The organism is Nocardia sp. BMG51109 (assembly GCF_000526215.1).
Classification (GTDB): Bacteria; Actinomycetota; Actinomycetes; order Mycobacteriales; family Mycobacteriaceae; genus Nocardia.
Genome location: NZ_JAFQ01000004.1, coordinates 513,147 through 1,435,892, shown reverse-complemented (window position 1 = coordinate 1,435,892; position 922,746 = coordinate 513,147). Strand labels below are relative to the sequence as shown.

The 922,746-nt window shown below is 68.7% G+C and carries 764 protein-coding genes, 4 tRNA genes, 14 pseudogenes and 1 other annotated feature (2 of these 783 running past the window's edge); of the genes and pseudogenes, 436 read left to right on the top strand and 346 right to left on the bottom strand.

Annotated features, from left to right (window positions below; all coding sequences use genetic code 11):
* A protein-coding gene (locus tag D892_RS0107700) for an AMP-binding protein (RefSeq protein ID WP_024800687.1) crosses the window boundary here: on the bottom strand, nt 1-1,621 show its 5' portion. Its footprint begins 467 nt before the window's first position; 1,621 of the gene's 2,088 nt are visible here — the first part of the coding sequence; the start codon lies at nt 1,619-1,621; its stop codon lies off the left edge, out of view.
* A gap of 393 nt (nt 1,622-2,014) precedes the next feature.
* Here D892_RS0107700 and D892_RS0107695 point away from each other — a divergent pair, with 393 nt between their 5' ends.
* Genes D892_RS0107695 through D892_RS0107680 form a run of 4 tightly spaced genes read left to right on the top strand, consistent with a single transcriptional unit; the run spans nt 2,015 to nt 7,376 of the window.
* Complete coding sequence (locus tag D892_RS0107695; protein ID WP_024800686.1) at nt 2,015-6,001, top strand: HAMP domain-containing sensor histidine kinase; 3,987 nt, start codon at nt 2,015-2,017, stop codon at nt 5,999-6,001.
* Complete coding sequence (locus D892_RS0107690; RefSeq protein ID WP_024800685.1) at nt 5,998-6,411, top strand: roadblock/LC7 domain-containing protein; 414 nt, start codon at nt 5,998-6,000, stop codon at nt 6,409-6,411. The genes D892_RS0107695 and D892_RS0107690 overlap by 4 nt, the downstream gene beginning before the upstream one ends.
* Before the next feature lie 7 nt (nt 6,412-6,418).
* The gene (locus D892_RS0107685; RefSeq protein WP_024800684.1) at nt 6,419-6,793 is read left to right on the top strand and encodes a DUF742 domain-containing protein; all 375 of its coding nucleotides are present in this window, start codon (nt 6,419-6,421) and stop codon (nt 6,791-6,793) included.
* Nucleotides 6,774-7,376 (top strand): ATP/GTP-binding protein, encoded by a 603-nt coding sequence (locus D892_RS0107680; protein WP_024800683.1) that lies wholly within the window; start codon nt 6,774-6,776, stop codon nt 7,374-7,376. The genes D892_RS0107685 and D892_RS0107680 overlap by 20 nt, the downstream gene beginning before the upstream one ends.
* Before the next feature lie 216 nt (nt 7,377-7,592).
* On the opposite strand, the gene D892_RS0107675 is transcribed toward D892_RS0107680, so the two are convergent.
* The 4 genes from D892_RS0107675 to D892_RS0107660 all read right to left on the bottom strand — a co-directional run bounded on the left by D892_RS0107675 (nt 7,593) and on the right by D892_RS0107660 (nt 12,348).
* On the bottom strand, nt 7,593-9,899 hold the full coding sequence (locus D892_RS0107675; protein WP_024800682.1) for an ATP-dependent DNA ligase: 2,307 nt from the start codon (nt 9,897-9,899) through the stop codon (nt 7,593-7,595).
* 233 nt (nt 9,900-10,132) lie between these two features.
* Nucleotides 10,133-10,423 (bottom strand): antitoxin, encoded by a 291-nt coding sequence (locus tag D892_RS44425; RefSeq protein WP_024800681.1) that lies wholly within the window; start codon nt 10,421-10,423, stop codon nt 10,133-10,135.
* Nucleotides 10,424-10,459: 36 nt separating this feature from the next.
* Nucleotides 10,460-11,581, bottom strand: a complete 1,122-nt coding sequence (locus D892_RS0107665; protein WP_051499512.1) for an MBL fold metallo-hydrolase — start codon at nt 11,579-11,581, stop codon at nt 10,460-10,462.
* Between the two features lie 41 nt (nt 11,582-11,622).
* Nucleotides 11,623-12,348: an enoyl-CoA hydratase gene (locus tag D892_RS0107660; RefSeq protein ID WP_024800679.1), complete on the bottom strand. Its 726-nt coding sequence runs from the start codon at nt 12,346-12,348 to the stop codon at nt 11,623-11,625.
* 95 nt (nt 12,349-12,443) lie between these two features.
* Between D892_RS0107660 and D892_RS0107655 the strand changes: the two genes are divergently transcribed.
* Nucleotides 12,444-13,577 (top strand): NAD(P)-binding domain-containing protein, encoded by a 1,134-nt coding sequence (locus D892_RS0107655; RefSeq protein WP_024800678.1) that lies wholly within the window; start codon nt 12,444-12,446, stop codon nt 13,575-13,577.
* A 264-nt stretch (nt 13,578-13,841) separates the two neighbouring features.
* On the opposite strand, the gene D892_RS0107650 is transcribed toward D892_RS0107655, so the two are convergent.
* Nucleotides 13,842-14,702, bottom strand: coding sequence for an aldo/keto reductase (locus D892_RS0107650; RefSeq protein ID WP_024800677.1), 861 nt, complete (start codon nt 14,700-14,702; stop codon nt 13,842-13,844).
* 109 nt (nt 14,703-14,811) lie between these two features.
* On the opposite strand from D892_RS0107650, the gene D892_RS0107645 reads away from it, so the two are divergent.
* Together D892_RS0107645 and D892_RS0107640 are read left to right on the top strand one after the other, a co-directional pair.
* Nucleotides 14,812-15,078 (top strand): helix-turn-helix transcriptional regulator, encoded by a 267-nt coding sequence (locus D892_RS0107645; RefSeq protein WP_036566815.1) that lies wholly within the window; start codon nt 14,812-14,814, stop codon nt 15,076-15,078.
* On the top strand, nt 15,078-15,614 hold the full coding sequence (locus tag D892_RS0107640) for a hypothetical protein (RefSeq protein WP_024800675.1): 537 nt from the start codon (nt 15,078-15,080) through the stop codon (nt 15,612-15,614). Before D892_RS0107645 ends, D892_RS0107640 begins: the two co-directional genes overlap by 1 nt.
* An 11-nt stretch (nt 15,615-15,625) precedes the next feature.
* On the opposite strand, the gene D892_RS0107635 is transcribed toward D892_RS0107640, so the two are convergent.
* Nucleotides 15,626-17,353 (bottom strand): carboxyl transferase domain-containing protein, encoded by a 1,728-nt coding sequence (locus D892_RS0107635; RefSeq protein WP_024800674.1) that lies wholly within the window; start codon nt 17,351-17,353, stop codon nt 15,626-15,628.
* A 621-nt stretch (nt 17,354-17,974) separates the two neighbouring features.
* Here D892_RS0107635 and D892_RS0107630 point away from each other — a divergent pair.
* The gene (locus D892_RS0107630; RefSeq protein WP_024800673.1) at nt 17,975-19,243 is read left to right on the top strand and encodes a lipase family protein; all 1,269 of its coding nucleotides are present in this window, start codon (nt 17,975-17,977) and stop codon (nt 19,241-19,243) included.
* A gap of 471 nt (nt 19,244-19,714) precedes the next feature.
* On the opposite strand, the gene D892_RS0107625 is transcribed toward D892_RS0107630, so the two are convergent.
* The 3 genes from D892_RS0107625 to D892_RS0107615 form a co-directional block, all read right to left on the bottom strand.
* Nucleotides 19,715-20,392, bottom strand: a complete 678-nt coding sequence (locus tag D892_RS0107625) for a hypothetical protein (RefSeq protein ID WP_024800672.1) — start codon at nt 20,390-20,392, stop codon at nt 19,715-19,717.
* 206 nt (nt 20,393-20,598) lie between these two features.
* Complete coding sequence (locus D892_RS0107620) at nt 20,599-21,336, bottom strand: energy-coupling factor transporter transmembrane protein EcfT (protein WP_024800671.1); 738 nt, start codon at nt 21,334-21,336, stop codon at nt 20,599-20,601.
* A 175-nt stretch (nt 21,337-21,511) separates the two neighbouring features.
* The gene (locus tag D892_RS0107615) at nt 21,512-23,659 is read right to left on the bottom strand and encodes an ABC transporter ATP-binding protein (RefSeq protein WP_024800670.1); all 2,148 of its coding nucleotides are present in this window, start codon (nt 23,657-23,659) and stop codon (nt 21,512-21,514) included.
* 339 nt (nt 23,660-23,998) lie between these two features.
* On the opposite strand from D892_RS0107615, the gene D892_RS0107610 reads away from it, so the two are divergent.
* On the top strand, nt 23,999-25,084 hold the full coding sequence (locus tag D892_RS0107610; RefSeq protein ID WP_024800669.1) for an AraC family transcriptional regulator: 1,086 nt from the start codon (nt 23,999-24,001) through the stop codon (nt 25,082-25,084).
* A gap of 15 nt (nt 25,085-25,099) precedes the next feature.
* Here D892_RS0107610 and D892_RS0107605 read toward each other — a convergent pair whose 3' ends face one another.
* The 7 genes from D892_RS0107605 to D892_RS0107575 form a co-directional block, all read right to left on the bottom strand.
* Entirely contained in the window at nt 25,100-25,879 is a 780-nt protein-coding gene (locus D892_RS0107605) for a metallophosphoesterase (RefSeq protein WP_024800668.1), read from the bottom strand.
* A 150-nt stretch (nt 25,880-26,029) separates the two neighbouring features.
* Entirely contained in the window at nt 26,030-26,773 is a 744-nt protein-coding gene (locus tag D892_RS0107600) for an RluA family pseudouridine synthase (RefSeq protein ID WP_036568377.1), read from the bottom strand.
* Nucleotides 26,774-26,894: 121 nt separating this feature from the next.
* Complete coding sequence (locus tag D892_RS0107595) at nt 26,895-28,238, bottom strand: wax ester/triacylglycerol synthase family O-acyltransferase (RefSeq protein WP_024800666.1); 1,344 nt, start codon at nt 28,236-28,238, stop codon at nt 26,895-26,897.
* A gap of 141 nt (nt 28,239-28,379) precedes the next feature.
* Nucleotides 28,380-30,179, bottom strand: a complete 1,800-nt coding sequence (locus D892_RS0107590; protein WP_024800665.1) for an acyl-CoA dehydrogenase — start codon at nt 30,177-30,179, stop codon at nt 28,380-28,382.
* 58 nt (nt 30,180-30,237) lie between these two features.
* On the bottom strand, nt 30,238-30,774 hold the full coding sequence (locus tag D892_RS40670) for a TetR/AcrR family transcriptional regulator (RefSeq protein WP_036568374.1): 537 nt from the start codon (nt 30,772-30,774) through the stop codon (nt 30,238-30,240).
* 398 nt (nt 30,775-31,172) lie between these two features.
* Nucleotides 31,173-32,390, bottom strand: coding sequence for a cytochrome P450 (locus D892_RS0107580; protein WP_024800663.1), 1,218 nt, complete (start codon nt 32,388-32,390; stop codon nt 31,173-31,175).
* Nucleotides 32,391-32,434: 44 nt separating this feature from the next.
* The gene (locus D892_RS0107575) at nt 32,435-33,112 is read right to left on the bottom strand and encodes a phosphoribosyltransferase (RefSeq protein ID WP_024800662.1); all 678 of its coding nucleotides are present in this window, start codon (nt 33,110-33,112) and stop codon (nt 32,435-32,437) included.
* A 340-nt stretch (nt 33,113-33,452) separates the two neighbouring features.
* Between D892_RS0107575 and D892_RS0107565 the strand changes: the two genes are divergently transcribed.
* Nucleotides 33,453-34,391 (top strand): PP2C family serine/threonine-protein phosphatase, encoded by a 939-nt coding sequence (locus tag D892_RS0107565; protein WP_024800661.1) that lies wholly within the window; start codon nt 33,453-33,455, stop codon nt 34,389-34,391.
* A 171-nt stretch (nt 34,392-34,562) separates the two neighbouring features.
* Complete coding sequence (locus D892_RS0107560; protein WP_024800660.1) at nt 34,563-36,002, top strand: amino acid permease; 1,440 nt, start codon at nt 34,563-34,565, stop codon at nt 36,000-36,002.
* Between the two features lie 48 nt (nt 36,003-36,050).
* Here the strand turns inward: D892_RS0107560 and D892_RS0107555 are convergent, their stop codons facing one another.
* Complete coding sequence (locus D892_RS0107555) at nt 36,051-36,944, bottom strand: DMT family transporter (protein WP_024800659.1); 894 nt, start codon at nt 36,942-36,944, stop codon at nt 36,051-36,053.
* 373 nt (nt 36,945-37,317) lie between these two features.
* Here D892_RS0107555 and D892_RS0107550 point away from each other — a divergent pair, with 373 nt between their 5' ends.
* The 3 genes from D892_RS0107550 (at nt 37,318) to D892_RS49555 (ending at nt 39,963) form a co-directional block, all read left to right on the top strand.
* Nucleotides 37,318-38,043 (top strand): ParA family protein, encoded by a 726-nt coding sequence (locus tag D892_RS0107550; RefSeq protein ID WP_024800658.1) that lies wholly within the window; start codon nt 37,318-37,320, stop codon nt 38,041-38,043.
* Nucleotides 38,043-38,891 (top strand): hypothetical protein, encoded by an 849-nt coding sequence (locus D892_RS43530; protein ID WP_156959427.1) that lies wholly within the window; start codon nt 38,043-38,045, stop codon nt 38,889-38,891. Before D892_RS0107550 ends, D892_RS43530 begins: the two co-directional genes overlap by 1 nt.
* 259 nt (nt 38,892-39,150) lie before the next feature.
* Nucleotides 39,151-39,963, top strand: coding sequence for an NlpC/P60 family protein (locus D892_RS49555; protein ID WP_024800656.1), 813 nt, complete (start codon nt 39,151-39,153; stop codon nt 39,961-39,963).
* A 98-nt stretch (nt 39,964-40,061) separates the two neighbouring features.
* Here D892_RS49555 and D892_RS0107535 read toward each other — a convergent pair whose 3' ends face one another.
* From D892_RS0107535 to D892_RS0107525, 3 genes are all read right to left on the bottom strand, one after another.
* The gene (locus tag D892_RS0107535) at nt 40,062-40,322 is read right to left on the bottom strand and encodes a hypothetical protein (protein WP_198036858.1); all 261 of its coding nucleotides are present in this window, start codon (nt 40,320-40,322) and stop codon (nt 40,062-40,064) included.
* Nucleotides 40,323-40,454: 132 nt separating this feature from the next.
* Complete coding sequence (locus D892_RS40655) at nt 40,455-41,372, bottom strand: MHYT domain-containing protein (RefSeq protein WP_024800654.1); 918 nt, start codon at nt 41,370-41,372, stop codon at nt 40,455-40,457.
* A gap of 109 nt (nt 41,373-41,481) precedes the next feature.
* The gene (locus tag D892_RS0107525; RefSeq protein ID WP_024800653.1) at nt 41,482-43,176 is read right to left on the bottom strand and encodes a hydrogenase maturation protein; all 1,695 of its coding nucleotides are present in this window, start codon (nt 43,174-43,176) and stop codon (nt 41,482-41,484) included.
* Between the two features lie 380 nt (nt 43,177-43,556).
* Between D892_RS0107525 and D892_RS0107520 the strand changes: the two genes are divergently transcribed.
* On the top strand, nt 43,557-44,579 hold the full coding sequence (locus D892_RS0107520) for an adenosine deaminase (protein ID WP_024800652.1): 1,023 nt from the start codon (nt 43,557-43,559) through the stop codon (nt 44,577-44,579).
* A gap of 232 nt (nt 44,580-44,811) precedes the next feature.
* On the opposite strand, the gene D892_RS0107515 is transcribed toward D892_RS0107520, so the two are convergent.
* Complete coding sequence (locus D892_RS0107515; RefSeq protein WP_024800651.1) at nt 44,812-46,074, bottom strand: multidrug effflux MFS transporter; 1,263 nt, start codon at nt 46,072-46,074, stop codon at nt 44,812-44,814.
* A 63-nt stretch (nt 46,075-46,137) separates the two neighbouring features.
* Here D892_RS0107515 and D892_RS0107510 point away from each other — a divergent pair, with 63 nt between their 5' ends.
* The 7 genes from D892_RS0107510 (at nt 46,138) to D892_RS0107480 (ending at nt 52,497) form a co-directional block, all read left to right on the top strand.
* Nucleotides 46,138-46,632 (top strand): MarR family winged helix-turn-helix transcriptional regulator, encoded by a 495-nt coding sequence (locus D892_RS0107510; protein ID WP_024800650.1) that lies wholly within the window; start codon nt 46,138-46,140, stop codon nt 46,630-46,632.
* Nucleotides 46,633-46,762: 130 nt separating this feature from the next.
* Nucleotides 46,763-47,404, top strand: coding sequence for a GntR family transcriptional regulator (locus D892_RS0107505; RefSeq protein WP_024800649.1), 642 nt, complete (start codon nt 46,763-46,765; stop codon nt 47,402-47,404).
* 120 nt (nt 47,405-47,524) lie between these two features.
* Nucleotides 47,525-48,841, top strand: coding sequence for a nucleobase:cation symporter-2 family protein (locus D892_RS0107500; protein ID WP_024800648.1), 1,317 nt, complete (start codon nt 47,525-47,527; stop codon nt 48,839-48,841).
* Complete coding sequence (locus tag D892_RS0107495; protein WP_024800647.1) at nt 48,838-49,884, top strand: ring-opening amidohydrolase; 1,047 nt, start codon at nt 48,838-48,840, stop codon at nt 49,882-49,884. Before D892_RS0107500 ends, D892_RS0107495 begins: the two co-directional genes overlap by 4 nt.
* Nucleotides 49,881-51,191 (top strand): cytosine permease, encoded by a 1,311-nt coding sequence (locus tag D892_RS0107490; protein WP_024800646.1) that lies wholly within the window; start codon nt 49,881-49,883, stop codon nt 51,189-51,191. The genes D892_RS0107495 and D892_RS0107490 overlap by 4 nt, the downstream gene beginning before the upstream one ends.
* Complete coding sequence (locus D892_RS0107485) at nt 51,188-51,874, top strand: cysteine hydrolase family protein (protein ID WP_024800645.1); 687 nt, start codon at nt 51,188-51,190, stop codon at nt 51,872-51,874. Before D892_RS0107490 ends, D892_RS0107485 begins: the two co-directional genes overlap by 4 nt.
* Entirely contained in the window at nt 51,871-52,497 is a 627-nt protein-coding gene (locus D892_RS0107480) for an alpha/beta fold hydrolase (RefSeq protein ID WP_024800644.1), read from the top strand. Before D892_RS0107485 ends, D892_RS0107480 begins: the two co-directional genes overlap by 4 nt.
* Nucleotides 52,498-52,555: 58 nt before the next feature.
* Here the strand turns inward: D892_RS0107480 and D892_RS0107475 are convergent, their stop codons facing one another.
* From D892_RS0107475 to D892_RS0107425, 12 genes and pseudogenes are all read right to left on the bottom strand, one after another.
* The gene (locus D892_RS0107475; RefSeq protein WP_024800643.1) at nt 52,556-52,960 is read right to left on the bottom strand and encodes a type II toxin-antitoxin system VapC family toxin; all 405 of its coding nucleotides are present in this window, start codon (nt 52,958-52,960) and stop codon (nt 52,556-52,558) included.
* Nucleotides 52,957-53,193: a hypothetical protein gene (locus D892_RS0107470; RefSeq protein WP_024800642.1), complete on the bottom strand. Its 237-nt coding sequence runs from the start codon at nt 53,191-53,193 to the stop codon at nt 52,957-52,959. The genes D892_RS0107475 and D892_RS0107470 overlap by 4 nt, the downstream gene beginning before the upstream one ends.
* 94 nt (nt 53,194-53,287) lie before the next feature.
* A pseudogene (locus D892_RS49550) lies at nt 53,288-53,482 on the bottom strand (aldehyde dehydrogenase family protein); the annotation flags it as partial.
* Nucleotides 53,452-53,688, bottom strand: a pseudogene (locus D892_RS49545) (hypothetical protein); the annotation flags it as partial. The pseudogenes D892_RS49545 and D892_RS49550, both read right to left, overlap by 31 nt.
* Nucleotides 53,689-54,386: 698 nt before the next feature.
* On the bottom strand, nt 54,387-54,950 hold the full coding sequence (locus D892_RS0107455) for a GNAT family N-acetyltransferase (protein WP_024800641.1): 564 nt from the start codon (nt 54,948-54,950) through the stop codon (nt 54,387-54,389).
* Nucleotides 54,947-55,282: a hypothetical protein gene (locus tag D892_RS46470; protein WP_156959425.1), complete on the bottom strand. Its 336-nt coding sequence runs from the start codon at nt 55,280-55,282 to the stop codon at nt 54,947-54,949. Before D892_RS46470 ends, D892_RS0107455 begins: the two co-directional genes overlap by 4 nt.
* A gap of 293 nt (nt 55,283-55,575) precedes the next feature.
* The gene (locus D892_RS0107445) at nt 55,576-56,517 is read right to left on the bottom strand and encodes a hypothetical protein (RefSeq protein WP_156959424.1); all 942 of its coding nucleotides are present in this window, start codon (nt 56,515-56,517) and stop codon (nt 55,576-55,578) included.
* 16 nt (nt 56,518-56,533) lie between these two features.
* Nucleotides 56,534-57,187 carry a hypothetical protein gene (locus D892_RS0107440; RefSeq protein ID WP_024800639.1) on the bottom strand — a complete coding sequence of 218 codons (654 nt, stop codon included), beginning with the start codon at nt 57,185-57,187 and terminating at the stop codon, nt 56,534-56,536.
* A gap of 255 nt (nt 57,188-57,442) precedes the next feature.
* Nucleotides 57,443-58,441, bottom strand: a complete 999-nt coding sequence (locus D892_RS0107435; RefSeq protein ID WP_156959423.1) for a hypothetical protein — start codon at nt 58,439-58,441, stop codon at nt 57,443-57,445.
* A 12-nt stretch (nt 58,442-58,453) separates the two neighbouring features.
* Nucleotides 58,454-58,987 (bottom strand): hypothetical protein, encoded by a 534-nt coding sequence (locus D892_RS0107430; protein ID WP_024800637.1) that lies wholly within the window; start codon nt 58,985-58,987, stop codon nt 58,454-58,456.
* 76 nt (nt 58,988-59,063) lie between these two features.
* Nucleotides 59,064-59,942, bottom strand: a complete 879-nt coding sequence (locus D892_RS44930; protein ID WP_198036857.1) for a 2'-5' RNA ligase family protein — start codon at nt 59,940-59,942, stop codon at nt 59,064-59,066.
* 73 nt (nt 59,943-60,015) lie between these two features.
* Nucleotides 60,016-61,227 carry a helix-turn-helix transcriptional regulator gene (locus tag D892_RS0107425; protein WP_024800636.1) on the bottom strand — a complete coding sequence of 404 codons (1,212 nt, stop codon included), beginning with the start codon at nt 61,225-61,227 and terminating at the stop codon, nt 60,016-60,018.
* A gap of 374 nt (nt 61,228-61,601) precedes the next feature.
* Between D892_RS0107425 and D892_RS0107415 the strand changes: the two genes are divergently transcribed.
* The 8 genes from D892_RS0107415 to D892_RS0107380 all read left to right on the top strand — a co-directional run bounded on the left by D892_RS0107415 (nt 61,602) and on the right by D892_RS0107380 (nt 64,968).
* Nucleotides 61,602-61,976, top strand: a complete 375-nt coding sequence (locus tag D892_RS0107415) for a hypothetical protein (RefSeq protein WP_156959422.1) — start codon at nt 61,602-61,604, stop codon at nt 61,974-61,976.
* Nucleotides 61,973-62,287 carry a hypothetical protein gene (locus D892_RS0107410; protein ID WP_024800634.1) on the top strand — a complete coding sequence of 105 codons (315 nt, stop codon included), beginning with the start codon at nt 61,973-61,975 and terminating at the stop codon, nt 62,285-62,287. The genes D892_RS0107415 and D892_RS0107410 overlap by 4 nt, the downstream gene beginning before the upstream one ends.
* A 62-nt stretch (nt 62,288-62,349) precedes the next feature.
* Nucleotides 62,350-62,787 carry a hypothetical protein gene (locus tag D892_RS0107405; RefSeq protein WP_024800633.1) on the top strand — a complete coding sequence of 146 codons (438 nt, stop codon included), beginning with the start codon at nt 62,350-62,352 and terminating at the stop codon, nt 62,785-62,787.
* Nucleotides 62,787-63,194, top strand: a complete 408-nt coding sequence (locus D892_RS0107400; RefSeq protein WP_024800632.1) for a glycosyltransferase — start codon at nt 62,787-62,789, stop codon at nt 63,192-63,194. The genes D892_RS0107405 and D892_RS0107400 overlap by 1 nt, the downstream gene beginning before the upstream one ends.
* Nucleotides 63,194-63,547, top strand: a complete 354-nt coding sequence (locus tag D892_RS0107395) for a hypothetical protein (protein ID WP_024800631.1) — start codon at nt 63,194-63,196, stop codon at nt 63,545-63,547. The genes D892_RS0107400 and D892_RS0107395 overlap by 1 nt, the downstream gene beginning before the upstream one ends.
* 124 nt (nt 63,548-63,671) lie before the next feature.
* Nucleotides 63,672-63,824, top strand: a complete 153-nt coding sequence (locus tag D892_RS47640; protein WP_198036856.1) for a hypothetical protein — start codon at nt 63,672-63,674, stop codon at nt 63,822-63,824.
* Entirely contained in the window at nt 63,821-64,735 is a 915-nt protein-coding gene (locus D892_RS0107385) for a nucleoside hydrolase (protein WP_024800630.1), read from the top strand. The genes D892_RS47640 and D892_RS0107385 overlap by 4 nt, the downstream gene beginning before the upstream one ends.
* Nucleotides 64,732-64,968, top strand: a complete 237-nt coding sequence (locus D892_RS0107380; RefSeq protein WP_024800629.1) for a hypothetical protein — start codon at nt 64,732-64,734, stop codon at nt 64,966-64,968. Before D892_RS0107385 ends, D892_RS0107380 begins: the two co-directional genes overlap by 4 nt.
* 141 nt (nt 64,969-65,109) lie before the next feature.
* Here the strand turns inward: D892_RS0107380 and D892_RS0107370 are convergent, their stop codons facing one another.
* A complete protein-coding gene (locus D892_RS0107370; RefSeq protein ID WP_024800628.1) occupies nt 65,110-66,612 on the bottom strand; it encodes an aldehyde dehydrogenase family protein in 1,503 nt (500 codons plus the stop codon).
* Between the two features lie 265 nt (nt 66,613-66,877).
* Between D892_RS0107370 and D892_RS0107365 the strand changes: the two genes are divergently transcribed.
* The 9 genes from D892_RS0107365 (at nt 66,878) to D892_RS0107325 (ending at nt 75,846) form a co-directional block, all read left to right on the top strand.
* On the top strand, nt 66,878-67,813 hold the full coding sequence (locus D892_RS0107365; RefSeq protein ID WP_024800627.1) for a TauD/TfdA family dioxygenase: 936 nt from the start codon (nt 66,878-66,880) through the stop codon (nt 67,811-67,813).
* Complete coding sequence (locus D892_RS0107360) at nt 67,810-68,085, top strand: hypothetical protein (protein WP_024800626.1); 276 nt, start codon at nt 67,810-67,812, stop codon at nt 68,083-68,085. Before D892_RS0107365 ends, D892_RS0107360 begins: the two co-directional genes overlap by 4 nt.
* 299 nt (nt 68,086-68,384) lie before the next feature.
* Nucleotides 68,385-69,032, top strand: coding sequence for an ABC transporter permease (locus tag D892_RS0107355; protein WP_024800625.1), 648 nt, complete (start codon nt 68,385-68,387; stop codon nt 69,030-69,032).
* Nucleotides 69,029-70,483: an ABC transporter ATP-binding protein gene (locus D892_RS0107350; RefSeq protein ID WP_024800624.1), complete on the top strand. Its 1,455-nt coding sequence runs from the start codon at nt 69,029-69,031 to the stop codon at nt 70,481-70,483. Before D892_RS0107355 ends, D892_RS0107350 begins: the two co-directional genes overlap by 4 nt.
* Complete coding sequence (locus D892_RS0107345; RefSeq protein ID WP_024800623.1) at nt 70,480-71,217, top strand: ABC transporter permease; 738 nt, start codon at nt 70,480-70,482, stop codon at nt 71,215-71,217. The genes D892_RS0107350 and D892_RS0107345 overlap by 4 nt, the downstream gene beginning before the upstream one ends.
* Nucleotides 71,214-72,200 carry a glycine betaine ABC transporter substrate-binding protein gene (locus D892_RS0107340; protein WP_024800622.1) on the top strand — a complete coding sequence of 329 codons (987 nt, stop codon included), beginning with the start codon at nt 71,214-71,216 and terminating at the stop codon, nt 72,198-72,200. Before D892_RS0107345 ends, D892_RS0107340 begins: the two co-directional genes overlap by 4 nt.
* Nucleotides 72,201-72,279: 79 nt before the next feature.
* A complete protein-coding gene (locus D892_RS0107335) occupies nt 72,280-73,065 on the top strand; it encodes an SAM-dependent methyltransferase (RefSeq protein WP_024800621.1) in 786 nt (261 codons plus the stop codon).
* Nucleotides 73,066-73,232: 167 nt separating this feature from the next.
* Nucleotides 73,233-74,300: an FO synthase gene (locus tag D892_RS0107330; RefSeq protein ID WP_198036855.1), complete on the top strand. Its 1,068-nt coding sequence runs from the start codon at nt 73,233-73,235 to the stop codon at nt 74,298-74,300.
* The gene (locus D892_RS0107325; protein WP_024800619.1) at nt 74,293-75,846 is read left to right on the top strand and encodes an NAD(P)/FAD-dependent oxidoreductase; all 1,554 of its coding nucleotides are present in this window, start codon (nt 74,293-74,295) and stop codon (nt 75,844-75,846) included. Before D892_RS0107330 ends, D892_RS0107325 begins: the two co-directional genes overlap by 8 nt.
* 4 nt (nt 75,847-75,850) lie before the next feature.
* On the opposite strand, the gene D892_RS0107320 is transcribed toward D892_RS0107325, so the two are convergent.
* Nucleotides 75,851-76,579 carry a hypothetical protein gene (locus tag D892_RS0107320; protein ID WP_024800618.1) on the bottom strand — a complete coding sequence of 243 codons (729 nt, stop codon included), beginning with the start codon at nt 76,577-76,579 and terminating at the stop codon, nt 75,851-75,853.
* A 309-nt stretch (nt 76,580-76,888) separates the two neighbouring features.
* Between D892_RS0107320 and D892_RS0107315 the strand changes: the two genes are divergently transcribed.
* The 8 genes from D892_RS0107315 to D892_RS0107280 all read left to right on the top strand — a co-directional run bounded on the left by D892_RS0107315 (nt 76,889) and on the right by D892_RS0107280 (nt 90,430).
* Nucleotides 76,889-77,899, top strand: coding sequence for an iron ABC transporter permease (locus D892_RS0107315; protein WP_024800617.1), 1,011 nt, complete (start codon nt 76,889-76,891; stop codon nt 77,897-77,899).
* Nucleotides 77,896-78,945 (top strand): iron chelate uptake ABC transporter family permease subunit, encoded by a 1,050-nt coding sequence (locus tag D892_RS0107310; protein WP_024800616.1) that lies wholly within the window; start codon nt 77,896-77,898, stop codon nt 78,943-78,945. The genes D892_RS0107315 and D892_RS0107310 overlap by 4 nt, the downstream gene beginning before the upstream one ends.
* Before the next feature lie 11 nt (nt 78,946-78,956).
* On the top strand, nt 78,957-79,805 hold the full coding sequence (locus D892_RS0107305; RefSeq protein WP_024800615.1) for an ABC transporter ATP-binding protein: 849 nt from the start codon (nt 78,957-78,959) through the stop codon (nt 79,803-79,805).
* A 244-nt stretch (nt 79,806-80,049) separates the two neighbouring features.
* Complete coding sequence (locus tag D892_RS0107300; RefSeq protein WP_198036854.1) at nt 80,050-87,090, top strand: non-ribosomal peptide synthetase; 7,041 nt, start codon at nt 80,050-80,052, stop codon at nt 87,088-87,090.
* A gap of 37 nt (nt 87,091-87,127) precedes the next feature.
* The gene (locus D892_RS0107295; RefSeq protein ID WP_024800613.1) at nt 87,128-88,120 is read left to right on the top strand and encodes an ABC transporter substrate-binding protein; all 993 of its coding nucleotides are present in this window, start codon (nt 87,128-87,130) and stop codon (nt 88,118-88,120) included.
* The gene (entS, locus tag D892_RS0107290) at nt 88,117-89,349 is read left to right on the top strand and encodes an enterobactin transporter EntS (protein ID WP_024800612.1); all 1,233 of its coding nucleotides are present in this window, start codon (nt 88,117-88,119) and stop codon (nt 89,347-89,349) included. Before D892_RS0107295 ends, entS begins: the two co-directional genes overlap by 4 nt.
* Nucleotides 89,349-90,185 carry a siderophore-interacting protein gene (locus tag D892_RS0107285; protein WP_024800611.1) on the top strand — a complete coding sequence of 279 codons (837 nt, stop codon included), beginning with the start codon at nt 89,349-89,351 and terminating at the stop codon, nt 90,183-90,185. Before entS ends, D892_RS0107285 begins: the two co-directional genes overlap by 1 nt.
* Entirely contained in the window at nt 90,182-90,430 is a 249-nt protein-coding gene (locus tag D892_RS0107280; protein WP_369801736.1) for a phosphopantetheine-binding protein, read from the top strand. The genes D892_RS0107285 and D892_RS0107280 overlap by 4 nt, the downstream gene beginning before the upstream one ends.
* A 35-nt stretch (nt 90,431-90,465) precedes the next feature.
* On the opposite strand, the gene D892_RS0107275 is transcribed toward D892_RS0107280, so the two are convergent.
* Nucleotides 90,466-92,109, bottom strand: coding sequence for a (2,3-dihydroxybenzoyl)adenylate synthase (locus D892_RS0107275; protein ID WP_024800609.1), 1,644 nt, complete (start codon nt 92,107-92,109; stop codon nt 90,466-90,468).
* A gap of 85 nt (nt 92,110-92,194) precedes the next feature.
* Between D892_RS0107275 and D892_RS0107270 the strand changes: the two genes are divergently transcribed.
* Genes D892_RS0107270 through D892_RS0107260 form a run of 3 tightly spaced genes read left to right on the top strand, consistent with a single transcriptional unit; the run spans nt 92,195 to nt 94,871 of the window.
* Nucleotides 92,195-92,995, top strand: a complete 801-nt coding sequence (locus D892_RS0107270; RefSeq protein WP_036566810.1) for a 2,3-dihydro-2,3-dihydroxybenzoate dehydrogenase — start codon at nt 92,195-92,197, stop codon at nt 92,993-92,995.
* Nucleotides 92,992-94,152, top strand: coding sequence for an isochorismate synthase MenF (locus D892_RS0107265; protein ID WP_232236021.1), 1,161 nt, complete (start codon nt 92,992-92,994; stop codon nt 94,150-94,152). The genes D892_RS0107270 and D892_RS0107265 overlap by 4 nt, the downstream gene beginning before the upstream one ends.
* 47 nt (nt 94,153-94,199) lie before the next feature.
* Nucleotides 94,200-94,871, top strand: coding sequence for an isochorismatase family protein (locus D892_RS0107260; protein WP_024800606.1), 672 nt, complete (start codon nt 94,200-94,202; stop codon nt 94,869-94,871).
* Nucleotides 94,872-94,932: 61 nt separating this feature from the next.
* On the opposite strand, the gene D892_RS0107255 is transcribed toward D892_RS0107260, so the two are convergent.
* The 5 genes from D892_RS0107255 to D892_RS0107235 all read right to left on the bottom strand — a co-directional run bounded on the left by D892_RS0107255 (nt 94,933) and on the right by D892_RS0107235 (nt 100,944).
* Nucleotides 94,933-95,421: a DUF1269 domain-containing protein gene (locus D892_RS0107255; protein WP_024800605.1), complete on the bottom strand. Its 489-nt coding sequence runs from the start codon at nt 95,419-95,421 to the stop codon at nt 94,933-94,935.
* Nucleotides 95,422-95,467: 46 nt separating this feature from the next.
* Nucleotides 95,468-97,288 carry an alkyl/aryl-sulfatase gene (locus tag D892_RS0107250; protein ID WP_084161472.1) on the bottom strand — a complete coding sequence of 607 codons (1,821 nt, stop codon included), beginning with the start codon at nt 97,286-97,288 and terminating at the stop codon, nt 95,468-95,470.
* 219 nt (nt 97,289-97,507) lie between these two features.
* Nucleotides 97,508-97,825 (bottom strand): SHOCT domain-containing protein, encoded by a 318-nt coding sequence (locus D892_RS0107245; RefSeq protein ID WP_024800603.1) that lies wholly within the window; start codon nt 97,823-97,825, stop codon nt 97,508-97,510.
* A 15-nt stretch (nt 97,826-97,840) separates the two neighbouring features.
* Nucleotides 97,841-98,308 carry a DUF6325 family protein gene (locus tag D892_RS0107240; RefSeq protein WP_232236020.1) on the bottom strand — a complete coding sequence of 156 codons (468 nt, stop codon included), beginning with the start codon at nt 98,306-98,308 and terminating at the stop codon, nt 97,841-97,843.
* A gap of 65 nt (nt 98,309-98,373) precedes the next feature.
* A complete protein-coding gene (locus D892_RS0107235; protein WP_156959421.1) occupies nt 98,374-100,944 on the bottom strand; it encodes a LuxR C-terminal-related transcriptional regulator in 2,571 nt (856 codons plus the stop codon).
* A 272-nt stretch (nt 100,945-101,216) separates the two neighbouring features.
* Between D892_RS0107235 and D892_RS0107230 the strand changes: the two genes are divergently transcribed.
* A complete protein-coding gene (locus D892_RS0107230; protein WP_024800600.1) occupies nt 101,217-102,377 on the top strand; it encodes an AI-2E family transporter in 1,161 nt (386 codons plus the stop codon).
* Between the two features lie 72 nt (nt 102,378-102,449).
* Here D892_RS0107230 and D892_RS0107225 read toward each other — a convergent pair whose 3' ends face one another.
* On the bottom strand, nt 102,450-103,565 hold the full coding sequence (locus D892_RS0107225; RefSeq protein ID WP_024800599.1) for an FAD-dependent monooxygenase: 1,116 nt from the start codon (nt 103,563-103,565) through the stop codon (nt 102,450-102,452).
* Between the two features lie 221 nt (nt 103,566-103,786).
* On the opposite strand from D892_RS0107225, the gene D892_RS0107220 reads away from it, so the two are divergent.
* The gene (locus D892_RS0107220) at nt 103,787-104,512 is read left to right on the top strand and encodes a TetR/AcrR family transcriptional regulator (RefSeq protein WP_036566809.1); all 726 of its coding nucleotides are present in this window, start codon (nt 103,787-103,789) and stop codon (nt 104,510-104,512) included.
* A gap of 37 nt (nt 104,513-104,549) precedes the next feature.
* Here the strand turns inward: D892_RS0107220 and D892_RS0107215 are convergent, their stop codons facing one another.
* Complete coding sequence (locus tag D892_RS0107215; protein ID WP_024800597.1) at nt 104,550-104,765, bottom strand: hypothetical protein; 216 nt, start codon at nt 104,763-104,765, stop codon at nt 104,550-104,552.
* A 230-nt stretch (nt 104,766-104,995) separates the two neighbouring features.
* On the opposite strand from D892_RS0107215, the gene D892_RS0107210 reads away from it, so the two are divergent.
* The 4 genes from D892_RS0107210 (at nt 104,996) to D892_RS0107195 (ending at nt 108,319) form a co-directional block, all read left to right on the top strand.
* A complete protein-coding gene (locus tag D892_RS0107210) occupies nt 104,996-105,418 on the top strand; it encodes a hypothetical protein (protein ID WP_024800596.1) in 423 nt (140 codons plus the stop codon).
* Between the two features lie 175 nt (nt 105,419-105,593).
* Nucleotides 105,594-105,944 carry a hypothetical protein gene (locus tag D892_RS0107205; protein WP_156959420.1) on the top strand — a complete coding sequence of 117 codons (351 nt, stop codon included), beginning with the start codon at nt 105,594-105,596 and terminating at the stop codon, nt 105,942-105,944.
* Nucleotides 105,925-106,584 (top strand): GAP family protein, encoded by a 660-nt coding sequence (locus D892_RS0107200; RefSeq protein ID WP_024800594.1) that lies wholly within the window; start codon nt 105,925-105,927, stop codon nt 106,582-106,584. Before D892_RS0107205 ends, D892_RS0107200 begins: the two co-directional genes overlap by 20 nt.
* Nucleotides 106,585-106,609: 25 nt before the next feature.
* A complete protein-coding gene (locus D892_RS0107195) occupies nt 106,610-108,319 on the top strand; it encodes a SulP family inorganic anion transporter (RefSeq protein WP_036566808.1) in 1,710 nt (569 codons plus the stop codon).
* Nucleotides 108,320-108,359: 40 nt separating this feature from the next.
* Here the strand turns inward: D892_RS0107195 and D892_RS0107190 are convergent, their stop codons facing one another.
* From D892_RS0107190 to D892_RS0107180, 3 genes are all read right to left on the bottom strand, one after another.
* Nucleotides 108,360-108,584 (bottom strand): hypothetical protein, encoded by a 225-nt coding sequence (locus D892_RS0107190; RefSeq protein WP_024800592.1) that lies wholly within the window; start codon nt 108,582-108,584, stop codon nt 108,360-108,362.
* Nucleotides 108,585-108,699: 115 nt separating this feature from the next.
* Nucleotides 108,700-109,668, bottom strand: coding sequence for a DUF389 domain-containing protein (locus D892_RS0107185; RefSeq protein WP_024800591.1), 969 nt, complete (start codon nt 109,666-109,668; stop codon nt 108,700-108,702).
* A gap of 239 nt (nt 109,669-109,907) precedes the next feature.
* Nucleotides 109,908-110,090, bottom strand: a complete 183-nt coding sequence (locus D892_RS0107180; protein WP_024800590.1) for a hypothetical protein — start codon at nt 110,088-110,090, stop codon at nt 109,908-109,910.
* Nucleotides 110,091-110,480: 390 nt separating this feature from the next.
* Between D892_RS0107180 and D892_RS49125 the strand changes: the two genes are divergently transcribed.
* The 6 genes from D892_RS49125 (at nt 110,481) to D892_RS0107150 (ending at nt 117,462) form a co-directional block, all read left to right on the top strand.
* Entirely contained in the window at nt 110,481-110,615 is a 135-nt protein-coding gene (locus D892_RS49125; RefSeq protein WP_255360210.1) for a hypothetical protein, read from the top strand.
* Nucleotides 110,616-110,727: 112 nt separating this feature from the next.
* Nucleotides 110,728-112,746, top strand: coding sequence for a CocE/NonD family hydrolase (locus D892_RS0107170; RefSeq protein ID WP_024800589.1), 2,019 nt, complete (start codon nt 110,728-110,730; stop codon nt 112,744-112,746).
* A complete protein-coding gene (locus tag D892_RS0107165; protein WP_232236308.1) occupies nt 112,739-113,692 on the top strand; it encodes an alpha/beta hydrolase fold domain-containing protein in 954 nt (317 codons plus the stop codon). The genes D892_RS0107170 and D892_RS0107165 overlap by 8 nt, the downstream gene beginning before the upstream one ends.
* Nucleotides 113,693-113,700: 8 nt before the next feature.
* Nucleotides 113,701-114,981, top strand: coding sequence for an acetyl-CoA carboxylase biotin carboxylase subunit family protein (locus tag D892_RS0107160; RefSeq protein WP_024800587.1), 1,281 nt, complete (start codon nt 113,701-113,703; stop codon nt 114,979-114,981).
* A 73-nt stretch (nt 114,982-115,054) separates the two neighbouring features.
* Nucleotides 115,055-116,566 carry a D-glycero-beta-D-manno-heptose 1-phosphate adenylyltransferase gene (gene rfaE2 / locus D892_RS0107155; RefSeq protein ID WP_051499021.1) on the top strand — a complete coding sequence of 504 codons (1,512 nt, stop codon included), beginning with the start codon at nt 115,055-115,057 and terminating at the stop codon, nt 116,564-116,566.
* Nucleotides 116,563-117,462, top strand: a complete 900-nt coding sequence (locus tag D892_RS0107150) for a glycosyltransferase family 2 protein (protein WP_024800585.1) — start codon at nt 116,563-116,565, stop codon at nt 117,460-117,462. The genes rfaE2 and D892_RS0107150 overlap by 4 nt, the downstream gene beginning before the upstream one ends.
* A 27-nt stretch (nt 117,463-117,489) precedes the next feature.
* Here the strand turns inward: D892_RS0107150 and D892_RS40645 are convergent, their stop codons facing one another.
* Nucleotides 117,490-118,632: a glycosyltransferase family 9 protein gene (locus D892_RS40645; RefSeq protein ID WP_084160974.1), complete on the bottom strand. Its 1,143-nt coding sequence runs from the start codon at nt 118,630-118,632 to the stop codon at nt 117,490-117,492.
* A gap of 96 nt (nt 118,633-118,728) precedes the next feature.
* Nucleotides 118,729-118,884 carry a hypothetical protein gene (locus tag D892_RS48400; RefSeq protein ID WP_232236435.1) on the bottom strand — a complete coding sequence of 52 codons (156 nt, stop codon included), beginning with the start codon at nt 118,882-118,884 and terminating at the stop codon, nt 118,729-118,731.
* Between D892_RS48400 and D892_RS0107140 the strand changes: the two genes are divergently transcribed.
* The 10 genes from D892_RS0107140 to D892_RS0107095 all read left to right on the top strand — a co-directional run bounded on the left by D892_RS0107140 (nt 118,816) and on the right by D892_RS0107095 (nt 127,129).
* Entirely contained in the window at nt 118,816-120,000 is a 1,185-nt protein-coding gene (locus tag D892_RS0107140; protein ID WP_232236307.1) for a glycosyltransferase, read from the top strand. The genes D892_RS48400 and D892_RS0107140 overlap by 69 nt on opposite strands.
* On the top strand, nt 119,997-120,575 hold the full coding sequence (locus D892_RS0107135) for an HAD family hydrolase (protein ID WP_024800583.1): 579 nt from the start codon (nt 119,997-119,999) through the stop codon (nt 120,573-120,575). Before D892_RS0107140 ends, D892_RS0107135 begins: the two co-directional genes overlap by 4 nt.
* Nucleotides 120,572-121,153, top strand: coding sequence for an SIS domain-containing protein (locus D892_RS0107130; protein WP_024800582.1), 582 nt, complete (start codon nt 120,572-120,574; stop codon nt 121,151-121,153). Before D892_RS0107135 ends, D892_RS0107130 begins: the two co-directional genes overlap by 4 nt.
* A 44-nt stretch (nt 121,154-121,197) precedes the next feature.
* Nucleotides 121,198-122,148, top strand: coding sequence for a PfkB family carbohydrate kinase (locus D892_RS40640; RefSeq protein ID WP_051499020.1), 951 nt, complete (start codon nt 121,198-121,200; stop codon nt 122,146-122,148).
* A gap of 17 nt (nt 122,149-122,165) precedes the next feature.
* Nucleotides 122,166-122,882, top strand: a complete 717-nt coding sequence (locus tag D892_RS0107120) for an SDR family oxidoreductase (RefSeq protein ID WP_051499508.1) — start codon at nt 122,166-122,168, stop codon at nt 122,880-122,882.
* Nucleotides 122,873-123,859 (top strand): glycosyltransferase family 9 protein, encoded by a 987-nt coding sequence (locus D892_RS0107115; protein ID WP_024800581.1) that lies wholly within the window; start codon nt 122,873-122,875, stop codon nt 123,857-123,859. Before D892_RS0107120 ends, D892_RS0107115 begins: the two co-directional genes overlap by 10 nt.
* Nucleotides 123,856-124,884, top strand: coding sequence for a glycosyltransferase (locus D892_RS0107110; RefSeq protein WP_198036852.1), 1,029 nt, complete (start codon nt 123,856-123,858; stop codon nt 124,882-124,884). Before D892_RS0107115 ends, D892_RS0107110 begins: the two co-directional genes overlap by 4 nt.
* On the top strand, nt 124,881-126,161 hold the full coding sequence (locus D892_RS40635) for a glycosyltransferase family 9 protein (RefSeq protein WP_024800579.1): 1,281 nt from the start codon (nt 124,881-124,883) through the stop codon (nt 126,159-126,161). Before D892_RS0107110 ends, D892_RS40635 begins: the two co-directional genes overlap by 4 nt.
* Nucleotides 126,158-126,868, top strand: coding sequence for a methyltransferase domain-containing protein (locus D892_RS0107100; RefSeq protein ID WP_232236019.1), 711 nt, complete (start codon nt 126,158-126,160; stop codon nt 126,866-126,868). The genes D892_RS40635 and D892_RS0107100 overlap by 4 nt, the downstream gene beginning before the upstream one ends.
* A gap of 75 nt (nt 126,869-126,943) precedes the next feature.
* A complete protein-coding gene (locus D892_RS0107095) occupies nt 126,944-127,129 on the top strand; it encodes a DUF2795 domain-containing protein (RefSeq protein ID WP_024800577.1) in 186 nt (61 codons plus the stop codon).
* 82 nt (nt 127,130-127,211) lie between these two features.
* On the opposite strand, the gene D892_RS0107090 is transcribed toward D892_RS0107095, so the two are convergent.
* From D892_RS0107090 to D892_RS0107070, 5 genes are all read right to left on the bottom strand, one after another.
* On the bottom strand, nt 127,212-128,417 hold the full coding sequence (locus tag D892_RS0107090; protein WP_024800576.1) for a Zn-dependent alcohol dehydrogenase: 1,206 nt from the start codon (nt 128,415-128,417) through the stop codon (nt 127,212-127,214).
* Nucleotides 128,418-128,678: 261 nt separating this feature from the next.
* A complete protein-coding gene (locus tag D892_RS0107085) occupies nt 128,679-129,065 on the bottom strand; it encodes a hypothetical protein (protein WP_156959419.1) in 387 nt (128 codons plus the stop codon).
* A gap of 121 nt (nt 129,066-129,186) precedes the next feature.
* On the bottom strand, nt 129,187-129,669 hold the full coding sequence (locus D892_RS0107080) for a hypothetical protein (protein WP_156959418.1): 483 nt from the start codon (nt 129,667-129,669) through the stop codon (nt 129,187-129,189).
* Entirely contained in the window at nt 129,654-129,890 is a 237-nt protein-coding gene (locus D892_RS0107075) for a hypothetical protein (protein ID WP_024800573.1), read from the bottom strand. Before D892_RS0107075 ends, D892_RS0107080 begins: the two co-directional genes overlap by 16 nt.
* A gap of 225 nt (nt 129,891-130,115) precedes the next feature.
* The gene (locus D892_RS0107070; protein ID WP_156959417.1) at nt 130,116-130,541 is read right to left on the bottom strand and encodes a hypothetical protein; all 426 of its coding nucleotides are present in this window, start codon (nt 130,539-130,541) and stop codon (nt 130,116-130,118) included.
* Between the two features lie 321 nt (nt 130,542-130,862).
* On the opposite strand from D892_RS0107070, the gene D892_RS0107065 reads away from it, so the two are divergent.
* The 3 genes from D892_RS0107065 to lysS all read left to right on the top strand — a co-directional run bounded on the left by D892_RS0107065 (nt 130,863) and on the right by lysS (nt 133,785).
* Complete coding sequence (locus tag D892_RS0107065; protein ID WP_024800571.1) at nt 130,863-131,741, top strand: helix-turn-helix transcriptional regulator; 879 nt, start codon at nt 130,863-130,865, stop codon at nt 131,739-131,741.
* Nucleotides 131,738-131,962: a DUF397 domain-containing protein gene (locus D892_RS0107060; RefSeq protein WP_024800570.1), complete on the top strand. Its 225-nt coding sequence runs from the start codon at nt 131,738-131,740 to the stop codon at nt 131,960-131,962. The genes D892_RS0107065 and D892_RS0107060 overlap by 4 nt, the downstream gene beginning before the upstream one ends.
* 128 nt (nt 131,963-132,090) lie before the next feature.
* The gene (lysS, locus tag D892_RS0107055; protein WP_198036851.1) at nt 132,091-133,785 is read left to right on the top strand and encodes a lysine--tRNA ligase; all 1,695 of its coding nucleotides are present in this window, start codon (nt 132,091-132,093) and stop codon (nt 133,783-133,785) included.
* Nucleotides 133,786-133,794: 9 nt separating this feature from the next.
* Here lysS and D892_RS0107050 read toward each other — a convergent pair whose 3' ends face one another.
* Genes D892_RS0107050 through D892_RS46465 form a run of 4 tightly spaced genes read right to left on the bottom strand, consistent with a single transcriptional unit; the run spans nt 133,795 to nt 137,059 of the window.
* Entirely contained in the window at nt 133,795-134,070 is a 276-nt protein-coding gene (locus D892_RS0107050) for a PqqD family protein (protein ID WP_084160972.1), read from the bottom strand.
* Nucleotides 134,067-135,806: an asparagine synthase-related protein gene (locus D892_RS0107045; protein WP_156959416.1), complete on the bottom strand. Its 1,740-nt coding sequence runs from the start codon at nt 135,804-135,806 to the stop codon at nt 134,067-134,069. Before D892_RS0107045 ends, D892_RS0107050 begins: the two co-directional genes overlap by 4 nt.
* A 50-nt stretch (nt 135,807-135,856) precedes the next feature.
* Nucleotides 135,857-136,876 (bottom strand): radical SAM protein, encoded by a 1,020-nt coding sequence (locus D892_RS43525; protein ID WP_024800566.1) that lies wholly within the window; start codon nt 136,874-136,876, stop codon nt 135,857-135,859.
* Between the two features lie 27 nt (nt 136,877-136,903).
* Nucleotides 136,904-137,059 carry a hypothetical protein gene (locus D892_RS46465; RefSeq protein WP_156959415.1) on the bottom strand — a complete coding sequence of 52 codons (156 nt, stop codon included), beginning with the start codon at nt 137,057-137,059 and terminating at the stop codon, nt 136,904-136,906.
* A gap of 292 nt (nt 137,060-137,351) precedes the next feature.
* On the opposite strand from D892_RS46465, the gene D892_RS43520 reads away from it, so the two are divergent.
* Both D892_RS43520 and D892_RS0107025 read left to right on the top strand, forming a co-directional pair.
* Nucleotides 137,352-138,452: a hypothetical protein gene (locus D892_RS43520; protein WP_156959414.1), complete on the top strand. Its 1,101-nt coding sequence runs from the start codon at nt 137,352-137,354 to the stop codon at nt 138,450-138,452.
* The gene (locus D892_RS0107025) at nt 138,439-139,620 is read left to right on the top strand and encodes a hypothetical protein (RefSeq protein WP_024800564.1); all 1,182 of its coding nucleotides are present in this window, start codon (nt 138,439-138,441) and stop codon (nt 139,618-139,620) included. The genes D892_RS43520 and D892_RS0107025 overlap by 14 nt, the downstream gene beginning before the upstream one ends.
* A 269-nt stretch (nt 139,621-139,889) precedes the next feature.
* On the opposite strand, the gene D892_RS0107020 is transcribed toward D892_RS0107025, so the two are convergent.
* The gene (locus D892_RS0107020; protein ID WP_024800563.1) at nt 139,890-140,756 is read right to left on the bottom strand and encodes an alpha/beta fold hydrolase; all 867 of its coding nucleotides are present in this window, start codon (nt 140,754-140,756) and stop codon (nt 139,890-139,892) included.
* A gap of 20 nt (nt 140,757-140,776) precedes the next feature.
* Complete coding sequence (locus tag D892_RS0107015; RefSeq protein ID WP_024800562.1) at nt 140,777-141,208, bottom strand: NUDIX domain-containing protein; 432 nt, start codon at nt 141,206-141,208, stop codon at nt 140,777-140,779.
* 43 nt (nt 141,209-141,251) lie between these two features.
* Between D892_RS0107015 and D892_RS0107010 the strand changes: the two genes are divergently transcribed.
* A complete protein-coding gene (locus tag D892_RS0107010) occupies nt 141,252-142,235 on the top strand; it encodes a phosphotransferase family protein (RefSeq protein WP_036566806.1) in 984 nt (327 codons plus the stop codon).
* Here the strand turns inward: D892_RS0107010 and D892_RS44925 are convergent.
* From D892_RS44925 to D892_RS44920, 4 genes are read right to left on the bottom strand one after another with little or no spacing between them, the layout of a single operon-like run.
* The gene (locus D892_RS44925; RefSeq protein WP_156959413.1) at nt 142,150-142,848 is read right to left on the bottom strand and encodes a hypothetical protein; all 699 of its coding nucleotides are present in this window, start codon (nt 142,846-142,848) and stop codon (nt 142,150-142,152) included. The two genes, D892_RS0107010 and D892_RS44925, sit on opposite strands and share 86 nt — an antisense overlap.
* 23 nt (nt 142,849-142,871) lie before the next feature.
* A complete protein-coding gene (locus D892_RS0107005) occupies nt 142,872-143,900 on the bottom strand; it encodes a hypothetical protein (protein ID WP_024800560.1) in 1,029 nt (342 codons plus the stop codon).
* Between the two features lie 6 nt (nt 143,901-143,906).
* Entirely contained in the window at nt 143,907-145,181 is a 1,275-nt protein-coding gene (locus D892_RS0107000) for a glycosyltransferase family 4 protein (protein WP_024800559.1), read from the bottom strand.
* Nucleotides 145,178-146,188 (bottom strand): NAD(P)-dependent oxidoreductase, encoded by a 1,011-nt coding sequence (locus D892_RS44920; RefSeq protein WP_198036850.1) that lies wholly within the window; start codon nt 146,186-146,188, stop codon nt 145,178-145,180. Before D892_RS44920 ends, D892_RS0107000 begins: the two co-directional genes overlap by 4 nt.
* A 170-nt stretch (nt 146,189-146,358) precedes the next feature.
* On the opposite strand from D892_RS44920, the gene D892_RS0106985 reads away from it, so the two are divergent.
* Nucleotides 146,359-147,642 carry a helix-turn-helix transcriptional regulator gene (locus tag D892_RS0106985; protein WP_156959412.1) on the top strand — a complete coding sequence of 428 codons (1,284 nt, stop codon included), beginning with the start codon at nt 146,359-146,361 and terminating at the stop codon, nt 147,640-147,642.
* On the opposite strand, the gene D892_RS44915 is transcribed toward D892_RS0106985, so the two are convergent.
* The 3 genes and pseudogenes from D892_RS44915 to D892_RS49535 form a co-directional block, all read right to left on the bottom strand.
* Complete coding sequence (locus D892_RS44915) at nt 147,632-148,348, bottom strand: peptidase E (protein ID WP_084161469.1); 717 nt, start codon at nt 148,346-148,348, stop codon at nt 147,632-147,634. The genes D892_RS0106985 and D892_RS44915 overlap by 11 nt on opposite strands.
* A gap of 418 nt (nt 148,349-148,766) precedes the next feature.
* Nucleotides 148,767-149,741, bottom strand: a complete 975-nt coding sequence (locus D892_RS49540; protein WP_369801812.1) for an HNH endonuclease — start codon at nt 149,739-149,741, stop codon at nt 148,767-148,769.
* A gap of 423 nt (nt 149,742-150,164) precedes the next feature.
* Nucleotides 150,165-150,500 (bottom strand): annotated as a pseudogene (locus D892_RS49535) (HNH endonuclease); the annotation flags it as partial.
* Between the two features lie 184 nt (nt 150,501-150,684).
* On the opposite strand from D892_RS49535, the gene D892_RS0106970 reads away from it, so the two are divergent.
* Nucleotides 150,685-150,954: a hypothetical protein gene (locus tag D892_RS0106970; protein ID WP_024800555.1), complete on the top strand. Its 270-nt coding sequence runs from the start codon at nt 150,685-150,687 to the stop codon at nt 150,952-150,954.
* Nucleotides 150,955-151,144: 190 nt separating this feature from the next.
* Entirely contained in the window at nt 151,145-151,948 is an 804-nt protein-coding gene (locus D892_RS0106965) for a class I SAM-dependent methyltransferase (protein WP_024800554.1), read from the top strand.
* 25 nt (nt 151,949-151,973) lie between these two features.
* Here D892_RS0106965 and D892_RS0106960 read toward each other — a convergent pair whose 3' ends face one another.
* The gene (locus D892_RS0106960) at nt 151,974-152,555 is read right to left on the bottom strand and encodes a GNAT family N-acetyltransferase (protein ID WP_198036849.1); all 582 of its coding nucleotides are present in this window, start codon (nt 152,553-152,555) and stop codon (nt 151,974-151,976) included.
* A 245-nt stretch (nt 152,556-152,800) separates the two neighbouring features.
* Here D892_RS0106960 and D892_RS0106955 point away from each other — a divergent pair, with 245 nt between their 5' ends.
* Both D892_RS0106955 and D892_RS46460 read left to right on the top strand, forming a co-directional pair.
* Nucleotides 152,801-153,181: a nuclear transport factor 2 family protein gene (locus D892_RS0106955; RefSeq protein ID WP_024800552.1), complete on the top strand. Its 381-nt coding sequence runs from the start codon at nt 152,801-152,803 to the stop codon at nt 153,179-153,181.
* A gap of 338 nt (nt 153,182-153,519) precedes the next feature.
* Nucleotides 153,520-153,663 carry a hypothetical protein gene (locus D892_RS46460; RefSeq protein WP_156959411.1) on the top strand — a complete coding sequence of 48 codons (144 nt, stop codon included), beginning with the start codon at nt 153,520-153,522 and terminating at the stop codon, nt 153,661-153,663.
* A 165-nt stretch (nt 153,664-153,828) separates the two neighbouring features.
* Here D892_RS46460 and D892_RS0106945 read toward each other — a convergent pair whose 3' ends face one another.
* From D892_RS0106945 to D892_RS0106935, 3 genes are all read right to left on the bottom strand, one after another.
* Nucleotides 153,829-155,055, bottom strand: a complete 1,227-nt coding sequence (locus tag D892_RS0106945; protein ID WP_024800551.1) for a cytochrome P450 — start codon at nt 155,053-155,055, stop codon at nt 153,829-153,831.
* A gap of 8 nt (nt 155,056-155,063) precedes the next feature.
* Nucleotides 155,064-155,264, bottom strand: coding sequence for a ferredoxin (locus tag D892_RS0106940; RefSeq protein ID WP_024800550.1), 201 nt, complete (start codon nt 155,262-155,264; stop codon nt 155,064-155,066).
* A 268-nt stretch (nt 155,265-155,532) separates the two neighbouring features.
* Nucleotides 155,533-156,177, bottom strand: a complete 645-nt coding sequence (locus tag D892_RS0106935) for a DUF4097 family beta strand repeat-containing protein (protein WP_024800549.1) — start codon at nt 156,175-156,177, stop codon at nt 155,533-155,535.
* A gap of 157 nt (nt 156,178-156,334) precedes the next feature.
* On the opposite strand from D892_RS0106935, the gene D892_RS48390 reads away from it, so the two are divergent.
* Nucleotides 156,335-159,838 carry a BTAD domain-containing putative transcriptional regulator gene (locus D892_RS48390; RefSeq protein ID WP_232236016.1) on the top strand — a complete coding sequence of 1,168 codons (3,504 nt, stop codon included), beginning with the start codon at nt 156,335-156,337 and terminating at the stop codon, nt 159,836-159,838.
* Here the strand turns inward: D892_RS48390 and D892_RS0106925 are convergent.
* The 3 genes from D892_RS0106925 to D892_RS0106915 all read right to left on the bottom strand — a co-directional run bounded on the left by D892_RS0106925 (nt 159,822) and on the right by D892_RS0106915 (nt 162,588).
* A complete protein-coding gene (locus D892_RS0106925) occupies nt 159,822-160,583 on the bottom strand; it encodes an ABC transporter permease (protein ID WP_024800547.1) in 762 nt (253 codons plus the stop codon). The genes D892_RS48390 and D892_RS0106925 overlap by 17 nt on opposite strands.
* Nucleotides 160,580-161,524: a daunorubicin resistance protein DrrA family ABC transporter ATP-binding protein gene (locus D892_RS0106920; protein ID WP_024800546.1), complete on the bottom strand. Its 945-nt coding sequence runs from the start codon at nt 161,522-161,524 to the stop codon at nt 160,580-160,582. The genes D892_RS0106925 and D892_RS0106920 overlap by 4 nt, the downstream gene beginning before the upstream one ends.
* 110 nt (nt 161,525-161,634) lie before the next feature.
* Nucleotides 161,635-162,588 (bottom strand): YafY family protein, encoded by a 954-nt coding sequence (locus D892_RS0106915; protein WP_024800545.1) that lies wholly within the window; start codon nt 162,586-162,588, stop codon nt 161,635-161,637.
* 166 nt (nt 162,589-162,754) lie between these two features.
* Between D892_RS0106915 and D892_RS0106910 the strand changes: the two genes are divergently transcribed.
* Nucleotides 162,755-163,306 carry a DinB family protein gene (locus tag D892_RS0106910; RefSeq protein ID WP_024800544.1) on the top strand — a complete coding sequence of 184 codons (552 nt, stop codon included), beginning with the start codon at nt 162,755-162,757 and terminating at the stop codon, nt 163,304-163,306.
* A gap of 144 nt (nt 163,307-163,450) precedes the next feature.
* On the opposite strand, the gene D892_RS0106905 is transcribed toward D892_RS0106910, so the two are convergent.
* The 3 genes from D892_RS0106905 to D892_RS0106895 form a co-directional block, all read right to left on the bottom strand.
* Nucleotides 163,451-163,885 carry a type II toxin-antitoxin system VapC family toxin gene (locus D892_RS0106905; protein ID WP_024800543.1) on the bottom strand — a complete coding sequence of 145 codons (435 nt, stop codon included), beginning with the start codon at nt 163,883-163,885 and terminating at the stop codon, nt 163,451-163,453.
* A complete protein-coding gene (locus tag D892_RS0106900; protein WP_051499019.1) occupies nt 163,882-164,124 on the bottom strand; it encodes a CopG family transcriptional regulator in 243 nt (80 codons plus the stop codon). The genes D892_RS0106905 and D892_RS0106900 overlap by 4 nt, the downstream gene beginning before the upstream one ends.
* Nucleotides 164,125-164,199: 75 nt before the next feature.
* Nucleotides 164,200-164,811 carry a TetR/AcrR family transcriptional regulator gene (locus D892_RS0106895; RefSeq protein ID WP_036568317.1) on the bottom strand — a complete coding sequence of 204 codons (612 nt, stop codon included), beginning with the start codon at nt 164,809-164,811 and terminating at the stop codon, nt 164,200-164,202.
* A gap of 103 nt (nt 164,812-164,914) precedes the next feature.
* Here D892_RS0106895 and D892_RS0106890 point away from each other — a divergent pair, with 103 nt between their 5' ends.
* Both D892_RS0106890 and D892_RS0106885 read left to right on the top strand, forming a co-directional pair.
* The gene (locus D892_RS0106890; protein WP_024800540.1) at nt 164,915-165,568 is read left to right on the top strand and encodes a peroxiredoxin-like family protein; all 654 of its coding nucleotides are present in this window, start codon (nt 164,915-164,917) and stop codon (nt 165,566-165,568) included.
* Between the two features lie 97 nt (nt 165,569-165,665).
* The gene (locus tag D892_RS0106885) at nt 165,666-166,658 is read left to right on the top strand and encodes a small ribosomal subunit Rsm22 family protein (RefSeq protein ID WP_024800539.1); all 993 of its coding nucleotides are present in this window, start codon (nt 165,666-165,668) and stop codon (nt 166,656-166,658) included.
* A 144-nt stretch (nt 166,659-166,802) separates the two neighbouring features.
* Here the strand turns inward: D892_RS0106885 and D892_RS0106880 are convergent, their stop codons facing one another.
* A complete protein-coding gene (locus tag D892_RS0106880; RefSeq protein WP_024800538.1) occupies nt 166,803-168,167 on the bottom strand; it encodes a DUF2252 domain-containing protein in 1,365 nt (454 codons plus the stop codon).
* A 63-nt stretch (nt 168,168-168,230) separates the two neighbouring features.
* A complete protein-coding gene (locus D892_RS0106875; protein ID WP_024800537.1) occupies nt 168,231-169,019 on the bottom strand; it encodes a helix-turn-helix domain-containing protein in 789 nt (262 codons plus the stop codon).
* 67 nt (nt 169,020-169,086) lie between these two features.
* On the opposite strand from D892_RS0106875, the gene D892_RS0106870 reads away from it, so the two are divergent.
* Complete coding sequence (locus D892_RS0106870) at nt 169,087-170,031, top strand: LLM class flavin-dependent oxidoreductase (protein ID WP_024800536.1); 945 nt, start codon at nt 169,087-169,089, stop codon at nt 170,029-170,031.
* A gap of 179 nt (nt 170,032-170,210) precedes the next feature.
* Here the strand turns inward: D892_RS0106870 and D892_RS0106865 are convergent, their stop codons facing one another.
* Nucleotides 170,211-170,717, bottom strand: coding sequence for a nuclear transport factor 2 family protein (locus tag D892_RS0106865; protein ID WP_084160968.1), 507 nt, complete (start codon nt 170,715-170,717; stop codon nt 170,211-170,213).
* A gap of 274 nt (nt 170,718-170,991) precedes the next feature.
* Here D892_RS0106865 and D892_RS40610 point away from each other — a divergent pair.
* The 3 genes and pseudogenes from D892_RS40610 to D892_RS0106845 all read left to right on the top strand — a co-directional run.
* Nucleotides 170,992-171,231 (top strand): annotated as a pseudogene (locus tag D892_RS40610) (single-stranded DNA-binding protein); the annotation flags it as partial.
* A 499-nt stretch (nt 171,232-171,730) separates the two neighbouring features.
* Entirely contained in the window at nt 171,731-172,042 is a 312-nt protein-coding gene (locus tag D892_RS0106850) for a hypothetical protein (protein ID WP_198036848.1), read from the top strand.
* A gap of 194 nt (nt 172,043-172,236) precedes the next feature.
* The gene (locus D892_RS0106845; RefSeq protein WP_024800532.1) at nt 172,237-173,190 is read left to right on the top strand and encodes an AraC family transcriptional regulator; all 954 of its coding nucleotides are present in this window, start codon (nt 172,237-172,239) and stop codon (nt 173,188-173,190) included.
* Between the two features lie 255 nt (nt 173,191-173,445).
* Here D892_RS0106845 and D892_RS46450 read toward each other — a convergent pair whose 3' ends face one another.
* Nucleotides 173,446-173,865 carry a hypothetical protein gene (locus D892_RS46450; RefSeq protein ID WP_156959410.1) on the bottom strand — a complete coding sequence of 140 codons (420 nt, stop codon included), beginning with the start codon at nt 173,863-173,865 and terminating at the stop codon, nt 173,446-173,448.
* A gap of 418 nt (nt 173,866-174,283) precedes the next feature.
* Between D892_RS46450 and D892_RS0106835 the strand changes: the two genes are divergently transcribed.
* Complete coding sequence (locus D892_RS0106835) at nt 174,284-174,943, top strand: type IV toxin-antitoxin system AbiEi family antitoxin (protein WP_369801735.1); 660 nt, start codon at nt 174,284-174,286, stop codon at nt 174,941-174,943.
* On the top strand, nt 174,930-175,679 hold the full coding sequence (locus tag D892_RS0106830) for a nucleotidyl transferase AbiEii/AbiGii toxin family protein (RefSeq protein ID WP_024800529.1): 750 nt from the start codon (nt 174,930-174,932) through the stop codon (nt 175,677-175,679). Before D892_RS0106835 ends, D892_RS0106830 begins: the two co-directional genes overlap by 14 nt.
* Nucleotides 175,680-177,008: 1,329 nt before the next feature.
* On the opposite strand, the gene D892_RS48385 is transcribed toward D892_RS0106830, so the two are convergent.
* Both D892_RS48385 and D892_RS0106815 read right to left on the bottom strand, forming a co-directional pair.
* Complete coding sequence (locus D892_RS48385) at nt 177,009-177,842, bottom strand: hypothetical protein (RefSeq protein ID WP_024800528.1); 834 nt, start codon at nt 177,840-177,842, stop codon at nt 177,009-177,011.
* Between the two features lie 90 nt (nt 177,843-177,932).
* Nucleotides 177,933-178,292 (bottom strand): hypothetical protein, encoded by a 360-nt coding sequence (locus D892_RS0106815; protein ID WP_024800527.1) that lies wholly within the window; start codon nt 178,290-178,292, stop codon nt 177,933-177,935.
* A gap of 150 nt (nt 178,293-178,442) precedes the next feature.
* Between D892_RS0106815 and D892_RS40595 the strand changes: the two genes are divergently transcribed.
* Nucleotides 178,443-179,825, top strand: coding sequence for an IS1380 family transposase (locus tag D892_RS40595; RefSeq protein ID WP_036566803.1), 1,383 nt, complete (start codon nt 178,443-178,445; stop codon nt 179,823-179,825).
* A 1,049-nt stretch (nt 179,826-180,874) separates the two neighbouring features.
* On the opposite strand, the gene D892_RS46445 is transcribed toward D892_RS40595, so the two are convergent.
* A complete protein-coding gene (locus tag D892_RS46445; RefSeq protein WP_156959409.1) occupies nt 180,875-182,281 on the bottom strand; it encodes a hypothetical protein in 1,407 nt (468 codons plus the stop codon).
* Nucleotides 182,282-182,734: 453 nt separating this feature from the next.
* On the opposite strand from D892_RS46445, the gene D892_RS46440 reads away from it, so the two are divergent.
* Nucleotides 182,735-182,986, top strand: a complete 252-nt coding sequence (locus D892_RS46440) for a hypothetical protein (protein WP_156959408.1) — start codon at nt 182,735-182,737, stop codon at nt 182,984-182,986.
* 528 nt (nt 182,987-183,514) lie between these two features.
* Here the strand turns inward: D892_RS46440 and D892_RS0106800 are convergent.
* The 4 genes from D892_RS0106800 to D892_RS0106785 all read right to left on the bottom strand — a co-directional run bounded on the left by D892_RS0106800 (nt 183,515) and on the right by D892_RS0106785 (nt 190,804).
* Nucleotides 183,515-184,006, bottom strand: a complete 492-nt coding sequence (locus D892_RS0106800; RefSeq protein WP_024800525.1) for an SRPBCC family protein — start codon at nt 184,004-184,006, stop codon at nt 183,515-183,517.
* Between the two features lie 155 nt (nt 184,007-184,161).
* Nucleotides 184,162-184,848, bottom strand: coding sequence for an SRPBCC domain-containing protein (locus D892_RS0106795; protein WP_232236015.1), 687 nt, complete (start codon nt 184,846-184,848; stop codon nt 184,162-184,164).
* 122 nt (nt 184,849-184,970) lie between these two features.
* Nucleotides 184,971-189,338, bottom strand: a complete 4,368-nt coding sequence (locus D892_RS0106790) for a WD40 repeat domain-containing protein (protein ID WP_024800523.1) — start codon at nt 189,336-189,338, stop codon at nt 184,971-184,973.
* Nucleotides 189,335-190,804 carry a triacylglycerol lipase gene (locus D892_RS0106785; protein WP_024800522.1) on the bottom strand — a complete coding sequence of 490 codons (1,470 nt, stop codon included), beginning with the start codon at nt 190,802-190,804 and terminating at the stop codon, nt 189,335-189,337. Before D892_RS0106785 ends, D892_RS0106790 begins: the two co-directional genes overlap by 4 nt.
* Nucleotides 190,805-191,947: 1,143 nt before the next feature.
* Between D892_RS0106785 and D892_RS0106780 the strand changes: the two genes are divergently transcribed.
* From D892_RS0106780 to D892_RS0106730, 10 genes and pseudogenes are all read left to right on the top strand, one after another.
* Nucleotides 191,948-193,174: a hypothetical protein gene (locus tag D892_RS0106780; RefSeq protein WP_024800521.1), complete on the top strand. Its 1,227-nt coding sequence runs from the start codon at nt 191,948-191,950 to the stop codon at nt 193,172-193,174.
* Nucleotides 193,171-193,722 carry a hypothetical protein gene (locus tag D892_RS0106775; protein WP_024800520.1) on the top strand — a complete coding sequence of 184 codons (552 nt, stop codon included), beginning with the start codon at nt 193,171-193,173 and terminating at the stop codon, nt 193,720-193,722. The genes D892_RS0106780 and D892_RS0106775 overlap by 4 nt, the downstream gene beginning before the upstream one ends.
* Complete coding sequence (locus D892_RS44905; protein ID WP_084160965.1) at nt 193,719-194,390, top strand: hypothetical protein; 672 nt, start codon at nt 193,719-193,721, stop codon at nt 194,388-194,390. Before D892_RS0106775 ends, D892_RS44905 begins: the two co-directional genes overlap by 4 nt.
* Complete coding sequence (locus tag D892_RS0106765; protein WP_024800519.1) at nt 194,387-197,551, top strand: hypothetical protein; 3,165 nt, start codon at nt 194,387-194,389, stop codon at nt 197,549-197,551. Before D892_RS44905 ends, D892_RS0106765 begins: the two co-directional genes overlap by 4 nt.
* A 32-nt stretch (nt 197,552-197,583) precedes the next feature.
* Complete coding sequence (locus D892_RS44900) at nt 197,584-198,930, top strand: protein kinase (RefSeq protein WP_084160964.1); 1,347 nt, start codon at nt 197,584-197,586, stop codon at nt 198,928-198,930.
* 39 nt (nt 198,931-198,969) lie between these two features.
* The gene (locus D892_RS43505; protein WP_024800517.1) at nt 198,970-199,998 is read left to right on the top strand and encodes a hypothetical protein; all 1,029 of its coding nucleotides are present in this window, start codon (nt 198,970-198,972) and stop codon (nt 199,996-199,998) included.
* Between the two features lie 715 nt (nt 199,999-200,713).
* Nucleotides 200,714-201,040 carry a transposase gene (locus D892_RS0106745; RefSeq protein WP_024800516.1) on the top strand — a complete coding sequence of 109 codons (327 nt, stop codon included), beginning with the start codon at nt 200,714-200,716 and terminating at the stop codon, nt 201,038-201,040.
* Nucleotides 201,001-201,129 (top strand) — a sequence feature (AL1L pseudoknot). It overlaps the preceding gene by 40 nt.
* Entirely contained in the window at nt 201,037-201,672 is a 636-nt protein-coding gene (locus D892_RS40585; protein ID WP_036568299.1) for an IS3 family transposase, read from the top strand. (Overlaps the previous feature by 93 nt.) Before D892_RS0106745 ends, D892_RS40585 begins: the two co-directional genes overlap by 4 nt.
* Nucleotides 201,673-201,704: 32 nt before the next feature.
* Nucleotides 201,705-203,107 (top strand): annotated as a pseudogene (locus tag D892_RS40580) (IS30 family transposase).
* A complete protein-coding gene (locus D892_RS0106730) occupies nt 203,091-203,417 on the top strand; it encodes an integrase core domain-containing protein (RefSeq protein ID WP_036568297.1) in 327 nt (108 codons plus the stop codon). Before D892_RS40580 ends, D892_RS0106730 begins: the two are co-directional and overlap by 17 nt.
* Here D892_RS0106730 and D892_RS0106725 read toward each other — a convergent pair.
* The gene (locus tag D892_RS0106725; RefSeq protein WP_024800514.1) at nt 203,384-203,827 is read right to left on the bottom strand and encodes an LLM class flavin-dependent oxidoreductase; all 444 of its coding nucleotides are present in this window, start codon (nt 203,825-203,827) and stop codon (nt 203,384-203,386) included. The two genes, D892_RS0106730 and D892_RS0106725, sit on opposite strands and share 34 nt — an antisense overlap.
* Before the next feature lie 247 nt (nt 203,828-204,074).
* Here D892_RS0106725 and D892_RS0106715 point away from each other — a divergent pair, with 247 nt between their 5' ends.
* Nucleotides 204,075-204,686: a TetR/AcrR family transcriptional regulator gene (locus tag D892_RS0106715; protein ID WP_024800513.1), complete on the top strand. Its 612-nt coding sequence runs from the start codon at nt 204,075-204,077 to the stop codon at nt 204,684-204,686.
* 57 nt (nt 204,687-204,743) lie between these two features.
* The gene (locus D892_RS0106710) at nt 204,744-205,451 is read left to right on the top strand and encodes an NAD(P)-binding domain-containing protein (protein WP_024800512.1); all 708 of its coding nucleotides are present in this window, start codon (nt 204,744-204,746) and stop codon (nt 205,449-205,451) included.
* A gap of 238 nt (nt 205,452-205,689) precedes the next feature.
* On the opposite strand, the gene D892_RS40575 is transcribed toward D892_RS0106710, so the two are convergent.
* From D892_RS40575 to D892_RS0106695, 3 genes are all read right to left on the bottom strand, one after another.
* Entirely contained in the window at nt 205,690-206,814 is a 1,125-nt protein-coding gene (locus D892_RS40575) for an esterase family protein (RefSeq protein ID WP_198036846.1), read from the bottom strand.
* Between the two features lie 455 nt (nt 206,815-207,269).
* Nucleotides 207,270-207,345, bottom strand: a tRNA-Arg gene (locus D892_RS0106700).
* 47 nt (nt 207,346-207,392) lie between these two features.
* A complete protein-coding gene (locus D892_RS0106695) occupies nt 207,393-208,913 on the bottom strand; it encodes an NAD(P)/FAD-dependent oxidoreductase (RefSeq protein WP_024800510.1) in 1,521 nt (506 codons plus the stop codon).
* A gap of 400 nt (nt 208,914-209,313) precedes the next feature.
* On the opposite strand from D892_RS0106695, the gene D892_RS0106690 reads away from it, so the two are divergent.
* From D892_RS0106690 to D892_RS0106675, 4 genes are all read left to right on the top strand, one after another.
* Entirely contained in the window at nt 209,314-210,948 is a 1,635-nt protein-coding gene (locus D892_RS0106690) for a long-chain fatty acid--CoA ligase (RefSeq protein ID WP_024800509.1), read from the top strand.
* 106 nt (nt 210,949-211,054) lie between these two features.
* Entirely contained in the window at nt 211,055-211,525 is a 471-nt protein-coding gene (locus D892_RS0106685; protein ID WP_024800508.1) for a YiiD C-terminal domain-containing protein, read from the top strand.
* A gap of 147 nt (nt 211,526-211,672) precedes the next feature.
* A complete protein-coding gene (locus tag D892_RS0106680) occupies nt 211,673-213,289 on the top strand; it encodes an AMP-binding protein (protein ID WP_198036845.1) in 1,617 nt (538 codons plus the stop codon).
* Nucleotides 213,290-213,376: 87 nt separating this feature from the next.
* Nucleotides 213,377-213,754 (top strand): DUF2255 family protein, encoded by a 378-nt coding sequence (locus tag D892_RS0106675; RefSeq protein WP_024800506.1) that lies wholly within the window; start codon nt 213,377-213,379, stop codon nt 213,752-213,754.
* 75 nt (nt 213,755-213,829) lie between these two features.
* On the opposite strand, the gene D892_RS0106670 is transcribed toward D892_RS0106675, so the two are convergent.
* A complete protein-coding gene (locus tag D892_RS0106670) occupies nt 213,830-214,222 on the bottom strand; it encodes an SCO5389 family protein (protein WP_024800505.1) in 393 nt (130 codons plus the stop codon).
* Nucleotides 214,223-214,279: 57 nt separating this feature from the next.
* Nucleotides 214,280-215,332 (bottom strand): nitronate monooxygenase family protein, encoded by a 1,053-nt coding sequence (locus tag D892_RS0106665; RefSeq protein WP_024800504.1) that lies wholly within the window; start codon nt 215,330-215,332, stop codon nt 214,280-214,282.
* A gap of 224 nt (nt 215,333-215,556) precedes the next feature.
* Between D892_RS0106665 and D892_RS47625 the strand changes: the two genes are divergently transcribed.
* The 7 genes and pseudogenes from D892_RS47625 (at nt 215,557) to D892_RS0106630 (ending at nt 257,877) form a co-directional block, all read left to right on the top strand.
* Nucleotides 215,557-216,387, top strand: coding sequence for a M23 family metallopeptidase (locus D892_RS47625; RefSeq protein WP_232236011.1), 831 nt, complete (start codon nt 215,557-215,559; stop codon nt 216,385-216,387).
* Nucleotides 216,388-216,446: 59 nt separating this feature from the next.
* The gene (locus D892_RS0106655; protein ID WP_024800502.1) at nt 216,447-217,424 is read left to right on the top strand and encodes a LuxR C-terminal-related transcriptional regulator; all 978 of its coding nucleotides are present in this window, start codon (nt 216,447-216,449) and stop codon (nt 217,422-217,424) included.
* A 262-nt stretch (nt 217,425-217,686) separates the two neighbouring features.
* Nucleotides 217,687-225,081: a non-ribosomal peptide synthetase gene (locus D892_RS0106650; protein ID WP_024800501.1), complete on the top strand. Its 7,395-nt coding sequence runs from the start codon at nt 217,687-217,689 to the stop codon at nt 225,079-225,081.
* 245 nt (nt 225,082-225,326) lie between these two features.
* Nucleotides 225,327-237,698, top strand: a pseudogene (locus D892_RS0106645) (amino acid adenylation domain-containing protein); the annotation flags it as partial.
* A 241-nt stretch (nt 237,699-237,939) separates the two neighbouring features.
* Nucleotides 237,940-255,336 carry a non-ribosomal peptide synthetase gene (locus tag D892_RS0106640; RefSeq protein WP_024800499.1) on the top strand — a complete coding sequence of 5,799 codons (17,397 nt, stop codon included), beginning with the start codon at nt 237,940-237,942 and terminating at the stop codon, nt 255,334-255,336.
* A gap of 182 nt (nt 255,337-255,518) precedes the next feature.
* Nucleotides 255,519-256,565 (top strand): alpha/beta hydrolase family protein, encoded by a 1,047-nt coding sequence (locus D892_RS0106635; RefSeq protein ID WP_036568288.1) that lies wholly within the window; start codon nt 255,519-255,521, stop codon nt 256,563-256,565.
* A 67-nt stretch (nt 256,566-256,632) separates the two neighbouring features.
* Complete coding sequence (locus D892_RS0106630) at nt 256,633-257,877, top strand: Nramp family divalent metal transporter (protein WP_024800497.1); 1,245 nt, start codon at nt 256,633-256,635, stop codon at nt 257,875-257,877.
* Between the two features lie 498 nt (nt 257,878-258,375).
* Here the strand turns inward: D892_RS0106630 and D892_RS0106625 are convergent, their stop codons facing one another.
* The 7 genes from D892_RS0106625 to D892_RS0106595 all read right to left on the bottom strand — a co-directional run bounded on the left by D892_RS0106625 (nt 258,376) and on the right by D892_RS0106595 (nt 262,851).
* Nucleotides 258,376-258,708, bottom strand: coding sequence for a hypothetical protein (locus D892_RS0106625; protein WP_024800496.1), 333 nt, complete (start codon nt 258,706-258,708; stop codon nt 258,376-258,378).
* Nucleotides 258,705-259,955 carry a polymorphic toxin type 37 domain-containing protein gene (locus tag D892_RS0106620; RefSeq protein ID WP_024800495.1) on the bottom strand — a complete coding sequence of 417 codons (1,251 nt, stop codon included), beginning with the start codon at nt 259,953-259,955 and terminating at the stop codon, nt 258,705-258,707. The genes D892_RS0106625 and D892_RS0106620 overlap by 4 nt, the downstream gene beginning before the upstream one ends.
* Before the next feature lies 1 nt (nt 259,956).
* Nucleotides 259,957-260,256 (bottom strand): WXG100 family type VII secretion target, encoded by a 300-nt coding sequence (locus D892_RS0106615; protein WP_024800494.1) that lies wholly within the window; start codon nt 260,254-260,256, stop codon nt 259,957-259,959.
* Between the two features lie 4 nt (nt 260,257-260,260).
* The gene (locus tag D892_RS0106610; RefSeq protein ID WP_024800493.1) at nt 260,261-260,575 is read right to left on the bottom strand and encodes a WXG100 family type VII secretion target; all 315 of its coding nucleotides are present in this window, start codon (nt 260,573-260,575) and stop codon (nt 260,261-260,263) included.
* Between the two features lie 294 nt (nt 260,576-260,869).
* Nucleotides 260,870-261,181, bottom strand: a complete 312-nt coding sequence (locus D892_RS0106605; protein WP_024800492.1) for a hypothetical protein — start codon at nt 261,179-261,181, stop codon at nt 260,870-260,872.
* Nucleotides 261,178-261,510, bottom strand: coding sequence for a hypothetical protein (locus tag D892_RS0106600; protein WP_156959407.1), 333 nt, complete (start codon nt 261,508-261,510; stop codon nt 261,178-261,180). The genes D892_RS0106605 and D892_RS0106600 overlap by 4 nt, the downstream gene beginning before the upstream one ends.
* A gap of 186 nt (nt 261,511-261,696) precedes the next feature.
* Nucleotides 261,697-262,851 (bottom strand): helix-turn-helix domain-containing protein, encoded by a 1,155-nt coding sequence (locus D892_RS0106595; protein ID WP_024800490.1) that lies wholly within the window; start codon nt 262,849-262,851, stop codon nt 261,697-261,699.
* 174 nt (nt 262,852-263,025) lie between these two features.
* Here D892_RS0106595 and D892_RS0106590 point away from each other — a divergent pair, with 174 nt between their 5' ends.
* Complete coding sequence (locus D892_RS0106590; RefSeq protein ID WP_024800489.1) at nt 263,026-263,580, top strand: flavoprotein; 555 nt, start codon at nt 263,026-263,028, stop codon at nt 263,578-263,580.
* Between the two features lie 20 nt (nt 263,581-263,600).
* On the opposite strand, the gene D892_RS0106585 is transcribed toward D892_RS0106590, so the two are convergent.
* The gene (locus tag D892_RS0106585) at nt 263,601-265,121 is read right to left on the bottom strand and encodes an aldehyde dehydrogenase family protein (RefSeq protein ID WP_024800488.1); all 1,521 of its coding nucleotides are present in this window, start codon (nt 265,119-265,121) and stop codon (nt 263,601-263,603) included.
* 568 nt (nt 265,122-265,689) lie between these two features.
* Here D892_RS0106585 and D892_RS0106580 point away from each other — a divergent pair.
* From D892_RS0106580 to D892_RS0106570, 3 genes are read left to right on the top strand one after another with little or no spacing between them, the layout of a single operon-like run.
* The gene (locus D892_RS0106580; protein ID WP_024800487.1) at nt 265,690-266,796 is read left to right on the top strand and encodes a daunorubicin/doxorubicin resistance ABC transporter ATP-binding protein DrrA; all 1,107 of its coding nucleotides are present in this window, start codon (nt 265,690-265,692) and stop codon (nt 266,794-266,796) included.
* A complete protein-coding gene (locus D892_RS0106575; RefSeq protein WP_024800486.1) occupies nt 266,789-267,601 on the top strand; it encodes an ABC transporter permease in 813 nt (270 codons plus the stop codon). Before D892_RS0106580 ends, D892_RS0106575 begins: the two co-directional genes overlap by 8 nt.
* Nucleotides 267,598-268,467, top strand: coding sequence for an ABC transporter permease (locus D892_RS0106570; protein ID WP_024800485.1), 870 nt, complete (start codon nt 267,598-267,600; stop codon nt 268,465-268,467). The genes D892_RS0106575 and D892_RS0106570 overlap by 4 nt, the downstream gene beginning before the upstream one ends.
* A gap of 45 nt (nt 268,468-268,512) precedes the next feature.
* Here the strand turns inward: D892_RS0106570 and D892_RS0106565 are convergent, their stop codons facing one another.
* A complete protein-coding gene (locus D892_RS0106565) occupies nt 268,513-269,778 on the bottom strand; it encodes a TetR/AcrR family transcriptional regulator (RefSeq protein ID WP_024800484.1) in 1,266 nt (421 codons plus the stop codon).
* Between the two features lie 131 nt (nt 269,779-269,909).
* On the opposite strand from D892_RS0106565, the gene D892_RS0106560 reads away from it, so the two are divergent.
* On the top strand, nt 269,910-270,701 hold the full coding sequence (locus tag D892_RS0106560; RefSeq protein ID WP_024800483.1) for an enoyl-CoA hydratase-related protein: 792 nt from the start codon (nt 269,910-269,912) through the stop codon (nt 270,699-270,701).
* A 331-nt stretch (nt 270,702-271,032) separates the two neighbouring features.
* Nucleotides 271,033-272,076 carry an SDR family oxidoreductase gene (locus D892_RS0106555; RefSeq protein ID WP_024800482.1) on the top strand — a complete coding sequence of 348 codons (1,044 nt, stop codon included), beginning with the start codon at nt 271,033-271,035 and terminating at the stop codon, nt 272,074-272,076.
* A gap of 318 nt (nt 272,077-272,394) precedes the next feature.
* Here D892_RS0106555 and D892_RS0106550 read toward each other — a convergent pair whose 3' ends face one another.
* Together D892_RS0106550 and D892_RS0106545 are read right to left on the bottom strand one after the other, a co-directional pair.
* Complete coding sequence (locus tag D892_RS0106550; protein WP_051499015.1) at nt 272,395-273,630, bottom strand: lycopene cyclase family protein; 1,236 nt, start codon at nt 273,628-273,630, stop codon at nt 272,395-272,397.
* A gap of 265 nt (nt 273,631-273,895) precedes the next feature.
* Nucleotides 273,896-274,372, bottom strand: coding sequence for a hotdog fold domain-containing protein (locus tag D892_RS0106545; protein ID WP_024800480.1), 477 nt, complete (start codon nt 274,370-274,372; stop codon nt 273,896-273,898).
* 472 nt (nt 274,373-274,844) lie between these two features.
* On the opposite strand from D892_RS0106545, the gene rpsJ reads away from it, so the two are divergent.
* From rpsJ to D892_RS0106485, 12 genes are all read left to right on the top strand, one after another.
* Entirely contained in the window at nt 274,845-275,150 is a 306-nt protein-coding gene (gene rpsJ, locus D892_RS0106540) for a 30S ribosomal protein S10 (protein WP_003938093.1), read from the top strand.
* Between the two features lie 14 nt (nt 275,151-275,164).
* Nucleotides 275,165-275,860 carry a 50S ribosomal protein L3 gene (gene rplC, locus D892_RS0106535; protein ID WP_051499014.1) on the top strand — a complete coding sequence of 232 codons (696 nt, stop codon included), beginning with the start codon at nt 275,165-275,167 and terminating at the stop codon, nt 275,858-275,860.
* Nucleotides 275,857-276,543, top strand: coding sequence for a 50S ribosomal protein L4 (rplD, locus tag D892_RS0106530; protein ID WP_024800478.1), 687 nt, complete (start codon nt 275,857-275,859; stop codon nt 276,541-276,543). Before rplC ends, rplD begins: the two co-directional genes overlap by 4 nt.
* Nucleotides 276,540-276,845, top strand: a complete 306-nt coding sequence (gene rplW / locus D892_RS0106525; protein WP_024800477.1) for a 50S ribosomal protein L23 — start codon at nt 276,540-276,542, stop codon at nt 276,843-276,845. The genes rplD and rplW overlap by 4 nt, the downstream gene beginning before the upstream one ends.
* 33 nt (nt 276,846-276,878) lie before the next feature.
* Complete coding sequence (rplB, locus tag D892_RS0106520; protein WP_024800476.1) at nt 276,879-277,709, top strand: 50S ribosomal protein L2; 831 nt, start codon at nt 276,879-276,881, stop codon at nt 277,707-277,709.
* Between the two features lie 15 nt (nt 277,710-277,724).
* The gene (rpsS, locus tag D892_RS0106515; RefSeq protein WP_024800475.1) at nt 277,725-278,006 is read left to right on the top strand and encodes a 30S ribosomal protein S19; all 282 of its coding nucleotides are present in this window, start codon (nt 277,725-277,727) and stop codon (nt 278,004-278,006) included.
* Nucleotides 278,003-278,413, top strand: coding sequence for a 50S ribosomal protein L22 (rplV, locus tag D892_RS0106510; RefSeq protein ID WP_024800474.1), 411 nt, complete (start codon nt 278,003-278,005; stop codon nt 278,411-278,413). The genes rpsS and rplV overlap by 4 nt, the downstream gene beginning before the upstream one ends.
* A complete protein-coding gene (gene rpsC / locus D892_RS0106505; RefSeq protein ID WP_024800473.1) occupies nt 278,414-279,211 on the top strand; it encodes a 30S ribosomal protein S3 in 798 nt (265 codons plus the stop codon).
* Between the two features lie 5 nt (nt 279,212-279,216).
* On the top strand, nt 279,217-279,633 hold the full coding sequence (rplP, locus tag D892_RS0106500; RefSeq protein ID WP_024800472.1) for a 50S ribosomal protein L16: 417 nt from the start codon (nt 279,217-279,219) through the stop codon (nt 279,631-279,633).
* Nucleotides 279,633-279,872 (top strand): 50S ribosomal protein L29, encoded by a 240-nt coding sequence (rpmC, locus tag D892_RS0106495; RefSeq protein WP_024800471.1) that lies wholly within the window; start codon nt 279,633-279,635, stop codon nt 279,870-279,872. Before rplP ends, rpmC begins: the two co-directional genes overlap by 1 nt.
* Nucleotides 279,869-280,165: a 30S ribosomal protein S17 gene (rpsQ, locus tag D892_RS0106490; RefSeq protein WP_024800470.1), complete on the top strand. Its 297-nt coding sequence runs from the start codon at nt 279,869-279,871 to the stop codon at nt 280,163-280,165. The genes rpmC and rpsQ overlap by 4 nt, the downstream gene beginning before the upstream one ends.
* Before the next feature lie 570 nt (nt 280,166-280,735).
* Nucleotides 280,736-281,725: a DUF6585 family protein gene (locus D892_RS0106485; protein WP_024800469.1), complete on the top strand. Its 990-nt coding sequence runs from the start codon at nt 280,736-280,738 to the stop codon at nt 281,723-281,725.
* On the opposite strand, the gene D892_RS0106480 is transcribed toward D892_RS0106485, so the two are convergent.
* Nucleotides 281,715-282,326 carry a maleylpyruvate isomerase N-terminal domain-containing protein gene (locus tag D892_RS0106480; protein WP_024800468.1) on the bottom strand — a complete coding sequence of 204 codons (612 nt, stop codon included), beginning with the start codon at nt 282,324-282,326 and terminating at the stop codon, nt 281,715-281,717. The genes D892_RS0106485 and D892_RS0106480 overlap by 11 nt on opposite strands.
* Nucleotides 282,327-282,798: 472 nt before the next feature.
* Between D892_RS0106480 and D892_RS0106475 the strand changes: the two genes are divergently transcribed.
* The 3 genes from D892_RS0106475 to D892_RS40565 are packed head-to-tail and all read left to right on the top strand — an operon-like array spanning nt 282,799 to nt 286,628.
* Nucleotides 282,799-283,014, top strand: coding sequence for a hypothetical protein (locus tag D892_RS0106475; protein WP_024800467.1), 216 nt, complete (start codon nt 282,799-282,801; stop codon nt 283,012-283,014).
* A 5-nt stretch (nt 283,015-283,019) separates the two neighbouring features.
* A complete protein-coding gene (locus D892_RS40570; protein WP_156959406.1) occupies nt 283,020-284,456 on the top strand; it encodes a radical SAM protein in 1,437 nt (478 codons plus the stop codon).
* The gene (locus tag D892_RS40565; RefSeq protein ID WP_036566795.1) at nt 284,457-286,628 is read left to right on the top strand and encodes a TOMM precursor leader peptide-binding protein; all 2,172 of its coding nucleotides are present in this window, start codon (nt 284,457-284,459) and stop codon (nt 286,626-286,628) included.
* Nucleotides 286,629-286,733: 105 nt separating this feature from the next.
* Here D892_RS40565 and D892_RS43500 read toward each other — a convergent pair whose 3' ends face one another.
* Nucleotides 286,734-289,841, bottom strand: coding sequence for a hypothetical protein (locus tag D892_RS43500; RefSeq protein ID WP_024800466.1), 3,108 nt, complete (start codon nt 289,839-289,841; stop codon nt 286,734-286,736).
* Nucleotides 289,842-290,033: 192 nt separating this feature from the next.
* Complete coding sequence (locus D892_RS0106460) at nt 290,034-290,792, bottom strand: CPBP family intramembrane glutamic endopeptidase (RefSeq protein ID WP_024800465.1); 759 nt, start codon at nt 290,790-290,792, stop codon at nt 290,034-290,036.
* A 214-nt stretch (nt 290,793-291,006) separates the two neighbouring features.
* Between D892_RS0106460 and D892_RS0106455 the strand changes: the two genes are divergently transcribed.
* Nucleotides 291,007-291,459, top strand: coding sequence for an EXLDI protein (locus D892_RS0106455; protein WP_024800464.1), 453 nt, complete (start codon nt 291,007-291,009; stop codon nt 291,457-291,459).
* A gap of 4 nt (nt 291,460-291,463) precedes the next feature.
* Here the strand turns inward: D892_RS0106455 and D892_RS43495 are convergent, their stop codons facing one another.
* From D892_RS43495 to D892_RS0106440, 3 genes are all read right to left on the bottom strand, one after another.
* The gene (locus D892_RS43495) at nt 291,464-292,126 is read right to left on the bottom strand and encodes a hypothetical protein (RefSeq protein ID WP_024800463.1); all 663 of its coding nucleotides are present in this window, start codon (nt 292,124-292,126) and stop codon (nt 291,464-291,466) included.
* 86 nt (nt 292,127-292,212) lie between these two features.
* Nucleotides 292,213-293,142, bottom strand: coding sequence for an RluA family pseudouridine synthase (locus D892_RS0106445; RefSeq protein WP_024800462.1), 930 nt, complete (start codon nt 293,140-293,142; stop codon nt 292,213-292,215).
* A 50-nt stretch (nt 293,143-293,192) separates the two neighbouring features.
* On the bottom strand, nt 293,193-293,657 hold the full coding sequence (locus D892_RS0106440) for a hypothetical protein (protein ID WP_024800461.1): 465 nt from the start codon (nt 293,655-293,657) through the stop codon (nt 293,193-293,195).
* 144 nt (nt 293,658-293,801) lie between these two features.
* On the opposite strand from D892_RS0106440, the gene D892_RS0106435 reads away from it, so the two are divergent.
* The 8 genes from D892_RS0106435 to D892_RS0106400 all read left to right on the top strand — a co-directional run bounded on the left by D892_RS0106435 (nt 293,802) and on the right by D892_RS0106400 (nt 306,655).
* Entirely contained in the window at nt 293,802-295,115 is a 1,314-nt protein-coding gene (locus tag D892_RS0106435) for a SidA/IucD/PvdA family monooxygenase (protein WP_024800460.1), read from the top strand.
* Nucleotides 295,116-295,150: 35 nt separating this feature from the next.
* Complete coding sequence (locus tag D892_RS0106430; protein WP_024800459.1) at nt 295,151-296,092, top strand: methionyl-tRNA formyltransferase; 942 nt, start codon at nt 295,151-295,153, stop codon at nt 296,090-296,092.
* Nucleotides 296,089-299,196 (top strand): non-ribosomal peptide synthetase, encoded by a 3,108-nt coding sequence (locus tag D892_RS0106425; protein ID WP_051499013.1) that lies wholly within the window; start codon nt 296,089-296,091, stop codon nt 299,194-299,196. Before D892_RS0106430 ends, D892_RS0106425 begins: the two co-directional genes overlap by 4 nt.
* Complete coding sequence (locus D892_RS0106420; RefSeq protein WP_024800457.1) at nt 299,193-300,326, top strand: AMP-binding protein; 1,134 nt, start codon at nt 299,193-299,195, stop codon at nt 300,324-300,326. Before D892_RS0106425 ends, D892_RS0106420 begins: the two co-directional genes overlap by 4 nt.
* 68 nt (nt 300,327-300,394) lie before the next feature.
* Nucleotides 300,395-301,333: an ABC transporter substrate-binding protein gene (locus tag D892_RS0106415; protein ID WP_024800456.1), complete on the top strand. Its 939-nt coding sequence runs from the start codon at nt 300,395-300,397 to the stop codon at nt 301,331-301,333.
* An 11-nt stretch (nt 301,334-301,344) separates the two neighbouring features.
* Nucleotides 301,345-303,006: a condensation domain-containing protein gene (locus D892_RS0106410; protein WP_024800455.1), complete on the top strand. Its 1,662-nt coding sequence runs from the start codon at nt 301,345-301,347 to the stop codon at nt 303,004-303,006.
* A 50-nt stretch (nt 303,007-303,056) separates the two neighbouring features.
* A complete protein-coding gene (locus tag D892_RS0106405) occupies nt 303,057-304,928 on the top strand; it encodes an ABC transporter ATP-binding protein (protein ID WP_024800454.1) in 1,872 nt (623 codons plus the stop codon).
* Nucleotides 304,925-306,655, top strand: a complete 1,731-nt coding sequence (locus tag D892_RS0106400) for an ABC transporter ATP-binding protein (RefSeq protein WP_024800453.1) — start codon at nt 304,925-304,927, stop codon at nt 306,653-306,655. The genes D892_RS0106405 and D892_RS0106400 overlap by 4 nt, the downstream gene beginning before the upstream one ends.
* A 3-nt stretch (nt 306,656-306,658) precedes the next feature.
* On the opposite strand, the gene D892_RS0106395 is transcribed toward D892_RS0106400, so the two are convergent.
* Nucleotides 306,659-307,228 carry a TetR/AcrR family transcriptional regulator gene (locus tag D892_RS0106395; protein ID WP_024800452.1) on the bottom strand — a complete coding sequence of 190 codons (570 nt, stop codon included), beginning with the start codon at nt 307,226-307,228 and terminating at the stop codon, nt 306,659-306,661.
* Between the two features lie 91 nt (nt 307,229-307,319).
* Here D892_RS0106395 and D892_RS0106390 point away from each other — a divergent pair, with 91 nt between their 5' ends.
* The 4 genes from D892_RS0106390 (at nt 307,320) to D892_RS40550 (ending at nt 311,012) form a co-directional block, all read left to right on the top strand.
* Complete coding sequence (locus D892_RS0106390; protein ID WP_024800451.1) at nt 307,320-308,231, top strand: aldo/keto reductase; 912 nt, start codon at nt 307,320-307,322, stop codon at nt 308,229-308,231.
* A 250-nt stretch (nt 308,232-308,481) separates the two neighbouring features.
* On the top strand, nt 308,482-309,066 hold the full coding sequence (locus D892_RS0106385; RefSeq protein ID WP_232236303.1) for a DUF3159 domain-containing protein: 585 nt from the start codon (nt 308,482-308,484) through the stop codon (nt 309,064-309,066).
* A gap of 291 nt (nt 309,067-309,357) precedes the next feature.
* Nucleotides 309,358-310,275: a transglutaminase-like domain-containing protein gene (locus tag D892_RS0106380; protein ID WP_024800449.1), complete on the top strand. Its 918-nt coding sequence runs from the start codon at nt 309,358-309,360 to the stop codon at nt 310,273-310,275.
* A gap of 173 nt (nt 310,276-310,448) precedes the next feature.
* Nucleotides 310,449-311,012, top strand: a complete 564-nt coding sequence (locus tag D892_RS40550; protein WP_024800448.1) for a GNAT family N-acetyltransferase — start codon at nt 310,449-310,451, stop codon at nt 311,010-311,012.
* Here D892_RS40550 and D892_RS0106370 read toward each other — a convergent pair.
* Nucleotides 310,985-311,410: a hypothetical protein gene (locus tag D892_RS0106370; RefSeq protein ID WP_024800447.1), complete on the bottom strand. Its 426-nt coding sequence runs from the start codon at nt 311,408-311,410 to the stop codon at nt 310,985-310,987. The genes D892_RS40550 and D892_RS0106370 overlap by 28 nt on opposite strands.
* On the opposite strand from D892_RS0106370, the gene D892_RS0106365 reads away from it, so the two are divergent.
* On the top strand, nt 311,411-311,659 hold the full coding sequence (locus D892_RS0106365) for a hypothetical protein (RefSeq protein WP_024800446.1): 249 nt from the start codon (nt 311,411-311,413) through the stop codon (nt 311,657-311,659).
* A 108-nt stretch (nt 311,660-311,767) separates the two neighbouring features.
* Nucleotides 311,768-314,092 (top strand): accessory Sec system translocase SecA2, encoded by a 2,325-nt coding sequence (gene secA2 / locus D892_RS0106360; protein WP_036566793.1) that lies wholly within the window; start codon nt 311,768-311,770, stop codon nt 314,090-314,092.
* Here secA2 and D892_RS0106355 read toward each other — a convergent pair whose 3' ends face one another.
* Nucleotides 314,093-314,791 carry a siderophore-interacting protein gene (locus tag D892_RS0106355; protein ID WP_024800444.1) on the bottom strand — a complete coding sequence of 233 codons (699 nt, stop codon included), beginning with the start codon at nt 314,789-314,791 and terminating at the stop codon, nt 314,093-314,095.
* Nucleotides 314,792-314,917: 126 nt separating this feature from the next.
* On the opposite strand from D892_RS0106355, the gene D892_RS0106350 reads away from it, so the two are divergent.
* From D892_RS0106350 to D892_RS0106280, 15 genes and pseudogenes are all read left to right on the top strand, one after another.
* Nucleotides 314,918-318,439, top strand: coding sequence for a non-ribosomal peptide synthetase (locus D892_RS0106350; protein WP_024800443.1), 3,522 nt, complete (start codon nt 314,918-314,920; stop codon nt 318,437-318,439).
* 35 nt (nt 318,440-318,474) lie between these two features.
* Nucleotides 318,475-324,531, top strand: coding sequence for a non-ribosomal peptide synthetase (locus tag D892_RS0106345; RefSeq protein ID WP_024800442.1), 6,057 nt, complete (start codon nt 318,475-318,477; stop codon nt 324,529-324,531).
* Nucleotides 324,532-324,555: 24 nt separating this feature from the next.
* Nucleotides 324,556-329,133, top strand: a complete 4,578-nt coding sequence (locus D892_RS0106340) for a non-ribosomal peptide synthetase (RefSeq protein WP_024800441.1) — start codon at nt 324,556-324,558, stop codon at nt 329,131-329,133.
* Between the two features lie 49 nt (nt 329,134-329,182).
* Nucleotides 329,183-329,929, top strand: a complete 747-nt coding sequence (locus tag D892_RS0106335; RefSeq protein ID WP_024800440.1) for a thioesterase II family protein — start codon at nt 329,183-329,185, stop codon at nt 329,927-329,929.
* Nucleotides 329,930-329,963: 34 nt separating this feature from the next.
* Nucleotides 329,964-331,286 (top strand): polyketide synthase, encoded by a 1,323-nt coding sequence (locus D892_RS0106330; RefSeq protein WP_024800439.1) that lies wholly within the window; start codon nt 329,964-329,966, stop codon nt 331,284-331,286.
* 55 nt (nt 331,287-331,341) lie between these two features.
* Nucleotides 331,342-334,320: pseudogene (nbtC, locus tag D892_RS40545) on the top strand (nocobactin polyketide synthase NbtC); the annotation flags it as partial.
* A 153-nt stretch (nt 334,321-334,473) separates the two neighbouring features.
* Entirely contained in the window at nt 334,474-335,472 is a 999-nt protein-coding gene (locus tag D892_RS48380) for a class I SAM-dependent methyltransferase (RefSeq protein WP_369801811.1), read from the top strand.
* Between the two features lie 107 nt (nt 335,473-335,579).
* Nucleotides 335,580-336,332: a thioesterase II family protein gene (locus tag D892_RS0106320; RefSeq protein WP_024800437.1), complete on the top strand. Its 753-nt coding sequence runs from the start codon at nt 335,580-335,582 to the stop codon at nt 336,330-336,332.
* Nucleotides 336,329-337,624 (top strand): polyketide synthase, encoded by a 1,296-nt coding sequence (locus D892_RS0106315; RefSeq protein ID WP_024800436.1) that lies wholly within the window; start codon nt 336,329-336,331, stop codon nt 337,622-337,624. The genes D892_RS0106320 and D892_RS0106315 overlap by 4 nt, the downstream gene beginning before the upstream one ends.
* Nucleotides 337,617-340,694, top strand: a complete 3,078-nt coding sequence (gene nbtC, locus D892_RS0106310; protein ID WP_036566791.1) for a nocobactin polyketide synthase NbtC — start codon at nt 337,617-337,619, stop codon at nt 340,692-340,694. Before D892_RS0106315 ends, nbtC (D892_RS0106310) begins: the two co-directional genes overlap by 8 nt.
* A 118-nt stretch (nt 340,695-340,812) precedes the next feature.
* Complete coding sequence (locus tag D892_RS0106305; protein ID WP_232236010.1) at nt 340,813-341,799, top strand: ATP-binding cassette domain-containing protein; 987 nt, start codon at nt 340,813-340,815, stop codon at nt 341,797-341,799.
* A complete protein-coding gene (locus D892_RS0106300) occupies nt 341,796-342,599 on the top strand; it encodes an ABC transporter permease (protein ID WP_024800433.1) in 804 nt (267 codons plus the stop codon). Before D892_RS0106305 ends, D892_RS0106300 begins: the two co-directional genes overlap by 4 nt.
* Nucleotides 342,600-342,909: 310 nt before the next feature.
* Nucleotides 342,910-343,725 (top strand): ABC transporter permease, encoded by an 816-nt coding sequence (locus D892_RS0106295; RefSeq protein WP_232236009.1) that lies wholly within the window; start codon nt 342,910-342,912, stop codon nt 343,723-343,725.
* A 562-nt stretch (nt 343,726-344,287) separates the two neighbouring features.
* Nucleotides 344,288-345,397, top strand: a complete 1,110-nt coding sequence (locus D892_RS0106285) for a glycosyltransferase family 4 protein (RefSeq protein WP_024800430.1) — start codon at nt 344,288-344,290, stop codon at nt 345,395-345,397.
* On the top strand, nt 345,394-347,505 hold the full coding sequence (locus D892_RS0106280; RefSeq protein WP_024800429.1) for a glycogen debranching N-terminal domain-containing protein: 2,112 nt from the start codon (nt 345,394-345,396) through the stop codon (nt 347,503-347,505). The genes D892_RS0106285 and D892_RS0106280 overlap by 4 nt, the downstream gene beginning before the upstream one ends.
* A gap of 12 nt (nt 347,506-347,517) precedes the next feature.
* Here D892_RS0106280 and D892_RS0106275 read toward each other — a convergent pair whose 3' ends face one another.
* From D892_RS0106275 to D892_RS0106265, 3 genes are all read right to left on the bottom strand, one after another.
* Complete coding sequence (locus tag D892_RS0106275; protein WP_024800428.1) at nt 347,518-348,186, bottom strand: AIM24 family protein; 669 nt, start codon at nt 348,184-348,186, stop codon at nt 347,518-347,520.
* Between the two features lie 79 nt (nt 348,187-348,265).
* A complete protein-coding gene (locus D892_RS0106270; protein WP_051499011.1) occupies nt 348,266-350,299 on the bottom strand; it encodes a M13 family metallopeptidase in 2,034 nt (677 codons plus the stop codon).
* 163 nt (nt 350,300-350,462) lie between these two features.
* Entirely contained in the window at nt 350,463-352,514 is a 2,052-nt protein-coding gene (locus D892_RS0106265; RefSeq protein WP_024800426.1) for a M13 family metallopeptidase, read from the bottom strand.
* 402 nt (nt 352,515-352,916) lie between these two features.
* Between D892_RS0106265 and rplN the strand changes: the two genes are divergently transcribed.
* The 7 genes from rplN (at nt 352,917) to D892_RS0106230 (ending at nt 356,107) form a co-directional block, all read left to right on the top strand.
* Nucleotides 352,917-353,285, top strand: a complete 369-nt coding sequence (gene rplN, locus D892_RS0106260; RefSeq protein ID WP_024800425.1) for a 50S ribosomal protein L14 — start codon at nt 352,917-352,919, stop codon at nt 353,283-353,285.
* 1 nt (nt 353,286) lies between these two features.
* A complete protein-coding gene (rplX, locus tag D892_RS0106255) occupies nt 353,287-353,601 on the top strand; it encodes a 50S ribosomal protein L24 (RefSeq protein ID WP_024800424.1) in 315 nt (104 codons plus the stop codon).
* Nucleotides 353,601-354,164, top strand: a complete 564-nt coding sequence (gene rplE / locus D892_RS0106250) for a 50S ribosomal protein L5 (protein ID WP_024800423.1) — start codon at nt 353,601-353,603, stop codon at nt 354,162-354,164. The genes rplX and rplE overlap by 1 nt, the downstream gene beginning before the upstream one ends.
* Before the next feature lie 4 nt (nt 354,165-354,168).
* Nucleotides 354,169-354,354 carry a type Z 30S ribosomal protein S14 gene (locus D892_RS0106245; protein WP_024800422.1) on the top strand — a complete coding sequence of 62 codons (186 nt, stop codon included), beginning with the start codon at nt 354,169-354,171 and terminating at the stop codon, nt 354,352-354,354.
* A 218-nt stretch (nt 354,355-354,572) separates the two neighbouring features.
* On the top strand, nt 354,573-355,187 hold the full coding sequence (locus tag D892_RS0106240; RefSeq protein ID WP_024800421.1) for a Uma2 family endonuclease: 615 nt from the start codon (nt 354,573-354,575) through the stop codon (nt 355,185-355,187).
* Between the two features lie 270 nt (nt 355,188-355,457).
* Nucleotides 355,458-355,646: a hypothetical protein gene (locus tag D892_RS0106235; protein ID WP_024800420.1), complete on the top strand. Its 189-nt coding sequence runs from the start codon at nt 355,458-355,460 to the stop codon at nt 355,644-355,646.
* Nucleotides 355,646-356,107: a hypothetical protein gene (locus tag D892_RS0106230; RefSeq protein WP_156959405.1), complete on the top strand. Its 462-nt coding sequence runs from the start codon at nt 355,646-355,648 to the stop codon at nt 356,105-356,107. Before D892_RS0106235 ends, D892_RS0106230 begins: the two co-directional genes overlap by 1 nt.
* Before the next feature lie 609 nt (nt 356,108-356,716).
* On the opposite strand, the gene D892_RS0106220 is transcribed toward D892_RS0106230, so the two are convergent.
* Entirely contained in the window at nt 356,717-357,523 is an 807-nt protein-coding gene (locus D892_RS0106220; protein WP_024800418.1) for a helix-turn-helix domain-containing protein, read from the bottom strand.
* A 107-nt stretch (nt 357,524-357,630) separates the two neighbouring features.
* Here D892_RS0106220 and D892_RS0106215 point away from each other — a divergent pair, with 107 nt between their 5' ends.
* Nucleotides 357,631-358,875 (top strand): cytochrome P450, encoded by a 1,245-nt coding sequence (locus D892_RS0106215; protein WP_024800417.1) that lies wholly within the window; start codon nt 357,631-357,633, stop codon nt 358,873-358,875.
* A gap of 70 nt (nt 358,876-358,945) precedes the next feature.
* Here the strand turns inward: D892_RS0106215 and D892_RS0106210 are convergent, their stop codons facing one another.
* Nucleotides 358,946-359,257 (bottom strand): helix-turn-helix domain-containing protein, encoded by a 312-nt coding sequence (locus D892_RS0106210; RefSeq protein WP_024800416.1) that lies wholly within the window; start codon nt 359,255-359,257, stop codon nt 358,946-358,948.
* 1 nt (nt 359,258) lies between these two features.
* Nucleotides 359,259-359,582, bottom strand: coding sequence for a type II toxin-antitoxin system RelE/ParE family toxin (locus D892_RS0106205; protein ID WP_232236008.1), 324 nt, complete (start codon nt 359,580-359,582; stop codon nt 359,259-359,261).
* A gap of 457 nt (nt 359,583-360,039) precedes the next feature.
* Between D892_RS0106205 and rpsH the strand changes: the two genes are divergently transcribed.
* The 11 genes from rpsH to D892_RS0106150 all read left to right on the top strand — a co-directional run bounded on the left by rpsH (nt 360,040) and on the right by D892_RS0106150 (nt 368,243).
* Nucleotides 360,040-360,438 carry a 30S ribosomal protein S8 gene (gene rpsH, locus D892_RS0106200; protein WP_024800414.1) on the top strand — a complete coding sequence of 133 codons (399 nt, stop codon included), beginning with the start codon at nt 360,040-360,042 and terminating at the stop codon, nt 360,436-360,438.
* Nucleotides 360,439-360,453: 15 nt separating this feature from the next.
* Nucleotides 360,454-360,993 carry a 50S ribosomal protein L6 gene (gene rplF, locus D892_RS0106195; protein ID WP_024800413.1) on the top strand — a complete coding sequence of 180 codons (540 nt, stop codon included), beginning with the start codon at nt 360,454-360,456 and terminating at the stop codon, nt 360,991-360,993.
* A gap of 3 nt (nt 360,994-360,996) precedes the next feature.
* On the top strand, nt 360,997-361,428 hold the full coding sequence (gene rplR / locus D892_RS0106190) for a 50S ribosomal protein L18 (protein ID WP_051499010.1): 432 nt from the start codon (nt 360,997-360,999) through the stop codon (nt 361,426-361,428).
* Between the two features lie 43 nt (nt 361,429-361,471).
* Nucleotides 361,472-362,107, top strand: coding sequence for a 30S ribosomal protein S5 (rpsE, locus tag D892_RS0106185; RefSeq protein ID WP_024800411.1), 636 nt, complete (start codon nt 361,472-361,474; stop codon nt 362,105-362,107).
* A 1-nt stretch (nt 362,108) separates the two neighbouring features.
* Complete coding sequence (gene rpmD, locus D892_RS0106180) at nt 362,109-362,321, top strand: 50S ribosomal protein L30 (RefSeq protein ID WP_024800410.1); 213 nt, start codon at nt 362,109-362,111, stop codon at nt 362,319-362,321.
* Nucleotides 362,318-362,764 (top strand): 50S ribosomal protein L15, encoded by a 447-nt coding sequence (gene rplO / locus D892_RS0106175; protein ID WP_024800409.1) that lies wholly within the window; start codon nt 362,318-362,320, stop codon nt 362,762-362,764. The genes rpmD and rplO overlap by 4 nt, the downstream gene beginning before the upstream one ends.
* Before the next feature lie 208 nt (nt 362,765-362,972).
* Entirely contained in the window at nt 362,973-364,292 is a 1,320-nt protein-coding gene (gene secY, locus D892_RS0106170) for a preprotein translocase subunit SecY (RefSeq protein WP_024800408.1), read from the top strand.
* A complete protein-coding gene (locus D892_RS0106165; protein ID WP_024800407.1) occupies nt 364,289-364,834 on the top strand; it encodes an adenylate kinase in 546 nt (181 codons plus the stop codon). The genes secY and D892_RS0106165 overlap by 4 nt, the downstream gene beginning before the upstream one ends.
* Nucleotides 364,835-364,839: 5 nt before the next feature.
* Nucleotides 364,840-365,640, top strand: coding sequence for a type I methionyl aminopeptidase (gene map, locus D892_RS0106160; RefSeq protein ID WP_024800406.1), 801 nt, complete (start codon nt 364,840-364,842; stop codon nt 365,638-365,640).
* 317 nt (nt 365,641-365,957) lie between these two features.
* Nucleotides 365,958-366,254, top strand: coding sequence for a WXG100 family type VII secretion target (locus D892_RS0106155; RefSeq protein ID WP_024800405.1), 297 nt, complete (start codon nt 365,958-365,960; stop codon nt 366,252-366,254).
* Between the two features lie 27 nt (nt 366,255-366,281).
* Nucleotides 366,282-368,243 (top strand): hypothetical protein, encoded by a 1,962-nt coding sequence (locus D892_RS0106150; protein WP_024800404.1) that lies wholly within the window; start codon nt 366,282-366,284, stop codon nt 368,241-368,243.
* A 45-nt stretch (nt 368,244-368,288) separates the two neighbouring features.
* On the opposite strand, the gene D892_RS0106145 is transcribed toward D892_RS0106150, so the two are convergent.
* Nucleotides 368,289-368,507 (bottom strand): hypothetical protein, encoded by a 219-nt coding sequence (locus D892_RS0106145; RefSeq protein ID WP_024800403.1) that lies wholly within the window; start codon nt 368,505-368,507, stop codon nt 368,289-368,291.
* A 443-nt stretch (nt 368,508-368,950) separates the two neighbouring features.
* Between D892_RS0106145 and D892_RS0106140 the strand changes: the two genes are divergently transcribed.
* Both D892_RS0106140 and D892_RS0106135 read left to right on the top strand, forming a co-directional pair.
* Nucleotides 368,951-371,593: a hypothetical protein gene (locus D892_RS0106140; protein ID WP_024800402.1), complete on the top strand. Its 2,643-nt coding sequence runs from the start codon at nt 368,951-368,953 to the stop codon at nt 371,591-371,593.
* Between the two features lie 19 nt (nt 371,594-371,612).
* Nucleotides 371,613-371,924 (top strand): hypothetical protein, encoded by a 312-nt coding sequence (locus tag D892_RS0106135; protein WP_024800401.1) that lies wholly within the window; start codon nt 371,613-371,615, stop codon nt 371,922-371,924.
* A 17-nt stretch (nt 371,925-371,941) separates the two neighbouring features.
* Here the strand turns inward: D892_RS0106135 and dtd are convergent, their stop codons facing one another.
* Nucleotides 371,942-372,385: a D-aminoacyl-tRNA deacylase gene (gene dtd / locus D892_RS0106130; protein ID WP_024800400.1), complete on the bottom strand. Its 444-nt coding sequence runs from the start codon at nt 372,383-372,385 to the stop codon at nt 371,942-371,944.
* 85 nt (nt 372,386-372,470) lie between these two features.
* Here dtd and D892_RS40540 point away from each other — a divergent pair, with 85 nt between their 5' ends.
* On the top strand, nt 372,471-372,935 hold the full coding sequence (locus D892_RS40540; protein WP_024800399.1) for a YbaB/EbfC family nucleoid-associated protein: 465 nt from the start codon (nt 372,471-372,473) through the stop codon (nt 372,933-372,935).
* A 28-nt stretch (nt 372,936-372,963) separates the two neighbouring features.
* Here D892_RS40540 and D892_RS0106120 read toward each other — a convergent pair whose 3' ends face one another.
* Nucleotides 372,964-373,746 (bottom strand): MerR family transcriptional regulator, encoded by a 783-nt coding sequence (locus D892_RS0106120; protein WP_024800398.1) that lies wholly within the window; start codon nt 373,744-373,746, stop codon nt 372,964-372,966.
* Between the two features lie 305 nt (nt 373,747-374,051).
* Between D892_RS0106120 and D892_RS0106115 the strand changes: the two genes are divergently transcribed.
* The 15 genes from D892_RS0106115 to D892_RS0106040 all read left to right on the top strand — a co-directional run bounded on the left by D892_RS0106115 (nt 374,052) and on the right by D892_RS0106040 (nt 414,069).
* The gene (locus D892_RS0106115) at nt 374,052-375,620 is read left to right on the top strand and encodes an amino acid permease (protein ID WP_024800397.1); all 1,569 of its coding nucleotides are present in this window, start codon (nt 374,052-374,054) and stop codon (nt 375,618-375,620) included.
* 129 nt (nt 375,621-375,749) lie between these two features.
* Nucleotides 375,750-378,062, top strand: coding sequence for a serine/threonine-protein kinase (locus D892_RS0106110; protein WP_024800396.1), 2,313 nt, complete (start codon nt 375,750-375,752; stop codon nt 378,060-378,062).
* A gap of 148 nt (nt 378,063-378,210) precedes the next feature.
* On the top strand, nt 378,211-378,516 hold the full coding sequence (locus D892_RS0106105; RefSeq protein WP_156959404.1) for a hypothetical protein: 306 nt from the start codon (nt 378,211-378,213) through the stop codon (nt 378,514-378,516).
* A gap of 14 nt (nt 378,517-378,530) precedes the next feature.
* Complete coding sequence (locus D892_RS0106100; protein WP_024800394.1) at nt 378,531-379,037, top strand: hypothetical protein; 507 nt, start codon at nt 378,531-378,533, stop codon at nt 379,035-379,037.
* A gap of 17 nt (nt 379,038-379,054) precedes the next feature.
* Nucleotides 379,055-398,026: a hypothetical protein gene (locus D892_RS0106095; protein ID WP_024800393.1), complete on the top strand. Its 18,972-nt coding sequence runs from the start codon at nt 379,055-379,057 to the stop codon at nt 398,024-398,026.
* Nucleotides 398,027-398,177: 151 nt separating this feature from the next.
* On the top strand, nt 398,178-398,450 hold the full coding sequence (locus D892_RS0106085; RefSeq protein ID WP_024800392.1) for a hypothetical protein: 273 nt from the start codon (nt 398,178-398,180) through the stop codon (nt 398,448-398,450).
* A gap of 102 nt (nt 398,451-398,552) precedes the next feature.
* The gene (locus tag D892_RS0106080; RefSeq protein ID WP_024800391.1) at nt 398,553-398,849 is read left to right on the top strand and encodes a hypothetical protein; all 297 of its coding nucleotides are present in this window, start codon (nt 398,553-398,555) and stop codon (nt 398,847-398,849) included.
* 172 nt (nt 398,850-399,021) lie between these two features.
* Nucleotides 399,022-399,159 (top strand): hypothetical protein, encoded by a 138-nt coding sequence (locus tag D892_RS47620; protein WP_198036844.1) that lies wholly within the window; start codon nt 399,022-399,024, stop codon nt 399,157-399,159.
* Nucleotides 399,152-400,066 (top strand): ESX secretion-associated protein EspG, encoded by a 915-nt coding sequence (locus D892_RS0106070; protein WP_024800390.1) that lies wholly within the window; start codon nt 399,152-399,154, stop codon nt 400,064-400,066. Before D892_RS47620 ends, D892_RS0106070 begins: the two co-directional genes overlap by 8 nt.
* A gap of 111 nt (nt 400,067-400,177) precedes the next feature.
* Nucleotides 400,178-401,899 carry a hypothetical protein gene (locus tag D892_RS0106065; RefSeq protein WP_024800389.1) on the top strand — a complete coding sequence of 574 codons (1,722 nt, stop codon included), beginning with the start codon at nt 400,178-400,180 and terminating at the stop codon, nt 401,897-401,899.
* The gene (locus D892_RS0106060) at nt 401,892-402,767 is read left to right on the top strand and encodes an ESX secretion-associated protein EspG (protein WP_084160952.1); all 876 of its coding nucleotides are present in this window, start codon (nt 401,892-401,894) and stop codon (nt 402,765-402,767) included. Before D892_RS0106065 ends, D892_RS0106060 begins: the two co-directional genes overlap by 8 nt.
* Before the next feature lie 36 nt (nt 402,768-402,803).
* The gene (locus D892_RS0106055) at nt 402,804-404,399 is read left to right on the top strand and encodes a hypothetical protein (protein WP_024800387.1); all 1,596 of its coding nucleotides are present in this window, start codon (nt 402,804-402,806) and stop codon (nt 404,397-404,399) included.
* A complete protein-coding gene (locus D892_RS43485; RefSeq protein ID WP_024800386.1) occupies nt 404,399-405,601 on the top strand; it encodes a YbaB/EbfC family nucleoid-associated protein in 1,203 nt (400 codons plus the stop codon). Before D892_RS0106055 ends, D892_RS43485 begins: the two co-directional genes overlap by 1 nt.
* A gap of 15 nt (nt 405,602-405,616) precedes the next feature.
* A complete protein-coding gene (locus tag D892_RS0106045; protein ID WP_024800385.1) occupies nt 405,617-413,593 on the top strand; it encodes a ribonuclease domain-containing protein in 7,977 nt (2,658 codons plus the stop codon).
* On the top strand, nt 413,593-414,069 hold the full coding sequence (locus D892_RS0106040; RefSeq protein WP_036566782.1) for a barstar family protein: 477 nt from the start codon (nt 413,593-413,595) through the stop codon (nt 414,067-414,069). The genes D892_RS0106045 and D892_RS0106040 overlap by 1 nt, the downstream gene beginning before the upstream one ends.
* Nucleotides 414,070-414,126: 57 nt before the next feature.
* Here D892_RS0106040 and D892_RS0106035 read toward each other — a convergent pair whose 3' ends face one another.
* The 3 genes from D892_RS0106035 to D892_RS0106025 are packed head-to-tail and all read right to left on the bottom strand — an operon-like array spanning nt 414,127 to nt 417,105.
* Nucleotides 414,127-415,023 carry a TAXI family TRAP transporter solute-binding subunit gene (locus D892_RS0106035; protein ID WP_024800383.1) on the bottom strand — a complete coding sequence of 299 codons (897 nt, stop codon included), beginning with the start codon at nt 415,021-415,023 and terminating at the stop codon, nt 414,127-414,129.
* Entirely contained in the window at nt 415,020-416,432 is a 1,413-nt protein-coding gene (locus D892_RS0106030) for a HAMP domain-containing sensor histidine kinase (protein WP_024800382.1), read from the bottom strand. The genes D892_RS0106035 and D892_RS0106030 overlap by 4 nt, the downstream gene beginning before the upstream one ends.
* A 7-nt stretch (nt 416,433-416,439) precedes the next feature.
* Nucleotides 416,440-417,105 (bottom strand): response regulator transcription factor, encoded by a 666-nt coding sequence (locus D892_RS0106025; RefSeq protein WP_024800381.1) that lies wholly within the window; start codon nt 417,103-417,105, stop codon nt 416,440-416,442.
* Between the two features lie 172 nt (nt 417,106-417,277).
* Here D892_RS0106025 and D892_RS0106020 point away from each other — a divergent pair, with 172 nt between their 5' ends.
* From D892_RS0106020 to D892_RS0105955, 14 genes are all read left to right on the top strand, one after another.
* Nucleotides 417,278-417,598, top strand: coding sequence for a hypothetical protein (locus D892_RS0106020; RefSeq protein ID WP_156959403.1), 321 nt, complete (start codon nt 417,278-417,280; stop codon nt 417,596-417,598).
* 13 nt (nt 417,599-417,611) lie between these two features.
* Entirely contained in the window at nt 417,612-418,112 is a 501-nt protein-coding gene (locus D892_RS0106015; protein WP_024800379.1) for a YbaB/EbfC family nucleoid-associated protein, read from the top strand.
* An 18-nt stretch (nt 418,113-418,130) separates the two neighbouring features.
* Nucleotides 418,131-446,030 (top strand): hypothetical protein, encoded by a 27,900-nt coding sequence (locus tag D892_RS0106010; RefSeq protein WP_024800378.1) that lies wholly within the window; start codon nt 418,131-418,133, stop codon nt 446,028-446,030.
* Between the two features lie 118 nt (nt 446,031-446,148).
* Complete coding sequence (locus tag D892_RS0106005) at nt 446,149-446,424, top strand: hypothetical protein (RefSeq protein WP_024800377.1); 276 nt, start codon at nt 446,149-446,151, stop codon at nt 446,422-446,424.
* 146 nt (nt 446,425-446,570) lie between these two features.
* Nucleotides 446,571-448,322: a hypothetical protein gene (locus D892_RS40530; RefSeq protein ID WP_232236007.1), complete on the top strand. Its 1,752-nt coding sequence runs from the start codon at nt 446,571-446,573 to the stop codon at nt 448,320-448,322.
* Nucleotides 448,323-448,408: 86 nt separating this feature from the next.
* Nucleotides 448,409-448,771: a hypothetical protein gene (locus D892_RS0105995; RefSeq protein WP_024800375.1), complete on the top strand. Its 363-nt coding sequence runs from the start codon at nt 448,409-448,411 to the stop codon at nt 448,769-448,771.
* 17 nt (nt 448,772-448,788) lie between these two features.
* Nucleotides 448,789-449,088: a YbaB/EbfC family nucleoid-associated protein gene (locus D892_RS0105990; RefSeq protein WP_024800374.1), complete on the top strand. Its 300-nt coding sequence runs from the start codon at nt 448,789-448,791 to the stop codon at nt 449,086-449,088.
* Nucleotides 449,089-449,184: 96 nt separating this feature from the next.
* Entirely contained in the window at nt 449,185-449,496 is a 312-nt protein-coding gene (locus D892_RS0105985; protein WP_024800373.1) for a type VII secretion target, read from the top strand.
* 21 nt (nt 449,497-449,517) lie between these two features.
* Complete coding sequence (locus tag D892_RS49365; protein WP_304413523.1) at nt 449,518-450,993, top strand: hypothetical protein; 1,476 nt, start codon at nt 449,518-449,520, stop codon at nt 450,991-450,993.
* 27 nt (nt 450,994-451,020) lie between these two features.
* A complete protein-coding gene (locus D892_RS0105975; RefSeq protein WP_232236006.1) occupies nt 451,021-451,359 on the top strand; it encodes a PE domain-containing protein in 339 nt (112 codons plus the stop codon).
* Nucleotides 451,356-452,381 carry a PPE domain-containing protein gene (locus tag D892_RS0105970; RefSeq protein ID WP_232236005.1) on the top strand — a complete coding sequence of 342 codons (1,026 nt, stop codon included), beginning with the start codon at nt 451,356-451,358 and terminating at the stop codon, nt 452,379-452,381. The genes D892_RS0105975 and D892_RS0105970 overlap by 4 nt, the downstream gene beginning before the upstream one ends.
* The gene (locus tag D892_RS0105965) at nt 452,378-453,169 is read left to right on the top strand and encodes an ESX secretion-associated protein EspG (protein ID WP_024800369.1); all 792 of its coding nucleotides are present in this window, start codon (nt 452,378-452,380) and stop codon (nt 453,167-453,169) included. The genes D892_RS0105970 and D892_RS0105965 overlap by 4 nt, the downstream gene beginning before the upstream one ends.
* Nucleotides 453,170-453,263: 94 nt before the next feature.
* Nucleotides 453,264-453,581: a WXG100 family type VII secretion target gene (locus D892_RS0105960; RefSeq protein WP_024800368.1), complete on the top strand. Its 318-nt coding sequence runs from the start codon at nt 453,264-453,266 to the stop codon at nt 453,579-453,581.
* A gap of 45 nt (nt 453,582-453,626) precedes the next feature.
* Nucleotides 453,627-453,920: a WXG100 family type VII secretion target gene (locus D892_RS0105955; protein WP_024800367.1), complete on the top strand. Its 294-nt coding sequence runs from the start codon at nt 453,627-453,629 to the stop codon at nt 453,918-453,920.
* 135 nt (nt 453,921-454,055) lie between these two features.
* On the opposite strand, the gene eccE (D892_RS0105950) is transcribed toward D892_RS0105955, so the two are convergent.
* Nucleotides 454,056-455,765: a type VII secretion protein EccE gene (gene eccE, locus D892_RS0105950; RefSeq protein WP_232236000.1), complete on the bottom strand. Its 1,710-nt coding sequence runs from the start codon at nt 455,763-455,765 to the stop codon at nt 454,056-454,058.
* A 177-nt stretch (nt 455,766-455,942) separates the two neighbouring features.
* Between eccE (D892_RS0105950) and eccB (D892_RS0105945) the strand changes: the two genes are divergently transcribed.
* Nucleotides 455,943-457,502, top strand: coding sequence for a type VII secretion protein EccB (eccB, locus tag D892_RS0105945; protein ID WP_024800365.1), 1,560 nt, complete (start codon nt 455,943-455,945; stop codon nt 457,500-457,502).
* A gap of 94 nt (nt 457,503-457,596) precedes the next feature.
* Here eccB (D892_RS0105945) and eccA read toward each other — a convergent pair whose 3' ends face one another.
* Complete coding sequence (gene eccA / locus D892_RS0105940; protein WP_024800364.1) at nt 457,597-459,438, bottom strand: type VII secretion AAA-ATPase EccA; 1,842 nt, start codon at nt 459,436-459,438, stop codon at nt 457,597-457,599.
* A gap of 368 nt (nt 459,439-459,806) precedes the next feature.
* Between eccA and eccD (D892_RS0105930) the strand changes: the two genes are divergently transcribed.
* From eccD (D892_RS0105930) to D892_RS0105920, 3 genes are read left to right on the top strand one after another with little or no spacing between them, the layout of a single operon-like run.
* A complete protein-coding gene (gene eccD / locus D892_RS0105930; RefSeq protein ID WP_024800363.1) occupies nt 459,807-461,285 on the top strand; it encodes a type VII secretion integral membrane protein EccD in 1,479 nt (492 codons plus the stop codon).
* Nucleotides 461,282-462,682 (top strand): type VII secretion-associated serine protease mycosin, encoded by a 1,401-nt coding sequence (gene mycP / locus D892_RS0105925; protein ID WP_024800362.1) that lies wholly within the window; start codon nt 461,282-461,284, stop codon nt 462,680-462,682. The genes eccD (D892_RS0105930) and mycP overlap by 4 nt, the downstream gene beginning before the upstream one ends.
* A 42-nt stretch (nt 462,683-462,724) precedes the next feature.
* A complete protein-coding gene (locus D892_RS0105920) occupies nt 462,725-466,792 on the top strand; it encodes a type VII secretion protein EccC (RefSeq protein WP_024800361.1) in 4,068 nt (1,355 codons plus the stop codon).
* A gap of 68 nt (nt 466,793-466,860) precedes the next feature.
* On the opposite strand, the gene D892_RS0105915 is transcribed toward D892_RS0105920, so the two are convergent.
* On the bottom strand, nt 466,861-467,430 hold the full coding sequence (locus tag D892_RS0105915; RefSeq protein ID WP_024800360.1) for a GNAT family N-acetyltransferase: 570 nt from the start codon (nt 467,428-467,430) through the stop codon (nt 466,861-466,863).
* On the bottom strand, nt 467,427-468,266 hold the full coding sequence (locus D892_RS0105910) for a GntR family transcriptional regulator (protein ID WP_024800359.1): 840 nt from the start codon (nt 468,264-468,266) through the stop codon (nt 467,427-467,429). Before D892_RS0105910 ends, D892_RS0105915 begins: the two co-directional genes overlap by 4 nt.
* A 174-nt stretch (nt 468,267-468,440) precedes the next feature.
* Here D892_RS0105910 and D892_RS0105905 point away from each other — a divergent pair, with 174 nt between their 5' ends.
* Nucleotides 468,441-468,944: a DUF4254 domain-containing protein gene (locus D892_RS0105905; RefSeq protein WP_232235998.1), complete on the top strand. Its 504-nt coding sequence runs from the start codon at nt 468,441-468,443 to the stop codon at nt 468,942-468,944.
* Between the two features lie 67 nt (nt 468,945-469,011).
* Here the strand turns inward: D892_RS0105905 and D892_RS49530 are convergent, their stop codons facing one another.
* The 3 genes from D892_RS49530 to D892_RS0105885 form a co-directional block, all read right to left on the bottom strand.
* The gene (locus tag D892_RS49530; protein WP_369801733.1) at nt 469,012-472,122 is read right to left on the bottom strand and encodes an AAA family ATPase; all 3,111 of its coding nucleotides are present in this window, start codon (nt 472,120-472,122) and stop codon (nt 469,012-469,014) included.
* A gap of 435 nt (nt 472,123-472,557) precedes the next feature.
* The gene (locus tag D892_RS0105890; RefSeq protein WP_051499007.1) at nt 472,558-473,127 is read right to left on the bottom strand and encodes an LppA family lipoprotein; all 570 of its coding nucleotides are present in this window, start codon (nt 473,125-473,127) and stop codon (nt 472,558-472,560) included.
* 1 nt (nt 473,128) lies between these two features.
* Nucleotides 473,129-474,832, bottom strand: a complete 1,704-nt coding sequence (locus D892_RS0105885) for an alpha/beta hydrolase (protein ID WP_024800354.1) — start codon at nt 474,830-474,832, stop codon at nt 473,129-473,131.
* 89 nt (nt 474,833-474,921) lie between these two features.
* On the opposite strand from D892_RS0105885, the gene D892_RS0105880 reads away from it, so the two are divergent.
* The 11 genes from D892_RS0105880 (at nt 474,922) to D892_RS0105825 (ending at nt 482,854) form a co-directional block, all read left to right on the top strand.
* Complete coding sequence (locus D892_RS0105880) at nt 474,922-475,245, top strand: WXG100 family type VII secretion target (RefSeq protein ID WP_024800353.1); 324 nt, start codon at nt 474,922-474,924, stop codon at nt 475,243-475,245.
* A gap of 312 nt (nt 475,246-475,557) precedes the next feature.
* Nucleotides 475,558-475,779, top strand: coding sequence for a translation initiation factor IF-1 (infA, locus tag D892_RS0105875; RefSeq protein ID WP_003886926.1), 222 nt, complete (start codon nt 475,558-475,560; stop codon nt 475,777-475,779).
* 94 nt (nt 475,780-475,873) lie between these two features.
* Entirely contained in the window at nt 475,874-475,987 is a 114-nt protein-coding gene (rpmJ, locus tag D892_RS0105870) for a 50S ribosomal protein L36 (protein WP_024800352.1), read from the top strand.
* Between the two features lie 201 nt (nt 475,988-476,188).
* Nucleotides 476,189-476,560, top strand: coding sequence for a 30S ribosomal protein S13 (rpsM, locus tag D892_RS0105865; protein ID WP_024800351.1), 372 nt, complete (start codon nt 476,189-476,191; stop codon nt 476,558-476,560).
* Nucleotides 476,561-476,570: 10 nt separating this feature from the next.
* Entirely contained in the window at nt 476,571-476,984 is a 414-nt protein-coding gene (gene rpsK, locus D892_RS0105860; RefSeq protein ID WP_024800350.1) for a 30S ribosomal protein S11, read from the top strand.
* Between the two features lie 21 nt (nt 476,985-477,005).
* Nucleotides 477,006-477,611, top strand: a complete 606-nt coding sequence (gene rpsD / locus D892_RS0105855; protein ID WP_024800349.1) for a 30S ribosomal protein S4 — start codon at nt 477,006-477,008, stop codon at nt 477,609-477,611.
* Between the two features lie 99 nt (nt 477,612-477,710).
* Nucleotides 477,711-478,769 (top strand): DNA-directed RNA polymerase subunit alpha, encoded by a 1,059-nt coding sequence (locus D892_RS0105850; protein ID WP_024800348.1) that lies wholly within the window; start codon nt 477,711-477,713, stop codon nt 478,767-478,769.
* 51 nt (nt 478,770-478,820) lie between these two features.
* Entirely contained in the window at nt 478,821-479,366 is a 546-nt protein-coding gene (gene rplQ / locus D892_RS0105845) for a 50S ribosomal protein L17 (protein ID WP_024800347.1), read from the top strand.
* 131 nt (nt 479,367-479,497) lie between these two features.
* On the top strand, nt 479,498-480,352 hold the full coding sequence (gene truA, locus D892_RS0105840) for a tRNA pseudouridine(38-40) synthase TruA (RefSeq protein WP_024800346.1): 855 nt from the start codon (nt 479,498-479,500) through the stop codon (nt 480,350-480,352).
* 164 nt (nt 480,353-480,516) lie between these two features.
* Entirely contained in the window at nt 480,517-481,419 is a 903-nt protein-coding gene (locus D892_RS0105835; RefSeq protein ID WP_024800345.1) for a hypothetical protein, read from the top strand.
* 601 nt (nt 481,420-482,020) lie between these two features.
* Nucleotides 482,021-482,854, top strand: coding sequence for an LLM class F420-dependent oxidoreductase (locus D892_RS0105825; protein WP_024800344.1), 834 nt, complete (start codon nt 482,021-482,023; stop codon nt 482,852-482,854).
* A gap of 257 nt (nt 482,855-483,111) precedes the next feature.
* On the opposite strand, the gene D892_RS0105820 is transcribed toward D892_RS0105825, so the two are convergent.
* Nucleotides 483,112-483,453, bottom strand: coding sequence for a metal-sensitive transcriptional regulator (locus D892_RS0105820; protein ID WP_051499005.1), 342 nt, complete (start codon nt 483,451-483,453; stop codon nt 483,112-483,114).
* 156 nt (nt 483,454-483,609) lie between these two features.
* Here D892_RS0105820 and D892_RS0105815 point away from each other — a divergent pair, with 156 nt between their 5' ends.
* Genes D892_RS0105815 through D892_RS0105805 form a run of 3 tightly spaced genes read left to right on the top strand, consistent with a single transcriptional unit; the run spans nt 483,610 to nt 486,514 of the window.
* Complete coding sequence (locus D892_RS0105815) at nt 483,610-484,419, top strand: S-methyl-5'-thioadenosine phosphorylase (protein ID WP_024800342.1); 810 nt, start codon at nt 483,610-483,612, stop codon at nt 484,417-484,419.
* Nucleotides 484,420-484,456: 37 nt separating this feature from the next.
* Nucleotides 484,457-485,923: an NAD-dependent epimerase/dehydratase family protein gene (locus D892_RS49525; RefSeq protein ID WP_024800341.1), complete on the top strand. Its 1,467-nt coding sequence runs from the start codon at nt 484,457-484,459 to the stop codon at nt 485,921-485,923.
* 30 nt (nt 485,924-485,953) lie between these two features.
* Nucleotides 485,954-486,514, top strand: a complete 561-nt coding sequence (locus D892_RS0105805) for an NADPH-dependent FMN reductase (protein ID WP_024800340.1) — start codon at nt 485,954-485,956, stop codon at nt 486,512-486,514.
* 15 nt (nt 486,515-486,529) lie between these two features.
* On the opposite strand, the gene eccE (D892_RS0105800) is transcribed toward D892_RS0105805, so the two are convergent.
* The gene (gene eccE / locus D892_RS0105800) at nt 486,530-488,176 is read right to left on the bottom strand and encodes a type VII secretion protein EccE (RefSeq protein ID WP_024800339.1); all 1,647 of its coding nucleotides are present in this window, start codon (nt 488,174-488,176) and stop codon (nt 486,530-486,532) included.
* A 111-nt stretch (nt 488,177-488,287) separates the two neighbouring features.
* Here eccE (D892_RS0105800) and eccB (D892_RS0105795) point away from each other — a divergent pair, with 111 nt between their 5' ends.
* A complete protein-coding gene (gene eccB, locus D892_RS0105795; protein WP_051499004.1) occupies nt 488,288-489,790 on the top strand; it encodes a type VII secretion protein EccB in 1,503 nt (500 codons plus the stop codon).
* Nucleotides 489,791-489,867: 77 nt separating this feature from the next.
* Here the strand turns inward: eccB (D892_RS0105795) and D892_RS40515 are convergent, their stop codons facing one another.
* Nucleotides 489,868-490,722 carry a potassium channel family protein gene (locus D892_RS40515; protein WP_232235997.1) on the bottom strand — a complete coding sequence of 285 codons (855 nt, stop codon included), beginning with the start codon at nt 490,720-490,722 and terminating at the stop codon, nt 489,868-489,870.
* A 262-nt stretch (nt 490,723-490,984) separates the two neighbouring features.
* On the opposite strand from D892_RS40515, the gene D892_RS0105785 reads away from it, so the two are divergent.
* Nucleotides 490,985-491,518: a pyridoxamine 5'-phosphate oxidase family protein gene (locus tag D892_RS0105785; RefSeq protein ID WP_024800336.1), complete on the top strand. Its 534-nt coding sequence runs from the start codon at nt 490,985-490,987 to the stop codon at nt 491,516-491,518.
* 34 nt (nt 491,519-491,552) lie between these two features.
* Here D892_RS0105785 and eccD (D892_RS0105780) read toward each other — a convergent pair whose 3' ends face one another.
* Entirely contained in the window at nt 491,553-493,019 is a 1,467-nt protein-coding gene (gene eccD / locus D892_RS0105780; protein WP_024800335.1) for a type VII secretion integral membrane protein EccD, read from the bottom strand.
* A 158-nt stretch (nt 493,020-493,177) separates the two neighbouring features.
* Between eccD (D892_RS0105780) and D892_RS0105775 the strand changes: the two genes are divergently transcribed.
* From D892_RS0105775 to D892_RS47610, 3 genes are all read left to right on the top strand, one after another.
* A complete protein-coding gene (locus tag D892_RS0105775; RefSeq protein WP_024800334.1) occupies nt 493,178-497,212 on the top strand; it encodes a type VII secretion protein EccC in 4,035 nt (1,344 codons plus the stop codon).
* A 488-nt stretch (nt 497,213-497,700) separates the two neighbouring features.
* On the top strand, nt 497,701-498,021 hold the full coding sequence (locus tag D892_RS0105770; RefSeq protein WP_024800333.1) for a WXG100 family type VII secretion target: 321 nt from the start codon (nt 497,701-497,703) through the stop codon (nt 498,019-498,021).
* 40 nt (nt 498,022-498,061) lie between these two features.
* Nucleotides 498,062-498,355, top strand: coding sequence for a WXG100 family type VII secretion target (locus tag D892_RS47610; RefSeq protein ID WP_024800332.1), 294 nt, complete (start codon nt 498,062-498,064; stop codon nt 498,353-498,355).
* A gap of 116 nt (nt 498,356-498,471) precedes the next feature.
* Here D892_RS47610 and D892_RS0105760 read toward each other — a convergent pair whose 3' ends face one another.
* From D892_RS0105760 to D892_RS0105730, 7 genes are all read right to left on the bottom strand, one after another.
* Nucleotides 498,472-500,049 (bottom strand): serine/threonine-protein kinase, encoded by a 1,578-nt coding sequence (locus D892_RS0105760; RefSeq protein WP_024800331.1) that lies wholly within the window; start codon nt 500,047-500,049, stop codon nt 498,472-498,474.
* 115 nt (nt 500,050-500,164) lie between these two features.
* Nucleotides 500,165-501,394, bottom strand: coding sequence for a hypothetical protein (locus D892_RS0105755; RefSeq protein WP_198036843.1), 1,230 nt, complete (start codon nt 501,392-501,394; stop codon nt 500,165-500,167).
* Between the two features lie 28 nt (nt 501,395-501,422).
* Nucleotides 501,423-502,664, bottom strand: coding sequence for a hypothetical protein (locus D892_RS0105750; protein ID WP_024800329.1), 1,242 nt, complete (start codon nt 502,662-502,664; stop codon nt 501,423-501,425).
* 244 nt (nt 502,665-502,908) lie between these two features.
* Complete coding sequence (locus tag D892_RS0105745) at nt 502,909-504,132, bottom strand: hypothetical protein (protein WP_036566777.1); 1,224 nt, start codon at nt 504,130-504,132, stop codon at nt 502,909-502,911.
* 22 nt (nt 504,133-504,154) lie between these two features.
* Complete coding sequence (locus D892_RS0105740; protein ID WP_024800327.1) at nt 504,155-505,369, bottom strand: hypothetical protein; 1,215 nt, start codon at nt 505,367-505,369, stop codon at nt 504,155-504,157.
* Nucleotides 505,370-505,481: 112 nt separating this feature from the next.
* Nucleotides 505,482-506,756: a hypothetical protein gene (locus D892_RS0105735; protein ID WP_156959401.1), complete on the bottom strand. Its 1,275-nt coding sequence runs from the start codon at nt 506,754-506,756 to the stop codon at nt 505,482-505,484.
* Nucleotides 506,753-507,967 (bottom strand): hypothetical protein, encoded by a 1,215-nt coding sequence (locus D892_RS0105730; protein WP_024800325.1) that lies wholly within the window; start codon nt 507,965-507,967, stop codon nt 506,753-506,755. The genes D892_RS0105735 and D892_RS0105730 overlap by 4 nt, the downstream gene beginning before the upstream one ends.
* Nucleotides 507,968-508,188: 221 nt before the next feature.
* On the opposite strand from D892_RS0105730, the gene D892_RS0105725 reads away from it, so the two are divergent.
* Nucleotides 508,189-509,316, top strand: coding sequence for a metallophosphoesterase (locus D892_RS0105725; protein WP_156959400.1), 1,128 nt, complete (start codon nt 508,189-508,191; stop codon nt 509,314-509,316).
* 367 nt (nt 509,317-509,683) lie between these two features.
* Here the strand turns inward: D892_RS0105725 and D892_RS0105720 are convergent, their stop codons facing one another.
* Both D892_RS0105720 and D892_RS0105715 read right to left on the bottom strand, forming a co-directional pair.
* Nucleotides 509,684-511,105, bottom strand: a complete 1,422-nt coding sequence (locus tag D892_RS0105720; protein ID WP_156959399.1) for a type VII secretion-associated protein — start codon at nt 511,103-511,105, stop codon at nt 509,684-509,686.
* A 145-nt stretch (nt 511,106-511,250) separates the two neighbouring features.
* A complete protein-coding gene (locus tag D892_RS0105715; protein WP_024800322.1) occupies nt 511,251-512,441 on the bottom strand; it encodes a hypothetical protein in 1,191 nt (396 codons plus the stop codon).
* A gap of 135 nt (nt 512,442-512,576) precedes the next feature.
* Here D892_RS0105715 and D892_RS0105710 point away from each other — a divergent pair, with 135 nt between their 5' ends.
* Nucleotides 512,577-513,971, top strand: a complete 1,395-nt coding sequence (locus tag D892_RS0105710; RefSeq protein WP_024800321.1) for an FHA domain-containing protein — start codon at nt 512,577-512,579, stop codon at nt 513,969-513,971.
* A gap of 88 nt (nt 513,972-514,059) precedes the next feature.
* On the opposite strand, the gene D892_RS0105705 is transcribed toward D892_RS0105710, so the two are convergent.
* From D892_RS0105705 to D892_RS0105675, 7 genes are all read right to left on the bottom strand, one after another.
* The gene (locus D892_RS0105705; RefSeq protein WP_024800320.1) at nt 514,060-514,860 is read right to left on the bottom strand and encodes a crotonase/enoyl-CoA hydratase family protein; all 801 of its coding nucleotides are present in this window, start codon (nt 514,858-514,860) and stop codon (nt 514,060-514,062) included.
* Nucleotides 514,853-515,167, bottom strand: coding sequence for a hypothetical protein (locus D892_RS0105700; protein WP_024800319.1), 315 nt, complete (start codon nt 515,165-515,167; stop codon nt 514,853-514,855). The genes D892_RS0105705 and D892_RS0105700 overlap by 8 nt, the downstream gene beginning before the upstream one ends.
* 125 nt (nt 515,168-515,292) lie before the next feature.
* Nucleotides 515,293-516,372, bottom strand: coding sequence for an ABC transporter ATP-binding protein (locus D892_RS0105695; RefSeq protein ID WP_024800318.1), 1,080 nt, complete (start codon nt 516,370-516,372; stop codon nt 515,293-515,295).
* Nucleotides 516,373-516,401: 29 nt separating this feature from the next.
* Nucleotides 516,402-517,286, bottom strand: a complete 885-nt coding sequence (locus D892_RS0105690; protein ID WP_024800317.1) for a carbohydrate ABC transporter permease — start codon at nt 517,284-517,286, stop codon at nt 516,402-516,404.
* Nucleotides 517,286-518,245 (bottom strand): carbohydrate ABC transporter permease, encoded by a 960-nt coding sequence (locus tag D892_RS0105685; RefSeq protein ID WP_024800316.1) that lies wholly within the window; start codon nt 518,243-518,245, stop codon nt 517,286-517,288. Before D892_RS0105685 ends, D892_RS0105690 begins: the two co-directional genes overlap by 1 nt.
* A complete protein-coding gene (locus D892_RS0105680) occupies nt 518,242-519,591 on the bottom strand; it encodes a sugar ABC transporter substrate-binding protein (protein WP_024800315.1) in 1,350 nt (449 codons plus the stop codon). The genes D892_RS0105685 and D892_RS0105680 overlap by 4 nt, the downstream gene beginning before the upstream one ends.
* 13 nt (nt 519,592-519,604) lie before the next feature.
* Nucleotides 519,605-520,618 carry a sugar-binding transcriptional regulator gene (locus D892_RS0105675; RefSeq protein ID WP_024800314.1) on the bottom strand — a complete coding sequence of 338 codons (1,014 nt, stop codon included), beginning with the start codon at nt 520,616-520,618 and terminating at the stop codon, nt 519,605-519,607.
* 137 nt (nt 520,619-520,755) lie between these two features.
* Here D892_RS0105675 and D892_RS0105670 point away from each other — a divergent pair, with 137 nt between their 5' ends.
* Genes D892_RS0105670 through D892_RS0105660 form a run of 3 tightly spaced genes read left to right on the top strand, consistent with a single transcriptional unit; the run spans nt 520,756 to nt 524,191 of the window.
* Nucleotides 520,756-521,766, top strand: coding sequence for an NAD(P)-dependent alcohol dehydrogenase (locus D892_RS0105670; RefSeq protein WP_024800313.1), 1,011 nt, complete (start codon nt 520,756-520,758; stop codon nt 521,764-521,766).
* On the top strand, nt 521,757-523,220 hold the full coding sequence (locus D892_RS0105665) for a mannitol dehydrogenase family protein (RefSeq protein WP_024800312.1): 1,464 nt from the start codon (nt 521,757-521,759) through the stop codon (nt 523,218-523,220). The genes D892_RS0105670 and D892_RS0105665 overlap by 10 nt, the downstream gene beginning before the upstream one ends.
* Nucleotides 523,217-524,191, top strand: a complete 975-nt coding sequence (locus tag D892_RS0105660) for a carbohydrate kinase (RefSeq protein ID WP_024800311.1) — start codon at nt 523,217-523,219, stop codon at nt 524,189-524,191. The genes D892_RS0105665 and D892_RS0105660 overlap by 4 nt, the downstream gene beginning before the upstream one ends.
* On the opposite strand, the gene D892_RS0105655 is transcribed toward D892_RS0105660, so the two are convergent.
* Nucleotides 524,149-525,135 carry a PHB depolymerase family esterase gene (locus D892_RS0105655; RefSeq protein WP_024800310.1) on the bottom strand — a complete coding sequence of 329 codons (987 nt, stop codon included), beginning with the start codon at nt 525,133-525,135 and terminating at the stop codon, nt 524,149-524,151. The genes D892_RS0105660 and D892_RS0105655 overlap by 43 nt on opposite strands.
* Nucleotides 525,136-525,323: 188 nt before the next feature.
* Nucleotides 525,324-526,394 (bottom strand): DUF3533 domain-containing protein, encoded by a 1,071-nt coding sequence (locus tag D892_RS0105650; RefSeq protein WP_024800309.1) that lies wholly within the window; start codon nt 526,392-526,394, stop codon nt 525,324-525,326.
* 292 nt (nt 526,395-526,686) lie between these two features.
* Here D892_RS0105650 and D892_RS44420 point away from each other — a divergent pair, with 292 nt between their 5' ends.
* Nucleotides 526,687-529,056: an MFS transporter gene (locus tag D892_RS44420; RefSeq protein ID WP_024800308.1), complete on the top strand. Its 2,370-nt coding sequence runs from the start codon at nt 526,687-526,689 to the stop codon at nt 529,054-529,056.
* Nucleotides 529,057-529,116: 60 nt separating this feature from the next.
* Here D892_RS44420 and D892_RS0105640 read toward each other — a convergent pair whose 3' ends face one another.
* Together D892_RS0105640 and D892_RS0105635 are read right to left on the bottom strand one after the other, a co-directional pair.
* A complete protein-coding gene (locus tag D892_RS0105640) occupies nt 529,117-530,139 on the bottom strand; it encodes an alpha/beta hydrolase (RefSeq protein ID WP_024800307.1) in 1,023 nt (340 codons plus the stop codon).
* 161 nt (nt 530,140-530,300) lie between these two features.
* The gene (locus D892_RS0105635) at nt 530,301-530,921 is read right to left on the bottom strand and encodes a TetR/AcrR family transcriptional regulator (RefSeq protein ID WP_024800306.1); all 621 of its coding nucleotides are present in this window, start codon (nt 530,919-530,921) and stop codon (nt 530,301-530,303) included.
* Nucleotides 530,922-531,002: 81 nt separating this feature from the next.
* On the opposite strand from D892_RS0105635, the gene D892_RS0105630 reads away from it, so the two are divergent.
* Together D892_RS0105630 and D892_RS40505 are read left to right on the top strand one after the other, a co-directional pair.
* The gene (locus tag D892_RS0105630) at nt 531,003-531,893 is read left to right on the top strand and encodes an NAD(P)H-binding protein (protein WP_024800305.1); all 891 of its coding nucleotides are present in this window, start codon (nt 531,003-531,005) and stop codon (nt 531,891-531,893) included.
* A gap of 429 nt (nt 531,894-532,322) precedes the next feature.
* The gene (locus D892_RS40505) at nt 532,323-532,817 is read left to right on the top strand and encodes a hypothetical protein (protein ID WP_024800304.1); all 495 of its coding nucleotides are present in this window, start codon (nt 532,323-532,325) and stop codon (nt 532,815-532,817) included.
* Between the two features lie 96 nt (nt 532,818-532,913).
* Here D892_RS40505 and D892_RS0105620 read toward each other — a convergent pair whose 3' ends face one another.
* The 3 genes from D892_RS0105620 to D892_RS0105610 all read right to left on the bottom strand — a co-directional run bounded on the left by D892_RS0105620 (nt 532,914) and on the right by D892_RS0105610 (nt 535,787).
* Nucleotides 532,914-533,552: a carbonic anhydrase gene (locus D892_RS0105620; RefSeq protein WP_024800303.1), complete on the bottom strand. Its 639-nt coding sequence runs from the start codon at nt 533,550-533,552 to the stop codon at nt 532,914-532,916.
* Between the two features lie 91 nt (nt 533,553-533,643).
* Nucleotides 533,644-534,795 carry a hypothetical protein gene (locus tag D892_RS43480; protein ID WP_156959398.1) on the bottom strand — a complete coding sequence of 384 codons (1,152 nt, stop codon included), beginning with the start codon at nt 534,793-534,795 and terminating at the stop codon, nt 533,644-533,646.
* Nucleotides 534,796-534,896: 101 nt separating this feature from the next.
* The gene (locus tag D892_RS0105610; RefSeq protein ID WP_024800301.1) at nt 534,897-535,787 is read right to left on the bottom strand and encodes a helix-turn-helix domain-containing protein; all 891 of its coding nucleotides are present in this window, start codon (nt 535,785-535,787) and stop codon (nt 534,897-534,899) included.
* Between the two features lie 132 nt (nt 535,788-535,919).
* Between D892_RS0105610 and D892_RS0105605 the strand changes: the two genes are divergently transcribed.
* From D892_RS0105605 to D892_RS0105595, 3 genes are read left to right on the top strand one after another with little or no spacing between them, the layout of a single operon-like run.
* A complete protein-coding gene (locus D892_RS0105605) occupies nt 535,920-537,128 on the top strand; it encodes an acyl-CoA dehydrogenase family protein (RefSeq protein ID WP_024800300.1) in 1,209 nt (402 codons plus the stop codon).
* Nucleotides 537,125-538,147, top strand: coding sequence for a phosphotransferase family protein (locus tag D892_RS0105600; RefSeq protein ID WP_024800299.1), 1,023 nt, complete (start codon nt 537,125-537,127; stop codon nt 538,145-538,147). Before D892_RS0105605 ends, D892_RS0105600 begins: the two co-directional genes overlap by 4 nt.
* Nucleotides 538,144-538,890, top strand: coding sequence for an SDR family oxidoreductase (locus D892_RS0105595; RefSeq protein WP_024800298.1), 747 nt, complete (start codon nt 538,144-538,146; stop codon nt 538,888-538,890). The genes D892_RS0105600 and D892_RS0105595 overlap by 4 nt, the downstream gene beginning before the upstream one ends.
* A gap of 108 nt (nt 538,891-538,998) precedes the next feature.
* On the opposite strand, the gene D892_RS0105590 is transcribed toward D892_RS0105595, so the two are convergent.
* Both D892_RS0105590 and D892_RS0105585 read right to left on the bottom strand, forming a co-directional pair.
* Complete coding sequence (locus tag D892_RS0105590; protein ID WP_198036842.1) at nt 538,999-539,343, bottom strand: hypothetical protein; 345 nt, start codon at nt 539,341-539,343, stop codon at nt 538,999-539,001.
* Nucleotides 539,344-539,375: 32 nt separating this feature from the next.
* Nucleotides 539,376-540,044 (bottom strand): SRPBCC family protein, encoded by a 669-nt coding sequence (locus D892_RS0105585; RefSeq protein WP_024800296.1) that lies wholly within the window; start codon nt 540,042-540,044, stop codon nt 539,376-539,378.
* Nucleotides 540,045-540,204: 160 nt separating this feature from the next.
* On the opposite strand from D892_RS0105585, the gene D892_RS0105580 reads away from it, so the two are divergent.
* A complete protein-coding gene (locus D892_RS0105580) occupies nt 540,205-540,840 on the top strand; it encodes a TetR/AcrR family transcriptional regulator (protein ID WP_024800295.1) in 636 nt (211 codons plus the stop codon).
* 98 nt (nt 540,841-540,938) lie between these two features.
* Here D892_RS0105580 and D892_RS0105575 read toward each other — a convergent pair whose 3' ends face one another.
* Together D892_RS0105575 and D892_RS0105570 are read right to left on the bottom strand one after the other, a co-directional pair.
* A complete protein-coding gene (locus tag D892_RS0105575) occupies nt 540,939-542,228 on the bottom strand; it encodes an MFS transporter (protein ID WP_024800294.1) in 1,290 nt (429 codons plus the stop codon).
* 8 nt (nt 542,229-542,236) lie between these two features.
* A complete protein-coding gene (locus D892_RS0105570; protein WP_024800293.1) occupies nt 542,237-543,433 on the bottom strand; it encodes a M20 family metallopeptidase in 1,197 nt (398 codons plus the stop codon).
* 106 nt (nt 543,434-543,539) lie between these two features.
* On the opposite strand from D892_RS0105570, the gene D892_RS0105565 reads away from it, so the two are divergent.
* Nucleotides 543,540-544,580: an Lrp/AsnC family transcriptional regulator gene (locus D892_RS0105565; protein ID WP_024800292.1), complete on the top strand. Its 1,041-nt coding sequence runs from the start codon at nt 543,540-543,542 to the stop codon at nt 544,578-544,580.
* A gap of 21 nt (nt 544,581-544,601) precedes the next feature.
* Here the strand turns inward: D892_RS0105565 and D892_RS0105560 are convergent, their stop codons facing one another.
* A complete protein-coding gene (locus D892_RS0105560; RefSeq protein WP_198036841.1) occupies nt 544,602-545,450 on the bottom strand; it encodes a helix-turn-helix transcriptional regulator in 849 nt (282 codons plus the stop codon).
* A 136-nt stretch (nt 545,451-545,586) separates the two neighbouring features.
* Here D892_RS0105560 and D892_RS0105555 point away from each other — a divergent pair, with 136 nt between their 5' ends.
* Nucleotides 545,587-546,531, top strand: coding sequence for an SDR family oxidoreductase (locus D892_RS0105555; protein ID WP_024800290.1), 945 nt, complete (start codon nt 545,587-545,589; stop codon nt 546,529-546,531).
* A 215-nt stretch (nt 546,532-546,746) separates the two neighbouring features.
* Here D892_RS0105555 and D892_RS0105550 read toward each other — a convergent pair whose 3' ends face one another.
* The 5 genes from D892_RS0105550 to D892_RS0105530 all read right to left on the bottom strand — a co-directional run bounded on the left by D892_RS0105550 (nt 546,747) and on the right by D892_RS0105530 (nt 550,354).
* Entirely contained in the window at nt 546,747-547,277 is a 531-nt protein-coding gene (locus D892_RS0105550; protein ID WP_156959397.1) for a hypothetical protein, read from the bottom strand.
* 16 nt (nt 547,278-547,293) lie between these two features.
* The gene (locus D892_RS43475; protein ID WP_156959396.1) at nt 547,294-548,475 is read right to left on the bottom strand and encodes a hypothetical protein; all 1,182 of its coding nucleotides are present in this window, start codon (nt 548,473-548,475) and stop codon (nt 547,294-547,296) included.
* Nucleotides 548,476-548,501: 26 nt separating this feature from the next.
* Nucleotides 548,502-548,804, bottom strand: coding sequence for a hypothetical protein (locus D892_RS0105540; RefSeq protein ID WP_156959395.1), 303 nt, complete (start codon nt 548,802-548,804; stop codon nt 548,502-548,504).
* On the bottom strand, nt 548,804-549,148 hold the full coding sequence (locus tag D892_RS0105535; RefSeq protein ID WP_024800286.1) for a YbaB/EbfC family nucleoid-associated protein: 345 nt from the start codon (nt 549,146-549,148) through the stop codon (nt 548,804-548,806). The genes D892_RS0105540 and D892_RS0105535 overlap by 1 nt, the downstream gene beginning before the upstream one ends.
* A 606-nt stretch (nt 549,149-549,754) precedes the next feature.
* Entirely contained in the window at nt 549,755-550,354 is a 600-nt protein-coding gene (locus D892_RS0105530; protein ID WP_024800285.1) for a TetR/AcrR family transcriptional regulator, read from the bottom strand.
* 73 nt (nt 550,355-550,427) lie between these two features.
* Here D892_RS0105530 and D892_RS0105525 point away from each other — a divergent pair, with 73 nt between their 5' ends.
* On the top strand, nt 550,428-551,285 hold the full coding sequence (locus D892_RS0105525) for an alpha/beta fold hydrolase (protein WP_024800284.1): 858 nt from the start codon (nt 550,428-550,430) through the stop codon (nt 551,283-551,285).
* Between the two features lie 108 nt (nt 551,286-551,393).
* Nucleotides 551,394-551,717: pseudogene (locus tag D892_RS40490) on the top strand (CoA transferase subunit A); the annotation flags it as partial.
* Nucleotides 551,718-552,007: 290 nt separating this feature from the next.
* Here D892_RS40490 and D892_RS47605 read toward each other — a convergent pair.
* Nucleotides 552,008-552,943, bottom strand: a complete 936-nt coding sequence (locus D892_RS47605; protein ID WP_024800282.1) for an FkbM family methyltransferase — start codon at nt 552,941-552,943, stop codon at nt 552,008-552,010.
* 95 nt (nt 552,944-553,038) lie between these two features.
* Between D892_RS47605 and D892_RS0105505 the strand changes: the two genes are divergently transcribed.
* From D892_RS0105505 to D892_RS0105485, 5 genes are all read left to right on the top strand, one after another.
* On the top strand, nt 553,039-553,716 hold the full coding sequence (locus D892_RS0105505) for a TylF/MycF/NovP-related O-methyltransferase (RefSeq protein ID WP_198036840.1): 678 nt from the start codon (nt 553,039-553,041) through the stop codon (nt 553,714-553,716).
* Nucleotides 553,713-554,474, top strand: a complete 762-nt coding sequence (locus D892_RS0105500; protein ID WP_024800280.1) for an SDR family NAD(P)-dependent oxidoreductase — start codon at nt 553,713-553,715, stop codon at nt 554,472-554,474. Before D892_RS0105505 ends, D892_RS0105500 begins: the two co-directional genes overlap by 4 nt.
* Entirely contained in the window at nt 554,471-555,097 is a 627-nt protein-coding gene (locus tag D892_RS0105495; protein ID WP_024800279.1) for an HAD family phosphatase, read from the top strand. The genes D892_RS0105500 and D892_RS0105495 overlap by 4 nt, the downstream gene beginning before the upstream one ends.
* A gap of 951 nt (nt 555,098-556,048) precedes the next feature.
* Nucleotides 556,049-556,630 carry a helix-turn-helix transcriptional regulator gene (locus D892_RS47600; RefSeq protein ID WP_198036839.1) on the top strand — a complete coding sequence of 194 codons (582 nt, stop codon included), beginning with the start codon at nt 556,049-556,051 and terminating at the stop codon, nt 556,628-556,630.
* A 794-nt stretch (nt 556,631-557,424) separates the two neighbouring features.
* The gene (locus D892_RS0105485) at nt 557,425-558,348 is read left to right on the top strand and encodes an AraC family transcriptional regulator (protein ID WP_156959393.1); all 924 of its coding nucleotides are present in this window, start codon (nt 557,425-557,427) and stop codon (nt 558,346-558,348) included.
* Nucleotides 558,349-558,820: 472 nt separating this feature from the next.
* On the opposite strand, the gene D892_RS43470 is transcribed toward D892_RS0105485, so the two are convergent.
* The 3 genes from D892_RS43470 to D892_RS0105470 all read right to left on the bottom strand — a co-directional run bounded on the left by D892_RS43470 (nt 558,821) and on the right by D892_RS0105470 (nt 562,213).
* Nucleotides 558,821-559,492, bottom strand: coding sequence for a hypothetical protein (locus D892_RS43470; RefSeq protein WP_156959392.1), 672 nt, complete (start codon nt 559,490-559,492; stop codon nt 558,821-558,823).
* Between the two features lie 228 nt (nt 559,493-559,720).
* A complete protein-coding gene (locus D892_RS0105475) occupies nt 559,721-560,935 on the bottom strand; it encodes a cytochrome P450 (RefSeq protein WP_024800275.1) in 1,215 nt (404 codons plus the stop codon).
* Nucleotides 560,936-560,959: 24 nt separating this feature from the next.
* Entirely contained in the window at nt 560,960-562,213 is a 1,254-nt protein-coding gene (locus D892_RS0105470; RefSeq protein WP_024800274.1) for a cytochrome P450, read from the bottom strand.
* A 482-nt stretch (nt 562,214-562,695) separates the two neighbouring features.
* On the opposite strand from D892_RS0105470, the gene D892_RS48370 reads away from it, so the two are divergent.
* The 3 genes from D892_RS48370 to D892_RS40470 are packed head-to-tail and all read left to right on the top strand — an operon-like array spanning nt 562,696 to nt 564,112.
* Complete coding sequence (locus D892_RS48370; RefSeq protein ID WP_036566771.1) at nt 562,696-563,424, top strand: hypothetical protein; 729 nt, start codon at nt 562,696-562,698, stop codon at nt 563,422-563,424.
* Nucleotides 563,385-563,588: a hypothetical protein gene (locus D892_RS43465; protein WP_232235995.1), complete on the top strand. Its 204-nt coding sequence runs from the start codon at nt 563,385-563,387 to the stop codon at nt 563,586-563,588. Before D892_RS48370 ends, D892_RS43465 begins: the two co-directional genes overlap by 40 nt.
* Nucleotides 563,589-563,590: 2 nt before the next feature.
* The gene (locus tag D892_RS40470) at nt 563,591-564,112 is read left to right on the top strand and encodes a DUF6262 family protein (RefSeq protein WP_024800272.1); all 522 of its coding nucleotides are present in this window, start codon (nt 563,591-563,593) and stop codon (nt 564,110-564,112) included.
* 143 nt (nt 564,113-564,255) lie between these two features.
* Here D892_RS40470 and D892_RS0105450 read toward each other — a convergent pair whose 3' ends face one another.
* Nucleotides 564,256-564,882: a TetR/AcrR family transcriptional regulator gene (locus D892_RS0105450; RefSeq protein ID WP_024800271.1), complete on the bottom strand. Its 627-nt coding sequence runs from the start codon at nt 564,880-564,882 to the stop codon at nt 564,256-564,258.
* 132 nt (nt 564,883-565,014) lie between these two features.
* On the opposite strand from D892_RS0105450, the gene D892_RS0105445 reads away from it, so the two are divergent.
* Both D892_RS0105445 and D892_RS0105440 read left to right on the top strand, forming a co-directional pair.
* Entirely contained in the window at nt 565,015-565,896 is an 882-nt protein-coding gene (locus D892_RS0105445) for an alpha/beta fold hydrolase (RefSeq protein WP_024800270.1), read from the top strand.
* Nucleotides 565,897-566,276: 380 nt separating this feature from the next.
* Nucleotides 566,277-567,011, top strand: a complete 735-nt coding sequence (locus D892_RS0105440) for a recombinase zinc beta ribbon domain-containing protein (RefSeq protein WP_198036838.1) — start codon at nt 566,277-566,279, stop codon at nt 567,009-567,011.
* 2 nt (nt 567,012-567,013) lie between these two features.
* Here the strand turns inward: D892_RS0105440 and D892_RS46425 are convergent, their stop codons facing one another.
* Nucleotides 567,014-567,355: a hypothetical protein gene (locus tag D892_RS46425; protein WP_024800268.1), complete on the bottom strand. Its 342-nt coding sequence runs from the start codon at nt 567,353-567,355 to the stop codon at nt 567,014-567,016.
* Nucleotides 567,356-567,732: 377 nt separating this feature from the next.
* Between D892_RS46425 and D892_RS43460 the strand changes: the two genes are divergently transcribed.
* Nucleotides 567,733-568,548, top strand: coding sequence for a class I SAM-dependent methyltransferase (locus tag D892_RS43460; RefSeq protein ID WP_024800267.1), 816 nt, complete (start codon nt 567,733-567,735; stop codon nt 568,546-568,548).
* 44 nt (nt 568,549-568,592) lie between these two features.
* Here the strand turns inward: D892_RS43460 and D892_RS0105425 are convergent, their stop codons facing one another.
* Entirely contained in the window at nt 568,593-568,781 is a 189-nt protein-coding gene (locus D892_RS0105425) for a hypothetical protein (RefSeq protein WP_156959391.1), read from the bottom strand.
* A gap of 657 nt (nt 568,782-569,438) precedes the next feature.
* On the opposite strand from D892_RS0105425, the gene D892_RS0105420 reads away from it, so the two are divergent.
* Nucleotides 569,439-571,040 carry an ISL3 family transposase gene (locus D892_RS0105420; RefSeq protein ID WP_024800265.1) on the top strand — a complete coding sequence of 534 codons (1,602 nt, stop codon included), beginning with the start codon at nt 569,439-569,441 and terminating at the stop codon, nt 571,038-571,040.
* Between the two features lie 1,372 nt (nt 571,041-572,412).
* A complete protein-coding gene (locus D892_RS0105415) occupies nt 572,413-572,901 on the top strand; it encodes a GNAT family N-acetyltransferase (protein WP_036566768.1) in 489 nt (162 codons plus the stop codon).
* Between the two features lie 144 nt (nt 572,902-573,045).
* Here the strand turns inward: D892_RS0105415 and D892_RS0105410 are convergent, their stop codons facing one another.
* Nucleotides 573,046-574,026 (bottom strand): class I SAM-dependent methyltransferase, encoded by a 981-nt coding sequence (locus D892_RS0105410; protein WP_232235993.1) that lies wholly within the window; start codon nt 574,024-574,026, stop codon nt 573,046-573,048.
* A gap of 94 nt (nt 574,027-574,120) precedes the next feature.
* Between D892_RS0105410 and D892_RS0105400 the strand changes: the two genes are divergently transcribed.
* Nucleotides 574,121-574,726, top strand: coding sequence for a dihydrofolate reductase family protein (locus D892_RS0105400; RefSeq protein ID WP_024800262.1), 606 nt, complete (start codon nt 574,121-574,123; stop codon nt 574,724-574,726).
* Nucleotides 574,727-575,206: 480 nt separating this feature from the next.
* Nucleotides 575,207-575,638 (top strand): hypothetical protein, encoded by a 432-nt coding sequence (locus D892_RS0105395; RefSeq protein ID WP_198036837.1) that lies wholly within the window; start codon nt 575,207-575,209, stop codon nt 575,636-575,638.
* A gap of 231 nt (nt 575,639-575,869) precedes the next feature.
* On the opposite strand, the gene D892_RS0105390 is transcribed toward D892_RS0105395, so the two are convergent.
* A tRNA-Ala gene (locus D892_RS0105390) sits at nt 575,870-575,945 on the bottom strand.
* Nucleotides 575,946-576,102: 157 nt separating this feature from the next.
* Between D892_RS0105390 and D892_RS0105385 the strand changes: the two genes are divergently transcribed.
* From D892_RS0105385 to D892_RS48355, 3 genes and pseudogenes are all read left to right on the top strand, one after another.
* A complete protein-coding gene (locus tag D892_RS0105385) occupies nt 576,103-577,830 on the top strand; it encodes an amidohydrolase family protein (protein WP_024800260.1) in 1,728 nt (575 codons plus the stop codon).
* A gap of 460 nt (nt 577,831-578,290) precedes the next feature.
* Nucleotides 578,291-579,706: pseudogene (locus D892_RS48360) on the top strand (MFS transporter); the annotation flags it as partial.
* Between the two features lie 168 nt (nt 579,707-579,874).
* Nucleotides 579,875-580,681: a collagen binding domain-containing protein gene (locus tag D892_RS48355; RefSeq protein ID WP_232236300.1), complete on the top strand. Its 807-nt coding sequence runs from the start codon at nt 579,875-579,877 to the stop codon at nt 580,679-580,681.
* Here D892_RS48355 and D892_RS0105375 read toward each other — a convergent pair.
* Complete coding sequence (locus D892_RS0105375) at nt 580,664-581,350, bottom strand: uracil-DNA glycosylase (RefSeq protein ID WP_051499489.1); 687 nt, start codon at nt 581,348-581,350, stop codon at nt 580,664-580,666. The genes D892_RS48355 and D892_RS0105375 overlap by 18 nt on opposite strands.
* A 232-nt stretch (nt 581,351-581,582) precedes the next feature.
* Between D892_RS0105375 and D892_RS0105370 the strand changes: the two genes are divergently transcribed.
* The 5 genes from D892_RS0105370 to D892_RS0105350 all read left to right on the top strand — a co-directional run bounded on the left by D892_RS0105370 (nt 581,583) and on the right by D892_RS0105350 (nt 587,249).
* Nucleotides 581,583-582,026 (top strand): GyrI-like domain-containing protein, encoded by a 444-nt coding sequence (locus D892_RS0105370; RefSeq protein ID WP_024800257.1) that lies wholly within the window; start codon nt 581,583-581,585, stop codon nt 582,024-582,026.
* Complete coding sequence (locus tag D892_RS0105365; RefSeq protein ID WP_024800256.1) at nt 582,023-582,457, top strand: effector binding domain-containing protein; 435 nt, start codon at nt 582,023-582,025, stop codon at nt 582,455-582,457. Before D892_RS0105370 ends, D892_RS0105365 begins: the two co-directional genes overlap by 4 nt.
* 765 nt (nt 582,458-583,222) lie before the next feature.
* Entirely contained in the window at nt 583,223-585,040 is a 1,818-nt protein-coding gene (locus D892_RS0105360; protein ID WP_051499487.1) for a bifunctional diguanylate cyclase/phosphodiesterase, read from the top strand.
* A 107-nt stretch (nt 585,041-585,147) separates the two neighbouring features.
* Nucleotides 585,148-586,272 carry a glycosyltransferase gene (locus D892_RS0105355; protein WP_024800254.1) on the top strand — a complete coding sequence of 375 codons (1,125 nt, stop codon included), beginning with the start codon at nt 585,148-585,150 and terminating at the stop codon, nt 586,270-586,272.
* A gap of 128 nt (nt 586,273-586,400) precedes the next feature.
* Nucleotides 586,401-587,249 carry an SDR family oxidoreductase gene (locus D892_RS0105350; RefSeq protein ID WP_024800253.1) on the top strand — a complete coding sequence of 283 codons (849 nt, stop codon included), beginning with the start codon at nt 586,401-586,403 and terminating at the stop codon, nt 587,247-587,249.
* Here the strand turns inward: D892_RS0105350 and soxR are convergent.
* Complete coding sequence (gene soxR, locus D892_RS0105345) at nt 587,230-587,751, bottom strand: redox-sensitive transcriptional activator SoxR (RefSeq protein ID WP_024800252.1); 522 nt, start codon at nt 587,749-587,751, stop codon at nt 587,230-587,232. The genes D892_RS0105350 and soxR overlap by 20 nt on opposite strands.
* Before the next feature lie 161 nt (nt 587,752-587,912).
* Here soxR and D892_RS0105340 point away from each other — a divergent pair, with 161 nt between their 5' ends.
* Entirely contained in the window at nt 587,913-589,142 is a 1,230-nt protein-coding gene (locus tag D892_RS0105340) for an arginine deiminase (protein WP_024800251.1), read from the top strand.
* 6 nt (nt 589,143-589,148) lie between these two features.
* Nucleotides 589,149-589,508 carry a GntR family transcriptional regulator gene (locus D892_RS0105335; protein WP_024800250.1) on the top strand — a complete coding sequence of 120 codons (360 nt, stop codon included), beginning with the start codon at nt 589,149-589,151 and terminating at the stop codon, nt 589,506-589,508.
* A gap of 9 nt (nt 589,509-589,517) precedes the next feature.
* Here the strand turns inward: D892_RS0105335 and D892_RS0105330 are convergent, their stop codons facing one another.
* A complete protein-coding gene (locus D892_RS0105330) occupies nt 589,518-591,104 on the bottom strand; it encodes a dolichyl-phosphate-mannose--protein mannosyltransferase (RefSeq protein ID WP_024800249.1) in 1,587 nt (528 codons plus the stop codon).
* Between the two features lie 306 nt (nt 591,105-591,410).
* Here D892_RS0105330 and rsmI point away from each other — a divergent pair, with 306 nt between their 5' ends.
* On the top strand, nt 591,411-592,262 hold the full coding sequence (rsmI, locus tag D892_RS0105325; RefSeq protein ID WP_024800248.1) for a 16S rRNA (cytidine(1402)-2'-O)-methyltransferase: 852 nt from the start codon (nt 591,411-591,413) through the stop codon (nt 592,260-592,262).
* Nucleotides 592,263-592,329: 67 nt separating this feature from the next.
* Here rsmI and D892_RS0105320 read toward each other — a convergent pair whose 3' ends face one another.
* Nucleotides 592,330-592,848, bottom strand: coding sequence for a hypothetical protein (locus D892_RS0105320; protein ID WP_156959390.1), 519 nt, complete (start codon nt 592,846-592,848; stop codon nt 592,330-592,332).
* 271 nt (nt 592,849-593,119) lie between these two features.
* Nucleotides 593,120-594,664: a methionine--tRNA ligase gene (gene metG, locus D892_RS0105315; RefSeq protein ID WP_051498999.1), complete on the bottom strand. Its 1,545-nt coding sequence runs from the start codon at nt 594,662-594,664 to the stop codon at nt 593,120-593,122.
* Between the two features lie 58 nt (nt 594,665-594,722).
* On the opposite strand from metG, the gene D892_RS0105310 reads away from it, so the two are divergent.
* Entirely contained in the window at nt 594,723-595,556 is an 834-nt protein-coding gene (locus D892_RS0105310; protein WP_024800245.1) for a TatD family hydrolase, read from the top strand.
* A gap of 219 nt (nt 595,557-595,775) precedes the next feature.
* Nucleotides 595,776-596,903 carry a resuscitation-promoting factor gene (locus tag D892_RS0105305; protein ID WP_024800244.1) on the top strand — a complete coding sequence of 376 codons (1,128 nt, stop codon included), beginning with the start codon at nt 595,776-595,778 and terminating at the stop codon, nt 596,901-596,903.
* Nucleotides 596,904-596,955: 52 nt separating this feature from the next.
* Here D892_RS0105305 and D892_RS0105300 read toward each other — a convergent pair whose 3' ends face one another.
* Nucleotides 596,956-597,720, bottom strand: coding sequence for an SDR family NAD(P)-dependent oxidoreductase (locus D892_RS0105300; RefSeq protein ID WP_024800243.1), 765 nt, complete (start codon nt 597,718-597,720; stop codon nt 596,956-596,958).
* Between the two features lie 368 nt (nt 597,721-598,088).
* Between D892_RS0105300 and rsmA the strand changes: the two genes are divergently transcribed.
* Nucleotides 598,089-598,970, top strand: coding sequence for a 16S rRNA (adenine(1518)-N(6)/adenine(1519)-N(6))-dimethyltransferase RsmA (gene rsmA, locus D892_RS0105295; protein ID WP_024800242.1), 882 nt, complete (start codon nt 598,089-598,091; stop codon nt 598,968-598,970).
* Nucleotides 598,971-599,030: 60 nt separating this feature from the next.
* On the opposite strand, the gene D892_RS40460 is transcribed toward rsmA, so the two are convergent.
* From D892_RS40460 to D892_RS0105275, 4 genes are read right to left on the bottom strand one after another with little or no spacing between them, the layout of a single operon-like run.
* Nucleotides 599,031-599,612 carry an LpqN/LpqT family lipoprotein gene (locus D892_RS40460; RefSeq protein WP_198036836.1) on the bottom strand — a complete coding sequence of 194 codons (582 nt, stop codon included), beginning with the start codon at nt 599,610-599,612 and terminating at the stop codon, nt 599,031-599,033.
* Between the two features lie 44 nt (nt 599,613-599,656).
* Entirely contained in the window at nt 599,657-601,888 is a 2,232-nt protein-coding gene (locus tag D892_RS0105285; protein ID WP_024800240.1) for a cation-translocating P-type ATPase, read from the bottom strand.
* Nucleotides 601,885-602,799, bottom strand: a complete 915-nt coding sequence (locus tag D892_RS0105280) for a hypothetical protein (protein ID WP_024800239.1) — start codon at nt 602,797-602,799, stop codon at nt 601,885-601,887. The genes D892_RS0105285 and D892_RS0105280 overlap by 4 nt, the downstream gene beginning before the upstream one ends.
* On the bottom strand, nt 602,799-603,005 hold the full coding sequence (locus D892_RS0105275; protein WP_024800238.1) for a heavy-metal-associated domain-containing protein: 207 nt from the start codon (nt 603,003-603,005) through the stop codon (nt 602,799-602,801). The genes D892_RS0105280 and D892_RS0105275 overlap by 1 nt, the downstream gene beginning before the upstream one ends.
* Nucleotides 603,006-603,165: 160 nt before the next feature.
* Between D892_RS0105275 and D892_RS0105270 the strand changes: the two genes are divergently transcribed.
* Together D892_RS0105270 and D892_RS0105265 are read left to right on the top strand one after the other, a co-directional pair.
* Nucleotides 603,166-604,098, top strand: coding sequence for a 4-(cytidine 5'-diphospho)-2-C-methyl-D-erythritol kinase (locus tag D892_RS0105270; protein WP_024800237.1), 933 nt, complete (start codon nt 603,166-603,168; stop codon nt 604,096-604,098).
* A 392-nt stretch (nt 604,099-604,490) separates the two neighbouring features.
* Entirely contained in the window at nt 604,491-606,293 is a 1,803-nt protein-coding gene (locus D892_RS0105265; protein WP_024800236.1) for an ABC-F family ATP-binding cassette domain-containing protein, read from the top strand.
* Nucleotides 606,294-606,577: 284 nt separating this feature from the next.
* Here the strand turns inward: D892_RS0105265 and D892_RS0105260 are convergent, their stop codons facing one another.
* Both D892_RS0105260 and D892_RS0105255 read right to left on the bottom strand, forming a co-directional pair.
* Entirely contained in the window at nt 606,578-607,411 is an 834-nt protein-coding gene (locus D892_RS0105260; protein ID WP_024800235.1) for an Abi-alpha family protein, read from the bottom strand.
* On the bottom strand, nt 607,402-608,724 hold the full coding sequence (locus tag D892_RS0105255; RefSeq protein ID WP_084160943.1) for a hypothetical protein: 1,323 nt from the start codon (nt 608,722-608,724) through the stop codon (nt 607,402-607,404). Before D892_RS0105255 ends, D892_RS0105260 begins: the two co-directional genes overlap by 10 nt.
* Nucleotides 608,725-608,898: 174 nt before the next feature.
* Between D892_RS0105255 and D892_RS48350 the strand changes: the two genes are divergently transcribed.
* Both D892_RS48350 and D892_RS0105245 read left to right on the top strand, forming a co-directional pair.
* The gene (locus tag D892_RS48350; RefSeq protein ID WP_084160942.1) at nt 608,899-609,783 is read left to right on the top strand and encodes an Abi-alpha family protein; all 885 of its coding nucleotides are present in this window, start codon (nt 608,899-608,901) and stop codon (nt 609,781-609,783) included.
* 73 nt (nt 609,784-609,856) lie between these two features.
* Nucleotides 609,857-610,387 (top strand): nuclear transport factor 2 family protein, encoded by a 531-nt coding sequence (locus D892_RS0105245; protein ID WP_024800232.1) that lies wholly within the window; start codon nt 609,857-609,859, stop codon nt 610,385-610,387.
* 14 nt (nt 610,388-610,401) lie between these two features.
* Here D892_RS0105245 and D892_RS0105240 read toward each other — a convergent pair whose 3' ends face one another.
* Nucleotides 610,402-612,018: a peptide chain release factor 3 gene (locus D892_RS0105240; RefSeq protein WP_024800231.1), complete on the bottom strand. Its 1,617-nt coding sequence runs from the start codon at nt 612,016-612,018 to the stop codon at nt 610,402-610,404.
* 422 nt (nt 612,019-612,440) lie between these two features.
* Between D892_RS0105240 and D892_RS0105235 the strand changes: the two genes are divergently transcribed.
* Entirely contained in the window at nt 612,441-613,040 is a 600-nt protein-coding gene (locus tag D892_RS0105235; RefSeq protein ID WP_024800230.1) for a 50S ribosomal protein L25/general stress protein Ctc, read from the top strand.
* Nucleotides 613,041-613,061: 21 nt separating this feature from the next.
* Nucleotides 613,062-613,658, top strand: a complete 597-nt coding sequence (gene pth, locus D892_RS0105230; protein WP_024800229.1) for an aminoacyl-tRNA hydrolase — start codon at nt 613,062-613,064, stop codon at nt 613,656-613,658.
* Between the two features lie 14 nt (nt 613,659-613,672).
* On the opposite strand, the gene D892_RS0105225 is transcribed toward pth, so the two are convergent.
* Nucleotides 613,673-614,869 (bottom strand): aminotransferase class V-fold PLP-dependent enzyme, encoded by a 1,197-nt coding sequence (locus D892_RS0105225; RefSeq protein ID WP_024800228.1) that lies wholly within the window; start codon nt 614,867-614,869, stop codon nt 613,673-613,675.
* 276 nt (nt 614,870-615,145) lie between these two features.
* On the opposite strand from D892_RS0105225, the gene egtA reads away from it, so the two are divergent.
* From egtA to egtD, 5 genes and pseudogenes are all read left to right on the top strand, one after another.
* A complete protein-coding gene (egtA, locus tag D892_RS0105220; protein WP_024800227.1) occupies nt 615,146-616,429 on the top strand; it encodes an ergothioneine biosynthesis glutamate--cysteine ligase EgtA in 1,284 nt (427 codons plus the stop codon).
* A 100-nt stretch (nt 616,430-616,529) separates the two neighbouring features.
* Nucleotides 616,530-617,798, top strand: coding sequence for an ergothioneine biosynthesis protein EgtB (gene egtB, locus D892_RS0105215; protein WP_036568179.1), 1,269 nt, complete (start codon nt 616,530-616,532; stop codon nt 617,796-617,798).
* Nucleotides 617,798-617,955, top strand: a pseudogene (locus D892_RS48345) (ergothioneine biosynthesis protein EgtC); the annotation flags it as partial. The gene egtB and the pseudogene D892_RS48345, both read left to right, overlap by 1 nt.
* Before the next feature lie 225 nt (nt 617,956-618,180).
* Entirely contained in the window at nt 618,181-618,855 is a 675-nt protein-coding gene (locus D892_RS40455; RefSeq protein WP_232236299.1) for a class II glutamine amidotransferase, read from the top strand.
* On the top strand, nt 618,852-619,823 hold the full coding sequence (gene egtD, locus D892_RS0105205; protein ID WP_024800225.1) for an L-histidine N(alpha)-methyltransferase: 972 nt from the start codon (nt 618,852-618,854) through the stop codon (nt 619,821-619,823). The genes D892_RS40455 and egtD overlap by 4 nt, the downstream gene beginning before the upstream one ends.
* A gap of 158 nt (nt 619,824-619,981) precedes the next feature.
* Here egtD and D892_RS0105200 read toward each other — a convergent pair whose 3' ends face one another.
* From D892_RS0105200 to D892_RS0105180, 5 genes are all read right to left on the bottom strand, one after another.
* The gene (locus D892_RS0105200) at nt 619,982-620,623 is read right to left on the bottom strand and encodes a DUF2461 domain-containing protein (RefSeq protein WP_024800224.1); all 642 of its coding nucleotides are present in this window, start codon (nt 620,621-620,623) and stop codon (nt 619,982-619,984) included.
* Nucleotides 620,624-620,656: 33 nt separating this feature from the next.
* Nucleotides 620,657-620,974 (bottom strand): hypothetical protein, encoded by a 318-nt coding sequence (locus tag D892_RS0105195; RefSeq protein ID WP_051499484.1) that lies wholly within the window; start codon nt 620,972-620,974, stop codon nt 620,657-620,659.
* 152 nt (nt 620,975-621,126) lie between these two features.
* Nucleotides 621,127-622,107 (bottom strand): ribose-phosphate diphosphokinase, encoded by a 981-nt coding sequence (locus D892_RS0105190; protein WP_024800222.1) that lies wholly within the window; start codon nt 622,105-622,107, stop codon nt 621,127-621,129.
* Nucleotides 622,104-623,594, bottom strand: coding sequence for a bifunctional UDP-N-acetylglucosamine diphosphorylase/glucosamine-1-phosphate N-acetyltransferase GlmU (gene glmU / locus D892_RS0105185; protein WP_024800221.1), 1,491 nt, complete (start codon nt 623,592-623,594; stop codon nt 622,104-622,106). Before glmU ends, D892_RS0105190 begins: the two co-directional genes overlap by 4 nt.
* A gap of 126 nt (nt 623,595-623,720) precedes the next feature.
* A tRNA-Gln gene (locus tag D892_RS0105180) sits at nt 623,721-623,791 on the bottom strand.
* 330 nt (nt 623,792-624,121) lie between these two features.
* On the opposite strand from D892_RS0105180, the gene D892_RS0105175 reads away from it, so the two are divergent.
* The 4 genes from D892_RS0105175 (at nt 624,122) to D892_RS0105160 (ending at nt 630,036) form a co-directional block, all read left to right on the top strand.
* A complete protein-coding gene (locus D892_RS0105175) occupies nt 624,122-624,736 on the top strand; it encodes a TetR/AcrR family transcriptional regulator (protein WP_024800220.1) in 615 nt (204 codons plus the stop codon).
* A 216-nt stretch (nt 624,737-624,952) separates the two neighbouring features.
* Entirely contained in the window at nt 624,953-625,600 is a 648-nt protein-coding gene (locus D892_RS0105170) for a TetR/AcrR family transcriptional regulator (protein ID WP_024800219.1), read from the top strand.
* 117 nt (nt 625,601-625,717) lie between these two features.
* The gene (gene mfd, locus D892_RS0105165) at nt 625,718-629,335 is read left to right on the top strand and encodes a transcription-repair coupling factor (protein ID WP_024800218.1); all 3,618 of its coding nucleotides are present in this window, start codon (nt 625,718-625,720) and stop codon (nt 629,333-629,335) included.
* A complete protein-coding gene (locus D892_RS0105160; protein WP_024800217.1) occupies nt 629,332-630,036 on the top strand; it encodes a MazG family protein in 705 nt (234 codons plus the stop codon). Before mfd ends, D892_RS0105160 begins: the two co-directional genes overlap by 4 nt.
* A gap of 103 nt (nt 630,037-630,139) precedes the next feature.
* Here the strand turns inward: D892_RS0105160 and D892_RS0105155 are convergent, their stop codons facing one another.
* Nucleotides 630,140-631,405 carry an MFS transporter gene (locus D892_RS0105155; protein WP_024800216.1) on the bottom strand — a complete coding sequence of 422 codons (1,266 nt, stop codon included), beginning with the start codon at nt 631,403-631,405 and terminating at the stop codon, nt 630,140-630,142.
* Complete coding sequence (locus D892_RS0105150) at nt 631,398-632,159, bottom strand: DeoR/GlpR family DNA-binding transcription regulator (RefSeq protein WP_036568168.1); 762 nt, start codon at nt 632,157-632,159, stop codon at nt 631,398-631,400. Before D892_RS0105150 ends, D892_RS0105155 begins: the two co-directional genes overlap by 8 nt.
* A gap of 165 nt (nt 632,160-632,324) precedes the next feature.
* Between D892_RS0105150 and D892_RS40450 the strand changes: the two genes are divergently transcribed.
* Nucleotides 632,325-633,245, top strand: coding sequence for an SDR family oxidoreductase (locus tag D892_RS40450; protein ID WP_156959389.1), 921 nt, complete (start codon nt 632,325-632,327; stop codon nt 633,243-633,245).
* 58 nt (nt 633,246-633,303) lie between these two features.
* Nucleotides 633,304-633,909, top strand: coding sequence for a phosphoribosylglycinamide formyltransferase (gene purN / locus D892_RS0105140; protein ID WP_036566763.1), 606 nt, complete (start codon nt 633,304-633,306; stop codon nt 633,907-633,909).
* A gap of 62 nt (nt 633,910-633,971) precedes the next feature.
* On the opposite strand, the gene D892_RS0105135 is transcribed toward purN, so the two are convergent.
* Nucleotides 633,972-634,667 carry a DUF2993 domain-containing protein gene (locus D892_RS0105135; protein ID WP_024800213.1) on the bottom strand — a complete coding sequence of 232 codons (696 nt, stop codon included), beginning with the start codon at nt 634,665-634,667 and terminating at the stop codon, nt 633,972-633,974.
* 684 nt (nt 634,668-635,351) lie between these two features.
* Between D892_RS0105135 and D892_RS43455 the strand changes: the two genes are divergently transcribed.
* Nucleotides 635,352-638,807 carry an NB-ARC domain-containing protein gene (locus tag D892_RS43455; RefSeq protein ID WP_198036834.1) on the top strand — a complete coding sequence of 1,152 codons (3,456 nt, stop codon included), beginning with the start codon at nt 635,352-635,354 and terminating at the stop codon, nt 638,805-638,807.
* A 50-nt stretch (nt 638,808-638,857) separates the two neighbouring features.
* The gene (locus D892_RS0105125; RefSeq protein WP_232235991.1) at nt 638,858-639,382 is read left to right on the top strand and encodes a GNAT family N-acetyltransferase; all 525 of its coding nucleotides are present in this window, start codon (nt 638,858-638,860) and stop codon (nt 639,380-639,382) included.
* Here the strand turns inward: D892_RS0105125 and D892_RS0105120 are convergent.
* From D892_RS0105120 to D892_RS0105090, 8 genes are all read right to left on the bottom strand, one after another.
* The gene (locus tag D892_RS0105120; protein ID WP_024800210.1) at nt 639,362-640,594 is read right to left on the bottom strand and encodes a M20 family metallopeptidase; all 1,233 of its coding nucleotides are present in this window, start codon (nt 640,592-640,594) and stop codon (nt 639,362-639,364) included. The two genes, D892_RS0105125 and D892_RS0105120, sit on opposite strands and share 21 nt — an antisense overlap.
* Nucleotides 640,591-641,184 carry a 2OG-Fe dioxygenase family protein gene (locus D892_RS0105115; protein ID WP_024800209.1) on the bottom strand — a complete coding sequence of 198 codons (594 nt, stop codon included), beginning with the start codon at nt 641,182-641,184 and terminating at the stop codon, nt 640,591-640,593. Before D892_RS0105115 ends, D892_RS0105120 begins: the two co-directional genes overlap by 4 nt.
* Nucleotides 641,185-641,424: 240 nt before the next feature.
* Nucleotides 641,425-643,629: an RNA polymerase recycling motor ATPase HelR gene (gene helR, locus D892_RS0105110; RefSeq protein WP_051498994.1), complete on the bottom strand. Its 2,205-nt coding sequence runs from the start codon at nt 643,627-643,629 to the stop codon at nt 641,425-641,427.
* A gap of 244 nt (nt 643,630-643,873) precedes the next feature.
* Nucleotides 643,874-647,299 carry a DNA-directed RNA polymerase subunit beta gene (locus tag D892_RS0105105; protein WP_024800207.1) on the bottom strand — a complete coding sequence of 1,142 codons (3,426 nt, stop codon included), beginning with the start codon at nt 647,297-647,299 and terminating at the stop codon, nt 643,874-643,876.
* A 201-nt stretch (nt 647,300-647,500) separates the two neighbouring features.
* Nucleotides 647,501-647,671: a hypothetical protein gene (locus D892_RS46420; protein WP_156959386.1), complete on the bottom strand. Its 171-nt coding sequence runs from the start codon at nt 647,669-647,671 to the stop codon at nt 647,501-647,503.
* A 4-nt stretch (nt 647,672-647,675) separates the two neighbouring features.
* Nucleotides 647,676-647,972 carry an MTH1187 family thiamine-binding protein gene (locus tag D892_RS0105100; protein ID WP_024800206.1) on the bottom strand — a complete coding sequence of 99 codons (297 nt, stop codon included), beginning with the start codon at nt 647,970-647,972 and terminating at the stop codon, nt 647,676-647,678.
* Between the two features lie 4 nt (nt 647,973-647,976).
* A complete protein-coding gene (locus tag D892_RS0105095) occupies nt 647,977-648,474 on the bottom strand; it encodes a hypothetical protein (protein WP_024800205.1) in 498 nt (165 codons plus the stop codon).
* A gap of 158 nt (nt 648,475-648,632) precedes the next feature.
* Nucleotides 648,633-649,088 (bottom strand): flavodoxin family protein, encoded by a 456-nt coding sequence (locus D892_RS0105090; protein WP_024800204.1) that lies wholly within the window; start codon nt 649,086-649,088, stop codon nt 648,633-648,635.
* A gap of 599 nt (nt 649,089-649,687) precedes the next feature.
* On the opposite strand from D892_RS0105090, the gene D892_RS0105085 reads away from it, so the two are divergent.
* Nucleotides 649,688-651,130 (top strand): stealth family protein, encoded by a 1,443-nt coding sequence (locus D892_RS0105085; protein ID WP_024800203.1) that lies wholly within the window; start codon nt 649,688-649,690, stop codon nt 651,128-651,130.
* Here the strand turns inward: D892_RS0105085 and D892_RS0105080 are convergent.
* The 6 genes from D892_RS0105080 to D892_RS40440 all read right to left on the bottom strand — a co-directional run bounded on the left by D892_RS0105080 (nt 651,084) and on the right by D892_RS40440 (nt 658,639).
* The gene (locus tag D892_RS0105080; protein ID WP_024800202.1) at nt 651,084-652,055 is read right to left on the bottom strand and encodes a phosphodiesterase; all 972 of its coding nucleotides are present in this window, start codon (nt 652,053-652,055) and stop codon (nt 651,084-651,086) included. The two genes, D892_RS0105085 and D892_RS0105080, sit on opposite strands and share 47 nt — an antisense overlap.
* Before the next feature lie 222 nt (nt 652,056-652,277).
* Nucleotides 652,278-653,681, bottom strand: coding sequence for an MATE family efflux transporter (locus D892_RS0105075; protein WP_024800201.1), 1,404 nt, complete (start codon nt 653,679-653,681; stop codon nt 652,278-652,280).
* Between the two features lie 133 nt (nt 653,682-653,814).
* The gene (locus D892_RS0105070) at nt 653,815-654,918 is read right to left on the bottom strand and encodes a PLP-dependent cysteine synthase family protein (RefSeq protein ID WP_024800200.1); all 1,104 of its coding nucleotides are present in this window, start codon (nt 654,916-654,918) and stop codon (nt 653,815-653,817) included.
* Between the two features lie 54 nt (nt 654,919-654,972).
* Nucleotides 654,973-656,529 (bottom strand): diaminopimelate epimerase, encoded by a 1,557-nt coding sequence (locus tag D892_RS0105065; protein WP_024800199.1) that lies wholly within the window; start codon nt 656,527-656,529, stop codon nt 654,973-654,975.
* On the bottom strand, nt 656,520-657,509 hold the full coding sequence (locus D892_RS0105060; RefSeq protein ID WP_232235988.1) for an ornithine cyclodeaminase family protein: 990 nt from the start codon (nt 657,507-657,509) through the stop codon (nt 656,520-656,522). The genes D892_RS0105065 and D892_RS0105060 overlap by 10 nt, the downstream gene beginning before the upstream one ends.
* Before the next feature lie 14 nt (nt 657,510-657,523).
* Nucleotides 657,524-658,639, bottom strand: a complete 1,116-nt coding sequence (locus D892_RS40440) for a TauD/TfdA family dioxygenase (RefSeq protein ID WP_232235987.1) — start codon at nt 658,637-658,639, stop codon at nt 657,524-657,526.
* 319 nt (nt 658,640-658,958) lie between these two features.
* Here D892_RS40440 and D892_RS0105050 point away from each other — a divergent pair, with 319 nt between their 5' ends.
* The 11 genes from D892_RS0105050 to D892_RS0105000 all read left to right on the top strand — a co-directional run bounded on the left by D892_RS0105050 (nt 658,959) and on the right by D892_RS0105000 (nt 670,418).
* Nucleotides 658,959-660,458 carry an ABC transporter substrate-binding protein gene (locus tag D892_RS0105050; protein ID WP_036566762.1) on the top strand — a complete coding sequence of 500 codons (1,500 nt, stop codon included), beginning with the start codon at nt 658,959-658,961 and terminating at the stop codon, nt 660,456-660,458.
* A complete protein-coding gene (locus tag D892_RS0105045) occupies nt 660,455-661,444 on the top strand; it encodes an ABC transporter permease (RefSeq protein WP_024800195.1) in 990 nt (329 codons plus the stop codon). Before D892_RS0105050 ends, D892_RS0105045 begins: the two co-directional genes overlap by 4 nt.
* Before the next feature lie 43 nt (nt 661,445-661,487).
* The gene (locus D892_RS0105040; RefSeq protein WP_232235986.1) at nt 661,488-662,324 is read left to right on the top strand and encodes an ABC transporter permease subunit; all 837 of its coding nucleotides are present in this window, start codon (nt 661,488-661,490) and stop codon (nt 662,322-662,324) included.
* Nucleotides 662,321-663,856 (top strand): ABC transporter ATP-binding protein, encoded by a 1,536-nt coding sequence (locus D892_RS0105035; protein WP_024800193.1) that lies wholly within the window; start codon nt 662,321-662,323, stop codon nt 663,854-663,856. The genes D892_RS0105040 and D892_RS0105035 overlap by 4 nt, the downstream gene beginning before the upstream one ends.
* Before the next feature lie 127 nt (nt 663,857-663,983).
* The gene (locus D892_RS0105030; protein ID WP_051498993.1) at nt 663,984-664,739 is read left to right on the top strand and encodes a lytic transglycosylase domain-containing protein; all 756 of its coding nucleotides are present in this window, start codon (nt 663,984-663,986) and stop codon (nt 664,737-664,739) included.
* 236 nt (nt 664,740-664,975) lie between these two features.
* Complete coding sequence (gene eno, locus D892_RS0105025) at nt 664,976-666,265, top strand: phosphopyruvate hydratase (RefSeq protein ID WP_024800191.1); 1,290 nt, start codon at nt 664,976-664,978, stop codon at nt 666,263-666,265.
* A 45-nt stretch (nt 666,266-666,310) separates the two neighbouring features.
* A complete protein-coding gene (locus D892_RS0105020) occupies nt 666,311-666,916 on the top strand; it encodes a septum formation initiator family protein (RefSeq protein ID WP_024800190.1) in 606 nt (201 codons plus the stop codon).
* Entirely contained in the window at nt 666,913-667,452 is a 540-nt protein-coding gene (locus tag D892_RS0105015) for a DUF501 domain-containing protein (protein WP_024800189.1), read from the top strand. Before D892_RS0105020 ends, D892_RS0105015 begins: the two co-directional genes overlap by 4 nt.
* The gene (locus D892_RS0105010; protein WP_024800188.1) at nt 667,445-668,392 is read left to right on the top strand and encodes a Ppx/GppA phosphatase family protein; all 948 of its coding nucleotides are present in this window, start codon (nt 667,445-667,447) and stop codon (nt 668,390-668,392) included. Before D892_RS0105015 ends, D892_RS0105010 begins: the two co-directional genes overlap by 8 nt.
* A gap of 428 nt (nt 668,393-668,820) precedes the next feature.
* A complete protein-coding gene (locus tag D892_RS0105005; RefSeq protein WP_024800187.1) occupies nt 668,821-670,287 on the top strand; it encodes a peptide MFS transporter in 1,467 nt (488 codons plus the stop codon).
* A 57-nt stretch (nt 670,288-670,344) separates the two neighbouring features.
* Nucleotides 670,345-670,418 (top strand) — tRNA-Leu (locus D892_RS0105000).
* A gap of 632 nt (nt 670,419-671,050) precedes the next feature.
* Here the strand turns inward: D892_RS0105000 and D892_RS49520 are convergent.
* Nucleotides 671,051-672,034: pseudogene (locus tag D892_RS49520) on the bottom strand (recombinase family protein); the annotation flags it as partial.
* Between the two features lie 1,988 nt (nt 672,035-674,022).
* On the opposite strand from D892_RS49520, the gene D892_RS0104990 reads away from it, so the two are divergent.
* The 3 genes from D892_RS0104990 (at nt 674,023) to D892_RS0104985 (ending at nt 683,405) form a co-directional block, all read left to right on the top strand.
* A complete protein-coding gene (locus tag D892_RS0104990; RefSeq protein ID WP_198036833.1) occupies nt 674,023-676,146 on the top strand; it encodes a P-loop NTPase fold protein in 2,124 nt (707 codons plus the stop codon).
* A gap of 530 nt (nt 676,147-676,676) precedes the next feature.
* Nucleotides 676,677-678,077, top strand: coding sequence for a HEPN domain-containing protein (locus D892_RS46415; RefSeq protein ID WP_156959384.1), 1,401 nt, complete (start codon nt 676,677-676,679; stop codon nt 678,075-678,077).
* A gap of 1,614 nt (nt 678,078-679,691) precedes the next feature.
* A complete protein-coding gene (locus D892_RS0104985) occupies nt 679,692-683,405 on the top strand; it encodes a hypothetical protein (RefSeq protein WP_156959383.1) in 3,714 nt (1,237 codons plus the stop codon).
* A 194-nt stretch (nt 683,406-683,599) separates the two neighbouring features.
* Here the strand turns inward: D892_RS0104985 and D892_RS0104980 are convergent, their stop codons facing one another.
* Together D892_RS0104980 and D892_RS40435 are read right to left on the bottom strand one after the other, a co-directional pair.
* Nucleotides 683,600-684,130 (bottom strand): class IV adenylate cyclase, encoded by a 531-nt coding sequence (locus D892_RS0104980; RefSeq protein WP_024800184.1) that lies wholly within the window; start codon nt 684,128-684,130, stop codon nt 683,600-683,602.
* Between the two features lie 432 nt (nt 684,131-684,562).
* Entirely contained in the window at nt 684,563-685,795 is a 1,233-nt protein-coding gene (locus D892_RS40435) for an XRE family transcriptional regulator (RefSeq protein WP_156959382.1), read from the bottom strand.
* A gap of 290 nt (nt 685,796-686,085) precedes the next feature.
* Here D892_RS40435 and D892_RS0104965 point away from each other — a divergent pair, with 290 nt between their 5' ends.
* From D892_RS0104965 to D892_RS44840, 4 genes are all read left to right on the top strand, one after another.
* On the top strand, nt 686,086-686,295 hold the full coding sequence (locus D892_RS0104965) for a hypothetical protein (protein ID WP_024800181.1): 210 nt from the start codon (nt 686,086-686,088) through the stop codon (nt 686,293-686,295).
* Between the two features lie 5 nt (nt 686,296-686,300).
* Entirely contained in the window at nt 686,301-686,945 is a 645-nt protein-coding gene (locus D892_RS0104960) for a hypothetical protein (protein WP_024800180.1), read from the top strand.
* 72 nt (nt 686,946-687,017) lie between these two features.
* Nucleotides 687,018-687,170, top strand: coding sequence for a hypothetical protein (locus tag D892_RS0104955; protein ID WP_156959381.1), 153 nt, complete (start codon nt 687,018-687,020; stop codon nt 687,168-687,170).
* 44 nt (nt 687,171-687,214) lie between these two features.
* Nucleotides 687,215-687,397 carry a hypothetical protein gene (locus D892_RS44840; RefSeq protein WP_084160936.1) on the top strand — a complete coding sequence of 61 codons (183 nt, stop codon included), beginning with the start codon at nt 687,215-687,217 and terminating at the stop codon, nt 687,395-687,397.
* Nucleotides 687,398-687,919: 522 nt separating this feature from the next.
* On the opposite strand, the gene D892_RS0104950 is transcribed toward D892_RS44840, so the two are convergent.
* From D892_RS0104950 to D892_RS0104940, 3 genes are read right to left on the bottom strand one after another with little or no spacing between them, the layout of a single operon-like run.
* The gene (locus tag D892_RS0104950) at nt 687,920-688,360 is read right to left on the bottom strand and encodes an NUDIX hydrolase (RefSeq protein ID WP_024800178.1); all 441 of its coding nucleotides are present in this window, start codon (nt 688,358-688,360) and stop codon (nt 687,920-687,922) included.
* A 6-nt stretch (nt 688,361-688,366) separates the two neighbouring features.
* Nucleotides 688,367-689,620: a DegT/DnrJ/EryC1/StrS aminotransferase family protein gene (locus D892_RS0104945; protein ID WP_024800177.1), complete on the bottom strand. Its 1,254-nt coding sequence runs from the start codon at nt 689,618-689,620 to the stop codon at nt 688,367-688,369.
* Nucleotides 689,617-690,846 (bottom strand): Gfo/Idh/MocA family protein, encoded by a 1,230-nt coding sequence (locus tag D892_RS0104940; protein ID WP_232235984.1) that lies wholly within the window; start codon nt 690,844-690,846, stop codon nt 689,617-689,619. The genes D892_RS0104945 and D892_RS0104940 overlap by 4 nt, the downstream gene beginning before the upstream one ends.
* An 80-nt stretch (nt 690,847-690,926) precedes the next feature.
* Here D892_RS0104940 and D892_RS40430 point away from each other — a divergent pair, with 80 nt between their 5' ends.
* Together D892_RS40430 and D892_RS0104930 are read left to right on the top strand one after the other, a co-directional pair.
* Nucleotides 690,927-691,706: a DUF5919 domain-containing protein gene (locus D892_RS40430; RefSeq protein WP_198036832.1), complete on the top strand. Its 780-nt coding sequence runs from the start codon at nt 690,927-690,929 to the stop codon at nt 691,704-691,706.
* A 16-nt stretch (nt 691,707-691,722) separates the two neighbouring features.
* Nucleotides 691,723-692,190: an NUDIX hydrolase gene (locus D892_RS0104930; protein ID WP_024800175.1), complete on the top strand. Its 468-nt coding sequence runs from the start codon at nt 691,723-691,725 to the stop codon at nt 692,188-692,190.
* On the opposite strand, the gene D892_RS0104925 is transcribed toward D892_RS0104930, so the two are convergent.
* Nucleotides 692,178-692,741 carry an HD domain-containing protein gene (locus D892_RS0104925; protein ID WP_024800174.1) on the bottom strand — a complete coding sequence of 188 codons (564 nt, stop codon included), beginning with the start codon at nt 692,739-692,741 and terminating at the stop codon, nt 692,178-692,180. The two genes, D892_RS0104930 and D892_RS0104925, sit on opposite strands and share 13 nt — an antisense overlap.
* A 997-nt stretch (nt 692,742-693,738) precedes the next feature.
* Between D892_RS0104925 and D892_RS0104920 the strand changes: the two genes are divergently transcribed.
* Nucleotides 693,739-694,998, top strand: coding sequence for a hypothetical protein (locus tag D892_RS0104920; RefSeq protein WP_156959380.1), 1,260 nt, complete (start codon nt 693,739-693,741; stop codon nt 694,996-694,998).
* Between the two features lie 184 nt (nt 694,999-695,182).
* On the opposite strand, the gene D892_RS40425 is transcribed toward D892_RS0104920, so the two are convergent.
* The 3 genes from D892_RS40425 to D892_RS0104900 form a co-directional block, all read right to left on the bottom strand.
* Nucleotides 695,183-696,247, bottom strand: a complete 1,065-nt coding sequence (locus D892_RS40425) for a replication-relaxation family protein (RefSeq protein WP_024800172.1) — start codon at nt 696,245-696,247, stop codon at nt 695,183-695,185.
* Between the two features lie 161 nt (nt 696,248-696,408).
* The gene (locus D892_RS40420; protein WP_024800171.1) at nt 696,409-697,182 is read right to left on the bottom strand and encodes a DUF2637 domain-containing protein; all 774 of its coding nucleotides are present in this window, start codon (nt 697,180-697,182) and stop codon (nt 696,409-696,411) included.
* 440 nt (nt 697,183-697,622) lie between these two features.
* Nucleotides 697,623-698,456 carry a hypothetical protein gene (locus tag D892_RS0104900; RefSeq protein ID WP_024800169.1) on the bottom strand — a complete coding sequence of 278 codons (834 nt, stop codon included), beginning with the start codon at nt 698,454-698,456 and terminating at the stop codon, nt 697,623-697,625.
* Between the two features lie 187 nt (nt 698,457-698,643).
* Here D892_RS0104900 and D892_RS46410 point away from each other — a divergent pair, with 187 nt between their 5' ends.
* Entirely contained in the window at nt 698,644-698,856 is a 213-nt protein-coding gene (locus D892_RS46410) for a hypothetical protein (RefSeq protein ID WP_156959379.1), read from the top strand.
* 10 nt (nt 698,857-698,866) lie between these two features.
* A complete protein-coding gene (locus D892_RS0104895) occupies nt 698,867-699,469 on the top strand; it encodes a chloramphenicol phosphotransferase (protein ID WP_024800168.1) in 603 nt (200 codons plus the stop codon).
* 120 nt (nt 699,470-699,589) lie between these two features.
* On the opposite strand, the gene D892_RS43450 is transcribed toward D892_RS0104895, so the two are convergent.
* A complete protein-coding gene (locus tag D892_RS43450; protein ID WP_024800167.1) occupies nt 699,590-700,093 on the bottom strand; it encodes a GNAT family N-acetyltransferase in 504 nt (167 codons plus the stop codon).
* Nucleotides 700,093-700,320, bottom strand: a complete 228-nt coding sequence (locus D892_RS47580) for a hypothetical protein (RefSeq protein WP_024800166.1) — start codon at nt 700,318-700,320, stop codon at nt 700,093-700,095. Before D892_RS47580 ends, D892_RS43450 begins: the two co-directional genes overlap by 1 nt.
* On the opposite strand from D892_RS47580, the gene D892_RS40410 reads away from it, so the two are divergent.
* Nucleotides 700,319-700,654 carry a transposase gene (locus D892_RS40410; RefSeq protein WP_084160935.1) on the top strand — a complete coding sequence of 112 codons (336 nt, stop codon included), beginning with the start codon at nt 700,319-700,321 and terminating at the stop codon, nt 700,652-700,654. The two genes, D892_RS47580 and D892_RS40410, sit on opposite strands and share 2 nt — an antisense overlap.
* A gap of 82 nt (nt 700,655-700,736) precedes the next feature.
* On the opposite strand, the gene D892_RS0104875 is transcribed toward D892_RS40410, so the two are convergent.
* The 4 genes from D892_RS0104875 to D892_RS0104860 are packed head-to-tail and all read right to left on the bottom strand — an operon-like array spanning nt 700,737 to nt 704,698.
* A complete protein-coding gene (locus tag D892_RS0104875; protein ID WP_232235983.1) occupies nt 700,737-701,690 on the bottom strand; it encodes an ABC transporter substrate-binding protein in 954 nt (317 codons plus the stop codon).
* An 8-nt stretch (nt 701,691-701,698) separates the two neighbouring features.
* Entirely contained in the window at nt 701,699-702,460 is a 762-nt protein-coding gene (locus tag D892_RS0104870) for an ABC transporter ATP-binding protein (protein WP_024800163.1), read from the bottom strand.
* A gap of 2 nt (nt 702,461-702,462) precedes the next feature.
* The gene (locus D892_RS0104865; RefSeq protein ID WP_024800162.1) at nt 702,463-703,317 is read right to left on the bottom strand and encodes an ABC transporter permease; all 855 of its coding nucleotides are present in this window, start codon (nt 703,315-703,317) and stop codon (nt 702,463-702,465) included.
* A gap of 58 nt (nt 703,318-703,375) precedes the next feature.
* On the bottom strand, nt 703,376-704,698 hold the full coding sequence (locus D892_RS0104860) for an aryl-sulfate sulfotransferase (protein WP_024800161.1): 1,323 nt from the start codon (nt 704,696-704,698) through the stop codon (nt 703,376-703,378).
* A gap of 157 nt (nt 704,699-704,855) precedes the next feature.
* Here D892_RS0104860 and D892_RS0104855 point away from each other — a divergent pair, with 157 nt between their 5' ends.
* Nucleotides 704,856-705,902 carry a LacI family DNA-binding transcriptional regulator gene (locus D892_RS0104855; protein WP_024800160.1) on the top strand — a complete coding sequence of 349 codons (1,047 nt, stop codon included), beginning with the start codon at nt 704,856-704,858 and terminating at the stop codon, nt 705,900-705,902.
* A gap of 27 nt (nt 705,903-705,929) precedes the next feature.
* Here D892_RS0104855 and D892_RS0104850 read toward each other — a convergent pair whose 3' ends face one another.
* Nucleotides 705,930-706,613: a DsbA family oxidoreductase gene (locus D892_RS0104850; RefSeq protein WP_024800159.1), complete on the bottom strand. Its 684-nt coding sequence runs from the start codon at nt 706,611-706,613 to the stop codon at nt 705,930-705,932.
* Between the two features lie 251 nt (nt 706,614-706,864).
* Here D892_RS0104850 and D892_RS0104845 point away from each other — a divergent pair, with 251 nt between their 5' ends.
* Complete coding sequence (locus D892_RS0104845; protein ID WP_024800158.1) at nt 706,865-707,989, top strand: SLC13 family permease; 1,125 nt, start codon at nt 706,865-706,867, stop codon at nt 707,987-707,989.
* Between the two features lie 3 nt (nt 707,990-707,992).
* Here the strand turns inward: D892_RS0104845 and D892_RS0104840 are convergent, their stop codons facing one another.
* Nucleotides 707,993-708,910, bottom strand: a complete 918-nt coding sequence (locus D892_RS0104840) for a LysR family transcriptional regulator (RefSeq protein WP_024800157.1) — start codon at nt 708,908-708,910, stop codon at nt 707,993-707,995.
* Between the two features lie 172 nt (nt 708,911-709,082).
* Between D892_RS0104840 and D892_RS0104835 the strand changes: the two genes are divergently transcribed.
* On the top strand, nt 709,083-710,165 hold the full coding sequence (locus D892_RS0104835; protein WP_024800156.1) for a saccharopine dehydrogenase NADP-binding domain-containing protein: 1,083 nt from the start codon (nt 709,083-709,085) through the stop codon (nt 710,163-710,165).
* Between the two features lie 154 nt (nt 710,166-710,319).
* Here D892_RS0104835 and D892_RS0104830 read toward each other — a convergent pair whose 3' ends face one another.
* Nucleotides 710,320-711,078 carry a cyclopropane-fatty-acyl-phospholipid synthase family protein gene (locus D892_RS0104830; RefSeq protein ID WP_036568123.1) on the bottom strand — a complete coding sequence of 253 codons (759 nt, stop codon included), beginning with the start codon at nt 711,076-711,078 and terminating at the stop codon, nt 710,320-710,322.
* Between the two features lie 120 nt (nt 711,079-711,198).
* On the opposite strand from D892_RS0104830, the gene D892_RS0104825 reads away from it, so the two are divergent.
* From D892_RS0104825 to D892_RS0104815, 3 genes are read left to right on the top strand one after another with little or no spacing between them, the layout of a single operon-like run.
* Nucleotides 711,199-711,972, top strand: a complete 774-nt coding sequence (locus D892_RS0104825; RefSeq protein ID WP_024800154.1) for a DUF2306 domain-containing protein — start codon at nt 711,199-711,201, stop codon at nt 711,970-711,972.
* Nucleotides 711,969-712,892 carry an alpha/beta fold hydrolase gene (locus tag D892_RS0104820; RefSeq protein WP_024800153.1) on the top strand — a complete coding sequence of 308 codons (924 nt, stop codon included), beginning with the start codon at nt 711,969-711,971 and terminating at the stop codon, nt 712,890-712,892. Before D892_RS0104825 ends, D892_RS0104820 begins: the two co-directional genes overlap by 4 nt.
* 43 nt (nt 712,893-712,935) lie before the next feature.
* Nucleotides 712,936-713,694 (top strand): TetR/AcrR family transcriptional regulator, encoded by a 759-nt coding sequence (locus tag D892_RS0104815; protein WP_024800152.1) that lies wholly within the window; start codon nt 712,936-712,938, stop codon nt 713,692-713,694.
* Between the two features lie 294 nt (nt 713,695-713,988).
* On the opposite strand, the gene D892_RS0104810 is transcribed toward D892_RS0104815, so the two are convergent.
* Entirely contained in the window at nt 713,989-714,924 is a 936-nt protein-coding gene (locus D892_RS0104810) for a TIGR03564 family F420-dependent LLM class oxidoreductase (RefSeq protein ID WP_232235982.1), read from the bottom strand.
* Nucleotides 714,925-715,111: 187 nt separating this feature from the next.
* Between D892_RS0104810 and D892_RS0104805 the strand changes: the two genes are divergently transcribed.
* Together D892_RS0104805 and D892_RS0104800 are read left to right on the top strand one after the other, a co-directional pair.
* On the top strand, nt 715,112-716,347 hold the full coding sequence (locus D892_RS0104805) for an acyl-CoA dehydrogenase family protein (RefSeq protein ID WP_024800150.1): 1,236 nt from the start codon (nt 715,112-715,114) through the stop codon (nt 716,345-716,347).
* A gap of 142 nt (nt 716,348-716,489) precedes the next feature.
* Complete coding sequence (locus D892_RS0104800) at nt 716,490-717,431, top strand: TauD/TfdA family dioxygenase (protein WP_024800149.1); 942 nt, start codon at nt 716,490-716,492, stop codon at nt 717,429-717,431.
* A 51-nt stretch (nt 717,432-717,482) separates the two neighbouring features.
* On the opposite strand, the gene D892_RS0104795 is transcribed toward D892_RS0104800, so the two are convergent.
* Both D892_RS0104795 and D892_RS0104790 read right to left on the bottom strand, forming a co-directional pair.
* Nucleotides 717,483-717,923, bottom strand: a complete 441-nt coding sequence (locus D892_RS0104795) for a DUF1707 and DUF4190 domain-containing protein (RefSeq protein ID WP_084160932.1) — start codon at nt 717,921-717,923, stop codon at nt 717,483-717,485.
* Nucleotides 717,924-718,161: 238 nt separating this feature from the next.
* Nucleotides 718,162-719,295, bottom strand: coding sequence for a spirocyclase AveC family protein (locus D892_RS0104790; RefSeq protein WP_024800147.1), 1,134 nt, complete (start codon nt 719,293-719,295; stop codon nt 718,162-718,164).
* A 100-nt stretch (nt 719,296-719,395) separates the two neighbouring features.
* On the opposite strand from D892_RS0104790, the gene D892_RS43445 reads away from it, so the two are divergent.
* Complete coding sequence (locus D892_RS43445) at nt 719,396-719,899, top strand: MarR family winged helix-turn-helix transcriptional regulator (protein WP_024800146.1); 504 nt, start codon at nt 719,396-719,398, stop codon at nt 719,897-719,899.
* A 20-nt stretch (nt 719,900-719,919) separates the two neighbouring features.
* Here D892_RS43445 and D892_RS0104780 read toward each other — a convergent pair whose 3' ends face one another.
* On the bottom strand, nt 719,920-721,608 hold the full coding sequence (locus D892_RS0104780; protein ID WP_024800145.1) for a nitric oxide reductase activation protein NorD: 1,689 nt from the start codon (nt 721,606-721,608) through the stop codon (nt 719,920-719,922).
* Nucleotides 721,608-723,254, bottom strand: coding sequence for a GMC family oxidoreductase (locus D892_RS0104775; protein ID WP_232235981.1), 1,647 nt, complete (start codon nt 723,252-723,254; stop codon nt 721,608-721,610). The genes D892_RS0104780 and D892_RS0104775 overlap by 1 nt, the downstream gene beginning before the upstream one ends.
* Before the next feature lie 179 nt (nt 723,255-723,433).
* Here D892_RS0104775 and D892_RS0104770 point away from each other — a divergent pair, with 179 nt between their 5' ends.
* The 9 genes from D892_RS0104770 (at nt 723,434) to D892_RS0104730 (ending at nt 732,272) form a co-directional block, all read left to right on the top strand.
* A complete protein-coding gene (locus D892_RS0104770; RefSeq protein ID WP_369801732.1) occupies nt 723,434-724,492 on the top strand; it encodes an MlaE family ABC transporter permease in 1,059 nt (352 codons plus the stop codon).
* Nucleotides 724,492-725,355, top strand: a complete 864-nt coding sequence (locus D892_RS0104765; protein ID WP_024800142.1) for an ABC transporter permease — start codon at nt 724,492-724,494, stop codon at nt 725,353-725,355. Before D892_RS0104770 ends, D892_RS0104765 begins: the two co-directional genes overlap by 1 nt.
* 4 nt (nt 725,356-725,359) lie before the next feature.
* Nucleotides 725,360-726,418, top strand: coding sequence for an MlaD family protein (locus tag D892_RS0104760; protein ID WP_024800141.1), 1,059 nt, complete (start codon nt 725,360-725,362; stop codon nt 726,416-726,418).
* Nucleotides 726,418-727,422: an MlaD family protein gene (locus tag D892_RS0104755; protein ID WP_024800140.1), complete on the top strand. Its 1,005-nt coding sequence runs from the start codon at nt 726,418-726,420 to the stop codon at nt 727,420-727,422. Before D892_RS0104760 ends, D892_RS0104755 begins: the two co-directional genes overlap by 1 nt.
* The gene (locus D892_RS0104750) at nt 727,410-728,450 is read left to right on the top strand and encodes an MlaD family protein (protein ID WP_036566754.1); all 1,041 of its coding nucleotides are present in this window, start codon (nt 727,410-727,412) and stop codon (nt 728,448-728,450) included. The genes D892_RS0104755 and D892_RS0104750 overlap by 13 nt, the downstream gene beginning before the upstream one ends.
* The gene (locus D892_RS0104745) at nt 728,450-729,553 is read left to right on the top strand and encodes an MlaD family protein (RefSeq protein ID WP_063630008.1); all 1,104 of its coding nucleotides are present in this window, start codon (nt 728,450-728,452) and stop codon (nt 729,551-729,553) included. The genes D892_RS0104750 and D892_RS0104745 overlap by 1 nt, the downstream gene beginning before the upstream one ends.
* Entirely contained in the window at nt 729,550-730,650 is a 1,101-nt protein-coding gene (locus D892_RS0104740) for an MlaD family protein (RefSeq protein WP_024800137.1), read from the top strand. The genes D892_RS0104745 and D892_RS0104740 overlap by 4 nt, the downstream gene beginning before the upstream one ends.
* Before the next feature lie 83 nt (nt 730,651-730,733).
* Nucleotides 730,734-731,603: an MlaD family protein gene (locus D892_RS0104735; protein WP_232235974.1), complete on the top strand. Its 870-nt coding sequence runs from the start codon at nt 730,734-730,736 to the stop codon at nt 731,601-731,603.
* Between the two features lie 45 nt (nt 731,604-731,648).
* On the top strand, nt 731,649-732,272 hold the full coding sequence (locus D892_RS0104730) for a hypothetical protein (RefSeq protein ID WP_024800135.1): 624 nt from the start codon (nt 731,649-731,651) through the stop codon (nt 732,270-732,272).
* A 51-nt stretch (nt 732,273-732,323) separates the two neighbouring features.
* On the opposite strand, the gene D892_RS49120 is transcribed toward D892_RS0104730, so the two are convergent.
* Nucleotides 732,324-732,452, bottom strand: a complete 129-nt coding sequence (locus tag D892_RS49120) for a hypothetical protein (RefSeq protein WP_255360208.1) — start codon at nt 732,450-732,452, stop codon at nt 732,324-732,326.
* 184 nt (nt 732,453-732,636) lie between these two features.
* On the opposite strand from D892_RS49120, the gene D892_RS0104720 reads away from it, so the two are divergent.
* Genes D892_RS0104720 through D892_RS0104705 form a run of 4 tightly spaced genes read left to right on the top strand, consistent with a single transcriptional unit; the run spans nt 732,637 to nt 735,539 of the window.
* Entirely contained in the window at nt 732,637-732,936 is a 300-nt protein-coding gene (locus D892_RS0104720; protein ID WP_024800134.1) for a hypothetical protein, read from the top strand.
* Nucleotides 732,933-734,558, top strand: a complete 1,626-nt coding sequence (locus D892_RS40400) for an alpha/beta hydrolase (RefSeq protein ID WP_024800133.1) — start codon at nt 732,933-732,935, stop codon at nt 734,556-734,558. The genes D892_RS0104720 and D892_RS40400 overlap by 4 nt, the downstream gene beginning before the upstream one ends.
* Nucleotides 734,555-735,145, top strand: coding sequence for a hypothetical protein (locus tag D892_RS0104710; protein ID WP_024800132.1), 591 nt, complete (start codon nt 734,555-734,557; stop codon nt 735,143-735,145). The genes D892_RS40400 and D892_RS0104710 overlap by 4 nt, the downstream gene beginning before the upstream one ends.
* Nucleotides 735,146-735,155: 10 nt before the next feature.
* Entirely contained in the window at nt 735,156-735,539 is a 384-nt protein-coding gene (locus D892_RS0104705) for a YbaB/EbfC family nucleoid-associated protein (protein ID WP_024800131.1), read from the top strand.
* Between the two features lie 57 nt (nt 735,540-735,596).
* Here the strand turns inward: D892_RS0104705 and D892_RS0104700 are convergent, their stop codons facing one another.
* The 6 genes and pseudogenes from D892_RS0104700 to D892_RS47570 all read right to left on the bottom strand — a co-directional run bounded on the left by D892_RS0104700 (nt 735,597) and on the right by D892_RS47570 (nt 740,571).
* Nucleotides 735,597-735,887 (bottom strand): hypothetical protein, encoded by a 291-nt coding sequence (locus D892_RS0104700; protein ID WP_156959378.1) that lies wholly within the window; start codon nt 735,885-735,887, stop codon nt 735,597-735,599.
* Nucleotides 735,888-736,616: 729 nt separating this feature from the next.
* Nucleotides 736,617-737,417, bottom strand: coding sequence for a class I SAM-dependent methyltransferase (locus tag D892_RS0104695; RefSeq protein ID WP_024800129.1), 801 nt, complete (start codon nt 737,415-737,417; stop codon nt 736,617-736,619).
* 16 nt (nt 737,418-737,433) lie between these two features.
* Nucleotides 737,434-738,406, bottom strand: a pseudogene (gene galE, locus D892_RS40395) (UDP-glucose 4-epimerase GalE).
* 103 nt (nt 738,407-738,509) lie between these two features.
* Nucleotides 738,510-738,698 (bottom strand): hypothetical protein, encoded by a 189-nt coding sequence (locus tag D892_RS46395; protein ID WP_156959377.1) that lies wholly within the window; start codon nt 738,696-738,698, stop codon nt 738,510-738,512.
* A gap of 524 nt (nt 738,699-739,222) precedes the next feature.
* Complete coding sequence (locus D892_RS49515) at nt 739,223-739,501, bottom strand: hypothetical protein (protein WP_369801810.1); 279 nt, start codon at nt 739,499-739,501, stop codon at nt 739,223-739,225.
* A gap of 353 nt (nt 739,502-739,854) precedes the next feature.
* Nucleotides 739,855-740,571, bottom strand: a complete 717-nt coding sequence (locus tag D892_RS47570; protein WP_198036829.1) for a hypothetical protein — start codon at nt 740,569-740,571, stop codon at nt 739,855-739,857.
* A 170-nt stretch (nt 740,572-740,741) separates the two neighbouring features.
* On the opposite strand from D892_RS47570, the gene D892_RS44835 reads away from it, so the two are divergent.
* The 5 genes from D892_RS44835 (at nt 740,742) to D892_RS46385 (ending at nt 744,803) form a co-directional block, all read left to right on the top strand.
* On the top strand, nt 740,742-742,019 hold the full coding sequence (locus D892_RS44835) for a helix-turn-helix domain-containing protein (protein WP_198036828.1): 1,278 nt from the start codon (nt 740,742-740,744) through the stop codon (nt 742,017-742,019).
* Between the two features lie 12 nt (nt 742,020-742,031).
* A complete protein-coding gene (locus tag D892_RS0104660) occupies nt 742,032-742,502 on the top strand; it encodes an SAM-dependent methyltransferase (protein WP_036566752.1) in 471 nt (156 codons plus the stop codon).
* A 63-nt stretch (nt 742,503-742,565) separates the two neighbouring features.
* Nucleotides 742,566-743,582, top strand: a complete 1,017-nt coding sequence (locus D892_RS0104655) for a hypothetical protein (RefSeq protein WP_024800123.1) — start codon at nt 742,566-742,568, stop codon at nt 743,580-743,582.
* A 129-nt stretch (nt 743,583-743,711) separates the two neighbouring features.
* The gene (locus D892_RS0104650) at nt 743,712-744,305 is read left to right on the top strand and encodes a GNAT family N-acetyltransferase (RefSeq protein ID WP_024800122.1); all 594 of its coding nucleotides are present in this window, start codon (nt 743,712-743,714) and stop codon (nt 744,303-744,305) included.
* Nucleotides 744,306-744,644: 339 nt separating this feature from the next.
* A complete protein-coding gene (locus D892_RS46385; RefSeq protein WP_156959375.1) occupies nt 744,645-744,803 on the top strand; it encodes a hypothetical protein in 159 nt (52 codons plus the stop codon).
* A gap of 61 nt (nt 744,804-744,864) precedes the next feature.
* Here the strand turns inward: D892_RS46385 and D892_RS0104635 are convergent, their stop codons facing one another.
* The 3 genes from D892_RS0104635 to D892_RS0104625 all read right to left on the bottom strand — a co-directional run bounded on the left by D892_RS0104635 (nt 744,865) and on the right by D892_RS0104625 (nt 746,522).
* Nucleotides 744,865-745,161, bottom strand: coding sequence for a hypothetical protein (locus D892_RS0104635; RefSeq protein WP_024800121.1), 297 nt, complete (start codon nt 745,159-745,161; stop codon nt 744,865-744,867).
* Nucleotides 745,162-745,171: 10 nt separating this feature from the next.
* Nucleotides 745,172-745,510, bottom strand: coding sequence for a hypothetical protein (locus tag D892_RS46380; RefSeq protein ID WP_156959374.1), 339 nt, complete (start codon nt 745,508-745,510; stop codon nt 745,172-745,174).
* Between the two features lie 346 nt (nt 745,511-745,856).
* Nucleotides 745,857-746,522: a TetR/AcrR family transcriptional regulator gene (locus tag D892_RS0104625; protein ID WP_024800119.1), complete on the bottom strand. Its 666-nt coding sequence runs from the start codon at nt 746,520-746,522 to the stop codon at nt 745,857-745,859.
* Between the two features lie 100 nt (nt 746,523-746,622).
* Between D892_RS0104625 and D892_RS0104620 the strand changes: the two genes are divergently transcribed.
* The gene (locus D892_RS0104620; RefSeq protein WP_024800118.1) at nt 746,623-747,525 is read left to right on the top strand and encodes an SDR family NAD(P)-dependent oxidoreductase; all 903 of its coding nucleotides are present in this window, start codon (nt 746,623-746,625) and stop codon (nt 747,523-747,525) included.
* A 195-nt stretch (nt 747,526-747,720) separates the two neighbouring features.
* On the opposite strand, the gene D892_RS0104615 is transcribed toward D892_RS0104620, so the two are convergent.
* From D892_RS0104615 to D892_RS0104575, 8 genes are all read right to left on the bottom strand, one after another.
* Nucleotides 747,721-749,022: an LLM class flavin-dependent oxidoreductase gene (locus D892_RS0104615; RefSeq protein WP_024800117.1), complete on the bottom strand. Its 1,302-nt coding sequence runs from the start codon at nt 749,020-749,022 to the stop codon at nt 747,721-747,723.
* Nucleotides 749,023-749,033: 11 nt separating this feature from the next.
* Entirely contained in the window at nt 749,034-749,984 is a 951-nt protein-coding gene (locus D892_RS0104610; RefSeq protein WP_024800116.1) for an LLM class flavin-dependent oxidoreductase, read from the bottom strand.
* Between the two features lie 107 nt (nt 749,985-750,091).
* Complete coding sequence (locus D892_RS0104600) at nt 750,092-751,714, bottom strand: ABC transporter substrate-binding protein (RefSeq protein ID WP_024800115.1); 1,623 nt, start codon at nt 751,712-751,714, stop codon at nt 750,092-750,094.
* A complete protein-coding gene (locus D892_RS0104595; protein WP_024800114.1) occupies nt 751,711-753,321 on the bottom strand; it encodes an ABC transporter ATP-binding protein in 1,611 nt (536 codons plus the stop codon). The genes D892_RS0104600 and D892_RS0104595 overlap by 4 nt, the downstream gene beginning before the upstream one ends.
* A gap of 2 nt (nt 753,322-753,323) precedes the next feature.
* Nucleotides 753,324-754,160 (bottom strand): ABC transporter permease, encoded by an 837-nt coding sequence (locus tag D892_RS0104590; protein ID WP_024800113.1) that lies wholly within the window; start codon nt 754,158-754,160, stop codon nt 753,324-753,326.
* Nucleotides 754,157-755,116, bottom strand: a complete 960-nt coding sequence (locus tag D892_RS0104585; protein ID WP_024800112.1) for an ABC transporter permease — start codon at nt 755,114-755,116, stop codon at nt 754,157-754,159. Before D892_RS0104585 ends, D892_RS0104590 begins: the two co-directional genes overlap by 4 nt.
* A 254-nt stretch (nt 755,117-755,370) precedes the next feature.
* A complete protein-coding gene (locus D892_RS0104580) occupies nt 755,371-755,586 on the bottom strand; it encodes a hypothetical protein (RefSeq protein ID WP_156959373.1) in 216 nt (71 codons plus the stop codon).
* Between the two features lie 123 nt (nt 755,587-755,709).
* Nucleotides 755,710-756,207 carry a carbonic anhydrase gene (locus tag D892_RS0104575; protein WP_024800110.1) on the bottom strand — a complete coding sequence of 166 codons (498 nt, stop codon included), beginning with the start codon at nt 756,205-756,207 and terminating at the stop codon, nt 755,710-755,712.
* Nucleotides 756,208-756,434: 227 nt separating this feature from the next.
* Between D892_RS0104575 and D892_RS0104570 the strand changes: the two genes are divergently transcribed.
* Nucleotides 756,435-757,340, top strand: a complete 906-nt coding sequence (locus tag D892_RS0104570; protein WP_024800109.1) for a LysR family transcriptional regulator — start codon at nt 756,435-756,437, stop codon at nt 757,338-757,340.
* 69 nt (nt 757,341-757,409) lie between these two features.
* Here the strand turns inward: D892_RS0104570 and D892_RS0104565 are convergent, their stop codons facing one another.
* The gene (locus tag D892_RS0104565) at nt 757,410-757,703 is read right to left on the bottom strand and encodes a hypothetical protein (protein ID WP_156959372.1); all 294 of its coding nucleotides are present in this window, start codon (nt 757,701-757,703) and stop codon (nt 757,410-757,412) included.
* A 266-nt stretch (nt 757,704-757,969) separates the two neighbouring features.
* On the opposite strand from D892_RS0104565, the gene D892_RS0104560 reads away from it, so the two are divergent.
* Nucleotides 757,970-758,335, top strand: a complete 366-nt coding sequence (locus D892_RS0104560) for a hypothetical protein (RefSeq protein ID WP_024800107.1) — start codon at nt 757,970-757,972, stop codon at nt 758,333-758,335.
* 48 nt (nt 758,336-758,383) lie between these two features.
* On the opposite strand, the gene D892_RS0104555 is transcribed toward D892_RS0104560, so the two are convergent.
* Together D892_RS0104555 and D892_RS0104550 are read right to left on the bottom strand one after the other, a co-directional pair.
* Entirely contained in the window at nt 758,384-759,835 is a 1,452-nt protein-coding gene (locus D892_RS0104555; protein ID WP_024800106.1) for an MDR family MFS transporter, read from the bottom strand.
* Nucleotides 759,836-760,081: 246 nt separating this feature from the next.
* Complete coding sequence (locus tag D892_RS0104550; RefSeq protein WP_024800105.1) at nt 760,082-760,435, bottom strand: VOC family protein; 354 nt, start codon at nt 760,433-760,435, stop codon at nt 760,082-760,084.
* A gap of 58 nt (nt 760,436-760,493) precedes the next feature.
* Here D892_RS0104550 and D892_RS0104545 point away from each other — a divergent pair, with 58 nt between their 5' ends.
* Entirely contained in the window at nt 760,494-761,072 is a 579-nt protein-coding gene (locus tag D892_RS0104545; protein ID WP_036566735.1) for a TetR/AcrR family transcriptional regulator, read from the top strand.
* Between the two features lie 96 nt (nt 761,073-761,168).
* On the opposite strand, the gene D892_RS0104540 is transcribed toward D892_RS0104545, so the two are convergent.
* Nucleotides 761,169-761,966 carry an SAM-dependent methyltransferase gene (locus D892_RS0104540; RefSeq protein ID WP_024800103.1) on the bottom strand — a complete coding sequence of 266 codons (798 nt, stop codon included), beginning with the start codon at nt 761,964-761,966 and terminating at the stop codon, nt 761,169-761,171.
* A 306-nt stretch (nt 761,967-762,272) separates the two neighbouring features.
* On the opposite strand from D892_RS0104540, the gene D892_RS0104535 reads away from it, so the two are divergent.
* Nucleotides 762,273-763,169, top strand: coding sequence for a helix-turn-helix transcriptional regulator (locus D892_RS0104535; protein WP_024800102.1), 897 nt, complete (start codon nt 762,273-762,275; stop codon nt 763,167-763,169).
* Between the two features lie 297 nt (nt 763,170-763,466).
* Here the strand turns inward: D892_RS0104535 and D892_RS0104525 are convergent, their stop codons facing one another.
* The gene (locus D892_RS0104525) at nt 763,467-763,817 is read right to left on the bottom strand and encodes a hypothetical protein (RefSeq protein WP_036566733.1); all 351 of its coding nucleotides are present in this window, start codon (nt 763,815-763,817) and stop codon (nt 763,467-763,469) included.
* Nucleotides 763,818-763,841: 24 nt separating this feature from the next.
* Nucleotides 763,842-765,128 carry a glycosyltransferase 87 family protein gene (locus D892_RS0104520; protein WP_084160930.1) on the bottom strand — a complete coding sequence of 429 codons (1,287 nt, stop codon included), beginning with the start codon at nt 765,126-765,128 and terminating at the stop codon, nt 763,842-763,844.
* A 206-nt stretch (nt 765,129-765,334) separates the two neighbouring features.
* On the opposite strand from D892_RS0104520, the gene D892_RS0104515 reads away from it, so the two are divergent.
* Nucleotides 765,335-766,867, top strand: a complete 1,533-nt coding sequence (locus tag D892_RS0104515) for an amino acid permease (RefSeq protein WP_024800099.1) — start codon at nt 765,335-765,337, stop codon at nt 766,865-766,867.
* 78 nt (nt 766,868-766,945) lie between these two features.
* Here the strand turns inward: D892_RS0104515 and D892_RS0104510 are convergent, their stop codons facing one another.
* On the bottom strand, nt 766,946-768,253 hold the full coding sequence (locus D892_RS0104510; RefSeq protein WP_063629940.1) for a lipopolysaccharide assembly protein LapB: 1,308 nt from the start codon (nt 768,251-768,253) through the stop codon (nt 766,946-766,948).
* 131 nt (nt 768,254-768,384) lie between these two features.
* Complete coding sequence (locus D892_RS0104505; RefSeq protein WP_024800097.1) at nt 768,385-769,977, bottom strand: DUF4331 domain-containing protein; 1,593 nt, start codon at nt 769,975-769,977, stop codon at nt 768,385-768,387.
* A 281-nt stretch (nt 769,978-770,258) separates the two neighbouring features.
* On the opposite strand from D892_RS0104505, the gene D892_RS49360 reads away from it, so the two are divergent.
* Complete coding sequence (locus D892_RS49360) at nt 770,259-771,803, top strand: HD domain-containing phosphohydrolase (protein ID WP_024800096.1); 1,545 nt, start codon at nt 770,259-770,261, stop codon at nt 771,801-771,803.
* A 224-nt stretch (nt 771,804-772,027) separates the two neighbouring features.
* The gene (locus tag D892_RS0104495; RefSeq protein WP_024800095.1) at nt 772,028-772,681 is read left to right on the top strand and encodes a TetR/AcrR family transcriptional regulator; all 654 of its coding nucleotides are present in this window, start codon (nt 772,028-772,030) and stop codon (nt 772,679-772,681) included.
* 53 nt (nt 772,682-772,734) lie between these two features.
* Here D892_RS0104495 and D892_RS0104490 read toward each other — a convergent pair whose 3' ends face one another.
* The gene (locus D892_RS0104490; protein ID WP_024800094.1) at nt 772,735-773,937 is read right to left on the bottom strand and encodes a CdaR family transcriptional regulator; all 1,203 of its coding nucleotides are present in this window, start codon (nt 773,935-773,937) and stop codon (nt 772,735-772,737) included.
* Between the two features lie 1,070 nt (nt 773,938-775,007).
* On the opposite strand from D892_RS0104490, the gene D892_RS0104470 reads away from it, so the two are divergent.
* Nucleotides 775,008-775,295 (top strand): hypothetical protein, encoded by a 288-nt coding sequence (locus D892_RS0104470; RefSeq protein WP_036566729.1) that lies wholly within the window; start codon nt 775,008-775,010, stop codon nt 775,293-775,295.
* 71 nt (nt 775,296-775,366) lie between these two features.
* Here the strand turns inward: D892_RS0104470 and D892_RS0104465 are convergent, their stop codons facing one another.
* Both D892_RS0104465 and D892_RS44830 read right to left on the bottom strand, forming a co-directional pair.
* A complete protein-coding gene (locus tag D892_RS0104465) occupies nt 775,367-776,050 on the bottom strand; it encodes a DUF305 domain-containing protein (RefSeq protein ID WP_024800091.1) in 684 nt (227 codons plus the stop codon).
* An 86-nt stretch (nt 776,051-776,136) separates the two neighbouring features.
* Nucleotides 776,137-777,153 (bottom strand): hypothetical protein, encoded by a 1,017-nt coding sequence (locus D892_RS44830; protein ID WP_024800090.1) that lies wholly within the window; start codon nt 777,151-777,153, stop codon nt 776,137-776,139.
* Between the two features lie 472 nt (nt 777,154-777,625).
* Here D892_RS44830 and D892_RS46375 point away from each other — a divergent pair, with 472 nt between their 5' ends.
* Together D892_RS46375 and D892_RS0104450 are read left to right on the top strand one after the other, a co-directional pair.
* Nucleotides 777,626-777,790 carry a hypothetical protein gene (locus D892_RS46375; protein ID WP_156959371.1) on the top strand — a complete coding sequence of 55 codons (165 nt, stop codon included), beginning with the start codon at nt 777,626-777,628 and terminating at the stop codon, nt 777,788-777,790.
* A gap of 87 nt (nt 777,791-777,877) precedes the next feature.
* Entirely contained in the window at nt 777,878-778,195 is a 318-nt protein-coding gene (locus D892_RS0104450; RefSeq protein ID WP_024800089.1) for a hypothetical protein, read from the top strand.
* 400 nt (nt 778,196-778,595) lie between these two features.
* Here the strand turns inward: D892_RS0104450 and D892_RS0104445 are convergent, their stop codons facing one another.
* Nucleotides 778,596-779,165 carry a hypothetical protein gene (locus D892_RS0104445; protein WP_024800088.1) on the bottom strand — a complete coding sequence of 190 codons (570 nt, stop codon included), beginning with the start codon at nt 779,163-779,165 and terminating at the stop codon, nt 778,596-778,598.
* 72 nt (nt 779,166-779,237) lie between these two features.
* Here D892_RS0104445 and D892_RS0104440 point away from each other — a divergent pair, with 72 nt between their 5' ends.
* The 3 genes from D892_RS0104440 (at nt 779,238) to D892_RS0104430 (ending at nt 782,301) form a co-directional block, all read left to right on the top strand.
* A complete protein-coding gene (locus D892_RS0104440; RefSeq protein WP_024800087.1) occupies nt 779,238-780,386 on the top strand; it encodes a methyltransferase in 1,149 nt (382 codons plus the stop codon).
* A gap of 131 nt (nt 780,387-780,517) precedes the next feature.
* The gene (locus D892_RS0104435) at nt 780,518-781,372 is read left to right on the top strand and encodes a Bax inhibitor-1/YccA family protein (protein ID WP_024800086.1); all 855 of its coding nucleotides are present in this window, start codon (nt 780,518-780,520) and stop codon (nt 781,370-781,372) included.
* A 149-nt stretch (nt 781,373-781,521) separates the two neighbouring features.
* Nucleotides 781,522-782,301 carry an alpha/beta fold hydrolase gene (locus tag D892_RS0104430; RefSeq protein WP_024800085.1) on the top strand — a complete coding sequence of 260 codons (780 nt, stop codon included), beginning with the start codon at nt 781,522-781,524 and terminating at the stop codon, nt 782,299-782,301.
* A gap of 102 nt (nt 782,302-782,403) precedes the next feature.
* Here D892_RS0104430 and D892_RS0104425 read toward each other — a convergent pair whose 3' ends face one another.
* The 4 genes from D892_RS0104425 to D892_RS0104410 all read right to left on the bottom strand — a co-directional run bounded on the left by D892_RS0104425 (nt 782,404) and on the right by D892_RS0104410 (nt 786,350).
* Nucleotides 782,404-782,742 carry a DUF1330 domain-containing protein gene (locus D892_RS0104425; RefSeq protein WP_024800084.1) on the bottom strand — a complete coding sequence of 113 codons (339 nt, stop codon included), beginning with the start codon at nt 782,740-782,742 and terminating at the stop codon, nt 782,404-782,406.
* A 550-nt stretch (nt 782,743-783,292) separates the two neighbouring features.
* The gene (locus D892_RS0104420; RefSeq protein ID WP_024800083.1) at nt 783,293-784,513 is read right to left on the bottom strand and encodes an acetyl-CoA C-acetyltransferase; all 1,221 of its coding nucleotides are present in this window, start codon (nt 784,511-784,513) and stop codon (nt 783,293-783,295) included.
* A 69-nt stretch (nt 784,514-784,582) separates the two neighbouring features.
* On the bottom strand, nt 784,583-785,452 hold the full coding sequence (locus D892_RS40375; protein WP_051498990.1) for an SGNH/GDSL hydrolase family protein: 870 nt from the start codon (nt 785,450-785,452) through the stop codon (nt 784,583-784,585).
* 394 nt (nt 785,453-785,846) lie between these two features.
* Nucleotides 785,847-786,350 (bottom strand): hypothetical protein, encoded by a 504-nt coding sequence (locus D892_RS0104410; RefSeq protein WP_232236296.1) that lies wholly within the window; start codon nt 786,348-786,350, stop codon nt 785,847-785,849.
* Nucleotides 786,351-786,539: 189 nt separating this feature from the next.
* On the opposite strand from D892_RS0104410, the gene D892_RS0104405 reads away from it, so the two are divergent.
* On the top strand, nt 786,540-787,934 hold the full coding sequence (locus tag D892_RS0104405) for a cystathionine beta-synthase (RefSeq protein ID WP_024800081.1): 1,395 nt from the start codon (nt 786,540-786,542) through the stop codon (nt 787,932-787,934).
* 106 nt (nt 787,935-788,040) lie between these two features.
* On the opposite strand, the gene D892_RS0104400 is transcribed toward D892_RS0104405, so the two are convergent.
* The gene (locus tag D892_RS0104400) at nt 788,041-788,502 is read right to left on the bottom strand and encodes a DUF4254 domain-containing protein (RefSeq protein ID WP_051498989.1); all 462 of its coding nucleotides are present in this window, start codon (nt 788,500-788,502) and stop codon (nt 788,041-788,043) included.
* Nucleotides 788,489-788,947 carry a hypothetical protein gene (locus tag D892_RS0104395; protein WP_024800079.1) on the bottom strand — a complete coding sequence of 153 codons (459 nt, stop codon included), beginning with the start codon at nt 788,945-788,947 and terminating at the stop codon, nt 788,489-788,491. The genes D892_RS0104400 and D892_RS0104395 overlap by 14 nt, the downstream gene beginning before the upstream one ends.
* Before the next feature lie 836 nt (nt 788,948-789,783).
* Between D892_RS0104395 and D892_RS0104385 the strand changes: the two genes are divergently transcribed.
* Together D892_RS0104385 and D892_RS40370 are read left to right on the top strand one after the other, a co-directional pair.
* Entirely contained in the window at nt 789,784-790,398 is a 615-nt protein-coding gene (locus D892_RS0104385; protein WP_024800078.1) for a transglycosylase SLT domain-containing protein, read from the top strand.
* 170 nt (nt 790,399-790,568) lie between these two features.
* Nucleotides 790,569-791,477, top strand: coding sequence for a hypothetical protein (locus D892_RS40370; protein ID WP_232235973.1), 909 nt, complete (start codon nt 790,569-790,571; stop codon nt 791,475-791,477).
* A 56-nt stretch (nt 791,478-791,533) separates the two neighbouring features.
* Here the strand turns inward: D892_RS40370 and D892_RS0104375 are convergent, their stop codons facing one another.
* Both D892_RS0104375 and D892_RS0104370 read right to left on the bottom strand, forming a co-directional pair.
* Nucleotides 791,534-791,881 carry a DUF6401 family natural product biosynthesis protein gene (locus D892_RS0104375; RefSeq protein WP_024800076.1) on the bottom strand — a complete coding sequence of 116 codons (348 nt, stop codon included), beginning with the start codon at nt 791,879-791,881 and terminating at the stop codon, nt 791,534-791,536.
* Between the two features lie 105 nt (nt 791,882-791,986).
* The gene (locus tag D892_RS0104370) at nt 791,987-793,150 is read right to left on the bottom strand and encodes an acyl-CoA dehydrogenase family protein (protein ID WP_024800075.1); all 1,164 of its coding nucleotides are present in this window, start codon (nt 793,148-793,150) and stop codon (nt 791,987-791,989) included.
* A gap of 45 nt (nt 793,151-793,195) precedes the next feature.
* Here D892_RS0104370 and D892_RS0104365 point away from each other — a divergent pair, with 45 nt between their 5' ends.
* Nucleotides 793,196-794,344 (top strand): cystathionine gamma-synthase, encoded by a 1,149-nt coding sequence (locus D892_RS0104365; protein WP_024800074.1) that lies wholly within the window; start codon nt 793,196-793,198, stop codon nt 794,342-794,344.
* A gap of 168 nt (nt 794,345-794,512) precedes the next feature.
* Here D892_RS0104365 and greA read toward each other — a convergent pair whose 3' ends face one another.
* On the bottom strand, nt 794,513-795,007 hold the full coding sequence (gene greA, locus D892_RS0104360) for a transcription elongation factor GreA (protein ID WP_024800073.1): 495 nt from the start codon (nt 795,005-795,007) through the stop codon (nt 794,513-794,515).
* A 322-nt stretch (nt 795,008-795,329) separates the two neighbouring features.
* On the bottom strand, nt 795,330-796,001 hold the full coding sequence (locus D892_RS49510; protein ID WP_156959370.1) for a DUF4307 domain-containing protein: 672 nt from the start codon (nt 795,999-796,001) through the stop codon (nt 795,330-795,332).
* Between the two features lie 298 nt (nt 796,002-796,299).
* Here D892_RS49510 and mca point away from each other — a divergent pair, with 298 nt between their 5' ends.
* Nucleotides 796,300-797,205 (top strand): mycothiol conjugate amidase Mca, encoded by a 906-nt coding sequence (mca, locus tag D892_RS0104345; protein WP_024800071.1) that lies wholly within the window; start codon nt 796,300-796,302, stop codon nt 797,203-797,205.
* Nucleotides 797,205-797,507, top strand: a complete 303-nt coding sequence (locus D892_RS0104340; RefSeq protein ID WP_024800070.1) for a hypothetical protein — start codon at nt 797,205-797,207, stop codon at nt 797,505-797,507. The genes mca and D892_RS0104340 overlap by 1 nt, the downstream gene beginning before the upstream one ends.
* A gap of 164 nt (nt 797,508-797,671) precedes the next feature.
* On the opposite strand, the gene D892_RS46365 is transcribed toward D892_RS0104340, so the two are convergent.
* Nucleotides 797,672-797,833, bottom strand: coding sequence for a hypothetical protein (locus D892_RS46365; RefSeq protein ID WP_156959368.1), 162 nt, complete (start codon nt 797,831-797,833; stop codon nt 797,672-797,674).
* 152 nt (nt 797,834-797,985) lie between these two features.
* Here D892_RS46365 and D892_RS0104330 point away from each other — a divergent pair, with 152 nt between their 5' ends.
* Both D892_RS0104330 and D892_RS0104325 read left to right on the top strand, forming a co-directional pair.
* Nucleotides 797,986-800,037: a thioredoxin domain-containing protein gene (locus D892_RS0104330; protein WP_024800069.1), complete on the top strand. Its 2,052-nt coding sequence runs from the start codon at nt 797,986-797,988 to the stop codon at nt 800,035-800,037.
* A 224-nt stretch (nt 800,038-800,261) separates the two neighbouring features.
* Complete coding sequence (locus tag D892_RS0104325) at nt 800,262-800,858, top strand: LGFP repeat-containing protein (protein ID WP_232235972.1); 597 nt, start codon at nt 800,262-800,264, stop codon at nt 800,856-800,858.
* Nucleotides 800,859-800,947: 89 nt separating this feature from the next.
* On the opposite strand, the gene D892_RS0104320 is transcribed toward D892_RS0104325, so the two are convergent.
* Nucleotides 800,948-802,537 carry an adenylate/guanylate cyclase domain-containing protein gene (locus D892_RS0104320; protein WP_024800067.1) on the bottom strand — a complete coding sequence of 530 codons (1,590 nt, stop codon included), beginning with the start codon at nt 802,535-802,537 and terminating at the stop codon, nt 800,948-800,950.
* Nucleotides 802,538-802,659: 122 nt separating this feature from the next.
* A complete protein-coding gene (locus D892_RS0104315) occupies nt 802,660-803,283 on the bottom strand; it encodes a hemolysin III family protein (RefSeq protein WP_051499463.1) in 624 nt (207 codons plus the stop codon).
* Nucleotides 803,284-803,501: 218 nt separating this feature from the next.
* Between D892_RS0104315 and D892_RS0104310 the strand changes: the two genes are divergently transcribed.
* A complete protein-coding gene (locus tag D892_RS0104310) occupies nt 803,502-804,281 on the top strand; it encodes an isoprenyl transferase (RefSeq protein WP_036566724.1) in 780 nt (259 codons plus the stop codon).
* A 74-nt stretch (nt 804,282-804,355) separates the two neighbouring features.
* On the opposite strand, the gene coaA is transcribed toward D892_RS0104310, so the two are convergent.
* Nucleotides 804,356-805,288, bottom strand: a complete 933-nt coding sequence (gene coaA / locus D892_RS0104305; RefSeq protein WP_024800064.1) for a type I pantothenate kinase — start codon at nt 805,286-805,288, stop codon at nt 804,356-804,358.
* Between the two features lie 337 nt (nt 805,289-805,625).
* On the opposite strand from coaA, the gene D892_RS0104300 reads away from it, so the two are divergent.
* Together D892_RS0104300 and glyA are read left to right on the top strand one after the other, a co-directional pair.
* Nucleotides 805,626-806,825, top strand: coding sequence for a hypothetical protein (locus D892_RS0104300; RefSeq protein ID WP_024800063.1), 1,200 nt, complete (start codon nt 805,626-805,628; stop codon nt 806,823-806,825).
* A gap of 328 nt (nt 806,826-807,153) precedes the next feature.
* Entirely contained in the window at nt 807,154-808,452 is a 1,299-nt protein-coding gene (glyA, locus tag D892_RS0104290) for a serine hydroxymethyltransferase (RefSeq protein WP_024800062.1), read from the top strand.
* 4 nt (nt 808,453-808,456) lie between these two features.
* Here glyA and D892_RS0104285 read toward each other — a convergent pair whose 3' ends face one another.
* From D892_RS0104285 to D892_RS0104275, 3 genes are all read right to left on the bottom strand, one after another.
* Entirely contained in the window at nt 808,457-808,756 is a 300-nt protein-coding gene (locus D892_RS0104285) for a glutaredoxin domain-containing protein (RefSeq protein WP_024800061.1), read from the bottom strand.
* 33 nt (nt 808,757-808,789) lie between these two features.
* A complete protein-coding gene (locus D892_RS0104280; RefSeq protein WP_024800060.1) occupies nt 808,790-809,782 on the bottom strand; it encodes an LLM class F420-dependent oxidoreductase in 993 nt (330 codons plus the stop codon).
* A 327-nt stretch (nt 809,783-810,109) separates the two neighbouring features.
* Entirely contained in the window at nt 810,110-810,382 is a 273-nt protein-coding gene (locus D892_RS0104275) for a hypothetical protein (RefSeq protein ID WP_024800059.1), read from the bottom strand.
* A 69-nt stretch (nt 810,383-810,451) separates the two neighbouring features.
* Here D892_RS0104275 and D892_RS0104270 point away from each other — a divergent pair, with 69 nt between their 5' ends.
* The 4 genes from D892_RS0104270 to D892_RS0104255 all read left to right on the top strand — a co-directional run bounded on the left by D892_RS0104270 (nt 810,452) and on the right by D892_RS0104255 (nt 814,546).
* Nucleotides 810,452-810,823 carry a DUF488 domain-containing protein gene (locus tag D892_RS0104270; RefSeq protein ID WP_024800058.1) on the top strand — a complete coding sequence of 124 codons (372 nt, stop codon included), beginning with the start codon at nt 810,452-810,454 and terminating at the stop codon, nt 810,821-810,823.
* A 614-nt stretch (nt 810,824-811,437) separates the two neighbouring features.
* A complete protein-coding gene (locus D892_RS0104265; protein WP_024800057.1) occupies nt 811,438-812,838 on the top strand; it encodes a PhoH family protein in 1,401 nt (466 codons plus the stop codon).
* Between the two features lie 181 nt (nt 812,839-813,019).
* A complete protein-coding gene (locus tag D892_RS0104260; RefSeq protein WP_024800056.1) occupies nt 813,020-813,571 on the top strand; it encodes an LGFP repeat-containing protein in 552 nt (183 codons plus the stop codon).
* Nucleotides 813,572-813,700: 129 nt separating this feature from the next.
* Nucleotides 813,701-814,546, top strand: coding sequence for an acyl-ACP desaturase (locus D892_RS0104255; RefSeq protein ID WP_084160926.1), 846 nt, complete (start codon nt 813,701-813,703; stop codon nt 814,544-814,546).
* 24 nt (nt 814,547-814,570) lie between these two features.
* Here D892_RS0104255 and D892_RS0104250 read toward each other — a convergent pair whose 3' ends face one another.
* The gene (locus tag D892_RS0104250; RefSeq protein ID WP_024800054.1) at nt 814,571-815,011 is read right to left on the bottom strand and encodes a limonene-1,2-epoxide hydrolase family protein; all 441 of its coding nucleotides are present in this window, start codon (nt 815,009-815,011) and stop codon (nt 814,571-814,573) included.
* Between the two features lie 97 nt (nt 815,012-815,108).
* Complete coding sequence (locus D892_RS0104245) at nt 815,109-815,927, bottom strand: TetR/AcrR family transcriptional regulator (RefSeq protein WP_369801731.1); 819 nt, start codon at nt 815,925-815,927, stop codon at nt 815,109-815,111.
* Nucleotides 815,928-815,988: 61 nt separating this feature from the next.
* Here D892_RS0104245 and D892_RS0104240 point away from each other — a divergent pair, with 61 nt between their 5' ends.
* The gene (locus tag D892_RS0104240; protein WP_024800052.1) at nt 815,989-817,176 is read left to right on the top strand and encodes an FAD-dependent monooxygenase; all 1,188 of its coding nucleotides are present in this window, start codon (nt 815,989-815,991) and stop codon (nt 817,174-817,176) included.
* Between the two features lie 310 nt (nt 817,177-817,486).
* Here the strand turns inward: D892_RS0104240 and D892_RS0104230 are convergent, their stop codons facing one another.
* Together D892_RS0104230 and glpX are read right to left on the bottom strand one after the other, a co-directional pair.
* Nucleotides 817,487-818,893 carry a class II fumarate hydratase gene (locus tag D892_RS0104230; protein WP_024800051.1) on the bottom strand — a complete coding sequence of 469 codons (1,407 nt, stop codon included), beginning with the start codon at nt 818,891-818,893 and terminating at the stop codon, nt 817,487-817,489.
* A 110-nt stretch (nt 818,894-819,003) separates the two neighbouring features.
* Entirely contained in the window at nt 819,004-820,047 is a 1,044-nt protein-coding gene (gene glpX, locus D892_RS0104225) for a class II fructose-bisphosphatase (RefSeq protein ID WP_024800050.1), read from the bottom strand.
* 231 nt (nt 820,048-820,278) lie between these two features.
* On the opposite strand from glpX, the gene D892_RS0104220 reads away from it, so the two are divergent.
* Together D892_RS0104220 and D892_RS0104215 are read left to right on the top strand one after the other, a co-directional pair.
* A complete protein-coding gene (locus tag D892_RS0104220) occupies nt 820,279-820,845 on the top strand; it encodes a DUF4245 domain-containing protein (RefSeq protein WP_024800049.1) in 567 nt (188 codons plus the stop codon).
* Nucleotides 820,846-820,923: 78 nt separating this feature from the next.
* Nucleotides 820,924-821,811, top strand: a complete 888-nt coding sequence (locus D892_RS0104215) for a phosphotransferase family protein (RefSeq protein ID WP_024800048.1) — start codon at nt 820,924-820,926, stop codon at nt 821,809-821,811.
* Nucleotides 821,812-821,882: 71 nt separating this feature from the next.
* On the opposite strand, the gene D892_RS0104210 is transcribed toward D892_RS0104215, so the two are convergent.
* From D892_RS0104210 to D892_RS0104195, 4 genes are read right to left on the bottom strand one after another with little or no spacing between them, the layout of a single operon-like run.
* Nucleotides 821,883-822,227, bottom strand: a complete 345-nt coding sequence (locus D892_RS0104210) for a VOC family protein (protein ID WP_024800047.1) — start codon at nt 822,225-822,227, stop codon at nt 821,883-821,885.
* Entirely contained in the window at nt 822,224-822,451 is a 228-nt protein-coding gene (locus D892_RS0104205; RefSeq protein WP_024800046.1) for an exodeoxyribonuclease VII small subunit, read from the bottom strand. The genes D892_RS0104210 and D892_RS0104205 overlap by 4 nt, the downstream gene beginning before the upstream one ends.
* Nucleotides 822,438-823,754: an exodeoxyribonuclease VII large subunit gene (xseA, locus tag D892_RS0104200; RefSeq protein WP_024800045.1), complete on the bottom strand. Its 1,317-nt coding sequence runs from the start codon at nt 823,752-823,754 to the stop codon at nt 822,438-822,440. The genes D892_RS0104205 and xseA overlap by 14 nt, the downstream gene beginning before the upstream one ends.
* A complete protein-coding gene (locus D892_RS0104195) occupies nt 823,751-824,488 on the bottom strand; it encodes a lipid droplet-associated protein (RefSeq protein ID WP_024800044.1) in 738 nt (245 codons plus the stop codon). Before D892_RS0104195 ends, xseA begins: the two co-directional genes overlap by 4 nt.
* Before the next feature lie 237 nt (nt 824,489-824,725).
* On the opposite strand from D892_RS0104195, the gene D892_RS0104190 reads away from it, so the two are divergent.
* Nucleotides 824,726-825,730 (top strand): 4-hydroxy-3-methylbut-2-enyl diphosphate reductase, encoded by a 1,005-nt coding sequence (locus D892_RS0104190; protein ID WP_024800043.1) that lies wholly within the window; start codon nt 824,726-824,728, stop codon nt 825,728-825,730.
* A 264-nt stretch (nt 825,731-825,994) separates the two neighbouring features.
* Here D892_RS0104190 and D892_RS0104185 read toward each other — a convergent pair whose 3' ends face one another.
* Both D892_RS0104185 and D892_RS0104180 read right to left on the bottom strand, forming a co-directional pair.
* Nucleotides 825,995-826,840, bottom strand: a complete 846-nt coding sequence (locus tag D892_RS0104185; RefSeq protein ID WP_024800042.1) for a DUF6542 domain-containing protein — start codon at nt 826,838-826,840, stop codon at nt 825,995-825,997.
* Between the two features lie 58 nt (nt 826,841-826,898).
* Nucleotides 826,899-828,035, bottom strand: coding sequence for a DNA recombination protein RmuC (locus D892_RS0104180; protein ID WP_024800041.1), 1,137 nt, complete (start codon nt 828,033-828,035; stop codon nt 826,899-826,901).
* Nucleotides 828,036-828,386: 351 nt separating this feature from the next.
* Here D892_RS0104180 and D892_RS0104175 point away from each other — a divergent pair, with 351 nt between their 5' ends.
* From D892_RS0104175 to D892_RS0104165, 3 genes are all read left to right on the top strand, one after another.
* On the top strand, nt 828,387-829,553 hold the full coding sequence (locus D892_RS0104175; protein ID WP_024800040.1) for an exonuclease SbcCD subunit D: 1,167 nt from the start codon (nt 828,387-828,389) through the stop codon (nt 829,551-829,553).
* A gap of 286 nt (nt 829,554-829,839) precedes the next feature.
* Nucleotides 829,840-833,316, top strand: coding sequence for an AAA family ATPase (locus D892_RS49355; protein WP_024800039.1), 3,477 nt, complete (start codon nt 829,840-829,842; stop codon nt 833,314-833,316).
* Between the two features lie 31 nt (nt 833,317-833,347).
* Entirely contained in the window at nt 833,348-833,752 is a 405-nt protein-coding gene (locus tag D892_RS0104165; protein WP_232235971.1) for an ester cyclase, read from the top strand.
* Between the two features lie 190 nt (nt 833,753-833,942).
* Here D892_RS0104165 and D892_RS0104160 read toward each other — a convergent pair whose 3' ends face one another.
* The 4 genes from D892_RS0104160 to D892_RS0104145 form a co-directional block, all read right to left on the bottom strand.
* A complete protein-coding gene (locus D892_RS0104160; RefSeq protein ID WP_024800037.1) occupies nt 833,943-834,452 on the bottom strand; it encodes a methylated-DNA--[protein]-cysteine S-methyltransferase in 510 nt (169 codons plus the stop codon).
* On the bottom strand, nt 834,449-835,948 hold the full coding sequence (locus D892_RS0104155) for an AlkA N-terminal domain-containing protein (protein WP_063629939.1): 1,500 nt from the start codon (nt 835,946-835,948) through the stop codon (nt 834,449-834,451). Before D892_RS0104155 ends, D892_RS0104160 begins: the two co-directional genes overlap by 4 nt.
* 134 nt (nt 835,949-836,082) lie before the next feature.
* Nucleotides 836,083-836,322 (bottom strand): YbdD/YjiX family protein, encoded by a 240-nt coding sequence (locus D892_RS44825; protein WP_051498985.1) that lies wholly within the window; start codon nt 836,320-836,322, stop codon nt 836,083-836,085.
* The gene (locus D892_RS0104145) at nt 836,319-838,607 is read right to left on the bottom strand and encodes a carbon starvation CstA family protein (protein WP_024800034.1); all 2,289 of its coding nucleotides are present in this window, start codon (nt 838,605-838,607) and stop codon (nt 836,319-836,321) included. The genes D892_RS44825 and D892_RS0104145 overlap by 4 nt, the downstream gene beginning before the upstream one ends.
* 501 nt (nt 838,608-839,108) lie before the next feature.
* Here D892_RS0104145 and D892_RS0104140 point away from each other — a divergent pair.
* The 3 genes from D892_RS0104140 to D892_RS0104130 all read left to right on the top strand — a co-directional run bounded on the left by D892_RS0104140 (nt 839,109) and on the right by D892_RS0104130 (nt 842,441).
* Nucleotides 839,109-840,404 (top strand): sugar ABC transporter substrate-binding protein, encoded by a 1,296-nt coding sequence (locus tag D892_RS0104140; protein WP_024800033.1) that lies wholly within the window; start codon nt 839,109-839,111, stop codon nt 840,402-840,404.
* 316 nt (nt 840,405-840,720) lie between these two features.
* Nucleotides 840,721-841,596: a carbohydrate ABC transporter permease gene (locus D892_RS0104135; protein ID WP_369801809.1), complete on the top strand. Its 876-nt coding sequence runs from the start codon at nt 840,721-840,723 to the stop codon at nt 841,594-841,596.
* Between the two features lie 44 nt (nt 841,597-841,640).
* A complete protein-coding gene (locus D892_RS0104130; protein ID WP_051499461.1) occupies nt 841,641-842,441 on the top strand; it encodes a carbohydrate ABC transporter permease in 801 nt (266 codons plus the stop codon).
* Nucleotides 842,442-842,445: 4 nt separating this feature from the next.
* On the opposite strand, the gene D892_RS43440 is transcribed toward D892_RS0104130, so the two are convergent.
* The 5 genes from D892_RS43440 to D892_RS0104105 form a co-directional block, all read right to left on the bottom strand.
* The gene (locus tag D892_RS43440; RefSeq protein ID WP_051498984.1) at nt 842,446-844,764 is read right to left on the bottom strand and encodes a tetratricopeptide repeat protein; all 2,319 of its coding nucleotides are present in this window, start codon (nt 844,762-844,764) and stop codon (nt 842,446-842,448) included.
* 190 nt (nt 844,765-844,954) lie between these two features.
* Nucleotides 844,955-845,326, bottom strand: a complete 372-nt coding sequence (locus D892_RS0104120) for a hypothetical protein (protein WP_024800030.1) — start codon at nt 845,324-845,326, stop codon at nt 844,955-844,957.
* Between the two features lie 33 nt (nt 845,327-845,359).
* The gene (locus D892_RS0104115) at nt 845,360-845,770 is read right to left on the bottom strand and encodes a roadblock/LC7 domain-containing protein (RefSeq protein WP_232235970.1); all 411 of its coding nucleotides are present in this window, start codon (nt 845,768-845,770) and stop codon (nt 845,360-845,362) included.
* Between the two features lie 51 nt (nt 845,771-845,821).
* On the bottom strand, nt 845,822-846,643 hold the full coding sequence (locus tag D892_RS0104110) for a hypothetical protein (RefSeq protein WP_024800028.1): 822 nt from the start codon (nt 846,641-846,643) through the stop codon (nt 845,822-845,824).
* Nucleotides 846,643-847,059, bottom strand: coding sequence for a hypothetical protein (locus D892_RS0104105; RefSeq protein ID WP_232235969.1), 417 nt, complete (start codon nt 847,057-847,059; stop codon nt 846,643-846,645). Before D892_RS0104105 ends, D892_RS0104110 begins: the two co-directional genes overlap by 1 nt.
* Nucleotides 847,060-847,767: 708 nt before the next feature.
* Here D892_RS0104105 and D892_RS0104100 point away from each other — a divergent pair.
* Both D892_RS0104100 and D892_RS0104095 read left to right on the top strand, forming a co-directional pair.
* Entirely contained in the window at nt 847,768-848,550 is a 783-nt protein-coding gene (locus D892_RS0104100) for a hypothetical protein (RefSeq protein ID WP_156959367.1), read from the top strand.
* Nucleotides 848,551-848,594: 44 nt separating this feature from the next.
* A complete protein-coding gene (locus D892_RS0104095) occupies nt 848,595-849,032 on the top strand; it encodes a hypothetical protein (RefSeq protein ID WP_024800025.1) in 438 nt (145 codons plus the stop codon).
* Nucleotides 849,033-849,177: 145 nt separating this feature from the next.
* On the opposite strand, the gene D892_RS44820 is transcribed toward D892_RS0104095, so the two are convergent.
* A complete protein-coding gene (locus D892_RS44820) occupies nt 849,178-849,630 on the bottom strand; it encodes a PaaI family thioesterase (protein ID WP_198036827.1) in 453 nt (150 codons plus the stop codon).
* 231 nt (nt 849,631-849,861) lie between these two features.
* Between D892_RS44820 and ychF the strand changes: the two genes are divergently transcribed.
* The 3 genes from ychF (at nt 849,862) to D892_RS40355 (ending at nt 852,997) form a co-directional block, all read left to right on the top strand.
* Nucleotides 849,862-850,941, top strand: a complete 1,080-nt coding sequence (ychF, locus tag D892_RS0104085; RefSeq protein WP_024800023.1) for a redox-regulated ATPase YchF — start codon at nt 849,862-849,864, stop codon at nt 850,939-850,941.
* 134 nt (nt 850,942-851,075) lie between these two features.
* Nucleotides 851,076-852,197 (top strand): hypothetical protein, encoded by a 1,122-nt coding sequence (locus D892_RS40360; protein ID WP_024800022.1) that lies wholly within the window; start codon nt 851,076-851,078, stop codon nt 852,195-852,197.
* A gap of 350 nt (nt 852,198-852,547) precedes the next feature.
* Complete coding sequence (locus tag D892_RS40355) at nt 852,548-852,997, top strand: phosphotransferase (protein ID WP_232235968.1); 450 nt, start codon at nt 852,548-852,550, stop codon at nt 852,995-852,997.
* A 587-nt stretch (nt 852,998-853,584) separates the two neighbouring features.
* Here D892_RS40355 and D892_RS46360 read toward each other — a convergent pair.
* Nucleotides 853,585-853,755, bottom strand: a complete 171-nt coding sequence (locus tag D892_RS46360; RefSeq protein WP_156959366.1) for a hypothetical protein — start codon at nt 853,753-853,755, stop codon at nt 853,585-853,587.
* 202 nt (nt 853,756-853,957) lie between these two features.
* Between D892_RS46360 and D892_RS0104065 the strand changes: the two genes are divergently transcribed.
* Both D892_RS0104065 and D892_RS40350 read left to right on the top strand, forming a co-directional pair.
* Nucleotides 853,958-854,176 carry a hypothetical protein gene (locus D892_RS0104065; protein WP_369801730.1) on the top strand — a complete coding sequence of 73 codons (219 nt, stop codon included), beginning with the start codon at nt 853,958-853,960 and terminating at the stop codon, nt 854,174-854,176.
* A 382-nt stretch (nt 854,177-854,558) separates the two neighbouring features.
* The gene (locus D892_RS40350; protein ID WP_369801729.1) at nt 854,559-854,711 is read left to right on the top strand and encodes a Txe/YoeB family addiction module toxin; all 153 of its coding nucleotides are present in this window, start codon (nt 854,559-854,561) and stop codon (nt 854,709-854,711) included.
* Between the two features lie 132 nt (nt 854,712-854,843).
* On the opposite strand, the gene hemC is transcribed toward D892_RS40350, so the two are convergent.
* Nucleotides 854,844-855,776, bottom strand: coding sequence for a hydroxymethylbilane synthase (gene hemC / locus D892_RS0104050; protein WP_024800020.1), 933 nt, complete (start codon nt 855,774-855,776; stop codon nt 854,844-854,846).
* Nucleotides 855,777-855,833: 57 nt separating this feature from the next.
* Nucleotides 855,834-855,968, bottom strand: coding sequence for a hypothetical protein (locus D892_RS49115; RefSeq protein ID WP_255360207.1), 135 nt, complete (start codon nt 855,966-855,968; stop codon nt 855,834-855,836).
* A gap of 26 nt (nt 855,969-855,994) precedes the next feature.
* Between D892_RS49115 and D892_RS0104040 the strand changes: the two genes are divergently transcribed.
* The gene (locus D892_RS0104040; protein ID WP_024800019.1) at nt 855,995-856,648 is read left to right on the top strand and encodes a class I SAM-dependent methyltransferase; all 654 of its coding nucleotides are present in this window, start codon (nt 855,995-855,997) and stop codon (nt 856,646-856,648) included.
* Nucleotides 856,649-856,676: 28 nt separating this feature from the next.
* Here the strand turns inward: D892_RS0104040 and D892_RS0104035 are convergent, their stop codons facing one another.
* The 7 genes from D892_RS0104035 to D892_RS0104005 all read right to left on the bottom strand — a co-directional run bounded on the left by D892_RS0104035 (nt 856,677) and on the right by D892_RS0104005 (nt 862,787).
* Nucleotides 856,677-857,585 carry an SDR family NAD(P)-dependent oxidoreductase gene (locus tag D892_RS0104035; protein ID WP_024800018.1) on the bottom strand — a complete coding sequence of 303 codons (909 nt, stop codon included), beginning with the start codon at nt 857,583-857,585 and terminating at the stop codon, nt 856,677-856,679.
* A 117-nt stretch (nt 857,586-857,702) separates the two neighbouring features.
* Entirely contained in the window at nt 857,703-858,386 is a 684-nt protein-coding gene (locus D892_RS0104030) for a respiratory nitrate reductase subunit gamma (protein ID WP_198036826.1), read from the bottom strand.
* 86 nt (nt 858,387-858,472) lie between these two features.
* Nucleotides 858,473-859,036, bottom strand: a complete 564-nt coding sequence (locus D892_RS40345; RefSeq protein ID WP_156959365.1) for an HAD domain-containing protein — start codon at nt 859,034-859,036, stop codon at nt 858,473-858,475.
* 134 nt (nt 859,037-859,170) lie between these two features.
* Entirely contained in the window at nt 859,171-860,151 is a 981-nt protein-coding gene (locus D892_RS0104020) for a glycine betaine ABC transporter substrate-binding protein (RefSeq protein ID WP_024800015.1), read from the bottom strand.
* Complete coding sequence (locus tag D892_RS0104015; protein ID WP_024800014.1) at nt 860,148-860,906, bottom strand: ABC transporter permease; 759 nt, start codon at nt 860,904-860,906, stop codon at nt 860,148-860,150. The genes D892_RS0104020 and D892_RS0104015 overlap by 4 nt, the downstream gene beginning before the upstream one ends.
* Entirely contained in the window at nt 860,903-862,144 is a 1,242-nt protein-coding gene (locus tag D892_RS0104010) for an ABC transporter ATP-binding protein (protein ID WP_024800013.1), read from the bottom strand. Before D892_RS0104010 ends, D892_RS0104015 begins: the two co-directional genes overlap by 4 nt.
* A complete protein-coding gene (locus D892_RS0104005) occupies nt 862,137-862,787 on the bottom strand; it encodes an ABC transporter permease (RefSeq protein ID WP_024800012.1) in 651 nt (216 codons plus the stop codon). Before D892_RS0104005 ends, D892_RS0104010 begins: the two co-directional genes overlap by 8 nt.
* A 185-nt stretch (nt 862,788-862,972) precedes the next feature.
* Here D892_RS0104005 and D892_RS0104000 point away from each other — a divergent pair, with 185 nt between their 5' ends.
* The 3 genes from D892_RS0104000 to D892_RS0103990 all read left to right on the top strand — a co-directional run bounded on the left by D892_RS0104000 (nt 862,973) and on the right by D892_RS0103990 (nt 865,904).
* On the top strand, nt 862,973-863,584 hold the full coding sequence (locus D892_RS0104000) for a CHAP domain-containing protein (RefSeq protein ID WP_024800011.1): 612 nt from the start codon (nt 862,973-862,975) through the stop codon (nt 863,582-863,584).
* Nucleotides 863,585-863,836: 252 nt separating this feature from the next.
* Nucleotides 863,837-864,964: a hypothetical protein gene (locus tag D892_RS0103995; RefSeq protein WP_024800010.1), complete on the top strand. Its 1,128-nt coding sequence runs from the start codon at nt 863,837-863,839 to the stop codon at nt 864,962-864,964.
* A gap of 220 nt (nt 864,965-865,184) precedes the next feature.
* Entirely contained in the window at nt 865,185-865,904 is a 720-nt protein-coding gene (locus D892_RS0103990) for a DUF1906 domain-containing protein (protein WP_024800009.1), read from the top strand.
* A 46-nt stretch (nt 865,905-865,950) separates the two neighbouring features.
* Here D892_RS0103990 and D892_RS0103985 read toward each other — a convergent pair whose 3' ends face one another.
* Both D892_RS0103985 and D892_RS0103980 read right to left on the bottom strand, forming a co-directional pair.
* Nucleotides 865,951-866,265, bottom strand: a complete 315-nt coding sequence (locus tag D892_RS0103985; RefSeq protein ID WP_024800008.1) for a hypothetical protein — start codon at nt 866,263-866,265, stop codon at nt 865,951-865,953.
* A 211-nt stretch (nt 866,266-866,476) separates the two neighbouring features.
* Nucleotides 866,477-867,358, bottom strand: a complete 882-nt coding sequence (locus D892_RS0103980) for a hypothetical protein (protein WP_024800007.1) — start codon at nt 867,356-867,358, stop codon at nt 866,477-866,479.
* A 278-nt stretch (nt 867,359-867,636) separates the two neighbouring features.
* On the opposite strand from D892_RS0103980, the gene D892_RS0103975 reads away from it, so the two are divergent.
* Complete coding sequence (locus tag D892_RS0103975) at nt 867,637-868,959, top strand: mannosyltransferase (RefSeq protein ID WP_255360206.1); 1,323 nt, start codon at nt 867,637-867,639, stop codon at nt 868,957-868,959.
* A gap of 43 nt (nt 868,960-869,002) precedes the next feature.
* Here the strand turns inward: D892_RS0103975 and D892_RS0103970 are convergent, their stop codons facing one another.
* On the bottom strand, nt 869,003-869,296 hold the full coding sequence (locus D892_RS0103970; protein ID WP_024800005.1) for a 4a-hydroxytetrahydrobiopterin dehydratase: 294 nt from the start codon (nt 869,294-869,296) through the stop codon (nt 869,003-869,005).
* 92 nt (nt 869,297-869,388) lie between these two features.
* Nucleotides 869,389-869,565, bottom strand: coding sequence for a hypothetical protein (locus tag D892_RS47565; protein WP_198036825.1), 177 nt, complete (start codon nt 869,563-869,565; stop codon nt 869,389-869,391).
* A gap of 214 nt (nt 869,566-869,779) precedes the next feature.
* Between D892_RS47565 and typA the strand changes: the two genes are divergently transcribed.
* The 5 genes from typA (at nt 869,780) to D892_RS0103940 (ending at nt 875,460) form a co-directional block, all read left to right on the top strand.
* A complete protein-coding gene (gene typA / locus D892_RS0103960; RefSeq protein ID WP_024800004.1) occupies nt 869,780-871,705 on the top strand; it encodes a translational GTPase TypA in 1,926 nt (641 codons plus the stop codon).
* Between the two features lie 180 nt (nt 871,706-871,885).
* Nucleotides 871,886-873,670 (top strand): ABC transporter family substrate-binding protein, encoded by a 1,785-nt coding sequence (locus tag D892_RS0103955; protein WP_036566717.1) that lies wholly within the window; start codon nt 871,886-871,888, stop codon nt 873,668-873,670.
* 246 nt (nt 873,671-873,916) lie between these two features.
* Entirely contained in the window at nt 873,917-874,837 is a 921-nt protein-coding gene (mshB, locus tag D892_RS0103950; RefSeq protein ID WP_024800002.1) for an N-acetyl-1-D-myo-inositol-2-amino-2-deoxy-alpha-D-glucopyranoside deacetylase, read from the top strand.
* 36 nt (nt 874,838-874,873) lie between these two features.
* Nucleotides 874,874-875,032, top strand: coding sequence for a hypothetical protein (locus tag D892_RS47560; protein WP_198036824.1), 159 nt, complete (start codon nt 874,874-874,876; stop codon nt 875,030-875,032).
* Entirely contained in the window at nt 875,029-875,460 is a 432-nt protein-coding gene (locus D892_RS0103940) for a hypothetical protein (RefSeq protein WP_024800001.1), read from the top strand. Before D892_RS47560 ends, D892_RS0103940 begins: the two co-directional genes overlap by 4 nt.
* Before the next feature lie 228 nt (nt 875,461-875,688).
* On the opposite strand, the gene D892_RS49505 is transcribed toward D892_RS0103940, so the two are convergent.
* Both D892_RS49505 and D892_RS40330 read right to left on the bottom strand, forming a co-directional pair.
* Nucleotides 875,689-877,800, bottom strand: coding sequence for a PH domain-containing protein (locus D892_RS49505; RefSeq protein ID WP_369801808.1), 2,112 nt, complete (start codon nt 877,798-877,800; stop codon nt 875,689-875,691).
* Nucleotides 877,801-877,911: 111 nt separating this feature from the next.
* Nucleotides 877,912-878,442 carry a PH domain-containing protein gene (locus D892_RS40330; RefSeq protein WP_051499459.1) on the bottom strand — a complete coding sequence of 177 codons (531 nt, stop codon included), beginning with the start codon at nt 878,440-878,442 and terminating at the stop codon, nt 877,912-877,914.
* 453 nt (nt 878,443-878,895) lie between these two features.
* Here D892_RS40330 and cofH point away from each other — a divergent pair.
* Nucleotides 878,896-881,592 (top strand): annotated as a pseudogene (gene cofH / locus D892_RS40325) (5-amino-6-(D-ribitylamino)uracil--L-tyrosine 4-hydroxyphenyl transferase CofH); the annotation flags it as partial.
* 56 nt (nt 881,593-881,648) lie between these two features.
* Here cofH and D892_RS40320 read toward each other — a convergent pair.
* Nucleotides 881,649-882,803, bottom strand: a complete 1,155-nt coding sequence (locus D892_RS40320; protein WP_036568062.1) for an MFS transporter — start codon at nt 882,801-882,803, stop codon at nt 881,649-881,651.
* A gap of 79 nt (nt 882,804-882,882) precedes the next feature.
* On the opposite strand from D892_RS40320, the gene D892_RS40315 reads away from it, so the two are divergent.
* The 3 genes from D892_RS40315 (at nt 882,883) to dapC (ending at nt 884,938) form a co-directional block, all read left to right on the top strand.
* Complete coding sequence (locus D892_RS40315; protein WP_024799998.1) at nt 882,883-883,356, top strand: MarR family winged helix-turn-helix transcriptional regulator; 474 nt, start codon at nt 882,883-882,885, stop codon at nt 883,354-883,356.
* Between the two features lie 148 nt (nt 883,357-883,504).
* Nucleotides 883,505-883,828: a ferredoxin gene (fdxA, locus tag D892_RS0103910; RefSeq protein ID WP_024799997.1), complete on the top strand. Its 324-nt coding sequence runs from the start codon at nt 883,505-883,507 to the stop codon at nt 883,826-883,828.
* 6 nt (nt 883,829-883,834) lie between these two features.
* Nucleotides 883,835-884,938 (top strand): succinyldiaminopimelate transaminase, encoded by a 1,104-nt coding sequence (gene dapC, locus D892_RS0103905; protein ID WP_024799996.1) that lies wholly within the window; start codon nt 883,835-883,837, stop codon nt 884,936-884,938.
* A 4-nt stretch (nt 884,939-884,942) separates the two neighbouring features.
* Here the strand turns inward: dapC and D892_RS0103900 are convergent, their stop codons facing one another.
* Together D892_RS0103900 and D892_RS0103895 are read right to left on the bottom strand one after the other, a co-directional pair.
* Complete coding sequence (locus D892_RS0103900) at nt 884,943-885,404, bottom strand: acetyltransferase (RefSeq protein ID WP_024799995.1); 462 nt, start codon at nt 885,402-885,404, stop codon at nt 884,943-884,945.
* A gap of 48 nt (nt 885,405-885,452) precedes the next feature.
* Entirely contained in the window at nt 885,453-886,322 is an 870-nt protein-coding gene (locus D892_RS0103895) for an oxygenase MpaB family protein (RefSeq protein ID WP_024799994.1), read from the bottom strand.
* 172 nt (nt 886,323-886,494) lie between these two features.
* Between D892_RS0103895 and D892_RS0103890 the strand changes: the two genes are divergently transcribed.
* The 3 genes from D892_RS0103890 to D892_RS0103880 all read left to right on the top strand — a co-directional run bounded on the left by D892_RS0103890 (nt 886,495) and on the right by D892_RS0103880 (nt 889,076).
* Nucleotides 886,495-887,127, top strand: coding sequence for a TetR/AcrR family transcriptional regulator (locus D892_RS0103890; RefSeq protein ID WP_024799993.1), 633 nt, complete (start codon nt 886,495-886,497; stop codon nt 887,125-887,127).
* Nucleotides 887,128-887,182: 55 nt separating this feature from the next.
* Nucleotides 887,183-888,607, top strand: a complete 1,425-nt coding sequence (locus D892_RS0103885; protein WP_051498981.1) for an acyl-CoA synthetase — start codon at nt 887,183-887,185, stop codon at nt 888,605-888,607.
* A gap of 97 nt (nt 888,608-888,704) precedes the next feature.
* Complete coding sequence (locus tag D892_RS0103880; RefSeq protein WP_024799991.1) at nt 888,705-889,076, top strand: PPOX class F420-dependent oxidoreductase; 372 nt, start codon at nt 888,705-888,707, stop codon at nt 889,074-889,076.
* A gap of 326 nt (nt 889,077-889,402) precedes the next feature.
* Here the strand turns inward: D892_RS0103880 and dapD are convergent, their stop codons facing one another.
* The gene (gene dapD / locus D892_RS0103875) at nt 889,403-890,353 is read right to left on the bottom strand and encodes a 2,3,4,5-tetrahydropyridine-2,6-dicarboxylate N-succinyltransferase (RefSeq protein WP_024799990.1); all 951 of its coding nucleotides are present in this window, start codon (nt 890,351-890,353) and stop codon (nt 889,403-889,405) included.
* Nucleotides 890,354-890,446: 93 nt separating this feature from the next.
* On the opposite strand from dapD, the gene dapE reads away from it, so the two are divergent.
* From dapE to D892_RS0103855, 4 genes are all read left to right on the top strand, one after another.
* Nucleotides 890,447-891,547 carry a succinyl-diaminopimelate desuccinylase gene (gene dapE / locus D892_RS0103870; RefSeq protein ID WP_024799989.1) on the top strand — a complete coding sequence of 367 codons (1,101 nt, stop codon included), beginning with the start codon at nt 890,447-890,449 and terminating at the stop codon, nt 891,545-891,547.
* A gap of 67 nt (nt 891,548-891,614) precedes the next feature.
* Nucleotides 891,615-892,409, top strand: coding sequence for a TIGR00730 family Rossman fold protein (locus D892_RS0103865; protein ID WP_024799988.1), 795 nt, complete (start codon nt 891,615-891,617; stop codon nt 892,407-892,409).
* Nucleotides 892,403-892,960 carry a TIGR00730 family Rossman fold protein gene (locus D892_RS0103860; protein ID WP_024799987.1) on the top strand — a complete coding sequence of 186 codons (558 nt, stop codon included), beginning with the start codon at nt 892,403-892,405 and terminating at the stop codon, nt 892,958-892,960. Before D892_RS0103865 ends, D892_RS0103860 begins: the two co-directional genes overlap by 7 nt.
* A 421-nt stretch (nt 892,961-893,381) precedes the next feature.
* Nucleotides 893,382-895,148 (top strand): long-chain-acyl-CoA synthetase, encoded by a 1,767-nt coding sequence (locus D892_RS0103855; RefSeq protein WP_024799986.1) that lies wholly within the window; start codon nt 893,382-893,384, stop codon nt 895,146-895,148.
* A gap of 28 nt (nt 895,149-895,176) precedes the next feature.
* Here the strand turns inward: D892_RS0103855 and D892_RS0103850 are convergent, their stop codons facing one another.
* The 7 genes from D892_RS0103850 to sigE all read right to left on the bottom strand — a co-directional run bounded on the left by D892_RS0103850 (nt 895,177) and on the right by sigE (nt 901,267).
* Entirely contained in the window at nt 895,177-896,106 is a 930-nt protein-coding gene (locus D892_RS0103850) for a glucosyl-3-phosphoglycerate synthase (protein ID WP_024799985.1), read from the bottom strand.
* Nucleotides 896,103-896,981 carry a dihydropteroate synthase gene (folP, locus tag D892_RS0103845; RefSeq protein ID WP_024799984.1) on the bottom strand — a complete coding sequence of 293 codons (879 nt, stop codon included), beginning with the start codon at nt 896,979-896,981 and terminating at the stop codon, nt 896,103-896,105. The genes D892_RS0103850 and folP overlap by 4 nt, the downstream gene beginning before the upstream one ends.
* Before the next feature lie 39 nt (nt 896,982-897,020).
* Nucleotides 897,021-897,857 carry a hypothetical protein gene (locus D892_RS0103840; RefSeq protein ID WP_024799983.1) on the bottom strand — a complete coding sequence of 279 codons (837 nt, stop codon included), beginning with the start codon at nt 897,855-897,857 and terminating at the stop codon, nt 897,021-897,023.
* Between the two features lie 152 nt (nt 897,858-898,009).
* Nucleotides 898,010-898,417 carry a Sec-independent protein translocase protein TatB gene (gene tatB / locus D892_RS0103835; protein ID WP_369801807.1) on the bottom strand — a complete coding sequence of 136 codons (408 nt, stop codon included), beginning with the start codon at nt 898,415-898,417 and terminating at the stop codon, nt 898,010-898,012.
* An 87-nt stretch (nt 898,418-898,504) separates the two neighbouring features.
* The gene (locus D892_RS0103830) at nt 898,505-900,073 is read right to left on the bottom strand and encodes a trypsin-like peptidase domain-containing protein (protein WP_024799981.1); all 1,569 of its coding nucleotides are present in this window, start codon (nt 900,071-900,073) and stop codon (nt 898,505-898,507) included.
* Between the two features lie 10 nt (nt 900,074-900,083).
* The gene (locus tag D892_RS0103825) at nt 900,084-900,548 is read right to left on the bottom strand and encodes a zf-HC2 domain-containing protein (RefSeq protein ID WP_024799980.1); all 465 of its coding nucleotides are present in this window, start codon (nt 900,546-900,548) and stop codon (nt 900,084-900,086) included.
* A 62-nt stretch (nt 900,549-900,610) separates the two neighbouring features.
* Entirely contained in the window at nt 900,611-901,267 is a 657-nt protein-coding gene (gene sigE, locus D892_RS0103820; RefSeq protein WP_024799979.1) for an RNA polymerase sigma factor SigE, read from the bottom strand.
* A gap of 472 nt (nt 901,268-901,739) precedes the next feature.
* On the opposite strand from sigE, the gene D892_RS0103815 reads away from it, so the two are divergent.
* The 5 genes from D892_RS0103815 to D892_RS0103795 all read left to right on the top strand — a co-directional run bounded on the left by D892_RS0103815 (nt 901,740) and on the right by D892_RS0103795 (nt 906,574).
* Nucleotides 901,740-902,387, top strand: coding sequence for an O-methyltransferase (locus D892_RS0103815; RefSeq protein WP_024799978.1), 648 nt, complete (start codon nt 901,740-901,742; stop codon nt 902,385-902,387).
* A 177-nt stretch (nt 902,388-902,564) separates the two neighbouring features.
* The gene (locus D892_RS0103810; protein WP_024799977.1) at nt 902,565-903,218 is read left to right on the top strand and encodes a TetR/AcrR family transcriptional regulator; all 654 of its coding nucleotides are present in this window, start codon (nt 902,565-902,567) and stop codon (nt 903,216-903,218) included.
* Nucleotides 903,219-903,242: 24 nt separating this feature from the next.
* Nucleotides 903,243-904,184 (top strand): ABC transporter ATP-binding protein, encoded by a 942-nt coding sequence (locus tag D892_RS0103805; RefSeq protein WP_024799976.1) that lies wholly within the window; start codon nt 903,243-903,245, stop codon nt 904,182-904,184.
* Nucleotides 904,181-905,839 carry an ABC transporter permease gene (locus D892_RS0103800; RefSeq protein WP_024799975.1) on the top strand — a complete coding sequence of 553 codons (1,659 nt, stop codon included), beginning with the start codon at nt 904,181-904,183 and terminating at the stop codon, nt 905,837-905,839. Before D892_RS0103805 ends, D892_RS0103800 begins: the two co-directional genes overlap by 4 nt.
* Before the next feature lie 513 nt (nt 905,840-906,352).
* Nucleotides 906,353-906,574, top strand: coding sequence for a hypothetical protein (locus D892_RS0103795; RefSeq protein WP_024799974.1), 222 nt, complete (start codon nt 906,353-906,355; stop codon nt 906,572-906,574).
* An 18-nt stretch (nt 906,575-906,592) separates the two neighbouring features.
* Here the strand turns inward: D892_RS0103795 and glgC are convergent, their stop codons facing one another.
* Nucleotides 906,593-907,807, bottom strand: coding sequence for a glucose-1-phosphate adenylyltransferase (gene glgC, locus D892_RS0103790; protein WP_024799973.1), 1,215 nt, complete (start codon nt 907,805-907,807; stop codon nt 906,593-906,595).
* A 491-nt stretch (nt 907,808-908,298) separates the two neighbouring features.
* On the opposite strand from glgC, the gene glgA reads away from it, so the two are divergent.
* A complete protein-coding gene (gene glgA, locus D892_RS0103785; protein ID WP_024799972.1) occupies nt 908,299-909,468 on the top strand; it encodes a glycogen synthase in 1,170 nt (389 codons plus the stop codon).
* 30 nt (nt 909,469-909,498) lie between these two features.
* Here the strand turns inward: glgA and D892_RS0103780 are convergent, their stop codons facing one another.
* From D892_RS0103780 to D892_RS46350, 6 genes and pseudogenes are all read right to left on the bottom strand, one after another.
* Nucleotides 909,499-909,729 (bottom strand): ribbon-helix-helix domain-containing protein, encoded by a 231-nt coding sequence (locus D892_RS0103780; RefSeq protein ID WP_198036823.1) that lies wholly within the window; start codon nt 909,727-909,729, stop codon nt 909,499-909,501.
* A gap of 35 nt (nt 909,730-909,764) precedes the next feature.
* Nucleotides 909,765-910,631, bottom strand: a complete 867-nt coding sequence (locus D892_RS0103775) for a putative RNA methyltransferase (protein ID WP_051498980.1) — start codon at nt 910,629-910,631, stop codon at nt 909,765-909,767.
* 15 nt (nt 910,632-910,646) lie between these two features.
* Nucleotides 910,647-910,814 (bottom strand): DUF3117 domain-containing protein, encoded by a 168-nt coding sequence (locus tag D892_RS44810; RefSeq protein ID WP_019929283.1) that lies wholly within the window; start codon nt 910,812-910,814, stop codon nt 910,647-910,649.
* 180 nt (nt 910,815-910,994) lie between these two features.
* Complete coding sequence (locus D892_RS40310; RefSeq protein WP_369801728.1) at nt 910,995-911,573, bottom strand: DNA-3-methyladenine glycosylase I; 579 nt, start codon at nt 911,571-911,573, stop codon at nt 910,995-910,997.
* 883 nt (nt 911,574-912,456) lie between these two features.
* Nucleotides 912,457-912,742 (bottom strand): annotated as a pseudogene (locus D892_RS40305) (DivIVA domain-containing protein); the annotation flags it as partial.
* 120 nt (nt 912,743-912,862) lie between these two features.
* Nucleotides 912,863-913,051 (bottom strand): hypothetical protein, encoded by a 189-nt coding sequence (locus D892_RS46350; protein WP_156959364.1) that lies wholly within the window; start codon nt 913,049-913,051, stop codon nt 912,863-912,865.
* 389 nt (nt 913,052-913,440) lie between these two features.
* On the opposite strand from D892_RS46350, the gene D892_RS40300 reads away from it, so the two are divergent.
* Together D892_RS40300 and D892_RS0103745 are read left to right on the top strand one after the other, a co-directional pair.
* Nucleotides 913,441-914,733, top strand: a complete 1,293-nt coding sequence (locus D892_RS40300) for a hypothetical protein (protein ID WP_024799967.1) — start codon at nt 913,441-913,443, stop codon at nt 914,731-914,733.
* On the top strand, nt 914,730-915,653 hold the full coding sequence (locus D892_RS0103745) for a phosphotransferase family protein (protein ID WP_024799966.1): 924 nt from the start codon (nt 914,730-914,732) through the stop codon (nt 915,651-915,653). Before D892_RS40300 ends, D892_RS0103745 begins: the two co-directional genes overlap by 4 nt.
* Before the next feature lie 98 nt (nt 915,654-915,751).
* Here D892_RS0103745 and D892_RS0103740 read toward each other — a convergent pair whose 3' ends face one another.
* Complete coding sequence (locus D892_RS0103740; protein WP_024799965.1) at nt 915,752-915,964, bottom strand: hypothetical protein; 213 nt, start codon at nt 915,962-915,964, stop codon at nt 915,752-915,754.
* A 736-nt stretch (nt 915,965-916,700) separates the two neighbouring features.
* On the opposite strand from D892_RS0103740, the gene D892_RS43430 reads away from it, so the two are divergent.
* The gene (locus tag D892_RS43430; protein ID WP_024799964.1) at nt 916,701-917,198 is read left to right on the top strand and encodes a hypothetical protein; all 498 of its coding nucleotides are present in this window, start codon (nt 916,701-916,703) and stop codon (nt 917,196-917,198) included.
* A gap of 140 nt (nt 917,199-917,338) precedes the next feature.
* Here the strand turns inward: D892_RS43430 and D892_RS0103725 are convergent, their stop codons facing one another.
* From D892_RS0103725 to D892_RS0103705, 5 genes are all read right to left on the bottom strand, one after another.
* On the bottom strand, nt 917,339-918,475 hold the full coding sequence (locus tag D892_RS0103725) for an Mrp/NBP35 family ATP-binding protein (protein WP_024799963.1): 1,137 nt from the start codon (nt 918,473-918,475) through the stop codon (nt 917,339-917,341).
* 59 nt (nt 918,476-918,534) lie between these two features.
* A complete protein-coding gene (locus D892_RS0103720) occupies nt 918,535-919,377 on the bottom strand; it encodes a lytic transglycosylase domain-containing protein (protein ID WP_024799962.1) in 843 nt (280 codons plus the stop codon).
* A 123-nt stretch (nt 919,378-919,500) separates the two neighbouring features.
* On the bottom strand, nt 919,501-920,877 hold the full coding sequence (locus D892_RS0103715) for a lytic transglycosylase domain-containing protein (RefSeq protein WP_232235967.1): 1,377 nt from the start codon (nt 920,875-920,877) through the stop codon (nt 919,501-919,503).
* Between the two features lie 174 nt (nt 920,878-921,051).
* A complete protein-coding gene (locus D892_RS0103710) occupies nt 921,052-921,636 on the bottom strand; it encodes a DUF1003 domain-containing protein (protein ID WP_024799960.1) in 585 nt (194 codons plus the stop codon).
* A protein-coding gene (locus D892_RS0103705; RefSeq protein WP_024799959.1) for a magnesium transporter MgtE N-terminal domain-containing protein crosses the window boundary here: on the bottom strand, nt 921,633-922,746 show its 3' portion. The gene runs 206 nt beyond the window's last position; the window shows 1,114 of its 1,320 coding nt (coding positions 207-1,320); its start codon lies beyond the right edge, outside the window; its stop codon occupies nt 921,633-921,635. The genes D892_RS0103710 and D892_RS0103705 overlap by 4 nt, the downstream gene beginning before the upstream one ends.

Below are 922,746 nucleotides of genomic sequence, written 5' to 3'. Positions count from 1 at the left end.
TCACGTCGTCGCTGCGACCGAGCACGAACAGGTAGCCGTCCTCGTCGAAGTAGCCGGCGTCGCCGGTCAGGAAGTGGCCCGGGAAGGCCGATAAATACGAGCGGGTGAATCTCTCGTCGTCGCCCCAGAGGGTGGTCAGCGTGCCCGGCGGCAGCGGCAGGCCGATCACGATATTGCCCTCGGTGCCGGCCGCGACCGCATCGCCCTCGTAGTCCAGGACGCGGATCCGGTAGCCCGGCACCGGCACCGACGCCGAACCCGGCTTGACCGGAAGTTCCTGCAGCCCCAGCGGATCCGCGCAGATGGGCCAGCCGGTCTCGGTCTGCCACCAGTGGTCGACCACCGGGCAGTCCGGCCGGTCGGCCAGCAGCACGTCGCGGGTCCAGGCGAAGGTGGCCGGGTCCAGCCGCTCGCCGGCGCAGAACAGCGCCCGCAGCGTGGACAGGTCGTACCGGCCGGCGGCCGCGGCCTCGGGATCGGCGCGGCGGATGGCCCGCAGGGCGGTCGGTGCGGTGAACATGACGCGTACGTCGTACCGGTCGACCAGGCGCCAGTAGGTGCCCGGGTCCGGCGTGCCGACCGGCTTGCCCTCGTACAGCACGGTGGTGGCGCCGACCAGCAGCGGCGCGTAGACGATATAGGAATGCCCGACCACCCAGCCGACGTCGGAGGTCGTGAGCATCACCTGGCCCGGGCCGACGTCGTAGATGTTGCGCATGGACCAGGTCAGCGCGACCGCGTGACCGCCGTTGTCGCGCACCACGCCCTTGGGCTTACCCGTGGTGCCGGAGGTGTAGAGGATGTAGAGCGGGTCGGTGGCGGCCACCGGGACCGGATCGGCCGGTTCGGCGTCGCGGATCATGTCCTCCCAGTCCAGCCACTGTGCCGCAACGGATTCGGCGGAGCCGGGTAACCGGTCGGTGGCGGGCTGGGGCGCGGCGAAGCGGTTGGCCGGGAATCCGGTGCGCTGCTTGACCACGACGTGCCGGGGCGCGGTGGTCTCGACCTGTTCCAGCGCCTGCAGCACGATCGGCGGGTATTCGATGCGTCTGCCGGGTTCCAGGCCGCCGGATGCGGTGATGATCAACACAGGTTCCGCGTCATCGATGCGGGCCGCCAGTTCATGCGCGGCGAATCCGCCGAAAACCACCGAGTGCACGGCGCCGATCCGGGCGCAGGCCAGCATCGCGATCACGGCCTCGGGGATCATCGGCAGGTAGATGACGACCCGGTCACCGGCGCCGACTCCGAGCCGGAGCATCGCACCGGCAAACCGGGCGACCTCGTCCAGCAGCTCCGCGTAGGTGTAGACGAGTGTGGCGCCCGTCATAGCGGAGTCGTATATTAGGGCCGGTTGATTGGCGCGTCCGCCCGTCGGTGGGAGTCCGGTATCCGCCGGGCCCTCGCCTGTTGTGAGATCGCGCACATGCCTATCCAGTGCGTTGTAGGAGGTGTTGAGGCGACCATCCGCAAACCAGCGGGCCGTCGGGCGGGCGGCGCTGTCGAGGATCTGAGTGGGTGCAACATCCCAGTTGACGGCCTGCGCGGCGGTGCCCCAGAAGTCGGCCGGATCGACCAGGCTGGTCTGGTAGGTGGGCCGGTACTCCTGCTTCGCGTTCAACCGTGTGACTCCCTGCCTTGCCTCGATGCCCGCCTCGATAGATCTGCCTGATTGTGGCAGACTTCACGCGACGTCCGGGCGGGCGCCGCGACCTTTGATTTTGTCTGGAACCGCCAGGTCAACGGCTGGACGTTGCCAACAGGTCACACAAGAAGTTATTGATCCGTTAGAATCGCATGCCACATATGTCGGCCGTCATGGACGCAATTTCTCGGCCAGCCGCAGTTCTCGGTCAGGTCTGCCTGTCGAGCCACGCGCGCGAACGTGGGTGGCTCGCTGATGGTGCATGGCTGGGGCCAGTTTGGAAAGTGAGTGGAGATGCGTGACGCCGCTAGGTCCGGCAATAAGCGTTGGGCGCTTGGCAACTGGGACCTGCGTTGGAAGGTTACGGCGGTGCTGGCCGTCCCCCTCCTCGTCGCGGTGGTGCTCGGGGCTTCCAGGATCGCGGCACAGTTCGGCGACTCCAGCGAACTGGATACCGCCGTCCAGCACGTTCAGACGATTCCGGCCGTCACCGGCCTGAGCGCCGCGGCGGCCGTCGTCTCCGGTGAGCAGATGGTGCAGCTGGGCCCCGGCCAGTCGCTGGTGCAGGACGCCGATCTGACGCAGCTCGACAACGCGATCACCTCGGCCGAGAAGGCGGCGCCCCGGCTGGACGGCGTACCCGGCGGGCGGGCCGCGATCGATGGAATGATCAACGGTGCCAAGGCGGTTCGACAGGGCGGCAAGGCGCCCACCGCCACCGTCGAGGACGCCATCAATCAGGAAGAGGCGATCCGCCAGGACAGCGTCGGCACCGTGGAGGCGATCATGGCGACGATCGCCGATCCCGGTGTCGAGTCGCCGAAGATGCGGCTGATCGACTCCCTGAACACCCGCGCGGTGATGGTGAAGGAGGCGGCCGGGCTGGCCACGGCGTTGCGCGGTGATCCCCGGGGCGGGCTGGTCGATATGCAGATCGCCGCGAACACCGAGCGCGAGATGCTGAACGTGCTCACCAACCGCTTCCCGGAGGGCGATCCGGTGATCGCCAACCTGAATCAGTTGGTCGACAGTCGAATTCAGCTGATCACCGGGCCGCAGGCGGCCTCGGGTCAGATCCCGGTGCAGGATCTGCGCCAGTCCGTGCTGGACAGCCTGACCGATTACACCAAGATCGTGGGTCAGTCCACAGCGGAAATCGACTCCCAGGTGAAGGGCCTGGCCGACAACGCCCGGACCGCCGCCATCCGTTACGCGGTCATCGTGATCGCCACCATTCTGGCGGCCCTGGTGCTCGCGGTGCTCATCGCGCGCTCGATGATCGTGCCGCTGCGTAAGCTGCGCCTGGCCGCGCTGCGCGTCGCCGAGCACGACCTCGGCCACGAGGTGTCCCGGCTGCGCGACGGCGCCAGCCCCGAGGACGTGCCGCTGGAACCGATGCCGGTGCATACCGAGGAGGAGGTCGGCCAGCTCGCCCGCGCGGTCGACGACATCCACGGGCAGGCGCTGCGCCTGGCCGCCGATCAGGCCGCCATGCGTACTCAGGTCAACGACATGTTCGAGACCCTGGCCCGGCGGTCCAAGTCGCTGGTCGACCATCAGCTCTCGCTCATCGAGGCGATGGAGTACGACGAGAAGGATCCGCGCCTGCTGGAGAATCTGTTCCGGCTGGACCATCTCGCCGCCCGCATGCGCCGCAACGGCGACAACCTGCTGATTCTGGCGGGTACGCCGAAGCAGCGCCGGGGCAAGACGGCCCCCGTCGAGATCGCCGACGTGCTGCGCGCGGCCATCTCGGAGGTCGAGGACTACGAGCGGGTGAAGCTGGGCGCCACCCCGCGCGGCGCCATCACCGAACCGGCCGCCTCCGATATGGCGCACCTGTTCGCCGAGCTGCTCGACAACGCCCTGCGCGCCTCGCCGCCCGAGACCGACGTCAAGTTCACCTTCGCTCAGGCACACGATCAGGGCCTGCTGATCGAGGTCGCCGACCGCGGCATCGGTATGCCGCCGGCCGAAATGGCCGAGATCAACCGCCGCCTGGAGAACGTGGCCGAGGTCGGTCCCGACACCGCGCGGCACATGGGCCTGTTCGTGGTCGGCCGCCTGGGCGAGCGACACGGCCTGACGGTGCGGTTGCGGCCCACCTTCGACACCGCCCGCGATCCCGGCGTGACGGTCACCGTGCACGTGCCCAAGCCGCTCATCGTGGCGCCCGGTGGCACGGTCCAGATCCCGACCCAGCAGCCGAATCAGACGTCGGGGCCGAACCAGCAGGTCTCGGGTCCGCATCAGCAGGCGCCCGGCACGCAGCGGTCCGGCCCGCAGCCCATGCAGACGCGCGGGGTCACCCGCACGCCCAGCGGCAACATGATGGTCACCGTCGACCCCGGGGCCAGTGGCCCGATCGATCGGTCCGGAGACCGGCCGGCGGCGGGCGAGCGTCCCGCGGCGGCCAACGGCGCCGCGCCGAACGGCTCGCTCCCGCAGCGCCAGCCCGGCAGCGCGGTGCCCGGCGGCCTGCCGCGGCGCCAGCCCGGTGCGAACGGCCCGACGGTGCGCCACGGCTTGGCCGGCGGCGAGACCCGTCCCGGCGACGGTGCGAATCCGGGTCTCCCGCAACGGGAACCGGGTGCGAACGGGCCGCAGGCGCCGGCGGCGCAGCCCGATGCGAATCTGCCGCAGCGCGGCAGCGGCGGTCCGGCCCAGCCGCACGCCGGCCTGGCCGCCAACATGCTCAAGCGGGCGCCCGGCGCCGGTGGTCAGCCGCCGTCGCGGCCGTCCGGGCTGACGGGCCTGCCGCAGCGCCAGTCCGGCGGCGGGGGGCTCCCGCCGCGCGAGGGCGGTGCGCCACAGCGCGAGCCGGGGAGCGGCCTGCCGCAGCGCGAGTCCGGTGCCGGCGGTGTACCGCCGCGCGAGCCCGGTTCCGGTCTGCCGCAACGGGGTTCGGGGGCGACCGGTCTCCCGCAGCGTTCGCCCGCGCCGAAGACACCGCCGCCGGATGCCGAGGGCGCGCCGGAGCGGCCCGCCGCACAGCGCGAGCCCGGGAGCACGGGCCTGCCGCAGCGCGATTCGGCCGCGCCTGGTCTGCCGCAGCGTGAGAGTGGGAACGGTCTGCCGCAGCGGCGGCCCGGTGCCGGTGGTCTGCCGCAGCGCGGTGGCGGAAGTGGTCTGCCGCAGCGTGATTCGGCCGGGACCGATCTGCCGCAGCGTGAGCCGGGTGCGCCTGGTCTGCCACAGCGTGAGTCGGGTGCGACCGGTTTGCCGCAGCGTGAGTCCGGTGCGCCTGGTCTGCCGCAGCGTGAGTCCGGGGCGACCGGTTTGCCGCAGCGTGAGTCGGGTGCGCCTGGTCTCCCGCAGCGTGAGTCCGGTGCAACCGGATTGCCGCAGCGCGCGCCCGGCGGAACAGACCTGCCGCAGCGTGATTCGGCCGGAACCGGTTTGCCGCAGCGTGAGCCCGGCGGGACCGGCCTGCCGCAGCGCGCGCCCGGCAGCGGTCTGCCGCAGCGCGGTGGCGGAAGTGGTTTGCCGCAGCGTGATTCGGCCGGGACCGATCTGCCGCAGCGTGAGTCGGGTGGTTTGCCGCAGCGTGAGTCGGGCACGACCGGCCTGCCGCAGCGGGCGCCCGGCGGAACGGGTCTGTCGAAGCGTGAACCCGGCGGTCTCCCGCAGCGTGAGTCGGGTGCGCCTGGTCTCCCGCAGCGTGAGCCGGGGAGCGGCCTGCCGCAGCGTGAGTCGACCGGCGCGCACGCGCTGTCGACGCCGCCCGCCGACCCGCTGGCCGACCGCAAGGACACCGGCGGCCTGCCGCAGCGGACATCGGGTTCCACCGGTCTGCCGCAGCGCCGGCCGGGCGCCGACCTGCCGCCCCGCCCCGCCCCCACACCGGGGCTGGGCCTGCCGAAGCGGGACCCGCTGTCGGACGAGGGCGACCAGTCGGCCGCGGCCGCGGACCGCGAGCAGGGTCGGCACAGCTTCAAGTCGAATCCGCAGAAGACGGCCTCGTTCTTCCAGACCCGACTGCAGCCCGCCGAGGAAACCAGCTCCGTGATGGGCGGCGGCACGCCCATCTTCGCCGAGATGATGTCGGCGTGGCTGTCGGATCCGAACTCCGATCGGTCCCAGGTGGCCGCCTCCTTCGAATCACCGGGTGACGAAGGCTGGCAGGCCGCCCGACGGGCCGTCGAGACCGAGCCGGAGAAGCGGACGGCGGCCGGATTGCCACAGCGCGATCCGGGCAACCGGCTCGTTCCCGGCGGTGTGGTCGGAAAGGCCGACCACACACCGCCACGCGATGCAGAATCCATCAGGTCAAGTCTGAGTCGTCACCAGCAGGGCGTCCGGGATGGCCGCGCAATGAGAGCAATGAACCTAACCGGAGATAAAGGAGACCGATGAACCCCGATCTAGGTGGTACGAACCGTCAGCTGGATTGGCTGGTTTCGAACTTCGCCAACGAGGTTCCGGGCGTCGCTCATGCCGTGCTGGTTTCGGCGGACGGTCTGTTGATGGCCGCGAGCGCTCAGTTGCCCGTCGACCGTGCCGAACAGTTGTCGGCTGTGACCGCGGGGCTGGCCAGCCTCTCGGTCGGTGTCTCGAACCTGTTCGAAGGCGGCACTGTGCTGCAGTCGGTGGTCGAGATGGAACACGGCTATCTGCTACTGATGGCGGTCGGCGACGGCTCCTATCTGGCGGTGCTGACCAATACATCCTGCGATATCGGACAAGTTGGATACGAGATGGCTTTGCTGGTCGAGCGGGTTGGCCAGACTATCCAGGCCACGCCTCGCGTCACGATGGGTTCCTGATGGTGGGATGGACATAGACAACCAGCGCATGGGGAGCGCCGAGCCAAGCCTCGTTCGCCCATACTCGTTGACCGCCGGTCGTACGCGGCCGACGGTCGAGTTGGCGTTGGAGGCTCTCGTCGCATCGCATCCGGTCGCCCTAGAGCGGCAGTTCGAGCTCACCAACATCGAGACGTCAATCGTGGAGTTGTGCAGAGAATCGCCGTCTGTCGCAGAACTGGCCGCCCGGCTGGGTATTCCGATCGGGGTGGCTCGGGTACTCGTCGCCGACCTTATCGAGGCCGGACATGTGCGGGTTTCGGCGACATTGAAAGACGATTCGAGCGACGATGAACGTCGCGAGCTGATCGAAAGGGTTCTCAGTGGACTCCGGCGTATTTGATTCGACGGCCCAGGTCGATACCCGTACCAGTAAGCCCACCTCGGCGAAGATCGTGGTTGCGGGCGGTTTCGGTGTAGGTAAGACGACCCTGGTCGGTGCGGTATCGGAGATTGTGCCGTTGCGCACCGAGGCATTGGTGACCAATGCCAGCGTCGGTGTCGACAGCCTGTCGGCCGTGCCGACGAAGGCCACCACCACGGTGGCCATGGACTTCGGCAGGATCAGCCTCGCCGACGACCTGGTGTTGTATCTGTTCGGCACCCCCGGCCAGTACCGCTTCTGGTTCATGTGGGACGACCTGATCCGCGGTGCCATCGGTGCCGTGGTGCTGGTCGATACCCGCAGGCTGGAGGACAGCTTCGCGGCCGTCGACTACTTCGAGGCGCGCAGCCTGCCGTTCCTGGTGGCCATCAACGAGTTCGACGATGCGCCGAAGTACCCGCTAGAGGACATCCGTCAGGCCCTGGCGGTGCCCGCGGACGTGCCGATCATGTCGATCGACGCCCGCAGGCGCGAGCCGGTGAAGCAGGCGCTCGTCTCGGTCACCGAGTACGCACTACGCAAGGTCGTGCAGGGCTACTAGTCCGGTTGCGCCGCAGCGGGTTTCCGGAGCTGCGGTGCGCCGGCGCACCGCTCGATCGGCGGCCCGGCCTCCAGGTCGCGTGGGTGCGGTCGCAATGTTGTGCTGTCCGAACGGCGTGAGCATGGGTCCGTGTCAGGTCGGGGCCGATGCGCGACGGGAACATGCTCATGCTTTTCGGATACGGGTATCGGGGTGCGGCGGACGGGACAGGGACGCTCAGTCGGTGGCCGGGATCCAGGCCGGATGCCACATCCGGCCGGACTCGGTCCAGTTCATGTAGCGCACGGTGCCGGTGAGGGTCGGCGTCGCCCAGACCGCGTCCTTGCGCTCCTCGGACGTCAGTTCGTTGTCGAACGGGCTCGTCTTGCGCTCCAGTCGGCGCAGCCGGGCCGCCAGCTCCGTCATCTCCTGCTCGCTGAATCCGGTGCCGACCCGGCCCACGTAGAACAGCCGGCCCTCGTGGCGGACGCCGACCAGCAGCGAGGCGAACTGGCGGGCATCGCTGCGCCGCCAGCCGCCGACCACGACCCGCTGGGTGCGCCAGTTGCGGGTCTTGACCCAGGACTGCCCGCGCCGGCCCGGCAGATACACCGAATCCCTGCGCTTGGCGACGACGCCCTCCATGCCGTGCTCCTGGCTGTGGCGCAGCGCCTGCGCGCCCGGCCCGTCCAACTGCGGCGGCACCACCAGCGACGGTGCCCGCCCGGCCAGTGCCTCCAGGACCCGTCGCCGATCCGAATACCGCTTGCGCACCAGCGATGTGCCGTCCAGGTAGAGCACGTCGAACGCCACGAACACCGCGCGGGCCGCATCCGCCTGCAGCAGGCCGAGATTCGCGGCGCCGTGATCGTCGAAGACCACCGCCTCGCCGTCCAGGACCACGCCGTGCCCGGCGAGCTCGCGGCCCAGTGCCGCCAGCCGCGGGTAGCGCCCGGTGACCGTGTTGCCGGCGCGGCTGCGCAGCGTGACCGTGCCGTCCTCGATCTCGGCGATCAGCCGGAAGCCGTCCCATTTCGTCTCGAAGGCCCACTCGTCGGTGTCGAGGGTGGAGACATCGCCCGCGGTGGCGAGCATCGGGGTGAGTCCGTGCGGGAACTGGGCGGGCTGTCTCGGCTTGTTTTCCGAAATCGTCGGGGCCGCAGTGGATTCCGGCTTCATCAGGTGTATCAGCCACTGTTTGCCGTTGGTCCGGATGAGCGCGTAGCGGCCGCTCAGCCGGGAACCGCGCAGGCGCACGATCACCTCGTCGTCGCGCCACTTCTCGGTCTCGTAGGTACCCGAATCCCAGATCGTCATCTCGCCGCCGCCGTACTCGCCCTTCGGGATGGTGCCGTGGAACTCCAGGTACTCCAGCGGATGATCCTCGGTGTGCACCGCCAGGCGGTTCTCGTTCGGGGAGGTCGGCGGACCCTTCGGCACCGCCCAGGACACCAGCACGCCGCCGCGCTCCAGGCGCAGGTCCCAGTGCAGCCGCCGGGCGTGATGCTCCTGGATCACGAAGCGGTCGCCCGGACCCGCGGCCGGGGGCTCGGGTGGGACGGGTTCGGGGGTGCGGGCCGGGTCGCGCATCGAGCGGTAGGTGGTCAGCGGGTCGGGTGCGTGTTCCGGCAGCGGCGGATCCAGGCCGGACAGCACGTCGCCGTGGTCGCGCCAGCGGGCCAGCACCTCGTCGAAGGTCAGGTGCCGCAGGCGTTTCCAATCCTCGAGCTCGGCCCAGGTGCGGGGCGCGGCCACCGTCGGATGGGTGCGCCCGCGCAGCGAATAGGGCGCGATGGTGGTCTTGGACGGGTTGTTCTGGCTCCAGTCGAGGAAGATCTTGCCGGGGCGGGCCGCCTTGGCCATGGTGGCCGTGACCAGATCCGGATGCAGCTTCTCCAGGCCGGTCGCCAGCTGCTTGGCCACCGTCGAGGCGCCGCCCGGGCTCAGCTCCCGGTCCAGCGGGACGTAGACGTGGATGCCCTTGCTGCCGCTCGTCACCGGGTAGGCGTCCAGCCCGGCATCGCGCACCGTATCGCGGATCCACAGCGCGACCTGCGCGCATTCCCCGAGCCCGATGCCCTGGCCCGGATCGAGATCGAACACCAGCCTGGTGACCGGCCCGCGAGCCGTATCGACGGCGGCGTCCGCGGGCTCGCCTCCGGGCCCGACGCTCCCGCCGCGCGCGAACCGCCATTGCGGCACATGGATTTCCAGCGACGCCTGCTGCCCGAGCCAGGCCAGCCCCGCCACCGAATCGATCACCGGGTAGGTCACGTGGCGATCGGAGTGCTCGACCGTCTGCCGCCGGATCCACCGGGGCGCGTGCGCGGCCAGGTTCTTCTCGAAGAACGACGGCTCATCGACGCCGTTGGGCCAGCGCTTGCGGGTTACCGGACGGCCGGCGATGTGCGGGAGCAGTGCCGGGGCGATCGCGGTGAAGTACTCGATGACCTCGCCCTTGGTGGTGCCGGTGGCGGGATACAGCACCTTGTCGAGGTTGCTCAGCTCAACCTCGACATCCCCGAACCTACGGCGGGACACCATATTCGAAGTCTAGAGGCCGGTACCGACAACAAGCCGCGTCCGGCACGGCGGGATCTCGCCCGAGAGCATACCGGGACGACGTGGTCGCGGAAGCTGGCAAGAAGGAACGGGTTGATGTGGGCCGGCGTCCGGCACGGAACGACGTGTCGCCGACCGATACGGGACGGGGAATACCGTAACGGGCCGCCGACGCCCCGGATTCGGGACGACGGGCGGCCCGTCAGGGTGGAAGATCAGGGCTTGGGCTGATCGGGATCGGTCGGGGATTCCGGCGTGGAGTCCGGAGCGGGGGTCGACGGCGGCGGGGTCGCCGGACCCTGGCCGGGGGCCGACTGCCCCTGCTCGGGGACGGCCTTCTTGATCGCGTCGGTGCCCTTCCCGATCTTGTCGGAGTATTTGCCTCCGGTCTTCTCGTCGATGAAACCTCCGGCCTTGTCCACGGCACCGTGGATCTTCTCGGCGTTCTCGGAGGCCGCGTCCTTGCCCTTTCCGACCAATCCCTTGAGTGTGTCCATCAGACTCATCGGTCCTACTCCTTACTCATCGGTCCTTCGGCTGGATCACTTGCGCACATCTTCCCACCACGGGACCTGCGGTGATGCCGCATTCGCATCGATCCGCTGGCCGGGCAGCGGTACCGCGACGGCGGTGCCGGCGGCCCGTGCCGCCGCCACCACCCGTTGTACCGGTTCCGACCAGTCGTGGAAGGCCAGATTGAACGTCGCCCAGTGAATCGGGATCAGCAGCCCGCGCCCCGGATCGCCGACACAGACGTCCGCGTGGGCGCGCACCGCCTCCTCCGGGTTCATGTGGACATCCGGCCAGTGCACGTCGTACGCGCCGATCGGCAGCAGGGTCAGGTCGAACGGGCCCATTGTCGCGCCGATCTCCGCGAACGCCTTGGTATAGCCGGTGTCGCCGCCGAAGTAAACCCGCCGCGCCGGGCCCGCGATCACCCAGGAGGCCCACAGCGTGGTGTTGCGGGTCAGCCCGCGGCCGGAGAAGTGCCGGGCCTCGGTGCAGGTGATGGTGAGCTCACCGTTCCGGGCCCGGCCCAGCTCGGACAGGGAAACCGAAGTGCCCCAATCCAATTCGACGATCCGCTGCTCGGGTACCCGCCACTTGCGCAGGTGCGCGCCGATCCCGATCGGCACGATGAACGGCGCGTCCTGGCTGGTGGTCAGGGCGCGCACGGTATCCCGGTCCAGGTGGTCGTAGTGGTCGTGCGAGATGACGATCGCGTCCACCGGTGGCAGCTGGTCCAGCGGTACCGGGGCCGGATGCAGGCGCGCGGGACCGATCGTCGGCGACGGCGAAACCCGTTCGCTCCATACCGGATCGGTGAGAATCCGGTAGCCGTCGACCTCCACCAGCGCCGAGGCGTGCCCGTACCAGGTGACCGCCAGCTCACCCGGCTCCGGCGGGACATCCGGTGTGGCGAGTGGGATCTCGCCCGGCGGTCGGCCCACACCGTTGCGGGTCAGCGCCGAGAACAGCAGCGACAGGCCCGATCCCGGAGCGAACTGGGTGCTCGGCTCGGTGTTGTGGAACTGCCGGTCGCGGTAGCTCGCCGACCCGGCCGCGCGCGGCGCGATCGACGTCGCCGAGGCGCCCATCGACGCCGGGAGCCCCCAGGCGGCGCGCACCGCCCAGGTGAGTCCGACCGCACCGGCCAGGCCCATGGCGGCCCGACCCAGGATGCCGAAGATCTTCCGCGCCCGCATCAGTGCCCCGCGAACTTCGCCGTGCGCTTCTGCTCCCGGGCCAGCCGCGCCTCGGCGGCGTCGCTGCTGCGCCAGGCGGCCTCGAGGGCGGCGCGCTGCTCGGGAGTGCCGTCGCCGCCGGTGTCGTCGTCGTTCAGCACCAGCTTGAGATGGCGTAGCGACAGCGGGGCCAGTTCCGCGATCGACTTCGCCCAGGCCTGCGCGTCGGCCGGCGTGCCGATCCGGTTGGCGAAGCCGAAAGCGTAGGCGTCCGAGGCGGTTACGGGCTCGGCGCCCATCAGTATCGTGCGCGCCGGGCCGCCCCCGATCAGCGAGACCAGCCGGCGAATCGTCCAGCGGTCCACCGAGATGCCGAGTTTCGCGGCCGGGATCGCGATATACGACTCGGGGCTCATCACCCGCAGGTCCGAGGCCAGCGACAGCTGCACCCCGGCACCCAGCGCGGCGCCGTTGATCGCGGCGATCACCGGCACCGGGGCCGCCTCGATGGTGTGCAGCATCTCCAGCAGCGCGTCGAGGAAGGACTGCGAGTAGACGCCGGACAGGTCGGCTCCCGCGCTGAAGATCGGGTCCTGGCCGGTGAGCACGATGACGCGGGCCTCGGCCGCGGCGGCCGTCACGGCGTCCCGCAGCAGACCCACCAACTCGTCGTTGAGAGCGTTGCGGCGCTCCGGGCGCTGCAGTTCGATGGTGACCACATCGCCATCGCGACTGACTCCGAGCATCTGACCTCCCCGTGCATCCGGTATCGACTACCTTCACTCTATTCGGCGCAAGGTTGCCCGCTCGTACCCGACGCACCCCGCGTAGCGTTGCGGCGGTGACCGCACCCGATTTCGAGATCCTGGTGATCGGCGCCGGCCAGGCCGGGCTGTCGGCCGGTTATCACCTGAAGCGGCTGGGTCTGCGGCCCGAGCGGGACTTTCTCATTATCGATCATGCGCCCGGCCCGGGCGGGGCGTGGCAGTTCCGGTGGCCGTCGCTGACCTTGACCACGGTCAACGGGGTGCACGACCTGCCCGGTATGTCGTTCGCCGAGACGCTGCCGGAGCATTCCGAGACCGCCGAGGCCGTCACCGCGGTTCCGCACTACTTCGAGCTGTACGAGAAGCGATTCGAGCTGCGCGTGCGGCGCCCGGCCTCGGTGCGGGTGGTCTGCGATCGGGCCACCTCCGCCAGCTGCCCGGACCAACAGGTCGACGGGCTACTACATGCCGAAACCGACGGCGGCGCAACGGAATCCGTGCCCAGCGAGGTGCGGGTGCGCGGGCTGATCAACGCGACCGGGACGTGGGACAAGCCGTTCGTCCCCTACTGCCCGGGTGCGGAGACGTTCGCCGGTCGGCAGCTGCATGCGCACGATTTCCGTACCGCCTACGAATTCGCCGGTAAGCACGTGGTGGTGGTCGGTGCCGGGGTGTCCGCGGTGCAGCTGTTGGACGAGATCTCCCAGGTGACGACCACGACCTGGGTGTCCCGGACCGAGCCTCGGTGGCGGGAGGGGCCGTTCACGCCCGACGAGGGCCGGCGCGCGGTGGCGATGGTCGAGGATCGGGTGCGGCGCGGCCTGCCGCCGCGGTCGGTGGTCTCGGTGACCGGACTGCCCGTCGACGACCGCGTTCGGGCCGCTCGCGATCGCGGTGCGCTGGAGTGGCATCCGATGTTCCAGCGCATCGAGCCGGAGGGGGTGCGTTATGCCGACGGCACCTTTCTGCCCGCGCAGGTCATCCTGTGGGCCACCGGCTTTCGCAGTGCCCTCGATCATCTGGCGCCGCTGCGCCTGCGCGGGCCCGGCGGCGGCATCACCATGACCGGCCGCCTGGCCACCCGGGTCGCCGCCGATCCGCGCATCCACCTGCTCGGCTACGGTCCGTCGGCCAGCACCATCGGGGCCAACCGGGCCGGGCGGGCCGCGGCCGTCGAACTCACCACCCACCTCGGCCTGCGCGGCTGATCGGCAGCGGCCTCGCCGTCGTTTTTGCGCGCCTTCCTCCCCGTCTTTCCGGCGTACCTTCCTCCCCGTCGTTCCGGCGCGCTTTCGGCCGGAATCCGCCGGCGCCGGTGAGGGATCCCGGCCGAAAGCATGCCGGGATGACGGGGCGGGGCGTGCCGGGATGACCGAGTGGGAGCGTGCCGGGATGACCGAGTGGGAGCGTGCCGGGATGACCGAATGGGGGCGTGCCGGGATGACGGAGACGGTGACGAGTGCGGTGGGGTGTCAGGCGTTCTCGAGGCCGACGGTGAACACGTCCGGATCGGGGCCGACGCGGGTGGCAGTGTCCAGCGCGCTGATGATCTGCATCTGCTCGAGGGTCAGCTCGAAGGAGAACACGTCGAAGTTCTCCTGGATCCGGGCCGGCTTCACGGACTTCGGGATGACCACGTTGCCCAGTTGCAGGTGCCAGCGGATGATCACCTGGGCCGGGGTGCGGTCGATCTCCCGGGCGATCTGGGTGATGGTCGGATCCTTCAGCTCCGAGCCCTGGCCGAGCGGGCCCCACGCCTCGGTCGCGATGCCGTGCTCGGCGTGGAAGGCGCGCAGTTCGGGCTGGGCCAGGCTGGGATGTAGCTCGACCTGATTGACCGCCGGGGTCTCGCCGGTCTCGCCGATCACACGCTCCAGATGGGAACGCTGGAAGTTGGACACCCCGATGGAGCCGATCCGGCCCTGCGACCGCAGCGCCTGGAACGCCCGGAAGGTATCGACGTACCGGTCCGCCTGTTCGACCGGCCAGTGGATCAGGTACAGATCCAGGTAGTCCAGGCCGAGTCGCTCCATGCTGGCGTCGAAGGCCCGCAGGGTCGAGTCGTAACCCTGGTCGGAATTCCACAGCTTGGTGGTGACGAAGACCTCGTCGCGCGGCAGCCCGGACTCCCGGATGGCCTGCCCGACCTCGGTCTCGTTGCCGTACAGCGTGGCGGTGTCGATGCTGCGGTAACCGGCCTGAAGTGCCGCTGTCACCGCATCGTGCGTTTCGGCTTCCGGCACCAGGTACACACCGAAACCGAGCTTCGGAATCACCTTGCCGTCGTTGAGGATGATCGACGGTACTTGGCTGGTCTCGCTGCGAAAGGTCACATTTCGACGGTAGAAGCGGTTGGCGGACCCGTCAACGAAACTGTCCGAGCGTGTTCGCCGGCTCTTGACAGGGTGTTGTGTTTTTACAACACTTTGTTGTGTGAGCCCAGTGAGAAGGGGGGAAACCCTCCCTATTTACAACCGGATCGCGGTGCTGCGGGCGGAGCACCGGATGAGCCGGGCAGCCCTGGCCGAGACGGTGAACGTGAATGTTCAGACGATCGGCGCGCTCGAGCGCGGCGACCACTATCCGAGCCTGGATCTGGCCCTGCGCATCTGCGAGGTATTCGGGCTTCCCGTCGAGGCGGTGTTCTCGCGCACCGAGTTCACGCCGCTGTCGGCGGAGTTCTATCAGCGCACGAAGGAACGATCATGATGCCTACCGCGAATCTGCTCGACCGTTACCAGGACTATCGGGTCCGGCGCTGGCTGGCGTACGACGAGCGCACCGCCGGAATGCTGCCGGGTTGGCGCAGCCGGGTGCGGCGCCGGGCGCTGGTGATCGCGGTGGCCGCGAGCCTTGTCGTGTTGTTCGCGGTCGGGGTGCTGTGCTCGTTCGATCAGCGCTGGGCGCCGGTGCTGTGCCTGCCGGTCCTGGCGGTGTTCCTCCCAGCGTGGACCGTGCTGCGGATCGTCTCGCAGCGGCAGGACAGCGCGCCGCTGCCGGCGCTCGACGAACTCGAAGTCGCGCAACGGAATACGGCCCGTTCGGTCGGGCTCACTCTGACGCAGTCGCTCGCGATGGTGCCGCTGCTCTATCTGTGCTTCGCGGCCGCGATCTGGCCGGACACGAGCGCGTTTCGCACGGCTTATGCCGGCGGTGTCATGTTGTTGGCGGCACTGCTGGCGGGTGGGTGCGCGCCCGCGATGATCCTCGGGTGGACCCGGCCGGACCCGGACCCGGAACCGTGAGTGTGCGGATCTCAGGTCGGGAGACCCAGGCGGCGGTAGCGGAGTCGGCGCAGTGCCGCGAGTTCGTGTGGGGGCCGAGTCCGCAGCAGATCCAGTTCCTCGGCGACGGTGGCGACCACGCGGCGGGCGAAATCGACGGGTTCGTCTGCGGCGTCGGGGTTTTCGGGGATGATCCGGTCGACGATGCCGTCGGTGCGGAGATCCGGGGAGCGGATGCGCTGGGCGGCGGCGAGTTCCGGGGCGTGGGCGGTGTCGCGGTGGACGATCGCGCTGGCGCCCTCCGGGGGCAGCGGTGCGAGCCAGGAGTGGCGGGCGGCCAGCACCCGGTCGGCGGGGAGCAGCGCGAGGGCGCCGCCGCCGCTGCCCTGTCCGAGCAGCACCGAGATGGTCGGGGTGCCGAGCGTGACGAGATCGGCCAGGCAGCGGGCGATCTCGGGGGCCAGCCCGCGCTCCTCGGCCTCGCGCGACAGCGCCGCGCCGGCCGTGTCGATCACCAGGACCAGCGGCAGCCGCAGTTCCGCCGCCAGTTGCATGCTGCGCCGGGCCTCCCGCAGCGCCGCCGGGCCCATGGTGTTCTCGCCGGTCTGGCCGGCCCGGTCGTGGCCGAACACGATGCACGGCCGGCCCCGCAGCCGGGCCAGTGCGTGCACCACCGTTCGATCCGATTCGCCCTGGCCGGTACCGCTGAGCGGCACCCGGTCGGTAGCGTGCCGCAGCAGCTCCCGGATGCCGGGGCGGTCGGGGCGGCGTGAGATCGTCACGGTTCGCCAAGTCGTCTCCGGGTCCGGAACTGTCTGGGGTACAACGTGTTCCGTGCCAGTCGTGGGTATAGGCGGGCGCACGGTCGGTGGCGTGCCGGAACCCCTGTCCGGTGCTGTGGGCGAATTCGCCGTCGGTGGCGTGGGCAGGTTTGTGGTCGTGCTTGCGCTCGATGGCGTGGGGGCGTTCATGTCCGGTGGTGTCGGTGTGTTCGTGCTCGGTGGCGTAGGCGCGTTCGTAGCAGGAGGCGCGCTCGCGGTCCGTGCTGTGGGGGAATTCGTGGTCAGTGGTGCGGACGTGCTCGTATCCGGTTGTCCGGTCGTCACGTTGAGTACGCGGTGGGCGATGCGGCGGAACACCCGCACCGGAACGACGCCGTCGATCACGCCGCTGCGGTACAGGTTCTCGGCGGTCTGCACGCCCTCGGGGAACGGACGGCCGTACAGCGCCTCGTAGACCCGCGGACCGAGGAAACCGATCAGGGCACCCGGCTCGGCGAAGGTCATGTGCCCCAGCGAACCCCACGACGCGAACACCCCACCCATGGTCGGATCGCGCAGGTAGACAAGGTACGGATGCCCGGCCGCCTTGTGCGCCGCGACCGCGCCCGCGACCTTGACCATCTGCACGAAGGCCACGGTGCCCTCCTGCATCCGGGTGCCGCCGGAGGTGGGTGAGGCCACCATTGGCAGCCCGAGTTCGCTGGCCCGCTCCACGGCCGTCACGATCCGCTCCGCCGCCGCGACCCCGATCGACCCCGCGAGAAAGCCGAATTCGCAGGCGATCACGGCCACCCGCCGCCCCCGCAACAGCCCCTCGCCGGTCAGCACCGATTCGTCGGTTCCGGCCCGCTGCCCGGCCGACCGCAGTTCCGCGCGGTACCTCGCGTCGGCGTCCACCTCGACCGGCGGCCGATCCCAGCCGATGAACGAGCCCACGTCGAGAAGTTCATCGAGCCACTGCCGCGCCGAGGTTCGCACGGGCCGAGCCTAACCACGGGCCGGAGCGGGTTCGGCTACACACGCCCGGTGCGCGGAGGCGGAGGCAGGGCGGGTCGGCCGGAGAGGGCGGGCAATAGGCTGCCGACCTGCGTATTCGAGGCGTTCTGTTCGGCGGCACCGTGCTGGACGTCCGACGTACGACGGCCGCGTCGGCTTGCCGAGTTCGATTCGCCGAGTTCGATCTGTCCGGAGCGTGGCGGCGGGCCCGGAACTCCGGAAGCAGCGAACCGGCTCTGTCGAGCGCACCGACAGCGGAGGCGAGCCGATACGGAGTGGCGTGGTATCTCCCGCGGCGAATCGGCGAGTGTCCGGCTGTTACGGCCGAGATGTCTTGTGTAGGCGTGGTTTCGATACTTCTACCCGCCTTGTCCGCCGAGGAGGTGGGAGGCGGTGTGGTGGTTGTGCCCGGAGTGTTGCCGTGTGGATCCTCCGGTCGGCGCGGCGGGCGGCGTGTCCGTCCGGCAGTGCGGGAACATCGCAGTGCAAGGCGTTGATCTGCGAGTTTGTCGGGGCTAGGGTTGTGGGTCCGATGGTGCGGAGCGGTCGGCGCGGACCCGTAGCCGTGGCCTTCGCGTCGGGTGATGGGACGCGGGAGGTGCGATGGGAGCCGGGGTGCGTTTCGGGGCCTGGTGGTCGGTGCGGGATCGTGGTCCGAGCGTGCGTGGCGGTGCTCGGGACTGGTCGAGTGCGCTCGTTCTGGCGCTCGCGCTGCTCGCGGTGCCGGGGATGCCCGCGGCGCGGGCGGATGTTCCGGTGCCGGACGATGATCCGTTCTATTCCGTGCCCGGCGATCTCGCGGAGCGGCCGAACGGCGCCGTGCTCGGGTCCCGGCCGATCCCGCTGTTCGATCTGCCGATTCCGGTGTCGGCATGGCAGCTGCGTTATCGCACAACGGATTCCGAGGATCGTCCGCTGGTGGATGTCGCGACGGTGATCGTGCCGCCGGTGCCGTCGCCGGGCACGCGCCCGCTGCTGTCGTATCAGGTGCCCGAGGACAGTCTCGCCACGCGGTGCGCGCCCTCGTACGCGCTGCGCGGCGGCCGTGATCCGGGCGTGGTGAACACGATGCTGGACATTCCGTACCTCACGGAGGCGCTGCGGCGGGGGTGGGCCGTCGTGGTCAGCGATTACGAAGGGCCGCAGTCGCGGTTCTTCGACGGCCCGGGTTCGGGTCGCGCTGTGCTGGACGGGATCCGGGCAGCGCGGGCGTTCCCGCCCGCGGGCGTGGCGGACGGTCCGGTCGGGGCCTGGGGATACTCCGGGGGAGCGTTCGCCACGTTGTGGGCGGCCCAGCTGCGCGCCGGCTACGCGCCCGACGTGCGGTTCTCCGGTATCAGCGCGGGCGGTGTCCCGGCCGATATCCCGGCCGTCGCGCAGCGGGTCGACGGCGGCGTGCAGGCCGGGCTGGCGCTGCTGATCGTGATCGCCCTGGCCCGCAACCACCCGGACTCCGGGCTGGCCGAACTGCTGAACGACCGCGGCCGGGAACTGCTCGCCGAGAGCGCAACGGCCTGTGGCCCGGACCTGGTGACCAGGTTCCCCGGCGCGCACGTCGACGACTTCTCGACGGTCCCGAACCTGTTGGCGCATCCGGTCTTTCGCGCCACGGCCGACCGGAACGCACTCGGCGAACCGGCCCCCGACACCCCGCTGTACCTGTACCACGGCAACACCGACGATGTGATCCCGGTGGCGGGTTTCACCGAACTCGTCGGGACCTACTGCGCGCAGGGCGCCACCCTGACGGCAATCCACTCTCCCTTCCCGTCGCACAACGGCGCGGCCATCGGCGAGGCGGCGGGCGGCATGAACTTCCTCTCGGACCGATTCGCGGGATCGTCCCCGGTTCCGGGCTGCCTGGTGCGCTGACCGGAAGATGCTGCGCGGTGTGCTGATCGGAAGGTGCTGTGTGGTGCGCTGATCGGAAGGTGCTGCGCGGTGCGCTGATCGGAAAGTGCTGTGTGGTGCGCTGATCGGAAAGTGCTGCGCGGTGCGTTGACCGGACGATGCCATGTGGTGCGCTTGCTGGGCGATGCTGTGGTGCGTTGGCCGGGCGGTGTTGTGTGGTGCGCCGGTCGGAAGATGCTGCGCGGTAGGGCATCATCCGGGCCGGTCGCTGTTTCCGTCGGGACCGGCCGCTGTTTCGGTCCGGGTGCACCTGCTGGGCGGCCGGGGCCTCGTTGAGCGGATTATGGTGCGCGGCAAGCACTTCGGTATCGCTTGCGGACGATGGCCGCGGCTCGCGGACGCCGAGAGAACCCGCCTGCCGATTCCGGGGGACCGGCCCCGGACGAGGCAGCCGCCCCGTGGCCGATCCACGGGGCGGCTGCGGGGCCGCGGTCAGCGGCCGGTGGTGTCCATCCACTTCGTGGTGCCCGGCGGGGCGGCCAGCGTGCTCATCAGGTCGATACCCGCGACGGCCAGCGTGGGACCGCCGGCGACCAGGGTGCCGACGACACCACCGATGCCCGCCCCGATGATGATCGCGGCCGGATCCAGCACACCGGTGGGAAGTCCGACCACGAATCCGATCGCCGCTCCGATCGCGGTGCCGATGAATCCGCCGATCGCGGTGGCGATGCCGAACTGGGCGGAGAACGCCTCCATGGCGCGCTGATTCTCCTCCGGCGAGGCCACCGGCGTCGCCGGGACGGGGCGGGCCGAGGCCACGTCCTCGACCGCCGTCAGATCCAGTACCCGCCCCTCGGCACGGACCTGGTGCGGCATCGGATATTCCAGCCCGTCCTGCCGGAACGCCAGCGGCAGCGTCACCAGCGTGGCTCCGTCGTCGGAGCGGACCGCGACGGTGCGCTCGTCACCGGATATCTCGAAGAACCCGCCGTGCAGCGTGGTCCGGACCGTATCGCCGACCAGCGTCGCCTCGTATCGCACCGCCTCGTCTCGCACCGCCTCGTCTAGCACCGCGGTAGCCCCGGGCGCGGCATGAACGGTGCCCGCCCCCAAGGCAACGCTCGCGACAACCGGTAGGGCCGCAGCGGTGAACTTGCGCAGATTCATTTGTGGTTGTTCCCATCTCGATCAGGATTTTGCCCGCCGAAAGCCCCCCGGACGCGCGCGATTTTCGTAGACCCCGCTGTTTCACCCCTGCAGCGCACGAGCCGCCGACCGGCTACTCGACATCAGTAACTGTACCTTCACCGAGGTCGGTCGTAGTCCGAAATCGTGCCAGAGAGAAGATATTTCGTCGTACCGCCAGGTTTGCCCTAGGTAAGGAGATCGAGGGCGACCGCGCCGACACAAACCACGACCACCACGGTCAGGGCGATCGCGTCGCGCCGGCCCGGCGCGCTGGGATGGGCGGTGAGCTGCCCGGTGCCGCCGCGCGCGGTGATGGCCTCGCCGAGTTCACCGGCCCGGCGGGTGGCGACCGCCATCGCGGCGGTCAGGATGTCCAGCAGCGGATTGACGGTGGCCCGGCGCAGTGCGGAATCCTTGGGGCGCAACCGGCGGGCGGCCCGCAGGATGCGCATCTCGTCCAGCAGCAGCGGCAGGCCGCGCAGCGTCAACGCCACCACCACGGCCCATTCGTCCACCGGCACCCGCAGCTTGCGCAGCGGCGCGCCCAAGGTCGCCAGGGCCGGGGCGATCTCGCTCATCGGCGTGGTCCAGGCGATCAGGAACGAGGCGGCCACCAGGATCAGCCCGAGGATCACCACCTGCACGTACCGCAGCACGGCCGCGCCGCCGACCGGAACGTTGATCAGCGCACCGGCCGCCAGCAGCCCCCAGAACCACCACGGCAGCCGCGGCAGCGTCCCCAGCGGCAGCCGCGCCAGCACGCCGACCACCACGAGGAACAGCACCGTGATGCCCAGCACCGGCCACGAGGGCAGCACCATCAGCAGCAGGCTGATCAGGAACACCCCGATCATCTTCGTCCCGGCCCACAACCGATGCACCGGGCTGGGCACCGGAACCTCGCGCAGCAGCACGGTGCTCATCGCACACCTCCCGACAGCGCGGTGCTTGTCGCGTGTCCGTGGGATAGCGCGGTGCTTGTCGCGTGTCCGTGGGATAGCGCGGTGCTTGTCGCGTGTCCGTGGGATAGCGCGGTGCTCGTCGTGTAGCCGTTGGATAGCGCGGTGCGCATCGCACAGCCCCTGCTCGCACGGGTGCTCATCGCGCGCCTCCCGATCCGCTCGCTCCGGGGCGTCGCAGGCGCAGGTGCGCCCAGGCCGGTGCGGCGGACTCGGGCGCCTGCGCCGCGCGGTGTTCGTCGGGTGCGATGGTGGCCTCCGGCGCGGCCGCGAGGATATGCCCGGACCGCAGGTGCACTGTGCGGTCGCACACCGCGGTCATGTCCTCGACGTCGTGCGAGATGATGATCAGCGTCAGGCCCGAATCGCGCAGTCGCGCCAGCAGTTCCACCACCTCGGCGCGGCCCTGCGGATCGAGCCCGGCCAGCGGCTCGTCGAAGACCACCACCTGCGGCCGGGCGGCCACGATGGCGGCCAGCACCACGCGCTTGGCCTGGCCGCCGGACAGCGATTCGATCGATCGCGTCGCCACCATGCGGTCCAGTCCGACCGCGTCCAGCGCCCGCCCGACCGCGCCGGAACCGGTGCCGCTGCCGCCCCAGTCCTCGATCTCCGCCCCGACGGTCTGCCGCTGCAATTGCAGCCGGGAATGCTGAAAGGCCAGCTCCACCGCGCCGATTCGGCGGTGCACCGGCGTCGCGCCGCTCGGCTCGAGCAGTTCGCAGGCCCCGGCGGAGGGGACGACCAGGCCGGCCATGATCCAGGCCAGCGTCGACTTGCCCGATCCGTTGCCGCCGACCACGAGCAGCGCCTCGCCGCGCCGCACCGTCAGGTCGACGCCGTGCAGTGCGGTGGCCGACCACGGCGTGCCGCGGTTGTAGGTGTGCCGCACGTCGCGCAGGCGCAGCAGCGGGTCGCCCATCGGGCGCCGGCGCGGATCGTGGACCGGGCGCGGCCAGCTGGGCAGCCGGTCCACCTGCTGCCCGCCGGCCAGATGCACCACCCGGTCGGCGGCCGCCGCATCGGCCTCGTGGTGGGTGACCAGCACGACCGCCATCCCGTGCCGAGCGGGCAGTTCCGTCAGCAGCGCGACGAGTTCGCGGCGGCCGTCCGGATCGATCATCGAGGTGGCCTCGTCGGCGATCAGCAGCGCCGGCTTGCGTGCCAGGGCGGCGGCCACGGCGAGGCGCTGCTGCTGCCCGCCGGACAGGGTGGCCGTCTCCGTGCCGCCCAGGCCGCCGAGGCCGACCTCGCACAGCAGCCCCTCGATGTCGACCTGCTCGGCCAGTTCCTGCGGCAGGCCCCACACCACGTCGTCGGCGACCAGCACGCCCAGCGTCTGGCTCTCCGGCCGCTGTAGCACCAGCGCGGTGCCGCCGAGCAGGCCGAGCCCCGCCGAACCGGGCCGCTCCACCGTGCCGCCGGTGGGCGGGCGGCCGGCGAGTACCCGGGTGAGCGTCGACTTGCCCGAGCCGTTGTGGCCGACCACGGCCACGAATTCGCCGAGCCGCACGGTGAGATCGATCCCGGACAGCGCGTCGGTGCGTGCGCCCGGATACCGGAACGACACCCCCTGCAGCGTCACCGGCAGCGGTGCGACCGGCCGATCGTCCGGCGGCGCGTCCAGCCGGTCGCGGCCGGGCAGCCAGGACAGCCGATCCAGCACCGAGCCCAGCGCGAACCAGGAGAACAGCGCCGTCACGATCACGCCGACCGCCATCCCGGCCCCCACGTACAGCCACCACCAGCGCAGCACCAGATCGGCTAATTCGGCGACGCCCTGACCGAGCGCGTCCAGCCGGGCCCGTTCGGCGATGTCCTGCACACCGCGGGACGCATTGCGGATGTTGTCGAAGAACAGGTTGCGGGTGGTGCCGAACGCCAGCAGCCACACTACCGTCAGCACGGCCCAGGCCAGGCCCGCGAAGATCGAGAGCCCGAGCACCGTGGGCAGCCCGCGGCCGCGCCGCTTGACGGTGCCGATGATGCCGCCGATCGTGGCCGCGCCGAGCACGGCCGCGGCCGACATCAGCCCGGCCGCGACGAAGGTCACCAGCGTCGTTGCCACCGCCGTGGCCACGCTGGCCCGCAGCCGGTAGCGGTGCGCCAGCAGCCCCATCGGCACCGCCGCGACCAGATTCAGCGCGGCCGCGAAGGGAATCACCGAGCCGACGGTCACCAGGCCGACCGTGACGCCGCCCAGGACCGCTCCGGTGGCCAGTTCGATGGGGCGCAGCGAACCGTGCACGGGGGTCGGCCCGGCGAGGGGCGGGGGTGGAGCGGTCACGGATCAAGTCTGCCAGGTCGGGCGGGATGCGGGATCCGTCGTGCGATCCGGGCCGATATCCGCTGCATCACACCGCGGGCATCCGCATCACGCTGGGACCTCTGTGTCGTACCGGCGGGCGGCGGCGTGACGCTGCGGATCTCTGTGTCACCCCCGCGAGCGGCGGCGTCACACTGCGGGTGGCGGCATTGCGACCATCGTTGCGGTGCCCGGCGACCGCACTCAGCGGCCGCAATCGAGGCGTCGCCCCGACATTGTGGCGCTCCTCACATCATGCGTACAGTTCCCTACTGTAGGAGGAGTGCCGGACCGATCTACATATCCGGCCATAATCGGCTCATGGCAACGGTGCAGCACCCCGGCGTTCGCAACTGGGACTTTCCGCGGGGAGCGGCGAGCGTGGCGTTGATGGTCGGTTACGCGCGCGAACACGGCGTATCGACGGCGCAGATGTTGCGCGGTACCGGCCTGTCCGAGGCGGTGCTCGCCGACCCCGACGCGCAGATCGACGCCCATACCGAACTGGCGGTGATCCGCAATCTGGTGCGGGCGCTGGGCGACGATCGCCCGGCTCTCGGCGTCGAGGTGGGCCGCCGCTACCGGATCACCACCTTCGGCATCTTCGGGTTCGCCTGCGTATCCAGTCCCACGCTCGGCGAGGCGATCTCGTTCGCGCTGCGCTTCCTGGAGCTGAGCTTCACCTTCTGCATTCCGGTAATCCATTGGGAGCCGGGGGAATTCGTCGCGGATATCCACGACGAGCTGGTGCCGGCCGATGTGCGGCGCTTCCTGGTGGAACGGGACGTGCTCGCCATGCACCAGGTGATGACGGATCTGATGGGCCGCCCGATGCGGCTGATCCGCGCCGAATTCGACTATCCGGAACCGGAATACGCCGATCAGCTCGCCGACATCATCGGCGTGCGGCCGCGGTTCGGGCGCACGCGGAATCTGTTCTCGCTCGCCCCCGAAATGCTGGAAAAGCCGTTGCCGCAGGCCAACGAGCACACCTGGGCGATGTGCCTGGCACAGTGTCGCGACCTGGTACATCGCCGCCGCGCCCGCACCGGCATCGCCGCCGAGGTGCGGGAACGGCTGATGCCGCACGGCGGGGCGGACGGATTCGCCGCACCACCCGGAATCGACGCCGTGGCCCGCGATCTCAATATGAGCACCCGCACGCTGCGGCGCCACCTGGACGCCGCCGGCACCAGCTACCGCGCCCTGCTGGACGAGGTGCGCCGCGCCCTGGCGGAGGAGATGCTCACCGCCACACCGCTGTCGGTGAGCGACGTGGCCATCCGGCTCGGCTACGCCGAGGCGTCGACATTCATCTACGCCTTCAAGCGCTGGACCGGAACCACGCCGTCGGCGTATCGCCGGGAACGCGCCGAGGTCAACGGCCGGACGGTGCGCAACCGGTAGCGCCGGCCACGCCGATTACGTCGGCTGGATCGCAATCCAGCCGCCCATCGGCACCGTGCGCACGATCGACGTCAGCCGGCGACCGTCGATCGCGTGCAGCACCAGCGACGGGTCGGGTCCGTAGTCGACCGGCACCTGTCCCGGCGAGCCGACCTCCCATTCGGCGCCGATCGAGGACGCCACGCTCGGCGCGACCACCAGCTGCCGCCCGCCGAACAGCGTGGTCGCCATCGCGTGCATATGCCCGGTGAGCACGCCGACGATCCGGTCGTCGCCGGCCACGATGCGTTCCAGGCGCTCCGGATCGGCCAGCCGGATCGGGTCGACCACGGTGCTGTACATGGGCAGTGGCGGATGATGCAGGGCGATCAGCACGGCGCCGTCGGACGGCGACTCGCGCAGCAGATCGGTCAGCCAGGCGTAGGTGTCGTCGGTCAGCTCGCCGCCGCCGGCGCCGGGGACGGTGGAGTCCAGCAGCGCCACCGTCAGCCCGTCCAGCCGCAGGACCCGGTTGATCGGCTCGTAGGAACCCGGCCGGCCCAACAGGATTTCGCGCAGGTTGGCGCGGTCGTCGTGATTGCCCGGCAGGACCCGCACCGGGACATCGGCCAGCAGCGCGGCGCGCGCCTGCTCGTACTCCTCGGCCTTGCCCGATTCGGTGATGTCGCCGGTGACCAGGATCGCGTCGGGCCGGTGCGGCAGATCGGCCAGGTAGGCCATCACCCGTTCGACTCGTTCGGCATTGCGTGCGTGCAGGTCGAAGTGGGTGTCGCTGAGCTGTGCCACCACAATCATCGGCGTTCGCTTTCTCGTGGGGATCGCGCCGTTGCGCCCGAGCGTGCCTGACAAGGCACCCTGTCCAGGTTAAATCGCGGCCTGCTATCGCGTCTGCATGAAACCCGCCACGAAATATAGCCGCGATGCATGGCCGGGGCGGATGTGCGCCTAGATGTCACCGAGTAGTTCGGCCGCCGCGGTGAGGGCGGTCGCACCGACGTTCCAGAAGTCGGCGCCGGGCGGCGCCTCCAGCGCCAGCCGGGCCGGTGCGCGCCAGGAGGCGTCCAGTCGTAGTCGCCAGGAGTGCAGGTGCGTGCGGGGATGGGTGCCGGACCGGTCGAACAGCGGATCGCCGACGAGGGGATGCCCGATCCAGGCCAGATGCACGCGGATCTGATGCCGCCGACCGGTGATCGGCCGGACCGCGAGCACGGTGTACTCCTCGGCGCGCAGCACGGCGGTGAACTCGGTCCGGGACGGATAGTTCTTACCCGCCAACAGCTCTCGCTCGTCGACGCGCCAGGTGTCGCCGTCCCGGGTGATGCTCTCGCGGGGCGCCGCGATCCGCACCCGGTTCTTCCGTCCCACGCTCAGCGGCAGGTCGACGACGCCCCGGTCGGGCAGCCCGGTGGAGGCGGTGATCGCCAGATAGACCTTGTCGGCCGTGCGCTTGGTGAACTGCCGGGTGAGTTCTCCGTGCGCGCCGAGATCCTTGGCCAGCAGCACCAGCCCCGAGGTCACCTTGTCGATGCGATGCACCGGATACAGCGTCTCCCCGTCCCCGGCCGCCAACTCCACGATGTCGGTGTCGTGCCGCTCCCCGGTCACCGCGATCCCGGCGGGCTTGTTCAGCGCGAGAACCGCCGAATCCTCCTCGATCACATACCGTTCCCGCAGCTCGGGCCATCGCATCTCCACGGTCTCACCCTAGGGCGGGTGCGGGCGCCGGTTTCGGACCACCGACCGTCAGGAACGTCGGGCGGCGTCGTCGCAGGAAGCGGTCGCCGATACTTCCTGCGCGGTGCTGCCGGGGTTATCGGGCGGCGGCTTCGAGGTCTTCGAGGGCGGAGTTCAGGTGGCCGATCATGCGGGGGAGCCGGGGGACCGAGCGGCGGCAGGCCACGAGGCCGAAGTCGAGGGTGTCGGCGGTGTTGGTGATCGTGATGTTCATGGCCTGGCCGTCGTACGGGATGGACAGGGGATAGTTGCGGTCCAGGCGGGCGCCACGCAGGTACACCGGCTTGCGGGGGCCGGGCACGTTGGAGACGACCAGGTTGTACGGGACCCGGGGCAGCGCTTGGAAACCCGGTATCAGCGTCGTGACGAGCGGAGACAGCAGCAGGGCCGAGAGCGCTATCGCCTCCGGCCGGGGCAACTGCTGGAACACCTCCTTCGCCCGCCGCACCGAGTCGCCGATCGTGTGCAGCCGCTGCCCGGCGTCGGCGATATCGGTGCCGAGGGTGCACAGCAGTGCCGCGACCATGTTGCCGTCCGAGCCGGAGTCGGTGGGGCTGCGCAGGCTCACCGGGACCATCGCGGTCAACGCCTTGTCCGGCAACGCGTTTCGCTCCATGAGATAGGAACGCAGCGCACCGGCCGACATCGCCAGGATCACGTCGTTGACGGTGCTGCCGGTCGCGCGGCGCACGGCGCGGATCCGTTCCAGCGGCCAGGAGGCCACCGCGACGCTGCGCGCACCGCCGATCGGCACGTTGAGCATCGTGTGCGGCGCCGACAGCGGCAGTTCCAGCTGCCCCCGCGCCAGCGCGCGTGCGGTGATGCCGGCACCGGTGGCCATGTGCGGCACCGTCTTTCGGATCTGTTCCCAGATTCCCGCGGTGGCGTCCGGGTCCCGCTCCGGTCGTTCGATCGTCCACGGCATGCGCAGCCGGGTGTCGTACGGGTCGTCGGTCAGCGCGCGCTGCAGCAGCCGCAGCGCCGACACCCCGTCCATCATGGCGTGATGGACCTTGACGTAGAGGGCGAACCGGCCGTCGGCCAGGCCCTCGATGATCCGGCCCTCCCACAGCGGACGGTGCCGATCGAGCAGAGTCGAATGCAACCGGCCGATGAGATCGAGCAGCTCGGTGCGGCCGCCGGGCGCGGGCAGGGCGCATCGGTGCAGGTGGTAGCCCAGATCGACATTCTCGGCGTGCGACCACGCGACGCTCGAGAACCCGCCGAGGATGCGGCCCGGCCGACGGCGGAAGCGCGCCGGCACGTCGGTCGCCGCCATCGCCTCGTCGTACATCGCGCGGACGAAATCGACGTCGGCATCGTCGGGAGGTTCGAACAGTTGCAGGCCGCCCACGTGCATCGGATGCTCGCGGGATTCGATCGTCAGGAACAGCGCATCGATAGGGTTGAGGAGATCCATCGGGTTCCGCCTATACCGGGTGGGCCACCGGCCCGGTGTGGATACGGTACAGCGTCGTCGCCACCGCGAGAAGGGATATGTATTACCTTAACACCGTGGGCATTTGGCGTCTGTCAGTCCGGCTGAATACCGGTGCCCCGGCTACAGGCAGGCGTCGTCCAGGTCGAGGGTGGTGCGGTCGAGCGAGTCGAGAAGATCGAATTGCGGTGTCGTGCGCGGCAGTTCCCAGCGGTAGAAGTACCGGGTAGCCGCCCGCTTGCCGTCGTAGAACGCGCCGGTGCGGCCGTGCGCGGCGACGGCCTGTTCCAGCCAGATCCAGGCCAGCACGACGTGCCCGACGGCCTCCAGGTACGGCGCCGAATTCGCCAGCGCCACTTCGGGTTCCATATCCCGCCAGAGCAGGGCGGTGGTGGCGGCGACCCGTCCGGCCGCCTGCTGTAGCGCGTCGGCGTAGTCGCCGAGCTCGCCGTCGGCCGTGGCCCGGGCGGCCGCGACCGTCGTGCCCACCGTCTCCAGTAGCAGCGTCAGCGCCGCGCCGCTGTCGGCCGTCACGGCGCGGCCCAGCAGGTCCAGGCTCTGGATGCCGTGCGTGCCTTCGTGAATCGGGTTGAGCCGGTTGTCCCGATAGTGCTGTTCGACGTCGTAGTCGCGGGTGTAGCCGGCGCCGCCGTGCACCTGGATGGCCAGGTCGTTGGCCGCCAGGCACCACTGGCTGGGCCAGCTCTTCGCGATCGGGGTCAGGATCCGGAGCAGTGTGGACGCCCGCTGCCGGTCGGGTTCCGTTGCGGCGCTTCGCTGTTCGTCGATCAGCGTGCCGCAGTAGAGTTGCAGGGCCAGCGCGCCCTCGGCGTACGACTTCTGCGCGAGCAGCATGCGCCGCACGTCGGGGTGCCGCACGATCGGGATCTGCGGCGTGGCCTGCCCCTCGGTCGTGACAGCGCGGCCCTGCGGCCGGTCGCGCGCATAGTCCAGCGACTTCAGGTAGCCGGTGTAGCCGAGCGCGGTGGCGATCAGGCCGACGTTCAACCGGGCCTCGTTCATCATGTGGAACATGTAGGACAGGCCGCGGTTCCGCTCGCCGACCAGGTAGCCGACCGCGCCGGGCCGCCCGCCCGGGGCGAAGGCGCCGTCGCCGAAAACCGGTGCGGTGTTGACGGTTCCGCGCCAGCCCATCTTGTGGTTGATACCGGCCAGCACGATGTCGTTGCGCTCGCCGGCCGAACCGTCGTCGGCGGTCAGGTATTTCGGCACGATGAACAGCGAGATGCCGCGGGTGCCCGCCGGTGCGTCGGGGATGCGCGCCAGCACCAGGTGGACGATGTTCTCCGCCAGTTCGTGTTCGGCGCCGGAGATCCACATCTTTCGGCCGAACAGTCGGTACGTGCCGTCGTCCTGCGGCACCGCCTTGGTGGTGATGTCGGCCAGGCTCGAACCCGCCTGCGGCTCCGACAGCGCCATGGTGCCGAAGTAGCGGCCGGCGAGCATCGGCCGCACGAACCGGTCGATCTGCTCGGCGGAGGCGTGTGCGGCCAGGAGGTTCGCATTGCCCGCCGTCAGCATCGGGTAGCTGGCGGTGGCCGCGTTGGCGGCGTAGAACCACGCCATGCAGGCCGCGAACACGGTGTGCGGCAACTGCATTCCGCCTACTCGCTCGTCCATGGCCGCCCCGGTCAGCCCGGACTCGCCGAACGCGTCGAGGGCCTGTTTCACCGCCGGCAAAATGTGCACCTTCTCGCCGTCGAAGGTGGGCTCGTGCAGATCACCCTCGCGGTTGTGCGGGGCGAAGTACTTCGTCGCCAGCTCGCGGCTGAGCTGCAGGGCCTGATCGAAGGTCTCGCGCGAGTGCTCCCGATAGCGCTCGCGGGCCGTCAGCCCGGCCACATCCAGCCACTCGTAGAGCAGGAACTCGATATCGCGGGCCGACATGATCAGCGAATCCATGTCTTCCAGCCTTGCCGTCGGCGCGGCCGGGCGCAACCCGTTCCGGCGCGCCGCGGGGTCAGCGTTCGATGCCGGTCATCGGCGGTGCGACGAACCGCTCCAGCATCTGCCGCTCCTCGTCCTCGTCGCGGCCCGGGACGGTGAGCAGCGAGACGATGATCCGGGTGAGCCAACGCGCCGACAGCGCGGAATCGGCCCGCTGCCCGGAATCGCCGGTGAACAACGAACCGCCGATGGCCTCGATGACCTGCGACGTCTCGGCGATCTCGCTGGTGAGTCCGGCATCGCCCGGCCGGAACCAGGCGATCAGCAGCGGATCCGAGCGCACCTCGCGCAGCGCCGCCCGCACACCCTCCACCAGTTGCTCGCCCGGATCGGCGATATCCCGGATCCGCCGCGCCACCGCCGCCCCGATCCGCCGCGCCTCCCGGTGCACGAACGCCAGCCGCACCGCCTGCCGACTGTCGAAGTACCGGTACAGCGTGGCCCGAGAACACCCGGCCGCCTTGGCGATATCGGCCATCCCGGTCGCCGCCACCCCCCGCTCGGCGAACAGCTCCGCCGCCGCGTCGAGTATCCGCTCGGCCGCCCGCATCGACCGCGTCTCGCCCAGCCAGTCGGACGGCTGCCCGGCGCCGCCGCGCTCCCGCTGTGCCCGCTGTTCGCGCTCCCGAGACTTGCCGTGGCCCCCCGAGTCTGCGCCCCCGGGCTCGTGGCCCGCATCGCCGCTCGTGCCGTGTGCGCTCGCGAGAGGAATGGTCGGCCGTGTGGCGGCGTCGTGCCGATTTCGGCCCCGGCCGCCTGCGTTGTGGTCGGCGGAATCCCCGGGGCCCGGTGCGGTTTCGCCGCGCCGGCTCTTTCGGCCGCGGTCGACGCTCGTGCTTTGTCGGTCGGTGCGACGCGTCCGGCCCTGACCATTCATGCTCTGCTGGTCGGTGGCATGGGTGGGGGCCTGCGTGGTGGTGCTGCGTTGCCGCCTCCGGCCCTGACCACTCATGCCGTGGCCCGGAAGGGGACGCTGACCGGCCAGCGGACGTAGCTGCCCTCGGTGTAGCGGACCTCGTCGATGTCGACGGTGAAATCGGGGCAGCGCGTGAGCAATTCGCGCAGGGTGATGGTGGCCTGCATGCGGGCGGCCGCGGCGCCGAGGCAGTGGTGGTTGCCGTTGCCGAAGGTGAGGATGTTCTTCGGGCGGCGCCGCACGTCGAGTTCTTCGGCGTCCGAACCGTATTCGCGCTCGTCGTGATTGGCCGAGGCGTACAGCAGCAGCACCCGGCGGCCGGCCGGGATGGTGACGCCCTCGATCTCGACGTCGCGGGTGGTGGTGCGCGCCAGCCCCTGCACGGGCGAGGTGAGCCGGAGGAACTCGTCGACCGCGCCGGGAATCAGGCCGGGGTCGTCGAGCAGCAGCCGGCGCTGCTCCGGACAGCGCATCAGCAATTGCACGGCGCCGCCGAGGTTTCCGGTGGTGGTGTCGTTGCCGCCGGTGATCATCGTGAAGGCGAACCCGAGGATCCGCAGGAGGCCGACGTCGTCGCCGTCGTCCGGTCCGGACGCCACCAGATGCGAGACGGTGTCGTCACCCGGTGCGGCGCGGCGGCGCTCGATCAGCGTCGAGAAGTACTGCGTGAGCTCCCCGACCGCGGCCTGCGCCTGGAGCACCCCGCCGGTCGCGGAGGCGGCCACGATGGCCTCGCTCCATTCGTCGAACTTCGAGCGATCCTCCGCCGGAACACCGAGATAGTGCGCCACGACCATGGTCGGCAGCGGCTTGAACAGTTCGGCGGAGATGTCGCCGCCGCCCGCGGCGCGCAACCGTTCGAGACGCTCGATCACGAATTCCCGGACGGCCGGGCTGATCTCCTGCACCTGGCGGGGCGTGAACCCGCGGGCCACCCGGCGGCGGAAGGCGGTGTGGTCGGGCGGGTCGGTGAAGACGAACGGCCGGTCCTCGCCGAGCCCGATCTCGGACAGATTGTTGTAGTCGACCGTCAAACCCTGTGCGGAGGAGAAGGTTTCGGGATCGCGGACCGCCTCGTACACGTCGGCGTAGCGCGAGAGCACGTAGTAGTCCTCGTGGGCACGCCCCTCGGGAACCACATGGTGGACCGGATCGTGCTCGCGCAGCGCGGCGTACATCGGCCAGGGGTCGCGCCAGGTCTCGCCGGAGCGGAGCCGGAAGCGAGGTTCATGAGACACAACATCCTGCATGTCTCAAAAGTAAGACACATTCGCTGTTGTGTCTAGAACGTGTTTCAGCGACTGGGGATGGGCTGGGTCGGCGGCCGGTCGCCCAGCTCGTCGTCGGCCTGGGCCAGCAGCCGCCGCACCGTCTCCTCGGCGACCGGGTCGAAGTGGCGGTACCACTGGCCGATGGAGTGGAACAGGGTCGGTGTCTCCAGGCAGATCACGTTGTCGGCGCGGCCGGTCAGCGCACGGATGGGCCGGCAGGAGCCCACCGGCACGGCGAAGACGACCCGGGCCGCGCCGCGGGCCCGGACCAGCGCACACGCCGCCCGCGCGGTGCTGCCGGTGGTGACGCCGTCGTCGACGAGGATCACCGTGCGGCCCGCGAGCGAGGTCTGTGGCCGCCCCTGGCGCAGCCGGGCGCTGTTGCGCAGCACGGTCTCTCGCGCCCGGCGCTCCACCCGGGCCCGTTCGGGCGGCGCGATGAACGCGCGGACCACGAGATCGTCGTCGACCACGCGCACGCCGGATTCGGCGACGGCGCCGAACACCAGCCGCGGCCGGTCCGGCACCTCGAGCTTGCACACCACCGCCACATCCAGCGGCGCCCGCAGCGCGCCGGCGACCTCGAAGGCGACCGGCACACCGCCGCACGGCAATCCGAGCACGACGGTGTCGGGCCCGCGGAAGGCACGCAGGCGCTCGACGAGCCGTCGGCCCGCTTCGCGACGATCCAGAAAGGGCATCCGTCTCACCCTGGCAGCCATGAAATGAGTCGGGCCGTTGCGCGACTCAGAAGACAGCTGAGTACTCTACGCCCGACCGGGCGTAATGAGGAGTGAATCGGCGGCGGTTGGGTAGGGGCGGTCACGATCCTGCGGCGAATCGCGTTCGGCTCCCGTACGATCGCGTGCGTGACTCCGGCACGACCTAGGGGGAGGGGAGCGTGGCACTTCGCTCACCGGCGACGATGCGCACCGGCCTACCGGCGACTATCCGCATCGGCGCGGAACGATCACGGCGCGCCGCCGCGACGACCGGCCGCCCGTCCTGGATCGACTGCACGATCGATCCGAGGCCGGCGCGGTGAGTGAGCGAGCCGTCGGACAGCTGTGCCCCGGCTGCGGCGCGACGATCGCGCCGTCCGAGCGCTGCTGCGAGGAGTGTGGCCGCGAGCCGATCCACCGGGCGGCCCTGCCCGATGTGACCGCCGACCCGGCGCCCGACCGCGCGGAGGCCGATCTGGGTGCGGTGCGGCTGATCACCGACCGCGGAATGACGCACGCGCACAACGAGGATGCCGTCGCCGCCGCCGTCGTCGCCGATGCGGCCGGCCCCGCGGTCGTCGTCGTGGTCTCCGACGGCGTGTCGACCTCACACGATCCGCAGGCCGCCTCGGGGGCGGCCGCCCGCACCGGCGTCGACGCCTGCCTGGCCGCGCTGGCCGGCGGCAGCTCCGTACAGGAGGCGGTGCCCGCCGGGCTGGAGGCCGCGTTCGAGGCCGTCCGGGGCGTCTCCGTCGCCGCCGGGCACGCGCCGTCGTGCACATACGTCTCGGCGGTGCTGCGGCCCTGCGGCAACGACGAATTCGAGATCACCCTCGCGAATGTCGGTGACAGCCGGGCCTATTGGCTGTCGGCGGAGCGTGGCCACGGCTCGCCGTCGCAGCGGCTGACCGTCGACGACTCCTTCGCCCAGTTGCTCATCGCCGGCGGGGTGGACGAGCAGACGGCGATGCGCGATCCGCGGGCGCATGCGCTGATGCGGTGGCTCGGTGCGGATTCCGGCCACGTGCCCGGCGACACCGCGGTGTCCTCGCTGCGGGTCCGCGGTCCGGGTGCGCTGCTGTTGTGCAGTGACGGGCTGTGGAACTACCTGCCGGATCCGGACGGCCTCGCCGCGATCGCCACCGCGGACGAACCCGGCCGCGCCGCACGCGATCTGGTCGACTTCGCGCTGCACAGCGGCGGCAGCGACAACATCACCGTCGCCCTCGTACCGGCGATCGCGTCCTCCGCTTCCTGAGGCGGGACGGCGCACCGACGCGTGCGGCCGGCCGCCGTGGATGCATATCGGCGCGGCGTTCGAGTTGTCCGGCCGGATGAAATCCGCGAATGTCCTTCATGGAGCTGGACAACGGTCGTGTGATCGCTCACATTTACACTGCCCCGATCAGGCAGTACAAGGAGCAACCACATGCCAGCCAGTCCAGTCATGCGTGACCTCTTCCGACGCAAACCCATCGAGCTGATCGACGACGAACCCGCCGGCGGGCTGCAACGGGCCCTCGGCCTGTGGCAGCTGACCGCGATCGGGGTCGGCGGCATCATCGGGGCGGGGATCTTCGCCCTCGCCGGTTCGGTCGCCCACGACACCGCGGGGCCCGCGGTGCTGATCTCGTTCCTCATCGCGGGGGTGGCCAGCGCCGCGGCCGCGCTGTCCTACGCCGAGTTCGCGGGCCTGATCCCGAAGGCCGGCTCGGCCTACACCTATGGCTATGCCGTGCTCGGCGAGCCGGTCGGCTGGCTCATCGGCTGGGATCTGCTGCTGGAATACACCGCGATCGTCGCGGTGGTGGCGATCGGCATCTCCGGATACGTCTCGTTCCTGTTGGAGCAGTTGCACATCACGCTGCCGGACTGGATGCTCGGGGCGCCCGGCACCGGCGACGGGCACTATGTCGACCTGTTCGCGGCGCTGCTGTGCCTGCTGATCGCGTTCATGCTGACCCGGGGCATCAAGGCCGCGGCGCGGTTCGAGACCGTGGTGGTCGGCATCAAGATCGTCGTCGTGCTGGTGGTGATCGTGGCCGGCGCCTTCTACATCGACTCCGGCAACTACACCCCGTACTTCCCGTTCGGCTTCGGCGGCGCGGTGACGGGCGCGTCGACGGTGTTCTTCGCGGTGTTCGGCTACGACGCGATGTCGACGGCGGCCGAGGAGTCGGTGGACGCCAAACGCCATCTGCCCAAGGCGATCCTGTACTCGCTGGCGATCTCGATGGTGCTCTACGTGCTGGTCTGCCTGGTACTGACCGGTATGCAGCACTACACCGAGATCGATCCCGAGAGCGGATTGTCCTCGGCGTTCGAAGCCGTCGGCCTGCCCGGCCTGGGCAGCCTGATCGCCGCCGGCGCCATCGTCGGGATCATGACCGTGCTGTTCACGTTCATGCTCGGCGCCACCCGGATCTGGTTCTCGATGAGCCGGGACGGCCTGCTGCCCCAGTGGTTCGCCAAGACCCATCCGACCCGGCACGTGCCGACCCGGATCACCTGGATCGCGGGCATCATCTCGGCCGTGATCGCCGGGTTCCTGCCGATCGGGGAGGCGGCCGAGCTGACCAACATCGGCATCCTGCTGGCCTTCGTGGTGGTGTGCGCGGCGGTGATCGTGCTGCGCTACCGGCAGCCCGATCTGCCGCGCGGGTTCCGTACCCCGCTGATGCCGATCATCCCGCTGATCGGCATCGGCTTCTCGATCTGGCTGATCAAGTATCTGAAGCCGGAGACCTGGCTGCGGTTCGCGGTGTGGTTCGTGCTCGGGATCGTCATCTACGTGGCCTACAGCCGTCGCCATTCGCTGCTGGCCACCGGCGGGAAGCCCGCGGCCGGGACGTCACCGACCGGCGACTGAGAGCCGTTGCGGCCCGGCACATCGCGAGGCGTGTGCCGGGCCGCGCCGTCAGCGGCGGTTGCTGATCACCAGCGCGGTGATCAGCAGGGCGGCGCCACACCACCCCGGACCACCGAGGCGGTCGCCGAGCAGCAGCGCCGCCAGCAGGGCCGCGGTCAGCGGTTCCAGCAGCGCGGCGAGGGCCGCGAAAACCGGTGCGGCCGTGCGCAATCCCCGGAAGTACGCGGTGTAGGCGATCGCGGTCGGCACGCTGCTCAGGTAGGCGGCGGTGAGCAGAACATCCGCGCGCAGCGGCAGGCCCATGCCGAACGCCAGTGCCGCGGGGGTGAGCAGCAGGCCGCCGGTGAGCATCCCGAATGCGGTGGTGCGCAAGGGATCCAGGCCCGGCACCGGTGTGGCGGTGATCAGGGTTATGGCGGAGAACGCGGCGCCGGCGAGCAGCGCCGAGCCGACGCCGACGACCAGATCGTCGCGCGCCGCGTCGGTGGGTGACCAGGTGAGCAGGATCAGTCCGGTGACCGCGACACAGATCGAGACCAGCGTGCCGCCGGCGGGCCGTTGCCGGGTGCGCAGCATGTCGCCGAGGGCGACGAACACGGGCGCGGAGCCGATCGTGACCATGGTCGCGATGCTGACCGAAATATGTTGTACGGCAATGAAATATCCGGCCTGATAGCTACCGATCAGGGCCCCGCCGACCAGTATCCGGCGCACCGCCGGGCGGGTGCGGGGCAGTGCGCGCAGACCGCCCGACAGGGCGAGCAGGGCGACCGCCAGCCCACCCCCCAGAAGTAGGCGGTAGGCCCCCACCGACAGGGGATGCAGTCCCGCCCGATCGGCGAGCAGGGATCCGGCGAGTCCGCCGGTACCCCAGAGAATTCCGGCGGCGACCAGCGCCACCGCGGACCGGTCGCGCGCGGGCGCGACGACGTCGACAGACATGGGTGTAGTGCTCCTGCGTCGAAGAAGAGGGTTGACGACGACGCGGGGCAGTCGCTCTCAGCGCTTCGTACCGGACCGGTACCGCGGATCGGCCGGACGGCCGTAACCGCCCGGCTGCCGAACCACCCCGCTCAGGCGGCGGGGGGCGGCGTGAACTTGAAGACTCGATGCACGGAGATCACTGTAGCGGTGCGTGGTCGCGTCGCAAAAATAGTCAAGTTACTTGACTTGACGAGGTCTACTGCCCGGCGCCGGCCGTGCCTGTGTCCATTTGGACACACCGGCGCGATATCCGCGAAATATCCGGATTCGACTTACATACGTGTAAGACTGTTCGGCGCACAGTGTTGCTCTCCTATAAGGAGGACCGTCCGTGACGAATTCTGCCGCATCACTGGATCTGCCGAAACCCTTGGTGGTCACACTGGGGAATCTGAAGGGCGGCGTCGGTAAAACTACCTCCGCCTTTTTTCTGGCCGGTTACTTCGCACTCGAGCACGGGTTGCGGGTGCTGGTGATCGATGCCGATCCGCTGAGTCAGACCGGATATTCCTGGTATCGGCGGCTACAGAAGGGAGAAATAGCTGTCCCCTTCACGCTGATCGCATTTCCGTCCCGGCACGTCGACGATTGCATCGCCGACAATTCCGCCGGCTACGACGTGATCATCGTGGATGCCGGAGGCGAATCGGCGGATATCTTCAAGGCCGCGATTCCCTCGACCGACGAGCTCGTGCTGATGACGAGTGTGAGTCCCTCGGAGGTGAAGCGAGTGCCCAGTACCTATCGGGCCGCCGAGGAGGCGGCCGCCGACGCGACCCGCGAGATCCGGGTCCGGGTTCTGATGACGAAGGTGCCGGTGACGATGAAGAAGGGCGTCAACGTCTCCACCGAGTACCGCACGCAGCGGGCGCAGCTGGAGGACGCCGGTTACCAGGTGTTCGACACGTATCTGAGCGCGTGGAAGTGGTATCGGGAAGCCGCCGATGGGGAAGTCGGCGAGGGTGCCGAGAATCCACTGCACGACCTCGGTGAATACCGGCAGGTGGGCGACGAGCTGGTCGCCCCGTACCGCGCCGCGCTGGGGGTGCCCGCCTGATGCCTCCGCAACGGAAGAAATCCATGATCGGCGGCAAGTCCGCCGCGGCGGTCGATCCGTCGGCCGTCAATCCGCTGGCCGATACCGCCGAGCACACCCCGCCCGTCTCGCCGCTGCGCGATGCCGAATGGCGGCGCACGGCGCCGAACCTGACCGTCGTGCCGGCCGCACCGGCCCCGGCCGCCGATGTGCTGACCATGCCGCTGCCGGCCCCCGGCGACGGTCCGCTCAGCGACGACGAGCAGGTCCGGTTGAGCGCGTGTGAATCCTCGATCGGGACGCTGCGCATCGCGTTCTGGGCGGCCGGCCGCGCCCTGCAGATCGTGCGCGACGGCCGGCTCTATCGCAGCGAGTACTCGACGTTCGACGACTATGTCGAGCAGCGGTGGGATATGCAGCGCTCGTACGCCCACAAGCTGATTCGCGCCTGGCCGTTGGCCGCCAAGCTGCATCCGATGGCGCCGGGGATCAACGAGGGGCAGATCCGCGAGCTGCTGCCGGTGGCGGCGGAGCACGGCGAGGAGGCGGCGGTCACGATCTACGCCACGCTCGCCGCGGGCGACGTGAAGATCACCGCCGGCAAGTTGCGCGAGGCGGTGGCGGTGCTGCCGGAGCGCTTCGACAAGGACGGCGCCGTGCAGCGGTTGCAGGACTGGTTGCGCGGCGATCTGCGCGCCGCGGCGGCCGAACGTCCGGCGGCGGACCCGTTCGGTGCGGTGGAATCGCGGCTGACGGCGCTGACCCGCCGGGTGGTGAAGCGGTCGTCCGACGACCCGGCCGCGGCCCGGGAATTCGCGGCGAAACTGCGCACCATCGCGGATCGGATCGAGCAGCAGATCACCGCCTGAGTCGCCGAAAGAAATACCCCGCATCGGAAAACAATGCCGATGCGGGGTATTTTTGTATATCGTTCGGTATTCGATTGTTTATCGTCTCGTTATCGCATTATACGAGTTATTTCCTTGCATTATTGTTTCCGGCCACGAATCATTGCCCCTCGGATCCGTTGGACTGACAAGAACACCGTTTCGAATCTGATCGGGAAACCCGATGGGCGCACCACGGCGCCGCATTCGGGCCCCGACGAGAGGATCGGAGGACCGTGTCATGACAGGAACCGACGAAGTCCGATATATCCGCGCCCTGCGGCGGATGTTCTGGTGGCTGCTTGCGGCCGGAGCCCTCGTCCTCGGCGCCATCGGCGCCCTACTGGTGACGACGGGCCAGGCCTCGGCGCAGCCGATATCCGTGCCGGGCATCGGAACGATCGAGGTACCGAACGAGGTGCCGATTCCCGCGGAAATTCCGGGCACGATGACGGCCGTCCCCGGCGCGGCGGATCCCGCCGGAATTCCGGACACGATCGACGCCGCCATTCCCTTCGGGACCACCCCGGACGGTGGGATCTCCGTCGAACCGGCGACGCCGAGCATGGCGCCCGGTCCGGAGCCGGCCGTGACCGGAATCGTGGACGGCCTGCAGGCCGCGGTTCCCGGCATCGATATCCGATCGCTGCTCGCCGTGCCGGGTGTGCCGAACGAGCCCGCGCCGCCGGCCCCGGCCGCGGAACCGGAGAAGTCGCGCGGCGAGGTCGCCGTCGAGGCGGCCGAGTCCAAGATCGGCGCCGCCTACGGATACGGCTCGGCCGGCCCCGACGCCTTCGACTGCTCGGGCCTGGTGCAGTGGTCCTACGGTCAGGCGGGCGTCGACGTCCCGCGCACCAGCTACGAGCAGCTCTCGGCCGGAACCCCGGTGGGCCTGGACGAACTGGAGCCCGGCGACTTGGTGTCGTTCTACGGTGGCGGCCACTCGGCGATCTACGCCGGCGACGGCCAGGTGATCCACGCCGGCACCAACAGCACGGGCGTGGTGCGGACGGATCTGTCGGAGATGCCCGCCAGCGGCGCCCGGCGATTCTGATCGCGGCGATACCCGACGGGGCGGAGTCGGCGATACCGGACGGGACCGGAGTCGGCGATACCGGACGGGATGGAGTCGGCGATACCGACGGGACGGAGTCAGCTGGTATGCAGGAACAGCACGTCGTAGGCGCGCCCGGCGTCCTCGGGAAACACCAGGATGCGCAGCCGGCCCCGGGCCCGGCCGACCGGGGCCCGGGTGGACCGGATGCCGTGATCGCGCAGCAGCCGCCCCACGTCGTCGGCCGTCGCCTCGTCGAAGACCGTCGCCACGGTCACCAGCAGGCCGTAGTCGTCGTCCGGTTGCCTGCGCCGCCACACCTTGCCCATCCGATGACTTCCGTTGTCGCTATCCCTCACGCGGTCTCACCGATTCCAGCACAGGCCGCGCCGCCCGCCGACACCGGGCGGCGATCCGCGGAATCCCTTGCCGCTCGCGGATTGTCCGGCTCGCGGGCCGCTACTGAGCCACCGGGGCGAACGACCGAAACGCTACTGGGGCGACCGCCCGAAACCCGGCTGCTGCTCGGCGGACCGGCTGGCGGCGCGCAGGCTGACCGAGGTCGGCACCTGGTGCTGCCGGGTGACCGGGCCCGGCTGCTCGTCGGCGAAGGGATCCAGGCGGGGCCAGCTGCGACCGCTGCCGGCCAGTTCGAGGTCCTCCTGGGCGGCGTCGGCCTCGCGCCGGGACGGCGCGTCCACCTCAGCGAGGCCGACCAGCACGATCAGCATCATGGTGATCAGCGTGACGGTCATGATCAGGGGTGTGAGCAGCTGGACGGGCTCGACGCCGCCGCTGACCGCGTTGTGGTCGCCGTGGTGGGCGCTCATCGCCGCCATGCCGGTGTAGTGCATGCCGCACACGGCCAGGCCCATGATCACCGCCGCGCCGAGGGTGGCGCCGAGGCCGTGCACGTGCAGCATGAACCACAGCGCCGCGGTCGCCGCGACCACCGCGATCACGATCGACAGCGTCACCAGCGTGACGTCGTATTCGACGTGCGCCCCCGCGTGCATCGCCGACATGCCCAGGTAGTGCATGGCCGCCACGCCGATACCGGTGACCGCCCCACCGATCGGCAGCGCCAGGATCTCCCGCTGCCACCGGACCACGATGGACAGCCCGATCCACACCACCACGATCGCCATGGCCGCGCTGAGCAGCGTCATCGGCACGTTGTAGCGGATGGTCACGCCCTGGATGGAGAAGCCGAGCATGGCCGTGAAGTGCATGACCCAGATGCCGCAGCCGCCGAGCGCGATCGCCGCGGCGATCAGCCACCCGCCGGGCCAGCGCGACGAGCGGGCGTGCACCGCGCAGCGCAGGCCCAGCACGGATCCGATGAAGGACATGACATAGGCCAGTACGGGCGTCAGCAACCCGTGGTTGAAATGGTCGAGCTCCAGCACGGCGTACTCCAAGGGCAATAGCGGTAATCAATTCGTTACCGGACGATAGTTCAACTCGGACCGCTTGGGGATTGCATTGTGCAAGCCTCGCGATGCCGAACCCGACCGGTCAGGCCAGCAGATGCGTAGGTGTGACCTGCGGACGTACCTTGTGCACGAAGTTTCGCCGCAGCTGGTGGTATGGCTCGTTCTCGCCGTAGAAGTTCTGGCGCATTTGCGCCAGTTCGTAATCCCGGTAGGCAGACAGTGGCTTGGCCGCCTCGTCCGCGGCGCGGCGCTGTTTCTTGGTCACCAGCCGGTCGGTCAGTTCCGGCGCGGCGGCCAGCGATTCGGCCTCCTGCCGGACCCAGGCCCGGAACTCCGCCGCATCGCCGCCCGTGACGCGGTCCACCAGGCCCAGTTCGGCGGCCCGGCGGGCGCCCACGGGCAGGGTCTCCCGGGTCAGGCGGTCGGCCTGATCGATCCCGACCCGGCGCGGCAGGGTGTAGGTCCAGTACTCCGAGCCGTGCAGGCCCATCAGCCGATAGTGCGGGTTCAGCACCGCCGACTCGCGGACCCAGACCTCGTCGGCGGCCAGCGCCAGCATGACGCCGCCGGCCGCGGCGTTCCCGGCCAGTGCCGCGATCACCACCTTGTCCGTGGTGGTCAGGATCGCCTCGACCAGATCGTCCATCGCGTTGATATTGCGCCAGGACTCCTCGGCCGGGTCGTCCGCCGCCTCGATGACATTGAGGTGGATGCCGTTGGAGAAGAAGTCCCGGGCCGGGCCGAGCACCAGCACGTCCACCGGGCGCCGGCAGGCCTGCTGGTAGGCGGCCAGCAGGCGGCGGCACTGGTCGGTGCTCATCGCGCCGCCGGCGAAGGCGAACTCGAGATAGCCGACCTCGCCCTCCTCGTAATAGCGCAGCTCGGACCAGGTGTCGCGGGTGACCGCCTCGAACGGCGTCACCGGGATGTCCGGCACGCCCGCGAGCAGATCGGGTCCGAGGGCGTCGGTGGCGGGCTGCTTGAACGTCGCCGGACCGCCGGGGGTCCGGCGCGGGCGTAGCTGCGGTAGCCATACCGCGCCGTCGACGGTCGCCCGGCAGATCGCGCGGTCCCGGGTGGCGATCACGGTGCCCGGGTGGCCGCGCAGCCGATCCTCGTAGTGCCCGCCGTGCAGGAAGAATTGCTGTCCGAACAGTTCGTCCAGCACGCCGGGCTGGGAGTCGGCGGAGCGGAGCTTGCGCAGGACGGTGGCGGTGTCGTCGGCCGACCAGTCGATCCGGCGGTACTCCTGCGCGTGGTACGGGCGCAGCCGGCCGTACACGTCGGGGCGGCGGTAGTCGAGCGGTTCGGGAACGAACTCGGGGTCGGCGAACCGTGCGACCGCGAGCAGCACCGCGCGCACGGCCGCGTCGGCGACCTCGTTGCGGTACAGCTCGCTCTTGCCGCACGATGCGACCGGGAACGGCTCGCTCGCCCAGATCGGCCCGGCGTCCATCTCGTCGACCGCCTGCAGGACGGTGACGCCCCATTCGGCGGCGTCCTCGTGGATCGCCCAATCCAGCGAGGACGGCCCGCGGTCGCCCTTCGGTCCGGGGTGCACGATCAGCACGGTGTAGGTGGACCAGATGTCGTCCGGGATCGCCGTGGTCAGCATCGGGGCGAGGATGAGGTCCGGCCCGAACTGCGCCACCCGCGCGCGCAGCAGGTCGTCGCCCAGCGCCAGTTCGACGCCGACCCGGTGCCCCAGTCCCCGCAGCTCGGTATGGACTCGCTGGGTAAGGCTGTTGAACGCGCTGGCGACCAGCAGGATGCGCACGTCTTTTCCTCCATCAGGCAGTACCGATCAGTGAACCGGTGAGACGGTTCGGGTGAAACGTCCTCAAAGAAACTAGCGGTGTGATAATTCGGGTGCATCTCGGGCACACGCGGAGCTTCCGAGATCGGCCGCGGAACCGGTTGCCGAGGTGTTCCGGGGTCCCGCTCATCGGTGCCCCGGGCCGCGTGTATGCCGCCGCGATCAGCAGAAAGCCATGCCGGACAACGGTTCTCGGCTCATTTGCCGGTGAGTCCAATCTTGTTCTGCACCAAGTGTTCTCGGGCATTGACGCGCGTGACCGGGCGAACTGCTCGCCGGCTTCGAAGTCGACCGTCGTCCCGGTCGCGGGCGGTGCGGAGGGGGTGGGCGATGATGGGCGTATGACTGATCTCGCCGAGTTCGTGCGCGGGCTGCCCAAGGCGGAGCTGCACCTGCATCTGGAGGGCACCCTGGAACCGGAGCTGAAGTTCCGGCTGGCCCGGCGCAACGGCGTCGAGTTGCCGGAACGCACGGTGGAGGAGGTCGTGCGGACCTACGACTTCCACGATCTGACGTCGTTCCTGCAGGTCTACTACCCGGCCATGCGGGTCCTGCGGCAGCCGCAGGACTTCCACGAACTGGCCTACGAGTACCTGCTGCGCGCGCATGCCCAGGGCGTGCGGCACGTCGAGATGTTCTTCGATCCGCAGGCGCACACCGGCCGCGGCGTTCCCTTCGACACCGTGATCGGCGGCTATCGGTCCGCGATCGTGCGGGCCCGCCGCGAGGTGGGCATCTCGGCCGAACTCATCCTGTGTTTCCTGCGCGACTACTCCGCCGAGTTCGCGATGGCGACGCTGATGGAGGCGCTGCCGTACCGGGACTGGATCATCGGCGTCGGGCTGGACTCCGACGAACGGGGCCATCCGCCGAGCAAGTTCGCCGACGTGTTCGCCCGCGCCCGCCAGGAGGGTTTCCAGCTGACCATGCACTGCGATATCGATCAGCAGGACTCCATCGAGCACATCCGCCAGGCGCTCGAGGACATCGGCGTCGACCGCCTCGACCACGGCACCAATATCGTCGAGGACGAGCGCCTGGTCGAACTCGCCGCGTCGAAGGGCATCGCCCTGACCTGCTGCCCGGTCTCCAATTCCTTCGTGACCACGCAGATGAAGTCGGCCGAGATCACCGGCCTGCTCCAGCGCGGCCTCACCGTCACCGTGAACAGCGACGACCCCGCCTACTTCGGCGGATACGTCGCCGACAACTACCTGGCCCTGGCCGAGCACGCCGGCCTGGAGATCGACCGGCTCGCCGAACTGGCCCGGAACTCGTTCCGCGCCTCGTGGATCACCTCCGCGCGGCTGGCGGGATACCTGGCCGAGGTGGACGAGTACGTGGCGCGCTACACCGCTGCCTGACGCGGCCGAGCAACCGGTTCGAGGCCGACCCGGCGGATCCGATCGTGCCGGTACCCGAATGGCGGACCCGGGTCGGCGTCGACGCGGGACCTGGTGCGGCAGTTGCCGTTACGCATCGACTCGAGGGCGCCGCGCGGTGGCGGACCTTCGGCCGGACGGCAGCGGGAAGACGGAAGCGCGCGGCGCCCGGGTGACGCGATCGGCGTGGCGCGGCCGGGTGCGGCGATCCGTGTCAGGCGTGGTTCGCGCCGGTGTCGAGGTGGCGCGGGCGCACGAGGAAGATCAGGCTGAGCCCGGCGCAGATCAGGGCCACCAGCATGATGACCGCCATCGGCATGGCGCTGCCGGTGCCGAAGGCGCCGACCAGCGGTGCGGCCACCGCGCCGAACAGGAACTGGCCGCCGCCCAGGAGCGCCGACGCCGCACCGGTGGCGGGGCGGCCGAGCATCTGGCCGAGGCTCATGCTGCCCGGCATGATCCCGCCGATGCCGAAAGCGGTGCAGAACAGGCAGATCCACGTGGCGGCCAGGCTGCCGCCGACGGTGGCGAGCAGCAACACGTGGACGACGACGGCCGCGGCCGCGATGGCGATCGACGCGCTCAGCAGGGTTCCCACCGAGCAGCGCCGCGACAGCGCGCCGAAAACGGCTCCGGCGAGCATGATTCCGACGGCGTTCGAGGCGAACACCAGGCTGTAGAGGGTCGCGGAGGTGCCGTACACCTCCTGGAACACGAAGCTGGAGCCCGAGATGTAGGTGAACAGCGCGGCCGCGCCGCCGCCCAGTGTCAGCACGCAACCGAGAAAAGCCCGGTGGCGCACCAGTTTTCCCATGGTGCGGAAGGTGCCGCCGACGCCGCCGGAATGGCGCTGCTCCGGCGGCAGCGTCTCGGTCACACCGGGCAGCACCGCGACGAACAGCAGCGCGCCGAAGACGGCCAGCGCCACGAAGACGATGCGCCAGCTGCCGACCGACAGGATCGCGCCGCCGATCACGGGCGCCGCGACCGGCGCGACCCCGAGCACCATGGTCAGCATCGAGAAGTAGCGCGGCAGGTCCGGGCCGTGGAACCGGTCGGTGAGCACGGCCCGCGCCAGCACCATTCCGGCGGCGCCCGCGACGCCCTCCAGGAACCGGGTGACGTTGAGTACCGCGATATTCGGTGCTACGGCGCACGCCAGCGAGAACACGGCGAACAGCGCGGTCCCGACGATGATCGGGCGGCGGCGGCCCACGCTGTCGCTGAGCGGGCCGATCAGGAGCTGGCCGATGACCAGCCCGGCCAGGAACGCGGTCATCGAGAGCTGGATCGCCGAATCGCTCGCGCCGAGGGTGCGGCCCATCTCGGGGAATCCGGGCACGTACATGTCGATCGCGAGCGGCGCCACGGCGGTCAGCGCGCCGAGCAGCGCGATGAGCGCGGTCTTGTGCCGGGGCGCGCCGAGCGCGGGCGGTGCCGAACCGGTCGTTCCGGAGTTCTGCGATCTGGTTACCATCGGAAGAACGGTAACAATTAGTTCACTGGCTAACAATATGCGTTGCTAACAATTCGAGGTGATATGGCTCCCCACTCGTCCTTCGACCTCCGCGCGCAATGGATGGCGGCCCGGCCGGACCTGGACACGTCCCCGATGGCGGTGGTGGGGCCGCTCAAGCACATCGAGGCGCTGCTGGCCACGGCGCTCGAACCGCTGTACGACGCTGCCCCCGTCACCGCCCCGGAACTCGATGTGCTGCTGAAACTCCGGTACGCGGAGGGTCCGGTGATCGCCCGCCGGATCGCCGAGAGCGCCAACTGCTCCCGGGCCGCGGTCAGCAAGACGCTGGCCAAACTGGAGAGCCGCGGCTACATCGAGCGCCGCCCGAGTCCGGCGGACCGCCGGGCCGCCCTGGTGACGGCGACCGACGCAGGTCGGGAGGTGGTCGACGCCATGTTTCCCCGCCAGCTGGCGGTCGAGGCCGACGTCCTGAAGGGCCTGGGCGCCGACCGGGAGCGGGTGGTGTCGGCGCTGAACCTGCTCGCGCGAGTACTCGAGCAACGCGTGCGCGGCTGACCGCCGCTGCCCTGGCAGAGTGACGCCCCGGTGCGGGGAACGGCGCCCGGCCGGACGCGTGCCGGGCGACGAGGAACGTGCCGCACCCGCTGCACCGAGCGGGCCACGCGGCGGCGGTTACGCTCTCGACGTGACCGCCGCCGAGGAGAACACCGAATCCGCACCGCGGGAAGCGATCGCGCACGCCGTGCGCGAGGACATCCTCGCCGGGCGGCTGGTGCCCGGCGATCGCCTGCGCGAGGCGGATCTGGCGCGGCGATTCGAGGTTTCGCGGGTGCCGATCCGGGAAGCGTTGTCGCAGTTGCACAGTGAGGGGTTCGTCACTCTCGTGCGCTATCGGGGCGCGACGGTCTCGGACACCGCAGGAGCGGCGGCGCTGGAGCTGGTGCAGATCCGGCGGGGCCTGGAGGTGCTGGCGGCGCAGCTGGCCGCCGAACGCGGCGGGGGAGACGTCGCCGACGAACTCCGGGAGGTCGTCGAGCTGGGCCGCAGCACGCGGGAGCCCGACGAGCTGTCGTCGCTGATCGTCCGCTTCCACACCCTGGTCGCCCGCGCGTCCGGCAATCACCAGCTGCAGGTCATGCTCGGGCAGATCCTGCACCGGGTGTCCTGGGTGTTCGACCAGCAGATCGAGATCCGCACCGACGCCTCCTGGAGCGAGCACGCCGCGATCGCGCAGGCGATCCTGGGCGGGTCGCCGATCCAGGCGGGCTATCTGATGGGCGAGCACATCGCGAAGGATGAGGCGCTGGTGGCCACGATTCGGGCCTAGTTCGTATACAAGATTTGCCACTACCGCAAGAAGTAACGTGCTTTGAACGCGCGGAAACGAGCCTGAAACTAATTTCGTATACAAACTTCAGTGAGTTAGTACTTCCCGCTGGAGGCCCGCATGTCCGCCGACACCCTCGGCACCGAAACGCCGCCGCAGCGCCTGTCGGCGTGGCGCACCGCCCTGTTCGGCCTGCAACACGTGCTGGTGATGTACGCCGGATGCGTCACCGTGCCGCTGGTCTTCGGTGAGGCCCTCGGCCTCTCCACCTCGACCGTCGCCGTGCTGGTGAACGCCGACCTCCTGCTCGCCGGTGCGATCACGATCCTGCAGGCCGCGGGGCTCGGGCGGCTGCTCGGCGCGCGGATGCCCGTGGTGGTCGGGGCGTCGTTCACCTCGGTCACCCCGATGATCCTGATCGGCCAGGAGTACGGGCTGTCGGCCGTGTACGGCACGATGATCGCGGCCGGGATCTTCGGCGTGCTCGTCGCGGTGCCGTTCTCCCGGCTGGTCCGGTTCTTCCCGCCGGTCGTGCGCGGTGCGGTCGTGACGATGATCGGCCTGTCGCTGATCGGCAAGTCGGTCACGATGATCTTCGGCGACCAACCGGCGGGCGGGTCGCGGCTGGCCCTGGCCGCGGGCGTGATCCTGCTGATCCTGGTGCTGATGCGGTTCGGGCGGGGGTTCCTCGGGCAGTCGGCGGTCCTGATCGCGCTGCTGCTGGGCACCGGCGTGGCGGCGCTGCTGTCGATGACCGATTTCGCCGGCGTCGGCGGGGCCGACTGGTTCGGGCTGCCCCGGCTGTTCCTGTTCGGCGCGCCGAGCTTCCCGATCGCCGGAATCATCTCGATGTGCCTGGTCATGCTGGTGATCTACACCGAGTCCACGGCCTACATGCTGGCGGTTTCGGAGACCACCGGGCAGCGGGTCGGTCCGCGGCGGCTGGCCCGCGGGCTGGCCGCCGACGGTGTGTCCGCCCTGCTGGCCGGATTCCTGACCTCGTTCCCGGACACGATCTTCGCGCAGAACGTCAGCCTGGTGCGGATGACCGGCATCACCAGCCGCCGCGTCGTCGGGGTGGCCGGCGGGATCCTGGTCGTGCTCGGGCTGGTGCCGAAGATGGGCGAGGTGGTGGCGAGCCTGCCCACGGTGGTGATCGGGGCGGTCAGCCTCGTCATGTTCGCCAGCGTCGCCGGCGTCGGCATCGCCACTCTCTCGCAGGTGGATTTCTCCGTCGGCAACAACCTGCTGATCGTGTCGCCCGCGGTGGGGATCGGCATGATCCCGATCGTCGCGCCCGACGTCTACGCCGAGCTGCCGTCGGCCGCCAAGATCATCTTCGGCAGCGCCGCCACCAGCACGGTCATCGTCGCCTTCCTGCTCAACCTCATCTTCAACCATGTCGGCTCGACGTCCCGGAGGAGCGCATCCGCATGACCCCGATAACCCTGCTCACCGTGCCGACGACCGATCCCGCCGACCTGCGCGGGCTGGCCGTTCTCGACGACGCCGGACTGCGCGCCGGCGATGTGGTCGGCGTCATCGGCAAGACCGAGGGCAACGGCTGCGTCAACGACTTCAGTCGCACCCTGGCCGCCGCGGCCTGGGAGCCCCGGCTGCCCGAGTCCGCGGTCACCGTCTTCTCCGGGGGCACCGAGGGTGTGCTCAGCCCGCACGTCAATCTGCTGGTGCGCGACGAGACCCGTCATCCGGGATTCGACCGGGGGCTGGTCGCGGCGGCGGGCCGCACCCGGGTGCTGGACCCGGCGGAGATCGGGCGGCTCGCGCAGATCACGGCCGTGACCGATACGGTCGGCAAGCTCGTCGCCGAACTCGGCGTGGTCGCCGGCGATGTCCACCTCGTCCTCGTGAAATGCCCGCTGCTGACCTCCGACAAGATCGCCGCCGTGCGCGCGGCCGGTCGGGAGCCGGTCACCGAGGACACGTACGAATCCATGAGCCGGTCCCGGGCCGCCAGTGCGCTCGGAATCGCTGTGGCGCTGGGCGAATGCGCCGCCGACACCGCGACGGCGGCGCTGTCCGGTGCGGCCGAGGTGTCCTCGGCGCGGGCCTCGGCGAGTGCCGGGGCCGAACTCGACGACTGCCACGTCCTCGTCGTCGCCGAGAGCACCGCCGCCGCCAATCCGCTGCGGGCGCTGCACGGCGAGATGGCCGACGCGATCGATATCGCCGCTGTCACAACGCTTCTCGACGAGGTCGAGCGCCGGGGCGGCACCGTGCGGCAGATCTTCGCGAAGGCCGAGGCCGATCCGTCGGGCGCGGTGCGCGGTCACCGGCACACCATGCTCACCGATTCCGATGTCAACGCCACCCGGCACGCCCGTGCCGCCGTCGGCGGCCTGCTCGCCGCCCTCAAGGGCGACGGCGCCGTCTACGTCTCCGGCGGCGCCGAACATCAGGGCCGGCCCGGCGGCGGCAGCGTCACCGTCATCTACGAACTACCGGAGGTGCGGCGATGACCGCGACCGAGGCCCGCGCCACGGGCATCGAGGAATTCGAGGACGTCCCGGTCCCGCCCGAGCACCGGCGCGGGCTGCTGTCGGTGTCGGCCGTGTGGTTCGGCTTCCCGATGGTGTTGACCTGCGCCATTTTCGGCGGCCTGATCGTGCATTCGCTCGGCTTCGGCCTCGGCATGCTGGCGATCGCGACCGGCAGCCTGATCCTGATGGGCTACGTCGGCGCGCTGAGCTATCTGGCCGGGCGCACCGGCAAGAATTTCGCGCTCACCGCCGCCGAGACGTTCGGCCGCCGCGCCGCCCGGATACCGTCCGGATTCCTCGCGACCATCGTGATCGGCTGGTTCGCCTTCCAGACCGGGATGGCCGGGTCCATCCTGCACGACAGCATGGGCTGGAACGAGCGGCTCACCACGCTGCTCACCGGGATCGCCTTCGTCGCGGTCACGCTGCTCGGGATTCGCGCGCTGTCGGTGATCGGCATGATCGCGGCGCCGTTCTACGTGGTGCTCGGGCTGGTCGCGGTCGGCCTGGCCGCCGCCGACGCGCCCGCGTCGCCCACCTCCTATCAGGGCAGTGGCGCACTGAGTTTCGGCGCCGCGGTCACGCTGGTCATCGCGTCGTTCGTCGACTCCGGGACGATGACGGCGGATTTCACCCGGTGGTCGCGCACCGGGCGGGCGGGTTTCCTCGCGGCGTTCTCGGCGTTTCCGGTCGGCCAGATGATCGCGCTGGTGATCGGCGGATTCGTCGTCGCGCTCGGCGGGGCGAAGGATCCGGGCGCCGACGGCGGGGACTTCCTCGGCCTGCTCATCGATCACGGCGGACTGCTGGTCCCGTTGGCCGTGCTGTTCGTGTTCGTCAATCTCGGCTCGGTGTGCACGCACTGCCTCTACAACGGGGCGGTCGGCTGGAGCCAGCTGACCAGCGGGCGGATGCGGCGGCTGACCGTCGTGCTGGGCACGGTCGGGGTGATCCTCGCCGTGGCCGGGATCTGGTCCTGGTTCGAGCAGTGGCTCAACCTGCTCGGGGTGATCGTGCCGCCGATCGGCGCGGTGGTCATCCTCGACCAATTGGTGCTGCCCCGGTTCGGTCTCGGATCGAACGGCCGGGCCGGTGCGGTGCGGTGGCAGCCGTTCGCGGGCTGGCTGGGCGGGTCCGCCGCGGCGCTGCTCACCCACGCGTTCGCGCCGCAGTTGTCCGACGCCGTGGTCGGCCTCGTCGCCGCCTCGATCATCTTCACCGCCGCCTGCGCTCTCACCTCTCGGGAGCGCGCAATCATCGCCAGCGACAAGGAGATTCCGGTATGACCCTCCCGACCGTGGACGCGCGGCCCTATGCCTGGCCGTTCGACGGCGCCGTCGATCCCGCCCGCACCGCGCTGCTGCTCATCGACTGGCAGACCGACTTCTGCGGGCCCGGCGGGTACGTCGACCAGATGGGCTACGACCTCTCGCTGACCCGCGCCGGTCTGGGGCCGACGGCGCGCGTGCTCGCCGCCGCGCGGGCCCGCGGGCTCACCGTGATCCACACCCGGGAGGGGCACCGGCCCGACCTCGCCGACCTGCCCGCCAACAAGCGCTGGCGTTCGGCCCGGGTCGGCGCCGAGATCGGCAGCGCCGGCCCGTGCGGGCGCATCCTGGTGCGTGGCGAACCGGGCTGGGAGATCGTGCCGGAGGTGGCGCCGCTGCCGGACGAACCGGTGATCGATAAGCCGGGCAAGGGCGCGTTCTACGCGACCGACCTGGACCTGCTGCTGCGCACCCGGGGCATCACGCACCTGATCCTCACCGGCATCACCACCGACGTCTGCGTCCACACCACGATGCGCGAGGCCAACGACCGCGGCTACGAATGCCTGGTGCTGTCCGACTGCACCGGTGCGACCGAACTCCGGCACCACGAGGCCGCTCTGAGCATGGTGACCATGCAGGGCGGCATCTTCGGCGCGGTGGCGACCTCCGACGAGCTGCTCGCCGTCCTCGGCGCATGACCCGTGTCGTCCTGATCCACGGCGCCGCAACGGATTCGAGGGTGTGGGACGCCACGGTGGCCGCACTGCCGGACACGCTGGAGGTCCTCGCGCCGGACCGCCCGCAGTCCGGCGATATGGACACCGAGATCGCCTTCCTCGCACCGCTGTGCGTCGATGCGTTCGTGATCGGGGTCAGCGGCGGCGCGACCCTCGGACTGGAACTCGCCGCCCGGGGCGTGCCGCTCACCGGCGCTCTGCTGCACGAACCTGCCGCCGGTTCACTGGCTCCCGGCCTGCTCGACCATGTCGCCGCCGGGCTTGCCTCCGGCGGTGTCGAGGGATTCGGCCGAGCGCTGTACGGACCGGCATGGAACCCGTTGTGCACCAATGCCTCTCTGGAAAAGATCGCGGGCGAGTTCGCCATGTTCGGCGCCTTCGAGCCCACACCTCTCGCCGTCCCGACCGACCGCATCGTCCTCACCGTCGGCGAACACTCACCTGCCCAGCGGCACAGCGCAGTCGCGGCATTGGCTGCCCATCTGGGATCCCGCCGCCGAGTACTGCTGGGGGTGGGGCACGCCGCGCACTTGGAGGGTGGCTTGGCTGATCCGCCTGTGTTGGAGGCGGTCGGTGTCACGTGAACCGACACGAATTGCGCAGCTCCGCAACGAGATCTGTCGGCTGCGGCTGACCTCCGGGTCAGAGCAGGGCGATACGGACGTTGGGCACCGCCTGTTCGGCTGCTTTGGCAAGACGGGCGTCGAAGGTGACGAGCGGGGCGTCGTGGATGGCCGCAACGGCCACATAAGCGGCGTCGTAGACCGAGACGTTGTGACGCATAGCCCAAACCGCTTGCAGCAGAGCAATATCTGTGCCGGTGTATTCGATCTGCATGGCGGTGAGAGCTCCGAACGCTGCGTCGCCATCCTTGGCGGTGAGACGGTTGCCGAGGACCGCCTTGCGCAGAGTACGCAGGACCTCGAGGGGCATGTGGGCCGGAGCGCACCAGTCGTCGTCGGCGAGCATTGCCGCACGCGCAGAATCGCCTTGTGCCGATGGACTGGACAGCGCCAAGACCATGACGTTCGCGTCGACAACGATCACTCGTCGTCCTCGCGTCCGCCGCGGATTTCCTCGACGATATCGTCGGCGCTCATGGCCAGGCTCCGGCGCCCGACCAGGCTTTCCAGGAGATGTTTGTTGCGTTCGGCGCGGAACTCTCGTTCTAATAGTTCGCGGAGATAGACCTGGGTCGACTGGCCCCGGGCGGCGGCTCGCGCGGCAATCGCGTCCCGCACCTCCTCGGGTACGTCTTTGATCTGAATGGCGACAGTCATGATCTCAGTCTACATGCGCATGTCATGCGCATGTTCATCGTGCTGAGGCGTAGGCGAGGTGAAAGCGATAGGTTCCTGCTGGTAGAACCGGTATTCAGGTGTCGGTGAGCCAGCCGCCTGCCTTCGGGACGGTGTTGTGCCAGATGTGTTTGGTCTCTTGGTATTCGGCCAAACCGCCCGGGCCCAGTTCGCGGCCGTTGCCGGAGCGGCCGTAGCCGCCCCATTCGGCGGCGGGGGGTGTTTTCGATGTCGACGTGGTTACCCAGATGGCGCCAGCACGACGATGTCGCTGGAAACCGCCGCTACAACGTCGGTATTCGGACCGATGGACAACGCATGTGCCCCTGCGGGGCAGCAGGGGCAGGTGATTGCTGTACCGGTTGTAAGGTCCCACACCCGCACCGTGCGGTCCCGGCTGGCGGTGACCGCCACCGGGCGGCCGTCGACGACCGTGCACGCCACTGCGGACACGGTTTCCGGGTGGCCGGTGAGGGTGGTGTGGAGTGTGCCGGTGGTGCAAGGCTTCCCGCGCTAATTGGCAATGCTGCTGTCGAGTGGTACTGGACGTCCGAGACGGGGTTGGCAGTAAACTCGCCGTCAGTTCGGAAGTGCGGGGTTCGTCCTTCGCTACAACACATTCCGTGACTCGTTCGGTCTTCCCCGTGGAGGGGGAAAGCCGAGGACTGCTTGTCGTGATTGCGGCGGTTGGAGCAGCTCCCGTTGCGGTGGGGCTGTTGCGGCCGCCGCAACCGCGGCGGGCACCAGCGAGTTGCGAAAGAAGGTGGCCCATAGTGGGCGACGCTGAACCTCCGAATGAGTCCCGGTCCTCCAGCCGGGATGCCGTCAGCCCGTGGAAGGAGCGTTTGGCCTGGCTGCGGACTTCGGTGACCCTTGTTGACTTGGCGACGCGGTTGCGCTCTTCGTATTGCGGAGATGCCGAGACCGCCAGCTCGGTTCTCAACAAGGTCCTCGAGCTGGCGGTCCGGGTGCTGCATGCGATCGGGGACGTTCTCAGGTAGAACACGACCGCTGCAGTTTGACCGGTCAGGGGCTCGGTTCGCTGCGTCATCAGCGGCCGAGCCCTTTCCCGTCGGTCTAGGATGCCTCCCGATGCTTCAGATGTCATCAACATCCAGATGTTGTTATCATCCGAAAACGGAACTAGACGGGGTGGTCGGGAGTAGCTGAGTGGTTCACTCGAGATTGTGGACGAGGACGTCGAGCGTCGGTGCCCCGGGCCAGGACGGGCGAAGGCTCCCCACGCGCCGAAACCCCCACTTCCGGTAGGCGGTGTAGGCACGGGTGTTATCGGGCTCGACGAGCAGGGTTACGCGCTGTTCGGTCCGGCCGCGCAACAGTTCGTCGTACAGCGCGTGAGCTAGGCCCTGTCCCGTGTGTTCCTCGGACACCATGATCTCGCTGAGTGCGAATGTGCGGGTACCGTTCTCGGTGGTGAATTCGGCGCGGTCGCCTTCGCCCTCGTCGAGTCGCAGGTTGGTCCACCATCCGGCCGTCGGCGACAGTGGCCACCCCCATGCCTGGCCTTCGGGCTTGCCGTCGATGCGGGCGACGACCAGTTCGAAGCCGGCCGAGCGGGGATGGGTGTATGCGTCGAACCGCTTCATGAACTCGGCGGGCGATTCGAACAGGTCACCGGACGCGATCGCGTCGACGTACGCACGCCGAAAGACATCCTCGACGACGCCGCGAAGGGCCCTGGCTTGGGCTGCGTTGTAGTGAGTGAACTCGGGGGTCATACGGTGAGAGCTTTCTGTTCCAGGGCATCGAACTCTTCGCACAAGTCTCGATCGGCGGGCCATTGTTCGGCGGCATCACGGATCGGCCGCAGCTCCTTCAGAGTGCGAGCCGAGTGCACCTCGTGCAGCGATTGCAGAATCGGCCGGGCTTCTTCGACGGCACCACGGAGGTTGACGTCGCCGAGGTCTAATCCGATCTGATCTGCACTCCCCATGCCTCCAGCCTCTCTGCTCGAATTCAGCTGCGCCGCAATATGCTTCGATATCCACGGAAGCCACCCCTCTCCCGACTCAATCTCGCCGTCGTCCAGCGGCACTGGCGCGGCCGTCATGCGATGGCCCCGACTCCGACCCGATCTACACTCCCCATGCCCTCAGCCTGTCGTTCGAATTCAACTGCGTCGCAACATCACTCACGCAAATCGTGGATCAGCACATCGAATTGGGGCGCGTCGGGCCAATCGGGGCGTAGCCAACCGACCTTGCGCCAATCCCATCGTAGATATGTCGAATAGGCGCGTGTGTTGGTTGGCGCCACGAGCAATGTCGCCCGGCGCTCGGGGCGTCCGCCGAGCAATTCGTCATGTAGTCGACGGGCGATACCCTGGCCGGTGTACTCCGAATTTCATCGGACTTCGCGCTCTCCCCGTTCGTCGCGCTCGAGTTCGCGCACGCGCTCGTAGGCTGTCCGCGACAGCCGCGGGGCCCGGTCCTGCCGGCGCACGTCCTCGCCGGGTAACGGCTTGCTGACCGCCAGCAGATCGGCGGCGTCCCGCTGGGTCATCCTGACCACCTGGCCGGCCGCGGCCGCCTCCCGTGCCTGCCGTCCCAGCTCGGCTGTCCGCTCCACTGCACGCCGCCGCGCCGCCCCGGCGGCGTCGTCCGCCTCCCGCGCGGCTGGCTCCCGTTCCTGCCACTGACCGGTCGGCTCGAGTTCTTTCCCCCGGTCGGCTCGTTGTTGTGCTTCGCGGTCGCGTCCTGCCCGTTCGATAGCGCGCTGTGCCATCTCCTGCGTGCGGGCCTTGGCTCGGATCCGCTGGGCGCGTTCCCGCTGCCGCTGCCGCCTCACCAGCTCCGGGACATCGTGTAGATCTCTCTGGACGCCGCGGCTGCGTTCCTCCAGGACCCTGCCGAGTTCCCGCGCCCGCTTGGCTTCCTCACGACCGACCTCCAGCACTCGGAACCGATCGCCGAAGTCGCGCACCATCCCCGCCAGCTCTTCGCGTACTTCCCGGTCGACCTGGGCGCCTTGCACTACTACCCACGTCCCGCGGGCGTTCGGGTCACGTTCGAGGATGTTGCGGTCCTTGGCCGCCTGGCGCATCGCCTTCGGGCCTACGCGCCCGGACTTGTATTCGCTGAACTCCCGGCCGCGCTCGTCGGCACGGGCGGTGTCGTGGATACGGTCGCCAAAGTCGGTCTTGATGACCTGTTCGTATCGCCAGCCCTTCTCGAGGGTTTCGCCAAGCAGATGGGCCATACCCAAATGAAAATGCCGACCACGCTCGTTGTGCCGACGGCCGCTATCACGCGCCTTGCGGCGGCGCTCCTCCTCGTCGTCGGGCATCCCCCCTCAGCCCCCGTCACCCCTCGGTGCTACGCGCGATGTTCCTCAGCTCGCGCCCCTCATGCGGCAGGTCATAGGCTTCCGCGTAATCAATTGCGCGGGAATAGATCTCGTCCGTGACACGGGAGAAGTCGGGGACGTCCTCGTCTTCGACCGACAGGAACAGCCGATCGCTGATGTCGTCGGCGGGGGCGTCGTAGTGGTATCCCACCTTCGGCGCGAACGTTCCTCCGAAGAGCCCCGATATCGGGCTGTCATAGCCGCCGTTGAACCAGACTCCACCGGCGCGGCGCACGAACGTCTCACCGATCCAGCACGCGAACCGGTCGACCAACTCGGCGTTGCCGGGGTCGTACATGCTGGTCTCGTCCGGGAAAAACCAGTCGAACACGCCCTCGATCCAGTGCAACATGGCGTCGCTGTAGCGGTCGGCGCCGGGCATCGGCGGGATGATATCGGCGTAGGCATCGGCATCGCCGTTGATCGGCGCCCGGCTGTACCCCTGCGCCACCCACCACCCGACCTCTCCGACCGGGACGGTGGCGAACGTCTCGGTGAACAGTAGGTCGATCTGGGCCGCGATACGGTCCGGGTTTCGCCAGCGCAGCCACGCGGGGTCATCCTGAGCCTTCGCATCGAACCAGCCCGGATCCAGCTCTGCACTCCCCATGCCCTCAGCCTCTCGTTCGAATTCAACTGTGTCGCAACATTACTCACGCAAATCGTGGATCAGCACATCGAATTGGGGCGCGTCGGGCCAATCGGGGCGTAGCCAACCGACCTTGCGCCAACCCCATCGTAGATATGTCGAACAGGCGCGTGTGTTGGTTGGCGCCACGAGCAATGTCGCCCGGCGCTCGGGGCGTCCGCCGAGCAATTCGTCATGTAGTCGACGGGCGATACCCCGGCCGGTGTACTCCGAATTTCATCGGACTTCGCGCTCTCCCCGTTCGCCGCGCTCGAGTTCGCGCACGCGCTCGTAGGCTGTCCGCGACAGCCGCGGGGCCCGGTCCGGCCGGCGCACGTCCTCGCCGGGTAACGGCTTGCTGACCGCCAACAGATCGGCGGCGTCCCGCTGGGTCATTCTGACCACCTGGCCGGCCGCGGCCGCCGCCCGTGCCTGCCGGCCCAGCTCGGCGGTCTTCTCCACTGCCTCGCGTCGCCGCGCCGCCGCGGCGTCGGCCGCCTCGCGTGCGGCCCGTTCCCGGTCGGCCTTCTGCTTGACTTCCTGTTCAGCGCGGGCCCGCTCGGCTCGCGCGGTGTCTTCGCGGGCACGCTGGTTCGCTCGCTGCGCGACCTCGGCCCTGCCACGCACCATTCCGTCGCGTGCGCGCATCATGGTCCGGAAGCGTTCGGCCTTCTCTCTGGCCAGTTGTAGCGCCCGCAACCGTTCGGGGGACAGCAGTTCGAGCTGACCGCCACGGGCCAGCCGTTCGCCGAGTTCGATCGCTCGTTGCTGTTGCCGCCTGGACACCTCGAGGTGCTGGAAACGGCCCGGGAAGTCGCGGACCATCTTCGCAAGCCCGTCGCGTACTTCTCGTGACATCGACTCGCCGCGTACGGTTACCCATACCCCGGAGTGGTAGCGCCCGGTCTCCAGTAGGTGCCGGTCGCCGCGTAGCTGGTTTAGCGGTTCGCGGCCTTCGACTCTGCCGCTCTTGTATTCGCGGAATGCCCGTTCGCGGTCGTTGTGCACCCGGGCCTGATCCAAGACCCGCCGTTTGCCATCTTGCACACGTTCGGAATGTTCACGCACCCAACCGCTTTCGCGCGTTTCGCCTCGTATATGCGCCATGCCGAGATGGAAATACTCGCCTTTTGTGTTGGCGTCTCGGCCACGCTGTTGATCCTTGTCTTGCTGCCGCCGAATCTCTTCGCGTTCACGCTGCTGTTGTCGGCGTCGTCTCTCCTCGTTCTCGGACACGTGCGGTCACGATCATGCGTCGGTTTCGCTCCATTCTTCGTATTGACGGTGGTCGTCGTAGAGGAGCGCGCCGACAGCTGCCCAGCCTTCGCCGATAGCTAGATCCGCGAGCGTCCAGAGTGTGACGGTTCTCGGGGTGAACGGGTACCGAAGGGCCGGGTTGATGGCGGGGTAGAAGCTGCGTGCCGGGTCGGTGGGCCGATCGTCGTAGAGCGTGGCTCCGGTGCTCACCTCGAACGCTTCGGCCAGGAAGCACACGAATTCGTCTGCCAGAGAGCGGTTTTCCGGCCGCATCGCGGTCGCCATGTCGGGGAACAGTCCGGCGATGACGTCGCCGATCTCCGCTTCCCTCGGCGATGCTTGCAGGTAAGGAAGGCCCCCCATGAAGTATTCGATGAGTAGTTCGTCCGAGGTGATTCGCCGCAGGAACTTCCCGGTTTGTGCGGCTCGCCGGACCGGCTTGAACCACGCTTTCCAGGCGGCCTCTGGGTCCTCCAGTTGGACACCGAGGTCTATCGTCAGCTGTTGGTGGTCTCCGCTGTCCACGCCGTTTCCCCTTTCAGTATTCGAGTTTGACCGCTTCGGCCAGCTCGCGCATGTCCGGCGATCGAATCGGACCCCGTCAGCGACCCAATTCCATCGTGCCGACGTTTTTCCATTCGTACCGGTGATTATCGCGATTGAGTTCGATGAGTGATATCTCGGTGACAGGTTCCGTTATCTCTGCATCTCCCAAGCCAGATCGCACGAGCACACGCTGAAGATCTGCAATTATTGCCTCCCCGGTGGAATACGCTAACGTCAGATGCGGCGTAAATCTATCGGTGCGTTCGGGTATACAATCGTCCCCCCAGACTGCGCCGATAGCCGATTGCAAGTTGCTGCGCACGCGCGTGAGTGGACCAGGGTTCACTACCGGCAATCCTATCGTCTCTCTATCAGCGACCGGCCGACCAAGCACGATTTCGAACCGTTGCGAATGTTGGAGGATTTCGGATGCGGTATCAGCAATTCGCTCAAGGTCGTTGGATGATACTGCATCAGCGAACCCAATGCCCTGAATGGTGATGTGCAACCCGTTGGGCGCGACGGGTTGCATGGTCGGGATGTCAGCCAGAGTTGGCGCGAATTGTTCGACCAAACCGGCAGCCGCGGAGTTGTCGGCGAACGTCAGGTGCCACGTGTAGAATGATCGGCCCGGGCGCCAGCCTGGGCGCCACCACCAATGATCGCGCGTCCGTTCATCCATCTTCATCAGTCCCATTAGTGCTTGCGGCGAGTGCGGGCAGACTACCGAGGTTTGCCAGTTCCCGAAATGCCGCTGCGGCTTCGGCGATCTCAGCAACACCTCGAGCGCTGCCTGCCGTAGCCCGAGCAAGTTGAACAATGCCGTCGACCTGCTGCACCAGCGGGCCGACACGGTGTTCGGCTGGGCTTCTTCGACGGCACCGCGGAGGTCGCTGGCGTCGAGGTCTAATCCGATGTGATTTGCACTCCTCAAGCCCCCCAGCCTCACGGCTCGAATTAAGCTGCGCCGCAACATGCTTCGATACCCACGGAAGCCGCCCTCCGACTCAATCGTTGAGTCCCAGAATGGATGCGAGTCGTTCGGCATCCGGCCGGACGGTCGCGCCGCCGTTCTCGACAAGATCGGGGACGGCTGATTGAGCGAACAGGGAGAACCCGAAGGTATCGGGAGATTCCTTGTGCGCCTTGGATAAGAGCGAAATGGTAGCCAGCGATTCATCACGCATGAAGTGTGCGCGAGCAGTCTCGGCGGTGTGGAAACTGCGGCGCGTTGCCGAGGGCATCTTGCCGAGATCCACTTTTGCTGCCTGCCTGATCGCGTACCCGCTGTGCATGAGATCGGCCTGGATCGTGATCATGTAGGCATCCACCATCGAACGGCCGAACATCAGCCAGGGATGTACATAGTCGTCGCCGAGTGCCTTGGCGGCTTTGTCGGCTTCGTCCCAGTAGCGAAGTGCGTCGCCTTCGCGTCCAATCTTCGCGTAGGACAGGGCGATTGCCAGTCGCAGCAGACCCCATAGTGCCAGATCGTCGCCTTGTTTCTCGGGTTTCAGCAATTCGGATATTTCGAGCGCCAGTTCTACGCGGGCATCGTGCTGCTCGCCGGCGTCGCGATAGACGTGGTTGACGTACCACGCTGCGGCGGCCATTGCGTGTGGATCGTCGGCGTCCTGTGCAGCGGTCATTGCCCGATCACCGGAGAGCAGCACCAGCGACGCAGGCGGTTGGAATGACAAGTACAGCTGGGTCAGGTGGTAGACCTGGGCGAGCGTCGCGAGTGCCTCTCGACGCTCATTGCCGTCGAGCTGCCGGACGGCGATCCGCGCGTCGCGCAACAGTCCGGGTAGCAGGGTGGCGATTGCCGATCGCTGGTATGCCGCCCCGTGCCACAGCGCCCATGCTTGACGGGTGCGGGCGGCGATTGCCTCCGATGACAGGTCCGGATCGTCGCTGCTCGCCGACGCCGGGTAGGACGCCAGAGCCTCGCTGATCTTCGGTAGCGCGGGGTGTGACGTTTTCCCGTAGAGGGAACGCACCAGCGGCTGGTCACCGGTGAGTTGCGTCAGATCTTCCAAGTCGAGGATCTCGGCGAGGCGGATCAACATCGGTAGGCGCGGTTGCTGCAAACGGCCTGTCTCGAGCGCCTTGACCCAGCTCGCGGAACGCCCGGCTAGATCGCCCAGCACTGGGCGAGTCATACCAGCCTGTTGCCGCAGACGTTGAAGTCGTTGACCAAATTCACTATCGCGAACCATGACGCACTCCAGGATATGGGGAGGTCAATAGGGGCACAGTTTGTGTCTCTTATTCATTGTGGCACGGGCCACGGTAGATGAGCACCCAGGTAGCCGGTAGCCCCGTTCCCCTCCTCGCGGGGCGTCTTTATCCCGACTGCGGCCTTTGCCGGGACCGGGTATCCGGGTGCAACCTGAAACCGAACACACCATACACTCGAGGTCCGACACGAAATGTCTTGCGGGACAACACAAACCGCCGAGTGCGGTATGGAGTCGAAGATCCGCAGCCACGACCATGCGGTCGCGTTGCTGCGGACGCACACCGATCACGGCGTATGCCAGACGTATCTCGCTGCGGTCGCGTATTGCACTGAGGCCCAGGGGGATTACGAGTGATGTTCTCCCCTGCCCTGCCTGCCGACATGCCGATCCCGACGCCCCGGGAGGCGGGCCCGCTCCGGGTCGTGTCGTTCCTGCGTACCGACGTGTCGGGCGCAGCCACCGAACTTCACTACCAGGTGATTCACCATGCCTGTGTTGAGCGAAGGTTCGAGATCGTCGGAGAGATGATCGGCGACGCCCACACATGGCGGGCACCATTCGCCGCACTGGTCACGGTGTGCACGACACGGGGCGCTGACGCAGTGCTCACCCCGTCACCGGATCATCTCGGGCCGGGACTATTCACCGTGTCGGCGGTGTCGGCGGTCCTCACGCTCGAGCCACCCGAAATATGGGTGCGGGGTAAGCGGGTGGTCTGGCCGTGATCAGGACGACCGAGTATCCCGGCCTGTTCGCGGTTGTCGCGCTCGGTGCGGTGTTCGTGGTGGCGCTGGTGTGTTTCTGCCGGGTGCTGCGCGAGGACGATGCGCCGCACGAGTCGACGACGTTGGGCGTGTACGACCTGCTGTTCCGGCTCGATCACACCGATCCCGCGCCGATTCGCAGCAGTGATGAGGCCCACGACGTCACGCAGCGGCACATCAATTGCGACAGCGCCGACTGTCCCCGCAAGCGGGCCGCGCTCACCTACCTCGAGGCGCGCGGGAAGTTCAAGCGCGACAGCAGCCGCTACTGAGAGCCCAGGGGAGTTATCGAAATGATGTGCGCCTATGCGGCAGTCAGCCGGAAGGGGAAGCGGTGACCGACCGGATACCGCGTATCGAAGAGATCATGAATGCGATGAAAGGCGTTGTGCCCGAATCTCATCGGCACATCGATACCCTGCGCGCGGCGTGGCTGCTCGCCACTTTGGACGAATGGTTGACACTCGACACCATCACCACGTCGGCCGGAGAGACTATGCCGGATATGTTGCGCGCCTTGGATTTCGGTGACTACCGGGACATGGTGCACCGGCAGCTCGTTGAACGGATCAGGGAGACGGGGCCGCGGCGGCGCGGTTACGCCGACGCTGTTGGCCGGCTTGCGGCGGCGTGGCGGGCGTGGAAACGCGAGGTTGCCAACGACGACGACAACAGCCGGTCCCTGATGGACGCGGCGCGGGAACTGGAACAGGCGCGGTGGCACTACATCGGCGACACCACCGTCCGCAACGCACGGAAAGGCTCGGCGTGATGGCGATGTATCCGCCCCTCGATGACGTGCTGGCGGCCTTCGACGGCCGGGTACCCACACAGCACCCGCACGTGACGATTCTGCGCGCCGCGTGGCTGCTGGCGACGTTACCGGGATGGATGAACCCGCACTCGATGACGACTCTCGAGGCCGAATCCGGCGGCGAGGCACTGATCGCGGTGGGCCTGCCCCATCTGACGACGACCGTGCGCGAAGCCCTGACCGACCGGATCGCGGTCGCCGCGAACGACAGCGACGACCTCGCCGAGGCGATCGACCGCCTCGCGGCAATCCGCAACCACATTCGCCGCCTGTCCCCGCACAGCCCACCCGAGCAGATCACCGCCGCCGTACAGGCGTTCAACGACGCCCGGAAAACCTACACCGACCTCACAGCGGTGTCGTGATGCGGTACCGGCCTACCGCATTGTGCTGGATCGACCCCGACGTCTCCCGCCGCCCGGAATGGGATGCCGCGCAGGTGCGGCGGCTGGCACGGCAGCTCGGGTACGTCCTGCTGCAACCGGCCGACGACACCCTGATGCCGCTGGTCGACCAGATCCGCGCCGCCGACGTCGATGCCGTGATCGCACCCGCCCCGGACCACTTCGACGTGGTCGGGTTGTACGCGGTGATGTGCATCGTCGATGTCGAAACAGCTTGCCCGCGAATGAGTTTCGCGCGATGGGCGACAACCGTCACCGGGGACACATCGGGTGAATGCCCGCGCATGAACGAAAAAGATTACCGCACAACATGAGTCGAAGAGGAGATCAGTCATTGTCACCGCATGTCGGATACGGCGTCAACCAGCAGAAGATCTTGCGTCGCCTCGGTACCGAGGCGCGCGCCTGACGTGTCAGCAGATATCGGCGAGGACCGGGATGGACATACGGACGGTGACCCGCACTGTGCGGGTGTTGGAACGGTGGGATCTCTTGTGCGACAGCGGAGTACGCGGCGAGAGCAGGGACTGGATGTGGCAGACCACCGCCGCCGGCCGCAAGGCCATCCGGCCGGCGGGAGTGACGGCGTGACCCTGTCGCGGTCGATGATCATCGACACCGATGCGTTCTGGGATCCCGACGACCTCCTCGCGATCACTCTCGCCGCCATGCTGGTGCGTCGGCTCACGGTGATCACCAGCAACGAGACCGGCGGCCGCCGTGCGCGTGGCCTTCGCCGATTCCTGAATTCCCTGGGCCGCATCGATGTTCCGGTCGTCGCCGGGTGCGATCTCGGCGACACCCACCGGTTCAACTGCGACGACTATATCGAGGATGTGCCCGAACAACCGGCCGATGTGCTCGGCGCCGTCGCCCGGGCGTGCGCGGCCGAGCGGGCGATCTGGGTCGGTCAGGGGCCGCTGTCGAACCTGGCGAATGTGCTGTCCGCCGAGCCGCATCGCAGCGACCAGCTGGACGTCTTGGCTCAGGGCGGGTGGCTCGACGAGTATCGCGACCCGAGCGCGGCGACGTTCAATTTCCGGCTCGACCCGGCCGCGGCCGGCCTGGCGGTCCGCGCCGCGAACGGGCCGCGGCTGGTGCTGTCGGATTGGACGAACGCCGAGGAAATGGCCGTCACGCGAGAATCCGACCTGTTCCGGATCGTGTCGCAACCCGGTGCGCCCGAATGGGCCCGATGGATCGCGATCTGCCTCGAGCGATGGTTCGACCGCAAACCCAGCAGCAAGATGCACGACCCGCTCACACTGTCGGTGGCGCTGGGACTCCCGTTCGTCGACTTCACCGATGTCCGGGTGCGGATCGAGGCCGACGCCCGCCTGTACCGGGACCGGCGCGGTCGCCTCGTGCGGGTGGCCAACGGTGTCGACTACGCCGGATTCATGGGCTGGTTGTGCGCCATCATCGAGACCGGCATCACCGAGTTCGACCCCGGCGCGGCGTGCCTTGAAGCCGTCGCCCGGACCGCGGAGGTGACGGCGTGACCGCGGCGGCGTCGTCGCCGGATCCGATGGGTGATCCGACATGCACGCGACCGGGCTGCGCCTTGCCGCACCATGCCGACGGACTGTGTTACCGCCACAACTGGATTGCTTGGCTGGCCGATCCGGCGCACCGGGCCCGGCCGCGAGACGAATTCGATGCCGAGCTGGATGCCGAACTGCTGGACGAAGATCGACAGAACCCGGTGACCTCGCGTGACCCGGCCCGGTCGTGACCGGGGGAGATCAATGATCTGGGGGGCTCGTGGTCGAATTTCTCGTGCAGATACCCGTCATCTATTTCGGATTCGGGGCGCTCGGCGGGCTGAAGTACCGGCGACGCGAGAGCGACCGTGTCCGGTCGGCGGAATCGGCGGTCAGGTGTCGGTGAACCAGCCGCCTGCCTTCGGGGCCGTGTTGTGCCAGATGTGTTTGGTCTCTTGGTATTCGGCCAAACCGCCCGGGCCCAGTTCGCGGCCGTTGCCGGAGCGGCCGTAGCCGCCCCATTCGGCGGCGGGGGTGTAGTAGCCGAAGTCGTTGAGCCAGACCGTGCCGTGGCGGAGGGCGCGGACCACGCGTTCGCCGCGGGACGGGTCGGTGGTGCGGACGCCGGCGGCGAGGCCGTAGTCGGTGTCGTTGCCCAGGGTGATGGCCTCTGCCTCGGTGGTGAATCGTTCCACGGTGAGGAGGGGGCCGAAGGTTTCCTCCTGGACTATGCGCATGTCGCTGCGGCAGTGGTCGAAAATGGTCGGGAGATAGAAGCTTCCGGATTCGAGCGCCGGATCGTCGGGGCGTTTGCCGCCGGTGATCAATGTGGCTCCCTCCGAAATGCCCAGTGCTACATAAGCTTCCACCTTGGCGCGATGCTCCTCGGACACCAGGGGGCCGGTCCGGGTCGCGGGATCCATGCCGGGGCCGACCCGGATCCGGGCCGCCCGGTGGGCGAGTTCGGCGACGAAATCGTCGGCGATGGATTCCTCCACGATCAGCCGGGTCCCGGCCGAGCACACCTGGCCGGAGTGCAGGAAGGCACCGGTCAGGACGGCATCGACGGCGGTGTCGTGGTCGGCGTCGGCGAAGACGAGGTGCGGGTTCTTGCCGCCGAGTTCCAGGGCGACGCGGGTGATGTGTTCGGCGGCCGTCCGGGCGATGGTGGCTCCGGTGGCCGCGCCGCCGGTGAAGGAGATCAGGTCGACATCGGGGTTGTCGGTGAGTGCGGCACCCACGACGCCGCCGCTGCCCTGCACCAGATTCACGACCCCGGGTGGCGCCCCGGCCCGGTCGATCAGCTCGACCAGAGCGATCGTGCTCAGCGGCGTGACCTCGCTCGGCTTGGCCACCATGGTGCACCCCGCCACCAGCGCCGGCGCGATCTTCCACGACATCTGTAGCAGCGGATAGTTCCACGGCGCGATGAGCGCGCACACGCCCACCGGCTCGTGCACGACGCGGCTGATCACCTCCGGGTTGCCGGTGTCGACGAGCCGGTCCGCGGCCGTCGGGGCCAGGCGGGCGTAGTAGCGGAACACCGCGATGACGTCGTCGATGTCGGTGTGGCTCTCGCTCAACGTCTTTCCGGTGTCGAGCGTTTCGATGCGGGCTATCTCGTCGCGGTGGGTGTCCAGCAGTTCGGCGATGCGGACGAGGAGTTCGGCCCGCTCCGTCACCGGGGTCGCGGGCCAGTGGCCGGCGGCGAACGCGGTGCGCGCGGCGGCGATCGCGGTCGCCACGTCCGTCCGGTCCGCCTCGGCCACGACCGCGATCGCCGTGCCGTCCGCCGGGTTCAGGATCTCCCGAGTACCGCCCTCGACCGGAGACACCCACTTTCCCTCGACATACAGGGCGCGCGAGTGCAGTAACGGCTCGCTGTCGAGGATCATGCGGTCTTCCTCTCGTTCCGGGGCGGACCGGCCGGTGCGGACGGTTGCTCGCTGTGGGCGACTGGGCGGCGCTACCTCCCACACAGGTGCCCTCTTCCACACAGTGCCGGAATCCCTCGCCGCCCGACGCGGCGGCCCGGTGGTTCAACCCCGGCCGGATCACCACGGATCGCGTTGGAATCCGGGTGACTGTAATGGTGGCTTCGACGGAACCCGGGTGGTTTCCTCTGACCCGATCATCATGTTCGAGCGAAAGGGTCCTGGTATGTCCGTCGACCACGCGGCCGCCACCGGAACAACCGTGCGGGTGGCCAAGTTGGGTGCTCACATCGGCGCGCAGATCACCGGGGTCCGGCTGGGCGGTGACCTGGACCCGGCGACCGTCGCGACCATCCGCGCGGCGCTCAACGAGCACAAGGTGATCTTCTTCCGCGATCAGCACCACCTGACCGAGGACGGACAGTACGAATTCGCCGAACTGCTCGGCACTCCCACGTCGCCGCATCCGACCGTCACCTCGGCGGGCGCGAAGAGCCTGGCCATCGACTCCCGCCACGGTCGTTCCAACAGCTGGCACACCGACGTCACCTTCGTCGACCGCGTCCCGAGGGCCTCGATCCTGCGCGCGGTCACGCTGCCCAGCTACGGCGGCTCGACCACCTGGGCCTCCACCGTCGCCGCCTACAACTCGCTGCCGGAGCCGCTGAAGCGGCTGGCCGAGAGCCTGCGGGCGCGGCACAACAACCAGTACGACTACGCCGCCACCGCCGAGGACCGCCCGGACGAGGGTTCCACGGAATACCGTCGCGAATTCGAATCCACCTACTTCGAGGCCGAGCACCCGGTGGTCGAGGTGCACCCGGAGACCGGCGAACGCGCCCTGCTGCTGGGCGGTTTCGTGCAGCGGATCGTCGGCCTGCCCGGCACCGAGTCGCACGCCCTGTTCCGGCTGTTCCAGGACCGGGTCACCCGCCTCGAGCACACCACCCGCTGGGATTGGTCCCTCGGTGACGTCGCCATGTGGGACAACCGCGCCACCCAGCACTACGCCGTCGACGACTACGACGGCCGCGAACACCGCAAGCTGACCCGCATCACTCTGGCCGGTGACATTCCCGTCGGCGTGGACGGCACGCCGAGCACCGTGATCGCCGGCAACGCCGAGTCCTACGCGACCGGCACCCTGCGACGAGCGGCATGATCACCACAGCCGCGGGGGGCATGATCCCTGCGGCCGCGGGCGGCATCGTTGGGACTGTCGCGGGCGGAGACTTCGGTACCGCCGCCGATGCGCACAGCCGGTACGGCCGTCGGTGGCATGTCGGCGCCGCCGCGAGCGGCATGATCGACCGGGCTGCGGGTGGTGTGGGCGGCCCGGCTGTGGTCGGCGCGATCCGCACTGCTGCGGGCGGCCCGGTGCCGACCGTCGGCGGAGATCCCGAAGTGTTTGTGCCGCAGGTGATTCGACGGTGACTCGTGGTGCTCCTAGCGAATGTGCCGGGCGGGTCGTCGGCGGTGAACCATCGGCTCCCGATGCGCTGGGCGCGACGGAACAGAACGCCGGTGAGTTGCGGGCGTGATCAACATCGCGTTTGACAACCGCACCTCACCGAGCGGTGAACGAAATCCGCCGCAAGCCATGCGGTCGGGCGAATCGCCCGCTAGCGTGTTCCGGAACCGGAGGCGCGGCATCGCATACGCTGGGCGGATTCGCGAGTTCGGCGACCGCGCGCAGCCAGAAACCGTCCGGTTGCGCTGACGAGGGGAATCCCGTGAATCTATGGAGCTACGTCCAGGGACGGGGCGGCACCCTGGCGTTTCTCATGTATCAGCATGCCTCCCTGGCGTTTCAGACGGTCCTGGTCGGGACCGTCGTCGCGGTTCTCCTCGCGATGGCGGTCTATCGGATTCCGGCGTTGTCGGCGTTCTCGCTGACCACGAGCCGGATCGCGCTCACGATCCCCACGCTGGCGCTGCTGGCGCTGCTGCTCGTTCCGTTCGGGCTGGGCGTGGTCCCGTCGTTCGTCATGCTGGCGTTCTTCGCGGCGCTCCCGGTGATCGGCAATGCGATCGTGGGCCTGCGGTCGGTGCCGGCCACGGTCGTCGAATCCGCACGGGGCATCGGCTTCTCGCGCTGGCGCATCCTGCTGACCGTCGAGCTGCCGATCGCCTGGCCGGTGATCCTGACCGGAATCCGGGTGTCCACCCAGATGATCGTCGGCGTCGCCGCCATCGTCGCCTACGTGCTCGGCCCGGGGCTCGGCTCGCTGATCTTCAACGGGCTGTCCCGGCTCGGCGGCGCGAACGCCCTGGAGATGGCCCTGACCGGCACGATCCTCATCGTCATCGTCGCGTTGGTGTTCGACGCGCTCCTTGTCCTGCTCGGACGCCTCACGATCGCAAAGGGACTTTCGTCATGACTGATGTGACACCGCAGCGTGCTGCTGATGCGACACCGCAGCGTGCTGCTGATGCGACACCGCAACCCGCACCGGAGCGCGAGGTGACCGGTGCGTCCATCACGCTGGACGCGGTCGTCAAACGCTATCGGGGACAGGAGAAGCCGGCGGTCGAACGCCTCGACCTGGAGATCGAGGCGGGCGAGATCGTCGCGTTCGTCGGCCCGTCCGGCTGCGGGAAGACGACCACGCTCAAGATGATCAACCGGCTGATCGAGCCGACCGAGGGCCGCATCTTCATCGGCGGGCGCGACGTCACCAAGGAGGACCCCGACAAGCTGCGGCAGTCGATCGGGTACGTCATCCAGTCCGGCGGCCTGTTCCCGCACTGGACGGTCGCCAAGAACGTCGGCGCGATCCCGCGGGTGCTGGGCTGGGACAAGCAGCGCATCGCCGAGCGCACCGAGTACCTGCTCGACCTGGTCGGCCTCGACTCCGGCACGTTCGCCGACCGGCTGCCCAAGGACATGTCCGGCGGACAGCAGCAGCGCGTCGGCGTGGCGCGGGCGCTGGCGGCGGACCCGCCGGTCCTGCTGATGGACGAGCCGTTCGGCGCCGTCGACCCGATCACCCGGGTTCGCTTGCAGGACAGTCTCATTGCGATCCAGCAGGAACTCGGCAAGACCATCGTGATCGTCACGCACGACTTCGAGGAGGCCACCAAGCTCGGCGACAAGGTGCTCATCCTGTCCGAGGGCGGCCACGTCGAGCAGTACGCGCGCCCGGAGGAGATTCTCACCGATCCGGCGACGCCGTTCGTGGAGGAGTTCGTCGGATCCGGCGCGAAGCTGGCGTATCTGACCGTGTCGCGGGTGAAGGATGTCGAGCACGACAAGGTGGTCACGGCCCGGGTCGGCGAGCCGGCGCAGGGGGTGATCGACCGCGCGCAGGCCGCCGGGCACACCTGGGTGGTCGTCGTCGACCAGGCCGGGCGGCCGCGGTCCTGGCCCACGATCGAGGAACTGGGGACCAAACCGGAGGTCTCCGACTATCTCGATCGGCGGCTGCCCGTCGTGGCACGCTCCTCGACTCTCAACGACGCGCTCGACGCCATGTTGGCGGCCAGTCAGGGGGCGACGCTGGTCACCGACGGCCGCGGCGCGGTGATCGGCTCGCTCAGCATCGGCGCGGTGACGGATCTGATTCAGACCAAGCTCGCCGACGCGCGGCCCGAGGAGGCGGATCTGTCGTACGAGACGTACGTGGACGGATCCGATCCGGCACCGACCCCCGTGGTCGCCGCCGATGACGAGCCCCCGGTGGTCGCCGCCGGTGACGAGCCCTCGGTGGTCGCTGCCGGTGACGAGTCCCCGGTGGTCGCTGCCGGTGACGAGTCCCCGGTGGTCGCCGCCGGTGACGAGTCCCCGGCGGTCGCCGGCGGCGAGGAACGCGGATCGGCCGGGCAGTCATGAATCGGCTGCGCCGCCTGCCGCTGGACGTCTGGTTCGAACCGCTGGTCATCCTCGTCCTCGGCATCGGATACGTGATCTGGTACCGCTCGACGACCCTGACCACGACGGAGAAGGCGTCCCTGGGCTGGGACAACTTGCAGACCACGATCCTCGAGCACATCAAGCTGACCGTGCTGGCCACGCTGATCGTGGTGATCGTCGCGATTCCGCTGGGCATCGCGCTGACCCGGCCGGGGCTGAAGCGGTTCGAGCCGATCGCGGTCAATATCGCCAATATCGGTCAGGCCGCGCCCGCCGTCGGCCTGCTGGTCCTGTTCACCTTCTGGCTGGGCACCGGATTCCGCACGGCGATCGTCGGTCTGGTCGTCTACGCCGTGCTGCCGATCCTGCAGAACACGATCGTCGGGCTGCGGCAGGTGGATCAGCGCACGATCGAGGCGTCGCGCGGCATCGGCTTCTCGGGCACCCGGACGCTGGTGCAGGTGGAGCTGCCGCTGGCCGTGCCGGTGATCCTCAACGGTGTGCGCACCGCGCTGGTCATCCTGGTCGGCACCGCGACGCTGAGCACCTTCATCGGCGCGACCAGCCTCGGCACCCTGATCACCACCGGCGTCACCCTGTTCCTGCCCAAGCTGCTGATCTCCGGCGCCATCCTCGTCGGACTGCTGGCGCTGATCATCGACTGGCTCGGCAGGCTCGTCGAACTGGCCGCGACCCCGCGAGGTATCTCATGAGCCGGTCCCGAACCCGATTGGTCACCGCGCTGTCCGCGCTCGCGGTGACGATGTCGATGCTCACCGGATGCGGTCTGGTGAGTTCGTCGGGGACGTTTCAGGAGGCGAACCTGCCGGGCGGCGCGAAGCCGCTGGACGGCGCGAAACTGGTTGTCACCTCGAAGAGCTTCACCGAGGGCGTGCTGCTGGGCAAGATCACCGCGACCTACCTGGCCGCGGCGGGCGCCGACGTCCGGGACATGACCGGAGCGCCGGGTTCCGCGTCGTCGCGCCAGGCCCAGTTGAACGGCGATGCCGACATCCTCTGGGAGTACACCGGCACCGGGTGGGTCAACTACCACGAGCAGACCGAGACCATCGCCGATCCGCACGAACTCTGGCAGCGCGTGCACGACGTGGAGAAGCGCGACCACAACCTGGAGTGGTTGCCGCCGGCCAACTTCAACGACACCTACGCGTTCGGCGCCTCCACACCGACCGCCGAACGGCTGAAGGTGAAGTCGCTGTCGGATGTGGCCGCGCTTCCGGTCGCCGATCGGACGTTCTGCGTCGACGACGAATTCTTCAGTCGCTCCGACGGTTTCATTCCGATGCTGGAGAAGTACGGGATCCCCTACAACGCTCCGAACGGCGTGCCGGCCGGGAATGTCACGCGAATGGACGCGGGCGTGGTCTACACGGCGACGGCCAAGGGTTCCCCGTGCAATTTCGGGATGATCTACACCACCGACGGCCGGGTCAAGAATCTGAAGCTGGTCGTCCTCGACGACGACAGGAAATTCTTCCTGCCCTACAGCGGCACCGCGGTCGTGCGCGCCGAGATCATCGATCGGTACCCGCGGCTGCGGGAGCTGATCGGCACGATCTCCGAACACCTGACCGACGACCTGATGCAGGATCTCAACGGCCGCGTCGACATCGACGGCGAGGATCCCTCCGACGTGGCCTACGACTGGTTGAAGAGCGAGAAGCTGATCGAATAGTCCCGGCGTATTCGCCGCGATAGCGTTGTACGGACGTCCTGGTACGGAAAACTGTTGTAGATCTTGTAAATTGATCGTTATGGATCGGACGACCGACCTGAATCCGCACGAGCCGCACATCGCGCGCATGTACGACTACTACCTCGGCGGCAAGGATCACTACCAGGCCGATGCCGAGGCCGCCGAGAAGGTGTTGCAGGCGCTGCCCGAGGTGCGGCTCGCGGCGCAGGAGAACCGCGGTTTCATCCACCGCGCGACGCGCCACCTCGCCGGCGAGATCGGCGTGCGCCAGTTCCTCGACATCGGCACCGGCATCCCGACCGAGCCGAACCTGCATCAGGTCGCCCAGGAGCAGGCCCCGGATGCGCGAATCGTGTACGTGGACAACGACCCGATGGTGCTCGCGCATGCCCGGGCCCTCATGGTCGGTACTCCCGAGGGCCGCACCGACTACATCCACGCCGACGCGACCGAGCCGCAGGAGATCCTCGACGCCGCCCGCGAGACCCTGGATTTCACCGAGCCGATCGCCCTGTCGCTGATCGGCCTGTTGCACTTCGTCCCCGGCGCCTACGAGGTCACCGCGACCCTGGTGAACGCGCTGCCCTCGGGTTCGTATGTGGCCATGAGCCATCTGACCGCCGACTTCGACCCGGAGGGGATCGCGGCGACGGTCAAGGTGTACGAGGAACGCGGACTCTACTGCCATCCCCGCAACCGGGACGAGATCGCCCGCTTCTTCGACGGCATGGAACTGCTCGAGCCCGGAGTCGTGCCGATCCACCGCTGGCGGGCCCCGATCGACCCGCCGAAGTCCATGGACGCGAAGGTCCCGGGTTACGCGGCGGTAGGCCGCAAGCCGTAACCGGACGCGCCGGTCGGCCGCACCTGGGTCACGCCGGGTGCGGCTACCACGCCGAACTGCCGTCGACGCCCGGCGAGGCCGAGCTCGCCGATCCGTCCTGAGCCCCGCTCCCGGGCGCCCGGAACTGGGGCGGTTCGGCTCGCGCACCGGTCGGTATGGTGGGTCCGGTGGATGGTGCGCTCGCCGAAGTCGATCTGCCCGACGCCGGTCGGGTGCGGGAGTGGCTCGCCGAGGCGGGGCCGGCCCCGGCCTCGCTGCCGGACGAGGGATACATAACGTTGCTGGGGGCCGACGGCCCCGAACTCGAGGAGCTCTGCCGGCTGGCCGATGCGCTGCGGCGGCAGGCGGCCGGCGATGCCGTGACCTACGTCGTGAACCGGAACCTGGATCCCGACGCGGTCTGCGGCGCCGGTGCGGCGCGGGAGCGGCTCGCCGCCCTGGTGGCCGAGGCATACGAGCTGGGTGCGACCGAGATCTGCATGCAGGGCCCGCTACCCCCCGACAGCGACGACGACTATCTGGCCCTGATCGCCGCCGTCACCGCGGCGGCACCGGTTCACCTGCATGCCTTCCGGCCCGAGGAACTGCTCGACGGCGCCGCCCGGCACGGCATGCCGCTGGACCTCTTCCTGGGCGCGGCCGTGGACGCCGGGCTGGGATCGGTCCCCGGCACGGGCGCGCGCATCCTCGACGACGAGGTGCGTGCCCGGCTGCGGGGCGGCCCTGACCTGCCGGTGAGTCGCTGGGTGCAGGTGATCGAGACCGCGCACGGCATCGGCCTGTTCTCGACCTCGACGATCGTCTACGGCCACTTGGAGACGCCCGCGCAGCAGGTCGCCCATCTGCGGCTGCTCGCCGAAATCCAGGACCGCACCGGCGGTTTCAGCGAGTTCATCGCGATGCCGTACGTCCCGGGCGCACCGCCGATCCGCGCCGACGCGGGGCCCGGCCCGTCCTGGCGGCAGACCCGCGCACTGCACGCCGTCGCGCGGCTGCTGCTGCACGGGCGCATCGAGAACATCCAGGCCGCGTGGCCGAAGTTCGGTCCGGAGGCGGCGGCCGGGCTACTGGCCGGTGGCGCCAACGATCTCGGCGGACTGCTGCTCGACGGCCGCCTCGCGCCCGATGCCGGTGTCGAGGCCGGGCGCACGCTCACCGCCGACGACGTGGAGCGGATCGCGCAGCGGCTGAACCGGCCGGCGCGCCAACGGACGACCCGGTACGGCCATGTCTGAAGCCGTTCTCCCGCAGGGGGATACGGTGCGCGTGGATGTCCTGATCGTCGGCGCCGGCTTCGCCGGGCTGGGCATGGGCATTCAGCTCGCGCGCCGCGGGCACGAATCCTTCCTGATCATCGAGCAGGCCGACGACGTGGGCGGCACCTGGCGCGACAACCGCTATCCCGGTGTGGCGTGTGATATTCCGGCGCATCTGTATTCGTTCTCGTTCCGGCCGAATCCGCAGTGGCCCCGGGTCTTCGCCGAGGGCGCCGAGATCCACGAATACCTGCGCTCCTGCGTCCGGGAGGAGGGGCTGGCGTCCCGCCTGCTGCTGAACTGCGCGCTGGAGCAGGCGCGCTGGAGCGAGGCCGACGCACGGTGGCACGTCCGGACGACGCGCGGCGAGATCTCGGCCGCCACTCTGATCGTGGCCACCGGCCGGCTGACCGAACCGAAGATTCCGCCCGTCGCCAATCTGGCGGAATTCGCCGGTAGGCAATGGCATTCGGCCCGCTGGAATCCGAAGGTCTCGCTCGTCGGCAAGCGCGTGGGCCTGGTCGGCACCGGCGCCTCGGCCATCCAGATCCTGCCGCGGCTGGCGGGGGAGGCCGCCGAACTCGCCGTCTTCCAGCGTTCGGCGCCCTACGTGCTGCCCCGCGGCGACCGCCTCTACACCCGCGACGAGCTGTTGCGCTTCTCCGACGATCCGCAGGCCATCACCGAGCTGCGGGACGAACTGTTCGCGGAGGCCGAGCGCAGCATCGCCGCCCGGAAGCGGCAGCACCCCGAGATCGATCTGCTGCGCCAGCGGGCGCTGGACTACCTGGCGGCGCAGGTGGGTGACGTGCGGCTGCGCGAGCAACTGACCCCCGACTACGAAATCGGTTGCAAGCGAATCCTTTTCTCCGACGACTACTATTCCGCGTTGCAGCGCGAGCACGTCCGGCTGGAGCCGACCGCGCTGGCCCGCGTGCAGGACGGCACGGCGATCGCCGCGAGCGGCAACGCCTACGACGTCGAGGTGCTCATCTTCGCCACCGGCTTCAACGCGACCCGGCCCTCGATCGCCAAGCGCATCGAGGGCCGCGGCGCGCTGCCGCTCGCCGAGCGCTGGAGCGACGGCATGGTCGCGCACGCCACCACGACCGTGGACGGCTTCCCGAACATGTACGTGCTGGACGGCCCGAATGCGGCACTGGGCCACAATTCGGCGATCTATGTCATCGAGACGCAGATCGACTACGTGCTCGGCGCGCTCGATCACCTCGCGCGCAGCACCGACGACGTCCTGGAGGTCACGCCCGAGGCGGTGCAGTCCTCCATGCGCGACATCGATGAGCTGGCCCGCGACACGGTATGGACGCAGGGCGGCTGCCTCAGCTGGTATCGCGACGAGCGGACCGGCCGGGTGACGCTGCTGTGGCCGGACAGCGCCACCTCGTTCCGGCAGCGCAACGCGACCTTCGACATCAGCGCGTACCGGGCCTCCCAGCCGCGCGCGCCGAAGGCCCCGGCTCCCCGAACGGGGAGCCGGAAGCCGCCGGAAGACTTTGTGCCGTAACGGATTACTTCTCTTCCTTGGGCGCAGGCGCCGGGAACGGCTCGTTGATCGTGGTGAAGTACTGCGCGGCGGCGAGGATCGCGACCGGGGCGGTCACCAGGATCTGACCGGCCAGCGTGCCCAGCGCTCCGATGGCGACGATGCCGCCGAGGCAGCCGACCGCGGCGGCCGGGATGAACGGGCCGAACAGTCCGACGAGGGTGGCGGATGCGACGGTGGCGCCGGCGATGCCGCCGAGCACACAGCCGATGGCGCCGCCGCCGATGCCGCCGACCAGGGTGCCGATGCTGGCGCCCAGGGCGATGGTGGCCGTCATCCGGCTCCAGGCATCCTTCTCGCGTTCGTACGGCGAATCCCAGTCGGCGCCGTCCTCGAACGGCAGCGCGACCGGCTTGTACTGGGCGTGCGCCATATCGAACTGCGGTGTGAGCGTGGCGGTGTGGCCGGAGATGTCCGCGGCGATCGGGAAGACGAAATCGTCCACCCGGAAGTTCAATTCGGTGCCCGCCACGGTGTTCCCGCCGGCGGACTTGATCTTGAAGACCCCGTCCTCGACCACCATCGAGCCCGAATCGGTGCCGATGACGGTGTTCTCGGCCGTCGGCGTGGCGGTGTAATTGATCACGTTTTCATCGGATGAATTCGGGGAAGGTGCAGCGCTGCTCACTCCGGCAGTGAGGCCGAGCGCGGTGCTCACGGCCACGACCGGCAGGGCGATTTTGGTGAGTTTCACGGGGTGGACCTTTCTTCGTTCCCTCATCTGGACGTGCGCCGATAACCCGACGTCGCGTTCGGGTCGAGTGCGTTGTGGGGTAAGGGAATACGGCGCGTCCTCGGTAGCCGGGAATTTCCCGGCGCCGCCACGGCGTCTGCTGAGTGTCACCTGAGCGTTGACTGTGCATCGGCTGCGAATCTGGCAAACCGGACTGTAGAGTAGGCAAGCCTAAGGCCGCAAGAGATAGGTGAGGCTTAGCTAATTTGATCATGATGGAACCGGGTTGATCCTCGTTCCGCGCAGTGTCGAGTCGGGGAGAACGAGCCGATGTACAGCCCTCAGGAGCGGAATAGGCGCTGGTCGGGATGGGTATTATCGATCGTCGTCCTGGTGGTGGCGGGCCTGCTCAGCCTCCTCGTGGGTGCCAAGTCCATTCCGGTCACCGAAGTCTGGACGACCCTGTGGGGCAGTGACAGCGCTCCCGACCATCTGATCGTCACCGGCTATCGAGTGCCGCGAACCCTGCTCGGTCTGCTCGCCGGAATCGCCCTCGGTGTCGCCGGATGCCTGATGCAGGGGCTCACCCGCAACCCTCTGGCAGACCCCGGGCTGCTCGGGATCAACGCCGGCGCGGCCTTCGCCATCACGCTGGCCGTCGCGTTCTTCGGCCTCACCGACATCACGTCGTACGTGTGGTTCGGACTGGCCGGCGCCGCGGTGGTCTCGCTGGCGGTCTACCGATTGGGCACCGCCGGCCGGCAGGGCGCCGACCCGGTCCGGCTCACGCTGGCCGGTGTCGCCGTCACGGCGGTGCTGTCCGGCGTCACCAAGGGCCTGATCCTGTTGAACGCCACCGCCTTCGACGAGATGCGGCAGTGGGACTCGGGATCGCTGACCGGACGCGGCTACGACATCGTGCTCGGCGCGGCGCCGCTCATCGTGGTCGGCGTGATCGCCGCCGTGATCGTGTCCCGCTCGCTCAACACCATGGCGCTCGGTGACGATCTGGCCCACGCGCTCGGTGTGCACGTCGGCCGCACCCGGCTGCTCACGGCGGTGGCGCTGACCCTGCTGTGCGGCACCGCGACCGCCGCGGTCGGGCCGATCACCTTCGTCGGCCTGGCGGTGCCGCATATCGCCCGCCGGCTCGTCGGACCCGACCAGCGCTGGATCGTCGCGTACTCGATGCTGCTGGCGCCGATTCTGGTGCTCGGGTCGGATGTGCTGGGGCGCATCCTGATCCGGCCCGACGAGATTCCGGCGGGCCTGGTGACGGCCTTCCTCGGCGCCCCCGCGCTGATTCTGCTTGCGCGCCGGGCACGGGTGGGTGCGTCGTGACGCCCGGGGTCGATTTCGGCCGCCCGGTGCTGGTGCTGCGGTTCCGCGGCCGCACCGCCCGGGTGGGTCTGCGCGCGGCGGTGGTGAGCGCGGTGCTGCTGGTGGCGGCGCTGGCCGTGGCCGTCCTGGCGCTCGGCACCGGCGACTACCCGATCGCGCCGGACCGCGTGCTGCGCGCGCTGTTCGTCGGGGATCAGCGGTTCGATCGTCTTGTGGTGTGGGAGTGGCGATTTCCGCGCGTGGTGCTGGCCCTGGCGCTGGGCGCCGCGCTCGGCGCCAGCGGCGCGATCCTGCAGTCGGTGACCCGGAATCCGCTGGGCAGCCCCGATATCGTCGGCTTCAACACCGGCGCCTACACCGGGGCGCTGATCGTCATCCTGATCCTGGGCGGCGGCCACGTGCAGACCGCCGCCGGCGCGCTGATCGGCGGCCTCGGCACCGCACTCGTCATCCAGCTCTTGGCCTTTCGGCAGAACGTGACGGGGTACCGGCTGATCATCGTCGGCATCGGGATCAGCGCCATGCTGGCCTCGGTCAACACCTGGCTGGTCATGCGCGCCGATCTGGACGCGGCGATGTCGGCCGCCGCCTGGGGCGCGGGCTCGCTGGACGGGTTGTCGTGGTCGCAGGTCGCGCCCGCGCTGATCCTGCTGGCCGTGCTCGCGATCGCCCTGTTCCCGGCGTCGTCCCGGCTGCGGATCCTGGATCTGGGCGACGACACCGCGAGTGCGCTGGGCCTGCGGGTCGGCCGGGCCCGGCTGCTGCTGGTCGTGCTGAGCGTCGCGCTCACCGCGGTGGCCACCGCCGTCGCCGGGCCGATCGCGTTCGTCGCCCTGGCCGCACCGCAATTGGGGCGCCGGCTGGCCCGCACCCCCTCGACCGCCCTGCTTCCCGCCGCCGCCATGGGCGCGCTGCTGCTGGTCACCTGCGACTGGATCGCCCAGCGCGCCTTCGCGCCCACCGTGCTGCCCGTCGGCATCGTCACCGTGTCGATCGGCGGGCTCTATCTGGCGTATCTGCTGGTGGCCGAGGCCAGACGGAACTGAAGGAAGCGACGATGCACGAAAAACCCGGTACCCGTGCCGAATCGGCACCCGACACCGCGAATCGGCCTCGGCTGCACGCGGATCGGGTCCGGCTCGGCTACCGCGGCCGGACGATCAGCGATCAGCTGTCGGTGGAGATTCCCGACGGGGAGTTCACCATCGTCATCGGTCCGAACGCGTGCGGCAAATCCACTCTGCTGCGCGCTCTTTCGCGCCTGCTGATGCCGGAATCCGGTGCGGTGGTGCTGGACGGCAAGGCGATCACGGAGTACCGGGCCAAGGAGGTGGCGCGCCGGATCGGGCTGCTGCCGCAGACCTCCCTCGCGCCGGACGGGATCCGGGTCGGCGATCTGGTGGCGCGCGGCCGCTATCCGCATCAGTCGATGCTGCGGCAGTGGTCCCGCGACGATGAGCGGGCCGTGGCCGACGCGCTGGCCGCCACGGGTGTGACGGAACTGTCGGCGCGGCCGGTGGACGAGTTGTCCGGCGGACAGCGCCAACGCGTCTGGATCGCCATGGTTCTCGCGCAGGGAACCCCGATCGTGCTGCTCGACGAGCCCACCACCTACCTGGACATCGCTCACCAGATCCAGCTGCTGGACCTGTGCCGCACCCTGAACCGGGATTCCGGCCGCACCGTGGTCGCCGTCCTGCACGACCTGAACCACGCCTTCCGCTATGCCGACCACCTCGTCGCGATGAAGGACGGCCGGGTGGTCGCGGCCGGGGCGCCGCGGCGGATCGTCACGGCCGAACTGGTGCGCGAGGTCTTCTCGCTCGACTGCCGCATCATCGACGATCCCGAAACCGGTGCGCCGCTGGTCATTCCGGTGGCCGCGAAGGCGCCCACCGACAAGTAATGGGATTAATCGAACAATTAGTACCATTTGGACTTAAGTTAGGCTAACCTAGTTTTCGGCCCGCCCGGGGACGTCGAACTGGAACCTCGGAGTTTCGGGCGGGCCTCGAGCGACGGCGATGTTCGGCCCCCGCGGGCCCCGCAGACCCCGCCGGTCGGGGCGTCTCGGTGGTCCCCTGCCCGTCTCCGGTCGGAGCGGGCCGGGACCGCCGGGCCGAATGTCGTTGATGGTGAAGGGAGTTGCCGTGTTGCCAGTCGGGCAGGAGGTGGACTCGGCGGACACCGATTCCGGTTTGCCGCTGACCGGACCGCAGCTGGGTATCTGGAACGCCCAGCGTTTCGATCCCGAATCCGGCCGGTATCTGGTGGGCGAGGTGCTGGAGATCTCCGGCGACTCGGCGATCGATATCGATCTGCTGGCGGAGGCGATCCGGCGCACCGTGGCCGAGGCCGAGAACATGCGCCTGCGGTTCCGGGAAACGCCGGAGGGGCCACGGCAATTCGTCACTGACGGCGCGGCGGTGCTGCGTCCGACGATCGATCTGCGCGCGGCCGCCGACCCGACGGCCCTGGCACACGAGGCGGTGGCGCTGGAACGTCACCGCGCCGCCGAACACTGCCGCGGCATGGTCGACCGGCAGCTGTACAACTACACGCTGATCCGGCTCTCGGACAGCGAGGTGTGGTGCGTGCAGCTGTACCACCACCTGATCGTCGACGGATACAGCGCGGCGCTGCTGTCGCGCCGGGTCGCCGCCCACTACACCGCCATGCGCCGCGAAAAGGCCGTGGCCAAGCGGACTTTCGGCACCATCGCCGGGCTGGTGCGGGAGGAGCAGGAATATCGCGCGGGCGAACAGTTCGAACGGGACCGGGAGTTCTGGCGGGAGCAGCTCACGCCGTGGCCGGATCTGGACGGTCGCGGCGGGCACGTCGGCGGGGCGGTGGAGCGCACCCTCCGCACCGAGGCGGTGTTGAGCGCGACCGGCTTCGCCCGGCTGCGCGAATGCGCCGACCGATACGGCCTGAACTGGACCGACGTATTCGTCGCCTGCTACGCCGCGTTCCTGAGCCGTCGGCTCGGCACCTCCGATGTCGTGATGTCCATGCTGCTGATGGGCCGCGTCGGCCGGGCCGCGCTGACCACCCCGGCCATGGTGGTGAACGTGCTGCCGCTGCGGCTGGCCGTGCGGGCCGACGACCGGCTGGGCGAACTCGGGCCCCGGGTGGCCGAGGCCATGCGGGAGATCCGGGCGCATCAGCGCTACAGCGGTGACGATCTGGCCCGGGACTTCCACGGCGCGGGCGTCGGCGAACTGCTGCACGGCGTCGGCATCAACCTCAAGGTCTTCGACTTCGCACTGGACTTCGACGGGGCGCGCGGCGTGCTGCGCAATGTGGCCGGCGGGCCGCCGGAGGATCTCGGCCTGACGGTGACGCCGCTGCCGGACGACTCGGTGCTGCTCGGCTTCGAACCGGACGCGCGGATCAACGATCCCGAGAACGTGCGGCGCGACCTGGACGGGCTGGTGCGGGTGCTGGAGGCATTCACCGGCAGCGAGAAGCCGTCCGTCGGCTCGCTCGAACTGCTGGACGGCGACACCCGCACCCGGCTGCTGTCGGAGCGGTCGGTCCCGTCGAGAAATGCGGCGGCCGAACCGGTTACGGACGCGCTGGCCCGGCTGACGGCCGAACAGCCCGGCGCGATCGTCCTGAGCGTCGGCGACGCACAGTGCACGGCGGCCGAATTCGTCCGCCGGGTGCACCGCCTCGCGCGCTATCTGCGCGCCCACGCGGTGGGGCCGGAGGCGATCGTCGGTGTGGCGCTGCCGCGTTCGGTGGATTTCGTGGTCGCGCTGTTCGCGGTCTGGCGGGCCGGTGGCGTGTATCTGCCCTTGGATCCGGAACATCCGGTGCCGCGGCTGCGCGCGACGATCGATGACGCCGCGCCGGCGCTCGTGCTCAGCGCCGGTGCGCTCGCCGCCGAACTCGGTGCCGAGGCGGTCGACACCGCCGCTCCGGAGTTCCGGGCAGAGCTGGACGAGTATCCGGAAAATCCTGGCAGCGCAGACGAATTCGGTGAAATTCTCCCGGAGCACGGCGCGTATCTGATCTACACCTCGGGCTCGACGGGCCGCCCCAAGGGCGTGCTGATCGACCACGCGGCGCTGGCACATCTGCTCACCACCCACCGGTCCGGGATGTACGCGGAGACCGCGGCCGGTGATCGGCGGCTGCGGATCGCCCACACGACCTCGTTCGCCTTCGACGCCTCGCTCGATCCGCTGCTGTGGCTGCTCGACGGGCATCGGGTGCACGTGTACGACACCGATATCCGGCGCGATCCGGCGGCCTTGGTGGCGGCGTTCGCGCGGGACCGCATCGATGTGGTGGACGGCACGCCCGCGCTGGTCGCGGCGCTGCTCGAGCACGGGCTGGCCGATACCGCGCCGCGGTTGCTCGCGCTCGGCGGCGATGCCTGCGCACCCGGCCTGTGGCAGGAGATCCAGCGGGCCGGGATCGCGGCCGTCAACCTGTACGGCCCGACCGAGCTCACCGTCGACGCGATCCGCGCGCCGGTGCGGGGCGACGCTCCGGCCATCGGCCTGCCGCTGCCCGGAACTCGGGTCTACCTGTTGGACAACGGATTACAACCGGTCGCCGACGACCGGATCGGCGAGCTGTACCTGGCGGGGCCGCAGGTCGCGCGCGGCTATCGGGGTCGCGGCGGTGCGACGGCCGAACGGTTCGTTCCCGATCCGTTCGGGCCTGCGGGCGCGCGCATGTACCGCACCGGCGACCGGGCGCGCTGGATGCCCGGGCGCGGCTACGAATACCTGGGCCGGGCCGACAATCAGGTGAAGATCCGCGGCCACCGCGTGGAGCTGAGCGAGGTGGAGGCGGCCCTCGGCGGGCTGCCGCAGGTGCGCGCCGCGGCGGCCGACATCCGCGAGATCGCCGGGCGGCCCACCCTCGTCGGATATGTCGTGCCGGTCCGCGACACCGCCCCCGGCGCGGTCGAATTGCGTTCGCGGCTGGTGGATCTCGTGCCCGACCACATGGTGCCGTCGCGCCTCGTCGTCGTCGGCGAGCTGCCGCACACGGTGAACGGGAAACTGGATCGCGCGGCACTGCCCGAGCCGTCGTCGGAGACCGGCGGCCGGGAGCCGTCCACCCCGGCCGAACGCACGGTCTGCGAGGTGGTGGCGGCTGCCGTCGGGCATCCGGCGGTCGGCGTCGACGACGACTTCTTCGGCGTCGGCGGCGACAGCATCACGGCGGTCACCGTCAGCAGCAGGCTGCGCGAGCGCGGCCTGATCCTGTCGCCGCAGGAGCTGCTGACCCGGCGCGGACTGGGCGAACTCGCCGCTCACGCAACGCCTGTCGCCGAGCGTGCCGCCGGGCCCGAACCCGCCCGCCGCCGGCCGTCGTCGGCCCTTCCGCAGGCGGCCGTCGACCGGCTGACCGCGCGATACGGCCCGATCGCCGACGTGCTCCCGCTGTCGCCGCTACAGGAGGGGCTGCTGTTCCACGCGCTGCGCGACGGGGACCACGACATCTACACCATGACCGCGCGTTTCGCCTTGCGCGGCAGCGCGGATCCGGACCGGCTGGCGGCGGCGTTCGAGCGGATGCTGTCCCGGCACCCGAATCTGAACGCCGCGTTCTGCTATGACCTGTTCGACGAGCCGGTGCAGGTGCTCCCGCGCGCGCCCCGATTATTCTGGCGGGTGGCGGACCTGCGGGCGCTGCCACCCGGCGAGGTCGAGCGCGCCGTGGCCGCGGCCGAGGCGAGCGCGGCCGCCGAACCGTTCGATATCGCCGAACCACCGCTGTTGCGCGCCTTGCTGATTCGGGTGTCCGATGATTCCCAGCGGCTCGTCCTGATCGCGCACCATCTCCTCGCCGACGGCTGGTCCGTGCCGATCATGGTGCGGGAGACGCTCGCGCTGTACCGGGACGAGGAACTGCCCGGCCCGGCCTATTACGGGGACTATCTGGCCTGGCTGGCCGACGGAGACGCCGAGGCGACGGCGGCCCGCTGGCGCGACTATCTCGGGGGACTGGCCGCCCCGACGCTGGTCGGCCACGCCGGGCAGCGGTCGCGGTCGGTGCGGCTGGATGTGCCGTTGCCGGACACCGTGATTCCGGCGCTGGAGGAACTCGGCCGCGCGCACGGCCTGACGATGAGCACCCTGATCCAGGGCGCGTGGTCGCTGGTGCTGGCCGACCATCTGGGCCACCCCGACGTGGTTTTCGGCACGGTCGTCTCCGGCCGCCCGGCGGACCTGCCCGATGTGGAGCGGGCCGTCGGCTTGTTCAGCAATACGATTCCGGTTCGCCTGCACCTGGATCCGCACCGCACGCTGCCCGACCAGCTCGCCGAGTTCCAGCGGCGGTCGTTCGAGATGCAGAACCACGGCCATCTGGACCTGGCGACCGTCGAGCGGGGTTCGGCGCTCGGCCGGCTCTTCGACACCCTGGTCGTCTACGAGAACTTCCCGAAATCGGCCCTGCGGCAACCGGATACGCACGCCCTGCGGGTGGCCGACGTGGCGGTCGACAGCCTGACCCACTTCCCGATCACCGTGACCGCCCGGCCCGGAGAGCCGTTCGTCCTGATGCTGCACCACGACCCGGCGGCGGTCCCGGACGCCACGGCCGTGCGGCTGACCGAACACCTGGGCGCCGTACTCACCGCCCTGGCGGCCGATCCCGGCGCCACCGCCGCGGCCGTGACGCACGCGACCACGCCCTGCGAAACCCGCGGCGACACCCTCGCGACGTGGGGCACGGCGATCGATCCCGACGCGCCGGCCGTCACGCTCGGTGACATCACCGTCGGTTACCGGGAGTTCGAGTCCCGCGCCAATCGTCTTGCCCGCTGGTTGATCTCGCGGGGAGTCGGCCCCGAGACGGTGGTGACCGTCGCCATGCATCGCGGCATCGACTCCGTCGTCGCGGCCCACGCGATCGCCCGGTCCGGCGGCGTCTACCTGCCGGTGGATATCGAACAACCCGCCCAGCGCATCGACCTGATCCTCGAAACCGCCGCCCCCGCACTGGTTCTCACCACAGCCGAGGACGGGTTCGGTACCGAGCGCGCACCGGTCTTCGCCGTGGACGAGCTGGATACCCGCGGACTTGCCGATACCGCGATCACGGACGCCGAACGAATCGCGCCGCTGCGCCCGGACAACGCCGCCTACCTGCTGTTCACCTCCGGCTCCACGGGTGTGCCGAAGGGCGTGAGCGTCAGCCACGCCTCGATCGTCAACACCTTCGACTGGTTGCAACGCCGCGAGGAGTTCGGTCCCGGCGACACGGTGCTGTACCGCACCCCGCCGACCTTCGACGCCTCGCTGCTGGAGTTGTACCTGCCGCTGCACGTCGGCGCCCGGATCGTGCTGACCCGCCGGGACGGGCACCGCGACCCCTATTACCAGGCGCGGCTCCTGCGCGACGAGCGGGTGACGGCGATCCAGATGACGACGTCGATGCTCACGGTCCTCGCCGAGGAGGCCGATCTGACCGGATGCACCGCTCTGCGGTGCGTCTTCACCGGCGGCGAACCGCTGCCCCCGGCCACCGCGCGCCGGATGCGGGCGCTGACGGGAACTCGGGTGAACAACCTGTACGGGCCCACCGAGGCCGCGGTGTGCATCACCTACCACGCGGCCACGGACGCCGACACCGTGACCGTGTCGATCGGCATCCCCGCGCACAGCTCCGGGGTCCGCGTCCTCGACGAACGGCTGCGCCCGGTACCCGCCGGGACCGTGGGCGATCTGTACCTCACGGGCGTGCAGCTGGCCCGCGGCTATCTGGCGCGGCCCGGCCTGACGTCGGGCGCGTTCGTCGCCGATCCGCAGGGCGGCGGCGAACGCATGTACCGCACCGGCGATCTCGTGAAGTGGACGGCGGACGGCGAACTGGAGTACGTCGGCCGCAGCGACAGCCAGGTGAAGCTGCGCGGCCAGCGCATCGAACTGGGTGAGATCGAGGCGGCGCTGCTGACCTGCGACGGCGTGGCGCAAGCGGTCGTCCTCCTGCGCGAGGACACCGTCGGCGATCAGCGCCTGGTCGCCTACCTCATCGCCCGGTCCGGAACCGGACTCGACACCGAGGCGGTCCGGTCGCAACTGCGGGCGGCCCTGCCCGCGTACATGATTCCCGCCGCCTTCGTCGTGCTCGACGAGATTCCCCGGACGGTCAGCGAGAAGATCGACCGCAAGGCGCTGCCCGCGCCGGCAGCCGAACCGGAAGCCGCTGAGCCGCAACCGGTTCGGATCCCGATGGATACCGGGGACGAGAGGCTGCTCGGCGCGGTCCGCGAGGCGATGGCCGCCGTGCTGTCGGCACCCGACCTCGGACCGGACGACGACTTCTTCGCCGCCGGCGGCCATTCGCTCACCGCGGTCCGGTTGATCGGCCGGCTGCGGCGCGCGGGCATGTCGGCGGTGCTCGACGACGTGTTCGCCGCACCGTCGGCACGGGCGCTCGCCTCGCGGGTCACCGCCTCCGGGGAGGAATCCGAATCGGCCGGCGACGGCCTCGCGATGCTGGGCAGCCGCCTCGATCACGTGCTGGAACTGCGCCCCGGCGGCTCGGCGGCACCGTTGTTCTGCGTCCACCCGGTGGGCGGCACGGCCTGGCAGTTCGGGCCGCTGGCCCAGCTGCTGCGGGCGGACCGGCCGATCGTCGGATTGCAGCTGCCCAGCCTGAGCGACAACGGTTTTCACGCGGAGACGCTCGACGATCTGGCACGGCACTACCTGGCTACGATCCGCCGGATCCAGCCGCGCGGTCCCTACCACCTCCTCGGCTACTCCCTGGGCGGCAACATCGTGCATGCGGTGGCCGCGCAGCTGGCGGCGGCGGGGGAGTCGATCGCATACATCGGGCTCGTCGACTCCCACTCCGTCACCGATCTCCTCGAACAGGCGGCCGGAACCCTGGCGAATCCGGACAGCCTCGACGAACTGCTCCCGGAACTGCCGAGCGACGCTCCCGAGCTGGCGGCCGTCATCCGCACGGCCGCAACGGAATTGCTCGGGATGGTCACTCGCTCCGCCGCGCCGGTCTACGACGGTCCGATGGCGCTGTACGCCGGCGATCCCGGTACCCATCCCGAGCGCACCGACGCGCAGCTGGCCGGGTGGCGGTCCGAAGGAGCGCGGCTCACGGTCCGCCGGCTTCCCTACTCGCACTTCGACATCGTCTCCCCGACCGGGTGGGCGGAGGTCGCGGCATTGCTCGATGCCGATCCGGCGATCCGCCGGTGACCCTCTCCCGCAACGCGAACAGAAAGACCACGCATCGATGACGCTGTACCGAACGCCGGCCCGGCTGCGCGCCGCCGTCGCCCTGTTGATTCTCACGCTCGTCGCCGTAGCGGGGTGCGGCTCCGCGGACACCGCGTCGCCGTCGGGGCAGACCCGGCCGGTGTCGACCGAACGCGGAACCGTCGAGGTCCCCGACGATCCCCAGCGGATCGTCGTGCTCAACGGCGCACTGGCCGGATACCTCTACGACCTCGGCGTCCCGGTGACGGCCGCCGACCCCCGGGTGCTCGGCGTCACCAACCGCACCGGGAGCTTCCCGCCCGCCTGGTCCGCGGACGCGGAAAAGCAAGGTACTCAGGCGCTTCCGATCGGCGAGAGCATCAACCTGGAACTCGTCGCCTCGCAGCGGCCGGACCTGATCATCGGCGGCGGACAGGGTTTCACCGCGCAGCAGTCCATCGACGCCTACGACCAGCTGAGCGCGATCGCCCCGACCGTGCTGGTGCCCGCGAAGACGGTGGACTGGCAGGCGCAGCTCCGGCTGATCGCCGACGTGGTGGGGCGCCCGGACCGCGTCGACGGCCTGATCGGCGCCTATCGGGACAAGGTCGCGAAGGTGAAGTCGTCGATCAAGGCGCCGCCGGGCGCCGCCGCGTTCTACCAGTCGCGCCGGGATCAGAAGCCCACGCTCATCCTGCCCGACGCCGCGCTGCCCACGCTGCTGGCCGAGGTCGGCATCACCGCCGACGACCGGGTACTGGCCAAGGCCGGTAATCCGGCGCACGACGAGGCCGCCGACTGGATCCAGTTCAGCCCGGAGCTGCTCACCGGCATCGTCGACGCCCCGCTGGTGTTCGTGCTGCCGCTCGACGGCGGCCGGGGTCTGGCCCAGCTGGCCCAGGATCCGGCCTACGCCCAGCTCCCGGCGTTCAAGTCGGGCAACGTCTTCGAACTTCCCGCCACCAGCTACCGCCCCGACTATCGGGGCGTCATGGACACCCTCGACCTGATCATGGAGCGGTTCACATGACGGCGGTCGGCGGCCTGCTCGTCGACATCTCGCCGCTGCGCGCCAGCCGGGAGTTCCGTTGCGCGTTCGCCGCCCGGCTGGTGTCGGTGCTGGGTATCGGGCTGCTCATGGTGGCCCTGCCCGCCCAGGTCTACGAGCTCAGCGGATCCACGCTGCACGTCGCCGGGGTCACCACGGTGACCGCGGTCGCCCTGTTCGCCGGGAGTCTGGGCGGCGGGGTGATCGCGGACCGGTACGACCGGCGCGATGTCATCCAATGGTCCCGCACCGCAGCGGGTCTCGGGTTTCTCACGCTCGGCGTGAACGCGGTGCTGCCGGATCCGCAGCTGCCGGTGATCTATGTGGCCGGTGTCATCGACGGACTGGCCGGCGGTATCAGCGGCTCCGCGCTCATGGCGCTGGTCCCGCTGCTGGTCGGCCGGGAGAAGGTGGCCGCCGCCGGCGCGCTGACCACGCTCACCTCCGATCTGGGCACCATGATCACCCCCGCCATCGCCGGCCTGCTGATCGCGAAAACCGGTGTGTCCGCGGCCTTCTTCCTCGCGGCCGGCGCCACGGTCGCGACCGTCGGGTTCGTCCGGGCGATCGGGCCGCAGCCGCCGCCGGCACGGGATGTCGGTCATCCCTTGCACGAGTTGGCCGAAGGCGTGCGATTCGCGGTGCGGCACAAGGCCATTCGTGTAGCGCTGCTCACCGGCCTGATCGCCATGCTGGGCAGCGGGCCGCTGGTGCTGCTGCCGGCCTTCGCCGACGTCAGCCTGGGTGCCGGCAGCACCACCCTGGGCCTCCTGTACGCCGCACCCGGCGCCGGCGCCGTGCTCGGGTCGCTGACCAGCGGCTGGATCGGCCGCAGCCGCCGGCCCGGCCGCGCCCTGCTGCTCGCGTCGGCGCTCATTCCGCTCGGCGTGATCGTGGCCGGGCTGTCGCCGTACGCCGCGGTCGCCTTCCTCGGACTGGCCGGATTCGGCGTGGCCCGGGCGGTGAGCATGGTGCTGCGCTACACCGTGCTACAGCAGTTGGCCCCGGAGGAGTTCCGCGGCCGGCTGTCCGGACTCCTCATGGTGCAGGCGGTCACCGGCACGGCCGTCGGGTCGATGGTGGCCGGTCTGGTCGGTCAACTATTCACGCCCGCAACCGCTCTCATCGTCTACGGGACCGCCGTGCTGGTGCTCGGCGGGGTGGCGGCGATCGTCGCCGGACCGCTGCTGGGAAAGGAGGAGAAGCCCTGATGGATCGTGCCGCATACGCCGAACGCATCGCGGAGGTGCTGGCCGGAGCGCACGGCGCCAAGGTCGGCTATCCGATCGGGCTGTGCGAGGTGGAGGTGATCCGCAGCGTGCCGGTCGGTTCCGGGCTGCTGCGCCTCACCTTCGGCGGGCCGGACCTGTCCGGATTCCACAGCTACGTGCCGGACGAACATGTGCGCCTGGTCTTTCCGGACGAGGAGGGCGTCCTGCGCCTGCCGGAGCGCGACGGGTTGTCGCTGGAGTGGGGGAACCCGCGGCCGGTGTCGCGGGAGTACACGGTGCGCGACTTCCGTCCCCAGGCCCGGGAATTGGATATCGACTTCGCGATCCACCCCGGCGGCCTGGCCTCCGAGTGGGCGCTGGCCGCCACGCCGGGCACCCGGATGTACATCGCGGGACCGCCCGGGGGAGTCGTGGTCCCCGAAACGTACGACCGCTACCTGTTCGCCGGCGACATCACCGCGCTGCCCGCGATCGCCCGCTGGCTGGAGTGGTTGCCGCGCACCGCATCTGGCTGGGCGTTCATCGAGGTGCGGGATGCGGGCGAGGAGATCCCGCTGGATCCGCCCGCGGGCGTCCGGGTGCGCTGGGTGCATCGCGGCGAGGCGAAACCGGGAACCGGGGACGCGCTCGAGAAGGCCGTCCGAACCGTGGAAGTGCCTGCCGGGCAACGGGTCTACGTGTGGATGGCCGGTGAGGCCGGTTGGCTGCGGCCGCTGCGCCGCTGGGTGCGCAACGAACTGGGCGTGGGCCCGAAGGACTACCTGATCGCCGGCTACTGGAAGCACGGCGTGGCGGATTTCGATCGTGAGGAATGACAGTGAGCAATGCGGAGCAGAGCGCGATGCCGGGTGAGCAGCGCGTGATCGATGACCTGGCAGCGGTTCTCGGGCTACCGCCGGACGAGCTGTCCGCCGACACCAATCTGCTGGACGCCGGCCTGGACTCCGTCCGCATCATGTCGCTGGTGCAGAAGTGGCGTTCGGAGGGCTACGCCGATATCGACTTCCCGATGCTCGCCGCGGATCCGGTGCTGGGCGCCTGGCTGGAGGTGCTCTCGTGACCGGTGGCGCGGCCGCGGCCGCGCCACCGGCCGGGTCAGCTTCCGGCGGCCTGCTCGGCCAGGTGCTGCCGCAGGTCGCGGCGGCTGGTCTTGCCGACCCCGGTCTCCGGGAAGTGGTCGACGACCACCACGGCGTCCGGCATCTTCCAGGCCGCCACGCCGCGCTCCCGGACGAAGGCCCGGACCGTGGTCAGTGTGAGCTTGTGCTCCGGGTCGGCCGGTTGCACGAACGCGCAGATGCGCTGTCCCAGAACGGGGTCGGGCGTACCGACGATCACCGCGTCGCGCACCGCCGGATGTTCGAGCAGGTGGGCCTCCAGCTCCTCGGCCGACACCTTCTCCCCGCCCCGGTTCACCCAGTCGCCGGCCCGGCCCCGCACCACCAGGTTGCCGTCCGGCCGCAGGCGCACGATATCGCCGGTGCGGTACCACCCGTCGTCGGTGAAGCTGCGGGCGTTGGCGTCCGGATTGTTGTAGTACCCGCGAATCGTGTACGGGCCGTGCGTGATCAGGTTGCCGTCGGTTCCCGGCGGCACCTCGGCGCCGTCGTCGTCGACGACCTTGATCCGGTCGAGCTCGGACATCGGGCGGCCCTGGGTGCCGACCACCGCGTCGAGCGGATCGTCCAGGCGGGTGTAGCAGACCAGGCCCTCGGCCATGCCGAACACCTGTTGCAGGGTCACCCCGAGCGCCGGGCCGACGCGCCGCGCCAGCTCGTCGGGGCAGCGCGCGCCGCCCACCAGCACCACCCGCAGGCTGGACAGGTCCGGCCCGGTGCCGGCCTCGGCCTGCTCCACCCACAGGCGTGCCAGCGGCGGCACCAGGCCCGTGATGGTGACGCCGAACCGTTCGATCGCCCGGAACGCCACGCCCGGCGTGGGATCCGGGGTGAGCGCGATCGTGCCGCCGGCCCACAGCGCTCCGAGAATGCCGGGGGAACTCATCGGAAAGTTGTGTGCCACGGGCAGCACCGCCAGATAGACGCTGTCGCTGTCGAGTTCGCAGATCTCCGCGCTGCGCCGCACGCTGTAGAGGTAGTCGTCGTGCGTGCGGGGGATGAGCTTCGGTATGCCGGTGCTGCCCCCGGACAGTTGCAGGAAGGCGACGTCGCCCGCGTCCGGGGCGGGCAGATCGCCGGGCTCGTCCCGGAATTCGCCGATGTGCCGGATGCCCTCGGGCAGTGCGTCATCGTCGTCGACGACGAGAATGTGCCGGAGGGTGTCGACCTCGGCGCGAATCGAATTCGCCAGCGCCGCATAGTCGAAGAACTGATGCGTGCCGCAGGTGATCATCGCGACCGCGCCGCTCGCGGCGGCGATCGGCACCAGTTCCGCGCGCCGATGCGCGGGCAGGCAGAACACCGGCAGCGCGCCGAGCCGGAACAGCGCGAAGATCACCTCGACGAATTCGGCGCGATTGGGCAGCTGCACGAGAACCCGGTCCCGGGAACGGATTCCGAGCCGGGACAGGCCGGTGGCGAGCGAGCGGGTGCGACGGTCGAACTCGGCGTAGGTCCAGCGATGCGCGTCGTCGACGACGGCGAGTGCGCCGGGGGTGGCGGCCGCCCGCGCGGCCAGCACGTCGCCGAAGGTCTCCCCGGTCCAGCAGCCCTCCTCTCGGTACTGCCGCGCCAGGTCCGGTGGCCACGGGGTGAAGCCGGGAAGGACGGTGGAAGGCATTGTGGGCCACCTCGTTTCGGGAAGACGGTCGGTTTCGCGAGAACCGAGCATACACATTTATTTAAGTTAGGCTAACCTTACTTTTATGATCGAATCGGGCAAATCGGTGGTCGTCGTCACGGGCGCGGCCGGCGGTATCGGAGCGGCGATCGCGGCCGGACTCGCGGAGGATGCGAAGGTCCTGTCGCTGTGGGACCGCGATCCGCGGATTCACGGCGTGGCCCGCGACATCGGCGAGAGCGCACCGGGAACCGAGTGCGCCGCCGAGGTGGTCGACGTCACCGACCCGGCGCGGATCGGCGCCGCATTCGACCGGATCGCCGCCGATCACGGCCCGGTGGACGTGCTCGTGCACGCCGCGGGCGTGATGGAACCCGGCAGCGCGCTGGATATTTCGCCGGATGCCTGGGAGAGGTGCCTGGCCGTCAACACGACCGGGGCCATGCACGTGACCCAGCGCGCGGCCCGCGATATGGCCGCGGTCGGCCGCGGTTCGATCGTGGTCGTCTCCTCCAATGCCGCGAACACCCCGCGCATCGCCATGGCCGCCTACGGCGCGGCGAAGGCCGCGACGACGGCCTTCACCCGGTCGCTCGCGCTCGAGGTCGCCCCGCGCGGCGTGCGGGTGAACCTGGTGTCGCCCGGGTCCACGGATACGGCGATGCTGCGCGGCCTGTACGCCGACGGCGACGAGCCCCTGGACGCGCCCGCGCGCACCAGCCTGCTGGACGGCGACCCTGGCGCCTACCGGCTCGGAATCCCCTTGCGGCGCATAGCGTCTCCGGCCGACATCGCCGCCGCAGTCCGCTTTCTGGTATCCGACGGCGCTCGCCATATCACCATGCACGATCTGCGGGTGGACGGCGGCGCCACGCTCGATATGTGACCGAGAGGATGATCACCATTTCCGGCATACCCACCGATATCTCGGAACCCGCCTTTGTCCTGTCCCGACCGCACCGGACGGTGACGGCCGGCCGCGCCGGACAGGTCTTCCGGTCCGCACACGATGCGGTCGCCGCACTGCGCAGCGGGAAGGTCACCCATATCGTGGGCGCGCTGCCGTTCGCGGTCGGCGCGCCCGCCGCGCTGTGGGCGCCCACGTCGTTCACGGCGACCGACGGCAGCCATCGGCCGTCCGAGGACGGCACACCACCCGCGCTGGAGTTCGACGCGGCCCTGCCCGCGCCGGAGGTCCACCGGCAGCGCGTCGCCGCGGCGGTGCGACTGCTGGGCGATCCGGCCCATCCGGTACGGAAGGTGGTGCTGGCCAGGGTGATTCGGGCCCGAACGGCCTGCCCGGTGCGGGCCGGTGAACTGCTGGACCGGCTGGTGTCGACCGACCCGATGGGCAACGGATATCTCGTCGACCTGTCCGCCGCCGGCGCGCCCTATCAGGGCCGGCATCTGGTGGGTTCCAGTCCGGAAGTGCTGATCCGGCGCGAGGACACGGGCGTGTTCAGTTATCCCCTGGCGGGTTCGGCGCGGCGCGTGCCGGACGACGACCGGGCGGATCGGCAGGCCGCCGACGCCCTGCGCGTCTCGGCCAAGGACCAGCACGAGCACCGGTACGTCGTCGACCACGTCAGTGATGTGCTGCGGGACCGGTGCGCCGAGGTGCGCACCCCGGCAACCCCGGAACTCACCGGCACTCCCGAGATGTGGCATCTCGGGACACCGCTCACCGCCACCGTGCCGGCCGACGGACCGTCGGCGCTGGAGCTGGCCGTGGCCCTGCACCCCACCCCCGCGGTCTGCGGCACGCCCACCGCGGAGGCCGCGCGGCTCATCGCCGAGATCGAGGGCCACCGCGGCTTCTACGCCGGCGCGATCGGCTGGTGTGACGCCGACGGCAACGGCGAGTGGATGGTCGGAATCCGTTGTGCCGAACTGTCGTCCGACGGCATGAGCCTGCTCGCGCACGCCGGCGGCGGCATCGTGGCGGATTCCGATCCGGCCGCCGAACTCGCCGAGACCACCGGAAAGTTCCAGCGCATCCTCCGGCCGCTCGGTATCTCGGAAAGTTCCGTCACCGTCGCTTGATCCGTACTCGGCCTGATCCGCCGCAACCAACGACCCGGAGATTAGCCATGCCCATCCCCCCGATCGCGCCGTATCCGCTGCCCACCGCGGCGGAGGTGACGGCCAACCAGGTGCCCTGGCGGCTCGAACCCGGCCGCGCCGCGCTGCTGATCCACGACATGCAGCGGTATTTCCTGGCGGCCTACGACCCGGACAGCGACCCGGTCCGCACCTTCGTCGCGAATATCGCCCGATTGCGAAACCGCTGCCACGAGTTGGGAATTCCGGTGATCTACACCATGCAGCCGGGCAATCAGCATCCCTCCCGCCGCGGCATCCTGGCCGATTTCTGGGGCACCGGAATGGCCCAGGGCCCCGACACCGACGTGATCGACGCCCTGCGCCCGGACCCGCGCGACATCCAGGTCACCAAGTGGCGCTACTCCGCGTTCCAGCGCACCGACCTGCGCGAGCTGCTCGGCTTCCGCAACCGGGACCAGCTCGTGGTCACCGGCGTCTACGCGCATATGGGCGTCATGCTCAGCGCCGCAGAGGCTTTCATGAGCGATATCCACCCGTTCTTCGCCCTGGACGCCACCGCCGACTTCACCCGCGACGAACACCTGATGGCCGCGAACTACACCGCCCGCCGCTGCGGGGCGGTCCTGACCACCGAAGATCTCCTGCACCAGCTCGAACCCGCCCCCGCCGAGCCCGCCACCCCCGAACCCGCCGGCTGATCGGCGCCACCGCGCGCCATGAGGCAAAGCTCATGGCGCGCAGGTCTTCTCGGTGGATCGGTTACTCGGCGAACACCGATCGAAGCTGGTCCTCCTGTTCGCGGGACAGGTTGGTCGAGATCAGTTCCGCCTGCTGGCCCTGGAATCGCTCGTGCACGCGATCCACGGTCGCGTCCGAGGTCAGCACGAACAGGGCCGATGTCCCGGGGGTCACCTTCTCCTTGATCTGGGCGATGAACTTGTCATCGATCCCGACGTCGGTCATCGATCCGGTCAGCGCGCCGAGACCGGCGCCGAGCGCGGCGCCGAGCAGCGGAACGAAGAACAGGATCCCGAACAGGAGACCCCAGAACGCGCCGCTGAGCGCGCCCGCGCCGGTGAGGCTGCGCAGCTGTTCGGTCTTGGGTTTCTTCGCCCCCTCCGGCCACCGGACCACGGCCGCATCGTGCACCGTGATCAGGTTTTCCGACTGTAGTTCCTTCAGCGTGTGGGCCGCGGTGTCGGCACCGGTGTCGGTGGGGAATTTCCACACGGTCAGCGTTCCAGCCATCGTGTCGGTCCTTTCTTGTCGTTCGGGGTCTCGCCGGTCGTGCGGATCAGGGGACGACGATCGGGAAGCGCGGATCGGGAGCGTCCAGCAGTCCGGTGAGCGTTTTCAGTACGCCGGGGTCTCCTTCCGTGCTGACGCCGTCGAGGGATGCTCCCGAAAAGATGTGCAGTAGTTGAGTTTTGGTGACGTGCAGGGTGAGATCGGCGGCGCCGACGAGCGGGGCGGCCGTGGTGTGGGTGCGGTGGGTGAGGGCGCCGTTGGACAGGGTGAGCCGGACGATGCGGGCCTGGTCGGTGAGATCCCAGTCCATGGTGAGACGGCCGGCCTCGGCGGCGCGGAGACCATCGATGTGGACGGCGAGGGAGTCGATGAGCATGTCGATCGTGAGGGCGCTCAGCATCTCCGGATTGCTGGTGTCGAGTTCGGTCGCGGTGACGCCGTGCCGCAGTTCCTGCGCGCCGACGAGATAGAAGTTGCGCCACGGCCCGTTCTCGGCGCCGTACCCGAGTTTCTCGTAGACCTCGGCGAGGGCGTCCTTGGCGCCGCCGTGGCCGGGTTCGGCGAAGACGGCGTGGTTGAGCAGGGTGGCGGCGAATCGCAGGTCGCCGTCGTCGAGGTAGGCGCGTCCCTTCGCCACGACGGCGTCGACGCCGCCGTAGTCGGCGACGTATCGTTTCGCCTGCTCGACCGGCGGATGTTCCCACAGGTGCGCCGGGTTGCCGTCGAACCAGCCCATGTAGCGCTGGTAGACGGCCTTGACGTTGTGGCTGGTCGACCCGTAGTAGCCGCGGTTGGCCCACAGCCGGTCCAGGTCGGGCGGGAACCGGAATTCCTCGGCGATCTCGGATCCGGTGTGGCCCCGGTTGGTCAGTCGCAGGGTCTGGTCGTGCATGTAGGCGTACATGTCGCGCTGCCCGGCGAGCCATCCGGTCCAGTTGTCGGTGCCCCAGGTGGGCCAGTGGTGCGAGGCGAAGGCGACATCGGCCTTGTCGGCGAACAGCGCGATGGCCTCGTCCAGGTAGTGGGCCCAGATGCGGGTGTCGCGGACGAGTGCGCCGCGCAGGGTGAGCACGTTGTGCATGTTGTGGGTGGCGTTCTCCGCCATGCACAGGGCGCGGTGGTCGGGGAACAGGAAGTTCATCTCGGCGGGCGCCTCGGTGCCGGGCGTGAGCTGGAAGACCATGGTGACGCCGTCGATCTTCTCCTCCTGCCCGGTCTCGGTGATGTCGACGGTGGGCGGCACGAGGCCGACGCTGCCGGTGGAGGTGGTCATGCCCAGGCCGGCGCCGATCTGTCCGTCCGGGCCCTTGCCGAGCCCGGCGCCGTACATGAAGATCGCGCGGCGGGTCATCGCGTTGCCGGCGTAGACGTTCTCGCTGACGGCGTGTTCGAGGAACCCGACGGGGGCGAGGATGGGGATCGAGTCGTGGCCGTCCGGGAGAACGCCGCGTGCGCCGCCGAAATGGTCCGCGTGCGAGTGCGTATAGACGAGGCCGGTGACGGGTCGGTCGCCGCGGTGCTCGCGGTACAGCGCCAGGGCGGCGGCCGCGCATTCGGCCGAGATCAGCGGGTCGATGACGATGACGCCCCGGTCGCCCTCGACGAGGGTCATATTCGACAGGTCGAGGTTACGAACCTGGTAGATGCCCTCGGTGACCTCGAACAGGCCCTGCTTGTTGCACAGTTGGGCCTGCCGCCAGAGGCTGGGGTCTGCGGTGGGCGGGCAGTCACCGTCGAGGAAACGGTAGGCCTCGCCGTCCCAGACCGTGCGGCCGTCGGCGGTGGTGATGAGGGCGGGTTGGAGTGCCGCGATGAATCCCCGTGCTGCGTCGTCGAAGTCGGTGGTGTTGTCGAAGTCCAGCGGCATGGTCATGATGTCCTCGTTTCCGGATCTGTCGATGTGCGTCACGGGGCAGCCGGCTGGGGAGAACGGTAGGGCTCGGGAAGCAGGCCGGGATCACCCCTCGAGGGTGAATTCGGCACGGCGGGAGCAAACTGTCCGGCCGCCGGACGGCCATCGCCCGGACGGCGACCGCCCGGACGGCGACGACTGCGGGCGACGCCGGACCGTGTGCGCCGGTATCGGTCACCGCAGCAGTTGCGCCTTCGCGGCCGCGAACTCCTGGTCGGACAGCGCGCCCGACGCGTGCAGCTCGCCGAGCCGCTGCAACTTGTCGACCAGGTCGTCACCGGGCTGATCGGGTGCCGCGGGCGGCGGCGCGTATTGGGCCGGCTGCTGGGCGTACGCCTGCTGCTGGGTGTATGCCTGCTGTTCGGCGTTGCGCTGCTGGCTGTGGCGATCGACGGCATTGGCAGTGGCCCGGGCGGTTCCGGCCACGACCGCGGTGCGCGCGACCGCCCCGAGCAGGCCCGGGCGGCCGATGCGTCCTGCGCGAAATACCATGGGGCAGTTCCCTTCTCACGAGACCGCGAGCGCCGCGTCGACGGCGTCGCGGGGGATCCGGACGTGCAGGGCGAGCTCGCCGCCCGCCTCGGCGATGGTGGTGGCGAGCCGGCGCGCCCAGGTCTGCTCGTACACGACGACGACGGCCGAGGTGCCCGGGTCCATCGAGGCCCGGACGATGTCGAGGTCGGCGTCGCTGACCAGACCGCGCGGTTCCACGGGCAGGCCGTCGAGCCCGAGGTCCTGCAGCGGCTCGTCCACCTCGACCTGCTCGACGCGACCGGCCTCGTCCTTCGCGAGATAGATCAGGTCGATGATCGTCGCGTCGCCGTGGTCCACCACCTCCCGCAGCGCATCGACCACCGGCGGTGCGGCTCGCCTGCCGGGGAAGGTGAGTACTGCCAGTTCCACTGGGCCCAAACCGTTATCGGTGATGACCCGATTGCCGCTGTCAGTCATGACCCGATCGCTGTTGTCAGCCATGATCCGATCGTGCGGAAAACGGTTGCTCCACACATCATCCGATTCGGGTGAAACCGGGTCGGCGGTCAGATCAGGCCGAGGGTGCGGGCGTGCGCGATGGCGTCGGCGCGGGTGCGCACGCCCAGCTTGTGATAGATCCCGCGGAGATGGGTCTTGACGGTGTTGATCGAGACGCCCATATCCGTGGCCAGGCTGCTGGTGGTCATGCCGGAGGGAAGCTGTCGCAGCACCGTCAGCTCGGTGTCGGTCAGCGAGGGAACGCGCGTATCCGTGTGAGCGCGGGCGCGGTGCCTGATGGTGTCGGCGAACTCGTCGAGATGGCCGAATCTGCCGATGTACTGGTCGAGCAGTTCCATCGCGCCGGGCACATCGAGGAACGGGCGGACCAGCCGGTCGGCGCCGGCCAGCGCCAGCGCGCGGTGCAGCGCCTCGTAGGCGGCCGCCGGTCGATCGAGCCGGTGGCAGGCCGACGCGTGCAGCAGCCGGGCATGGACCGCCGACACCGGATGCAACCGTTCGTCGTCCGCCAGCAGCGGCGCGATCAGCTCCACGGCGGCGGCGTAGCGGTGACCGTCCTGTGCGAGGGCCGCCTCGACGAGGACCGTCTCCGGTAGCCGTCCGAGCGCGGCCACCGCCCGGTCGAGCATCCTGCGCGCGGGCTCGGTCCGGCGGATCCGCAGCATCGCCCAGGCGACCTGGATCAGCAGGCCGCCGGTCGTCGCCGGGATCGGGGTCTCGTCGAGCAGGCGGTCCATCCGGGCGCGCAGCGTGTCGGCGACGGTGTGCCGGTCCGGGGCGGTGTCGAAGGCGAACAGGTGGGTGAGGACGTCGGCGTGCCACCCGGGGGCGGGGGCGGTGGAGCCGTCCAATTGTCTTGCGCTGGGCACGATGTCGACGGTGCGCAGGCAGTCGTTGTCGCCCTGGAGGTAGGCCATCAGCGCGATCATGAGCCGGGCCTGGACGAGGGCGATGGTGTGGTTCAGGTCGTGGTCGTCGGCGAAGACGACGGCGCGAACGGCGCGTTCGCGCATCAGGGTGAGCGAGCCGGTCAGTCCGGCGGAGAGGGCGAGCCGGGTGAGGGCGTCCAGGGTCAGCCGGGGCAGCCCGGCCTGTTCCGCCAGCGCCAGCGCGTGCCGCAACTGGGATTCGCCGTGCCGCGTGCCCGGCTCGAGCGTGTGCGTGCCGGCGGCCGCCAGCGCGATGTAGCAGTCGATGTCCCGGTGTCCGGTCGGGGTGGGCGGAGGCGGTGCGGTGATGCCGCGGCCGGTCGCGAGGTCGACCTCGTATCCGACGGCATCGGCGAAGGGCCGCACCAGATTCGATGCCGCGAATACCGAGTGCGAGGACGGCATCTCGTCGACGAGGTCCCGCAGGCCGGCCGCCTGTACGAGGTCGGCGCGTTCGAGGGCGTCCGCGATGCGGAGCGCGAGGACGAACGGATCGTTCGCCGCGGCGTCGAGCGCGTCGAGGTGGCGCAGCAGGGGTGCGCCGTTGCCGGAGAAGACCATGCGCGGGCCGTGGTCGCGGACGAACGTGGTCAGGGTCGGGTGATCGGGTTCGGCGAGTACGTGATCCAGGGCGTCCGGCAGCATCGCCGCGGCGGTGAACCAGTGCGCGCAGGCGCGATGGATGGCGACGGTGCGGCCGGGCCGGGTGCGCGCCGTCTCGGCGAGCAGGTAGGTGCGCAGCATCGGGTGGTAGGTGTACCAGAGCGCGCCGTCGTGTGCCGTGGCCTCGAGGGGAAAATTGTTGCGCAGCAACAGGTCCAGGGTCCGCGCCGCGGTCGTCCCGGTGAGCTCCTCGGCCAGCTCGACGCTGAACGAGGTCGGCACCGCGGTGGTGAGCAGGAACTCGCGTGCCTCGGGTGACAGCGTGGTCAGCAGTTCGCCGACGAGGAAGTCGGCCACCGCGCGCGGGCTCTGCGCGAGCGCCGCGATGGAGGTCGCGCGATCGTCGGTGTGCGCGGCCAAGTGGATGGCGGCGATCCGGACCAAGGCGGCCCAGCCGCGGGTGAGCCGATGGACGGTGGCCAGGTCGGCATCGGTGAGTCGGCAGTCGTGCTGGGCCAGCAGCTCGGCGATGTGCGTCTCGGTCAGCGCCAGGTCGTGGCCGGTGATGCGGGTCAGGCGGGCGGTCATCTCCAGGGCGTGCCAGCGCAGCGGCGGATCGAAGCGGCCGACGACGACGACGGTGAGTGACGGTGGCGCGTGTTCGACGAAGTATTCGAGACCCGCCAGCATGAGCGGGTCGGTGCTCAGATGGGCGTCGTCGAGTACTAGCACGGCGGAGCCGGTGCGGGCCGAGAGGGCGGAGATCACCGCTGCCGCCTCGTCGACCGGTGTGTCCGGAATCGCGCTCGCCCGGGGGCCGGCCGACAGGCCCAGTGCGGCGCTGACCGCGGGCCACAGCCGGGTCGTATCGGTGGCGAGGGCACCGATGTTCACCCAGCCGACAGTGGTGTCGGAGGCATCGGAAAGCCGGCGACGGTGCAGCCAATCGGCCACCAGGACGGTCTTACCGCAGCCGGCCGGGGCGCACACCAGGACGGTATGCCCGTTCGCCGCGCGAGTGGCGCGCTCCAGCGCGGCTTGCGCGCAGGTCATCCGCAGCGGGACGAAGGCGAGGACAGGAGGCACATAGGCGGAATCGTGCAGTGCTATATCAGCGGAACTGCCGGCAGAAACTTTCGATGCGACCACGACGCCTCCGTAGACATCCCCATTGTCGGTTCAGCTACCAACGAGCACCTGATCTGTCCGTTTTTCGTAATTTATACCAACGAGGCCCCGATTACGAGGGACCTTCGGCCCGGTCTCGAGCGAATCGACTTCATCCTGAGGGGGTGAGGTGAACCGGCGCCCGCCCTTCGTACCGTCGTCGTCATCGCAGTCCGACGGAAGGTGACGTCATGGCCGAGACGCCTGCGCCGATCGTCCGGACCGGTGCGTGGGCTATTCCGCGGGGGTTGATCGTCCTGCTGGCCGTGGCCGCCGCGGTGGTGGCCATCGGCGGTGTCAAGGCGTTCTCCGACATCCTCGGGCCGATGTTGCTCGCCCTCATGCTGACCGTGGCGGTGCAACCGCTGCAACGCCGGGTGCAGAACCGGGGCCTGCCGCCGTGGCTGGGAATGATCGTGGCGCTGCTGGCCGTCTGGTCGATCCTGATCGTGTTGGTCGGGGTGCTGGTGGTGTCGGCCGCGCAGCTGGCGACGGAACTACCCCATTACACCGACCGGGTCGATGATCTACTGACCGGAGTCCGCGGCGCATTGTCCGACGCCGGGGTTAATACCGAGCAAATACACGCGATGCTCAGTGGACTCGATGTGAACAAGTTCGTCGGCGTGCTGGAAACGGTGCTGCGCAACCTGATCGGCGTGTTCTCGAACCTGTTCTTCGTGGTGGCCCTGCTGTTGTTCATGGCGATCGACGGCATGACGATGAGCCGGAGGATGGCGGCCGTCGAGCAGGCCCGCCCCGAAATCGCGTACGCGCTGAACGCCTTCGCGATCGGCACCCGGAAGTATCTCGTGGTCTCGACGGTGTTCGGGCTGATCGTCGCGGTCTTCGACGGGCTCGCGCTGTGGTGGATGGGCGTGCCGCTGCCGCTGCTGTGGGCGGTGCTGTCGTTCATCACCAACTACATCCCGAACATCGGCTTCCTGATCGGTCTCGTGCCTCCGGCGCTGCTCGCACTGCTGGACAGCGGGCCGGTCCTGATGATCTGGGTGATCGTGGTCTACTGCGTGATCAACTTCCTCATCCAGTCGGTGATCCAGCCGAAGTACGTGGGCGATTCGGTGGGCCTCAGCGTCACCGTCACATTCCTGTCGCTGGTGTTCTGGTCATGGGTGCTCGGCCCGCTCGGCGCGTTACTCGCCGTCCCGCTGACCCTGCTCATGAAAGCCCTACTGCTGGACATCGATCCGACCACGCGCTGGGCGGACGCCCTCATCTCCGACACCGGAGCGAAGCCTGCACAGCGACCGGAAGGCATGGGTGCGGAGCGATCGAAAGGCGTGGGTGTGGAGTCTGCGGAGCGACCGGGAGACACCGCACCGCGCGGTTAGTACTTCGGCCGCACGGAATACCGATTCTTCGAATCCTGCGGTGACAGAGCGTGTTTGGAAGTAGCGGGTAGTTCAGAGCGTCCAGGTGTAGGCGGGCGTTATGGAACGGCCGAAGAGTGCGTTGGGCAGGAGGGGTAGTGCTGTGTCGCGTAGCGCCGTTGCCAGGGGTGAGCCCCAATGGGCGGGCGCGGCGACCCGGCGCGAGAGCTGGGCGATCATCTGGGTGCGGGGCCTGCGGAGGCGGTCGTATTCTCGCAGTCCCGCGTCGATGCCGAGGGTGTCCACGGCGGCGGCGAGCGTGACGGCGTCCTCGAGTGCCTGGCAGGCGCCCTGCCCGAGGTTGGGGGCCATGGCGTGCGCGGCGTCGCCGAGAATCGCGGCTCTCCCGCGGATGTAGGTGCGCAGATTCGGTAGCTCGTAGGTGTCGTGCTGCAGGACGGCCTCCGGGCGCGCGGCATCGAGTAGGGCGGGGATCGGGTCGTGCCAGCGCGCGTACCGCTCGCGAAGTCGATCCAGTCCCGTACGGGATCCGGCCGGGGCGTTACCCATCAGATAGCAGTAGACACGGCCGTCGGGCATCGGGATGTAGCCGAATCGTTCGCCCCTGCCCCATATTTCGACGCTGCCCTCGACGCTTCCCTCGCCGGTGTGGGGCGTGGTGAGCAGGCGCCAGGTGGTGTATCCCACGTAGCGTGGGCCGGCGGCGTGCGGCCAGATCGAGCGCCGGGTCACGCTGTGTACGCCGTCGGCGCCGATCACGAGATCCGCTGTGGCGGTGCCGCCGTCGTGGTGGACGGTGCCGTCGGGGAGCACTTCTCGCACAACGGTTCCGGGTCGCAGGGCATGCGCGGGGAGGGTTGCACGCAGGATGTCCACCAGTGCGGCCCGGTGCACGATCGCCCACGGCCCGAAGCGCCGTTCGAGTTCTTCGACGTCGTTGCGAATCAACCAGGCGCCGTTCACGTTTCGGATGCCCCGCAGCGGGGCGGCCGGCCCGCCGGTGCGCAGGAGGTCGCCGAGGCCGAGCGCGTCCAGGGCGCGCAGCCCGTTGGGTTGGATCGACAGCCCCGCACCGATTTCGGTGATCTCCGGCGCGCGTTCGAGCACCTCGACCTGCCAGCCACGCTGGTGGAACGCCACCGCGGCCGCCAGCCCGCCGATACCGCCGCCCACCACGAGCGCCTTCATGACCGGCCTGCGTGTTCGCCCGCCGACCCTGCGATGTCGTGCATCCGAGCGGATCTGGACTGCCGCCACCACACCGCCGTCACGACCAGCACAACCGCCAGAGGTACCCGCCATCGACGTTCCATGCCAACTCCTAGAGGTTCTAAATTATTTAGAACCATTAAGACACCATAGATGCTCTAGGCTGTCAACGAGTGCGGTGAACCGGCAGAAAGGTGACGATGTCGACGCAGACCGGCGGAAGGCGCGAGCGGCTACGCAAGGCCACCTTGAAAGAGATCCACGAAGCAGTACGCACACTGCTGGTCGAACAGGGGTCGACCGCGGTGACCATCAACGCGGTAGCCCGGCAGGTAGGGATGAGCGGGCCGGCCCTCTATCACTACTATTCCGGCCTCGACGCACTGGTCGGCGCGGTGACTGCGGACTTCTTCGACGAACTGGCCACCACGATGGAACAGGTCCGCGATGTGTCCGCCCACGCGCCGGTCGGCGAACGCATACTGGCGGTCTGCCGCGCCATGCGCACCTGGGCGATCACCCACCCGGCCGAGTTCGGCTGGATCTTCGCCGCCCCGATCACACCGCTGAACCGGCAACCGGATTCCGAACGCCACCGCGCCGGGCAGCGGTTCGAACGAGTGCTGCTGGACCTGACCATCGAGCTCTGGCAGACGCGCCCGTTCCCGGTACCCGCCCCGGCCGAACTGCCCTCGTCGCTACGCGAGCAGCTGAAAACCTACTCGGACTCGATCGACAACCGGTTGCCGCCGGAGGCCGCGCATGTCTTCCTGTCCTCCTGGATCCGGCTGTACGGCCTGTTGTGCATGGAGGTCCTGCACCAGCTCGACTTCGCCTACTCCGACCTCGAACCGGTCTACGAAGAATGCCTGCGCGACCTCACCGGCATCCTCGGCCTGACACCCACCGACCACGCGACCACATGAGCATCACTACCTGCCCTCGATCCCGCGCCCTGTCGGATCAGTCCGGTAGCCGCGACATTTCGAGCAGGGTGAGTCCCAGGGCGTCGATGCGGGCCAGGACCCCGCGCACCGCCGTGCTGTCGGGCACCACCCCGTACAGGGTGGTGGTGCCGGCCGTGGAATGGTCGCTGCGGGCCAGCTCGGGAAACGCGGCCTGCGCACGTTCGGACAGCTCGCCCTCGACGACGAACTGGTATCGAACGGCTGTCGGCATCGATGCTCACCTCCTCACGGATCGATGCCTGTCGGCACGGTGACCCGGGCGATGTGCCCTGTGCCCTCACCTTGCCGCCGCCGTCCGGCGCGCACCTCATCCACTCGGGATGACTTCGACCGCCGGGCCGCCGGCCGCTCCGAGGCGCGTGCTCACCCTCGCCGGGTGAGGCGTGATCAGCGCGACTGCGCGACAGTCTCCACACAGTCTGTGCTCGGAAGGAGTCGGAAATGACAACCTCGGCGGAAAACCACCCGGTGCGGGAGAGTCACCCGGTGCGCCAGGGCCTGGCCGCGGGCACCTCGATCGGCGCCGCGGCCCTGCTGATCACCGTCGGTCTGCTGTCGCTGTTCCAGGGCATCTCGGCGGTCGTCAAGGACGATCTGTTCGTGGTCGGCGTCGACTACGTCTACAAGTTCGACATCACCACCTGGGGATGGATCCACATCGTGCTCGGCGTGGTCCTGGTGATCTGCGCGCTCGGCCTGCTGACCGGCACGACGTGGGGCCGCGTCGCGGCCATCGGCATCGCGGCGCTGTCGATCCTCGCGAATTTCCTCTGGCTGCCGTACTACCCGTGGTGGTCGGTGCTGGTCATCGCCCTCGACATCGTGGTCATCTGGGCCGTCGCGACCTGGCGCCCGGAAAGCTGACGCGGGCCGGGAATGTCACCCGAGCGCCCTCGCTCGGATTCCGGCCGGACCATAGAACGCCCGCTCCGCGGAGAGCACTCCGTGCTCCCCGCGGAGGTCCGATGTCGTCGCGGGACTGCCCGGTGCGATCGGCAGCGTTCCGGACGGTACGGCCGCCGGCGCGCACGGTCCGGTGGTGATCCTGCGGTTGCGCGGGCGCACCACCCTGAACGCCACCTTCTTCGCCGTCGTCGCCGACTACGCCCGCCGCCTCGAGGACGCGGGCGGGCAGCTGTATCTCAGCGGGACGGACCGCGACATCTATCGGACCTGGACCGACACGCTGCTGGCCGGCCGGGGAGTGCGGCTGGAGTTCTTCCCGGCGACCGCGACGATCGGTGAGTCGACGCCGGCCGCCTACGCTCGAGCAGGGTCCGGCTGGGCCACCGGGGTGAGGCTTCGTGATCGTCGATTTCACCCTGATCGTGTGACGAGCGCCGGCGGCACCGGCCATAGCGTGTCGGGGCATGGGCACAGTTATCGGTGATCTGCTCCCGCTGGCGGTGGGTGTGGCGATCTCGCCGATCCCCATCGTGGCCATCATCCTCGTGATCCTCTCGGACCGCGCCGCCTCGTCCGGTACCGGATTCGCCGTGGGATGGGTGGCCGGGATCGCCCTGGGCACAACGATTGTCGTCCTGCTGGCCGGTGGGTTCACCGGAACCGGGGATCAGGAACCGTCCCCCGCCGTCGCCTGGACCAAGATCGTGCTGGGGGTGCTGCTGGTGGTGCTGGCCGCCTCCCAGTGGCGCGGCCGGTCGGACGACACGACACCGCGCTGGATGCAGGCCATCGACGAACTCACCCCGGTCAAGGCGCTGGGTCTGGGTGCGGTGCTGGCGGTGGTGAACCCGAAGAACCTGCTGTTGTGCGTGTCGGCCGGGGTGGCGATCGGAACCAGCGGGCTCGGGGCCGGCGGGAAGACCGGCGCGGTCGTGATCTTCACCGTGCTCGCCGCGGCGACCGTGCTGGCCGTCGTGCTCGGCTATCTGCTGGCGGCGGACCGGCTGCGCGGCACCCTCGGCCGCGCGCGGAACTGGTTGCAGGCCAACAACCATGCGGTGCTCGCGATCGTGCTGCTGGTGATGGGAACCGTCGTGCTCGGCAAGGGCATCGGCGGGCTGTGACGCGGGCCGGCGGGGCGGTGGTGCGATGACGACCAAATGGCCGGTGTTCGAGTCGTTGCACGGGTACCGGCGGCCATGGCTGCGCGCCGATGTGCTTGCCGGACTTACCGTCTGGGCGGTGCTGGTGCCGGAGGCGCTGGCCTATGCGTCGATCGCCGGGGTGCCGCCGGTCGTCGGGCTGTATGCGGCCGTTCCCGCGCTGGTTCTCTACGCCCTGGCGGGCAGCTCGCGGCATCTGGTGGTGGGGCCGATGTCGGCGACGGCGGCGTTGTCGGCCGCCATCGTGACGCCGCTCGCCGGTGCCGACGGCGGCCACTACATCGCGCTGTCGACCGCCCTGGCGGTGGCGACCGGTCTGATGGGGCTGGTGGCCGGGGCTGTTCGGCTCGGGTTCGTGGCGTCGTTCATCTCCGAGCCGGTGCTGAAGGGATTCATCGTCGGGCTGGCCCTCACCATCATCGTCGGCCAGGTGCCGAAGCTGCTCGGCATCGACAAGCACGACGGCAACTTCTTCGAACAGGCGTGGGGAGTGCTCACCGATCTCGGTGAAACCCACTGGCGCACACTGCTTGTCGGCCTGCTGAGCCTGATCGTGGTGATGGGCTTCAAACGCTGGCTGCCGCTGGTGCCGGGCTCGCTGCTGGCGGTCGTGCTGGGCATCGGCGCGGTCGCGGTGTTCGACCTGGACGACAAGGGCGTCGACATCGTCGGCCACATCGACTCCGGCCTGCCGTCGCTGGGGCTGCCCGGCGGCGTCGACTTCCACGACTATCTCGACCTGCTCGGCCCCGCCGTCGGGGTGCTGCTGATCGGATTCGCCGAGGGGCTGGGAGCGGCGAAAACCTATGCGGCCAAGGCGGGTTACGAGGTGGACCCCAACCGCGAACTGCTCGGGGTCGGCGCGGCCAACCTGGGGTCCGGGCTGGCGGCGGGGATGGTGGTGAACGGCAGCCTGTCCAAGACCGCCGTGAACGGTTCGGCCGGCGCGAAGAGCCAGCTGAGCGGTCTCGTGGTGGCCGCGTTGACCGTGCTCACGCTGCTGTTTCTGACCGGACTGTTCGAAGATCTGCCCGACGCCACCCTCGCCGGTGTGGTCATCGCCGCCGTGATCGAACTGGTCGATATCGCGGCGCTGCGGCGGCTGTACCGGGTGTGGACCGTGCGGCTGGCCGGAATCTACGGCAAGGCGGCCCGCGCGGACTTCACCGCCGCGGTGGCAGCCATGGTGGGCGTGCTGCTGTTCGACACCCTGCCCGGCCTGCTGATCGGCACCGGAGTCTCGATCCTGCTGCTGGTCTATCGCAGTTCCCGGCCGCACGTCGCCCCGGTCGTGAAACAGGGCACGCTGTGGCTGGACGCGGACCGCCACCCGCACCTGCGGCAGCGCCCGGACCTGCTGGTGGTGCGCGTCGAGTCCGGGCTGTACTTCGCCAACGCCGACCACGTCCGTCATCGCATCGAGCAGTTGTGCACCGACCGCACCGAACTCGTCGTCCTCGACGCCGAGACCTCGCCGACCATCGACGTCACCGCGGCCGCCATGCTCGGCGACCTGCGCGACGGTCTCGCCCGGCGCGGCATCGACTTCCGCGTCGCGCGGTTCGTCGGCCAGTTCGGCGACGCCCTGGACATCGCGAAAACCGGCGCACCGATCGGTGTGTACCCGACGGTCGGGGCCGCCGTCGCCGACCTGACCGAGGTGCCGCCGGGGGAGGACACCGATCACCGTCGGTAACTCCGAGGCGCGGAGTGGATCAACGCCCGCGAGGAGTGGATCAGCGCCGCACGCGCCGGGCCAGCATGCCCGCGAGCCAGCCGACGACGAACATCACCAGCAGGATCAGCCACATCGGTGAGCGGATCGTGATCAGCAGGAACTCGATGTCGACCCGGTTGCGGTTCTCGACGATGAACACCACGGCCAGCACCGTCAACACGATCGCCAGCCATTGGTTCATCGAGATGCGCGACACGACCGAGGGTTTCGCCGTCTTGTCCATCGCTGTCCTCCGGATCCGGGCGTAGGGACGGATAATGTCGGAGTCTTCGCCGCGGCACGGGCCCGGACATCACCCGCAGCGGATGAGGTCGGTGGGGTCGGAGGTCGGCGGGGGTTCACCGGTCGGAAACGCGGTTGCCCACGGTGTGCACGACGACCACCCCGGGGTTCCAGGGCACCAGGTCGTCGACCGCGCGGTGCAGATCCTCGACCGGCGGCAGCTCCTCCGGGCCCAGCACTGAGATCGTGGCGGTGTCGCTGTGCAGTGTCACGTCGGTGACCTCGGCTCCCGGCGAGTCGCGCAGCCAATCCTCGGCCGCGTCCGCGATCTGCCCCGCCCACAACGTCGTCAGCGAGTTCACCACCATCGGGATCGCCACCAGCACCAGAGCCGCGACCAGCACGGCGTACGCCCGCCCGCGCCGCGCGGTGGCCGCCCCCGCCTCGTGGCCGTATCCGGCGATCACCAGCACCGCGGTGGTGGTGATGATCATGGCGAGCACATTTGACGCGAACAACACGAGCGCGCCCAGCGCCAGCGCCGGCGCACCCGACCCCAGGCACACGCCCACCACCCCCAGCGGCGGCACCAGCGAGATCGCGATGGCGACCCCGGGCAGCACGTCGCCGACATCGCGGCGGGTGATCGCGATGGCGGCGACCAACCCGGTGGCGAGCGCCGCGGTGAGATCCATGAGCTTCGGCGACGTCCGCCCCAGCACCTGCGAATTCGACAGCACGTTCACGGGATTCGGCAGCAGCTGCGCGAACAGGAACCCCAGCGCGACAACCACGGCGACACCGGCCAGCACCAGCAGCACGCTGCGCCCGACCAGCCGCCCCTGCGCGGTCGCGATCCCGAGCGCGACACCGAGAATCGGAACCGACAGCGGCGCAACGATCATCGCCCCGATCACCGTCGCGGTGGAGTCACCGATCACTCCGGAGATCGCGATCACCGCCGACAACACGAGCATGATCCAGAACGCCGACCGCTTCGCCGAAGCATCACCCGCCGACAGATCGAGCCGGTCGGTCAGCTCGGCCAGCGACCGGCGCTGACTACCGGGAATCAGCTGCTGCACGGCCCTGCTCCCCTCCTCGCGAAGGAGCGGCCGATGCGAGAGCAACGGCGCAACACCCGAGCATCCGCCCGCCTGGCATAACGGCCAGTGTCGCCGGACCCCATCCACGGCGGCTCACCCGTTCTGGATGAAACCGCTGCCCAGCGTTCTCGCTCGCGTGTCTGTTCGCGGCCCCGCTCCTCCGGTCCCGTGTCACCCGCGAGGCAGGGGCATCCGCCGTTCCCGCTTCGATCGAAGCTTCATCGGCCGGACTCGTTCCACCGATCCGGCGCGTCGTCGGACCGGTCGTCCTCCTCGATGCGCCGGCGGCTCTCGTGGACGCTGTGGCCCTTCGGGATGCGGCGCGGCCACCACCGCACCGCGAGTGACAGCGCCCCCGCCGATCCGAGAGCGGACAGGACGAATATCCATACCTCGGTCACCGCACTTCGGGACGTTGGTGCCGCCCGCTGCCCGGCCGGTAGCCCGCAGGGCAGTCGATGCCAGGACGGGGAAGCGCGGGAACCGAAGGGGCGCAATGTTTGTCTAGGGACCTGTTTGGTGGGGCGACGTCCGGGTAAGACGCGAATGGCAGGCGATCGGCAGGATCGGCCAATGCGACCAGGGAGGCCACCATGGGAGCGGTACCGGCCACTACGACAGCGGAAGCCATCCGGCGTGCCCGTACTCGTCGCGAGATCGATGACGGTGCGGCATGTCGGCCCCCACGTCCCTCCGACGTGACGGCCGACAGTTGTGACCACTGCGGGCGGCCGTGCTCGCGCGAGTGTCGGTGCGTCACCTTCGGTGGCCTCGTCTATCACGTGTGTTCCATGGATTGCTACACCCTCGTTCGCGACGGTGGTGAGGAGATCGGTAGCCGCAAGACCACCAGCCACGATCATCCCGCCGGTCCGGCACTGGGCTCGCTGCGCGCCTGGCACGAGCGCCGGTACCGATCGGCGTAGGGCCCAGCGCTTTTCGCGAAAAGCCACGCACTTCTCCCGGAGCCGCCGAGCGGAAAGGATCTGCGATGACCACCGAAGGCGTGAGTGATGTCTACTCCGCCCAGGAGGACCGATGCGGACGGTGACGGCGCTGCCGCAGGACATCACCGTGGACGAACACGTCTGGATTCCGACATCCGATGGGACCAGATTGGCGGCGAAGATCTGGCGGCCGGTCGCCGGCCAGGCGGTTCCCGGTGTTCTGGAATACATCCCGTACCGCAAGCGGGATCTGACCGCGGTGCGCGATTCTGTTCATCATCCGTATCTGGCCGGGCACGGATATGCCTGTGTCCGAGTCGATTTGCGGGGCACCGGGGAATCCGAGGGCGTTCTCGCGGACGAGTACCTCGAACAGGAGCATCTCGACGCCGAGGACGTCCTGGAATGGATGTCCGAACAACCGTGGTGTGACGGCCGCATCGGCATGATGGGCATTTCCTGGGGTGGATTCAACTCCCTCCAGATCGCCGCGCGCCGCCCGCCCGCACTGCGCGCCATCGTCATTTCCTCGTTCACCGACGACCGGTATTCCGACGATATGCACTACATGGGCGGGGCATTACTGTCGGACAATATCGCCGAGTCGGCGACCATGTTCGCCTACAGCACGCTGCCCCCCGACCCCGCGCTGGTGGGCGACCGCTGGCGCGGCATGTGGCTGGAACGCCTGGAGAACTGCAGCCTCTGGGCGGCGAATTGGCTTGCGCACCAACGCCGGGACGATTATTGGCGATGGGCGTCGGTGTGCGAGAACTATGCCGATGTGCGGATTCCGGTGCTGGCCTCCAGCGGATGGGCCGACGGCTATTCGAATGCGGTCGCCCGGCTGCTTGCCCACCTGGACGTGCCGCGCAAGGGACTGATCGGGCCCTGGTGCCACAAGTACCCGCACCTCGGCGAGCCCGGGCCGGCCATCGGCTATCTCCAGGAGGTGGTGCGCTGGTGGGACCACTGGCTCAAGGACATCGATAACGGTGTGATGGACGGACCGATGCTGTGCACCTGGATGCAGGAGAGCGTGCCGCCGTCCACGGCCTACGAGGAGCGGCCGGGCCGCTGGGTCGGCGAACCGGTCTGGCCGTCGCCGCACATCCGGACCGTCGAGTGCCCGCTGTCCCGGTATCGGATCGCGCGGCCGGGCGAGGACGTGCCGGCGGCCGATCTGTTGGTCGAATCTCCTTTGTCGGTAGGGCAATTCGCCGGGAAGTGGGCGTCCTACAGCGCCCCGCCGGACCTGCCCTACGACCAGCGTGAGGAGGACGGCGGCTCGCTGGTGTTCGACACCGACGATCTGCCCGAACGGTGCGAGATCCTGGGCGCGCCGGTGCTGACGCTGGAGGTGTCCGCCGACAAGCCGGTGGCCATGGTCGCGGCCAGGTTGTCCGATGTGGCCCCGGACGGCCGGGCGACGCGGGTGACCTACGGACTGCTCAACCTGACCCATCGGGACGGCCACGACGAACCGAAGCCGCTGGCGGCCGGCGAGCGGTACCGCGTCACCGTGGACCTGAACGCGGTGGCGCAGGCATTTCCCGCCGGTCACCGCATCCGGCTGTCGGTGTCGACGTCGTATTGGCCGCTGGCCTGGCCGCCGCCGGAACCCGCGCGGCTCACCGTCCACACCGAGGGCAGCAGCCTGCGGCTGCCGATCCGGCCGACCGCGGAATCCGACGAGATCGCGCCGCAACCGTTCGGTGAGCCGGAGGGCTCGCCGCCGATGCCGAGCACCCAGATCACCCCGGGCGAACAGGAATGGACCGTCTCCCGCGATATGGTCGACTACCGTTCGGCGCTGAACGTCGTCAAGGACGCCGGTTCGGTTCGTTTCGACGAACAGGATCTCCGGGTCGACCGCAGGGTCCGCGAGCGGTACAGCTGGCAGGCGGACGACTTCTGTTCCGCCACGGCCGAAACCACCTGGTCGATGAGTTTCGCTCGCGGCGACTGGCTGGCGAGAACCGAGACTCGAACCCAAGTGACCTGCACCCCCACCGATTTCGTTGTGCATGCGCAGCTCGACGGGTTCGAGGGAAAGAAGCGAACGTATTCCCGCAACTGGTACAAGACGATTCCCCGTGACCATGTCTGACCGTCGGCCCGCCAGCACATCGATCCCCGGGACGTCGAGGATCTCCGGGACGCCGAGCCTGCGGGCGCGGATGTTCATCGCCGCGCTGCGGCTGACCCGTGCCAAGCGGACCTTCGCCGACGCGGACGCGCTGTGCGAGAGTCTGCCGAAAAGCCAACGGCCGTCCCGGGATCGGCCACCCGCGTCGCTGCACCGGCGACACCGGGTGACGCGCCGGGAGATTCACGGGCGGCCGGTGTACACGATTCGCCCCCGGCACGGCAGCAGCACCCGGCACGTGTTCTATCTGCACGGCGGCGCGTACGTCCATCAGATCCAGCGCGATCACTGGAAGTTCCTCTCGCGCTTGGTGGATCGGGCGGGATGCACGGTCACCGTGCCGCTCTATCCGCTCGCCCCGAAGTATCACGCCGATGACACCGTTGCGATGGTGGCCGCCGCGCACGATGCGGCCTTCGCCGACACCGCGCCGGAAGACAAGGTGTTCATGGGTGATTCGGCCGGTGGCGCGCTGGCGCTGGTGCTGGCCCGCAAGATCGGTGCCGCGGGCGAGGCCGCGCCGAAGGAGGTCGTGCTGATCTCGCCGTGGCTCGACGTCACCATGACCGATCCGGCCACCCGGGACCTCGACCCGGACGATCCCTATCTCGGCGTCGAGGGTCTGGCCGAGGCCGGACGCCTGTATGCGGGCCGGTGCGACCGGTCGGATCCGTCGATCAGCCCGCTGAACGCACCCGCCGCGACGCCCGGTGCGCTGAGCCTGTTCATCGGCACCCGGGACGTCCTGCTGGCGGACGCCCGCCGGTTTCGCGCGCGCTGCGTCGACGAAGGCGTCGAACTCGGCTACTTCGAATACGAGGGAATGTTCCACGCATGGCTGCTGGCGGACATTCCGGAGGCACGACACGCGATGCGCGAGCTGGTCCGGCTCGTGCAGCGGAGGTGAGGTATCCGATGGACCCGATCGACGTCTTCGTGATCGCCCTGGACGAGGGCAACCTGCGAACATTGGAGCAGATCCCGGGCGCGGAGCGATACCGATTCCACTCGCTGCTCAGCGTGGCCGAGACCCAGGAAGGTCAGATCCCGATCGAGGATCTGCTGCACAAGGCGCAGCAGGAGCTCGACGATTTCGACGGAGCGATCGGGGCGATCGTCGGGTTCTGGGACTTCCCGACCACCGCGCTGGTCCCCATGCTGTGCGCTCCCCGGGGGCTGCCCAGCGCCGATCTCGGGGCGATCGTCAAATGCGAGCACAAATACTGGAGCAGGGTGGAACAGAGCAAGGTACTCGATGACCTGCCGAAGTTCGGAATCGTGGATCTCGAGGGCGAACCCCGCCTACCCGAAGGCATGGAATATCCGGTGTGGCTCAAGCCGGTCAAGTCGTTCTCCTCGGAGCTGGCCTTCCACGTCGACGACGATCAGGAGTTCGCCGGCGCGGTCGGGCAGATCCGGGAGGGCGTGAGCCGGGTGGGCAAGCCGTTCGAATTCGTTCTCGACCAGGTCGACCTGCCTGCGGAAATCGCCGATATCGGCGGCCAGGCGTGCTTGGCGGAAGAGACCCTCACCGGCGTTCAGGCTGCTACCGAAGGCTATGTGTATCAAGGGGAAGTGGTAGTCAACGGCGCGCTGGACTCGATCGACTACCCCGGCAGCCCCTGCTTCCTCCGTCACCAGTATCCGTCCCAGCTGCCGCCCGCCATCGTGGCGCGCATGGCCGACATCTCCGAGCGCGTCATCGCTCGAATGGGATTGACGAATTCCATGTTCAGCATCGAATTCTTCTGTGACCTGGAAACCGGCCGGGTGTCCGTCCTGGAGATCAACCCGCGACATTCGCAGTCGCACGCCGACCTGTTCCTGGCGGTGGACGGCATTCCCAACCACCACTGCATGGTCCGGCTCGGATTGGGTCTGAACCCGGATCTGCCGCGCGGCCGAGGGCCGTACGAGATCGCGGCCAAATGGTATTACCGCCGGTTCGCCGACGCGGTCGTGCAACGGATTCCCACGACCGCGGAGATCGAGGCGCTGCAGCGCGAGATACCGGGAGTCACGATCGAGGTGGTCCCCGCCGAGGGCGACCGGCTGTCCGACGCCCCGGCCCAGGACAGCTACAGCTACGAGCTGGCGGACATCTTCATCGGCGCCGACAGCGAAGCGGAGATGACACGAAAGTACCAGCGCTGCATCGAATCACTGCACTTCGAATTCGACGAGGCCGCCGAATAGCGCCACCGGATCGGTTTATCGGGCAGCAGGAGTGGAATCGCCGCAATATCCACCGCTCGACGGAAGGCGCCCCATGTACCCACCGATCAGCGATACGCCGCAGCGCGCGATATCGGGCGAGCACGAGCTCACGCCGGCGCTGGCCGATCGGCTGGCCCGGGCCGGCGCGAACGTCGTGGTCCTCGGCGATGTCGTGCTCGACGTGTGGATGTGGGGTCGCTCCGAACGGGTGTGCCGGGAGGCCCCGGTGCCCGTGGTCGACATCGAGCGCAGTTCGGCGGCGCCCGGCGGCGCCGCGAATACCGCAGCCAACCTGGCGGCCCTCGGTGCGCGGGTGCGGCTGGTCACGACTGTCGGGACGGACCGTTCCGGGGAACGGTTGCGCGCCGCCCTGCGCGGGCGCAACGTCCCGGACGGGCACGTGGTCAGCGTGCCGGACCGCTCGACGGCCATCAAACGCCGGATCGTGGCGGGTGATCAGCTGATGGTCCGGTTCGACGAGACCGACCGGCGCGGCATCGACGATACGGTCGGCACCGCGGTGCAGGACCGGCTGACCGCGGCGCTGGACGGTGCCGATGCCCTGGTGATCTGTGACTACGACGGCGGCTGCGCCGACCGGGCCCGGCGGTGGCTGACGGCGCGGCGGCCCGAACTGCCGCTGCTCGTGGTCGATTCGCATCATCCGGCCCGCTGGCGATCGCTGCGCCCGGATGTGGCCACGCCCAATGCGGCGGAGGCCGCGGCGTCGGTGTCGCTGACGCTGCCCGCCGACGGTGCCGAACGAGCCGAGCTGCTCGATCACCATCGCACCGGGCTCCTCGACGCCACCGGGGCCGCCACCGTGGCCGTGACCCTGGACCGCGACGGGGTCCTGGTGCTGTCCGGCGACCGGCCGGTGCACCGTACCTGGGCACGGCCGGTGCCGGACCGGCAATCGGCCGGTGGCGGCGACACTTTCACCGCCGCCTACACCCTCGCCCTGCTCGCGGGCCTCCCCGGCGCGACCGCCGCCGAGGTCGCGCAGGCGGCCGCGGATGTGGTGGTGCACAGCCCGGGGACCTCGGTATGCGACACCGCCGCGCTGCGGCAGCGGCTGGCCGGGGCGGGCGGCGTGCTGGACGCGGCGGAACTGGCGGCCGCGGTGGCCGCACATCGCCGGGCCGGTCGGCGCATCGTGTTCACCAACGGGTGTTTCGACGTGCTGCACACCGGGCACATCGCCTACCTCGACGAGGCCAAGCGGCTCGGCGACATTCTGGTGGTGGCGGTCAACTCCGATCGCGGCGTGCGCGCGCTGAAAGGTCCGGACCGGCCGGTGAATTCGGAGCACGACCGTGCCACCGTGCTGGCGGCGCTGAGCTGCGTCGACCACGTGACGATCTTCGACGAGCCGACGCCGGCCGCGCTGTTGCGCCGGCTGCGGCCCGAGCTGTATGTGAAGGGTGGCGACTACCGGCCCGAGATGCTGGCCGAGACGTCTGTGGTGCACGGATACGGTGGGGAAGTACGCGCACTCGGCTACGTCGCCGATCATTCGACCTCGGCGATCATCGACCGAATCCGAGTGGGTGCCGGCCGGTGACGACGGCACCCGAGGTCGAGGTGCTGATCCCGACCCGCAACCGGCCGACGGAGCTGGCGACCACCCTGGCCGGCCTTGCCGCCCAGGACTTTCCGGACTTCGCCGTCACCGTCAGTGATCAATCGGACGCTGTCGCCGTCGGTGATCAATCGGGCGCTGTCGCCGTCGGTGATCAATCGGACGCGACGCCCGGATACGCGACCCCGGCCTCCACCGGCATGATTCGCGTGCTGCGGCACCATGGCCACGAGGTCCGCGCCGGTACCCACCTGCCGCCGCGCGGTATCGCCGAACACCGCGACCACCTGCTGAGAACCGCGCGCGGACGATTCGTGCTGTTCCTCGACGACGATGTCTGGCTCGAGCCGGACACGATCGCCCGGATGTACCGCGCGATCACCGAGTGGCGGTGCGGATTCGTCGGCTGCGCCGTGCAGGGCCTGTCCTATCTCGACGACCATCGCCCGGCCGAACTGGCACCGTTCGAAACCTGGCCCGGCGCACCGGAACCCGAGTACGTCCGCCCCGGCACCCCCGAGTGGCGGCGCTGGACCCTGCACAACGCCGCCAATCCGACCCACCTCGCCGAACAGCTGGGGCCGCGGGACGGGGACCTGGTCGGCTACAAGGTCGCCTGGGTGGGCGGCTGCGTGCTGTACGACCGCGAAAAACTCATGGCTACCGGAGGTTTCGGCTTTTGGCGGCAGCTACCACGCGCCCACAGCGGCGAGGACGTCCTGGCTCAGGTGCGGCTGATGGCCCGCTACGGCGGCGCGGGCATCCTGCCCAGTGGAGCGATCCACCTGGAGTCACCCACCACCCTGCGCGATCGTGACGTAGAGGCATACGACGTTGTGCCACCGGACTTCTGGAACCGCGCACCCGCCGGACACTGAGCGGGTGGGGGAGGCCCACCGGAGGGCTCAGCCCAGTAATTCGTCGACCTCGGCGAGGACCTGTTCGACCGATACTCCGTCGACGAACGACACATCGTGCGCACAGCGCGGCACCGACTCGTCGGTGCAGTCACGCCCGCAGACCGGGCAGCGGGTCGTCCAGGACATCAGCACCCGATCCCGGGCGCGGCCGAGCGGTGCGGCATTGATGACATTCCCCAGCCAGTAGACGGCGACCGTGGGGGTGCCCAGGGCCGCGGCGAGATGCCGGGGGCCGCTGTCGTTGCCCACCAGCAGGCAACTGCGTGCCAGCACGCCGCACAGGGTCGTCATATCGGCACCGGCCAGAATCATCAGGGCCCCTTCCCGATACGGCTGCGGCGCCAGTTCTTCGACATGAGACACCAACTGTGCCAACAGCTCCCGCTCATCGTTCGTACCGACCGCGACGACGCCGAGCCCCTGCCGCAGACAGTGCGCGGCCACCCGGGCGAACCGATCGATCGGCCACCACCGTCGCGGATCGGTCGCGCCCGGATGTAGCGCCACAACCGGTTTCGGCAGTCGGGTCAGGGCCGCGTCGGCCAAGGCCAGATCGGTGTCGGTCACCTCCAGCGCCGGCTCCAGGCGCATCGGCCGCGCACCGGCCAGGCCCACCACCTCCAGCGCCCGCAGCGTCTCGTGCTGGTAGTGGCGGAAGGGCAGCATCCGGGTCAGCGGCGGCGCGTCGGGTGTGCGGCTGCCGACGGTCCAGCGTGGCCGCAGCTGCCGGAGGAAACCGTTGGACCAGCGCCCGCCGCCGTGCACCTGCACGCCGAGATCGATCGGCGTCCGGCCCACCCGGCGGAAGAACTCCGCGTCCCCCGACCGGTCGTCACCGGCCGGGGGCAGTGCGATCACCTCGTGCACCGGACCGGGCCGCCCGCTGAGCAATTCGGCGTGCGATGCGGTACCGAGCAGGTCTATCTCGGCGTCCGGATAGGCGGCGGCGAGCGCGTCGACAGCGGGCAGCGCGAACAACAGATCACCGAGCCCGCCACCGCGCAGCACCGCGATCCGCCGCACACCCGACCAAGGCGCCGAGAGCGGGCCGCCGCGCCCGGCGTCTCGCCGAGAGGTCGGCGCCGGCTCGAAAGGCGCCGTGCCGGTGTCGTATTCCGAATCGGACATATCGGGGTGGCCTCCACTCCTGGTTCGGGCCTCTCCTCGGCGGCCTACCCGCCCGGGACCCGGTGAAACGGCTGTTCACGTTCGAATCCACGGTGGTCACACGGTATCCGGCGGCGCGCACTGCTCGTACTTCTCGCGTTTCGAACGGAGAAGCACGGGCATGCCGAGCACATGCGAGTCGCCATGATCTCGGAGCACGCCAGTCCGCTGGCGGCGCTCGGCGGTGTTGATGCCGGCGGTCAGAACGTCCACGTGGCAGCGCTTTCCGCGGCACTCGCACGCGTCGGCCACGAGGTCACGGTGTACACCCGCCGCGACCGCGCCGACCTGCCGGACCAGCTCGAGACGGCGGACGGCTACCGCGTGGTGCACGTCCCGGCCGGACCGGGCCGGCCGGTGCCCAAGGATCGGCTGCTGCCGTATATGGGCGACTTCGGCGCCTGCCTGCACGCCCGGTGGCGCGCCGATCCGCCGGACGTGGCGCATGCGCACTTCTGGATGTCCGGGCTGGCAACCGGACTCGCCGCCCGCGAGCTGGGCGTGCCGGTCGTGCAGACCTTTCACGCGCTGGGCACCGTGAAGCGGCGACATCAGGGCGCCGCGGACCCCAGCCCGCCCGACCGCATCCGGCTCGAGCGACTCATCGCCGCGCGCGCCGCACAGGTCGTGGCGACCTGCACCGACGAGGTGTTCGAGCTGACCCGGATGGGCGTGCCGCGCACGCGGATATCGGTCGTGCCGTGCGGCGTCGACCTGCGGTTGTTCACCCCGGACGGTCCGGTCGCACCGCGCGGCCCGCACCGCCGCCGACTGCTCGCCGTCGGGCGCCTGGTGCGTCGCAAGGGATTCGACATCGCCGTTCGAGCGCTGGCCGGACTCCCGGACACCGAACTGGTCATCGTGGGCGGGACGGCGCAGGAGGCCGCCGAGGCCGACCGCCTCCGCCGAGTCGCCGCCGACCTCGGTGTCGACGACCGCGTCCGGCTGCTCGGTCAGGTGCCGCGCCCGCGGATGCCGTCGCTGCTGCGCTCCGCCGACGCGGTGCTGTGCACGCCGTGGTACGAGCCGTTCGGCATCGTTCCCCTGGAGGCCATGGCCTGTCGCCGCCCGGTCGTCGCCACCGCGGTCGGCGGCATGGTGGACACCATCGTCGACGGCGTGACCGGACGCCTGGTGTCCGCGCTCGACCCCCAGGCCGTCGCCGATGCGGTCGAGCCGCTGCTGACCGACGGAACGCTGCGGAATGCCTGGGGCGCAGCGGGTTCGGCCCGCGTGCAGACCCGGTATTCGTGGGACCGTATCGCCGATTCCACCGTCGCCGCCTATCGCCGAGCGGTTCCGGCCGACCGACTGCCGGTGGCGCGATGACCGGACGGCCGACGGGTGATATCGCGCTGTTGTTCGACCGGGACGACACGTTGATTCACGACGTGCCGTATCTCTCCGATCCGGCACTGGTGCAGCCGATTCCGGGCGCGGTCACGGTGCTGGCCGCGGTCCGCGCGGCCGGTGTGCCGACCGCGGTGGTGAGCAACCAGTCCGGGGTGGCATCCGGCGCGATCACCCCGGAACGGCTGGCGGCGGTCGTCGCCCGGGTCGACGCGCTGCTCGGCCCGTTCGATACGTGGCAGATCTGTCCGCACGGTCCCGCGGACGGATGCGAGTGCCGCAAGCCGCGCCCGGGGCTGATCCGGGCCGCCGCGGCGGCACTCGGCCTGCCGCCCGCGCGGTGTGTCGTGATCGGCGACATCGGCAGCGACGTGCACGCCGCCCGAGCCGCCGGTGCCCGCGCGATTCTCGTCCCCACCGCCCGCACCCGTCCCGCCGAGATCTCGCATGCCCGCGCGGTCGCGCAGGTCGCTCCAGACCTGGTCACCGCCGTCACCCTCGCCCGCGTCACGCCGGCCGCCGAGTTCCTCGGCGCCGGGAAGGAGTCGTCATGAGCCCGCCGATATCGGATGTTCTCGCCGAGCATTTCACCGCCCTCGAGACCTCGCTGCGCGAGAACCGGACCGCCATCGACCACCTGTGGGACTGGGGAGTCCGGCTCGCCGGAACCTACGCCCGCGGCGGGCGCCTCTACGCCTGTGGCAACGGCGGCAGCGCGGCCGAGGCCCAACATCTCACCGCCGAGCTCATCGGACGCTTCCACCGTGAGCGCGAACCGCTCTCGGCGATACCGCTGCACGCCGACACCTCGTCGTTGACCGCCGTGACCAACGACTACGGAGCCGACGAGATGTTCGCCCGGCAGATCCGCGCCCACGCCCGTCCGGGTGACGTCCTGATCGCGCTGTCCACCAGTGGATGCAGCCCGAATGTCGTCGGTGCGGCCAAGGCCGCCCGGGAGCTGGGCGCCACCACCTGGGCGCTCACCGGGCCGGCGCCCAATCCGCTGGCCGGGCTGTGCGACGACTCGATCACCGTCGAAGCCGACACCGTGGCCACCATCCAGGAGATGCACCTGGTCCTCGTGCACGCATTGTGCGCCGCGCTGGAATCGGCATTACCGGCCCGATAGCCGTATCCGACCGCACCGCAACACCGTTCGTCCCGGAGGTCCCCATGAACCGTCCCGCTCCGCTCGTCGTGGTGGGCGACGTCCTGCTCGACATCGACGTCGAGGGCCGCGCCGACCGATTCAGCCCCGACGCGCCCGTTCCGGTGGTGGCGGTCACCCGCCGCCGCGGCCGGCCGGGCGGGGCCGGGCTCGCCGCGCTGCTGGCCGCCGACGAATCTCCCCGAGTGACCCTGATCGGCGGATTCGGCACCGATGCCGGTGGCGAGCGGCTGCGCTCGCTGTTGTCCGGCCGGGTCGACGTCGCCGAGTTGCCGTTGCGCGGCAGCACGGTTCGCAAGCAGCGCATCCGCGCCTTCGGGCAGCGCAACGGCGCCGCGGCACCCGGACCGGCGGCGGTGGCGCGGGTCGACGACGGTGACGGCCGTACCGGCACCGATCCGCTACCCGACTCCGCCCGCGCGGCACTGCGCGGTGCGTCCGCGATCCTGGTGTCGGACTACGGGCGCGGGACGGCCGCGCATCCCGAGATCCGCGCGATACTGGCCGAGCGCGCCGGCGAGGTCCCGATCGTCTGGGATCCGCATCCGCGCGGCAGCGTACCGGTACCGGGTGTCGCGGTGGCCACGCCCAATCGCGCCGAGGCGGCCGAATTCGTCCCGGGCTGGCCCGGTTTCGTCAATCGGGCCCGGGAGCTGGCGCGGCGCTGGCAGGCGAGTTCGGTCGCCGTGACGCTCGGAGCCGAGGGCGCGCTCTATCACCGCCGGGGATCCACCGAGGTGCGATCGATGCCGATTCCGAAGCCGCTGTGGGCCGCGACCGATGCCGATACCTGCGGCGCCGGCGACCGGTTCGCCGCCGCGGCGGCCGTCGCCCTGCTCGGCGGCCACGGCAACGCGTACGCCGTCCGGTATGCGGTCGAGGCGGCCGCCGAATATGTCTGTGCCGGAGCGGTATCCGGCTCGATCGGATCCCGTCGTCAGAAGGAGCTCGCATGACCGACACCGCCGTTCCGATGACCGATGTCAGCGTCGCACCGAGTGGTCCGGCGAACCCGGGCACCGTCGTGATCACCGGCGGCGCTTCCGGACTGGGTGCCGCGGTCGCCGCCGCCGTCCGCGACGCGGGCGGGCGGCCGTTGGTGATCGATCGGGCGGATCCGGGCGAGATCGAATGGGAAAATGCCGATCTGGCCGATTCGGAGTCCGCGGCCCGAGCGGCCCGCGCGCTGGTCGATCGGGCCGGTGGCGAGGTGCACGGCGTATTCACCGCGGCCGGTACCGACTCGTGCGGGCGGTTCGAGGACCTTCCGGCGGCGGAGTGGGAACGGGTTGTGCGAGTGAACCTGTTCGGTACCGCCGCCGTCGTCCGCGCGGCGCTGCCGGCGCTCCGGCGCACCGGAGGCCGGCTGGTTACCTGCGCATCGACCCTGGGCCTCAAGGCATTACCGGATGCCACCGCCTACTGCGCCTCGAAGTTCGGCGTCGTGGGATTCACCCGGGCGCTGGCCGCCGAACTCGCCGGGGAGGTCGGGATCACGCTGCTGGTTCCCGGAGGTATGCACACGGCGTTCTTCGACGGCCGGCCGGACCGGTACAAGCCGGCGCCCGACGCGCGGTTGAACAAACCCGGAGACGTCGCGGCCACAGTCGTTTTCGCGCTGAGCCAGCCCGCCGGATGCGAGATCCGTGAAATGGTGGTCTGCCCGTCCACGGAGACGTCATGGCCGTGACGCTGGCGCTGCGCGCACTGGGTCTCGGCGACTTCCTCACCGCCGTGCCCGCCCTGCGCGCGCTGCGCCACGCCTGTCCGGACCACCGGTTGCTGCTCGCCGCCCCGGACTGGTTGCGCCCGATCGTCGAGCTGTCCGATACCGTCGACCGGCTGCACCCCACACCCGGAGTCGGTGCGCTGCACTGGGATTCGGATCCGCCCGAGCTGGCGGTGAACCTGCACGGCAGCGGCCCGCGCAGCACAGCGGACCTGCTGGACACGCGTCCCCGGCACCTCGTCACCCACCGCAACCCCGGCCTACCCGATGTGCCGGGGCCGGAATGGCCGTTCGACGCCCACGAAATCGACCGCTGGTGCCGCCTGCTGGGCTCGGCCGGGATCCGCGCCGATCCGTTCGATTTCGCGCTCGATCCGCCGGACGACACCGAATGCGGCGACCACATCATCGTCCATCCCGGCGCCGCTACGCCCGCATGCCGCTGGCCCGCCGAGAGATTCGCCGCCGTCGCCGCGCACCTGCACCGATCCGGCCGTCGGGTGCTGATCACCGGAACCCACGCCGAATACGACCTGGCCCGTGCGGTCGCCGACCGCGCGGGGCTCCCCGAACGGTCCGTGGTCGCCGGGCGGCTCACGCTCCGCGCATTGGCGGGCGCGGTCGCCGGTGCCGCGCTGGTGGTCTGCGGGGATACCGGAGTAGGTCACCTGGCAACGGCATTCGGCACGCCGTCCGTCCTGGCCTTCGGGCCGAACCCGCCGTCCTGGTGGGGACCGCCACCGAGCCGTCCGCGGCATCGGGCACTGTGGGCGGGCCGGCTCGGTGACCCGCACGCCGACACGGTCGATCCCGGACTGCTGCTCATCACCTCCGAGGCGGTGATCGAGGCGGTCGACCGGCGACTGGATCCGGCCGCGGCGACCGCGCACGCGGTCGCCGGTTTGGCCGACGTATCGGCGGGCATCCGGCCGATATGAGCGATCCGCCGATCGACTCGCGACACGATCGATTGAACGTGCTGGTATGGCACGTGCACGGTTCCTGGACAACATCGTTCGTGCAAGGCGAGCACACCTACCTCGTGCCCACCGATCCCGCGCTCGGCTCCTGGGCGCTCGGCCGGTGCGGGCGCTCCTGGCCCGACCGTGCGATCGAGATCGCGCCCGCGGATCTCGTCGACACCCGCGTCGACGCGGTGGTGCTGCAACGGCCCCGCGAACTGGACCTGGTGCGCGAGTGGCTCGGCAGGGAGCCCGGCAGCGAGATCCCGGCCGTCTACGTCGAGCACAACACGCCCCGCGAACACGCGGCGCGCACCCGCCACCCGCTCGCCGACCGCACCGACATCCCGCTGGTGCACGTCACCGACTTCAACAATCTGATGTGGGACAACGGATGTTGCCCGACGGTCGTCATCCCGCACGGTGTGCTCGATCCCGGTTACCGGTACAGCGGTGAGCTTCCCCGCGCGGCGACGAGCATCAACGAGCCCCTCCGTCGCTGGCGTGTCACGGGGACCGATCTGCTGTCTCCGCTGTCGGACGCCGCACCGATCGACGTCTACGGCATCGCGACCGAGAACCTGCACCATCCCCTGCACAGCACCCCCGACCGAATACAGGGATGCGGCGACCTGAATCAGGCTGCGCTGCACCGAGAATTGGCCCGGCACCGGATGTTCGTGCACACCCCGCGGTGGACCTCGCTCGGTCTGTCGCTGATCGAGGCGATGTATCTGGGGATGCCGGTCGTTGCGGTCGGCACGGCGGAGGCGGCACTGTCGGTTCCCGCCGAGGCCGGAATCGTCTCGACCGATCTCGGCATCCTCGCCGAGGCGATGCGGCAGCTGCTCGCCGAACCGGCCTTCGCCGAACTCACCGGCAAGTACGCCCGGCAGTGGGCGCGGGCCACCTTCGGCATCGACGCGTTCGTGCGCCGGTGGGACGAACTGCTCACCGCGCAGGTCTTCGATACCCGGCCGACGGCGATACCGACGGGATGAGCCGCCACGTGCTGGTCGCCCGGCTCGACAGCGCCGGCGATGTGCTGCTCACCGGGCCGGCGGTGCGTGCCGTCGCCGCCCGCGCCGACACCGTCACGTTCCTGGCGGGCCCGCGCGGGCGGGCCGCGGCCGCACTGCTGCCGGGCGTGGACCGCGTTGTCGACTTCCACGCCGCCTGGGTGGATGTGCCACCGCCATCGCTCACCTCCGCCGCCGTCGACAGGCTGCTCGCCGCGCTGCGCGACGACCTCCCGGACGCGGCGGTGATCTTCACCTCGTTCCACCAATCGCCGCTGCCGCTCGCGCTGCTGCTGCGGTTGGCCGGGGTGCGGCACATTGCGGCGATCAGCACGGATTATCCGGGTTCGCTGCTCGACGTGCGCCACCGCGTGGACGACGACCTGCCCGAATCCGAACGGGCGTGCTCGCTCGCCGAGGCCGCCGGATATCCGCGGGTCGGCGACCGGTTGCGGATCCGCGGCGATCTGCTGCCCGACGTCACCGAATGCACCGGTGGCCCGGGCTATCTCGTCGTCCACCCCGGCGCCGCCGTGCCGGCCCGCCGAATGTCGGTGGCGCGCAGTCGCTCCCTGGTCGCCGCGCTCGTTCGGGCCGACTACCGCGTGCTCGTCACCGGCGGCCCGGAGGAGACGAAACTGACCGCCGCCGTGGCGGATTCGCATGCCACCGACCTGGGTGGGCAGACCGACCTGGCGCGGCTCGCGGCGATCCTGCGCGGCGCCGAGGCCGTCGTGGCGCCGAATACCGGACCCGCTCACATGGCCGCGGCCGTGGGCACGCCGGTGGTATCGCTGTTCGCGCCGGTGGTGCCGGCGCGCCGCTGGGCACCCCACGGTGTCCCCGTCATCGTCCTCGGCGACCAGCACGCCCCGTGCGCCGGCACCCGGGCTCGCGACTGCCCCGTGCCGGGGCATCCGTGCCTGAACGCGATCACCGATCACGCTGTCCTGCACGCACTCCGGCGGCTCGAGCGGCCCCGGCCGCCGAGCGGCCGGCCCTCGCGGTCGGTGCGAACGGCCGGGAACCCGGTGGTGTCGATCGAGCCGCCGCGGGTATCCGCATCGCGAGACGCGGACGAGGAGGAACCGGGCATGACCGACCACGATGATCTGCGTGCGCCGCGCCGTGAGGGACACCGGGCGGGAATCCCCGGCGCCTCGAAGACGACCGAACAGCAACTGCGCGAGACCCTCGACGAGGTCGTGCCCGGTGCCGACCCGACGCAGGCGAAACACGAGGCCAAGGGCGGGACGTGACCGCGGCGGCCTCGGCGCGTCGGCACGAGCATCTCGACTGCCATCTGCGTACGGCAGCACAGGGAATGCTGTGTCACGACACCCGCCTGCGCGGTTCGGCGGTCGAGATCGAGGCGCGGGGCGGTGTCCTGCATCTCACCGGGGAACTGCGCACCCGAGCCGAATTCGAGGTCGTGCGCGGGCTGTTCGGTCAGTTGCACGGCGTCCTGGCGGTCTGGGACCGGATCCGCATCGGGGGCCACACACCGGACATCCTGGATATCGGCTGCGGCGACACCAAACAGTATCCGGACGCCCTCGGCCTCGATTGCCGCCCCGGACCGGCGGTCGACGTCGTCGCCGAACTGGGCGACGGGATTCCGCTGCGGGACGAGTCCGCCGACCGGATCTTCGCCGTGCACGTGCTCGAGCACATGATCGACTTCCTGCCCGTCGTCGACGAATGCCACCGGGTGCTGCGCCCGGGCGGTATTCTGCACATCCTCTCGCCGTGGTGGCGGCACGTGAACGCCGTGGCCGATCCGACCCACGTGCGCCTGCTGGACGTGCAGACGATCAAGGGCATCTGCCGGCGGCCGGGGCTGCGGCGGCGGTGGTACCCGCTGCACGCCGCCTGCGACGGCGCCACCGTCTTCGCCGACCTCCGCAAGCTGGGGCCCGGCGAGCCGGATGCCGACGAACGGCACATGGCCCGATTCTTCGACTGACATCAGGACACCCACGGCCGGTGCCGATTCCGGCCGTGGGGGGCAGTAGGACAGCAGACACGGAGAGGAGTACACATGAGCGTCAATCCCATTCAGGTCCAGAAGTATCTGCAGGGCGTAAACTATCCGGCCGGCCGCGACGACCTGGTGCGCGCCGCGCGCGCCAACGGCGCCGACGACGCGGTTCTCGACGAACTGAAGAAGATTCCCGACCGCACCTACAACGGACCGAACGCGGTCAGCCACGAGCTATCGCAGTAAATCGCTTGTCGCGTAACGATTTCAGTAATCGATTCGGCACTCGTGCCGGGCCGGATGAGACAACCGGTCCGGCACGAGTCGACTATCCGGTCGCACCGACCGTCGCCGCCGGATCGAGCACGATCTTCACCGCGCCGTCGGACTTGTGCTGGAACATCCGGTAGGCATCCGGCGCCGCTGACAGCGGAAGCCTGTGGGTGGCAAAGGTTTCCACGCCGAGTGGGTCGTCGTCGCCGAGCAGCGGCAGGATATCGGGTACCCAGCGGGTGACGTTCGCCTGTCCCATCCGCAGCTGGATCTGCTTGTCGAACAGGATCCGCATCGGCATCGGGTCGGCCATCCCGCCGTAGACGCCCACCAGCGAGAGGGTCCCGCCGCGGCGCACGATGTCGATCGCGGCGTACAGCGCGGCCATCCGGTCGATGCCGACGGTATCGGTGACCCGGCGCGCGATCTTGTCGGGCAGCAGCGCCGTGGAGCGCTGGGCGAACGCCGCCACCGGGGAGCCGTGGGCCTCCATGCCGACCGCGTCGATCACCGCGTCGGTGCCGCGGCCGTCGGTGAGTGCGCGGATCCGTTCGCCGATCGGCGTTTCGGCGGCGCCGGAGTGGAGGATTTCGATACCGCGGGCAGCCACCCGATTCAGCCGTTCGGGCACCCGGTCCACGCCGATCACGTGCAGGCCGCGATGTGCGGCGATCCGGCAGGCCATATCGCCGATCGGGCCCAGGCCCAGCACGGTCACCGATCCGCCCGGCGGTACCCCGGCGTACTCCACCGCCTGCCATGCGGTGGGCAGCACGTCGGACAGGTACAGGAAGCGGGTGTCGTCGGGGCCGTGCGGCACGGAGATGTGCGTGGCGTCGGCGTGCGGCACCCGCAGATATTCGGCCTGCCCGCCGGGTACCTGGCCGTACAGCTTCGAGTAGCCGAACAGCGCTGCGCCGCTGCCGTATTCACGCACCTGGGTGGTATCGCACTGGGTGGGCAGGCCGTCCTCGCACGAGGTGCAGCCACCGCAACTGATCTGGAACGGCACGACGACGCGGTCACCCGGGGTCAGCGTCCGCACCGCCGAGCCGACCTCCTCCACGATGCCGATCGGCTCGTGCCCGAGCACGTCACCGGCGTCCAGGTAACCGCCGAGGACCTCGTAGAGATGCAGATCCGACCCGCAGATCGCCGAGGACGTCACCCGGACGACGGCGTCGGTCGGGTCCTCGATGCGCGGATCCGGAACCTCCTCCACCGCGACCTTGCGCGGTGCCTGCCAGGTGACGGCTCGCATGCGGCCTCCTCGCTCGACGGGTCACTTCCTCCACGCGGTACCCACGCGGGAGAACACGAAACCGGCTGGAACGCCGACGGCAACCACCCGCATACCGCACCGCTTTTCCGTATCGAGCCGACCGTGGTGCACGGAAACCGGTCGGCTGCCAACGATTACAGGATCGGCCGCCCACCGGTCACGGCGAGCCGCGCTCCGGAGGCGTAACTTCCGTCGTCGCCGGCATACGGCCGGTGTTACCGCGACACCCGCGACCGCGGCTCACCCGTCCGGGGTGAAACCCCTGCTGGGCGGATACATCGACCCCGTGAGGATGCGGGCAGTCACCTGGTCGTACGTGCCCATTGCCCTACGCAAGGTTCCTTGCGGTCGAATTCTTTCCTTGCCTTCGATGACGCGGCGGTCCGACACCCAGGCGGCGTCGATGATATTCACGACAAGCTCACCCAGGGTGCTCGGCATCTCCTCGGCGCCTGGTCGGCGCGGCGCGAATCGCAAGCCGGATACGTGTTCGTCTATCACTCTTCCCTGCGTGAATATCGCTTTCCGGACAACCGCCAGATCTGCCGATGCCTTGTCGATTTCCTCGTCGGACGGCAAAGGGCTCCAGCGCCCGATCAGGACCTCCATCGTCAGGACTTGGACCATGTGCATCCTGTGCATTTCCCTGACCGCTGTCAATATCGGAGTGTCGGCAGGTATTCGGCCGCAATGAGCTGCCAGCAATGTGTCGGAGGTGGGCAGTCGTGCGGAGCGGGGTCGGGTATTTTCAGTCAAACCACGCCGTCCTGTTCTTATCGAGAAGAGTTTGTGCGTTCTGGGCGAAGTTCAAGATCTTCGTGAGCGGCGACCGGTCACGATCGACGGGTTCCTCTATCCAGTACCTGCGGTTGTTGCCCGGTGTCGGCAGCGTGAAGTACTGGCCCGGTTGCGTGATGCTCACTCGGCCGCACATCGGAGGGCGGGACAGTCGCGCCTGGAGGTCTCGATGCTCGTCGATGCGGATGTCCGGCCTGACGACGAACATCCATCGCACCATCCCTCTGGTGGCCAGGATCGGCGTCCGCATTGTGCGCCTGCGCATGTCATCGCGTACCTGCACGCCAACCTCCCGGTCGACAATGACGAGGTGTATCGCGCGCGCAAGCGTGTAGAGAGTGCCGCCGGACATCCGGGCTTCGAAACCGTGTATCCGGTTGTACCGCGCATGCAGGGTGCGCACGGTGTGGCCCGATGTCATGGTGTGAGCCATAGTTCCTCGTAGGGCAGTCGTTGCAGGGTGGTCGCGTGGTCCCGGACCTCGGTCGCCGTGGCTCCGGGATGGTGGCTTCGCTGCCACCGGCACAAGAAGTTCCTCGCCGCCGTCTTGCAGGCGATGTAGTCGAATGCGGTGTCCGCGTAGGTGACTCGCACGTGCACGTCGGGTTCGTCCGGTCGCGGTGACCGGACTGTCGCCGTCGGCCGCGCGAGCATCGCTACATCCCTCGTTCGATGTATTCGCGAATAGTGTTGTAGCGCGACACCTTTGAGCGCCTTCGTCCTGGGGCGAACGCGTGCCTCGCCCTCGCCTTCGGCTTGCCGAGGTGCGTCAGGTATCGAGAGTGCTGCCGGATGGCCCGGCGGAATACCCACCACTCCGCACCGATTCCGGCGGCGATGATGGCGGTAACAAGAAGAGCAGTGTCCACTCGAGTCCCCTTAGATCAACCGACGCTCGTAGCGCATGCGGTTCGGATTGGTTTGGAAGGCAAGGATTTCGAGCACGGTGTCCGTGCGGGGCCGGAATGCATCCACCGGCGGTTCGGCCCACCGCAGGTTGCCGGTGGTCTCGGTGATCGGCGACGGCAGAGAGATCTGGTGACCGTCCTCGACCAGCCGGCCGCCCTGCCCCGCCAGGAGAGCCTTGCCGCTCGGATCGCTTCCGAACCCGCCGTGGGTCAGGAAGGTGAGCATCTTGTCGGCGTGGGACATCACCGGGCAACTGGCGAGGAGCTGACGCAACCGAATGTGCAGCGGGTGACCCACGTCTATCGGCAACATGACAGCGCCCACCTCGCCGACGCGGGCAGTGATCATGCGTCCATCGGTTCGAGCGGGCAGCGCACAAACGTTGCGGTAGTGCACAACTCGCGCGATCACCTCGTCTGCCGTTCGGTGCGGCTGTACGGTCGTCATCGGTACCTCCGGTCGGGCGATGCAAGCTCGAGGGTGCGTCCGGCCTGAGCGGGGGTGATGACGTGTCGTTCCGGAATCGGTTGCTGCTGCCTGTGTTCCGTCGGACCGCCGTGCCGGGCGCAGCGATAGAACACCACGAGCACCAGACTTCCACCCGCAATTCTGGGTTTCCCAATCAGATCTCTTCATTCTGCCTGTGCGCTGGTCAGGGCCGTGAGACAGTTCTCGCCTGTACCAGCACATTCGGAACCCAAGGACGGGAAGGTCGACATGTCAGGAAGCACGCTCCCTCGGCGTCAACTCGGGCGGTATCTGCGGGAGCTTCGTATGCAGACCGGTATGACGATTCCGGAGGTGGCGCGCCTAGCCGAACTCAGTTCCAGCACCATCCAGCGGTTCGAGAAGGGGCAGTTTCCGCAGAAGATCCGAACCGCCGACATTCGTGAGCTGTGTGCCGTTCTCGGCGCCGACGAGAAGATGACGGCAGCGCTCCTGGGACTGGCTCAGCAGGCCAACAGTAAGAGTTGGTACCACGAGTACGGTGAGCTGATCCCGGCGGATTTCGATGTCTACATGGGTCTGGAGGCTGCGGTCTCGGTGCTCACGACCTACTCGCCGGACGCTGTCATCGGCCTGCTCCAGACCGCCGACTATGCCCGAGTCCTGACGCAGTCCGGCTATCCCGACAGCGAGTCCGATGAGATCGACCAGCGTGTCCATCTCCGAATGCGCCGACAGGCTCTCATCACTCGGAAGCGCCGCCCAGCTACGCTCAATGTCGTTCTCGGTGAGGCCACCTTGCGCCGGATTGTCGGCAACCGGCGTGTCATGGCAGCCCAGCTGAAACACCTGGCCGACATGAGCACCATGCCCAACGTATCCATCCGCATCCTGCCGTTCGAGGCAGGCATTCCGCTGGGCGATCCAGTAGGCAGGTTCATCGTGCTCGAGTTCGGGAAGGGCGCCAGGGGTGAGCCGCATGAGCCACCTGTGGTCTATGTGGAGAGCTTCACTGGCGATATGTACCTCGAGAAGCAGATCGACGTTCGCCGTTACCATGAGGCGTACCAGGCCATCCAGCATGCCGCGCTGGACGAGAATTCGAGCAGGGACCTGCTTCGGCAGTTAGCAAGGGAGTACAGAGCGTGACCGACAAGTACAACGTCGACCTTTCCGGTGCACGCTGGTTCACCAGCAGCCGCACTTCGGCAGGAAAAGAGTGTGTGGAGGTGGCGTTTCTCGATGAGGGCATGGTCGGGGTCCGTGATTCGAAGAATCCGTCCGGACCAGCGCTGGTCTTCACGCCCGGCGAGTGGGAAGCCTTCACCGGCGGCGTGAAGGACGGCGAGTTCAACCGGCCGCAGGCTTAATCGGCCACCCAGTCTCTAGTCGGGGGCCATGGACGGCACAAGGTGACCCGGGGCTGCACAGGCTGTGCTGATCGCAGCGGCGAAGGCCGGAACCGCTTGTAAAGCATTAGCGCTGGTAGCGTGTGCGGGTGCTTTCGACGTCCCGGGTGGAAGATCCGCGCAACGCTGATGCGGAGGCGAGCTGGATTCGGCGTGCCGCCGATGCTGCGATCGAACATGCGCGAAAGTCCTCGGCCACCGCGATCGTGTGCGCGTCGGGGATCAGCCCGAGCGGTCCGATCCATCTAGGCAATCTCCGCGAGGTGATGACCGCACACCTGGTTGCGGAGGAGATCAAGGCCCGCGGCATCGACGCCGTGCATATCCACAGCTGGGATGACTACGACCGGTTCCGGAAGGTGCCGGCCGGCTTGCCAGAGGACTGGAGCGAGTACATCGGTAAACCGCTGGCGGCGGTACCGGACCCATACGGGCAGCGCGATTCGTATGCGTCGCATTTCATTGCGCAGTTCACCGCGGCGCTGCGGCGGCTGGGTGTTGAGATGCGGGAGATCCGCCAGTCGCAGCAGTACCCGGCCGGTGTCTACAACGCCTCGATCCGGCGGGCGATGGATTCCCGCGGCGAGATCTTCGATATTTTGGAGCGCTTCCAGACCGAGGGGCGGCACGAACGTCCGGTCGACGAGCGGCGCACGGTGTACTTCCCGTTCAAACCGTACTGCGAAGTGTGCGGAAAGGACTTCACCGAGGTCACCGGCTGGGATGGTCTCACGCTGACGTATCGCTGCCGATGCGGGCATGCAGGCGTGATGGGCTTGGCCGACGGGGAGCGAGTGTCGGGCAAACTGGTGTGGAAAGTCGACTGGCCGATGCGATGGGCGTTCGAATCGGTCGCCTTCGAACCTGCGGGCGAGGATCACCATGCGCCATCCAGCAGTTTTGCCTCAGGGAAAGTAGTGGCACCGGAGATCTTCGGTGCCGACGCGCCGAGCACGGTCGTGTACTCGTTCGTCGGTTTGGCCGGCGGGCGGTCGAAGATGTCGGGTTCTGCCGGCGGTGCCGCCACACCAGATACGGCGCTGAATATCCTCGAACCGGTGATGATCCGTTGGCTGTATGCGCGCCGGCTGCCATCGCAGTCTTTCACCATCGACATGTCCCCACCTGCGGTGCTGCGCTTGTATGACGAATGGGACCGATTCGCGGCGCGCACCGAGGACGGCACGGCGTCGGCGGTGGAGCAGCACCTGTACCAGGTGTGCGTGCGGACCTCGGCAGGGTTGGTGGAACGCAGTGCGCGACCGGTGTCGTTCCGACTGCTGTCGTCGGCGGCCGACATCACCGACGCCAACCCGGAGCAGGTAGAGCGTCTGATGCGTCAGCACCTCGAATCCGATAGCGGCACTGCACTTCCCGACGATGCGGCCTTGCTGGACGAGTTGCAGCCTCGGCTGGCGGACGCGGTCAACTTCGCCCGCGCACTTCCGCCGGATGACCGCACGATCGTCCGGACCGATTTCAACACCGAGGCATGGTCTCAACTGGATGACAAGACCCGCGAGGGCGTCCGGTTGTTGACGGCACGAATGACCGACGACTGGACTCTCGACGGGTTGACCAGGACCGTGTACGCGGTGCCGAAGTTGCTGGAGGGATTGCCGGAGGATGCTCAGCCGACCCCGGAGCTGAAGAAGGCACAGCGTGCCTTCTTCAAGGCTCTCTACCAGTTGCTGTGCTCGCGCGACACCGGTCCTCGTCTGCCGACGCTGTTGCTGTCCATCGGACCCGACCGCACTCGGGCCCTGCTGTCCTCGCCGCAGTAGGCGACATCGTCACCTGGCCACCAGGCCCGCCGCCGCGAGCCTGTGCACGAATCTGGTCACATCCTCTATGACGTCATCGGCTGAGACACCGGTCATTTCGGCGAGTTCGTGGGCGATGTCGCTGGCGCTGTGTCTGCCATCGCAGTGCTGGAAAATCTGATGACCGGTGTGGTTGACCACCAGAACCTCCCCGTCGGCGGTGGACGGAACCAGGGTCCACATATCGCCGGTACGGGTAACTGAGGCTGCCGCGGCTGTCGGCATGGTGGGAGACGGGGTGTTCATGAGCGTGTTCCTCCCGTGTGGTGATTCATCCAGGTGTTGACGGCGACGGTGGCCCACAGGCCGGGGCCGTGGCGGTCGTCGCCGGCCACGTAGTCGTCGATGGTGGACAAGAGCGAATCGGGGTCGATAATGGCGTGGTCGGCCAGCGGCCCGGCGTGTGCGACTGCGCGGAGCTGGTCGGCCGATTGGCGGAGACCGGCGTGCATCATGGCCCGCGCATCGGCTTTGTCCGGGCGCACGGCGATACTGGTGGGCAGCTCGTCGGCGAGGGCTTCGCGGAGGATCACCTTTTCGATCCCGTTGTCGCGCAACAGGTGTGGCGGGAGTGCCCAGGTCAGCGCGGCGAGGTCCGGATCGAGGAACGGGTAGGAGATGGCCAGTCCGTGACGGCGGCCGGTGTCTTCCCACCAGCCGCCGCATTGCACCCGCCCGGCCGCGCCGGCTTCGGCGATCATTGCCCGCGAGTAGTCGATGGTGAGGCGTCCGGGTTGCGGCAGCTCGGGATAGCCGTCCGCGAGACGGTCCGCCAGCCCGGTGTCTGCGAGGTACCGATCGGACAGCCACGGTGGGATGTCGGCGAGTGCGCGCATAATGCAGGCTCCGTGCCGGTTGTAGCTGCCGGTGAGCAGGCCGTCGACGATCCGTGCCGCGGCGTCCGGGTCCGGGAATGTGGCCAGCTCACGCTGTGCGCCCGATGTGTCACCGCGGGCGTACCGGTCGGCGACGGTGAAGACCTGGCCCAGAAGGAGTTCGTCACCGCCTTCGCCCGCAATCACGGTCGATAGCGGCATTTCGTTCCCGCTGATGCGTTGCAGCATCGCCTCGTTGCGCGCGGCATAAGGCCATGCCTCCGGCTCGTCTGCTTGCGGATAGTCCGCGATCAGCGGAAGCAGGTGATCGGCCGGCACCCGGGTCACCGGGAGCCCGGTGGCGTGTTCGACGTCGTCGACGAACCGGCGCTCGTCACATGCGGCCAGCTGAGGACTGCTGTAGGTGAGAGAGAACGCCCGCATCGACAGACCCGCCGCGTTGGCCGCGCAGGTCAATGCCGCGGAGTCGATTCCGCCGCTGAGCAGAATCGCGTCGGGCGGGCCGCTGCTGCGTTCGACGGCGGTCACCAGCCGACTGCGGAACTCTGCCACCAGATCCGACCGGGCGGCCTCATCGAGATCAGGCGCTTCGAGCGCCGGCATCGAGCGCACCATGACCCGCCCGTACCGGACGATCAACGCGTGCCCGGGTGGCAGCCGCCGAACCCCTGTCCACGCCGTGCCCTGCGGGTCGCACATCGTCGGAACCAGAAACGGCGCGAGGCCGGCGGTGTCTATCGCTGTGGCCGGTTGCGCGGCACGGATGCCCCGGATCTGTGAGGCGACCAGCAGTGTTCCGTCATCGCGGACTGTATAGAACAGCGGGCGCGCCGACATCGGTGATCGGAACACCACCGCGCACCGCGATCCCACCAGCGCGGCGCAGTGCGCGTCACCACTGATCCCGGCCAGGATCGCCGCGATCTCCTCCAGCGGCGTGTCCGGGCCGTCGAGTATCCGGGCCAATGGGTCCAGCTCGCGGCGGAGCCATTCGGGACCGGCCACTGCCAATCGAATTCCGTTGCCCAGCAGGCGGGTACCCGATTCTGCAACGGAATCGGTTTCTCCTCCGACCGCAGCCGAGGCCGCTGCTGATGCGCCGAGTACGGCCCACGCCGGGGACCGGTCGGCCATGGCGTCTGCCATGCGCAGAACGTCACGGTGCGCATTGCTCGCCGCACCGGCGACAGAGATCGTCAACGACGACACGTCGACTGCTCTCCCTTCCGCTTGTTCTGGGCCACACCCAATACCGCCGACAGTGCGATCAGGCGAACCTCGTTTCCGGACAACGCTGTTCGCACCTCGTCGGTGGCTTCGGCATCGTCGGTGATGGCCCGGCACAGCGAGCACATGGACCCGTCGAGCAGGTTTTCCGACACCCGCCGACGTGTCACGTCGCTGAGCATGCCGAGCATCGCTTTCGGTCCGTGAGTGTGGATGGTGTTGATGATCGGATCGACTTCGGCTCGCGCCAGGGCGCCGCCCACGTCTGCGGCAGAATCGATCGGCAGCCGTAGCGGGGACTCGGCATGAGCACCGCGGGCTGGCCCGCAGCAGGTGTAGAAGTCCCCCTCCGGGGTCAGAATCGGACGTCCGACGACCCCGCACGGCCCATCCGGAACCTCATTGATGTCAACTTCGCGGCGCAGCAAGAGATTTCGGCCGCGACCGAACGGCAGTACCGCCGCGGTTTCCAGTCGTGCCGCATGCCGTGCCGCTGCCTGCGCGGCGATCCGGTAGGCGTCGTCTTCTCCCCTGCCGCAGTACTGGACAACCAGCTCCAGATCCGGCGCTGCTGCCGCGGCAGCGAGCAGCGTATCGAGCAGCTCGGCCCGGACACCCCGGTGTTTGGGGGTGAAGTGGTAGCGGTCGAAACTCACGGCCAGCTTGTCCAACCCGGCGTCGACCAGCTCAGCGACCATGGCGTCTGCTTCTGCGCGGGAGCGAGCCCAGAATCCGTTGGTCACCAGCGACGCTCGCAAGCCGAGTGAGCGTGTGAGACGGATTGTCCGCAGCGCCAACTCGCGTCGCAGCAGTGCTTCGCCGCCGGTGATGCACACGCCGTCGACGTGGGCAGCGGCGCTGCGGACAGCCGCCTCGATCTGCGGCCACGTCAAATCACCCCGCGCGTGCGGTGAGGAATCGGTGATGCAGTGGCCGCAGGAGAGGTTGCAGGCATTGGTCAGATGGATGCCCAGGGTGTTGTATCGCATCACGTCACCTCCGCTCGCGCTCTGCGGTCAGCTGCTCTGCGACGTGTGGATGTGCGGGGTGATGATCTCGGGCAGCTGGTTCGCCAGCTCGGACCGAGCGAACGATGCCACAACGACCGGCGGATAGTACCGGCGAGATGATGCGGAACCAACCACGCTGTGCTGCTTGCTCATTCGATTCATTTTCTTCTCCTTCCTTGCACTCACATTCGCCGTGAGTGCACGACCTTGTGCGCGGTCACGGTCGCGCAGAGCCGCCCGGCACCGAGCGCGATACGGAAACACATGTCCCGACAGCCGCGCTGAATTCCGGGTGCCGATGCGCGCCAAAGGGTCTGACACAACCTTGACAAGGAGCGGTGTCACGTCTCGACCCCGCGCAACTACCGTCTCGAACTTCCGGGTTCCATCCTGTCCCTTCTCGTGTCCGTCTGTGTTACGTTCGGCGTGCTGGAGGGACGCGAGGGGTCGGATAGTGGCAGCTGCGCTCATTCGCCTGAAAGTCGAACTGCGCGAAAGGCATTTGCAGACACACAGCGCCTTCTGCCGCGAGTACGACAAGATCGCAGGGACGATCGATCCCGCACTGGTCGGTACATTCCCAGGGCGCACGCAGTTCCACCGTTGGCTGTCCGGTTCGCTGAAAGGTCTTCCCTACCCGCACCATTGCCGAGTTCTGGAGGGGATGTTCCCGGGCTACACCGCAGAGCAACTGTTCGAGCGGTACACCGACGAACTACCCCTCTCGCATGCGTCGGCAATCACAGTAGCCGACAGCGTTACCGGACTACTCGATGTCATCGAGAACCGCATCAACCAGCCGACTTTCGGCTCAGTCGACTGGGAACCAGAACGGCCCGGCGACGCTCCACGCTCCCACACCGGCTTGACTGCGCATGACAAGTGGGACGTCGCTACGCCAACCCGGCAGCTCGCCCAACGACTGCTTCAGATGGAGCAGACGGAGTACCTCGACAGCCGTGAAGTCAGCCAGTTCGCGTACCTGGCCGGGCATATCATCGATCTCGACACCCGCATCGACATTCAGATCAGCGCAGACGGATCGGCTCACTTGACCTACCGATACGAAACCTTGAACATGACCGGTCGGCCGTTGACCCGCATGTCGCGCGAGCTGTGGTTCAAATACACCGACGGCGGGCTGGACATCGGACCGCTACGCGAGAGCACTCGCCGTCTCGCCATCCAACGAATCCACGACACGCCGAGCCTGTCGAAGTTCGCGTGCCAACTCTCGCCGGCAATCCAGCCTGGCGAATCGGCGGTGGTCGGATACACATGCGACGGCGGGAAGTTCGACGACGAGCTGTACTGGCGGCAAACGATTGCCCGGTACACACGCCACTTCAGTGTCCATCTGCGGCACGAGAACGCCGGGGACTTGATCAGTTGCTCCGCGACAGAGGAGCATCCAGACGGCGCGGAGAACTCCGCGACCGAAGACCTGATCTGGGACTGCGACGGCGATGACGCCATCGTCACACTCCACCGGGAGTATTTGCGCCCGAACCAGTCGGTCACACTTTTCTGGGAGGTAACTCGTGAGCACTCGTGATTCCGTCGAGCACGCGCTCAGGGCATGGAATCAGCATGAGGTCGACCGTGGCGCACCTGCCGTGATCGACTTCGATTTCCTCCCTTCGACCGACGAGGCGCCAATAGCTGTCGACCGCCTGAGCACCTTCCGGCGGCTCAGCGAGTTGGCGGACGAAGCCCACGAGCCTTCGGTCGCACGGCGGATCACTGCCGATATCGCCTACCTCCGCGCTCTCATGGGCGAACGCCCCGGTCTCGACGACTATGTCCGAGATACTCAGGGATGCCCCGCAGCCGGATGGCCGGCCGAGTACATCGCCGCCGCGGGTGAGACCGCGCGCCTGTGCCTGGAGGGGCTCGGTGTTGGATGGGGTGAATCCACCGCCGTCGACCTGGCCGCCACCGAAGGTCCGTTGGATGCCGCTGCCGCGCCCGACGCGATCCGCCAAGCCGCGCGTGATTTCGAACCAGCCGTCCGCCGAGCAACAGGTAGCCAGGCCCCATACGACCTCACGATCGAGGAAACCGATATCGATGCCTACTGGGCGTACTGGCTCGACGGTGCCGGGCAGCGAGTCCGGCTGCGTCTGAACATGCGCAATGCGAACTACACCAAGGTCCAGGCCCGGCGATTCGCGTTGCACGAAGTCCTCGGCCATGGGTTGCAAAGCGCCAGCATCGCTGCCCGCTGTGCTGTCGAGGACGTCCCTTGGGTTCGTCTGTTGTCCGTTCACGGCCCCCAGCAAGTCCTCCTGGAAGGCTGGGCACAGGCGATGCCGCTGTTCATCGCACCTGACGATGACGCCTTGGTTGCGCGTGTCCGGATCGACCACTACACCCAATTGGTTCGGTCGGAACTGCAACTGGCCGTGAACGCCGGAACGCCCACGGAAGAATGCGCCCGCCATGCGCGCGACCGTGTCCCCTGGTGGAATGACGGCCACATCGCCGACATTCTGGCCGACCGCAGCACCAATCCACTGCTGAGAACCTATATGTGGTCATATGTGGCCGGCCTCGACTGGTTCGTCAACCTCGCCAACGCGAAGACCACTGTGATCCAGGAGGTACTCCGCGCCGCATACCAGGCCCCGCTCACCCCAGCGGAACTCGAGCAACTCTGGCCTGAAGGTCCCACCGTCGGCGGGCCCGGAGACTCGATACGGCTACTGGACCCGGCGTCCTGATCGCGGCGGTGCCGAGCCCGCGGGACTGATCCTGTACCGCAGTCGAGCAGGTCGGTAGTGCGTGGAAGTCGCCTGGCGACACCGGTGACGGCCGAACGGACAGTACTGCGAGGGATGCTCATGCGTACCTTCCTCACGGACGGTTGCCCGGTATTCGCGATATCTGCGTGTGACGTTGCCAGCGAACGGGATTCACAGTAAACGCGACCTGAGCGTCGGTGGGGAGATTCAGTGAGCGCGGGCACCGCTTCAGCATCTTGGCAATCGAGTCAGGATGCTGGGCATGATCCGCCCGCGTACCGCAGTCGGGCGGACGGAATGGTGACGGGCCGGTGGTCGCGGGCGGCAGCGCTGACCGCGCTTATGCAGGCAGCGACCAATTCGGGCTGGTCCACGGCGACGTGGTGGCCGGCCCAGTCGGCAACGACCAGCAGGGCATCCAGCCTTCTCGCGAGCAGCCGTTGCGCGTCCTGCCATTGTTGATCGAGTTGCTCGAGCGTGAGCGGTGCGAACTCGGCTGCCTCAGCGGGCGTCAGACGTGTCCATCGCCCGGGCGCGCTCGCCAATACCGCGGCGGGAAGGGGTGTCCATTCCGCGGCCTCCAGCTCGGCGATCGATCCTGGGATGTCCAGCATCGACGATCCGGGACTGCCGTCACCCCCTTCGCGTGTCGGCCAGTGACTATCCGCCAGATGCTGGAAGGTGGTGCAATCCACCAGTACCAGCCCAGCCGTGTGTGCCTCGTGACGTGCGGCGTACATCATGGCGATCAGGGCACCGATCGAATGCCCGACGACCACGTGCGGCGATTCGATGGCGAGCTTGTCGAGCATGGAGCGAAGCTCGTCGGCCAACGCCCCGAATGTGCGTGGCTGGTCCGCCAGGTGTGGGGGCAGGGGATCGCTGTGACCGATGCCCGGACGGTCGTAGGTGACGGTGGTGTGCAGATATAGCTTGGGTATGACCTGATCCCACTGGTCTTGCGGTGTGCCAAGGGCGTTTACGTGCACCACAGGCATCGGGATGTCTCCCGATGCGATGCATGCGGTCAGCTCACAGCCGACATCAACCTTCTCGAATTGCCGCACCCACAACAGATACCACCGTCCGGCGGCCCGCACGGCGCGATCGTCCATGAACCGCGGAATCGGTGGGTCTATCCGTTCCAGGCGTGCCAGAACGGTGCGGTGTCGTCGCCTGCGGCCAGTAGCGCGTCTTTGACTGCACCGGGCCGGACATCGGTGTCAGCGAGTTGTGTCACTGGGAGCCAGTGAAATTCGAGGTGGTCTTCGCGGCTTGTCGGCTCGGGGTCTGTGATGGTGACGTCGAAGACGAGGTTGAGTTCGTGGTGTGTGGTGCCGTCTTCGATGTAGCCGTGTTCGACCACACCGACGAATCCATCGATTTTCGCCTCCGTGCCGAGTTCTTCGGCGATCTCACGAATCAGCGCCGTCTCCACGCGTTCGCCTGGTTCGACGTGCCCGCCGGGCAGGAACGACCACTTTTTTGTTCGATGCTTGGCAAGGAGCATGTTGCCGTCTCGCCGGATAACTGCTCTAGCAATGATTTCCGTAGTTGCCGCGTCCATGGGCATGCCTTTCGTGTCGGTGGGTGGATCTAGTATTTACCTTGTGAGCGTTGGTGAAATCAGGGCCGATCAGGTGGCCGCCGCCGTTGAGCGACTGTTGCCGGACGCTGCTCCGGTCCGCCCGCGTGAGCCGTTGCGGAAAGGCCGTAGCCATGTGTCCCGGGTTCTCGACTCCGGTCGCGGCCCGCTGGTCGGCAAGGTCGGGATGGCCGGTCACAGTGATGTTGTCGTGCGCAGGCTGGCCGAGCATCGCCGGGTATGGGAGCACGGCGTGCCGGTGCCCCGACTGTTGGAGTTCTCGGCGTCCGATGACCTGGTGGACGGTCGACTGTTGATCGTGTTCGAGTACCTGCCCGGTCGCGATGCCTACGATGCGGCGGGCTCGCTGTCCCCGGTCGCGATGGAGCGGGTGATGGCCGGGACCGGCGCGGCACTGGCGCGGCTCCATGCCGTCCCGGTGATGACGTTCGGTGACGCGGCTACCGGGCTCGGCGCGGGCTCGGATTCGTGGAGTACCACTGTGGCGGTCCGTGTCGAGTTGCTGTCGCGGGCGTACCGCGAGCATGAGACCGACAGCAGCACAAGTGATCTGGTAGCCGCTGGGCTGGTGTTGCTTGGTGCGCTGGCTGATTCGGTGTCGCCGGTAGTGCGTCCGGCGGTCGCTCACTTGGATGTGTGTTTGCCGAACATCTTGGTCGATGACGCCGGAGGGTTCCGGGTGCTGCTGGACCTGGAACACGTGCGGTGGGTTGATCCGGTAATGGATTTCGTAAAGCCCGCCATGTGGATGTTCGAGAAACACCCCCAGTGGGCGGAGCAGTTCGCCAACGGCTACCAGACCGTGAGCGAACTGCCGCAACAGTGGCCCGAGCGGCTTGCCGTCGCGAGCGGGTTGGAGTTGCTGACCGGCGTGGACTACTGGACACGGGTTAGTGATCTTTCTATGCGCGATGACTACCTCCAGCGGCTGCGGGCGTGGGTGCGGTCGGGCGGTGCCGTCCATGGGTGGCCTTCGTTGATTGTGTAATCAGGTTCGCGATTTGGGCGGCGGGATCGTCCCAGCCCTGCCCGCCAACGTCGATGACCTGCGATGGGATGGGTGAGGTCCGCGCCCAGTACAGCAGGCGATCTTGTGCGCGCTGCACGTACTGTGCTCTCGTCCGGTCATCGGGGCCGAACCCGTCGACGTAGGCGGCCCATCGTGGGCTGCGGTGTGCGCGGGTGGACTCGATGCACTGTTGGCGTATCCGGTCGGTGGGAACCCTGAGAACAACCAAGTGCAGCCCGAGCGCCGCGAGCCGGTGTTCGATGCCCAACAGTGAACGCCGGTCGAGCGGCAATCCGTAGACGGGTACGTCGAACCCGAGCCCTTCCAACAAACACGTCGGCGCCCACGCGGGCGCGAACCTGTGGCTAGGCAACGTGCTTGCCTGAAACCGCCGGTCCGTATCTTCGAGAAACGCAGTCAGGTTCTCCAGCCACGACCGGACGCCCGCCATGTGGTCGGCGCTGCTGCCGGTCGTGTAGGTGTGCGTGGTCAACGTCGCCGCCTGCGGTAGCGCGATCAGCGACTCACAGCCGCTTGCGATCAACTCGGCGGCGCATCGCTGGTAGACAGCTGTTTTTCCGGCACCCCACACCCCCGCCAGTACACACCCCCTCATCACTGACCCCTCGCGACCGCATCCGCGACCCGCGCCAACTCGGCAGGATCGTCCCACGTGACCACATGCACGGGCAGGCTAGCGAGCTTGGCCCACCACGAGTCCGGGTCCGCTTGGGACACAGTGGTTTTCGGTAGGTGCGGCCGGATACCCAACCAGTCGTCAGCGAAGAAGTCGGCCGCGGCGAAGTCCATGTGACGACGGAGAAACCGCGCGCTTGGTGTCTCCGGTCGTACATCCGGTGATCGCATGAGCACCACCACGTGAGTGATCGGGATTGTCGGCGTGGCTGGGCTGTCGAGTATCTGGCTGACTTCCAACGGCGTGAGTTCGACTTTGCCGTCGATCATCCCGCTACCGCGCCGCGGAGTTCTGTGCGCCAGAGTCTCGGTGAGTCGTGGCGAACCGCCGATGCCTTCCGGGGTGAAACGCCACGCCAACGGGACACCGACCGCGCACCATGTACCCGTGTCAGCGGGTACGACCATGGTCCGGTCGTTGGACAGCGCCGCCGCGCCGTGGTCCTCAACCAACCGTGTTAGAACGCTGGTCTTTCCCGCGCCGGCCTGCCCACCAATCAGCACGCCATGACCGCCGACCACGACCGCGCCCGCGTGAACGGATCGCCCGCCGCGTGCCTCACCCCCGCGCATGATGAGCTGGCGAACGACCCGAACACCGATCGTCGCGGCTACCTTTTCCCGTTCAGTCGAAACCGTGATGTGGTCTCCTCGGACCGTGATGACATGGTCAGACTCTCGCTCGGGTATCAGTACGTCATGGTCTTCGGTGGCCCATACCTGGTACCGCTGGTCAGGGTGGCTGTGACGAACCTCGATCGGCGGCGTCGCGGACACGGCCCGCCGCGGCCTAGCTATACGGTCGTAGTTCAACGTCAGCGCGATATCGGCTTCGGCCGGCTCGGGCGCGTGAAAGGCGCTCAGATAGTGGGCCATCATCGTGTGAACGGGCTCGTCCGCCGTGATCGAACAGGTACTCGTCACCAGGTCATAGGTTTGGCTGTTCATCGGCCCTCATGCCCCCGGCATTGGCGTGTGTACGTCGGAGCGGCGAAGCCATATCGGCCGTCCCTGGCGGGCGAATTCTGGGCTGCCGAGAGCGTTGTGGACGCTGTGTTCCGCGAGCCATCGCGGCACGCTGAGCACATCCGTGGCGCCCTGTGCGTTCGGCTGCTTCGGGGCAGGATGGTCAAGCCATATGCCCACGTTGCTCAGCAGGTCGGAGCCAATGTTCGGCCACGACAGTTCCCGCTCCACCGATAGGCGGCCGTCGGTGCCGAGGTCTTTCAGCGCGACGCGATCCCGAAGCAGCGCCGCGAGCACGGACGGCCACGCGCTCAGGTCGTCCTCCACCACGACGCCGGGATGATCGGTGGACAGGCCTGTCACGGCCTCGCTGGTGCCCAGCACCGGCAGACCAGCGGCCAGGTAATCAAGAACTTTCATCTTCGCCCCCGAGCCCGCCGTTAGTGGTGCCAGCGCCAAGGTTGCGCCGCGAAGTGCTTCGTTGATCGAGTCCACCCGGCCGGTGAATTCCAATCGGTCCGTGGGTATGGTCAGGTCCGCCGGTCCTCGACCGATCACCCGTACCCGAATGTCGAGCCCTTCGACGCGCAGCGGTGGCAACAGCGTCGTACGGATCGCCTCGACCGCGCGGGCGTTCGGTTCGTAGTACAGGTTGCCCACGAACACCAACGTGGCAGCGTCCACCGCCGATCCCCACCACGTGTGCTGTTGCGGGTCGGCCCCGTTGGACAACATGGCCACACGCGCGGCGTCGATCCCCGCCTCACGCACCAACCCGGCTTCGTGGCGGGTGGACACGAAAACGTAGTCAGTCGCCTCCAGCGCGGCCCGTTGGACCGCCCCGTAATGCCGCACCGTGGCCGGTAGCTCACCCAAGCTGGACGCCACAGCCGCTTCGTCGTCATGAACGTCATAGACCAACCGCGCGCCTATACGATGCGACAGTTCACGCCCTACCGCTAACAGCGCTTCGGCCTCGCAAATCGACACGAAATCGGCCGCCACCGCCACCGATTCCAACACTCGCGCCAGTCGCCGATCCGAATAGAAATCGTTCGGATGCACCAACAGCACGTCACAGGGCCAATCCTCGGCCGCGCCGTAATCGGCCCCGCGATCACACAAAACAAGCGTCACCGCCGCCCCGGCGCGGTAACTGTGCTCGGCCAAACCCAGCACCCGCGCGGGTGTACCCGCGAGCGCACGGCCGCGCCACACGTTCGGCGTATCCAACAGGAAAACCACCGCCGGAAAAGAACTCATGACACACTCCCGGCGTATTTTCCGCTGCTAGCGGCCCCGTCGAATTCGGCTTCGACCGTGTACCGGATACCATCACCAAACGGAACTCGCGGCCACCACGGCACTACTTCCCGCAATCGGTCCGGCACGGCACACAGATTCGGCCGGACCCGGCGACGCAAACGCCCATGATCCCGTTCTATTTCGACCTCACGGCCGATCACCGCCGCCACCGTTTGCACCAGTTCCCGCCCACTCACAGCGATTCCAGTCCCGACGTTGAAAACGCCCGAATCCCCGACGTGCAACAGTGCTATCAGAGCTGCGGCAGCGTCTTCGGCATAGACGAAATCGCGGGCGGACTCCAGATCACCCAGCCGGAGAACAGAACCATTGCGAAGCTGCCGCAACACTTCCGGGAGCAGGTGCGGATGCGGATCACCCGGCCCATACACGTTGAACAGGCGCGCAATCGCGATCGTGCAGCCTTCCAGCCGGTCCGCCTGGTCGCGCAACAACCGCTCACCCAACAACTTGGACACCCCATAAACACCGACCGGGTCAACAGCGTCATACTCGCTATGCGGTTGTGCGGCAACGGGATACACGTCGGCGGTGGACGCGAAAACGAACTGTTGCGGCGGATGTTCCGCGCACGCGTCAAGGAGATGCTGTGTCCCCATTACGTTGACCTCTAGCGTCTCACTCGGGAACTGTTCGCAGTCTGGGATGAAATGCCGCGCGGCCAAATGCACCACGCCCCACGGGAGTTCCGCAGCGACCACACCGGCCACCATGGACCGATGGCGAATATCCAATACTTGGACCGCCACGCGTGGGTTGCCGTTGAACTCGGCCAACCGCTCCAATGTTCCGGCGCTGCCATCATCGACCGCTACAACCCGGAACCCGTCACGGAGCAGACAGCGCACGACTGGCACCCCGACCAGACCGGCCGCCCCCGTGACAAGCACCGTTCGACCGGACCGCCGATCAGCCCCCAAAAGTCCCGAATCAAAACTGCCCACGGTTCCCTCCTGAGTGTCGAGCTGGTGAAGCCCATCGAGCGTTCTTCGCATCGCGGGCACGTCCGTAACCGCTTCCGGCGCTAGGTGTCTCACCTGTAGTTTTGTGTGTTTGACTGGTTGGAGTCGATCAATCCGGCGCGTTTGTGAAGAACTGTCAAGAGGTGACGGCCATGCCCAACAACGCCGAGCTTGGGGCGGTGCTGCGTGATCTGCGGAAGTCCCGACGCTTGACGTTGGCGGTGGTCGCGCGCCAAGCGGGGTGCGCGGAGTCTCTGGTGTCCTATGTAGAGTCCGGCCGTCGTCAGCTGCACCCGTGGCTGGCCGCCGAGCTGGACGACATCTACCGCACCGGGGGTGTCATCGCCGCTCTGATGCGCGGCACCGACCATGGCGTCAACGGTCGCGCTGGCGGGGTATCGCAGAGTGACACGCTCATTGTGGAGCTGCCCGAAGGAGGTGTTTCGATGCCACTGTCACGGCGGGAGCTGCTGGCCTCATTGGGCGTCGGGATTGCCGCAGGGCAACTGCTGGCCAAGTTCGAAAAGGCGCTCGAAACTATTCCGCTCGGTGATGACACCCTGGAGTCCTTTGAGGATGCCTACGCCGGATTCCAAGTCGCCGCCCGCAGCTTGCCACCATCCAGCCTTATCGACGGTTTGACGGGCAACGTAGCGATTCTGGATGGACTACGCCGCCGCACCACCGGCCACACGCGGCAGGCATTTACCCGGATGCAAGCCCGATACGCCGAATCGTTGAGTTGGCTCAGTGAGGAAGCCGGAGACGTTACAGCCGCGATGTATTGGATTGACCGCGCTAGTCAGTGGGGCCAAGCCGCCGACTGGCATGATATTTCCGCCTATGGTTTCGTGCGCCGTTCAATGGTCGCCATTAGCTTCGCCAGCGACGGTTACCGGGCGGTGGACAACGCTAGCGTTGTCTTGAGTATGAGTGGCGCATCGCCCCGTATTCAGGGATTGGCTGTGAAACAGATGGCCTTCGGGTACGCGTTGGCTGGCGACGAAAACGCCAGTAACCGAGCGCTTGACCGCGCCATGAAATTGCTTGAAAAGCCCGTACGCGAAGGCGACGCGCTACTTGGTCAACGCAGCGTGGTCGATGATGACCTGTTCACCATATTTCGCACCACGTGCGATATCTATCTTGGTCGAGGCCAACGTGTTGTGCCGATTCTTCAACCGCGTCTAGCGTCGCTGTCGGCCTCATCGGTTCGCACCGCGACTATTACGCGCGCCAAGCTCGTCCGCGCCTTTGCCAATGCCGGCCAACCTTATGAGGCCGCGCAGCTGTCTCTCACTGCCTTGGACGATATCGACCGTATAGGGTCGCTGTCAGCACGCAGCGAACTACGCCGAGCGTTGCCTGTCCTTCGGCAATGGCACGGCCGTGAGGATGTCAAAGCCGTTATTCGGCGTCTCATGTCTACCGCTTGAGGCGAATAACGTCCAGGGCCTCCTCTGTAACGGTGCCGTCCGCCTGGCGTGTAATTCTGTAGGCTCCGGCGCTCTTTCGGTCGCTGATCGCAGCCACATATTCGGTACCGGAAAAGTGCAATCCCGCACCCGCGTCGGTGGCATAGCCGTCCGGCAATGCTCCAGACATAACACATTCCCGGAAGTGCTCCCGACGGTCGCCGTAATGCACGGCGCTGGCGAAAGGTAGAAACCCAAGCCCGTCGGTGAACGGCCGTATGTCACCGAATGAATCCGTAGTACCACTGTTGAACCAACACACCGACCCCGCCGACTCGCCGCCCAGAACGACACCTTTTTGCCAGCAATCCTGAAGGACCTTATCCAGGCCATGAGCACGCCAGACCGCCAACAGATTTACTACACTGCCCCGATCGACCCAGATCACATCTTGCCCGTGTAGGTGCGCGGCTATGTCCGGCACGTTCGGTTTATCGAATAGAGAAAGGTGACTTGTGTCCACGCTGCTATTAGCAAATGCGTCGTAGAAGGCGTCAATATTGGCCTGTTTATCTCCAGTACCTGTCGATATAAAACACAACTTCGGCCGCGATGGATCACCGGCCAACTCACAGGCGAAGCGGAAAACCGGCGACGGTTCCCACGGGTTGCGCGCACGGTTGAACCCCATGGAAGTCGCCAAGATGGTCGGATGCTCAGCAGCCATGAGCAAGACCGTACCCAATCGGCGGCCTAACGAACACGGCTTGCCGATCTGGCGTGACTGTCTACGAGGCGTCTTCGTGGTTCCAGCGGCGTACGCCATTGGCTCGTAGGAGGCGTTTGAAGCTGCGAAGGTTGACGTTGTATTTCTCGGCTATCTTGCGTACCGGTGTGCCCGTTCGATGAAGAGCAACCTCGCCCCGGCCGCGCGGGTCTCCACCCGCGCGAACCGGGCACCCACGCGCCGGTCAGCCCTTCGAACTCCCGCTGCCACCGATCAGGGTCTACGATGGCAGCCGCTGCCACCGCCAATTCAGTTGTGTCACACACAAACACGACATGATCATCATGATCATGCGGTGGCCGCTCCACGTCCAGCCCGCTGACCAGCAGCATCAATGATCAAATGTCCGGCTGGAGTACTAGCGGGCCGTGCGGGCTTGGGTGCAAGTCAGACAGCGTGTTTGTTTGCCGCTATTTGGGTCGACAACGAAATCGTGGTCAAATAACTTGCGGTGCCCTCTATTGCGTTCACATGCTCGACAGTTCCGCCACCCATTCTTGAGTCTCGTATTCTCGGGTGTGAACTCATGACCATACGGACAGAACTTCGCCTCTGCATGTTTCGCTTGGAAACACACGCGACACCGGCGAACCGTCGTCGGATTGCTCGCGTCGATCACATACCCGTGCCCATGCTTCGGAACGTGGTCGGCGTTGAGGCGGCACAGCACGCAATTGCGCCACCCTTTTGCGGTGTACTCCGTTGTCGCCTTGGTAAATTTGTGACCGTTGACGCAATGCGTTGGAGGCGGGTTCAACTTGCGACAGGTGAGGCAACGCCGTTTCTTGACCGGGCCGTCCAGGTCTGGCACAAATGAGTGCCCAAATTGCGGGAGGTGTGTCCGGTCCCAAATGCATTGCTGGCAATATCGTTTGCCATCCGTGCCGATTCGCTTGTTCTCGGGCGTGTATTCATGTCCCTGTGGGCAGAATTGGGGCGTCGATTCCTCGCGTTGCCGACAGATTAGGCACCGTCGACGCAGGTCGCTGGCATTCTCGGGGTCAGCGACAAATTCGTGCCCATGGTTTTCGACGTGATATCGGTCCGTGTTACATTGACGGCAACGCCGATGCTCGTCGGGACTGTAGTCCGTGTTCTCATCATTGTAGGGATGCCCTTGTGGGCAAGCAAGTATCACGACGGCAGCTCGCCGCAGGTTCTCGCCGATCGTCACCGCTTCGAGATGACGCGGATTGCAGCACAATGGGACGCCGCACAAGTGGTCAATCGTCAGATTGAGGACTGAACCCTCGCCATTGGCAAGCTCATAGGCGAGACGGTGAACTTGGACGACACGTCCCCTACGCTTCTGGCCCGGCACCTTCACATACATGCGGCCGTACCCGATCTTGTTCTTTGAACCGGTCCATACTTGGCAATCGCCCGTCAATCCGTGAAAATTCTTGCCTCGCTGGGAGACCGGCTGGGGAACCAGTCCGTTCCTTAGCTTCACCGCCGGAGAAACCGCAACGCCGCTCATGACACCGTGGCCATCGAGATCAACGACAGCGACGGCGACGCTCGCCGCGACGGTTATCAGTTCACCGCACCCACAACCGCATTTGACTTTGTTTGAGTCACCGTATTTCTTCAAGCGCCGGAGGTGCGCCTGGCACAGCCTGTGCCCTGCGACTGGACGCGGGCACCCGTCGAGCTTGCACTCCCGACCGCCCTCCCAAACCTGCCGCGCAGGTCTGTCAGCGGGCGGCCCCGCGCTGCTCTCGGGTTCTCGCTCCATGTTGAATTTGCGAGCATTACATGTCCAATGAGCCGCACGACAATTTTCCATCGTGTGAGGGCCGCCTTTGGATAGCGGAATCACATGATCGGCTACCGGGGACAGTGGATCATGCTTGCCGCCGAGAACTCGGGTTGTACGCAAAGGCTCCGGGATTAGCCCGCCGCACAGGTGGCATATCCAGCCGTCCCGCTCGAATACCTCTCGCGCGATGACAAGTTCCGTCGCAACCCCCCACTCTTTGGCGCGATTGAGGGCGTCGCGAGCCCGGATCAACTCCGCCTTACGGAGCTTGACGTGTTCCTCGCACCGCTGACGGCTCGGCCCGCGCCCTGATGGCCGAGGGTCGAACATCGCGTCGCAATCAGCGCACTTAATGAGCATGAGGCCTCCTCATCCCATTGGACCATCGCCTGGTGACAACATTCGGTGTTGCAGCGTATGTCGGACGCCTTTAGCTGCCGATATAGGATGCCGTCTCCATCGACGTCGCCCGAGCTGTCACCCCGCCGGTCGACAAGCCGGCCTGGACGCCATCGTGTTCGAAAACCGAACCTGGCACGCCGGGGGAATCAACACCTCCGGACACCCACGCATCGCGATCATGATCCAGTACGGCTACCGATGGCTCGCCCCCGTCGACGATCCCGCTCCTGAACTGCTCGACCGCACCGATTTGAGCGATATCCAACGCCAACTCCTGGGCGCCACCGATCGAAACTCGGACGGATCCGTGGCCAAGGGGCGCGGAGCCGAACCGCTGCGGCAGTGGTGGACTCGACACGAAGCCGAAACATGGCAACCATGACCACCGCGGTACCAACGAATAACCGACGCCGACCAAAAGCTGACGAAACCCGCGGGGTACTGCGAGGCAACGCTTCGCTCAGGCTCGAGAGTCGTTGCGGCAGCTCCGCGCCCCTTGAAGTATCACGATCACCCGGCTCCTGCTCGCCACGTTCCACTGCCCATCGTCGAACACATAACGAGGTCACCTAGTGCGCTACAACCCGGACGAACTGTTCCGCTCGACCGCTCCCTACTACGCGCGATACCGCTCGGGATACCCGCCGGAGTTCTTCGATCGTCTCGTCGCGCGCTTCGCGCTCGACGGCACCCAACAGATACTCGACTTGGGTTGTGGCACAGGCCAAATCGCCTTGCCCCTAGCGCCCCATGTCGGCCGCGTCCTGGCCATTGACCCCGAGCCGAGCATGCTCACCGAAGGCGGACGCTTGGCCGAAGAACGCGAGATCGACAATATCGAGTGGCTCGTGGGCGACTCCTACCGATTGTCCGAGCTTGATCTTCCGGATCTGACGCTGGCCACAATGGGCGCCGCGTTCCACTGGATGGATCGCGACGCCGTCCTCCGGGTTCTGGACCGGCTCATCCTGCCCGCCGGGGCCGTCGTGATCGCCAGCGGTGGTAAACCCGAGACCCAGACCCCGCCGTCCTGGAACGACACCATCACTGCCATCCGCACGAAGTACCTGGGCCCGGACCGACGTGCCGGCTCCAGCACCTACAGCCACCCCGAAGAGGGCCACGCAGACGTACTACACCGTTCCCCCTTCTCCAACGTCGAGACCGTCGGATGGACCTGGAAGCTCGAACGAGATCTCGACTCGCTCGTAGGGCTCCAGTTCTCCTATTCCTTCTCTGCGCCCGCCCAGTTCGACAGTGAAGAACAACGCGCCGCGTTCGAACGAGAACTTCGCGACGCCCTGACCGAACAATTCCCCTCCGGGGTCTTCCCGGGAAACATCCGAACCGAAGCCCTTATCGCGACACGCTCATGAACCGCAAACCGCGTCCGCGCCGGCGTTATCGAGGTTCAACCACCCAAGGCCACGGCTGGCATGGGGTGCGTGGATCGTCACGATGCAGTGTGGCAATCCATCCGTCGAACACGCCGCCGTCCGGTTGCACGCACAGCCCACGAACCCAGCCTTCCAGGCGAAATCCGTGTCGCCATGCCGTTTTCGCCGAAGCCCAGTTGCCGACCACGGCCTGCCACTGGAACAGTTCCTGACAGTCGTGCTCGAACGCCCAGGTTATGACCAGTCCCAGAGCAGTCGACATGAGACCGCGCCCTCGATGAGCAGGGTGGAGTCCGTAGCCCACAATGGCCGTGCCGTGGCCGGTCGGACGGTAGTCGATGGTCCCGGCGAAGTGTTCGACTCCGGCGACTTCGGTCGTGATAGCCCAGATCCGCGTCGACGTGGGTGCCTGCTGCTCCCACGCGGTCCGGGCGTATCGCAGAAACTCACGGCCGTCCTGTATTCCGTACGGGCGCGGCACTGTCGTGAAGCGGACCATGTCCGGGTCGGAACACTGCTCCACAATCGCGGTCAGATCGCCGAGTCGATGGCCACGTAGCACCACCCCGCGGCCGTCGGTCAGCACCGGCACATTGTTCGTTCCCCGACACATACCACCAGCGAACCGGTGCACACATAGAACGAGCAACCGAATTTCTCCGGACCGACGAATTCCGCTGGCACCCAATGGCGCGGCGCGACGGCGCACGTTCGCGGGTGGCGCGGATCGGGCGAGACTGATTTGGAGGATCCTGCGCTGGTCTACAGTTGCCTCGGCATGCACTCGTATGCCGATGGTCCCCTCGATGTCGATGATGTGGTGGAGGCGCGATGACTCTGACCAGGCAGCATGTGGAATCGGTGGTCGCGGACTACATCCGGGCGTGGGAGACCCAGGATCCGGACCTCATTGTCACGATCTTCACCGCGGACGCGACCTATCACGAGCGTGCCTTCGAGGCACCGATCGCGAACCATGAAGGTATCCGTGAGTACTGGGGATCCAAAGTTGTTGCAGAACAAGCGAATATCAGTTGCAAGTTGCTGAGCCTATATATGGACGGGGACACCGCTGTCGCCGAATGGGAAGCCACGTTCGACGATGTGCCGCAACAGGTCCGGAAAGTCATGCGTGAGGTTGCGATCTTGGAGTTCGACAACGGCCTGATCCGGAACCTCCGCGAGTACTGGGCGTCCCAAACAGTCGCTTGAGCCGCCCGTAGCTGCGGCTGCGGGCGAAGCGCGGAAACTGAAGGGGGCGCAACGTTTGTCGGTCGTCCGGCTCGGTGGGGCGACGTCCGGGTAAGACGCGAATGGCAGGCGATCGGCAGGATCGGCCAATGCGACCAGGGAGGTTCGCCATGGGAGCGGCACCGGCCACTACGACAGCGGAAGCCATCCGGCGTGCCCGTACTCGTCGCGAGATCGATGACGGTGCGGCATGTCGGCCCCCACGCCCCTCCGACGTGACGGCCGACAGTTGTGACCACTGCGGGCGGCCGTGCTCGCGCGAGTGCCGGTGCGTCACTTTCGGTGGCCTCGTCTATCACGTGTGTTCCCTGGATTGCTACACCCTCGTTCGCGACGGTGGTGAGGAGATCGGTAGCCGCAAGACCACCAGCCACGATCATCCCGCCGGTCCGGCACTGGGCTCGCTGCGCGCCTGGCACGAGCGCCGGTACCGATCGGCGTAGGAGTCGGCTGGTCGGGTCGTGCTCCCGTCGGTCGAAGGCTGTTTCCGGACCGTTGAGTTCCGGGCTGTACTGAGGGAAAGCGCCTGTCGCGCAACAGGTTCGGCACTCGAGCCGGGCCGATCGAGATAATCGGCCCGGCGCGAGTCGGCGTGCTCGGCAGAGGGACTACCCGGCCGTTTCCGTCCAGGTGACCGGCAGTTCGTGCACGCCGTAGATATTCATGTCGGTCCGCAGCCGCACCTCGCCGGCGGGGACGGCGAGCCGGAGCGTCGGGAAGCGGCGCAGCAGGCCGCCGAAACCGGCGCGCATCTCGATGCGGGCCAGCTGCTGCCCCAGGCACGTGTGGACACCGTGGCCGAAGGACAGGTGGCCGCGGGCCGTGCGGTGAATGTCCAGGGTGTCGGGGTTGTCGAAGCGCCGCGGGTCGTGGTTGGCGGCCAGCAGCGAGACGACCACCGTCGAACCCTTGCCGATCGTTTCGCCGCCGAGTTCGATGTCGTCGGTGGCGTAGCGATAGAAGATGTCGGCGACGGACAGATAGCGCAAGAGTTCCTCGACGGCGTCGGGCAGCAGTTCCGGGTCGGCGCGCAGGGCGGCCGCCTGTTCGGGATGTTCCAGGAGCGCGAAGGTGCCGAGCGCCAACATGTTCGCGGTGGTCTCGTGGCCGGCGAGCAGCAGCAGGAACGCGATGCCGGTCAGCTCGTCGATGCCGAGATCCTCGTCGCGAGCCAGGTCGGACAGGATGTCGTCGCCCGGTTCGGCGCGCTTGCGGGTGACCAGTTCGGCCAGGTACGTGGTCATCGCGCCGTACGCGGCCATCTTCTCCTCGATCGGCTGATCCTTGATCAGGAACTTCGCGGAGTTGACCTGAAAGGTTTCCCGGTCGGCGTAGGGGACGCCGAGCATTTCGCAGATCACCAGCGAGGGCACCGGCAGCGCGAACGCCCTCACCAGGTCGACCGGCGGGCTCAGGCGCGCCATCTCGTCGAGTTGCCGCTCGGTGATATCGACGATGTGCTCCTCGAGCTGCCGCATGCGCCGGACGGTGAAGGCGCCGGTGAGCTTGCGCCGCAGCCGGGTGTGATCCGGCGGGTCCATGGCGATGAACAGGCCCGGCACCTGCGGGGACGGCTCGGTGACCGCGGGCATGTCGGGGATGTTCTCCAGCGCGTGCACCACGCCGATGTCCTGGCGGGAGCTGAACCGGGTGTCGGCCATCAGCTTGCGGACCGCCTCGTACCCGGTGACCAGCCAGCCCTCGTGACCGTCGGGGAAGATCAGGGGACTGACCGGGCGAGCCTCGCGCAGCGCGGTGATTTCACGGGGCGGGTCGAAGGGGCCGGCAGTGCGCTCGGTGGGGAGGCCGTGCGGGACGGGAACTGTCTGGCTCATCGGATTTCCTAATCGGTAGTGGGGAGGGTGATCGCGCCGGACGGGCACATCCGGACGGCCTCGCGGACGGCCGGCTCCCGCTCCGGTGCGGGTGTGGTGTCCAGCGGCAGCACCCGGCCGTCCGCGTCGTCCTGGTCGAATACGTCGGGTGCGGTCAGTACGCACATGCCGGCACCGATACAGCGGTCCCGGTTCATCCTGAGTTCCATCGGTGATCTCCCCGTGCACGGTCGGGAGGGGATGCAGTAAAGGTCTTGTCCCCGTGGGTTTTCTGCGGTTCGGAGGCCGCGATTGCTGTGCCGGTCAGGGGAAGACTGTCGCCGCACCGGCTGACACCGGCCTGACAGTCCACTGACACGGCGCCGGGCGGTCCACGGCGGTACGTGGGTTCCGTGCGTGCGCCGGAAGGCACTTCGCCGGCACGAGGCGCGCACCGGTGCGGGTGGCAGGCTCGGGCCGACAGTGCCGCCGTTCGCATCAGGCGGCGGTGGCGTGCCGGACGATGACGTTGCCGTACGCGTTGCGCGCGTACACCTGCACGACGTCCGCGCCGTCCTGCGACCGGTCGACCGGTTGCAGCAGGTTCTGCACGGCACCGTGCTGCACGGTGGTCTCCAGCCGCACCGCGCTGCCCGGGTGGATGCCCACCTCCAGATCGCCCATGGTCGTCTCCAGGCGCAGTTCGCCGCGTGACGCCTCGCCGATCCGGATGTCGCCCTGGGAGGTCTTCGCGGTGACCGAGCCGAGCGGGCGCTCGACCTCGATGTCACCGGCGGATATCTCCAGGTCGCACCGGCCGAGTTCGCCCGCGCCCAGCAGTCGGCCGACGGCGGCGGTGCCCTTCAGCCGGGAGCCGGCGGGCACCCGGATGGTCACCTCGATCGACGGGTTGCCGCCGAACGGGGTGTAGGTCCGCCAGTCCTTCGGCGTCCGCACGGTCAGGGCGCCGTCGGCGAAATCGACCCGGGTCTGCTCGGCGGCGCGCACGTCGCTCTTCTTGGTCTCGTCGGCCGGCCGGATCTCGACGACGGTGTCGGTGCGGTCCGAGGCGACGACCTCGACGGTGCCGGACAGCACGTCGACGGTGACGCTAATCGGGTCGGGGGTCGGGAATGTGGTCATGGCGTACTCCTCGGCTGTGCGAATCGGTCGGTGCGTGAGATGCGCGGCGGGGTGGTGGATTGTCGATCCGTGGTCCCGATCGCCGTGCTGCTCACGAGGAATACGGTCGCCTGACCGGCTGATACCGGCCTGACATCGATCTGACAGACCGGCTGACATGGTGTTCGTCCTGGTCACAGCGGACGGCGGGAGTGCGGCCGGGCTGCGGGCCGCCGATCGTGCACGGCAGAATGGTCCGGTGCAGATCGCGTTGCTCGGCCCGCTCGACATCCGAGCAGATGACGGTGGAGTGATCGAGATACCGGGTGCCCGGTTACGGGCGCTGCTGATCGCCCTCGCTCTCGACCCCGGCCGCGTGGTCGCGAAATCGACGCTGGTCGACTGGATCTGGGGCGAACGACCACCCGCCGATGCGGCGAACGCCTTGCAGGCCCTGGTCTCTCGGCTGCGCAGGGTATTACCGGACGGGTCGCTCGACGCCCAGGCGGGCGGGTACCGGCTGGCCGTGCAGCCCCGCGCGGTCGACGCCGTGCACTTCGAACAGCTCCTCGACGAGGCCCGCGGCGGCGCCGGGATGCGACGGCTCGAGCTGCTGCGCGAGGCCCTCGAGCTGTGGCGCGGTGCGCCGATGCGGGATATCGAGGTGAAGGACAGCGCGGCCGTCGACGCGGTGATCATCCGGTTCGAGGGGATGTACCTGGCCGCCCTCGAGGATCGATACGAGGCGGAGATCCGCCTGGGCCGCGGGCCGGAGCTGGTCACCGAGCTGACCGAGCTGGTGGCCCGGAATCCGGTGCGGGAGCGGCTCATCGCCGCGCTGATGCGTGCGCTCGGCGCCGCGGGCCGTGGCCCCGAGGCCCTGGTCGTGTACCAGCGGGCGCGGGAAGCGCTGGCCGACACGCTGGGCGTGGATCCGTCACCGGAGCTGTCCGCACTGCATGTCGCGCTGTTGCGCGGCGAGGTGGGAGCGCAGGAGACCGGCCGCAGGACGAATCTGCGGGCCGAATTGACCAGCTTCGTCGGCAAATACGCCGACGTCGCCGCCGTGCGCGAACTGCTCGCGGAGCATCGGCTCACCACCTTGACCGGGCCGGGCGGCTCGGGGAAGACCAGGCTGGCGCTGGAAACCGCCCGCACCCTGCTCGACGACCTACCGGACGGAGCGTGGCTGGTGGAGCTGGCCTCCGTCGGCGCGACCGGTGCGGGGCGTGGGCCCGGAGGTCAAGGGGGCGGGGAGGATTCGCGAGGCGGGCGCGGGGGAGACGCGGCGGCGGATACCGACGGCCAGGGTGCCGGCGGCCTGGCGCAATCGGCGCTCGCCGCGCTCGGCCTCCGGGACAACATGCTCGGCGGCGCACCGGATGCGGAACCGATCGACCGGCTCATCGCGGCGATCCGCGACCGCGAAACGCTGCTGATCCTGGACAACTGCGAGCACGTGATCGAGTCGGCGGCGGCATTCGCCCATCGGGTCCTCGGCGAGTGCCGCGGGTTACGGATTCTCGCCACGAGCAGGGAACCGCTCGGCATCACCGGCGAGGCGCTGTGGCAGGTCGTGCCGCTGGCGCTGCCCGCCGAGGACGCGGATCCGGGCGAGATCGAATCCTCCCCGGCCGTGCGGCTCCTGCGCGACCGGGCCGGTGCGGTGCGCAAGGATCTCGCGGCCGATCCCCGCGCCCTGGCCACCATGGCGCGGGTCTGCCGGGCGCTGGACGGGATTCCGCTGGCGATCGAACTGGCCGCGGCCAGGCTGCGCACGATGTCCCTCGATCAGCTCGCCGACCGCCTCGACGATCGGTTCCGCCTGCTGACCGGCGGCAGCCGCACCGCCATCCCGCAGCACCGGACGTTGCGCGCGGTGGTCGACTGGAGCTGGGAGCTGCTCAGCGACGCCGAACGGATCGTTCTGCGCAGGCTTGCGGTGTTCTCCGGCGGCGCGAGTGTGGAAGCGGCCGAGCAGGTTTGCGCGGGCAACGGGGTGGGGCCCGAAGCGCGGGGAGACGGGAAGAACAGCGGCGACGAATCCGAAGCGCGGGAAGATGGGAAGAACAGCGCCGACGGATCCGAGGCGCGGGGGGAAGGACGGAACGCCGGCGGTCGATCCGAAGCGCAGGGGGAGAAGGCAGGAGCGGCGCCCGGGCGGCAGGTGGGCGAGGAGAATGCGGCGGTCGAGCGGTGGGAGGTGTTCGACCTGCTGACCGCGCTGACCGAGAAATCGCTGCTGCTCCCCGCGAGCGAGAGCGCTCCGCGCTACCGGATGCTGGACACGATCAAGCAGTACGCCCGGGAGCGGCTCGTGGCCGCGGGAGAAGCGGACCTCGCACGCCGGGAACATCTTTCGTACTTCACCGACCTGGCCGCGACCGCCGAACCGCATCTGCGCCGGGTCGAGCAGCTGGAATGGCTCGCCGTCCTCGAGGCCGAGCACGACAACATCGCCGCCGCGATGCGCGGCGCACTCGCGGCCGGCGACGCGACCGGGGCGATGCGGCTCGCGGCGGGCGCGGGCTGGTACTGGTGGCTCAGCGGGCACAAGGCCGAGGGCCTCGAACTGGTCACCGCGGCCGCCGACCTCCCCGGTGACGTGGACGACGAGACCCGGGCCATGTTGTACGGGCTGGTCACGCATTTCCTGAGTTCCGGGCCGAGCGACGAGCGCCGGATGGCGGAGTGGATCCACAAGTCGTACCGGTTCAGCCGGCACAGCCGGTCCCGCTATCCGCTGCTGGCATTCGCCGCCGCGCTGGAACACATGTTGCAGGGCCCGGACGAATACCTGCACGCATTCGAACCGCTACTCACCGACGACGACCCCTGGGTGCGCGCCCAGGCCCGGCTGCTGCTGGGCAGGCTGCGGGTCGTACTCGGCCACGCGGGGTGGGAGGCGGACGAGTATCTGGAGGCGGCGCTCGCCGAGTTCCGCGCGATCGGGGAGCGCTGGGGGATCTCGCTCGCGCTGACAGAACTGGCGGAGCGCATCGCCGTGCGGGGTGAATTCGCCTCCGCCTGTGACTATTTCGATCAGGCGGTCGCGGTGGTCACCGAGGTCGGCGCGATCGAGGACGCGGTCCGGATGCGGGCGCGGCAGGCCCAGTTGTACTGGCTGCTGGGTGATTCGGAGGCGAGCGAGTTCGCGATGGCCGAGGCGCAGCGGTGCGCGGACCGAGCGGCCTGGCCGAATGCCCTGGCCCTCGCGGCCCTCGCGAAGGCGGAACTGTATCGGTGGAACGGTGACAGCGAGGAGGCATACCGCCAGATCGACACCGCGACAACGGTTCTGGGCAGCGACGCGGAGCAGGCGCACATCAGCGCGACGGTACAAAACTTGCTCGGCAACCTCGCCGAGGATCTCGACGAGGCCCGCGCGCGCCACACCGCGGCCTTCCGGGCGGCCGCCGAGGCGGGCTACGCACCCCTCGCCGCCCAGGTGATCGTCGGGATCGCGGACCTGGCGCTGCGTGCCGGCGACGTCGAACAGGCCGCGCGCCTGCTCGCGGCGGCCGCCGGAGTGCGCGGGCTGCCCGATCGTTCGCATCCGGACGAGATCCGGATCGAGCGGACCGCGCGGCGCCGCCTCGGCGAAGAACTCTTCACCGAGGCGACGCGGGCTGGGGCACAAGCGAACTGGCGCGACCTGGTAGCGGCTACGCTCGCTTGTTGAACGTGGCGCGTGACCACACGTATCCGATGACGGCGAACCCGGCGCACCAGGCGAGCGCGGCGGCGGTGTAGCCGCCGGACGGGGTGCCGGTGAGAAATCCGCGCAGCGACTCGATGATCGGCGTGAAGGGCTGATACTGCGCGAACTGCCGGACGCCCGGCCCCATCTTGTCGGCCGGCACGATCGCGCTGCTCACGAAGGGCAGCATGATCAGCGGCACCACGGTCATACCCGCGGACTCCGGGGTCTTCGCGGCCATCCCCAGCGCGACCGTGAGCCAGGAGGCCGCGAACGAGGTCGCCGCCATGATGCCGATCGCGCCGAGCCATTCGAGTGACGTTGCGGGCGAACGGAATCCCAGCGCGAAGGCCACACCGACAACGGCCGCGATGGCGACCACGTTGGTCAGGATGGTGGCCGCGACATGTCCGGTCAGCACGGCGCCGCGGGAGACGTCCATGACCTTGAACCGGTTGATGATGCCCTTCGCCATATCGGAGCTCACCGCGACCGCGGTGCCCGACAACCCGTAGCTGATGGCCAGCAGGATCAAACCCGGTGTCGCGTAGTCGATGTAGTCCCCGCCGACATCGAAGGCGTTGCCGAACACGTACACGAAGATCAGCATCATCACGACCGGCATCAGCGCCGCGTTGAATATCGTGACCGGGGATCGGGCGATATGTCTGGCGTTGCGGCGCAGCATGATCGACGAATCGGCCAGCGGTGCGGTCAGGGTGCTCATGATGCGGTGACCTCCGTGGTCGCATGTCCGGTGAGGGAGAGGAAAACGTCGTCGAGGTCGGGGGTGTGGACGGTGACCTCCTCGGCCTCGACCGCGGATTCGGCGAGCCGGTCCAGCAGGTGGCGCAGGAATGCCGACCCGCCGCTGCCGGGCACCCGCAATGTCAGGGCCTCGTCGTCCCGGGTGGCGTCGGGCAGAATCAGTTCCGCCGCATCAAGTTCCGTGCGGCCGGCGAACCGGAGCTGGATATGGCTGCCGGGTACTCGGCGCTTGAGGTCGTCGGGCGTGCCTTCGGCGACGATGCGGCCCTGATCGAGCACCGCGATCCGGTCGGCCAGCTGGTCGGCCTCCTCGAGGTACTGGGTGGTGAGGAAGATCGTCACACCGCCGGAGGTCAACTCGCGCACGATCTCCCACATGGTGCGGCGGCTGCGCGGATCCAGTCCGGTCGTCGGCTCGTCCAGGAAAACGATCTGCGGCTTGGTGACCAGCGTCATCGCCAGGTCCAGCTTGCGGCGCATGCCGCCGGAATAGGTGGCCGCCCGCTCGCGCGCCGCCTCCACCAGATCGAACCGTTCCAGCAGCTCGGCGACGACCCGCTTGCCCGCGGCGCCCCGCAGGCGGTGCAGGTCCGCCATCATGTGCAGGTTCTCTTCCCCCGTCAGCAGATCGTCGACCGCCGCGAACTGACCGGTGACCCCGATCGCCGCGCGTACCGCCTTGGTCTCGGACGCGATGTCGTGCCCGGCGACGCGCGCCGTGCCGCCGTCGGCCCTCGACAACGTGGTCAGGACGTTCACCGCCGTCGTCTTGCCCGCACCGTTCGGGCCGAGCAGAGAAAAGATGGTCCCGGCATCGATACTCAGATCGATGCCGTCGAGGACGGTCTTGTCCCCGTAGGCTTTTCGCAGCCCGGAGGCCGCAATTGCTGTGCTGTTCATGGGGACCACGGTCGCCGCTCGGGCTGATACCGGCCTGACGTCGAGCTGACATCCCCTGACATCCTCACTGACGCGGTCCGGCCTCGGCCGCACCGGTCGCATGTCGGAGCCTATGCCCGCCCGAAACGTTCGGCCCAATTCTTGACCTGGGCAATGAGTTCCGGGGGTTGCAGGATCTGGAAGTCGGCGTCGACGACGCCGAGGGCCATGGTCGGCCAGTCCAGCGAGTCGGCGGTCATCGAGACTCGGCACCGGCCCGGATCGACTTCCTCGATGGTGCTCCAGCGGCCGATGCGTTCGCGAACCGTTTCGGCGGGGGCATCGATCAGCACCTCGACCCGGTACAGCCCGGGCAGGTTGTCCAGTCCGGCGCGGACGAATGCGGCGGCATCGTCCGCCGGGAGATCACGGGGCAGGAAGCGCGAACCGTCGCCCTCCAGTTCGGCGACCCGATCCACGCGAAAGCTGCGCCAGTCGTGGCGGTTCAGGTCGTAGGCCACGAAATACCAGCGGCGTCCCAGCGAGACCAGCCGATGCGGTTCGACGTGCCGGTCGGTGCGGCGGCCGTCGGCGGCGGTGTACAGGAAGCGCAGGCGTTCGGTGTCCCGGCAGGCCAGGGCGATCGAGGTGAGCACACCGGTATCGACGGCGGGCCCGGGCTGACCGCCCCAGCTGCCCGGGACGGTCATCGCCCGGATGGCCTCCACCCGGCGCCGCAGCCGCGGCGGCATCACCTGCACGAGCTTGGCGAGCGCCCGGACCGACGATTCCGCGACGCCGGGCGCGGTCATCACGGTGGCGGTCTGGAGGCCGACCACCAGCGCGACGGCCTCGTCGTCGTCGACCATCAGCGGGGGGAGCGCGGCGCCCGCGGCGAGCTGGTAGCCGCCGTCGGCCCCGCGGCGCGCGTCGACGGGGTATCCCAGGTCCCGCAGTCGGTCGACGTCGCGGCGGAGGGTGCGCGCCGATACCCCGAGCCGGTCGGCGAGTTCGCCGCCTGGCCAGTACTTATGGGTCTGCAGCAGGGACAACAGGCGCAGCGTCCGCGTGCTCGTATTCGCCATGCCTCGATTGTCGGTCCTATTCCGGACGGATTGTGACCGCTGAGCCTTCGTCGGCCGACCGCGGTGCGGTGTCCGGCGCATTCAGGTCAGAAAGTGGCCGCTAGGGGTCATACCGTGGATCTCGAAGCAACGGAGCACCATTCACCACCTTCGAAAGGCGAAAATCATGGCCGAGTCCGCCACCCTCAGCAACCCGAAGTCCAACACTGCGCTGTCCGGCGAGCGTGCCGATCTGCTCACCCAGCTCGCGGCGGCCCGGCGTTTCCTGCGTTTCACCACGCGCGATCTGTCCGACGAGCAGGCCGCGTCCCGCCCGACCCACAGCGAGCTGTGCCTGGGCGGTCTGATCAAGCACGTCACCGCGGTGGAGCGGGGCTGGGCCGATTTCATCCTGGGCGGCAAGTCGCTGATGAAGGATTTCGACGATATGACCGAGGAGGATTTCGCGCAGCGCGCCGACGAGTTCCGCATGCTGCCGGGCGAGACCCTGTCCGGAATCCTCGCCGCCTACGAGGAGGTGGCCGCCCGCACCGACGACATGGTCGCCACCCTCCCCGACCTGAACTCCACCCGGCCGCTGCCGGCGGCGCCGTGGTTCCAGGACACCCACTGGTCGGTGCGCCGCGCCCTGCTGCACATCGTCGCCGAGACCGCCCAGCACGCCGGCCACGCCGACATCATTCGCGAGGCCATCGACGGCGCCAAGTCGATGGGCTGACCGGCAAGCCCCACCGGTTTCGATGGCCCGCGCCAGACCGCGGGCCTGCCGGGCGGGGCGTGTCGCCGGAAATCGGCGGCTCCCTCGCCGAGGTGGTCTCGGTGACGCGCGCTTCACGGCAGTGTGGCCGCGCTGCCCGAGTAGCTATGTGTCCGCAGGCAGGATCCGGAATGAGTGGAAGCCCGGTGTCAGCGGTTCGATGGCGCGGAAGTCGCGTTGGTCCAGGGTGAAGACGCAGTCGGTCTTATATCGGTCGGCGAGCGCGACGCCGACCGCATCGGCGAGGTCGAGTTGCAGCCCTTCGTATTTGGCTCGGACCGATTGTGCCGTGGACAGATCGACGTGTTTCAGTTCCGCGAGACGGTAGCGCCCGTCGATGGTTCGGGTCAGCAGCGCGTCGGTGATCGTCATCGCCGCGGTGAAGCCGAGATCGCGACGAGTCAGATGATCCAGCTCGGTGAGTACCAGCGGTGAGATGATCAGGGTCTCTTGTTCCATGACGGACAGCGCGGGCCCGTGTTCGTCTTGGTCGGCGTCGAATGCGGCGAAGAGCGCGGAGGTGTCTGCGACGACGATCATCGACGGGCCGACCGCTGTTTGATCTCCCGATAGATGTCCTCGCGCATCTCGTCGGCGCTACGCGAGTGCCCGCTATGGAAGACGGGCAGCGGTGCGTCGTCGCGCGGCCGGTCGGACGCATCCAGCAGCATCGCGACGCCGCGGCGGATGAGTTCCGCCTTACTCACTCCGGTAGCCGCGGCCTCCGCGTCGAGCCGGACCTCCAGCTCGTCAGGGAGGTACACGGTCGTTTTCACCATGCCATATATGGTACCACCCGTTGGTGTGGTGAGGTGTCGCGGGCCGGAACTTCGGCTGCGGACAGGGCGGGTCGGTTAGTCCGTCGATCTGTAGTTCGCGATGAGGGTGAGGGCGCCGTCCAGGGCGCGGCGGAGGGCTTGCGGGTCTCGGCGGGCCTGGGCGAGGAGCAGGCCGCCTTGGACGCTGGCCAGGGTCGAGGTGGCGAGGGCGGCGATATCGGTGTCGGGCCGCAGTTCTCCCGAGCGGGTCATGGTCGTCAGTCCGGTGCGGATGGCGGCTTCCCAGCGGTCGAATCCCGAGGCGAGCACGGCGCGGATGTCGGCGTCGCGCTCGCCGAGCTGGCCGACGAGGTTCGCGATGGGGCATCCGCCCCGCCCGCCGCGCCGGTGCTGGAGTTCGACCAGCGCATCGGTCCATCGGACCAGTCCCGCCCAGGTGCCGAGGCCGGCGAAGAGGTCCTCCTGGGCGTCGAGCACCCCGTCGTTGGTGGCCTCGGCCACGGCGCGCAGCAGGTCGGTCTTGTCGTCGAAGTAGTGGTAGAGCTGGCTGCGCGAAGCACCGGAGCGCGCACCCACCTCGTCCAGGCTCGCGCCGAGCGCGCCGTTCTCGGCCACCACTTCGCGCGCGGCGGTCACGATGCGCTGCCGGGTTCGGCGTCCTCGTTCGGTGGTCGGCACGGCTCCCATCGACACAGTATCGCCACACTGGACTTGACAGTCCAATAGCGTCGGCCCCACACTCTTACTGGACTACGCAGTCCAGTCTGCGGTGGCATAATCAGGAGGTCCGATGGCCACGCTCCGTCAGCAGTCCGACCAACTGAAAGCAGCAGCGGCAGAACACCTTCCGGCCGAGGTGGTCGATGTGTTCGATCGCAGCGCCGAAGGTTTTCTCGCTCAGGGCGTCCCCGCGGAGGCGATCGGGGCGGGAGACAAGCTGGAATCCTTCACCCTGGACGACGCCACGGGCACGCCGGTCGCGCTCGAGCAGATCCTCGCGGACGGTCCGGCCGTGATCGTGTTCTACCGGGGCGGCTGGTGCCCGTACTGCAACATGGCACTGCGGGCCTACCAGCACGAACTCCTGCCTCGGCTGGGCGAGTTCGGTGCTCGCCTGGTGGCGATCAGTCCCCAGACCCCGGACGAATCGCTGACCACCGCGGAGAAGGCCGGCCTCGAGTTCACGGTGCTGTCCGATCCCGGCAGCCGGGTGGCCCACCGGATCGGCATCGCGTTCCGGCCGGCCGATGACGTCCTGGCCGCCCAGCGCACGCTCGGCATGGATCTGGCGCAGTTCAACGCCGAAGGGTCGCTCCGGCTTCCCTATCCGGCCGTCCTCGTCGTCGACCGGGACCGCATCGTCCGCTTCGCCGACATCCACCCCGAATTCACGACCCGCACCGAGGTCGCCGACATCCTCGCGGCGCTCGGCAACCTCGGGTGACGGCCACCCGGCACGACCGGGCGGGTCGTCGGCCGAACAGCATTGCGCCACATGGCAGAATGGCGGCCCGGCCAGCACACACGAAGGAGCACCCGGGTTGCCTCTGCCTGTCGAACTCGTCGAGGGGCTCGACAGGGCCTGTGCGGGCATCCCCCAGCGGCAGCTGGCCGTTGCGGTCGATCGGTTGATATCGCGATACCGGGATCCGCGGCCGGCCACCGAGCCCATTCTGGGTTCGCCCACCGAGGTCGCCGCATATGCGGCCTACCGCATGCCCGCCACTTTCGGCGCCGTGTACAGCGCGCTGGAGCAGTTCCTGGAGCTCGCGACCGACTTCCGTCCCGAGACCCTCCTCGATGTGGGCGGGGGAACCGGTGCGGCGTTGTGGGCCGCAGCCGACCTGTTCCCCTCTCTGACGGCCGCCACCGTGCTGGATCAGGTGGACGAGGCGCTGCGGCTCGGACGCCGTCTGGCCGAGAGGTCCGCGTCCGCGGCCGTGCGGTCCGCCGGCTGGCGGCGGGTCACCTTCGCCGAGTCGCCGTTTCCGGGAGGCGCGGATCTGGTTGTCGTGTCGTATGTGCTGAGCGAGCTGTCGCAGGCCGACCAGTCGGCTCTGATCGCCCGATCCTCCGAAAGCGCGGAGGTGGTGACCGTCATCGAGCCGGGTACGCCCGACGGGCACCAGAGAATCCTTGCCGCACGTGAGGTGCTGATCGACGCCGGACTGACGGTGGTCGCCCCGTGCCCGCACCAGGATCCGTGCCCGCTGGCCGACGGCGCGGACTGGTGTCATTTCAGTGCCCGGATCAATCGGACCTCCCTGCACCGCCGGCTGAAGGGTGGCGAGCTGAGCCACGAGGACGAGAAGTTCTCCTACGTCATCGCCTCCCGCACCGCGTACGAACGCGCCGCGGGGCGGATCCTGCGGCATCCGGTCGAGCGCAAGGGACTGGTCACCATGCAGGTCTGCACGCCGGAGGACGGTGTCGTGCCGACCCTGGTCGCCAAGCGCCAGGGCCGGACGTACCGCCGGTCCAGGAAGGTCGAGTGGGGCGACGCCTGGCCGCCGTCCGACCTGGTTGCGGACTGACCGTCCGGCCGAGGCGCCGGATCACCTCACCGCCGGCACGCCTACCTGCCGTTCGGCTCCGGCCCCCGGATCTGTCCGGGATCGGATATGGCAACGGAGTTCTCGACGCTACTGGTTCTCGACGCTACTGCGGCCGGTGCGAGTTCAGTACGGTTCGGCCGCCACGGCTACGCGACCGGAGTCGATGGCGGCCTGCATTGCCCGCATGTCCGCCCTCGTCTGGACGGCATAGGACAAGCCGAAATCGACCATCGCCCTGTCGAATACGTCGGTCGAGCCCAGATAGGAGGCGATCGCTGTCCGGTCGCCGGAGCGAGCGTGGGCGCCGGCCAGCACCGACCCGCACAGCGACGAGTACACCGTCAGATCGTCGGCGGTCAGCGTGGCGATATCGGCCGAGCCCTTCATATCTCGCAGCTGGCGCATGTAGAAGTGGTTGTGCTCGGGGCCCGAACACCAGCCGAGGAAGATATCGCTGGCCGACTGCATCAGCCGCTGCCCCACCACCACGCGCTGCCCTTGGTGCCGATATCTGCTCGGTGCCAGATGCCCCGCGAGCACCGAATGTTCGGCCTGCTTCATCTGCAGGAACAGTGGGCTCGCGGTGTCCCGGTCCTGCAGCAAAACGACGAAGCAGCGGGTCCCGACGCTGCCGACGCCGACCACCTTCAATGCGAAGTCGACGATTTCGTAGCGGTCGATCAGCACCCGGCGTTCGTCCGGCAGGCTGCTCCGGTAGTCGGCGAATGTCTCCTCGACCAGCCGCCGGTCGATCGTTTCGATCGGGACCAGCAGCGGTGGCTGGTTCTTGATCCGCGGAATGCCGTGCGCGTCCGGTTCGGTCAGTTTGTCCAACGCCTGCAGGCTGGTGCGCCGCCGGGCGTTGCCGGCGGCCTTCTCGACTCGCTTGCGCTGCTTCGGTTTGTCGATCAGTTGCAGCACTTCGTCGGCGGCGGTGATCTGATACCAGACGTCCAGGCTGTCCCGGGCGGCCAGCTGCCGCATCGTCTCCCGGTAGGCCGCGGCCGCGGCCCGGACGACGGCACCGGCCTCCCGGTCGGAGAAACCATCGTCATACGCGGCGACGGCGGCACTGGCCGACAGCCGCTTGACGTCCCATTCGAACGGCCCGGGCAGTGTTTCGTCGAAATCGTTCACATCGAATACGAGATTCCGCTCCGGCGAGGCGTAGAGACCGAAGTTCGAGATATGGGCGTCACCGCACAGTTGCACCTCCAGCCCCGTATTCGCTCCCCGCGCCAGATCCGTCGCCATGATCGCCGGAGCACCACGAAGAAAGGCGAACGGCGACTGCATCATTCGCGCATACCGGATCGGCACCAGCATCGACAGCCGAGTCCGCGCCTGCCCCTCCAGAATCGCGACCGGATCCGCCCGTTCCGTTCCCGCCTCCCACACCCCGGCATCGGTACGACTGAGCCGTTTACGAGCGGCCTTCCCTACCTCCGCCGACTCGCACCGCATTTTCTCCGCCGCCATCTCGGCCATTCAGCAAGTATCCCGCTACTTTTTCCCGGCGGCAAGAGGAATTGGTCCCCTGATACGGGCGGTTCAGGTCGACGAGTTCGACTTCCAGGTGTTTCGCTCGAGTGCTGCCGCGGTGCGGGAATCGGCGGGCAGGAACGTTTCCAGTCGCAGCTCGGAGATCGTGACGTCCACGGCGGTGGCGAAGATGGTGATCGCGGTGATCAGGCTCAGCTCGCCGAGACGCGACCGAAGCCGCAGGGGGACAGCGAAACCGAGGTGATCCGTGCCTATCGGGGGCGGGTGCGGCAGATAGCCCTCCAGCTCGGCCAGCATCGCCACGTGTCGCTCGTGCGGGGCGCGGGCGTTGTCCTGCCTCGGCCGTTCGAGTACGTGTTGCGCCCAGTCGTCGAAGTTCAGGATTCGCGGCGCCATTCCGCGCGGATGCAATGCCAGGCGCAGCACGTTCACCGGTGGTTCCAGCAAATCCGGCGCGACGCCCTCGGCGAGTATGCCGAGCCCGTTGTTGGCCGCCACCAGATCGCCGAACCGGTCCACCACGATCGCGGGGTACGGGCTGTGCCCGTCGAGCAACCGCCGCAGACTGTCCATAACCGGTTGCAGCGCAGGATCTTCCAGATCGGTCTCGGGGTAGCTCGGTGCGTATCCGGCCGACAGCAGCAGCGCGTTTCGTTCCCGCAGCGGCAGTTGCAGCGATTCGGCGACCCGCACCACCATGCCGCGCCCCGGCGCAGAGCGGCCGCTTTCCATGAAGCTCACGTGCCGTTGCGTGGTGCCTGCCCGCAGCGCCAGTTCGAGCTGCGACAGCCGCCGCCGTACCCGCCATTCCCTCAGTGCCGCACCGAAACCGTTCATGGTGCGAGCGAAGCATATTCCCTCCAGGGAATTGAGCACATACCCTCGCTCGGCGACGGTTGATCACATGAAATACGGACTTCTCCTTCCGGCGGGCCAGGCGCAACTCGACGCGGGCGGCTCGACCCGGGGCCTGGTCGAGACCGCCGTCGAGGCCGAGCGGCTCGGCTTCGACTCCGTCTGGGCCGGCGACTCTCTCGTCCGCGCCAGGATCGAACCGCTCACCCTGCTGACCGCCGTCGCACAGGCGACCGAACGCGTCACGCTCGGCACCGCGGTGCTGATGCCCGCCTACCGGCATCCGGTGCACGCTGCGGTGACGATCAGCTCGCTCGATCTGCTGTCGGAAGGTCGCCTCGTGCTCGGCGTCGGCGCCGGCTTTCCCGGGTTCAGTGAGCAGGAACTCGAACTCGTCGGGGTGGATTTCCGCACCCGCTTCTCCCGGCTCGACGACACGATCGCGCTGTGGCGCGAGCTGTGGACCGGCAGGCCGGAATCGTTCCACGGCAAGGTATTGCACTACGACTGGTTGCCCGAGGTACCCGGGCCCGCCCGCCCGGGAGGCCCGCCGATCTGGCTCGGCGGGATCACCCCGGCCGCGCTGCGCCGCACCGCGCGGCTGTACGACGGCTGGCTGCCCTACCCGCCCGACCCGGCGGACTACGCGACCGCACTGGCCACGATCCGCGGCACCGCACCGCGCCCGATCACCCCGGCCCTGTTCGCGACCGTATTCGCGGACGACGATGTGCGGCGGGGCACGAAGGCACTTGACGACTACTGCCGAGCCACCTATCGGATGCCGTTGGAGGCCGTCGCGCAGATCCAGGTGATGATGACCGGTCCGGACATCCCCGCCCAGCTCGGACGATTTGTCGACGCCGGTGCCCGGCACATCCTGCTGCGGATCGGCGCGGTCGACTCCGCCACGTTCACCGAGCAGCTGGCCGAGGTCGCGGAGATTCTGTCGGCGCTCCCGCACCGACCGGTCCTCGAAGCCGCCGAGGACTGAACAACAGCTACGGCGTCACGGCGCGTTTCGCCACGCCCGCTCGCTGTGCCCCGGACATCCGGCCGTGCCAGTCCAGCGAGTGCCCCACAATCATTGGGCGCCAGTCGATCTCGGCTGATCTCCCCACCACCATCGGATGGTGGGGAGGTGTAGCGCTGGAGGATCTGGATGGGCTGCGGTCAGCTCGTGCGGGTGACGAGCTTGGGTGCGATGACGTCTACTACTCCCGTGATCGCCTTGACGGGGCTGGTGAGTATTCGTGCCGTCGTGGCCCACCCCGGCCCCCGGGTTGCGGCAAGACGCGTCGCTATGAGGCTGGTGACTGCTCCGAGGCCGGCGAGCGGGCGAACCAGCACCCTGATGTCGCGTATGAGGTCGTTGTCGCCGAAGGTGAGCAGGAACATGACATCGACCGACCGGCCTTCGGCCGATGCCCGGCCCTGCACGATCTCCGCGTTGTGATCTCCGCGGAAGATCGCTGTGTATTCGTCGTCTCTGATGCCGTCGAACAGGGCGCCGAAGACCCGCAATACTTCGTCGGCGCCTACGAACTTCAGCCGTGCGAGCACCGGACTGTGGAAGACCACGTCCGGTGCCAGGATGGCGGCAAGGGCCGTCGAGTCGTGGGCTTGCAATGCGTTCTTGAACGTCCCTGAGCGCGATGCGCGAGCCTGGACTGTCCCCATGGTCGACTCCTCCCGGTGACGTTCATGTTCCTCGCGCTGGCGCCGGTGTTCAACAGCCGAGACTCGGCGGCGGCGGGCTCTACGCCGGGATCGCCACCGCCGCGGCGCATTACGGCGTGCGCGTGGTCGCGGTCGAGCCGCGGACCTGCCGGGCCTTCGACGCCGCACTGGAGAACGGTGGTCCGGTACCCGTCGAGATGGACTCGATCGCCGCCGACTCCCTCGGCGCCCGCACCGCGACTCCTCTCGCTGTGTCGGCCGCTGCGGCCTGTGGTTCGATCGCCAGTCGAACGAATGGGTCGATGGTGAGGCGTTGTTCCTGCGCTGCAGCGCATGGCACGCGCTGGGCGAGCACATCGCCGAAAGCCTCACCCGCGGTGCGAAGGTCGTGGTGGTGGGGCTTCTGGTTCAGCGGTCGTACGAGACCCAGAACGGCGAAAAGCGCACGGTTGTGGAGTTGCGGGCCGACGATCTCGGGCCCTCGTTGCTATTTGCAACTGCGAAACCTCAGCGAATAGGCACGAACCGACGCGAAGGCTGTCAGTAGGGATCCGTGGGGGTCTGATCCTCCCGTTCTGAAGCGGCACCGCGCCGCACCCGCTGCGCCTGAGAGCAATCCGGCCGAGTGATGAGCACTGTTCGGCACGCTGATGGCGGGGTCGGTGACATGGACGCCAACGGTGTTGGTGAATCCCAGCACGGTCCAGGAACGCGCATACGGCCGAGGCGAGGAGGCCCTCTGTCAAGGTTGGCGGATCGATTGTGGGCGCCGCTCTCTGTCGAGGTCGGAGCGGCGCCGTTGGCTGTTGCAGCCCGGTGTCCGCGGAGTCTCGCGGTATGGAGGACCTCGTCAAGGGGTCCTAGTCGATGCTATGGCCGTGGGAAAGCCGCACCTACACTTGGCCGCACATTTCAACTCCATATGGCGGCTCCCTCCCCCAAAAAACCGCCCTGAACTCTAGGAGGAGGTCATGGGCGACACCACTGCCAGCGACACACCGGCGACGGAGCGAGTGTTCGATGCCCTGTCTGTCCTCGTCGATGATCTCGCCGTGTTAGCCGAAACCTCTGATCCGTTGGTGCATCACCTATTCGACATCGGACTACGCCTGCACCACATCCGACGGACGGTCGACCGTCCCGATCTACCCGCGCAGCAGATCAGAGCCGCGCGGGACGCGATCACCGATGTCGTCTGCGATCTCGACACGCTCATCGGCGACGCCGCACGGACAATGCTCACCGTCACCGCCCGCATCGGACCTCTACCCGACGGGCGGCCCGGGTTCCGTGGACGATCCGATGAACTATGCCGTCGTGCGTGAACTGCTTCCCGGGGGCCGGGCCGCCCCGGCTCCGTTGCTGTGGCGGTGCTCCGGCCCGCTCGAAGTCTACGAAACGCGAGCAATCGACAATCGGATGTGCGTGCCCACGTCTGGGCCGACAATGCACAACCCGAGCGGAGCGACACCCTTCGACCGGTGCCGCAACCGCTCGCCTGGATGAATGAGGAAGCACCATGGCACTCATGCTCGACACCGACATGGTTGAGCCGCGTGAGCGCGCCGAATTCACGTCCGTCGTGATGCAACAGGCGTCGGCACCGTCCCATGTGACCGTCTCGGGCCCGGGCGGGACGGTGCAAGCGCGTGTGGACGCATGGGAATTCGGCAGAGCCAGCCTCACCCGGGTTCGGGCATCCGGCCTTCGGCTTGTGCGAACCACCAAGCGAATACGAACATCCCCGAGCCCCATGCTGGGGATCAACATCCAGGAGGTCAACACTGCCCGGCTCGGCCAGGCGGAGGTCCAGCACACGCTGGTACCGGGGTCCTTGTTCTGGGTCGATCTCAACCTGCCCTACGACCTCTATTCGTGCGGTGCCACCGCCCTGCAGGTTCCGCTGGATGTGCTCGGTCTGCCGGCCGAGACGATCCGGCGTGCCATCGTCCGACCGGAAGACAGCCCACTCTCCCCGATGGTGGCCAATCACATTGCCTGGATGGTGGGGTCCGCGGACACGCTGCACGCCGATCCCGCCACACGGGAACTCGGCGATGTCTGCACCGAACTGGTGCGTGCCCTGATCATCTCCATAACCACCGGAAACGGTGACGGGGCAGCGCTTCCGGCGGAGGTTCTGCTGACCGAGATCCGCGGGTACGTGCGCCGGCATCTGACCGACCCGGACCTGGACCCGCCTCGAATCGCCCGCGCGCACAACATCTCTCTGCGCTACCTCTACAAGCTGTGTGCGCAAGCCGATTTCGGCCTCGGACAATGGATCATCGGCCAACGCCTGCATCGAGCCCGCTGCGAGCTCGCCAACCCGGAACACCGCCACCGGCCCATCGCCGTGATTGCGCAGCGATGGGGTTTCCGTGACCCGTCCCACTTCGGCCGCCGCTTCCGCGCGGCCTACGGAATGACACCGCGGCAATGGCGGAATTCGGCAGACAGCAGCGAGCCGTAACACGCGGCCCACCCCGACCTGTCCCCGCCAGGTCATCGACTTCTCGCGCCTGTGCGCAGCTGAGTCCGCAGCTACTGCCCGCGCCTCACTCAACCGTCCGCCACAGCGGTGGTGATCGCACACGGCCAGGAGCGGCGCGGTGGCGAAGTCGCACCCGAGATCAGGCTGACCCGGGACTGGCGCTTCCCCTCCAACCTGGGTTGGTACCCGAGCGGAGCCTGCATCGTGTGACAGTGGCCAACAAGCTCCCGGTCACTATTTGTAATAGGCGAGGTCTGGATGCTCCAGCGCGGAGCCGTATCGTGCTGCACCGGCGATGCCGAGCCCGAACAGGTCGCAGATGCGTCGGATGTCGCCGCCCGTGGCGTGCAGTTCATCGAGGATCCGGTCTTCGCGGATAGCTTGGGCGGTCAGTCCGAGTCGTTGCGTAACCCATGCCACCCCAACGGGTTCGACACAAACGGCCGTGCGCCTGCTGATGAACAAGTACGGGTTAGCCGAATGGGGCCAGCGCCGTTCGCGCTCGGACAACCAGGCTTGGATCCGGACTCGGACAGGCTCGGCGAGAGGTATGACACGAGTGCTGAGATACAGTCGGCCCGAACGGATGTCGGCAAGGCGAATGGTGCGCAGATCGCCGGACCGCAGAGCGTGGAATGCGGTCAGCGCGACCATGGCGGCTGTGGCCGGGGCGGATGAATTGAGCCCGCACGCCCCAGCCGTGGCAATCGCGGTAGCCGGACGCGACCTGGGGTGCATGCCGATGGCACAGGTCGCACAGACCGGCCGAGTAGTAGCCATCAACTCGTCCGCACCGACGGCACGGCGGTGGCGTCACCCGCCGGCCGGGCATGCACTCGTAGCAGAAGTCGGTCCGCGGATGCGTGCCCCCGGCGGGGCGCGCAAAACATGGGCAACTGGAAAACGCCTGGTCATCGCGGATGTGTACCCGGTCTGAGTGCTTCCGATCGCACTGTGTCCGTCGGCAACCGCAGCCGGCGCCAAGTCCGGACAGTGGACTAGGAAGCAGGCGATGGTTTGGTAGTATGCATTCCGTTGGTTAATAGCCTACGAAATGCATACTATCGAGGAGGTGGTGCGGGTGGTCGAGCGCCGCAGCACCTTGCTGCCGAGTGAGCTCTGGCGGGCGCCGCTTCGAACCGTGCGGCCGCAGGACTTGGCCGGCATCTATGCCCAACCGCGGTCCGAGATCGCGCGGCTTGCCGAGCGGGGTGTGCTGCACCGCGTTGCTCACGGCTACTACATCATCGTCCCGCCGGATTACGTCGGCCGGACCTGGCTGCCCGGCCTCGAGGCGGCTGCCGCGGGTATAGGATCATCGATCTACGGGGCGGGTCAGGTCGTTGTCATGGGTATCAGCGCGGCCCGTCTGCTGGGAGCCGTACCTCGCGCATTGGCGACCGCGGTTGTCGCGGTTCCGAGTCAGCATCGGCCGGTCGCACTGACCGACCGTTCGGCACAAGTTCGGTTCGTTCGCCGAGATACCGAGGCACTCGACGCGGAGCGGGTCGAAACGCCGCTGGGTCCTGCGCTGGTCACGACGCCGGAGCAGACTGTGCTCGATCTTGCCCGGCGTCCGGAGCTGGGCAATGCCGAGGCAGAGGTTCGCCCGGCGATCGAGACCCTCTACCGCCGCAGCGATTCGGCGCGGCTCATGCAACTAGCCGCGGAACAGCGTCTGGGAGTGGCGCTTCGGCGTGTGGAAAGTTGGGCGGGGCATGAACATCGATGAACGTGACAGCGTAGCAACTCGATTCGGAGTTTCGCCGGAGCAGGTGGAGCGCGACCATCTGATATCTCATCTGTTGGCGGCAATCAGCAAAAGGTTCGGCGACCGCCTGCACTTCATCGGCGGAACCGCCCTTGCGCGTACACATCTGGTGAACGGCAGGCTCAGCGAAGACATCGACCTGGTCGCTCTGGACAATCGCACGGCACTGGCGGCCGAACTCGACACCGCTCTGCCGCGATCGGTCGCGCGGAGCCACGGTCGGCTGGAATGGGCACCGTCGCTGAGCAATGTCCCGGATACCGGAGGCGCCACCCTTCGCACCGCCTCCGGTATGTCCGTGAAGATCCAGTTGCTGTCGGCCCGCGGCCGAACGGTGTGGCCTGCCGAACTCCGCGGACTCGAGCAGCGATACAGCGACGCGCCACCGGCCGAACTGTTCGTGCCCACGTTGCCGGCCTTCGTCGCGGGGAAGACGGCCACATGGCACGACCGGCACGCACCACGCGACCTCTGGGATCTGTGGGCGCTGAACGACATCGGCGCGATCGACGCCGCCGCGGGAGCGTGGTACCGGAGATACGGCCCGACCAACCGGCTCCCCGCCCCACAATTGTTCGATCACGCACCGCCCGAGGACGACTGGAACGCACAATTGGCCGGGCAGACCCGACTGGCGATTACGGCCGAGACCGCGCTGGCCACGGTTCGGGAGGCCTGGGCGCGAGTTGCGGAGTGACGGCGCGGACGAAGAGCGCATCGCCGCCGCGCAGGCGAAGGCGCTTGCCGCGTTGTTGAAATGGCAGGCGGATGGCTCCGATGTCGGCCGATCCCGATTTCGGGCGGATCCGCGGCTCGGTTGCCCATGTTTCGTGTCATCTAGGGGCCTCGCATCCGGGCAACCGTTTGACCTGCGCATTTCGGTTACGTTGGCGGTCCGTGATTTCCGTGAGTGGACCGTTGAAGGTGCCGGCGTACGGCGGTGTCGGTTGCATGCCATCTTTGCGCCGCCGTCTTGAGTTCGCCTTCGCCTGGACGCCATCTTTGTCCGTTCGACACCCACTCGACGGCTATCGGGCCACAGTACGACCAGTGACTCGTTATGCGTCGCTACGATCTTCGCGACCCCGTCCAATATCTGCGGAAGTCGTAATACTATTGCAATAGCAGCTCCGGACGTCAGCATAAGATACCCGCCCGTCACCAGCCAGGGCGTCTGTCCCGCTAAATTGTTGCGACCACGGCTTGGCTGGCGATGGCGAACCCTAGAATGGTTAGCATTCACACACCCAATAACGTCAAGCGGGCACCAATTCCCTCAAACACGCGAACAGCCTTGCTGTCGTTCGTCGGGTTGGTAGCTGAAGTACCTGTGTTCCTAGGGTTTTTCATTGGTCGCCTCTGCCTCTCTTGGAACGCTCCGAGCACGCTTTGGGGATGTGGGACGATCCTGAGTCTGACATGAGCAGAGTAGTGTCGCATCTTACTAATCAGTATCAAAAGGAATGGTGCGCTAGCGGAGGAATACTTGCTGGACGCTAGGGCATCTACCACTACTCGTTGTACGTCGTTAGACTAACGATCTTCTACAATAACCATGAATTTTATGGTCCGACGAAGATGAAATCAAGACCGATTGGTCTGTCGGGCAGGTTGAAATAAAGGAGGTTCTTATGGATCAGAAACCTCGCCTTGAAACGGCGCCGGTGACGACCTTCGTCGGCATGAGTGTGTCGATGTCGTTCGCTGTCCGATCCATCATCGGATCGGGCCGGTAGCCGTACTTCATGCAGGGCGTTTGTTATTGGTTGCCAGGCCGTAATGTGCGATATAATAGAAGCCGAACGCGAACTCAGCTCTGCGCACTTTTCTGGGAATATTTGTGCACGGCGCTTCTCCTGGCAACATGGAAGCCGCACAATTCGCTGCGGCCCGTTGCAGGCAATATATTGACGGGAACGGGCCGCAGCGATGAATTTGTTTACCACTAAATTTACACTAGAATTAGGATGTTCTATTAATCTTAAATCACATAAGCGATGGCTGCTGAGACTTGTGAGTTACTACGTTACCTTGACTCCAACCCCTGCACCTGCTCCGCAATCCTCCCCGGTAGCTCCGCCGCGCTCAATCGGTAGCGTGACCACTTGTCCTGGCTCTCAGGGTTCGCCGATGCGGAGAAGCGCAGGGTGCCCCGCGTCGTTGGGGTGCCCTTGAACTGGTCGAAGTCTTGGCTGGGCACCAGCCAGGCCGCGCTGAGGGTGCCGTGCTCGATGTCGACGAGAATGAAGAGCAGATCCAGGTCGTCTCTGGGTCGAAAGGTGGCCTGGCGGATCTGCGCCTGGAGCCGGCCGCGGGTGGCGACGGAGCCATCTGACATTTGTGCCTTGACCTGGACGGCCAGCGTGGTGGTGTGATCGCGCAAGTGGAACACGAGGTCGACGCCTTCATCGTCGACGATCGAGGTGGAGACGTTCAGCTGGCCGCGGGTGGCCAGGATGCAGATGGCGGCGACCAGGTACTCGGCTGCTTTGCCCATGCGTGCGGAGTCGACCGACTTCTCCAGGTAGTCGGGTCGTTCGTCAGCGGCTGCCGCTTCCTCCTCGAGATCGAGACTGGTGCTGGGCTGCGGTGGTTCGCCGTTGGCGCCGGGCGGCACGTTGCGGTTCATCGGATCACCCTCGCAACGTGGGAGAAGGCGGCCGCAATGTGGTCGCGATTGCGATGGCCGGTCCTTGTCGATCTGGTGGACCGCCTGCGGGCCGGGGTTGGCCGTGAACAGCACCTCGGTATCGCGGAATTTGGGATGGTTCTGTCCCACTGCAGCTTCCCAGGCGGGCCAGGTCTGCGACTTTCCCATGACGATGACCGCCGCGAGGTCACCGGGCAGGAGGTCGACCACTTCCTTGAGGTAGGGCCGGGCGCGTTGAGCTTCGGCGGCGTGAGACCGGTTCCCCTTCGTGGGATTGGCGACCCACCATGGGATGACGTTTCAGGGGATATAATCGGCGTAGCGCAGACCTGTCTCTTCACACAGTTGGTGCACGTGGTGGGCGGTCTGGTCGTTGTTGTGCAGGCTGATGAGGCCGGACTCGCCATCGGCGGCGTCGGACGGATCCTGCAGCAGCATCAGCACTTTGGCACCGTCGGACCCGGCTCGAGGGTCGAAGTACGGGATGCTCTCGCCGGTGGTCACCCGCAGCTCGTCCACCCACCTGTTGAGTTCGCCGTGGGGGTCGGCGTAGCGCTCGGCCAGGCGATCCATGACATTGGACGGGGTGACGAGCTTGCTCAGAAGCTCACCGCGGTCGAAGGCGATGCGGTTCTTCACGCCACGGTAGGACGATGCCATGTCGGTAGTGTCGGCGCTGGATGGGCTGTTGTTAGCCTCGCGCATTCATGCTGGCTGGGCTGATGTGGGTCCGGAATGGCGAAAGGTGCCTGCGACCTGCGATAATTCGACTTGCTGAAGGTTGAATGATCGCGTTCGGAAGGCACCTTTCTGGTGAAAGATTCTACGTGGTATCCGCGGCTGGCCGCCGACGGGGACGGTGCGGGGCTGGTGTCGCAGGCGGGGACGGTGCTGCTGGTGCGCGCGGCGGAGAGGATCGGGCTGGTGAAGGACCTGTCCGAGGTGCTGGCGCCGTGGCGGAAACCGCTTGCGACACATGATCCGGGCAAGACCGTGCTGGATCTGACGATCGCTGTGGCCGCGGGCGCGGACTGCGTGTCGGATGTGATGGTGCTGCGGGACCAACCGGGGGTGTTCGGCCCGGTCGCGTCGGATCCCACGATCTCACGGCTGATCACCACCCTCGCCGCCGATGTACCGAAAGCGTTGTCCGCGTTGGCGTCTGCCCGCGCGGCAGCGCGGACGGCCGCGTGGAGTGCCGCCGGTGACCGGGCTCCCGACCATGGTATCGATGCCGAGCATCCGCTGATCATCGACCTGGACGCCACCCTGATCGACTCTCACAGCGAAAAAGAAAGAGCAGCACCGACATTCAAACAAGGATTCGGGTTCCATCCGCTGCTGGCGTTCATCGACCACGGCAGCGACGGAACCGGCGAACCCGCCGCAGCGCTGCTGCGGGCGGGCAACGCCGGCGCCAACACCGCCGCCGACCACAGACGCGTCCTGCACGACGCGATCGAGCAACTGCCGTGTCAGCCGGGCTACCGGGTCGGAAAGAAGATACTGGTCCGTGCTGATGCCGGCGGCGGCACGCACGAGTTCCTCGGCTACTGCCACCCCCGCCGGGTCCAATACTCGGTCGGGTTCGGACTCAACGAAACCATCGTCGCCGCACTGGATCTCCTACCGGACACAGTATGGACCCCGGCCTGCAACGGCGACGGCGAACCCCGCGACGGCGCCGCGGTCGCCGAGATCACCGGCCTGATCGACCTGACCGGCCGGCCGCCGGGCCTACGGGTGATCATCCGCCGGGAACGCCCCCACCCCGGCGCCCAGCTGCGGTTCACCGACCACGACGGCAACCGGTTGACCGCGTTCGCCACCAACACCCGCAAAGGCCAGCTCGCTGACCTGGAACTACGCCACCGCCACCGCGCCCGCTGCGAAGACCGCATCCGCACCGCCAAAGACACCGGTCTACGCAACCTCCCGTTCCGCAGCTTCGACGCCAACCGGATCTGGCCGGCCATCGCCACCCTCGCGCTCGACCTGATCGCCTGGCTGCAGACGATCGCCCTGCACGAGGCGCCCGCCCGCCGCTGGGAACCGAAAACCCTGCGCCTGCACCTGTTCTCGATCCCCGCCCGGATCGCCCGCCACGCCCGCCGGGTCCACCTACGACTATCGCGCACAGCATCGGCCACCACCCTCGCGCTCACCGCGATCGACCGGCTACAGGCCACCTGACCAGACCGAACCCGCCCCAACAACCAACGAAAGACCACCCCGGGCCCGGGGAACCCGGCAGCCAGCCCGCGGCCCGGGCCGACCCTTCACACCGTTCTGCGGCCACACCGGCTACAGACGGGCCACCAAACCCGATCAGGCCAGCACGTCACCGGCGCGAAATATTGAGGTTAGCAACGACGGGGGCTGCTGGGTAGCCGATTGAGGTACTCAGTCGTCCCGGTCCGATACGTCGACATGACGTGATCAAAGGACAGAGTGCTCACGATTGCCATATTGTGAGACAGCCGCAGGGAAAGCCAGCAACAAGGGGGAGTAACGACTGTGATGCCAGTTCCAGTGACGCCGACCTTCAAGGTGAACTATAACGCGTTCTCATTCCCGGCTGCCGTTGTGCCTCACGGCTCACTGGTTTTCAGTGCCGACGAACTTGCGCACGCCATGTTCACCACCGGGCGTGCTCCTGGTGACCGTCTCAACCATGGCAGGGCATCACTGTGGGAATTCCTGCACCGATCAGCTGTCATTCCGGCGTATATTCGTCGTCGCCCCTACGGCGCACTTACTCGCTCACGGCTTGCGCGTGAATTGGACAGATCGGAGCTGGTTGGCCTGTCCTATGCGCTCGGGACGGCTATGACGGGTATTTTTTGTCGTCAGGTTCTGCGTGTCGACCACCTTCTTCACATCGATCGCTACTGGTCGACATATGGCGTGAGGTTCCGGGCTGGCCGTAAGCGGGCGGACTATATCGGGCGATCCCCGGCGGGTTGGATGGTTGCTGAAGCGAAAGGTCGATCTCGGGGTATAGAGAGAGCGCTTCGCGATAAGCTCGTAGATCAGAAGCGCTCTGTGCTGTCGATCGAGTCAGCGCCACCGAGCCTCGCGCTGGGGTGTGTCGCTCACTTTCCGGGTGCTGGGGAGAACTTGGTTGTGGACGCGTTCGATCCTGACGAATCCGCTGAAGACGCGATACGGCTTGATGACTTGACGATAGACCGGTATCTATATGCCTATTACCTCCCCTTCGTCGAAGCTCTGAACCTTGGTCAACCGTACGTCGCAGACTCGGGTATCCAGATGGAAGCGGTAGATTTCGGTGTCTTCGGACTTCGAGTTAGTCTACTGCAAGGAATAGCCGATTTGATGAGGAGCATACCTACGGATGATTTGGCCGGATTCGGTGAACGGGTCTTCGCGATCATCAGTTCGGCAACCGACAGCGGCGCGCAGATCCGCCCAGACGGATCAATTATATCAACAGACTGGGCGGATGCTATACGCGAAACGGATTGGAACGTCGAATAAGAAGATGGGCCTAGGCAATAGGTTGATGCACCGTGCGCTTCGGTTTCTTCGAGGTGGGTCAGAGGGGTTTGTCCTTGGTGCTGAGAGGTGCTCCTTGTATGTGCCAGACGCACGTAGGACAGCGGCAGATACAATCCCGGAAGGAGTTCCGCATTGTTTGGGTCGATCTCGCCCGACGCCGTCTTCGTGCGGCACAGCTTCAGATAGCAGAAGTCCTTGCCGAGCCGCCACTCGGCATGGGACTGTGGTTCGCCACTGAATTCGGACAGCTGCTCCATTCGATCGAGCTGACTCTCCAGATGAGGGTTGACCCGTACCTCCTTGTGGTCCTCCAGCTTCTTGTACTGCACGAGAACGCCGCTTTTCGCCTCCACGTGGTAGTAGATGAGGTCGGCGCCCAAGACTCGCTCAGGCTCTTCGATATCTACATTCACGACGTGCATGTGGCGTTTCCCATCGCTGAATATCTGCACGTGCGTGTCCCGTCGACGTCGAGGTGTCCAGCCGGGCAGCACCTCGAGATCGTGTGCGATGAGATCCTTTTCGGACGTTTTCTTGATGCCGGCCAGCACCGAGGCCGTCGGATCGTCTGGTACCTCCCAGGTCCGCAGCTGCCTGGTGTCGAAGTCTCCCAGCCGGAGTGCAGTACGGATCGCATCGAGACCGAGTTCCCAGCGATCGGCGCCAACGGATCTGACCGGTTCCTGCCGTAGCCTCCGCAGACGGAGGAGGGTGCTTTCGAACCCTGGCAGTAACCTCACAATTGCATCCACGATGGCCTCATCAGCTGCCTGCGTTAGGACGCCGTCTCGCTCGTTGATCGCTGCCGCGACCGCGTCGCTGTGCAGCTTGCGCAGTGCACCTTGCAGAGTCGACGTTGAAATCGGCTTTGGCAGCTCACATACATTCGTGATCATCAGGCTCTGCTCACGATCCGTCACCCGATGTCCGCGCTTGGACACCACACCGACGTGGGTAAGCATCAGCGGATGCGTCCGCCTGGACACCTTGCTGAACAGAAAGGCTAGGTGAGGAAATGCCGCAGGTGGGCGATTGAGGTCGTCCGGAAAAGCTGTGGTGTAGGAGTCTCGATCCGACCGATCCGAGGTGACGAGAAAGGGCAGGCTACGAGCAAGCAGGTAGCCCATGCCGTGGACCTCCTGCCGGAATCTCGGGTTCGTATGTCTCCGAGAGCAATTCCCCTCCCTATGGTGGCCTGCTATTCGATCATGCCACAGTTCACCTCGGGGTCTGCAGGATGTCAAGGTGAAGTACCGACGACCTACGCGGGCCTTTGTTGGGCCTGGCATTCCGGCCGCTTGTGTGCGGTTCCGATGTCAGCTGCGGCGGATCGGCAGTACGGTCACGTCCGCGCTGCTCGCGGTCAGCGGGTCGGAGGTGTCAGCACACCAGACTCTTACATTCCTTAGTGGTTGCTGCACGAGTGGGTGACGGTGGTCCCAGGATAGCTCTCTTCACTACGGTTGGATCGGCATACATCCGCGCGCCTGTCGGAACTGGAGTGTGATCTGGTCGAGAATCTCTCGCGTGGCTGGCGATAAGGAGGTCGATCCCGCTGACTCGGTGATATCCGGCCGGACGTGTCGGTGAGTCAGGGTGCGGTGGGCGCCGCGGGTGGAGAAGGCAGCGATGCGGTTGCCGGACGGGGTAGTGGCCAGATCGGATTACCTGGCGAGCGGGCTGTTGACGCGCTGTGTTCTGGGTTGACGGTGTCTTTCGAGGTTCAGTATGTCGGTGGTGTGGAAGGCGAACGCATCGCCGCTGCCCAGGCGAAGGCGCTTGCTGCACTGTTGAAGTGGCAAGCGGATCAGTGCGACGTCGACCGGTGCTGAAACTCCCGCGCTGCCGACTCGGTTTCGGGTCTCGTGCTACTAGAGGTTCGCGTCAGAGCCGTGGATCGACCGGCGCGTTTCAGTGCGCGAAATCGCGAATGAATGACGAACAGTGCCCCTGAGGAATCGTACCTGCAACGCCAAGAATCGGCCTGGACTGCGGAAACGCTGTCGCAGGTCCGTGCCCCCGGCAGGACACACAAAACATGGGCAACCGTAAAACGCCTGGTCATGGTTGGTGCGTACCGGATTTGAGTGTCGCGGTGTCCTATGCCTATTGCGCTGCCGCGTGATCGCGGACGGTGATTGTTCGGGGATGGGTGGGGATCGCGCGGGCGCGGTGGAACCGCCTCGGCGGATGAACAATCAGGCATTCCAGGCGCGTCCCGCCCGGATAGGATCGCTCACCAGGAACCCGAACGTGGGAACGCAAGTGCCCGATGATGATCACGCCCCAAGATCCCGTGACCGGGCGCGCCGAGCAGCGGCCGATTGCCGTCGGAGATTCTCGTTGCTGATTGCGGCCGATCAGTTCTTCCCTTCGCGGACATCCTTCCCCTGTTCGGCGAACGCCTTGAAATCCTGCATGTGCTGTTGCGACTGCTTGTGGAAGGCGCTGGGCATTAGAAGCCCCACCAGCCGCATCAACAGGCCGCTGAACCGGTATTCGCTCTCGCTCTCCCAGAGCGTCGTCTCCGGATTGGCTTCGGTCAGCCGTTCGCGCACGGCGCTCCACATGCCCGCGCCGGCGATCTCGCGGTCGAAGTGAACGACGATCCCTGTGGGGATCCCGTGCAGGTCTGCCGGCTCCCGGCGTGTGATCGTTTCGGTGCATTCGATCTTCCGCTGCCCCGACTGCATCACGACCCGCGACTTGGTACCGAGCTGCCCGTGTATCCCACTCAGCGGCTCGTGCAGCACCAGGCCCCGCAGCCACTTCGGTAGGTGTGCCGGGTCGGCGAGCAGCTGGGCCACCCGCTCCCGCGGCAGGGTGATCTCGATCGAGTTGGTGTACTTCATCGCGCATTCTTTCTAGGTGTGGGACAACATGCTGTTGTGCTGCTCGTCCTGCTCCTCGATGGAGAGGTCTGACATCCGTCATCCGTCTCGCGATTGACACTCTCATCGGGGGTGCAAGCGCCAGGGAGGCCGGTCAGCCCACCGCAGCGGGGATGTCAGGTCGGGTCGGGTGTGTAGAACTTGGTAGTGGCCTCGACTGCGGCCGCGACGTGCTCCGGTTCGCCACCGGCGGCCAGATGAGCCTCGCCCCAGGCCGCGGCGCTGCGCCGGACGAAATCGCGCCCTTCGGGCGACTTATGGACCCCCTCGTGGTCGGCGGTCTCGCCACCGGCCAACAGCCGGGCCAGGGCGAGGAGAGCCAGGTCCCAGCCAACGCCGCCGGCACCAGGGCCGTATGCCGGGAAGAGGGGCTCCTCGACGATCGCCGCGTGGATCAGCTCGAATTCGGTGTCGCCGGTCGGGCCCGGGACCAGGCGCACTTCCACCTCGCTCGTGCCGGGCCAAGCGTCGGCGTCCGGCCCGTAGAGCCAGGACACCTTTAGCAGACGCGGCGGCTCGCACCCGAGGATCTCGCCGTGCTCACCACCGTCCAACTCGAACTTCCCGCCAAGCCGCAGATCCCCGGTGACCGGTTTCAACCAGCGATGCAGCCGCTCGGGGCTGGTAAGGGCGTCCCAGACGTCCTCGATCTGCGCTTCGTATTGACGCCGCACCTCGATGGTGTACGCGTCGCCGACGGGCACGCTGCCATTGCCCATTGCCCATTGCCCATTGCCCATTGCCCATTGCCCATTGCCCATTGCCCATTGCCCGGCGGCCAGTTCGTCCAATATGTCTTTCATGTCACGTTCCCGGCGATGGGGTACTCTAGCCTGCTCGGCAGGCCATGGCATCGTCCGGCATCCGAATTGACGGCACCGACACTGCCTGTCCGAGCGGGTGAATCGTCCCACTCCAAACACTGCTATCGCAGAATTCTCGCCATATCGATCCGGAGGACGAGCAGCCCGTCCTCTAGCGCGACTGCGAGCCGGTCGCTTCGCAGCGTAGCCATGGTGACGACAGGTGCGTCGACGGGAATGACGCGCAAGGCCGTTGTGTGAGCGGGGTTCCACAGTCGTATGGTGCGGTCTCTGCCGCCACTGACGAGGAAGGTATGTCCTTCGGCGGTAGGCCAGGTGGCAAGGGCGGTGACCGCGCCTTTGTGTCCGGACAGGGTGGTGACCGGCTGTGTGGCAGCGGCGCTCGTCGGGTCGAACAGGCGAATCGGGCCATTCGGACCGGCAGTGGCAAGTAGGGGAACGCCGGTGCTGTCGTTCGTGACGACCATCGACCGGATCGCCGCAGAACCAGTCGAGAAGGTTGCAACAGGTTGTCCCGCAGCGGGTTTCATCGGATCGACTACCCGCACATCTCCCGCGTTGTCGGCAATGGCGAGCAGCGAACCGCCGTCGTCGGCGATTATCGCGGTCAGTGCGGTGATCGGACGATCGGTCGACACGGTGGCGATCGGCTGTTGTCGGCTGGTGGCGGTGTTCCAGAGGCGAACGGCACCGGAGTCGTCTGCGCTGGCCAGTATCGGGAGCCTGTCCCGTGTGGGGATTGCGGTCATGGCAGTCACCGGGCGGCTCCCGGTGCCCGTGAGGGCACGGCTTTGTCCGAATGCCTGGTCCCACACGGAGATACCCCCTGTATAGGAACCGCTGACCAGCAGGGGGCGATCAGCGTCGGCGAAGATCGTGGTCAAGACGGTCACCTTGTTTTCTGGATCTGCGACTGTCCCGGGCGGGCGTAGGCGGTCCCCGCTCTCGGAATCCCAGACATCGATCGACGCGCTCTGACCCGCGGTGGCGAGGAACGTTGTGCCTCTGGCAGAGCGAACAGTAGCCAGAGTTGTCACAGAGCCGATGCCGGCATCCTCGTCGATGCGGGGATTTCCAACGGAGTTCGATTGTCCTGCGAGAGGATTCCACAACCGGATCGTGCCGTCGTGCGCGCTGGCGAGCAGTGTCCCGTCGGCCGCCGACGGCACCGCGGCGAGCGCCGTGATGGATTTTATGTCGGTCTCATTGCTGAGGAGTTGGATGATCGGATGCTGTTGTGTCTGGTTCAGGTCCCACATGGCTATCGTTCCGTGCCCGGCACCGGCGAGGCGTGGGCGGCGACCGGGCATGGGAAGAGCTGCCAACGCTGTTACCGTGCCGTTCGAGTGCGACAGAATGGTCTGAGGTTGTTTCCCCTCGAGAGTCGCATGATCCCAATCTCTGTGATTCCACAGCAGGATTCGACCGGGTGCCGCACCGGCAAGTGTCGGCCACGAGTGATCCAATGCCGGGATCGCGATCAACGCGGAAAGGACACTTGTCTCCAGCGAATCGAAGGTACGACCGGTCCGAGGGTCCCAGATCCGGAGCGTGCGGTCCCTCGCGGAACTGGCGAGCAGATCGCCGAAAATGGGATCTGGCAGGACCGTCAGAGCGGTGATGTCGTCGGAATGCCCGGAGTATTTCCTCAGGATACGGCCGTCGGCAGCGTCTAGTATCGCGATCGTGCCGGCACTGGCGCACGCGAGGAGGAGCTGTCCGTCCACCGTCTGACTAGCCGCCAACGCTGTTATCGAAGGACAGTTGGCGATCTTCTCGGAACGCGTCACCGTCGACTGTATGTCCCAGCGTCGGATCTCGAGGTCCTCAGCAGCGCTGACGAGTACGGATCCGGTGGCGGTATTTGGAAAGACAGCCATAGCCGTGACCGCACCGGTGTGGCCCGTCAGCTTCTTCATCAGCTTGCCGGTCACGGGGTCCCAGAGGCGGATCGTACCTTCCTGGTCTCCTCCGGCAAGCCACGTACCGCCGTCCGGAGCCGGAATCGCTGCGATCGCCCTGACCGATCCCGCGAGATCGGTCAGGGTACGAAAGTGCCTCCGCCTCCGCAGCTTTGCCCAGACCAACTCGATCATCGAATCGGCGTCGTCGACGGTTTCGGTTGCCTTGTGTTCACCGGTTGTCCGCCCGGTTGCGAGTGCCACAGCGAAGGGAAAGCTGTCCTGGTCCACTCGGCTCAGCCAATCGCGTGCGTTGGTTATCCCTTCGACGATCGGTGGAAGCGGGAACCTCCCGAACGCGGATTGCTGGGCGTCCGCACCGACCTGATCCGGATTGAGCACGGTGATGAGGTTTTTGTGGTCGGCCAGAAGGCTCCAGCCCGCGCTACCCGCGTTTGCCACATGAGTCGATAGGTACTGACGGATGTACGGATTGACTACAGTAGGTGACGCTGCGGTCTCGGATGCTGCCAACACCTCATCGGCGGATGACATCAAGGCACCGGCGATTGCAAGGTCCCGACCCGCCGCGGCATTCATATTGCCGGTGAAGTGCTCCGCGAAGGTACGGTGGGCCAATCGGTAGACGGTTTGGTCGTACTCGTTGTCGACGATCACGTAGGGCGCCGCATCGTCCACGAAGCGCTCGATGTGCTCATCCATGACCGAACTCCGCCGGATGCGTTCGTGGTCCCCGATCGCCTGGGCGACGGTGCGCCAGACCCCGTCGTGGATCGGGATTCCGTGCCCACGCGCGAAGGCCAGCCCCACCAGTATCGACTGATACGACGGATGCTTCTTGAACAACCGCGTGACGGCGAGACCGAAAAGCCCCTGGTGATTGAGCGAGAGTAGGTCGTTCCACGTGCGGTCCGAGTGCCATTCCGGGTTGCTGAGGACTTCGTGAACCGCAAGTTGTGCCATCAGGAACTGCGGGACGTGCTGTGCCACAGCGTCGGCGAATCGATCGACGTTCAGCCGAATCGACTGGTCTCGCTGTACTCGGTTGCCGAGGCGGTGCGCGACGAAGCGCCGGATAGCCTGACGGTCGGTTCGGATCGTCACGATGTCGGTTTCGGACGTGCCCAGTGCGTGTAGAAGACTCTCGTCGTCCGTCGGCTCGTCGACGTGGTCCAAGGTGCTTTTGCGGGTGCCGACCAGTAGCCGAACCGTCGGCACCTGCCCCAGCGGCTGAAGTATGTGGCCGGCCAGTTCTTCGGGGAACGCTGCCTCGTCGAGTGCGTCGATCACGATCGTGATCGGTTCGGTCCGGGCCCGCATCTCCTGCGCCAGCCAATGCCCTGCGGCGGTTATTCCTTCACCCGCTACGTCGTCGGGCATTGTGGCGCCAATGGCCTCGGCCAATCGGGCGACCACGTCTTCGGACGGGAGGCCGGTCACAGTCGTGCAGACGTCGAATACGTTGTCAGGCAAGCCTTTCGGGGTTTCGGCCAATAGTTCGGCGGAGCGTAGAGCCGCGCGCATCGCGGGGTTGGCCTGCACGATGAGGTTGCCCAGGAAGGCCGATTTTCCCGAGCCGGGAGAGCCGGTGATCACCAGTATCCCGTTCGAATTCTCGCGCAGCCAGGACACAACCTGCTGGGTGTCGTCCTCACGGCCCTCGAAGTACCAGGACTGTTCGTTGAGTACTACGTGCTCGAACGAGCCGAGACCGCCGTGAGCTTTCGTGATGAAGTGCCGCTTCACATCCGACGGCAAAATGTCGACCGCGGCAGCGAGTTGTCCTCGTGCGTCCACCGTGATGTTCGCGGGAAGCCGGACGCGGCGCTCCAGCGCAACGACATCGTCAGGAATCGGCTTGGACTGTATGACCTGCAGGCCTTTATCGCTCAGCGCCTTGGCGAGCCTGTCGAGCGATACGTCCTCGGCCGCGAACGTCGTGTCTAGGGTCTTCTGCAGGCTGCCCAGCGCGACGGCACCGTCTTTGGGAGTGGGGCTTATCAGCAGATAGTTGCCCCTGTGTTCGAGAAGGTTCAGTGCGTTCTGCACCAAGCGGGTGAAGTGCGCCGATTGGCATGCCTCGATCATCACGAGCGCCCAGGGCTGAGTGTCGTTCGGGTACCGACTCGAGACGGCCTCGGCGACGCGCTCGGGCCCGATGCCTTCCGTGCCAGGATGCTCTGGGCTGGTTCTGCTATGTATCAACGCGGCCTGATGCCCGTCGGACCAGCCGTGGCCGACCCAATACAGGATTGATCGTATGGATGGATCACCGTCGGACCATTGCCGCAGTCGCGCGCTGACGTCGTCGTGCCCTCGGTAGTGGTCGCCTTTCCTGTCTGGGCAGGACGAGCACTGTAGCTCTCGGCCGACCGGAAGCTTCCCGCAGCACGGCGCCGTGCGCTCCCAATCGATTACGTGGCATGCGAATCCGTCGAACGCACCGAAGAACCCGGCGAGATTCGCGTCGATCCCATCGATGCGTTCCCACTCGGCGGAGTCGAACTCGCCGATCGCGATCGGGAACAGTTCGACGTTGTCGGTCATCTGTCACCGCCGTCATCGACGAGTACCAGCTGTGTCACCGGTGACGTGCCGGCACCGGCCAAGGACACCCGGTACAGGCCCGGCTTGTCGATCCTTCCCATGGCGACGATCCGACCGTCACGTTTCTCCGCCGACAGCGTGATACTCCGGCTGCGCCGCCACGGATCATCAATCTCCTCCGTGACGCGCACTTTGAACCCTGTGACGCGATCAGCGCCGCTCACGCCGATCTCGAACTGGGTTCTCGCAGAGATGTTGTCGGGAAGCTCGAGTCCCAACTCGCGTCCTGCCAGCCGAGTACTCCACGGGTGGTTGAGTAGACAGTCGGAGACATCCGCGAATGCTTCGCTCGTCTTCGCGAGCGCGCCGTGCTGTTGCGGCAGGGTCTGGTAATTGGCCACCGCTGCCGACGCGCGTGGCACGGTACCGTCGCCGAGGCCGGGCTCGCGTCGTAGCATCCCCTCCGGCCGGCGAATCGGTCCGTGCTCATCGAATCGGAAGGTGTGGTGATGGCCTTCGACTCGGTCTCGCCGGTCGATCGTGACCGTGCAGATCGTGGGTTGTGCGATGCCGATCACACCGCGATGGTTGGGAATCCGCACTTCGGCCAGCTTCCGCTGGTCGGCGAAGGCGGACTCCGCCAAGCGCCGGTCTCCGCCGACCCGCACCACATCGTCCACGGTCAGCATCCGAACGTGGTTGTCCGCCTCGACACAAGGGTAGGTCGGCAGCAGATCGTAGACCCCGGGCATGGTGCGGGCGAGTGCACGCATACGCCGTGCCGGGAACGCGTGTTCGCCGCCGGAACCGAGCATGACCATCGCCATCGCAGCACCTGCGAACGGCGTACCCAATGTGACAGTCACGCCGACGTCGTCCATCGCCCCGGGGATCGCCGCAAGTGCGCGGCAGAGCATGCCACCCATCGAATGCGCCACCAAGTGGACTTTCGCATACGGCTGGCCGGATTTGCGTCTCCACGTGGTCAGGTGGCGATCGATCTCGCGGGCAAGCAGTTCGGCATTGTGCCGTACCGGTAGCCGCCAGTCGTACCCGAACTCGAGGACCGCGTCGGGGCGCCGGACAATCGTGCGTAGATCGTTGACGAGCTCGGTATAGGGATCGATGCCCTTGAGAAAGGGAGCATATGCTGGCCGCCGCAACAGGCGACCCGGAATCATGGCCGTATGGTCCGGATCGTACTTCAGCCGCTCGAACGCCGTCACGGACCCTGACCACAGCTTGACGAGCGGCCCAGGCGCCAACCCCCACAGCAGCTTTCGGCCACCATCCGAGGTGTCCACCAGCTCTGTGCCCATGATGCCGGGGATCATCACGACCGCGTCTGCGATGAGCTGCCTGCTTACGAGCCCTGCCGCGGTGAACGGCAGCGGGTCGTTCGAATCGGCGGTATCGCTAGGGAGTTCGGCATCCGGGAAGAAGTCAAGATGTAGATCTTGCTGCATCCCGATATCATCACTCGCTCTGCGGGTTACGTCGATACGATCGTGCCTCGAAAGTGGTTGCCCGGCGTGTCGGTGTGGCACGGAAACCGACATCGGAGTGAGGCACCATGGTCGCCTCACGAGCACATCGCCGAGAGACAGCGAGTTTGCCCACAAGTCCCAGATGCGCCTCGATCATTGACGGCTCCGACAGACCGGGCCCGACCAGGTAACGTCGGCGGGAATTCGTCGATCAGTCGGTGGGGACGAGCCGGTCGCCAGCGCCTTTCTTGCTGGAGTATGAACGGGAAGATTGCCGTCTGAGGAGTCTGGGGTGCCGTGGATGTCGGTGTGAGGGCTCAGGACATCCTTGACGGTCTGTCGTCAGGAGATGCTTGACGGGTCTGTCGGTTTGGCACCTGCGCCGGTGACGTAGAACCGGGTGATGGGTTTGAGGCTGCGCCGCGGTCGGACGGCGATCTCTTCCTCGCCTGTAGAACGTCGGCGATAGGTAGTGAACCGATTGGGTACTCACGGCTGCGCCCGACCCCAGCTTGCACAGTGAGTGGGCACGGCCCAACGGCTGGTTGGGGTGCTTCTGTGCCCTCAGCAGGACAAACCAACATGAGTAACTGCAAAACGCCTTGTCATCATGGGTGGCTACTCGATCTGAGCAGCGCGACCTGCTTGTGCCGGTTGCTTGCCGTTCCCATGTTCGGAGTGTCCTAGGGGGTTACTCGGGTGCGCGCGGGATGTTGCTCCGGCCAAGGTCAGGCACGCTGGCTGACCCCAGCCGAGCGCGACCAGGTCATCATCAAACGAACTGACGGCGGGCCTGCTCACATAACCTGCGAGTAGCCACGGAACCCGTTCGGCGGAGTTGGTGGCGGGCACGGCCGACAGGAATCGGGCGGGATTTCCCCATTGCGCGGCCCGGTGAGCAACCATATTGGAGTAGCAGGAGGTGGATGCATAACTCGAATGGCCTTATGGCTTTGACACGTGCAGTTACTCGAATATTTGTTCGCATCGCCGGATTGTCGGGTACGTGCCTATAGTCGATCGCGAGACAGCTGGCTTGTGCCCAAACTGGGGACGCCGCGCCCATGTCGGGCGCGCGAGCGGAATGGTGTCCGTAGCCGCCTGGAGGCAGGAGCGATCGCGTTGGCCGACCCGCCAGAGCTGACCTTGGACGATCTCGCTGGTGAGGCCGCAGTGCTGCGGGTCTACCGCCAGGTCTTCTCGGTGCTCGCTCGCGAGGCCGGGGCAATGATCGTGGATCCGACCACGATCGATGTCGATGAATCGATTTTGGAAGCCTTCGCTGAGGCGGGCAGCGAGGGGCTGACAGTGGAACAGGCTGTTGCCGAGTGCCGACAATGGGATGCTCCGATCGTGAGGCGGCGGTTCGACGTTTTACGCAACTACGGCGCGATCAGCCGGGTCAATGATCGGCCGAACGAGCTCTACCACCGGGCCGCGTTCGCGCCCTATGTAATGCTGTTGTTCTTGCGGCGCATGGCCGAGCAGGGCGGTCAGTCGGAACTGCACCAGCTGCTGACCTTGGAGCAGTTGAACGTCAAGAGCGCCAACGCTACGGCGGCCGACGGCGTGGCCTCGGTGCGCCGGTTGACCAAGGTATTCCGGTTGCTGGGCAATGAACTGGCCATCCTGGCGGCGGGCAGCACAGCCGAGACGCTCGGCAACAACGCCCAGCTCTTGTGGGGTAACGAGTCGCTGATTGACCAGGCCAAGGACGTCCACGCTGTCGTGCTTGGTAGGTGGCCCGAACTCGATCGCGACTGCGCGGAGCTCCGGGTCGCGCTCGCTGCCTACGCGGACGCGATCGACGCGGCGGCGGACCGCCTGATCGCGCAGGCCGGCACCACTCGCGCGTTAGGGCTGCTTCCGGTGGAGGTGTGGCGTACCTTCGGCCGCGAGTCGAGCCCGGAAGCGCTGGCCGCGGTGCTCGATCGCTTCGTCTTCGACGCCCCTGCGCCGTGGTTCTCACCGCAAGTGCTGATCGAGGCAGTAGAAGCGGGACGCCAGATCAGCACGGCGAGGGTTCCGCCTCCCCGCTCGGATGACGCCGAGCCAGCACCAGAGGCTGATGCTGGTATCACCGATGACGTTGAGGAACTCAGAGCCATCGCAGAGCGGCTGCTGGCGGACTCGGACTCGGTGAGCGTTGTCGATGTGCTGGGTGAGGCCGGTGACTGGATATCGGCACGTCGCGTGCTCGCCGAAGTCACCGCCATCCATCACCACCCTGACCTCGACTACGAACTTGTGTGGGGCGACGGCGTACATATCGAGGTCGCCGCCAGCCCATCCTGGACGTCGCATGGGCGCTTTCGGCGCGCCAGCCGGGCGGGCGGAGAGGAGGGGTGAACGAGTCGGAAACGGCACTGTGGTGGGCGCGCGTCCGCGCCGCCGGCCCGCAGCGCGTGGCACCAAGCAGCGCCTTCCCAGCAGGAATGCTGCGCCTCGTCGAGCCCGACGTCACTGCGGTGTGGCTGCTGACAGTGGTTCCCGGGGGCGCGAGACCCAGCGTGTTGGAAGAGTTGGGACTGCCTGCGCTCGCCGTCGAACAACCCAACGACACCGCGCGCGTGCTCGCTGCGTGCCTGCGCTGCTGCTGGGCGGAACCGACCGGGCCGATGTGGCCAGGGACACCTGCGTCCAGGGATGAGGTGGCAGCGGTGTTCGGGGAGATCACCAACCGGGACGAGGCCGCCTCCAACCGAGCCTTACTCGCGGCGATCCGGCGCCTGGCTGGCGCCAGCTGGCTGCTGTGGGACGAGCCCAGCCAGACGATGCGGCTCGGTCCGCGGGTCGCCGCATGGGGATCAGCGGATCTGAGCGCCCTGCGCGAGCTCTGGCGGATGTTGCCCTCCTCCGCCGACATCGGCCGCAGCGACGCGGAAGGTCGGCGATGACCAGCGCGAACGCGGCGCATCCGGTATTCGAGCCGATCCTCGCAGAGCTGAGCGAACAGCACCGCGACGAAGTCCTAGCCGCATTCGCGGCGGTGGAACACAGCGCCCACCCGGTGCCCGAGGTGCAGATGTTGGCGTTGCGGGATGCCACGCTACGGAGGGACCTTCAGCGGCTATTGCACCGAGTGGGACGGACACTGGTCCTGGTGGGCGGCACGCAGTGGACCTCGGGGTATCGCGACGACATCGCTGCCGAACTGACCGACGCAGGCTGGAACGCCCTCCCGGTCATCGATCGGGCCGTGCTCGTGCTGGTGTTGATCCACTCGGTCGCGATTCCCCGTAGCCAGGGAATACTGTCCGGCGACTCTTGGATCTCCGCGCAACCGACGCCAGCCGATGAGCTTCTTCGCTACGCGCAGCCAGGAAAAGGCGACGTTCGTGTCGCTCTGCAGAGGTTACGTGCTGCTGGACTCGTACAGCTCGCGCCCACTCGTGGCCGAGGTTCCGTCGGCGGGACTGCCTACTTACCTGGTCCCCAACTTCACCGTCTGACACCCGTGGCACGTAAGGCGTTGCAGCAAGAGTTGATTTTGGCTGCCGCACCTTACAGCCCGCTGGCTGCCGCGATACGAGCACGCCGCGCGCATCTCCGAGGAGAACAGTGAGCACAGCCCGAACCTGGTCTACGGCGGGCGGCGATTCCGGCCCGTTCGACGTTGTCGGCGAGCGGGTGCTGGTCGGCGTCCAAGTGGTCAATATCTCTCGGTTGTCCACGCACCCAGTACCGATGATCAGCCAGGGCCTGGTCACGGTCGCGGGTCAAGGCCCGAAGGACTCCAACGGTGCCGGGAAGTCCTCACTGATCGCCGCGGTGAGCCTGCTGCACGCCGATGAGCAATGGCGGCTGGCCGGTGGGGCGGCCGAGGCTGCGGAGCTGCTGTTCACCGCCGAACTCGCCGCGCAAGAAGGCCGCTGGTCCAACGTCGACTGGGGGTATGTGATCGGTGTGTTCGCCGACCCCCGCGCCGACACGTCCGATGAGCTGTCGGCTAGCGCCCTGACCGTGTGGGTGCGGATCAACCGCAAGGCATCGCACGTACACCTGCGCTGGAAGGACGGGCTCTACGTCCCCTATGGAACGACCGAGTTCGAACGCGCCGCAGGAGTCGACATGCTGTGGGATGCGCTCCCTACGAGCAACGGACGTACCGACTTCCACGCGAACCGGCTCGCGTCCGTCCTGTATGGCAGCCACGTGCGGTGTGTGTCGTTCCTGTCGACCTCGGTGCGTTCCAGTCCAGCGGCCAACCTGCTCGCCCAACCTCTCAACGACCTGGACCCACGGAGGATCTTCGACGCCATCGCCACACTGACCGGGTTGGACCGCGAACTCGAACAAGAGCAGGCCCTCCGGTCGGCTGAGCACACCCGCCGCAACAACGTCCGCAACGCCGTAGGAGATCTCGATAGCTGGGAACACGAAATGGCAGTCGTTGAGGCCGGCATTGCGCTGCGCGGTGAAGCTCGCCACCTGTTGGGTAATGCGAAGGCGTCGTGGCAAGCCCGCTGCGCTCGACGCTTCCTCGACGGGGTCGCCCGCACCGACGAGATCCGCCTCGAACTCAGCGCGCGGGACGTCCGCGCCACAGAACTGAAGGCAAAGCTGTCCACTGTGGAAGACGATCTTTCAGGGCTGACCGACGACGAGGAGTTCAACCGCAATTTCCGCGAAGTCGAAGGGCGCTGGAAGGAACTCAGCGGGCGTGACCAGCGCCTGGACACCGAACATCAGGTCGCCGCCCAGAATTTGGAAGACCTGGCTACGAAACATCGGAAGCTCTTGGACAAGGCTCGCGCTGCTGACGGACGCAGCGTCGAGACCGCGCAGGCTGAGGAGGCCGACGCACGCACGGCCGTGGAACAGGCTCTCGGGTCCAAGGGCGTCGCCGACGAAGCCGAGAAACGAGCGAGCACGCTGTTGGCTGCCGCCGAATCCGGTGAGGACGTCGCCGCGGACGAGCTACAGGTGCTGCGCGAGGAGGGTATCCCCGCCGCCGCCTTGTTGGACGTCGTCCAGCTCAACCCCGACCAGCGACGCAGCTGGGAGCCCCGCCTCGTGCCCTATAGCGGTGCCGTCGTGGTCCCACGCGGGCACGCTGACCAAGCCCGGGAGAAACTCGCGGGGCGGCCAAGGGCGGCGACGCTGGTTATCGCCGACCCGCCTCGAACGCACGCGCCTACCCACAGCACCAGCCTGCCCGCGAGCGCCGATACGAGGTTCGACCTCACCACGTTCTTCACCGCGATCGTCGACAGGGCAGGCACCCAGCCTGCGGAGATCGACGTGGCCGCCGGGGTAATCGTGGTGGGCGAGTTCGCAGAACCACTCACCGGCCGAACCGCGCGCATCGCCGCGGCCCGCGCGGAACATCGCGCGAAAGCCGATCTTCTCATCGAAGCCAACAAGCTCCTCGCCATGGCCCGGCACACGCTGTCCCGAGCCACAAACCGTACCGAAGCGGCCGTGGCCAGTGAGGAAGCGGACGCGACCGCGCTGAAGATGTCCGAACTGCGAGCGGCCAACCGGGAGCGAGAGAAACGACGCGATGCGCTGAAGCCCGTGCTGGACGGCGCTCGCGTGGCCTACACCGACGCGCTGGGCATGGGGAAAGCACGCGAGGAACGGATCGAGAACCTGCGCGGCACAAAACGTCGCCTTGAGGGTGAGCTGACCGAGCAGGACAAAACCAAGACGAAGCTCACCGATGAGCGGCTGGCTCTGGACCTGCCCGGCCGCGAGGCGGCCTGGGGAGACTCACCCGAGTCCGCGCACCGGTTCCTGCTGGCCCTGGATGCCGAGCAGCAGGCCCGTACCACCGCAGCGTGGAACGAGGAAACCTGCTATCAAGTCAATGAGGTTGTGCGGCGGTGTTTCCCCGAGGGCACACCACACGACGAGATGCCCGCCGAGATCCGGGAACTGCTCATCGAACAACGCTGGCAACGCGGCGGACTGGACACTCGAGTCGGCCTGGTTCCCGCGCTCATCCGCGCACTGCGTACCCATCTGACCCAGACCGAACAGCACGACCTCTACCAGCAGCAGCAAATCGCAACCCAGCGTGGGCAGCGCACCGGTGACCTGGAGGCGGCTCGGCAAGGCTTGAGCGAGGCCGAGCAGACCTCCCGGGCGCACCGGGCATCGCTTGCCCTGGGAATCAAGGCGAGGCTCAAGAATGTAAGCGAAGAATTCGACCGCCTCGACCAACGGTACGGCGGTTACGGGGCGAGCCTGGACTACCCGGAACCCGAGCCACCCGCAGAACCCGATCGGCCGTGGCGGTGGACCGTCACACCCAAGTGGCGGCGCGCCGAGGGACAACGGATGTCGGGCTACAACCTTCGTAGCAACACCGCCCAAATGGACGAGAAGGCCGTCAAACTGGTGTGCGCCGCCGCGCTTGCTGGAGGAGGCAGTCGCCCCTTGCTGCTCGTCCTGGATGAACTCGGCCGCAATCTCGGCAAGCAGCATCGCCGTGAGGCGGTCGCGCTGTTCGAGCAAATCGGAAAGGACCGCAACGTTACCGTGATCGGTGCGCTACAGGACGACATGGAGCGCTATGCCATCGAAGCATCTGGGCTCTACATCAAACTCCGCCGCCGCTCCGACAGCATGGCCTACAACGAAGCACCTGTCATCGTCGGAGACGAAACCATCCGTGCCCGCGTCGAACTGCTCCGGGAATGGTTGACCTCCTACCGACCCGCCGCCGACATCGCCAAGGATGAGTCCGATGAGGACAACTCGGATGAGGGCGCGGCGTGACCGAACCTTCTCACCCAACAGGGGAATTCCCCATGCCCGATCACCCCGGCGTGCCCGAGGGACTCTGCGCCTATGCACAGCCAACACACGCCGACGGCACCTTCGACCACGACCGCGCTGGCCGGCCCAAAGTGGGGCGAGTACACCTACGTGCGCATCCACCCACTGCACCACAGCGGCCAGACGGACTCGTCAACGATGCCGACTGGAACTGGGCCACCACCGCGCCTCGCCGATGGAACACCATCACGACCAAACTCGGTGATCGTGCTGATGACGTGGCGCTCGCCTTGGCCCGAGCAGGATGCGTTGGCCTTGAACACGACTACCGATCAGGCACGATCTGCCATCCACCCCGCGGCTGGGCTCCTCATCCTGACCTGCACGCGGCCTGGCAAGAGCAAAACAGCAAGCGCGCCGCCCGCCGGGCCGCTCAGGACGACGAGGCAAGCCGCCTCGCTGCCGAGCTCACCCACTATCCGGCTGCCGAGCCCCTTGTAGCGATCCTCAGAGCACATAGGGGCGGGCCATACCGTGACCACGTCATCGAGACCGCCCGCGCCTTCCTCGCCGACGACACCATGACCGACACAGGTAGGGCCGCGCCGTGGGCCGCTGTGCGCTGGCTCAAGCGCGGAACGAAGTCGGACTACGACAGGGACCAAGAGCCGCTCGCTCAAGGTGGTCAGGGCGCGGTCTACAGCGGCATGCACAAACGCACCCGCATCCCCATTGCGCTGAAGCAACTCCGCTACGGCGATGAAGACGCCCTACACCGCATGCGCCGCGAGATCTCCATCGGGCACCTCTACGGAGGGCACCCGAACGTCATGCCGGTCCTGGACTCCGACCCAGACGGGCGGTGGTTCGTCATGCCGCTCGCGAACGGCAGTGCCGCCAGCCACGCGGAACGCCTACAGCGGGAAACAGGAGGCCTCCGGGACCTCGTCACAGCGGTCTGCAAAGGACTGCGCCGCCCACACACCGACGACAGGATCCACCGCGATATTAAGCCAGCCAACGTCCTGCTCCTCAACGACGAGTGGGTCGTAGCGGACTGGGGGCTAGGCCGACAGCCCCGGGGGGAAACCAGCATTCCGCGCCGAACTCGGACCGGCACCGGCTTCGGCTCCGAGGGATTCGCCGCGCCGGAGCTGTCGTCCGGAAACCCTCACAACGTGACGGCCGCCGCCGATATCTACAGCATCGGGCGGCTCATTGCAGCCATCCTGACCAGGGAACGACCGGAGCAGAATCTACCACTGCTGCCTGCCAGCGGACCATGGGTAGCCGTAGTAGCGGAGGCAACCCACCACAGCCCATCCGACCGGCCACAAGACGTGGATGAATTCCTCCGCCTGCTCAAGGACATCCCGTGACCGTTCCCTCGCCGTCCCAGCTGAAAGGATCATGTTGTCGTGACGCGCATTGCGCTAGAGCCGTACTTCCTGCACCAGGACCAGGTTCGGTCCCTTCTCGGAGAGCAGCGGACAGAGTCCGCACGCGCGCGGGCGGCCCGCAGGAGCGATCCCGAAGCAGCGTTGCCTTACGTGCTCGCCGCAGAACTCGCCGAGGCGCTCTTCTCGCTGGGAGTCGGCGAACTGGCGAGGCGCGTCCTGGAGCGGGACCTACGTGCGGGGCAAGTCGTCGGCACCGAGCTGGAGTTTGCGTTCCAGCGAGATCGGGACCGCGACGCCCCAGGCTTCAAGTCGGCCAGCTTCACGGCGGTGCTCGACGTGGGAGAGCCGGTGCGCGTCACCGGGACATTCAACGCGGCAAGAATCGCTAGTTCCTCCGCGTCCGGCAACCTTACCGGGAACAGGCGGGTCTACGTGATCGGGACGGTCACCAATCTCGGCGCGGAGCGCGTTGAGCTCAGGCCGGTCTTCATCGGAATCAGGTCGTTCGTTGATGACGACCTTGCCGACGGAGGTCCAGCGCCGGGAGCGCGGGTTTACCCCAGCGATATCGGCCAGTTCAGCGGGATCGACTTCGCCTCTCCCGTCGCCGAGGCCGAGGGTGAAGCGGTGCTGCGTGTGCCGGAGGACACGGTGAAGCGCGCATTTGCCGGGCTGATCGGCGAGTCGTACGTTCCGAAGGACTGGGGTGGCGAGCGCTCCGACCTCTACACGTCACGAGTGTTCGCCCGTGGGCGCCAGGTGTCGGCCGCGTGGTTGTTCAAGGGACCGGGCTTCCCTCGCGCGATGGACGTCAAGGCCCTGGGCAAGAACGGTGACCAGATCGATCGGTTGTTCACCGAGCCCGCGGAGCTACTCGTTCTGCAGCACTGTCATCAGATCAAGCCGAGCGTGGTTGGCATGATGGACGCCTACGCCCACGACGCCCGGCACCCCCGTTTCTATATGATCATTGACGGGGCCGATACCGGACGCATACTTAGGTCTCTGGGTCTGCTCCCGGGAGCCCCAGCACGTCCGTCTTTGTAGATCCAAAGGAACCGGAGCCCCCGGCCCTGTCCGCGGCGGAGGCCATTAGCGAATGGTGTCTCTGCGTCAGAGAGGTGAACACCTTGTGCAGGCGCTGGGCGCTGAACGGAAATCGGGCAAGCCCACGGCAAAGGCAAGTCGCGCTGAATTCGGACCGGGAAACGGTTTCGGCGTTCCGCAACGGCACCCACTACCGCCAACCCGAACCAGCTCCTGCTCCAGCCGCGGCTTGACAACCACATAGGGACACCCCAAACCGAGGACACCGCCGAGGAACGCGCCCTTGGAGATGGTCCGCATGCTGGCGGTGACCCGCCCGAGTACGTCGTGGGGGACCCAGAACTGGGCGCTGCTCGACACCTGAATGCACTAACCTGCCGCTTATTGAGCGTCTACGCCAATGCGTGGGACACCCCATTCGTGCTGGGACGGCGATGCTCCCGAGATCATGCGACTTCGAGATTCCGGGCTGGGAGCGATACAGCCACTGCCACCTGGGGCTACGAGGAGGTTTAGGAACACCAGCGGAATCGAACTCACCCCCGGCCTCGTGGATCACCCGTCAGCACCGCCGTGGTGGTCGTGTTCGGCAGACGTTCTTCCGGTCAGAGCTGTCCCCGTCCAGGGCTGGAGCACGGCGGGACGCTTGTGAGCCGGCCGGTGAACCGTCCCGGGTTTGGGGCCGCTTCCTGTCTTGAGGAAGATGGTCTCCATCATGTCGAAGCGTTATCCGCCCGAGGTTCGTGAGAAGGCCGTTCGCCTGGTCTTGGAGCGTCTCGATGAGTTCGAGTCCCCGTATGCCGCTGCGAAGGCGATCGGCCCGCTGGTCGATGTGCATTACGAGACATTGCGGGTGTGGGTGAAGAAGGCCCTCGCCGAGGGGTCCCGGCCGGGTGGCAAGGGCGGTTCGGGTGTGTCGGACGCCGAGCGTGACGAGTTGCTGAAACTGCGGAAAGAGGTCCGGGATCTCAAGCAGGCCAACGAGATCCTGAAGCTGGCGTCGGCTTTCTTCGCGCGGGAACTCGACCCGCGACACCCCTGATCGTCGGGTTCATCGACGAATACCGCAAGGTCTACGGGGTCGAGTCGATCTGCCGCGCGCTGTGCGCGCACGGGGTGCAGATCGCGCCGAGGACCTACCGCAAAGCCCGCCGCCGGCCACCCTCGGCCCGGGATGTTGCTGATGCCCACGTGGAGAACGCATTACGGGACCTGGCCGGCACGCCGGAGGAAATGTACGGGCGCCGCAAGATGACCCGCTATCTGCGCCGCCAGGGCCACGACGTGGCGTTCTGCACGGTGGACCGGATCATGCGCGAGATCGGCATGAACGGGGTGGTGCGAGGCCGCAAGCTACGCACCACGATTCCTGTCAAGGACGGCGTGCGGGCCGGTGACAAGCTCAACCGGGACTTCACCGCCGACGCGCCGAACCACGTGTGGGTCGCCGACTTCACCTACGTGTCGACATGGACCGGATGGACGTATGTGGCGTTCGTGTTCGACGCCTACTCCCGCGCGATCGTCGGCTGGGCCGCCTCGTCCACCAGAACGACCACGCTGGTGTCCAAGGCACTCAACATGGCGATCTGGCGGCGTGACCACTACGGGCACCCGGTCGAGCCCGGGTTGATCCACCACTCCGACGCCGGCAGTCAGGCCGGATTCAACTGATCGTCGCAACACCTTGATCTCGGAGGTGTTGAATGGGAATTGGTCCGCGGCAGAAGAAGGTTCGTGAGTATCGGGGGCAGATGCCCTCACCGGGTCGGCCGACGGTGGCGTGGCGGGAAGACCGGGTCCGGTTCTGGGCGGCGATCGCTCGCGGGGTGATGACCGAGGACGCCGCGACGGCAGCGGGCGTGTCCTCACCGGTCGGGTTCCGGTGGTTCCGCCATGCTGGCGGCGTGAATCCCCGTTTGGCACCGACGGTTTCGGGTCGGTATCTGTCATCGAGCGAGCGTGAAGACATCGCCTTGTTCCGCGCGCAGGGCGCGGGTGTGCGCGAGATCGCCCGCCGGCTGGGCCGGTCTGCGTCGACGATCTCGCGGGAGCTGCGCCGCAACGCCTCCACGCGCAGCTACTGGCTGGACTACAAGGCCTCGACCGCGCAATGGCATGCCGAGCGGCGCGCCAGGCGCCCGAAAGCCGCCAAACTGGTGACCAACGACCGGCTGCGCGGATACGTCCAGGACCGGCTTGCCGGGGTCGTGCGCACTGCCGATGGAGGGGTTGTGGCCGGGCCGGCAGCGCCTGATTGGAAAGGTCGGAACAAGCCACATCGCGGCGATCGGGCGTGGGTGACAGCATGGAGCCCGGAGCAGATCTCGAACCGGCTGAAGATCGACTTCCCCGAGGACGAATCCATGCGCATCAGCCATGAGGCCATCTACCAGGCGCTTTACGTCGAATCCCGCGGCGCGCGCTCAAACGCGACCTTGTCGGATGTCTGCGCAAAGGGCGCGCTCTGCGGGTGCCACGTGCCCGGAGCAAACAGAAAGCGTGGGCCCACGTCACCCCGGAAACACTGATCAGTCAGCGGCCTCCGCACGTGGCCGATCGCGCCGTTCCCGGGCATTGGGAAGGCGATCTGATCATCGGGCTCAACCGCTCGGCGGTCGGCACACTCGTGGAGCGGACCACGCGATTCACCATGCTGATCCACCTGCCCCGCGAGGACGGCTACGGAATTGTCCCCCGCACGAAGAACGGACCGGCCCTGGCCGGCTACGGAGCCGTCGCGATGGCCGACGCACTCGCGAGAACGATCACCACACTGCCGCAGCAACTACGCAACTCGCTGACCTGGGACCGGGGCAAGGAACTGTCCGACCATGCCAGATTCACCATCACCACCGGAGTGAAGGTCTACTTCGCCGACCCTAAGAGCCCCTGGCAGCGCGGCACGAACGAGAACACGAACGGTCTTCTGCGGCAATACTTTCCGAAGGGCACCGACCTATCCCGATGGGACGCCGAGGAGATCGGAGCGATCGCACACACCCTCAACACCAGGCCCCGCAAGACACTCGGCTGGAAGACCCCCGCCGAAGCGTTCGACGAACATCTACGATCACTCCAACAAACCGGTGTTGCGACGACCGATTGAATCCGGCGAGTACACGTCGGTGAAGTTCACCGAATCCCTTGCTCTGCAAGGGCTCTCGGCGTCGATCGGCTCCGTGGGCGATGCCTATGACAACGCGCTGGCGGAGTCGATCATCGGGTTGTTCAAGACCGAGGTCGTCAACCGGCACGGCCCGTTCAAGCCCCTCGCCGAGGTCGAATTCGCGCTCATGGAATGGGTCGACTGGTACAACAACGCCCGCCTGCACTCGCGGCTGGACTACCTCACCCCGACCGAATACGAAGCCGCGTACTACTCTCAACAACCGCCACGCCGACCGGCGCTGGCCTGAAACCGAAGCCGGTCCCTTACCCGTGACGGTTCAGCGTTCCACCCCGTCCGTCCATGACTCATGACATCGAGTGCCTTGAACTGTCGCGCGAGGTTGAACGGCTCGTTAAAGGTGGTCGAGCCGGTGGCGACGAGGCCGATCCGGTTCGTCTCGCGCGCGACAGCCGCCAACGTGACCATGACATCGAGATTGAAGTTGGGTGGCTCGTTGTTGATGTCGCCGACGTGGCTGGGACCGTCGGGGAGGAACAGGAACTGGAGCTTTCCACGCTCGGCCGCTTGGGCATGCCGAACTTTCGCGTCGAAGCTCGTATAGCTCATGGGATCGACCGCCGAGGCACGCCAGGCGCCGGGCAGGTTGCCGTATCCGTTGTCCAGATGCATGCCGATGATCATCTGTCTGTCCATCATGTCGTCTTTCCGTGCGGATCGAGCTGTTCGTCACTGTCGACTGCGCGCTGAGGGGTGTGCAGGCGGGGTCGTCGTCGGACAAGACGCGGTCGGCGATGAAGGCCGTACTGACGGTTCACGTCCGGTCGCTGGTCCGGGGTGGCGCGCCGGAGGGGTGCTATGCCCCTCAGGGCTAAACGGAGGTGCTCTCCCTTTAGGGTAGACTATACGGAGACACTCCCCGCTTAGCCAATGTGAGGTGAACGCCATGTCCGAGAGCGCCACGAGCAGGGCTCGTGCCCCGCGGGCTGATGCCCGACGCAACCGAGATCACATCCTCGGCATCGCCGAGCGGTATTTCGCCGAGCACGGCGTCAACGGTTCGCTCGACGCGATCGCGAAACAGGCCGGCGTCGGCTCAGCGACCCTGTACCGACACTTCCCGAACCGGGAAACACTGCTCGCCGCGTTACTCGCCGCGCGCGACGAGGCGCTCGTGTCCCGCCGCGATGAACTCCGCACCCGGTCGGCCAACGCGGCCGACGCACTCGAGGGCTGGCTCGACGCGCTCACCGAGTGGGCCGGCGCATTCGACGGGCTGCCGGAGCCGCTGCGAGCCACGATGACGGGCTCTTCTCCGTTGGCCGTGACGTGCCAGGGATTCATTACGACCACCGAGGAGTTCTTGCACGCCGCCCAGCGCGAAGGCAGTGCGCGCAGCGACATCCGGGCCCGGGATCTCTTCCTGGCTGCTCTGGCCACGAGCTGGGTACGGGGTGCGGCTATGGCTGACGACGCGTCCGCCGCGGCCCTGGCCGGTCTCATCAGACGCGGGTGGGAATCGACCACACCCACGACGGGCATCACCGACAACAGGTAGCCGAGAAGTCACGCCTCGTGTGGGGCGTGAAAACTCATCGACAGCAAGGAGAACACCATGAAGCGCATCGGAATTATCGGTAGCGGATCGATCGGAGCGGCAGTCGCTCGACTGGCCGTCGCAGCCGACTACGACGTCCTCATCGCGAACTCGCGGGGCCCGGCGTCGCTCACGGACCTGATCGACGAACTCGGCCCCCGGGCCCAGGCCGGCGAGGTCCGCGCGGCAGCGGAGTTCGGCGACATCCCGGTCCTGGCCGTGCCTCTAGCCGCGTACCCGAACCTGCCCGTCGACGCCTTCGCCGGGAAGACGGTCCTTTCCACTGGGAACTACTACCCTCATCGCGATGGCCGCATCGAACAGCTGGACTCCCTGAAGAACACGACCGCCGAGTACGAGCAGTCGCTTCTCCCGGGCACGACGATCGTCAAGGCGTTCAACAACATCCTCTTCCACCACATCCCGAACCTGGCACACTCCTCCCCGCGCACCGCGCTGGCGATCGCCGGAGACGACAGCGAGGCAAAAGCGCGGGTCGCCACGATCGTGAACACCCTCGGATTCGACACCGTCGACGCCGGAACGCTCGCCGAATCCTGGAGGTTCGAACCGGAGTCCGGTGCATACACACCGATCTACGCCGCCGACGAGGACAAGTTCGCCGCGGACTACCTCGCCGACCCGGGAGCCCCCGTCCAGGCCGACCGCCTGCGAGAGCTACTCGCCGTCTCACATCGTCCCGACGTCGCGGCGCGACTGTTCTAACGGCGGCGTTCCAGCGCGGCGGAAGAGCAACCTCGCCTGAGGTGCTCTTCCGGACCCGCGTTCTAGTGGGCGGCGTAGCCGCCTCGCCGGGCTCGGCCGGTATGTGGGACCTGCTAGGCAGGGGTGGCAGGAACCGACGGGGCGACGCAGTATCGGCGAGTTTCACCTTCGGCGCAGCCATTAGCCATCCACTCCGGCGGATTGACCAGATGGAGCCTCCGCCTGCGGAAGCAGAAGTCTATCTGTCGTCGACTTGGTCGCGAAAGATCCATCGGAGGGTCTCGGGAAACACTGCCCCTCCGTGGCGGAGGCTGTGGCCCCCGTTCCCGAAAACGAACCGAGAGTCGTAACGGCGGTATTTCAGAGACGCATCCATGTCGTAGTTGGCGATGGGGATGCTCCCGAAAATGATGTCGAGGTCGCGTGACCCTGTCTGGTGCCAAATCCTGATCGGCTTACGCGGCGTCTGTCGAAACATCGTGGGGAGTTGGTGGGCGCCGCGGATATTGATGAAGCTGCCGCAGTGCGAGATGACATTACCGAAATCCTGCGGACGATGGAACGCCGCTGTCATGGCGCAGGCGCCACCCGAACTGATGCCGCAAATAACGCGACCCCGCGGGTCATCGGTGAGCCGCACCTTCGTGCGAACGACCGGGAACAACTCCTCCACCAAGAATCGTGCATAGTCGCCATTAACCACGTCGTATTCGATGCTGCGGTTGTGGTTCCCTCCGAAGACAGGGTAGCCGGGACCACTCTCACCGGCGCAGACGAACAGGCCGGCAGTCATAGGAATCTCGCCCTTGTGCACGAGGTTGTCGAGGACAGTGGTCGCCCGGAGCTGCGGACCGACGTAATAGGGGCCGTCTTGGCATACAAGGAGGTTGACGGATTCAGCTTGGTCGGCACCGTACGGAACGTACAGGTACACGCTTCTGGCGACGCCGGGGTAAACAAGGTTACTGACCCAGCGGAAGTGGTAATACGTGCCGGAATACACACCTTCCTGAGGCATGGAGTCATCGCTCAGCTTGTAGTCGGAAACCACATCATCTGCAAGCGCATATGCAGCCCTGTCTTTACCGGAGACGTTGTGAGCCGTGAAGACATTCCCGAGCTCCGCGTCAGGGTCAACCTCTCCCGGGGGCAATCCAACGACCTCGAGCTCGACGGTTTCCGCCTGCGAGTGCTGGGTCATCTGGCAATCACTCCTTCTCTTTCGTTCAGCAGGAAATCTGGTCGGTTGAGGCGCCTGCGCCATGTCAACCTGCACGAGCCGCATCGGCAGTAGCGTGACGGGCCCCATCATTCGCTCACCGGCCGACACCGATCGCGATGCAGGGTCCAGACGCAAACTCATCCGCCACTCACCTCGCCGAATGATCCTCGGTATCATTCGCGGTGTCCCTGCTCACATTCGCCGCAGCTCAGGTTAGGAGTCGGTCGCGTCGAATCGGCACAGCATTCGACGCCAACAAAGCCGTAAAAGGCGTCACAACGCACATCCGACCGTTACGGGTAGCATGGGCTGCATCGCGGACCACGATCACTTCGACCTCGCGTGCGTCGCAGCGGTCGCTAGCTCGGTGCAGACCAACGCCCCGGCGCCCTGCTGTAGTCCTGGGCAACCCACCACCCCGTCTCGCCGACCGGAACGGTGGCGAAGGACTCAGTCCTGAGTTGCCCATGTTTTGTGTTTCCTCGAGGGCTCGCATCGGGAAACTGTTTGACCTGCATGTTTCCGTTTCGACGGCGCGTCGAATGAGATGTTCGAATCGAGTCAAGCTGGCTGAGCTGCGGAAACGCGTCGCAGGTTGGTGCCCCCGGCAGGATTCGAACCTGCGACACCCGCTTTAGGAGAGCGGTGCTCTATCCCCTGAGCTACGAGGGCGGAGTCCGGGCGCTCGGGAGCGAACCGGTTCCTGGTTTGGCCGGAGTCTACCGGGTTGGGGGGTGTGGGGTGGCATCGTGGCGGGGGTGCGGGTCAGGCGGCGGGGTGGGGGCGGTGGACTCGTCGTAGTCGGTGGGGTGGAAGCGTCTGGTTTTCCAGCGGTAGATGGCGGTGGCGGCGGGCCAGTTGTTGGTGATCCGGCCGGAGGCGTTGCGGTACCAGCTGGAGCAGAAGTTCCAGGGGGTGTCTTTCAGGCGCTTTTGGAGCCAGTCGTCCCAGGACTGTTCGGTGGCGGGGCGGGCGGAGATGAAGCGGCCGGGGCGGGTGGACAGGTAGTGCACGGCCTGGCGGATGTAGCGGGCCTGGGATTCGAGCATGTAGATGATGGAGCCGGCGCCGAGGTTGGTGTTCGGGCCGTACATCATGAACAGGTTGGGGAAGCCGGGGACCGACATGCCGAGGTAGGCGCGGGCGCCCTCGGGGGACCACTCGTCGGACAGCTTGCGGCCGCCGATGCCGTAGATGTTGATCGGCGACAGGATCTCGGTGCCCTTGAATCCGGTGCCGTAGATGATCACGTCGGCCTCGTGCTCGGTGCCGTCGGCGGTGCGGATGCCGGTCGGGGTGATGGCCTCGATGTCGGTGGTCTCCACGGTGACGTTGGGTTGTGCCAACGCCGGGAAGTAGTCGTTGGAGAACAGGCCGCGCTTGCAGCCGGCCTGGTAGTCGGGGGTGAGCTTCTCGCGCAGCACCGGGTCCGGAACCTGTTGGGTGCGATGGCGATCCGCGAGGGCGATCACCGGCTTGCGGATGGCGGGAAGGTCGGTGAGCGCCAGCGACAGCAGTTCGAACACGCCCCAGATCGCGAAGCGTTCCGCCAGGCGGCTGGGTGGGAAGTGCTTGAACAGCGCGTGATGCGTCGCGCTGTACCGGGTGTCGAATCTGGGCAGTACCCAGGCGGCCGACCGTTGGAACAGCGTGAGGTGGCCGGCCGCCGGCTGGATCTCCGGAATGTATTGGATCGCACTGGCTCCCGTGCCGATGCACGCCACCCGCTTACCGGTGAGGTCGACGCCGTGGTCCCACTCCGCCGAGTGGAACGACGGGCCGGCGAAGGTCTCGATGCCCGGGATGTTCGGCAGCGCCGGGCGCGACAGCTGGCCCACCGCGGGCACCAGCACATCGGCCGTCAGCGTCGCGCCGTCGGACGTGCGGACCTGCCAGATCCCTTGTCGCTCGTCGAATTCCGCGTCGGTCACCTCGGTGCCGAAACGGATCTTGCGGAGCAGCCCGTACTTCTCGGCCACCTTGCGGATATAGGCGTGGATGTCGGCCTGCTCCGAATAACGCCGCGGCCAATCGGATTTCGGCTCGAATGACCACGAGTACAGCGGCGACGGCACGTCGCACGCCGCGCCGGGGTAGGTGTTCTCCCGCCACACTCCGCCCAGATCGGCGGCCTTCTCCACGATCGCGAAGCTCTCGATGCCGGCGCGCTGGAGTTCGAGCGCCATGCCGAGCCCGCCGAATCCGGCGCCGATGATGAGGATGGACGGCGTGCGAGTCATACAGTGAGATTAGGGGGCCGGTCCGCGCCGGCGAAGGGATCTGCGGACAATCAGTTGGCATTATCGGCCATCTCGTCGCGGGTTCTGTGCAGGTCACCGGCTCCTCCTGTCGAACTGGCCCGTTGGTCATGCGTCGCGGGGCTATTTCGCCGCACACCATGAGAATCGGAATGGCGGGCCGCGCAGGCCCGGGTGCGTCTGCGGTATGCCCGACGACCGACTGCCGCGAGGGTCCCGCCGCGCCGCGGCCGAGGTCGATCGGGTCGTCCCATGTTTTCCCAGCGTGCGTGGCGTGTTGTGCGGGCACCCGACTTCAGTCGAGCCTGCTCCCGGCGTGTCCGAATTCGGTTATCCTCGCGGCAAGTGTGATCTCGTTCACTGGTGAAGGGTGGCGTTTCAGATGTTGAGCACGATGCAGGACGAACAGCTGTCGCTGGCGACGCTGCTGCGGTACGCGACGACGTTCCACGGCGACGCCACGGTGTCGACCTGGACCGGCGACGGTGCCCGCACCACCACCTACCGCGAACTCGGCCGCGAATGTGCGCGCCTGGCGAATGCGTTGCGCGGCTTGGGGGTCGGCGAGGGCGACCGGGTAGGCACGTTCATGTGGAACAACACCGAGCATATGGTCGCCTATGCCGCGGTGCCCGCGATGGGCGCGGTGCTGCACGCGCTCAACGTCCGGCTCTTCCCCGAACAGCTGATCTACGTGGCCAATCACGCCGAGGACCAGGTGGTGATCGTCGACGGATCGCTGGTGCCGATGTTCGCGCAATATCTGCCGGACCTGAAGACCGTGCGCCACGTGATCGTCGCCAACGGCGACGCCGCGAGCCTGTCCGCACCCGATGGCGTGCGGGTGCACTCCTACACCGAACTGCTTGCCGCGCAACCGGATACCTACGACTACCCGGTGCTCGACGAGCGCTCGGCGGCCGGGATGTGCTACACCTCCGGCACCACCGGCGATCCGAAGGGCGTGGTCTATTCGCACCGCTCCAACTGGCTGCACGCCGCGCAGGTGATCTCGCCCAACGGCATGGGCTTCACCGCCCACGACACCGTGCTGACGATCGTGCCGCTGTTCCACGCCAACTCGTGGGGCATCGTGTACGCGGCCTTGATGTCGGGCGCGAGTCTGCTGATGCCCGACCGGTTCCTGCAGCCCGCGCCGCTGCTGGAGATGATGGCCGCGGTCCGGCCGACCTTCGCCGCCGCGGTGCCGACCATCTGGGGCGGCGTGCTGGCCGGCCTCGAGGCGCACCCGCAGGACATCTCGCACCTGCGCACCTGCGTGGTCGGCGGTGCGGCGGTCCCGCCGGCGATGATGCGGGCGTTCGAGGAGAAGCACGGCGTGCGGCTGCTGCACGCCTGGGGGATGACCGAGACCTCCCCGCTGGGCAGCGTCGGGCATCCGCCCCGCGGTGCGGAGGGCGAGCAGGAGTGGGCCTACCGCTACACGCAGGGCCGGTTCCCGGCCGGCGTCCGGGCGCGCCTGGTCGGCGACGACGGCACCGTGCAGCCCAACGACGGCGAGGCGCTGGGCGAGCTGGAGGTGCGCGGGCCGTGGATCGCCGCCTCGTACTATTCGCCCGAGGGACAGGCGGTGGATGCGGAGAAGTTCCACGACGGCTGGCTGCGCACCGGCGACGTCGGCAAGATCAGCCCGGACGGCTACCTCACGCTGGTCGACCGCTCCAAGGATGTGATCAAGTCCGGCGGCGAGTGGATCTCCTCGGTGGATCTGGAGAACGCGATCATGGGCCATCCGGCCGTCGCCGAGGCGTCGGTGATCGGCATCCCCGACGAGAAATGGGACGAACGCCCGCTGGTGGCGGTCGTGTTCAAGGAGGGCGGCACGGCGGAACCGGCCGAACTGCGCGATTTCCTCGCCGACAAGTTCGCCAAGTGGCAGCTGCCCGAGTACTGGACCGTCGTCGACGAGATTCCGAAGACCAGCGTCGGCAAGTTCGACAAGAAGCGCCTGCGGGCCCGGTACGCGGACGGGGAGTTGAAGGTGGTCACGCTGTAGGGCCGGAACACACCCTGTTGGCGTGTTGTCAACAGGGTGTCGTACGCTGGGCGCACCGGTGGTTCACCGGTGCACGCAGGTGTGCGACGAGAGGGACGGTTGCGGCATGGCCGAGACGAACAGCGACGCTCCGGCGTTCGCGGACATGATGAATGGGGCGCTGCAGGCCACGATCCCGATCGCGCACACGATGGGTGTGCGGGCGCTCGAGGTGCGGCCCGGCTTCGCGGCCACCACCGTGCCGATCGAGGGCAACGGCAACCACTTCGGCGTCATGTACGCGGGCGTGCTGTTCACCGTCGCCGAAATCCTCGGCGGCGCAATCCCGCTCGCCACCTTCGACGCCTCGAAGTACTATCCGCTGGTCAAGGATCTGCAGATCTTCTTCCGCAAGCCCGCGAAAACCGATGTGCGGGCGGAGGCGTCGCTGCCGGACGAGGAGATCGCCCGCATCACCGCCGCGGCCGAGGCCGACGGGAAGGCCGAGTTCACCTTGAACGCGACCGTCACCGACGCCGACGGCGTGGTGGTCGCCGAGACGGCGGGGCTCTATCAGCTGCGCACGCACGGGAAATAACCGTCGATCGAGATCGGTCGGCAGGGACTCGGCCCGGCGAGTTAACCTGGGAGCACATGCCACAGGCAGGTGGACGAGGAGGTCCGGCACGGGCGTCGTTCGCGTGCGTGTGACGCGAGAGATGCTGTGCTACAAAGGGGTTGGTGCATGACGATGGACTTGCTCCGATCGCTCGGCACCAGGCTGTGGTCCGAACTGGGATATCTGCGGCTGTGCGTGAGCAGCGGGCTGGTCGGCATCGATTCCCCGGTGCCGCTGCTGTCGGCCGGGACGGCCATGCTGCGCTACGGCGGATTGCCTGCGCTGCTGCGACTTTCGGCCGGGCGCTACGGCGCCCGCAACGCCCTCGTCGACGAACTGGGCAGCCTGACCTACCGGGATCTCGACGACCGGTCCAACCGGCTGGCCAACGAGTGGCGCAAGCGCGGCCTGCGGTCCGGCGAGGGCGTCGCGATCCTGGCCCGCAACCATCGCGGCCTGCTGGACGCGATGTTCGCCGCCGCCAAGTGCGGCGCCCGGATCATCCTGCTGAACACCGATTTCGCGGGACCGCAGCTGCGCGACGTCGCTACCCGCGAGGGCGCCGATCTGCTGGTGTACGACGAGGAGTACGAGCCGATCCTCGGCGACCTGAGCCCGCGCCGGGGCGCCTATCGCGCCTGGACCGAGAACGGCCACGCGAGCAGCATCGAATCGCTGATCGCCGCGGGCTCGCCCGCGGCGCCGCCCGCGGTCGGGCCGGGTTCCCGGATCATCCTGCTGACCAGCGGCACCACCGGTACGCCGAAGGGTGCGCCGCGGTCGGAGCCGCGGTCGCTGGAGCCGCTCGGGGCGGTCCTGAGCAAGGTGCCGTTCCGGCCCCGCGAGGTGACCGAATGCCCGGCCCCGCTGTTCCACTCGCTGGGGTTCGCGATGTCGCTGCTGGCCATCGGGTTCGGTTCCACGCTCGTGATCCGGCGCCGCTTCGATCCGCAGCGGGTGATCGACAGCATGGACCAGCGTCGTGCGACGTCGCTGATCGCGGTGCCGGTCATGCTGGCCCGGATGGCCGAACTCGGCCCGCAGGCGCTGACCGGGCGCGACCTGTCCAGGCTGCGCGTCATCCTGGTGGCCGGTGCGCAGCTCGGTGCCGACCTGTGCCGCCGCGCCACCATCATGTTCGGGCCGGTGGTCTACAACCTGTACGGCTCCACCGAGGTCGCCTACGCCACCGTCGCCACCCCCGGCGATCTCGCCGCGGAGCCGGGCTGTGTGGGCAAGCCGGTGCTCGGCGCCGTGGTGCGGGTGCTGAACGCCGACGGCGCGCAGGCGCCGGCCGGCGTCACCGGACGGGTCTTCGTCGGCAACGCCTCCCAGTTCGAGGGCTACACCGGCGGGGGCGGCAGGGAGCGCGTCGACGGGCTGATGGCCACCGGCGATCTCGGCCATTTCGATTCCGCCGGAAGGCTTTTCATCGACGGCCGGGACGACGACATGATCGTCTCCGGCGGCGAGAACGTCTTCCCCGGCGAGGTGGAGGAACTGCTCAACGCGCACCGGCGGATCCGCGAGGCCGCCGTGATCGGCGTGCCCGACCGCGAGTTCGGCGCGCGGCTGAAGGCGTTCGTGGTCCGCGAGGACGAGACCCTCAGCGCCGACGATGTCCGGGCGTATGTCAAGGCCACGCTGGCGCGCTACAAGGTGCCGCGCGACGTGGTCTTCCTGGGCGAGCTGCCGCGCAATCCGACCGGCAAGGTGCTCGGGCGGCTGCTGCGGGAGCTGTGACTCGCCGGTGTCGTAACCGGGGCCCGGGGCGTGGAGAGGGAAAGATACCTTCCAGTTTCACCACGGGACACCCGGAAGGAGACGTCGATGGCGAAGTGGACGGCCGACGAGCTCACCAGGATCGCGGCGATGGAGGAACTGCGTCTGGCGGCCGCCGGCCGGGACGGGACGCTGCGGATGCCGGTGACGATCTGGGTGGTGCGGCACGACCGCGGCCTGTACGTGCGCTCGGTGAACGGCGCGACCGCGACCTGGTACCGCACGGCGACCGAGAGCGGGCACGGCCGGATCCGTGCGGGCAGCATCGATCAGGACGTCTCCTTCGTCGAGGCCGATCCGGCCCTCGCCGGCGACATCGATACCGAATACGCGACCAAGTACCAGCGCTACGCCGCGAGCATCATTTCCGAGATCACCAGTGCCAGGGCACGATCCACCACGCTCGAACTGCGGCCGCGTCGATAGCGCGGGGCAGGGCGAGCGTGCGCAACCGACACCGGCGCGGGCGGAGGGGATCACCCGCGCCGGCGGCGTATCCGGTCAGCAGTTACGCAGTTCCGGGCTCTGGTTGAGCAGCTGAGCGCGGGTGGAGATGAAGGTCGTGTAGGTATCGCCACCGACCTCCGACAGCGGGAAAGCCGCTACCCGGTGGCAATTCTGGAACGCGAGCTTCACCCCGAAGTGCCGTTCCAGGCCGCCTCGGATGGAATCGGACGCCATGGCGCGCAGCAGCTGGCCGCGGGCCACCTCGTCCGGCGGGGCCACCTGGTTGTCGGCGAATTCGGCTGTGCCGGAACGCAGATCGGATGCCACGCGGCTGACCACCTCGTAGGCGTAGGGCAGCGATGTGCGGACGCATTCGACGAACTCGGCGTCGGAGACCTCACCGCGTTCGGCTTGCTCGAGTAGTGCGGTTGGAACGTCCAATGACATAGCGCTCTCCTCGTGGGATGGCGGATGATGTCACCCGATTCTAAACGAAAAACGTTGTCAACAATCCTGGATTCCCCGCGAAAGTGCCGATTTCAGAGCGTCTTTCGCTCCGGCGGACAGCGAACGAACCAGGTCCCCGGCCGGGTCTGCGCTGGTCAGCGGGTATGTCTGTCCGGCCCAGAGGTTGACCGCGTCGGCGTTGCCGTCGGCCCGGGCCTGCTTGCGCAACGGCCCGGTGGCGTAATGGATTTCGGGGTAGGCGGCCGGTGCGTCGGGGTGGTCGAGGATGAATCGGTTGCGCAGCCCGCGGGCCCGGCGGCCGCTGAACGCGCGGGTCAGCATCGTCGGGGTGTCGATGGCGAGGGCGTCGCGGTGCAGCGGCGCGGTCCCGGCCTCCGGGCAGTTCAGGAAGGCCGTGCCGAGCTGAGCGGCGCGCGCCCCGGCGGTCAGGACGGCGGCGACGGCCGCGCCCGTGGCGATCCCGCCGGCCGCCACCGCCGGCCGATCGGTCGCCGCGGTGAGCAGCTGCACCAGGGCCAGCGTCGACAGCGGATCGACCGCGTCGTCGTCCGGGCGGTCCACGAAGGTCGCCCGGTGCCCGCCGGCCTCGGCGCCCTGGGCGATCAGTGCGTCGGCGCCTTCCTCCAGCGCGATATGTGCCTCGGCCACCGACGTCACCGTCACCCACGCCTCCGAGCCGACCGCGTGCAGCCGGGCCACCTCGCTCGCCGCCGGGCAGCCGAAGGTGAACGACACGACCGCCACCGGATCGGTGACCAGGGCGTCGAGCTTGGCGTCCCAGTCGTCGGTGTCGAACTTCGCGTCGCCGAGCGGGTGGTTGCGGCCCAGGCGCTCCAGGTATCCGGCGAACCGCTCCGGCGGCGTGGGTGCGCCGGGGACGAACAGGTTCACGCCGAACGGGGTGGCGTCGTTGCCCAGTAGGACCCGGGTGCGCACGATGCGGTCGGCGGTATCTCCGGCGCTCAGATAGCCCGCGGCCAGGAAGCCCAGGCCGCCCGCGGCCGAGACGGCGGCGGCGAGTTCGGGGGTGGAGGGTCCGCCGGCCATCGGTGCCAGCACGATCGGGGTGCGCAGGTCGTCGAGGATCACACCTCCAGTCTGGCTCAGGTAACGGTAGATCAGGACCGCGGTACTCGCTTCAGCTGGGCATTTCCCTCGGAAGGTTGCGAAAAGGTCACGGCGGAGTACAGTTTCCGTCACAGCGTATGCCGAATCGTTACCGAAATCGAGGTTTCGGATCGGGATGCCACCGATGTTGATCGACGCTAGGACGAGCCTTGCCGCAGCACCGTGAGACCGCCGGTTCCATATCCGTGAAGGACCTGCTCAGGGAGGGTGTAGTCGATCGGCCGAGCCGGCACCGCGCCGAGCCGCGCACGACCGACCGGGTGAAACTGGCCGCGAGCGCCGCGGTGGCCGCCGGTGCCATCGTCGGCACCGCCGCCCAGTTCGCGCAGGCCGCGCCGCTGTTACCCGTCGGGCACGACAACGGCCCCGATACGGCCGAGCTGGCGAAGGCCTCGGCGCCGGTGCAGCAGGCGGAGCAGCAGGCCGCCGAGCCGGAGCCCGCCGAGGCCGCCGCTCCGGAGCCGGCGACGGCGGTGGCCGCACCGGTCGCCGCCCCCGCGCCGCCCGCTCCCTTCGGCCTGCAGAATCTGCCGCCCGAGGTGGCCGGCCCGCTGTCGCAGGCCGAGCAGGTCATCAAGGGCCTGCAGAACCAGATGGCGGCCCCGCCCGCCGCGGTGCGTCCGGTGGCCGGTGCCGTCAGCTCCAACTACGGCTACCGGTGGGGCGCCATGCACTCCGGCATCGACTTCGCCGATTCGCTCGGGTCCCCGATCCGCTCGGTGGAGAACGGCACCGTGATCGAGGCGGGCCCGGCGTCGGGCTTCGGCCAGTGGGTGCGGGTCAAGAACGACGACGGCACCACCGCGGTCTACGGCCACGTCAACGACATCCTGACCCAGGTCGGCCAGCGGGTGAACGCCGGCGACGTGATCGCCACCGTCGGCAACCGCGGCAACTCCACCGGCCCGCACCTGCACCTGGAGATCTGGGATCCGGGCGACGCGAAGATGGATCCGGCGCCCTATCTGGCCAGTAAGGGTGTGATCCTGTCGCAGCAGTCGTGGGGACCGCAGTAATCGTCGCGGGCGTCAATGGCCGGACGCCGGTGCGGTCTTCGGTTGTGGGGGCTGATGGTGTGACGGGCTTGCAGGAATTATTCGATCCCAGATCGGTGCACGGGCGGGCGTACGCCGCGCTCGTCCAGCATCCGCGCTCCAGCCTTCCCGAACTCGCCCGTTATCTGGAAAGCCCGCTCGAGGCGGTCGAGGCGGCGCTGGACCGCCTCTGTGAACTGCAGGCCGCCGTACGTATCGACAGTAATGGGACCACCGTGTGGGACGCGCACGCCCCGGAGGCGTTGTCGGAGGCCGAATCCCGGCGTCGCCAGGCCGAGACGGCACGCATGCACGCGGCCGCCGCGCGGCTGGGCGAGACGTTCCGCTCGGTGCGCCGCACCGCGCGGGGCGGCGGTACCGTCGCCCCGATGTACGAAACCCGGGAACTGATCGCCGAGTTCGAGGATCTGCAGCGCGCGGCGCGCAGCGGCGTGCGGGCGATCGAGCGCGGTCCGTACATCAGCGATATCGACAAGGCCGAGCGGCTGTTCGACCTGCAGTCGGCCCGCATCGATGCCGGGGTCCGCTACCAGACCCTGTATCAGGACACCATCTACCAGGATCCGGATCGACTGCGGTTCGCACTGGCCACCAATGCCGCCGGGGCGCAGGCGCGCACGCTGCCGGATCCGCCGCTGAAGGTGGTCATCGCCGACGGTGAGCGGGCCGCCCTGGTGCTGCATCACGACGAGCGGCGCGGCGATCCGATGGGACTGCGCATCGGTCCCTCGCCCACGCTGGACGTGCTGATACACACCTTCGACGTGCTGTGGTCGCTGGCCGCGCCGATCTCGGTGAACCCGAACGAGCCGCTGGACGAGCGCGATCGCGCCATCCTCACCCTGATGGGGCTGGGCGCCACCGACGACACCATCGCGCGGCGGCTGGGCATGTCGCGGCGCACGGTCGTGCGCCGCACCGCGAGCCTGCTGGAGCGGCTGGGCGCGAGCACCCGGTTCCAGGCGGGTGTGCAGGCGATCCGGCGCGGGTGGCTGTAAATCTTGTGACACAACCCACCTGATTCGCCGGGTTGCGCAACGGCGAGGCACCCTCGTACCGATGACTAGAGGGAGCGGCACATGGCGGCGAGCACGAACCACGTGCCGCGTCGCGAACGCCGTTGAACACAACAAACACCGTGGTGCCGACAGCGGACACCGCGGTGTCGCGACCCCTATATGATTGCCCGGACCGTGCGAGGGGCGCCGACGTTCGTTCGGCCGCGCGGACCTGTTGGACGCGAGAGGTGAATGCACTCGAATGGAAACTGCCCGCCGTTCCGCCCGCGGAGGTCGTCGTCGCCGGTCGGGTGGCCCGCTCTTCGGACAGCTGCTCACCGCCGCGGTCGAGTCCGCGGCCGATTCGGTCGCCATCCGGTCCGCCCCGACCGACGATCCGGCCGACGCGCGTGAGCTGACCTATCGGGAACTCGACGAATCCTCGTCCCGGCTGGCCCGGGAGCTCATCGATCGCGGTATCGGCGCCGGCGACGTGGTCGCCATCGGCATCGCCCGCTCGATCGAGTCGGTGCTGGCGGTGTGGGCCATCGCCAAGACGGGCGCGGCGTATGTGCCGGTGGATCCGGGCTATCCGGCCGAGCGCATCGACCACATGGTGGCGGATTCCGGTGCGGTGCTGGGCCTGACCACCGCGGAGCATCGCTCGGCGCTGGGCACCGGGGTGTACTGGCTGGAGCTGGACGATCCGGTGGTGCGGGAGCGGGTGGCGGCGCGGCCGTCGCATCCGATCTCCTACACCGACCGTGTCCGCCCGCTCACCGAGCAGCATCCGGCCTACGTCATCTACACCTCGGGTTCGACGGGGCGGCCCAAGGGCGTCGTCGTCACCCACGTCGGCCTCGGCGCGCTGGTGGCCGCCGAGCGCGAACACTATGGCGTGAGCGAGGATTCGCGCGTGATGCACGTGTGCTCGCCGAATTTCGACGTCTCCGTGCTGGAACTGATGCTCGCGTTCTCCTCGGGCGCGACGCTGGTGGTGTCGCCGCCGGACGTGTTCGGCGGGTACGAACTGGCGGATCTGCTGCGCCGCGAGCGGGCCACGCACATGCTGATCACGCCGGGCGCGCTGGAGTCGGTGGATCCCGCGGGGCTCGACGACATCGAGACCGTGATGGTGATCGGCGACCGGTTCGGCCCGGAACTGGTGGGCCGGTGGGCCAGGGACGGCCGGTCGTTCGTCAACGGTTACGGCCCGACCGAGGCCACGATCCTGGTGACGTCCACCGCGCTGACGCCGGGCGAGCCGATCACGATCGGCTCCGCGGTCCCGGGAGTCGGTGTGTTCGTGCTGGATTCGCGGTTGCGGCCGGTTCCGGCCGGGGTGGTGGGCGAGCTGTATCTGTCCGGACCGGTGCTCGCGCAGGGTTACCTGGGACGGCCGGGCCTGACGGCCGGCCGGTTCGTGGCGAGCCCGTTCGGCGCGGAGACCGGCAATCCGGGCGCTCGGCTGTACCGCACCGGGGATCTGGTGCGGCGCAACGAATCCGACGGCGGCATCGAGTTCCTGGGCCGCTCGGACTTCCAGGTGAAGGTGCGCGGTTTCCGCATCGAACTCGGTGAGATCGACAACGCGCTGACCGAACATCCGGATGTCGACTTCGCGGCCACCATCGGCCGCCGCCTGCCCTCGGGCGCCATGAATCTGGTGACGTATGTGCTGCCGCGGGCCGGAACCACCGTGGACACCCGCGCGGGCGCGGCATCGGATACTGCAGAACTCTTCGATCATCTCTCGAAGACGCTGCCCGCGTACATGATTCCGGCCCTGATCATGGTGCTGGACGAGATCCCGCTGACGCCGATCGGCAAGCTGGATCGCGCCCGGCTGCCCGAACCCGCCTTCACCGCACGGGAATTCCGGGCGCCGTCGACGCCGGTGGAGGAGATCGTCGCCGACGTGTTCGCGGCGCTGCTGGTTCCGGCGGGCCCGCAGGAGCCGGCCGAGCCGGACGGCGAACCGGTGACCACCGCCGCCGGCCGGGTGGGCGCCGATGATGACTTCTTCGAACTCGGCGGCAACTCGCTGCTGGCCGCGCAGGCCGCCGCCCGGATCGGGTCGGCGCTGTCGGTGCGGGTGCCGGTGCAGCTGCTGTTCGAGGCGTCCACGGTGGCCGCGCTGGCCGAACGCGTGGAACGGCACGCCGGTTCGGCGGCCGGGCGGCAGCTGCGGCCGATGCCGCGGCCGGAGCGGATCCCGCTGTCGTATGCGCAGCAGCGGATGTGGTTCCTCAACCGCTTCGACCCGGACAGCGCGGTCAACAATATTCCGGGCGCGGTGCGGCTGAGTGGAGCGCTGGATCCGGACGCGCTGCGGGCCGCGGTGGGCGATCTGGTGGAGCGGCACGAGGTGCTGCGCACCCTCTATCCGGAGGTGGACGGCGAGGGCTATCAGCTGGTGCTGCCGGTCTCCGATCCCCGTGCGGCGCCGGAGCTTTCGGTGGTCGACGCCGCGGAGTCCGAGGTGCCCGCGCTCGTCGCCGAGGCCGTGACGGGCGGGTTCGACGTGACGACCGCACCGCCCGTGCGGCTGCGTGTGCTGCGACTGGCCGACGCCGAGCACGTGCTGGTGTGCGTCGTGCACCACATCGCCGGCGACGGCTTCTCGATGGCCCCGCTGACCCGCGACCTGATGACCGCGTACCTGGGTCGGGTGCAGGGCGGGCCGCCGGAATGGACGCCGCTCGCGGTGCAGTACGCCGATTTCGCGCTCTGGCAGCGCGAGACGCTGGGCACCGAGGACGACCCGGATTCGGTACTGGCGCAGCAGATCGACTACTGGCAGCACCAGTTGGCCGCGCTGCCCGAACAATTGGAGCTGCCGGCCGACCGCCCGCGCCCCGCCGCGGCCACCTATCACGGCGCGACCATCGGCTTCGAGATCGACGCCGAGGTGCACGCCGCGCTGAACCGGCTGGCGCACGAACACGGTGCGACGCTGTTCATGGTCGTGCACGCGGCGCTCGCGGTGCTGCTGGCCCGGCTGTCGGGCACCCGCGACATCGCGATCGGCACCCCGATCGCGGGCCGCGGCGAGGCCGAACTCGACGATCTGATCGGCATGTTCGTCAATACGCTGGTGCTGCGCACCGAGATCGACCCGGCCGCGTCGTTCGACGAACTGCTGCGCGAGGTCCGCGGCACCGACGTGGCGGCCTTCGGGCACGCCGACGTGCCGTTCGAGCGGCTGGTCGAGCTGCTGGACCCGGTGCGGTCGGCGGCCAGGCATCCACTGTTCCAGGTGATGCTCACCTTCCAGAACCTGGCGCAGACGCATCTGGAGCTGCCCGGCCTGGCGGTGTCCGGGGTGGATCTCGAGGTACCGCTGGCCAAGTTCGACCTCCAGCTCGGGATGGCGGAAACCGTCGACGAACGCGGTGTGTCCCAGGGCATGTCGGCGGCGTTCACCTACGCCACCGATCTGTTCGACGAAGCCACCGTGCAGGATTTCATCGATCGGTTCCGCCGCGTTCTGGCCGCGGTGGCCGCCGATTCCGGTGCGGTCGTGGGCGATATCGACGTGCTGGCGCGCGGTGAGCGCGAACTGGTACTGCGCGAATGGAATTCGGCCGGTGCCCAGGTTCCCCCGGTGACACTGGTGGATCTGATCGACACGCAGGCGCAGCGGCGCCCGGGCGCGACCGCGATCCGCTACGACGATGCGATGCTGTCGTTCGGCGAACTGCAGCGGCGGGCCAACCGCGTCGCGCGCGCCCTGACCGACCGCGGCGTCGGCCCGGAATCGCTGGTGGCGGTGGCGGTTCCGCGGAACGAGGAGCTGCCGGTGGCGCTGCTGGGCGTGCTGATCGCCGGCGCCGGCTACCTCCCGATCGACACCGCCTATCCGGCGCAGCGGCTGGAGTTCATGCTCTCCGACGCCGCCCCGGCCTGCATCCTGACCACCGCCGAGGAGCGGGCGGCGCTGCCCGGCAGCGACCTTCCCGTCCTGCTGCTGGAGGAGGCCGACGACTATCCGGATACGCCGGTCACCGACGCCGATCGGGTCGCGCCGCTGCGGCCGCACAATCTGGCCTACGTCATCTACACTTCCGGCTCCACCGGCGTGCCGAAGGGCGTCGGCGTCTCGCACCGCAACGTGCTGGAGCTGTTCGCCAACACCCAGCTGCGATTCGAGTTCGACGAGACCGACGTGTGGACGCTGTTCCACTCGTTCGCCTTCGACTTCTCGGTGTGGGAGCTGTGGTGCGCGCTGGCCAACGGCGGCGCGGTCGTGGTGGTCGACTATCTGACGTCCCGGTCGCCGGAGCTGTTCCGCGAGTTGCTGATTCGCGAGCAGGTCACCGTGCTGAACCAGACCCCGTCGGCGTTCTACCAGCTGGCCGAGGCCGATCGCGCGGCCTACAGCGCCGGTGGCGAGGGCAAGTTCGCGCTGCGCTACATCGTCTTCGGCGGCGAGGCGCTGGATCTGCGCCAGTTGCAGCGCTGGTACGAGCGGCACGGCGGAAACGGCTCCGCCGCACCGCAGTTGGTGAACATGTACGGCATCACCGAAACGACCGTGCACGTGTCGTTCCTGGCCGTGGACGAGCGGCTGGCCGACAATCCGGCCAGCGTCATCGGCCGCGCGCTGCCCGGCCTGAGTTCCTACGTCCTCGACGACCGGTTGCATCCGGCGCCGGTCGGGGTGGCGGGTGAGCTGCACATCTCCGGCGAGCAGCTGTCCCGCGGCTACCTGGGCCGCCCCGGCCTCACCGCCGCGCGGCTCGTGGCGAATCCGTTCGGCCCGCCCGGATCCCGGATGTACCGCACCGGCGACGTCGGCCGATGGGCCGGCTTCGGCGGCGAGGCGAATCTCGAATATGCCGGGCGCAGCGACCAGCAGGTGCAGCTGCGCGGCTTCCGCATCGAACTCGGCGAGGTGGAGGCGGCGCTGCTGCGCTGCGGCGGGGTCGGCCAGGCCGTCGTGGTGGTGCGCTCCGACGAGCAGACCGGCGACCGCCTGGTGGGCTACGTGAGCCCGGAGACCGATGCCGGCCTGGACCCGATCGCGCTGCGGTCGCGGGTCGGCGAATTCCTCACCGGCTACATGGTTCCCGACGCCATCGTGGTGCTGGACGCATTCCCGCTCACGCCGAACGGCAAGCTCGACCGCAAGGCGCTGCCCGCACCGGAGTTCCTCGGCTCGGCCGCGTTCCGGCCGCCGGGCAACCCGATCGAGCAGGCGGTGGCCGACGTGTTCGGCGGACTGCTCGCGGCCGGGGCGGACGGCAAGCGCGTGGTGGGCGCCGACGACGACTTCTTCGCGCTCGGCGGCAACTCGCTGCTCGCCACCCGCGCGGTGGCGCGGATCAACGAGGCGCTGGACTCTAACGTCGCCGTGCGCGAGGTGTTCGAGGCGCCGACCGTGGCCGCCCTGGCGGCGCGGATCGTCCCCGGCGCCGCGGTCCGGCCGCGGCTGGTGCCGGCGCCGCGCACCGGCCGTCTCCCGCTTTCCCTTGCGCAGCAGCGGATGTGGGTCATCAACCAGTTGGATCCGGAATCGCCGTCCTACAACATTCCGCTGGCGGTCCGCCTGACCGGCGAGCTGGATGTGCGGGCCCTGGGCGAGGCGGTCACCGATGTACTGGAGCGGCACGAGGTGCTGCGCACCCGCTATCCGGCGGGCGGCCCCGGCGGGCTGCCGTATCAGGAGATCCTGCCGGTCGGCGAGGTGCTGCCGGACGGGCTGCCGGTGGCGGCCGGCAGCGATCCGGTGCGCCGGGTCACCGAGCTGATGTCCGCCGGATTCGATGTGACGCGCCAGGTTCCGGTGCGCGGGCTGCTGCTGAACAACGGCGACGACCACCTGCTGGCGCTGGTGCTGCACCACATCGCCGGCGACGGCGCGTCGCTGGCGCCGCTGGCCCGCGACGTGATGACCGCCTACCTGGCCCGCGTCGAGGGCCGCGAACCCGGTTGGGCGCCACTGGATGTGCAGTACGCCGACTTCGCGGTGTGGCAGCGCGAGGCGATCGGTACGGACGATCAAGAGGATTCGATCGCGGCCCGGCAGCTGAACTACTGGCGCACCCAGCTCGCCGGCGTCACCGGCGCCGCGCTGGTGCCGCCGGACCGTCCGCGCCCGGCGGTGCCGTCGATGCGCGGCGGCGCGGTCGGCTTCCAGCTGCCCGCGACCGTGCACGAGGGTCTGCTTCGCATTGCGCGCGAGCATAATTCGTCGATGTTCATGGTCGTGCACGCGGCGCTGGCGGCGCTGCTGGCCCGGCAGACGGGCAACGCCGACATCACCGTCGGCACGCCGATCGCGGGCCGCGGCGAGCGCGCGCTCGACGACCTGGTCGGCATGTTCGTCAACACGCTCACGCTGCGCACCGGGGTGAGCACCGCCGACACCTTCGACGCGCTGGTCGAAAAGGCCAGGGAGGCAGACCTTTCCGCATTCGCCAACTCCGACATCCCGTTCGAGCGGGTGGCCGAGGTGGTGTCGCCGAACCGTTCGGGCGCGCAGGATCTGTTCCAGGTGATGCTGTCGTTCCAGAACACCGAGCGGCCGACGCTGGAGCTGCCGGGCCTGACGGTCGAGGCGCTGGACACCGATCTGGTGGTGGCGAAATTCGATCTGCAGGTGATCGTGGAGCCCCGGTACGACGCGGCGGGCTCGGCGGGCGATCTGGCCGCCGTGATCACCTATGCCGCCGATCTTTTCGACGAGTCGACGGTGCAGGCGCTGGGCCGCCGGTTCGAGCGTGTCCTGGCCGCCGTGGCCGACGATCCGCAGGTGCTGGTCGGCGATATCGATCTGCTGGACGCCGAGGAGCGGGCGCGGGCCGAGCTGCAGCGCGCCGCACCGGTCGAACCGGTCGCGGCGCACGGCACGGCGCTGACGCAGGCGCTGGCCGCCTCGGTGGAGGACGATCCCGACGGTCCCGCACTGGCATTCGGTGAGGAGGCGGTGTCGTATCAGGAGCTCGGCGCCCGGTCCTCGCGGCTGGCGCGGGTGCTGATCGGACGCGGCTGCGGGCCGGGAACGGGCGTGGCGGTCCGGTTGGATCGGGGCATCGAGGCGACCGTGGCGGCCTGGGCGGTGCTGAAGGCCGGGGCCGCGGTGGTTCCCGCCGGCGACGGCTCGGAACTTCCCCAGACACCGGAGATCAAGGCCGGGCTGACGGCCGGGCCGGCGCCCGCCGGCGGCGTCGACTGGCTGGTGCTCGACGATCCGGCGGTGATCGGCGAGATCGCGGGGGAGTCGGCGCGGCCGGTGACCTATGCGAACCGGACGCGGCCGTTGCGCGGTGCGGATCCCGCATTCGTCGCGGCCGGTGCCACCCTGAGCTACGACGACCTGGCCTCGGCGGTCGAGCTGTTGCGGGCGCGCACGGAGCTGAACTTCGAGTCCCGGATCTTCCGGCACGGCCGCGCGGATTCTCCCACGGCGCTGCTGGAGGTGGTGGCGGCCGGTGCGGCCGGTGCGTCCCTGGTGCTGCCCGGCGAGGTCACGAGCGAGGCGCTCGCCGACGAATGGGTTACCCATCTGTTCGCCGACGCGGTGGTGCTCGACGGGCTCGACGCGGAGCCGCTGGAGGATCTGCGGGCCGTGGTGGTCGAGGACGGGCCGGCACCGGCCGGCTTCGGCACGGCCGACGTGGTCGTCGCTGCCGGCGAGTTGCTGTCCCGGTGATAGCGTACGGCTTTGACAGTTTGTGCCCCTGACCTCGGGGGCGTGCGCTACCAGCACAGATGCGGTATAGGCGCGGACAAGGCATTATCGGTGAGGTTCGGCGTGGGTACGGAGAAGGTTTTGATGTTCGGCAGAGTTGCTGGTCGGCGGGGCGAGCGCAGCGGCGGCTCCCGGATTCGGGGCCGGGTGCCCGCGTGAGCCGACCGGTACGTCGGCGGCCGACCCGAACCCGCCGCTCGCGCGTCACCACGCTGCCGCGGTTGCTGGCGACCGCCGTCGAGACGAATCCCGACGGCATCGCGCTCGTGCACGCCGATGCCACGGCGACGTTGGCGGAGTTGTCGTATGCGGAGTTGGATGAGCGTTCGTCGCGGTTGGCGCGGTTGTTGATCGAGCGTGGGGTGGGGCCGGAGGATTTGGTGGCGGTGGGGGTGCCGCGGTCGGTGGATTCGGTTGTTGCGGTGTGGGGTGTGGCGAAGTCGGGTGCGGGTTTTGTTCCGGTGGATCCTGGTTATCCGGCGGAGCGGGTGGCGCATATGGTGGGGGATTCTGGTGTGGTGCTGGGGCTTACGGTGTCCTCGGTGCGCGACAGCCTGCCCGGCGGCATCGAATGGCTGTCGCTCGACGGCGGGATCCGGGATCGGCTGGAACATTGCTCCACCGAGCCGGTGGAGAACGCGGATCGGTTGCGCCCCTTGCGCGCCGAGCATCCAGCGTACGTGATCTACACGTCCGGGTCGACCGGTAAGCCGAAGGGTGTCGTCGTCACCCAGGCCGGGCTGTCCAGCTTCTGTGACGAGCAGCGCGAGCGGTACCGGGTCGGAAACGACTCGCGTGCCTTGCATTTCGCGTCCCCCTCCTTCGATGCCTCGGTGCTGGAGCTGCTGCTGGCGGTCGGTGGTGCGGCCACGATGGTGGTGGCGTCGCCGTCGGTCTACGGCGGTGGCGAGCTCGCCGCACTGCTGCGCCGGGAGCGGGTGACGCACGCGTTCATCACGCCGGCGGCGCTGGCGTCGGTGGATCCGGTGGGTTTGGATGATCTGCGGGTGGTGGTGGCCGGTGGTGAGGCGTGTCCGCCGGAGTTGGTGCGGCGGTGGGTGGCTCCGGTCGGGTCGGGCGTTCGGGAGTTCTTCAACGGGTATGGTCCGACCGAGACGACGATCATGACGAATATCAGTGCGCCGTTGGTTCCGGGGGAGACGGTGACCATCGGCGGACCGGTCCGCGCGATCACCGAATACGTCCTGGACGAGCGCCTCGCGCCGGTCCCGGAGGGCGCCGTCGGCGAGCTGTACATCACCGGTGCGCAGGTGGCCCGCGGCTACCATCGGCGCGCCTCGCTCACCGCCGCTCGATTCGTCGCGAACCCGTTCGTGCCGGAGGGATCCCGGCTGTACCGGACCGGCGACCTGGTGCGCCGCACCACGGGCGGTGAGCTGGAGTATCTGGGCCGCAACGATTTTCAGGTGAAGATTCGTGGTTTCCGGATCGAGCTGGGTGAGATCGATGCGGTGCTGGCGGCGCACGAGGCGGTCGATTTCGCGGTGACGGTCGGTCACCGGATCGACAGTGGCGCAACGATTCTCGTATCGTACGTGCACCCGGTGAACGGTCGCGTCGAGACGGAGCACCTGTTGGACTGGGCGGGCCGCAGCCTGCCCGCGCATATGGTGCCGACGACGGTGATGGTGCTCGACGAGATCCCGCTGACGCCCGTCGGCAAGCTGGACCGGGCGGCGCTGCCGGCTCCGGTCCTGCGGGCCCAGGAGTTTCGCGCGCCGTCCGGCCGGTTCGAGACCCTCGTCGCCGAGGTGTTCACCGAGCTGCTGCATCCCGCGTCGGCCGTCGGCGCCGACGACGACTTCTTCGAGCTGGGCGGTAACTCGCTGATCGCCACCCAGGTGGCGGCCCGGCTGGGCGCCGAACTCGGTACCCGCATTCCGGCGCGGCTGCTGTTCGAGGCCACCTCCGTCGCCGGTCTGGCGGCCGGCATAGAACCGCTGGCCGACGCGGGCGGCCGGATCGCGCTGGCGCCGATGCCGCGGCCGGAGCGCATTCCGCTGTCGTATGCGCAGCAGCGCATGTGGTTCCTGAACCGGTTCGACGTCGCGTCCGCGGCGAACAACATCCCGCTGGCCATCCGGCTGACCGGCGCGCTCGATGCCGAGGCGTTGCAGGCGGCGGTCGCCGACGTCGTCGAGCGGCACGAGACGCTGCGCACGATCTATCCGTCCGAGGACGGCACCGGGCACCAGGTGATCCTGCCGCCCGCGCGGGCAATCCCGGACCTGGCCGCGAAACCCGTTGCGCCGGGCGAACTCGAGGAGTGGCTGGCCTCGTTCGCCCTCGCCGGTTTCGATGTGGCCACCGAGGTGCCGCTGCGGATCGCGCTGCTGGCCGTGGATTCCGGCGTGCCCGGCACGGAAACCACCGATCATGTTCTCGCGGTGACGGTCCACCACATCGCCGCCGACGGTGCGTCGATGGCGCCGCTGGTGCGCGATCTGATGTCGGCCTATCTGGCGCGCTGCGGGGGCGCCGCGCCCGGCTGGGATCCGCTGCCGGTGCAGTACGCCGATTACACGCTGTGGCAGCGCGCCGTCCTGGGTGAGGAGAGCGACCCCGCATCGATCGCCGCCGCTCAGCTCGCCTACTGGACGTCGGCCCTCGCCGGGCTCCCGGACCGTCTCGATCTGCCGGCGGACCGTCCGCGTCCCGCGATCTCGTCCGGGCAGGGCGGGGAGTACGCGTTCGAGGTCGACGCCGAGATCCACGCCCGGCTTGCCGAACTTGCGCAGTCCTCGGGTGTTTCGCTGTTCATGGTGGTGCACGCGGCGCTCGCGGTGCTGCTGGCGCGGTTGTCCGGGACCGAGGACGTCGCGGTCGGCACGCCGGTGGCGGGCCGTGGCGAGCGCGAACTCGACGATGTGGTCGGCATGTTCGTCAACACCCTGGTGCTGCGGACGCGGATCGATCCCGGTGCCTCGTTCGCCGACCTGCTGGCGCGGGTGCGGGAGGTGGATCTGGGTGCGTTCTCGCATGCGGAGTTGCCGTTCGAGCGCCTGGTGGAGGTGCTGGATCCGGTGCGTTCGCAGGCGCATCATCCGTTGTTCCAGGTGGCGTTGTTCTTTCAGAATATGGATAAGCCGCGGTTGGAGTTGCGGGGGTTGACGGCGGCGCCGGTGGAGTATGACGGGGCGATCGCGAAGTTCGACCTGCAACTGACCATCGTGCCCGGTGAGCAGGACGGCGCCGCGGCCGGTCTGGCGGCGCTGTTCACCTATGCCACAGATCTTTTCGACAAGGAGACCATCGAGGGATTCGCCGAGCGGCTGCGGCGGGTACTGGCCGGGGTCGCCGAGGACGCTACCCGGCCGACCGGCGCCCTCGAACTGCTGTCCGATGCCGAACTCGGGCGAATCCTGCACGACTGGAACGACACTCGGCATCCGGTCGAGCCGGGGCTGCTGCTGGACGGCTACCGGCGTGCGGTGGCGCGCCACCCCTACGCGATCGCCGTCGTCCATGAAGGCGCGTCGCTGACGTACGCCGAATTCGATGCGCGCGTGAATCGGCTGGCGCGGCTGCTGATTTCCCGCGGCGTGGGCCCGGAAGCGCTGGTGGGTCTGGCGATTCGGCGGTCGCTGGATCTGGTCGTGGGCATGTACGCGGTCGTCGCGGCCGGCGGCGCCTATGTGCCACTGGATCCCGACCATCCGGCCGAGCGGATCGACTACATCCTCGACACCGCCGACCCGGTGTGCGTCCTGACGACCTCGTCGGATATCGGCACGCTCGGCTCCGGGCGGGCCGGACAGGCCATCGAGATCGACGGGATGCCGCTGCCGGAATTCTCGGATGCGCCGATCACCGACGCCGAGCGCACGGTGCCGCTGCGTGGCTCGCACCCCGCCTACGTGCTCTTCACCTCCGGCTCCACCGGCCGCCCCAAGGGCGTGGCCGTATCGCACGCCGCCATCCACAATCAGATCGAATGGATGCTCGCGCAGTATCCGCTCGGCACCGGCGATGTGTACCTGCAGAAGACCGCGACGACGTTCGACGTGTCGCTGTGGGGCTACTTCATGCCGCTGCGGGCCGGCGCCAAGCTGGTCGTCGCCACCCACGACGGTCACCGGGACCCGCTGTACGTGGCGGAAACCATTGCGGCCGAGGGTGTCACGGTGACCGATTTCGTGCCGTCGATGCTGGCCGTGTTCGCCGCGCATCTGGAGCCGGGCGCCTGCGCGACGCTCCGGGACGTGTTCGTGATCGGAGAGGCGCTGCCGCCGGAGACGGTCGACGCGGTGCACCGGGTGTGTGCTGCCCGGGTGCACAACTTGTACGGTCCGACCGAGGCCGCGGTGTCGGTGACCTACTGGCAGGCCCGGGGGGCGGACCGGCCGAGCGTTCCGATCGGCCTGCCGCAGTGGAACACCCGGGCCTATGTGCTGGACGGCCGGCTGCGCCCGGTGCCGACCGGCGTTCCCGGCGAGCTGTATCTGGCGGGTGACCAGCTGGCGCGTGGTTATGTGCGCCGGCCGGACCTGACCGCGGATCGGTTCGTGGCCGATCCCTTCGGTGCTCCCGGTGCGCGCATGTACCGCACCGGCGATCTCGCGGTGTGGCGCGCGGGCGATGCGGACCTGCCGGCTCGCCTGGAGTACCTGGGCCGCACCGATTTCCAGGTGAAGTTCCGCGGCCAGCGGATCGAGCTGGGCGAGATCGAGGCGGCGCTGCTGGCGCAGCCGGCGGTGAGTCAGGCGGCCGCGCGGGTGGTGCCCTCGGCGCTCGGCGATCAGCTGGTCGGCTACGCGGTCCCGGTGCCGGACGAGACGATCGATGAGGGCGAACTGTTGGGCGGGGTAGGAAAGATCCTGCCCGCCTACATGATCCCCGGCACCCTCGTGGTGCTGGACGCGCTGCCGCTCAACGCCAGCGGCAAGCTCGACCGCAAGGCGCTGCCGGAGCCCGGGTACACCCAGCGCGAATTCCGCGCCCCCGCAACGCCGATCGAGGCGATCGTGGCGGACGTGTTCGCGACGGTGCTCGGCCTGGAGCGCGTCGGCGCCGATGACGACTTCTTCGCCCTCGGCGGCAACTCGCTCGTCGCCACGCAGGTGGTGGCCCGGCTGGGCGCCGCCGTCGACGGCCGGATCCCGGTGCGGACGCTGTTCGAAACCCCGACGGTGACGGCCCTGGCGACGGCGATCGAATCCCGCGCGCACGGGCGCCGCGGCGTCGAACTGGGCACGATCGAGCGCCCGGACCGGCTGCCGCTGTCGCTGGCGCAGCAGCGGATGTGGTTCCTGAACCGCTTCGACCAGGGTGCGGCGACGGGGTCTGCGGCCTACAACCTGCCTTTCGCGCTGCGGCTGAGCGGCGCTCTCGACGTGCGGGCACTGTCCGAGGCGCTCGACGACGTCGTGGCGCGGCACGAGGTGCTGCGCACGGTCTATCCGGAGACTCCCGACGGTCCGGTGCAGGTGGTGCTTCCGGTTGGCCACACCGGAGTAGCCGATACCGTTGCGCAGCACGGTGGTTGGGGGTCGGTGGCCCCTGAGCGGATGCCCGGCGCGGCCGTCTTCGAGGCGGTCTACGAGCTGGCCGCGACGCCGTTCGACGTCACGGCCGAGGTGCCGATCCGGGTGCGCCTGTTCGAAATCACCGATGCAGCAACAGATTCGCGCCCCGACTACGTGCTGGCCGTCGTCGTGCACCACATCGCCGCGGACGGCTCCTCGGTGGGGCCGCTGGCGCGGGACGTGATGACCGCGTACACGGCGCGTACCGCCGGAGCGCCGCCGGGATGGGCGCCGCTGCGGGTGCAGTACGCGGATTTCGCGGTGTGGCAGCGGGCCGTGCTCGGGGACGAGTCGGATCCGGATTCGATTGCGGCACAGCAGATCGCGTACTGGCGTCGCGAGCTGGCCGACCTGCCGGACCTGCTGGAGCTGCCCGCCGACCGGCCGCGCCCGGCGGTCGCGTCGCTGCGGGGCGGCCGGGTCGAGTTCCGCCTGGATGCCGCCACCCACGCCGCCCTCAACGACCTCGGGCGGGCACACGGGGCCACGCTGTTCATGGTCGTGCACACGGCGCTGGCGGTACTGCTGGCGCGGTTGTCGGGCACCGACGATATCGCGGTCGGCACGCCCCTGGCGGGTCGCGGCGAGGCCGAATTGGACGACCTGATCGGCATGTTCGTCAACACGGTGGTGTTCCGGACCCGCCTGGATCGCGGCGAGAGCTTCGCGGATCTGCTGGACCGGCAGCGCGAGACCGACCTACAGGCATTCGCGCACGCCGACATCCCGTTCGAGCGTCTGGTGGAGGTGCTGAACCCGCCGCGGTCGACCGCTCACCATCCGCTGTTCCAGGTGGGTCTGTCGTTCCAGAACCTCGCGCGGACGGCGCTGGAGCTGCCCGGACTGAGCGTGGCGGCGGTGGACGCGGATCTGGATGTGTCCCAGTTCGATCTGCATCTGATCGTCGGCGACGTGTACGACGAGGACGGCCGCCCGGCCGGTGTCGGTGGCTTCTTCACCTACGCCACCGACCTTTTCGACGCCGCCACCGTCGAGGGCTTCGGCGGCCGGCTGTCCCGGCTGCTGTCCGAGGTGGTCGCCGACGCGACGAGGCCGGTCGGCGATCTGCCGCTGCTGGGGCCGGGTGAGCGGCAGCGCGTGCTCGTCCGCCCGAATGTCACCGGCTATCCGCTGGATTCGGAGGCGCTGAGCACCTTCGGCAGCACCCTGGACGAATTGCTCGCGGACACCGTCGAGGTGTCGCCGGCCGCGGTCGCGCTGGTTGCCGACCGGCCCGAGGGCTCCGTCTCGCTCAGCTACGCCGAGCTGGGGACGAGGGTGAATCGGCTGGCGCGACATTTGATTTCACTGGGCGTCGGACCGGAAACGCGGGTGGCGCTGGCACTGCGCCGGTCGACGGATCTGGTTGTGGCCATGTACGCGGTGTCGGCCGCGGGCGGTGCCTATGTGCCGATCGATCCGGATCAGCCGGCGGAGAGGATCGACTACATCCTCGACACCGCCGGGCCGGTGTGCGTGCTGACCAACGCGGAGACCGGCTTCGGGGCGCGCGCCGAATCCGTCGCCGCCGTGGATCCGATCGTCGGGGGCACGATGCCGAGGGCCGAGTCGGGTCCGGCTCCCGTGGTGGTGCGGATCGATGAGCTGGATCTGGCGGCGCTGTCCGGTGATCCGGTGACCGATGCGGATCGTCTTGTGCCGCTGCGTCCGACGAATACGGCGTACGTGATCTTCACGTCGGGTTCGACGGGCCGTCCGAAGGGCGTGGCGGTGCCGCATGCCGCGGTCGTCAACCAGTTGCTGTGGAAGACCGCGGAGTTCGGGCTCACCGCCGACGATGCCGTGCTGCTGAAGACCGCGGCGACGTTCGACCTGTCGGTGTGGGAGTTCTGGTCGGCGGCGGTGTCGGGCGGCCGCCTGGTGATCGCTGGGCCGGACGGTCACCGTGACCCGGCCTATCTGAACCAGCTGATGGCTCGCGAGTCGGTGACCACGCTGCATGCGGTGCCGTCGATGCTGGACGCATTGCTGACCGAATCCGATGGCGCGCTGAGTAATTCGCTACGCCGTGTGCTGGCGATCGGTGAGGCGCTGCCCGGCGCGCCGGCGCAGCGGTGCCGCTCGCGCTGCCCGGACATCGAGCTGTTCAACCTGTACGGCCCGACCGAGGCCGCCGTCTCGATCACCAGCCACCGGGTGACCGATGCCGACCAGGTGTCGGTCCCGATCGGCGCACCGGAGTGGAACAGCCAGGTCTACGTGCTGGATTCGCGCCTGCACCCGGTCCCGGCGGGCGTCTCGGGCGAGCTGTATCTGGCGGGCGCGCAGCTGGCGCGCGGTTACTTCGGCCGGCCGGATCTGACGGCGGATCGATTCGTGGCCAACCCCTACGGCGTCGCGGGTTCGCGGATGTACCGCACCGGCGACCTGGTTGCCTGGAACGCGGCGGGCGAGCTGGAATACCGGGGCCGCACGGACTTCCAGGTGAAGATCCGTGGCTTCCGTGTCGAACTGGGCGAGATCGAGGCGGCGCTGCTGGCGCGGCCGGAGGTCGCGCAGGCGGTGGTGCTGGCCAAGAAGGACCAGCGCACCGGTGACCGGCTCGTCGCGTACCTGGTCCCCGAGGCCACCGAACTCGATGTGGCGCGGGTGAAGTCGGCGCTGAGCACAGCCGTTCCGTCGTACCTGATGCCGTCGGCATTCGTGGTGCTCGAGGCCCTGCCGCTCACCGCGAACGGGAAACTCGATCGCGCCGCACTGCCCGAACCGGCCTTCGAGGCGGCCGCGTACCGGGCGCCCTCGACGCCGATCGAGGAGATCGTGGCGAGCACCTTCGCCGAGGTGCTGGGCGCCGAGCGGGTGGGCGCCGACGACGACTTCTTCGCCCTGGGCGGCAATTCGCTGCTGGCCACCCAGGTCGCCGCGCGCATCGGCACGGCCCTGGACTCCCGGGTCTCGGTGCGCAGCCTCTTCGAGGCCCCGACCGTGGCCGCCCTGGCCGTCGCCGTCGAACAGTCCGCGGGCACTGCGCTGCCGCCGCTGACGGCGGGTCCGCGCCCCGAGGGGATCCCGCTGTCGTTCGCGCAGCAGCGGATGTGGGTGCTCAACCAATTCGACACCGACGCTGCGGTATACAACATCCCGGCGGCCATCCGGCTGTCCGGGACGCTGAACGTGCCGGCGCTGCGCGAGGCGGTCGCGGATGTCGTCGCACGGCACGAGATCCTGCGCACCGTCTACCCGCTGACCGACGACGGCCCCGTGCAGGAGATCCGGCCCGCGCGCGACACGGACATCGACCTGCCGCTGCGGCAGCTGCCCGCGGCCGAGCTGGTGGGAGCCGTCGAGCGGGTGATGACACAGGGCTTCGACGTCACCACCGAGGTGCCGTTCCGCATCGCCCTGTTCCACGCGGAACCGGAAACCGGCGCGGCACCAGCGGAATCCGATGACTACGTGCTCGTCTTCGTGGCGCACCACATCGCCACGGACGGCTGGTCGATGGGACCGCTGACCCGCGACCTGATGCTCGCCTACGCCTCCCGCACCACCGGCGAGACACCGGCGTGGGCACCGCTGGACGTGCAGTACGCCGACTACGCGCTGTGGCAGCGGCAGGCGCTCGGCGCCGAGGACGATCCGGATTCGCTGCTCGCCCAGCAGATCGCGTATTGGCGGCACGAATTGGCCGCGCTGCCCGAACAACTGGATCTGCCCGCCGATCGCCCCCGTCCGGCCGCGGCCTCCTACCGGGGCGACACGGTGGAGTTCGAGATCGATCCGGAACTGCACGCCGCGCTGAACCGGATTGCCCGCGAACACCATTCGACGCTGTTCATGGTCGTGCACGCCGCGCTCGCGGCGCTGCTGGCGCGCCTGTCGGGCACCCGCGACATCGCGATCGGCACCCCCGTCGCGGGCCGCGGCCACGCCGCCCTCGACGACCTGATCGGCATGTTCGTCAACACCCTGGTGCTGCGCACCGAGGTGGACCCGGCCGCCACGGTGGGCGAACTGCTGGGCGCGGTGCGTCGCACCGATGTCGCGGCCTTCGCCCACGCCGACGTGCCGTTCGAGCGGCTGGTGGAGCTGCTGGATCCGGTGCGGTCGGCGGCCCGGCACCCGCTGTTCCAAGTGATGCTGACCTTCCAGAACCTTGCCCCGGCGGATCTGCGGCTGCCCGAACTGACCGTCTCGGGCGTGGACGCCGGCCGGCCGCCGGCGAAATTCGATCTGCAGGTCACCCTCAGCGAGCGCACCGATCCGACCGGCGCGGCCCAAGGCATCGCCGCGGCACTGACCTACGCCACCGACCTGTTCGACGCGGCCACGGTGCGCGGTTTCGCGGACGGCTTCCTGCGGGTCCTGGCCGGCCTGGCGGATTCCGGCGCGGCCGTGGGGGATATCCCGCTGCTCACCGAGGCGGAGCGGGACGCGGCACTGCGGCAATGGAATACGCCCATCGCCGAACCGCGCACGGCAGCCGGGCCGACGCTCGTCGCGCTGCTCGACGAGCAGGTTCGCCGCCGCCCGGCGGCCGTCGCGATCGGCACGGGCACGACCACCCTCACCTACGCCGAGCTGGACCGCCGCGCCAACCGCGTCGCCCGCGCACTCATCGCCCGGGGCGTCGGCCCGGAATCAGTGGTGGCCGTGGCGGTTCCACGCACCGAACAGCTCCCGGTGGCACTGCTGGGCGTCCTGAAATCGGGAGCGGCGTATCTGCCGATCGATACGGCCTATCCGGCCCAGCGCCTGGAATTCCTGCTGTCCGACGCCGCACCGGCCTGCACGATCACCACGGCGGCGGAACGGGAGGCACTGCCCGGCAGTGATATTCCCGGCCTCTTGCTCGACGAACTCGGTGAACTCGACGGGCTCGGTGAATACGACGATTCCCCGGTCACCGACGAGGACCGGACCGCGCCCCTGCGGCCCGGCCATCTCGCCTACGTCATCTACACCTCCGGCTCCACGGGTGTCCCGAAGGGCGTCGGCGTCGCCCATCGCAATGTGCTTCAGCTGCTGGCGAATACCCGGCCGCTGTTCGGTTTCGACGAGTCCGACGTGTGGACGCTGTTCCACTCCTTCGCCTTCGACTTCTCGGTGTGGGAGCTGTGGGCCGCGCTCGGGACCGGCGGCCGCGTGCGGGTCGTCGACTACCTGACCTCGCGGTCCCCGGAACAGTTCCGGGAGCTGCTGATCGACGAGGGCGTAACGGTGCTCAACCAGACACCGTCGGCGTTCTATCAGCTGGTCGCCGCCGACCGCGCCGCCCCGGCGGCCGCATTTGCGCTGCGCCACATCATCTTCGGCGGTGAGGCCCTGGACCCGCGGCGCCTGGCACCGTGGTCGGAGCGATACCGCGCCCCCCGCCTGGTGAACATGTACGGCATCACCGAGACCACGGTGCACGTCTCGTACCTCGAGCTGGACGAACCCGCGACCGGCGGCGCGGCGAGCGTCATCGGCCGCGCACTGCCCGGGCTGGACGCCTATGTGCTCGACGACCGCCTGCACCCGGTTCCCGCGCGCGTGCCCGGTGAACTGTATGTGGCCGGCGAGCAGCTGTCCCGCGGATATCTCGGCCGGCCGGGACTCACCGCGACCCGGTTCGTGGCGAACCCGTTCGGTCCGCCGGGGTCGCGCCTGTACCGCACCGGCGACGTGGGCCGGTGGCAGGAGTCCGGCTCCGCCGCGAATCTGGAGTACGCCGGGCGCAGCGACCAGCAGGTGCAGCTGCGCGGGTTCCGCATCGAACTCGGCGAGGTGGAGGCGGCGCTGCTGCGCTGCCCCGGCGTCGGACAGGTCGTCGTAACAGTGCACAACGATCCACATGCCGGCGAACGCTTGGTGGGATACGTTGTCGGCGAGGGCGTTTCGCAGCCGGATCCGGCCGGGCTGCGCGACGAGGTCGGCCGGTTCGTGACCGGATACATGGTTCCCGACGCGATCACCGTGCTGGACGCGCTGCCGCTGACCCCGAACGGCAAGCTCGACCGGCGTGCCCTGCCCGCACCGCAGTTCCACGGCGGCACCGCGTTCCGCGCACCCGCCACGGCTACCGAACAGGCCGTGGCCGACGTCTTCGCCGAGTTGCTGGGCGCCTCCGAGGTCGGGGCCGACGACGAATTCTTCGCACTCGGCGGCAATTCGCTGCTCGCCACCCGGGCCGTGGCGCGGCTGCGGGAGGCGACCGGCGCGCGAGTGGAGGTGCCCTGGTTCTTCACCGACGCCTCGGTGGCCGGCCTCGCCCGCCGCATGGATACCGAAGAGCCCGGGGACGATTCGGCCTTCGGCGTGCTGCTGCCGCTACGGTCCGCCGACGGCGACCCGGTGTTCTGTCTCCATCCGATGTACGGCCTGGCGTGGGCCTACTCCGGCCTGGCGCAGTACCTGCCGCAGCCGCTGTGGGGCGTGCAGTCCCCGGCGTTGACCGAGGACTACGTGCCGGAGTCGTTGCGCGAGATGGTTCTTCGCTACGTCGCGGAGATCCGGTCGGTGCAACCGCAGGGCCCGTACCGGCTGCTGGGCTGGTCGCTGGGTGGTGTGCTGGCGCACTCGATCGCCGCCGAACTGCAGGCGCACGGCGAGGAGGTCTCGCTGCTGGCGATCCTGGACGGCTATCCGGAGCTGGACGTCGCCGACTTCCGTATCGCCGTCCGCGAGGCCCTGGCCGAACTGGGCATCGGCGCCGACGTGCTGCCGCCCGGCGATCTGCACGAACTCGGCGACGAGGCGCTGGCCGCGTTGCACGCGATGATCCCCGCCGACCTGGTGTCCCTGACGCCCGAACGGGTCGGCCGGATCTATCGCGGCGCCGTCCGGTCGGCCGAACTGGTGGCCGATCACCGCCCGGCCGTCTTCCGGGGTACCGTGGAGTTCTTCCGGGCGGCATGTGATGTAAGCCACAAGGAGCGCGGCCGCTCGGCCGGCGACTGGGAGCCGTACGTGGACGGCGAGGTGGTCGACCGACCGGTCCAGGTCCGCCACGAGGAACTGACCGGACCGGAGGCCCTGGCCGAAATCGGGCCGGTCCTCGCCGCGCTGCTCGACCCTGAGCAGCGGTGACGCGGAACCGTCGCCCCACCGGGTGACCGGTCGGCCTCGGTGCCCGACAATGGTCTGGTTCCGGTCCGGCCCGCCCCTACCGAGCCGGAATCGCCGCGCCGCGCGTAACATGCCCCGGCCGCGCTCGGATGGATGAAGGGGGTGGCGCCGCGCAGGCGCATGAGCGACACAACAGGCAAGGTGAGGTACACGTGTTTCGGGTGGTCGGGCGGCAGAAATCCGCCCAGGAAGCGGCTACGGTATGACCCGCTCGGCCCGAGTGCGCCCGGTACGGACCCGTAGAGCACGCGTCGCGACGTTGCCGCAGCTGCTGGCGACCGCCGTAGAGGTCGATCCGACCGCCACCGCCGTCGTCTTCGCCGATGCCACCGCGACGTTGGCGGAGTTGTCGTATGCGGAGTTGGATGAGCGTTCGTCGCGGTTGGCGCGGTTGTTGATCGAGCGTGGGGTGGGGCCGGAGGATTTGGTGGCGGTGGGGGTGCCGCGGTCGGTGGATTCGGTTGTTGCGGTGTGGGGTGTGGCGAAGTCGGGTGCGGGTTTTGTTCCGGTGGATCCTGGTTATCCGGCGGAGCGGGTGGCGCATATGGTGGGGGATTCTGGTGTGGTGCTGGGGCTTACGGTGTCCTCGGTGCTGGACGGACTGCCCGGCGGGGTGGAGTGGCTGGTCGTCGACGCGCCGGAGTTCACCGAGGAGTTGGGACGGTATTCGGCGGAACCGGTGACGTACGCGGATCGCTTGCGCCCCTTGCGTTCCGAGCATCCGGCGTATGTGATCTACACGTCCGGGTCGACCGGCAGACCGAAGGGCGTCGTCGTCACGCAGGCGGGGTTGTCGGGTTTCTGTGACGAGCAGCGTGAGCGGTACCGGGTCGGGGGCGATTCGCGCACACTGCATTTCGCGTCGCCGTCGTTCGACGCGTCGGTGCTGGAGTTGCTGCTGGCCGTGGGCGGCGCCGCGACGATGGTGGTGGTTGCGCCCTCGGTGTACGGCGGTGACGAACTCGCGGCCTTGATGGCGCGCGAAGAGGTGACGCACGCGTTCATCACGCCGGCGGCGCTGGCGTCGGTGGATCCGGTGGGTTTGGATGATCTGCGGGTGGTGGTGGCCGGTGGTGAGGCGTGTCCGCCGGAGTTGGTGCGGCGGTGGGTGGTTCCGGTCGGGTCGGGTGTTCGGGAGTTCTTCGACGGGTATGGTCCGACCGAGACGACGATCATGACGAATATCAGTGCGCCGTTGGTTCCGGGGGAGACGGTGACCATCGGCGGGCCGATTCGCGGCATCGAGGAGTTCGTACTGGACGAGCGCCTCGCGCCGGTTCCCGACGGTGTGGCCGGTGAGTTGTACATTGCCGGTGCGCAGGTGGCCCGCGGCTACCATCGGCGGCCCGGTCTGACGGCGGCGCGCTTCCTGGCGAATCCGTTCGGCGCCGGCGTATCCCGGCTGTACCGTACCGGTGATCTGGTGCGCCGGACGGCCGGCGGTGGCCTGGAGTATCTGGGCCGCAACGATTTTCAGGTGAAGATTCGTGGTTTCCGGATCGAGCTGGGTGAGATCGATGCGGTGCTGGCGGCGCACGAGGCGGTCGATTTCGCGGTCACGATCGGCCACCGGCTCGACGGCGGCGCCACGATCCTGGCGGCCTATGTCCATCCCGCACCGGGCGCCGCCGTCGATGTCGATACGCTGCTCGCAGCCGCCGGGCGGAGCCTCCCGCCGCATATGGTGCCCACCAGTATCACGGTCCTCGACGAGATCCCGCTGACCCCGGTCGGCAAGCTCGACCGCGCCGCACTGCCCGCACCGGTGCTGCAGATCCGCGAGTTCCGGCCGCCGTCCGGCCCGCTGGAGGAGCTGGTGGCGAGCGTGTTCGCCGAATTGCTCGGTCCCGCAACGCCGATCGGCGCCGATGACGACTTCTTCGATCTGGGCGGGAACTCGCTGATCGCCACCCGGGTCGCCGCCCGGCTGGGCGCGCAGATCTCCGGCCGCGTCCCGGCCCGGCTGCTGTTCGACGCGCCGACGGTCGCCGCGCTGGCGCAGCGCCTGGAACCGATCAAGGGCGGCGGCGGGCGGCCACCGCTGCGGCCGATGCCGAGGCCGGACCGCATCCCGTTGTCTCCCGCGCAGCAGCGGATGTGGTTCCTCAACCAGTTCGATCCGGACTCGCCGGCCGACAACGTCCCGTTCGCCCTCCGGCTCACCGGCCGGCTCGATACGGACGCGCTACAGGCCGCGGTCGCCGATGTGATCGAGCGGCACGAGACGCTGCGCACGGTCTACCCGGATATCGACGGCACCGGCCATCAGGTGATTCTGCCGGTGGAACAAGCGATTCCGGATCTGACGCCGGAACCGGTCGCCGAGTCCGGAATGGCGGACTGGCTGGCCGGATTCGCGCTGCGCGGCTTCGACGTCGCCGCCGAGGTCCCGCTGCGGATCGCCGTGGCGGAGCTGGCCCCCGGCGACCACGTGATCGTCGTCGTGGCGCATCACATCGCCGCCGACGGCGAGTCGGTCGCGCCGTTCATGCGAGATCTGCTGGGGGCCTTCCTCGCTCGCCGCAATCGTTCCTCTCCCGCCTGGCATCCGCTGCCGGTGCAGTACGCGGATTACACGCTGTGGCAGCGGTCGGTGCTGGGCGACGAGGGTGATCCGGATTCGATCGCGTCGGCCCAGCTGGCCTACTGGCGTTCGGCCCTCGCGGAACTTCCCGATCGCCTGGACCTGCCGGCGGACCGGCCGCGTCCCGCGCTGGCGTCCGGACGGGGCGGGCAGTACTCGTTCGAGGTCGATGCCGGAACCCATGCCGGACTGACGGATCTGGGGTTGTCCTCGGGCGCCTCGCTGTTCATGGTGGTGCACGCGGCGTTCGCGGTCTTGCTGGCCCGGCTGTCCGCCACCGGCGACATCGCGATCGGCACCCCGGTAGCGGGCCGCGGCGACCGCGAACTCGACGCGCTGGTGGGGATGTTCGTGAACACGTTGGTGTTGCGGACGCCGGTCGACCCGGGCGAGCCGTTCGCCGATCTGCTCGCGCGGGTGCGGGAGGCGGATCTGGGTGCGTTCTCGCATGCGGAGTTGCCGTTCGAGCGCCTGGTGGAGGTGCTGGATCCGGTGCGTTCGCAGGCGCATCATCCGTTGTTCCAGGTGGCGTTGTTCTTTCAGAATATGGATAAGCCGCGGTTGGAGTTGCCGGGGTTGACGGCGGCGCCGGTGGAGTACGACGGGGCGATCGCGAAGTTCGACCTGCAACTGACCATCGTGCCGCATGTGGAGCAGAACTCCCCGCGCGGCATGTCGGCGCAGTTCACCTATGCCACAGATCTTTTCGACGAGGCGACGGTCGCCGGCTTCGCGGACCGCCTGACCGAGCTGCTCGAGGCGGTGGCCACCGATCCGGCCCGGCCCGTGGGCGATATCGAGCTGCTGCGGCCCGCCGAGCGCACGCGAATTCTGCGGGAGTGGAACGAGACCGGGTGCGCGATCGAACCGGAATCGCTGCTGGACGGCTACCGGCGGGCGGTGGACCGGTCCCCGGACGCGGTCGCGGTGGCGTTCGAGGACATCACGCTCACGTATGCGGAATTCGATGCCCGGGTGAATCGCCTGGCGCGGCTGCTGATCTCGCGTGGGGTCGGGCCGGAAGTGCTGGTGGCACTGGCGATTCGGCGGTCGGCGGACCTGGTGGTCGCGATGTACGGCGTGATCGCCGCCGGCGGAGCCTACGTGCCGCTGGATCCCGACCATCCCGCCGAGCGGATCGCCCACATTCTCGACACGGCACGTCCGCTGTGCGTCGTCACCACCGTCGATACCGTCGCGGTACCGGCGGATATGCCGGTCGTGCGATGGGACGAGACCGATCTCGACGGGTTCGACGCCGGTCCGGTGCGCGACGGCGAACTGTCGCGGCCGCTGCGGCCGGAGCATCCCGCCTATGTCCTGTTCACCTCCGGATCCACCGGGCGGCCCAAGGGCGTCGCCGTCTCGCATGCGGCGATCCACAACCAGATCACCTGGATGCTGGCCGCCTATCCGCTCGGCCCCGGCGACGTCTACCTGCAGAAGACCGCGGCGACCTTCGACGTGTCGCTGTGGGGCTACTTCATGCCGCTGCGCGCCGGGGCCGAACTCGTCCTCGCGACCCACGACGGCCAGCGCGACCCGGTGTACATCGCCGAAACGATTGCGGCGCACGGCGTCACGGTGACCGACTTCGTGCCGTCCATGCTGTCGGTATTCGCCGCGCACGCCACCGCGGGCGCCTGCGCGACGCTGCAGGACGTGTTCGTGATCGGGGAGGCGCTGCCCCCGGACACGATCGACGCGGTGCACCGGGTGTGCGCCGCGCGCGTGCACAACCTGTACGGGCCGACCGAGGCAGCGGTCTCGGTGACCTACTGGCCCGCGAGCGCCATGGACCGGCCGAACGTTCCGATCGGCCTGCCGCAGTGGAACACTCAGGTCTACGTGCTGGACGCCCGATTGCGCCCGGTGCCGCCCGGGGTGCCGGGCGAGTTGTATCTGGCGGGCGATCAGCTGGCGCGCGGCTATGTGCGGCGCCCGGATCTGACCGCGGACCGGTTCGTGGCCAGCCCCTTCGGCGCTCCCGGTGCGCGCATGTACCGCACCGGTGACCTGGCCGCGTGGCGTTCCGCCGTGGATGATCTCCCGGCTCGCCTGGAATACCTGGGCCGCACCGATTTCCAGGTGAAGTTCCGCGGCCAGCGGATCGAGCTCGGCGAGATCGAGGCCGCGCTGCTGCAAGAACCGGCGGTGAGCCAGGCGGTGGCGCTGGTGCGGCCGTCGGCGCTCGGCGACCGGCTCGTCGCCTACCTCGTGCCGATGCCGGGCACCGAGATCGACCTGGAACTGCTGCGCTCGGCGCTCGCGGAAACGCTGCCGGCCTATATGGTTCCGGGCACGATGATGGCGCTGGACGCCTTCCCGCTCAATGCCAGCGGCAAGCTCGACCGTAAGGCGCTGCCGGAGCCGACCTACGCCGGACGCGAATTCCGCGCTCCCGCAACGTCGGCCGAGGAGACCGTGGCCGAGATCTACGGCGCGGTGCTGGGCATCGACCGGGTCGGCGCGGACGACGACTTCTTCGCCCTCGGCGGCAATTCGCTGGTCGCCACCCAGGTGGTGGCCCGGCTGGGCGCGGCCCTGGGCGTCCGGGTTCCGGTGCGGGCGCTGTTCGAGAGCCCGGTGGTCGAGGCGCTCGCCGAGGCCGTCGAGACGGGGACCCACGACCGCCGCGGTGTCGCGCTGGGTGCGATCGCCCGGCCCGAGCGGTTGCCGTTGTCACCGGCCCAGCAGCGGATGTGGTTCCTCAACCGCTTCGAGCAGGACGCCGGCACGGCCGGGTCGGCGGCCTACAACCTGCCGTTCGCGCTGCGGCTGACCGGCAGCCTGGACGTCGGCGCCCTGGCCGCCGCGCTCGACGACGTGGTGGCCCGGCACGAGGTGCTGCGCACCATCTACCCCGAAACACCCACCGGGCCGGAGCAGGCGGTGCTGCCCGCGGATACCGGGCTGGGCGTCGTGCCGGAACGGGCCACGGCCGCCGACGTGCTGGCGGCGGTCGTCGAACTGGCCGCCACGCCGCTGGACGTCACCGCCGAGGTGCCGCTGCGCGTGCGGCTGTTCGAGATCGCCGACCCGGCACCGGGTTCGCCGCGCGAGTACGTGCTGGCGGTGGTGGTGCACCACATCGCGGCGGATGCGTCGTCGACGGGTCCGCTGGCACGCGACGTGATGACGGCCTACGCGGCGCGGGCGGCCGGTGCGGCGCCGGAGTGGCCGCCGCTGCGGGTGCAGTACGCCGACTACGCGCTGTGGCAGCGGGCGGTACTCGGCGACGAGTCGGACCCCGAATCGATTGCGGCGCAACAGATCGCGTACTGGCGCGCGGAGCTGGACGGCCTGCCCGAGCTGCTGGAGCTGCCGGCCGACCGTCCCCGTCCCGCCGTCGCGTCCCCCGTCGGGGCGCGGGTGGACGTGCGGATAGACGCCGAAACCCATGCGGGACTGCTGGACCTGGCGCACGCGCACGGGGCGACGCTGTTCATGGTGGTGCACACGGCATTCGCGGTGCTGCTGGGGCGGTTGTCGGGCGGCGACGACATCGCCGTCGGTACCCCGGTGGCCGGTCGCGGCGAGGCCGAACTCGACGATCTGATCGGCATGTTCGTCAACACCGTGGTGTTCCGGACGCGGCTGAATCGCGGCGAGCCGTTCGAGGAACTGCTGGCCCGGCAACGCGAGACCGACCTGCATGCGTTCGCCCGTGCCGACGTGCCGTTCGAGCGGTTGGTGGAGGTGCTCAATCCGCCGCGGTCCACGGCACATCATCCGCTGTTCCAGGTGGGTCTGTCGTTCCAGAACCTGGCGCGCACGGCACTGGAGCTGCCGGGCCTGAGCATCGACGGCCTCGACGCCGATCTCGAGGTCACCCAGTTCGATCTGCATCTCATCGTCGCCGACACCTACGCGGAGGGCGGGGATCCGGCCGGACTCGGCGGCTACTTCACCTATGCCACGGACCTTTTCGACGCCGCCACCGTCGAGGGCTTCGCCGACCGGCTGTCCCGGCTGCTGGCCGCTGTCGTCGCCGATCCGGCGAAGCCGGTGGGGGACATCGAGATTCTCACCTCGCACGAACGCGCGGCGGCCGTCACCGACCGCAACGGCACCGATCGCCGGATCGAGGACGGCGCGACCCTGGTGTCGCTGCTCGACCGGTCCGTGGCGGCGTCGCCGGAGGCGGTGGCCGTGGTCGCCGACCTGCCCGGCACCGAGACCGGCCGGGCCGAGCTGACCTACGCCGACCTGGACGCCCGGGCCAATCGCCTTGCGCGGCATCTCATCTCGCTGGGTGTCGGCCCGGAGGAGCGGGTCGCGCTGGCATTGCCGCGATCGGTGGATCTGATCGTGGCCATGTACGCCGTCGCCAAATCCGGTGGCGCGTATGTGCCGATCGACCCGGATCAGCCCACCGAGCGCATCGAATACATCCTCGACTCGTCGGATCCGGTCTGCGTGCTGAGCACCTCCGCCGTCCGGGGACTCCCGCGGGACACCGCCCCCGCCCCGCGGCCGCCGGTGGTGCCGCGCCCGGTGCCGCCCGCCGAGGGCGCGATTCTGGACTGGCGTGGCCGGACCCGGTCGATGCCCGCCTTCGCCGCGGCCCGGCCGGAACCGGCCGAGGCGGCGCTCACCCCCGCCCCCGAGACGGATACCGGCGACGCCGAGCCCGCCCGACTACGCGGTGCGGTCGTGCGGATCGACGAACTGGATCTGTCCGCGCAGTCCGGCGCCCCCGTGACGGACGCGGACCGCGCCGCGCCGCTGCGGGATTCGAACACCGCATACGTGATCTTCACCTCGGGATCGACGGGCCGCCCGAAGGGCGTGGCCGTCGCGCACGCGGCGATCGTCAACCAATTGCTGTGGAAGACCGCGGAATTCGGACTGGGTGCCGACGACGCCGTGCTGCTGAAGACGGCGGCGACGTTCGACCTGTCGGTCTGGGAGTTCTGGTCGGCCGCGGTCTGCGGCGGCCGCCTGGTGGTCGCGATGGCCGACGCGCACCGTGATCCGGCGTACCTGAACGAACTGATGAGCCGCGAGTCGGTGACCACGCTGCACGTGGTCCCGTCGATGCTGGACGCGCTGCTGACCGATGCCACATCCGGTGCGAGCGGCCCGGTGTGGGCGCGGCTGCGCCGGGCGCTGGTGATCGGCGAGGCGCTGCCGGGCGCCCTGGCGCAGCGATTCCGGACCGCGTTCGCGCATGTCGCGCTGGTCAATCTGTACGGCCCGACCGAGGCGGCGGTCTCGGTCACCGGCCACCACGTCACCGCGGCCGATGAGGTTTCCGTGCCGGTCGGCGCTCCGGAATGGAATTGCCGTGCGTACGTGCTGGATTCGCGCCTGAATCCGGTTCCGGACGGCGTCTCGGGCGAGCTGTATCTCGCCGGAGACCAGCTGGCGCGGGGCTATCTCGGACGGCCGGACCTGACCGCGGACCGGTTCGTGGCCAACCCCTTCGAGCTGGGTACCCGGATGTACCGCACCGGTGACCTGGCGGCCTGGAACGGTTCGGGCGAACTGGAGTACCGGGGCCGCACCGACTTCCAGGTGAAGATCCGCGGCTTCCGCATCGAGCCGGGCGAGATCGAGGCGGCGCTGCTGGCGCTGCCGGAGATCGCGCAGGCGGCCGTGCTGGCGCACCGGGACCGCCGCACGGGCGACCGGTTGGTGGCCTACCTGGCGCCGGCCACCGGCAAGCCGGATCCGGCCCGCATCACATCGGCGCTGAGCGCGAAGCTGCCGAACTACATGATCCCGTCGGCGTTCGTGACGCTGGACGCGCTGCCGCGCACCGCGAACGGGAAGCTGGACCGGAAGGCGTTGCCGGAGCCGGAGTTCGAGGCCACGGTGTACCGCGCCCCCGAGACCCCGGTCGAGGAGATCGTGGCGGGCATCTTCGGCGAGGTGCTGGGCACCGAGCGGGTGGGCGCCGACGACGACTTCTTCGCCCTGGGCGGCAATTCGCTGCTGGCCACCCAGGTCGCCGCCCGCCTGGGCGCGGCGCTGGAGACCAGGGTGCCGGTCCGGCTGCTGTTCGAGGCCCCGACGGTGGCCGCGCTCGCGGTGCGGGTGGAGCGCGGCACCGGCGAGGGCCCGCGCACGCCGCTGGTCGCCGCGCCGCGCCCGGATCGGCTCCCGCTGTCGTTCGCCCAGCAGCGGATGTGGTTCCTCAACCAGTTCGATACGTCCGCGGCGGTGTACAACATCCCGGCCGCGATCCGGTTGTCGGGCACGCTGGACGTGCCCGCACTGGGGGCGGCGATCACGGATCTGATTGCGCGCCATGAGGTCCTGCGCACGATCTACCCGCAGACCCCGGACGGCCCGGAGCAGCGGATCCTCGCGCCGGACGAGGTGCCGGTGGATCCGACGCCGGTCCGGATCGGCGAGGAGCGCGTCGCGCACGAGGTCGCCCGGCTGGTCGGGACGGGATTCGACGTCACCACCGAGATCCCGTTCCGGGTCCGGCTGTTCCAGCTCACCGCCACCGAATACGTGCTGGTCTTCGTCGCCCACCACATCGCCGCCGACGGCTGGTCGATGGGCCCGCTGACCCGGGACCTGATGCTCGCCTACGTCGCCCGCTCCGACGACCAGGATCCGGCGTGGGAACCGCTGCCGATCCAGTACGCCGACTTCGCGCTGTGGCAGCACACCGTGCTCGGCGACGAGAACGATCCGGAGTCGGTGGCCGGCGCCCAACTCCGTTACTGGACAAAGGAACTCGCGGGCCTGCCGGACGAGCTGAATCTCCCGGCCGACCGTCCCCGGCCCCCCGCCCAGTCCTTCGCCGGCGGGAAGACGGCGTTCGTCGTCGACGCCGACGTGCACGCGGCACTCACCGAACTCGCGCGCACCCACAACGCGACGCTGTTCATGGTCGTGCACACCGCGTTCACGGTGTTCCTGGCCCGGCTCTCGGGCACCGAGGACATCGCCGTCGGCACCCCGATCGCCGGCCGCGGCGAGCGCGAACTCGACGATCTGATCGGCATGTTCGTCAACACGCTCGTGCTGCGCAGCCGGGTCGCACCCGGCCGCCGCTTCGCCGAGCTGCTGGCCGCCAACCGGGAGGCCGGCCTGCGCGCCTTCGCCCACGCCGACATCCCGTTCGAGCGGCTGGTCGAGGCCGTGGATCCGGCGCGTTCGGCGGCCCGGCACCCGCTGTTCCAGGTGGCGCTGTCGTTCGAAAACCTCACCACGTCGGGTTTCGAGCTGCCCGGCCTGAGCCTGACCGCGCTCGACCCGGCGGCCGGCACCGCCAAGTTCGACCTGCTGCTGACCGTGCGCGAACTGCGCACCGAGGACGGCGACGAGGCCGGACTGGCTGCCGAGTTCACCTATGCCCGCGACCTTTTCGACGCCGCGACGGTCGAGGACTTCGGCCGCCGGTTCCGCCGCATCCTGGCCGCCGCGGCCGCCGACCCGACGGTCCCGGCCGGGGACCTGGCGCTGCTCGACGACTCCGAGCACGCCGGCCTGGTACGCCGCGCGGGCGGCCCGGCCGAGCCGCCGCGCACGCTGCCGGAGCTGATGGCGGCCGCCGTCGCCGCGAATCCCGACGGTTCGGCGGTGGTCTTCCACGGCCGCAGCTTCACCTACCGGCAGCTCGACACCGCTTCGTCGAAGCTGGCCCGCCGACTGATCGAGCTGGGCGCCGGACCGGAAACCCTGGTGGCCGTGGCGATTCCGCGTTCGGTCGAGGCGGTGGTCACGGTGTGGTCGGTCGCCAAGACCGGCGCCGCGTTCGTCCCCGTCGACCCCGGCTACCCGGCCGACCGCATCGCACACATGGTGGCGGATTCGGGTGCGGCCCTGGGCGTCACGGTCCGCGCCGCGGCCGCCGGGTTGCCCGATATGGACACGGACTGGCTCGTCCTGGACACACCGGAATTCGCCGTCGAGGTGGACAACCGTTCCGGCGCACCGATTTCCGACGACGAACGGCTCGGCGCCCTGCGGACCGATCAGGCCGCCTACGTCATCTACACCTCCGGTTCCACCGGCCTGCCCAAGGGCGTCGTCGTCACGCACGCCGGGCTGGCCAACTTCGCCGCCGAGCAGACCGAGCGTTATCGGCTCGACCGGTGGTCGCGGGCGCTCGCCTTCGCCTCGCCGTCGTTCGACGCGTCGATGCTGGAGACGCTGCTCGCCCTCGGTGCGGGCGGGGCACTCGTGGTGGCGCCGCCGGGCACCGTCGGCGGCGACGAGCTGGCCGATCTCATCCGGCGCGAGGGCGTCACCCACGCCTTCCTGACCCCGTCGGTGCTGGCCTCGCTCGATCCGGCCGCGGTGACCGGCATGCGGGCGATCGTCGCCGGCGGCGAGGCGGTCCCGGCCGACATGGTGGCGACCTGGGGCGGATCGCACGACGGTGTGGGCCGCCGTTTCCACAACGGCTACGGCCCGACCGAGACCACCATCATGACCACCATCAGCGATCCGCTGGCGGCCGGCGACGCGGTGACCATCGGCGCGCCGATCCGCGGCATGCGGGCGCTGGTGCTCGACGCCCGGCTGCGCCCGGTGCCCGAAGGCGTTGCGGGCGAACTGTATCTGGGCGGCATTCAGCTCGCCCGCGGCTACCACGACCGGCCGGGACTGACCGCGGCCCGGTTCGTCGCCGATCCCTACGGCCGGCCGGGGCAGCGCCTCTACCGCACCGGCGACGTGGTGCGCTGGCGGCGGGGGGAACACGTCGTGGACTATGTGGGCCGCAACGACTTCCAGGTGAAGATCCGCGGCTTCCGGATCGAGCCGGGCGAGATCGACAGCGTCCTCACCGCCCGTCCCGAGGTGCGCTTCGCGACCACGATCGGCCGGGAAACTGGCACCGGCGCAACGATTCTGGTGTCCTACGTGCTTCCGGAACAGGACGCGGAGATCGACACCGCGACGCTCACGGCGGAGCTGGCGCGCACGCTGCCGGAGTACATGGTCCCCACCGCCCTCGTGGCGCTGGACGAGATCCCGCTCACCCCGGTCGGCAAGCTCGACCGCGCGGCGCTGCCGGCGCCGGTCCTGGACACCGTCGAATACCGGGCCCCGCAGACCCCGGCCGAACAGGCGATCGCCGAGGTCATCGGCGAGGTCCTGGGCCGGGACCACGTCGGCCTGGACGACGACTTCTTCGCCCTCGGCGGCGACAGCATCATGTCCATCCAGGTGGTGTCGCGGCTGCGCGCCCGCGGCGTGCTCTGCACGCCGCGCGACGTCTTCGAATGCCGCACCGTCGAGGCGCTGGCCCGGGTCGTCACCGAGCGGCCGCCCGAGCAGCCGTCGACCGGACCGGTGCCGCTGCCGCCGGGGGCGGCGCGGTTGCTGTCGGCCGACCCCGCCGGCCGCGACCGGCGAGCCGTCGTCCTGGACATCCCCGCCGACTGCGAGACCGACCGGGTGGGCGCGGCCGTGCAGGCGCTGCTGGACCGGCACCCGATGCTGTCGGCGCGCCTCGAAACCACGGACGGCACGGTCGTTTCCGACGATCCGGACGCGTCCGCGGGCAAACCGTTCGGCCCGCCGGTCGGCGTCGGAGTGCCCTCGGTCGTGGCCGATACGGGCGAATATCCGGCCGTCGCAACGGGTCTCGCGAGCCGGATCCCGGGGGCGTCCAGCCCGGACGAGGCGTCGGAATATGTCACGGAGCTGCTGCCCGTGCCGCCGGGCGACGCGGTATTCGACGCCGGAACCGAACTCCTGCCGGTCGCCTCGGCCGAGGCCGTCACCGAATTCCTGCCCGTCGTCACCGCCGAGTCCGACGCCGGAGCCCGCTTCGTCCGCCGCGACGAGGTTCCGGAATACACCGGGCCGGTGAGCGCCCACCTGGTCGTTCCCGACGCCGTGCCGGGGGCGGCGCTGCGGTGGTTCATCCCCACCGAGGACACCACCGAGATCGCCGTGCGCACCCTGGCCGCGGACCTGGACCCGGCGTCCGGCCGCAACATCTGCTTCGGCCTGATCGCGCCGGCGGATACCGACGGCACCGACGAGTTTGTCGCACAGGGCGTTCCGATGACTCTCGTGGTGGTCGCCACCGGCCTGGTCGTCGACGACGTCTCCTGGCGCGGCATCGTCGACGAGCTGGCGGCGGCCTGGTCCGGCGGTGCCGCCGACCCGGTGGCCCCCGACGCCGCGGCCGGTGTGGCGCGCACGCTGTCCGAGCGCGCCCTCGACCAGTCGACCGTCGACGACATGGCCTGGTGGAAACGGGCATTGCGGGATGCTCCGGCGGATTTCCCGATCGACGGCCTCGATACCCGCTCCCGCGGCCGGGTGTCGCTGGGCATCACCGCCGAGGGCGCCGCCGCGGTCGATGCCGTGGCCGCCGCCTACCACGCCGCGGTCGAGGATGTGCTGCTGGCCGCCCTCGCGCTGGCGTTGGAGCCGGCCCGGCGGCAGCGGGCGGGTTTCGCCGTGATCGACCCGGACAGCACCTCGCTGCTGCCGCAGGCGACCCAGCGGGGCCCGGCGGGCGACCTCCTCGGCCCGGTCGTGCGGCTGTTCGCCGACGGCCGCACGGCGGCGGGTCCCGAATCCGCCGGCGCCGTGGGCGGATTCACCGCCGCCTACCCGTTCGTGCTGGGCCTCGACGGTATCGACGTGGACGACGCCCTGCTGGGCGGGCCCGCCGCCGGAGCGGTGATCGCGCTGGTCAAGGAGCAGCGCCGCACCGTGCCCGGCCGGGGTGCCGGTTACGGCCTGCTGCGCTACCTGAACCCGGGCACCTCCGACGAGCTGGCCGCACTCGCCCACGGGCGCACCGCATTCCGCTACCGCGACCTGCGCCCCGCCCGGCCGGTTCCCGACATCGCGTCGCCCGACCTGTTCCTGGACGTCACCATCGAGGCCACCGACGACGGCCTGCTGGCCCGATTCGACTACGCGGCCGCGGTATTGGACGTCGAACAGGTGAAGGAGCTTGCCGGACACTGGGTTCGGGCGCTGGGCGGACTGGCCGAACACGGCACCCGGGCGGGGGCGGGCGGGTTCACCCCGTCCGACTTCCCGCTGGTTCGGCTGGCGCAGAACGATATCGACCGGCTCCACGACGCGTACCCGGGCCTGGCCGACGCCTGGCCGGTGACGCCGTTGCAGTCGGGCATGCTGTTCCATGCCCTGCTGGCCGAGTCCTCCGTCGACGTCTACACCACCCAGTTCACCCTCGACCTGCACGGCAGCGTGGACGAGCGGCGGCTGCGGCAGGCCGCGCAGGCAGTGCTGGACCGGCACGACAACCTGCGGGTGGCCTTCGCCGCCGACGCCGCGGGCAACCCGGTGCAGGTGGTGCTCGATCGGGTCGAGGTGCCCTGGCGCACGGTCGATCTCGGCACCCTCGACGCCGAGGCGGCCGAGGCGGAACTGGCCCGGATCACGGCCGGCGACTACGCCGACCGCTTCGATATGAGCGCCGCCCCGCTGCTGCGGTTCACCCTGATCCGCACCGCGGCGGGCGAGTTGGACGACGACTACCGGCTGCTGGTGACCAGCCACCACATCCTCGTCGACGGCTGGTCGATGCCGCTGCTCATGCAGGACCTGCTGACCCGGTACGCGCTCGGCCCGCATTCGCGGCTGCCGGAACAGGCCCGCTCCTACGGCGAGTACCTGGCGTGGCTGGTCGCCCAGGATCCCGAGGCCGCACGGGCCGCGTGGCGGCGGGCGCTGTCGGGCGTCACCGAACCGACGCCGCTGGCCCCGGTCGATCCGGGCCGCGAAATATCCTGCGGCGTAGGCGAAGTCGGTTTCGAGCTGTCGGTCGCCGACACCACCGGCCTGACCCGGTTGGCCGCGCGCCTGGGCGTGACGGTCAACACCGTGGTGCAGGCGGCCTGGGGCCTGCTGATCGGCCGCAGCGTCGACCGCGACGACGTGCTGTTCGGCGCCACCGTGTCCGGCCGCCCGCCGGCCCTGCCCGGCGTGGAGTCGATGGTCGGCCTGTTCCTCAACGCCATCCCCGTGCGGGTGCGCCTGGCCGCCACCGAAACCCTCGCCGGCCTGCTGCGCCGGTTGCAGGCCGAGCAGGCCGACCTGCTCGACCACCACTACCTGGGCCTGAGTGATATTCAGGAAACCGCCGGCGTGGAAGGGCTTTTCGACTCGCTGGTGGTGTTCGAGTCCTTCCCGATCGACCGCGAGGGCCTGGACCGGGTCGGCTCGATCGACGGCATGCGGATCACCGGCATCGGCTCGGTCAACGGCACCCACTACCCGGTGACGGTGCTGGTGGTGCTGGACAATCAGCTGCGGGTCTCGCTGAAGTACCTGCGCGACGTCTTCGACGAGCCCGCCGCCGAGACGCTGGCCCATCGGCTCTCGGGCCTCATCTGCCGCTTCGTCGACACCCCGGACGCGCGGATCGCCGAGGTGGACGCGCTGCTGGACTGCGAGCGCGCCGAACTGGCCGCCCGCAACGCCACCGCGGCGCCCGCCCTGCTCGACGACGCGACGCTGCTGTCGCTGTTCGACGCCCAGGTGGCGCGCACCCCGCAGGCCCCGGCGCTGTATTTCGGCGACACCGTGCTGACCTACCACGAGCTGGATACCCGTTCCCGGGCGCTGGCGGGGGAGCTGGCACCCCGCGGCGTGCGACCGGAATCGCTGGTGGCCGTGGCCATGCGGCGCTCGATCGACCTGGTCGTCGCGATCTACGCGGTGCTGCGGGCCGGCGGCGGCTACGTCCCGCTGGATCCGGACCATCCCGCCGAACGCAACGAGTTCGTGCTCGGCAACACCGCTCCGGTGTGCGTGCTGACCACCACCGCCGACGGCTTCGACACCGGCACCGGCACACCGCCGGTCGCGGTCGACACGCTGGATCTGCCGATCGATGTTGTGGCACAACCGTTCCCGGAGCCGCACCCGGACACCGTCGCGTACGTCATCCACACCTCCGGCTCCACCGGCCGGCCCAAGGGCGTGGCGATCACCCATCGCCAGATGGCCAACCAGCTCCGCTGGGCGCAGCGCGGCTACCCGCACGACACCGGCGACGTGGTGCTGCACAAGACCCCGATCACCTTCGACATCTCCGCCTGGGAGCTGTTCTGGCCGTTGCAGACCGGCGCCGCCCTGGTGATCGCCGAACCCGACGGCCACCGCGACCCGGCCTACCTGTCGCGGGTGATCGAGGAGCGGTCGGTCAGCACCGTGCACTTCGTCCCGTCGATGCTGGACGCCTTCCTCGATCCCACCGCCAATCCCGGCCTGTCGCAGGGCTGTCCGTCGCTGCGCCGGGTGTTCGCCGCGGGCGAGGCGCTGTCCGGCGCGACGGCGGCGGAGTTCGCGGCACTGTTCGAGCACGCCGACCTGGTGAACTGGTACGGCCCCGCGGAGGCCACCGTCGTCACCGCGTGGCCGGATCCCTCGGGGCCCAGGAAGCCGGCGAACCACGCTGCGGGCGCGGCGGTTCCGATCGGCGCCCCGGTCGCCAACACCCACGTGCACGTCCTCGATCGCCAGCTGCTCCCGGTCCCGCCCGGATCGCCCGGCGAACTCTATGTGGCCGGGGTCCAGCTGGCTCGCGGTTACCTGGGCGCACCCGGGCCGACCGCCGAACGCTTCGTCGCGCACGCCGGCGGCGGGCGCCTGTACCGCACCGGCGATATCGTCCGCTGGCGCGACGGTGCCCTGGAGTACCTGGGCCGCAGCGACTTCCAGGTGAAACTGCGCGGCCAGCGCGTCGAACTCGGCGAGATCGAATCGGTGCTCGCGGCGCATCCCTCGGTGCGGCACGCCGTGGTCTCGCTGGCCCGCGGCGGTCCGGGCGACCGCCTGGTCGCCCACGTCGTCCCGGCGGGTCCGGCGGGTGTGGACGAGTCCGCGCTGTTCTCCTACGCGCGGGAATCGTTGCCCGGCTACATGATTCCGGCCGCCCTGGTGGTGCTGGACGAACTGCCGCTGAACGCCAGCGGCAAGCTGGACCGCAAGGCGCTGCCGCAGCCGCGGATGTCCGCGCGCCCCTACCGCGTCCCCGAGACCGCGCTGGAGCAGGCGGTCGCCGATGTGTTCGGCGAGATCCTCGGCCTCGACCGGGTCGGCGCCGACGACGATTTCTTCGACCTCGGCGGCAATTCGCTGATCGCCACCCGCGCGGTCGGCCGCCTGCGCGAGCTGACCGGCACCCAGGTCCGGGTCCAGTGGTTCTTCACCGGCTCCACCGTCTCGGCTCTGGCACAACGAATCGAGGGCGCGCAGGGCGGCGAGTACGACTTCGACCTCGGTTCCGACGCCGCGCTCGACGTGCTGCTGCCGATCCGCTCCGACGGTGCCGGCGCCCCGCTGTTCTGCATCCACCCGATGTACGGATTGTCCTGGTGCTACGCCGGACTGGGTCGTTACGTCGAGGACCGGCCGATCATCGGCCTGCAATCGCCTGCGCTGTCGGAGGACGGCTATCTGCCGGAATCGCTGTGGGACATGGCCGCCCGCTACGTCACCGAGATCCGCCGGGTGCAGCCGCAGGGCCCGTATCACCTGCTGGGCTGGTCGCTGGGCGGCGTGCTGGCGCACGCGGTCGCCACCGCGCTGCAATCCGACGGCGCGCGCGTGGGACTGCTGGCGCTGCTCGACAGCCACACCGAGATCGACGTCACCGACTTCCACGCCGCCGTCCGGGAGGCGCTGGCGGAGATCGGCATCGGCGCGGAGATCCTGGTCGGTAGTCCCGATGAGCAGGCCGACGTGCACGATCTGAGCGACGAGGCGGTGGCCACCCTGCACGCCACCATCCCGCCGGACCTCGCCCTGCTCACCCCGGACCGGGTGCGCCGCATCTACCGCAGCGCCGTCCGCTCGGCGGAGCTGATCGCCGACCACCGCCCCGCGATCTTCCGCGGCCGTCTCGACTACTTCTCGGCCCGCGACCACGACACCGCCGCCGGCAAGTGGTGCGCCTACGTCGACGGGGAGGTCGCCGAATATCCGGTCGCCGCCTGGCACGAGGAGATGGTCGCCCCGGAGGCCCTGGCGGAGATCGGGCCTCGGCTGGCGAAACAGCTCGCCAGCAGCGATGACGCCGTGACCGAGGACGGCGGCGGCGCGTGATGAGGCACTCGTCACGTAACGATCTCCACTGGTCGGACGACTTCAAAGGCCGTAGGGTCGGGCGGGTTGCCGCCCGCTCCGAAGGGGTATCGGCACGGGGCGCCGACGGGAATCGCTGGACCGACAACCGATCAGATAGTGAAGGTGTGAAATTGATTCGTCGACACTTCCGGCGCAGCGGCCTGCGTGCCGCCGCCGCGCTCGCCGCGGCAACCGGAGTTCTCGCTGGTGTCGTTGCCGGAGTCGGCGCACCCACCGCCTCGGCCGAGGACCCGGTCATCGCGGGCAAGCAGCTGCTGGGTGATCCGAAGGCCCCCGACGGTTCCCATATCTCCCGTGCCACCTATACCGACGACCGCAACATCCGGCTGTACGTGTACTCGGCCGCGATGGACAAGACCTTCCCCGTCGACGTGCAGCGCCCGGCCGACGCCTCCGAACCGCGGCCGACGCTCTACCTGCTCAACGGCGCGGGCGGCGGCCAGGACGACGCCTCCTGGCAGAAGAAGACCGATATCGTGCACGGCTTCCTCGGCGACAAGAACGTCAACGTGGTCCAGCCGATCGGCGGCAAGTGGAGCTACTACACCGACTGGGTGAACGACGACCCCACCCTGGGCCGCAACAAGTGGACCACCTTCTTCACCGAGGAGCTGCCGCCGCTGATCGACGGCGCGCTGGGCACCAACGGCAAGAACGCCGTCGCGGGCCTGTCCACCTCGGGCACCACGGTGCTGAACCTGCCGATCCACAAGCCCGGCCTGTACCAGGCCGCCGCCGCCTACTCCGGCTGCGCCCAGACCAGCGACCCGACCGGCCAGGAATTCGTCAAGCTGACGGTGAACACCTGGGGCGGCGGTGACGTCACCAACATGTACGGCCCCGACGACTCCCCGGCCTGGGTGGAGAACGACCCGTACGTGAACGCCGACAAGCTGCGCGGCCTGGACATGTACATCTCCACCGGCAACGGCCTGCCCGGCGTCTACGACACCATGAACGGCCCGTATGCGCTGCCCGGCTCCTACGGCGTGGCCAATCAGATCCTGGTCGGCGGCGTCATCGAGGCCGGCACCAACTACTGCACCCACAACCTGAAGACGAAGCTGGACTCGCTGGCCATCCCCGCGACCTACAACTTCCGCGACTCGGGCACGCACTCGTGGGGCTACTGGCGCGACGATTTCATGAACTCCTGGCCCGTGCTGGCCCGGGGCCTGGGGATCTGACCAGCAGCGCAGCCGATTCTTACAGGGTCAGCTCAACAAAAAGTTCGGAGACCCGTAAAATAAATTCATGAGCACCGCCGCCCCGCCCCGCACGTCGTTCCGCCGGGCGCGGTCGGCGACCATCCTGCTCGGCCCGGCCTTCGTGGCCGCCATCGCCTACGTCGACCCCGGCAACGTCGCGTCGAATATCAGCGCCGGTGCGCAGTTCGGCTACCTGCTGGTGTGGGTGATCGTGCTGGCCAACGTGATGGCCGCGCTGGTGCAGTTCCTGTCGGCGAAGCTGGGCCTGGTCACCGGTCGCACGCTGCCGGAGGTGGTGCGCGACCGGTCCGGCCGGCCGACCAGGCTGGCGTACTGGGTGCAGGCCGAGTTGGTCGCCATGGCAACGGATCTGGCCGAAGTGGTGGGCGGCGCGATCGCGCTGTACCTGCTGTTCGATCTCCCGCTGCTGCTCGGCGGCGTGATCACCGGCGTGGTCTCGATGGGGCTGCTGACGGTGCAGAACCGGCGCGGCCAGAAGCCGTTCGAGCGGGTCATCATCGGCCTGCTGGTGATCATCGCGATCGGCTTCATGGCCAGCGTGGTGATCTCGCCGCCGTCGCCGTCCGGCACGGTGGGCGGCCTGCTGCCGCGCTTCGACGGCGCGGAGAGCGTGCTGCTGGCGGCGGCGATGATCGGCGCGACGGTGATGCCGCACGCGATCTACCTGCATTCGGCGCTGTCCCGCGATCGGCACGGCCAACCGGCCGCCGGTCCGGAGCGCGCGCGGCTGTTGCGGATCACCCGCGTCGACGTCGGTCTGGCGATGGTGATCGCCGGCGCGGTGAACCTGTCCATGCTGCTGATGGCCGCGAACACCCTGAACGGCCGCGGCGAGGTGGACACCCTCGAGTCCGCACACGCCGCGGTGGGCGACGCCCTGGGCCCGTGGGCGGCGCTGCTGCTGGCGGTCGGCCTGCTGGCCTCCGGCCTGGCGTCCACATCGGTCGGCGCCTACGCCGGCGCGATGATCATGGAAGGGCTGCTGCGCCGCCGCATCCCCCTGCTGCTGCGCCGCCTGATCACCCTCCTCCCGGCTTTGATCATCCTGGCAGTAGGCATCGACCCGACCCGCGCCCTGATCATCTCCCAGGTCGTCCTGTCCTTCGGCATCCCGTTCGCCCTGATCCCCCTGGTCCGCTTCACCAGCGACCGCACCCTGATGGGCCCCGACACCAACCACCGCTGGACCACCGCCGCCGCCTGGCTGATCGCCGCGGTGATCTCGGTACTCAACCTGCTGCTGATCTACCTCACGGTGACGGGCGGCTGAGTTCAGCAGGTCCCAGACCACACACCGGTCATACGGAAATCACGTCGATGAAGGCGTCAATTCGCTCGAACAACAACGAGACCGCCTAGCCCACCGCATAGACCTACTCACCCGCAACCGCGACGCCATGACCGCCTACATCGATTCCCTACGCACCTGCGCTCGAGAAACAGCCCCGAATACGCCGTAACGCGCCTCGAGTCATCTTTCAGCACGAGTGGGCTCGGCCGGCCCGGTCCGTGATTCATTGCAGCATCTATTCGTCGCAGATGCGGGCCGGCAGGTACGTCGGCGCCTTCGCTCACCGCCATCACCCGGTGGCCTGCAGCATCAACTGAATCCGCACGAAACGGCCCGGACTCGACTACCGGGTGGTCGCGTTACCAGGGACCGGTTATCGAAACTCGTCGGTCACGAACCGAACATCATGCAGCACAACCGGATCCGACGCAACAGAACTGAACTGCAACCACGTAGGACGCGGTCCCGAGCAGGACCTCAGTGTCGCTCATCGCCACTCGCTTGGGCAGAAGTGCCGAAAATAGATTCGTGCCAGTACTTTTGGGGGTCGCGGAACCAATCGCCGATTCGCTCCGTATCGAAAACCCGCAACTGCGCCATGTCGACGTGGTACCGGTGGAACAGCGCCACGAGATCGCGCACGGATTCGTCGTCGGCCTCGGGATCGACATTGATGTAGAGCGTTCGCAGGCGGCCGTCGTGCGACCGAACGGCGGGAATCTTGTCGAGCCATTCGAAAAATGCGGCCTCGTCGTTCAGTGATCCATATCTGATGCCGGTTGCCTCCAGCACGATCTCAGTGCCGCTCATCGCCTCTTGCCTCCTGGAAGCACATTTTCGTAGTCTCCATTCTTGCCTTGCACATCCCAATGGGGTCCGCCATGGGCACTGCCACCCTGGCCAGTTGGTACCCACACATGTCCCGAAGCGTCTTCCCAACCGTAGCCACGACCGTTGGGATTCGGCACCCACTTGTCACCGCCTTTGGGCGGTACGAATCCTTCCGCGTCGCCCGGTCGCCCCGGTGCCTTGGGTCCATTGGGGTCATAGGCATTGGCCGGCGGCTTGTAGTTCGAGTTGAACGTCGAGTCGCCGGCGATGGACAGGATGGTCAGGCCAGAAATGGTAGCGAGCGCACCTACAGCAAGTACTCCGGTACTGAACTTTATCCCGGCCAGCGTCGCGAAGAACGATCCTATGACGCGGGCGATGGCAGTCGCGGCGGTCTCGAGGGCGGGGCCCTCCACTGCTGCCGCCCGCGGATTGCGGATTACCACAGCGGTTACGGCGATCGCGACGGCCGCGACGACGAGCGTTGCGGCCGCCTGATTATTGATGTCCGCGCGAACTGCGACAACAGCGGCATGGTGGCTGGTTGTCGATTTCGCCAGGTCGTCGGCAGCCAGCTTGATGTCGTCCGCGTTCTTCGCGAGTGTTCTGAGGTGGCCGGTCAGGTTCGGGATGTCGGGTGCATCGAACTTGTCGAGTCCGTCGGCGACGACTCGTAGCCGGGGCCCGGCAGCGAAGATCGTGCCGTTGCCGGCGAAGTCTTTCCACGCCTGGGCCGCACGGTCCAGCTTGTTGGTGTCGCCGTCGGGGACTTTGTCACCGGCGAGCTTGGCGACAACCTTGTCGTACAGCTCCGGAAACTCGGTCTCGAGTCCGGGGCCGTTGTTCCGCGACGAAGCTACGCCAACGACAACACCTGCGCCGTAAGGCAATTCGGAGGGGATAGTCCGCGGACACGCCGGACCGGTCCCTTTGTTCGGATTGCGATTTGCTGCGTAGTTGGAGCATTCCCAGTTGTAGCCCGACGCGATCAGAATGTCACCGAAATGCTGCAGCGCCCTGGCAAAGTTGGTCGCTGCGGTGGTGAAGGAACCCGCGCGCTCATCGTAGGCCTCGGACCATGCCTTCGCAGCCTGGCAACTACCGGCCATCCCGCTGGTTTCGAGCAGCGCCCTCTGGAGCGGGTTATACGCGGATTGGAACTCCCTCGACAGCTTGTAACACTCCTCCGCGGCTGTGTAATACGACTGCGGCGCAACAACAGCCACGTCATCCCCCCGTCATGCGCAAGTTCACGTCCGTCGCGTCCGAGTAGGACTCGCGTGCCGTCCGGCCGGCTTGTTCCATCTGAGCCAGTCCCTCGAGCAGTTCACGTGCCGCGATCACCCAGGCCTGATGCTCCTCGGCATAGGCTGACGCGGCCGCACCCGTCCACTGCCCGCTCTGTATGAGGCCTTGGACGGTGCGGTCCAATTGATCGAGATGGTCGGCGAAGAACTCCTTGAAGCCGCGGGCGCGGGCGGTCACCTGATCGATGTGATCGAGGTCGAACTCGAATTCAGAGGTCATGCCGTCAGCCCAACTTCAGCCAGCTGATCGGCACCGCGCTGGCGTTGTCCTGGTCCTGCAGCGTCGACACACTGACGCCGAGCTTCGAAGCCAGATCGGTGAGCGCGTCCCATGCCTTCATCGCGCCGTCCTGCATGTCGTCCCACCCCTCGCGATAAGCGTCGGCAGCGCTCCCCTTCCAGGTGTCGAACAACGCCTGAACCTCACGGTCCAACGCTATCGACCCCGACTTCAGTTGCTGCGCAACGTCATGGGCATGCCGTCCGACCGCCATCACCGCGTCGGGAACGACGTTCAGCGGCTGGTCGTTTGTCACCATGCTCTCCCCTCCCCGGGCCGCGGGCGCACTGGAATCGTTGCCGCTATTCGGCCGGTCCGAACTTGTCACTCATCATGAGAATCTACTGAGTCGACCTAGTCTCCCCCGGTGCAGTCAATAATGGCACGATCCAGCGAATCTTGCGTCGGGCTTGGGAGTGACCCGCCCCGTGAATGAGACCATTCGGTGTCTCGGGTGTGAACGCCGGTTCTTTGTCGTCTTTCAGATCGTTGCGCACCAGCAGGCCGACTATGCAGCAGCAGGTCCCGACAATCCCGACGAGGAACGCGGTGCTCATGGTTGCCCCACCTGACCTTGGTAGGCCGTCCAGCGGGCGAAACTCATTCGTGAGCAGGCTGTTTCGACATCCACGAGGCACATCAGCGCGTGCAGTTGGATCGCATCGAGATGGCTTGGTGACGGCGTGATCACCGCGTCGACATCGGCGGAGCGCACCTGGTCGACCAGGGGGAGTGCAGACGGGAGGGGCCAGTACAGGCGGTACCCGAGCTGCCGCGCGAGTTTCCGTATTCGGGCGTCATCCAGCTCCGACCACCGGCAGTCGTCCGGATCGACCCACGCGAACGCGGTCGGATGCGACCTCATGCCGGCCCCATGATGCCGGCCAGTTTCGCACCCAGGCCGGATCGCTCGAGGATCTGCTCACCGGCGACTGTGACCAGCTGTAGCCGTTCCCGAATGAGGCAGTCGATTCCGTCTACGTGCTCGTAACCGGGGACGATGACGACGCTGGCGTTTCCGCCGTGGACGGCCTCGACCAGGCGGAGCGCCACCACGTCGACGTCGGGCCCGATTATCAGCAGCTCGACCACATGCAGACCGGCCAATTCGGCGACTTCGCGGATACCGGTCTCGTCGCCGGACAGATCCTTGCTCAGATCCGACCGGATCAAACCAATTGCGTTTTCCCGCACAGCATCTCCTTTCGACCGGTTGCTGGTAAGCACCCGCCGCCGAGGATGCGGAATCAGGGAACGGCCGTTGCGTCGACCCGGCGGCGAGGCCGGATCGAGCGTCACAGCAAGGGGGGTTGGCGGGCAATGTCACTTCCTGCGCTGGTCAGCGGAAAGTGGCATTCGTGGGACGTGCGCCGGGATGTGTCAGTAGTCGAGGTTGATGGCGTTGGCCAGGTCGCGCATGTCGGGGGTGAGTGTTCGCCGTTTGCTCACGATCGTTCCCAGAATGTCGCGCGCATATCGTTGCTGTACAAGCCATTCCGGTGCGGTGTGCTGGACGGTTCGGAACTCGTCGAGTGCCTCGCCGTAGTGCCCCATCTGGGCGTGTGCGTTGGCGATATCCAGCTTGTGACGCATGCGGCTCGCGCCCGCCGGCTGGATCGCCGGTGCCGGGACCTTCGCGGCAATCGCCAGTGTCTTCTCCGGCTCGTGGGCGATCACGAATGACTCCGCGGCGATATAGGACACCTCGAGGGGGCCGAAGGTGCGGCCGAGCAGCCGATCGACATATACGTCGCGGCCCAGTCTCACTGCGGCTGCCCGAGCCAGTGACAAAGCGTCCTCCACCTCCCCGGGCTGGTTGTCGCGGACGGCGGCGTTCGCGATCTTCAGCCACAGTCGGCCCCACATCGCCAGCGACTGTCGCGTGGCGCGGGAGAATCGAGGCTCTATATCGTCGGCCCAGCGCACGGCCAGCGACCGCGCCTCGTCGAGGCGGCCTTGCCGTAGCAGCGCCCACAGCAGGGTGTCGACCGCTGTCGCCCCCTCGACGCTCGTCTCCGCCGCATCCACGGCGCGGTCGAGCACCGCGTCCGCCGCCTCGAACTGCCGGGTTTGTGCGAGCAGGGACGCCACCATATTGAGTGTCTCGAACTTCAGGACGCGGGCATTGTCGAGACTGTCGACATCGCGAATCAGGTTGGGCAGCAACGCCGTAACCTCACGATAGCGGTCCGCGCCGATCATCGCCTGGACGGTGTCGAGCATCGCCTGGACACCCTGCGGTGTCGCCTGCTCGTCGGGTTGGGCTGTGTTGCCGTGCAGGGCACGGATGACGGGCTGCCACTGAGCCTCGGTGTCGATGTCAGGGGTCTCGTAGTCCGGCGTGGTCTGCAACGCGGAGGTGCGCAAGTTCATAGCGACCGCGAAGGCCCGCAACGTCTCCAACCGTGGCTCGTAGTCGCCCTGCTCGATCTTGCGGAGTTGCGACAGCGACACTCCGGAAGCGCCCGCGAGGTCCAGTTGGGTCATCCCGGCGCGCTTGCGAGCATTCTTCACCCGTTCGCCCACCAGACTCATGCGCTCTACGCTACGACTGATCGGTTCGCCGGTATAGGGGATCGGCTGGCACGGTCGCTGACACGACCCCTCGCGACTGTAGGCGATAGCGGCCGCCGAGAGACGGGGAACGAGAGCCTCGGCGCCCGGCGGGTCGGAATCACGCTCCGTTCGCTGCGCTGACACGATGAAACGGTGAACCGAGAAGGCAGACCGGTCCTGTACGCGATCGTGACCGGCGCGCGGGTTGCTCACGACGTCGGCACGCTGGTCGACCTGGCCCAGGGGGACGGGTGGGACGTGTGCGTGGTGGCCTCTCCTCAGGGGCGACGGTTCATTGATACCGACGAACTCGCGATCCGCACCGGGCATCCCGTGCGCAGCGAATACAAGGATCCGGACGCCCCGGACGCCCTCCCGCCGGCCGACGGCATGATCGTCGCACCCATCACGTCGAACTCACTGGCCAAGTGGGCCGCGGGCATCTCGGACACATTGCCGCTCGGCCTGCTCGTGGAGGCGGTGGGACTCGGATTGCCGGTGGTGGCCGTCCCTTTCACCAACCGGGCGTTGATCAGCTTTCCGCCCGTACAGGACGCCGTGCGCAAGCTGTCCGAGTGGGGTGTGACGATGCTGACCGAGGATTCACCGCATGAGCCGAAAGCCGGCGGCGCCTACGCCGAACGATTCCCGTGGGCTGCGGCCTGGCGGGCGTTGCTCGAACACCCGCGACTGTCGACGCCGAGCTGAGACGGGACAAGGAGGCACCCTCACCCCCGCCCGTGGCGTAGTCGGAAGATGGCCTTGGCGTAGCGCAGGTGGCGGGGGTGGCGGTCGAAGGTGGAGAGGTCGACCGTGGCTCGGGAGCGCTTCTGGGCGACGGCCAGGGTGCGGCTGAATTCTCGTAGGCCCGCCTCGCCGTGCGCGTGGCCCTGACCGTATTCGCCGACGCCGCCGAACGGCATGGACGGGATGCCGGAGTAGACCATCGACGAATTGATCGTCACGACACCGGTTCTGATGCGTTCGGCCAGATCGGGCACCGCGCGCACGTCGCGGGTGAACACCGCCACCGCCAGCCCGTGGTCGGCGGCGTTGATCCGGTCCACGGCCTCGTCCATATCCGCCACGCGGTTCACGATCAGCACCGGGCCGACCGCCTCGCCGGTGACCGCCGAGCTGTCCTCGGGCACGTCGGCCAGCACGATCGGCTCGACATAGGGTTCGCGGATCGATTCCAGCCCGCCGACCACCGCCCGGCCGCCCCGCGCGATGGCGTCCTTGACCTGCCGCCGCACCACCTCCACCTGCGACTCCAGGATCATCGGACCGTAGGAGGCCTTGCGGTCGGCGCCGGGGCGCAGCGTGCGGGCCTGTGCCACAACCTTTTCCAGGAATGTTTCGTAGACCGAGTCGGCGACGTACGCGCGCTGGATGCCCGCGGGATTCTGTCCGGCATTGGACATCGCGCCGAATACCGCGGCCTCCGCGGCGTCGTCGAGCTTGGCGTCCACCTGCACCACCATCGCGCCCTTGCCGAGCCGCTCCACCACCACCGGCGTCATGGTCTGCGCGCACAGCGAGATGACCTCGCGGGCACCGGCATCCGAGCCGGCGTAGGCGACCTTGTCCACCCGGGCCCGGCACAGCGCGGCGCTGGTGTTGCTGTCGCCCGTAACCACCTGCAGCACCGGTTGATTCGGGGCCAGCCGGCTCCAGCTCTCGGCCAGCCACACGCCGACCCCGGGGGTGAGCTCGCTGGGCTTGAACACCACGGCGTTGCCGGCCGCCATGGCGTAGGCGATCGACCCCATCGGCGTGAACACCGGATTGTTCCAGGAGCCGAGCACGCCCACCACGCCGAGCGGCAGATAACCGACCGAGGCGCGCTGATCGCGGGTCAGCCACGTGGAACCGAGCCGGCGGCGGCCCAGCGCCCGCTCGGCGTTGCGGGCCGCCCAGTCCAGGTTCTCCACCGCGAGCATCACCTCGATGGCGGCATCCACCCCCGGCTTGCCGGTCTCCGCGCAGACGATCTCGACCAGTTCCCGGGCGTTGCGTGCGATGGCGCGCTTCCAGTCCAGCAGCCAGCGCTTTCGTCCGGCGAATCCGAGTGCCGCCCACCACGTCTCGGCCGGCCGTGCGGCCCGCACCGTGCGGGTCAGCTCACCGGTGCCCATCATCGCGTAGTCGCCGACGGACTCGCCGGTGCGCGGATCATAGGAGGTCAGCACCCTCGGCCGTCCTGTGCGTGGCCCGGGTTGGTGGCGCTCGCGGGCCGAGTCGGCCATGGATCACCCTCTCGGTCGCGAATGCCCCGGCAACCGGGTCCGCCCCGACCGGATCGCGATTGCCGCAGACAAGATGAGTACATGTCTGGTTTTCCCCCTGTCGCAAGACTATGGGCGGGCCCGGCCGGTCGACAAGATTCGGCCGCCGCGGGCAGACCGCTCGGTCGGTGTGTGGACCAGCACGGATTCCGGCGGGCACCCTAGAATGTACCGAAATGTGAGTAACGCCACATGTATTCGTCATGTCTACTGGGTACCGTGCTGCTCGGCGCAGCGCCGGCATCCAGCGTATTTCCTTGCGACGGTGCGCGATCCGTCCGGACGGCCCGGCGCGTGGCATCGCTCCCCGGAGCGGGTGGCAGGATGGGCCGGACGACGCAGGATCGACCGGAAGACAACGACCCGCGTGGTCCGCGGCCACTGGGGGCGACCCGACTCCGTCGCTACGGGGGAGTGGCAATCGAGGACCGCCCAGTAACATCGCGGCTGGTGAATGGGATCACCTACCGAGGCGCGCAAACGGCGATCCGGACAATCCGGTAGCTTGCCGGTCGATAGTGGAGAGTTGATGCCGAGCTTGGACAATGCGCAGTCGCAGCCCCGCGGCGAGCCGGAGGCGGACGCGGTCGGCGTGGTCGCGGAGGGAACCGGCCCCGTTGTTACCGAGGGAACCGGCCCCGTTGCTACCGAGGGAACCGACCCCGTTACCGCCGAGGGAACCGACCCGGCGGTGGTGGTGACCGACGTCCGCAAGTCCTTCGGCGACGTGCACGCGCTGCGTGGCGTGAGTTTCACCGCCCGGCGCGCGACCGTGCTGGGCATGCTCGGCCCGAACGGCGCCGGCAAGACGACGGCGGTGAAGATCCTGTCCACCCTGCTGCGCCCCGATTCGGGCACCGCGATGGTGGCCGGGCACGACGTGCTGCGGGATCCCGCGGGCGTGCGCCGCTCGATCATGATGACGGGCCAGTACGCGGCGCTCGACGAGAACCTGTCCGGCCGGGAGAACCTGGAGCTGTTCGGCCGCCTGATGGGCCTGGGCAAGAAGGCCGCCCGGCAGCGCGCCGACACCCTGCTCGAGGAGTTCGACCTGGTCGGCGCGGGCCGCCGCGCGGTGCGGAACTACTCGGGCGGCATGCGGCGGCGCGTCGATATCGCCTGCGGCCTGGTGGTCCGCCCGGAGGTGGTGTTCCTCGACGAGCCGACCACCGGACTGGATCCGCGCAGCCGCCAGGGCGTCTGGGATCTGGTGAACGCGCTGAAGCTGCAGGGCATCACGGTGCTGCTGACCACGCAGTACCTGGAGGAAGCCGATGTGCTCAGCGACAACATCATCGTCATCGACAAGGGCACGGTGATCGCCGAGGGCACCGCCGACGAGCTGAAGGAGAAGACCGGCGGCAACTACTGCGAGGTGGTGCCGCTGGATCCGACGCAGCTGATCCGCGCCGCCGACGCGCTCGGCGACCTGGTTCCCGAGGCCGTCCGCGCGGATCTGCTCGCCGACGGCGCCGACCGCATGTCCATCCCGGCCCCCGAGGGCGCGGCGACGCTCGCCGAGGCGCTGCGCCGGCTGGACACCGCGGGGGTCGAGCTGGCCGATATCGGCCTGCGCCGCCCCTCGCTGGACGACGTCTTCCTCTCCATCACCGGCCACACGGGTACCCATGGCTGAGCTCGTGGCCGACGTCGGCCGTCTGTTCGGACACCGGTTACCGGACGCGCGACCGTCGAATTTCGCCCAGTGGCGGGCGCTGTGCGGGCGAACCGTGCGCACGATGGTGACCAAGGGCGAACTGATCGTCGCGGTGATCGCGCCGCTGGTGTTCACCGTCGGGTTCTACCTGCCGCTGCGGTACACGATGAACTTCATCGGCATCGACTACGCGCAGTTCGTCATGCCGATCATCGTGTTGCAGACCATGTCGTTCACGATGATGTCGAACGCGCAGCTGGCGGCCACCGAATCGCTGACCGGCCTCAGCGACCGGCTGCGGACCATGCCGATCGGATCGCTGGTGCCGCTGCTGTCGCGGATCTCGGCCGGGCTGGTGCGCTCGGTGGTCTCGCTGATCGCCGCGCTGTTCTTCGGCTACGTCATCGGGTTCCGGTTCATCGCCGGATTCGAGCAGGCGGTGCTGTTCTGCCTCTTCTCGCTGGCGGTCGGCACGGTCCTGGCGATCGGGGCGGACGCGCTGGGCAGCCTCACCAAGAGTCCGGAATCGCTGAGCCAGGCCCTGACGCTGCCGACGCTGATCTTCGGCATGCTGTCGTGCGGATTCGTGCCGGAAATCGGCTTCCCGATGTGGATCCGGCCGTTCGTGCGCAATCAGCCGATCACGCAGTTCTCCTATGCCATGCGAGATATGGCGCAGGGCGGGGTGACCTGGGACGTGCTGTGGGTGCCGCTGGTCTGGCTGGGCGGTCTGACGGTGGTGTTCGTGCCGGCGGCGATCTGGGCGAGTGTGAGACGGTCGTGACCAAGGTGGAGACGAGTACGAGTCGGGCTACCGAAAACGGACGGTCGACGGCGCGCAACCTCACGCTGCCGGTCGCGCCCCCGCAGTCGGAGGGTTCGGCCGCGGTCTGGCTGCGGCACAGCCTGATTCAGTGCAAGCGGCTGCTGATGGTGTGGACGCGCGATCCCGCGACCACCATCCAGTCGATGGTCTATCCGCTGCTGATGCTGCTGATGCTGCGGGTGGTCCTGGGCGATTCGGTGGAGCGGGCCACCGGGGCGCCCGCGGTGTACGGCTACGTGCCGATGATCAGCCTGGTGGCAGCGATGGCGGGGGCGATCGTGAGCGCGCTGGGCTTCAAGAACGAGAAACGGTCCGGGCTGCTCAGCCGGTTCTGGACGATGCCGACCCACCGCGCCGCCGGGCTCACCGGGCGGCTGCTGGCCGAGGTCATCCGGGTCTTCGTCACCACGTTGGGCGTCATCGCGGTCGGGGTGTGCATCGGGTTCCGGTTCTGGTACGGACCGCTCGCCTCCGTGGCGATGGTGGCCCTTCCGGTCCTGTTCGGGCTGGCCTTCGCGGTCATGGTGACGGCGCTCGCGACGGTCTCCGACGGAATCGTGCTGGTGACCAGCATCAGCATGTTCACCACGCTGCTGATGTTCTTCAACTCCGGATTCGTGCCGACGTTCGCCTATCCGGCATGGCTGCGGTCCACGGTCGAGAATCAGCCGATGAGTACGGCCGTCGACGCGATGAAGGGCCTGGCCTACGACGGCCCGATCGCCGAGCCGCTGGTGAAGACCCTGATCTGGCTCGTCGGCATCATCGTGGTGTTCGCCTACCCGGCCGTCCGCGGCTACCGCCGCGCCGCCGAGACCGCCTGAGTTACCGCGAGATCCCGGCCGAAAGCATGCCGGGATGACGGCGATTCAGCGGGCCGAGTCGTCCGGCGAATCGGGGCCCAGCAGCACCGCCTTCATCAGCGCCTGCATCCGCTCCAGGCTCTCCGGACGGGTGTCGAAGCGCATGCGGCGGCCGACGTCGACCACCTGGGCGATCGCGGCGTGCACGCGGAAGCGGGCCTCGGCCTGGTCGCCGTCCAGCAGGTGCGCCCACTCCAGCACGTTCTGGCGCTGGATCGAGCGCAGCCGGTGCTGTTCGGCGGCGGGCAGATTGGAGAATTCGGCGAAGTACACCGGCAGGATCTCCGGCATGGTGAAGGTGAGCCGGGCGAAGCGGGCGGCGATGCGCAGCGCGGCATCCGCCCGGCCGGTCGCCTCGGCCAGCGCCTCGGAGTTGGCGATCGCGACCCGCTCGCCGGTGCGGTGGAACGCCGCGGCCAGCAGGTCCGACTTGCTGGTGAAGTAGCGGTAGACGCTGGAGGCGTTGATGCCCACCGCCGCGCCGATCTCCTCGATGCTGGCCTCGTGGTACCCCTGCCGGCCGAAGATCCGGATCGCCTCGGTGAGCAGCTGTTCGCGCTTGCTGCTCAGCGGCAGCCCGCGTACCGCCGATTCGGTCGCCGGCCGAGCGGGCGGCGCGGGCAGTTCGGTGTGCAGGATCGCCCGGCAGATGTCCAGCAGCAGATCGGTGAGCCGCGAGCCGGACAGCGCGGTGCGGTGCGCGGTGATGCTGCCGATCGCGCCGAGCATGGCGGTGCCCAGGATCTGGACGTCGGTGTCGGAGGCGTCGGGCCGCAGCGGGGCGATCGCGTTCTCCACCGTTCGATGCAGCCCGGCGTAGATCACCCGGATGCGGCCGCGGTCCGCCGACTCCAGATACCGGCGCTCCCATCGGTACAGCCCGCCCTCGCGGCGCACTTCGATGGTGTGCTCGGCCAGCGCCCGGACCAGCGCGGTGAGCCGCGATTCCGGATCCAGCCGCGGGTCGTCGGCGGCCTGGGCGACGTCGAGCAGCTGTTGTGCGCCGGCCTCGGCGGCGGCCACCAGCAGCGCGTACTTGTTGGTGAAGTGGCGGTACAGGGCGGGGCCGGAGATGCCGACCTCGGCCGCGATCTCGTCGACCCCGACCGGGTGGTAGCCGCGCTCGCTGAATGCGCGCGCCGCGACCCGGACGATCTGCGCCTTTCGGTTCTTCGGTCGCCGCTGGACCGGGTTGCGGCGCTCGCCGCGACCGGTGGGCGGGCCGTCCGGTCGCGCGGAAGCGAGGCCCGCCTCGCTGCGTTCCGCGACCATATACCTCTCCTTCTGCCGTGCCGCCGTTGTTGACAGCGCCGGACAAGTCAACCTAAGTTAACCACAATTCGCAAAGTTAACCACGATTCTCGCGGCGCTGCAGCGCTGGCGGTCACCACTGGAGAGTTGCCATGAGCACCACCGACCACACGACCGGATTCACCGCCGTCCACGACGGCGCGGTGCTGCGGGTCACGATCACCAACCCCAAGCGCAAGAATGCCATCGGTTACGACACCATGGTCGCGCTCGGCGACACCTTCCTGGCGGCGGCCGCCGACGATGCGGTGCGCGCGATCGTGCTCACCGGCGAAGGGGATGACTTCTGCACCGGCGCCGACCTCGCCGCCGCCGCTGCCGAGGCCCAGCGCGGCGTCACTCCCGCGATGACGATGGCGGCGGCCGGCCGGCTGATCCGCGCGATCGTGGACGCGCCGGTCCCGGTGGTCACGCGGATCCGGGGAGCCGCCGCCGGCATCGGTGTGGCGCTCGCGCTGGCCGGCGATCTCACCTACGCCGCCGACGATTCGTATCTGCTGCTGGCCTTCATCAACATCGGCCTGATGCCCGACGGCGGTGCCGCCGCCATGGTCGCGGCGGCCGCCGGTCGCCCGCTGGCCGCCGAGCTGGCGCTGCTCGGCGAGCGGCTGCCCGCGACCGAGGCGAAGAGCCACGGCCTGCTCACCGGCGTGCTGCCCGCCCAGGACCTGGATGCCAAGGTGGAGGCCGTCGCGGCGAAGCTGGCGGCCGGCCCGCGCCGCGCCCTCGAACTGACCAAGCGCGCGCTCAACCGGGCCGCCCTGAACTCGCTCGACGCCGCCCTCGCCGCCGAGACGACCGGCCAGGTCGAACTGCTACAGTCCCCGGACTTCGTCGAGGGCACCACCGCCATGCTGCAGAAGCGCAAGGCGGTGTTCAGCTAGCTGCGACGTCACTCGTCACCGCGTCCGGCATCCCGGGGTGACCGCTTCGGTCATCCCGGCGGGACTGCTCACGTTCGTCGTCCCGGCGTGCTTTCGGCCGGGATCCATCGCCAGGACCTGTGGGATTCCGGCCGAAAGCACGCCGGAATGACGGAGGCGATGTTGCAGTACCAGCAGCGAATGGTTGGTGCGGGTGGCCGGCAGGGTGCAGCACCGGGGTACTGCCGCCGCAGTGGCAAACGCCCCGTCCGCGACAAAATCCCGTGGCACAGCGAATTACTCGCAATCGTCTTACCCGGCGTGTCCACCCTGGCGCGTTACGCTGACGTCCATGACTTACCTGGTTACCGGGGCAACCGGGTGGATCGGCCGTCACCTGGTTCCAGAATTGCTGAAACGTAGCGACGACGTGTACGTGCTGGTGCGGCCAGGCGCCGACGAAGCGCATCGCTTCGATCGATGCTCGCGGGAGTGGGTGGGTGGCGACCGGGTGCGCCCGGTGCGCGGCGATCCGAGCGCGCCCGGTCTCGGTATCGAGCCGGATTGGCTTGCGGTGCACCGCGGTTCGATCGACCACGTGTTCCACCTTGCCGCCGGGCCGGGCGCCGAGCCGAAGAGCGGCGCCGCCGCTGGGGCGCCCACCCGTGCCGTGCTGGAGGTCGCCGAGCGGTTGGAAGCCGGTGCGCTGCATCATGTTTCGACGGTCGATGTGGCCGGTGCGGCGGAGGGGCTGTTCACCGAGGACATGGTCGACGTGGGGCAGCGGCTGCCGATGCCCTATCAGCGCGCGGCGTTCGAGGCCGAGCGGACCGTCCGCGAGCAGACACGGGTGCCGTGGCGCATCTACCGGCCCTCGATCGTGCTCGGCCACTCCCGCACCGGCGAGATCGACCGCATCAGCGGGCCGTACCACTTCTTCCGGTTGCTGCGCATGGCGGCCCAGCTGCCCCGGATCCTGCCGTTGATGGTGCCGAAGCTCGGCGAAACCAATATGGTGCCGGTCGATTTCGTGACCCGGGCACTCGACCACATCGCGCACGCGCCGGCCCCGCCGGGCAGCACCTTCCACCTGGTCGATCCGCGCCGGCAGAGCGCGGCCGACGTGCTCAACCTGTTCGCCGACCAGGCCGGTGCGCCGCACCTGGTGGAGGTGATGCCGAAACAGACCCTCGACATGGTGCGGCGGCTCCCCGGCATCGGCTGGGCGCTGCCGAAGATCGGCGTACCACCGGAAATCCTGGCGCACAGCGAATTCGGCTGCTGGTTCGACAGCCGCAACACCGCCGAGGCCCTGGCCGACACCGATATCCGGGTCCCCCCGCTCGCCGCCTACGCCCCGGTCATCTGGAAGTACTGGACGGAGAACTGGGTCTGAGGGCGGCCGAAGGGACCTGAAATCAGGGGCCGGTCGTCACCCGTCAGGCGGGTCACTCCGTCGGGGGAACCTCGTTGGGCGGGTCACTCCGTCGGGGGAACCTCGTTGGGCGGGTCACTCCGTTGGGCGAGCCACCCCGTTGGTCGGGTCACCTTGTTGGTCGAGCCATGCCGTTGGTCGGGTCACCCTGTTGGGCGGGTTGCTCCATCGGGTGGGCCACTCCGCTGAACGGGTTATCAGGTCGGGCGGGGCACCCGGTCAGGCGGGCACTCCGTCAGCCGGAGGCACCTCGTCGAGGGCGCTCCGTTGGGAGGGGGGTCACCCTGTCGGGCGGGACGAGACGTCGTCCTCATCGCCGGGGCCGACGCTCGGTTCGGTTTCCGCCAGGGCGTATTCGTAGCCCACCCAGCGGTTTCGATTCGTCCACCCGACCAGGTCGTAGCGCCAGCGGAACGGCCAGGTGCGCGCGACGGTCATGAACAGCACGCCGCCCAGCGGTGCGTAGTCGTCGTGTGCGGACAACAGTGCGCGCTGTTGGCGCGGTGAGGCGGTGAAGAACGCGTCGAACATCGAGATCGACTGCGCGGTAGTGAGTCTGCCGAGGCCGTACAGGCCGCGCATCCGCATCCAGTACACCAGCCGGGCCTGCCACGGCCACAGCGCCGCCACCGGATCCCCGCCGGTGCGCAGCGCCTCGATCGCGGTGTCCACCAGCGCCAGCGAGTCGGCCACGCTGTACCCGGTGCACGGATGCATCATGCCGCCCCGGGAACCGAACGGAATCGGCCCCGCCGCACCACGTTTCGGCGGCGGCTGATCCAGCGGATAGTGCGCTGCCTCGCTCGGTTCGTCACCACGCAGCCGGATGCCGTGCGCGGCAAGTCGATTGAGCGTGCGCCGGCGTAGTTCGTGCTGCGGCATCCCGCCGCGCAGCCCGAGGCTGGTCTCCTCGAAGATCACCGTCCCGTCCCCGAGCGGCACGGAATACAGGAACGACGGCGGCTCGCCGGGCCCGGCCCCGTTCTCGTCGCGCCAGTCCAGCAGCAGCCCTTCGCCCTCGCCGACCATCGGCGCGGCCCGCTCGGCATCGACGAAGATGCCGTGCGCGCCGGCGGTCCGGCGGGGGCCGGGGGAGGGCAGGCCCCGGGTATCGAACACGGCCGCGGCGGTGACGGCGCTGCCGTCCTGCAAGTCGACCCGATGCCGCTCCACGCGGGCGGCCCGCCCGGCCAGTACGGTCGCGTCGTCGAGCGAAAGCGCCTCGTACAGCCCCTGTTTGGACAGCACACAGTACGGCCGCTCGATGCGATGCGCGGATTTCGTCCACACCACCGGCGCCTCGATCCGCTGTGCGATCGCGCTGCCCGGCAGCCACTCCGGCAACTCGTCCACCCAGCAGGAGAACGTCGGCGGCCACAACCGCCCCGGCCGCGGATCCACCGCCACCACATCCAGTCCAGCCCGCATCGCGCGGTGCGCCAGCGCCCGCCCGGTCGGCCCCAGTCCCACCACACAGACATCCGCCCGGACGTGCTGAGCACTCATGGTTCTCATTCAATCAGGCACGAACAACGCTACATATACGCCCGGTCTTCCCGGCCCTGTCGCGCCCGCCCCGCTCTCCCACGCCATCCAGGCGTATCACCACGTCATCCGCGTCGTATCTGCACGTCTCCCGTGCCGTATCCCCACGTCATCCCTGCGCGCTTCCGGCCGAGATTCACATTTCGTGGATCAACCGCAGTGGATTCCGGCCACAAGCATGCCGGAATGACGGTGTCGGGAGTACGCCGGTTGCCGGGCTTGCACACACTGCTGCCTACTTCGGCGTGACCCAGGTGGTGATGTCCGCGTGCACGACCTCCACACCCTTCTTGTCGTAGACCGACACCGGGACCACCACGTCCTGCCCCTCGGTGAGCGCGGCGAAGTCGGGGATCTCGGGAAGCTCGGCGACCGCGCGCAGGCCCGATTCCGCCTTGGTCAGGTACCGCACGTTCATCGCCTTCGGGATCCAGCGGTGCGTGGTCGGCACGGTGGCCTCGCTGAGCATGCCCATCGCCACCTCGGCCAGGTTGCAGGCGGCGATGGCGTGGAAGGTGCCCAGGTGGTTGCGGATGCCGAACCACTTCGGCGCCGTGACCTCGCACAGGCCCGGCTCCAGCCGCACCACGGTCGGCGCCACCGTCCCGAAGTACGGCACCCGGGCGACCATGCCCAGCGAGAACAGCGCATGTCCGAGCCGGTTGTCGGGCAGCTTCTGCCAACCGCGGTAGGTGGCGGTCTCGTTCGTCATGCCCGTATCTTACTCCGGAGTAAGATACCCGCGCGAGTGGGTCGGGAGCGTCACACCGACCCCGATTTGGAGTTGCTGGGAGCCCTCGGGCATACTGTTCGGGTTGCCTGCTCCGGGTGGCGTATGTCCTGCGGATATGCGATACGGACGGTAGCGGGCGAGCAGTACCCACTGTGTATCCCGTCGATTCGGCGTGGATGCGTCCGGGACGGATGTTCCGAGGCTCAGGGAAGGTATTTCCGAGGGCCGACGAATGAGCGGTGTGGCGACACGCCCGACCGCGTGGACCGGAAGAACCATGACAGATGAACAGCGGCGAAGGATCGGGTCGAGTCCGGTCGAGGTCTGGACGGATTGCGTCAGCTGTGACTTCTCAGGTTCGGGCATGCAATGAGGGTGCTCCGGGAGGCGACTCCCGCGGGTGCCCTCGACACCGAAAAGCGAAAGCTAAACGGAGAAAAGGACACTCAGCGTGGCGGGACAGAAGATCCGCATCAGGCTCAAGGCCTACGACCATGAGGCGATCGATGCGTCTGCGCGCAAGATCGTCGAGACGGTGACCCGCACCGGTGCCCGTGTCGTCGGGCCGGTGCCGTTGCCGACCGAGAAGAACGTGTACTGCGTCATCCGTTCGCCGCACAAGTACAAGGACTCGCGCGAACACTTCGAGATGCGCACGCACAAGCGGCTGATCGACATCCTCGACCCGACGCCGAAGACGGTCGACGCGCTCATGCGCATCGACCTGCCGGCCAGCGTCGACGTCAACATTCAGTGACGGGGACCGTAGATATGACTGACAACAACAGCACGCAGGAAGTCGACAACAGCGGTCGGCACCGGCCGGTGGCCGGCCTGCTCGGCACCAAGCTCGGCATGACCCAGGTGTTCGACGAGAACAACCGGGTCGTTCCCGTGACCGTCGTGAAGGCCGGGCCGAACGTCATCACCCAGATCCGCACCCAGGAGCGCGACGGCTACTCCGCCGTCCAGCTCGCCTTCGGCACCATCGACCCGCGCAAGGTGACCAAGCCCGTGGCCGGGCAGTTCGGCAAGGCCGGCGTCACCCCGCGCCGGCACGTCGCCGAGATCCGGATTGCCGATCCCGCGCGGTTCGAGGTCGGCCAGGAGCTGTCCGCCGACGTGTTCGAAGAGGGCACGTTCGTCGACGTCACCGGCACCAGCAAGGGCAAGGGCTTCGCCGGCACCATGAAGCGGCACGGCTTCGGCGGCCAGGGCGCCTCGCACGGTGCGCAGGCGGTCCATCGCCGTCCGGGCTCGATCGGCGGCTGCGCCACCCCGGGTCGCGTGTTCAAGGGCATGCGGATGGCCGGCCGGATGGGTAACGACCGCGTCACCACGCAGAACCTCTCGGTCCACAAGGTGGACGCCGAGAACGGTCTGCTGCTGATCAAGGGCGCGATCCCGGGCCGCAAGGGCGGCATCGTGATCGTCAAGAGCGCTGCGAAGGGTGGTGCCCGCGCATGAGCGTCACGAAGGAAGACACTGTGACGAAGACGAATCTGTCTCTGCCGGTCAAGGCACCGGGCGGCAAGACCAACGGCACCGTCGATCTCCCCGCGGAGATCTTCGACGCGACCGCGAACATCGCGCTGATGCACCAGGCCGTCGTGGCCCAGCAGGCCGCGGCCCGTCAGGGCACGCACTCCACCCGCACCCGCGGCGCCGTCCGCGGCGGCGGCAAGAAGCCGTACCGCCAGAAGGGCACCGGCCGCGCGCGCCAGGGTTCGACCCGCGCGCCGCAGTTCGTCGGTGGCGGCACCGTGCACGGCCCGCAGCCGCGCGACTACTCGCAGAAGCTGCCGAAGAAGATGAAGGTCGCCGCGCTGCGTGGCGCCCTGTCCGACCGCGCCCGCAACGAGCGCATCCACGTGATCACCGAACTGGTTGCGGGACAGGCCCCTTCGACCAAGACCGCCAAGAGCTTCCTGGCCGAGCTGTCGGACCGGAAGAAGGTGCTGGTCGTGGTGGGCCGCGAGGATGTCACCGCGTGGAAGAGCGTGGCCAACCTGCAGGGTGTGCACCCGATCGCGCCGGACCAGCTCAACACGTACGACGTGCTGAACAGCGACGACGTGGTGTTCAGCGTGGAGGCCCTGAACGCCTTCGTGCACGGCGCCGCGGAATCTCCGCAGGAGGACAAGCAGTGACCACCATCGCCGACCCCCGCGACATCCTGCTCGCGCCGGTCATCTCGGAGAAGTCCTATGGGCTGATCGAGGAGGGCACCTACACCTTCCTGGTGCACCCGGACTCGAACAAGACGCAGATCAAGATCGCCGTCGAGAAGGTCTTCGGCGTGAAGGTCACCAGCGTCAACACAGCCAATCGTCAGGGCAAGCGCAAGCGGACCCGCTACGGTTACGGCCAGCGCAAGAGCACCAAGCGCGCGCTCGTGACCCTCTCGGCCGACAGCAAGCCCATCGAGATCTTCGGAGGCCCGGTCGCGTAGGCGGCGGGGAATCCAGAAAGCAGAGAAGAACTCATGGCTATCCGTAAGTACAAGCCGACGACCCCGGGTCGCCGCGGCTCGTCGGTCTCGGACTTCGCCGAGATCACCCGCTCGACCCCCGAGAAGTCGCTGCTGCGTCCGCTGAGCAAGTCCGGCGGCCGCAACGCGCACGGCCGGATCACCACCCGGCACCGCGGCGGCGGGCACAAGCGCGCCTACCGGATCATCGACTTCCGTCGCCTGGACAAGGACGGCATCCCGGCCAAGGTCGCACACATCGAGTACGACCCGAACCGGACCGCGAACATCGCGTTGCTGCACTACGCCGACGGCGAGAAGCGCTACATCATCGCGCCCAAGGGCGTGACCCAGGGCGCGCGGATCGAATCCGGCGCCGGCGCCGACATCAAGGCGGGCAACAACCTGCCGCTGCGCTCGATCCCGACCGGTACCACCATCCACGCGGTGGAGCTGCGGCCGGGTGGCGGCGCCAAGATGGCTCGCGCCGCCGGCATGAGCATCCAGCTGCTGGGTAAGGAGGGCGCCTACGCCGTCCTGCGCATGCCGTCGGGTGAGATCCGCCGCGTCGACGTGCGCTGCCGCGCCACCGTCGGCGAGGTCGGCAATGCCGAGCAGTCGAACATCAACTGGGGCAAGGCCGGTCGCATGCGCTGGAAGGGTAAGCGTCCGCACGTCCGCGGTGTCGTGATGAACCCGGTCGACCACCCGCACGGTGGTGGTGAGGGTAAGACCTCCGGCGGCCGCCATCCGGTCAGCCCCTGGGGCCAGCCCGAGGGCCGTACCCGTAAACCCAACCGTCCGAGCGACAAGCTCATCGTCCGCCGTCGCGGCAAGAAGCGTTAAGGAGGAGGTCAAGACATGCCACGCAGCCTCAAGAAGGGCCCGTTCGTCGACGAACACCTCCTCAAGAAGGTGGACGTCCAGAACGAGAAGAACACCAAGCAGGTCATCAAGACCTGGTCGCGTCGTTCGACCATCATCCCCGATTTCATCGGCCACACGTTCGCGGTGCACGACGGCCGCAAGCACGTGCCGGTGTTCGTGTCGGAGAACATGGTCGGGCACAAGCTCGGTGAGTTCGCGCCGACCAGGACCTTCAAGAGCCACGTCAAGGAAGATCGGAAGAGCAAGCGGCGATGAGCGAAGACAACACAGCTACGCTTCAGAACCCGACCGCGCGCGCGACCGCCAAGTTCGTCCGCGTGACGCCGATGAAGGCCCGCCGGGTCGTGGACCTGGTTCGCGGTAAGCGGGTCGAGGACGCGCTGAACATCCTGCGGTTCGCGCCGCAGGCCGCGAGCGAGCCGGTCGCCAAGGTCGTGGCCAGCGCCGCGGCGAACGCCGAGAACAACTTCGGCATGAACCCCGACACCCTGGTCATCTCGACGGCGTATGTCGACGAGGGCGCGACCATGAAGCGTTTCCAGCCGCGCGCCCAGGGGCGTGCGTTCCGGATCCGCAAGCGCACCAGCCACATCACCATCGAGGTCGAGAGCGTCGCCAGCGCCGCCCCGGCTCGTAGCCGCCGGAAGGGAGGCGCCAAGTAAATGGGACAGAAGATCAACCCGCACGGCTTCCGCCTCGGTATCACCACCGATTGGAAGTCCCGTTGGTACGCGGACAAGCAGTACAAGGACTACGTCAAGGAAGATGTCGCGATCCGCAAGCTCCTGTCCACGGGCATGGAGCGGGCCGGCATCTCGAAGGTCGAGATCGAGCGCACCCGTGATCGCGTGCGGGTGGACATCCACACCGCGCGCCCGGGCATCGTGATCGGCCGCCGTGGTGCGGAGGCCGACCGCATTCGCGCCGAGCTGGAGAAGCTGACCGGCAAGCAGGTGCAGCTGAACATCCTCGAGGTCAAGAACCCCGAGTCGGATGCGCAGCTGGTCGCGCAGGGCGTCGCCGAGCAGCTGTCGAACCGCGTGGCGTTCCGCCGCGCGATGCGCAAGGCGATCCAGTCGGCGATGCGGTCGTCGAACGTCAAGGGCATTCGGGTGCAGTGCTCGGGCCGCCTCGGCGGTGCCGAGATGTCGCGCTCGGAGTTCTACCGCGAGGGTCGGGTGCCGCTGCACACGCTGCGCGCCGACATCGACTACGGCCTGTACGAGGCGAAGACCACCTTCGGCCGGATCGGCGTGAAGGTCTGGATCTACAAGGGCGACATCGTCGGTGGCAAGCGTGAGGTCACCGCGGCGGAGCCGGGTCGCAGCGAGCGTCCGCGTCGCGAGCGGCCGAGCCGTCCGCGGCGGTCCGGTTCGTCCGGGACCACCGCGACCAGCACTGAGGCCGGGCGCGCCGCCACTGCGGTGGCGGATGCCCCGGCAGAGTCCAAGGAGGGCTGAGACCAATGCTGATGCCCCGCAAGGTCAAGCACCGCAAGCAGCATCACCCCCGCCGTTCCGGCTTGGCCAAGGGCGGCACCTCGGTGGCGTTCGGCGAATACGGCATTCAGGCACTGGAGCCGGCTTACGTCACCAACCGGCAGATCGAGTCGGCGCGTATCGCGATGACCCGCCACATCCGTCGTGGCGGCAAGATCTGGATCAACATCTTCCCGGACCGTCCGCTGACGAAGAAGCCGGCCGAGACCCGCATGGGTTCCGGTAAGGGTTCGCCGGAGTGGTGGGTCGCGAACGTGAAGCCCGGCCGGGTGATGTTCGAGATGTCGTACCCGAACCAGGAGACGGCATTCGAGGCGCTGCGCCGCGCGATGCACAAGCTCCCGATGAAGTGCCGGATCGTGACGAGGGAGGAGCAGTTCTGATGGCTACCGAAACTCCAGCCGCAGATCTGCGCGAGCTCGACAATGACGCGCTCGTGGGCAAGCTGCGCGAGTCCAAGGAAGAGCTGTTCAATCTGCGCTTCCAGATGGCGACCGGTCAGTTGCAGAACAACCGGCGTCTGCGTGTGGTCCGGCACGAGATCGCGCGCATCTACACGGTCATGCGCGAGCGCGAGCTCGGCCTGGCCTCCGGTCCCGAAGGCGAGGGAGACGCAGCGTGAGTGATGCGAAGGGCCCGGCCAAGACGCCGGCCAAAGAGGAGGATCGTGGCAGCCGCAAGGTGCGCGTCGGCTACGTGGTCTCCGACAAGATGAACAAGACGATCGTCGTGGAGCTGGAAGACCGTAACCGGCACCCGCTCTACGGCAAGATCATCCGCACCACCTCGAAGGTGAAGGCGCACGACGAGAACGAGACCGCCGGCGTCGGCGACCGCGTGCAGCTGATGGAGACCCGCCCCCTGTCCGCCACCAAGCGGTGGCGGCTGGTGGAGGTCCTGGAGCGGGCCAAGTAAGCCCCTCCACCTCGGCCGAGTCGTAAACCGAAGGCCCGCTTCCCGATCGGGAAGCGGGCCTTCGGTTCTGTTTGCCCCTTCGGACGATCTATCACCGGTCTCCACTGCCCGGATTATCCGCTGCCGCGTGAAGAGCGTCGGACTGTCTGTGCAGGCGACCTCAATAGAAATTCCAGTAGATCAGGCATTGCCGACGGGGGTTCTCCCCGTTGGTTCCGGGGCTTGTCGGCTGACCGCATTTGTGTGCACGAGCTACGGCAAGACGGTACTCGGAGAACGGAAAATCTGCTGGCACGCCCGCCGCCTTTCGGTGATGTTCCGGAACCGGACCGGCCGTCCGCCGAGCGCGTTCCGCCCGCCGTGACCGGAGGGCGTCATACCGCCCGAAATGTCGCGAGCCACACGCTTTTTCTCGGAGATTCGGTCGATTCGGGCTCGTTGTTTCCGGGAATCGGTGCTCGAAAACCGAAGGCCCGCTTTCTCGATTGCGTTCGAACCGCGTGGGCACTGGCGGTATTTCGTCCAGTCGAATATCATCCGCGCGGAGCCAAACCGTCCGATGGAGGGACAATGACCACCCCGAGCACGCAGCAGCGCGAAACCGGGGGAACCGGAGGTCGGCGAACGGTACCCCTGTCGCAGCTGATCTACCTGATAGCCGACCACGACAAGCTGGGCGAACACCGGCAGACATTCCTGCCGGCACCGATGAGCGGTGACACGGTCGTGCGCGGCTGTGCCCTGGTGGCCGGCGGCCTGGCCGTCGTGGGCGCCCTGTGCGCGGCCGCCGGATCGCTGGTGGGCGGCGGCGTGGTCGGCGGGCTGGCGCTGGTGCCGGCGGCCGCAGCCTTCCTGCGCGGGCGCCGCAATCGCGGCAGCGGCACCGCCCGGCTGGATCTGTTCGACTACGGCCTGACGGTGTACCGGGCGTCCGAGGACGTCGTGGCGTTTCGATGGGACACCGTGGAGGTCCGGCAGCAGGTCATCCCGTTCCACAATGCGGCCGCCGCGGCGACCGACTACTCGTTCGTGCTGACCGGCCCGGGCGGCAGCGGCGCCACCTTCGACGAGAAGACCTTCGAGGGCGCCCGCGAATGGGGCCCGGCAATTCAATCCGCCGTCACGGCAACACAATTGCCCGCGGTCGTCGAGGTGATCGACGACGAGCAGGCGGTACTCTTCGGGGAAGTCGCCGTCGACCTCATCGTGCTCACCTATGCGGGCAGGTCGTATCCGTGGGAACGCATTCAGCGCATCGAATCCCAGCACGGTCTGGTCTGCATCAAGGTCGACGGACAATGGGTTTCGCTGGCGCCGGTCGAATCCATCCCGAATTTCTATATTTTCAACGAGGTCGCCGAGCGCCTGCGCCTGGCGGCATTGGCGGAAGCGGCCGAGCGGGGCGCCGTTCCCGATATCGACGGTGCGGTAGCGGGATCCGAGGACGAAGCGAATACTGTTGCACAGAGCGGTAATTCGGCTCCGGAGGAAACCGGGGCGGCCGAGATCACCGGTACCGCAAACAATTCGGAGTGCCCGGACCGGAACGTCAACGCATGACCGGAAGTACCGGCGCCTTCGATCGACCGGTGGCCGCCTCGATGAAGGTGACCGAATCCGGTACGGCGGACAGGATCTCCACCGTCCTCCGCAGTGCCGCCTCCGGAACCGGTTCCCCGCCGATCGCGGCGATCAGGTCGAGCAGATGCACGGTGCCCTCGACCGTCATGGTGTCGGCGATCGCCCGGAAGCTGACCGAGCCGAGGAGCGGGTGCCTCAGCCCGGCCGCCGGTTCGGCGGCGCGGAACTCGGCGAGCATCGTGGGGCCGTGGTCGGCGAAGTAGCCCACCAGGGTCTCGCGGCCGACCGCCGCCGCCTGCTGCGCCATCTCGGCAAGGTCGTCGGCCATCGTATGGGCCGGCCCGCCGGGCTCGTTCATCGTGCGCAGCCAGTGCGGCGCGGTGGTGACCGCCGGCGATTCCACCTGCTCGCCTCGCAGGAAGTCGAGGACCTGCGCATCGGGCGCCATGTGGGCGACGAGGTCCTGCACGGTCCAGCCCGGCAGTCGGGTGGGGGTGGCCCACTGCTCCGGCGTCAGCGCCGCCACGCGCTCACCCCAGGCCCGGTTCACCGGCTCCAGTGCCTCGATGTCCACGTCCACCCCTCTCACCCTGCGTGATCGGCACATATCGACCGGCCCATCACATCATCGACCTTCGGCACTTGACAACCGGTTTTCGATACGACGCCGAGCGGTGAATTCGGGGATTTGTGGTGGCGTAGGGGGTTGGTCCCGGAGTTGCGGTCCGATTTCCGATGCGGTTATTGGGGGAATCGAGTAGTGCCTCGTGGGGCGGTCGCGTGGACAGGGAAATTCAGGTAGCCGACCACCTATCCGGTGACGTGGTGCTGTGCCACAATCGGATTGTGCGATTTCTGCGCATTCGAACCATAGGGAGAAGTTTGATCGAGAAGACGCCTTCCCGGCGCTGACCGCATGCGCCGGTAAAAATTCGTGTATTCGCGCCGATTCATTATAGATCCGCGCTGCGGCGGCCTGCGCCGCTGATTTTCCATTGATTCTCGGACAATTCTCGTCCGAGTTGTTTTCACGATATCCCGAGGAGGAAGAAATGACAGGACCGGGTGGATCCGGGCTCGATACCGAGGCGCTGGCGAAGGCGTTGTCGGCGGCGAGGCTGCAACTGGACAACGCGTTGGAGCATGTCGGCGGCACGGTCTCGGCAGATCTGGTGAAGGGCATGGGCGACGACACCAACACCAGTTGCCAGAACAGCGGTTGCGGCGGCCCCAGCGGGTCGGTCGAGCGCGTAGCACAGCCGGAGTAGGCATCATGGACACCGCAGTCGCGAACGCCGCAGCCGCCGGCGGGACCGGACGCCAGGTGCCGCGGCTGCGGGCCGACGCGCAGACCGGCACACCCGATGCGGCGGAGCACGGGTTGCGGCTGACTCGATTCCATGTCGCCACGCCTCCGGTGGCCGGCGCCGGAGGCGCCTGGCGGGCCGTGTTCTGCACACGCACGGCCCAGCTCCGCATCGTGGGCGACGCTGCCTGGAGTCACGTCGTGGCCGACGACCTCGGGCGCCTGACCGCCGCCGAGCGCGACGGTTTGGTGGAGGCCGGCCTGCTGGTCCCTGCCGGAAGCGATGAACTCGCGGAGGTGTTGCGGGACAACATAACCGCGGCCGAATCCACCGAGATGCTGTCGCTGGTGGTCATGCCCACCGCATCGTGCCAGCTCGGCTGCGGATACTGCGGCCAGCTGCACACCCAGCGGTGGCTCAGTGAGCATCATCAGGACCAGTTTCTCCGGATGGCGGCCGCGCGCCTCGACCGGAGTGCGTACCGGCAGTTGTTCATCCGGTGGTTCGGAGCCGAACCGCTGTCGGGGATCGGGGTGATCCGGCGGTTCTCGCCGCGCCTGCAGGCACTCGCCGCCGAGCACGGCTGCACCTACGGAGCCAGGGTCGTCACCAACGGTCTGGCCCTGACCGAGTCGCTGGCCGCCGAACTGGTCGACACGCACCGGGTGCGGATCATCGACATCACTCTCGACGGTGTCGCGGAGTATCACGATCGGCGCAGGATGGAGAAGAACGGGAAACCCACCTACGACCGCATCTTCCGCAATCTGGTGTCGCTGGCCCGGAGCGACCTGGACGTCACGATCAATGTGCGGTGCAATGTCGACGCCTCGAACCACGGGGGCGTCATACCGTTGCTGCGGGCGTTGGCCGCGGCCGGAATTCAGCGGCGCATCAATTTCTATGTCGCACCGATTCACGACTGGGGTGGAAACGGTGCGGAGCGAGCGTCGTTGTCGCCGGAGGAATTCGCCACCGAGGAGATCGAGTGGCTGTGTGAAATGATCGCTCTCGGTTTTGCTCCCGGGGTGCTACCGACGCGGAAACCGGTGGTCTGCATGGCCGTCGAGCCGCACTCGCTGCTCGTCGATGCTGTCGGCGGTTTGTTCAACTGCACCGAGGTTCCCTACGTGCCGACGTATGGTGGTACGAATCGCTATCGGATCGGGGATGTCACCGTGGGTGAGAAACCCGACGCCCGGCGGGAACTCGGGAGCTTCAACGAGCGGGTGGCGCGGCACGAGTACCCGTGTTCGAGTTGCCGGATGCTTCCGGTCTGCGGCGGTGCGTGCCCCAAAGCGTGGAACGACGGCCATCCGCCCTGTCCGAGCACGCTGCACAATATCGAGGCGCGCTTGCTGCTGGCGGTGACCGCTGTCGCGTCGCCGAACCGGCCGAGCTGAATGCGACTCGAACTTGCCACCGGGGCAAGGGTTCTCACCGAACCCGACGGGGTTGTCCTGATATCGGAGATCGGAACCTGCCGTCTGCCGGACGCGGCGGCGGTGGCCGCGCTGGATGCGATCGTGCCGCTGCTGGACGGCAGCCGCGACCGCGCCGCCGTCATCGCCGCCGCACCGCCGGAACTCCGGCCGCACTGCCCGGCACTGCTCGATGTGCTCGAACGGGCCGGTGTGGTCACGACCGTCGGCGGCGTGGGCTGGAACGCCGAGGACAGGTTCTACCGCACCCGTGGGCTCGATCCGGCCGCCGTCGCCGAGAAGCTCTGCCGCGCACGAGTATTGGTGGTAGGGGACGAGACCTGGACCGATCCCGCCGCAGCCGGGCTGGCGCGGCGCGGTGTGCGAACGGTCGGCCGGTCCCGGAACGTCACGATGCCGCCGGACGAGAGCTTCGACCTCGTCCTGATCGGCGCCGCCGGCGGCGACCTCGCCACCCGCCGGGCCGTGCACCGTATCTGTCGCCCGGTCGGAACAGCCGTGCTGGACACGGTGATCCGTGGGAACGAGGCCGTCATCGGCCCGCTGAGCCGTGACGGAACGGAAGCCTGCTGGTACTGCGCGCGGATGCGGCTGCTCGCGCACACCCCGGACGCACTGCGACAGCCGTCCGGCAACGCGACGAGCGGTCCCGGAACGCCGCCGATCCGGCCGCCGGGCTCGGCGGAGATCGTGGCGGGTCTGGTCGTCTCCGAAGCCGCCGCTCTGCTCACCGGATACGCCGAACCCCGGTTGCTCGGCGGTGTTCTCGTCTTCGACTTCGCCACTCTCCGAAGCGATGTGCGTCCCGTGACGCCGCTGCCGCACTGCCCCGAATGTGCGCCGGGCCGGACGATGATCACCCGGCCTGCGCACGGTGGCGAGGAACTGCTGTCGGATATTCGCCGCGTGACGGATGTCCGGACCGGAATCATCACATACCTCGGAGACGATGCCCACGAACCCGGGGACCCGTGCTTTCCGTTCCGGGCACGGGCCGTCCTCGCGCCGGGCACCGCGGCCACCTATCCGGGCGACCGCCTGGAAACGGCGAGCGGAAAGGGCGCGACTCCCACCGAGGCGCTCATCGCGGCCGGTGCCGAAGCGCTCGAGCGGTACTCGTCCTCCATCGTCGCCTCCGAGCGTGTCGTACGGGCGCCGCGCGGCCACCTCCCCGGCGATGTACTCGACCCTGGCCGGCTGCCTCGTTATCCCGAACGCCGATACGGCCGCCCCGGATTTCCGTTCGTTCCCTTCGACCCGGACGCACCACACGGCTGGATCCGCGGAACATGGCTCGACACCGGCTCTTCGGTGTGGATGCCCGCCCTGCTCACCTACTACCGTTCGCCGGAATCGCTCGACCACAGTTACTGCCAGGTGACCTCGAGCGGATTGGCCGCCGGGGCGGGCTATTCCGATGCCGTCCGGCGCGCCGTCCTCGAACTGCTCGAACGGGACGCGTTCATCGGCACCTGGCTGCATCGGCGGCCCGCCCGGCCCGTACCGCGCCGGCACATCGCCGACGAGGACACCGTACGGGCCGTCACCGAACTCGAACGTCTGGGCGCCACGGTCGAGTGCTATCTCCTGCACGGGGCCATCGATCGCGTGCCCACGATCCTTGCCATCGGATTCGGTGACGGTCGACGATGGCCGGGAGCCCATGTGGGCGTTGCCGCCCACCTGGAACCGCGTATCGCCCTCCGCAAGGCCGTTTTCGAACTCGCCCACACGGGAAATCACCTCCGCCGGCGGATGGCGGCGAGTGACATTCCAGAGCTCGCGGCAGCCGATGTGCGGACGTTCCTCGACCACGCGCTCTACTACGTCCCGGCCCGGCGCGCTGTGGCCTTCGACTTCCTGCGCGACGCCGCGGTTGCCGAGGTGACCAGGTCCGAGTTGCGGGCCCGCGACGGCGGTCTGTCACTCGAGGACATGGCGGCCCGGCTGTCCCGCAAGGGAATCCGCTTCGCCCTCGCGGATCTCACCGCCGCGGACCTGCACGCCGTGCCGATCCGAGTGGTCCGCGCCCTGGGGGTCGGACTGCATCCGCTGCACTGCGGCGACGGGCTCGACCGCCACCCGGAGGACTGCACCGAATCGGTCAACCCCGAACCGCATCCGCTGTGCTGAGCGGAAGGTCTCGGCGGCCATCCGCATCGACATCACGGCCGGGCGATCACCCGGCCCTGCCGAGAGCGCACACCCAGTCGATGCGGCCGGCATTCCGTCCGGATATCAGCCGCTGACCGCGTAGGGGAGGCGGATGCGGCGCGCGGCGTCGAGGATGCCGAGGATGCGGGAGCCGGGGAGGCCGATGGAGGCGCCGATGGCGGCGGGAGTCCAGGATTCGTCGGCGAGGGTGAGGATCTCGGCGAGCTGTTCGACCGGCAGCTTGGACAACCGGCGCTCGGAGATCTCGCGGGCCACCGCCCAGACCCCCACGTTGTCGATCTCGGCGGCCAGGTCGGCGGCGGACGTACCGGCGTCGACCGAATCCTCCGCCACCGCTTCGGGTTCCGTGTCGGCCACGACGTAGGGGCGCCGGTACTCGGACACGTCGACCGGCGGCTCGTCCAGGGCCAATTGCGTGCCGCGGTGGGTCTGCTTGCGGGCCTGGGTCTTCCGGCCGGACTCGGAAGATGCCGAAGACCGTCCGGCAGCTTCGGGACGAGTGTGCGGATGCCCGGCGTTGGTCTCGGTGCCCCCGCCGCGGCGGTCGTCATCCTCGCGTGCCGCCGGCCCATGGCCCGTTCCGGCAGACCGGGAGCGTCCCCTACCCGTGCCGTGTGATTCGTCTTCGGGCGCCACGGCGTGCTGGGGGTCGGCTCGCCTCGCCCCGGGCTCGTGGCCCGGCCCGCCCATCACCGGCGGTTCGGGATCGGTGCCGGGATCCTGGGGCTCGGCTCCGGGCGCCGCAGCGGCCTCCGACTCGGCGAACTGCTCGCCGTCAGCGGGAGCCGAGGACCGGCTGGAGGCGGCGAGGGTGCGGCGCGTGTACGGGTGCTCGGCCGTCGCCCGGTCAGCTCCGCGCCGATCGTCGCTGTGTGCTTGTGCTGTGGAGCTACGGTCAGGCCGGGTGGTCGGGGATGGTTCGGTATCGATGCCGGGACCTTGCAGTCGGGTCTCGGCCGTCCTGATCTCCGATTCGGCGGGGTGCTTGCCGTTCGCCGGTGGTCGAGAGATCTCGGCGGAGCCCTGCATTCGGCTTTGCTCGGCGGGGACATCCCTGTGCCCCAACGAATCTCTGGCGGGTGGGTCGGTTACCGTCGCAGGCAGCGGGTCGACCGGCTGTCCGGTGTTTGCCCGGGGAGGCGTGGCCTCCGCCGGGTTCCGCAGGGGGTTGTTCTCGATGACAGCGTGGTTCGGCTCGACCGCTGTATGGTTCTGCCCCCACGAATCCCCGGCGGGACGCTCGGTGCTCGTCGTCGCTCGTGTGGGGTCCATCGTGTTGCGCGTGGTGCCGTGCTCGTCGCGGGCCTGGCCTGGCTCGATGCCGTCGTGGTGGCGTTCGGCCTGTTCTTCGGCGTGGCCGTTCACAGGTCGGACCGGCGGCGCGGGACGCTCGGCCGAATCCACCGCGGGACCGTTGTGGTCGGTGTGCAACGAATGGAGGGGAACCTCGCTGCCGTTGGAACGTCCGTTGTTCTGATGAAATCCGTTGTGTCCCACGCCGTTGACGCGATCTCGAGGCACCGGAACGTTGTTGGGCGAGGGATATGCGGTGCCGTTCCGGGGCAGGTAATCCGCTGTTGCCGTGGGGTATTCGCTGTCGTACCCGTTTACGGGAGGTGGCGGGGATGCCTCCGGCCGGACGTCGTCGGCGGGGTGCGGCTGGACTCCGCTCGACTCGGTGGCCGAGGCGGTACCGGACGGGTGTTCGCCGCCGTCGTGTTCGGCGTACAGCGGATGGATGGGAAGCCCGTTGCCGTTGGAGTGGCCGTTGTTCTGGTGAAAGCCATTGGTCCCCAAGCCATTCACATGGCTCCGGTGTGCGGCAACATCGTCGGCCGGGTCGGCCGGAAGGCGAGGGCTGCCGCTGTCGGGAAAGGAAGCCGTTGTTGCCGTGGGATATTCGCCATTATGGCGGTCGGCGGCAGGTGGCCCGGAGATCGCATCATCGACGTGGCGATGATGCGGAGCATCGTGGACGCCTGTGAATCCGGTTGCGGGGTGTGGGCTGCCGTGGTCGGCCTGTGGCGAACGCAGGGGGAGGCCGCTATCGTACGGTCGGCCGTCGTTCGGGTGAAAACCGTTGTGTGACAATCCGTTTACGCGCCTACGATCGGCGGGCCGGTCGATCCCGGCGGATCCGGCCGGGGCAGGCGAGTTGCGAGGCGGGGATGTGTATTCGCCGCCATCGTGTCCAGGGTCGGAACCGGGAAACGTGCCGCCATCGGAATGATCGCGCGGCATCCGGAGGTAATCATCGGTCGCCGACCGTGCCGGTGCCGCGAAGGCGTCGACGAGGCTGTGCGTGAAGGTCCGGCCGGGCCCGCCGGCGGCGTGCTCCGGGATGCCATCGATCAACTGCGCGTACCGGGTGGAAACCCAGGCGTGCAACCAGATCACCACGCCGACCATGACCGGGGCGACCGCCGCCTCGGCCGCGTGCGCGGCCGCGCCCGCCGCCAGGTGCGGGCCCGCATTCAGCGCGATGGTCACTCCCAGTAGCGCGGCCTCCAGGAAAACCACCTTGCCGCGGGCGATCTCGCGCCCCCACCGGGCGGCGGTGGTCGCGACCACCATGATGGTGATGATGGGGATCGAGATCATCGCCTCGAAGCCGTAGCTCAGCCAGTACAGCGGGTCGGACATGTCTCCGCTGGGCACGAGATTCTGCTGGACGTTCACCCCCGCCCACACCATGCCGAGCACCACCACGCCGATCAGCGCGCGCGAGGACCATTCGGCGCGACGGTACAGCTGGGCAAGGCGCGCATCGGGATTCGACACCCGGCGCCGGGCCGCGAGGGCCTTCCGGTGCCAGCGGGCGTCGGCATCGTCGGAGCGGCGCAAGGCGAGCGCCACGCGCCGGTCGCGCTTCTCGGCGGCCAGTTCGGCGGATACCGCCCGGCGGCGCTGACGCCGGCGCTGCCCTCGAATCCATTCCGCCAGATCGCGTTCTGCCGAGATCTCCGATTCCGACAGCTCCTCGAACAGCGCCGGATCCGTCTGCAAGGGGAGCTTGCCGCGTGCCGTTGCCACCCGCTGCGCCAGGGCGGCGATCTCGGCATCGGCGGGGTATTCCCGAAACTCCGCCGCTCGTCTCGCCCCCGGAGACAACGCGTCCGCCGATATCTCGCCCGATATCTCCGCATTCCCGGCCGACTGGTCGTCGCGCATCGCGAGCCTTCCATGAAGCAGGTATGGTCCCGAATATCGTCACAGCCGATTACTCGAACATATGTGTGATCGAAGCGAGAGTAATCCGTGACCTACGCGAGGTCAATGGCAACACCGAACATCAGTTCGGGTATCGGCGCGAAAATGCTCACCTACCCGCGACTTTCGAGCGGAACCCGGCCGGTGCGGATTTCAGCGCAGCGCGGTGTGCCAGAGTATCGCCGCGGTCAGTGCGCTGGCCCCGTTCAGCGACCAGTGCAGCGCGATCGGCGCGAGCAGGCTGCCGCTGCGCCGCCGCAACCAGGTGAATACCGCACCGGCCGCGCCCGTGGCGAGTACGGCCAGCGCTATTCCGCCGACCTGTCCGGCCGTGCCGCCGCCGAGAAATGCGCTCAGCCCGCGATTGCCGCTGGTCAACCCGAGCGACGAGGCGATGTGCCAGAGTCCGAAAAGCAGTGACCCGGCGGTGAATACGCCGCGCACGCCGTACGCGCGGTCGAGCGCGCCGTGCAGCACGCCCCGGAAGGCCAGCTCCTCGGGAATGACGGTCTGCAACGGGATCACGATCATCGACGCGATCAACGCCCCCGAAATGGTGGCGTACCGGTCGGCCAGGAAGAAGGGCCGCGTGATCGGCAGCAGGGCGCCGAGGGCGACCGCGCTCAGCACGATGCCGACCGCGCCCACCGCGTAGAGCGTGCCCCGGCGCCAGTGCCGCGGCGACAGGCCGAGTTCGGCCCAGCCGAGCCCGCGCCGGCGCATCACCGCGACCAGCGCCACCGCGGCGATCGGCACCGTCACGATGTTCGCCCATGCCGAGGTGAAGTGGGCGACGAGATTGGTGCCGGCCAGCACCACCACGACGACGGCGACATCCAGGTAGGCGTGCAGCCGGCGGGCCGGGCCGACGCGCGCCGACGACGAGGCGGCGTCGTTATCGTTTCGAGACATCGCGGCCAGTCTACGTTCATGCGTCCCGCCTCGCCGAATACTCTCGGCGGCCGGCCCTTGTGTTGTATGTATACGTCTACGTATAGTTCTAGCGGGACGGGATGCTCCGGAAGCGAGAATGCCGAGGGCGCACCGGATTCCGGCCGTACCGGACGCGCGTGCGGGAGAGATCAAGGAATGCGCACGTGCGCAGTTGTCGATGAATGGAGTGAACATGATGACCACGGATCCGCAGAACCCGGACGTGCTCGACGAGCGGCCCGCGGAGGGCAACCGGATCGACCTGGTCGGCGTCGAATACGGCGAGATCGTCCTGCGGGACGGCCCGGGCGGCGTGCTCCGGAAGCGCTTCGAGGGCCGCCACCTGGCCGAGGTCCGGGAGATCACGAAGGCCGGCATCGAGGCGACCAGGGTGTACCGCAGCCGCAAGGGCAAGTTCGTGATCCAGCGCCAGCAGGCCGACTGGTCCGATCTGTCGACGCTGACCAGCCTGTCCGACTGGCGGAACTGGCGCTCCGCGCTCGGCGTCGGCGAGCAGAACTGGGGCGATTTCTCGGTGCAGGTGGTGGATTCGCTCGACGAGCTGCGGGTGGCGATCGCGCCCAAGCTCTATCGCCGCGTCGCGGCCGCGGTGCAGCAGCCCCGGACGGAGGACCTGGATATTTGAGCGATCAGAATTCGTGCGGGCCGGGCGGCGGGGGACCGGCCGGGTGGCCCGGTGGGGGACCGCCCCGGCCGAACGCCGGGCCGAGCCTGCGCCTGCTCGCGCCGCGCCGGACCAGAACGACGATGAACACGATGATGCCTAGGGCGACTCCGGCCACGCCGACGCCGAGCGCGAGGACGACCGTAGTGCCGAGCGAGCCGCCGATACCGCTCCCGACCGCTGCGGTGACCCCGGAATCCCCCTGCGTCACAAGGTGGTACGTGCCCGGGGCGGGCGCGTCGAACGAGAACCCGGCCCGCCCTTCGTGCCCGCCGAGGTCGTAGGTCAGCGACGATGAATAGTCCCGGAGCGCAACGGTGCCGCCGTCCGGGTCGATGAGCCGGACGTTCACGCCGCCCTCGAAGACATCGGCCGTCGCGCCGGGATACTCGAAATAGACGGTGTGGCCGCCGGTTTCGGTGAGGTGCACATCGCCCGAACCGGGAATCGAGACCCGCTGGAAGTCGTCGACCGTATTCGACGATCGCAGCAGGCCCGTCACCCCGATCGCGACGGCGCCCGCGATCCCGGCGACGACGAGCAGTGCGGCGAACACGTACCAGCCGGTCGAGGGCGTGATGCGCGGCGGCGCCGGATACGGCGACGACGGAGAAGGTGGCTGCGACACATGACGATCCTCCGCTCCCGCCGCACTTGTCGCTCGGCGTCGTCCGATTGAACCACCGCGCGCCGCCGCCGGTGGTGCGGACCGGCTCAGCCCGCCCATCCCTCGGGATCGACCCACGCCCGCAACGATCGCGTGGTCTCGAAACGGCGCGGCTCGTGCGTGACGGGATCGGTGAATTCCAGTGTGGTGGCCAGCAATTGGAGCGGCCGGGTGAAGTCGTCGACGGCGCGGTCGGTGAGTTCGGGGAAGAAGTCGTCGCCGAGAATCGGGAGCCCGAGCCCGTTCATGTGCAGGCGCAGTTGATGGGTGCGTCCGGTATGCGGGGTCAGGCGATAGCGGCCCAGCCCGCCGCGGTGTTCGAGCAGCTCCACCAGTGTCTCCGCGTTCGGTTCGCCGTCCACCTCGAACGCGCGGATAATGTTGCGCTCCTTGATGATCCGGCTGCGCACCGTCCGGGGAAAGCGCAGGCCCGGGTCGTGCGGAGCGATCGCCTCGTACCGCTTGGCGACCTCGCGGCGGTGGAACAGGGTCTGATAGGCGCCGCGGCGGGCGGGATCGATCACGAACAGCACCAGGCCGGCGGTGGCCCGGTCGAGCCGATGCGCGGGAACGAGATCGGGTAGATCCAGGTCCTGCCGCAGCCGCACCAGCGCGGTCTGCAGAATGTGCTGTCCGCGCGGAATCGTGGACAGGAAATGCGGTTTGTCGACGACGAGCAGCGCGTCGTCGCGATGCACGACGGTGAGCTCGAACGGCACCGAGGTCTCCTCCGGCAGATCCCGGTGGAACCACACCGCCCCGCCCGGCACGTAGGGCGCGTCCGGTGCGATCGGGCCGGACAGGTCGACGATGCCGCCCTCGGCCAGCAGTTCGTCGATGCGCGCGGCCGGCACCCGGGGCAGCCGCTCCACGAGATGATCGCGGATGGTCGCCCAGGTCCCGTCCTCCGGCAGCCGCAGCCGCGCCGGATCCAGCCCGTGCCGCTTCGGCAGCGGCGGCTTCTGCCTGCGCCTCACGCAACGACCCTAGCGGCCCCGGGCGCGGTGTCCGGGGCCGCGCCGACGTGTCAGACCGTGCAGGGCTGGTTGGCGTAGTAGGCGATGGTGCACTCGGATTCGCGGGTCAGCTTCCAGTTCCCGTCGATATCCTTCCAGGACAGCTCGATGAACATGGCGTCGAAGCCCGGGACCTTGATCTGCAGGTTGTGGGTCAGCTGATCGCCGTTCACGGTGACCGGCTCGACGGCCTGCCACTGGAAGCCCGGGACCGTGGCCATCACGCCGCCGACCTTGTCCACCAGGGGCAGTCCGGCCTCACCGGCCTCCAGCTCGTTGGCGCGGGCCGAGCGCGAGGCACCGGGATCGAGCACGAGCTGCAGCTTGGTCTGCAGTTCGCCGATGCCCGGTGCGGCGGCGTGCACCGGCGCGATGGCGGGTGCGGCCACAGCCGGGACGGCTGTCCCGACACCGCCGACGAAAACCGCTGCGGCCAGGGCGAATGCCGCCGCGGCGCGGGAGGGGATTGCGTTCATGGATCTATCCAATCGTTCACGGAACCGTATGTGCCGTCGCTCTCGGACTTGCCCGAAGGTATGGCACTACGGTGCAATATAAGGTAAGCCTATGCAAAGTTAGAATAGCCTCGCGGTGGCCTGGGTCACAGAAACGGAGAGCCGGTGGAAACGCTTCTCGTGGTCGGAGCAGGGCCGAAGGCGATGTCCGTGGCGGCGAAGGCGCGGGTGCTGCGCGAACTGGGCCTGCCGGCGCCCCGCGTGGTGGTGGTGGAATCGCATGCGGTGGGCGGTAATTGGCTTCCCAGCGGCGGGTGGACCGACGGTCAGCATCGGCTGGGCACGGGCCCGGAGAAGGATGTCGGGTTCCCCTATCACTCGACCTGGGCGCGTGGGTACAACCGCGCGATCGATCAGGCGATGATCGCCTACAGCTGGGCCTCGTTCCTGGTCGAGAACGGCAGCTACGCCGAGTGGGTCGATCGCGGCCGCCCCAATCCGCACCATCACGTGTGGGCGGAGTATCTGCAGTGGGTGGCGCGCAAGGCCGAGGTCGACCTGGTGACCGGCACGGTCCGGCGGATCCGCCCGGCCGCCGACGGCTGGCTGGTCTCGGTGGCCGACGGCGACGGCTCGGTCACCGAGATCGACACCGACCGGCTGATGATCACGGGCCCGGGCCACAGCGGCCGGGCGCTGGTCGACCACCCGAAAGTCCTGAGTATCGCCGAGTTCTGGGATCTGGCGGGCAAGCGCCGGCTGCCGCCGTCCTCGCGGGCGGCGGTGATCGGCGGCGGGGAGACGGCCGGGTCGGCGGTGGACGAGCTGATGCACCACGACGTGCTCACCGTCTCGGTGATCTCGCCCGCGGCCACCATCTACACCCGCGGCGAAAGCTATTTCGAGAACGCGCTTTTCAGCGATCCGGCCAAGTGGCGGGCGCTCAGCCTGCGGGAGCGCCGGGACGTCATCCGCCGCACGGATCGCGGGGTGTTCTCGGTGCGGGTGCAGGAGAACGTGTTGGGCGACAACCGGGTTCATCATCTGCAAGGCCGGGTGGTGCGGGTGGCCGAACAAGGCGACGGCGTGGCGGTCACGCTGCGCAACGAGCTGCGCCCGGATCAGGCGCACGTCTTCGATCTGGTGGTCGATGCGACCGGCGGCCAGCCGCTGTGGTTCACCGAGCTGTTCGACGCCGATGCCGCCGATCTGGTCGAACTGGCCGTGGGTGGCCCGATCACCCAGGCCCGGCTGGAGACCTCGATCGGTCACGATCTGGCGGTCGACGGCCTGGACGCGAAGCTGTATCTGCCGAATCTGGCGGGTGTGGCGCAGGGGCCGGGTTTCCCGAATCTCAGCTGCTTGGGCGAACTTTCGGATCGAGTGCTCGGCGGTGTGTCGACGCGCTCCATGGTCGGCGCCGGCGGCGGTTCGGGCGAGCGGCGCCCGGGCTGGCCGCAGACCGGTCCACTAGGCTAGCCTACCCTTAGTCGTAGAGTTGTGAGGTTCGTTTCATGCGTATCGTGTCGTTCGGCTATCAGACCTGGGGCCGCAAGACGCTGCAGGCTCTGATCGATTCGGAGCACGAGGTGGTGCTCGCGGTGACCCACCCCGCGAGCGAGGATTCCTACAAGGGCATCTGGTCGGATTCGGTCGAGGAGCTGGCCCGCGAGCACGGCATCCCCGTGCACCTGACCGAGCGGGCCGACGAGGAGACCATCGACCTGGTGAAGCGGGCCGAGCCGGACGTCATGGTGGTGAACAGCTGGTACACCTGGATGCCGCGCGAGCTGTACGCCATGCCGACGCACGGCACGCTGAACCTGCACGATTCGCTGCTGCCGAAGTTCACCGGCTTCTCCCCGGTGCTGTGGGCGCTGATCAGCGGTGAATCCGAATTCGGGCTCACCGTGCACCGGATGGACGAGCGGCTGGACGCGGGCGACATTCTGGTGCAGCGGTCGCTGCCGATCGGGCCGGACGCCACCGGCACCGGACTGGTGCTGGACGGGCTCGAGCTGATTCCGGAGGTGGTGAACGAGGCGCTGGCCGCGCTGGAGTCCGGCACTGCCGAGTGGCGGCCGCAGAACAACGCCGAGCGCACCTACTTCCACAAGCGTTCCGACCGTGACAGCCGGATGGACTGGCACTGGGACGCCGTCGATCTCGAGCGGTTCGTGCGGGCGCTGTCGGAGCCGTACCCGCGGGCGTTCTCCCATTACCGCGGTGAGCGGGTCGAGATCCTGTCGGCGACGCTGTCGGAGGCGCGCTACGGCGGTACTCCGGGCCGCGTGGTGGTCGTCGAGGGCGGCGGCGTCGTGGTCTGCGGACCGGACGCCCACCGCGGGCGCAACCGCGGGCTGCTGATCACCCGGGTCCGCACCGCCGACGGTCGCGAACACGACGGAGCCCAATTCTTCCGGCGCGGTGGATATCTCACAGATTTACCAGCATGAGGGAGCTTTCTTCCGGGCAGCGCCGCATCTGGTTTCTGCAGACCCGTGATCCCGAGGACACCACGCTGAACAGCTGCGCGGTGTACCGGTTGACCGGTGCCCTCGATTCCGGCCGGCTGCGCGCGGCGGTCGCGGGTGTCCTGGCGCGGCACGAGATCTTGCGCAGCACATACGCTTCCGACCCGGAGGGCGAGCCCTACCGGGTGGTGCGCGACGCGGCCGAGCCGGCGTGGCAGGAGCTGGACGTGTCCGAGCTGGCGGAGACCAGCCGGTCCCGGCGGCTGGAGGTGCTGATCCGGCGCGCGTCCGGGCAGCCGTTCGACCCGACCGCCGAGCTTCCGCTGCGCTGCCTGCTGATCCGCACGGGCGTAGACCAATACGTGTTCGCGATGGTCGTGCACGCCATCGGATGGGACGACGAGGCGTGGCCGGTGTTCTGCGACGAGGTGAGTCGCCTCTACAACGGCGACCCTGTGCTCGGCGCGGACGACCGGCCCGATAACGCCGACAGGGCAGACGAATCCGTGCTCGAGTACTGGCGCGGTGCGCTGCGCCCGCTGCCGCAGCCGCTGGAACTGCCGGGCCGCCCGGTGCCCGCCGGCACGGGGTCGCTGCGGGCCGCCCGCAGCGTGCGCGAACTGCCGGCGGCTCTCGTCGACCGCGTCGAGCGGTTCGCCCGGGACCGGGGCACGACGGCGTTCGCGGTGTTGCTGGCCGCCTACGATGTGCTGCTGCACCGATACACCGCCGCAACGGATTTCCTGGTTTCGGTGCCGATCACGATGCGCGGCGACGACCGGCGCACGAGCCTCGGATACTTCGGGAACGCGCTGCTGCTGCGGGCCGTCGTGCGGCCCGGCGACACCTTCGCCGGCGTCGCCGAGACGGTCCACGACACCGTCTCCGCGGCCTTCGCCCATCGCGATGTCGGCATCGATCAGGTTGTGCGCGCGGTCAATCCGGAGCGTGCCGGTGGCCGAGACGGCCTCGAACAACTGGTGCGCACCGAATTCGGCGTGCGCACCGACGAGATGCGGTGGGAGCTGGACGGTGTCACCGCCGGCCTGATCGAATTCGGCAGCCCCAGCACCCGGGTACCGTTGTCGCTCGAGGTCTTTCCGGTACCCGGTCGAGCCCGTGTCGAGGCCGAGTATCAGGCCGACGTGCTCGAGGAGCGGATCGTCGAGCAGATGCTCGCCCATTATGTCCGGCTGCTGGACGCCGCGCTGAGCGAACCGCAGCGCCGGATCGCCGATCTCGACATGTTCGGCAGCCGCGATCGAGCCGGAATTCTGGAACAGTCGCACGGCGAACTCGTCGCCGCCGAACCCACCACGCTGGTGGCGTTGTTCGAGCGCAGCGTGGCCGCCGCGCCGCGAGCAGTCGCCGTCGTCTCCGCGCCGGACGGTGATCGGGAATTCACCTACGAAGACCTGGACCGCCGGGTGAATCGCCTGGCGCACCGGCTGATCCGGCAAGGTGTCGGCACCGAGGACGTCGTCGGCCTGCGCCTCACCACCTCGATGGAATTCCTCGTGGCCGTGCTGGCCGTGCTGAAGGCCGGTGCCGCCTACCTGCCGATCGACCCGTCCTATCCCGGCGAGCGGATCGACTACCTCACCGCCGACGCGCGGCCCGGATTCGTGCTGGACCGTGCGGAACTGGCCGCCGCCGAGGCGGCCGCCGCGACCCTGCCGGAGGACGGCCCGACCGATGCCGACCGCGTCCGCCCGCTGCGGCCGGACAATCTGGCCTACGTCATCTACACCTCCGGGTCCACCGGAACCCCCAAGGGCGTCCCGGTGTCGCACGCCGCGATCGCCGAACACCTGGAGGGCTTCTGCGCGCAGTGGGAGATGACCGCGCGCGACCGGCTGCTGCAATCGTCCTCGGTCAGCTTCGACGCCTCGCTGCTGGACCTGTTCGTGACGTTGAGCCTCGGTGCGTGCCTGGTGATTCCGAAGCCGGACGCCTTCCGCGACTTCCCGTATGTCGCCGACCTGATCACCCGCTGCGGGGTGACCGTGCTGCATATGGTGCCGTCGCTGCTGCGCACCTTCCTGATGCTGCCGGATGTGCATCAGTGGCGGGCGCTGCGGCACGTGCCGGTCGGCGGTGAGGCGCTGCACGGCGAGGTGGCCGACCGGTTCGCGGGCGTGTTCGACGCCGAACTGCGTAATCACTACGGCCCCACCGAAGGCGTCGTCTCGGCCACACACCTGACCGTCGAGGGCCCGCAGGGCACCCGGATCGTGCCGATCGGTCACCCCAACCGCAACGTGTACGCCTACCTGCTGGACGAGCGGCTGCAACTGGTGCCGACCGGCGTCGTCGGCGAAATCTACCTGGGTGGCGCGCAATTGGCGCGCGGCTACCTGAATCGCCCGACCCGGACCGCGGAACGTTTCGTGGCCGACCCGTTCCGGCCGGGACGGCGCCTGTATCGCACCGGCGACCTGGCTCGCCGCAACACCCGCGGCGAACTCGAATTCGTCGGCCGCGCGGACGAACAGGTGCAGGTGCGCGGCTACCGCATCGAACTCGGCGAGGTGGAGGCGACGATAGCGAGCCACCCCGCGGTGGCGCACTGCGTGGCAACGGCCGTGCTGGACAAGACGATCGGCACCGTGCTGGCCGCCTACCTCGTGCCCAGCGACGCCGACGAAACCGGCAAGACCGAGATCGATATCGACGCCGTGCGCGCGCATGCGGCCGCGGTGCTGCCCGAGTACATGATGCCCGCCACCTTCACGGTGATCGGCGAGGTTCCGCTCACCGAGCACGGCAAGCTCGACCGCCGCGCACTGCCCTCGCCCACGCCTGCGGGCGTCGAGCTGTACCGGGAACCCGCGACCGCCACCGAGACCCGGCTCGCCGAGCTGTTCTCTCAGCTGTTCGGGCACAACCGGGTCGGTGCCGACGATTCGTTCTTCGACCTGGGCGGGCATTCCCTGCTGGCCGCCCGGCTACTCGCCCGGATCCGCGCCGAGTTCGGTGTCGAACTGGCGGTCCGGGCGCTGTTCGACACTCCGACCGTGAGTGGTCTGGCCGCGCTCGTGGAGGCGGCAGCCGTACGCAACACCCCGCTGGAGGTTGGCCGATGACCAGTGTGATGACCGAGATCGCCGATACCCGTGCGGGTTTCGGCCTTCCGGCGGAGGTGCGCCACCGGGTGCTCGGCGAGTGGGCCACCGGCGTGGAGCTGTCGGATGTGGTGGGTATCGCCGGACTTCTGCGGCGCGCCAACGCCGTTCCCCCGGTCCGGCCCGCCGTGCGGTGCGGTGCGGAATGCCTGGACTACGGCCAGGTGTTCGCGCGCCTGGCGCGGCCGGGTGCGCGTGGGGCGGCCGATTCCCTCGATGCCGCGATGCATACGCTGGCCGCCCTCGCCGCGGACGTCGAAGCGCCCGTGCGGGTCCGCAGCGGAGCCGGGACCGTAGCGATGAGCCCGAAGGCCGTGACGGCGGCCGTCGCCGACCGTCGCGCGGTCGCGCTCGAACGCCGGTGGGACTGCGTCGATCCCGCGCTGGGCTCGGCCGATGTGCGGCTGGTCGTCGGCCGCTGGGACTCCGCGGACGTGCTGGTGGAACTGCTGGCGGCGCTGGCCGACGGTGCGACGCTGGTCGTTCCGACCCCGGCCGAGCGCGCCGACCCCGCGGCATTGGCGGAGGTGGTCGCGGCGCGGTCGGTGACCCACGTCGTCGCGGCGCCCGAAACCCTCCGGGACTGGAGCGGCCTGCCCGGCATGCCCAGCGTGCGGCGCTGGGACGTGGTCGGCAGCACGTGCTCGATCGAGCTGCACGACCACCTGCGCGAGCTGTCGCCGGAGGCCGTCGCGAGCTTCGCCTACCGGCTGCCGGAATACGCCGGTGCCGTGGCCCGCGGCCCGCTCGACGGCACCGGCCGGCTGCGCCCGATTCCCGGCGCGCGGGTGCTGGTCCTCGACGAGCACCGGCAGCCGGTCCCGCCGGGCACGGTCGGCGACGTGTACGCCGGCGGCGCCGCACTGGCGGAAGAGGCTGTGGCACAAGATTTCCCGGAGCGGTTCGTGGACGATCCGTTCCCGGTCGACGGCACCGCCGGACCCCTGGTGCGCACCGGCGCCCGGGCGAGCTGGACCGCTCAGGGCTGGTTGGTGCTGGCAGACGAACCCGGCGATGCGAGTGCGCGGCCTGCCGCGCGGCGGGCGTCCGGGGAGATCCGCGCTGTCGGCGGATCGTGGCGAAGGAGCTGACGGAAATGAACCCTGGTCGAACTGTCGCGAGGCGCGTCTTCGGAGCCCGCAGAGGTCGCCCGCGGCGGATGGCGGTGGTGGCGCTGGCAGTCGGTCTCGTGCTGGGTGTGGCCGGCTGCGGATCCGGTGGTGACGACGCCGGTTCGACCGGATCGGTGACCGTCGACCACACCATGGGCAAGGCCACCATCGAGGGCACCCCGAAGCGGGTCGTCACGATCGGCACGCAGTGGCTGGATGCCGCTGTGGCGCTGGGGGTTACGCCCGTCGGCTATCTGGTCCCCGGCGGTACCGGGGCGTCGGTGCCCTGGCTGCCGCCGGAACTGGCGCAGCAGTCCGAGGAGATCACCATGGGCGGCGACGTCACCGAGCAGATCGCGGCGCTGGAGCCGGATCTGATCGTGGCCCCCGGTTTCCTGATGGACAAGGCCATGTACGACAGGCTGTCCCAGCTGGCCCCGACCATCGGGCCGCTGACCACCGCGCAGGTCGATCCCTGGGAGGATCAGATGACCACGCTCGGCAAGGTGCTGGACAAGCAGGCCGAGGCCGACAAGGTGGTGGCCGACGTGCACGGCCGGATCGACGCCGTCACGGCGCGGCATCCGGCGTTGCGCGGCAAGACGTTTCTCACCTGCATGCTGACCACGCCGACCCAGCTGATGGTGCTGGCGGATCCGAAGGACGCCTCGGCCCAGACGTTTTCCCGGATGGGCATGACGATGCCGGAGAAGCTGGTGAACGAGGCCCCGAACGGCGGCCGCCTGGCGCTGTCGCCGGAGCGGCTCACCGATCTGACCGCCGACCTGCTGGTGTGCGGCGCCGCACCGGGATTGGAGCAGAAGTTCAAGCAGCTGCCCGGCTATTCCGATCTGCCGTCGGTGCGCCAGGGCGGCATCGCCTTCGTCGACATGATCACGATCAACGCCATCAACCTGCCGACCGCGCTGTCGTTGCCGTACCTGCTGGACAAGCTGGAGCCGACGTTCGCGAACGTCGGAAAGTGAGGAGGGACCGCATGTCTGATTCTTCCGGTACTCGTTCCGGGGGCCGCCCCGCCCCGACGTCGCTGGCCCAGCAGGCCGCCCTGCTGCCGGAGCGGATGCGGCGCACCGCCGTACCCAATCTCTTCGTCGCGCTGGAGATCTCGCCCGCGCTGGATGCCGTCGCCCTGGATCGTGCGGCGGTCGAGCTGGTGTCGCGGCACGAGATTCTGCGCACCGTCTACCCGGACGATCGCCGTATTCCCTATCAGAAGGTCGCTCCGGCACCCGATTCGGTGGTCGAGATCGTCGAGTCGGAGGATACCGAGACAACGGCCGACGCCGACCACCGCTTCGACCTGGTGCACGATTCGCCGGTGCGAATCCGGTTGCACCGCTCGCCCGATCGCGATGTGCTGTCGATCGCCGTGCACCCGGTCGCCGCCGACGACCGATCGGTGGAACTGCTGGTGGCCGAGCTGTTCGCGACCTACGCCGGCGCCACCGTCCCGGCGCCTGCCCAGTACCGCACCTTCGCCACCGCGGAGCTGAAGACCTTGGCGTCCAACGCTTCCGGGGATGCCGATCTGAACTACTGGCTCCAGCGCCTCGCCGAACTGCCGGAGCGGGCCGATATCGCCGCCGCGGAGCCGGCGCCCGGGGCCGCCTCCCGCTACACCTTCCGCGTGCCACCGGAAGCGATCGCCTCGGCCGGTGCCGGCACCCCGGCCGAGGCGGTGTCGGCGGCGGTGGTGACGCACGCGTTGAGCGAGACCGGGATGGCGGACGACGTCGCGGTCGGCCTCACCGATCCGGGCCGCGCGGCCGACGGCGCCGAGACCGCCCTCGGCGGTTTCGCCAATCAGCTTGTGCTGCGGCTCGATCCGACCGGCGACCGCACCCCGCGGCAGCTGATCGAGGATGCCGCCCGGGCGACGGCCGAGGCCCGCGCCCACGCGGGCACCCGGATCGAGCGGCTCACCCACGAGATGCGCGGCGCGGCCGCGGTGACCAGCGGCGTGCCGTTCCAGGTACTGGTGAACGTCCGGGCGGAGGCCGCCACAGCGCCCGTCGCCGGACACACTGTCCGTGAGCTGACGCGCCGCATCGCCCGGCCGTACGGTGTCGACATCCTGGTGGACGTCGTCACCGGTGACGGCGCGGACGTGACCGTCGACGTCACGCCGGCGCTGGCCGGGCACCCCGAACTCGACGAGTTCGTCCGGCTGCTGGAGCGGAAGTACTCGGAATGGGCCGCGCGACCGGATGATCCGGCCCGGCGACGGGAGGACGGCCCGGCGCTGTTCACCCGGACGACGCTGCCGCCCCCGGGCACCACCGGTCTCGGCGGCGCGCCGCGCAGCGACGAGGAGCGCATGCTCGCGGACGCCATCCGCCAGGTGCTCGACCTGGACGAGGACGACGAGGTCGGGCGCGCCGACACCTTCTTCTCGCTCGGCGGCGACAGCATCGCCGCGCTGCGGCTGGCGACCCTGCTGGGCGAGCAGGGCTACGCCCTGGAAGTACAGACGGTGTTCGAGTTCCCGGCGATCCACGAACTCGCCGAACAGCTCGTGCCCGCCGACCCCGAGGCCGCCGCCACCGACACCGCGGCGCCCACCGTGGCGCCGATGGGCGCGTCCGGCCTGGACCAGGACGCCTTGCAGGCGCTCGGCCGAAAGTTCGCCGCGCAGTAGGCGGCAGGGGTATACACCGAGGAGCTATCGGAACCGGGAGGGAAGGATTCATGACGGCCGAGACCCTGGAGCAGGCCCCGTCACAGCCGAGCGCGCCGCCGGCGCCGGACAAGGTGGCGCTGAAACAGCAGAAGAAGGCCGACGGCGCCGCGCGCAAGCAGGTCCTGGCCCCGGTGAACGGCGTGCTGACGCTCGCCAGCCTGGTGATCGTGGTCGCCTCGGTGTGCTTCGTCGTTCCGTTCATCCTGATCGTCGAGGCGTGCCGGGAGATGCTGTCGACGCCGGTCGACTCCGGCCGGGTGTGGTGGCTGGTGATCTCCGCGATCGTGGTGCTGGTGCTGCGCGGGCTGTTGCAGGCCGGTGCGCTGGTGTGGAGCCATCTGGTGGACGCGAAGTTCCAGCTGTCGCTGCGGCAGCTGCTGGCCGCCAAGCTGACCCGGGTTCCGTTGGGCTGGTTCACCGATCGCAGTTCCGGCGAGGTGAAGCGGACCCTGCAGGACGATGTCGAGGCGCTGCACTACCTGGTCGCGCACGCCCGGCTGGAGTTCGTCGGGGCCGTCACCGTCCAGCTGGTCGCGCTGATCTACCTGTTCACCGTCGACTGGCGGCTGACGCTGGTGCTGCTGATTCCGCTGTTCCTGTACACCCGGGCGCTGGCCGCCATGATGGGCGCCGGGCACCGGGATCGGCTGATGGTGTTCCTCGGGGCCGAACGCAAGATCGAGGAATCGATCATCGAATTCGTCGACGGCATCCAGGTGGTGCGCGCGTTCGGCCAGGCCCGCAAGGCGCACAACACCTTCCAGGAGGCCGTCGACAAGACGGCCGCGAGCCTGCTGGCGTGGAAGACCCCCATGACGCGGTTGCAGTCGGCCGCCGAGATCCTGCTGACGCCCGTGTTCATGATGCTGGTGCTGATCGTGGCCGGACTCGGGCTGGTCGAGCTGAGCTGGATCGAACCCGCCGACGTCCTGCCGTTTCTGCTGCTGGGCGTCGGGCTGGGCAGCGCGCTGCTCGGTATCGGCTACGACGGCCAGGCGCTGCGCGAGGGCGCCGCGGCGGCGCTGCGGTTGCATCAGCTCCAGCAGACTCCGGAACTGAAGGTGCGTGCGGATGCCGTGCCGGCGCCGAGCGGCACCGACCGCACCGGACTTCCGGTGCGCTTCGAGGGCGTGAGCTTCGGATACCGCAAGGACCGGACGGTGCTGCGCGACATCGACATCGAGCTCGAGCCGGGCACCATCACCGCGCTGGTCGGCCCGAGCGGATCGGGCAAGTCGACGCTGGCGCGGCTGCTGCCGCGCTTCTACGACGTGACCGACGGCCGAATCACCATCGGCGGCACCGACCTCCGCGACTTCTCCACCGAGGCGCTTTATCACACAGTCGGATTCGTGCTCCAGGACGTGCGGATGATCCGCGGCACCATCCGCGAGAACATCCGCCTGGCCAGGCCCGATGCCGACGACGCGGACGTCGAACGGGTCGCCCGGGCGGCTCAGATCCACGACCGGATCACGGAGCTTCCGCGCGGCTACGATTCCGAGATCGGCACGGACGCAATACTTTCCGGTGGGGAGGCGCAGCGGCTGTCCATTGCCCGCACGCTGCTCGCCGACACCCCGGTCCTGGTGCTGGACGAGGCCACGGCCTTCGCCGACCCGGAATCCGAGGCCGCCGTGCAGGATGCGCTCGCGGTGCTGGTCGCCGATCGCACCGTGCTGGTGATCGCGCACCGGCTGCACACCATCACGGGGGTCGACCGGATTCTGGTGCTGGACAACGGCGTTCTGGCCGAGAGCGGCGACCATGCGACGCTGTCCCGGGCGGGTGGCCTCTACCAGCGGCTGTGGGAGATGAACGAGGCATCCCTGCATGCGCTGGACGAACAGGAGATGCCGGTCGAACAGGAGATCTCATGATCACCAAGGTTTTCGCGCTCGTCCCCTCGGACCTGCGTCCCCAGGTGCCGCGGTACCTGGCCCTCATCCTCGGCCTGTCGCTCGGCCAGATCGCGGCCTACCTGCTGCTGATTCCGTTGCTGCAGGCGCTGTTCGACGGCGATCTGGGCGGTGCCTGGCGCTGGGCGGCCTGGATGGCGGTCGCGGTGGCGGCCGCCTCGGCGTTCTCCTACCTGCAGTCGATGACGGGCCTGCGCATCGGCGTCGGCATGCTGCGCGGCGTGCAGACCCGGCTCGGCGACCACCTGAGCGGCCTGCCGCTGGGCTGGTTCGCCACCGCCAACGCCGGGTCGATCTCGAAGATCATCGTCGGCGGCGTGCGCGAAATCCTCAGCGTCGTCTCGTATCTGGTGGCTCCGATGGTCACCGCCGTGCTGGTGCCGGTGGGTGTCGCCGTCGGTGTCGCCTTCATCGACTGGCGGATCGCGCTGACCATGCTGCTCAGCCTGCCGGTGCTGCTGCTGGTGAGCCGGTGGGCGAACGGCAGCTTCATGAGCGCCAACGACCGGCTGCACGAGGCGGCGGCCGAATCCAATGCGCGCGTGGTCGAATTCGCGCAGGCGCAGCCGGTGCTGCGGGCCTTCGGCGCGGTGGGCGACGGCAACCGCAAGCTGTCGCAGGCGCTGCGCGAACAGGAGCGGGCCTCGACCGGCCTGGTCTTCGCGAGCGTGCCCGGCCTGATCGTGTTCGCCCTGTGCGTGCAGGCGGTCTTCCTGGTCCTGGTGTCGGTGGTGGTCGCCCGCGGCACCGGTGGCGACCTGGCGATCCCCGCGGCGATCGCGCTGATCGCGGTGAGTTCGCGGTTCATCGAGCCGATCAACCGCGCGGCGCAGCTGGCCAACGGGCTGCGCAGCGCGGGTGCCGCCGCCGACCGGATCACCGAGTTCCTGGCCGAGCGCGATCTGGGCGAGGCGACCGAACCGGTGCGGCCCGGCGAGCCGTCGATCGTGTTCGAGGACGTCGAGTTCGGCTATCGCGACGGCGAAAAGGTCATCGGCGGTGCGTCTTTCACGGTGCCCAGCGGAACCACGACGGCGATCGTGGGCCCCTCGGGCAGCGGCAAGACCACGCTGCTGCGGCTGGCGTCACGCTTCTACGACGTCGATGCCGGCCGGATCGCCGTCGGCGGCCACGACGTGCGCGAGCAGCCGTCGGAAACGCTGCTGGGCCAGGTCTCGCTGGTCTTCCAGGACGTGTATCTGTTCGACCGGACCGTCGAGGAGAACATTCGCCTCGGCCGCCCGGACGCGACGTCCGAGGAGGTGCGCCACGCCGCCGAGATGGCGCGGGTGGACGAGATCGTGGAGCGCCTGCCCGACGGCTGGGACTCCGCCGTCGGCGAGGGCGGTGCCGCGCTGTCCGGCGGTGAGCGGCAACGGGTTTCGATCGCCCGGGCGCTGCTCAAGGACGCGCCCATCGTGCTCCTGGACGAGGCCACCAGCGCGCTGGACCCGCACAGCGAGGCAGTGGTGGTGCGCGGCATCCACGAGCTGACCCGCGGCAAAACCGTTGTCGTGGTGGCGCATCGGCTGGCGACCATCCGGCACGCCGATCAGATCCTGTTCGTCGAGGACGGGCGGATCGCCGAAAGTGGCACGCACAGTGAGCTTCTGGAGCTGAGCGGGCGCTATGCCGCGTTCTGGAACGAGCGCTCGCGGGCGACCGGGTGGCACCTGACCCCGGCCTGACCGTCAAGCGGTTCGGGCCGTCAGCCCGTCCATCAGCAGATCCATCATGCGTCCGGCCTGATCGCGCCGGTCGGGTCCGGTCGCCACGAAGATGCCGACCAGGCTCGCCACGACGTCCTCGGCGCGCACGTCGGCGCGCACCGTGCCCTCGGCGGCGCCGGCCTCCAGCAGCGTCCGGACCGCATCGGCCAGTTCGGCGCGGGCCTGGGTAACGGGGGCCGGGGTGGTGGGGGTCGACCCGGAGCCGACGACGGAGCGCAGCGCGTCGGCCATCTCGTCCTTGGCCGCCACGTAGTCGGCGAATCGGTCCATCCAGGCGCGCAGCGCGTCCTCGGCGGGCGCCCCGGCCAGCAGCTTCGGGGCGCTCGCGCACACGCCGCTCACCTCCGCCCGGTACACCGCCTCGACCAGCGCCTCCCGGGTGGGGAAATGGCGATAGAGCGTGCCGATGCCCACGCCCGCCGCGCGCGCGATCGCCTCCAGCGCCACCTTGCCGCCGCGATCGGCGAACATGCCGCGGGCGGCCACGACGAGCTTTTCCCGGTTGCGTTGGGCATCTGCCCGATCCTGCACCAAGCGGAGGATCCTCCGTTTCTGCTATCGTCAGTTGAAGCGGAGGAACCTCCGCTTCGATATCGACTATACCCAGGATGGAGTGACCGATATGGGAGAGATCGACTCGGCACCGGGCGGGACGGCGGCGCTGGCCGGGCGGCCGGTCGCCCGGATCGGATACGGCGCGATGCAGCTGGTCGCCCACCGGCCCGGCGACCCGTCCGTCGACCGCGGGGCGGCGATCGGCGTGCTGCGGCATGCGGTCGGCCGCGGAGTCAACCACATCGACACCGCGCAGTTCTACGGTGACGGTGCCTGCAATGAGCTGATTCGCGCTGCGCTGCAACCGTTTCCGGACGGTCTGGTGCTCGTCACCAAGCTCGGCGCGGCGAACGGCGGTGACGGGCTGATCCCGGCCCAGCGGCCCGAACAGTTGCGGGCGCAGGTGGAAGCCAATCTCGCCGCCCTGGGCGTGGACCGGATCCCGGTGGTCAACCTGCGCCGCGTGGACGCCCCGCCGGGCATCATCGCCGAGGGGGATCAGCGCGTGGATATCGACAGCCAGCTCGCCGAACTGCTCGCGCTGCGCGAGGCGGGAAAGATCGAGGCGATCGGGCTCAGCAACGTCGGGGTGGAGCAACTACGTCAGGCTCTGCCCGCCGATATCGCCTGCGTGCAGAACATGCACAATCCGCTGGACCGCTCCGCCGAACCGGTTCTCGATCTGTGCCGCGAGCACGACATCGCGTGGGTGCCGTTCTTCCCGCTCGGGTCCGGCTTCCCCGGCGCGCACCGGGCGACGGAGCGTCCGGCCGTCGCCGAGATCGCCGGGAATCTGGGGGCGACACCAGCGCAGGTGGTGCTGGCCTGGCATCTGGCCCATTACGCCCACACCCTGCTCATTCCGGGCACGACCAGCGCCGACCACCTCGACGAGAACATCGCCGCCGGGCGCATCGAGCTGCCCGCGGCGGCCGTACGCACGCTGGACGGTCTCGCGAGCAGCGCTCGGCCGGCGTAGCGCGGCAGGGTTGAGATTCCGGTAGCCGATCGAGGGCCGACGTCGTGGGTCTCGCGGAAACTGTGCCGTGACCCTTGACTGTGCCGTAGCGGCACGGTGTGTGCTGGGTTTCGAAGCGATCAGTTGCCACGACACGAAAGAGTTGAGACCCATGATGATCGAATCCGGCCGTACCGGTGACGCGGTGACCGATGCCGAATCGACCGGCGCCGAGTCGACCGGTACACCGAAGCCGACGCTGTTGGAGCAGATGGGCGGCCCGTCCGGGCTGACGTACTCGGTGGTGCCGGTGGTGGCCTTCGTGGTGGGCAATGCCGTCCTCGGGCTGACCGGGGGCATCGGCACCGCCATCGGCGTTGCCGTCGTGATCGCCGCGATCCGGCTGCTGCGCAAGGAACCGGTGCAGCCGGCCGTCTCCGGCCTGCTCGGCGTCGCGGTCGCCGCGTTCGTTGCCTACCAGACCGGATCGGCGAAAAACTTCTTCCTCATCGGTATCTGGGCGAGCCTGCTGCTCGGCACGGTCTTCCTCGTATCGATCCTGGTGCGCTGGCCGCTGGCGGGTGTCATCTGGAGCCTGCTCAACGGCCACGGGCACGCGTGGCGCCGGGACAAGCCGTCGCTGCGGGGTTACGACCTCGCCACCCTCGCGCTGGTCGGTGTCTTCGCCGCGAGGTTCGTTGTGCAGCAGTGGCTCTACGACCAGGACAGCACGGGCTGGCTGGCATTCGCGCGCATCGCGATGGGCTACCCGCTGCTGGCGGTGGCGCTGCTGGTGGTGTTCTGGGCCGTTCGCCGGTCGGGCAGGCGGCTCGCGGCACTCCAGGCTACGGCATGAATTCGGCTCTGCTGCAACACTCTTCGGGGTCCCGGTTGTCCTGTGACGGCCGGGATACCGGTGTCGGTCGGCGGATTCACGGTCACCCCTGCGGATTCGGCGTGACGGGCTACTGGGTCTGCCCTTTCTGCGGGATTCACGGATGTCGCCAGCGATGAATTCGGTGTCGGGAGCGTGCTCGGCGAAGTAGCCCTCAGGCGCCGAATCGGCCGGCAGCGCACGCAGTTCCGTATGAGAATCGAGTTCGGAGAACCCGAGCGGATCGTCAGTGCTCGTTCCTAACATCGGCTCATGACCGACCTCATGTACTACACAGCACAGAGCAGAATGACCGATCCAGGGTGTCGGGCCGAGCTGCTGGCAGGGCTTCCTGACGACATCGCCGAGATCCGACGGGTCGTGTCGGGTCTGGTTGTCCACTACCGCGCCGACAAGCCGCTGGAGCAGGGCGTGCCGGCCGAGCGGATGCGGGAGATCGACACCCGCTATGCCGAGACCATGCTGGGCAGGCTCGCCGAGCTGGCCGACGGACCGCTCAGCAAGCCACGCTCGACCACCCAGCGGCTGGTCGGCTGCTGCCGCGACTTCACGGTGTTGTACGTATCGGCGTTGCGGGCGCACGGTATCCCGGCCCGCGCGCGTGTCGGCTTCGCCACCTACTTCGTCGCCGATTATGCCGTCGACCACGAGGTGGCCGAAGTCTGGGATGCCGACCAGGAGCGCTGGCGGCTCATCGACGCCCAGATCGACGAAGGTCACGCCGGCCCGGACGGCACACGCGTCGACCCACTCGATCTGACACTCGATCAGTTCGTACCGGCCGGTGCCGCGTGGCAGCGGTGCCGCGCAGGCATCGCCGACCCGGCAAGCTTCGTAGTCGACCCGGCCCTCGACATTCCGGAGACACGCGGCCGACCCCAGATCGCGCACGACCTCGTGCAGGACCTGGCCGCGTTGAACAGCACCGAAATGCTTCTCTGGGACGACTGGGGCTGGGGGGACGACAAGTTATTCACCGACGCAGAGCATGAGCTGCTCGACCGCGTCGCGGCGGTAACGACGGTCGGCGACAGCGAGGAGATACACGGGCTCTACGACAGCGAGCCGCCGCTGCGCGTGCCCGATATCGTGACCACCGCCGACCCACTCGGCGGTCCCCTCCGTCATATCGCCTGGCGGGGGCGTTCGAATCCGAACTCACCGAACTGATCCACGTCTACGTCCCGCCGGGCAAACGCCGGTGACGTAGAGGATCACCGAGTCACGGGTTTTCCCGACTCTGTTCGGAGGAACCGCCGTTCTGAGAGCGGCTCCTGCCTGTCTGTGCCTCCGGCCCTCGCAGTAGCCTGGTGCCCCAAGGCATTCGCGAGAGGCGGCATGCGATGGGCGAGAACCAGCAAGTGTCGGTCGGACTGGGGTCGGTGGCCGATGCCGGGCGGTGGTTGGACGCTGTGTGCGATATCTACGATCAGGTGTTTTCCGAGCCGCCGTTCGTGTGGCCGGAGGGAGAGTCGGGGCGGCATCGGGCGATGATGGACAGGCTGATCGAGGATCCCACGTTCGGCATCGCACTTGCTCGCACGCCCGATGACCTGGTCGGGTTCGTCTACGGTGTCGGGTTGAAGCCGGACGGTCCGTGGTGGGATGGGTTCCAGCAGCCCGTTCCCGATGATCTCGTCCGGGAATGGGACGGCCGGACCTTCGCCGTCATAGACCTTGCGGTGCAACAGAATTGGCGTCGCCGGGGGCTGGGGCGGCGGTTGCTCGATGTGTTGTCGAGCAGTCGGCCGGAAGAGCGGGCGACATTGGCAGTTCAGCCCCAGGCCGCGGACTCGCACGCGTTCTATGCGGCCGTCGGAGAATGGCGCTCGGTCGGGCGGCAGGACACGCCGGGATACGTTTCCTCGCAGTTCGATATCTATGTGCGGGAATTGGTGAAGCCGTAGGCGTTCAGTTCCTCGCCGAGGTTGCGGACGGTTGGCTGGTCCTTCCACGGCGTCAGTCCGTGCCGCGCGTCCACGATGCTGTTCACCAGACGATCGGAGCCGCAGGACGCCGCAAGCCGGGCGGTCTTGCGGATTGCCTCGGCCGACGCGTCGACGCCACCGATATCCTTGTGCGCGTTGGCCGGACTGATATACGTGAGCGCTCGATTGCGTACGAACGACGGGTCGATCAAGACCAGCGCCTCTTCGGCTGGACCGCGAGCATCCTGTCCGGCACCCAGCTCATGGTGGCCGTCGCTTCGTAGCGATGCGACGAGGCCCGGATCGTGAAAACAGGCGACGGAATTCTCGGTGGGCTGTGTGGATGCCGAGGCGATAGTGCGGTCGGCGTCGGACATGTGGACCGGCCCGAGTACCGGCTGGGTGTCATCGCGGTTCGGCTGGAGGTCGATGCCGTATTCGTGCCGAGCGTCGAGCACGTCGGCGAGGCCGAGATCCCTGCCGAACTGGTGGCTGTGGTCGATGTCGTGACGGTGTGGCCGGAGGCTGCCTATGCCCGGCGGGCCGACGGCGCGCTGCCCGATCCGAGCGGGCCGGACGAGGGTGCAGAGAACCGGCCGGGGCGGGGGCTGCCGGGGCGGCGGTAGTCTCGTCGGCAAGGCGGGCGGTGCTCGCATGGCGTGCGATCAGTTGTTTTCCGGCGGATCGGGGGATCTACCGTGGGACGGGCTGGAGGTGGTGTGGGACTTCGGGAGATGGGCACGCGGGTTCGGCAGCTGATGGAGCGACCGGGGACCGCGGATATGTCGCGGTACCGGCCCGTTGTTGCCGAGGCCGGGCGCCTGGAAGACGAGTTCCGGGAGGTGCCGGCGGCGGAGCTGACCGCGGCGGCCGGGCGGCTGCGCGCGTCGGGGCGGGCGTTCGGCAAGGCCGAGCTGGCGCGGGTCTGCGCGCTGGGCCGGGAGGCGGCGCACCGCACGCTGGATGAGCGGCCCTTCGACGTGCAGTTGCTCGGCACCCTCGGGATGCTCGGCGGGAACGTGGTGGAGATGTCCACCGGTGAGGGGAAGACGCTGGTCGGCGCCCTCGCCGCGGTCGGATTCGCGTTGCAGGGGCGCCGGGTTCACGTCGTCTCGGTCAACGACTATCTGGCCCGCCGGGATGCCGAGTGGATGCGTGAGCTGTACGCGATGCTGGGTGTTTCCGTCGGCTGGGTCGGCGAGGACGAGGACTGGGAGCATCGCCGCGAGGCGTACGAGTGCGATGTGACGTACGTGTCGGTGAGCGAGGTGGGATTCGATGTGCTGCGCGATCGGTTGCGCACCGACGTCGCCGAGGTGGTGCTGCCCGCGCCCGACGTGGTGATCGTCGACGAGGCCGATTCGGTGATGATCGACGAGGCCATCGTCCCGCTGGTGCTGGCCGGCTCGGTGGAGCACGGGCACGGGGACGACGAGGTCGCGAAGATCGTCGACACTCTGGTGGCGGGGCGGCACTACGAGGTCGACGGCGACAAGCGCAATGTCTATCTGACCGATGCCGGCATCGATCAGGTGCAGGCCCGGCTCGGCGGGGTGGATCTGTACACGGTCGAGCACGCCGAGCTGCTGACCCGGATTCAGCTTGCGCTGCATGCGCATTCGCTGCTGCATCGCGATGTCGACTACCTGGTCCGTAACGACAAGGTGGAGCTGATCAATGCCGCGCGCGGGCGGGTCGCGCTGCTACAGCGGTGGCCCGACGGCTTGCAGGCGGCCGTGGAGGCCAAGGAGGGCGTGGCCGTCAGCCCGACCGGCGAGGTGCTGGACTCGATGCTGGTGCAGGAGCTGATCGGGCGTTACCGCACCGTCTGCGGGATGAGCGGTACGGCCGTCGCCGTCGCCGACCAGCTGAAGGAGTTCTACAGGCTGGATACGGGGAGCATCCCGACGAATGTGCCGGGCATCCGCGAGGACGAGCCCGATCGGCTGTACGAGACCGCCGACCAGAAGGACGACGCGCTGGTCGACTACGTGCGCGAGATGCACGAGTCGGGGCGTCCGGTGCTGCTGGGGACGCTGAGCGTGGCCGAATCCGAAAGCATCGCCGAGAGATTGGCCGAGGCCGGCATCGAGGGCGCGGTCCTGAACGCGAAGAACGATGCCGAGGAGGCCGGGATCATCGCGCGCGCAGGCGAATTCGGGCGCGTCACGATCTCGACGCAGATGGCGGGCCGGGGCACCGACATCCGGCTGGGCTCCCGGGACGGCGACGGGTACGAGCGGGTCGTGGAGCTCGGCGGGCTGTGTGTGGTGGGCACCGGCCGCTACCACACGGGCCGGCTGGACGATCAGCTGCGCGGGCGCGCCGGGCGTCAGGGTGACCCGGGCAGTTCGGTGTTCTTCACCAGCCTGGAGGACGCCGTGATGATGCATCACGTACCGGATCTGCGGCAGCCCGCGAAGATCGATCCGGACGGGCGGGTGCACGACGGGCGGACGCAGCGCGCCATGGACCACGCGCAGCGCGTGGCCGAGGGCGCCCACCTGGCGATTCATCGCAATACCTGGCGCTACCACCAGCTCACGAAGATCCAACGGGAAGAGGTCGTCGAACATCGCGACCGGGTGCTCCGGGAAGAACTGGCCGCCGAGCGCCTCCGCGAACTCCGCCCGGAGCGCTACGAGGAGCTGCTGGAGACCGTCGGCGAGAAGGCGCTCGCGGCCGCCGCCCGCTCGATCGTGCTGTACCACCTCGATCGGCGCTGGAGCGAACATCTGGCCTTCCTCACCGATGTGCGCGAGGGCATCCATCTGCGCGCGCTGGGGCGCGAGACGCCGATCGACGAGTTCCACCGCATCGCGGTGACGGAGTTCGCCGAATTCTTCGGCGTCGTCTACCAGAGTTCGTCGGAGACCTTCGATCGAGCCGAAATCACTTCCGACGGTGTGGATCTGGAATCGCTCGGCCTGAAGCGGCCCACCTCCATCTGGACCTACATGGTCAACGACAATCCGTTCGGCACGTCGGGGGCGCGCTTCCTGGAATACCTGGGCAGCAAGGTCCGCGACGGCGCGATCAAGCTGGGGCTGCGGAACTGATCACCGCCAGTACGCCCGGGCGGCGATATTCTGTTTCGGCAGTGTGGTTTTCAGGGACTTGACGATGGCGCGCGTGGTCGCGGCGTCGCAGGCGGCCCAGCCGAACGCGTCGGGGGCGCAGGTCAGCGACTCTGCGGCCTGACGCAGGAGTTGGCCGTAGTTGACCCGTTCCACCCAGGTCACCTCGGTTTTCGGGCCCGAGCGCACCGGGAGCGTGCGGTCCGAGTCGTACTGCCATTCCAGCCACACCCGGGCGGGGGTCTCGCCGATCGCGTCGAGCAGCGAGTTGATCGCGGGCAGCGAGGCGGTGTCGCCGAAGATCACGAACTCCGGCGGAACGGGCTGGGGGACGGCGAATTTCGAGCCCATCACGGTGGCGTCGATGACGTCGCCGATCGATGCGCCGTCGGCCCATCGCGAGGCCGGGCCGCCGTGCAGGGCGAATTCGATGTCGAAGGTGTCGTTGCCCGGATCGGGATCCACGAGGGTGTAGCCGCGCTGTAGCAGGCTGCCGTTGTCGTCCGGGAACCACATGCGGATCCACTGGGTGGGATGCACCGGATGATCGGCCAGGAGGCCGCCGCCGGTGAAGCCCAGTCGCAGGTAGTTGTCACTGATGCGGTCGCTGGAGGTGACCGTCAGGCGGTAATCGTCCGCACGAAGTGCTTTGAGGACGAACCCGTTGATGCCTTTTCCCATACAGTTAGGTTAGCCAAACCACAGGCATAGGCGTGGGCGCGACCGTAAGTTACTATGCCAGAAGGTTAGGCAAGCCTAGCCTTTGCGCTGGGAAGAAGGCTGGATATTCGGCCGGTGAGGAGTCTGATGCTCAGCATGGCTGACGTTCGTGACGTGGTGGCGGCAGCGCTCGAGGTGCCCGCCGAGTCGATCGGCTACGACGACGACCTGGTGAGCCTGGGTATGCACTCGATGATGCTGATGCAGCTGTCGGCCCGGTGGCGCAAGCAGGGACACGAGGTGCGCAGTTCCGAACTGGCATTGCAGCCGACCGTCGCGGCGTGGACCGAGTTGCTGGGGGGCAGCGCCGAACGGGACGAACCGGAACCGAAACCGGAGCCCGCGCCGGCCGCCGACACCGATGAGTTCGCCCTCGCCACCATGCAGCACGCGTACTGGGTCGGGCGCCGGCAGGATCAGCGCCTCGGCGGCGTCGCGGCGCACCTGTACGTCGAGTTCGACGGGCACGGGGTGCAGCCCGACCGGATGCGGCGCGCGGTGCGGCGGCTGGTGGCCCGGCACGAGCAGCTGCGGGTGCAATTCACCGACAGCGGCACGCAGCGGGTGCTGCCGGAGCCGCTGCGGCCGGTCTTCCATCTGATCGATCTGGCCACCGAATTCGACGGTGGCCAGATGGAACTCGAACGGATCCGGCAGGAGAAGAGCCATCAGCGGATGGCCGTCGAGGAGGGCCAGGTCGTCGACATCACGCTCACGCTGCTGCCGGAGGGCCGCCACCGCGTGCACGTCGACGTCGACATGCTGGCCGGAGATGCGCTGAGCTACCGCAGGATTCTGGACGATCTCGCGACGCTCTACGAATCCGATGCCGACGCCACGGATTCCCTCGGCTACACCTACCGGCAGTATCTGTCCGACCGGGAGCGGACCGCGCCAGACAATTCCGCCGCGAAGGCGTGGTGGGACAACCGCATTCCGGACCTCCCCGATATTCCAGCGCTGCCGGTGCTGCCCGAGGGCGAGCGGGCCGACCCGGCGCGCAGCATCCGGCTGCACCACTGGTTCCCGCGGGAGGCGAAGGAGCAACTCGGCAAGGTCGCGCACGGTCACGGCGTCACCCCGGCGGTGGCGCTGGCCACGGTCTTCGCCGAGGCGATCGCGCGCTGGTCGGCGCGGCAGCGGTTCCTGCTGAACGTGCCGCTGTTCGACCGGGAACCGCTGCACGACGATATCGACCGGGTGGTGGGCGACTTCACCAATTCGGTGCTGGTGGACGTCGATGCGCGGGAGCCGGAGTCGATGGTGGCGCGCGCCAAGCGGGTGCAGCGCGAATTGCATACGTGTGCGGCGCAATCCACCTACGAGGGCTTGGATGTGCTGCGCGATCTGGGCCGGCTGCGCGGCGGTCCGGTCACCCCGTCGGTGGTGTTCACCTCCGGGCTCGATCTCGGGGAGCTGTTCTCCGACCGGGTCACCGGGATCTTCGGTGAGCCGGTGTGGATCCTGTCGCAGGGGCCGCAGGTGGATCTGGATGCCCAGGTGGTCGAGCTGTCCGGCGGGCTGCTGGTGAACTGGGACGTGCGCCGCGACGCCATGCCCGAGGGCGTGGTCGAGGCGATGTTCGGCGAATTCCGCTCGCTGGTGCTGGCATTGCTGGAGCCGGGCGCGGATTGGGGCGCGCCGCTGTCCATCGCGCTGCCGGAAGCGCAACGGACCGTGCGGGATTCGGTGAACGACACCGACCGGGAGCTGGGCGAGCGCACCCTGCACGATGCCTTCTTCGCCCGCGCCGCAAGCGAACCCGATCGAGTGGCGCTGCGGTGGCGCGACGGCGGGACGAGCAGCTACGGCGAACTGGCGGATCGGGCACTGGCCGTCGGGCGGGCGCTCGCCGATGCCGGCGTGCGGCCCGGCGACACCGTGGTGGTCGTCGTTCCCAAGGGGCACCGGCAGATTCCCGCCGTGCTGGGCGTGCTCGCCGCCGGTGCCGCCTACGTGCCGATCGGCACGGGTCAGCCGCGGGCGCGGCGAGACCGGATCCTGGCGCGGGCCGGGGCGCGGGTGGCCCTGGTCGACGGCGATGTCGAGTCGCCTGCTGCCGAGTTACCTCCGGAGGTCACCGCGATCCGGCTGGACGAGGCCCTCGCGGGAGGCCGGCTGGAGCGCGCACACGGCTGCGCGCCCGAGGACCTGGCCTATGTGCTGTTCACCTCCGGCTCCACCGGTGAGCCGAAGGGCGTGGAGGTGAGCCACCGTGCCGCCGCCAACACCATCGACGCGCTCGTCGCGCAGTTCGGGATCCGGGAGAACGACCGGCTGATCGGCCTGTCCGCGTTGGAGTTCGACCTGTCGGTCTTCGATATCTTCTGCCCGCTGTCGATCGGCGGCGCGCTGGTGTGCGTGGACGCCGATACCGAGCGGGATGCGGCGGCGTGGGCGGACCTCATCGCCGAAACCGGTGTGAGCGTGCTGAATTGCGCGCCCGGGCTGATCGGGATGCTGCTGGACATCGTGGCGGTAGCGACGCGACCGGAGGCGGCAGCTTGCGTAACCACGGAGGGAGCCGATACCGCCACCACGGACACTGCCTCTTCCGAACAGCTGCGGTCGATGCGGGTGGTGATCACCGGCGGTGATCGCGTGAATGCCGAACTGGCGCATCGCTTCCGGACCCTGGTTCCCGGCCTGCGATTCGCCGGGCTGGGCGGCGCCACCGAGGCCGCCATCCACTCGACGGTGTGCGAGGTGACCGACGACTTCCCGGCCGAGTGGTCCGCCGTGCCCTACGGCACGCCGCTGGCCAATGTGCGGCTGCGGGTGGTCAACGAGCGCGGCGAGGACTGCCCGGACTGGGTGATCGGCGAACTGTGGATCGGCGGAACGAGTGTCGCCGACGGGTACCGCGGCGATCCGGAGCGCACCGCCGAGCGGTTCGTCGAGGCCGGCGGCGTGCGCTGGTACCGGACCGGCGACCTGGCCCGGTATCTGCCCGACGGCACCGTGGACTTCCTGGGCCGCGCCGATCACCAGGTGAAGATTCGCGGCTACCGGGTGGAGCTGGGTGAGGTGGAGGCGGCGCTGACGGCACTGCCGCAGGTGCGCGAGGCCGTGGCGCTGGCGACCGACGCCGGTCGGCTGGTGGCGGCGGTGACTGCCGACGCGAGTATTGATGCCGGGGAGGCGCTGCGGGAGTTGCTGCCCGAGCACATGATTCCCGAGGTCGTCGAGGTGCTGGACGCGATTCCGCTGACCGGCAACGGCAAGCTCGACCGGGCGGCGGTCCGCCGGATGCTGGGCGCCGAGGCGCTCGGTGCCCGGACCGCGTACGTCGCGCCGGGGACCGAGGTGGAGGCGGCGGTCGAGTACATCGTCGCGCAGATCCTCGGCGTCGAACGGCTGGGCATCGATACCGACTTCTTCGAGGCCGGTGGGAATTCGATCCTGGCGACGACCCTCACCGCGAAGGTCCGCGGGCTGCTGGCGGTCGAGAAGTTCGGCGTCACCGAGGTTTTCGAGGGCCGGACGGTGCGCGGGATCTGCGCGGGGCTGCTCGCCGCCGAGGCCGAACCCGGGCGGCTGGCGCGGGTGGCTCGGATTCTGCTGGAGCTCGCCGAGGTGAGCGTGCCCGAGACCGCCGCCGCGCGCTGAGCCGGATTGTCGTAGTACACAGATTGGTTCGATTGATGCGTTCGCTCGAAGACCTGCAGGTAGCGATGTCGGCCCGGTTGGCCGAGGAGGGGCTGGCGGCGCCTGCGGCCGTGCCGGCGCGCCGGGATCCCGGCCGGGCGCCGCTGTCGTTCGGGCAGCGGTACGTATGGGCCCATCAGCAGATCGCGCCCGGCAGCGCGGCCTACAACCTGTGCCTGGCGCTCACCTTCGACGGCGCGGTCGATGCTGCCGCGCTGCGCTCGGCCTTCGTGGCGCTGGTGCGGCGGCACGAGGTGCTGCGCACCACGTATCACACCGACGAGAACGGCGAGCCCTACCAGCGGATCCACGATGCGCTGCCACCGCGGCTGAGCGATGTGGATCTGTCGGGGTACGACGATGCCGAGCACCGCCTGCGGGAGCTGGCCGTGGCGGCGGCGCAGGAGCCCTACGACCTGACCGCCGAATCCTCGCTGCGCGTCACGTTCACGCGGGTGCATGCCACGAAACTCGTTGCGGTCGTGGTGATTCAGCACATCGCCTGGGACGGTATGACATTGCCCGCCCTGTCGCGGGACGTGGAGAACTTCTACCGGCAGGCGCTGGCGGGGCCGGTCGCGGTGGAGCCGTTACAGCCACAGGTGGCCGATTTCGCCGAATGGGAACAGGACCGCTTCCGCGCGGAGGAGCACGCCGACGATATCCGGTTCTGGGAGAGCCGGTTCGACGGTGAGGTGCCGGAACTCGCGCTGCCCTTCGACCGGCGCCCGGTCGCCGTCTCCGAGCGCGGCGAACGCGCGGACCGGCTGCTGAGCCCGCGCGCCGACGCCAACCTGCGGCAGCTGACCGCCGACCTGCGCGGCACGCCCTTCTCGGTGTTCCTGGCCGCCTATCACCTGGCGTTGCGGCAGCTGACCGGGCAGTCCGACATGGTCATCGGCACCACGGTCGCCAACCGCGAGGAAGCCGGGATGGACCTGCTGGTCGGCAATCTCAGCAATATGCTCCCGCTGCACCTGCACGGCGCGTCGGGCACCTTCGCCGAACTGGTCGAGCAGGTGCGCGAAGTGACGACGGAGGCGTTCCGGCACAAGCACTTTCCGCAGGAGGAGATCGTCCGCGCGGTGAACCGGGCGACGGGCAACGTCGGGTCGAAGCTGTTCGACACGATGGTGTTGTTCCTGCACCAGAAGATCGACGGACCGCAACTGCCCGAGGCGGCCACCGGCTGGGAGCTGGTGGACAACGGCGCGGCGCTGCTGCCGCTGGTGGTCGAGACGTTCATGCACGACGATCGCACCGACGTCCAGATCACCTACCGCACCGACCTTTTCGATGCCGCGACCATCGACCGGCTGCACGAGTACGTCGACCGCATGCTGGCCGAGGCGGCCGGTGACCGGCCGGTGGACGAGCTGCTGACGCTGTCGGACTCCGACCGGGCGAATCTGGCGGAGTGGTCGCACGGCACGGTGGTGCCGATCGAGCGCGAGACCGTGGACGCCATGATCCGGGCGGCCGCCGCCGAGTATCCCGACCGGGTGGCCGTCGTCTTCGGCGACACCGAGCTGAGCTACCGCGAATTCGATGCGCGGGTCGACAGGCTCGCCCGACTGCTGCTCGCGCGCGGCGTGCGCACCGGCGACCGGGTCGGGGTCTACGCCGAGCGGAGCGAGCGGCTGCCGATCGCATTCGCCGCCGTGCTGCGCGCCGGGGGCGTGTACTTTCCGGTGGATCCGAGCTATCCGGCCGAGCGGATCGAGTACATGCTCGGTGATGCCCGGCCGGTCCTGCTGATCCGCGCGGCACCGGCTCCGCTCGAGGCCGATGTGCCGGTGATCGACCTGTCCTCCGCGGAGGTCGCGGAAGAGCTTGCGGCCCTGGATGGTTCCGCGATCTCTCCCGGGGAATCGTCCCGCCCGCTGCATCCGCTCGACGGCGCGTACCTGCTCTACACCTCCGGCACCACCGGGCGGCCCAAGGGCGTGGTGGTCAACCACCGCGCGGTCGCCAATCACGTGCAGTGGATGCGCGACTTCCTCGAATTCGGTGCGGAACGCATTCTGCAGAAGGCCCCGATCGGCTTCGACGTATCGGTCTTCGAGCTGGTGAACGCGCTGTGCACCGGATCGGCGACGGTGCTGCCGCCGCCGGACTGGTGGCAGGCCGATGTGGAGGCGCTGGCCGGGATCATCCATCGGCACCGGATCACCCAGATCTCGCTGGTGCCCAGCGTGGTTCGCGCCTTCCTCGACGCCGGGCCCGATCCCGCGCGACTACAGTCGATGCGCTACGTGTATCTCGGCGGCGAGTCGGTGCCGCCGGCGCTGGTCGAGGAGTCGAGCCGGTTCTTCGGCGGGACGGTGCTCGGGCTGTACGGGCCGACCGAGGGCGCGATGGACCTCATGCACGAGGATTTCGCGAATCGGCCCGCCGTGTCCGATGTGATCGAACCCGCGCTGATCGGCCGGCCCGAATGGAATTCGTCGGTCTACGTTCTCGACGAGCGGCTGCGGCAGGTGCCGCCGGGCGTGGTCGGTGAGCTGTATCTCGGTGGCGTGCAGCTGGCCCAGGGCTATCACCGCCGGCCCGATCTCACGGCCGCGGCCTTCGTGGCCTGCCCGTTCGCCGGTGGGCGGATGTATCGCACGGGCGATATCGTGCGGTGGAACTCCCGGGGGCGGCTGGAGTATCTGGGCCGGGTGGACGATCAGGTGAAGATCCGCGGCCATCGCATCGAACTCGGGGAGATCGGCACGGTGTTGCGGCGGCTGCCCGGTATCGCCTCGGCGGCGGCGGTCACCGTGCAGCGCCGGGGGTCCGGCCCGGCGCTGGTGGCTTACTATGTGCCGGAACAGGATTCGGTCACCGACGAGCGGATCGAGGCGCAGCTGGCCGAGCGGCTGCCCGAGTACATGATTCCGTCGGCGCTGGTGCGGCTGGCCGCGCTGCCGCTGACCGCGAACGGCAAACTCGATCGCAAGGCGCTGCCGGTCCCGGATCTCGGCGGCAGCACGGGCCGCGGCCGTGGCCTGCGCGACGGCGCCGAGCAGTCGGTCGCCGAGGTGGTGCGCCTGGTGCTGGGCATCGCCGAGGATACGGAGCTGGCGGCCGACGACGATTTCCTCGCGCTGGGCGGCGATTCCATCACCGCCATCCGGATGGCCTCCGCGCTCAAGAAGCGCGGCCTGCTGATCACCACGAGCGCGCTGTTCGACGCGCGCACGATCGCCCGGATCGCGGCCGCGGCGGAACCGATCACCGAGACCGGTGCGCCCGCGCTGGCGGAGGTGGGCGACGACACGGGCTGGGTCCCGCTCAACCCGATCGCCACCATGCTGACCGAACAGGCCGCCGGCTACAGCGGATTCAGCCAGGCGACGGCCGTGGTGACGCCCGCGCACAGCACGCTGGATCAGGTGGCCGCCGTGGTCGCGGCGCTGGCGGAACGGCATCCGATGCTGCGCGCCCGGATCGACGAGGGAACGGACGGGACCGGGTTCCGCGTTCCGGGGGCGGACGAACCGGCCGCCGAGCCGACCCTCACCGAGGTCGTGCTCGCTCGCGAAACCTGGGACCGCACAGCGGGTTCCACGATGCACGAACAGCTGCGCCAGGTGAGCGAACTGCTGGATCCGGCCGCCGGCCGGATGGTCGCGGCCGTGTGGGTGCGGTCCGACGACGGCGCGCACGGCCGCCTGCTGCTGGTCATCCACCACCTGGTGGTGGACGGCGTGTCCTGGCGTATCATCCACGACGACCTGCGGCAGCTGTGGGACGACCCCGGGGCGACAACGGAATCCGGCACCTCGGTGAAGACCTGGAACACCAGCCTGGTGCGATTGGCGACCGCCGACAGTGTCGTCGACACCCTGCCGTACTGGCGCGCGGCGGCCGAGGGCGTCGATCCGCTGCTGGGCGGCCGCGAACTCGACCCGGTCGTGGACACCGTCGCCACCGTGCGCGAGATCACCGCGACGCTGGACTCCGACGACACCGCCTTCCTGATGACCACCGCCACCGCGGCATTCGGGTGTGACTTCCTGGACATTCAGGTCGCCTCGCTGGCCGTGGCCATCCGCCGGTTCCGCGACCGCCGCGCGCTCGACGCGGACACGGTGTCGCTCACCATGGAACGGCACGGTCGCGTCGAAACCCTGTTCACCGGTGTGGATCTCGCGAACACCGTCGGCTGGTTCACCACTACCTACCCGGTCACCCTGGACGTCGGCGGGTCCGGCGCGGAGTCGGCGGTGAAGGCGGTCAAGGAGCAGCTGCTCGCGGTGCCCGAATCCGGGATCGGCTGGGGCCTGCTGCGCTGGCTGAACGACGAGACCCGACGGGAGCTCGAGCAATATCGCGCACCGCAGATCAGCTTCAACTACATGGGCCGCTTCGCCTCCGCGGGCACCGAGGACCTCGCCCGGGAGTGGGCCGCCGCACCGGAATTCGGCTATCTCGGCGGCCACGCGAACCCGGGCATGCCCGCCCCGGCGCTGCTCGACATCAACACCGTCGCCCTGACCGACGAGGACCGGGTGACCCTGCACGCCTCGTTCCGCTTTCCGTCCGGGCTGCTGTCGGAGGACGATGCGCGCGAACTCGCGGACCTGTGGGAATCCGAGTTGACCGAACTGGCGAAGGCGGTGCGCGACAACCAGGTTCGCCGCTTGACGCCGAGCGATGTGCTCGCCGGCGAGGTGACCCAGCTCGATCTCGATCGCTGGCAGGACGTGTACGGCGGCTACGAGGACGTGTATCCGCTGGCGCCCATGCAGGCCGGACTGTATCTGACGGCGCTGAGCGCGGGCGCCCGGGACGTGTACAACGTGCAGACCCTCATCGGCGTGCGCGGCGACCTGGACGTGCCGCGGCTGACGCGGGCCTTCGACACCGTGCTGAACCGCTATCCCAATCTGCGGGTGGTGCTTTCGGTATCGCACGGCGGCGCGCCCTACGCGATCGTGTCGGGGCATATGCCGACTCCCGTGCGGGAGATCGACCTGTCGGCCGTGCCGGACGCCGACACCCGGCTGCGCGAGTTCTACCGGGCCGATCAGGCCGAGCAGTTCGACCTGGCTCGCGGACCGCTCACCCGGGTCACCGTGGTGCACCTGCCGGACGCGACCCACACCGTGGTGCTGACCATGCACCACATGCTGCTCGACGGCTGGTCCGGGCAGCTGGTGTCGCAGGAGGTGTTCGCCGAATACGCCGCCCCGGGCGCGGAGTCGATCGGCACGCCGGAGACCTTCGGCCGGTACCTGGAACTGGTCCGCGACGAGGAGGACGCCGTGGCGGCGGCCTGGCAGCCCGTGCTGGACGGCGTGCAGCCGTGCCTGGTCGCACCCGGGCGCGGTGTCGGCAGCGACGGCATTCCGGCGGAACGCCTGCTCACCCTCGAGGACGAGCTGGTGGATCGGGTCACCGGGCTGGCCTCGGAGATCGGCACCACCTTCAGCGTGGTGTGCCAGCTGGCGTGGGCGAACGCGCTGCGCTACGTGGCCGGCGAGGACACCGTGGTCTTCGGCGAGGCGGTGTCGGGGCGGCCGGCCGAACTCGACGACGTGGACAACGCCATCGGCTGTTTCGCCAACATCATTCCGGCCGTCATCGGACTGGACGACGGCGTGACCTGGCGGCAGCAGCTGACCGAGATCCAGTCCCGGCGTGTGGAACTCATGGAGTACCACACCTACCCGCTGACGTCGGCGCTGCGGACCACGGGCGCCCGCAAGCTGTTCGACACCATGTTCGTCTTCGAGTCCTACCCGCCCCGGCGCAGGGAACTCGAGCAACTGCTCGGCAGTGCCGGGCTGGAACTGGCGTCCTTCGAGGGCGCCGGTGCGACCGACAACGCTCTGCTGCTGATGATCTTCCCCGCGAATTCGCTGCTGCCCAGCGATTCCGTGCAGGCGGCGATCTTCTACGCCGAGGACGCCTTCGAACCGGACGACGCCCGGATCGTCGAGACCGCCTTCCGCAACACTCTGTCCGCGATCGCGGAGCGGCCGGACGACCCGGCCGGCGCCGTCCCCGTCCTCGACGACGAGGACCAGGGCCTGTTGGTGATGCGGCGAATGTGGCAGTGACGCAGGACATCCGAACCGGAGGCGATGACGATGAGTGACGGCGGTACCGAGATCGAGGACGTGCTGGCGCTGGCGCCGCTGCAGGAGGGGCTGTTCTCGCTGTCCCACCTGTCCGGGGACGAGCCCGATGTCTACACGATTCCGTTCGTCGTCGACATCGAAGGGCCGCTCGATACGGGCCGGCTGCGCGCCGGTTTCGAGGCGCTGCTGCGGCGGCACGCCAATCTGCGCGCGGTGTTCTGGGATGAGGATCTGCCGCGGCCGGTGCAGATCGTGCCGCGCCGGGTGGAGCTGCCGTGGGTCGAACGCGCCGCGGTGGCAGAGGAACTCGACGCGATCACGACCGCGGAGATCGGCAGGCCGTTCGACCTGAGCCGCGGCCCCGCGTTGCGGGTGCTGATCGCGAACCTGGCGCCGGATGCCGACGGGACCGAGCGGCGGCGGATGGTCGTGACGATCCACCACATCCTGATGGACGGGTGGTCGCTCGGGCTGTTGTTCGGTGAGCTGCGGGCCTTGTACGAGGCCGGGGGAGCGGCCGACGCGCTGCCGCCGGTGCGGCCGTACCGCGATTACATCGGTTGGCTTGCCGCCCAGGACATGTCGGCGGCGCAGCGGCGGTGGGTCGACTATCTCGGCGTGCTCGACGGCCCGCTGATGGTGGCCGACGGCGGCGGCACGATGGGCATCGATCGTGCGGAGGCGCCGAAGGCGGCCGATATCAGCCGGTTCGCGCTGTCCGCCGACGACACCGCCCGGCTGCGGCACTGGGCGCGGGCGCAGGGGCTGACGCTGAACACCGTGGTGCAGTTCGCCTGGACGATCGTGCTGTCCCGGCTGACCGACCGCGACGACGTGGCCTACGGCACCGTGGTGACCGGGCGGCCGGACCAGATCGCCGGTGTGGACCGCATGATCGGGCTGTTCCTGAACACCGTCGCGGTGGCGTTCCGGGCCGATCCCGGGGCGTCGGTGGCGGCCGAATGCCTTCGGCTGCAACGGGAATCGTCGTCGATGCGGGAGATCGGGTACCTGAGCCTGTCGTCGGTGCAGCGGGCGGCCGGGCACAGCGCGCTGTTCGATACGATGTTCGTGTTCCAGAACGCGCCGATGGAGGACGCGCTCAGCGCGGTCACGATGGGCGACGGGGTGACGTTCCGGCCGGTCATGACCGAGAACCTCACGCACTATCCGCTGACCGTGGTGTCGCATCAGCTGGGCGACGAGCTGCTGGTGGTGGTCGAGGCCGTGCTCGAGTCGGTGCCGTATCTGCCCGCCGATATCGCCGCGAGCCTGCTGGCGGTGCTGCGCCGGCTGCCCGACAGCTCGGACGTGCGCATCGGCGACCTGGACGTGCTGCCGGACGCCGCGCGCGACGAGCTGCTGCGCGTGTCGGCCACGCCGGAGCTGCCCGAGAAGGAGTCGGCGGCCTCGGTTTTCGCGCTGTTCGAGCGCCAGGTGGCGGCGACCCCGGATGCGGTGGCGCTCACCACCGACAGCGAGCGGCTGACCTATCGGGACCTGTACGAGCGGTCGGCGCGGCTGGCGGGCGAGCTCGCCGCGCACGGCGTGGGTCCCGAGGACGTGGTGGCCGTTCACCTTCCGCGCGGGCCGGAGGCGATCGTCTCGATTCTGGCCACGCTCGCCGCGGGCGCCGCCTATGTGCCCGTGGATATTTCGCTTCCCCAGGCCCGGATCGAATCCATTCTCCGGCAGGCCCGGCCCGAGGTCGTGCTCGCCTCGGCGGACCACGGCGAACTCGGGAAAAAGGTGCTGCGTCTGGACGATCCGGCGGTGGCCGGCCGCATCGCCGGGCGGCCGCCGGTGGCGCCCGCGGCGGGGCGTCATGCGGCGCAGAGCGCGTACCTCATCTTCACCTCCGGGTCGACCGGCGAACCCAAGGGCGTCATCGGTACCCATGAGGCCCTGATCGGCTATTTCGCCGACCACCGCGAGCGGGTGTACCGGCCCGCCGTCGAGCGGCTCGGGCGCAGGCTGCGGATCGCGCACGCGTGGTCGCTGAGCTTCGACGCATCCTGGCAGCCGCTGATCGGGCTGCTCGACGGGCACGCCCTGCATCTTTTCGACGACGAGGCCGTGCGGGACGCGCAGCGGCTGGTCGACGGGGTGGGGCGGCACGGTATCGACATGATCGATACGACGCCGTCGCTGGTGCGGCAGCTGTCGGCGGCGGGTCTGCTCGATCATCGGCTGGCCGTGGTCGCGCTGGGTGGCGAGGCCATCGACCCGCACCTGTGGGCGCGGCTGCGGGCGCTGCCGGATGTCGCGGTGCACAACTGCTACGGCCCGACCGAGACCACCGTGGAGGCCGTGGTCGCCGATGTCACGACGATGACCGGCGCACTGGCCGATTCGCCGACGATCGGCGCTCCGACCGCCGGAATGTCGGCCTACGTCCTGGATTCCCGGTTGCGGCCGGTGCCGGTCGGCGTGGTCGGTGAACTGTATCTGGCCGGGCCGCAGGTGGTTCGGGGCTATGCCGGGCGCCCGGGCGGCACGGCCGACCACTTCGTGGCCGATCCCTTCCATCCGGCGCGGCGCATGTACCGCACGGGCGATCTGGTGCGGCGACGGCCCGACGGCCTGCTCGGCTATCTGGGCCGCGCCGACGATCAGGTGAAGGTGCGCGGATATCGCATCGAGATCGGCGAGGTCGAGACGGCGCTGCGGATGCTGCCGGGCGTCGCCGCCGCGGCGGCGACGGTGACGCGCCGCGGTGCGGCGGCGAGCCTGGTGGGGTTCGTGGTGTGCGATCCGGGCCGGGCCGCGGAACCGGTCGGCATGCGGACCGCGCTGGCGGCACGGTTGCCCGCGTACATGATTCCCGCGCGCATCGTGGTGCTGCCGCGGCTTCCGGTGACCGTGAACGGCAAGCTCGACGGCCGCGAACTCGAGCGGCTCGCGGAACGGTCGCTCGCCGAGGGCGGATCCGGCGGCACGGCCGCGCCGAGCACGGCGACCGAGCGAACGCTCAGCGCGCTGCTGGCCGAGGTGTTCGACGGGCGGGCGCCCGGCGTCGACGACGACTTCTTCGCGTTCGGCATGGACAGCATCGTCGCCATCTCGCTGGTGAACAAGGCGCGCCGGAACGAGCTCGCGGTGACCGCGCGGATGGTGCTGGCCACTCCGACCGTCCGCGATCTCGCCGCGGCGATCGATCGCGGTGCCGCTCAGGTGGTTTCGGCAGGTGAGGAAGGCTACGGCCCGGTGCCGCCGCTGCCGATCGTGTCGTGGACCTATGCGCACGGCAACTACCGGCGCTTCACCCAGAACATGTTGCTCGGTGTGCCCGAGGACATCTCGCGGGCCGATCTCGACGCCGTGCTGCAGGCGGTGCTGGACGGACACGACGTGCTGCGGTCGGTGCTGGAGGAGACGGCCGAGGGTCCGCGGCTGGTGACCCGCGAGCCGGGTGTGGTACGGGCAGCGGATGTGCTGACCCGGGTCGAGGACGTTCCCGCCGACGCGGCGGGTGAACATCTGCGTCCGGCCACGCACGCCGCGCTCGACGAGATCGATCCGCACACCGGAAATATGCTGCGCGCGGTGTGGTTCCGCGGCCCGGCCGGCGGTGACCTGCTGTTCCTCGCCATTCACCACCTGGCCGTGGACGTGGTGTCCTGGCACATCCTCACCGCCGATCTGGCGGCGGCGTGGGAACAGGTGCGGTCCGGGGGCACGCCGAAGGTGCTGGCCGAACCCACCTCGTATCGTGCGTGGTCGCAACGGATGTGGGAGCGCGCCGATCACCCCGAGGTCCCGGCGCAGCGCGACTACTGGGCCGCGCAGGTCGAGGCCCCGGACCCGGCGCTCGGCAGCCGCAAGCCGGATCCGTCGATCGACACGTGGGAATCGTTGCGTGCCACCGTGGTCCGGGCGCCCGTGCGGGTGACGGAACGCATCCTGGCGGCGCTGACAAGGGACGAAGGCGTCCGCGAGGTGCTGCTGGCGGCGCTCACCATGACCCTGATCTCGTGGCGCCGCGAGCGCGGCGACGACCACACCGCCGGTGCGCTGCTCGCTCTCGAGAGTCACGGCCGTGCGGACGATGCGCTGGATGCGGACACCTCGGCCACCGTGGGCTGGTTCACGACAGTGTTCCCGGTCCGGCTCGGTGCCGGCGCCGACGCGATCGATGTCGCTGCCGCCGAGGCGGATCCGGCCGCGGCCGCGAAGCTGCTCGACTCCGTGACCGCGCACCTCGCCGGAGTACCCGGGGAGGGGCTCGATTTCGGCGTGCTACAACGCATTTCGGGTGTTCCGGAACTGACCGGCGCACCCGAGCCGCAGGTCGAGTTCAACTACCTGGGCCGCTCCGATCTGATGGTCCGGGACCGGCGGGCATGGTCGATCGTCACCGACGCCGCATACGCCGACGCCATGCCGATCGCCCCGGAACCCGACCTGCCCCTGCGCTACGCCCTCGATGTCGTGGCCGGGATCGAGGGCGGTCCGGTAGGGCCGCAATTGACCACTCAATGGCGTTGGAGCTCGGCGCTTTTCACCGAGGCCGAGGCCGGCCGCCTGAGCGAGCTGTGGAACCGCAGCATCGCCGCGATCGCGACCGCAGTGGATCGGTAGTCGCCTATCGAACGCTGCGGTCCGCCCAGTCCGCAACGAAGGGGATGAGATGGACAGACCGGGATGGATCAGGAAGTTCCACAGGCCGCGCGCGGCCGACCGGCCACCCATGCTGATATTTCCGCATGCCGGTGCCGGCGCCTCGACGTATCGCGCGTTCTCCAAGGCGTTCAGCGCGGACTTCGATGTCATCGTCTTCCAATACCCGGGACGCCAGGACCGGGCCCAGGAGCCGCCGCTGGGCTCGCTGCCCGAACTGGCGGCGGGCGCCCTCGCCGAGTTCCGGGATTCGGCATTCAACCGCGGCGCACCGATATTCGCGTTCGGGCACAGCATGGGGGCGCTGGTCTCCTTCGAATTCGCCCGGCTCGCCGAGGCCGCGGGAATCGGCGTGCGCCAGCTGACCGTCTCCGCGGCGGTGCCGCCGAGCCGCGCGGCCCATCGGCCGAAGACGCCCACCGGGGACGAGGAATTGCTCGACCACCTCGCCATGCTCGAGGGCACCGGTTCCGACGTTCTCGGCAGCCGTGAACTCATGCGCCTGGCGCTTCCGGTGCTGAAGGCCGATCACCGGGCCTCGGACGCGTATACCGTCCCGGAGCAGGCCGAGCTGAGCGCCAGGATTCACGCCCTGGGCGGTGACCGGGATCCGATCGTTTCCATCGCCGACCTGCACGGCTGGCGCAAACACAGCGACGACGTCGAGGTCACGGTGTTCGAGGGCGCGCATTTCTTTCTGAACGACCATGTCGAGGCGATCGCGGAATCCGTGGCGAGGAACGCGACCTCCGTGTGACGTAACGAGCGGTGAGGATCGAAGGGGATCAGTCATGACAGTGCCGACGAGGGAAGACGCCGACCACATAGTCATTTCCGGAATGGCCCTCGAGGCGCCGGGCGGAATCGACGGACCGGCCTCGTACTGGTCGATGCTCGCGGACGCGCGGGAGGTCCTCGGGCCGCTGCCGCGCGATCGGGGCTGGCCGATCGAGGAGATGCTGTCCCTGTCGCGCTTGGACGGGTGGGGCGGAATGCGTGACGTGGGTGGATTTCTCGACGGCGCCGCCGCTTTCGATCCGGGCTTCTTCGGCATCGGCCAGCGTGAGGCGCTCGCGACCGATCCGCAGCAGCGGGTGGTGCTGCGAGTGGCGTGGAAAGCGCTGGAGAACACCGGAACGAATCCGGGCGCCGTCGAGGGCGAGGAGGCCGGGTGCTTCGTCGGGACGATGCCCTCGGAATACGGGCCGCGCGGTGCGGAGGTCAACGAATACAGCGGGCACCGGGTTGTCGGCCTGGGCACCATGAGCGCGGCCGGCCGGGTGTCGCACTGCCTCGGATTGACGGGACCGTCGGTGACCATCGATACGTCGTGTACCTCCGCATTGACGGCGCTGCATCTGGCGGCGGGCGCGGTGCGCGCCGGAGAATGCGATTGGGCGCTGGCGGGCGGTGCGACCGTCATGGGATCTCCGCTGTACTTCTACGAATTCGCCAAACACAATGCGCTGTCCGCCGACGGGCACTGCCGGTCGTATGCCGACGACGCCAGCGGAACGCTGTGGGGTGAGGGCGCGGGTTTCGTTCTCGTGGAAAAAGAGTCGCGGGCCCGGCGCATGGGCCACCGGGTCTACGGCCGGCTGCTCGCCTCCGCCCAGAACCACAACGGAAAGGGGCGGCCGATTCTGGAACCCCGGGTGGACGCACAGGAACGGCTGGTTCGAAAAACCATAGAGCTGGCGGGAATCGACCCGGCCGACGTGGGAATGATCGAGGGCCACGGCACCGCCACCCGAGTCGGTGATCCGGTCGAACTCACCGCGCTGCAGAACACCTACGGGGTCGCGGGTTCCGCGCCACTGGTGGGCTCGGTGAAATCGAATGTGGGCCATCCCCAGGCCGCGGCGGGCGTCCTGGGCTTGATCAAGGTGCTGCTCGCCGGTCGGCACGGCCGGATTCCACCGACCCTGTTCTCCGGCAATCCCACCACCAGGGTGGATTGGGACCGGTCGGAGCTGCGACTGGCGACCGAGCTGCGGCCGTGGGAACCGCGTGGCGGTGTCCGCTGCGGTGCCGTGTCCGCGTTCGGCGCGAGCGGGGCCAATGCGCACGCGATCGTCGCCATGCCCGTTGACGAGGAGGCGGACAATGTCTAGCTATCGACTTCCCGACGGATCGGTTCCGGTCCTGTTGTCGTCCGATCATCTCGGCCTGCTGCCCGGTGAGGCCGCGGCCGTGCTGTCGTACCTCGAGGATCGACCCGAGGTGTCGCCGGATCGCGTGTCCGACATGCTGTTTCGCACCCGGGTCGCGCGTCGGCATCGCGCACTGGCGATGGTGAGATCCCGGGACGACCTCGTCGACGCGCTGCGGGCGATCGCCGAGGACCGCGGGCATCCGGCGGTCGTCCGCACGGGCGAACCCGCCGCGGCGCATCGCCTCGCCTACGTCTTTCCCGGGCAGGGCGGGCAGCGGCCGGGCATGGGCAAGCTGTTCTACGAGCGGGTGCCCGCCTTCCGCGCCGAGGTGGATCGCTGCGACGCGATGTTCCGCGAGCTGTTCGGCGAGTCGCCGTCGGCGTACCTGCTGGACGACGGCCTGCCCGCCGACGACAGCGCGCGAATCGTGCAGCCCGCGTTGTTCGTTCAGATGGCCGGGCTGGCCGCGATGTGGCGGTCGGCCGGCATCGCACCCGACGCCGTGGTGGGGCACAGTCAGGGTGAGATCGCCGCGGCCTATGTCTCCGGCACGATGACGCTCGCCGATGCCGTCCTGATGGTCGGCATCCGGGCGCGGGCCGTCGATACGATCTCGTCGGACCGGTACGCGATGGCCGTCGCGGCCGCCGACCGCGAGGAATGCGAGCAGCTGCTGGCGCGGCGCTCCGGGTGGGCCCAGGTCTCGGTGATCAATTCGCCTCGCCTGGTGGGCATCTCGGGCGAGCGGGACACCGTGCAGGACGTGGTGGACACCCTGGCCGCGAACGACCGGTTCGCCCGGCTGATCCGCGTGCGGTATCCGGCGCATACGGACCGGGTCGTCGAGTGCCGCGCGAGTCTCGACGACGCGGTGCACGGCCGGCTGTCGAACCGGCGGTTCCTCGACACCGATATCGACTGTCTCGGAGCCACTCTCGGCGGTCCGATCACCCCGGATCTGCCGGTGGACGAGTACTGGTTCTGGAACCTGCGCAATACCGTCCGGTTCGACAAGGCCGTCGAGGCGGCGGTCGAGCGCGAGATCGACACGTTCGTCGAGCTCGCCGAGCATCCGACGCTGGCGATGTCGATCCAGGAGAATCTCGCGGGCGCGGCGGCCGGCCGCCGGGTGGCCGGGACCTCGCACCGCGAGGCGGACGATCTGTCGGAATTCACCCGCAATCTCGCCACCCTGGCCGTGCACGACCTGGACTACTCCTGGGAGTCGCTGCGCACCGAGACGGACGTCGTCCGGCTTCCGCTGCCCGACTTCCCGAATACGGGGATGAACGAGGTGCGGCTGTGGCTGCCGTACAACACCGAGCCCCGGCCGCCGGTGGCCGCTGCTCCGGACCCCGTTCCCGACCAGGAGGTTTCGACGGCGCCCCCGCAGCTGCTGGTCGAGGAGTGGAGCCGCCTGGCGCAACGCTCGCTGACGCCGCCGCGCGCCCTCGGCATCATCGATCACACCGGCCGCTGCGCCGATCTCGCCGCCGCGCTCTGCGCACACGCCCCCGACCAGGGAGCTTCCGCTCGTGTCATCGATAGCGGCGGTGGCGATCTCGTTGATGTCGACGCCGTGGTCGTGCTGCTCCCGGCCTTGCCGGACATGGCCGGCGCGGCCGCCGTCGCCGAGGTCGCGGAGTTCTTCGGCGACCGCGGGTGGTGGTTGAAACCCGAAGCCGCGGTGACGGATTGGTGGCTCGTGACCGTGGCCGGCGAGGCCGTGCTGCCCGGCGACGCGCCGCCGCAACCGGTGCATGCCGCGGCCGCCGCCGGATTCCGCTGTGTCGGCGCCGAACACCCCGGCGTCGCGTTCCGTCACCTGGATCTGGTGCCGGACGAGACGGGCCCGGACCACGCACCCGCGATCCTGACGGCGCTGCACACCGCCGGTGAGCCGGAACTGGCGCTACGTGGCGGCACGGCCTACGTGAAACGGCTGGTCGAGGCCGACCGGGACGCTACGCCGCCGGCCGCCTACGAGCACGTCGTGATCATCGGCGGCACCGGCGGTGTCGGCCTGGAGTTCTGCGAGTACGGCGTGCGGCACGGCGCCCGCCGGATCACCCTGGTGAGCCGGTCGGGTGAGACCGCGGCCGTGGCCGATCGGCTGCGGCGGATCCGGGCCTCGGGGCCCACGGAGATCCGGGTCGTGCGGTGCGACATCGGGGACGCGGCCGCCGTGTCCCGGCTGGCCGGCGAACTTCGCTCCGCGCCCGCCGATCTCGTGGTGCACGCGGCGGCCGATCTCGCGGAGCTGACGAATGTCGAGCTGGCGGAGGTCACGCCGGAGCGGGTCGACCGGGCGCTGCGGGCCAAGGTCGCGGGCGTCGCCGAGGTGCTGGATTCGCTTGCCGTGACCGATGATTGCCATATTCTGCTGTGCTCGTCGTTCGTGGCGACGCTCGGCGGGCGCGCCATGCTCGTCTACGCGGCGGCCAACCGGATGCTCGACGCCCTGGCGCACCGGTTGCGTGCCGGGGGCCGCGACGCCGTCTCGGTGCAGTGGGGGCAGTGGTCGATCCATCGGGGCGCGGGCACATCCGAGGCCGGTGTGCTGGCCGGGGTGGGCTACCTGCCGATGGCGCCCGCGGATGCCCTCGCGCTCGGGCTCGGCGGCCTGCGCGAGAACGCGGTCGTCACGGCGTTCGACTGGGACCGTGGGCGTTCCGTGCTGGGACAGTTCGGGTACGGCCCGGTGCTGTCGCGGCTGGAGGCGCCGGTGGTCTCGTCCGTGCCGGAGGCCGAACCGGAAGCCGTGCCGGAAGCCGCTGCCGCCGGTGCCGATGTGCCGCAGCGGCTGGTGCATCTGCTCGCCGAGGCCATCGGCGCCGACGACCCCGAAACCATCGACACCGCACGGCCTTTGGTGGCGGTCGGCCTGGACTCGCTGCAGGCGCTGGCCTTGCGGCGCCACGTGGCGGACGAGTTCGGGTACGACCTGCCGGTCACGGACCTCATCGGAGGCATATCGCTCGACGACGTGGTGCGGCTGATCGGGAGTGGGGCGCCGGTGCCGTCCGGCGGTCGTACCGCGGCGCCGCCGGTCGACGCCGGTGCTCCGGCCGCCGTTGCCGCTGATCTCGACGTTGACCGGATCCGATCCGCGCGAAGGGATATCGACCTGTTCGGGCTGCGCGCCATGATGGGTGTGCTGCGCCCGGTGCTGGGCGAGGACTTCCGCACCGTCGACGAGATCGCCGCCGCATTGGAATTCGCGCCGCGGCACCGCTGGCTGCTGCGGCAGTGGTTGCTGGCATTGACCGAGAACGACTGTCTGGAGCAGGATTCCGGGCGCGGCTACCGGTACCTGAACGCGGTCCCCGCGCCGGTCCGGGCCGATCTGTACGAGGTGTGCGCCGATCTCGGCTACCCGAGCGAGTTCGCCACCTTCCTCGCCGTCACCGACGAGCACCTGGCCGACCTGGCGCGGGACCGGGTGCGGGTGCAGGAGTTCCTGTTCCCGGACGGCGACATGGTCACCGCCGACACCTTCTACCGGGACAACCTGGGCAGCCGCTACCTCAATCTCGCCGCCCGCGATGCCGTCGCCGACCTCGTCGCGCGGCTGCGGCGCGACACCTCGCCGGTCCGGATCCTGGAACTCGGTGCGGGCGTGGGCGGAATGACCAGCGAGATCGTCACGGGGCTGGCCGGCATGCCGGTGGATTACCACTTCTCCGACGTGTCCACGTTCTTCCTCACCGCCGCCCGCAAGCGGTTCGCCGACGTGCCCGGGATGCGATTCGGCATCGTCGACATGAACGCGGATCTGGCGAAGCAGCCGCGCTGCGACATCGTGCTGGCGTCGAATGTGGTGCACAACGCGCGGCATATCGGGCACACCCTGCGGCAGCTGCGCGATCTGCTGAATCCGGGCGGCGCGGTCGTCTTCCTGGAATTCTGTCTGGCCCACTGCGAGATGCTGACCTCGGTGCACTTCCTGATGTCGGCGCCCGAGGGCGAGATCACCCCGGGCCACGACGACGTGCGGGCCGGCACCGACCGAATCTTCCTGACCCAGCGCGAATGGCGGGATCAGCTCGCCGAATCCGGGCTGACGCCGCGGCCCGTGCTGCCCGCGGCCGATCACCCGCTGGCGCCGCTCGACCAGCACCTCTTCGTCGCCGTGCGGGAGTGACCGATGGGGGTGCCCCTGATACTGGGGTCGTCTGGTAACTTAGGTGTGCCTTACCTTCGTCGGGGTGGTGAGGTTGCTATGCGGAACCAAGCCCGAGGGATAGTGATATGGCAACTGCACCCGGTTGGATCAGACAGTTTCACAAGCCGCGTGCGGCGGCGGCACCGTTGGTGATCTGCCCGCACGCGGGCGGTGGGGCGTCGACGTATCGGCCGTTCTCCAAGCGGCTGCGCGAGGATTTCGATGTCGTCGTGCTGCAGTACCCGGGGCGGCAGGACCGGGCCCGCGAGGCCCCGCTGCACACGCTGCCCGAGGTCGCCGCGGGCGCCTTCGAGGAGTTCGCGCGGTCGCCGTTCCATCGCGGCGAGCCGATCACGGTGTTCGGCCACAGCATGGGCTCGATCGTGGCGTTCGAATTCACCAGGCTCGCCGAATCCGCCGGAGTGCCCGTGCGTTTGCTGGGTATCTCCGGGGCGGTGGCGCCGTCCCGAGTGGCCGATATGCCCGGCCATCCGACCGACGACGAGGAGTTGCTCGAACACGTCGGCGGATTGCAGGGCACCGGCGACGACGTGCTGGGCAACCGCGAGCTGATGCGGATGGCGCTGCCGGTGCTGAAGGCGGATTACGCCGCGTTCGACCGCTATTCGTGCCCGGAGGACGTGCGTGTGCGGGCCGCCATTCACGCGATGGGCGGCAGCGACGACGAATTCGTCACGATGGGTGAGCTGTACGGCTGGCAGCGTCATACCGAGGCCGATCTGCAGGTCGCGATGTTCGACGGCGGGCATTTCTATCTCCACGATCAGGTCGCGGGGATCGCGGAACTGCTCGCCGGTGAACTGGAGACCGTACAGTGAACGACCCGATCGTCATTACGGGTATGGCCGTCGAGGCTCCGGGCGGTATCGAGACCCCGGCCCAGTACTGGGCCGCGCTGGCCGAATCCCGGGACCTGATCGGGCCGTTCCCGCGCGACCGCGGCTGGCCGATCGAGCGGTTGCTGTCGCTGTCGGAGGTCGACGGGTGGTCCGCGGTCCGCGATGCGGGCGGATTCCTCGACACCGCTACGGAATTCGATCCGATGTTCTTCGGCATCAGCCCGCGCGAGGCGGTCGCGATGGATCCGCAGCAGCGGGTGGCGCTGAAGGTCGCCTGGTGCGCGCTGGAGAACGCCGGGCTCAATCCCGGCCTGCTCGACGGCGACGAGGTCGGCTGCTACATGGGGGTGTCCTATACCGAATACGGCCCGCACGCCGCCGAGGTGAACGACTACAGCGGGTACCGGGCGGCCGGCGTCGCCCTGGGGGCCGTCTCGGGCCGGATCTCCAACTGCCTCGGGCTGGGCGGGCCGTCGATAGTCGTGGATACCGCCTGCGCCTCGTCGCTGTCGGCGCTGCATCTGGCGGCGGCGGCCGTCCGCGGCGGCGAATGCGAGTGGGCGCTGGCCGGCGCCGTCTGCGTGATGGGTTCGGCCGGGCCGTTCTTCGAGTTCTCGAAGAACAACGCGCTGTCCACCGACGGGCAGTGCAAGCCGTACTCGGAGGAGGCCACCGGCACGCTGTGGGGCGAGGGCGCCGGTGTGGTCGTGCTGGAACGCGAGTCGCGCGCCCGGGAACTGGGCCACCGGATCCACGGCCGGATCCTCGCGACCCGGGTGAACCACAACGGCGGCGGTGCGCCGATCGCCGTGCCGAGCACCGAGGCGCAGGAACGGCTGATCCGCAAGACCGTGGCGGCCGCGGGGATCTCGCCGGAGGTCGTCGGCATGATCGAGGGCCACGGCACCGGCACCGCCGTCGGCGATCCGCTCGAACTGGCCGCGCTGCAACGGGTGTACGGGGGCGGCAAGGCGCGGCTCGGCTCGGTGAAGTCGAATCTCGGTCACGCCCAGGCGGCCTCGGGCATGCTCGGGTTGATCAAGGTGCTGCTGAGCGGATCACACGGCCGGATCGCGCCGACCCGCTTCGCCGACACCCCGACCACCAAGGTGGACTGGGATACCTCCGGCCTGCGCCTGGCCGCCGAACTCGACCATTGGCAGCCGCACGACGGGATCCGGTACGGGGCCGTCTCGTCCTTCGGCGTCTCGGGCACCAATGCCCATGCGCTGCTGGCCATTCCGGCCGACGAGGAGGAGACCCATGTCTAGCTACCGGTTACCGGACGGGACCGTCCCGGTGTTGCTGTCCTCGGACAACGCCGACGCGTTGCGCCGGGAGGCGGCGGCGGTCGCCGACTATGTCGCCGAGCACGGCGAGGTCACGCCGGACCGGGTGGCGGACATGCTCTTCCGCACCCGGGTGGCGCGGCGGCATCGGGCGCTGGTCATGGTCACCGAGCGGGCGGAACTGCTGGACGCGCTGCGCGCGGTCGCGGCGGGTGAACCGCATCCGGCCGTGGTGAGTTCCGCCGAGGCCGCCGTGGCCCGGCGGGTCGCCTACATCTTCCCCGGTCAGGGCAGCCAGCGGCCCGGTATGGGTCGCATGCTCTACGACCACTCCGAGTCCTACCGCGCGGCGGTCGAGGAGTGCGACAAGGTCTTTCACGAACTGTACGAATGGTCGCCGCTCCCGTATCTGCTGGATGTCGACGCGCCGGCCGACGACAGCGCGCACACCGTGCAGCCCGCGCTGTTCATGCAGATGGTCGGGATCGCCGCGATGTGGCGGGCGGTCGGGGTGCGTCCGGCGGTGACCGTGGGGCATTCGCAGGGCGAGATCGCCGCCGCCTACATCTCGGGCGCGCAGACGCTGCGCGACGCGGTGCGCATCGTGACCAGCCGCGCGACCATCGTCGACGGCCTGAAGCTCACCGGCTACTCGATGGCCGTGGTGGGCATCGACCGCGACGAATGCGAGGATCTGCTCGCCCGGCACGCGGGATTCGCGGAGCTGTCGGTGGTCAACTCGGCGCATATCCTCGCCATCTCCGGCGAGCGCGAGGCGGTGCTGGCCATCGTCGAACTGCTCAATGCCGAAGGGAAATTCGCCAAGGAGATCCGGGTCCAGTATCCGGCGCACACCTCCTACGTCAGCGGCTTCCGGGAGATCCTGAGCCGCACCGTCGGCGACGACATGGACAACCGGTCGTTCCTGGACGGCGAGGTCGACTTCATCGGCGCCACATTCGGTGACCGTGTCCATACGGAGCTGTCGGTCGTCGACTACTGGTACCTGAACCTGCGCAACCGGGTTCGCTTCGACCGCGCGATCGAGCTCGCCGCCGCCGATGCCGACACCTTCGTCGAGATCTCCGAGCACCCCACGCTCATGCTGGCCATCCAGGAGAACCTGAGCGGGGTGACGGCACAGCGCGACTTCCAGGTGCTGGGCACCTCCCGCCGCAGCGCCGAGGATCTGCGCGAATTCACCCGCAGCCTGGCCACCGTCGCGGTGCACGACGCCGGATACCCGTGGGAGGCGTTGCGGGACAGCGTATCCGGCGAACCGCCGGCGCCGCCGCTACGGGACTTCCCGAACACCCGGATGTCCCCGAAGAAGCTGTGGGCGCCGTATCCGTATGCCGCCGCCGCGCGGCCGGAGCGGCCGGCCCGCGCCGACGGCACCGTGCCGCCGCAGCGGCTCGTCGAGCACTGGACCCGCCTGCAGCGGCGAAGGCTGGTGCCGCCGCGCACCATCGCCCTGGTGGACCACACCGGACGGTGCGGCGACCTGGTGTCCGCGATCTGCGCGGTCGCGCCCCGGCACGGCGCCACCGTCGTCTACACCGACGAATCGGGCACGCCCGCCGCGTCGTTCGACACCCTGGTGGTCCTGGTCCCGCCGCCGTCGGAGGACGGGACCGCGGCCGCCGTGGACGATCTGGCCGCATTCCTCGGCGATCGCTCCTGGCTGCCCGACGTCACCGGGGTCACCGACGTCTGGCTGGTGACCGCTGGCGGCGAGCAGGTGCTGGAATCGGATCTGCCCGGCCTGCTGCACGCCGCCGTGCCGGCCGGATTCCGTTGTCTGGCGGCCGAATACGTCGGCGTCGGTTTCCGCCACGTCGACCTGGCGGCGGGCGAGGATGCCGACGTGTCGGCGAAGGGCCTGGTGGGCGCGCTGCACATTGCCGGCGAGCCCGAACTCGCGGTCCGCGACGGCGGCGTCTACAGCAAGCGGCTGGTCGTCGACGAGGCCCCCGACGCTCCGTTCGACGCGGAGCGGCTGCGCGAGGTTGTCATCGTCGGCGGCACCGGCAAGCTCGGGCTGGACTTCTGCGAGCACTTCGCCGCGGCCGGTGCGGACAGGATCACGCTGATCAGCAGGTCGGGGGGCGATGCCGCCGCGGCCGGCCGCCTCCGCGACATCGAGCGCCGCGGCGGCACCGAGATCGTCGGCCGGATCTGCGATGTCGCCGACGAGGACGCGGTGCGCACCCTCGCCGAGGAGTACCGCGACACCCCGGCGTCGCTGATCGTGCATGCGGCCGTGGACTATTCGGCGGCCGAGGCCGAACCGACGCCCGCGACCGTGCGCGCCGCCGCCGCGGCGAAGGCGCTCACCCTGGACCACCTGGTGCGGCACTTCCCGCTCGCCGACGACGGCCGCCTCGTGCTGTGCTCCTCGCTGTCGGCGACGCTGGGCGGGCGCGGGCACCTGGTGTACTCGGCGGTCAACCGGCTGCTGGATGCCGCAGCCGCCCGCTACCGGGCCCGGGGCCTGCGCTGCTCGTCGGTGCAGTGGGGGTTGTGGCGGGCCGTCGGCGCCGACAACGCCGAGGCCCTGGCCAGGATCAGCGGGGCCGGGCTGCTGCCGATGGACCCGGCGGGGGCGATCGCGGCCGGTTTCGCGCCGGAGCCGGCGAATGTGCTCGTCGCGGCGGCGGATTGGGGGCGGATCCGGGACCTGTACTCGGTCTTCGGTTTTCAGCCGCTGTTCGCCGAGCTACCGGAGGAAACGCCGCCGGTCCCGGAAGCGGTCGCCGGCGACGCGCCCGATGCCCCTGCCGATGACGCCGTTCCGGCCGCTCCGGCGGACACCGCGGCGACAGCCGCTCCGGACACCGCCGCGACGGTGCGGCACGCGCTGCGCATCGTGATGGGCCTGGACGGCACGGAGACCATCGACGGGACCGTGCCGCTGGTCGCCCTGGGCCTGGACTCGTTGCAGGCCCTGGACCTACGGAAACGCCTCGAATCCGATCTGCAGCGTGAGCTGCCGGTCACGGCGATCCTCGGCGGCGCCTCGCTCGACGAAGTGGTGTCGCTGTTGGGCTGAGCAGGGCGCGGGCGATCCGACGTTGCCAGTGCGAGGGGTGGAGTTGAGTACTGAATTAGGTTAGCGTTACCAAAGTAATCAACTGCCTAGATTGATGAGCGCTCAGACGGAGAACATTGTGTCGGAAACAGTGGCAGAACCGGGCGGCGTCTCGGGAACGGACAACGCGATCGTCGTCGAATCGGTCGAGAAGTCGTTCGGTGACGTCAAGGCCCTGCGCGGGATCACCTTCAGCGTGCCCACGGGCAGCGTGCTGGGTGTGCTTGGCCCGAACGGCGCCGGAAAGACCACGACCGTGTCCATTCTGTCCACCCTCACCCGCCCCGATGCCGGCCGGGCCGAGGTCGCCGGTCACGACGTGGTCCGCGACGCCGCCAAGGTGCGGTCGTCGATCATGCTCACCGGTCAGTACGCCGCGCTGGACGAGATGCTCACCGGCCGGGAGAACCTGGTGCTGTTCGGTCGCCTGATGGGCCTGCGTCGCAAGGCCGCCGCGCAGCGGGCCGGGGAACTGCTCGAGCAGTTCGCGCTGACCGAGGCCGCGGACCGGCGGGTCGGCCAGTACTCCGGCGGCATGCGCCGCCGCATCGATATCGCCTGCGGCCTGGTGCGCCCGCCGCGGGTGGTGTTCCTCGACGAGCCGACCACGGGCCTGGACCCGGTGAGCCGGCAGAGCCTGTGGGCGCTGGTGCGCTCGCTCAAGGAGCAGGGCGTCACGGTCCTGCTCACGACGCAGTACCTCGAGGAGGCGGATGCGTTGAGCGACAACATCATCGTGGTCGACAAGGGCACGGTGATCGCCGAGGGCACCGCCGATCAGCTCAAGGCCCGCTCGGGCGCCAGCTACTGCGAGGTGGTTCCGGTCGACGCCGGTGACGTGCCCGCCGTGGTGTCGGCGCTGTCCGGGCTGGGCGAGACCACGGTCGCCGAATCGCAGGACCGGGTGTCGCTGCCCGCACCCGACGGCGCGGTGACGCTGTCGGAGGCGCTGAACCGGATCAACGACGCCGGAATCGAATTGATCGATATCGCGCTGCGCCGGCCGTCGCTGGACGAGGTCTTCATCGAGCTGACCAGGAAGCCGGCCGTGGGGGCCGAGGCGTGACCACGGCGGCGAAATCCCCGGACGCACTACAGATTTCCGACGGGGAGCTGAAGGTTCCGCCGTGGTTGCAGTTCGGCGCGCTGAGCACGCGCAACATCCGGGCCGCGCTGCGTCAGGGCGATGCGGTGCTGGCCTTCGCGCAGCCCGTGGTGTTCTTCGTGTGTTTCTATGTGCCGCTGCGTCATTCGCTGGAGTCGCCGGGCGTGAAGTACGCCCAGTACCTGCTCCCGGTGATCGTGGCCTACGCCATGTTCTTCTCCTCCATGTTCGCCGGCGACCGGGCGGCGAAGGAGGTCGTCGGCGGCATGGCGACCCGGCTGCGCTCCATGCCGGTGCCGCCGTGGGTTCCGGTATCCGCCCGGCTATCGGCGAATATGGCCCGGGCGGTGACATCGCTGGTGGGTGCGCTGGTGATCGGCTCCGTATTCGGCTTCCGGTTCCACTCCGCCGGTACGGCGGTGCTTTTCGTCGTGGTGGTGCTGGCGTTCGGTGCGGGCCTGATGGTCGCCACCGACGCGCTCGGCACAGTCACGCGCAACCCGGAACTCAGCGGCACCGTGCTGTTCGGGCCGCAGCTGCTGCTGATCCTCGCCTCGACCGGACTCGTTCCGGCGGAGGGCTTCCCGGGCTGGATCCAGCCGTTCGTCCGCAACCAGCCGGTCTCCCAGATCGCCGCGGCGCTGCGCGGGCTGGCCGACGGGCGGGTCGTCTCCGAACTCGGCGTGGCCGCGGCGTGGATCGTGGGGTTGTTCGTGGTCGGTGCGGTGCTGGCGGTGCGAGCGGAAGGACACCGGGCATGAGCGACGCGACCGGAGGCGGCAGCTTGCGTCACCACGGAGGGAGCCGGGAATGCCCGTAGAGAACACAGGCATGAGCGACGCGACCGGAGGCGGCAGCTTGCGTCACCACGGAGGGAGCCGGGAATGCCCGTAGAGAACACAGGCATGAGCGACGCGACCGGAGGCGGCAGCTTGCGTCACCACGGAGGGAGCCGGGAATGCCCGTAGAGAACACAGGCATGAGCGACGCGACCGGAGGCGGCAGCTTGCGTCACCACGGAGGGAGCCGGGAATGCCCGTCGAGAACACAGGCATGAGTGGGGAGTCGGAAGTGACTGTGCAGGTGGATTTTTCGGACGACCTTGCGGCCCGGCCCGGGCTGGGTTCGCTGCCGTCGCAGAGCCTGGTGGAGGCGAGCCGGCTGTTGCGCCGGTGGTCGCGGCAGCCGGAGGTGATCACCAGCACCCTGGCCTTCCCGATCCTGCTGCTGCTCCTGTACGACCTGGTGCTGGACAAGTCGCTGGGCAATACGGCCGGCGGCACCGATCCGATCTACGGATTCGTGCCGATGATCGCGGTGGCCGGGGCCATGTACGGCGCGATGGGCACCGGTCAGTCGCTGTTCGGCGAGCGGGAGAGCGGCCTGCTGCGCCGGTTCTGGGTGCTGCCGATCCACCGCGCCGCCGGGCTGATCGGGCGACTGCTGGCCGAATGCGGCCGCGCGCTCGCGGCCACCGTCGTGGTCATCGTCATCGGGATGCTGCTCGGCCTGCGCTTCGAGGAGGGCTGGGCGGGCGCGCTCGGCATGCTCGTGGTGCCGGTGATCGTGATCGCCGGATTCACGCCGGTGGTGGTCATGGTCGGCGTGAGCAAGGCCGGCGGCCAGGCGGTGCAGCTGTTCGCGATTGTGGTGCTGGTCGGCATGTTCTTCAACTCGGGATTCGTTCCGGTGCAGAACTATCCGGGCTGGTTGCAGCCGATCGTGCGGGGCCAGCCGATGAGCTGCGCCATCGAGGCGATGCGCAACTTCGCCGTCGGGGGGCCGCTGGTCGTCCCGGTGTTGCAGACGGTGGCCTGGGCGGTCGGCCTGATCGCGGTCTTCGGTGCGCTGGCCGTGCGCGGCTACCGGAAGGCCGCCGAGGGCTGACCGGAATACCGCCGGGGCCGACCGGTGGCACGGGCCGCGACACGATTCCGGGCCACGAATCGTGTTGCGGCCCTGGTGGTTATATCTCAGCAACGTTGCGGGGATCTCGGGGGGTGGTCCGGGGTGTGCGCTAGAGTGGTGGTCAGCCCCCTGGCCGCCCGGCGCGATGGTGCGCCACGGTGCGTTCATCGTCGCACACTCACCGGTAGCGGGATTCCCAGGCCGATTTCATCGCCGAACTCATTCCTGACGCACGTATGTGCCATTGATCTGAAACACGATCGTCCATTCCGGTGCGGCAGTGGGCTCCGCATGGGCACTCGATGAAGTGCCATCCGCTCGTGTGTCTCGGGAGATGGACATGAACGCACAGTTCTCGGCCCCGCAGCAGGCTTTCGGCCCTGCCTCCTCCGCGCGAATCGCCGCGGTGTCATCCTCCGCGCGAGTCGCCACGGTGTCATCGTCCGCGCGAGCCGCCACGGTGTCATCGTCCGCGCGAACCGCGGCGTCATCGTCCGCGCGAACCGCGGTGTCGTCCGCACGCGACGCCCTGCGCATAGCCATGGTGGTTCCGCCCTACTTCGACGTTCCGCCCAAGGCCTACGGCGGCGTCGAGGCCGTGGTCGCGGACCTGGTCGACGCCCTGATCGATCGCGGTCACGAGGTGGTGCTGTTCGGCGCCGGCGAACCCGGCACCAAGGCGCGGTTCGTCCCGGTATGGGACGAGATCCAGGCCGACCGGCTCGGCGACCCGTTCCCGGAAGTGGTGCACGCGTTGAAGATTCGCTGCGCGCTGGAGCGGGCGGTCGCGGCGGCGGGCGTCGACCTGGTGCACGACCACACCTTCGCCGGCCCGCTCAACGCGCCGTTCTACCGCGGCCTCGGCCTGCCCACGGTGGTCACCGTGCACGGTCCGGTCGACGGCGATCCGTATGTCTACTACCGCGCGCTCGGCTCGGACGTGTCGCTGGTGGCGATCAGCGACCGGCAGCGCGCGCTCGCCCCCGACCTGAACTGGGCCGGCCGGGTGCACAATGCGTTACGCATCGGCGATTGGCCCTTCCGCGCCGACAAGAGCGACTACGCTTTGTTCCTGGGCAGGTTCACCGAGGACAAGGCGCCGCACCTGGCACTGGAGGCCGCACACGCGGCCGGTATCCCGCTGGTGCTCGCCGGTAAGTGCAACGAGCCTGCCGAGAAGGCATATTTCGAGAAGGCGGTGCGGCCGTTGCTCACCGAGCGCGACCAGGTGTTCGGAATGGCCGACGCCGCCGCCAAGCGAAAGCTGTTGTCCGAGGCCGCGTGCCTGCTGTTCCCGGTGCAATGGGAGGAACCGTTCGGAATGGTGATGATCGAGGCGATGGTCTGCGGCACCCCCGTGGTGGCGTTGCGCGGCGGCGCGGTCGCCGAGGTGGTCATGGACGGCGTGACCGGCCGCATCTGCGACGACCCGGCCGAGCTGCCGATCGCGGTGAAGGAGGTGCGCGACTACGACCCGGAGGCGTGCCGGGCGCACGTGGTGTCGCATTTCGGCGAGGACACCCTGGGCCGCGGCTACGAGCGGGTGTATCGCGATGTGCTGTGGGCGCACCGGGCCACGCGGGTGAGCCGGGTGTCGATCCGGTCCCGGCCGCTCGGCGCCGCCGGGGCCGCGGTGGGTGACCCGGCGTGACGGGTCCTACTCCGTTGAATTCCGGGGAGCCGTCCCTGCTCGGCGCCTCGGTGACGCTGGTCGAGGGCAGCACCTTCTGCCTGTCCGACCAGGTCGGCGACGTGGAGCCCGGCACCGCGCAGGGCCTGTTCTACCGCGACGCCCGGGTGGTGTCGCGGTGGGAACTGCGGGTGGACGGACAGCGCCCGGAGCCGCTGTCGGTGCTGAGCCCGGAGGCGTTCACGGCGCGCTTCATCGCGCGCCGGCCGCCGCGGCCCGGCGCGGCCGACAGCAGCCTGCTCGTGGTGCGCGAACGCCTGGTCGCCAACGGTTTACGGGAGACCGTGACGCTGGAGAACCTGGGCCGCGAGCCCACCGCCGTGACGCTGGAACTGTTCGCCGACGCCGATTTCGTCGATCTGTTCGCGGTCAAGGAGGGCCGCGACGGGCGCGGCCGGGCCGAGGTCCTGGTGGCCGACAGCGAACTGCTGCTCACCGATCGCTCCGATCGTTCCCGCGGGCTGGCGGTCTCGGCGTCGGAGCCGCCCGCGGTGCTGCCCGGCTCGCTGACCTGGCGGGTCGTGGTGCCGGCCGGCGGCTGCTGGCAGACCGAGATCCTGGCCCAGCCGACCACGGCCAACCAGCGCGTGCAGCTGCCGCTGGGGCCCGGCGAGCACTACGAGACCAGCGCCCCCGGCCGCAAGATCGAGGCCTGGCGCGATACGGCCACCAAGCTCACCACCGGCGATCCGCTGCTGACCGCCGTGCTGCAGCGCACCGAGAGCGACCTGGGCGCCCTGCAGATCCACGACGACTCGCGCGCCGGCCGCACCTTCGTCGCCGCCGGCGCGCCCTGGTTCATGACGCTGTTCGGCCGCGACAGCCTGCTCACCGCGTGGATGGCGCTGCCGCTGGACGTCGGCTTGGCGATGGGCACGCTGCAGCAGCTGGCGCAGACCCAGGGGCAGCGGGTGGACGCGCTGACCGAGGAGGAACCGGGCCGGATCATGCACGAGATCCGGCGTGGGCCCTCCGGCGGGCTCGCGCTCGGCGGCGAGACCTACTACGGAACCGTCGACGCCACACCGCTTTTCGTGATGCTGCTGGCCGAGGCCCGGCGCTGGGGCGCGGCACCCGAGGAGGTGCGGGCGCTGCTGCCCGCCGCCGACGCCGCGCTGGACTGGATCACGCACTTCGGCGACCGCGACGGCGACGGCTTCGTCGAGTACCAGCGCGCCACCGACCGCGGCCTGGCCAATCAGGGCTGGAAGGACAGCTTCGACGGGATCAACGACGTCACGGGCCATCTGGCGCAGGCGCCGGTCGCGCTGTGCGAGGTGCAGGGCTACGTCTACGCCGCGCTGCTGGCGCGGGCGGAGCTGGCCGAGGAATTCGGCGACGCGGAGCGCGCGAGCAGGCTGCGCGACCACGCCACCGCACTGCGGACCAAATTCGGCGAGGCGTTCTGGCTGCCCGAACGCGGCTGGTACGCGGTCGCGCTGGACGGCCGCAAGCATCGAATCGACGCGCTCACCAGCAATGTCGGGCACTGCCTGTGGTCGGGTATCGCCACCGACGAGCAGGCCGAGCGCTTGGTGCAGCGGCTCTCGACGCCGGAGATGGATTCCGGATTCGGTCTGCGCACCCTGGCCACCGGCATGGGCGCATTCAATCCGATGAGCTACCACAACGGTTCGGTATGGCCGCACGACACCGCGATCGCGGTGGCCGGGCTGCTGCGCTACCGGCACGTGCCGGGCGCCGTCGAGCTGGCCACCCGGCTGGCCGACGGCCTGCTCGACGCGGCCGCGGCGTTCGGCGGCCGGCTGCCCGAATTGTTCTGCGGTTTCCCGCGTTCCCGGTTCCAGGCCCCGATCCCGTATCCGACCTCGTGCTCACCGCAGGCCTGGGCGAGCGCCGCCCCGCTGCTGCTGGTGCGCTCGTTCCTGGGCCTGGAGCCGGACGTCCCGCGCCGCGCCCTCACCGTGCTGCCGCACCTGCCGCCCCGGTGGGGCCGCGTCGAACTCACCGACCTGCGCCTGGGCGGTTCGGTCATCGATCTGGCGGTGGACGGCGACCACGTCGTGGCCTCCAACCTGCCCGACGACTGGCGGCTGGTGACGCACTGAGGGTTGCGGGACTCAGTGGGTGTGCGGGGGTACCGTCGGGCCCTCGCTGGCCTGGACCAGCACGAACCCCTGTCCCTGGAAGGCCAGTTGCATGGCCTCGCCGCTGCCGCGGCCGATCAGCGCGCTGGCCTTGAAGGTGCGGTTGACGCCGACCTGCAGGCTGGTGCTCCACGCGACCGCCGACTGACCGTCGGCGAAGGTCGGGGCGCGGCCCGCGTCCAGCATCACCGGGGCGCCGTGGGTGGTGACGGCCACCCAGCCGGTGCCCTGCAGGGTGGTGTTGAACAGGCCGCCGGCGGCGATGCCCGCGCCCTGCACCCGCTGGATGTTCGAGTTCAGGCTCGATTCGTAGGCGAGGACGTTGCTGCCGTTGACGGTGATGCCCTCGTTCTCCAGGAAGAACAGCTGCACATCGTGCGCGTCGTCGGCCAGGAACAGCATGCCCTGCCCCTTGACCCGCATCAGCGGCACGCCCTCGCCGGTCACGGCCTTCTTGATGAATTTGCCGATACCGCCGGCGCCTTCGTAGTCGAAATCCATCTGGCCCTGGAAGGCGACCATGGAACCCTGCCGGGCCAACACGTCACCGTTGAGTTGGATCCGGAGCATCTTGGCGTTCTGCAGGGCGAAATGCCCGGGCAGCTGCGCCTGGTCCAGATTCCCGAAAAACGAACTACGCATGATCGAGCGGCCTCCCGTGCCCTGTATGTCCCGCTTGAAGTCGAAGTATATAGGCGGCGACGTCAGTGCAGTGGTGTTCTCACAGCGTGACCCGCTGGTCCGGCGGGAGGTACAACTTGTCGCTCTCCTGCACCCCGAAGGTGTCGTAGAACTCCGCGAGGTTGCGCACCACCTGGTTGCACCGGAATTCGTTGGGGGAGTGGACATCGGTGAGCAGTTCGACGGTGCGTTCCTCGGTGTCCTTGCCGCGCCAGCTCCGCGCCCAGGACAGGAACATGGCGTGGTAGTCGGGCTGGGCGCCGTCGCGCTGCGCGGCGATGCGATAGGCGGCCAGCGCGATCTGCAGGCCGCGCAGATCGGCGAGGTTCTCGCCCAGCGTCAGCTCGCCGTCGACGTGCTGGTTCGGCTCGAGTCCCTCGGGGACCAGCGCGTTGAACTGGTCCACGAGCTGCCTGGACTTGGCCTCGAACGCGGCCCGGTCCTGCCCGCTCCACCAGTCCCGGAGGTTGCCGTCGGCATCGTATTTCGAGCCCTGATCGTCGAAGCCGTGGCCGATCTCGTGACCGATCGTCGACCCCACCGCGCCGAAGTTCAGCGCGAGCTGTGCGTCCTTGTCGAAGAACGGCGGCTGCAAATACGCCGCGGGGAAGGTGATCTCGTTGTTGGGCGGATAGTAGAAGGCGTTGACGGTCTGCGGCGTGCTGTTCCACTCGGTCTTGTCGACCGGCTTGCCGAGATAGTCGAGCGTGCGCCTGGACTCGAACGTGTTGATGGCGCGCAGGGATTCGATCAGCTTGCCGCGGGTGATCTTCAGCCCGGAGTAGTCGGTCCACTTGTCGGGGTAGCCGAGCTTGACGGTCATCTTGTCGAGCTTGGCGATGGCGGCGTCCCTGGTGGCGGGGGTCATCCACGCGGAGTTGCGGAAGTCGTCGCGGTAGGCCGTCATCAGGTCGGCCACCATCTTCTCGACCTCGTCCTTGGCCTCGGGCGGGAAGTACTTGGCCACATAGAGTTTGCCGAGCTGCTCGCCCAGCTTCTCGTCGACCGTGGACACCCCGTACTTCCAGCCCTCCGGGCGCTGTTTCTGCCCGGACAGCACGGTGCCGAAGAAATGGAAGTTGGCGTCGTTGATCGTCTTCGGCAGGTACTTGGCGAACGACCGCACCAGGCCGAGCTTCAGATACTCCCGCCAGAGCGCGATATCGGTCTCGGCCCAGATCCGCCCCGCGGCGGTGACGTAGGACGGCTGGCTCACGACGATCTCGCCGAACAGCTCCCTGGGCCGATCGGTATTGCCGGCCAGCCACGGATCGAAGTCGAAACCCTTACCGAGATCGGTCAATTGGGCCCACGTCATGCGGTTGTAGCTGGCGTTGGCGTCGCGGACGCGGACGTTGTTCCAGTGTTCGGCGGCGATCCGGGTCTCCAGGTCGAACATCCGCTGCGCCATGCCGGCCGGGTCGGGGAATCCGGCGCCCGCCGCGATCTCGCGCAGGTAGGTCCGGTAGGCGTCGCGGATCTCGGCGTACTCCGGTTTGCGGTAGTACTCCTCGCCGAGGCCGATCCCGGCCTGGCCGATCGACGGCACGTAGCTGTCGGTCTTCTTCCGGTCGATGCCCACGCCGAGCCCGATCAACCCCTCCAGCGGCAGCTCGCCCATCACGCGGGCGAGATCGGGTTTGGTGGCGGCGCGGTCGATCCGGTCGAACAGGTCCTGTAGCGGGGTGATGCCCAGCCGCTCGACGGTGTCCAGGTCGACGCGCGCATCGTAGAGGTCGCGGATGTGCTGGGCCTCGGTCCCCTCCTCGGGATCCTTGATGCCGTCGATGATCTCGCGCAACTGGGCCTGGGTGCGTTCGGCCGCCTCGCTGGCCGTGCTGTAGCCGGCCTTGTCGGGCGGCAGCTGGTAGTCACGCAGCCATGCGCCGTTGACGTGGCGGTACAGATCGTCCTGCGGGCGCACCGCCTGGTCGGCGCCCGACATATCGGGGCCGTGCAGTTGTTTCGGCGCCTCGTCCTGCGAGCAGCTCGCCAGCGCGGCGGCCGCGGGCACGGCGCCCAGGGCGATCAGAAATGCGCGACGCGGCAGGCGTACCGGACCCGACGATCCCACCAGAACCCCACTCCCCGGGGAACTGCCCCCAGTGCTCGTATCCGACTTACTGCGCAAGAGGCTACCGGGGCGGGGGCGGCCGGGGTGGACCGAACGGGTGATCGCCGACCCCGGTGGCGGCGTGCGGGGGACGGCGTCACCGGCACGCGGTGCTCCCGGTCGGCTACAGCGTCACGCGCTGGTCCTCCGGGAGGAACAGCTTGTCGCCCTCCCTGACGCCGTAGGTGGCGTAGAACTCGGGCTGATTGCGGACCACCTGGTTGCAGCGGAACTCGGAGGGGGAGTGCGGATCCGAGGCGATCTGGCTCTCGGTGGCCTGCGTGGTCTGCTTCGCCCGCCAGGTCCGGCCCCAGGACTCGAACATCGGGCGGTAGTCGGGAGTCTCGGTGCCGTCGCGCTTCTCGGCGATCCGGTAGGCCGACAGGGCGATCTCCAGGCCGCGCACGTCGGCGAGGTTCTCGCCCACGGTCAGTTCGCCGTCGACGTGCTGATCCGGTCCGAGTCCCTCGGGGACCAGCGAATTGTACTGCACGACAAGCTGTTTCGTCTTTGCCTCGAAGGCCGCCTTGTCCGCCGGCGTCCACCAGTCCTTCAGGTTGCCGTCGCCGTCGTACTTGGCGCCCTGGTCGTCGAAGCCGTGCCCGATCTCGTGGCCGATCACCGCGCCGCCCGCGCCGAAGTTCACCGCCTGCCGGGCGTCCTTGTCGAAGAACGGCGGCTGCAGGAACGCCGCCGGGAAGACGATCTCGTTGCCGCTGGGGTTGTAGTAGGCGTTGACGGTCTGCGGCGGCATCATCCACTCGGACCTGTCGACGGCGGTGCCGAGCTTGCCGAACATCCGCGCGGCCTCGAATGCGGTGATGGCGTTGAGGGATTCGATCAGCTTGCCGCGGGTGACGGTCAGCCCGGAGTAGTCCTTCCACTTGTCCGGGTAGCCGATCTTGGGGTTGATCTTGTCGAGCTTGGCCAGGGCGGCCTCCCGGGTGGGCGGCGACATCCAGTCGGAATGCTGGAAGTTGTCGCGATAGGCCGCGATCAGATCGTCCACCATCTGGTCGGCGCGTTTCTTGGCCTCGGGCGGAAAGTACTTGGCCACGTATACCTTTCCGAGCTGCTCGCCGAGGTTCTCGTTCACCAGCTGCACGGCCGAGCGCCACCGCTCCGGCCGCTCCTGCAGGCCCTGCATGGTCCTGCCGAAGAAGTCGAAGTTGGCGTCGGCGATGTCCTTCTTCAGATACGGTGCGTTCTCGCGCACCAGGCTCAGCTTCAGGTAGTCGCGCCAGGTCGCGATATCGACCTCGTCCCACAGCTTTCCGGCCTCGGTGACGAACGACGGCTCGGCGACGACGAGGGTGCCGAACAACTCCTTCGGCCGGTCGGTATTGCCCGCCAGCCACGCGTCCCAGGCGAATTCCGGTGCGAGCGCGACCAGTTCGGGCCAGCTGCGCAGGTTGTAGGTGGCCGAGGCGTCGCGGGTGCGGACGTTGTCCCAGAAGCCCGCCGCGATCCGCGTCTCCAGATCGACCACGCGTTGTGCCAGCGCCGCCGGGCCGGGGAAGCCCGCGCCGGCGGCGATGCGTTCCATGAAGCTCCGGTAGGCGGCGAGCTTCTGGGCGTACTCGGGCTTGCGGTAGTACTGCTCGCCGAGCCCCAGGCCCGACTGGCTGACCATGGGCAGGTAGGCGTTCGAGTTCTTCGGGTCGGCGTCCACCGCCAGCCCGATCAACCCGACGTTCGGCAACGCGCCCATCGCCCGGGCCAGCGCGGTCTTGTCGGCCGCGCCGTCGATCTGCCCGAACAGGCCCCGCAGCGGCGACATGCCCAGCTTCTCGATCTCGTCCTCGTTCATCCGGGCGTCGTACAGGTCGCGGATCTGCTGGTCCGGGGTGCCGTTCTCCGGGTCCTCGATGCCCTCGACGATCCCGCGCAGCTCGCCTTCCACCCGGTCGCCCACCTCGTCGAAGGTGCCGAACTGCACCTTGTCCGGGGGCAACTGGTAGTCCCGCAGCCAGGTCCCGTTGATATGGCGGAACAGATCGTCCTGCGGCCGGACGGCGGGATCGGAACCCGATAGGTCCGGACCGGTCAGCGGCTTGGTGGCGGCGGAATCGGAACTGCGGCAGGAGACCCCCACCACCGCGGCGGCGGGCACCAGCCCGAGGGCGGCCAGGAAACTGCGGCGGGCGAGGGCGGTCGGACGCTCGGGCGCGGTCACTCGTTCTCCTCAATAACCTTCGGCCGACGCGACCGGGCCCTACGCGGTTACGCAGGCCCGACGGTCGTGTCGAGCAGGTAACGTGGCATGTGCTGATACGTAGCTCGCGCCGACGTTAGTGCAGGCGGCTGAGCATCAGCTGAATTCACACGGGGCCACGCTGCCCCGATTTGGGGGCCACCTGGGGCTTCGTTACACTGGCTGGGTTGCCTGCGGGACGACTGTGCCCGCACTCCGGCCGCGAACCCACAGTGGTTGATCGATCCAGATCTGCGAAACCGCTGGCAGGCGCAGCCCCGCGTAGCTTGCGGAGCGGGCCGTCGGGTCCGCTGGAGGGCAACAGACCATGCCCGTCGGGTCGGTATCCGGCGTGCATATCGTCCAGGTCTAGGAGGAGCTGAAGTGATTCAGCAGGAGTCGCGACTGCGCGTCGCCGACAACACGGGTGCCAAGGAGATTCTGTGCATCCGCGTGCTCGGCGGGTCGTCGCGTCGCTATGCCGGTATCGGCGACGTGATCGTCGCCACCGTCAAGGACGCCATCCCCGGCGGAAACGTCAAGAAGGGTGATGTCGTCAAGGCCGTCGTCGTGCGGACCGCCAAGGAGCGCCGCCGTCCCGATGGCTCTTACATTCGTTTCGACGAGAACGCCGCGGTGCTGATCAAGCCGGACAACGATCCGCGCGGCACCCGCATCTTCGGCCCCGTCGGCCGCGAGCTGCGCGACAAGCGGTTCATGAAGATCGTCTCGCTGGCCCCGGAGGTGCTCTGACATGAAGGTGCACAAGGGTGACACCGTGCTCGTCGTCTCGGGCAAGGACAAGGGTGCCAAGGGCAAGGTCATCCAGGCCTACCCGCAGACGGACAAGGTCCTGGTCGAGGGCGTGAACCGGATCAAGAAGCATGTCGCGAACTCCGCGAACCAGCGCGGCGCCAGCTCGGGCGGCATCGTGACCCAGGAGGCGCCCATCCACGTGTCGAACGTGATGGTTGTCGACTCCGACGGCAAGCCGACCCGGGTGGGTTACCGCACCGACGACGACGGCAAGCGGGTGCGCATCTCCCGTCGCAACGGGAAGGACATCTGATGACGACTACCGAAAAGATTCAGCCTCGCCTCAAGGTGCGCTACCGCGAGGAGATCAAGGACGCGCTGAACAAGGAGTTCGACTACGCCAACGTGATGCAGATCCCGGGCGTGGTGAAGGTCGTCGTGAACATGGGTGTCGGCGACGCCGCCCGCGACGCCAAGCTGATCAACGGCGCGGTGAACGACCTGGCGCTGATCACCGGCCAGAAGCCGGAGATCCGCAAGGCCCGCAAGTCGATCGCGCAGTTCAAGCTGCGCGAGGGCATGCCGATCGGTGCGCGCGCCACGCTGCGCGGCGATCGGATGTGGGAGTTCCTGGACCGTCTGGTGTCGATCGCGCTGCCGCGTATTCGCGACTTCCGCGGTCTGTCGCCGAAGCAGTTCGACGGCCACGGCAACTACACGTTCGGTCTGAGCGAGCAGTCGATGTTCCACGAGATCAATGTGGACGACATCGACCGTCCGCGCGGTATGGACATCACGGTCGTCACCACGGCGACCAACGACGAGGAGGGTCGCGCCCTGCTCCGGCACCTCGGCTTCCCGTTCAAGGAGAACTGAGCATATGGCTAAGAAAGCTCTGATCAACAAGGCCAACGCGAAGCCGAAGTTCGCCGTTCGCGCCTACACCCGCTGCCAGCGCTGCGGCCGCCCGCACGCGGTCTACCGCAAGTTCGGCCTGTGCCGCGTCTGCCTGCGCGACATGGCGCACCGCGGCGAGCTCCCGGGCGTGCACAAGTCCAGCTGGTAAGCAGCAGCTGATATTTCGCACTGCGGTGGTCCGTCTCCGACGGACCACCGCTTTCGCGTATCGCGACCATGCCGAGGTGGTCCGGGGCGGTGATCACGTGCCTTGTCGGCGGGACGCGGCAACCCGCTGAAGCGCATGGGCATGAGGTATTGCGGCTATGCTGGCGGTAGTTCCGGATGCGCACGACGGACCGCCGGCGTACGAGGTGAGGAGGAGCTGTGAGTGCTGCACTCGATTTCGGCTCGTCCTTCGGATCGGGTCCGTACACTGCGGACGATCTCCACAACAGCCCCGAGGAGGGGAAGGGCTTCGAACTGTGGAACGGATGGCTGATCGAGAAGATATCGCCCTCGTTGCGCCACAATCGGATGAGCAGGGGACTGCGTTGTTTGTTCATCGAGGCGGCTCGGCGTGCCGGAGCCGATGTGTTGGTCGACGGCGGTGAATACGAGTTCATTTTTCCGGCGGGGATTCGAAAACCCGACGTCTTCGTCATTGATGCCAAGGCCGAAGAAACGGGTTTCGCGGAGGGGGAGACCTACCTCGACCCCTCCGATCTGTCCCTCATAGTCGAGGTCGTTTCGCCACGCAGTGGCAGTGAGGCCCACGATCGGACAATCAAACGGGGCGAGTACGCGGCGGCAGGCGTGCCCCACTACTGGATCGTCGATTTTCGTCCGACCCCACGTATCGAAGCTCTCCACCTCGATGCCGGCCACTACGTCCGCACGGCCCTCGCGACCGGCGATGAGACACTGGTAGTGGATCAGCCCTTCGAGATCAGCGTTACTCCCAACGCGCTCTACGACCTCGGCCGGCGCGACTTCGCCTGATGCTGACCTGACCACCACATCGTTCAAATGACAAGTTCGAGAAGCCGGACAGCCCGTTCCGCATCGCGGTCTCGGTGGACATGCTCGATACCGGTCTCGATGTGCCCGCGGTGGTGAACCTGGTATTCGCGAAACTGGTTCGCTCCCAGATGAAGTTCTGGGAGATGCTGGGCCGGGGTACTGTTTCGTATTCGTGCCGACCTGCTGTGCGACCTCGACCATCTCGAGCAACCCGGTCGGCGTCCCGGCCATACGCCCGAGGGCGAGCCGGTGAGCAATTCCGATCTGCGCTGGCAATTGGCCGACCGCCTGCGGGTGGAAATGGCGTACATGAATCAGCGCAATCTCGAGGTGCGCCGGAAACTCCGCTACGTGGACGAGTTCAGCAAGCCTGACAGCTGGGATGTGATCACTCCAGAGGCAAGCCTCGGAGACTACCAATGGTCGGGAGAGATTTGATGCCGGAGAATCTGCGCCGGGTGAGCATCCGTTGGATATGGATTCCGACGGTGGCTGTGCTGCTGGTGGTGTCACTGGCAAGTTGTGGTTCTCAGCAAACATCGAATGGCCCGTTGCAGTCGATCGGTGAGTGCGGAGGTATTCACTTCCCCGATGGCGTGAACCCCCTTGCGAATCGGCGCGAACCGGTCTCGGGGGTCGACATTGTGGAGGTGGTAGCCGATCTGCCGGACGGCAAAGTGCATGAGTTCGAGGCGAAATCCTCACTTGGTGAGTTCAAACCAGGTGTCCCGAACTACTGGCGTAGCGAATATTGGAAGTACGGCGCAGTCGCCGACGTCCTGCAATCCGATGTCGCAAACAAGTACTACGAGGACTTCGACGGGGACCGGTACCGATGGATTGTCATTCACAATCTCGGTGACGGCAAGACTCGTGTATTTGTCCGCACGTCATGCTGAACTCCAATAAATCAACGAAACTCATCCTGGGGGGCGCCGCTTCATCGCGGGGCACCATTTTATCGTCCCAATATCTGATTGGTGTATCCCATTTATTGAGACTGGCGACATGTGTTGCCCACGGAAGTGCGGGCTCCCTCTCGTCGGTGGCGTGTGAGAGCGTCTTGTCTGGGCTCGAATCATTCGGAGCGGCAGTGTGTTCGGCCTGCGCTTCGGCGAGCCCGGGATGGTAGAAGGGAGTGAGACCCTATGGGGGACATGGCTTGTTCGGTGCCTTCGCCGCCGCCTGCGACTTGCGTTGCTCTTCCCGGATCGCCGGGGAGCGCGAATGCCGACGAACGGGTGTTCAAGTTGGCGGGTGCCGCGGTGGAGGCGCAGCCGGACGAGGAGCGCGTCGGCGCGGCGCCACCGCCGGGCGGCCAGAACATTCGAATCAATCTCTCGACCCTCTCGGCCGAGATCTACCCTCAGGGCCCTTCCTCCCAGTGCGGCCCCCGCAGCCCGGAGTAGCTCACCAAGCCGAAGTCCGCTGTCAGTGTGTACTCCTGGCGGCGACTCGCGGGAAACTGTGCAATGCCTGCACGCTCGTCCGGCGATGATCTGCGCGTGCTAGTCCAGGGGGCGGAGGCGGCCTCGGGAGCGGACGATGGGGAGGTGGTGTTGCATCTGCCAGTTCTCCATGATCATGGCGTAGCGCTTGCCGGCGACGTTCAGGTGTGCCTCGTTGCTCATCGGGCGGGCGTAGATCACGTGTTGCGCGTCCCACAGGCGGCGGAACTCGGGGAACTGCCACAGGCGCCGGTGTGATTCCTGGGCCCACTCGGTGTGGCCGTAGCGGCCCATCATTCCGCGATGGATCGCGACGCCCTGCCGGACCTGGTCCTCCCAGTTGATCATCACCTCTCGCGCTTCCTCGGTGAACGACCACTCCATCATGTAGATGCCCGGCCGGTGGGTCGGGAAGGTGTCGTAGTACGCGCGGTTGGCCGCGATCAGGCGGCGTTGGGGCGCGTAGAAGGACACCAGGTCGTCGGCCTCCTCCATCTCGGTGCGCATGATGGGTGACACCGCCTCGAGGAACGTTTCCAGCGGCGGCATCTCCATCGTCGAATCCAGCCCCGCCAGGCCCGGATACGGCGAGGCGTAGCCGGCCAGGTCGCAGACGTAGCGCCACTCGTCCTCGTCGGCGTGGTACGTGCTCGCCAGCAGGCGCAGGATGCCGACGTCGACCTGGCCGACCTCGTCGCGTTCGACCTTGGTCAGATAACTGGCCGTGATGTGCGCTTCGGCGGCGGCCTTCTCCCGGCTCAGCTTCCGGTTCGCGGGCAGGAGCCCGGCCTCGCGGCGGCGGTGCTCCTCGCGCTGCCTGAGGAAGGCAAGGTAGCGCCCCAACGTGGGGTTTTCGGGCTCGCGCATAGTGTTCGGGCATCCTCCACCGGTCGGGTATGCACTGGGAGTGTATACACCGTCTCGGACGGTTCCCGCGGCGCGGAAATGATCTTCGCGCTGCTAGGTTGCGAGCCATGGGTTATGAGGCCGGTTCCGTAACGGAGGGATGGACAGCGGAGCCGGTCGACCTGACCGAGGAGTTCTATCTGAACCCGCACGGTGTGTACGCGCGGTTGCGCGAGCGCGGGCCCGTGCATTACGTCCGATTCCCCGATTCCAGCACCGGATGGCTGGTCACCGGATACGAAGCGGCCAAACAGGTGTTCACGGATCCGTCGATCAGCAAGGAGCTCGGGTCGGCCGGGGCGCGCGCGGCGGCGACCGCCCACGGCGCTCGTGGACAAGTCGCCGGCGGCATGTTCGCGGACATGATGATCTTTCACGATCCGCCCGAGCACACCCGGCTGCGGGCGCTGGTCAATCGGGCATTCGGCAGCCGCGCCGTGCGCGAGTTGGAGCCGCGGGTCACCGAGATCGCCGACGGCCTGCTGGCCGGCCTGGCCGGCGGCGCCGACGATGTCCAGGACCTGTTGGAGGGCTACGCCTTTCCGCTCGGGATGCTGATGATCTGCGAGCTGCTCGGTGTGCCGCACGAGGACCGCGACAGGTTCCGGGCATGGTCGGCGGTACTGATGTCCGGTGACGAAACCCGGGATACCAGAACGGATTCCGTGCGGGAGTTCGTCGGCTACATCGATCAGCTGATTCGCGCCAAGGGCGCGGCCCCGGGACAGGACGTGCTGTCCGAGCTGATCGCCGCGCGCGAGGACGGCGACCGGCTCTCGCACCGGGAACTGATCAGCATGGTCTTCGTCCTGCTGGTCGCCGGCTTCGAGACGACGGTCAACCTCATCGGCAACGCGGTCGCAAAGTTGCTGACCGACAAGGACTCTCGTCGCCCGCTGCTGGACGATCCCGGCCGTATCCCGGCCTTCGTCGAGGAGGTCCTGCGCTACCGGTCGCCCACGCGCGAAACCACGTTCCGCTATACGACGGCTCCGATCACCTTGGCCGGCAACGATATTCCGCCCGGACAGATCATCGTGGTCTCGGTGGCCGCCGCCAACAGGGACCCGAACCACTTCGCCGACGCCCACCGTTTCGACCCGGACCGCCCCGACAACCACCACGTCGCCTTCGGCCACGGCATCCACCACTGCGTCGGCGCCCCCCTGGCCCGAATGGAAGGCGCCGTAGCCCTCACCCGCCTCCTTGCCGAATACCCCGCCCTCGAGCTGGCCGACGGCGCCACCCTCGAATGGCGCAAGAGCCTCGTCATCCGCGGCCTGACCGCCCTCCCCGTCCGCCTGCGCCCCTGAAACTCCGCCCGGAGCCGCGCCGGAACCGAGCCCCTTGTGGAGGGGAGGGCTCGGTTCCGGTCCTGGTCGGCTAAGCGGCCTTACCGGCGAAGCGGACCAGTAGTTCCGCACCTTTGAACGACAGGTTCAGCTCCGCTTCCAGAGCGATGGACAGTCGATGCAGGAGCGGCAGTGTGGGGGTGACGTCGCCGCCCTCCAATCGGCTGATCTGTGGCTGCGTCATATCCGCACGACGGGCCAGCTCCGATTGCGTGATCCCGAGTGCGGTCCGGCGATCGTGCACGGCCTGCGCGAGTGCGAACGCGTCGGCCGCGGCAACATAATCCGGGTCGGCCTTGTGAGCCGCCGGAACCTTCCATGTGGTGTGCGTTCCACGGCCCATGTCAATCCTCCTGGAAGCTGCGGTCGTACGAGTGAACAGCCGGACTGTGGTCGGTGGCGCAGACCTTTTGGGCCTGCATGGCTCGCTCGATCTGAAGCGTCTCGCGCATGCGGGTCTTTCGGAACACCGTCAGCAGCACCAAACGCCGGTCGGGCGCGAGCCAGTAGGTGATGCGCATCGCGTTGGCGCTCAGATGGAACCGCAATTCTCGTAATGGTCCACCTAGATGTCGCGTCCACGGCTCGCCCAGCGCGGCTGGATCCGCAGCGAGACGATCAACCTTGAACTCCACCGAGCGGTACTCCGCCTTCGTCAGGGTGTCCAACCACTCGTGAACCTCTGGCTCGAGTTCGATGTCGTATGGATGGTCACTGGGAAACTGATATACAACAGAATACATAACTGCTGGCCCCCCTCAATGGATCGGTGGTGCACCGCCCCTTCGATAGCTATTCGGAGCCGGACCGGTCGAGGGTGGGCGTGACATGAACGCCCGGTTGGAACTCGGTCGCCGCGATGTCGCCCGAAGATCGAAGACCGATAGGGTTCGCACCGGTCCGACCCCGATTTTGTCCCGTCGGGCCCCTTGTCTACACTGGGCAAGTTGCCTGGGCCCCTGTGTGTCCATCTTCGTATGTGCGCTGCCCGGGCGATACGTACTCATGACCGGTCGGCAAGACTGCCGGCCGGCCCAGCCGAATTGCTGTAGGCCCACGATCCGCGTGCCGGTAGGTGCGTGGATGTTGGATGGGAACCGCGGCGAGAAAGGTGACGGTCAACCTATGACCATGACTGATCCGATCGCAGACTTCCTGACCCGTCTGCGCAACGCCAACTCGGCGTACCACGATCAGGTGAAGGCACCGCACTCGAAGCTCAAGGCGAACATCGCCGAGATCCTGAAGCGCGAGGGCTACATCGCCGACTTCCACACCGAAGAGGCGCCCGTCGGCCAGACCCTGATCGTCGACCTGAAGTACGGCCAGAGCCGGGAGCGCAGCCTGCAGGGTGTGCGCCGCGTCTCGAAGCCGGGACTGCGGGTGTACGCGAAATCCACCAACCTGCCCAAGGTGCTGGGCGGCCTCGGCGTGGCGATCATCTCCACGTCGCGGGGCCTGCTCACCGACCGTCAGGCCAAGCAGCAGGGTGTAGGCGGGGAAGTCCTCGCCTACGTCTGGTAAGGGAGGTAGGAACTAATGTCGCGTATCGGTAAGAGGCCGGTTCCGGTTCCCGCCGGTGTCGAGGTGACCATCGAAGGCCAGCACGTGTCGGTCAAGGGCCCCAAGGGCACCCTGTCGCACACGATCGCCGAGCCGATCACGGTCGATCGCGCCGAGAGCGGGGAGCTGGAGATCACCCGCCCCGACGACGAGCGCCGCAACCGCTCGCTGCACGGGCTGACCCGCACCCTGATCAACAACATGATCGTGGGCGTCACGCAGGGCTACGAGAAGAAGATGGAGATCTTCGGCGTCGGCTACCGCGTGCAGCAGAAGGGCTCGAACCTGGAGTTCGCCCTGGGGTACAGCCACCCGGTGCCGATCGAGGCGCCCGAGGACATCACCTTCGCGGTGGAGAGCCCCACCAAGTTCTCGGTCTCCGGCATCGATAAGCAGCGGGTCGGCCAGGTCGCCGCGGTGATCCATCGCCTGCGGAAGCCCGACCCGTACAAGGGCAAGGGCATTCGCTACGAGGGCGAGGTCATCCGTCGCAAGGAAGGGAAGACGGGTAAGTAAGCCATGGCTTCTAAGACTGAAACGAAGGCCGGCTCGACCACGGCCGGCGCCGTGGTGCGCAAGCCGCTCGGCAAGGACGTGTCGACCCGTCGCCGGGTCGCCAAGACGCGCCGCCACTTCCGTCTGCGCAAGAAGGTCGTCGGGACCACCGTGCGCCCGCGTCTGGTCGTGTTCCGCTCCTCGCGGCATCTGCACGCCCAGCTGGTGGACGACACGGTCGGCAAGACCGTCGCCTCCGCCTCGTCGGTCGAGGCCGACGTGCGCGCCCTGGACGGCGACAAGACCGCCAAGGGCAAGAAGGTCGGCGAGCTGATCGCCGCCCGCGCCAAGGCCGCCGGCGTGGAGGCCGTGGTGTTCGACCGCGGCGGCCACGATTACCACGGCCGCATCGCCGCCCTGGCGGATGCCGCTCGGGAAGGCGGGTTGAAATTCTGATGCGGAGCACTCGGAAGATGAAGCTGAACGGAAGGAACGTCTGATGCCGGGACGTCAACGGCGTGACGGCGGAAGCGGACCCGCCGGACAGAACAACGAAGGTGGCCGCCAGGAGCGTGGCGGCGGTCGGGACCGCCGCGGTGACCGTCGCGACAATGCCGCCGAGAAGAACCAGCTCGAGCGCGTCGTCGCGATCAACCGCGTGTCCAAGGTCGTCAAGGGTGGTCGGCGCTTCAGCTTCACCGCCCTGGTGATCGTGGGCGACGGCAACGGCATGGTCGGTGTCGGTTACGGCAAGGCCAAGGAAGTGCCGGCGGCCATCCAGAAGGGTGTCGAGGAGGCGCGCAAGAACTTCTTCCGCGTCCCGATGATCGGCTCCACCATCACCCACCCGGTCCAGGGTGAGGAGGCCGCCGGTGTGGTCATGCTGCGCCCGGCCTCGCCCGGTACCGGTGTGATCGCCGGTGGTGCCGCGCGCGCCGTGCTGGAGTGCGCGGGCATCCACGACATCCTGGCCAAGTCGCTGGGTAGCGACAACGCGATCAACGTCGTGCACGCGACCGTGGCCGCCCTGAAGCTGCTGCAGCGCCCGGAGGAGGTGGCGGCCCGCCGCGGCCTGCCGCTCGAGGACGTCGCACCGGCGGGCATGCTGCGGGCTCGTGCGGGAGTGGGAGCTTGACATGGCACAACTGAAGGTGACCCAGATCAGGTCCACGATCGGCGCCAAGAGGAATCAGCGCGAGTCGCTTCGCACCCTCGGACTGAAGGGCATCCGCAAGTCCGTGATCCGCGAGGACAACTCTCAGAACCGCGGGCTGATCAACGTCGTGCGCCACCTCGTTACCGTTGAGGAGGTTGCTGGGAGCGCAGCGACCAAAGGAGGCGCGGCATGACCCCCATTAAATTGCACCATCTGCGCCCGGCGCCCGGCGCCAAGACCGAGAAGATGCGTGTCGGTCGCGGTGAGGCGTCGAAGGGTAAGACGGCGGGTCGCGGTACCAAGGGTACGAAGGCCCGCAAGAACGTGCCCGCCCGCTTCGAGGGCGGCCAGATGCCGATCCACATGCGGCTGCCGAAGCTGAAGGGCTTCACCAACCCGTTCCGCACCGAGTACCAGGTCGTGAACGTCGGTGATATCGCCCGGAAGTTCCCGGACGGCGGCGCGATCGGCAAGGACGAGCTGGTCTCCGCCGGTCTCGTTCGCAAGAACGAACTGGTGAAGGTTCTCGGCGAGGGCGAAATCGGTGTGGCCGTTCAGGTTTCCGCCGACAAGTTCTCCGGCTCCGCCCGGGACAAGATCGCCGCCGCCGGTGGCACCGCTACCGAGCTGGGCTGACGATTACTCGGTTCGCAGCGGGAGCGCCGGCCGCGTCAAGCGGTCGGCAGGTCTCCAGGGACCGGCCGACGGGACCCCGTAGGGGGTTCGCGTACGCTGGCGCTGCCGAAACATAGAGCGGGCGCCGGACGGGTGAGAGCCCGTCCGGCGTCGCTGTTAAAGTCAAGTTGTTGTCTGTCTCGCCCCATGTCGCCAGCCAGGAGGATCTGTGCTTTCCGCCTTCGTGTCGGCCTTCCGGACCGCGGACCTACGGCGGAAGATTCTCTTCACGCTGGGCCTGATCTTGCTGTACCGCGTCGGTGCGTCGCTGCCGTCGCCCGGCGTGGACTACAAGGTGGTCCGCAAGTGTGTCGATCAGGTCTCCGGCGAGTCGGGCGGTATCTACCAGCTCATCAACCTGTTCTCCGGTGGTGCGCTGCTGCAGCTTTCGGTGTTCGCGATCGGCATCATGCCCTACATCACCGCGAGCATCATCATCCAGTTGCTGACGGTCGTCATTCCGCGCTTCGAGGAGCTGCGCAAGGAAGGCCAGTCCGGCCAGACCAAGATGACGCAGTACACCCGGTACCTGTCGATCGCGCTGGCGATCCTGCAGGCCACCGGTCTGGTCGCGCTCGCCGCCCGGGGGCAGCTGCTGCAGAACTGTAAGGAAGACATTCTCGCCGATACCAGCATCTTCGGCATGATCATCATCGTGCTGGTGATGACCGCCGGCGCGGCGCTGGTGATGTGGTTCGGCGAGCAGATCACCGAGCGTGGCGTCGGCAACGGCATGTCGTTGCTGATCTTCGCCGGTATCGCGGCCCGAATCCCCAGCGAGGGCAAGGCCATTCTGGACAGCAAGGGCGGGCTGATCTTCGGCCTGGTCTGTGTCGGCGCCTTCGCCGTGATCGTCGGCGTGATCTTCATCGAGCAGGGCCAGCGCCGCATTCCGGTGCAGTACGCCAAGCGCGTGGTCGGCCGCAAGATGTACGGCGGCTCCTCGACGTATCTGCCGCTCAAGGTCAACCAGGCCGGCGTGATCCCGGTGATCTTCGCGTCCTCGCTGCTGTATCTGCCGAACCTGGTGTCACAGCTCACCCAGGGGCAGAACCAGCAGGATCCCAGCTGGTGGCAGAAGATCATCCAGCAGTATCTGGTGAATCCGACCAACCCTTGGTACATCACGATCTACTTCGTAATGATCGTGTTCTTCACCTACTTCTACGTCGCGATCACCTTCAACCCGGAGGAGCGCGCTGACGAGATGAAGAAGTTCGGCGGCTTCATTCCCGGGTATCGTCCCGGTAAGCCGACCGCCGACTACCTGAACTTCGTCCTGAGCCGGATCACCCTCCCCGGTTCGCTCTACCTCGGCGCCGTGGCCGTGCTGCCGAACCTGTTCCTGAACTTCGGGAACTCCAGCGGATTGCAGAACCTGCCATTCGGTGGCACCGCCGTACTGATCGTCGTAAGCGTCGGCCTCGATACGGTCAAACAGATCGAGAGCCAACTGATGAACAGAAATTACGAAGGGTTCCTCAAGTGAGACTCGTACTGCTAGGACCGCCGGGTGCCGGCAAGGGCACGCAAGCCGAACTGTTGTCGGACAAGCTGGGTGTCCTGCACATCTCCACGGGGAATCTGTTCCGTGCGAACATCTCGCAGGAGACGCCCCTGGGCCGGGAGGCTCAGAAGTACCTGGATGCCGGCAACCTGGTGCCCAGCGACGTGACCAATCGCATGGTGTCTTCGCGCATCGCCGAACCGGATGCCGCGAACGGCTTCGTGCTCGACGGCTATCCGCGCACGGTCGACCAGGCCGAGGCGCTGGAGAAGATGCTCAAGGAAGCCGGATACGAACTCGACGCCGTGATCAGCTTCGAGGTCGCCGAGGACGTCGTGGTGAACCGCATGCTGGGTCGCGGCCGCGACGACGACACCGAGGACGTGATCCGCAACCGGATGCGGGTGTACCGCGAGGAGACCGAGCCGCTGCTGGAGTACTACGACGGGCTGGTCGTGGCGGTCGACGGGGTCGGCGAGATCGAAGAGGTCAACGGCCGGCTGCTGCGGGCGCTGGGTCGCTGACGCGGATGGTCTTCGGCCGCAAGCAGAAGAAGGTGGTGCCGTTCCGCACCACCGGTGAGCTGGACGCCATGGCCGCCGCCGGTGCCGTGGTGGGCCGGGCGCTGGTGGCCGTGCGCGCGGCGGCCAAGCCGGGCGTGTCCACGTTCGAGCTGGACGAGGTGGCCGAGCAGACCATTCGCGACGCCGGCGCGGTGCCGTCGTTCAAGGGCTATCACGGCTTTCCGGCCTCGATCTGCGCCTCGGTGAACGACCGTGTGGTACACGGGATTCCGGCGAAGGACGAGGTGCTGGCCGAGGGTGATCTGGCCTCGATCGACTGCGGCGCCATCCTGGACGGCTGGCACGGCGATTCGGCCTGGACCTTCGGTGTGGGTGAGATCATCGAGGCCGATCGGCTGCTGAGCGAGGCGACCAAGGTGTCGATGGAGGCCGGTATCGCGGCCATGCTGCCCGGTAACCGGCTCACCGATGTGTCGCACGCCATCGAGCTCGGCACCCGCGCGGCCGAGCGGGACCACGGCCGCAGCTACGGCATCGTCGACGGGTACGGCGGGCACGGCATCGGCCGGCAGATGCATATGGATCCGTTCCTGGCCAACGAGGGCGATCCGGGTAAGGGGCCGAAACTCGTTGTGGGGTCGGTGCTCGCGATCGAGCCGATGCTGACGCTGGGCACCACGCAGACCCGGGTTCTCGACGACGACTGGACCGTGGTGACCGAGGACGGCAGCCGCGCCGCGCACTGGGAGCACACGGTCGCCGTGACCGAGGACGGTCCGCGCATTCTCACGGTGCGGCCGGAATAGTTCGCCCGGCACGAATCCCGGGTCCGCCGCCTCTGTTCGTGAACGCGGGGCGGAACCCGCATCGGTTCCGTTGAGGCCGGGGCCGAATGCCAGGGGGCCGGGCATCATTCGGTCGTGACCGCGGCCGCGTACGTACCGTCAGGAATTCGTCAACAATCGTGTACCGCCCGGTTGGCTGCGGTCGCCGAGGACCGGCCGCGATGATCCGTGCACCGAGATGAGTTGTGCGGCAGGTGATGTCAGGACATCGTCAAGGGCCCTTCTGCTGGAGACGGCGGCTGTGTGATCGTCGGATCTCCGGGCGAAAGGGGTGTGCGATGGTTACCGAGGTCGGTGTGACGCCGAGTCGGCTGCGGCGGGCCGCCGGGGACATGGGATATCTCCGCGATCGGGTGCGCGGCGTTCTCGACAGGCTGGAGCATTCGCTGACGGCGCGCGGCGATGCCTGGGGCGACGACGGTTACGGCAGTGCGTTCGCCGACGGCGAGCAGGGCTACCGGGCGGCGCAGCGGAATCTGCGCGAGCAGATCGGTGCGATGTCGGCGACGATCGGCTCGTATTCCACCGGGCAGTATCGGGCCGCTGATCTGCTGGAGCGGCGGGATCACCTCTGACATGCGACCGCGCTAGGACGGACACGGGTGTCCATCGAACTTCCCGGCTGGCTGCATTGGCTCGGTTGGGTCGCCGGTTCGGCGTGGCCCGCGGGCGACGAGGACCGGATGCGGGCCATCGCCGACGACTGGCGCACGGCGGCGCGCGAACTGCGTGACCTGCTGCCGGACCTGACCGCCGCGAGCGACGCGACGGTGGCGGCCTACCCGTGGGGCGAGGGTGTCGAGGCGATGACCCGCGCCCTCGACAAGCTCGAGCACGGCGATCGTTCCGTCGAGCATCTGGCCGGCATCCTGGATCAGGTCGCCGAGGCGGCCGACGCGATGGCGGCCGAGATCGAATACACCAAGATCATGATCATCGGCTCGCTCGGCATGCTGGCGGTCGAGATCGCGGCCGCCTGGAGTTTTCCGCCGACCGCCTGGGCGACGCAGGCGATGGCCACGGCGGCAACCCGATGGGGCATCCGGATACTCGCCGAGCGGGCGCTGTCCACCATTCGCTCCGTGGTGCTCCGCCGGCTGCTGGGGGCGCTGCTGAAATTCACCGCGGAGCACGTGGCGCTGTCGACGGTGCTCGGTGCCGGGCAGGATCTGGCGATTCAGCTGGGGCAGACGGCGGCGGGGAATCGCGAGGGTGTGGACTGGAATCGGCTGGGCACCACGGCATTCGCCGCCGCGGCGGCCGGTGCTGCCGGTGGGCCCGCCGGGGCGCTGCTCGGCAGGGGAGCGTCGCGGGTGACTGCGCCGGGCGGGCGCTGGGGCGGGGCGGTCGCGGGTGCGGTCGTGGGATCGGCGGCGGGCACGATCGGTGGCGTCGCGTCGCTGGCGGCCGGGGGGATGCTGCACGACGGCTGGGCCTGGGACCCGCGGGTGGTGACCGCCGGACTGTCGTACGGCGGGCTGGTCGGCGGCGGCAGGAGATTTCGCTCGCACGGAGCGGGAGTGCCGCGGCTGGACGGGGCATTCACGGCGCCCGATCCGGCACGTATGGGTGGGCCGGACGGAAGTGCGATGGCGCCTCGACCGGAAAATCTTGCGGGGCCCCCAGATCGGACCGGAAGTGCTCCGGAGGGGCGGAGGGCAGCCGGCTCGGAGCAGGCAGGTGGTTCCAGGGACGGTGGCAGTGCATCCGGTCACCGACCGGAACAGACTGCGGGGCACCATATCGAGGAAGAGGGCAAGCCTCTCGACCTGACCTCCGAGATCCCGTATACGCCGAGGTACGCCCCCGACTATCCGGAGATTCCCGAGTACTCGGCCCCGGAGCCCCCGGCCGGCAACGTGTGGGAAGACCCGAATCCGGACCCCCATCCGCCGACGCGGCCGGAACCGGTCACGGGGGCCGAGTTGCCGAGATTGCCCGAGCTACCGGCGTCGGTGTGGCCGCCGCTGCCTGTGTCGCCGACATTGCCGATGGTGCTGCCCGGTGTGCCGACAGTGCCTCCCGATGGTCCGATATCGCCTGTGCCACAGGAGAGTTCGCCGATGGTTTCGCTCGGTGGGTGTTCTGAGAGCGAGCCGGGTGATGAGTATCGGAGGTTCGCGTTGCCCGGTGGCTCGGCGGGGGGCTCGGACGAGGGTGGGTTGCTTGTGCGGTCGCTTGCCGGGGGCGGTCATTTCGCAGAGCTGGATCCGCGGAGTGGGGAGATGCGGGTGGTCGTGCCCGCGTCGCCCGAGGTGAGCGCGGATCTTCGCGGTGTGGTGGGGTACTTCGACGATGTGCCGGCCGTGTTCTACCGCGACCGGTTCGGCCTGTCATTGCGGGTCGGCGGCTGGGTGGTGAACCTCGAGCAGCCCGGGATCGCCGTCGAATGGTCGCGGCTGGGCGAGAATGCCGCGGGGTTCCGGGTGTTGTCCGGTAGCGAGCCGATCTATGCGGTTCGCTACCGGAATACCGTGCCCGACAACGATATCGGGATGTTCATCCGCGATGTGCTCGGCAGCGAGGCGCGGCGTACCCGGCTGTTTCCGGGCGTTCGGCGCTGACTCGCGGGCGCGTCTCTCGGCCGGCCCGTCCGATCGCGGTGCTCGTTACTCGTGCAGTTCGGCGTGTAACCGGTGTTCGGTCATGGTGGTCAGGGGCACCAGGCCGTTCCATCCGCACGGGCGATCGCACGAGGCGAAGACGGTTCGGGTATCTCGCAGGGTGGTCGAAGCTCGTGCGGGATAACCGCATTCGGGGCATTTGCCGAAGAAGTCGAGTATTTCCCGCAGCTCCGCGGCGGGCGTCGACGGACTATGTTTGCGCATTCCGGTTGTTCTCCTGGCCCGGATCGGGCCGATGTTCAGACGTGAATCGGCTCGACGCTATCGGTGCCGGAACCGTAGAACGCCGGTTCCGCGCTCCGCTGTGCTTTTCACAAACGGCCACCGCGAGCCTTCCTCTCCGCCACAGTCGGCACGAATGCGGCGCGGTTACCACCGTGGTGCCGGAGCCCGTCCGAGACGGTGACTTCCGGTTGCCGAGAGCGCGTTTCCACCGGACGCAGTCCCGTTTGCCGCATCGAACCTGCGGGGTAACTCGCCGTCACCGAGTATCCGGCTCGTGGCCGGGAGGGCGAAGGATGTCTCGTCGAGTTTGCTTGTGCGCCACCGAGAATTCAATGGAGTGCGGTCAGGTAGAGGTGCCACCGATTCGAGGAGGTAGCGATGCGGACCGGAGGGACAGTGCGGGGCGGTGCGGACGCGCGCCGATGAGCATCGAGATGCCCCCCGCGCTGCAATGGCTGGCCTGGGTCGCGGGAACGAGCTGGCCCGACGGTGACGAGGACCACGCGTGGCAGGATTCGGCCGCCTGGAAGACGGCCGCCGACGAGTTGAAGGCGCTGATAGGACAGATCGATCAGGCCAAGCAGGCCACCATGGAGGCGTACTCGGACGGGGAGGCCGCGACCGCGATGGGTGCGCGGTTCGACGAGCTCCGCACCGGTGACATGTCGCTGGAAAAGCTGGCGGAGATGTTGCAGACCATCTCCGACTCGACGTTCGACATGGGCACGCAGATCCAGGGGATCAAGCTCACCGTCGTCGTCTCGCTGGGCGTGCTCGCGCTGGAGATCATGTGGGCGTGGATGTTTCCGCCCACCGCGCCGGCCGTGGAGGCGGCGGCCGTGTCGAGCACCCGGTCGTTCCTCAAGGTGGCCGAGGACATCGTGCAGAACAACATCATGAGACTGGCCGCGAGCGCCGGCGCCAAGACGGAGCAGCGCCTGTTCTGGAAACGAATTCTCAGTGGCCAACTCGTCGCGCCGACGGCGAAGGGCTGGGGCGTGTACAGCGCCAGGGCCATCGAGAACGCGGCCATGGCGATGGGTATCGACGGGGCGGTGCAGGGTGGGCAGATGGCGGACGGCAAGCGCCGGCACTTCAACGGTACGCAGTTCGGAGTGTCCGGGCTGGCCGCCGCGGCGGGGGTGATCCCGGGCCGCGAGGTGGCCCGGTTCATGGGGGAATACAGCCACAAACTGTTCAAGAATCAGCTGGACAACCTGGCGGGCCGGACCTTTCGCGGTGCCGTGATCGGCGGTACCGCGGGCGTTGTCAGTACGGTGTTCGGAAATATCGCCGTCGGGGCGGTGACCGGGGACTGGTCCGCGTTCGGTTCGGGGCCCGGCTGGACCGGCGGTGCCGCTCGCGGTGCCATCACCGGCGGGGCCCGGGGCCTGTTCGCGAAGAGTTCGCCGATCACCTCGTCGGATATTCGCTACCCCTTCTGGATGCACAAGTCGGGTCAGCCGCGCGGTGGTGACAGTCCGAACCGGGCGCCGGGGAGCACCGGGGAATCGAACGGGGGAACCGGTTCTACGCGAGGTGGGGAAGGGTCCACGCGGGGTCCGGACGGATCTGTGCGAGGTCCGGAGGGGTCCACGCGCGATCAGAACAGTTCGACGCAGGGGTTGTACGGTTCGACGCGCGATCAGAACAGCCGGAACGGTTCGACGCAGGGGCTGTACGGTTCGACGGGCGACCAGAACAGTCAGAACGGTTCGATGCGGGGGCAAGACGGTTCGACCGGCGACCGGAACAGCTCGACCCAGGGGCAGTACGGTTCCACCCGGGGACAGACGAACGGTACACCGCTCGGCGGCGAGATTCAGGGTGGTCTGCCGGGTAACCGGGGAGAGACCTGGATTCCGCTACAGAATATGCAGAGTGCGGGGAACGGCTCGCTGCATCCGAGCGCGGGGGGATTCGGGGACGGCGGTTCGGCAGTGGTCGATCGGCCCGGTGGGGAGGGGGTGGTCGGTCCGGGGCAGCAGGGGCGCCAGGGGGAGCAGGTGGTGGTGTGGTACGACGATGGGCCGCAGACGGTGTGGCTCGACGGGGCGTCGGTGAACACCCGGCCGAGTGGGGAAAGTCCGGTCGTCACCGGTTCGGAGTTTCAGGCGGATGTGTCCACCGTCGGATCGCGGGGTAGCGAAGACGGGGTCGTGGTGAACGGCACCACGCCCGGATGGCAGCCACCGACATCGTTCGGTTCGTCGATCGACGCGCCCGGGTGGCAGCCATCGAATACGTTCGTGCACGGCGGTTCCGGGCTCGATGGCTCCTCGCCGGTGCCGCCGGGGCGCGTGCCGATAAGCGACGGTGTTTCGTCGGTGTCGTCCGGTCCGGTGAACAGCAATCCCTCACCGGTGTCGTCGCTGCACGGTTCGGGAGGCAGCGGGCCGATACGTGTGCAGCCGCCGACATCGATACTCACCGGGCAGGGGTCGGGGGTGCTGCCCCCGCCGCAGCCGTCGACGGCGAATCCTGGTGGGGGGATCACGAATACCGGTGGCGGCACGACGAATGTCGTTGCCGGATCGGGAAATTCGACGCACGGATCCGGCGGGTCGACGGGCTCCGGCAATTCGTCCGGTGGCCGGTCGGGCGGTGGCAGCCAGCACGGCGACGACCACCATGGCGACCACCACGGCCCCTACGGCGACATCTACAAAGAGATCAGCCCGTTCCTCGGGGAGGGCAAGGATCTGCGGGCCAAGGCGCGTCCGCGATACCTGCGCGGCACGGAACCGTTGCCCGGCCCGTTCCACCCGGCCGACGCCCCGGAGTGGGGCGAGTGGCTGCCGCCCGGTGCGTACCCGGCGCCCGACGAGGACGAATCGAATTCCGGCGAGAACGGGCCGGATTCCCCGGGGGATGGGCAGGGTTCGAACGAGAACGGCCCTGCGGACGAGCCGGGTTCGAACGGGAACGAGTCGAATTCCCCTGGGGACGGGCAAGGTTCGAACGAGAACGGGCCGGACTCCCAGGGGGACGGCCCGAAGGCCGGCGCGGGGCCGGATGCCGGCGGCGGGAATCCCGATATTCCATTCACGTTGGGTCAACAGTAGCGAGTGAGGTCGAACGATCATGGCGGGAAGAGTCGAAGTCGATCCGGATCAACTGCGCGATGCCGCACAACTGTCCGAGGATCTGGCCAAACAGATCCGCGACACGGCGCAACGGCTGGAAAGCACGCTGGCGGGCGTGGAATCCGGCGCCAATCAGCCGTGGGGCGACGACAGCATGGGCAAGAAGTTCAGCGAGGGCGACAAGGGCTACAAGGCGTCGCGGAAGAACCTGCAGGAAGGTCTCGGCGGAATCGCGACGACGTTCCAGGAGATCGCCGACGGCCAGCGCGACGCGGCCGCCGTGATGCACGGCACGGACCAGGTGGCGTAATGGTTCTCGGGTCGTGCTCAGCCCTCCAGCAGGATCGTCACCGGACCGTCGTTGACCAGTTCGACGCGCATGTGTGCGCCGAATCGGCCGGTGGCCACGGTGGCGCCCAGCGTGCGCAGGGACTCGGCGAAGGTTTCGACCAGCGGTTCGGCGACCGGGCCCGGTGCGGCGGCCGACCAGGACGGCCGGCGGCCCTTCGCGGTGTCGGCGTAGAGGGTGAACTGGCTGACCACCAGGATGGGCGCGCCCAGGTCGGCGGCGGACCGCTCGCCGTCGAGGATCCGCAGCCGGAACAGCTTGTCGGCCACCGTTTTCGCGGTGTCGGCCGTATCGCTGTGGGTCACGCCGACCAGTGCGAGCAGGCCGTGCGGCGCACCCGCGGCGGCGGGATCGATGCTCCCGACGACCTCGTCGCCGACCTCGACGCGTGCCGAGTTCACCCGCTGCACAAGTACTCGCATGTTCGTGATCATCGCAGACCGGCCGGGGCGGGACGGCCGCGGACGGGGAGCCCGATTCCCCGGAAACCGACGACCGGAGGTTCGAATGCCCAATGAGCGCTTGCAGGCCGACGCCGCGACCCTGCTGGAGGGGATCGACGAACAGCTGCGCGGGATCGCCGAAGTACAGCTGCGGCGGTCGAAGCTGACGGCCACGGCCGCCGCCTACGACCGGCGGATCGAGGTGACGGTGAACGCCGACGGTGTGCTGATCGAGACCAAGCTGGCCGAGGATCTGTCGGATCTGACCAACGACGAGATCGCCGAGGCGATCACCTACACCGCGCAGGCCGCCGCCGAGCATGTGCGCGAACGGGCCCGCAAGCTGATGGAACCGCTGCTGGAACGGCGCAACCGGTTGCCGAAACTCTCCGAAATCGTCGAGGGCGCACCGGATCTGGGCTCGCTGCTGCCGCTCGCGCCGGAACCGCCGACCGCTCTGCCGGACGAATCGGATGAGGATCGGCCGTCCGACGGTTCCGCCCCCTCGATGATCTTCGGGCGGGGTTGACGTCGGCTGTGCGCCACCGTTCGATGGTTTATCGGCCGCCGGCCGGTTCGGTCCGGTCGGGCGGCTCGTCCTCCAGGTCCCTGGTGATGTGCTCGAGGTACCGCGCCACGAACTGATCGACCAGTTCGGCCGAGACCCTGCCGGGCAGCGCCCGGACGCTGCTCAGCTGCGCGGTGAACTCGGCGACGTCGTGCGGGGTGCGCCCGGACTGCCGGAAGGTCTCCGCCGCGGTGTTCTGGAACAGGTCCGCGAAGCGCCGGGCGATGTGGTCGCAGTCGGCGCGCAGTCGTTCCAGCTCGTCCAGGATGTAGGCCTGCTGGGTCCCCGACGCGGGCAGTTGTTCGGCGAAACGGACGAGCTGGGGATCGCGCACGCGATAGGTGGTGGCGTCGACCGGTTCGTACAGTCCCGCCGCGACCACGCGCGCCAGACCGTTCGGGACGTCGCGGTAACGCTCCATGAGTTCGGTTGCGGCAATGGTCTTTTCGGCCGCGGGCTGCGGCCGTCCCGCACCGGGGGCGGGGCCGCCCGCGGCATCGGTCTGCAAGGAGACGCCGAGTACGGCACCCAGGTCGTCGCCGCGGTCCCAGGCGTCGAGCAGTTCCCGGATACCGCTCAGTTTGATGCCGCGGTCGAGCAGCCGGCTGATCACGCGCACCCGGTCCAGATGCTGGGCTCCGTAGAACCCGGTTCGGCCCTTCAGGCGCGGCGGCGGCAGCAGGCCGCGCTCCTGATAGGCGCGCAGACTGCGCACGGTCATGCCGGACTCACGCGCCAGCTCGTCGATCGTGAACTCCGCACCGGATGCCATACCTCAAGGAAACCACACCGAAATGAAGCCCCCGGCCGATGAGTGCGCCGGGCGGCCGCGGCGAGGGAAACGGTGTTATCGGCCCGCGAAAATTGCTGTCTCATAGCTGAGTTGCGCAGAATGCCTGGCGCAAGCGGCGTTATCGCGGCGCGTTCCCGGTAGGGGCAACCGTGGGGTTATCGATCGGTGCGCCCCGAAAGATTTCCGGGCCGTTACAAGTTCGTTCACCGGTTGTATGTGCCATCGTTTGGAGGTACGTTCCATTGACCGATGGTATGGTCGACATCACATGGAAGGTCCCAGTTATGACCACCGTTCAACCCCACCCAGACGCGGAGGCAGCTGCCGCACGTGCGCTGGACGCCGAGGACGCCGGTTATCACAAGGCCCTGCGTCCCCGGCAGCTACAGATGATTGCTATCGGAGGCGCGATCGGCACCGGGCTGTTTCTCGGCGCGGGCGGTCGGTTGAAGGAGGCGGGCGCCGGCCTGTTCATCGCGTACGCGGTGTGCGGCGTGTTCGTGTTCTTCATCCTGCGGGCACTGGGCGAACTGGTGCTGCACCGGCCGTCCTCCGGCTCGTTCGTCTCCTATGCCCGGGAGTTCCACGGCGAGAAGATGGCCTTCGGCGTCGGCTGGATGTACTTCTTCCACTGGTGTATGACCGGCATCGTCGATATCACCGCGATCGCCACCTACATGCACTACTGGGGAGCGTTCAAGGCGATTCCACAGTGGTCGATCGCGCTGATCGCGCTGGCGATCGTCGTGGCCATCAACATGGTCTCGGTGCGCTGGTTCGGTGAGATGGAGTTCTGGGCCGCACTGATCAAGGTCGTCGCGCTGGTCGGCTTCCTGATCGTCGGCACGATCTTCCTCGCCGGGCGGTTCACCATCGACGGCGCCCAGACCGGGCTCAGCGTGATCAGTGACCACGGCGGACTGCTGCCGAGCGGCGTGCTGCCCCTGGTGCTGTCCACCACCGGCGTCGTATTCGCCTACGCCGCAGTGGAACTCGTCGGTACCGCCGCGGGCGAGACCGAGAATCCGGCCAAGATCATGCCGCGCGCGATCAACTCGGTGATCGCCCGTATCGCACTGTTCTACGTCGGGTCGCTGGTGCTGCTCGCGCTGCTGCTGCCCTACACCGCCTTCAAGTCCGGCGAGAGCCCGTTCGTGACCTTCTTCTCCAAGCTGGGCCTGGGCGGCGCCGGCTCGGTGATGAACCTCGTCGTGCTCACCGCGGCCTTCTCGAGCCTGAACGCCGGCCTCTACTCCACCGGCCGGATCCTGCGCTCCATGTCGATGAACGGCAGCGCCCCCTCGGTGGCGTCCCGGATGTCCAAGCAGGGCGTGCCGTACGTGGGCATTCTCGCCACCGGAACGGTCGCCCTGGCCGGTGTCGGACTCAACGCCATCGTGCCGGAGAAGGCGTTCGAGATCGTGCTGAACATGTCCGCGCTGGGCACCATCACGGCATGGGCGGCGATCCTGCTGTGCCAGATGAAGCTGGTGCAGTGGTCTCGTGAGGGCCGGGTCGAGCGACCCTCGTTCCGCCTGATGGGTGCGCCCTACACCAACATCGCGGCGCTGATCTTCATGGCGCTGGTGGTCGTGCTGATGCTGTTCGGCGAGGACGACACCCAGCGCGGCGCCGTCATCGCGATGGTGGTGATCATGCTGCCGCTGCTGGTCGGCGGCTGGTTCCTGGCCCGTCGCCGGGTGCTGCGCATGGCCGCTGTACGTGAGGGGTACACCGGCCAGTTCCCTGTGCTCGCCGAGCGTCCCCTGGAACACCGCGAAGGCCAGGCCGCCGAGGACAAGTCCGCCCCGAGCGGCGGCGCCACCGGCGGTGATGAGGCAGAATCGCGATAATGCCCGTCGGTCCCGGACACCCCTGTGACGCCAACCGGGACCGACTCCGGACGCTCCGCAGGACGGATGATCTCCGTCCTGCGGAGCGGTTCAGGTTGTGGGCCGATACGAGTAGGTCTGAGAGGTCGAATGCCGGACGATGCCACCGTTTCCGGCCACCAGCACTCGCACACCCGAGCGAGCCGTCAGGTGCCGGATATCGATCCGACCCGCCGTTGGCCCACCCGCCGCGCCGATGCCGTCGAGGCCGGCTTCCTACCTCCGGGCGATGAGGGTCCGGAGGATACGGACGTGCTCGAGCCGGGTTCGGGCCGCGCGGGGGTGCGGTCCCGGCCCAGCGTCCGGCGGCTCGGCGCGGGCCTGGTGACGCTGCCCGAAACGACGTCCACCGATCCGGCCATGGCGATGCTGGCCGACCCCGAGGTGCCCGAGGACAAGCGATTCTGCTGGAAGTGCCGCCAGCCGGTCGGGCGTTCGAACGGCGCGGAGCGGGCCCGCTCGACCGGCATCTGCACGCACTGCGAGGCGCCGTTCAACTTCCGGCCGCTGCTCGAGCCCGGCGAGGTGGTGGCCGATCAGTACGAGGTCCGGGGTTGCCTGGCCTACGGCGGGCTGGGCTGGATCTACCTGGCCCGCGACCGCAATGTCAGCAGCCGCTGGGTGGTGCTGAAGGGGCTGCAGAATCCGCTCGACTTCGAGGCCAATGTGGTGGCGCTCGCCGAACGCCAATTCCTTTCGGAGATGGCACATCCGGCGATCGTGAAGATCTTCAACTTCGTCACCCACCGGACCGTCGACAACATCGCGTGCGGCTACATCGTGATGGAGTACATCGGCGGCAGCTCGCTGCGGACCATGCTCGACCAGCGTTCGCCGGTGCGCCTCCCGGTCGCCGAGGCCATCGTCTACGTGATGGAGATCCTGCCCGCGCTGGACTACCTGCACTCGTGCGGACTCGCCTACAACGATCTCAAGCCCGACAACATCATGGTGACCGCGGACGAGGTCAAGCTCATCGATCTCGGCGCCGTCGCCGCCCGGGAGTCCGGCGGAAACCTGTACGGCACACAGGGTTACCAGGCACCCGAATACGTGCAGACGGGGCCGACCGTCGCCTCCGACATCTATACGGTCGCGCGCACGCTGGCCGCGCTGACGGTGCAGATGCCCACCGATGCGGAGGGCAACAAGCTGCCGGGACTGCCCGCGCCGGACCGGGAACCGGTGCTGCGCCGGTACCCCACCTTCGACCGGCTGCTGCGCCGGGCCTCCGATCCCGATCCGGCCCGGCGGTTCCCGTCGACCTTCGCGATGTACCGGCAGCTCGGCGGGGTGTTGCGGGCCGTGCTCGCCGAGGACCACGACCGCGGCTATCCGCAGGTGTCCGCGGTCTTCGGTGCGCCCCGAGGCGATTTCGGCGTCACCACGCTGCTGCGGCAGACCGACGGGATCATCGACGGACGGCATCGTCCGCCCGCCCTGGAGGTGTCGAATGTGCTTGCCGCGCTGCCTGTTCCGTTGATCGACGCCGAAGACCCCAGCGCCGAGATGCTGTCGCCGCTGCTGCACGGCGATCCGAACCAGGCGCTGGAAACGCTGCGGCTGCACCGCGACAACGTGGCCGCGGGGGCGATGGGGGCGCCGGCCTCCTTCGAACTGGAGGCGGGGCTCGCCGCGGTGCGCGCGAATCTCGATCTGCGCGAGGTGGATCGGGCCCGTGCCGAACTGGACCGGCTGCGCCCGGCGTATCCCGCGGACTGGCGGATCGACTGGTACTGCGGTATCGCCGAATTCAGCGACGGGAACTTCGAGCGGGCCTACCGGCATTTCGACGCGGTGCACGGCACGGTACCGGGCGAGGTCGCTCCGCAACTGGCCCTGGCCGCCACCGCCGAACTGCTGTTGCAGGCCAGCGCGGCGGACGATTCCGAGCGGTGGCGGGCGGCGGCGTCGGAGTACTACCGCGCGGTCTGGCGGGTCGACCGGGGAATGGCGAGCGCGGCCTTCGGCCTGGCGCGCCGCCAGGTCGCCGACGGCGACGGCGACGCGGCGGTGGCGACGCTGCAACAGGTGCCGGAGGTGTCGCGGCATTTCAACGCGGCGCGCCTGACCGCGTGCCTGCTGGTGGTCTCCCGGCCGCCGGCCGAGCTGACCGAGGAGCACCTGAGTGTCGCGGAGGCCCGGCTGCGGGCGCTGTGGGACGACCCGCGCCGGTTGCAGATTCAGGCCGTGGTGCTCGGGGCGGCGCTGGCCTGGGTGCGCGCCGACGGTCGTCCGGGGTCGCCGGACGCGACGATCCTGGATGTTCCGTACACCACGGCGGGGTTGCGGGAGGGCCTGGAGTCGGTGCTGCGGACCGCCGCGCGCACCTCGCCGCGCCGGCTGCACCGCTACGCGCTGATCGACCTCGCGAATCGGGTCCGGCCACGATCGCGCTGGTGAACCACGGCCGAAAACCGTTCCGGCACCATCCCGTTCACCCGCCGGGGTAGCTGCCGTTCACGTTCGCGAAACACCCGATTTCCCCGGGGCTGTCATCGTGCTGTCACTGCTGCGTGCGCGCGCACGGCAGACGGCGGAGGGAGTGACGATGACGGTTGAACTCGACCCCGACAAGTTCCGCACGGCGGCGGGGAAGACCGGGGACGTCCGCGACAGGATCCAGGGCGTCCTGGACAACCTGTCGGCTTCGCTGGATCCGGGTTCTCCCTGGGGCAACGACAAGATCGGTTCGCAGTTCCACGACGGACCGAACGGTTACGGCGCCAGCAAGAAGAATCTGTTCGAGAACGGTGGCAACTTCCAGACCACCTTCGGCCGGTTCTCCGACGGTCAGCGCGACGCCGCCACGAAGCTGGAGAGCCAGGACCAGGCCAACGGCCGCGGTATTCACTGAGCGGGAGTGTCGCTGTGGCCAACGAACATACGAGGGCCGAGATGGCCGCGGTGCTGGACGGTGTCCGGGAACAGTTGCGGACCGTCGCGCGGGTCCAGAACGAGCGCACCAGGCTGACGGCCAGCGCGACGGTGCGTAAGCGGGTGACCGTCGCGGTGAACGCCGACGGCACCGTGATCGAGACCAAACTCGGTGCCGGCGTGGAGGATCTGACCTACCCGGAGCTCGCCAAGGCGTTCACCGAGGCCGCGCAGCAGGCCGCCGCGGCGGTGTCCCGCAAGGTCGAGGAACTGATGATGCCGCTGCACGATCAGCGCGCCCGGTTGCCGAAGCTCACCGAGCTGATCGAGGGAATGCCCGACCTCCGCGCCGAAATGCCCGAGACGCCAAAGGTTTCCACCGCGCCGCCGGGTGCGCCGGAGCGGGACGAGGAGCCGGCCGAGGCGATGACGTTCACCGACGTCGAATCGGTGGCGCCGGCCGACGAGCGTGGTCGCGGTGTCACCGATTCCAGCTGGTGATATCGGAGTAGGTCCCGATGGCTGAGCTGCCCGGCTGGCTCACCTGGCTGGAATGGGTGGCCGGATCGGAATGGCCGGACGGCGATCCGGACCGGATGTGGGACGGCGTCGCGAAACCGTGGCGCACCGCCGCGATCGAGATGCGCGAGATCCTGGACGATATCCAGGCGGCCAAGTCGGCCTCGCTGGGCGCCTACCCGCAGGGCGGGGGCACCGAGCAGATCAGCAAGGCCTTCGACCAGCTGATGCACGGCAAGTCGTCGCTGGAGGAACTGGCGAAGAACTTCGATCTGGTGGGCGACTCGGCCGACCAGGTCGGCACCGAGATCGAATACACCCAGCTGATGTTCATCACCTCGCTGGGGTTGCTGGCCGCGGAAATCGCCGCGGCGTGGATCTTTCCGCCGACCGCTCCCGCGGCGGAGGCGGCCGCCATCGCGATCACCCGGGTCGGGCTGCGCATGCTCAGCCGGTCGCTGCTGGCGGCCGTGCGGCGGATCGTCACCCGGCTCATCTCGTCGTCCACGCTCAAGTTCCTGGCCAGGCACGTCGCCATCGACACCGCGCTGGGCACGCTGCAGGAGGTCGGCATCCAGGCCTATCAGCAGCACGAGGGGCACCGGGACAAGATCAACTGGGATCAGGTGGTCGTCACCGCCGTCAGCTCCGCCGCCGGTGGTGCGGCCGCCGGGCCGATCGGTGACAAGCTCGGGAATGCGCTGGGCCGCCAGCTGGGTGACTCGCTGGGCGGCAAGCTGGCGAGCGGCGCCATCACCGGCACCGCCGCGGGATTGGCCGGAGCGACCGCAGGGTGGGCCGCCGCGACCGGCACCCAGATGACCATCGACACCTTTCGGCACGGGTGGGATCAGGCCTGGGCCAACGCCGAGGCCGCCGGTATCGATCCGCTCATGTTCACCGCCGGCGCCTCCAACGGCGCCCTCAGCGGCGCGAACAAGGCCGGGGCGAACCACTTCTGGGGCAATCACGGCTTCGATCAGGCGAGCCGGCCCAGTTTCGGCAGCCAGTTGAACGATCTGTTCGATCAGGTGCAGGCGGAGAAGGGCGGGGCCCCGGCACCCGGCGGGGACGGCAGCGCACCGCACCGGTCGTCGAATCTGCCGGGTTCGAATAACGAGGGCGCCAACGAAAATGGTGCGGAGGGCGACGGTGGCTCGCAGCAGCGCGGCGGCGAGTCGAACGGTTCCGGCGGGCAGCCCAGGGCCGGTGAGGCGCCGGTCCAGCCGGCGGGAGCGTCCGGTGACACCCCCGAGGGAGCCGGCGAGGGGCAGGGCGGAACACCGGAGGGTGACGGTAAGGCCGGAGACGCCGATTCCGGTGCGGATCAGTCGAATTCGAGTGAGAACCAGGCTCCCGGCGCGCCCGGGGCCGATGGCCGTCGCGGTGGAGAGAACGTCGGTGAAGGTGACGCGGACCAGTCGGGCGGGGGCGATCGGTCCGCCGGTGGTGGTGATCGGTCGACCGGGTCCGATCAGCCCACTGGTGCCGATCAGCCCACTGGTGCCGACGACTCGGCCGGTGCCGACCGGTCGGGCGAGGCCGATCAGTCTGCCGGTGGCGATCAGGCGCAGCGCGGCGAGGCGCCGGTCGGGGAGGAGGGTTCCGGCGCTCCCGCGAAGGCCGACGACGGCACGGACCAGGTCGCCGGGTCCGAGGAACAGGCGGGGTCCGCGACCCGGCAGCCCACCGGTGGCGAGGATGCCGTTCGGACCGGAGACCCGTCGGCGGACGGTGTTGGGGCGGACAAGGATTCGGCTGCCTCGCCGAGCGGGACGCCGGTCGGGCCGGGAGTGGCTCCGGTCGCGGGAACGCCGGGCGCGCCCGTCGGCAACGCGCCCGGTGCGGCGCCCGCCGCCGTGGGTGGCGAAACATCCAGTGGCGGTTCGTCTTCGGCCACCCCGCGGTCGAGTTCGCTGGGGGAGTCCAGGGCGAGCCAGGTGCCCGGCGGTGAACAGCCGCGCGGTGCGCAGCCGCAGGCGGGCGGCTCGGACGGTCGTTCCGGGGCCGCGCAACAGGGCTCCGGGGCGCGCGCCGGGGCCGAAAACCGTTCCGGCGCAACGCCCGGTGGGAAGCCTGCCGGGGTGCCGGACGCGCGGTCGCAGGGCCGAGAGGCCGGTGCGGGTGCGCCGCCGAAGGGCAGCGAATCCGAGCAGGGACCGCAGCAGGGTGCCGATGCGAACGGCAAAACCGGGGAGACCGACGGTGCGGCCGCCCTGGCCGCCGCTGCCGCGGTCGCGGGCGAGTCGGCTCCGCGACCGCCCGCGCGCGGTGCGGGTGGCGGCGGCAAGGAGCCGCCCTCGGGGCGGCCGCGGCCCGCCGGTTCGCCGGACGATCCGGGCGACAACGGGTCGAATAACGATCCCCCGGAAGGTAACTCGTCCGACAAGGATCGCGACGACGCCGCCGGCGAGACGGAGCCGATCGAGCCGGCCTCCATCGACCAGCCGGACGGTCCGCGCGACGTCACCGTCGAGATCGACGGCGAACAGGTCACTCTGCGCGTCGTTCCCGACGGTGAGGGTGGGTGGAAGCCGGCTCCCCCCGAAGGCGACGCACCGGACCGCACCGACGAATCCGATGCGCCCGAACAGAAGTCGGGTCTGCGCAGGGTGTTGCGGCGCATTCGCGAGTTCCTGACCCCCCGGGGTTACGAGGGGCCGTCCTACAAGACCCCGTCCGGATCGATGCTCGACTCACGCGGGCAGACGGCGATCAAGGACGGCGTGGTCCATGCGCCCGATCTGCTCGATCCCCCACCGCCGTCGACGCCACCGCCGTCGCATCCGCCGACCGGGCCCGAGGTCGGGCCCGCCCCCGACAGCGGCGGGCCCACCCAGGACCCGGTGGCGCGGGTGCTGAAGGAAGGCGCCATCGTCCTGAAGAACCGCGAGTACCTGCCGTTCTTCGGGCGGTTGTCGTCGCGGATGATCATCCACGCGGGTGATCATGTGCCGCTGCGCGATTCGAGCGGGGCGGAGTACAAGCCGTGGCTCGAGGACGGCGACGCGGCCGAGGCGCACCGCAACATCGCGGAGGGCCTGGAGAACGGGTACGTCCGGCCGGAGGACGGCGTCGCCGATCTGCGCGACCTGCTCGACCGGACCGACGATCCGGAACTGCGGCACAAGATCCTGCTCGACCTGGTGCGCCTGGATCCCGATGCCGGCGACGAGGCCGTGCAGGCGCTGCTGGACCACCTCGCCACGGTCACCGATCCCGAACTGCGGCAACGGATCATCGACGATCTGGAGACCCACTACCTGATCGACACCGACCAGGCCGTCGAGCTGGAGAACGCGCCGATCCCGGATCCGGATGCGGCCGAACAACAGTCGCCGGATTCCGCGGACCACACGCACGAGGAGGGCGACGGTCCGCCGCCGGAGGGCGAGACGCTGTCGGAAACGGCGGAGCGCCTGGGCTTCCGGCTGCCCGACGAGGATCCGGAGACCATCCGCCGGGTGCTTGCCGAGGAGGAGTACCGCTGCCTGCGCAATGCGGCGTCGATCGAGGGGCTCGCCGATGCGGCCCGCCGCTACGACGAGGAGGTGACCCGCCCCTACTCGTGGCGTGACGCCGACGGCACCGAGCGGCCCGCCCTCGAGAGCGGGGAGGTTTCGGGACCCGACGGCGGACCGGCGCCCGTGCCTATCGGCGAGGTCCCGCGAAGTTTCTTCGACGACAACCCGATGGGCTTCCTGCTCACCGAGATGATCCACGCCCGCGGCGGCGATATGGGCCTGCGCGGGACCCAGGAGATCGGCAACGGCGCGGACCCGCTGCCGGAGTGGCATCAGCGCCAGATCGGCGACGATCCCGAACTCGGCCGCGACGACGGCCCGCCCGCCTACTTCCAGCACGCGCTGCGCCGCCAGCAGCTGCGCGACGAATTGTCCTCCTGGGCACAGATGTTCGGCCTCGGGTTCGACGAGATCACCCGGCATGCCGACGGCACCATGCCGCTGGACGAGACCCTGGACCGCCTGCGCGACGAGAACGCCGCCCGCGCCGACCGGCTCGCCGAACTCACCGAGGCCGCCGCGCCGCATCTGCCACCGGAGGAGCCGCCCGTCGGCGAGGCCCTGGACGACCAGGCCGCCCGGGTCCCCATCGGGGAGGGGCAGCCGGACCGGCTGGTGGTGATCGACGGGCCGCGCGGCCGGGACGAGGTCCTCGCGGATGTGCTTGCCGCACACCCGGATCTGGCCGACGAGGTCAACAACGGCGATGTCACCGTCGACTACCGGCAGGTGCGGGACGAGGGCGGTGAGGTCCATCTCGATCCGGTGGATACGCCGGAGGTGCATCACCACCGCGCCGACGTCGAGGGCCGCCGGCTGGTCGCGACGATGGTGCGCGACGGCGACGGTTCGTGGCGCGCGGTGCCGCACACCGTCGATCCGGCGCCGAGCGGAGACGGCGCCGGGCGACCGGATGTCCCGGCCCCGCCGCGATCGCCGCGCGAAGTGCTGGCCGACCTGGTGGACGTGGCGCGCGATCTCGGCCTCGGGCCGGAGGACGTGGCCCGCATACTCAGCAGCCCGGAGGAACTCGCGCGCGTCATCGGCGATCTGAAGCTGGACAACGCGGTGCGGGCCGGTCAGATCGAGGCGCTGAGCGATTACGCGCGCTCGGCGAACGACATTCAGAACTTCCACAACCTGCAGTCCAACGACAGTCGGGGTCGTTCTCCGCTGGCCCAGCTGCTCGGTATGTCGGAGGCAGATCTCACCGCGGATTCGATGGCCGACCGCCTGACCGATCGGTCGCAGGGGCGGGCGCTGCGGCGCCAGCAGTTGCAGGCCCTCGCCGACTACGCGGCGCTGGTCCGGGGCGTCGACGAGGCGACCGTCGACGCCGCGCGCGATCGGTTCGTCCGGCAGTTGCTCGGTGACGACGCCGATCTCACCGCGCTGTCGCCCGACCTCCCCGAGATCTCCGATCAGGGCCCGGTGGACTGGGTCCCCGACGAGCACGGCCTCGATCCGAAGAAGCTGTTCCGCGCGGTCAACCGGCTGGGCGACGCGCCGCATGTGCGCGACGCGTTCGCGGATTTCGCCCGGGCGCTGCTCGACGCCGATCCGTACTCGCACGGCGCCGACGGCACACGCACCCCGGCCGATCCCCGCGTGGCCGACCCCGAGTCACCGGTGCACGACACAGACGCCCTGCCGGGGCTGCGCGACATCATCGACGATGCCGTGGGTTCCGGCGATCCGCGGGACTTCGCTCGGACCGTCGCCGATGCGGCCACTCGCGCCGAGACCGAAGGCGATGCGCCGCAAGGAGATCCGGACGGACGCCCCGAACCCGGGGACGACTGGTCCCGCCTGGTCGGCGTCGATCTGGCCGATGCCGATCCGGAGACCTTCCAGAAAGTCTACGAGGCGTACCGGGACGGCCGGATCGACAAGCACGAGGGGCCGGAAGATCTCGGCGCCGAGACCCAGGCGCTGCGCGACGAGGTCCGGCAGCGGCAGGACCAGATCAACCGCCTGGCCGACCTGGCCCAGCAGCTGGTAGCGGACCGCGGCCTGGGCGCGGGCGACCGCCCGGACAGTGGCGACGGCCCCACGCCTCCCGGTCCACTCGGCGGTCCGCCGGCCGAGGGCGCGACGCCGCCGGAAGGTGCCACGCCACCGATGGGGGAGACCCCGCCGCAGGGCGTTACCCCGCCCGAGGGATCGACGCCGCCTGAAAGTGCTACTCCGCCAGAGAGTGCCGCCCCGCCGCAGGGCACGACACCGCCGAAGGGAGAGGGCCCGCCGCAGGGTGCGACGCCGCTGGACGGTGCTACCCCACCGGAGGGGGCCACGCCGACGAAGGAAGAGACGCCACCGGACGGGGTTACTCCGCCCGAGGGTGCAACGCCGCCCAAAGGGGAGATGCCGGAGAGTGTTACCCCGTCCGAGGGGCCGCCGCCTGAAAGTGCCACTCCGCCAGAGAGTGCCGCCCCGCCGGAGGGTGCAACGCCACCGATGGGGGAGAGCCCGCCGCAGGGTACGACGCCGCTGGAAGGCGCTACCCCGCCGGAGAGCGCGACGCCGCCGAAAGGCGCGGTCCCGCCCGAGGGTTCGGCTGCTTCCGAGGCTGCGAAACCGGATGGAGTTCGGTCGGAGGGCGCCGAAGATCAAGGGGCGGCACCGGATTCGGCGGGTAGTCGTGGCCGGATCGATGCGGCGCTGGATCGGGCGGCGGCCGCGGCGGATCAGGCGCTGTGGCGCAACGAGGAACAGGCGGCGCAGCAGCATGCCGACTTGATGGAACGGGTTCGGCAGTTGCGGCACGAGCTGTCGCAGCAAGCGATCCGGGACGCGGCGCAGCGCGAGATCGACGCGCTGAACGAGGCGTCCCGCCGCAACGAGGCGGAGGTCGAACGCCGGCACCAGGAGCTGATGGACGAGGTCCGGCGGTTGCGGCGGGAGGCGGCCGAGGGCGCGGTGCAGCGTGAGATCGATGCGCTGAACGAGGACTTCCGCCGGAACGAGGCCGAGGCGGCCCGGCTGCACGACGAGTTGATGCAGCGGCTCGACGAGATCCGCCGGGATCTGCACGGCGACTCGCAGCGTGAATCCGATGCCGAGCCGAATGAAGCCGGGCGGCAGGATGATTCGAGCGCGGTGCCCCGCGACGACATCGAGGCGGAGTTCCGGCGCCAGAAGCAGGAGATCGACGAGGACTTCCGGCGGCTACAGGATCATCTCGCGCAGCTGCGCCGGGAGCTGTTCGGGGATCGCGACGGAACGGACGGCGAGGATCCCCCCGACGCCCCGCCGATGGGCGCGCCGAGACCCGAACCCGATCGGCCCGGCGACGGCGGCGGCGCTCGGCGGCTGCCGGACGACGAATCCTCTTCGGGCCCGGACGATCCCGACGGGCCCCGCTCGGATGCGGCGGAGGGTGAGGTGCCGCGGGACGGAGGCGACGCCGACCTCGCTCGCTCCCGGATCGACGACGACTGGCAGCACCTCGACCGGGACGGCGTCGCCGACCGCCTGCGCGACGAATTCGGTGTGGACGTCGAGGGATTCGACGGCGTCGACCCCGACGTGGCCCGCGAGATCGGCCGGGCGGTCGAGGACACACTCACCCGATTCCCCAGATCCGAGTACCCCCAGATGGATCTGCGGAAAATCCGGATCGAGACCCTGAAGGACGGGCAGTTCGCCAAGACCGATGGGATACCGCGATCGGGCGATCCGCGGCAGAAGTACTCCGAACTCGTCGTCAACCGGACGATCGCCACGGATCTGGCCAAGTTCCACCGGTCGGTCGACCTCAACGTCGGCGACCGTCGCTTCCACGAGGTCTTCTCGAAGCGCCCCGTGTACAGCATCATCGTGCACGAGATGGGCCACGTCCTGGACAACGCCGGTTCGCCGCGCACCCGGGTGCGTCTCGAGGAGGAGACGCCGATGGACCTGCTGCGGGCCTACATTCACGCGAATCCGAGGGGCGACATGCCCGGTTTCCGGCGTTGGCTGCAACAGCTCAGCGGCTACAGCTTCCACGACCATGCCAAGACGGATCTGGCTGCCGGTGAGGCGCTCGCCGAGGGCTATGCGGAGGTCGTGCTGCGCGGCGAGGAGGCCGGCGGTCCGGCGCGCGTGCTGCACGACATGCTGGTCGAGGCCGCCCGGTCGGCACGGCCGATTACTCCGGAGACGGGATCGGCCGGGCCGAACCGATCTGCGAAGGAGGATTTCGCCGAGGCTCGGTTCGGTGATTCCGGCGCCGATTCCAGGCACATGCCGCCCGGCGAACCGGAGACCGGTACGGATGCGATGGACGGCCCACCGGCCGACGCGGATGCCGATGCCGAAGCCGCCGACCGGGATCGGCGGGCACAGGAGGAGGTACGACGCGCGGTCCAGGACGCCGAGACGCAGCCGGAGGGGTGGCAGGCCGATATCCCGGACCCGAACTTCGTTCAGGTCTGGGACGTGTTGTCGCACACGGAGGTCGGTCGCGAGGCCGCGGCCGTGCTGCGCGAGGCGGGTGCATCGGTGCGGTTCGCCGAGCACGACTCGTTCAACGGCCGGACGATGGAGATCGTCATCGACACGCACGGCCGCACGCATGCGGAGCAGGCGGCCGCGGTGGTGCGGGCCGCCGAGCAGGTGCGGGCGATCGCCTCCGGAGAGGTCGAGGTGATGCCGTCGCGCATCGCGGCGACGGAGTTGGCGGATCACCTTGCGGCACACGATCGCATCGAGGCTGCCGCGTTCGGGCGGGAGGTCGAGTTCGAGCGGCAACTGCGCGAGGCCGGCTTCGGCACCGACCGCCCGTCCGGGCTGAGCCTGGCCGAGGCGCGCTATCGCGACGAGATGCGTTCGGTGTACGAGGATGCGTACCGGGAGGCCGTCGACCGCGCCCGAACCCGGCAGCCGGGTCTTTCCGAGACGCTGTTGCGCGGCATCGGCCGGGACGCCGGGACGGATGCCCTGCTGGCGAACGGGCAGTTCGACGGGTTCGGCCGGCCGGGCGCCGATACCCATCACCGCGACGCGCACGGCCAGGAGTGGCACGCCGCCCGGCAGCCCGCACCGTCGCGGGGCGAGGGCCCCCGGTCCTGGCCCGAATACGTGCCGCATTCGGCGGAATCCGCCCAGCAGGTGCACCAACTGGTGCGTGAGCACGCGGCGGCCACCCGGCGGCTGCGGGCCGTCGACGCCGCCTTCGACCGGGCCTTCGATCGGTTGGTGGCGGCCCTGCGCCGTTTCGATGACGGAGCCGCAGACGATCGGCCGCGTCGCGGGGTACCCGAGTGGACCGGAACCCGGGCCGAGCGGCTCGAACAGATGCGGCAGCGCGACCCGTACCCGGACGGCAATCGGTCGGACGATCGGCGTGTGCTCGAGGACATGGTGCGGCGGCGCGAGGATCTGGCGCGCCGGGCCGGGGACATCGAACGGCGGATCGCCGAGCGAGTGGGGCGGGACCTGCTCGACGCGATGGCGTCTGAGGTCGGCCGGCCGGTGCGGCACGCCGAACTCGGGCCCGTCGATCTGGTCCGCGTCCATGTCGACGAATCGGGTGTGGTGCGTGCGGTACGGGCGACGGACCCGGAGTCGTCCCCCGACGGCCCCGCGCACCGGGACGGGGCACGGCCGGACGAGACTGCGGCACAACACGATCCGGTGGGACCCCGGGGCACTACCCTCGCTGAGGAGGCTTCCGGCCGCCGGAACTGGCTGTGGCGGCTGACCGGCGCGTCACAGATCCATCCGGACGGCAGGCCGCTCGGCCGGTGGGCGATGTCGCTGCTCGATCGGCTCGACGTCGACATCCGCTTCAGCAGCGAACCCGAGGTCCGGTCGGGCATGGACATCAGCGGCGCGGTCCGGATCGGTGCGGCGCTCGGATACGACCCCGCCACGGGAATCGTGTACCTCTACTCCAAGGCCGGGTCGGACCGGATGGTGACGGACGCGATCCGCGCCGCCGCGATGATCGAGATGTTCCGCGAACATCCCGGCTGGGCCCGGGAACGCGCGACACTGCCGCGCGGCGAGTACATCGACCTGATGCTCGACCGGCAGGCCGAGGCGCATGCGCTGTCCTTCGAGGATGTCCGGCGCAGCCGCGGCGGCGACGGCGGACGCGACAAGTTCTACGACAAGTACCGGGACCAGCTGGAAGTGGCGTATCTCGACGCCTACCGCGACGCACTGGACACCGCCCGCCGTGCCTACCGCGACAGCGACGCCGTGCACCCCTGGACGTTCGAGGCGGCGGCCTACCGCGCCGGTGTCCGGGCGGTGCGTGCCCGGATGCACGAGCTCGGCCCGGCGGTCGGCGACGGGAGCTTCGCCACCCACTACGGCGCCGAATGGGATCGGGCACACGGGATTCCGCCCTCCGGCGACGTCCCGCCACCCCCGCCCACAGACAGTCCGGCGCTGCGGGAACAGCGTGCGCGCGCCTACGCCGACGAGATCGAGACGATCCGATTCCTGCGGGACATGGGCGGGGACACACCGGTCGGGCCCGCCGAACGCGCCTACACCGACGCCTACGACAAGGCCTACCGCAAGGCCCTCCGGGCCGCGGAACGGTCCGCCGACGCGCCCCGGCCGGAGCAGGTGGCCTACGAAGCGGGCCGAAAGGCGTTGCGCCGCTACATCGATAAGGTCGGTCTGGAAGGCGCCGAGATCGCCTTCGACGCGGTCCGAGCCGCGGATGAGGGCCCGCACCGGCGCTGGGGCAACCCGCAGGACGCGCCGACGGCGGACGCTCCACCCGGACACGAATCCGACTCTTCGACAAGGGAATCGGCGCACGACCGGTCGCAGGACGAGATCGACCGAGCCACCCGCGAGGTCATCGACGCGGCGGTGCGGCGAACTCCCGGCGGTGAGCGGTTGACCGACAACGTCGCGCGGCTGCCGCGCTGGATGGGTGTGGAGACCCGATTGCTCGTGGTCGCCGGTGCGGGCGGGCACATGGACGCGCTGCGCCGGCTGGCCGAACAGCGGCCCGAGTACGCCGACGTGCTGTGGGACGGCTCGCACCGACTCGAGTACCGGTCACTGGTATCCGGTGACAACGGACTGCTGATCCCGGACGATGTCGACGCCCGCACCGCCGAAGGCGAGTACCGCAGGCCGGACTACGGAGAGTCCACGGCCCAGATGCTGGCGCACTATCTCCGGTATCGCAGCGCGGGCCTGACGGATCTCGGTTACGACGCGTGGTTGCGCCAGCTGGGTCCCAACGCTCTGGATATACCGACCCGGTCGCGATCCGGCCGTTCGCCCACGGGGCCCAGCGGACTCACCGGTGACTTCGTCGACGTGGGTTTCCGGCTCGCGCAACACGATCCCACGATCGCGGAACCGCATCCCGCGCACGTAGCCGCGCAGTTGAAGATGCGTCGCGTTCCGTTGCCGATGACCGAGGGGCTGCCGCCGCGGGACGTGTCGCGGCGGTACGACTGGCACAAGCTCCAGGTGGGCGGTGTCGACCTGGGTGTCTGGCTCGAGCGTGACGGGCAGGGCGGCTGGCGAGTGCCTGCACCCACCCAGTGGGGCGATACCGGCGACGTCCTGGCACGGCATCTGGAGGGCATGTCGGATTCGGATCCGAAGCGGCTGGTGAACAGAATCGCGGAGAAGTTGCGCGACGGGACGGCCCCGCTGACCCCCTCGGACGAGCCCGGCGGCGGTCGGCTGAAGCGGATCTCGGACCGGTTGCTGCGGCGCGGTGGCGACGAAACCAACTCCGGGCCGAGGGATTCGGGTATTCCGGAGTCGGGCCGGCCGGGCGATCGGCGGGCCGGTGAGGTGCCGCCGCCCGAAAGTCCCGACCGGGGTAAGGATCCCGCGCAAGCCCCGCCGGTGCACGAGGCGCCGGAGCAGAACGCGCCGCCGCACGACGAGGCTCACCACGATCCGGTCACCGATCACCCGGACGCCGGGGTTCCGGATCGGCACCCGCCGACGGACGACACGTGGTCGGGCCTCGACCGCGACGGCATCGTGGACGAGCTCGGACGCCGCTATCCCCGGCTGGAGATCCACGGTTTCGACGACGACGTCGACGTGGACACGCTGCGCGAATACGCCCGCGCGATCGACGACATCCTCACCCGGCACGACCAGATCGACCTGCGCCGCATCGACATCGCGGACCTGGGCGACAACCGGCATGCGGAGGCGACCTGGCGCAAACGTCCGGACGGCACCTACATCGCCGAATCCATCACGCTGGACCGGCATTTCGCCACCCATCCGGAGGAACTGCGGGCGTCGAAGGCGCGCGCCGAGCGGACCGGCTTCTCCCCCCGCGGTGTGGCCGACCGGCCCGTATACGCCTCGATCGTGCACGAACTCGGGCACGCCCTGGACTATGCGGGCAACAAGTGGGCCCGCGACCTGGCCGAGGACGTGCTGCTCGCGCACTACAAGGCGACGCGGGGCTATATCGATCCCGACGAGTACCACGCCTGGCTGCGTCAGCTGAGCCGGTACAGCTTCAAGAACGGCGCGCTGCGGGTCGGGGAGGCGCTGGCGGACGCATTCCTCGACGTCACGCTCAACGGCCGCAACGCGGCCGAACCGGCGCGCGTGCTGCACGCGCTGCTGACCGAGGTGGCCGGGTTCGAGCACGGCGGCATCGATCGAATCACGCCGCCGCGCAACGACTCCGACGACACCGGGCAGCGCGGCGTGGATCCTGCCGAGGGGCCCGAGCCGGACGGCGAGCAGCCGCTACCGGAGGATCCGGACGAGGCGACCCGCTGGGCCAACGCCGAATACGACCGGCTCATGCAGCAGCGCCGGGATCTGGTGCGCGAGCTGGAGTTCTGGCGTGCCAAGATGGCGGACCGGGTCGACCGCCTGCCCGACTCCCGGGGCATTCGCGAGGTCCTCGACAACCGCAGCGCGCTGGCTCGGGAGGTGCTCGAGCACTACGGCGACGCGGCCATTCTGCACGTGGATGTCGATCCGATGGGTGAGGACCCCGAGGGGCACCTCGATCGGTCGGCCCAGCCGCTGGACGTCACGTTCCGCCGCGAGGCCCTGAGCAAAATGGTCGACGCCGCCCAGCGCGTGTTCCAGCTCGAAGGCCGGGTGGCGCGCGTCGATCACCAGATTCAGGAGCTGGAGCGCAGCGGCGCGGTGGAACGACGGCCGTCCGAGGAGGTCGCCGAGGAGTTGGAGCGAATGGCCCAGGAACGGGCCGAGGAACTGGTCCGGATCAAGCCGCGCCGCGCCATGCGCGACGATCTGGCCGCGCGGTTCGGCTGCGTGGACATGGACGGGAACATCGACGAGCACGTGCTGCACGGTGACCAGCTCGCGGAGACCGTCGAACGGCTCGAGCTCGAACATCCCGACCGCGCGGAGGAGATCCGCTGGCTGGCCGACGTCGCGCGGGAAGTGGGCGACGCGCACGACCGGATCGGCCTGATCCAGGACGACATGGCCCGGGTCGGGGGTGTGTGGCGGCGGCACATCGGGGATATGGGCGGACGCATGGTCACCGACACGGTCGGGATCATCGATGGAGAACGGCCGCGGATCATCGTCTTCGGTCCCCGCGAAGCCCTCGGTCAGGGCGGTCGCGACCACTACGATGCCGCGCTCGCCGATGCGTTGCGCCGCAGCGGCGCTGCGGCCCAGGCGATTACGAGGCCGGAGACCACCGTCGAGTACCACCGGTTCTCCGTCGACCGGAGCGACGGCGTCACCGTGACCAGGCTGCCGGGGGCCGAGGTGCTGCGGTTGAGCACCGGCTGGCTGGGCGGCCGCCGGATCGACGTGACGATGTGGCGCGACGGCGACGGCAAGTTTCATCCGGTGGATCCCGCCCGGCCCGATCTCGTCACCAACGAACCGCCGCCGACCGTGCCGAAGTCGTACAAGCCGCGTGACCTCCCCGAAGGCGTCAGTGGCTGGGCGGTGGACCCGACGCAGGCGGCGGTCGAGGGCGCCCTGGTCGATCACCCGCCCGGTGCCATCCCGAAGGATCTGCTCCCGGCCATCCCGGGCGGCGAGCCCATGCCGATTCCCGGTGTGCAGACCTACGACGTGCCGTTCGCCGGGGTCGTCTACAACACGATGCGGATCATCCTGGAGACCGCGAAGCTGAGCGGTTTCACCTGGTACAACGACCCCGACAACCCCGGGCGGATCAAGCCCGGATTCAAGGGCCACTACTGGTTCCGGGAGAAGCCCTCCGAGGCGCAGCCGATGGTGCGCGAGATCGACTGGGGCGCACTGGCCGACGATCACGGCGAGATCGATCCGGGATTCGTGCGCCAGGAGATCCAGCGGGAGCGGGAATGGGCGAAGGTGCAGAAGTGGGCCGACGACGAGTACACCCGTTTCCGGAACGACGAGGCCGATACCGATGTCGACCGCATCGCGGACGGACTGGACGAACATCGCCGCAACGAGCGAGCCGACGCCGCTCGCGAGGTGGTCGACGAGGTGCGGCGGCGGCTCGTCGACGCGGACCGCGGCATCGACCCGCGCGGTGACATCGATGCGCAGATCCAGCACATCAACGACCGGATCGACCGTGTCGCAGCCGATCTCGCGGATCGTTTCTGGCTGGCGGACCCGGATGCCGTGCGCGACACCGTCGCCGACATCCGCGACCTGCTGATCGGCGAGGGGGATCCCGATGCCGTCGCCGCCGTGCTGGCGCGGTACATGGATGTCGACGTTCCCGATCTGACCCGCGACGAACTGGTGCAGATCAAGAACCACCTGATGCGCGACAAGCTGCTGGTGCTCGACCCGGACTCCCGGCAGCTGACCCGCCGGCCGCTGGACGCCGTCGCCGACGTCGCCGAGGCATGGAACCGGCTGATCGCCGGCGAGCCGCTGCCGTCGGACATCCTGATGCTGCGGGATGCGCTGGCCGAGTCGCGCTTCCTGGTCGCGAACGAGGGCGTCGCCGCGGCGTGGAACCGGCTGGTGGCCGGCGAGCCGACGGCGTCGGACGTCATGTTGTTCCGGGATGCGCTGGCCGAGTCGGACGTTCTGGGGTCGAGAGACGACGTCGTCGAGGCGTGGGACCGGCTGGTGGCCGGTGAGCCGCAACAGGGCGATATTCCGCTGGTGCAGGAGGCATTGGCCGAGTCGCGGTTCCTGGCCGACAACGACGGCGCGACCTGGCACGAGGCCAATGCGTACGTGGCGGCCACGGAGGGTCTGCACTGGGACGCCGAGCGGCCGCCGCTCACCGACTGGCGCGCCGGTATCCCGTACTGCCCGCCGTCGCAAACGCTTCGAAACCAGAATGGTGGCAACGGTTTCGCCGGGGCATTGCCGCCGTCGGGCGGTGGTGGGCCGTTGCCGCCGGGGGATGCCGAGGCGCGCTCGCCCGAACCGGATTCCGGTGGGCAGCAGGCGGATTCCGAGGGTCCGCGTGCGGTTGTCGAGCGTGAGTTGCGGGCGCTGGACGAGGCGTTCCGCCGGAATGCCGACGAGGCGGAGCGTGAGCATCAGGATCTGCTGCGTCATCTGGATGAACTGCGCGACCGGATGCGTGCGCGGTTCGATGAACTGGAGAACGGCGGGGTGGGCAGGTCCGATTCGGACGGTGCCGGAACCGGGCAGTCGGAGGCTGCCGGGGCCGGGCGGCCGGATGGCGCGCAGCCGCGGCCCGAGGCGGACGCCGACTCGGGTGCTGCTGCGCGGCAGGAGGACTCGGACGGCCCGCGTGCCGTTGTCGAGCGTGAGCTGCGGGCCCTGGACGACATGTTCCGCCGGAATGCCGACGAGGCGAAGGCCGCGCATCAGCAGCTGATGCGTCATCTGGATGAGCTGCAGGCGCAGATGCGCGCGCGCTTCGACGAGTTGGAGAGCAGTGCGGCGGACGCGTCCGGCGGGGAGCGTGCCGGAACCGAATCGCCGGAGGGCGCCTCGTCCCGGCCGGACACCGAGGCGAATGCGGCTGGGCGACAGCCCGATTCCGAGAGTCCGCGTGCTGTTGTCGAGCGTGAGCTGCGGGCGCTGGATGAGGCGTTCCGCCGGAATGCCGCCGAGGCCGATCGTGAGCATCAGGAGCTGATGCGGCATCTGGACGAGTTGCAGGCGCAGATGCGTGCCGGGTTCGACGCGCTGGAGGCCGGTGCGCCGGTGGGGGCCGACAAGGCCGATGGTTCGCGGGCGGAGGATGGTTCGTCCGCTCCCGAATCGAAGCCGGAGCAGAATTCCGCTGGGGCTGAGCACGCGGCCGAGGGGGTCGACGGTGCGCAGGCGAAGGGCGGTTCGTCCCGTCCGGAATCGAAGCCGGAGCAGGATTCCGGTGGGCAGCAGGCGGATTCCGAGGGTCCGCGTGCTGTTGTCGAGCGTGAGTTGCGGGCGCTGGACGAGGCGTTCCGCCGGAATGCCGACGAGGCGGAGCGTGAGCATCAGGAGCTGCTGCGTCATCTGGATGAACTGCGCGACCGGATGCGTGCGCGGTTCGACGAACTGGAGTCCGGCGGGGCGGATGCGCACCACCGGCAGGCTCCCGCGCCCGGCCGGCCCGGCGCGGGCGGGCAGGATCCGGACGGTGCCGGGCAATCGCGTGACGAAGGTGCGCGGGAACGGGACGGTGCTGCTGAAGCCGGTCGGTCGCGCATCGCGGGGGAGCAGGGTCCGGATGGTGCGGACAGCGCCGGGGAATCGCGTGACGAAGGTGTGCGGGGACGGGACGGTGCCGCTGAAGCCGGTCGGTCGCGCACCGCGGATGAGCGGAATCCTGGTGGTGTGGACACCGAGGCTGGCCGGTCGCGCACCTCGGAGGAGCAGGGTGCGGACGGCGCCGGGCAATCGCGCGACGAAGGTGCGCAGTCGTCCGAACCGGATGCGCGGCACAAGGATTCGAGCGGCACCGACGAAGGCGGGGACAAGGATGCGAAGCGCCCCGGGCCGGGTGACGACCACGATCGTGCCGATGCCGACGATGCCGACGATGCCGACGATGCCGACGATGCCGACGATGCCGACGATGACGCCGACGGCGGCGGCCGGACTCGTCGTCCCGGTGGCGACGCCGACCGTGGCGATCGCGGTGCCGGTCGTGGGGACGGCGACGCCGGTCGTGGGGACGATGACTCCGAAGGCGGTGACGGTGACGGCGGTGGCCGCAGGCCATCGGGTGGCGGAGCCCCGCCGTCCGGCGGCGACGGCCGCGATGGGGGCGAGCCGGGCCCACGACGCCGCGGGCCAGTGCTGCGGTCGCACATCCCGCATCCGCCGCACGAGTACGAGTTCGACCTGCCCGAAGTCGAACCCAACGAGCCGGTAGACCCGGGCCCCTGGCTCCCGCCGCAACCCCCCGAGCCCCCGAGCCCCCCGAACCTCCGCAGCCGCCCCGGCCGCCTGAGCCCCCGCAGCCGCCGCGTCCTCCGGTGCCGCCCGAGCCGCCGCGTCCGCCGGTGCCCCCGGAGCCACCTGTGCCGCCGGTGCCGCCGCGTCCTCCGGTGCCGCCGGAACCCCCCGTTCCGCCGGTGCCGCCACAGCCGCCGGTGCCACCCGAACCGCCTCAGCCGCCGCAACCTCCGGTGCCCCCGGAACCACCTGTGCCCCCGGAACCACCTGTGCCGCCGGAGCCGCCGCGCCCTCCGCTGCCGCCGGAACCCCCCGTTCCGCCGGAGCCGCCGCATCCGCCGGAGCCGCCGCATCCGCCGGAGCCGCCGCATCCGCCGGAGCCACCTGTGCCGCCGGTGCCACCCGAACCACCTCAGCCGCCGGAACCTCCGGTGCCGCCGGAACCTCCGGTGCCGCAGCCGCCGGAGCCGCCGCATCCGCCGGGGCAGCCTCTGCCGCCGCAGCCTCCGCTGCCGCCCGCACCGCCGGGAACGCCGTGGCCTCCCGGGCCGCAGCCGCCGGACTTTCCTGCGCCGCCGCAGCCACCGGGGTACCCGAATCCGCCTGTGCCGCCCGGTGTTCCGGTGCCGCCGCAGCCGACCCCGCCGGGTCCGCCGCCGGATTGGCCGGTGCCGCCGCCTGGATATCCGAATCCGCCGGGGCAGCCCGGTTTCCCGGAGCCCCCGGGGCCGCCGCCGGGATGGCATCCGCCGGGTTCTCCTGTGCCGCCGCAACCGCCGGTGCCGCCCGGGTATCCGAACCCGCCGGTGCCGCCGCAGCCGACCCCGCCGGGTCCGCCGCCGGATTGGCCGGTGCCGCCGCCTGGGTATCCGAATCCGCCGGGGCAGCCCGGCTTTCCGGAGCCTCCGGGTGCGCCGCCGCAGCCGGTGCCGCCGGGATCGCAGCCCCCGGAAGGTCCGGTGCCGCCGAACGCTCCGGTGCCGCCCGGGTATCCGAATCCGCTTGTGCCGCCGGGTGCTCCGATGCCGCCGGGCGCACCGCAACCACCGTGGTCGCCGGGTGCTCCGCACCCACCGTGGTCGCCGGGAGTGCCGCAGCCACCCTGGTTGCCGGGCGCACCGCAACCACCGATGCCGCCGGGCGCTCCTGAACCGCCGTGGCCGCCGGGTACACCGCAACCACCGTGGTCGCCGCAGGCTCCCTGGCCGCCGGGCACACCACCCCCGGACGGGACGACGCCGCAGCCACCGAACTGGCCTACCGGTTCGGGAGGTGAAGGGCCGCAGCCGGTTCAACAGCCGAATCACGACGTGCCTGCCAGGTATCGGCCGGATCGGCCGTACGGACACGGCATCCCGGACTGGTCGCGTCCGGAGGGGCGCCCGCCCTCGGAAACGTGGACGACGCCTCCCGCGCCGCAGTGGCCGACACCGCCGGCCCCGCACTGGCCGTCGGCGCCCGATGCGCAACCCGGAGCGCCCGGACATACCGGCGGCCCCGAGTCGCAGGGACCTGGCCCCCAGGCCGCACCGGGCTGGTCGGCGCCCGGCGACTCGGGCACCACGGGTCCGCAGCCACCCTGGCCCGCGACAGCAGACGATCCGGGGACGGCTTACGGGGCGCTGGACCAGCCGGGCCGGGCACCGCACGACCCGGGTTCCTTCGATCACGGCCGGTCCACGAACGAGGGTGGTGCACCCGGCCGGAGCGAGCACGACCGCTCGAACGGTGCCTTGCGCCAAGGCGACCCGAATGCCGCTGCGCCACAGAATGGTTCGCCCACGACACCGCCGCCGGTCCTGCCGCCTCCCGGTCCGCCCGGCACACCCGGCGCCCCCGCGGCGAACCAGGGGAACAGCGCACGACGTCGCATGTTCACCACCGCGCCGCGAGCGGTCACCTCGCAGATCATGGTGCAGGCCTATGGTGGATTCGGTGAGTTCGCGCAGTTCGAGCCGGCGACCGGCGAATTGCAGCCCGCCGCGCTGGCGATGCGGGCCCCCGGCGGCGTCTACGGTGAACTCGACGGCGTGCCCGTGGTGTTCTACCGCGGCACCGACGGTTTGGCGCTGCGCGTCGGCGACCGGCTGCTCAACCTCGAAGCGGCCGGCACCTCGATCGTGTGGGAGATGGTGGAGGGCAACCGGACCCGGTTTGCGGTGGCCATCGACGGCGAGGTGGTGTGCGAGCTGAGCTATCGATCGATTCCCCCCGACCTGGACGTGGCTCTGCTGGTCCGCGACGTCTGTGACGACCCGGAACGCCGCGCACACATTTTCGCCCGGTGACCGCCCCGCCCGCCGGGTCGGCGGCCGACAATCCGATACCGAACACAGGAGGAACGATGCGCGAGGAAGATCCGTCCGACGACGAGCTGCGCCGCAATTTCGAGCGGGAGCTGCGGTCGGTGACGACCGGCGGCGGCCTGACCTCGGAATCGGGCCTGGACTCCGAGACCGAGGACGCGCTGTGGGCGATCGCCGACGCCTATCCCGATATTCCGGCCACCTTGATCGACACGGCCCGTGCCACGTTCGCCGAACAAATGGACGGCACCCACGACGCCGCTCGCAAGGCGGCGCTGGCACGCAAGATCGAGGAAATGAACCGCCGGTGAGAATCCGCCGCTGATGTCATACACCCGTTTCCTCGCGGTTACCGCCAGTTCGGCCGATGCGCCCATGCTGGTCGGAACCGGGAGTTCACGTGAGGAGGAACCGTGCGCCTGAACCACCCCACCGAAGAGGAACTGCGCCGCAACTTCGAGGAACAGCTCGCCTCGGTGCGCGGCGGTGGCGGCCTGTCCTCGGACACCGGACTGGACTCCCGGACCGACGCGGCCCTGTGGGACATCGCCGTCGCCTACCCGAACGTCCCCGACGCAGTGGTGGAGGAGGCCCGCAATGCCTTCGCCGGCCAGCTCGACGGGACGAACGCCGCCGAGCGGCAGGCCAAGCTCGAGCGCATGTTCGAGGAGCTGACCCGCGACCGGACGAACACCGATCCGGAACGCTGACGGTTTCGCGACAGCGCCACGGCGGACCGTGACAGACGAGGATTCAGGGTCGGCAGCCGAGGTCGTCGCGGGACGAATTTAAGGAGTTCTTTGTGTTCGGCCGTCGGTAATTGGTAGAACCATGACCTGGGTCGCGTCACCATAGCTCATACATGTTACGGGGAGGAACAGTATGAGCGACGCTTCATGGACCGAGCCTGCCGCCGACGGCGCCATCACGCTCCGCGCCGATGACGCGAATGCCTCGGGATGGCCGGTCGGCGAATCGATCGGTGCACAGGTGCCGGCCGGACCGGTTCTCGATGGATAGATTCGAGGTTTTCGACGACGGGGAGCCGATTGCCCCGGACCGCACCGCACAGGCGGCCGTGGCGGTGGACGGGCCGTCCGAAAGTCACTCAGGCGCACCGGTTCCGCGGGAGCGTGCACCGCGCGACGTGGCGTTCACGGCCGTGTGGCGGTTCACCGACCTGGAATTCGTGGTGGCCTGGGAACCGGTCGCGGAATCCACCGTGCCGATTCCGTTCGTGTACACCAGTCGATTCCGGCTGCGGCGCGACAACGAACGCGAGAAGGAGCAGGCGCGCGCACGCCTGCGTGACCGCTTGGGCGACGAGTTCCGGCCGGTCCTGGAGACTTTGGCGCGGCCGGATATCCGGATCGTCGTCCGCGGACGCAGTGGCGGTGCGTCCGATCCGCTGGCACGGATCAGAATTCTGGCCGCCCGGCGCGGCGACCGCGGGTATGTGGTGGATCAGGAGCCGGGCGAAACCAAGTGGCGCAGTGCCGGATTCACGGTCTGGCAGGTCGATCCGCTGCGCCTGGGCGCGGCCGTGGCCGGGTTGCTGCCCGGTTCGCCGGCCGGTCGGCTGGGAGTCGTGGAACTGGCCGAACCGGCCGACGACCTGGAACACGGCCTGTGGCTCGCTCCGGCGAAGGACACCGTGCACGACCCGCGTCGTGAGGGGCGCAACCGCTTCCGGACCGCCGCTCGGGGCGGTGCGGGATCGATCGACATATCGCAGGGCGCCTCGCGTTTCGGGCCGCGCGGGGTGACGCGCCGCGGCCTGGAGTGGGCCGATCTCGTCGCCGACGGCAGATATGTGATCACCGGCCCGCCGCGGCGAGCGGTGCCGGTCGGCGACGACGGCCTGCGTGCGGCGATCGACGGTGCGATCGCGGAGGTGGTGCAGGCGATCCGGGACGAGTGGGCGTGACGGCCGGCAAACCTTTGGACGGTCTTCACATTGTGGTGTCGCCGGAGCCTGGAAGACCGGTAGCCGGCCCGGCACGATGAAGGACATCTGTGATCGTGGGAGGGATCAGAAATGGGCGACAATACGTGGGGCGAACTCGCGAAGAACGGTGTCATATCCATAGAACCGGGCTCGGCGGAGAAGTGCGCCTCGGCGTGCGTGGAGCTGATCGACTACCTGCTCGCGGTCAAGAAATACGTGCCCGACGTCACCGAGATTCCGGATCTTTCGAAGTATGCCGAAGGGGCGGATCTGGCCAAGAAGTTGGCGGCGAAGGGGGGTGATGCGGAATACGTGCTGGACAAGCATATTCAGGTGCTCACCGATATGACCAATGCGTTCAAGGACGGCGGTGCGGCCTATGCGGACGGTGACGGCGAGTCGCAGCGCCGGCTGGCCGACGTCACGATACCGACCGAGCCGAGCCACAAGCTGGGTGATCGGCCGAAGACCTTGAGCGAGGAAACGCTCCTACAGGTCGGCGCCGATGCCGGTGACGGCTCGAAGTCCGGCGAGGAGGAGATCAAGGACGACAGCTACGACGAGATCACGGCCGAGGTGTACGGGGGTAGCGAAGAATCGGTGGGCCGGACGCGGAAGATGTTCATGAAGAACTTCACGAACAATCACTACGCCGAGGATACCGACAAGATCGGAGATTGGGAGTCGAACTGGGAGGGCAGGTTCGAGGGTGCGGCCCCGGTGGACGTGTGGGACGCCTACTCGCTGGACGGCGATGAGCTGAAGGCATTCGGTGAGAGCTTGCGGCCGGTGGACGCCATGACCGTATCGGACACCTGGGGGTGGTTCGCCGACGAGTTGAACAAGGCCAAGAAGCCTTTCTTCGACAGTGTGGACGCCGGAATGTCGGGGTGGACCGGAGACGGTGAGGACGCCGCGCGCAAGGCGGTCAAGAAATATGTGAAGGACCTCCAGGGCCTTCGGCTCGGCATGGAGGCGATGCGAGACAACGCCGGTCAACTGGCCTTTTCGCTGGCCTACACCAAGTCCGACCTGTCAACGCTGACGGGTGACCCGGATACCGACGGCGATCTGAGTTGGCAGCGGGACACCGTGAACATGTACTACTGGGGTGATCCGCACAAAGACGACGGGGGCTATTTCGGCGTACTCGGCACCGATGCCCGGGTCCCGATCCTGGAGGATCCGGAGACGTCGATCGGCGGGGTGGACGGCACCCCCTCGGACCTGCCCGGAGGATCGGGGTTTCCGTCGCTCGGCTCCGGTCTCGAATCGCCCGGTGCGGGCGGGACGGGTCCGGGTGCCGACAGCGAATATCCGGGCGGGGGCGACCCGTCGAGCGGTTCCGGTCCGGGTATGGACGGGCTGGGTCAACTCGGCCGAGCGGCGTCGCTCGCGAACGACGCGATCGGGGACGCGCCGAAGCAGGCATCCGGGAAGGACGCCGCGGCACAGGGATTGGATGTCAAGCCCGCCTCGGCGGCAGGCGGATCGGGTGCGGCGGCCAAGTCGGGCGGCGGCGCCGGGGCCGGTGCCCGGCCGGGCTCGGTCGGCGGCGCGGACGCGGCGCGGATGTCTTCGCTGTTCCCCCGGGCCACCCTGCCGGTGACGGCCGGGATGACGGCCTCGGCGATGCAGCCGGTGGCCGGCACCGGACAGTCGGGCTCCCCGGGTTCGGCGGGACCCGCCGGTCAGGGTGCGCGGCAGGGTGGGGAGAACACCCACAAGCGGCCGAAATACCTGGATTCCAAGGATCATCTGGCCGAGTCGGTGGGACAGCAGGTGGTCTCGAAGCCGGTGCTCGATGAGTAGCGGGCTGATCTTCGACCCCGGGGCTCGAGCTCGGCCGCCGGCGGTCGCGGATCCCGCCGCCGCCCGTCGCGCCGGACCACCGCGAGGCGTCGATGTGATCGCCGAATGGCATTTCACCGACCTGGAATTCGTCGTCGCCTGGGAAGCCGCGCACGACACCCTCGTACCGCGGCCGTTCGTCTACACCAGTCGAATCGTGCTGCGCGAGGACAACATTCGCGTCAGACGGGAGGTCGGGGAGCGGTTGCGCGAGCGACTGGGCGCCGATTTCGGTTCCGCGGTGGAAGCGTTGTCGCACCCCGACATCCGGGCCGTCGTGCGCGGATGGCGCGGCGCGCAGGGGGATCCGCGGGCGCGCGTCCGGATCCTCGCCGCCCGGCGCGGCGACCGCGGTTATCTGGTGGATCAGGAGCCGGGTGAGACGGTGTGGCACAGCCGGTCCTTCACCGTGTGGGCCTTCCATGCGCTGCAACTGGGCCCCGCGGTCGCGGGCGCACTGCCTGCGGAGAAACCCGGGCTGCTGGGCACCGTGGCGCTGGACGGCGACGACGCGGCCGGGCACGACCACCGGTTCCGGCGCTCGCGGTCACACGAGGACGTCGACGACGCCGAACGCGACGACCTGGAGACCTTTCGTACCGCGAACCGCGTCGGCGCGGGCGTCATCGAGGTCGCGCAAGGCCGCTCTCGCTTCGGGCCGAGGGGAATGGCCCGCCGGGAGATCGAATGGACCGACCTGGAGTCCGACGGACGCTATGTGATCGCCGGCGCCCCTCGCAGGGCCACGCCGGTCGGCGACGACGGCATGCGCGCGGTGCTCGACGGCGAGATCGCCGAGATCGTGGCGGCGATCAAGGACGAACGCTGATGACGGCCGAGCGCGGAACGAAATGAGGACGGCGCCATGACCACATCGCACGGCCCGCACCGGCCGCAGGCGCAGCCCGGCGACAGCGATCCCGATGTCGCGTTCAGGCTCGGCGACCGAGCGGCGCCCCGGGAGTCTGCGGCCGATTCGGTGCGACCGGGTCCGGTGCCGCGTCCCGTGGGGCAAGAGCACGACCCTGCCGCACACCCTGCCGGCACGGATCCGATCGCGCCGGACCCGCACTCCACCACGCCGACCGATGAACTGGCCCAACGGATCGGGAGCGCACTGGAGGCGAGCGGCCCACCCGGATGGACCGACCTGACCGCCGTATTCGCGCTGACGACGACGGCGGAGGCGGCGGAGGTCAGGTTCTCCGACGGGCACGGCCGGACGGCACGCATCGATCCGCCCGCGCAGGTGATGGCGCTGGTGCGGGAACATCGGGAACTGTCTTCCCGGACCCGGCCGGGCCCGTGGTGGCGGCTGGGCGTCCGAATGGATTCCACCGGAACGCTTCTCGCCGACGAGGACTACGGGGACCGGCCGTTCCCCGCCGGGCAGCTGTTCGCCCCCGAGGCCTATCGGGCCGATCTCGAACGCCATCCGCGCGAGCGGCTCCCGGTCTGGCTGGCGGCCTATATCGGCCACGGCGATCGGCAGCATCGCACGGCCGCGCAGGCGGTTGCCCGGAGCAACGCCGATCGGACGGCGGGAGTGCGGGCGGCGGTGTCGCAGTGGGAGTTTCCGGATCTGGACACGTTGTGGGCGCGCTGGGCCGTGCTGGCGGCGGCCTTCGTCGCGGCCGGATCGGAGCAGGGGCCGCGGATGCTGCCCTCCCTGGCGTGGTTCGAGGGTGCCGGGCGCAGCGGGGCGACGCTCTACCGGCTACCCGGTGGCCGGGCCGTGCTCTCCGGCGGGGTCTGGAACGCCCCGGCGCTCGACGCCGCTTACAACGAGGGTGCGCCGATGCCCGAATTCTATTCCGGTGCACCGGAATGGGTGGCGAATCCGGTGCTGAATCCGCGTGTCGGGGAGGGGCTGCTGTCGTTCTGCTACTGGTGGCAGGCCGGTCGCTGGCATCGGGGCGAATCTCCCGGTGCCGACGAGCTGAGCGATGCCGTCCCCGGAGTGTGGTCGATAGACACCGTCATCGAAGTGATCACCGGCCTGTTGCCGGACGAGCCCACCGAATTCCGACGGCATGCGGTGTCGGATCTGGTGGTCGCTGCCGAGATTCGCGCGGTGACCCGGGAAAGGATGACGGACGTCTTCCCCGGAGAGGACGCCGCGCTGGACGACGCGATGTACCAGCTGACGCTGGCCGGAGTGGTTCCGGCGCAACCGGATCCGATGCCTGCCGAGGCGGCGGTGCGGCAGGTGCGTGAGTTCGTCACCGAGCGAGGCTTCGACACCACGGATTATCCGCTCGAAAGCCTTCGTGCGGAGCGGGTTCCGTGCGGCTGGATGGTGTATTCCCCCACCCGGCCCGGGGAGATATCGCTCGGTCGCGCCGTTTTCTATGTGGCCGATGACGGTGTGCTGGAACAGTCTTCGTCCTCGATATCGCCGTTGCGCTACGTCGAGGACTTTCAGCGACGGTTCGACGAGAGACAGAAGGCGGTGCTGTGATGTCCGGCAAGGTGGAGGTGGACCCGGCGGCGCTGCGCACGGTGGCGCGGAAGCTCGAGCAGATTCAGGGACGGCTGGAGGAGGCGAAAGGGGCGGCCGAGCAGGCCGTCGCGCCGGGTGATGCGGCCTGGGGGGACGACAAGTTCGCCGAGACATTCCGCGACGGCGAGGCCGGCAAGCCCGGATTCGTCGAGAACAGCTCCCTGCTCATCGAGGGCACCGGCGCGATGGCGACGACGTTCGGGGAGCTGGCCGATGGGCAGCGCGAATCGGCGGACTATCTCGACGAGGCCGAGCAGGCCAATACCGACACCGTCGCCGGCACGCCGGCGGCCCACGGGTCGGCGGCCACCGGTGTCAGCGCTTCGGGACCCGGGTCGCTGTCGGGGAGCCAGGGGTCGCCCGCCGACTCGGTGCCCGGTGGATCCGCGACTTCGGGACGATCCGACCCGCCGAGCTATTCCTATGCAGGGGAAGGAGGTTCGTCGGCTTCCTCCGCAGTTCCCGGTGCGAGTGCCGGTGGCGGACAAGGGGGCCAGGCGATCGGTCCGGTGCTGGAAGGCGTAGCCCAACTCGCCTCGACCGCGGGGCAGGCGGTGGAGGGCATTTCCCAGTGGGTGGAGGGGGCGGCCGTCGAACAGGCAGAGCACGATGCGCCCCGGGCGGCCCCGCACCGGCCGAGGGGTGAGACCGTGCCGAACAACGCCAGAGAAGATCTGCTCACCCAGATGCTGGTCGGGGTGCGCCGGCAGGCCGAGGCCCTCGACGATGCCCATGAGCAACGAGCGGCACTCACCGTGACCGGCACCGCGGCGGATGGCCGGATCACGGTGCGGGTCAACGCGGACGGTGCGCTGCTGGAAACCCGATTCGATTCCCGCATAGACGAATTGAGCTACGAGGAGATCGCCGAGGCCGTGACCGAGGCGGTCGGCAAGGCGCAGGCCGAGGCTGCCGAGCGAGACAAACAGCTGTACGCGGGGGTGCGCGAGGCGGCGCCCCGGTTCGGGAAACTGTCGGAACTCATCGAGAGCCTGCCCGACTACGAGCGGTACCAGCCGCGGCCGCGACCCGCGGCCACCCCGGACGATTCTTCGGACTCGATCGAAGCATCCACCGCCACAACGTCGTCCGAGACGAACTCGGACTATGTTGAGCAGCCTCGGCGGAACCGCGGCGGTGCTACCGATCTGACCTGGTGACGAAACCGACCGCGCATGGGTGACGAATCCGACGGCAGTTCCGGCGAAATACCTCCCGACGTGCCCGGCTGGGCCCGCTGGGTCGCGGGCCTGACCTGGGTGATCGGGGGCGACTGGCCGTTCGGCGATGCCGACATGATGCAGCAGATGGCCGACGAGCTGTCCGACGTGCAGCGGCTGGTGAACGACATCGTGCGCGATATCGAGGACGCCAAGGCCGCCGCGTTGGACGCCTACATCTCCGGCGAGGCCCACGACAAGATGGAGGAGGCGTTCGACGCACTCCTTTCCGGTGACCAGTCGGTGGCCGCCATAGCCGACCACTACGGCAATCTGGCCGGCGCGGCGGAGGAATTCGCCGGCCAGATCTACGCCGCCAAGGTCGATCTCGTGATCTCACTGGCCTGGATGGTCGGGGAGATCATCTATGCCATGTCGGCCGGGCCGGAGGTCGGGGCTCCCGTCGCGGCCCAGGCGATGACGGTGACCCGGTTCTCGTTCAAGACGATCGGCGAGCTACTGCTCAACAAGCTGGGCATGATGATCGCGCGGCGATTCGGCAAGCAGATGTCCGAGATCGCGATCAAGAAATTCGCCCGGGCGTTCACCCACTACGGCTGGGAGGCCGTGCAGGAGTCGTTCGAGGAGATCGGCCAGACCGTCTTCCAGGATGTGGCGGGCCATCTGATAACGAATGTCGCAGGATACCGGCACGATTGGCGCTGGGACCAGTTCGGAGCGGATATCGGGCTGTCCGCGCTCGGCGGAGCGGCCGGAGGGCTCGCCGGTGTGCGGCTGCACAACAGCGGACTCGCCGAGATGAATGTGCCGTTCGCCTCGGGGCGGTTCGAGCAGGCGGTGCGCAATCAGGCCATCGGGGGCCTGTCCGGCCTGGCCGGGAATGCGGCCACCATGCCGTGGACGGGCTTCGATATGAAAGGCTTTGTCTCGTCCGGTATTTCGAGCGGATTGCCGTCCGCTGCGGGCGCATTCAACAGGAATGTGCCGAACGACGGTTTCGGCGGGCCCGGTCACACATTCGATGCGCCCGGTGCCGACGTGCGGGCGGTGGCGGACGGGACGGCCGCACATCCGGGACCGAGTACGGGATCGTCGGCTCCCTCGGCCGCGAGCGCGGGGTCCACCGGCGGCGGGGCAGGCGCGCGGCAGCACGCGACCGCGTCCGGCGGCTCCGGCGTGAGCGGTCCGGCCACCACCGGCACTGCCGATCCGGCCCGGCACGACGCGGCGGCGGCGCCGATCGAGGCGCGGGCGGCCGGGGCCTCTCCGGTTTCGGAGGGTGCGCACGGCTCGCCGGTGCCATCCGGGGTCTCGGGCGCGGCACCGGCGGGCGCTTCGCCCACGCCGTCCGGGGTTTCGGGCGCGGCACCGGCGAGTGCCGCGATGGCGTCGTCCGGTGTCGCGGGTTCGAGCGCCGTCCCTGCCGCACCTGTTCCCGCGCAGAGCGCCGCCCCGTCGGCATCGAACGACCTTGGAACACAGCAGGATTCGATCAGCGAGCGTTCGGGTGCGCGCCCGGCGGCAGCTCCGGCGGAAGCTTCGCCCGGGCGGAATCCGTCCTTCGTGGGTCAGGCCGGGCGCGCCGGGAGCGCGGCACCGAATCGTGCCGGCGGCATCGAGGCGACGGGTGCCGACTCGCGTTCGATCGGCGCCGAGAACGCGAGCCTGGAGACGGCGGCGGAGGATGTCGGCACCCACGATGTGCCCGGATCCGGTGCCGCTGCGGACGAAGCCGTAGTGGGCCCGGCGTATATCTCTGCGGCAGCGGCTTCGGGACGATCGGCACCGTCGGGTCCGGACGATCGTCACCGGTCCGGCCCCGATGCCGATACCGCCCTCGAGGACCGGGCCGATGCTCCGGACTCGGCTCGTGCGGATCTCGATGCCGAACTCCGGCAATTGCTCGCAGTGGAGGAGAGGGTCTTCCCGGGAGGCCGAGGCGCGGCGGCGCCTACGGTGTCCGGCCAGGGGAGGTCCGCCGCCGAACGCGCAGCGCGCACCGAACGTGCCGTGCATCTGCTGGCGGGACCGGACCGCCGATTTGCGGAACGGGCCTTCGTGCTCGGGCAGTCCGATGCGACGATCGCCGCCGAAACGGGTTCGTCCGTGGAACGGGTGGCGCGCAGGCGCGAACTGATCGGCGCGGTGCTGCGGTCGACGGTCGAGCACCGTATCGCACCGAACAGTGATGTGCTGCAGGGGAACCGCGCGTGGCCGGTGCTGGCGAGCGAATACCTCGACGCGCCCGAGCGAGTGCGCGAGGACATGTCCCGGCTCGAATCGCTGCCTCGGCGCCTGCTGACGGACCTGCTGGAGGGCAGCTGGGATATCGGCACGCTGTCCGGGGAGACCGGACTGAGCGTCGGCAGGATCGCACAGGAACTGAACGAGGCGGTCGACCGCGTGGTCGGCATCCGGTTCGCCAACTGTGGCCCGGAGACCTTGGAGCGACTGCACAGGCGCCACGGGATCGTCGGGACCCTGCCGCACGGAATCGGCGGACTGGCGGGGACGTCGTTCGAACTCATCGCCTCCGAGTTGCCCGGCCGGGTGGAGGCCTTCCGCGGCGCCGGGGGGCTGACCGGGCACGGGCAACTCGTGGACGCACTGCGGCGGTCGGGTCGGGACCGGCCCGAAGTCCCGTCGTCCGCGGCGGTTTTCGATATCCGGCACGATCCACAACCCGACGGTGATTCCGTCCCCGGCGATGCCGGCGCCGCGAGCCCGGGCCACGTGTATGCGGTGTGCTACCTCGGCGAGTTCGACGGTGTGGAGTACTTCGAGGTCGACGGGCAGCTGGTGGAATTCGGCGGATTCGATGCCGAGGGACGCGAGTTGTTCCGCCGCGTCGAAGACGCCGGCCGCGATGCCGGTGGACGCTCGGCCTACCGCTACACCGGCGACGGCGGCACACTGCACCTGGCCGATCTGACCGGCGCCACGGTCGCCGAGGTGCGGGACGTGTGGGGCGTGATCTATCAGGGTGAGTCGGAAGCGGCGCGGGCGGTTTCCGGCGTGGGCGAACCGTCGGCCCCCGATCCCGGCACGCTGTTCCGAGGCGCGGGAGATATCGGCCGGAACGGTGAAAATAATCCGGCCGCAGGGGATTCCGTACCGGAAAGCCGGCCGGAACGGCTCGTGCGGGAGTGGCGGCAGGAACTCTCGTGGAGTCGCTGGCGGGATCGATGGCGCGGACTGCGGGACGGTCGGGCGGAACAGTTCTACTTTCCGGGCTCCAAATACTCGGGTGAGGTCATCAGCACGATCCTGCACGACGTCGTCGGCCTCCTGCCCGACGGTCGCCCCAACGACAGCCCGATCCTCCAGGGGCACGGCGGGTATCTGCCGGACGGTATGCCCAATTTCGACCCGACCGACTACGTCAAGCTGGTGGCGCTGTTCGTCCGGAAGTTCCGGGACGAGGGCGGGCCGCTGTTCATCCGGAGGGTCAGCGAGTCGGCGCGCCGGGTCGCGCCCGGGACGGTGCCGACCGTCGTGCTGCGCGACGGCTCGGTCTACGAGACGTGGAACGGCCATGTCGGTCCTGCCGACGCGCGCGTCGATCGATCGGTACGCATCGATCGCCTCTCCGAGGAATTTCTTTCCCGCGCGCTGCACGCCGCCGTGCTCCGCGACCCCGGTGCGGCGACCGGCCACGCCGCCATCGCGCACGCGGACCGGGCCGCCGCGTGGGATCGGTTCGCCGAGCTCGCGGCCGCCCTCGGGATACCGTTGTCCGCTGGACTGCCCGCCGATCCGGCAGCGGCGCTGGACCGGGTGCTGCGGCAGGCGGAATATCACCTGATCCGCCGCGCCGGCGCGATCCAGGGCCTGGAGTTCGCGCGGCGGCGCTACAACGCCGAGCAGGCCGAGGTTCCCTACAGCCACACGCGCAGTTCGCACGACCGGAATCCGGTGGACCGGTTCCGCCGTGAACAACACCGGCACGAGACCGGCACACCGACCGAACCGGTCGTGCCCGGCATCAGCGGCCGCGTCGAGGAGTTGCTGCCCTCGGTGTACGAGATCCTGAACCGCGACCGCGACGGAGACCGCGACCGTCTCCCTTTTCGTCTCGGGAATTCGAGCGGCCGTGCGGACTTTCAGATCGCACTGCGCCGCGAACAGCTCCTGATGGAGCTGGAAGACTGGGAATGGCTGGGGCGCGGACAGATCACGGGCCTGCCGCCGCATGAGCAGGAATCGGTCATGGGGGAGTTGTGGGCCGGGCTCGAGGCCCAGGCCCGGCGGGTCGAGGCGTTGCGCGGGTTCGCCGCCGAATTCCTGGCCGCCGACCACGCCGCCGAGCTACACGGAGCGGAATCGGTTCTGCCGAAGCCGCCCGCGGGGCCCGCCGAGTCCGAACCCGCACCCGTGCAACCGCTTACCGAGCAGGACCAGCAGCGGATGTGGCAGCTGGCCAAAGAGTTCGGTATCGCACTCGACCATTCGGCGCCGCAGCAGGTACAGCAGCTCGTCACCGAGCGCCGCCGGGCCACCGCAGTGCAGGCGGCCATGATGTGCGCGCTGGTCGACGGTTCGGCCGCGGCGGCCACGTTCGACCGGTTCGAAGGGCTCACCGGCCCCTGGTCGAAGCTGGCCCGTCTGGTCGGTGCGAGTCCGGCCGAGGCGACCCCGCAGGGGGTGGCGGAGTTCCTGACCGACCCCGGGAACGGCCGGTGGGAGCGCCGCCGTGTGGTCGTTCAGCTCGCCGGGTACATCGATGAACTGCGCCGACTGAATCCGGATGCGGTGGACGCCGCGCGGGATGGACTGGCAATCGGTCTGGGGCACGACCCCGGGTACCTGAGCGGCGCTGCCGGCAAGGTGGATCTACAACAACTGTATTCGGCCGTACTGGATGCGGCCGATTACGAATCGCCTGGGCCCCAACACAGTCGAGAGACCATCGCCATTGCCGAATGCCTCGGCACGCTGCGGGCGCTGGACCCGACGATGACGGTCTGGCTGGGCGATTACGGGGCAGATCCGCGTCCGCTCGACAAGGAATTGGGCATTGCCGTCGCGGGCGGTCCACAGCTGCTGAGTGAGATCGTCGGTGACACAGGGGATTTTGTCGACTTCCTGGCCGAAACGCCGCTGTCCGGGCCGGATGCGTCGGCGGCGGAACCGTTGTGGGCCCAGGTCCGAGGTGTCGACATCGCTCCTCTCTTCGCGTCCGAATCTGTCGACTCCGGTTCCGTGTACCCCACGGCCGAGCAGCGGTCTCGGCTCACGCTCGAGAACGCGTACGAAATCGTGCGGGTGTACGCGGCGGTGCGGGATGGCAAGTTCGATGAGTACGAGCGACGTTCGGGCGAGGATCTGGCCGAATTCCGGCGCGGTCTGGTCGAGGAACTGCGCGGGCGCGTCGAGCATCTGAACGAACTGGCCGACTTGCTGGACCGGCATGTCGACTCGCCTGCCCAGACGAAGCCGCCGCCGCGCCGCCTCCCGCCGGAGCAGCAGGCTCGGGCACGCGCACGTCTGGACACGCTGATCGTCCACCGCGATCGGTTCGCGCACGCGGCGCTGGAGGTAGCCACGCAGCTGGCCGAGCTGGACATCGATGCCGAATCCGGATCGATGCGGGAACTGATGTCGACGCTGAGGGACGAGTACGAAGCGGAGCCGGAGCCGGTGCGCCGGGAAAAGCTCGGTGCGGCGATACACGCTGTGCTGGAGCTGGATCGCGCCGCCGCCGACCTGCAGCAGTCGATGAACGAACTCGCCGCCGCCGACACCGCCGGGACCGATTCCCCCGCTACCCCGGAGACCGACGATTCCGTCACCCTGGCCCGCGCCGCGCTCCAGCGCCGCGCGGATATGGTGCGGGCCGAGACCGGCGCGGAGGTGCCGGCGTGGCCGCGGGCCCTGCTGTCGGGCCGGCGGCGCTCCGGTGACGCCGTCTGGGCGGCCGGTGAACTCGCCGCTCTCAACGCCCGCTGGTGGGACGCTACGGACGGGGCCGCTCGAGACGCGCTGCTGCAGCGGTATCCGGAGTGGATCGGTAATGCCGACGGCATCCCCGCCCGCGTGCGGCACCGGGCGAATGTCACGGTGATGCGGTCCGATCTCGTGCGACTGCGTGACAGGTTTCTGTCTCACCCGGCCGGCGACAAGCGGCCGACCGATGCGGAGCGTCTGCTGCAGGTTCAGCTCGACCAGGTGCTGGCGGCCGTGGACGCCGAGGCGGCGCGCAAGCTGGGGGCCCTCGGCGAGATCGGCGAGCCGGGACCGGACCGCAGCGTGACCGGCGAGTCCCCGTTGCTCGTCATGCGTTACCACGGAATGACTTTCGGTGCGGCGGGCAATTTCGTGGTGTGCCTGGGCGACCCGGACGTGGCCAAGGCCGTGGACTACGTGGTGCCGCATCAGGACACCGCCGTGGCGGGGCTCCGCCGGGAATTGCCGAAGGCCGTGGAGCGGGAGCGGAAATACACCGGTCCCGGTGCGCCGCTCGAGGTCGGCGAGTACGCCACCGTGATCTGGCTCGGTGACCGGATGCCGGAGCTGAACGATGCGTCGGGTGATACCCGGGTGCGGCCGCGGAAGGGCGAACTGCTGGCCTGTGACATCGCGGCGGCGCGTGCCGCGCATCGGGCACGCGGTGGACCGGGCGCGCAACTCCCGGCGGTGTACCTGCAGGGCTGGGGTACGGGCTGGCGCGCCGTGGCGCTGGCCGAGGACCTGCTGCGCACCGAGCTGCCGCGTACGGAAATGCCGACGGTGATGGCCGGTCGGATGGAGGTCGGCCTGCCGGGGGAGACACCGAGGCGACCCTCCGGATACGTTGGGGCGCATCGTAGTTCCGGCGGTCTGTTCTTCCGCGGCAACCATCGTGGCAGCTATCCGCCGCTGCGGGACACGTTGCGGCCGAGCGCAGTCGAGCCGGCCACCGGCGACGATACCGAAGGGGCCGTCGACCCGAGAACCTGCGCGATCGTGGCGTTCCGCGCCGCCGGGGAGGGGCCGGGGCGGCCGCGGGTCGCGGTGCCGAGCGCCCTGCGGGGTCGCATAGCGCTGCGCGGCCTGGATCCCGACCTCGCCGCGCGGCTGGCGGGCTGTGAGTGGCGGCGGTTCGAGTCGATGGACGCGATGCGGGAACGCGCGGACCTGGGCGGCACGATCATCGGTGCTGTCGACTCACCGAATGGTGTTGTCGCACATGCCTTCACCATCGTCCGCATCGACGACGAGATGGCCGGGCGCCGGGCGGAACTGTGGCCCGGGCAATTGATGATGACCGAACAGGTCCGCGCGACCGACGATTCCGGCGGGTTTCTTCTGGACGGTGACGGCCGGGCGGTCATGACGACCGTGGAGTGGATCGGCGACGGGAAGGTCGCCGAACGGGCCGCGGAGCTGATGGCCGAGGCGGGCCCCGCTGCCACCGTCCACGGCCTGGTTTTCGGTGTCGACGGCAAACCGGATGTGCGGACCTCCGGAGAGGAACACGGCGGGCAGCAGTACTCGAGCCGCGAGCGCCGCCCGGCGAATGCGCTGGGCCTGCGCAATGTCGATGAGGACGGCGAAAAGGGCGATGCCCCGGGTCAGTCGGCCGTTGCTGCGTCCGGCGTCGGGAAGGGTGATGCCTCGGGTTCGTCGGCCGTTGCTGCGTCCGGCGTCGGGAAGGGCGATGCGTCCGGTCCGCCGGCAGCCGCCGCATCCGGCAGCGGCAGTGCGCCCGCCGTTCCCGATCGCGCGCATCGGACGCTGGCGGAGATCGATGCCGGTCGCTGGCCCGGCTCGGCCGGCGCCCCCGGCACCAAAGGTGGTGGCCGGTACAAGAATCAGGACGAAAAGTTGTCGAGAACGGATCCCTCGGGCAAGGCGATCACCTACAAGGAGTGGGATGTGAACCCGAAGAAGCGCGACCGGGCTCGCGACAGGGAACGGATCGTCACCGGTAGTGACGGCTCGGTCCACTACACCGACGACCACTACGAGAATTTCACGAGGATGCGCTGATGAGCACGCCATTGCCGCTGGCCCGGTTCCTGTCCGGTGCGCCGGGAGATTCCGCCGCGGTGTCTCCCTGTCCGGTGCTCGGCGCCCTTCCGGTGTCCGCCGGAGAGTTCAGCGGGGTCGGTTACCGGGCTCCCGGCGACTACGTGGTCCGGGAACTGCGGGGTGCCAAGATGCGTACCGTCGCGGGTATTTTCGACGAGTTCGCGGCGGCGTTCCAGTTCCCGTACTACTTCGGTGAGAACCCGGATGCCTTCGACGAATGTTTGCGTGATCTGGACGATTTCCTCGGTACCGCACCGGGATACGTTGTGGTGATCCGCGATTCGGAACAGTTGCTGGCCGACCGACCCGACCGGCTGGAGTGGTTCGCCGAGGCCATGGGCGATGCCGCCGCCCACTGGTCGTCACTCGGTCGCGTGTTCCGGGTCGTTCTGCAGGGCACGCCCGCTCTCGACACGGCACCCCTCACGCTGTGAACGGGTGCGCCCGGGTAGCGCGGTGGTGACCGAGCCGGGCTCCCTCGCCCGGCGTCCTCACCGGTGCCGCTCCCGGTACACCCGGGCCGCGGCGGGGTGGAGGGGCAGGTCGGCCGTGCTGATCATGGAGCGTTCGTCGAGGTACTGGGAACCGGCGGATCGGTAGGGCATCAGGCGATCCGCGTTGTCGAGGAGGGTCCGGGTGACGGTGGCGATCACCGAATCGGGGACGGCGGTGGTGGTCAGCAGTATGTTGGACGTTCCTACGGTATCGACGGCGGGAGTTTCCGCGTAGACACCGGCCGGTATCCGAATGCGGTGGTACGGAAAGTGGAACAGCTCCCGCAGGGGCGCCGCCGCCGATCCGATGTCCAGCAGGCGCATCCGGGCGGGCGAGTCGAGCAGCGGTGTCGGGACACCGCCGACCCACAGTAGGGCATCGATCTCGGCATTCTCCAGGGCCGCTATGGCGGCGGGCAGCGGGAGCGCGATGACATCGAGGTCCGCGCCCGGATCGAGGCCGCTCGCTCGCATCAGCCGGTCGCCGGTGAATTCTCCCCCGGATCCGAGAGCGCCGAGGCTTATTCGCCGGCCGCGCAGGTCGGCGATGGTCCGGACGGGGCTGTCGCGGCGCACGAACAGTTGCAGATAGTCCTCGTATATCCGGGCGATTGCCGCGGCGTCGCGGGGTGCGGCAGGGAGCGAATCGGCCAGGGACATCGCGATATCGGCGTCGCCGTCGGCCAGGATCGCCAGGTTGGTGCGTGAGCCGGTGGTGGCGATGATGCCGATCTCGAGGTCGGTCGAGATGCCGGCGAGCAGATGAGCGAAGGCAAAGTAGAAACCCTCGGGTTCCCCGGCCGCTAAGCGGATCGTCGGCCGTGGCGGCCGCCGGGCGCAGGACGCGGCCGGCAGGGCCATCGCCGCACCGAGGAGGGCACGTCGCGCGATCATGCCGGGGCCGCCCGCGGCAATCGCACGATCATTGCCAGTCCGTGCGGGCGTACCCGTTCGAGGATCAGCTCACCGCCGTGCGCCTCGGCGAGAGCGGCGGCGATGGGTAGCCCGAGTCCGGATCCGGTTCCGGACGCGGAACGGCCTCGGAAGAATCGCGTAGTCAGGTGCCGGATCTCGTCGGCGGGGACACCGTTCCCGTTGTCCCGCACCATGATCGAGACGCGCCCGGCCGTGCCGTCGACGAGCACCTCGGTATGCGCTCCGCGTCCGGCGTAGGCGCGGGAATTGCTCAGCGCCACATCCAATATCCGTGCCAGCGACTCCGCGCCGACGGCCGTGTGGTGCGCTCCCGCCGCCGGCGCGACGGCCAGCGTGATGCCCGCGGTGTCGAACGCCGGCCGCCATGCCTCGGCGCGTTCCTCGGCGACGTCCGCCGCGTCGCATTCCAACCCGTCGGGGTCGAGTTCGTCGGCGGGCTCGTGGGTCTCGGCGACCGCCAGCGTGAGCAGTCCGTCCAGCAGGGTGGTGAGACGATCGACCTCGGCGCGTGCGCCGGCGTACTCCTCCGAGACGGTTTCGTGCACCCCCGGTGCCAACGAGTCGATACGTATTGCCAATGCCGCCAAGGGATTTCGCATCGAGTGCGCGGTATCCTCGACGAGTTTGCGCTGCGCCGTCATGGACGAGTTCACCGAGAACGCCATGTGGTCGAAGGATCGCGCCAGGGATCGTATTTCCGGTGGGCCGACATGCCGGCGGCTGATCGGCCCCGTCCCGTCGGGCGGCGGTACGCGAGGCAGACCCGTGGTCAGCCTGTCGACCGCACCCGACAGCGCCCGCAGCGGACGCAGCACCCAGCGGCTCAACCCCAGGGCCAGGGTCGTGCACAACACCATTGCCAGACTCGCGCAGCCGATGACGACGATCCAGGCCCGGGTGATATCGGACCGGACCCGCGCGGTCGACACCTCGAGGACGACCGCACCGTCGACTCGTATGTCGGTGCCGATCCGGCGCGCGACGATCAGAGTGTCCGGACCCCACGGCAGCACTCGCCCGGGGGCGCTGTTGCTCCGAGTGCGTTGCGTCGCATCCAGGGCCGTCGCGACCGCCGGGTCACGGGCATCGACGCCGGTGTCGACGACGACCGCACGCGCGGCGTCCAGGATCAGCAGCCGGTCGCCGTACAGGTCGGTGTAGCGGTACGCCTCCTGGGTGATGCTGTGGCGGTCGCCGTCGTCGATCGCCACCTCTGCGAGGGCGGCGAAACGTTCGGTGTCCGCGGTGCGGCCCAGCCATAGCTGCTGGGTGCGGCTGAGGGCGTAGGTCAGCGACAGGGGTATCGCGAATCCGAGGACGGCGGCCATCGCGAATCCGGTGAGTGAGATCAGCAAACGTCGGCGCATCCGCCGGTCAGCCTTCCCACCGATATCCGTGCCCGCGGATCGTGGCGATGAGGCCGGGCCTGCGCAGTTTTCTGCGCAGGCCGGCCATATGGACATCGAGGGTGCGGGAAATCGACACGTAGGCATCACCCCAGATGCGATCCATCAGCTGGTGTCTGCTGATCGCGGTGCCCGGGCGTTCCAGCAGTAGGCGCAGTATTTCGAATTCCGTGTGGGTCAGCTCGACCGGGAGGTCCGCGACGGTGACCTGCCGGGCGGCGAGGTCGACCCGCACGTCACCGGTCACCACCACCGACGCCGGCGCCGATGCCGGTGTCGCGGTGGTGGCCCTGCGCGTGACGGTCTCGATGCGGGCGATGAGCTCGGCGATGCGTGGGGGTTTGACGATGTAGTCGTCGGCGCCGGCGCGCAGGCCGCGCACGACCGCCCGCTCGGTGCCGCGCGCGGTCAGCACGATGACGGGAATCTCACTGACCGCACGCAGTTTCCTCAGCACCTCGAGCCCGTCCATGTCGGGCAGGCCGAGATCGAGGACCACGGCGTCGTATCGGGAATGCGTCAGCAGCAGATCGATGCCGCGCCGGATCCGGACGGGGTCGTACTCCCGGGTGGCCAACGCGGAGATGAGCGCCGCACCCACCCCGTCGTCGTCCTCGACTATCGCCACCCGCACCAGTCGAATCGTTGCAGACCGTCGCGGCGTGCGCATGATAACGGCTGCCCCCAAGTCTTGGGCTGGGCGGTCCCGCTGCGGCAATGCTACGGTTAACGGAATCTCGATTCGCGGTTACGCGTTCGGTTTCGGTTGGGTTAACAAGCGGTGTGATGGAGGGAGAGGGCTCGCCATGACCACCCCTTTCGAGATGGATCCCGAGGCCTTCTCCAAGGCTGCTGACAAGACTTTGCATGTGCGCGACCGGATCAACGAGGTGTGGTCCACGCTGGAGACGGCGACCGCGGGCCGCGGCGCTCCCTGGGGTGACGACAAGCTGGGCAACGAGTTCGCCGAGGGCGACAAGGGCTACAAGAAGTCCAAGACCAGCATGGAACAGGGCAAGGACGCGATGAACAAGTCCCTTGTCGGACTCGCCGCGGCGCAGCGCAAGACGGGTAAAGACGTGCGCAAGCAGCTGGAGGACCAGAACCGCGACGGCCTGCGGTCCTAGGCGGGTCGACATCGTGGTCAGCGAATTCTTCAAGAGCGAAATGGCGGAGGTCGCGCGCCAGGCCCGCGCGCAGATCGGCCGCTACGCCGAAGTCCAGCGGCAGCGAACGTACCTGACCGGCACGGGCTCGGCCCGGCGTGGAAAGGTCACTGTGACGGTGAACGCCGACGGCGCGCTCACCGACGTGAAATTCGGCCGGAACGTCGAGGAACTCGAATATCCCGAGTTGAGCAAGGCCCTGCTGGAGGCGGCCGACGCGGCGGTCGCGGACGTGCGCCGGAAGAACGAAGAGCTGTTGGCGCCCGTACAGGAGGAGCAGGCGCGCCTTCCGAGGATGTCCGATCTGGTCCCGGGCATGCCCGATTTCGGCTCCATTATGCCGAGTTCCGAACCGGCTCCGCTGCGCAACGATTCCACAGACCCCGAATCCGAAGAATCGCCGATGGTTTTCCGGAACACCGAAACGGTCGAGGAGCGATCCAAGGATCGTGGGGTCACCGACTCCGGCTGGTAAGGCGGAGCGGGGAACGATATGGCCTGGGATCCCATCCTGGAAGTGCTCGGCTGGGTCGCCGGCATGGACTGGCCGGAGGGCGATCCGGACGGCATGCACGGTCTCGCCGGTGACTGGCGCAACGCCGCCGCGGGATTCGAGGCGATCAAGGACGATATCGATGCCGCGCTGCAGGCGGCTCGCGACGCATATCCGTCCGGTGAGGCGATCGACGCGATCAAGAACGCTTTCGATTCGCTGAAGGACGGTGCCGGCTCCGACGGGGAACCGTCGCTGTCCCTGCAAACCCTGGCCGATTCGTTCCGGGACGTCGCGCAAAGTGCCGACGCCGTGGGCGACGAAATCGAATACGCCCAATGGATGATCATCACGTCGCTGATCCTGCTGGCGGCGGAAATGGCCGCGGCGTGGATTTTCCCGCCGACGGCTCCGGCGGTGGAGGCGGCCGCGATCACGGCCACCCGGTTCATCATTCGGGGAATCGCCCAGCGTGCGTTGCAGGCCATTGTCCGGTGGATGCTGCAGTTCGCCACCAAGACCGGACTCAAGTGGCTGGCCAAGCACGTTGCCATCGACCTGGCCCTGGGCACGGCGCAGGAAATCGGCGTGCAGATGATCGCGTACGACAAGGTCAAGGACTGGGGCCAGGTCGGCATGACGGCGCTGTCGTCGGGGGTCGGCGCGCTGGGCGGCGCCCTCGCCGCGGGCGCGGTCGCCAAGCCGCTGGGCCGGACCGGGATGAACAGGCACATGGTCGGCGCGCTCACCGGCGCCACCGCCGGTCTGGCGGGAGCCGCGGCGGGTGCGGCCCCGGAATTCCTGCGCACCGGCTTCACGCAGGGCTGGGACAAGGCGTGGGACACCGTCTCCGACCCGCGCATGTGGGTCGGCGGCGTGACCAACGGCGGCTTGACGGGCTTCAATCAGGTTCGCGGACATTCGTTTTGGGATGCCCGGGGTCGTGGTTACGGCTCGCCCACCGTTCAGGGTGTGCGGATCGGGTCGGGCCTCGACGATGTCAACCTGCCCGGGTCGCATGCGGACGGCCCCGGATCGGGCGCGGATCGTCAGAACGGGCCGGGCGGCAACCCGATGGAACCGGCCGGCACGCGCGGGTCGACGGCCACGCAGGGTGACAGCCCGGTGGTGGACGCCGGATCCGATCGAGACGAAGGGGCCGCGCAAACCCCCGGCGGGACAGGCGGTTCCGGATCTCAGCACACCAACTCCCAGTCCACGAACGGGTCGGATTCCCAGTCGGACGGCGGTTCGTCGCCCGCCGACCGCAGCTCCGATTCCGGCCGGTCCTCGAGCCTGGATTCGCGTCCCACCAATGACCATCAGGGGCCGCCCAGCGATACGGGGTCCGGTGACGGATCGCCGGCCCCCCGGTCGGACGGCTCCGCCCCGCGTGCCGGGGACGCCGCGGCCGGATCCGACGGTGGGATCAATGCCGGGAGCGACCGCGGGCCGACGGCCGATGTCGCGGCCGCGTATGACGGTGACTCCGGGGCGCCTGCCGATGTCGTCACCGGGAGCGATGGCGACGCGGGACCGGTCGGCGATGTCACCGGACGTCAGGATGTCGACGAGAACAGTTCGGGGACAACGGGTTCCGGCGTAGTCCAGTCCGGTTCGGCGCCGGTGCAGCACGGCGGTGGCACACAGCACGCCGGAGTTTCCGATTCCCGCCCGGCCGCGGGCGATCGGACCTCCGACACCGGACGCGGCAGCGACGCGCAGCAGAGCCGCAGCAGCCGGTTGCCCGGCGAGACCCGGGGCACCGGCGGCACGGATACCGGCCGGAGCAGCGAGGCCCCGCGCTCGACGGGCAGCGACGGCAAGACGCCGGGGCGGGCCGGAGTCGCCGACTCCGGGCCCTCGCGTGCCGGTGAGGCCGGCTCGGGTATGCGGGCCGGGCAGAAGGACCAGGCGGCCCCGGCCCGTGCCGAGCGTTCCGCGGAGACCGGCGAGCAGATTCGGGCCGAGTCCGATTCCGCTGCCCGCCAACCGGATTCGGACGTTCGCCAGTCGGACTCGGACGCCGGGACACCGCCGCGGAGCGATGACGCCGAGTCGCGGCAGCACCGGGACGACGATCGGTCCGATACTCAGGACGAGCAGGACGAGCCGGGCGACGTCGTCAATACGGGCGGCGCGATCCGGCCGAAGGACTACACCAAAGACTTCGAATGGGCCGAGGAAGCATACGATGCTTTTCGTCAGGATCCCGGCGATGTCAACGATATAGCGAAGTTTCTGGCCGATCATCCGCGTCCGGACGGAACACATTTCGTTGTCGAGGATATCAAGCAGATCAAGGAGCATCTGTTCCACGAGGAACATCGGATGCAGGACTACGACGGGAACCTTGTCGAACAGCGTTTCGACGCCGACCCCAACATCGCCGAGGCCTGGATACGATTGCGATCCGGTAAGCCGGTCGCTTCCGATTTCGTCCTGCTGGAACACGAATTCGCGGAGTCGAAGTATTTCCGCGAGCATCCGGATACTACTTACCAGGAGGCCCACAACGAGGCCAACAAGAACCACAATTGGTCCAAGGTGGCCGAGGGCCGCACAGGTGAACGGTACGACACTCTGTGGAAGGCGAGAGATGGCGCTGTTGATCTACTACAACCGAACCAGGAACGACCCGAACGAGGTGGAGTACCAGTTCGGGGAGACGAGGGAGAATCTCGACCGGCTGCTGACGATCGACAAGACGGACAACACCGCCCGAACGGACCAACCGGAGGACGTGATTTTCCGCTCCGCCGTGGGCAAGATCATGATGCGGGCGAAGCGCGAGCAGGAGTGGCCCCGGAACGGGGTGATCGCCTCGTAGAGCCGTCGTCGCGCGACGACGGCGAGGCGCGGCCGCGGCACGACGAGGCCGCCCCCGCCTCCAAGGATCGCGACCGTACCGACGACAAGGGCCCCGATCGCCCGAATGACGATGCGGCAGAACGAGATCGCTCGGACGGTGACGCCCGCGACCGCGATCGTTCCGACGACGAGGCTCGCGATCGTGATCGTTCGGATGACGAGGCTGGTGACCGTGATCGTTCCGAGGGCGACGCCCGCGATCGTGACCGTTCCGACGACGATGCCCGCGACCGCGACCGTTCCGACGGCGAGGCTCGTGACCGTGATCGTTCGGATGACGAGGCTGGTGACCGTGATCGTTCCGAGGGCGACGCCCGTGACCGTGATCGTTCGGATGACGATGCCCGCGACCGCGATCGTTCCGACGACGACGCCGGCGATCGTGACCGTTCCGACGACGATCCCTCCGCCGATCGCGATCGGACCCGCGATCCGTCCGACACCCGCGGCCAGTGCGGCCCCCTGTCGCTGCGGGCGCTGATAGATCACTTCGGCGACAAGTGGATTCGCATGCCCAGCCGCGACGTCGGCCCCGAGGGCATGACCGACAACGAGCTGATGGCGGCCACCGGCGGCGAGATGCAGCGGTTCCGCAGCCACGACACCCTGGCGGCGCGTCTGCTGGGCCTCGGCAAGGGCGCGGCCGCCCTGGTGGTGGACTCCTACCACGGACCCGCCGACCGGCACGGCGTCGGCGCGCACGCATACCTCATCATCAACGAGGGCGGCGGGCGACTGGTCGTCCGGGATGTCGCGATGGGGCGGGAACACGGGTACCCGCCGGTCCGCGAAAGCGACGTGTCGTCGACCCACGCCATCGTCTTCCACGGTAACGGCCCACTGCGCGGCCGGCCGGTCCAGCGGCTGCCGATGTACCTGCGCGACCGCATCGGCAACGTATTCCGGCCGCGGTCCGAGCGCGTCGACCGGATGCGCGACGAGATGTTGCGGGGGCCGAGCCGAACCGGCCTGCCGCGGGTCGCGCTCAGCCGGGCGGACACCCTCGACCAGATCCGAGATCTGTTGCGGCAGACCGAGACCGGGCGCGATATCGTCACCCGTCTGGACAACGGCGAGCTGCGGGTCGCCTTCGGCGACGATGCCAACGACGACGCCGGCCAATACGACGGCTCCGCGCGGCAGATACGGATCTTCGGCGTCGATCGCCCCCTGCTGGAACAGACTCTGGTCCTGGCGCACGAGGCCATGCACGCCCGCTACCACGACGAAGGGCGCACGGCCAGCGATCCGCAACGCATGCTCTTCATGTCGGAAGAGGAATATGTCCAGGCGAAGCTCGAGGAAGAGACCGACTGCTTCGTGGCCGAGATACGGCTCGCCGCCGAGTTCCGTGACCTCGGCTACGACGTGCACGTCGCACCGATCGAGATGGAGAACGCCTACCTCGACGCCGGCGACGACGAGGCCGCCCGGGCGGCCGTCCGCGACTATCTGCGGGAGGGTCTCGGGTACGCGCACGACTTCGGTGAGCAGTGGCGCGCCGTCATATCCGGGCCGATCGACGATTTCCGGGTCCCGGACGATCCCGCGGTGGCCGAGCGGTTGCGATCGGCGGCGCAGCGACAGCACCTGGAACGCCTGCGACTGGATGACCTGAACCGGGTGCTCGAGCGGCTGGCGCTCCCGTTGGGAATGGATCCGCGGCCCGGTCCCAGCGAGATGCTGGCCATTGTCGGACAGCGGTTGGCCGACGTGGACGCCTGGCTGAACGATCCGGCCACGGCACCTTGGGACCCCGCGCGGCTGCGGCGTGTCCAGCACGATCTCGCGTCGCTGGTCGACACGAGCATCGAGTACCACAACCGCTCGGCCGACCACGCCGCGGCTCGGGCGGTCGCCGACCGGATCGCTGTCCGGTCCGTGCTGGATGCGCTGGTGGACCAGCATCCGGGCGCGGAGATCGTGGACGGCCGCGCCGTGCGCATTCCCGGCCCGCCGGACCGGTTGGTGGTGCCCGCGGCGGTCGGGGAACACGCCGCCGTGCTGGCGCGCTCCGACATCCGCGCGATTGTCGCGGACATCGGCGCCGATCGTATGCAGCTGGTGGAGGTGGCCACGGACACCGCGGGCCGGTTGCGGACCCAGGACATCGACTGGCCGTCCCCGGCGTCCGACCGGCCGGAACCCGTCGTTCCGATGCACCTCGCCGACCGGCAGAACCAGCAGCGGCTGGACTCCGTGTTGTCGATGCTGGCGGGGTCCGAGTTCGGCCGCTGGGCCGACGACCTGCTATATCAGCACAACGTCGACATCGCCTTCACCAGCGTTCCGGGTGAGGCCGGCTACTTCTCGGCACGGAACCGGCTCGTGCTGGACGTCGGCGGCACCGACGTGCAGTGGGTCGCGGCGCTGGCGCACGGCGCCGTCCACGCGGACTTCGCGGCACAGCGTGAAACCCGTTCCGGCGCAGACGATCTGCTGCGCACCGCCCCCGACGCATACCGCAATCTCCGATTGCGCGAGGAGACCCAGGCGCATGCGCTGGAGATCCTGGTCAGGCAGGAGCTGGGGCTGGAGCTGCCGTCGTATCCGGGTGTCGCCGAATATCTCGCGGAGGTCGCCCGCGCTCGCGAGGACGGCGCGAGCCTCGCGGACCAGCTGTCCGATCCAGCTGCGGTGGACGCATTGCGGCCGTCCGTGGATCTCCTCGCGCCGGACGGGGAAACCTATTCGGACCGGTTCGTCCAGGAGTGGCACGACGCGAACCGAGGCCCGGAGTCGAGGTTGGTGCGGGAATTGCGTCGCGACCTGCGGGCCGCCGAGCCCCCGGCGGGCGACGATCCGACGCCCGGGCGACGGCCTGCCGATGCCGAGGGCGCGGACCCGTCGGTGGGGCGGCAGCCGCGGGACGAGGTCGGCGACGCGGCCGACCGGGACCGTCCGGAGGACGGGGGCACCGATCGCCCCGAGCGGCGGGTTCGCGACTACGGGCGGGATCCCGACCGTCCCGAGGACGGGTCGGCCCGTCGCGAGGACGGCGCCGGGGACCGTGCCCACGAAGCGCGGGACCGGGATCGGGCCGACGAGAGAGCCGATGACGGTGCGCGCGATCGTGATCGGGCGGAGGACAGCAGTCGTCGGAGGGATCCGGACGACGATGCGCCGGATCGCGATCGGCCCGAGGACGGTGGTCGCGATCGTTCGGATGAGAATGCCCGTGATCGGGATCGTTCGGACGACAACGACTACCGGCACGGTCTACCGGAGACCCGCGGCCAGTGCGGTGTGCGGTCGCTGCGGGCGCTGATAGACCGCTTCGGGGACAGGTGGATTCGCATGCCCGATCGGGACGTCGGTCCCGAGGGGATGACGGACAACGAGCTGATGGCGGCTGCCGGTGGCAAGTTGCGGTCGTTCGACGACCACCATGCGGTGGCGGAGCGGCTGACGAAAATGGGTAAGGGTGCGACGGCGCTGGTGGTGGACGCCTACCGTGGCCCCACCGATCGATACGGCGTCGGCGCCCATGCCTATCTCGTGGTCAACGAGGGCGGGGGCCGACTGGTCGCCAAGGATTTCGCGCAGCGAACCGAATACCCGTTTCCGTCGATCTGGCGGCCGCGAACCGAGGCGTCGACCCGAGCCATCCTGTTCCATGGTGACGGCCCGCGGCGCGGCCGGCCGGTCGATCGGTTGCCGATGTCTCTGCGCGACCGGGTGCGCAACCTGACCTGGCCGCGGAACCTGCATATCGACCGGATGCGCGACGAACTGTCACAGCTTCCGAGCGAACCGGGTGTGCCGAGAATCGGTCTGACCCATGCGGATTCCCTGGACCGGATTCGAGGCCTGTTGCAGCAGACCGAGACCGGGCAGAGAGTTCTTCGGCTGGTGGACAGTGACCAGGTGCGGATCACCTTCCGGGACGAGCTCAGCGACGACTTGGGCCAGTACGACGTGGACGACCGCGAGATACAGATCTTCGTTGCGGGCCACCCGTTGCTGGAGCAGGTTCTGACCATGGCCCACGAGTCCGTGCACGCCCGGCTTCACCTCGAGGGGCGTACGGCGAGCATTCCCGACCGGATCGCCTCGATGTCGCGGGACGAGTTCATCGACGCCATGGTGCGCGAAGAGGCCGAGAGCTTCGTGACCGAGATCCGGCTCGCGGAGGAGCTGCGGGGGCTCGGCTACGACATCCACGTCTCGCCGATCGAGCTCGAGCAGGTGTACCACACCGTCCGAGAGGATGCGCGACGCGCGTTCGAACAGGACTCGACGCTGACGGAATCGCAGCTGCGCGACCTGATCGACGAGGAAGCGGCCGGGGCCGTCCGCAGAGCGCTGCGCGACACCGAGCTGAGCGGCACCACCTATCCCGAGCATTACGGTCGGGTCTGGGATGAGGAGCGCTCCGGCCGATCGCAACACGACTATCGGCGCCCGGAGGATCCCCGGCGGGCCGAGCGGTTGCGGTTGGTGGGGCAGAAGCAGCAGCTGCAGCTGGTTCGACTGCAGGACAAGGTCGCCGAGATCGCCGAGCTGGCGGATCGGCTCGGTATCGACCGGCTGCAGAGCCTCGATCGTCTCCCGGACTCGTCGGCGCGGCTGGACGAGATCCGCGACCGGCTCGCCGATCCGTCCACGACCGCGGAGGACGCCGCGGACCTCCGGCGCGAACGGCACGATCTGCAGACACTGATCGACCGGCAGATCGAATACCACAACGCCGCAGCCGATTACGACCTCGTCCGGGAGGCGGCCGATCATTTCGCCGTCAACACCCTGCTGGGCGAGCTGAAGGGACAGAACCCGCATTCCGAGGTGGTGGGCGGCGGTCGCGCGCTGTGGCTGCCCGGGCCTCCGGCTCGCCTGGTGATACCCGCGGCGGTCGGCGACCACGCCGCCGTGCTGGCGCGCAGCGACATTCGCGCGATCCTGGCGTCGGGCGGCGTGGACCGTGTGCAACTGCTGGAGGTGCAGACCGACATCTTCGGCCGGTACACGGCCGTGCAGATCGAGGAGTCGGCTCCCCCGCGCGACCCGCGCGAACCGATGCTGTCGCTGCACGTGGCCGACGGCGAGAACCGCCGGCGACTGGACGACGCGTGGGAGATGCTGTCGGAGTCGGGATTCGGACTGTGGGCCGACGCCCTGCTGTACGACCGGGGCGTGACGGTCGCCTTCACCAGCGATCCGGGCGAGGCCGGATACTTCCCGGCGCGCAACCGGATCGTGCTGGACGTCGGGGCCACCGATGGGGAATGGATCGCGTCGCTGGCGCATCACGCGATCCACGCCGAGCTCGCGGCGCAGCGCGAAACCCGTTCCGGTGCCGACGATCTGCTACACGGCCCGGACAAGGACGAATACGTCGCCCGCATGGTCGACGAGGAGGTCCGGGCACATGCGCTGGAGATCCTTGCCATCGAAGACCTGCGGCGGTCGCCGATGCTTTCCGGCCGGGTCGAACTGCCGACGTACCCGGGTACCGAGGAGTATCTCGGTGCTGCCGAGCGGATCCGCGAGGAGGGGCTGACCCTCTCCGATTACCTGGCGAACCGAGTGGGGCTGGACGCGCTGCGCCCGATCGTGGAAAGCCTTGCGCCGCAGGGCGAAACCTATGCCGCCCGGTACGGCCGTGAGTGGGACGACGTGCACTACGGTCCCGCTCCCGGACGCGGCGGCCTCATATCCGACAACCTCGGCTCCGACGACCTCGGGCCCGCCGATCCCGGCCGCGACGACGCGGGTGACGACCCGCGGACCGATCCCGGCACCCCTGTCGCGGCCGATTCGACGCCCGCGGGACCGCCGCGCATTCATACCGACGGCATGGACGCGGAGGTCGTGCGGCAGGTGCGGGACGCGGTGAACGATGTGGTGGATCGGCATCGGGCGCTGCGACTTCCGGATGTGCGAGTCGGTGACGCGGACGGCCGCCCGGTGCGGGTGGAGTGGGATCCGGTGGGTCGGCGGATTGCGTCGATCGTGGTGGATTCGCGGTTCGCGGGTGATCCGGATGCGGTGGCCGCGTTTGTGCGCGAACAGATCTCGGTGGGTGAGGTGCCGGGGCGGTATGCCGATTCCCCGATCTATCGGATGCTGCTGCACGAGATCGGCTCGGCGCTCGACGAGGCCGGACTGCGCAGTTCGGGGATGTCCGCCTACGACCGGCTGATGACCCATTTCCTCGAGAACCACTTCGAGGGCGACCTCGACGCCGAACCGGATCCCGAGTCCGGTTACGACCCGGGCGAGGAATCCCTCGAGGCTTTCGACCGGTGGCTCGCCGAGCACGGCATAGACTCCGACCACTTGCTGGAGGACCCGTCCCGGGCGCTCGCGGCCGCCTTCGCCGACGCGGTTGCCGACGGCGACAACGCCTCCGAACCGGCCCGCTTCCTGCACGATCTGCTGACCGCGCATGCCGCCGATCCGTGGGCGCAGATGTCGTCGGGCGATATCGCCCACGTATTGCGCGAAACCTACGGTGTCGACGTCCGGGGCTTCATGGATCCCGGCGTGCGGCTGGACGTGGTGCGCGAGTACGCGCGCGCCGTAGAGATGCTGTGGAACCGTTTCCCCGGGATGGGGCCCGCGCGGATCCAGATCGACGATCTGCCGCTCGGGCATCTGGGGCGCACCGAGGGCCTGCCGGAATCCGGCGGGCGGGCTCGGCCGCTGTGGATGACCTTCAGCAGGGACGCCGCGGTCCACCCGAAAATTCTCGACGCGACCGTGCGGCAGTACATCGACGAGGGCCAGGTGCGCGGCTGGTTCGCCGACCGGCCCGTGCTGTACGCGATGGTGCACGAGTTCGGCCACGTCCTGGATATGCGAGGTTCGCTGTCCTCGCGGTTCGATGCCGGTGTGGAGTTGCTGCGGCACTTCCTGGACAACCACCACACCGGTGATCGCACGCTCGACGACGCCACGCTCGACGCCTTCGACGACTGGCTGCACGATCAGCTCAGCGGGTACAGCTTCGACCGCGCGGGAAATCTGAATCCGTCGGAGGCCCTCGCCGAGTCGTTCGCGGAGGTGACGATCCGCGGCGACGATGCGTCCGAGGCCGCAAAGGTGTTGCACCGCCTGGTCATCGACGCCCTGCCGGCGGACGGCCGGCCGCAGGCGGGCGATGTCCTGCCGGGTGCGCGCCGACAGATCGACAACATGGGCATCGGGCCGGAGGACGGCATCCCATCGGCGGATCGTTCCCCCGAGTCCGACTCGGCGCCGACCGACGGATCCGACGTCGAGCCCGGCCCTCGGACGCCGGAATCCGATTCGCCGCCGGCCGGTGTGCCGCGCGTCGACACGGAGGGCATGGACCCGGCGGTGGCGCGGCAGGTCCGAGATGCCGTGGGCGACGTGGTGGATCGGCATCGGCAGCTGCGGTTGCCGGATGTGCGAGTCGGTGACGCGGACGGCCGCCCGGTGCGGGTGGAGTGGGATCCGGTGGGTCGGCGGATTGCGTCGATCGTGGTGGATTCGCGGTTCGCGGGTGATCCGGATGCGGTGGCCGCGTTTGTGCGCGAACAGATCTCGGTGGGTGAGGTGCCGGGGCGGTATGCCGATTCCCCGATGTACCGGATGCTGCTGCACGAGATCGGCGCGGCACTGAACGAGAGCGGGTTGCGCACGGCGGGCTGGTTCGCCGACGAACATCTGCTGGAACACTTCATGGCCGAACACGGTGGCCTGACCGACCCCGACGGCGCCGACGCGACCGACCTGGACCACGAGTACGCGCGGTGGCTCTCCGAGAGCGGACTGTCCGTCGAGCGGCTGTTCGGCGAGCCGGATCAGGTTCTGCCCGTTGCCTTCAGCGACGCGATCGCCGGCGGCGCCGACGCCCCCGACGCCGTGCGCGCGCTGCACGACCTGCTGGCCGGCCATGCGGCCGATCCGTGGTCGCGACTGAGTCCCACCGAGATCGACCAACTGCTGTTCGAGCGATACGGCGTGCACACCGAGGGTTTCAGCACCTTCGACGGTGCCGATCCGGAATCCCTGCGGGAGATCGCCCGCGCCGTCGAGTCGCTCTGGTCCCAGTTCCCGGGCTTCGGGCCGATCGAGCTTCGGCTGGTGGACTTCGGAGACTCGAAGATGCTCGGCCGGATGATCTTCGGCCAGGGGGAGTACGGACCGGCCCGGCCGCGGGCGATCGAGTTCAACGCCCGGGCGGCCGCCGATTCGAGCCGGCTGGATTCCCTGGTGGATCAGATGATCATGGACAAGGCCGGAACCCTGCCGCCCTGGTTCGTCGCGCGGCCCGCCTTCTACACGATGCTGCACGAGTTCGGTCATGTGATCGCCGCCCGGGGCGGAGGCTGGGCCGAGGCGATGGCGGGCCCGGAACTGCTGGACCACTACCTGCGCCGGCACGCTCCGGAGGGTGCGACGCTGGACGACGCGACCCTGGACGCGTTCCATGCCTGGCTGCGAAAGCAGTTGCCCGGCAACTGCTTCGACAAGGCGGGCAATATCGAACCGGCCGAGCTGGTCGCCGATGCCTTCACCGATGTGATGGCACGCGGGCCACGCGCGTCGGAGGCCGCCCGGGTGGTATACCGCTCGCTGATGGAGCACGCCGAGTCGTTCGCCGGCGGGGAGGAGGTCGCCGCCCGGCCACGGATCGACGAGCGCACCAACCGGTCGGACGGCGACACCGAGACGCACGGCGTCATGCACCTCGGCGAGAAACCGGAATCCGGGACCCCGGAGCCGGACGGTGAGCCGAATCCCGCCACCGACCCGATGTCCCTGCGCGAGATGGTCTTCGACATCGGTGGCGAGGAAGTCCGCGTGACCTTCGCGCCGGACGGGGAGGGAGGCTGGCGCGTTGCCGGCGCACCCGAGTCCGACACACGGCCGGCGACGGTACCCGACGAGTCCACCCCCGACGAGGGCTCCGACAACCGGTCCCTGCTGCGCCGTTTGTGGGATCGGCTGCGCGCCCCGGTCGTCGCGAAACCGCCGGGGTATCCGAGCGGTAGCGGCATGGCGGGAGAGTTCCAGACCAATCTCTCCACCGATCTGACCGGGGCGACCGACCCGAACGCCAAGGGCAAGGCCGACCCGCTCACCGTGATCGCCGAGATCATCACGCTGTGGCAGAACCGGGAGGCGATCGTCGCCACCCTCACCGGGCAGGTCCGCACCACCGATCCGGCGCCGGCACACACCCGGGACGGGCAGGAGTACGACTACTGGAATCGGGAGGTCGATCCCGAGGAACTCCAGCGCTGGCACGACGAGCTGCGCAGCTTGGGGCTCGACCACCTGATCGAGGAGTCCGCTCCCCGGCACCGGGCACCCGAACAGCCCGATCCCGCCCTCCCGCAGGCCCCGGCACACGACTTGCCGTCCGGCGCGGATGATGTCACCCCGCACGGTGATGACGCTGCGGCACTGCGGGATTGGGCGAACGAAGTCGCCGAGGCTCGCGCCGAACGCAACGAGTCACTGGACCGCTTGCGGGAACTCGCGGCCGAGCTGAATCTGCCGGTTCCGGACGGCAGCCCGGAGTCGGCGGATCGCGCAGTCGCCCAGGCGGAATACCGCATGCTGCGCCGGGCCGGTGCGATTCAGGGACTGTTGGACGCCACGCGGCGCTTCAACGCCGCGGACGCGGTCATTCCCTACGCCGACGATCTGAACATGATGGGGGAGAACCCGGTCGCGCGGCTGCTACGCGAGATGGTGGCGGACTACGGCGGCGATACCGCGCTGCTGGAGTGGAGCGGGGTCAACAACAAGGGCGAGCCGGTCCCGCACCGATGGACCGACATCCTCGACGACCAGTTGCGCCTGACCAACGGTGACCTTCGGTCGTATTTCGAGGAGTCGTTGCGCCGCGAGCAGATTCGCGAGGAGCAGGCCACCTGGGAGGATCTCGTCGGCGAGGATGTCGACAGTCTGTCGCCGGGTGATCTCGCCGAAACGTTCCGTGCCTTGCGCGACGGTATTGCCGCCGACCTGGCCGACGTGACGCGGCTGCGCGATGCCGCCGACGAATTCGGCACGGCCGACTCCACTTTCCGGGACCGCTGGGACACGCTGGCGGCGGTGGCCGCCGATACCGTCATCGATCGCGGGCTCGGCGCCCTGCTGGAGCCCGGCGTGGGGCTCGTCGACGGCCGGCCGATGCGCCTGGTGATCTTCGATGCGAACCTGAATCACGATCAGGTGCTGGCGCGGGTGCTGCGTGAGAACCCGGACCTGGGCGCCGCGCTCGACCGCGGTGAGCTGGTGGCCGATTACCGGGTGGCCTGGGCGGAGGACGACGGGACGGTACGTGCCGGCAGGATCGAGTCGCCGCAGGCGCGGTTCTTCGACAGCACGATAGACGGCCGGACGGTCCGGATGACTGTGCTGCGCCACGGCGACGAGCCCTGGCGTCCGGTGGTGGAGGACGAACCCACTACGCCACAGGATGATTCGAGTGCGGTGCCGCGAACCAGGGACGAGATCGACCAGCGGATCGCCGATCTCGCCGGAGAACTCGGCATCGACGGCGTCGGACCGCGCGATGTGATCTCGGCGCACGGCGTGGCCGAGGAGCGGCTGGCGAATGCGGTGCGGGCGGCGCAGATCGAGGCCCTGGCCGACTATGCCCACACCATCAACGACGTCGACTCGTTCAACGACATCGATGCGGCCCGTGGCCAATTGGCGCGGCGGATGGGGGTGCAATCGGCCGATCTGACCGCGCAGCACGTGGCCGACGTGCTCGGCGGCCGCGGACTGGGGCGCACCGCCCGGCGTCTGGGGACGGCCGCGCTGGTCGATTACGCACAGCACGTACGCGACGTCGACCCGGACGCCGTCGACGCCGCCCGGGACACCCTGGCGCGGGCGCTGGGACTGGAGCCCGAGCGGCTGGTGCCGATGCATTACGACGAGGACCTCAACTACCTGCCCGACGAGGGCGCGATCCATTCCAAGCGGCTGGCGAAGGCGATCGGCCGCGCGGTCCGCGGCGATCCGGAGTCGGCGGCGCGGGCCGTGGCGGAGTTCGTCGAGACCCTGCTGCGGCTCGATCCGACCGACGGGGTGTGGCACGGCCGGACCAGTGGCGACCCGCGGGTGCTGGACGGCGACTATCCGGTGCACGACCCGGCCGCGCCGGCACACCTGCGGGCGCTGATCGCGGACGCCGCGGACATCATCCGCCAACTCGACGGGAACCAGCGGCTGGAACTGCTGCATGTCCAGGGCGTGAACCGGGACTGGGCGCGGATCATCGGTGTCGACGTCAGCGACCTGCTCGGGCAGGACCAGCTCGATCCGGAGCAGGCCAAGCGGTTCCGCGAGGTGTTCGAGGCGTTCCGGGACGGACGCATCGACGAGGAGGAGCGGATCTCCGGTGCCGAACTGGATCAGGTGCACGGGGAACTGCGCGACGAGGTACGCCGGCGGGCCGACGCCCTGAAGGAACTCGCCGAACTGGTGCGCCGCCGCGACGAACTGGCGGCACAGGAACTGGCTCAGCATCGGCGCGGCAAGGTCGATGATCTGGTGACGCAGTTCCGGGAGCAGACCCGCCGTGCCGACGAGCTGTATGGACTCATCACTGCGGCCGAGGACGCCGAGGCCGGTTACGGGCTGGCCGAGGAACGCGACGCCGCCCTGGCCCGGGCCGCGGAGTTGCGTGACGAGATCGTCCAGGCGGCCACGTTGCAGGCGGTCGGGGATCTGGGCGTGCAGCGAGTGGTCGGTGCCGATGATGCGGGGCTGCTGCCCGGCCCGCCGCGCCGGGCCGTCGTGTTGGTGCAGGGGAGGTATGCCGATTCGGCCGAGGCGCTGGACCGCGCGATTCGGGTCTCGCCGGAGCTGCGGGAGGCCGCGGGGGCGTTGCGCGACAACGTGACCGTGCTGCGGGTATCGCTGGACGAGGACGGCCGCCCGGTGCTGGAACGCACCGACCCGCCCGATTCGCCCCGGTTGGATCCGCCGGACCCGGAGGCCGAGGCCTCGCCGGAAGACGATGCCGTCCAGGCCGTCCAGCGGCGGCGCGACGAGCTGCTGGCCCTCACCGACCGCTATGCCGACCTGCGGGCGCGCTGGCTGGCGGCCGAGGAACTGCTCAACGGTGGTGATCCCGACGGCAGCGACCTCGACGGCAGCGACCTCGACGGCAGCGACCTCGACGGTCTGGAGCAGGCCGAACAGGCGGCGGACGACCTGCGCTACCTGCCGGTGCAGGCAGGTGACCTGCGCGACGAGATCGCGGCGGCGGTGGCTCGGGATCGCTTGGCGGCGTACGGAACTCGGCTCTGGCCGGGCGAGGGGTTGGCCGGCGTGGCCCCCGGCGAGCCGCCGCGCCTGGTCGTCGTGCCGCGGCGCGGCGTCGACCCGGCCCAGTCCGTCGCCGATGCCGTGGCGGCCCACCCGATCGACCACGCGCGCAGCGGGGTGCGCCCGGAGGACGCACTCATCCTGCGAGTCGACGTGGACGTCGAGGGCCGGGTGACGATCCACGAATCCGAATTGTCCACCCCGCTGGCCGAACCCACTCGGTCCCCGGCACCCCGGCCGGCCGCCGAACGTCCGTCCGGCGCGACGCCCGACGAGCCCGTACCGGATGGGTCTCGCCCGGAGAAGCCCGACTCCCCACAGGCGCCGAAACAGAAGCCGGACGATCCGGAGGATCCGGGTGCCGCCGCGTCCCCGCCGAAGTCACCGTCGGATGACGACAGCGATGGTGGGCAGCAGGTTCGGGAGGCCCCGCAGGAGGCGTCCGGACAGGAGGCTGCTTCGACCCCCGATGCGCCGCAGGCGCCGGGTGAGGGCGCACCGCCGCCCGAGCAGCCCGCTCGGGCGGGGGCGGGCGAGCCCGGACGGTGGGAGCCGGTCGGTACCCCGGAACCGGTGGACGAGGCGCGACTGACATCCGACACGCTGGCGCTGCGTGACGAGTTCGTCGGTGCGGCAAGGGAGTTCGGCGAACTGGCCACGCGAGTCCGGGACGCGGCGGTCGAGCTGGGTATCGATCCGACCGGACTGACCGATCGCCAGTTGCACGATCGAGTACTCGGTGTGATGCAGGATGCGACGGGCCGTATCGCGGAACTCGATGCCCGGGACGGGGTCACGGGGGATCAGATCGAACCGTGGTTCGCCGAGCGGCGGGCGGCCGAGGCGGAGGTGGGCCAGGCGTCGCGGTTGCTGCGGCAATCGGCCGAACTGGGGCGTGCCGGGGAGCGGATGGGCGAGCTGCGGCAGCAGGTCGCCGACGCGGTCCTGGACAACCTCGTGGCCGAGCTGGGTGGCGCCCCGGTGCCCGGCGGCGTGGCCGTGCTGCCGCGCGAGATCGGACAGGTTCTCGTCGCGGCGGACCCGGTACCCGTGGGTCTGCTCGACAGCATCGACGAAATCCTGGCGAACCAGGGCGTGGATGCGCGGTTCCGGCAGATTCGGTTGACCGACGAGGGGCGGATCGACCTGATCGATCTGCGCTCGCCCGGCAGTCCGTCCGCCGAACCGGGCCCGAAGGTCCCACCCGATCGGAGCGGCGACGGCGGACAGCGCGAGAGCGGATCCGGCCGCCGCGCACCGGGCAGCAGGCCCGGGGAACAGGGCGACGGCGGGCGCCCCGGGCGTCGGCCGGAGCAGGACCAGCAGGACCAGCAGGACCAGCAGGACCAGCAGGACCAGCAGGACCAGCAGGACCAGCAGGACCAGCAGGACCAGCAGGACCAGCAGGACCAGCAGGACCAGCAGGACCAGCAGGACCAGCAGGACCAGCAGGACCAGCAGGACCAGCAGGACCAGCAGGACCAGCAGGACCAGCAGGACCAGCAGGACCAGCAGGACCAGCAGGACCAGCAGGACCAGCAGGACCAGCAGGACCAGCAGGACGGCCACGAGGGCGAGCGCGTCCGGGCTCGGCGGGAGGCCATGGAGCGGCTCGAGAGGGCCGTGGCGTTGCGGGACGAGGCGGTCGCCCGGTGCAGGACACTCGCGCGCCGGTTGGATGTGTCCTCCGAGAACGATTGGGCCGCACTACAACCCGGCGACAATCTGGACCGCACGGTCGAGGCGCTGCTCGCGCAACCGGTCGACTTCTTCGATCTGCCGCAGCATGTCCGTTGGATTCGGGAGATGGAGAACCTGGCCCACCAGGTCGATCGGGCGGATACCGAGATCGCCCGTATGCGTGCCGAACTCGACGAACTCGGTGGCGCCGAGACCCGGGCGGAGGAGTTCGATCGGCTGATGCGCCGCCGCGAGGTGGTGGTCCGCAATCACGCGTTCTGGGCCCTCAAGCTTGCCGACCGCGCCAGGGATCTGGGCATCCACGATCTGTCCCTGGACAATCTGGCCAACCGGGTGCTGTCGCTGTACGACGAGGCGCACACCGCGGTGCAGCGGCGGCCCGGGAATATCGATCAGCCCGGCAGGACGACGCGCGTGCCGCAGTCCGGACCCGAGATGCGCCGGAAGATGGGCGACCTGGAGAGGCTCGAGAAGGCCATCGACAAGTTCAGCGGCTACGACAGCGAACTGCGACTGCTGGAGCAGCGGCTCAACGCACTCCTGCCCGACGACGCTGCCGCGAGCGCCCGCGCCGGGCGGGTCCGGGCGGAACTGGACCGTCTCGCCCGGCAGCGTGCCGAGATCTATCACGACGGCCGGTCGGTCCGGCGGCAGTTGCGAGATCTGGCGCGGCAGTTGGGCATCGATATCTACAACCTCGACACGGACGACGGTCTGGCCCAGGAAATCGCCGGTTATCAGCAGCGTTGCGCCGACGAGGGCAGGCTGCCCGACACGCTGACGCTCGACGAGCTGCGCGAAGCGGCCGACCAGGTGTACGAGATCGACGAGGAACTGGGCCGGTTGCAGGACGAGATGGCCCGCGTGTCCGGGCGGTGGGGTGCGATGCTGCGCGAGGAAGGCGCGCACGTGGTGTCCGACCGGGTCGGCATCGTGTACGGCGACCCGGTGGCCGCCGGTGACGCCGCCCGCCCCAGGATCATCGTGCTCTCCTCGCGCACCGACCCCACCGATCCGCGGGCCGACCATGACGCCGCGCTGGCACGCGCCATCGAGAGCAACGCGGCTGTCGCGCAGATGATGATGCGGAACCCGATCATCGATTACCGGCAGGTCGTCGCCGACTTCGACGGCCACTGGCACCAGTACGACATGCCCGGCCCGCCGACCCGGAGCATGGAGGTGCCCGACATCGGCAACCGGCCCGGCATGCGGTTCGTGGAATGGCGTGACGCACAGGGGAATTGGCGTGCCGTCAACCCGGACCGGCCGAGCTGGCGCGGCAACCGCAGCGACAACACCCCGGACATCTGGGAGGAGCCCGATCCGGCCTGGTGGGGCGGTCTGGGCGACGTCATCAACGATCTGGCCACACCGTTCGTGGAGGTGCCCGAGGGGCAGATCCCCGAGAACCTGCTGCCGATGAACATGATGGGCGTGCCGGCGGAGTACATGCATGCGGGCATCCCGGAGGAGGATCTGTTCACCCTCCACCTCGGCGGCGACGTCTACGCCATCCAACGCAATATTCGCACCCTGCTGATGGCGGTGGACCATCCGGCGGTGAAGCGGTGGATCCAGCGCAACACCTGGATCGCGGACTGGGTCGAGGCACACCCGCAGCTGTGGAAGCTCCCGCCGTTCGCGACCGTGTGGGACGGGTACGACTGGCGCAAGCCGCCGGAAACCGATGTCCAGATGATGATTCGGCCCTACGACCCGGCCGAGCACGTCCTCGCCCGGCTACAGGAGGACCTGCCCGAGCAGCTGCGCGAGCAGTGGGCGCGGGAGGTGGAGAACTGGCAGCGGGTGCAGGACTGGGCGGATCGCCGGTACATCGACTACCGGGCCGATCCCAACCTGGCGCAGGACCTCGTCGACGGACTGCGGCGCCATATCGACGACGAGGACCGTCAGGCCGAGGACCGCTCGTTGCGCGAGACGATGGCTCGACTGGTGCTGGCGGATATCCGGCACGAACTCATCGACAAGGACCCGGGCCTGAATCCCGCCGATCCGGCGTTCGGTCAGCATCTGAGGGTCCTGCAGGAACGGATCGACGCGCTCGCCGACCGGCGTGCCGACGATTTCGGCGACATGGGCCGGGACCAGGTGCGCGACTTGATCTTCGGCCTGCGGGAGATGCTGCTCACCAGCGATACCCCGGGCGAGTTCAACCAGGTCACCGACGAGCAGCTCCGCCGTGCCGAACGGGTGCTGGCGGATGCGCTCAGCGGTTTCCCCGAGCCGCCGAACTACAGCGTGCACGAGATGCAGCAGATCCTGGATCACGTGCTGACGAACGAGCACCTGGTCCGCGACTACGCCGATCCCGCCGGGCGGTTGATCCGCCGGCCGATGGATGCGGTCGCGCACGTGGCCGAGGCGTTCGATCGGATCCGGGCGGGCAAGCCCGAGAAGCAGGATCTGGTGATGCTGCAGGACTTCTGGACCGAATCCCAGTTCCTGCGCAAGCCGGCCAACCGCGGCAAGACCCTGCACGAGGCCAACGCGCACGCCGCCTCCCACGGCCTGCACTGGGACGCCGACCGGGCGCCGCTGACGGACTGGCGGGCCGACATTCCGTACGCGCCGCGGCCGTTGCCCGCGCCGGACGCCGATCTCCTCCCGGCCGACCGCTACCGGCGACAGCTCGACGACGCCCGGCAACGTTGGGGCGATGCGATGGAGCGGTTGGGTGAGCTCGCCGACCGCCTCCAGGTGGAGCCTATGCACGTGATGGGCTCGCGCCGGGTGGCCGACCAGTGGCTGAGCGAGCTGTCGCGCGGGCAGGTCGACGACGCCGGCCGGCGGCAGGTCGACGAGCTGGGCCGGGCGATGCACGCCTACCTCGACGCGGCGGCCGACGTCGAGCGCTCCAAGGCGGATCTCGAGCGGGCCCTCGACGGTCGCCCGGAGCCCGGGGACGATCCGGCCGAGGACATCCTCGCTCGGGAAGAGGATCAGGCACTCCGCCGGGAGGAACAGTCCGCCCTGGATGCGGACCGGGCCGACCGGGCCGCTCGGGAACTGGAGCGGGCCGAGCAGCAGGCGGCCCGCGCGGCCGACCAGGCGGCGCGGGAGGCCGAGGCGAAGGCGCGCCGGGCCGAGGAGATCGCGGGCCTTCTCGCTGCCCGCGACGAGCAGCTGCGCGCGGCCGAGCAGGCAGCCGATCGGCTGGCCGAGGGGCCGCAGCCGGAGGCGACCCCGGACGGTGGCATCGCGGATGCCTATGCCGCACATGAGGAATCGCAGGCCGCACTGCGCGCTGCGGCGGATCTGAACGAGCAGATTCTGCGTGCCGTGGGCGAGGATCAGCTGCTCGCACTGGGCGTGCGGCGTGACGACGCGATGCCCGACGCCGGCATCCTGGATGGCCCGCCGCGGACGGCGGTGGTCCTGGTGCGCGGCGAGAATGCCGATCCCGCAGCGGTATTGGACCGTGCGGCGGCGCGCGATCCCGAACTCGCCGAGGCGGCCGGTGCCTATCGCGACAACGTCACGGTGCTCCGGGTGACACTGGATTCCGACGGCCGGCCCGTCGTGGACCGCATCGATCCGCCCGATACGCCACGGCTGGATCCGCCCGGTGCCGATCGGCCGTCGGCGGACCGGCCCGCCGATCCCGAAGCGGAACCCGTTGCGGAACAACCGGACACCGTGGAGTCGCCCGCGCGGGCCAGGCGCGCCGAGCTGGACCGGCTGGCGGCCGAACACCGCGACCTGCTGCGGGAGGCCGACGACGCGCAGCGGCGGATGCGGGAGTTGGCGCGGATATCCGCGGCGGACCTGGCCGATCCGGAAGCACTGACACGCCTCCAGCAGGACGCCGCCGTGGCCGACGAGCAGCAGCGACACACCATGCTGGAGGCCGCCCGGGTGCGCGACCGGATCGCGGACCTGCTGACCGCCGACGCGCTGGCCGCCCTCGGGGCCCGGGAACTGCCCGGTACTCCGCGTGCCGGTGTCCTGCCGGGTGATCCGCCACGGCCGGCCGTCGTCGTGCGCGGGAGAACCGCGGATGCCACCGCGGCCATCGGCCGTGCTCTCGACGCCGCCCGCGCCGCCGACCCGGAAACACCCGTACGCGCCGAGGATGCGGTGGTCCTGCGGGTGGTGGTCGAGCCCGACGGCACCGCCACGGTCCGGCGGGAGGAGCCGCCGGAGGCGCCGCCACGGCCCGCGTCCACACCGGAGCCGGACCGGCCGGGCGGTGACACGGGAGCCCGGCAGACGCCGGATCCGGCACCGGACCACGCGGCGGGTGGCTCTCGGCGGGTGTACCTCGGCGGCGACGATATGGCACCGCCACCCGGCGACGACCCCGAGCACGGCCGCGGCACGCCGGACGACCGGCACGGGCCCGGTGACGACCGCGAACCGGTGCGGCCCCGGTTCGAACTCGGTGAGATGGATCCGGCCCTGGCCGAACAGGTGCACCGTGCCGTGGCGGACCTTTCGGCGCGGTTCCCCGATCTCGGGCCGGTTCGCGTGCGCCTCGACGACCTGCCCGGCGGGGAACCCGTCCGGGTGACCTGGGATCCCTTCGAGCGGCGAATCGCCGAGATCGTCGTCGACCGCGCCGCGGCGGCCGATCCGGCGGTCCTGGCCGGCCGGGTGGCCGAGCGGATCGCGAACGGTGAACTACCGCAACGCTATTCCGACGAACCCGGCTACCGCGCGGTGTTGCACGGCGTGGCCGAGGCGCTGCTGGGGGCCGGCCTGGGCCATGCCGAGCAGCTGGCTCGCAGCCGGCTCTTCGAGCACTACTACGAACACCGCCGCACCACCGATGCGGACGGCGTCTTCGATTTCGAGGCCCAGCCGCCGTCCCTCGAGGACGGGTTCCGGCGCTGGCTGGCCGACGGTGGTCTCCGCACCGATCGCATGGGCGCCGATCCGGTCCGGGTGCTGGCGCGAGCGTTCATCGACGCGCTGGCCGACGGCGACGCCGCGGGTGAGCCGGTGCGGATGCTGGGCGACCTGGTGGCCCGGCACGCGGTGGACCCGTGGGCCGGCATGTCGACCGACCAGGTGGTCCGTCGGCTGCACGACGTATACGGCGCCGACACCGTCGGATTCGACGACCCGTCGATACGCGCGGAGCAGGTCCGCGAGTACGCACGGGCGGTCCAGCGCATCACGGAATGGTTCCCCGGCGTGCGGATTCCGGAGCTGAGGTTCGAGATCCTGCCGTCGCCCGCGATGGGTGTCACGACGTTCGACGTCGACGGCGGCGGGCGTGCCGTCGCGGTGGACAACCTGGCGGTCGACCGCGGCCTGGGGGTCGATCCGCAGCCCGACGGCCGGCTGCGGCGCCTGATCCGGAACGAGTACGTGTACGACTGGTATGCCGACCGTCCGGTCCACTACACGGTCCTGCACGAGTTCGGGCATGTGCTGGACCTCCTGCACGGTGGCGGGCTGGCGCACGATCAGGCCGCGGTCGCATTGTTGGACCACTACCGGCGGGAGGTGCACACCGGGCCGTGGACGCTCGACGACAGCACCCTGGACGCGTTCGACGAATGGCTGCGTACCCAATTCCGGCGCTACTGCTTCGACCGCTACGACAACTTCTCGTCGCGGGAAGCCGTCGCCGAGGCGCTGGTGGACGTGATGATCCGCCGCGAGGGGGCGTCCGACGGGGCGAAGGTGTTGTTCTCGCTGCTGGAGCGGGGGCTGCGCGAAGGCCCGTCGGGCACCGGAGATTCCGGGATCGGCGGGAACGACAGCGCGCATCTCGGCATGGTGGAGGGTGAGTCACCGCAGCCGGACGGGCCCGACGAGCCCGGTGCCCGCGATCGCATCGTCGTCCGGGAGGTCACCTTCGGTATCGGCGACGAAGCGGTGCGCCTGCGCGTGGTCCCCGACGAGGACGGCGGCTGGCGGGTCGGCGACGTGATCGCCGACCCGGGCCCGGATGCGGAGCCGGCGCCCGACAACGCCGACGCGGACACCGGCCAGCCGGACCGAGACGACGCGCGACGTTCTCCGCTGCGGCGGCTCTGGGATCGGCTCCGCGGCGCTCCCGCACGGCCCGCGCCCGGACAGTTCGCCGGCAGTGGCTCGGCGAGCGAGCTCATGACCACCATCACGACCGATGTCGCGGGCGTCACCAACCCGAACGCCTCCGACTCCGTCGTCGACCCGCTGACCCTGGGCGAGATCGTCGCCGCGGTCTGGCAGCGGCACCGGGATCTCACTCCGATCTTCGATCCGCCCACCGCCGATGCGGGCGGTGCGCCCGATCGGCAGCGCGGCGACGCCGATGCCGGGCCGAAGCCCCCGAACGAGAACGCGATCGGCTCCGACCCGGCCGGCACCGCCGAGGCCCGGGAGGGGCTGGCCGAGGCTGTCGGAGATCGGGACTCGGCACTGCAGCGGGTCCGCGAGGCGGCCGATCCGCTGGGCATCGAGGTCCCCGACGATCACCGCGTCTCCGTGCGGCGGGTGGTGGAACGTGCCGAGTACCTGGTCGCCCGTCGGGCCGCGGCGATCGAGGCGCTGCTCGACGTGGCGCGCCGATTCCATGCCGTGGACACCGTGGCGCCCTACAGCGAGCACGCCGAGGGCGAGGACCTGATCGAGCGGATCGGCCGCGACCACGCGTACGCCGATCGCGGTGTGCCACCGCCGGATTGGATCGGGATCCCGGGTGTGCGCAAGAACGTTCCCGCGCAGTGGTGGTCGCTGTTCACCGAGGCGGGGGAGCTGGCGCACAACCCGCTGCGCCGTTCCTTCGAGGACACGGTGCACCGGGAGCTCATCTCCGAGGAACTGAGCGACCTCGCCGCCCTGCTGGCCCGGGCCGGCGAGGATCTGGATCCGGCGGCGCTGGCACCGACCATCGAGGGGCTGCGCGAAGACATGCTCGGCCGCCTGGTGGATCTGCGGCGCCTGCACGAGGCCGCGGCCGATTTCGACGCGGCCGACGGACGTTTCCAGGAGGAGTGGGCCGACCGTGCGCGCGCCGCCGCGCGCCACTGGGTGACCGTGGACCGGGGCGGCGCGATGTTCACCGAGAATGTCGGCCTGATCGACGGCGAGCCGATGCGACTCGTGGTGTTCGACCGCGATCTGGACCACGATCGGACCCTGGCCGAAACGCTGCGGGCCAATCCGGATTTCGGGGCCATGATCAACCGCGGCGAACTGGCCGTCGACTACCGGCTGGTCGCCTGGAACGGTACCGGCGAACTGCCGCAGGCGAATCCGGTGACCGCGCCGCGAGTTCGCTTCTTCGATGCCGTCGTCGACGGCCGGCCGATGCGGGCAACCCTCGTCGCCGATGGGTCGGGCCCGTGGCGGGTGGTGCCGGAACCGCAGCCGCAGCGCGAGCCCGCGCCGCTGTCCGGCGAAGAGCGGGATCGGCGCATCCAGGAGCTGGTCGAGGATCTGAACATCCCGGAACACGACCGCGCCGATCATCGGCTCGCCGGTGCCGTCGACGCGCAGCTGCTGGCCGATCGGCTGCGTGCCGCGCAGATCGATATGTACGTCGATGCGGCGTTCCACCACGAGGCCCGGCTCGCCTTCAACGACGTGGATTCGGCCCGCGGCCGGTTGGCCGCCCGGCTGGGTACGGTGCCCGGCGAGTTGACCGTCGACCATGTCGCGGACGGCGTGACCGATCCCGGGATGCGATCCAGGGGCCGGCGGCTGCCGGTCGCCGCGCTGCTGGACTATGCCGACCGGGTGCGGCGCGTCGATCCGTCCGCGGTGGACGCGGCCCGCGACCGCCTCGCGCGGGCGCTCGGCATCGCGCCCGAAGAGGTGTACCGGCTGACCGCGGACGGCTACGGCGGGTACGCCGTCACCGGCGCCACCGCACGGAGCTGGGATCTGGCCCGCACGCTGACCAGGCTGGTGTCTGCCGACCGGGAGCCGATCCGGGCGGCGCTGGCCGAATTCGCCGCAACCCTGATCGGACTCGATCCGACACAGCGGGCGTGGGACGGCGATCCGGGCGCCGATCCGCTGCGCCGGACCGGGGAGTACCCGATCCTCGATTCGTCCGCCCCCCGTGAGTTCGGGGAGATCGTCGGCGACGTCGCAGACTTCGTCCGCGGCCTGCACGCCGCCGATTCGACCGGCCGCGCCGGGCAGGAGTGGGCGAACCCGGATTTCGCGCGCCTCCGGGGAGTCGATCCGGACCGGCTGTTCGCCGAGGGCCGATTCTCGTCCGAGGATGCCGCGGAGGTCCGCCGCGTCTTCGAGGCGTTGCGGGACGGCAGGTTCGGGCTCGATGTTCGCCTGACCGCCGAACAACTGCTACGGGTGCGCCGGCGACTGCACGAGGAGGTCGACACCCGCGTCGCGGGCCTGCGCGAGCTGGCCGAACTGGTCGCCCAGCGCGAGGACTCGGCCGAGCGGGATGCAGTGGCGCAGCACCGTGATCGGGTCGAACAGCTGGTGCGGCAGCGGCGAGAACTGCTGGACCGCGCCGACGAACTGGACCGGCAGCTGCGGGACGCGACCGAGGCCGAGGAGGGATACGGACTCGCGGAGGCGCGGGACGCGGCGCTGGCCCGGTCCGCCGAGCTGGCCGACCGAATCGTGGACGCGGCCGTCACCGAAGTGCTGGTGGAACTGGGCGCGCACCGTGTGGTGGGGCTGCCCGACGTGGCGCTGCTGCCCGGCCCGCCGCGCCGGGTGGTGGTAGTCGTGCGCGGCGAGACCGCCGATCCGGCAGCGGTACTCGACCGCGCGGTGCGGGTGTCGCCGGAACTCGCGGAAGCGGCCGGTGCCCTGCGAGACAACGTGACCGTGCTGCGGGTCCGGATGGATACCGACGGTCTCCCCGTGGTGGTGCGCACGGATCCGCCGGACACCCCGGCACCGGTGGTGCCCGAGCCGGAACAGACCGGCGAGGACGGCACGGACCGGGCCCTCGACAACCAGGCCGTCCCGGAGGACCGGCGGGCCGAGCTGATGCGACTGCGGGACGAGCACGCCGAGGTGCTGGCACAGATCGAACAGGCCCGGCGGCGACTGGCCGAACTGGAGCGACTGTCCCCGGACGACCTGTCCGACCCGGATCGGGTGGCCGAGGCGATGGCCGACGCCGACCGGGCGCACGAGGCCGAACGTCACCTGGGCCTGGAGGCGGATCGGTTGCGCGGGCAGATCGCCGAGGCCGCCGCGGCCGATCGGATGGCGGCCCTGGGCGCCCGGATGTGGCCGGGCCCCGGCCTGGCCGGTGTGCTGCCCGGCGATCCGCCCCGGCTGACCGTCGTGCTGCGGCCGGGCCAGGATGCGGGAGACGCCCTCGCGAACGCGTTGCGGCGCAACCCGACCGAGCTGGTTCGCGACGGCGTGCGGCCCGAGGACGCCATGGTCCTGCGGGTGGCCGTGGACGCCGACGGCGAGGTGCGCATGTACCTCGAGGAGGCGCCGGAAGGTGTCGCGATGCCGGAACTCCCGCCGGGAACACGGGTGCTGCCCGACTCCGGAGACGAAGAACCCGGTGATGACGACCCCGGTGATGACGGACCGGGCGACGACGGGACCGGCGGAGACGACGGTGGCGGTGACGGACCGCCCACCGGAGGCAATGACGACGGCGCCCCGGACGGCGGTGAACCGCGCCGCCCGACCTATCTGTCCGGCGAGCGGTTGCGTTCGCACGTCCCGCGTCCGCTGCGCGAGCAGGACGAGGAATACGACCTGCCAGTGCATCAGTGGCGTCGACCCGATACCGATATCCCACCGGTCGAGTGGCCGGATCAGCCGCAGCGTCCCGGGCCCGACGTCCCCGGACCGTCGCGACCTGACGTCCCCGGCCCGACGCGTCCCGGCGAGCCCGATGGACACGGTCCGAACGAGCCGGGCGCGCCGTCCGAACCGCCGCGCGGACCGGTCGCTCCGCAGCCACCCGCGGACCAGCCGCCGACGCCACCGGTCCCACCCCGCCCGGAGCCGCCGACGCCACCGCAGCCCCCGGTTCCACCGGAAGTTCCGGCCCCGCCGCAGTTCCCGCAACCGCCGCAGTTCCCGGTTCCGCCGGAAGTTCCGCAGCCGCCGGAGTTGCCGCAGCCGCCGGGGTTCCCGGTTCCGCCGGGTGTGCCGCAGCCGCCGGAGTTTCCGGTTCCGCCGGAAGTTCCGCAGCCGCCGGGGTTCCCGGTTCCGCCGGGTGTGCCGCAGCCGCCGGAGTTTCCGGTTCCGCCGGAAGTTCCGCAGCCGCCGGGGTTCCCGGTTCCGCCGGGTGTGCCGCAGCCGCCGCAGTTCCCCGTTCCGCCGGAAGTTCCGACGCCACCTGTGCCGCCGCCGGGTTCGCAGCCGCCGTACCCGCAGCCTCCCGTGCCAGGAGAGTCGACCGGGCCGGGTTGGCCAGGAGGGGCACCGTCCGAACCTCCCGTTCCGGGAAGTCCCGCGCAGGTGCCGCCGGACAGTGGTGAATCGGTCCCGCCGAACGGCACCGGATCGGGTGCGCCCGGCGATCGGCAGCCGCCGTACCCGTATCCCTCCGTGCCGCAGCCCGGACACAACGTGCCGACACCGGACCCGCAAGCTCCGTACCCGGGCGCTCCCCACGGCGGTGCCCCGAACGGCCAGCCGCCGATGATGCCGCCACCGGCGATGCCGCCGCCTGCCGCCCGGCCCGATGGTCGTCCGCAGGAGCGACGCGACTATCCGCCGCCACCGCCGGCCGGAACCAGTGAGGTCGCCGTGCAGCCGCTCACCGGATGGGGTGAGGTCGCCACCTTCGACCCCGTGTCCGGCGTGCTGCGCAACGGTGCGGCGCCCGATGTGCAGCCGCAGGGCGTGTACGCCGGGTTCGGCGGGCGGATGGCCGTGTTCTTCCGCGGCCGCGACGGTCTCGCATTGCGGATCGCGAATGCGATGATCCCGCTGGAGGCGCCCGGAGTGGCCATCGCCTGGGAGCTGACGGCCCCCGGCGTCGCCCGCTTCCAGGTACTGAGCCCGCGCGGGCTGGAGCTGGACGTGGCGTACCCGGTCGTCGATCCCCGTGCCGACCTGGGCCGGACGATCCGGGACGTGCTGTCCGATCCCGCCCGCCGCGCCACCACCTTCCGCCCCGAACCCGGTCGGCGGTGACGCACTCGCCGTGGCGCCCGATTGGTCCGAATTCCGTTCGGATGGACGGCACCGGCGGTCCTGATGGATCATGGTGGCGTGCCAGGCAGGTGCGGCCCACAGATGAGGAGGTCATGTCATGGTGAGGCCCCGGCCGACCGATGATGAGCTGCGGCAGAACTTCGACGAGGAACTGGCGTCGGCGTCGTCGGGCGGCGGTCTGCACACTGAGACCGGTCTGGATTCCGAGACCCAGGACGCGCTGTGGGCGGTCGCCCGGGCGTATCCGGAAGTGACCGACGACCTGCTGGCCGCCGCGCGCACCGCGTTCGCGGGCCAACTCGACGGCTCACACGCCGCGGGCTACCGCGACAAGCTGCGCGCGCAGTACCAACTGCTGTACGGCGACAGATAGCGAACAGCCGATGGCGTGACAAAGTATTTCGGGTCTAATCGCCTTGGGCCCGATGAGCGAACATTAGTATCGTTGAGACATCGCTAGTGATGGCTGTCGATGAGGGAACGCCACTGTCGGCGCGGCAGTCGGGGAAGGGCCGTACCGTGACGAATGATGGGCAGCGAGGCTTCGAGACCGCCCGCGAATCGGAGCCGGACGTGGTGTCGGGAGGTGTCGGCGAGACACCCGTCGGGCCCGATACCGCTCCCGGTCCGGCGTCCGATGCCGCCGCGACGGTGACCGATGCCGCGCAGGCGACGCCCGGCGCCCCGGACGCCGAATCCCCGGAGGCCGCTCCCGATATCGGATTCGCCTTGGGCGCCGCGCTGCAGAACGCGCGCCCGGCCTCCGGTTCCGAGTTCGTCGAGGAGCAGGCGCGCCGGCTGGTGCACGAGATCGCCCGCGCGCTGGCCGCGGCCGGGCCGGAGGGCTGGCAGGAGTTGGTGGCGCAGTTCGCCGTCACGGTCTCCGACGCCGCGGTGAGCATCGTGTACTCCGACGGCGGCGAACGGGCCCTCGCGATCGACCCGCCCGAGGGCGTCCTGGATATCGTCCGGGCGCAGCGGGAGGTATCGGCGCAGCTGGCGTCGGGGCCGTGGTGGCGAATGGTGTTGCGGATGAACGCCGCCGGCCTGATGGATGCCGACTACGACTACGGCGACGAGCCCTTTCCCGAGGGCCAGCTGCTCGATCCCGAATCGTATCGCGTTGATCTGGAGGCATTTCCGCGTCAGCGGCTGCCGGTCTGGCTGGCCGCCTACATCCGGCACGGTGACCGGCAACTGCGCGATCCGGTCCGGGCCGCGGCCGATGGCGCCCGCCGCCACGCGGCCACCCGGGTGGACGCCGTGCTCCCGCCGCTGCCGGTGCTGTGGTCCCGGTGGGCGGCCGTGGCCGCGGTCTACGCCGCACTGGAGTCGCCCTGGGGCGCGCGGGTGATGCCGTCGCTGGCCCTGTTCGAGGGTTCCTCGCACAGCGGTTCCACGCTCTACCTGCTCCCGGGCGACCGGGCGGTGCTGTCCGGCGGGGTCTGGGACGCGCCGCGGCTGGACGCGGCCTACAACACCGGCGCCGATCTCCCGGAGCTGTATCGCGGCGCCCCGGAATGGGTCGTGAACCCGGTGCTGAACGCCCGCGCGCGCGACGGTCTGCTGTCGTTCTGCTACTGGTGGAGCGCCGGAAGCTGGTACTGCGGCGAGGAACCCGCGCCCGACGGATTCGATACCGCCGTGCCCGGCGTCTGGTCCAGCGAGGTCACGGCGGATGTGGTGTGCCGCGCCTTCCCGGAGTCGTCGGATCCGCGATTGCGTTCGGCCGCACAGGATCTCGTCGCGGCGGCGGAGGCCTTCGTGGTCACCGATCGCACCGTGGCGGAGGTCTTCGAGGCCGGTCTTCCGGTGCGGGAGGCGCCCGCCGAGCCGGGCGAGGGCGAGCCCCCTTCCGGCGCAACAGAATCCGCGCCGCCCCCGCGCGAAGAGGAGCTGCGCCAGCGGATCGCCGTCGCCCTCTCGCAACTCTCGCTGGCCGGTGTCGTGGCCGAGGTTCCCGGCCGGCTGTCGGAGGAGGAGGCGATCTCCCGGGTGGCCGACCACCTGCGTGCCTCCGGCCTCGACACCACGAACTATCCCATCGCCCAGCTGGTGGCCGAACGCGTCTCGGCGGGCTGGATGGTGTTCGTCCCGGTGGCCCCCGGCGAGATCGCCATCGGCCGCGCCCTCTACTACATCGCCGACGACGGCGTCATCGAGGAATCCAGCTCCTCGGAGGCCCCCGAGGTATTCATCGACGGATTCGAACAACGCTTCCAGCAACGGTGGTCGGGAACTTCCGAATCCTCCCACCGGACGGGAGAGTGAGTCATGGCCGGCGGCACGGACGAGTCGGCTCCGGGAACTCGATGATCATGACATCCTTACAGGGCAGCGTGTGAGAGAGGCCAGCTATGACAGATGAGAACCCGGATCGGCCGGATGCGGAGGAGTTTCCGCAAGAGTTCACTGCCTCGTCATTGACCGGGTCGATCGTCGTGCGGACCGCGGAACGTGGTTTGCCCCTGGGGATTCGGATCGAGCCCGACCAACTGCAACGTGAACCCGACACGTTGGCTAACGAAATATTAAGACTGTGCAAGAAGTCCGCCGGCCGGGCCGGATTGGCTCGACGGGAGTATCTGGAGCAGGCAGGATATACGCCGGAGATGTTGTCCCTGGCCGGCTTGCCCACCAAGGAAACGGTGGCTCGTCAAGAGATCGTCGAAGAGCAAGAATATGAGACGCAGCCCGACAGCTGGCTGCGTTCGGTATGAGTCCGGTGAGGTGATTCATGGTCGAGACGATGGACGAGCTGATCGCCCGGGTGCAGGGCCAGCTGAATCGTATTCAGGATCTGGGCGATTCGCTCAACGGTATCGAGGTCACCGAGACGTCGCCCGACGGCGCGGTGACCGTGACCGTGGACGGCTCGGCGACGCTGCTGGACCTGCGGTTCACGGAGGCGATTCGGCAGATGACACCGGACGAGTTCGAATCCGCGCTGGTGGGCACGGCCCGCGCCGCCGCCGCGCGCGCGTTCGGCGAGCAGGCGGAGTTGGTCGAAGCGTTCAATGCCGAGCAGGGGGGATGAGCGCATGTCGTTAACACGTCACGGTTGCGGAACGGATAGGCAACAAAGGGCAGCGCAACGAAACATCGTGAGATGCTTCGGGATTGGATGAGGATCATGAATCATGTGGAAGTGACCCCCGACGCATTGCGTTCCTACGGACACTCTTCGGCGGCGATGGCGGCCGGTGTGGCGAGCGCCGGGTCGGTGGACCAGGCCGCGACGATGGCGGCGTGCGTTCCCGTTTTCGGGTTGATCGGCCAGGAATTCCTGCTGTCTTTTGCCGGGGCCCAGGCCAATCATCTGTCCTCGGTGATGGAATTGGCCGCCGTCCATGCCGGAACGGCATTGACCGCGCACGAGGCCGCCGGAACCTATGAGACGACCGATCATGGTTCGGGCGATTCCATTCGCGCCGTCGACGCGTAATAGAGGCGCCGAGGATATCGAATGAGTACGCCGGGTATGAATCCACCGCCCGACGGCGCGCCGGTGGATCCGACCGTGCTGGATCTGTTGCGCGGCAGCGTTTTGGCGCCGATGCTGGATCAGCCGGTCGGCGACATCCTGCACAGCCTCGGGCTGCCGCCGCTGCCGCAGTTTCCGGCCGCGTCGCCGATCCCGGGCCTGCCGCCGGTGCCGCTGCCCGATCCCGCGGCATTGATGCGTCCGCTCACCGATCTGGCCTCCGCCTTCGGCTCGGGCCAATTCGGTGGTGGCGCACCGCAACCCGCGCCGCCACCACCGGCCGAGCCTGCCGCGGCGCAGGGTGAGGCACCGGCGGAGGGCGGGGCGCCGCCGCCACCACCACCCCCACCCCCACCGGCGGCGCCGATCGCGCTGCCGGGCATGCCGCAGGACCCCACCCAGATGCTGTCCGGCGTCACCCAGGTGCTGTCGACGGTGATGCAGCTCGGCACCACCGGGCTACAGGCCGTGATGGCGGTCTGGCAGGGCATGGCGGCCATGGAGGCGTCCCAGAAGGCGAGTGAGGCACAAGACAATACGGCGCAGCTGGCGAACCAGAGCGTCGGGCAGAAGGCGTCGCTGGCGGGTGCCGCCGGAAGCGTTGCGACGGGCGGCGCCCTGATGTCGGGTGTCGTGACCAAGCAGTCGGCCACGATGGCGCTGGCGCCGCTGCTGGCGGCCACCGGCGCGGGTGCCGTGTACCTGGTGAGCTCGACGGTCCAGTCGATCGCCGAGGCGCTGGGGATCACGGTCAAGACCAAGGCGGAGCTCGCCAGCCACAGCGGCGTGATGAGCCAGGTCGGCACCAAGGTGAAGGTCACCAAGCCGCCGACCGGTGTCAAGAATGCCGGCACGCAGGACGTTACGCAGTTGCTGAGCATGATCACCCCGCTGCTCAGCGCCGGTAGCGCGGTCGGCCAGGCGGGGCAGCAGATCGGCCAGCTGGCCAAGGCCAACACGTCGCTGAGCACCGCGAAACCGATCGATGCCGAGCATTCGGAGACGGATCCGGCCAAGCTCGGCGCCCTCGGTTCCGGGGGCGGCGGTGCGGGCGGCGGCCTGGGCAGTCTCGGCGGTGCGGGTGGAGTCGGTGGCGTCGCCGCCGCGCCTACGCCGCTGGCGCCCTGGCCCGGTACGCAGGCGGCCGGAATCGGCGGCGCGGCAGGCGGTTCGGCGGCCGCCGCGGCCGGCGGCGGCAACCTCAGCGGAATGTCGTCACCCATCGGCGGTTCGGCGGCGGGCGGCGGTGGCGGCTACATGCCGATGGGCGGCGGCGGGGCGGCCGCCGGCGGGGCGCGGGCCGGCGACGGCGGGATCGACGACGGCGCGCGCAACAACCTCGTCACAGGTCAGCACGGCGACGAAGTGGTCGGCCGTATCGAAGGAGTATCGCTACCGGTTGTCGGCGCGCCCGATCAGGTGTCGGAAGCGCCACCGGACAAAGATCTCACGCTCTGACGTGGGATTTGAAGGAGGAGGGTCGTCGTGAGTACCGAAACACCGGGAGGCGTCTTCAGCGGCGTGCAGTTCGATCCGGCCGCAGCCGGGCGAGCGGCCACCGGCCTGGACGCACTGGGAGATCGCCTGTCCGCGGACCTGGAGGCCGCGACCCAGGCGCTCACCGTGCCATCGGCCGGGACCGACGAGGTGTCCGTGCGAGCGGCGAACTCCGCCAACGAGGTCGCCACGTCGTATCTGGACAGCGCCCAGGCCAGCGTGCGCGAGATGCGCAAGCTCGCGGCGACCCTGCGCGCGCAGGCCGCCACGCTGGGGGCGATGGACAGTGCGAACGCCGGCAACCTCGGTGGCGCGGACACCGTGTGACAGGACAGAACGAGTCGATGATCGAACCACCGACACCCGGGTTCACCGGCGTGGTATGGGAAGCGCGCGAGCCGGATCGGCTCGCGCGCGAGCTGACCACGGGCGCGGGTGCGGTCCCGATGGCGGAGGCCGCGGCCGCGTGGACGCGGCTGGCCGCGGCATTCGGTTCGGCCGTCGTCGAGTACGAACGGGCGATCATGGACCTGCGCACGGCGTGGCAGTCCGGTCGCAGTCCCGAGGTGATCGAGCAGATCTCCACGTTGCGTGACTGGCTGGCGGAGGCGGCCACCGCGGCCGGGCAGAACGCGGCCCGCTGCCAGGCCCAGGTCGTCGCGTACGAGGTGGCCCTGCTGGCCATGCCGAACGTGACCGATATGCAGGTGATCCAGCAGGCGCAGCAGGCGCTGGAGATGGTCGGCGCGATGCTGGGCGCCCCGATCAAGGCGGTCGCCGCGCAGACCGACGCCGACCAGGACGCGGCGAAGGCGCTGGCGTCCCGGGTGATGCGCACCTACGAGGGCGCCAGCGAACCGTTCGCCTCGTCGTGGCAGCACAACGCGCCGCCCGCGGTGGCGCCGGAGACGGCGCTGGCCTCCGAGGAAGCTACCGCAGCCACTGCGGCCGCCCCGACCCTGCCGGCCGGCATGTCCGGTGGTATCGGAATGCCGTTGGGCGCCTTGGCGATTCCGTCGATCGCGGCCGTGCCGCGGCCGCTCACCGAGTACCGGGCGGCGACGATGCACTCGCAGGCGGCGGCCACCCAGCAGCCGACCCCGCAACCGGTTCCGGTCCATGCCCCCGGCGAGGCATCGAACCCGATTCCGATGGCGCCGGGTGGAGCGGCGCCGGCCGCCGGCGGCGACGCCACCCGTTTTCCGCGCGCCAGCCTGCCCGGCGAGGAGGCCGACCACATCGGTGCCGACACCGATCTGCAGGCGGCGCCCGCCGTCCTCGGCGGCGTCGAGCCGGCCCGGCACGCGACTCCGCAGCCGGATCAGTCCGCGGCGGGAGGCCCCGCATGACGGTGCTGACCAATGACGGCCTCCTGGCGGTGGCCGACCGGCTCGGCGTGCAAACCCTGCCGCTGGCACTGGCGGTCGGCCCGGCGCACGACGACTACCGCGAGTGGCAGCTCGCCCAGGAGGCGGCGGTCGACAACCTCACCCGCTCCGGCATATTCGACGGTTCCGGTGAGGTGACCGACGATGTCGCCCAGGCCATGCGCGTGCTGGCGCAGCCCGAGTCGGAGCTGGCCGCCCGGGTGTACTCGGGCGACGGCACGGTGCGGATCTGCCTGGCCCGCCAGGGCCTCGAGCATGCGCTGGCCGTGCGGCGCGGCGACGATATCGAGGTCCGGTCGGAGTGGGTGGACGAGGCGCCGGACGCACCGGCCCGGCCGGTGCTGCGGGCCATGCCGTCCTGTGCTCCGGCGGCGATCGCCGTCCTGCGGGTGCCGGCCGACGACCTGGCGCGGCGGCTGGACGAGGCCACCACCAGCGCCGAATACACCGACGCCTTCTTCGCCCTCGGCATGGAGGGCCGCGATGCCACCGTCGCCGGAATGGCGTTCGGCAGCTGCCACACCGTCACCGAGATCGTCGCCTATCGGCACGGTGACGGCGTGACCACCCCGGCGCCCGGCGCGGTCGCGGTCTACGACACCGAGCACGGGCGGATCGTCGTGGCGCCCACCGTCGCCGCCGACCACCAGACCTGGGCCACGATGACACCGGGCAGTGATCACCGGGTGGCCTCGGCGGTCGCCTCGCTGATCGAGGGTCTGCCTGGGGGGAGGTGGGCGCCCGAATAAGACTCGACCGAGTAGGACGAATCTCCTCTCCCCGGGCGGAATTTCAGGCCGTCCACGATGGATTTCGACACAGTAGTAAAGGAAGGATCCTGTCATGGCAGGTGCAGTAGGTGTAGAAGCTGGTGGCGTAGATAGCGTAGTCAGCCAAATGGAAGACGCCATCTCCACGCTGCGGACGTCGGTCAAGGAGATCGACGACGCCGCGCAGGCGGTGGTCCGGGGCTGGAAGGGTGACGCGCACGACGAGTTCGTGAAGGTCGCCAACGAATGGCACGACGAGTCCGAGTCGCTGAACAAGAAGCTCGACGAGCTCAACAACGCTGTCAACAGCGGTAAGTCCACCCTGGTCAACATGGACTCCGCCGGCCTCGGCGGCGGTGGCGGTGGCGGCGGCGGGCACACCAACCTGTGATCCGCTTCCGCCGGATAACCATCCCCTTCGAACAGAGGTAATCTCATGACGATTTTGTATGATCCCGCCGCCATGAACGAACTGTTCAGCGACCTGCAGACGCACGGCGGCAAGATGCGGGGCGAGATCGACACCCTGAACACCGCGGCCAACAACTTCCGCGCGAATCTCCAGGGTGACAGCGCGATCGAGAACTTCAACACCGCGCACGGTCACGTGACCACCGAGCTGTCCGACACGCTCGACAAGTTGGACAAGCTCGCCGGCCAGGTGGAGGAGTCGCTGAACCGCGCCCTCGACGCCGACAAGAAGGTCGGTGACGGCTTCGCGGCGTTCTGACGTCGCACCAGCCTGAACGGCCGGCCGGACTTGGTCCGGCCGGCCGTTTGTCGTTGGGCCGCTGTGGTTTTCGGGCGGGCTCTGTGGTTTTCGGGCGGGCTCTGTGGTTTTCGGGCGGGCTGTGGGTTGTCCGGGCTATCGGGTCGCGACCACGGATTCCCCGATGTACTGCATCTCGTCGGGGGTGGTGACCATCATGACCGTGGCGCTGCCCGCGGCGGTCCGGACGGTGATCCGGTTGGGCGCGTGCGGATCCTGTACCAGCGTCACGTCGGCCTCGATCTGGCCGTTCGGATCGCTGGGGTTGCGCACGTGCACGATGGTGGCCCCGCCGGCGTGCATGGCGGGCGGAATTCCGTCGTAGACGAGCACCGTCGTGCTCGGGTACGGCGCCGCGGCCGGCGGCGGCGGGCCGGGCGGATGGTAGCTGGCTCCGGCGGAACGCGGCGCGATCGAGACCAGATGCGGCGCCGCGAGATGGGTCACCATGGTGTGCCAGGCGTCGGGCCGGGCGGTGTGCACCACCACGTGCGCGCCCAGCGCCGTCGCCCGCAGGATGACCTGTTGCGCGACATCCAGATTGCCGATGACCTCCAGGTGGCGGGTGCCGTCGCCGATGAGCGACACGGCGATGCCCTGTCCCTGTTCGTCCGCGCCGATCAGCTGCCCGCAGCCGGCGGTGGGCACCACGATCTCCTCGATCGCGGCGAGCGTGCCCCGGTATCCGGTGCCGCGGTCCCAGCGGCCCGCGGCCGCGATCGGCAGCGTGTCCAGCATCATCCGCAGCTGCTGGCCGTGCAGCTCGCGCAGCCCCGGCAGCGGCGGCGACTCCGGTTCCGCGATCGTGTCGAACCGCACCACGGCGCTCAGGACCACGGTTCCGCTGTGGTCGCGGCGGGTGGACGTGCGGTCGGCGCCGCGGCACAGCCGCAGCGTCACCGCGGTGGTGAGGCTGGGCGTGGACCAGATCTCGGCCAGGCCCCGCGGGTTCAGCAGCGCGGTATCGATGCGGTAGTGCGTCAGGTGCCGGTGCTCGGTGCGCAGCGACCGCGGCGTCTCGGTGAGCGCGTCGACATCGAATCCGTGCGTGAGTTGCCGGACGGCCGAATTCATTTCGGCGGCCGTCAGCACCGAGACGGCGACGTCGTCGGCGGCCAGCCGGTTGGCGATGCGCCGGGTGGCGATGACGGCCGCGCGCACCGCGCCCTCGCCGCCGCCGCCGCGCTTCTCCACGGCCTCGGCGTTGGCCAGCGGATCGAGCCGGAGCACCAGCCAGACCGTGCGATGCGCGACGGCCGGCAGCGGGCCGAGAATCTGCTCGTACAGGTGGGCGGCGACACCGGTGCCGGCCGTGCGTGCGCCGACGCTGACGACGTCGATGCTGTCCAGGGCGATGTCGAACTGTTCGAGGCAGGCGGCGATGCGGCTGAGCCCGAGCAGATGATCGGTGCTCAGGCTGCCCCGGCGCAGCAGCGTGAGGGTATCGGGCGGCGGATCGATGCGGAGCATGGTGAGCAGCAGGTCGCCGTCCCAGCGGATGCCGTAGCTGCCGCCCTCGGCCTGCGGCACGTCGACCGCGGGGGCCGCCTCGATCTGGCGCTGCGGGCGCATCGGCTGCCGCCGGGCCAGCGCGGCGCCGATCCGCGCCGTCAGGGTGCGGCCGCGCACCGGTATCAGCCCGAGGAGCGCCACCGCGGCCGCGACGGCGCAGGCGACGAGAATCATGCCGGTGGTGGCGAGAACGATCCACGCGGCGACGGCCGCGACCAGAAGCACCGGAACGACGACGCGGAGCGGATAGACACGGAACAACCAGAATTCCGGATCCCGCAATCTGTCGTACATCGATGATTGTCCGGTCGTTTGCTGATTTTGCCTCATCGTTTCACCGCTTCGTCGCCCGCCCGGATTTCGTCGACCGTTCCAACTGAATCACCTTGCCGGAACTCGGATTCGATCGCCAGTCGAATTACGGTACCGTGTGCCCGTACACCGTGATCGATAGCTCGACGGAGAAGGCCAGTGCCAGCACAGCTGACAACCAAGGCGCAGGTGAACGGCTACCGGTTCCTGTTGCGTCGGCTCGACCACGCCCTCGTGCGCCGTGACGTGCGGATGCTGCACGATCCGATGCGGTCGCAGAGCAGATCCCTGATGGTGGGTGTCGTCCTGGGGATCCTGATCATCGCGGGGGCGGCCATCCTCGCCTTCCTGAAGCCGCAGGGCTCGATCGGCGACGCGCTGATCGTCTCCGGCAAGGAGAGCGGCGCGCTGTATGTCGTGGTGAAGAGCAAGGACGGCTCGCAGACGCTGCATCCGGTGCTCAATCTCGCCTCCGCGCGGCTGATCACCAAGAGCAACGCCGCGCCGCATCAGGTCAAGGACAGCAAGCTGAACGATCTGGCGCGCGGGCCGCTGCTCGGCATCCCCGGCGCGCCGGGCGCCCTGCCGGGCTCCGGCCAGGGCAGCGGCTCGGCCTGGACGCTGTGCGAGCAGATCGAGGTGTCCAGCACCGGCAGCGCGCGCTCGGGCGGCGCGACGACGACGGTCGTGGCGGGCGGCCCGGACCTCGGCGACCGGATCCACCCGGTCGGGTCGAACCAGGCGCTGCTGGTGGAGCACGACGGCCAGACCTACCTGGTGTACGACGGGCATCGCGCCCGGCTGGATCCCACGAATTCGGCGCTGGTGCGAACGCTGGGCCTGTCGGCGCATCGGGCGCGGGAGGTCGGTCCCGGACTTCTCAACGCGACCAGCGAGGTGCCTCCGGTGGAGTCGCCGACGATCGCCGGAGCCGGACAGCCCGGGCCCGGTCCGCTGTCGAATGTGCCGGTGGGCGGCGTGATCTCGGTGGCCGGCCTGAACAGCGGCGGCAATCCGGACCTGTATGTCGTGCTGGGTAACGGGGTGCAGCCGATCAGCTCGTTCACCGCGGAACTGATCCGCAATGCCAACTCCCAGGGCATGAACCAGATCGCCATGGTGCCACCGGACGTGCTCGACCGCGTCCCGCAGGTGCACACGCTGCGGACCGACGAGTATCCCTCGCAGACGCCGGCCATCGCCGATCCCAAGGACGCCCCGGTGGCCTGCGTGTCCTGGACGAAGAATCCGGGCACCGTCTCGGCGGGGAAGTCCACCGCGGAGGGCCCCGCGGAGCGTGCCGCCGTCACCCTGCTCGCCGGTACCCGGTTGCCGGTCCCCGACGGTGAGCAACCGGTGGAGATGACGACCGCCGACGGTTCCGGGGATCGCGTGGACGCCGCCTACATCGAGCCGGGATCCGGTGAATACGTTCAGGTGACCGGGATGGAGCCCGGAAGCATGCGCCGCGAGAGCCTGTTCTACGTCGCGGACAACGGCATTCGCTACGGCATTCCGGACGCCGCCACCGCCGGCGTCCTGGGGCTGGGCTCCACGCCGCATCTCGCGCCGTGGTCCGTCGTCGGCCAGCTGGTCCCGGGGCCGACCCTGTCTGCCGCCGAGGCGCTGCACAGCCACGACACTCTTCCGTCGGGCAACGGCAGCGCCAGCGGCTCTGCGAGGTCGGCGGGCGACGCCGCTTCCGTTCCGGCGGGCTGACCCTGTTCCGGTGGGTTGAAGTTCCGGTGGGTTGAACCCGGCCGGTGCCGGCCGGGTTGTCCCGCTCGACCGGCCGGGACGACCCCGATGCGCGCTAGGTGCGGGGCGTGCCCAGGTCGAGGTTCATGGAGGACAGCAGACCGTCCAGCGCGGTGCGCATATCGATGGCCTCGATCCGCATGAGCATCGACTCGTCGACCGCCGACAGATCTATCGAATCGTCGTTGGCCAGCCGGAATTCGCGTTCCTCCTCCGCCGCCTCCACGACGTTGCGGACGAAACGGCCGTTGCCCACCAGGTCCACACCGCGCCGCGGCTGCCCGCTCTGGTCGGTGCTCTCCATCTGGTAGAGCTTCTCGCACACCTCGGTCAGCACCTGCAGCGCGTCCTGGGACACCTGCGAATCCCGGGCCTTGGCAATCACACTCGCGATCTGGGCCAGTTCCTCCGCGGAGTAGGACGGGAACTGCAACCGCTTGGAGAACCGGGACGCCAGGCCGTCGTTGGCCTGCAGGAAGCGGTCGATCTCGCCGTCGTATCCGGCGATGATGACGACCAGGCGGTCGCGATCGTTCTCCATGCGGGCCAGCAGCGTGTCGACCGCCTCGCGGCCGAACGCGTCGCCGCCGGACAGGCCCTGCTGGATCAGCGTGTAGGCCTCGTCGATGAACAGCACACCGTCCATCGCGCTGTCGATCAGCTTCTCGGTCTTGATCGCGGTCGAGCCCAGGTGCTGCCCGACGAAGTCGCTGCGCTTGGCCTCCACGACCTTGTCGGTGCGCAGAATGCCGACGCCGCAATAGATCTTGGCGACGACCCGGGCGATCGTCGTCTTACCGGTTCCGGGTGGTCCGGTGAAGGCCAGGTGCTGGCCGCGCGGCGAGCTGGACAGGCCCTTCTCGGAACGGATCTTGGCCAGCTGCGCCGTCGACTGCAGCTTGGCGACCTGGGTCTTCACCGCGCCGAGACCGATCTGGCGGTCCAGCTCCTTGCGCGCCTCGGCGAGCACGTCCCGCGCCCGGTCCTGAATCTCCTGGTCCTGCAGCTGTTCCAGCGACGGCGCCGAGGCGGGATCCCAGCGATCGGTCCGGCTCTCGATGGCCTCGCGGCTGGTGACGGTGATCCGGTAGGTGCGGTCGCGCATCGCCGTGGTGTTGGCCTCGAAATCGGGCGACTGCGAGTACACCTTCTCGAACAGCGCCTGCGCCTGATCCTCGTTCTGCGTCTCGCGCAGGCACAGCCCGCGGCAGAACATGGCGGTGCTGCGGGCCGCCGGAATCGGGCCGGCCTCGGCCTGTTCCATCCGGCGCAACGCCTCACCGAACAGCCCCAGCTGCGCACACGCCGTGCCCACCATGACGTGGGCGCCGCAGGCCAGGAACGGATCGCTCCATTCGGCGGAGGCGGCGAGCACGGACATCACATCCGGCCAGCGCTGGGTGTTGTAGTGCAGCACGCCGCGGACATATGCCGAGATCGCGTCGTCCGTCGCGCGGTCGGGATCGTTCAGCCGCCCCGAGCGCCGCTGGGCCAGCTCGTCGAGGACCTTCTCGGCCTCGTCGTAGTTCGTGTCGGCGATCAGCTGCGCCGCCCAGGCCAGCCAGATCTCGGTGAGACTCGCCAGCGGATAGTCGATGTACAGCCCGGGCAGGAAGCGGCCCGCCAGTTCTCGCTGCTTCAGCCCGAGCCGGCGCTGCTCGCGGTACAGCGAATCGGCGCTGGTGTTGTACAGGTTGAACAGCACCTCGCGGGTGATCTCCCCGGCGGCGGCGCGGCCGAGCCACGCATCGCACATCCCCGGATCCCATTCGGTTGCGCGCTGGAACGCGAGTTTCGCGTACTCGAGGTCGCGGGTCGATTCCTGTCCCTCGATCGACAGCCCCAGGGACAGGACGCCGGCGTCGAAGGCGCGTTGTGCTTGGCGGTTGCCACTCATTGATCGTGAACCCCGAGATCTCGTCCGTCGTTGCTCGGCAATCCTAGCGTCCCGGGTGGGTGCATTCGCTTGTCGGACAGGCGTCAGCGTTCCCACACGAGCACCGGTACCTCCCATCGTAACTACCGCAACGCCGGCCCGTGTCGTTTAGATTGGTCGTCGAAACCGGTGGGTGCCGGTGCGGATGTCGCCGATATGTGAGAGTTTTAACTGGTGCGGGAGTTGAGCTTCGCGAAGGTAGTCCACGGGGGGCGCGAGCCCAGCGGCCGGATCGTTCCGACCGTCCCGGCCCGGTCCGGACACGGTGCCGTGTCCGCCTACGGCGCCGGCCTGAAAATTTGTGTCGTCGGTCCGGAGGCGTCGAGCCGGTGACAGAGTCGACGACCAGCAGCACGCGCCATACCGAGCCGGACCTTTGCCGGGTCTCGGTGATCGGGCGCAACACCCAGGTGGATGTCGGGCTCCCGGCCACCGTGCCGATCGCCTCCTTCATCAGCGATCTGGTCCGCCTGATCGACTCGCGCAATCCCGATATCACGGAGACCGACGAGGACGCCGTGCCGCAGAGCGCGCAGCACTGGACGCTGTCGCGAGTCGGGCAGGACGCGCTGTCGCCGAGCCGCAGCCTCACCGACGCCGAGGTCTACGACGGCGAACTGCTGGTGCTGCGACCCGTTGCGGCCAAGGAGATTCCGGCGCTGTTCGATGACGTCATCGACGCGGTCTCGCGGCTGACCAGCGAGGAGTTCCGCGGCTGGACGGCGACCGCGGCCCGGTGGCTGGGCCTGGTCCTGTCCACCGTCAGCGTGGTGGCCGTGCTCGTCGTGCTGGCCGTGCTGCGCTCGCAGGGCGATCCGGTGGCGCCGGCCCTGATCCTGGCCGTCGCCGGATGCGTCGCCTATGTCGCCGCGGGCATCGTGGCCCGCCGCTACGACGATCCGAGCACGGCGGTCTGGCTGTTGCTGGACGGTCTGCTGCTGCTGTCCGGTGGTGCTGCACTGCTCGTCCCCGGCTCGCTGAGCGATGCGAATCTGTTGCTGGGCTGCACGGTCGCGCTGGTGGCCGCCGTGGCCGGGATCCGCGTCATCGGCGGTGGCGCCACGCTGTGCTCGGCCGCGGCCACCCTCGGCCTGATCGGCCTGGTGGCCTCCGGCGTCCACCTGGTGTGGGGTCCGGCCGTGGAGAGGCTGTCCGCGGGGCTGCTGGTCGCGGGAATCATTGTGCTGTCGATGGTTCCGCGGTTGTCGGCGATGCTGGCGCGGCTACCCATTCCGCCGGTGCCGACCGCCGGTGCGGCGATCGACCCGGCCGATCACGAGCCGCGGCCCACGATCGAAGGCATCGGGGCGATCGGCGCCACGGCGCTCCCCTCGGCCGTCGGGCTGGGGCAGCGGGCGCGGCTGGCCAACCAGTTCCAGACCGGCCTCGTCGTCGCGTGCACGGTGTCGATGGTCCTCGGCGCCCTGGGCGCCGCCGACCCGATCGGCGGGCGGTGGCAGGGGCCCGTTCTGGCCGCGGTCACCGCGATCATCCTGTGCCTGCGCGGGCGGTCGTTCGCCGATCTGGTCCAGGCGACCGTGCTCATCGCCGGCGGCGGGCTGCTCGGGCTGGCACTGCTGGCCGTCGTCGGTGCGGGCCGGCACGAGTCACCGACCCTGCTCGCCGGCCTGCTCGTCGTATTCGCCGCGGGCGCGGTGGCATTCGGCGTCGTCGGGCCGCGCATCGAGGCGACCCCGGTCATCCGGCGCACGATCGAGATCATCGAGTACATGCTGATCATCTCGCTGGTCCCGCTGATCCTCTGGATCATGGGCATCTACGGGATGGCCCGGGACCTGAGTCTATGAGCGTCCGGCTGGTGTTTCGGACGGTGGCCGCCGCCGCGGCCGCCGTCGCGCTGGCGGTGACGATTCCGGTCCCCGCCGCGGCGGTCGGGCCGCCGGTGATCGATCCGGGCGCGCTCGGGCAGGCGATGGGCCTCGCCGACCGTCCCGCCCCGCCCGACCCCACCGAACAGTCGGCGGAATGCGCGGAGCCGACGCTGACGGGTGGCCCGCCGCAGGAGCCGCCGATCGCCCAGCGGGTGCTGAACCTGCCCGCCGCATGGGAATTCAGCCGCGGCGCCGGACAGAAGGTGGCCGTGATCGATACGGGGGTCAACCGGCACCCCCGGCTGCCGCGGCTGGAGGCCGCCGGCGACTACGTCTCCAACTCCGACGGCACCGCCGACTGCGACGGCCACGGGACCATCGTGGCCGGCATCATCGGCGCCCAGCCCAGTCCCGGGGACGCCTTCTCGGGCGTCGCGCCCGACGCGGACCTGCTGACCATCCGCCAGCTGAGCCTGGCCTACCAGCGCGTCCAGGGCGGCTCGCAGAACATCCCCGGCGCCATCCAGCCCTCCGGCTACGGCACCACCTTCACCCTGGCCGCGGCGGTGGTGCGCGCGGTGAATCTCGGTGCCACGGTGATCAACATCTCCGAGGTGGCGTGCAGCCCGGCCGGCGGCGACACCGCCGACGCGCCGCTGGGCGCCGCGGTGCGCTACGCCTACGACCGCAACGTCGTGGTGGTCGCGGCGGCCGGCAACGTGTCGTCCGAGGGGGCGTGCTCGGAGCAGAACGAGGGCACCGGCTGGCAGCAGGTCGGCACGATCGCGACGCCCGCCTGGTTCGCGCCCTACGTGCTGACGGTGGCCTCGGTGGACGTGGACAAGCAGCCGTCCGAACTGTCGCTGCACGGGCCGTGGGTCGGGGTCGCGGCGGTCGGCCGCGACGTCGTCTCGCTGGACAGCAGGCCGGGCGGCACCGGTTTGGTCAACGGCGTGCAGACCGATCAGGGCACCAACCCGCTGGAGGGAACGAGTTTCGCCGCGCCGCACGTGTCCGGGCTGGTCGCCCTGGTGCGCGCGCGATTCCCCGAACTGTCCGCCGGACAGGTGATCGACCGCATCGTGCGCACCTCGCACGCGCCGGGCCGCGGCCGCGACGACGGCGTGGGCGCCGGAATGATCGACCCGCTGGCCGCGCTCACCGATCCGCTGCCGGCCGCGCCCATCGCCGAGGGGGCGGACCGGGCCCAGCCGATCGCCGCGCCGGTCCTGCCGACCGGGCCGGACCCGCGGCCGCGCCGCATCGCGGTGATCGGATCGTCGATCCTGCTCGCCGCCTTGGTGATCGGCGGCGGGATCGCGATGTCGTTGCGCCGCAGCCGTTCCGAACCGCCCGTCGATTTGGACCTGTGACACCGAATGTCTCGAAACAGCTGACGAAATCACGCGAGGACCATGGCTACCGAAGGATTTGTGCGCCGACCCCGGATCGCACCACCCCGTGCACCCGGCGGTGAGGTCGCGCTCAGCGCGCCGCCGGAGGTGACCCGGCCGATCCCGGCGCCGCTGCTGATGAAGCTGATGCCGGTGGTCATGGTGGTGGCCGTCGTCGGCATGATCGCCATGATGGCGATGATGGGTCGCAACCTGCTGCAGAACCCGTTCATGCTGATGTTCCCGATGATGATGGTCATGTCGATGGTCGGCATGATGGCCGGGTTCAAGGGCGGCAGTGGTAAACGCGCGGTCGAGCTGAACGAGGAGCGTAAGGACTACTTCCGGTATCTCGACCAGACCCGCAAGGAGGTCCGCCGGACCGGCGGCAAGCAGCGCGAGTCCCTGCTGTGGAGCCATCCGGAACCGGTCGACCTCGAATCGCTGATCGGCAGCCGCCGGATGTGGGAAAGGCGGCCCAACGACCCGGATTTCGGGCATGTCCGGGTCGGCATGGGCAGCCATCGCCTGGCGACCAAGCTGGCCCGGCCGGAGACCGGCCCGCTCGAGGATCTGGAGCCGGTGTCCACGGTGGCGCTGCGCCGGTTCGTGCGCAGCCATTCCGTGGTGCACCACCTGCCCACCGCGGTGTCGTTCCGCGCCTTCCCGGCGATCAATATCGAGGGCCCGCCCGACGATGCCCGAATGCTGGTGCGCGCCATCATCATGGAACTGGCGACATTCCACGGCCCCGACCATCTCGCCCTCGGCATCGTCTGCGCCGACCCCGACTCACCCGCCTGGGCGTGGGCGAAATGGCTTCCGCACATTCAACATCCGAGCCAGCGCGACGGGGTCGGCTCCGCGCGCATGATGTACACCTCGCTCGGCGAGCTGGAGACCACGCTGTCGTCGGAACTGCTGGAGCGCGGCCGGTTCATGCGCAACGCCCAGCCGACCCAGGGCCGGATCCATCTGGTCGTGGTGATCGACGACGGCTACGTCAGCGGTAGTGAGCGCCTGATCAGCGAGTCGGGCCTGGATTCGGTCACCGTCCTGGACCTGACCGCCCCGGAGGGCGGATTGGCGGCGCGCCGGGGTCTGCAACTGGTCGTGGGCGACGGCGAGGTGTCCGCGCGCAGCGCATCCGGCGTGGAACGCTTCGCGACCACCGACCGGGTGAGCCTCGCCGAGGGCGTCACCTTCGCGCGTGCGCTGGGCCGGTACCGGCTGGCCACCGCAGCCCAGATCGTGAACCTGGGCGAGGGCACGGTCGCCGATCCGGGCCTCCCGGCACTGCTGAAGATCCCCGATGCCGCCCAGATCGATCCGGCGAAGGTCTGGCGCCCGCGGGCGGGCCGGGAGCGGCTGCGGGTGCCGATCGGCATCACGCCCGACGGCACCCCCGTCGAGATCGACATCAAGGAGTCCGCCGAATACGGCATGGGCCCGCACGGATTGTGTATCGGCGCAACGGGTTCGGGTAAGTCGGAGTTCCTGCGCACGCTCGTGCTGTCGATGGTGACCACGCATTCGCCGGACCAGCTGAACCTGGTGCTGGTCGACTTCAAGGGCGGTGCGACCTTCCTGGGCCTGGAGTCGCTGCCGCACGTCGCCGCGGTGATCACCAACCTGGAGGAGGAGCTGTCGCTGGTCGACCGCATGAAGGACGCCCTCGCCGGTGAGATGAACCGCCGGCAGGAGCTGCTGCGCTCGTCGGGCAACTACGCCAATGTCAACGACTACGAGAAGGCCCGCGCCGCGGGCGTCCCGCTGGATCCGCTGCCCGCGCTGTTCGTCGTGGTCGACGAGTTCTCCGAGTTGCTGTCCCAGAAGCCGGATTTCGCCGAGCTGTTCGTCATGATCGGCCGGCTCGGGCGGTCGCTGCACGTGCACCTGCTGCTGGCCTCGCAGCGGCTGGAGGAGAACAAGCTGCGCGGGCTCGAGTCGCATCTGTCCTACCGGATCGGCCTGCGGACCTTCTCGGCGAACGAGTCGCGCGCGGTGCTCGGCATCACCGACGCCTACCACCTGCCGTCGGTGCCGGGTTCGGGCTATCTGAAGAGCGACGCGTCGGATCCGTTGCGCTTCAACGCCTGTTACGTCTCCGGTCCGTACGAGGCGCCGAAGACCGGCGTGACGACGGACGGCGCGCCGATCGCCGGTCAGCGGATGGTCGAGTTCACCGCATCGCCGGTGCAGGTCCTGGAACCGGAGGAGCCGGAGGATACCGAGGAACCCGAATCCGCGACATCCTTCGATCCGCGGCTGGAGCTGCCGCCGCCCCCACCGGCGGGCGGGGCCGCGCCCGGCGAGGAAGGCATCCCCGACACGCTGCTCGACGTCATCGTGAAGCGGCTCACCGGGCACGGGCGCCCGGCACACGAGGTGTGGCTGCCCCCGCTGGACGAGTCGCCCAGCGTGGATATGCTGCTGCCGGACCCGGATTGGCGCTCGCCGGTCAATGTGCACGGCCAGCTGTGGCTGCCGATCGGCGTCATCGACAAGCCGTACGAGCAGCGCCGCGACGTGCTGACCATCAACCTGTCGGGGGCGCTGGGCAATGTGGCCGTGGTCGGCGGTCCGCAGTCCGGTAAGTCGACGACGCTGCGCACCATCATCATGGCGGCGTCGGCCACCCACACGCCCGAGCAGGTACAGTTCTACTGCCTCGATTTCGGTGGCGGCTCGATGGCCGGCCTGGTGGGTATGCCGCACGTGGGATCGGTCGCGGGCCGCCTGGACGGCGACCGGGTGCGGCGCACGATCGCCGAGCTGACCACCCTGCTGCGCCAGCGCGAGGAGCGCTTCGCCGAACTGGGCATCGAGTCGATGGCCGAGTTCCGGCGGCGCAAGTTCTCGGCCCCGCCCGCCGACGGTGCGGGGGCGCCGGATCCGCTGGCGGACGACCGATTCGGCGACGTCTTCCTGGTGATCGACGGCTGGGCCTCGATCCGCGAGGAGTTCGAGAGCCTGGAGGGGCAGATCAATTCGCTTGCGGCCCAAGGGTTGTCCTTCGGTATCCACGTGATCCTGGGCGCGTCGCGGTGGGCCGAGATCCGGGCCGTGGTCAAGGACCAGCTGGGCACCCGGGTCGAACTGCGGCTGGGTGATCCCTCGGATTCGGAGATGGGCAGGCGTGTCGCCCACCAGGTTCCGGTCGGCCGGCCCGGCCGCGGTCTGACCCCGCAACAGCTGCACATGCTGATCGCCTTGCCCCGGCTGGATTCCGATACCGACCCCGGCACCCTCGCCGAGGGCGTCACCCGCACCCGGCAGGCACTCGAGCAGAAGTACGCGGATCGGCGGGCACCGCAGGTCCGGATGCTGCCCATGGATTTCCCGCGCGAGCAGGTGCTGCGGCAGGCGCAGGAGCGGGGGATCGTCAACTCCGCGACCCGGGCGGTGGTCGGCCTCGGCGAGTCCGAACTGCAGCCGCTGGTCCTCGATTTCGGCGTGGAATCGCACTTCATGGCGTTCGCCGATACCGAGTCCGGAAAGACGACCCTGCTGCGGAACATCGTGATGGGGGTGACCGAGAACTGCACCCCGGAGGAATCCCGGGTGATCCTCATCGATTACCGCCGCACCATGCTGGGCGCGCTCGAGGGCGATCAGCTGGCCGGCTACTCGACGTCGTCGCAGACCTGCGGGCCGATGATCTCGGAGGTCGCCGGGTATCTGTCCAAGCGCATTCCGGATTCGAACATCACGCCCCAGCAGCTGCGGGAGCGCAGCTGGTGGAGCGGGCCGGAGATCTACGTCGTCGTCGACGACTACGACATGGTGGTCGCCGGCGGCGGGATGAATCCCTTCGCACCGCTGCTGGAATACCTGCCGCAGGCCCGCGACATCGGTCTGCATCTGATCGTGGCCCGCCGCATGGGCGGTGTGTCGCGGGCGCTCTACGACCCGATCCTGGGTGGTCTGAAGAATCTGTCGGTGAGCGCGCTGCTCATGAACGGTCCCCGGGACGAGGGCAAGCTCATCGGCGACGTGCGCCCGATGAAACTCCCGCCGGGCCGCGGAGTCCTGGTGTCGCGCGCCGGTCAGGAGATGGTGCAGGTCGCGAACCTGCCCCAGCTCTGATCCGCCCCCGGTATGCCGGTTCGGACCGGCACGTCCTGAGCGTCGCGACGAGTACGCCCGGAGCGCCGCTATCGGTACGCCTGGAGCTGGGACGTCGCGCCGGCGTAGCCGGGTAACCAGGATTCGGCCCGGCGCTCGAACAGCGCCGCCGACGGTCCGGATACTTCCGGGCCGGCGATGCGGGCCAGGTGGAATCCGGCGCCGCGGTAGTAGGCGTGCAGTTCGGCGTTGGTGGTCCACGCGTCCAGGCGGACCCAGGTGCGCCGGCGCGACCGGGCGAGCGCGGCGGCGTGCGCGAGTAGCGTTGTGCCGACGTGCAATCCGGCGAAGCGCAGGTCCACGATCATGTAGTGCACGATGACCGCGTCGGCGAGTTCGCCCGGCGACCACAGCCCGTCGTCGGCACGCTCGTTCACGGTGATGGTGCCTGCCGCTTCGCCGTCCACCTCGGCGATCCAGGTCTCGCCCGCGCGCATCGCGTGGTCCACCGCGCGGGCAAACGACTCGATCGGCAGCCCCCGCCCCTCCCGTGTCCATTGATCCGAGCCTCGTGCCGCAAGCCAGCCCGTACGTTGGAGCCGTAGTCGGCAGATCGTGCCGAGGTCGGCCGGCTGGGCCCGGCGGATGCGGGTCGTCATGGCGGGCCGGGCACCAGCGAGCTACCGAAGGTATGCGAATTGCCTGGCGGATGCGACGATCCCAGCGTGCGCTGGATGATCTCCGTGCCGGCGTCGTCGCCCAGTTCGTAGGCCAGCCGGTTGCGCGCGGCGATCGACCGGTGCCTGGTCACCCGGGTGACGCGTTCGGTATCGGCGCCGATGCGCAGGTGGTCCAGCAGCATGGTGCCGGTGCCGACACCGAGCACGGCAGCCTCCTCGGCCGTGGCGGGGCGCGCCACGATGGTGTCGCGGTGCGCGGTTTCGGTATGGCCCCGGGCGGCGAGCCGGCGCGTGGTGCCCTCGGGAATATCGTGCGGCGAGTCGATTCCGGTGGTTTCCGCCAAGTCCCGGGGATAGAAACTGACCTCCCACGACCACGGTTCGTTGTCGAGATATTGGACAACCGTCCGTGACACCACCCAGGAATCCTTCGGAATTCCCAGCCAATGCGCCACATCGGGGGCGGCGGGTTCCATTCGGGCACTGAACTGTTTCGAGGGTTCCCGACCGGCGGTGCGTGCCGTCTCGGAGAAGATGTCGTGCGCCGACTTGGGCCGGTCGGGGCCGATATGGTTGGTGACCACCGATTCCAGGACCTCCTGGCTGCGCACGATGGTGCCCCGGGAGGTGGCGGTGTAGAGCAGGTTTTCGGCGACGAGCAGCTGAATCGCGTTCCGGGCGGTGGTGATGGAGACCTGCATCTGGTGGGCCAGCTCGTTGTGGCTGGGTAGTCGATCGCCCGGTTTCCATCTGCCGTTGCGGATCTCCTCACGGAGGAGGTCTGCGATCCGCTGGTACCTCGGACCGTCCGCCATCTCGCTCCTCGGTTGTTGCTTCAAGAAAAAGAAGTCTACCCCGCGGGTCCAGCAGGCGTGTGACCCTTGACACGTGCGTTCAGAGGTTTATTGTAAGGAACGTCCTGAACAAATGTGTTGTAACGGCGATGACGGCGAGGCAACGTGGCTGGTTCGGAGACATATCAATCGGTGGTGGTGGCACTGCCCGAGGCACCGCTGGCACCCGCGACGGTCCAATCCCTGACGGCCGGCTTACTGCCGAGCTCGGACCTGATGCTGCGGGCTTGTCGCGGGCATCGGGTCATCGGTGGACCGTTACTGTGGTTCGCTCGTGATCTCGCGGTGTTACAGGAGCGGCGGCTGATCGGCCGCGGTGGCTCCGCCCCCGATTCCGATCCCGCCGCGATCATCGAGATCGAGCGCCGCCGAGCCGAATTGGTGATGGCGATCGATGACTGGGTCGTGCGCACCGTGCCGCAGCATCGCCTCGGCGCCACCCTGCACACCGAGACCGTCGGCTCGGTCATCGACCGGCTCGCCGAGGCCTCGGTCCGTGCCCACCACGCGCTGATGACCCTGGACGCGAACGACGAGGTCCTGCACGGCGCCTGGCACCATCTGGCCGAGCTGGCCGACGCCTACGACGATCTGATCGGCGACGTGCTCGCCGGGAAGCGCCGGCTGCCGGCCTGGTGACGTGGGTGCCGACGGCCCTGCGGCGCGAGTGCCGCAGGGCCGGCATGCCCTGTACGCCGAAAACGCCTCAGTACCGCTGAAAACGCCGGTGATCGGTGGCGAAGTCGTCGGCGACGGTGGCCGACAGTTCGACCAGCGATCGCTTGGTGTTCTTGTGCAGCCGGGACAGGTCGATCTCGGCGCCCTCGGACAGGTGCGGGTCGTACGGGATGATGTGCACCGCGCGGCAGCGCGAGAGGAAGTACTCGCGCAGCTGCTGGATGCCCACATTCGGTGAACCCGGCCGCGGCAGGTTGATCACCACCACGGCATTGCGCACCAGGTGGTCGTGGCCGTGCAGCGAGAGCCAGTCCAGGGTCGCCGCGGCGCTGCGCGCGCCGTCGATCGCCGACGACGAGATCAGCACCAGCGAGTGGGCCAGCTCCAGTACGCCCGCCATCGCCGAATGCATCAGGCCGGTGCCGCAGTCGGTGAGGATGATGTTGTAGTACCGCTGCAGCACGCGGGCCACCTGCCGGTACTCGTCCTCGTTGAACGCCTCCGACGCCGCCGGATCGCGTTCGCTGGCAAGCACTTCCAGCCTGCTGGTGGACTGCGAGGTGTGCCGCCGCACGTCGGCGTAGCTGTTGATCGCCCGGTCCAGCAGCAGATCGCGGACCGTGGAGCGGGTCTGCAGCGGAACCCGTTGCGACAGCGTGCCGAAGTCGGGGTTGGCGTCGACCGCGATCACCCGGTCGCCGCGGATGGAGGAGAAGATCGAGCCGAGGCCCATCGTGGTGGTGGTCTTGCCGACACCGCCCTTGAGCGAGAGCACGGCTATCCGATAGTCACCGCGGACCGGTTGCCGGATCCGCGCCACCAGCTCCTGCAGCCGCCGCTCCTCGGCGGACATGCCGGGATTGATCGTGCCGCCGGACATGTGGTGCACGGCACGCCGCCAGCCCGAGTTGGGCGCCTTCTTCGCCTTCCGCACCGGGACGTCGTCCAGCGACGGCTGCGGCCCGGACGGCTGCCGGTACTGCGGCGGATGCGGTTGGTGCTGCGGCGGATACGGCTGTCCGCCACCCCACTGTCCCTGGGGCGGGGATTGCCACTGGCCCTGCTGCGGGGCGTGGCGCGGGTCCTGCGGACTTCCGGCCGGGCCCGGCGAGCCGTTCGGGTCGGCGTAGGGCGCCTGGGGTGCGCCGGGCGCAGGGTAGGGCTGGTCGGCGCCCGCAGGGTAGGGCTGGTCGGCGCCCTCGTTGGCCGGGGCGTGGCCCTGCGCGTCGTAGCGGGGGTCGCCGGGCGCACGGTACTCGGCCGCCGGGCCGTATCCCGGGCCCTGCGAATCACCCTGTGGCGCACGGTATCCGGATGGATCCGGATCACGGTATCCGGACGAATCCGAATACGGCGCGGGATATCCCGGCACGCCGGTTCCGGTCGGCCCGTCGCCGGCGGGCGCATGGCCGCCGGTGCCCGGCGGGTACGGGCCCTCGACGGTCCTGTTCGCCGGATTCGAGTGCGGGCCGCCCGGTCCCGGCTGATCGGCGAATCCCGGTGTCGCGGTAGGTGTTCCGGGTGAGCCCGGCCCCGGCGGCGCGGCGAAACCGGGCTGCTCGCCGGGCCATCCGGTCTGCCCGCCGGACTCCTGCCGGCGGTCGCCGCCGGACTGTCCGGCATCCGGCCGGGGACCGGTGCCCGGTGCGTGCCGCTGGTCGCCGAACCCCGGTGCCCCGGGCGTGGTCTGCGACGAACCGGAATCCGGCTGCTCGCCGGGTCGGCCCATGGGTGCGCCGGTCTCCGGGCGGTCGGTGGCCGGGCGGTCGGTGATCGAGGCCGGATCCGACGCCGGTGGCCGCGGCGAATGGATCCCGCCGGCAGCCGTGGTGCCGCTTGCGGCCGGATCCTGACCGGTGGTGTCGTCGCCGGCACTGCCGAAGCCGCCGGCCGGGCCCTGCCGACCGGTGGCGGAAGGTGGTGCTGCCGAGGAGGTTTCACCGGTCGGTGCCGCGGGTGCGCCGTGATCGGCCGGAATCGGCCAGGAGTTCGGCGCCGGACCGGCCGGGGGCCCATCCTGCCCGCGGTCGGCGGAACCGCCGTCGGCGGGGGATTCCGGCCGCGCCTGGTCGGCTCCGCCCAGTGGAGCGTCCGGTTCCCCGGCGAACGGGCCCGGCCTGGGCGGGGGGCCGGGTGGGGCGTGGTCGTCCGGCGCGCCGGGCTGCTGCGTGTCGGCCGCGCCCGGAGACCCGGTGTCCACCGTGCCGCTCGGGGCTTCCGGCGAAGGGGCGGAAGAAGGGGCGTCGGTAAGTTCCAGGTCGGCGGGATCGGATCCCGCCGGCCGCGATTCGGATGGCCGCGGGGGCAGGGCGTTCGACGGGCGCTCCCCGGGGCCGGGCGGTTCCGGCAGAGGAGGCCGCGCCGGGGCGCCGCCGGGCGGTGGTGGCAGGTCGGGGCGGCCCGGAACGTGCACGGTCGTCTCCGAGCCGTTCACGGGTGGGCCGGGAGGCGCCGGCGGTGAATCGGAATACGCCTGCGGCGCGGGCGGAATCGGCGGCCGCGCCGGGGCAGCAGGCTCCGGCGGCGCCGGTGGCGCGGCGTCGGAGCGCATCGGGTCGGGCGGGGTGGACTGCCACGACGGCCGCGAGTCGAAACCCGGGGGCGGGACGGCCGGGTATTGCCCAGGGTGGCCAGGCTGTTGCGGCGGCGCGAACTCGCCGCCGGCGAACTGCGGCGGGGGCGTAGGAAAGTCGCTGCCGGGCTGCATATTCGGGTACGAACCCTGGCCGGCGTCGGGCATCGGCGGAGCCGCCGGGTCGGGCCGGTCGTCGGCGGGGCCGCGGTCGCCGTGGAGATCGCGCGGCGGATGCTCGGGCCGCGCCTCCGGCGGTGCCGGCTGCCCCCAGCCCGATCGCACGGGTTGGTCCCACTCCGGCTGTGCGGGTTGTCCCCAGCTGGACTGCGGGGGCTGCTGCGGTACCGGTTCCTGCTTGTCCTTGCGCCGGACCTTACGGTTCTTCTTGCCGCCGTCGGAATCCGCCTGGCCGCTGTCGGACTTGCGACTGAATCGCTTCTTCGGCGTTTCCGGGATGAGGGCCTCTTGCGGCAGGTTCTGCACCGGCGCCTCATAGCCGACCTGCGTGACCTCGCTCTCGGACAGCCACGGCGGCAGCATGGGGAGTTCGTTGTCACGACTCACGACTGCGCCTCACTAGCGGTCGGGTTCACCGAGTCCCAGGGCACCGCGACGACGGTTTGCTCACTGGGCTCACTCACGGATCCCCCTGGATCTGCTCGGACCGATTACCTGGACAGGGCGTAGTTTACGCGAGCGTCACGGGCGGCGACGCCCGTGCTGCCCGCATCGGCCGCAGGCAGCCGGACGGTGCCCGGCCCGCCATTCCGCACACCCGTTCCGTCCGGATTGCCGGAAATTCGCGGTGTCCGGAATGTCGTCGGTTTCCGGGTTGCTTTCGTAGGTCTTCCGCGCCGAACCGGCTGCGGTGGTACCGGTGCGGAGCGGCCCTGTACGTGACCAGTTCGATCGCGTTGCCGTTGTCGGGGAAGTACAGCACGATGTCGTGCTGATCGCGCAACGTTTCCGTGCCCGGGGATCGGTCGTCTGCCGGGGAGGTCAGTTGGCACCATGCCTTCGCGGATCGTCGGCACGGAATCGGCAACCGGTGGTACCGGTGAGGAGGGCGGCCTTGTCGGTGCCGAGCCTGATCTCGTTGCCGTGGTCGGGGGAGTGCAGGATGACGTCGTGTCGTCCGGGTTTGTCGGCTTGGACGGTCAGCGATGTCATGCCTTCCCGGGTGGCGACGTCGCGCGCGAGTGGCAACACAGCGGCCCATTCGGTGTCGGAGATCGGTACCGACGAGATGAGTCTGTCTGTGGTGAACGACACCCCATCGGCTTCGAGATAAGGTGAAGGGCACCCGAGCTGGTTCATTCCGCGATCAGGGTGCACCTGCCAGTCGAGTGCGGGCGCAACGGTTTTCGCGGCATCTGCGATCTGCCGGACGGTGGCGGCGAGTTGCCGTTCGGTGTCCTCGGCGGCGGGTAGTTCCCGCATCATGGCCTCGGCGTGCGCGATGTCCTCTTCGGTTGCCGGGTGATCGGGGTCGTTCAAGTTGCTGCCGCATCCGCTCAGGACCGCCGCGACGACGATCGTTACCAGTAGCCGTCCGGTCGTCTTCGGCAAGTCAGCGCACCTCCAGCGGCTGCGGCTGTCCCGCCAGGCCGGCGACAACGACGGCCATGTTGTATCCGGCCGTGCGAAGTGCGCCGTCCGCGCCCGGTCTCGGGTATTCGCTGTGGCCGTTCGAGTCCTCGCGATGGACACCGTCAGGTGTCGTCGTTTCGCGAACAGAGAGCTGTTCGAGTTGTGTCGTCACCGGATCGGGACCGAACTTGCCGAAGCCGTCGGCGTAGGTGATCGGGTCGTCGGGCGCTCGCATGACATAGCCGTGGCCCTGCGGCAGGTTGAGTTCCGGCTCGTCCTTGGCGTTGATTCCGGGTGAGCCGTAGAAAACCGCGTCATCGACCGGATTGTTGGGACCGAGTTCTTGCAAGGCGAGTGCCGTCGTGGTGGACCCGTAGGAATGGCCCAGGGCGGTGATGTGCGGATCAGGTTTGTTGGATGCCGCATCCAGACCCGAGTAGAAGCTCGCCAGCTTCGGTGCACCCGCCTCGGCACGAGCGGCGCTGGCCGCTTCCGGTCCGATCTCCGGTGGGGGTTCGTATCCGAGCCAGGCGATCGATGCCACCCGTTCTCCGCCACGTCCTGCCAGGCCCAGCTGATTCTTCGCTTCTTGCTGTACGGCCGTCGCCTCCTTGGTCATGTCGCCCAACCCTGCCATCGTCGTGGAGACGCCCGGGGTGGTCACCGAGACGTGGTCCGCGTTGTCCGGGTCGCCGACCGCAACTGCGGCCATTCCCTTTTCACCGGATTGCATATCCAGCATCATCAATCGCGCACCCTTGTCGGGGTTGGCCGCGTCGAGCGGATTGTTCTTCAGAACGCCTTCGATCGAGTCGAGGTCCTTCAGCTTCGCATTGACCTCGGCCAGTTGCGTCCGCTCCTCCCCATACGGATCGGGCGCGTTCGGGTATCTGGACCCGTCGGGCTTGCCCTTCAGCTCCTCCTGCAGCCTGTCCCGCTCCTGCGTCAGCCTGGCGCGCTCGTCGTCGATGCGGTTGACGTTTGCTTCGTGGCGGGCCATGGAGGGGATGCCGTCGCGGTTGCCGACCCATTCGGGGTGCTGGTCGATGATCTCGCGGCGCTGCCGGTCGTCCAGTGCGTCCCAGTACTCCCTGTTCTGCTGTGGTGTCGCCTTCTCCGGGGGAGGAAGGGCCGTCAGGCCGCCCTGCGATTCGCCGGCTGTGGCCGCCGCGCCGACGTCGGTGGCGCCGTTGTCGGTGATCTGGCCGTCGGCGGCCTTGTTCAGGATGGCGGCCGCGTCGGCATCGATGTCGTCGGCCTGGCGCATCACGGCGCGCGTCGCGTCGATCAGCTCCAGTCGCAGCGTCTCCACCGCGGCGGCATCGGGCGCGCCGGGTTTGTCGGCGATGGTGACGTGCCCGGTGTCCCAGACCTCGAGGCCGTTCGCCGCGGCCTGCTGCTCGATCGTGGCCAGGGTCTGCTTCAGGTGGGCGACGGCCTCGCGGGTCTGCTTGGCCAGCTCACGGACGGCGCCGAGCGCGGCGGCCTCGTCGGTCAGCTGGTCGGCGGTCACGGTGAACCGGCGGCGCGCGGCATCCGCGGATTCGCCTGTCCACCCGGGGAACTGCCCGATGTCCGCGAGCTGGGTGGTGACATCCTGCACGGTGGTGATGCGGCGGGACAGCGACGTTTCGAGCATCTCCAGCGCCAGCTCGTTCCACCAGCGAATGTCCGGTAACAGCATCGGATGAATCCCCCACCCATTTCGTCGAACCCGTGCGAGTGGGTAGCCTAATGGAAACCAAGACAATTCGGATGCTCGGGGGGACCTCGGTGACTGAGCAGGTAACGGTCGATCCACAACAGTTGCGCGCCGCCGCCGGTCGGCTCGACGGCCTGTTCAACGACTCCGGCGCCGCCCTGGCGGAGACCGATCGGTCGATCGCCGACAGCCGGGACGGGTGGAAGCAGTCGGCGGCCGGCGCGTTCGGCCGGTTCAACGGCTATCTGGACGGCCGGCGGGCGCTGCTGCAGCGCAACCTCGGCGAACTCTCGGAGTCGCTGAAGACCACGGCGAACAACTTCCAGTCGCAGGAGGAGTCGTCGGCGGCGGCAATCGACGAGCAGGCGCCACAATCGCCTTGGCTGAAGATCTGAACCGCCTCGGCGGAGATCCGGCCGGTGTCTCCGGACGACCGGCGGGGCGGCGGTCGATGCCATAGAGACCGAGTGTGCGCCCCGGCCGGGGCCGCATTTGGCCGGATAGTACATGCGCAGGTAAGCTTGATCGGCGGTGCGCCTTGCCCGCCGGTTGCTCATGCCCACATGCCGATTTCGGCAAGTATGACACCAGCGAGTATGGCACCAGGTCGACGTACGTGCACGACAATGACCGAGCTAGACAGTGACTGAAGCTAGCCGAAGAGTTGGCCCCAGCCAGGGACCAGCGTAACCGGGATCGCGGAGGATATGGCGAAGAAAGACGGGGCCATCGAGGTCGAGGGTCGAGTGATCGAGCCACTGCCCAATGCGATGTTCCGGATCGAGCTGGAGAACGGGCACAAGGTTCTCGCGCACATCAGCGGCAAGATGCGGCAGCACTACATCCGCATCCTGCCCGAGGACCGCGTGGTCGTGGAGCTGTCGCCCTACGACCTGTCCCGCGGTCGCATCGTCTACCGATACAAGTGATCGCGCTCGGGCGCGACTCCAGAGACTTCCCCGGCCGAGTGGCCGGGGAAAAGCTGTGTTCACACCCCGTGAACCACAACCAGATTGGACGGACGTGAAGGTTCAACCGAGCGTCAAGAAGATCTGCGATAAGTGCAAGGTGATCCGCCGCAACGGGCGGGTCATGGTGATCTGCGACAACCAGCGCCACAAGCAGCGTCAGGGCTAGCAGGTTCCGGCCAAGCACCGATCGCCGATCGGATTGGCAGACAAGAGAAGACCTCCCAGCGCCAGTCACACATCGGCGAGCCCCGCCGGTTCAGCAATGAACACAGGGGCGGATGAGTGACCAACCCCCGGAACGGAGGCCGGGGCCCCAGCCGAGGGGACGGACAGGGAGCAGACCTCCGCAACGATAAGGAATTGCCATATGGCACGTCTGATGGGCGTCGACCTTCCGCGCGAAAAGCGCATGGAGGTCGCGCTGACCTACATTTTCGGCGTCGGCCGCACCCGCGCCAAGGAGGTGCTGGAAGCCACCGGTGTGAGCCCGGATCTGCGCTCGAAGGACCTCACCGACGACGACCTCACCCGGTTGCGCGACTACATCGAGGCGTCGGAGTTCAAGGTCGAGGGTGATCTGCGCCGCGAGGTGCAGGCCGATATCCGTCGCAAGATCGAGATCGGCTGCTACCAGGGCATCCGCCACCGTCGTCACCTGCCGGTGCGCGGCCAGCGGACCAAGACCAACGCGCGCACGCGCAAGGGTCCGAAGAAGACCGTCGCCGGCAAGAAGAAGTAGGGGATAACTGATGCCTCCGAAGAGCCGGACCTCCGGCCCCAAGAAGTCCCAGAAGGCGCGTCGCAGGGACAAGAAGAACGTTCCGCACGGCCACGCGCACATCAAGTCCACGTTCAACAACACGATCGTGTCGATCACCGACCCCGAGGGCAATGTCATCTCGTGGGCGTCGTCGGGTCACGTCGGCTTCAAGGGTTCGCGCAAGTCGACCCCGTTCGCCGCGCAGCTCGCCGCCGAGAACGCCGCCCGCAAGGCGCAGGAGAACGGCGTCAAGAAGGTCGACGTGTTCGTGAAGGGCCCGGGTTCGGGCCGCGAGACCGCGATCCGCTCGCTGCAGGCCACCGGCCTCGAGGTGGGCACGATCTCCGATGTCACCCCGCAGCCGCACAACGGCTGCCGTCCGCCCAAGCGGCGTCGCGTCTAGCGGGAAGGAAGGTAGAGAACTATGGCTCGTTACACCGGCCCCATTACCCGCAAGTCGCGTCGCCTGCGTGTCGACCTCGTCGGCGGTGACCAGGCGTTCGAGCGCCGCCCCTACCCGCCGGGCCAGCACGGCCGCGCGCGGATCAAGGAGAGCGAGTACCTGGTCCAGCTGCAGGAGAAGCAGAAGGCCCGCTTCACCTACGGCGTCATGGAGAAGCAGTTCCGCCGCTACTACGAAGAGGCGAACCGCCGCAAGGGCAAGACCGGCGACAACATGTTGCAGCTGCTGGAGTCCCGGCTGGACAACGTGGTCTACCGCGCCGGCCTGGCCCGCACCCGCCGGCAGGCCCGCCAGCTGGTGAGCCACGGCCACCTGCTGGTCAACGGCAAGAAGGTGGACGTTCCCAGCTACCAGGTCGGGCAGTACGACATCATCGATGTCAAGGAGAAGTCGCTGAGCACGCTGCCGTTCCAGGTGGCCCGCGAGACCCAGGGCGACCGCCCGATCCCGGGCTGGCTGCAGGTGGTGCCGAACCGGTTGCGGATTCTGGTCCACCAGCTGCCGGAGCGTGCGCAGATCGACGTGCCGATCAACGAACAGCTCATCGTCGAGTACTACTCGAAGTAAACGTCGGCGATTGCCGCTGACAGGGAGCGGCCCACCCCGGCCGCTCAGCTCCCAGCCGTGGGCGTCAAATAGCGGGCGCCCTGAAGGAGGATCTCAACAATGCTGATTTCACAGCGACCGACGCTGACCGAAGAGGTCTTGGCCGAGAACCGCTCGAAGTTCACCATCGAACCGCTCGAGCCGGGCTTCGGCTACACCCTCGGCAACTCGCTGCGGCGCACCCTACTCTCGAGCATCCCGGGTGCGGCCGTGACCAGCATCCGCATCGACGGCGTGCTGCACGAGTTCACCACCGTCCCGGGCGTGAAGGAGGATGTCACCGACATCATCCTGAACCTCAAGGGCCTGGTCGTGTCGTCCGAGGAGGACGAGCCGGTCACCATGTACGTGCGCAAGCAGGGCCCGGGCACCGTCACCGCCGGTGACATCGTCCCGCCGGCCGGTGTCACCGTCCACAACCCGGACATGCACATCGCCACCCTGAACGACAAGGGCAAGCTGGAGATCGAGCTCGTGGTCGAGCGCGGTCGCGGCTACGTCCCGGCCGTGCAGAACAAGGCGTCCGGTGCGGAGATCGGCCGGATTCCGGTGGATTCGATCTACTCGCCGGTGCTGAAGGTGACCTACAAGGTCGAGGCGACCCGTGTCGAGCAGCGCACCGACTTCGACCGGCTCATCCTGGACGTCGAGACCAAGAACTCGATCTCCCCGCGGGATGCGCTGGCGTCGGCCGGTAAGACCCTGGTCGAGCTGTTCGGCCTGGCGCGCGAGCTCAATGTGGAGGCCGAGGGTATCGAGATCGGGCCCAGCCCGGCCGAGGCGGATCACATCGCCTCGTTCGCGCTGCCGATCGAGGATCTGGACCTCACCGTGCGGTCGTACAACTGCCTCAAGCGCGAGGGTGTGCACACCGTGGGCGAGCTGGTGGCCCGCACCGAATCGGATCTGCTGGATATCCGCAACTTCGGGCAGAAGTCCATCGACGAGGTGAAGGTCAAGCTGCACTCGCTCGGCCTCTCGCTCAAGGACAGCCCGGCCTCCTTCGATCCGTCCAGCGTCGTGGGTTACGACGCCACCACCGGAACCTGGAGCGACAGCGGCGCCTTCGGCGACACCGACCACGGCGAGCAGGACTACGCCGAGACCGAACAGCTCTAGGCCGTACGGGGTGGCAGCCCCGGTTCGGCCTTCTCATAAGGAGAACCCACAATGCCCAAGCCCAAGAAGGGTGCCCGCTTCGGCGGGTCGGCGTCGCACCAGAAGGCGATCTTCGCCAATCTGGCCACGGCGCTCTTCGAGCACGGTCGGATCACGACCACCGAGGCCAAGGCCAAGGCGCTGCGCCCGTACGCCGAGAAGCTGGTCACCAAGGCAAAGGCCGGCACCCTGGCCGACCGCCGCGAGGTGCTCAAGGTGATCCGCGACAAGGACGTGGTGCACGAACTCTTCGCGACCATCGGACCGTCGTTCGAGGGCCGTGCGGGTGGCTACACCCGGATTATCAAGACCCTGCCGCGCAAGGGTGACAACGCGCCGATGGCGATCATCGAGCTGGTCCGGGAGCAGACCGTGACCAACGAGGCCGATCGTGCTCGCCGCGTAGCTGCGTCGCAGAAGGCCAAGGCTGAGGAGCCGAAGGCCGAGGCGAAGGCCGAGGCGGCCACCGAGGCGAAGGCCGAGGCGGCTACCGAGGAGACCGAGGCTGAGGCCGAGGCCGAGGCCCCGGTTCCAGAGGAAAAGGCCGACGAGAAGTAGGGATTCCTCCCCGCGTATGCGGGGATGACCCGGCCGATGAGAAGTAGGAATTTCCTGCGTTCGCGTCGGGACTTCACGAATGAGCCCGCCGTCCCCTCCGGGTCGGCGGGCTCACTCATGCTACTCAGGAGATGGCTGTGACCAGTGCGGGTTCGGACCGGCGCGGCGCCGCGGTCCGGATGCGGATCGGCGTCGCCTACGACGGCACCGATTTCCTCGGTTGGGCGCGCCAGCCGGGCCTGCGTACGGTGCAGGGAGTGCTGGAGGAGTCGTTGAGTACGGTGCTGCGCGAGCCGGTTCAGCTGACCGTCGCCGGGCGCACCGATGCCGGCGTGCACGCCGAGGGACAGGTCGCGCACTTCGACACCGCGGCGGAGTTCGACGCCGCCGAGCTGATTCACCGGCTGGCCCGATTTCTGCCGAAAGACGTGCGGCTCACCGATATTCGCGTCGCGCCCCCCGAATTCGACGCTCGTTTCTCGGCGATTCGCCGACACTACGCCTATCGCCTGACCACCGCACCGTACGGCGCCGAGCCGCTCCGGGCGCGCAGCGTGGTGCCGTGCCGCGCGGTGGATTCGGAGGCGATGCGCGAGGCGTCCCGGAAACTGCTGGGGCTGCACGACTTCGCCGCGTTCTGCCGTCGCCGGGAGGGCGCCACCACCGTGCGGGAGTTGCAGCGGTTCGACTGGGAGGTTTCCGGCGATCGGCTCACCGCGTTCGTCAGCGCGGACGCGTTCTGCTGGTCGATGGTCCGCAGCCTGGTGGGTGCGGTGCTGGCGGTCGGGGAGGGCCGCCGCACGCCGGAGTGGGTGGCCGGACTGCTCCGTGAACGCGAACGCTCCAGCGCGGTCACCGTCGCGCCCGCCCACGGCCTGAGCCTGATCGGCGTCGACTACCCGGCTGACGAGGACCTGGCCGCCCGCAATGCACAGACCCGCGAGACCCGCACGGTTCCGGTCGACCCGGGCTGCTGCGGACCCTGACCCGAGGCCGGACAGGCGGCTACCGGGAACTGTCGGTGAGGCGGCTGCCGATGGTCTGCGCACTGTGCCCTCACCGCGCGTGGAGTGGAGGTGCGCCATCGTTCGCCACGAGTCCGCGAGTTGGTGGTGAGCAGAGCGGCGGGCGGATGGCAGACTCGGCCCTCATGAGTCCGGTGAGTCGCGGTCGCAAGGGCCGGAAGAACGGGAAGAAGCAGGCGTCTGCCGGCCGGGAGGCCGAAATCGTCGAGCTATCAAGCGAATTCGACGGGTCGGAGGCGGACGAGGAGGTCGATCTCGAGGAGATCGACCTCGAGGTCGACGAGCTGGGGCTGTCCGAGATGATGGCCGACGCCGTCGCCACCATGGGGGAGTTCGAGCGGGTCGACGATCCGGCGGACGGCGAGTATCTGGCCGCGACGCTGCTGGCCGTCGGTTACGGCGGTGAGCCGGATGAGGCCGCCGTGTTCGCCCGCATGTTCATCACCGCGGCCGAGAACGTGGCGCAGCCCGGGGCGCTGGCGTTTCTGCGGTGCACCGCCGCGCTGAGTGCCGAACCGATCCGGGCGGCCGCGGCCGAGGCGGCGGACCGGTTGACGGCCGCGGGAGTCGGCGCGCCCGCGTGGGTAGCCGAACTGGACGAGCCGGTCGTCGCCGGGGAGTACGCCCGGTGGCCGCAACCGGACGGCGATGGCGAGGTGCTGTTCGGCAGCTTCCGGCGGGCCGGGCGCACGGACGGGTTCATGATGTTCGCCGACGACGAAAACTGCGGTGCCGCATGGGGACTCGCACCGTACGTCGGATCGGCCCTCGACGACGCGCGCCGCCTCACCGATGCCGAGGAGACCGAGCCGCAGGAGCCGATGCCGGCCGACGAGTTCCGACGGCGGGCCGAGGCCGCCCTGGACGCCCGGGTCCTGCACGACCGGATAGGCATCGAACCCGAGGCGCCCGAGGACGACGACGCCGTGCCCCACGAGGTCACCGACGTGGTGCTGCGCGCACGACTGCGTGCGCTCCCGGTCTCCGCGAAACCCCTTCCGGTGCACATTCATCCGGAGTACGCGTGACACACGCTGTCGGCGTGGCCCGAGAGGCGGCGGCATTGCGCCCGCCGGTCACCCGCCGCCGGAACGGGCCTCTGTCGTCACGGGGTGCTGGGCCGATGTCGGTGCGGCTTCCCTAAGGTCGGCGGGTGTCGTCGTTGGGTCGCAGGTGCTCCGTCGTCAGGGACGGCTGGCGGCCCGATGTTCGCGTCCGCCGAGCCGGGATACGTGCCCGTTCGGAACGTGATGGTCGTCGGCCCGAACTGCTGGACCGGTGTCGATGCAGTGCAGCTTCCCGACGGTCGGCGGGTGTCGTGGCCGGGGGCCGGATGCGCTCCGTAGCCAGGGACGGTTGCTGGTCCCGATGCTCGCGTTCGCCGAGCCGGGGTTCGTGCCTGTTCGGGAATGTGATGGTGGTCGGCCCGGGTTGTTGGCCGATGTCGATGGGTGCGGCTTCGCTACAGTCGTCGGGCGCTGTCGCTGTGGCCGGATGTGCTCCGTCGTCAGGGACGGCTGTCGGGCTCGTGTCCGGGAGATCCGCGTTGGCGACGTGGTGGTCGTCGGTCCGGGTTGTTGGCTCTGCCGGAACGGAATACGGGCGGCCTCCTCGGGGTTCGCACCGAATATGACCATTCAGGGATTGGGACGGTTCGGAGTCTGGCGTTACTACTCGGCTTTCACCCCGGAGCAGGCGCGGGAGTTGGAGGGCCTGGGCTACAGCACGCTGTGGCTGGGTGGTTCGCCGCCGGCGGATCTGCCGGTGGTGGAATCGCTGCTGGAGGCGACCGAGACGCAACTGGTCGGCACCAGCATCGTGAACGTGTGGTCGACCTCGGCCGATGAGGTGGCGGAGTCGTTCCACCGCATCGACGGGCGTTTTCCGGGCCGATTCATCCTCGGCATCGGCGTCGGGCATCCCGAGAACGACAGCGTCTACCGCAAGCCCTACGACGCGCTGGTCGACTACCTGGACGTGCTCGACAAGGCCGGGGTGCCGAAGGAGCGCCGGGCCCTGGCCGCCCTCGGACCGCGCGTGCTGGAACTGGCCCGCGACCGCACGGCGGGCGCGCTGCCGTATCTCGCCCCGCCCGAGCACACCCGCCGGGCCCGCGAGACGCTCGGCGGGGACGCGCTGCTGGTGGCCGAGAACAAGGTCGTGCTGGACACCGACGCCGAACGCGCCCGCGGCACCGGCCGCAACATGGTGAAGATGTATCTGGGCCTGACCAACTACGTCACCAACCTGCGCCGCCTCGGCTACAGCGACGAGGACGTCGCCAAGCCGGGCAGCGACCACCTGATCGATGACCTGGCCCTGCACGGCACCGCCGAGGAGATCGCCGCCGGCCTGGTCGCGCACCTCACCGCCGGCGCCGACCAGATCGCGGTGCAGGCGCTGGACGAGGACTATCTGGCCACCTTGCGCGCCCTCGCCCCGGCACTGGGCGCGCGCGTCTGACTCGGTGGCGGTGCGGATCGCGCGGCTGAACGCCGGGCGATGCGCCCGCATGCGACGTGACGATCTGGGGGTGGTCCTCCCGCCCCCGGTCTGCACGTCGGACACCGGTGAGGCCGAACCGCGGCCGGGCCGACTTACGTAGCGTCCCGGCTGCGGGTGGAATGTGTGCGGCGCGCTCCAGCTGTCGCGGGCCGGGCAGGCGGCCTCGGGCGGGAGCGCGCTGCATGTACCCGCGGGCCGGTGGGGGAGTCGGGTCGTTACGAGCGGACCAGGCGGGCTATGGCGTCGGTGGCTTCCTTGATCTTCGCCTCGGCGTCGGGTCCGCCCTGTACGGCGGCGTCGACCACGCAGTGGCTGATGTGGTCCTCGAGCAGGCCCATCGCCACGGCCTGCAGCGCCTTCGTCATCGCCGACACCTGGGTGAGGATGTCGATGCAGTACTTTTCCTCTTCGACCATCCGTTGCAGGCCACGGGCCTGGCCCTCGATCCGGCGCAGCCGCTTGAGGTAATCCTCCTTGGCGGTGATGTAGCCGTGAGTAGCGTGGTCGTGGCCGGTCTGGTCGACCGTCGTGGTCTCGTCCTCGGTCACCGGTTGCATCCTCACTCCCGCCACCATCGCCTACAATACCCCCATAGGGTACATGTGTTCTGGTGGTTTGTCAGACGGCCGCCGTGCCCGCACTCCGATCGGTCGCCGTGCCCGCACTCGATGCTGGGCCGTCGCCGGATCACGGGATGCGCAAGAATCAGGGGCATGAGTTCGGATTCCCGGCCCGCGCTGGCGATCATCGGCGGCAGTGGCTTCTACGACTTCTTCGGCGACGACGCGACCACACTGAACATCGAGACCCCCTACGGCGCGCCGAGCGCGCCGATCACCGTCGGTGCGGTGGAGGGGCGGCGGGTGGCGTTCCTGCCCCGGCACGGCCGCAAGCACGAGTACTCCCCGCAGACCGTGCCCTACCAGGCGAACATGTGGGCGCTGCGGTCGATCGGCGTGCGCCGGATCTTCGCGCCGTGTGCGGTCGGCAGCCTGCGTGCCGACTGGGGTCCGGGCACGGTGGCCGTCCCCGATCAGCTGGTCGACCGCACCTCCGGGCGGCCGCAGAGCTATTTCGACAACGGCGGCGTGCACGTTTCGTTCGCCGATCCGTACTGCGACGAACTCCGCACGGTCGCAACCGGTTCCGCGGTCGACGAACTGCCGATGAAGGCGGCCGGGACGATGGTCGTGGTGCAGGGGCCGCGCTTCTCCACACGGGCCGAGAGCCGCTGGTTCGCCGCCCAGGGCTGGGAATTGGTGAACATGACCGGATATCCGGAGTCGGTGCTCGCCCGGGAACTCGAAATGTGTTATGCCGCTATCGCTCTGGTGACCGATCTGGACGCCGGGCTGGAGGCCGGCGAGGGGGTCAGCGCGGCGGCCGTCTTCGCCGAGTTCGAACGAAATCTGGTGCCGTTCAAGCAACTCGTCCGGCAGGCGGTCGCGCGGGTCGACGGCACCGACGCCTGCGAGCGCTGCCGTGTGCACGCCGGGGTGCGTCTGCCGTTCGAATTGCCTTGAGCCGATGGACGTACGGGCAGAAGGTAAAGGTGACGGCATGCGCGTGCTGTTGACCGGTGCGGCGGGATTCGTCGGGGCGCACGTGCACCGGGCATTGGTCGCCGCGGGGCACCGGGTGGTTGCCGTCGATTCCCTCGCGGCCGCGGTGCACGGTGCGAATCCCGAGCCACCAGAGGGTATTTCCGTTGTCGATATCCGTGATCCCGATGCGCTGGAGCCGCTGTTGCGTGGCGTGGATGTCGTCTGCCACCTCGCCGCCGCGGTGCCACCGGTTTCGACCGGTCCGCATGATGTGGTGGGCGCGCCGGGTCTCGTCGTCCCGGCCGGTGCGGGCGCGGCGGAATCCGGCGCCGTGTTTTCGTCATCCGGCCCGGCAGGTTCGGAAACGGGAGGTGCGCAGCAGCGTTCGTCCGCCACCGGGGTCCGGACGGCGGACGGATCGGGGTCGGTGGCCGAAGCCGGCGCGGGTCCGGCCGAGGCGTATCCCGGCACCGATGGTGAGGTGAGCGCGTCCGACAGTTCCGAGCTGCTGTTCGGCGATGACGAGAGACGAGGTGGGGCAGTGGCTCCCGGTTCCGGCGCGAACGGCCGACCGGCCGGCGAACCGAGGCGGGGCGACCGGCAGACCGAACCGACGTGGCGCGGGGACGGCGGGGCACACCGCTCACCCGGCCCGGCAGCGGCGCCGGCCGCCCCCACCCTGCAGACCGCGCCGATGTTCGCGGCGCACAACGACTTCGGCACCGCGGTGCTGCTGGCGGCGATGGAGCGGGCCGGCACTCGGCGGCTGGTGCTGGCATCGTCGGTGTCGGTGTACGGCGAGGGCCGCTACCGCGCGCCGCACGGCGGGCCCTTCTTCCCGGGCCTGCGGCGGCGGGCCGATCTCGATCGCGGCAGGTTCGACCATCGCGCCCCGCGCACCGGTGAGATCCTGACCTGGGAGCCGGTCGCCGAGGATGCGCCGCTGCGGCCGCGAACCGCCTATGCGGCAAGTAAACTCGCGCAGGAGAACTACGCGTTGGCGTGGGGCGTGGCCACCGGCGGCGCGGTGACGGCGCTGCGCTACCACCACGTGTACGGCGACCCGGCCGGCGACTGCGCGGATCCGGCGGCGCATACCGGGGTGGCGGCGCGGTTCCGGGCCGATCTGGCGGCGGGGCGGGCCCCGGTGGTGTTCGAGGACGGCGGTCAGGTCCGCGATCTCGTGCACATCCACGATGCCGCGGCCGCGGCGGTCGCGGCGGTCGAGCGCCCGCTGCCCGGTTTCGTGCCGCTGAACATCGCCTCCGGTCATCCGGTCACGCTGTGGGAAGTGGCCTCGATCATGGCCCGTGCCCGCGGTGGGCCGGAGCCGGTGGTCAGCGGGCAGTACCGGGCGTCGGACGTGCGCCACCTGGTCGCCCATCCCGAACGCGCCCGGCACGCACTGGATTTCGCGGCGCGCATCGCCCCGGCCCGTGGGCTCGCCGAGTACGCGACCTCCGCCGCGGTCGCCCGCCGCTGAGCGGCCCGGCCGGGGGCCTAGGCTCGGGGCATGGACAATCCGCTGCGGCTCGAGGTCATCGTCGCCAGCGTGCGGCCGGAACGGTTCGCTCCGGTCGTCGCCGACTGGTTCGTGCGCACGGCACGGTCGGATACCGCATTCGACACCGGCGTCATCGATCTCGCGCACACGCCGCTGCCCACCGAGCTGTCGGTGACCCCGGAGGTGCTTGCCTACCGGGAGCGGCTCGCCGCGGCGGACGCCTTCGTGGCCGTGACGTCCGAGTACAACCACGGCTACCCGGCCGCGCTGAAGACCGCGCTGGACAGCGCCAAACACGAATGGCGGGCCAAGCCGATCGGATTCGTCGGCTACGGCGGGCTGTCCGGCGGCCTGCGCGCCATCGAACAGCTGCGCCAGGTCGTCGCCGAGATCCACATGGTGTCGATCCGCGAGACGGTCAGCTTCCACCGGGCGAAGCGCAGGTTCGACGACGGCGGCGAGACGGCCGACGGTGCGGCGATCGACGCCGCGCAGCGCCTGCTTCGCCAATTGGCCTGGTGGGGACGTCATTTGCGGACGGCGCGGGCGACCGACCCGTATCCGGGCTGACGACCGGTCGGCCGCCTATTGCTGGTGGGCCATGGCCCGCCGCCCGCGCGGGGTGCCGATGTAGGTCGTCTCGCGAGGGATCGACACCAGCGTCAGGTCCACCTGGGCGGTACCCGTGCGCAGGATGACGTGGTTGCCGATGGCGCCGGGCTGATGCAGCGACAGGTCGGGCCGGGTCCCCGGCCATCCCATCGGATCGCCGGTGACGTAGATCGTCGTGACGCCCGCGTGCGGCGCCGGCGCGAGCACGCCGTCGACCACGGCCGCGGTGAAATCGGCGTCGCTCTGGTGGGTTTCGACCGCGAGGGTCAGCCGCTCCGGATTGCCGATCGTGGTGACCAGTTGCTCCCAGGCCTGCGGGCGGTCGGTGCGGACCAGGATGCGCTCGCCCACGGCCAGCGCCCGGAACACCAGCTGCTGCGCCAGATACAGCTCGCCGGCCACGTACACGGTCGAAATGCCCTGGCCGACAAGCCGAATCGCGACACCGTTGCCGTCGTCGTCGGAGCCGATCAGCTGACCGCAGCCGGACGAGGGCAGATGCAGTGCCCCGATCACGTCGATCGGATATTCGCTCAGCGGCACCGTGTCGTCCACGTTCGGGAGGCCGATCGGCAGGTGGGCGAGCAGGCTCTGGCGATGCCGGCCGTTCAGCGACACCATGCCCCGTTGCCGGCGCTTCTCCGGCAGCTCCCGTGTGGTCAGGCGCCAGGCGGCGCCGATGTTCACCGTCTCCGTGGCGCTGCCCGGCCGCAACCGCACGGCCACGGTGGTGCCGCGCGAGGGGTCCACCCACAGCTGCGCCAGCAGATCCGTGCCCAGCTGGCCCGGGTCGACGGCGGCGCCGATGTTGACGCCGTTGCGCAGTTCGGCGTTGCGCCACTTGTGGGTGACCGTGCGCGGATCGAGTCCCGTGGTGATCTGCATGACGGCCCGCTTGATCTCCGGCGCGGTGAGCACGCGCGAGGAGCAGTCGGCGTCCTCGAGCGCGCGCACGATGCGCTGGGTCGCGATCGTCACCGCACGGCACGCGCCCTCGGTTCCGCCGCCGCGCCGATCGGCCGCCTCCGGGCAGGCCAGCGTGTCGAATCCGATCGCCAGCCACACCGTGCGGTGCGCCGTCGCCGGGAGCGGGCCCAGCAGGCTCTCGTAGATCGGCCCGGCCGGCGTGCCGGAGCGGCTGCGGTGGCCGTGACTGATGATGTCGATGCCGCTGAGCAGGATGTCGTGCTGGGTCAGGCACTGGGCGAGTTCGGGCAGCGGCAGCAGGTGCGAGGCGTGCACGGTGTTGCGGTCGATGCGGGTCAGCCCGCCCTTGGGCGGCAGCACCTCGACGACCGCCACGACCCGGCTGCCCTCCCAGTACAGACCGAGAGAGCGGCCGTCCGGCCCGCGGAAGTCGACCGTATCGCCGAGCAGGTAGTCGCGGTGGCGGCGATAGCGCCAGATCGTGGTGATCCAGTCGGCCACGGTGCGCTTGCCGACCGGGATCAGCAACAGCAGGCCGGCGACCACGGCGGCGGCCAGCGCGTACCACCATTGCAGGCCCACGACCAGCACGACCACCCCGACAACCAGCCCCAGTAACTGCGCCGCAAGCAGATTCGGCAGCGAGATACGTCCAAACAGCGGACGGTTGCTCGTCGCGCGCGGTTCGGCCATCGTCGTCCCCCAGGTACCCGGTGTCGGCCGTTTTCGGTGGCCGAGCTGAACTTCAGTCCCGCTGAACTGTACTGTGTTCAGCGAACGTGAGCACTGTTCGGGGGAGCACTTATGCCTTCAAGACCTACCACGCGCTGGCAGGTGAGCGGTTACCGCTTCCTGGTGCGGCGGATGGAGCATGCCCTCGTGCGCCGGGACGTGCGCATGCTGCACGATCCGATGCGCTCGCAGTCGCGTGCCTACACGGCCGGGCTGGTGCTGGGCTGTGTGGCCTTGGCCGGCTGCGGTGTGCTGGCACTGCTGCGCCCGCAGGGCGCGATCGGCGACAACAAGATCCTGATCGGCAAGGATTCGGGCGCGGTCTACGCGGTGATCGACGACGTCGTGCATCCGGCGCTGAATCTCTCCTCGGCCCGGCTGGCGGTCGGCGAACCCGCGAAAGCGGTGTCGATCAAGGAGTCCGAGCTGGCGAAGAAGTCGCGCGGCACCCTGATCGGCATCCCGGGCGCGCCCGCCTCGCTGAACTTCGACGGCGGCGGCAAGGGCCGCAGCTGGACGATCTGCGACGAGATGAAGAACGACGGCAGCCGCGACCTGACCACGACCGTGGCGGCCGGCGACCCGGAGCTGGGCGCCAAGGCGTCCACGATGGGGCCCGACAAGGCACTGCTGGTCCAGGGCAAGGACCACACCTACCTGATCTACGACAACAAGCGCGCGCGGGTGGACATGAACAACACCTACGTCACCGACGCGCTGAAGATCCGCGGTATGACGCCCCGGCCGATCAGCGAGGCGCTGCTGAACGCGATTCCGGAGGTGCTGCCCATCACCCCGCCGACGATCGACGATCCGGGCGGCTTCCCCGCCAGGCCCATCGGCAACCACCGCATCAACGACGTCGTCCGGCTGACCACCGACGGCCAGTACTTCGTGGTGCTGCGCGACGGCCTGCAGCCGGTGTCGCCGCTGACCGCGGAGATCATCCGGAACGCGAATCCGACCGCGTCCGGGAACTCGGAGATCATCCCGAACGAGCGCAGCAGCGCGGATCTGACGAACACCCTGCCGGTGGCGGACTATCCGGAGACCGCGCCGACCATCATCGACGCGAAGGAACAGCCGCTCGGCTGCCTGTCGTGGCGACCGCTGGCGGGCGCCTCCGATCAGCCCAACGGCAGCATGCACGCCGAGCTGTCGGTGCTCACCGGACGCGCCCTGCCGCTGCCGGACAAGGCCAAGACGACGCCGCTGGCGCAGGCCGACGGCGCCGGCCCCAACGTCGATGCCTACTACACGACACCCGGGTCGGGGGTCTTCGTGCAGACCACCGGCATCGAGCCGAACAGCCAGCGGCGCGACGCCGAATTCTTCATCGCCGACACCGGAGTTCGCTACGGCATCAAGGATGCCGAGGCCGCCAAGGCGCTCGGCATGGACGCGGAGAAGGCCAAGCCCGAGCTGGCTCCCTGGCCGATCGTCGGCGGCCTCGCGAACGGCCCGACCCTGGGCCGCCAGGAGGCCATGGTCGCGCACGACGGCGTGGCGCCCGACCCGAACCCGGCCAAGCAGCTGGTGCAGTCCAAGCAGGGGCAGCAGCAGGCCACCGGGTAGCGCCGGCCCGCGAATGTGGTACCGCGGCATCTTCTTTCGCCGTCGTACCACGTCGGGCGGTCGCGTTCGTTTCGTTCCTATGCGTGACCGGACCGGTCGATGGTTTTCGGCATCGTGGGTGGTTCTGCGGCGCTGTCGATTTCGGCACGGTCGGCGGTACCGTCCGCGGACACCGGGGCGCGCTGCTCGCCCGGGGCCGCGAATCCCATCCCGCTGCTCAATGCGGCGACCTCGGCACGCAGCGTGCGGACCTCGTCGAGGAGGACGCCCACTTCGAGATCGGTGCGCTCGGCGGACTCCTCCACGGTCTTCAGCTGATCGATGACCCAGCTGGTGGTGGTGCCGATGGCGAAGCTGATCAGGCCGATGCCGAAGGTCATCAGGAGCAGGGCGACCAGGCGGCCCTCGCCGGTGACGGGATAGTAGTCGCCGTAGCCGACGGTGGTCACCGAGACGGCCGACCACCACAGCGCGTCGCCGTAGCTCTGCACGTTGGCGCCCGGCGCGCCGTACTCGGCGTCGAACATCGCCAGGCTGCACAGGAATACGACCAGCAGCGAACTGACGCCGACGAAGACGGCCAGGCGGGTCCTGGTCAGCGTGTTGCGGTTCAGGGTGTCCAGGACCAGGAGGGCGGCGCGCAGCAGCCGGAGCGGCCGGACCGGCGGCAGCAGCACGATCAGCAGCTCCAGCGGGTGCGAGCGTAGGAATTGCCAACGCCGCGTGGACAATCCGAGCCGGATCAGGAAGTCCGCCGCGAAGATCGCCCAGATCGCGATGTCGACGCCGGTCAGCCAGCTGTCCAGGGTGGGTGAGTCGGCCGTGTCCAGGACATGCCAGGCGTAGACGCCGAGGAACAACGCCGCCAGCACCCCCATCGGGATATTGGTCGCGCGTTCCCAGGCGACCCGGCGGCTGACCGGACCGGTCACGGAGTGGGCCGAGGCGGAGTCTGTCCGGGGACCGGGCTGAATCATGGTGTCACTGCCTTGGTCGAGCGCCGGGGCGACCACGCACGGGCGGCCCACCCCTGGAGAAGGTTTCGACACGCTATCGCCGGTTCCGGTCCGGGCGTTGCGCCGGTGCGGAACGGCCGCGGCGCGTAGGTCGGCACCCGCACCCCAGCGGGCGCGTTCCGGCGTGGGAATGCGTGGTTGCCGATGAATCCGTGACGGACAGGGAGTCGGTACCGGTATGGAGACGATCAATCTCGCGGAACTGTACGACCAGGAGGAGTTGAACTGGGCCGACGTGCGGGCCCGGCTCGACGCGGGGTTCGACCAGGAGCCGGGCGCCGGCGGGCCCGACCGGCACACGTGCTGGCTGACCACCCTGAATCCGGACGGCAGCCCGCACGTGAACGGAATCGGCGCACTATGGGCCGAGGGCACCTTCTGGTTCGAGACCGGCACGCGAACACGCAAGGGCCGCAACCTCGCTCGTGACCCGCGCTGCGCCGTGAGCCTGGCCACCCGCGAATTCGATCTGGTGGTCGAGGGCATCGCCGAACTCGTCACGGATCCGGGGACGGTCGCCGAGATGGCGGCGCGCTGGGCAGCCGGCGGCTGGCCGGTCCGGGTGGACGAGTCGGGCCGCGCGCTGACCGCGGAGTTCAGCGCCCAGTCGGCCGGTCGCCCGCCGTGGCACGTCTACCGCGTGAGCACGAGCACCGCGACCGCCGTCGCCACCGTCGAGCCGTTCGGCGCGTCGCGCTGGCGCTTCGGCTGAGTCACCGGCCGAAGTCCCTGCCTGCGGCCGGATCTCAGAGCGAACGGACCAGCGTGTACAGCTCCGCCACCCAGAACACCAGCGGCAGGATCGCCGCGACGAAGCCGTACTCCAGCATCTCGACGGCCCGGCGCATGGGCGGCGTGGCGTCCTGGTTGGGCACGATGAGGCCGAGGATCAGTGCGCCGATCAGCATCACCATCGCGGCGCCGAACACCGCCAGCGGCTGTTCCATCGTGAGCGCGGCCGCGATCATCATCGCCAGCAGGATCGCCGCGCCGCCGCCGAGCAGCACCACCGCCTGCTCGGCGCCGGCGTAGGTCCGGCTGCGGAACAGCAGCACCACCGAACTCACCGCCGCCAGCGCCACACCGGGCCAGAACGGGGAGTTCGCGGTCGGATCGGTAGCGGCCAGCGCTCCGATCACGGTCACCAGAGTTGTCGCGGAGACCAGGCCGGCCAGATACATCCGCGCCCGTTCGGATTTCGCGCGCAGCGCCTCCATGGTGGGCAGTGCGCGCTGGTCGTCCGGATCCTCCTCGGTGGGATCGATCGGCGTGCCGGGGGACGGCACCGGCGGCAGCGGCAGCTTCGACAGCAGCATCGACACCCGCGGCGCCAGCGACAGCGCACCGAGCGCCAGCGCGGCGGCGACGGCGCCGATGGCCTTCACCGGCTGGTCGGTCAGCAGCCCGACCAGGGCGGCCGGAATGGCGAACAGCGACAGGGTGGTCGTGCCGATGAACAGGGCGAGCCCGACGCCGCTGACCCGCCACGTCAGCACCGAGGTGGCGCCGACGAGCACCGAGCCCAGCAGGAGGTTCGCCCAGCCGTACTGGTCCGGCACCAGCAGCATGCCCGCCGCGAACGCGGCCGGCAGCGCGCATCCGCCGAGGATCAGGGCCGTCGGCCGATCGCCGTACATCCGGCTCAGCACGGTCGCGGCGATCACCAGCAGCACCGCGATGAACGCGGCGATCGACCCGGTGACGTAGCCGGGCAACGCATCCGGCGCCAGCAGCAGCCCGGCGCAGCCGACCAGCATGGTGAACACGGCGATGACCGAGCCGGTGATCCGGGCGACGGTGGGGGACCAGGCACGGAAGTTGCCGGCGTCGGCGATCGCGACGTTGTACATGATGTCGTCGAACAGCGGTGTCGGCGCGACATGGTCGGCGCTCTCCAGCATCAGCAGCTCGCCGTCGCGCACCCCTTGCTCGCCGAGGCTCAGCGAGTTGGAGAACGGCGGCTGGCCGACGCGGGCCAGCACCCATTCGGCCGGCTGGAACTGCTCGCCGGAATTGTCGAAGTCGTTCTGGCGGCTGTGTTGTGCCACCATGTCGACGACGCTGGGAATGACGAGCGCGACCGGTACGTCGACCGGAATGGCCATATCCACCTGGGTATGTTTGGCCAGAATGGTTACGCGGGCGAGATCGGGCGCCCGGACGATTCCGCGGCTCGAATCTTCTTCGATATGGTCCAGTCGCGCGTGCGTCACGCTTCCCCCAACTCCGTCTCTACCTCGGGTTTCCGCATCCGCCCCGGTTTGCGGTCGCGCGGCCGATCCGTGCAGAATGCCTCCGAACTGTACGTCATGTCGGCAGTGCCCTCTACACTGAGTCCGCAGTACTGCCGCCGAAGGGGGATCCGCCGTCGATGAGCACCGTCCGGTTTCAACGCCGTCAGCGTCGGGAGGTTCCGAGGTCTCCGGGCGGTGAGGTAACGCTCCAGCCGCCGCCCGAGATCCCTCGCGCGGTACCGGGCAGCCTGCTGCAGAAGCTCATGCCGGTCGTGATGATCGTCGGCATGGTCGGGATGATGGCCCTGCTGTTCACGCAGGGCGGGGGCATCGCCTCCAACCCGATGAGCATGATGTTCCCGATGATGATGGTCTTCTCGATGGTCGGCATGTTCGCCGGTCAGGGCGGGCGGGGCCAGAAGTCGGCCGAGGCCAACGAGGACCGCAAGGACTATCTGCGCTATCTCGACCAGGTCCGCAAGGATGTCGACCAGACCGCGACGCAGCAGCGCGAGGCCGTGGAATGGAGCCATCCCGAGCCCGCCCTGATCTGGATGCTGGCCGGCACCAGCCGGATGTGGGAGCGGCGTCCGGGCGACAAGGACTTCTGTCACTCCCGCATCGGCCTGGGCGGCCAGCGCCTGGCCACCAGGCTGGTATCCCCCGAGACGGGGCCGGTCGAGGAGCTGGAGCCGATCGCCGCGGTCTCGCTGCGGCGGTTCGTGCGCACCCATTCCACGGTCCTCGACCTGCCCACCGCCATCGCGGTGAAGGGTTTCGCCACCATCCAGCTGAACGGCGACCGCGGCCAGGCGCGCGATATGACCCGCGCAATGCTGTTGCAGCTGTGCATGTTCCAGGCACCCGACCAGGTGCTGCTCGCGGTCGTGTGCGGCGCCGACACGGTGCGGGAATGGGAGTGGACCAAGTGGCTCCCGCACACCCAGCATCCGGACGCGCAAGACGGCGTCGGCACGGAGCGCATGGTCTACGGCTCGATCCGGGAGATGGCCGAGGGGCTGAACCCGTTGCTGCACAACCGGGTTCGGTACTCGCGCAACCAGCCGGCCAACCAGAACCTGGTGCATATCGTCATCGTGGTCGACGGCGGCCTGCTGGAGGCCGAGGAGGACAGCCTGCGGGAGTCCGGCTTCGAGGGCGTCACGGTCATCGATCTGTGCAATTACGCTCCGCGCCTGGCGGTGTCGCGCGGCATCCAGATGGTGGTGGAGAACGGCGAATGCGTCGGCCGCGGCGCCACCGGCAATATGGAGCGTTTCGCGCTGATCGACCGCATCAGCGCCCGGCAGGCCGAGCAGGTGGCCCGGCGCCTGGCCCCGTTCCGGGTCGCGGTGCAGCGCGGCAACGACGCTGCCGCCGAGGAGAACGCCGAGGTGATCTCCACCTGGACGCAGCTGATGGGCATCGGCGATCTCGGCATGTTCAGCCCCGAGAACGCGTGGAAGCCCCGCTACGGCCGCGAGCGCCTGCGGGTCCCGTTCGGCGTGGGCGCCGACGGCCTGCCGGTGTACCTGGACATCAAGGAGGCCGCCGAGAACGGCATGGGCCCGCACGGCCTGTGCATCGGCGCCACCGGTTCCGGTAAGTCGGAATTCCTTCGCACCCTGGTGCTTTCGATGCTCGCGACGCATTCGCCGGATCAGCTGAACCTGGTCCTGGTCGACTTCAAGGGCGGTGCGACCTTCCTCGGAATGGAGGGGATCCCGCACGTCGCGGCGATCATCACCAACCTGGAGGAAGAGGCCGATCTGGTCGAGCGCATGAAGGACGCCCTGGCCGGTGAGATGAACCGCCGCCAAGAGGTGCTGCGCTCGAAGGGCAATTTCGCCAACGTCCTGGAGTACGAGAAGGCCCGCGCCTCGGGCGCCGATCTGGACCCGCTGCCCGCGCTGTTCGTGGTGCTCGACGAGTTCTCCGAACTCCTCACCCAGCACCCGGATTTCGCCGAGCTGTTCACGCAGATCGGCCGCCTCGGCCGCTCGCTGCACGTCCACCTGCTGCTGGCCTCGCAGCGGTTGGAGGAGGGCAAGCTGAAGGGCCTGGAGAGCCATCTGTCCTACCGCATCGGCCTGAAGACGTTCTCCGCCAACGAATCCCGCCAGGTGCTGGGCGTCCCCGACGCCTACAATCTGCCGGCCAGCCCGGGCGGCGGTTACCTGAAGGCGGGCGACGGCGAGATCCGCCGCTTCCAGGCGTCGTATGTGTCCGGTCCGTACGTCGGCGGCGGCCCGCAGCGCGAGGTCACCCAGGCCGGCGTCGCGGGCGGCGAGATCGATGTCAACGCACGGCTGTTCATTGCCGGTCAGGTGAACTTCCGCCCCAGCGACCGGCTTCCGGCTCCGAAGGAGCCCGTCGTGGTGGAGGATGCCGACGACGAGGGCGAGAAGATGTCCAATCTGGACATGCTGGCTTCCCGCATTCGCGGTCACGGCCGCCCGGCGCACGCGATCTGGCTGCCGCCGCTGGACGAGCCGTCCACGCTGGATCAGCTCATCCCGCGGTCCATCCTCACCGGCGATTACAGCCCGATGGCCACGCTGCAGGCACCCCTCGGCATCGTCGACCGCCCGTACGACCAGGTCCGCGACATCATGCCCATCGATCTGTCCGGCGCCCGGGGCAACGTCGCGATCGTCGGCGGTCCGCAGTCCGGCAAGTCGACGGCGCTGCGCACGATGATCATGTCGCTGTCGCTGACCCACACCGCCGAGCAGGTGCAGTTCTATTGCCTCGACTTCGGTGGCGGCACGCTGGCGAGCCTGGAGGGGCTGCCCCACGTCGGCTCGGTCTCGGCGCGCCTGGACACCGACAAGGTGCGCCGCACGGTCGCCGAGATGCAGACCATCGTCCGGCAGCGCGAAATGCGCTTCCGTCAACTGGGCGTCGAGACGATGGCGGATTTCCGGCGCCTGCGGGCAACGGATCCGAGCGCCAGCCCCGCCGCCGCCGGAGCCCACGAAGACCCGTTCGGCGACGTGTTCCTGGTGATCGACGGCTACGGTTCGATCCGCCAGGACTTCGAGCCCCTCGAACAGACGATCATGAACCTCGCTGTGCAGGGCCTCTCGTACGGCGTGCACGTGGTGATCACGCTGTCGCGCTGGATGGAGGCACGCCCCGCGCTGAAGGACCAGATCGGCACCAGAATCGAACTGCGCCTGGGTGATCCGATGGATTCGGAATACGGCCGCAAGGTCGGCGGATTGGTCCCGCAGGGGCGCCCGGGCCGCGGCATCACCTCGGAGCACCTGCACATGCTGACCGCCTTGCCGCGCGTCGACGGCAATTCCGACCCGTCGAGCCTGTCACTGGGCGTGGCGAACGCCGTCACGGCGATCGCCGCCCGCACGCCCGGGCGGCCGGCGCCCCGGGTGCGGATGCTTCCGGAGTCGTTCAGTCGTGACGAGATGCTGGGGGCGCTCAACGGTTGGCCGGCGGGGCTCGACCCGTCGCGGCCGAACCTGCAGATTCCGATCGGCCTGGACGAGGCCGAACTCGCTCCCGTCTTCCTGAATTTCGCTGAGCAGTCGCATTTCCTGGTCTTCGGCGACAGCGAATGCGGCAAGACGAATCTGCTCCGGTCCATCTGTCAAGGCGTGGTGCAGTCGAATACGAAGGACCACGCCATGCTGATCATGGCGGACTATCGCCGGACGATGCTGGGCCTTGTCGAGACCGACCATCTGGCCGGATACGCCCCCTCGGAAGCGGTATTGACGCCGATGATGGCGGAGTTGGCCGGCATTCTGAAGAATCGGATGCCCGGTCCGGACATTACTCAGCAACAGCTTCGCGAGCGGTCGTGGTGGTCGGGACCGGAACTCTATGTGGTCGTCGACGATTACGACCTGGTCGTGACATCGAGCGGCAATCCGATGAGTGTTCTCGTCGAATATCTCGCGCACGCAAAGGATATCGGTCTCCACTTGATCGTCGCCCGGCGCTCGGGCGGTGCGGCGCGCGCCATGTACGACCCTGTGTTGTCCCGTATGCGTGACGTCGGTGCGCTCGGCTTGATCATGAGTGGTAGCCGCGATGAGGGTTACCTGCTGGGAAATGTCCGGCCCGGCGCCATGCCGCCCGGTCGAGGCACCTTCGTTTCTCGTGCGGGGACTGGCCTGATCCAGGTCGCCTGGAGTTCGGCGAGATGACGTCGTCCGTCCGGTCCACCCGCCGACCTGCTCACCACGCGCAGGTCGGTATCGGACCGGGGCGGATGCGGGTCGGCCGGAAGGGACTTGAACTCGGCCGAAACTGTGACATGATCGGAACCGGTCGCCGTGCTAGGTGGACTGTGGGAAGGTCGAACGGAATCGGCGATCATTGCCAGGGGGATCGGATGTTTCAGGACCATGACGCGCTTCCGGATACCGGTTTGCGTGCTGAGTGGTGCCTGAGCTCGACTCGGGGGTCCGCGGCGAGGACGGCCGCTGCTGGGTGGGGAGGTGGAAGTCTGTCCAGTCCTTATGCGAAGAGCTAGAACGATCGGTTGTCACGTGTCCCGCACGGCATCTTCGGCGGATGCGGGGGATCGGATGGAACCGGTGACGCAGTCAGTGCGTCGAAAAAGATGTAGCGGATTGTCGGGCCAAGTCGAGGCTGTCGGATCCGAACCATTGTCAAACGAAAGGTTGGCGTCATGGCAGGCATGAATGTAGACGAAGCCGCGTTGGCCAAGGCCAAGGGCGACGTCCAGGTTGCAGTCGACAAGATCAGGGACCTGGTCAACTCCGCCCAGCGAGACGCTGAGGGGATCAAGGCGGGCTGGGGCGGCCGTGCGAACAGGGCGTTCCTCACCGTGGCCGATGCGTGGAACCAGGAGTCCATCAAAGTGAATGGGTTGCTGGACAACATCCAGGCTGCAATCGGTACCACTCAGACCAAGACGGCCAGCGCTGAAGACGAGGCCACATCCAATGTGGGCAATGTCAGCGGCCTCCTGGGCAATATCCCGCGATAAGACGACCGCGTATTCAAGGACTAGCCGGAAGAGGATTCCGATGGATGACAGCATTACCTATAGGCCCGAAATCATCACCGCGAGCCTCGCTGACCTGGATGGTCGTGCGGCGAACCTTCGGGCGGCAAATGACGAGGTGACGACGTCGTCGAACAACCTCCTGGCGATCTGGGAAGGTGAGGCAGCAGAGGCCTTCCGGGTTGCGAAGGCGCAGTGGGATGGTGAGTTCCAGAATCTCGCGCAGATGCTCTCCACACTGGTGCGTGTCTCGCACGAGTCGATGGACTCGGCTCTTGCTGCCGATGCCTCGTCGGCAGCCGGATTCGGCGGCTGAAGTCGTTCGCATTGTGCATGACACCCGCCTGCTGGGGCGGTTTGCTTGGTGAAATGGGCTGGGTCGGCGAGTAAGCTCACATCGGCCCAGTCCATTTTCGTCTTGCGTTCGTACTGCTATTTCACGCGTTCGTGAAGTATGGGAACCAGTTTTTCCAATGCGCTCTGCTGTGACCTATCAGACCAATTCCTGATGGCGGATACCGTTGCCGGATCATCGACGACGATAACCGTCGCGCGAGTCTGCGTGAGCGATGAGGGCAAGCCTAGGAGGCCACCGCCGCCCGCCTTCGGATCACTGCGGACTGCGAGGATGTAGCCGTCATTTACCTTGTTGAATACGGAATACTGGTCGTCCCTACTGATCGTTCGAGTGGTTGCCTCGTCGCCCTGTTTCGCGTAGGACAAGTTGTACACGAAGCCCAAATCGTTGAGAAATGTGGTCTGCGGACTGGGCGTCAGGTATACGCCCATTTCCGTGTTGTATTGGTCCTCACCTTTGACGTCCACCATCAGAACCGATTTCCCCTCGAACGCGGGATTGTTTTGGCGCGCTTCCGCCACCGTGCCCGCAGGCTTGGGACCGGCTGCGGTGGTAGTGGGTGTCGTGGGGACCGAACCGTCGTCACCGAAACCCCAGATAATGCCGCCCGCGGCGACGGCGGCAACCACGGCTGCCGCAGCAATGCCCAGGCCCCATTGCCTGCGCCGATTCCGAGTTGGCGGAGCGGCGGTACTGGGTGGTGCACCGATTCCCGGAGCGGACACGGTCTGACGCGGATCAGTGTTGGGCCGAGGGTCGAAGACCTGAACGGGGTAGGTGGGTGACGTATTCGTCGAGACAGGGTTGTGGCCCGGCACCAGGGCACTGGCGGCGGCATCCATGAACTCCCGGCAGGAATTGAACCTCTCGGCCGGGTTCTTCGCCATGGCACGAGCGACGACGTTATCGATACCGGCAGGCAGCCCGTATCTTACCGCCGTAGCCAGAGGCGGGGGCTCGTGCAAATGTCCCATCATCACCATGGCCGGCTGTGCCGAGGGGTACGGATTCTGGCCGGTGAGTAGCTTGAAGAAGGAGCAGGCGAGGCTGTAGATATCCGCGCGGTGGTCGAGCGGATAGCCCGACAGTTGTTCGGGCGGTGCATAGGCGATGGTCGCCAGAAATCCCCCGGTTTGGGTCAATTCGTTGGCGTCGTCGGTCGACTTCGCCACGCCGAAATCGGTCAGTAGAACCCGTTCTTCATCGCCGTCCTTACTGGACAGCAGGAAGTTTGCCGGCTTGACGTCTCGGTGCAGTAGGCCTTTGCGATGTGCGTAGTCCAAGCCCTTGCCGACCTCGGAAGTGATACGGAGTGCTCGGAGCGGAGTCATCGCATGCGGATCGCGCGCGAGTTCGGCCGAAGCGTCGGTGCCGTCGACGTACTGCATGGCGATCCACAGTTGGCCGTGTTCTTCCCCCCGGTTGTATACGGAGACGATATTGGGGTGGTCGAGTCCGGCAGCCAGATTGGCTTCGCGCTCGAAACGAGCCCGGAACTCCGCGTCGCGTGACAGCTCCGCACTGAGGATTTTGAGGGCGTCCATACGGGGCAAACTGGGGTGCTTGGCCAGATAGACCGCGCCCATTCCGCCGGCGCCGAGTTTGCGATCGATGCGATACCCACCGACGATGGTGCCGGGACTCATCGTCATACTTCGTCGTCTCCTGTCCTGCGTTCAGCGTCCATGCTTCGGCGCCGCTCTCAGCAGCATAGTGCGGGGGCCCGGCGGCGGCCGGTTCGCCTGGCGCATAAGCGGACTCCGGTGGTTACTGGTTGTTTGCGAGGAGTGCATACTGTGCTGCTGCGCGCTGATGAGCGTCCTGCAGTTGGTCTCCGTCGACAGTGGCTACGTACTGGCGGTAGCTGACCGCGCATCGAAAACGGAATGGTCCGTCCGCCCGATCGGGAGAGATATTTTCTCCGCAGCTGGAATCGGCGATGTTCTGTGGCCGCTCGGCGGGTGTTGGAAATGACTCGGCGATAAGCGTGGACCGTAGTGTGGCCGCCGTGTCACTGTCACGAGTACGGAACACTTTCGACGTATTGCCGTTTCCTCCTTTCGTCAGCGAGAATTTATCGACTCCCATATCCGTCATCTTCTTTTTCCAGGACTCTTGATCGGAGATCCGGTGGAGATATCCCCGCAGGCCGAAAGATTCATTGCTTTTGATGATAGGAATGCCGAGTCGATCGGGATTGAGGGTGCGGTTCAGCATACCATCGGCATCGAGAGGGAGTCTGACGACGTCTTCGGTGCTCAATGGGGGAAGGGCATCCAGAAGAGGTATTTGGGCCGCGTAGGTTTTTGTTACCAGTTCGGTCAGCAAGTTGATATTTGCGGATGGGAGACCGGCATACACGTATATTACGTATTTTCCATGTGCCAAGGTCGTCCCGACGGTGGAGACGGTGGGCCGCCAGTGGGAATGTGCGCGCGGATAGGCGGGTAACGTGATCGACTGATTCTGATCCGGGGCTACGGCGAAGTCGGTTTCGTCGAATTCCCGGGCGGCTCGATCTGCGGCCTCGTCGCTGGGGAACTGCATCACGGTCAGTGTGGTGAAGGTGTTGTCGGCACGTTCCGGGGTGGAGTCGGCGGACGGTTTATCGCTGGTACCGGCCGCGAAGCCGAACATCATGCCGTTTCGTTCGGCAACAGGACCGTTGACATCGGCCAGAACCTTTGTGGTACTTTCCTTATCGGTTATCGGGATGAATCCCGTCCCATACCTCAAACGTTTGTCTATTTCCGGCCCCGTCGCCACTTGGTCGGCCAATCGGCCGATGGCCAGTTGTCTTGCCGAATCCAGGTCATGGGTATAGGCGTCGCGGAGGTCTAGTGGAAACTTCGAGTATGTTCCGGCGTCGAGTTTTCGGACGTCTATTTCCGCCGCCATCGCGTTGCTGGAGGTGTCCGAGCCGCATGCGACGAGTGTCGCGCAGGTGGCGAGCACGGCCGCCATGCTGCCGACGGCCCGGATTCCTGGTCTGAACATACGCTTGTCCTGCTCGTATTCTCGGTGGTCAGCGGCTGTTTACAAGGATTGCGTATTGCGCGGAGATCCGCTGGTACACGTCGGTAGGTTGTTCTGCTGACACCACGGCCGCATAGCGGTCGAATGACACGGCGCAGTAGTATCGGTTCCAACGCGTGTTCGGGTTTCTCGGGCCAAGGCATCGGGCCGTCGGTAGATTCGGTGGTGGCTCGATGCTGTGCCATGCCTTGGTTGCGCCCAGCTTCTGGTGGGCGAGATTTCGCGCGGATGCGGCGTCACGTGCCCGATACACGAAGTCACCGTTCCAGGCGATACGGTCCACCTCGTTTTTCTCGAATGTCCCGGTGTCATCACCGAACAGCTGAGCCCGCTGCTTCGGAGCAGGCGCGAGTTGTAGCCCGCCTCGTCGGCTGTATACGCCTGGAATACCCTGTTTCGACTGGTCCTTGAAAGTTGTCGGGAGGGCTCGACTCAGCATTCCGTCCGGGTCGATATTCGTTTCCATGAGCTTGTCCGATGGTGTCGGCGCGAAATTCTGTAACGCTCCCGAATATGCAGCAATACTCTTCTCGACATAGGACGCCAGCCGGGGCGTATCGGTAGATTTCAGAGTTTCCATGATATCGTCCTGGACGTAGGTCAAGATGACATATCGACCCATTGCATACCACGATTTAAGCTGGCCCGGATGGTTGGATTGTGCATGCGCTGCAGGGTATTTACCGATATCGACCAGTGCGCTGTTCGGTGTAGCCTCGCGGTCGGCCAGCGCCAAGGCGTCGGCTGCCTGCATCGAATTCTGTTCTGTATCGAACATCATGACGATATTGTGGACAGCGATGGACAATCCGGGATCGGGGGAGGTGTGTCCGGATGTCAAGAATCCACAGACCAGACCTTTGATGTCATTGTCGAGACGTTTGCCGTCCACTGTGGACCACGTACGGTAGACCGGACTGTCGAAACTGATCATGATGCGGGCGCCATCGTCGTCGTCGGCGACGTACTTCATCGACGGGTCGATCTCTACCGGTAATGGCAGTTGGTCGGCCAATCTCCAGGCCTCTACCGCTCTCGCCTGTTCAGGGCTGTTCGGCTTCCCGTACACCTTGGGTTGCGTCGGATTGTTCCCCACGTCCAACCGGCTCAGGTCCACCACCGGATCGGCCTGCGTGTCAGTCGAACCCGCATCATCGGACCCACACCCCGCGACCCCCGCCAGCACCGACGTGAGCACAACGGCGACCAGCCCCCGGATCAGCCTGTCCATCTCTCCCCTCCGAATCAACCGGCCGCACGAGCAGGCGGCCATCTCGCCGAACCGCGAAGCCGACGCGGCTACCTGGCGAACGCTCGGGTCAACATAGCACCTACCGATCCCGGCGGCATCGAGTCGAGTTGGTCATGACCCCGGTCGGGGTCGACAGAGCCTTCTGGGCCTGCACTGGCTCGGTCCACGTCGATCGGGGATGTCCAGATCGAGGTTCGTGGAGGACGACAGGGAGATTCCGTGCTCACTGGTTGTTGGCCAGCAGCGCGTACTCCGCCGCCGCACGCTGATGGACATCCTGTAGCTGATCCCCCTCCACGGCGGCCACATACCGGCGATAGTTCACCGCGCAGCGGAACCGCTTGGTCTTGTAGCTCGCCGACTTGTCTTCTCCGCATACGGAATCCGGGACACCGGCAGGCGCGTCGGCGGGGCTCGGGAATGTCTTCTCGAGGATTACCGACCGGAGCGTGGCGGCGGAAGCGCTGTCGCGCGTGCGGAATACCGTGGACGTGCTTCCGGACGGCTCGCGAGTCAACGAGACTCTGTCCAGGCCCGTATCCGCCGACCTCTTCCGCCACACCTCCTGGTCGGCGAGCTGATGCAGGAATCCGCGCAGGCCGTAGGTGATCTGGTTCTTGGCGTCCGGGGTGCCGAAGCCGTCGGGGTTGAGGGTGCGGTTGAGCATTCCGTCCGGGTCCGCGGGGAGGCGCAGCATCTCTTCGAGACTCAGCGGCGGGAGCGCGTCGAGGAGTGGGATCTGGGTGCTGTAGGCCTTTTCCACGAGGACGGTGAGCGAGGAGATATCGGCGGCGGGGAGTCCGGCGTAGAGGTTGATGACGTATTTGCCGTGCGCCATGGTCGATCCGATGGTGGACACGGTGGGGCGCCAATGCGAGTGTGCGGCCGGATAGGCGGGCAGGGCGACGGGCTGGTTCTGGTCGGGCGCGACGGCGAAGTCGGTTTCGTCGAACTCTCGCGCTGCTCGGGAGGCGGCCTCGTCGCTCGGGAATTGCATGACGGTCAGCGTGGTGAAGGTGTTGTTGGCGCGCTGTGGCGTGGCATCGGTGGTTTGTACGTCGGCGGCACCCGCGCCGTAGCCGAACATCAGGCCGTTTCGTTCGGCGACCGGTCCGTTGACGTCGGCGAGAACATCCATGACATCCGCTTGGCCGGTGATCGGCGTCGATCCCGTTCCGTACATCAAGCGGTCGTCTATCTCGTGTCCCGTCGCCAGCTGATCGGCGAGCCGGACGGCGGCCAGATGCCTGGCGGCGGTCGCGCGGTACGGGTAGGTGTACCGAAGGTCCAGCGGGACCGTCGAATACGGTCCGACCTCGAGTTTCCGGACGTCTATTTCCGCCGCCGTCGCGGTGCCGGAGGCGTCCGAGCCGCACCCCGTGAGTGCGGCGCAGGCGACGAGTACGGCCGCGGCAGCGCCGAAGCCTCGTATTCCTGATCGAAACATGCGCATGTCCTGCTCTCGGTGGTCAGCGGCCGTTCGCCAGCAGGGCGTACTGCGCGGATATCCGTTGATGCACGTCTGCCAGCTGGTTCGCCGCCACCCTGGCCGCGTACCGGTCGAACGAGACCGTGCAGTAGTAGTTGATCGAGTACTGGCTGGGAACCTTCAGGCCGAGACACCGGGCCGCCGGCAGTTCCTTCGGCGCTTCGACGGTGCGCAACTGCTTGCTCGGAGCCGACTTCAGTTCGGCGATCCGCCGAGCGCCGGCGGCATCGCGCGCCCGATATACGAAGCCGCCGTTCCAGGAGATCCGGTCCACCCCGGTTTCCTCGAACAGGGGTGTATCTTCCTGCGGATCGGCCGAGAACTGCAGCCCGCCGTGCCGGTCGTACCGGCCCGGTATGCCCCGCTGCGATTGATCGACGGTCACCGTCGGCAGTGCCCGGCCGAGCATCCGGTCCGGATCGACGTCGAGTTGCAGCAGCTGATCGGACGGTGTCGGTGTGAAACTCTGCACCGCACGAGTATTGGCCTCGATACTCTTTTCCACATACGGCGTCGCCCGGGACAGGTCGGCCTTCTCGAACTGCCCCATGACGTTGTCGTAGGCGACGCTGAAAATGACGTACCGACCCGTCGCGTACCAGGACTTCAGTTCCCCGGGATAGGTCGACTGCGCATGCGCCGCAGGGTATTTGCCGACACCGACGGGCGTGGTACCCGGCGTCGACTCCAGGTCGGCCCGGGCCATGAGATCGGCGGCCTCGGTCGCATTCTGCTCGTTCTCGAAGAGCATGACGAGATTGCTGACACCGATGGACAGGTCGGCCACGGGATCGGTCTGCCCGGTTGTCGCGAAGCCGCAGAGGAAGCCCTTGACCTCACCGTTGAGTCGGTTGGCGTCCGCCGGCGACAGCGCGTGATAGAGCTGCGTGTCGAAGGAGATGAAAGTCCGCGCCAGGGAATCGGCCTGGGGCGCGGCATATTTCACCGCCGGATCGATCTCCACCGGCAGCGGCAGATGATCGCCCAACCGCATGGCCTCCAGTAGCTTCGCCTGTTCCAGGCTGGTCGCCTTGCCGTATTCCTTGGGCTGCGTCGGATTGTTCCCGACGTTCAGCCGACTCAGATCGACGGCCGGATCGGCCGGCGGGTGATCCTCGCCGGAACCACATGCGGCGGTATTCGCCACCACGAACGTGAGCGCGACAGCGGCCAGCGTCCGCGTGAGCCTGTTCATCCGTCCCCTCCGAAATCACCCCGGCCGCATCGAGCAAGCGGCCGTCTCACCGGAGGAAGCCGACGCGGCCGCCCGGCGAGTACCGGGAAAATCTAGCACCAGCGCACCGGTCTCACGGCTGCCACTGGCTGTTCGCGAGGAGCGCGTACTGCGCGGCCGCCCGCTGATGGGCGTCGAGCAGCTGATCGGCGGACAGATAACTCACATACTGGCGGTAGACGACGATGCAGGTGAAACGCTTGTCGTCCGCGTCCGACGACAGAACGCTGCTGACCTTGTTCTCCACGCAGGTGGAATCGGGAACATTGGCCGGTGCATCGGCCTGCTTGGCCACCGGCGAAATGCTGAGCCGTTCGGCCGCGGCCCTTTTCGCGGATTCGTCGCTCTCGGCCCGGGCCAGCAGGGCGGCGTCGGTGATGGCGAATCGGTCGGCGCCGATCGCCTCGAAGGTCTGTTTCGCCTGCGCGCGATAGGGCAGGAATTGCAGGATTCCACGCCGGCCGTAGATTCCCGGAAATCCGGTGAATCCGGGTTTGTAGGTTTCCTCGGGATTCAGGGTGCGACTCAGGATGTGGTCCTGGTCCCACGGGAGATGCAGGGTCTCCTCGTCGGAGATCGGTTTCAGCTGATCCAGCAGTGGCAATTGGGTGTCGTAGGCCTTCTCGCTGAGCGAGCTGATCGCGGCCTGATCCGGCTGCGCGGCGGTGACCACGGCGGCGGCGACGTAGGAGCCGTGCGCGAGGAAGGAACGGCCGGTCGGGCTCCCGGGGCGCCACTGGCCTTGTGCGTCGGCGTATTTCGAGAGCCGGATCGGCTGCGTCCTGTCCTTGTTCGCCTCGACGTCGGCCTGGTAGAACTCGTGCGCGGCGCGCTGCGCCGAATCGGCGTCGGGGAACTGCATCACCAGCATGTTGACGGTCGTCGCGCCGGGAGTATGGCGGCTGACCTCCGGCCACCCGTAGTCGATGATGGAGGTCAGGCGGTCCCCGCCTTCGGATTTGAAGCCGAACAGCATCTTGTTGCGCTTGGCGATCTCCTCGGTGGCCTCGGTCTTGCCCAGCAGCGAATCCATCACCCCGGCGGAGAAGTCGCCCGAATCTGCACTGAATGTCAGCCGGGGGTCGACATCTACGGCCGTCGCCACATAGTCGGCCAGGCGCATCGCACCGATGCCGCCCATGGCATAGAAGCCGGGCCGGTAATCGGCGTAGATATCCACCGGTTCGATGGGATAGGAGCCGACATCGAGCTTGCGGATATCGACCTCGCTCGGTCCCGCGGTGCCCGCGATGGTCGAACCGCAGCCGCTCAGCGCCACCACCAGGCCGACGGCGACCACCGCGCCCGCCAGCCCGCGCATTCCCCGCATCACCGTCGACCCATTCATCCGGCGTTCACCAGCATCGCGTACTGCGCGGAGATCCGCTGCTGTGCGTCCAGCAACTGGTTGGCCCAGGCCATCGAGGTATACCGGCCGTAAGCGACCGAGCAGTAGTAGCGCGTCGCCATCTGTTCTTTTCCGTGGTACTCGCGGCATTTGGCGGCCGGGAGATTCTTCGGGGGCTCGGCGGTGCGGAAATTCCGTGTCGCGTTGCTGAGTTCGTCGCGAAGCTTTTCGGCGGAACGGGCGTCCCGCGCGCGGTACAGCTCTGTGCCGTAATCGGCGAACTTGTCCACGCCGGCCTCGTCGAAGTTCTGCTGTGTCGCCACCCGATCGGTGCTGAAATGCAGTGCCGCGTGCGCGTTGTACACGCCCGGCGGATTCAGCCAGGCCCCGTCGGTGTCCTCCTTGGGCCGGATCAATGTCCGCCCGAGCATGCCCTCGTCGTCGATCGGCTTCGACATCAGCTGATCGGGCGGGGTCGGTGTGAACTTGGCGATCGCGGGTACGACGGTGTCCAGGCTCTTCTGCAGCAGCGCCGTCAGCACCGGCTGATCCACCTTGTTCAGCCACACCTTGGCCTGGTCGTAGATCCAGGTGTAGACCACGAAACGCCCGGTGGCGTACCACGATCCGATCGACTGCACGGTCGGATCCCAGTGCGCGTGCGCGTCCGGGTATTTCGCGACCGGAACCGGCTGATTCCGGTCGTTGAACGAGAAGTCGGTGCGCTCCAGCGCGGCCGCGGCGGCCGCGGCCTTCTGCTCGTCGGGGAACAGCAGCACGGTATTGGCCAGTTCCATGCCCTGGTTGTACGGGTCGTTGCGGGCGTAGCTGCCGAAGCCGCCGACGAGATCGGGTGCGTCCGCGCGGAACCGCTCGACGTCGACCTTGATGATGTCGTTGAGCAGCGAATGCTCCGGATCGATGAACACCATCGCGGAGAACGGCGCGGGATGCACGAATCCCGGATCGATATCCGAGGGCAGCGGCACGTAATTGCCGAGCCGCTCCGCCTCGATCTGCCTGGCCTGCTCCATATTCTTCGGGGTGCCCATATCGCGAGGTTGCGGGCTGTAGGGCCCGAGATCGAGCGAGCCGATTTCGACGGGCGGGGCAGGAGGCGGCGCCGCGGCGTCGCTGCCGTCCGATCCGCACCCGGCCGCCGCCAGCGTGGCAACCAGCGCGGCCGCCAGGAGTCCCGTGGTCCTCCGCATACATCCCCTCCGTCGGAACTCGGCCACCTCCGGCGCGGCCGATTGGCCGGGCGCAGGCGCCGCCGTCGAGCGGTTGACAACATAGCACCCGAGGGGACGAATCGGGCACCGGTGATTTTCGGGGCTCCGCTGTTGCTCGCGAGCGCGACCGGGTGCGGTACCCGTGCGGCCGCCGCATCGGTGAGGTGGCGCGGTTCGCTCGGTGCGACGAGGATGATCTGGTGAAATACGTTCCGCGCGTGGCCCTGTTTCTGGGAATTCCGGCCCTGCTGTTCCTGCTTCCGTGGTGGCTGCTGGTGTATTGCACGAGTAGCGGCCCGCTGCTGTGGGCCGGCTCGGCGGTGTTCCTGCTCGGGTTCGTCTGCCTGCCCGCGGGCCTGCTGCTCGGGCACGGGCCGAGACAGTCCGATGCCGCCGTCATCGTGGGCGACACGCTGCTGGGCGCGGTGTGGGTGCTGTTCAGCTGGTCGGTGATCGGCGCCGTGGTGCGGGCCGGACTGACCGTCGCGGGCGTGGACGATCCGGCGCGGTCGCGCCTCGTGGCCGTCGGGGTGCTCGCGGTGTGGGCGGCGCTGCTGGTGTGGGGGACGGTGGAGGCCCGGCGGGTGCCGCGGGTCCGCACGGTGGAGGTGACCATCCCGGGGCTGGGCCGGGGGCTCGACGGCCTGCGGGCCGTCGTGATCACCGATACGCATTTCGCCGCGCTGGACCGGCTGCGGTGGTCGCGCCGGGTGGTCGAGGTCGTCAACGCGCAGCGGCCGGATATCGTCTGTCACGCAGGCGATCTCGCGGACGGGCCGGTGGCGAGGCGGCGCGCTCAGGTCGAACCGCTCGGCAAGGTCGAGGCCGGGCTGGGCCGGTTCTACATCACCGGCAACCACGAGTACTTCGGCGACGCGCTCGGCTGGATCGAATGCCTGACCGCGCTCGGCTGGCGGCCGCTGCGCAACCAGCACGAGATCGTCGAGCGGGGCGGCGATCGGCTGGTGATCGCGGGTATCGACGATCCGACGGGCGTCGCACTGGACGGGCACGGCCCGGACCTGCCCGCCGCGCTCGCCGGCGCGCCGGACGTGCCGGTGGTGCTGCTGGCCCACCAGCCCAAGCAGATCTCGGCGGCCGTGGAAGCCGGTGTGGCACTCCAGATTTCCGGGCACACGCACGGTGGCCAGATCTGGCCGTTCCACTATCTGGTCCGCCTGGACCAGCCCGTCGTGGCGGGCCTGAGCCGGCACGGCGAGCGCACCCAGCTCTACACCAGCCGGGGCACCGGTTTCTGGGGCCCGGCCCTGCGCGTCTTCGCGCCCAGCGAGATCACCGTCCTGGTGCTGCGTGCTCCCACACCGTGACCAGCCGGTCCTGGTGCTGTGACGTCGCCTCCGTCATTCCGGCGTGTTCTGGACCGGAATCCCACGGGTCCTGGTGGTGGATCCCGCCCAAAGCACGCCGGGGATGACGGGGCGCTGAAATGCCGGAACGGCGGGGCGTGACGAGTGACGTGGCAGTACCAGGGTGGCGTGGTTCGCAGGCCGTGGACCATCCGTGCGCGGGATGCCACGTGACCGAGCGGCGCTGTTGCGGCACGATCCGCAGGTCGCGGACCACCTGCGCGCAGGGCTCGGCCTCGGAGTGCGGATCGCCCGTACGGTGAGGCGGTTCTGCTGTGGGGCCGTGGGCCGCGTGTGGGGCCGGTCGATGTCGTGTGGCCGAGCGGCGCTATTGCGGTGTGATCCGCAGATCGTTGGCTACCTGCGCGCAGGGGCCGGCCATGGGTTGCCAATCGCCCGAAGGGTATTGGCACCCGACGCTGACCTGGAGCCCGGAGTCGACGACCACCTGCCAGCGGACCGTCGTGCCGTCGGGTGGGTACTCGTCGTAGGACAGGCCGGGGCGGCCGTTCGGGTCGGAGGTGCGGTGCAGGTCGGTGACCGTCCCCGTCGGGCGGCGCCGCATCTGCGACTCCAGGGTGCGCGCGACGTCGTCGATGCCGGCCCCGGGCGTGAGATCGGTCTGCGCGAGCGTGATCCGCCGGCGCGCACCGTCGTCCGGCATCAGGTCCGCGCGGGCGTCCGACCGGGATGCGACGTGCCAGCCCCCGGGCACCGGAACTCGGACGCGGCCGAACGTTCGGGTGACCGCCCGAGCGTCGGGCGTCGCCGCCGGGGCGGATGTCGCTGCCCGCGTATCCGCCGCCGTGTCGTCCGGCGATCGCGTGAGCAGCACGGCCACGCCCACCACCACCGCGAGCACGACGACGGCGGCGCCGAGCAGGAGCATCGGGGCGCGGCGCCGCGGTGGCCGGGCCGCGATCGCATGCTCGCGCAGCGAGGCCTCTCGATCCGGCGGCGGCTCGATCGCCCGGCCGGCCGGCGGACCCGGCTGGGGGAGTGCGGCCGGCACTTGTGCCCCGCGGATCAGATCGGCACCGGCGACCGGGCGGACATCGACCGGGAAGCCGCACTGCGCGGTGATCGCCGCGCGCAGGCCCTCCAGCAGGTGAGGCTCCGAAATACCCACGGCCAGTAGATAGGTCGGTGTCTGACCGGCGAGTAGCCGGGCCACCACCGCGGCGATCGCCGCGAGTCCCGGCCCGTCGCCGGCGTCGGTGAGCCCGACGGCCGGCTCGTATTCGCAGGCGTCGATCCACAGTCGTGCGCCGGAGCGCCCGACCAGGGTCACGGTGGTGGTCAGCGGGTTCGGCTCGAGGACCGCGATCCGCTGGCCCTGTGCGGTGCTGGCGCCCAGTGCGACCGCCCGCAACGCCAGCGGTTCCACCGTCACCTCGGCGGCCAGGCGCGTCGCCGCCGCCCGCACCGCCGCGCGGCGCCGCCGGCCCCACTCGGAGGGGGCCAGCACGGTGAGGCGCTCGCACGGGCCGGGCAGGCGCAGATTGGTCAGCACCGCGCCGAGCAGCACCGCGAACGCGTCGGCCGCGGTCGGCATGGTGGGATACGCGATCCGGTCGGCCTCCGCGAACCGCACCACCGACACCGCCGGGTACTGCGGCCGCAATGCTTCTCCCACAACGAAACTCGCGCCGTCGCTGGCCGGCACGATCGACGGCGGGCCGTTCCAGTACGTGGTCTCGCTGCGCGCCCACAGCCGGGTGTCGGTCAGGACCAGTTCGACGGTGGACATCAGCGGGCCGCTGCCCCCGGCTCGGCGCTGCGCGGCGTCGGGACGGCGGCCCCGGCCCACAGGATTCTCGCGGCGCGGTGCACGCCCTCCCCCTTCCGTAGGTCTCGCGGAATCCTACTGCAGCCACCCGGCGGCTACCGGATCGTCAGTAGTTGTTCGCCATCAGCGCGTACGCGGCGGCCGTGCGGTACTCGACGTCCGTCCGGTCGCTGCCGACGACCGCCTGGACGTACCGGTGGTACGGAACGTAACAGCGGTAGCGGGATTCGTTCTGGGGATCGCCGGTGGCGTTGAGCTGCAGGCACTTCGCGCCCGGGACCGCGTTCGGCGCGGTCGCGTCGTCGTATTGCGGGCCCGCGGCCGACAGCATCCCGTCGACCAGGTGGAGGGCCGCGTCGGCGTCGCGCACACGCAGCACCGAACTGGTCTCGGCGATGGCGACGGCATCCAGTCCGGTGTCGTCGACCAGGCGCTGCCGGGCGGTCTCGTCGGCCGCGGTGTGCACGAAGGCCGGTGCGCCGAAGACGGCGAAGCGCTCCGGATGGGCCACCTGGTAGCGATCCCGGACGACCGCCCGGGCCAGCAGCCGGTCCGGATCCACCGGCAGCTCGGCCAGCCGATCCCGCGGCGTCGCCCGGAAACGGTCCAGCTCCGGTGTCTGCGCGTCCAGGGTCTTGCGCACCCAGGCGAGCAGATCGTGTTCGTCGGCGCTGGGCCGCTCGATGAACAGCGAGATCACGAATTCCCGGTGCGCCATGAAGGTGCCGACGGTGGGCACGCCGGGCCGGTAGTGCACGTAGGCGCCGGGGTGGGAGGGCACCGTGAGCTTCCGGTTCAGGTCGGGTGCCACGCCGAAGTCGGTGTCCTCGAGTTCGCGGGCGGCCGCCGCCGCGGACTCGGGATCCGGGAAACGCAGGACCAGATCGGTGATCGAGGTGGCGTTCGGGGCGGCCGCGTCGGCGCGGTCGCTGCCGCCGGAGACGTAGCCGACAACCATCCGGTGCCGGTCCAGCACCGGCTTGGCGACACCGGCGAGCAGATGCTCGGTGGCGTCGGCACTGTCGGCCACCACTCGGCCGCCCGCGCCGACCGCCAGCGACGGATCGATCCGGACGCTCGGCACCACGGCCTGCGACATCCGCATGCCCTCCAGCAGCGGGCCCTTGCCGCCCGGACCCGGGTCGTAGCTGTGCCGGTCGGTGGCGTACGGACCGACATCCAATGCGCGCACATCGATTTCGGCCGGAACCGGCGTGCCGGTCGTGCCGCATCCGGTCAGCAGTCCCGCCAGTACGAGGCTCGCGACAACGAACGGTCCCGGTGTTCTGCGGCGCATGACAGCCCCCGTTTCTCCAGCTGTGGAGTCTCAAATTACCGGACCGCGGGGCGGGCGGCGATGGCGTCGAATCATTTGCCTTAACCTGGTGCATGTGGTGACGACCGCGCAGAGCTACCCCGGAGGTCGATTCCGTTGAGGGATCGGCAGGTCGAGGTTGTCGGCGGTCGCCATGTCGCGGTGCGGGTGGCCGGAGCGGTGGTGCTGGTCGGCCATCGCGGTCCCGGCCCGGTCCATGCCGACGCGCCGGCCATGCTGGCGGCCGAGGCGCTGGCCCAACTGGTCTCGGAGGCGTCCGAACAGGCCCCGGCCGGCCCCGGGCGGCTGATCGCCCGGGAGACGACGGGCTGGCTGATGCGCGATGCCGAGCAGATCAGCCCGGGCCGGCCGATCGATCTGGGCATCCTGTCGCGGGCCGACACCGGCGGGGTGGCGATCTTCCTGCACGGCGCGGTGACGGCGGTGCTGGCCGGGGAGCGCGGGCTCGAACACTATCGGGGCGTGGACGCGGCGTTCACCGTCGACCGGGTGGCCGAGCCGCCGTCGCGGGCCGTGGCGCTGTTCGTCGACGACGACCGGGGCCGGATCCCGGAACTGCCGGAGCGGGGCATCGGATCGCTGGTGGAGGGCGTGGCCCCGGCCGCCGGCGCGATCGTGTGGTTCGAGGCGGAACGGACGCGGGCGCGCGATCGGGCACGGACCGACGGAGGGGCGCATCGGCGGGCGGAGCAGCCGGGCCCGCCCTCGGCGATCGCACCGGAAGCCGGTGCGCGGCAACCTGCTCCGGAGACGGTGCCCGACCCGAACCGGCAACCGCTCGACCCCGATCCGCGAATCTCCGACGATCCGCAGTGGGAGCGCCGTCTGGCGGAGACGCAGCTGGGGCGCCCGGCGCCGGAGCCGCATCCCGGAACACCGCCGCCCGGAACGGACTTCGGTGCCCGGCAGTCACCTCCGGCCGAGACTCCCGCGGCCGGAACCGATGCCGCCGCACCGCCGCCGGATCCGGATCTGGAGCGCCGGATGGAGGAGACCACACGGGCCGACTCGCCGACCGTGCGGGTGGTCGGATTCAAGTGCGCGCGAGCGCATCCCACCGATCCGCGCTCGGCGTTCTGCACCGTGTGCGGGATGCCGGTCGACCAGACCCAGCACCCGGCGGAGGTGGTCCGCCCGCCCCTGGGCATGCTGGTGCTCGACGACGGCATGTCCTATCTGCTGGCCACCGACGCGGTGATCGGCCGCGACCCGGAGAACTCCGACGCCGCCCAGCGCGGTCTGATACCGCTGAAGATCGAGGACTCCTCCGGCGGAATGTCCCGCGCACACGCCGAGATCCACCTGGCCGACTGGGATGTGACGCTCGTCGACCGGGGCTCCACCAACGGCACCCACGCCCGCCTGCCCGGTTACCAGGACTGGATCCGCCTGGCGCCACGGCAACCCATGACCCTGGTCTACGGTGCCGAGATCATGCTCGGCAACCGAGTCCTACGCCTGGAGCCCGCCGCCCCACCGCCGTTCGGCTGAGGTCCGGGCGCAGCCGCATCGTGGCACCGGGCCGAAAGAGCATGACGGGATGAGAACCGGTGTCCCGCAAGGTTTTCGGTCGGGTGTCTCAGTGGCCCGTGAAGTGCGGCGGGCGGCGTTCCAACATCGCGGCGACGGCCTCGTGGTGGTCGGCGGTGTGGTGGGCGACGGCCTGCATGGCGGCGGACAGTTCGAGCAGGCTGTCGAGCGACTGCCACTGTCCCTCGCGGAGCAGCTTCTTGGTCATGCGCAGCGCCTGGGGCGGATTGGCGGCGACCCGGGCGGCCAGCCGGTGGGCGGCGTCGAGCAGTGTGCCGGGCTCCACGACCGTCGAGACCAGGCCCCACTCCAGCGCCGTCGCCGCGTCGATCGGCTCACCGGTGAACGCCATCTCGCTCGCGCGGGCCATGCCGACGGCGCGGGGCAGCAGCCAGGCGCCGCCGTCGCCCGGGATGATGCCGAGCTTGGCGAAGCTCTCCGCGAACGTCGCGGTACTCGCGGCGATCCGCATATCGCACATGAGCGCCAGATCGCAGCCGGCACCCACGGCCGGTCCGTTGACGGCCGCGATGGTCGGAATCTCGCAGTGGTACAGGGCCTTCGGGATCCGCTGGATGCCGTGCCGGTACCCCTGCCGCTGCTCGGCCGGTGATCCGCCGAACATCCCGGCGCCGTCGCGCATGTGCTTGATATTGCCGCCGGAGGAAAAGGCGGTGCCCGCGCCGGTCAGGATGGCCACCCGCAGCGAATCGTCGCGATCGGCGGCGGCGATCGCCTCCTCCAAGGCGGCGATCGTCTCGGTGTCGGAGATCGGATTGCGGGCCTCGGGATTGTTGAGCGTCCAGACGACGACGTCGCCGGTGCGCTCGATCAGGACGGGCTCACTCACCGTTCGCTGCCCGCCGGTCGACCGCCAGCCACGCGGTCGACGCGACCACCGCCGAGACGGCGGCCACCGACGGCCACGCGCCGATCTTCTTGGCCAGCGGATGCGAGACGCCCATGGCCCCCACCGACATTCCGGTCAGCGCGGCAGCGCCACCCGTTCCGACGGCCCTGCGCCAGCGCGGCACGGCGGCCGCCGTCGCCGCCGCGAACACGACTCCGCCGAGCTGCCGCCGCTCGGTCGCCTGCGCCAGCGCGAAGCCTCCGGCGAGACCACCGGCCGCCAGCAGCGATGTGGGAATCCGGGCCATCTGCACAACCTCCGAACTACTACGTCGAGCTACGGATCCGACAGTAATCCGCGGCGGCGCACCCTGATCGCGCGGGTGACCCTATGCCTCCAGGCGCAAGACCCTACGCCTCCAGGCGCAAGACCCTATGCCTCCAGGCGCAGCCCGGTGTCCGGGTGGAACAGATGCACCGTGCTGTCCGCGCGTTTGCGCAGCCGGACCGCCTCGGCCAGCGCGACCGGCGCCCGGCCGGGGCAGCGGACGACGAGTCGCACATCGGGTTCGGTGGCGGTGTGCACGAAGGATTCGCTGCCCAGGCTCTCCACCAGCTCGACGGTGGCCGATACGCCGGTGTCCGCGATCTCGAGCTGCTCGGGCCGCACGCCCACGGTGACGGTCTCCAGCTTCTCCCGCCGCAGCAGCGAGATCTGATCACGTTCCAGCTCCAGCACCGAGTTGCCGATCCGGACACCCTCGGCGGCGACGGGCGCGGTCACCAGATTCATCGCCGGCGATCCGATGAACCCGGCGACGAACGTATTGACCGGGCGATCGTAAAGCTCGGCGGGCGAGGCGAATTGCTGCAACCTGCCGTCGCGCAGCACCGCCACCCGGTCGCCCATCGTCATCGCCTCCACCTGGTCGTGGGTGACGTAGACGGTGGTGGTGCCCAATCGCCGCTGCAGCGCCGCGATCTGGGTGCGGGTCTGCACCCGCAGCTTGGCGTCGAGATTGGACAGCGGCTCGTCCATGCAGAACACCTGCGGTTCCCGAACGATGGCCCGCCCCATGGCAACTCGCTGCCGCTGCCCACCGGACAGCTTGGCGGGCTTGCGGTCCAGGTACTCGGTCAGGTCGAGCAGCTCGGCGACCTCGCCGACCTTGCGGCGGCGCTCGTCGGCGGGTATGCCGCGCATCTTCAACGCGAAACCCATGTTCTCCGCCACGGTCTTGTTCGGGTACAGCGCGTAGTTCTGGAACACCATCGCGATGTCCCGGTCCTTGGACGGCAGTCCCGTCACGTCCTTGCCGCCGATCTCGATGCTCCCCTCATCGATAGCCTCGAGACCGGCGAGCATGCGCAAGGCCGTGGATTTACCGGACCCGGAAGGCCCGACGAGAACGACGAACTCACCGTCGCCGATGTCCAGGTTCAGCGAATCGACCGCGAGCGTGTCCGATCCGGAGTAGATGCACGAGGCGTTGCGGTAGGCGATGGCGACCATGCCCGATCCCTTTCGTAAGTCCGATAGCCCTATTTGATGGCGCCGAACGACAGCCCGCGCACCAGCTTGTTCTGCGCCAGCCACCCGGCCAGCACCACCGGCAGCGCGGCCATGGTGGCGGCCGCCGACAACTTGGCCCAGTACAGTCCCTCACCGGCGATGAAGCCGACCAGGAACACCGGCATCGTCTGCGCCTGCACCGCGGTCAGATTCACCGCGAAGAAGAATTCGTTCCACGCGAAGATCACGCAGATCAGCGCCGTCGCCGCGATTCCGGGCGAGACCAGCGGCAGCACCACCTCGCGCACCGAGCGCCACAGGCTCGCCCCGTCGAGGCTCGCGGCCTCCAGGATCTCGCCGGGAACCTCGAGGAAGAACGAGCGCATCATCCACACCGCGATCGGCAGGTTCATCGCCGTGTAGAGGATGATCAGCGCCCAGATGTTGTCCAGCAGACCGACTTCCGACACGATCACGTACAGCGGCAGGATCGCCGCGACCACCGGCAGCATCTTGGTGCTGAGGAAGAAGAACATGGCGTCGCGGGTGCCCCGCACGGGCCGCAGCGACAGCGCGAAGGCCGCCGGGATGCCGAGCACCAGCACCAGCAGCGTCGAGATCACCGTCGCGAACGCGGAATTGGCCAATCCGGTGCCGACGCCCTGATCGAAGACCGCCCGGAACTGGTCCAGGGTCGGGGAGAAGATCAGCTTCGGCGGATCGGTGTACGCGTCGGCCTCCTGCTTGAAGGCGGTCAGCACCATCCACAGCACCGGGAAGAAGAACCCGATGCCCACGATCCAGGCGACCACACCCCAAGGGTTCATGGTGCGGCGCTTGCGCATTCGGCGCGTGGCCGGTTTCCGGTCGGCGGACTGCTCCGTGGTCGCCGGCGCCGGTATCGTCGTGCTCATCAGGCGGCCTCCTCCTTACCCGTGAACGATGTGAAGATCAGCCGGAGCGCGAAGGTCGCGATGACGATCGTGCCGACCACCACGACCACACCCATCGCGGCCGCCTGTCCCATATCGAAGCCGAGGAAGGCGCGCTGGTAGATGTAGAAGGGCAGGTTGGCGCTGGCGATGCCGGGGCCGCCCTGGGTCATCATGTAGATCGCGTCGAAGGTGTTGACCAGGTACACCGCGCCCAGCACCACGCCGAGTTCGATGAACCGCCGCAGGTGCGGCAGGGTGAGCTCGCGGAACAGCGAAAACGCGCCCGCGCCGTCCACCCGGCCGGCCTCCAGGATGTCGCGCGGCATGGACTGCAGCCCGGCCAGGATCAGCAGCATCATGAAAGGCGTCCACTGCCAGACCATTTCGAGCATCACCGACGCCAGCGGGAAGCGGCTCACCCAGTCGATGTCACCGGCCCCGAACGGCGTGAGCACGAAGTTGACGATGCCGAACACCGGATCCAGCATCGCGGTCTTCCAGACCAGCGCTCCCGCAACGGGAGTCACCAGGAACGGCGTGATCAACAGGGTGCGCACGATGCCGCGCCCGAGGAACGCCCGGTCCAGCAGCAGGGCCAGCAGCAGCCCCAGGAATGCGGAGATCAGCACCACCCCGACGATCATGACGACGGTGTTGAGCGCGACCGACCAGAACTGGCTGTCGCGCACGATCTCCAGGTAGTTCTGCAGCCCGACGAACTTCCGCGAGCCCGGCCGCACCAGGTTCCACGACTGCGTCGAGTAGTACAGCGTGAACAGGAACGGCACCTGGGTGACGACGATCGTGAAGATCAGCGCCGGCAGCAGCGGCCCGCGCCGACGCCAGCCCTCGGCCCGAGATACCTTGGCGTCCTTGGCTTCCTGGATTCGGCGCACCCGCTCGGCGACGGTGGCCGAGTCGGCGGCAAAGGTAGTCATTGCTTCTCCCGGTATGTCTTGCCGACCGCCTCGGCGTACTCCTGCGACTGGGCCAGCGCGTCGGTGACCGGCTTCTGTCCGGCGATCGCCGCGCTGATCTGCTGGCTGACCCGGGTGCCGAGGTCCTGGAACTCCGGAATCGCGAGGAACTGCACGCCGGTGTACGGAACCGGTTGCACGGTGGGCTTGTTCGGGTTCGCGCCCTCGATGGACTCGAGCGTCAGCGGGCCGAACGCCGCGGCGGCCTCCCGGTACTCGGGGATGTCGTAGGTGGACATCCGGCTGCCCGGCGGCACCCGCTCCCAGCCGAGTTGCTCACCGACGGTGCGCAGGTACTTCTTGTCGGTCATCCAGGAGATGAAGCGCCAGGCGGCGTCGTGGTGCCTGCTGTTGACCGGGATTCCGAGCGCCCAGGTGTACAGCCAGCCGGAGGGGTCCTTCTGCGCGATCGGCGCCGGGGCGTACCCGATCTTGCCGACCACCTTGCTCTGTTCCGGGTCCTCCAGCACCGAGACCGCCGACGTCGCGTCGTACCACATGGCGACCCGGCCCTGGGCCAGTTGCGTCGCGCATTCGCCGAATCCGGCTGTCGCCGCCCCCGGTTCGCCGTGCGAGCGCACCAGATCCACGTAGAACTGCACGGCCCGTTCGGTTTCCGGGCTGGTGAGCTGCGGATGCCACTGTTCGTCGAACCAGCGGCCGCCGAAGGTGTTGATCACCGTGTCCAGCGGGGCCAGCAGCTCGCCCCAGCCGGGCTTGCCGCGCAGGCAGATTCCCGCCAGATCGGGCCGGTCCAGCTTGGCCGCGGCGTCGGCGACCTCCGGCCAGGTGGGCTTGGGGGACAACGTGATGCCGGCCTGCTCGAACAGGTCCTTGCGGTACATCAGGAACGACGACTCGCCATAGAACGGCACCGAGTACATATCGCCGTTGTAGGACAGCGACTCCCGCAGCGACGGGACGAAATCGTTCTCGTCGTAGTCGGGTGTCTTGCGCGCATAGTCGGAAAGGTTGACCAGCCAACCGTTCTCGGCCCACTGCCTGGTCTCGTAGTTGCTGATCATCGCGACATCGAACTCGCCGCCGCCCATCGCCGTGGACGCGGTGATCTTGGCGCGCGCCTGATTCTCCGACAGCGTGATGAACCGCAGGTCGATATCCGGATTAGCCGCCTCGAACTGCTTCGCCAGCTGCTGCGCGTCGGTCATCTGGGAGTTGGAGACCATCGCGATCGTGACGGTGTTGTTCGAGGCGCCGAGCGAGCCGGCGCCGGCGCATCCGGACAGGGCCAGGCACAATGCCGAGCCGACGGCCGCGGCGGTGCGGGCCAGTAGTCGGGGCTGCATGCTTTACCTCATCTCATTGCTGCTCGAGAAGCCAACGCGCACAGTCGATATCGCAGATCAGCAGGCGGGCGAAGCCGCCGCGCAGGGCGCCCAGCGCCGCCTCGTGCTTGGCGGCGCCGCCGGTCACCAGGAGGGACTTCGGGCAGGCGCGGATGTCCTCGAGCGCCACCGACACCGTGCGGTCGCTCATCTCGGTGGCCAGGATCGTGCCGTCGGCGGCGAAGAACCGGCCGCCGATTTCGCCGACCGCGCCCTGCCGCGTCAGCGTGTCGAGCATCGCGGTGTCCAGGTAGCTGCCCTCGAACAGCGTGGTCGAGGTGGACACCGGGCCGACGCCGAACATCATCGCCGCCGCCGTCCGGCCCGCCTCCAGGGCGACCGAGAACATCGAATCGGAGCGCAGCGAGGACACCGTCGCCGCGTCGGCGTACAGCGGCGCGGGCAGCCGGATCGGTTCGGCCTGGAGTTGTTCGGCGCAGCGGCCCAGCACGTACTCGCTGCCGGACTGGTAGTCGCCCGTGGTCATCGCGCCGTCGAGCTGCACGATCGCGCGGCAGGCGGCCGCGCCGGTGGGCAGCGCGCGCGCCACCGCGACCGTCTCGGGGCCCCAGGTGAATCCGAGCCGATCGGATTCGGTGAGCCGCCGGGTGAGCAGTCGGGCGGCCGCCCGGCCCACGCCCGCCCAGCTCGCGTGGTCGTCGAGCGGGCCGACGGCATCGACGTTGTCGCCGACGACCACGGCCTCGGTGAGCCCGAAGGCGCGTTCCAGCGCGTATTCCTCGTCGGCGTGCAGCGCGTCGCGCTGGTCGTCGGGCACCGCGACCTCGATGCGGACCAGGCCGCGCGCCTTCGCCCGCGCGACCAGCCGTCCGGCGGTGGGACGCGAAACGCCCAGGCGCGCGGCCACTTCCGCCTGTGTCAAGCCGTCGAGGTAGTAGAGGGTGGCCGCGCGCAATGCCAGTCGCAGATCCTCCGGGGGCGCACCCGCTGCGGGGGGCACTCGTCCGTTGAGCGCCGATCCGGCCATGACAACCACTCCGATGTCTTCCCGTGCGACGCCCCGCCGAATACGAGCACAGTCGGGGGGTGAGCAAATGCTCAGGGGTGCGTCGATCTGCTCATCACGCTAGCATGCGGAATGTGATGCAGACAACACCTTCGCGGATGCGGGCGGCCGTCCTGACCGAGCCGGGCCGAATCGACCTGCGGGAGCGGCCCGTTCCCCGGCCGGCGCCGGGCGAGGTGTTGATCCGGGTGCACGCCGTCGGCGTCTGCGGCTCGGACGCGCACTACTACCGGGAGGGGCGGATCGGCGAGTTCGTGGTCGAGGCGCCGCTGATCCTCGGCCACGAGGCCGGCGGCGTGATCGTCGCGGTGGGGGAGAAGGTGCCCGAAGGGCGCATCGGGCAACGGGTTTCGATCGAGCCGCAGCGCCCCGACCCGGACAGCGCCGAGACCCGCGCGGGGCGCTACAACCTGTGTCCGCACATGCGGTTCTACGCCACGCCCCCGGTCGACGGGGCCCTGTGCGAATTCGTCACGATCGGCGCCGCGTTCGCGCATCCGGTGCCCGACACCATCTCCGACGAGGCGGCGGCGCTGTGTGAGCCGCTGTCGGTGGGTATCGCGGCGGTCCGCAAGGCCGGCGTCGAGGGCGGCTCGCGAATCCTGGTGGCCGGCGCCGGGCCGATCGGCGTCCTGGTGGCGCAGGTCGCCCGGGCCTACGGCGCCACCGAAATCATTGTCAGCGACCCGGACTCGCGGCGGCGCGAGGCCGCCCTGCAGTTCGGCGCGACAGCCGCCGTCGATCCGGCCGCCGGGCCGGCGGAACCGCACGTCGACGCGTTCGTGGACGCCTCCGGATCGCAGGCCGCGGTCACCGCGGGCGTCGCCGCGGTGCGCCCGGCCGGCCGGGTTGTGCTGGTCGGCGCCGGAGCACCGGCCATGTCGCTTCCGGTACAACGGATCCAACAGCGTGAACTCGTGCTCACCGGTGTGTTCCGGTACGCCGGCACGTGGCCGGCGGCGATCGCGCTGACGGCCGGCGGCCGCGTCGACCTGGATGCGATGGTGACCGCCCGCTACCCGCTGGAACGCACCACCGAGGCGCTGGAATCGGACCGGCGTCCCGGCAATCTCAAGACGATCGTGGAGGTGGCGAACACGTGCGACTGAACCGGAATGCCCTGTCCCATCTGCCGATTCCCGGCCCCGATTACGATCGGGACGGGATTCGCGCGGGCATCGCGCACATCGGCGTCGGCGGTTTCCACCGCGCCCATCAGGCCATGTATCTGGACCGGCTGATGTCGCTGGGCCGGGCGTCCGACTGGGGGATCTGCGGTATCGGCGTCACGCCCGCCGACCGCCGGATGCGCGACGTCCTGGCGGCGCAGGACTGCCTCTACACGCTGACCCTGGCGCACCCCGACGGGGCGCGGGAGCCCCGGGTGATCGGCTCCCTCGTCGACTTCCTGTATGCGCCCGACGATCCCGAGGCCGTCATCGAACGGCTCGCCGACCCCGCGATCCGGATCATCTCGCTGACGATCACCGAGGGCGGCTACAACCTGCGCGACGACGACGGCGAATTCGACCGCGACGCACCGGCGATCCGCCGCGACCTCGCGGGCGGCCATCCGCCCGCCACGGTCTTCGGCCTGGTGACGGCGGCGCTGGCCCGCCGCCGCGACCGCGGCGTCGCGGCGCCGACGATCGTGTCGTGCGACAACATCGAGGGCAACGGCCGGGTCGCCCGCCGCGCCTTCACCACCTACGCGGAGATGCTGGAACCCGCCCTGGCGCACTGGATCACGGCGAACGCGCGCTTCCCCAGCTCGATGGTGGATCGGATCACGCCGGTCACCACGCCGGAGGTGGTCGAGCACTGCGCGGCCGAGACCGGGCTGCGCGACGAGTGGCCCGTGGTCGCCGAACCGTTCGCGGCCTGGGTGCTCGAGGACGATTTCGTCGACGGCCGCCCCCCGCTCGAGGAGGCGGGCGTGCGGCTGGTCGACGATGTCACGCCGTACGAGTTCATGAAGCTCCGCTTGCTCAACGCCGGGCACCAATGCCTGTGCTACTTCGCCTGTCTCGCGGGCTATCGGCTCGTTCACGAGGCGGCGCAGGATCCGCTGATCGCCGAATATCTGGACCGGTACCTGGATTCCGAGGCCATGCCGACGGTGCCCGCGATTCCGGGCCTGGCCGAGTTCCGGGGGGCGCTGCTGGAGCGATTCGGCAACGCGCACGTCCGCGATACCGTGGCGCGGCTGTGCGCGGAATCGTCCGACCGCATCCCGAAATGGCTGCTGCCGGTGATCCGCGACAATCTCGCCGCGGGGCGTCCGGTGCGCCTGGCGGTGGCCACCGTCGCCGCCTGGGCGCGCTACGCCGAGGGCGTCGACGAGAACGGCGACCCGATCGAGGTGGTCGACCGGCTCGCCGAGACGCTGACCCCGCTCGCCCGCACGCAACGCGACAACCCGACGGCGTTCGTCGAGAATCGCGCCGTATTCGGAGATCTCGTGGACGACCCGCGATTCGTCGAGGCATATGTGACCACGCTGCGGTCGCTGCACCGCGACGGTGCCCGCGCGACACTGAAATCTCTGGTGAAGGCCGAATGACGGCGGCAGGCGGCTCCCGACCGCCCGGTGCGGCGCTGGTCGTCGGGGAGGCCCTGATCGATATCGTGGTGCGCGACGGACGGATCACCGGCGAGCACGTCGGGGGGAGCCCGCTGAACGTGGCCGTCGGGTTGGCGCGGCTCGGCCGGCCCGTCGAATTCCTGACCTCCATCGGAAACGACGCGCACGGCCGGCGCATCACGGAATACCTGGACACGTCCGGTGTCACGCTGGCCGACGGCAGCGTATCGGCCCCGCGAACGGCCACCGCGCGTGCCGAACTCGACGAACACGGCTCGGCGACCTACGGTTTCGATATCGTCTGGCGCCCGCTCCCGGCCGAAGTCGCCCCGCCGCTGGTGGTGCACACCGGATCCATTGCGGCCGTGCTGGATCCGGGCTGCGACGACGTCTCGGCCGCGGTCGACCGGTACGCGCCCGAATCCACCGTGACCTTCGACCCGAACCTGCGCCCTCAACTGATCGACGACATCCCCACGGCCCGAACGCGGATCGACTCGCTGGTCGCCCGCGCCGACATCGTGAAGGCCAGCGACGAGGACCTGCGCTGGCTCGAGCCCGGGAGTCCACCGGAAGAGATTGCCGCGCAGTGGTTGTCGCGAGGCCCCGCGATCGTCGTGGTCACGCTCGGCGCGCATGGCGCCTACGCGGTCTGCCGGGCCGGTGCCGTGCGCATCCCCGCGCACCCGGCCGCGGTCGTCGACACCGTCGGCGCGGGCGATGCCTTCACCACCGGCCTGATCGACGCGCTGTGGGGCGGCGGCCTGCTGGGGGCCGCCAACCGGGACGCGTTGCGCGATATCGACACCGAAACCTTGCGCGCCGCACTGGAACTCGCTGCGCTGTCCTCGGCGTTGACGGTGTCGCGTCCCGGTGCCGATCTACCGGACCGGGCTACCCGCGATGCTCAGGTGAGCGGGTGGGCCCGGAAGAAGTCCCACATGATCTGATTGGCGCTGATCGAGCCCGTGGTCGTGCCGACCAGCGGCTCGGGGGAGATGCTCGACACCGCGCCCGGCCAGGTGTGGCCACCGCCGACCACCGAGTAGAACTCGACGTCGGCGTGCTCCGGACACGCATAGCTCGACAGCGTGACATCGGCCGCGACCTGCAACCGGACCGGTTCCGGCTCGCAGCCGTTGCGGCGCGCCCATGCGGCCGCGTTGTCCGGGATACTCGCCTCGCCGGGACCGTCGACGCCGCCGGGCCTGTCCCGCCCGCCTGCCGAGCCCGAGCCGTCCGGCGACGGCAGGAACCGCGCGTTCGGGCCCGCGCCGCCGGTGTAGGCGACGATCGGGTCGGCGGTGCCGTGGAACGCGACGACCGGTATTGCCCGGGCGGGCTCGCACCAGGAGAAGTCCCGCAGCCCGGCCACCGGAGCCACCGCCGCGATCCGGTCGGCGAGCCGGCACGCCAGCGACGAGGTGGTGAACGCGCCCATGGACAGGCCGGTGACATAGATGCGCCGCTGGTCGACGCACAGCGCCGACTCGACGTGTGTGATCAGGTCCGACAGGTAGGTGATGTCCCCGCTGTTCTCCGCGAAATCCCACCGCGGCAAACCGGGCTCGTCGATCTGCGGGGTGACCGTGGCGAAGCCGTGCTCGATGCCGAACTGCGCCACACCGCTCATGGCCCGTTGCACCTCGGCGGGCTCGAGGTAACCGTGCAGGTCCAGAACCAGCGGTAGCGGGGCATCCGCGGCGGGCACGTCCTGGGCGTAACTGCCGGACTTGCCGGCCGCGGCGAACTGCTGCCGGGAGGTGCCGGGAACGGCGGCCGGTCCGGCGCACCCCGGCGATGCCGCCGGAGCGATCGTGGCCGGTTCGCCGGCCCGGGCGGTGGTGCTCCCGGCCGTGAGCAGCGCGGCGGCGGTCATCGCGGCAACGACCATCGCGGTAACCGTCGACGCCGATCTTCGGGCGCCGCGCCGACTGCGGGCGCATGACCGCAGGGGCAGGAAAGTAGAACTCTTACTCATGAGAGGGATGTTTACACGGCCCGTGTCCGTGCCGGGCCGGTCTCGCCGATCAGGTCGTGCGCTCGCAGGTGAGGTGACGAAAGGCATGGAGGTGCGGGTGGTTACGTGCCGGCGTCCCGCCCGCCCGGATGCCGGTCCCGCCAGATCCAGAACACCGTCCCCGACACCAGTGCCCACGCGGCGAGCACGAGAAACGGGAACAGATGCTGATGTCCGCCGAAGTAGACGGCGGTGTGCTGGGCATTGACGGAGGCCCCGTTCGGCAGCCACCGGCCGATGCTGCCCAGCACCGACGGCAGCAGCGGCCAGGACACCGCGCCACCCGAGGACGGATTGCCCAGCAGCACCATCAGCCCCCAGGTCGGGAGCATCGCCCACCGTCCGAACAGCGTGTTGAACATCGTGAAGATCAACCCGGAGGCGAACATCGTCAGCGTCAGGATGAACCACGACTCCAGGAACGGCAGGTCCAGCGCGCCCAGCCACCAGTCGACGACCGCCGCGATCACGAATCCGCCCAGCACCGCATAGGCGACGGTGTAGGCGATCCGCTCCAGCGGATCGAGCGCCCGCGCATGCACACTCAGCTGGATGGCCCCGACGAATCCGATGATCACCGCCGCCAGCGTGATGTAGAAGATGGCCAGTCCGCGCGGATCGCCGGGCTGCAGCGGATTGATGTCGGTGACCGTCACGGCCACCTGCGCCTGCCGCCCCACCTGCGTCGCCGCGGACGAAATCACCTGGGATACCGATGATCCCGAGGCCCCCGAGACATCGACCGTCACCGCGTCGGCCCGGCTCGCGTCCACGATCGCGAACGCCTGCTGCGCCTCCACGGCCGCCTGCGCCGCGGCCGCACCGTCGTACCGTGTCACCTGCAGCGACCCGTCCAGCGCCCGATCCATCCCCGCCAGAAACGCGGCCTCGGTCCGCGCATTATCGCCCCCCACCACGGCAACCGGAATGTGATGCGGAGTCGGATTGGCCAGCGTGTAGGTATACGACCCCGCGAACAACCCCGCGGCCGCCGCCAGAATGAACACCAGCACGGTCGCCGGCAGAAACGGCGACCGCCGAAACCGCTCCCACCCCCGCCGCCAAGCGGCAACATCACCGCTATCGGTCTCTTCGTCCTCTTGAACTGCCGATTCGGTCTCGCTCTCGGACATACAGCCACCCTAGGGGCGAAAATTGATCTATGTAGCAAACCGCACCGGGGGCTGTGGAGAGGTGTCATCCAGGCGTGCTCCGACCCGGACTGTTCTGCCAGTTCGTCGGGGTTGCCGACCCTATTCGCCGCAAATTTTGCGGTGAATAGCGGAAGTGATCACCGCATGGCCGATGGCTATCGCTGAGACCGAGGTCATAGGGCGCTGATGCGGAGTCGGGGCTCCGTTCCTGTTACGTTGGTCAACCGGAGAATGACTCCGTTTCGACTCGTGAACAGGAGCTAGTGCCCCCATGGCGCGTGTGAAATCCCGGCCGCACTACAACGTCGTCTTCGCGGTGCTGCTGCTGGGCATCGCCGCGTACGCGTTGCTGCAGTCCATGGTGGTGCCGGTGCTGTCGTTGCTGATTCCGGCGCTGCACACCACCCAGAACACCGCGACCTGGCTGATGACCGGATACCTGCTGTCCGCGTCGGTCGCCACGCCGATCCTCGGTCGCATCGGGGACAAGGTCGGCAAGGAGCGGATGCTCGTGGTCACGCTCGCCGCGCTCAGCATCGGCTCGCTGATCGCCGCGCTCACCGACTCGATCAGCGTGATGATCGTCGCGCGTGTGATCCAGGGGCTCGGCGGCGGCGTGATCCCGTTGGCGTTCGGCATCATTCGCGATGAGTTCCCGGCGCGGAAGGTGCCCGGCGCGGTGGGTATCGCCTCGTCGCTGATCGCGGTCGGCTCGGGAATCGGGCTGGTGCTGGCCGGGCCGATCGTCGACCATCTGGGCCATCACTGGCTGTTCTGGGCGCCGATGATCATGACCGCGTTCGCCACCGTGGCGGCGATCGTGCTGGTGCCGCCGTCGCCGGTGCGCAGCGAGGGCCGGATCAACTGGGCCGCGGCGCTGTTGCTGTCGGCCTGGCTCGTCGCGCTGCTGCTGGCCGTCAGCAAGGGGACGGACTGGGGCTGGACGTCGGCGGTGACGCTCGGCCTGTTCGCGGCGGCGGTGGTCTGCCTGATCGTGTGGATCGTCGTCGAGACGAAGTCGGCCACCCCGCTGATCGATATGCGCACGATGCGGATCCGGGCGGTGTGGACGACGAATCTGGTGGCCGTGCTGGCGGGCATCGGAATGTACGCGATCATGACGTTCCTGCCGCAGCTGCTGCAGACGCCGAAAGCCGTTGCGGGCTACGGCCTGAGCGCGAGCGTCACCCAGTCCGGGCTGTACATGTTGCCGATGGCGGCGGCGATGTTCGTGATCGGCCTCTCGATCGGAGGTCTGGAAGCGCGGTTCGGCGCTCGGCCGATCGTGCTGGGCGGCAGCATCATCACCGTCGCGGCCTTCATGGTGCTGGCCCTCGGTCACGACGCCAGCTGGCAGATCTACCTGTCGGCCACCGTGCTGGGAATCGGTATCGGCCTGGTGTTCTCGTCGATGCCGGCCATCATCGTGGCCTCCGTCCCGCCCGTGCAAACCGGCGCGGCCACCGGTATGAACGCCAACGTGCGCACCGTCGGCGGCGCGATCGGCAGTGCCGTCTCGGGCGTCCTGCTGACCTCGAGCGCCGGCACCGTGCCCGGAATCCCGGCCGCCTCCGGATATTCCAAGGTGTTCTGGTTCCTCGCGGGCGTCTCCGTGCTGGGTGTCGTCGCGGCCGCGTCGATTCCCCGGTTGCGCGGCAGGTCCCGGCCGCCCGGTGCGGTGGAGCCGGTCGTCGACATACTCGAACCGGATGTCGGGGAACGGGAACTCGTCTCGGCGGCCGTCGTCGCCCCGGCACGGCACGCGGCGTCCGGTGCGAGCCCCTCGGCGCACGCCCCGGAGCCCGCGTCGAGGCATGCCGACTCCGGACCGCCGAACGGCTCGGGCGAATCCGGTGTCGTTGAATCCGGCCCGGCCGAATCCGGTGCGGGCCGGGCCATCGCCGGACATATTCTCGGCGAGCACGGCCGACCGGTCGCGGGCGCCGCGCTGACCCTGATAGACCAACGCGGACACCAGGTTTCGCGCTCGCTCAGCGGCTCGGAAGGCGACTACGGCATCGATGCGCCGGCGCCGGGTAGCTATGTGCTGATCGCGTCGGCGGGCGCGCACCGGCCGGTGGCACAACCGGTCACCGTCCACGCCGACCCGCAGCGGCTGAACCTCACCATGCCGGCCTCCGGTGAGGTGTCGGGCGTCGTGCGCCGCGCCGACGGCGCCGGGCCGCTCGGGGAGGCGACCGTCACGCTCACCGATCCGGACGGCGAGGTCGTCGGCACCGCGATCACCACCGACGACGGCCGTTACGCCTGCGGCGCCGTGGCACCGGGCTCCTACACGCTGGTCGCGGTCGCCGAGCGCATGCGCCCGCACGCGGCCACGCTGACCGTGCCCGAGAGCGGCGCCTTGCGCTTCGACATCGACCTCGAGGCCGAGGCGACCGCGGTGCTGGCCGGGTCGGCACAGGCCGACGGGCGCGTGGTCCCGGACGCTCAGGTCACGGTGCTCGACGCCGACGGCGGCCTGATCGCCTCGGCCCGCACCGACGCCGACGGCCGCTACCAGGTCTCGGACCTTCCGGAGGGCCGCTACACCGTCGTCACGCGCGGCTACCCACCGGTCACCGCCAACGTCACGGTGACCGGCGACGAGATCACCCACGATGTGCGGCTGAGTTACTGACCCGGCCGGGCCGGTGCGAATATCGCTGTAGCGTCAAGGGTTTCGGTGCGTTTCGGCGGCCTACACCTGTGCCGGCGTGCGGAACCAGTGCGGTATCGTGGCGCGGGCGTTGCTGCCGTGCAGCGCATCGGCCAGCGCCTCGATCGCCAGGTTCCGCGCCACGTTGGTGGCGCGGCAGTGCCGCAGACTGTCCAGCATCAGGAAGTCGTGCACCATGCCGAGCATGCGCACCGCGGTGACATCGACACCGGCCTGGCGCAGCTTCGCGGCATAGGCCTCGCCCTCGTCGCGCAGGACGTCGGCCTCGTCGGTGATCACCAGAGTGGGTGGCAGGCCACGTAATTCGTCGAGGCCGGCCCGCAGCGGCGACGCGTAGATCTCGTCGCGCTGCGCGGGATCGGTCGTGTACTGATCCCAGAACCATTGCATGCCATCGCGAGTCAGGTAGTAGCCGTCGGCGAACTGCAGATACGACGCGGTATCGAAGTTCGCGTCCGTCACGGGGTACAGCAGTACCTGCGCGGACAGCGGCACGCCGCCGCGGTCCGCGGCCATCAGCGCGAACACCGCGGACATGTTGCCGCCCACGGAATCTCCGCAGACCGCCATCCGCGCGCCGTCCAGGTCGTGGTCGGCGCCGTGCTCGACGACCCACTGACCCACGGCCCAGTTCTGCTCGATCGCGGTGGGGTACTTCGCCTCCGGCGACCGGTCGTACACCGGGAAGACCACCGCGGCCTGCGCCCCGTCCGCCAGCTCGCGCACCAGCCGGTCGTGGGTGTTCTCGTCGCCGAAAACCCAACCGGCGCCGTGGATGTAGAGGATGACCGGCAGCTTCCCCCGCAGCCCTTCGGGCCGGACGATCCGCGTTCGTACCGAGCCGGTCGGCCCGCCCGGGACCGTCACCCACTGCTCGTCGACGGGCGGTTTGTCGACCCCCTCGCCGGTCTGCAGCCCGGCCAGGATGTCCCGGCCCTGCGCCGGCGGCACCTCGTAGATCCGCGGATGCGGCGCGGTGTCGTCGGCGAGCTGCCGTGCTTCGGGTTCCAGCACCGGCTGGGGAGGATCGGGTAGCTGAGGCATGACGAACTCCTTCCGGTCTCACACGGATGCGTACAGGAGTGGTCTCGGTTGGATTTGCTAGCCGATTGCCACTATTCGCCGTCGGTCGCGGCCTGTCAATGCCGATCCGGCAGCGTCTCAACGCCGATCCGGCAGCGTCTCAACGCCGATCCGGCAGGGTCTCAACGCCGATCCGGCAGTGTCGCCGTGACGACGCGGCGGATCGCATCCAGGTCGACGTGCCCGGCCAGCGCCTTCTCGTCCGGCTCCTCGGTGAGCGGCTCGGCCACGGCCAGCAGGGTCCGGTACAGCCGGGGGAGCGTGGTCCGGGCGAGCAGGTCCTCGGCGACGGACGCCGCGTCGAGTTCGTAGTTCTGCGCCAGGTAATCGCGCAGGCGCTCGTGCGTGGCGGCGAACACGGCGTCGAAGTAGGCGTGTGCGCTGCCCGGCAGCCGTTCGGCCACGGAGATGCTGAGCCGGCACGTGCGCACCTGCGGCTCCCACAGGATCAGCTGCTGGAACCGTCCGCAGAACCGCGTCACCGCCTCGGCCGGTTCGTCGGCATAGGCCGCGGGCGTCATCAGCTTGCCCAGGTAGAGCTCGCGAACCAGGTCGAGGACGGCGAGGAACAGCTTGTCCTTGCTCTCGAAGTGCGCGTACAGCGAGCGCTTCGAGGTCCCGGCCCGGGTGGCGACGGTGTCCATCGACGCGCGCTCGAAGCCCGCCTCCAGGAAGACGCTCTTGGCGACGAACAGGATGTGCGTGCGCAGTTCCTCGCCGCGGCGCTGCGTGTCTCGCGTCATCCGTTTACACTTCCAAAAGTAAACGGTACGGTTGAGTTTACTTTCTCCGGATGGCCGGAGGCTCCTTCAGGAAGGCATCCCATGCTCGTCATCACCGCTCCCACCGGAAATATCGGTCACCGCGTCCTCGACCTCGTGCTCGCCGGCGACCGGCCGGTTCGCGTCATCGCGCGCGACCCGTCCCGGCTACCCGCCGGCGTGCGCGAACGGGCCGAGGTCGTACCAGGTTCGCACGGCGACCCGGACGTGCTCGCGCGAGCCTTCGCCGGCGCCGACTCGGTGTTCTGGTTGCTGCCCAACGATCTCGCCGCCGCCGGCGTCGACGACTCGTATCTCGACTTCACCCGCCCCGCGATCGAGGCGCTGCGCACGCACGAGGTGCGCCGTGTCGTCGCTGTCTCCGCTCTGGGCCGCGGCACCGCCCGCGAGCAGCGGGCCGGATATGTCACCGGCTCGCTGAAGATGGACGACCTCATCGCGAGCACCGGCGTCGCCTTTCGTGCGCTGGCGAACCCGTCGTTCATGGACAACGTTGCGCGCCAGGCGAACTCGATCAAGGAGAACGGCGTGTTCGCCGATGTCGTCGCGCCGGACCTGCGCCTGCCCACCGTGGCCACGCGCGATATCGCCACCGTCGCCGCCCGCCTGCTGCTCGACGACACCTGGACCGGCCAGGCCGAGGTGCCGCTGCTGGGCCCGGAGGACCTCGCACCGAACGAGATGGCCGCGATTCTCTCCGACGTCCTCGGCATCCCGGTGAAATACCAGCAGATTTCCGGTGCGGCGCTGCGCGAGCAACTCGTCGGCCGCGGTGTCTCCGCCGCGATGGCGGACGGGATGCTCGAGATGATGACCGCGAAGAACAACGGTCTCGACCTCGGTGTCACCCGCACCCCGCAGCACGCGATCGACACACCCACGACGTTCCGGCAGTGGTGCGCCGACGTCCTCGCGCCGAGGGCGGCCGCATGAGCGTCGACCTCGGCCGGATCGTCGGGCGCTACGTGACCTCGCAGCGCTCGCCGATCGTGCACACCCGGCCGAGTGCGGTCCGACCTTCGAGGACGTCACGTTCCCGGCCGAGGACGGCCTGCGGCTGTCCGGTGGGTTCGTCCCGGCCGAGGGGCCGGAGAGCATCCTCGCCTGGTTGGCGCGGTACACGTCGTCACGGCCCGGTCCCGCTTGCGATTTCGGCGCGGACACGGTGCGCACCGGTCGGCGTCCGTGGGCGCCCGCGCCGCGTAGCCGGGCCGTCCCGTCCGAGGCGCGGACACCAGGGGGTCGTGGCGGACGCGAGGTGATGTCGGCGAGTACACCGGTCTCCGGCCACCCGCACCGTTAGCATCGCGGTACTCGTGAGCGACTCGGCCGCGAGACGGGATGAGGTGAGGGAGTACGCCGATGAAATGGACATTGCTGGGCGCGGCCGCTGCCGCGCCCGCCACGGCCGACGCCGGGGAGCCGTGCCAGCTCGGCTGGTCGAACGTCGGCCCGCGGACGTGTGCCAAGGCCGACTTCACGCTCAGCCCGGTGGCGACGCTCGGAAACGGTATCTGCGCCGGCCTGCTGTCGACCGGCGGCACCGCCTTCGACGGTCCGCTCTACGAATACTCCGAGGCTCCCGGCGCCGCGCATTCGGTCGTTCTGCGTATCGCGCAGGGCTTTTCGCCGGTGGGCGAGTGGGGGCCGCAACTGCTGGCCTGCGACGTGACGGCGATCGTCGACTGGCACAACCTCGACACCGGGCAGGCCGGCAGCGTGCGCCGCTTCGTCCCGGCCGGGCAGCGTTTCACCCCGGCGATCGTGCTCGCCGAGACCGGCCCCGGCCGGGTCCAGCTCACCCTGCGCACCGATAAGCCGAACATTCCGGCCGCAACCGAAATCGTTGTGCCGTAAGGGCTCCCGAACAACCGGATGAGTCGACTCGCCGCGAACTGCGCGGGCTTCCGGTGCCTCGCGGACGAGTCGTGCCGACTGCCTCGGGTCGGGCGGTCAGGCCTCGATCGCGGTGGCCGTCTCGCCGATATCGCCGACCACGCCGCGCAACTGCGCCCGGCCGTCGGCCAGCTTGTAGGTGACACCGGCGATCGCGCATTCTCCGGAGGCCACGCGCTCGGCGATGATCGGCGAGCGCTGCACGAGCAGCCTGCTGGTCTCCACGACGTGGCGGGCCTCCAACTCGTCCACGGTGGTGAGCCCGTCGCGCCGGCCCATCAGGATCGACGGCGTAACCCGCTCCACGACGCTGCGGATGAACCCACCGGGCACATCGCCACCGTCGAGGGCGTCGATGGTCGCCCGCACCGCACCGCAGGAGTCGTGGCCGAGCACCACGATCAGCGGCACCCCCAGCACCTCGACCCCGTACTCGATGGACCCCAGCACCGAGGAGTCGACGACATGACCGGCGGTACGCACCACGAACATGTCCCCGAGCCCCCGATCGAAGATGATCTCGGCGGCCACCCGCGAATCTCCGCACCCGAACAGAATCGCCGACGGCTGCTGCCCGTTCACGAGCCGGGCCCGATCGTCGGCCCCCTGCCCGGGATGCTGCAGCACTCCGTCGACGAACCGGTCGTTACCGTCGCGAAGAGATTTCCAAGAACTGATCGGATTGGTACGAGGCATATGTCCGATTTACCATGAATCCATACCGTCGCGCTGCTCGATGTGACGAATGGCGCCGCATCCGGGCCCGTCCGCCTGAGATGCCCGGACCCTATTCCGTGGGATAGAGCTCGTCTCGGAGCGCCGACGGGGATCCGCGCCAGCGGTCGAGCTCACGCCAGATCGCGCAGATTCCGAGCTGCTCCAGGAAGCCGACGTATGCGTCACCGATCGGCTCGTTGAACACCGCCACAAGGTCGACCGCGTCGCCAGGCTTGTAGAGGAAGTGCCGGTACTGGTAGAGCTGCCCGACAACGGCACGTACGGCGTCGGTCGCATTGCCGCCTCGGATGATCTTCGCCTCTACGAGCCAATGCCGGCTGCCCCGGGTCAACGTCAGGTCACGTGGGTGGACGTTGGTCGCCGGGGTCAGTCCGCAGTCGCGAGCGGCCAGACCGTACTCGCGGACGAGCCGCTCATGGTGGCGATTCTTGATCTGGGTGTGAGCCTTGATTGCGGCAACGTACGCAGTATCGCTCTTGGGCTTGAACTGTGCGAAGCCGTCGCCTACCGCCGACGCGGTGGAGTCCTGCGTGGATGCCGGGCTCGCCGACTCTCGTCCCTCGGTCGGCGGTGCAAACCCCCGATCCTGCCGGATCCGATCGGCGAGCATGCTCATCTGCTCCGGTCGATCGAGAAATGCGGCTACGACCTCGCGGTCGAGAGTGCCGTGATTGCTCGGCTTGCGCGTCGAATCCGGATGGCAATGCGCCAGATTCGCCATCTTCCTGCGAACTGAGCCAGGGCTGCGGAAGTCCGCACCCCGCACCGACTCCGGGTGTATCGGCAAATCCCTCAGCAGCGCAGACAACTCGACCACGCGAGAGTCCGTGACGTCCAGTTCGTGCCAGTTGTTGAGCCTCGTCAACTCGCCGGCAAGAACCAGTTCGGGCCATGCCCAGTCGGGCGGCCGTCTGCTGATCGGCCTGGCCGCATCCGAGTGTTCCCCCTCGCGGCTCGGGCCCGGGACATCGAATCCGAGCGATCGCAGGTGACTTGCAACGGTCTCTTCGCCACCGGTGAAGTCCTGTGACCGCAGTGGAGCAGAGCCCGGCAGATGGCCGTGGGCGGCGCCGGTAATGGCTTTCGAGTCGTATGTACGCCCCTCGACATCGACGAAGTATGCGCGCGCCGGCCCGAACCCGTACTTGGACAGGAACGCAGACCGCCCCAGGTCATCGAATTCGCCCATGGCGGCGAGCACGGCCGACCTGGTCACGTCCCTGAACCCCACAGACCGGACTGTAGCGGACCGCACCGACGAGCTGGCCGGCTTCGACGGTTGTTCGGCCGTCGCATCCGGGTTCATTCGGTACGTCGGCGGAGGCCGAGGAGGTCGAGGGCGAAGGTCGCGTACTCCCCGGCGATGTGTTCGGGGGTGGCCGGTCCGTCGAGGCGGAACCACTGGGGCAGGGAGGTGCACATGGTGGATATGGCGCGGCCGGCGAGGCGGGCGTGGGCGGTGGGCAGGTTCTCCTCGGCGATCGCGGCGTCGATGTCGTCATCGAGTAGGTACTGAATCACGTTGCGGGAGTGGGTGATCCGGCGGTGGTTGGCCGGGGTGAGGCTGCGCATCTCGCTGGCTCCGATGAAGGCGAGTTCGCGGCGATGGGTATGGAAGAGGGCGAGCGCCTCGACGACGCGGGCCACGCGGTCGCGCCCCGCGTCGGCCTCCTGCCGCGCCGCGCGCACCCGCCAGTGCAGGTCGGCCATGGTCAGTTCGAGTGCCCGTACCAGCAGGTCCTGCTTGTCGTCACAGTGGTGATACACGCCGGGCACGCTCATGCCCGCGCGGTGTGCGATCGAACGCATCGTGGCGCCGTGGTACCCGGTCTCGACGAACGCGCCGATGGCCGCGGCGAGGACGGGATCGATACGGAGTGGCGGGAACTCGCGCCAAGCGCGCGAGGGTTCGCCCGCCGGTGCCGAGGCCGAGGGGCCTCGGGTCGGCCGCGCATCGCCGGGTACGTGCGACTGCTGCTCGCCGATGAGCCAGGGCACCGTGGTGCCGAGTGCGGCGGCCAGCGCGCGCAGTCGCGGGATCGAGACGCCGGTCTTGCCGTTCTCCACCGCGCTGAGGGTGGCGGGGCTGACGTCGATGCGTTGTGCGCTCGCGCGCAGCGACAGGCCCGCGGCGATCCTCGCCTGCCGCACCCGCGCACCCACCGCCTGTTGATCACGTTCCGCGCCGTCCATGGTGTTCAGAATATCTGAACACTACGAATGGGCAATAAACAGCGGATTGACAGCACTTACGGCGACATGCAAGTCTGCATGACAGTCGATTCCCGAGCGATCGTTCGGGAAATGAGTTCGAGGAGTGGAGCCGTGACGATCGATCTGTCCCTGCCGTCCGAGGTGCAAGCTCTGGCAGATCGCACGCGGGCGTTCATCCGCGAACGGGTGCTGCCGCTCGAGGATGAGCACGACGGCGACATCACCGCGGCGGGGGGCGACAAGTTCCGGGTGGAGTTGCAGCAGGCCGCCCGCGAGGCCGGCGTGTTCACACCGCACGCGCCGGTCGAGTACGGCGGGCACGGGCTCGGAATGTCGGACCGGGCACCGGTTTTCGAGGAGGCCGGGTACTCGCTGTTCGGCCCGACGGCCCTGAACATCGCGGCCCCGGACGAGGGCAACGTGCACATGCTGGCCCATATCGCGAATCCGGAACAGAAACAGCAGTATCTAGCACCGCTCGCCCACGGCGACGTGCGCTCGGCGTTCGCGATGACCGAGCCGGCTCCCGGCGCGGGATCCGACCCCTCCGCGCTGGCCACCCGTGCGGTCCGCGCGGACGGCGGGTGGCGGATCGACGGTCACAAGTGGTTCATCACCGGCGCCGACGGCGCGGGCTTCTTCATCATCATGGCCCGCACCTCCGGCGAGCCCGGCGCGCGCGGCGGCGCGACGATGTTCCTGGCCCCGGCCGGCACGCCGGGCATCCGGGTCGGACGGCATCTCGACACCCTGGATCGGTCGATGGTCGGCGGCCACTGCGAGGTGTTCTTCGAGGACCTGCTGGTCCCGGACTCGGCGGTGCTGGGCGAGGTCGACCGCGGTTTCGAGTACGCCCAGGTGCGCCTCGGGCCCGCCCGCATGACGCATGTGATGCGCTGGCTGGGCGCCGCCCGCCGCGGACACGACGTGGCGGTGGCGCATGTGGCCCAGCGGCAGGGTTTCGGTGCGCGACTGGGCGATCTCGGCATGGTCCAGAAGATGATCGCCGACAACGAGATCGACATCGCCGCCACCCGGGCCCTGCTGACCCGCGCCTGCTGGGAACTCGATCGCGGAGAACCCGCCGCGAACGCCACCTCGATCGCGAAAACCTTTGCTGCCGAGGCGATCTTCCGGATCGTCGACCGCAGCGTGCAGATGTGCGGCGGCCTCGGCGTCTCCGGCGATCTTCCGCTGGCGCGGTTGTCGCGGGAGGTGCGTCCGTTCCGCATCTACGACGGCCCCTCGGAGGTGCATCGGTGGGCGATCGCCAAGCGCGCGGTCGGCGCCGCCAAACGCGCTCTGCGGGACGGCGAATGAACCTGCCGGGCATGGACGTCGCCGCGCTGGAGCGCTTCCTGCGCGGGCAGGGCGTCGCGGTGTGTGGCGATCTGCGGGTCGAGCTGATCAGCGGCGGCCGGTCGAATCTCACCTTCACCGCCGCCGACGACGTCTCGAAGTGGGTCGTGCGCCGCCCGCCCGTCGCGGGGCTCACCCCGTCCGCGCACGATATGAACCGCGAGTACACCGTCACACACGCGCTGCGGAACTCCGCTGTGCCCGTGGCGAAATCGGTGGCCTTCGATGCGGAGGGAACGACCCTGGGCGCGCCGATGACCGTCGTCGAATTCGTGGACGGCACGGTGATCCGCGATCAGGACGACCTCGCGGCTCTCACTGACGAGCAGGTGAGCGCGGGTGTGGACGAACTCGTCCGGGTGCTCGCCGACCTGCACGCGGTGGACCCCCACGCGGTCGGCCTGGAAAAGTTCGGGCGCCCCGAGGGTTACGTCGCGCGTCAGGTGAATCTGTGGGCCTCCCAATGGGATCGGGTCAAGACCCGCGAACTCCCCGACGTCGCGGCCCTGCACGCGGCGCTGTCGGAGGCCGTGCCGCGGCACTCGGCCGCCTCGATCGTGCACGGCGACTACCGCATCGACAACACGATCCTCGACTCGGCCGACCCGTCCCGGGTCCGCGCCGTGGTCGACTGGGAGCTGTCCACCCTGGGCGATCCGCTCGCCGATGTCGCGCTGATGTGTGTGTACCGCGCGCCGATATTCGACCTGGTGCTGGGTTCCAGGGCCGCATGGACCAGCGACCGGATACCCACCGCCGATGCGCTCGCGCAGAAGTACGCCACCGTATCGGGCCGCGACCTCGGGAATTGGGGTTTCTACCTGGCACTGGCCAATTTCAAGCTGGGCGTGATCGGCGAGGGCATCACCCACCGGGCACTGCGAGGCTCCGACGCGGGCTCGGCCGCCGAACGCGCGGCCGAGGCGACCCCGGAGTTCATGGCGGCCGGACTGCGCGCGTTGAAAGGAGACCGGAATTGACCGGCGACACCAGGACGGCACTGATCACCGGCGCCTCTCGGGGCATCGGCCTCGGGATCGCGAACAGCCTTGCCCGGCAAGGGTATGCGCTGACCATCACTGCCCGCGACGCCGCGCGCCTCGAGGACGTCGCCACCGGTCTGCGCACGTCCGGTGCCGCCGACGTCGTCACCGTCGCGGCGGATATGGCCGACGCCGAGGGCGTCGAGCGCCTGCTCGCCGCGCACGCCGATCGGTTCGGGACGCTGTCGGCGCTCATCCTCAACGCGGGTGTCGGCACCGCCGGCCCGCTCGCCGAGGCATCCAGGCGCCGGGTCGACAAGACCCTCGCCGTAAACCTGTCCGCGCCACTGCAACTCATCCAGGGCGCCCTGCCGATGCTGCGCGCCGCCGCGGCCGCCGAGCCCGGCCGCGGCGCGAAGGTGATCGCCCTGGCCTCGATGGCCGGCGTATACGCCGAGGCCGGACTGTCCGTCTACGGCGCCGCCAAGGCGGCGCTCATCTCGTTGCTGGCCACCCTCGACGCCGAGGAATCGGGCAACGGCGTCACGGCCACCACCCTCGCCCCCGGCTACGTCGACACCGACATGAGCGCGTGGCAACACGACCGCATCCCACCCGACCGGATGCTCCCGGTCAGCGATATCGTCGAAATCGTCGACACGCTCCTGCGATTGTCGTCGCGCGCCGTAGTCCCGAACATCGTCCTGTCCCGCGCCGGCACCGACGGCTACCACGCCTGAGGGTATCGAACTCCGGCTCCGTATCCGTGACGCGAACGGCGACGGCGCGGTCACCCCTCGTTGACTCGACGGGTGACCGCGCCGTACGTGGTTGCGCCGGAGCGTGTTTCAGCGATCTTTCTGCCGGGATCGAATCCGCACCACCTGGTAGCCGATGGCAACGGCGACGATCAGCACCGCGAAGGCCGGGTGCATGTCCTTCGACAGGCTCGGCGCCCGGTCGGGACCGATTGCCCAGAGCGCCAACGGAATCGCGTAGGCCACGGTGAGCGCGGCGGCCCACCACCGCAGCCCGGTGTGGCGGGTATCGCGCAAGGTGCCGATCAGTGTGATGGCCACCGGAAGGATGGCGACCATCGCGAACTGGCCGATGACGAGGACCGGGACGGCCCATGCGGAGATGCTGACGGGCAGCGAGACGGTTCGGGCGTTGCGGTGCGTTTCGATGGACACGATCATCTCCTCGGCGTGGCGTCCGGACGGCTTCAGTGCTGGGCTTCGGCGGTCTTCTTCAGCTCGGCCAGCCAGGTTTCGAGGCCTGCGCCGAGGAAACCGGTGGAGGTCGGCACGTCGGCCTCGACCTGCGGGCCGCTCCAGTTCTCCTCGGTGCGCACCAGGACGCCGCCGTCGACCTCGGTGAAGTTCCAGACGTGGGTGCCGTTGTCGACGCGCACTCCCTCGCCGAGGGCGGGCCCGGTCCAGCGGATGCACTTGTTCTGCTCGACCTGCTGCACCGAGGACGTGATGGACAGGGTGGTGGCGGGAGTGATGGCGGTGGCCGGCACCGGAGTCGTCCACCGGAACTGCGAACCCTCCCGCAGCGGGCCCTGGTCCAGGCGCTCGATGGTCGCGACGGCCTGCTGCCATGCGGACCAGCGTTCGACGTCGGTGTGCAGGTTCCACACGGTGCTCAGCGGCGCATGGATCATCGTCTCGGCGCGGTAGTGGATCGGGGCGGATTCGTCGATGCTCTCCCCGCGGCAGGTGAGCGCGGCCGGGTCGGCGGGGGCGGCGCTCGTCGTCGCCTGGCTCGTCGTGTCGGCGCGGGCGTTGTCGTCGTCGTTGCCGCCGCATGCGGTGACGGTGCCGAGCGTGAGCGCGGCGAGCGGAATCAGCACGGCGGCGGTACGGCGACGGATCTGTGTGTGGGACATGGTCGTTCCTTTGTCGAGAGAGTCTGAGCGGGCTACCGAGTTAGTGCTTATCGGGTTAGTTAGAAGCTATAACGCAGCATGTGTGAGTGTCAATAGAAAAAGTGATAGGTTCTAACTAGCTCGAACGATGTCGCGGAACCCCGACGGGAGGTGGTCGACGATGGAAGCCAAGGGAACGGGCTCGCGGGAGCGCTATCGGACCCAGGTGCGCGAGGAGATCAAGCAGCACGCGTGGGAGCAGATCGCCACGGCGGGCGTATCCGCGCTGTCCCTCAACGCGATCGCCAAGCAGGTGGGCATGAGCGGCCCCGCCCTGTATCGCTACTTCGCCAGCCGCGACGATCTGGTCACCGAACTCATCCGCGACGCCTACCGCAGCCTCGCCGAAACCCTCGAAGCCGAACTGGAATCCGGCGCCGACGTGTCCGCGCTGGCCCATGCGGTGCGTAAGTGGGCCCTACACGACCCGCAGCGATACTTCCTCATCTACGGCACCCCCATCCCCGGCTACCACGCCCCCGACGACACCACCGCCATCTCGGACCGGGTCATGACGGTGCTGCTCACGGCCTTCTCCGCGCTGCCCCCGCAACCGCCGACGCCGTTCGATGCCCACCTCGAACAACACCTCCCCTGGGACGACCCGTCGGTACCGGCCACGACCCTCCACCGCGCCCTGTCGTTCTGGACCCGCCTGCACGGCGTCCTCTCCCTCGAACTGGCCGGCCATTTCGCGGGCATGGGATTCGACCCCACCCTCCTGTTCACCGACGAACTGAATACCCTTCTGCCATAACGAGGGTGGCGCGCGCGGTGCCGGACGTGCCTGTCGCCGTGTTGCTTTCGAGGTCGCGTGCGTGGACGGCGCCGCGGGTCCGGCTCGGGGGTCGTGGCCTACTCGAGCACGGTGCCCGCGGTCTCCGGTGTGCGGGCCGCGACCGCCGCACTGATCAGCATCAGGACGACCACGTAGGCGGCGAAGACATGGGTATGGCCGGAGTCGGTCAGCCAGGTTTGCAGGTAGGGCGCGGTGCCGCCGAATGCGGCGGTGGCCAGCGCGGCGCCGATTCCGCTGCCCGTCGCGCGGACGCCTGCGGGGAACAGTTCGGCGTAGACCGCGGGGATGACCGCCGCGAACGGCGCGAGGAACAGCATCGCGGGCACCAGCGCGATCGCCAGCTGCCAGGCGCTGCCGTGCAGCAGGGCCATTGCCGGAAAGGTGACGGCCGCGGTGCCGAGGAACGACACCAGCAGCACCGGACGCCGTCCGACCCGGTCCGAGACGATGCCGAACAGCGGCACCAGCGCGATCAGCAGCACCGAGGCGGCGACGCTGATCCACAACGCCTGCGCCGCCGGAACCCGGTGTGCGGCAACGATGTACGCCGGTGTTCCGATCACCCACAGATAGAAGGCGACGGTGCCGCCGATGGTCAGCCCGAACGACCGGGCGCAGTTGGCGCGCTGGGCCCACAGTTCACGCCACAGGCGCCCGCGCGCGGTGGCGGCCGGCGCGACGCGGCGTTCCGGTAACCGCAACCGCATCATCAGCGTGTAGGCGCCCACCACGCCCCCGAGCACGAACGGCACCCGCCAGCCCCAGGCGCCCATCTGCTCGGCACCGAGCACGCCGGACATCCCGGCGCCGAGCACCGTCGCCGCCACGATGCCGGTCGTCCCGGACACGTAGATGAAACTGGCCCAGCGCCCCCGCCGTGCCGCCGGCGCGAATTCGGCGACATAGGTTTGCACGGCGGGCATCTCGCCACCGTGCCCCAGCCCCTGTGCCAGCCGCGCGACGACGAGCAACACCGGCGCCGCCATCCCGATGCTCGCGTGGGTGGGCACGACGCCGATGAGCAGGCTGCCCGCCGCGGCCAGGGCGACCGAGCCGACCAGCGCGAGCCGACGGCCGTGCCGGTCGGCGAACCAGCCGAACATCAGGCTGCCGATCGGCCGCACGACGAAGCCGACCGCGAACACGATCAGCGCCGACAGCAGCGCGAGAGTGCCGGTGCGCGAGGGAAAGAACTCGTGCGCGAAGAACGGGGAGAAGGTGCCGAAGATGGCCCAGTCGTACCATTCCAGCGCGTTGCCGGCGCCCGTCGAGACCAGGGTGCGTGCGGGACGGGATCCCGAATCGGCGGTGGCGGAACGGGTTCGGGCCGAGGTGGTGTGCGACATGACCGGCCTCATCCCGCAACCGCGGCCAGTTTGCGGGCCGCGATCTCCGTGAGCAGGAGCGCACCGTCGCCGAGCACCGCGTCGTCGAAGACGGCGTAGGGCGAATGGTTGTCGAACGCCCGCGCCGGATCGAGATCCGGGGGACACGCGCCGAGCAGGATCATCGCCCCCGGCACCCGGTCGAGCACGCGGCAGAAGTCCTCGCCCGCGCACAGTGGTTGCGCCAGTGCGCGATAGCGGTGCGCGCCGTGCACGTCGGCCGCCACCGTCGCCGCGAACTCCGCCTCGCCCGGTTCGTTGGCCGTCACGTCGAGATACTCCACCACCTCCGGGGAGACGGTGACACCGTGTGCGCGGCCGACCGAGCGGCACAGCTCGAGGAAGCCGTCGCGCAGCGCATCCCGGGTGCGCACGTCCTGCCAGCGCAGCGTGCCCCGCATCTCGGCGCGATCGGGCAGGACGTTTCCCGCGTCGCCGGCGTGGACGGCTCCGATGGTCAGCACCGCGGTATCGGCGGGATCGACTGTGCGGGTGAGCAGTCCGGGCAGCGCGCCGATCACGGCCGCGGCCGCCGGGATGGGGTCGCGGGCGAGATGCGGGGCCGACCCGTGGCCCCCGGTGCCGTGCACGCTCACCGACAGCAGATCCGCCCCGGCCATCAGTGCGCCCGGGCGCGTGGTGAAGGTGCCGTGCGGGAACCGCGCCGACATCACGTGGATCGCGTACGCGGCCACCGGCGGCGCCCCGGCGGCCTCGAGCACGCCGTCGGCGATCATCTTCGCCGCGCCGTCGGCGCCCTCCTCACCCGGCTGGAACATGAATACGACGTCGCCGGAGAGCGAATCCCTGCGCGCACAGAGCATCCGGGCGGCGCCGACGAGCATCGCGGTGTGCAGGTCGTGCCCGCAGGCATGCATCGCGCCGTTGTCCGCGGCGTAGTCGAGTCCGGTGAGTTCGGTCAGCGGCAGGGCGTCCATATCGCCGCGCAGCAGGACCGCGGGCCCGGACCGGCCGCCGCGCAGCACGGCGGTCACCGATCCGATATCGCGGCCGGGGGTGATCTCGAGCGGCAGCCCGGCCAGTGCGTCGAGTACCCGCCGCCGAGTGCGGGGCAGCTCGAGCCCGATCTCGGGGTCGGCGTGCAGCTCCCGGCGCATCCGGACCAGATCGTGGTGCAGCCCAGCGATTTCCAGCACAGCTCGCATGGCTGAGTCCTTCCTGTTCGACCCTGTTCGACGGAATCGTGACAGGATGGGGACACCTGCCGAAGAACGTGTTAATTCGCAGGATCTTCGAAAAATTGGGATTCGGATGCAGGATTGTGGCATCGAGCTGGACGAGCTGGATCTGGCCTTGATCAACTGCCTCGAGATCGCGCCGCGCGCCGGCTGGCAGCAAATCGGCGCGGCCCTCGAGGTCGATCCGGTGACGGTGGCGCGGCGCTGGCAACGCCTCGCCGACGCCCGCGCGGCCTGGGTCGGCGGCCGCGCCACCGGCGGCCCCGACGCCTGTCAGGCCATCGTTCTGGTCAACTGCGCCAACGGAGCCGTGAACGACACCGCGCAGCGGCTCGCCCGGTGGCCGCACGTGCTCAGCGTCGAACACATCAGCGGCGGTCACGACCTGTCGTTGTTGATCGCCGTGCCGGACCCGGTCGCACTGTCGCGCCTGCTGCTGGAATCGCTGTCGGCCGTTCCCGGCGTCGCCGCGACCAGCACGATGCTGGTCACCCGGGTCTATCGGATGGGCGACCAGTGGCAGCTGAACGCGCTGGATGCCGACCAGCGGGCCCGGCTGATGGACGGCGTGCGGCCGTGGCCCGCCCGGCCACCGGCGCCCCGGCCGCTCGATGCCGCCGACCGCGCGCTGGTCCTGCGCCTGGGCGACGACGGCCGCGCTCCGCTGTCCGCGCTCGCGCAGGAGACCGGCCTGAGCATCAGTACCGTCCGGCGCCGCCTGGACCGCATGCTGGCCGCCGGTCAGATGGTGCTGCGCTGCGATCTGGCTCTCTCGCTGTCGAATTGGCCGGTGGGGATCTGGCTGTGGGCGCGCGCCGACCCGAACGACCGGTCCACCATCGAGGCCCTGCTCCGGCTGCCGGGCGCCCGGGTCTGCCTGCGGGTCTCCGGCGGCGAACCGAACCTCGCCGTCGGCTTCTCCCTGCCCACCCTCCACGAGGTCCTCGTCCTCGAGTCCCGCCTGTCCACCGAGGTCCCCCGCCTGACGATCCTGGGCACCTCGATCGTCCTGCGCTTCATCAAACGCATGGGCCGCCTCCTGGACTCGGCCGGCCGCAGCACGGCGACGATCCCGATCGCGATCTGGGCCGACCCTGGCGAAGTCCCGCGGTGAACGAGTCGCCGACCCGGCCCGTCAGGCGGTGCCGAGTGTCTGCGTGCCGATGACGGACAGCAGTTGCAGCTTCTCGTAGCTCTCGCTACCGGGAATGGCGGTGTAGACGAGCAGCGCATGTGACTGGCCCGGATCGAGCAGTGTCTGGCAGGTCAGCTCCACTGCGCCGAGTTCCGGGTGGACGAAGTGCTTCACCTCGCGGGGGCGGATGCCGACCTCGTGGTCGTTCCAGACCTCCCGGAACTCGTCGCTTCGAGCCAGCAGCAGGTCGGCCAGATGCGCCGCCCGGGAACCGGGGCCCCGCCGGGTGAGGACCTCGCGCAGGCCCGAGGCGAACATGCGGGTGAGGAACGGGTGGTCGGCGGGGTCGTAGAGCTGTCGGGTGGCGGGGTCGGTGAACCATCGGTAGCCGATGCTGCGGGCCGGGCCGCTGTAGGCGGTCAGGTCGCCGGTCAGCGCGACGCCGAGCGGGGTCTGCCGCAGGGTCTCGCCGAGTTCGGTGACGATCTCCGCGGGAGTGTCGTGCAGGCGGTCGAAGATGCGCAGCAGGCCGGGGCCGATGTGCTCGCCGGTCGCGCCCCGGGCGGGTGGGTTGTGTCCGGCGAGCCGGAACAGGTGGTCGCGTTCGTCGAGGGAGAGGTGGAGTCCCTGCGCGATGGCGGCGATCATCGACTCGGAGGGCTGGGGCCCGCGCTCCCGCTCGAGCCGCGCGTAGTAGTCGGCCGACATGTGACACAGCGCGGCGACCTCCTCCCGCCGCAACCCACTCGTCCTGCGGCGCCGGCCACGCGGAAGGCCGACGTCCTCGGGCTGTAGCGACTCCCGGCGGCGCCGCAGGAACTCCGCCAGACCGGTTCGGTCGATCACCATGCGTGCCTCCCGTGCTGCTGTCGGTTCCTTGTATACCTTCCAGGAATCGAGACAACCACGGATCGAGAGGCCCTGAATAACAGCGACCGTTTCCGCGACTGTGGGAAGCAACGACGAGACATCCAGGAGTGAATCCATGGCACGCAGGCCCATCGATATCAGCGTTCCCGATCTGTCCGGCGAGCGCGCCGTCGTCACCGGAGCGAGCGACGGAATCGGGCTCGGCATCGCCACCAGGCTCGCCGCTGCCGGGGCGGAGGTTCTCCTGCCGGTCCGCAACCGGCGCAAGGGTGAGGCCGCGCTCACCACGATCCGTCGGAAGACCCCCGCCGCGAAGGTGTCGCTGCACGACCTCGACCTGTCCTCGCTCGCCTCCGTCGCGGCACTCGGCGAGACGCTGCGAGAAGAGGACCGGCCGATCCACCTCCTCATCAACAACGCCGGCGTCATGACCCCGCCCGACAGGCAGACGACCGCGGACGGATTCGAGTTGCAGTTCGGCACCAACCACCTCGGCCATGTCGCGCTGGTGGCGCACCTGATGCCGCTGCTGCGGGCCGGCCGGGCCCGCGTGACTTCGCAGATCAGCGTCGCGGCGAATCGCGGCGCCATCAACTGGGACGACCTGAACTGGGAACGCTCCTACGACGGCATGAAGGCCTACCGCCAGTCGAAGATCGCCTTCGGCCTGTTCGCCCTCGAACTCGACCGGCGCAGCCGGGCCGGCGGCTGGGGCATCACGAGCAACCTCTCCCACCCCGGAGTCGCCCCCACGAGCCTGCTCGCCGCCCGCCCCGAACTCAGCCGCGACGGCGACACGACCGGCCGAAAACTCATCGCCGCCCTGTCCGCCCGAGGCATCCTGTTCGGCACCCCCGAAAGCGCCGGCCTGCCCGCCCTTTACGCAGCAACCTCCCCCGACGCCGAGGGCGGCGAATTCTACGGCCCGAGCGGCCCCGGCCATATGGGCGGCGGCCCCGGAAAGCAGAAGCTCTACTCCCGCCTTCGGAGTCCCGAGGAAGCCCAGCGCATCTGGCAAGTCTCCGAAGAACTGACGGGAGTGGACATTCCCAGCGCCTGAGGAGGTGCGCGCTCCCGCCGGTGCGCTCGTCCTGCGGGGCCGAACCCGAGCGCCCTGGTCAGCCATGCCAGGGCGGCGTCGGCGCAGTACAGATACGGGTGACGCCGCGGAAACTCGTTGACGCGGCGTTGTGCGGTGCCGACATTCGTCTGCCTCCGTCGTCGGCGGTATCTGCAAGGACGCCAACATCCCCTTCTACGAGGCGTCAGTCGGATCTACATCGGTCGGAGCTGCGGATACTGGCCGGGTGTGGGGATCAGGGCGGTTTCCGGTGTCAGAGCGACGCCGTTGGTGACGGCGAAAACCTGGTCGAAGTTGGCACTCCAGTCGATCGTTTGGAGGGGCTGGTTGCCTTTGAGGAATAGGTAGTAGCCGCGCTGCGGTCCATCGCCGTCGGAACTGCGGGGTTTCGGAAGGTTCTTCCAGCAAATTCCGGAAGTGCCGGCGAGAGCGTCGATTTGGTCCGACTTGGTGTTCTGGGGGATGTCGATCATGCGGTCCCAGTCACCGCGCCACCCGGCGGCGTCGGTGATGGCGATCAGCGAGGTGGGCGCCGCCCCTTCGGCAGCCTGCTCGGCCTTCTCCTTGAAGCCGACCCGAGAACCGAGATTCTCCTCGGCGGGGGACAGGTCGAACGTCGACGTGCATCCAGCATCGGAATCGGTGCTGTCGGTGCCGTCCAACAGCCCGCACCCCGCACTCGTCATCAGGGCACCGACCGCGAGCACGGCGATTGCGTTCTTCATGATTGCCATTGTGTCTTCACTTCTTCCCTGGCAGCGGTACACCGACCCCGGGCGGCGGTCCGGTCTGCGCTTCGCCGACCCGGTTACTCCAGGTGATCTGCGCCGGTTTCGGTTGCCCGTCAGGGGTTTTGTTCTCGATGACGGTCAGGTTCCCGGTGGATAGTTCGTTCTTGATCAGCTGCTGCAGCTCTTCCGGGGAAGCGTCCGGGTTGGCGAGCGCGACATTGCGGCCGATCTGGTTGTTGTAGAGGTCCATGGCTTCGCGTTGTGGAGTGTTACCGCCGGACTTCTCGTGTGCGGTAGTGAAGGTTTCGGTCCAGTCCTCGCCGTATTTCTGGGTCATCAACGCGTTCCAGTACGCGTGCCGGAACGCATCGCCTTGGCCGTCGGCGGTGGACGCCGGGAACTGTTCGTCGGCGGCGTTCTTGGCGTCCTCGGTGAGTTGGTACTGTTGCCACACGCCCGACGGCCCGTGATCACGCAGCAGCGTCTTCATGGCGTCGATTTCCTCCTCCGTCATCAGCGAAGGTTCGAAGTCGGATTTGAACACGCGGATGGCGTCGAGTTCCCAGCCTGTTGGCCACAGCTGTGGTTCCTCGGTGGATGCGGCGGTCTGAAAGTCGCGCAGAATGGCCGCCAGTTTCGGGTCGTCGGGCTCGACGACCAGCCCTTTTTTGACCGAGTCGGACAGCTTTTCGAGTAGCCGGACGAAGTTCTCCGCGCCTTCCTGGTCGGCTACGAGGATGTTCTGCAGTGCCCCTTGGATGGCACTGGTCAGCTGATGAGTCGCCAGCTCCTTCGCCGCGACCGCGGCAGCGCCGAATGGGAAGTAGTCCTCGGATGTCTCCCAATTCGACTTGTGCGACAAGACCTCACCGTCGTCGGCGACGAACAGATCCCAGCGCGATTCCTCGGCCTCTGCCTTCTTGGCCCGGATCGTGTCGATGTTGTCGACGATGTCCTCGCTCAACGACCGACACATCGTCCCCATCTCTCCCAGCACATCGGCAGTGGTGAAGGTGGTGTCGCGGTCGGTGATGCTGCGCGTACGCGCAGCATCACCGGCTTCGCCTTCGAAGAATTCGCGGGAGCGATCGACCTTGTCCGCCGCGCCCTTCGCCTCCTGGTCGACGGCCTGACTCACGGTGGTAATCGTTGCGGCTGTAGTCTTGGCAGGGCCCAGATCCCAGCTCAGCACGGTCGGTACGGTCAACGACTCCACGGTCATCGCGTTCCCTCGACTCTGTGAATATCCCCCGCACTGTTCTGCTCAGCGGCCTCGAACGCGGCGGCAGATTTTTCCAGTTCATCGCAGAACTCGCGCATCCGGCGCACGTGGTAGTCGAGCACCGTATCCATCGCCTGCAACGACTCTTCGACCTTGACGGCGAAATTCGAGTCCAGCATCTTCACCCGGGCCTCGTCGCGACTCGCCTTCGCGATCGGTGCCTTGCCCGCCATAGCGTCCGCGTTCGTCCGCACATCCGTCGCGAGCCCGCGGATCTTGCCCACATCGATGTTGACCATCAGCGCCCGCCCCATTCGAACCGATCACGGTGCGGCGCTTCGTAATATCCATCTCGCGAATGTCCGGACCCGGCCGCTGTACCGTATTCCGGGGTGTCGAAGATCCGACTCGCCTCGGCCTCGGCCTCGGCCAGCGCCGCGCGGTGGCGGTCGACGATCAGTACCGCCAAACGATCCGGCCCGTTCTCCATCGCATAATCGGCGAGGTACAGGCTGGTGATCCGGCCACCCACATCCGTCTCGATCGCCACACTGCCATCGGCCGACCGAGCCGACCCACGCACGCCGGCGAGCCTCTCGTTGATCTGCTTGATCTCGAGCGCCCGCTCGCTGCTGGACATCATCACTCGACTCCCCTTCATATGAACCGGACAAAGAGTACAGGCATGGGGTGGAAATGAGGAGATGCGCACTGCAAACGACCCCCGCCGACCTGGCAATCCCTGTTTCTCGATGACCGTCGGCGCGTATGCCGGGCTGGTGCTGACTCCGGATCCGGCCCTGTCCCCAACAACCCCTCCCGGCCGATCGCCGGAAACTCCCGCAGACGCGCCAACCTCCTCGTCCGCGAACACCCGCGTCGCCCCGGACCCGACCTCCAGCTCACCGACCAACCTCATCGGAGCCGCACCGGGGTGGTACAGCGCGCGGCGCGGCAGCTGCATCGATCAATCGGTCTCGTCGGGTTCGGTGTCGGCGACAGTAGCGGGGCCGACCCCCGGTGCCACTGATCCTGCTGTATTTCGATCGGCCACCACGTCAGGGAGATCATCACCGGCCGCACAGGCGTCACCCTGATCCTCGCCGCCCTCGCGACCAGCATCCTGAAACGACTATTCCCCCGCGATCGGTCGGCGCATCCCGAAAACCATCGACGACACCGAGGTCCCGATCAGCCCCGGCCACTGACCCCACTGACGTGACCTGACCCCCACCGCTGTATCCGATCGTCAGAAGCCGAAGATCGAGTCGAGTTCCGCGTCGAGGACGGCGAGCGCCTGTTTCTCGGTATAGACGCCGAACAACACCGGCCACCGCAGCCCTTCGACCGTGCTGACCAGCCGCCGGGCGGCCCCGGGAAGATCGAGATCGGCTCGAATCTCACCCGCCTCGAAGGCCCGGGTGAGTGCGTCTGCCACGAACGCGTGGAGATTGGCGTAGGACTGGGCGGCGAGGTCGCGGGTGGCGGCATCGACCGCGCCGCGGGCGAGTAGAGCGGCCCACAGCCGAGCACCCGTCCGGGTCTCGTCGTCCAGCGGCAGGAGCTGGGTGAACAACAGCCGCCACAGCTCACGCGGTCCTGGCGGGGCCGCGGCGGCGGCCATTGCGCGTCGCAGGCGCGAACCGAGCAGTTCATTGGCGTGAACCAGGGCGAACAGAAGCATCTCGTCCCTGGTCTCGAAGTAGTGCTGGACCGCACCCATCGACACCCCCGCCTCCTCGGCGACAGCGCGCAGACTGACCGACTCGCCACCCCGGTCCGCGATCAGACGCAGCACCGCCGCGGCGATGTCTCGGCGGCGTTCGTCGTGGTCGACCTTCTTCGGCACTCGGCTCCCCTTCGCAATGCGATCGCATGATATTGTCTTTACAATGCAGTCGCATTGTAAAGAGGGAGGTGAGATGACACTCCGCACGGCACGCAACGGCGATGTCGAGATCGCCTACGAGACGTTCGGCGGCCGCGCAGGCGAACCGCTGATCCTGATCGGCGGACTGGACGGGCAGATGCTCTGGTGGCACGACGGGTTCTGCCTGGCGCTGGCGGAGGCCGGTTTCCGAGTGGTGCGCTACGACCACCGGGACACCGGCCTGTCCACCCATTTCACCGGCACCGGACGCGCCTACCGGGCCCGGGACATGATCGACGACCTGTTCGCCGTGCTGACTGCGCTGGACTGGGACTCGGCGCATCTGTGCGGACTGTCGATGGGCGGCGGCCTGGCTCAGCACGCCGCATTGCTGAACCCCTCGCGCATACGGTCACTGATCCTGCTGTCCGCCCTCCCGATGCCGCTCACACCCCTATCCTTCCTGCGGTATACCCGGTTCCCCGGACCGTTCAAGGGCATCTTCCGGCGCTACGGCTCCTCCCGACAAGAGCAGATCCGCAAGCAGATGGACATCATCCGGCTCACCGAGGCGCCGGGCAGGCCGTTCGAGGAGTCGTGGCTGCGGGCAACGGTCGAGGCGTGCATGGACCGGCAGCCTCCGGACCCGCGGGTCCGCGCGCGCCAGCTGGCCGCCGGCCGAGGCACGAAGCTCCCTCCGGGAGGGCTCCGCGCCATCCCGCAGCCGACCCTCGTGATCTCGGGACGGCAGGATCCGATCGTCAAACCCAGCGCGGGCAAGGCCCTGGCCGACCGGATACCCGGCGCACGGTTCACCCTGATCGACGGCATGGGCCACAACTTCACACCAGAGTTCTGGCCCGCCCTCGTCGCCGAGATCACGGCTCACACACAACGGATCTCCTCCTAGTCAGCCAGGAGTGTTCTGCCGCGACAACCACACATCCGCATGTTCGTCTGCGGCCGGACTCGTGACCCGGCGCTGCCGAGCCAGGAGGTCGAGGCGCGTCCGCGTGACGCGCTGCTCGACCAGGGGGCCACCGATCTCGAGGTGGTGTCGCTCAACTGTGGTGTGGACGACGCGGGCCTGGGGCCACTGCCGGCGGCACACCGGCTGCGCCGGGTCGTCGCGTCCTACGTGGGCGAGAACAAGGAATTCGCGCGGCAGTACCTGGCCGGGGAGTTGGAGGTGGAACTGACTCCACAGGGCACCCTTGCGGAGCGGATGCGGGCAGGTGGTTCGGGAATTCCCGCCTTCTTCACCGCGACCGATCCTGGTGCGCGAGGGGTCGGCCGGATCGCCGAGCGCGGTTTCGGCGAAACCATCTACACCCCCAGCGGCCCGGACGTCGCGGCCGAACTGCGACGCTTCATGACGGCCGGGTAAGAATTCACCACAAGATGTGGTCGACATGGGCCTCGAACACGACCACGACGCCGCCGTGGCCGGGCTGACGCTGCTCTACAGCAACGGCCCGTGTGAGGGAACCGCCCCCAGACCTGTACACCGATGGCTTCGATGCGGTCGTGGAGCGGATCGGCCCGCAGACTCCGGCTAGCGGGGCACCTTCGGTGTCGACCTCGGTCGTGGCCGGGCCTCGCCCGGTCGAGTTGTCCTGGCGTGACGCACTATCAGGTGGTGCGGACGTGGAGTTCGACGGCCATCCCGGACGGGGCGGTCCGGTCGAGGTGAGGCGCGGGGTAGCGGTGCAGGCCGGCTGCTGTCAGAGCGGCCCGGACTGGGGCGCCGTCGATGTATTTGTCGTGGATTTCGATCACGATCCGGTCCACCCGCCGCAACCAAGCGGGGTGGTCGGCGAGCAGCGCGAACTCGCCTCCCTCGATGTCGATCTTCATCAGGTCGACGCGGTCGATATTGTGGCGGGCCAGGATGGCGTCGACGGTGTCGGCGGCCACGGTGACCGGCGGCCGCGGCATGGCTTGTTCGATGCGATGCGGTTGTGTCAGCCGGTATCGCCCGACGGCCTCGACGGCGCTGGCGGTGCACCAGTAGCCGCTGATATGGAAATCGAGGCTGCCCGGGGAGGGTGCGGCGGCGCAGGGTTCGATGATCCATCGGGTGCCCGCGCATGCGGCGTTGTGGCGGAGCACGGTGAGGTTCTCGGCCAGAGGTTCGACGGCGATCAAGGTCGTGGGACGGTGGCGGGCGGACAGGTAGGCCGAGGCCAGTCCGGCGTTGGCGCCCAGGTCGACGATGGTGTGCATCGGGCCGGCGTGTTCGGCGGGCAGGTCGTAGCAGCGGTGCGCGAACACCTCGCGCAGCACGGTGAGGTCACTCTGGTTGGCGCGCAAGGCGATATCGACACGATGGCCGCCGGCGACCCGCCAGGTCTGGCGGATCACGGTCTCGGTATCCAGCGGAGTGGTGAGCAGCCCGCCGAAACGCCGGGCCAGCCAGTACGGGGCCCCCAGTCGGCTGAGTCCGTAAGTACGGGTCGCGGCCCGCAGCGCGGTATGCAGGCTGTCCCCGGCCTCGCGCGCCAGGACCGTGGGTAAGCGGCGGCCGACGGTCACGTCGGCGTCACTGCGCAGGTAACGGAGGGTCACCGCGGTATTCGATCACCCCCACCGTCCATCGCACGGGATCCGGAGTGCGTGTCGTTTCAAGATCATAATTCGACTACCTGCGACGATAGCGCATTGTGACAGACATCCGAGACTCGCTGCGGCACATGCTGCTGGTGGAGCAGCCCTACACCCTCGACCACGGTCGCCTGCCCATCGTCGACCGGGAGTTGTCGGCCGTATTGCGTGCGGGGGTGCCCGGCGACATCGTGGAACTCGGTTGCTATCTGGGCGGAACCACAGCATGGATGCGGGCGATCGTCGACGCGCACGGCCAGGACCGCACCATCCACACCTACGACTCGTTCGAGGGCCTGCCCGACGCCGGCCCGCACGACGGCACTCATCTGCTGGCAGGACAGTTCAAGGTGTCCCCGGACGCGGTCACCGCCCTGCACGAGCGGATCGGCCTGACCCCGCCCGTGGTGCACGTCGGCTGGTTCGACGACACCCTGCCCACGAGGCTCCCCGAAACCATCGCGTTCTGCTACCTCGACGGCGACCGCTACGACTCCACCCTGACCGGGCTGCGGCACGTCGTCCCCCGCCTCGCCCCCGGTGGGGTGCTGCTGCTCGACGACTACGCCGACGCCAACGCCCCCGGCGGCACCGCGGTGGCTCAACCGCGGGTGCCCGGAGTCATGCGCGCCTGCCAGGACTACTTCGGCGGCCCGCCACCGCTGACCGTCATCAGCGAGGAATTCGGTTGGGGCATGGGCGTTTACCGCGCCGCCGACGCTGCCGTTGCCGGATGACCCCAGCGACCACCACCACACCGCCCGTGGCGGTGGTGACGGGAGCGGGCGGAGCGCTGGGCCGCGCCACCGCCCGCCGCCTCGCCTCCGACGGCTACGCCGTCGCGTCTGTGGACATCGACACCGTTGCCGCGGCCGAGACCGCCACACTCGTGCACAGCGCCGGTGGCAGCGCCCTCGGCCTGTCCGTGGACCTGCGGGACGCCGACGCGATCCGCGCCTGCTTCGCCCACGTCGCCGACCGTCTCGGCCCGGTCCGAGTGCTGGTGAACAACGCGGCGGTCTACCCGCTGCGCCCGTTCCTCGACGTGCCCGTCAGCGAGTACGACGACGTGCACGCCGTCAATCAGCGCGGCTACTGGCTCACCGCCCAGGCTGCCGCCCGTCAGATGCGCGAGCTCGGAGGCGGCGCCATCGTCAACATCGCCTCGATGACCGTGCACGGTGGCTGGGCCGACCTGGCCGCCTACGTCGCCACCAAGGGCGCGGCCACCGCACTGACCCGGGCACTGGCACGAGAGCTGGGCCCGCACGAAATCCGCGTCAACTGCGTCTCACCCGGCGCCTTTCCCACCGCCGCGGAGGCCATCCACCCCGACCCCGACCAGTACCACGCGTTCGTGCTGGAACACCAGGCCCTCCAGCGCCGCGGCACCCCCGACGAACTGGCCGCCGCGGTCGCCTTCCTCGCAGGCCGCGACGCCTCCTTCATCACCGGCCAAACCCTGGAAGTCAACGGCGGCTGGGTCATGGCGTGAATGGCAACCGTCCCGCCGCCGTCGTATTCGACTGCGACGGAACACTCATGGACAGCCAACCCTGCGTGCAACGCGCTATCGACGACATCTACGCCCGCCGCGGCCGCAGGTGCACCCCGCACTTCCACTCTCGGACAGTGGGTCACGCCTTCGCTCCGGTAGCGGCCATGATCACTGCCGAGCTCGATGCCGAGTCCGCCACCATCGAAGCTGAACTGCTCGCCGGGATGATCCGCCACGCCCCCTCTGCCGTCGCCATGCCGGGCGCGGTGAACGTGCTGCGGCAGATCACGACAGACATCCCGGTAGCCATCGCCAGCAACGCCCCACGATCCTTCCTCGACGCGACACTGGCCGCCGGCGGCCTCGCCGGGCTCGTTCCCCTCACCGTCGCCGCAGACGAGGTAGCCCACCCCAAACCGGCACCCGATCTCTATCTGGCCGCCTGCACCGCTCTGGACGTCACACCGAAACACGCTCTGGCCGTGGAGGACTCACCCACCGGCATCGAGTCGGCTCGCACCGCCGGGCTCACCGTCTGCGGAATCGGACCACTCGCCCGCCACCATCACACCGACCACTGGGCCTCAGACCTCACCAGCTGGCAAACCCCATGGACATGAACACGAAGACGACGCGCAGTCACGAAGACGCCGGACAACGACTCCGGGTGTCGTCGGAGGGGGGTTGAGCTGGAACCGGCCACCCTCCCGGGAACCCCGTGTACTTGCGGTGCTCGTCGTCTGGGTGCCCGGTGCAAGCTGTTGACCGCATCCGTGGTGCGGGCACCCTGGTCCGTCTTTACCGGACTGAGACCAGATAAATCTCCGGATCGAGTATTCCGCGAGCCGCACAACGGTCGCTGAACCGCGGCTGCGGTAACCATCGTCGGAGCTTTCAGTGCCGCTGCATGTCCTCGAAATCGCAGGACGGCTAGGACGACCCCAACGGTTGCGGGCGCGTATCTGACGCGCGCCCTCCGTGGCTTCGTTGCGTCGTCTCCGGCGGCGATTGTTCACGAACCTTGACGGCACTCACCCTGGCAGGGCAGGTCGTGTTCACGAATGTCGACGTCACTGCCCGCTGATGGTGGCACGATATGGCTTTGCCGAGAAGCGCACAGGCCGATCCGTATGCGGGCCCGGCACGTCGGCATCCCCACCACCATTGCCCCGAGATCGAGGACGAATTTCGTGGTCATAGTGTTCGACACCGCTACGGTGGCCCCACGTGAACGCGCAGACCTGATCGCTGCCACCGTGCAGGGAGTGTCGGCATCGACACACGTCGTCGTGCACGACCGGCACAGCGCCGTACGCGAACGCATGGAAGTGTGGCAGTTCGGTGCTACAGGTCTGGTGAACGCACAGACAGCAGGTGGGGTTCGTATAGTGCGTACCCCGCGCCAGATCCGGCAGTCACCAGCCGAGACATTGCAGATCGCCGTATCCCGCGACAACGTCACGCGACTGACGCAAGGCGATGTCCTTTCCGAGATCCGGCCGGGACAGCCCTACCTACCGGACTACGGCCGACCCTTCGAGCTCGATTGGTGCGGCGGCCAAGGTTTCACCTTGGGAGTCCCGTTATACGAGCTCGACGTATCGGCCGAAACCATCCGCCGCGCGCACTGCCTGCAAGCCAGCCCGTTGTACTCGCTGGTCGCCAAGCAGCTCGTACTCATGACCGACACCGCCGACGCCCTGGCCGCCGATCCCGCCGCGGCCGACCTCGGCACGGTATGCGTGGACATGGTGCGCGCCCTGCTGATCTCCGCCGCCGGCAGCACCGGCGACGGAACGGCGCTGCCCACAGACATGCTGCTCACCCAGATCCGCGATTACATCCGCCGCCATCTGACCGACCCCGACCTGACCCCTGCCGAAATCGCCCGCGCCCACCACATCTCGATCCGCTACCTCTACAAACTCTGCGCTCGAGCCGGTTTCAGCCTCCACGAATGGACCATCACCCAACGCCTCGACCGCGTCCGCCGCGACCTCGCCGCCCCGAAACACCAGCACCGAACCATCGCCGTCGTCGCCCAGCACTACGGCTTCCGCGACCCCTCACACTTCGCCCGCCGTTTCCGCGCCGCCTACGGCATGACGCCCCGCGAATGGCGCCACACCGCGCTCACCCACCGACCGAGCTGACCGATACGAAAGCGACTGCTGTCAGAGTCCGCGAACAACCCATCACCGCAGCCCGGATGGTGCCGACGTTCACGCACATCCACCGTCACAGGTGACATACGAAATCACTTCGTTCCAACTCCGCATTCAGGTAGTTGTCCGAACCATTTCCGCGCTGGAGCATGCACAGCCTCGGCATATCGTGCATAAGCTTCCGGATGGGCTCGTGGCTGTCGTCGTTTCGTCGTCGATGACGGGAAGTCGGCGGTGGCACAGTCAGCGCAGAGGGATACCGGGGCTGCGTCGTCGGGGGTCGGTCAGGCCGTACACGCTCACCCTCGTACGTGGCCATAGCTGGAACGAGTGAGCGCTCATAGCCGCATATCGAGTTCGCGAAGCCGGTTTGTCACCATGACGGTCCAGTTCGTCGACGGAATCAAGGCCCTTGACGCGGTCAACTGGTCAACCTCAAACCATGGCTACAAGATCCCCTCGATCCCCTGCTGCTCGGCGGCACGGCGACGCTGTCGATCTCCAGGACGTCGAACACGAGGTACTGCACCGGCACGGCCGATTGCAGGGCAGCAGTCGGTTGCGTACCGAGGCGGCGCTGGAGCCGGCCGAAGACCGGCGCTCCGGAGGTGGGGTCGGGTGCGACGATATGTCGACTGGAGATCCGCGTAGTTTGTACGGAACTGAAACCACGCTGGTGCATGAAATGCGTGGTGCGTGTTGGCGGATGCCTTGATACATTGTGATCGTTGGTGGGGTATTGCGCGAGAGGGGCGGACTCAGTGGATCCACAGTATGAGTGGGTGACGGACTCCTCGGCGGGTGCGGCAACCAGAGATGATCAGATGGACTCTTGGGACGCGTATCTGATTGACCATCAGGGCCATTTCAACGTGGACTTCATCGATGCCGCCAGGACCAACGAGTTCGCGTGGAAGACGAGCGCGCAAAGCGTGGGTAATCTACAGGTCGTCCGATTTTCCACCGATCCCATGGATTACTCTCGATCTGCGTCGGATGTGCGGCTCGATGCTGACGATGGACAGCGCGTGATGATTCCGTTGAACAAGGGATTCACGATAGCGCAGAACGACTACGTGGAACGTTTCGGGCCTGGGGATGTTGCAGTTGTTCAATGGGGTTCACAAGTGCATCTGCAGCACACGAGTCCGTTGGATGCGCTGATTTTGACGGTACCGGTGCATGCGGTAGACCCGGATCGTGCCCGAGCAGCCCCACTCGCACTCGACATGCGTCGTCCCACAAATCAATCGCTGCGGAACCGGATCGTCGAGATCGACGCGCACCGCGGGGAGTGGACCGCAGAAGAATTCCGGCTCCACTATGGCAACGTGCTCGACTTTATCGATGGGATGTTCGAAGAAAAACGTGCCGACGAGTTCGACAGGGACGCGTACCTGACGGAACAGGCCCGCCAGGTTATGAAGAAAAGGGCAGACGACATACAGTTGACCTTGAAGGCCATTGCTGAGGAGTGCGGGGTTTCCGAGCGGAAACTTGCCTATGCGGTGAAAGAAACGTTGGGTATCGGCCCGGCTGCATTGCTGCGCGATATCCGCCTCAAACGTGCAAACGGGCGGCTGATCCGCGAGGGTATCGGCAATCTGAAAGAGATTTCGGAGGCGGCGGGGTACAGCAGGACAAGCTATTTCCGCGCAAAGTTCAAAGAACGGTTCGAAAAGACCCCGGAAGAGTTGTTCGGCTAGACCGCCGGAGGACCCGGCGACGTCGGGCACCGTCGGTCCGGTGTCGATCGAGATCGTGGGAACCAGCGGGCAGGGTGCCGCTGCGAAGCTGAATCGCCCCGGTCTCGGCCCCCGAGTCCCGCCCGGTGCAGGAATGGCGTTGCGGTTAGAGGTCAGAGCAGCTGTCCCGACGGAGCCTGTTGGCCTTCGGTACCGCGTGTTCGCCGATTGCGGTCCCCGGCGTCGGATCATCGTCGAGTGCGTCGTGGTTGGGCGCCGTTTGTGGCATCGGCGTCCGGGGGAGGATCTGTTGCCGAGGGGGGCGGGCATACTCGAGCACTTCTCACATGCTCAGGAACGCACCATGCGCGACTGGCCGGCCCGGCATGTCCGGAGATTATTGCCGACGCCGACGTGTGGGCACGGGCTGGGATGCAGCAGCTGTGGCTTTCCGGAAAGCGCTGACTGGTGGTGGACTGACCTGTCGTGAAAGTCACCGTTCCAGGTCCCCTTCGATGGCCTCGATGCCCGGCCATGCTTTGGGCAGCTCGACATCTCCGGCGAGGACGCGGGTTATGAACTGGTCGTAGCCTTCCCGCATCTCCGCCAGGTGGTCCCAGGTGCGGTGTACGCGGGGGTCCGCAGTCGGGTGGTCGCAGTGATGGAGGGCCCACCACGCCGCCTCCCATGCCTCCACGAGACGGCTGATGACTCCGCCGACGGTGTCGGTGAGCCGGAACGCCGCAGGGTGCGGGCGAGGGAGTTGGCCGGAAACCCAGCTGTCGATCTCGCCCGCAACGGCTCCGATCCGGGCTCGGATCGCCTCGCCCGCACGGGGAGCCGAATCGAGTTCGATGAGCAGCTCCCGGTACAGGATGCCCATCCGTTGTATGGCATCGGTCACCGGTGACATGTCGCCCGTGCCCCGCACCGCCTCCAGTACTGCTTCCGGAGACGGCAGCAGATCTTGCGCGACCGGCGCATTGACGGGCCGCGACGTCCGGGCGGCTGTCGTCGTCACCGTGGCCATGGCAACTACCTCCATGCAGGTGGGGTGCCGGCTCGTAGACACGGCGGTGTCGGGGCACCGGGAGATGTCGGCGTCGATCGGCACGATGACGTGGTACAGCTCGCGCACTGGTTTGAGTACGCTGCACGCAGTCACCGGCAGCTCCCCTCCGACCTGCCGGTGACTGTGTGCGTGGTGGAAGCCTGGGGGCTGGGCTGTGTGCTGAGGGTGGTGGTCGTGCACGGTGTGCGCCCAGCCGTTGCTGCCGGGTTTCGGAGAAATGCGATGCATCATCGTCGTGTATCTCGTGCAATGTGTTTGCTCGGGGCCGAGATCGGGACCGTGGGCGGCTCGGTGCCGCACACGGTACGTGTTTGTCACTGTTCATTTGCTGTGCAGATAAGCAGGTAGTCGGCGATGTCCATTGCTGACGAAATTGCTTCCGCCACCGATTTCGTGTGGATCGACGGCTAGTTTCATGTGCGGGAATTGCCGGAAGAGCATGGGGAGCGCGACCTGTGCCTCCATTCGTGCCAGCGGTGCGCCCACGCAGCGGTGGGCGCCGTGCCCGAATGAGATGTGGTCCTTGTTCGCCCGTGTGGGGTCGAACGTATCCGCGGTGTCGCCGTAGACGCGGGCGTCGCGGCCGGCGCCGGCGTAGGAAACCAGGATGGCGCTGCCGCGGGGGATCGTCTCGCCGCCGAGGACGAGGTCCTTTCGGGCGTAACGCAGTGGCATGTACGCGATCGGCGCCGCGTACCGCAGTGCCTCCTCGATGACATCCGTCCAGCTCAGCCTGCCGTCGAGGACGGCAGCCAGGTGTTGCGGGTGGGTAAGCAGGGCAGTGATCGCCTGATCAATCAGGTTCACCGTCGTCTCGTGCCCGGCGTTGACCGTCAGGTAGAGCGTGCCGACGAGGTCTTCAGCGGTGAATTGGTTTGTGGGATCGTCGACGTGGGAGATGAGCGTGCTGGTCATGTCGTCGCCGGGTTCGTCCCGGCGGTAGTCGACGAGGTCTTGCAGGAGTCCGAACATCTCCACCTGGTTGGCGATCATTTTCTCGGGGCTGGCGACGAAGTCGAAGATGCCATCGACGCACTTTCGTAGTGGCCCAGCCAGATACTCGGATACTCCGAGCAGTTCGTTGAGTACTCGCAAGGGGAGCGGATAGGCGTACTGCTCACGAAGGTCCACGGACGAGCCCGTCGGTGTGGCATCCAGGCTGGTCACCAGATCCTCGGCGATCGCGTGGATGTCGGCGCCCATCGCGTCGGTGCGCCTGCGGGTGAACACCTTGGCCACCGGTTCGCGCAGCCGACTGTGGTCGTCGCCGTAGGTGGTGAACATGCTGCGAGTACCGACCCAGCGGTAGAGGGGAGAATCCTCGCTGATCTCGCCGCGCCGGTATGCCGACCAGTCTCGGGGGTCTTTCGACACGTCCTTGCCGGCGAGAATCGTCTTGAGTTCGGGCAGACCGACGACCGCAAATCCTGGCACCCCGCCGGGCAATATGATCTCGCTGACCGGCCCCTGCTCCCGCAGGCGAGCACTCTCGCCGGGAATGTCCGAGCCTTCGGGATCGATGACGATGGGGGACATCGGGGATCTCCAATCTGAGCCGGGCTACTGGGGTGACCTGCGAACGGATCGAGGCGTGGGCGGGAAGGTGACCGGCAGTGCGGCCAGCGCCCGGTGGAACGGCCCCGGCCGGTACGTCAGCTGCGTTTCGGGAACGGCGAGAGCTATCTCCGGCAGCACGTCCAGCAACTGATCGGTGGCGTCCTGCACGATCAGGTAGGCCAGCTGCCGTGCGGGGCAGGCGTGCGGCCCGGCACCCCACGCGAGATGCGAGCGGTTACCGACGAGGCCGGCGAGGTCGTTGCCGGTGACGTCCGGGGAGGCGTTGCAGGCGGCCAGGCTGATCACGACCGGCTGATGGGCGGGCAGCCAGACACCGTCGATGAGCATCGGCTGCCGTGGATAGGTGACGCAGTAGTTCGACATCGGCGGGTCGGTGAACAGCACTTCATCGAGCGCGTCCCGAGTAGACTGCGCGCCGCTGATCAGGTCGCCGCCGAAGCGTGAGTCGGTCATCATCTTGCGCCATGCGGCGGTCATCCAATGCTGCGAGGGGTCGATCCCGGCGCAGTACAGCAGCACCAGCTGGTGCAGCACCTCGGCGTTGTTCAGTTTCTCCGCGTGGGCCATGATCGCGCTGGTGATGTCATCGCCGGGTTCGGCGCGTTTGCGCTCGATGAGTTCGCTCAAAGCCTGTTCCAGGGTCTCGTTGCCCTGCGCCGCGTCGTCGCCGCTGCTGTCGAGGATGGCCGCTGCCCCTGCTGCGGCGCGCTCGCCGATCTCCTGGGGGCAGCCGAGCGCCTGGTTGAGTGCGCCGAACATGATCGGTTGCGCATACTGGCTGACCAGTTCGGCGCGGCCGGTTTCGGAGAACATGTCGATCAGCGGCACCGCGACGGTCTCGACGTTCTTGTGCACGCGATGCAGCAGACGAGGGTTGTTGAGAGACTCCGCGATCGGCGCCCGGTACCGCTGACGCTGGTGACCGGCGGTGTGAATGACATTGGGCCGCCCACCCAGCATGGGCATGAGCGGACAGTCGGCGGGCACGCCGCGCTGCCAGACACCCGGATCCGCCGGGAAATGGTCCTCGTCGTGCAGGATCTTCACTGCCAGCGGATAGTCGAGCACCAGGGTCGCTCGCACGCCTGGCGACAGTTCTACCGGCGCCAGCGAGCCAAAGGTCCGGCGCATGTCGCCGTAAGGGGGTTCGGCCACGAATTCCGGGGTGTACAGAGCGATGACGGGACCGTCGGCTGTGACGTCCGGCGCCGAGCTCGAGATGACTGTGCTGTCCATCGGGTTCCTTCGGGGCAATCCTGACCAGCGGATACGTTTCGTCTAAGCCACCTTCCTGTGGCATAAGAAAAACCGTAGGCGCGAAATCGGCCGATTTTCCGCCCGTAGGTGCCGAATATCTGCACGGGTGCGCCGAATTTCTGCACGGTCCGCGCAGAGCTGGAGCGTCGACGATCCTGACGCGACTGCCGTACCGGATCCGGAAGGGGCTGGGGCCGCTGACCATCGGAGAACGGTGATCGAGAAGATTCGCCGCTGGTGGAGAGGCTGGCAGACCGAGCTCCGATGCTGCCGGGACGTCCTCGACTGGCTGGAACGCGAATCGCAGATGCGGACCCGGTACGAGCGGCTCGAAGGAGTGGTCGCGTTCTTCGCCTCGCCCGGCCGCGAGCCGAGCCGGCCGCCCGCACGAAAGCAGGGGTGGCTGGCTCGGGTGCCGTCGGCCGAGAGGTCAACGATCGTACTGGCGCGGCGATAACGCTGTGGCCGGGCACAGCTGCATCACCGGCATCTGCCCCTGGCCCTGGCCTGTCCACAGCACCATCTCCACCAGCCCGAGCCACGTGCCGGTCGTCCTGTTAACTGCACTTCAGTCGTTGATCTACGGGTCTAACGTTTGTGGGGGTGCATCGAGTGGATGCGGCTCGATCGCCGTCGAGCGGGCGACCCTGTCGCCGGAAACCGAGCGCGTCAAGGACGAGTGGGATACGGCCGTGTTCGAGCACCACGGGCCGCTGCGGTTCACGGCCTTGTCGCAACTGTGGCTGCGCGAATCGGCCAAGGTCTGGGCCTACGACTGGCTCCCGACCCATCGAGGCAACGCGACTGGCTCCCAATGCGCTGTCCGGATCGGGTTTCTGGCGTTGCTGTCGGAGAGCCTGCGCCTGCAGCGGCCACACGATCACGGGAACGACCTGAAACTGTTGTCCCGCAACGACATGCTCGCCTTCCTGAACCGGTTGACGTTTCTTCAAACCGACGGCGTGATCAGCCTCGACGCCGCCGGTGGCGACGACTGCCCGGTCCGGTTCCGTTGCGTCGGCTGTGCGCACTTCTCCACAGACGTCTCCTACCTGCCCGACCTGGAGGCATACCTGGCGGATCTGCTGCGCAGCCGGGAACGGCTGCGCAGCGCGTTCAGCGCGACCGACGACTGGCCAAGACCAAAGCAATGCCCTCGGACGAGGAGATCACCCGCATCCGGCGCCTGATCTCGCGCATCAAAGCCGACGTCGACGAGCTCTCCGACGAGGACCGGGCACAAATCAACGAAGCTGTCGGGGTCGTGCGCCGCGCCCGCAACAGCGTCGTTGGACTCGGCCTGCCGAGCGTCCGACAGCCACTGCCCGACATCCGGCCGGACAGGAGCGCCTGAGCATGCCCAACACCATGATCCGAGGCCGTCAAGCCGATTCGGCCCGACGACGGCAACGAGTCGTCAAGGCGCTCGACGCCGCCCGCACGGACGGCACCGAACTCAGCGTTTCCGCGATTGCCCGTGCCGCAGGTGTCGACCGCACATTTCTCTACCGACACCCGGACCTGCTCGCGCAGGTCCACACCGCCCAATCCACGCCGCTGCCCACCACGGCCGGCGAGGCCGCGGTGACAACGGCGTCACTGAGGGCCGACCTCGCCAACGCCCAAGCACGCGTCGCCCGCTTGGCTGGGCACAACATGCAGCTGGAGAAGAAGCTGTCCGAACTGCTCGGTGAGCAAGCATGGCGCGAGTCCGGGCTCGGTCCCCCGGTCGACGTCGACCGGTTGCGGCGACAGATCATCACCCTGGAACAGCAGATCGTCACGCTGAAGGCAGAACTGGAGGAACGCGACCAGGAGCTCGACGCGGCCCGCGCCGCGAACCGAGAGCTGTTCACCAACGTGAATAAACGACACTGAGCCCAGACGTCCGGGCGATCTGATGAGAGAACGTGTTCCAGCTCTGCTGCGCTGATCGATCATGGCAGCGGTATCGGGCATGTCCGGCAACGCTCGCGATGAGCGGTCCTCCTGCTGGCCGTGGCCGCAGGTGGTGTGGTGGCCTACCGCTGGAGTTGATCGTTTCTCGATCTCTCCCCGAGCATGCGATCGAGGAGATGGTCTACGAGTTCGAGTGCAGACTCCGCCGTGCCGTACCCCTGGAGCATGCCTTGGGCGAGTCCACCGATGGCCATCGTGACGAGCTCGGCATCCAGTTCGGGGTTGCTCGGGCTCGCGTTGTCGGCGTGCTGTGCTCGACGGAGTTGATCGGCAACGATCATGACCAAAGCTCTTGGTGCGGCGAAGGTTTCCTCCGCAGTGATGCCTTGGCCGGTGATGGCTGCCCAGCCGAAGGCGCCGAGCACGAGAGCTTCCTCTCGGCGTTGATCGTCGAGCGGCAGTAGTTCGGTCAGCACCGCCCGGAGGGCTTCGCGGGGCGCGGCGTCCGCGCCGAGGGTGTTCCACCGGTGCGTGAACCGAGCGCCCGCGTCTTCCATGACCGACCGGTGTGTCGCCAAGAGGAATTCCTTCTTGGTGCCGAAGTAGTACTGCACCAGCCGAACCGAGACACCGGCCTCGGCGGCGACGGTTTGAAAGGTCACCGCTTCCAGGCCACCGGCGACGATGACTCGCCTGATGGCATCGATGATGTGACGCCGCCGAACCTCGTGGTCGACCAATCGTGGCACGAGACCTGCTGCCGCCCTTCCTCGTCGCAGAACTTCGGGTCTAGATGGTATGCGCATACCTTATCCCATGGTAGGTTCGTACCATATTAAGTGATACGGGCATACCGTAACGATGATGAAAGGGGAGGGCTCGTGCCGAAGATCGGGCGATTCACCAATGCCGAGGCAAGGGCGGCTTTCTCGAGCGCTTACGACACCGTGGCAGCGCAATGGCCGGTGCCCTCGGTCGATATCGATGTCGAAACACCGTTCGGGACAACACGAGTACGCAGATCCGGAGCCGGCGAGGGTGCACCCATCGTGCTGCTGCCGGGCATCGGGGGCAACGGCATGGTGTGGCACCGGTTCATCGGAGATCTGTCGCGCGATCGTGTGGTGTATACGCCGGATGTCATCGGGTGGGCCGGGCGGTGTGAGCAGACCGCGCCGCTGCGCGATGTGCAGGACATAGCGACGTGGATGGTGGCGGTGCTCGACGGTCTCGGTGAGGGTCGAGTGCACCTCGCTGGGAATTCCTACGGGGCCTGGCTGGCCGGCGTAGTCGCGGTCCACCACTCCGAACGCCTGGCCAGCCTCACCATGTTCGAACCCAGCGGAGCCACCTTCGCCAGGCCGAGCTGGGGACTGCTGCTCAAATTCCTCAAAGCCGGCATACGGCCGACCCCCGAACGTATGCGAAAACTCAACAAGTGGCTGATGCCAGGATTCGAGTTCACCGACGAAGAACTCGCAGTAGTCATGGCGGTAGCGAAGTTCCGGTCGGGGGTCCCCTGGGATCGGCCGTTCACCGACGAGCAGCTAGCCGCTATCGCCGCGCCGAGCCTGATACTCTTCGGCGCCGAGACCGTTGTCAGCGATCCGGTGCGCGGGGCCACTCGTGCCTGCGACAACATCCCGGCAGTCGAGGTCGAGACCTATCCGGGCATTGGACACGATCTGTTGTGGGCTAATCCGGACCAGGTGATTCCGCGCTTCCTGACGTTCACCGACAGCCACGATCCTGTCCGGTCATGAAATCGTCCGGCCTGACCGCCTCACACGTTCGCGATAGCCGCGGCAAGTGGGTGAGTACACCACATACCGTTCCAGGCGAAGCAGACGTACGCCAGCGACAGGCATGACACCTGCCGGAGTCCGGGCCATCAAGGACGCTGTCGGCATCCGGCAACGATGCACCATCGCCGCGACCGACGCCGGTTCTTCCACCACACATGTGGTGAGCTGCTAGCGTCTTCACGAAAGCTGCTGAGCTGCAACAATGTTCTCAGATCCGGGCATCAAATCTCCGGGATCCCCAGGGAAGCTGCGTCGAATAGGGACACGGAATCCATCGACCGCGAGGCGCTGCTGTCTGCTGGGCTTGATCCCGACAACCCTGCGGAGTGGGTGACCCAGTGGACGATGCATCTGCTGCTGGCGTCGCACCGGAAGGGGGCCTGAGCGTCGAGGGGAGCCGCTCATGCCATGTGATCAACCGTAGCCCTTGCACCGGCAGCGGAGGTGCCGCGCAGGCAGAACACCCCGCCGAACAGGTGTCCATCAACAAGCTGTCGCAAATGCTGCGGGATCGCTACTACCTCGGCTACGTGCACTACGACGGGGACGAGATCCGGGGCCGCCACGAACCCCTTATCGACGAAGACCTATTCGAACAGGTCCAAGACGTCCTCAACTCACGCGCCACAGCCCGGGAGCGTCGGCGGGTGCGCCATCACTACCTGAAGGGCTCCCTGTTCTGCCAGCGTTGCAAACGAGCTGGTACCACCCAGCGCATGATCGTCCAGCACACCGTCAACTCCCGAGGCGCTGAGTACACCTACTTCTTCTGCCGCAACAAACACAACGGCACCTGCCAGGCACCGCACATCAACGTTGCCCTCGTCGAAGACGCCGTCGAAGCCCACTACGCCACCGTCCGCTTCAGCCCACAGTTCATCGCCGAAGTCCGCGCGCACATCGCCGCCAGCGTGATCGGGGAACAGAACACCGTCTCCACGCCATCCAGCACGCGTGGCAGGCCGACCACATTGACCCCGCCCCCGCAGCTGCGGCACCCCGGCCCGCGCAAACCACCAACGCCACCCCTTCACACGGAAGCGATGGCGTTGACATCCTGCTACACGGCATAGCCCTAGCGCCGTGTTCTAGTAAGCCCTCCAAAGTGGACGTTGGGGGAGCTTACTCGAACACGAAAATGCAGGTAGAAGCGCTGGAACGGTTGCGTCGGAAGCTTCCCGGCCCCGGTGTCCCCGTTCCGCCGCCCGCTGAGGGACCCCGGCTCGGCCGGGCACGCCAACTCGGCGCCGATCAGGTTCAGGAACTCATCGCCGGATATCAGCGTGGAGAGACGGTGTACCAGCTGGGTGCCCGGTTCGGCGTAGAGCGGCGAACGGTCAGCGAGATTCTCCATCGTCACGATGTGCCGATGCGTCGTCGTGGCTTGTCTGCTGAGCAGGTCGATGACGCTGCCCACCTATACGGTTTGGGCTGGTCCCTTGCCCGGGTCGGCAGACACCTCGGTGTCGACGCGATGACCGTGTTGAACAAGTTCCGCGAGCGCGGGATACCTACGAGGGATACTCGAGGACGTCCGCGGACTTAGCGGGCTGCTGGTCGCAGGTTCGTGTGCCGGGTGGCACGGACAGTGTGGACACGAAAACGGTTCATAGTGGTCTGGCGACTTCGTCTGGTCACGGCACCCGGCGACGAAACGCACTGTATTGCCGTGCATGTGCGGCGGTGCCGCGGCCGAAGTTCGAAGTTGGTCTGACAGTGTGGATTCGATCACTTGGCCTGGGGAAGTCCGGTGAACCAACCTTCGGCTCATGTCGCCGGGCTTAGCGTCTGGGCATGATCTGGTCTTCGCCAATTTCCTCGCCGGGTGACCCGTACTACACGCTCCCGAACGTATGGGATCTCGCTGCCGAACGTCTTGCCCTGCTCGGCGCGGCCTACGACTCAGGAAGTATCGCGCTCGCGCAACGGCTGGGTGTGTGTGCGGGATGGCGGTGCCTGGAGGCCGGCGCAGGCGGCGGATCCTTCGCACGATGGCTGTGTAGTGCTGCGCTGCCCGGCGGTCGAGTGCTCGCGGTCGATGCCGACCCTCGCCACCTCACCGACCTACCTGGACTCGGAGGCGAAGTCGCCCAGCTCGACCTTGTCGCCGACGACATCCCCGAGCGCGCATTCGATTTCGTCCATACACGATTCGTCCTGCTGCATATCGCCGATCGGGACATCGTTCTGCAGCGATTGACCCGGGCGCTGGCACCCTGCGGCGTTCTCATGCTCGAAGAAGGCGATGGGCTCGGCGTACTCGATGAAATGCCAGGTGCATTCGGCGAAGTCTGGCGCGTCTTCGCGCGCTCGACCGAGATCGCGGGCGCCAGTCAATCGTGGGCCCGGGAGCTGCCCGCCCAGTTGGAGGCACTCGGGCTCGTCAATGTTCACGCCGAGGCGGACATCCCGATGTTTCGCGGAGGCTCACCGATGGCGCGCATGTGGAGTCTGACCTGGATGCAAGCCCACGACACCTTGGTCGCTCTTGGTGTCCGACCCGAGGTGATTGCCGCTGCGCAGGCCGAGCTGGAAGATGAACAGCGATGGCTCTACGCCCCACCCACAGTCCGTGCATGGGCCCACCGAGACAACATTTCCGACCTGTAGAGAAACGTCCGCTATTGCCGCGACGTGCGCGGTTCAGCGCCGCCTCAGAACAGCCGATCGCCCGAAGGCTCCGGGACGGGCGTAGCCCGCATGCGTAGGCGCTCCTCGTCGTCGATGACGTCCTGGATCGCTTCGATCTGGTCTTGAACCACCTCGGCGCGCGCCACCAACTCGACCCGGTCGGGCTCGGTGAGGCTCTCGGCGCCGAGCTTCTCGACAACGCATGAGAGCACGGACCGTAAGTCCTCTAGCTCGCTGTCTGGCTCCACGGCACCTCACCCTACGTCCGAACCCAACCAACATCCGCTCCTGCCGCGGGCCGCGCAGTTCGGCATGGTCCGGCGCGCGGGCGAGATTCTCCGTCGTCACGATGTGCCGATGCGTCGTCGTGGTTTGTCTGCTGAGCAGGTCGACGAGGCTGCCCACTTTTACGGCTTGGGTTGGTCTCTTGCCCGGGTTGGCCGGCACCTCGGTGTTGACGCGATGACCGTGTTGAACAGGTTCCGTGAGCGCGGGATACCCACGAGGGATACGCAAGGACGACCGCGGGCGTAGACGGCTGCTGTCGCAGGTTCGTGCGCCGGGTGGCACGGACAGCATGGGCACGAAGACGGGGCCACGGTGATCTGGCGACTTCGGCTGGTATCGCAGGTTGCCTGGACACGTCGCCGCCGCCGGATTACAGCACCTGATAAAGGATTCGATGGGATCCGCTCGGCCGGTGTGATCGGCGCGAGCGGGTAGTTCAAAGCGGTCACGGCACCCGGTGGCGAACGCATGTCGCGTCCGGCTGAATACTGGATCTGGCACGGTTTGCGTGATTGACCCGTCCGAAATGCGCTCGGGCGCTTGATAGTTGAAGATGTCGCGAGTGCTCTGATCTTGGACCGGTGGCGGTCCTGTTCCCGCATCTTGCTCAGCTGTCGATCGAGCGCGTCTATGCATCCGACCGGGTGTTGTCCATTCAGGCCAGCACTCACGGCGGGCCCGTTGCCTGTCCCGGATGCGGGGTGATGTCGCAGCGGGCGCACAGCCGGTATGAGCGACGGCTGTCCGACGCCGCCGTTGCCGGCCGCGAGGTGCTGATCCGACTGCGGGTACGCCGGTTGTTCTGTGACAACAGCGATTGTGCGAGAAGGACTTTCGTGGAGCAGGTGCCCGGTGTGGCGGTCCGTCACGCTCGGCGCACCACGCTGCTGCAGCGTCTACTGTGCAAGGTCGGGCTGGCGCTGGGTGGCCGGGCCGTTGCCCGGCTCACCGCGCACCTGGCGGCGTCGGTGTCGCGAATGACACTGCTGCGTCAGATTCGCGCGCTGCCGGACCCGGATCACGTGACTCCGCGGGTGCTCGGTGTTGACGACTTCGCACTGCGGCGCGGGCATCACTACGGAACGATCCTGATCGATATTGAGACCCGACGCCCGATCGATGTCCTCGACGACCGGACCGCCGACACTCTGGCCGCCTGGCTACGTGCGCATCCCGGCGTCGAGATCGTGTGCCGAGACCGGGCCGGCGCCTACGCCGAGGGCGTCGCGGCCGGAGCTCCACATGCTCTACAGGTCGCTGATCGGTGGCATGTCTGGCACAACCTGGGCGAAGCGGTCGAACGCGTCGTGGCCCGGCATCGGGATGATCTGGCCGCTGCGGTCGGCGCGGACTGCGATACGGAGCCGGAAAGCTTGCACGAGCCCGCAATTCCGGCTCCCGAACCGGCCGCCGCACCGTCGGCCAGGACCGACAAGTGGGCCGTGCGCGCCCGCGAACGCTACGCGGCGGTGCACTCGTTGCTCGATGACGGCGTGAGTATCCGCGCGATCGGCATCCGGCTCGGCCTTGCCTGCGGGACCGTCCGGCGCTTCGCCCGCGCGGCTACGGTCGAGGAGTTGCTGGTCAACACCGGCACGGGCCGTTGCCCGAGTCTGCTGGAGGAGTTCAAGCCGCACCTGCACAGACGATGGAATGAGGGCTGCACCAATGCGACTCAGCTGTTCCGTGAGATCCAAGATCTCGGCTACCGCGGCGGCGCGAAGATCGTGCTCAACTACCTGCACTCCTTCCGCACGGTCGGTCATCTTCCGTGCCCGGTCCCCAAGCCACCCTCGGTCCGCCGGGTGGTGCGCTGGATCATGAGCGACCCTGCCGGTCTCGATGCCGACGACCGGCAGCGGCTCGATGCAATTCTGGCCGCAGGTCCCGAACTTGCTTGCCCGGCCGGACACGTCCGTGCGTTCGCGACGGTGATGAAGCAGCTTCGAGGCCGTGAGCTGGAGCAATGGATGGGAGCCGTCGAGGCCGACGACCTGCCAGCATTGCATTCGTTCGTCCGGGGCCTGCGCCGAGACTTCGACGCAGTCACCGCCGGATTCACGATGCCATGGAACAGCGGCCCGGTCGAAGGGCACGTCAACCGCATCAAGACGATCAAGCGGCAAATGTTCGGCAGAGCCAAACCGGACCTACTCCGCAAGCGAATCCTGTTGAGCGACTGAGCAAACCGATCGCCGAATCACGAAACTAGTGCCAGATCCCGGATTCGCGTTCCGTTGACACTCAACCTCGCGATCAGCGACCGGCTGCCGATGCGCCGAGACAATCACTACGATCGCGCGCCGCATTCTGATCGGCCGATTGCCGGTCTTGGCGATCTTCTGCTACCGGCGCCCTTCCTCGGGAGACCATCCGCACGAACACCTCCGGCTTGCGAGCCGCAACACCACTTCCACCGGCAGCATCGCTGCCGGTGGAAGGTGAACATCAACTCGACACCGTTATCGGCACGACCTATTGGACGAGGTGCTAGTAGGAGTAGTAGAACCCCAGGCCCGCGTAGTCGGCCTTCCAGCAAACCGGTGAGACACTATCGCGGAAGACTGCTTCACCCTGCCTCATGCCGTCGCATGAGGGCCAGTCAGAGAAAGGGCCGACACATGTCGCCGGCCCACTCGACACCATGCAGGGAGTGTCCGGAACATCAGCATTGGACATTCCTGACGGCAAGAGAACAGCAGCTGCCGCACTCGCTCCGAACAGCAGACCCAAACCCGACCTTCTCATTCGCTTCCTTTCATTCCACGACGGCCCGGCCGTCATTAACACCCGCATATTCACGGTGTGTGCACCGCGGAGGCAGGCTGGCGCGAAGGCCGCGCGTCGGGACTTCTGTGACCCCGCGCTGGGCGATTACCCATGGACTCTCCCCGGAACTCATCGAACGACAGAAAGTATGGGAAAGCTCGGCGAGCTGCGTATAGAACGAAATTGACCTCGGCTCCACAGGATTCGGCACGGGCCCGTAGGGGTAGCTCGCAGCCTCGACGACGGGGTGCCCTACCTGCGGATCGGTCGCTTACCTGTACGACATGCTCACCGGCGTCTTTCCCAGCCGCATCCGCAACTTCACCGAACATCGTGAGCGAGTGGTAGGCGCGAGCAGCTGTTCATGCAGGGCTCGGACGACACGCAGCGCCGGGCTTTCATCACCGCCGTGTGCGCCGCTGCGCCCGCGGACCACGACGTGACCTCGCCACGGTCACTGCCGGCCTGACACTGCCCTGGAACAATGGACCGGTCGAAGGACACGTCAACCGCATCAAATGATCAAACGACAAATGTTCGGGCGGGCGAAGCCGGACCCTCTCCGGAAACGAATCCTGTTGAGTGACTGAGAAATCAAACCAGATCACCAAAAGTGTGCCAGAGCCACGATTCGACCGACGTTGACAACGCACTGTATTGCCGCGAGCGGATGCCTTCGCGTGCTCGTGTGTACCGTCATGGACACGCTGGTGCACGGGTTGCGAAGGAGCGCCCGGCTCCACTGTTCGATTTGAAGGGGGCGAGGTGTCAGAATCATTTCGGCCGATGTCGTTCTCGATCGAGACCGACCGTTTGTCACTGCGGCTGCGTGGAGCCGAGGATGCAGCGTGCAACCTTGCGTTGCTGGGCGAGCATGACGGGGGAACCACAACGACCCTCGCGGAGGTCCGAGAGAGCCTCATCCGCCAGCACAGCAACGCGATGACTGCCGGTATCGGCCTGCTGTCGGTACAGCGTCGGGCCGAAGGAGATCGGATCGGTTACTGCGGGTTGATCGTCGGTCGCGGTAGCTTCGAGGAGCCGGAGATCGCATACGAATTGCTGCCGCGGACACATGGTTTCGGCTATGCGACCGAGGCGGCACGTGCGGTGGTCGACGCGGCGTTTGCTACCGGACGGCGGCGTATCTGGTCGACGGTGCGAACCTGGAACAAGCCCTCCCTGCGAGTCCTGGAGAAAATCGGATTCCGTCCTGATCACAGTGCGACCGATGATCGTGGCGAGCTGATCTATCTTGTTCGCGACGCCCTGTAGTGCCGCTGACCGAGCGGTCCGAAGTGATCAGCGCCAGGCGGTCGCGTTCACGCACTCCGCTTCCGGGCAATTTGACCTGCGATACCTCATGGGAGCCAGCGGATCTCGTGCCTGCACCACCGGTATCCGAGTTGCGTCGACGACTCACTCCTCGCGTTCGAGGATGATCAGTGGGGTGGTGTAATGCTCGAGTACGCGACCGCCGAGATCGTCTACCGCTTGGGCCGCTTCGTCGGCTTCGGCGGAGCTCCAGTTGCTGAAGGTCGTGAACAGATCACGGATCTGATCGGTGCGTAATTCGATGGTCCAGGAGAAGCATTCGACACTGCTGGGCGCGAAATGTCCGGTTCTGGTCAGTCTCTCCACCCAAGCGGCGGTATCGAATTCCCCGGGAACCGGTGGTGGCAGCGCGCGGCGGCGGTCGGTGATCGCGGCGACCCGTTTCCGGAAGGGGGTAACGGGTGCCGTCGGGTCACCGAACGCGTTGCGCCACACAGCGAAGTGACCGCCAGGCACCAAGGCACGATGCAGCTTGGGCAGTACCACGTCGAGGTCGAACCAGTGCACCGCCGTCGCCGCAACAGCCAGATCGAAGGCGGCCGACGGTAGGGGCACGTCTTCGGCGCCGGTAATCTGCGTGTTCGCCTCGGGCCAGCGGCGGCGCAGGATGTCGGCGAGGGCTCGACCGGGCTCGACAGCGGTGACCGACGCGCCTGCTCGCAGCATCGGTCCGGTTGCCAACCCGCTACCGGCGCCGAGTTCGATCACTCGGGTGTCGGCGCGCAGCAAACCATCGTCCTGCAATCGTGCCCACAGTGCGGGCGGGTACGGCGGTCGCCCGCGGTCGTAAGCCTCGGCGTGGGCATCGAAATGCAGCGAATCGACCATTGGACTCAGCCTAACCGGCCGATTATCCAACCGGCCCGCGATAGACACCTGACGAGGAACAGCGTCGCCCCAGCGCGCTGTCATGCCGCGACCCGCGCGGTCGAAGTGGCCCGCGCGGGTCTGCGGAAGATCAACGGGCCAGGCATCACGGCCGCCGACGCACGCGCCATCATGCCGATACAGGCTCGCATCGATGTGGCTCGGCGACGGCCGGGAGCTGAGCCAGTGGATCGGCACGGTCTTGGGTTACCTCGTTACCCCACAGCTCGGCCGATGAGTTTGCGGCTCCCGGCCGGTCGAAGCTCATGACACCCTAGGAAAGGACACCGCCATGTCGGAGCTTCTCGTCGACTTCATCACCTCCCTCGACGGCTACGCATCGGGAGAGGGATGGCCCGGGTTCTGGGGCCTCGAGGGCCCGCAGTACCTCGCATGGCTCGGCGAGCAGCCCGAGGCCACCCACCTGATGGGAGCGAACACCTACCGCCTGATGTCGGGCTTCGCCGCCGGCGAGGTCCCCGATGGCCAAGACGAGTTCAGGCCAGAAGAAGAGGCGTCCGTCGACGGGCTCACAAAAGCGTCCAAGGTGGTGTTCTCCTCCTCCCTCGAGGAGCCACTGACGTGGGCCAACTCCACGCTCGTCCGCGACGACGCCATCGAGGCGGTCCGCGCCATGAAATCGAGTGGTTCGGGGCTCCTCACCACGATCGGCAGCCTGAGCCTGTGCCGGTCCCTGCTACGAGCCGGACTCGTCGACCGGTTCCGGGTCGTGATGTTCCCGGTCATCACCGGTGCCACGGGCGCAGAACGTATCTACGACGGCTATCCGGACGTTGCCCTCGAGATGATCGAGCACCGCACCTTCGACGGCCGCATCCAGCTGGTCGAGTACAAGCCCCGCGTCCTCGAGCACCCCCCGCTCGGTGCCCCTGCGTGACGTCGCCTCTCCACCGGTCCGGACCGCCGCCAGTCCTGGCATCCAGCTCGGCATTCCAGGTATCGGCGGTGGCTGGACCGAAGCGAAGCTGAACTCATGAACCAAGCACCGACGCCCTGTAATGCCGCATATCGGTTGTTCGGCAGTCCGAAAAGCGCTGTACAGCTGCTCATCTCACGTCGCCACGGTCAAAGGGTGCGGTATCGTTCGTTGTCGCCTTTGACGCCATAGGGAGCGATGACTGTTCCCATATCGGTGTGTCGCCTGTTGCGTCGGTCATGCCAGGTGGGTGACCGTATTCGTGATCAGCTGCAAGGCTAGCTGCGGCGGTGCGACCCGTACTGGAAGCTTGACGCGAACTTGCCTTCGGGTAGGACAGTGGACGGATGACAACTCCGATCAACACTGTTACCCGGTGGGGGTGAACTTGTGGTTCGTGGTGTCCGTCATGATCCGCCTGATGCCGGCAAGATCGCGAAGGTGCCCGTCGAACTGGCGCGAGAACAGACGGCCGACAAGCCACGTCGTCGTGACGACCGCATCGCGATCGGTGGCGGGAGTTCACCTTCGCCGCCCCGCCGGTCCACGCCGAGGCGGGCACGACGACTCGATCAGGACGAAATCCAGATGCTGATACACGGCTATGTCGCCGGAGCGACGACCTACGAGCTCGGCAGCCGGTTCGGTGTCGACCGCCGTGCCGTCGGCGCGATCCTGCATCGGCACGACGTGCCGATGCGCCGACGCGGCCTGTCGCCCGATCAGACCGACGAGGCGATTCGCCTCTACCGTCTCGGTTGGTCCCTTGCCCGGGTCGGGCAACACTTTGCCGTCGATCCGACCACCGTGTTGAACCGTCTACGCGCGCGTGGCGTCCGCACCCGCGACACGCACGGGCGGGCTCGGTCCTGACATCAATCCACGACGACCAGGTGATACCGCACTCGTGACGAGCACGGCTCGCGGACGCGGTAATGAAAGCGTGCCTTCGACTCAATCAACACCGAGCCGGAACGGAACACACCTTGGCGAACTAGAACAAGAAAACAGGCATTGAACAGGCGATACGCGGCACCGGGCCGAACGTGGCCTCATGCCCGAAAGGCAGAAAACCCCCTGATCAACAGCCCTATTCATGTCAACTGGTGGAGCTAAGGGGAATCGAACCCCTGACCTTCTCGATGCGAACGAGACGCGCTACCAACTGCGCCATAGCCCCGCGTGGTTCGTTGCCGAGCCACGGGGGAGAACTTTAGCAGGTTGGGGGTGGAGAGGCCGAATCGGCTGGTCGAGGGTGGTGTATTGGGGGTGGTCGGGGTGTGGGGATGCCGATACAGTGGTGTATCGACAGCTCGGGGAGGATGCGGGAGGTCTCGATGGCCGGGTACGACGTCGTGGTGCGTGGGGGGATGGTCTACGACGGGACGGGGGCGAAGCCGATCCGGGCCGATGTCGGGATCGCCGGGGGGCAGGTGACGGCCGTCGGTATCGATCTGCCGGAGGGGGTCCGCACGATCGAGGCGCAGGGCAAGTGGGTGTTGCCGGGGCTGATCGATGTGCATACCCATTACGACGCCGAGGTGTTGTACGCGCCGGGGCTGGGGGAGTCGGCGCGGCACGGGGTGACCTCCGTCGTGATCGGTAATTGCTCGCTGTCCACCGTGTACTGCGATGCCGAGGACTGCGCGGACATGTTCGCGCGGGTGGAGGCGCTGCCGTGGGACGTCGTGCACTCGGCGGTCAAGGAGCATCGCGGCTGGCAGGATCCGAAGGGGTATGCCACGGCCTTGGCGGCGCGGCCGCTGGGTGTGAATGTCGCTGCGTTCCTGGGGCATTCGGATATCCGGGTGGCGGCGATGGGGCTGGCGCGCGCTTCCGACGGCAAGGCGCACGCGACGCGCGCGGAACGCCGGCAGATGGTGCGGATGCTCACCGACGCGCTGGATGCGGGTTTCGTGGGCCTGTCCACCATTCGCAGCACGTTCTCGAAGCTGGAGGGTAAGCGCTACCCGGGCCGGCAGCTGCCCTCGACCTACGCGCCCTGGTCCGAGTATCGCGAACTCAATGCCGTACTGCGGGAGCGTGATCGGATTCATCAGAGCACTCCGAACCTCACCGGCCGGGTCGAGATGGCGCACTTCTTCCTGCAGAGCGCCGCGCGCCGGAACGGCAGGCCGCTGAAGACGACGCTGATCTCCGCGGCCGACATCAGGGCCGACCGCATGGTGGTGCGGTTGGCGACCTCCGTTGCGGCGGTGGCGAATCGGCTGCTGGGCGCCGAGTTCCGCTGGCAGCATCTGCCGGTGCCGTTCGAGGTCTATGCCGACGGCGTGGATCTGGTGGTCTTCGAGGAGTTCGGGTCCGGGGTTGCCGCGCTCAATATCCGAGATCTGTTGCGGCGCCATGAATTTCTCGACGATCCGGGGTTCCGGCGCGCGTTCCGCAAGGATATCGCCAAGAGGTTCGGTTCCCGGGTGTGGCATCGCGACCTCTACGACGCCGAGATCGTCGCCTGCCCGGACGATGCGGTGGTCGGCCGCTCGTTCGGCGCGATTGCCGACGACCGCGGGATCCTGCCGCCCGACGCGCTGCTGGATCTGGTGGCCGAGCACGGCTCGAAGCTGCGCTGGCACACCACCATCGCCAACGACCGGGACGCCGAACTGCATCGGCTGGCCCGCTCGCCGCAGGTGCAGATCGGATTCGCCGATTCCGGGGCGCACCTGCGCAATATGGCCTTCTACAACATGGGCGTCCGCTTCCTGGAACGCGTGCACCGCGACCGCGTCATGCCCGTCGAGCGGGCCGTGCACCGGCTGACCGGCGAACTCGCGCAGTGGTACGGCCTCGACACCGGCCGCATCGCCCCCGGCGCCCGCGCCGATATCGCGGTGCTCGATCCGGCCGGGTTCGACGGCTCCAGCGCGGCGTATCACGAGGCCCCGATGCCCGGCGCCGACGGTCTGCGGCGCATGGTGAACCGCAACGACGGTGCGGTGGCCGCGACCATCGTGAACGGCGTGCCGGTCTACGAAAAGGGCGTATTCGCCGAGGGGTTCGGCACCACACTGCATGCCGGGTCTTTTCTGCGCGCAGTCGACTGAATGGCATTCCGGCTCACTGACGTCCCCGCCGCGTGACCGCAATCCTCAGCCCGAACGGGCCGGTGCTGCCCGGAAACCTTGTGTCACTTGCCGATCCGAGTAGGGGCCGGATTGCGGGCCTCGCCTTATCCGAGGCCGGCTACCGCAGGCGCACCGATTCCCGCGACCTGTCCGTGCTCGACAACGGTCGTGGCCGCCGACGTGCAGGTGTGTCTGTGGCCATCGTGATCCGAACCGTCGGCCGGAGCCGGTGAGTTTCGGTCACTCCGACGGCCCACGAATGGACTCGCGACCGCCGGGATCCGTGGCGTGCAGCCCGCCCAGATCTGTCCGTAATGCGGCGTTCATCCACATACGCAGTCCACGGTGCGTGAGATGTCCATCACTCGCGTTGCACCCGACCGCCTTCATTATGCACTATACATGTAATGTGCATGATGCACATCAAATATTTGGGGCCATGAGGGAGATCGGCGTGCAGCAAACAGAACCCACCAAACACCCGGGAGGGATCCTGGCGGTGATGGCATTCGCCGGGATCGTCGCGTCGCTGACGCAGACGCTCGTCGTGCCGCTGGTCGGCCAGCTGCCGTCGCTGTTGCACACCAGCGCCTCGAACGCCGCCTGGGCGGTGACCGCGAGCCTGCTCGCCAGCGCCGTGACCACCCCGGTCGCCGGCCGGCTGGGCGATATGTACGGAAAACGCCAGGTACTGCTGGCGTCGGTGGTGCCGCTGGCCGTCGGATCGGTCATCTGCGCGCTCTCGTCGTCGCTGTGGCCGATGGTCATCGGCCGCGCCCTGCAGGGGATGTGCGTCGGCTTGATCCCGGTGGGCATCGCCGCGCTGCGCGATCTGCTGCCGCCGGAGCGGCTCGGCTCGGGGATCGCGCTGATCAGCTCGTCGCTCGGTATCGGCGGTGCGCTGGGCCTGCCGCTGGCCGCCGCGATCATCCAGTACAGCAACTGGCGCGTGCTGTTCTGGACCGCCGCCGGGCTCGCCGTCGTCGCCGGGCTGGCGATCCTGGCCCTCATTCCGGCCACCCCGCCCAAGGGCGCCCACGGCCGCTTCGACATCCTCGGTGCGATCGGCCTGGGCAGCGCCCTGATCTGCCTGTTGCTGGCGGTGTCCAAGGGTTCGAGCTGGGGCTGGACCAGCGGCCTCACCCTCGGCCTGCTCGCCGCGGCCGTCGTGCTGGCGCTGCTGTGGGGCCTCTGGGAGCTGCGGATCTGTGAGCCGCTGGTCGACCTGCGGGTGACCGCGCGGCCGCAGGTGCTGCTCACCAATATGACCTCGATCGTGGTCGGCATGGCGATGTTCGCGCAGTCGCTGATCGTCCCGCAGCTGCTCCAGCTGCCGGAGTCCACCGGCTACGGCCTGGGGCAGACGATGATGGCGATGGGCCTGTGGATGGCCCCGGCCGGACTCATGATGATGGCGGTGTCCCCGATCGGGGCGCGGCTGTCGGCCCTGGCCGGCCCCAAGATCACCCTGATCGTCGGCTGTGTGATCATCGCCGCCGGCTACGGCTCCTCGATGGCGCTGATGGGCACCACCTGGGGACTGCTGGCGGTCACGCTCATCATCAACATCGGCGTCGGATTCGCCTACGGCGCCATGCCCGCCCTGGTGATGAGCGCGGTGCCGCAGTCGGAGACGGCCGCGGCCAACAGCTTCAACACCCTGATGCGCTCGATCGGCACGTCGGTGGCGTCCGCGGTGACGGGTGCCGTGCTGGCGCAGATGAGCACCACGCTGGGCGGCGTTTCCATCCCGACCGAGGACGGCTTCCGGGTCGGCCTGCTGATCGGCTGCGGGGTCGCCGCGGTCGGCGGGGTCATCGCCCTGTTCATTCCGGGTCGGCGCCGGGCCGCCGCCGAGGCCGGTCCGAAGCACGCGGCGGACGCCGACCGCGAGCCCGTGACGGTCGCGGCGCACGTGCCCGCGGACGACGCGACCGAGCCGGTGGCCGCCCCCCACGGTGTGGCGGCACGCGGCGTCGGCGCGGAGGCGCCCGCGGTGAGCGGGCCGGTGCTGTTCGGCCGCATGCTCGACGCCCGCGGGGCGGCGGTCCCCGGCGCCACGCTGACGCTGATCTCGACGTCCGGCCAGCAGCTGGGCCGCGCGCTGTCCCGGCCCGACGGGTACTACGAGCTGACCGCGCCCGCATCGGGTTCGTATGTGCTCATCGCCTCGGCGGAGGGGCGGCGCCCCGACGCCTCGACCGTGACGCTCGGCGACCGGCCGGTGTCCTGGGATGTGACGATGGCCGCGATGGCCGGTGTGGCGGGCACCGTCACCGGGGCCGGCGACGGTGCCCCGGTGCCCGACGCGCACGTGTCGGCGCTGGATCTGCGCGGTGAGGTATTGACTTCCGGCACAACCGATCTCGACGGCCGATACGGCCTGGAGGAACTGCCGGAGGGCGAGTTCACGGTGGCGGTCAGCGCGCTCGGTTTCCATCCCACGGCGATGCCGGTGCGGGTGTCGGGCGCCGGCATGACCGGTCTGGACGTCGTGCTGCGCCCGGGGATCCGGTTGCGCGGCGTGGTGCACGTGCTCGACGGCACGCCGGTCGACGATGCCCGTGTGACACTGGCGGATTCGCACGGCAACGTGGTCGACACGGTGACGACCGGACCGGACGGAACCTACAGCTTCGGCAACCTGGACGAGGGCAGCTACACGGTGGTCGCCAGCGGCTACGCACCGGTCACGACGCGGGTGAGCGTCGGCGGTGACGATCTGGACTCCGTCGACCTGGAACTGGGGCACGAGGAGGCGGTGCCGGTCGGCGGCTTCGCCGGGCACAACGGGCGCTCCGGGCCGGGTGCGTCAGCGTTCGGCCGCTGACTTCGCCTGTGCGAAAACGTCTTCCAGCATCGCCGGGGTCAACCGTCCGGTGAACGTGTTCTGCTGGCTGACGTGATAGCAGCCGAACAGGTGCAGCGAAGATCGCCCCGGCCCGTCCGGGGCGATCTCGTAGCGCACCCCGTGCCCGAATTTCGGCCGGGGCCGCGGCACCTGCCAGCCGGCCGACGTCAGTGCGGGCAGCAGCGCCTGCCAGCCCCAGCCGCCCAGCACTACGATCGCGCGCACGGTGGGCGCGAGCAGCCCGAGTTCGGTCACCAGCCAGTGCCGGCACCGGTCGCGCTCGTCGGGGGTGGGCTTGTTGTCCGGCGGCGCGCAGTGCACCGGCGCGGTCACCCGCGTGTCGAGCAGCCGGAGGCCGTCGCCGCGATGCGTGGCGGTGGGCTGGTTCGTCAGCCCGACGGCGTACATGGCGGCGAACAGGACGTCGCCGCTGCGGTCGCCGGTGAACATGCGCCCGGTCCGGTTGCCGCCGTGCGCGGCCGGCGCGAGGCCGACCACCAGCAGCCGGGCATCGGCCGGGCCGAGGCCCGTCACCGGCCTGCCCCAATAGGTTTCGTCCCGGTAGGCCGCCCGCTTCTCGCGCGCGACCTGCTCCCGCCAGGCGACCAGGCGCGGGCAGGCGCGGCAGTCGGCCAGCGCCGCGTCCATCTCGTCCAGGGTGCGGTACACATCAGGCACTCAATCACGTCGCGCGAGGGCGGCGCGCGGGATCTGCGCATCGGCGCGGGACCAGTGGATTCGGGCCGCCATGCCCGGCTGGGGTCGTGTCGCCGATCTCTCACCCGACGGGTTGATAGCATGACCTTCCTGGCCGGACGGCACGCGCCGCAGCCCCTGGTTGCGCGCTGCCCCACTCGATCACCTCGAGAGAGTTTCACCCATGCAGTTTGAGATCGTCGAGCGGGACGAGACGTGGGTCGCCGGGCTACCGGTGCGAAGCCCCAAACGCGCGCTCGGGGAACTGCGTGACCACGATCTGGAGGCCGCCTGGGCCGCGGTCCTGCACCAGGACCTCGGCGGCCCGCTGGCATCCGCCTACACCGACTACGCGGCCGAGCTGAACACCTTCAACACCCAGATCGTCGGCTACGAGTGCAAGGCATTCGACGACGTCACCCGCGGCCACATCGTCGCGCGGCTGCCCCGCGGCAGCTACGCGCGGTTCTCCTCGGTGGGCAATTTCCCGCAGATCATGACCGACCTGTGGACCCAGATCGCCTACGCCGAGGAGCACAAGCAGATCAAGCGGACGTTCACGGGGGATTTCGAGTGCTACCCACACGCCTACAAGATCGATCTGTACCTGGCGGTCGAGGTGTCATGAGTTATTCGATCGTGGTGCGCGACGAAGCGGTCTACGGCGGTCTGGTGGTGCCGCGGGTGCGTCCGAGTTTCAAGGTCAGCAACAGCGAGCTGATCGAATTCCTGCGCGATCGGTTGCGCGACCGCGACGGCGCCGATCATCCGCTGTACACGGTGTACGTTCCCGATCCGGCCGGCAATTACAACGTCCTGGTCAGCTACGACTACCCGGCCCCCGATGCGGTGCCGGTCGGCGACGTGCTGATTCGGGTGCCCAAGGGCGTGTATGCGCGTTTCGAGCCCAACGGTGATTATCACGATCCGGTAGAGGACGTATGGGCCCAGGTCGACGACGCGACGGCCTCGGCGGAGATCACGCGGGCCTATCGTGAAGAGATCGAGATCTGGCGCGGACCGGCCGAGGTGGAACTACTGATCGCCATCCTGGTCTAGTTAGCCGCTCGGTAACCTGATGTGTACCGACTGGTCTTTAGGTTTCGACCGGATGTTGCCGACGATCCTCTGACCTGGGAAGATTTCGGACTGCACACTCGGGTTTCGGAAGATTTGCCAGACGTCTGGTCAATTCCGGTCAGATGACGGATACTGCCTAGGCGGCCATATCCCCGATGGCCGGACACCGTCCGGTCGGGTGGGGCGGCCCGGATAGTCGCGCGGCACCGCGCAGCAACGGAGTAGGAACTATATGACTGTCGAAGCCAGCGTGGTCGGCCCGACGACAGCCGTGGGTCCGCGAGCCCGCGATGGCCTCCGACACACACCGATTCGGTGGGACACTCGGACATACGAGGCAAATGCTGTGGAGTTGCGAGCGACGTTGGCGCACCCCGTGCCGGAAGTGCCCGGGGCGGTTGCCGGATGTCGGCACGCGGCGTTTGCACGGACACGGAGATCGGGGATGCCGCGCCGGTATGCATATTGACAACGGTTACTCGTGGCGTCGCAGCGAACTCGTCGCGATTTCACCGGAATACGCCGATACACTAGCGTCACTTCAGGGCGGATTCAGCGACCTGCCGGGGGTGCCTGGACAACTGAGTATGACGTTGGTACTTCGTCCGAGCCGCGCGCCGGGTGCGACCGTCCGTGACGGGAGTCCGCTGGGCCGGGGCGCGGACACCCGCGGATAGCACGATCGGAGACAAGGTGCCTCGGCGAACGCTCGACTCACTGGTGACGCAGGTCGCCGCGGAGTTGATGGGGGTCGACGCCACGACGATGGTGGCGGCGACCGAACGCGTGCTGGCCAAGCTGGTCGAGTATTTCGACGTGGATTTCAGTTACGTCCGGCACACCGATCGGGAGCGTCGCGCGACGGTGCTGCTCGCCGAGTGGCCCCGGCGCCCGTCCGTGCCCGATCCGGATCCGCTCGAGGTCGTCTACTTCGACGAGGCCGATTCGGTGTTCCGCGCGATGGAGCACCTGACCGAGCCGCTGATCGTCCGGCCGGTCCCGGAGTTCGCCGACTATCAGGAGACGATCCGGCGCTCGTCGGGCATCGCGGGGGTGACCTCGGCGACCGTGCCGCTGATGTCGCGCGGCGAGCCGACCGGGCTGCTCGGCTTCATGAAGCTCGGCGACCGGGAATGGAGCACCCGGGAAATCAACGTACTCAAGGCGATTGCCGCACTGCTCGGGCAATTGCAGGCCCGGGTGGTCGCCGAGGAGCGGCTGCGCTACATCGCGCTGCACGACGACCTGACCGGCCTGGCCAACCGGCGGGCACTGCTGGAGCACATGGAGGAGCGGCTGCGGCCCGGTAGCCCGGGGCCGGTGGCGGCGTTCTTTCTCGATCTCGATCGGCTCAAGGCGCTCAACGATTTCCTGGGCCATACCGCGGGTGACAACTTTATTCGCACATTGTCCATGCGCTTGCAAGAACATCTCGATCCGAACGACATGATCGCCCGGCTGGGCGGCGACGAATTCGTGATCGTGCCGGCCAAGCCGATGGACGCGGTGGCCGCCGAATTGGAGGCCACGCGGATCCACCAGCTGATCATCCGGCGGGTGTCGGTGGGTGGCGAGTCGGTGAGCCGCGGCGCGAGTGTCGGTGTGGCCCTGGGCATTCCGGGGGAGACGACGGTCGCCGACGTATTGCGCCGCGCCGATCACGCCCTGCTGTCGGCCAAGTCCGGGGGCGGCGACGGGGTGGCCGTGTTCACCGACACCATGCGGGCGCAGTTCGAACTGCAGGACGACGTGGAGCTGAACCTGCGCGGCGCGGTCGCCGACAATTCGCTGCTGCTGCACTATCAGCCCGAGGTCGATCTGCGCACCGGCCGGGTCGTCGCGCTGGAGGCGCTGGTGCGCTGGCAGCATCCGACCCGCGGGCTGCTACCGCCGGGGGCGTTCGTCGGGGTGGCCGAGGCGACGAATCTGGCCGGCGAGCTGGGCCGCTGGGTGATCCGCTCGGCGTGCGCGCAGTTCGCGCAGTGGCGCGAGCGCGGGCTGGCGTCGAATGTGGTGATCCGGATCAACGTCTCGCCGGTGCAGCTGGTGAGCCTCGATTTCGTGGAGCGGATCGAGGACGAGCTACGCCGCTTCGGTATCGACGGCAGCTCGGTATGCCTGGAGATCACCGAGCACGTGGTGGTTCAGGACCTGGCGCGCACCCAGGTCACACTGCGCGGCCTCAAGCGGATGGGTGTGCAGATCGCCATCGACGATTTCGGCACCGGATACAGCTCGTTGTCGCATCTCAAGGCGCTGCCGGTGGACGCGGTGAAGATCGATCGCGGTTTCGTGCAGCGCCTGGGGGTCAGCACCGACGATCTCGCCATCGTGAAATCGATAGTGGGGCTGGCCGGTTCGTTCGGGCTGGGAGTGGTCGGGGAGGGCGTGGAGACCGCCGTCGCCGCCCGCACGCTGGTCGGCCTCGGCTGCTATCGCGCACAGGGGTTCCTCATCGCGCGGCCGATGCCCGCCGAGGAGGTCGAGACGCACCTGGCGCTGGGGCGGATTCCGCTCGATCTCGAACTTCCCCGGGTCTCCCGGGGTGCCAACCGGATCTGACCGCGGTTTTGCCGGGGTGCGGCATAAATCGGCCGTTTATCCCATCCTTCCGCCATCGTTCATCCCCCGTTGGCCTGCCCGGTTCGGGACCCGGAGACGATCGGCCCGTGCGCATCGTTCAGTTGGCGAACTTCTACGGTCCGCGCTCCGGTGGGCTGCGCACGGCCCTGCACCATCTCGGTGCGGGATATGTGTCGGCCGGGCACGAGGTGGTGCTGATAGTGCCCGGGGCGCGCTGGGGCGAGCAGACCCTCGGCACCGGTGTGCGCCGGATCACCGTGCCCGCCTTGGCGATTCCGTGGACCGGTGGGTACCGAGCCGCGGATCCACGGCGGGTGGCGGACGTGCTGACCGGCCTGCGGCCGGACGTGCTGGAGGTCTCGGATCGGCTGACGCTGCGCGGGTTCGGGCGCTGGGCGCGGCGGCGCGACATCGCCGGGGTGATGATCTCGCACGAGCGGCTGGACCGGTTGTTCGGGCAGGTGCTGCCCGGCCCGATGGCCCGGCGGGCCGCCGACGCGGCCAACCGGAATTCTGCCGCCGACTACGACATCGTCGTCTGCACAACGGAATTCGCGCGTGCGGAGTTCGGGCGGATCGAGGCGCCGAATGTGGCGCTGGTGCCGCTGGGGGTGGATCTGGACATGTTCAGCCCGCTGCGCCACGACGGCGGGCTGCGGGAGCGGCTCGGTGCGCGGCATCTGCTGGTGCACTGCGGGCGGCTGTCGGTGGAGAAGCGGGTCGATCGCAGCATCGAGACCGTCGACGCGCTGCGCCGCGAGAGTGTGGACGTGCGGCTGGTCGTCGCCGGCGACGGGCCGCGGCGGGAGTCGCTACAGCGCCGGGCGCGCGGCCTCGCGCCGCTGCCGGACGGGCGTCCGGCGGTGCACTTCACCGGGTTCATCGACGATCGCGACCGGCTGGCGACACTGCTGGCGAGCTCGGACGTGTCGCTGGCGCCGGGGCCGCACGAGACGTTCGGGCTGGCGGCCCTGGAGGCGCTGGCGGCGGGCACTCCGGTGGTGGCGAGCCGTTCCTCGGCGCTGGCCGATATCGTCACCCGGGAGTGCGGTGCGGTGGCCGACGATCATCCCTCGTCGTTCGCGCAGGCGGTCACCGACGTGCTCGCGCTGCCGCCGCGCGACCGCCGCCGCGCCGCGCGCACCCGGGCCGAGCAGTTCACCTGGCCCGCCGCGGTCGCCGGGATGCTGGAGGTGCTCAGTGGTCGGTGACCCCGCGCGTCGAACCCGAATCGCCCACAACCCGTATGCTCCACGGCAGCACTGAAAACGTCAGGCGCCGTAGCCGGAGGATCCCCGGCCGGTTCGGTGCCGCCACCACCACAGCATCGAGGAATGGCGTGCGCGATCGCTTGAAGTCCGTGAGCGGCAAGAAGACCCTCGTCACCGGCGCGGCCAGCGGGATCGGGCGGGCGACCGCGCTCGCGGCCGCCCGGGCCGGCGCCGAGCTGGTGCTGACCGATATCGATGCCGACGGCCTGGCGGAGACGGTGGAGTCCATCGAGTGTGCGGGCGCCAAGGTGCTGGCTTCGCGGGCCCTCGACATCAGCGATTACGACGCGGTCACCGAATTCGCCACCGAGGTGCACGCGCAGCACGGCAGCCTCGACGTGGTGATGAACATCGCCGGCGTATCGGCCTGGGGCACCGTGGAGAATCTCGAGCACCGGCACTGGCGCTCGATGGTGGACGTCAACCTGATGGGCCCCATCCACGTGATCGAGAACTTCGTGCCGCCGATGGTGCGTGCCGGGCGCGGCGGGGCGCTGGTGAACGTGTCGTCGGCCGCCGGGCTGCTCGCGTTCCCCTGGCACGCCGCCTACAGCGCCAGCAAGTTCGGCGTGCGCGGACTGTCCGAGGTGCTGCGGTTCGATCTGGCGCGGCACGGCATCACGGTGCACCTGGTGGTGCCCGGCGCGGTCAACACGAATCTGGTGGAGACCATCGAGATCGTCGGCGTGGACCGGGACGATCCGCGAGTTCAGCGCTACGTCAAGCGTTTCCAGCATCATGCCGTGCCGCCGGAACAGGCCGCGGAGCAGATCATGCGCGGAATCCAGAAGAACCGCTACATGATTCACACCTCGTTCGACGTCCGGTTCGGCTACTGGTGGGCCCGTAAGTTCGCGTTACCGTACGAGTTCGTCATGCGCCGCGCCAACGATCTGTTCAACAGTTTTCTGCGCTGATCTGCTCCGCCGGCTTGCCGCAGGAGTACGGGTCGGCCGTGCAGTTGAGGTTCACGTCCAGCACCCGGGCGCCCGGGCCCTCGTCGCCGAGCTTGTCGTGGAAGTTGACTATGCGGCAGCTGGCCAGCGACAGGCAACCGCAGCCGATGCAGCCGGTGAGGCTGTCGCGCAGCCTGGTCAGCTGCTCGATGCGCTGATCCAGGTCCACCTGCCAGATGGTCGAGAGCCGCTCCCAGTCCTTGCGGTTGGGGGTGCGGCCCTCGGGCAGCGTGCCCAGCGCCTTGCGGATCTCGCTGAGCGGGATGCCGACGCGCTGCGAGATCCGGATGAACGCCACCCGGCGCAGCGTCTCGCGCGAATACCGGCGCTGATTGCCGCTGGTGCGTCTGCTGCTGATGAGGCCCTCGCGCTCGTAGAAATGCAGCGCCGACACCGCGACCCCGCTGCGTTCGGACAGCTGCCCGGGGGTGAGTTCCTTGGTGTTCCAGGTGGTGTGCGGCATATCTCAACAATACTTGAGGTATTGCGGGGGTGCCGTCGTTTTCTCCGAACGGGTGGCGGACCCATCATCGCGGTGCGCGCCGACGGCCGAGCGAGCGGGGGTGGCGGCGCACACCCAGCGAATTCCGTGCCAAGGCGGCGGCGGATGACTACGGTCATGTTATGGAAGCAGAGGCTGTGCCGTCGGCGCGACCGTTTTCCGTGACAAGCGAGGTCGGCACGCTGCGCACGGTGCTGCTGCACCGGCCCGGGGACGAACTGCGCCGGCTCACTCCGCGCAACAACGATCAGCTGCTGTTCGACGCGATTCCCTGGGTGGAGCGGGCGCAGCAGGAGCACGACACCTTCGCCGGCGTGCTGCGCGAGCGCGGCGTCGAGGTGCTGCTGCTGCGGGATCTGCTGGTGCAGACGCTGGCGCAGAGCGGCCCCGGCCGCAGCATGGGGATCACCGCCGCGGTGGACGCGCGCCGCATCGGCTACGCCCTGGCCGAGGAGCTGAAGTCCTACCTGTTCGGCGTCGCCGACGCCGAACAGCTGGCCACCATTCTGACGGCCGGGATGACCTTCGACGAGCTGCCCTTCGATCCGGGCACCTCGCTGGTGCGGCGGATGCACCACGGCACCGACTTCGTCATCGACCCGCTGCCGAATCTGCTGTTCACCCGCGATTCCTCGTTCTGGGTGGGCGCCAAGGTGGCGATCACCTCGCTGGCGCTGCCGGCCCGGGCGCGCGAGACCTCGCTGACCGACCTGGTCTACGCCTTCCATCCGCGCTTCCTCGGGGTGCGGCGGGCCTACGAATCACACACCGCGCCGATGGAGGGCGGCGATGTGCTGCTGCTGGCGCCCGGCGTGGTGGCGATCGGGGTCGGCGAGCGCACCTCGCCGGCCGGAGCGGAAGCGTTGGCGCGCAGCCTGTTCGACGACGAGCTGGCACATACCGTGCTGGTGGTGCCGATAGCGCAGGACCGCGCGACGATGCACCTGGACACCGTGTGCACCATGGTCGACACCGATGCGGTCGTGATGTACCAGGCGGTGCGGGATTCGCTGTGCGCGTTCACCATCGGCACCCGCGACGACGGTTCGGTGCGGATGCGCGGCCCGGAGCCGTTCCTGCCGGCGGCCGCCGAGGCGATGGGCATCGACAAGCTGCGGGTCATCGACACCGGCCTGGACGGCGTCACCGCCGAGCGGGAACAGTGGGACGATGGCAACAACACCCTGGCGCTCGCTCCGGGCGTCGTGGTCGCTTACGAGCGCAACGAGAACACGAACGCGCGGCTGAGGGACGCGGGCATCGAGGTGCTGACCATTTCCGGCTCCGAACTCGGTTCCGGGCGCGGCGGTCCGCGCTGCCTGTCCTGCCCCTTGTCCCGGGACGAAGGGTGAGGTGCGGTGCTGGACATCCCGGTCGACCATCATTCCGCGGTGCCGCCGTACGAGCAGCTGCGGCAGGGCATCGTCGCGCGGGTGCGCTCCGGTGAGCTGACCGCCGGCACCAAGATTCCCACCGTGCGGGCGCTGGCCGCGCACCTGCGGCTCGCCCCGAACACCGTCGCGCGGGCCTATCGCGAACTCGAACAGGACGGCGTGCTCGAGACCCGCGGGCGGCTGGGCTCGTTCATCGCCTCCTCCGGCGATCCGACCCGCGATCAGGCCGGGCGGGCGGCGACCGAATACGTCGCGGTGATCAGGAGACTGGGGCTCGACGACGAGGCGGCGATGCACTACGTGCGCGCCGCGCTCAACGAGTAGCCGGCCGATTCACCGCCAGCTGGGCAACCAGAGATGGTCGTGCCAGTTCCCGACGGTGATCGGCAGGGCGGTGAGGATCGGCCACAGCCAGATGAAGTTGGCCACCACCAGCCCGAGGTACAGGCACACCAGCAGCAGGTTCAGGCGTTGCCGTTCGGACCACACCAGGAACCGCTGTCCGGCCGTGGTGCGCACGAACGGGGCCGGGCCCAGGATGTCGCCCAGCACCAGGGCGATGCCCATGACCAGGAACGGCGCCATCGGGACGGCGTAGAAGTAGTACATCTGCCGGTCCAGGGTCGCGAACCAGGGCAGCAGGGCGGCGCCGTAGCCGACCAGGACCACGGCGTAGCGCCAGTCCCGGCGGGTCGCGGTGCGCCAGACCGCCCAGGCCAGCATCGGCAGCGAGACCCACCACAGCGCGGGCGTGCCGATCAGCATGACCGCCTTCACGCATACCGCCTGACCGCAGCCGGTGACGCCGCTGTCGGCGTAGTAGTAGAGCATCGGCCGCAGGCCCATCGGCCACGACCACGGCTTGGACTCCCACGGATGGTGGTTGCCGGCCGAATTGGTCAGCTCCTCATGGAATTTCAGGGATTCGGCCTGGTTGTGCCAGAGCGAGCGGAGCGCGTCGGGAATCCAGGACCAGGTGCCGCCGGCGCCGATCGCGTTGCCGACCGAGTAGCGGTCGTAGCCGTCCTCGGCGGCGAACCAGCCCCAGTAGGCGGCCAGGTAGACCAGCAGCGGCACGAGCACGAGCGCGGCCAGCGCGGGCCCGACATCGCGCACGGCGGTGCCCACCCACGGCCGCCGCACCCCGTACGCGCGCCGGGCCGCGACGTCGAAGCACACCGACATCAGGCCGAAGGCGGCGATGAAATACATTCCGGACCATTTGGTCCCGCAGGACAGGCCGAGCAGCAGGCCCGCGCCGAAACGCCACCAGCGCACGCCCAGTCGCGGCCCGAACTCGGACAGCGCGGCGCGGCCCGCGGCGTCGGCGCGGGCGAGCCGGTCGCGCACGTCGTCCCGGTCGACGATCAGGCAGCCGAATGCGGCGACGACGAACAGCGCCTGGAAGATGTCGAGCATGCCGATCCGGGAGGACACGAATGTCAGGCCGTCGGCGATCAGCAGCAGGCCGGCGATGGCGCCGAGCAGGGTGGAGCGGGTCATCCGCCGGGTGATCCGCACGACCAGCAGGACCAGCAGGGATCCGAACACCGCCGCCGCGAACCGCCAGCCCCAGCTGGTGTAGCCGAACAGCGCCTCACCCAGCGCGATCATCTGCTTGCCGACCGGCGGATGCACCACCAGCCCGTACGCCGGATTGTCCTCGACACCGCCGCCGGTGAGCACCTGCCAGGCCTGCGGCGCGTAGTGCTTCTCGTCGAATACCGGGGTGCCGGCGTCGGTGGGATAGTTCAGATTCAGGAACCGCGTGACGACCGCGAGAGCGGTGAGAACGAGGGTGACCAGCCAGCCGCGCGCCCGGTCGGTAGGGCCGCCGTCGGGGGAGGGGCGCCGGGGCGCCGGGCTGGATAGTGCGGGGCCCGCGTCGCTCGCCGGTCGCGCGTCGGTCAGCTGGGTCACGCCGACGATCGTATGCGCTACACCTGTCGTGCCCGTGCAGCGGTGAGGTGCGGGCAGCGACGCCCCCGCGCTCGGGTGGGGCTGCGCTGTGCCGTGGTGACGTGCGGTATCAGGTTCTGATATTGCCGACTCGGCGGGCCGGCGACGTCGCCGTTCGTGGCGGATCGTGATCGTCGGGCCGAGTGCCCGCGCCGTGGGCGTGGTCCGTTGCCGGCGGTACCTGGTGGATGGCGTGTTCCGGTGGTGTTGTCTGATGGGGACGACGGCGGGGTGCACGTGACAACGGGACCGGTGGACGGGAGTGCGATGAGCGGGCAGGCCGGGCGCCTGATACTGGCGGCGACGCCGATGGGCGACGCCGGGGACGCCTCACGGCGGCTGCGGGACGCACTGGGGTCGGCCGAGGTGATCGCGGCCGAGGACACCCGGCGCACCCGGGCCCTGGCCAAGTCGCTCGAGGTGGAGATCTCGGGCCGGGTGGTGAGCTTCTACGACCATGTGGAGGCCGCGCGAATTCCGCAGCTGCTCACCGAGATCGAGGCCGGGCATACGGTGCTGCTGGTCACCGACGCCGGGATGCCGTCCGTCAGCGATCCCGGGTACCGGATGGTCGCGGCGTGCGTCGAGCGCGATCTGCCGGTGACGTGCCTGCCGGGGCCGTCCGCGGTGACGACCGCGCTGGCGCTGTCCGGTCTGCCGATGGAGCGGTTCTGTTTCGACGGCTTCGCGCCGCGCAAGTCGGGTCAGCGCAAGCAGTGGCTGCGCACGCTGATCACCGAGCCGCGCGCCGTCGTGTTCTTCGAGGCCCCGCACCGCTTGGCCGATTGCCTCGCCGACGCGGTGGAGGTGCTCGGCCCTGCCCGCCGCGCCGCGGTCTGCCGCGAACTGACCAAGACCTACGAGGAGGTCGTTCGGGGCCCGCTGGCCGAGCTGGCCGCCTGGGCCGCCGACGGCGCGCGCGGCGAGATCACCGTGGTTCTCGAAGGCGCCCAACCGGTTTCGGCCGATCCGGCGAATCTGGTCGACGAGGTGGAGGACCTGGTCGCCGACGGCATGCGCCTGAAGGACGCCTGCGCCCGAGTCGCCTCGGCCACCGGCGCCTCCCGCCGCGAACTCTACGACGCCGTCCTGTCCGCCCGCACCGCCGCGCAGCGGTGAGCCGTTTCCGGTGCCGGGTGCCCGGTGCCTCGTCCGGCGATCCGGGCACCCGGCCCGCGTTCTCCGATCAGCCGAACCAGACGGCCTCCGGGCACTCCGTCATCGGGCGTTCTTCGTACCCGGACACCGGGGTCACCACCGCGTAGGTGATGCGTCCCACCCAGTTGCCCGACGACCCGCCGGCGGCGATGCCGGCGAGGCTGTCCCACGCGCGGCCGGGTGTCTTTCCGTAGGGCACGAAGGGATCACCGCCCCAGAAGCTCACGCAGGCGCCTTGTCTCGCGTCCTCCCACACGGTCAGCCAGGTGTCCGGCGCGACGTGCAGGGAGGCCGGCATGTCGTTCCAGTCGCTCCAGCAGTAGGCCACGCAGTCCCTGGTGACGGACCGCAGGTCGTGGGCTCCGGGTTTGAGTTCGACACCGTCGTCGTTGAAGCCGGCGGTCTCCCAGAACCGCGCCGTGTTCCACGACCAGGACTCGGCGATCTCACCGGCACCGGCGGGCGTTGCTGTCAGACCTAGCGCTGCGGTCAGGGTGAGGAGTGCGAGGGCCAATCGTGCTGCGCGAAGCGATCTTCGACCGAGCATGGAATTTTCCTTCCGACCTCTAGCGCCGTGTTCTGGGTGTCCCCGCAGAGCACCGGCGTCCGAGCCCCCTCAGCATGCGCGCGGCGAACGCGAACCGCCAGAACTGCAAGCCCCCTTGTTTTCCCAGATCAGAGGCAGTTTACGGACCCGTCGGTATCCGTTCGCGCCGGAGTCGGGGCGAAGGCTTCGCGAACGCGGCATTCGGCTGCGCGGTACACGGCCGTTCGAGCGCCGTGGGAGACCTTCGGTTCCCGGCGCTCGGCCACACCGGCTAGCTCTTCGGCTCCACGTACTTCGGGAACACCGGTTCCGGGGCGGGGAGGGTGAGGCCCGGTTCGATCGGGGTCGAGAGGGCGGCGAAGGTGCGGGTGGTCTGGGCCAGCTGGTCGAGGATTCGGCCGGCCGAGCCGGGGATCACCGGCTGCGCCAGGATCGAGACGATGCGCAGCACCTCCAGCGTCACGTACAGCACGGTGCCCTCGCGGGCCGTCTCGCCCGCCTTGGCCAGCGCCCACGGCTGCTGGGCGGAGAAGTACCGGTTCGTCTCGCCCAGCGTCAGCCAGACGGCCTCCAGCGCGAGATGCATCTGCTGCTGGTCGAATTCGGCGCGGCAGCGCTCCAGCAGGCCGTTCGCGCGGTCGAGCAGTGCGCGATCCTCGGCGGTGAATTCGCCGGGATGCGGTACGGCCGAATCGAAGTCGCGCGCCACCATCTTCAGGCTGCGCTGCACCAGGTTGCCGTATTCGTTGGCCAGGTCGGTGTTGATGCGGCCGACGATCGCCTCGTGGCTGTAGGAACCGTCCTGGCCGTAGGAGATCTCGCGCAGCAGGAAGAACCGCACGGCGTCCAGGCCGTAGGTCTCCACCAGGGCCGTCGGGTCGACCACGTTGCCGACCGACTTGGACATCTTCTCGCCCTTGTTGTACAGGAATCCGTGCACGAAAACGCGTTTCGGCACCTCGATCCCGGCCGACAACAGGAACGCCGGCCAGTACACGGTGTGGAACCGGGTGATGTCCTTGCCGATGATGTGCACATCCGTCGGCCAGAACCGCTGGAAGGCAGTCGATTCGATATCCGGGAACCCGACGCCGGTGAGGTAGTTGGTGAGCGCGTCGACCCAGACGTACATCACGTGGTCGGGGTGATCGGGCACCGGCACGCCCCAGTCGAAGGTGGTGCGCGAGATGGACAGATCGCGCAGCCCGGACTGCACGTAGCTGACGATCTCGTTGCGCCGGGTGGCGGGCAGGATGAACTCCGGATGCCGCTCGTAGAGGTCGAGCAGCCGATCCTGGTAGTTCGACAGCCGGAAGAAGTAGTTGGCTTCCTCGGTCCACTCCACCGGCGTATTCGTCTCGGTGGACACCCGGGTGCCGTCGTCGCGGACGGTGGTCTCCTCCTTGGTGTAGAACGCCTCGTCGCGCACCGAGTACCAGCCCGAGTAGGTGTCGAGGTAGATGTCGCCGTTGTCGCGCATCCGCTCCCAGATCGCGATGCTCGACGCGACATGGTCGTCGTCGGTGGTGCGGATGAACCGGTCGTAGGAGATGTCGAGGGCCTTGTCCAGCTGCTCGAACACATCGGAGTTGCGCGAGGCGTACCGCTCGACCGGGACCCCCTCGGCCCGCGCGGCCTGCTGCACCTTCTGGCCGTGTTCGTCGGTGCCGGTCATGAAGAACACGTCGTAGCCGTCGAGGCGCTTGAAGCGCGCGAGGGCGTCGGCCGAGATGTACTCGTAGGCGTGGCCGATGTGCGGCGCACCGTTCGGGTAGGCGATGGCCGTGGTGACGTAGAAGGCGGGGCGTTCACTCATGATGTGACTACTGTAATCGGCGTGCCTTCGACCGTTCGCGTGAATATCCCCGGTGATCATGCCTAGCAACCGACCCGCACCCGAACCGCCCGAACCGCTGTCCCCGCTGGTGGACGCGCACACGCATATCGACGCCTGCGGCGCCACGGACCCTGAATCGGTTGCCGCCTTGGTGGACCGGGCCGCCGCGGTCGGCGTCGGCCGGGTGGTGACGGTGGCCGACGATCTGGAGGCCGCGCGCTTCGCGGTCCGCGCCGCGCACTGGGACCAGCGTGTCTTTGCCGCCGTCGCGCTGCATCCGACCCGGGCGAACGCGCTGGACGACGCGGCGAAGGCCGAGCTGGAGAAGCTGGCCGCCGATCCGCGCGTGGTCGCCGTCGGCGAGACCGGGCTGGACTACTACTGGCCGGGCAGGCTCGACGGCTGCGCGGAGATCGAGGATCAGGTCGAGGGCTTCCGCTGGCACATCGACCTGGCGAAACGTCTCGGCAAACCGCTGATGATCCACAATCGGGAGGCCGATCACGACCTGCTGGCGGTGCTGCTCGACGAGGGCGCGCCCGACACCGTGATCTTCCACTGCTTCTCCTCCGACGCGAACATGGCGTCGGCCTGCGTCGCGGAGGGGTATGTGCTCAGCTTCTCCGGCACGGTCAGCTTCAAGAACGCCCGCGAACTGCACGAGGCCGCGAAGCTCGTGCCCGACGAGCAGATCCTGGTCGAGACCGATGCGCCGTACCTGACCCCGCATCCGTTCCGCGGCGCCCCGAACGAGTCGTACTGCCTGCCCTACACGGTCCGCGCCCTGGCGCGGCTGCGCGAGCAGGATCCGGCCGAACTCGCGAAGATCACGACGGCCAACGCCACCCGCGTCTACGGCATGTACTTCTAGGCGCCGCACCCCACCGAGGCTTTCCCCGAGGGCCTTGCCCACCAGCGATGCTTCGCGTTCGGGGTGCGGGGTGTGCTGGGGTTCACTACGATTACGCGCGTCGTTATCTGCCTGCGGGATCGATATCGACCCGTGATGTGGAAACCCCCTGTTCCACGGCGTGTGGTTGTCAGGGCCCGACCCCCTCGTTATCGTATTGTGACCATGCCGGACCTTCGGATCGCCGCTCTGCAGCGGATCAACTCCTCGCGGTCGCCGCTGCTGTACGCGGCGATCGCGGCGATGCTGGTCACGCTCATCGTGGGTGCCGCGCTGGCCATCGTGGACCGCAAGACCGTCACCGTCGTGATAGACGGCCGCACCTCCAGCCTGAGCACGATGTCCGGGGACGTCCGCGGCGTGCTCAAGGCCGCCGGGATGGGCGTCACCACTCGGGACGTGGTCTCGCCGTCCGCGGATGCCGACGTTCTCGACGGCGGGACAGTCGAATTGCATCGGGCCCGCCAGGTGGCGCTCACCCTGGACGGACGGTCCCGGACGGTGTGGACCACGGGCGCCACCGTCGGCGACGCGCTCGCGCAGCTGAACATCCCCGACGACGTGTTCGTCTCGCCCTCGCGGCCGACCCCGCTGCCGCTGGAGGGCGCCGCGATGTCGGCCACCAGCCCGCGCACCGTGCTGCTGGCCGATAACGGCGAGGCCCCGGGGTACGTCCGGATGGCCGCGCCGACCGTCGGCGAGCTGCTGCAGGTGCAGGGGGTGCCGCTGGCCGACCAGGATTCGGTGCAGCCCACCGCCGATACCGCGCTCCGGGACGGAATGAAGATCACCGTGACCCGCAAGCGCGTGGAGAACCGGCAGGAGCGGGTGCCGCTGGATCCGCCGGAGAACGTCATCGAGGACGAGTCGATGAATATGAGCCGCACCGTCGTCGAACATCCGGGCAAGGCCGGGGTGCAGGACGTGACGTTCGCGGTCTCGATCGTCAACGGCAAAGAGGCGAGCAAGGATCCGGTCGGGAATACCGTCATCGTGCCGGCCGAACCGAAGACCGTGCGCAAGGGCGCCAAGCCGGGCACCGAGGTCCCGCCCGTGCGCGACGGCGCGGTCTGGGACGCGCTGGCCCAGTGTGAATCCCACGGCAACTGGTCGATCAACACCGGCAACGGTTTCTACGGCGGTATCCAGTTCGACGAGAACACCTGGCTGCGGCAGGGCGGGGGCAAGTACGCGCAGCGCGCCGACCTCGCCACCCGCGAGGAACAGATCGCGATCGCCGAGGTGACCCGTGCCCGGCAGGGCTGGGGAGCCTGGCCTGCCTGCACGAGCCGCCTCGGTATCAGCTGAGCGTCGGCATCAGTTGAGCGTCATCATCGGCTGAGCGTCATCGGCTGGGCATTCACATCAGGGCGCCGCCGTCGACGCGGATCTCGCTGCCGGTGATGTAGCGGCCGTCCTCGGAGGCGACCATCGCGACCACGCCGGCGACGTCCTCGGGGCGGCCGAGCATGCCGCCGTCCAGCCAGCCGATGAGCCGGGCGAACAGGCTCGGATCGGCGTCGGGCGGCGTCTCCAGGTTCGAGGTGATGCCGGTGGTGATGCCGCCGGGCACGATATTGACCGCGCGCAGCCCCTGCTTGGCGTACTCCAGCGCGATGGCGTGCGTCATCGCGTTCACGCCGCCCTTGGACGCCGAATACGCGGCCATGTACGGGTGCGCGCCGAACGCCGAGGTGGAGGAGAAGTTCACGACCACGGGGTGGTCGCCCTGCAGCAGCGTCGGCACGGCGGCCTGGACCATCAGGAAGGTTCCGGTCAGGTTCACCCCGATCACCTGGTTCCAGGCCTCGAACGGCATCTCGTGGGTATGCGCCGTGCGCATGATGCCGGCCGCGTTGACCAGCACGTCCAGGCCGCCCAGGGATTCGACGGCGGTGCCGACCGCGTCGCGCACCGAATCGGGGCTGGACACGTCGACCCGCACGGTCTCCAGCCGGGACCGGTGCTCACCCGCCGCCTCGGCGGTCTCCTTCAGGCCCTCCTCGGCGATATCGGCGGCCGCCAGCGTGGCGCCCTCGGCCAGCAGCCGCAGGGCGATCCCCCGGCCGATGCCCGACCCGGCACCGGTGACCAGCACTCGCCGTCCGTCGTATCTGCGCTGCATTGCGTGTCCTTTCGACCATGTGGGTGAAACTCGCTGTGCCACCGACCAGTACCCGTGAAAACTAGAACGAGTACTAGTTTGCGTCAATGTGCCGTCCCGGGGTGCGCTCGGGTACGGGATCGTCCCTCGCTGCCGCTGCCGCTGCCGCTGCCGCTGCCGCTGCCGCTGCCGCTGCCGCTGCCGCTGCCGCTGCCGCTGCCGCTGCCGCTGCCGCTGCCGCTGCCGCTGCCGCCGTGCCACGCTCCGTTCGGGCGGGCGGTGTTCCGGGCGTGCCCGGCTCGCCGCGGTACTCGTTCACGCAGGTCGTGCCCGAACGGTACGGGATGCGGACGCGGGGCGATGACGGATGCCTTGGTAGGTTGTCCCGCGTGCCCGAACCCCCCTTCGTCGCTCGCGGTCAGGCCGAACTGCTCGGTCCCGCCGAGGTTCGGGTGCTGGCGGAGCGGTTCGGGGTGCGGCCCACCAAGCAGCTCGGGCAGAACTTTGTGCACGATGCGAATACGGTGCGCCGGATCGTCTCCGCGGCCGGCGTGGGTCGCGAGGATGTGGTGCTCGAGGTCGGGCCCGGGCTGGGGTCGTTGACGCTGGCGCTGCTGGACGTGGTGGACCGGGTGGTCGCGGTGGAGATCGATCCCGTTCTGGCGCGGCATCTTCCGAATACCGTGGCCGATCGCGCCCCCGGCCTGGCCGAGCGGTTGTCGGTGGTGGAGGCCGACGCCTTGCGCTTCGAGGCCGCCGAACTTCCCGCCGCTCCGACCGCGCTGGTGGCCAATCTGCCGTACAACGTCGCGGTGCCGGTGCTGCTCCGGCTGTTGTCCGAACTTCCCGGCCTCGCAACGGCTCTGGTGATGGTGCAGGCCGAGGTGGCCGACCGGCTGGCGGCCGAGCCGGGGTCGCGGGTGTACGGCGTTCCGAGCGTGAAGGCCGGCTTCTTCGGCACCGTCCGGCGCGCGGGAGCCGTGGGGCGTCAGGTGTTCTGGCCCGTCCCGCAGGTCGAGTCCGGCCTGGTCCGGGTCGAACGCTTCACCGAGCCGCCGTGGCCGCAGGACGCCGCGTTCCGGCAGCGGGTCTTCGATGTCGTCGACGCCGCATTCGCCCAGCGCCGCAAGACCTTACGCGCCGCCCTCGCGGGATGGGCGGGCTCTCCGGCCCGAGCCGAACAGCGCCTCGTCGCCGCCGGTATCGATCCCGGCGCCCGCGGCGAAACCCTCGACACCGCGGCCTACGTCCGCCTGGCCCGGCCGTTCTGACGGCGCGCCGGATTCGAAACCGCAACGCGCTCGACCTATTCCGTCGACGGTGCTCCCAGCCTAGTTCTGTTCGGGTGTGGCCGGGGTGTTCGGCATGGATACCCGGGGTGCGGCGGGGAGACCGAACGTGAGTCCGGCGACGACGGTGTCGGCGTCGGCGCCGTCGTGGTCGGCGCGGGTCGTGACGGTCAGCTGGATCAGGTACTGGTCGCCGTCGACGTCGACGATCGTGTAGCGGTTGTAGGCCCACAGGGTCAGTGCCGCAACGACATACGTTCCCGTGATGGCGGCCGAGGGATGACCGCCGAACCGCCCCATGTGGGTGTCCAGCTCGTGCCACTGATGCAGTTGACGCGCGTCGGTGAACCCGCAGGCGAGCAGCGTCTCCGCATCCACCGCCCGGGACAGGCGCAGCATCAGCACCACGGCGTTGTCGGCCCAGCCGTCGGCCGGCGGCTGGGCCCAGACGGCATAGGTGCCCGGGAAGTTCTCCGCGGCCATCTCGCGCCAGCCGTCCGGAACCCCGATCGCGACGACCGGGGCACCGGCATGGCCGGGCGTGACGGGCGTGGCCGCCACACCGGCGGCGGTCAGGTACTCGGCGACGGTGGGCGGTGCTTCGGGGCCGCTGGCGGATGTCACGGGTAGGGAGTCTGCCATGCGCCGCCGCGGCGCGGAGCCGGTGCTCAGCGGAACGAGCGCAGCCGCAGGCTGTTGCTGACCACGAAGACGCTGGACAGGGCCATGGCGGCGCCCGCGAGCATCGGGTTCAGCAGTCCGGCCGCGGCCAGCGGTAGCGCCGCCACGTTGTAGCCGAACGCCCAGAACAGATTGCCCTTGATGGTGCGCAGGGTCGCCCGCGACAGCCGGATCGCGACGGCCACGGTGCGCAGGTCGCCGCGCACCAGCGTGATGTCCCCGGCCTCGATGGCCACATCGGTGCCGGTGCCCATGGCCAGGCCCAGATCGGCACCGGCGAGCGCGGCCGCGTCGTTGACGCCGTCGCCGACCATGGCGACCACCCGGCCGCGGTCCTGCAACCGTCGCACCGCGTCCAGCTTCTCGCCGGGCAGCACCTCGGCGATCACCTCGTCGATGCCGACCCGGTCGGCGACCGTCCGGGCCGCGGCGGCATTGTCGCCGGTCAGCAGGACCGGGGTCAGGCCGAGCGCCCGGAGATCCGAAATCGCCTCGGCGCTGGTCGGTTTGATCGCGTCGGCGATCACCAGTACGCCCCGGGCGGTGCCGTCCCAGGCCACCACGACGGCCGTCTGCCCGGCCTCCTCCGCCTGCGTTTTCGCCTCGGTCAGCGCGGCGGGCAGGGCGATCGACCGGTCGTCGAGCAGTTCGGTGCGGCCGATGACCACGGCGCGCCCGCCGACCAGCCCCTGCACACCCTTGCCCCCGTGGCTGGTGAACTGTTCGACCGGATCGATCGACAGGCCGCGGTCCTTGGCCCCGGCGACCACCGCCCGGGCGACGGGATGTTCGGAGCCGTGCTCCACCGCCGCCGCGACGGCCAGCAGTTCCTCGGTCTCGGTGCCGTCCCCCGGAACCACCTCGGCGAGAGTCATTTTCCCGGTCGTGACGGTGCCGGTCTTGTCCAGTACCACGGTATCGATGCGCCGCGTCGACTCCAGCACCTGCGGGCCCTTGATCAGGATGCCCAGCTGGGCGCCGCGGCCGGTGCCGACCAGCAGCGCGGTCGGGGTGGCCAGGCCGAGGGCGCACGGGCAGGCGATGATCAGCACCGCGACCGCCGCCCCGAACGCGGTGGCCACCGAGGTGCCCGTGCCGAGCCAGAAGCCCAGCGTGCCCACCGCCAGCGCGATAACGATCGGGACGAAGACGGCGGAGATCCGGTCGGCCAGCCGCTGCACCGGGGCCTTGCCGTTCTGTGCCTCCTCGACCAGCGCGGCCATCTGCGCCAGCTGGGTATCGGCGCCGACCCGGGTGGCGCGCACCGTGAGAACCCCGCCGGCGTTCACGGTGGCGCCGACCACCGTGTCGCCGGGGCCCGCCTCGACGGGCATCGACTCGCCGGTCAGCATGCTGACGTCGAGCGCCGAATTGCCCTCCACCACGGTGCCGTCGGTGGCCACCTTCTCGCCGGGCCGCACCAGGAACAGCTCACCGACCCGCAATTGCGCTACGGGAATACGGATCTCGGTGTCGCCGCGCAGGACCGAGACGTCCCGCGCCCCGAGTTCCAGCAGTGCCCGCAGCGCGGATCCGGCCCGCTCCTTGGCCCGGGTCTCGAAGTACCGGCCGGCCAGGATGAACACGATCACGCCCGCCGCGACCTCGAGATAGATGTCGGACGCGGAGCCGCCCCGATCGACGGCGAGGCTGAAACCGTGCTTCATACCGGGCATTCCGGCCTCGCCGAGGAACAGCGCGTAGGCCGACCAGCCGAAGGCGGCGAGTGTGCCCAGCGAGATCAGGGTGTCCATGGTGGCCGCGGCATGCCGGGCATTGGCCCACGCGGCGCGATGGAAGGCGGCGCCGCCCCACCACACCACCGGCGCCGCGAGGGTGAGCGAAAGCCATTGCCAGTTGCGGAATTGCAGCGCCGGGATCATCGCCATCGCGATGACCGGAACGGTCAGTGCCAGGCTGACCAGCAGCCGGTCGCGCAGCTGTGTCGCGGGGGAGGCGGCCGAATCCTCCTCCTGCCGTGCGGTTTCGGCCGTCTCGTGCAGCCGGGCGGTGTACCCGGTGCCCACCACCGTGTCGATCAGCTGCGTCGGTGTCACCGACTCCGGGAAGCTGACCCTCGCGCGCTCGGTGGCGTAGTTCACCGTCGCGCTCACGCCGTCGATCCGGTTGAGCTTCTTCTCGATTCGGGCCGCGCAGGAGGCGCAGGTCATGCCGCCGATCTCCAGTTCGGCGGAGTGCTGTGCGGTGGGCGCGCTCATCGGTGGTCTCCTCCGTGCCCCTCGTGGCCGCTCGAAACGGCCGGGGCGGTGGACGATTCGACCGTGAACTCCGCGGTGTGCACGGCACGGCCGTGGGCGAAGTCCAGGTACAGGCGGTAGGTGCCGGCGCCGGGCGCCTGGGCGTGGAAGGCGACCCGCGGCCCCGGCGGCGTGGTGCCGATGTCGCCCTCGGGGTGGACGTGCAGGTACTCCAGATCCGGCGTGCGCAGCGCGACCAGGTGGGCGTAGGCGCCGAGATACGGTTCGAGGTCGGTGACCGGCCGGCCGTCGCGGGTCACGGTGAAGCGCAACTCGCTTCCGGCCGTGGACAGATCGCCGTCCAGCGCGATGCGGTAGCCGTCCACGTCGGCGGTCCGCGACACGGCGGGCAGCGGATGCGGCGGCGCGTCTCCGGCCACCTCGACCGTCCGGCTCAGCACCAGTTCACCGGGCCCGTCGCCGGCGGTCGTGCCGGGGGAGAAGTCGGCGAAGATCCGGTAGGTGCCGGGTTCGGCCCAGTTCCACGCGATCGACCAGGTGCCGTCCGGGCCGAGTTCCGGATGGACGTGGCGGTAGCCGGTGGTGTCGGAGCGGACCGCGATCAGGTGCAGTTGCTTGTCGTGCAGCGGTTCGAAGGCCGTGACGGGCCTGCCGTCGGGCCCGGTGATCCGGAATCGCAGGACGCCCGGACGGTTCGGTTCGGCCGGGGCCGAGATGTCGGTCAGCGTGTAGCCCGACCGGCTGCTCTGCAAGCCGCTGGCCGTGTCCTCGTCCGGCCGCGCGGACGAGGCGTGGCCGTGCTCGGCGGCCGGCGCGGCCGGCTCGCCCACCAGGGCGCCGATGCCGAGCGCGGCCCCGAACAGCACGACCAGCCCGCCGCCGAAGGCGGCGAACTTCAGCCTGTCGTTCATCAGCTCGCCACCTGGTATCCCGCCTCGTCGACGGCGGCCGCGACCTCGGCGTCGGCGATCGGCGCGGCCGACTCCACCTGCACGCGACCGCTGGCGAGGTCCACGTCGACGCCGGTGACTCCGTCGATCCTGCCGATCTCCTCCCGCACCGACGCCACGCAGTGGCCGCAGGTCATTCCGGTGACGGTGTAGGTGCTGGTGGCCATGGTCGACTCCTTCGCTCGTCTTCTATACGGTGAGGGGGTATCCCTTGATTGATCAAGGTACCCCCCTTGGGTACCTGACGCAAGCGATCCGGGGCGCCGGGCCGAGCCGGGTGGCCGCCGCGCCAGCATGTGTCGGCCCTGCGCATTACGCTTGGGGCTCGTGCTTTCCGTTGTGCCCAGTCCCGTGGTCGTGCGGGCCCCGTCGAAGGTGAATCTGCACCTCGGGGTGGGTGATCCGCGTGCCGATGGGTACCACGAGCTCACCACGGTATTCCAGGCGCTGTCGCTGAGTGACGATGTGGAGATCGCGCCCGCTGCCTCGCTGACGGTACGGGTGAGCGGCGAGGGCGCCGCGGAGGTGCCGACCGACCGGACGAATCTCGTGTCGAAGGCCGCGGTGCGGCTGGCACATCTGGCCGGCCGGGCGCCGCTGGTGGAGATCTCGATCCGCAAGGGCATCCCGGTCGCGGGCGGAATGGCCGGCGGCAGTGCCGACGCGGCGGCGTCGCTGGTCGGGCTGAACGAGCTGTGGGATCTGGGCCTGTCGCGCGACGAGCTGGCGGCGGTGGCCGCCGAACTCGGCAGCGATGTGCCCTTCGCCCTGGCCGGCGGCACGGCGCTGGGCCGGGGTCGCGGCGAGAAACTGCTACCGGTGTTGTCCCGCAGCAGCTTTCACTGGGTGCTGGCGCTGGCCAAGGGCGGACTGTCCACGCCGGGGGTGTACGGGGAACTGGACCGCCTGCGCGAGCAGGGCGATCCACCGCGACTGGGCGAGCCGCAGCAACTGCTACAGGCGCTGGCCTCCGGCGAACCGCGGCTGCTGGCCCCGTTGCTGGGTAACGATCTGCAGGCCGCGGCGCTGTCGCTGAAACCGGAGCTGCGCCGCACGCTGCGCGCCGGCGTGACGGCGGGCGCCCTCGCCGGAATCGTCTCGGGCTCGGGGCCCACGTGCGCCTTCCTGTGCGAGAGCGCGGAGGCCGCCGTGTCGGTCGCCGCCGAGCTGTCCGGCGCGGGTGTCAGCCGCAGCGTCCGCACCGCCGCCGGGCCGGTCCCGGGCGCCCGCGTGGTCGGTGACCCTCCGCACCACGCCTGACCCCCGCACCACTGTCGGCGTCTTGCGCCGTGTCCGGCGTCCCGCGCCGTGTCCGGCGTCCCGCGCCGTGTCCGGCGTCCCGCGCCGTGTCCGGCGTCCCGCACCGTGTCCGACGTTCCGCACCGCGTCCGACGTTCCGCACCGCGTCCGACGTTCTGTGCGTCATGTCCGAGGTCCCGCGCACCGCGTCCGGCACCCGTACCGGCCCGGCGTCTCGCGTCATGTCCGATGTCCCGCGTCACGCCCGTATCCCGCGTCACGCCTGGCGTCCGCACCGTGTCCGCCCCTCCGCACCATGTCCGGCGCGGCGAGCCGTGCCTGCTCGGCGGGAGCGTTCCAGCCGATCGGTACGCTGGCATGCGGTAATCGCCGACATCAGCGCAGAAGGATTCATGGTCAACCTGATCAATCTCGAACAGGTCCACAAGAGTTTCGGTATCAGGCCGTTGCTGGACGACGTCTCCCTCGGGGTGCAGGAGGGTGAGCGGATCGGGGTCGTGGGTCTCAACGGCGGCGGCAAGACCACGCTGCTCGAGGTGCTGACCGGTGTCGAGGAGCCCGACCGAGGCCGCGTGAGCCGCCGTGGGGGACTGCGACTGGCCGTCGTTACCCAGCGCGGCGTGCTGCCCGAAGGCGCCACGGTGGGCGAGGTCGTCCTGGCCGGGCTGGCGGACGACGCGCCCACCGATGGTGTCGCCGAACACGAATGGGCAGCCGATCCACGCATCCGCGGCGTGCTGGAGGGCATCGGCATCGCCGGTCTGGGGATGGAGACTCCGGTCGCGAACCTGTCCGGCGGCGAGCGCCGCCGCGTGGCCCTGGCCGCGGCCCTGGTGCGCGAACTCGATCTGCTGGTGCTCGACGAGCCCACCAACCACTTGGACGTCGAGGGCGTGCAGTGGCTGGCCGAACATCTGCTGGCCCGCCGCAGCGCGCTGGTGGTGGTGACGCACGATCGCTGGTTCCTCGACACCGTCGCCACCCGCACCTGGGAAGTGGTGGGCGGCGCGGTGGAAAGCTACGAGGGCGGCTACAACGACTGGATCTTCGCCCGCGCCGAGCGGTCCCGCCAGGCCGACGCCGCCGAGGCCCGCCGCCGCAATCTGGCCCGCAAGGAACTCGCCTGGCTGCGCCGCGGACCGCAGGCGCGCACCTCCAAACCGCGCTACCGGGTGGAGGCGGCCGAGGCGCTGATCGCCGACGTGCCGCAGCCGCGCGACACCGTGCAGCTGGCGTCCTTCGCGCGAAAGCGGCTGGGGCGCGTGGTGATCGAGCTCGAGGACGCCACCCTCGCCACCCCCGACGGGCGCGAGCTGGTGCGCGATCTCACCTGGCGGCTGGCGCCCGGCGAGCGCGTCGGCCTGGTCGGTGTGAACGGCTCCGGCAAGACCACGCTGCTGCGCGCGCTGGCGGGCGATGCGGAACCGTCGACCGGCAAGCGGATTCAGGGCCAGACCGTCCGGATCGGCTGGCTGCGCCAGGAACTCGACGATCTGCCCACGAATATGCGGGTGCTGGAGGCGGTTTCCGAGGTGGCCGAGCGAACCATGCTGGGCGACCGCGAGATCACCGCGGGCCAGCTCGCCGAGCGGCTCGGTTTCACGCCCGCCAAGCAGCGCACCCCGGTCGGCGACCTGTCCGGCGGCGAGCGCCGCCGCCTGCAGCTGACCCGCATCCTGATGGCCGAGCCGAACGTGCTGCTGCTCGACGAGCCCACCAACGACCTGGACATCGACACCCTGCAGCAGCTCGAGGACCTGCTCGACGGCTGGCCCGGCACGCTGGTGGTGATCAGCCACGACCGCTACCTGATCGAGCGCATCTGCGACTCCACCTGGGCACTGTTCGGCGACGGCACGCTGACCAACCTGCCGGGCGGGATCGAGGAGTACCTACGCAGGCGGGCCGCGTCCGGCGAGACCACCCGCAAGCCGGCGGCGTCCGGCGGCGCGCCGAATTCGGCTGCCCCCGTGACGGATGCGGCCGCCCACCGCGCCGCGCGTAAGGAGTTCGGCCGCCTGGAGCGCGCCTTGGAGAAGCTCACCGACCGGGAAGACAAGCTGCATGCCGCCTTGGCCGAGTCGGCTACCGACCCCGACAAACTGAGCACCCTCACCGCCGAGCTGAAACAGGTACAGGCGGAAAAGGAGACGACCGAGGAACGGTGGCTCGAGCTGGCCGAGGAGGTCGGGTAGTAACCGGCGGCTCTGGCCCTCCCATCAGCCCGGCGGCTCTGGCCCCCTCGTCATCCCGGTGGCTTTAGCCTCTCGTCATCCCGGTGGCTCTAATCCCTCGTCATCCCGACGCGCTTTCGGCCGGGATCCACCGCGGAGGTAGGTGCGGATTCCGGCCGAAAGCCTGCCGGAATGACGAGGTGTGTTGTGGGCCGGGTGGCGAGGTGTTGTGGGCCGGAAGACGGCCTGCCGCTGCCGGAATGACGCTGCCCGCGGTGGTGCCGCGATGTCGGCAGCAGGTCGGATCACAGCGCCTCGTCCAGCGGTGGAACCGGGAGACAGGTGCGGACGAATTCGGTGCCGAAGCCGGTGAGGGCGATGCTGCGGTAGAAGATCTTGGTGCCGAAACCCGTTCGCTTCAGCAGGCGGCGGACCTCGGGCTGGGACTCCAGCAGTTGATAGCGGGCGGGATTGTCGAGCGGATCGCGCGTCGACTCGATCAGGCCCAGCCGCCGCAGGTTGGTGAGGTAGGAGCCGACCCGCTCGGGAACGCCCACCGCGGCGTCCTCGCCGATCATGTTGAGCCCCGGCTCGATCCGCTGCGCGCCCGAACTCAGCGGCCGCCCGGTGCGGATGTCCAGCGCGGGCTGCGCCCCGTCGAGGTACAGGAACCGCAGGATGCGCGCCTCGTCCGGGGCCAGCTCGGACAGCATGCGCGCGAAGGCCGGATGTTCGGTCTCGTCGGGCTGCACGGCGGCCGACAGCCGCAGCAGTTCGGCGCCGCGCTCGCGCAGGTTCGGCGTCGGCCCGTGCTCGGGGCGCTCGCCGGACGGAGGAATGCCGAGTGCCCGCCGCACCGAACCCCGCACCTGCTCACCGGCTTCCGACAACACGTCCCGCGGCGGCCGCCCGGCCATACTGCCGCGCACCACGGTGTCGGCCACTCCGGCGGCGGTGCCCACGCCCCACGCGGTGGCCTCCGTCACCGCCGAGAGTGCCACCCGCGCAACACCCGTCGCGGTGCGCACGGGCGAATACCACCGTGCGGCATCGGTTTTCACCAGTTCGCCCGGCGGTCGTGCCACGAGTTCCGTGGAGCGGTCGGAACTTTCGTGGTATTCCGGTTCGTTCACACCCATCGCGTCGCTATCTCCGTTCCGAAGATCAGGAGATGAGCGTAACCGGCGAACAGACCCAACACGCCGCCGTGTAAAAACAAGAGCCATTCGTCCTGTTTGATGGCCGACCGCAGCATCTCCACGAAGTCCTCCGGCGGCAGCGCCGCCATCTGTTTGGCGATGTACTGGCTGACGTTCTTGCTCTGCTGCGCGTTGAACGCCGGATCGGCGAACGCGGCCGGCGCGAGACTCTTACCGGCGTCGGCGAATCGGGTCTGCAGGGTCTCGTAGTCGCGACTGCCGATCATGAACTTCAGCGCGCCGCGCGCCGGGCCCAGCGCCCGGTCCGTGGCCGGGCGCAGGGTCTCCTCGAGCACCTGCATGGTGCGATCCGACCGCGGTCCGTTGAGCAGCTCGTCCCCGACATTCGAGACGGTGATGACCTGGCTGGCCACCAGATCCGCGTACCCGTGCGTGATCTCGGGCTGACGCTTGATCAGCAGCCCCTGCCGCCACGGGCACCACCACTTGGGATACGCGGGTACGAAGATCAGATTGATGCCGACCCAGTTCACCACCCAGCCGATGACCACCCCGCCCAGCGGCAGCACCGCCAGCGCCGGCCAGTGCGTCAGATGCAGGACGGCGACCAGCACCAGGCCCATCGGTGCGCCGAAGTAGAGGCCGAAGTTCTGCATGAACCGCAGCTCCTTGGCGCCCAGCACCTGGAACACCATGTTCAGCAGCTGCGGCCGGGACTGGAAATAGCGGATGACCATCGACTTGACGTCGAGCAGCTGCTCGATATTGCTGCCCAGCTCCTGCGTCAGCTCCCGCAGGATGTCGGGCAGCTGCTGGCGCACCCGCTGGTGCACCACCTCGCGCAGCTGGGCGGGCAGGTTGTACCAGAGCTGCGGATGCTCGCGCACCGCGATCTCCTCGACGATGTCGCGGATCTGCTCGTCGGCGATGGCGGCGAGATGTTCGGCGAGCGCGTCGGGTTCCAGCTCGCGATAGAAGTCGGCGACGCTGCCGAGCTTGGACAGCCCCTTGTCGACGGCGATCGAGGCCATCTTGTCCGCGCGCGAGGGCACGATGCCCTGCCAGCCGGCCCGGCCGTCGTACTGCAACAGCGGCAGCACCTGAATTCGCTTGGGCAGGTAGGGAAACAGCCACCGCAGGCCGGGCACCCGCACACCGTGGAAGTACACCGGCTTGAACAGCATCAGGACGCCGGTCCAGTTGGTGATGTAACCGATGATGCCGGTGAACAGGGGTATCGTGATCAATTCCGCCAGGATGGTCGGGTGTATCCCGAAAATACTGTCTAGCACGGGCACCCTCCTGCAGACCCCACACAACCGGCGATCGCCGCCTCACCGGCACCTCAACGTACCCCGTCGGCGGGGTGGACCTTACTGTGGATTCAGAAAAAATGACGATCACCACCGCAGCGGCAATAATGTGAACCAACGCCCGCTCATCCAGCGAAATCATCGGAGTAAAACGTGGCAGACGACAGGACCGGCCGGAATGTGGTCCGACCCGGTTCCCGCGCCGTGGAACGCAGCTCGGATGTGGAGCAGCGGCAGATCAGCAACGAGGCCCGGCTGATTCGCGGTGTCTTCCGTGCCGCCGGCCTGGCCGCCGGCACCGCGGTCCGCAGCGGGCAGTGGGCGGTCGGCACCACGTACGAGGTCACCAGGGAGATCACCCAGGCCGCACTCAGCGGCGAGTCCTCCGCCGATATCGCCGAGCGGGCCGGTGCGGCCCTGCAGTCGGTGGCCCGCAACATCCTCGGCGTCACCGAGGGGTCGGTGCGCGAGATCGTCAGTTACGTCCCGACGACGAACGGTCATCCGCCGCCGCAGCAGCACGTCATCCCGGGCGGCTACGTCCGGTCGTCCACCCTGGACGACCTGCGCCGCCGCGGCGATGCGCTGCTGGCCCGGTCGGCGGATGTGTACTTCACCGAGGACGTGCATCCGGCCTACGACCGCATCCTCGACCAGCTCGCCCCCGACGAGGCCCGCATCCTGCGGTTCATGGCCCTCAACGGCCCGCAGCCGTCGGTCGACGTGCGCACCAACCGCCCGCTGGGCATCGGGTCGGAGCTGGTGTCCGGCGATCTGACCTCGGTACCGGAGCAGGCCGGCGTGCGCTACCCGGACCGGGCCCGGCTGTACCTGATCAACCTGAACCGGCTCGGACTGCTGCTGAGCTCCGACGATCCGGTGGTGCTGAGCCGCTACATGGTGCTCGAGGTGCAGCCGGTGGTGGAGACGGCGCTCAAGCGGGCCGGGCGGGTGCCGAAGATCGTGCGAAAGAGCCTGCGATTGACCGAGTTCGGTGAGGACTTCTGCCACACCTGCTTCTCCATCAACGGCTCGTAACGCGTCCGATAGCAATCCGATACAGATTTGCCGATACGCGAAGAATCGCCCTTTCGGGTGGGATTGTGGAGTTATGGATTCCGACGCCGTCTCCGCGATCAGCCGGCTGAAGTTCCGGTACCTGCGGGCACTCGACACCAAGTCCTGGGATGATTTCGCCGACACCATGATTCCCGAGGCGACGGCGACTTACAGCGAGTATCTGCAGTTCGAATCGCGTGACGCGTTCCTGGCGTTCATGCGCAATACGCTCGGCCCGCACGTGATCACCGAACATCGCTGTGACCACCCGGAGATCGACGTCGAGGGCGATACCGCGACCGGCACCTGGTATCTGGCCGACACCGTCCTCATCCCCGGCCACAACATGCTGCTGCGCGGCGCGGCCTTCTACCACGACCGCTACCAGAGGTGCGACGACGGGCAGTGGCGGATCACCCACACCGGCTACGAACGCACCTACGAGGTCGTGCTGTCGCTGTCCGACCTGCCCAGCCTGCGGATGACCTCCAACCGCTGGGGCCTGCTCGCCCGCGAACCCGGCATGGCGCCCGGGCCGGAGAACACCCCGCCGCCCCCGGACTCCGCCGAGACGATGGGGTAGCGGCCTGATCCGCCCTAATCCGCGGTGGCCACCAGGGGCTCGAGGGTCAGCTCGGGCATTTCCTTGCTGATGTACTGCAGCCGCCACTTGTCGCTGAACAGCGCGAGGATCGCGCCGTCGGTGCGGGTGAAGACCTCCACGCCGCGCTGGCGGTCCAGTTCCGGCGCGGACGCGGCGTCGGTGCGGCGGGCCAGCTGATAGGGCAGATTGTCGAGCTGGGTCTCGACGGTGTATTCGCCTTGCATGCGGGCGGTGACCACCTCGAACTGCATGGGCCCCACCGCGGCCAGCACCGGCGAGGCGTCGCCGCGGGTGTCGTTGCGCAGCACCTGCACGACGCCCTCGGAATCCAGCTGGTCGATGGCCTTGCGGAACTGCTTGTACTTACCGGCGCTGCGGGCGCGCAGGGCGGCGAAGTGTTCGGGGGCGAACGACGGGATCGGCGGAAACTGCACCTTCCTCCCCGTGAACAGGGTGTGGCCCGGGGCGAGCGCGGTCGCGTTCACCAGGCCGACCACATCGCCCGGATAGGCCGTGTCGACGGTGGCCCGCTCGCGGCCGAAGACGGTCAGCGCGTACTTGGTGGCGAAGGGCTTACCGGTCTGGGCGTGCGTGACCACCATCCCGCGCTCGAACTCGCCGGACACGATGCGCATGAACGCCAGCCGATCGCGGTGCGCGCTGTCCATTCCGGCCTGCACCTTGAAGACCACGGCGCTGAAGGATTCCCGCGGATCGCGCGGGTGGCCGTCGACGTCGTCGCGCGGGCCGGGCGCGGGCGCCAGGGCCACCAGGGCGTCCAGCAGCTGGCGCACCCCGAAGTTCAGCATCGCCGAGGCGTAGATGACCGGCGAGGTCTGGCCCGCCAGGAACAGCTCCTGGTCGTGGTCCTGACCGGTGGCCGACAGCAGTTCGCTCTCCTCGGCCGCCGTCGTCCACACCTCGGATTCGCGTTCGGCCGCCTGCTCCGGGGTGAAGGTCTCCTCCGGCGCGATGGTGGCGCCGCCGGCCGTGCGGACGAAGTGGACGTATTCGGTGGCCTCGCCGTCGGCGCCACGGCGCAGCAGGCCGCGGAAGTCGCCGGCGATGCCGACCGGCAGGTACAGCGGAGTGGGCGTCAGGCCGATGCGCTCGCTGATCTCGTCGAGCAGCTCGAGCGGGGCGCGGCCCGGGCGGTCCCATTTGTTGATCACGGTGATGACCGGGATGCCGCGGTGGCGGCACACCTGGAACAGCTTCAGCGTCTGCGGCTCCAGGCCCTTGGCGGCGTCGATGAGCATGACCGCGGCGTCGACGGCGGTCAGCACGCGGTAGGTGTCCTCGGAGAAGTCCGAGTGGCCGGGGGTGTCGACCAGGTTGATCACGCAGCCGCCGTACTCGAACTGCAGCGCGGTCGAACTCACCGAGATGCCGCGCGCCTTCTCCATCTCCATCCAGTCCGAGACGGTGGACCGGCGGCCGGCCTTGCCGTGGATCGCGCCGGCCTCGGCGATCACCTTGGCGTGCAGCGCCAGGGCCTCGGTGAGCGTGGATTTACCGGCGTCGGGGTGCGAGATCACCGCGAATGTGCGCCGCCGTGCCACCTCCTCGGCCAACCCGGGCGCGGTCGCGCTGGCAGTGGGAGAGTTCAAGGCGGGAGCTCCTCGTAGGCGGGATCGGCAACCGCTCCAGAGTACTCGAACGAGGCCCGGCGGGTCCGTCGCGCCCTGCTCGGTTGCGCCGGTGTGGTCCCGGCGGGCCGAGCAATACTGCGCCGAGCCGAGCAATACTGCGCCGAGGAGTGCCGGCCGATACACTGCCGCTGTCCGCCGGGCGGCCCGACCGATCACGGCCTCGGTGAGCAGGGGTGCCGGTGTCGGGGGCCACCTGTGCGCGTGCTACTCTCTTCAGGTTGTCTCGGCGAGGGTGAGGCACTTGTGCACACCGTGATCGACGTGGCCCGGCTTCCGGCCGTCCTCGTTCGGTCGTCGCCCGACGAGCAGACCCCCTAGCCAGGAACCAGCCCCTGGCCAGTGATGCAGACCGCCCGGAGAGCCGTAGGAGTTCATCAGTCATGTCCGATGTCAGCCTTCTCGAAGCCACCGTACGCACCGAGTTCGGCAAGGGCGCCGCGCGCCGCACCCGCCGGGCCGGCAACGTGCCCGCTGTGCTGTACGGCCACGGCGAGGCGCCGAAGCACGTCTCGGTCGACGCACAGGCCTTCGCCGCCATCCTGCGCCAGCACGGCACCAATGCGGTGATCAACCTCGAGATCGAGGGCAAGAAGCAGCTCGCGCTGACCAAATCCGTTGTCGTGCACCCGATCCGTCGCTACATCGAGCACGCCGACCTGCTGACCGTCAAGCGCGGTGAGAAGGTCGTCGCCGACGTGCACGTCACGCTGTCCGGCGAGGCCGGTCCGGGCACCCTGGTCACCCAGGAGGCGACCTCGCTGTCCATCGAGGCCGACGCGCTGAACCTGCCCGAGCAGATCGAGGTCTCCGTCGAGAACATCGAGGCCGGCACCCAGATCACCGCCGGTGAGATCACGCTGCCGAAGGGCGTGACCCTGGCGGGCGATCCCGAGCAGCTGGTGGTCAACATCATCAACGCGCCGACGGCCGAGGAGACCGAGGCCGAGGTCGAGGGTGAGGCCGAGGGCGCGGGCGAATAACGCCGCCGCGCAACGGTATCGATGACCGAGTCGAACGTCCGCCCGGAGCGGTCGGAGCCCGTGCTCGTCGTCGGCCTGGGCAATCCGGGCACCGAATACGAGCGCACCCGGCACAATGTCGGTTTCCTCGTCGCCGATGTGCTGGCGGGGCGGGTCGGCGGGCGTTTCACCGTGCACAAGAAGTCCGGCGCCGACCTGCTGGAGGCCCGGCTCGACGGGCGCAAGGTGCTGATCGCCAAGCCGCGCAGCTATATGAACGTGTCGGGGCGGCCGGTCGCCGCCCTGGCACGGTTCTTCTCGGTACCGCCGGCCGAGGTGATCGTCGTGCACGACGAGCTGGATCTGCCGTTCGGCACCCTCCGGCTCAAGCGCGGTGGCGGCGAGGGCGGGCACAACGGGCTACGGTCGGTGTCCAGCGCACTGACCACCAAGGACTATGTGCGGGTGCGGTTCGGCATCGGCCGGCCTCCCGGCCGCCAGGATCCGGCGGACTATGTGCTGAAGCCGTTCTCGTCGGTGGAGCGCAAGGAGGTCCCGGTCCTGGTCGAACAGGCCGCCGACGCCGTCGAGCTGCTGTTGAAGGCCGGCCTGGAAACGGCACAGAACCACGTGCACTGAGCCGGCGTCCGGCGCTAGCGTCCGGCGCTGATCGCCTCGACGGCGTCGAGGAAGCGGTCGAGTTCTGCCGTGGTGACGAAGCAGTGCGGTGAGGCGCGGACCACCGCGTCCAGGTCGCGTGCCGACATGTCGAGCAGGGTCGAGCCGCGGTGGCTGACGGTGACGGTGATGTCGTGCTCGCGCAGGCGATCGCGGACCTCGGGCGGAGGCACGCCGTCGACGGTGAACGAGACGATGCCGCTGTGCCGGGTGCCGAGATCGCGCACCGTGACACCGGCGATCTGCGGCAGCGTCTTACGCAGGTATCCGGCATGGTCCGCGATGGCGGCGTAGACACTGCCGGGGCCCAGATCGAGCAGATAGCGCACGGCCGCCCCGAGACCCAGCCGGGCGGCGACGTCGTGCTCCCAGAATTCGAACCGGGTGGCGCCGGCCGCCAGGCGATACTCCTGCGGCCCGGTCCAGGCGGCGCTGTGCAGATCGAGGTGTGACGGTTCCATGGTCGCGGCCAGTTCCGGTCGCACATAGAGGAATCCGGTGCCGCGCGGACCGCGCAGCCATTTCCGGCCGGTCGCCGACAGTGCGTCCACGCCGAACGCCGCGACGTCGATCGGGAGCTGGCCTGTCGACTGGCAGGCGTCCAGCAGCACCAGGGCGCCCGCGCGATGCGCGATCGCCGTGGCCTCGGCGACGGGATTGACCAGGCCGCCGTTGGTGGGCGCGTGCAGCAGCGACACCAGCCGCACCCGCTCGTCGACCAGGTCGGCCAGGGCGTCGAGATCGATCTGCCCGGTCGGGTCGCTGGGGATCGGCTCGACCGTGGCACCGGTGGCCCGGGCGCGCTGCAGGGCCGCGACGGCGTTGCTGGCGTAGTCCGCACCCGACAGCAGGATCCGGTCGCCGGGGGACAGCGGGACGGCGTAGAAGAAGTCGGCCCAGGACCGGCTTGCGCTGTCGCTCAGGGCGATTCCCGCCGGATCGGCGTTGATCAGGGCGCCGATCGCGGATTTCACCGCCGCCAGGTCGTCGAGCCGTTCGCCGGCCGCCCGGTAGCCGCCGACCTCGGCCTCCCGGCGGAGGTGGCCGGCCATCGTGTCCAGCACGATGCGGGGCGGCAGCGACGAACCGGCGCTGTCGAGGAACACCGGCGAGGGACGGGAGGTGTCGGCGTAGGCGGCGATGTCGGCACGGAGGCGAATCTGATCCAGCACCTCACCGACGATAGAAGACCACGGGAATCCCGTGACCGGATGACGGGTGCTCCGCCGTCCCGGAACCGGGACGACCGTCCCGGACCGGTATCGGGTTCATCCTGGTAGAGGACGGTTGTCGGGCGGTCGTCATCATTTTTTCAGATTTCTTGTCGGTGTCCCCGGCTACTCTGGGGCGAGTCGGCGGAAGGTGGCGCTTGCCCCTCCGTCGCACGGCTATCGGCGGCACGGCTGCGGCGGGCCGAATGTTCGGCCGTCGCAGAGCGGAGGGTTGGTATGGCAATGACAGCGGTACGGGCCCCGATCGGTGCGGGCGCCGAGTTATCTTCCCGGGCCGCCGCCGAGGCGTATGTCGGCGGCGTCTGCTTCAAACAAGGCCCCCCGGCGCTGATCGGCGCCGAACTCGAGTGGCTCACCGGGCAGGGTGGGTCGTCGGCGCCGGGCGCGCGTCCCGAGCTACCGCCGCTCGTGGACGCTCTCGGACCCTATGCGCCACGGTCCGTCGCCCCCGAATCGCCGGCCCTGCCGCTGCCCGGGGGCAGCCGGGTCACCCTCGAACCCGGTGGTCAGATCGAATTGTCCAGCGCCCCGTTCGGGGCCGCGGCCGAACTCTGTGAGCGCCTTCGCGCGGATAAGCATCTGCTGGAGAAGCTGCTGCTCACCCGGTCCATTCGGCTCGTCTCCGCCGCCGCCGACGCCGCCCGCTCCCCGGCCCGCGTGCTGCAACTGCCGCGCTATCAGGCGATGGAGCGCTGTTTCGACGGGATCGGCCCGTTCGGCAGGCTGATGATGTGCAATACCGCCGCCACGCAGGTGAGCCTCGACGCGGGTGCCGACCGGGCCGAGGTGTCGGCCCGCTGGACTGCGCTGTACAGCATGGGGCCCGCCCTGGTGGCCGCCTTCGCCTGCTCCCCGGATCTGCACGGCGCCCCGGCCGGTGCGTGGGCCTCGCAGCGGATGCGGGCCTGGCTGCGGCTCGATCATTCGCGCACCCGCCCGTCGGTGCGGCAGTGGTCGGATCCGGTGGCCGAATACAGCCGCTGGGTTCTGGACGTTCCGCTGCTGTGCGTGCGGACCGACGGACCCGGCGACTGGGCCGCCCCGCCCGGCGCAACCTTCGCCGACTGGCTGTGCGGCGCCCTGGACGACGAGATCGGGCGCCGTCCGGAAACGGCGGATCTGGATTATCACCTGAGCACGATGTTCCCGCCGGTGCGTGCTGCGGGACATCTGGAGGTGCGCTACCTGGACGCGCAGCCGGAGAAGACATGGAGCGTGCCGATACACGCGCTGGAGGCGCTGATGTCGGCACCGGCGGTCGTCGCCGAGGCGACCGAGGTGGCCGCCCCGGTCGCCGATCAGTGGCTGGAGGCGGCCCGCTGCGGCCTGGCCGATCCACAGATCCGTTCCGTCGCGGTCGATCTGCTGAGGCTGGCCGCCGCGCACGCGGTCACCCCCGAGGCCGCCGCCGAACTGCACGAGGCCGCGCAGCGATGTCGCAGCGGCCGCACGCCCACCGGCCGGACCGCCGACGGCGACGGCCCGGCGGCCGGACAATGATGCCGCCCGACGAATTCGGAGCTCTCTCATGACTGTTCAACTCACCGGGACCGATCGCGCCGACACCGAGCGGCTGCGCGAGCAGATCGCCGAGATTCTGATGCGGGCACGGGCCCGGACCGCGGCGCTGACCGGCTGCGTCGACGAGCCGGAGCTGGTGGCGCAGCATTCGCCGCTGATGAGCCCGCTGGTATGGGACCTGGCGCATATCGGCAACCAGGAGGAGCTGTGGCTGGTCCGCGATGTCGGTGGCCGCGAGCCGGTGCGCGCCGATATCGACCATCTCTACGACGCCTTCCGGCATCCGCGGGCCGACCGGCCCGCGCTGCCGCTGCTGAATCCCGACGAGGCCCGCGGGTACGTCGGCACCGTGCGGCTGAAGGTGTGGGATGTGTTGTCGAGCAGCGCGTTGCGGGGCGCGCGGCTGGTCGACGGCGGATTCGCGTTCGGCATGATCGCCCAGCACGAGCAGCAGCACGACGAGACGATGCTCGCCACCCACCAGCTGCGGGCGGGCGAGCCGGTGCTGGCGGCGACCCCCACGCCGCCCGCGCGGTCGGCGGTGGCCGACGAGATCGTCGTTCCCGCGGGCGAATTCACGATGGGCACCTCGGAGGATCCCTGGGCGCTGGACAACGAGCGCCCCGCGCACCGGGTGCACGTTCCCGGATTCGCCATCGATGCCGCCCCGGTGACCAACGCGCAGTACCAGCGGTTCATCGAGGACGGTGGCTATCAGCGGCCGGAGCTGTGGTCCGAGCGCGGCTGGGCGCATCGTCGCGAGGCCGATCTGACGGCGCCGCAGTTCTGGCAGCGCGATAGCGAAAACCGCTGGTGGCGGCGGTCTTTCGGGACAGTGGAGCCGATCCGCCCGCAGCAGCCGGTGGTGCACGTGTGCTGGTTCGAGGCGGAGGCGTTCGCCACCTGGGCCGGCAAGCGGCTGCCGACCGAGGCCGAATGGGAGAAGGCGGCCCGGTTCGATCCGGCCACCGGGCGCAGCCGCCGCTACCCGTGGGGCGATGCCGATCCCGCCGAGGAGACGGCGAATCTCGGCCAGCGGCATCTGGAGCCTGCCGACGTGGGCGCCTATCCCGCGGGCGCGTCGCCGCTGGGCGTGCATCAGCTGATCGGTGACGTGTGGGAGTGGACGTCGTCGGGGTTCGAGGCCTATCCGGGATTCGAGGCGTTCCCGTATCGCGAGTATTCGGAGGTGTTCTTCGGCGGCGACTACAAGATGCTGCGCGGCGGCTCCTTCGGCACCGATCCGGTCGCCTGCCGCGGCACCTTCCGCAACTGGGACCACCCGATCCGCCGCCAGATCTTCGTCGGCTTCCGCCTGGCCCGCGATCTGCGGCCGGACGAGCGCTGATGTGCCGGCATCTCGGCTACCTCGGCCCACCCGTCCGGGTCGGCGAAATACTCACCCGCGGTGAGCATTCCCTGCGTTCGCAGGCATGGGCGCCGCGGGAGATGCGGGGCGGCGGCACGATCAACGCCGACGGGTTCGGGGCCGCCTGGTGGGTTCCCGCGGTGATATCGGCGCCCGGCGGCAACGGTCTGCACGCCGCCGAGGGATCGGCCGTGCCGCCCCCGTCGGAGAGGCAGGCGCCGATAGACGTGCGGTCGTCGGCGGCCGGGACGCCCCGGCCGGCGTGTGGCCGCCGGCGGAGGGGCAGACCCCAGTGGAAGGGCGGGTCCCGGCGGACGTGCGGTCCCCGGTGTCCCGCGGCGAAGCCCGCACGGCGGGCCGGATCGATGGCCGCGCCCCGATCGAGCTGGTGGCCAGCCGATATCGCAGTCCCGCGCCGATCTGGACCGATCCGGCCGTCGACGAGGTGCTGCCGCAGCTGCGGTCGACGGCGGTGCTGGCTGCCGTGCGTTCCGCGACCGTCGGCATGCCCGTCGAGCGCGCGGCCTGCGCGCCGTTCACCGACGGCCGCTGGGCCTTCAGTCACAACGGCGTAGTTCAGGACTGGCGCCGGGTGCTGACCGCCGTCGCCACCGAACTCGGTACGGCCGAACTCCTGGACGCCGAGGCGCACACGGATTCCGCCACGCTGTGGGTGATCCTGCGCAGCCTGCTCGACACGGCCGGCCCCACCGGCCGATCCGGTGATGGGCAAACCGGTCTGTCGCCGACCGACCCCGCGGTCGCCCTGCGCCGACTCGGTTCCGCCGTGCTCGCGCGCGCACCTCGCGCCCGGCTCAACCTCTTGCTCGGCGACGGCGAAACCCTGTGGGCCACTACCGTGTACCACTCGCTGTCGGTGCTGGTCACCGACGACGTCGCGGTGCTGGCCTCCGAACCCTATGACGACGATCCGCGCTGGCAGGCCGTCGCGGACGGGCAACTGGTGACCGCGCGGCCCGGGCACCTGTCCGTCGTCTCCCTCGTATCCGACGAATCCGAAAGGGCGCGTTCATGACCGAACCGACGCTGGAGATCCACCTGACCGACGACGACCTCACCGCGGGGCTGCGGTCGGATGCCCGGCTCGGCCTCACCTCGACACCGAAGACGTTGCCGCCCAAGTGGTTCTACGACGCGCGGGGCAGCCGGCTGTTCGAGGCGATCACCGAACTGCCGGAGTACTACCCGACGCGGACCGAGCGCGCCCTGCTCGACGACGTCGTCGGCGAGATCGCCCGGATCGCGCAGGCCGAGGTGCTGGTCGAGCTCGGCGCGGGATCGGCCGCCAAGACCAGGCTGCTGCTGAACGCGCTGAGCGCCGAGGGGCCGTTGAAAACCTATGTCCCGCAGGATGTCTCGGTGTCGGCGCTACGGGACGCCGCTGCGCAGGTCGCCGCGGAGTTCCCGGGCCTGGCCGTGCACGGGGTCGTCTCCGATTTCACCGACACCCTGCAGAACCTGCCGCGCGGCGGCCGCCGCATGGTCGCCTTCCTGGGCGGCACGATCGGCAACCTGATCCCGTCCGAGCGCGCCGAGTTCCTCGCAGGAATCCAGGAGGTGCTGGAACCGGGCGAGCAGCTGCTGCTCGGCGGGGGGCTGGTGATCGACCCGTCCGTGCTGGTCCCCGCCTACGACGACGCCGCCGGCGTCACCGCCGAGTTCAACCGGAATGTGCTGTATGTCTTGAACTCCCGGTTGCGCGCCGACTTCGATCCGGAACTCTTCCGCCATGTGGCGCTGTGGGATCCGGACAACGAGTGGATCGAGATGCGCCTCGAGGCCACTCGGGAACTGACGGCGACCGTCGCCGACCTCGACCTCACCGTGCATTTCGACGAGGGCGAGCAGATGCGCACGGAGATCTCCGCCAAGTTCCGCATCGAGGGCCTCACCGCCGAACTGGACACCGCGGGCTTCGGAGTCGAGCACGTCTGGACCGACCCACAGAGTCGTTTCGCCCTGGTCCTGGCCGAACGTCGCTGAACCGATCTTCGTCCCGGGGGCTACCGGTCGCCATCTGGGGTGCATCCGGTGGGTCTGTCGGCGTACGCGCGGTTCTTACGTCATCCGGCATGCTTCTTGCCGTGATCCACTGTGGCCCAGCCAGTTCCGAGGGATTTCGGCCCAGAGCCGACGGCGGCCTACCCCTCACCGCCGACGACTGCCCCCACCCACTCGACCATGGGCCGCATGGCCTCCCACGACTTGCGGATCTCCTTGGCGGCGTGCGGTGTCTCCAGCCAGTCGGGTGCGCCGAACTCCTTGCTGACCACCAGCGACTTGTGTCGCAGCAACTCGATGCGCGGGTGGTCGGCGGGGTAGCCCTTGGGGCGGGTCTTCAGCTTGTCGCCGCCGAGGGTGTAGCCCGCTCGCTGCACGGTGGCGAGGATCGTCTCCAGTTCGGCGCCGCGCACGTCGTCGTCGATCGTGCCGCGCAGGCGCGCGAGCTGGTCCGGCGAGCCGGCGTACATGCCGCCGGCTACGAACAGCCCGGGCGCACCGATCTGCACGTACCACCCGGACCCCTGGGCGGTGTGGACGATCGCGCCCTGGTGATTCTTGTAGGGCACCTTGTTCTTGGAGAAGCGCACGTCGCGATGGGGACGGAAGATCTTGGCCGGGCCGAAGTCGGCCTCCAGCTCGGCGACCAGCGCGGCCATCGGTTCCCGCACGGCCCGCTCGTAGACGTGCTTGTTGGCCGTCCAGAACGCCTTCGAATTGTCGGCCTCGAGATCCTCGTAGAAGTCCAGTCCCGCGAACGGGAACCCCGCGAACTCGCTCATGCCGTCGAACCTATCGCGTGGCGCCGCCCCGGCTCAGTCCCCGGGTTCCTCCCGGACATCGATGGCCGCCGCCTCGGCCGAGCGCTCGTCCTCGGCGCGCAGCTCGTCGCGGCGGCCGCGCCGGGTCTGTTCCTGGCCGAGTTCGCGGGCGATGCCCAGACGACCGGTGTCCTCGTTCTCGTGATACCGGATCACCAGGTCGTCCGGCGGATCGGCGATGTAGCGCGCGTATTCGCGGACCTCGTCGGCCTGATCGTCCTCGCCCAGGTCGTAGTCCAGGTCCTCGTGCTCGTCCTCGCCCATGTCGAACACCTCGTCCATCAACCGGTGATTGTCGGATTCGTCGGCCATGGTGCCCACCTCTCTCGCAGGCCGGTTCCTCGGTGGCAACTACACCGCTGAACTACCTCCCACGCTACCGCTCATCGGGTCTGAGGTGCGAGAACGACGGCGGATCCGGGCCGAGCCACGCCGGGATGGCGCGAGTGCGCCACGCCCGGAATCTAGGCCGAACCGTTGAACAGCCCGGTGACCGACCCGTTCTCGAACACCTCGCGGATCGTGCGGGCCAGCAGCGGGGCGATGGACAGCACGGTCAGCGTCGGGAACTTCTTGTCCTCGGTGATCGGCAGGGTGTTCGTGACTATGACCTCGCGGGCGCCGCACGCCGACAGGCGCTCGGCCGCGGGCGCCGACAGCACGCCGTGCGTGGCGGCGATGACGACATCCCCGGCACCGGCCTCGCGCAGCACCCGCACCGCCTCGGCGATGGTGCCGCCGGTGTCGATCATGTCGTCGATCAGGATGCAGGTGCGCCCGTCCACATCGCCGACGGGGCGGTGCGATTTGACCTGGTTGGGCACCAGCGGGTCGCGGGTCTTGTGGATGAATGCCACCGGGGCGCCGCCCAGCGAGTCGGCCCACTTCTCCGCGACCTTCACCCGGCCCGCGTCGGGCGAGACGACGGTGACGTTGTCGGTGCTGTAGTTGTTGCGCACGTACTCCGACAGTTGCACCAGCGCGTGCATGTGGTCGACCGGGCCGTCGAAGAAGCCCTGGATCTGATCGGTGTGCAGGTCGACGGTGATGATCCGGTCGGCGCCGGCGGTCTTGAGCAGATCGGCGACCAGGCGGGCGGAGATGGGCTCGCGGCCGCGGTGCTTCTTGTCCTGGCGGGCGTAGGGATAGAACGGGAGCACGGAGGTGATGCGCTTGGCCGATCCGCGCTTGAGCGCGTCGAGCATGATCAGATGCTCCATCAGCCACTCGTTCAGCGGGGCCGGGAAGCCTTGCATCACAAAGGCATCCGAGCCGCGCACCGACTCCTCGAAGCGGACGAAGATCTCACCGTTGGCGAAGCCGCGCGCGGTCTGTGGCGTGATCGTGACGTCGAGTTCCTTGGCGACCTGCTCGGACAGTTCGGGGTGAGCGCGCCCCGAGAACAGCATCAGGCTCTTCTGGTTATCGATCGAGAACGCGGTCACGGTGTGGTGCCATCCTTTTGCTCGGTTGCTTGATTCGCCCTGTTTTCGGCCGCGATTGCGTCGGCCGCCGCCTGCGCCGCAGCGGTCCCAGGCCGTTTCCGCTGCACCCAGCCCTCAATATTGCGCTGTACCCCGCCGGAGATCGCCAGCGACCCCGGCGGAACATTTCTGCGCAGCACAGTACCCGCTGCCGTATAGGCGCCGTCACCCACCGTCACCGGGGCTACGAACATCGTGTCACTGCCGGTGCGGACATGGGAACCCACGACCGTATGGTGTTTGTTCACCCCGTCGTAGTTGACGAATACGCTGGACGCGCCGATGTTGCTGTGCTCGCCGATGGTGGCGTCGCCGACGTAGGTCAGGTGCGGCACCTTGGAGTGCGCGCCGATGGTGGCGTTCTTGGATTCGACGAAGGCGCCGATCTTGCCGGATTCCCCGACCGTGGTGCCCGGCCGCAGGTAGGCGAACGGTCCGATGCTCGCGCCCGGGCCGATGGTCGCGCGCTCGCCGTGCGTGCGCACCACCTTGGCGCCGTCGCCGACCACCATGTCGGTGAGGGTGGAGTCGGGCCCGATCTCGGCATCCTCGCCGATCACCGTGTTCCCGAGCAGCTGCACGCCCGGCCGCAGCACCGCATCGCGGCCGATCCGCACGCCGGCGTCCACCCAGGTGGTGTCCGGATCGATGACCGTGACCCCGGCGCGCATGTGGCGCTCGAGCAGGTAGCGGTTGAAGATGCGGGCGGCGTCGGCCATCTGGACCCGGTCGTTCACGCCGGTCACCTTGGCCGCGTCGAGCAGCCGCGCCCCGTGCACCGGGTGCCCGCCCTCGCGGGCGAGCTTCAGCACGTCGGTCAGATACAACTCGTGCTGGGCGTTGGCGGTGGTCAGCCTGCCGACCATGGTGCGCAGCACCGCGGCGTCGAAGACGTAGACACCCGAGTTGACCTCGGTGATGGCGGCCTGTTCGGGGGTGGCGTCGGCGTGCTCGACGATCTCGAGCACATGACCGTCGGCGTCGCGGACGATGCGGCCGTAGCCGTTCGGGTCGTCGGGCGCGAAGGTCAGCACGGTCACCGCCGACCGCTGGGGATAACTGCGGTGCTCGGCGAGCAGCGCCGACAGGGTGTCGCCGTCCAGCAGCGGGACGTCGGCGGAGGTGACCACCAGATCACCGGTGAAATCCTCGGGCAGCGCCGACAGCGCGCACCGCACCGCGTGCCCCGTCCCCAGCTGTTGCTCCTGCACCGTCGTGGTGATCTCGCGGCCCAGTTCCGCCGCAACGGAATTCGCCGCCGCGCCGACCTGATCCCGGTCGTGTCCGATCACGGTGATGAGGTGGGCCGGGTCGATCTCGTCGGCCGCATGCAACGCGTGCGCGAGCATGCTGCGGCCGGCCATCGAATGCAACACCTTCGGAGTCTTGGACCGCATTCGGGTTCCGGCACCGGCTGCGAGAACGACGACGGCGGTCTGCTGTGGCATGGATCTCCCTCGGCTGCCTGTCATCGTGTTGGCTGTCGCTCGGTCACTTCGGCCCTCGGTCATCGCGGGCGCTGCCGAAAGACCATAGGGCATCGCACCGGCCCACCGCGGTCACTGCGCCCCGAGCTCCGCCGCCAGGACTCGAACCTGGACTAACTGAACCAAAATCAGTGGTGCTGCCATTACACTACGGCGGATTGTCGCACCGGCGGATCGAGCGGATCCGCCGCCACATCACGGCACGCGGGAATGATCCTCGCATGTCGAGGCCCAAAGAGCCACCTAGGCTCCCCGCTCGGAATCCGGGCGTGTCCGGCGAGTCGCCGGTGCGCGTGCGAGATCGGCTGTCCCGTCGGAAGACTCGCGCCGGACCGGCCCGGCATGCCCCCCGGGGGTGCCGGATGTGCGGTGCGGGCTGTCTGAGAGAGTTGTCGATACAAGTCGGGCAGGATCCGTGAGGGAGGCGGCGGATGTCTTCGAGTGACGCGAGGTCATCGAACGAAGCGAATCGAACCTCGCGCCCCCGCATGACCGGAACCCAGCGGCGGCAACAACTGATCGAGATAGGGCGCGCGCTGTTCGCCGAGCGCGGCTACGATGCCACCTCCATCGAGGAGATCGCGCAGCGCGCCCAGGTGTCCAAACCCGTTGTGTACGAGCACTTCGGCGGCAAGGAGGGGCTGTACGCGGTGGTCGTCGACCGGGAGATGTCGACACTGCTCGACATGATCACCTCCTCGCTGACGCAGAACCGCTCGCGGGTGCGGCTGGAACAGGTGGCACTGGCGTTGCTGACCTACATGGAGGAGCGCACGGACGGCTTCCGGATCCTGATGCGCGATCAGCCGGTCTCGGCGGCGGAGGGCACCTATTCGAGCTTGCTCAACGAGGCGGTGAATCAGGTGGCGCACATCCTCGGTGGGGATTTCGAGCGGCGCGGTTTCGACATCAGCCTGGCCACCATGTACGCGCAGGCCCTGGTAGGGATGGTTGCCACCGCCGCGACGTGGTGGCTGGACGAGCGTCATCCGTCCAAGGAAGTGGTGGCGGCGCATCTGGTGAACCTGTGTTGGAACGGGCTCACGCACCTGGAGGCGGACCCGCAACTGGCCTCCGAATGGCCGAGCGGGACAGCGACATAAGCGTGCGGCGCGCCGAGCGGGTGCATCCGGGGGGAAGAACTGGACGGTTAACCCAAAATTTGCGAAGGAGGCCGGTCCGAATGCTCGATTCCACAGACTCGGGCCGGTCTGGTGGTACGGTTCACCCATCCTTCAAGTGCTGTTCGAGCTGTGATGTCGGTCAACTTCGGGATGTCGGTCTACTTCAGGATGGCTGGTTTATGACAGGCGGATCTGATGGCTAGGCAAGCGCGCGCGGAGATCACACGCGATTCCGTCCTTGCGGGCGCGGCCGATGTCTTCCTGCGGCTGGGTTACGCGAACGCGAGCCTGAGCGAGATCATCGCGCAGTCCAACGTGACCAAGGGCGCCTTGTATTTTCACTTCGGCTCCAAGGAAGAGCTGGCGCGCGCGGTGGTCGATCAGGGCAATGAGCGGTTGGTGAGCGCGTGCCAGGGGTTCTTCGATCCCCGGGTGCCGGCGCTCGAGGCGTGCATAGGCATCACCTACGTGGTCGCCGATCTCACCATGAACGACCCGATGGTGGGCGCCATGCTGAAGCTGACCCACCAGATCGGCGACTATCGCGGCGCCACCGGCGAGAACATCGCCAAGACCTGGGGCGAGACGCACCGGCTCCTCGCCGAGCGCGCCATCACCCAGGGCGACCTGATGGCCGACCTGGATCCGGAGACGATCGGCCTGCTGCTGCAGGAGATGACGGCCGGTGTGCACATCACCGCCGTCGGCACCGATTCGATCGATCAGATGGCGCTGCGCATGGAGCGGGTCTGGTACTTCCTGCTGCCGTCGATCGTGCCGGAGGAGAAGGTGGCCTACTTCCGCGAGTTCGCGGCCCGGCGATTACGCCGGTACGTGCCGTAGGACCGGTCGTTCGGCCGGACCGGTTGTCCGGCGATGGCGGGGTGAAAGCGCTGTCGGCGGCGGTGGCTAGACTCGATGCGCCGCCCCAACCGCTCATCCGCGCCAGGAGTCTGTCTGATGCCCACCCGTCGCCCACCTCTTGCGGGCCTGGCCGCGGTGGCCGGTGCCGATACCGCGTTGTCGCAGGTCGATAGCTTGATCGGGCGGTCGCCCGTGCAGTTGGTGGCGCCCTCGGCGGTGCGGCCGTTCGTGGCCGCGACGGTGGCCCGGCAGCGCCCGCTGGTGGTGGTGACCGCGACGGGGCGCGAGGCCGACGATCTGACCGTCGAGCTCTCCGAGATCCTCGGCGCGGGGGTGGCGCTGTTCCCGTCCTGGGAGACGCTGCCGCACGAGCGCCTGTCGCCGAGCGCCGACACGGTGGGCCGGCGGCTGCAGGTGCTGCGGTGGCTGGCCCATCCGGAGGATGCGGTCCATCCGGAGCCGCTGCGGGTCGTGGTCACGACGGTGCGCTCGCTGGTGCAGCCGATGGCGGCGGGGCTCGGCGACGTCGAGCCGATCACGCTGCGCGTCGGGTCCGAGCACGATTTCGACGAGTTGACCGCGCGCCTGGTGGAATTCGCCTACGAGCGGGTCGACATGGTGGGCAAGCGCGGCGAGTTCGCCGTGCGCGGCGGCATTCTCGACCTTTTCCCGCCGACCGCCGACCATCCGGTGCGCGTGGAGTTCTGGGGCGACGAGGTGACCGAGCTGCGCCCGTTCTCGGTGGCCGATCAGCGGTCGCTGCCCGAGGTCGAAGTCGATGTCGTCGTGGCGCCACCGTGCCGGGAGTTGCTGCTCACGGAGGATTTGCGGGTGCGTGCGGCGGAGGTGGCAGGGGAGAATCCTGCCGACGCGGCGCTGGTCGAGATGCTGGAGAAGCTGGCGCAGGGCATTCCGGTGGAGGGGATGGAGGCGCTGCTGCCGGTGCTGCGTCCCGGCCACCTGCAACTGCTCACCGACGTGCTGCCCGCGGAAACCCATGTGCTGCTGTGCGATCCGGAGAAGATCCGCACCCGCGCCGCCGATCTGGTGCGCACCGGGCAGGAGTTCCTGGAGGCCTCGTGGACGGCCGCCTCGTTCGGCGGGGCCGCGCCGCTGGGGGCGCACGGACTCGATCTGGCGGCGTCGGCGTACCGGGGGCTCGATGTCGTGCGGGAGAGTGCCGATGCCCGCGGCCTGCCGTGGTGGACGCTGACCCCGCTGGCCTCCGACGACCCCGCCGAGGTGGTGTTGCCGGTCCTGGCCGCGCCCGCCGCCCGCGGCAGCGAGGAACTGGTGGCGACGGTGTTCGCGTCGCTGCGGGCACACGTCACGACCGGCGGTCGCGCGGTCGTGGTGGTCGCCGGTCACGGTACGGCGCAGCGCATCCTGGAGCGGCTGGCCGACGCCGAGGTTCCGGCGGCCTCGCTGGAGGGGGGTGCCGAGCCGGAACCCGGAGTGGTGGGCCTGCTGTGCGGCTCGCTGCACGACGGCGTGGTGTTCGACGATGCCGAGCTGGTCGTCATCGCGGAGTCCGACCTGACCGGCAATCGCGTCACTGCGCCCGCGGAGGGCAAGAAGCTGCCGGCGCGGCGGCGCAACCAGGTGGATCCGCTGGCGCTGGCCGCGGGTGATCTGGTGGTACACGATCAGCACGGCATCGGCCGGTTCGTGGAGATGATCGAGCGCACGGTCGGCGGGGCGCGCCGGGAGTACCTGGTCATCGAGTACGCGCCCGGTAAGCGCGGCCAGCCCGGCGACAGGCTGTACGTGCCGATGGACTCGCTGGACCAGCTGTCGCGCTACGTCGGCGGCGAGATGCCCGGCCTGTCCAAGCTCGGCGGGTCCGACTGGGCGAATACGAAACGCAAGGCGCGCAAGGCCGTTCGGGAGATCGCCACCGAGCTGGTGCAGCTGTACGCGGCCCGGCAGGCGGCCCCCGGCCACGCCTTCGGCGCCGACACACCGTGGCAGCAGGAGATGGAGGACGCGTTCGCGTTCACCGAGACCGTCGACCAGCTGACCGCCATCGCCGAGGTCAAGTCCGATATGGAGCGGGCGGTGCCGATGGACCGCGTGATCTGCGGCGATGTCGGCTACGGCAAGACCGAGATCGCGGTGCGCGCGGCATTCAAGGCGGTCCAGGACGGCAGGCAGGTGGCGGTGCTGGTGCCGACGACGCTGCTGGCGCAGCAGCATCTGCAGACCTTCGCCGAGCGGGTCGGCGGATTCCCGGTGACGCTGAAGGGCCTGTCGCGGTTCACCGATCCCGGCGAGTCGCGGGAGGTGCTGGACGGCATGGCCTCCGGCGATGTCGACATCGTCGTCGGCACGCACCGCCTGCTGCAGACGGGGATCCGGTGGAAGGATCTGGGCCTGGTGATCATCGACGAGGAGCAGCGGTTCGGCGTCGAGCACAAGGAGCACATCAAGGCGCTGCGCACCCACGTCGACGTGCTGACCATGTCGGCCACCCCGATTCCGCGCACCCTGGAGATGAGCCTGGCCGGCATCCGCGAGATGTCGACCATTCTCACGCCGCCCGAGGAACGCCATCCGGTGCTCACCTATGTCGGCGCCTACAACGACAAACAGGTCGCCGCCGCCGTCCGCCGCGAGCTGCTGCGCGACGGCCAGGTGTTCTATGTGCACAACCGGGTGTCGTCGATCGAGAAGGCGGCCAAGAAGATTCGGGATCTGGTCCCGGAGGCGCGGGTGGTGGTCGCGCACGGCCAGATGAACGAGGACGTGCTGGAGAAGACCGTGCAGGGCTTCTGGGAGCGCGAATACGACGTGCTGGTCTGCACCACCATCATCGAGACGGGCCTGGACATCTCGAATGCCAACACGCTGATCGTGGAACGTGCCGACGCCCTGGGGCTTTCGCAGCTGCACCAGCTGCGCGGGCGGGTGGGGCGCAGCCGCGAGCGCGGGTACGCGTACTTCCTGTATCCGCCGGAGAAGCCGCTGACCGAGACCGCCTACGACCGGCTGGCCACGATCTCGCAGAACTCCGATCTGGGCGCGGGCATGGCCGTGGCGATGAAGGACCTCGAGATCCGCGGCGCCGGAAACGTTCTCGGCGCCGAGCAGTCCGGGCACGTGGCCGGTGTCGGTTTCGACCTGTATGTGCGGTTGGTCGGGGAGGCCGTGGAGGCCTACCGGGCCGCCGCCGACGGCCGGCCGATCTCCACCGAGGAGGAGGTCAAGGAGGTGCGCATCGACCTGCCGGTGGACGCGCACATCCCGCCCGACTACATTGCCAGCGACCGGCTCCGGCTGGAGGCATATCGCAAACTGGCTGCCGCCCAGGACGATTCGGGGCTGGCCGGGGTCGTGGAGGAGCTCGTCGACCGGTACGGCCCACTGCCGGTGGAGGTCGGGCGGCTGGTGTCGGTGGCCAAGCTGCGGCTGCTGTGCCGCGAGTACGGCATCACCGAGGTGGGTGTCAGCGGCACCACGCTGAAGCTCTCGCCGCTGCAGCTGGCCGATTCGAAGCAGTTGCGGCTCAAGCGGTTGTACCCGAACGTCACCTATCGGCCGACCACCTCGATCGTGCAGCTGCCGCTGCCGCGGGTGGAGGACAGCGTGGGTTCGGCCCGGCTGCGGGACGTGCAGCTGCTGCAGTTCGTCGCAGACCTGCTGCTGGCCCTGGACGGGAAGCCGCAGGGCACAGTGGATCTGCGCGTCGCGACCGAGGCGTCGGCGGCGCGATGAGTGCGGCCGATCCCACCGCGGCGGATTCCGCGCGCATGGCGCGCAGCCTCGCCGACGCGGTCGAGGTGATGGACCGGCTGTGGAGCTTCGGCGGCTGGGAGGCGACCCAGACGCACGACACGCTGCGGCCGTACCTGCTGGAGGAGACCTACGAACTGCTCGACGCCATCCAGCACGGCGACACCGATACCATCAGGGAGGAACTGGGCGATCTGCTGCTCCAGGTCCTGTTTCATTCCCGGATCGCCGAGGCCGCGGGGGAGTTCACCGTCGACGACGTGGCGGCAGCCCTGGTGGCCAAGCTGGTGCACCGCAGCCCCCACCTCGCCGGTGCGCACGCCGACCCCGATGCCGGTGTGGCCGACAAGATCGCCGCCCAGGAAAAGGCATGGGAGGAAAGGAAATCCGCGGAGAAGTCCCGCCGCTCCTGCCTCGACGGCATAGCCATGGCCCAGCCCGCCCTGGCCCTGGCCGAAAAGATCCGCTCCCGCAGCCTGAAGGCGGGCCTACCGGACGACCTCATTCCCGACGACCTGCGTGTGGTGCATCTGGGCGGCGAGTTCTCCGCCGAAGAACACCTACGCAAGGCCGCGGTGGCCTTCGCGGCGCGGATCCGCGCGGCCGAAGACACCGCCGAACTGGCACGCGGCGCCCGCGCACCGCTGAGGGCAGCCGACTGGCGCACCTACTGGCCCGATTGATCGGAAAGTAGCGAAATTGACTGTGAACAAACATGTTTCGCTGTCCATGCCGACGCGATCGAGTCTGCGAACGGGACGCGGCCGCGCCGTCCGGATGTCCGGCTCACCGAGGTGGCCAGGGTGCGTCACGAGGACGTCCGGTGCGAATCGGATCGCCCGAGGCGACCGCGAACGCCTTGCCGAAGCGTGTGGTCGTCGCGATCACCAGTGCCAGTAGGGGCAGTATCCACAGGGCTACCGTGAGGCCGGTGAGATCGGCCAGATGACCGATCAGCGGTGGCCCGGAAACGAATCCGCACCACCCCAGTGCCGCGACGGTCGCGACGATCGAGCCGGAATTGGACCGCGAGGGGCCGTGATCGGCGGCTCCGGCGGCGCTGAACGCGCTCGGGACGATCAGCGCCAATCCGATACCCATGCAAGCGAAGCCGATGAGCGCCGCGAGGAGATTTCGGGTCAGCAGTGCCGAACCCATGCCGAGGGCGAACACGATCGCGAGTATCGGCAGCAGCCGGTCGGTGCGAAACCGTCTCCCCAGCAGGGTGCCGCTCAGCCGCATGGCGACCATCGCCAGGGCGTACGTGGCGTAGCCGAGCCCGGCCGGGCCGGCGTCCGTGCCCAGCTCGTCGCGCAGGTAGGTCGCCGACCAGTCGGCGGCGGCACCTTCGCACAGCATCGACGCGAAGGCGATACCTCCCAATGTCACTACGACCGCCGAGAGGCCCGAACCACGGCCCCGGCGGCGGGATCCGGTTTCGGCAGTGCCGGCACCATCGGGGATCAGCGCTCGCGACAACACCTCGACGATCGCGATCGAGAGGACACCCATTGCCATGAGCTGCAGACCCGGATCGATACCGACCGCGACCGCACCGGCGCCGACCACGGCACCGAGGAAGCCGCCGATGCTCCACATTCCGTGTAGTCGAGCCATGATCGGTTGTCGAACGGCGCGCTCGATCGTGACGGCTTGGGTATTCATCGCGACATCGAGTGCGCCCTGGAACAACCCCCAGCACACGAGTGCGGCGAACAGCTGGACCGCAGTGCCGGCCAGACCGACACCGACGCCGCCCATGGCATAGCCGACCACGGTGATCCTGATCATCCGGCGGCTTCCGAGCCGGGGCAGCAGCCGGGTCGAGAGCACCATCGCGGTCACCGAACCGATCGGCGCGCCGAGCAAGGCCGTGCCCAGATCGCCGTCGCTGAGCGCGAGTTGGGACTTGACCTGTGGGATGTGCGCGGTCCAGGACGCGAACAACAGGGCGTGCGCCAGGAATGTCGCCGCGATCGAAAGCTGGGCTCGGGCACGCCGTTTCGATGATTGTGCGTCGAATATGCCAGGGTCAGTGGCGACTTCAGACACAGTGCACCTCGATGCCGTCGGCGCGTAGGGCTGCCACGGTATCCGGTGGTGCGTCGGTGTCGGTGACCACGACATCGATGGCGGACGTCTCGCACACCACCGCCATCGCCGTATGCGCGAACTTGCTCGAATCGATCATCGCGATCGTTCGCGTCGACACGGCCATCGCGGCGCGCTTCACGGCGGCGTCCTGTAGGTCGTAGGCCGTGACGCCGCGGCGCGGGCTCAGCCCGCAGCAGGTCAGCAGCATGGTGTCGAACCGCAGCCGCGACAGGTTCTCCTCGACCATCGGCCCCACCAGTGACGTCTCTCCGGGCCGGACCGTACCGCCGGGCAGCAGCAGGGACACTCGCGGAGCGGTGGCCAACACCGCGATCGTATTGACCGCCAGCGGCACGACGGTCAGCATGCGCGAGCCGAGGGCATGCGCGGCCGCCAAACCCGTTGTGCCACTGTCGAGGACAACCGACTCACCGTCGGTGATCAACCGCACCGCTGTCGCGGCGATCCGCCCTTTGGCCTCGGCCCTGTCCAGCTCCCGCATGGCGAACGGCATCTCCTCGCCCCGCAACATCGTGCTCACCGCCCCGCCCCGCACCCGTCGCAGCACACCGGCCTGCTCGAGTTCGCCCAGATCGCGGCGGATCGTGACCTCCGACGTGCCGAGTGACTGCGCCAGGTCCGCGACGGTAACCAGCTCCACTGCCTTCAGCGCCCGAACGATCTCCCCATGCCGATCCTCTGCCGTCCCCATGGGCATATCGTACATAAATGCCGATCATTCGAAAGCAATTTGCGATCGAAACCCAACCGGGTCCGCAGCCGGAGCCGGAGCCGTTGCGCTGCGCCGAGGTCTTGACAGGTCCGGGCGGAATTTTTTACTAGAGGGCGCTTTCGGGGCGTCGGTAGCTTCGGCGGAATGATCCTTCTTACCGCCGCTCCGCCCTCTCGGCAGCCGGGGGCCGTTCCGACCGTGCCGGTGGTCCGGCCCCTGGCCGCACAGTTGGTCGGTCGTGGCGAGCGGGTCCGTGTCCTGGTGCCGGAATCGGAGCGCGAAGGGTGGCCCGACGGCGTGAGCGTGCGGATCGGTTCGGTGGCCGATCCCGTGGCGTTCGGGGCCGCGGTGCCGGGGGCGAGCCGGGTGTTCCTCGCCGGACTCGTCGGTGCGCCCCTCGGCCCGCTGCGTGCGCTGACCAATGCCCTGATCTCCCACGATGTCGGCCGGGTTGTCGTGCTCGGTTCGCACGGATCCGATTTCGAGCAGGAGATCTCGGCGGAGACCTGGGCATGGTCCGCGTTCGAACGCAGTCTGGACACCCGCGGGATCGGTTGGGCGTACCTGCGGCCGACCGCCGTCATGGCCCATACGCGCGTCGGCGGGTATCCGATCTCCGGATCGGGCATGGTGGCGAGGATCGAGAACCGCGAGCCGGTGTACGAATACCTTCCGAACGCCCCCTACGCGTTCATCCACGAACGCGACCTCGCCGAGATCGCGGCACATACTCTGCTGGACAACGGATATCAGGGCACGATCGACGTCAGCGGCACCACCGTCAGCGCGGCCGAACGCCTCGCCACCCTCGCGGCGGTGCTCGGGACGGACGCGGTGATCGCCGAGATGACTGCCGCTCGGGCTACCGAACGGTGGCGGCGGGAACGGTGGCCCGAGGACACGATCGCCGTGATGCGGTACGCCCTGCCCGCATTCGCCGCCGATCGCGATAACCCCGCGCTGCGCGAACAGGAGAAACGTGCCGAAGCCCTGCTCGGCAGGGCTCCCCGCACCTTCCGCCAGTGGGCCGAGGAATTCGCTGCCGGGGCCGGCGATCCCGGATGACCCCGCGCTCGGACGACATCGTGCTCATCGGATGACGGACGTGTGCGACACTGCCGGGATGTCCGGAATTTCGGTTGCGGTTCTCGCCTCGCACAACGGGTCGAATCTACGGGCGCTGCACAGCGCTTCGCTCGATCCTGGCGCACGGTTCACGGTCGGTCTGGTCATCAGTAACAACAGTGGTTCCCCGGCATTGGCCTTCGCGCGTGAAGTGGGCATCCCGGCGCTGCACCTGTCCGGGCACACCCATCCGGAACCGGACGCACTGGATGAGGCGATGCGGAACGCCCTGTTCGAGCATGCCGTGGGCCTGGTCGTGGCGGCGGGCTATCTGAAGAAAATCGGGCCGCGGACCAGGTCCGAGTACGCCGCCAGGATCATCAACGTGCATCCCGCGCTGCTCCCCCGTCACGGGGGAAAAGGTATGTACGGCAAGGCCGTTCACGAAGCCGTACTGGCCGCGGGGGATACCGTCACCGGGCCGACGGTGCACATGGTCACCGATGACTACGACGCCGGGCCGATCCTCGGCCGGAGCGAGGTTCCGGTGCTGGCGGACGATACGGCCGAAACGCTCGCCGAGCGAGTGTCCGCCGCCGAACACGAGCTACTGCCCTCGGTCGTCCAGCAGATCGCGCATCTCTCGATGCCCACACCTCGATGAATTCCGGCCGCAGCGGGCGAGCGCCCGTCGGTGGGCGGGCGGATTCCACCTCCTGGGATGACTCACGGCAGGTTCGAGAAGCGCACGGCGTGAGCCACGGCGGTCACGCGTATGCCTTCCGGGCCGGGCTGGATGGCTGTCAGACGAGCGCCGAGCGGCAGCTGCTGCAACGGCACGGTGAAGGTGAGAGCCTGGCGCAGAAATGCCAGGGAAATCGTCGGCCCGCCCGCCGCGGCCTGGACCGAGACCGGAGTGACCAGCATGCCGTCGTCGCTCGGTACGACGGTGACGACGACCGTCGCGGGCACCGAGATTCCCTCCACCGAGAACGTCCCGGTGACGCGCAGCCCGTCCGGGCCGTCGGAGATCGACTCCACTGACGACGGCGCGAAGTCCCGCACGGTGTCGTAGGGAACCAGGGCTGTCGCTGTCGCCGTCTCCGCGACCAGGTTCGACGTGCGGCCGTGGAGCAGATCACCCAGCGGCGCCGATACATCGGTCAGCGCGACATCGAGGTTGTGGACGGAAATCTTCTGCCCGCTCCAGTCGCCGACACGGATATCGATGTCGTGATAGTTGCCGTCGACAGCCTGCGTCAGAAACGGGAAGCCGCCGATCTCGACGCGCGGTGGGTGCGCGAGGTCGTACTCGGCGGCGATCTTGCGGCCTATCGCATTCTGCGCCACCACGACGCCGACTCGGTCGCCGACGATCAGTGCGATCACCAGCACGACGATCAGTATCAGCAATGAACGCATGCGCTCACCCGCTCGGCCATCCCACCATCATGCTGCGATTCTCCGTGACCGTGGCGACGGCGCGGCGACGGCGTCACAGGTGCGGCCACACCGATTGCCGAGGGCGGACAGCCTCTCCTCGCAAGCGCGGACGGGAAATGCCGACCACTACTCGACAACCACGCAGGGGTAATCATTTCATTGCCAACTGTTGCGGAGCCTGGGCTGAATCCGGCGGTATCACTGTCATCCGCATGACACGAGTTATCGATACGACGGGCCGCATGGCAGTTCCATCGGCCGAGGGCGATGGCCGGGCTTTCGGCGGTGCCGCAGTAGCCACCGACCGATACTCGGTCCCTGGTTCCAGGTGTTTCAGCGGGAATGTCGACGGCTCGGACCCCGTAGCGAAGTCGAACTGTTGTCGGCTCGGGTGCTGGCCCGTATCTTTAAGTGCAACAACATCGTTCGGTCGGGGGTGGAGCCATGTGCGCTGACCGGTCCGCAGTGGGCTGGGCTCGAGGGCAGTGCGCCCGACCCTGGTTCATGAAGGAGATGGTGCCGCGCCGGAAGGTTCGCCGCCTGGCGCGCAGGTCGTGGATGCGGGGGATTCGGCGGCGGTGATCCCTTATCGTGCCGGAATACAACGACGGTGTGACGCGACGTTCGATGGCCGAGCGCGGCGGGCTCCATGATCGGAAGCGTATGAGCGGGCTCCGCCGGTCGTGGCGTACCCAACTGGGCTGGGGTCTTGTCGCGGCGGCGTTGGGTTCGATCTGCTTTGCGGTGCCGGTCTGGGCATTGATGGGTGGCAAGCTGAGCGATGTCGCCAGCTGGGCGAATGTCCTCGCATTGCCGGTCAGTGCGGTGGGTGTGCTCTTCGTGCTCGCCGATCGCAGTCGGGCGAGTCGGGAGGTGGCCGCGCGAGGGACGAACGACCGTCCCTGGATGGCACCGCCGCTGACCAGGATTGTAGAGCGACCGGACCTGGGTGGTCGGTTGATGGCGGCGCTGACCGGGGCGGGCAGACGGGATGTCGGGTTGACCACCGAACTGCACGGGGTGGGTGGATTCGGCAAGACTCAGCTGGCGACGTGGGCATGCCACCAGCGTGAGGTCGATCGCCGGTTCGCCGGCGGCCTGTTGTGGGTGACGATCGGCCAGGGTGTGACGAATGGCCCACTGGCGGAACGTATCAATAATCTGGTGTTCGCCCTGTCGGGACAGCGTCCGATGGTGTCCGATCCGGAGGCGGCGGGGTGGGAGTTGGGCCGGGAACTCGATCAGCGCAAACCGGTGCTGCTGGTGATCGATGACGTGTGGGAGGAGACGCAGCTCCGCCCGTTCAGGCTCGGTGGGCGAGCGTGCACCAGGCTGGTCACGACGAGGTCCCCTGGTTTGCTGGCACCGAGTGAGGAGCAGATACGCGTGGACGCCATGTCGGCCGACCAGGCGCGTGAACTGGTAACCGCCGGTGTGAGTGGGCTGTCGGCAGCGTCGGCGGATCGGCTCGCGGAACAGGCCGGCCGGTGGCCGGTGTTGCTGAACCTCGTCAGCGGGGCACTGCGGCGCCGGATCACCCAGGGGCAGCCGCCGGAGGAGGCGGCGGGCGATATCTGGCGGCAGATTTCCGCGGAAGGACCGACGACATTGGATCCGCTGCGACCCGCCGATCGTAGTCAGGCGGTCGCCGCCACGATCGAGGCGAGCTTGGTCCTGTTGAGCGACGCCGACCGGGATCGTTTCTTCGATTTGGCAATCTTTCCCGAAGATGTGCAGATACCAGCCGGTGTGCTGAAGCTGCTGTGGTCGGACGCCCGAGTCGATGCTGTCTGCGAGGAGTTGGTGGCTCTGGGTCTTGCGGTGGCATGGCACTGGCAACCCGCCGGACATCGACTGCTGTTGCACGACACGATCCGCGCGTATCTGCGTGCCCGCAGGAGCGCCGCGGCACGTTCGGAGACGCACCGGCGACTGGTCGACGCAGCCGCCGATCTGCTCCCCGGAGGCAGGGCGGCCGGGTGGTGGTCGTTGCCGCCCGATGAGGATTACCTGTGGCGGTATCTGCCGCTGCACCTGCGCGACGCGTTCCTGACCGAGGAGGTCACTGTGCTGGTGACCGACCTGCGATGGATCGAGGCGAAGACGCGGTTGTTCGGCTCGATGGCGTCCGCGGAAGCCGACGTGGACTACGCGGAGAACGCGCCGTCGCGGTTGTTCCGCCGGGCACTGCACGATGCTGGGCCTCTCCTGGGCCCGATCGATCCGCCGTCGGCGTTGGGGGCCACGTTGGCGAGCCGGCTGCACGGTATCCGGGAGTTGCAGCCGTTCGTCGCACGCTTCAAGACCGTGCAGCCTCGGCCTCTGCTGGAGCCGGTCTGGCCGGTTGCGGACCGACCGGATCCGAGGGCAGCGGCATCCGTGCCCGGACACACCGGTGGGGTGAACGACTGCGCGTTCAGCGCGGACGGACGGTTGCTCTCTTCGGCCAGTGAGGACGGGACGGTCCGGCTGTGGCGTGTTGCCGACAATGCCGAGGAGGCGGTGCTGAGGGGCCATTTCGGTGCTGTCCTCGGATGCGCGTTCTCTCCGGATGGCCGGTTGCTGGCGTCGGCGGGGGAGGACGGGACGGTCCGGTTGTGGGAGGTGGCTTCCGGTAGCGAGGGAAGTGTGCTGGTTGGCCACGGTGGTGCGGTCAGGGGTTGTGTGTTCTCTCCGGATGGCCGGTTGCTGGCGTCGGCGGGGGAGGACGGGACGGTCCGGTTGTGGGAGGTGGCTTCCGGTGACGAGGGAAGTGTGCTGGTTGGCCACGGTGGTGCGGTCAGGGGTTGTGTGTTCTCTCCGGATGGCCGGTTGCTGGCGTCGGCGGGGGAGGACGGGACCGTTCGGTTGTGGGAGGTGGCCGCCGGCACTCAGCGGCGCGAGCTGGCCGGTCCGGGCAGCGAGATCCGAGAGGTCGTCTTCTGTCCCGAAGGACGGCTGCTCGCCTCGGTCGATGAGGATGGGACCGTCCAGCTGTGGCAGATCGCCGACGGAACGGGCACAACCGTGCCGACACCGGCAACAGACAAGGTGCTCACCTGCGACTTCTCACCTGACGGCACCACCCTCGCCATGGCGGGGTACGGCACGGTGCGGCTGTGGGGAGTGTCCGGTGGCGGCGAGCGCGCGGTGTTCACCGGTCATGGCAGCGCGATCTGGGCATGTGCGTTCTCTCCGGATGGTTCCGTGCTCGCGACCGCGAGCATGGACCAGTCGGTCCGGTTGTGGAGTATTGCCGACGGAACCGAGCAGGCCGTTCTGGCCGGTCCGGTGAACCGCATGGACGGATGCGCGTTCGCCCCGGACGGCAGCCGCCTGGCCACGGTGGCCGTGGATGGCACGGCGACCCTCTGGGAGGTGCCGGGAGGCGCGGCATCGATGGTGTTGCGCGGCCACGCGAGCAAGTTGAGTGCCTGCGCGTTCTCCCCGGACGGCACGTTGCTGGCCACGGCTGGAAACGACTGCTCCGCCCGGCTGTGGCGGCTGAGTGACGGTACCGAACAGACCGAGGTCACCGGCCACAGTGACTGGGTACGCGGTTGCGCGTTCTCTCCGGACGGGACCATGCTGGCCACGGCGAGCGCCGACGGGACGGTGTGCCTGTGGCGGGTGGCCGACGGGAGCCGGATGGTGGTGTTCACCGGTCACCATGGTCGCGTCTATACGTGCGCATTCTCGCCGGACGGCGCATTGCTGGCCAGCGCCGGCACCGACCGCACGATACGGCTGTGGTCGGTTCCCGACGGTAAGGCGTCGGCGGTGCTGACCGGTCACACCGACCTGATCAACAGATGCACGTTCTCCCCGGACGGCACCCTGTTGGCGACCGCCGGCGACGACCGAACGATCCGCCTGTGGCAGCTTCCCGACGGCCGTGAACACACTGTGCTGCGCGCGCATACCGGTTGGGTCGACGACTGCGCGTTCTCGCCGGACGGCTCGGTGCTCGCCACGGCCGGAGGCGATGCGACCGTGCGTATTTGGCGGGTATCGGACGGGCGGAGCGTGTGTGCGCTGCGGTTCGGCGCACCTGTCACCGGGGTAGCATGGCATCCGGCCGGCGAGCAGCTCGGTGTGGCAACCGGGGCCGGAGCGAATCTGCTGACCTACAGGGCATGACCGGCGATATCGCTCGAGAGATCCTGTCGATACGGAAGGTGGTGCGGGGCTTGAGTGATGATCTCCGGATAAAGATCATCGATGACCCGTTCGACGATCCCGACGCCGGCATGGTGCTGCGGCGTGTGGACACCGAGAACGCGGCAACCTACGGGGCGGCCGATCAGGAACCGGTCGGCAAGAGCGATTTCACCCGCCCTGCCGGGCTGTTTCTGCTCGGTTACGACCCCGATGGCAGTCCTGTCGCCTCCGGTGCGTACCGGCTACGCACCGACACTCGGCCGGGTGGGGTGGACGCCGAGATCAAACGCATGTATGTCGAACCCGACCTGCGCGGCCGGGGGTACGGCAAGAGAATCCTCGCCGAACTCGAGCGGGCGGCGGCCGATGCGGGTGCGACCAGGGCCATCCTCGAGACGGGAACCCGAAGCGTCGCGGCCTTCGCCCTGTATCAGCGCGAGGGCTATGAACTCATCCCGCTGTTCTCCGACGCCTACGCGGACTCTTCGACGAACCGTGCCCTCGGAAAGTTCCTCGACACCGCCGACAATGCGTCAGGCGCAGCGGGCGAGTGAAACGGCGGCCAGAGTCCGGGCGCAGGCCACCATCTCGCTGACCAGAACATGCCGTTCGGTGTCCTGTTGCTCGCCGCGCGGCCCGAACAGGCAGCATTCGATGCCGGCTCGGCTCAGGTGCGTGGTGTCGTTGCCGCAGTAGGAGTACGGCAACGCGATCCCGGTCTCGGTCACCCGGTAATCCGATACCCGGTGCAGGAACGACGTCACGTCGCGCACGATCGGACTGGCGTCGGTCACGTCCATCGGTGGCATGTCGACACCGCCGACGCGAAAGGCGGGGTCGGGCGGATGGTCCACCGAGATCTCCGCCTCCGGATAGGTCTCGCGTGCTTGGTCGACGAATCGGCCGATCGCGGCGCTGACATCCGTCGGCTCGAACGGCGGCGGGTAGCGCAGGTCGATGATCGCCGTGGCCTTGTCCGCGCAATAGCTCACGCCGGACAGGTCATGCTCTTCGCCGCGGCCCGCGATCAGGCTGGCGGTCTGCAACCTGGGCAGTGTCGGAAAATCCTTGTTGGTCAGGCCGAGTGACTCGGTGTCGAGGACGTCGAGCAGCCGGCGCAGCACGGTGACCGCGTCCACCCCTTCCTGCCAGCGGCTGGTATGCGCGGTGGTGCCGCGGACCACCAGCGCGAATTTCTGCACCCCCGCCGTGCGGGTAATCACCCGGCTGACGGAATACGGCTCCGGGACGATCGCGGCGTCGGCCGTCAGGCCTTCCTGCAGGGCAAACTTCGTCCCCTTGCCTCCCTGCAACTCACCGGCGACGAACTCGAGCAGCAGGGGGCGTCGCAGAGATATACCGCTTCGTTGCACCGCGAGCGCAGCGCCGATGATCGCGGCGACACCACTCTTCATGTTGTGCAGCCCGGCCCCGAACAGACGGTCGCCGTCTCGGCGGGCGGTATACGGGTCATCGGGCCAGGCGCGGCCCAGCGGGTCCATGTCCAGGTGCCCGTTCAGCAGCAACGCCGCCGTGCCGGTATCCGGTCCGAGCCGCCCGATCGTCTGGAACCGGCCGGGCTCCACCTCCTGGAGGTAGGAGGCGAATCCGTGCTGCGACAACAGGTTGTCGACATGGTTCGCCAGCGCCGTCTCGTCGCCGGTGAACGACGGGATCGCGGTGAGGCCGGTGGCTATGTCTACGACCTCGTCGTCGGGCAGCAGCGTGTCCAGGCTGCCGAGGAATGTTTCGAGACTGTCTTTCACGGTCGCACTCCGATCAGTAGCGCATCTCGATACCCGGGCGATCGGGAATCGGCTGCGGCGATGTCGTTCGTGTAGTGCAGCACCCGCGCGTCGTCGAAGATCAGCGAGTCGAATGGTTCGCTCAGGTCGACGCTGTGCAACCGAACCCGGTCGTTGTCGAAGACACTCGTGGTGCCGCCGGTGATATTGGTGCGGCGGATCAGGTGGATCGACCCGGCGATGAGGCCATCGCGATGGATGCCTTCCGGTGCAACCTTGCCGGGTGCGACGATCCGGACATAGTGGACGTCGATGGTGAGTGGTCCTCGATCCTGGGGCAGTACATCTCCCTGCAGAAGGGTGTTGGCCACGGTGCCGATCACATCGGTGACGATGCCTACTGCCGGATGATCCGGGGGAATGGTCCGGAAGCTGCGCTCCATCCCACCGAACACTCGGTTCACCGCACGGGATTGTACATAGGGCGGTGGCGGATCGACCGGTACGAACGTCGACTCGGCGATATCGGCTCGGAAGCACTGATAGGCACGGTGCCGGTAGTTCTGCGCGGCCGGAAGCCACGCATCGACGGCCAGCTCCGTATCGAACATCCCACCTAGCATCCGAAGGCCGGCTTCGGTCATGCCGAAATCGCCTACGGTCCGAATCGTGAACCCCGCCGTGCGGAGATGCCGGGGATCGCGGACGCCAACCGCAGCAGGATCCATAGAAGCGAAGTATAGCCGCCCGCACGTTCGGAACCGAGCTGTGTTCACCGAAACCTGCGGTAGCACAACATGATAGGCCGCGCACGGGAGATGCCGACCACCACTCGACAACGACGCGAGTCGCTACGCCGGCCGATTCGCGGCCGGTGCCCCGGACTCGGCGAGACCGGTCAGGGCGTGGGGTAAGGGGCCGCGGTGCAGGACTCCCAGGCGCTGGGTGGCGCGGGTGAGGGCGACGTAGAGTTCGGCCGCGCCGCGCGGGCCGTCGGCGAGGATCCGTTCCGGCTCCACGACCAGGACCGCGTCGAACTCCAGGCCCTTGGTCTCCGATGCCGTCACGGTTCCCGGTACGCCCGGCGGGCCGATCACGACGCTGGTACCCTCGCGGCCGGCTTCGTCCCGGACGAATTCCTCTATGGCGGTGGGTAATTCGCCCTCGGTGACCGGCCGGGACCAGGGCACGACACCGCAGGAGCGGACCGACTCCGGCGCCCGGACATCGGGCGCGAACTCCGCGAGCACCGCGCCCGCGACATCCATGATCTCCGCCGGGGTGCGGTAGTTCACCGTCAGCGACCGGTAGACCCAGCGCCCGGGCACGTACGGCTCCAGCATCGCGGCCCACGATGTCGCTCCGGCCACCGACCGACGCTGGGCGAGATCGCCGACCACCGTGAAGGATCGGCCCGGGCAGCGCCGCATCAGCACCCGCCAGTCCATCTCGGACAGCTCCTGCGCCTCGTCCACCACGACGTGCCGATAGGTCCAATCCCGGTCCGCCGCAGCGCGTTCGGCGAGCTCGCGGGTGTCCCGCTCGACGAAGCGGTCCGCCAGGTCCGCGGCGTCGAGCAGGTCGTGGGCGAACAGGTGGTCCTCGTCGTCCATCATGTCGGCGCGGTCGACCATGATGTCCAGCACGCCGGCGGCATAGGCGGCCTCGGCCTTCCGTTCCCGTTCGGTGTCCTCGTCGGCCGACTTGTCCCGGCCCAGCAGATCGACGAGTTCATCGAGCAGCGGCACGTCCGACACCGTCCAGGCGTCGCCGTCGGCGCGGTACAGCGACTCGTCGGCACCGGCCGCCCGCAGCCGCTCGCGCGACGAATACAGCGGCGCCAGCAGGGTTTCCGGCGTCAGGATCGGCCAGAGTTCGTCGAGCGCGGCGGTGAACTGCTCGTTGGTCGCGAGCTCCGCGAGCAGGTCGGCCCGCAGATCCTCCCAGGCCCCGCGATCGTCGCGGGTCAGCCAGCCCCGGCCGATCCGGGCGATTGCCCGTTCGGTGAGCGCATAGGTGAGGATCTCGCGGAACACCGGGCGGGCCTCGTTGTGCGGCAGCCCGCTCGACCGCGCCTCGTCCCTGGCCCACTCCGCGGTCTCGGCATCGATGCGCCCCGTGACGTCCGCCAGTTCGATCGGCAGCGGCTGTTCCGGCACCCGCTGCCGGTCGGCGATCGCCGCCGCGAGCACGTCCAGGATTCGCAGCGAACCCTTGTGCCGCGCGGCCTCCGGGGTGTCCTCGGCGGTGACGTGCAGGCCGGGTACGAGATCGCCGGGCGTCATGAACACCACGTTGGTCTCGCCCAGCGACGGCAGCACGCGGCCGATGTGGTTCAGGAACGCCGGGTTGGGCCCGACCACGAGCACACCGTTCCGTTCCATCCGCTCCCGCTGGGTGTAGAGCAGATACGCGACGCGGTGCAGCGCCACAACGGTTTTCCCGGTGCCCGGACCACCCTCGATCACCAGCACCCCGGGATGCTCGAGCCGGATGATCTCGTCCTGTTCGGCCTGGATCGTCGCCACGATGTCGCGCATCCCCGTGCCGCGTGGCGCGTTGACCGCCGCGAGCAGGGCCGCGTCACCGTGTTCGCCGGTACCGGGGCGGCCGAGGACCTCGTCGGTGAAATCGACGATTCGCCTTCCGCGGGTGTGGAATTGGCGGCGCCGGCGCATGTTCTCGGGGGTCGCGGCGGTGGCAACGTAGAACGCGCGCGCCGCCGGTGCCCGCCAGTCGAGCAGCAGCGGTTCGTACTCGTTCTCCTCGTCGAACAGGCCGATCCGGCCGATATAGGAGCGTTCGCCGGATACGGTGTCCAACCGGCCGAAACACAGTCCGTTGTCGGCGACGTCGAGCCGCTTCCTCTCCTTGGCCAAGGCTCGCACCTCGGCGTCCCGGTCGACGAGCGACCCGCCGTCGCCCCGCAGCGCCGCGCTGTAGCGGCCCTTCACCCGCGCGCGCTCGGCGTCGAGGCGCGCGTACAGTCCGTCCACATAGCTTTGTTCGGAACGTAATTCGTCGTCGTGTTCCTGAGTCGGCACATGCCCTCCCATCTTCCGGGCCCGTGATCCCTGGTGATTCATCTCGCCGAGGCCGCCTCGCCCGCGCCCCGTCATCCCGCCTCGCCCGCGCCCCGTCATCCCGCCTCGCCCTCGCCTCGTCATCGATCCCGGCGTGCTTCCCCCGTCATTGATCCCGGCGTGCCTCTGCCGTCATTGATCCCGGCCAAGAAGCGCGCCGGGATGACGGGGTGTCGGGGGATGACGGGAAAGCACGCCGGGCCGGCCTCCGGACGGGTTACTGCGCCAGGTCGTCCACTGTCGGAGCTTCGTTGCGGGACAGCGTGATTCCGAGATTTGCCGCCGCGCGGTCGACCTCGTCGTCGCTCTGCTGCAGTTGGATGGCGGATCCGGCGGACAGCACCTCGACGTTGAGGCACAGCGACTGGAGCTCCTTGAGCAGCACCTTGAACGATTCGGGGATGCCCGGTTCGGGGATGTTCTCGCCCTTGACGATGGCCTCGTACACCTTGACGCGGCCGACCACGTCGTCGGATTTGATGGTGAGCAGTTCCTGCAGGGTGTAGGCGGCGCCGTAGGCCTGCATGGCCCAGCACTCCATCTCGCCGAATCGCTGGCCACCGAACTGTGCCTTACCGCCGAGCGGCTGCTGGGTGATCATCGAGTACGGGCCGGTCGAGCGGGCGTGGATCTTGTCGTCGACCAGGTGGTGCAGCTTGAGGATGTACATGTAGCCGACCGCCACCGGGTAGGGGAACGGCTCACCCGAACGACCGTCGAACAGCGTCGCCTTACCATCCGGTCCGACCAGGACCTCGCCGTCGCGGTTGGGCAGCGTCGACCCCAGCAGCCCCGTGAGCTCCTCCTCGCGCGCGCCGTCGAAGACGGGCGCGGCGAGATTCGTGTCCGGGGCGACGGCCGACAGCTCCTCGGGCAGCCGCTGCGCCCAGTCCGGCCGGGAACCGTTGGTGCCCTCGATCTTCCAGCCGCTCTTGGCGATCCAGCCCAGATGCGTCTCCAGGATCTGACCGATATTCATCCGACGCGGCACACCATGGGTATTCAAGATGATATCGATCGGCGTGCCATCCGGCATGAACGGCATATCCTCCGTCGGCAGGATCTTCCCGATCACACCCTTGTTCCCGTGCCGGCCCGCGAGCTTGTCACCATCCTGAATCTTCCGCTTCTGCGCCACATACACCCGCACCAGCTCGTTCACACCCGGCGGCAGATCATCATCGTCATCACGGGAGAACACCCGGATCCCGATCACCTTGCCCGACTCACCGTGCGGCACCTTCAACGACGTATCCCGCACCTCGCGGGCCTTCTCCCCGAAGATCGCCCGCAACAACCGCTCCTCCGGCGTCAGCTCGGTCTCCCCCTTCGGAGTCACCTTCCCGACCAGGATGTCACCATCACGCACCTCGGCACCGATCCGCACGATGCCCCGCTCATCCAGATCCGCCAGAACCTCATCCGACACATTCGGGATATCACGGGTGATCTCCTCGGCACCCAGCTTCGTATCCCGCGCATCGATCTCGTGCTCCTCGATATGAATCGAGGTCAGCACATCCTCCTCCACCAGACGCTGCGACAGGATGATCGCGTCCTCGTAGTTGTGCCCCTCCCACGGCATCACCGCCACCAGAAGATTCTTCCCCAGAGCCATCTCACCGTTATCGGTACACGGCCCATCCGCCAGCACCTGACCGTGCTCGACCCGCTGCCCCTCGTCCACGATCGGCCGCTGATTCGCACACGTCCCCTGATTCGACCGCGCGAACTTCCGCATCCGATAACTACGCCGGGTGCCGTCATCGTGCATCACCGTGATGTAGTCGGCCGAAACCTCCTCCACCACACCGGGCTTCTCGTTCAGCACGACATCGCCGGCGTCGGCGGCGGCGCGCACCTCCATACCCGTGCCCACCAGCGGCGACTCCGACCGGATCAGCGGCACCGCCTGCTTCTGCATGTTGGCGCCCATCAGGGCGCGGTTGGCGTCGTCGTGCTCGAGGAACGGAATCATCGCCGTCGCCACCGACACCATCTGCCGCGGCGACACATCCATGTAATCGGCCACGGCGGGATCGACCAGTTCGAACTCGGAATCCTTGCGGCGGACCGCTATTCGCGCGTTGGCGAAGCGTCCCGCGGCATCGAGCGGTTCGTTCGCCTGCGCCAGAACGTATCGGTCCTCCTGGTCGGCGGTCAGGTAGTGGACCTCGTCGGTCACCCTGCCGTCGACCACCTTGCGGTACGGCGTCTCGATGAAGCCGAACGGGTTGACCCGCGCGTACACCGACAGATAACCGATCAGGCCGATATTCGGACCCTCGGGTGTCTCGATCGGGCACATCCGGCCGTAATGGCTGTAGTGCACGTCGCGGACCTCGAGGCCGGCACGCTCGCGGGACAGGCCGCCCGGGCCCAGCGCCGACAGGCGGCGTTTCTGGGTGAGGCTCGCGAGCGGGTTCCGATCGTCCAGGAACTGCGACGACTGCGAGGTCCCGAAGAACTCCCGCAGTCCCGCGACCACGGGCCGGATATTCATCAGCGACTGCGGCGTCATCGCCTCGACGTCCTGGGTCGTCATGCGCTCGCGCACAACGCGTTCCATCCGCGAGAGGCCGACCCGGAACTGGTTCTGGATCAGCTCGCCGACCGTGCGCAGCCGGCGATTACCGAAGTGGTCGATATCGTCGACGTGCACCGGAACCTCGACACCGCCGGGCGCCGTCATCGCCGCATCACCCGCGTGCAGGTGCAGCAGATATTCGATGATCGCGACGATATCGTCCTCGGTGAGCACCGGCGCCCCGACGACCTCGCCGGCGTTCAGGCCGAGCTTCTTGTTCACCTTGTAGCGGCCCACGCGCGCCAGGTCGTAGCGCTTCTCCTTGAAGAACAGGTTCTCCAGCAGGGTCTGCGCCGACTCCTTCGTCGGCGGCTCACCCGGGCGCAGCTTGCGGTAGATGTCGAGCAGCGCGTCATCGGTGCCCGGCGTGCTGTCCTTCTCCAGGGAGGTCTTCATGATCTCGGAGAAAGCGAACCGCTCGGCGATCTGTTCACTACTCCAGCCGAGGGCCTTGAGCAGGACCGTCACGGGCTGGCGGCGCTTGCGGTCGATGCGCACACCCACCGTGTCGCGCTTGTCGACATCGAACTCCAGCCACGCACCACGGCTCGGAATCACCCGGACACTGTGCAGCAGCTTCTCGGTGCCCTTATCGATCGACTCGTCGAAATACACACCCGGCGAACGCACCAGCTGCGACACCACCACACGCTCGGTGCCGTTGATGATGAACGTCCCCTTATCGGTCATCATCGGGAAATCACCCATGAAGACCGTCTGCGACTTGATCTCACCGGTGTTGTTGTTGATGAACTCCGCGGTGACGAACAACGGCGCCGCGTAGGTCATGTCCTTGTCCTTGCACTCCTCGACGGACGCCTTCACCTCCTCGAAACGCGGTTCGGACAGCGACAGCGACATCGTCGCGGCGAAGTCCTCGATCGGACTGATCTCGTCGAGCACCTCCGCCAAGCCGCCGCCGGCTCCGATCAGCCATTCGAACGACTCCTTCTGGATATCCAGCAACCCCGGAACCTCCAGTGGCTCACGAAGTTTGGCGAACGAGACGCGTTTCGGTGTCTGACTCGAGACTGCCAAGATGGGTCCTTCCAGCACGTCGCGCCGCCCGCGTGAGCGCGGTCGTCACGGCATCTGCTTGTCCTGTGGGCTGTATGTCACCTTGTGCACCGTGCCGGACGCCGCCCGAACATGACTCGACACCAACGGTCGGGAAAGCGACGCGCAGACTGCGCCGCTTTCACGGTCATTTCCTATTTCGAGAGTCGGCCAGCACGCGCCCCGGTACGAGGACCAAAATTACACTCGGAATCGACTCTTGTCCAGAGACGCGGAGAAAGAGACACGCGATTCTTCGGTGTCTTCCCATTTTTGATAATGCACGATGAAACCGCGTTCGTCAAGTCGATATTCTTCGGCGATATCGAGAGCACGCCGGATTTCGGGCCTGCCGCAGCGCACGGCGGCCACTGTCTCACTCCTCGGCGAGGTAGCGCTCGACGCTGTCCACCTTCGAGGTCAGGCCGTCGGTCACGCCCGGCCGGATATCGGCCTTGATCACCAGGCTGCAGCGCGGGGCCGCGGCCATGACGGCATCGGTGGCCTGTTTGATCACGGCCATCACCTCGTCCCACTCGCCCTCGATCGAGGTGAACATGGCCGTGGTCTCGTGGGGCAGGCCGCTGGCGCGCACGACGCGCACGGCCTCGGCGACGGCGCGGCCGACGTCCTCGCCGACGCCGAGCGGGGTGACCGAGAAGGCGGCGATCATGCCGTCAATTCTGCTGCTGGGCCATATCGTGCAGGGTAGCGACACGCGACTCGAGGTATTCCAGCTCGGACTCGTCGAGCACTGTGCGCTGAATTCCGGCCTCGACCAGGAAGGCGCCCTGGCGGTGGTCGTCGATCACCTCGACATCGATGGCGACGGCCACGTAATCGTCGGCATCGGGCATCGGGTCGGCGACGATGCGGGCGGCGCCGCGGGCGCACAGCGCCACGTTGTCGCCGCCGAGGATCAGCAGCGCCACATCGGGCCGCCTGCGCAGCCGGGCCAGCGAGCCGCGATTGGACCGCAGGCTCAACAGAATTCGATGGTCGCCGGCGCGCACCGGCCAGGACACCGGGATCGCGTGGGGTGACGGGTCCGTGGTCACCAGCACCGCGATGGTCTCGCGCGGCCACTCCGGTAGTACGTCCAGCTCGGGATGTTCGGCCAGATCGGCCTCCGGGGCTGTCGAGGTCTCTTGACGTTCCCGGGCTCCGGCTACCATATTTCGTCACCTCACGGTCGGCTCGTGCTGCGGGCTGAATCGCGCACTGTTCTAGCAGTGTAAGCCGTTGTGCCGCTTGCTCGCTGGACTCTGGGAAACCGAGCGGTCCCTCTCCGGCGTCCGGTAGCGCCGGTGAGGTGCTGGTCGGAGGTGTCGAATCAGGCGTTGGCCAGGGTGCCGACCGGTAGCGACCGGACCCATTCGAGGGCCTGATCCTGCGGCCGGACCGGGCTCGAGGCGTCGTGGCGGGCGTGCTCGCCGACCTGCTCCGCGCCCCGTGCGGCGAACTTCTCGGCGCAGATCTCGCCGCCGCGGTTGAAGGTCTCGTCGTAGACGGAATCGCCCAGGCCGAACACGGCGAACCGCAGCCCGGTGAGGTCGGGCAGGCGGTCGTCGAGCTGCTCGAAGAACGGTTCGGCCCCGGTGGGCAGGTCGCCCGAGCCGTAGGTGGAGCAGACCAGCACGTGGAAGTCGCGGGTGTCCAGATCGTCGGTGTCGAAGTCGGACATGTCGTAGATCGCGACATCGTGGGATTTCGCCAGCTCGTCGGCGACGGCCTCGGCCGTCCGCTCCGCGGTGCCCATCTCGGTCCCGAACAGAATCACTACCCGCACACTGCCTCCTCGACCCGCACACTGCCTCCTCGCGCAGCCTCCACTGGACAGTTGGTGAGCCTACCCTAAGTTGGCCGCCGGTCGGTTTCCGGCCCGGCCGCGCGGGCGGGATCCGTTACGGATGTGAAAACAGGTCGGGACCTGCGAATCCCGAGATTGACTAACAGGCACCGGCGGTTGCATCATTCGTAACAGTTCCCCGTACTACCGGGGTCACGCGAGTAACCGGCCGATGACTGCCCGGTGAAGCGGTTCGTACACCGATTCATGGTGTGGACGAACGCAGTAGCAACCGCACGACGCGCCGCCGTGTGTTCCGGCACGGTGATGGCGCCCCGACACGAGTGAGGTGAGAGCGAATGGGATTCCGGCCTTTCCGGTACCGGCTGTGGGCGGCGTTCCCGAACGGTCTCGCCTCCCGCGGTTTCTTGTAACGCGCTCGACGGTTCTGTGCGCCCTCCGCCAGCTCGGCGGAGGGCATGTGTGCGTGCGTTCGCGCACGGGTGATGCCCGCGGTCCGCTCGGGGGCCGCGGTTCGGATGACTTCGGGATGGCGCTTCGGGATGGCATCTCGGGTTCGGGATGGTGAGGAGACGGTGATGGCGGAATTCGAAGCGGTGGAAACGGCCGGGTCGGCGGCGGTGGCGAATCTGGCGGTGTCGGCGGCGGTGGTCGGCGATCTGCGGTATCTGCGGGCCGAACTGGCGGCCGCGCAGATACCGTTCCTGCTGATTCGCAGCTCCGAACATCGCCTGGCGCTGGCCGTCGATTCCACGCACCGGGCCGCGCTGCGGCGGGTACTGGGGGCGGCCGTGGTCGCGGGCTTCGCCTGTAACGAGGTGCGGCACAACGTCTTCCGAATCGGCCGCGATGTGGATCCGGCGCACCGGGTGGATCTCGAGCTGTGGGACCAGCACGGTGACACGGTGGAGTGCCCGCGCCCGAATGCCCTGACCCGCAACGTCTTCGACCTCGACGACGTGGAACAGGCGACGGTGCTGCTGTTCGACACCGGCTGGCCGACGCTGGCCGGGATGTTCGCGCCACAGCACACCGACGTCGGGTTCGACATCGACATCGTGTACTCCTGGGTGGACGGCACCGATCCCGAATTCCGCGCTCGCCGCGCGGGAATGCTGGCCCAGGTGGTGGTCGGGGAGGGCGACGACGCCGACGCGCGCATCCGGCAGATCGACGAGTTGAAGTACGCGCTGCGCTCGCTGCACAAGAACGCGCCGTGGATCCGGCGCATCTTCATCGCCACCGATTCCCGTACGCCCGACTGGCTCGCCGACGACCCCAAGGTGACGGTCGTCCGCGCGGTGGACCACTTCTCCGATACCCGCGGGCTGCCGGTATTCAATTCCCATGCGGTGGAGTGCCAGCTGCAGCACATCGAGGGACTGTCGGAGCACTTCCTCTACTCCAACGACGACATGTTCTTCGCGCGTCCGGTGCGGCCGTCGATGTTCTTCACCCCGGCCGGTATCAGCCGGTTCATCGAGGCGGACACGCGGATCGGGCCGGGCGTGAACACCGAGCGGCGCAGCGGATTCGAGAACGCCGCGCGGGTGAACCGGCGGCTGCTGGCCGACCGGTTCGGGCACGTCATCACCCGGCACCTGGAACACACACCGGTTCCGTTGCGGCGCAGCGTATTACGGGAGATGGAACGCGAATTCGCGGCGGACTTCGCGCGCACCCGGGACAGCCGGTTCCGGGCGGCCACCGATATCTCGGTCACGAACTCGCTGTATCACTACTACGCCCTGCTCACCGGGCGCGCGGTGCCGCAGGAGTCGGCCAAGGTCCGCTACGTCGACACCACCAGCCACACGGGCCTGGCCCTGCTGGACGGCCTGGCGCACCGGCGCAAGGTGGACTTCTTCTGTCTCAACGACGGCAGCTTCCCGGAGGTCCCGGAGGCCGAGCGGGTGCGAACGGTCTCGGAGTTCCTGCAGGACTACTTCCCGGACCCGGCCCCCTGGGAGCGGATCAGCGACGAGGACCCGCTGGCGGCCCTGGAGCCTGGGGCTGCGTAGGAGCGGATGCCCGCCGGTTCATGACGTGCGGGATGCGGGCGGCGGGTGGGATGACGATCCCCGCCCGCCGCAGGCGTTCGGCGGCCTCCTCGGGGGTCGCCGGCTTGCCGACCGTCGGGCCGTGATCGATCGGCACCACCGAATGCACCACGGTGTCGGGGTAGACGTGCACGTAGTTGAAGCTCTGCGCGCCGTCGCGGCCGCGCTGGCCGCCCTCGGCCACGGACAGATCCTGGCTGTAGCAGGCGGAGGAGGCCACCGAGACCGGGATGCCGGCGAACGTCGCGGTGGTCGAGAAGTGCAGGTGCCCGGCCAGGATGCTGCGCACGTCGGTGCCGTCGAGCACATCGGCGAGCCGCTTCTGGTCGCGCAGTTCCACCGTCACCGCCAGGTCCTGGATGCACGGGACCGGCGGGTGATGCATCGCCAGGATCGTTCCGAACGGCGCCGGATCGGCCAATACCGAACGCAGCCAATCCAATTGGGCATCGGCCAGCTCGCCGTGGTGGTGCCCGGGGACGGTGGTGTCGAGCACCACGATGCGCAGCCCGCCGACGGTGTGCACCCGGTCGAGCGGTTCGGTGGAGCCGTCCTCGTCGAGCAGCCGCTCGCGCAGCGCGGCCCGGCTGTCGTGGTTCCCGGTGACCCATACGACCGGCGCGCCCAGCCGTTCGGCGAACGGCTCGACCAGCGCACGCAGCTTGCCGTAGGCGCGCGGTTCGCCGTGGTCGGTCAGGTCGCCGGTGAACACGATCGCGGTGGGCGTGATGCCGCCGGCCTCCGCATTCGCCAGCAGCCGGCGCAGGCGTTCCTCGGCGTCGACGACGCCGTGCAGCGCGCCGTCGCCGGCGATCAGGTGGGTATCGCTGAAATGGAACAGGACGTGGTCCGGCCGCGGATGCTCCGCGACCCTGCTGAACTGCACCGCGCTTCCTCCCGGCGGTAGCTTGCCTGAGCGGTCGGGGTCCGGTGCGAGCGGTCCGCGTAATCACGCGGAGCCTCCGCTCGAGCGCGCATGGATCCCGCCCTCGGCCTCGAACTCCCGCGCGTCAGGATAGCGAAGCCGCACCCCCCACCCTGCCGACGCGTGGTGACGACATGCTTACGCCGAGATGAGAATTCCGTGTCGGCCGGTGGCCGGGCGGTCTCAGGTGGAGCCACCCAGACTGCCGGCGAGCACCCGCGGCTGGGCCTGTTCGCGCACGCCGAGCAGCGCGAAATAGCGGCGCAGCATCAGCCCGGCGGTGGCGGCCAGGCCCGCCGTCAGCCCCCACCAGACGCCCGCCGCGCCCAGCCCGACAGGGAAGGCGAGCAGCAGCGCTGTGGGCAATCCCACAATCCAGTAGCCGACCAGCGACAGCCGGAATCCGGCGCGGGTGTCCTTCAGTCCGCGCAGCAGGCCGGTGCCGATGTTCTGTGCCGCGTCGAAGAACTGCAGCACGATCGCGATCAGCAGCAGGGTGTGCGCGAGCGCCACCGTGTCGCCGTCGTGGCTGGTGAGGAACGGGCACAGCACCGCGTCGGGCGTGGCCAGGTAGAGCACCCCGACGACGGCGGAGACCAGCGCGGCCTGCCTCAGCGACAGCCAGGCCAGCCCGTGCGCACGCCGGGGCTCGTCGCGGGCCACGGCCTTGCTGACCAGGATCGAGACGCCGTGCGAGAGGCCGATCGCCACCTGGAACACGATGTAGACGAGTTGGTAGACGACGTTGTGCGCGGCCAGCGCGGCCGGGCCCAGGGTGCCCATCACCAGGGCCAGCACCGAGAACATGCCGGCCTCGGATCCGTAGGTGAGCGCGATCGGCGTGCCCAGCCGCAGCTCCGCGGCGACGGTCCGCAGCCGCACCGGCCACATCCGCACCGGCAGCGTCGCGCCCAGTCGCCCGTCGTGCCGCACCATCGCCCAGAGCACGGCGAAGGTGATCAGGAAGACCAGCGAGGTGGCGATGCCCACGCCGGTCAGGCCCATCGCCGGCAGCCCCGCCCAGCCGTGCATGAAGCCCAGCGCGAGAACGAGATTCAGCGCCACCGAACCGAGGGTGACCAGCAGCAGCGCCTGCGGGCGCTGCATGCCGACGGTGTACTGGCGCAGCACCTGGAACCACAGGCACGGCAGCAGGCCGGGGGCCAGCGCCACCATCATGGGCCGCGCCGCGGACAGCACCGCCGCGTCCTGCCCCAGCCATTGCAGCGCCCAGCCCAGCGCGACGAGGACCAGCCCGCCGAGCAGGCCCGCGACGGTCGCGATCAGGAAACTGGACCGGACGACGTCGCGGATCTCGCCGTCGGGATCGGTGCCGCGCTTCTCGGCGCGGCTGAGCACGGTGGCGACCTGGTTGCCGGTGGCGGTGATCAGGCCGACGCACATGGTGCGGATCTGGTTGAACAGGGTCAGGGCCAGGCCACCGGCCGCCACCTGGGTGATGCCGAGCGAGCCCATCAGCGCGATGTTCGTGGTCGACACCGCGATCTGTGCGAGCTGGGTCAGCGCGATGGGCGTGGCCAGCGTGCTGAGGCTGCGCCAATCGGAACGGTTCGATGCGCCGCTCATTGCACCCTTTCGTGTATGAGAACCACGTTCTCGAACTTGCTCACAACTGTTCTCGTAGTTAGGTTTACCTTACTTCCTGAATCGGGGGAAGTCGGCATCGCCCGGGCGTGTCCGCAGTCGGGGCGTGTCGGTGTCACGGCGCGCCGACCAGGTCTCGGTGCGCGGGCGAGTAGCGGTTCAGCAACTCGAGCACCTCGCTCTCGGTGGATTCGTCCAGCAGGTCGCGGTCGTTCATCCAGTCGTCGTCGAAGACGGTGTCCAGATACTTCTCGCCGCCGTCGCACACGATCGTGACGACGGTGGAGCCGGCCGGGAACTGCTCGAGCCGGGTCAGCGCGGCATGCACGGAACCGCCGGCCGAACCGCCGATCAGCAGGCCCGTCTTCGTCGCCACCGCACGGGCGGTGGCGAAGGCGGCCGCATCGGACACCTTCAGGCCCTCGTCCAGCAGCGCGTAGTCGACGGCCGTGCCGACGGTGGCGCCCGGCGGGGTGCCGGTGCCCGACTGCCAGTACGGCCCGCCCGGCCCGCCGAACGCGATCGAGCCCACCGGCTCCACGCCGATCACTCGTGGGCGGCAGCCCAATTCGCGCAGCCGCCGGGCGGTGCCGAACAGCGAACCGCCGGTGCCGACCGCCGACAGCAGGATGTCGACCCGTTCCAGATCGTCCAGCAACTCCTTGGCGACGGCATAATATCCGACCGCGTTGGCGTCGTTGTTGTGCTGTTCGGTGAAGTAGGCGTCGGGCCGGGCGTCCGCCATCGCCTCGGCCAGGTCCTCCCGCGCCGAGGTGGCCAGGCTCGGCTCGATGTCGCCCGAACGGGGGCCCTCCGTGGTTACGCAGGCTGCCTCCTCCGGGCCCTGACCGTTCGGGCGAGTGTCACCATCGTCGGCGACGTAGACGAGTTCGGCTCCCATGGCTTGCATCGCGCGCAGTTTGTCCTTGGCGGCGTGGTGGTCGACGACCGCGGTGAAGCGATACCCGCGTTCGGCCGCCACCACCGCCAGTCCCAGTCCGGTATTTCCGGACGTGGACTCGATGATATGCCCGCCAACCTTCAGCAAACCACGACTCTCCGCATCGAGAACCATGGCGCGGGCCATCCGGATCTTCGCGGCGCCGGTCGGATTGAACTGCTCGAGCTTGAGCAGCAGCCGGGTGCCGGTGTCGGTGGTGGCGAGCTCGAACAACGGAGTGTTGCCGATCAGGTCCGTCACGCGCGTGACGAGAGCCATGCGGGTCTCCTCGGACTGGATGTGCAGGGGACTGGTGGGATGAGAGCGGCCGGGTTATCCGGCGTCGAGCGTCCAGCGGAATCGGCCGTCGGGCGCCTCGTGCAGCACCACCTTCGGCGGGATCGGTAACTGGTGGAACTCGGACTCGTTGGAGTCCATCTGATAGCCGGCGGTATTCGGGTAGACGAGCAGATCACCGGGTTCGGCCGCGCGCGGCAGCGGGATGCGCCGCCAGCTGAGCATGTCGGATTCGAGGCAGGTGGCCGCGCCGACACTGGCCGGGGTAAGGGTACCGGGGCGGGACGGCCACAGCACCGGATCGGGCAGGTATTCGCTGTCGAACCACTGCTCGGACAGGCTCAGGCTGGTGCCGTCGACCGTCAGCAGCTGGTACGGGTGTCCCTCGGCAGTGCGGACTTTCGCGCCCTGCACGCGGAACACGGTGCTGCCGGCCCGATCCAGCAGGGCCCGGCCGGGCTCGACGGCCAGGCGAACATCGTTGTCGCGCAGGCGTTCGGCGAGATCGTCGAGGGCGAGGACGGCGGCGAGCATCGCCGGGCCGGCGATCGCGCTGTGGTACGGGTAGTAGGAGCCGAAGGTCTTGCCGGCGTGAAACCAGTGCGGGGTAACGGCTTCGGTGAACGCCGCCCAGTCTCGTTCCGGCACGTAGTCGACCGCGAAACCGCCGCCGATCGAGAGCGTCGTCACCGGATGGCCGAGATCGCGGGCCGCGCGACAGCGTTCGAGCAGGGCCGCGGCCAGTTCGGCGCGGGGCGCCGGAGCGTAGCCGGAGAGGTGGAAGCTGAACCCCTCGATCCGCACCGGTCCGAGATCGGTGCGGGCGAGGACGAGCTCGAGCTCGTCGCCGGACATGCCGAAACGGCTGGCGGAGTTCGGGGGCAGCGCGCGCAGCAGCACCCGGGCCGGCATGCCGAGCGCGGCGAGCCGGTCCAGTTCGCCGGGCTCATCGATGGCGATCAGCGCCCGGTGCCGGGCCGCCAGCCAGAGCAACTCACCGGACTTCGCGGGCCCGGTCACCATCAGGTCCTCGCCTCGAATGCCCTGTGCCAGAGCCGAAACCAGTTCGCCGACGCTCGCCACGTCGACTCCCGCGCCGTGTTCCGCGCAGGCCCGAACCACGCACGCGGCCTTGTTCGCCTTCTTGCCGTAGTAGACCGCCCCGGCCACGGCCGCCTGGTCGAACACGGTCCGGAAGGCGTCGATGGTGCGACCCACGCGGTCCGGGTACATCAGGTGGAACGGCCCGCCGATCGCCTCGGCGATGTCCCCCAGCAGATGCGGGTCGGCGAGCAGCCGGTGCTCCCGGTCGTCCCGATGCGCGGGCAGCGGTGCCGCCGCAATGTCGGGGCCGCGGCGACCGGCTGTGTCGTCGGGGCCGCGGCGACCGGCTGTGTCGTCGGGGCCGCCGCGACCGGCTGTGCTGTCGGGGCCGCCGCGACCGGCTGTGCTGTCGGGGCCGCCGCGACCGGCTGTGCTGTCGGGGCCGCCGCGACCTGCCGTCCTGTCGGGGACGCTGCCGGTGGCATCCGGTGTGTCGGTCGGGCCGAGGCTCCTGGCGGGAGTTCGCTCGGCCTGGCCGCTCAATCCCATACCGGGACCTCCGTGCCGCGGCCGTCGGCGATGGCGCGCTGGGCGAGGGCGTGGGCGACGGCGACGTCGGTGAGGACCAGGCCGCTGTTGTAGACGAAGATGCGCTCGTCGTCGCTGCGGCGGCCCGGTGTCCGGCGGTTCAGGATCTGCGGCAGTTCGGCGTCGACCGGGCGGAGCCGGCCGTCCGGGCCCGCCATATCGGTTCCGGTCAGTGCCATCTGCTCGGCGCTGGTGGCGACTACGCGGTCGGCGTCGGTCAGCGTCGACGGGGCCAGGCCGTAGCCGACCAGCACGGTCACCGCGCCCGGCGCGAGTTCGGCGGATTCGACGGCGACCTTGGTTCCGGGGCCGGCGGTGGCCAGCACGACGTCGGCCTCGCGGGCGGCGGCGTAGGGGTCCGGCACCGTCTCCAGTTCCGCGTGCGGATGGTGTGCCGCCAGCTGTTCGTGCACGGCCTTCAACCCGTCGGGATGCGTGCCGTACACCATCAGCCGGTTCAGCTGCGGGTTGGCGGCGAGCAAGTGCGGCAACGCATGTCGGCCCTGGGTGCCGGTGCCGATCAGCAGCACGCTGCGCGCGTCGGAGCGTACGGTCTCGCGGACCAGCAGCGCCGACACCGCCGGAGTGCGCAGCGCGCCGACGCGGGCACAGTCCATCATCGCGATCGGCATGCCGGTGGCATCGTCGTACAGCGTTATGGTCGTGTAGTACTTCTTCGTGCTGCGGTCGTGGTTCGGATCGAACTTGTACGAGGTCTTCATCGCGACGACCCGCCGGCGACCGTCGCGTCCGAGCATGGCGTAGGCCACCGACCAGCCGTCGGGATGCGCGACGCTGAGCTTGCGCGGATTGTCCGAATCTCCCGACGCCAGCGCCAGATACGCCTCCTCGACGGCGCGCACCACGTCGACCGGTGTGATCGGAACGTCGGCGAGGTCGCTGCGGCTGAGTACGCGCAGCGGTGTCGGTCGGGCAGTCACGGGCAGTCCTCGGCTCATCGGTCCGGCGGTCGGTCGGTGGGCATCCACGCGGCACCTCCCTGTGCCGCAACGGATTCGGTAGCGAACGGCGTGACCGTCTCCTGCCCGTACCCGCTCTCACCGGCCTCGGCCGGATGGCGGGGGCGGGGCAGGCGGATGTTGACCCGCTTGAGCCAGCGGTCCGTCCCGTCGTACCTCGGGGCGAACGGTACCCGACCGTGCACCACCACGTCATTGTCGACCAGCAGCAGCTCGCCCGGCGCGAGCACGGCGGTGCGGCACACCCGCTCCAGCTCCGTGCCGAGATGGTCGTAGGCACTGCGGAATTCGGCATCGGCGTCGTCGAGGGGAGTGTAGGCGGGGTCGTAGCGCAGCGTCGGGCCGCCCTCGCCGCCGCCGACCGTCGCCACCGGAGTGGCCGGATACCGGTGAAAGTCGGTGCCGTAGGAGACATCCGGCAGGATCGGCAGCATCGGCTCGCCCAGCCGGCGCCGCTGCCGTTCGTCGAGGCGGACCTGGCGCACCGACGAGACCGTGGTGCCCACCCGGTCCGGATTGCGCAGGCAGCCGAGCATGAGCAGCTGTGCGCGGCGGGGGTGGAAGGCGTCCTCGGTGTGCGGCTCGAGCAGCGTGGTGCTGGACGCGCCGGACTGTTCGTGCTCGTGGCCCCGGGAGGGGACGATGTTGTTGACCAGCCGGCCGCCCTGCTGCCCCTGCCAGCCGAACGGTTCGCCGGCGCCGCGGGCCAGCAGCAGCATCGTCAGGTCGAGCCGGAACGAGTCGTGGCGGTGCGCCGGCTCGCCGCTCCAGGCCGCCGCCTGCCGCCAGTCGCTCGGGGTGGGGCCGAGTTCGTTGTCGCGCAGCGGCAACCGGCCGACGATCGCGGCGCCGGCCGCGGTGGCCGGCGGGCGCAGCACATCGCGCACCGAACCCGGTAAGCGAGCCGCGTGCGTGTCGATCAGCTCGAGCAGTGTCGGGTCGGTGAGCGTGGCCGCGGCGCGCGCGGATAAACCCGGCATGCCTTCGATTGTGGCGGCGATCTCGCGCGCCGTGTCCCGAACGGCCTGTGCGGCCGCGGCGGGCAGTTCGCGGCGTTCGATCTCGCCGGATTCGGTGGGGTGGTGTGTCATACGTTCGCAGAGAACGTTTTTCACCAGGCATTCCCTTCTTCGCAACGGTGGTGAAGCAGGTGGTGAAGACTCGGTCTGCGAAATTAGCGTTTCCCGCTAACTTAAGCAAGGCTTACCTAAAGGACATACTTACTATAGCAAGCGGGCATCACCGAGCGGACAACCACAGTAGTCGGCGAGCAAACCGTGTCGACACACCGGCGGCGGGGTGTCGGCATGGACGCAATCCGCCCTGTGCCGCAGAATTTTTAGGTTAGCCTTGGCTGTTCACGGCCGCTCGGATGGGACACGGCCGCTCGGATGGGACGAGGAACCTGCGATGACCACCATGACCCGTCGGCGGATTCTGGGCGCCGGACTCGGAGTGAGCGCCGCGCTGGCGCTCGGAGGCTGCGGCGGCGGGACGGATACCGGCACACTGCGCGTCGGCGCCCTTGGCAAGGTGCCTGCGCTGCAACGCGATCCGCACGCAAACCTGAGCAACGAGAGCGATTTCCTGATCGCCTCGCTGGTCTACGATCCGCTCACGGTGCCGGGCGCCGATCCGACCGTGCAGCCGCGGCTGGCGTCGCGGTGGTCCGCCGACCCGGAGCAGCGGCGCTGGACCTTCACTCTCGCCGAGGGCGCGCGCTTCCACGACGGCAGCCCGGTGACCGCCGACGACGTGGTGTGGTCGCTGCGGCGGCTGCGCGAGGTGGGCGGGGAATCCAAGATGCCGGTCGCCCGGCCCGGCGATATCGTCGCCGACGGGCCCGGCCGGGTGGTGGTGACGGCGGCCGCGCCCAATACCCAGATCCCGCTGCTGGTCCGGCTGATGACATTTACCGTCAAGCAGGGCACTGCCGACTTCGCGAATGCCGTTGGCAGCGGGCCCTTCCGGCTCGAGTCCTACCGGCAGGGCAACGCCCGGCTGGTCCGCAACGACGCCTGGCACGGGCCGAAACCGCGGCTGGAGGCCATCGAGGTCACCATGTTCGACAGCGTCGACGCGCTGTCGAACGCGGTCGTCGGCGGGCAGATCGACCTGGCCTCCAATGTGGGCGCGATCGCCGGCCGCACCGCGGGCGGGCGCGGCGATCTGCAGGTGGTGCGGCGGCCCGACGACACCGCGGTCGCCATCGCCATGCGCACCTCCGACGGCCCGTTCGCCGATCCGCGGGTGCGGGCCGCGCTGCGGCTGGCCACCGACCGTGATGCCCTTGTAGCACAATCGTTCTCGGGTTACGGACGGGTCGCCAACGACATCCTCGGCACCGGTGACCCGCAGTACGCCGCCGACATTCCGCAGCGCCGCCGCGATCTCGAGCGCGCCCGGGCACTGCTGGCGCAGGCCCGGTTCGACACCGCCGCGAGCTATCAGCTGGTCACCAAGGAGGAGGCGCCCGGGGAGGCCGAATCGGCCAAGGTGTTCGCCACCCAGATGCGCGAGGCCGGCGTGAATATCGAGGTGGTGGTGCAGGAGTCGGGCACCTTCTACGACCGCACCTGGCTGCACGCGCCGCTCTACACGGTGAACTGGGGCACCAACGACTCGGTGCTGTTCTACGCCTCGAAGCTGATGGCCTCGGGCAGCAATCGCAACGAAACCGCCTTCGCCGACCCGGAATTCGACGCCGTCACCGCCACCGCGCTGGGGTCGGCGAATCCGGCCGACTACGCACGGGCCTGCCGCACGGTGCAGCAGATCCAGCACGAGCGCGGCGGATACCTGGTGTGGGGCATGGCCGACGGCATCGATATCGCGTCGAGCCGGGTGCGCGACCTGCCGACGCTCGGTGGGTTCGGGCGGGTCCAGCTGGAACGGGTCTGGCTGGCGTGAGCACCGTCGTCGAGGCGACGGCCGAGGTGGGTGCCGGCGGTGCCCGGGGCCGCCGATGGGTCCCGGTCGCCGGGCTCGTGCTGCGCCGGTTCGCACTGCTGCTGGTCCTGCTGATGCTGGTGTTCGCCGCGATATCGCTGCTGCCGGGCGATGCCGCACGCGCCGCGCTGGGCCGCGATGCCGCGCCGGAGACCATCGCGGCGAAGCGGCACGAGCTCGGCCTGGATCAGCCGCTGCCGCAGCGGTTCTGGTCCTGGCTGAGCGGGCTGGCAACCGGTGATTTCGGCACCACCGTGCACGGGCGTTCCATCGCCGACCTGCTCGCCGGTTCCGCCCCGCAGACGCTGCTGCTGGGCGGACTGGCGTTCGCGCTCACCGTGATCGCCTCGCTCGGCTGCGGTATGTGGTGGGCGGCACGGCCGTCCGGGTGGGCGGCGCGGGTGCTGCAGCCGGCGACGGCGATGGTGGTGGCGCTGCCGGAGTTCGTGGTCGCGGCGGTGCTGATCATGGTGTTCTCGTTCGCGGCCGGGTGGTTTCCGGCGGTCACGGTGGCCGGCCGGTCCGGGTTCCCGGCCGATGCGAGCATGCTGGTGCTGCCGGTGCTGGCGCTGGCCGTGCCGCAGACCGGGTGGAACACCCGGGTCGTCCGGAGCGCGCTGGCCGATGCCGCCCGCGCGCCGCACGTGGAAAACGCGGAGCTGGAGGGTATTTCGCCGCGTCACCTGATGGTGCGGCACGTGCTGCCGGTGGCGCTGCCCGCGATCGCCGCCTCCTACGCCACGACGGTCGGGATGCTGCTCGGCGGCGCGCTGGTCGTCGAGAGCCTGTTCAACTATCCGGGACTCGGCGCGCTGCTGGCGGGTTCGGTCGCCGACCGCGACACCGCGCTGGCCGCCGCGACGGCCGCGGTCGCGGGCGCGACGATCCTGTGCGTGCTGCTGCTGGCCGATGGCCTGCGCGGGTGGGCGATGCGGGGCCGGCGATGACCGCGTCCGGAGGTGGCCGGTGTTCCGCCGCGCCTGCCCGGAGGTGGAAGATCCCAGTGGGACACAGGATATCGGGGGCGCGGCGATGACCCGGGCGCTGGTGCTGCGGGGGACGCCCGCGTTGATCGTGGTCGTCGCCGCGGTGGCCGGGCCGTGGGTGGCGCCGCGGCCGGTGGACGCGACCGTCGGAATACCCTTCTCCGCGCCACACCGGGGCGTCTGGCTGGGTGGCGATCGGCTCGGGCGCGACGTGTTCAGCCAGCTGCTGCACGGCGGTTGGGGCCTGATCCTGCTGGCGGCGATCATCGCGGCCGCGGTCACGGGGCTGGCGAGCGTGCTGGGTGCGGTGGCCGCGCTGCGGCCGCGGTGGGGTGCGGTGATCGAGCGCGGTGCCGATCTGGCGATCCTGCTTCCGGTGGTGCTGGCCATGATGCTCGTGGTGCTGTCCTGGCCGCAGTCCGGCGCCGCCGGGGTGGTGCTGATCGCGATCATGTTCGGGACCCCGTACTCGGCAAGGGTTTTCGCGGCGGCTGCCGCGGGCGTGGCGGCCACCGGCTACGTCGAGGCGGCGCGGCTCGGTGGGGAACCGACGGCTTCGGTGATCTTCCGTGAGGTGCTGCCGAATCTGCGCGAACTGGTGTTCACCCAGCTCGGCCTGCGTTTCGTCGAGGGCATGTATGTGGTTGCCACCGCAGCCTTCCTCCAGCTGCCCGCCACGCTCGGCGCGTCCAACTGGGCGGTCATGGTGCGCGACAACGCCTCCGGAATCCTGTTGAACCCGTGGGCCGTGCTGGCCCCGAGCCTCGCCGTCGGTGTCGTCGCGGTGAGCGCGAATCTGCTGGCGGCGGCTCTGGGGCGGCGGGAGGTGGTCCGGAAGTGATTGCGGTCGAACGACTGTCGGTGCGCACGCCGGGCGGGGCGACGCTGCTGGCGCCGATCTCGCTGCGGGTGCCGGAGGGCGGTATCGCGGCGCTGCGCGGGCCGTCCGGCTGCGGAAAGTCGACGCTGCTGAAGGCACTACTCGGGCACGTGCCGGCGGGAACCACCGCCACCGGTACGGTCCGGGTCGGCGAACACGACGTGCTGGCCCTGGAGTCCGTGGCGCTGCGGAGGTTTCGGCGTCACGACATCGCCTTCGTCGGCCAGGATCCCGGCGTGGCCCTGAACCCGACCATGCGGGTCCGGTCGCTGCTCGGTGAACTGGCCGACCGTGACCGGGCGATGGCGGCGCTGGCCGCGGTCGAGCTGCCGGAGTCGTACCTGCGCCGCCGGCCGGCCGAACTGTCCGGCGGCGAACAGCGCCGAATCGCCTTGGCCCGGGCCCTTGCCCGGCGGACCCCCGTGCTCGTCCTGGACGAGCCGCTGGCCGGGCTGCACGGGCGGCTGCGCACCGCGGTGGTGCGCCTGCTGAGCCGGCTGTCCGATGAGCACGGTGTCACCCTCGTGGTCTCCGGGCACGACACCGCCACCTTGCGTGAGCTCACCGATCGCCATGTCACCGTCGGGGACGTGCCGCGGGTCGACGGCGGGCGCGGTCGTGGCGGGCACCGGGACGGCGGCGAGCGTGACCACGACGAGCAGCCGCTGCGGGGACGGATACCGGGTCCGCGCGACAACGGTGCGCGGCCCGCGCTGCCGCAGACCCTCGAATCCGGTGAGGTCGACGCGAATCGAGCCGCCGAGGTGCCGGCACCACCGGTCGCCGTTTCCGCCGATGGCGTGGGTGAGCAGGTTCTTTCGATGTCGGGAATGTGCGTGGCGATCGACCGTCGGCAGGTGCTCGGCGATATCGATCTGCGGCTGGCCGCGGGCGAGGCACTGGCGGTGACCGGCCCGTCCGGGGCGGGTAAATCGACGCTGGCGCGCGCCGCGGTGGGGCTGCGCCGCCCTGCGGCCGGGACCGTGCGCGCGGCCGGGCGGATCGGCCTGGTGCCGCAGGACAGCGCCGGTAGCCTGAATCCGCGCCGCACAGTGGCGCAGACCCTGTCCCGGCCGCTGCGCCGCCATCGCGGCGTGCGCGGGCCGGAGGTCACGGAATCCATTGCCGAGCTGTTGCGCACCGTCGAGCTGAAACCCGAACTGGCCCACCGTTACCCGCACGAATTGTCCGGCGGGCAGCGGCAGCGAGTGGCGCTCGCGCGTGCCCTTGCCCTCGACCCCGCGGCGCTGGTGTGCGACGAGATCACCTCCGCGCTGGACAGCGACACCGCCGAGGCGATCATGACCCTGCTCGACCGCCTCCGCCGCGACCGGGGCCTGGCCCTGCTGGTCATCACTCACGACATCGACCTGGCCGCCCGCTACTGCACCCGCATGACCGTCCTGGACTCCGGCCGCATCGCCGAGTTCGGGCCCCTTCCGGACCTTCTCGCCGCCCCGACCCACGACGCCACCCTGGCCCTGCTGGGCTGAACGGCGTATCGGCGGGTACGCACCGATCGGCACGCCTCGGGCAACTGCGGGTCGACACGGCCGAGGTCGGACGTGTCGCGCGGGTATGTCGTAGCCGGGTACTCGCGGGAATCCGGATGATGGAAGGGTGTGTCCGAACAAGACCGGTGCTCGCGCCGTCTCCAGGGTCCGCGCCGGCGTTCTCGTCGCCGTCGCGGCCGCAGTTGTGCTGTCCGGTTGCGGGGGAGTGGGGAAGCTGCCGCCGATCCCGGACGGATTCCCGCCGGGCGCGGGCGCCCCGGTCCCGCCGATCGAACTCGACGCGCCCGGACGCAGCGCCGAGCAGCTGCGCGAATGGGCCGACGAACAGTCCGACGGGCTGGGCATTCCGTCGGTGGCGCTGCAGGCGTACGGCTATGCCGCCGCCGTGATGGCGCGTTCGCAGCCGGAGTGCGGCGTCGGCTGGACCACGGTCGCCGGTATCGCCCGGGTGGAGAGCAAACACGGCAGCCACGGCAGCTCCCGGCTCGGGGACGACGGTGCGGTGAGCCCGCCGATTCGCGGTGTGCCCCTGGACGGTTCGCCCGGCGTGGCGCGCATCGTCGACGAGGCGGCGTCGGCCGGTGTCGGCGAGCCCGTCTACGTGCGCGCGATGGGCCCGTTCCAGTTCCTGCCCGAAACCTGGCAGCGCTGGGGTGTGGACGCCAACGGCGACGGCGTCGCCGATCCGGACAACATCGATGACGCCGCCCTGTCCGCCGCCCGCTACCTGTGCGTCAGCGGCGGCGTCCTCACCACCGCGGAGGGCTGGCAGCGCGCGTTGCTCACCTACAACCAGTCCACCGCCTACCTGAACAGAGTGCGCGACTGCGCCGCCGCCTACAGCGTCGGCCGGCGAGCCTGAACCGGTCGAATCGCCACGAACCCGCCCGGGCCGATCCGTGCGCGCGTGCGTACCGGCTGCGGCGGGCTCACCGGTACGGACTCGACCTCGGCTGCCCGAGTGCGCGGACCCGGCATGGGCCGACGGTGGGTTCGCGGTGCCTACGTTAGGCTCGCAGACGCACGGGTTCACCGTGCGACCTGCTCATGGACGGCGGTGGGCGGGACCGAGTCAGGAGCCGAAGGAGTGTCGTTTTCGTGGCCATCATCGAACAGGTCGGAGCTCGCGAGATCCTGGATTCGCGTGGTAACCCCACCGTCGAGGTCGAGATCGCCCTCGACGACGGCACGCTGACCAGGGCGGCCGTGCCGTCCGGTGCCTCCACCGGCGAGCACGAGGCGGTGGAGCTGCGCGACGGCGGTGAGCGCTACAGCGGCAAGGGCGTGCGCAAGGCCGTGGAGGGCGTGCTCGACGAGATCGCCCCGGCCGTCATCGGTCTGGACGCGGTCGAACAGCGCACCGTCGATCAGGTGCTGCTGGATCTGGACGGCACCCCCGACAAGTCCCGGCTGGGCGCCAACGCGCTGCTGGGCGTCTCGCTGGCGGTCTCGCGCGCGGCCGCCGAATCCTCGGGCCTGGAGCTCTTCCGCTACCTCGGCGGCCCGAACGCGCACGTGCTGCCGGTGCCGATGATGAACATCCTGAACGGTGGCGCACACGCCGACACGAGCGTCGACGTGCAGGAGTTCATGATCGCCCCGATCGGCGCGCCCACCTTCCGGGAGGCGCTGCGCTGGGGCGCGGAGGTATACCACGCGCTGAAGGCCGAGCTGAAGAGCAAGGGCCTGAACACCGGCCTGGGCGACGAGGGCGGCTTCGCCCCCGATCTGCCGGGCGGTACCCGCGAGGCGCTGGACCTGATCGTGGCCTCGATCCGCAAGGCCGGTTACCGGGTGGGCGCCGATGTGGCGCTGGCGCTCGACGTGGCGGCCACCGAGTTCTACACCGCGGGCACCGGTTACACCTTCGAGGGCAGCGTCCGCTCGGCCGACGAGATGACCAAGTTCTACGGCGAGCTGCTGGCGGCCTACCCGCTGGTCTCGATCGAGGACCCGCTCTCGGAGGACGACTGGGACGGCTGGGTCTCGCTCACCGACCAGATCGGCGACCGGGTGCAGCTGGTCGGCGACGACCTGTTCGTCACCAACCCGGAGCGGCTCGAGGACGGCATCGAGAAGGGCGCCGCGAACGCGCTGCTGGTGAAGGTGAACCAGATCGGCACGCTGACCGAGACCCTGGACGCGGTGGAGCTGGCGCACCGCAACGGCTACAAGTCGATGATGAGCCACCGCTCCGGCGAGACCGAGGACACCACCATCGCCGACCTGGCGGTCGCCGTCGGCAGCGGCCAGATCAAGACCGGCGCCCCGGCCCGCAGCGAGCGGGTGGCCAAGTACAACCAGCTGCTGCGCATCGAGGACGCGCTGGGTGATTCGGCACGCTACGCCGGGGATGTTGCGTTCCCGCGCTTCGTGTTCGAGGGGTAGTACCGTCGGAACGGTTGTGAATGGCCGATCCCCGGGGTGTGAGATATGACGGAACGACGGGCGCGCGGTACCAGTCCGGCCGGACGCGGTGACCGCCGCTCGTCGCGGGCCGGTCGTTCCCGTCCGGAGAAGTCGGCCACCGGGGCCGGCTCCGCGTCCCGCACCACCGCCGGCAAGCGGACCGTCCAGCGGCGCACCGCGTCCGGCCGGTCCGCGGCGGCGCGCGACAAGCACGAACGCAAGATCCTGGGACTGTCCACCGGCCGGGCCGTGATCCTGGCCGCGGTGCTGTGCGCGCTGGCGCTGACCCTGGCCGTGCCGATGCGCACCTATTTCAGCCAGCGTTCCGAATCGGCCCAGCTGGCGCAGCAGCGCAAGGAGCTGGAGGCCGATCTGGCCTACCTGCGCGACCGCCGTGCGCAGCAACAGGATCCGGCCTACATCCGTTCCGAGGCACGCGATCGGCTGCGGCTGGTGATGCCCGGCGAGACCGCCTATATCGTGCAGGTGCCCGGTATCGAACAGCCGCCGGTTCCGGCGCTGACCCCGCGGCCGCGCCGACCCGACCCCTGGTACACCGAGCTGTGGCGCAGCATGTCCGCGCCGCAATCCGCACCCCCGCCCGCGAGCCCGGAAGGAGCGCCCCGGTGACAGAGCCCGCGAGCGAGGCCGATCTGGAGATCGTCGCCCGGCAGCTGGGCCGGGTGCCGCGTGGCGTGCTCGGCATCGCCTACCGCACCCCCGACGGTCAGCCCGCCGTGGTCAGGACGGCGCCGCGGCTGCCCGACGGCACGCCGTTCCCGACGCTGTACTACCTGACCGATCCGCGGCTGACCCTGGAGGCGAGCCGGCAGGAGGCGGCCGGGCTGATGAAGGACATGTCCGAGCGGCTGCGCACCGATGCGAAGCTGGCCGCCGCCTACCGTGCGGCGCACGAGAGCTACCTGGCCGAGCGCGACGAGATCGAGTCGCTGGGAACGGATTTCAGCGGCGGCGGCATGCCGACGCGAGTGAAGTGTCTGCACGTGCTGATGGCGCACGCGCTGGCGAAGGGGCCGGGGGTGAATCCGCTCGGTGACGAGGCGGTGGCGCTGGCCGCCGACAACGGGTTGCGCGGCACCGCCGTTGCGGCAGACTGGCCGAAGTACGAGCAGCCGGATGCGGCGGGAAAGGACAGCGATGAGTGACCGGGTGGCCGCCGTCGACTGCGGCACGAATTCGATCCGGTTACTGATCGCGGAGGTCGGCGCCGACGGGGCACTGTCCGATGTGCACCGGGAGATGCGGATCGTGCGCCTCGGGAAGGGCGTGGACGCCAGCGGCGAGCTGAATCCGGAGGCGATCGAACGCACCCGGGTGGCGCTGCACGACTACGTGGACCGGATGGTCGAGGCGGGGGTGGCCAGGGTGCGCATGGTCGCCACGTCGGCCACCCGCGACGCCCGCAACCGCGACGACTTCTTCGCCATGGCCGCAACGGAATTGGGGCGCGTGGTACCGGGCGCCGAGGCCGAGGTCATCACCGGCGACGAGGAGGCGCGGCTGTCGTTCGCCGGTGCGGTCGGCGAATTGTCCGGTGCCGAGGGCCCGTTCGTCGTCGTCGATCTCGGCGGCGGATCCACCGAGGTGGTGCTGGGCGACGGCACGGGCGTGGAGTCGGCCTATTCCGCCGACATCGGCTGCGTCCGCATCACCGAGCGCTGCCTGCACGGCGATCCGCCCACTCCCGAGGAGGTCGCGTCGGCGCGGTTCTTCGCCGCGCAGCGCCTGGCGCAGGCGTTCGGCGTGGTGCCGGTGGAGCGGGCGCGCACCTGGGTGGGCGTCGCGGGGACGATGACGACCCTCGCCGCGGTTGCGCTCGATTTGCCCGAGTACGACTCGGAGGAGGTGCACCGCACCCGGCTGAGCCTGCCCCGGGTGCGGGAGGTCTGCGATCGGCTGATCGGGATGAACCACGACGAACGTGCCGCATTAGGTCCGATACATCCGGGCCGGGTCGACGTGATCGGCGGCGGTGGCGTGATCACCGAGGTGCTCGCCGACGAGCTGGCCCGGCGGGCCGGCATCGCCGAGCTGATCGTGAGCGAGCACGACATCCTCGACGGCATCGCTCTCTCGATCGCCTGACCGTCCGCGTCGTTTCGCCGAATCATCCTGTGGGGCAATGGCATCGGTTCGCCGATGGCATGGGTCGCGGCCGTCGGACCGATCCTCGCGGGTGCGCCGGTTCGGCCCGTGGCGCACGCGTCGGTCCCGGACAGCCGCGGTTGCCTCCGGATCGTGCGTCATGTTGTCGGCGATTCGTCCGGTCCGGTCGTTTCCTGCCGAGATGGCCGGGTGGGACGGTGGCGCATTGTGGTCAGTTCGGGTTCGGCGCGTTGGGCACAATGCACGCAAACGGTGCGCGAACTGAACAGTGCGACCGGAACGCACCTCATGGATACAGATGTCCAGTTACGCTCCCTGCGGGGGGCGACACGAAATCCGGGTCGCTCGAATCGAGGCAACCGGCGCCCGGTTGCTGAAGAATTGCGTGACATGGAAGGGTCGAGTATATGACCGGAGTGGCCCACTCGGCGCAGCGGAGTGCCGGCCGCCGCGTCTTCGGGCACCCGGTCGGCTTGGTGAACCTGTTCGGGGTCGAGCTGTGGGAGCGGTTCTCGTTCTACGGCATGCTCACGATCCTGGGCTACTACCTCTACTATTCGGCCGGCGAGGGCGGGCTCGGGCTGGAGCAGTCCACCGCGACCGGCATCGTCGGCGCCTACGGCGGCCTGGTGTACCTGTCGACCGTGCTGGGCGGTTGGGTTGCCGACCGCGTGCTGGGCATGGAACGCACCGTCTTCTACGGCGGCGTCGTGGTGATGGCCGGGCATATCGCCCTCGCGGTGATCCCGGGGCTGCCGGGCGTGGGCGTCGGCCTGGTTCTGGTCGCCCTCGGCAGCGGCGCGCTGAAGGCCAACGCGTCGGCGCTGCTGGGCACGCTCTACGACACCGGCGATGCTCGGGTCGACGGCGGCTTCACGCTGTTCTATCTGGGTATCAATCTCGGCTCGTTCGTCGGTCCGCTGATCACCGGCCTGCTGCAGGACCACGTCGGATTCCACTACGGGTTCGGCGCGGCCGCGGTCGGGATGGCGCTGGGGCTGGCGCAGTACATGGTGTTCCGGCGCAATCTGGGCACGCACGGCCGGGAGATACCGAATCCGCTGCCGCGCAACGAGATCGGACCCGTGGTCGGTGTCGTGGTGGCGGCGGTGGCCCTCGTGGTGCTCGCCGTGGCGATTCGCCTACTGACGCTGGGCAACCTGTCCGATGTGACGACCGTCGTCATCGCCCTCGCCGCGATCGTCTACTTCGCGGTGCTGCTGAACAGCCGCAAGGTGACGCGCATCGAGCGCAGCCGGGTGCGCGCGTTCATCCCGCTGTTCCTCGCCAACGCCGTGTTCTGGTCGCTGTTCCAGCAGATCTTCACCGTGCTCGCGGTGTACTCCGACGAGCGGATGAACTGGTCGCTGTTCGGCTGGACCGCGCCGTCGAACTGGATCGGCTCGGAGGAGCCGGTCTGGATCATCGTGCTGTCTCCGCTGTTCGCGGCCATGTGGACCAAGCTGGGGAACCGGGCGCCCACGACTCCGCACAAATTCGCCTTCGGCGTGATCGGGATGGGCGTCTCGTTCCTGCTGTTCGTCCTGCTGGCCGGGTTCGAGGGCAAGACCGTGCCCGCGCTGCTGGTCTTCCTCATCCTCGGCGGCTTCGCGGTCTCCGAACTGCTGCTGTCACCGATCGGCCTGTCGGTGACGACACAGCTCGCCCCGGCGGCCTACCGCGCCCAGATGATGTCGCTGTACTTCGTCTCTGTCGCCCTCGGCACCGCGATGTCCGGCGTGCTGTCGAAGTACTACGATCCCGACCACGAGATCGCCTACTTCGGCATCACCGGCCTGGTCGCCATCGCCGTCGGCACAGTGGTCTACTTCCTCGCCCCCCGGGTCAGCCGACTGATGGAGGGCGTCCACTGAGCAAACTTCCGGAGAATTCCGAGACGCCCGTACAAATTCGGTAGGCTGACCCACCGAGCCCCCGTAGCCCAACTGGCAGAGGCAGCGGACTTAAAATCCGTCCAGTGTCGGTTCGATCCCGACCGGGGGCACGTACAGCATCTACACAACCCGTTTCCGCCCCGTGGGCAGGCGTTTGTTGTGCAGGGTGCATGGTGTTGGTGATCCTTTCTGCCGCGTGGGTGATGTCGGGAACCTGGTCGGCGGGCAGGGTGATGGTGATGGTCACCTGGTCGTCGTCGTGCAACCGGACGGCGAGCTGGGTGATCTCGAACAGTTTGCGCAGCAACGCTTCTGGCGCATCGGCCAGGTTGAGCGCCAGGTAGGGCAGGGCGTCGAGGAGTGCGATGTCGGTGGTGCCGGGGCGATGCGGTTCGGTGGTGTCGGCGGCGTCGAGTTGGGCGATGACCGACAGTGCGGCGGTCTTCTCGGCGTCGAGATCGTTGTAGGTGCCACGCAACCCCTTGGTGAAGGGGTCGTCGGGGTCGCCGTCCTGGGCTTGCCGCAGGATCGAGTTCTGCCGCCTGGTCACGTCCGCGACTACTCGTTGGAGCCGTTCCCGCTCGGCGTGGCGGTCTCGTGTGGCGCGGTCATCGAGGCCGGCGAGGTCGGCGGCGAGGAGATCGCGGCGGTGGGGGCCGAAGACGCGGTCGGCGAAGAATCGGGTGATGGCGTCGAGGACGGCGTCTTCGCGGAGGTAGATGGCTTTGGGGTGGCCGCTGTATTTGTCGGGTCGGCCGCGGTTGTTGCTGCGGGGGTAGCACATGTAGTAGTCGCTGTCGTGGCGGTGGGTGCCGAACATGCGGCGTCCGCATCCGCAGAACACCATGCTGCGCAGCAGGTAGGTGCGGCGGGTGGCGGGGTGGGTGTTGCGGGTGTTGCCGTCGCGGGAGCCGCGCCGGGCTTGTTTGCGGGCGGCGAGTTCGTCGTACATCCATTTCGGGATCAACGGCTCGTGGGCGGGTTCGGTGGACCACACCCACTTCACCGGGTCGTTGACCTTGCCACGCCGGGACCGCGATGCGCGGCGGTTGAATACTTGGTGGCCGGTGTATTTGGGGTTCTTGAGTATCTCGAACACGCTGGTCTTGCCCCAGGCGCCACGAGCGCGTTCTCGCCCGGCTGGTATCGGCGGCGGGTATTTCACGAGGTCGGTGTTGAGCCGCTCGGCGATGGTGTCGTAGCCGAGCCCTTCGTGGTAGCGCCACAGTGCGATCTGGGTGACCGTCTCTCCGCGCGCCCCGTCGGGTTCCAGCCGGGTCTTGGTCTGGCCCTTGGTCGCTTTGGTCGGATTCGGATGCCGATAGGTCTTGGCCTTGTACCCGTACGGGGGTTTGCCAATGTTCCAGCCCTCACGCACGTGAGTGCACAGTCCGCCCCAGGATTGTTCGAGAGTGTTGAGGACTTCGTATTCGGCGACGGATTGGTTGATCCTGCGTTGCAGGATGCGCTGGGCACGACTGCCGGTCAGGGTGATCGGCTCGTTCGCCGCGAACAGCGGCACTTCGACGTTTTCGAGTTCGCGTTCGATCGACAGGCCCTCGTAGGTGCGCCGCGCGACGCGGGAGACGGCTTCGCAGATCACGACGTCGAAGCGGCGGCCGGGGTGGGCGGCTTCGTCGCGGAGGTCGGCGACGCCGCCGTCGCGGGCGATGGGGATGTCGAAGCGGTCGTAGTCGCTGCCGTGGCCGCGGTCTTCGAGGTCCATGCGGCCGGACTCGACGTCGTAGAAGTGCGCCACGATCACCCACGAGTCGGGGATCGCGGTCTTGCAGTTGTTCAGCTGCCGCAGCATCGACTGACGCGGGTCCTGCTGATCCTCGGTGGAGGTGCGGCCCAGAAACGCCACCCGCACCTCGTCGCGCAGCACCGCGACCGGCATCCCCAGCGGCGACACCGCGTAGTCGGACAACCCCGACGGCCCCGACACCGGCACGGACCCCGACAGCGATGCCGTCCGGTGGGTCAGCGCGGGGGCGGGCGGATTCACGAGCGGGTCGTCGGGGGTCATGCGGCGGCACCATCCTGCCTGGAGCGATCATCGGATTGTTGTTGCACGGCCCACACCACCAATTGCGCAGTGACATCGGCCAGTTCGCCACGCAATTGTTCGGCACGCGCACCGTGAACATAATGGACGTGACCAGCATAACGCTGGTCGGCGACGCGTTTCCTGGATTTCTTGTACCGCCAAATAGGCAGGTCAGGGCTAGTTACTGGCGGTCTTTCGTTGCTATTGTCGGAGTTGTTGCTGGATGCTTTTCGCCGTAGCGGAATCACTACGGCGTCTTTATTCTCGTCGGGGTCGTCGTTGATGTTGCCGTCGGAGTTGTCGGGTGTGCGCATGGGTGCCTCCATTGCCCGCGGCCCCTCTGCTTGTGGCGGGGTGCCGCGGGCGTCGGTCGCGGTTGTCGGGTTCGGTTGTGCCCGCTTCGACTCCTCGATTGCCATGGCACCCGTCGAGGCCAGCGATCACACGTGGCGTTCAGTTGTGGTCCCAGCTTGACGAACCCTCACCGACGGCATACCCTGGGAATCCTCAAGTTGTACTATGGGTGTGCTGTAGGCTCTGCTCGACACACTGGGTCAACTAGCGTACCTCTCGTCGTGGGCTTGTAAACCCCTTCGCGAAAGTTTTTCGATCTTTTCTCGTCTGTGCTGGGTACGGCCGGTCGCGGGCCGGTGCCGAGACTGGCGGGCATGGTGCGAGACAGGATGTCTCGCTGGTCTGCGTCGAGTCTCGCTGTTTGGGCCCGGCGTCTCGGTGTCGGTCTCGTTGAGGCCAAGCACTCGGCGCGAGCGTGGATGGTTCGCCTGCCACGCCAACCCGCCATCTGGAGGTCGGGTCGGAGTGGGTGGCGACGGTGGCGGTGACCGGGTTCCCGCGCGAGGCATTGCCCTACGCAGCGATCCATGCCGCAGTCCCTAATCAGCGGTCAGGAAGAAGCAGCGGAACGGACGGCAGAGCCTACGTAGCCATCCAGGCAGCGAATGTGAAAAGCCATACCCGTCCGCTCGCACACCCCGATCCTTCCGGACGACCAGGGGTACAGCGAAGACGGTAGGGCGATGTGACTCGCCTGTACTTGACCGGCACGCTGAGGTCGGTGACGCAGGGTCCGACCGGACCAGACCCGGCACCAGAGGCGTTCAGTCCCCCACTACGACGCGCCGTCACACCCGCGCGGCCCGTCATCGTCCACCTCGGTCAAGCCATCCCCACCAAGACAACCACCGGCTTCGGCCGCCACAAGATCGCCATGAAGATCAAAGCCGGCTGCCTCAGGCTCACCGACAGCGTGCCCGGCCTCCTCCACGCCTGGGTACGCGCGAACGACGGCAGTTGGCTCGAGCCAGGTCGAGATGGTGCTCTGGACCGCCAACGGGCACGGCCAGATGCCAGTTAATCCAGCTGTGCCCGGCGCACAGCCTGACACCGAATCAGGCCGGGACTACACCGCGCCGCTGAGCAAGCCTGCATGAAGGGCCCGCCGCGAGATCTCTACGCGCCGTTCGACGTCGTCGCGATTCAGGGCTGTAGTCAGCACGCCGAGCCGATCATGCGCCAACCCGCCGCGGCGGCTCGGCGACACTGGCCCGTGTCGGCGACCGACGCCCCGAAGTCAAGGGAGCCGCCCCAATGCGGTAGTCGGCTTGCGCTCTGCTACACCTATGGACGTGTGCTCTGCTACACCTATGAATGCCGACGGGGCGGCTGCTGCGTACACCGACATCCCGATCGAGAAGGCTGACGAGGATCGGCTGGGCCGCGCTAAATTTGCTGCGCACATTGCGCGGCGCATCGACGCGGCCAGTGGCGGACCCAGTGTGGTATTCGGCCTCGCTGGCCCATGGGGGAGCGGTAAATCATCGGTGCTGAACATGATTCAGCGCGAACTCGAACGTGGGCCAGTCAGCTGGCAAGTTCGGCGTTTCACGCCGTGGGCCGCATCAGATACCGACAGCTTGATCATCGAGTTCTACGCGACCATCAAGGATGCGCTGCCGGAGAAGGTGTGGAAGAAGGTGAAAAAGACGCTTTCGCCGATACTTGCGACGGCCGCCATCGGGGCCAAGCCGGTCCCGAGCGTAGGAGGCATGATCTCAGGCGGACTGCAGATTCTCGGTAAACTTCTGGACGAGGCCAAGTCATTTGACGTCCAGTTCAAGGAGCTGTCCGCCCAATTGACGGAAGTCGACACTCGAATCCTGGTAATCGTTGACGATCTCGATCGCCTGGATGCAAATGAACTTCTCACCGTGCTCAAAACCGTCCGCCTGCTGGGGAGCTTCCCGGGGATTAACTATCTGTTAGCGTACGACCACGGAACTATCACTGATGTTCTGGCCCAGACCGCTGTAGCGAACGGTAATTCGGAACGTGCACTCGAATACATTGAGAAGATCGTGCAGTATCCATTCGAGCTACCTCCGCTGCGACTGAGTCATCGGTACCGGGAACTCGAAGCTGGTCTGGCAGCGACCGCTGCGTCTGTCGGTGTCGACCTGCGGTCACTGGAGGTCAACAATCTACCGATCACAATGGACTTCCTCGATCAGGTTCCGGAGACGGATCTGATGACGTTGCGATCGATACATCGACTCGTGCACCAGTTCGACGTCACATTGACGCTCGTTGGAGCAGTTGACGTCAACTTCCTAGACCTCCTATTGCTGACCTTCTTGCGGATCCACTATCCGAAGCTGTATCGCCAGTTGCCCCGCTGGAAGGCCGACCTGACACCTAGGTGGGAGCGCGTAATCTGGTCCAACGACAAAAAACCAAAGATCGATTGGCCGAAACGAGTTGACCCCTTCCTGCCCGAGGGCATTACCGAAAAGCGCCGGACGCAAATCATGCACCTCCTGTGTCATATGTTCCCGGCGGTCACAAATCCGAACGAGAACAGCAGCCAGATGTATCTCGAGTCGCGCGACGACCCAGATCACCGCAGAGTGAAGAATCGGGACTATTTCGACCGCTACTTCGAATTCTCTGTTGCCGTCGAAGACATAAGTGATGCGTTGGTCCTGGACGGCTTGGAACTCCTCGCACTCGGAGGGACGTTGCCAAACGACAACGAGTACAGCGTCGCGCTGCGAGATGACCGGCGCCGGCGAACCCTCGAGGTGAGCTGCAATCGGATTCGCACCGTTGGCTTCTCGACGGACACAGCGAAGTCCGCGGCGCTGTGGTTGACGCGCGTGTTGGGCTTGCCTGACCGCAGGAGTGCGCACGGCAGCATCGAAGCACGGTTGGTCGCAGATCTGATAGCCGTTGCCATCGACTTGGCTACCACCGATCAGACCGCGGCGGCCGTGATTGACGAGTACACCGACGAGTTCGGGCTACAACTGGCGACAATGGTAATCGCATCAACCTCCGCCGATACCCAACCGCCGTTCGACAGAGACCGCCAGCAAGCAGCGCGCGAAAACCATCGGCAGCGCCAGCTCGAAGCATGTATTCGCGATCTCAACGAGGATCAACCCCTCGAAAGTGATGGTGTCCTCTTCCATGTGAACCGCATGGATGACCGCACTATGGCGGCGTTGAGCCATTACATCCGCTCCACGATCGAGACGTGGGACGACCTCACGCGGTTCGGGGCACGGTTTGTGGGAGTCCAAGAGGCCGGTGACGGATATCAACTTGGACAGTTCTATGCGGAGACCTTCCGCGACATGGTCCCGACCGCCGAGTGGCCTGAGCCAGAGGGAGAGTTTGACTCAACTCAGGAGATCGATCGGAGCGACATAAGCCTGAAGAACCGAATCCGCGTCGCGAACAAGGTTCTTCGGATAAACCGGCCGGGTTGAGGCGTGCGCTTCCTATGCCGTGCCACCTTCCCAACGAGCGTGCCGCGTCACGTGTCTGCACCGCGCCCAGGTCGCGTGCAACTTGGCCGCGAGGACTCTGAACCCTCCGTCGGGCGCTGCATCGGCGATGACACTTGGCGGGGCCGCGAGGTCGCTGGTACGTCCTCCGCTGGCCGGGGCTTTGGGACGATCCGGAGCTGTGGAAGGTTGCAGCACCCCGACAACTTTGCGGTCCGTAGTGCCTGCTCGAAGGCGTGATCAAAGATCATGCCGAGACCTCTGCCGGTGTTCGTCGTCCGCGTCCTCCTCGGTCGCCGCGGGCCTCGGCGTCGGCATCCTGCGCAATTCTGGGGACACCCGCGAGCCGCAGTTTCCCTTGCGTTGTGAGCCCGCTGACGCCGACACACGGGTTTCTAGTCCGGGTGGCAATCCCGTACGCGACCGTGATGCTCTTCGCGCTGGTTGGTAACTATCGGCCAGCCAGAGGCGATACCTAACCGCCGGGCGCCGGACACTGAGGGGTAGCAGAAATGGTAGATGAACAGTTTTCGGGTGAATTCTGGGACGCCCATGTCGGTAAAAAGCAGCTCGGCGTGTTGAAAATTGACTGTAAAAATAAGCCGACACTCACGGTAAATGGGTTCATATTTGATGAAAAATCCGTGAAGATCGAGCATAAGCCGGGAGAGACGAGTCTCCATCGTTCAATGAACGCCGCAGAAATCGTGGCGGACTTCAGTCCGCGCACGATATGGGGCCAGTCGGACGGCGGTGAGAAGTTCACACTCCTGGAGGCGCAAGGTGGTTATCAATTAAGTCTCAGTAGATATTTCCAGCAGTCATTTTCCGCCCAATTCGTACTTCGAGGTGAGCACGCCGCTGCGGACCAGAGGTATGTCGCCGTTCGATATAAATTAGACATACCTGTAGTTGGCCAAATGGCGGGGACATCTGCGTCATTCGTCGAGTTGGGCGGCGGTGAGATAACTGCCTACATTGAGTCCCGCGGACAGTGGCTGGAGTTCAATTTCGGCGAGGCGATGAGCTTGCGGCAATTAGAGAACAACGCTTTTCTGGCCTTCAATACACTAGCTAGCATCGCGCTGCGCCATCCTTTGCTGCTTCGAGAGACTCAAATTCGTACAACATCGTCAAGTGCATGGGTTACAGTCTGGGGAAGACACTCTGATCGACTTGATCCAAAGTCGCGATCGGTACAATCGCTGATGTCGTGGGATTCGATTACACTCGACCGAGTGGCGCAATGGGTAGATCTCAGCGCTCGCGCAGAAACTCTGGTTGACGCCATTTCAAGTCTCGACGAGTCGGATCCGATAGAGAGCCAGATAATTACGATTGCAGCTGTCGCTGAAGGCATACACCGCAAGTTGTACAAGAAGTCGGTGGCGGCGTTCCCTGAATTATCAAAATCAGCGCTACGGAGCATTCGGCGTGTCGCTAAAAAGGCTGCGATAGAAAAATTCCATGAACACGGTGTGCATGACACGGAAAGGTTAAATGCGGCGCTGGATGGCTCGCTGGCCCAAATCGGCGATGTCAAGTTTCGTGCGCGCATGCTTGATCTCGCTCGCGAAGTTGAAGTAGCTACTCCGAAAGAACTACTTAACGCATTTCAAGACTGGCCTAAGTCGGTTGGTTATGTCCGCAACAAGATAGTCCATCAACTCGATGATGAGGATGATGCGGTGCCGCTCGATCGGGAACAGCTTCTCGATCTTATAATCAGCGTGAACTACACTCTTTCATGGATACTGCGGATCACATTATTATATCACGCTGGATTTGCTCCTCAAATTATCAAGAAGGGCCTTCTCGAAGACTCAAATTTCGAGTTTGCCGTGGCCAACATTTTCGATATGATGCATAACCATCCGCACGGAGCTATTCGCGGACAACAGCAAAACAACTAGGCAATCACGGCAATTTGCTCGTTAGATCAACCCACCGGTGGAACCTCTGCGGCGGTATGCCCTGACGGTTGGGCGACCAGGATTGTCCGCCTGGATTCGCGCAAGCGCCCTTCGACCTCGGGTTGTCGCGCTGGCAATCCTCATCCCACGCGCTTTGTGAACCCAGACCAGGTCGAGCTTGACAAGGTCATCCAGATAGCGTTCGTAGTGCCAACGAGTCCCCGGCGCAACGGATGGTGGTGCCATCGTCAACAACCAGGGCACCTCAATCTGCCCATATGCCGCGATGATCATCAACAGCCAATGAAGCCGTTCTCGACGGCGGAGCGTGTCCGTCAAACCCTTGCCCCGTCGAGCACCCGATTCCATCAACGCCTCCGCTCAAGCAGCAGTCGAAGGGCTTCCATTGCAGCCTTGCGCCGATCACGATCGCGATGGAGCACCGCTCCGGCGGTTGCAAGAAGCACGGCCGCAGATACGGGCACAATGATCAGAAGGGGCAGGAGACCTGTTGCGAAGACACTATTCACCGCCTCAGATTTAGCTATACCCTAGGGGCGCACAAGCTTTCAACCACGCACCCCTGGTAATGGGTGTCATTCCCGCAGTAGAGTGCCATTCGCCTCGGTGAACCAAAAATTTGTGATTCCGATCACTTTATGTGTAGCTGGCGGCTTTTCGTCAGACCGCCGTGGCGGTATTTGCGGCCGTACTTATCCGGCTGAACTTCGGCGGCCGTGTGGGATTCGTCACCGCGTCCTGCAGCGCTCGGCCGCTAACGCCGTGCCCTGATCGCGGCCCGTCACCTGTTCCTGGCCACGGGTGGTCATTCCGGTGGTCTTGTTAGGTGCTCCAGGCGGCATTTTTCCAGGCGCTCACCACCAGGCGCGCCCTCGCCGATTCTCCTTGCCGGGCTGGCAACCCAAGCCAAACAATAGCCAGGTGGAGGCGGACGCTGTCTCACCTGGTGCGGGTAAAGTTGCCAATCCTCGGATCCGGCGAGGCTGCGGCAGCCGCGGCGAGCTGATCATGCAACGCGGTGATCTGGGCGCTGGCTCGCGCAATTGACGCCTGCGCTTGCCGTATCTGCCGATCCCCGTCCGCCAAGCCCGGCCGGGGATCGGATGCGCAATGCCATCACGGTCCGTCTCGAACGCCATGCCGACCGCAGACATGATGGCTGTCGCAGGTGCGTGCCCTCGCGGCAGGACCGCCGCGATCGCCGCCGTCCGCCGGTACCTGACACCACGCGCACGGCCCTAACCAGTACCGCCACCCGGACACGGATGCACCGGCGGCTCAAGCCCGGACACTTGCCCACGCAACGCACCTCGCGCGATCGACGCGGGGGTGCGAGAACGCGACGGGCCGGTTGCAGGTCCTGTGCGCGGACGTTGCGGGGGCCGTCCGAGACGGGCAGAGCCGGCCACCAGGGCTTGCCGCTGGTAGGTCCATGACGGACGTCGGACTAAGCGACAGGCCAGACCCCTTGAAATGTAACGTTCGCCTGCAGTTCGGCGACGCTCTGATACCTGAACTGGGTGGGCTCTAATTTCGGCTGAGGATACGGGGCGAAGCGTTTCCTCAAATTGCGCGGGGGATGGAAGGGATTCAGTGAGTGACTTCGAGCACCGCAGTGGCACGCGGGCAAAATTGACCGCGTGGTTGCCGAGGTCGAGGCGGACCCCGGGCCAGGCGGTGCTGGAATCCTTGGCGCCGCTGTACGACGAAGCTCAGCACGAGGCGTACCTGAACCGCTTGGAGAACGTGGTCGACGATCCGAGGAACCGCAACATCGCTGTCAGCGGACGGTACGGAACCGGTAAGTCCAGCGTGCTCGATAAGTTCCAGGAGAAGCACAGTCGCTCGACATTGCGGCTGGCTGTCTCCACCCTGGCACCGGACGCGGAGGGCGCGACCCTCACAAACCGCATCCAGAAGGAGGTACTCAAGCAACTGGTGTACAGCACCCGGTCGCGCACACTTCGGCACTCGCGGTTCAGCCGGCGAGGCCCGCTGCCGCGGTGGCGGGCGTTGATCGAGTCTGCCGGGTTCGTCGGTGTGCTCGGAGCGCTGCTGGTGCTGTTCGGACGTCTGCCCCCGCAGATGGCCTCGGGGCCTAACCACTCGAGTACCGCGCGGGCCGTGGTGTGGGCTGCGGTGGCTGTCCTACTCGTCGTGGTGGTCTGGGTGCTGCGGACAGTCACCTACGATCGGTTCACGATCTCGGAGGTGTCCGCGGCGGGCGCGAAGCTTGCGTTGTCGGCGAGGAATCGCACCTACTTCGATGACTACCTCGACGAGATCGTCTATGTCTTCGATCAGGAGCCTACGGACTTCGTCATCTTCGAGGACCTCGACCGCTACAACGATCCTCAGATCTTCCAGGCGCTTCGCGAACTCAACACTCTCCTCAATAGCACACCGAAGCGGCGCAGAAAGATTAAGTGGCGCAAGAAGCCACTCCGGTTCATCTACGCCGTCCGTGACAGCCTGTTCGAACAGATCGGCAAGGACACGGCCCAAGAGCGTGACGACGCCGCGCGGGCCGAGACCGTCCGCGCGAACCGGACGAAGTTCTTCGAGGTCGTTATCCCTATCGTGCCGTTCATCTCGCACCGCACGGCGCGCGAGCACCTACACCAGCTCCTGCAGCAGGCGAACGTCGACATCGAGCGGCCGTTGATCGAACTCGTCGCCAAGCACGCCACCGACAAGCGACTCCTGCTGAATATCCGCAACGAATACCTCGTGTTCGCCGAACGTCTGCTGCAGACCGATAAGGCCGCGCCGGGGCTGTCTGCTAGCCATCTGTTCGCGCTGGTCGCCTACAAGAATTTCCACCTGGAGGATTTCGAAAACATCGCGCGGCGCTCCAGCGACCTCGACCGCCTTTACGACTATCACCGCGAACTCGTCGCAACATCAGTTGCAAACCGTGAACAAGCCAAACGAGACCTGCTAGCGCGAAGCGCGCAGCCACCAGCCCTCGACCCTGTCGCCGAGCAGCTCGGCAAACGGCTCATGGGAATCGGTGAGGTCGCACGGGACCGTACAGGCTGGACGGCCTGGCAATTGCTCTTCGTCGTCGCATCGACCACCTACAACTGCGACGACATAACCAGGCCCACATTCTGGGAAGCCGTTGCCGCCTCACCCAACATCGCAGTGCAAGCGGTGCAGAACCCGGAATACAACAGCCCGAGTGCTCTCACCGATTTGACCGGGGAACGTCTTGATCACCTCTTCCCGGAAATCCTGCACGATCGGTGGGAGCAACTGCGCGCTGAAGAGGTGGCCGACGAGTTGCAGCAGCTCGACCGCGACATCGAAGCCCTGCGAGGAGCCAGCTTCTCAACGTTGGTCAACGCCGACAAGTTCACGATCACCGTCGCTATGCCCGCCGGAGACGACGCCGGGAACACCGAGGAACTGTCGTTCGGCGAACTCGCGGACAGGACCTTGAAGTCAAGCATGGCGCGCGATCTCGTGAAGCATGGCTACATCGACCAGAATTTCACGCTCTACGCCGCCCAGTTCTACGGCGACTTCACTGGCGTCGACGTGGCGACGTTCATCGTGCAGACAGCCCAGCCCAACACCATGGACATCAACTACCAGTTCACCAGCCCCGGCGCGATCGCGAACCTGCTCGCCGAAGCCGACGAGGACTTCACCCGCAGTATCAGCGCCTACAACGTTCAGGTAGTCGACTATCTCCTGGAAGAGGACACCGAACGTGCAGACGAGGTCGTGACGTACCTGACCTCGAACTTCAGGAGCGAAGCGGAGCAGTTCCTGGCCGCGTTCTTCACCTCCGACGTCAGGCGGACGCAATTAGCCGCGCACCTGAGCCGGAAACCCTGGCGAGGCGTCTTCACCTATCTTGCCTCCAACGAGGGAGTGCCCGCTGACGTGCGCGCGGCACTCATGGACGCCGCACTAAAGGCCGCCGCCCCCACAGAAGACACCTACGATCTCGGATCCGACGTCCGCGACTTCATCGCCTCGCGGTACCGCGAGATGCCGGCCTTCACCGAGTCCAGTCCCGTGGCCGAACAAAAGACAGTCGTGACCATGTTGCAACGCGTTCGCGTGCGTCTGCCCAGCCTCGATGGTGTGTACGAAGAACTGCGGGAACGCATCGTGTACCACAGCCTGTATGAGCTGACCGCGGACAATTTGCGCACCGCGCTCGCCATCAACGGCCAGGTGGCGCTGGACAGTCTTCGCGGCAACGACGCGGTCTACCACTACTGTTTGGACAACCTCGGCGGCTATCTCGACGCCGTCATAGCCGACGATCACACCGACCACTCGACACTGACCGCTCCGACTCTCCTCGATGCTCTCAAAGCGACGTATCGAGACAAAAAGCTGCTCAGGAAGCTCATCTCGACCGCGGCGCCCGACAGCTCATTGGAGCGGCTCACAGACGCACCCGAGTCGACCTGGCCGGAACTGGCCAAAGCCAAGCTATTCCGCGCGTCACTGGAGAATCTCGACGCCTACCGGGCGCAGGTCGGAGAGATCGACGAAAGCCTCGGTGAACTCTTGCTCGACGCCGGCAAAATCTACACCGACGACGAGGCGAGCGAGTCTCGCAAGGGGGACGCTGCCGCGAATGCCGCCGTTGCCATCCTCAATGCCCGGCGTGGCATCCCCCAGCCCGCCGACCGGGTCCGGCTTGTGAGCAGTCTCGACCTTGCCGAGTGGATTTCGCCTACACAGATCGCAGCGGAGGAAAGTGACCTGTTCGCGCTGCTCCTTGAGGACGACCTGGTTTATGACAACGCGGACACCTTCGCCCACCTCAGGCACGGCGGGTGGACCGCCGTAGGTCCCGCCATCGCCGCCTCGAACGCGATCAAGGAGTTCCTGACCCCCAGCCTGATCGAAGGAATCGTCGCCGAGATGTTCGACGATCCCGAGGCCAGCGGCAAAATCGGCCACAAAGTACTCGGAGCCTTGGCGGAATTCGTTCCGAACGACGACGACAAAGCCCTGGCCGCCGCCGCCAGATTCGCTGTCAAACACAACAGAGCCCTACCCGTAGACCAACTCCGCAGAATCGCCGCTGTGACTCGCAACGAACCGGATTTGACTGTCCAGCTGCTCCGTATCGCAGCGCTCGCCGCAAACGAGATCGTGGACGTCTTGAACGCGCTGGGTGGCAAGTACAGCTACCTGACAACCTGGGAGCGCGACGAGTTCGAGGTCCCGTACGACGAGGCTCATAGAGCTGTGTTCAAGACCGTGGCGGAAGAAAACCTGTGCCGGACCAACAACAAGCCAAGCAAAGGCATCCTGATCGTCAAGAAGCCTTAGCAACCGTTCAGTCACACCAGAGCGTTCGGTCTCGCGTATGACTACTCGGACAGTTCCGACCGCCGGTTCGAAGCCCCGCGTCCCCGACGTCGGCCTCCACCCTGGCCCGCACCTCGCGGTCGTACTGGGCCAACCGCGTCAGTTCCGCCACTCCGACGCGGCATCGATGGGGATCTGCCGGTTGGACGGCCCGGTCAGAAGCGGAGTTCGGGGATGGTGTTGAGGTCGATGCCGTGGCGTGCGTAGATCTTGATGGTGTTCTCGCCGGTGAGGTCGGATTCGGTGTATCCGAGGAGTTCGGCGGTGTGGATGACGTCGGCCTTGGTGGCGGCTTCGATTTCCAGGTAGGGCGGGATTCGTGGCCAGGTGTCGAGTTCGAGCTGTGCGCCGTCGAGGGCGAAGCTGACGCGCTTGGTTTCCTGGTATGACTTGGCTTTGAAGCCGAGCATTTCGAGCAGGGTGTTGGTGGCGGCGAAGTCGTCCACGTTCACCTCTACTTCGTGGGTGCCGTCGATGGCGTCGCTGGTGATCTCTTTGACCGCGAGTGTGGTGCCAGTTCCGTTGTCGCGCAGCCTGATCCACTTGGATTGGTCGCCGGGGATGATGTCGTAGACGTAGCGGCGCATGAAGCGTTCGCCGAGTTTGTGTCCGCCTTGTTCCCGGATGCGACGTTCGATGGTGTCGGGGTCGATGTTGAGGATCTTGGCTTCGTGCTCGATGGCCACTGGTGACTTCTCCTGATCGGGTAGACGTGTGGATTGACGTTATCCGGCCCGCTGGGTGTCGAGTTGCTGGTATTCGGTGTCGCGCAAGGCGAGGATCTCGCAAGGCAGTGGGCTGGTGAGGAAGTCGGGTAGCGGTAGGCATAGATCCATTCGCTGGATGCACACGCGGGGCTGCTGCACGATGAGGTGACAGCGGTTAGCAGCCTGGGGGGCTGCTGGGGTCATGATGGTTTCGAATTCGATCGGGGTCAACCGTCCGATTCGGACGTGCTGGTTGGAAGGTGTCTGCTCGCAGCTTGCGCCCTACCACCTCGCAGCGAAGTCGATCCTAGAGGCTGCACGACGTCATGCACGCTCCCAAACATGTTGCGGTGGATAGTACTTGGGTGACAGCTCGACTCGGAGGCAGTGCCGTCGAAGTTGAGCCAGGGGCTATCGCGCGTATCCGACGCCCACCAAAATTTCGCGGAGTTGCCTCGCCTCATCGCGCACCGATGGGGCCGGTTCGACTGTGTCGAGATGGTCGATGCCGTCGAACAGGGTGGATGCCGTTCGGGTGGAACGGATTTCCTCGACGAACGGCAGTACGCGCCGGAGCGTGTCGGCTGCGTCGTGCCACGCATGGGCACGAACCTGGGCGTTGAACAGTGATGCGAGGTGGCTGTAGCGCGATCGGACTTCCCGCTCCGGGATTGCCTCGACGGAGGCGTAGAACTCGTCGGCTGCCTTCTGCCACTGACCGGCATCGGCGCGGACCGTCGCCTCTTGCCACCCCAGCTCTTGGTCGCTGATCCACCACACCCAAGGCGGGTCGTCTTCGGCAACGCCGTCGAGGTACAGCGACCGCGCCCGATCGAACACGCGGTCGGCGGCGGATTCGTCGCCGCCCTGCGCCAGAGCCCGGGCTTCGCGTATACGGAACATGGCCTCCAACCGCGGCGAGAGGCTGTGCTGGTCGAGCACCATGCGGGCGATGCGCAGCGCTTCAACAGGCCGGCCGAGGTAGCCCGCGTGCATCGACATGTTCTGCAAGGTCAACAGTTCCATGTTGCGGTCCCCTGCAAGCCGGGAGAACTGCAACGCTTCGTTGTTCACTTGGCGCACGAGATCGTGCTGGCCCGCGTCGTAGAGCAACCACCCAGCGACCTCACCGAGTTCACCGGCTGCCGCGTACAGATCCCGCTCGACGGCCGGAACGCAGCGAGCCACGCCCAGCTTGCGGTGAACGGTGCGGAAGAGCTGAAGCGCCATGCCTGACGACTGGTCGCCGCCGAAGGTGGTGTCGAGATCGACCAGCTGGCGGATGCGGCCGTGCAGTGATTCGACGTAATCGCTGTCGAGGTCGGCGGGTACGACCGGGCTCTGGCTAGGTTCCACCTCCGCGATTATGGACGTTTGCGGGATAGCGAGTGCCTGGCCGTCCTCTGACGTGCGCCCATGCCGCTCGCGCCAGAGTTGTTCGCCCTCGGCGACGATTTGTTCGAACCGGGCCCGGTCGTCCGGTGTTGCCCGCAAATCGAGCGTCGTGTCCAGAATGGCCTGGGTGGTCGAGCGCGGCTTCACCGAGCCAAGGCCGGTACGCCAATTGGTGATCGTGGTGGTTTCGATGCCGAGTAAGGCAGCGAATTCACGAACCGATTTGCGCATGGCTTCTTGCAGCGCCACGGCTTCGAATCCGGTCCAATGCCGCCCTCGTACCATCGCTTTCCCCCGTGGTTTTGCGCCTGAGCTGGGCAAATACGCGCTTACGCCCACACTACCCCCACGCCGCGCCGTTCCGCTGAAAACCGCCTGTGCGCCAAGGTCAAAAGCGGTACGCGGTACCGGGCCGACGCCGTATCCCTCGCGGCGCAGCGGCCCTCGTAGGGGCCGAATAGGCGGGCTGGTGGCCGTTGGCCCCGGTGCCGGGCACCTCTTCTCGATCGAAGCTCTGCCCAACCCGGAGGTATCCGACCATGCACACCCTCGCCATGCACCACACCATCGCGCTGACCGAACAGGAATCCCACGCGGAACCGGAGACACCCTTCAGCGTCGACTGCGCCCACGCCGTGATGCAGTTCCACGTGGTCTGCCGGGCCAGAAAATGCCCGCGGAAGGCTGCCGCGCTCCGGGTGCTGGCCGATGCCGGCCTCCTGGTGCCCTCGACGACGCATCCGCGGTGAGCGCGATGAACGATCAGGCCAACCATGGCGCGTCGGAGGATCGGCCGTCCGGCTTGAACGACTGCACGGCGGGTCCGGACGATGCCATGAGCAGTTCGGATCCCGCTGCGGCTCAGCCGATCCCGGAATGGGCTCCACTGGAACCGTTGCCGTCAGGGCACATGTTCCTGGCCACCTTCGACGGCAGGGCCTTGAATACGGCCAGGGATATTCTCGATCCAGCCTTCGATCTGGTGTCCTGCCAAACGCAGTACCGCCTGGCCTTCGAGATGCTCGGCAGTGCGACAGCGTCGGCCGAACAGTTGAAACATGCTGCGGCCCAGCTAGTGATGGCGCAAACCGACATTGCGGTGCTGGTGGCCATCATCGATGACGCGGTGACCGAGTGGGTGCAACGGCGAACGGTGGTGGTCCCGCCGTCGAATGCTGCGGCGATGGACGGTCTGCCCGTTCTCCCGGTGCATACCGAGTCCATTGGTGAAATCGCGGCTCGGATGGCGGAATTGTGGGAGGCCGTCACCGCCAAGACCGATCGGCGTAGCGGCGAGGATGACTTCCCCGAAGCCGAGCAGCTGCTCGAACTGTGCCGGGGGTACGACCATCTGGCTGCCGAGATCGAATCCGGTCGGCGAACGCTACCGGGGATGTGATCACCGATGCGGCCCGTTACCCCGCCCCGGCTCCCGCGGCGTATTCGGCACATCCACATCGAGTCCGGTGCTTTGAAGCTGGATTTCCAGGCTTCGGCCGAGCAGGCGCAGAACGTGGCCGACGAGCTGGCGGGCACGTTCGCCGACATGGATATGCGGGTCACGGTGGACGACGAGGTGCGGGCTGATCTGCCGCCGCTGCCATGCGCGGGGTTATGGGACTGAAGTCCGAACAGCCCCGTGCTTTTTCTGGGAGGTGACGAGATCTATTGACTACCAACAGTTTTGTGCAGGCGGATGGTCCGCTGGCTGAGCATATGTGCCAAGTGCAATTACTGGGACTGACTGCTACGCGCGCCTACGAGTTGCGCTTCGCTCACCGGCACCACCATCCCGACGAATGCCTCGTCCACCTGGCTGTGGCGCTGTTCCTGCTCCAGCTTTGCGATTGACCATGGCGCCGGTCGTCTGGATCTTGTGGCCTGCGTCAGTCTTCTTCGCAGCTGTGCTTGGGTTCCGAATTGGTATGTGGTGGAGGGGCATTCACGTTCGCGGGAGGCACGCGTTCGTCCCTGAGCGGAGCCACAAAGTTCCTGCTGGCACTGCCCCGAAGCTGGCGCACCATGCTGACGAGGTGATGGACGCGGACACCATACCGATGCGCCCACCGCTGGTCGAAGCCGACGATGGGAACCGGTGGAACGAAGATGTCGATACGCAGGTCTTGCCGCGGCTGCAGGACATCCGGCCGCCGCTGAGAGCGACGCCGATACGACGACCGCCGTGGTTGGGGAGTAATCGTGGTCAGGGGTAGCACCTGAGATGAGGCCCGGATTGCTCGCACGAAATAGGCTCCTCCGCAATTCTTGCGGAGGAGCCTATTGTCACTGTTCAGCAGCCACGATCACAGGCCAGGCCACACTGGTGGGCTCTACGAACCCGATCGCCGCGGGTGCTCCAGGTGGAGGCCCGTCTCAGCTCTCCCGGTACCGCGCTAGCACCTGCTTGACCGCGTCGGTGACCGGCGGTTCCTCGGTGAGGTTGGTCCAGGCGTAGGCGTCGTGCTCTTGCAGCTCGACCGGTTCGGCGGCGGCGACGTCGACGGCGAAGTTGAACTGGCGGCTCTTCTTGCCGCTGCCGGATTGGTAGTCGAACTCGCCGAGGTAGCGGGCGATGTGGGTGACGTCGAGGCCGGTTTCCTCTTTGACTTCGCGGATGAGGGCCTGGTCGAGCGCTTCGCCGGGTTCGACTTTGCCGCTGGGCAGTTCCCAGATGCCACCCATGAAGTCGTCGGCTGGCCGTTGCAGCAGCAGGATCTTGTCGCCGCTTTGGAGGACGGCGCCGACGACGAGTTGCTGGACGTCGTCGCGGGTGGCGTCGGTGGTGAGCTGTTCGAGCAGGGATGAATCGACCATGCGTGCTTAGCCTTTCAGTTCGGTGTGGTGCTGGGCGACTTTGTGGATGGCTTCGATGTATTGGTCGACGAGCGGCAGGTCGGCGTCGCGGTGCCAGACTGGCAGTTTGAGCGTGCGGTGGTGGATGGCTTCGGCGCGGGGATAGTCGCCGGGGGCGTAGGCCAGTTTGCCGCTATAGGCCGGGAACAGCGGGCCGGGGGTCTGAAACAGCGGCAGCTGGTTCAGCGGGCAGGTCGAGCCTGGCCGGTCGACTTCGCTGGCACCTTCAGCTTGCAGGGCGGCGTGGAAGCGTTCGACAGGCACGCCGTCGAAGGCATCGCTGTCGTATTGCAGGATCAGGCCGTACCAGGCTGGCTGGACCTGGGGGTCATGCCAGGGGGTGAGGAGGCCGTCGAGGGTTTCGAGCTGTTCACCGATGTGTTCAGCGATACGTTGCCGCCCCGCGAGATAGTCGTCCAGATGGGCGAGCTGCTGCAGCGCGATGGCGGCGCCGAGCGGGTGGATGCGGTGTTTGAGGCCCATGCCGGTGACGGCGTAGCGGCTGAGTGGATTGTCGGCGGGGATTTCGTTGCGGCAGCGCTTGTTGTACTGGCCGTGCAGCAGCACCCGGTGGTAGGTCTCGTCATCGTCGGTGAGGATGAAGCCGCCCTCGCCCGCGGAGAGTGGTTTGGGCCCGTTCATGCTGAACGCCGCCGCGTGTCCGAACGCGCCGATCTTCGTTCTGGCCACGCTGGCGCCGTGGGCGTGCGAGCCGTCTTCGAGCAGTTGCAGGCCGTGGTGATCGGCCAGCTGTTTGAGCTGATTGATCTCGGCGGGCATGCCCCACATGTGTGTGACGACAAGGGCTTTCGTGCGTTTGGTGATACGCCGTGGCACGTCGCCCGGATCCAGGTTGCCGCTGGGGTCGCAGTCGGCCAGCACCGGTGTCGCGCCGAGGTGCAGCAGTGGCGTGGCCGTGGCGAAGAAGGTATAGGCGGGCACGATCACCTCGTCACCGGGCCCGATGCCGCAGGCGGCGTACATCGAATACAGCGCCGCGGTGCCGGAGCTGGTGAGGATCGCGTAGCGAGTGCCGAAGTAGACCTGTAGCGCGTCTTCCAGGACTTCGACAACGCCGGAGCGGTCGTACACCGAGATACTGGTGTGCAGCTGGTCGATGACGGCATCGGTGGTGTCGGCGCTGAGCGGAGGCCACGAGAAATGCGGCCCCGCTTCGGAAATGACCGGCGTGCCGCCCAGCAGGGCGAGCGGGGATGTCACAGCAACTCCTTGGGATTGACCGGGGCGTGGGTGCGGGCGGCCTGGTAGCAAGCCGTGATGAAGGCCAGGTGCGCGAGCTGATCATTCGGGCTGCTCGGGTTCGGCCGGCTGCCGCCGATCACGCGGGCGAAGTAGTCGATCTGGTTGGCCGCTGCCGCCTGCCCCACGGGTTCGCGGGTGACGGTCTCGATGGCGGTGGCGTCGTTGGTGAGTCGCCGGATGCGGTTGCGTTCCAGGTGCACTGCACCGCGGCTGCCGACCACGCGCAGTTCCTCGGTCTTCGGGCCCAGAAAGCGCGACAGCAGCAATGAGCCGTAGAGGCCGTGGTCATACGAAAAGTGCACCAGTGCCGTATCTTCCGCGTCGTAGCGCCGATCCGGGCGGGCGCTGGCCGACAGGTCTGCGGTGATCCGATCCGGCAAGCCGAAGTACCAGAGGGTCAGGTCGATGAGGTGGTAGCCCATGTCGATGAGGCAGCCGCCGCCGGCCTTGGCCGATAATCCGCGCCAGCCGTCGGACGGGTCGGTGATGTGCATGGTGTAGCGGCCCTCGACCAGGAACGGCGTGCCGATGCGATCTGCGAGTAGCTGGAAGCTGGTGTGAATCGGGTTCAGGCGCCGCTGCAGCGCGACCATCAGGTGGATCCCGGACTCTTCTGCCACTGCGGCGAGACGCTTGGCCTCATCGACGGTGGTGGCGAACGGCTTCTCTTTCAGCACATGGACACCGTGTTTGGCCGCGGCTTCGACGACCTGTGCGCCGACGTGGTGCGGAACGCAGACCACGACGAGATCGAGCTGTTCACTGGCGAACATGTCCTCGAAGTCGAGGTAGCCAGGCACCCGCAGGCGGTGCTGCTGTTCGTGGGTAACGGCCGGATTCTCGTCGCAGACCGCGGCGAGCCGGACATCGGCCGATGCCTGCAAGGTCGGTAGATGGTCGGTCAGTGCTTGGTGGCCGAGGCCGACGACACCGGCCCGTAGCACCGCGTTGTTCTCGACGATGGAACGCGCTGCCGAAGAGGAAGGTTCGGTCGGCTGCCGCAGCGTTCTGGTGGCAGCAGGCGGCAATAGCAAGGCGTCGCACGGCTTCATCGGATTCCCCCTGTTTCGCCAATTGTGCGATCGGACAGGCCCAAAACCGACTGTGACCAGCGCTGAGTTGATGTGACGGGCATGAGCGCGTGGAACACGTTGGCTCCCTTGGGCTTTTCGTGAGAGGACCATCGTGGCTGGTGATCTTGGGACCGCGTAACCGCGTATGGGACGCGGGCGAAGACGTCCTGGGACGTTCTTCGCGTCCTGACGTGGATGTTCTTGCCGACCTGCATTCGGTCGGTTTCCATAGAACCGTGAACATCCGGCTTCAGTCCGTGCTCGACCAGCGGGGGATCGCGCCCGAACTCTTGGCCGAGGTATGTCAAGTCGACCCGAAGACCGTCAGCCGCTGGCTCGGCGGCCGGGTCCCGCACCGGCGCCATCGACGCAGCGTGGCGCTTCACTTGCGCGTCGAGGAGGCGTTCCTCTGGCCGCCCGCGCCGGATGCACCGCCGGTACCCAAGAACACCGAACTTGTCGCCACCTACCCCAATCGAGCGGAAGTGCCGCGCGAAGTGTGGCTGTCGCTGCTGCGTCAGGCCACCGAGCAGATCGACGTGCTCGTGTTCTCCGGGACCTTCTTCGCCCAGTCCAATCCACAGGTGGCGAAGATGCTCGCCAAGCGAGCCGAGCACGGCGTTCACGTCCGCCTGTGCTTCGGTGACCCGACCGGCGACGCGGTGGATGCCCGCGGGCGCGAGGAAGGCATCGGCGGCGACACCCTGGCCGCCAAAATCCGGGCTTCGCTCACCTACTACCGGCCGCTGCTGGGCCGGGAGCGCTGCGAGGTGCGGCTGCACAACACCACGCTGTACAACTCGCTGTTCCGCTACGACGACATCCTGATGGTGAATCCGCACATCTGGGGACAGCCAGCCAGCGCCAACCCGGTGCTTCAGCTCAAGCGGATCGGCGACACGGGCTGGTTCGACAACTACGCCGAAAGCTTCGACGCGATCTGGGCTGACGCGCAGACCTGGAAACCCTGAACGAGAGGCCAGAGATATGGGCAGGATCGAGTACTACTACGACCCGCAGGCACCGAAGCCGAACTCGCTGGTGGTGGCGTGCAATCTGCTGGTGACCGACGACTCCGGGGCGATCCTGTTGCAGCGCCGCCGCGATACTGGGCAGTGGGCGCTGCCCGGCGGGGCGATGGATATGGGTGAGACACCGGCCGAGTGCGCCATCCGCGAGTGTGAAGAGGAGACCGGCATCACCGCCGAGGTCACGGGATTCCTTGGCGTGTACAGCAATCCGAACCACATCGTCGCCTACACCGACGGCGAGGTGCGCCAACAGTACGAGAACACCTACATCGGACGACCGGTCTCGGGAGAGCCGACGATCAACGACGAGGCCGATGGCGTGGCTTTCGTGGCGCCGAAAGACCTGGACAAGTACGACATCCACCCGAGCATGCGACAGCAGATCGGGGACTTCCTGTCCGGGAACTACCCCTACCTCGGCTGATTGGCCAAGGCACGCTCGATACGGTCCGCGGTCACCAGGATCTCCGGCTCGGCCCGCCGGATGAAGCGGCCGACGATGGTGTCCGGGCCGTAGCGGCTGACGATCTCGGCAATCCGATTGGCCGGCGTTGTCGGCTCACCGTCCGGCGTGGTGGTCATGTCCGCGTAGGTCAGCGCATCGACGAGTAGCTGGTTGTCGAGGAGCGGGAATTCGGCTTCGAGTTCGGCGCGGAGGCCGCGTTCTTCTGCCTCCAGCAGCGCGAAGGTGTGATTGGCGACCAGGCGCACCAGGCGCTCGTCGGCCTGGTGCTCATCGCGAAGGAACCGGGCACCGTCGAGCGGATGAAAGCCGGTGTGCGCCAAGCGGGGTGCGTAGCCAATGTCGTGGAGGACGGCAGCGGTGACGAGGAGGTCGCGGTCGGCACCAAGCGCGACATTGAGGTCCGCTGCGGCCCGTGCGACACCTTGGGAGTGGGCCCAGCGTCGAGGGAGCGCGACCTGGATTTCGGTTTGGACAATGCGCCACGCCCACGACGACGTTCGGATCGTCATACGGCAAGACTAGTTACTTCTCCATCGGGTGGACATCTGCCGTTGGCCGACGGGGTGGAGTCGCCTCGACGAGCCTGCCCTCCCAGAGCGGCGGGTTTTTGGTGGGCACAATGCATTGCCGCAAATCGGTACCGCTTCAGCATGGCCGCCAGGCAAACCGCACGCTGGCCTCGCTTGAGCTGCCAACCACTATCCCACTTTTCGTGTCCGAGATCTTCACCGCTGTGCAAGGGCTGTCACGAGCTGAATCGGTGATGTCGTCTGTCGCTACGAGGCGGCTTGCCGATACAAGAATCGATGGGCCGTGCCGCCGCGCTCCGGAGGCAGCGAGCCCGGCCGCAGCTGGCCCGATTATGTGCCCGGATATGCAAGTAAGGCAGCAGCAGGACGGGAGTCAGCAGCCCCCCGACTGGTTCCGGGGCGTTGCGGGAGCAAGTCGAGCGTTGCCTGCCAGCTCACCTCGATGATGGGTAAAACAACCCGCATGAGAGCCGAAAGCCCCGGACTGTAGCAACGGGGCTGTGCGCAATGAGCTCGCCAAGCTCGGCGCTACCCACCACGCCAGCGGCCGACCTTAAGAACTTCACCCCCGCCACCTCGGAGGACGAGCGTGCCGGTGCGCCAGGGTCTTTTCATTTCTCTCGCATGTTCCGCGCCTCGACTTGCCGCTCGGAAATGACGGAATACGCCTCAGCAGCAACTCATACGAGCTGCTGTCGAGACTGACGGCGCAAGGAATCGGCGGGTGACCTAATCGACTCAGGGCACTGGTCCGTTCTTATGTTGGAATGCACGACTTCAGCGAATCCGCTTCCCCGTACGTGCGCCTATTTCAACGAGATGCATGTCTTATTTGGGAATGGCTTGACAACACCCGGGGCATGGAGCGTCCATGGATATGCAACCCCGAACGAAACCGCGAAACATTGCAGAACGGGGCGCGCATCCCGGCCGGGATATGACCAACCAAACGAACCCATCGATTCAAGGAAAAGTCATGTCCACAACATCATCGGAAACCCACCGTACCGACAACGAGGACGCCCTATGGCAGGCCCTGAATACTCAGCCCATGGCGACTACCGCCGAAGTGGCCGCCGCAGCCGGAATTACGGTGTCCAGCGCCCGCAAGATCTTGGCCCGATGGACCGACGACAACACGGTCACCCGCCACGCTGATGATTCCAACGGCCCGCACCGCTGGACCGTGACGACCACCGACGCCGTGACGCCATCGGCCGCAGAAACGGCCGCAGCGGGCACGGCCCCGGCACCCCAACCGGCGGCCCCGGACCCCGACACCCAGGACGGCGATATCGCCCCCCAGGGCACGGATACGCCGCCCGCCGAACCGGCCACCCACACCGCACCCCCGGCCGATTCGCCCGCCGCACCTGAACCGGCCGACGAGTCCACCGATGAAGCTGCGCCGGACGATGCGGATTCGGCCGAGCTGCCCGACGACGACAGCGATTCCCTGTTCGGTGCGCCGTGCCCGATCGTGCTCGGGGACGAGGTCGCCAACCGGTACCACCGGTCCTGGCGCGGGCGGGTGACCGAGATGCAGTGTCAGGACGGTATCGCCGGGTGCATCATCGAAACCCCCGACGGCGCGCAAAGTTCCATACCACCGTGGGCGCTGGTACCCGCTGGGCCGGACGGCGTCCCCGATGAATGGCAGCGGCAGATGGACACGCTGATCGCCGCCCAGCACGACCGCGCGGTCCACGAGCTGCAGGACCGGTCTACCGCCGCGCGCGAACACCTCGAGCACCTTTCCCAGCGGCTCGGCGGCATCGCGACGGCACTGGCCAACGGCACCGTCTCGGACGGCGACGACACCGCCCCGATCGCGGATTATGCGGGCGACCTCGACGCCGCCATGGCCGATCTGAACGGCTTCCGCACCCTGGTCACCGACTCGGGACTGTTGACCGTCGATGAGATCAAACGGGCCACCGCCCGCCCCGCCAGCACCCGCTCGAACGGCATGCGTCCCACGGCCACCGCCTCGAATCACAGCGCCGCCGACAAGCTGCCCCCGGGCGGGTTGCGCGGCATGGTGGAGGACGCGCTGCGCGACAACCCGGGCCGCAGCTTCACCACCACCGTCCTCAAGCACATGCTCGACCAGGAATACCAGCGGAACATCTCGAACGGCGCGATCAGCAACGCCCTGGACAAGCTGACCGAACAGGGTGTAGCCCGCCGAATCAGCGACACCCCCCGGACCTGGGCACTGGCCGAGAACCCCTGAAAACCGCCCCCGAGTGGGGGAACCGGCAGCGGCCGGTTCCCCCACTGCCCGCTGTCCGCCCCGCCAACGTTCCCCACCACCGCTGCACGTGTCGATCGTGCGGGACCCTGGGCCGACCACGACCCGCTGACCGGCGACCGTATGCCGGGACGGCGTCGGTGCCCGCATCGAACGGACATGATTGTCACCAGCTGTATTCCGTCGTCGGCGGCGTGGGGCGAACCTGATTGGGGTAGAGGAGGTTTTGGATCTGGGGGTCGTGGTGGTCGAAGGCTGCCTCGTTGTACGGATGCTCGACGCTGGTGTGGTGGGTGATCCGGGGGCCGCGTTCGGGAAGATCGGCCAGCGGTAGTCGTTCGGTGACAGCGCCGCCGCCGGTTGTCCACAGTGCCCACACCGGTCCTGCCGGGCCGTCTGGGTGGGCAAGGTCGCGACTGGTGGTCGCGATCGCCACGTCGGGGCCGTAGCTGTCGAACGCGCGGCTCAGCGCGGTCCGGAGCCCGGCCTCGCGGCGGGCCGAGTGCACCGAGAACAGCAGGATCCCGAACTTGTTAGTCGGGAACCCTTGATAGTCAGCGAGTTTGGACACCACGGTCTTCAACGACTCGGTGCCGGTGTCGTATTCGAGGAAGAACCGGACCGCGCGGCCGTCGCGTTCCCAGCAGCCGTAGCCGTCCGGGTGGAGTTGGTCGTCACCGGAGGGATTGGTCCAGAACATCTCGGCGCATTGACGCTCCGACCACCACTGCGTCAGCCCCTGCACCGACTCCGACGCGGCCGAACCGGGGCGGGTGGGGTTGCGGTGGGCGGCCAGGGCGCAGAAGAAGCCGTTCACGCCCAGGCGGTGGTCGAGCATCGGCGAGCACGCCAGCCGCTCCAAGCTCAGGGCGTACTTGGCCGGAGCGGGCGGAGTCTGCGCACGCTGGGCCGCGATCAGGCGAGCACCGGAATAGCCGAGCGCGTGGCGGGTTTGGGTGGTGCCGCCACCGTAGAGGGACTCGCGGAAGGCGAACACCATGCCCATCTCCCGCAGCTTCCGCAGCCGATCCTGCGCGCGCCGCACCGACGCGAACTCCAGCGACGCGATCTGCTCGGTGGTGAACGCCTTGTGTTCGGAAAGCAGTGCCAGCAGGCGACGGTCACGGTCGAGCAGACGGAACCACGCACCTGCGTCCGGATGCCCGCCCCGATGTACGCCACGCCCGCGACGCCGCCCGACATGTGAATACGTATGAATATTGGTATTCATTCTGGATTTCGCCGCCTTGCCTCGAATGCGTGCCTGAGCTGCCTTGTTGCGCTTTCCGTCTTCGGCGTTTGGGGTGGCGGCTATAGGACGCCGAGCACCCGACGCCCCATCCGCACGACCAACCGCCGACCCATCCGCAGCCCTGCTGTCGTCGCGGCCGGTCATCGGGCATCACCGCCGATCGATCGCCCTGTGCCGACTGCGCGGACCCAGACGTCCGGCCCGCCGAGGTCCACCTCGCGGTCCGCCTGCTGGTCCGCCAGGTTCACTAACGCTCCGCCCGCCGCCTGCCACCGTCGCAGCACCTTGCGGCCGTAGTTGTTCGTGCCCGCAATCCGGTCCAGCTCCGCACCGGTCGGTGTCCGCCCCTGTGACCGCTCGCTGCGGTAGTACTCCCACATGCGCTGCTCCGCCGTCAGCTCGGCGCGCGGACCAGACCAGGCTGGGACCGGTGCGAGACGCACGACCGGTGCCGCGGGTTCGGTGGTCTCGTCCGTCTCGCCGGTCTCGGTGATGGTCTCGATGGTCTCGGCGTGATGCCGCTTCAGGGCACGGTTCAACAACTCGACGGCGAGCAGTAATGCCAGCGGCGGGCACGCGGCGACCACGACGCTGAACACGCTCAGCACCGGGGCCGCCGCGATGTTCGCGCACAGCGACAGGCAGATTCCGAACACGAACGCCGACCAGGCCGCCCACCGGCCGCCCGCGTTCCGCTCGCGGCCGGTCTTCCACAGCTCGACCGTCGCCAGGGTCAACAGCCCGTCCACGATCAATGGCCAGATGCCGGCCGTCGTCTCGTCGGCGCCGAACCGCAACGCGAACTCCCGACCATGCCGATAGGAGGCGTACGCCGCACCGAGCGCGACCACCGCCGTGCAGACGCACTGGACCCACAGCGTCCGGTCACGACGATCCGAAATCGAGATGCTCATCCCAACGCACCTCCCGCTCGGTGCGCGTCGCTCAAATCGCAGGAGGCACAGGCGAATACCTGCGAACCGGTGACCGATCGGCCGACCGGCACTTGCGGAACACGACTGCGGAGGTAGTCAGCTCCGCACGCCACACAGGCCAGCCCATCGGCCTGCAACAGATTCGACTCGGTGATGATCCGGTCGGCGTTCACTGTGCACCACCACCGGTGGCACGGCGACGCCGCCGAACAATAGGAACGGTCGCGGAAACCCGCAGTTCACGACGGCTACGGTTACGTGCAGATCCTGTACGTCCCGCGCCGGGGGCACCGAGATGGCTCCGACGAAGCCACCGGCCTCACCGGCTCCGTAGCCGACATCGATGACTACCTTTCGTAGTAGTTCTTTCGTGACTACGAAAAGGTAGTCGAGTGCGACCGTAGATGGGCAAGCAGTCGTCAGTGCCGGGCCCAGCCTTGCGCTTGGTCTGTCAAGTTCCACCACGAGACGAACTGTGTGTCTTCGGTTTCCAGCTTCCATCTCGCGTTCAGTGCGTCGAAGAACGCATCGTCTCCGGTCTTTCCGCCTCGGGGCTCTCCGATGTAGACCAGCCGTTCACCGCCTGCCGCTTCGAATGCGGACAATGCTTGCGAGGCCATCGGGGTGCCCCAGCCCGGCGGCCAGACCAGGAGTAGTACACCCGCCTCTCCGGCCGGCCGTGCGGCGTATTCATCGAGGTCACCGACGCTGTGCCACACATCCGACTGGCCCGCGGCTTTCGCGAATGCGTCGTTCTCCGTCCGGTCCGGTGGTTCGGAGTCGTAGGCTTCGATGCTCACTCCGGCCTCGGCCAGCTGTGCTGCCCAATAGCCGCGCCCGGCTCCGAGTTCGACCACCGGCTGGCCGTCGCTGAACCGGGTCAGCCATTCGATTGTCTCGGGAGATGGGATCGCGTAGGCGAACGCCGCTTGCAGGATCGTCTCCGCGAAGCCGAGTCGTGCGCTCCCGTTCGGTCGCCCGCCGTTCACCACGCGGCGCCCCTCGTGCTCGGACACCGACGGTGCGACGATGTTCCAGTACGGGTTCGCGCCGACTGCCCGACCACCGGTCAGGAAATGTACGAAACGCAGGTCGAACGCGGCGTCGGCCTGCTCGTTCCCCGTCCCGGGCAACATCGGCGCCGTCTCCAGATACTCCGCGACCTTCGGATATTCGAACCGCAGACGCCGCTCGTCCCCCAGCAGCCGGGCCAGTTCTTCACGACGGTCCGCCGTCAGCGCAAGCTCAGCCATACCTTCGATTCTGGCGTGTCACAGCCAGTCTCGCGGACACTTCCGGCGATACGGTCACGGCTGCGAGCGGACTATCGCTCGGTCGCGCGACGGCGCCGGAATTCTCGCGTGTCTCGCCGTACCGTGCCCTGAGGGCCGCGGGAGACCGGGATGGAGCTCACTGCCACCATCGGGCCGGAGAATGACCATGGGTGATCTCATCGTCGAGTTGTACGGCACCCGTATCGGAACGATCACCGGCGCGTGGCGAAACTACGACCGCCTTGCCGATGCAGGGGCGGTGGCCAGGTCCGGGCTCGACAGTTCGATCTTGTCTGTCTCGATTCCGTTGGCAGTCATCGCAACTCGTGGTCGCAGAGATCGGCGACAGAACTTCGTTCGGGAACTTCTCCCCGGCTAGTGTGGGTCGGATGCGGAGCACTGAACTCCCCAGTCGGGTCATCTTTCTCAACGGGACATCGAGTTCGGGTAAGACCACCTTGGCTCGTGCCATTCAGGATGAGAGCGACGCGCCGTTCGTCTATTGGGGAATCGATACATTGTTCGGGCTGGTGCCGCCGGATTGGGGTGGCGGACGGGACGGTCCGCTCAGTCGTGACGGGTTCTGGTACGACCGGACCGGCCGTGACGCCGACGGCCACCCGCTGGTGGTTATCCGCTACAGTCACTTCGGTCGGCGGATGCTGCGGGCCGCGTGCGCCGCAGCCGCGGAGTTCGCCCATGGCGGTGATCATCTGGTCGTCGACGAGATGCTGCTGACCCCCGACCTGCTGCCGATGTGGATGACCGCGCTGGCCGGCCTGGACGTCCAATTGGTCTGCGTCACTTGCCCATTGGCCGTTGCCGAGGATCGGGAGCTGGCTCGCGGCCACGAAATCGGACTGGCTCGCGGTCACCTGCGTACGGTTCACAACCACGGCTACACCTACGACACGATCATCGACACGGCCACCGGAACCCCCGCCGAACTGGCCAGAACCGTACTGCGACAAGAGATGCCCGCGCACGAGTGACACACCGTCGCGGTCATTCGGCTCCGGCCGAGAGACGGCCGACCGTTGAGAATGGCGGCGTGCGGCAGGGGTCGGTTATGGCGAGGCGCTGGAACCCGGGTTACCACACCGGTCTCCAGGTCAGGTCGGTGTGCGGACCAATATGTCGTATTGCACGGGGATGTCGTTCTGAATGCAGGTATGGATCGCCGAGCCGGTGAAGCCGAGTTTGTTCAGTACTCGGATGCTGCGCTTGTTCCAAGACTGAACGACGGCGCGAATCCTGTTGCTGCCGTGCAGCTGTCGGATCTCGTCGAGGATCGCGGCTCCGAATGAGTGTCCGTGTCCTCGTCCGGCCCAGGCGGGGTTCATGCCCCAGCCCAGGTCGAGAGTCCCCTCGGAGCTGGCGATTCCGGGAACGCGGGCCTCTTCTCCGGTGCAGAAGAATCCGAGGAGATCACCGTCGCCGGATCGTGCCTTCACCGAACGGTAGGCGTCGAGGGCGGCCGGTGTTCGGCCATGAAGGTCGTAGACCCTCCAGGCGCCTTCGTAGTGCCAGTGGGACATTGCCTCGGCGTCTTGCGTCGACATCGGTCCGATGGCGAAGTCCGTGGGCCAATCCGCCGGATTCGATCGAGTGCCCATTACGTCTCCAGTATGCGGTCGAGGAGATGGTCCAGGAGTTCGAGCGCTGATCGAGTGGTGCTGTATCCCTGGAGCATGCCCTGGGCGAGTCCGCCGACCGCCATGGTGATGAGTTCGGCGTCGAGGTCGGGGGGCTTCGAGTCGGGGCCCGTCCCCAGTGAACGAGACCACTCGGTATTTGAGTCCTGTTGGCCCTGATGAGGGCTGGAAGGGACGATAGGGATCATGGCTGGACGGAAGCGGCACTCCGCGGAGGAGATCGTGCGGAAGCTGCGCCGTGCCGACGAACTCGCGGCGGCGGGTAAGAACAGTGAGGAGATCGCTGCGGAGCTGGAGGTGTCGACGGCGACATTGTACAACTGGCGCCGTCAGTACGGCAGGATGGATACCGACGTGGCGAAAGAGTCGAAGGAGCTGCGGGAGCAGAACGCCCGATTGAAGCGGTTGCCGGCCGGTGCGGAGCTGGAGAAGGACGCGCTGCGGGAGATCAGCAAGGGAAATTCTGAGAGTCTCCCGGCCGCCGATTCGAGGTACGCGGCGTCGATGTTGCGACGGGGGTAAGCGGAGCTGATCAGGATGCACACGATGCGGAGACGATCTGAAGTTCACTAGGATGCGGGCGTCCGTGCCTTCGCTCGGCCTTCTATTTCGCTGGGTTCAGGAATGTGCCGTCGATCAGGTCACCGTAGTTCGGCAGCTGGGTGGAGCTTTCGATCGATCCCTGGGTCTTTCCCCAGTTCGCCAGCGTGGTCAAGGTGTCCGGGAGGTCGGGCGGTAGCTGCATCGTGAAGTCGAACTCGGGGAGGATCTTCTCGAGGAGACCGGGGTCGAGCTGGGTGGCTTCGGCGACGGCGGAGACCGCCGGCGCCGATCGCTGCGTGAGTTGGGTTCCGGCGTCGCCGAGTGCGGCCAGGAATGCGGTGAGCGCTTCGGACTTCCGTGCGGCCGAGGTATCCGTCGTCAGGTAGAGGCTGTGCTGATTGTATGTGCCGCCGGACAATTCGACCGCATCGCCGCCGAGGGCCGCGACGACCTGAGCCTGGTACGGCTGGAAGATCGAGACCGCGTCCACATTGTGCTGGGTGGCCGCGGTGACCATCGCCTGCGGGGCGACCTGGGTCAGCTTCGCGTCGATTTTGCTGTCGGACAGCGCATTCGAGGCGAAATAGGCCGCACTGGTTCCCAAGGGCGTGCCGATCGACCGTCCCGCGAGGTTCTCCGTCGAGGTGATTCCGGCACTGCGCCGGGCGACGATACGTGAACCCTGCCACCGTGATCCGTCACCGATCACCCGGAGCGACGGGGAACGTGTCAGCGTGGCGGCCGTGGGGACATCGGCGGCCGTGGTGACATCGAGTTGGTGCGCGGCGAGGGCCTGCAACGCTTCGATCCCGGACGGGAAGGCTACAACCTTGACCTTCACGCCATGCTTGTCGAAGTACCCTTCGCGCTCGGCGACCGGTATCTGCGCCCAGGACGGATCGACGACGAATCCGACGGTGAGCGTTTTCGGGTCGGAGTTGTCCGGGGTGGCGCAGGCAACGGCGGAGGCCGACAGAATGATGAGTGCGAAGACCGCGGTGAGCAGTCGTGTCATGCGTGTTCTCATGAGTCTCTCTCGTGTTCGATGCCCAGTTCCTGGTGCAGTAACCGCCGAAGTTCGCTGTATCCGGGCTGATCGGCGAGCGTGGCGGCGGGGCGGGGCCGGCTCAGCGGGTTGGTGATGTGGCTCGACAGCCGGCCGTCTCGGAGCACGCCGATGGTGTCCGAGAGGCGAATGGCCTCGTCGACGTCGTGGGTGACGAACACGACGGTGCGGTTCAACCGTGTCCACAGGTCGATGAGCAGGTCCTGCATCTTCAAGCGGGTCAGCGCGTCCAGCGCCGCGAACGGCTCGTCCATGAGCATGATCGCGGGCTCGCCCGCCAGCATCCGGGCGATGCCGACCCGCTGGCGCATACCGCCGGACAGCTGACTCGGCCGCTGTGTGCCTACGGCGCCGGACAATCCGACGAGGTCGAGGAGTTCATCGATACGATGTTGCCGTGCTCCGCGCGGGATCCGGTGTGCGCGAAGGGCGAAGGAGATGTTGTCGGCGACGCTCATCCACGGGAACAGGACGTCGCGCTGGAACGCGACGCCGCGGCGCGGATCCGGAGCGACGACCGTGTCCCCGTTCTCGACCACCGTTCCCGTCGTCGGTGTGATGAGTCCCGCAAGACAGTGCAGCAGTGTCGATTTGCCGCTGCCCGAGGCGCCGACCAGGACGTGGAAGCTCCCGTCCGGGACGTTCAGATCGATGTTCCGCAGGGTCGGCGCGGGATTGTTCGGAAAGTGGACGACCAGGTCCTGTGTGGCGATGCTCATGGTCAGCGCTCCTCGCGGGCCCAGCGGGTGATCGGTGCGGTGGTCGACGCGATGACCAGATCGAATGCGGCACCGATGATTCCGAGGACGATCAGGCAGAAGATCAGGCGGTCGGCTTGGGAGAACAGCTGGGCCTGGTAGATGCGGTAGCCGATTCCGGCTGTGGTACCGGTCATTTCGGCGACGACGATCAGCACGAAGGCCATCGCCCCACCGACGCGCAGACCGGCGGCGACGTCGGGGATCGCCTCGGGGATGATCACCCGGGTGAGGGTCTGCCGGCGTCCGGCGCCGAGGCAGCGGGCCGCCTTCAGGTAGTCGGCGGGGGTGCTGGCGAATCCGGCGTGACTGTTGATCCACACCGGGACGAAGACGCCCAGCGCGATGACGAGCGTCTTGCTGTTCTCCCCCAACCCGAACCAGAGGATCGCCAGGGGAACGAGGCCGATGGTCGGGATCGGTGACAGCAGCCGGAGTACCGGTTGCAGCAGCCTGCGTCCGGCCCAGGTGCTCGCGGTGACGATCGCGGCCAGCACGCCGACGACCGAGCCTGTCACGAACCCCACCAGGGCGCGCCGCAGGCTGGTGGTGATGTCGGGCCACAGCAGTCCCTCGGACCACAGGGTGTGCCCGGCCCGCGCGATCTTCGGCAGGCTCGGGAACAGTTCGCCGGGGAACCGCCCGGTGGCCACGATCACCGACCATACGATCGCCGCCAGCGTGAGTCCGGCGAGCGTTCCGCCGACCGCGCCCCAGCGGCCGCGCCACGGAACGGGCACGCGCCGGGTGCGTTGTGCGGATCCCGTTGTGGTGGAGGGGGATCTGGCCGGTGTGGTGTGCAGGCCGGATGTCGTCATGGTCGAACTTCCTGGGGAGAGAGCCGAATATGGGAACGGCGTTGCCCGCGTGTGCGGTTCAGGGAGCCGTGGTCCGCCGATCGACGGGTACGGGTGCCGTCGGGGGCGGACCGAGGGGCACCCAGTCGAACGGGACGGCCTGTGCGCGATAGATCATCGAGGTCCGGACGGCGCGATCGACGCCGGGCACCCGCGGTTCCGGGACCTCCGGCTCCCCGGCGACGCCGTATCCCTCGTAGGGCGTCTGGTACTCCCAGACCACCTCCCCGTCGGGGGTCACCTGGAAGAGCCGGCCGAACATTCCCTCGGTGACGAGCGTGTTGCCGTTCGGCAGCCGCTGCGCGTTGCTCACGAAGGAGCTGAAGAACGTCCACGACGGCAGCCCGGAATCCTCCGCGGTGTACTGCCAGACGATCTCCCGTGTCGCCGGGTCGATCTCCAGGACACGCGAACCCGCGTAGATGCCCAGTGCGGCAGGGGGATAGCCGGCGCCGCCCTGGTTGTCGAAGACGAGGATGTTGCCCGCGCCGGGCAGTCCCTCGGCGATGACGTGGGGGTTGTGCTGTCCGGAAATCTGGTCCAGCGGGCGAGGCACCTTGTGCGCGTTGATTCTCTGGTGCTGGGCCCCGGACTCGGCGGCGAAGTAGGGGCCCAGCCGCCACACGAGGGCGCCGGAGGCCTTGTCGATCAGCGCGACGATGTTGGCCTTCCGGAAGCTGATCAGAATGTTGTCCGGATGGAAGACGCTCGCGGGGTCCTCGCGATGCAGGCGGTTCGCACCGACGGTCTTGGCGCTGTTGATCTCCAGGTAACCCCAAGGGTCGTCAGGATCGCGAGATACGGTCTCGCGCAATGCTTTCCATCCGTCCTCCGAGAAGCCCATCTCCTCGAGATGATCCCCGGCCCGCCACTCCCAGGCGATCCGGCCGTCGGGGGTGACCTCGTAGAGTCCTTGGTCGCCGACGACGTGGTCACCCAGGGCGGGCACGACGCGCGGAAGGGTGACCAGCAACAGACGGTTACCGTTCTCCAGCAGCTCCCAATCGTGGTTCTGCCGCGCCGCGCCGCCGGGTGCCTGATCGCCCCACTCCCACACCGTCTCACCCGACCAGGACAGCTGGCCCACAGTGCGATTCGCGTAGATGCCGCCTCGTGGGTCGTCGCCCGGGGAGAGCTGCACTCCGATGTCGCCGAGCCGTCCGCCGTTGAGCGCGGGATCGATGATGCGGGGCGGCACGCCGGGAAAAGGCCACTCTCGCTGGACCGTTCCGTTCATATCGATGAGACGGGTGATGGAGTCCGAGCCCGTGTAGAGGACGTAGCCGTTGTGTGCCCGCTCGGGGTCGTAGTAGGTGACTCCGGTGAGTCGCACGAATGCCATGGGATAACTCCATCAGCCGGTTGTTAAGTCGGTGGGTCGCGGCGGTAACCAATCTAATCGATTTGCGTAATCTCTGACCTGCGCATACGGTGAGAGAATCAGCATGGTTCGAACTCTTGCCCGCCGGTCGCGCGGCAACCGAGGATAGGCTCGACGAGTGGCAGTCAAGCGGGCGACGCTGGCCGATGTGGCCCGGCGGGCGGGGACGTCCACGGCGGTCGTGAGTTACGTGCTCAACGACGGTCCGCGGCCGGTGTCGGAGGAGCTGCGTGCGCGGGTGCTCGCGGCACTGGACGAACTCGACTACCGCCCCGACCGGATCGCGAGAGCGCTTCGGCGGCCGCGTCGTTGGCGGCAGATCGGGCTACTGGTCCCCGATGTGACGCTGCCACTGTTCGGGGCGCTCGTGGGACATATCGAGGTCGAGGCGCGGGCCCGCGATCACCTCACCATGATCGGCAACACCGGGTACGACCCCGAGCGGGAGAGCGAATTCGTCGGTGCCTTCGCGGATTCGGGCATCGACAGCCTGATCGTCGTGGGTGGTGCCGACGGCCCCGCCACCGCGAGATTGTGCGAGCAGGCGCGCATCCCGATCGTCTGGGTGCACAACAACAGGGGGCATATCGATTCGCCTGTTGTCGGTGCCGATCACACGCGCGCCGGCGCGCTCGCCACCGAGCATCTCCTGACCACGCACGGCCGCGACGATATCGTCTTCGTCGGTGGGTTCACGCCCGAGGACGTCGAGCACGGAGACCGGGAAACCGTTGCTCAGCGGTACGACGGGTACGTGTCGGTCGTCGGTGCCTCGGCCGCGCGCCTGATCCGTACGAACCTGAGCCCGGCCGGGGCCTATCACGCCGTCGGCCGCTATCTCGCCACCGAGGCGGTACCCGACGGAATGATCGTCGGCACCTACGGGCAGGCGGCCGCCGCGTTGCGGGCCGTGAAGGACGGCGGCTTCCGTATTCCTCGCGACATCGCCGTCGTCGGATTCGACGGTGACATCACGAACACCTATGGGCAACTGACGCTCACCACGGTGCAGCAGCCCATCGATACCATCGCTCGGACCGCGCTGGACCTCGCGCTACGGGATCGCGGCTCGGAGGATTCCCGTGCACGGTCCGTACCGATCGAGGTCTTCCTGAATCCCGGCGAGACCTGCGGTTGCGGAACGGGGCCGACGGTGTTCGGCTGAGAAATCCGCCGGAATGACCGGCACGTTTCAGTGGGAGCGGTTGATCTGGCAGGCGATTTCCGCTGGTTCTTCGGAGAGGGGCAGGTGTGCGAGCATCCGCAGGTACTCCTCGGGCTGCCGGACGCCGGTGGCCGCGTCGCCTCCGTCGACGACGAATGTCGGTACGGCGTTGATGTCGAGGCGTTGCGCGGTGGCTTCGTCCTCGTGCACGGCATCGGCGAAATCGTTGCCGCGCAGCATGGTTCGCACATCGTGTTCGTCCAGCCCGGCCTCGGCGCCGAGCCGGGCCAGGGTGTCGGCGTCGCTGATGATGGCGCCTTCGGCGGTGTAGGCGTGCATGATTCGTTCTCGGACGGCGTCGCCGAGCCCGGCGGCGTCGCCGAACTTGGCGAGCCGGTGCGCATCGAAGCTGTTCACCGGGTAGGCCCGGTCGAGGTCGTAGGTGAGGCCGGACGCCGCGGCCATCCGGCTCAGGATGCCGATGTTGCCGCGGGCCTCGGCGAGCGTGCCGCCGAAATCCTGCTGGTGTCGTTCGGCCAGGGTCGGTCCGGGGGCCTTGGCCACCTCGGGGTCCAACTCCAGTGCGTGCCAGCGGACGACCACCTGGTCGCGTTCGGCGAAGTCCGTCAGTGCGGTCTCGAAGTTGCGTTTGGCTATGTAGCAGAAGGGACAGAGAAGGTCGATCCAGATATCGACATGCGATGTGGTCATGGGATCGACGGTAGGGCAACAATCCGATGAGCGGCAGGGCATTCCGGGCGCATCGGGGCACGCGAACATTCGCTGAAAAGCCGCTGACGGAACGCCGCGTGCGGGCCGGTACCACCGCGGTCGGAACATCCGCTCGGCCGGGTTCCGCGCGTGCGGGTCGAGAACATGGGCGGAGGCTATGAGAGCGCTGTCGTGCCGCTGTGGCAGACGCGTCGGCCACCCATGATCGGCCTGTTGGCATGCTGGGGCGAATGTGGCTGGTGCTTGGTGGGCTGGGGTTGGTGGCCGTGGTGACGGGGTGGCTGCCCGGTGCCGAGGCCGTCGATATCGGGGTGGTGCGGGCCGGGCCGATCCTCGGGTTCCTCGTCGCGGTGACCGTCCTCGCCGAATTGGCCGATGCGGCAGGGGTTTTCGATGTCGCGGCGTCGGTGTGCGCACGGTGGGGGCGGGGCTCGACGGCACTGTTGTTCGTCCTCGTCGCCGCGCTGGCGACGGTGGTCACCATCGGGATGAGCCTGGACACCACGGCCGTCCTGCTGACGCCGGTCGTGCTGGCGCTCACCACCCGTCTCGGCTTGGCGTCGTTGCCGTTCGCGGTGCTGGTCGTGTGGCTGGCCAATACCGCGAGCCTGTTGCTGCCGGTATCGAATCTGACCAATCTGCTCGCATTGCAGCACGGTGGTATGTCGACGATGGACTTCGCGAGGATGATGGCGTTGCCCGCGCTGGTTGCCGTCACGATCACGGTCGGCTATCTGGGAATTCTGTTCCGCGGCAGTCTGACCGGCGGCTACGAGGTCCCCGCGGTGGCGCCGCCGCCCGATCGGCTCCGGTTCTCGGTGTGCGCGGCGGCATGCGTCGGCTTCGCCGTGGCGGTCGCCGCGGGTGTCGCGCCCTGGCTCGCCGCAACGGTTGCGGTCGTTCCGGCGCTGCTGACCTTCGCCGTCCGGGACTGCCGGAGCCTGCGATGGTCGCTGTTTCCATGGCGGCTCGTCGTGACCACTGAAGGACTGTTTCTCGCGGTCGGGGCCCTCACCCGGCACGGACTGGGAGATCTGCTGACCGATTGGGTCGCCGGATCGGGAACGCGGACGGTCGCGGTGGCCGCCGGATTGAGCAACCTGGTCAACAACCTGCCCGCCTATCTGGCCGTCGAGTCCGCGGTGCCCGCCGGTGCGAGCCATCAGTTGTCCGGTGCGCTGATCGGCACCAACTGCGGCCCGCTGATCACGATGTGGGGCTCGCTGGCCACGCTGCTGTGGGCCGAGCGGTGCCGGGCCCGGGGCGTCGTGATCCGGCCGCTCGTGTTCGCGGGGATCGGGATGGTGGGTGTGCCGCTGGTGCTGGCGGGGGCGTGGGCGGCAACGGCCGCGTAGCTCCTAGCCGTCGCCGGACGGCGGCCCGGTCAGGAGGGCACGGGCGTACTTGTGGAACGCGGTGACCAGGCGGTTGCCGCTGTCGGCGGCCCGGACGGCGAGCACGACGTGGGACGGTTCGACACCCTCCAGCGGGATGGTCGTGAGGTCGGGGCGCAGGCCGCGGAACTCGACGCCGATCGGGACGATGGCCACGGCATCGCCCGCGGCGACGTGTTCCACCTTGTCCTCGACCGAGCCGAGCTCGGGCCCGTCGGGGACCGGCCGGCCGTCGGGGCGTGGTTCGGCCCGCCAGAACGCATTCCAGTCGGGGCCGGCGGCGTCGAGTCGCGGCATGGGCTCACCGGCGATGTCGTCGAGCGTGACCGACTCCTTACCGGCGAGCCGGTGGCTGCGGGGTACGAGCAGCACCCGGGGCTCGTCGTACAGGATCGTCACGTGCAGCTGGTCGGTGTGGAACGGCAGCCTGGTCAGGGCCACGTCGACGTGGTGCTCCAGCAATGCCGTGCGAGGTTCGGGCAGGGCGAGGTGTGCGGTGCGGATGTCGGCGTCGGGATGGTGGCGACGAAGCTCGCGGACAGCCGGGGTCACGACGATGCCGAAGGTGTAGCCGATCGTGATGCGGCTGGGCCGGGCGGCGGCCTGGGTGCGCGTCACGGCTTGGTTCGCCGAGAGCAGCAGCTTCCTGGCGAGCGGAAGGAAGACCTCGCCCGCGTCGGTGAGCCGGCTGCCCTGCGGGCTGCGGTCGATCAGGCGGGCGCCGAGCTGATTCTCCAGGCGGCGGATCTGCCGGCTCAAGGACGGCTGTGTGGTGTGCAGGATCTCCGCGGCGCGGGCGAAGTGGCGGTGCTCGGCGACGACGGTGAAGCTGTGGACCAGCCGCAGGTCGAGATCGATCGGGGGTAGCGGGGCGCCGGACATACGTCGAGCGTAACGGAAGTTCGGCCGCTCCGGCCGTAGATGGATATTGGCTACCAGTAAATATGCGCATTCTGTATTTCGAATTACGGAACTTTCATTGGACCGGGCCGACATGCCGACCGCACAGTGAAGCCATGGCACAACCCGAACTCGACGATCGGCAGGGAGCGGCATGAACGAGGTCTGGATTCTCGGCGCGACGGGTCGCACCGGTCGCATGATCGCGGCGAAATTGGTGGCCCGGCAGGTGCCGGTCGGCTTGGTCGGCCGCAACGCCGCTCGATTGCGGGAGGTGGCCGACGAGATCGGGGGAGCACCCCGGATCGTGGCGGTCGATCCGCTCGACACCGTCGCCGGCGCACTGGCGAAGCACACGCCCGCGGTGGTGGTCAATACGGTCGGGCCGTTCACGACGACGGCGCCGATGATCACCCGGGCCTGTCCGCCGGGCACGCACTACCTCGACCTCTCGAACGAATTACCTTCTGTGACAGCGTTGCTCGGGTCGCACGACGAGGCCGTGGCCACCGGCCGGACCGTTGTCGCGGGTGCCGGATTCGGCGTGCTCGGAACCGAGAGCGTGGTGCTGTGGTTGTGCGCGGGAATGCCTGCGGCGCAACGGGTCCGGGTAGATTCCATGGCACGGGTGGACACGGTGGACGGGGAGGTGGTCGGCGAGGCGCTGGCCGCGTCGATCGTCGATACGGCCAGGTCCGGTGGGCGTCGCTACGAGTACGGCCGGGTGGTGCGTACGCGGCTCGGCAGTGACGCGGCGCGGCTGACTCTTCCGGACGGCACGACGGCGCAGAGCGCCGGTGCTCCCCTCGGCGAACTGGAGGCGGCTCATCGCGCCAGCGGGGCGCCGTTCGTGGTCGCCGGGTCGAGCGAGCTGCCTTCCGGGCGTGCCGCACGTGTGGTGCTGCCGGTTGTCCGGGCGCTGCTGTCGGTCCCGCCCGTCGCGCGGGCCGCGAGGCGCCGGTTGGCTCGGGTTTTCGTGCCCGGCAACGAAAAACGCGAGTATTCGTGGGCGCATGCGGAGATCACCTGGCCCGACGGCGGCACCAGGGAAGGCTGGTTGCGCGCCGGCGAGGGGATGGACTTCACCACCAGTGTGTCGGCGGAGGTCGCCTATCGCCTTGCCCACGGCGAAGGCGAGCCGGGCGCGTACACGCCGGGCGCGCTGTTCGGGTATCAACTCGCCGAGCAGGTGGGCGGGGAGTTCGTCGGTAGCCGGGAAACAGCCGGATCGCCGTAGCGGCAGGAGGATTCGTGATCGGCGGTCGAGGTGCCATCGGAGCGATCCGGTCGATGCGCGGATCGGCGTCGCCCGCGAGAATGTGCGCAACGACTCCGGCCGAATCATTGCCCACCACATGGTCTCTCCTTTCTCCGCTCGGTGCGGGCGGCGGTCAGTGCGGGCGGAATGTGCCCACCAATACCGACCAGCCGAGGTACTGCCGGACCGAGCGGAGATACAGATCGCGGAATGTGCGGGAGTCCGCGAGCACGGTCTCGCGCTCCGGGTGTTCGGGATTGTCGACGGCCCAGCCGTAGGCGCTCTTCCAATGCAGCGACTCGTACCGATCGAATCCGGCGGTTGTCGCGGTGACGATACCGGTGAGTTCGAACCCCGCGTCGTCGAATTCGGCGGCGAGTTCCGCGAGGGTCGGGAGTGAATCGGGCGACAACCCCGGCGGTAGGTCCGAGGCCCTCGTCATGATCGGCGGGGCGTCGCTGACGAGGTGGGGCTCCCCGATCGCCACGCGGCCGCCCGGTACGAGGGCACTGCTCAGCCGCCGCAGCGTCGGCTCGTATCCGGCGTAGGCCATGCTCGCCCCGAAGCAGGTTGCGACGTCGTAGCTGCGGGTGATCTCGAAGTCCTCGGCGGGGCCGAGCATCGTCCGCACTCGTTCGGTGACGCCGTTCGCCTCGGCTCGGCGCCGGGCGGCGGTCGCGAACTCCTCGATGAGCTCCAGCCCGGTCACCGTGGCGCCGCGCTCCGCGGCCAGCCGCACCGGCCACAGGCCCCGGCCGGAACCGATATCGAGCACTCGATCGGACGCCGTGACGTCGAGGTAATCCATGATCAGGTCGAGTTGCGCCGGCTCCAAGGGGTTCTGGATCTCGTGGTCGCGCTCCACGATGGCGAAGTAGGACACAGTGGGCATGGATGCGAACATAACCCCGGCTCGGCGCGGTGCTCAACCGATTATTGCGTTGCACTCACGCTAATTTGCGTGATACACACGCAGTGTGCAGAGGGCAGTCTCGATCGTGGAGCCGGCGTGATGAACTCGGATCGGATGAACAGGCGGGGCCGAGGGGTCGCCACCGTGGCGGCGAACGAGGCCGGGGCCGGCCGGCCGCGCGGGTCGTCGGGCTCGCGCGTGTGGTGGCGGCGCCCGTGGATCGTGCCGCTGATGGTGGTGTGCGCCGCGTTTCTGGTGTTCTCGCTCCCCCCGTATCTGAGTCTGGATTCCGCGCAGTCGCGTGCCGGGCTCCGGGCGGGGGTGGGCTTCCACTATCCGGTACTGCTCCTGCACATCCTCTTCGGCACGATTGCGCTGATCACCTCGTGTTTCCAGGTCTGGCCGCACTTTCGTGCCGCCTACCCGGCCGCGCATCGCGTGATGGGGCGAATCTATGTCTTCGGCGGCGTATTACCCGGCGGTGTGGCCGGTGTGGTGGTGTCCGCGTTGCACACGCAAGGGCTGGCCGCGCAGCTGGGCAACGCCGCGCTGTCGCTGTCGTGGCTGGCGGCGGGGATTCTGGGGTATCGCGCGGCACGGGAGCGGCGGTTCCGCGATCATCGCGTCTGGATGATCCGGGGATTCGCGCTGACCACGTCGATCGTGGCCAACCGCCTCTGGGTGATGGTCTGCCTCGGGTTGGCCATGCCGCAGCTGAACAGCACCTACCACGGCGACGAGCTGGCGATGGAACAGTCCATGGCGGCCGCCGCCGTGTGGTTGAGCTGGGTGGTCAACCTGCTGATAGCCGAATGGTGGTTGCAGTACCGGGGCCGGCGCAGGCCCGCGGTGTCCGAGGGCGCCGGGCGATGAGCCGCCTCGTGAGCAGGCGGGCGCTGCTGGTGGGAGTCGGTGCGGCCGTGGCGGTTTCGAGCTGCGGTCCGTCCGCGCACGCTTCGCGGCGAGAGCCCACCTTCGTGTGCGTACACACCACCAATGCCTCGGGGCACTGGTTCGCGCCGTTGGTGGCGCAGCTGACCGCCGCGGGTCTGCGGGCGGTTGCGGTCGATCTTCCCGGACACGGTGCGCAGGCATACTATCCGCGCGCGTATCAGGCCCCGCAGAACGTCGCCGGGCTTGCGGTCGAGCCGTCGCCGAGCGCGGGCCTCACGCTGGGCGACTACGTGAATCACGTTGTGGCCGTGGTCCGCCGGGTGGAGCCGGTGATTCTCGTCGGTCACGCGGATGCCGGCGCCACGCTCACCCTCGTGGCCGACGCGGTGCCGGAGCTGGTCTCGCGGCTGGTCTACGTCGCCGCCGGTTGCTGCACCGCGATGCCGACGCTCAGCGACTACATGCGTTCGCCGGACAACGCCGGTGCCGTGCAGGTGCCCGTCGTCGGTGACCCGGCCGCGTTGGGTGTCACCCGGATCAACTGGCGCACGCACGATCCGCGCGACTTGGCGACATTTCATGCGGCCCTGGCGCATTCGTACGACGACACCGGTTTCCGTGCGTTGCTGAACCAGCTCCAGCCCGATGAACCCGCGTCGATATGGGGCACCGCCGCCCGTGGCGACCCGGCGGCATGGGGCCGAGTCCCGCGGACCTACATCAGATTCGATCAGGACCGGACGCTCACACCGGCCGTCCAGGACCGGATGATCGCCGAGGCGGATGCGCTCACCCCGGACAATCGTTTCGCCGTGCACACCGTGGGCCTGCCGCACGCCGGCCCGCTCGATCACCCCGATATCGTGACGATTCTCCGGAAATTACCCGAAACGCCATGACCGCTCACCGCATCCACCCGGTGGGTGGCGGAGAACAGGACCTATGACCGGCTCGAATGTACCCGGCGAAGACGATGCCGCCCAGAGTGTCGCCGAGGAGGACCGCATCCTGGACGCGCTCTGGGGGGATCGGCTGCGGCCGCGCCGCGGCCCCAAACCGAAACTCAGCGTCGATCTCGTGGTCACCGCGGGTATCGAATTGGCCGATGCGGAGGGGCTTTCCGGTCTTTCGGTCGCGCGGGTCGCGAAGAACCTCGAGACGCCGCTCATGTCGCTGTATCGCTATGTCCGGAGCAAGACCGAATTGGTGGCGCTCATGCTGGATTCCGCCATCGGGCCGCCCCCGGATGTTCAGGCGGTCGAGAGGGGCTGGCGGGCCCGGCTGGAATATTGGGCCCGCGAGAACGAACGGGTCTTTCGCGAGCACCCCTGGGCGCTGCCGCTGGCGACCATGCGGCGGGCGGTCGGACCCAACGAGGTTGCCTGGCTGGAAACCGGACTCACGATTCTCGAGGACGTCGGCCTCGACGACGGTGAGATGTTGCAGGTCGTTCTGCTGGTCAACAGCCATGCGCGGGGAAATGCGCAGATGGCGGCCAACGCGGGCGATGCCGCTCCCGGTGGCGGCAGTCTGGCCTCGGTGTATGCGCAGATATTCCGGCAGGATACGGCGCATGCGCAGTATCCGGTGATAGCCCGGCTGTACACCGGCGGCGCATTGGAGCGCGGGGACGAATCCTTCGGCCTGGAGCGCGTACTCGACGGTGTGCAGAGTTATATCGAGAACAAGAACGCCGACTGAGGCTCGACTACCGGAACGGAAAGATATGCCGTACCAATGGCCGGTGGACGCCCGCGGGCTGTTCGAAGAACGGGACGGAACTCGTGCGGGGGCTGATTCGTCAGGTGCGCGAGTGGGATTGCCCGACAGCGCATCTCGGAATGTCCATGGGCGGATACTATTCGGCGCGTTCGGGGCTCCTCGGTGAAACTTCCGGCGGTGATTCGGATTCTCTGTGAGTGGCTGGGGAAAACCTTGCACAGGCGGTGAACGCCGGCCGGTTACCCGGAATCGTCGATCGCAACGGCGTCGCCGTCAGCTCGACAGGTCCGCCAGGAGCCGCCAGGTGTTCAGCTGGTCTTCGGGGCCGCCGAGATCGGTCTGGGTGACGAACAGCTCGGTGGCGCCGGCATCGATGTAGCGCCGCAGGCCGTCTGCCACGTACTTCTCGTCGCCGATCAGGGCCAGGTCGACGGCGCGCTCGACGCCCTCGCGGTCCAGGACCGTGCGATAGGACGGGATCTTCTCGTAGAAGGCCAGCTGGTCGGTGGCGTCGGCTCGGACCTCGTCCGGGCGGTCGGTCACCACGGCGATCACCCCGGCTACGATCTGCAGAGGGCGGACGGGCTGTTCGGGGCGGGCCCGCTCCAGACGCGGAACGATGTGCTCACCGAGGGTGCGCGGCCCCGCCAGGAATGGGATGACGCCGTCGGCCAGTTCCCCGGTCGCCCGCAGAGCCTGCGGACCCATTGCCGCTACGAGCAGCGGAATCCCTTGTCCGCCATGCACTGTCGTGGGCAGCGCGGGGCGGGTTCGGATGCGTTCGCCGTCGATGTCGGCCGTGCCGTTCTCGATCAGTTCTCGCAGGGCGGTCAGATATTCACGCAGGTGCAGCACCGGCTTGTCCTCGCGGATGCCGAATGCCTCGAATTCCAGTGCGGTAGCGCCCAATCCGAGTCCCAGCCGGAAGCGTCCGCTGGAGGCAGCCTGCACTGTCTGCGCCTGGCCGGCCACCAACAGGGGATGGCGCGGATTGATCGGGACGACCGAGGTCCCGACCCCGATCTCGTCGACCGCCTGCGCCACCGTCGCGGCCAGCACCAGCGAATCCAGGTCGTATTTCTGGCCGAACCACAGCGACCGCAAGCCCAGCTGCCGCGCGGTCCGAGCCAGGTCGATCACATCGGTCACATCGTTGGCCGCCCCGGCCCGCGGCCACAGCGACACTCCAATCGGCACGGATGCACTCACCAGACCGACGGTACATGCCGCCCTTTCGCGGGCCGTATTGCAATCGCGGTGAGCGAAATTCCGCTCCCGCTTCCGTTCATCAAAACTGAATGAATCCCGAAGGTCAGGTTGGTTGTTCGGCTCCGCCCGACTGGGCACACTGCCGTTCATCTCGCACCCGATGCCGCACGGACCGGAGGAGTTTGTCATGACAGTCACCGATATCACCGACGCCGATATCGAAACCCGGCCGGTTCCGCGGCCGGGCAGTGCCGAACTCGCCGCATTCGTGGCGACGGTGGCCGCCGATGCGGAGCGGCGGCGCGCGGCCGGCGGGACCGAACCGCCGGACGCCGCGCTGGCGGAGGTGCGGCGTCTGCGCCTGGGGGCGGTCCGGGTTCCCGCGGAACTGGGTGGTGGTGGCTGGTCGGTCCCCGAACTGTTCGATCTGCTGATAGATCTCGCCGCGGCCGATCCGGATGTACCGCACATTCTGCGCATCCATTTCGGGTTCGCGGAGGAACTGCTGACCCGGCCGCGCACCGAGAAGAAGCAGCGGTGGCTGCCGTACGTGCTGGACGGAAAGCTGTTCGGCGGCGCGCTCACCGAGCTGAACAATCGGCCCGTCGGGAATTACTCGTACGACAGCACATTGGAGCCGCGGACCGACGGCGGATATGTGCTGAACGGCCGCAAGTTCTACAGCACCGGCTCGCGTTTCTCCGATTACATTCGGGTCAGTGCGAACCTTCGCGACGGCGCGTTGCTCACCGCGATCGTGCCCGCCGACCGGCAGGGTGTCGAACACGTCGACGACTGGGACGGTATCGGGCAGCGGCATACCGGCAGCGGCACCACCGTGCTCACGAATGTCGTTGTGGCGGAGGAGGAGACGCTGCCCTGGCGGGGTACGGATCTGCCGGTCGAGCCGCGGCAGGCGTTTCCGCAGCTGTATCTGCACGCGATCGCGGCGGGCATTCTGCGCTCGGTTGCCTCCGATGCCGCAGCGCTGCTGCGTAACCGGGCGCGAAATTTCGTGTTCGGGAATACCGAAGAGCCCCGGCACGATCCGCAACTGCTCGAGGTCGTCGGATCCCTGTCGGCGACGGCATTCGCTACCGAATCGGTCGTGCGGGCCGCCGCACAGGCGCAGTCGCGCTCCTACGAGGCCGCCCGCGCGACGGGTTTCGATGCGGACCTGGAGCACGAGGCGGCGCTGCTGGCGGCCCAGGCGAAGGTGGCGATCGAGGAGTCCGCGCTGCGGGCCGCCGGGCGGATCTTCGATGTCGGCGGTGCGTCGGCCACCCGGGCGTCGGTGCAGCTGGACCGGCACTGGCGGAACCTGCGAACTCTGTTCTCGCACAACCCGACCGTGTACAAGGCGCGGGCATTGGGTGACCTCCTGGTCAACGACACGCCACTGCCGAAGGCGGGACACTTCTGAACCCGTCCCGGCCTGTTGTTCAAGGGCGATTACACAATTCGCGTAGACAATCTTGCTGATCCGAAGCAGTTGTCGGAGAACACATTCGGCATAGCCTGACCGTGAACGCTCCCGTCCAGCCGCAGAACAGGGTGATGGTGCAATGACAACCACTGAGGCGCACAAGGTTTCGTCCGAATCCACGATCCTGGTCCAGCCGCTGGCCGGGTACACCGGGGCGGAGATCTCGGGTGTCGATCTGGCGCAGGAACTGTCCGACCGTACCGTGGCGGAGATCCGGCAGGCGCTGCTGACCTGGAAGGTGGTCTTCTTCCGCGACCAGTCGATCGGGCATGCCGAGCAGGTCGCCTTCGCGCGCCGATTCGGCAAGGTCACCCCGGCGCACCCGTACGAGGACAAGCCGCCGGAGGGATTCCCGGAGATCTTCCCGATCGACAGCCGCCGCTACGCCGAGCAGTACGGCCGCAAGCGCACCTCCTACGACAGCAGCTGGCACACCGATGTCACCGCGTTGATCAACCCGCCGGCGTTCTCCCTCCTGCGGGCGCACATCCTGCCGCCGTATGGTGGCGACACCGCGTGGACGAATCTGGTTGCGGCGTATGAGAATCTGCCCGCCTCGGTCCGGGAGTTCGTGGACGGGCTGGACGCCGAGCACACCTTCGAACAGCGTGCCGCGCGGGGCGGTTCGCGTGCGGAGAGCGTGGAACGCAAGCCGCTGCGCACCTTCCACCCGGTGGTGCGGGTGCACCCCGAAACGGGGGAGCGGGCGCTGTACGTGAGCCCGGGATTCACTCGCGCGCTGAAGAATATCCGCGGTCTCGGCCCCCGGCTCAGCTCGCATATCCTCGACGCACTGTGGGAAGAGGCGACGCGGACCGAGTACACCGTCCGGTTCCGGTGGCAGCCCGGCAGCGTCGCGTTCTGGGACAACCGCGCCACCGCACATCTGGCCATCCCGGATGCCGGGCATCTCGGCCACGATCGGGTGCTCTACCGGGTCACCATCGAGGGCGACGTGCCGAAGGGCGTGGACGGTCGAGCCTCGGAGTCCGTCGAGGGCGACCCCTTCTACGGCAGCTGATTTCGGATACCCGGCAGCGTCGGCAGAGTGCGCTGCCGGGAGCTCCGCCGGTCAGCTGAGGAGGTACCAGCCGAAGAGCGCCACCCACACCACTCCGACGGCTATGCCGGCGACGGCGAAGCCCTTGTCGTCGCGCTCGGTGCCGGTGGCCAATGCGGTTACTCCGAGAACGATCGCGGGAACCGCCGTTATCCCGCACAGGAAGCCGAGTATCCCGAGTACGAATGCGGCAATACCCATCCCGCGCTGTCGGCGCCCCGGCGGTTGGTAGTAGCTCGGCAGGTTGGGATGCGAGGGCCTGGTCCACGGCAACCCGGCCATCGCGCGATCCAGATCGGCGGCCGTGCGCGAACTCAACGCAAGCCCCATCCGATCCGACAACTCCTCCGGCGTGATCCGCCCCGCCTGAAAACTCTCCTTGAGCCCCTCGACCGCTCGCTCCCGATCGGCATCCCCCACAAGAAAATGCCTACCGGCCCACTGTGGTTCCATCCCGGCCCCTCCCCGTTGCCCCGAAGTACTGTCGTGCTGTAGGTCGAGCTTATTCCCTCGTTCCGCCGACACGCACGCACGGAGGCAGAAGACCCGGATTCCGGACGCCGACCTGGTGCGGATCGAGCGCAACGGCCGGGACACTGTGGGAGTATCCGATTCGGACCCGTGGACGGGCACCCCGGCAGGTCATCGCGACAGGAACTCATACGCGGGCCGGAAGCGCTCGAGGTCCCGATCAGGAAGCGGGGTCGCAGCGCTGGGACTCCCGGTCGATGTGGGAGGGGCGGCCATCGGGCTGTCCGATCTGCCATGTGCTCGCGGCCCCGGCGGTGAACGGTCCCGGGGCGCCTTGGGATTCGTAGTACCCGCGTGGGTCCCAGGTCTTCGCTGTCGGGTACGGCCACGGGCAGGCGACGGTGGATGCCGCGCCGGTCGCGCGCACCGCCCAGAACGCCGTGCTGAAACTGAACATGGCGACGTTCAGGGCTATCGCCATCACCAGGAAGGTGGCCAGCTTGGGATGACGGACATGGAGGCCGAACCGCCGGGCGATCTTCTCCGCCTGCGATCGCCCGGTGTCGTCTCGATAGAGCAGGAGTGATGCCGGAATCATCACGATCGTGATCAGCACGCTCGCCATCAGCATCGGGAATTGGCTGTTCTTTCCCGCATCGATCGTGCCGAACTCGATGACATGCGTGTAGGTCAGGAACTGGGTGCGCACGAGGAGGATCTCCTGGGCGGCGTCCCAGATCACACCACAGACGAACGTCAGCACCGCCAGGGAGATCAACGGGTGGCGCCAGACGAACGCGTCCGGCTCACGGCGCCGCTGAACGGCGCGCAGGATCGGCATCGTCACGAAGTACGGGAGCAGGATGTAGGGCGCGTAGACGAACGAGGTCAGCGGCTCGATGATCGGAGATATGTTGAGCCACGGCCACTCTCGGGGGAAATGCCAGAGTCGTGGGTTGTACACCAAGCCGATCGCCCAATTGTTGTAGGGGTCGAGCCAGAGCAACGTGCTGGAGGCGATCACCATCAGTATCACCGGATGCCCCGGCCGGCGCCGCCAGACCAGGACCGAGGCGCCGACGACGGCGACGAACAGGACAACCGCCGCGACCTGTCCCACTGTGACCCAATCGATCCCGGACATCAGCGGCTCGACCGGCGGTGGTGCGTCCACCCCGTTCGGATTGCGGTTGTCCGGCGACGCCGGTCCGTTCTTCTCCGAGGTCGCCAGAACGACGATGGCCGCGACCGCGGCGGCAGCGCAGCCCGCGAGGGTCTTCCACGACCGAGCGACGCGGGGTGTTGCGGCGTTGTAGTCGACGTTCGCCGGATCTCGAACTGGTTTGGACTTCATGACACTCCATGCCGGTCACCACGACTGTTGACGCGTGAGACGACGCTCGCCTCAGGATGTAGGGTAGCGCAAATAGTTCAGATAATGAATATTTTCGAGAATGCAGTATCGTAGCTTCGTGACCGATACCATTGGCGCTGCCGACGACGGGGATATTGTCGAGTTCCTCGGCGCCGTGACGGACGTCCGGCGGATGATTTCGAACCTGACGCTGCCGGTGGCGCGTAAACGCGGGATCTCCGAACGCGCCCTGGGCATCATCGTCCTTGTCTACGCAGGTCTCGACCGTCCGGGGCTGTTGATCGAATATCTCAACGTGCTGCCGAGTACGGTCTCTTCGGATGTCAACAAACTCGTCGATGCGGGGCTGCTGCGGCGGAAGTTGTCGCCTGCCGACCGCCGGGTCAGCAGGCTGGAGGTGACCCGCAAAGGCATTGCCGCACAACAGGAATCGCTACGTCAGCTGCACGCGGCTTTCCGCGCCAGGTCCGCCGGCGTGTCGCTCGACGAGCTCCACGCCTGCATCGCGACACTCCGGAAACTCGGCGGTGAACCGCAGCCGTCCGTTCCGAATCCGTTGCGCGAGGCAGGAACGACCGACTGAACGATCCAGGGCTCCCCGTGTCATCCGCGCACCGGTTTCGGCGCACCGAGTTCCCGCAGACACGACAGGAACAGGTCATCCATGTGCGGGCTCAGCTCGGCGAGAGTGGTGGCATCGGCGTGGCCGGCGGAGCCGAAGACGCGGTTGAGGGCTGTGGAGTCGGTGTCGGCGCCGAGTGACAGGCACAGGCATCCGACGCCGTCTCCGCGGAGTTCTTCGAGAGCCTTGCGGGCGTCGGCCTCGGCGTAGTGGCCTTCGTAGCCGCTGTCGTAGGGGAGCCCGTCGGACAGCAGGAGTAGCAGCCTGTTCTGTGTTCCTGCACGGGTTTTGAGGATTTCACCCGCGCCGCGGATGCCGGCGCCGAGACGCGTGTAGCCGGAGGGGCGGAGCTGATTGAGCCGCGTTCGTCCGACTGCGCTGAAACGTTGTCCGAATGTTGTGATCGCGTGGAGATGGACCGCGTGGCGGCCGTGCGACCGGAAGGCGTATACGGCGACGCGATCACCGAGTTCTTCGAGGGTGACGGCGAGTGTGGCGGCCGCGCGGCGCTGGTGGCCGTGGACGGTGCGGCCGTCGGGGTCGGCGTCGGTGGCCGAGCCGGAAGCATCCAGCAGGATGAGGACACCGAGATCGCGCGCCACCTTGCGATGTTCGCGGTAGACGTTTTCGGATGGCGAGTAACCCGAGCGCAGGTCGACGAACAGGTCGATGAGGGCCTCGAGGTCGAGCTCGTCGCCCGCGGAACGGCCACGTAGGGCTCTTGGGCCCAAGCCGACCCGGGCCAAGCGTCGGCGCAACACGTCGTCGGGCGGGACCCCGGTGTCGGTGATGTCGTCGTTGGCCGGGCACGGCGAGTCGATCACCCGGCACCATTCGGGACGGTACCGGTCATGGTGGACATCCCATTCCGGGTAGAGGGTGCCGCCCGCCCCGCCGACGGCACCGGGCTTGCCGCCGTCGATGAAACTGATCCGCGTGGGTAGCGACCCCACTTGTTTCCCGGCTCTGCGCGCGCGACGCACCGCACGCATCGGCGTCTCGGCGCCGATGGGCCCGTCCCCGGACGCCCGCGCGCTGCCGGGCTGCTTGCGGAAGAGGTCCCTCAGGGTCCGCGACCGGAACAGCGGATTCTCGAACAGTTTCGCGCTCTTGCCCTCCCCGGACTGCTCGGCATCGCCGTCGTCGTCGGCCACGGACACGTGGAGCGGATCGAATTCCGGACGCGATTCCCTGTCAGTGGGCCGCGCGCCCGGCGCGAGCAGGCGGGAGGGTCTGATGACACCGAACCATTCCGGCGGGTCGATGACCGGCCGGCGCCTTCGCGCCATGGCAAGCGATTCGTCCGCGGTCGCGGTATCCACTCCCGTGTCGAAGCTCAGTTCGGCGGCGAGGGGGACCCGGTCGGCGAGTTCGGTCAGCACCCGCCGACCTTCGAGGGCCAGGTAGTGGCGCGCAAGCGACGGACGTCCCCGCAACGCCTTCACCACACGCGGATCCAGGCTTCCCGCACCGAGCAGCGCGGCCTGCACCAGCAGCTCTCTGCGCTGTTCGGCGTCGGATCGGCCGGCCCTGACGAAGATGACTCGGCCGTCGGTGTGTGCGGCCGTTCCGGCCGGTGCCTGCGCCACCTCGACCGACCGGCCGACGAGGACGCCGGCGAGCAACCGGAACCGGTCCAGGCCATTCGGGTCACGGCAGGGATGCTTCATCAGCGGCCGATGATCAGCTCGGCTGCCCGCTCGCCGATCATCATTGCCGCAGCGTTCGTATTGCCGCCGACGATGCGTGGCATGATCGAGGCGTCGGCCACGCGAAGTCCGTCCACGCCATGTACTCGCAGTTCGGGGTCGACCACCGCACGTTCGTCGGTACCCATCCGACAGGTTCCGACCGGGTGGTATACGCCAGAGGCGTTGCGGCGCGCGAAATCCGCCAGATCCGCACCGGTCCGGCCCACCCCGGGCAGCACCTCACGACCTACCTCTCGGGCTACCGCGCCGTGCGCTACCGTCTCCCGGACCAGTTCCATCCCGGCGACAAGTGTCGCCAAGTCTCGCGGTTCGGCCAAGTAGTTCGGGTCGATCAGCGGGGCAGTGAACGGATCGGTCGACGCCAGCCGCACCGTCCCGCGGCTCTCGGGGTAGATCATCGTGGGCAGGAGCGTCAGTGACGGTGACGGGTCGGCGGCCAAATGGAGTCCCGGCTCGTCCTGGTTCTCCGGATAACTCATGGGGAGGATGAACATCTGCAGGTCGGGAAGGTCGGTGCGGTCCTGCACTCCGCTGTCCACGAAGGCGATGGCCTCGAACAGCGTGTGCGACAGATACGTCGACCGCGGGCGCGCGCATTCACGAGCCATCGCCCGGGCAAAATTCACCGGCGACGCGCTGCGCCCGCCGGGTGCGAGGAAGGATATCGGGACGAACAGATGATCGTGCAGGTTGTCGCCCACCGGCAGGTCGGCGATCACCTGGATCCCGTGTTCGCGCAGGTGCGCCGCGTGGCCGATACCGGACAGCATCAACAGCCGCGGTGAACCCAGCGATCCGGCACTGACCACCACCTCGTGGCCGGCCCGAGCGATCTCGATCGGACGCCGGTTCCGCCCCGCCGCCAACTCCACTCCGACGGCGCGGCCGTTCTCCACGACCACCCGGGTCGCGGTCACACCGCTCACCACCTGGAGATTGGGCGGGGCGCCCCGCAGATACCCGCGATCGGTGCCCATCCGCCGGCCCGCGCCGGTGCTCTGCTGCAGTGCTGCTACACCGGTCTGCTGTTTCCCGTTGTAGTCGTCGTTCGGCTCGACGCCGGTGGTCGCCGACAACGCGGCCATGAAGCTTTCGGTGACGGGAGCCAGACCCGTGGCCCGTTCCACTGTGATCGGTCCGTCCCCGCCGCGCAGGTCACTCGGGCCGTCCTCGAAGCTCTCCAGCCGTCGGAAAGACGGGAGGACGTCGGAGAACCCCCAGCCCCCGGCGCCGTCGGCTGCCCAGTCGTCGTAGTTCTGCCGGTTTCCGCGCACGAACGCCATCCCGTTGATGACGCTGCCACCGCCGAGTGCCCGGCCATGGGACTGGGGGAGCTTGCGGCCGTTCATGTGACGTTGAGCAATCGTGTACGCGGGCCAGGTGACGCGACGTTGCAGCAGGGTCACCGCGTGGATCGCTCCGCACATTCCGGGAATCGTGACGAGTGGTCCGCGAAGCTGTCGACCCGACTCGATCAGGGTGACGGACGCACCGGTCTCGGCCAGGCGCCGCGCAACGATCGCCCCCGCGCTCCCCGATCCCACGACAACGTAGTCTGCCGGGTCCGGGCCGACGGAACCCTTGACCATCCGTGCCCGCTTCATCCAAGACCTCCGTCGCCGAACCGCTTCCGAGCTATTATTTCAGAATCCGAACTTCCTCCGACGGTAGCACCGATCGGCGTGGAGCGGGAGCGAACGCTTGCCGGTCGGCATCGCCCGAGACCGGTGGTGCGGCGATCGGTGCTGCCTGTGTCACGAATAACCCAGGCGCACAGTCGATTATGTTTCTGCTGCCGGACCGGGTGTGCGATTCCGGTGCGATCGAACCACTGTGCAACTCGGCCCCGCTGATGTATCGTCTGTCGAACTGTAATAGCAATAGTTACCCATCCGATCAGCTCGGGGCGGCGTCGTCCGCGGCATTCGGGCAACCAACTGGAGGATCGATGGAGCCGCAACGACCGAATGCTCCCGTCCGGGAGGCAGGCCGGTTCGCGGTGGCCGAGCCGCTCGGTCCGCCGGCGTCGGCGGCATGGAATGTATTGCGCCGCAACTTTTCCGAGACAGTGCTATCGAGCCTCGCCACGCTGGGGCGGGCGCTGCGGATGGGTGTGCACGCGATCCGGATCGGCACCGCCGATGTGGTGCGAGGGCGGTTCCAGACGCACGAAACTCTCGTGCAGGCATGGTTTTTGATCACAGTGACCGCCGTTCCGAGTGTGTTGATGGCGATTCCCTTCGGGGTGATCGTGTCCGCGCAGGTCGGAAATATCGTGTCGCAATTGGGTGCGGATTCGATGATCGGCGCGGCCGGCGGGCTGGGGGTGATCAAGCAGGGCGCCCCGATGGCGAGCGCGCTGATGCTCGGCGGCGCGGGCGCTGCGGCGATCGCGGCCGATCTCGGGGCGCGGGCGGTGCGTGAAGAAGTCGACGCGATGCGGGTGATGGGCGTGGATCCTGTGCAGCGGCTGGTCGTTCCGCGAGCTGTGGCGATGATGCTGGTGGCGCCGTTGCTCAACATCCTCATCGTGGTGGTCGGCATCGGATCGGGCTTCTTCGTCGCTGTCACCGCGCTGAACGTCACCCCGGGCAGCTATTGGTCGTCGTTCGGTGCCTTCACCACTCCGGTGGATATCTGGGTGTCGCTGATCAAGGCGCTTCTGTTCGGGTTTCTGGTCGTGGTGATCGCGTGCCAGCGAGGGCTGGAAGCCAAGGGCGGACCGCGTGGGGTGGCCGACGGTGTGAACGCGGCGGTGGTGATGTCGGTCGCCGTGGTCACCGTGTCGAATACCGCGATTACGCAGGTGGTGACCATGTTCTTCCCGGTGAGGATGGCATGATGACGGCCTCGTCCTATGTTCCGCCGGGGTTGCGCCGGGCGGGTCGGCTGCGTCGCCGGGTACGGCCGTGGGCGCCGATCGAGTCGGTCGGGTTCGTGCTCGGCTTCGCGTGGCAGGCGGTCTCGGCGGTGCCGTACACGCTGGTGCGTTATCGGCGGCAGACGGTCATGGTGATCACGGACATGACTTGGGGCCGTGGCTCGGTGATCGTCGGCGGCGGGGTGGTGCCGCTGATGCTGCTGATGGGGGCGGCGATGGGCGCCTCGATCGGCATCGAGGCCTACAGTGCGCTGAACCTTCTGGCGCTGGGACAGCTCAGCGGTCTGATCTCGGCGTTCGGTGTCACGCGCGAATTGGCGCCGATCGCGGCGGGGGTGGGATTCGCCGCGCAGGTCGGGTGCCGGATGACCGCGGAGATCGGCTCGATGCGGATCTCGGAGGAGATCGACGCGATCGAATCCCTCGCCGTCCGATCGGTTCCGTTCGTGGTGACCACCCGCATCATCGCCGGAATCGTCGCGGTGGCACCGGCTTTCGTGGTGGCGCTGATCTTGGCCTACTTCTCCTGCCAACTGATCGTGACAACCGTTCACGGCACACCGTCGGGCACCTACAACCACTATTTCGATCAGTTCGTGCTGGGCTGGGACGTGGTTGCCGCCACCGTCAAGGTGGTCGTGTTCGCGATCGCGGTGGTGTTGATCCATTGCTATCAGGGCTATTTCGCCACAGGTGGTCCCGAAGGGGTGGGTACGGCGTCGGGCCGGGCGGTGCGGGCGAGCCTGGTGTCGATCATCGCCTTGGACATGATCGCGACGATCGTGTTGTGGGGGTTCCAGTCTCCGATCACCTTCACGGGGTGACGCCGTGCCTGCCTATGCTCTGCCCGGTACCGAGGTCGGCCCCCGCCGCGCCCGCATTCTCGGTGTGGTCGCCGTCGTTCTCGTGATCGCTGCTGTCGTGGTGTGGCGAGTGGTTCCGAACTCCGAGCCGGCCGGGCAGATTCGGGTCGCGTTGATCACCGCGCAGGTCGGTGAGGGTGTGGCGCCGGGGACGGATGTGCGGCTGGACGGGGTGCGCGTCGGTTCGGTGGCGTCGATCGACCGTCTCGGCTCCCGGGGGCAGCGAATCACGGTGAGCCTGCAGGGTTCTCAGCTGTTCGGGCTCACCGACGAATTGAGCGTCGATTATGTGACGGGGAACCTGTTCGGCATCAGCGCTGTCGATCTCCACTCGGGTGGTGGCGGTGCGCTGCTCACCGACGGATCCATCGTCGATCTGACCGGCCGCAATGCCGGTCGGCTCCGAGACGCGACACTGTCGGCGCTGTTGGAATCGACCGGTGGACTCACTGCGGACGTACTGACGCCGAAACTCGCTGCGCTGCTGGCGACGGCGGCCCGCGATGTGCGGGCGCTGAGCCCGATGTTGCAGGCCATCGGCACCACGGTGCGATCGTTCACCGACACCCAGCAACTGCCCACCTCGCTGCTGTTCGACCGATTCGGCTCGACGCTCGACGGTGTGCCGGCGGCGCTGACCGGGGGACTGGCGGTCCTGCGGTCGGCCTATACGAACCAGTACCTGTCGACCCCCGAGCACATGGCTCGATACAGCCGGATGTTCGCCGAAATCCAGAGTCGGCTGCTGCCGGCCGCCACGCGGACCGCCGGCACCGGCCGAGACTATTTCGCCGGATTCATGCCCATGACGACCGCGATCCTCGACCAGCTGTCGGCGTCGGTCGGCACGCCGCAACGTTCGGCCCAGCAGTTGAGTGATCTGCTGGATCGCCTCGGCGCGGCGTTCCACGACACCCCGAATGGCCCGATGCTCGATGCCGACGTCGACCTGGAGGTGGTGCCCGCGCTGGCGGCACCCCTGTCGACGGTACTCGGGCTGCATCCCGCGCCGGGGGGTCGCTGATGTCGACACGGTCGCTGTTGTTCCGGGTTTCGGTCGTCGTGACGGTCATGGTCGTCGCGTTGATCGGGGTGTTCCGCGTCCTCGAACGGCCGGTGGCCGGCGAGACCGATACGTACACGGCGTTGTTCACCGATGCCAACGGCCTGCGCCCGGGTGACGACGTGCGGATGTACGGGGTGCAGGTCGGCAAGGTCGGTGCGGTCGAGTTGGCGGGAAGCCTTGCCCGGGTGCGCTTTACGGTGACCCATGAGCATCCGGTGTTCGTCGACAGCAAGGCGGCGATCCGGTATCAGAATCTGACCGGGTTCCGGTATCTGGAGATCCAGCAGCCCGACCGGCCGGGCGCGCGGCGAGGCCCGGCTGCGGTGTTCGAGCCGTCGGAAACGGTGCCGTCCTTCGACATCACGACGTTGTTCAAAGGATTGCAGCCGGTGCTGACGGAGCTGTCGCCGGATGATCTGAACCGGTTCGCGACCAGTCTACTGGCGCTGATCCAAGGTGACGGAACGGGTTTGGGGCCGGCGCTGGATGCCATCGAGAAGCTGAGCCGTTACGCCTCGGACCGGCAAGCGGTGTTGTCGACACTGGTGGCCAACCTGGCGGAGGCCTCGACGCATCTGGCCGGCAAGTCGGGAAACTCGATGAAGCTGCTGAGCAACCTGACGAACCTGTTCACCGCGATCACCGACAAACTGCCGGGACTGGTCGATTTCGCGAACGCGATTCCGCCGGTACTGCAACCGTTGCGGGACATGCTGTCCGTGCTGGGAATCACCGGTGAGCGCAACAAGGATCTGGATGCCCTTCTGCGCCAGGCGTTTCCGGCGCCGCAGGAGGCCGCGGCCGTATTCGGGCGGCTGCCGGGGCTGATCCAGGCGATCGCGGCGACCCTGCCACCGACCGGGCCCGACGCGGCGATGACGTGCGCACACGGAGCGGCCGTGGCGCCGGCGCCGCTGCAGGTCCTCATTGCCGGACAAAGGATCACACTATGCCATCGATAGTCCGTCTCCGGCGAGTGTGGCTTCCGGCGCTGCGCACGGCACTCGCCGCGAAGTCCGAACGCGGTGTCGAATTACGCTGGGGCACAGCCGGTATCTGCGGCGTTCTGATCCTGCTCGTCGCGATCGGCGCGGTCTATGTCACCCGAACCGCACCCGGGCGAACCTATTCCGCGGATCTGGCGCAAGCCGGTGCCATCCGCCCCGGCGACGACGTTCGCGTCGCCGGGATACCGGTGGGAAAGGTGAAATCCCTGACGCTGCTACCGGATCGGGTCCGGATGAGGTTCACCGTCGAGGACCAGGTATTCGTGGGCGACCAGACCACCCTCGATCTCCGTATGCTGACCGTCGTCGGCGGCTACTACGTGGCGGTTCGACCCGCGGGAACGACATCGCTGGGTTCCGCGGTGATTCCGCAGCAGCGAGTCGGACTGCCCTACAACCTGACTCAGGCATTCCAGGATGCCGTGCACCCGGTGCGGCAGATCGACGGCACGGTGTTCCACCAGGACCTCGCGGCGCTGGCGGCATCGATCGACGAGAGCCCGGATTCGGTCCGCGCGGTGGTGCGGGCCGCCGACAGCCTGGTCGAGATCATGAACAAGCAGAACGCCGACATCTCCCACACGCTGGCGGTGGCCGATGAGTACCTGACCGCCCTGAACGTCAATTCCGATGTGCTCGTGCAGCTGGTGACGACACTGCAAGGACTCGAGAACCTCATCGAGAACAACAAGATCCGAGCCCAGCAGTCCCTCGACGACCTGGCCACGATATTGGGCGACCTGGGCCCGCTGGGCCGGGTGTGGGACGAGACGCTGAAACAGCGGGCGAAACCGCTCGCCGACGCGATTCCGCACTTGCGGCAACTCGGCGACAAGCTGGGCGGGCTCCTGGACTCCCTGCACACCTTGGAACAGCGATTGATGCCCTTCCTGCCGCCGGGTGGGGGCGTGCGGGTCGACCAGTCGGCCGCGACGATCCGAGCCACCGGTTTCTGTGTGCCGGTACCGGGAGGCGAATGCTGATGCTGAAACGAGTCTTGGGGTCGCGCGGTCTCATGTCGGCCGTCGTGGTAGTCATCGTGGTGGCGTCGGCCGCGATCGCGTGGCAGCTCACCAGATCCGGGCCCGCGATGCGCTCGTATTGCGCGCAGATGCCCGATGCGATCGGCCTGTACCAGGGCAGCGCGGTCACCATCATGGGCGTTCCGATCGGCCGCGTCACCGACATCGCGCCCGACGCAGGCACGGCGCGTGTGCGTTTCACCGTGCCGGCCGACCGCAAGCTGCCCCCGGACGTCGGCGCCGTCACCGTCAGCGACACTCTCATCGCCGACCGCAAACTCGCACTCATCGGCGCCGAACCCCAAGGTCCGGGCTGGGATTCGCACCGATGCATCACCAGAACCCTGACGCCCAAGAGCATGTCCGAGACCTTCGACGCCCTCGCCCAACTCGGCCGGCAGCTCAACGGTTCCGGACAACCCGGCCAGGCCGACGCGGTCGGGGCCGGCCTCGACGCCCTGGACCGAGCCACCGCGGGCTCCGGCGACCAGATCAACACTCTGGTTCTGCAACTCGGCAACGCACTGTCCTCCCCGGACGCGGCGATCGGCCACATCGGCGGACTGCTCGACGCTCTCACCGAGCTCACCCACCGCGCCCGCAGCGGCTGGCCCACCGTGCAGACCGCCATGACCGGCCTGACCCAGACTTTCAGCGACATCAACACCCTCGAATTCCCCGAGATCGTCCGCGTCGTCGCGAACGTGGTCGATGTGCTGCCGCAGCTCAACGACGTAGTGATGATGTTCGGATCACCGGCCCTGCGCGCAATCGACTCGATTCCGAATCTGCCGCAACTGCTTTCGGCCGGGGTGGGAACACTGTCGGATGTCCTCCGCATGGCCCCCGCGATTGCCGCGGGGTTCGCCGAGTCCATCGACGAATCCACCGGGCGTCCGACCATCGGCTACGCACCACCGAAACTGGCGCTCCCGCAACCGAATACAGACGTGGTCTGCGCCTCGGTGCAAGCGATCACGGGGCAGCGCTGTCAGACCGCCGAGAACGGCTCGGTCACGGTACCGAGCCTGCCGGCGCTTCTCGCGGCGGTGAGTGCGAAATGAGGCGGCTCTCGGCGGTATTGCGCCGCACCGGGACCTACGCGATGTGTGCGGTCACCATCGCGGTGGCAGCCGCGGGATGCGGATTTCAGGCCGCCGACGTCACCGTGCCGGGCACCGGTGTCGACGGACCGACCTACCACTTGCGGATTCAATTCGCCGATGTGCTGAATCTGCCACAAGGGGCAAAAGTCATCGCCGACGGTGTGCCCGTCGGGCGCTTGACTCGTGTCACAGTGGTTCCCCCGGAGACGGACATTCCGAGCCGGCCGGGGCATCAGGGCTTCGTCGTCGCCGAAGTCGAGATCCGCCGGTCGGTGCGCCTGCCGGTGGGCACCACCGCCGAACTGCGGCAGGAAACACCGCTGGGTGATGTGCACATCGCACTGACCGAACCCGCCGAGCCGAATAGGGCGCAGTTGCCGCCGGATTCGACGATCCCGCTGTCCGACACCACACAGTCGCCGACGATCGAGGACATCCTGTCCCGGTTGTCCGTCTTCGTCGGCAGCGGCGCCGTCACCGACTTCCAGGACATCGTGCACCGGATGAACGCGATCCTGCCGAACAACCCGGATGACACCGCTCGCATCGCCGGAACCCTCGGCGCGGACCTGGCGGATCTGGCCGCCCACACCGACTCGGTGCACAGCCTGGTGGGCGGCCTGCAAGCGACCGTCGACGACGGATTGCTCGGGAACGCAGCGGCATTCGACGAACTCCTCACCCCCGGCGCGGTGCAGCACACCACAGACTCGATCAACACCACCATCGGCGTCGTCTACGTGCTCACCGCCCTCGGACCGTTCGCACCGAGCGTCACGTGGCTGGGGCCGGCGCTGCAATCCAGCGATCGTGCCATGCGCGCTTTCGTGCCGATGCTGTTCGGCAGTCACCCCCTCGACACCGGTTCACCCTCGAACCTCCGGAAGCTCGTCGACCTCATCCAGAACAAAGTCATTCCCTTCGTAGACCGCGGGCCGAAGGTGAATCTCGTGGGCATCACCGTCGATTCACCACCGGCCGCCGACGCCCTGCCGCCGCCGGAGCGGACGGCGCGAATAGTCGACACCCTGCGGATGATCGGGGCCGTGCGATGAATGTGCGTGCGGCGGTGTCACTGTCCGCGATCGCCGCGGTTCTGGTGCTGGGTATCGGGTACATGACGGTCGGGGTGCTGCATATGGATCCGCGCCGCAGCTACCTCGTCGCCGACCTGCACCTGGACAACTCCGGTGGGCTGGGTGTGAACGCGCCCGTGCTGCTCGACGGCATTCAGGTCGGCCGTACGCAGCAGGTGCGCAAGCAGGCCGAGGGTGTGCTGGTGCGGCTGCGTATCGACAAGCGCTACCCCATTCCGTTGTCCAGCAGCGTGCGCGTCGAGCAACTCTCGGCACTCGGCGAGCCCTATATCGAATTCGCCCCGCCCGACGGTGCCGGCCCGTATCTCGCTGACGGCCAGAGCATTCCGAGCCAACGCGTGCAGGTGCCCGTGACGATCACGGCGCTGTCGACGCGATTCGTCGAATTGCTGAATCAGCTGCACCCGCAGACCATGGCCAACCTCGTCGACACCTTCGACCGGGCGCTGTCGGGTACCGACGCGGCCATGCAAACCCTGCAGCGGTCGACCACGCTGCTGGCGGCCACCTTGCTCAGCCGCACCGACGCCATCCGCCAATTGTTCGGCGACATCCAGGCTTTGGGCGGCAACATCGATTGGCTCGGGCCGGCGCTGAGTACCGGTGGGCCGCAATTCGGTGAGTTCGGCACGTCACTCAGCGACGTCGTCCAACAAGCCTCCACGCTCGTCGAAAGCCGTCCGGTATCCGACTATTTCACCGGTGACGGACTCACACCGTTTCTGGACAGGCTGACCGACTTCCTGAACGAGATCGGCCCCAGCGTCGCGCCATTGGCCCCGGTTTTGCAGCCCGTCGTCGCCGATGCCGTGGAACGGGCACCTCGGCTCGACATCAGCGCGCTGATCGACCAATCCCTGCACGGAGTCGACCCGGACGGCACCCTGCACTTCCGCATCACCACCAAATAGCCCACCGCATCACGACCGATATCGACCTGCCAGGAGTGCGAGACCATGGCCACAGCAACAGACGAAAAGGCAACGGCGCCGGGAAAAGAGGCCACCGCGACCGACGCGGCAGACCGGCCCGCGCCCGACGATCGGGGGCGGAAGGCGATCACCGTCTCGGTTCGGCGATCGACCGTATTGATCGCACTCGCCCTGGCCCTGCTCCTCGCCGGCACGCTGACATTCGGCTGCCTGTACTGGTCGGCACGATCAACCCTCGACCACCGCGACGCCGTCGCCGCCGACAACCGGCATGCCGAGAATATCGCCTCGAACTATGCCCTCGGCGCCTCGACGATCGATTTCCACGACGTCAAAGGCTGGCTGACACGTCTCAAAGCCGGCACCAGCCCCCAGCTCTCGGCCAAATTCGACGCTACCGCCCCCCAACTGGAACAGATCCTGCTGCCACTGCAATGGACATCCAAGGCAACACCGCAGTCCGCGACCGTCACCTCGGAATCCGGCGGCATCTACAAGGTCGACGCCTACCTCACCGTCAACTCCACCAGCGTCCAGACCCCGGACGGAGCACAAACCACCGTCACCTACTCGATAACCATCGACCGCAACACCAACTGGACCATCACCGACGTAGGCGGCCTCCACAACGCCCTGCCGGCAAAATAGATTCGCGCCTTCCTGGGCCGTCGATGGAATTCCTTGCCGGGCTGCTCCTGGCTATCGGTTGTGCTGTTCGGCCTCGGCACGCTTGGACGAGGCGAACAGGGCGGCCGGGTCGCCGTCGCGGCGCGGCCCGATCTCGATGTCCAACGGCAGGCCGGTCACCTCCCGGATAGCTTCCAGCACTTGCTGATTCGAAACCCGATACCGTTGCCGAGCTGGTGCGGATCGCACGCGACGGCCGGGGCACTGTGGGAAGATGCGAATCGGCCGCCCGACGATCCGGCGGTTGTGCCGGACCCCGGAGCCTGGCTCGGCGTGTTACGGTCCGCAAGTAGTTCGTAGCTGTCGGCTGCTTCAGGGGGATTACATGAGCGACATGCTGCAGGCCGACCTGGACACGTTGCACAGGCTCGGCGGCACACTCGCCGGTCACGCCGACGCGATCGGTCAGATCAAGGTCGAAGCGACGGTCACGATGCCGGGCTCTCCCGTCCAAGGGGCGGCCGACCGTGTCGGCAACGCGGTGGTCGAGGCATACAACCTGATCGGGGGAAATATTCGTCGGATGGCGGACAACACACAGTTGGCGGCCAAGAGCTACGAAGAGGTCGACCAAGCATTCGCCAACCAGCTGCGCCGGTACGCCGACGGTGAGCAGACGCGATGACCACGATCAGTCACGTCCGCGGGTGCAACCCGCAGTCGATGTTCACGCTCGCCGCCAATCTGGTCGAGCAGAACGACATCTTCTCCGGCCGGGTCGAGCAGATGAACCGCGATGTCGATGCCGCAATGAATGGCTGGCAAGGACAATCGGCGGCCGCCGCATCCGCGCGCTCGTTGTCGGACGAGTTGGCGGGCAATCACATTGGTCAAACCGTCGTCATGATCGCCGACACCCTCAACACCTTTGGTGCCGAACTGGACGGCTATCGGACGTCGCTGCTGAACATCGTCGATATCGACCTCCCTTTCGCTGGCATGACCGTCGACGACGAGGGCAATGTCACTCCGCCGAAGACGCCGACCGGCGCCGACAATACGGGCAAACCGGTGGTGGTGATCCTGGTCCAGCAAGGCATGCAAGCCAATGCCGACGCCTTCCAGGCTCGCATCAAGAATCTGCTGGTTCAGTTCGGTGACGCGGAAGTCAAAGCAGCGCAGGCAATTTCGGCCGACCTCCAGATTCTGGCCGGTTACGAAAAGACGCCCGATGGTGCGCCGGTCAGGCCGCCGGTCCAGGACATCATCGACGGCAGGGCACAGTTGCCGAGCGATCCGAATCAACTACACGATTTCTGGGAGACGCTGACACCATCCGAAAAGGACGCGCTATGGCAGGACGACCAATATCTCGGCAACCGCGACGGCCTGCCCGCCGTCGATCGTGACCACTACAACCGCCTGAAGCTCCAGGATGAACTGGCGCGAGCCCAGGCCGGCGATCCGGCTGTCAAGGACAAGCTGGGCGATCTGCAGACGGTCGCGGCATCGGTCAACCAGCCCGATCGGTACCTACTGCAATTGGATTCCCAGTCCGGCAAGATTCCCCACGCGGCCATAGCCGCCGGCAACCCCGATACAGCGTCCCACGTCTCCACGTACGTTCCAGGCACCGGATCACGACCTGCGAAGATGGATAACGACATGAAACGGGTAGACGCGATGCAAGCACAGGCCCAGGCAAGCGGCGCGAAGAACCCTTCAGTGGTCGCGTGGTTCGGCTACGACGCTCCTCCGGGTTTGACGGACGCCACTCAACAGCATTATGCGGACAGCGCCGCACCTGCTCTGGACCGGTTCCAAGACGGTCTACGGGCATCGCACGACGGCTCACCCTCCTACAACTCCGTCATCGGACATAGTTATGGCACAACTGTCGTGGGCGACGCCGCTGGCCACGGTCGCAGTCTGAATGCTGACGCCGTGGCGTTCGTGGCCAGCCCGGGTACAACGCTCGACGGTGCGGATGAGGCCAGATTGACCGGAGTGCCTCAGGACGAGGTGACTAAGCACGTATTCGCTACCAAGGCCGAAAACGACCCCATACCCGAGCTGTATCCCCAGAGCCAGATCGCTCGGTACGTCCCCGGCCTGGACGATTTCGGTCGAGATCCCACGGACAGTGACTACGGTGCCCAGAGATTCGCTTCGAACCCGGGTGAAGAAGACTGGTACGGCTACGGCGGCGCTGCGCACAGTCAATATTGGGACTACGGCTCGAAATCGCTCATCGGCATGGGTGACATCATCGCGGGTCACGGTGACAGGGCGGTGCATCCCCAGTGATCCTCGGAATCCGGAAAGCCGGTTCGGCGCGCGCCATGTTCGGCGTCCTGCTCATCGCCGTGATGGCGATGCTGACCGGGTGCGGCGGCGAGAGCAACGACAAGGGAGTGCAGGTGGACTCATCTCTGACAGAAGCCACGGCCCGCGAACGTATCAACACCTACCTCTCGGAGACGTTGCAGGCGCTACCACCGGGAGTAGGTCTGTCGCGCACGCCGGACAACCCGAATCTCGGAATTCTCGGTGCAGGCGCCGCGACAACCGTTCCTTGCGAGGACAGCAACGTCGATACTGATGGCGCGGTGCAGTTGCAGATCCGCTACTGGGTTGTCGGTATACCGCTGGGCGAGGGCGGCCACTATTTCGAATTGATTCGCAACGTTTGGTCCCAGCGAGGTTTCCTGCTCAATCCGGCGTCCGACTCTCGCTGGGCAGCGGTGATGACACCCGATCAGTACAGGCTGAACGTACAGGATGCAGGGCAAGGCGATGGTTCCCTAAGCATGGGCGCCGGGTCTCCGTGTTTCCCAGAATCGGGCGAAGGCACGACCACACCGCAACCAACCGAGATCAGACGCCCATCCTGAAGGATCGCCAATGTTCCCCCAGCGCAATGACTTCGACGAACTTGGATTAAAGGTGCAGCGGGCGCAGCAGCGGCTCGAGCAGGTCCGTGGCGTCGGGACTGTGAACGGGATCCGGGTGGTCGTCGACGCCGAGAACCGGCTGCTCTCGGTCACTTTGCCGGAGGAAGACAGCATCGTAGCCGCGTATAACGCCGCGCTGGCCGATAAGCAGCCGCAGGTCGATGAGGCTGTTCAGGATCTCCGTTCCGACCCCCGGTTCGAGGCGATCTCGACCTTCGCGGACGCCAACGCTGTTCGTGACGAGGCCGAACAGGCCAAGCGGCAGCGCACATATGAGGAAGATGACGACGATTATTACGAGCAGCGCAACCGCCGGGGTTGGTTCGAGAGCTGAGTGGGGCGATGCGCCGATGTGCGCCCTACAGGCCACACATCGGCGACATCCGTTGCGCTACGAATGTAGCCATTCCTCGATCTGGTCGAGCGTCTTCGAAGAGAGAATGGGCCGATTGTCCTCGGCGTCGAGCAGGCTCCAATCACCAGGGGAAATCGGGCAGCGGATCAGGTGGTAGCCCGCGCGGGCGGCTTGGGTGGTGAGGGCCCGAAGGTGCGTGGTGTCTATGTCAATCTCGATGTCCAACGGCAGGCCGGTCACCTCCCGGATGGCGTCCAGCACTTGCTGATTCGAAAACCCGATACCGTTGCCGAGCTGGTGCGGATCGCACGCGACGGCTGGGGCCACTGTGGGAAGATGCGAACCGGCCGCCCGACGATCCGGCGGTTCCGCCGGACTCCGGAGCCTGGCTCGGCGTGTTACGGTCCGCAAGTAGTTCGTAGCTGTCGGCTGCTTTCCGAGAGAGGGACTGGGTGCGACGACTCCGCAACCGAGCGAGCTCCGACGCCCGTCCTGATTCGACCGATTGATAGGTGCGTAGATGTGCCGCAGGCCCGCGGGCATTGGACCCATGCGATTCAGTGCTGTATTTTCTACAGTCGTCGGATTATTAATATTAGGTATTTCGGCGGCTATGGTGCTATATTTTGATGCTTCCGAGTGGGTTTGGCCGAGGCTCTGGAGTGTCGGTGCATGTATCCTGGTAACCGAACTACTTCTCGCATGCGCGTTCGTTCTGGTTGCGGTGGTCCTGGTCCAGCGTTATCCCGGTAATTCCGCCGTTCGGACTGGGCAGATCGTGATGTGGCTGGCGCTGGCAGCGCTCGTGGTGTCCTGGACCGTACTTGCCGCTATGGGTTCGGGCCGGTCGGCCATGCTCATTGGAATCTTTGCCGTACTCGTCGGAATGCAGCAATCGGCCAGACTGAATCGCATAAGCAGCAGTGAAGCAGGACGTAATTGATCGGCTGATCAGAAATCACAGAAATTGTCGTGTCTGCACGCGCCCCGTACGGCTGCGTGCAGGACAACCACCATCGACCGCCTGCGGCACCTGCTACACCGTCACCGACCTGGCTACACCTCGCTCACGGCCACGACGTAGCCCTTCGGGTCTCGCCATGCACCACCAGGGTGCGTGGCGAACCATTCCTCGACATCCGACGTCAGGTCGGCGAGGATAGCGCCGCGCTCGGGGTGATCGGCGCCCACGCCGCAGAACGAGAACAGCGACTCCGCGAACCGGATCAGCGGTTCGGGCTCCGGGAATACCAGGGCGTTGTCCTGATAGTCGAGGTGGACGTTGCCGAACACGCCGGCCATCATGTCGGAGATCGTGCCCGAGTTGACGGCACCGTTGATCATGCCGGCGGGAGCGGTGATCCCGCGACGTTCGGCGTGCTCGGCGACGAGTTCGTGAGTGCGGCGACATGTGGTGGAGTGGTTGACCGTGACCACGACCTGACCCCAAGGCTTGGCGATGCGCCGGAACTCCTCCAGCGCGGCCATCGGGTCGTCCAGGTGATACAGCATGTGCCGCACCGTCACGGCATCGAATTCGCTGTCGGAGAAGGGAGTTCGCACAGCGTCAGCGAGAACGCCCGTCACCCGGCCGACTCTGTTCGCGGCCGCGACCATCGCCGGGGAGTTGTCGACACCGACCAGGCGACCGCCGTGTCCCGTGGATGCGAGACGGGCGAGGAAGCGAGCGTCACCACATCCGATGTCGGCAACGTCCTCGCTGCCCTCCAGCCCGAGCGCGTTGATGACTGCGGCTACGACGTTGTCGGGGTACTCCGAGTAGTTCTCGTGTGTCTCGATCCGGGTAGCCAGCGCGGTCGAGTCGGAATACTCGCTGGACAGTGACGGCGTGGACATGTCTGGCTACTCCTGGTTATCGGTTGTGCTGATGAAATGCCCAGGCGTCCGCGACGATGCCGCGGATGTCTGGAATGTCGGGAACCCAGCCGAGTTCGGCCTCGGCACGCTTGGACGAGGCGAACAGGGCGGCCGGGTCGCCGTCGCGGCGCGGCCCGATCTCGACGTTCAACGGCAGGCCGGTCACCTCCCGGACGGCGTCCAGCACTTGCTGATTCGAAAACCCGATACCGTTGCCGAGGTTGTAGACGCGATGCTCGCCGGGGGGTGATGGCGTCGAGGGCGAGCAGGTGTGCGCGGGCGAGGTCTGTGATGTGGATGTAGTCGCGGACGCAGGTGCCGTCCGGTGTCGGATAGTCGTTACCGAACAACTTGAACGTGCTGCCGGTGGCGGCCGCCTCCAGCGCCAGCGGGATGATGTGGGTCTCCGGCTGGTGCCGCTCACCGATCATCGTGCCGTCCGAATGACAGTAGGCCCCAGCGACATTGAAATACCGCAGACTGACCGCACCGAATCGGCCGGCACGCGCGTACGAGGCGATAGCGCGGTCTACGGACAGTTTGGTGTCACCGTAGGTGTTCACCGGGTCGGTGGGCGCGTCCTCGGTGAGTGGCAGCTCCGTCGGCTCCCCGTAGACGGCGGCCGACGAGGAGAACACCAGGCGTCCGACACCGGCGGCGGACATGGCGTCCAGCAGCGCCAAGGAACCGGCAGTGTTGTTCGACCAGTGCCAGTCCGGATGCCGCATGGACTCCCCTGCGGCGATGAGCCCGGCGAAGTGCAGTACGGCGTCGAAACCGGAGCCGCTGGAAAGGAAGTCGCCGATTTCGTCGAGACACACGCGGTAGAAGGTGGCGCCGGCCGGGACCTGACGGTCGTCGTTGCGGGACAGGTCATCAACCACGACGACCTCGTGTCCGGCGTCCAGCAGGAGCCGGGAGACAGCGGCGCCTACGTAACCCGCCCCGCCGGTGACCAGGAGTTTCATGAAACCTCAACTTTCATAGTGAGCTCGCTCGGGGTCCGCTGCGGTGACCTAACCGCGCGGCGCTTGCGAGTGTTGAATTGAAGATCGGGTTCGACCAGCACTATCAGTTCTGGTCCGGTATGTCTCCGTAGCTGCGTGGCTTGTCGGCGAGCGCCGCTTTCGTCAACTCGTCAGCCGCTTCGATCAGCTTCGCCACTGCCGGATGGTCTGAACCAACCAGCGCCGCAGCCCTTTCGGTGAGAGCCTGGAGGTCGTCGCGCAGCTGTCGCGATGTAGCGATATCGGAACTCACGGTGGTCTCCTAACCTCTGGGGGCACATTTGCTTGCCGGAACGTCGACTGATCCAGACCTGTCGCTGAACGTAAACGGGTTCCCCCTGATACTGCCCCAGATCTCCACGCCCGCCCGCCATGTCCCGGCGTAGCAGGGGGCGGACACTTCGTAGCGGGCGTCGTGGTTCGGAATCCTGCGGTCTGGCTGCGTCGCTGACGTCACCCCCCACCGCGAGCCACCGGCGGGCTGGAATTCCAGCTTCAGCATGACGATGTGTTCCTCCGGCGGCACTGTGCACTGAGCATTGCCGACCGCCAATACTTGCGGCGGCAGCACACTGGGACGTGTCCACATGAATTCGAACCCGCAGGATTGCGCAGCCTGGGCCGTCCCGGCACCGCCTACCGCGATGCCGGCTGCGGCTACGGCGACAACTCCAGCGGAGACCACAACCGGTCGTATCGGTTTCATTCTTCCTCCCGAATCTCATTGCAGTACAACGAACCCCCCGGAGAGGAACTGTGGATCGGTTGACAATATGGTCATCTCGAACCTTTCGATCGTGGTAAACGTCGTGGGCTACGTGGATGTTCGGGAAGTCGTCGGCGGCGCTCGGCGACCGCATCGGCAAGATCGGCGTACCGAAGTTCCAACTCGCCCAGGCGCCACCACGCCTGGCGCATCCGCTCGCTGCGCGGGCCGTCTGTCGTGAGCAGCAGCAGTGCTCGATCCGCCGACGCCGCCATGCGATCGAGCAGGACTCCGATTGTTTCCAGATGGGTGGGAGCGGCATGATGCGGTGTTGGGGCGTGATCGCTCACCCACCGGTCGATCTCGGCGACGAGTTCTGCGCGGCGGCAATCGCATTCGGAAACGCGGAGCGGACTCTCACGGCGCTGCCGGTGCGATTCAGCGAGTGAACGGGCCTGCACCAGCAACGGCCCGTCGACTGGGTGACCTGAGAAGGCCAGCAGGAGTTCGTGTTTCGTGGGCAGGAACTCGCCCCCGGACGTCGTGGGCGGTGTCGAGGGGGACCGGATTTCCGCGCTGCTGAATACGGCAGGCAGAAGGGGCCGTGCCCGGCGTGGACGAGGACCACCAGTCGGCCAGGCCACCTCCACGTCGTCAAGTTCGGTTCGGTGCTCGGTCGCGCTGTCTGCGCTGGGCACGGTGCCTATCCCTCGGTATCCGAGGAAAGGCGCGCGGCGAGCATCCGGTGATCGGCATCTGGATCGGCCAACCCGTCGAGCACCGCCAGCAGCGTTTGCATGTCCGGGCCGGACGGCAGCGTCAGCGGATCGGACGACTGAGGCGGGAACGGGATTCCCCGCGCGGCCGCGCGTTCCCGCGGAGTCTTCGTTGGAGGCACGATCTTCCCGGCCTTGACGAGGCGGGTATACGCGCTGGCTTTCAACGGACACTCGAGTGCGCGGCAACGGATGTGCTGCTGGAGGATTTGCGCGGCCTCGGCACCGGTGAGCCGGTGGTCAGGATGGGCGTGCTCGGTGTCGGACGTGCTCGGCAGTGCTGCCGCCCAAGTGATCGGCGGGCAAACCGTTTCCAGGTCGAACAGCTCACACACCCGTGACGGCTGGTTGTCGACGGCGGCCAGGTCGTAGACGACCAGCGCGTCGACCGCGAGCCCGGCAGCCAGCCCGAGCGCGTAGCCGATCGGGTCGGGGCTGTCGGTTGGTGGCCGCACGGTGTACAGGCTGATGTACCCGCGCTGTGCGGCGTGCCGTTGCGCCAGTGTCGCGTGCCGTGGTGCTTCGAGCCCCGATATGTCTGGTCGTACGAGACAGACCGCGGTGGGCTTGTCGCGCCGGTCACCGGAATCCATGCCCTGTCCTTTCAGCTCTGCCGCAACGTTTTCCAAAAGCTTCGACATCACCGTGGGCTGCTTCCTGGAGGATCGCAGTCACCCCGTCACGCGCCCTCTTTTTCATGGTCGCTTCTCCTGTTCGATGCTCGCGCTTCGTCAACTCAGACAAGCACCGGACACACCTGGAGACCTACGAGATTGCGTCCACAGCGCGTCCACAGCGGGTTAGATTCGATGTCATGGACAGCCACGCCGCGATCGTCGGTGCGCAGCTCCGGGCAGCCCGGGAGGCAGCCGGAGCGTCCCTGGGTGCGGTCGCTGCCGAGATCCATTACGGCAAGACCACACTCGGCTACTACGAGACCGGAGAACGAACACCGCCACTCGATGTCATAGCGTGGTACGAACGGCGTTTTGGTGGCATCCAGGACCCCGTAGCTACCTTGCTCAACCTCGGGAAGGCTGATGTGGAACGACGCTCTTTCCTACGGCTCGGATACTCCACAGCGCTTTCCGCATCCGTGCTTCTCCCCGGATGGCTCGACCAGGCGACGGCAGCAAAGCCAAGTACGAAGACTGTTGTCGGTCATGTTGGGGAGGCTGACGTTGCTGTCGTCAGAGACGTGATGCTCTTGTTCTCTCAGATAGATCAGCGGCTCGGAGGTGGCCACGGACGTACCGCTGTTGTTCAGTATTTGATAAACGACGTGACCAACTACCTGCGAGGGTCTTTTGCCAGTGAACGAGTGCGGCGTGACATGTTCGCGGCCGCGTCCGAACTGGCATACCTCGCCGGGTGGATGGCATTCGACAATAACGAGCACTCGGTAGCGCAACGTTACTTCGCCGTATCGACCAAGCTTTCCACGGAAGCAGAAGATGAACCGCTCACCGGCCATGTGTTGCGCGCCATGGCGCATCAAGCCATCGACCTCGGCCATGCCGAGGAAGGCCTACAGCTCGCGGAAGCATCAGTAGGCGGCAGTCGCTACACAACTGCAAGTCCTCGTGAGCGAGCGCTGCTGAAAGTTGTGCACGCCAAGGCATTAAGCGCAGTCGGCCGGTCCGCAGAGGCTGCGACAGCATTGCTTAAAGCTGAAAGCGACTTGTCGGCCGCCGATGGCTCCGACCATGAACCGTCTCGGGTCTTCTTCTTTTCCGAAGCAAGCCTTGCGCACGAAACTGCCTGCGCATTAAGAGATTCGGGCGATCTGGACGGTGCCGCTGAACAGTTCGCCGTGAGTGTCCGCAAGCGCAAGGCGGCGAAATTTACCCGGACTCACGCGGTTACTCTCGGGTATCTCGGAACTGTACAGGCCCGAGGTGGCGAACTCGAACAGGCTTGTGCCACATGGGCATCCGCGCTGGACGCGATGGACGGGGTGCAGTCGGGACGTACACGGAACGTAGCACGCGACATCCGGGCGACCGTGGCTCCCTATCTTGGGCAGTCCATCGCGCCGATAAGTGAGATCGACCAGCGCGCCGCGGAATATCTGGCCGTCAACCAAAAATAGGAGACAGATCGTATGGCAGACGAAGTGTATGAGGTATCGCCGATCGCGCACGTAGTCGGTGGCCGCCGTGAGCCCACAGATGACCATTGGGGCGGTACAGAGACAATCATCCGCATCGACGACAGCCGGTTCAACGAAGAGTCGGTACAGGGCTTGGACGCTTTCAGCCATCTGGAGATCGTGTTCCGATTTCATCTGACCGACCAAACAGACTTGCATTTCGGTGCGCGGAGTGCCCGTGACAACTCCGAATGGCCGAAGGTCGGCATCTTCGGACACAGGAACATGCGCCGCCTGAACTGGCTGGGTGTGTCCCGCACACGACTGCTCGGCATCGACGGCCTGGACCTGCACGTAGCTGAACTGGACGCCGTAGATGGAACGCCCGTGCTGGACATCAAGCCATGGTTTGCGGAATTCGGTCCACGGGGAGAGGTCCGGCAAGCTCCGTGGTCCACCGAAATGCTGAAGGACTACTTCTAGCCCTGTCTTCTGGGTCGGTCGCGAAGGCCCGTCAACGCAGTAGCAGACCTCGGGAGAGCCGACGTGGATCGTAGGAAGTTCCTCATCAGTGCGCCGTTCGCTGCTGCCGCGGCGATCGGACCGTCCCGGGACTGGCTGTTGAACACTCTGGACCAGCTGCCCGACGATCGCCGGCGTGTCCGGCTGGAGGACGTCACTGCGGTCAAGAACATGTTCACGCATTTTCAAGAGATGGACATCTTTCAGGGCGGGGGTAGTGGCCGCCTGCTGCTTGCCGGTTACATGAACGAGCACGTCTATCCACTGTTGCGGCGTACGTACACGGAGGAAGTCCGGCGTGCGTTGTCGGGTGCTGCGGCCGAGCAGACATACCTGTTGGGGTGGATGGCGTTCGACAACGGCGAACACGGAGCGGCGCAGCGGTACCTGATTCAAGCGTTGCGGCTGGCCGAGGAATCCAAGGATGCCGCACTCGGGGCGCATGTGCTGGCGGGCATGGCCGATCAGGCGACACTGCTGGGGCACCCCCATGAGGGGCGGCGCCTCGCTCAGGCCGGCAGGCAGGGCCTTGCGAAGGCGCATTCGACCGCGTGCATGGCCGACCTGTGGACACTGGAAGCGCGCGCGTTGGCGACGCTGGGGGACAAGAAGGGCACAGCCCACGCGATAAACCAGGCCGAGGCTTCGTTCGATCGGATCGATCGGGGCTCCGAGCCGGTATGGGCACAGTTCATCGACCCTGCTTATATCTGTGGCGAGTGGGCGAACTCGTTCCGGGATCTCGGGCTCGCGGGTGATGCCGAACCCCACGCGCGGCGGTCGATTGCCTACGCGCGCAACCAGAACCGGGCACGCCGCGGTGCCCTGTCCCATGCCGCGCTTGCGGTCACGCATATTCAGAACAGGGATCTCGAAGCGGCGTACGTGGCTGCTGTGCGCACGGTGGATCTGTCCCGCAAGGTGAAGTCCTCACGGTCTGTCGAAGCGGTCCGCGATGTCCAGCGTCGGATGGTGTCGTTCGGCCCGCATCCGCTCGTCGCCGACTTCAACGATCGCGCCCGCGTGTTGTCGGCTGCCTGAGTCGAGTACGGAAGGCGATTGTCGGTCACGGTGGGGAGGCTGACGTTGCTGCCGTCAGGGACGTGATGTTTTTGTTCTCTCAGATAGATCAGCAGCGCCGAATTCCCTGACACAGAAGGTGATTACTGCATGACCAGCTTGCTGGAGGGCCTGGAGTTCGAGCATTGCGATGCCGCCGCAGCACGTTCCATACGCGATACGGTCGAAGACATCTATCGCCGTTCATACGTCCAGGCGATCGCCTCCGGAGACCCGTTCGACTCGCCTTCCGAGTTCATGCGCCGATTCGATTCCTACACCGATCCCCGAAACAGAGGCTTCGCGTATGTGATCGCGCGAGTCGATGGCAAGCCCGCGGGTCAAATCTGGGGCTGGTCGCTACCCGAGAACGCGCGATGGTGGACAGGGCTCAATCTCGACATCGGCGACGATCTCGAGGAGTTCACCGCCGAGGACGGTACGCGGACGTTCGGGCTCAGCGAGATAATGGTGTGCACCGAATACGCTGGCCGGGGTGTAGCGCGTGCTTTGCATGACGAATTGCTCGGTTCCAGAACCGAACTGCGGGCGACTTTGCTGGTCGAGGCGGACAACGAGCGTGCCTATCAGCGGTACCGGGCATGGGGCTGGCATCGGATCGGATGGTTGCGGCCCGGCTGGCCGGACGCACCCAAATTCGATGTGCTCATCCGCGATCTGGATCTGGCGGTCAACGAAAAATAGGAGACAGATCGTATGGCAGATGAAGTGTATGAAGTATCGCCGATCGCGCATGTAGTCGGTGGCCGCCGTGCTTCGCCGCCTTGGAGCTCGCCCGTACCTCCTATGCGCGGGCGAAATCCGAAGCGGCACCGTAAGATTCGTCTTGGCGTATTTCTACGATGATGGCTTTCTGCCGCACACTGAGAGCCAGTGCTACCTGAACTTGGGACAGCCCCAGCGGGCGGTGGCTCAAGCGGAGCAATCTCTCAAGCTGCATGATCCGCAACTGGTGCGTGACAACGCTTTTTCCAAGCTCTACTTGGCCACTACCTAGTCCATTCCGACGAACCCGAACAAGCCGTGAGCGCCCTGATGGATGCCGCCAGTTGGGCGCGGCAAAACCGCTCGGTGCAGCTGGCTGAACGCATCCAAACCGTTCGTGCCTCCATGACTTCCTGGCAGGGATCGGCGCCGGTGGTGAAGCTGGATGGGTATCTGCGCGAACAGCCGATGACGTAGGCACCACCGAAAAAGCCCGCCAGCCTTGGCAGCTGGCGGGCTTTTTCGAGTGCAGCGCGAATTACCCCGAACTTCGCGGGAACCCCAGATCCTCGCCGCCCAGGAAGGTGTACCCATCCCCGCTGGCGGCCAGCACATCCCCGATGCGGGCGAGTGTCAGGGTGAGGGCCTGGACGGCATCGACGCCGACCGCGTACCCCTCTTCCAGTAAGTCGGTGCCGCTGATGCGGAATGGGCAGAAGCAGTCGTCGCTTTCCATGTACGGCCGCGGCCGGCCTATTTCCACGGTGACCGGCTCGTCTCCTCGGTGCAGCGTGCGGATCGCGATCGGTTCGCCCAGCTCCCACGTGATTGGCATACCCTCGATCCTATTCCGCCGCTTCGGCTTCGGGCAGCCGCGCGTGAGCCCACCGGAATGGATAGTGCTTGCCGCGCAGGCATTCCGCGTACCACTGGTTGGCCAGTTCGTAGCATTGCTTTCGCTTGTCCGAGGTGCTGAAACGCGCCTGACAGCCGGGGATGAGTTCGTCGTAGTACTGCCGGTCGCAGTACTGCTTTACGTTGTCGGGCACGTCGGCCTGCACCGGAGCCGTAATCGTGCAGCGGCTGGATGGTGTGGCGCTGGCCGATCTATCACCGGCGCCAACGAGCACCGTGCCCATCACCGCAGTGGCAAGGATGGCAGCACGAAATAGATTGCGAGGCATGGGATTCCCCCTTGAAGGCAGCGAATAGTGCTCCTTCAGCCTGGCGCTGTGGCAGTTTTCCTCGCGAGTGCCTAGTGATGGGGTACCGTGGGTCTACTGTATGGGTTTGCCCAGGTCAGATGACGTACCGTGGGTGGGGCGATGGTCAGAGGGCGGGAATGGACGGGATTTGAGGCAGCCGCGTTGCAGGAAGCGATGCGGCGATCGGTGCGTGACTTCGCGGCGCTCCTGGGCCTTGAAACCACCACAGTGACCAACTGGCGGACGGGCCTTGGCACGGTGAAACCGCGCTCCGCGACGCAGGCCATCCTCTGCCCGGTGTGGATCCGGGAGCAAGCGAAGAGGTTCAGGGGCGCGGCAGCACGCCCAGGAGTGCCGCGGTGAAGGCGGCTCGTAGGGCCTCACGTAGGTCCAGGTGGAGCACGCCGAGGGCGGGCTCCTCCGCGTAGGCGGCGAGGACGCTGGGCGGGGGCGGGACGTAGGACGACAGGGCGCCGGCCGAGACGAGGCTCATCAGGCAGAACAGTTGCGCGCCGTCGCCGAGTTCGGGCACATGGCGGCGGACGAGTTCGACCATGGCCGTGAGCCTGGCGAGGGAGGAACGCTTGTGCCGCTTGACCACCTCGACCGAGACGTTGTGCTCGAGGACGCCGCCCTGCGCGCCGAAGAGGTCGCACAGCACCACCCGGTCTGCCAGCGATTGGCTGAGGATCTCGGCCAGCCGGCCCGCCCGCACTTCCGGTGCCGCGTCCGCCTCGATGCCCGCGGCCAGCTCCTCCGCCAGCTCGGCGAGCCATCTTCCCAGGAAGTCGTCCAGCAGTTCGAGCAGCACCGCCTCGCGTGACTCGAAATATCGCAGGACGTTCGACTTGGCCAGGCCCACCCGCCGACTGAGTTCGTTGAGGCTCACCTCGGCCACGGGCATCTCGTCGAGCATCGCCGCCGCCGTGTCCAGGATCGCCCGGCGGCGGATCTCCCGCTGCTCCTCGCTTCGCGCCCGCTGGAATGTCACGCCCTCAGACTAGCTAAAAGACCACCGGACTCTTGACAAAAGACCACCGGTCTCTTAGGTTGATACCGATAACAGACCGATGGTTTCTTAGGAGCGCGCCATGAGCGGCAACTGGACCGAGCAACACATCCCCGATCAGCACGGCCGAGTGGCGATCGTGACCGGCGCCAACACCGGACTGGGCTTCGAGACCGCCCGGATGCTCGCCGCGCGCGGGGCGGCGGTGGTCCTGGCCGTCCGCGACGTCGAGAAGGGCAAGCAGGCAGCCGCCCGCATGACCGGCGACGTCACCGTCCAGGCCCTGGACCTGACCTCCCTGGATTCGATCCGGTCCGCGGCGGCCGACCTGCGCGCCACCCACCCGCGCATCGACCTTCTGATCAACAACGCCGGCGTGATGTACACGCCGAAGCAGACCACCGCCGACGGCTTCGAGCTGCAGTTCGGCACCAACCACCTCGGCCACTTCGCCCTCACCGGCCTGCTGCTGGACCGGCTCCTGCCCGTCCCCGGCTCGCGCGTCGTCACGGTCAGCAGCACCGGCCACCGCATCCGGGCCGCCATCCACTTCGACGACCTGCAGTGGGAGCGCTCGTACAGCCGCGTCGGCGCCTACGGCCAGTCCAAGCTCGCCAACCTGATGTTCACGTACGAACTGCAGCGTCGGCTCGCACCGCACGGCACCACGGTCGCGGTGGCCGCTCATCCCGGCGGGGCCAACACCGAACTCATGCGCAACACGCCCGCCGCGCTTCGGGTGCCCGTCACCTTGCTCGTGCCGCTGATCACCCAGACGGCCGAGATGGGCGCCCTGCCCACCCTGCGCGCCGCCACCGATCCGGCCGTCACCGGCGGCCAGTACTACGGTCCCGGCAACCGGGGCCAGGTCCGGGGATATCCGAAGCTGGTCACCTCCAGCCCCGACTCCCACGACAGGGCCGTCCAGCAGCGCCTGTGGACCGTATCCGAAGAACTCACCGGAGTGACATTCCCTCTGGGGTGAAGCGGTGACTCCGCAGCGGAGGGATTCTCCTGAGGCCGCAACAGGATTCGAGCCGGTGTGCACCGCTTTGCAGGCTGTTCTCGATGGACCGGTGCCCGCGGACCCACGCGGTGGCAAATCACGACAGGTGTCGTGCACATGATCGTGGACCGAGTCCTCACCGTTCCGGGAAATCGGATCACCCGGTTCCTCGAACTATGCCGCGGTGTGGGTGCGGGCCGGGGTGATTCCGTAGCGTTCGCGGAGGGTCGGCTCGGTGTATTCGTGGCGGAACAGGCCGCGGTGGCGGAGGATTGGGACGACCTCGTCGACGAAGATTTCCAATCCGGCGGGGAAGGTGTCGGGCATGAGGTTGAAACCGTCTGCAGCGCCGGTACGGAACCACTCCTCGATGGTGTCGGCTACCTGTTCGGGGGTGCCGATGATGCGGCGGTGACCGCCCAGGCCGAACTCGAGTACCGCGTCACGCAAGGTGTAGTGAGTTCCCTTCGCGGAGAGGCGGTCTCGGATTGCGCGGACGAGGGATTCGCGGAAGCCGAGTGAGGCGGTGAAGGTGTTGGAGTCGTGCGGGTCGGCCAGGAGATCTTGGGGGAACGGCGCGTCGATCGGGTAGGCGGTCAGGTCGGCGCCCAGGGCCGTGCCGAGGGCGGTGAGTTCCTGGTGGGGTTCCTGGAGTTCGTGAGCCGTCCGATAGCGTTCGGCCGCTTCGGCTTCGGTGCTGCCGATGGTGGTGATCAGGCCGGGCAGGATGGCGATGTCGCTGCGGGGGCGGCCGTGCCGGGCGGCTACCTGTTTGACCTGCTCGTAGTGTTCGAGTCCGGCAGCGAGCGTCCATTCGGCGGTGAAGACGGCGTTGGCGGTGCGGCCGGCGAGATCTCGTCCCTGGGGTGACCCGCCGGCCTGCACGATCAGCGGGTGCCCCTGCGGCGAGGCGCCGAGCGGGAGCCGGCCTGCGAGAGAGAAGAATTCGCCGTGGTGGGTGATGTCGCGCCCATCGATGGCCGCCTGCCATAGCGCCAGCACCACATCGACGAACTCGTCCGCGCGCCGGTAACGGGACGCCCGGTCCGGGTTGGCGTCGAGGCCGAAGTTCCCTCCGGCCAGCGGGTTGTAGGTGGTGACCGCGTTCCAGGCCGCGCGCCCGCCGCTGAGATGATCCAGCGTCAGGAGGCGCTCGGCGAGTTCCACCGGATCGTTGAAGGTGGTGGACAGCGTGCCGATGAGCCCGATGTGGCTGGTGGCGGCCGCGACGGTGGTGAGAATGGTGGTGGGTTCGAGCGCCCGCTGTCCCGGCTTGCGCAGCGGGTCCTCCCGGATGGCGGGATTGTCGGCCAGGAAGTATGCGTCGAGCGTTCCGCGCTCGGCGATGCGGGCGATGTCGGCGAAGTAGTCGCCGGTGGTGTTGGCGGTCTTCGGCAGGCCGGACAGCCGCCAGGCAACCGGGCTGATCCCGAAGTCCAGGACGTTGATGTTGAGGATGACGTGTTCACGGCTCATGGCGAACTCCTTCACGCCGAAGCGAAGACGGGGCGCAGGCGCAGCGGGTCGGGGTCGGTGCGTCGCGCGATACCGAGGTGCTCGCGCAGCGTTCCGGGTGCCGTGCGCAGCCGCACGATTCCGGCGTCGGACAGTGCGGGCAGGGTGAGATCGAGAAAACCGCGCAGATCGGCGAGATCGAGCCGGATCAGCACGCCCGATACGCTTCCCGATTCGGCCGCCAATTGCTCGATCCGCGAACGCAATCGGGGATCACGGCCGTCGAACCGCACGTGCCCGGCCACGGTGTCCGGCAGCTCGGTCACCGCGGCGACGTGGTCGCGGTCGGACAGGAAGGCGACATCGGCCGTACCGGCGTTCCGGGCATCACCGGTTCGATAGTCCCACAGCACAATCGGCTCACCCTGCGGAGTCGTGGGCACGTTCAGCGGACCGGTCGTAGCGAAAACCCCTGTGTGGTCGGCATAGCGGATCTCCGCCTCCGGCGGTCGCCGCGCGGGAACCTCCGTGGTGAGCGATTCGATCGGCCAGGTACGCCACAGTGCCCGCGCCGCTCTCACGGCATCGGCGAGCAGGGGAGCTTCGGTAGGTGTGCCGGGCGCGGCCCAACTGCCCTGCTCCGGAGCACCCAGCGCGATGCCGTGATCGGCCCGTAGCGCGAGCCACCCGGCCCGACCGCCGGAAATATGGTCGAGTGAGGCGATGCGGCGGGCGAGGTTGAACGGATGGTCACGCTGCGGCGCGGCCGCGGCAACGATGCCGAGTCCGGTTGTGCGGCGGGCGAATACGGTGCCGAGGAGCACGGGGTTCAACGACGGCCCGGCAGGTTCGGACCGGTCCGTCCCGAACACGACATAGCCGACGCCGGCCGCGTCGAGCAACTCGGGCACCCGGCCGAAGCCGTCGTCCAGCGACCGAGCGAGTTGGTGATCCGGAATATCGACTCCGATGACGAGGGGCATGTCAGTCCTGTTCTCCGGATCGGTCGCCGATCCGCGGGTTGTGGGAATCGGGGCTCAGGATGTCGGCGGTGCCCGGGAGGCCCACCTCGGCAACGGGATTCGCCATGTCAGCCGCGCCCTCCCGATCCGTCGTCGATCCATGTGTCGTAGAACCAGGGCACCGAGTTCGCGGCGTTGGCGAGGCCCCGCACGCGCGGTGCGACGCCGAAGATCTGCGTATCCTCCAACAGCGGAATGGTGTAGGCGTTGTCGATGACGTAGTTGGTGTATTCGCGCACGAGTTCCGCGCGCCGCCGCGGATCGTTCTCGACCAGCTGGGCCCGCAACAGCCGATCGATGGCGGGATCGCTGCCTTTCAGCGCGTACAGGTCGCCGCCCTTGCTGTCGTAGTTCTGCCACAGTCGAACCGGGTCGGGGCACGGCCAGCCGTTGCGGCGCAGGCCGACCGCGTCCTGGACGCTGGCCGACGGATAGTTGGCGAAGTCCGTCTGCCGCACCTCCAGATCGATGCCGACCCGGCGCAGTTGCCGCTGGATCAGCTCGTACATCGGCCGCGCCGTGTGGTCGTAGACGTCTACGTAGATCAGGACCGACAGGCGCTGACCGTCCTTGGTGCGGTAGCCCTCGCCGTCCCGCGAAACCCACCCGGAGTCGTCCAGCAGTCGTCCGGCCTGCTGCGGGTCGTATCGCACCACGTCCGAACGGTCGGCGTAGCCGGGGAAGTTGCGGGTGACGATGTTCTGCGCGGCCCGCCAGTTGTCGGTGTACAGGGTGTCGAGGATCTGCTGTCGGTCGATGCCGTAGCCGATGGCCTTGCGCACGTTGACATCCCGGAGGAACGGCGCGGTCTGCCGGACATCCAGAGTGTTGGCCAGCCCCGGCGTGCGCAGCCCGCGTACGTCGAAACCCTCTCGGCGCAACAGCTTTTCGTCCGGTGGCTGGGCGTAGCGAATGGCGTCCGCCTGTCCGGCACGCAGGGCACCCACCCGGACGCTGTCCTCCTTGACCGGAATGATCGTGACCGTGTCCAGATACGCCTCGCCCTGATGCGGTGCGGTCGCCGGGGCCCAGTTGTAGCCGCGCCGCTTGGCGAGCACCACCTTCTTGTCCGGCACTTCGGATTCGACGTAGAACGGGCCCGACCCGATCATGTTGGTCGGCACCGACTGGGCCTCCTTGGACGCGTCGATGGTCCGGTCGGCGACGAGCCCGGCGGTGTTGACCGACAGTACGGGGATGAACGGGGCATAGGGTTCGTCGAGCGTCACCGTCACCGTGCGGGTGGCGTTGTCGGCGGTGACGGTGCCGGCGTCGGGGAAGGTGGGGTTGCGGGTGATGCCCTTGGCCTTGTCGCCGTCGAACTGCCAGTCGAGGTTGCGCTTGACCGAATCGGCGTCCAGCGGTTGCCCATTGCTGTAGCTCACGCCGTCGCGGATGGTGAACCGATACACCCGGCCCGACTCGTCGACGGTCCATTTCTCGGCGATCCACGGCACGAACCGGAACGTCTTCGGATCCTGGTAGACGAGCCGGTCCAGCACCTGGTCCTTGGGCAGGCTGTTCTGCCAGTAGCTGACCTGGATCTGCATCGAGGCCAGGGCCTCGGCGTCGAGATAGGTGAGATGGCCACCGCGGCCGGGCGTGCCGGGCCGATCGGTCTCGTCGGCGACGGAGCAGCCGGCGATCGTGACGGCGGCGAGGGCCGCGGCCGCGACTCCGAGCGGTCTCATGCTGCATTCACCACCACATCGGAGCCGGGGACGGCATCGAGCAGCCGCCGCGTGTATTCGGCTGTGGGAGCGGCGAATACCTCGCGGACCGGCCCGCTCTCGACGAGCACGCCGCCCCGCAGCACGCTGACATCGTCGGCGATCTGGCGGACCAGCGCGAGATCGTGGGAGATGAACAGGAACGTGAGCCCGAGGTCACGCTGCAATTCGAGCAGCAGGTCGATGGTCAGTGCCTGCACCGTGACGTCCAGCGCCGAGGTCGGCTCGTCGAGCACCAGGATGCGCGGCCCGGCGATCAGCGCCCGCGCGAGCACGACCCGCTGCCGCTGGCCGCCGGACACCTCATCGGGTGTGCGCGTGCCGATCTCCGGCGGCAGCCCGACTCGCTCCAGTGCCGCAAGGGCTTCCGCCCGGCGGGAGCGGCGGTTTCCGATGCGGTGGATCGTCAGCGGTTCGGCGACGGCCTCGGCGATCGGCAGCCGCGGGTCGAGCGCCGCGAGCGGATTCTGCTGGACCAGGTGCAGGATGCGGGAGCGTTCCCGGCGCCGCTTCGGTGTCGCCCATGCCCGCGAATCCAATTGTGCGCCTTCGATGATCACCGAGCCGGAGTCGAACGTGGTGAGCCCGGCGAGCGCCCGCGCCACGGTCGTCTTGCCGGAACCGGACGCACCGACCAGCGCATGCACCGAACCCGCCCGCACCGCGAAGCTCACGCCGTTCAGCACGCGGACACCGGCGTGGTACGACTTGGTGAGATCGCGAACCTCCAGCACCGGCCGGCCACGGGACGGCGGTGCGGGCCGTGCGTACTTGTCCGGGGACAGCGCGGGAGCGTCGCTGATCAGCTGCCGCGTGTAATCGTCGGTGGGAAAGCGCAATACGTCGCCGGTCGCACCGGATTCGCGAACGACGCCGTCCGACAGCACCACGACCCGGTTGCTGTGATTCTCCGCGAGCGCGAGGTCGTGGGTGATGAAGACGATCCCGAGACCGCGCTCCCGGCGCAGATCGTCGAGCAGATCCAGGATCCGGCGCTGCACGGTGACATCGAGCGCCGAGGTCGGCTCGTCGGCGATGAGCAGATCGGGGTCCGCGGCGATGGCGATCGCGATCAGCACGCGCTGCTGCTGCCCACCCGACAATTGATGCGGGTAGTACCGCGCGCGTTCCTCCGGCGCCTCGATCCCGACGCGGTCGAGCAGTTCGACCGCACGCCGATGCGCCGCCCGCGATCCTTCGATGCCGTGGGTGACGAGGACCTCCGCGACCTGAGCGCCCACCCGTTTCAACGGATCGAGCGACCCGAGCGGATCCTGTGGCACGAATCCCACGGTGCGGCCGCGCTTTTCGCGCCACTGCCGCCGGCCGAACCGGGTGACGTCCACACCGTCGAGATGCACGCTGCCGCCGATGATGTGCCCGCCCTCGGGAAGGAGTCCGAGGACGGCGCGGGCAATGGTCGATTTTCCCGATCCGGACTGCCCGACGATCGCGACGACGTCACCGCGCTCGACGGTGAAGCTCACGTCCGACACCACGGGCGCGCCGCGCTCGCCGTAACCGACATCGAGATGCGACACGGCCAGCAGCGGACTCGATTTCGTCATGGTCAGCCGACCTTCCTTCGGATGAGGTGGGCGAGCCTGCTCAGGGTCAGCACGGCGAGCACGATCGCGAGGGAGGGAAACAGCACCAGGGTGGGCTGCGAGTTGATGTAGTTGCGGCCCTCCGAAATGAGCAGGCCCCATTCGGGATCGGGCGGCTGCGCACCGTAGCCGAGGAAGCTCAGCGAGGCGATGGCCAGGATCGCGGTCCCGAATTGCAGTGCGGCGAGCGAGAGTACGGCCGAATAGGAGTTGGGCAGCACGTGCCGGAACAGCAGCCGCAGATGTCCGGCCCCCATGTGCTCACCGGCCTCCACGAACGGCAGGTGCCGGATCGCCAGCACCTCGGAACGGGCCAGCCGGGCGAATACCGCGACCGACGAAATACCCACGGCAACAGCGGCATTCACCGTTCCGAAGCCCAACGCAACGATGATCGTGATGGACAGCAGCAAGGTGGGAATCGAGAGCAGCACGTCCACGATTCGTCCGACGGCGCTGTCCACGAGGCGCCCGAAGTAGGCGGCGACCAGCCCGAGTCCGGTACCGACGATCAGGCCGATCGCCACCGCGATGAACGAGCCGGTGATCGTGGCCGAGGTGCCTGCGACGATGCGGCTGAGCAGGTCGCGGCCGATGTAGTCGGTCCCGAACGGATGCGCCGCACTCGGTCCCGACAGCGGCGGCGCGAGGTTCTCCGCGAACGCGTCGTACGGGGCGATCATTCCGGGCGCGACGATCATCGCGACGATGAGCAGGAGAAACAGGTAGGCCGGGAGGTCCCGCACACCGACGACGCGACGACGCCACGGCCGGGCGACGGTCGCGGCCACCGCGGTCATGTCGGCACCGCCTCGGTGCGAGCGGGCGCGGATCGCCTGATCCGCGGATCGATCAGCGGATAGACGAGGTCGGTGAGCAGATTGATCACGACGAAGGTCACCGACACCGAGATGACCACCGCCTGGATGATCGGAGTGTCCTTGTTGCGCACCGCGACCTCGGTCAGGTAGCCGATACCGGTCCGATTGAAGACCGTCTCGGTGATGACCGATCCGGCCAGCAACTCGCCCACCGTGATGGCGACGATCGTGACCGTCGGAATCGCGCCGTTGCGCACGACGTGCCCGAACACGATGCGCCGCGGCGCCAATCCCTTGGCGCGCAACACTTCCACGTACGGCTGCCCGTACGCGTTGGACAGGCCCTGGGTGAGAATCTGGGCGATCGGCGCCGCCACCGGTAGTGCCAGCGGTATCGCCGCGTACACCGCCGACCGCAACCCCTCGTCCCGGACCGCCGACATCCAGCCGAGCTGGAACGAAACCAGCTGTAGTACAAGCAATCCGGAGACGAATGCCGGGATCGACAGGAGCATCGGCGGCAGGGTCCGCGCGGTCTCCCGCACCGGCGCCCACGGCGCGAACACCGCGGCCAGGGCGATGCCGAAGCCGATCAGCGCGGCCAGGACGAAGGCGATCGAAGCGAGCGCGAGCGTCGACGGGAACGCCGCGCCGAGTAGCCGCGCTACCGGCTGCCCGCTGTTCAGCGAGAAGCCCAGATCCCCGGACGCCAGCCGCTCGACCGAGAGGGCGAACTGCACGTACGCGGGCTGGTCGAGCCGGTAGTACGCGCGCAGCGCCTGGGCGTCCTCATCGGAGATCGGATTCTCGGGATTGGCGATCTGCTGTTCGATCGGATCGCCCGGCAGCACGTTCAGTACGAAGAACACGGCCGAATATGCCAGGGCGACAACGAGAATCGCCTGGCCGATGCGGCGCCACAGGTAACCGGACACCCGCTGAAAACTAATCAGGCGACCGGCCCGCTACAACGATTCCTCTCCGTAGGAGCATTAACACCGACGTTCACTTCTCCTTAACCCTCCCACGCCACTCGCCTCCAACCCCCGTCGTCCGGCGCCTCCCACCCCGCCATCCTGGCACGCTCTCGGCCGGGATCCAGCGCAGGCCCGTGCGGATTCCGGCCACAAGCATGCCGGAATGACGGAGGTGGTGTTCGTGCCGAAATGACGGAGGTGACGTTGCCGTATCAATGCTCACGCTCGGCGTCGCCGCCGGGGACGGACGTGACCGCGCCGAGGTGTTCGTGAATGGCATCGATGAGACCGTTCATGGCTGCCAGCGAGGAATCGTGCCGGTAGGCTACGGCGGGGAACTGGTCGGAGCGGGCGATGAACGTGCGCTCGTCCGCCGACCAGCGCACGTGTATCGCCGACAGTTGGATGTGTCGCTCCGTCTCGTTCATCGCGGCCTTCCGCACCATTGTGAAATACCGGGTATCGCCGACTGTGACACAGCGGCGGCGACGGCGAAAGCGCGCCGATCGCGGTGATCGATACTCGGCGGTGCGGCCCGCGGGGACCGGAAGCTACCCGGCGGCGACGACCTCGTTGAGCTTGCCGGTGGCGACGTCGAAGACGAAGCCGCGCAGCGACGTGGTCCGGGTGACGAACGGACTGGCCTCGATGCGTCGAATCGACTGGCGCACATCCTCGTCCAGATCCCCGAACGCCTCGGCCGACCACGCCGGCTTGATGCCGACCTCGTCCTGGATCGTGCGCTTGAAATCGTCGTCGGTGAAGGTCAGCATCCCGCAGTCGGTGTGGTGGATGAGGATGATCTCCGTGGTGCCCAGCAGCCGCTGGCTGATCGCGAGCGAACGGATCTCGTCGTCGGTGACCACGCCGCCCGCGTTCCGGATGACGTGCGCCTCGCCCTCGCCCAGTCCGAGAATCCGGTACACGTCCAGCCGCGCGTCCATGCACGCCACCACCGCGACATGCTTACTCGGCGGCAACGGCAGCGGACCGGTGAAGCCGGCGGCGTATTCGGTGTTGTTGGCGAGGTATTCGTCGGTGACGGTCATGATCGAGCCTCCGGTGCGTGGGGTAGTGACATGCGGATTCGTGCATCGACGATGGCCAACGATCGGCGCCCGGCGCGAGGGATTGACGCAGGGTGAGACAAACACTGGCATGTCGCGGTCGATCACCTGATGAACGCGGCCTGCACAGAATCGTTCTGATCGTAAGGATTTCCTCCAGGGTCGCCGCCGCCGATGATGGGACGCGGGGTCGGCCGAAACGAGGACGCATGTACGACATTCGACGCCTGGTCCTGCTGCGCGATCTGGCCGAACACGTCACGATGACGGCGGTATCGGAATTGCACGGCATCACCACCTCGGCCGTATCGCAGCAGCTGCGGATTCTCGAGGAGGAGGTGGGTGCCGTGCTGACCCGGAGGGAGGGCCGGGTGCTGCGGCTGACGCATGCCGGCCGGGTCCTCGTCGATCACACCTCGCGGATCATCGCGGCGCTCGAGGAGGCCGAAAGTGCCGTCGCGGCAACGGGCGAGGCGGTCACCGGCGTGCTCACCGTGGCCACGTTCCGCACCGCGCTGGATTCGCTGGCGCTGCCCGCGGCAGCCCGGTTGCGGGCCGAATACCCCAGCCTGCGCATCCGCCTGGTGGGCATGATGCCCGTGGATTCCGTACCGGCGGTGCGCCAGCAGGACGTGGATCTGGCGGTGACGTACTCGTATTCGTTCCGCGCTCGCGATCTGCCGCTGGGGTTGTCGTCGGAGTTCCTGTTCAACGACCCGCTGGTGGTGCTGGCGCCGCCGGCGCTGCGGGAACGGGTCGGCAGGCAGGGGCTCGCGGCCGTGCGCGATGCGGACTGGATCGCGGCGCCCGATGGTGCGCCGTCCATCGCATCCGTCGTATTCGCCTGCCGGGAGGCCGGTTTCGCGCCCCGGATCGAGCATCGCAGCGCCAGCTTCGCGGCCATGGCGGAAATGGTGGAGCACGATCTGGGCGTGACGATCGTCCCGGAGATGTCGGTGGCCGACCGGCACCGGCACCTGATCGCCGCCACGGTTACCGACGGCAACCGGCAGGTCGGCGTGACCTACCGGCAGGCATCGCAGGAACGCCCGGCCGTCGCGGCGGCCATTCGCGCCCTGCGAACCGTGTCCGGGCCCGAGCGGATAGCGTCCTGACGGCGACCAGAGAGCAGGCGTAGCGCTCGGAAGCCGAGGCAGTGCCCGGAACTCCGGGTAGCGCGGAAGTCAGTGTCGCGCTCGATAATCGGCAACCCAGTCGTCGGCGGCCGCCTTCGCGGCGTGGACGTCGCTACTGGATGCCTCGCGCAGGAAGGCGCCGTCGGCGGTGGTGATCCGCCACGCGCAGGCGGTGGGGGCGGTGGTCTTCACGCGTCCGCGCAGGTCGCCGTAGTCTTTGGAAAGCCACCTCTGATCTTGGTCTCCCTCGATGATCCAGCCGTTGTCTGCGTGTTCGGGTTTGATCGGGCCGTAGCCGCCGCGCGCCCCCATTGCCGCATCGTAGCTGAATTCCCAAGACATCTGTCCAAGAATCGGCCTCCCATTCGCGATTGCGACAACACCGGACAGGCGGCGTCGAGAGTCGGAGACCGACGGTCCGCGTAGCACAGGCCGTGCGGGACGTGCCGTTGTGACTTCTCCCAGTGCTGCCTGCCGCTTCCGGTCGTATTACCCAAAGTTTGCTGCCGCGAAGGCCGCGGCGGAATGCCGCGGATACGGTCGAATGCGGGGCCGAGAGGTGAGCCGCTGTGGTCCGGGACCGGTGGTGCAGGGAGGGGAGGGCAGCGGTGGCCGACAATTCGGACGATGCCGAATGGCGACCGGCTCGGGTGCCGCAGGACCTGCGCGTGGTGGTGCAGGCCGGGCTGGCGCTGGCCTTGGCGCTGCTGGAAGCCTCCGATGGGGTGAGTATGGACCTGTTGGTCGGGCTCGAGCGGGCCGCGACCGACTGCGCCCGGACCGACATCCCGATCGAAACCGTGCTGCACGCGCTGCACGACAGCGTCGCCGCCGCGATCCGCCGCCAGCAGGCCGGCACCCAGGGCAGGCCCATCGATACCGCCGCCGTCGTCGAGCTGCTCGGCGTGCTGACCACGGCCGTCGCCCGCTCTTACGTTCTCGAGCTGTGCCGCACCGAGTGCGACGGCACCTGACACCGGAGGATCCGGCGCCAGGTGCCCTCGATCAGTAGGTGCCGCCGATCAATGGACCAGCTGCGGTTCGCGCTCCCCGCTCTCGTCCGGCGCATGCGACCGGTTCGGCAGCAGCACCGCCATCACGATCACGATCAGCGACAGGGCGGCGGAGACGCCGAAGGCCAGCTTCATGCCGTCCAGGTGCGCGGTTGCCGGTTCGATGCCGTCCTCGACCAGCGCCGTGGTGCGGGCGGACATGACCGTCACCACCAGCGCGGTGCCGAGCGCCGCGGCCACCTGCTGCAGCGTGCCCAGCATCGAGCTGCCGTGCGAGTACAGGTGCTGCGGCAGCGCACCCAGGCCCAGCGTGAAGACCGGGGTGAAGGCCGCGGCCAGCGACACCATCAGCAGGATGTGCAGCGCCAGCAGCACCCAGTACGGCATGCTCAGCGAGATCTGGGTGAATCCGGCCAACGCGGCCGTGACACCGATCGATCCGGGGATCACCAGCAGGCGCCCGCCGAACCGGTCGTACAGGCGCCCGATGCTCGGGCCGAGCAGGCCCATCGCCAGACCGCCGGGCATCACCAGCAGTCCGGTCGCGAGCGGGCTCAGATGGCGCAGGTTCTGCAGGTACAGCGGCAGCAGGAGCATCGAGCCGAGCATCGCCAGGAACGCGATCGCCATCAGGGTCAGCGCCTTGGCGTACGTCCCGACCAGCAGTACCCGCACGTCCAGCAGGGGAGTGCCGGTGCGCTGCAACCGCCGCTGCCGCAGCACGAACGCCGCGATGACGACCAGGCCGACGACCACGATCAGCGCGGGGGTGGTGACGTTGCCGGTCTCGAACCGGCTCAGCCCGTAGACGAGCCCGCCGAACCCGAGGGTCGAGAGGGCCACGCTGAACCAGTCGATCGTGCCCGCCTCCGGCTCGCCCACGTTCTCCAGCTGGCGCAGGCCCAGCCAGGTCACCGCGCCCGCGATCGGGAGCACCAGCACGAAAAGCCAACGCCACGAACCGAGTTGCAACACCAGTCCGGAGATGACCGGGCCCATCGCCGGGGCCACCGAGATGGCCAGGGTGACGTTGCCCATGACCCGCCCGCGGTCCCGTTCGGGGACCACGGTCATCAGCGTGGTCATCAGCAGCGGCATCATCACCGCCGTGCCGCCCGCCTGGACCACCCGGCCCATCAGCAGCAGCGGGAAGTTCGGGGCGACGGCCGACAGCGCGGTCCCGACCAGGAAGACACCCATCGCGAGGGCGTAGGCCCGCCTGGTCGTGACCCGCTGCAGGAACCATCCGGTGACCGGGATGACGGCCGCCATGGTGAGCATGAACGCCGTCGACACCCACTGCGCCGACCGCTCGGTGACGTGCAGATCGGTCATCAGCCGCGGAATGGCGTTGATCATGATGGTCTCGTTCAGGATCACCACGAAGGTCGCCAGCACCAGCAGCCGGATCACGATCGGAGTCCGTCCTCCGGCCGGTCGAGCGGATAAATCGGCGGGCATCGGTACCTCCGGGGCTTCGTGAACGAGAATGTCGCGTGGCACGATGACGAGTCACCGACGACGAGTCCCGGCGCCACACGAGACCAGACGGGAATGATCGACTCAACTCATCGGTCGCGAGTCAGTATTCCCGCCCACCGCCCACCCGGGCACCTGGTTTTTCCGCCGTCACCGCCGCCATAGCCGCTCGCAACGGCCTGCTCACCAGCACTTCCCGCAATCGGTCGAATCGGGCAGTGAGCCTGATCACGCCGGCCGCGCCGCCTGCCACAGCGCCAGCGTCGCACCTCCCGGCTCGTCGACGACCACCACCGAGCCCGGCGGTAGATCGGTGCGCGGCTTGACGATTCGCGCGCCGAGCGTGACCGCTCGTTCCGCGGCGGCGTCCACGTCGGCCACCGGAACGTAGGGGATCCACTGCGGCCGCCGGTCGTCGCCCTCGACCAGCGGGGTGAATCCACCCCATACCCCGTCGTCGTCGCCGAACATCGGCCCGGCGGGGGACTCGGTGACCGGCCACCCGAACATCTCGCCGTAGAAGCGGCGCGAAGCGGGCAGGTCGGTGGTGCGGACATCGTGAAAGACAAAATGTTGGGACATGTGTCCTGATATTAGGGCTAGTGTCCTGATTTCACAACGGCGGCGGTAGATTGAGTCCGTGGCAGCGACCAGACCCGTGATCGAGGAGAACCGGCGCGGCAAGCGCGAGCAGATCATCGACGCCGCCCGGCAGGTGCTGGCCCGCGACGGACTGGTCGCGTGCACCGCCCGCGCCGTCGCCGATGCGAGCCCGCTGACCAAGAGCGCGGTGCACTACTACTTCGACGACATCCAGCAGATCGTCGACCTCGCCATGCGCGAGCATGTGACGGCGATGGTGTCGGCGCTGCGCCGGGCCGCCGACGGCGAATCCGAACCGGCAGAACGTCTCCGGGCCGTTGTCCAGGAGTATCTGGCCACGTTCGCCGAGCAGCCCGGCGCGGCCTACCTGTGGTTCGAATACTGGATCGACACCGGTCGCCGGGGTTCGGCCGATATCGTCGCCGCCACGCTGGACGAGGTCTCCGCGCTCCTGCGTGAACTCGTCGCGGAACTCCCGGTCGACGATCCGGCCGAGACGGGGCACGCGCTGATGTCGTGGCTGATGGGCACCCTCGTGCAGCAGCAGGTGCGGCCCCGGCCCGCGGCGGCGCTGCGCCGGGAACTCGGCGCGGTGGTCGGAATCGCGCTGGATTGACCCTCGGCCGCCGAGGAGGTGCGCGCGTCGTCCGGCGGCGGAACTCCCCGGCATTTCCGGCCCGCGGCAGGGAGCGGCGTGCCGGGGACGGTGTCCTCAGGACTTGCGGGCGACCCCGCCGTACGCGGCGACCTCGCGCAGACCGGCCAGTTCCGATTCGGGCCGGCGCCAGTGCGTGATCTTGCCGAAGCCGGGCTCGAGCAGTTCGTAGCCGTCGAACACGGCGCGCAGCTCGTCCTGGGTGCGCGGATGGTACGGCGCACCACCGGATTTCGCGTACTCGTCGCACATCGCCACATAGGTGGGGCTGTCCACGGTGCCGTCCCAGTGCACCAGGTGGCTGCCGGCGGGGACCGCGTCCATCACGGTGCGCACGATGCGCAGCAGGTCGGCGTAGCTGTGGGCGTGCCCGAGCACCCCCATGAACATCACGCCGATCGGCTGGGTGAAGTTCAGGATGTTCTTGGCGTCGGAGATGATCTGCTCGGGCTCGTGGAAATCGGCCTCGACGTAGGTGGTGACCCCCTCGTGCGTGGTGCTGGTCAGCAGCGCGCGGGCGTGGGTGAGCACCAGCGGGTCGTTGTCGACGTACACGACCCGGGCGTCGGGCGTGATGCGCTGGGCGACCTCGTGGGTGTTCTGCATCGTGGGCAGGCCCGTGCCGATGTCCAGGAACTGCCCGATCCCGGCCTCCCGGGCGAGACAGGTGACCGCGCGGATGAGGAATCGCCTGCTCTCGGAGGCCATCGTCCCGATGTCCGGGTCGATCTGCAGGCTGGCGTCGCCGACTTCCCGGTCGATGCCGTAGTTGTCCTTACCGCCCATCCAGTAGTTCCAGATCCGGGCGGAGTGCGGGATATCGGTGCGGATCTCGGTGTTGTGCACTGTCGGCATGGCGCGGTCGGCTCCTCGTAGCGATCCCGGGGCGATGTCTCGATGCACGCCGACGCGGCGGTTTCGGTGTCACGGCGGAATCGGTGCTCGGAGGCACGGACGGGTGATGGTGTGATCTGTCCAGTGACAGTACAAGATTCGACCTGCGCAGACGGCCGGATCGAGGGACCGGAGCGAAACTTGCGCATCGGGGGAACATGGTGGTCAGCGGCGAGCGCGCGGGTATGATAGGCGTGCGATGCGGTGTGGCCCGTAGTTAGCCGCGGCCCATATCGCCGGCGATCGTCGAACATCGGAGCAAACCTCATGATCCCAGAATCCGTCCCGTTTCGGATCGGCAGCGTGGATTCGCTTGTCGCCGAACGCGGTCCGACGGCACTACGGATCGCCGTCGGTGGGCAGCTCCGCAAGTTGCGCGAGCAGTGCGGGATCACGCGCGAGGCCGCCGGCGAGCACATCCGGGGCTCGCACGCCAAGATCAGCCGGCTGGAGCTGGGGCGCACCGGCTTCAAGGAACGTGACATCAAGGACCTGCTGACGCTGTACAACGTCACCGACCCCGTCGACCGCGAGGCGTTCCTGGATCTGGTCCGCAAGGCCAACCAGCCCGGCTGGTGGCATCGCTACAGCGACCTGCTGCCGCAGTGGTTCGAGACCTACATCGGCCTCGAACACGCCTCGCACGCGATCAGAACCTTCGAGGCGCAACTGGTTCCGGGCCTGCTGCAGACCGAGGAGTACACCCGCGCCATCGTCGCGCTGGGACACGGTGAAGACGATGCGAACCGGCGGGTCGAGCTGCGCCGGCGCCGCCAGGAGCTGCTGAGCCGCGACGGCGGCCCGACCCTCTGGGCGGTGCTGGACGAGACGGTGCTACATCGCCCCATCGGCGGGAACGAGGTGCTACGCGGCCAGCTCGAATATCTGGTCGAGATGTCCGACCGGCTGGACGTGACGATCCAGGTGCTGCCCTATGCGGCGGGCGGCCATGCGGCGGCGGGCAGTTCGTTCTCGATGCTGCGCTTCGCCGAGCCCGAACTCCCCGACATCGTCTATATCGAACAGCTGACCAGTGCGCTCTATCTCGATCGCGTGGAGGATCTGGAACTCTACCGCCGGGTCATGGACCGCCTGAGCGTGCAGGCCGAGCCGCCGGAGCGGTCGCGGCAGATCATTCTGGACGCGGCGGCCGAATTGCGTTAGGCGCCTGACGTTCGACGATGTCCGGGGCGGCCGGTTGACCAGCGACAACTCGTGCGGGTTCACTCGTGTCCCGAATGTGCCGCGATCGGATTCGGTGATTCGACGTGCGAGGTCGTGTATCGATCTGAGACGGTAGAACCATCGGAACCGACGAGAACGTAGGAGTTTTTTCTCATGTCGATGGTTGTCTTCCTCGCTCTGCTGCCGTTCATGGGGGCCGACAACGCGCAATCGCTGGCGATTCAGAATCAGGGCCTGCTCGGCGGCTGGTGATCGCCGCCGACCATCTTTTCGAGATCAGGACGGCTGTTCGCCGTTCACACCCGTCGAGAGCTTGACGACGACGTTGTCCGCGGTGACTTCCTGCACCGTGACGTCGAGGCCCTGGGCGGGTTCGGTCTCGCCGACCGGAACCTCCATCTGCTGACCGGCCACCTTCATGGTGACCGTGTTGCCGTTCACGGCAACGAGTTCCGCGTCCACGCCGAGCAGGCTGGCCTTGGCATTCACGCCGCGGTCGAAGGTGACGGTGCACCCGCTGACGGTGCACTCACTGGTGGTGCCCGCCCCCTGCGCGGTGCAGGCTGCCACGCCGATCGGCGTGACAAGGGCGAATACGGTCAAGGCGACGTGCCGTCGAAAGCTCACCCGGCCGAGTGTAGGGCCCGGGTCTCAGGATCGCGAGAAGGTGCGAGTCAGCCGCTCCCGCAGGGCATCCGGTACGAGCGGTTCCCGCACGGCCGGCTTCGGCCCGACCGCCACGTACAGCGCCACCAGCAGCACGCTCAACCACACATAGGTGTCGCCGACGAGGTGTTGCCAAGGCGCCCAAGCAAATTCGCGGTTATCGTCACCGGGCATCGAGTTGTGCGGGCCGATCACGAACGCGATCGCGGCGGCCGTGACGATCGCGTACCAGATCATGGCCGGCCGCCGCGGCAGCCGGGTGGCGGTGCCGATCGCGGCCATCAACGCCGGCGCGACCCACACCCAGTGATGCGACCACGAGATGGGCGACACCAGCAGCGTGAACACCGCGTTCCAGGCCAGCGCCAGCGCCGGATCGTCCATCGCCTTCCGCATCGCCGCGACGACCAGCGCCAGCAGCGCCAGCGAGAGCAACAACCACAGCAGGGTGAACTCCGGCCGGGGGACCTGCAGACGCGCCAGCACGCCCTGGATCGACTGGTTGGTGCGGAACGCCGAGCCGCTCAGCCCGGAGACGTTGCCCATGCCGCCGAACCAGTACCGGGTCGATTCCCCCGGCATGATCGCGTAGGCGAGGACGCTCGCGACCGCCCCGGTGACGGCGGCGGTGGCCGCGGCCTTGTAGTCGCGGCGCACCAGGAAGTAGAGAACGAAGGCGGCCGGGGTCAACTTGATGGCCGCGGCCAGGCCGATCAGCATGCCGCGCTTCCACTTCGGCCGGGCGGTCAGGCAGTCGGCCGCCACCAGCACCATCAGGATCAGATTGACCTGCCCGAAATCCAGCGTCGAGCGGATCGGTTCCAGCAGCACGGCCAGCGGCACCGCGCACGCGGTGGCCCACAGCGTCAGTTCGGTGCCGCCGGTCCAGAACCGCCGCGCCACCAGGTACACCGTCACACCCACCGCCGCGATGGAGACGGCGAAGAACGCGATCGCCGAGGCATGCATGGGCAGCATCGCGAACGGGCTCAGCGCCAGCGCCGCGAACGGCGGATAGATGAACGGCAGCCCGACCCCGACGGTCGTCTTCGGCAGCGTCCCGTACATATCGGAGCCGTGCCACCACGCCTGCACCCCCAGCCGATACACCTGAAGGTCGATGAACTCCCGGCCGATCGACTTCAGTGGCCAGAACGGGTACAGCTGCCAGCAGACGACGCCCGCGATCAGCAGGGCCGGAATCAGCCACGCGGAACGACCGAGACGCCGGGGCGGGGCGCTCGGCAGGACGGGGGTGGAGACGCTAACCATCCAGCCAGAGACTACCGGCCGCCCGGCGCCCGCGGCGCGGATGGGTCGGACTGCCCCCGCGGACAGCCGGATCGCTCGCGAAGACATCATCTCGGCATCGACTCAGCAATTCGAGGCCCGGATCACGGCGGGTGACTGTTAGATTCACTGGCCGCACGTCTGACAGCGCGATGTCCGGCGGGACATCGCGGACGGAGGAGAACAATGTGGCTGTACCGGAGCCAGAACAGCAGGTGACCGATGCTGCGTCGGCGAGCCGGTGGGGTGGATTGTTTCGAACCAAGAGTGTCGAGCAATCGCTCCGCGATACCGACGAACCGGATGCGCGACTGCGCCGCAATCTGAACGCCTGGGATCTCACGATATTCGGCGTCGCCGTGGTGATCGGCGCCGGCATTTTCACACTCACCGCCAGAACCGCCGGAAATGTCGCCGGACCGTCGGTGTCGCTGGCATTCGTCTTCGCCGCGATCGCCTGCGGGCTGACCGCGCTGTGCTATGCGGAATTCGCCTCGACGGTGCCGGTGGCGGGCAGCGCGTACACGTTTTCTTACGCCACCTTCGGTGAATTCGCCGCCTGGATCATCGGCTGGGATCTGATCCTGGAATTCGCGCTGGCCGCCTCGACCGTCGCCAAGGGGTGGTCGCAGTATCTGGGCGAGGTGATGGAGATGCTGGCCGAGGCGATGCACCGGCAGTCACCCTCGCCGATCGTGCACTTCGGTTCGGTCGCCTTCGACTGGGGCGCGGCGCTGCTGATCGTCGTGCTGACGGTGCTGCTGGTGATCGGCACCAAGGTGTCGTCGCGGGTGTCGGCGGTCGCGGTCGCGATCAAGCTGGCCGTGATCGCCGTGGTGGTGGTCGTCGGGCTGACCTATTTCAAGCCGTCCAACCTGCAGCCGTTCATCCCGCCGTCCCAGCCGAGCGACACCGGCGGCGGTGTGCACCAGTCGCTGTTCTCGTGGCTGACCGGCGCCGGCGACAGCGCGTTCGGCTGGTACGGGCTGCTCGCCGCGGCCAGTCTGGTGTTCTTCGCCTTCATCGGCTTCGACGTGGTCGCCACCACCGCCGAGGAGACCGAGAACCCGCAGCGCAACGTGCCTCGCGGCATCCTCGGCTCGCTGGTGATCGTCACCGTGCTGTACGTGGCGGTGTCGCTGGTGCTGACCGGCATGGTGCCCTACACGGATCTGGCCGGTGAGGACGCCACCCTCGCCACCGCGTTCGAGCATCACGGCGTCACGTGGGCGCAGAACGTCATCTCGGTGGGCGCACTGGCCGGGTTGACCACCGTGGTCATGGTGTTGTTCCTGGGACAGACCCGGGTGCTGTTCGCGATGTCGCGCGACGGCCTGCTGCCCCGCTCGCTGGCGCAGACCGGGCGGTTCGACACGCCCACCCGGATCACCGTCATCGTCGGTGTGGTGTGCGCGCTGCTGGCCGGGTTCGTGGAGTTCGGCACCCTCGAGGAGATGGTCAACATCGGCACGCTGTTCGCGTTCGTGCTGGTGTCGATCGGCGTGCTGGTGCTGCGCCGCACCCGGCCGGACCTGCCGCGCGGATTCCGGGTGCCGCTGGTTCCGGTGCTGCCGATCCTGGCCGTGCTGGCCTGCCTGTGGCTGATGCTGAACCTGTCGGTGGAGACCTGGCTGCGGTTCGTGATCTGGATGGCCGTGGGCCTGGCGCTGTATTTCGCTTACAGCGTGCGGCATTCGGTGCTGCGTACCGGAGAACGGTAGCGGCGCACCGGGTTTCGGCGACCGCCGGGCCGAGTCCGCAGCACGGTGCGGACTCGGCCCGGCGTCGTGTTTCCGGCGTCACCGGGCGCCGCCGAGCGCCTCCAGGGCCTGCCGGGCGCGCGGGGCATGCAGCGGGGAGAAGTGCGGGTTGATCCGCAGCGACTCCGACAGGGCCGCGGCCGCTTCGTCGGTGCGGCCGAGGCCCGCGAGGATCGTGCCGCGATGATAGGCGAGGGTGGCGTTGCGCCAGCCCAACGCCGCCGCCCGGTCGGCGTAGCCGAGCGCCTCGTCGTCGCGGCCCGCCCGGTGCAGCGACCAGGCGAGCACATCGGTCGTGATGACGCTCTGCCGGCGGCCGAACTCCAGCTGCGCCAGGCGCACCGCCTCGTTCGGATCGCCGTGGTCGGCGGCGAGCCGGGCGGCGTCGACATACTCGGTGGCGCCCTGGGCCTCGAGCCCGCGGAACTGGTCGGCGATCACGCGATACTGCGCGGCCGCCTCCTCCGTCCGGCCCGCGGACTCGAGCAGTTCGCCGAACTCGATCAGGTACTCGGGCAGGGACGATCGGGCGACCAGCGTGGTGAACTGCGCGATCGCCTGATCGGTGGCGCCGCGGGCGGCGCTCACCTTGGCCTCACCCTGCCGCAGCGCCGGATTGTCCGGGCCGGCGAGAAGGCCCGCGCGGTACTGGGTTTCGGCCTCGCCGAGATCCCCGGAATCGAACGCGAGCTCGCCGAGGTGGTATCGGCAGAAGGCGATCTGGTCCGCGGTGGTCGCCGCGACGAGGCCCATCTCCAGCGCGTTGCGGGCGTCCTCGACGCGACCGTGCAGTTCCAGGTCGTAGGCGGCGCGGGTGAACGCCGAGACGCCGGGCCGCAGGTCGAGCATGCGCTGCACGGCCGCCGTGGCGCCGTCGGTGTCGCCGAGCTGGGTCAGCGCGTCGACGAGCACGCCGTAGCCGTCGGCGCCGGCCGGGCGCAGCGCGACGGCCTGTTCGGCGTGCCGGCGCGCGGTGGCGAAGTCGTGCCGGGCATTCGCGAGCGCGCCCAGCCCGATCTGCGCCTCGGCATTCTCGTCGGGCCGCAGCGCCAGCGACCGATCCAGGGCCTCCTGCGCCAGCCCGTAGTTCGCGGGATCCCCGGTGATACGGGCGAATTCGACGTAGGCGCCGCCGAGCGCGGCCCATCCGGCCGCGTTGCCGGGCACCCGGGCGACCTCCTGATGTAGCTGCGCGATCCGGGCGATCATCGGGTCGGGAGTGCCGGTGGCGCCGGTCGATTCACCGTCGGGCAGGATCGCGATCACTCCGAGCGCGGCGGCGATCAGCCCGATCATCAGGAGTATCAACGCGGGCCGAGGGTATGTGCGGGAACGGTTTCCGGTCATGTCGGGACCTCTGGTGAGTGGGGAGAAGAGGGGAAGGCCCCGAGCGGCGGGACCGATCGGATCGGTCCCGCCGCGGGGTTCGGGCGCCCGGTTGGGGGACGTGGGTGCGGGCGCCCGGTAGCCGGGTGGGGCTACCGATCCACCCGGCGGCGCATCAACAGCCAGCCACCGCCGGCGACGACCGCGGCGGCGCCGGCGCCGCCGACTGCCACGGGCATCCACGGCATGCCGCTGTCGTCCTGCGACGCAGCCGCGGGAGCGAATCCGCTCGCTCCCGACCCCGCGGTGCTGCGTGCCGGGAGCGCCACATAGGGGAAGCTTCCGGAGAAGGCCGCGTCGTTGGCGTCGACCTTGTCGCCGGCGGCCAGGGCCTCGACCAGCTTGCCGCTCTGCGCCGCGCCCTCCACCGCCTGGATCGAGATATCGACCGCGTCGTCGGTCAGGCGCCGGCCGTTCGGGAAGCCCTGCAGGTCACCGCCCAGCACGCCGAGCCGGTTGGGTTGCGCGGCCACCGGTACGGACATGTTGAGCCGCAACATCTCCGAGGGCCGGAAGGACGAGGCACGGGCGTCGGCGTTGAGCGTCTGCGAGTTCAGGTCGGCCTGGATGGGCGGCGCGCTGCCGTCCAGGGTCGGCGCCTGCTTCGCGATCCCGGTGAGGAAGATCTCGACCAGGTCGTTGCGCGGGGTCGCGGGTGCGGGCACGTTGTAGATCGACTGGATCAGCCGGGCCAGTTCGGGATCGGTGACCCGCTGCACCACCTGGGGCACCCCGGCGTCGCCGACGGGCTGCAGCCCGTTGAACGCGTCCTTCAGCCCGGCCTGGACGACCACCTCGTTCACGAGCGGGTTGCCCAGCCGCGAAACCTGCACCGAGGCGCCGACCGGTGTCGCGCTACCCGGGCTCAGCTGTAGTGTGCGGCGTTCGGTGTCGCTCCACACCCCGATCACCGGATTGCGCCCCGGGTCGTTCTTCAGCGCCAGATCGCGCATCGGGACCTGCAGCACAACGGTATTGACGTTCTTGCCGGCGAGCGTGTCGGTGCCGACCTCGGACAGATCGCCGCCGTAGAGCAGGTCGAACAGCCGCAGATCGAGGAAGAACGGATCCTCGGCGGCACCCGCGTAGATCGAACCGCCGCCCGCCAGCGCCTGGGTGGCCTGTTGGCGCAGCACGCCGTAGTCGGGCATCGAGGCCGGGCCGGTGTCGGACGGTGCGGCCGCGCCGTGCGCGAGCGGGCGCCAGTCGTTCGCGCCGTGGCTGACCGACAGCGTGTAGTTCTGCCGGAACAGCAGGTTCTCGTCGGACAGGCTGGTGACCGGCCCGTTGTTGTACAGGAAGGTGCTCGCGCCGCGCCGGTCGTCCGTCGCGAAGTTGACGCGGTAGCTGATGTTCGGTTTCGCGTCGCCGTCGTTGTCGATGTTGATGTCGTAGTTGGCGTCGGCGGCCCACGGGTAGAAGTTCGGGCCGCCGTTGGGCTCCTGCAGCCCGAACCAGTTGGCCACGATCGTCACCGTATCGGGCTCGTCGGGGCTGACGAACGCGTACACGTCGGTGTTGTCCACCGTGGGATCGCCGGCGATCAGCGGGGCCTCGCGGTGGCTGGACGCGCTCGCGGACGGCAGCGTCAGGCCGCCCACCGTGCCGATGAACACGGTGATGCCGGCCGCCGCGAGCACGCCGGCGACGCGGTATCGCGCACCGCGCCGGATGGGTCTGGACATGAGTTTCCTTCAAGAGGTGTAAACACGATGCGCCGGGGCGCGTTTCGGCCCGGGCACGGTCGGGTGAGCGCGGCCGAGTAGTGGCGTGCGCTGTCGGATCCGGGTGCCGGGACCGGCTTTTCGAACCTCCGATGCTCGTAACCGGGCCGACGCAACCCATCCTGGTCGTCGGGCCGATCCGGCCGCATCGGTCGATCGACCTATCCCCGGGACCCCGGTGCCGTCCGGTTTGACCCGTTTTCCCCGATGACCGGTCGCCGTTCGCGAACTACCGTGGGGGAGTGCCGATTCCGCCCGCTTCGATCCGGGTCACCGAAGTGCTCGCCGCGCTGTCGCTCACGACCGACCTGGCGACCGGGGCGCCGTTCGAGAAGGGTCTGGCGACCTGCCTGTTGGCCACCGCTCTCGCCGAGCGGGCCGGCCTGGACGAGGCGGACCGCCGGAACGTCTTCCACGGCGCCCTGCTCGGTGCCGTCGGATGCACCAGTCGTGCCTCGGAGAATGCCGCGGCGTTCTCCGACGATATCGCGTTCCAGCAGGTCTATCACGTGCTGGATCCGGGGGACGCGGAGGTTTTCGCCGCACAGGTGGGCGGCTTCGGTTCGTGGGAACCCGGCCTCCAGCCGCTGCTGCGAGACCGTCTGGTCGACACGATTCCCGGCAAGGCGCCCGCGGCGGTCCGATCGGTGTGCGAGGTCAGCCGGGCCCTCGGCCCCCGCCTCGGGTTACCCGAGGCGGCGATCGTCGCGCTGACCGAGGTGAAGGAGCGCTGGGACGGCCTCGGCGCACCGGAACGGCTGGAGGGCGAGGCGATCTCGCTGACCGGCCGGATCATGCACGTCGCCGAACAGGCGGTGCTCGCCGCCGCCGAACAGGGGCGCGACGCCGCGGTGACCGAACTGCGGCGGCGGGCGGGCGGCCATCTCGACCCGGACCTGGTGGCCCTGTTCGCCGCCGATGCCGACGCCGTATGGGACTGTCTCGACGTACCGGATGTGCTCGCCACGGTGGTGCACCGGGAACCGGGCGTGCCGGTGCACATCCGGCCCGGCGATCGGCTGCAACTGTGCCTGGCGCTGGCGATCATCGTGGATCTGAAAGGCCGCTGGCTGCTGGGACATTCGGGGCATGTCGCCGATCTCGCCGGCACGGCGGCGGAACTGAGCGGCATGCCGGACGACGAGCGGGACACCCTGCGGGCCGCGGCGCTGCTGCACGACATCGGCCGCGCCGGGGTATCCAGTGCGATCTGGGATCGGCCCGGGCCGCTCGGCTCCGGCGAGTGGGAACGCGTTCGGCTGCACACCTATTGGACCGAACGGGTGTTGCAGCGCTGTCCCGGGCTGGCCGACCTGGCCGATATCGCCGCCGGGCATCACGAACGCCTGGACGGCAGCGGCTATCACCGCGGCATCAGCGGTCGCGACAGCTCCAAACAGGCCCGGATACTCGCCGCCGCAGATGTTTTCGCGGCGCTCACCGAGCCCCGCCCGTACCGTCCCGCGCACGCTCCGGCCGACGCCGCCGACGAACTGATGGCCGCGGCCAAGGCCGGTCGTCTGGACCGGGAGGCCTGTGCCGCGGTGGTGGAGGCGGGCGGGCTGCGCAAGCCGCGCGCCGACCTGCCGTGCGGTCTCACCGAACGCGAGGTGGAGGTGCTGCGGCTGGCCGCGCGCGGGCTGTCCAATCGGCAGATCGCCGCGGATCTGGTCGTTTCCGAACGCACCGTGGGGCATCATCTGGGGCACATCTACGACAAGACCGGCCGCCGCACCCGCGCCGGCGCGGCGGTGTTCGCCATGGAGCACGGACTGCTGCCGGATTAGGAACGGTCCGGGGTGGGCGGTCTGCCAACGGTTAATTTTCTGCGAATTCTGGCCACGACCTGCCCGACGGCCGCCCGACATCGCCGTCGGCCGATTCGCGCCGTGACCGGTGAACTTCGCTGTTCATCCAGCGTCCGCGGGTCCTGCGGGACCGGCACACGAACGGGCCGTTCGGTTCTGTGGCCGTCGGGTGGGCTGCGCGGTTGCTCAATATTCTGGTGTGCATGAGCACGCAGACCGAAGACCTGACCGGCCCCTTACCTCGGGGCCGTCACCGGTTGACCCGGGCCGAGGTGCAGTCGTCGCAGTACCGGCGGCTGTGCGGGGCGGCGCTGGTGGCGGTCGGCGAACTCGGATACGCGGCCACCACGGTCGCCGATATCGTGTCCCGGGCGCAGGTGGCGCGCCGCACCTTCTACGCGATGTTCGCCAGTAAGGACGAATGTTTTGCCGCCGCTTACGATTACGGTGTCGACCTGGGGTTGCGCCGGTTGCGCGAGGCGGTGACCGCGGCCGGCCCGCTGAGCTTCCACGACCGGGTGCGGTGCCAGTTCGAGATCTACCTGGCCGCGCTGGCCGCCCAGCCGGAGGCGACCCGAGCCCTGTACGTGGAGACGCTGGTGGCGGGCGATCCGCTGGTGCCGCATCGCGCCCGGGTGCACCGGCTGTTCGCCGACTACTTCATGGAGGTGGCCCGTCTGGGTTTCGCCGGTGGGGAATTGAGCACCGAACCCGATCGGCAGCTGATCGACGTGCTGCTCGGCGGGATGGACGATCGGATCCGGGCCTGTCTGCACGAGCGCGGTGCGGCGGCGCTGCCCGGGCTGACGCCGCTGTTCACCCGCGCCGCGATGGCGCTGTGCGACGGGCAGTGCTGATCGGTGGCCGATCACGGGCCGTGCCGGCCGGTGGCAGGTCAGTGCCTCCCGTTTCAGTGCACCCCGTTGCCGGGGGCGGCATCTCGATAGGTGCGCGCCACCAGCGCGGCGCGCAGATACCACAGCCCGCTGGGCTGGGCCGGATCCAGCCCGGTGAGCTGGCCGATCCGCTTGAGCCGGTAGTCCACGGTGTTGGTGTGCACCTGCAACTGCCGGGCGGTGCGTTGCCGTGACAGTCCGGTCGCCAGGTGGCGGCGCAGCGTTTCCAGCAGGTCCGGGTAGGAGTCCAGCGGGTCGAGCAGTGCCCCGAGCCGGTCGAGCCCCGGCCCGGGCCGGGTGAGCTGGTACTCCATCGCCAGATCGGTGAACCGGTACAGCCCGGGCGCGCTGTCCAGCCGCAGCACCATGTCCAGCAGTTCGTGTGCCCGGTCGGCGGCGTCGGGAACCTGCGGCGTCATCGCGGGAATCACCGTCGCCATGACGGATACCTGTGCGGCGGCGGACAGGCCGAGGACCAGCTCGTCGAGCCGGCCGTCGGTGATGGTGTCCTCCGAGGTCAGGTCGCCGGGAATCAGGAGGGTGCCGCCGTCCACGCTGAGCAGCGATAACGCCCGGCCGGAGCAGCGGGCGGCCAGCTCGGCCTGTAGCCGCCGGAGCTTGCGCCGGGCAACGACTTTCGCGTCCACGCTCGGATGCGACTCGTCGCGATGGCGCGGCACGTGCACGGCGACGACCGCGTACGCCGGCGCGATCTCGATACCGCTCTCCCGGGCCATCGTGGAGGTCGGATGCCCGGCCAGCAGCGCCGAGACCAGGGTGTGCACCGCGGTGTGATGTTCGGTGACGGCGGCCTGGTGCTCGCGCACGTAGGCCAGGGCCACCGCCGGGGTGATGGTGTCGAGGATGCGCAGCAGCAGCTGCGCGGGATCCTCCGGCCGGGCGTCGGTATCGGTGCGGTTCAGCAGCAGGTCGAAGGCCAGCCGGAAGCCCTCGTGGACCGCGTGGTGTACGGCGTCGATCGGAATGCCCTCGCGGGCCCAGTCCGCGGCGGCGCGCTGCAGCCGCCCGACCTTGTCGGCGGGGTCGCGCCCCTCCAACAGGTCCATCGTCAGTTCCAAGCACACACGGGTGACGGTGGTGATGTCACCGTGCAGGGCGTCACCGGGCAGCGTTGCGCACGGCGCCACATGGGTGGCGAAATGACCGACCAGTTGCCGGGACAGGCTCCGGAGGTCGTGGGATGTGCGTCCGCTCATTACAGGGCTCCGCGCTGGGGGGATTCAAGGAACTACGACGTTCCTATATGGCGGCCAACATTAGCGACGCCACCCCGGCCCGCGCAACATCCACGTCTCGAAAGTGCCCCTGCCTGGCGCGTTTTCGGAAACTCACCGACAATCACACCCCTAATCACCGGATGCCCGTTGTTCCGGGCGGCCGCATTGCCGATCGCGCGTGATCCCGCCTGTTCCGGAGTTTCCGGAAGCGTACGTCGCGGGGGGCTGTCGATGGAATCGCGCGCGTCGGGCTCGTCGCCGGAAACGTACTTCGTCGATCTGTGTGATACCAAGAGCCGCAATCGGTTCGAGACGGTCGCGGTGGCGTATCCCGAACCGTCTCGGGGCCATTATCCGCGACCGGCCATCGCCACGGAACTCGGTTGTCCGAACCCGTTTTCCGGCAGTTCGCCGATACCTGCCTCGCGGACGGCCGGGGTCTGTGCGCCGATCGGCGGTCGATGACGGGGCCGTGCGGCGCGGATCCGGCTGTGGCCCGGTATCCCGCGCTCGTGTCGGCCGATGACCGGCGCCGGTGCCTGCCGCTGGGCGGTCGACATTCGTGGCTCGGCCGATGCGCCGGGCGGCCGCATCGCCATGCTCGTCGGGGTCGATCGGCTGTAGAAAGGTCGATCGGCTGTTGATTCTGTGTCGGCGCGAGCCGACGCGCGGCGTGTCGGATCGCTCCGACATCAAGGCGTTCCACGATGTCGTCCTGAGCGTCGTCCTGAGCGCGGCGCTGTGAGCCTGCCGGTGTTGCGGGAACCGGCCGCCTCCCGTCGGCGACCGCGGCCGGACGGTGGTCGGTACCGGTCCTGATTCGGCGGGTGTGTGTTTCCGGAAAACGACCGAAACAGACCGGAGGTCGCCGGTCGCGTGATCAGCTCCGGCGATCTGGTGTGTCTGCCTTCGGCGGCGCCGGCAAATGCGGTTCAATTGATGATGATCGACGAGTTCTACCTGCATGCTCCCGCCGCCCACCGCGCCATCCGGGCGGACTGCTCGACACCGGCATCACCTCAGCATCCGAGAGGACAACGACCGTGAGCATGGTTCTCGCCGCCCACGATATGTACAGCACGGTGCTGGCCCAGGTCGGCAATCCCACGCCGGAGACCCCGCCGGTGGCCGACAAGCTGATGAAACTGGTCCGGTACTTCACCTGGTTCGTTCTGCTGTCCGGCGTCATGGCCGTCACCTACGGTGGTGGCAAGTTCGCCTGGGAGAAGTGGAGCGGTGGTGGCCTGGAGTCGCCGAAGATGATCGCCGGCGCGATGCTCGGCGGCGGCATCGCGACCAGCGCGGGCACCATCATGAACGCCGTCATCGGCGGCTGACGCCAGGCCCGCTACGGGTGCGCCGGAGTCCGGCACACCCGTCGGCGCGTGTGCTCGCCCGGCCGAATGTCTCAGCCCTGGCCGAGCATGTCCCGCATCTGCCGGATCTCCGCCTGCTGTGCGGTGACGATCTCCCGGGCCAGCCGCTGGGCTTCGGGGTTGACACCCGTCGTCAGCTCGGTGTTCGCCATATCGATGGCGCCCTGGTGATGGTCGATCATCATCTGCATCCACATCCGGTCGAACTCGGCACCGGTGGTGTTCTCCAGCATGGTCATCCGGTCCGGCGACATCATGCCCGGCATGCCGTGGCCCATCGTGTCGTGTCCCATGCTGTCGGGTCCCGCTCCGTTGGGTCCCGCTCCGTTGGGTCCCATGGTCGTGGGCTCGGGCTTGCCGAAGCTGCGCAGCAGATCCGCGAACTGCCGCATCTCCGGCTCCTGCGCCTTCTCCACATTCGCCGCCAGCGCGATCAGCTGCTGATTCTGCGACCGGCCCGGTACCAGCTTCGCCATATCGATGGCCTGCGCATGATGCGGATACATCATCTGCAGGAACATCACGTCGGCGTCGGTGAAATCGGTGCGCGCGGGTGCCGCGGTCGGCGCACCGTGGTCCATACCGGGCATGCCGGTGGCCGGTGCGGCGGATGTCGGCGCGGAGCTGCCGGAGTCGTCGTTGCTACAGCCCGCGATGAGCAGTGCCACGGCGATTCCGGTGCCTGCCAGGGTGTTTCGGATACGCGAATCGGACATGAGGTACTCCTCGAAAAGGTGGTAATTCTGTAATGGACGTGCGGAGTTCCGCGTCGACGCGCTGAACGCGCCGGCGCGGCGGTCCATCAGATCCGCAGAATCGACAATTCCGAGAGCGAGAGCACCGTCCACGGTGGTGGCCGAGCGTCTCCGAGGGGCCCGGGCCGCACGCGCAGTCCCGCCCCGGAGTGCCGCACCCCGACTCGGGCCAACAGCACGAGTCCGAGTCCGAGCGAGAGCAGCACGAGCACGAACACGCACGCGTGCATGCCGCCGTGCCCGGCACCGCAGCCGTCGCAATCGACGCCGGTGTGCTGGAAGGACCGAGCGACCTGGGCACGGTCGGCTCGATGCGCCGCCGCCAGGCTGTCTCCGTCGGAAGCTGCGGCCGAACCGCCGGGCACTGCGGTCGAAGGGTAAAGGCCCGTTGCGATCCCGCCCGGTCCCGCCGGTGCGGTACTCGCAGGGCTGGCGGCACCCGCCGGGCTGGCGGTGGCCGCCGGGCTGGGCGGTGGCGCCGAGTCTCCGGTCGCCACGGTCGCGCCCCCGGTGTCGAGTGTCACCGAATCCGAGGGCGCCGTCGGTGTACCCGGAGTGCCGTGGCCGCTGGTGTGTGCCGCAACAGCTCCCTCGTCATGGGGTGTTGCCGGGTAGGAGTGTGGGGGTGTGCTCGGAGTGCTGTGCCCGCTGATCTGGTTGCCGGAGTGCGCTGCGGCAGCACTGCCGGTGTGGGGCGCTATCGGGCCCGAGCCCGGGGATGCCGCCGGTTCGCATCTACCGCCCTGCCCGGCACCGTGGTTGTCGGTGCGGGTCGGGTACGCCTGGGGGAACGGCGCCGGGTCTCGCGGTGGCGGCGCCGTGTCGTCGGTGTGGGGTCCCGCCGGGATCGAGCCGGGCAGCGCCGCCGGCTCGCTCGGGGTGCTGTGGCCGGGCGCGTGTGCGTGGGCGTGACCGGGGGTGAAGACGACCGCGTGCATCACGCCGACCGCGGTGAGCAGCATCAGCAGGCCGAGCGCCCGAACGAGCCGGGCCGCTCGGCCGAGTCGTGGCCGGCCCGCGGCATCTGTACCGCGGGCCCGGCGCAGCCGAAGCCGATCGATCACGCGGCCATTGTAGGACCTCGCCGAGTGATACCCCTGGACCGTATGCATCGGCCGGTCACAGCACGAGACAGCCGCCATGACGGGCCGGTCGAGATCGGCACCGCGTTCGGCCAGGCGGCGACTCGAGGAGCCGGTATCGGCGAACTGCCGGAAAGCTGTCGCGCTACTTCTCGTCGGCGGTTCGTGTTTTCTCCGCCCGGTGTGGTCGGCGCGCTGGCGGCGTGTGACCGTGTGGCGGGCCGCAATCGCGCTGAGCCGCTTCGCGGTTCGAGCGGACCGCTCTGCCGAGGGCAGCCCGGACCTATGCCGGGTGGAACAGGTATGGCGACCACCGAGGTAGGGACCGCAAAGCCGGTCCCGGCGGCAGACGTGGTGGCCGAGTCCGGATCGACGGTACCGGTGCGTGATTCGCGGGTTTCGGCGGGCGATCGAGGCTCCCGCACGGGCGGGCTCGAGGCGTAGGGTGGGGCGCATGGGACAGTTCGGCGAACTCCTCCACGGCGGCAGGTTGCGTAAGGAGAGCGACGACGATTCGGGCACCGGCGAGCCGTTCGAACGCGGTTCGCTCGACCTCGACCGCGGCGTGATCCGGTTGAATCCCCGCGGCGAGTCCCGCGAGGAGAACAGGGACGAGTAGCGGGCCTCGATCCGGCCCAGGCATTTGCGGTAAATTCGCTACAACTCGATTGAACAGTGCGGTACCGGACCCGGAAGGGACACCAGGATGGCCGACCAACTCGATCCCGTGGTGGCGACACTCGTCGACGCGCTCAATGCGGGCGACCGCGCCGCCTTCTTCGGCGTTCTCACCGACGACGCCACCATGTCCGACGACGGCACCGACCGCGATCTGCGGCAGTGGGTGGACGGCGAGGTCTTCGGCAGCAACGGCCGGATGACGGTCGATCCGGATTCGATCTCCGACGGCGGCCGCGCCTTCGTCGCCGACTACGCCAACGACCGCTGGGGATCCATGCGCACCGCGTGGCGTTTCACCGTCGCCGGCGACAAGGTCGGTCGTTTCGAGACCGGCCAGGCCTGAGCGCATCCGCCCTCCGCGCCCACCCCGTGGCGACGGCTCACCCTGTGGCGACAACCGTGCCCGTGGTGACGGTCCATCCTGAGGCGACAGTCCATCCTGAGGTGACAGTCCATCCTGAGGTGACAACTGTGCCCGAGGTGGCGGCCCACCCCGAGGCGGCAACTGTTCCCGTGGCGACAGTCCATCCCGTGGCGGCAACTGTGCCCGTGGTGACGGTCCACCTTGTGGCGACAGCTGGGTCCGGTGGTGACAGCTCACCCTGTGTGGCGGCAACTGTGCCCGTGGTGACGGTCCATCCTGTGGCGGCAACCGCGCCTGTGGTGATGGTCGGTCCCGTGGCGGCAATCGCGCCGAGGCGGCAGGTCAGTCCGTGGCGACAGCTGGGGTCTGAGGCGGCAGCTCAGTCGGTAGCGATATCGACGACCAGCCGCGCCGGGTTCTCGAGTGCCGCGACCGAGAAGGGCGGCCGATCGGCGTTCACCCCTATGAACGACTGGGTGGTGCCCTCGTAGACCATCGTGCGGTAGACGCCCGCGATCCCCGGCGCGCTCGGATCCGTGGCGGGATCGGGTCCTTCGTACTGCGGAGCCCCGCTGTCCCAGGGGTAGGCCGAGCCGAGAATCTGCACCTCCAGCACCGATTGCCCGGCCACGTCGACCGGCTCACCGCTACCGTCCTGCACCGCCCGGCCGGTGTACTGGACCCGCCAGCCGGGAGTGCCGGTACCGCCCAGTTCGTAGACCACCCGGTCGTAGCCCTCGTGCCGGCCGACCCGGACATCGGTCACGGTCAGGCGGGCGTCGCTGGACGGCGTGCCCTCCTGCGGCGTCGCGGCCGTCGGCGGTGGTTCGGGTGCTGCGGCGACCGAGCTGCCCGCGGGCGGGGGGCCCGCCGGCTCGGACGAACCGTCCGAGCAACCCGCCAGCAGCGCTAGTCCCGCCACCACCGTCAACGCCAGCCTGTTACGCATGGGGCCGATGGTATGCGGTGCAACCACCGGGGTCGGTGCGACGACACGGCAACGATCTAGCACACTGTAGGAGTGCAGGAGGTCGACGACGTGCTGAGCCGGCTGCGGCGCTACCCGGACGTGGAGGCGGTGAACCTCTACGCGGTCGACGCCGCGGACCGGCTGATCCTCGACGTGGCCGCGGAGTCCCTCGCCGCCGCGGGCAGCGGGCGAGTCGCGGTCATCGACGACGGCTACGGCGCGCTCACCCTGGGCGCGGCCGCGCACGGCCTGACCGGGATCCGCGTGCACCAGGACCTGCTGACCGGCGAGCTCGCGCTGGCCAACAACGCCCGCGCCACCGGACTGGCCGACCGGTACGCCACGCACGAACTGGACCGCCGGCTGCTCGAGGGTGTCCGGGTGGTGCTGCTGCGCCTGCCGCGGGCGCTGTCCGGCCTGGCCGAGATCGCCGATGCGATCGCCCGCCACGCGGATCCGGAGGTCGAGGTGATCGCCGGTGCCCGCGACAAGTACCTGACCCCGGCCATGAACGACGTACTGGCCGAGTCGTTCGAATCGGTCAGGGCCAGCCGCGGCCGGCAGAAGTCGCGAACGCTGCTGGCGCAGGGGCCGAAATCACTGGGCAGCCCGCTCTACCCGGTGCGCGAGCAGCTCGACGAGCTGGGACTCGAGGTCGTCGCGCACGGTGCGGCGTTCTCCGGCCCGCGCCTGGACATCGGCACCCGATTCCTGCTGGAGCACGTCCGCCGGATGAAACCCGACGCCCGCGATGCCATCGATCTGGGTTGTGGCACCGGAATTCTCGCCGTCGCCCTGGCCAAGGCCCGTCCGCAGGTGAGCGTGGTGGGTACCGACCAGTCCGCGGCCGCGGTCGCCTCCGCCCGCGCGACCGCCGCCGCGAACGGTGTCGCCGATCGGGTGCGGGTGCTGCGCGACGACGCGATGACGGGAGTGGCGGGGAACAGCGCCGATCTCGTGCTGTGTAATCCCCCTTTCCACGTCGGCGCGGCGGTGCACACCGGTGCGGCGATCAAGATGTTCGCCGAGACCGGCCGGGTGCTGCGGCCCGGCGGGGAACTGTGGACTGTGTACAACTCGCACCTGAACTATCGTGGGGTAATGGAACGCCTGGTCGGCAAGACCGATGTGGTAGGCCGCAATCGCAAATTCACGGTGACGCGGTCGGTGCGTGGTCTGCACGACGTTCGGCAGGAGTAGATTTCCGGCGGTAGAGTCCGCTTTGCCCGGATTTTCGCCCGGTTCGGGAACTTGCGCCGGCCGGGGCACGTTGGATACTCAGAACGGCCACGAGAGTCGTGGACCGCGACCTTCGGAAAGGCACGGGAACGGTGCGCACCTCAAGCAACCCGATCTTCAAGAACCTGCCGCAGCAGCAGGGAGGTTATGCGGGGTTCGGTTCGGCGGCTGCCGGAGCCGGACAGTTCGCCCAGTACGGCCAGCAGTACCCGCCGCAGGGCTACGAGCAGCCGTATCAGCCGTCCGCTCAGGCCGCCCGGCCGATGACCATCGACGACGTCGTCACCAAGACCGGCATCACGCTGGGTGTGGTGACGGTCGCCGCGATCCTGTCCTACGGGCTGACCGCCGTCAACAACGCGCTGGCTCCGCTGTTCGTGATCGTCGGCGGCCTGGTCGGGCTGGTGCTGGTGCTGGTCGCGACGTTCGGCCGCAAGCAGGACAACCCGGCCATCGTGCTGAGCTACGCCGCCGCCGAGGGCCTGTTCCTCGGTGCGCTGTCGTTCATGTTCACCAATATCGCCTTCGGCGGTGTGGGTGGTTCCGGGCTGATCGCACAGGCGGTGCTCGGCACCTTCGGCGTCTTCTTCGGCATGCTCGTGGTGTACAAGACCGGCGCCATCCGGGTGACACCGCGATTCACCCGCATGATCGTCGGCGCCATGATCGGCGTGCTGGTCCTGATGGTGGGCAACATGATCGCCGCGTTCTTCACCCCCGGCGGCTTCGGCCTGCGTGACGGCGGCACGATCTCGATCATCTTCAGCCTGGTCGTGATCGGTATCGCCGCGTTCAGCTTCCTGCTCGACTTCGACGCCGCCGACCAGCTCATCCGCGCCCAAGCGCCGGAGAAGGCGGCCTGGGGTGTGGCCCTGGGCCTGACCGTCACCCTGGTCTGGCTGTACCTCGAGATCCTGCGCCTGCTGAGCTACTTGCAGAACGATTAGGACCGGCTCCAGATCGACTGAGGACTCCCGAACGAGCGGCCCACCGGACTCTCCGGTGGGCCGCTCGTTTTCGTGCCGGTGATCACGTCCGGCCGTGGGATCGATCGGGCGCCGTGCGGCGTTGGGCGGAGTGAGGAAGGGAGCCGATCGTGCCGTATGCCAAGGCCGCCGATGGTGTTCGCCTCGCGCATCAGACGCGGGGCGAGGGCTTTCCGCTCGTGCTGATCGCCGGGCAGTCCAACAACCACCACTGGTGGGACGGCATCCGTGCCGATTTCCACGGCACGCACCGCACGATCACGTTCGACCACCGCGGCACCGGTGACAGTGACAAGCCGGATATCCCTTACAGCACACCGGGTTTCGCTGACGATGTGATCGCGGTGCTCGACGATCTGGGCATCGGCCGAGCCGACATCTACGGCACGTCGATGGGTGGCCGGGTGGCGCAGTGGGTGGCCGCGCGCTACCCCGAGCGCGTGCGTGCACTGGTGCTCGGCTGCACCTCGCCCGGCGGACGGCACGCGGTGGACCGGGGCGCCGACATCCGCCGGTCGCTCGCGGATCCGGCGACGGCGGGGCAGGCATTGAAGGATCTGATGTACACCCCGGCCTGGCTCGAGACCCATCCCGGCCCGTACCAGACGCTCGGCGATCCCGCGATGCCGGCGTATGCCCGGCGCCGCCACCTGCTGGCCAGCCATCGGCACGATGCCTGGGATGCGTTGCCCGGCATCGCGATTCCGACGTTGGTCGTGCACGGCAGCGACGACCGGTTCAATCCCGCGGCGAACGCACCGCTGCTCGCCGAGCGCATACCCGACAGCCGCTTGCTGATGATTCCCGGTGCGCGGCATGCCTATTTCGAGGAATTCCGGCATATCGCGAGCCCGGCCGTGCGCGAGTTCCTGGCGTCTGTCGACGATTGAGAGTGTTCCGGCGTGGGCTTCGGCCGCCTGCGGAGGGCGCCTCGCCGAGAGCCGTCGGATCCGAGACGGCGAAGGCCGCAACGTATTCCGTGGGACCGGGCGTCAGCCTCGCACCGCTTCGGGCGGCAGGATGTCGGTGGCGACGTGATCGTCCCCGCAGTGCTCGGCGATGACGGCGACCCCGACGGAGTTGTCCGTCCGCAACGGAAGAATCGCCTGATACTCCGGCGAGGCGTACCACTCTTGTGCCGCAGCGTAATCCGGGAATTCGAGCACGATGACGGTCCCGTCGGCCGGCCCCTCGACCGCCCGCTGTTGCCCGCCGTGCACGAGGAACCTCCCGCCGAACGGCGCGAGAGTGCCATCGATGCGCCGCAGATATTCGACGATCCCGGCATTGATATCGACATTGTGCAGATGTGCGACGGCGTAGGCAGGCATCCGGCTCTCCTGAAGACGTATTACCTTGACGCCCTTGATAATTCCGCCTCCAACCCCCGAAGTCCATTACCCGGCAGGTAAACCGGGCCCAAGAGCTGGCCGCCCGGCTTTTCCTGTTGTGGCCGGGGGGCCTCGTTCTCGCGGGGTCCGGGGCTGGGCCCGGATGTCCTGTTGTGGCCGGGCCTCGTTCTTACCGGGGCATCGTTCTTACGAGGTGCGGAGACCGGGCCCCAGATTCGCTTCTGCGGACTGTGCCTAGGTGGCGGCCGCGGCCGCCGATCTCGTTGTCGCTGGGGTCCCGAGGCTGGCCCCGAACCCCTTCTGCGAGCTTGTGCCTTGTTTTCACCGGGATCCGGGGGCTCGGCTCCGGTTCCCCTGTTGTGGACGGGGTTTCCACGGGGGTCGGGGGGCCTGGCCCCCGGATTTCCTGTTGTGGATGGGTCTTCACGGGGGTCGGGGGCTTGGCCCCCGGATTTCCTGTTGTGGACCGGTCTCTACGGGGGTCCGGGGGCGAGGCCCCCGGATTCCCTTCTTCCGCAGGGGCGGAGCGTCAGCTCAGCCGCTCGATGATCATCGCCATGCCCTGGCCGCCGCCGACGCACATGGTTTCCAGGCCGAACTGCTTGTCGTGGGTCTGCAGGTTGTTGAGCAGGGTGGCGGTGATGCGGGCGCCGGTCATGCCGAACGGGTGGCCCAGCGCGATCGCACCGCCCGAGACGTTGAGCTTGTCCAGGTCCATGTTCAGCTCGCGCGCCGAACCGAGCACCTGCACCGCGAATGCCTCGTTGATCTCGTACAGATCGATATCGTCGATGGTCTTGCCGGCCAGCTTCAGCGCCCGCCGTACGGCCTCGATCGGGCCCAGGCCCATGATCTCCGGCGACAGCCCCGACACACCGGTGGAGACGATGCGCGCCAGCGGCGTCAGGCCCAGCGCCTTCGCCTTGGTGTCGCTCATGATCACCAGCGCCGCCGCGCCGTCGTTGAGCGGGCAGGCATTGCCCGCGGTGATCGTGCCGTCGGGGCGGAACACCGGCTTGAGCTGCGACACCTTCTCGTAGGTGGTGCCCGGCCGGGGACCGTCGTCGGTGGATACGACGCTGCCGTCGGGCAGCGTCACCGGGCTGATCTCGCGCTCGAAGAAGCCCGACTTGATCGCCTCCTCCGCGCGGTTCTGCGAGCGCACGCCCCAGTGGTCCTGGTCCTCCCGGGAGATGCCGGTGAACTGGGCGACGTTCTCGGCGGTCTGGCCCATCGCGATGTAGACGTCGGGCAGCTGATCGTTCTCGCGCGGGTCGGTCCAGCCGCCCGAGCCGCCCTCGGCGCGCTTCACGGTGCGGGCCTCCGCCTCGCCGAACGCGAGATTGTGGGTGTCCGGCCAGCTGTCGGAGGTGCCTTTCGGGAACCGCGACACGGTCTCGACGCCGGCGGAGAGGAACACGTCGCCCTCACCGGCCTTGATGGCGTGGAAGGCCATGCGGCTGGTCTGCAGTGACGACGAGCAGTAGCGGTTGAGCGTGACCCCGGGCAGGAAGTCGTAACCCAGCTGGGTGGCCACCACCTTGGCCATGTTGAAGCCGGCCTCGCCGCCCGGCTGGCCGCAGCCCAGCATCAGGTCGTCGATATCGGTGGCGGCCAGCGCCGGCACCTTGTCCAGGGCGGCGCGGACCATCTGCGTCGCGAGGTCGTCCGGTCGCATGCTCACCAGGGAGCCCTTGCCTGCGCGGCCGATGGGGGAGCGGGCAGCGGAAACGATGACGGCCTCTGGCATGAGGACTCCTTCGTCGGGTGGCGAACGACCAAGCGGCCGTTCGGTACACAAATGCGGTCTCTTTCGAATCTACGTCGCGGCGATCGCGCTGGGAACATCTGGTATGCCCGAATCCCGCTCACCGAGCTCGCGCAGCAGCGCCGGCAGCAGGTGTGTGGCCGCCAGTTCGTAGCCGGCCGCCGAGGGATGGAAGCCGTCGGCGGAGAACAACACCTCGGGTGTGGTGCGAAAATCGTGACCGAGCAGATTGCCCATCGGCACCGGGCAGCCGCCCGCCGACCTGGTCGCGGCCACCTGCGCCCGGGCCAGTCGCACGCTCCAGCTGTGCACCACCGTGCGCAGCGGCTGCGGAATCGCCACCACGGCACCGAGATCCGGGCAGGTGCCCACGACGACGATGCTGCCGGCCTCGTGCAGCCGCGACACCGCCGAGCGCAGCCGCTGCGCCGAATGCCATACCGAATGCTTCTTGGTCACATCGTTGGCGCCGATCAGAATCACCGCGGCGTCCGGCGGCGGCCCGGCGACGAACATCGCGTCGACCTGGCCCGCCAGGCCCTTCGAGGTGGCACCGGAGATCGCCTTGGTGCTGAGCCGGATGCGCTGCCCCGTGGTTTCGGCGAGGCCACGCGCGATCCGCACGCCCGGCACCTCCTCCGCGCTGCGGCAGCCGACACCGGCCGCCGTCGAATCACCGAAGACCATCAGATGCAGATCGAAAGGTATGCCGCTGCGCCAGGATTCGGGCGCCCGGCATCCGGCCGTATACACGCCGTCGGCCTCGGGGGGCTTCGAGGTGTCCCGGCCGATCACCGTGCGCGCGGCCTGGGCCTGCTGCATCAACAATCGGTACGTCGCCCACCAGGCGGTGCCTGCTCCCGAACCGGCCGCCACCGTGGCAGCACCGGTCACCGCGAATGTGCGCCACGTTCTCGACACGAAACCACACCACCCTCCGCCGCGCGATCATCTGTATGCCTGCGTATATCGTGCCGGATTCCGCGGATGTGAGCACGAAGTTGTTTCGCAGCCCACGTCCCACGTGCGACAAGGCCCGCTGTGAGTAGACGGGTCCGCTGTGAGTAGACGGGTCCGCTGTGAGAAGACGGGTCCGCTATGAGAAGACCGGGCTCGCCATGAGAAGACTAGGGCTCGCCCTGGGCGACAGAGGCCCACCCTGGGGTGACGAGGTCGGTCCCGGGGTGACGAGGTCGGTCCCGGGGTGACGAAGGTCGGTCCCGGGGTGACGAGGCCCGCCACGGGGTGACGATGCCCGCCACGGGAAGACGAGGCCCGCCACGGGAATCCGTGGCGGGCCTGGGTGGATCGGGGACTACGGGGCGGGCGCGGGGGCCGGCTCGGCGGGCGGCGGGCCCGGCGGCGGGCCGGGCACCTCGAAGGAGCCGCGGGCCGGGACGTTCTGGTTGGCGGTGGAGACCGTGACCTCGATATGCCCCGGGCCGGTGTCCTGGTACTGGGCGTACAGGATGCTGCCGTAGATGCCGGCCACCACGTTCTGCCGGAACTCGCCGGCCTGGCCCGTGGTGGTGTTGCGCCAGGCCACGGTGGTGTCGACATCGCACAGCGGCGCGAACGGGTACCGGCCGTCTCCGACGCCCTGGATCGGTAGCGCCTGGATATTGATGATGGCGCGGCCCGGCTGGTCGGGGCTGGTGTCGGCCCAGGTCCGGATATTGCCCCCGCAGAGTCCGCCGTAGAACAGGCTGGGCGTCTGCGGGAACTCGACGGTCTGCGCACTCGCCGCCGACGAGGCGATCGCCGCGGCGGCCCCGAGGGAACCGAGCACGACGGCGGTGGTGCGGGCGGTCTTCGGCATCCTCACCGGGCCGATGATATGCGCAAGACCGGATCTTCGTCGCGGTGCCGCCGGGCGTGCCGGGACACGGCCTCGCCGATAGGGGAATTAGGGGGTATTCGCGGACCGCGGGTATGCCTGGGAGGCCGTATCCGTCGGCGGTGGCGGGCGGCCGTCGGGGCAGCCGCGACATTCTGCAACGATGGGGACATGCGCATCGCGAACCATGTCGTCGACCTGATCGGCAACACCCCGCTCGTTCGGTTGCACTCCGTGGTGGGCCCGGATTCCGGCCTGGTCGCGGCGAAGATCGAATACCTGAACCCGGGCGGCAGCTCGAAGGACCGCATCGCGGTCAAGATGATCGATGCCGCCGAGGAGCAGGGTCTGCTGCGGCCCGGCGGCACCATCGTCGAACCGACCTCCGGCAACACCGGCGTCGGCCTGGCGCTGGTCGCTCAGCAGCGCGGGTACCGATGCGTATTCGTCTGCCCCGACAAGGTGAGCGAGGACAAGCGGAACGTGTTGCGCGCCTACGGCGCCGAGGTCGTGGTGTGCCCGACCGCCGTCCCGCCGGATCACCCGGACAGCTACTACAGCGTTTCCGACCGCCTCGTGCGCGAGCTGCCCGGCGCGTGGAAGCCCGACCAGTACTCCAACCCCGGCGGTCCGGACAGCCATTACGAGACCACCGGCCCGGAGATCTGGCGCGACACCGAGGGCACGGTCACCCATTTCGTCGCCGGCGTCGGCACCGGCGGCACGATCACCGGCGCGGGCCGCTACCTCAAGGAGGCCTCCGGCGGAAAGGTACAGGTGATCGGCGCCGATCCGGAGGGGTCGGTGTACTCCGGCGGCTCCGGCCGGCCCTATCTGGTCGAGGGCGTGGGCGAGGACTTCTGGCCCAGTGCCTACGATCCGGCGATTCCGGACGAGATCATCGCCGTCTCCGACGCCGACTCCTTCGATATGACCCGCCGCCTGGCCCGTGAGGAGGGCCTGCTGGTCGGCGGCTCCTGCGGGATGGCCGTCGTCGCGGCGCTGCGGGTGGCCGAGCGCGACCCGCACGCGGTGGTGGTCGTGCTGCTGCCGGACGGCGGCCGCGGCTACATGTCGAAGATCTTCAACGACCGGTGGATGAGTTCCTACGGCTTCCTGCGCACCCGCCTGGACGGCAGCACCACGGAGCCGACCATGGGAGACGTGTTGCGCGGCAAGTCGGGCGCGCTGCCGGACCTGGTGCACACCCATCCGCAGGAGACGCTGCGCGACGCCATCGAGATCCTGCGCGAGTACAGCGTCTCGCAGATGCCGGTGGTCGGCGCCGAACCGCCGGTGATGGCCGGTGAGGTGGCGGGCAGCGTCACGGAGCGCGATCTGCTCTCCGCGGTCTTCGAGGGCCGTGCGCAGCTCACCGATCCGGTGTCCCAGCATATGAGCGACTCGTTCCCGCTGATCGGCTCCGGGGAACCGGTGTCGGCGGCGACGAAGTCCCTGGAGTCCACCGACGCGCTGATGGTGGTCGAGGACGGTAAGCCGATCGGCGTCATCACCCGCCACGACCTGCTTGGTTTCCTCTCGAGCTCCGGTCTGCCCGCACGGTAGCCGCCGATCCGGAAACGGAGGTCCGGCGCGGGTACCTCCGTGGTTCCGGCCTGCTGCCGACCGGAATCGGCAAGCGCCCCTGCCGATGTCGCCGCCGTTGCGGATGTTATGCCGACCGCATCCGCTGCCGGACTCGCGGCTGCCCGTGCAGCACCTCGGCGACCAGGTCGGTCCAGTCGTCGGCCAGCGTGGCCAGCCGGTGCCAAGCGTTGTGCACGCGCTCGTCGGAGATGTCCGCGCAGCTGTGCAGTAATCGATTGGCGTGCACCTGGGCGGCGGCGAGTCGGTCGATGGCACCGCCGAGCGACTCCGGATACAGGCCGCGCCGGGCCTGCGGCGAATGCACCCGTTCGCTCACCCAGCCGTCGATCACGGCGACGAGTTCCGCTCGGCCGCAATCGATTTCGGATGCGTGCGCGGGCTCGCGGTGCCGCCGCAGATGGAGTTCGGCGAGCGCGCGGGCCCAGCGCACCATCGGGTGATCGTCGGGTTTGTCGCCGAGATGTCCGCAGAACGCGGCGAGCAGCTCGTGCCAGTCCGGCAGCGTCGCCGGTTCACGCGGGGACATGGCCGAGCTCCTCGCGCAACGTTTCGCGCACCGCGGCCAGCACCACGGTGCTGCCCGGCAGCACCAGCCGGCCGGGCACGGGTTCGCTGACCCAGTGCCAGCCCAGCGGATAGTCCGAGATCGGCAGCATCACCCGGCGCCCCGCGTCGAACACGGTGACTCCGGAGTCCGCGAACCGGTTCCGGTCCGGCCGACCGTGATACGGCCGGGGCGGGTTGGCCAGGAAGACCCAGCGCCGGTTGCGCGCATCGGCGACGGCGGGCGTCGCGGGCGCCGCGCGCAGACGGTCGCGCACCAGGCGACCGATATCGGCCGGCATCGCGATCGCGTCTATCGCGTGCCCACAGGACAGAAACGGCCGCCCGGCGAACAGCTGCACCGGAAAGCCGAAGCGCAATCTCAGTAGATGCGCCACATCGGACGGGGAGTGACAGGACTCGAACATCGATACCTCCGGGCAGCGGGCCCTGTCGGGCGGCGGGCACTGTGCACCCGGCTCGGACCCCGCGATCGTGAGCGTCGAATCGCCTGTTCTCGATCCGCGGTGACCGTGCCCCGCGCGGCGGAGAGTGTGGAAGTCCGGCACCGGGTATGGCCACAAGCTTGCGCGCTCAACCTTGCCGCGGTGGTGACGGTCAGATGGCGCTTGGATGACCGGTCGTAACAAGATGATGCGCTATGGCGCAGCGCGGTCTGTGAGGTCGGAGCGGGCCGCCCCGGGTGGCTGTGAGGCGTTACCGAAGTGTGTCTCCGGTGCGCCAAAAACCTGGCAAATCGGCTAAGTCCAGCACGACACAGCAACTTTTTCTGTGACGCACGACACCTTATCGTGACAAAAGAATCCCCAGGTCAGTGTGTGATAGCCGGTTCGGATCGAGGTATTTTCCCAACCGCAGCACCATTTGTTCACTTCTAGTTAAGTTTACGTTCACCTACCGCAACCATCCTGTGACCTCGTCGGTCCTCCGACCTCGGGTCCGTAATACGACTCGAGCCCGGACAGCACGAGGAGTTGTCAACGCTGATGCGGAATTCGATCGCGACGGACGCGCCGCCGGGTTCGGTGGCCGCCGCAGCCACGGATGCCGCCCGCGTCGTCGCCGGTCCGCCCGGCGGGCGCTGAGCCGAGTCGTGTCGGCGGGGAATGCGAATTCCCCTCTCTCATAACAAATCCCACAAAAGCATGCAGTGCGCGGGTGAGGCGTGACGACCTCGCCCCGGATCCGCGCTGCCTGTTGCAGGCCGGGGACGGCCGTCACCAAGAGTAGGAAACCATCGCGCATGTCGAAGAAGACCATCAAGAGCAGTAGAGCCAAGGCGGTCGCGCGGACCGCCGGATCCGCGACCCTGGCGCTGGCCGCCTTTGCCGCCGTGACCTCCGCGGGCGGGCATCGGACGGCCGACGTGCAGCCGGCCGCGCTGGCGTCGACGATCGCCGCGACCGCCGCCGCCGACACCCCTGCTCCCGTGCAGCCGGCCGCCGCCCAGGCCCCGGCACCCGTTCCCGAGCCCGCGGCGGCCCCCGCACCCATGCCCGCGCCGCTGCCGCCGCCCCCGCCGCCGGCCCCCAGCTACCCGGACAACCTGGACGGCTGGATCCACGAGGCGCTGGACATCATGGCCGCACGCGGCATCCCGGGCAGCTACGACGGCATCTACCGCAACATCATGCGCGAGTCGACGGGCAACCCGCAGGCCATCAATCTGTACGACTCCAACGCCGCGGCGGGCATCCCGTCCAAGGGGCTGCTGCAGGTGATCGATCCGACCTTCCAGGCGTACCACGTCGAGGGCACGCCGGTCGACGTGTGGGATCCGGTCGCCAACATCGTCGCCGCGTGCAACTACGCCGCGCACCGCTACGGCTCGATGGACAACGTCAATTCCGCGTACTGACCGCCGCGCGACCCGGCCGGATAACGTCCTGTTATCAACACGGCAGCAAAACGTTTGCAAACTGCTGATTCGAATGATCACAGCGGGGTATAACCGCATTTGTAGCAGTTCTGGCAAATAGTTGGAGCCGGCAAGATAGCGAAGGGACGGGTCGCGTGTACACCTCCAGTTTGGCTATCGATTTTCAGCAGGGCATGTCGAACGCGTGGAGCGCCATCGCGACGTTCGTGCCCAAGTTGGTCGCCTTCCTGGCGATCATGGTCATCGGCTGGATCATCGCGAAGGTGGTCGCCAAGGTCGCCGACCGGATCCTGCGGCGGGTCGGGTTCGATCGGCTGGTCGATCGTGGCGGCGTCAGCGACATGCTGGCCAGAAGCCGGTACGACGCCACCGACCTGCTGGTCAAGCTGGTCTACTACGCGATCCTGTTGATCGCGCTGCAGATCGGCTTCGGCGTATTCGGTCCGAACCCGGTCAGCACGATGCTGAACGGCATCGTGTCCTGGCTGCCGCGGGCATTCGTCGCGATCGTCATCGTCTGTGTGGCGGGCGCCATCGCGCGAGTGGTCACCGATCTGATCGGCAACATGCTCAGCGGGCTGTCCTACGGCCGCATGCTGGCCCGGCTGGCGGCGGTGTTCATCTGGGGCGTCGGCATCATCGCGGCGCTCAACCAGATCGGCGTCGCGACGTCGGTCACCACGCCGATCCTGGTCACCGTGCTGGCCACCGTCGGCGGCATCCTGATCGTCGGTGTCGGTGGCGGCCTGATCCGGCCCATGCAGCAGCGCTGGGAGGGCTGGCTGGACACCGTCGAGGGCGAGATGCCGCAGTTGCGCGGTCACGCCGAGGCCTACCAGCGTGGTCGCGAGGACGTCACGCGGCAGGACGAGGGTGCGGCCCGGCAGCAGTGGGCCGGATCGCCGCAGCACGGTGATCAGTGGACGCCGCAGACCAGCGGTGCGGCCTACCGGCCCGATACCGGGAGGCCCGAACAGGGGTACGGCGGACCGGGGTACGGCGAGACGCCGGGGTACGGCGATGCCCCCGGCTACGGCGATCCGCAGCAGCCGCGCTGAGGCGGAGTTCGACGGTCCTACAATCCTGAGCGGTCGCGGAGGTATTCCGCGGCCGCTCAGGCTTTCGCGTGGGCCAGGAGGCAGACCGCGGCCAGCCGCAGCGGCAACCACTCCGCGCCAGCCCAGTCGGCGGGGCCGTACGGTGCGCGTGCGGCCCCGCGGCCGGAATGTTCCAGGAGACCTCGGGCGTACCCGGCGAGCAGCACGCCCGTCGGCACGGTCGCCGAATCCCGCACGCCCACGTCGAGAATGTCGCGCACGGCGGCGGCATGCTGATCCAGCGCCGCCGATACCGCCGGCAGTTCCTTCGCCGCGGCGAGTGCCGGGGCTCCGTGCGTGGAGTGCAGGCGATTCAGGGTCTTGCGCGCCGACACTTCGAGCAACGCGGAGCCGAGCAAAAACACCGGCTCATGCTAGCAATTATGCGACGCCGGCGGCACTGTGATGTTTCACTCGGAAAACCGGTGCGACACAGCTACCTTGTGGCATCCCTGGGTCGAAAACATTTGTCAGCGAAAGGCGTTGGCGCCGGTGAGCGCCTCACCGAGGACGAGCTGGTGCACCTCGGCGGTGCCCTCGTAAGTGAGCACCGATTCCAGATTGTTGGCATGCCGCAGCACCGGATAGTCGAGCGTGATGCCGTTCGCGCCGAGCACCGTGCGGCACTCCCGGGCGATGGCCAGCGCCTCGCGGGTGCTGTTCAGCTTGCCCGCGCTCACCTGCTCCGGCCGCACCTCGCCGCGGTCCTTCAGCCGGCCCAGATGCAGCGCCAGCAGCTGGCCCTTACCCAGCTCCAGCGCCATATCGGCGAGCTTGGCCTGGGTCAGCTGGTAGCCGGCCAGCGGCTTGTCGAACACCTCGCGGGTGCGGGCGTAGTCGATGGTCGCGAGCAGGCAGTCGCGGGCCGCGCCGAGCGCACCGAAGACGATGCCGAAGCGCGCCTCGGACAGGCAGGCCAGCGGTCCGGACAGGCCCCGCGCGCCCGGTAGGAGCGCATCGCCGGGCAGGCGCACGCCGTCGAGATCCAGCTCCGCCGTGATCGAGGCGCGCAGCGACAGCTTGTGGTGCATCTCCCGCGCGGCGAAACCCGGGGTGCCGGCCGGGACCAGGAACCCCCGGACGCCCTCCTCGGCCCGTGCCCACACCACCGCCACGTCGGCGACCGAACCGTTGGTGATCCACATCTTCGAGCCGTCGAGAATCCAGTCCGCGCCGTCCCGCCGGGCACGGGCGCGCATCCCGCCCGGGTTGGAGCCGAAATCGGGTTCGGTCAGGCCGAAGCAGCCGAGCGCCCGGCCGGCCGCCATATCCGGCAGCCAGTGCTGTTTCTGCTCCTCGGAGCCGTACTTGTGGATCGCCGTCATCGCCAGCGAGCCCTGCACCGACACCATGCTGCGGGCCCCGGAATCCACCGCCTCCAGTTCCAGGCACGCCAGCCCGTACTCGGTGGCCGAGGTGCCGGCGCAGCCGTAGCCGTCGAGATGCATGCCCAGCAGGCCGAGCTCGCCCAGCTCGGGGGCCAGCTCCCGGGCCGGGAAGGTGCCCCGTTCGAACCAGTCGGCCACGTGTGGGCGCAGCCGTTGCTCGCCGAATCGCCGCACGGTCTCGCGGATCCGGAGTTCGGTGTCGTCGAGCAGGGAATCGATGGCGAACAGCTCGTCCACGGTGACCATGGACCTCACAGTATCGGCCGTTACCCGGCCTTCTAGGCTTGCCTCATGACCGACGATCAGCAGGGGTTCTCCACCCGCGCCGTGCACGCCGGATTCGATCCCGATCCGCGGACCGGCGCGGTGAACGTGCCGATCTACGCGAGTTCGACCTTCGCCCAGGACGGGGTGGGCGGGCTGCGCGGCGGCTACGAGTACGCCCGCACCGGCAACCCGACCCGCACCGCGCTGGAGGCCAATCTGGCCGCGCTGGAGTCGGGCCGGTACGGGCGGGCCTTCTCCTCGGGGATGGCGGCCACCGACTGTGTGCTGCGGGCGTCGTTGCGGCCGGGCGACCACCTGGTCATTCCCGACGACGCCTACGGCGGCACCTTCCGGCTGATCGACAAGGTGTTCACGCAGTGGGGCATCGAGTACTCGGTGGCGCCGGTGTCGGATCCCGACGCGGTGCACGCCGCCATGCGCCCCGACACCAAGCTGGTGTGGCTGGAGACGCCGACCAACCCGCTGCTGAACGTCGGCGACATCGCCGCGCTGGCCGACATCGCGCACCGCGGCGGCGCGAAACTGGTGGTGGACAACACCTTCGCCTCGCCCTATCTGCAGCAGCCGTTGCTGCTGGGCGCCGATATCGTGCTGCACTCCACCACCAAGTACCTCGGCGGGCATTCCGATGTGGTCGGCGGCGCGCTGGTCACCGACGACGCCGAACTCGACGCCGCGTTCGCGTTCCTGCAGAACGGCGCGGGCGCGGTGCCCGGCCCCACCGATGCGTTCCTCACCCTGCGCGGCGTGAAAACCCTTGCGCTGCGGATGGATCGGCACTGCGACAACGCCGAGGCGATCGCGGAATTCCTCGCCGGTCACTCGAAGGTCGAGCAGGTGATCTACCCAGGACTCCCCGAGCACCCCGGACATGCGGTGGCGCAGAAGCAGATGCGGCGGTTCGGCGGCATGGTGTCGGTGCGCTTGCGGGGCGGCCGGGAGGCCGCGCACGAGTTCTGCGCCCGCACCCGGATCTTCACTCTCGCCGAATCGCTGGGCGGGGTGGAGTCGCTGATCGAGCATCCGGGCGCGATGACGCATGCCTCCACCGAGGGCTCGGAGCTGGAGGTGCCGGCCGATCTGGTGCGGCTGTCGGTCGGCATCGAGGACATCGGGGATCTGCTCGCCGATATCGAGCGTGCGCTCGGCTGAACTATCGGGCGTGCGCTCGGCTGAACCATCGGGCGTGAGCCCGGCCGAAACGTAGACGGCGGCCGCACCGAGAACTTCCGGTGCGGCCGCCTCTTCGCGGGGTGCGGCGCGCGGCGGCGGTGCTGCAATCCACCGCCGCGCGCCGGCTTACGAGTGCCGGCGAGCCGGTCAGCTGTGGTAGGGCTCGGCGGTGACCAGCGTCACCTTCATGGTGTTGCCGTTGGGCAGCGTGTATTCCCGCGTCTCGCCGACCTTGGCGTTGATGAGCGCGCCGCCCAGCGGCGAGTTCGGTGAGTAGGTCTCGAGGTCGGTCCCGCCCAGGCCCTCTTCGCGGGTCGCGATCAGGAACGTCTCGGTGTCGGTCTCGTCGCCGTCGTAATAGACCTTGACGACCGAGCCCGGCAGTGCGACACCGGATTTGGTCGGCGCGACGCCCACCTTGGCGTTGTTCAGAAGTTCCTGCAGCTGGCGGATGCGCGCCTCCTGCTGGCCCTGCTCCTCACGCGCCGCGTGGTAGCCGCCGTTCTCCTTCAGGTCGCCTTCTTCGCGGCGTTCGTTGATCTCGGCCGCGATGACCGGACGGTTGGCAATGAGCGCGTCGAGTTCGCCCTTGAGCCTCTCATGCGACTCCGGTGTCAGCCAGGTCACGTTCGTCTCAGTCATCTCGATCACTCCCTAGTAGTTGTTCCCGGCGAACCGGGATTCCCTGATACCCGCCGCGGTGCGCGCCCACAGACGCGCACAGCAGCAGTGGACGGCTAGAGCGATCCCTGGGGGATGTCTTCGAACCCCGACAGGCCCTGTTCCGCAAGACACGCGTGTGCCCCGGAACCGACAGCGCTGGCCGCCAATGCAGCAAACACGGCTCCGAGCCTCGGAACCGTGCGTCCGGCCATTTTAGCACGATATGTAAAAACGCAGGTCGGAGCGGTGATTGTAAGGCGTTTCGTCGGGATTGCCGCCGGATGGGGTGGGCCGGTCGCCGTCAACCCGCCCGCAAATAGGCCGGAACGTCGTCGCTGCAGCCGTAGATGTCGCCCGTGGCGGGGCGTGCCGTCGTGCGGATCGTCGTGGTCGCCTCGACGGTGCCGCTGGTCGAGGGCTGGATCAGCAGTTCCCGGCGGCCCACTTCGACCTGGTCGGAGTCCATCGCCCGGACGAAGCAGACCACCGGCCGGTCGGGATGTTCGCGGGTGACCTTGAAGTGGATGTCGAGGGTGGAGTCGTCGACGATGGTGTAGCCGAGCTGTTCCGGCTCGATCTCCTTCGGCCCGAACTGCCGGTATCCCACGAAGGCGACGATCAGGCCGGCCACCACCACCGCGGCGCCGAGCGCGTACGGCAACCAGCGGCGCCGGCGTGCCGGCCGGGTTCCGTAGCGGTCGGCCACGCGGACCGCTTGGGCGTGGTCTGCCGGGGCGCCGGTCCGGCCTGCCTGAGCACCGGAATGCTCTGCCGGGGCGTCGGCATGGTCTGCCTGGGTGTCGGCATGGTCTGCCTGGGCGCCGGCGGGGCCGGATGGGGCACTGTCGTGGCCGGATGAGGCGCTGTCGCGGTCGGGTGGGGCATTGTCGCGGTCGGATGGGGCACTGTCGCGGTCGGATGGGGCACCGTCGGCCTCGCCGGACCTGCCCGTTCCCGGCGCTGCCTCGCTCATGATCTGCGGCTCCTGTGCTCGTCCGGCGGCCCGAACGGTCCGGCGCCGGGACGACGACGGCCCTGGCATCGGCACCGCAGGGGGTAGGTCGGAACAATTGACGGTCGAATGGAACTATATGGGGTGGAGTTCGGCGCGAGAGCTGGGCGGGCGGCATCCTCGGCGACCATGCCGGGCCCGTTCCCGCCGCGATGACTCGACACTCGCGGCAAGAAGCGAAGGTGATGACGGTGATCAACGAGGTGAACGAGACGTGAGCAGTGGTTCCGATGGGATGCCCGTCGCTCCCCTGCGCCTCATGGCGGTACACGCCCACCCCGACGACGAGTCCAGCAAAGGCGCCGCGACGACCGCGAAATACGCGGCCGAGGGCGGCGACGTACTGGTCGTCACCCTGACCGGCGGCGAGCGCGGATCGATACTCAATCCGGCGATGGACGTGCCCGGCATCCTGGACCGCATGGACGAGGTGCGGCGCGAGGAGATGGCCGAGGCCGCCAAGGCGCTGGGGGTGCGGCAGCGGTGGCTGGGTTTCGTGGATTCCGGCCTGCCCGAGGGCGATCCGCCGCCGCCGGTGCCGGAGGGCAGCTTCGCGCTGGTGCCGCTGGAGGAGGCGACCGAGGCGCTGGTGCGCGTGGTGCGTGAGTTCAAGCCGCACGTGATGACCACCTACGACGAGAACGGCGGCTATCCGCATCCGGATCACATCATGTGCCACAGGGTGTCGATGGCCGCATTCGAGGCGGCCGGGGATCCCGAACGTTTCCCCGACGCCGGGGAGCCGTGGACACCGCTGAAGCTGTACTACGACCACGGTTTCAGCATCCAGCGGATGGAGGTGTTCGCCGAGGAGTACGAGCGGATCGGCGAGCCGTTCCCGATGCAGGAGTGGCTGGACCGCTTCCGCTCGATGGCCGCCGAACGCGGCGACATCATGGGCAGGGTGACCACCCAGATCGAATGTGGCAAGTACTTTCCGCAGCGTGACGACGCGCTGCGCGCGCACGCGACCCAGATCGACCCGAACGGCGCCTTCTTCGCGATTCCGATGGATGTGCAGCAGCGGCTGTGGCCGACCGAGGAGTTCGAGCTGGCCCGCACCCGGGTTCGCACCGAGATCCCGGAGACCGACCTGTTCGCCGGGGTCCGCGAGGCCCAGGAGTCCGGGGAGGCGTACGGCGCGCTCGAGGACAGCTCGCGATGATGGTCGCCCTGCTCGCCCAGCCCACCACCAATCCGACCGGTCCGGAGTTCGGCAAGGCCTCGCCGCTGGGCCTGGTCATCATCCTGATCCTGCTGGCGGGCACGGTGCTGCTGATCCGCTCGATGAACAAGCACATCAAGCGGCTACCCGCCGAGTTCTCTCCCGACCACCCCGAACCCGACCAGGCGGCCGACGACGGGACCGACCACGGTGCCGTCGCCGACGAACACGAATCCCCCGCCGATCAGGACACGGCCGCCCCGAAGTCCTCCGGGAAACCCGATACGTCCGGCGCCGGCTGACCGCCGAATCCCTGTCGCACAACATCTTTCGCAGGCGCCCGCACGCCGTGCGCGCTACCGCCGGGCGTGTGCGGGCGTGCCGACGCGCAGCGGCATCGCCGGCCCGGATCGGCGCCGTGGAGAACCGTCTGGTTCGGCTGCCGCGAGGCAGCCGGGCCGCCGTATCAGAACGGCGGATCGTGGTGCCGGCGACGGCACAGGTCGCAGTCGCAGTCGAAGTAGCCGATGCCCGCGCTGCCGTGGGCACCGCGGCGTTCGGCCTCCTCGAGATCGGCGAACCAGGGCCTGCGTACCGTCGCGGACCCCTGCTTGGTCGAATTCTTCATGTATGCGAAATACCCCGTAGCCGAACATCTCCGCGTTGCGGTTTCGGCACAGCTGTGCCGGGCCCTGGAACATGCGCGCACGCGCAGCCGGGCGGTGTCGCGTACGCGCCGGGTCGTGTCGCGCGCTCGCGCGGTGTGGGAGGCTGGCGTTTGTGAACCACTTGCGCAGCGCGACATCGCCTTATCTGCGTCAGCATGCCGACAATCCGGTGGATTGGCGGCAGTGGGATTCCGCCGCACTGGCGGAGGCGCGGGAGCGGGACGTGCCGATTCTGCTGTCGGTCGGGTACGCGAGTTGTCACTGGTGTCATGTGATGGCGCACGAATCGTTCGAGGACGAGGCCACCGCCGCGGTGATGAACGAGAACTTCGTGTGCGTGAAGGTGGATCGGGAGGAGCGGCCCGATCTCGACGCGGTGTACATGACCGCCACGGTCGCCATGACCGGCCAGGGCGGCTGGCCGATGACGTGTTTTCTGACGCCGGACGGCGAGCCGTTCTACTGCGGCACCTATTACCCCGAGACGCCGCGCGGCGGCATGCCCTCGTTCACCCAGTTGCTCTCCGCCGTCACCGAGACCTGGCGCAATCGGCGCGACGAGGTGGACCAGGCCGCCGGGCAGGTGGCCCAGGCGCTGCGGGAGCAGGCCGACGGGCTGCCCGACAGCGAGCTGGACGTGAGCCCCGAGCTGCTGCGCCATGCGGTCGAGGCCGTGCTGCGCGATGTCGACCACCGCTACGGGGGATTCGGTGGGGCACCGAAGTTTCCGCCGTCGGCGCTGCTGGAGGGGCTGCTGCGGCAGCACGAGCGCACGGGCGACGAGCAGGCGCTGCGGGTGGTCGCGTCGACCGCGGCGGCGATGGCCCGGGGCGGCATCTACGACCAGCTGCGCGGCGGTTTTGCCCGCTACTCCGTCGACGCCGCCTGGGTGGTGCCGCATTTCGAGAAGATGCTGTACGACAACGCCCAATTGCTGCGCGCGTACGCGCATCTGGCGCGGCGCGCGACGGACGATTCCGAGCGGCGGCTACCACTGCGGGTCGCGGAAGAGACCGCCCAGTTCCTGATCGGCGACCTGGGAACCGAGCACGGCGGATTCGCCTCCGCGCTGGACGCCGACACCCACGTGGAACCGGGTGGCCCGGGCGTGGAGGGCGCCACCTACGTCTGGACGCCGACGCAGCTGGACGAGGAGCTGGGCCCGGACGACGGCGCCTGGGCCGCAGAGGTTTTCGGCGTCACGGCCGACGGCAATTTCGAACACGGCACCTCGGTGCCCACCCGGTACACCGACCCGGACGACACCGAACGGCTGGATCGCGTGCGCGACCGGCTGCGGCAGGCGCGCGACCGGCGTCCGCAGCCGGACCGCGACGACAAGGTGGTGACGGCCTGGAACGGCATCGCGATCACCGCCCTGGCCGAGGCGGGCGCCGCGCTGGCCCGGCCGGACTGGGTGGCCGCCGCCGAGCGCTGTGCGCGATACCTGTTGTCGCGGCACCTGTTCGAGGGCCGACTGGTGCGCGCCTCGCTGGGCGGTGCGGCCGGAACGTCCGCGGGTGTGCTCGAGGACTATGCCTGGCTGTCGACCGGCCTGCTGACCCTGCACCAGGCCACCGGCGATCCCGGCTGGCTCGAGCAGGCGCGAGCCCTGATCGACACCGCCGTGGAGCATTTCGCCGATCCCGCGACACCGGGCAGCTGGTTCGACACGGCCGACGACGCCGAGGCGCTGGTGAGTCGCCCCCGGGATCCGCTCGACGGCGCCACGCCGTCGGGATCGTCGGCCTTCGCCGAAACGCTGCTGACCGCATCGGTGCTGGTCGACTCGACCCGGGCCGGTCGCTACCGCGAACTGGCCGAGCAGACCCTGCAGCGCGGGGCGATCGTGCTGGCCCGCGCTCCGCGGTCGGGCGGGCACTGGCTGGCCGTGGCCGAGGCGGCGGTGCGCGGTCCGATCCAGGTGGCGATCTCGCTGCCGGACGGTGTCGCGCCCGAGGCCGCGGAGCTGACCGCGGCGGCCCGCCGGTATGCGCCCGGAGGGGCCGCGGTGCTGGCCGGCGCGCCGAACTCGGTGCCGTTGCTGGCCGATCGCCAGCCGGTGTCCGGGCGGCCGGCCGCGTACGTCTGCCGCGGTGTCGTCTGCGATCTGCCGGTGAGCGACCCGAGGGAACTCGAGGCGGCGTTGGTCTCGGGCCGGTAACGGCCGTGCCTCTCGCGCCGATCAGATAAGCATCCGGAGTCGCCGCTGACCTTCCGGCCGTTCCGGCCGGACTCCATTGCGGCCGGCCGGAACGCCGATGGTCACGGATTCGCACCACGGGTGGCGTGTCCGGGCTCCGGTGCTTGCCGGTCCGGGCGGCTGCTTGCAGGATGTCCGGACCGGTGGCAAATATCAGGCAGAGAGATTCGGCGCAGGGAGTGCTTGTGACACCGCTACGTGGAGGAAACCGTTCCGTCCGTTCGTCCGGGGCGCTGGCCGTCGCTGCCGCGGCCGCGGTGCTGGCGCTGACCGGCGCCGTGGGTACCGCCCAAGCCCGGCAGATCGGCAACTTCGACGTCGGCGGCGCGATCGAGGCCGAATACGACCGGGCCGGCGGGTTCGCCGCCTTCGGCAATCCCGTCTCGCCCGAGACCGATGCGGGCGCCGGGGGCAAGTTCCAGGCGTTCGAGCGCAACACCTCGATCTACTGGTCGGTGGGCACCGACGCGCACGCCGTCGGCGGTCAGATCCGGGACAAGTGGGGCGCCCTCGGCTGGGAGAACGGCGCCCTCGGCTATCCGGTCACCGACGAGGAGAAGGCCGGCCGGGACGGGCAGGGCCGGTACAACCTGTTCAACGGCGGCACGGTCTATTGGTCGCCCAAGACCGGCGCGCACGCGGTATGGGGCAAGATTCGCGAGACCTGGGCGGCCGAGGTCGCCGAGAAGGGCCGTTACGGATATCCGACCGGCGACGAGTACGACTACCAGGGCGGCAAGGCGCAGGATTTCCAGGGCGGTCGCATCACCTGGAAGCCCTGAGCGGGCGGGCCGGTTCGCGGGGTGCCGGCGCCGCCGGCGGGCTCCGGCCATCGGCATGCCGGAACGGCGGGGCCGTGTGCCGACGATGACTACCGCTGATCGGGTTCGCCGGATTCCGCACGGTGGCGGTCGTATTCGCCGAGGCCGGCCGAATCCGATGCTGCCGCACCGTCGCCCGGGGTAGACGGCTGTGCGCCCGAGACGGACGGCGTGTCCGTCCAGCACGAGGTGGGCTCTTGGCGGCCGCGCAGCCGGATCGTCTCGTGATGCGTCCATCCGTCGCGCTCGTCCTCGGTGGCGGCGTCGATCACGGCCTGGCTCACCAGGATTCGCCGGGCGACGTGCTTGGCCTCGGTGGTCAGCCGGGATGCCTCGTTGACCGCGTCACCGATCACGGTGAACTCCAGCCGGGTGTCGGTGCCGACGTCGCCGGCGAAGACCATGCCCCGCGCGACGCCGATGCCGATATCCAGCTCAGCGGCCGCGATCACCTCGTCACGGATCCGCCGGGCGGTGCGCAGGGCCGGAGTGGCGTTGTCGCGCAACGCGATCGGGGCACCGAAGATGCACAGCGCCGCATCGCCCTCGAACTTGTTGACCAGCCCGCCGTTGTCCTCGGTCGCGGACACCACGATCGACAGCAGCCGGTTCAGCTGGGCGACGAACTCGCTCGGTTCCAGCCCGGTGGACAGTTCCACCGAGCCGACGACGTCCACGAACAGCGCGGTCACCGGCCGGATGTCGCCGGTCAGGTCGAGCCCGCCGGCGAGCGCGCGGTCGGCGACCTGGGTGCCGACGTGGCGGCCGAACACCGCCCGCATGCGATCGCGCTCGGACAGGTTGGTGGCCAGCTCGTTCACCGAATGTTCCAGCCGTCCGATCTCACTGGCGCTGCCCACCGGCACCCGGACGTCCAGGTCGCCGCGGGAGATGCGATCCAGCGCCCGGCGCAGCGTCCGCATCGGCGCCGCGACGGCCCGCGCGAGCGTGGCCGTGGTCAGCGCGCCCACCCCGAGCCCGACGATGGACATGTACACGGCGGTGCGAATGCGGTCGTCCGCGGTGGCGACCGGATCGGCGAGCACGGTGATCAGCATCAGCAGCGGCATGGCACTGGCCACGGCCCACGACACGATGACCCGGTTGAGCACCGTGGAACTCCAGTGCATGGTTCCGCCGAGCACCGCGGCGACGACCGGAATGGTCGGCCGGATCAGGCGGTCGACCACCAGGAAGGTGAATCCGGCCGATTCGAATCCGCCCAGCATGAACATCGCGCCGATCACCGCGATCGCCCGCGACGGCACCACCTGGGCGAAGATCGCCGTCACCAGGATCACGCCGGGGAGCCAGATCACCAGTGCCCGCACCGTGATCCCGACCGGGAGGTTCAGCAGCCGCCGCGCCTCCGCCGGGCTGGGCCGCCGCCCCTGATCCAGCCAGCCGAAGTAGTGCGTCCGGTCGCGCACCGCGAGCACGATGCCGAGCACCGACCCGACAGCCGGATAGATCGATGCCTGCGCCAGGGCGGTCATCCAGTTCGGGCCGAGCCGGCTCAGGAATCCGCTCAGCCACAGCTCGACGAGGATGACGCCGAGACCGCCGAGGTGGCAGACGATCACGACGAGCGACAGGCCCCAGCGCGCCCGCAGCGCCCACAGAATCAGCCGGGTCGTCATGGCGGTGCGGCGGCGGTGCGCGGGCGGATCGGTTCGGGGAGCACGAACGAGCAGCATAGGACGCGGCCGGTGTCCGGTGCCGCGTTCCGGCCGATCTTGTCGGCCGCGTCACCCGCGGCCGGTCATCCCAGGACGACCAGCCAGATCGCGATGTAGTGGCACAGGGCCGCGAGAACCGTTGCGGCATGGAAGAATTCGTGATGCCCGAACGTCTGCGGCCAGGGATCGGGCCACTTGGTCGCGTACAGGACCGCGCCCCCGCTGTAGGCCAGCCCGCCGGCCAGCAGCAGCACCATCGGCGCGACCCCCACGTTGTGCGTGAGCGTCGCCGCCACCGGCACCACCGCCCAGCCCAGCAGCAGATACAGCGGCACCCCGACCCAGCGCGGCCCGGTCGGCCACAGCAGTTTCATCGCGACACCGGCCAGCGCGCCCGCCCACACCACGCTCAGCAGCGTGATCCCCGTCCGGGTCGGCAGCCCGAGCAACGCGAACGGCGTGTAGCTGCCGGCGATGAACAGGAAGATCATCGAGTGGTCGGCCCGCTTCATGTGGACGCGCGTGCGTTCCGTGCGCCACGTCACCCGGTGGTAGACCGCGCTGACCCCGAAGACACCGCACACCGTGAGCCCGTAGACCAGCGTCGACCACGCCGCCGCGGCCGAGACGGTGGCCGACACCGCGACCAGCGTGATCACCGCCACCGCCGCGACGGCGACGGCGTAGGTGTGGATCCAGCCCCGCATCCGGGGCTTGAGCGGCGCATTCCGCAGTTCGTCGAGGGCCCCGAGCACCGCGTTCGCCGGCCCCGTCGTCTCCGTCACGTCGTCTCCGTCACGCGTTACCTCCTCGGTAACCTACGGTTCCGTAGGTTGACTCTCCGCCACTGTACCGGCCGTGCCCCGGTGCCGCCGCCGGATCGGGTTGTGCTCGTGCGCGGGACGGGGGCGTAGGGTGGCTGTCCGTGAAGCTTGCTAGTCGGGCGCGTGGTCTCCCGTATCGCATCTACGAGGCGCGGCTGTCGAAACAGCTGGCGGGCAAACAACATCCGCGGCATGTCGCGGTCGTCTGCGACGGCAACCGCCGCTGGGCCCGGGAGAACGGTTTCACCGACGTCAGCCACGGGCACCGGGTGGGTGCGCTGAAGATCGCCGAGCTGGTCGACTGGTGCCAGGCCGAGGGCATCGAGATGGTGACGGTCTACCTGCTGTCCACCGAGAACCTCACCCGCGGCCGCGATGAGCTGGACACGCTGTTCGAGGTCATACCGGATGTCGTGGAGGAGCTGTCGGCGCCGGAGCGGGACTGGAGCGTGCGCATAGTCGGCTCGCTGGACGCGCTGCCCGACGATATCGCGCGCCGGATGGAGAAGTCCGCCGCGGAGACCCACGGCCGGACCGGGGTGCACGTCAACGTGGCCATCGGATACGGCGGCCGGCAGGAGATCGCCGACGCGGTGCGCTCGCTCGTGCGGCAGGAGATGGCGGCCGGGGAGACCGGCGAGGATCTGGTGCAGTCGATCACCGTCAACGCCATCGGCCAGCATCTGTACACCTCCGGCCAGCCGGACCCCGACCTGGTCATCCGCACCTCCGGCGAGCAGCGGCTGTCCGGGTTCCTGCTGTGGCAGAGCGCGTATTCCGAGATCTGGTTCACCGAGGCGTACTGGCCGGAGTTCCGGCGGGTGGACTTCCTGCGCGCGTTGCGCGAGTACGCCGCCCGGCACCGCCGCTACGGGACCTGATGTCTGCCGGAGTTTCCGGTGCGTTGACGTCTGCCCGGCGTCTCCGGTGCGCCGGTATCCCCGCTGCCCGGGTGTTACAGCTTACGTAGTCGAATTCGGTTGATGCTGTGGTCGGAATCCTTGCGCAGCACCAGCGTCGCGCGGGGCCGGGTGGGCAGAATGTTCTCCACCAGATTGGGCCGGTTGGTGGCGTTCCAAATCTCCTGCGCCGCGATCGTGGCCTCTTTGTCGTTGAATCGGGCGTAGTGGTGGAAGTGCGACTTCGGATCCGCGAACGCCGTCTTGCGCAGCGAGAGAAAGCGATTCACGTACCAGTTTTCGATGTCCTCGATGCGCGCGTCGACGTAGATGGAGAAATCGAACAGGTCGGACACCATCAGCCGCGGCCCGGTCTGCAGGACGTTGAGCCCCTCCATGATGAGAATGTCGGGCTGACGCACGCAGTGGAACTCGTCGGGCACGATGTCGTAGAGAATGTGCGAATACATCGGCGCGCACACCTCGGCCGCACCGGATTTCACCTCGGTGACGAAGCGCAGCAATTTCCGCCGGTCGTAGCTCTCCGGGAATCCCTTGCGATGCATGATGCCGCGCCGGGTGAGTTCGGCGGTGGGATACAGGAATCCGTCGGTGGTGACCAGGTCCACCCGGGGGTGGTGTTCCCAGCGGGCCAGCAGCGCCTGCAGCACGCGGGCGGTGGTGGACTTGCCGACGGCGACGCTGCCGGCGATGCCGATCACGAACGGCACCTGACTGTCGGGGTGGGTCTCGCCGAGAAAGGTGGCGGTGGCGGCGAACAGCCGCTGGCGCGCCGCCACCTGCAGGTGGATCAGTCGCGCGAGTGGCAGGTAGACCTCGGCCACTTCCTCGAGGTCGATTTGCTCACCGAGGCCACGCAGACCGGTCAGTTCCTCCTCGGTGAGGACCAGAGGAGTCGATTTCCGCAGCGTGCGCCACTGCTTCCGGTCGAATTCCACATACGGACTCGGCTCGCTCATCCGCGCCACTTACCCACGCCCTCGAATCGATAAACACGATGCCCCGGATGAGTTCTCGCCCGTGCCGTGCCCGGCTCGGTGAGAACCGGTCCACTGTCCTCGCATAGGCGAATTGTCCTCTGGCGGAAGGGTGGGCCGCAGGCGGGGTGTTACTACCCGCCGGTAACCCCTGGTGGTGTATCTCTCCCGGGCCCGGGCGGCCGTGAGCGGCGGAGCTTGCGGAGTTGCGGGGTGGGTAAACACGGGGGCGGTGAGCGGCGGAGCTTGCGGAGCTGCGGGGTGGGTAAACACGGGGGCGGTGAGCGGCGGAGCTTGCGGAGTCGCGGGGTGGGTAAACTCCGTGCGCATGCAGGCGCATCCGCTCGTGACCGAATATCTGTGGCTGGGGCTGGCATTCGACCGGCTCGAATCCGGCTTCGTCGACGCCTATACCGGTGATCCGGCGCTGCGGCGCGAGGTGGACAACGGCCCGGCGCCGCAGCCGCGCGCATTGGCCACCCGGGCAGCGGCATTGCGTAAGGAACTGCCCGAGGCGGGACTGCCCGCCGACCGGGCCGAGTTCCTGGACGTGCATCTGCGCGCGCTGGAATGCTCCGGCCGCAAGTTCGCCGGCGAGCGGATCTCGTTCATCGACGAGGTGCACGCGTATTTCGACGTCGAGATCGCGCCCGGCGAGGTCGAGGACTACCGCGAGGCGCACCGGCAGATGGATGAGGTGCTGCCCGGTGACGAGCCGCTGTTCGACCGGGTCACCGCGCATCGCCGGGCCGACGAGATTCCCCCGGAGCGGTTGCGGGAATGCGTGCACGCGTTCTCCGGGGCGCTGCGCGAGCTGGTGCGGGCGCGCTATCCGCTGCCCGAGCACGAGTCGGTGGAATACGAGGTCGTCGGCGACAAGCCCTGGTCGGGGTTCAACTACTACCTGGGCAACTACCGCTCCCGGGTGGCGATCAACTCCGACCTGAAACAGCATATGGCGCAGCTGCCGTCGCTGATCGCGCACGAGGCGTATCCCGGCCATCACACCGAGCACTGCCGCAAGGAGGCGGGCCTGGTCGCGGCCGGACAGGACGAGCAGACGCTGTTCCTGGTGAATACGCCGCAGTGCCTGATGGCGGAGGGGCTGGCGGATCTGGCGCTGAAGTCGATCGTCGGCCCGGGGTGGGGGACATGGGCGCAGGAGATCTACGCCGACCTCGGCCTGCGTTTCGACGGCGAACGCGCCGAACGGTTGTCGACGGCCTCGGCGAAACTGCTCGGCGTGCGCCAGGACGCGGCGCTGCTGCTGCACGATCGGGGCCGCGACGCCGACGAGGTCGCGGAGTTCCTGCGGCAGTGGGGCCTGACCACACCGGAGCGGGCGCGGCAGTCGCTGCGCTTCCTGTCCTCGCCGCTGTGGCGCGCCTACATCAGCACGTATGTCGAGGGCTACCGACTGCTCGGCGGCTGGCTGGACCGGGCCGCCGACGCCGACGACCGGGCCGAGCGGTTCCGGCGGCTGCTCGACGAGCCGCTGACGCCCGGCGCCGTGCGCCGTCAGCCGTAGGAGCCGCGGCTAGACCGGGACCGGGCAGCCCACGACGCCGCACAAGAGGACGGCGAGGAACAGCAGCAACTGCTGGAACAGGTTCGGTGAGACGGTCTCGGTCATGGCGGCACCTCGAAAAATGAACTGGCGCAATACGATCCATGAGACGTATGCAATGTCGCTCATGCTACGCCGGAGCCGCCGCTCGCGAGCCGATTCGGGCCGTGCGACCGGACGCCGTGCGGAAAATCTCGGACGGTACAGAACCGCAGGTAGGAGCCGTGCCGGCACCCGGACCGGGGGAGTACCGTTCGAGCGCGCCGAGCCCGCCACCTAGACTGGCCTGGTGACCCAGACGACCGCCGCCTCCGTCAATTCCCAGTCTCTCGCCGAACTCGACCCGGAACTGGCCACCGCGATGGCCGGTGAACTCGCCCGCGAGCGCGACACCCTCGAGATGATCGCCTCGGAGAACTTCGTTCCGCGCGCGGTGCTGCAGGCCCAGGGCAGTGTGCTCACCAACAAGTACGCCGAGGGCTATCCGGGGCGCCGCTACTACGGCGGCTGCGAGCACGTCGACGTCGTGGAGAACCTGGCGCGGGAGCGGGTCAAGGAGCTGTTCGGCGCCGAATTCGCCAATGTGCAGCCGCATTCGGGTGCGCAGGCCAACGCCGCCGTGCTGATGTCGCTGATGAATCCGGGGGAGCGGCTGCTGGGCCTGGACCTGGCGCACGGCGGCCACCTCACCCACGGCATGCGGCTGAACTTCTCCGGCAAGCTCTACGAGGTGCACGCCTACGGGGTGAGCAAGGACGATCACCGCATCGACATGGACGAGGTGCGCAAGCAGGCGCGCGAGGTGCGGCCGCGGGTGATCGTGGCAGGCTGGTCGGCCTATCCGCGGCACCTGGACTTCGCGGCGTTCCGGGAGATCGCCGACGAGGTGGACGCCTACCTGTGGGTCGATATGGCGCACTTCGCCGGCCTGGTCGCCGCCGGACTGCATCCGTCGCCGGTGCCGCATGCCGATGTGGTGTCCTCCACCGTGCACAAGACGCTGGGCGGTCCGCGGTCGGGGGTGATCCTGGCCAAGCAGGACTACGCCAAGAAGCTGAACAGCGCGGTGTTCCCGGGCCAGCAGGGCGGTCCGCTGATGCACGCGATCGCCGCCAAGGCCGTGGCGTTCAAGATCGCCGGCGGCGCGGAGTTCGCCGATCGCCAGGCGCGCACGCTCACCGGTGCCAAGCTGCTCGCCGAGCGGCTGACCGCCGCCGACGTCTCCGAGCGGGGCGTCACCGTGCTCACCGGCGGCACCGACGTGCACCTGGTGCTGGTCGACCTGCGCGATTCGGTGCTGGACGGCAAGCAGGGCGAGGATCTGCTGCACGAGATCGGAATCACGGTGAACCGCAACGCCGTTCCGTTCGATCCGCGCCCGCCGATGGTGACCTCCGGCCTGCGCATCGGCACCGCCGCCCTGGCCACCCGCGGTTTCGGCGAGACCGAGTTCACCGAGGTCGCCGACATCATCGCCACCGCCCTGAAGGGCGGCGCCGACCTGGACGCCCTGCGCGGCCGGGTATCCAAGCTGGCCCAGGACTTCCCGCTCTACGACGGTCTCGAGGACTGGCGCCTGCTCGGCTGAGCGCCTACCACGACCAGAGGCGGCGCGGGCCGCCGGTGAGTTCCGGCGCATCGGCGGCCACGACGGCCATGAGCCACTTCGGATTCGGGTTCACCCATTGCCGTTGCTCGGTCGCGGTGCGCAGCATCACGGTCGGCACGGTCTCGTTGCCGTCGGCGACCGACCGGACGAACTCGGCGGCTCGGGGATCGTTCCAGATGTCGACCTCGCGGTGAACGATGCCGTGCCGGTTCAGCACTCGCCGCATTCGCGAGCAGTACGGGCAGCCACGGCGGCGGTAGACGGTCAGTTCGGGCATCGTCATACGAGGGTTTCTCCGGTGGACGACGAGGCTGGATCAGCCCTTGTGAACCAGGGGGCCGAGGGCCTTGCCGACCTGTTCCACGACGCCGGGTTCGTGGCCGTTGGCGACCATGTTGACGATCACGCCGTCGACGCCCTGGTCGAGGACGCGGCGCTGGATCTGCTCGGCGACCTCGTCCGGGGTGCCGACGAATTGGCGATCGCCCTGGATCTCGCGCAGCTGCTCTGCCGACGGGCCGGACGGGTCCTGCGCGGCCAGCTGCTGGAGGAACTCGTCCGCCTGCTTGCGGGCCCGGTTACCGTCGTCGTCGGTGAGCACGAGCGCCAGGTAGCTGGTCTCCAGCGTGTTCGGGTCGCGGCCGACCTCCTCGCAGCGGCGGTGCAGCGCCTCGATCTTGCGCGGCAGCTCCGAGGCGCCGCAGATGATGTTCAGGTGATCGGCGTACCGGGCGGCCAGGCCGAAGGTCTTCTTCTCGCCGCTGCCGCCGAGCATGATCGGCAGGTCGTCGCGGATGCGCGGCTCGTTGATGGCCTCGCGCGTGTGGTACCACTTCCCGTCGAAGCTCGGGCGCTCGCCGTGCAGCATCGGCTGGATGATCTGCAGCGCCTCCTCCAGCCGCTGGAAGCGGTCGGTGAAGGTGCCGAACTCGTAGCCGTAGGCGAGGTGTTCCAGCTCGAACCAGCCGGCGCCGATGCCCAGCACGGCGCGCCCGCCGCTGACGACGTCGAGGGTGGTGACGGTCTTGGCCAGCAGCGGCGGATTGCGGTAGGTGTTGCCGGTGACCAGGGTGGACAGCTGGATTCGCTCGGTGGCGGTGGCCAGCGCGCCGAGGGCGGTATATGCCTCCAGCATCGGCTGGTCGGGCGTCCCGATGCCCGGCAGCTGATAGAAGTGGTCCATGACGAACGCGGCATCGAAACCGGCCGCCTCCGCCTCGCGGGTCTGCGCGATGACCGCGGGGAACAGCTCGCGCGTCGAGTCCGCGTAGCTGAAGTTCGGCATCTGATAACCGAGACGAATACTCATGCGCTGGCAACCTTCCGGCTGTGAAGTTCGGGCCCTGCTCGATGACCGAGACGAATACTCATGCGTTGGCAACCTTCCGGCTGTGAAGTTCGGGCCCTGCTCGATGACCGAGACGAATGCTCATGCGTTGGCAACCTTCCGGCTGTGAAGTTCGGGCCCTGTTCGATGACCGAGACGAATGCTCATGCGCCGGCGACTTCTCCGCTGTGAAGTCCGGGCTCTGGGGGAATCCTCATACTCGAGACGCTACGGCCCGGCCGGGTGGCGAGACAGGGAACGATCAGCCCTTGTAGGCCCCGCGATCCGCGGGTATAAGAGCGCGGCAGGCTAGTCGTGCTCGGCGAGATATTCGATGTACATCGGCCGCAGCACCTCGGCGATCCGGCCCTCGCCGGAGTGCACGTAGTCGTCGAGCATCGGCAGTACGTACTTGATGTCGGCCTCGCTCTCGCCGATATCGCCTGCGGCGGCCGCGGCGGCTGGGATCTGCTCGAGCAGCCGCCACAGGAACCGGATGTCGCCGTGCCGGACGGCGCGCTGCACGGCGCGGTCGTGCAGTTCCTTCGACGACAACTGCTCCCACTGCTCACCATCGGCCATGCTTCGACTCTATCTGCTGCCACGGCCCGGAGCTGGTGCCTCGGCCGGCGATTGTGCTGCGATGGAGCCATGACGCGGCAACGGCGGTCCGGGTTCCGGGTGAAGCGCGTCTACGAGGAGCCCGAGGATTCCGACGGCACGCGGGTGCTCGTCGACCGGCTGTGGCCGCGCGGCATCAGCAAACAGCAGGCACACATTGACGAGTGGATCAGGGACGTGACGCCGTCGAACGAGCTGCGCCGCTGGTTCCACGCCGACCCGCAGCACCGGCAGGCGGAGTTCCGGCGCAAGTACCTCGACGAACTCTCGGCCGAATCGCCACAGCGGGGACTCGCCGACCTCCGCGAACTGGCCGGGCGCGAGGCCGTCACGCTCGTCACCGCGGTCCGGGACCCGCAGCACAGCCACGTCTCGGTTCTGTTGGAGCTATTGAACAGCTAGCGAGTTCGATACGGCCGTAAGCCCTTTCACGGCTGGGTCCGGCGGCCGTCGGACGCACCGGAGGACCGGACGCATCCGGTGTATCGGGCGGCCCGAGCCGACTGGCTCGCCTACTCCGATCGGCCCCGGGGTGGAAGGGGGTGGCCGCACTGTTGCTCGGTTCGGCGCAAAGGCGTTTCACAATCTCGGCCGCGCGGCGGGTACCCCCGAATCGGTGTCCGAAGCGGCCGGTGGCCTCCGCCGCCGACATGAATTTTCGGGCGAGTCGGCACCGGATTCGGCGCGGGTCGGCGGAGACCTGCGCGGACCGGGTCCGCTTCGGCTGCCTGCGTATTCGGGTTCGGGCCAGGTCACGCGGACACGCCCGGGCGGCCGCGGCGTTAACGACATATTCACCGACACGCCTGAGATCCCGGGAGCCGGAATCGCGGATCGGCAGTAACGTCGTTGGTGCGGGCCGCGGCGGTGTGGCTCGTGCGGGAGGTCCTGATCGTGGCTGAGCAACTCAGTACGAGGGGGCCGGCACCCGGCCCTCGGGTCCACTGACCCCGGGGCGGACCGGCCCAGCGAGAACCGTTCGTGCGGGTGCCGTGCGAACAACAAAGGAGCCCACCGTGACTGATGCACGCTCCGTCATCGCTCCCTCGGCGAAAGCCCGCTCCACGCAGAGCGCACGCTCCGGAAAGGGAGCTCCCGCCGCGCAATCCGCCCAGAAATCCGGGCAGAAAACCTTCGTCGTCGACACCTCCGTGCTGCTGTCGGACCCCTGGGCCGTCACGCGTTTCGGCGAGCATCACGTGGTGTTACCGCTGGTCGTGATCAGCGAACTGGAAAGTAAACGACACCATCACGAACTCGGCTGGTTCGCGCGGGAGGCCCTGCGCATGCTCGACGACCTGCGGGTGCTGCACGGCCGGCTGGACGAGCAGGTGCCGATCGGCACCGAGGGCGGCACGCTCCAGGTGGAGCTCAACCACACCGATCCGGAGGTGCTCCCGGTCGGGTTCCGCACCGAGTCCAACGACTCCCGCATCCTCGCCTGTGCGCTCAACCTCGCGGCCGAGGGCCGTTCGGTCACCTTGGTGTCCAAGGACATTCCGATGCGGGTGAAGGCGAGTTCGGTGGGCCTGCACGCCGACGAGTATCACGCGCAGGACGTGATCACCTCGGGCTGGACGGGCATGGCCGAACTGGAGGTGGCCCCCGAGGTCGTCGACCGGCTCTACGCCGAGAGCGTCGTGGATGTCGACGAGGCCCGGGAGCTGCCCTGCCACACCGGGATCCGGCTGGTCGGCGCCAGCGGCGGTGCGCTGGCGCGGGTGACCCCCGACAAGCGGTTGCAGCTGGTGCGCGGCGACCGGGAGGCGTTCGGACTGCACGGCCGCTCCGCCGAGCAGCGCATCGCCCTGGATCTGCTGCTGGACGAGAGCATCGGCATAGTGTCGCTGGGCGGCAAGGCGGGCACCGGCAAATCGGCGCTGGCGCTGACCGCGGGCCTGGAGGCGGTGCTGGAGCGGCGATCCCAGCGCAAGGTGGTGGTCTTCCGCCCGCTGTACGCCGTCGGCGGCCAGGAGCTGGGTTATCTGCCGGGTTCCGAGAGCGAGAAGATGGGGCCCTGGGCGCAGGCGGTCTTCGACACCCTGGACGGCCTGGCCAGCCAGGAGGTCATGGAGGAGGTGCTCTCGCGCGGCATGCTCGAGGTGTTGCCGCTCACCCACATTCGGGGCCGCTCGCTGCACGACTCGTTCGTGATCGTCGACGAGGCCCAGTCGCTGGAGCGCAACGTGCTGCTGACGGTGCTGAGCCGGTTGGGCAGCGGCTCGCGGGTGGTGCTGACCCACGACATCGCACAGCGCGACAACCTACGCGTCGGCCGGCACGACGGCGTGGCCGCCGTGATCGAAAAGCTCAAGGGGCACCCGCTTTTCGCGCACGTCACGCTGTCGCGCAGCGAGCGTTCGCCGATCGCGGCGCTGGTGACCGAGATGCTGGAGGAGTACGGCCCGAACTCCTGACGTGGCAAACGTTTGGTATGTGGTTCATCTCACAGGTTTCCGGGTATATTTCCCTGGGATACCTGTTCGGCATGGTTGTAGATGGCAGACTGTGAGTTCGCCAAACCATTGCCGATCATCGGCCTGAGTTGCCGGTGGCGTCGTAACGGCGCCACCGGCAACCATTTTCGAGAGGATGGACATGCACCACTTCGCTCGACGCACGGCTGCCTGCACGATGACGCTCGCCGCGGCGACCCTGCTGTTCGCCGGCTGCAGCAACGACGACGACAACGGCAATGATTCCGGGAGTTCCGGTTCGGCCACCACCTCGGAGGCCGCCACCACCTCGGAGCACGCGATGGGCGGCGAGAGCGGTGCCGCCACCGAGACCAAGATCGCGACCCAGAACGGCGAGATCGCCGTGTCCGGCAACATTCTCCAGAAGTACAACGAGGCGGGCGGGGCCACCAGCCCGCTGGGCGAGCCGACGGCGGCCGCGGTCGGCGGCCCGGAGGGCGGCTCGTGCCAGGAGTTCACCGGCGGCGCGATCTGCGCGAGCGAGAAGACCGGGGCGCATATCGTCTGGGGCGACATCCGCACGGAATGGGAGTCCAACGGCGGCGTCAACGGCTCGCTCGGCTATCCGACCACCGACGAGGAGGACGCCGACGCCGGTAAGAAGAGCGATTTCACCGGCGGCTCCATCAGCTGGAACTCCACCGATCGCCAGACCACGGTGACGCCGAAGTAGATCCGCCGGGCCGCGACCCCGGAGACATCCCAATGTCTCCGGGGTCGTTGCTGTGGATTGTCTGCGTGATCTGCCTCGGGTTCCCCATTCTCGCCGCGGAATGGGTAAGTTGTCGGCGTGCAGACTCTGATGACCGACCGCGAGCTGTTGGAATCGCTCGCGTTCGAGGTGGAAGAGAACCTACGGCGGCATATGGCCGAGGCCGACGGCTGGCAGCCGCACGACCACGTGCCCTGGGACGACGGACGCAATTTCGAATTTCTCGGCGGAATCGATTGGGAGCCGGGACAATCCGAGCTCGGTGAGGTGGCGAAGCTGGCGCTGACCGTCAGCGTGCTGATCGCCGACAACCTGCCCTCCTATCACCGGGAACTCGGCAAGTACCTGCGCACCGGTCCGTGGTGGCGGTGGGTCGGCCGGTGGACCGCCGAGGAGAACCGGCACGAGATCCTGATCCGCAACTACCTGATGGTGACGCGTTCGGTGGATCCCGTGCAGCTGGAGCGGCACCGGATGGAACATATGACCACCGGATTCCGCCGGCCCGCGCTACACCTGCTGGACATCCTGGCCGCCGGCGCGTTCGAGGAGGCGTCGGCCGCGGTGCGGCACCGCAATACGGCCGCGCTGCAGGAGAACCCGATGGTGACCGCGATCGCCGAGCGGCTCGCCGCCGACGACGAGTTGCAGACGGTGTTCTTCGGCAATCTGATCGCCGCCGCGCTGGACCTGGCGCCCGACCAGACCGCGCGGGCCATCGCCGACCAGGTCGCCGCCTTCCGCGTTCCCGAGGTTCCGCTGCCGGACGGCCGCAACAGCACCGAGGTGCTGGCCGAGGCGGGTATCTACGATCCGGCGCGCACCGGGGAGCTGGTCTTCACGCCGCTGTTGCAGCGCTGGAACTTCTTCTCCCGCACCGACTTCGGTGATGCCGGTGAACAGGCGCGGGCGGAGCTGGCGCACCTGCGGTCCTGAGCGCCACCGGCGCGGGGCCGGCGCTCAGCGGCGGACGGCACGCCAGAGGCCGACGGCGGTCCCGCGCAGGACGTTCTCCCACGAGAAGTGGTCGTGCCACAGGGTGATGCGGCCGTCGACGATCTCGAAGGTGCCGCACACCCAGAACTCGATCTCTACGGGGCCGGCGCGCAGGTAGTCGACGCGCTCGGTGAGCACGGTGCTGCCCTCCGCGACGGGGGATCCGTTGGATTCCGCGGCGATGTGGTTCATATCGGCGCGGAAGCCGAACGCCGGCCGGTTCAGCCCGCGCAGCAGCCCGCCGACTCGGCCGGCGCCGCGGACGTCGGGCAGCGAGGTGTTCTTCCAGACGATGTCGGGATCGACGAGGTCCAGCGCCTCGTCCACCGCACCCACCTCCAGTGCCGCGAAGAATTCGCGCACCGTGGTGATCGCACTCTGCTGTAACTCGGGTAGCTCGGACATAATCCGACTGTATGCGCAGCGGCGTCCGCGTGGTCGATTCTCGGCCCGGTTTCACCTACCGATATTTCGCTTCCGCCGCACCGAGCCGGTTGCCGGATCAGCGGGCGGACATCAGCGCGGCGACGCCGTCCAGGATGCGATCGATGCCGAAGTGCAGGGCGTTGTTGCGGGCGGTGGCCGGATCGGCGGAGGCGGCGGTCTGTTCGGCGAAGGCCGCGACCACCTCCGGATAGTCGTCCGCGCGGGTGGCCACGACCCGGCCGATCTGCTCGGCGAGGCGGGACTCCAGGTCCTCGTCGGCGCCGGCCGGCCCGACCTGCTGGACCAGGCTCCGCACGTGGCCCAGCAGGAGCACGACCGTATCGAGCCGCTCGGGTCCGGTCAGGCCCGATCCCGACAGCGCCGAGAGCGCGCTCTCCAGCCAGGCCATCTCGTTCGGGCCCATCGGCCGGACGCCGGTGGCCACCTCCAGGGTCCACGGGTGGGCGCGCAGGCGGTCGAAGATGGTCTCGGACCACAGGCGCAGCTGATCGCGCCGGATCGCCGGATCACGTGGTGCGGGAGGGGATTCGGGTGATGCGGGCCGCCGCGAGGGGGTCTCGCCCGTTTCCGGTGCCGTGGCGCCCGGCGGTGTGCCCATCGCCGCGTCCAGCATCAATGCCATGAGTTCCGTCTTGCCCGGCACGTAGCGGTACAGCGCCATCTTCGCGCAGCCCAGCCGCTCGGCGAGGCGCTGCATGGACAGGTTCGCCAGGCCCTCGGCATCCGCGAGCGCGATCGCTTCGGTGACGATCCGCTCCACCGAGAGGGAGGGCTTGGGGCCGCGCCTGGGCCGCTGCGGGGTGCCCCACAGCAAGTCGAGAGTGGTCGGTGCCGACATGGTGTCCATGCTCTCGAAGAAGTTCTTGACGATCAAACTGCGTCCACCATACGCTAATAAGCGTCCACCAGACGCAATTAAATTGATGGAGCTTGCCGTGCGTAATCAGACCGTCCTCATCTCCGGCGCGAGCATCGCCGGGCCCGCGCTCGCCTACTGGCTCGACTGGTACGGGTTCGACGTCACCGTGATCGAGCGCGCCCCGGCGCTGCGCCGCAGCGGGCAGGCCGTCGACTTCAAGGGCGCGACGCACCGTGCCGTGCTGGAGCGGATGGGGATGTGGGAAGAAGTGGAGCGCCGGCGGACCGGCCGGACCGACATGGTCTGTCTGGACGAGTCGGGCCGCGAAAAGGCCGTGATATCAGGGGAATTCACCGGCGGCGATGTCGAGATCCTGCGGGGCGACCTGGCCGAACTGCTCTGTGCGCGCACCGCGGGCAGGTGTGAGTACGTATTCGGCGACTCGATCACCGAACTCACCGAGACCGAGCGCGGTGTGCGGGTGCGGTTCGAACGCGCGCCCGCCCGCGGCTTCGATCTCGTGGTGGGCTGCGACGGAATCCATTCGGCGGTGCGGCGGCTGGCCTTCGGTCCGGAGCGCGACTACGTGCGCCATCTGGGGTACTACTACTGCCTGGCCGGTGCGCCCGGATGGGGCGGCGACCCGGAGCGGCGGGAGCGCACTGTCTCGCATGCCTGGAACGAGCCGGGTCTGCTGGCGGTCCGAGGCGGCGCGAAGGCGTCGCAGATGTACATGTTCGCCGCGCCCGAACTCGACTGCGATCGCAAAGATATTGCGGCACAACGCCGGATCGTCACCGAGAAGTTCTCCGGCATGGGCGGCGGGGTACCCGGCATGCTGGCGCAGCTCGAGGAGCTGGACGATTTCTATCTGGATTCGCTCGGCCAGGTCCGGATGAAGGGGCGCTACACCGCCGGACGGGTCGCGCTGGTGGGCGATTCCGCCTACGGAAATACGTTGGGCGGCTTCGGAACCGGTCTCGCCGTCGTCGGGGCCTATGTACTGGCGGGCGAACTCGCGGCGGCGGCCGGTGACCACACCGCCGCGTATGCCCGCTACGACGAGATCATGCGGCGCTACGCCAAGATCGCGGGCAATTCCAACGCCGGTCACTTCCTGGCGCCGAAGACCGCGTGGGGTATTCGCGCGCGCAACCGGTTCCTGGGTTCGCGGGCATTCGATCTGATGATGAAGTACGCCGACAACGCGGCGAACAATATCGAACTGCGGTGCTACGAGGAAGAGGTCGCACGATCACGGTGAAATGATCGTACGTCCATTTCCGGGGACCGATGACCATAGCTCCGGCGGCCGACCGGGGGTCGCCGGAATCGGTGAATTCGGATGAAACAGCGGGCCGGTTGCCTGCGATTAGCCAGTATCCGCTCGGTGAGCGGTGGCAGGAAAGGAGAGACCAAAATGATAATCGGCGACCTCTCGTGGCTTCTGGACCAGGGCACGACATTCTTCGTGGCCGTGCTCGAGCAGCTCCGCGCCGTGATCGGCGTCTGATGCCGGAACATTCGGGGTGTGCTGGTATCGCCGCGGAGTCGCGGCGATACCAGCACACCGGTTATTTCTCTTCGTCCACTTTCGCCATCGACAGCACATCCAGTCGCCGGTCGAGTTCCGCTTCGGAGAGTTTTTCACCGACCAGTCCGCGGTCGACCACGGTCTGGCGAATCGTCTTGTGTTCCTTCAACGCTTCCTTCGCCACCGCGGCCGCTTCCTCGTAACCGATGGCGGAATTCAGCGGCGTGACGATGGAGGGGGAAGATTCGGCCAGCCGGCGCAGCCGTTCGACATCGGCGGTCAGCCCCGCGACGCATTTGTCGGCGAACAGCCGGGACACATTGGCCAGCAGCCGGATCGATTCGAGCACGTTGCGGGCCATCATCGGAATGTAGACGTTCAACTCGAAGGCGCCGTTGCCGCCGCCCCACGCGACCGCGCCGTCGTTGCCGATCACCTGCGCGGCCACCTGCGTGACCGCCTCGGGCAGCACCGGATTCACCTTGCCCGGCATGATCGACGATCCCGGTTGCAGATCCGGCAGCTGGATCTCGCCCAGGCCGGTCAGCGGGCCCGAGCCCATCCAGCGAATGTCGTTGGCGATCTTGGTGAGGCTGATCGCGATCGTGCGCAGCGCGCCCGACACCTCCACCAGCCCGTCGCGGGCGGCCTGTGCCTCGAAATGATCGCGCGCCTCGGACAATTCGTCGAGTCCGGTCGACGTGCGCAGTTCCGCAACGACTTTCGTGCCGAAACCGGCGGGGGCGTTGAGCCCGGTGCCGACCGCGGTGCCGCCGATCGGCAGCTCGCCCAGGCGCGGCAGCGTCGCCAGCAGCCGCTCCATCCCGGCCTCGACCTGGCGGGTGTAGCCGCCGAACTCCTGGCCCAGCGTCACGGGCACGGCGTCCATCAGATGGGTGCGGCCGGACTTCACCACGGTGCGCCACTCGGTCGCCTTGTCCAGCAGCCGCAGTCGCAGGTGATCCAGGGCGGGGATCAGATCCTTCACCACGGCCTCGGTGGCCGCCAGATGCGTGGCGGTGGGGAAGGTGTCGTTGGACGACTGCGACATGTTCACGTCGTCGTTGGGGTGCACCGTCACCCCGGCGCCGGCGGCCAGGCTCGCGATGACCTCGTTGGCGTTCATGTTGGAGCTGGTGCCCGAGCCGGTCTGGAACACGTCGATCGGGAACTGGTCGTCGTGGCGGCCGTCGGCGATCTCGGTGGCGGCGGTGACGATAGCGTCGGCCTTGCCGGCCTCGAGCAGGCCCAGATCCCTGTTCACCGTCGCGCAGGCGGCCTTCAGCAGGCCGAGCGCGCGGACCTGGGCGCGCTCGAGCCCCCGGCCGCTGATCGGAAAGTTCTCGACAGCTCGTTGCGTCTGAGCACGCCACAGCGCGTTCACCGGAACGCGGACCTCGCCCATGGTGTCGTGCTCGATGCGGTACTGCGTCTCGTCCTCGGTCATAGGTCCGACCCTATGCCCGAGGCCGGCCGAATTGTGCCGCCCCTCCTGAGTGGTTCGGCACAGCGACAGTGGTTCGGCACAGCGACCGCGGGGTACCGCGCCGCCGCGGTTCACGGCATCGGCGGTACCGCCTGCTCGTCGCCGCTGAAGTCGACCGAGGAGTATTCGCGCAGCTTGGTGAGCCGGTGGTAGGCGTCGATCATGCGCACCGTGCCGGACTTCGAGCGCATCACTATCGACTGGGTGGACGCGCCGCCGCTGAAGTAGCGCACGCCGCGCAGCAGGTCGCCGTCGGTGACGCCGGTGGCGCAGAAGAAGACGTTCTCCCCGGCCACCAGGTCCTCCGTGGACAGGATGCGGTCCAGGTCGTGGCCGGCGTCGAGGGCCTTCTGGCGCTCCTCGTCATCCTTGGGCGCCAGCTTGCCCTGCAACTCGCCGCCCATGCAGCGCAGCGCGGCCGCGGCGATGATCCCCTCGGGGGTGCCGCCGGTGCCGACCAGCATGTCGGTGCCGGAGTCGGGGCGGGCGGTGGCGATCGCGCCGGCGACGTCGCCGTCGGAGATCAGCCGGATGCGGGCGCCGGCGTCGCGCACCTCCTGGATGTGGCGGGCGTGCCGGGGGCGGTCGAGGACGCAGACCGTCAGGTCGGATACCGAGGAGTTCTTGGCCTTGGCCACCCGGCGCAGATTCTCCGCGATCGGGGCGGCCAGGTCGACGACGTCGGCGGCCTCGGGCCCGACGGCGATCTTCTCCATATAGAACACCGCCGACGGGTCGAACATCGCGCCACGCTCGGCCACCGCCAGCACCGCGATCGCGCCCGGCGAGCCCTTCGACATCAGCGTGGTGCCGTCGATCGGGTCGACGGCGAAATCGACGTCGGGCCCGGTGCCGTCGCCGACCGCCTCGCCGTTGTACAGCATGGGCGCCTCGTCTTTCTCGCCCTCGCCGATCACGACGACGCCGCGCATGGACACCGTGGACACCAGTTGACGCATCGCGTCGACGGCGGCACCGTCGCCACCCTCCTTGTCGCCGCGGCCGACCCAGCGGCCCGCTGCCATCGCGCCGGCCTCGGTCACCCGGACCAACTCCAGCGCGAGGTTGCGGTCCGGGGCCTCACGGCGGCTCGTTGCGGGCTTGGGTGCCGTCATGTGGTGCCTCCTCGAGTTGTCTACTGCTGGGTGAATTGTCGCAGACGGTTCGCCTCGCTCATCAGGTACTGGCGTTCCACTTTCGGCGGGATCGGATCGGCGTGCGCAGGGCATTCGGATCGGGTCGCCGATCTGCGTGAACGGGACGCGGGTGGTCCGCGGGCGTGGCCGAGGTCTCGTGCGCGGGAGGCCGTGCGAGGCGGCGCCGCGGATCGCGTGGATACTGGTTGCGTGTCGTACCAGAAGCCGCGCAGCCAGCACGATTACCGGGATCTGTTCTGGTCGTTGATTCCCCTGGTGCTGATCTGCCTGGCGATCGCGGCGATCGCCAGCCAGTGCAGCTTCTCGGCCGACGGGCCCACGCCGGGGCGGATTCCGGCGTTCGATGTGCACGCCGCGCTGCGCGACGACGCGCGCACGCTGCCGTTCCCGATCCGGGACCCCGGTCTGCCGGAGGGGTGGCAGGCCAACTCCGGCAGTCGCGACGCGGTCAGCGGCAGCGGCGGGGGAGCGGTCAGCACGGTCGGCTACATCTCGCCGCAGGGCACCTACATGCGTCTGAGCCAGAGCGACGCCGCCGCCGGCGCGCTGGCCGATCACGTGCTCAACACGCGCAGTCCCGGCGGTACCCAGGAGGTCGGCGGGCACACCTGGACGATCTATCACGTCGGGGACGACGAACCGGCCTGGGTCACCGACTTCGGTTCGGTCCGGGTGCTCATCAAGGGCGCGGGTAACGAGGGGGTCTACCGGGCCCTGGCCGGCGCGGTCGGAACGGCGCAACCGGTCTCCCCGTAGCCGTCCCCCGTGGATCCCGACGCCCGGCTGGGAGCGTTTCGTAGCGTCGGGACCGGTACTCCCGCTAACGTCAGGCAAGTGGAACGCGCGGACATCGGCTGGCTCGAGCAGGCGGTGGGTCAACCCGTCAGCGGGGCGGTACCCGCCGAATGGGGCGTCCGGAACCGCACCGACATAGTGACTCTCGCCGATGAGACCCGCGTGGTGCTGCAGCGTTACCACCACCGCGCCGACGGCGAGCGACGGGTGCGGGTCATGGATGCGCTGCGAGAATCCGCCGCCGACAAGGGAATTGCGATTCCGGTGCTCAGACGGTCGGACCTCGACGCGGATCCGCCGTGGGCCGTGTTCGAGGCGCTGCCGGGCGTTCCGGTGCCGGACAGTCCGGAGACCGGGCTCACCACGCCGAGGTTTCCGCTGGTGGCGTGGTCGATGGGCGCGATGCTGGCCGATTTCTCCGAAATATCCGGTGACGACCTGGATCTCGATGATTCCTGGGCGCGGCCGCGGTACCTCGCCGCCCGCGCCGACGCGTGGGCCGAATGCCTGCGTCCCGCACTGAGTGCCGCGCAGAGCGAGACGCTGGAGGATGTGCTGGCGGATCTGCCCGACCTGTTCGACGGCCGGCCCGCGGTCCTGGCGCACGGCGACTTCGCGCCGGTGAATGTGCTCGTCGAGGACGTATCCATCACGGGGCTACTGGATTTCGAATCGGTGCGGCTGGCCGATCCGCTGTACGACGTGGCGTGGTGGGCCTGGTCGGTGAGCTTCTCCGGGCGGGCGGTGTTCACCTCCGCCTGGCCCGCGTTCCTCGACGGCCTCGGCCTCGATCCGGCGGAACCCGGTCTGGTGCAACGGGTTCGGTCCCTGCAGATGGTGCGGATGGCGGAGATGCTCGCCGAGCACGATCTCGGCCCGGACGCCTGGCGCAAGGTGCACGAGCGTCTCGTGCGCATGCTCAGCTGACCCCGGTGTGCGCTGTTGGCGCCCGCGGTGTGGTGTCGTATCCGGTCAGTGGTGGCCGACGTTTCTATCGGTCAGCGGTGGCCGACGACGTTCACCACGGTGCCGTCCGGATCGCGGACGAAGAACCTGCGCACGCCCCACGGTTCGTCCCGCAGGGTGTAGACGATCTCGGCGCCCGCGGCCGCCATCGTGTCGTGCGTGGCATCGACATCGTCGACCTCGACGCTGATATCCGGTTGCGGGCTCTCGGCATCCGCGCTGAACAGGGTGATCTGTGCCGTCGGATTCGACGGCGACGCCAGGGTGACGATCCAGCCCAGGTCCATCACCTCGTCGAATCCGAGCAGCCGGTAGAAGGCCCTGGTCCGCTCCATGTCGGCGGGCCGCAGATCCGGAACCGCGCGACGAATCGTCATGGTTGCGCCTCGTCGCGGCGGGACAGGGCGTCCTCGACGCGCTTGCGGGCCCCGGCCAGATGTTCCTCGCAGCGGGTCGCCAGCGCCTCGCCGCGCTCCCACAGCGCCAGCGAGTCGTCCAGGTCCATGCCACCCTGCTCCAGCATCTTCACCACGTTGACCAGCTCGTCGCGGGCGCGTTCGTAGCCGAATGCGGCGATCTCGTCGAGGTCACTGTCGGTCATCGTTGCCCTCCTTCGTGCGGGGTGTTCGGGTGCCGCCCAGCTCTTGACTGCCGAGGGTGGCGGCGGTGATCGCGCCGTCGGCGACCCGGATGCGCAGCTGAGTGCCGGGCGGGGCGTCGCCCACGGCGCGGATGACGTGTCGCTCCTGGCCCGAAACCCGTTGCACCACAGCGTATCCGCGGGCCATGGTGGCCGCCGGGCCGACGGCGGTGAGCTTCTCGCGCAGGTGCCGGGTGGCGGTGGACTGGGTGTCCAGCAGGTGCCCGACGGCGCGGCGGGCGCCGATGCGCAGTCGCTCGACCTCGTCGTGCCGCTGTTCGAGCAGCCGCAGCGGTTCGGCCAGGACCGGGCGCGAGCGCAACTGGTCCAGGGCGCGGGCCTCCCGGTTCACCCAGCCGCGCAGGGCCGCCGCGCTGCGCTCCCGCAGCTCATCGACCAGCGCCAGTTCGGCGGCCGCGTCCGGGACCACCCGCTCGGCCGCATCGGTGGGCGTGGCCGCGCGCAGATCGGCGACGTAATCGGAGATCGGGTTGTCGGGCTCGTGGCCGACGGCGCTCACGATCGGCGTCGTCGCGGCGACGATGGCGCGGCACAGGGTCTCGTCGGAGAACGGCAGCAGATCCTCGACGCTGCCGCCGCCGCGGGCCAGCACGATGACCTCGATATCCGCGTTCCGGTCGAGGTCGGCCAGCGCGTCGAGGATCTGCGGCACCGCGGTCGGGCCCTGCACCGCGGTATTGCGGACCTCGAACCGGACCGCGGGCCAGCGCTCGCGGGCCACCGTCAGCACGTCGTGCTCGGCCGCGCTCGCCCGTCCGGTGATCAGCCCGATCGCCTTGGGCAGGAACGGAATCGGGCGCTTCAGATTCGGGTCGAACAGGCCCTCGGCGGACAGCAGCGCCTTCAGCCGCTCGACCCGGGCGAGCAGTTCGCCGACGCCGACGGCCCTGATTTCGGTGACTCGCAGCGAGATCGTGCCGCGGCCGGTGAAATACGACAGTTTCCCGTACACCACGACCCGGCTGCCCTCCTGCAGCGGCACCGGCGAACTGCGCAGCAACTGGGGGTCGCAGGTCACCGACAGCGACATGTCGGCGGCCGGGTCGCGCAGCACGACGAATGCGGTCCGGGTGCCCGGGCGCAGCGAGATCTGGGTGATCTGGCCCTCCACCCAGATGCTGCCGAGGCGGTCGATCCACTGCGCGACCTTGACGGCGATGGTGCGCACCGGCCACGGGTGCTCGACCGAATTCGCGGGGCGGTTCCCGGAACCGCCGGCCCGGTCGGCGGGCGAGTCGGTCACTTGGCCCGCACGGTGGCGATCCGGTTCGTCAGCATGGTCACGAACGGTGCCCGGTCGCGGGTCTGCTGCTCGTAGTCGAGCAGGGCGGTGAGATCTTCGACACTGAACATGCGCAGGCGGGCACGCAGCTGCGCCAGCGTCATGCTGCCGTAGTCGTACCGGGTGGCCACCTCGGGCTCGATCACCTCGACGGGGGCGCTGCTGTTCGTGGAAGCCGTTGTGGCGTCGGTGGTTCGGGCCGGTTCGGGCGCCTCCGGTTCGGTGGTCTCCGATTCCGGCGCCGGCACCGCTTCCGCCTCCGCCGCGTCGGGCACCGGCCGTTCGGCCGCATCGGGCACCGACTGTTCGTCCGTATCGAGCGCCGGCTCGGGGTACAGATCGAAACTGCTCACGCGAACCGGTTCCGCCGCGCCGAAACCCTCCGATGCCGTGCGGAAACCTGCCGGGGCCGCGCCGACGCCGGGCCCGGGCTCGGCGCGCTCGTCCTCGGCATCCTCGTCGAAGGTGGCCCATTCGGGCTGTTCGACCGGGCGGTTGACGAAGCGGTCGAACACCACGTCGCCCTTCAGGGCGAGGCTGGTGACGAACTGCTGCGCGTGCATCGTGGTCTGCAGCAGCTGGCTGATGGCGGTTATCGGGAAATGCGCTGCGGCAGTGGGTAGCCGGCGAGTTTCCTCGATGGCGTACACGGCGGCCCCGGCGGCGACGCGGGCGAGAAACGGCGGTCGGAACATGGTCATAGCGTGCCCGAAACGCGGTGTGATGCAAAGGGTGGGGCCGCGTGATTTACCCATGCGGTTACTTAATCAGCCCAGGTTGCGGGCGGCGATATCGGGGTGTATCCGCCGTCGGCGGCACTCATTCGGCACGCCGCCGGTGGCGGTCGTTCCCGCGACGGGAGGCGCGCCCGGACGCCCGGGCGGCGGCCGGCTCTTGGGCGCGTCGAATGGTGCGCACGTAAGCTGGGAGCCATGTCCTCGGCTATCCCGTTGAATGTCGGAATCGCCCGGTCGGCCGGTTCGGGCGCGTCGGATGCGGCCAAACGCGTATTGCTCGCCGAACCGCGGGGGTATTGCGCCGGCGTCGATCGCGCGGTGGAAACCGTGGAGCGCACGCTGGAGAAGCACGGCGCACCGGTCTACGTCCGCAAGGAGATCGTGCACAACAAGCACGTCGTGGAGACGCTGCGGGAGCGCGGTGTGATCTTCGTCGAAGACACCGAGGAGGTGCCGGAGGGCGCCGTCGTGGTGTTCTCCGCGCACGGTGTGTCGCCGATGGTGCACGAGTCCGCGGCCGCCCGCGGCCTGCACACGATCGACGCCACCTGCCCGCTGGTCACGAAGGTGCACCAGGAGGCCAAGCGCTTCGCCCGCAACGACTACGACATCCTGCTCATCGGCCACGAGGGCCACGAGGAGGTGGAGGGCACCGCCGGGGAGGCCCCCGACCACGTGCAGCTGGTGGACGGACCGGCCGCGGCCGCCGATGTCACCGTGCGCGACGAGAACAAGGTGATCTGGCTGTCGCAGACCACCCTGTCGGTCGACGAGACGATGGAGACGGTGCAGCGGCTGCGGGAGCGCTTCCCGAACCTGCAGGATCCCCCGAGCGACGACATCTGCTACGCCACCTCCAACCGCCAGACCGCGGTGAAGGCGATGGCGCCCGAATGCGATCTGGTGATCGTGGTCGGCTCGCGCAACTCCTCGAATTCGCAGCGCCTGGTCGAGGTCGCGCTGAACGCCGGCGCCCGGGCCTCGTATCTGGTCGACTTCGCCGCCGAGGTGGATCCGGCCTGGCTCGAGGGCGTGCGCACCATCGGCGTCACCTCCGGTGCCTCGGTTCCGGAGATCCTCGTCCGCGGCGTGCTCGACATGCTGGCCGAGAACGGCTACGGCGATGTTCAGCCGGTCACCACCGCGAACGAGACCCTCGTCTTCTCCCTGCCTCGCGAGCTGCGCGCCGCTCGCCGCTGAGCGATACCACGTCGATTCGCCCCGGACCGAGAGGTTCGGGGCGAATCTGTTTCTATGCCCTGTTCCTCGGCGTACGGGGACTCGGCGTACGGGGACTCGGTGTACGGGGACTTGGTGTGTGGGGACTCGGGATGCCTGCTTCGCCGTGCCCGAATGCGATTCGCACGTAACAGAGTTGAACGCTCGACCGATGACCGGGCGTGGGGATGCTGTCGGCTCCGGGCGTCGCGGGGAGTGGTGTGCCCTGTGCCCGGATGTCTCGTCTCAGCGTTCGATGCGGCCGGAATCGCGGTCGCGATAACGCACGTTCGGTCGCGGATGAGGCGGGATGTCGCCCTTGTGCGGCGGGCGGCCGCGTCGTGGGGCCGGTTCCGCCGCGGCGGGGCGGTCGGTCGTGCGCGGATACGCCGCCTTCGCGGGGGCCGCTTTCGTCGGGGCAGGCTTCGTGGGGGAGACCCGCGGCGGGCGTTCCGCGACGCGCCCGGAGGCGGACCGGCGGTTCGGGCGGGCCGGTGCGGGTTCCGGGTCGGCCTCCGCGGTGGTCTTCGACGAGCGGGCCCGGCGGCGGAGCGTATCCGACGAGGTCGTTGTCCTGGTCCGGCGGGTGCGCTCGCTGGGGCGCGTGCTGTGCATCCGCCCGGTTCGCGGGCGATCGCTACCGGTGCGCTGCGCCTCCTGGCGATGCATCCACACGCGGCCGCCGCCGATCATCAACACGAGCACGGTGGCCAGCGCCATCGTCGGGAACCTGTTCACCAGCGGAATCGCCAGGTTCAGCAGGATGTCCTTCACCGAGGTCGCGCTGCGGCCGGTTAGTTGCTGATAGGCCAGCGGCACCGAGAAGAACAGCAGCAGAGGGGGTGTCACCATCGTGGTGAACAGGCCGCGGTAGCGGACCACGAGTGCCGCCACCACACATCCCACTATGTAACAGACCGCGAAGGTGCGGGTCAGCTCCTTGCCGCTGCTGCCTGCATCGATGAAGAATCCGATAAATGTGCACGCGACCGCGATCAATACCGCCGCCCCGGCGGGGACGCCGGGAACCGACGGAATGATCGAGCGGTGCGACGCCGGTACGTCGGATCGCTCGCGTTGGGTAGCTGCCACGTAAAGCACACTATCTGCCGGGGCCGAAACGTGTCTCGAGGCCGGGCGGATGCGCGAGCTATTCGCTGGTCTCGGCCGATCCGACCGCGCGGGGCCAGGACTCCACCCGGCCGATCACCGGCACCTCCCGATCGCCGATATCCAATTCGTGCAGGCGCCGGGCCGTGACCATCACCCGCGACTCCACCGACGCGACGGTGTGGTTGAAAGCGTCGACGGCCTTTCCGAGCTGGGTGCCGAGCCGGTCCAGATGGCGGCCGGTGGTGCCCAGGCGCGCATACAATTCCCGGCCCAATTGCTGGACCGTCGCCATATCGCGGGACAGCGCCTCCTGGCGCCAGCCGTACGCGATGGTGCGCAACAGGGCGATCAGCGTCGTCGGTGTTGCGAGAATCACATTTCGGCCGAAGGCGTATTCGAGCAGGCCGGCGTCGGCGGACAGCGCGGCGTCCAGGAACGCATCGCCGGGCACGAACAGCACCACGAACTCCGGGGACGGGTCGAACGCCGTCCAATACGCCTTGTCGGCCAGCTGGTCGACGTGCGCGCGCAGATGTTTGGCATGCCGGGTGCGCAATTCGTCGCCGCGGTGCGGATCGTCGGCGGTGGTGGCCTCCAGGTAAGCCGTCAGCGGCACCTTGGCGTCGACGACGATCCGACGGTTGCCTGCCAGCCGCACCACCAGGTCGGGGCGCACTCCGCCGCCGGAACCGGTGGCGCTCACCTGGGTGTCGAAATCGCAGTGCCGCGCCATCCCGGCCAGCTCCACCACCCGCTCCAGCTGGACCTCGCCCCAGCGCCCGCGCACCTGCGGGGCACGCAGCGCGGACACCAGCTGACCGGTCTGGGTGGACAACTGGTGCGAGACGCGCTGCATGCCCGCGACCTGCTCGCGCAGGCCGGAATAGGCGTTGATGCGGTTGTGCTCGATCTGCCGGAGGTGCTGGTTCAGGGCGCCCACCGCGTCGCGCAGCGGATCCACCAGGGTGCCCACCGCATGCGAATTGCGCCGCGCCGCATCCTCGTTCGCCGCGCTCAGCGACTGCCGCAGCAGTCTCTCGTTGTCGCGCAGCGCGGCCAGCTGCGCCTCGGCCGCGGCCGCGCGCCGTCCCGACCGCGCGGCATACCCCAGCCACCCGAGCCCGAACCCGGCGGCGAACACCAACAGCAGCGCAAACAGCATCGGTGCGGTCATGACTGCAGATGGTGCCTCATCCCACCGACAAGTCCGCGCAGACAGGCAATCGCTCAGCGTCGCGGCACTGCCCGACGCTCGTGCGCGTAGCCGATCCGTCGCGGGCAGGTCGGTGTCGGCGACCGTTGACCGATGCCATGAGGGGCGAGGATCGCCGGGGATCCGCCCAGTCGCCCGCTGCGCCGTGCCGGGTATCGGGAACGCCCGCGAAATCGTCGCCGGTCGGCCACGCGCGACCGGCGAACACTCCGCGTGGCTCGACATGCCGGGCCGGTCGGGCGCACATTTTTTTCCACGAGTTCGGCCCGGCGGCTTCGGTTCTGTCGGTGCGAGCGTCTACGGTTTCGCGGCATGCGGATGCTGCACACGTCGGACTGGCATATCGGGCGGACGTTCCACGGGGTGGATCTGCTTGCCGATCAGGCACGTTCGCTGGAGGCGATCGCCGAGATCGTGGCCGAGGAGCGCGTCGAGGCGGTGCTGCTCCCGGGCGACGTGTACGACCGGTCGATTCCCAGCGCCGATGCGATCGCGGTGTGCAATCGGGGATTCGAGGCGATCCGGGCGGCCGGCGCCGAGATCGTGGCCACCTCCGGCAATCACGATTCGCCGACCCGGCTGGGTGCGCTGGGCAGCTTCGCCGCGGCCGGTGGGCTGCACCTGCGCACGACGGTGGCCGATGTGCGGCGCCCGGTGTCGCTGTCCGACGAGTTCGGTGAGATCGCCTGCTACGGCATCCCGTATCTGGAACCGGAGATCACCCGCGCCGAATTGGAGGTGCCGCAGGCCCGTTCGCATGCGGAGATCCTGGACGCCGCGATGGCGCACATCCGGGCCGATCTGGACCGCCGCGGCCGCCCGCGGTCGATCGTGCTGGCCCATGCGTTCGTCGTGGGCGGCGAGGCGACGGGTTCGGAGCGGAACATCTCGGTCGGCGGCGTGGAGACGGTGCCGCTCGGCGCCTTCGGCGGCATCGACTACGTGGCGCTCGGCCATCTGCATTCGTCGCAGACGCTGTCGGAATCGGTGCGCTACAGCGGTTCTCCGCTGCCCTATTCCTTCGCCGAACGCTCGCACCGCAAGGCCGTCTGGATCGTCGACCTGGACGGCGACGGCCTGAAAGAGGTTGTGCGCCGCGATCTTCCGCGGGTGCGCGGGCTCAGCAGGTTGAGCGGCACGCTCGAGGAACTGCTCGCCGATCCGGCCCACGCCGCGGCCGAGGACGACTACGTCTCGGCGGCACTGACCGATCATGCCCGCCCGGTCGATGCGCTGCGCCGGTTGCGTACCCGATTCCCGCACGCCGTGCACGTGGATTGGGAACGGCCCGAGGGCGATCCGGAGTTGCGCTACCGTGAGCGGGTGCAGGGCCGACGCGACACCGACGTGGCGCGCAGCTTCCTCGCCGATGTCCGGGGGGAGCCGTCGCCGGGCGAAATGCAATGGATGGAGCGGGCATTGGTCGCCGCGGTCGCCGAGCCCGAGGCGTCGCCGGCCGCCGACGAGCTGTCGGCATGAGTGCCGCCGAGGCGCGGCCGCGACGGCCCGGGGCCTCCTCGCGGTACCGGGTGGTCCGAGGGTGCAGGTGCGACCCGATCGAACTCAACCGTGCCGGTGTGGCCGAGGCCGTTGCCGTAGCTCTCCCGTCACGGGAGATCGGCCCTTCCCCGGCGGGCCTGCGGTCAGGTCCCGCGGTCACCGAGGTTGTGCCTGTGCCACAGAGGTTTTCACCCGGTCGGCACCGTATCCCGTGGGTGCGTTCGACGGGGCTCTGGGCTGCTCCGGGTGTCGCCGGAGGACGCGGATGAGGCTGCATCGGCTGGAGATGACGGCGTTCGGCCCCTTCGCCGACACCGCGTCCGTCGACTTCGACGAGCTGGGTGCCGACGGGCTGTTCCTGCTGCACGGGCAGACCGGTGCCGGGAAGACCACGGTGCTGGATGCGATCGCGTTCGCGCTCTACGGCCGGGTGCCCGGAGCGCGCGGGGAGAGCAAGCGGCTGCACTCCGATCATGCCGATCCGCTGACACCGCCCCGGGTGAGGCTCGAGGCCACGCTCGGCGGCCGACGGCTGCGGCTGACCCGGTCGCCGGAGTTCCAGCGGCCGAAGAAGCGCGGCAGCGGCTGGGCCACCGAGCAGGCCGCCGCGACGCTGGAGTGGCTCGACGGCCGTGGCCACAATCTTTCCCGCATACCGGATATCGGCGACGAGGTGAACCGCCTGCTCGGGATGAGCGCCGACCAGTTCTTCCAGGTGGTGCTGCTGCCGCAGGGCGATTTCGCGCGGTTCCTGCGCGCCGACAACGAGGATCGCGAGAAGCTGCTCGAAAAGCTCTTCGACACCGAACGTTTCGGCACCGCCGAACAGTGGCTGGCGCAGCGGCGGCGGGAGAGCGGCGCCGAGCTGGAATCGCAGCGGCAGAGCATCGATCGGCTGATCGCGCAGGTGGGCGTCGCGGCCGGGCTCGGCGCCACGGAGACGGTCGGGCCCCTGGAGGCGGTCGACTGGTCGCAGCGGCTGCTGACGACCGCCCGGGCCGAGGTGACCACGGCGGCCACCGAACTCGCGCGCTGCCAGCAGGATTCGGCTCGTGCGCAGGCCGCCGTCGAGGAGCAGCGCCGCGTGCGGGATCTGCACCGACGCCGGTCGGCCGCGCGCACGCGGCTGGACGAGTACGCCGCCGGCGCCGAGCGCCGCACCCGGCTGACGGCCGAACTCGACGGCGCCCGCCGCGCCGAGCCGGTCGCCGCGGCCCTGGCCGAGGCGCGCTCGGCGGCGGTCGTCCTGCGCCGCCGCACCGACGAATCCCGCACCGCCGCCGAGCGGCTGGCCGCCCGCCTGCTCGAGCCACCCAGCGCGGAACTCGCCGGAACCTCCTGGGCCGCCGCAGATCTCCTCGAAGCCGAACTCGCCGCAACCGATTTCGCCGAGGGCCTGACGGCCATCGCCTCCGCCCCGCCGCCTCCCGCGGCCGAGGGGGAAGCCGTGGTCGCCAGGGCGGCCGTAGCCACCAGGGAGGCTACGGCCGCCGAGGCCGGGCAGCACGCCGAGGCACGGGAGGACACGGAAGCCGGAACGCACTCGGATACTGGGAAGAATTCGGGGGACGCGGAACCCGCGCAGGCCGATACCGCCGAGCCGAACTCGGCTGCCGCCGAACCGGTCGCGGAAACCGTTGCCGCGGGCGGGGTCGTGGAACTGGAATTGTTCTCCATCGACGGCTTGCTGGACGCCGATGACGGCGCCGACTGTACCGAGGAGGACATCCTCCGTGTCGGCAAGGAGAGGCCCGAATTCGGTGAAGACACTCCCGCACCCGGCGAAGACGGGCTCGAGGCGGCCGTGCGACGGTGGTCGGCGCAGGTCGGGGCGCTGGACGAGGTGCGGGCGGATGCGGAGTCGGCGCATGCGCTGACGGCCGAACTGGCAAGCCTGCGTACCGAATACGCGGAGGCGGCCGGCAGCGCCGAGCGGCTGTCGGTGCGGCGGGTCGAGCTGCCGGAGACGATCCGGACGGCCGAGGTGCGGTTGCGGGAGGCGGCCGACGCGATGGCCGGGCTGGCGGGTCTGGCCGCGGAACGCGACCGGTTGCGCACCGCCGCGACGGCGGCGGAAGAGCTGCTGCGGCGCCGGAAGGAGGCGGAGCAGGCGCGTACCGAGTACGAGACGGCCCGCGCCGCGCACACCGACGCGCGCGAGCGCACCCTGGACGTGCGCGAGCGTCGGCTCGCGGGCATGGCCGCGGAGTTGGCGGGCGCGCTGGCCGACGGGCGGCCGTGTCCGGTGTGCGGCGCCGCCGACCATCCGGCCCCGGCCCGGCCTACCGAGACGGCCGCCACCCGGGCCGACGAGGAGCGGGCGGTGGCGGCCGAACGGACCGCCGAAGGCGCCCGCGCCCGCGCGCTGGCCCGCAGCACCGAACTGGACCGCCAGATCGAGGTGTTGATCGACCGCGGCGGCGGCGAGGACAGGACAACCCTGGCCGACGCGCTGCGCACCGCCACCGAACGCCACGAGGCCGCGGGCACGGCGGCCGCCCGGCACGACGATCTCACCGTCGAACTCGCCCGCCTGCGCACCGACGAGACCCGGCTGCAGGACGAACAGCGCGCTCTCGAAAGCCGATGCAGCGCACTGCGGGAGCGCGTGCAGGCCGGTGATCGGCGTCTGGCGGAACTGACCGAGCGCCTGCGGGAGGCCGCGGGCGCCGACGGCACCGTGGAACGCCGCCGCGCCCGGCTGGAGGCCCTCGTGCGTGAGGCCACCGACCTGCGCGGAGCCCGGGCGGAGACCGCCGCCGCGCGCGAGCAGGTCGCCGCCGCGGCCCGCCGCGTCGAGCGGCTGGCCCGCGAGGCCGATCTGGCACCGGAACAGCGGGTGATCGCCGAAGGTGACACCGAACCGGACTACGCCGTGCTGGCGCTCTACGCCGAGATCGTGGACGCCGCCACCCGCACCACCGCGCAACGCGAGGAGGCGGAGGCGGAGCTGGTGGCCGCCGACCGCGCCCGCGCGCATGCGGAGGCGGTGCTGGCCGAACCGGAGATCCGGGCGGTGGCCGATGTCGAGCCCGGCGATCTCGACGAATGGGAAACCCTTGTGGCGCAGGCCCGCACCCGGCTCGACGCCGCGGTCGCGGCGAACGCCGAGGCCACCCGCCGCGTCGCTCAGCTGGAGGAACTCGGCGGGCAGCTGTGGGCCGCGGTGGATCGCATCGCCCCGATGCAGCGGGCGCACGAGGAACTGGACGGCCTGGCCGATGTGGTGGCCGGCCGCGGCGAGAACAACCGGCGAATGTCGCTGCGTTCCTACGTGCTGGCCGCCCGGCTGGAGGAGGTGGCGCTGGCCGGATCGGTGCGCCTGCGCCGAATGTCCGGCGGCCGTTACGAGTTCGTGCACTCCGATGCGGCCGGACCGCGCGGGCGCCGGGGCGGGCTGGGCCTGGACATCCGCGATGGGTACACGGGTGTCGTCCGTCCCGCGAAGACCTTGTCCGGCGGCGAAACCTTCATGGCCTCACTGGCATTGGCACTCGGCCTGGCCGATGTCGTGGCCGCGGAATCCGGCGGCCTCGTGCTGGACACCCTGTTCATCGACGAGGGCTTCGGCAGCCTGGACGCCGACACCCTCGACGCCGTGATGGGCGTGCTCGACGAACTGCGTTCCGGCGGACGGGTGGTCGGCGTCGTCAGCCACGTCGACGAGATGCGCCAGCGCATCCCGAGCCGCCTGCACGTCCTGCGCGAGCCCAACGGTTCCCGCCTGCTCACGGTCGTCTGACGGCCGGCGGCCGGCCGCTAGGATTTCCGTCGTGGCGGACACCATCGAGGCACTCGGAAAACGCCTGTACGCGGCGCTGGACGCGCAGGACTGGACGGTTATCGGCACGCTCATCGCACCTGCGCTGATCGTGCAGGTCGGCAGCGCGCCACCCATGGGCCTGGACGTGTGGCGGCGCAACCAGGAGGCGTTCTACCGCGGCTTCCCGGACGGACGCCACATCATCGAGGAAACGCTCGTCGACGCCGGGCGATTCGTCTCGCGCTGCCGGTTCGTCGGCACGCACACCGGACTCTTCGGCGAGCTGGCGCCGACCGGGGCGTCGGTGTCGGTCGGCGTCATCCACATCGACCGCTTCGCCGGGGGCCTGCTGGTCGAGCACCACGGCCAGCTGGATATGCACGGCCTGCTGCAACAGATCCGGGCTTCCGCCTGACCGGCGTACCGGGCCGTGTCGGCGACATGCGCCGGCACGCCTGCGCGAGCCACCCATTCCGTGCGCGGCATGCCGACGCGGGACATGACCCGTGACACCGGGCCCGGTCAGCTGCCGACCTGCGATGTTCCCGCGTGTGTGTCGCAGATCGCGACCGGGCCCCCGAACGGCCTGGCGGATCGGACGACCGTCAGTTCGCCCGTGCCGCCTCGTGATCGAGCAGCCACCGCTTGACCGCCAGCCCCCAGCGGAATCCGCCGAGGCTGCCGTCGGTCCGCAGGACGCGGTGGCAGGGGACGAACAGGGCGGCGGCGTTGCGGGCGCAGGCGTTCGCGGCCGCGCGCACCGCCTCCGGGCGGCCGGACAGGTCGGCGAATGCCGTGTAGGTCACCGGGTTTCCGGGCGTGACCTTGCGCAGTACCTCCCACGCATGCGTCAGGAACGGACCCGAGACCTGCCGGACGGTGATGTCGTCGATCGCGAGAACCTCACCGGCGTGGTACTTCTCGACCACCCGGGACACCGCGCCGAGGGATTCGCGGCGGCGCAGCTCGTCGGGACGCAGCCGGGGATGGACCAGCTCGCGCAGCTCGCCGGCGTCGTCTGTCCAGCCGGCGGCCAGCACGGCGCCCTCGTGGTCGACGAGCGCGGTGAACGGGCCGATCGGTGTCGGGATCATCGCGTAGTCGGCAGAACTCATTGCCGCACACCTACTTTCACGGAAACGTTCGCAGCGATCGCGGGAACCGTACGCTCGGCCAGGGCGCGCTTCCACAGATGCATGGACAGGTAGGACCGCCACGGCGCCCATCGCCCGGTATCGGCGAAGTCCACCCCCAGCAGCGCCGCGCCCTGCCGTACCACCAGATCGGTGTGTAACAGGATGTCGGGATCGGCGAGCAGCCGCATGGTGACGTAGTCGGCGGTCCAGGGGCCGACACCGTCCAGGGCCAGCAGGTCCCGCCGCACGTCGCCGGCCGTGCGCCCCGCGTGCAGCGATAACTCACCCGACGCCAGCGCCCGGGCGGCCGACAGTATCGACGCCGTGCGCCGGGCCGGTCCGGTGAGCACCTCGGCACCGCGCTCGGCGATGGCCGCCGCGGTCGGGAACAGCCGCGGCACCGGACCGTTGACGCGCTCACCGAGCGCCTCGACCAGCCGCGCGGTGTGCGTGACCGCTGCCGACACCGAGATCTGCTGGCCGATCATGGTGCGCAGCAGCAGTTCCGGGCCGTCCAGGCAGCCCGGCACCCGGATGCCCGGACTGGGCGTGCTGCTGCCGCGGAACCCGATCTCCAGTGCCTCGTCGATGCCGATCGGATCGGCGTCGAGGTCGAGCAGATGGCGCAGCCGCGCCACCGTGGGCGCCAGATCCCGCATGTCGTGCAGCGCCAGGCCCGCGCGCACATGTCCGGGCTGGAAGCTCAGCCGCACCGTCGCATGTCCGTGCGGGGTGCGCAGGCCACGGGTGTAGGTGCCGTCCTCCCACAGTTCCAGGCCGGGCACCGCATGCGCCGACAGGAACCACTCCAGCCAGGACCTGTCCATCGGCTCGCGGTAGGGCAGCCGCAGGGTGAGCATGCCGTTGGTCGCCGGCAGGGTGTCGCCGCGCAGCCGCCGAGCCTCGTCGCGCAGCGTCGTCGGGCTCACCGCGAACACCTCGCGCACGGTGTCGTTGAACTGCCGGATGCTCGCGAAGCCGGCCGCGAATGCGATGTCGGACATCGGCATTCGGGTGGTCTGGATCAGCAGCCGGGCGGTGTGCGCGCGGTGGGCGCGGGCCAGGGCGAGCGGCCCGGCGCCGAGTTCGGCGGTCAGTACGCGGGTCAGCTGGCGCTGCGAGTAGCCGAGCGCGCCGGCCAGCGCGGGCACGCCGCCGCGTTCGATCGTGCCGTCGGCGATCAGCCGCATCGCCCGCGCGGCGAGGTCGGCGCGGGTGTTCCACAGCGGCGAGCCCGGGGCCGCGTCGGGCAGGCAGCGGCGGCAGGCGCGGAACCCCGACTGCTGGGCCGCCGCGGCGGTCGGTAGGAAGGTGACGTTCGTGCGCTTCGGGGTGATGGCGGGACACGATGGGCGGCAGTAGATTCCGGTCGTCCGGACGGCGGTGACGAACAGGCCGTCGAAGCGGGCATCGCGGGTCGCCACGGCACGGTAACACCGTTCGAAATCCAGACCGTTCGCACTCACGCAGTCCACCCTGTCAGTCCGAGCGGATCCGCGCTAGCGGGAATCAGCCACCTTCCCCCTGACTGTTCATGCTGCATCGCGATTCCGGCCGGTCTCGAGCGTCCCCGAGCGTCCTTGCTGGGGATGTGCTGCCGCGCCGCCGCTCAGCAGCAGCGGTTGGCGGGGTTGCGCGCGGCGGCGTCGTGGCGTTCGCGCCAGTACTCCCGCTCCGACGGGATCGGCCGGTCGGGGTGATTGCGGCGCAGATGCTCGACGAACCGCGCGTAGTCCTGGCCGCCCACGATCGCGTCCATATACCGGATCACGGCACGCGCGCCGCGCAGGACGGCCCGGACCGGACCGCCCCGCGCGTCGCGCGGTGTGTCGTCGCGGGGTTCGCTCACTCCGCCATCGCCGGCGCCGTGGGCGGACCGGCCCTGCCCGTCTTCGCGTGCTCGTCCCAATCCCGTTGCACCTCCTTCTCGGCCTTCGAGGTGAGGAACCCCTTGGGCCCGAAGAGCTTCGAGGGCGCCTCCGGCGATTCGGTGGTGGGCCCGCCGCCCTGGCGCAGGGCCCGGACGCACACGATCAGGCCGACCGCCGCCACGATCAGCACCAGTATGGCGAACACGATCGACAGCGTGCCCTGGATGAAGGTGTTGCGGACCACCTTGTCCATATCGTCCATGCTCTTCGCCGGTGCCAGGATCTTGCCCGCCGCACGCGCGTCGCTGTAGGCGTTGTGCTGGGTCCAGTAGCCGAGGTTCTTGTCGCCGGAGAAGATCTTCTGCCAGGACGCCGTCATGGTGACGACGAGATCCCAGATCAGCGGTAGCGCGGGAATCCAGGCCCACTTGACCAGGCCCTTCTTCACCACGATGACCAGCACGACGGTCAGCGCGACCGCCGCCAGCAACTGGTTGGCGATGCCGAACAGCGGATACAGCGTGTAGATGCCGCCCAGCGGGTCGGTGACGCCCATCAGCAGCACCGAACCCCACGCGGCGACCACGACCAGCGAGCACAGGAACACGCCGGGCCACCATGACGGATTCTTGAACTTGGCGGCCGGTCCGCCGAAGTTGCCGAGGGTGTCGGAGAGCATGAACCGCGCGACGCGGGTGCCGGCGTCGATCGTGGTGAGGATGAACAGCGCCTCGAACATGATCGCGAAGTGGTACCAGAACGACTTGAGCCCGGTGCCGCCGATGAAGTTGTGCATCACCTCGGACATGCCGACCGCCAGCGTGGGCGCGCCGCCGGTGCGCGAGACGACGCTGGTCTCGCCGACATCCTGCGCGGCCTGGTTCAGCTCGGCCGCGGTGATCGGATCGCCGCCCAGGCCGAGGCCGTTGACGTAGGTGGCGGCCTTCTCGGCGGTGCCGCCGGTGGCTCCCGCGCCCGCGTTCATCGCGAAGTACAGGTGCTGATCGAGGATGCTGGCGGCGATGATCGCCATCACCGCGACGAACGATTCCATCAGCATGCCGCCGTAGCCGATCATCCGCGCCTGTGCCTGCTTCGCCAGCAGCTTCGGCGTGGTGCCCGACGACACCAGCGCGTGGAATCCGGACAGCGCACCGCACGCGATGGTGATGAACAGGAACGGGAACAGGCTGCCGGCGAACGACGGGCCGCTGCTGTTGCCGGCGAACTGGGAGACCGCGGGCGCCTTCAGCACCGGCATGGTGACCACCACGCCGACCGCGAGCAGCACGATGGTGCCGACCTTCATGAAGGTCGACAGGTAGTCGCGCGGTGCCAGCAGCAGCCACACCGGCAGCACCGAGGCGATGAAGCCGTAGACGATCAGCAGCCACGCGATCGTGGTGCCCGAGAGCGTGAAAAGGTCGCGTCCCCAGCCGGATTCGGAGACCCAGCGGCCGGAGATGATGGCCAGCAGCAGCAGCGCGAATCCGACGATCGAGATCTCGCCGACCCGGCCCGGCCGCACGTAGCGCAGGTACAGGCCCATCAGCACGGCGATCGGGATGGTCATCGAGATCGAGAACACGCCCCACGGGCTGCCGCCGTGCAGCTGCCCGTCGGCGCCCTTGGTGGCGGCCAGCGCCTGCACCACGACGATGCCGAGCACGGCCAGCAGGATCACCATGATGACCAGCACCGCGATCAGCGCCGCCGCGCCGCCGACCACGCCCAGTTCGTCGCGGGCCATCTGGCCCAGGCTGCGGCCGCGGCGCTTCACCGACGCCCACAGCACCAGGTAGTCCTGAACCGCGCCGGCCAGCACGACCCCGACGACGATCCACAGCGTGCCGGGCAGATAGCCCATCTGCGCCGCGAGCACGGGCCCGACCAGCGGGCCGGCGCCGGCGATGGCGGCGAAGTGGTGGCCGAACAGGACCCGCCGGTCCATCGGCATGTAGTCCTTGCCGTTCTCCATCTCCTCGGCGGGCGTGGCGACCTGGTCGTCCGGCTTGGTGATCTTCCATTCGATCAGCCGCGCGTAGAACTGGTAGGCGATGATGTAGGTGCACACCGCCGCGATCACGATCCACACCGCGTTGACGTCCTCGCCACGGGCGATACCGAGCACGGCCCAGGCGAGCGCACCGACGAGGGCGACGACGAGGAAGATTCCCTTCTTCGCGGGGGTGATCGGGGTACGGTCCGCGACCCCCACGGGAGGTAGGTCGGGATCCGTCCGGAGGTATTCGATGGTCGCCATGCGAGCAACTCTCCCGTGCTGTATCGCTGGGTCTTGCGGAATCGGACACAACGTAGCCGAACCGATGTGTGCGTGAACACGACTCGGAGAAATCCGGTCGTGCCCGGGTGGGGTGACCCGGTCGGGTGGGCTGCCGGGCCCGTTGTTCGCGGTCCGGTAGGGCGGTTCGGCACGGGCGGGGTCGCCGCCCGGTATGTCCGCGTATCCGACTGTATGTTCGCATGCCGAGCTCACTGACCGCGTGGTCGGTATTCGCTTTCCCCCGGCGAGCGAATTTCCGGCGACCGGTGCCGTTCCCCGGACGGCGCCGGCGCCGGAGCGGGTCGGGCGAGGGCGTCGTATCCGTCCTCGCACGCGCGTGTCACTCCGTGCGGCGGCGGTCGATATCCGTAAGCTCCGATGCTGGTCAGCGGTCTGCTGCCGCGCCGGGTCCCGCCGTCGACCGGATGACCCGGGGTAGATCGGCCGCACCCGTGCCCGTCGTCGTGCAGAGGGAGGTTCGTGACACCGACCCGTCGCTCCGTGCTCCGGTCGGCCCTGGCGTTGCCGCTGGCCGGCGCCGCGGCCGGATGCGGGACCGAGGACGATGCGGTGACCTTCTTCTTCCAGGCCCGGCCCGAGGAGGCGCGGGCGCGGCTGCGGATCATCGACGAGTTCCGGCGGCGGCGTCCCGACATCCGCATCCGCACGATTCTCTCCGGCCCCGACCCGCTGCAGCAGATGCTCACCTACTGCGCCGGCGGCAAGTGCCCGGACGTGCTGATGTGCTGGGAACTGCTGTACGCGGGCCTGGCCGAACGCGGCGTGCTGCTGGACCTGCACACCCTGCTGGACCGCGAGCCGCGGTACGCGGCGGACCTCCGGCGTGACGGGTATCGGACGCTGTCCGACACGTTCACCTACCGGGGCGGCCGGTACGCGCTGCCCGAGCAGTGGTCCGGGGTCTTCCTCTACTACAACCGGAAACTGTTCGACCGGGCCGGAATTCGCCCGCCCGGGCGCTGGTGGGATGCCTGGACATTCGACGAATTCCTCGCCGCGGCACGGGAACTGACCAGCCGCGGCGGCCGGGAGCGGCAGTGGGGCTTCGTGGACGGGTGGGTGCCGTACTTTTCGGCGGGCTGCTTCGGGATGAACAACGGCGCCGAATGGTTCAGTCCGCCGATGGCGCCGTCCCGCACCACTATCGGCGATCCCCGGTTCACCGAGGGAGTGCAGTTCTACGCGGATCTCGCGCTGCGGCACGGGGTCGCGCCCGATGTCTCCGATCAGCAGTCGGTGTCGGCCTATGACCTGTTCTCCGGTGGCCGGGCCGCGATGCTGCTCGGCGGCCACTGGTTGTATTCGGAGTTCGCGGCCGGCGACGGGCTCGACTTCGACGTGACCGTGCTGCCCGTCGGACCGCACGGCGGACCGGGTGCCGTCACCGATGTCGGCTGCACCGGGCTGGGCATCGCCGCCGCCAGTCCGCGGCGCGAACAGGCCTGGGAATTCGTGAAATTCGCGACCGGGCCGGTGGGGCAGTCGATCATCGCGGAGTCGGGGCTGTTCGTGCCGGTGCTGCGGTCGGCCATGCACTCGCCGCAGTTCGCCGCCGCGCACCGTGCCGTCGGCAACCTCCAGGTGTTCACCGACGGGCCCGAACATTCCCGCCGGATCGCGGTCACACCGGCGTGGGGAAAGGTGGAAGCTCTGTTGTCCCGCAACTGCAATCGCGTGCTGCGCGGCGCGGCCCCGGCGGATTCGCTGGCGGGGACGGCCGCCGATATCGATGCGCTGTTGAGGACGCGGAGATGAGCGGCGGTCACGCCATCCGGTGCGGGAGGCAGGGTCCGGCCGCATCGATCGGAGAACCGTCCCGCCGGCCGGCGCGGGGTCGGTGCCTTGCAGGTACAGCTGTGCAATGTGGCCGCCCACGGCCTCGGCCGACGGGTTCGCGTGTGGTGCCCGGTTTTCGGCGAGCGGGGGAGGCGTGATGGCAGGCTTCCCGCCGAGTACCACGCTGGCGGACCGGCGGCTTCGCTCGGCCGTTTCCGGTCGCCGTGCGCCCGCGGAGCCGGGTGCCACTACCGGGCGCGATCGTGTCGGGCACGTGCGGCGTCGGCGTTCCGCGCTGGAGCGGAGGCGGATGCGGGCCGGGATGGCCTTCGTCGCACCGAATCTGGCGGCGGTGGGCGTGTTTCTCCTTTTTCCCCTGGCCTTTTCGCTGTATCTCAGTTTCCACTCGTGGGATCTGTTCGGGCCGATGCGATTCGCCGGGCTCGGGAACTACCGGCAGCTTCTCGACGATCCGCTGTTCTCCATCGCCCTGCGCAACACGGCGGTGTTCACGGTGCTGACGCTGGTTCCGACCGTCGTGATCAGCCTCGCGGTGGCCGCCGCGCTGAACCGGAAACTGCGGGGGATCGGGCTGTTTCGCACGCTGGCCTTCCTGCCACTGGTGGCCTCGACCGTGGCGATGGCCGTGGTGTGGCGGTTCCTGTTCACCACCGACGACGGTCTGGTGAATCTGATGCTGGGCCGGCTCGGGGCCGGGCCCGTGCCCTGGCTCAGCGATCCGTACTGGGCCCTGCCCGCGCTGACCGTCGTGACCGTGTGGAAGAGCGTGCCGTTCGCCTCCGTCATCCTGCTCGCCGCCATGCAGGGCATCCCCGAAAACCTGTACGAGGCGGCGCGCATCGACGGCGCCGGGCCGTGGCATCGATTCCGTTCCATCACACTGCCGTTGATCCGGGGCGCGCTGTCGTTCGTCTTCGTCGTCACCGTCATCAACTCGGTGCAGGCGTTCGATCAGGCCTATGCGCTCACCGACGGTAACGGCGGACCCGAGACCGGCACCTATGTGCTGGGAATCATGCTGTTCCAGAATGCCTTCCGGTTCTACGAGATCGGCTACGCCGCCGCCCTGGCCTGGGTGATGTTCGCATTGCTGCTGGTGCTCACCGTCATTCAGCTGTGGCTGTCGCGCCGGGACCCGGTGGAGTCGTGACCGCGCACGGGCAGCGCACGATTCTCCGCCGCACCGTGCGCGGAATGGTGATCTACGCCGTCCTGATCGCCATCTCCTGGTGCGCGGTCGGGCCGATCCTGTGGGCGCTCGGCGCCTCGCTGAAATCCGAAGGGACGGTCAGCGAGCCGAATCCGATACCGGCCGACCCGCGGTGGTCCAACTACGGCGAGGTGTTCGACCTGCTGCCGCTGGGCCGGATGCTGCTCAACACCGTCGGCTATGCCGCATGCATCACCGCCGGGCAGGTGTTCTTCTGCTCGCTCGCCGGATATGCCTTCGCGCGCCTGCGATTTCCGGGGCGCGAGCTGCTGTTCCTGGCTTATCTGGGCACGCTCATGGTGCCCCTGACGGTCACGGTGATACCGCAGTTCATCCTCATGCGGACCTTCGGCTGGGTGGACACGCCCTGGGCGATGATCGTGCCGAGCCTGTTCGGATCCGCCTTCGGCACCTACCTGATGCGCCAGTTCTTCCGCACGCTGCCCGACGAATTGGAGGAGGCGGCCGTACTCGACGGATGCGGCACCTGGCAGATGTACTGGCGGGTGCTGCTGCCGCACGCCCGGCCCGCGGTCCTGGTACTGGCCGTGCTCACCTGGATCGGGGTGTGGAACGATTTCCTGTGGCCGCTGGTGATGATTCAGCGCAACCAGATCGCCACGGTGACACTGGGTTTGGTGCGGCTGCAGGGGCAGTATCACACGCAGTGGCCGATCCTCATGGCCGCCGCGCTGATCGTGCTGGCTCCGCTGCTGGTCGTCTACGCGGTGGCACAGAAATCGTTCGTGCGGGGAATCGCGCAGTCGGGGTTCGGCGGCCGGTGAGGACTCACCGGCCGGTCTGCTGTGCGGCTCGATAGCTGACGGCCAGATATTCGCGTGTCTTCACCGTGTCGGGATCGTCGGGGCCGAGGACACGTTCGCGATCGGCGAGTGCGCGCGTGAACTCCTCGGCCGCCTCGTGGTAGCGGCCCGCCTCGAAGTACGAGCATGCCAGATTGTTGCGGGCCAGAATGGTGAGCCGATGGTCGGCGCCGAGCAGCCGCTGCCGGTCGGTGAGCACCCGCCGGTAGAGTTCGGCCGCCTCGGACCGCCGATCCAGCTGCTCGTAGGCCAGCGCCAGGCTGCTGCGGGCGCGCAGGGTCGTCGGATGGTCGTTGCCGAGCGCCCGTTCCGCCGTCACGACCGCTCGCTCGGAGAGTTCGGCCGCGTCGGTCGGGCGCCCGGCCTCCAGGTGATCTTCGGCGACACCCGTCATGGCCTCGATCGTGTCGGGATGTTCGGGGCCCAGTATCCGTTCGCGGATGGCCAGGCTGCGCCGGTCGAGATCCTCGGCTTCGGCGGTGCGGCCCTCGGCACGCAGTGCGAAGGCCAGGTTGTCGGAGGTGGCGAGGGTGTCCGGATGTTCGTGGCCGAGCACGCGTTCGCTGTCGGCGAGGGTGCGCCGGTACAGATCGATCGCCTCCGTCGTCCGGCCGGTCGCGCGGTACAGCATGGCCAGGTTGTGGCGGGCGGTGAGGGTGTTCCGATGCTCGGGGCCGTGGGTCTGCTCGCTGTCGGTCACGATGCGTTCGTACAGGTCGACGGCCTCGGCGAGGCGGCCGCCGCGGCGGTAGCACTGGGCCAGTGCGTTGCGCAGGTTGAGCGTGTCGACACCGTCGGGGTCCAGGGCGTACTCGCCGTCCGCGAGCACTCGCTCGTAGAGGTCGATGGCATCGTTCACGCGATCGGCGTCGAAGTAGGAGTGCGCGAGATCACCTGCGGCCGTGAGTGTCTCGTGGTGCAGCGGCCCGTGCTCCCGTTCCTTGTCCGCGACCGCGCGCTCGTGGTGGGCGATGACCTGGGCATGTTGCTCGGGGGTCGTGGGGTGGGTCGGCACGGCGGGCTCGGCCGCCGCCGTGCCTTCCGGTGTTGTGGACCGGTCGGCGTCGGCCGCCGCGGTATCTGTTGGTGTTGTGACCGCGGCGGAATCCGCCGGGGGCGCGGTCTCCGCGGAATCTCCTTGCCCGCGGGCCGATGCAGAGGAGGAACGGCGGTCCTGTGCCTCGGTGGCGGTGGCGGCGACCATCTCGGCCTCCGGTTCGGTGGCAGCCGGGGCGTTCGCGGATGTGCCGACTGCGGCCGGGAGCGCTCCCTCGGCGGGTGCGGTGTCTTGTGATGTTGTGGACTGGTCGGAGTCGGTTGGTGTGGTGTCTGCCGGTGGTGTGATCGGGTCGGTGTCGGTCGGTGTAGTGACCGTGGTGGCGTCGGCCGTGACGGAACCCGCCGGGGTCGCGGCGTTCGCGGAATCTCCTTGCGAGCCGGTGGACATGGCCGGTGTCGCGCCGTGCTCGTCCGCCAGTGCAGCGGCGTGCCGGCTGTCCCGCGCCTCGTCGGCGTCGGTGACCGTCTCGGCCTCCGGTTCGGTGACGATGCGAGCATTCGCGGATGGGGTGACCGCCGCCGGGAGTAAGCCCTCGGCGGGCACGGTCCCGGATTCTCGCTGCTCGTCGCCGGAGTCCGCGGCGACGAATTGCCCGAGGTCTGTTGTGGCAGTGGGCCGGTCATCGGCTGCCGGAGCGGTTGCGGGTGTGGTGATCTCGGCCCGATCTGTTCCTGCGTCGGCGGAGGTGTCCGTTCGTGTCGGGCCCTCGGCCACGCTGGTTCCCGCGACGGACTCCGGATGTTGTTCGTCGTCCGGCAGAAGGGGCGGCTGGTCGTCCGGAGGAGCGGGTGCGGTATCGGCGGCGGGGGTGGGCTCGATCGAGACGATGGTGGCCCTCGGTGTGCCGGTGGGAGAAGGTGTTTCGCCTTCGGCCGCCGGTTCCGCCGCGGTGGTCGCCGGGGTGAGGGCGAGTTTCACTGTGTGCGTGGCGGTCCCGTTCGGCAGCGGCGTGTTCGCCCCGACCACCCAGAACTGGGGCTCATCGGAGTCGGTGTCGATCAGCAGGTGGAAGGTCGCGTCGACGGCCGTCGGCGCGAATCTGGTGGAGCGATCGTACGGATTCTCGGCCCCGGGCGCCGACGCCAGGTCGACCGTACCCATCGATGCCAGCTGTGCCGACAACGCCGCGACGACATCAGGGAGCGGAACCGCTCCGTCGGGTCGTTTCCCCTTGTCCACCATGGTGATTCCCTCGAGAGCGCGCGAATACACCACCACCGCCACGGGTGGTTGCCAACCTTTCAATCATATCGGGTGTCACCGGGATACGGTGAACGGCATCCGTTTCGATTGCGCGGCAGGATATCCCGATCCGAGGTAAACCCCCATGTCGGACAAGCGTTCTCGCGAAACCGGACAACCGTGGGAGCGAACCGAGCGGGTTGTCCGGTATCGGGCGGGAAACGCGGCCGGGTCAGACCTCCAGGTCCTCCTCGATGGTCTTGAGCCGGTGCCGGGCCATCGCGAGATTCGCTCGGCTGCGGTCCATGGCGAGGTAGAGGAACAGCCCTTTGGACTTGCGGTCGGACATCGGCCGGATGATGTGATACTGACCACTCAGAGTGATGAGGATGTCCTCGATGTCCTCGTTGAGCTGGAGTTGCTCGATGGTGCGCATCTTGGCGCGCACCACCTCGGTATTGCCCGCCGCCGCGATCTGCAGGTCGAGTGCCTTGGAGCTGCCGAGCATTCCGAGCGCCATGCCGCTGTTGTAGTCGACGACGGCGGCGCCCACCGCGCCGTCGATCCCCATCATGTTCTTCAGCGCCAGATCCATATTGGACATGTTCGTTCCTTTCATCGGTGTTCGGTGCCTCGTTCACCCGAGGCCCTGGGTCGTCGCCGTGAGCTGTTCGGCGATCGTGTGAGCGACCGGCCGCGACTCCAGATGGAGCCGGCCGACGTTCACCTCCGGACCGGCCAGTACCGTCAGCGCCGTCCGTCCCGCCGCGTAGATCACGACGTACCCGTCCGTCCCGTGCACCACGACCTCGCGGAATCCGCCGCCGTGCACGGTGGTGACGAGCCGATACGACAGCGCCAGCTGGGAGGCGGTCAGGGCGGCCACCCCCGTCGGCTCGATGTCTGCGGGCAGGAGGTGCGCGACGAGCATCCCGTCGCCGGAGGCCACCAGCACACCGGTCAGTTCCGGTATCCGGGCGCGTAACGCCCGCAACTCGGCCAGCACCGCCGTATTCGATTGCGGCCCGGACATTTCCACCTTGGTCATCGCCACCTTGGTCAACCTTCCATCGGATAGCCGATCGGCTTCTTCGCACGGTTACGCCAGCTCTTGCAGGGCCGCCCGCAGCCGGATGAGCACGTCCCGGTCGATCGGTTCCCAGCGGTCCTGCTCGGGCGCCGGCTCGGCCGTCGGCACCCGGCGCCGCAGCGGCGCGAGCTTGGGCGCGGGAGGCTCGTCCGCCGGCCGCTCGCGCACCGGCCCGGAAACCACGACCGGAACGGGTGGTTCGACCGAGACGGGCAGCTCGAGCAGTCCGGCCGCGGTGAGGTCGCGCACCGCGACCAGGCAGCCATAGGTGGTCCGGCCGAGGTCGTGCGCGATTCCGGTGACGTTTCGCCGGGCGTTCGCCGCGGCCAGCACCTCGATCTGGCCGGCGGTCAGCACCATCCGGCGCCGGCGGACCCGGCGCACGGGCACGACCGGAAACCTGTCGACCCACATCGCCGGCCACGGACCGGCCGCCGGATCGCCGCGGCGCTGCACCTCGTGGACGAGCGCGCCGGGCGTGATGCGACAGATCGGGGCGAGCCAGTGCGGCGGGGCGGGCCGGAACTTGGCCTCGGCCGGCGTCGACAGCAGGAAATACGCGGCGTCGAATACCGACAGCAGCGCCAGGACCTCGAGCCGGGGACGCCTCAGAAGATTCCCGGGATCGCCGGATTCGGCTCTGCGCCAGTCCTGTTCGGTGGCCGTGCCGGATTCCACGACGAGCCTGTCCAGCCCGGTCGTGCGGCGGCAGGTCGCGAAGACCACGGTGCCCTCGGCGAGGTGGAAGGCGCCGTCGCCGACGCGCAGCACGCCGGTGCGCTTCTCTTTTTCCAGTTGGCGCAGGACGATGGCGAGTTCGACAACGGCCATTACCTACCCTGCCCTGTCAGCTCGGAGAGGATGCCCTGGAGCCGGAATCGCGCCATGGCCAGATTGCCCGTGTCGTCGTCGAACAGCACGTGGACGAACAGCCGGCCCTCGAAGTCGCCGCTCACCAGATTCAGTAGGTGGTACCCGCGCGGCCCGCACACCACGATCTCGGTGATGTCGTCGCCGTCGTGTCCGGTGGCCAGGGCCGGACAGGCGAGGACCGCACGGACCACATCGGTGGTGGTCGCGGCGTCCTCGTGCTCGTCCAGCAGTTCGTGTCGGCCGGCCGCGGCGATGGCGAGACCGGTCGCGCCGTCCACCAGTGTCACGCCGCGCGCACCCGGAATACCGATGATGCGCTCCAAACAGCTGTCGATACCGAACACCGCGCCACCGATTGTCAGATTGTGTTTCAAGAATCCAGACGCTACACATCACCGGCGCTGGTTGTACAGAAGAAGTAGAGCTAATTATTGGCAATCAAAATAATCGTGGAATGTAGATGAACTGGACCTGACGGTATCCACTGCTGGCGAGTGTCCTCCGGGTGGCGCGGGGGCGTTGTTTCGGTGGATCCGACGCTGTGGAAATACGTAGCGGTCGGTAGTTTCCGAGTGTTTGCCGAGGTGTGTGCCCACCGAGTCGGTGTGCGGTGCCGGCTGCCGGGCGTTGTCCGGTTGTAACTCGACCGAATGGTTCGGACTCGTTCCCGGTGTCCCTGGTAAATACCGCTTGAACTGGTTGTGCGCTGGTAGTTCGGGGTCCGCGATCAGGAGTTCGAGCGAACGACGGGCGGGTTAGTGACGCCGCCTGCGGTAATTTTGCGGAGATGGTTGCTCTAAAAGTCGAGACCTGACAGGATGTCTCGCATGTGGTGATCGGCCCCGCCGGACGTTGCGGCCGGAGTCGATCACCTGACGACTAATTCCAGGGATCATCTCTTGCGACAGTTATGCGAGTTGAACCGACTATTACCCGACTCCGGTTGCTATCCGGCAAATTGCTGATTCGGTGGCCGGAGTTTAGTTTTCACGGCGCTCGATCCGGTGGCTTACCGACGCCGGATCGGGATTCGTGCTGTGTCTGCGCTCTTGTTCATTTTCTCCATTCGCGGAGTTCCCACCATGACGACCGGTTCTTTCGCTGGCTCGACCCGGGTGCCGGCCCTGGGCCGGCGAGCGGCCCAGGAGGTGGCCCAGGAGCTGGCAGGGGCGTTCGCCGCGACACGAACCGGATATCTGCACGTCTCCGGTGACCCGGGCGGTCGGCTGCGGGTCGTGCGCGGCCGGGTCCTCGCGATCACCACCGTGGGCGCTCCGGCGCTTTCCGACCTGCTGGCACGTCCCGGGCGGGCGTTGCCCGGTGACGCGGAACGGCGGGCGCTGGCGGTGATGGCGGCGCTGGATGCCTCGTTCGCGATCGCGTCCGGCTGGATCGACGGCAGCTACTGGAGCACGGAGATCGACCTGGATCCGGCGGGGCGCGACAGCGTCCGGCCACGCGAGTTCGCCGGCGTCGAGGCGGATCAACTGATCGCGGAGACCGAGCGGCGGCTGCGGGCGCTGGCCAACAGCCGGATATCCCCGCATCGAAACCGCCTGGCCCGCACCGAATACGGCGACTCGATGCTCCGCGACTGCCCGGCCGGACCGCGGCAGGAGATCTTGGCGCAGGTGGACGGGCGGCATCGGTGCCGCGATCTCGCGTTCGTGCTGGGACACGGCCTGTATCCGGTCACCGTCGAGGTGTCCCGGTTGCTGGCCGAGCATGCGCTCGTGGTGCCGTCCGGCCGCACCGCCGCTGCCGCACCCAAGGCCCCGCTACCCCGTCGGCGTCGTGATGCCAGCGGGATCAACGAACTGTATCCGCCTCCCGCCGAAGAACGTTCGGACAACGACCCGCAGTGAACGTCAACCAGAACCGCCGAACGGCGGCCTGCAGAAAGGATCCGATGAACACACCGAGTAATACCGGCCCGGGCAATATGACCGATCGAATTGCCCTACTGGTCAAGATGTTGCGATCCGAGGTGCCGGATTGCGTAGCCTCCGGCGCGATCGACATGTCCACCGGGATGCTGCTGGCGGTGCAGACCGTGGACAACCATCCCGCCGAGGTTCTGGACCTGCTCGCGGCGGCGACGCTGGAACTGTTCCAGGGCCGCAATGTGGTGATGATCGAGGAGATCTGGAAGGAACGCCGGGGCGTGCGCAGCGATGCGCACTACTTCCAGGAAATCCTGGTCAACAGCGAGAATCTGGCCCACCTGTTCCTCCGTGCCGACGGCCGCGACGACATCGTGGTGGTCGTCGTCTGCCGCAAGTCGGTGAACGTGGGGATGCTGCTGGCACAGACCAGACGAGTCGTCCGGGATGCCGCACGACCGTGAGGAACCCGAGCGCGGGTGCGAGCCGGCCCGCGCCGCTCGCACCCGCGTCCGGGCCCGATCAGCCGCGGCCGTGCGGGCCGACGCGTACGCGCGGTGGGTCACCGAGTCACGCGGTCCACGCCCGGACCGGGCGGGTGTGCCCGACTTATCTACCGGCCCCGTTGCCGGGATCGGCGATGATCGACTTGGTGATCTGACTGGTGGCGATGACGGTCGACGGGGGCTCCTCCGCTGTCGCCGTCGCGGTCACGAAGGCCAGGCTGCGGCCCCGCTTCGCCAGCACGCCGCTGACCCGGACCCAGCTGTCGCGGGGTGCCGCCCGGACGAACTGCGTTGAGATGGCGTGTGTTACGGCATGCTCACCGCGGGTGAGCGTGGGCGCCACCACGAGATATCCGGCGAGTTCGATGATCGCGTTCAGCGCCCCGGCATGCAGGGTGCCCGACGGCGTGACGGACAGTCCGGCGACCGGGAACCGCACCCCCGCCGCCGGATCGGCCGGATCGACCAGTTCGGCGCCCAGCGTCCGTTGCAACTCGACTCGGAGCGCACCGTCGACGCGCGCCCGCAACTCGTCGTCGACAGCTCCTGAGGTCACGCCACGCAGCCTACCGCCGCCGCGTGGTCGTGATCGTGAACGTTTCGCTACCGCGAAGCGAGCAGCAGAAAGCCGAACTCGATCCGCTCTGACACCAGGTCCTCGTTTCCCCGAGTGCCGAGGTTTCCCCGAGCGCCGAGCCGGGTGCCCGGTACGGCCGATGGCACCTGCGGTCGTCCACCCGGTCCGGCTGCGGCCGGCGGGTGACGGTCCGCGTAGAATCCAGTCCTCGTGAGTCTCACCCTCGGTATCGTCGGCCTGCCCAACGTCGGAAAGTCGACGCTGTTCAACGCGCTGACCAAGAACGACGTGCTGGCGGCGAACTACCCGTTCGCCACGATCGAGCCGAACGTCGGAGTGGTGCCGCTGCCCGACCCGAGGCTGGACAAGCTGGCCGAGATCTTCGAGTCCGCCCGCGTCGTGCCCGCCACGGTGTCGTTCGTCGACATCGCGGGCATCGTGCAGGGAGCGTCCGAGGGTGCGGGCCTGGGCAACAAGTTCCTGGCCAACATCCGCGAGGCCGACGCCATCTGCCAGGTGGTCCGCGTCTTCGCCGACGACGATGTGGTGCACGTCGGCGGCCGCGTCGACCCGCTGTCGGATATCGAGGTGATCGAGACCGAGCTGATCCTCGCCGACCTGCAGACCCTGGAGAAGGTCGTCCCCCGGCTGGAGAAGGAAGCCAAGATCAAGAAGGACCGCAAGCCCGCCTACGAGGCGACCAAGGCGGCCCAGGATTTCCTCAACGAGGGCAAGACCCTCTTCTCCGTCCGCGACAAGCTCGACACGGACCTGCTTCGCGAGTTCACCCTGCTGACGATCAAGCCCTTCCTCTACGTCTTCAACGCCGACGAGTCCGTCCTGACCGACGAGCCCCGCGTAGCCGAACTGAAAGCCGCTGTCGCCCCGGCGGATTCGGTCTTCCTCGACGCCAAGGTCGAGGCCGAACTCCTGGAGCTCGACGACGAGTCCGCCACCGAACTCCTGGAATCGATCGGCCAATCCGAGCCCGGTCTGCACGCCCTGGCCCGAGCCGGCTTCCACACCCTGGGCCTGCAGACCTACCTCACCGCGGGCCCGAAGGAGGCCCGGGCTTGGACCATCCACCAGGGCGACACAGCCCCCAAGGCCGCCGGCGTCATCCACACCGACTTCGAAAAGGGTTTCATCAAGGCCGAAATCGTCGCCTACAACGACCTGATCGAGGCCGGGTCCATGTCCGCCGCCAAGGCCGCGGGCAAGGTCCGCATGGAGGGCAAGGACTACGTCATGGTGGATGGGGACGTGGTCGAATTCCGCTTCAACGTGTAGGGGGACGCCCGGCCAACTGGTAGACGGGTACAACATGAAGGCGCCCCAGCGGCATAATCTGCAATGGACCAGAGGCCGGTCTGGGGCACTAGAACTATTATAGCGCTGGGTTCGATCGTGATCGAGGGGGGAGCATGACAGACCCGACCGCGTGGGTCACGCAACGTCGGTTCGACGAGTACCTGGTGGCTGCGAACCACGACCCGGTCGCGGCACGCGAGCTCTACGAGTGGAATGTCGCGATATCCGCTGCGTTCTTCGAGTTGATATCCCATGTCGAGGTTGCCCTCCGCAACGCGGTTGACAAGGTTCTCCAGCCCCTCGAGGTCCCGGAGTCGGCTCGAGTGGACCTCTCGCTCGGGTGGTGGTTCGCGAGTTCAGCGTTCCTGACCGAACACGACCTCGAATTCTTCCGAACAGCGCGGCGACATCTGGGTGCCGGGGCGAACGGAGCCACACGCGACAAGGTTTTTTCTTGTGTGACATTCGGCCTCTGGGAGGGTGTCTTCGGCCCGAAGTACGAGCAATTGTTTCGTAAGCACCTCGTCCATGCGTTCCCGAACAGGGAGAAAGCGGGGTTCAAACGCGACACGGTACAGGGAAATGTTCTTGCGCTGAAGAATCTGCGCAATCGTATCGCGCATCATCAGGCGATTTTCGATCTCCCGCTCGAGGAGCGGTTCGAGCAAGCCATGGATCTGCTCCGGTGGATCGACGCCGATCTGGAGCGGTGGGTTGTTGGGCTGTGCCGGGTACCCGCTCTGCTGGACGAGCGTCCCCAGGCGGCCGAATCCATCGCTGTTATCGTGCCTGCGCGCAGAGCATGGCCGTTCTATGAGAAGCACAGTGCCTACGTTTGCCAACCCGGCAGGTACTTCCGGCAGGTCAGCCACATCGGATTCTATGCCGATAGTGCACTGCAGCGCGAAGTGCCGAAGGTACTTGAACGTATTGATCACATTGATTGGACGCCGGAGGAGATCGGCCGGAGGATGGGGTCGGGCAGCGAGGATGACAAGCGCATAGCGGAAATCATCAAGGGCGCGCGGGACCTTGGTTGGCAGGGTGACGAGTACCAACTCTTTCGCCTCACACGCTCTGATGCCGATGGCCGCAAACGGGGACATGTGACTTTGGACGGCGAGCTTCGCCGCCAGCGTGGTGGGAGGGGCAGTGCTTGGGTACAACGTCAGCGATACGTGGCTGTTGCGGCACTGGAGTCAGCACGGACCCTCGGAGACCTTGACCAGCAGTAGTTGAATAGCGCTCGCTGTGGTGGCGCTGAACCCGGACAATCATTTATTCGCACAATTTCGGCTGTTAGCCTGGTCGTCGGTGGGGCGGTGCAGGAATGGCTGCTCTTGCGTCCCGGGGCTCCCGGCGGAGACGCCGTCGGCCATCTGACCCATCGCTTCGCATGAATCAACTGGGAGCAGTACTTCTCCGTCGAACATGACAACGGAAGACTGGCAACCGTCAGGATGAAACGCATGGTCGACGGGATAGCGACCCTGGTCGATATCTTGTTTGCCGGCTCAGGCATCGAGCCGGAGATCGTCGAACAATCCGAGGACCTGGAAATCGTCCCCTGACGTGCAGCGATCGGATGTCGAGGGGGTCGAGCTCCGTAGCGGACAGCCTCTGCGAAGAAGCAGGTCTCCCGACCGAACTGCCCGATCGGAGGCTCGTCTGGGACGACGCCGTCGCGGCCCACGCGTGGGAGGGCCCGCCGGTGTGGGTGCACGGCGACCTCCATCCCGCGAACGTCGTCGTCTCGGACGGAACGCTCTCGGGCATCGTCGATTTCGGTGACATGTTCGCCGGCGATCCGGCGTGGGACCTCGCCGCCGTATGGGTGCTGCTACCCGCGGGCACGGCCGCACGGTTCTTCGACATGTACACGCAGGCGGATGAGGCGGCGATCCGGCGCGCCCGCGGGCTGGCCGCTATGAAGAGCCTCTTCCTGATGCTTATGGGGCAGAACGGAGATCGGGGCCTGCCCGGCGGCAAGCCGCACTGGGGCCTGCGGGCCGGGCGGCACTCGATCGTGTTCTGAAGGGCGTTTGATGCACGCTCCACGGCAGTATCCCGCCCGCGGACTCGATCGAGCTGGGTGAGCTTGTCTCGAGAGCCGGCCAGGCTGACGCGGAGCCTTTCTGCCTCGCCGAGCCGGCCTTCGCGTTCGGCTTCGGCGATGCGGGCGATGAAAGGTTGTCGCGGATCTCCTCCAGTCGACCGCGTTGTGCCGGGTCCGGCCAGAGGAGCGAACATCCGACACATGCTCTCCGATGCACCCCTTTTGGCATCACCGAGCGGTGGCGACCTGAAAGTCGTGTCGCCGTTCGACCTCTGGAACAAGACGCGCGCTTTCCGGGCTGTGGGAGCCTTTTGGGGGTGGGATCAGTTGCACGGCAATGACTTCGAGTTTCTGTCGGCGTCGCGCCGCTGTGGTCGACCAGATCGCGGGGAGCATGGCTATGGAAGGCGAACCGGTTTCGGCTGATTGGAGTGAACGGGCGCGGCGTCGCCAGTCGATCGAGGTCTGAGGCCGCTACGGCCGCTGAACGACAAAGCGGGGGACCGGGCTTGTGGAGTGGCCTCCCATCGTCGAAGGGGGGCGCCCGTGAGTTGTTCCGGTGTAATTCACAGTGCACGAGCTACGGTCGACAGGAATCCGGGCGATGCGACCTCGCGGCCTTGCTCGACGGCCTTCGACATCGAGAGTGAGTAGTCGGCGCGGGTGGCCGGCTGGTGCTGGGTGAGGCTGGCCGGCTTTCGCTCCGCGGCTGTCCGTTCTCCAGCATGCTGTTCCATTCTCCGAGCCTAATGGCCCCCGTACTGCTGTTCTACCGGAATTCGACTGTCCCTCTGCTGGCCCTTCCGTGGTGCCGTCGCGCCGAATCTTGAACAATCCGACTCGGAGAGGGGACGTATGAGGTGGCAGCCGACGGCGCTCGGGTGGGTCGACCCCGATGTGTCGGATTCGTTGGAATGGGATGGAGCGCAGGTGCGGCGGTTGGCTCGGCGGCTCGGATTCGTGCTGATATGGCCGGACGAGGGTTCGATTCGCTTGGTCGATCACGTTCGTGCGGCGGATGTCGATGCTGTGCTGATGCCGGCTCCCGGTCACCTCGATGCCTTCGAGCTCAATGCCATCCTGCACTTCGCCGACATCGAAACAGCTTGTCCACGAATGTCTTTCGGCCGTTGGGCGGCGTTGGGAGCCGGAGCGTGAAGGCGGCCGAGGTGCTTCCGGTGCTCACTCCGGGTGGAATGCTGACCGTTGCACAGATCGGGCGAGATGCCGCACTCATCGGTGGGAGTGCCCGAAATGCTCTGGCGGGACTCGATGCTCGCGGATCGGTCGTGCGTAGCCGGACCCGCATCGGATGGCAGATCGGCGCGCACGGTCGTGCCGTATCGGCCGTCGGTAGGGCGAGGTCGAGCCGATGAGCGGGTGGGTCCTGACCGGACTGGTCTGTGCGGTCGTGCTGCCGGCGGCCGTTCTCGTAGCCGCACTGCTGTGGCCGGAGCCGTCGCAGGGTCGATCGGTCGATGAAACTCGGCGGCGGGCACAGGGCGATGACTGTCGACGCTGATCGTGCGAAGGAATCAGCGTGGATCCATTCGCGGGGATCGGTAAGCCCGAACCGTTGCAGCACCAGCCGGCCGGTCACTGGTCGAGGCGGATCACGCGCGAGCATCGGCTGATCTACTACGTGACCGACACCGAACTGGTCGTTACAGTCGGCGGGCATTACGACGATTGAAGGTTGGTCGACCGGATCAGCGTGCAGCCGGGAGCTGTGCCGTTCCCGGTTCAACGTGTAAGTCGGTCTATTCCGTGACCGGCACCGAACCGGTCATCGTCGCCGGGCAGCAAAGGTTTTCGGCGTATCGGTTCAGTGAGGTATGGCGTCGATGATGGCGCGGGCTCCCTGGCGGAGTAGGTCGGCGCCGACGAAGAAGCCGAGGGCCTGGGGGTCGTCGGGCACGCCCCAGTGGTGGGAGTCGAGCCATTGGGTTCCGTCGAGGCTGAATACCTTGCCGTGCAGCGTCAGCCGGCCGGTGGCGTCGGTGGTGGCGACGCCGGCGATCGGGCTGTTGCAGTGGCCCTGGAGGGCGTGCAGCATGGCGCGTTCTGCATCGGCCTGACGGTGGGTGCCGGGGTCGTCGAGCCTTGCCGCGAGGTCGAGTAGTTCGGTGTCGTCGGCGCGGGCGACGAGCGCGATGATCCCGGCGCCGATCGGCGGGCACATGACGTCGACCGGCAGCGTCTCGGTGATGCGGTGCTGTCGGCCGACGCGGAACAGGCCGGACACCGCGGCGATGATGACGTCGAAGTGCCCTTCCTCGAGGCGCGCGAGCCGGGTGTTGACGTTGCCGCGCAACGGTTTCACGTCCAGGTGCGGGTAGTGCAGCCGCAGCTGTGCGGCCCGGCGGACGGAGCTGGTGCCGACGACGGCACCCTGCCGTTGCTCGCCGAGGGGCCGCCCGTCGCGGGTGATGATCGCGTCGTGGACGTCCTCGCGGGGCGGGTATCCGGCGAATGCCAGGCCCGGGGTGATGGGGATGTCGCCCGGGATGTCTTTGAGGCAGTGCACGGCCAGGTCGGCGTCTCCGCGCAACAGCGCACCGTCGATTTCCTTGACGAACGCGCCCTTGCCGCCGAGCTCGGACAGATCGCCCATCCACCGGTCGCCCGCGGAGGTGACCTTGACCAGTTCGGTGGCGACGCCGAGAACGGCGAGGTCGGCGGCGACTTGCTCAGCTTGAGCGAGGGCCATCGGCGAGGATCTGGTGGAGATCCGGATGGTGCGCGACATCGGCGACATAGCCGGACTTTACCGCTGGCCCCGGACGCCGATCGCGCGGCCCGGGGCACGAGCAGCTCACTGTGTGTCCCACGCGGTCTCCAGCCGGCCCGGGTAGGTGGTGAGTAGCGCGAGGGCAGGCCCGCGCTCGACGATGCTCGCCGGAGGCATCGGCTGGTTCGGCGACGAGCGGGCCGAATCCGATTGATCCATCCGGTGAACCCTGGAACTCTGCTGCTATGCCTCCCGACGCGCCGCTTCCCGCCGATCGCCTGTTCGACGCGCTCGGTTCCGACTACGAACGTGCTTTCGGCGATCTACCGGAACAACATGCCGCCCTCGCATGGTTGTGCGAGCGGCTACCGGCCGGTGCTCATGTTCTGGACGTCGGTTGCGGGACCGGTGTGCCGACTGCGCGCATGCTCGCCGATAACGGGCATCGGGTGGAAGGCATCGACGTTTCGCCGGCCATGGTGGCGCTTGCGCAAAGTCAAATTCCCGGAGCGGTCTTCCACCAAGCGGATGTACGCGAATACCACTGCGAGCCCGACAGTTTCGACGCGGTCTGCGCGTTCTTCCCCCTGCTCCAGATGACTCGCTCGGAGATCGACTCGTCACTGCGCCGGATGGCGGGCTGGCTGCGTCCGGGTGGCTATCTGATCGCCGCCACCATCCCCGCCGATATCGAACAGGTCGACATCGTCTTCATGGGCCATCCCGCGCGAGTGAGCAGCTTCGCCACGGCCGGCTTCCTGGACCGGCTCCGCTCGGCGGGGCTCGACGTCCTCGAATCGCGGGAGTCGACCTTCACTCCGAATCATCAAGGCGCCCACCCCGAACCGCACCTGTTCGTCTACTGCCGCCGTCCCGCGCCACCGAATCCGCGGTCGTAACCCGGCCGGCCGAGAGCGACGAGGACGCTCAGTCCGGCAGTCCGACGAGCCTGGCGCTGTCGGCCCAAAGTTTGTGTGCCAGTTCCGCACTGCGTGCCAGGTCGGACGGATCGGGCCAGGTGAGTCGGCCGCGGCGGAGGGCGGCGTAGGTGCGGCCCGCCGGGGGCGTCACGAGTCCGAGAGTCAAGTCGGACAGGGTATTTCCGGCGGACGGCGCCGTGTTGAGGGTAGGGCTGAGCCTGCTCAGGGGTCGGCTCAGGAAAGGCGTGCCGAGTAGCGACCAGACTACCGGCAAGGGGAAGGGCAGGTTCTCGGCGAGTCCGGTGCCGAAGACCTGCCCGGGGCAGTAGGCGAGCGCGGTGAGCCGCCGGGACGGGGTGTTCTCGCGCTCGGACAACGCCCGCGCCGTGAGGACGGCGCACAGCTTGGAGGCGGTATATGCCTGCTGGCCGGCCTTCCTCGCACGGGTTTCACCGTCGGGGTCGCGGTCCGGGTGGGCCAGCAGATCGGCGTCGGCGTGACGTGGTGGTGCCAGACCGGCCTTGGTGGCGGGATCGTGTGTGCCGCTTGTGGTCAGCACAACTGTCGCGCCGTCCGCCAGGCCGGGCAGCAGCAGCCGCAGCAACAGATAATGGGCGAGATGGTTGACGGCGAACGTGGTTTCGAAGCCGTCGACGGTCCGGTCGGCGACATCGGGACGGATCAGGCCGGCGTTCAGCACCAGCGCATCGATGGGATCGTCACCCGTTTCCTCGCGCACCGCGGCCGCGAACGCCCGCACCGAGTCGAGTTGCGCCAAGTCGAGCGGGATGGACCTGCCGGTCGATACGGGCCCGCGGGCACCGAGTATCAGCCGGACGTCGTCCGACCCTCGCACCCGCCCGGCCGCTACCGCACCGAACCCCGAAGTGCCGCCGGTCATCACCACCGTGGACATGCTTCCTCCCGGGAAGCTCGCCGAATCGAGACGGCTCGAATGTAGCCTGCCCACGGCCCCGAACGTGGGCAAATCGGACCGGGTAGCCGGGTTCCGGCAGACCTGTCGTCGCACGCTTCACATCCGTATCCGCTCCGCGGGGCAGACGGTGAGGTGGGTGAGTTGGGGTCGGCGGCGGGCGAGCCAGGCGACGGTCGGGCCGGCGAAGATGCCGGCCAGGCGGGTGTAGGGCCAGATGGCCGCCAGGAGCAGGAGGATCAGGGCGCGGAACTGGTAGAGGGCGGGAGCATGGGCGATGGCGTCGGGGTTCGGATGGGGGGTGAACAGCGAGCGGGACCAGGTGAACAGGGTTTCGGCGGCGCGGTAATTGTCGGCGGTCGAGTACGGGTCGAATCTGACGAGCACTCCGGACAGCACGACCGCGGTCAGGACCGGGAGCGTCACCCGGTCCAGCGGCGTGACCGCGGGCGGGTGGGTGCCCGCGATCGTCGGCGGGAGAAATAGCATCACCGCGCCCGCGGCGGCGATCGGCAGCGCGATGGTCTCGGCGGCGATGACGGCGGCGTAGAAAATGCCGTCCGGATGCTCGTGCGGGCCGGCGGCGAGGACGTCGACGATCCGGGCCAGCAGCACGAGACCGACGCCGAACCGGAACGCCGTCGCCCCGTACCCTTCGATCCGGTCGGCATCCGGCCCGGGACCGGCCGGGCGGAAGCGGTCGTGTCGGTAGCGCCACAGACTACCCAGCACGAGAGAGAGAAAAGCACAGTAGGGCAATACGATCCACAGCAGAACCGTCACGGTCGGACCCATCGACTCTTGTAGTGCGGTATCGGACGCCATCACGCTCGCAGACCCGCAAACCTCGAGCTAGGGACCAAAGACACCTACTGCGGTGTACCCCGATCGCCGGCCCCCGTCAATTGCCGCAGGAATGCGCGGGCCGTGTCGATATGGGCGGATTGCAGTCCACCGACAGGGTCGACCGGGATCAGGCGCGTGGGCGCTCCGGAGTCGCTGCGCCGCTCCGCCCAGCCCTCGTCGGCCGGTTGGAATTCGTCGTCGAACCAGCAGAGCGGGCGGCTACCGGCCCAGCGGACGACCGCCGACAGCTTGCCGTGGTGGCCGTCGCTGTGCCGGATGCCGTGCTCCTCCAGCTCGATCACGTCCAGGCGCGGCAGCCCGAGCACCGGTCCGATCAGCCGGTTGGCCTCGTATTCCCATGCGGTGGCCCACACCAGTTCCGCATCGGCATCCGAGGCCAGTGCCAGCAGGCAGGAGCCGTGATCGGGATTCAGCAGCACCCGGTGCGGCACCGGCGGAATGGCGGGGATGATCTGGTGTTGCAGTACGAACGGCCGGTATCCCGGCGGTGGATCGCCCTGGCGCGCGGCCGGATTCAGCGGGCCGTCGACGTCCAAAAGTATTGCCGCACGCGATGATTCGGCCATATGCACCCTCCCCGACGTTACCTCATTTTACCCGGTCCGCCGCTGTCTCGGCCCGGCCTGGGAAAATTGGCGCAAACACTGCGGATGGACAAGCTCCGACATTCACCGGGCCGGGGCGGGCGTTACGGCCGCGATCAGCGGGCGGTGACGAATCCCTGGGACACCAGCCAATCGCGCGCCACGTTGGCGGGTTCCTGCCCCTCGACATCCACCTTCCGGTTGAGTTCGGTGACGGCCTCGTTGGTCATCAGCCGCGTGATCGGTTCGATCACCTCGGCAACCTGCGGGTGATCATCGGCGAATGCCTGCCGCATCACCAGCGCCGCATTGTATTTCGGGAAGAACTTCTGGTCGTCGTCGAGCAGTTTCAGGTTCAGCGCCGGGATGCGGCCGTCGGTGGTGGCGACCGAACCGAACTGGCAGGTCCCGTCGGCGGTCGCCGGATACACCAGCGCATCCTGCATGACCTGCTTGTTCACCTTGGCCATATCGACGCCGTACTTGCGCACCAACCCCGGGAACCCGTCCTGGCGCACGCTGAATTCGGTACCGACACAGGTGGGTCCGGAGCTGCCGGAATTCACCAGGCGGGCATAGTCGGACAGCGTCCGGACACCGGTCTGCTGCTGCGCGGCGGCGCCGGTCACCAGGGCGTAGGTGTTGTTCACCGGCGCCATATCGGTCCACACCATGCCGTTCTTCCGCAGGTCCTGATCGCGCACGGCCTCGAACTGCGGAACCGATTCGGGGATCGGGTTCTCGTTGCCGAGATAGTTGATCCAGCCGGTGCCGGTGTAGTCGAAGGCCACGTCGACCTGGCCGTGCAGCTGGGCATCGCGCAGGCTGTTGGAACCGGTGATGGCCGTCAGATCCCGGACGTCCGCCCCGGCGGCGCTGAGGGCGAACTCGAGCACATAGCCGAGCACGATCTGCTCGGTGAAGTCCTTGGAGCCCACGGTGATTCGCACTCCATCCAGCTCGGGAACGGGCTGGATGCTGCCGGGCCCCACCCGCAGCGGCACGGCGCCACCGGCCTCCAGGCCGCAGCCGGAGGCCACCAGCCCGACGGCGGCCAGCGTCGCGGCCATCCGAGTGAGCACCGTCCGGCGCCTCATCGCAGCCCCCTCGGTCCGAGGAAGCGTTCGGCGAGCGCGCCGAGCCAGTCCACGAGCAGTGCCAGGGCGACCGCGAGAAGCGCGCCCACCCACAGGGTCACGTTGTCCCGCAGCTTGTATCCGGTATCGATGAGGATGCCCAGCCCGCCGGCGCTGACGAGGAACGACAGCGTCGCCGTGCCGACGGCGAGCACGAGCGAGGTGCGCAGCCCGGCCAGGATGTAGGGCACCGCGAGCGGAAATTCGATGCGGCGCAACACCGTCGGCCCGGACATGCCCTGGCCGCGACCGGCGTCGATCAGCATCGGATCCACCTGCTGGAAGCCGAGGATGGTGTTGCGCAGCACCGGAAGCAGCGAGTACAGGGCGATGGGCCCGACACCGACCCAGAACCCGGTCTCCTGGGTCCACAGATAGGTCAGCGCGATCAGCCCGATCGTCGGGGCGGCGGAGCCGATGTTGGCGATGCCGACGAACAGCGGAGCCAGCCGCCGATACCGGCCCCGGGTCAGCAGCGTGCCCAGCGGCACCGCGATGACCACGACGATCGCGATCACGGTCAGCGTGATGACCACGTGCTCGCGGGTCGCCGTGCGGATGTTGTCCGCGTTCATGCTGGCCTGCTGGGTGGCCGTCAGGTCGCGGTCGAACCCCCACCAGAGCACCCCGACGGCCAGCGCGAGCGCCAGCACCGGCTGGGCCAGCAACCGGATGCTCTCGGCCCGCCGTTCGGTGTGACGCGTGGCCGGACTCATGTGGGATCGCCCGAATCCGTTGTGGCCGGGGGCTGTTCGGCTGTGGCGGGGGTCTGCTCGGCCGTCGCCGAGGTGTGTTCGGCGCGCATCTCGGACAGGTGCGCGACCAGCGTATCGATGTTGATCAGCCCGGCGTACTCGCCGCGGCGGCCGGTGACGACCGCATTGGCCGTGCTCTCGGCCAGCAACGCCTCGAGCGCCTCCTGTAGCGAGGAGCGCTCCGCGACCGTGCCGGTGACGGGCAGGCCGGCCTCGCGCAGCGAGGAGACCTGCGCCAGCTGCTCGGCCGATACCCAGCGCAGCGGGCGGCGTCGCTGGTCCAGCACCAGGCCCCACTTCCAGTCCCGCTCGGCGAGCGCGGCCCGCAGCGGCTCGATGTCCTCGGTCTCGATCGCGGTGGGACACCCCCCGAGACCGACGTCGGCGACGCGAACCAGGGTGAGCTGCTTGAGCGCGGCGTCGGCGCCGACGAATCCGGCGACGGTCTCGTCGGCGGGTTCGGCCAGGATCGCGGCGGGTGTGTCGTACTGCAGGACCCGGGAGTTGTTGCCCAGCACCGCGATTCGGTCGCCGAGCTTGACCGCCTCGTTGAAGTCGTGGGTGACGAACACGATCGTCTTGTGCAGTTCGCCCTGCAATCGCAGCAGCTCGTCCTGTAGCAGGCCGCGGGTGATCGGGTCGACCGCGCCGAACGGCTCGTCCATCAGCAGCACCGGCGGATCGGCGGCCAGCGCCCGCGCCACCCCGACGCGCTGCTGCTGTCCGCCCGAGAGCTGACGCGGATACCGGTTGCGGAAGGTGCCGGGATCCAGGCCGACCAGCTCCAGCATCTCGTCGACGCGGGCGGTGACCCGGGCACGGTCCCACCCGAGCAGCCCGGGCACGGTCGCGACGTTGCGGGCCACGGTCATATGCGGGAACAGCCCCGCCTGCTGGATCGAATAGCCGATCTGGCGGCGCAGCCGGTCGCGGTTCACCGCGGTGATGTCGCGCCCGGCGATGGTGATGGTGCCCGACGTCGGCTCGGCCAGGCGGTTGATCATCCGCATCAGGGTGGTCTTGCCGCAGCCCGACGGGCCCACGAACACCACGATCTCGCCGGCCGGGATGGTGAGCGAGATATTGTCGACGGCCGGATCCCGCTGTCCCGGATAGCGTTTGGTGACCGAGTCGAGCACGATCTCGGCCCGGGGGTGCTCCTCGGTCTGCTCGGGCGTGGCGGTCGAGGTATCAGTCACGGATTCCCCTCGGGGTGGTGAGACGGCCGACGAGGACGAGCACGGCATCGAGCGCCAGCGCCAGCACGATGATCAGCAGCGTGCCGGTCAGCGCCATCGGCACCGCGGTCGGGCTGCCCAGCCGGGCGAGCCCGGAGAAGATCAGGTTGCCCAGTCCGGGGCCCTTGGCATAGGCGGCCATGGCCAGAATGCCCATGCTCAGCTGGGTGCTGACCCGGATGCCGGCCAGGATCGACGGCCAGGCCAGCGGCAGCTCGATCCGGGCGAGCACCCGGACGGGGTTCATCCCGACGCCGCGCGCGGCATCGGTGACGGCCGGGTCGACGCCGGACAGGCCGATGATGGTGTTGCGCAGGATCGGCAGCAACGCGTACAGCACCAGGGCGGTGATGGTCGGCTTCACGCCCAGCCCCATCGCCGGAATGAGCAGGCCGAGCAGGGCGAAGGACGGAACCGTCAGGATGATGCTGGCCGCCGCGGTGGACAGTGCGGAACTCCACGGGCTGCGGTGCACCGCGATCCCGATGAGCACGGAGATCACGGCCGCCAGCAGCACCGCCTGGACGACCGCCGAAACATGCAGATACGAGTCGGTCAGCAGTTGGCTTCGATGATCGACGACAAAGGTCCACAGCGTGTCCAGGGCTTAGACCTCCCAGATCGTCGATATCCCGGCAGAGTGTAGCGATACAGGAGAGAAAAGTAGGGCATTTCGGCTGGTTTGTCGCGGTAGGGCGATCGGGGGTGAGCCCTCGGGCGGGAACCTTCGGGCTCGCCCGGACGTCTCACCCTGTGTGGGTCGGAAGCCGGCCGGGGAGGAGCAGAGGAATGACAGGTGTCGCAACGCCTACGCGGGTGCGCACGCGGGCCCGGTGGCTCGCGGTCGGTGTCGTCATCGTGCTGGCGATCGCCGCGGTGGCCGGAATGTGGTGGTGGCAGCGAGCTTCGGGTCCCGAGGCGCTCGCCGGAGAACGGTTGACGGTCTTCCCTGATATCGATGGATCCGCCCTGGATCCCGGCCAGGCGCGCATCGTCGCCGTCGCCCGCGCCGAATTCGCCGACCCCGGCGACGGCCGCAAGTACGCCGAGGGCGTCGAGGAATCGTGGTGCGCCGACTTCGTGAGCTGGGTGATGCGCGAGGCCGAACTGCCGCTGGAGAACCCGAACTCGGGGTCGTGGCGCATCCCTGGCGTGTATACGCTGCAGGAATACTACGAAGCGCGGCAGCGGTTCGCGGCCGCCGGATCCGGCTATCAGCCGCGCACCGGCGACGTGGTGCTCTACGACCACGACAGCCCGTTCGGCCAGCACACCAATATCGTGCTCACTGCCGACGCGGACACCCTCACCACGATCGGTGGAAACGAGCAGGGGGAGATCGGAATTCACCATTACGCCCGGGCCGATGTACCGGGTATGGTCGGGTTCGGTCGTGTGTGAAACGTATCCACCTACGGGGGATATCTCTGACTGTGGGCGAGGTGTTCGGCGCGTACCTCGGCCTACGATGAACCCGGCGGTGCCCGGCAGCGCCGCCGTCGCGGTCCCTGTCCTGCTGCCCCCTCATCGGCAGGACGGGGATCTGCCACCGCACGGCGCGGCGAAGTGCTGCGGGTTTCGCGCGGTCGCGCTCCAGGGTGTCAAGGTGAATGAGCGCGTACACCAACCGACTCGGCAAGGTTTCGGGAGCTCATGCGACAGTCCACGGCACGCGACAGTCCGACCTGGATCGACTACGCGGAATTCGGCGAGCGCTTCGTCGCCCACGCGGTGACGCCGGAGCGCATCGAGGAGGCGGTCTCCGGGATGGCCGGGCGGGGAGTGACCATCGGCCCGTTCTCGGTCGGTCCGGCCGGTCTGGCCGGATTCATCGCCGAGGGCAGCGTCGGTAAGCCGGTGATCGCGCGCAGCATGCCGCATGTCACCTTCGAGGTGCGGCTTCCGGTGTCGATGCACGTCACCATCACCCTGGGCGGGCAGAAGCTGCGGCTGGAGGCGGTCGTGGAGATCGACCTGACGCTGCATGCGCGCACGGCGAATCCGCTGCTGGTCGTCATCGACATCCGGCCCGTGACCGCGCGCGACGTCAGTTTCGTGGTGCGCGCCCAGGCCATCGGGGGAGCCTTCGAACTGCTGCTGGATCCGATCGCGGTACTGGTGCAGCGCGAACTCGCCAACCGGATCAACGGCATGCTGGCCGATCCGGCGGCGCGGCGGGGCCGGGTCTTCGACGTCGAGGCGATCATGAACGGAACCCGGTCGCCCCACCGGGACCTGGAGGAGTTCGAGTGGATCGGCTACGACGAGTTCGGGCGGCGCTTCTTCCCGCTGATCGTCACCGCCGACCGGGTGCGCGCGGTGGTCGACAACCTGGCCGGGCGGCCGATCGAGATCGGTCCGATCCGCACCGGTCCGCGTGCGGCGGCCACCGTCGAGGTGAAGGGAACGGTCCGGATGCCGCGCGTATCCGACCGGATCGGCGACGATCCGGTCTCGTTCGATCTCACCATTCCGGTCACGCTGGACATCACCGTCGACGTCCTCAAGGCCAACCAGTACCGGGCCGAGGTGGAGATCCCGCTGCTGTTGATCGCCCGTGCCGCCGATCCGCTGCTCATCGTCATCGACGCGTCCCCGCCCGATTCCCACACCATCGCGGTCGACCTGCGCGCCGAGGGCTGGCGGGCGCGGGCGCTCGGGCGGCTGGGCGGCATCCGCCCGCAGATCGCGACCCAGGTGGCGGCGGTGATTCGCGGCGAACTCGCCGACGCGTCCGGCCGCACCATCGACGTCGGGGCCCGCATCGACGCCGCGACCTGAACGTGTGGCATATGTGGTTGGTGTGCCCAGTGAGCCTGGCGGTTCCAGTGTGCATGTGGTGAAATGAGTTGACGCTCGAGGCCCCCGGCGCGCGAGCAAGCTTGGGGAAGGTGCGCCGGGTCAGCTACCGGTTTCTCCCCGGCCCGCAGGATGGCCGGTTCCCGTTCAGGTCGGTTTCAGGCACAGTGCGTTTTCAGGCACAGCGCAAAGGAGTAATTCGATGCGTTCCATTCCGATGTCCCGGCGCACCCTGTTCGGCGCCGCCGCCGGTATAGCCACCGCCGCCGGGCTGTCCGCCCTGGCTCCGGGCAGCGCGGCCACCGGCGCCCAGCTGGGCACGCTGCTGGACTACGCGGGTTCGGTGCCGGCGGCCGACGCCATTCGAGCCGCCGGGCACGCCGGGGTGATCCGCTACGTCTCCGACCGGCGGCCGGGCGCGGAGTGGATGACCGGAAAACCGTTGCGGGCGAGCGAGGTCGACGCGCTGCGCGCCGCCGGGCTGACGATCGTGTCCTGCTACCAGTACGGCAAGGCCGACACCGCGGATTGGCGCGGCGGGCTGGAGGCCGGTAAGAAGCACGCCGACCGCGGCCTGCGGCTGCATCTGGACGCGGGCGGCCCCGAGGGCGTGCCGATCTACGCCTCGATCGACGACAACCCGTCGCCCGCCGATTTCGCCACCATGATCGCGCCCTATCTGTCCGGCTGGCAGTCGGTGCTCGGCACCGAGAACGTCGGCGTCTACGCCAACGCGCCCACGATCGAGCTGGCCCGGGCCGCGGGCCTGGGTTCCTGGTTCTGGCAACACGACTGGGGCACGCCGGAGGGCGTTGTGCACCCGGCCGCGAACCTGCACCAGTTCGAGATCGACGAGCGCTCGGTCGGGGGTGTCGGCGTCGACGTCAACGCCATCCTGACGCCGCAGTACGGACAGTGGTGACCCGGTCCGCTCGTCTCCCGGCGCGCCCGGAGCGGGCTGATCGGATTCAGGTCTGGCAGTGGCAGGTGGGGTCTTCGCAGAGGTCCGGCTCGTCGGCGACCACCGACAGCATCGGCCGGGCCTCGGGTGCTTCGCGCACGCCCATCCACGAGAACAGCGACCAGCGCGACAGTCCGGAGAAGGCCGAGCCCAGGCTGAAGAACGAGCCGATCGAGCCGATCGAGAGCGCCGAGCCCACGCTGCCGACGGACAGGATCGAGTAGGCCGACCCGATCGAGAGAATCGAGCCCTCCGACCGGATCGACAGGATCGAACGGTGCGAGCGCGTGGACAGCACCGATCGGTAGGAGCGGCGGGACATGACCGATTTTCCGGGACGGCTCCGGGGCGGGGCCGAACCCGGGCGGGAGGTATCTGCGGACCGTTCGAGCCGATCGACAGTCGCCATGATTAGCGGTTTACCACAGGAATGGCCGATTGCGGAGGTATCGGACACAAAAGACCCGGAGTGTCGCCATCGCGACGTCTCCGGGTCTTTGCGTTCGTCGGGACCTGCCTCGAACTACGACGGATTACCGCTGCGCCTGCGGTTGGGGCTGCGTCTGCGGTTGCGGCTGCGACTGGGCCGGTGCCTGCGCCTGCGGTTCGGTGCGAGCGGGCGCCGGGGCACCCGGTGCGACGGCGAAGAAACCGAGCGTCGGCAGGAACGAGCACGTGACCGGAGCCTGCTCGGGGGACGACTGGGTGGTCAGCGAGCCGGAGACCACGGCGATCACGCGGCCGGGGCCGGTGTCGGCGATCGCCGACAGGGTGGCCGGGCCGTCGGGGTTGATGTGCGCGTCGTCGGTCAGCGGCTGGATGGCGCTGCGCCGGGTGTCCACATTGAGCCACTGCACCTGCATCGGCGGATTCTGCTGCGGTGTCAGGCCTTTGGTGCCCAGCGCGGTGAAGACGAAACCGGCCTGCCCGCCCTGCGGTCCGGGCGGCGGCAGCTCGGCCGGACCGGGGACGGCCAGCGCCGTGCCGACCGAATCGGAACCGGGGCCGATGCAGTTCTTGCCGATGGTGGGGTACAGGAACTGCGCGATGGCGGGGCCGTTCTCGGGTAGCTCCGGACCGCCGCCGCCGCTGCCGTCGAGGAAGGTGATCAGCGATTGCAGTGCCGACTTCACCTGCGGCGGCAGATTTGTCGAGTTCAGGATCTGCTGAGCCTGCGCGAGGATGCCCTGCTGGGCGGGGCCGGCGATCTGGGAGGCGTTGGCGGCGGCGCCGACGATGGCGGGAGCCAGGCTCGCGATGGCATCGATCGGAACGCCCTCGGGGATCAGCGGTGCGCTGGCGGGGGATTGCGGCTTCGGCGCCGGCGCGGCGACCGCGGTCGACGCGGCGACAGTGGCACCGGCCGCGAGGGCCAGCGCGGACAATGCGAACCGCGATCCTCTGGTGCCAAGCACTGGTGTAGCCGTCCTTACCTCGGGTACTTCCTCCGGCGATGCGGCCGCATCGCTTGCGTCACTTTAGGGATAGAGCCGCTGTGTTGTACAGCCGTGGTGCGATCTTGTCTACCGTCGGTGTCGGGGGGTGGGTGCCGTCCTCGGAGGACAACTCCCAAGCCGCTGTTACTGAAGTTGTCAGTGAGGCGAATGGTACATGATGGCCACTTCGAGACCCGGCAGCTCGCGCCGGTAATCTTGGCCGCGCCAGCCAACCGACCGGAAAGCATGTGCGCGCCGTGAACAGAACTCTCCGATGGGCCTGCGGCGGTAGTGACGGAGGAGTCCGGGGATCCCGGGGAGCCCGGAAAGTCCGGGGCCGCCACATCGCACTGGCCGCACTGGGCCTGTCGGTGCTCGCCCGGCTGCTGTGGATGCTGGTGTCGCCCAACGGAATGAATCTCGTCGACCTGCACGTCTACGTCGGCGGCGCGGCGGATCTCGGCAGCGGGCACCTCTACGACTTCACCTACTCGGAGAAGACGCCGGACTTCCCGCTGCCGTTCACCTATCCGCCGTTCGCGGCGGTCGTGTTCTATCCGCTGCACTATCTGCCGATCACCGCGGTCGCGGTGGCCTGGCTGCTGCTGATCGCCGCGGCGCTCTACGCCGTGGTGCGGATCAGCTTCGCGCTGTTGTTCGGCGACGCCGCGCGCGACGAGCGCCGACGCACCGCCGAGATCGGCTGGACCGCAGTGGGTCTGTGGCTGGAGCCGACCCGGACCACCCTGGACTACGGGCAGGTCAACGTGTTCCTGGTGCTGGCCGGGATGGCGGCGGCCTACTACACGGGGTGGCGGCTGTCGGGACTGCTGGTCGGTCTGGCGGCCGGGGTGAAACTGACACCGGCGGTGACGGGGCTGTACTTCCTGACCCAGCGGCGCTGGGCGAGCGCGATCTGGGCCGCGGTGGTGTTCGCGGGGACCATAGCGATCAGTTTCGCGATCTCGCCGGTCGAGACCCGCACCTACTTCGGCCCGCTGATCGGGGACGCGAACCGGATCGGGCCGGTCGGCTCGGTGTGGAATCAATCGCTGCGCGGCGCGCTGACCCGGCTGCTCGGCTACGACGCCGGCTCGCCCTGGCAGATCGGCGGGCACCGGGTGCCGTTCGGGCCGTGGTGGCTGGCGGGGGCCGTCGTCGTGGCGGTCCTGGCGTACTTCGCCTGGCGCGCACTGGATTCCACCGACCGGCTCGGCGCGCTGCTGGTGGTGCAGTTGTTCGGGCTGATGGTGTCGCCGATCTCGTGGTCGCACCACTGGGTGTGGCTGCTGCCGCTGGTGCTGTGGTTGCTGTACGGGCCGCTGCGCGCGGTGGCGGGCGCCCGCGTGCTCGCCGGCTACTGGCTGCTCACCACGCTGATCGGCCTGCCCTGGGTGCTGTCGTTCTTCCAGCCCACCATCTGGACCATCTCCCGGCCCGGGATCCTGTCCTGGCTGGGTGCCGTCGACGCGATCGGGGTGCTGGTCTTCTATGTCTGGGTGATCCGCAACGGCCGGCGGGAGCGGAAACCGGAACCGGAGACGCGAGCGGCAGTCGACGGCGGTGTTCCCGCCGCCTGATCGGGCGGCTCTGTGACCTGATCGGGCGGCTCTGCGATCGGGCTCAGCTTTCCTGCGCCAGCCGATCGATCTCCCGGGCCAGCGCGACGTCGAGGCGGGTGAGCCCGCCCTCGGAATGCGTCGACAGCGTGAACGTGACGCGCCGCCAGCGGATATCCATATCGGGATGGTGATTGGCCGCCTCCGCCTCGGCGGCGACCCGGCGCACCAGTTCGATTCCGGCCAGGAACGAGGGCGCCTCGACGGTGCGGGCGATGCTGGCGCCGGTGCGGGTCCACTCCGGCAGGTCCTTCAGCGCGGTCGCGATTTCGTCATCGGTCAGTAGTGGGTTGCTCATACCCCGGTTCTACCCGAATTCACGCAGCCCGATCGCGGCCTCCGGGGTGACGCGAGCTGCCTCCTCCGGGTCTGGCCGATCGCGCTGGGGAGTCACGCCGCACGCGCCCGCTTCAGGTACTTCTCGAGATCCTTGCCGCACACCCCGGCGGCCTCCGCCTTCTTCATCCGCATGACCACGACAGGGCACTTCACGCAGCGCGTCTTCTTGCGACAGCACTTCTTCTTCGGCCGGAGGCCGGACACCTTCTTGGCCTTGACCTTGCCCATGGCGAGTAAGCTTAGCCTAACCGACCTTGTCTAACCATTCCTTCCGAATCGATACTCCGGTCCGTGCGCACCCAGGCCCGGCCGATCGCCCCGGTGGATTTCGGTACTGTGTAGCTGGCCGCATGCCCGGTGAGTCACTCGTCCACCTGTCTTGTACGGACCCTCTACGGCGAGGGTCGGCCGGCAACCATTTCTGTCAGCAGGAGGATTCAACGTGTCGTCTGTCGAGTTCCGCAACGTGGCCATCGTGGCTCACGTCGACCACGGCAAGACGACGCTGGTCGACGCCATGCTCCGGCAGTCCGGCGCGTTCGCCGAGCGTGCCGAACCGGTCGACCGCGTGATGGATTCGGGTGATCTCGAGCGCGAGAAGGGCATCACGATTCTCGCCAAGAACACCGCGGTGCACCGGTACGACAGGGGCACCGTCATCAACGTCATCGACACCCCCGGCCACGCCGACTTCGGCGGCGAGGTGGAGCGCGGGCTGTCCATGGTCGACGGCGTCGTGCTGCTGGTCGACGCCTCGGAGGGCCCGCTGCCGCAGACCAGGTTCGTGCTGCGCAAGGCGCTGGCGGCCTCGCTGCCGGTGATCCTGGTGGTGAACAAGACCGACCGGCCCGACGCGCGGATCGCCGAGGTCGTCGAGGAGAGCCACGACCTGCTGCTGGACCTGGCCTCCGACCTGGACGACGAGGCCGCCGAGGCCGCCGAGCTCGCGCTGGACCTGCCGGTCCTCTACGCCTCCGGCCGCGAGGGCAAGGCCTCCACCGTGCGCCCCGAGAACGGCAGCGCGCCCGACGCGCCGAATCTCGACGAGCTGTTCGACGTGCTGCTGAAGTACGTCCCGGCGCCCCGCGGCGACGCCTCCGCACCGTTGCAGGCCCACGTCACCAACCTCGACGCCTCGCCGTTCCTGGGTCGGCTGGCGTTGCTACGCATCCACAACGGCACCCTGTGCAAGGGGCAGAACGTGGCGTGGATCCATCGGGAGCCGGGCGCGTCCGAGGATTCGATCAAGACGGTCAAGATCACCGAACTGCTGAAAACCTTCGGCGTGGAACGCAATCCGGCCGAGGAGGCGGTGGCCGGCGACATCGTCGCGGTGGCCGGCATCCCGGACATCATGATCGGCGACACGCTGGCCGACCCGGACCGGGTGGCGGCGGGCGAGGATCTGGCGCTGCCGCGGATCACCGTCGACGAGCCCGCCATCTCGGTGACCGTCGGTATCAACACCTCCCCGCTGGCGGGCCGCAACGGCGGCACCAAGCTCACCGCCCGCCTGGTGAAGGCCCGCCTGGACCAGGAACTGGTCGGCAACGTCTCGCTGCGGGTGCTGCCCACCGATCGGCCCGACACCTGGGAGGTGCAGGGTCGCGGCGAGCTGGCGCTGGCCATCCTGGTCGAGACGATGCGCCGGGAGGGCTTCGAGCTGACCATCGGCAAGCCGCAGGTGGTCACCCGCACCGTCGACGGCAAGGTGCACGAGCCGTACGAGGAGCTGACCATCGACGTGCCCGAGGATCACCTGGGTGCGATGACCCAGCTGATGGCGGCCCGCAAGGGCAAGATGGTGCAGATGACCAACCACGGATCGGGTTGGGTCCGCATGGAGTTCATCGTGCCCTCGCGCGGGCTGATCGGGTTCCGCACCGAGTTCCTCACCGAGACCCGCGGCACCGGCATCGCCAACGCCGTCGCGCACGGGTACGCGCCGTGGGCCGGCGAGATCCGCGCGCGGCACACCGGGTCTCTGGTGTCCGACCGGACCGGCGCCGTCACGCCCTACGCGATGTTGCAGCTGGCCGATCGCGGCACCTTCTTCGTCGAGCCCGGATCGCCCACCTACGAGGGCATGGTGGTCGGGATCAACCCGCGCGCGGAGGATCTCGACATCAACGTCACGCGCGAGAAGAAGCTGACCAATATGCGCAGCTCCACGGGCGATGTGCTGGAGACCCTGGCCCGGCCGATGGTGCTGGACCTCGAGGGCGCCCTGGAGTTCTGTGCCGTCGACGAATGCGTCGAGGTCGGGCCCGATGTGGTGCGGGTCCGCAAGCTGGTCCTCCCTGCCACCGAGCGCGCCCGCGAAGCGGCCCGCCGCAAGGCCCGCGACCGGGCCGCCCAGAACGCCTAGGCGCCGGTGCCGCACCCGTCCGGTATCACTGGGTGCGGCCGTGCCCGCCGGGCGGAGCACGCTGTGTGAAAACCGCGGACGGGGCACGTTGTGTGAGACTGCGGGCCGGGCACGCTGTGTGCTACGAGGCACACTGTGCGAGGCGAGGCAATGGAGGCGAGCTGTAGAGTGCCGAACGTGATGCCGGGGGCAGGAATTCGCGCACGATGGCGTGCGGCGGCGGTGGTGCTGGCGACATCGGTGACGGTGCTCGGCGGCTGTACGGCGAATCCGCCCCCGCCGATCGAGAGCACCGACAGTCCCAAGACCACCCCCGCCAAGCCCACCAAGAGCACGGTGGTGGTGGCCGTCGACGACATCGGGGTCGGGTTCAATCCGCATCTGCGCTCCAATCAGTCGCCGAGCACCAATGCGGTCAGCTCGATGGTCTTTCCCAGCCCGTTCCGGCCGGCGCCGTCGCCGACGGTGCCCGGCGCCACCGACTGGATGCCCGACAACGCGCTGATGGTGTCGGCGGATGTCACGGCGCAGGAGCCGTTCACGGTCACCTACAAGATCCAGAACCAGGCGTCCTGGTCCGACGGCGCGCCCATCGCGGCCGAGGACTTCCATTACCTGTGGCAGCAGATGATCACCCAGCCCGGGGTGGTGGATCCGGCCGGTTACCGCCTGATCACCGACGTGAGTTCGTCCGGCGGCGGCAAGACCGTGACGGTCACCTTCCGCGAGCCCTACCCGGCGTGGCGGCAGCTGTTCACCGATCTGCTGCCCTCACACCTGCTGAAGGATTCGCTGGGCGGCTTCCAGCGAGCGCTGGCCGTCGAGCGCGGCCTCATCGATCAGAATCCGATCTCGGGCGGCCAGTTCCGGGTCAAGCAGGCCGACGCCGGACGCGAAGAGATCCTGCTCGAACGCAACGACCGCTACTGGAGCACGCCGGCGGTGCCCGATCAGATCCTGCTGCGCCGTGGCGGCACGACCGCACAGCTCGCCGAGTCGCTGCGCTCCGGTGACGCGCAGATGGCGCTGGTGCGGGGCGGCACCGCGACGCAGGACCAGCTGTCGGCGATTCCCGCGGTGCGCACCGCGATCATGCCGCAGGCGCGGGAGTTGCAGCTGTCGCTGAACGGGCGCGGTGGCGATCTGGCCGATCCGCGGGTGCGGCGCGCGGTGCTGGGCCTGCTGGATCCGACGCTGCTGGCGACCGTCGCCGCACAGACCGGCGCGTGGGTGGAACCTGCTCGCGCCCAGGTGCTTTCGCCCTCCGATCCGGGATACGCGCCGACCGCCCCGCCGCGGCCGTCGGTCGACGACGCCTTCGCGATGCTGGCCGAGGCCGGGTTCGCGCGCGCGCCGGAATCGCCGGCCGGCACCTCGCCGACGTCGCCGGCGCCACAGCCGCGCCAGGTCGCCAAGAACGGCCGGACGCTGGCCGTCCGGCTCGGCGCGGTGGACAAGGATGTCGCCGCGCTCGCCGTGGCCAACACGGCCGCCGACATGTTGCGCAGCGCCGGCATCGACGCGAGCGTGCGCAGCCTGCCCGCCGACGAGCTGTACGGCAAGGAACTGCTGGCGGGCAACATCGACGCGATCGTCGGCTGGGAGCGCGCCGGGGGCGATCCGGCCGACGCGCTGGCCTCCCGCTACGGCTGCCCGCGCGAGCCGGTCCCCGATCAGGACACGGCCGCGACCCAGGCCGAGGAGCAGCGCAAGGCGCCGAGCAACATCTCCGGGGTCTGCGATCCGGCGCTGCAACCGGCGATCGATGCCGCGTTGCGCGGGGAAGATGCGGCGAGGGCGATCGGCGACGTCGAACCGAAGCTGTGGGAGCAGGCAACCGTGCTGCCGATCATGCAGGACACCGGCGTTGCCGCGGCAAGCTCACGGATGGACGGGGTATCGCTGAGCGGCGCCCTCGGCGTCGGCATCTTCGGCGGCGCCGCGACCTGGCGGCGGCTCTCGTGACCGAGCGCGGTCCGGGCCACGTGCGCGGCATCGCCTCGTCGGTCATGGCGCCGTCGAGTGTCGGCGAGGTGGCTTGTGATCGGGCGTAGCGGGAGCACCATGTGTACGGCACCGTCGGTTACGGCGGGTGCCGAGTATGGCGGGTGCCGAGTGTTGGCGAGGTGAAACGGTGACCGAGCGCAGCGAGGGCGTAGCTAGGGCGGCGCCGCTGGTGACGGTGCTGCCGAGTGGCGGCGAGGTGGGGCGGTGACCGAGCAGGGTGGTCTGCTGCTGGTGCACGCACACCCCGACGACGAGACCATCGCGACGGGCGGCACCATCGCGCACTATCGTCGCCGCGGTATTCCGGTGACGGTGGTGACCTGCACCCTCGGTGAGGAGGGCGAGGTCATCGGCGAGCGATGGGCGCAGCTGACCAGTGACCACGCCGATCAGCTGGGCGGCTATCGGATCGGCGAATTGTCCAGGGCGCTGGCCGAATTGGGCGCCGGCCCGCCGTGGTTCCTCGGTGGCGCGGGGCGCTGGCGCGATTCCGGGATGGCGGGCGAGACCTCCGATCCGCGCGCCCTCGACGTCCGGCATCCGCGCGCGTTCGTCGATTCCGGCGACGAGGCGGTGCGGGAACTGACGCAGGTGTTGCTGACCGTCCGGCCCCGGGTCGTGGTCGCCTACGACCCGCGCGGGGGCTACGGCCATCCGGACCACATCCGCGCCCACCGGATCACGATGGCCGCCGTGGACGACGCGGCCGAGAACGGTTGGGCCACACCGAAGGTCTACTGGACCGTGACCGACGCCGAGGTGCTGCGCCTGCACACCGAGGCGCTGGCCCGGCGGACCGTCGACCGGCTGCCCGGTGCGCTGCCGTCCGGCTGGCGATTGCCCGCCGTGGACGAATTACCGTGTGTGTCGGGCGAATCCGTGACCACCGCCATCGACGTGTCCGAGGTGCTCGCGGCCAAGCGCGCCGCGCTGCGCGCGCACGCCACCCAGGTGAGCGTGGCGCCGTCCGGCCGGGAGTTCGCGCTGTCCAACAACATCGCCCAGCCGGTGCTGCCCGAGGAACATTTCGTGCTGGTGCGGGGGCGGCCCGGACCGGTCGGCGCCGACGGCCGCGAACACGATCTGTTCGCCGGACTGCCGGAATACGCCGGCGAGACCGGCTGACCGCGCGCCGCGGCATCGCGGCCTAGACTGACCGCCATGTACAACTGGAGCCTGCAGGACGCCATCGCCGCGTTCGTCGAGAGCCAGAAGCCGAACTGGCAGGCGCAACACGACCTGTACCTGACTGCGCTCTACGGATTCGTGGACATGCAGAGTCACCTGCTGACGCTGCTCGGCTTCCCGCCGGTGCCGTGACGGCGACCTCGGTCGGCCGGGCGAACGCCGTGACCGGCGCGCAGCAACCGGGCTGGGCGGCCCTCGGCGGCGTGCTGGCCGGTGTGCTGGTGTTCGACGGCGCGCTGTCGCTGGCCCTCGAGGTGCTCTACCTGCCGGCCTATATCGGCGGCACCGCGTTCCCGGTCTCGGCGCTGTTCGCGGTGGTGGTGAACGTACTGCTGGTGGCGGGCATGAGTGTGGTGGTGACGCGCCCGGCCGCGATGGCGCTGCCGCTGCTGGCATGGTTGCTCGGCTTCCTGGTCTGTTCGACCACGGGCCCGGGTGGTGACGTCCTGCTGACCGACAACTGGACCACTCCGCTGCTGCTGGCCTGCGGCCTCGTTCCGTCGGGCTTCTACCTGTTCCGCCGGGCATTCCCGGGCATCCGCAACCAACCCGCGACGTAACCATCCCTGGTCATCCCGCGACGTGACCGGTTCTGTCATGCCGCGACGTGACCGGTTCCGGTCGTGCCGGAGCGACGGGGCCGTTCGGTCGTGCCGCAGGGTGTTCGGCAGCGGCGAAGGGGAATTGCGATATTCGGTCCGTACGCGGCCGATGGGCGGGCCCGTCGCTCAACGGGTCGTCGGTGGCGGCCGGGCCCATCCGCGGCTGATGGTAGGGGCCCGGCGCGGTTACGGCGAGGGGATCGTCGCCGGACGGTGGCCGGTCTGTCCGGGTGTCACCGCTTCGATCAGCTCCCATGCCCGATCGACGGGCACGTCCACCACGTGGTACCGCTTCTTTCCGGCCGCCGTGGCGGCGACCAGGGTGGCGAGCCCCGCGCGGCGCTGGAAGAAGGTCTGCCGCACGGTCCAGCCGATGACGCCGGGCGCCTCGAGGCAGTCGCGATCGCGGTCGAGCGACCCGCTGCGGGTGATGAGCCAGGTGGGGCGGTTACCGACGGCGGGCAGGACGGCATGGCCCAAGCCGCTGTAGCGGTCGTGCGCCAAACCCGCTGCCGCCAGGGCGATCAGCGCCAGGAGAATCCATGCCCACGGCGGAACAGGCACTCCCGCAACGGAAGCGACACCGAGTGCGACAGTGACCGCCGCGACGGGTCCCAGCGCCCGGGTGTAGCGCCGCCGCCGAGCCCGGGACCCGTGCGCGACCAGGGGAATCGTTGCGGGCGCCGCGGCGTCCCCGGAGTCGTCTGCGCCACCGGGATTCGTTGCCGGCATCGTGTCTTCTCGAGGTCCGTCCGGGCCGAGGGGGGCCGCTGCCGGTGCTGCGTCCTCGCGAGGTTCATCCGCGGCAAGGGGAATCGATTCCGGCGCGGCGGCATCGCCGGCTTCGTCCACGACGGCGGGACTCGTCGCGGACGACCCGGCCGACCGGGGCTCGTTCGGGACGTGGGGCGCCTTCGCGGGTGCCGCGGTGTCTCGCGGACCGTCCGTAGTTACGCCGGCTGCCGTCTCCGGGCCCTGGCCGCTCGGGCTGTGTTGGTTGGGGCCTGAGCGGGGGCCCTCCGTGGTTACGCGCGCTGCCGTCTCCGGGCCCTGACCGCTCAGGCTGTGTTGGTTGGGGCCTGAGCGGGGCCCCTCCGTGGTTACGCGCGCTGCCGTCTCCCGGTCCTGACCGCTCAGGCCAGAGTCGCTGCGGGACTCCGTATTTCGCCCGTCGGTCTCGATCGCGGTGTTCGGCCGGGTCGAGTTGTCGTCGTTCTCGGTGGGTGCCGCTACCGGAGTTCTCCGGTCGGGTCGCCTTGTGGTCGTGCGGGTTTCGGTGGCGATCGTCGTGTCGGCGCGGTTCGGGCGGCCGGCGAGCAGGTGGCCCAGGGTGCGGTCGACGGCCGCGCGCGGGGCCTGGGGCAGGATCTTCTGCCGGGGGCTCGTGCCGGTCATGATCGCCTCGAGTTCGGCGCCGCCCGCCAGTCGCAGCAGCAGCGGCTCGTTCACCGTGGCGCCGCGCAGGCGGGCCAGGTCGAGGGTGGTCTGGCGGGTGGTGAACAGTCCGTGGCGCAGATGCAGGGTGCGGCCGTTGTCCAGCACCCGCAGGCGGTGATAGGTCGCGAGATACCGCGCGCAGCCGGCCAGGCTGACGATCGCGATCACCGCCGCCACCAGGGCCGCCACCACAGCCGTGAGGAACAGGGCACCGCGGCCCTGCACGGTGTGCACGGTGTCCGAGCGGAAGACCGCCTCGGCGAGACCGTACTGGAACGCCAGGCCGACCGCCGGTGCGACGATGGCGAATCCGGTCAGCGACAGCGGTGCGTAGCGCACCCATTTCGGTTGCCAGTGGCCGATTTCGACGCCTTCGGACCGCGCCTCGGTCTCGGCCGCGGCTCCCTCGTCCGCGGAGGCGGTGCCGGGCCGTTCGGCGGTGCCGGCCCCCTCGACATCCTTCAGATGCCTCAGCAGTTCCGTCCGCAGTTCCGGCACCAGCCGGGCGTCCAGGGCGTCGAGCTTGAACTGCTCGTCCCGCTCGGCCTGCTGCCCGGTCCCGATGCTCAGCACCGACAACCCGAGGACCCGATGCAGCGGATCGGCCTGGATGTCGACCGAGCGGATGCGCGAGCGCGGCACCGCCAGCCGCTTGCGCTGCAACACTCCCGTGCGCAGCTCGACGTTGTCGGTGCCGATGCGATAGGTGGTGGTGAACCATCGAGCGATCGCGAATACGACGATGATCGCGAGCGCGATCAGTCCCCAGCCGGGATTGTCGCTGCGGGTGCCGATGATCACCGACGCGATCAGCACCGGAATGTACCGGCCGACCTCGCGAACGGGATGCACCAGCAGCATGCGCTTGTCCAGCCGCTGCCACGCCGCGGCCGGCGCCGTCGCCTCGGCAATGTCCCCCGGGCGTGGTTCACTCACGAGGCCGCCTCGCCGCCGTGATGGGTGATGGGCTGCTCACGTCGCGTCTCCTCGATGCCGGGCGGCGACCTCGGTCAGGCGGGCGACCGTCTGCTCGGCGACGGGACGATCCAGCGCGCTGATCCGTACCGCACCGGCCGACGACGCGGTGGTGACGGTGACGGTGGCCAGGCCCAGTAGGCGCTCCAGCGGCCCGCGCTGGGTATCGACGGTCTGTACGCGGGTGATGGGCGCGACCCGGCTCTCCTGCGTGATCCACCCGGTGCGCGTGTACACCGCCTCGTCGGTCACCTCCCACCGATGTACCGCGTACCGCCACAGCGGAACGACGATCACGCTGAGTGCCGCCACCACCAGCGTGGCGACCACCGCCGTGGCCTGTGCGGCCCGGTGGTCGCCGTCGGCGGCGATCCAGATCAGCTCGGCGACCAGCACGACCGCCCAGCCGACCGCCGGTCCGATCGCCCAGAGCATGCGGGCGCGGGGACTCGGCCGCCAGGCCGGCTCGGCCATGACCGTGCGTTCGGGCGTGACCGTGCGCCCGGGCGTGACGGTGCGTTCGGGCATCGTGCCTCCGGCCGCGAGCCGATCGCTGGGTTGCGCCATGCAGTCATCGTTGCACGGATGCCGGTACTTCCGCCGGGCCGTGCGCTCGCCGGTGATCGCATCGGAACCCGGTCGCCGATTCGCCCTGACGGGAACCGCGGCAACGTCCGGCGGGCCGGTGGCCGCTCGGAATCCGTTCCGGTGCGCCGTCTTCCGAGAGAACACCGGAGAAATGCCCGCACCGGACATGCCCCGGGTACCGCCCCCGGGCGTAACGGCGTGTTCGGGACGGAGGATCATTCCGGGCGGCGCTCCTCCGGGCGCGAATCCGGGAAAGCCGGAATAGGCCGGAATAGGCCGGAATAGCCCAAGGGAGCGCCGGGTTGTCTCACGTCACAGGCACCGGAGGGAGAACACTCGGATGGTTGACGCATGATCGAGGGCGTGACGGAGCTACCGACCCCTGGCATCCCGCCCGCACCCCCGACCGCCTCGGCGATGCGCCGGGCGCTGCGCCGGGCCCGCGACGGAGTGGCACTGAACACCGACGAGGCCACCGTGCTGCTGCACGCCCGCGGCGACGACCTGGTGGAGCTGAGCCGCAGCGCCGCCCGGGTGCGCGACGTCGCCGGGGAATCGGCGGGCCGGTCGAAGACCATCACGTATTCCAAGAACGTCTTCATCCCGCTGACCCGGCTGTGCCGCGACCGCTGCCACTACTGCACCTTCGTCACGGTGCCGGGCAAGCTGCGCGCCGAGGGCAAGGGCATGTATCTGGAGCCGGACGAGGTGGTCGACATCGCCCGTCGCGGCGCGGCGCTGGGCTGCAAGGAGGCGCTGTTCACCCTGGGTGACCGGCCCGAGGACCGCTGGCCCGAGGCCGCCCGGTGGCTCGACGAGCACGGCTACGACTCCACCATCGACTACCTGCGGGCCGTCTCGATCATGGTGCTCGAGGAGACCGGGCTGCTGCCGCACGTCAATCCGGGCGTCATGTCGTGGGAGGAGGTCGCCCGCCTCAAGCCGGTCAGCCAGTCCATGGGCCTGATGCTGGAGACCACGGCCACCCGGCTGTTCACCGACAAGGGCGCCTGCCACCACGGCAGCCCCGACAAGGATCCGGCGCTGCGGCTGCGCGCCATCACCGATGCCGGCCGGCTGTCGGTGCCGTTCACCACCGGCATTCTGGTGGGCATCGGCGAGACGCTGCGCGAGCGCGCCGACGCCATCATGGCGATTCGGCAGCAGCACAAGGCATTCGGGCACGTCCAGGAAGTGATCGTGCAGAACTTCCGGGCCAAGGACGATACGGCGATGCGCAACATCCCCGACGCCGACATCGAGGAATTCCTCGCCGCCGTCGCGGTGTCGCGGTTGGTGCTGCCGCCGGACGTCTCCGTGCAGGCGCCGCCGAACCTGGTGTCGCAGCAGGAATGTCACGCGCTGATCGATGCCGGCATCGACGACTGGGGCGGCGTCTCGCCGGTGACCCCCGACCACGTGAATCCCGAACGGCCGTGGCCGAATCTGGACACCCTGGCCGAGATCACCGCGGCGGCCGGGTACCGGCTGGCCGAGCGCACCTCGGCCCATCCGCGCTACGTGCGGGCCGGTAGCCCCTGGATGGATCCGCGCATCGGCGCCCATGTCGCGGCGCTGTCGGATCTCCGCACCGGCCTGGCGAATCCGGACGCGATCCCGCAGGGCCTGCCCTGGCAGGAACCGGACGAGTCGTGGGAGTCCACCGGGCGCGTCGACCTGCACACCGCGATCGACACCGAGGGGCGAAATACGGAGTCCCGCAGCGACTCGGGCCTGGGCGGTCAGGGCTCGGAGGAGGCAGCGCGCGTAACCACGGAGGGCCCCCGCTCAGGCCCCAATGGACACGGCCCGGGCGGTCGGGGCTCGGAGGAGGCGGCGCGCGTAACCACGGAGGGCCCCAGCGGACACGGTTTCGAAGGCGACATCGCGGGCGCGTTCGGTGATTGGGACACCATTCGCGAGCAGGTCCGGGAGTTGTCGGCCGCGGCGCCGGAGCGGTTCGATGCCGACGTGCTGGCGGCGCTGCGCGCGGCCGAGCGTGATCCGGGCGGTCTGACCGACGACCAGTACCTGGCCCTGGCCACCGCCGACGGCGCCGAGTTGGACGCGGTCACCGCGCTGGCCGATCAGCTGCGCCGCGACACCGTCGGCGACGACGTCACCTACGTGGTCAACCGCAACATCAACTTCACCAACATCTGCTACACGGGTTGCCGTTTCTGCGCGTTCGCCCAGCGCAAGGGCGACGCCGACGCGTTCTCGCTGTCCACCGAGGAGGTCGCCGACCGGGCCTGGGAGGCCCACGTCGAGGGCGCCACCGAGGTCTGCATGCAGGGCGGCATCGATCCGGACCTGCCGGTGACCGGCTACGCGGATCTGGTGCGGGCGGTGAAGAAGCGGGTGCCGTCGATCCATGTGCACGCGTTCAGCCCGATGGAGATCGCCAACGGCGTCTCGCGCAGCGGCCAGAGCATCCACGATTGGCTGTCGGCACTGAAAGACGCTGGGCTGGACACGATTCCGGGCACGGCCGCGGAGATCCTGGACGACGAGGTGCGCTGGGTGCTCACCAAGGGCAAGCTGCCCGCCTCGGCCTGGATCGACGTGGTCACCACCGCGCACAAGCTCGGCATCCGCTCCAGTTCGACGATGATGTACGGCCACGTCGACCATCCGAAACACTGGGTCGGGCATCTGCGGGTGATTCGCGGAATCCAGGACGAGACAGGCGGTTTCACCGAATTCGTGCTGCTGCCGTTCGTGCACCGGAGCGCCCCGCTGTACCTGGCGGGCGCGTCCCGCCCGGGCCCGACGATCCGGGACAACCGGGCCGCCCACGCCCTGGCGCGCATCATGCTGCACGGCCGCATCCCCAACATCCAGACCAGCTGGGTGAAGCTCGGTACCACCGGAACCCGGGTGATGCTCGACGGCGGCGCCAACGACCTGGGCGGCACCCTGATGGAGGAGACCATCTCCCGGATGGCCGGCTCGGAACACGGTTCGGCGAAAACCGTTGCGGAACTGACCGAAATAGCCTCCGGCATCGGCCGCCCGGCCCGCGAACGCACCACCCTCTACCAGACCCCCTCCCACCCGACCCCGGCACTGACGCTGCCGGTCGGGTGAACCGGACCAGGAACGAGGCCGCCCGGCCGTCCTAGCCGAACGGCCTCGTGCTCCGGTCAGGCGGCGACCGGTTGTCGGTCGCGGCGGAGCAGGTAGGCGGCCAGGGCTACGCCGGTGGCGGTGAGGGCGGCGGCTATCAGAGGGAGGGAGCGCAGGCCCGGGCCGTCGGTGAGGGTCCAGCCGCCGAGGCGGCCGGCGACGGCGGCGGCCACCTGGTAGCCGGCGGCGTTGATCGCGATGGCCAGGGTGGGGGCGGAGGCGGCGGCGCCGATCACCCGGGCCTGCATGCCGGGGATGACGGCGAAGGCCAGCGCGCCCAGGACGAAGACGAGAACCGCTGTCGCCGGGGGAATTTCGGCAGCGGCCCAGAACAACGCCAGCGTCGCGGTCAGCGCGGTGAGCAGGCCGATCAGCGCGGGGAGGAGCGCCCGGTCCGCCAGCCATCCGCCCAGGTGGTTGCCCGCCACCGCGCCCGCGCCGTAGACCAGCAGCAGCGCGGGCACGGTCGTCGCGCCGAATCCGGTGATCTCGGTCAGTAGTGGTGCGATGTAGGTGAACACCCCGACCACGCCGAGGCTGCCCAGGGCGGTCAGCGCGATCGCCAGCAGTAGCTCCCGATCCGCCAGCACGCGCAGCTCGCCGAATGTCGAACCGGTTGCGGCCGAGGGAAGTTCGGTGACGAACCGGAGCACCATCAGCAGCCCCAGCGCGGCGCAGCCCGCGACCACGGCGAAGGTGACCCGCCAGCCCAGGTGCTGCCCGACCAGCGAACCGATCGGGGTGCCGAGCACGATGCCGAGGTTCATGCCGAGCGCCACCTGTGCGATCGCCGAGGCCGCCTTGCCCTCGGGCGCCAGCCGCACCGCCGTCGCGATCGCCACCGCGAAGAAGGTGGCGACGATCAGCCCGGCCGCGAACCGGGTGGCGAGCAGCACCGGGTACGAGGGCGCCAGGGCCGAGCCGAGATTCGCGAGAACGGCGAATCCGACCAGGCCGACGACCAGGCGCCGGCGCGGGATCCGGGCGGTCAGCACGGTCAGCACCGGGCCGCCGACGATCATGCCCAGGGCATACGCGGTGACCAGCAGTCCCGCCGACGAGACCGGCACCGCGAGATCGCCCGCCACCTCCGGCAGGATTCCGGCGATCGCGAATTCGCCGGTGGTGAGCCCGAATACGACCAGCATCAGGGACAGCAGGGGAAGTCGCACGGCCACTCCAATTAGTTACAGTTCGAATGATTCGAACTAGAACTATCACAGCTCGAACCATCATGGCTAGACTCGGACCATGACCCGCCGGCCGGATACAGCGTCGAGCGCACCCGTGGACACCGAGATCGATCGCGACGTGTGCCGGCTCGTGCACTCGTTCACCCGTCGGCTGGATGTACACGTGAGACATGTCTCCGAACGGCTGGGCCTGACCCCGTCGCAGGTCATCGCCCTGCGTGAACTGTCGGAGCCGATCACCGCGCGCGAGTTGGCGGCGCGGATGTCGTGTGAGCCCTCGAATGCGACCTTTGTTCTCGATAGGCTCGAGGCGCAAGGTCTGGTCGAGCGCCGGCCGCATCCCACCGATCGGCGCGCCAAGCGGATCGAACTCACTCCCGCCGGGCGTGACAGCAGGGCGGCCGTACTTGCCGGACTGGGAACGGGATCACCGTTGACCTCGTTGACCGCTCGCCAGCAGCGGGAATTGCGCGAGCTGCTGCGGGCGTTGGTAACGACGGCGGAAACCGATTCGGCCGAACAGGATTCGTGAGCGCTGCGACCAGGGGTGCGTCGTTCTCGGTGCGCCGCGAGGCGCGGTGAAGTTAGGCAAGGCTGACCAGTAGTAATGTAATGACGCCGGGATACTGTTGCGCGGGCGGAAGTATCCCCGCAGGCAAGGACAGACTAGGAGAGCGGCAGTGCCGTACATCATCGCTGAACCGTGCGTTGACGTGAAGGACAAGGCGTGCATCGAGGAATGCCCCGTTGACTGCATCTACGAGGGCAGCCGCATGCTGTACATCCATCCGGACGAGTGCGTGGACTGTGGTGCATGTGAGCCGGTGTGCCCGGTGGAGGCGATCTTCTACGAGGACGACACCCCGGACCAGTGGAGCGGGTACATCAACGCCAATGTCGATTTCTTCGACGAGCTGGGGTCGCCCGGCGGCGCCACCAAGGTCGGCAAGGTCGACCACGATCCGTCGTTCATCAAGGAACTCCCGCCGATGGCGGACGAGTAACCCGCAGTGTCCGAACGCACACCGGTCAGCGCGGGGCTTCCCGATTTCCCCTGGGACACCATCGCTTCCGCGAAGGCGCGGGCGGCGGCCCATCCCGGCGGCCTCGTCGATCTCTCGGTGGGCACACCGGTCGATCCGGTCGATCCGCTGATCCGTGCCGCGCTCGCCTCCGTGGCGGAGGTTCCCGGCTACCCGGCCACGCACGGCACGCCGCAGCTGCGCGCGGCCGCGGTGGACGCGCTGAAACGGCGGTTCGCGATCACCGGCGTCGATCCGGCGGCGGTCCTGCCCGCGATCGGCACGAAGGAGCTGATCGCGGGCCTGCCGCGGTTGCTCGGCCTGGGCGCGGCCGATCTGGTCGTGATCCCCGAGGTGGCGTATCCGACTTACGAGGTGGGCGCGCTGCTGGCCGGTACCCGGATCGCGCGCGCCGACGGGCTGACGCAGCTGGGCCCGCAGTCGCCGGCGCTGATCTATCTGAACTCGCCGTCGAATCCGACCGGCCGCGTGCTGGGCGCCGACCATCTGCGCAAGGTGGTGGCATTCGCCCGCGAGCGCGACGCGATCGTCGCCTCCGACGAGTGCTATCTGGGCCTGGCCTGGGACGAGCGTGCCGTATCGATCCTCGATCCCGAAGTCTGCGACGGCGACCACACCGGCCTGCTGGCGATCCACTCGCTGTCCAAGACGTCGAATCTGGCCAGTTACCGCGCCGGATTCGTGACCGGTGACCCGGCGCTGGTCGGGGAGCTGCTGGCGGTGCGCAAGCACGCCGGGATGATCGTGCCGTTCCCGGTGCAGGCCGCCATGACCGCGGCGCTCGGCGACGACGCCCACGAGGCCCGCCAGCGCGAACGCTACCGAGCCCGCCGCGAGGTGCTGCGAGAGGCATTGCGGCAAGCGGGTTTCCGGATCGACCACTCGCAGGCCGGGCTGTACCTGTGGGCCACCCGCGGCGAGCCCTGCCGCACCACGCTGGACTGGCTGGCCGAGCGCGGCATCCTCGCGGCTCCCGGCGATTTCTACGGCCCCACCGGCGCCGAACACGTCCGCGTCGCCCTCACGGCCACCGACGAGCGCATCGCCGCGGCCGCGCGCCGGCTGGCCTGACCGCTCAGTCGCCGGGGACGGTGAAGACCAGATGGACCAGCGGGTACGGGCGGCCCTCCGAGTCGGTGTCGGAGCGGCCCGTGATCACGAAGCCGTGCCGCCGATAGAAGCCGAGCGCCTGTGAATTCTGCTCGTTGACGTCGACGGTGAGCGACGGATAGCGGTCCAGGGCGGCGTGCAGCAGGGCCGAGCCGACGCCGCGGCCGCGGTGGCCGTCCTCGATGAACAGCATCTCCAGCTGCCCGGAGGCGAGTCCGGAGAAACCGACGATCCCGCCGTCGACGGTGGCCACCGTCAGGTCGACCTCGGGAAAGTAATCACCGGCCAGGTGGTTTTCGATATCCGCGAAGTCGGCCGGTGCGAGGAAGTGGTGGGTGGCCGCGACCGCGCTGTGCCAGATCTCCACCAACCTCGGGAATTCGGCGGGTCCCGCACAGGGGCGCAGCTGGATCGTCGGGTCGGTCACTTTACGGATGGTAAGGGGCGTGCCGGCGGTCCCCGACCTCGCCCGCTCCTACACCAGGTTCAGGCCCAGCCGGCGCCGCAGCCGCATATCGGCCAGATAGGTGTTGAGCGGCGCCGCCCGGATCACCGGTGGCAGCCGGGTCCACACCGTGGAGATCGCCCGCAGCAGGGTGGTGAACCGGCGCTCGTCGCGGTCGGTCCAGGTCATGCCCATCTGGTCGCGCAGGTGCTGGGGCAGCAGCGCGGTGACGGTGAACCGGTGGAACCGCCCGAACACCAGCCGTACCGGGCGCGGCGTCATCTTCAGGTCGATCAGGTCGTTGAAGTACCGGCGCACGGGCTCGTCGATGGTGCGCTGGGCGAGGTTCTCCTCCCAGTACCGGAAGAAGGCCGCCCGGTCCGCCGGCCACATCTCCGGCTTCATCTGCAGCGTGGTGCCGAGCCGGGCGCTGTAGCGGTAGAACTCCTCGGCCAGTTCGGATTCCATCGGTCCGCGCATGCGCGTGTAGAGGTCGTCGACGCCCCAGTACAGGCAGGCCGCCACCCACAACTGCAACTTCGGATCGAACGCGTTGTACTCGACCGGCGAATCCGGGCCGGAGCGAACCGGCCGGTGCGAGCCGTTCACGGCCTCCCGATAGACCCGGCGGTCCTCCTCGGTGCCCATCCAGGCGACGGCCAGGTAGGTCAGGGTGGTGCGCAGCCGCTTGAGCGGGTGCAGGGTCACCTTGCCGCTGTCGACGGTGCTCTCCAGCACGCCGTAGCCGACCGGCGGGTGGCTGAGCTGCATGATGACATTCGCGGCGCCGCCGAGAAAGGCGGCGACCCCGTCCATGTGCCGGCGGACGTCGGCGGGGGTCAGGGTCGATTCCGGAAAGGGCTGGCCCTGGTCGGACACCCGTGGGGCGGCGGCGGTCATCGTCGAATCGGCTCCTCGATCTCGGTTCGCGTCATGAGACGCGAGAAGCGTGAGAAACTTCTACTATCACCTTCTCATCGGTGAACCGTGCTGTCAATCACTTTCCCTCCCTGATTGACCATATGCGATGATTTCAATTTCATCGTGTCGAGTGCGGCGAGAGGGGTCCGGCATGGCCGAACTGGCGAAATTGCTGCCGCTGGTGCGTGGGGCAGGCGCCGAGGATCGCAACCAGTCCCAGGTGCTGGACGCCGCGCTGCTGGCATTTCTCGACTTCGGCATCAAACGGACCAGCATGGTCGAGGTCGCCCGGCGCGGCGGCCTCTCGTTGGCCACGCTCTACCGGCGCTTCGCCGGGAAGTCCGACCTCATCCAGGCGGTCGGCCTGCGGCAGGCGCGCCAGTTCATCGATCAGGTGGACGCGGCGGTGCAGCGGCAGATCGATCGCGACGCCAGCGCCGAGGACCAGATCGTCGAGCTGTTCGTGGCCTTCCTGGACGGGCTGCGCGGCAACCGGTTGCTGGATCGGCTGTTGAAGACCGAGCCGGAGGTCGTGCTGCCCTACCTGACCGTGCACGGCGCTCCGGTGATCGAGCTGGGCCGCGATTACCTGGCCGAGTTCATCACCCGCCTGCAATCCGAAGGTAAACTGCCGCAGTACGATCCGCGGCCGGTGGCCGAGATGATCGCGCGCACCTCGCTATCGATGGCGCTGACGCCGCAGACGGTCATCCCGCTCGACGACGACGCCGCGCTGCGCCGCTTCGCCCGCGACCACGTGATCCCGGGTTTCCGGATTCCCTGAGCGCACGCACACCGCCGACCGGGAACATCCGGTCCGGCGTTGGTAGGTTGGGCGCGTGTCGTATGGGTCGTTGCCGCTGTTGAGATCGCTGGATCCGGCCGCCGTGGCCGCCGGCGCGGATATCCCGGATGCCGTCACCGTCGACGGAACCACGTTGTCGCGCAGCGATCTGGTCGGCGCGGCCACGTCGGTGGCGGAGCGGGTCGCCCGGGCGGACCGGGTGGCGATCCTGGCCCGGCCGACGGCCACGACCGTGCTGGCGGTGGTCGGCTGCCTGATCGCCGGCGTCACCGCGGTACCGGTGCCGCCGGATGCGGGGGCGGCGGAACGGGAGCACATCCTCGCCGATTCCGGTGCCCAGGCGTGGCTCGGGGAGGCGCCCGAAGACACCGGGCTGCCGGTGATTCCGGTGCGCCTGCACGCGCGCTCCTGGCACGTCTATTCCGAACCCGCCGCGGAATCAACGGCTTTCGTGCTCTACACCTCCGGCACGACCGGGCCGCCCAAGGGCGTGATGCTCAGCAGGGGTGCCATCGCCGCCGGGTTGGACGCCCTCGCCGAGGCCTGGGCTTGGACGCCGGACGACGTTCTGGTGCACGGACTTCCGCTGTTCCATGTGCACGGGCTGATCCTCGGTGTGCTCGGTCCGCTGCGGGTGGGCAGCCCGCTCGTGCACACCGGCAAGCCGACCCCGGCCGCCTACGCCGAGGCCGGCGGCACGCTGTACTTCGGGGTACCCACGGTGTGGTCGCGGATCGCCGAGGATCCCGGTGCCGCACGGGAATTGGCGAGGGCTCGACTGCTGGTGTCGGGCAGCGCGCCGCTGCCGGTGCCGGTGTTCGAGCGGCTGCGCGAACTCACCGGCCACGCGCCGGTGGAGCGGTACGGCATGAGCGAGACCATGATCACCCTGTCCACCCGGGCCGACGGCGAGCGCCGTCCCGGCTGGGTCGGCACCCCGGTCGCGGGCGTGCGGACCCGGCTGCGGGACGAGGCCGGCGCGGCGGTGCCGCACGACGGGGAGAGTATCGGCGGACTCCAAGTGCGCGGCCCGATGCTGTTCGACGGCTACCTGAACCGGCCCGAGGCCACGGCGGCGTGCCGGACCGACGACGGCTGGTTCGTCACCGGCGATGTGGCCGCCATCGATCCCGCGGGTTTCCATCGCATCGTCGGGCGGGAGTCGGTGGACCTGATCAAGTCCGGCGGATACCGCATCGGTGCGGGGGAGATCGAGACCTGTCTGCTCGGGCATCCGGCCGTCGCCGAGGTGGCGGTGGTGGGCCTGCCCGACGGCGATCTCGGCCAGCGCATCGTCGCCTACATCGTTCCCCGGGACGGGGCGGAACCGACCGAGAAGGAGCTGATCGACCATGTGGCCGATCAGCTTTCGGTGCACAAGCGACCCCGGGAGGTGCGCTTGGCGACCTCGCTGCCCCGCAATGCGATGGGGAAGGTGCAGAAGAAGCTGCTGGGCTGAAACGCGCGTGGGGCGTGCGGGTTTCGCCGGACCGTCGTCTGCCGTGGCGGTAGGGCGCGGTTGACCTCGACCGCACTCGAGGTTGTACGGTCGCCGCATGATCGCATCGCTGTCCCCTGCCCAGATCGAGTACCTGCGCAGCCAGGGTCTGGGCCGGCTCGCCACGGTTCGCCCGGACGGCTCGCCGCAGAACAACCCCGTCGGCTACCGCTACAACGAGGCGCTCGGCACCATCGACATCGCCGGGTACAACATGGGCGCCTCGCAGAAGTTCCGCAACCTCGCCAAGGAGGAGCGGGTGTCCTTCGTCGTCGACGACGTCGAGCCGGGTCCGCCCCGGGTGGTCCGCTTCCTCGAAATCCGCGGCACCGCACAAGCGTTGCGCGATATCGAGACCTACCTCCCCGACGCCTCCCCGGAACTGATCCGCATCACCCCGGTCCGGGTGATCGCCTACGGCATCGAGTGACCCGGCCTGTCTCCTCCTCCGTCGGTCCGGTGTGCTCGTCCTCCGTCACCCCGCGCGTGTCGGTTCCCCCGTCATCCCGGCATGCTTTCGGCCGGGATCCACGCCGGTACCGCACTGCCGCAATGGATTCCGGCCAGAAGCACGCCCGAATGACGGCTGTGGCATGCCCCGCCGGCGCGGGCCGTGGTGCCCGAACGACCGAGGCTGTCGCGCCGGAATGGCTGAGGTGATGTCGTGCCGCAGGTCACGGAGCCAGCACCGTGCCGGGACGACCGGACGCCATCGAGGTACCAGCAGTCCCGGAAGGAGCGCGCGCCTCGGCGCGATCAGTTGGCGTGCAACTCCGCGTTGAGCTCGGTGCCGGTGCCCTTGCGCGCGACGGCCTCCACGGCGCCGGTCTGGGAGTTGCGGCGGAACAGCAGGTGCGAGCGGCCGCTGAGGTCGGCCGCCTTCACCAGGCCCTCGGCGGTCGCGACCTTGGTGCCGGCGGTGAGGTACAGGCCGGCCTCGACGATGCAGTCGTCGCCGAGCGAGATGCCCAGGCCCGCGTTGGCGCCGAGCAGGCAGCGCTCGCCGAGCGAGATGACCTGCTTACCGCCGCCGGACAGGGTGCCCATGATCGAGGCGCCGCCGCCGACATCCGAGCCGTCGCCGACCACCACGCCGGCGGAGACGCGGCCCTCGATCATCGAGGCGCCGAGCGTGCCGGCGTTGAAGTTCACGAAGCCCTCGTGCATCACCGTGGTGCCCTCGGCCAGGTGCGCGCCCAGCCGCACCCGGTCGGCGTCGCCGATGCGCACGCCCGCCGGCAGCACGTAGTCGACCATGCGCGGGAACTTGTCCACGCTGTACACGGTGACCGGGCCGCGGGCGCGCAGCTCGGCGCGCACCAGCTCGAACTCCTCCACCGCGCAGGGGCCGTGGTTGGTCCACACCACGTTGGCGAGCAGCCCGAACTGGCCCTCCAGGCTCAGGCCGTGCGGCCGGACCAGCCGGTGCGAGAGCAGGTGCAGCCGCAGGTACTCGTCGTGCGTGTCGACCGGCGGGGCGGACAGGTCGGCGATGGTGGTGCGCACCGCGATCACGTCGACCCGCCGGGCCTCGTCGAAGCCGACCAGCTCGGCGAAACGGCCGTACTCGGGATCGTCCGGTGTCAGCTTCGTGCTTCCGGTCTCGGCGAACTCGCCGAGCTGCGGGTACGGATACCAGCTGTCGAGGATCGTTCCGTTCACGGTCACCGTGGCGAGGCCGACTGCGGTTGCTCCCTGAGTACTCACGCGGGTGAGTTTATGGGCAACCGCCGTCCGATCGGGCGCGTGGGTCTGCGGTGCGGGATCGGCCGGGTGGGTCGAACGCCTAGGCTGAGCAGAGTGACCATCGATCTGCGCGCCGACCCCGTCACCCTCGCCGCCGCCCTCGTCGACATCCCGAGCGTGTCCCGGGCCGAGGCCGCGATCGCCGACGCCGTGGAACGCGCGCTGCGCGAGCAGACGTCCGGATTCGAGGTGCTCCGGCACGGCAATGCGGTCCTGGCCCGCACCGACCGCGGCCTGCCGCACCGGGTGATCCTGGCCGGACACCTGGACACCGTCCCGATCGCCGGAAACGTGCCGGGCCGCTGGGAGACCGAGGACGGCGAGCAGATCCTGCGCGGCTGCGGCAGCGTGGACATGAAATCCGGCGATGCGGTCTTCCTGCACCTGGCCGCCACCGTCGCCGACCCGGTGTGCGATCTCACGCTGATCTTCTACGACTGCGAGGAGATCGCCGCCGAGTTCAACGGCCTCGGCCGCATCGAACGCGAACTGCCCGAGTGGCTGAGCGGCGACCTGGCCATCCTGGGCGAGCCGTCCGGCGGGTGGATCGAGGCCGGCTGCCAGGGCACGCTGCGGGCCCGGCTCACCGTTTCCGGGACGCGGGCTCACTCGGCGCGAGCCTGGCTGGGCGACAACGCGATTCACGGCCTGGCGCCGATCCTGACCCGGCTGCGGGACTATCGCGCGCGGCAGGTCGACATCGACGGCTGCGGATATCGCGAGGGCCTGTCCGCGGTGCGGGTGTCCGGCGGCGTATCCGGCAACGTGGTGCCCGACGAGGCCGAGGTGGAGGTGAACTTCCGGTTCGCCCCGGACCGTTCGCTGGACGAGGCGACCGAGCATGTGCGGCAGCTGTTCGCCGATCTGGATCCGGGCTTCGAACGCACCGACGGCGCCCCCGGCGCGCTGCCCGGCCTGTCCGCTCCGGCGGCGAAGACCCTGCTGGAGATGGTGCACGCGCACGGCGGCGGGGGAGTCCGGGCCAAGTACGGCTGGACCGACGTCTCGCGGTTCGCCGCCCGCGGCATCCCGGCGGTGAATTTCGGCCCCGGCGATCCCAATCTGGCGCACAAGGTGGACGAGCGCGTCCCCACCGCACAGATCACCGCGGTCGCCGCCATCCTGCGCGGCTATCTCACCGGCGCCGCGCGCTGACACCGGCTCCGCGCCACGGGCCCGCGACCCGCCAGCAGACGCAACCGAACCCAGTAATCTGGGCCCCATGTCCACCGACTCCGAGCCCGTACTGCCCAGATCGCCGAAGTCGGCACCGAAATATCGCGGGCCGATAATGCTGCGCCGCGACCGCAAGGACGGGACCGGAACCACCGATCAGCACCTGCTGGACGGCCGCGGCCCGACCGACTGGGTACACACCGATCCGTGGCGGGTGCTGCGCATCCAGAGCGAGTTCGTGGAGGGCTTCGGCGCGCTCGCGGAGATACCCAGGGCCGTCGCGGTTTTCGGTTCCGCGCGCACCCAGGCCGACACGCCGGAATATCAGGCCGCGCGGGCCCTCGGCGGCGCCTTCGCGCGCTCCGGATACGCCGTGATCACCGGCGGCGGGCCGGGAGTGATGGAGGCGGCCAACCAGGGTGCCTCCGAGGCCGGCGGGTTCTCGGTCGGGCTCGGCATCGAGCTGCCGATGGAGCAGGGCCTCAACGAGTGGGTGGATCTGGGCATCAACTTCCGCTACTTCTTCGCCCGCAAGACCATGTTCGTGAAGTACTCGCAGGCGTTCATCTGCCTGCCGGGCGGATTCGGCACCCTGGACGAGCTGTTCGAGGCGCTGACGCTGGTGCAGACGCGCAAGATCACCCGCTTTCCGATCGTGCTGTTCGGCACCCGGTACTGGTCGGGCCTGGTCGACTGGCTGCGCGATTCGCTGGCCGGTTCGGGCAAGATCTCGCCCGGTGATCTGGGGCTGCTGCACGTCACCGACAGCGTGGACGAGGTCGTGGACATCGTGCTGCGCAGCCGCGGCGAGACCGCGCCCGGGACGGAGGATCCGTGGTGACCGAGCGGCGGTACGCGGTCTGTGTCTACTGTTCGGCCAGCGCCACCGATCCGGCCCAGTTGCAGCTGGCCGCCCAGGTCGGCACCGAGATCGCCCGGCGCGGTTGGCAACTGGTGTCCGGCGGCGGCCACGTGTCGATGATGGGCGCGGTGGCCACTGCGGCCCGCGCCGGCGGGGCGCCCACGATCGGCGTGATCCCCAAGCAGCTGGTGCATCTGGAGGTGGCCGACGTCGACGCCGACGAGCTGGTGGTCACCGACACCATGCGCGAGCGCAAGCAGATCATGGAGGCGCGCGCCGATGCCTTCCTCACCCTGCCCGGCGGTGTCGGCACGCTGGAGGAATTCTTCGAGGCATGGACCGGCGGCTATCTCGGCCTGCACGACAAGCCGCTGGTCGTGCTCGACCCGCACGGCCACTATCGCGGGCTGTTCGAGTGGCTGGACGGCCTGCGCGAGGGCGGTTTCGTGGGGACCAAGGCCCTGAACCGGGTGACCGTAGCCGCAGACCTGTCGGTCGCGTTCGACGCGCTGAGCGCCCAGCGGGACTGATGGCCTCCGTCGTCCGGGTGGGTTGCCACTTCGCGTCGTCCGGGTGGACTGCTACACGCTGGTCGTCCCGGCGTGTGCCCCCTGCCTCGTCATCGCGGCGTGTGCCCCCTGCCTCGTCGTCCCGGCGTGTGCACCCTCCTTCGTCATCCCGGCGTGCTTTTGGCCGGGATCTCACCCCGGATTCCGGCCAAAAGCACGCCGGAATGACGAGCACGCCGGAATGACGAGCACGCCGGAATGACGAGTAGGTCGGGTAGTGAGAGAGTCGAACGGTGGGTGGTCCGGGTGGCGAGTGGCTGAATGATGTGAGTGGGGACGATGACGAGTACGCGGGTATGACGAGACTGCTTGCGTATCAGGCGTGCCCGGGCTGTGTGGGGATGGGTGTGCCGTGGATACCGAGACTGCTGTGGAGGATTACGTGACGGACGCGCGGAACCGAGTCACCCTGCTCGATCTGGTTCGGGGGCTGCCGGCGATGCTGCCGGATGCGCCCGGCATGATCCGCGGCGCGCTCGGCATGCGGGTGCGGCCGGACGACCGGTCGTCGGTCGGGCGGTATTTCGAGCGCGCCGCGGGACGGCATCCGGACCGGCCGTTCCTCCGGTTCGAGGGGAGCGAATACACCTACGGCGAGGCCAACGCCGAGGTCAACCGCTACGCGAGCGTGCTGGCCGAGCACGGGGTGCGGCGCGGCGACGTGGTCGGGGTGCTGATGACCAACCGGCCGGAGACGCTGCTGGTGGTGCTGGCGTCGGTGAAGTTGGGCGCGACGGTCGGCCTGCTGAATCACCATCAGCGCGAACACGTGCTGGCGCACAGCTTCGGGCTGCTGGACAGCCGGGTGAACGTGATCGGCGAGGAGTGCCGCGAGGCGCTGGATTCGCTGCCCGAACCGCCGGAGCATCTGCTCCCCGCCGAGCGCCTGCACGAACTGGCCCGCTCGGCCGATGCCGCCGACCCGCCGGTCTGCGCCGATATCCGGGCCCGGGAGAAGGCGTTCCTGATCTTCACCTCGGGCACCACGGGCCTGCCCAAGGCCAGCGTGATGACGCATCTGCGGTGGACCAAGAGCATGGCCGGACTGGGCGGTCTCGGCATCCGGCTGCGCGGCGGCGACACGCTGTACTGCTGCCTGCCGCTGTATCACAACAACGCGCTGACCGTCGCGCTCGGCGCGGTGCTGGGTGCGCGCGCCACCCTCGCGATCGGCCGCAGGTTCTCCGCCTCCGGATTCTGGGACGAGGTGATCGCCACCCGGTCGACCGGGTTCATCTACATCGGCGAGCTGTGCCGCTATCTGATCAATCAGCCCGAGAAGCCCGCCGAGCGCGAGCATTCCGTGCGGCTGGCGGTCGGCAACGGGCTGCGGCCGGAGCTGTGGGACGAATTCCGGGAGCGGTTCCGGATCCGGCGGATCGTCGAGTTCTACGGTTCCAGCGAGGGAAATTCGGCCTTCATCAACGCCTTCGGGGTGCATCGCACGGCCGGTTTCGGACCGCTGCCGTACGCGGTGGTGGAGTTCGACGAGGAGACCGGCAAGGCGAAGCGCTTCCCGGACGGCCGGCTGCGCCGGGTGCGTTCGGGCGGGGTCGGGTTGCTGCTGTCGAAGGTGACCGGCCGCTCGCCCTTCGACGGCTACACCGACCGGTCGGCCACCGAATCGAAGCTGGTGCGCAACGCCTTTCGCGACGGCGACGTCTGGTTCGACACCGGCGACCTGGTGCTGGACCAGCGCTGGCGGCACATCGCCTTCGCCGACCGGCTCGGCGACACCTTCCGCTGGAAGGGCGAGAACGTCGCCACCACCGAGGTGGAGGGCGCCTTCGACGGCGTCGAGGAGATCACCCAGGCGGCCGTCTACGGCGTGCAGGTGCCCGGCGCCGACGGCAAGGCCGGCATGGCCGCGGTGACGCTGCGGCCCGGCGCCGAATTCGACGGTAGGGCGCTGGCCCGGCGACTGTACGAGCGCCTGCCCGGCTACGCCGTCCCGCTGTTCGTCCGGATCGTCGCGGAACTGGAGACCACCTCGACCTTCAAGAGCCGCAAGGTCGAACTCCGCAAACAGGGTTACACCCCGGACGACACCAGCACCCTGTACGTCCTCGCGGGCCGCACCGACGGCTACGTCCGCTACTACGACGGCTATCCCGAGGAGGTGGCGGCCGGCCGCGCGCCGGCGTCCTGATTCGCGCGCGGCCGGCCCGATCCGGACCTCAGGCGGCGACCTCGGCGTGCCGCAGCGTATTCATCGGCGGCCGGTCGGCCAGCGACACCTCGGTGGTCAGCGCGGTGAATTCGTCACCGACCAGCGGGAACTGGGTGAGCGCGGCACCGGAGTCGCGCACTCCGCTGCGGCCCAGGACCGTTCCCAGAATCTGCCGGCTCATCACACCCAGATCCGACAGCGGACGGTTGCGGTGCGTGCGCACGCCCAGATTCACCTGGCCGATGGCGGACAGGCCGAGCAGATCGTGGGTGTCGAGCAGCAGGCCGATCTCGACGCCGTAGCCGGGGGCGAACGGCACCGCGGTGAGCAGTTCCCGGGTGCCGGCGTACTCGCCGCCCAAGGGCTGCAACACCTTCGACAGATCCGGCCGCAGCGCCGACAGCAGCGGCCGCGCCACCAGCTCCGTGACCCGGCCGCCACCGTTGTGGTCGATCGAGTCGCCGTGCCGCAGCGGGCGGCGGTAGTAGGCCTTCACCAGATGCATGCCCTCGACGGTCAGCAGCGGGCCGAGCAGCCGGGGCACGAAGCCCGGATCGGGATCGATCAGGTCGGAGTCGACGAAGGCGATCAGGTCGCCGGTGGTGGCGGCCAGCGAGCGCCACAGCACCTCGCCCTTGCCGGGCGCCGGCTCCAGCTCCGGCACCGCCTCCTCGCGGGTCACCACCTCGGCCCCCGCGGCGCGGGCGCGTTCGGCGGTGGCGTCCGTGGAGCCGGAATCGAGCACCACCAGTTCGTCGACCAGCGTGCCGAGCAGCGGCCGGATGCTGGCCACCACCTCGGCCACGGTGCGTTCCTCGTTCAGCGCGGGCAGCACCACCGAGACGGTGCGGCCCCGCTTGGCGGCGACCAGTTCGTCGACCGTCCACTCCGGGCTGTCCCAGGTATTGGTGAGCGCCCAGTCAGTGCCTGTTGTCATACCAGACCTCGCAGAGTTCGTGCGGGGGGCCGGATGCCCTGGATTGCCGCGATCATGTCCACCACGCGCCGGGTTGCGGCGACCTCGTGGACCCGGAAGACCCGGGCGCCGGCCGCGGCCGCCCATGCGGTTGCCGCCAACGTCCCCTCCAATCGCTCGGATAGGCCGACACCAAGAGTCTCTCCGATGAAATCCTTGTTGCTCAGCGCCATCAAGACGGGCCATCCGGTGTTTACAAGAACGTCTGCCGCCCGCAACAGTTCGAGCCCCTGATAGGTGTTCTTGCCGAAATCGTGGGTCGGATCGATCACGATCGAGTCCTTGCCCACCCCGGCCGCCGCGGCGTTCTCGGCGGAACGCACCAGGGTCTCGGTCACCTCGCTCACCACGTCGGCATAGCGCACCCGATGCGGCCGGGTGCGCGGCCGGGCGCCGCCGGTATGGCTGCACACGATGCCCGCGCCGTGGTCGGCGGCCACCGTGACCAGGTCCGGATCGGCGCCCGCCCAGGTGTCGTTGATCAGGTCGGCGCCCTCGGCCACCGCCGCCCGCGCCACCTCGGCGCGCCAGGTGTCGATGCTGATCAGCAGGTCGGGGTAGCGTTCGCGAATGGCCGCCACGAACGGCACCACCCGGCGTGCCTCCTCGGCCGGATCCACCTCGGCGCCGGGGCCCGCCTTCACGCCGCCGATATCGACCAGGTCCGCGCCCTCGTCGACGGCCCGCGCGACCGCCGCCATCGCGGCCTCGTCGGAGAAGGTCGCACCCCGGTCGTAGAAGGAATCCGGCGTGCGATTCACGATCGCCATCACCAGCGCCCGATCCGTCGCCACCGATTTCCCGCACAGCGTGGACAACGGCGGCGTCGAACTCATGCTCCCGACTGTACCGACCCCTGTCCCAGCCGGGTGCCGCTACCTTTCGTGCCGGTAGATCGGCGTGAGCAGGTCGGCCTCCAGTGGTTCGCCGGTGCTGCGGTCGTAGCGCACGCCGACGACGGAGGAGAAGGGGAGCAGCCCGGCCCGCTCGTGCAGCGTGGCCAGGCGGGTGGCGAGCAGGCGGATGGCGCCCAGCGAGCCGGGCGGATGCAACCCGTCGAGCACCAGCACCGTGCCGCGGCCGTCGGGACGGGGCAGGCGGGCGAGGTAGGCGATGTCGTAGGGTTCGGTGCCGCCCGGACGGTACACCCGGCGCGCGGCGCGGTCCTCGATGCCGCGCCGCACCCGGCCGGCCCGGGCGACGGTGCGGCGCAACCGCGGATCGGAGGCGGCCAGATAGCGCAGGCTCGGCGACAGTTCCGGACCGCCCAGCACGATCAGGCCGTCGCGGTCCAGATCGAGCGGGCGGCCGGGCAGGAACCGCTCGACCGAGGCCGAGAACCCCAGCTCCCGCAACAGTTCCACGAGCCGATGCGGTGCGGCCGGATCCGGCGCGCCGACCAGCGGTGCCGTGCGGGTCGTGCTGCGCACATCGGGCGCGAGGATGGTGAGCGGGCCGTGCCCGAAGAACAATCCCTCCGGCACCGGGCCCTGGGTACTCACCTGATGAATCCGCGCGCGGGAAAGCCCCGCCGCCGCACCGATTCTGGCGAAGGTCCAGCCCTCGGCATGCAGTTCCCGGATGACGGCGCGCCGAATTCGGGTGAGCTCGTTGATGGTCTGCTGGGCCTGGGCGACCCCTTCGGTGGCAGCCTTGAGGCGCTCGACCTTATCCTCGATCGCGAACACTCGTGCCACCTCATCGGCCGACATGTGCGCAGTCTAGATAGCTCGACAGCCGAATGTGTCTAGCCCTGTTGACAAAGCGCTCCGGCCTGCGTCGGAATTGCGGAGAATTGTTCCGATCGGCACCAAACCCGGCAACCGGAATCACCGGTGGTCACGACCGAAAAAGGGCGGCTCGGCTAGGTAGCGTCGAAATCGATCGGCGGTTTCTCGTTCCGCGCGAGCGGTTTCGGTGGCTCCGGGGGTGAATAGGCAGACGGCTGTGAATAATCGGAACTATTGGACGTACTGGACGGTTTGTCGAAGTTTCCGGTGAACAGTGAATCGTCGCCGTTCAGTAGATGTCTGGTCACCGCCGCCCGCGGTGTCATCCCGCGGAACTGGTCCAGGGGCCGGCGCAGCTCGTTGATCTCCTGCAGCGGCTTGCGGATCTCGTCGAATTCCGGACCCAGGTCGTTACGCAATTGGCTGGTGGCGCCGTTGGCATAGTCGCGCACCTGCCGGAGGCTCTGCGCGGTCCACCGGATCGCACCCGGCAACCGATCCGGGCCGAGGATCACCAAGGCGGCGACCACCAGGATCACCATCTCGGGCCAGCCGATGTTGAACACGTAATCAGACTACCCGGGCCGGCGGGGCGCCGACCCGGGCAGTCCGTTCGGGTCCCGCCGGTGTCAGTCGGATTGCAGGGTGACGGGGAAGGTCACCTGCCGGCCGTCGCGGACCAGCTGGACATCCACCGTCTCGCCGATCCGGCGCGACTGCACCGCGACGGTCAGCTCCTCCGTGTTGGTGATGTCGCGGTCGCCGACCTTCACGATCACGTCACCCTCCGCGATGCCGGCCTTCGAGGCCGAGCTGTCGGCCTGCACGTCGGCGACCTGCGCCCCGCTCATCGCGTCGTTCTCGACGCCCTTGGTGCGCGCACTCACCCCGAGCGTGGCGTGATGCACCGAGCCGTCGCGGATCAGCGTCTGGGCTATCCGCTGTACCAGATCCACCGGAATGGCGAAGCCGAGGCCGACCGATCCGCCGCTCTCGCTGCGGATGGCGGTGTTGAGACCGACCAGCCGGCCCTCGCCGTCGACGAGCGCGCCGCCCGAGTTGCCGTGGTTGATCGCGGCGTCGGTCTGCACGGCGTCGAAGGCGCCCGCGGTGTCGTCGCCGGGTTCGGAGGGTTCCTGCATCGGCCGGTTCAGCGCGCTGACGATGCCGGAGGTGACGGTCTTGGTCAGGCCGAGCGGCGATCCGATCGCGAGCACGTCGTCGCCGACCCGGACATCGCTCGACTTGCCCATCCGGGCCACGGTCAGATTCTTGACGTCGACCTTCAGCACCGCGAGGTCGGTCTTGGGGTCGCGGCCGACGATCTGCGCCGCGGCCTTGGTGCCGTCGTTGAAGATCGCCTGGATCTTGCCCTTGCCCGACTTGTCCAGTGCCACCATGGAAATCACGTGATTGTTGGTGACGATGTAGCCCGCGCCGTCTATCACCACACCCGAACCGATGGCGCCGTTGTCGCCGACGGTCTCGCGGATCTGCACCACCGACGGCAGCACCGCGTCGGCCACCTGCGCGACTTTCCCTTGCGGCTTGTCCGAGGCGCCTTCCTGCTCCAGGGAGACCTTGCGGGAGGTGAGCGCCGCGGTGGTGTCGCCGGTCAGCCGGCCCACGAGACCACCGGCCACGCCGATCACCAGGGCGACCACGGCCAGGATGGCCAGCGCGGCAGGTGCCACCCGCTTACCGAACAGCACCTCGCGGGCGGTGAGCCGGGAGGCCGGGGGGAGCGGCCGGTCCTGCTGGGTGGTGATGGCCGGCGCGCCCATCCGGGCGGCGGTATCCGGGTCGCGCCACGGATCGGCCGGTCCGGCCGGCGGCGCGGTGTCGGTGTCGGCGTCCGGATCACGTTGCAGCAGTTCGCTGGAGCCCTCGGGGCGGCCGAATGCCTCGGCCAGTACCGCGTCGGGCGGCCGGTTCACCAGTTCCGGGCCGTCGTGGCGCGGCTGCTCGGCGGGGCCGGCGGGCGGGGTCGAGAACGAGCCGCTCTGGCCGTTGGGACGGCGGAAGGCGCGCGCGGTGTGTTTGTCTATGTCGGGCCGATAGACCGGTCGCGGTCCCAGGACGGGCGCGTCCGGCGGCCTCAGGTTCCCCCGTTCGGCCGCCGAATTCGACACAGCGTCTGTCGCCGACTCGCCGGGCTGTTCGGGTTGTGATCCGGTGTTCGTCGATTCGGTGGTCACGTGTCGAACTCTACTTGCGCCACCATCCGGTCCACCGCCTGCTCTCCGGAGAGAACTCGCGATCGGTGGACACGAAACGGAACGAATCCCCGCGCGGGTCCGGGAAACTCGATCCGCGCGTCATCTCGTCCATCGCACCGGGAAGATTTGCCAACGGAATTCGGCTCAGGCTGTCGGTGAGCGCCCCCGGCGCCGAGATCTGCCGTTGCGCCGCTCGGCGCAGCGCAATGCGCGCCTGTTGCTGGGCGTCGACCTCGGCCGCGCACTCGGGGCATTTGGCGAGATGCTCGGCCGCGCGCAAATAGGCGTTCATGCGCAACTCGCCGTCCACGTAGGCGGCTATCGCCTCGCTCGCCAGATGCTCGGTCGGAGCGAAACGTGCCGGGCGGCCGGGCCCGCGGCCCGCCGCTGCGCCGGGCCCGCGGCCCGCCGCCGTCCCGGACTCGCGGCTCGCCGCGGCGTCCTCGCCACCCATACGTGCACACCCTTCCGACGGACGAATACTGACGCCGGGCTCCGCCTCGGCACGGCGGTGTACTACCCGACCTTCTCGTCAGCGGCGAACCGCTGCTGCGCTCCATTATGCGCAAGGTGCTCGCGGAGTGCCTGGCGTCCACGGTGGATCCGACTGCGCACGGTGCCCAGTTTCACGCCGAGCGTCGCGCCGATCTCCTCGTAGGACAGGCCCTCGATATCGCACAGGACCACGGCCGCGCGGAACTCCGGAGCCAGCGAATCCAGTGCCGACTGCAGGTCCGGATCCAGGTTGGCGTCGTGATAGACCTGCTCGGGATCGGGGCCCTCGGAGGGCACCCGGTCGTAGTCGTCGGGCAGCGCCTCCATCCGGATCCGATTCCGGCGGCGCACCATGTCCAGGAACAGGTTCGTGGTGATGCGGTGCAGCCAGCCCTCGAAGGTGCCCGGCTGGTAGTTCGACAGGGAGCGGAAGACCCGGATGAACGTCTCCTGGGTCAGATCCTCGGCGTCCTGCGGATCGCCGGTCAGGCGGTAGGCCAGCCGGTAGACCCGGTCGGCGTGCTCGCGGACCAGTTCGTCCCAGGACGGCATCATGGACCGGTCGCCGGTGGCGTCGAAGGCCGCGGTGCCGGACAGGGATTCGTCGTCCTCGTCGGCGGCGCCACCCATCTCCTCGGCGGCGGTGCCGTCAATATTCTCGGCGGCGGTGCTGTCCATATTCTCGGCATCGGGCGCGAGGTCCGGGTGCGCGAGGTTCTCGGGTTCGGGCGGGACTACGCCGGTCTCGGATACGGTGGATGTCGCAGGGTCGCTGCTGTCCGCCGCGGGCAGTGCATACTCGGCCGAACCGCCGGCGACCGGCAGGCCCGACTCGGGCAAGGTGGCGTAGTCACGCGCCGCATCGACCATGTGGATGGGATTACCTCCTGCTCGGGACCGTGGTCGGCGCAAGTGCGGCGGGTGGGTTCACTCACCTGCCGCGCACCGGGTACAACCGCGGACCGGGGTGCGGTGTTCCCGGGCGTCGCCCGTCGGTCGGTCGGCCTTTGCGTAGCCCTTACTCTGTCGGGTCCCGATGTGTCGGTGGTGTGGGGATGCTGAGGGACACCTGAGAAAATGGCGGACGCGGTCACGACCGCTTGCCCGTCGATCGCGACGCGGGGTGAGTTTCGCCGTTAGCCTCATAGCCGTGAGCCAGACACCCGCGGCATCGGCCGCGCAGCGCAACCTCGCCTACGTCGAGGAATCCGTCGCCGAGGACGAGATTCTGCTGGCCGCGCGCGAGCGGGCCACGGAGCTGGGGGCCGCGCCGGTGCCGCCCTCGGTGGGCGCGCTGCTGAGTATGTATGCCCAGATGTCGGGGGCGCGGGCGGTGGTCGAGGTCGGCACCGGCGCGGGGATCAGCGGACTGTGGCTGCTCGACGGCATGCGCGAGGACGGCACGCTGACCACCATCGACTCCGAGCCGGAACATCAGCGCGCGGCGCGCGAGGCGTTCCGCGCCGCCGATATTCCGCAGGCGCGCACCCGGCTGATCAACGGCCGCGCCCTGGACGTGCTCCCGCGCCTGGCCGACGGCGCCTACGACCTGGTGTTCGTGGACGCCACGCCGCTGGAGCACCCGCAGTACGTCGAGCAGGGGGTGCGCTTGCTGCGCGAGGGCGGTGCGATCCTGCTGCACAATGCCCTGCTCGGCGGCCGGGTGCCCGATCAGTCGCAGCGCGATCCGGCCACGCTGGCGGTGCGCGCGGCCACCCGGACGGTGGCCGAGGATCCGCAGCTGACCAGCGTGCTGATTCCCGTGGGGGACGGCCTGCTCTGCGCCTCGCGCGGGTAGCGAACGCGGACGACCTGCTCCGTCCGCCGTGCGAGGTCTCTCCGGGCTCGCGCGGGCGCCTCGCCATCCGATCATCCGACCATTTGATGTGTTGCTGACCTGCGGCTATGGCGTTCGAAAATCGTTGCGCGAAAAGTCTTGCGTGCCGATTGAACGACTGTTTAGTATATTGAACATGTGTTCAAGGGAGCAGCCGTACCGGAAGGATCCGCCCAGGATCTGAGCACTCGCGCCCGCATCCGGGACGCCGCCGTCGTCGTGTTCGGCGAGGAGGGGTTCGGGGTCGGTGTTCGGGCAATCGCGAAGGCCGCGGGAGTCTCGCCCGGGCTCGTCAATCACCACTTCGGGTCGAAGGACGGGCTCCGGGAGGCGTGCGACGAACACGTCCGGGAGATCATTCGCTCGGCGAAGACCGAGTACGTACAGCATCCCTCGCCGGCCGCGACGCTGCAGGCGCTCGCGGAGATCGAGGAGTACGCCCCGCATATCGCCTACCTGATGCGTTCCTTCCAAGCCGGGGGCCCGCTGATGGTGACGATGTTCGAGCAGATGAGATCCGACGTCGAGGCATACCTCACGATCGGGGTCGAGGCCGGAACCTTGCGGCCCCCGATGGATCCGAAGGCGACGGCCAACTACCTGGCGGTACAGAACGGCGGCGGGTTCTTCTTCTTCCTGCAGCTGTATGCCGCCCGGCACGACGGAAAGCTCGACTACCGAAAAGCGCTGCGCGAGTACGCCGACCAGATGATGCTGCCGGCGGTCGAAGTCAACACTCATGGACTGTTCACCGATTCGACGATGCTGGACACCCTGCTCGCCGATCGGTGACCCCCGATCTCACAAGGAGATTCGATGTCATCCGCGATCGTCGTCCGAGATCTGCACAAGCATTTCGGACAGGTTCGCGCCCTCGACGGCCTCGACCTCGAGGTCGCCGAGGGCGAGGTGCACGGCTTCCTCGGCCCCAACGGCGCCGGGAAATCCACCACCATCCGCATCCTGCTGGGCATCCTGGCCAAGACCTCGGGCGAGGCCCAGGTGCTCGGCCGTGACCCGTGGGCCGACGCGGTCGGCCTGCATCACGAAATCGCCTACGTCCCGGGCGATGTCACGCTGTGGCCGTCGCTGTCCGGCGGCGAGACCATCGACCTGCTCGCCCGGATGCGCGGCGGTATCGATGCCGACCGCCGGGAGGAGCTGATCGAACGGTTCGAGCTGGATCCGCGCAAGCGGGCCCGCACCTATTCGAAGGGCAACCGGCAGAAGGTCGCGCTGGTGTCGGCGTTCTCCTCGAACGCCAACCTGCTGCTGCTCGACGAGCCCACCTCGGGCCTGGATCCGTTGATGGAACAGGTTTTCCGGGAATGTGTGCGCGAGGCGGTCGACCGCGGGGTGACCGTGCTGCTGTCCAGCCACATCCTGTCCGAGGTGGAGATGCTGTGCGAACGGGTCACCATCATTCGTTCCGGGAGGACGGTGGAGAGCGGGACGCTCGCGGAGATGCGGCACCTGAGCCGCACCGCGATCACCGCCGAAATGCTCGGTGACCCAGGTGATCTCAGCAGGATTCCCGGCGTCGAGGACGTCACCGTCGAGGATCACACGCTGCGCTGCCAGGTCGACGCCGAACATCTGGGTGAGCTGATCCGCACACTCGGCGATGCCGGTGTGCGCAGCCTGGTCAGTCAGCCGCCGTCGCTGGAAGAGCTGTTCCTGCGCCACTATTCGCTCGACGGGGACGATTCCGCCGACGCAGCCGATTCGTCCCGCCGTTTCGCGGAGGTCACGAAATGACCACTGCCACCGTCGCGCGCCCGCACTACGGGTTCTCCGAATCCCTGCGCGGCGCAGCGGATTTCACCGGAACACTGCGGTTGCTGCGACTGTATCTGCGGCGCGACCGGATCGTGCTGCCGCTGTGGGTGCTGCTGCTGTCGGCACCGCTGGGCACCACCTATGTCAAGAGCGTCGAGAGCGTCTATCCCAACGAGGCGGACCTGGCCGGATTCGCGCGGATGATCCTGTCCAGCCCGGCTCAGCTGGCCATGTACGGCCCGATCTACAACACGACGCTGGGTGCGGCCGGTATGTGGAAGGCCGGTGCGTTCCACTCGCTCATCGCGATCGCCACGATCCTCACCGTCATCCGGCACACCCGTGCCGAGGAGGAGACAGGCCGCGAAGAACTGCTGGCCTCGACGCGGGTGGGGCGGTACGCGAGCCTCACCGCCGCGCTGATCGTCGCATGCGGTGGTGCGCTGGCCGTCGGCGTGATCGCCACCGGCAGCATCACGGCCGCGGGCGTGCCCGCCAACGGCGCGCTGGCATTCGGGCTCGCCGAGGCCGCCTCGGGCATCGTGTTCGCCGCTGTCGCGGCGGTGGCCGCGCAGCTGAGCGCGAACGCCCGCACCACGCGGGGGATCGCCTTCACCGTGCTGGCGGTGACCTACGTGCTGCGGGCGGTCGGTGACGCCCGCGCCGGTGACGGTCCCACCAACGTGCTCACCTGGCTGTCGCCGCAGGGCTGGTCGTTGCAGGTGCGTCCGTTCGCCGGTGACCACTGGTGGATCCTGTTGCTGCACACGGTGACCGCGGTCGTGCTGATCGGGGTGGCGTACGCGCTGCTGGCCCGGCGGGACCTGGGCGCCGGGCTGATCTCGGAGCGGCCGGGGGAGCCCGCCGCCGGGCCGGCGCTCGCCGGGCCGTTCGGGCTGGCTTGGCGGCTGCAGCGCGGGACGCTGCTGGCGTGGGCCGTCGGGCTCGGGCTGTACGGGCTGCTGATCGGCAGCGTGGTCAACGGTATCGGCGACCAACTGGGTGACAGCGAGACCATGCGCGACATCATCGCCCGGATGGGCGGCTCCGAGGTGCTCGAGGATTCGATGGTCACCATGGCCTACACGCTCATGGGCGTGGTGGCGGCGGCCTACTCGGTATCGGCCGCGCTGCGGATGTATTCGGAGGAGACCGCCGATCGTGCCGAGGCCGTGCTGACCGGCGCGGTGGGCCGGATCCGCTGGGCCGCTTCACATCTGCTGTATGCGGTGGCCGGGCCGGTTGTGCTGCTGGTGGTTTCCGGTGGGATCGGCGGGCTCGTCTACGGCATCGCCGCGCACGACATCGGTGACAAGCTGCCGCGGGTGCTGGGTGCGGCGCTGGTGCAGCTGCCGGCGGTGTGGTTGTTCACCGGCGCGACGGTGCTGCTGTTCGGGCTGCTGCCGCGCTGGACGCCGGTGGCGTGGGGAGTGTTCACGGCGGGTATCGCGCTGTTCCTGCTCGGCGCGATCTCCGGTATGCCGCAATGGGTGATGAACCTCGATCCCTACAGCCATCTGCCGAAGCTGCCCGCGGCGCCCTTCACCGCCACACCGGTGGTGATCCTGGTGGCGATCGCGGCCGCCCTGATGGCGGTGGGCCTCATCGGATTCCGCCGACGCGACCTGCGCTGAACCATCCGGAACTCCCCTCGGTCACGTGGCCGGGGGGAGTTCCGGCGTAGGTGTCGTAGGCCGTACCGGTGGAGATTCGGTTCCTGGACCGGTACCGATTCGTTCGAGTCGCCGGTACGTGCGACGCCGATGCGGAATGCCGGCGCTGTCGTCCATGCCGATATGAGTAGCCCTCCCGCACAGTCGTTTCGGTCGATGACGGGCGTCCCGTCCCGCCCGATGGTCGTAGGGCAGTTCGGGGTTGACGCCACCCGGACCCTGGGCCGCGTTCCGGTCGACCTGCCGGGCCGGTGGCCTTGGAACGTCGGCACCTGGTCGGCGCCGGGGCGACGGCTCGCACGGCCGTGCGGCCCACGCGACGGGTGTGATCCCCGATCCGCAGGGCTCGGCACAGTCTCGTGATCAGTGCGGACGGCGTTCTCGGTGGGAATCGGCTCGCGTTGTCGGGCGGTGCGGTTGCGTCGACCGATAGGATTGAGGGAGTAGGTGTTTCGCTAGCGCTGGAGGCGTGGGGTGGTATTCGGACGCGCGGTATTCATCGAAGTCGCGCCACGGAGCTGGCTGGTGCTGGCGCTCGTGATGCTGGGCTTGCTGGTTTTCGTCGCGTTGCTGGTGCTGTTGCTGGTCAACGGGAGCGACGTGGACGATCCTTCCAAGGCCCCGGCGATCACCCACGGCTCGTGCTCGCCCTTCTGCACGGCGACGGCGCCGGCGCCCGCACCGGTGCCGCGCTGAGCACCCGGCGTCGCCGGGTCAGACCCATACGCCCTTGCCGACGGTGACCACGCCGCCGTTGCTGACGGCGAACCGGTCGCGGTCGCGGTCCCCGTCGACGCCGATGATCTCGCCCTCGCCGACCATGACGTTCTTGTCCAGGATCGCGCGCCGCACCACCGCGCCGCGGCCGACCCGCACGCCCGGCATCAGCACGCTGCCCTCCACGGTGGCGCCGTCCTCGACGAACACATTGGACGAGAGCACCGAATTGCGCACGGTGGCCGCCGACAGGATGCTGCCGGCGCCGACGATCGACTCCTGCGCCAGCCCGCCCTGCGCGAACTTGGCCGGCGGCAGGTTCTCCGCCGCGCCGCGGATCGGCCAGTGCTTGTTGTAGAGATTGAAGATCGGGTGCACCGACACCAGATCCATGTGCGCGTCGTAGAACGCGTCGATGGTGCCCACGTCGCGCCAGTAGCCGCGGTCGCGGTCGGTGGAGCCGGGCACGTCGTTGCTCGCGAAGTCGTAGACGGCGGCCTCGCCCTTGCCGACGAGCGACGGGATGATGTCGCCGCCCATATCGTGATCGGAGTCGGCATTGTCGGCATCGGCGCGGATCGCGTCCACCAGCGCCTTGGTGCTGAACACGTAGTTGCCCATGGACGCGAAGGTCACGTTCGGATCGTCGGGGGTGCCTGGCGGATGGACGGGCTTCTCCAGGAACTGGGTGATCCGCCCGGCCTCGTCGGAGTCGATGCAGCCGAACGAGCCGGCCTCGCTGCGCGGCACCCGGATCCCGGCCACCGTGACACCGGCGCCGGTATCGATGTGGTGAGTCACCATCTGCTCGGGATCCATCCGGTACACGTGGTCGGCGCCGAACACCACGATGTAGTCGGGGGCCTCGTCGTAGATCAGGTTCAGCGACTGCATGATCGCGTCGGCGCTGCCGGTATACCAGCGCGGGCCCAGCCGCTGCTGGGCCGGTACCGGGGTGATGTACTCGCCGCCGAAGCCCGACAGCCGCCAGGTCTGCGAGATGTGCCGGTCCAGCGAATGCGACTTGTACTGGGTGAGCACGCAGATCCGCAGGTAGCCGGCGTTGACCAGATTGGACAGGACGAAGTCGATGAGCCGGTACGCGCCACCGAACGGGACCGCGGGCTTGGCGCGGTCCTGGGTGAGCGGGAAGAGTCGCTTGCCCTCACCACCGGCGAGCACGATCCCGAGTACGTGCGGCTGGCTCCTCACAGGCCCAACTTACCGCCGACGAGCCGACGGAGTGGTCACCACGGAGGTGAACGATTAGGTTGGACCGGGTGAGCTTCGGCGCCGAGAGCGAGCCATCCGTGCCGCGCGAGCCTGCGAGCGAACCCTCGACACCGCGCGATCCCGAGAGCGAATCGTCCACACCGCGCGAGTCCGCGAGCCAACCGTCCACACCGCCCCGACCCGCGAGCAAGCTGTCCGCACCGCCGCGTGGGTCGGCGAGTGAGCTGTCTGTGTCGCGTGGGTTGGCGAGTGAGCTGTCTGTGTCGCGTGGGTTGGCGAGTGAGCTGTCTGTGTCGCGTGGGTTGGCGAGTGAGCTGTCTGTGTCGCGTGGGTTGGCGAGTGAGTCGTCTGTGTCGCGTGGGTCGGCGAGCGAGTCGTCCACATCGCGTGGGACTACTGTGAGCGGGCCGTCTGCTCGGCGGGAGGCCGGGAACGGGCGGGAGCCGGTCGAATCGCAGCGGGCCGACCGGCTGCGGGTGGCGATGGTGACTCGCGAATACCCGCCCGAGGTGTATGGCGGCGCGGGGGTGCACGTCGCTCATCTCGTGCCGCAGCTGCGGCGGCTGTGCGAGGTCACCGTGCACTGTATGGGCGTGGCGCGCACGGATGCCGTGGTGCACCAACCGGATCCGATGCTGTACGCGGCCAATTCGGCGCTGCAGATGATGTCGGCGCAGCTGCGCATGGCCGATGCGGTCGGCGCGGTGGACGTGGTGCACTCGCACACCTGGTACACGGGGCTGGCCGGGCATCTGGCCGCCACGCTCTACGGGATTCCGCACGTGCTGACCGCGCATTCGCTCGAACCGCGCCGGCCGTGGAAGGCCGAGCAGCTGGGCGGCGGCTACCGGTTGTCGTCGTGGTCGGAGCGCAATGCGATGGAGTACGCCGACGCGGTCGTCGCGGTCAGCGAGGGCATGCGCCGCGATGTGCTCGACGCCTATCCGACCGTCGATCCCGAACGAGTTCACGTGGTGCACAACGGCATCGACGCGCACACCTGGCGTCCGGGTGGTCCGGTGGACGATGCCCGCGATGTGCTCGCCGAGCTGGGCGTGCGCACCGACGCGCCGATCGTCGCCTTCGTCGGGCGGATCACCCGGCAGAAGGGTGTCGCGCACCTGCTGGCCGCGGCCCGGCGGTTCGATCCCAACCTCCAACTGGTGCTGTGCGCGGGCGCGCCCGACACCCCGCAGCTGGAGGCCGAGGTCGCGGCGGCGGTGACGGAGCTGGCCCGTGCCCGCGGCGGCGTGTTCTGGGTGCGGGATATGCTGCCCACCGAGCAGGTCCGCCAGATTCTCTCGGCGGCAACGGTATTCGTGTGCCCGTCGGTCTACGAGCCGCTGGGCATCGTGAACCTGGAGGCGATGGCCTGCGGCACCGCGGTGGTGGCCTCGGACGTGGGCGGTATCCCGGAGGTGGTCGCCGACGGCACCACCGGCCGCCTCGTGCACTACGACGGCGACGCGCCCGAGGAGTTCGAGTCGGCGCTGGCCCGCGCGGTCAACGCGATCGCCGGCGACCGGCTGTTCGCCGATTCACTGGGCGCCGCCGGCCGCGCCCGCGCCATCGCCGAATTCGATTGGTCCCGGATCGCCGCCCAGACCGTCGACCTCTACGACCACCTCCGCAAGGGCTGATATCCCGGCAGGCAGCGGCGATGAAGAAGTTCACTGCCCCTGGGCTTCGTCCGGTGACCAGCCTGCGGTGGCTGCGAATTCGGGATCCCCGGAATCGAACGAGGGCCACGGCCGGGTCCGCCGTCGGCACGACGACCGCAGCAACATGAGATCGATGCCCTCGCGAATGAGATCGGACTTGGATCTGCCGGTTGCCTCCGTGACGCTCTCGAGACGGGCGGCCTGCTCGGCTTCGAGGTACACACTCGTCTTCGACTTCACAGACGTAGGGTGCCACGTCGGGCGGTGGTTTGCGTCTATCGCGCCCGATAGGTCGTCACGGTGACCGATGCTGTCACCTGCATTTCATCCGGGAGGGTAGCTATCCGGCCGGTGCGCTCGGTGGCCGCGTGGTGGGCAGACGGGCCCATGGCCGCCACGTTCGTGATCGCGGTGTGGTCGAGGGTCATGGTGTATTCGACGGGGGTGCGGTCGATCGCGGTGAAGTGGCCGGACAGGGCGGCGGTGAGCCGGTCGTCCTTGGCCGCGTCGACGCTCACCATGCCGAGCGGGGTGATCAGTTCGGACAGGTGGCGCGGTGTCGGGGTGGCGATCACGAACACCCCGCCGGGGGCGAGCACCCGGGCCACTTCTTCCGGGTTGCGAGGGGCGAACACCGACAGCACGTGGGTCAGCGCATCGTCACGTACGGGCAGGCCGCGCCAGGCATCGGCCAGGACCGAGGCGGCGCGCGGGTGCGCGCGGGCGCAGCGCCGGGCGGCGGGTTTCGACACGTCCACCGCGATTCCGTGCGCCTCCGGCGCGGCGTCGAGCGTCTCGGCCAGGTAATAGCCGGTTCCGGCGCCGATCTCGAGGATTGCGCGCGCGGGAGTGGTGGAGGTGACCGCGGCCGTCACGGCGTCGGCGATCGGTCCGAAATAACGGGCACGCTGGAAGGCGGCGCGTGCGTCCAGCATGTCGGCGGTATCGCCGGTCATCTTGGTCGACGCACCGGTCAGCAGGCTGACGTATCCCTGGCGGGCCAGATCGAAGGCATGCCGCCGGGCACAGGACAGCGAGCGGTCGTCGAGGGCCATGGCCGCTCCGCATTCGGGGCAGGCCAGCAGCCGGGCGATCGCGGCGAGCGGCAGGTGCGGGTCCGCTCGCGCCGGGTTCACCGGCATGGATCGAGCGAGCGGTTAACTGGTGACTTCGGTGAGCTCTTTACCGAGGGCCGCGGCCTCCTCCGGCGTGAGCTCGACGACCAGACGCCCGCCACCCTCGAGTGGAACCCGCATGACGATTCCACGCCCTTCCTTGGTTGCCTCGAGGGGACCGTCCCCGGTGCGGGGCTTCATGGCCGCCATCCTCTGCTCCCTCCAGATCCGCGCGGTCTGCTGCGCACTTTCTTGGAACTCGTGTTGTCACCAACAGGTAGCCCGAGTGCACGGACTGGCCGTGGTCGCGGGGCTACGCCACGACTATTCTTCCTCATCACGGAACTGGGCGGGTACCTGAGTTCGAAAACCGACCGCCGTGGCGCGTGTTCACCCGCGCACATCGACCCAGCAATCGGCCAGATGATCATTGACCATGCCGGTCGCTTGCATCAGGGCGTATGCCGTCGTCGGGCCCACGAAGCGGAATCCGCGGCGCTTGAGTTCCTTTGCGAGAGCGACCGATTCGGGAGTGGTGGCGGGAACGTCGGCGAGCGCGCGCGGTCGCGGGCGCGGGGCCGGCGCGAAGGACCAGAGCAGCTCGTCCAGCCCCGGCGCAAGCTGCTGGGCAACTCTGGCGTTGGCGATGCAGGCGTCGATCTTGGCGCGATTGCGCACGATGCCGGGATCGGACAGCAGGCGCTCGGCGTCGGCCGCAGTGTACTCGGCGACTCGATCGATGGTGAATCCGTCGAAGGCCGCCCGGAACGCCGGCCGCTTACGCAGGATGGTGATCCAGGACAGACCCGACTGGAACGCCTCGAGGCACATCCGCTCGAACAGCGCGTCGTCGCCGTGCAGCGGGCGGCCCCACTCCTCGTCGTGATAGTCACGATAGAGCTGCGACGACTCCGACCAGCCGCACCGTACCTTCCCATCGGTGGCCGTGATCTGCGGCGGAGCGCTCACTGCTCCGCCTGTCGATCGCCGGGACGCTCGTCGCCCGGCAGGGACCGGGGCGGCTGCACCTGCGGGGTCGGTGTCTCGGCCGGGGGAGAACCACCTGTCGCCGTGGCGTCGGATCCCGTACCGGAAGCAGGTTCGCGCCACGTCGGGACGGTCGGCCCGGTAGCCACCCAGCCCGAATCTTCGGTCCCCGCGTGCTCCGGGTTCGTCGTGCTCCGGCCCGAATCTTCTGTTGCCGCGCTGCCCGGCTTTCCGGTGGTATTGCGGTGCGCGTCTTCCGTGGTGGGGTGTCCTGGTGCGTCGGTCGTGACGCGGCCCGCGTAGTCCGTGGCGGAGCGGTACGCCTTACTCGCCGTGGAACGCCCCGAGTCTTCCGTTGGGGTGCGGCCGACGTTCTCGGTGAGGGTGTAGTCCGGGCTTCCGGTTGCGATGGGGCTGGGATTCTCCGCTGTGCTGTGGTTGGGGTCGTCAGCGGTGTGGCCGGGGATATCGGCGATGGTGTGGCCTGGATACTCCGCGGTGTGCCCCGGATGCTTCGCCGTGGTCCGGCCCAGGTCTGCCGCCGCAGGGTGGCCTGAGGGGTCCGCCGCGGTGTGGCCGGACGTCTCCGCGGCCAGGGACGGGGCGGGATGTGTGGCCGGCTCGGTGCTCGACGCGGCCGGTGGCGCGGTGGGTTCGGTCGTAGGTGCGTGTGGGGCTCGGGCACCCGTGGTCCACGGGTCGGGCGGGATGCCGGGCTGTGCGAAGGGATCGGGCCACGCTCGGGTATCGGTGCGGCCGTTGGGTGACCACGTCTGGCCCTGGTGTGCGGCGGACGAGGGGGCCGGGCTGGGGGCCCGGCTCTGCGACGGTGCCGCCTCGGGTGTCCGGACCGGATGGCCGGACGGCTCACCGTGCGCCTCGGCCAGTTGCCCCTCCAACTCGTCGATGCGGGCCGCCAGGCGGGTCAGCGCCCAGTCGACCTCACCTGCCTTGTAGCCGCGGAACACCTGCTGGAAGCGCAACGATCGCACATCGGCGCCGTGGATGCCGCCGGCCGGCAGCACGGTGGCCGTGGTGCCCTCCGGAAGCGGCCCCAGTTCCTCCCCGCGCCCGAACACGGCACTCGCCACCAGGAACAGCAGCGCGGCCACCAGGCCGACGATCAGCACGTACAACAGCAGCGTGAGCATACGCACGAGGATATGCGGCGGCCCCGACAGGTTCGACACCCCCGACGGTGCCGCGCGGACGCCGGCGCCGGCCCGCTTCCCCGGAGCCGGGCCGGCGCGCGGTGAGTGCCGACGGCCCGCTCATCTCTCCCCGGTGCGGCGGAAGCAGTAGGCCGAGGCCGCCAGATACTGCCGGCACCTGCCGCCGTGCCCGGCGTGTACGGCGAGGATGAACCGGGCCCGGTCGTAGGTCAGATCCGTGGGCTCGTGTGCGCAGTCGCGGCTGTCCATCAGCCACCTGTCTCGGATATCCGAGGACGGTGCGTTCATGGTGGTACCTCCCACTTGGGGTGCGGTGCGGCCGGTCCGGCGCTGGGTGCGGCGGCCGGTCCCGGCACTGGTGTGGTGCACCCGGTCCGGCACCGGTGCGTTCGGTCCGGCCTGAGTGCGGTGCGCCCGGTGCGGTACCGGGTGCGTCCGGTTCGGCACGGGGTGCGGGTGCATCCAGTGCGAGACCGGGTGTGGTGCACCCGGTGCCGCGAAAACCGTGGGTCTCAGGATCGCCGCCCGCGGTTCGGGTTCGTAGTGCGAAGGATTTATCGCTTCGGCACCGGGTGCGCCTTCAACTTTCGTCGTATTCGGTCCGTTGCGAAATCGCGCACCGTTGGCGTTGGTGTTGGCTTACTGTTGGCACACGGGCGCGAAACAGGGAGTTAACAATGGTGTTGGGTCGGCCCTGGACCGGATTCGAGGCCGTCGCCTTGCAGGAGGCGACCCGGAAGTCGGTGCGGGAGTTCGCCGCTCATCTCGGCGTGGAGATGACGACGGTGGCCAACTGGCGCGCCGGCCTGAGTTCGGTGACGCCGCGCCCGCTCACCCAGGAGCTGCTGGACACGCTGCTGGTGCAGGTCGGGGCCGAGGTGCGGGAGCGGTTCGAGCAGATCCTCGCGGAGGGTGAGCAGGCGCTGGGCTCCCGCCGCTCGCCGACCCGCCGGGCGGCGGTGTCGGTACAGGCGGAGCCGTCGGCCGGATACGACGTCGCCCTGATGTCCCGGCTCGACGAGGCCCGCACGGTCATCGATCGCACCCTGGCCGCCAGCACCATCGGCACCGCCATGGTGGATCTGATGGAGGAGCGGGCGGCCGGCCGGGTGCTCGCCTACACCCGCACCCCGCCGACGGAGGTGTTGTCCACCGTGTTGCCGGATCTGCTGGAGGTGCAGTCGATTTCGACCCAGCGCCAGCCGGCGGCGGTGCAGTCCCGGCTGTCCGAGGTCACCGCCGTACTGGGGCTGCTGATCGCCGACGCGCTGATGAAGCTCGGCCAGAGCGAGCGCGCCAACTACTGGTACGGCACTGCGCGGATGGCCGCCGACGACACCGCCAACCGGCGGCTGCGGGCGCGCGTGCGGGCCCAGCACGCGATGCTGCCGTATTACTATGGCAGCCCCGAACAGGCAGTGATGCTGGCCCGCTCGGCCCAGGCGCAATTGCCGGAGACCGCCGACGACGCGACCGCGCTGGCGGCCGCCGCGGAGGCGCGGGCGCTGGCCCGGCTCGGCGATGCCGACGGCGCCGACCTGGCGCTGACCCGCGCCCGGCAGCACATCGACGCGCTCGGCGACGCGGTATCCGACGAGGCGTTCCGGTTCAGCGAAAAGCGTTTGCTGCTCTACCAATCCGGCACCCTGACCAATCTCGGCCGGACCGCCGAGGCCCGCAGCGCGCAGGAACGGGGACTGCGGCTGTATCGCGGCAGCCCCGGCATCGTGGTCGATCCCGCGCTGATCGAGCTGGACGCGGCGATCTGCCACGCCCTGGACGGCGCCGTCGACGAGGCCTGCGAGCTGGCCACCCGGGTACTGACCACGCTGCCGCCGGAGCACCGCACCACGATCGTGATGACCCGGGCGGCGGCGGTCGTCGACGCGATACCCGAGCCCGGCCGCGGCCGGCGGACGGTCGGCGAGCTGCGCCGGTTGATGGCGGCCGGGGCGGGTGAGCCGCGATGACCACGGCGTCGGCGGTCGATCGCGCGGTCGTCGGTGAGTTCACCCCCGAGCGTACCCGCTGGATTCTCGAAAAGGCTTGCCGCCGAAGCGGTTTCGACGCCACCGGGGTGGAACTGATACGCCACCACACCAATGCCGTGTACCGCCTGGTGAGCGAGCCGATCGTGGTGAAGATCGACCGGCCGTCCGATGGCTCGGCGGCGCTCGATGTGGTCGCGCTGGTGCGCTGGCTGCGCGCCCGCGATGTACCGGTGGTGCCGCTGGCGGACGCGGTGCAGCCGCTCGAGATCGACGGCTGCGCGGTCACCTTCTGGCGCTATCTGCCGCAGCGGCGCGAGATCGTCGCGGCCGATTTGGCCGAGCCGCTGTCCCGGCTGCACCGGCTGCATCACCGTCCGGCGCAGTGGCTGCCTACGAACCATCTCGCCGACACCTTCGCGCGCATCGGATACGCCATCGACGCCAACACGATCCTGCCGCCCAGCGACCGCCGCCTGCTGCGCGCCGAGCGCAACCGGCTGGCCGCCCAGCGCGACACGATCTCCTTCCCGCTCCCCGAGGGCCTCATCCACGGCGATGCTCACCACCGGAACACTCTGTGGAACAACGCATCCGATCGTGGCGTGCTATGCGACTGGGAGAGCGTGGCGATCGGCCGCCCGGAATGGGACCTGGTGACGATCGAGGTCCACTGCCGCCGCTTCGCCCACGAACCCGCCGAGTACGACACCTTCTGCCACGCCTACGGTTTCGATATCCGCGACTGGCCCGGCTACCGCTGGCTACGCGACCTGCGCGAACTCCGCATGATCACCACCAACGCCTACAAGTCGACCCCGGGCTCGGCAAGCGCACGAGAAGTGTTGCGCCGCATAGAAGGCCTCCGCTCCGGCTCCTACACGACCTGGACCATCCTCTAGCCCGGTACCCCGACGGCGAACCCACGCCGAGCGTACATCGGGTACGGAAAGCCTCGGCGTGTCACAGCATCATTGCCCGCTCGCGACTCCTGCCGGGGTCAGCCGGCCGACGCCAGGCCGATCACGATGCCGATCACCCACAGGACCACGGCGACGATGCCGAGTATCTTGCCGGCCTTGGCCATACCGCTGTCGCTCTGGCTGCCGAGATGGATGGCGACCGGGCCGAGGATGATGCCGCAGACGAAGAATGCCAGGATGCCGCAGACCAGAGCGCCGACGCCCGCACTGCTGTTGCTGCTGGAGTTCATGGGTTCTCCAATGGTGTCGGGGCGGGGCCGGGTGGTCGGGGAAATCGGCGGTGCGACAACAGCACTGAGAGAAGTGTTCCATTTCCCGACCGGGGCCCGCGGGGTTTCCGTGTCGACAGCAGACTGGCACCAACGGCTTGGCAGTCCCTTAACGATCACCAGGCCCGTGCTCGGGGCACGACGTGGGTCGTGCCGACGGTTCGTTGCGGCATCTCCGATGTCCTGCAGGGCATTCCGCGATGGCCGCGTCGATCGCGCTCGCGACCGGTCGATCAAGCCCTGGCTGTCCGGCTCATCGAGAACGGCACGGGGTAAGCGGCGTCGGACGCGGCCTCGGTCCACACGCCGATCCGGCGATGCGCCATCGGCAACAGTCGCCCGAACGACGACGGCGGCATTCGCCACGCGCAGCCACCGGTCGGCTGCGCGGGAGTGTGCCGGGGACGTGTATCGCATTCGGAACTATTCTGAAAGTGGGACAGCGGTTTTCGTTTCCATGGGTGGCGTGGCTCCGCTCCCGTGTTCCGGCCGATCTCATCTGCCCACACCATCGATGGCACGAAATTCGGCGGCTGGTACCGGTAGCGCCGAGATGCGAACGTCGAGGCACAGGGAAATTGCGGGGGAATATCGCAATCGGACGTTTCCGGTCCGGTCGGCGTACAAATCCCATGTACGGGGGCGGTGATCCCGAGATTCCTTGTGCTAGCCAGTCGAGCAATCGAGGAGGTCAAGAATGTTGAAAGAGCCGATCGGCAAGTTGACGCTTGCGACGACGGGATTGTGCGCTCTCCTGATCGCGGCGGCGCCGCTGGCAAGCGCGCAGCCGGGAGACGAGGGTTCGCCCCCGGACGGAAAGGCCGGTGGCCCACCGGCTTCGACGGCCGGGGCCGAACCCGGAGATCCGGCGGCCCAGCAGGCGGTCGAGATAGTGGTCGACGGCGGGAAGTTCTCGGGATCGGTGTACTTCGCCGCTCCGGGATCGAATCACGGAGGGTTCGTATTCAGCGGCACTTCGGATGACACGTCGAATAATGACCAGGAGGTGTATCTGGAGGTAGCGGTCGAAGGGTACTCACCGAACGAGTTCCGCAACCCGGTGGACAAGGACAAGACGTGGAACCAGGTGGTGTGGGACCCCGCCGCCGTGCATACCGATCACGCGAGAATGCGCATCTGCAACTCCGACGCTTTCTGGGACACGTGCAGCGATTGGCGCTCCTTCACTCGGTGATGCGTTCCGACGACGGTCATGACAACGAAATCAGTGCCGGCGCGGCACCGGTCGCCCGGCGGGCGACGTTCCGGTATCCGCGTCGGGGCCGGCGAGCCGCCGCTCGTGGCTACACGGCCGCAGCGAACGAGGGTGTGCCGCTACCCGTGCCGGGTGGTGTCGATGCCCAGCGACATGCCTGCCAAACCGCGGCGGCGGACCGCCAGCTTGTCGGCTACTCCGTTCAGGGCCTGTGCGGCGGGGTCGGCGGGGTTGCGCAGGACGATGGGGGTGCCCTCGTCGCCGGACTCGCGGACCTCCTGGGTGATGGGGATCTGGCCGAGCAGGGGGACGTCGGCGCCGACGGCGCGGGTGAGGCGCTCGGCGACCGCCTGGCCGCCGCCCGAGCCGTACAGCTCCATCCGGCTGCCGTCGGGCAGGTCGAGCCAGGACATGTTCTCCACCACGCCGGCGATCCGCTGGCGGGTCTGCAGGGCGATCGCGCCGGCACGCTCGGCCACCTCGGCGGCGGCCGCCTGCGGAGTGGTGACGACCAGGATCTCGGCGTTCGGGATCAGCTGGGCGATCGAGATGGCGACGTCGCCGGTGCCGGGCGGCAGGTCCAGCAGCAGCACGTCGAGATCGCCCCAGAAGACGTCGGCGAGGAACTGTTGCAGCGCGCGGTGCAGCATCGGCCCGCGCCACACCACGGGCGTATTGCCCTGGGTGAACATGGCGATCGAGATGACCTTCACGTCGTGCGCGACCGGCGGCATGATCATCCGCTCCACCTGGGTGGGGCGCTGATCGGTGCCGAGCATGCGCGGCACCGAATGGCCGTAGATGTCGGCGTCCAGCACGCCCACCGAGAGCCCGCGTTCGGCGAGCGCCGCCGCCAGATTCACTGTCACGCTGGACTTTCCGACCCCGCCCTTACCGGAGGCCACCGCATACACCCTGGTCAGCGAGCCGGGCTGGGCGAACGGGATGACCGGTTCGGCCGAATCGCCGCGCAGCTTCTTGCGCAACTCGGTGCGCTGCTCGTCGGACATCACATCGAGATCGACGCTGATACCACCGACACCGGGCACGTCGGCGACGGCCTTGGTCACCGAGTCGGTCAGCGTGGTGCGCAGCGGGCAGGCCGCCGTGGTCAGGTAGATGACGACGTGCACGCTGCTGTCGGTGCCGACCGTGACGCTCTTGACCATGTCCAGCTCGGTGATCGGCTTGCGGATCTCCGGGTCGTTCACTGTCGCGAGGGCGGCCCGCACATCCGATTCCGTAACCACTGGCATAACGCCGAGTCTAACTACGGCTCGGACACCGACCGGCATGCCCGCCCGGTGCCGGGTGGTCAGATCCGGGGGAGCTGCCCCTGACTCGGTGCGACGCCGGTGCGGTAGGCGACCTCCCACGCCATCACATTGGCCACGTAGGCCATCGAGTTGTTGTAGCGCATGATGGCCTTGGACTGCTGGCCCAGATCGTTCATGTCCAGCCCGCCGTGGCACAGGTACTTGCCGGCGGTGAGGGCGGCGTCGAACAGGTTCTGCGGGTCGGAGATGCCGTCGCCGTCGCCGTCCGCCGCGTGTTTGCGCCAGGTCTCGGGCAGGAACTGCATCGGCCCCACGGCGCGGGTGTAGGACGACATGCCGCCGTCCAGCTCGCCGTCGGTCGCGTGCACCACCTGATTGCCGCCCAGGCTGCCGTCCAGCACCGGGCCGTAGATCGGGTCGATCGGGTAGCCCTTGGCGTCGGCCTTCCCGTAGGCGTGCTTCGATTCCACCTGTCCGATGCCGGCCAGTACCGACCACGGCATGTGGCAGGTCGGGTCCTCCTGTGCCAGAACGCGTTCGGCGTTCCGGTAGGCGGCCTGCGCGATGCCGGGCAACCCCAGCGGCCCGGCCGGCAGATCGGCCGGAGCCCGGCCGTCGGGCTGCGCGACGGTCTTCACGATGGGCGGCCCGGGATGCTTGGCCGCCTTGAAGGTTCCGTCCGGATCGGTGGGCTGGCCGGTACTTTCGACCGGTTCGTCCGGATCCTGCTGTAGCGCAGTCAATGTCGCGTGCTCGGCGGTGTTCACCTCCGCTGCCGAGGCCGCGCTCACGGCGACGACCCCAGCGGGGACGAGTCCGGTCAGTGCGATAACGGATCCGCGGCCAACATTCCTAGCCGGCTGTTTGCGGTGACGTCCCACGTGCGGTGGCCCTCCAGTGCTCGCTGTGAGCTTTTCGTGACACAACGAGATCAGATTACCGCACCCGAGACCTTTTCGTTACCCCTTCGTGATCGGATCTTCGGTTTGGCCGCCGAACGGGCGTTACGCCGGCGGCGGGGGCAGCGGGATCGTGATGCCGAAGGGCAGCGTGATCGCCGGTGCCGGCGGCGGGGCCTGGGTTGCCTGCTGGGTCGGCTCCGCCGGTGCCGGTTCGGGCGCCGGGGCCTCGGCCTGCTGCTGTTCGGGCGCCGCGGCCTCGGGTGCCGGGGCCGGTGCGACGGGCGCGGGTGCCGGCGGCTGGCCGGGCTGCGCCTGCGGCTGGCCGCAGGCGGCCGGATTCGGCTGCGCGGCACGCGGATCCGGGTTCCCGGCCGCCCGCGCCGGATCGCCGGGCGCCCACGGCTGCCCCACCGGCGCGCCCGGCTGCATGGGCATCGGCATCGGCGCCGGAACCGCCGCCGGACCGCACGGCTGCGGCGGAGGCGGCGGGCAGAAGATGCCGCACGGGATCGGTGGCAGGCCCGGGATGTTGATCATCACCTGGGTGGGCGGCACGGCCTGGGTCTGGGTCTGGACCTCGGTCGGCGGCTGGACCGTGGCGGCCGCGGTCTCCGGCGGCGGCGGTGCCGCGGACGCGCCCGGATAGGTGGAGTTGACCGCGACGATGTCCGGACCGGAGGGCGCCTGCATGCTGCCCGGCGGGATCAGGTCGGGGGAGATGGTGACCTGTGTCGGCGAACCGCCGGTCTGGTAGGCGCGCGACCAGCTCAGCACGGTGGCCGCGTAGGACAGCGAATTGTTGTAGCGCAGCACCGAGCGCAGCTCCTGCTGCGGATCGCGCAGATCCAGGCCGCCCGAGCACAGGTACTTGGCGGCGCCGAGGGTGGCGTCGAAGACGTTGTTCGGATCCGAGACGCCGTCGCCGTTGCCGTCGGTGGCGTAGTGCGACCAGGTGCCGGGCAGGAACTGCATCGGCCCGACGGCGCGGACGAATCCGCCGTCGGCGGCCTTGATGATCTCGTTGCCGGGCAGCGTGCCGTCCAGGGACGGGCCGTAGATGGTGCCGACCGTGGTGCCGGCGGCGTCGGTGTGGCCGTTGCGGGCGTGCCCGGATTCGATGCGGCCGATGCCCGCCAGCAGATGCCAGCTCACCCCGCAGGCGGGGGCGGAGGACTGCATGGCCAGTTCGGCGTTGCGATAAGCCGCGAGCACGACCTCCGGAATGCCCAGCGCGCCACCGCCCGGTAGCGCGATATCGCGCAGCGGGACGGTGCCGGCGAACGGCGGGGCGCCGTCGGCCGGTGGGGTCATCGCGCGGAGTCTGCGCGGCTGTTCGGGCGCGGCGGGAACCAGCCCGGCCGTCTGGTCGGCCGGGGCGCTCGCCGGGTCGGCCGCCGCCGTCGACGCCGTCAGCTGGGCATCCGCCGCCTTGGGTGCGCTGGTGCGGACCGGCGAGTGCGCCGTAGATCCCGAAGCCATCAACCCCGCAACCACCAACGCCGATACGGTGATAGGTCCAGACATTCGCATCGGCACACCAGTCCCCTCAGTAGCCATTCGGTGGCTGACCAGACCGAGCTGTCTGGGCCAGCCACAACCCGCAACGTGATCCAGGTTACCCGTCGGTCAGCTTGTTGTTATCGATATTTGCGGTCAGTCACCATCGATTTGTGGCGAAATGGGTACTCGACCCCTCTTCTTGTCGGTACTCTTCCTCGATTTAGCCGACGGAACAGAATCTTCACCGTTCAGAGGGGCATTCAGCTCCAGGCGCGCCAGGGCGTCCTTGATGTCTTCCAGCTCCCGCCGAAGATAGTCGCGCGTGGCGACCTCACCGACCGCGATGCGCAGGGCCGCCAGCTCCCGGGCCAGGAACTCGGTATCGGCCTTGGTCTGCAGGGCGCGGGCGCGATCCTCCTCGAGTGAGACGCGATCGCGGTTGTCCTGCCGGTTCTGGGCCAGCAGGATCAGCGGCGCGGCATAGGCGGCCTGGGTGGAGAAGGCCAGGTTGAGCAGGATGAACGGGTAGGGATCCCAGCGCAGTCGCACGGCGAAGACGTTGAGCACGACCCATACCACGACGATGATCGTCTGCAGCATCAGATAGCGTCCGGTGCCGAGGAACCGGGCGATCTGCTCGCTGGTGCGGGCCATCGCCTCGGCGTCGAAATCGAACCGGAGCCGATTCTCGACCGGAGTCTCCAGCCGCCCGCGCGGCTTGTCGCTGCGGTCGGTCATGAGCGTCCTCCTTCCACCCGCTCCGGCGGCGTGACGGCGATCGGGCCGGTCGCGTACTCCTCGTCCTGTTCGCGCCAGTCCTCGGGCAGCAGGTGATCGAGGAGGTCGTCCACGCTCACCGCGCCGAGCAGGTGGTTCTGCTCGTCCACCACCGGGCCGCAGACCAGGTTGTAGGTGGCGAAGTAGCGGGTCACCGCGGTCAGCGGATGGTCCGGCCGCAGCCGCCCCAGATTCTTGTCGACTATGCCGCCGACCAGGCTCGCCGGAGGCTCCCGCAGCAACTGCTGGATGTGCACGCAGCCCAGATAGCGGCCGGTCGGGGTGGCGGTCGGCGGCCGCACCACGAACACCATCGAGGCCAGCGCCGGGGTCAGGTCCGGATCGCGCACCCGGGCCAGCGCCTCGGCGACGGTGGCGGCCGGGGTGAGCACCACCGGCGCCGGCGTCATCATGCCGCCGGCGGTGTAGGGCGAATACTCGAGCAGGCGGCGGACCGGCTCGGACTCCTCCGGATCCATCAGCGACAGCAGCGCCTCCGCCTCCCCGGTCGGCAGCTCGCCGAGCAGGTCGGCGGCGTCGTCGGGATCCATCGCCTCGAGGACGTCGGCCGCGCGTTCGACGCCCAGCTGCTTGACGACCTCCAGCTGATCGGTCTCCGGCAGCTCCTGCACCACATCGGCCAGCCGCTCGTCGTCCAGCGCCCGGGCCAGTTCGATCCGCCGCTTCTTCGGCAACTCGCGCAGCATGTGCGCCACATCGGCGGGGCGCAGGCCCTCGTACTGCTCCAGCAGGGCGACGACGCTCTGGCCGGGCAGGTTCAGTTCCTGCTGGGTCAGCCCGCGCACATGGGTCCAGTTCACGACGTGCACTGCGCGCCGGCGCGCCAGGCGCCGATGTCCGCGCACCGCCACCCGGGACACCACCCAGTCGCGGGTGCGGGTCTGCTCGACGCCGAGATCCACGACGAACAGGTCGGCACCGTGCAGATCGGGCAGTTCCGGGTCGTCCACCCCGACCTTGGAGTCGAGAATCTGCGCCAGCGCGAGCATTTCGCCCGGGCGTTGCTCGAAGCGGCGCAGGCTGACGGTGCCGGTGCTGAGATTCACCGAA

Excerpts from the sequence above, each read along its gene's own strand:
- D892_RS0106345 (WP_024800442.1), top strand. The coding sequence starts at position 318,475 with ATGCGTTCGCTCGAAGACCTGCAGGTAGCGATGTCGGCCCGGTTGGCC.
- D892_RS47620 (WP_198036844.1), top strand. The coding sequence starts at position 399,022 with ATGAGCGACGCTTCATGGACCGAGCCTGCCGCCGACGGCGCCATCACG.
- D892_RS0105265 (WP_024800236.1), top strand. The coding sequence starts at position 604,491 with ATGGTCAACCTGATCAATCTCGAACAGGTCCACAAGAGTTTCGGTATC.
- D892_RS0105550 (WP_156959397.1), bottom strand. The coding sequence starts at position 547,277 with ATGAAGAACGCAATCGCCGTGCTCGCGGTCGGTGCCCTGATGACGAGT.
- D892_RS0105660 (WP_024800311.1), top strand. The coding sequence starts at position 523,217 with ATGACGGCGGCAGGCGGCTCCCGACCGCCCGGTGCGGCGCTGGTCGTC.
- D892_RS0104565 (WP_156959372.1), bottom strand. The coding sequence starts at position 757,703 with ATGTCTTGGGAATTCAGCTACGATGCGGCAATGGGGGCGCGCGGCGGC.
- map (WP_024800406.1), top strand. The coding sequence starts at position 364,840 with ATGGTCTTCGGCCGCAAGCAGAAGAAGGTGGTGCCGTTCCGCACCACC.
- eccB (WP_051499004.1), top strand. The coding sequence starts at position 488,288 with ATGCCTTCAAGACCTACCACGCGCTGGCAGGTGAGCGGTTACCGCTTC.
- D892_RS0107275 (WP_024800609.1), bottom strand. The coding sequence starts at position 92,109 with ATGCCTTCCACCGTCCTTCCCGGCTTCACCCCGTGGCCACCGGACCTG.
- D892_RS0106410 (WP_024800455.1), top strand. The coding sequence starts at position 301,345 with ATGTCTGATTCTTCCGGTACTCGTTCCGGGGGCCGCCCCGCCCCGACG.
- D892_RS40300 (WP_024799967.1), top strand. The coding sequence starts at position 913,441 with ATGGTGTTGGGTCGGCCCTGGACCGGATTCGAGGCCGTCGCCTTGCAG.
- D892_RS0103850 (WP_024799985.1), bottom strand. The coding sequence starts at position 896,106 with ATGACAACAGGCACTGACTGGGCGCTCACCAATACCTGGGACAGCCCG.
- D892_RS0103805 (WP_024799976.1), top strand. The coding sequence starts at position 903,243 with ATGTCATCCGCGATCGTCGTCCGAGATCTGCACAAGCATTTCGGACAG.
- D892_RS0103880 (WP_024799991.1), top strand. The coding sequence starts at position 888,705 with ATGATCGCATCGCTGTCCCCTGCCCAGATCGAGTACCTGCGCAGCCAG.
- D892_RS0104960 (WP_024800180.1), top strand. The coding sequence starts at position 686,301 with ATGAACGATCAGGCCAACCATGGCGCGTCGGAGGATCGGCCGTCCGGC.
- D892_RS0105585 (WP_024800296.1), bottom strand. The coding sequence starts at position 540,044 with ATGTCCCACACACAGATCCGTCGCCGTACCGCCGCCGTGCTGATTCCG.
- D892_RS0104470 (WP_036566729.1), top strand. The coding sequence starts at position 775,008 with ATGGTTCTCGCCGCCCACGATATGTACAGCACGGTGCTGGCCCAGGTC.
- D892_RS0105785 (WP_024800336.1), top strand. The coding sequence starts at position 490,985 with ATGGAGACGATCAATCTCGCGGAACTGTACGACCAGGAGGAGTTGAAC.
- D892_RS0107595 (WP_024800666.1), bottom strand. The coding sequence starts at position 28,238 with ATGGATCTCCTCAACCCTATCGATGCGCTGTTCCTGACGATCGAATCC.
- D892_RS0104130 (WP_051499461.1), top strand. The coding sequence starts at position 841,641 with ATGGTGATCTACGCCGTCCTGATCGCCATCTCCTGGTGCGCGGTCGGG.
- D892_RS0106680 (WP_198036845.1), top strand. The coding sequence starts at position 211,673 with ATGACGATGGACTTGCTCCGATCGCTCGGCACCAGGCTGTGGTCCGAA.
- D892_RS47640 (WP_198036856.1), top strand. The coding sequence starts at position 63,672 with ATGGACATACGGACGGTGACCCGCACTGTGCGGGTGTTGGAACGGTGG.
- D892_RS0105755 (WP_198036843.1), bottom strand. The coding sequence starts at position 501,394 with ATGTTCAGACCAGGAATCCGGGCCGTCGGCAGCATGGCGGCCGTGCTC.
- D892_RS40355 (WP_232235968.1), top strand. The coding sequence starts at position 852,548 with ATGTCGAGGGGGTCGAGCTCCGTAGCGGACAGCCTCTGCGAAGAAGCA.
- D892_RS0104580 (WP_156959373.1), bottom strand. The coding sequence starts at position 755,586 with ATGAACGAGACGGAGCGACACATCCAACTGTCGGCGATACACGTGCGC.
- rplX (WP_024800424.1), top strand. The coding sequence starts at position 353,287 with ATGAAGGTGCACAAGGGTGACACCGTGCTCGTCGTCTCGGGCAAGGAC.
- rplQ (WP_024800347.1), top strand. The coding sequence starts at position 478,821 with ATGCCCAAGCCCAAGAAGGGTGCCCGCTTCGGCGGGTCGGCGTCGCAC.
- D892_RS0104610 (WP_024800116.1), bottom strand. The coding sequence starts at position 749,984 with ATGCCCCTCGTCATCGGAGTCGATATTCCGGATCACCAACTCGCTCGG.
- D892_RS0106320 (WP_024800437.1), top strand. The coding sequence starts at position 335,580 with ATGGCAACTGCACCCGGTTGGATCAGACAGTTTCACAAGCCGCGTGCG.
- D892_RS0105365 (WP_024800256.1), top strand. The coding sequence starts at position 582,023 with ATGAGTTATTCGATCGTGGTGCGCGACGAAGCGGTCTACGGCGGTCTG.
- rpsM (WP_024800351.1), top strand. The coding sequence starts at position 476,189 with ATGGCACGTCTGATGGGCGTCGACCTTCCGCGCGAAAAGCGCATGGAG.
- D892_RS0107090 (WP_024800576.1), bottom strand. The coding sequence starts at position 128,417 with ATGCGAGCCGTCACCTGGCAGGCACCGCGCAAGGTCGCGGTGGAGGAG.
- D892_RS0106985 (WP_156959412.1), top strand. The coding sequence starts at position 146,359 with ATGCCCAACAACGCCGAGCTTGGGGCGGTGCTGCGTGATCTGCGGAAG.
- D892_RS0106845 (WP_024800532.1), top strand. The coding sequence starts at position 172,237 with ATGGCACTCATGCTCGACACCGACATGGTTGAGCCGCGTGAGCGCGCC.
- D892_RS0106865 (WP_084160968.1), bottom strand. The coding sequence starts at position 170,717 with ATGGGGACAGTCCAGGCTCGCGCATCGCGCTCAGGGACGTTCAAGAAC.
- D892_RS0107605 (WP_024800668.1), bottom strand. The coding sequence starts at position 25,879 with ATGATTGTGGTGGCACAGCTCAGCGACACCCACTTCGACCTGCACGCA.
- D892_RS0106915 (WP_024800545.1), bottom strand. The coding sequence starts at position 162,588 with ATGGCGAATACGAGCACGCGGACGCTGCGCCTGTTGTCCCTGCTGCAG.
- D892_RS0103740 (WP_024799965.1), bottom strand. The coding sequence starts at position 915,964 with ATGAACTCCAGCAGCAACAGCAGTGCGGGCGTCGGCGCTCTGGTCTGC.
- D892_RS0104930 (WP_024800175.1), top strand. The coding sequence starts at position 691,723 with ATGGGCAGGATCGAGTACTACTACGACCCGCAGGCACCGAAGCCGAAC.
- D892_RS0104795 (WP_084160932.1), bottom strand. The coding sequence starts at position 717,923 with ATGGAACCACAGTGGGCCGGTAGGCATTTTCTTGTGGGGGATGCCGAT.
- rsmI (WP_024800248.1), top strand. The coding sequence starts at position 591,411 with ATGAGCGGGCAGGCCGGGCGCCTGATACTGGCGGCGACGCCGATGGGC.
- D892_RS0104340 (WP_024800070.1), top strand. The coding sequence starts at position 797,205 with ATGGTCGCCCTGCTCGCCCAGCCCACCACCAATCCGACCGGTCCGGAG.
- D892_RS0105195 (WP_051499484.1), bottom strand. The coding sequence starts at position 620,974 with ATGGCCGACGAATCCGACAATCACCGGTTGATGGACGAGGTGTTCGAC.
- D892_RS0106010 (WP_024800378.1), top strand. The coding sequence starts at position 418,131 with ATGGCCTGGGATCCCATCCTGGAAGTGCTCGGCTGGGTCGCCGGCATG.
- D892_RS0106880 (WP_024800538.1), bottom strand. The coding sequence starts at position 168,167 with ATGGCCGAGATGGCGGCGGAGAAAATGCGGTGCGAGTCGGCGGAGGTA.
- D892_RS0104535 (WP_024800102.1), top strand. The coding sequence starts at position 762,273 with ATGATCCCAGAATCCGTCCCGTTTCGGATCGGCAGCGTGGATTCGCTT.
- D892_RS0107630 (WP_024800673.1), top strand. The coding sequence starts at position 17,975 with ATGGGAGCCGGGGTGCGTTTCGGGGCCTGGTGGTCGGTGCGGGATCGT.
- D892_RS0106565 (WP_024800484.1), bottom strand. The coding sequence starts at position 269,778 with ATGGTCGCGGAACGCAGCGAGGCGGGCCTCGCTTCCGCGCGACCGGAC.
- D892_RS0104190 (WP_024800043.1), top strand. The coding sequence starts at position 824,726 with ATGTCCTCGGCTATCCCGTTGAATGTCGGAATCGCCCGGTCGGCCGGT.
- D892_RS0104250 (WP_024800054.1), bottom strand. The coding sequence starts at position 815,011 with ATGTCCGAGCTACCCGAGTTACAGCAGAGTGCGATCACCACGGTGCGC.
- rpmC (WP_024800471.1), top strand. The coding sequence starts at position 279,633 with ATGGCTACCGAAACTCCAGCCGCAGATCTGCGCGAGCTCGACAATGAC.
- D892_RS49355 (WP_024800039.1), top strand. The coding sequence starts at position 829,840 with ATGAGGCTGCATCGGCTGGAGATGACGGCGTTCGGCCCCTTCGCCGAC.
- D892_RS0106065 (WP_024800389.1), top strand. The coding sequence starts at position 400,178 with ATGGGCGACAATACGTGGGGCGAACTCGCGAAGAACGGTGTCATATCC.
- eccE (WP_232236000.1), bottom strand. The coding sequence starts at position 455,765 with ATGTACGACAGATTGCGGGATCCGGAATTCTGGTTGTTCCGTGTCTAT.
- D892_RS0106275 (WP_024800428.1), bottom strand. The coding sequence starts at position 348,186 with ATGCGTAGTTCGTTTTTCGGGAATCTGGACCAGGCGCAGCTGCCCGGG.
- D892_RS0105100 (WP_024800206.1), bottom strand. The coding sequence starts at position 647,972 with ATGATCGCCGCCTTCTCGGTCACCCCGCTCGGCGTCGGCGAGGACGTC.
- glmU (WP_024800221.1), bottom strand. The coding sequence starts at position 623,594 with ATGCCACAGCAGACCGCCGTCGTCGTTCTCGCAGCCGGTGCCGGAACC.
- D892_RS0105475 (WP_024800275.1), bottom strand. The coding sequence starts at position 560,935 with ATGTCCCCCATCGTCATCGATCCCGAAGGCTCGGACATTCCCGGCGAG.
- D892_RS0106650 (WP_024800501.1), top strand. The coding sequence starts at position 217,687 with ATGGAAACTGCCCGCCGTTCCGCCCGCGGAGGTCGTCGTCGCCGGTCG.
- D892_RS0107370 (WP_024800628.1), bottom strand. The coding sequence starts at position 66,612 with ATGATCCTCGACAGCGAGCCGTTACTGCACTCGCGCGCCCTGTATGTC.
- D892_RS46465 (WP_156959415.1), bottom strand. The coding sequence starts at position 137,059 with ATGAATCGAATGAGCAAGCAGCACAGCGTGGTTGGTTCCGCATCATCT.
- D892_RS0107345 (WP_024800623.1), top strand. The coding sequence starts at position 70,480 with ATGAATCGGCTGCGCCGCCTGCCGCTGGACGTCTGGTTCGAACCGCTG.
- D892_RS40550 (WP_024800448.1), top strand. The coding sequence starts at position 310,449 with ATGGGCGAGAACCAGCAAGTGTCGGTCGGACTGGGGTCGGTGGCCGAT.
- D892_RS0106405 (WP_024800454.1), top strand. The coding sequence starts at position 303,057 with ATGACGGCCGAGACCCTGGAGCAGGCCCCGTCACAGCCGAGCGCGCCG.
- D892_RS0105470 (WP_024800274.1), bottom strand. The coding sequence starts at position 562,213 with ATGGACAGCACAGTCATCTCGAGCTCGGCGCCGGACGTCACAGCCGAC.
- D892_RS49525 (WP_024800341.1), top strand. The coding sequence starts at position 484,457 with ATGCGCGTGCTGTTGACCGGTGCGGCGGGATTCGTCGGGGCGCACGTG.
- egtA (WP_024800227.1), top strand. The coding sequence starts at position 615,146 with ATGGCAATGACAGCGGTACGGGCCCCGATCGGTGCGGGCGCCGAGTTA.
- D892_RS0106055 (WP_024800387.1), top strand. The coding sequence starts at position 402,804 with ATGACCACATCGCACGGCCCGCACCGGCCGCAGGCGCAGCCCGGCGAC.
- egtD (WP_024800225.1), top strand. The coding sequence starts at position 618,852 with ATGACCGAACCGACGCTGGAGATCCACCTGACCGACGACGACCTCACC.
- D892_RS0107005 (WP_024800560.1), bottom strand. The coding sequence starts at position 143,900 with ATGAACAGCCAAACCTATGACCTGGTGACGAGTACCTGTTCGATCACG.
- D892_RS0105580 (WP_024800295.1), top strand. The coding sequence starts at position 540,205 with ATGGAAGCCAAGGGAACGGGCTCGCGGGAGCGCTATCGGACCCAGGTG.
- D892_RS0105805 (WP_024800340.1), top strand. The coding sequence starts at position 485,954 with ATGGACAATCCGCTGCGGCTCGAGGTCATCGTCGCCAGCGTGCGGCCG.
- D892_RS0107000 (WP_024800559.1), bottom strand. The coding sequence starts at position 145,181 with ATGAGTTCTTTTCCGGCGGTGGTTTTCCTGTTGGATACGCCGAACGTG.
- D892_RS0104750 (WP_036566754.1), top strand. The coding sequence starts at position 727,410 with ATGCCATCGATAGTCCGTCTCCGGCGAGTGTGGCTTCCGGCGCTGCGC.
- D892_RS0106020 (WP_156959403.1), top strand. The coding sequence starts at position 417,278 with ATGACCACCCCTTTCGAGATGGATCCCGAGGCCTTCTCCAAGGCTGCT.
- D892_RS0106560 (WP_024800483.1), top strand. The coding sequence starts at position 269,910 with ATGAGCACCACCGACCACACGACCGGATTCACCGCCGTCCACGACGGC.
- D892_RS0107520 (WP_024800652.1), top strand. The coding sequence starts at position 43,557 with ATGACTGATCTCGCCGAGTTCGTGCGCGGGCTGCCCAAGGCGGAGCTG.
- D892_RS0106210 (WP_024800416.1), bottom strand. The coding sequence starts at position 359,257 with ATGGGCCGTGGAACGCACACCACATGGAAGGTTCCGGCGGCTCACAAG.
- D892_RS49125 (WP_255360210.1), top strand. The coding sequence starts at position 110,481 with ATGGATTGCTACACCCTCGTTCGCGACGGTGGTGAGGAGATCGGTAGC.
- D892_RS0106105 (WP_156959404.1), top strand. The coding sequence starts at position 378,211 with ATGACGGTTGAACTCGACCCCGACAAGTTCCGCACGGCGGCGGGGAAG.
- D892_RS44835 (WP_198036828.1), top strand. The coding sequence starts at position 740,742 with ATGGACAGCCACGCCGCGATCGTCGGTGCGCAGCTCCGGGCAGCCCGG.
- D892_RS0107325 (WP_024800619.1), top strand. The coding sequence starts at position 74,293 with ATGTCTGAAGCCGTTCTCCCGCAGGGGGATACGGTGCGCGTGGATGTC.
- D892_RS0104555 (WP_024800106.1), bottom strand. The coding sequence starts at position 759,835 with ATGCCCGCCGATTTATCCGCTCGACCGGCCGGAGGACGGACTCCGATC.
- D892_RS0105740 (WP_024800327.1), bottom strand. The coding sequence starts at position 505,369 with ATGAACAGGCTCACGCGGACGCTGGCCGCTGTCGCGCTCACGTTCGTG.
- D892_RS0105730 (WP_024800325.1), bottom strand. The coding sequence starts at position 507,967 with ATGCGGAGGACCACGGGACTCCTGGCGGCCGCGCTGGTTGCCACGCTG.
- D892_RS0106230 (WP_156959405.1), top strand. The coding sequence starts at position 355,646 with ATGCCGGAGAATCTGCGCCGGGTGAGCATCCGTTGGATATGGATTCCG.
- D892_RS0105955 (WP_024800367.1), top strand. The coding sequence starts at position 453,627 with ATGACGATTTTGTATGATCCCGCCGCCATGAACGAACTGTTCAGCGAC.
- D892_RS0106220 (WP_024800418.1), bottom strand. The coding sequence starts at position 357,523 with ATGCGCGAGCCCGAAAACCCCACGTTGGGGCGCTACCTTGCCTTCCTC.
- D892_RS0104410 (WP_232236296.1), bottom strand. The coding sequence starts at position 786,350 with ATGCCGAAGACCGCCCGCACCACCGCCGTCGTGCTCGGTTCCCTCGGG.
- D892_RS0104925 (WP_024800174.1), bottom strand. The coding sequence starts at position 692,741 with ATGACGATCCGAACGTCGTCGTGGGCGTGGCGCATTGTCCAAACCGAA.
- D892_RS0104395 (WP_024800079.1), bottom strand. The coding sequence starts at position 788,947 with ATGTTCGAGTCCTGTCACTCCCCGTCCGATGTGGCGCATCTACTGAGA.
- D892_RS0105960 (WP_024800368.1), top strand. The coding sequence starts at position 453,264 with ATGGCAGGTGCAGTAGGTGTAGAAGCTGGTGGCGTAGATAGCGTAGTC.
- D892_RS0106725 (WP_024800514.1), bottom strand. The coding sequence starts at position 203,827 with ATGATGGACAGACAGATGATCATCGGCATGCATCTGGACAACGGATAC.
- D892_RS0107020 (WP_024800563.1), bottom strand. The coding sequence starts at position 140,756 with ATGGACGATCGCGCCGTGCGGGCCGCCGGACGGTGGTATCTGTTGTGG.
- D892_RS0104990 (WP_198036833.1), top strand. The coding sequence starts at position 674,023 with ATGAATGCCGACGGGGCGGCTGCTGCGTACACCGACATCCCGATCGAG.
- D892_RS0105340 (WP_024800251.1), top strand. The coding sequence starts at position 587,913 with ATGGAAGCAGAGGCTGTGCCGTCGGCGCGACCGTTTTCCGTGACAAGC.
- D892_RS0105375 (WP_051499489.1), bottom strand. The coding sequence starts at position 581,350 with ATGGACGCGGCGCTGGCCGACTGCCGCGCCTGCCCGCGCCTGGTCGCC.
- D892_RS0104315 (WP_051499463.1), bottom strand. The coding sequence starts at position 803,283 with ATGCGGGGCTGGATCCACACCTACGCCGTCGCCGTCGCGGCGGTGGCG.
- D892_RS0105675 (WP_024800314.1), bottom strand. The coding sequence starts at position 520,618 with ATGGCCGGATCGGCGCTCAACGGACGAGTGCCCCCCGCAGCGGGTGCG.
- D892_RS0107305 (WP_024800615.1), top strand. The coding sequence starts at position 78,957 with ATGCACGAAAAACCCGGTACCCGTGCCGAATCGGCACCCGACACCGCG.
- D892_RS0104095 (WP_024800025.1), top strand. The coding sequence starts at position 848,595 with ATGAACACACCGAGTAATACCGGCCCGGGCAATATGACCGATCGAATT.
- D892_RS0107365 (WP_024800627.1), top strand. The coding sequence starts at position 66,878 with ATGTCCGTCGACCACGCGGCCGCCACCGGAACAACCGTGCGGGTGGCC.
- D892_RS0106385 (WP_232236303.1), top strand. The coding sequence starts at position 308,482 with ATGGGCGGCCCGTCCGGGCTGACGTACTCGGTGGTGCCGGTGGTGGCC.
- D892_RS0104695 (WP_024800129.1), bottom strand. The coding sequence starts at position 737,417 with ATGTCCACGCCGTCACTGTCCAGCGAGTATTCCGACTCGACCGCGCTG.
- rplE (WP_024800423.1), top strand. The coding sequence starts at position 353,601 with ATGACGACTACCGAAAAGATTCAGCCTCGCCTCAAGGTGCGCTACCGC.
- D892_RS0104275 (WP_024800059.1), bottom strand. The coding sequence starts at position 810,382 with ATGGCCGATGGTGAGCAGTGGGAGCAGTTGTCGTCGAAGGAACTGCAC.
- rplR (WP_051499010.1), top strand. The coding sequence starts at position 360,997 with ATGGCTTCTAAGACTGAAACGAAGGCCGGCTCGACCACGGCCGGCGCC.
- D892_RS0104120 (WP_024800030.1), bottom strand. The coding sequence starts at position 845,326 with ATGTCCAATATGGATCTGGCGCTGAAGAACATGATGGGGATCGACGGC.
- D892_RS0104450 (WP_024800089.1), top strand. The coding sequence starts at position 777,878 with ATGGCCGACCAACTCGATCCCGTGGTGGCGACACTCGTCGACGCGCTC.
- D892_RS0107285 (WP_024800611.1), top strand. The coding sequence starts at position 89,349 with ATGGATCGTGCCGCATACGCCGAACGCATCGCGGAGGTGCTGGCCGGA.
- D892_RS0107350 (WP_024800624.1), top strand. The coding sequence starts at position 69,029 with ATGACTGATGTGACACCGCAGCGTGCTGCTGATGCGACACCGCAGCGT.
- D892_RS0104405 (WP_024800081.1), top strand. The coding sequence starts at position 786,540 with ATGCGCATCGCGAACCATGTCGTCGACCTGATCGGCAACACCCCGCTC.
- D892_RS0104835 (WP_024800156.1), top strand. The coding sequence starts at position 709,083 with ATGAACGAGGTCTGGATTCTCGGCGCGACGGGTCGCACCGGTCGCATG.
- D892_RS0106870 (WP_024800536.1), top strand. The coding sequence starts at position 169,087 with ATGAAATACGGACTTCTCCTTCCGGCGGGCCAGGCGCAACTCGACGCG.
- D892_RS0104660 (WP_036566752.1), top strand. The coding sequence starts at position 742,032 with ATGGCAGACGAAGTGTATGAGGTATCGCCGATCGCGCACGTAGTCGGT.
- D892_RS0106575 (WP_024800486.1), top strand. The coding sequence starts at position 266,789 with ATGGCTGAGCTCGTGGCCGACGTCGGCCGTCTGTTCGGACACCGGTTA.
- D892_RS0106110 (WP_024800396.1), top strand. The coding sequence starts at position 375,750 with ATGCCGGACGATGCCACCGTTTCCGGCCACCAGCACTCGCACACCCGA.
- D892_RS0107445 (WP_156959424.1), bottom strand. The coding sequence starts at position 56,517 with ATGCCCGACGACGAGGAGGAGCGCCGCCGCAAGGCGCGTGATAGCGGC.
- D892_RS0104875 (WP_232235983.1), bottom strand. The coding sequence starts at position 701,690 with ATGACACGACTGCTCACCGCGGTCTTCGCACTCATCATTCTGTCGGCC.
- D892_RS40570 (WP_156959406.1), top strand. The coding sequence starts at position 283,020 with ATGGACACCGCAGTCGCGAACGCCGCAGCCGCCGGCGGGACCGGACGC.
- rplC (WP_051499014.1), top strand. The coding sequence starts at position 275,165 with ATGACTGACAACAACAGCACGCAGGAAGTCGACAACAGCGGTCGGCAC.
- D892_RS0106085 (WP_024800392.1), top strand. The coding sequence starts at position 398,178 with ATGCGCGAGGAAGATCCGTCCGACGACGAGCTGCGCCGCAATTTCGAG.
- D892_RS43525 (WP_024800566.1), bottom strand. The coding sequence starts at position 136,876 with ATGCGATACAACACCCTGGGCATCCATCTGACCAATGCCTGCAACCTC.
- D892_RS0106420 (WP_024800457.1), top strand. The coding sequence starts at position 299,193 with ATGACCAGTGTGATGACCGAGATCGCCGATACCCGTGCGGGTTTCGGC.
- D892_RS0105915 (WP_024800360.1), bottom strand. The coding sequence starts at position 467,430 with ATGACGACCCGCATCCGCCGGGCCCAGCCGGCCGACCTCGGCACGATC.
- D892_RS0107625 (WP_024800672.1), bottom strand. The coding sequence starts at position 20,392 with ATGAATCTGCGCAAGTTCACCGCTGCGGCCCTACCGGTTGTCGCGAGC.
- D892_RS0107250 (WP_084161472.1), bottom strand. The coding sequence starts at position 97,288 with ATGCCGCTGGACTTCGACAACACCACCGACTTCGACGACGCAGCACGG.
- D892_RS0104015 (WP_024800014.1), bottom strand. The coding sequence starts at position 860,906 with ATGAGTCCGGCCACGCGTCACACCGAACGGCGGGCCGAGAGCATCCGG.
- D892_RS0106790 (WP_024800523.1), bottom strand. The coding sequence starts at position 189,338 with ATGACCGACAACGTCGAACTGTTCCCGATCGCGATCGGCGAGTTCGAC.
- D892_RS0104300 (WP_024800063.1), top strand. The coding sequence starts at position 805,626 with ATGCAGGCGCATCCGCTCGTGACCGAATATCTGTGGCTGGGGCTGGCA.
- D892_RS0107050 (WP_084160972.1), bottom strand. The coding sequence starts at position 134,070 with ATGAACACCCCGTCTCCCACCATGCCGACAGCCGCGGCAGCCTCAGTT.
- D892_RS0105885 (WP_024800354.1), bottom strand. The coding sequence starts at position 474,832 with ATGCTGTTACCGGACATTCGCTGGTGGAACGAGCTGGCGCTGGAGATG.
- purN (WP_036566763.1), top strand. The coding sequence starts at position 633,304 with ATGTCCGGAATTTCGGTTGCGGTTCTCGCCTCGCACAACGGGTCGAAT.
- pth (WP_024800229.1), top strand. The coding sequence starts at position 613,062 with ATGACCGAGTCGAACGTCCGCCCGGAGCGGTCGGAGCCCGTGCTCGTC.
- D892_RS0106800 (WP_024800525.1), bottom strand. The coding sequence starts at position 184,006 with ATGAAGTACACCAACTCGATCGAGATCACCCTGCCGCGGGAGCGGGTG.
- D892_RS0106830 (WP_024800529.1), top strand. The coding sequence starts at position 174,930 with ATGAACATCGATGAACGTGACAGCGTAGCAACTCGATTCGGAGTTTCG.
- D892_RS40420 (WP_024800171.1), bottom strand. The coding sequence starts at position 697,182 with ATGAGCATCTCGATTTCGGATCGTCGTGACCGGACGCTGTGGGTCCAG.
- D892_RS0106330 (WP_024800439.1), top strand. The coding sequence starts at position 329,964 with ATGACAGTGCCGACGAGGGAAGACGCCGACCACATAGTCATTTCCGGA.
- D892_RS0107560 (WP_024800660.1), top strand. The coding sequence starts at position 34,563 with ATGCCAGCCAGTCCAGTCATGCGTGACCTCTTCCGACGCAAACCCATC.
- D892_RS0105385 (WP_024800260.1), top strand. The coding sequence starts at position 576,103 with ATGGCCGGGTACGACGTCGTGGTGCGTGGGGGGATGGTCTACGACGGG.
- D892_RS46360 (WP_156959366.1), bottom strand. The coding sequence starts at position 853,755 with ATGGAACAGCATGCTGGAGAACGGACAGCCGCGGAGCGAAAGCCGGCC.
- D892_RS0104755 (WP_024800140.1), top strand. The coding sequence starts at position 726,418 with ATGTCGACACGGTCGCTGTTGTTCCGGGTTTCGGTCGTCGTGACGGTC.
- mca (WP_024800071.1), top strand. The coding sequence starts at position 796,300 with ATGGCGGTACACGCCCACCCCGACGACGAGTCCAGCAAAGGCGCCGCG.
- D892_RS0106135 (WP_024800401.1), top strand. The coding sequence starts at position 371,613 with ATGGCGGGAAGAGTCGAAGTCGATCCGGATCAACTGCGCGATGCCGCA.
- D892_RS0105835 (WP_024800345.1), top strand. The coding sequence starts at position 480,517 with ATGAGTCCGGTGAGTCGCGGTCGCAAGGGCCGGAAGAACGGGAAGAAG.
- D892_RS0107135 (WP_024800583.1), top strand. The coding sequence starts at position 119,997 with ATGACCGGACGGCCGACGGGTGATATCGCGCTGTTGTTCGACCGGGAC.
- D892_RS0107425 (WP_024800636.1), bottom strand. The coding sequence starts at position 61,227 with ATGGTTCGCGATAGTGAATTTGGTCAACGACTTCAACGTCTGCGGCAA.
- D892_RS0103990 (WP_024800009.1), top strand. The coding sequence starts at position 865,185 with ATGCGTTCCATTCCGATGTCCCGGCGCACCCTGTTCGGCGCCGCCGCC.
- D892_RS0106045 (WP_024800385.1), top strand. The coding sequence starts at position 405,617 with ATGGGTGACGAATCCGACGGCAGTTCCGGCGAAATACCTCCCGACGTG.
- D892_RS0104765 (WP_024800142.1), top strand. The coding sequence starts at position 724,492 with ATGACGGCCTCGTCCTATGTTCCGCCGGGGTTGCGCCGGGCGGGTCGG.
- D892_RS0107085 (WP_156959419.1), bottom strand. The coding sequence starts at position 129,065 with ATGGTCCAAGTCCTGACGATGGAGGTCCTGATCGGGCGCTGGAGCCCT.
- D892_RS47560 (WP_198036824.1), top strand. The coding sequence starts at position 874,874 with ATGTACAACTGGAGCCTGCAGGACGCCATCGCCGCGTTCGTCGAGAGC.
- D892_RS40440 (WP_232235987.1), bottom strand. The coding sequence starts at position 658,639 with ATGACACACCACCCCACCGAATCCGGCGAGATCGAACGCCGCGAACTG.
- D892_RS0106140 (WP_024800402.1), top strand. The coding sequence starts at position 368,951 with ATGAGCATCGAGATGCCCCCCGCGCTGCAATGGCTGGCCTGGGTCGCG.
- D892_RS0104650 (WP_024800122.1), top strand. The coding sequence starts at position 743,712 with ATGACCAGCTTGCTGGAGGGCCTGGAGTTCGAGCATTGCGATGCCGCC.
- D892_RS0106955 (WP_024800552.1), top strand. The coding sequence starts at position 152,801 with ATGACTCTGACCAGGCAGCATGTGGAATCGGTGGTCGCGGACTACATC.
- D892_RS0106745 (WP_024800516.1), top strand. The coding sequence starts at position 200,714 with ATGTCGAAGCGTTATCCGCCCGAGGTTCGTGAGAAGGCCGTTCGCCTG.
- D892_RS0106350 (WP_024800443.1), top strand. The coding sequence starts at position 314,918 with ATGCTCAGCATGGCTGACGTTCGTGACGTGGTGGCGGCAGCGCTCGAG.
- D892_RS0104320 (WP_024800067.1), bottom strand. The coding sequence starts at position 802,537 with ATGACGACCCGGCTGATTCTGTGGGCGCTGCGGGCGCGCTGGGGCCTG.
- D892_RS0103825 (WP_024799980.1), bottom strand. The coding sequence starts at position 900,548 with ATGGGTGGCGAGGACGCCGCGGCGAGCCGCGAGTCCGGGACGGCGGCG.
- rpmD (WP_024800410.1), top strand. The coding sequence starts at position 362,109 with ATGGCACAACTGAAGGTGACCCAGATCAGGTCCACGATCGGCGCCAAG.
- D892_RS0107575 (WP_024800662.1), bottom strand. The coding sequence starts at position 33,112 with ATGCCCTTTCTGGATCGTCGCGAAGCGGGCCGACGGCTCGTCGAGCGC.
- D892_RS0104180 (WP_024800041.1), bottom strand. The coding sequence starts at position 828,035 with ATGACCGCACCGATGCTGTTTGCGCTGCTGTTGGTGTTCGCCGCCGGG.
- D892_RS0105200 (WP_024800224.1), bottom strand. The coding sequence starts at position 620,623 with ATGAGCGAGTTCGCGGGGTTCCCGTTCGCGGGACTGGACTTCTACGAG.
- D892_RS0104175 (WP_024800040.1), top strand. The coding sequence starts at position 828,387 with ATGCGGATGCTGCACACGTCGGACTGGCATATCGGGCGGACGTTCCAC.
- D892_RS0104505 (WP_024800097.1), bottom strand. The coding sequence starts at position 769,977 with ATGTCCAGACCCATCCGGCGCGGTGCGCGATACCGCGTCGCCGGCGTG.
- D892_RS0104205 (WP_024800046.1), bottom strand. The coding sequence starts at position 822,451 with ATGACCGACAGTGACCTCGACGAGATCGCCGCATTCGGCTACGAACGC.
- D892_RS0107470 (WP_024800642.1), bottom strand. The coding sequence starts at position 53,193 with ATGACTGTCGCCATTCAGATCAAAGACGTACCCGAGGAGGTGCGGGAC.
- D892_RS0105005 (WP_024800187.1), top strand. The coding sequence starts at position 668,821 with ATGACCGGAGTGGCCCACTCGGCGCAGCGGAGTGCCGGCCGCCGCGTC.
- D892_RS0105160 (WP_024800217.1), top strand. The coding sequence starts at position 629,332 with ATGAGTGCGGCCGATCCCACCGCGGCGGATTCCGCGCGCATGGCGCGC.
- D892_RS0107510 (WP_024800650.1), top strand. The coding sequence starts at position 46,138 with ATGGCTCCCCACTCGTCCTTCGACCTCCGCGCGCAATGGATGGCGGCC.
- D892_RS0105760 (WP_024800331.1), bottom strand. The coding sequence starts at position 500,049 with ATGACGATGAGTCCCGGCACCATCGTCGGTGGGTATCGCATCGATCGC.
- rpsC (WP_024800473.1), top strand. The coding sequence starts at position 278,414 with ATGGGACAGAAGATCAACCCGCACGGCTTCCGCCTCGGTATCACCACC.
- D892_RS0105540 (WP_156959395.1), bottom strand. The coding sequence starts at position 548,804 with ATGGTCAACATCGATGTGGGCAAGATCCGCGGGCTCGCGACGGATGTG.
- D892_RS0104280 (WP_024800060.1), bottom strand. The coding sequence starts at position 809,782 with ATGAGTATTCGTCTCGGTTATCAGATGCCGAACTTCAGCTACGCGGAC.
- D892_RS0104740 (WP_024800137.1), top strand. The coding sequence starts at position 729,550 with ATGAGGCGGCTCTCGGCGGTATTGCGCCGCACCGGGACCTACGCGATG.
- D892_RS0105670 (WP_024800313.1), top strand. The coding sequence starts at position 520,756 with ATGCGGGCGGCCGTCCTGACCGAGCCGGGCCGAATCGACCTGCGGGAG.
- D892_RS0106390 (WP_024800451.1), top strand. The coding sequence starts at position 307,320 with ATGGGAGAGATCGACTCGGCACCGGGCGGGACGGCGGCGCTGGCCGGG.
- D892_RS0104800 (WP_024800149.1), top strand. The coding sequence starts at position 716,490 with ATGACAACCACTGAGGCGCACAAGGTTTCGTCCGAATCCACGATCCTG.
- D892_RS0104950 (WP_024800178.1), bottom strand. The coding sequence starts at position 688,360 with ATGGTCGATTCATCCCTGCTCGAACAGCTCACCACCGACGCCACCCGC.
- D892_RS0104445 (WP_024800088.1), bottom strand. The coding sequence starts at position 779,165 with ATGCGTAACAGGCTGGCGTTGACGGTGGTGGCGGGACTAGCGCTGCTG.
- D892_RS0106380 (WP_024800449.1), top strand. The coding sequence starts at position 309,358 with ATGACCGACCTCATGTACTACACAGCACAGAGCAGAATGACCGATCCA.
- D892_RS0105285 (WP_024800240.1), bottom strand. The coding sequence starts at position 601,888 with ATGAGCGCGCCCACCGCACAGCACTCCGCCGAACTGGAGATCGGCGGC.
- D892_RS0106115 (WP_024800397.1), top strand. The coding sequence starts at position 374,052 with ATGACCACCGTTCAACCCCACCCAGACGCGGAGGCAGCTGCCGCACGT.
- D892_RS0104870 (WP_024800163.1), bottom strand. The coding sequence starts at position 702,460 with ATGAGCATCGCCACACAGGACCTGGTCGTCCACTTTCCGAACAATCCC.
- D892_RS0107580 (WP_024800663.1), bottom strand. The coding sequence starts at position 32,390 with ATGCAGGATGTTGTGTCTCATGAACCTCGCTTCCGGCTCCGCTCCGGC.
- D892_RS0105415 (WP_036566768.1), top strand. The coding sequence starts at position 572,413 with ATGTCGTTCTCGATCGAGACCGACCGTTTGTCACTGCGGCTGCGTGGA.
- D892_RS0104830 (WP_036568123.1), bottom strand. The coding sequence starts at position 711,078 with ATGCCCACTGTGTCCTACTTCGCCATCGTGGAGCGCGACCACGAGATC.
- D892_RS0105570 (WP_024800293.1), bottom strand. The coding sequence starts at position 543,433 with ATGCGAGCTGTGCTGGAAATCGCTGGGCTGCACCACGATCTGGTCCGG.
- D892_RS0105910 (WP_024800359.1), bottom strand. The coding sequence starts at position 468,266 with ATGGCGGACGGTCCGAGGTACCAGCGGATCGCAGACCTCCTCCGTGAG.
- D892_RS48380 (WP_369801811.1), top strand. The coding sequence starts at position 334,474 with ATGATGGGTGTGCTGCGCCCGGTGCTGGGCGAGGACTTCCGCACCGTC.
- secA2 (WP_036566793.1), top strand. The coding sequence starts at position 311,768 with ATGGGCACGCGGGTTCGGCAGCTGATGGAGCGACCGGGGACCGCGGAT.
- D892_RS0105170 (WP_024800219.1), top strand. The coding sequence starts at position 624,953 with ATGGCTAGGCAAGCGCGCGCGGAGATCACACGCGATTCCGTCCTTGCG.
- D892_RS0106945 (WP_024800551.1), bottom strand. The coding sequence starts at position 155,055 with ATGAGCCAGACAGTTCCCGTCCCGCACGGCCTCCCCACCGAGCGCACT.
- D892_RS0106060 (WP_084160952.1), top strand. The coding sequence starts at position 401,892 with ATGAGTAGCGGGCTGATCTTCGACCCCGGGGCTCGAGCTCGGCCGCCG.
- D892_RS0104790 (WP_024800147.1), bottom strand. The coding sequence starts at position 719,295 with ATGAAGTCCAAACCAGTTCGAGATCCGGCGAACGTCGACTACAACGCC.
- D892_RS49555 (WP_024800656.1), top strand. The coding sequence starts at position 39,151 with ATGACAGGAACCGACGAAGTCCGATATATCCGCGCCCTGCGGCGGATG.
- D892_RS40330 (WP_051499459.1), bottom strand. The coding sequence starts at position 878,442 with ATGCCCGAACGCACCGTCACGCCCGGGCGCACGGTCACGCCCGAACGC.
- D892_RS0107675 (WP_024800682.1), bottom strand. The coding sequence starts at position 9,899 with ATGGTGTCCCGCCGTAGGTTCGGGGATGTCGAGGTTGAGCTGAGCAAC.
- D892_RS0104895 (WP_024800168.1), top strand. The coding sequence starts at position 698,867 with ATGCGGAGCACTGAACTCCCCAGTCGGGTCATCTTTCTCAACGGGACA.
- D892_RS0105085 (WP_024800203.1), top strand. The coding sequence starts at position 649,688 with ATGGCGGAATTCGAAGCGGTGGAAACGGCCGGGTCGGCGGCGGTGGCG.
- D892_RS0104110 (WP_024800028.1), bottom strand. The coding sequence starts at position 846,643 with ATGGCCGTTGTCGAACTCGCCATCGTCCTGCGCCAACTGGAAAAAGAG.
- D892_RS0104590 (WP_024800113.1), bottom strand. The coding sequence starts at position 754,160 with ATGACCGCGGTGGCCGCGACCGTCGCCCGGCCGTGGCGTCGTCGCGTC.
- D892_RS0106580 (WP_024800487.1), top strand. The coding sequence starts at position 265,690 with ATGCCGAGCTTGGACAATGCGCAGTCGCAGCCCCGCGGCGAGCCGGAG.
- D892_RS0107080 (WP_156959418.1), bottom strand. The coding sequence starts at position 129,669 with ATGGCTCACACCATGACATCGGGCCACACCGTGCGCACCCTGCATGCG.
- D892_RS0107270 (WP_036566810.1), top strand. The coding sequence starts at position 92,195 with ATGATCGAATCGGGCAAATCGGTGGTCGTCGTCACGGGCGCGGCCGGC.
- D892_RS0106925 (WP_024800547.1), bottom strand. The coding sequence starts at position 160,583 with ATGAGCACCCTGACCGCACCGCTGGCCGATTCGTCGATCATGCTGCGC.
- D892_RS0104420 (WP_024800083.1), bottom strand. The coding sequence starts at position 784,513 with ATGCCAGAGGCCGTCATCGTTTCCGCTGCCCGCTCCCCCATCGGCCGC.
- D892_RS0106485 (WP_024800469.1), top strand. The coding sequence starts at position 280,736 with ATGACCACCCCGAGCACGCAGCAGCGCGAAACCGGGGGAACCGGAGGT.
- D892_RS0107340 (WP_024800622.1), top strand. The coding sequence starts at position 71,214 with ATGAGCCGGTCCCGAACCCGATTGGTCACCGCGCTGTCCGCGCTCGCG.
- D892_RS0105235 (WP_024800230.1), top strand. The coding sequence starts at position 612,441 with ATGTCCGATGTCAGCCTTCTCGAAGCCACCGTACGCACCGAGTTCGGC.
- rpsD (WP_024800349.1), top strand. The coding sequence starts at position 477,006 with ATGGCTCGTTACACCGGCCCCATTACCCGCAAGTCGCGTCGCCTGCGT.
- D892_RS0104720 (WP_024800134.1), top strand. The coding sequence starts at position 732,637 with ATGAGCGACATGCTGCAGGCCGACCTGGACACGTTGCACAGGCTCGGC.
- D892_RS0104020 (WP_024800015.1), bottom strand. The coding sequence starts at position 860,151 with ATGAGGCGCCGGACGGTGCTCACTCGGATGGCCGCGACGCTGGCCGCC.
- rpsH (WP_024800414.1), top strand. The coding sequence starts at position 360,040 with ATGACCATGACTGATCCGATCGCAGACTTCCTGACCCGTCTGCGCAAC.
- D892_RS0104490 (WP_024800094.1), bottom strand. The coding sequence starts at position 773,937 with ATGAGCGGACGCACATCCCACGACCTCCGGAGCCTGTCCCGGCAACTG.
- D892_RS0105990 (WP_024800374.1), top strand. The coding sequence starts at position 448,789 with ATGGTCGAGACGATGGACGAGCTGATCGCCCGGGTGCAGGGCCAGCTG.
- greA (WP_024800073.1), bottom strand. The coding sequence starts at position 795,007 with ATGACTGAGACGAACGTGACCTGGCTGACACCGGAGTCGCATGAGAGG.
- D892_RS0106625 (WP_024800496.1), bottom strand. The coding sequence starts at position 258,708 with ATGAGCGGCACTGAGATCGTGCTGGAGGCAACCGGCATCAGATATGGA.
- D892_RS0105260 (WP_024800235.1), bottom strand. The coding sequence starts at position 607,411 with ATGGGTGTGAACGAACCGGAATACCACGAAAGTTCCGACCGCTCCACG.
- D892_RS0106875 (WP_024800537.1), bottom strand. The coding sequence starts at position 169,019 with ATGAACGGTTTCGGTGCGGCACTGAGGGAATGGCGGGTACGGCGGCGG.
- nbtC (WP_036566791.1), top strand. The coding sequence starts at position 337,617 with ATGTCTAGCTACCGGTTACCGGACGGGACCGTCCCGGTGTTGCTGTCC.
- D892_RS40345 (WP_156959365.1), bottom strand. The coding sequence starts at position 859,036 with ATGGCCGAATCATCGCGTGCGGCAATACTTTTGGACGTCGACGGCCCG.
- D892_RS0105555 (WP_024800290.1), top strand. The coding sequence starts at position 545,587 with ATGGCACGCAGGCCCATCGATATCAGCGTTCCCGATCTGTCCGGCGAG.
- D892_RS0104730 (WP_024800135.1), top strand. The coding sequence starts at position 731,649 with ATGGCCACAGCAACAGACGAAAAGGCAACGGCGCCGGGAAAAGAGGCC.
- D892_RS0104860 (WP_024800161.1), bottom strand. The coding sequence starts at position 704,698 with ATGGCATTCGTGCGACTCACCGGAGTCACCTACTACGACCCCGAGCGG.
- D892_RS0107640 (WP_024800675.1), top strand. The coding sequence starts at position 15,078 with ATGCCTACCGCGAATCTGCTCGACCGTTACCAGGACTATCGGGTCCGG.
- D892_RS40360 (WP_024800022.1), top strand. The coding sequence starts at position 851,076 with ATGACAGACCCGACCGCGTGGGTCACGCAACGTCGGTTCGACGAGTAC.
- D892_RS0104520 (WP_084160930.1), bottom strand. The coding sequence starts at position 765,128 with ATGGTTAGCGTCTCCACCCCCGTCCTGCCGAGCGCCCCGCCCCGGCGT.
- D892_RS0104900 (WP_024800169.1), bottom strand. The coding sequence starts at position 698,456 with ATGGCTGAGCTTGCGCTGACGGCGGACCGTCGTGAAGAACTGGCCCGG.
- D892_RS48355 (WP_232236300.1), top strand. The coding sequence starts at position 579,875 with ATGCTCGACGCCCGCGGGGCGGCGGTCCCCGGCGCCACGCTGACGCTG.
- D892_RS0104745 (WP_063630008.1), top strand. The coding sequence starts at position 728,450 with ATGCTGAAACGAGTCTTGGGGTCGCGCGGTCTCATGTCGGCCGTCGTG.
- D892_RS0105635 (WP_024800306.1), bottom strand. The coding sequence starts at position 530,921 with ATGACGCGAGACACGCAGCGCCGCGGCGAGGAACTGCGCACGCACATC.
- D892_RS0105400 (WP_024800262.1), top strand. The coding sequence starts at position 574,121 with ATGTCGGAGCTTCTCGTCGACTTCATCACCTCCCTCGACGGCTACGCA.
- D892_RS0104255 (WP_084160926.1), top strand. The coding sequence starts at position 813,701 with ATGACCGACCGCGAGCTGTTGGAATCGCTCGCGTTCGAGGTGGAAGAG.
- D892_RS0104940 (WP_232235984.1), bottom strand. The coding sequence starts at position 690,846 with ATGGTCCTCTCACGAAAAGCCCAAGGGAGCCAACGTGTTCCACGCGCT.
- soxR (WP_024800252.1), bottom strand. The coding sequence starts at position 587,751 with ATGCCGCACACCACCTGGAACACCAAGGAACTCACCCCCGGGCAGCTG.
- metG (WP_051498999.1), bottom strand. The coding sequence starts at position 594,664 with ATGAGTGAACGCCCCGCCTTCTACGTCACCACGGCCATCGCCTACCCG.
- D892_RS0105820 (WP_051499005.1), bottom strand. The coding sequence starts at position 483,453 with ATGCAACCGGTGACCGAGGACGAGACCACGACGGTCGACCAGACCGGC.
- D892_RS0103745 (WP_024799966.1), top strand. The coding sequence starts at position 914,730 with ATGACCACGGCGTCGGCGGTCGATCGCGCGGTCGTCGGTGAGTTCACC.
- D892_RS49510 (WP_156959370.1), bottom strand. The coding sequence starts at position 796,001 with ATGAGCGAGGCAGCGCCGGGAACGGGCAGGTCCGGCGAGGCCGACGGT.
- D892_RS0107500 (WP_024800648.1), top strand. The coding sequence starts at position 47,525 with ATGTCCGCCGACACCCTCGGCACCGAAACGCCGCCGCAGCGCCTGTCG.
- eccA (WP_024800364.1), bottom strand. The coding sequence starts at position 459,438 with ATGAGTGGCAACCGCCAAGCACAACGCGCCTTCGACGCCGGCGTCCTG.
- D892_RS0106460 (WP_024800465.1), bottom strand. The coding sequence starts at position 290,792 with ATGTCTCGAAACGATAACGACGCCGCCTCGTCGTCGGCGCGCGTCGGC.
- D892_RS0105150 (WP_036568168.1), bottom strand. The coding sequence starts at position 632,159 with ATGGGGACGGCAGAGGATCGGCATGGGGAGATCGTTCGGGCGCTGAAG.
- D892_RS43530 (WP_156959427.1), top strand. The coding sequence starts at position 38,043 with ATGCCTCCGCAACGGAAGAAATCCATGATCGGCGGCAAGTCCGCCGCG.
- D892_RS0107395 (WP_024800631.1), top strand. The coding sequence starts at position 63,194 with ATGCGGTACCGGCCTACCGCATTGTGCTGGATCGACCCCGACGTCTCC.
- D892_RS0106425 (WP_051499013.1), top strand. The coding sequence starts at position 296,089 with ATGAGGGAGCTTTCTTCCGGGCAGCGCCGCATCTGGTTTCTGCAGACC.
- D892_RS0104705 (WP_024800131.1), top strand. The coding sequence starts at position 735,156 with ATGTTCCCCCAGCGCAATGACTTCGACGAACTTGGATTAAAGGTGCAG.
- D892_RS0103955 (WP_036566717.1), top strand. The coding sequence starts at position 871,886 with ATGCCGGGGGCAGGAATTCGCGCACGATGGCGTGCGGCGGCGGTGGTG.
- D892_RS0105565 (WP_024800292.1), top strand. The coding sequence starts at position 543,540 with ATGCAGGATTGTGGCATCGAGCTGGACGAGCTGGATCTGGCCTTGATC.
- D892_RS48390 (WP_232236016.1), top strand. The coding sequence starts at position 156,335 with ATGGTGTTCGTCCTGGTCACAGCGGACGGCGGGAGTGCGGCCGGGCTG.
- D892_RS0107190 (WP_024800592.1), bottom strand. The coding sequence starts at position 108,584 with ATGGACAAGACGGCGAAACCCTCGGTCGTGTCGCGCATCTCGATGAAC.
- D892_RS0106695 (WP_024800510.1), bottom strand. The coding sequence starts at position 208,913 with ATGACTCGCACGCCGTCCATCCTCATCATCGGCGCCGGATTCGGCGGG.
- D892_RS0106640 (WP_024800499.1), top strand. The coding sequence starts at position 237,940 with ATGACCCGCTCGGCCCGAGTGCGCCCGGTACGGACCCGTAGAGCACGC.
- D892_RS0105280 (WP_024800239.1), bottom strand. The coding sequence starts at position 602,799 with ATGAACGACAGGCTGAAGTTCGCCGCCTTCGGCGGCGGGCTGGTCGTG.
- truA (WP_024800346.1), top strand. The coding sequence starts at position 479,498 with ATGGCTGTGACCAGTGCGGGTTCGGACCGGCGCGGCGCCGCGGTCCGG.
- D892_RS0104100 (WP_156959367.1), top strand. The coding sequence starts at position 847,768 with ATGACGACCGGTTCTTTCGCTGGCTCGACCCGGGTGCCGGCCCTGGGC.
- D892_RS0104115 (WP_232235970.1), bottom strand. The coding sequence starts at position 845,770 with ATGACCAAGGTGGAAATGTCCGGGCCGCAATCGAATACGGCGGTGCTG.
- D892_RS0105680 (WP_024800315.1), bottom strand. The coding sequence starts at position 519,591 with ATGCAGCCCCGACTACTGGCCCGCACCGCCGCGGCCGTCGGCTCGGCA.
- D892_RS0106475 (WP_024800467.1), top strand. The coding sequence starts at position 282,799 with ATGACAGGACCGGGTGGATCCGGGCTCGATACCGAGGCGCTGGCGAAG.
- D892_RS0106890 (WP_024800540.1), top strand. The coding sequence starts at position 164,915 with ATGGCCACGCTCCGTCAGCAGTCCGACCAACTGAAAGCAGCAGCGGCA.
- D892_RS0104465 (WP_024800091.1), bottom strand. The coding sequence starts at position 776,050 with ATGTCCGATTCGCGTATCCGAAACACCCTGGCAGGCACCGGAATCGCC.
- D892_RS0106400 (WP_024800453.1), top strand. The coding sequence starts at position 304,925 with ATGATCACCAAGGTTTTCGCGCTCGTCCCCTCGGACCTGCGTCCCCAG.
- D892_RS0104510 (WP_063629940.1), bottom strand. The coding sequence starts at position 768,253 with ATGACCGGAAACCGTTCCCGCACATACCCTCGGCCCGCGTTGATACTC.
- D892_RS0105715 (WP_024800322.1), bottom strand. The coding sequence starts at position 512,441 with ATGCGCCGCAGAACACCGGGACCGTTCGTTGTCGCGAGCCTCGTACTG.
- D892_RS0107485 (WP_024800645.1), top strand. The coding sequence starts at position 51,188 with ATGACCCTCCCGACCGTGGACGCGCGGCCCTATGCCTGGCCGTTCGAC.
- D892_RS0107165 (WP_232236308.1), top strand. The coding sequence starts at position 112,739 with ATGTCTGACCGTCGGCCCGCCAGCACATCGATCCCCGGGACGTCGAGG.
- D892_RS0107400 (WP_024800632.1), top strand. The coding sequence starts at position 62,787 with ATGGCGATGTATCCGCCCCTCGATGACGTGCTGGCGGCCTTCGACGGC.
- D892_RS46375 (WP_156959371.1), top strand. The coding sequence starts at position 777,626 with ATGGGACAGTTCGGCGAACTCCTCCACGGCGGCAGGTTGCGTAAGGAG.
- D892_RS0106340 (WP_024800441.1), top strand. The coding sequence starts at position 324,556 with ATGACGATGAGTGACGGCGGTACCGAGATCGAGGACGTGCTGGCGCTG.
- D892_RS0106430 (WP_024800459.1), top strand. The coding sequence starts at position 295,151 with ATGCGTATCGTGTCGTTCGGCTATCAGACCTGGGGCCGCAAGACGCTG.
- D892_RS0103985 (WP_024800008.1), bottom strand. The coding sequence starts at position 866,265 with ATGTCCCGCCGCTCCTACCGATCGGTGCTGTCCACGCGCTCGCACCGT.
- D892_RS0104270 (WP_024800058.1), top strand. The coding sequence starts at position 810,452 with ATGACGCGGCAACGGCGGTCCGGGTTCCGGGTGAAGCGCGTCTACGAG.
- infA (WP_003886926.1), top strand. The coding sequence starts at position 475,558 with ATGGCGAAGAAAGACGGGGCCATCGAGGTCGAGGGTCGAGTGATCGAG.
- D892_RS40635 (WP_024800579.1), top strand. The coding sequence starts at position 124,881 with ATGAGCCGCCACGTGCTGGTCGCCCGGCTCGACAGCGCCGGCGATGTG.
- D892_RS0106935 (WP_024800549.1), bottom strand. The coding sequence starts at position 156,177 with ATGACCACATTCCCGACCCCCGACCCGATTAGCGTCACCGTCGACGTG.
- D892_RS0107075 (WP_024800573.1), bottom strand. The coding sequence starts at position 129,890 with ATGCTCGCGCGGCCGACGGCGACAGTCCGGTCACCGCGACCGGACGAA.
- D892_RS47565 (WP_198036825.1), bottom strand. The coding sequence starts at position 869,565 with ATGGGCAAGGTCAAGGCCAAGAAGGTGTCCGGCCTCCGGCCGAAGAAG.
- D892_RS0105995 (WP_024800375.1), top strand. The coding sequence starts at position 448,409 with ATGACAGATGAGAACCCGGATCGGCCGGATGCGGAGGAGTTTCCGCAA.
- D892_RS0107095 (WP_024800577.1), top strand. The coding sequence starts at position 126,944 with ATGAGCGTCAATCCCATTCAGGTCCAGAAGTATCTGCAGGGCGTAAAC.
- D892_RS46450 (WP_156959410.1), bottom strand. The coding sequence starts at position 173,865 with ATGGTCGCGCTGACCGCATTCCACGCTCTGCGGTCCGGCGATCTGCGC.
- D892_RS0107455 (WP_024800641.1), bottom strand. The coding sequence starts at position 54,950 with ATGACCCCCGAGTTCACTCACTACAACGCAGCCCAAGCCAGGGCCCTT.
- D892_RS47580 (WP_024800166.1), bottom strand. The coding sequence starts at position 700,320 with ATGATCCCTATCGTCCCTTCCAGCCCTCATCAGGGCCAACAGGACTCA.
- D892_RS0106605 (WP_024800492.1), bottom strand. The coding sequence starts at position 261,181 with ATGAGGTCGCATCCGACCGCGTTCGCGTGGGTCGATCCGGACGACTGC.
- D892_RS0104385 (WP_024800078.1), top strand. The coding sequence starts at position 789,784 with ATGTCGAAGAAGACCATCAAGAGCAGTAGAGCCAAGGCGGTCGCGCGG.
- D892_RS40575 (WP_198036846.1), bottom strand. The coding sequence starts at position 206,814 with ATGAGTTTGCGTCTGGACCCTGCATCGCGATCGGTGTCGGCCGGTGAG.
- D892_RS0104620 (WP_024800118.1), top strand. The coding sequence starts at position 746,623 with ATGAGCGGCAACTGGACCGAGCAACACATCCCCGATCAGCACGGCCGA.
- D892_RS0105360 (WP_051499487.1), top strand. The coding sequence starts at position 583,223 with ATGGGGGTCGACGCCACGACGATGGTGGCGGCGACCGAACGCGTGCTG.
- D892_RS0107490 (WP_024800646.1), top strand. The coding sequence starts at position 49,881 with ATGACCGCGACCGAGGCCCGCGCCACGGGCATCGAGGAATTCGAGGAC.
- D892_RS40470 (WP_024800272.1), top strand. The coding sequence starts at position 563,591 with ATGCCCAACACCATGATCCGAGGCCGTCAAGCCGATTCGGCCCGACGA.
- rplV (WP_024800474.1), top strand. The coding sequence starts at position 278,003 with ATGAGCGAAGACAACACAGCTACGCTTCAGAACCCGACCGCGCGCGCG.
- D892_RS0103800 (WP_024799975.1), top strand. The coding sequence starts at position 904,181 with ATGACCACTGCCACCGTCGCGCGCCCGCACTACGGGTTCTCCGAATCC.
- D892_RS0106545 (WP_024800480.1), bottom strand. The coding sequence starts at position 274,372 with ATGACGAACGAGACCGCCACCTACCGCGGTTGGCAGAAGCTGCCCGAC.
- D892_RS0106370 (WP_024800447.1), bottom strand. The coding sequence starts at position 311,410 with ATGTCCGACGCCGACCGCACTATCGCCTCGGCATCCACACAGCCCACC.
- D892_RS0107555 (WP_024800659.1), bottom strand. The coding sequence starts at position 36,944 with ATGTCTGTCGACGTCGTCGCGCCCGCGCGCGACCGGTCCGCGGTGGCG.
- D892_RS40670 (WP_036568374.1), bottom strand. The coding sequence starts at position 30,774 with ATGCGGGCGGCCGAGCGGATACTCGACGCGGCGGCGGAGCTGTTCGCC.
- D892_RS43500 (WP_024800466.1), bottom strand. The coding sequence starts at position 289,841 with ATGCGCGACGACCAGTCGGCCGGGAATGCGGAGATATCGGGCGAGATA.
- D892_RS0106145 (WP_024800403.1), bottom strand. The coding sequence starts at position 368,507 with ATGCGCAAACATAGTCCGTCGACGCCCGCCGCGGAGCTGCGGGAAATA.
- D892_RS0106690 (WP_024800509.1), top strand. The coding sequence starts at position 209,314 with ATGTTGAGCACGATGCAGGACGAACAGCTGTCGCTGGCGACGCTGCTG.
- D892_RS0106155 (WP_024800405.1), top strand. The coding sequence starts at position 365,958 with ATGGTTACCGAGGTCGGTGTGACGCCGAGTCGGCTGCGGCGGGCCGCC.
- D892_RS0105690 (WP_024800317.1), bottom strand. The coding sequence starts at position 517,286 with ATGAGCACGACGATACCGGCGCCGGCGACCACGGAGCAGTCCGCCGAC.
- D892_RS0106615 (WP_024800494.1), bottom strand. The coding sequence starts at position 260,256 with ATGACCTCTGAATTCGAGTTCGACCTCGATCACATCGATCAGGTGACC.
- D892_RS0105275 (WP_024800238.1), bottom strand. The coding sequence starts at position 603,005 with ATGGCCACCAGCACCTACACCGTCACCGGAATGACCTGCGGCCACTGC.
- D892_RS0107685 (WP_024800684.1), top strand. The coding sequence starts at position 6,419 with ATGGACATAGACAACCAGCGCATGGGGAGCGCCGAGCCAAGCCTCGTT.
- D892_RS0107335 (WP_024800621.1), top strand. The coding sequence starts at position 72,280 with ATGGATCGGACGACCGACCTGAATCCGCACGAGCCGCACATCGCGCGC.
- D892_RS46380 (WP_156959374.1), bottom strand. The coding sequence starts at position 745,510 with ATGCCTCGCAATCTATTTCGTGCTGCCATCCTTGCCACTGCGGTGATG.
- D892_RS0107045 (WP_156959416.1), bottom strand. The coding sequence starts at position 135,806 with ATGGCAGACGCCATGGCCGACCGGTCCCCGGCGTGGGCCGTACTCGGC.
- sigE (WP_024799979.1), bottom strand. The coding sequence starts at position 901,267 with ATGGACAGCACCGCCGCCGAGAATATTGACGGCACCGCCGCCGAGGAG.
- D892_RS0105920 (WP_024800361.1), top strand. The coding sequence starts at position 462,725 with ATGGCTACCGAAGGATTTGTGCGCCGACCCCGGATCGCACCACCCCGT.
- D892_RS0107480 (WP_024800644.1), top strand. The coding sequence starts at position 51,871 with ATGACCCGTGTCGTCCTGATCCACGGCGCCGCAACGGATTCGAGGGTG.
- entS (WP_024800612.1), top strand. The coding sequence starts at position 88,117 with ATGACGGCGGTCGGCGGCCTGCTCGTCGACATCTCGCCGCTGCGCGCC.
- D892_RS0105095 (WP_024800205.1), bottom strand. The coding sequence starts at position 648,474 with ATGGTAGCCGGAGCCCGGGAACGTCAAGAGACCTCGACAGCCCCGGAG.
- D892_RS0105685 (WP_024800316.1), bottom strand. The coding sequence starts at position 518,245 with ATGACTACCTTTGCCGCCGACTCGGCCACCGTCGCCGAGCGGGTGCGC.
- D892_RS0106785 (WP_024800522.1), bottom strand. The coding sequence starts at position 190,804 with ATGCAGCAAGATCTACATCTTGACTTCTTCCCGGATGCCGAACTCCCT.
- D892_RS0105310 (WP_024800245.1), top strand. The coding sequence starts at position 594,723 with ATGCCTAGCAACCGACCCGCACCCGAACCGCCCGAACCGCTGTCCCCG.
- D892_RS0106715 (WP_024800513.1), top strand. The coding sequence starts at position 204,075 with ATGTCCGAGAGCGCCACGAGCAGGGCTCGTGCCCCGCGGGCTGATGCC.
- D892_RS0105050 (WP_036566762.1), top strand. The coding sequence starts at position 658,959 with ATGACCACCATGACCCGTCGGCGGATTCTGGGCGCCGGACTCGGAGTG.
- D892_RS49365 (WP_304413523.1), top strand. The coding sequence starts at position 449,518 with ATGAGTACGCCGGGTATGAATCCACCGCCCGACGGCGCGCCGGTGGAT.
- D892_RS0105115 (WP_024800209.1), bottom strand. The coding sequence starts at position 641,184 with ATGTTCGATACGGAGCTGGCCGTCGATGCGTGGCTTCCGGCCGCGCAG.
- D892_RS0107245 (WP_024800603.1), bottom strand. The coding sequence starts at position 97,825 with ATGGTATTTCGCGCAGGACGCATCGGCCGCCCGGGCCTGCTCGGGGCG.
- D892_RS0103970 (WP_024800005.1), bottom strand. The coding sequence starts at position 869,296 with ATGAGCAACCCACTACTGACCGATGACGAAATCGCGACCGCGCTGAAG.
- D892_RS0106630 (WP_024800497.1), top strand. The coding sequence starts at position 256,633 with ATGAGCACCGCCGCCCCGCCCCGCACGTCGTTCCGCCGGGCGCGGTCG.
- D892_RS0107120 (WP_051499508.1), top strand. The coding sequence starts at position 122,166 with ATGACCGATGTCAGCGTCGCACCGAGTGGTCCGGCGAACCCGGGCACC.
- D892_RS0104775 (WP_232235981.1), bottom strand. The coding sequence starts at position 723,254 with ATGAAGCGGGCACGGATGGTCAAGGGTTCCGTCGGCCCGGACCCGGCA.
- D892_RS0104865 (WP_024800162.1), bottom strand. The coding sequence starts at position 703,317 with ATGACGACATCCGGCCTGCACACCACACCGGCCAGATCCCCCTCCACC.
- D892_RS43430 (WP_024799964.1), top strand. The coding sequence starts at position 916,701 with ATGTTGAAAGAGCCGATCGGCAAGTTGACGCTTGCGACGACGGGATTG.
- D892_RS0104575 (WP_024800110.1), bottom strand. The coding sequence starts at position 756,207 with ATGACCGTCACCGACGAATACCTCGCCAACAACACCGAATACGCCGCC.
- D892_RS0107140 (WP_232236307.1), top strand. The coding sequence starts at position 118,816 with ATGATCTCGGAGCACGCCAGTCCGCTGGCGGCGCTCGGCGGTGTTGAT.
- D892_RS0105560 (WP_198036841.1), bottom strand. The coding sequence starts at position 545,450 with ATGGTGATCGACCGAACCGGTCTGGCGGAGTTCCTGCGGCGCCGCCGG.
- folP (WP_024799984.1), bottom strand. The coding sequence starts at position 896,981 with ATGAGTTCGACGCCGCCGTTGTCCACGCTGTGCGGGAAATCGGTGGCG.
- D892_RS44420 (WP_024800308.1), top strand. The coding sequence starts at position 526,687 with ATGGCGCGTGTGAAATCCCGGCCGCACTACAACGTCGTCTTCGCGGTG.
- D892_RS0106355 (WP_024800444.1), bottom strand. The coding sequence starts at position 314,791 with ATGGGAAAAGGCATCAACGGGTTCGTCCTCAAAGCACTTCGTGCGGAC.
- D892_RS49540 (WP_369801812.1), bottom strand. The coding sequence starts at position 149,741 with ATGTATGTGAAGGTGCCGGGCCAGAAGCGTAGGGGACGTGTCGTCCAA.
- glpX (WP_024800050.1), bottom strand. The coding sequence starts at position 820,047 with ATGACGGCACCCAAGCCCGCAACGAGCCGCCGTGAGGCCCCGGACCGC.
- D892_RS0104820 (WP_024800153.1), top strand. The coding sequence starts at position 711,969 with ATGAGCCGCCTCGTGAGCAGGCGGGCGCTGCTGGTGGGAGTCGGTGCG.
- D892_RS0103775 (WP_051498980.1), bottom strand. The coding sequence starts at position 910,631 with ATGCCGGTGAACCCGGCGCGAGCGGACCCGCACCTGCCGCTCGCCGCG.
- D892_RS0107210 (WP_024800596.1), top strand. The coding sequence starts at position 104,996 with ATGACAACCTCGGCGGAAAACCACCCGGTGCGGGAGAGTCACCCGGTG.
- eccE (WP_024800339.1), bottom strand. The coding sequence starts at position 488,176 with ATGGCCGAACCGCGCGCGACGAGCAACCGTCCGCTGTTTGGACGTATC.
- D892_RS0105525 (WP_024800284.1), top strand. The coding sequence starts at position 550,428 with ATGACACTCCGCACGGCACGCAACGGCGATGTCGAGATCGCCTACGAG.
- rplD (WP_024800478.1), top strand. The coding sequence starts at position 275,857 with ATGAGCGTCACGAAGGAAGACACTGTGACGAAGACGAATCTGTCTCTG.
- rpsE (WP_024800411.1), top strand. The coding sequence starts at position 361,472 with ATGCCGGGACGTCAACGGCGTGACGGCGGAAGCGGACCCGCCGGACAG.
- D892_RS0105770 (WP_024800333.1), top strand. The coding sequence starts at position 497,701 with ATGGCAGGCATGAATGTAGACGAAGCCGCGTTGGCCAAGGCCAAGGGC.
- D892_RS0104400 (WP_051498989.1), bottom strand. The coding sequence starts at position 788,502 with ATGTCCCCGCGTGAACCGGCGACGCTGCCGGACTGGCACGAGCTGCTC.
- D892_RS0106595 (WP_024800490.1), bottom strand. The coding sequence starts at position 262,851 with ATGAGTCTGGTGGGCGAACGGGTGAAGAATGCTCGCAAGCGCGCCGGG.
- D892_RS0104840 (WP_024800157.1), bottom strand. The coding sequence starts at position 708,910 with ATGTCCGGCGCCCCGCTACCCCCGATCGATCTCGACCTGCGGCTGGTC.
- D892_RS0106245 (WP_024800422.1), top strand. The coding sequence starts at position 354,169 with ATGGCTAAGAAAGCTCTGATCAACAAGGCCAACGCGAAGCCGAAGTTC.
- D892_RS0105640 (WP_024800307.1), bottom strand. The coding sequence starts at position 530,139 with ATGCCTCAGCTACCCGATCCTCCCCAGCCGGTGCTGGAACCCGAAGCA.
- D892_RS0105500 (WP_024800280.1), top strand. The coding sequence starts at position 553,713 with ATGACCCCAGCGACCACCACCACACCGCCCGTGGCGGTGGTGACGGGA.
- D892_RS0104735 (WP_232235974.1), top strand. The coding sequence starts at position 730,734 with ATGGATCCGCGCCGCAGCTACCTCGTCGCCGACCTGCACCTGGACAAC.
- D892_RS0107230 (WP_024800600.1), top strand. The coding sequence starts at position 101,217 with ATGGCCGAGACGCCTGCGCCGATCGTCCGGACCGGTGCGTGGGCTATT.
- D892_RS0107160 (WP_024800587.1), top strand. The coding sequence starts at position 113,701 with ATGGACCCGATCGACGTCTTCGTGATCGCCCTGGACGAGGGCAACCTG.
- D892_RS40315 (WP_024799998.1), top strand. The coding sequence starts at position 882,883 with ATGACCCGCCGGCCGGATACAGCGTCGAGCGCACCCGTGGACACCGAG.
- D892_RS0105745 (WP_036566777.1), bottom strand. The coding sequence starts at position 504,132 with ATGTTTCGATCAGGAATACGAGGCTTCGGCGCTGCCGCGGCCGTACTC.
- D892_RS0104805 (WP_024800150.1), top strand. The coding sequence starts at position 715,112 with ATGACAGTCACCGATATCACCGACGCCGATATCGAAACCCGGCCGGTT.
- D892_RS0104230 (WP_024800051.1), bottom strand. The coding sequence starts at position 818,893 with ATGACCGAGGACGAGACGCAGTACCGCATCGAGCACGACACCATGGGC.
- D892_RS0105600 (WP_024800299.1), top strand. The coding sequence starts at position 537,125 with ATGAACCTGCCGGGCATGGACGTCGCCGCGCTGGAGCGCTTCCTGCGC.
- D892_RS0106335 (WP_024800440.1), top strand. The coding sequence starts at position 329,183 with ATGGACAGACCGGGATGGATCAGGAAGTTCCACAGGCCGCGCGCGGCC.
- D892_RS44425 (WP_024800681.1), bottom strand. The coding sequence starts at position 10,423 with ATGAGTCTGATGGACACACTCAAGGGATTGGTCGGAAAGGGCAAGGAC.
- D892_RS0107240 (WP_232236020.1), bottom strand. The coding sequence starts at position 98,308 with ATGGCTGACAACAGCGATCGGGTCATGACTGACAGCGGCAATCGGGTC.
- D892_RS40645 (WP_084160974.1), bottom strand. The coding sequence starts at position 118,632 with ATGTCCGATTCGGAATACGACACCGGCACGGCGCCTTTCGAGCCGGCG.
- D892_RS0107315 (WP_024800617.1), top strand. The coding sequence starts at position 76,889 with ATGTACAGCCCTCAGGAGCGGAATAGGCGCTGGTCGGGATGGGTATTA.
- D892_RS0104285 (WP_024800061.1), bottom strand. The coding sequence starts at position 808,756 with ATGACGATGCCCGAACTGACCGTCTACCGCCGCCGTGGCTGCCCGTAC.
- D892_RS0104210 (WP_024800047.1), bottom strand. The coding sequence starts at position 822,227 with ATGACGATTCGTCGCGCGGTTCCGGATCTGCGGCCCGCCGACATGGAG.
- D892_RS0105650 (WP_024800309.1), bottom strand. The coding sequence starts at position 526,394 with ATGTCCGAGAGCGAGACCGAATCGGCAGTTCAAGAGGACGAAGAGACC.
- D892_RS0104920 (WP_156959380.1), top strand. The coding sequence starts at position 693,739 with ATGTCCACAACATCATCGGAAACCCACCGTACCGACAACGAGGACGCC.
- D892_RS0106550 (WP_051499015.1), bottom strand. The coding sequence starts at position 273,630 with ATGAGAACCATGAGTGCTCAGCACGTCCGGGCGGATGTCTGTGTGGTG.
- D892_RS0105300 (WP_024800243.1), bottom strand. The coding sequence starts at position 597,720 with ATGCAGCGCAGATACGACGGACGGCGAGTGCTGGTCACCGGTGCCGGG.
- D892_RS43450 (WP_024800167.1), bottom strand. The coding sequence starts at position 700,093 with ATGGGCACTCGATCGAATCCGGCGGATTGGCCCACGGACTTCGCCATC.
- D892_RS0106910 (WP_024800544.1), top strand. The coding sequence starts at position 162,755 with ATGGCCGAGTCCGCCACCCTCAGCAACCCGAAGTCCAACACTGCGCTG.
- D892_RS0107110 (WP_198036852.1), top strand. The coding sequence starts at position 123,856 with ATGAGCGATCCGCCGATCGACTCGCGACACGATCGATTGAACGTGCTG.
- D892_RS0105070 (WP_024800200.1), bottom strand. The coding sequence starts at position 654,918 with ATGGCTCTCGTCACGCGCGTGACGGACCTGATCGGCAACACTCCGTTG.
- D892_RS0106900 (WP_051499019.1), bottom strand. The coding sequence starts at position 164,124 with ATGGTGAAAACGACCGTGTACCTCCCTGACGAGCTGGAGGTCCGGCTC.
- D892_RS0105825 (WP_024800344.1), top strand. The coding sequence starts at position 482,021 with ATGACCATTCAGGGATTGGGACGGTTCGGAGTCTGGCGTTACTACTCG.
- D892_RS43455 (WP_198036834.1), top strand. The coding sequence starts at position 635,352 with ATGAGCGGGCTCCGCCGGTCGTGGCGTACCCAACTGGGCTGGGGTCTT.
- D892_RS46415 (WP_156959384.1), top strand. The coding sequence starts at position 676,677 with ATGGTAGATGAACAGTTTTCGGGTGAATTCTGGGACGCCCATGTCGGT.
- D892_RS40540 (WP_024800399.1), top strand. The coding sequence starts at position 372,471 with ATGCCCAATGAGCGCTTGCAGGCCGACGCCGCGACCCTGCTGGAGGGG.
- D892_RS0104145 (WP_024800034.1), bottom strand. The coding sequence starts at position 838,607 with ATGGCGACCATCGAATACCTCCGGACGGATCCCGACCTACCTCCCGTG.
- D892_RS0106005 (WP_024800377.1), top strand. The coding sequence starts at position 446,149 with ATGGTGAGGCCCCGGCCGACCGATGATGAGCTGCGGCAGAACTTCGAC.
- D892_RS0104540 (WP_024800103.1), bottom strand. The coding sequence starts at position 761,966 with ATGCCGACAGTGCACAACACCGAGATCCGCACCGATATCCCGCACTCC.
- D892_RS0106030 (WP_024800382.1), bottom strand. The coding sequence starts at position 416,432 with ATGCGCCGACGTTTGCTGATCTCACTCACCGGATTCGCGATGGCCGCC.
- D892_RS0106670 (WP_024800505.1), bottom strand. The coding sequence starts at position 214,222 with ATGTCATTGGACGTTCCAACCGCACTACTCGAGCAAGCCGAACGCGGT.
- rplP (WP_024800472.1), top strand. The coding sequence starts at position 279,217 with ATGCTGATGCCCCGCAAGGTCAAGCACCGCAAGCAGCATCACCCCCGC.
- D892_RS0103865 (WP_024799988.1), top strand. The coding sequence starts at position 891,615 with ATGTCCACCGACTCCGAGCCCGTACTGCCCAGATCGCCGAAGTCGGCA.
- D892_RS0104845 (WP_024800158.1), top strand. The coding sequence starts at position 706,865 with ATGTGGCTGGTGCTTGGTGGGCTGGGGTTGGTGGCCGTGGTGACGGGG.
- D892_RS0105985 (WP_024800373.1), top strand. The coding sequence starts at position 449,185 with ATGAATCATGTGGAAGTGACCCCCGACGCATTGCGTTCCTACGGACAC.
- D892_RS0105720 (WP_156959399.1), bottom strand. The coding sequence starts at position 511,105 with ATGTCCACCGTCGAACTGGTCCTGACCGACACCCGGCTGTGGGCGCGC.
- D892_RS0106710 (WP_024800512.1), top strand. The coding sequence starts at position 204,744 with ATGAAGCGCATCGGAATTATCGGTAGCGGATCGATCGGAGCGGCAGTC.
- D892_RS44810 (WP_019929283.1), bottom strand. The coding sequence starts at position 910,814 with ATGGCGGCCATGAAGCCCCGCACCGGGGACGGTCCCCTCGAGGCAACC.
- D892_RS0104825 (WP_024800154.1), top strand. The coding sequence starts at position 711,199 with ATGAACTCGGATCGGATGAACAGGCGGGGCCGAGGGGTCGCCACCGTG.
- D892_RS0105175 (WP_024800220.1), top strand. The coding sequence starts at position 624,122 with ATGACCGGAACCCAGCGGCGGCAACAACTGATCGAGATAGGGCGCGCG.
- D892_RS0106905 (WP_024800543.1), bottom strand. The coding sequence starts at position 163,885 with ATGATCGTCGTCGCAGACACCTCCGCGCTCTTCGCCGCATTCGACGCC.
- D892_RS0107200 (WP_024800594.1), top strand. The coding sequence starts at position 105,925 with ATGGGCACAGTTATCGGTGATCTGCTCCCGCTGGCGGTGGGTGTGGCG.
- D892_RS0107195 (WP_036566808.1), top strand. The coding sequence starts at position 106,610 with ATGACGACCAAATGGCCGGTGTTCGAGTCGTTGCACGGGTACCGGCGG.
- D892_RS0105245 (WP_024800232.1), top strand. The coding sequence starts at position 609,857 with ATGGATTCCGACGCCGTCTCCGCGATCAGCCGGCTGAAGTTCCGGTAC.
- D892_RS0105320 (WP_156959390.1), bottom strand. The coding sequence starts at position 592,848 with ATGCTCGGTCGAAGATCGCTTCGCGCAGCACGATTGGCCCTCGCACTC.
- D892_RS0107495 (WP_024800647.1), top strand. The coding sequence starts at position 48,838 with ATGACCCCGATAACCCTGCTCACCGTGCCGACGACCGATCCCGCCGAC.
- D892_RS0107215 (WP_024800597.1), bottom strand. The coding sequence starts at position 104,765 with ATGCCGACAGCCGTTCGATACCAGTTCGTCGTCGAGGGCGAGCTGTCC.
- D892_RS40505 (WP_024800304.1), top strand. The coding sequence starts at position 532,323 with ATGAAATGGACATTGCTGGGCGCGGCCGCTGCCGCGCCCGCCACGGCC.
- D892_RS0106895 (WP_036568317.1), bottom strand. The coding sequence starts at position 164,811 with ATGGGAGCCGTGCCGACCACCGAACGAGGACGCCGAACCCGGCAGCGC.
- D892_RS40565 (WP_036566795.1), top strand. The coding sequence starts at position 284,457 with ATGCGACTCGAACTTGCCACCGGGGCAAGGGTTCTCACCGAACCCGAC.
- D892_RS0107260 (WP_024800606.1), top strand. The coding sequence starts at position 94,200 with ATGCCCATCCCCCCGATCGCGCCGTATCCGCTGCCCACCGCGGCGGAG.
- D892_RS46445 (WP_156959409.1), bottom strand. The coding sequence starts at position 182,281 with ATGGGCTACCTGCTTGCTCGTAGCCTGCCCTTTCTCGTCACCTCGGAT.
- D892_RS0105630 (WP_024800305.1), top strand. The coding sequence starts at position 531,003 with ATGCTCGTCATCACCGCTCCCACCGGAAATATCGGTCACCGCGTCCTC.
- D892_RS0106610 (WP_024800493.1), bottom strand. The coding sequence starts at position 260,575 with ATGGTGACAAACGACCAGCCGCTGAACGTCGTTCCCGACGCGGTGATG.
- D892_RS0104815 (WP_024800152.1), top strand. The coding sequence starts at position 712,936 with ATGACCGGCTCGAATGTACCCGGCGAAGACGATGCCGCCCAGAGTGTC.
- mfd (WP_024800218.1), top strand. The coding sequence starts at position 625,718 with ATGCCCACCCGTCGCCCACCTCTTGCGGGCCTGGCCGCGGTGGCCGGT.
- D892_RS0107620 (WP_024800671.1), bottom strand. The coding sequence starts at position 21,336 with ATGAGCACCGTGCTGCTGCGCGAGGTTCCGGTGCCCAGCCCGGTGCAT.
- D892_RS0106440 (WP_024800461.1), bottom strand. The coding sequence starts at position 293,657 with ATGAACGCAATCCCCTCCCGCGCCGCGGCGGCATTCGCCCTGGCCGCA.
- D892_RS46470 (WP_156959425.1), bottom strand. The coding sequence starts at position 55,282 with ATGACGGCCGCGCCAGTGCCGCTGGACGACGGCGAGATTGAGTCGGGA.
- D892_RS0104615 (WP_024800117.1), bottom strand. The coding sequence starts at position 749,022 with ATGAGCCGTGAACACGTCATCCTCAACATCAACGTCCTGGACTTCGGG.
- D892_RS40400 (WP_024800133.1), top strand. The coding sequence starts at position 732,933 with ATGACCACGATCAGTCACGTCCGCGGGTGCAACCCGCAGTCGATGTTC.
- D892_RS0106675 (WP_024800506.1), top strand. The coding sequence starts at position 213,377 with ATGGCGAAGTGGACGGCCGACGAGCTCACCAGGATCGCGGCGATGGAG.
- D892_RS47610 (WP_024800332.1), top strand. The coding sequence starts at position 498,062 with ATGGATGACAGCATTACCTATAGGCCCGAAATCATCACCGCGAGCCTC.
- D892_RS46365 (WP_156959368.1), bottom strand. The coding sequence starts at position 797,833 with ATGAAGAATTCGACCAAGCAGGGGTCCGCGACGGTACGCAGGCCCTGG.
- rpsK (WP_024800350.1), top strand. The coding sequence starts at position 476,571 with ATGCCTCCGAAGAGCCGGACCTCCGGCCCCAAGAAGTCCCAGAAGGCG.
- D892_RS49115 (WP_255360207.1), bottom strand. The coding sequence starts at position 855,968 with ATGGATCAATCGGATTCGGCCCGCTCGTCGCCGAACCAGCCGATGCCT.
- D892_RS0106555 (WP_024800482.1), top strand. The coding sequence starts at position 271,033 with ATGACTTACCTGGTTACCGGGGCAACCGGGTGGATCGGCCGTCACCTG.
- D892_RS0103715 (WP_232235967.1), bottom strand. The coding sequence starts at position 920,877 with ATGGCTTCGGGATCTACGGCGCACTCGCCGGTCCGCACCAGCGCACCC.
- D892_RS0104550 (WP_024800105.1), bottom strand. The coding sequence starts at position 760,435 with ATGTCCCAACATTTTGTCTTTCACGATGTCCGCACCACCGACCTGCCC.
- D892_RS0106585 (WP_024800488.1), bottom strand. The coding sequence starts at position 265,121 with ATGGCCGACTCGGCCCGCGAGCGCCACCAACCCGGGCCACGCACAGGA.
- D892_RS0105965 (WP_024800369.1), top strand. The coding sequence starts at position 452,378 with ATGACGGTGCTGACCAATGACGGCCTCCTGGCGGTGGCCGACCGGCTC.
- D892_RS0105775 (WP_024800334.1), top strand. The coding sequence starts at position 493,178 with ATGAGCACCGTCCGGTTTCAACGCCGTCAGCGTCGGGAGGTTCCGAGG.
- D892_RS0106070 (WP_024800390.1), top strand. The coding sequence starts at position 399,152 with ATGGATAGATTCGAGGTTTTCGACGACGGGGAGCCGATTGCCCCGGAC.
- D892_RS0107065 (WP_024800571.1), top strand. The coding sequence starts at position 130,863 with ATGTCAGGAAGCACGCTCCCTCGGCGTCAACTCGGGCGGTATCTGCGG.
- D892_RS0106285 (WP_024800430.1), top strand. The coding sequence starts at position 344,288 with ATGGTGGTTCCGCCCTACTTCGACGTTCCGCCCAAGGCCTACGGCGGC.
- mycP (WP_024800362.1), top strand. The coding sequence starts at position 461,282 with ATGAGCGTCCGGCTGGTGTTTCGGACGGTGGCCGCCGCCGCGGCCGCC.
- D892_RS0106415 (WP_024800456.1), top strand. The coding sequence starts at position 300,395 with ATGGCGGTGGTGGCGCTGGCAGTCGGTCTCGTGCTGGGTGTGGCCGGC.
- D892_RS0104600 (WP_024800115.1), bottom strand. The coding sequence starts at position 751,714 with ATGAGACCGCTCGGAGTCGCGGCCGCGGCCCTCGCCGCCGTCACGATC.
- D892_RS0104425 (WP_024800084.1), bottom strand. The coding sequence starts at position 782,742 with ATGCCTGCCTACGCCGTCGCACATCTGCACAATGTCGATATCAATGCC.
- D892_RS0107015 (WP_024800562.1), bottom strand. The coding sequence starts at position 141,208 with ATGGACGCGGCAACTACGGAAATCATTGCTAGAGCAGTTATCCGGCGA.
- D892_RS0105135 (WP_024800213.1), bottom strand. The coding sequence starts at position 634,667 with ATGCGTTCATTGCTGATACTGATCGTCGTGCTGGTGATCGCACTGATC.
- egtB (WP_036568179.1), top strand. The coding sequence starts at position 616,530 with ATGCGGGCACGGGCCCGGACCGCGGCGCTGACCGGCTGCGTCGACGAG.
- D892_RS44905 (WP_084160965.1), top strand. The coding sequence starts at position 193,719 with ATGACCAGCGCGAACGCGGCGCATCCGGTATTCGAGCCGATCCTCGCA.
- D892_RS0104965 (WP_024800181.1), top strand. The coding sequence starts at position 686,086 with ATGCACACCCTCGCCATGCACCACACCATCGCGCTGACCGAACAGGAA.
- D892_RS40425 (WP_024800172.1), bottom strand. The coding sequence starts at position 696,247 with ATGAATACCAATATTCATACGTATTCACATGTCGGGCGGCGTCGCGGG.
- D892_RS0105850 (WP_024800348.1), top strand. The coding sequence starts at position 477,711 with ATGCTGATTTCACAGCGACCGACGCTGACCGAAGAGGTCTTGGCCGAG.
- D892_RS0106215 (WP_024800417.1), top strand. The coding sequence starts at position 357,631 with ATGGGTTATGAGGCCGGTTCCGTAACGGAGGGATGGACAGCGGAGCCG.
- D892_RS0106685 (WP_024800508.1), top strand. The coding sequence starts at position 211,055 with ATGGCCGAGACGAACAGCGACGCTCCGGCGTTCGCGGACATGATGAAT.
- D892_RS0105750 (WP_024800329.1), bottom strand. The coding sequence starts at position 502,664 with ATGGACAGGCTGATCCGGGGGCTGGTCGCCGTTGTGCTCACGTCGGTG.
- D892_RS0107225 (WP_024800599.1), bottom strand. The coding sequence starts at position 103,565 with ATGAAGGCGCTCGTGGTGGGCGGCGGTATCGGCGGGCTGGCGGCCGCG.
- D892_RS0106040 (WP_036566782.1), top strand. The coding sequence starts at position 413,593 with ATGAGCACGCCATTGCCGCTGGCCCGGTTCCTGTCCGGTGCGCCGGGA.
- D892_RS0107660 (WP_024800679.1), bottom strand. The coding sequence starts at position 12,348 with ATGCTCGGAGTCAGTCGCGATGGCGATGTGGTCACCATCGAACTGCAG.
- D892_RS0105695 (WP_024800318.1), bottom strand. The coding sequence starts at position 516,372 with ATGGTCGCCATCGCCTACCGCAACGCCTCGTGCATCTACTCCGGATCG.
- D892_RS0103725 (WP_024799963.1), bottom strand. The coding sequence starts at position 918,475 with ATGCCAGTGGTTACGGAATCGGATGTGCGGGCCGCCCTCGCGACAGTG.
- D892_RS0104260 (WP_024800056.1), top strand. The coding sequence starts at position 813,020 with ATGCACCACTTCGCTCGACGCACGGCTGCCTGCACGATGACGCTCGCC.
- D892_RS0107280 (WP_369801736.1), top strand. The coding sequence starts at position 90,182 with ATGACAGTGAGCAATGCGGAGCAGAGCGCGATGCCGGGTGAGCAGCGC.
- helR (WP_051498994.1), bottom strand. The coding sequence starts at position 643,629 with ATGGGAGGGCATGTGCCGACTCAGGAACACGACGACGAATTACGTTCC.
- D892_RS0104040 (WP_024800019.1), top strand. The coding sequence starts at position 855,995 with ATGCCTCCCGACGCGCCGCTTCCCGCCGATCGCCTGTTCGACGCGCTC.
- D892_RS0105735 (WP_156959401.1), bottom strand. The coding sequence starts at position 506,756 with ATGAATGGGTCGACGGTGATGCGGGGAATGCGCGGGCTGGCGGGCGCG.
- D892_RS0107170 (WP_024800589.1), top strand. The coding sequence starts at position 110,728 with ATGCGGACGGTGACGGCGCTGCCGCAGGACATCACCGTGGACGAACAC.
- D892_RS44915 (WP_084161469.1), bottom strand. The coding sequence starts at position 148,348 with ATGGCTGCTGAGCATCCGACCATCTTGGCGACTTCCATGGGGTTCAAC.
- D892_RS43445 (WP_024800146.1), top strand. The coding sequence starts at position 719,396 with ATGCAGTATCGTAGCTTCGTGACCGATACCATTGGCGCTGCCGACGAC.
- D892_RS0106120 (WP_024800398.1), bottom strand. The coding sequence starts at position 373,746 with ATGGCATCCGGTGCGGAGTTCACGATCGACGAGCTGGCGCGTGAGTCC.
- D892_RS0104770 (WP_369801732.1), top strand. The coding sequence starts at position 723,434 with ATGTTTCTGCTGCCGGACCGGGTGTGCGATTCCGGTGCGATCGAACCA.
- D892_RS0104370 (WP_024800075.1), bottom strand. The coding sequence starts at position 793,150 with ATGGTCACCGTGGACGAGCTGTTCGCCATCGATTCCCTGCTCGACGAC.
- D892_RS0106035 (WP_024800383.1), bottom strand. The coding sequence starts at position 415,023 with ATGATCGCGCGACGTGCCCTCCTCGGTGCGGCGATGGCCCTGCCGGCC.
- D892_RS0107130 (WP_024800582.1), top strand. The coding sequence starts at position 120,572 with ATGAGCCCGCCGATATCGGATGTTCTCGCCGAGCATTTCACCGCCCTC.
- D892_RS43465 (WP_232235995.1), top strand. The coding sequence starts at position 563,385 with ATGCCCTCGGACGAGGAGATCACCCGCATCCGGCGCCTGATCTCGCGC.
- D892_RS0105815 (WP_024800342.1), top strand. The coding sequence starts at position 483,610 with ATGAGTTCGGATTCCCGGCCCGCGCTGGCGATCATCGGCGGCAGTGGC.
- D892_RS0107515 (WP_024800651.1), bottom strand. The coding sequence starts at position 46,074 with ATGGTAACCAGATCGCAGAACTCCGGAACGACCGGTTCGGCACCGCCC.
- D892_RS0103995 (WP_024800010.1), top strand. The coding sequence starts at position 863,837 with ATGCGACAGTCCACGGCACGCGACAGTCCGACCTGGATCGACTACGCG.
- D892_RS0104780 (WP_024800145.1), bottom strand. The coding sequence starts at position 721,608 with ATGAAGCATCCCTGCCGTGACCCGAATGGCCTGGACCGGTTCCGGTTG.
- D892_RS0106455 (WP_024800464.1), top strand. The coding sequence starts at position 291,007 with ATGATGACCACGGATCCGCAGAACCCGGACGTGCTCGACGAGCGGCCC.
- rplF (WP_024800413.1), top strand. The coding sequence starts at position 360,454 with ATGTCGCGTATCGGTAAGAGGCCGGTTCCGGTTCCCGCCGGTGTCGAG.
- D892_RS0107665 (WP_051499512.1), bottom strand. The coding sequence starts at position 11,581 with ATGGGCCTGGCCGGTGCGGTCGGACTCACCTGGGCGGTGCGCGCCGCC.
- rplB (WP_024800476.1), top strand. The coding sequence starts at position 276,879 with ATGGCTATCCGTAAGTACAAGCCGACGACCCCGGGTCGCCGCGGCTCG.
- D892_RS0107255 (WP_024800605.1), bottom strand. The coding sequence starts at position 95,421 with ATGGCTGGAACGCTGACCGTGTGGAAATTCCCCACCGACACCGGTGCC.
- D892_RS46410 (WP_156959379.1), top strand. The coding sequence starts at position 698,644 with ATGGGTGATCTCATCGTCGAGTTGTACGGCACCCGTATCGGAACGATC.
- D892_RS0104850 (WP_024800159.1), bottom strand. The coding sequence starts at position 706,613 with ATGACCACATCGCATGTCGATATCTGGATCGACCTTCTCTGTCCCTTC.
- D892_RS0105655 (WP_024800310.1), bottom strand. The coding sequence starts at position 525,135 with ATGGTCGTTGCCGCGATGACCGCCGCCGCGCTGCTCACGGCCGGGAGC.
- D892_RS44900 (WP_084160964.1), top strand. The coding sequence starts at position 197,584 with ATGCCCGATCACCCCGGCGTGCCCGAGGGACTCTGCGCCTATGCACAG.
- D892_RS0104495 (WP_024800095.1), top strand. The coding sequence starts at position 772,028 with ATGAGCACGCAGACCGAAGACCTGACCGGCCCCTTACCTCGGGGCCGT.
- D892_RS0107600 (WP_036568377.1), bottom strand. The coding sequence starts at position 26,773 with ATGCGATGGCCCGAGCTGCGGGAACGGTATGTGATCGAGGAGGATTCG.
- D892_RS43485 (WP_024800386.1), top strand. The coding sequence starts at position 404,399 with ATGTCCGGCAAGGTGGAGGTGGACCCGGCGGCGCTGCGCACGGTGGCG.
- D892_RS0103890 (WP_024799993.1), top strand. The coding sequence starts at position 886,495 with ATGGCCGAACTGGCGAAATTGCTGCCGCTGGTGCGTGGGGCAGGCGCC.
- hemC (WP_024800020.1), bottom strand. The coding sequence starts at position 855,776 with ATGTCGCCGATGTCGCGCACCATCCGGATCTCCACCAGATCCTCGCCG.
- rpsS (WP_024800475.1), top strand. The coding sequence starts at position 277,725 with ATGCCACGCAGCCTCAAGAAGGGCCCGTTCGTCGACGAACACCTCCTC.
- D892_RS0103895 (WP_024799994.1), bottom strand. The coding sequence starts at position 886,322 with ATGACCGCCGCCGCCCCACGGGTGTCCGACCAGGGCCAGCCCTTTCCG.
- D892_RS0105575 (WP_024800294.1), bottom strand. The coding sequence starts at position 542,228 with ATGTCGCACACCACCTCGGCCCGAACCCGTTCCGCCACCGCCGATTCG.
- rfaE2 (WP_051499021.1), top strand. The coding sequence starts at position 115,055 with ATGTACCCACCGATCAGCGATACGCCGCAGCGCGCGATATCGGGCGAG.
- D892_RS0106940 (WP_024800550.1), bottom strand. The coding sequence starts at position 155,264 with ATGGAACTCAGGATGAACCGGGACCGCTGTATCGGTGCCGGCATGTGC.
- D892_RS0104570 (WP_024800109.1), top strand. The coding sequence starts at position 756,435 with ATGTACGACATTCGACGCCTGGTCCTGCTGCGCGATCTGGCCGAACAC.
- D892_RS0104035 (WP_024800018.1), bottom strand. The coding sequence starts at position 857,585 with ATGTCCACGGTGGTGATGACCGGCGGCACTTCGGGGTTCGGTGCGGTA.
- D892_RS0107610 (WP_024800669.1), top strand. The coding sequence starts at position 23,999 with ATGGCAACGGTGCAGCACCCCGGCGTTCGCAACTGGGACTTTCCGCGG.
- D892_RS40640 (WP_051499020.1), top strand. The coding sequence starts at position 121,198 with ATGAACCGTCCCGCTCCGCTCGTCGTGGTGGGCGACGTCCTGCTCGAC.
- D892_RS0105610 (WP_024800301.1), bottom strand. The coding sequence starts at position 535,787 with ATGGACGGCGCGGAACGTGATCAACAGGCGGTGGGTGCGCGGGTGCGG.
- D892_RS0106095 (WP_024800393.1), top strand. The coding sequence starts at position 379,055 with ATGGCTGAGCTGCCCGGCTGGCTCACCTGGCTGGAATGGGTGGCCGGA.
- D892_RS0104195 (WP_024800044.1), bottom strand. The coding sequence starts at position 824,488 with ATGTTCCGACCGCCGTTTCTCGCCCGCGTCGCCGCCGGGGCCGCCGTG.
- D892_RS43460 (WP_024800267.1), top strand. The coding sequence starts at position 567,733 with ATGATCTGGTCTTCGCCAATTTCCTCGCCGGGTGACCCGTACTACACG.
- tatB (WP_369801807.1), bottom strand. The coding sequence starts at position 898,417 with ATGGTGATCCTGGTGGTCGCCGCCTTGGTGATCCTCGGCCCGGATCGG.
- rplO (WP_024800409.1), top strand. The coding sequence starts at position 362,318 with ATGACCCCCATTAAATTGCACCATCTGCGCCCGGCGCCCGGCGCCAAG.
- D892_RS0105535 (WP_024800286.1), bottom strand. The coding sequence starts at position 549,148 with ATGATGTCCAGCAGCGAGCGGGCGCTCGAGATCAAGCAGATCAACGAG.
- D892_RS0105075 (WP_024800201.1), bottom strand. The coding sequence starts at position 653,681 with ATGAGCGGCGCATCGAACCGTTCCGATTGGCGCAGCCTCAGCACGCTG.
- D892_RS0107690 (WP_024800685.1), top strand. The coding sequence starts at position 5,998 with ATGAACCCCGATCTAGGTGGTACGAACCGTCAGCTGGATTGGCTGGTT.
- D892_RS0106920 (WP_024800546.1), bottom strand. The coding sequence starts at position 161,524 with ATGAACAGCACAGCAATTGCGGCCTCCGGGCTGCGAAAAGCCTACGGG.
- D892_RS0107220 (WP_036566809.1), top strand. The coding sequence starts at position 103,787 with ATGTCGACGCAGACCGGCGGAAGGCGCGAGCGGCTACGCAAGGCCACC.
- D892_RS0104595 (WP_024800114.1), bottom strand. The coding sequence starts at position 753,321 with ATGACGAAATCGAGTCCGCTGCTGGCCGTGTCGCATCTCGATGTCGGT.
- D892_RS0105620 (WP_024800303.1), bottom strand. The coding sequence starts at position 533,552 with ATGCCTCGTACCAATCCGATCAGTTCTTGGAAATCTCTTCGCGACGGT.
- D892_RS0103840 (WP_024799983.1), bottom strand. The coding sequence starts at position 897,857 with ATGTCGGCCGATGAGGTGGCACGAGTGTTCGCGATCGAGGATAAGGTC.
- D892_RS40410 (WP_084160935.1), top strand. The coding sequence starts at position 700,319 with ATGGCTGGACGGAAGCGGCACTCCGCGGAGGAGATCGTGCGGAAGCTG.
- D892_RS49505 (WP_369801808.1), bottom strand. The coding sequence starts at position 877,800 with ATGCTGCTGGTGCATCCCGTTCGCGAGGTCGGCCGGTACATTCCGGTG.
- D892_RS0105065 (WP_024800199.1), bottom strand. The coding sequence starts at position 656,529 with ATGGGATTGAGCGGCCAGGCCGAGCGAACTCCCGCCAGGAGCCTCGGC.
- D892_RS0106815 (WP_024800527.1), bottom strand. The coding sequence starts at position 178,292 with ATGGCATCGTCCTACCGTGGCGTGAAGAACCGCATCGCCTTCGACCGC.
- D892_RS0104365 (WP_024800074.1), top strand. The coding sequence starts at position 793,196 with ATGACCGACGATCAGCAGGGGTTCTCCACCCGCGCCGTGCACGCCGGA.
- dtd (WP_024800400.1), bottom strand. The coding sequence starts at position 372,385 with ATGCGAGTACTTGTGCAGCGGGTGAACTCGGCACGCGTCGAGGTCGGC.
- D892_RS0105020 (WP_024800190.1), top strand. The coding sequence starts at position 666,311 with ATGACGGAACGACGGGCGCGCGGTACCAGTCCGGCCGGACGCGGTGAC.
- D892_RS0107360 (WP_024800626.1), top strand. The coding sequence starts at position 67,810 with ATGATCACCACAGCCGCGGGGGGCATGATCCCTGCGGCCGCGGGCGGC.
- D892_RS0107295 (WP_024800613.1), top strand. The coding sequence starts at position 87,128 with ATGACGCTGTACCGAACGCCGGCCCGGCTGCGCGCCGCCGTCGCCCTG.
- D892_RS0104000 (WP_024800011.1), top strand. The coding sequence starts at position 862,973 with ATGACAGGTGTCGCAACGCCTACGCGGGTGCGCACGCGGGCCCGGTGG.
- D892_RS0107590 (WP_024800665.1), bottom strand. The coding sequence starts at position 30,179 with ATGGATTCGCTGATCATGTCGGCCCGCGATATCGAGTTCCTGCTCTAC.
- D892_RS0107440 (WP_024800639.1), bottom strand. The coding sequence starts at position 57,187 with ATGGGGAGTGCAGAGCTGGATCCGGGCTGGTTCGATGCGAAGGCTCAG.
- D892_RS0105370 (WP_024800257.1), top strand. The coding sequence starts at position 581,583 with ATGCAGTTTGAGATCGTCGAGCGGGACGAGACGTGGGTCGCCGGGCTA.
- D892_RS0104635 (WP_024800121.1), bottom strand. The coding sequence starts at position 745,161 with ATGCCAATCACGTGGGAGCTGGGCGAACCGATCGCGATCCGCACGCTG.
- D892_RS46350 (WP_156959364.1), bottom strand. The coding sequence starts at position 913,051 with ATGAACGCACCGTCCTCGGATATCCGAGACAGGTGGCTGATGGACAGC.
- D892_RS0105010 (WP_024800188.1), top strand. The coding sequence starts at position 667,445 with ATGAGTGACCGGGTGGCCGCCGTCGACTGCGGCACGAATTCGATCCGG.
- D892_RS40450 (WP_156959389.1), top strand. The coding sequence starts at position 632,325 with ATGATCCTTCTTACCGCCGCTCCGCCCTCTCGGCAGCCGGGGGCCGTT.
- D892_RS0105700 (WP_024800319.1), bottom strand. The coding sequence starts at position 515,167 with ATGGCCCGGATTCCCACATCGCTGCTGGCGGCCGGTGGTCTCGCCGGA.
- D892_RS0103710 (WP_024799960.1), bottom strand. The coding sequence starts at position 921,636 with ATGACCGACCGCAGCGACAAGCCGCGCGGGCGGCTGGAGACTCCGGTC.
- D892_RS0104160 (WP_024800037.1), bottom strand. The coding sequence starts at position 834,452 with ATGAGTTCTGCCGACTACGCGATGATCCCGACACCGATCGGCCCGTTC.
- D892_RS0107115 (WP_024800581.1), top strand. The coding sequence starts at position 122,873 with ATGGCCGTGACGCTGGCGCTGCGCGCACTGGGTCTCGGCGACTTCCTC.
- D892_RS0106795 (WP_232236015.1), bottom strand. The coding sequence starts at position 184,848 with ATGAAAGACATATTGGACGAACTGGCCGCCGGGCAATGGGCAATGGGC.